The sequence below is a fragment of the Mycolicibacterium grossiae genome (assembly GCF_008329645.1).
GTDB lineage: Bacteria > Actinomycetota > Actinomycetes > Mycobacteriales > Mycobacteriaceae > Mycobacterium > Mycobacterium grossiae.
Map to the genome: position 1 here is coordinate 3366941 of NZ_CP043474.1, position 922746 is coordinate 4289686.

Annotated in this window: 885 protein-coding genes, 7 tRNA genes, 3 rRNA genes, 6 pseudogenes and 1 riboswitch (2 of these 902 only partly in view); of the genes and pseudogenes, 574 read left to right on the top strand and 327 right to left on the bottom strand. The window is 71.0% G+C overall.

The features are described from left to right. The 8 genes from FZ046_RS16165 to FZ046_RS16200 form a co-directional block, all read left to right on the top strand. On the top strand, positions 1–237 hold the 3' portion of the coding sequence (locus tag FZ046_RS16165) for a helix-turn-helix domain-containing protein (RefSeq protein ID WP_070351653.1). The gene continues 159 nt to the left of window position 1, outside the view; 237 of the gene's 396 nt are visible here — the last part of the coding sequence; its start codon lies beyond the left edge, outside the window; it ends in the stop codon at positions 235–237. Positions 238–247: 10 nt separating this feature from the next. Beyond that, the gene (locus FZ046_RS16170; RefSeq protein ID WP_070351654.1) at positions 248–898 is read left to right on the top strand and encodes a hypothetical protein; all 651 of its coding nucleotides are present in this window, start codon (positions 248–250) and stop codon (positions 896–898) included. A gap of 31 nt (positions 899–929) precedes the next feature. Then, entirely contained in the window at positions 930–1142 is a 213-nt protein-coding gene (locus tag FZ046_RS16175; RefSeq protein WP_070351655.1) for a hypothetical protein, read from the top strand. A gap of 279 nt (positions 1143–1421) precedes the next feature. Further along, positions 1422–2657: an IS256 family transposase gene (locus FZ046_RS16180; RefSeq protein WP_070356446.1), complete on the top strand. Its 1236-nt coding sequence runs from the start codon at positions 1422–1424 to the stop codon at positions 2655–2657. A 181-nt stretch (positions 2658–2838) separates the two neighbouring features. Further along, complete coding sequence (locus FZ046_RS16185; RefSeq protein ID WP_070351656.1) at positions 2839–3123, top strand: hypothetical protein; 285 nt, start codon at positions 2839–2841, stop codon at positions 3121–3123. Positions 3124–3364: 241 nt separating this feature from the next. Continuing rightward, a complete protein-coding gene (locus FZ046_RS16190; RefSeq protein WP_125939667.1) occupies positions 3365–7639 on the top strand; it encodes a phage tail tape measure protein in 4275 nt (1424 codons plus the stop codon). Positions 7640–7674: 35 nt separating this feature from the next. Further along, on the top strand, positions 7675–8052 hold the full coding sequence (locus FZ046_RS16195) for a hypothetical protein (RefSeq protein WP_125939668.1): 378 nt from the start codon (positions 7675–7677) through the stop codon (positions 8050–8052). 8 nt (positions 8053–8060) lie between these two features. Next, positions 8061–8444 (top strand): hypothetical protein, encoded by a 384-nt coding sequence (locus FZ046_RS16200; RefSeq protein WP_083298011.1) that lies wholly within the window; start codon positions 8061–8063, stop codon positions 8442–8444. On the opposite strand, the gene FZ046_RS16205 is transcribed toward FZ046_RS16200, so the two are convergent. The 7 genes from FZ046_RS16205 to FZ046_RS16235 form a co-directional block, all read right to left on the bottom strand. Further along, positions 8441–8707: a hypothetical protein gene (locus tag FZ046_RS16205; RefSeq protein WP_125939669.1), complete on the bottom strand. Its 267-nt coding sequence runs from the start codon at positions 8705–8707 to the stop codon at positions 8441–8443. The genes FZ046_RS16200 and FZ046_RS16205 overlap by 4 nt on opposite strands. Positions 8708–8914: 207 nt before the next feature. Then, positions 8915–9106 (bottom strand): hypothetical protein, encoded by a 192-nt coding sequence (locus FZ046_RS16210; RefSeq protein ID WP_070351659.1) that lies wholly within the window; start codon positions 9104–9106, stop codon positions 8915–8917. Positions 9107–9268: 162 nt separating this feature from the next. After that, complete coding sequence (locus FZ046_RS16215; RefSeq protein ID WP_149484273.1) at positions 9269–9685, bottom strand: hypothetical protein; 417 nt, start codon at positions 9683–9685, stop codon at positions 9269–9271. Between the two features lie 161 nt (positions 9686–9846). Then, entirely contained in the window at positions 9847–10218 is a 372-nt protein-coding gene (locus FZ046_RS16220) for a hypothetical protein (RefSeq protein ID WP_070351661.1), read from the bottom strand. Continuing rightward, positions 10215–10577, bottom strand: coding sequence for a hypothetical protein (locus FZ046_RS16225; RefSeq protein ID WP_170292444.1), 363 nt, complete (start codon positions 10575–10577; stop codon positions 10215–10217). The genes FZ046_RS16220 and FZ046_RS16225 overlap by 4 nt, the downstream gene beginning before the upstream one ends. Further along, positions 10574–10939, bottom strand: coding sequence for a hypothetical protein (locus tag FZ046_RS16230; protein ID WP_070351663.1), 366 nt, complete (start codon positions 10937–10939; stop codon positions 10574–10576). Before FZ046_RS16230 ends, FZ046_RS16225 begins: the two co-directional genes overlap by 4 nt. After that, positions 10936–11262 (bottom strand): hypothetical protein, encoded by a 327-nt coding sequence (locus FZ046_RS16235; RefSeq protein ID WP_070351664.1) that lies wholly within the window; start codon positions 11260–11262, stop codon positions 10936–10938. Before FZ046_RS16235 ends, FZ046_RS16230 begins: the two co-directional genes overlap by 4 nt. Positions 11263–11394: 132 nt before the next feature. On the opposite strand from FZ046_RS16235, the gene dprA reads away from it, so the two are divergent. The 4 genes from dprA (at position 11395) to FZ046_RS16255 (ending at position 15714) form a co-directional block, all read left to right on the top strand. Beyond that, complete coding sequence (gene dprA / locus FZ046_RS16240; RefSeq protein WP_070351665.1) at positions 11395–12522, top strand: DNA-processing protein DprA; 1128 nt, start codon at positions 11395–11397, stop codon at positions 12520–12522. Positions 12523–12615: 93 nt separating this feature from the next. Then, positions 12616–13467 (top strand): siderophore-interacting protein, encoded by an 852-nt coding sequence (locus FZ046_RS16245; protein ID WP_070351666.1) that lies wholly within the window; start codon positions 12616–12618, stop codon positions 13465–13467. Between the two features lie 98 nt (positions 13468–13565). Further along, the gene (locus FZ046_RS16250) at positions 13566–14726 is read left to right on the top strand and encodes a lactate 2-monooxygenase (RefSeq protein ID WP_070351667.1); all 1161 of its coding nucleotides are present in this window, start codon (positions 13566–13568) and stop codon (positions 14724–14726) included. Between the two features lie 85 nt (positions 14727–14811). Then, on the top strand, positions 14812–15714 hold the full coding sequence (locus FZ046_RS16255; RefSeq protein ID WP_070351730.1) for a tyrosine recombinase XerC: 903 nt from the start codon (positions 14812–14814) through the stop codon (positions 15712–15714). Between the two features lie 18 nt (positions 15715–15732). On the opposite strand, the gene FZ046_RS16260 is transcribed toward FZ046_RS16255, so the two are convergent. Beyond that, positions 15733–16704: a TIGR03621 family F420-dependent LLM class oxidoreductase gene (locus FZ046_RS16260; protein ID WP_099045814.1), complete on the bottom strand. Its 972-nt coding sequence runs from the start codon at positions 16702–16704 to the stop codon at positions 15733–15735. Between the two features lie 33 nt (positions 16705–16737). Then, positions 16738–17244 (bottom strand): M23 family metallopeptidase, encoded by a 507-nt coding sequence (locus tag FZ046_RS16265; protein WP_070351668.1) that lies wholly within the window; start codon positions 17242–17244, stop codon positions 16738–16740. A 324-nt stretch (positions 17245–17568) separates the two neighbouring features. On the opposite strand from FZ046_RS16265, the gene rpsB reads away from it, so the two are divergent. From rpsB to FZ046_RS16305, 8 genes are all read left to right on the top strand, one after another. Further along, the gene (gene rpsB / locus FZ046_RS16270; RefSeq protein ID WP_070351669.1) at positions 17569–18414 is read left to right on the top strand and encodes a 30S ribosomal protein S2; all 846 of its coding nucleotides are present in this window, start codon (positions 17569–17571) and stop codon (positions 18412–18414) included. Between the two features lie 11 nt (positions 18415–18425). Continuing rightward, positions 18426–19241 (top strand): translation elongation factor Ts, encoded by an 816-nt coding sequence (gene tsf / locus FZ046_RS16275; RefSeq protein ID WP_070351670.1) that lies wholly within the window; start codon positions 18426–18428, stop codon positions 19239–19241. A 129-nt stretch (positions 19242–19370) separates the two neighbouring features. Beyond that, positions 19371–20801: an amidase gene (locus tag FZ046_RS16280; RefSeq protein WP_070351671.1), complete on the top strand. Its 1431-nt coding sequence runs from the start codon at positions 19371–19373 to the stop codon at positions 20799–20801. 158 nt (positions 20802–20959) lie between these two features. Beyond that, positions 20960–22138: an FtsX-like permease family protein gene (locus FZ046_RS16285; RefSeq protein ID WP_070351672.1), complete on the top strand. Its 1179-nt coding sequence runs from the start codon at positions 20960–20962 to the stop codon at positions 22136–22138. A gap of 28 nt (positions 22139–22166) precedes the next feature. Continuing rightward, positions 22167–22733 (top strand): ABC transporter permease, encoded by a 567-nt coding sequence (locus FZ046_RS16290; protein WP_070351673.1) that lies wholly within the window; start codon positions 22167–22169, stop codon positions 22731–22733. A 3-nt stretch (positions 22734–22736) separates the two neighbouring features. Continuing rightward, positions 22737–23471 carry an ABC transporter ATP-binding protein gene (locus FZ046_RS16295; RefSeq protein ID WP_070351674.1) on the top strand — a complete coding sequence of 245 codons (735 nt, stop codon included), beginning with the start codon at positions 22737–22739 and terminating at the stop codon, positions 23469–23471. Continuing rightward, positions 23468–25012 (top strand): APC family permease, encoded by a 1545-nt coding sequence (locus FZ046_RS16300; protein ID WP_070351675.1) that lies wholly within the window; start codon positions 23468–23470, stop codon positions 25010–25012. Before FZ046_RS16295 ends, FZ046_RS16300 begins: the two co-directional genes overlap by 4 nt. Next, the gene (locus tag FZ046_RS16305) at positions 25009–27021 is read left to right on the top strand and encodes a primary-amine oxidase (protein ID WP_070351676.1); all 2013 of its coding nucleotides are present in this window, start codon (positions 25009–25011) and stop codon (positions 27019–27021) included. The genes FZ046_RS16300 and FZ046_RS16305 overlap by 4 nt, the downstream gene beginning before the upstream one ends. A gap of 61 nt (positions 27022–27082) precedes the next feature. Here FZ046_RS16305 and FZ046_RS16310 read toward each other — a convergent pair whose 3' ends face one another. Next, positions 27083–27505, bottom strand: coding sequence for a MarR family winged helix-turn-helix transcriptional regulator (locus FZ046_RS16310; RefSeq protein WP_407664402.1), 423 nt, complete (start codon positions 27503–27505; stop codon positions 27083–27085). 36 nt (positions 27506–27541) lie between these two features. Between FZ046_RS16310 and FZ046_RS16315 the strand changes: the two genes are divergently transcribed. The 4 genes from FZ046_RS16315 to FZ046_RS16330 all read left to right on the top strand — a co-directional run bounded on the left by FZ046_RS16315 (position 27542) and on the right by FZ046_RS16330 (position 30589). Beyond that, positions 27542–28228, top strand: coding sequence for a class I SAM-dependent methyltransferase (locus tag FZ046_RS16315; RefSeq protein ID WP_070351677.1), 687 nt, complete (start codon positions 27542–27544; stop codon positions 28226–28228). Positions 28229–28338: 110 nt separating this feature from the next. Then, the gene (pyrH, locus tag FZ046_RS16320) at positions 28339–29067 is read left to right on the top strand and encodes a UMP kinase (protein WP_070351678.1); all 729 of its coding nucleotides are present in this window, start codon (positions 28339–28341) and stop codon (positions 29065–29067) included. 45 nt (positions 29068–29112) lie between these two features. Next, positions 29113–29670, top strand: coding sequence for a ribosome recycling factor (gene frr, locus FZ046_RS16325; RefSeq protein ID WP_070351679.1), 558 nt, complete (start codon positions 29113–29115; stop codon positions 29668–29670). A 28-nt stretch (positions 29671–29698) separates the two neighbouring features. Continuing rightward, entirely contained in the window at positions 29699–30589 is an 891-nt protein-coding gene (locus FZ046_RS16330; RefSeq protein ID WP_070351680.1) for a phosphatidate cytidylyltransferase, read from the top strand. Here the strand turns inward: FZ046_RS16330 and FZ046_RS16335 are convergent. After that, complete coding sequence (locus FZ046_RS16335; RefSeq protein WP_083298014.1) at positions 30500–31474, bottom strand: DMT family transporter; 975 nt, start codon at positions 31472–31474, stop codon at positions 30500–30502. The genes FZ046_RS16330 and FZ046_RS16335 overlap by 90 nt on opposite strands. A 160-nt stretch (positions 31475–31634) precedes the next feature. Here FZ046_RS16335 and FZ046_RS16340 point away from each other — a divergent pair, with 160 nt between their 5' ends. Both FZ046_RS16340 and rlmN read left to right on the top strand, forming a co-directional pair. After that, positions 31635–32486, top strand: coding sequence for a LysR family transcriptional regulator (locus tag FZ046_RS16340; RefSeq protein ID WP_070351681.1), 852 nt, complete (start codon positions 31635–31637; stop codon positions 32484–32486). Positions 32487–32538: 52 nt separating this feature from the next. Further along, positions 32539–33591, top strand: a complete 1053-nt coding sequence (rlmN, locus tag FZ046_RS16345) for a dual-specificity RNA methyltransferase RlmN (protein WP_070351733.1) — start codon at positions 32539–32541, stop codon at positions 33589–33591. 21 nt (positions 33592–33612) lie between these two features. On the opposite strand, the gene FZ046_RS16350 is transcribed toward rlmN, so the two are convergent. After that, a complete protein-coding gene (locus FZ046_RS16350) occupies positions 33613–34155 on the bottom strand; it encodes a TetR/AcrR family transcriptional regulator (RefSeq protein WP_070351682.1) in 543 nt (180 codons plus the stop codon). 113 nt (positions 34156–34268) lie between these two features. Here FZ046_RS16350 and FZ046_RS16355 point away from each other — a divergent pair, with 113 nt between their 5' ends. The 4 genes from FZ046_RS16355 (at position 34269) to FZ046_RS16370 (ending at position 39134) form a co-directional block, all read left to right on the top strand. After that, positions 34269–35438, top strand: coding sequence for a CaiB/BaiF CoA transferase family protein (locus tag FZ046_RS16355; protein ID WP_070351683.1), 1170 nt, complete (start codon positions 34269–34271; stop codon positions 35436–35438). A gap of 48 nt (positions 35439–35486) precedes the next feature. After that, complete coding sequence (locus FZ046_RS16360) at positions 35487–36665, top strand: acyl-CoA dehydrogenase family protein (protein ID WP_070351684.1); 1179 nt, start codon at positions 35487–35489, stop codon at positions 36663–36665. Beyond that, positions 36665–37588 (top strand): LLM class F420-dependent oxidoreductase, encoded by a 924-nt coding sequence (locus tag FZ046_RS16365; RefSeq protein ID WP_070351685.1) that lies wholly within the window; start codon positions 36665–36667, stop codon positions 37586–37588. The genes FZ046_RS16360 and FZ046_RS16365 overlap by 1 nt, the downstream gene beginning before the upstream one ends. Positions 37589–37700: 112 nt before the next feature. Beyond that, positions 37701–39134 carry a WS/DGAT/MGAT family O-acyltransferase gene (locus FZ046_RS16370; protein ID WP_083298013.1) on the top strand — a complete coding sequence of 478 codons (1434 nt, stop codon included), beginning with the start codon at positions 37701–37703 and terminating at the stop codon, positions 39132–39134. Between the two features lie 3 nt (positions 39135–39137). Here FZ046_RS16370 and FZ046_RS16375 read toward each other — a convergent pair whose 3' ends face one another. Next, complete coding sequence (locus FZ046_RS16375; protein WP_070351686.1) at positions 39138–39392, bottom strand: DUF2631 domain-containing protein; 255 nt, start codon at positions 39390–39392, stop codon at positions 39138–39140. Between the two features lie 66 nt (positions 39393–39458). Beyond that, positions 39459–40778 (bottom strand): cryptochrome/photolyase family protein, encoded by a 1320-nt coding sequence (locus FZ046_RS16380; protein WP_070351687.1) that lies wholly within the window; start codon positions 40776–40778, stop codon positions 39459–39461. Positions 40779–40881: 103 nt separating this feature from the next. Between FZ046_RS16380 and puuE the strand changes: the two genes are divergently transcribed. Next, positions 40882–41805 (top strand): allantoinase PuuE, encoded by a 924-nt coding sequence (gene puuE / locus FZ046_RS16385; RefSeq protein WP_246182800.1) that lies wholly within the window; start codon positions 40882–40884, stop codon positions 41803–41805. A gap of 1 nt (position 41806) precedes the next feature. Here the strand turns inward: puuE and FZ046_RS16390 are convergent, their stop codons facing one another. The 3 genes from FZ046_RS16390 to FZ046_RS16400 form a co-directional block, all read right to left on the bottom strand. Beyond that, positions 41807–43537 (bottom strand): cytochrome c biogenesis protein DipZ, encoded by a 1731-nt coding sequence (locus FZ046_RS16390; protein WP_070351688.1) that lies wholly within the window; start codon positions 43535–43537, stop codon positions 41807–41809. Positions 43538–43686: 149 nt separating this feature from the next. Further along, on the bottom strand, positions 43687–44289 hold the full coding sequence (locus FZ046_RS16395; protein WP_070351689.1) for a fasciclin domain-containing protein: 603 nt from the start codon (positions 44287–44289) through the stop codon (positions 43687–43689). A gap of 129 nt (positions 44290–44418) precedes the next feature. Next, complete coding sequence (locus FZ046_RS16400) at positions 44419–45105, bottom strand: fasciclin domain-containing protein (protein ID WP_070351690.1); 687 nt, start codon at positions 45103–45105, stop codon at positions 44419–44421. 161 nt (positions 45106–45266) lie between these two features. On the opposite strand from FZ046_RS16400, the gene dxr reads away from it, so the two are divergent. The 6 genes from dxr to FZ046_RS16430 all read left to right on the top strand — a co-directional run bounded on the left by dxr (position 45267) and on the right by FZ046_RS16430 (position 52467). Then, entirely contained in the window at positions 45267–46448 is a 1182-nt protein-coding gene (gene dxr / locus FZ046_RS16405; RefSeq protein WP_070351691.1) for a 1-deoxy-D-xylulose-5-phosphate reductoisomerase, read from the top strand. Then, a complete protein-coding gene (locus FZ046_RS16410) occupies positions 46445–47674 on the top strand; it encodes a M50 family metallopeptidase (RefSeq protein ID WP_070351692.1) in 1230 nt (409 codons plus the stop codon). Before dxr ends, FZ046_RS16410 begins: the two co-directional genes overlap by 4 nt. A 25-nt stretch (positions 47675–47699) precedes the next feature. Beyond that, positions 47700–48860, top strand: coding sequence for a flavodoxin-dependent (E)-4-hydroxy-3-methylbut-2-enyl-diphosphate synthase (gene ispG / locus FZ046_RS16415; protein ID WP_070351693.1), 1161 nt, complete (start codon positions 47700–47702; stop codon positions 48858–48860). 53 nt (positions 48861–48913) lie between these two features. Next, positions 48914–49768 carry a GNAT family N-acetyltransferase gene (locus tag FZ046_RS16420; RefSeq protein WP_070351694.1) on the top strand — a complete coding sequence of 285 codons (855 nt, stop codon included), beginning with the start codon at positions 48914–48916 and terminating at the stop codon, positions 49766–49768. Between the two features lie 203 nt (positions 49769–49971). Then, complete coding sequence (locus FZ046_RS16425; protein WP_070351695.1) at positions 49972–51789, top strand: penicillin-binding transpeptidase domain-containing protein; 1818 nt, start codon at positions 49972–49974, stop codon at positions 51787–51789. A gap of 60 nt (positions 51790–51849) precedes the next feature. Continuing rightward, positions 51850–52467, top strand: coding sequence for a DUF1707 SHOCT-like domain-containing protein (locus FZ046_RS16430; RefSeq protein ID WP_070351696.1), 618 nt, complete (start codon positions 51850–51852; stop codon positions 52465–52467). Here FZ046_RS16430 and FZ046_RS16435 read toward each other — a convergent pair whose 3' ends face one another. Continuing rightward, positions 52468–52821 carry a PaaI family thioesterase gene (locus tag FZ046_RS16435; RefSeq protein WP_246183053.1) on the bottom strand — a complete coding sequence of 118 codons (354 nt, stop codon included), beginning with the start codon at positions 52819–52821 and terminating at the stop codon, positions 52468–52470. Between the two features lie 128 nt (positions 52822–52949). Between FZ046_RS16435 and map the strand changes: the two genes are divergently transcribed. The 3 genes from map to FZ046_RS16450 all read left to right on the top strand — a co-directional run bounded on the left by map (position 52950) and on the right by FZ046_RS16450 (position 55106). Then, positions 52950–53810 (top strand): type I methionyl aminopeptidase, encoded by an 861-nt coding sequence (gene map / locus FZ046_RS16440; protein ID WP_070351698.1) that lies wholly within the window; start codon positions 52950–52952, stop codon positions 53808–53810. A gap of 2 nt (positions 53811–53812) precedes the next feature. Continuing rightward, a complete protein-coding gene (locus tag FZ046_RS16445) occupies positions 53813–54478 on the top strand; it encodes a hypothetical protein (protein ID WP_083298015.1) in 666 nt (221 codons plus the stop codon). A 64-nt stretch (positions 54479–54542) separates the two neighbouring features. Next, positions 54543–55106 (top strand): alpha/beta fold hydrolase, encoded by a 564-nt coding sequence (locus FZ046_RS16450; RefSeq protein ID WP_070351699.1) that lies wholly within the window; start codon positions 54543–54545, stop codon positions 55104–55106. Positions 55107–55139: 33 nt separating this feature from the next. Here the strand turns inward: FZ046_RS16450 and FZ046_RS16455 are convergent, their stop codons facing one another. Continuing rightward, positions 55140–56720, bottom strand: a complete 1581-nt coding sequence (locus tag FZ046_RS16455; RefSeq protein ID WP_070351700.1) for an amino acid permease — start codon at positions 56718–56720, stop codon at positions 55140–55142. A gap of 207 nt (positions 56721–56927) precedes the next feature. Between FZ046_RS16455 and FZ046_RS16460 the strand changes: the two genes are divergently transcribed. The 11 genes from FZ046_RS16460 (at position 56928) to FZ046_RS16510 (ending at position 65845) form a co-directional block, all read left to right on the top strand. Further along, positions 56928–58277 (top strand): glutamine synthetase family protein, encoded by a 1350-nt coding sequence (locus FZ046_RS16460; protein ID WP_170292515.1) that lies wholly within the window; start codon positions 56928–56930, stop codon positions 58275–58277. Continuing rightward, positions 58264–59013: a gamma-glutamyl-gamma-aminobutyrate hydrolase family protein gene (locus tag FZ046_RS16465; protein WP_070351702.1), complete on the top strand. Its 750-nt coding sequence runs from the start codon at positions 58264–58266 to the stop codon at positions 59011–59013. Before FZ046_RS16460 ends, FZ046_RS16465 begins: the two co-directional genes overlap by 14 nt. Further along, positions 59013–60377 (top strand): aldehyde dehydrogenase family protein, encoded by a 1365-nt coding sequence (locus FZ046_RS16470; RefSeq protein ID WP_070351703.1) that lies wholly within the window; start codon positions 59013–59015, stop codon positions 60375–60377. The genes FZ046_RS16465 and FZ046_RS16470 overlap by 1 nt, the downstream gene beginning before the upstream one ends. 2 nt (positions 60378–60379) lie before the next feature. Further along, entirely contained in the window at positions 60380–61153 is a 774-nt protein-coding gene (locus FZ046_RS16475) for a 3-oxoacyl-ACP reductase (RefSeq protein ID WP_070351704.1), read from the top strand. Between the two features lie 6 nt (positions 61154–61159). Continuing rightward, entirely contained in the window at positions 61160–61897 is a 738-nt protein-coding gene (locus tag FZ046_RS16480; RefSeq protein WP_070351705.1) for a FadR/GntR family transcriptional regulator, read from the top strand. A gap of 11 nt (positions 61898–61908) precedes the next feature. After that, a complete protein-coding gene (locus tag FZ046_RS16485) occupies positions 61909–62229 on the top strand; it encodes an ArsR/SmtB family transcription factor (RefSeq protein WP_070351706.1) in 321 nt (106 codons plus the stop codon). 92 nt (positions 62230–62321) lie between these two features. Then, positions 62322–63191, top strand: a complete 870-nt coding sequence (locus FZ046_RS16490; RefSeq protein WP_070351707.1) for a class I SAM-dependent methyltransferase — start codon at positions 62322–62324, stop codon at positions 63189–63191. 75 nt (positions 63192–63266) lie between these two features. Then, positions 63267–63980, top strand: coding sequence for an energy-coupling factor ABC transporter permease (locus FZ046_RS16495; protein ID WP_070351708.1), 714 nt, complete (start codon positions 63267–63269; stop codon positions 63978–63980). Beyond that, positions 63977–64324 (top strand): PDGLE domain-containing protein, encoded by a 348-nt coding sequence (locus tag FZ046_RS16500; RefSeq protein ID WP_070351709.1) that lies wholly within the window; start codon positions 63977–63979, stop codon positions 64322–64324. Before FZ046_RS16495 ends, FZ046_RS16500 begins: the two co-directional genes overlap by 4 nt. 10 nt (positions 64325–64334) lie before the next feature. Further along, complete coding sequence (cbiQ, locus tag FZ046_RS16505) at positions 64335–65111, top strand: cobalt ECF transporter T component CbiQ (protein WP_070351710.1); 777 nt, start codon at positions 64335–64337, stop codon at positions 65109–65111. Then, entirely contained in the window at positions 65108–65845 is a 738-nt protein-coding gene (locus tag FZ046_RS16510) for an energy-coupling factor ABC transporter ATP-binding protein (RefSeq protein ID WP_070351737.1), read from the top strand. The genes cbiQ and FZ046_RS16510 overlap by 4 nt, the downstream gene beginning before the upstream one ends. 33 nt (positions 65846–65878) lie before the next feature. Here the strand turns inward: FZ046_RS16510 and mtr are convergent, their stop codons facing one another. Next, positions 65879–67273, bottom strand: coding sequence for a mycothione reductase (gene mtr, locus FZ046_RS16515; protein ID WP_149484274.1), 1395 nt, complete (start codon positions 67271–67273; stop codon positions 65879–65881). Positions 67274–67278: 5 nt separating this feature from the next. Next, complete coding sequence (locus FZ046_RS16520) at positions 67279–68340, bottom strand: alpha/beta fold hydrolase (RefSeq protein WP_070351711.1); 1062 nt, start codon at positions 68338–68340, stop codon at positions 67279–67281. A 208-nt stretch (positions 68341–68548) separates the two neighbouring features. Between FZ046_RS16520 and mqo the strand changes: the two genes are divergently transcribed. The 4 genes from mqo to FZ046_RS16540 all read left to right on the top strand — a co-directional run bounded on the left by mqo (position 68549) and on the right by FZ046_RS16540 (position 73357). Continuing rightward, a complete protein-coding gene (gene mqo, locus FZ046_RS16525) occupies positions 68549–70018 on the top strand; it encodes a malate dehydrogenase (quinone) (protein ID WP_246183054.1) in 1470 nt (489 codons plus the stop codon). Next, positions 70015–70470, top strand: a complete 456-nt coding sequence (locus tag FZ046_RS16530) for a GNAT family N-acetyltransferase (RefSeq protein WP_070351713.1) — start codon at positions 70015–70017, stop codon at positions 70468–70470. Before mqo ends, FZ046_RS16530 begins: the two co-directional genes overlap by 4 nt. Positions 70471–70505: 35 nt before the next feature. Continuing rightward, positions 70506–71744 (top strand): uroporphyrinogen-III C-methyltransferase, encoded by a 1239-nt coding sequence (cobA, locus tag FZ046_RS16535; protein ID WP_328514349.1) that lies wholly within the window; start codon positions 70506–70508, stop codon positions 71742–71744. 107 nt (positions 71745–71851) lie between these two features. Beyond that, positions 71852–73357: an MFS transporter gene (locus tag FZ046_RS16540; protein ID WP_246183055.1), complete on the top strand. Its 1506-nt coding sequence runs from the start codon at positions 71852–71854 to the stop codon at positions 73355–73357. Here FZ046_RS16540 and FZ046_RS16545 read toward each other — a convergent pair. After that, positions 73354–74259, bottom strand: a complete 906-nt coding sequence (locus FZ046_RS16545) for a LysR family transcriptional regulator (RefSeq protein WP_070351715.1) — start codon at positions 74257–74259, stop codon at positions 73354–73356. The genes FZ046_RS16540 and FZ046_RS16545 overlap by 4 nt on opposite strands. A gap of 152 nt (positions 74260–74411) precedes the next feature. On the opposite strand from FZ046_RS16545, the gene FZ046_RS16550 reads away from it, so the two are divergent. The 3 genes from FZ046_RS16550 to FZ046_RS16560 are packed head-to-tail and all read left to right on the top strand — an operon-like array spanning position 74412 to position 77719. Further along, positions 74412–75248, top strand: coding sequence for an SDR family oxidoreductase (locus FZ046_RS16550; protein WP_070351716.1), 837 nt, complete (start codon positions 74412–74414; stop codon positions 75246–75248). A gap of 21 nt (positions 75249–75269) precedes the next feature. Further along, a complete protein-coding gene (locus tag FZ046_RS16555; protein WP_099045815.1) occupies positions 75270–75938 on the top strand; it encodes a VOC family protein in 669 nt (222 codons plus the stop codon). A gap of 11 nt (positions 75939–75949) precedes the next feature. Further along, positions 75950–77719 carry a proline--tRNA ligase gene (locus FZ046_RS16560; RefSeq protein ID WP_070351718.1) on the top strand — a complete coding sequence of 590 codons (1770 nt, stop codon included), beginning with the start codon at positions 75950–75952 and terminating at the stop codon, positions 77717–77719. A gap of 7 nt (positions 77720–77726) precedes the next feature. Here FZ046_RS16560 and FZ046_RS27945 read toward each other — a convergent pair whose 3' ends face one another. Together FZ046_RS27945 and FZ046_RS27950 are read right to left on the bottom strand one after the other, a co-directional pair. Continuing rightward, a complete protein-coding gene (locus FZ046_RS27945) occupies positions 77727–78203 on the bottom strand; it encodes a ferritin-like domain-containing protein (RefSeq protein WP_070351739.1) in 477 nt (158 codons plus the stop codon). A gap of 113 nt (positions 78204–78316) precedes the next feature. Further along, on the bottom strand, positions 78317–78832 hold the full coding sequence (locus FZ046_RS27950) for a hypothetical protein (protein ID WP_070351719.1): 516 nt from the start codon (positions 78830–78832) through the stop codon (positions 78317–78319). A gap of 153 nt (positions 78833–78985) precedes the next feature. Here FZ046_RS27950 and rimP point away from each other — a divergent pair, with 153 nt between their 5' ends. The 7 genes from rimP to FZ046_RS16605 all read left to right on the top strand — a co-directional run bounded on the left by rimP (position 78986) and on the right by FZ046_RS16605 (position 86733). Beyond that, a complete protein-coding gene (gene rimP / locus FZ046_RS16575) occupies positions 78986–79558 on the top strand; it encodes a ribosome maturation factor RimP (RefSeq protein ID WP_070351720.1) in 573 nt (190 codons plus the stop codon). Then, positions 79555–80595: a transcription termination factor NusA gene (nusA, locus tag FZ046_RS16580; protein ID WP_070351721.1), complete on the top strand. Its 1041-nt coding sequence runs from the start codon at positions 79555–79557 to the stop codon at positions 80593–80595. Before rimP ends, nusA begins: the two co-directional genes overlap by 4 nt. Positions 80596–80735: 140 nt before the next feature. Further along, positions 80736–80993, top strand: a complete 258-nt coding sequence (locus FZ046_RS16585) for a YlxR family protein (protein ID WP_246182801.1) — start codon at positions 80736–80738, stop codon at positions 80991–80993. Positions 80994–81091: 98 nt separating this feature from the next. After that, positions 81092–83887, top strand: coding sequence for a translation initiation factor IF-2 (infB, locus tag FZ046_RS16590; protein WP_149484275.1), 2796 nt, complete (start codon positions 81092–81094; stop codon positions 83885–83887). A gap of 36 nt (positions 83888–83923) precedes the next feature. Further along, positions 83924–84451, top strand: coding sequence for a 30S ribosome-binding factor RbfA (gene rbfA / locus FZ046_RS16595; RefSeq protein ID WP_070353302.1), 528 nt, complete (start codon positions 83924–83926; stop codon positions 84449–84451). Continuing rightward, the gene (locus FZ046_RS16600; protein WP_070353301.1) at positions 84426–85421 is read left to right on the top strand and encodes a DHH family phosphoesterase; all 996 of its coding nucleotides are present in this window, start codon (positions 84426–84428) and stop codon (positions 85419–85421) included. Before rbfA ends, FZ046_RS16600 begins: the two co-directional genes overlap by 26 nt. Further along, entirely contained in the window at positions 85414–86733 is a 1320-nt protein-coding gene (locus FZ046_RS16605) for an MATE family efflux transporter (RefSeq protein WP_070353300.1), read from the top strand. The genes FZ046_RS16600 and FZ046_RS16605 overlap by 8 nt, the downstream gene beginning before the upstream one ends. 15 nt (positions 86734–86748) lie before the next feature. Here FZ046_RS16605 and FZ046_RS16610 read toward each other — a convergent pair whose 3' ends face one another. Next, complete coding sequence (locus FZ046_RS16610; protein WP_070353299.1) at positions 86749–87507, bottom strand: enoyl-CoA hydratase; 759 nt, start codon at positions 87505–87507, stop codon at positions 86749–86751. A 69-nt stretch (positions 87508–87576) separates the two neighbouring features. On the opposite strand from FZ046_RS16610, the gene FZ046_RS16615 reads away from it, so the two are divergent. Together FZ046_RS16615 and FZ046_RS16620 are read left to right on the top strand one after the other, a co-directional pair. After that, positions 87577–87855 carry a DUF2277 domain-containing protein gene (locus FZ046_RS16615; RefSeq protein ID WP_070353298.1) on the top strand — a complete coding sequence of 93 codons (279 nt, stop codon included), beginning with the start codon at positions 87577–87579 and terminating at the stop codon, positions 87853–87855. Next, entirely contained in the window at positions 87856–88404 is a 549-nt protein-coding gene (locus tag FZ046_RS16620; protein ID WP_070353297.1) for a DUF1802 family protein, read from the top strand. Here FZ046_RS16620 and FZ046_RS16625 read toward each other — a convergent pair. Beyond that, positions 88393–90039: a CocE/NonD family hydrolase gene (locus FZ046_RS16625; protein WP_070353318.1), complete on the bottom strand. Its 1647-nt coding sequence runs from the start codon at positions 90037–90039 to the stop codon at positions 88393–88395. The genes FZ046_RS16620 and FZ046_RS16625 overlap by 12 nt on opposite strands. 52 nt (positions 90040–90091) lie before the next feature. Further along, on the bottom strand, positions 90092–90676 hold the full coding sequence (locus FZ046_RS16630; RefSeq protein WP_070353317.1) for a DUF3558 domain-containing protein: 585 nt from the start codon (positions 90674–90676) through the stop codon (positions 90092–90094). Between the two features lie 141 nt (positions 90677–90817). Here FZ046_RS16630 and FZ046_RS16635 point away from each other — a divergent pair, with 141 nt between their 5' ends. Genes FZ046_RS16635 through FZ046_RS16650 form a run of 4 tightly spaced genes read left to right on the top strand, consistent with a single transcriptional unit; the run spans position 90818 to position 93573 of the window. Beyond that, positions 90818–91789 (top strand): ACP phosphodiesterase PptH, encoded by a 972-nt coding sequence (locus FZ046_RS16635; RefSeq protein ID WP_070353296.1) that lies wholly within the window; start codon positions 90818–90820, stop codon positions 91787–91789. After that, positions 91789–92466, top strand: a complete 678-nt coding sequence (gene pptT / locus FZ046_RS16640) for a 4'-phosphopantetheinyl transferase PptT (RefSeq protein ID WP_070353295.1) — start codon at positions 91789–91791, stop codon at positions 92464–92466. The genes FZ046_RS16635 and pptT overlap by 1 nt, the downstream gene beginning before the upstream one ends. 47 nt (positions 92467–92513) lie before the next feature. Beyond that, positions 92514–93371: a tRNA pseudouridine(55) synthase TruB gene (truB, locus tag FZ046_RS16645; RefSeq protein WP_246183056.1), complete on the top strand. Its 858-nt coding sequence runs from the start codon at positions 92514–92516 to the stop codon at positions 93369–93371. A gap of 10 nt (positions 93372–93381) precedes the next feature. After that, positions 93382–93573 (top strand): hypothetical protein, encoded by a 192-nt coding sequence (locus FZ046_RS16650; protein ID WP_070353293.1) that lies wholly within the window; start codon positions 93382–93384, stop codon positions 93571–93573. A gap of 33 nt (positions 93574–93606) precedes the next feature. On the opposite strand, the gene FZ046_RS16655 is transcribed toward FZ046_RS16650, so the two are convergent. Both FZ046_RS16655 and mntR read right to left on the bottom strand, forming a co-directional pair. Then, complete coding sequence (locus tag FZ046_RS16655) at positions 93607–94038, bottom strand: type II toxin-antitoxin system Rv0910 family toxin (protein ID WP_070353292.1); 432 nt, start codon at positions 94036–94038, stop codon at positions 93607–93609. A 50-nt stretch (positions 94039–94088) separates the two neighbouring features. Then, the gene (mntR, locus tag FZ046_RS16660; protein ID WP_070353291.1) at positions 94089–94793 is read right to left on the bottom strand and encodes a manganese-binding transcriptional regulator MntR; all 705 of its coding nucleotides are present in this window, start codon (positions 94791–94793) and stop codon (positions 94089–94091) included. Between the two features lie 80 nt (positions 94794–94873). Between mntR and FZ046_RS16665 the strand changes: the two genes are divergently transcribed. The 9 genes from FZ046_RS16665 (at position 94874) to FZ046_RS16705 (ending at position 105361) form a co-directional block, all read left to right on the top strand. Continuing rightward, on the top strand, positions 94874–95857 hold the full coding sequence (locus tag FZ046_RS16665) for a bifunctional riboflavin kinase/FAD synthetase (protein WP_070353290.1): 984 nt from the start codon (positions 94874–94876) through the stop codon (positions 95855–95857). 101 nt (positions 95858–95958) lie between these two features. Next, on the top strand, positions 95959–96228 hold the full coding sequence (gene rpsO, locus FZ046_RS16670; protein ID WP_011894874.1) for a 30S ribosomal protein S15: 270 nt from the start codon (positions 95959–95961) through the stop codon (positions 96226–96228). Positions 96229–96603: 375 nt separating this feature from the next. Next, entirely contained in the window at positions 96604–98904 is a 2301-nt protein-coding gene (locus FZ046_RS16675; RefSeq protein WP_070353289.1) for a polyribonucleotide nucleotidyltransferase, read from the top strand. Then, positions 98861–100183, top strand: coding sequence for a M16 family metallopeptidase (locus FZ046_RS16680; protein WP_083298225.1), 1323 nt, complete (start codon positions 98861–98863; stop codon positions 100181–100183). Before FZ046_RS16675 ends, FZ046_RS16680 begins: the two co-directional genes overlap by 44 nt. Further along, on the top strand, positions 100183–101076 hold the full coding sequence (bla, locus tag FZ046_RS16685) for a class A beta-lactamase (protein WP_070353288.1): 894 nt from the start codon (positions 100183–100185) through the stop codon (positions 101074–101076). The genes FZ046_RS16680 and bla overlap by 1 nt, the downstream gene beginning before the upstream one ends. A gap of 243 nt (positions 101077–101319) precedes the next feature. Further along, positions 101320–102174, top strand: coding sequence for an SDR family NAD(P)-dependent oxidoreductase (locus tag FZ046_RS16690; protein WP_070353287.1), 855 nt, complete (start codon positions 101320–101322; stop codon positions 102172–102174). Positions 102175–102203: 29 nt separating this feature from the next. After that, entirely contained in the window at positions 102204–103124 is a 921-nt protein-coding gene (locus FZ046_RS16695; RefSeq protein ID WP_070353286.1) for a reductase, read from the top strand. Then, positions 103121–104602: a flavin-containing monooxygenase gene (locus FZ046_RS16700; protein WP_070353285.1), complete on the top strand. Its 1482-nt coding sequence runs from the start codon at positions 103121–103123 to the stop codon at positions 104600–104602. Before FZ046_RS16695 ends, FZ046_RS16700 begins: the two co-directional genes overlap by 4 nt. A gap of 9 nt (positions 104603–104611) precedes the next feature. After that, entirely contained in the window at positions 104612–105361 is a 750-nt protein-coding gene (locus FZ046_RS16705) for a MerR family transcriptional regulator (protein WP_070353315.1), read from the top strand. Positions 105362–105402: 41 nt separating this feature from the next. Here FZ046_RS16705 and FZ046_RS16710 read toward each other — a convergent pair whose 3' ends face one another. Both FZ046_RS16710 and ald read right to left on the bottom strand, forming a co-directional pair. After that, a complete protein-coding gene (locus FZ046_RS16710) occupies positions 105403–105969 on the bottom strand; it encodes a DUF4334 domain-containing protein (RefSeq protein WP_070353314.1) in 567 nt (188 codons plus the stop codon). 102 nt (positions 105970–106071) lie between these two features. Beyond that, positions 106072–107187, bottom strand: a complete 1116-nt coding sequence (ald, locus tag FZ046_RS16715) for an alanine dehydrogenase (protein WP_070353313.1) — start codon at positions 107185–107187, stop codon at positions 106072–106074. A 92-nt stretch (positions 107188–107279) separates the two neighbouring features. On the opposite strand from ald, the gene FZ046_RS16720 reads away from it, so the two are divergent. Next, the gene (locus FZ046_RS16720) at positions 107280–107795 is read left to right on the top strand and encodes an HTH-type transcriptional regulator AldR (RefSeq protein ID WP_070353284.1); all 516 of its coding nucleotides are present in this window, start codon (positions 107280–107282) and stop codon (positions 107793–107795) included. Between the two features lie 7 nt (positions 107796–107802). Further along, positions 107803–108696, top strand: coding sequence for a hypothetical protein (locus tag FZ046_RS16725; RefSeq protein ID WP_070353283.1), 894 nt, complete (start codon positions 107803–107805; stop codon positions 108694–108696). A gap of 84 nt (positions 108697–108780) precedes the next feature. On the opposite strand, the gene FZ046_RS16730 is transcribed toward FZ046_RS16725, so the two are convergent. Beyond that, positions 108781–109383 (bottom strand): hypothetical protein, encoded by a 603-nt coding sequence (locus FZ046_RS16730; RefSeq protein ID WP_070353282.1) that lies wholly within the window; start codon positions 109381–109383, stop codon positions 108781–108783. Positions 109384–109486: 103 nt separating this feature from the next. Here FZ046_RS16730 and dapB point away from each other — a divergent pair, with 103 nt between their 5' ends. The 4 genes from dapB to FZ046_RS16750 all read left to right on the top strand — a co-directional run bounded on the left by dapB (position 109487) and on the right by FZ046_RS16750 (position 111680). Then, positions 109487–110221 carry a 4-hydroxy-tetrahydrodipicolinate reductase gene (gene dapB / locus FZ046_RS16735; protein ID WP_070353281.1) on the top strand — a complete coding sequence of 245 codons (735 nt, stop codon included), beginning with the start codon at positions 109487–109489 and terminating at the stop codon, positions 110219–110221. Between the two features lie 12 nt (positions 110222–110233). Then, on the top strand, positions 110234–110707 hold the full coding sequence (locus tag FZ046_RS16740) for a tetratricopeptide repeat protein (RefSeq protein WP_070353280.1): 474 nt from the start codon (positions 110234–110236) through the stop codon (positions 110705–110707). Further along, positions 110704–111159 (top strand): flavodoxin family protein, encoded by a 456-nt coding sequence (locus FZ046_RS16745; protein WP_070353279.1) that lies wholly within the window; start codon positions 110704–110706, stop codon positions 111157–111159. Before FZ046_RS16740 ends, FZ046_RS16745 begins: the two co-directional genes overlap by 4 nt. Positions 111160–111224: 65 nt before the next feature. Then, the gene (locus FZ046_RS16750) at positions 111225–111680 is read left to right on the top strand and encodes a hypothetical protein (RefSeq protein ID WP_070353278.1); all 456 of its coding nucleotides are present in this window, start codon (positions 111225–111227) and stop codon (positions 111678–111680) included. Positions 111681–111690: 10 nt separating this feature from the next. Here FZ046_RS16750 and FZ046_RS16755 read toward each other — a convergent pair whose 3' ends face one another. Together FZ046_RS16755 and FZ046_RS16760 are read right to left on the bottom strand one after the other, a co-directional pair. Next, positions 111691–112605 (bottom strand): HpcH/HpaI aldolase/citrate lyase family protein, encoded by a 915-nt coding sequence (locus FZ046_RS16755; RefSeq protein WP_070353277.1) that lies wholly within the window; start codon positions 112603–112605, stop codon positions 111691–111693. A 55-nt stretch (positions 112606–112660) separates the two neighbouring features. Next, a pseudogene (locus tag FZ046_RS16760) lies at positions 112661–113400 on the bottom strand (dienelactone hydrolase family protein). Positions 113401–113470: 70 nt separating this feature from the next. Here FZ046_RS16760 and FZ046_RS16765 point away from each other — a divergent pair. The 4 genes from FZ046_RS16765 to FZ046_RS16780 are packed head-to-tail and all read left to right on the top strand — an operon-like array spanning position 113471 to position 116924. Continuing rightward, positions 113471–114283: a thymidylate synthase gene (locus FZ046_RS16765; protein ID WP_070353276.1), complete on the top strand. Its 813-nt coding sequence runs from the start codon at positions 113471–113473 to the stop codon at positions 114281–114283. Beyond that, complete coding sequence (locus FZ046_RS16770; RefSeq protein ID WP_070353275.1) at positions 114280–114762, top strand: dihydrofolate reductase; 483 nt, start codon at positions 114280–114282, stop codon at positions 114760–114762. The genes FZ046_RS16765 and FZ046_RS16770 overlap by 4 nt, the downstream gene beginning before the upstream one ends. A gap of 16 nt (positions 114763–114778) precedes the next feature. Continuing rightward, complete coding sequence (locus FZ046_RS16775) at positions 114779–115984, top strand: winged helix-turn-helix domain-containing protein (protein ID WP_070353274.1); 1206 nt, start codon at positions 114779–114781, stop codon at positions 115982–115984. A 28-nt stretch (positions 115985–116012) separates the two neighbouring features. Continuing rightward, a complete protein-coding gene (locus tag FZ046_RS16780) occupies positions 116013–116924 on the top strand; it encodes a haloalkane dehalogenase (protein WP_070353273.1) in 912 nt (303 codons plus the stop codon). A 2-nt stretch (positions 116925–116926) separates the two neighbouring features. On the opposite strand, the gene FZ046_RS16785 is transcribed toward FZ046_RS16780, so the two are convergent. Genes FZ046_RS16785 through FZ046_RS16795 form a run of 3 tightly spaced genes read right to left on the bottom strand, consistent with a single transcriptional unit; the run spans position 116927 to position 119848 of the window. Then, positions 116927–117517, bottom strand: a complete 591-nt coding sequence (locus FZ046_RS16785; RefSeq protein ID WP_070353272.1) for a nucleoside deaminase — start codon at positions 117515–117517, stop codon at positions 116927–116929. Continuing rightward, complete coding sequence (locus FZ046_RS16790; RefSeq protein WP_070353271.1) at positions 117514–118917, bottom strand: APC family permease; 1404 nt, start codon at positions 118915–118917, stop codon at positions 117514–117516. The genes FZ046_RS16785 and FZ046_RS16790 overlap by 4 nt, the downstream gene beginning before the upstream one ends. Before the next feature lie 16 nt (positions 118918–118933). Beyond that, positions 118934–119848 (bottom strand): proline iminopeptidase-family hydrolase, encoded by a 915-nt coding sequence (locus FZ046_RS16795; protein ID WP_246182803.1) that lies wholly within the window; start codon positions 119846–119848, stop codon positions 118934–118936. Between the two features lie 86 nt (positions 119849–119934). Here FZ046_RS16795 and FZ046_RS16800 point away from each other — a divergent pair, with 86 nt between their 5' ends. From FZ046_RS16800 to FZ046_RS16810, 3 genes are read left to right on the top strand one after another with little or no spacing between them, the layout of a single operon-like run. Continuing rightward, entirely contained in the window at positions 119935–120732 is a 798-nt protein-coding gene (locus FZ046_RS16800; protein ID WP_281288473.1) for a FadR/GntR family transcriptional regulator, read from the top strand. Positions 120733–120788: 56 nt separating this feature from the next. Continuing rightward, entirely contained in the window at positions 120789–121691 is a 903-nt protein-coding gene (gene dapA / locus FZ046_RS16805; RefSeq protein WP_070353269.1) for a 4-hydroxy-tetrahydrodipicolinate synthase, read from the top strand. Then, positions 121688–123376 (top strand): ribonuclease J, encoded by a 1689-nt coding sequence (locus FZ046_RS16810; protein ID WP_070353268.1) that lies wholly within the window; start codon positions 121688–121690, stop codon positions 123374–123376. The genes dapA and FZ046_RS16810 overlap by 4 nt, the downstream gene beginning before the upstream one ends. On the opposite strand, the gene FZ046_RS16815 is transcribed toward FZ046_RS16810, so the two are convergent. Beyond that, entirely contained in the window at positions 123337–125004 is a 1668-nt protein-coding gene (locus FZ046_RS16815; protein ID WP_070353267.1) for a hypothetical protein, read from the bottom strand. The genes FZ046_RS16810 and FZ046_RS16815 overlap by 40 nt on opposite strands. A gap of 233 nt (positions 125005–125237) precedes the next feature. Here FZ046_RS16815 and FZ046_RS16820 point away from each other — a divergent pair, with 233 nt between their 5' ends. Both FZ046_RS16820 and FZ046_RS16825 read left to right on the top strand, forming a co-directional pair. Next, on the top strand, positions 125238–125978 hold the full coding sequence (locus FZ046_RS16820) for a GntR family transcriptional regulator (RefSeq protein ID WP_070353266.1): 741 nt from the start codon (positions 125238–125240) through the stop codon (positions 125976–125978). After that, positions 125975–126445 (top strand): RidA family protein, encoded by a 471-nt coding sequence (locus FZ046_RS16825; RefSeq protein WP_070353265.1) that lies wholly within the window; start codon positions 125975–125977, stop codon positions 126443–126445. The genes FZ046_RS16820 and FZ046_RS16825 overlap by 4 nt, the downstream gene beginning before the upstream one ends. Here the strand turns inward: FZ046_RS16825 and FZ046_RS16830 are convergent. Beyond that, positions 126420–127031 (bottom strand): SRPBCC family protein, encoded by a 612-nt coding sequence (locus FZ046_RS16830; RefSeq protein WP_070353264.1) that lies wholly within the window; start codon positions 127029–127031, stop codon positions 126420–126422. The two genes, FZ046_RS16825 and FZ046_RS16830, sit on opposite strands and share 26 nt — an antisense overlap. A gap of 106 nt (positions 127032–127137) precedes the next feature. On the opposite strand from FZ046_RS16830, the gene FZ046_RS16835 reads away from it, so the two are divergent. The 12 genes from FZ046_RS16835 to FZ046_RS16895 all read left to right on the top strand — a co-directional run bounded on the left by FZ046_RS16835 (position 127138) and on the right by FZ046_RS16895 (position 141379). Then, on the top strand, positions 127138–128157 hold the full coding sequence (locus FZ046_RS16835; RefSeq protein ID WP_070353263.1) for an LLM class flavin-dependent oxidoreductase: 1020 nt from the start codon (positions 127138–127140) through the stop codon (positions 128155–128157). Positions 128158–128498: 341 nt separating this feature from the next. Next, the gene (locus FZ046_RS16845; protein WP_070353262.1) at positions 128499–129497 is read left to right on the top strand and encodes an ABC transporter substrate-binding protein; all 999 of its coding nucleotides are present in this window, start codon (positions 128499–128501) and stop codon (positions 129495–129497) included. Positions 129498–129546: 49 nt separating this feature from the next. Further along, a complete protein-coding gene (locus FZ046_RS16850; RefSeq protein WP_211372245.1) occupies positions 129547–130338 on the top strand; it encodes an ABC transporter ATP-binding protein in 792 nt (263 codons plus the stop codon). Then, the gene (locus FZ046_RS16855; RefSeq protein WP_070353260.1) at positions 130335–131195 is read left to right on the top strand and encodes an ABC transporter permease; all 861 of its coding nucleotides are present in this window, start codon (positions 130335–130337) and stop codon (positions 131193–131195) included. Before FZ046_RS16850 ends, FZ046_RS16855 begins: the two co-directional genes overlap by 4 nt. Beyond that, positions 131192–131986, top strand: coding sequence for an ABC transporter permease (locus tag FZ046_RS16860; protein ID WP_070353259.1), 795 nt, complete (start codon positions 131192–131194; stop codon positions 131984–131986). The genes FZ046_RS16855 and FZ046_RS16860 overlap by 4 nt, the downstream gene beginning before the upstream one ends. After that, a complete protein-coding gene (locus tag FZ046_RS16865; RefSeq protein WP_246182804.1) occupies positions 131983–134292 on the top strand; it encodes a xanthine dehydrogenase family protein molybdopterin-binding subunit in 2310 nt (769 codons plus the stop codon). The genes FZ046_RS16860 and FZ046_RS16865 overlap by 4 nt, the downstream gene beginning before the upstream one ends. Beyond that, complete coding sequence (locus FZ046_RS16870) at positions 134289–135164, top strand: FAD binding domain-containing protein (protein ID WP_070353258.1); 876 nt, start codon at positions 134289–134291, stop codon at positions 135162–135164. The genes FZ046_RS16865 and FZ046_RS16870 overlap by 4 nt, the downstream gene beginning before the upstream one ends. After that, a complete protein-coding gene (locus FZ046_RS16875) occupies positions 135154–135663 on the top strand; it encodes a (2Fe-2S)-binding protein (RefSeq protein WP_070353257.1) in 510 nt (169 codons plus the stop codon). The genes FZ046_RS16870 and FZ046_RS16875 overlap by 11 nt, the downstream gene beginning before the upstream one ends. After that, positions 135650–136735: an FUSC family protein gene (locus FZ046_RS16880; RefSeq protein WP_070353256.1), complete on the top strand. Its 1086-nt coding sequence runs from the start codon at positions 135650–135652 to the stop codon at positions 136733–136735. The genes FZ046_RS16875 and FZ046_RS16880 overlap by 14 nt, the downstream gene beginning before the upstream one ends. Further along, positions 136735–137967, top strand: a complete 1233-nt coding sequence (locus FZ046_RS16885) for an amidohydrolase family protein (protein ID WP_070353255.1) — start codon at positions 136735–136737, stop codon at positions 137965–137967. Before FZ046_RS16880 ends, FZ046_RS16885 begins: the two co-directional genes overlap by 1 nt. Before the next feature lie 95 nt (positions 137968–138062). Next, positions 138063–139208, top strand: a complete 1146-nt coding sequence (locus tag FZ046_RS16890; protein ID WP_407664481.1) for an acyl-CoA dehydrogenase family protein — start codon at positions 138063–138065, stop codon at positions 139206–139208. Between the two features lie 14 nt (positions 139209–139222). Continuing rightward, entirely contained in the window at positions 139223–141379 is a 2157-nt protein-coding gene (locus FZ046_RS16895; protein ID WP_099045913.1) for a thiamine pyrophosphate-dependent enzyme, read from the top strand. An 18-nt stretch (positions 141380–141397) separates the two neighbouring features. On the opposite strand, the gene FZ046_RS16900 is transcribed toward FZ046_RS16895, so the two are convergent. Genes FZ046_RS16900 through FZ046_RS16910 form a run of 3 tightly spaced genes read right to left on the bottom strand, consistent with a single transcriptional unit; the run spans position 141398 to position 144825 of the window. Continuing rightward, positions 141398–142243: a mycofactocin-coupled SDR family oxidoreductase gene (locus FZ046_RS16900; protein WP_070353254.1), complete on the bottom strand. Its 846-nt coding sequence runs from the start codon at positions 142241–142243 to the stop codon at positions 141398–141400. 3 nt (positions 142244–142246) lie between these two features. Next, positions 142247–142561: a putative quinol monooxygenase gene (locus FZ046_RS16905; RefSeq protein WP_070353253.1), complete on the bottom strand. Its 315-nt coding sequence runs from the start codon at positions 142559–142561 to the stop codon at positions 142247–142249. 56 nt (positions 142562–142617) lie between these two features. Beyond that, positions 142618–144825, bottom strand: coding sequence for a SulP family inorganic anion transporter (locus FZ046_RS16910; protein ID WP_246182805.1), 2208 nt, complete (start codon positions 144823–144825; stop codon positions 142618–142620). A 185-nt stretch (positions 144826–145010) separates the two neighbouring features. Between FZ046_RS16910 and FZ046_RS16915 the strand changes: the two genes are divergently transcribed. Next, on the top strand, positions 145011–147626 hold the full coding sequence (locus tag FZ046_RS16915) for an FtsK/SpoIIIE family DNA translocase (RefSeq protein WP_176749564.1): 2616 nt from the start codon (positions 145011–145013) through the stop codon (positions 147624–147626). Between the two features lie 2 nt (positions 147627–147628). Here FZ046_RS16915 and FZ046_RS16920 read toward each other — a convergent pair whose 3' ends face one another. Next, positions 147629–148111, bottom strand: coding sequence for an amino-acid N-acetyltransferase (locus FZ046_RS16920; RefSeq protein WP_070353308.1), 483 nt, complete (start codon positions 148109–148111; stop codon positions 147629–147631). A gap of 84 nt (positions 148112–148195) precedes the next feature. On the opposite strand from FZ046_RS16920, the gene pgsA (FZ046_RS16925) reads away from it, so the two are divergent. From pgsA (FZ046_RS16925) to pspM, 4 genes are all read left to right on the top strand, one after another. Beyond that, on the top strand, positions 148196–148780 hold the full coding sequence (pgsA, locus tag FZ046_RS16925; protein WP_070353250.1) for a CDP-diacylglycerol--glycerol-3-phosphate 3-phosphatidyltransferase: 585 nt from the start codon (positions 148196–148198) through the stop codon (positions 148778–148780). 126 nt (positions 148781–148906) lie between these two features. Next, positions 148907–149248, top strand: a complete 342-nt coding sequence (gene clgR, locus FZ046_RS16930) for a transcriptional regulator ClgR (RefSeq protein ID WP_070353249.1) — start codon at positions 148907–148909, stop codon at positions 149246–149248. 138 nt (positions 149249–149386) lie between these two features. After that, positions 149387–150196 carry a phage shock protein PspA gene (pspA, locus tag FZ046_RS16935; protein WP_070353248.1) on the top strand — a complete coding sequence of 270 codons (810 nt, stop codon included), beginning with the start codon at positions 149387–149389 and terminating at the stop codon, positions 150194–150196. 31 nt (positions 150197–150227) lie between these two features. After that, positions 150228–151055 (top strand): phage shock envelope stress response protein PspM, encoded by an 828-nt coding sequence (pspM, locus tag FZ046_RS16940; protein ID WP_070353247.1) that lies wholly within the window; start codon positions 150228–150230, stop codon positions 151053–151055. Between the two features lie 19 nt (positions 151056–151074). Here pspM and FZ046_RS16945 read toward each other — a convergent pair whose 3' ends face one another. Further along, on the bottom strand, positions 151075–151524 hold the full coding sequence (locus FZ046_RS16945) for a limonene-1,2-epoxide hydrolase family protein (protein WP_070353246.1): 450 nt from the start codon (positions 151522–151524) through the stop codon (positions 151075–151077). A gap of 41 nt (positions 151525–151565) precedes the next feature. Between FZ046_RS16945 and FZ046_RS16950 the strand changes: the two genes are divergently transcribed. From FZ046_RS16950 to recX, 4 genes are all read left to right on the top strand, one after another. Continuing rightward, on the top strand, positions 151566–152738 hold the full coding sequence (locus tag FZ046_RS16950; RefSeq protein WP_070353245.1) for a glycosyltransferase: 1173 nt from the start codon (positions 151566–151568) through the stop codon (positions 152736–152738). Positions 152739–152747: 9 nt separating this feature from the next. After that, positions 152748–152942, top strand: a complete 195-nt coding sequence (locus FZ046_RS16955) for a DUF3046 domain-containing protein (RefSeq protein ID WP_070353244.1) — start codon at positions 152748–152750, stop codon at positions 152940–152942. 188 nt (positions 152943–153130) lie between these two features. Then, positions 153131–154180, top strand: a complete 1050-nt coding sequence (gene recA, locus FZ046_RS16960) for a recombinase RecA (protein ID WP_070353243.1) — start codon at positions 153131–153133, stop codon at positions 154178–154180. Beyond that, positions 154152–154685: a recombination regulator RecX gene (recX, locus tag FZ046_RS16965; RefSeq protein WP_070353307.1), complete on the top strand. Its 534-nt coding sequence runs from the start codon at positions 154152–154154 to the stop codon at positions 154683–154685. The genes recA and recX overlap by 29 nt, the downstream gene beginning before the upstream one ends. Here recX and FZ046_RS16970 read toward each other — a convergent pair. The 4 genes from FZ046_RS16970 to FZ046_RS16985 all read right to left on the bottom strand — a co-directional run bounded on the left by FZ046_RS16970 (position 154682) and on the right by FZ046_RS16985 (position 157977). Beyond that, positions 154682–155566: an amino acid ABC transporter permease gene (locus FZ046_RS16970; protein ID WP_070353306.1), complete on the bottom strand. Its 885-nt coding sequence runs from the start codon at positions 155564–155566 to the stop codon at positions 154682–154684. The genes recX and FZ046_RS16970 overlap by 4 nt on opposite strands. Positions 155567–155629: 63 nt before the next feature. Beyond that, complete coding sequence (locus FZ046_RS16975; RefSeq protein ID WP_070353242.1) at positions 155630–156310, bottom strand: amino acid ABC transporter permease; 681 nt, start codon at positions 156308–156310, stop codon at positions 155630–155632. 41 nt (positions 156311–156351) lie between these two features. Beyond that, complete coding sequence (locus tag FZ046_RS16980; protein ID WP_070353305.1) at positions 156352–157152, bottom strand: glutamate ABC transporter substrate-binding protein; 801 nt, start codon at positions 157150–157152, stop codon at positions 156352–156354. Between the two features lie 96 nt (positions 157153–157248). After that, entirely contained in the window at positions 157249–157977 is a 729-nt protein-coding gene (locus FZ046_RS16985) for an amino acid ABC transporter ATP-binding protein (protein ID WP_070353304.1), read from the bottom strand. A gap of 173 nt (positions 157978–158150) precedes the next feature. Here FZ046_RS16985 and miaB point away from each other — a divergent pair, with 173 nt between their 5' ends. Both miaB and FZ046_RS16995 read left to right on the top strand, forming a co-directional pair. Next, entirely contained in the window at positions 158151–159668 is a 1518-nt protein-coding gene (gene miaB / locus FZ046_RS16990; RefSeq protein ID WP_070353241.1) for a tRNA (N6-isopentenyl adenosine(37)-C2)-methylthiotransferase MiaB, read from the top strand. Beyond that, positions 159665–160246 (top strand): Rv2732c family membrane protein, encoded by a 582-nt coding sequence (locus tag FZ046_RS16995; protein ID WP_070353240.1) that lies wholly within the window; start codon positions 159665–159667, stop codon positions 160244–160246. The genes miaB and FZ046_RS16995 overlap by 4 nt, the downstream gene beginning before the upstream one ends. Here the strand turns inward: FZ046_RS16995 and FZ046_RS17000 are convergent. Then, positions 160243–161574, bottom strand: coding sequence for a DUF349 domain-containing protein (locus tag FZ046_RS17000; protein ID WP_070353239.1), 1332 nt, complete (start codon positions 161572–161574; stop codon positions 160243–160245). The genes FZ046_RS16995 and FZ046_RS17000 overlap by 4 nt on opposite strands. Positions 161575–161723: 149 nt before the next feature. On the opposite strand from FZ046_RS17000, the gene FZ046_RS17005 reads away from it, so the two are divergent. Genes FZ046_RS17005 through hflX form a run of 5 tightly spaced genes read left to right on the top strand, consistent with a single transcriptional unit; the run spans position 161724 to position 166616 of the window. Beyond that, entirely contained in the window at positions 161724–162617 is an 894-nt protein-coding gene (locus FZ046_RS17005; protein ID WP_070353238.1) for a DMT family transporter, read from the top strand. 20 nt (positions 162618–162637) lie between these two features. Next, the gene (locus tag FZ046_RS17010) at positions 162638–163333 is read left to right on the top strand and encodes a class III extradiol ring-cleavage dioxygenase family protein (protein ID WP_149484276.1); all 696 of its coding nucleotides are present in this window, start codon (positions 162638–162640) and stop codon (positions 163331–163333) included. Next, positions 163330–164259, top strand: coding sequence for a tRNA (adenosine(37)-N6)-dimethylallyltransferase MiaA (gene miaA, locus FZ046_RS17015; protein WP_070351592.1), 930 nt, complete (start codon positions 163330–163332; stop codon positions 164257–164259). Before FZ046_RS17010 ends, miaA begins: the two co-directional genes overlap by 4 nt. Positions 164260–164282: 23 nt before the next feature. Continuing rightward, the gene (gene dapF, locus FZ046_RS17020) at positions 164283–165155 is read left to right on the top strand and encodes a diaminopimelate epimerase (protein WP_070351620.1); all 873 of its coding nucleotides are present in this window, start codon (positions 164283–164285) and stop codon (positions 165153–165155) included. A gap of 45 nt (positions 165156–165200) precedes the next feature. Further along, positions 165201–166616, top strand: a complete 1416-nt coding sequence (gene hflX / locus FZ046_RS17025; RefSeq protein WP_083298006.1) for a GTPase HflX — start codon at positions 165201–165203, stop codon at positions 166614–166616. 12 nt (positions 166617–166628) lie between these two features. On the opposite strand, the gene FZ046_RS17030 is transcribed toward hflX, so the two are convergent. Then, positions 166629–168914 (bottom strand): molybdopterin guanine dinucleotide-containing S/N-oxide reductase, encoded by a 2286-nt coding sequence (locus tag FZ046_RS17030; RefSeq protein ID WP_149484277.1) that lies wholly within the window; start codon positions 168912–168914, stop codon positions 166629–166631. Between the two features lie 102 nt (positions 168915–169016). On the opposite strand from FZ046_RS17030, the gene FZ046_RS17035 reads away from it, so the two are divergent. Both FZ046_RS17035 and FZ046_RS17040 read left to right on the top strand, forming a co-directional pair. Next, positions 169017–170180, top strand: a complete 1164-nt coding sequence (locus tag FZ046_RS17035) for an acyl-CoA dehydrogenase family protein (protein WP_149484278.1) — start codon at positions 169017–169019, stop codon at positions 170178–170180. 158 nt (positions 170181–170338) lie between these two features. After that, positions 170339–172612, top strand: a complete 2274-nt coding sequence (locus tag FZ046_RS17040; RefSeq protein WP_070351588.1) for an LGFP repeat-containing protein — start codon at positions 170339–170341, stop codon at positions 172610–172612. A 5-nt stretch (positions 172613–172617) separates the two neighbouring features. Here FZ046_RS17040 and lexA read toward each other — a convergent pair whose 3' ends face one another. Continuing rightward, positions 172618–173319: a transcriptional repressor LexA gene (gene lexA, locus FZ046_RS17045; protein WP_070351587.1), complete on the bottom strand. Its 702-nt coding sequence runs from the start codon at positions 173317–173319 to the stop codon at positions 172618–172620. 211 nt (positions 173320–173530) lie between these two features. Between lexA and FZ046_RS17050 the strand changes: the two genes are divergently transcribed. Together FZ046_RS17050 and nrdR are read left to right on the top strand one after the other, a co-directional pair. After that, the gene (locus FZ046_RS17050; RefSeq protein WP_070351586.1) at positions 173531–173977 is read left to right on the top strand and encodes a LysM peptidoglycan-binding domain-containing protein; all 447 of its coding nucleotides are present in this window, start codon (positions 173531–173533) and stop codon (positions 173975–173977) included. A gap of 99 nt (positions 173978–174076) precedes the next feature. Beyond that, a complete protein-coding gene (gene nrdR, locus FZ046_RS17055) occupies positions 174077–174547 on the top strand; it encodes a transcriptional regulator NrdR (RefSeq protein ID WP_070351619.1) in 471 nt (156 codons plus the stop codon). Between the two features lie 8 nt (positions 174548–174555). On the opposite strand, the gene FZ046_RS17060 is transcribed toward nrdR, so the two are convergent. From FZ046_RS17060 to FZ046_RS17070, 3 genes are read right to left on the bottom strand one after another with little or no spacing between them, the layout of a single operon-like run. After that, the gene (locus tag FZ046_RS17060) at positions 174556–175257 is read right to left on the bottom strand and encodes a PhzF family protein (RefSeq protein WP_070351585.1); all 702 of its coding nucleotides are present in this window, start codon (positions 175255–175257) and stop codon (positions 174556–174558) included. Between the two features lie 46 nt (positions 175258–175303). Next, positions 175304–176326: an alpha/beta fold hydrolase gene (locus FZ046_RS17065; protein ID WP_070351584.1), complete on the bottom strand. Its 1023-nt coding sequence runs from the start codon at positions 176324–176326 to the stop codon at positions 175304–175306. 43 nt (positions 176327–176369) lie between these two features. After that, complete coding sequence (locus FZ046_RS17070) at positions 176370–177356, bottom strand: proteasome assembly chaperone family protein (RefSeq protein WP_070351583.1); 987 nt, start codon at positions 177354–177356, stop codon at positions 176370–176372. 163 nt (positions 177357–177519) lie between these two features. Between FZ046_RS17070 and FZ046_RS17075 the strand changes: the two genes are divergently transcribed. Then, positions 177520–178284, top strand: coding sequence for a trypsin-like serine peptidase (locus FZ046_RS17075; RefSeq protein ID WP_070351582.1), 765 nt, complete (start codon positions 177520–177522; stop codon positions 178282–178284). Positions 178285–178288: 4 nt separating this feature from the next. Here FZ046_RS17075 and sthA read toward each other — a convergent pair whose 3' ends face one another. Next, a complete protein-coding gene (gene sthA / locus FZ046_RS17080; RefSeq protein WP_070351581.1) occupies positions 178289–179704 on the bottom strand; it encodes a Si-specific NAD(P)(+) transhydrogenase in 1416 nt (471 codons plus the stop codon). 159 nt (positions 179705–179863) lie between these two features. Here sthA and FZ046_RS17085 point away from each other — a divergent pair, with 159 nt between their 5' ends. Then, positions 179864–180913 (top strand): DUF4192 domain-containing protein, encoded by a 1050-nt coding sequence (locus FZ046_RS17085; RefSeq protein WP_070351618.1) that lies wholly within the window; start codon positions 179864–179866, stop codon positions 180911–180913. Here FZ046_RS17085 and FZ046_RS17090 read toward each other — a convergent pair. The 3 genes from FZ046_RS17090 to FZ046_RS17100 all read right to left on the bottom strand — a co-directional run bounded on the left by FZ046_RS17090 (position 180894) and on the right by FZ046_RS17100 (position 183223). Beyond that, positions 180894–181583, bottom strand: coding sequence for an iron-dependent transcriptional repressor DtxR (locus FZ046_RS17090; protein ID WP_070351580.1), 690 nt, complete (start codon positions 181581–181583; stop codon positions 180894–180896). The two genes, FZ046_RS17085 and FZ046_RS17090, sit on opposite strands and share 20 nt — an antisense overlap. Before the next feature lie 132 nt (positions 181584–181715). Next, entirely contained in the window at positions 181716–182675 is a 960-nt protein-coding gene (locus tag FZ046_RS17095; protein WP_070351579.1) for a sigma-70 family RNA polymerase sigma factor, read from the bottom strand. Positions 182676–182821: 146 nt separating this feature from the next. Further along, entirely contained in the window at positions 182822–183223 is a 402-nt protein-coding gene (locus FZ046_RS17100; protein WP_083297999.1) for a DUF3099 domain-containing protein, read from the bottom strand. 78 nt (positions 183224–183301) lie between these two features. Between FZ046_RS17100 and FZ046_RS17105 the strand changes: the two genes are divergently transcribed. Then, complete coding sequence (locus tag FZ046_RS17105) at positions 183302–183538, top strand: DUF3039 domain-containing protein (protein ID WP_070351617.1); 237 nt, start codon at positions 183302–183304, stop codon at positions 183536–183538. On the opposite strand, the gene FZ046_RS17110 is transcribed toward FZ046_RS17105, so the two are convergent. Both FZ046_RS17110 and FZ046_RS17115 read right to left on the bottom strand, forming a co-directional pair. Further along, positions 183528–184514, bottom strand: coding sequence for a YihY/virulence factor BrkB family protein (locus tag FZ046_RS17110; protein ID WP_070351577.1), 987 nt, complete (start codon positions 184512–184514; stop codon positions 183528–183530). The genes FZ046_RS17105 and FZ046_RS17110 overlap by 11 nt on opposite strands. A gap of 65 nt (positions 184515–184579) precedes the next feature. Further along, positions 184580–184771: a DUF7455 domain-containing protein gene (locus tag FZ046_RS17115; RefSeq protein WP_070351576.1), complete on the bottom strand. Its 192-nt coding sequence runs from the start codon at positions 184769–184771 to the stop codon at positions 184580–184582. Between the two features lie 129 nt (positions 184772–184900). On the opposite strand from FZ046_RS17115, the gene FZ046_RS17120 reads away from it, so the two are divergent. Beyond that, positions 184901–185266, top strand: coding sequence for a DUF952 domain-containing protein (locus FZ046_RS17120; protein ID WP_070351575.1), 366 nt, complete (start codon positions 184901–184903; stop codon positions 185264–185266). Here the strand turns inward: FZ046_RS17120 and FZ046_RS17125 are convergent. Next, positions 185254–185619 carry a Rid family hydrolase gene (locus FZ046_RS17125; RefSeq protein WP_070351574.1) on the bottom strand — a complete coding sequence of 122 codons (366 nt, stop codon included), beginning with the start codon at positions 185617–185619 and terminating at the stop codon, positions 185254–185256. The genes FZ046_RS17120 and FZ046_RS17125 overlap by 13 nt on opposite strands. A 134-nt stretch (positions 185620–185753) precedes the next feature. Between FZ046_RS17125 and FZ046_RS17130 the strand changes: the two genes are divergently transcribed. Then, positions 185754–186539: a hypothetical protein gene (locus FZ046_RS17130; RefSeq protein ID WP_070351573.1), complete on the top strand. Its 786-nt coding sequence runs from the start codon at positions 185754–185756 to the stop codon at positions 186537–186539. A gap of 23 nt (positions 186540–186562) precedes the next feature. On the opposite strand, the gene FZ046_RS17135 is transcribed toward FZ046_RS17130, so the two are convergent. Continuing rightward, positions 186563–188044: an RNA polymerase sigma factor gene (locus tag FZ046_RS17135; protein WP_070351616.1), complete on the bottom strand. Its 1482-nt coding sequence runs from the start codon at positions 188042–188044 to the stop codon at positions 186563–186565. A 373-nt stretch (positions 188045–188417) separates the two neighbouring features. Here FZ046_RS17135 and FZ046_RS17140 point away from each other — a divergent pair, with 373 nt between their 5' ends. Further along, entirely contained in the window at positions 188418–188888 is a 471-nt protein-coding gene (locus FZ046_RS17140) for an ATP-binding protein (protein WP_083297996.1), read from the top strand. A 12-nt stretch (positions 188889–188900) separates the two neighbouring features. Continuing rightward, on the top strand, positions 188901–191177 hold the full coding sequence (locus FZ046_RS17145) for a helix-turn-helix transcriptional regulator (RefSeq protein WP_083297995.1): 2277 nt from the start codon (positions 188901–188903) through the stop codon (positions 191175–191177). Here the strand turns inward: FZ046_RS17145 and ppgK are convergent. Further along, on the bottom strand, positions 191157–191948 hold the full coding sequence (ppgK, locus tag FZ046_RS17150; protein ID WP_070351615.1) for a polyphosphate--glucose phosphotransferase: 792 nt from the start codon (positions 191946–191948) through the stop codon (positions 191157–191159). The genes FZ046_RS17145 and ppgK overlap by 21 nt on opposite strands. Positions 191949–192074: 126 nt before the next feature. On the opposite strand from ppgK, the gene FZ046_RS17155 reads away from it, so the two are divergent. Beyond that, the gene (locus FZ046_RS17155) at positions 192075–192947 is read left to right on the top strand and encodes an inositol monophosphatase family protein (protein ID WP_083297994.1); all 873 of its coding nucleotides are present in this window, start codon (positions 192075–192077) and stop codon (positions 192945–192947) included. Between the two features lie 7 nt (positions 192948–192954). On the opposite strand, the gene cei is transcribed toward FZ046_RS17155, so the two are convergent. Next, a complete protein-coding gene (gene cei, locus FZ046_RS17160) occupies positions 192955–193605 on the bottom strand; it encodes an envelope integrity protein Cei (RefSeq protein WP_070351572.1) in 651 nt (216 codons plus the stop codon). Positions 193606–193782: 177 nt separating this feature from the next. Between cei and FZ046_RS17165 the strand changes: the two genes are divergently transcribed. Then, positions 193783–194085: a DUF4193 domain-containing protein gene (locus FZ046_RS17165; protein ID WP_070351571.1), complete on the top strand. Its 303-nt coding sequence runs from the start codon at positions 193783–193785 to the stop codon at positions 194083–194085. A 10-nt stretch (positions 194086–194095) separates the two neighbouring features. Here FZ046_RS17165 and FZ046_RS17170 read toward each other — a convergent pair whose 3' ends face one another. Beyond that, on the bottom strand, positions 194096–194575 hold the full coding sequence (locus tag FZ046_RS17170; RefSeq protein ID WP_070351570.1) for a DUF3093 domain-containing protein: 480 nt from the start codon (positions 194573–194575) through the stop codon (positions 194096–194098). Positions 194576–194600: 25 nt separating this feature from the next. Here FZ046_RS17170 and dut point away from each other — a divergent pair, with 25 nt between their 5' ends. Together dut and FZ046_RS17180 are read left to right on the top strand one after the other, a co-directional pair. Further along, positions 194601–195065, top strand: coding sequence for a dUTP diphosphatase (gene dut, locus FZ046_RS17175; RefSeq protein WP_070351569.1), 465 nt, complete (start codon positions 194601–194603; stop codon positions 195063–195065). After that, positions 195065–195847 carry a DUF3710 domain-containing protein gene (locus FZ046_RS17180; protein WP_070351568.1) on the top strand — a complete coding sequence of 261 codons (783 nt, stop codon included), beginning with the start codon at positions 195065–195067 and terminating at the stop codon, positions 195845–195847. The genes dut and FZ046_RS17180 overlap by 1 nt, the downstream gene beginning before the upstream one ends. 28 nt (positions 195848–195875) lie before the next feature. On the opposite strand, the gene FZ046_RS17185 is transcribed toward FZ046_RS17180, so the two are convergent. Beyond that, a complete protein-coding gene (locus FZ046_RS17185) occupies positions 195876–196574 on the bottom strand; it encodes an alpha/beta fold hydrolase (protein ID WP_070351567.1) in 699 nt (232 codons plus the stop codon). A 141-nt stretch (positions 196575–196715) separates the two neighbouring features. Between FZ046_RS17185 and FZ046_RS17190 the strand changes: the two genes are divergently transcribed. The 3 genes from FZ046_RS17190 (at position 196716) to FZ046_RS17200 (ending at position 199278) form a co-directional block, all read left to right on the top strand. Next, positions 196716–197087 (top strand): OB-fold nucleic acid binding domain-containing protein, encoded by a 372-nt coding sequence (locus FZ046_RS17190; protein ID WP_070351566.1) that lies wholly within the window; start codon positions 196716–196718, stop codon positions 197085–197087. Positions 197088–197188: 101 nt separating this feature from the next. Next, the gene (locus tag FZ046_RS17195; RefSeq protein ID WP_070351612.1) at positions 197189–197854 is read left to right on the top strand and encodes a DUF3159 domain-containing protein; all 666 of its coding nucleotides are present in this window, start codon (positions 197189–197191) and stop codon (positions 197852–197854) included. A gap of 77 nt (positions 197855–197931) precedes the next feature. Beyond that, positions 197932–199278: an MFS transporter gene (locus FZ046_RS17200; RefSeq protein ID WP_170292371.1), complete on the top strand. Its 1347-nt coding sequence runs from the start codon at positions 197932–197934 to the stop codon at positions 199276–199278. A gap of 4 nt (positions 199279–199282) precedes the next feature. Here FZ046_RS17200 and FZ046_RS17205 read toward each other — a convergent pair whose 3' ends face one another. Both FZ046_RS17205 and FZ046_RS17210 read right to left on the bottom strand, forming a co-directional pair. Beyond that, the gene (locus tag FZ046_RS17205; protein ID WP_070351565.1) at positions 199283–199942 is read right to left on the bottom strand and encodes a potassium channel family protein; all 660 of its coding nucleotides are present in this window, start codon (positions 199940–199942) and stop codon (positions 199283–199285) included. 7 nt (positions 199943–199949) lie between these two features. Beyond that, positions 199950–200624: a potassium channel family protein gene (locus FZ046_RS17210; RefSeq protein WP_099045811.1), complete on the bottom strand. Its 675-nt coding sequence runs from the start codon at positions 200622–200624 to the stop codon at positions 199950–199952. 107 nt (positions 200625–200731) lie between these two features. Between FZ046_RS17210 and FZ046_RS17215 the strand changes: the two genes are divergently transcribed. Together FZ046_RS17215 and FZ046_RS17220 are read left to right on the top strand one after the other, a co-directional pair. Next, complete coding sequence (locus FZ046_RS17215; RefSeq protein WP_211372246.1) at positions 200732–202738, top strand: APC family permease; 2007 nt, start codon at positions 200732–200734, stop codon at positions 202736–202738. Further along, positions 202735–203931 carry a class I SAM-dependent RNA methyltransferase gene (locus FZ046_RS17220; protein WP_070351563.1) on the top strand — a complete coding sequence of 399 codons (1197 nt, stop codon included), beginning with the start codon at positions 202735–202737 and terminating at the stop codon, positions 203929–203931. The genes FZ046_RS17215 and FZ046_RS17220 overlap by 4 nt, the downstream gene beginning before the upstream one ends. Positions 203932–203937: 6 nt before the next feature. Here FZ046_RS17220 and nhaA read toward each other — a convergent pair whose 3' ends face one another. Then, positions 203938–205257, bottom strand: coding sequence for a Na+/H+ antiporter NhaA (gene nhaA / locus FZ046_RS17225; protein ID WP_070351610.1), 1320 nt, complete (start codon positions 205255–205257; stop codon positions 203938–203940). 212 nt (positions 205258–205469) lie between these two features. Between nhaA and dxs the strand changes: the two genes are divergently transcribed. Next, positions 205470–207383 carry a 1-deoxy-D-xylulose-5-phosphate synthase gene (dxs, locus tag FZ046_RS17230; RefSeq protein ID WP_070351562.1) on the top strand — a complete coding sequence of 638 codons (1914 nt, stop codon included), beginning with the start codon at positions 205470–205472 and terminating at the stop codon, positions 207381–207383. Here the strand turns inward: dxs and FZ046_RS28220 are convergent. Further along, positions 207316–207528, bottom strand: a complete 213-nt coding sequence (locus FZ046_RS28220) for a winged helix-turn-helix transcriptional regulator (RefSeq protein WP_328514927.1) — start codon at positions 207526–207528, stop codon at positions 207316–207318. The two genes, dxs and FZ046_RS28220, sit on opposite strands and share 68 nt — an antisense overlap. 49 nt (positions 207529–207577) lie before the next feature. On the opposite strand from FZ046_RS28220, the gene FZ046_RS17240 reads away from it, so the two are divergent. Beyond that, a complete protein-coding gene (locus tag FZ046_RS17240) occupies positions 207578–208486 on the top strand; it encodes an alpha/beta fold hydrolase (protein ID WP_070351609.1) in 909 nt (302 codons plus the stop codon). A 12-nt stretch (positions 208487–208498) separates the two neighbouring features. On the opposite strand, the gene FZ046_RS17245 is transcribed toward FZ046_RS17240, so the two are convergent. Together FZ046_RS17245 and FZ046_RS17250 are read right to left on the bottom strand one after the other, a co-directional pair. Beyond that, a complete protein-coding gene (locus FZ046_RS17245; RefSeq protein WP_070351561.1) occupies positions 208499–209827 on the bottom strand; it encodes an HRDC domain-containing protein in 1329 nt (442 codons plus the stop codon). A 1-nt stretch (position 209828) separates the two neighbouring features. Further along, on the bottom strand, positions 209829–210365 hold the full coding sequence (locus FZ046_RS17250) for a DUF3000 domain-containing protein (protein ID WP_246183058.1): 537 nt from the start codon (positions 210363–210365) through the stop codon (positions 209829–209831). A gap of 118 nt (positions 210366–210483) precedes the next feature. On the opposite strand from FZ046_RS17250, the gene hemE reads away from it, so the two are divergent. From hemE to hemQ, 3 genes are read left to right on the top strand one after another with little or no spacing between them, the layout of a single operon-like run. Next, positions 210484–211533, top strand: coding sequence for a uroporphyrinogen decarboxylase (hemE, locus tag FZ046_RS17255; protein ID WP_070351559.1), 1050 nt, complete (start codon positions 210484–210486; stop codon positions 211531–211533). Continuing rightward, complete coding sequence (locus tag FZ046_RS17260) at positions 211530–212891, top strand: protoporphyrinogen oxidase (RefSeq protein WP_070351558.1); 1362 nt, start codon at positions 211530–211532, stop codon at positions 212889–212891. The genes hemE and FZ046_RS17260 overlap by 4 nt, the downstream gene beginning before the upstream one ends. A gap of 24 nt (positions 212892–212915) precedes the next feature. Continuing rightward, positions 212916–213608, top strand: a complete 693-nt coding sequence (hemQ, locus tag FZ046_RS17265) for a hydrogen peroxide-dependent heme synthase (RefSeq protein ID WP_070351557.1) — start codon at positions 212916–212918, stop codon at positions 213606–213608. A gap of 41 nt (positions 213609–213649) precedes the next feature. On the opposite strand, the gene FZ046_RS17270 is transcribed toward hemQ, so the two are convergent. The 5 genes from FZ046_RS17270 to FZ046_RS17290 all read right to left on the bottom strand — a co-directional run bounded on the left by FZ046_RS17270 (position 213650) and on the right by FZ046_RS17290 (position 218292). Next, positions 213650–213994 (bottom strand): ester cyclase, encoded by a 345-nt coding sequence (locus FZ046_RS17270; RefSeq protein ID WP_070351556.1) that lies wholly within the window; start codon positions 213992–213994, stop codon positions 213650–213652. Between the two features lie 155 nt (positions 213995–214149). Beyond that, positions 214150–214575, bottom strand: coding sequence for a peptide-methionine (R)-S-oxide reductase MsrB (msrB, locus tag FZ046_RS17275; RefSeq protein WP_070351555.1), 426 nt, complete (start codon positions 214573–214575; stop codon positions 214150–214152). Further along, entirely contained in the window at positions 214572–215843 is a 1272-nt protein-coding gene (aftC, locus tag FZ046_RS17280) for an arabinofuranan 3-O-arabinosyltransferase (RefSeq protein WP_070351554.1), read from the bottom strand. The genes msrB and aftC overlap by 4 nt, the downstream gene beginning before the upstream one ends. 35 nt (positions 215844–215878) lie before the next feature. After that, a complete protein-coding gene (locus tag FZ046_RS17285) occupies positions 215879–217447 on the bottom strand; it encodes an alpha/beta fold hydrolase (protein WP_070351608.1) in 1569 nt (522 codons plus the stop codon). Positions 217448–217497: 50 nt separating this feature from the next. Beyond that, a complete protein-coding gene (locus FZ046_RS17290; protein ID WP_070351553.1) occupies positions 217498–218292 on the bottom strand; it encodes a pyrimidine reductase family protein in 795 nt (264 codons plus the stop codon). 25 nt (positions 218293–218317) lie between these two features. Between FZ046_RS17290 and zapE the strand changes: the two genes are divergently transcribed. Then, positions 218318–219379 carry a cell division protein ZapE gene (gene zapE, locus FZ046_RS17295; RefSeq protein ID WP_070351552.1) on the top strand — a complete coding sequence of 354 codons (1062 nt, stop codon included), beginning with the start codon at positions 218318–218320 and terminating at the stop codon, positions 219377–219379. Positions 219380–219386: 7 nt separating this feature from the next. On the opposite strand, the gene FZ046_RS17300 is transcribed toward zapE, so the two are convergent. The 7 genes from FZ046_RS17300 to FZ046_RS17330 form a co-directional block, all read right to left on the bottom strand. Then, the gene (locus FZ046_RS17300; protein ID WP_149484279.1) at positions 219387–219917 is read right to left on the bottom strand and encodes a GNAT family N-acetyltransferase; all 531 of its coding nucleotides are present in this window, start codon (positions 219915–219917) and stop codon (positions 219387–219389) included. Positions 219918–219919: 2 nt separating this feature from the next. Next, a complete protein-coding gene (locus FZ046_RS17305; protein ID WP_407664410.1) occupies positions 219920–220462 on the bottom strand; it encodes a hypothetical protein in 543 nt (180 codons plus the stop codon). 75 nt (positions 220463–220537) lie between these two features. After that, the gene (locus FZ046_RS17310) at positions 220538–220960 is read right to left on the bottom strand and encodes a PPOX class F420-dependent oxidoreductase (protein WP_070351551.1); all 423 of its coding nucleotides are present in this window, start codon (positions 220958–220960) and stop codon (positions 220538–220540) included. A gap of 28 nt (positions 220961–220988) precedes the next feature. Then, positions 220989–221705, bottom strand: coding sequence for a Clp protease N-terminal domain-containing protein (locus FZ046_RS17315; RefSeq protein ID WP_070351550.1), 717 nt, complete (start codon positions 221703–221705; stop codon positions 220989–220991). A gap of 79 nt (positions 221706–221784) precedes the next feature. Continuing rightward, positions 221785–222264 (bottom strand): SRPBCC family protein, encoded by a 480-nt coding sequence (locus FZ046_RS17320; RefSeq protein ID WP_070351549.1) that lies wholly within the window; start codon positions 222262–222264, stop codon positions 221785–221787. Positions 222265–222347: 83 nt separating this feature from the next. Continuing rightward, positions 222348–223049, bottom strand: coding sequence for a GAF and ANTAR domain-containing protein (locus FZ046_RS17325; RefSeq protein ID WP_246182806.1), 702 nt, complete (start codon positions 223047–223049; stop codon positions 222348–222350). A gap of 33 nt (positions 223050–223082) precedes the next feature. Further along, positions 223083–223418, bottom strand: a complete 336-nt coding sequence (locus FZ046_RS17330; RefSeq protein ID WP_070351548.1) for an STAS domain-containing protein — start codon at positions 223416–223418, stop codon at positions 223083–223085. A gap of 402 nt (positions 223419–223820) precedes the next feature. Here FZ046_RS17330 and FZ046_RS17335 point away from each other — a divergent pair, with 402 nt between their 5' ends. From FZ046_RS17335 to FZ046_RS17385, 11 genes are all read left to right on the top strand, one after another. Next, positions 223821–224957: a tyrosine-type recombinase/integrase gene (locus FZ046_RS17335; RefSeq protein ID WP_070351547.1), complete on the top strand. Its 1137-nt coding sequence runs from the start codon at positions 223821–223823 to the stop codon at positions 224955–224957. Beyond that, positions 224957–225388 carry a hypothetical protein gene (locus FZ046_RS17340; protein ID WP_070351546.1) on the top strand — a complete coding sequence of 144 codons (432 nt, stop codon included), beginning with the start codon at positions 224957–224959 and terminating at the stop codon, positions 225386–225388. The genes FZ046_RS17335 and FZ046_RS17340 overlap by 1 nt, the downstream gene beginning before the upstream one ends. 126 nt (positions 225389–225514) lie before the next feature. Beyond that, entirely contained in the window at positions 225515–225778 is a 264-nt protein-coding gene (locus FZ046_RS17345) for a helix-turn-helix domain-containing protein (RefSeq protein ID WP_083297992.1), read from the top strand. Between the two features lie 241 nt (positions 225779–226019). After that, on the top strand, positions 226020–226328 hold the full coding sequence (locus FZ046_RS17350) for a DUF2742 domain-containing protein (protein WP_070351545.1): 309 nt from the start codon (positions 226020–226022) through the stop codon (positions 226326–226328). Between the two features lie 137 nt (positions 226329–226465). Beyond that, positions 226466–227821: a hypothetical protein gene (locus tag FZ046_RS17355; RefSeq protein WP_211372247.1), complete on the top strand. Its 1356-nt coding sequence runs from the start codon at positions 226466–226468 to the stop codon at positions 227819–227821. Beyond that, positions 227818–228087 (top strand): hypothetical protein, encoded by a 270-nt coding sequence (locus FZ046_RS17360; RefSeq protein WP_083297991.1) that lies wholly within the window; start codon positions 227818–227820, stop codon positions 228085–228087. The genes FZ046_RS17355 and FZ046_RS17360 overlap by 4 nt, the downstream gene beginning before the upstream one ends. Further along, on the top strand, positions 228074–228391 hold the full coding sequence (locus tag FZ046_RS17365) for a hypothetical protein (protein ID WP_149484280.1): 318 nt from the start codon (positions 228074–228076) through the stop codon (positions 228389–228391). The genes FZ046_RS17360 and FZ046_RS17365 overlap by 14 nt, the downstream gene beginning before the upstream one ends. Positions 228392–228717: 326 nt before the next feature. Continuing rightward, positions 228718–228921 carry a hypothetical protein gene (locus FZ046_RS17370; protein ID WP_070351542.1) on the top strand — a complete coding sequence of 68 codons (204 nt, stop codon included), beginning with the start codon at positions 228718–228720 and terminating at the stop codon, positions 228919–228921. Positions 228922–228964: 43 nt separating this feature from the next. Then, a complete protein-coding gene (locus FZ046_RS17375; RefSeq protein WP_070351541.1) occupies positions 228965–230095 on the top strand; it encodes a hypothetical protein in 1131 nt (376 codons plus the stop codon). Then, positions 230095–235011: a VldE C-terminal domain-containing protein gene (locus FZ046_RS17380; protein ID WP_149484281.1), complete on the top strand. Its 4917-nt coding sequence runs from the start codon at positions 230095–230097 to the stop codon at positions 235009–235011. Before FZ046_RS17375 ends, FZ046_RS17380 begins: the two co-directional genes overlap by 1 nt. Positions 235012–235022: 11 nt before the next feature. Beyond that, the gene (locus tag FZ046_RS17385) at positions 235023–235220 is read left to right on the top strand and encodes a hypothetical protein (protein WP_125939663.1); all 198 of its coding nucleotides are present in this window, start codon (positions 235023–235025) and stop codon (positions 235218–235220) included. A 116-nt stretch (positions 235221–235336) separates the two neighbouring features. Here the strand turns inward: FZ046_RS17385 and FZ046_RS17390 are convergent, their stop codons facing one another. Next, on the bottom strand, positions 235337–235540 hold the full coding sequence (locus FZ046_RS17390; protein WP_070351539.1) for a hypothetical protein: 204 nt from the start codon (positions 235538–235540) through the stop codon (positions 235337–235339). 103 nt (positions 235541–235643) lie between these two features. Between FZ046_RS17390 and FZ046_RS27460 the strand changes: the two genes are divergently transcribed. From FZ046_RS27460 to FZ046_RS17405, 4 genes are all read left to right on the top strand, one after another. Beyond that, a complete protein-coding gene (locus FZ046_RS27460; protein WP_170292447.1) occupies positions 235644–235781 on the top strand; it encodes a hypothetical protein in 138 nt (45 codons plus the stop codon). A 75-nt stretch (positions 235782–235856) separates the two neighbouring features. Further along, positions 235857–236081 (top strand): hypothetical protein, encoded by a 225-nt coding sequence (locus tag FZ046_RS17395; protein ID WP_070351538.1) that lies wholly within the window; start codon positions 235857–235859, stop codon positions 236079–236081. Between the two features lie 220 nt (positions 236082–236301). Beyond that, a complete protein-coding gene (locus FZ046_RS17400) occupies positions 236302–236829 on the top strand; it encodes a hypothetical protein (protein WP_125939662.1) in 528 nt (175 codons plus the stop codon). Between the two features lie 193 nt (positions 236830–237022). After that, on the top strand, positions 237023–237232 hold the full coding sequence (locus tag FZ046_RS17405) for a hypothetical protein (protein ID WP_070351536.1): 210 nt from the start codon (positions 237023–237025) through the stop codon (positions 237230–237232). 6 nt (positions 237233–237238) lie between these two features. Here FZ046_RS17405 and FZ046_RS17410 read toward each other — a convergent pair whose 3' ends face one another. The 4 genes from FZ046_RS17410 to FZ046_RS17425 all read right to left on the bottom strand — a co-directional run bounded on the left by FZ046_RS17410 (position 237239) and on the right by FZ046_RS17425 (position 238967). Further along, on the bottom strand, positions 237239–238150 hold the full coding sequence (locus tag FZ046_RS17410) for a hypothetical protein (protein ID WP_070351535.1): 912 nt from the start codon (positions 238148–238150) through the stop codon (positions 237239–237241). A 551-nt stretch (positions 238151–238701) separates the two neighbouring features. After that, positions 238702–238776, bottom strand: a tRNA-Val gene (locus FZ046_RS17415). A gap of 16 nt (positions 238777–238792) precedes the next feature. Beyond that, positions 238793–238866: transfer RNA gene (locus tag FZ046_RS17420), tRNA-Cys, on the bottom strand. Between the two features lie 28 nt (positions 238867–238894). Continuing rightward, a tRNA-Gly gene (locus FZ046_RS17425) sits at positions 238895–238967 on the bottom strand. Positions 238968–239215: 248 nt separating this feature from the next. Between FZ046_RS17425 and FZ046_RS17430 the strand changes: the two genes are divergently transcribed. Next, positions 239216–239287 (top strand) — tRNA-Val (locus FZ046_RS17430). A gap of 141 nt (positions 239288–239428) precedes the next feature. Then, a complete protein-coding gene (locus FZ046_RS17435) occupies positions 239429–241360 on the top strand; it encodes a SpoIIE family protein phosphatase (RefSeq protein ID WP_070351534.1) in 1932 nt (643 codons plus the stop codon). Between the two features lie 8 nt (positions 241361–241368). Here FZ046_RS17435 and FZ046_RS17440 read toward each other — a convergent pair whose 3' ends face one another. Continuing rightward, positions 241369–241722 carry a hypothetical protein gene (locus FZ046_RS17440; protein ID WP_070351533.1) on the bottom strand — a complete coding sequence of 118 codons (354 nt, stop codon included), beginning with the start codon at positions 241720–241722 and terminating at the stop codon, positions 241369–241371. 305 nt (positions 241723–242027) lie between these two features. On the opposite strand from FZ046_RS17440, the gene FZ046_RS17445 reads away from it, so the two are divergent. After that, the gene (locus FZ046_RS17445; protein WP_070351604.1) at positions 242028–243113 is read left to right on the top strand and encodes a GGDEF domain-containing protein; all 1086 of its coding nucleotides are present in this window, start codon (positions 242028–242030) and stop codon (positions 243111–243113) included. Here the strand turns inward: FZ046_RS17445 and FZ046_RS17450 are convergent. The 7 genes from FZ046_RS17450 to FZ046_RS17480 form a co-directional block, all read right to left on the bottom strand. After that, positions 243104–243979 (bottom strand): SDR family NAD(P)-dependent oxidoreductase, encoded by an 876-nt coding sequence (locus FZ046_RS17450; RefSeq protein WP_070351532.1) that lies wholly within the window; start codon positions 243977–243979, stop codon positions 243104–243106. The genes FZ046_RS17445 and FZ046_RS17450 overlap by 10 nt on opposite strands. Beyond that, complete coding sequence (locus FZ046_RS17455) at positions 243976–245343, bottom strand: NAD-dependent epimerase/dehydratase family protein (protein WP_246182807.1); 1368 nt, start codon at positions 245341–245343, stop codon at positions 243976–243978. The genes FZ046_RS17450 and FZ046_RS17455 overlap by 4 nt, the downstream gene beginning before the upstream one ends. 43 nt (positions 245344–245386) lie before the next feature. Then, on the bottom strand, positions 245387–246325 hold the full coding sequence (locus tag FZ046_RS17460; RefSeq protein WP_070351531.1) for an NAD(P)-dependent oxidoreductase: 939 nt from the start codon (positions 246323–246325) through the stop codon (positions 245387–245389). Further along, positions 246326–247150 carry an alpha/beta fold hydrolase gene (locus FZ046_RS17465; protein WP_070351530.1) on the bottom strand — a complete coding sequence of 275 codons (825 nt, stop codon included), beginning with the start codon at positions 247148–247150 and terminating at the stop codon, positions 246326–246328. It abuts the gene before it with no gap. A gap of 102 nt (positions 247151–247252) precedes the next feature. Further along, the gene (locus FZ046_RS17470) at positions 247253–249262 is read right to left on the bottom strand and encodes an MFS transporter (protein WP_070351529.1); all 2010 of its coding nucleotides are present in this window, start codon (positions 249260–249262) and stop codon (positions 247253–247255) included. Between the two features lie 125 nt (positions 249263–249387). Next, positions 249388–249618: a deoxyribodipyrimidine photolyase gene (locus FZ046_RS17475; protein WP_070351528.1), complete on the bottom strand. Its 231-nt coding sequence runs from the start codon at positions 249616–249618 to the stop codon at positions 249388–249390. 83 nt (positions 249619–249701) lie between these two features. After that, positions 249702–250271 (bottom strand): TetR/AcrR family transcriptional regulator, encoded by a 570-nt coding sequence (locus tag FZ046_RS17480; RefSeq protein ID WP_070351527.1) that lies wholly within the window; start codon positions 250269–250271, stop codon positions 249702–249704. 109 nt (positions 250272–250380) lie between these two features. On the opposite strand from FZ046_RS17480, the gene FZ046_RS17485 reads away from it, so the two are divergent. Both FZ046_RS17485 and FZ046_RS17490 read left to right on the top strand, forming a co-directional pair. Continuing rightward, positions 250381–251559 (top strand): FAD-dependent monooxygenase, encoded by a 1179-nt coding sequence (locus tag FZ046_RS17485; RefSeq protein WP_070351602.1) that lies wholly within the window; start codon positions 250381–250383, stop codon positions 251557–251559. Between the two features lie 59 nt (positions 251560–251618). Then, positions 251619–252821, top strand: coding sequence for an NAD(P)/FAD-dependent oxidoreductase (locus FZ046_RS17490; RefSeq protein WP_070351526.1), 1203 nt, complete (start codon positions 251619–251621; stop codon positions 252819–252821). A 1-nt stretch (position 252822) separates the two neighbouring features. Here the strand turns inward: FZ046_RS17490 and FZ046_RS17495 are convergent, their stop codons facing one another. Together FZ046_RS17495 and FZ046_RS17500 are read right to left on the bottom strand one after the other, a co-directional pair. Beyond that, on the bottom strand, positions 252823–253239 hold the full coding sequence (locus FZ046_RS17495; protein WP_070351601.1) for an ATP-binding protein: 417 nt from the start codon (positions 253237–253239) through the stop codon (positions 252823–252825). A gap of 201 nt (positions 253240–253440) precedes the next feature. Then, complete coding sequence (locus FZ046_RS17500) at positions 253441–256335, bottom strand: MMPL/RND family transporter (protein ID WP_070351525.1); 2895 nt, start codon at positions 256333–256335, stop codon at positions 253441–253443. A gap of 300 nt (positions 256336–256635) precedes the next feature. Here FZ046_RS17500 and FZ046_RS17505 point away from each other — a divergent pair, with 300 nt between their 5' ends. Further along, positions 256636–257352 carry a hemerythrin domain-containing protein gene (locus FZ046_RS17505; protein ID WP_070351524.1) on the top strand — a complete coding sequence of 239 codons (717 nt, stop codon included), beginning with the start codon at positions 256636–256638 and terminating at the stop codon, positions 257350–257352. A gap of 12 nt (positions 257353–257364) precedes the next feature. Here the strand turns inward: FZ046_RS17505 and FZ046_RS17510 are convergent, their stop codons facing one another. Together FZ046_RS17510 and FZ046_RS17515 are read right to left on the bottom strand one after the other, a co-directional pair. Continuing rightward, positions 257365–257928, bottom strand: a complete 564-nt coding sequence (locus FZ046_RS17510; protein ID WP_070351523.1) for a GAF domain-containing protein — start codon at positions 257926–257928, stop codon at positions 257365–257367. Continuing rightward, positions 257925–259313, bottom strand: coding sequence for a cytochrome P450 (locus FZ046_RS17515; protein ID WP_070351522.1), 1389 nt, complete (start codon positions 259311–259313; stop codon positions 257925–257927). The genes FZ046_RS17510 and FZ046_RS17515 overlap by 4 nt, the downstream gene beginning before the upstream one ends. A gap of 472 nt (positions 259314–259785) precedes the next feature. On the opposite strand from FZ046_RS17515, the gene FZ046_RS17520 reads away from it, so the two are divergent. The 3 genes from FZ046_RS17520 (at position 259786) to FZ046_RS17530 (ending at position 262502) form a co-directional block, all read left to right on the top strand. Further along, entirely contained in the window at positions 259786–260694 is a 909-nt protein-coding gene (locus FZ046_RS17520; protein ID WP_070351521.1) for a manganese catalase, read from the top strand. A 97-nt stretch (positions 260695–260791) separates the two neighbouring features. Further along, positions 260792–261322, top strand: coding sequence for an SRPBCC family protein (locus FZ046_RS17525; protein WP_070351520.1), 531 nt, complete (start codon positions 260792–260794; stop codon positions 261320–261322). A 13-nt stretch (positions 261323–261335) separates the two neighbouring features. Beyond that, on the top strand, positions 261336–262502 hold the full coding sequence (locus FZ046_RS17530) for a zinc-dependent alcohol dehydrogenase (RefSeq protein ID WP_070351519.1): 1167 nt from the start codon (positions 261336–261338) through the stop codon (positions 262500–262502). Positions 262503–262504: 2 nt separating this feature from the next. Here the strand turns inward: FZ046_RS17530 and FZ046_RS17535 are convergent, their stop codons facing one another. Beyond that, positions 262505–263113 (bottom strand): Rv1733c family protein, encoded by a 609-nt coding sequence (locus FZ046_RS17535; RefSeq protein ID WP_125939661.1) that lies wholly within the window; start codon positions 263111–263113, stop codon positions 262505–262507. A 495-nt stretch (positions 263114–263608) separates the two neighbouring features. Between FZ046_RS17535 and FZ046_RS17540 the strand changes: the two genes are divergently transcribed. Further along, on the top strand, positions 263609–263866 hold the full coding sequence (locus FZ046_RS17540; RefSeq protein ID WP_070351517.1) for a CDGP domain-containing protein: 258 nt from the start codon (positions 263609–263611) through the stop codon (positions 263864–263866). A 63-nt stretch (positions 263867–263929) separates the two neighbouring features. After that, positions 263930–264886, top strand: a complete 957-nt coding sequence (locus FZ046_RS17545) for a TIGR03557 family F420-dependent LLM class oxidoreductase (RefSeq protein WP_070351516.1) — start codon at positions 263930–263932, stop codon at positions 264884–264886. On the opposite strand, the gene FZ046_RS17550 is transcribed toward FZ046_RS17545, so the two are convergent. Beyond that, positions 264876–266228 (bottom strand): NtaA/DmoA family FMN-dependent monooxygenase, encoded by a 1353-nt coding sequence (locus tag FZ046_RS17550; protein ID WP_070351515.1) that lies wholly within the window; start codon positions 266226–266228, stop codon positions 264876–264878. The two genes, FZ046_RS17545 and FZ046_RS17550, sit on opposite strands and share 11 nt — an antisense overlap. Beyond that, complete coding sequence (locus tag FZ046_RS17555; RefSeq protein ID WP_070351600.1) at positions 266225–267397, bottom strand: LLM class flavin-dependent oxidoreductase; 1173 nt, start codon at positions 267395–267397, stop codon at positions 266225–266227. The genes FZ046_RS17550 and FZ046_RS17555 overlap by 4 nt, the downstream gene beginning before the upstream one ends. Positions 267398–267635: 238 nt before the next feature. Between FZ046_RS17555 and FZ046_RS17560 the strand changes: the two genes are divergently transcribed. Both FZ046_RS17560 and FZ046_RS17565 read left to right on the top strand, forming a co-directional pair. Further along, the gene (locus FZ046_RS17560; RefSeq protein ID WP_070351514.1) at positions 267636–267935 is read left to right on the top strand and encodes a WhiB family transcriptional regulator; all 300 of its coding nucleotides are present in this window, start codon (positions 267636–267638) and stop codon (positions 267933–267935) included. Between the two features lie 17 nt (positions 267936–267952). Beyond that, positions 267953–268516, top strand: a complete 564-nt coding sequence (locus FZ046_RS17565) for a rhodanese-like domain-containing protein (protein ID WP_070351513.1) — start codon at positions 267953–267955, stop codon at positions 268514–268516. Positions 268517–268532: 16 nt separating this feature from the next. Here the strand turns inward: FZ046_RS17565 and FZ046_RS17570 are convergent, their stop codons facing one another. Beyond that, entirely contained in the window at positions 268533–269108 is a 576-nt protein-coding gene (locus FZ046_RS17570; RefSeq protein ID WP_070351512.1) for a dihydrofolate reductase family protein, read from the bottom strand. A gap of 162 nt (positions 269109–269270) precedes the next feature. Between FZ046_RS17570 and FZ046_RS17575 the strand changes: the two genes are divergently transcribed. Next, a complete protein-coding gene (locus FZ046_RS17575; protein ID WP_070351511.1) occupies positions 269271–270350 on the top strand; it encodes a zinc-binding metallopeptidase family protein in 1080 nt (359 codons plus the stop codon). A 2-nt stretch (positions 270351–270352) separates the two neighbouring features. Continuing rightward, complete coding sequence (locus FZ046_RS17580; RefSeq protein WP_083297987.1) at positions 270353–270676, top strand: DUF3349 domain-containing protein; 324 nt, start codon at positions 270353–270355, stop codon at positions 270674–270676. On the opposite strand, the gene FZ046_RS17585 is transcribed toward FZ046_RS17580, so the two are convergent. Next, positions 270673–272055: an aspartate aminotransferase family protein gene (locus tag FZ046_RS17585; RefSeq protein ID WP_070351510.1), complete on the bottom strand. Its 1383-nt coding sequence runs from the start codon at positions 272053–272055 to the stop codon at positions 270673–270675. The two genes, FZ046_RS17580 and FZ046_RS17585, sit on opposite strands and share 4 nt — an antisense overlap. 81 nt (positions 272056–272136) lie before the next feature. Next, a complete protein-coding gene (locus tag FZ046_RS17590) occupies positions 272137–273627 on the bottom strand; it encodes a CoA-acylating methylmalonate-semialdehyde dehydrogenase (RefSeq protein WP_070351509.1) in 1491 nt (496 codons plus the stop codon). Between the two features lie 162 nt (positions 273628–273789). Between FZ046_RS17590 and FZ046_RS17595 the strand changes: the two genes are divergently transcribed. Genes FZ046_RS17595 through FZ046_RS17610 form a run of 4 tightly spaced genes read left to right on the top strand, consistent with a single transcriptional unit; the run spans position 273790 to position 277251 of the window. Beyond that, entirely contained in the window at positions 273790–275397 is a 1608-nt protein-coding gene (locus tag FZ046_RS17595) for a PucR family transcriptional regulator (protein WP_070351508.1), read from the top strand. 4 nt (positions 275398–275401) lie between these two features. Further along, entirely contained in the window at positions 275402–275818 is a 417-nt protein-coding gene (locus FZ046_RS17600; RefSeq protein WP_070351507.1) for a nitroreductase family deazaflavin-dependent oxidoreductase, read from the top strand. Further along, positions 275815–276300 carry a GAF domain-containing protein gene (locus FZ046_RS17605; protein ID WP_070351506.1) on the top strand — a complete coding sequence of 162 codons (486 nt, stop codon included), beginning with the start codon at positions 275815–275817 and terminating at the stop codon, positions 276298–276300. Before FZ046_RS17600 ends, FZ046_RS17605 begins: the two co-directional genes overlap by 4 nt. Positions 276301–276360: 60 nt before the next feature. Then, positions 276361–277251, top strand: coding sequence for an SDR family NAD(P)-dependent oxidoreductase (locus tag FZ046_RS17610; RefSeq protein WP_070351505.1), 891 nt, complete (start codon positions 276361–276363; stop codon positions 277249–277251). 13 nt (positions 277252–277264) lie between these two features. Here the strand turns inward: FZ046_RS17610 and FZ046_RS17615 are convergent, their stop codons facing one another. Next, positions 277265–277762: a nuclear transport factor 2 family protein gene (locus FZ046_RS17615; RefSeq protein ID WP_070351504.1), complete on the bottom strand. Its 498-nt coding sequence runs from the start codon at positions 277760–277762 to the stop codon at positions 277265–277267. A gap of 143 nt (positions 277763–277905) precedes the next feature. On the opposite strand from FZ046_RS17615, the gene FZ046_RS17620 reads away from it, so the two are divergent. Genes FZ046_RS17620 through FZ046_RS17630 form a run of 3 tightly spaced genes read left to right on the top strand, consistent with a single transcriptional unit; the run spans position 277906 to position 280605 of the window. Further along, positions 277906–279192 (top strand): molybdopterin-dependent oxidoreductase, encoded by a 1287-nt coding sequence (locus FZ046_RS17620; RefSeq protein ID WP_246182808.1) that lies wholly within the window; start codon positions 277906–277908, stop codon positions 279190–279192. A gap of 53 nt (positions 279193–279245) precedes the next feature. After that, the gene (locus tag FZ046_RS17625; protein ID WP_070351598.1) at positions 279246–279698 is read left to right on the top strand and encodes a hypothetical protein; all 453 of its coding nucleotides are present in this window, start codon (positions 279246–279248) and stop codon (positions 279696–279698) included. Further along, positions 279682–280605 carry an alpha/beta fold hydrolase gene (locus tag FZ046_RS17630; RefSeq protein WP_083297985.1) on the top strand — a complete coding sequence of 308 codons (924 nt, stop codon included), beginning with the start codon at positions 279682–279684 and terminating at the stop codon, positions 280603–280605. Before FZ046_RS17625 ends, FZ046_RS17630 begins: the two co-directional genes overlap by 17 nt. 4 nt (positions 280606–280609) lie before the next feature. On the opposite strand, the gene FZ046_RS17635 is transcribed toward FZ046_RS17630, so the two are convergent. Together FZ046_RS17635 and FZ046_RS17640 are read right to left on the bottom strand one after the other, a co-directional pair. Then, complete coding sequence (locus FZ046_RS17635) at positions 280610–281401, bottom strand: MBL fold metallo-hydrolase (RefSeq protein WP_070351503.1); 792 nt, start codon at positions 281399–281401, stop codon at positions 280610–280612. Between the two features lie 145 nt (positions 281402–281546). Further along, entirely contained in the window at positions 281547–282044 is a 498-nt protein-coding gene (locus FZ046_RS17640; protein WP_070351595.1) for a DUF1990 domain-containing protein, read from the bottom strand. A gap of 75 nt (positions 282045–282119) precedes the next feature. Between FZ046_RS17640 and FZ046_RS17645 the strand changes: the two genes are divergently transcribed. The 11 genes from FZ046_RS17645 to pdxT all read left to right on the top strand — a co-directional run bounded on the left by FZ046_RS17645 (position 282120) and on the right by pdxT (position 292152). Next, the gene (locus FZ046_RS17645) at positions 282120–282728 is read left to right on the top strand and encodes a PaaI family thioesterase (protein ID WP_149484365.1); all 609 of its coding nucleotides are present in this window, start codon (positions 282120–282122) and stop codon (positions 282726–282728) included. Further along, the gene (locus FZ046_RS17650; RefSeq protein WP_070351502.1) at positions 282725–283174 is read left to right on the top strand and encodes a TIGR02611 family protein; all 450 of its coding nucleotides are present in this window, start codon (positions 282725–282727) and stop codon (positions 283172–283174) included. Before FZ046_RS17645 ends, FZ046_RS17650 begins: the two co-directional genes overlap by 4 nt. A gap of 61 nt (positions 283175–283235) precedes the next feature. Next, positions 283236–285296: a threonine--tRNA ligase gene (gene thrS, locus FZ046_RS17655; protein ID WP_070351501.1), complete on the top strand. Its 2061-nt coding sequence runs from the start codon at positions 283236–283238 to the stop codon at positions 285294–285296. Then, positions 285293–285856: an ATP adenylyltransferase gene (locus tag FZ046_RS17660; RefSeq protein WP_070351500.1), complete on the top strand. Its 564-nt coding sequence runs from the start codon at positions 285293–285295 to the stop codon at positions 285854–285856. The genes thrS and FZ046_RS17660 overlap by 4 nt, the downstream gene beginning before the upstream one ends. Continuing rightward, entirely contained in the window at positions 285853–286524 is a 672-nt protein-coding gene (pgsA, locus tag FZ046_RS17665) for a phosphatidylinositol phosphate synthase (RefSeq protein ID WP_070351499.1), read from the top strand. Before FZ046_RS17660 ends, pgsA (FZ046_RS17665) begins: the two co-directional genes overlap by 4 nt. 50 nt (positions 286525–286574) lie before the next feature. Continuing rightward, the gene (locus tag FZ046_RS17670) at positions 286575–287504 is read left to right on the top strand and encodes a phosphatidylinositol mannoside acyltransferase (RefSeq protein ID WP_246183061.1); all 930 of its coding nucleotides are present in this window, start codon (positions 286575–286577) and stop codon (positions 287502–287504) included. Continuing rightward, positions 287504–288667 (top strand): glycosyltransferase family 4 protein, encoded by a 1164-nt coding sequence (locus tag FZ046_RS17675; protein ID WP_070351497.1) that lies wholly within the window; start codon positions 287504–287506, stop codon positions 288665–288667. The genes FZ046_RS17670 and FZ046_RS17675 overlap by 1 nt, the downstream gene beginning before the upstream one ends. Continuing rightward, positions 288664–289698: an NUDIX hydrolase gene (locus tag FZ046_RS17680; RefSeq protein ID WP_149484282.1), complete on the top strand. Its 1035-nt coding sequence runs from the start codon at positions 288664–288666 to the stop codon at positions 289696–289698. The genes FZ046_RS17675 and FZ046_RS17680 overlap by 4 nt, the downstream gene beginning before the upstream one ends. Positions 289699–289787: 89 nt before the next feature. Next, a complete protein-coding gene (gene pdxS, locus FZ046_RS17685) occupies positions 289788–290690 on the top strand; it encodes a pyridoxal 5'-phosphate synthase lyase subunit PdxS (RefSeq protein ID WP_070356027.1) in 903 nt (300 codons plus the stop codon). A gap of 23 nt (positions 290691–290713) precedes the next feature. Further along, on the top strand, positions 290714–291562 hold the full coding sequence (tesB, locus tag FZ046_RS17690) for an acyl-CoA thioesterase II (protein ID WP_070356028.1): 849 nt from the start codon (positions 290714–290716) through the stop codon (positions 291560–291562). Then, on the top strand, positions 291559–292152 hold the full coding sequence (pdxT, locus tag FZ046_RS17695; protein WP_070356029.1) for a pyridoxal 5'-phosphate synthase glutaminase subunit PdxT: 594 nt from the start codon (positions 291559–291561) through the stop codon (positions 292150–292152). The genes tesB and pdxT overlap by 4 nt, the downstream gene beginning before the upstream one ends. Here the strand turns inward: pdxT and FZ046_RS17700 are convergent. After that, positions 292097–293851: a CocE/NonD family hydrolase gene (locus tag FZ046_RS17700; protein WP_070356041.1), complete on the bottom strand. Its 1755-nt coding sequence runs from the start codon at positions 293849–293851 to the stop codon at positions 292097–292099. The two genes, pdxT and FZ046_RS17700, sit on opposite strands and share 56 nt — an antisense overlap. 61 nt (positions 293852–293912) lie before the next feature. Between FZ046_RS17700 and FZ046_RS17705 the strand changes: the two genes are divergently transcribed. Both FZ046_RS17705 and FZ046_RS17710 read left to right on the top strand, forming a co-directional pair. Further along, the gene (locus FZ046_RS17705) at positions 293913–294521 is read left to right on the top strand and encodes a TetR/AcrR family transcriptional regulator (RefSeq protein ID WP_083298571.1); all 609 of its coding nucleotides are present in this window, start codon (positions 293913–293915) and stop codon (positions 294519–294521) included. 86 nt (positions 294522–294607) lie between these two features. Then, the gene (locus FZ046_RS17710) at positions 294608–295363 is read left to right on the top strand and encodes a YebC/PmpR family DNA-binding transcriptional regulator (RefSeq protein WP_070356031.1); all 756 of its coding nucleotides are present in this window, start codon (positions 294608–294610) and stop codon (positions 295361–295363) included. Positions 295364–295372: 9 nt separating this feature from the next. Here the strand turns inward: FZ046_RS17710 and FZ046_RS17715 are convergent, their stop codons facing one another. After that, positions 295373–296221 carry an alpha/beta fold hydrolase gene (locus tag FZ046_RS17715; protein WP_070356032.1) on the bottom strand — a complete coding sequence of 283 codons (849 nt, stop codon included), beginning with the start codon at positions 296219–296221 and terminating at the stop codon, positions 295373–295375. A 63-nt stretch (positions 296222–296284) separates the two neighbouring features. Here FZ046_RS17715 and FZ046_RS17720 point away from each other — a divergent pair, with 63 nt between their 5' ends. Further along, complete coding sequence (locus tag FZ046_RS17720) at positions 296285–296884, top strand: TetR/AcrR family transcriptional regulator (RefSeq protein WP_083298572.1); 600 nt, start codon at positions 296285–296287, stop codon at positions 296882–296884. 3 nt (positions 296885–296887) lie between these two features. On the opposite strand, the gene FZ046_RS17725 is transcribed toward FZ046_RS17720, so the two are convergent. After that, complete coding sequence (locus tag FZ046_RS17725; RefSeq protein ID WP_070356034.1) at positions 296888–298123, bottom strand: mechanosensitive ion channel family protein; 1236 nt, start codon at positions 298121–298123, stop codon at positions 296888–296890. Positions 298124–298268: 145 nt separating this feature from the next. On the opposite strand from FZ046_RS17725, the gene FZ046_RS17730 reads away from it, so the two are divergent. The 5 genes from FZ046_RS17730 (at position 298269) to FZ046_RS17750 (ending at position 301326) form a co-directional block, all read left to right on the top strand. Then, positions 298269–298583 carry a hypothetical protein gene (locus tag FZ046_RS17730; protein WP_070356035.1) on the top strand — a complete coding sequence of 105 codons (315 nt, stop codon included), beginning with the start codon at positions 298269–298271 and terminating at the stop codon, positions 298581–298583. A 103-nt stretch (positions 298584–298686) separates the two neighbouring features. Next, positions 298687–299259, top strand: coding sequence for a crossover junction endodeoxyribonuclease RuvC (gene ruvC / locus FZ046_RS17735; RefSeq protein WP_070356042.1), 573 nt, complete (start codon positions 298687–298689; stop codon positions 299257–299259). After that, on the top strand, positions 299256–299843 hold the full coding sequence (gene ruvA / locus FZ046_RS17740; protein WP_070356036.1) for a Holliday junction branch migration protein RuvA: 588 nt from the start codon (positions 299256–299258) through the stop codon (positions 299841–299843). Before ruvC ends, ruvA begins: the two co-directional genes overlap by 4 nt. A 6-nt stretch (positions 299844–299849) precedes the next feature. Next, positions 299850–300911: a Holliday junction branch migration DNA helicase RuvB gene (ruvB, locus tag FZ046_RS17745; RefSeq protein WP_070356037.1), complete on the top strand. Its 1062-nt coding sequence runs from the start codon at positions 299850–299852 to the stop codon at positions 300909–300911. A gap of 16 nt (positions 300912–300927) precedes the next feature. After that, the gene (locus tag FZ046_RS17750; protein ID WP_083298574.1) at positions 300928–301326 is read left to right on the top strand and encodes a DUF1304 domain-containing protein; all 399 of its coding nucleotides are present in this window, start codon (positions 300928–300930) and stop codon (positions 301324–301326) included. A gap of 104 nt (positions 301327–301430) precedes the next feature. Here the strand turns inward: FZ046_RS17750 and FZ046_RS28225 are convergent. Further along, positions 301431–302333 (bottom strand): annotated as a pseudogene (locus FZ046_RS28225) (GGDEF domain-containing protein); the annotation flags it as partial. Positions 302334–302787: 454 nt separating this feature from the next. Here FZ046_RS28225 and FZ046_RS17760 point away from each other — a divergent pair. Beyond that, entirely contained in the window at positions 302788–303423 is a 636-nt protein-coding gene (locus tag FZ046_RS17760; protein WP_070356043.1) for a hypothetical protein, read from the top strand. A gap of 171 nt (positions 303424–303594) precedes the next feature. Beyond that, positions 303595–303993: a cytochrome P450 family protein gene (locus tag FZ046_RS17765; RefSeq protein WP_083298576.1), complete on the top strand. Its 399-nt coding sequence runs from the start codon at positions 303595–303597 to the stop codon at positions 303991–303993. Positions 303994–304015: 22 nt separating this feature from the next. Here FZ046_RS17765 and gabT read toward each other — a convergent pair whose 3' ends face one another. Beyond that, the gene (gene gabT / locus FZ046_RS17770) at positions 304016–305356 is read right to left on the bottom strand and encodes a 4-aminobutyrate--2-oxoglutarate transaminase (protein WP_070356039.1); all 1341 of its coding nucleotides are present in this window, start codon (positions 305354–305356) and stop codon (positions 304016–304018) included. A 296-nt stretch (positions 305357–305652) separates the two neighbouring features. Between gabT and yajC the strand changes: the two genes are divergently transcribed. From yajC to FZ046_RS17800, 6 genes are all read left to right on the top strand, one after another. After that, a complete protein-coding gene (gene yajC, locus FZ046_RS17775; protein ID WP_070356040.1) occupies positions 305653–306051 on the top strand; it encodes a preprotein translocase subunit YajC in 399 nt (132 codons plus the stop codon). Positions 306052–306124: 73 nt separating this feature from the next. After that, on the top strand, positions 306125–307954 hold the full coding sequence (gene secD / locus FZ046_RS17780) for a protein translocase subunit SecD (RefSeq protein WP_149484283.1): 1830 nt from the start codon (positions 306125–306127) through the stop codon (positions 307952–307954). 4 nt (positions 307955–307958) lie between these two features. Then, on the top strand, positions 307959–309227 hold the full coding sequence (secF, locus tag FZ046_RS17785) for a protein translocase subunit SecF (protein ID WP_070354011.1): 1269 nt from the start codon (positions 307959–307961) through the stop codon (positions 309225–309227). Positions 309228–309235: 8 nt separating this feature from the next. Further along, positions 309236–310888, top strand: coding sequence for an ABC transporter substrate-binding protein (locus FZ046_RS17790; RefSeq protein WP_070354010.1), 1653 nt, complete (start codon positions 309236–309238; stop codon positions 310886–310888). Continuing rightward, the gene (locus FZ046_RS17795) at positions 310843–311421 is read left to right on the top strand and encodes an adenine phosphoribosyltransferase (RefSeq protein WP_070354009.1); all 579 of its coding nucleotides are present in this window, start codon (positions 310843–310845) and stop codon (positions 311419–311421) included. Before FZ046_RS17790 ends, FZ046_RS17795 begins: the two co-directional genes overlap by 46 nt. 103 nt (positions 311422–311524) lie before the next feature. Further along, complete coding sequence (locus tag FZ046_RS17800; protein ID WP_246183064.1) at positions 311525–313828, top strand: RelA/SpoT family protein; 2304 nt, start codon at positions 311525–311527, stop codon at positions 313826–313828. On the opposite strand, the gene FZ046_RS17805 is transcribed toward FZ046_RS17800, so the two are convergent. After that, the gene (locus FZ046_RS17805) at positions 313817–315025 is read right to left on the bottom strand and encodes an MFS transporter (RefSeq protein WP_070354022.1); all 1209 of its coding nucleotides are present in this window, start codon (positions 315023–315025) and stop codon (positions 313817–313819) included. The two genes, FZ046_RS17800 and FZ046_RS17805, sit on opposite strands and share 12 nt — an antisense overlap. Before the next feature lie 165 nt (positions 315026–315190). Between FZ046_RS17805 and FZ046_RS17810 the strand changes: the two genes are divergently transcribed. After that, entirely contained in the window at positions 315191–315430 is a 240-nt protein-coding gene (locus tag FZ046_RS17810; RefSeq protein WP_246183065.1) for a helix-turn-helix domain-containing protein, read from the top strand. 9 nt (positions 315431–315439) lie between these two features. Here FZ046_RS17810 and FZ046_RS17815 read toward each other — a convergent pair whose 3' ends face one another. Next, positions 315440–316426, bottom strand: coding sequence for a peptidylprolyl isomerase (locus FZ046_RS17815; protein WP_070354006.1), 987 nt, complete (start codon positions 316424–316426; stop codon positions 315440–315442). A gap of 22 nt (positions 316427–316448) precedes the next feature. Continuing rightward, positions 316449–317324 (bottom strand): peptidylprolyl isomerase, encoded by an 876-nt coding sequence (locus FZ046_RS17820; RefSeq protein WP_070354005.1) that lies wholly within the window; start codon positions 317322–317324, stop codon positions 316449–316451. Positions 317325–317453: 129 nt separating this feature from the next. Between FZ046_RS17820 and FZ046_RS17825 the strand changes: the two genes are divergently transcribed. From FZ046_RS17825 to FZ046_RS17855, 8 genes are all read left to right on the top strand, one after another. Next, a complete protein-coding gene (locus FZ046_RS17825; RefSeq protein WP_070354021.1) occupies positions 317454–318116 on the top strand; it encodes an MBL fold metallo-hydrolase in 663 nt (220 codons plus the stop codon). Beyond that, complete coding sequence (gene hisS, locus FZ046_RS17830; protein WP_070354004.1) at positions 318113–319372, top strand: histidine--tRNA ligase; 1260 nt, start codon at positions 318113–318115, stop codon at positions 319370–319372. The genes FZ046_RS17825 and hisS overlap by 4 nt, the downstream gene beginning before the upstream one ends. 10 nt (positions 319373–319382) lie before the next feature. Next, the gene (gene dtd, locus FZ046_RS17835; protein ID WP_070354003.1) at positions 319383–319814 is read left to right on the top strand and encodes a D-aminoacyl-tRNA deacylase; all 432 of its coding nucleotides are present in this window, start codon (positions 319383–319385) and stop codon (positions 319812–319814) included. Positions 319815–319907: 93 nt separating this feature from the next. Next, a complete protein-coding gene (locus FZ046_RS17840) occupies positions 319908–320324 on the top strand; it encodes an Rv2576c family protein (RefSeq protein WP_246182809.1) in 417 nt (138 codons plus the stop codon). A gap of 63 nt (positions 320325–320387) precedes the next feature. After that, positions 320388–321398, top strand: a complete 1011-nt coding sequence (locus FZ046_RS17845; RefSeq protein WP_070354001.1) for an Rv2578c family radical SAM protein — start codon at positions 320388–320390, stop codon at positions 321396–321398. Positions 321399–321473: 75 nt separating this feature from the next. Then, on the top strand, positions 321474–321839 hold the full coding sequence (locus FZ046_RS28230; RefSeq protein ID WP_328514401.1) for a cytochrome P450 family protein: 366 nt from the start codon (positions 321474–321476) through the stop codon (positions 321837–321839). Between the two features lie 3 nt (positions 321840–321842). After that, positions 321843–322844 carry a cytochrome P450 gene (locus FZ046_RS17850; RefSeq protein WP_328514400.1) on the top strand — a complete coding sequence of 334 codons (1002 nt, stop codon included), beginning with the start codon at positions 321843–321845 and terminating at the stop codon, positions 322842–322844. A 13-nt stretch (positions 322845–322857) separates the two neighbouring features. Next, positions 322858–323724, top strand: coding sequence for an SDR family NAD(P)-dependent oxidoreductase (locus FZ046_RS17855; protein WP_070354000.1), 867 nt, complete (start codon positions 322858–322860; stop codon positions 323722–323724). Here FZ046_RS17855 and FZ046_RS17860 read toward each other — a convergent pair. The 3 genes from FZ046_RS17860 to FZ046_RS17870 form a co-directional block, all read right to left on the bottom strand. Further along, on the bottom strand, positions 323721–324974 hold the full coding sequence (locus tag FZ046_RS17860) for an acyl-CoA dehydrogenase family protein (RefSeq protein ID WP_070353999.1): 1254 nt from the start codon (positions 324972–324974) through the stop codon (positions 323721–323723). The two genes, FZ046_RS17855 and FZ046_RS17860, sit on opposite strands and share 4 nt — an antisense overlap. Next, positions 324971–326113, bottom strand: coding sequence for an acyl-CoA dehydrogenase family protein (locus tag FZ046_RS17865; RefSeq protein ID WP_070353998.1), 1143 nt, complete (start codon positions 326111–326113; stop codon positions 324971–324973). The genes FZ046_RS17860 and FZ046_RS17865 overlap by 4 nt, the downstream gene beginning before the upstream one ends. Positions 326114–326219: 106 nt before the next feature. Further along, positions 326220–326858, bottom strand: a complete 639-nt coding sequence (locus tag FZ046_RS17870) for a TetR/AcrR family transcriptional regulator (RefSeq protein ID WP_070353997.1) — start codon at positions 326856–326858, stop codon at positions 326220–326222. Between the two features lie 87 nt (positions 326859–326945). On the opposite strand from FZ046_RS17870, the gene FZ046_RS17875 reads away from it, so the two are divergent. Further along, positions 326946–327851, top strand: a complete 906-nt coding sequence (locus FZ046_RS17875) for an acyl-CoA thioesterase (protein WP_070354020.1) — start codon at positions 326946–326948, stop codon at positions 327849–327851. Between the two features lie 5 nt (positions 327852–327856). Continuing rightward, a complete protein-coding gene (locus FZ046_RS17880) occupies positions 327857–328549 on the top strand; it encodes a DUF427 domain-containing protein (RefSeq protein ID WP_070353996.1) in 693 nt (230 codons plus the stop codon). Between the two features lie 7 nt (positions 328550–328556). On the opposite strand, the gene ypfJ is transcribed toward FZ046_RS17880, so the two are convergent. Continuing rightward, a complete protein-coding gene (ypfJ, locus tag FZ046_RS17885; RefSeq protein ID WP_070353995.1) occupies positions 328557–329456 on the bottom strand; it encodes a KPN_02809 family neutral zinc metallopeptidase in 900 nt (299 codons plus the stop codon). A gap of 77 nt (positions 329457–329533) precedes the next feature. On the opposite strand from ypfJ, the gene FZ046_RS17890 reads away from it, so the two are divergent. Beyond that, positions 329534–331033: a carboxylesterase/lipase family protein gene (locus FZ046_RS17890; RefSeq protein ID WP_070353994.1), complete on the top strand. Its 1500-nt coding sequence runs from the start codon at positions 329534–329536 to the stop codon at positions 331031–331033. Positions 331034–331089: 56 nt separating this feature from the next. On the opposite strand, the pseudogene FZ046_RS17895 reads toward FZ046_RS17890, so the two are convergent. Beyond that, positions 331090–331383: pseudogene (locus FZ046_RS17895) on the bottom strand (SRPBCC family protein); the annotation flags it as partial. A gap of 126 nt (positions 331384–331509) precedes the next feature. On the opposite strand from FZ046_RS17895, the gene aspS reads away from it, so the two are divergent. After that, on the top strand, positions 331510–333300 hold the full coding sequence (gene aspS, locus FZ046_RS17900) for an aspartate--tRNA ligase (RefSeq protein ID WP_070353993.1): 1791 nt from the start codon (positions 331510–331512) through the stop codon (positions 333298–333300). Here the strand turns inward: aspS and FZ046_RS17905 are convergent. Then, the gene (locus FZ046_RS17905; RefSeq protein ID WP_070353992.1) at positions 333297–334544 is read right to left on the bottom strand and encodes an HNH endonuclease; all 1248 of its coding nucleotides are present in this window, start codon (positions 334542–334544) and stop codon (positions 333297–333299) included. The two genes, aspS and FZ046_RS17905, sit on opposite strands and share 4 nt — an antisense overlap. Before the next feature lie 211 nt (positions 334545–334755). Between FZ046_RS17905 and FZ046_RS17910 the strand changes: the two genes are divergently transcribed. Next, the gene (locus FZ046_RS17910; protein ID WP_070353991.1) at positions 334756–335205 is read left to right on the top strand and encodes a nitroreductase family deazaflavin-dependent oxidoreductase; all 450 of its coding nucleotides are present in this window, start codon (positions 334756–334758) and stop codon (positions 335203–335205) included. Here the strand turns inward: FZ046_RS17910 and FZ046_RS17915 are convergent, their stop codons facing one another. Both FZ046_RS17915 and FZ046_RS17920 read right to left on the bottom strand, forming a co-directional pair. Beyond that, the gene (locus tag FZ046_RS17915) at positions 335206–335586 is read right to left on the bottom strand and encodes a hypothetical protein (protein ID WP_070353990.1); all 381 of its coding nucleotides are present in this window, start codon (positions 335584–335586) and stop codon (positions 335206–335208) included. It lies immediately after the preceding gene. A 77-nt stretch (positions 335587–335663) separates the two neighbouring features. Further along, on the bottom strand, positions 335664–336851 hold the full coding sequence (locus tag FZ046_RS17920; protein WP_070353989.1) for a thiolase family protein: 1188 nt from the start codon (positions 336849–336851) through the stop codon (positions 335664–335666). Positions 336852–336947: 96 nt separating this feature from the next. On the opposite strand from FZ046_RS17920, the gene FZ046_RS17925 reads away from it, so the two are divergent. Further along, positions 336948–337430, top strand: a complete 483-nt coding sequence (locus tag FZ046_RS17925; RefSeq protein ID WP_070353988.1) for a winged helix-turn-helix transcriptional regulator — start codon at positions 336948–336950, stop codon at positions 337428–337430. 1 nt (position 337431) lies between these two features. Here FZ046_RS17925 and FZ046_RS17930 read toward each other — a convergent pair whose 3' ends face one another. The 8 genes from FZ046_RS17930 to FZ046_RS17965 form a co-directional block, all read right to left on the bottom strand. Beyond that, on the bottom strand, positions 337432–338253 hold the full coding sequence (locus FZ046_RS17930; protein WP_083298312.1) for a BtpA/SgcQ family protein: 822 nt from the start codon (positions 338251–338253) through the stop codon (positions 337432–337434). A 51-nt stretch (positions 338254–338304) separates the two neighbouring features. Beyond that, positions 338305–339078, bottom strand: a complete 774-nt coding sequence (locus FZ046_RS17935; protein ID WP_070353987.1) for an SDR family NAD(P)-dependent oxidoreductase — start codon at positions 339076–339078, stop codon at positions 338305–338307. After that, positions 339075–340160, bottom strand: a complete 1086-nt coding sequence (locus FZ046_RS17940; protein ID WP_070353986.1) for an ABC transporter ATP-binding protein — start codon at positions 340158–340160, stop codon at positions 339075–339077. Before FZ046_RS17940 ends, FZ046_RS17935 begins: the two co-directional genes overlap by 4 nt. Positions 340161–340179: 19 nt before the next feature. Beyond that, positions 340180–340995, bottom strand: a complete 816-nt coding sequence (locus FZ046_RS17945; RefSeq protein ID WP_070354018.1) for a carbohydrate ABC transporter permease — start codon at positions 340993–340995, stop codon at positions 340180–340182. 20 nt (positions 340996–341015) lie between these two features. Continuing rightward, entirely contained in the window at positions 341016–341876 is an 861-nt protein-coding gene (locus tag FZ046_RS17950) for a carbohydrate ABC transporter permease (RefSeq protein ID WP_070354017.1), read from the bottom strand. Between the two features lie 73 nt (positions 341877–341949). Beyond that, positions 341950–343278 carry an ABC transporter substrate-binding protein gene (locus FZ046_RS17955; RefSeq protein WP_070353985.1) on the bottom strand — a complete coding sequence of 443 codons (1329 nt, stop codon included), beginning with the start codon at positions 343276–343278 and terminating at the stop codon, positions 341950–341952. Continuing rightward, positions 343275–344774 (bottom strand): FGGY-family carbohydrate kinase, encoded by a 1500-nt coding sequence (locus tag FZ046_RS17960; RefSeq protein WP_149484284.1) that lies wholly within the window; start codon positions 344772–344774, stop codon positions 343275–343277. Before FZ046_RS17960 ends, FZ046_RS17955 begins: the two co-directional genes overlap by 4 nt. After that, positions 344771–345532, bottom strand: a complete 762-nt coding sequence (locus tag FZ046_RS17965; RefSeq protein WP_246182810.1) for a DeoR/GlpR family DNA-binding transcription regulator — start codon at positions 345530–345532, stop codon at positions 344771–344773. Before FZ046_RS17965 ends, FZ046_RS17960 begins: the two co-directional genes overlap by 4 nt. Positions 345533–345800: 268 nt before the next feature. Between FZ046_RS17965 and FZ046_RS17970 the strand changes: the two genes are divergently transcribed. The 6 genes from FZ046_RS17970 to FZ046_RS17995 all read left to right on the top strand — a co-directional run bounded on the left by FZ046_RS17970 (position 345801) and on the right by FZ046_RS17995 (position 352372). Next, positions 345801–348428: a circularly permuted type 2 ATP-grasp protein gene (locus FZ046_RS17970; RefSeq protein WP_070353983.1), complete on the top strand. Its 2628-nt coding sequence runs from the start codon at positions 345801–345803 to the stop codon at positions 348426–348428. Further along, the gene (locus FZ046_RS17975) at positions 348425–349336 is read left to right on the top strand and encodes a transglutaminase family protein (RefSeq protein ID WP_070353982.1); all 912 of its coding nucleotides are present in this window, start codon (positions 348425–348427) and stop codon (positions 349334–349336) included. The genes FZ046_RS17970 and FZ046_RS17975 overlap by 4 nt, the downstream gene beginning before the upstream one ends. 62 nt (positions 349337–349398) lie before the next feature. Further along, positions 349399–349704, top strand: coding sequence for a DUF4333 domain-containing protein (locus FZ046_RS17980; protein WP_070353981.1), 306 nt, complete (start codon positions 349399–349401; stop codon positions 349702–349704). Between the two features lie 64 nt (positions 349705–349768). Continuing rightward, positions 349769–350614: a DUF3097 domain-containing protein gene (locus tag FZ046_RS17985; RefSeq protein ID WP_070353980.1), complete on the top strand. Its 846-nt coding sequence runs from the start codon at positions 349769–349771 to the stop codon at positions 350612–350614. Positions 350615–350684: 70 nt separating this feature from the next. Beyond that, positions 350685–352028: a replication-associated recombination protein A gene (locus FZ046_RS17990; protein ID WP_070354015.1), complete on the top strand. Its 1344-nt coding sequence runs from the start codon at positions 350685–350687 to the stop codon at positions 352026–352028. Then, positions 352025–352372, top strand: a complete 348-nt coding sequence (locus FZ046_RS17995; RefSeq protein ID WP_070353979.1) for a YciI family protein — start codon at positions 352025–352027, stop codon at positions 352370–352372. The genes FZ046_RS17990 and FZ046_RS17995 overlap by 4 nt, the downstream gene beginning before the upstream one ends. A 117-nt stretch (positions 352373–352489) precedes the next feature. Here FZ046_RS17995 and FZ046_RS18000 read toward each other — a convergent pair whose 3' ends face one another. Continuing rightward, the gene (locus FZ046_RS18000; RefSeq protein ID WP_070354014.1) at positions 352490–352801 is read right to left on the bottom strand and encodes a GlsB/YeaQ/YmgE family stress response membrane protein; all 312 of its coding nucleotides are present in this window, start codon (positions 352799–352801) and stop codon (positions 352490–352492) included. Between the two features lie 97 nt (positions 352802–352898). Here FZ046_RS18000 and FZ046_RS18005 point away from each other — a divergent pair, with 97 nt between their 5' ends. The 10 genes from FZ046_RS18005 (at position 352899) to aroQ (ending at position 362536) form a co-directional block, all read left to right on the top strand. Continuing rightward, entirely contained in the window at positions 352899–353300 is a 402-nt protein-coding gene (locus tag FZ046_RS18005) for a secondary thiamine-phosphate synthase enzyme YjbQ (RefSeq protein WP_070353978.1), read from the top strand. A 109-nt stretch (positions 353301–353409) separates the two neighbouring features. Continuing rightward, entirely contained in the window at positions 353410–356112 is a 2703-nt protein-coding gene (alaS, locus tag FZ046_RS18010; protein WP_070353977.1) for an alanine--tRNA ligase, read from the top strand. A gap of 5 nt (positions 356113–356117) precedes the next feature. Continuing rightward, positions 356118–356624: a Holliday junction resolvase RuvX gene (ruvX, locus tag FZ046_RS18015; protein ID WP_070353976.1), complete on the top strand. Its 507-nt coding sequence runs from the start codon at positions 356118–356120 to the stop codon at positions 356622–356624. Next, positions 356617–357888 (top strand): endolytic transglycosylase MltG, encoded by a 1272-nt coding sequence (locus FZ046_RS18020; protein WP_070353975.1) that lies wholly within the window; start codon positions 356617–356619, stop codon positions 357886–357888. Before ruvX ends, FZ046_RS18020 begins: the two co-directional genes overlap by 8 nt. Next, a complete protein-coding gene (locus FZ046_RS18025) occupies positions 357888–358673 on the top strand; it encodes a shikimate dehydrogenase (RefSeq protein WP_070353974.1) in 786 nt (261 codons plus the stop codon). Before FZ046_RS18020 ends, FZ046_RS18025 begins: the two co-directional genes overlap by 1 nt. A 9-nt stretch (positions 358674–358682) precedes the next feature. After that, the gene (locus FZ046_RS18030) at positions 358683–359108 is read left to right on the top strand and encodes a prepilin peptidase (protein ID WP_176749580.1); all 426 of its coding nucleotides are present in this window, start codon (positions 358683–358685) and stop codon (positions 359106–359108) included. 72 nt (positions 359109–359180) lie between these two features. Then, positions 359181–360389, top strand: a complete 1209-nt coding sequence (aroC, locus tag FZ046_RS18035; RefSeq protein ID WP_070353973.1) for a chorismate synthase — start codon at positions 359181–359183, stop codon at positions 360387–360389. Further along, positions 360389–361027, top strand: a complete 639-nt coding sequence (locus FZ046_RS18040; protein ID WP_070353972.1) for a shikimate kinase — start codon at positions 360389–360391, stop codon at positions 361025–361027. Before aroC ends, FZ046_RS18040 begins: the two co-directional genes overlap by 1 nt. Further along, on the top strand, positions 361020–362102 hold the full coding sequence (gene aroB / locus FZ046_RS18045) for a 3-dehydroquinate synthase (RefSeq protein ID WP_070353971.1): 1083 nt from the start codon (positions 361020–361022) through the stop codon (positions 362100–362102). Before FZ046_RS18040 ends, aroB begins: the two co-directional genes overlap by 8 nt. Beyond that, complete coding sequence (gene aroQ, locus FZ046_RS18050; protein WP_070353970.1) at positions 362099–362536, top strand: type II 3-dehydroquinate dehydratase; 438 nt, start codon at positions 362099–362101, stop codon at positions 362534–362536. The genes aroB and aroQ overlap by 4 nt, the downstream gene beginning before the upstream one ends. Before the next feature lie 110 nt (positions 362537–362646). Here the strand turns inward: aroQ and FZ046_RS18055 are convergent, their stop codons facing one another. Continuing rightward, positions 362647–363279, bottom strand: coding sequence for a B-4DMT family transporter (locus FZ046_RS18055; protein WP_083298311.1), 633 nt, complete (start codon positions 363277–363279; stop codon positions 362647–362649). A 33-nt stretch (positions 363280–363312) separates the two neighbouring features. Here FZ046_RS18055 and FZ046_RS18060 point away from each other — a divergent pair, with 33 nt between their 5' ends. From FZ046_RS18060 to FZ046_RS18075, 4 genes are all read left to right on the top strand, one after another. Then, on the top strand, positions 363313–364404 hold the full coding sequence (locus tag FZ046_RS18060) for an aminopeptidase P family protein (RefSeq protein WP_070353969.1): 1092 nt from the start codon (positions 363313–363315) through the stop codon (positions 364402–364404). Positions 364405–364428: 24 nt separating this feature from the next. After that, positions 364429–364992 carry an elongation factor P gene (gene efp / locus FZ046_RS18065; protein ID WP_070353968.1) on the top strand — a complete coding sequence of 188 codons (564 nt, stop codon included), beginning with the start codon at positions 364429–364431 and terminating at the stop codon, positions 364990–364992. Further along, positions 364985–365482: a transcription antitermination factor NusB gene (nusB, locus tag FZ046_RS18070; protein ID WP_070353967.1), complete on the top strand. Its 498-nt coding sequence runs from the start codon at positions 364985–364987 to the stop codon at positions 365480–365482. The genes efp and nusB overlap by 8 nt, the downstream gene beginning before the upstream one ends. Positions 365483–365588: 106 nt before the next feature. Further along, on the top strand, positions 365589–366995 hold the full coding sequence (locus tag FZ046_RS18075; protein WP_070353966.1) for an amino acid permease: 1407 nt from the start codon (positions 365589–365591) through the stop codon (positions 366993–366995). Here the strand turns inward: FZ046_RS18075 and FZ046_RS18080 are convergent. Further along, the gene (locus FZ046_RS18080) at positions 366977–368197 is read right to left on the bottom strand and encodes a serine hydrolase domain-containing protein (RefSeq protein ID WP_070354012.1); all 1221 of its coding nucleotides are present in this window, start codon (positions 368195–368197) and stop codon (positions 366977–366979) included. The two genes, FZ046_RS18075 and FZ046_RS18080, sit on opposite strands and share 19 nt — an antisense overlap. Before the next feature lie 127 nt (positions 368198–368324). On the opposite strand from FZ046_RS18080, the gene pyrR reads away from it, so the two are divergent. The 7 genes from pyrR to pyrF are packed head-to-tail and all read left to right on the top strand — an operon-like array spanning position 368325 to position 377064. After that, a complete protein-coding gene (gene pyrR / locus FZ046_RS18085) occupies positions 368325–368918 on the top strand; it encodes a bifunctional pyr operon transcriptional regulator/uracil phosphoribosyltransferase PyrR (protein ID WP_070353965.1) in 594 nt (197 codons plus the stop codon). Beyond that, on the top strand, positions 368915–369877 hold the full coding sequence (locus tag FZ046_RS18090) for an aspartate carbamoyltransferase catalytic subunit (RefSeq protein ID WP_070353964.1): 963 nt from the start codon (positions 368915–368917) through the stop codon (positions 369875–369877). Before pyrR ends, FZ046_RS18090 begins: the two co-directional genes overlap by 4 nt. Next, entirely contained in the window at positions 369874–371211 is a 1338-nt protein-coding gene (locus FZ046_RS18095; RefSeq protein WP_070353963.1) for a dihydroorotase, read from the top strand. The genes FZ046_RS18090 and FZ046_RS18095 overlap by 4 nt, the downstream gene beginning before the upstream one ends. Then, a complete protein-coding gene (locus FZ046_RS18100) occupies positions 371208–371744 on the top strand; it encodes a PH-like domain-containing protein (protein ID WP_070353962.1) in 537 nt (178 codons plus the stop codon). The genes FZ046_RS18095 and FZ046_RS18100 overlap by 4 nt, the downstream gene beginning before the upstream one ends. A 44-nt stretch (positions 371745–371788) precedes the next feature. Then, the gene (gene carA, locus FZ046_RS18105; RefSeq protein ID WP_099045956.1) at positions 371789–372910 is read left to right on the top strand and encodes a glutamine-hydrolyzing carbamoyl-phosphate synthase small subunit; all 1122 of its coding nucleotides are present in this window, start codon (positions 371789–371791) and stop codon (positions 372908–372910) included. Continuing rightward, the gene (gene carB, locus FZ046_RS18110; RefSeq protein WP_070353960.1) at positions 372911–376255 is read left to right on the top strand and encodes a carbamoyl-phosphate synthase large subunit; all 3345 of its coding nucleotides are present in this window, start codon (positions 372911–372913) and stop codon (positions 376253–376255) included. Further along, positions 376252–377064: an orotidine-5'-phosphate decarboxylase gene (pyrF, locus tag FZ046_RS18115; protein ID WP_070353959.1), complete on the top strand. Its 813-nt coding sequence runs from the start codon at positions 376252–376254 to the stop codon at positions 377062–377064. The genes carB and pyrF overlap by 4 nt, the downstream gene beginning before the upstream one ends. Positions 377065–377134: 70 nt before the next feature. Here the strand turns inward: pyrF and FZ046_RS18120 are convergent, their stop codons facing one another. Beyond that, complete coding sequence (locus tag FZ046_RS18120) at positions 377135–377443, bottom strand: hypothetical protein (RefSeq protein WP_070353958.1); 309 nt, start codon at positions 377441–377443, stop codon at positions 377135–377137. A gap of 242 nt (positions 377444–377685) precedes the next feature. Beyond that, positions 377686–378198, bottom strand: a complete 513-nt coding sequence (locus FZ046_RS27465; protein ID WP_170292448.1) for a hypothetical protein — start codon at positions 378196–378198, stop codon at positions 377686–377688. A gap of 531 nt (positions 378199–378729) precedes the next feature. Between FZ046_RS27465 and mihF the strand changes: the two genes are divergently transcribed. The 7 genes from mihF to FZ046_RS18160 all read left to right on the top strand — a co-directional run bounded on the left by mihF (position 378730) and on the right by FZ046_RS18160 (position 384488). Continuing rightward, on the top strand, positions 378730–379047 hold the full coding sequence (gene mihF, locus FZ046_RS18130) for an integration host factor, actinobacterial type (protein WP_003894434.1): 318 nt from the start codon (positions 378730–378732) through the stop codon (positions 379045–379047). 39 nt (positions 379048–379086) lie between these two features. Further along, a complete protein-coding gene (gene gmk / locus FZ046_RS18135) occupies positions 379087–379641 on the top strand; it encodes a guanylate kinase (RefSeq protein WP_070356249.1) in 555 nt (184 codons plus the stop codon). Between the two features lie 67 nt (positions 379642–379708). Next, positions 379709–380002 (top strand): DNA-directed RNA polymerase subunit omega, encoded by a 294-nt coding sequence (gene rpoZ / locus FZ046_RS18140; RefSeq protein ID WP_070356248.1) that lies wholly within the window; start codon positions 379709–379711, stop codon positions 380000–380002. A 49-nt stretch (positions 380003–380051) separates the two neighbouring features. Continuing rightward, on the top strand, positions 380052–381311 hold the full coding sequence (gene coaBC / locus FZ046_RS18145; protein ID WP_070356247.1) for a bifunctional phosphopantothenoylcysteine decarboxylase/phosphopantothenate--cysteine ligase CoaBC: 1260 nt from the start codon (positions 380052–380054) through the stop codon (positions 381309–381311). A gap of 117 nt (positions 381312–381428) precedes the next feature. Beyond that, positions 381429–382637, top strand: a complete 1209-nt coding sequence (metK, locus tag FZ046_RS18150; RefSeq protein ID WP_070356246.1) for a methionine adenosyltransferase — start codon at positions 381429–381431, stop codon at positions 382635–382637. A 67-nt stretch (positions 382638–382704) separates the two neighbouring features. Then, the gene (locus FZ046_RS18155) at positions 382705–383718 is read left to right on the top strand and encodes an acetamidase/formamidase family protein (protein ID WP_070356251.1); all 1014 of its coding nucleotides are present in this window, start codon (positions 382705–382707) and stop codon (positions 383716–383718) included. 11 nt (positions 383719–383729) lie between these two features. Further along, positions 383730–384488 (top strand): SDR family NAD(P)-dependent oxidoreductase, encoded by a 759-nt coding sequence (locus FZ046_RS18160; protein ID WP_070356245.1) that lies wholly within the window; start codon positions 383730–383732, stop codon positions 384486–384488. Here the strand turns inward: FZ046_RS18160 and FZ046_RS18165 are convergent. From FZ046_RS18165 to FZ046_RS18175, 3 genes are read right to left on the bottom strand one after another with little or no spacing between them, the layout of a single operon-like run. After that, positions 384485–385969, bottom strand: a complete 1485-nt coding sequence (locus tag FZ046_RS18165) for a flavin-containing monooxygenase (protein ID WP_070356244.1) — start codon at positions 385967–385969, stop codon at positions 384485–384487. The two genes, FZ046_RS18160 and FZ046_RS18165, sit on opposite strands and share 4 nt — an antisense overlap. Further along, positions 385966–386943 carry an alpha/beta hydrolase gene (locus tag FZ046_RS18170; protein ID WP_070356243.1) on the bottom strand — a complete coding sequence of 326 codons (978 nt, stop codon included), beginning with the start codon at positions 386941–386943 and terminating at the stop codon, positions 385966–385968. The genes FZ046_RS18165 and FZ046_RS18170 overlap by 4 nt, the downstream gene beginning before the upstream one ends. A 5-nt stretch (positions 386944–386948) precedes the next feature. Continuing rightward, on the bottom strand, positions 386949–387899 hold the full coding sequence (locus tag FZ046_RS18175) for an alpha/beta hydrolase (protein WP_070356250.1): 951 nt from the start codon (positions 387897–387899) through the stop codon (positions 386949–386951). Between the two features lie 63 nt (positions 387900–387962). Here FZ046_RS18175 and FZ046_RS18180 point away from each other — a divergent pair, with 63 nt between their 5' ends. The 9 genes from FZ046_RS18180 (at position 387963) to FZ046_RS27470 (ending at position 397555) form a co-directional block, all read left to right on the top strand. After that, positions 387963–388706: a lysoplasmalogenase gene (locus tag FZ046_RS18180; protein ID WP_070356242.1), complete on the top strand. Its 744-nt coding sequence runs from the start codon at positions 387963–387965 to the stop codon at positions 388704–388706. Positions 388707–388756: 50 nt separating this feature from the next. Continuing rightward, complete coding sequence (locus FZ046_RS18185) at positions 388757–390703, top strand: primosomal protein N' (RefSeq protein ID WP_149484366.1); 1947 nt, start codon at positions 388757–388759, stop codon at positions 390701–390703. Positions 390704–390742: 39 nt separating this feature from the next. After that, the gene (locus FZ046_RS18190) at positions 390743–392566 is read left to right on the top strand and encodes a DUF2207 domain-containing protein (RefSeq protein WP_070356427.1); all 1824 of its coding nucleotides are present in this window, start codon (positions 390743–390745) and stop codon (positions 392564–392566) included. After that, a complete protein-coding gene (locus FZ046_RS18195) occupies positions 392560–393096 on the top strand; it encodes a LemA family protein (protein ID WP_070356428.1) in 537 nt (178 codons plus the stop codon). Before FZ046_RS18190 ends, FZ046_RS18195 begins: the two co-directional genes overlap by 7 nt. Positions 393097–393133: 37 nt before the next feature. After that, positions 393134–394060 carry a methionyl-tRNA formyltransferase gene (gene fmt / locus FZ046_RS18200; protein ID WP_149484285.1) on the top strand — a complete coding sequence of 309 codons (927 nt, stop codon included), beginning with the start codon at positions 393134–393136 and terminating at the stop codon, positions 394058–394060. Continuing rightward, positions 394057–395442 carry an RsmB/NOP family class I SAM-dependent RNA methyltransferase gene (locus FZ046_RS18205; protein ID WP_149484286.1) on the top strand — a complete coding sequence of 462 codons (1386 nt, stop codon included), beginning with the start codon at positions 394057–394059 and terminating at the stop codon, positions 395440–395442. The genes fmt and FZ046_RS18205 overlap by 4 nt, the downstream gene beginning before the upstream one ends. A 5-nt stretch (positions 395443–395447) precedes the next feature. Then, positions 395448–396134, top strand: coding sequence for a ribulose-phosphate 3-epimerase (gene rpe / locus FZ046_RS18210; protein WP_070356294.1), 687 nt, complete (start codon positions 395448–395450; stop codon positions 396132–396134). 8 nt (positions 396135–396142) lie between these two features. After that, positions 396143–397165, top strand: coding sequence for a bifunctional diaminohydroxyphosphoribosylaminopyrimidine deaminase/5-amino-6-(5-phosphoribosylamino)uracil reductase RibD (gene ribD / locus FZ046_RS18215; RefSeq protein ID WP_170292518.1), 1023 nt, complete (start codon positions 396143–396145; stop codon positions 397163–397165). Positions 397166–397399: 234 nt separating this feature from the next. Continuing rightward, entirely contained in the window at positions 397400–397555 is a 156-nt protein-coding gene (locus tag FZ046_RS27470) for a hypothetical protein (RefSeq protein WP_170292449.1), read from the top strand. A gap of 67 nt (positions 397556–397622) precedes the next feature. On the opposite strand, the gene FZ046_RS18220 is transcribed toward FZ046_RS27470, so the two are convergent. Beyond that, positions 397623–399197, bottom strand: coding sequence for an MFS transporter (locus FZ046_RS18220; RefSeq protein WP_070356293.1), 1575 nt, complete (start codon positions 399195–399197; stop codon positions 397623–397625). Beyond that, complete coding sequence (locus tag FZ046_RS18225) at positions 399197–399901, bottom strand: LppX_LprAFG lipoprotein (RefSeq protein WP_070356292.1); 705 nt, start codon at positions 399899–399901, stop codon at positions 399197–399199. The genes FZ046_RS18220 and FZ046_RS18225 overlap by 1 nt, the downstream gene beginning before the upstream one ends. Positions 399902–399990: 89 nt before the next feature. On the opposite strand from FZ046_RS18225, the gene FZ046_RS18230 reads away from it, so the two are divergent. From FZ046_RS18230 to FZ046_RS18245, 4 genes are all read left to right on the top strand, one after another. Continuing rightward, positions 399991–400590 carry a riboflavin synthase gene (locus tag FZ046_RS18230; protein ID WP_070356291.1) on the top strand — a complete coding sequence of 200 codons (600 nt, stop codon included), beginning with the start codon at positions 399991–399993 and terminating at the stop codon, positions 400588–400590. A gap of 118 nt (positions 400591–400708) precedes the next feature. Next, on the top strand, positions 400709–402037 hold the full coding sequence (locus FZ046_RS18235) for a bifunctional 3,4-dihydroxy-2-butanone-4-phosphate synthase/GTP cyclohydrolase II (protein WP_070356290.1): 1329 nt from the start codon (positions 400709–400711) through the stop codon (positions 402035–402037). Next, positions 402034–402510 carry a 6,7-dimethyl-8-ribityllumazine synthase gene (gene ribH / locus FZ046_RS18240; protein WP_070356289.1) on the top strand — a complete coding sequence of 159 codons (477 nt, stop codon included), beginning with the start codon at positions 402034–402036 and terminating at the stop codon, positions 402508–402510. Before FZ046_RS18235 ends, ribH begins: the two co-directional genes overlap by 4 nt. Continuing rightward, on the top strand, positions 402507–402956 hold the full coding sequence (locus tag FZ046_RS18245) for a PH domain-containing protein (RefSeq protein WP_070356288.1): 450 nt from the start codon (positions 402507–402509) through the stop codon (positions 402954–402956). Before ribH ends, FZ046_RS18245 begins: the two co-directional genes overlap by 4 nt. On the opposite strand, the gene FZ046_RS18250 is transcribed toward FZ046_RS18245, so the two are convergent. Beyond that, positions 402949–403419, bottom strand: a complete 471-nt coding sequence (locus FZ046_RS18250) for a GNAT family N-acetyltransferase (protein WP_070356287.1) — start codon at positions 403417–403419, stop codon at positions 402949–402951. The two genes, FZ046_RS18245 and FZ046_RS18250, sit on opposite strands and share 8 nt — an antisense overlap. 48 nt (positions 403420–403467) lie before the next feature. On the opposite strand from FZ046_RS18250, the gene FZ046_RS18255 reads away from it, so the two are divergent. The 13 genes from FZ046_RS18255 (at position 403468) to ppc (ending at position 418866) form a co-directional block, all read left to right on the top strand. Beyond that, positions 403468–404241 carry a hypothetical protein gene (locus FZ046_RS18255; protein WP_149484287.1) on the top strand — a complete coding sequence of 258 codons (774 nt, stop codon included), beginning with the start codon at positions 403468–403470 and terminating at the stop codon, positions 404239–404241. Beyond that, on the top strand, positions 404238–405578 hold the full coding sequence (locus FZ046_RS18260) for a MurL-like N-terminal domain-containing (protein WP_070356331.1): 1341 nt from the start codon (positions 404238–404240) through the stop codon (positions 405576–405578). Before FZ046_RS18255 ends, FZ046_RS18260 begins: the two co-directional genes overlap by 4 nt. Positions 405579–405585: 7 nt before the next feature. Then, on the top strand, positions 405586–406917 hold the full coding sequence (locus FZ046_RS18265; RefSeq protein WP_070356332.1) for a Mur ligase family protein: 1332 nt from the start codon (positions 405586–405588) through the stop codon (positions 406915–406917). Positions 406918–406927: 10 nt separating this feature from the next. Next, complete coding sequence (gene uvrC / locus FZ046_RS18270) at positions 406928–408973, top strand: excinuclease ABC subunit UvrC (RefSeq protein ID WP_070356333.1); 2046 nt, start codon at positions 406928–406930, stop codon at positions 408971–408973. After that, positions 408970–409893, top strand: a complete 924-nt coding sequence (rapZ, locus tag FZ046_RS18275) for an RNase adapter RapZ (protein ID WP_070356334.1) — start codon at positions 408970–408972, stop codon at positions 409891–409893. Before uvrC ends, rapZ begins: the two co-directional genes overlap by 4 nt. Further along, entirely contained in the window at positions 409890–410930 is a 1041-nt protein-coding gene (yvcK, locus tag FZ046_RS18280) for a uridine diphosphate-N-acetylglucosamine-binding protein YvcK (RefSeq protein ID WP_070356335.1), read from the top strand. Before rapZ ends, yvcK begins: the two co-directional genes overlap by 4 nt. A gap of 13 nt (positions 410931–410943) precedes the next feature. Beyond that, positions 410944–411921, top strand: a complete 978-nt coding sequence (gene whiA / locus FZ046_RS18285; protein ID WP_083298627.1) for a DNA-binding protein WhiA — start codon at positions 410944–410946, stop codon at positions 411919–411921. After that, on the top strand, positions 411918–412592 hold the full coding sequence (locus tag FZ046_RS18290) for a transporter substrate-binding domain-containing protein (protein ID WP_149484288.1): 675 nt from the start codon (positions 411918–411920) through the stop codon (positions 412590–412592). Before whiA ends, FZ046_RS18290 begins: the two co-directional genes overlap by 4 nt. A gap of 107 nt (positions 412593–412699) precedes the next feature. Continuing rightward, the gene (gap, locus tag FZ046_RS18295) at positions 412700–413722 is read left to right on the top strand and encodes a type I glyceraldehyde-3-phosphate dehydrogenase (RefSeq protein WP_070354946.1); all 1023 of its coding nucleotides are present in this window, start codon (positions 412700–412702) and stop codon (positions 413720–413722) included. 26 nt (positions 413723–413748) lie between these two features. Continuing rightward, positions 413749–414963, top strand: a complete 1215-nt coding sequence (locus FZ046_RS18300) for a phosphoglycerate kinase (protein WP_070354947.1) — start codon at positions 413749–413751, stop codon at positions 414961–414963. Between the two features lie 4 nt (positions 414964–414967). Continuing rightward, positions 414968–415753, top strand: a complete 786-nt coding sequence (gene tpiA, locus FZ046_RS18305; RefSeq protein WP_070354948.1) for a triose-phosphate isomerase — start codon at positions 414968–414970, stop codon at positions 415751–415753. A gap of 30 nt (positions 415754–415783) precedes the next feature. Then, entirely contained in the window at positions 415784–416020 is a 237-nt protein-coding gene (secG, locus tag FZ046_RS18310) for a preprotein translocase subunit SecG (RefSeq protein ID WP_070354949.1), read from the top strand. A gap of 44 nt (positions 416021–416064) precedes the next feature. Beyond that, on the top strand, positions 416065–418866 hold the full coding sequence (gene ppc, locus FZ046_RS18315; protein WP_070354950.1) for a phosphoenolpyruvate carboxylase: 2802 nt from the start codon (positions 416065–416067) through the stop codon (positions 418864–418866). Positions 418867–418881: 15 nt separating this feature from the next. On the opposite strand, the gene FZ046_RS18320 is transcribed toward ppc, so the two are convergent. From FZ046_RS18320 to tkt, 6 genes are read right to left on the bottom strand one after another with little or no spacing between them, the layout of a single operon-like run. Next, positions 418882–419259, bottom strand: coding sequence for an ATPase (locus FZ046_RS18320; protein WP_070354951.1), 378 nt, complete (start codon positions 419257–419259; stop codon positions 418882–418884). Between the two features lie 20 nt (positions 419260–419279). Next, positions 419280–420020 (bottom strand): 6-phosphogluconolactonase, encoded by a 741-nt coding sequence (pgl, locus tag FZ046_RS18325; protein ID WP_070354952.1) that lies wholly within the window; start codon positions 420018–420020, stop codon positions 419280–419282. Further along, entirely contained in the window at positions 420013–420924 is a 912-nt protein-coding gene (gene opcA, locus FZ046_RS18330; protein WP_070354978.1) for a glucose-6-phosphate dehydrogenase assembly protein OpcA, read from the bottom strand. Before opcA ends, pgl begins: the two co-directional genes overlap by 8 nt. Next, positions 420924–422471, bottom strand: a complete 1548-nt coding sequence (gene zwf / locus FZ046_RS18335; RefSeq protein ID WP_070354953.1) for a glucose-6-phosphate dehydrogenase — start codon at positions 422469–422471, stop codon at positions 420924–420926. Before zwf ends, opcA begins: the two co-directional genes overlap by 1 nt. Before the next feature lie 7 nt (positions 422472–422478). Further along, positions 422479–423597, bottom strand: a complete 1119-nt coding sequence (tal, locus tag FZ046_RS18340) for a transaldolase (RefSeq protein ID WP_070354954.1) — start codon at positions 423595–423597, stop codon at positions 422479–422481. Between the two features lie 30 nt (positions 423598–423627). After that, positions 423628–425721 carry a transketolase gene (gene tkt / locus FZ046_RS18345; RefSeq protein ID WP_070354955.1) on the bottom strand — a complete coding sequence of 698 codons (2094 nt, stop codon included), beginning with the start codon at positions 425719–425721 and terminating at the stop codon, positions 423628–423630. Between the two features lie 203 nt (positions 425722–425924). On the opposite strand from tkt, the gene FZ046_RS18350 reads away from it, so the two are divergent. After that, entirely contained in the window at positions 425925–426854 is a 930-nt protein-coding gene (locus FZ046_RS18350; protein WP_070354956.1) for a heme o synthase, read from the top strand. On the opposite strand, the gene arfB is transcribed toward FZ046_RS18350, so the two are convergent. Both arfB and FZ046_RS18360 read right to left on the bottom strand, forming a co-directional pair. Next, positions 426851–427279 carry an alternative ribosome rescue aminoacyl-tRNA hydrolase ArfB gene (gene arfB / locus FZ046_RS18355; protein ID WP_070354957.1) on the bottom strand — a complete coding sequence of 143 codons (429 nt, stop codon included), beginning with the start codon at positions 427277–427279 and terminating at the stop codon, positions 426851–426853. The two genes, FZ046_RS18350 and arfB, sit on opposite strands and share 4 nt — an antisense overlap. A 3-nt stretch (positions 427280–427282) precedes the next feature. Continuing rightward, positions 427283–428263, bottom strand: a complete 981-nt coding sequence (locus FZ046_RS18360; RefSeq protein ID WP_070354958.1) for a quinone oxidoreductase family protein — start codon at positions 428261–428263, stop codon at positions 427283–427285. A gap of 18 nt (positions 428264–428281) precedes the next feature. Here FZ046_RS18360 and FZ046_RS18365 point away from each other — a divergent pair, with 18 nt between their 5' ends. Continuing rightward, on the top strand, positions 428282–429277 hold the full coding sequence (locus FZ046_RS18365) for an ATP-grasp domain-containing protein (RefSeq protein WP_246182812.1): 996 nt from the start codon (positions 428282–428284) through the stop codon (positions 429275–429277). On the opposite strand, the gene FZ046_RS18370 is transcribed toward FZ046_RS18365, so the two are convergent. The 3 genes from FZ046_RS18370 to FZ046_RS18380 form a co-directional block, all read right to left on the bottom strand. Further along, positions 429170–430159, bottom strand: coding sequence for a COX15/CtaA family protein (locus tag FZ046_RS18370; protein WP_176749623.1), 990 nt, complete (start codon positions 430157–430159; stop codon positions 429170–429172). The genes FZ046_RS18365 and FZ046_RS18370 overlap by 108 nt on opposite strands. Before the next feature lie 65 nt (positions 430160–430224). Beyond that, positions 430225–430905, bottom strand: a complete 681-nt coding sequence (locus FZ046_RS18375; protein ID WP_070354960.1) for a DUF429 domain-containing protein — start codon at positions 430903–430905, stop codon at positions 430225–430227. Then, entirely contained in the window at positions 430902–431477 is a 576-nt protein-coding gene (locus FZ046_RS18380) for a TetR/AcrR family transcriptional regulator (protein WP_070354961.1), read from the bottom strand. Before FZ046_RS18380 ends, FZ046_RS18375 begins: the two co-directional genes overlap by 4 nt. Before the next feature lie 87 nt (positions 431478–431564). Here FZ046_RS18380 and FZ046_RS18385 point away from each other — a divergent pair, with 87 nt between their 5' ends. Continuing rightward, the gene (locus FZ046_RS18385; protein ID WP_070354962.1) at positions 431565–432176 is read left to right on the top strand and encodes a hypothetical protein; all 612 of its coding nucleotides are present in this window, start codon (positions 431565–431567) and stop codon (positions 432174–432176) included. A gap of 6 nt (positions 432177–432182) precedes the next feature. Here the strand turns inward: FZ046_RS18385 and FZ046_RS18390 are convergent, their stop codons facing one another. Genes FZ046_RS18390 through mptB form a run of 3 tightly spaced genes read right to left on the bottom strand, consistent with a single transcriptional unit; the run spans position 432183 to position 435635 of the window. Continuing rightward, positions 432183–432959: an ABC transporter permease gene (locus FZ046_RS18390; RefSeq protein ID WP_070354963.1), complete on the bottom strand. Its 777-nt coding sequence runs from the start codon at positions 432957–432959 to the stop codon at positions 432183–432185. A gap of 19 nt (positions 432960–432978) precedes the next feature. Then, a complete protein-coding gene (locus FZ046_RS18395; protein ID WP_070354964.1) occupies positions 432979–433941 on the bottom strand; it encodes an ABC transporter ATP-binding protein in 963 nt (320 codons plus the stop codon). Then, positions 433938–435635 (bottom strand): polyprenol phosphomannose-dependent alpha 1,6 mannosyltransferase MptB, encoded by a 1698-nt coding sequence (gene mptB, locus FZ046_RS18400; RefSeq protein ID WP_070354965.1) that lies wholly within the window; start codon positions 435633–435635, stop codon positions 433938–433940. Before mptB ends, FZ046_RS18395 begins: the two co-directional genes overlap by 4 nt. 110 nt (positions 435636–435745) lie before the next feature. Between mptB and FZ046_RS18405 the strand changes: the two genes are divergently transcribed. The 7 genes from FZ046_RS18405 to FZ046_RS18435 are packed head-to-tail and all read left to right on the top strand — an operon-like array spanning position 435746 to position 442097. Then, positions 435746–436576, top strand: coding sequence for a helix-turn-helix transcriptional regulator (locus FZ046_RS18405; protein ID WP_281288474.1), 831 nt, complete (start codon positions 435746–435748; stop codon positions 436574–436576). Next, positions 436573–438006 (top strand): Fe-S cluster assembly protein SufB, encoded by a 1434-nt coding sequence (gene sufB, locus FZ046_RS18410; protein WP_070354966.1) that lies wholly within the window; start codon positions 436573–436575, stop codon positions 438004–438006. Before FZ046_RS18405 ends, sufB begins: the two co-directional genes overlap by 4 nt. 31 nt (positions 438007–438037) lie before the next feature. Continuing rightward, positions 438038–439240 (top strand): Fe-S cluster assembly protein SufD, encoded by a 1203-nt coding sequence (sufD, locus tag FZ046_RS18415; protein WP_070354967.1) that lies wholly within the window; start codon positions 438038–438040, stop codon positions 439238–439240. After that, on the top strand, positions 439237–440013 hold the full coding sequence (gene sufC / locus FZ046_RS18420) for a Fe-S cluster assembly ATPase SufC (RefSeq protein ID WP_070354968.1): 777 nt from the start codon (positions 439237–439239) through the stop codon (positions 440011–440013). The genes sufD and sufC overlap by 4 nt, the downstream gene beginning before the upstream one ends. Before the next feature lies 1 nt (position 440014). Then, positions 440015–441271, top strand: a complete 1257-nt coding sequence (locus FZ046_RS18425) for a cysteine desulfurase (RefSeq protein ID WP_070354969.1) — start codon at positions 440015–440017, stop codon at positions 441269–441271. Beyond that, the gene (sufU, locus tag FZ046_RS18430; protein ID WP_070354970.1) at positions 441268–441753 is read left to right on the top strand and encodes a Fe-S cluster assembly sulfur transfer protein SufU; all 486 of its coding nucleotides are present in this window, start codon (positions 441268–441270) and stop codon (positions 441751–441753) included. Before FZ046_RS18425 ends, sufU begins: the two co-directional genes overlap by 4 nt. Then, positions 441750–442097, top strand: a complete 348-nt coding sequence (locus FZ046_RS18435; protein ID WP_070354971.1) for a metal-sulfur cluster assembly factor — start codon at positions 441750–441752, stop codon at positions 442095–442097. The genes sufU and FZ046_RS18435 overlap by 4 nt, the downstream gene beginning before the upstream one ends. A gap of 3 nt (positions 442098–442100) precedes the next feature. Here FZ046_RS18435 and FZ046_RS18440 read toward each other — a convergent pair whose 3' ends face one another. Beyond that, positions 442101–443417: a glycoside hydrolase family 27 protein gene (locus FZ046_RS18440; protein ID WP_070354972.1), complete on the bottom strand. Its 1317-nt coding sequence runs from the start codon at positions 443415–443417 to the stop codon at positions 442101–442103. Between the two features lie 104 nt (positions 443418–443521). On the opposite strand from FZ046_RS18440, the gene FZ046_RS18445 reads away from it, so the two are divergent. The 5 genes from FZ046_RS18445 to FZ046_RS18465 all read left to right on the top strand — a co-directional run bounded on the left by FZ046_RS18445 (position 443522) and on the right by FZ046_RS18465 (position 447936). Continuing rightward, entirely contained in the window at positions 443522–444616 is a 1095-nt protein-coding gene (locus FZ046_RS18445; RefSeq protein ID WP_070354980.1) for an NADH:flavin oxidoreductase, read from the top strand. 76 nt (positions 444617–444692) lie between these two features. Further along, on the top strand, positions 444693–445067 hold the full coding sequence (trxA, locus tag FZ046_RS18450) for a thioredoxin (RefSeq protein ID WP_070354973.1): 375 nt from the start codon (positions 444693–444695) through the stop codon (positions 445065–445067). A 34-nt stretch (positions 445068–445101) separates the two neighbouring features. Beyond that, on the top strand, positions 445102–445932 hold the full coding sequence (locus FZ046_RS18455) for an enoyl-CoA hydratase (protein WP_070354974.1): 831 nt from the start codon (positions 445102–445104) through the stop codon (positions 445930–445932). A gap of 65 nt (positions 445933–445997) precedes the next feature. Beyond that, positions 445998–447626 carry an ABC-F family ATP-binding cassette domain-containing protein gene (locus FZ046_RS18460; RefSeq protein WP_070354975.1) on the top strand — a complete coding sequence of 543 codons (1629 nt, stop codon included), beginning with the start codon at positions 445998–446000 and terminating at the stop codon, positions 447624–447626. Between the two features lie 121 nt (positions 447627–447747). Beyond that, positions 447748–447936: a helix-turn-helix domain-containing protein gene (locus tag FZ046_RS18465; protein WP_070354981.1), complete on the top strand. Its 189-nt coding sequence runs from the start codon at positions 447748–447750 to the stop codon at positions 447934–447936. A gap of 45 nt (positions 447937–447981) precedes the next feature. Here the strand turns inward: FZ046_RS18465 and FZ046_RS18470 are convergent, their stop codons facing one another. Together FZ046_RS18470 and FZ046_RS18475 are read right to left on the bottom strand one after the other, a co-directional pair. Beyond that, on the bottom strand, positions 447982–448545 hold the full coding sequence (locus FZ046_RS18470; RefSeq protein WP_070354976.1) for a TetR/AcrR family transcriptional regulator: 564 nt from the start codon (positions 448543–448545) through the stop codon (positions 447982–447984). Between the two features lie 31 nt (positions 448546–448576). Further along, entirely contained in the window at positions 448577–451411 is a 2835-nt protein-coding gene (locus tag FZ046_RS18475) for an aconitate hydratase (RefSeq protein ID WP_070354977.1), read from the bottom strand. Positions 451412–451573: 162 nt separating this feature from the next. Between FZ046_RS18475 and FZ046_RS18480 the strand changes: the two genes are divergently transcribed. The 9 genes from FZ046_RS18480 to FZ046_RS18520 all read left to right on the top strand — a co-directional run bounded on the left by FZ046_RS18480 (position 451574) and on the right by FZ046_RS18520 (position 460510). Continuing rightward, a complete protein-coding gene (locus FZ046_RS18480) occupies positions 451574–452140 on the top strand; it encodes an Rv1476 family membrane protein (protein ID WP_246182813.1) in 567 nt (188 codons plus the stop codon). Between the two features lie 218 nt (positions 452141–452358). Then, entirely contained in the window at positions 452359–453792 is a 1434-nt protein-coding gene (gene ripA, locus FZ046_RS18485) for an NlpC/P60 family peptidoglycan endopeptidase RipA (RefSeq protein WP_149484289.1), read from the top strand. Between the two features lie 48 nt (positions 453793–453840). Further along, positions 453841–454518: an NlpC/P60 family peptidoglycan endopeptidase RipB gene (gene ripB / locus FZ046_RS18490; protein WP_070354680.1), complete on the top strand. Its 678-nt coding sequence runs from the start codon at positions 453841–453843 to the stop codon at positions 454516–454518. A gap of 173 nt (positions 454519–454691) precedes the next feature. After that, entirely contained in the window at positions 454692–455825 is a 1134-nt protein-coding gene (gene moxR1 / locus FZ046_RS18495; protein WP_070354675.1) for a chaperone MoxR1, read from the top strand. After that, the gene (locus tag FZ046_RS18500; RefSeq protein ID WP_070354674.1) at positions 455822–456760 is read left to right on the top strand and encodes a DUF58 domain-containing protein; all 939 of its coding nucleotides are present in this window, start codon (positions 455822–455824) and stop codon (positions 456758–456760) included. The genes moxR1 and FZ046_RS18500 overlap by 4 nt, the downstream gene beginning before the upstream one ends. A 22-nt stretch (positions 456761–456782) precedes the next feature. Next, positions 456783–457790: a VWA domain-containing protein gene (locus tag FZ046_RS18505; RefSeq protein WP_070354673.1), complete on the top strand. Its 1008-nt coding sequence runs from the start codon at positions 456783–456785 to the stop codon at positions 457788–457790. 69 nt (positions 457791–457859) lie between these two features. Further along, a complete protein-coding gene (gene fabG1 / locus FZ046_RS18510) occupies positions 457860–458576 on the top strand; it encodes a 3-oxoacyl-ACP reductase FabG1 (protein WP_070354679.1) in 717 nt (238 codons plus the stop codon). Positions 458577–458615: 39 nt separating this feature from the next. After that, complete coding sequence (gene inhA, locus FZ046_RS18515; RefSeq protein ID WP_070354672.1) at positions 458616–459425, top strand: NADH-dependent enoyl-ACP reductase InhA; 810 nt, start codon at positions 458616–458618, stop codon at positions 459423–459425. Positions 459426–459511: 86 nt separating this feature from the next. Beyond that, positions 459512–460510, top strand: a complete 999-nt coding sequence (locus FZ046_RS18520) for a ferrochelatase (RefSeq protein WP_070354678.1) — start codon at positions 459512–459514, stop codon at positions 460508–460510. A 2-nt stretch (positions 460511–460512) separates the two neighbouring features. Here FZ046_RS18520 and FZ046_RS18525 read toward each other — a convergent pair whose 3' ends face one another. Further along, the gene (locus tag FZ046_RS18525; protein ID WP_070354671.1) at positions 460513–461406 is read right to left on the bottom strand and encodes an Rv1486c family protein; all 894 of its coding nucleotides are present in this window, start codon (positions 461404–461406) and stop codon (positions 460513–460515) included. Positions 461407–461466: 60 nt separating this feature from the next. Here FZ046_RS18525 and FZ046_RS18530 point away from each other — a divergent pair, with 60 nt between their 5' ends. Genes FZ046_RS18530 through FZ046_RS18540 form a run of 3 tightly spaced genes read left to right on the top strand, consistent with a single transcriptional unit; the run spans position 461467 to position 463532 of the window. After that, positions 461467–461898 (top strand): NfeD family protein, encoded by a 432-nt coding sequence (locus FZ046_RS18530; protein WP_070354670.1) that lies wholly within the window; start codon positions 461467–461469, stop codon positions 461896–461898. A 54-nt stretch (positions 461899–461952) separates the two neighbouring features. Beyond that, a complete protein-coding gene (locus FZ046_RS18535) occupies positions 461953–463161 on the top strand; it encodes an SPFH domain-containing protein (protein ID WP_070354669.1) in 1209 nt (402 codons plus the stop codon). Then, positions 463158–463532 (top strand): DoxX family protein, encoded by a 375-nt coding sequence (locus FZ046_RS18540; RefSeq protein ID WP_070354668.1) that lies wholly within the window; start codon positions 463158–463160, stop codon positions 463530–463532. The genes FZ046_RS18535 and FZ046_RS18540 overlap by 4 nt, the downstream gene beginning before the upstream one ends. On the opposite strand, the gene FZ046_RS18545 is transcribed toward FZ046_RS18540, so the two are convergent. Further along, positions 463522–464274: a TVP38/TMEM64 family protein gene (locus FZ046_RS18545; RefSeq protein WP_070354667.1), complete on the bottom strand. Its 753-nt coding sequence runs from the start codon at positions 464272–464274 to the stop codon at positions 463522–463524. The genes FZ046_RS18540 and FZ046_RS18545 overlap by 11 nt on opposite strands. 111 nt (positions 464275–464385) lie before the next feature. Between FZ046_RS18545 and mutA the strand changes: the two genes are divergently transcribed. From mutA to FZ046_RS18585, 8 genes are all read left to right on the top strand, one after another. After that, on the top strand, positions 464386–466305 hold the full coding sequence (gene mutA / locus FZ046_RS18550; protein ID WP_070354666.1) for a methylmalonyl-CoA mutase small subunit: 1920 nt from the start codon (positions 464386–464388) through the stop codon (positions 466303–466305). Between the two features lies 1 nt (position 466306). Then, complete coding sequence (scpA, locus tag FZ046_RS18555) at positions 466307–468598, top strand: methylmalonyl-CoA mutase (RefSeq protein WP_070354665.1); 2292 nt, start codon at positions 466307–466309, stop codon at positions 468596–468598. Further along, positions 468599–469612, top strand: a complete 1014-nt coding sequence (gene meaB, locus FZ046_RS18560; RefSeq protein ID WP_070354664.1) for a methylmalonyl Co-A mutase-associated GTPase MeaB — start codon at positions 468599–468601, stop codon at positions 469610–469612. A 52-nt stretch (positions 469613–469664) separates the two neighbouring features. After that, positions 469665–470933, top strand: a complete 1269-nt coding sequence (lipL, locus tag FZ046_RS18565; protein WP_070354663.1) for an esterase/beta-lactamase LipL — start codon at positions 469665–469667, stop codon at positions 470931–470933. Between the two features lie 798 nt (positions 470934–471731). Further along, complete coding sequence (gene pks2 / locus FZ046_RS18570; RefSeq protein WP_246183068.1) at positions 471732–478007, top strand: sulfolipid-1 biosynthesis phthioceranic/hydroxyphthioceranic acid synthase; 6276 nt, start codon at positions 471732–471734, stop codon at positions 478005–478007. 62 nt (positions 478008–478069) lie between these two features. Beyond that, positions 478070–479545, top strand: coding sequence for a condensation domain-containing protein (locus FZ046_RS18575; protein ID WP_070354661.1), 1476 nt, complete (start codon positions 478070–478072; stop codon positions 479543–479545). Beyond that, positions 479545–480906, top strand: coding sequence for a hypothetical protein (locus FZ046_RS18580; RefSeq protein WP_070354660.1), 1362 nt, complete (start codon positions 479545–479547; stop codon positions 480904–480906). Before FZ046_RS18575 ends, FZ046_RS18580 begins: the two co-directional genes overlap by 1 nt. Then, positions 480903–482231 carry an enolase-like domain-containing protein gene (locus tag FZ046_RS18585; protein ID WP_070354659.1) on the top strand — a complete coding sequence of 443 codons (1329 nt, stop codon included), beginning with the start codon at positions 480903–480905 and terminating at the stop codon, positions 482229–482231. Before FZ046_RS18580 ends, FZ046_RS18585 begins: the two co-directional genes overlap by 4 nt. Before the next feature lie 46 nt (positions 482232–482277). Here the strand turns inward: FZ046_RS18585 and FZ046_RS18590 are convergent, their stop codons facing one another. Beyond that, a complete protein-coding gene (locus FZ046_RS18590) occupies positions 482278–483549 on the bottom strand; it encodes a glycosyltransferase (protein WP_070354658.1) in 1272 nt (423 codons plus the stop codon). Between the two features lie 208 nt (positions 483550–483757). Here FZ046_RS18590 and FZ046_RS18595 point away from each other — a divergent pair, with 208 nt between their 5' ends. Both FZ046_RS18595 and FZ046_RS18600 read left to right on the top strand, forming a co-directional pair. Then, positions 483758–486994 (top strand): MMPL/RND family transporter, encoded by a 3237-nt coding sequence (locus tag FZ046_RS18595; RefSeq protein ID WP_246182814.1) that lies wholly within the window; start codon positions 483758–483760, stop codon positions 486992–486994. 64 nt (positions 486995–487058) lie between these two features. After that, positions 487059–488054, top strand: coding sequence for a glycosyltransferase (locus tag FZ046_RS18600; RefSeq protein ID WP_070354656.1), 996 nt, complete (start codon positions 487059–487061; stop codon positions 488052–488054). Between the two features lie 3 nt (positions 488055–488057). Here FZ046_RS18600 and FZ046_RS18605 read toward each other — a convergent pair whose 3' ends face one another. Genes FZ046_RS18605 through FZ046_RS18615 form a run of 3 tightly spaced genes read right to left on the bottom strand, consistent with a single transcriptional unit; the run spans position 488058 to position 490547 of the window. Beyond that, positions 488058–488846 carry an ABC transporter permease gene (locus tag FZ046_RS18605; RefSeq protein ID WP_070354655.1) on the bottom strand — a complete coding sequence of 263 codons (789 nt, stop codon included), beginning with the start codon at positions 488844–488846 and terminating at the stop codon, positions 488058–488060. Beyond that, positions 488843–489586 (bottom strand): ABC transporter permease, encoded by a 744-nt coding sequence (locus tag FZ046_RS18610; protein WP_070354654.1) that lies wholly within the window; start codon positions 489584–489586, stop codon positions 488843–488845. The genes FZ046_RS18605 and FZ046_RS18610 overlap by 4 nt, the downstream gene beginning before the upstream one ends. Positions 489587–489617: 31 nt before the next feature. Next, positions 489618–490547 (bottom strand): efflux ABC transporter ATPase subunit, DrrA-related, encoded by a 930-nt coding sequence (locus FZ046_RS18615; RefSeq protein ID WP_070354653.1) that lies wholly within the window; start codon positions 490545–490547, stop codon positions 489618–489620. 131 nt (positions 490548–490678) lie between these two features. On the opposite strand from FZ046_RS18615, the gene FZ046_RS18620 reads away from it, so the two are divergent. Next, entirely contained in the window at positions 490679–491398 is a 720-nt protein-coding gene (locus FZ046_RS18620; protein ID WP_070354652.1) for a glycosyltransferase family 2 protein, read from the top strand. A gap of 21 nt (positions 491399–491419) precedes the next feature. On the opposite strand, the gene FZ046_RS18625 is transcribed toward FZ046_RS18620, so the two are convergent. From FZ046_RS18625 to FZ046_RS18635, 3 genes are all read right to left on the bottom strand, one after another. Next, the gene (locus FZ046_RS18625; protein ID WP_070354651.1) at positions 491420–493144 is read right to left on the bottom strand and encodes an AMP-binding protein; all 1725 of its coding nucleotides are present in this window, start codon (positions 493142–493144) and stop codon (positions 491420–491422) included. Positions 493145–493525: 381 nt separating this feature from the next. After that, entirely contained in the window at positions 493526–494260 is a 735-nt protein-coding gene (locus FZ046_RS18630; RefSeq protein WP_070354650.1) for a hypothetical protein, read from the bottom strand. 45 nt (positions 494261–494305) lie between these two features. Further along, the gene (locus FZ046_RS18635) at positions 494306–494671 is read right to left on the bottom strand and encodes a transcriptional regulator (protein ID WP_070354649.1); all 366 of its coding nucleotides are present in this window, start codon (positions 494669–494671) and stop codon (positions 494306–494308) included. 151 nt (positions 494672–494822) lie between these two features. On the opposite strand from FZ046_RS18635, the gene FZ046_RS18640 reads away from it, so the two are divergent. Further along, complete coding sequence (locus FZ046_RS18640; protein WP_070354677.1) at positions 494823–495416, top strand: hypothetical protein; 594 nt, start codon at positions 494823–494825, stop codon at positions 495414–495416. A 229-nt stretch (positions 495417–495645) separates the two neighbouring features. After that, positions 495646–498789, top strand: coding sequence for an isoleucine--tRNA ligase (ileS, locus tag FZ046_RS18645; RefSeq protein ID WP_070354648.1), 3144 nt, complete (start codon positions 495646–495648; stop codon positions 498787–498789). A gap of 1 nt (position 498790) precedes the next feature. Here ileS and FZ046_RS18650 read toward each other — a convergent pair whose 3' ends face one another. Next, positions 498791–500119, bottom strand: coding sequence for a hypothetical protein (locus FZ046_RS18650; protein ID WP_149484290.1), 1329 nt, complete (start codon positions 500117–500119; stop codon positions 498791–498793). A 39-nt stretch (positions 500120–500158) separates the two neighbouring features. Next, a complete protein-coding gene (locus FZ046_RS18655) occupies positions 500159–500374 on the bottom strand; it encodes an RNA-binding S4 domain-containing protein (protein WP_070355313.1) in 216 nt (71 codons plus the stop codon). Between the two features lie 41 nt (positions 500375–500415). Here FZ046_RS18655 and FZ046_RS18660 point away from each other — a divergent pair, with 41 nt between their 5' ends. Then, entirely contained in the window at positions 500416–501789 is a 1374-nt protein-coding gene (locus FZ046_RS18660) for a DNA polymerase IV (protein WP_070355312.1), read from the top strand. Between the two features lie 37 nt (positions 501790–501826). Here the strand turns inward: FZ046_RS18660 and FZ046_RS18665 are convergent, their stop codons facing one another. Then, positions 501827–502771, bottom strand: coding sequence for an asparaginase (locus FZ046_RS18665; RefSeq protein WP_070355311.1), 945 nt, complete (start codon positions 502769–502771; stop codon positions 501827–501829). 65 nt (positions 502772–502836) lie between these two features. On the opposite strand from FZ046_RS18665, the gene lspA reads away from it, so the two are divergent. The 7 genes from lspA (at position 502837) to FZ046_RS18700 (ending at position 511915) form a co-directional block, all read left to right on the top strand. Continuing rightward, entirely contained in the window at positions 502837–503520 is a 684-nt protein-coding gene (lspA, locus tag FZ046_RS18670) for a signal peptidase II (RefSeq protein ID WP_070355320.1), read from the top strand. Beyond that, positions 503520–504449, top strand: a complete 930-nt coding sequence (locus tag FZ046_RS18675) for an RluA family pseudouridine synthase (protein ID WP_070355310.1) — start codon at positions 503520–503522, stop codon at positions 504447–504449. Before lspA ends, FZ046_RS18675 begins: the two co-directional genes overlap by 1 nt. A gap of 26 nt (positions 504450–504475) precedes the next feature. Further along, a complete protein-coding gene (gene rarD / locus FZ046_RS18680) occupies positions 504476–505369 on the top strand; it encodes an EamA family transporter RarD (protein WP_099046037.1) in 894 nt (297 codons plus the stop codon). A gap of 179 nt (positions 505370–505548) precedes the next feature. Next, the gene (locus FZ046_RS18685; protein ID WP_170292450.1) at positions 505549–506196 is read left to right on the top strand and encodes a TetR/AcrR family transcriptional regulator; all 648 of its coding nucleotides are present in this window, start codon (positions 505549–505551) and stop codon (positions 506194–506196) included. Between the two features lie 12 nt (positions 506197–506208). Then, positions 506209–509763, top strand: coding sequence for a DNA polymerase III subunit alpha (gene dnaE, locus FZ046_RS18690; protein WP_070355307.1), 3555 nt, complete (start codon positions 506209–506211; stop codon positions 509761–509763). A gap of 143 nt (positions 509764–509906) precedes the next feature. Beyond that, a complete protein-coding gene (locus tag FZ046_RS18695; protein WP_211372248.1) occupies positions 509907–511553 on the top strand; it encodes a glycosyltransferase family 39 protein in 1647 nt (548 codons plus the stop codon). Next, complete coding sequence (locus FZ046_RS18700) at positions 511550–511915, top strand: polyketide cyclase (RefSeq protein ID WP_070355306.1); 366 nt, start codon at positions 511550–511552, stop codon at positions 511913–511915. The genes FZ046_RS18695 and FZ046_RS18700 overlap by 4 nt, the downstream gene beginning before the upstream one ends. An 18-nt stretch (positions 511916–511933) precedes the next feature. Here FZ046_RS18700 and FZ046_RS18705 read toward each other — a convergent pair whose 3' ends face one another. After that, positions 511934–512143, bottom strand: coding sequence for a hypothetical protein (locus FZ046_RS18705; RefSeq protein WP_070355305.1), 210 nt, complete (start codon positions 512141–512143; stop codon positions 511934–511936). Between the two features lie 161 nt (positions 512144–512304). On the opposite strand from FZ046_RS18705, the gene ilvA reads away from it, so the two are divergent. Beyond that, positions 512305–513585 carry a threonine ammonia-lyase IlvA gene (gene ilvA, locus FZ046_RS18710; RefSeq protein ID WP_070355304.1) on the top strand — a complete coding sequence of 427 codons (1281 nt, stop codon included), beginning with the start codon at positions 512305–512307 and terminating at the stop codon, positions 513583–513585. Here ilvA and FZ046_RS18715 read toward each other — a convergent pair. Genes FZ046_RS18715 through FZ046_RS18735 form a run of 5 tightly spaced genes read right to left on the bottom strand, consistent with a single transcriptional unit; the run spans position 513582 to position 522393 of the window. Then, complete coding sequence (locus tag FZ046_RS18715; protein WP_246182815.1) at positions 513582–514052, bottom strand: hypothetical protein; 471 nt, start codon at positions 514050–514052, stop codon at positions 513582–513584. The genes ilvA and FZ046_RS18715 overlap by 4 nt on opposite strands. A 43-nt stretch (positions 514053–514095) precedes the next feature. After that, complete coding sequence (treZ, locus tag FZ046_RS18720; RefSeq protein WP_070355303.1) at positions 514096–515826, bottom strand: malto-oligosyltrehalose trehalohydrolase; 1731 nt, start codon at positions 515824–515826, stop codon at positions 514096–514098. Further along, positions 515819–518092 (bottom strand): malto-oligosyltrehalose synthase, encoded by a 2274-nt coding sequence (treY, locus tag FZ046_RS18725; RefSeq protein WP_070355302.1) that lies wholly within the window; start codon positions 518090–518092, stop codon positions 515819–515821. The genes treZ and treY overlap by 8 nt, the downstream gene beginning before the upstream one ends. 1 nt (position 518093) lies before the next feature. After that, positions 518094–520220 (bottom strand): glycogen debranching protein GlgX, encoded by a 2127-nt coding sequence (gene glgX, locus FZ046_RS18730; protein ID WP_070355301.1) that lies wholly within the window; start codon positions 520218–520220, stop codon positions 518094–518096. 1 nt (position 520221) lies between these two features. Next, positions 520222–522393: an acetyltransferase SucT gene (locus FZ046_RS18735; RefSeq protein WP_070355300.1), complete on the bottom strand. Its 2172-nt coding sequence runs from the start codon at positions 522391–522393 to the stop codon at positions 520222–520224. 90 nt (positions 522394–522483) lie between these two features. On the opposite strand from FZ046_RS18735, the gene FZ046_RS18740 reads away from it, so the two are divergent. Genes FZ046_RS18740 through FZ046_RS18755 form a run of 4 tightly spaced genes read left to right on the top strand, consistent with a single transcriptional unit; the run spans position 522484 to position 526175 of the window. Continuing rightward, positions 522484–523776 (top strand): adenosylmethionine--8-amino-7-oxononanoate transaminase, encoded by a 1293-nt coding sequence (locus tag FZ046_RS18740; protein ID WP_070355299.1) that lies wholly within the window; start codon positions 522484–522486, stop codon positions 523774–523776. A 39-nt stretch (positions 523777–523815) separates the two neighbouring features. Further along, positions 523816–524967 carry an 8-amino-7-oxononanoate synthase gene (locus tag FZ046_RS18745; protein ID WP_070355317.1) on the top strand — a complete coding sequence of 384 codons (1152 nt, stop codon included), beginning with the start codon at positions 523816–523818 and terminating at the stop codon, positions 524965–524967. Next, positions 524964–525653 (top strand): dethiobiotin synthase, encoded by a 690-nt coding sequence (bioD, locus tag FZ046_RS18750; RefSeq protein WP_070355298.1) that lies wholly within the window; start codon positions 524964–524966, stop codon positions 525651–525653. Before FZ046_RS18745 ends, bioD begins: the two co-directional genes overlap by 4 nt. Continuing rightward, a complete protein-coding gene (locus tag FZ046_RS18755) occupies positions 525654–526175 on the top strand; it encodes a 2'-5' RNA ligase family protein (protein ID WP_070355297.1) in 522 nt (173 codons plus the stop codon). On the opposite strand, the gene FZ046_RS18760 is transcribed toward FZ046_RS18755, so the two are convergent. Beyond that, entirely contained in the window at positions 526125–526757 is a 633-nt protein-coding gene (locus FZ046_RS18760; protein WP_149484291.1) for a TetR family transcriptional regulator, read from the bottom strand. The two genes, FZ046_RS18755 and FZ046_RS18760, sit on opposite strands and share 51 nt — an antisense overlap. A 48-nt stretch (positions 526758–526805) precedes the next feature. On the opposite strand from FZ046_RS18760, the gene bioB reads away from it, so the two are divergent. From bioB to FZ046_RS18775, 3 genes are read left to right on the top strand one after another with little or no spacing between them, the layout of a single operon-like run. After that, positions 526806–527840 carry a biotin synthase BioB gene (gene bioB, locus FZ046_RS18765; RefSeq protein ID WP_070355295.1) on the top strand — a complete coding sequence of 345 codons (1035 nt, stop codon included), beginning with the start codon at positions 526806–526808 and terminating at the stop codon, positions 527838–527840. A gap of 7 nt (positions 527841–527847) precedes the next feature. Next, entirely contained in the window at positions 527848–528045 is a 198-nt protein-coding gene (gene bsaP, locus FZ046_RS18770; RefSeq protein ID WP_070355294.1) for a biotin synthase auxiliary protein BsaP, read from the top strand. A gap of 31 nt (positions 528046–528076) precedes the next feature. Beyond that, positions 528077–528748, top strand: a complete 672-nt coding sequence (locus tag FZ046_RS18775; RefSeq protein WP_070355316.1) for a DUF2567 domain-containing protein — start codon at positions 528077–528079, stop codon at positions 528746–528748. Here FZ046_RS18775 and FZ046_RS18780 read toward each other — a convergent pair. After that, on the bottom strand, positions 528684–530036 hold the full coding sequence (locus tag FZ046_RS18780) for a lipase family protein (RefSeq protein ID WP_070355293.1): 1353 nt from the start codon (positions 530034–530036) through the stop codon (positions 528684–528686). The two genes, FZ046_RS18775 and FZ046_RS18780, sit on opposite strands and share 65 nt — an antisense overlap. A 49-nt stretch (positions 530037–530085) precedes the next feature. Beyond that, on the bottom strand, positions 530086–530790 hold the full coding sequence (locus tag FZ046_RS18785) for an NUDIX hydrolase (RefSeq protein WP_070355315.1): 705 nt from the start codon (positions 530788–530790) through the stop codon (positions 530086–530088). 46 nt (positions 530791–530836) lie between these two features. Between FZ046_RS18785 and nadA the strand changes: the two genes are divergently transcribed. Genes nadA through nadC form a run of 3 tightly spaced genes read left to right on the top strand, consistent with a single transcriptional unit; the run spans position 530837 to position 534338 of the window. Then, complete coding sequence (gene nadA, locus FZ046_RS18790; RefSeq protein WP_070355292.1) at positions 530837–531883, top strand: quinolinate synthase NadA; 1047 nt, start codon at positions 530837–530839, stop codon at positions 531881–531883. Further along, positions 531880–533481 (top strand): L-aspartate oxidase, encoded by a 1602-nt coding sequence (locus tag FZ046_RS18795; RefSeq protein ID WP_070355291.1) that lies wholly within the window; start codon positions 531880–531882, stop codon positions 533479–533481. Before nadA ends, FZ046_RS18795 begins: the two co-directional genes overlap by 4 nt. Continuing rightward, a complete protein-coding gene (nadC, locus tag FZ046_RS18800) occupies positions 533481–534338 on the top strand; it encodes a carboxylating nicotinate-nucleotide diphosphorylase (RefSeq protein ID WP_070355314.1) in 858 nt (285 codons plus the stop codon). The genes FZ046_RS18795 and nadC overlap by 1 nt, the downstream gene beginning before the upstream one ends. Before the next feature lie 6 nt (positions 534339–534344). Here the strand turns inward: nadC and FZ046_RS18805 are convergent, their stop codons facing one another. The 3 genes from FZ046_RS18805 to FZ046_RS18815 form a co-directional block, all read right to left on the bottom strand. Next, positions 534345–535685: a hypothetical protein gene (locus FZ046_RS18805; protein ID WP_149484292.1), complete on the bottom strand. Its 1341-nt coding sequence runs from the start codon at positions 535683–535685 to the stop codon at positions 534345–534347. A gap of 189 nt (positions 535686–535874) precedes the next feature. Further along, a complete protein-coding gene (locus tag FZ046_RS18810; protein WP_070356319.1) occupies positions 535875–536510 on the bottom strand; it encodes a LysE family transporter in 636 nt (211 codons plus the stop codon). A 55-nt stretch (positions 536511–536565) separates the two neighbouring features. Beyond that, positions 536566–536988, bottom strand: coding sequence for a nitroreductase family deazaflavin-dependent oxidoreductase (locus FZ046_RS18815; protein ID WP_070356318.1), 423 nt, complete (start codon positions 536986–536988; stop codon positions 536566–536568). A gap of 94 nt (positions 536989–537082) precedes the next feature. Here FZ046_RS18815 and hisD point away from each other — a divergent pair, with 94 nt between their 5' ends. From hisD to FZ046_RS18860, 9 genes are read left to right on the top strand one after another with little or no spacing between them, the layout of a single operon-like run. Beyond that, the gene (hisD, locus tag FZ046_RS18820) at positions 537083–538423 is read left to right on the top strand and encodes a histidinol dehydrogenase (RefSeq protein WP_070356320.1); all 1341 of its coding nucleotides are present in this window, start codon (positions 537083–537085) and stop codon (positions 538421–538423) included. Next, a complete protein-coding gene (locus tag FZ046_RS18825) occupies positions 538420–539556 on the top strand; it encodes a histidinol-phosphate transaminase (protein ID WP_070356317.1) in 1137 nt (378 codons plus the stop codon). The genes hisD and FZ046_RS18825 overlap by 4 nt, the downstream gene beginning before the upstream one ends. Then, positions 539553–540173, top strand: coding sequence for an imidazoleglycerol-phosphate dehydratase HisB (gene hisB, locus FZ046_RS18830; protein ID WP_070356316.1), 621 nt, complete (start codon positions 539553–539555; stop codon positions 540171–540173). The genes FZ046_RS18825 and hisB overlap by 4 nt, the downstream gene beginning before the upstream one ends. Further along, positions 540170–540793, top strand: a complete 624-nt coding sequence (gene hisH, locus FZ046_RS18835) for an imidazole glycerol phosphate synthase subunit HisH (RefSeq protein WP_070356315.1) — start codon at positions 540170–540172, stop codon at positions 540791–540793. Before hisB ends, hisH begins: the two co-directional genes overlap by 4 nt. Before the next feature lie 6 nt (positions 540794–540799). Next, the gene (gene priA, locus FZ046_RS18840; RefSeq protein ID WP_070356314.1) at positions 540800–541549 is read left to right on the top strand and encodes a bifunctional 1-(5-phosphoribosyl)-5-((5-phosphoribosylamino)methylideneamino)imidazole-4-carboxamide isomerase/phosphoribosylanthranilate isomerase PriA; all 750 of its coding nucleotides are present in this window, start codon (positions 540800–540802) and stop codon (positions 541547–541549) included. An 11-nt stretch (positions 541550–541560) separates the two neighbouring features. Further along, positions 541561–542379, top strand: a complete 819-nt coding sequence (locus tag FZ046_RS18845) for an inositol monophosphatase family protein (RefSeq protein WP_070356313.1) — start codon at positions 541561–541563, stop codon at positions 542377–542379. Next, on the top strand, positions 542376–543173 hold the full coding sequence (gene hisF, locus FZ046_RS18850; RefSeq protein ID WP_070356312.1) for an imidazole glycerol phosphate synthase subunit HisF: 798 nt from the start codon (positions 542376–542378) through the stop codon (positions 543171–543173). The genes FZ046_RS18845 and hisF overlap by 4 nt, the downstream gene beginning before the upstream one ends. Then, positions 543170–543517 carry a phosphoribosyl-AMP cyclohydrolase gene (gene hisI, locus FZ046_RS18855; RefSeq protein WP_070356311.1) on the top strand — a complete coding sequence of 116 codons (348 nt, stop codon included), beginning with the start codon at positions 543170–543172 and terminating at the stop codon, positions 543515–543517. The genes hisF and hisI overlap by 4 nt, the downstream gene beginning before the upstream one ends. 59 nt (positions 543518–543576) lie before the next feature. Then, positions 543577–544824: an HNH endonuclease signature motif containing protein gene (locus FZ046_RS18860; protein WP_149484293.1), complete on the top strand. Its 1248-nt coding sequence runs from the start codon at positions 543577–543579 to the stop codon at positions 544822–544824. Positions 544825–544831: 7 nt separating this feature from the next. Here FZ046_RS18860 and FZ046_RS18865 read toward each other — a convergent pair whose 3' ends face one another. Next, on the bottom strand, positions 544832–545635 hold the full coding sequence (locus tag FZ046_RS18865; protein WP_070355936.1) for an ABC transporter ATP-binding protein: 804 nt from the start codon (positions 545633–545635) through the stop codon (positions 544832–544834). Further along, positions 545632–546105, bottom strand: a complete 474-nt coding sequence (locus FZ046_RS18870) for a peroxiredoxin (RefSeq protein ID WP_070355935.1) — start codon at positions 546103–546105, stop codon at positions 545632–545634. Before FZ046_RS18870 ends, FZ046_RS18865 begins: the two co-directional genes overlap by 4 nt. A gap of 33 nt (positions 546106–546138) precedes the next feature. Between FZ046_RS18870 and FZ046_RS18875 the strand changes: the two genes are divergently transcribed. The 12 genes and pseudogenes from FZ046_RS18875 to FZ046_RS18930 all read left to right on the top strand — a co-directional run bounded on the left by FZ046_RS18875 (position 546139) and on the right by FZ046_RS18930 (position 563492). Further along, on the top strand, positions 546139–547701 hold the full coding sequence (locus FZ046_RS18875) for an anthranilate synthase component I (protein WP_407664482.1): 1563 nt from the start codon (positions 546139–546141) through the stop codon (positions 547699–547701). Further along, complete coding sequence (locus FZ046_RS18880; RefSeq protein ID WP_070355934.1) at positions 547698–548303, top strand: TIGR02234 family membrane protein; 606 nt, start codon at positions 547698–547700, stop codon at positions 548301–548303. The genes FZ046_RS18875 and FZ046_RS18880 overlap by 4 nt, the downstream gene beginning before the upstream one ends. A gap of 92 nt (positions 548304–548395) precedes the next feature. Further along, positions 548396–549214, top strand: a complete 819-nt coding sequence (gene trpC, locus FZ046_RS18885) for an indole-3-glycerol phosphate synthase TrpC (protein WP_070355933.1) — start codon at positions 548396–548398, stop codon at positions 549212–549214. 38 nt (positions 549215–549252) lie between these two features. Next, a complete protein-coding gene (gene trpB, locus FZ046_RS18890) occupies positions 549253–550518 on the top strand; it encodes a tryptophan synthase subunit beta (protein WP_070355932.1) in 1266 nt (421 codons plus the stop codon). After that, positions 550515–551306 carry a tryptophan synthase subunit alpha gene (gene trpA, locus FZ046_RS18895; RefSeq protein ID WP_070355931.1) on the top strand — a complete coding sequence of 264 codons (792 nt, stop codon included), beginning with the start codon at positions 550515–550517 and terminating at the stop codon, positions 551304–551306. The genes trpB and trpA overlap by 4 nt, the downstream gene beginning before the upstream one ends. Further along, positions 551303–552868, top strand: a pseudogene (gene lgt, locus FZ046_RS28355) (prolipoprotein diacylglyceryl transferase); the annotation flags it as partial. The gene trpA and the pseudogene lgt, both read left to right, overlap by 4 nt. 1253 nt (positions 552869–554121) lie before the next feature. After that, positions 554122–554541 carry an NINE protein gene (locus tag FZ046_RS18905; RefSeq protein ID WP_070355938.1) on the top strand — a complete coding sequence of 140 codons (420 nt, stop codon included), beginning with the start codon at positions 554122–554124 and terminating at the stop codon, positions 554539–554541. Next, positions 554531–554941, top strand: coding sequence for a DUF2752 domain-containing protein (locus FZ046_RS18910; RefSeq protein WP_070355929.1), 411 nt, complete (start codon positions 554531–554533; stop codon positions 554939–554941). Before FZ046_RS18905 ends, FZ046_RS18910 begins: the two co-directional genes overlap by 11 nt. An 82-nt stretch (positions 554942–555023) precedes the next feature. After that, entirely contained in the window at positions 555024–559604 is a 4581-nt protein-coding gene (gene gltB, locus FZ046_RS18915; RefSeq protein WP_070355928.1) for a glutamate synthase large subunit, read from the top strand. After that, positions 559597–561105 carry a glutamate synthase subunit beta gene (locus FZ046_RS18920; RefSeq protein WP_070355927.1) on the top strand — a complete coding sequence of 503 codons (1509 nt, stop codon included), beginning with the start codon at positions 559597–559599 and terminating at the stop codon, positions 561103–561105. Before gltB ends, FZ046_RS18920 begins: the two co-directional genes overlap by 8 nt. Positions 561106–561178: 73 nt before the next feature. Then, positions 561179–562600, top strand: coding sequence for a pyruvate kinase (gene pyk, locus FZ046_RS18925; protein ID WP_070355926.1), 1422 nt, complete (start codon positions 561179–561181; stop codon positions 562598–562600). Between the two features lie 19 nt (positions 562601–562619). Further along, positions 562620–563492, top strand: coding sequence for an acyl-CoA thioesterase II (locus FZ046_RS18930; RefSeq protein ID WP_070355925.1), 873 nt, complete (start codon positions 562620–562622; stop codon positions 563490–563492). Positions 563493–563506: 14 nt separating this feature from the next. Here FZ046_RS18930 and FZ046_RS18935 read toward each other — a convergent pair whose 3' ends face one another. The 6 genes from FZ046_RS18935 to FZ046_RS18960 all read right to left on the bottom strand — a co-directional run bounded on the left by FZ046_RS18935 (position 563507) and on the right by FZ046_RS18960 (position 570407). Then, the gene (locus tag FZ046_RS18935) at positions 563507–563971 is read right to left on the bottom strand and encodes a DUF4190 domain-containing protein (RefSeq protein WP_070355924.1); all 465 of its coding nucleotides are present in this window, start codon (positions 563969–563971) and stop codon (positions 563507–563509) included. Continuing rightward, a complete protein-coding gene (locus FZ046_RS18940; RefSeq protein WP_211372249.1) occupies positions 563968–565494 on the bottom strand; it encodes an ATP-binding cassette domain-containing protein in 1527 nt (508 codons plus the stop codon). The genes FZ046_RS18935 and FZ046_RS18940 overlap by 4 nt, the downstream gene beginning before the upstream one ends. Next, the gene (cydD, locus tag FZ046_RS18945; protein WP_070356025.1) at positions 565472–567076 is read right to left on the bottom strand and encodes a thiol reductant ABC exporter subunit CydD; all 1605 of its coding nucleotides are present in this window, start codon (positions 567074–567076) and stop codon (positions 565472–565474) included. Before cydD ends, FZ046_RS18940 begins: the two co-directional genes overlap by 23 nt. 23 nt (positions 567077–567099) lie before the next feature. Next, positions 567100–568155 carry a cytochrome d ubiquinol oxidase subunit II gene (gene cydB / locus FZ046_RS18950; RefSeq protein WP_070356018.1) on the bottom strand — a complete coding sequence of 352 codons (1056 nt, stop codon included), beginning with the start codon at positions 568153–568155 and terminating at the stop codon, positions 567100–567102. Positions 568156–568169: 14 nt separating this feature from the next. Continuing rightward, on the bottom strand, positions 568170–569618 hold the full coding sequence (locus FZ046_RS18955) for a cytochrome ubiquinol oxidase subunit I (protein WP_070356024.1): 1449 nt from the start codon (positions 569616–569618) through the stop codon (positions 568170–568172). Between the two features lie 120 nt (positions 569619–569738). Next, a complete protein-coding gene (locus FZ046_RS18960) occupies positions 569739–570407 on the bottom strand; it encodes an HdeD family acid-resistance protein (RefSeq protein ID WP_083298568.1) in 669 nt (222 codons plus the stop codon). 167 nt (positions 570408–570574) lie between these two features. Here FZ046_RS18960 and FZ046_RS18965 point away from each other — a divergent pair, with 167 nt between their 5' ends. The 8 genes from FZ046_RS18965 to FZ046_RS19000 all read left to right on the top strand — a co-directional run bounded on the left by FZ046_RS18965 (position 570575) and on the right by FZ046_RS19000 (position 578405). Then, positions 570575–571297 carry an FkbM family methyltransferase gene (locus FZ046_RS18965; RefSeq protein WP_070356017.1) on the top strand — a complete coding sequence of 241 codons (723 nt, stop codon included), beginning with the start codon at positions 570575–570577 and terminating at the stop codon, positions 571295–571297. A gap of 230 nt (positions 571298–571527) precedes the next feature. Then, complete coding sequence (locus FZ046_RS18970; protein WP_070356016.1) at positions 571528–572412, top strand: ABC transporter substrate-binding protein; 885 nt, start codon at positions 571528–571530, stop codon at positions 572410–572412. 8 nt (positions 572413–572420) lie between these two features. Next, positions 572421–573347, top strand: coding sequence for an amino acid ABC transporter permease (locus FZ046_RS18975; protein WP_070356015.1), 927 nt, complete (start codon positions 572421–572423; stop codon positions 573345–573347). Positions 573348–573352: 5 nt separating this feature from the next. Beyond that, entirely contained in the window at positions 573353–574105 is a 753-nt protein-coding gene (locus FZ046_RS18980; protein WP_070356023.1) for an amino acid ABC transporter ATP-binding protein, read from the top strand. A gap of 10 nt (positions 574106–574115) precedes the next feature. Further along, the gene (macS, locus tag FZ046_RS18985; RefSeq protein ID WP_246182816.1) at positions 574116–575282 is read left to right on the top strand and encodes a MacS family sensor histidine kinase; all 1167 of its coding nucleotides are present in this window, start codon (positions 574116–574118) and stop codon (positions 575280–575282) included. Continuing rightward, positions 575269–575928 carry a response regulator gene (locus FZ046_RS18990; protein WP_070356014.1) on the top strand — a complete coding sequence of 220 codons (660 nt, stop codon included), beginning with the start codon at positions 575269–575271 and terminating at the stop codon, positions 575926–575928. Before macS ends, FZ046_RS18990 begins: the two co-directional genes overlap by 14 nt. Before the next feature lie 71 nt (positions 575929–575999). Continuing rightward, positions 576000–577826 (top strand): DUF2339 domain-containing protein, encoded by a 1827-nt coding sequence (locus FZ046_RS18995; protein ID WP_070356021.1) that lies wholly within the window; start codon positions 576000–576002, stop codon positions 577824–577826. A gap of 90 nt (positions 577827–577916) precedes the next feature. Next, positions 577917–578405 (top strand): Dps family protein, encoded by a 489-nt coding sequence (locus FZ046_RS19000; protein WP_070356019.1) that lies wholly within the window; start codon positions 577917–577919, stop codon positions 578403–578405. Here the strand turns inward: FZ046_RS19000 and FZ046_RS19005 are convergent. Continuing rightward, positions 578402–579580 carry an adenylate/guanylate cyclase domain-containing protein gene (locus FZ046_RS19005; protein WP_070356020.1) on the bottom strand — a complete coding sequence of 393 codons (1179 nt, stop codon included), beginning with the start codon at positions 579578–579580 and terminating at the stop codon, positions 578402–578404. The two genes, FZ046_RS19000 and FZ046_RS19005, sit on opposite strands and share 4 nt — an antisense overlap. Positions 579581–580125: 545 nt before the next feature. On the opposite strand from FZ046_RS19005, the gene FZ046_RS19010 reads away from it, so the two are divergent. The 3 genes from FZ046_RS19010 (at position 580126) to FZ046_RS19020 (ending at position 584750) form a co-directional block, all read left to right on the top strand. Beyond that, positions 580126–582234: a glycoside hydrolase family 5 protein gene (locus FZ046_RS19010; protein ID WP_070356013.1), complete on the top strand. Its 2109-nt coding sequence runs from the start codon at positions 580126–580128 to the stop codon at positions 582232–582234. A 108-nt stretch (positions 582235–582342) separates the two neighbouring features. Next, positions 582343–582609 (top strand): hypothetical protein, encoded by a 267-nt coding sequence (locus FZ046_RS19015; protein WP_125939846.1) that lies wholly within the window; start codon positions 582343–582345, stop codon positions 582607–582609. A 74-nt stretch (positions 582610–582683) separates the two neighbouring features. Then, positions 582684–584750 (top strand): cellulase family glycosylhydrolase, encoded by a 2067-nt coding sequence (locus FZ046_RS19020; RefSeq protein ID WP_149484294.1) that lies wholly within the window; start codon positions 582684–582686, stop codon positions 584748–584750. Positions 584751–584854: 104 nt separating this feature from the next. Here the strand turns inward: FZ046_RS19020 and FZ046_RS19025 are convergent. Further along, positions 584855–584931: transfer RNA gene (locus tag FZ046_RS19025), tRNA-Leu, on the bottom strand. Positions 584932–585025: 94 nt separating this feature from the next. On the opposite strand from FZ046_RS19025, the gene FZ046_RS19030 reads away from it, so the two are divergent. From FZ046_RS19030 to FZ046_RS19055, 6 genes are all read left to right on the top strand, one after another. Beyond that, complete coding sequence (locus tag FZ046_RS19030) at positions 585026–585637, top strand: two-component system response regulator PdtaR (protein ID WP_070355996.1); 612 nt, start codon at positions 585026–585028, stop codon at positions 585635–585637. Between the two features lie 178 nt (positions 585638–585815). Further along, positions 585816–587027 carry a branched-chain amino acid ABC transporter substrate-binding protein gene (locus FZ046_RS19035; protein ID WP_070355997.1) on the top strand — a complete coding sequence of 404 codons (1212 nt, stop codon included), beginning with the start codon at positions 585816–585818 and terminating at the stop codon, positions 587025–587027. 98 nt (positions 587028–587125) lie between these two features. Then, positions 587126–588163 carry a branched-chain amino acid ABC transporter permease gene (locus tag FZ046_RS19040; RefSeq protein WP_070355998.1) on the top strand — a complete coding sequence of 346 codons (1038 nt, stop codon included), beginning with the start codon at positions 587126–587128 and terminating at the stop codon, positions 588161–588163. Next, the gene (locus FZ046_RS19045) at positions 588160–589365 is read left to right on the top strand and encodes a branched-chain amino acid ABC transporter permease (RefSeq protein WP_070355999.1); all 1206 of its coding nucleotides are present in this window, start codon (positions 588160–588162) and stop codon (positions 589363–589365) included. Before FZ046_RS19040 ends, FZ046_RS19045 begins: the two co-directional genes overlap by 4 nt. Beyond that, positions 589362–590216, top strand: coding sequence for an ABC transporter ATP-binding protein (locus tag FZ046_RS19050; protein ID WP_070356000.1), 855 nt, complete (start codon positions 589362–589364; stop codon positions 590214–590216). The genes FZ046_RS19045 and FZ046_RS19050 overlap by 4 nt, the downstream gene beginning before the upstream one ends. Next, positions 590200–590982 (top strand): ABC transporter ATP-binding protein, encoded by a 783-nt coding sequence (locus tag FZ046_RS19055; RefSeq protein ID WP_176749667.1) that lies wholly within the window; start codon positions 590200–590202, stop codon positions 590980–590982. The genes FZ046_RS19050 and FZ046_RS19055 overlap by 17 nt, the downstream gene beginning before the upstream one ends. Before the next feature lie 27 nt (positions 590983–591009). Here the strand turns inward: FZ046_RS19055 and FZ046_RS19060 are convergent, their stop codons facing one another. Genes FZ046_RS19060 through FZ046_RS19070 form a run of 3 tightly spaced genes read right to left on the bottom strand, consistent with a single transcriptional unit; the run spans position 591010 to position 593416 of the window. After that, positions 591010–592173, bottom strand: coding sequence for a lipid-transfer protein (locus tag FZ046_RS19060; protein ID WP_246183069.1), 1164 nt, complete (start codon positions 592171–592173; stop codon positions 591010–591012). 32 nt (positions 592174–592205) lie between these two features. Continuing rightward, entirely contained in the window at positions 592206–592685 is a 480-nt protein-coding gene (locus FZ046_RS19065) for a Zn-ribbon domain-containing OB-fold protein (protein WP_070356002.1), read from the bottom strand. Between the two features lie 53 nt (positions 592686–592738). Next, positions 592739–593416, bottom strand: a complete 678-nt coding sequence (locus tag FZ046_RS19070) for an alpha/beta fold hydrolase (RefSeq protein ID WP_070356003.1) — start codon at positions 593414–593416, stop codon at positions 592739–592741. A 111-nt stretch (positions 593417–593527) separates the two neighbouring features. Between FZ046_RS19070 and FZ046_RS19075 the strand changes: the two genes are divergently transcribed. After that, positions 593528–594415: a LysR family transcriptional regulator gene (locus FZ046_RS19075; protein ID WP_070356004.1), complete on the top strand. Its 888-nt coding sequence runs from the start codon at positions 593528–593530 to the stop codon at positions 594413–594415. A gap of 10 nt (positions 594416–594425) precedes the next feature. Beyond that, entirely contained in the window at positions 594426–597152 is a 2727-nt protein-coding gene (gene polA / locus FZ046_RS19080) for a DNA polymerase I (RefSeq protein ID WP_070356005.1), read from the top strand. Here the strand turns inward: polA and FZ046_RS19085 are convergent. After that, positions 597149–597865 carry a trimeric intracellular cation channel family protein gene (locus FZ046_RS19085; RefSeq protein ID WP_070356006.1) on the bottom strand — a complete coding sequence of 239 codons (717 nt, stop codon included), beginning with the start codon at positions 597863–597865 and terminating at the stop codon, positions 597149–597151. The genes polA and FZ046_RS19085 overlap by 4 nt on opposite strands. 58 nt (positions 597866–597923) lie before the next feature. After that, positions 597924–599081: a PrsW family intramembrane metalloprotease gene (locus tag FZ046_RS19090; protein WP_070356011.1), complete on the bottom strand. Its 1158-nt coding sequence runs from the start codon at positions 599079–599081 to the stop codon at positions 597924–597926. A 185-nt stretch (positions 599082–599266) separates the two neighbouring features. Between FZ046_RS19090 and rpsA the strand changes: the two genes are divergently transcribed. The 3 genes from rpsA to coaE all read left to right on the top strand — a co-directional run bounded on the left by rpsA (position 599267) and on the right by coaE (position 603314). Further along, positions 599267–600709, top strand: coding sequence for a 30S ribosomal protein S1 (rpsA, locus tag FZ046_RS19095; RefSeq protein WP_070356007.1), 1443 nt, complete (start codon positions 599267–599269; stop codon positions 600707–600709). Positions 600710–600842: 133 nt separating this feature from the next. Beyond that, a complete protein-coding gene (locus tag FZ046_RS19100) occupies positions 600843–602105 on the top strand; it encodes a hypothetical protein (protein WP_070356008.1) in 1263 nt (420 codons plus the stop codon). 30 nt (positions 602106–602135) lie between these two features. Beyond that, on the top strand, positions 602136–603314 hold the full coding sequence (coaE, locus tag FZ046_RS19105) for a dephospho-CoA kinase (protein WP_070356009.1): 1179 nt from the start codon (positions 602136–602138) through the stop codon (positions 603312–603314). A 4-nt stretch (positions 603315–603318) separates the two neighbouring features. Here the strand turns inward: coaE and FZ046_RS19110 are convergent, their stop codons facing one another. The 3 genes from FZ046_RS19110 to FZ046_RS19120 are packed head-to-tail and all read right to left on the bottom strand — an operon-like array spanning position 603319 to position 604750. Further along, a complete protein-coding gene (locus tag FZ046_RS19110; protein ID WP_149484295.1) occupies positions 603319–603927 on the bottom strand; it encodes a hypothetical protein in 609 nt (202 codons plus the stop codon). An 11-nt stretch (positions 603928–603938) separates the two neighbouring features. Further along, positions 603939–604445 (bottom strand): ribonuclease FAU-1 family protein, encoded by a 507-nt coding sequence (locus tag FZ046_RS19115; RefSeq protein ID WP_070356280.1) that lies wholly within the window; start codon positions 604443–604445, stop codon positions 603939–603941. 8 nt (positions 604446–604453) lie between these two features. Continuing rightward, the gene (locus tag FZ046_RS19120; RefSeq protein WP_070356274.1) at positions 604454–604750 is read right to left on the bottom strand and encodes a hypothetical protein; all 297 of its coding nucleotides are present in this window, start codon (positions 604748–604750) and stop codon (positions 604454–604456) included. A gap of 71 nt (positions 604751–604821) precedes the next feature. On the opposite strand from FZ046_RS19120, the gene uvrB reads away from it, so the two are divergent. Both uvrB and FZ046_RS19130 read left to right on the top strand, forming a co-directional pair. Then, positions 604822–606981 (top strand): excinuclease ABC subunit UvrB, encoded by a 2160-nt coding sequence (gene uvrB / locus FZ046_RS19125; protein ID WP_070356281.1) that lies wholly within the window; start codon positions 604822–604824, stop codon positions 606979–606981. 38 nt (positions 606982–607019) lie between these two features. Continuing rightward, on the top strand, positions 607020–608411 hold the full coding sequence (locus FZ046_RS19130; RefSeq protein ID WP_149484296.1) for an MFS transporter: 1392 nt from the start codon (positions 607020–607022) through the stop codon (positions 608409–608411). Here the strand turns inward: FZ046_RS19130 and FZ046_RS19135 are convergent. Beyond that, complete coding sequence (locus FZ046_RS19135) at positions 608408–609139, bottom strand: MgtC/SapB family protein (RefSeq protein WP_070356282.1); 732 nt, start codon at positions 609137–609139, stop codon at positions 608408–608410. The two genes, FZ046_RS19130 and FZ046_RS19135, sit on opposite strands and share 4 nt — an antisense overlap. Before the next feature lie 90 nt (positions 609140–609229). Between FZ046_RS19135 and FZ046_RS19140 the strand changes: the two genes are divergently transcribed. The 3 genes from FZ046_RS19140 (at position 609230) to FZ046_RS19150 (ending at position 611629) form a co-directional block, all read left to right on the top strand. After that, positions 609230–609300 (top strand) — tRNA-Cys (locus FZ046_RS19140). 149 nt (positions 609301–609449) lie between these two features. Further along, positions 609450–610676 (top strand): hypothetical protein, encoded by a 1227-nt coding sequence (locus tag FZ046_RS19145; protein WP_125939866.1) that lies wholly within the window; start codon positions 609450–609452, stop codon positions 610674–610676. A 590-nt stretch (positions 610677–611266) separates the two neighbouring features. Beyond that, the gene (locus tag FZ046_RS19150; protein WP_070356277.1) at positions 611267–611629 is read left to right on the top strand and encodes a hypothetical protein; all 363 of its coding nucleotides are present in this window, start codon (positions 611267–611269) and stop codon (positions 611627–611629) included. A 14-nt stretch (positions 611630–611643) separates the two neighbouring features. Here FZ046_RS19150 and FZ046_RS19155 read toward each other — a convergent pair whose 3' ends face one another. The 3 genes from FZ046_RS19155 to FZ046_RS19165 all read right to left on the bottom strand — a co-directional run bounded on the left by FZ046_RS19155 (position 611644) and on the right by FZ046_RS19165 (position 613491). Continuing rightward, the gene (locus FZ046_RS19155) at positions 611644–611997 is read right to left on the bottom strand and encodes a hypothetical protein (protein ID WP_125939867.1); all 354 of its coding nucleotides are present in this window, start codon (positions 611995–611997) and stop codon (positions 611644–611646) included. 21 nt (positions 611998–612018) lie between these two features. Further along, entirely contained in the window at positions 612019–612660 is a 642-nt protein-coding gene (locus FZ046_RS19160; RefSeq protein WP_125939868.1) for a hypothetical protein, read from the bottom strand. Between the two features lie 342 nt (positions 612661–613002). Then, the gene (locus FZ046_RS19165) at positions 613003–613491 is read right to left on the bottom strand and encodes an Rv1352/Rv1906c domain-containing protein (protein WP_070356279.1); all 489 of its coding nucleotides are present in this window, start codon (positions 613489–613491) and stop codon (positions 613003–613005) included. A 274-nt stretch (positions 613492–613765) separates the two neighbouring features. On the opposite strand from FZ046_RS19165, the gene FZ046_RS19170 reads away from it, so the two are divergent. From FZ046_RS19170 to FZ046_RS19180, 3 genes are all read left to right on the top strand, one after another. Next, positions 613766–614983, top strand: coding sequence for a hypothetical protein (locus FZ046_RS19170; RefSeq protein WP_246182817.1), 1218 nt, complete (start codon positions 613766–613768; stop codon positions 614981–614983). Between the two features lie 27 nt (positions 614984–615010). Further along, complete coding sequence (locus tag FZ046_RS19175) at positions 615011–615862, top strand: acyl-CoA thioesterase (RefSeq protein WP_070356166.1); 852 nt, start codon at positions 615011–615013, stop codon at positions 615860–615862. 266 nt (positions 615863–616128) lie between these two features. Continuing rightward, positions 616129–616572 carry a universal stress protein gene (locus FZ046_RS19180; protein WP_070356165.1) on the top strand — a complete coding sequence of 148 codons (444 nt, stop codon included), beginning with the start codon at positions 616129–616131 and terminating at the stop codon, positions 616570–616572. A 22-nt stretch (positions 616573–616594) separates the two neighbouring features. Here FZ046_RS19180 and FZ046_RS19185 read toward each other — a convergent pair whose 3' ends face one another. Next, positions 616595–617095, bottom strand: a complete 501-nt coding sequence (locus tag FZ046_RS19185) for a DUF427 domain-containing protein (RefSeq protein WP_070356164.1) — start codon at positions 617093–617095, stop codon at positions 616595–616597. Between the two features lies 1 nt (position 617096). Then, a complete protein-coding gene (locus tag FZ046_RS19190) occupies positions 617097–617774 on the bottom strand; it encodes an MBL fold metallo-hydrolase (RefSeq protein ID WP_070356163.1) in 678 nt (225 codons plus the stop codon). Positions 617775–617909: 135 nt separating this feature from the next. Between FZ046_RS19190 and uvrA the strand changes: the two genes are divergently transcribed. Then, the gene (gene uvrA / locus FZ046_RS19195; RefSeq protein WP_070356162.1) at positions 617910–620819 is read left to right on the top strand and encodes an excinuclease ABC subunit UvrA; all 2910 of its coding nucleotides are present in this window, start codon (positions 617910–617912) and stop codon (positions 620817–620819) included. A 6-nt stretch (positions 620820–620825) separates the two neighbouring features. Here the strand turns inward: uvrA and FZ046_RS19200 are convergent, their stop codons facing one another. Then, positions 620826–621995, bottom strand: coding sequence for a winged helix DNA-binding domain-containing protein (locus FZ046_RS19200; RefSeq protein ID WP_070356161.1), 1170 nt, complete (start codon positions 621993–621995; stop codon positions 620826–620828). Between the two features lie 2 nt (positions 621996–621997). After that, entirely contained in the window at positions 621998–622243 is a 246-nt protein-coding gene (locus tag FZ046_RS19205) for a PspA/IM30 family protein (RefSeq protein ID WP_070356169.1), read from the bottom strand. A 226-nt stretch (positions 622244–622469) separates the two neighbouring features. Between FZ046_RS19205 and FZ046_RS19210 the strand changes: the two genes are divergently transcribed. The 3 genes from FZ046_RS19210 (at position 622470) to FZ046_RS19220 (ending at position 626088) form a co-directional block, all read left to right on the top strand. Continuing rightward, complete coding sequence (locus FZ046_RS19210) at positions 622470–622952, top strand: lipoprotein LpqH (protein ID WP_070356168.1); 483 nt, start codon at positions 622470–622472, stop codon at positions 622950–622952. 68 nt (positions 622953–623020) lie between these two features. After that, complete coding sequence (locus FZ046_RS19215) at positions 623021–624790, top strand: hypothetical protein (protein ID WP_070356160.1); 1770 nt, start codon at positions 623021–623023, stop codon at positions 624788–624790. After that, positions 624787–626088, top strand: a complete 1302-nt coding sequence (locus FZ046_RS19220) for a CHAT domain-containing protein (RefSeq protein WP_246182818.1) — start codon at positions 624787–624789, stop codon at positions 626086–626088. The genes FZ046_RS19215 and FZ046_RS19220 overlap by 4 nt, the downstream gene beginning before the upstream one ends. A gap of 2 nt (positions 626089–626090) precedes the next feature. Here FZ046_RS19220 and FZ046_RS27685 read toward each other — a convergent pair whose 3' ends face one another. After that, a complete protein-coding gene (locus FZ046_RS27685; protein ID WP_083298590.1) occupies positions 626091–626714 on the bottom strand; it encodes a hypothetical protein in 624 nt (207 codons plus the stop codon). Between the two features lie 63 nt (positions 626715–626777). Between FZ046_RS27685 and FZ046_RS19230 the strand changes: the two genes are divergently transcribed. Both FZ046_RS19230 and FZ046_RS19235 read left to right on the top strand, forming a co-directional pair. Continuing rightward, positions 626778–628106 (top strand): hypothetical protein, encoded by a 1329-nt coding sequence (locus tag FZ046_RS19230; protein WP_070356158.1) that lies wholly within the window; start codon positions 626778–626780, stop codon positions 628104–628106. After that, positions 628103–629239, top strand: a complete 1137-nt coding sequence (locus tag FZ046_RS19235; protein ID WP_149484297.1) for a hypothetical protein — start codon at positions 628103–628105, stop codon at positions 629237–629239. Before FZ046_RS19230 ends, FZ046_RS19235 begins: the two co-directional genes overlap by 4 nt. A gap of 58 nt (positions 629240–629297) precedes the next feature. Here FZ046_RS19235 and FZ046_RS19240 read toward each other — a convergent pair whose 3' ends face one another. The 3 genes from FZ046_RS19240 to FZ046_RS19250 form a co-directional block, all read right to left on the bottom strand. Beyond that, positions 629298–630680 carry an alpha/beta hydrolase gene (locus FZ046_RS19240; protein ID WP_070355223.1) on the bottom strand — a complete coding sequence of 461 codons (1383 nt, stop codon included), beginning with the start codon at positions 630678–630680 and terminating at the stop codon, positions 629298–629300. Between the two features lie 139 nt (positions 630681–630819). Then, positions 630820–634119 carry a bifunctional lysylphosphatidylglycerol synthetase/lysine--tRNA ligase LysX gene (gene lysX / locus FZ046_RS19245; protein ID WP_407664483.1) on the bottom strand — a complete coding sequence of 1100 codons (3300 nt, stop codon included), beginning with the start codon at positions 634117–634119 and terminating at the stop codon, positions 630820–630822. Positions 634120–634207: 88 nt separating this feature from the next. Then, entirely contained in the window at positions 634208–634582 is a 375-nt protein-coding gene (locus tag FZ046_RS19250; RefSeq protein WP_070355197.1) for a DUF1844 domain-containing protein, read from the bottom strand. 228 nt (positions 634583–634810) lie between these two features. Between FZ046_RS19250 and infC the strand changes: the two genes are divergently transcribed. From infC to FZ046_RS19270, 4 genes are all read left to right on the top strand, one after another. Continuing rightward, positions 634811–635449: a translation initiation factor IF-3 gene (gene infC / locus FZ046_RS19255; RefSeq protein ID WP_083298470.1), complete on the top strand. Its 639-nt coding sequence runs from the start codon at positions 634811–634813 to the stop codon at positions 635447–635449. Between the two features lie 23 nt (positions 635450–635472). Further along, on the top strand, positions 635473–635667 hold the full coding sequence (gene rpmI / locus FZ046_RS19260) for a 50S ribosomal protein L35 (protein WP_070355199.1): 195 nt from the start codon (positions 635473–635475) through the stop codon (positions 635665–635667). Positions 635668–635732: 65 nt separating this feature from the next. Beyond that, positions 635733–636122, top strand: a complete 390-nt coding sequence (rplT, locus tag FZ046_RS19265; protein ID WP_070355200.1) for a 50S ribosomal protein L20 — start codon at positions 635733–635735, stop codon at positions 636120–636122. 32 nt (positions 636123–636154) lie between these two features. After that, complete coding sequence (locus FZ046_RS19270; RefSeq protein ID WP_070355201.1) at positions 636155–636892, top strand: TrmH family RNA methyltransferase; 738 nt, start codon at positions 636155–636157, stop codon at positions 636890–636892. Here the strand turns inward: FZ046_RS19270 and FZ046_RS19275 are convergent. Continuing rightward, positions 636882–638141, bottom strand: coding sequence for an acyl-CoA dehydrogenase family protein (locus FZ046_RS19275; protein WP_070355202.1), 1260 nt, complete (start codon positions 638139–638141; stop codon positions 636882–636884). The genes FZ046_RS19270 and FZ046_RS19275 overlap by 11 nt on opposite strands. 193 nt (positions 638142–638334) lie before the next feature. On the opposite strand from FZ046_RS19275, the gene FZ046_RS19280 reads away from it, so the two are divergent. The 14 genes from FZ046_RS19280 (at position 638335) to argH (ending at position 654620) form a co-directional block, all read left to right on the top strand. Further along, a complete protein-coding gene (locus FZ046_RS19280; protein ID WP_070355203.1) occupies positions 638335–639222 on the top strand; it encodes an adenylate/guanylate cyclase domain-containing protein in 888 nt (295 codons plus the stop codon). Positions 639223–639229: 7 nt separating this feature from the next. Next, positions 639230–640063: a rhomboid-like protein gene (locus FZ046_RS19285; RefSeq protein WP_070355204.1), complete on the top strand. Its 834-nt coding sequence runs from the start codon at positions 639230–639232 to the stop codon at positions 640061–640063. 173 nt (positions 640064–640236) lie between these two features. Further along, positions 640237–641010, top strand: a complete 774-nt coding sequence (locus tag FZ046_RS19290; RefSeq protein WP_070355205.1) for a response regulator transcription factor — start codon at positions 640237–640239, stop codon at positions 641008–641010. Further along, on the top strand, positions 641007–642476 hold the full coding sequence (locus FZ046_RS19295) for a sensor histidine kinase (RefSeq protein WP_070355206.1): 1470 nt from the start codon (positions 641007–641009) through the stop codon (positions 642474–642476). The genes FZ046_RS19290 and FZ046_RS19295 overlap by 4 nt, the downstream gene beginning before the upstream one ends. A gap of 36 nt (positions 642477–642512) precedes the next feature. Continuing rightward, positions 642513–643574 (top strand): phenylalanine--tRNA ligase subunit alpha, encoded by a 1062-nt coding sequence (gene pheS / locus FZ046_RS19300; RefSeq protein WP_070355207.1) that lies wholly within the window; start codon positions 642513–642515, stop codon positions 643572–643574. Further along, positions 643574–646069 carry a phenylalanine--tRNA ligase subunit beta gene (gene pheT / locus FZ046_RS19305; protein WP_070355208.1) on the top strand — a complete coding sequence of 832 codons (2496 nt, stop codon included), beginning with the start codon at positions 643574–643576 and terminating at the stop codon, positions 646067–646069. Before pheS ends, pheT begins: the two co-directional genes overlap by 1 nt. 42 nt (positions 646070–646111) lie before the next feature. Further along, positions 646112–647152, top strand: a complete 1041-nt coding sequence (gene argC / locus FZ046_RS19310) for an N-acetyl-gamma-glutamyl-phosphate reductase (protein ID WP_070355209.1) — start codon at positions 646112–646114, stop codon at positions 647150–647152. A gap of 23 nt (positions 647153–647175) precedes the next feature. Further along, positions 647176–648372 carry a bifunctional glutamate N-acetyltransferase/amino-acid acetyltransferase ArgJ gene (argJ, locus tag FZ046_RS19315; RefSeq protein ID WP_070355224.1) on the top strand — a complete coding sequence of 399 codons (1197 nt, stop codon included), beginning with the start codon at positions 647176–647178 and terminating at the stop codon, positions 648370–648372. Continuing rightward, a complete protein-coding gene (gene argB / locus FZ046_RS19320; RefSeq protein WP_070355210.1) occupies positions 648369–649247 on the top strand; it encodes an acetylglutamate kinase in 879 nt (292 codons plus the stop codon). The genes argJ and argB overlap by 4 nt, the downstream gene beginning before the upstream one ends. Beyond that, positions 649244–650488 (top strand): acetylornithine transaminase, encoded by a 1245-nt coding sequence (locus tag FZ046_RS19325; RefSeq protein ID WP_083298471.1) that lies wholly within the window; start codon positions 649244–649246, stop codon positions 650486–650488. The genes argB and FZ046_RS19325 overlap by 4 nt, the downstream gene beginning before the upstream one ends. Before the next feature lie 46 nt (positions 650489–650534). Next, a complete protein-coding gene (gene argF / locus FZ046_RS19330) occupies positions 650535–651473 on the top strand; it encodes an ornithine carbamoyltransferase (protein WP_070355211.1) in 939 nt (312 codons plus the stop codon). Continuing rightward, the gene (locus FZ046_RS19335; RefSeq protein WP_070355212.1) at positions 651470–651949 is read left to right on the top strand and encodes an arginine repressor; all 480 of its coding nucleotides are present in this window, start codon (positions 651470–651472) and stop codon (positions 651947–651949) included. Before argF ends, FZ046_RS19335 begins: the two co-directional genes overlap by 4 nt. 44 nt (positions 651950–651993) lie before the next feature. Next, positions 651994–653196 (top strand): argininosuccinate synthase, encoded by a 1203-nt coding sequence (locus FZ046_RS19340; protein WP_070355213.1) that lies wholly within the window; start codon positions 651994–651996, stop codon positions 653194–653196. After that, positions 653193–654620, top strand: a complete 1428-nt coding sequence (gene argH, locus FZ046_RS19345) for an argininosuccinate lyase (RefSeq protein ID WP_070355214.1) — start codon at positions 653193–653195, stop codon at positions 654618–654620. The genes FZ046_RS19340 and argH overlap by 4 nt, the downstream gene beginning before the upstream one ends. Before the next feature lie 4 nt (positions 654621–654624). Here the strand turns inward: argH and FZ046_RS19350 are convergent, their stop codons facing one another. Beyond that, entirely contained in the window at positions 654625–656379 is a 1755-nt protein-coding gene (locus FZ046_RS19350; RefSeq protein ID WP_070355215.1) for an ABC-F family ATP-binding cassette domain-containing protein, read from the bottom strand. Between the two features lie 124 nt (positions 656380–656503). On the opposite strand from FZ046_RS19350, the gene FZ046_RS19355 reads away from it, so the two are divergent. From FZ046_RS19355 to FZ046_RS19365, 3 genes are all read left to right on the top strand, one after another. Next, a complete protein-coding gene (locus FZ046_RS19355) occupies positions 656504–659479 on the top strand; it encodes an acyl-CoA synthetase (RefSeq protein ID WP_070355216.1) in 2976 nt (991 codons plus the stop codon). A 101-nt stretch (positions 659480–659580) separates the two neighbouring features. Next, on the top strand, positions 659581–660123 hold the full coding sequence (locus FZ046_RS19360; RefSeq protein WP_070355217.1) for a hypothetical protein: 543 nt from the start codon (positions 659581–659583) through the stop codon (positions 660121–660123). Positions 660124–660126: 3 nt separating this feature from the next. Continuing rightward, positions 660127–660348: a Trm112 family protein gene (locus tag FZ046_RS19365; RefSeq protein WP_070355218.1), complete on the top strand. Its 222-nt coding sequence runs from the start codon at positions 660127–660129 to the stop codon at positions 660346–660348. A gap of 22 nt (positions 660349–660370) precedes the next feature. Here the strand turns inward: FZ046_RS19365 and FZ046_RS19370 are convergent, their stop codons facing one another. From FZ046_RS19370 to FZ046_RS19380, 3 genes are read right to left on the bottom strand one after another with little or no spacing between them, the layout of a single operon-like run. After that, positions 660371–660976, bottom strand: coding sequence for a TetR/AcrR family transcriptional regulator (locus FZ046_RS19370; RefSeq protein WP_070355219.1), 606 nt, complete (start codon positions 660974–660976; stop codon positions 660371–660373). A gap of 41 nt (positions 660977–661017) precedes the next feature. Then, positions 661018–661842: an ABC transporter permease gene (locus FZ046_RS19375; protein WP_083298472.1), complete on the bottom strand. Its 825-nt coding sequence runs from the start codon at positions 661840–661842 to the stop codon at positions 661018–661020. Next, positions 661770–662522 carry an ABC transporter ATP-binding protein gene (locus FZ046_RS19380; protein ID WP_070355221.1) on the bottom strand — a complete coding sequence of 251 codons (753 nt, stop codon included), beginning with the start codon at positions 662520–662522 and terminating at the stop codon, positions 661770–661772. Before FZ046_RS19380 ends, FZ046_RS19375 begins: the two co-directional genes overlap by 73 nt. A gap of 59 nt (positions 662523–662581) precedes the next feature. On the opposite strand from FZ046_RS19380, the gene FZ046_RS19385 reads away from it, so the two are divergent. The 23 genes from FZ046_RS19385 to FZ046_RS19495 all read left to right on the top strand — a co-directional run bounded on the left by FZ046_RS19385 (position 662582) and on the right by FZ046_RS19495 (position 687937). Beyond that, the gene (locus tag FZ046_RS19385) at positions 662582–663190 is read left to right on the top strand and encodes a DNA-3-methyladenine glycosylase (protein WP_070355226.1); all 609 of its coding nucleotides are present in this window, start codon (positions 662582–662584) and stop codon (positions 663188–663190) included. Between the two features lie 42 nt (positions 663191–663232). Next, positions 663233–664507 (top strand): tyrosine--tRNA ligase, encoded by a 1275-nt coding sequence (tyrS, locus tag FZ046_RS19390; RefSeq protein WP_070355222.1) that lies wholly within the window; start codon positions 663233–663235, stop codon positions 664505–664507. Positions 664508–664880: 373 nt separating this feature from the next. Further along, a 16S ribosomal RNA gene (locus FZ046_RS19395) occupies positions 664881–666398 on the top strand. A gap of 440 nt (positions 666399–666838) precedes the next feature. Beyond that, a 23S ribosomal RNA gene (locus FZ046_RS19400) occupies positions 666839–669961 on the top strand. A gap of 101 nt (positions 669962–670062) precedes the next feature. After that, positions 670063–670175, top strand: a 5S ribosomal RNA gene (rrf, locus tag FZ046_RS19405). Together the 16S, 23S and 5S rRNA genes form the textbook arrangement of a ribosomal RNA operon. A 189-nt stretch (positions 670176–670364) precedes the next feature. After that, positions 670365–671291 (top strand): tetratricopeptide repeat protein, encoded by a 927-nt coding sequence (locus tag FZ046_RS19410; protein WP_083298389.1) that lies wholly within the window; start codon positions 670365–670367, stop codon positions 671289–671291. A gap of 1 nt (position 671292) precedes the next feature. Then, complete coding sequence (locus tag FZ046_RS19415) at positions 671293–672309, top strand: HAD-IIA family hydrolase (RefSeq protein WP_070354588.1); 1017 nt, start codon at positions 671293–671295, stop codon at positions 672307–672309. 13 nt (positions 672310–672322) lie between these two features. Continuing rightward, positions 672323–672514 carry a hypothetical protein gene (locus tag FZ046_RS19420; protein ID WP_070354594.1) on the top strand — a complete coding sequence of 64 codons (192 nt, stop codon included), beginning with the start codon at positions 672323–672325 and terminating at the stop codon, positions 672512–672514. 7 nt (positions 672515–672521) lie between these two features. Then, a complete protein-coding gene (locus FZ046_RS19425; protein WP_070354587.1) occupies positions 672522–673328 on the top strand; it encodes a TlyA family RNA methyltransferase in 807 nt (268 codons plus the stop codon). Next, positions 673325–674248 (top strand): NAD kinase, encoded by a 924-nt coding sequence (locus FZ046_RS19430; RefSeq protein ID WP_070354586.1) that lies wholly within the window; start codon positions 673325–673327, stop codon positions 674246–674248. The genes FZ046_RS19425 and FZ046_RS19430 overlap by 4 nt, the downstream gene beginning before the upstream one ends. Continuing rightward, positions 674248–676017, top strand: coding sequence for a DNA repair protein RecN (recN, locus tag FZ046_RS19435; RefSeq protein ID WP_070354585.1), 1770 nt, complete (start codon positions 674248–674250; stop codon positions 676015–676017). Before FZ046_RS19430 ends, recN begins: the two co-directional genes overlap by 1 nt. Before the next feature lie 93 nt (positions 676018–676110). Then, on the top strand, positions 676111–677295 hold the full coding sequence (steA, locus tag FZ046_RS19440) for a putative cytokinetic ring protein SteA (RefSeq protein WP_070354584.1): 1185 nt from the start codon (positions 676111–676113) through the stop codon (positions 677293–677295). A gap of 11 nt (positions 677296–677306) precedes the next feature. Further along, positions 677307–678248, top strand: coding sequence for a copper transporter (locus tag FZ046_RS19445; protein ID WP_070354583.1), 942 nt, complete (start codon positions 677307–677309; stop codon positions 678246–678248). Positions 678249–678377: 129 nt separating this feature from the next. Next, positions 678378–680111: a CTP synthase gene (locus FZ046_RS19450; protein WP_070354582.1), complete on the top strand. Its 1734-nt coding sequence runs from the start codon at positions 678378–678380 to the stop codon at positions 680109–680111. Beyond that, on the top strand, positions 680104–680730 hold the full coding sequence (locus FZ046_RS19455; protein WP_070354581.1) for an NUDIX domain-containing protein: 627 nt from the start codon (positions 680104–680106) through the stop codon (positions 680728–680730). Before FZ046_RS19450 ends, FZ046_RS19455 begins: the two co-directional genes overlap by 8 nt. Next, complete coding sequence (gene xerD, locus FZ046_RS19460; protein ID WP_070354593.1) at positions 680727–681686, top strand: site-specific tyrosine recombinase XerD; 960 nt, start codon at positions 680727–680729, stop codon at positions 681684–681686. Before FZ046_RS19455 ends, xerD begins: the two co-directional genes overlap by 4 nt. A gap of 147 nt (positions 681687–681833) precedes the next feature. Beyond that, complete coding sequence (locus FZ046_RS19465) at positions 681834–682706, top strand: ParA family protein (RefSeq protein WP_070354580.1); 873 nt, start codon at positions 681834–681836, stop codon at positions 682704–682706. Next, on the top strand, positions 682703–683521 hold the full coding sequence (locus FZ046_RS19470) for a segregation/condensation protein A (protein ID WP_070354579.1): 819 nt from the start codon (positions 682703–682705) through the stop codon (positions 683519–683521). Before FZ046_RS19465 ends, FZ046_RS19470 begins: the two co-directional genes overlap by 4 nt. Then, positions 683518–684261 (top strand): SMC-Scp complex subunit ScpB, encoded by a 744-nt coding sequence (gene scpB, locus FZ046_RS19475; protein ID WP_070354578.1) that lies wholly within the window; start codon positions 683518–683520, stop codon positions 684259–684261. The genes FZ046_RS19470 and scpB overlap by 4 nt, the downstream gene beginning before the upstream one ends. A 2-nt stretch (positions 684262–684263) precedes the next feature. Further along, positions 684264–685010 (top strand): pseudouridine synthase, encoded by a 747-nt coding sequence (locus tag FZ046_RS19480; protein ID WP_099045994.1) that lies wholly within the window; start codon positions 684264–684266, stop codon positions 685008–685010. Beyond that, a complete protein-coding gene (cmk, locus tag FZ046_RS19485) occupies positions 685007–685690 on the top strand; it encodes a (d)CMP kinase (RefSeq protein WP_070354577.1) in 684 nt (227 codons plus the stop codon). The genes FZ046_RS19480 and cmk overlap by 4 nt, the downstream gene beginning before the upstream one ends. Then, entirely contained in the window at positions 685687–687111 is a 1425-nt protein-coding gene (gene der, locus FZ046_RS19490; RefSeq protein ID WP_070354576.1) for a ribosome biogenesis GTPase Der, read from the top strand. Before cmk ends, der begins: the two co-directional genes overlap by 4 nt. A 58-nt stretch (positions 687112–687169) precedes the next feature. Next, positions 687170–687937, top strand: coding sequence for a sulfite exporter TauE/SafE family protein (locus FZ046_RS19495; RefSeq protein ID WP_176749607.1), 768 nt, complete (start codon positions 687170–687172; stop codon positions 687935–687937). Here FZ046_RS19495 and FZ046_RS19500 read toward each other — a convergent pair. Next, positions 687934–689424, bottom strand: a complete 1491-nt coding sequence (locus tag FZ046_RS19500; RefSeq protein WP_070354574.1) for a cryptochrome/photolyase family protein — start codon at positions 689422–689424, stop codon at positions 687934–687936. The two genes, FZ046_RS19495 and FZ046_RS19500, sit on opposite strands and share 4 nt — an antisense overlap. 114 nt (positions 689425–689538) lie before the next feature. Between FZ046_RS19500 and FZ046_RS19505 the strand changes: the two genes are divergently transcribed. Then, positions 689539–689615 (top strand) — tRNA-Pro (locus FZ046_RS19505). Between the two features lie 140 nt (positions 689616–689755). Here the strand turns inward: FZ046_RS19505 and FZ046_RS19510 are convergent. The 3 genes from FZ046_RS19510 to FZ046_RS19520 form a co-directional block, all read right to left on the bottom strand. After that, positions 689756–690712, bottom strand: coding sequence for a toll/interleukin-1 receptor domain-containing protein (locus FZ046_RS19510; RefSeq protein ID WP_125939786.1), 957 nt, complete (start codon positions 690710–690712; stop codon positions 689756–689758). A gap of 65 nt (positions 690713–690777) precedes the next feature. Next, positions 690778–692196, bottom strand: coding sequence for a site-specific integrase (locus FZ046_RS19515; RefSeq protein ID WP_083298387.1), 1419 nt, complete (start codon positions 692194–692196; stop codon positions 690778–690780). Between the two features lie 2 nt (positions 692197–692198). Beyond that, complete coding sequence (locus FZ046_RS19520) at positions 692199–692996, bottom strand: hypothetical protein (protein WP_125939785.1); 798 nt, start codon at positions 692994–692996, stop codon at positions 692199–692201. Positions 692997–693043: 47 nt separating this feature from the next. On the opposite strand from FZ046_RS19520, the gene FZ046_RS19525 reads away from it, so the two are divergent. Both FZ046_RS19525 and FZ046_RS19530 read left to right on the top strand, forming a co-directional pair. Continuing rightward, complete coding sequence (locus FZ046_RS19525) at positions 693044–693268, top strand: helix-turn-helix transcriptional regulator (RefSeq protein ID WP_070354572.1); 225 nt, start codon at positions 693044–693046, stop codon at positions 693266–693268. Positions 693269–693438: 170 nt separating this feature from the next. Beyond that, positions 693439–696081 carry a DNA primase family protein gene (locus tag FZ046_RS19530; protein WP_070354571.1) on the top strand — a complete coding sequence of 881 codons (2643 nt, stop codon included), beginning with the start codon at positions 693439–693441 and terminating at the stop codon, positions 696079–696081. 474 nt (positions 696082–696555) lie between these two features. Here FZ046_RS19530 and FZ046_RS19535 read toward each other — a convergent pair whose 3' ends face one another. Then, on the bottom strand, positions 696556–697686 hold the full coding sequence (locus FZ046_RS19535; protein WP_125939784.1) for a hypothetical protein: 1131 nt from the start codon (positions 697684–697686) through the stop codon (positions 696556–696558). Between the two features lie 90 nt (positions 697687–697776). Here FZ046_RS19535 and FZ046_RS19540 point away from each other — a divergent pair, with 90 nt between their 5' ends. The 11 genes from FZ046_RS19540 (at position 697777) to FZ046_RS19590 (ending at position 709141) form a co-directional block, all read left to right on the top strand. Further along, the gene (locus tag FZ046_RS19540) at positions 697777–698313 is read left to right on the top strand and encodes a hypothetical protein (protein WP_070354569.1); all 537 of its coding nucleotides are present in this window, start codon (positions 697777–697779) and stop codon (positions 698311–698313) included. Next, entirely contained in the window at positions 698310–698780 is a 471-nt protein-coding gene (locus FZ046_RS19545; RefSeq protein WP_070354568.1) for a hypothetical protein, read from the top strand. The genes FZ046_RS19540 and FZ046_RS19545 overlap by 4 nt, the downstream gene beginning before the upstream one ends. A 336-nt stretch (positions 698781–699116) precedes the next feature. Further along, positions 699117–699569, top strand: coding sequence for a hypothetical protein (locus FZ046_RS19550; protein WP_070354567.1), 453 nt, complete (start codon positions 699117–699119; stop codon positions 699567–699569). 378 nt (positions 699570–699947) lie between these two features. Next, positions 699948–701324 carry a terminase large subunit domain-containing protein gene (locus FZ046_RS19555; protein WP_246183072.1) on the top strand — a complete coding sequence of 459 codons (1377 nt, stop codon included), beginning with the start codon at positions 699948–699950 and terminating at the stop codon, positions 701322–701324. 328 nt (positions 701325–701652) lie between these two features. Further along, positions 701653–703995 carry a preprotein translocase subunit SecA gene (locus tag FZ046_RS19560; protein ID WP_125939782.1) on the top strand — a complete coding sequence of 781 codons (2343 nt, stop codon included), beginning with the start codon at positions 701653–701655 and terminating at the stop codon, positions 703993–703995. A 374-nt stretch (positions 703996–704369) separates the two neighbouring features. After that, positions 704370–705173 (top strand): bestrophin-like domain, encoded by an 804-nt coding sequence (locus FZ046_RS19565; protein ID WP_070354565.1) that lies wholly within the window; start codon positions 704370–704372, stop codon positions 705171–705173. 126 nt (positions 705174–705299) lie between these two features. After that, positions 705300–706214: an SDR family oxidoreductase gene (locus FZ046_RS19570; protein WP_083298385.1), complete on the top strand. Its 915-nt coding sequence runs from the start codon at positions 705300–705302 to the stop codon at positions 706212–706214. Then, positions 706211–707176: a tripartite tricarboxylate transporter substrate binding protein gene (locus FZ046_RS19575; RefSeq protein ID WP_256277851.1), complete on the top strand. Its 966-nt coding sequence runs from the start codon at positions 706211–706213 to the stop codon at positions 707174–707176. Before FZ046_RS19570 ends, FZ046_RS19575 begins: the two co-directional genes overlap by 4 nt. Then, positions 707173–708093, top strand: coding sequence for a DMT family transporter (locus FZ046_RS19580; protein WP_070354562.1), 921 nt, complete (start codon positions 707173–707175; stop codon positions 708091–708093). Before FZ046_RS19575 ends, FZ046_RS19580 begins: the two co-directional genes overlap by 4 nt. Further along, the gene (locus tag FZ046_RS19585; RefSeq protein WP_070354561.1) at positions 708090–708869 is read left to right on the top strand and encodes a bestrophin-like domain; all 780 of its coding nucleotides are present in this window, start codon (positions 708090–708092) and stop codon (positions 708867–708869) included. Before FZ046_RS19580 ends, FZ046_RS19585 begins: the two co-directional genes overlap by 4 nt. A gap of 68 nt (positions 708870–708937) precedes the next feature. Then, positions 708938–709141: a three-helix bundle dimerization domain-containing protein gene (locus FZ046_RS19590; RefSeq protein WP_070354560.1), complete on the top strand. Its 204-nt coding sequence runs from the start codon at positions 708938–708940 to the stop codon at positions 709139–709141. 1 nt (position 709142) lies between these two features. Here FZ046_RS19590 and FZ046_RS19595 read toward each other — a convergent pair whose 3' ends face one another. The 6 genes from FZ046_RS19595 to FZ046_RS19620 form a co-directional block, all read right to left on the bottom strand. Then, complete coding sequence (locus tag FZ046_RS19595; protein ID WP_070354559.1) at positions 709143–709856, bottom strand: GAF and ANTAR domain-containing protein; 714 nt, start codon at positions 709854–709856, stop codon at positions 709143–709145. Between the two features lie 149 nt (positions 709857–710005). Beyond that, the gene (locus FZ046_RS19600) at positions 710006–710665 is read right to left on the bottom strand and encodes an enoyl-CoA hydratase-related protein (protein WP_070354558.1); all 660 of its coding nucleotides are present in this window, start codon (positions 710663–710665) and stop codon (positions 710006–710008) included. Between the two features lie 27 nt (positions 710666–710692). After that, positions 710693–711295 carry a TetR/AcrR family transcriptional regulator gene (locus FZ046_RS19605; RefSeq protein ID WP_070354557.1) on the bottom strand — a complete coding sequence of 201 codons (603 nt, stop codon included), beginning with the start codon at positions 711293–711295 and terminating at the stop codon, positions 710693–710695. A gap of 206 nt (positions 711296–711501) precedes the next feature. After that, entirely contained in the window at positions 711502–712401 is a 900-nt protein-coding gene (locus FZ046_RS19610; RefSeq protein ID WP_070354556.1) for a hypothetical protein, read from the bottom strand. A 52-nt stretch (positions 712402–712453) separates the two neighbouring features. After that, positions 712454–713386 carry a helix-turn-helix transcriptional regulator gene (locus tag FZ046_RS19615; protein ID WP_070354590.1) on the bottom strand — a complete coding sequence of 311 codons (933 nt, stop codon included), beginning with the start codon at positions 713384–713386 and terminating at the stop codon, positions 712454–712456. A 113-nt stretch (positions 713387–713499) separates the two neighbouring features. After that, complete coding sequence (locus FZ046_RS19620; RefSeq protein ID WP_070354589.1) at positions 713500–714183, bottom strand: VldE C-terminal domain-containing protein; 684 nt, start codon at positions 714181–714183, stop codon at positions 713500–713502. Between the two features lie 133 nt (positions 714184–714316). Between FZ046_RS19620 and FZ046_RS19625 the strand changes: the two genes are divergently transcribed. Continuing rightward, positions 714317–715648: an acyltransferase family protein gene (locus FZ046_RS19625; RefSeq protein ID WP_070354555.1), complete on the top strand. Its 1332-nt coding sequence runs from the start codon at positions 714317–714319 to the stop codon at positions 715646–715648. Positions 715649–715657: 9 nt separating this feature from the next. Continuing rightward, complete coding sequence (locus tag FZ046_RS19630; protein ID WP_149484298.1) at positions 715658–718045, top strand: Tex family protein; 2388 nt, start codon at positions 715658–715660, stop codon at positions 718043–718045. A gap of 16 nt (positions 718046–718061) precedes the next feature. Here FZ046_RS19630 and FZ046_RS19635 read toward each other — a convergent pair whose 3' ends face one another. Beyond that, entirely contained in the window at positions 718062–720917 is a 2856-nt protein-coding gene (locus FZ046_RS19635) for an MMPL/RND family transporter (protein ID WP_070355413.1), read from the bottom strand. 177 nt (positions 720918–721094) lie between these two features. Between FZ046_RS19635 and FZ046_RS19640 the strand changes: the two genes are divergently transcribed. Then, positions 721095–721283 (top strand): hypothetical protein, encoded by a 189-nt coding sequence (locus FZ046_RS19640; protein ID WP_070355414.1) that lies wholly within the window; start codon positions 721095–721097, stop codon positions 721281–721283. Between the two features lie 7 nt (positions 721284–721290). Here the strand turns inward: FZ046_RS19640 and FZ046_RS19645 are convergent, their stop codons facing one another. Beyond that, entirely contained in the window at positions 721291–721932 is a 642-nt protein-coding gene (locus FZ046_RS19645) for a TetR/AcrR family transcriptional regulator (protein ID WP_070355415.1), read from the bottom strand. Positions 721933–722083: 151 nt separating this feature from the next. Between FZ046_RS19645 and FZ046_RS19650 the strand changes: the two genes are divergently transcribed. Together FZ046_RS19650 and FZ046_RS19655 are read left to right on the top strand one after the other, a co-directional pair. Further along, positions 722084–723301: a cytochrome P450 gene (locus FZ046_RS19650; protein WP_070355416.1), complete on the top strand. Its 1218-nt coding sequence runs from the start codon at positions 722084–722086 to the stop codon at positions 723299–723301. Further along, entirely contained in the window at positions 723286–723900 is a 615-nt protein-coding gene (locus tag FZ046_RS19655) for a TetR/AcrR family transcriptional regulator (RefSeq protein ID WP_246182820.1), read from the top strand. The genes FZ046_RS19650 and FZ046_RS19655 overlap by 16 nt, the downstream gene beginning before the upstream one ends. Before the next feature lie 4 nt (positions 723901–723904). Here the strand turns inward: FZ046_RS19655 and FZ046_RS19660 are convergent, their stop codons facing one another. Further along, a complete protein-coding gene (locus FZ046_RS19660) occupies positions 723905–724486 on the bottom strand; it encodes a C40 family peptidase (RefSeq protein WP_070355417.1) in 582 nt (193 codons plus the stop codon). A gap of 406 nt (positions 724487–724892) precedes the next feature. Here FZ046_RS19660 and FZ046_RS19665 point away from each other — a divergent pair, with 406 nt between their 5' ends. Both FZ046_RS19665 and FZ046_RS19670 read left to right on the top strand, forming a co-directional pair. After that, the gene (locus FZ046_RS19665; protein ID WP_070355442.1) at positions 724893–725351 is read left to right on the top strand and encodes an SRPBCC family protein; all 459 of its coding nucleotides are present in this window, start codon (positions 724893–724895) and stop codon (positions 725349–725351) included. Between the two features lie 96 nt (positions 725352–725447). Beyond that, positions 725448–726014, top strand: coding sequence for a hypothetical protein (locus FZ046_RS19670; RefSeq protein ID WP_070355418.1), 567 nt, complete (start codon positions 725448–725450; stop codon positions 726012–726014). On the opposite strand, the gene FZ046_RS19675 is transcribed toward FZ046_RS19670, so the two are convergent. From FZ046_RS19675 to FZ046_RS19685, 3 genes are all read right to left on the bottom strand, one after another. Further along, a complete protein-coding gene (locus FZ046_RS19675) occupies positions 725966–727633 on the bottom strand; it encodes an acyl-CoA synthetase (protein ID WP_070355419.1) in 1668 nt (555 codons plus the stop codon). The genes FZ046_RS19670 and FZ046_RS19675 overlap by 49 nt on opposite strands. Positions 727634–727685: 52 nt before the next feature. Continuing rightward, positions 727686–728108 carry a hypothetical protein gene (locus FZ046_RS27965; protein WP_070355420.1) on the bottom strand — a complete coding sequence of 141 codons (423 nt, stop codon included), beginning with the start codon at positions 728106–728108 and terminating at the stop codon, positions 727686–727688. Between the two features lie 72 nt (positions 728109–728180). After that, positions 728181–728540, bottom strand: coding sequence for an Rv0313 family protein (locus FZ046_RS19685; protein WP_070355421.1), 360 nt, complete (start codon positions 728538–728540; stop codon positions 728181–728183). A gap of 126 nt (positions 728541–728666) precedes the next feature. Here FZ046_RS19685 and FZ046_RS19690 point away from each other — a divergent pair. The 3 genes and pseudogenes from FZ046_RS19690 (at position 728667) to FZ046_RS19700 (ending at position 730497) form a co-directional block, all read left to right on the top strand. Then, positions 728667–729457 (top strand): annotated as a pseudogene (locus FZ046_RS19690) (nuclear transport factor 2 family protein). A 58-nt stretch (positions 729458–729515) separates the two neighbouring features. After that, positions 729516–730079 carry a hypothetical protein gene (locus tag FZ046_RS19695; RefSeq protein WP_070355422.1) on the top strand — a complete coding sequence of 188 codons (564 nt, stop codon included), beginning with the start codon at positions 729516–729518 and terminating at the stop codon, positions 730077–730079. 37 nt (positions 730080–730116) lie between these two features. Next, positions 730117–730497, top strand: coding sequence for a DUF732 domain-containing protein (locus tag FZ046_RS19700; RefSeq protein ID WP_070355423.1), 381 nt, complete (start codon positions 730117–730119; stop codon positions 730495–730497). A gap of 3 nt (positions 730498–730500) precedes the next feature. On the opposite strand, the gene FZ046_RS19705 is transcribed toward FZ046_RS19700, so the two are convergent. Further along, complete coding sequence (locus tag FZ046_RS19705) at positions 730501–731298, bottom strand: SGNH/GDSL hydrolase family protein (protein ID WP_070355424.1); 798 nt, start codon at positions 731296–731298, stop codon at positions 730501–730503. A gap of 43 nt (positions 731299–731341) precedes the next feature. Next, complete coding sequence (locus tag FZ046_RS19710; protein ID WP_083298497.1) at positions 731342–732112, bottom strand: hypothetical protein; 771 nt, start codon at positions 732110–732112, stop codon at positions 731342–731344. A 90-nt stretch (positions 732113–732202) separates the two neighbouring features. On the opposite strand from FZ046_RS19710, the gene FZ046_RS19715 reads away from it, so the two are divergent. Further along, positions 732203–732670: an NUDIX hydrolase gene (locus FZ046_RS19715; RefSeq protein ID WP_070355426.1), complete on the top strand. Its 468-nt coding sequence runs from the start codon at positions 732203–732205 to the stop codon at positions 732668–732670. 94 nt (positions 732671–732764) lie between these two features. Here the strand turns inward: FZ046_RS19715 and FZ046_RS19720 are convergent. The 4 genes and pseudogenes from FZ046_RS19720 to FZ046_RS19735 all read right to left on the bottom strand — a co-directional run. Further along, positions 732765–733157: pseudogene (locus tag FZ046_RS19720) on the bottom strand (nuclear transport factor 2 family protein); the annotation flags it as partial. A gap of 9 nt (positions 733158–733166) precedes the next feature. Beyond that, positions 733167–734270, bottom strand: coding sequence for a PDR/VanB family oxidoreductase (locus FZ046_RS19725; RefSeq protein ID WP_070355427.1), 1104 nt, complete (start codon positions 734268–734270; stop codon positions 733167–733169). Further along, positions 734270–735169 carry a metal-dependent hydrolase gene (locus FZ046_RS19730; protein WP_070355428.1) on the bottom strand — a complete coding sequence of 300 codons (900 nt, stop codon included), beginning with the start codon at positions 735167–735169 and terminating at the stop codon, positions 734270–734272. The genes FZ046_RS19725 and FZ046_RS19730 overlap by 1 nt, the downstream gene beginning before the upstream one ends. Before the next feature lie 70 nt (positions 735170–735239). Next, positions 735240–735656, bottom strand: coding sequence for a hypothetical protein (locus FZ046_RS19735; RefSeq protein ID WP_070355429.1), 417 nt, complete (start codon positions 735654–735656; stop codon positions 735240–735242). Between the two features lie 209 nt (positions 735657–735865). On the opposite strand from FZ046_RS19735, the gene FZ046_RS19740 reads away from it, so the two are divergent. Then, complete coding sequence (locus FZ046_RS19740) at positions 735866–737071, top strand: MFS transporter (RefSeq protein ID WP_070355430.1); 1206 nt, start codon at positions 735866–735868, stop codon at positions 737069–737071. Here the strand turns inward: FZ046_RS19740 and FZ046_RS19745 are convergent. Continuing rightward, complete coding sequence (locus FZ046_RS19745; RefSeq protein WP_070355431.1) at positions 737040–737366, bottom strand: DMT family transporter; 327 nt, start codon at positions 737364–737366, stop codon at positions 737040–737042. The two genes, FZ046_RS19740 and FZ046_RS19745, sit on opposite strands and share 32 nt — an antisense overlap. After that, entirely contained in the window at positions 737363–737698 is a 336-nt protein-coding gene (locus FZ046_RS19750; RefSeq protein WP_070355432.1) for a DMT family transporter, read from the bottom strand. Before FZ046_RS19750 ends, FZ046_RS19745 begins: the two co-directional genes overlap by 4 nt. Positions 737699–737857: 159 nt before the next feature. Between FZ046_RS19750 and FZ046_RS19755 the strand changes: the two genes are divergently transcribed. The 6 genes from FZ046_RS19755 to FZ046_RS19780 all read left to right on the top strand — a co-directional run bounded on the left by FZ046_RS19755 (position 737858) and on the right by FZ046_RS19780 (position 744042). Next, a complete protein-coding gene (locus FZ046_RS19755; protein ID WP_176749639.1) occupies positions 737858–738505 on the top strand; it encodes a vWA domain-containing protein in 648 nt (215 codons plus the stop codon). Then, entirely contained in the window at positions 738502–740067 is a 1566-nt protein-coding gene (locus FZ046_RS19760) for a carboxylesterase/lipase family protein (protein WP_149484299.1), read from the top strand. Before FZ046_RS19755 ends, FZ046_RS19760 begins: the two co-directional genes overlap by 4 nt. A gap of 39 nt (positions 740068–740106) precedes the next feature. Further along, positions 740107–741054: a sterol desaturase family protein gene (locus FZ046_RS19765; protein ID WP_070355433.1), complete on the top strand. Its 948-nt coding sequence runs from the start codon at positions 740107–740109 to the stop codon at positions 741052–741054. Between the two features lie 45 nt (positions 741055–741099). After that, a complete protein-coding gene (locus FZ046_RS19770; RefSeq protein ID WP_070355434.1) occupies positions 741100–742518 on the top strand; it encodes an NAD(P)/FAD-dependent oxidoreductase in 1419 nt (472 codons plus the stop codon). Positions 742519–742664: 146 nt separating this feature from the next. Continuing rightward, entirely contained in the window at positions 742665–743366 is a 702-nt protein-coding gene (locus FZ046_RS19775) for an Rv1815 family serine proteinase (protein WP_070355435.1), read from the top strand. A 67-nt stretch (positions 743367–743433) separates the two neighbouring features. Beyond that, entirely contained in the window at positions 743434–744042 is a 609-nt protein-coding gene (locus tag FZ046_RS19780) for a SecDF P1 head subdomain-containing protein (protein ID WP_070355436.1), read from the top strand. Positions 744043–744046: 4 nt separating this feature from the next. Here the strand turns inward: FZ046_RS19780 and FZ046_RS19785 are convergent, their stop codons facing one another. After that, complete coding sequence (locus tag FZ046_RS19785; protein ID WP_070355437.1) at positions 744047–744487, bottom strand: PNPOx family protein; 441 nt, start codon at positions 744485–744487, stop codon at positions 744047–744049. A gap of 108 nt (positions 744488–744595) precedes the next feature. On the opposite strand from FZ046_RS19785, the gene FZ046_RS19790 reads away from it, so the two are divergent. Genes FZ046_RS19790 through FZ046_RS19800 form a run of 3 tightly spaced genes read left to right on the top strand, consistent with a single transcriptional unit; the run spans position 744596 to position 747327 of the window. After that, positions 744596–745282 carry a TetR/AcrR family transcriptional regulator gene (locus FZ046_RS19790; RefSeq protein ID WP_099046046.1) on the top strand — a complete coding sequence of 229 codons (687 nt, stop codon included), beginning with the start codon at positions 744596–744598 and terminating at the stop codon, positions 745280–745282. Between the two features lie 45 nt (positions 745283–745327). Further along, the gene (locus FZ046_RS19795) at positions 745328–745822 is read left to right on the top strand and encodes a VOC family protein (RefSeq protein WP_070355438.1); all 495 of its coding nucleotides are present in this window, start codon (positions 745328–745330) and stop codon (positions 745820–745822) included. Beyond that, entirely contained in the window at positions 745819–747327 is a 1509-nt protein-coding gene (locus FZ046_RS19800) for an FAD-binding protein (RefSeq protein ID WP_070355439.1), read from the top strand. The genes FZ046_RS19795 and FZ046_RS19800 overlap by 4 nt, the downstream gene beginning before the upstream one ends. 13 nt (positions 747328–747340) lie before the next feature. On the opposite strand, the gene FZ046_RS19805 is transcribed toward FZ046_RS19800, so the two are convergent. Beyond that, complete coding sequence (locus FZ046_RS19805; protein WP_070355440.1) at positions 747341–749260, bottom strand: ABC transporter ATP-binding protein/permease; 1920 nt, start codon at positions 749258–749260, stop codon at positions 747341–747343. A 162-nt stretch (positions 749261–749422) separates the two neighbouring features. Here FZ046_RS19805 and FZ046_RS19810 point away from each other — a divergent pair, with 162 nt between their 5' ends. From FZ046_RS19810 to gcvP, 12 genes are all read left to right on the top strand, one after another. Continuing rightward, positions 749423–750244 (top strand): GNAT family N-acetyltransferase, encoded by an 822-nt coding sequence (locus FZ046_RS19810; RefSeq protein ID WP_149484300.1) that lies wholly within the window; start codon positions 749423–749425, stop codon positions 750242–750244. A 121-nt stretch (positions 750245–750365) separates the two neighbouring features. Further along, on the top strand, positions 750366–752660 hold the full coding sequence (gene secA2 / locus FZ046_RS19815; protein WP_070355195.1) for an accessory Sec system translocase SecA2: 2295 nt from the start codon (positions 750366–750368) through the stop codon (positions 752658–752660). A gap of 9 nt (positions 752661–752669) precedes the next feature. Next, entirely contained in the window at positions 752670–753302 is a 633-nt protein-coding gene (locus tag FZ046_RS19820) for a CDP-alcohol phosphatidyltransferase family protein (RefSeq protein ID WP_070355190.1), read from the top strand. Then, positions 753303–754205, top strand: a complete 903-nt coding sequence (locus FZ046_RS19825; protein ID WP_070355189.1) for a DUF881 domain-containing protein — start codon at positions 753303–753305, stop codon at positions 754203–754205. It begins immediately after the preceding gene. A gap of 34 nt (positions 754206–754239) precedes the next feature. Beyond that, entirely contained in the window at positions 754240–754572 is a 333-nt protein-coding gene (locus tag FZ046_RS19830) for a small basic family protein (protein ID WP_070355188.1), read from the top strand. 3 nt (positions 754573–754575) lie between these two features. Continuing rightward, positions 754576–755403: a DUF881 domain-containing protein gene (locus FZ046_RS19835; protein ID WP_070355187.1), complete on the top strand. Its 828-nt coding sequence runs from the start codon at positions 754576–754578 to the stop codon at positions 755401–755403. 34 nt (positions 755404–755437) lie between these two features. Continuing rightward, a complete protein-coding gene (gcvH, locus tag FZ046_RS19840; RefSeq protein WP_070355186.1) occupies positions 755438–755833 on the top strand; it encodes a glycine cleavage system protein GcvH in 396 nt (131 codons plus the stop codon). Positions 755834–755959: 126 nt separating this feature from the next. Next, positions 755960–756448, top strand: a complete 489-nt coding sequence (gene garA / locus FZ046_RS19845; RefSeq protein ID WP_070355185.1) for a glycogen accumulation regulator GarA — start codon at positions 755960–755962, stop codon at positions 756446–756448. Further along, positions 756448–757182, top strand: coding sequence for a transcriptional regulator FtsR (ftsR, locus tag FZ046_RS19850; RefSeq protein WP_070355184.1), 735 nt, complete (start codon positions 756448–756450; stop codon positions 757180–757182). Before garA ends, ftsR begins: the two co-directional genes overlap by 1 nt. Before the next feature lie 48 nt (positions 757183–757230). Continuing rightward, entirely contained in the window at positions 757231–757728 is a 498-nt protein-coding gene (locus FZ046_RS19855) for a bifunctional nuclease family protein (RefSeq protein ID WP_070355183.1), read from the top strand. A 232-nt stretch (positions 757729–757960) separates the two neighbouring features. Next, positions 757961–758602 carry a MerR family transcriptional regulator gene (locus tag FZ046_RS19860; protein ID WP_099046025.1) on the top strand — a complete coding sequence of 214 codons (642 nt, stop codon included), beginning with the start codon at positions 757961–757963 and terminating at the stop codon, positions 758600–758602. An 83-nt stretch (positions 758603–758685) separates the two neighbouring features. Next, a riboswitch (glycine riboswitch) is annotated at positions 758686–758783 on the top strand. Positions 758784–758940: 157 nt separating this feature from the next. Then, positions 758941–761811, top strand: coding sequence for an aminomethyl-transferring glycine dehydrogenase (gcvP, locus tag FZ046_RS19865; RefSeq protein WP_070355182.1), 2871 nt, complete (start codon positions 758941–758943; stop codon positions 761809–761811). Between the two features lie 54 nt (positions 761812–761865). Here the strand turns inward: gcvP and FZ046_RS19870 are convergent, their stop codons facing one another. The 9 genes from FZ046_RS19870 to FZ046_RS19910 all read right to left on the bottom strand — a co-directional run bounded on the left by FZ046_RS19870 (position 761866) and on the right by FZ046_RS19910 (position 774431). Next, positions 761866–764094, bottom strand: coding sequence for a vWA domain-containing protein (locus FZ046_RS19870; RefSeq protein WP_070355181.1), 2229 nt, complete (start codon positions 764092–764094; stop codon positions 761866–761868). Positions 764095–764175: 81 nt separating this feature from the next. Next, positions 764176–766392, bottom strand: coding sequence for a malate synthase G (locus FZ046_RS19875; RefSeq protein WP_070355180.1), 2217 nt, complete (start codon positions 766390–766392; stop codon positions 764176–764178). A gap of 29 nt (positions 766393–766421) precedes the next feature. After that, positions 766422–767354 carry a 3-methyladenine DNA glycosylase gene (locus FZ046_RS19880; RefSeq protein WP_070355179.1) on the bottom strand — a complete coding sequence of 311 codons (933 nt, stop codon included), beginning with the start codon at positions 767352–767354 and terminating at the stop codon, positions 766422–766424. Next, positions 767347–768399, bottom strand: coding sequence for a hemolysin family protein (locus tag FZ046_RS19885; protein WP_070355178.1), 1053 nt, complete (start codon positions 768397–768399; stop codon positions 767347–767349). Before FZ046_RS19885 ends, FZ046_RS19880 begins: the two co-directional genes overlap by 8 nt. Beyond that, a complete protein-coding gene (locus tag FZ046_RS19890) occupies positions 768399–769826 on the bottom strand; it encodes a hemolysin family protein (protein ID WP_083298466.1) in 1428 nt (475 codons plus the stop codon). Before FZ046_RS19890 ends, FZ046_RS19885 begins: the two co-directional genes overlap by 1 nt. A gap of 257 nt (positions 769827–770083) precedes the next feature. Next, positions 770084–771520, bottom strand: coding sequence for a GuaB1 family IMP dehydrogenase-related protein (locus tag FZ046_RS19895; RefSeq protein ID WP_149484301.1), 1437 nt, complete (start codon positions 771518–771520; stop codon positions 770084–770086). Positions 771521–771538: 18 nt separating this feature from the next. Continuing rightward, positions 771539–772936, bottom strand: a complete 1398-nt coding sequence (gene gndA / locus FZ046_RS19900) for an NADP-dependent phosphogluconate dehydrogenase (protein WP_246183075.1) — start codon at positions 772934–772936, stop codon at positions 771539–771541. 113 nt (positions 772937–773049) lie between these two features. Beyond that, positions 773050–774003 (bottom strand): M56 family metallopeptidase, encoded by a 954-nt coding sequence (locus FZ046_RS19905; protein ID WP_070355176.1) that lies wholly within the window; start codon positions 774001–774003, stop codon positions 773050–773052. A gap of 14 nt (positions 774004–774017) precedes the next feature. After that, positions 774018–774431, bottom strand: a complete 414-nt coding sequence (locus FZ046_RS19910; protein ID WP_070355175.1) for a BlaI/MecI/CopY family transcriptional regulator — start codon at positions 774429–774431, stop codon at positions 774018–774020. Positions 774432–774642: 211 nt separating this feature from the next. Here FZ046_RS19910 and FZ046_RS19915 point away from each other — a divergent pair, with 211 nt between their 5' ends. The 8 genes from FZ046_RS19915 (at position 774643) to FZ046_RS19950 (ending at position 780411) form a co-directional block, all read left to right on the top strand. Further along, on the top strand, positions 774643–775422 hold the full coding sequence (locus FZ046_RS19915; RefSeq protein WP_070355174.1) for an iron reductase: 780 nt from the start codon (positions 774643–774645) through the stop codon (positions 775420–775422). Positions 775423–775603: 181 nt separating this feature from the next. Then, entirely contained in the window at positions 775604–776008 is a 405-nt protein-coding gene (locus tag FZ046_RS19920) for a PaaI family thioesterase (RefSeq protein ID WP_070355173.1), read from the top strand. Positions 776009–776066: 58 nt separating this feature from the next. Further along, on the top strand, positions 776067–776369 hold the full coding sequence (locus FZ046_RS19925; protein WP_070355172.1) for an urease subunit gamma: 303 nt from the start codon (positions 776067–776069) through the stop codon (positions 776367–776369). Between the two features lie 11 nt (positions 776370–776380). Continuing rightward, positions 776381–776713, top strand: coding sequence for an urease subunit beta (locus tag FZ046_RS19930; protein ID WP_070355171.1), 333 nt, complete (start codon positions 776381–776383; stop codon positions 776711–776713). Continuing rightward, positions 776710–778431, top strand: a complete 1722-nt coding sequence (locus FZ046_RS19935) for an urease subunit alpha (protein WP_070355170.1) — start codon at positions 776710–776712, stop codon at positions 778429–778431. Before FZ046_RS19930 ends, FZ046_RS19935 begins: the two co-directional genes overlap by 4 nt. Positions 778432–778447: 16 nt before the next feature. Then, complete coding sequence (locus tag FZ046_RS19940; protein ID WP_070355169.1) at positions 778448–779092, top strand: urease accessory protein UreF; 645 nt, start codon at positions 778448–778450, stop codon at positions 779090–779092. Between the two features lie 10 nt (positions 779093–779102). Continuing rightward, a complete protein-coding gene (gene ureG, locus FZ046_RS19945; protein ID WP_070355168.1) occupies positions 779103–779777 on the top strand; it encodes an urease accessory protein UreG in 675 nt (224 codons plus the stop codon). A 7-nt stretch (positions 779778–779784) separates the two neighbouring features. Further along, positions 779785–780411, top strand: a complete 627-nt coding sequence (locus FZ046_RS19950; RefSeq protein WP_070355167.1) for an urease accessory protein UreD — start codon at positions 779785–779787, stop codon at positions 780409–780411. 30 nt (positions 780412–780441) lie between these two features. Here the strand turns inward: FZ046_RS19950 and FZ046_RS19955 are convergent, their stop codons facing one another. The 3 genes from FZ046_RS19955 to FZ046_RS19965 form a co-directional block, all read right to left on the bottom strand. After that, positions 780442–781824 (bottom strand): type II NADH:quinone oxidoreductase Ndh, encoded by a 1383-nt coding sequence (locus FZ046_RS19955; protein WP_070355166.1) that lies wholly within the window; start codon positions 781822–781824, stop codon positions 780442–780444. Between the two features lie 105 nt (positions 781825–781929). Next, positions 781930–782859 (bottom strand): LLM class F420-dependent oxidoreductase, encoded by a 930-nt coding sequence (locus FZ046_RS19960; RefSeq protein ID WP_070355165.1) that lies wholly within the window; start codon positions 782857–782859, stop codon positions 781930–781932. 96 nt (positions 782860–782955) lie between these two features. Continuing rightward, on the bottom strand, positions 782956–783642 hold the full coding sequence (locus tag FZ046_RS19965; protein ID WP_070355192.1) for an SDR family oxidoreductase: 687 nt from the start codon (positions 783640–783642) through the stop codon (positions 782956–782958). A 121-nt stretch (positions 783643–783763) separates the two neighbouring features. Here FZ046_RS19965 and FZ046_RS19970 point away from each other — a divergent pair, with 121 nt between their 5' ends. From FZ046_RS19970 to FZ046_RS19985, 4 genes are all read left to right on the top strand, one after another. Continuing rightward, a complete protein-coding gene (locus FZ046_RS19970; protein ID WP_070355164.1) occupies positions 783764–784585 on the top strand; it encodes an ABC transporter permease in 822 nt (273 codons plus the stop codon). Further along, a complete protein-coding gene (locus FZ046_RS28330) occupies positions 784575–785711 on the top strand; it encodes a sulfate/molybdate ABC transporter ATP-binding protein (protein WP_070355163.1) in 1137 nt (378 codons plus the stop codon). The genes FZ046_RS19970 and FZ046_RS28330 overlap by 11 nt, the downstream gene beginning before the upstream one ends. Before the next feature lie 197 nt (positions 785712–785908). Then, a complete protein-coding gene (locus FZ046_RS19980; protein WP_149484302.1) occupies positions 785909–786871 on the top strand; it encodes an APA family fibronectin-binding glycoprotein in 963 nt (320 codons plus the stop codon). A gap of 197 nt (positions 786872–787068) precedes the next feature. Then, positions 787069–787368 carry a GlsB/YeaQ/YmgE family stress response membrane protein gene (locus FZ046_RS19985; protein WP_070353162.1) on the top strand — a complete coding sequence of 100 codons (300 nt, stop codon included), beginning with the start codon at positions 787069–787071 and terminating at the stop codon, positions 787366–787368. A gap of 18 nt (positions 787369–787386) precedes the next feature. Here FZ046_RS19985 and FZ046_RS19990 read toward each other — a convergent pair whose 3' ends face one another. Then, positions 787387–788178, bottom strand: a complete 792-nt coding sequence (locus FZ046_RS19990; RefSeq protein WP_070353163.1) for a CPBP family intramembrane glutamic endopeptidase — start codon at positions 788176–788178, stop codon at positions 787387–787389. A gap of 95 nt (positions 788179–788273) precedes the next feature. Between FZ046_RS19990 and FZ046_RS19995 the strand changes: the two genes are divergently transcribed. From FZ046_RS19995 to FZ046_RS20030, 8 genes are all read left to right on the top strand, one after another. Next, positions 788274–790667, top strand: a complete 2394-nt coding sequence (locus tag FZ046_RS19995) for a CaiB/BaiF CoA-transferase family protein (protein WP_070353164.1) — start codon at positions 788274–788276, stop codon at positions 790665–790667. Then, positions 790664–792142, top strand: a complete 1479-nt coding sequence (locus FZ046_RS20000) for an acetyl-CoA acetyltransferase (protein ID WP_070353229.1) — start codon at positions 790664–790666, stop codon at positions 792140–792142. Before FZ046_RS19995 ends, FZ046_RS20000 begins: the two co-directional genes overlap by 4 nt. 177 nt (positions 792143–792319) lie before the next feature. Beyond that, positions 792320–793639, top strand: coding sequence for an MFS transporter (locus FZ046_RS20005; protein WP_070353165.1), 1320 nt, complete (start codon positions 792320–792322; stop codon positions 793637–793639). Beyond that, positions 793639–794787, top strand: a complete 1149-nt coding sequence (gene rhaI / locus FZ046_RS20010; protein ID WP_070353166.1) for an L-rhamnose isomerase — start codon at positions 793639–793641, stop codon at positions 794785–794787. Before FZ046_RS20005 ends, rhaI begins: the two co-directional genes overlap by 1 nt. Before the next feature lies 1 nt (position 794788). Beyond that, positions 794789–796825, top strand: a complete 2037-nt coding sequence (locus tag FZ046_RS20015) for a bifunctional rhamnulose-1-phosphate aldolase/short-chain dehydrogenase (protein WP_070353167.1) — start codon at positions 794789–794791, stop codon at positions 796823–796825. 7 nt (positions 796826–796832) lie between these two features. Beyond that, a complete protein-coding gene (locus FZ046_RS20020; RefSeq protein WP_070353168.1) occupies positions 796833–798275 on the top strand; it encodes a rhamnulokinase in 1443 nt (480 codons plus the stop codon). A gap of 2 nt (positions 798276–798277) precedes the next feature. After that, complete coding sequence (locus tag FZ046_RS20025) at positions 798278–799519, top strand: alpha-hydroxy acid oxidase (protein WP_070353230.1); 1242 nt, start codon at positions 798278–798280, stop codon at positions 799517–799519. Positions 799520–799523: 4 nt separating this feature from the next. Beyond that, on the top strand, positions 799524–800534 hold the full coding sequence (locus tag FZ046_RS20030) for a LacI family DNA-binding transcriptional regulator (protein ID WP_070353169.1): 1011 nt from the start codon (positions 799524–799526) through the stop codon (positions 800532–800534). 3 nt (positions 800535–800537) lie between these two features. On the opposite strand, the gene FZ046_RS20035 is transcribed toward FZ046_RS20030, so the two are convergent. Then, the gene (locus FZ046_RS20035) at positions 800538–801308 is read right to left on the bottom strand and encodes a GolD/DthD family dehydrogenase (RefSeq protein ID WP_070353170.1); all 771 of its coding nucleotides are present in this window, start codon (positions 801306–801308) and stop codon (positions 800538–800540) included. Positions 801309–801334: 26 nt separating this feature from the next. Continuing rightward, the gene (locus FZ046_RS20040) at positions 801335–802255 is read right to left on the bottom strand and encodes a sugar-binding transcriptional regulator (RefSeq protein ID WP_070353171.1); all 921 of its coding nucleotides are present in this window, start codon (positions 802253–802255) and stop codon (positions 801335–801337) included. Positions 802256–802444: 189 nt separating this feature from the next. Here FZ046_RS20040 and FZ046_RS20045 point away from each other — a divergent pair, with 189 nt between their 5' ends. The 11 genes from FZ046_RS20045 to FZ046_RS20095 all read left to right on the top strand — a co-directional run bounded on the left by FZ046_RS20045 (position 802445) and on the right by FZ046_RS20095 (position 813384). Next, on the top strand, positions 802445–803080 hold the full coding sequence (locus FZ046_RS20045) for an SIS domain-containing protein (RefSeq protein WP_083298218.1): 636 nt from the start codon (positions 802445–802447) through the stop codon (positions 803078–803080). Next, positions 803077–804567 (top strand): xylulokinase, encoded by a 1491-nt coding sequence (locus FZ046_RS20050; protein ID WP_070353173.1) that lies wholly within the window; start codon positions 803077–803079, stop codon positions 804565–804567. The genes FZ046_RS20045 and FZ046_RS20050 overlap by 4 nt, the downstream gene beginning before the upstream one ends. Next, positions 804564–805214: a beta/alpha barrel domain-containing protein gene (locus tag FZ046_RS20055; RefSeq protein WP_070353174.1), complete on the top strand. Its 651-nt coding sequence runs from the start codon at positions 804564–804566 to the stop codon at positions 805212–805214. The genes FZ046_RS20050 and FZ046_RS20055 overlap by 4 nt, the downstream gene beginning before the upstream one ends. A gap of 38 nt (positions 805215–805252) precedes the next feature. Continuing rightward, a complete protein-coding gene (locus FZ046_RS20060; protein WP_176749561.1) occupies positions 805253–806242 on the top strand; it encodes an NAD(P)-dependent alcohol dehydrogenase in 990 nt (329 codons plus the stop codon). A 17-nt stretch (positions 806243–806259) separates the two neighbouring features. Continuing rightward, the gene (locus FZ046_RS20065; protein WP_070353176.1) at positions 806260–807027 is read left to right on the top strand and encodes an SDR family NAD(P)-dependent oxidoreductase; all 768 of its coding nucleotides are present in this window, start codon (positions 806260–806262) and stop codon (positions 807025–807027) included. Beyond that, entirely contained in the window at positions 807021–808079 is a 1059-nt protein-coding gene (locus tag FZ046_RS20070; protein ID WP_070353177.1) for a zinc-dependent alcohol dehydrogenase, read from the top strand. The genes FZ046_RS20065 and FZ046_RS20070 overlap by 7 nt, the downstream gene beginning before the upstream one ends. Next, a complete protein-coding gene (locus tag FZ046_RS20075; protein WP_070353178.1) occupies positions 808076–809629 on the top strand; it encodes a sugar ABC transporter ATP-binding protein in 1554 nt (517 codons plus the stop codon). Before FZ046_RS20070 ends, FZ046_RS20075 begins: the two co-directional genes overlap by 4 nt. Continuing rightward, positions 809626–810657: an ABC transporter permease gene (locus tag FZ046_RS20080; protein ID WP_070353179.1), complete on the top strand. Its 1032-nt coding sequence runs from the start codon at positions 809626–809628 to the stop codon at positions 810655–810657. Before FZ046_RS20075 ends, FZ046_RS20080 begins: the two co-directional genes overlap by 4 nt. 92 nt (positions 810658–810749) lie before the next feature. Then, complete coding sequence (locus FZ046_RS20085) at positions 810750–811799, top strand: substrate-binding domain-containing protein (RefSeq protein WP_070353180.1); 1050 nt, start codon at positions 810750–810752, stop codon at positions 811797–811799. Positions 811800–811835: 36 nt separating this feature from the next. Next, the gene (gene xypA / locus FZ046_RS20090) at positions 811836–812885 is read left to right on the top strand and encodes a sugar ABC transporter xylitol/L-sorbitol-binding protein XypA (protein ID WP_070353181.1); all 1050 of its coding nucleotides are present in this window, start codon (positions 811836–811838) and stop codon (positions 812883–812885) included. 145 nt (positions 812886–813030) lie between these two features. Further along, on the top strand, positions 813031–813384 hold the full coding sequence (locus FZ046_RS20095; RefSeq protein WP_070353182.1) for a VOC family protein: 354 nt from the start codon (positions 813031–813033) through the stop codon (positions 813382–813384). 7 nt (positions 813385–813391) lie between these two features. Here the strand turns inward: FZ046_RS20095 and FZ046_RS20100 are convergent, their stop codons facing one another. The 10 genes from FZ046_RS20100 to lon form a co-directional block, all read right to left on the bottom strand. After that, positions 813392–816526 carry a helicase HerA domain-containing protein gene (locus tag FZ046_RS20100; RefSeq protein ID WP_070353183.1) on the bottom strand — a complete coding sequence of 1045 codons (3135 nt, stop codon included), beginning with the start codon at positions 816524–816526 and terminating at the stop codon, positions 813392–813394. Next, on the bottom strand, positions 816523–817194 hold the full coding sequence (locus FZ046_RS20105) for a hypothetical protein (RefSeq protein WP_176749560.1): 672 nt from the start codon (positions 817192–817194) through the stop codon (positions 816523–816525). The genes FZ046_RS20100 and FZ046_RS20105 overlap by 4 nt, the downstream gene beginning before the upstream one ends. Further along, positions 817191–818297 (bottom strand): endonuclease domain-containing protein, encoded by a 1107-nt coding sequence (locus tag FZ046_RS20110; RefSeq protein WP_246182822.1) that lies wholly within the window; start codon positions 818295–818297, stop codon positions 817191–817193. Before FZ046_RS20110 ends, FZ046_RS20105 begins: the two co-directional genes overlap by 4 nt. A 76-nt stretch (positions 818298–818373) precedes the next feature. Next, the gene (locus tag FZ046_RS20115) at positions 818374–819591 is read right to left on the bottom strand and encodes an NAD(P)/FAD-dependent oxidoreductase (RefSeq protein WP_070353184.1); all 1218 of its coding nucleotides are present in this window, start codon (positions 819589–819591) and stop codon (positions 818374–818376) included. Positions 819592–819606: 15 nt separating this feature from the next. After that, on the bottom strand, positions 819607–820251 hold the full coding sequence (locus tag FZ046_RS20120) for an endonuclease (RefSeq protein WP_070353233.1): 645 nt from the start codon (positions 820249–820251) through the stop codon (positions 819607–819609). 39 nt (positions 820252–820290) lie between these two features. Further along, on the bottom strand, positions 820291–820629 hold the full coding sequence (locus FZ046_RS20125) for a TfoX/Sxy family protein (RefSeq protein ID WP_070353185.1): 339 nt from the start codon (positions 820627–820629) through the stop codon (positions 820291–820293). Between the two features lie 13 nt (positions 820630–820642). Next, entirely contained in the window at positions 820643–821386 is a 744-nt protein-coding gene (locus FZ046_RS20130) for a DUF72 domain-containing protein (protein ID WP_070353186.1), read from the bottom strand. An 11-nt stretch (positions 821387–821397) separates the two neighbouring features. Then, positions 821398–821586 (bottom strand): hypothetical protein, encoded by a 189-nt coding sequence (locus FZ046_RS20135; protein ID WP_070353187.1) that lies wholly within the window; start codon positions 821584–821586, stop codon positions 821398–821400. Positions 821587–821616: 30 nt separating this feature from the next. Further along, entirely contained in the window at positions 821617–822633 is a 1017-nt protein-coding gene (locus FZ046_RS20140) for an LLM class flavin-dependent oxidoreductase (protein ID WP_070353188.1), read from the bottom strand. A gap of 66 nt (positions 822634–822699) precedes the next feature. Then, entirely contained in the window at positions 822700–825030 is a 2331-nt protein-coding gene (lon, locus tag FZ046_RS20145) for an endopeptidase La (protein WP_070353189.1), read from the bottom strand. Between the two features lie 128 nt (positions 825031–825158). Between lon and FZ046_RS20150 the strand changes: the two genes are divergently transcribed. Next, a complete protein-coding gene (locus FZ046_RS20150) occupies positions 825159–825920 on the top strand; it encodes an SDR family oxidoreductase (protein ID WP_070353190.1) in 762 nt (253 codons plus the stop codon). A gap of 60 nt (positions 825921–825980) precedes the next feature. Here FZ046_RS20150 and FZ046_RS20155 read toward each other — a convergent pair whose 3' ends face one another. From FZ046_RS20155 to FZ046_RS20165, 3 genes are all read right to left on the bottom strand, one after another. Then, a complete protein-coding gene (locus tag FZ046_RS20155; RefSeq protein ID WP_070353191.1) occupies positions 825981–826976 on the bottom strand; it encodes an esterase family protein in 996 nt (331 codons plus the stop codon). A 242-nt stretch (positions 826977–827218) separates the two neighbouring features. Beyond that, on the bottom strand, positions 827219–828679 hold the full coding sequence (locus tag FZ046_RS20160) for a mechanosensitive ion channel domain-containing protein (protein WP_070353192.1): 1461 nt from the start codon (positions 828677–828679) through the stop codon (positions 827219–827221). Continuing rightward, positions 828676–830838 carry an adenylate/guanylate cyclase domain-containing protein gene (locus FZ046_RS20165; RefSeq protein ID WP_070353193.1) on the bottom strand — a complete coding sequence of 721 codons (2163 nt, stop codon included), beginning with the start codon at positions 830836–830838 and terminating at the stop codon, positions 828676–828678. The genes FZ046_RS20160 and FZ046_RS20165 overlap by 4 nt, the downstream gene beginning before the upstream one ends. Positions 830839–830930: 92 nt before the next feature. Here FZ046_RS20165 and FZ046_RS20170 point away from each other — a divergent pair, with 92 nt between their 5' ends. Beyond that, complete coding sequence (locus FZ046_RS20170) at positions 830931–831368, top strand: DUF1810 domain-containing protein (protein WP_070353194.1); 438 nt, start codon at positions 830931–830933, stop codon at positions 831366–831368. On the opposite strand, the gene FZ046_RS20175 is transcribed toward FZ046_RS20170, so the two are convergent. The 6 genes from FZ046_RS20175 to FZ046_RS20200 all read right to left on the bottom strand — a co-directional run bounded on the left by FZ046_RS20175 (position 831365) and on the right by FZ046_RS20200 (position 837816). Then, a complete protein-coding gene (locus FZ046_RS20175) occupies positions 831365–832684 on the bottom strand; it encodes an alpha-amylase family glycosyl hydrolase (RefSeq protein ID WP_070353195.1) in 1320 nt (439 codons plus the stop codon). The two genes, FZ046_RS20170 and FZ046_RS20175, sit on opposite strands and share 4 nt — an antisense overlap. After that, positions 832681–833160, bottom strand: coding sequence for a nucleoside deaminase (locus FZ046_RS20180; protein ID WP_070353234.1), 480 nt, complete (start codon positions 833158–833160; stop codon positions 832681–832683). Before FZ046_RS20180 ends, FZ046_RS20175 begins: the two co-directional genes overlap by 4 nt. A gap of 50 nt (positions 833161–833210) precedes the next feature. Then, complete coding sequence (locus FZ046_RS27475) at positions 833211–833903, bottom strand: hypothetical protein (RefSeq protein WP_070353196.1); 693 nt, start codon at positions 833901–833903, stop codon at positions 833211–833213. 600 nt (positions 833904–834503) lie between these two features. Further along, on the bottom strand, positions 834504–836177 hold the full coding sequence (locus FZ046_RS20190) for a tetratricopeptide repeat protein (protein WP_070353197.1): 1674 nt from the start codon (positions 836175–836177) through the stop codon (positions 834504–834506). Next, a complete protein-coding gene (locus FZ046_RS20195) occupies positions 836107–837213 on the bottom strand; it encodes an ABC-2 transporter permease (protein WP_070353198.1) in 1107 nt (368 codons plus the stop codon). The genes FZ046_RS20190 and FZ046_RS20195 overlap by 71 nt, the downstream gene beginning before the upstream one ends. Positions 837214–837237: 24 nt before the next feature. Next, a complete protein-coding gene (locus FZ046_RS20200; protein WP_070353199.1) occupies positions 837238–837816 on the bottom strand; it encodes a TetR/AcrR family transcriptional regulator in 579 nt (192 codons plus the stop codon). A 112-nt stretch (positions 837817–837928) separates the two neighbouring features. Between FZ046_RS20200 and FZ046_RS20205 the strand changes: the two genes are divergently transcribed. Next, positions 837929–838312, top strand: a complete 384-nt coding sequence (locus FZ046_RS20205; protein ID WP_070353200.1) for a cupin domain-containing protein — start codon at positions 837929–837931, stop codon at positions 838310–838312. 305 nt (positions 838313–838617) lie between these two features. On the opposite strand, the gene FZ046_RS20210 is transcribed toward FZ046_RS20205, so the two are convergent. Continuing rightward, complete coding sequence (locus FZ046_RS20210; RefSeq protein WP_070353201.1) at positions 838618–840174, bottom strand: FAD-dependent oxidoreductase; 1557 nt, start codon at positions 840172–840174, stop codon at positions 838618–838620. A gap of 92 nt (positions 840175–840266) precedes the next feature. Between FZ046_RS20210 and FZ046_RS20215 the strand changes: the two genes are divergently transcribed. Both FZ046_RS20215 and FZ046_RS20220 read left to right on the top strand, forming a co-directional pair. Beyond that, positions 840267–840827 (top strand): TetR/AcrR family transcriptional regulator, encoded by a 561-nt coding sequence (locus tag FZ046_RS20215; protein WP_070353202.1) that lies wholly within the window; start codon positions 840267–840269, stop codon positions 840825–840827. Between the two features lie 36 nt (positions 840828–840863). Continuing rightward, positions 840864–841481, top strand: a complete 618-nt coding sequence (locus FZ046_RS20220; RefSeq protein ID WP_070353203.1) for a PaaI family thioesterase — start codon at positions 840864–840866, stop codon at positions 841479–841481. An 18-nt stretch (positions 841482–841499) separates the two neighbouring features. Here FZ046_RS20220 and FZ046_RS27690 read toward each other — a convergent pair whose 3' ends face one another. After that, entirely contained in the window at positions 841500–843494 is a 1995-nt protein-coding gene (locus tag FZ046_RS27690) for an FUSC family protein (protein ID WP_070353204.1), read from the bottom strand. Positions 843495–843553: 59 nt separating this feature from the next. Between FZ046_RS27690 and FZ046_RS20230 the strand changes: the two genes are divergently transcribed. From FZ046_RS20230 to FZ046_RS20240, 3 genes are read left to right on the top strand one after another with little or no spacing between them, the layout of a single operon-like run. Beyond that, entirely contained in the window at positions 843554–844264 is a 711-nt protein-coding gene (locus FZ046_RS20230; protein ID WP_070353205.1) for a hypothetical protein, read from the top strand. After that, positions 844261–844701, top strand: coding sequence for a TIGR03618 family F420-dependent PPOX class oxidoreductase (locus tag FZ046_RS20235; protein WP_070353206.1), 441 nt, complete (start codon positions 844261–844263; stop codon positions 844699–844701). Before FZ046_RS20230 ends, FZ046_RS20235 begins: the two co-directional genes overlap by 4 nt. Positions 844702–844717: 16 nt before the next feature. Beyond that, positions 844718–845476, top strand: coding sequence for an enoyl-CoA hydratase/isomerase family protein (locus FZ046_RS20240; protein WP_070353207.1), 759 nt, complete (start codon positions 844718–844720; stop codon positions 845474–845476). A 12-nt stretch (positions 845477–845488) separates the two neighbouring features. Here the strand turns inward: FZ046_RS20240 and FZ046_RS20245 are convergent, their stop codons facing one another. Beyond that, a complete protein-coding gene (locus FZ046_RS20245; RefSeq protein WP_070353208.1) occupies positions 845489–845680 on the bottom strand; it encodes a (2Fe-2S)-binding protein in 192 nt (63 codons plus the stop codon). A gap of 371 nt (positions 845681–846051) precedes the next feature. On the opposite strand from FZ046_RS20245, the gene bfr reads away from it, so the two are divergent. Genes bfr through FZ046_RS20265 form a run of 4 tightly spaced genes read left to right on the top strand, consistent with a single transcriptional unit; the run spans position 846052 to position 849556 of the window. Further along, the gene (gene bfr, locus FZ046_RS20250; RefSeq protein WP_070353209.1) at positions 846052–846555 is read left to right on the top strand and encodes a bacterioferritin; all 504 of its coding nucleotides are present in this window, start codon (positions 846052–846054) and stop codon (positions 846553–846555) included. A 41-nt stretch (positions 846556–846596) separates the two neighbouring features. Beyond that, positions 846597–847079: a carboxymuconolactone decarboxylase family protein gene (locus tag FZ046_RS20255; RefSeq protein ID WP_070353210.1), complete on the top strand. Its 483-nt coding sequence runs from the start codon at positions 846597–846599 to the stop codon at positions 847077–847079. Between the two features lie 21 nt (positions 847080–847100). After that, the gene (locus FZ046_RS20260; RefSeq protein WP_070353211.1) at positions 847101–848447 is read left to right on the top strand and encodes a type I glutamate--ammonia ligase; all 1347 of its coding nucleotides are present in this window, start codon (positions 847101–847103) and stop codon (positions 848445–848447) included. Next, a complete protein-coding gene (locus tag FZ046_RS20265; protein ID WP_070353212.1) occupies positions 848447–849556 on the top strand; it encodes an amidohydrolase family protein in 1110 nt (369 codons plus the stop codon). Before FZ046_RS20260 ends, FZ046_RS20265 begins: the two co-directional genes overlap by 1 nt. Positions 849557–849563: 7 nt before the next feature. Here the strand turns inward: FZ046_RS20265 and FZ046_RS20270 are convergent, their stop codons facing one another. The 3 genes from FZ046_RS20270 to FZ046_RS20280 all read right to left on the bottom strand — a co-directional run bounded on the left by FZ046_RS20270 (position 849564) and on the right by FZ046_RS20280 (position 852826). Further along, positions 849564–850046 (bottom strand): nuclear transport factor 2 family protein, encoded by a 483-nt coding sequence (locus FZ046_RS20270; protein WP_070353213.1) that lies wholly within the window; start codon positions 850044–850046, stop codon positions 849564–849566. Next, complete coding sequence (locus tag FZ046_RS20275; RefSeq protein ID WP_083298220.1) at positions 850036–851823, bottom strand: N-acyl-D-amino-acid deacylase family protein; 1788 nt, start codon at positions 851821–851823, stop codon at positions 850036–850038. The genes FZ046_RS20270 and FZ046_RS20275 overlap by 11 nt, the downstream gene beginning before the upstream one ends. 76 nt (positions 851824–851899) lie before the next feature. Further along, positions 851900–852826 (bottom strand): SDR family oxidoreductase, encoded by a 927-nt coding sequence (locus tag FZ046_RS20280; RefSeq protein WP_070353235.1) that lies wholly within the window; start codon positions 852824–852826, stop codon positions 851900–851902. Between the two features lie 67 nt (positions 852827–852893). On the opposite strand from FZ046_RS20280, the gene FZ046_RS20285 reads away from it, so the two are divergent. From FZ046_RS20285 to FZ046_RS20295, 3 genes are all read left to right on the top strand, one after another. After that, complete coding sequence (locus tag FZ046_RS20285) at positions 852894–853853, top strand: dienelactone hydrolase family protein (RefSeq protein ID WP_070353215.1); 960 nt, start codon at positions 852894–852896, stop codon at positions 853851–853853. An 86-nt stretch (positions 853854–853939) separates the two neighbouring features. Further along, complete coding sequence (locus tag FZ046_RS20290) at positions 853940–855052, top strand: glycosyltransferase (RefSeq protein WP_070353216.1); 1113 nt, start codon at positions 853940–853942, stop codon at positions 855050–855052. Between the two features lie 107 nt (positions 855053–855159). After that, a complete protein-coding gene (locus tag FZ046_RS20295; RefSeq protein ID WP_070353217.1) occupies positions 855160–855642 on the top strand; it encodes a hypothetical protein in 483 nt (160 codons plus the stop codon). Here FZ046_RS20295 and FZ046_RS20300 read toward each other — a convergent pair. Then, positions 855639–856925 (bottom strand): cytochrome P450, encoded by a 1287-nt coding sequence (locus tag FZ046_RS20300; protein WP_070353218.1) that lies wholly within the window; start codon positions 856923–856925, stop codon positions 855639–855641. The two genes, FZ046_RS20295 and FZ046_RS20300, sit on opposite strands and share 4 nt — an antisense overlap. Before the next feature lie 40 nt (positions 856926–856965). Beyond that, entirely contained in the window at positions 856966–857364 is a 399-nt protein-coding gene (locus FZ046_RS20305; protein WP_176749562.1) for a hypothetical protein, read from the bottom strand. Positions 857365–857474: 110 nt separating this feature from the next. On the opposite strand from FZ046_RS20305, the gene FZ046_RS20310 reads away from it, so the two are divergent. The 5 genes from FZ046_RS20310 to FZ046_RS20330 all read left to right on the top strand — a co-directional run bounded on the left by FZ046_RS20310 (position 857475) and on the right by FZ046_RS20330 (position 862425). Beyond that, complete coding sequence (locus FZ046_RS20310) at positions 857475–859418, top strand: flavin-containing monooxygenase (RefSeq protein WP_070353220.1); 1944 nt, start codon at positions 857475–857477, stop codon at positions 859416–859418. A 233-nt stretch (positions 859419–859651) separates the two neighbouring features. Then, the gene (locus tag FZ046_RS20315) at positions 859652–860089 is read left to right on the top strand and encodes a hypothetical protein (protein ID WP_070353221.1); all 438 of its coding nucleotides are present in this window, start codon (positions 859652–859654) and stop codon (positions 860087–860089) included. Between the two features lie 90 nt (positions 860090–860179). Then, the gene (locus tag FZ046_RS20320; RefSeq protein ID WP_246182823.1) at positions 860180–861091 is read left to right on the top strand and encodes a TIGR03854 family LLM class F420-dependent oxidoreductase; all 912 of its coding nucleotides are present in this window, start codon (positions 860180–860182) and stop codon (positions 861089–861091) included. Between the two features lie 17 nt (positions 861092–861108). Continuing rightward, positions 861109–861402 (top strand): putative quinol monooxygenase, encoded by a 294-nt coding sequence (locus FZ046_RS20325; protein ID WP_070353223.1) that lies wholly within the window; start codon positions 861109–861111, stop codon positions 861400–861402. A gap of 165 nt (positions 861403–861567) precedes the next feature. After that, entirely contained in the window at positions 861568–862425 is an 858-nt protein-coding gene (locus FZ046_RS20330; protein WP_176749563.1) for a cyclopropane mycolic acid synthase family methyltransferase, read from the top strand. Positions 862426–862435: 10 nt separating this feature from the next. Here the strand turns inward: FZ046_RS20330 and speB are convergent, their stop codons facing one another. Continuing rightward, complete coding sequence (gene speB / locus FZ046_RS20335; protein ID WP_070353225.1) at positions 862436–863485, bottom strand: agmatinase; 1050 nt, start codon at positions 863483–863485, stop codon at positions 862436–862438. Continuing rightward, positions 863482–863955, bottom strand: coding sequence for an acyl-CoA thioesterase (locus tag FZ046_RS20340; protein WP_070353236.1), 474 nt, complete (start codon positions 863953–863955; stop codon positions 863482–863484). Before FZ046_RS20340 ends, speB begins: the two co-directional genes overlap by 4 nt. Positions 863956–864057: 102 nt before the next feature. On the opposite strand from FZ046_RS20340, the gene FZ046_RS20345 reads away from it, so the two are divergent. After that, positions 864058–865005 carry a threonine ammonia-lyase gene (locus tag FZ046_RS20345; protein ID WP_070353226.1) on the top strand — a complete coding sequence of 316 codons (948 nt, stop codon included), beginning with the start codon at positions 864058–864060 and terminating at the stop codon, positions 865003–865005. A 21-nt stretch (positions 865006–865026) separates the two neighbouring features. On the opposite strand, the gene FZ046_RS20350 is transcribed toward FZ046_RS20345, so the two are convergent. Together FZ046_RS20350 and FZ046_RS20355 are read right to left on the bottom strand one after the other, a co-directional pair. Further along, entirely contained in the window at positions 865027–865269 is a 243-nt protein-coding gene (locus tag FZ046_RS20350; protein ID WP_125939714.1) for a hypothetical protein, read from the bottom strand. Between the two features lie 105 nt (positions 865270–865374). After that, complete coding sequence (locus tag FZ046_RS20355; protein ID WP_070353237.1) at positions 865375–866838, bottom strand: peptide MFS transporter; 1464 nt, start codon at positions 866836–866838, stop codon at positions 865375–865377. Between the two features lie 218 nt (positions 866839–867056). Here FZ046_RS20355 and FZ046_RS28180 point away from each other — a divergent pair, with 218 nt between their 5' ends. Genes FZ046_RS28180 through FZ046_RS20370 form a run of 3 tightly spaced genes read left to right on the top strand, consistent with a single transcriptional unit; the run spans position 867057 to position 869728 of the window. Further along, positions 867057–868319, top strand: a complete 1263-nt coding sequence (locus FZ046_RS28180; RefSeq protein ID WP_149484303.1) for a DUF7159 family protein — start codon at positions 867057–867059, stop codon at positions 868317–868319. Positions 868320–868330: 11 nt separating this feature from the next. Then, complete coding sequence (locus FZ046_RS20365) at positions 868331–868921, top strand: Pr6Pr family membrane protein (RefSeq protein WP_070356411.1); 591 nt, start codon at positions 868331–868333, stop codon at positions 868919–868921. A 45-nt stretch (positions 868922–868966) separates the two neighbouring features. Next, a complete protein-coding gene (locus FZ046_RS20370) occupies positions 868967–869728 on the top strand; it encodes a L,D-transpeptidase (RefSeq protein ID WP_070356410.1) in 762 nt (253 codons plus the stop codon). Here the strand turns inward: FZ046_RS20370 and FZ046_RS20375 are convergent. From FZ046_RS20375 to FZ046_RS20385, 3 genes are all read right to left on the bottom strand, one after another. After that, complete coding sequence (locus tag FZ046_RS20375; RefSeq protein WP_070356409.1) at positions 869712–870389, bottom strand: sterol desaturase family protein; 678 nt, start codon at positions 870387–870389, stop codon at positions 869712–869714. The two genes, FZ046_RS20370 and FZ046_RS20375, sit on opposite strands and share 17 nt — an antisense overlap. Then, positions 870386–871108, bottom strand: coding sequence for a FadR/GntR family transcriptional regulator (locus FZ046_RS20380; protein WP_070356408.1), 723 nt, complete (start codon positions 871106–871108; stop codon positions 870386–870388). Before FZ046_RS20380 ends, FZ046_RS20375 begins: the two co-directional genes overlap by 4 nt. Before the next feature lie 90 nt (positions 871109–871198). Continuing rightward, entirely contained in the window at positions 871199–872452 is a 1254-nt protein-coding gene (locus FZ046_RS20385) for a cytochrome P450 (protein WP_070356407.1), read from the bottom strand. 249 nt (positions 872453–872701) lie between these two features. On the opposite strand from FZ046_RS20385, the gene FZ046_RS20390 reads away from it, so the two are divergent. Further along, positions 872702–873301, top strand: coding sequence for a hypothetical protein (locus tag FZ046_RS20390; protein WP_149484304.1), 600 nt, complete (start codon positions 872702–872704; stop codon positions 873299–873301). On the opposite strand, the gene FZ046_RS20395 is transcribed toward FZ046_RS20390, so the two are convergent. The 3 genes from FZ046_RS20395 to FZ046_RS20405 all read right to left on the bottom strand — a co-directional run bounded on the left by FZ046_RS20395 (position 873241) and on the right by FZ046_RS20405 (position 877423). Next, positions 873241–875505: a molybdopterin-dependent oxidoreductase gene (locus tag FZ046_RS20395; RefSeq protein WP_070355573.1), complete on the bottom strand. Its 2265-nt coding sequence runs from the start codon at positions 875503–875505 to the stop codon at positions 873241–873243. The genes FZ046_RS20390 and FZ046_RS20395 overlap by 61 nt on opposite strands. Positions 875506–875600: 95 nt before the next feature. Continuing rightward, positions 875601–876167: a TetR/AcrR family transcriptional regulator gene (locus tag FZ046_RS20400; protein ID WP_070355549.1), complete on the bottom strand. Its 567-nt coding sequence runs from the start codon at positions 876165–876167 to the stop codon at positions 875601–875603. Positions 876168–876289: 122 nt separating this feature from the next. Beyond that, positions 876290–877423 carry a nitronate monooxygenase gene (locus FZ046_RS20405; protein WP_070355550.1) on the bottom strand — a complete coding sequence of 378 codons (1134 nt, stop codon included), beginning with the start codon at positions 877421–877423 and terminating at the stop codon, positions 876290–876292. 188 nt (positions 877424–877611) lie between these two features. On the opposite strand from FZ046_RS20405, the gene FZ046_RS20410 reads away from it, so the two are divergent. Together FZ046_RS20410 and FZ046_RS20415 are read left to right on the top strand one after the other, a co-directional pair. Next, positions 877612–878274, top strand: coding sequence for a fatty-acid--CoA ligase (locus FZ046_RS20410; protein WP_070355551.1), 663 nt, complete (start codon positions 877612–877614; stop codon positions 878272–878274). Continuing rightward, positions 878274–878486, top strand: coding sequence for a (2Fe-2S)-binding protein (locus tag FZ046_RS20415; RefSeq protein ID WP_083298508.1), 213 nt, complete (start codon positions 878274–878276; stop codon positions 878484–878486). The genes FZ046_RS20410 and FZ046_RS20415 overlap by 1 nt, the downstream gene beginning before the upstream one ends. On the opposite strand, the gene FZ046_RS20420 is transcribed toward FZ046_RS20415, so the two are convergent. Beyond that, entirely contained in the window at positions 878416–879192 is a 777-nt protein-coding gene (locus tag FZ046_RS20420; RefSeq protein WP_070355574.1) for an HAD family hydrolase, read from the bottom strand. The genes FZ046_RS20415 and FZ046_RS20420 overlap by 71 nt on opposite strands. A gap of 220 nt (positions 879193–879412) precedes the next feature. Here FZ046_RS20420 and FZ046_RS20425 point away from each other — a divergent pair, with 220 nt between their 5' ends. Together FZ046_RS20425 and FZ046_RS20430 are read left to right on the top strand one after the other, a co-directional pair. Then, entirely contained in the window at positions 879413–879802 is a 390-nt protein-coding gene (locus tag FZ046_RS20425) for an STAS domain-containing protein (protein WP_070355552.1), read from the top strand. A gap of 80 nt (positions 879803–879882) precedes the next feature. Further along, a complete protein-coding gene (locus FZ046_RS20430) occupies positions 879883–880323 on the top strand; it encodes an ATP-binding protein (RefSeq protein ID WP_407664423.1) in 441 nt (146 codons plus the stop codon). On the opposite strand, the gene FZ046_RS20435 is transcribed toward FZ046_RS20430, so the two are convergent. Continuing rightward, complete coding sequence (locus FZ046_RS20435; protein WP_070355554.1) at positions 880316–881398, bottom strand: NAD(P)H-dependent amine dehydrogenase family protein; 1083 nt, start codon at positions 881396–881398, stop codon at positions 880316–880318. The genes FZ046_RS20430 and FZ046_RS20435 overlap by 8 nt on opposite strands. Positions 881399–881502: 104 nt before the next feature. Here FZ046_RS20435 and FZ046_RS20440 point away from each other — a divergent pair, with 104 nt between their 5' ends. From FZ046_RS20440 to FZ046_RS20450, 3 genes are all read left to right on the top strand, one after another. Continuing rightward, positions 881503–882246 (top strand): glucose 1-dehydrogenase, encoded by a 744-nt coding sequence (locus FZ046_RS20440; RefSeq protein WP_070355555.1) that lies wholly within the window; start codon positions 881503–881505, stop codon positions 882244–882246. A gap of 188 nt (positions 882247–882434) precedes the next feature. Beyond that, positions 882435–885152, top strand: coding sequence for a glycoside hydrolase family 2 protein (locus FZ046_RS20445; RefSeq protein ID WP_070355556.1), 2718 nt, complete (start codon positions 882435–882437; stop codon positions 885150–885152). A 64-nt stretch (positions 885153–885216) separates the two neighbouring features. Beyond that, complete coding sequence (locus FZ046_RS20450; protein WP_070355557.1) at positions 885217–885411, top strand: hypothetical protein; 195 nt, start codon at positions 885217–885219, stop codon at positions 885409–885411. 13 nt (positions 885412–885424) lie between these two features. On the opposite strand, the gene FZ046_RS20455 is transcribed toward FZ046_RS20450, so the two are convergent. Continuing rightward, on the bottom strand, positions 885425–886084 hold the full coding sequence (locus tag FZ046_RS20455) for a DedA family protein (RefSeq protein ID WP_070355558.1): 660 nt from the start codon (positions 886082–886084) through the stop codon (positions 885425–885427). Positions 886085–886184: 100 nt separating this feature from the next. On the opposite strand from FZ046_RS20455, the gene FZ046_RS20460 reads away from it, so the two are divergent. Further along, positions 886185–887468, top strand: coding sequence for a competence/damage-inducible protein A (locus FZ046_RS20460; protein WP_070355559.1), 1284 nt, complete (start codon positions 886185–886187; stop codon positions 887466–887468). A gap of 44 nt (positions 887469–887512) precedes the next feature. Further along, entirely contained in the window at positions 887513–888718 is a 1206-nt protein-coding gene (locus FZ046_RS20465; RefSeq protein ID WP_125939827.1) for an alpha/beta hydrolase family protein, read from the top strand. 4 nt (positions 888719–888722) lie between these two features. Here the strand turns inward: FZ046_RS20465 and FZ046_RS20470 are convergent, their stop codons facing one another. The 7 genes from FZ046_RS20470 to FZ046_RS20500 are packed head-to-tail and all read right to left on the bottom strand — an operon-like array spanning position 888723 to position 895194. Continuing rightward, positions 888723–889073 carry a hypothetical protein gene (locus tag FZ046_RS20470; protein WP_070355560.1) on the bottom strand — a complete coding sequence of 117 codons (351 nt, stop codon included), beginning with the start codon at positions 889071–889073 and terminating at the stop codon, positions 888723–888725. 3 nt (positions 889074–889076) lie between these two features. Further along, complete coding sequence (locus FZ046_RS20475) at positions 889077–889994, bottom strand: alpha/beta fold hydrolase (RefSeq protein ID WP_070355561.1); 918 nt, start codon at positions 889992–889994, stop codon at positions 889077–889079. 56 nt (positions 889995–890050) lie between these two features. Beyond that, entirely contained in the window at positions 890051–891031 is a 981-nt protein-coding gene (locus tag FZ046_RS20480) for an FAD binding domain-containing protein (RefSeq protein WP_070355562.1), read from the bottom strand. Beyond that, entirely contained in the window at positions 891028–891564 is a 537-nt protein-coding gene (locus FZ046_RS20485) for a (2Fe-2S)-binding protein (protein ID WP_211372250.1), read from the bottom strand. The genes FZ046_RS20480 and FZ046_RS20485 overlap by 4 nt, the downstream gene beginning before the upstream one ends. Next, on the bottom strand, positions 891561–893732 hold the full coding sequence (locus tag FZ046_RS20490; RefSeq protein ID WP_246182824.1) for a xanthine dehydrogenase family protein molybdopterin-binding subunit: 2172 nt from the start codon (positions 893730–893732) through the stop codon (positions 891561–891563). Before FZ046_RS20490 ends, FZ046_RS20485 begins: the two co-directional genes overlap by 4 nt. 47 nt (positions 893733–893779) lie before the next feature. Beyond that, the gene (locus FZ046_RS20495) at positions 893780–894094 is read right to left on the bottom strand and encodes an SRPBCC family protein (RefSeq protein WP_070355564.1); all 315 of its coding nucleotides are present in this window, start codon (positions 894092–894094) and stop codon (positions 893780–893782) included. A gap of 53 nt (positions 894095–894147) precedes the next feature. Further along, on the bottom strand, positions 894148–895194 hold the full coding sequence (locus FZ046_RS20500) for a cupin domain-containing protein (RefSeq protein ID WP_070355565.1): 1047 nt from the start codon (positions 895192–895194) through the stop codon (positions 894148–894150). A 151-nt stretch (positions 895195–895345) separates the two neighbouring features. Here FZ046_RS20500 and FZ046_RS20505 point away from each other — a divergent pair, with 151 nt between their 5' ends. Beyond that, positions 895346–895999, top strand: coding sequence for a response regulator (locus FZ046_RS20505; protein WP_070355566.1), 654 nt, complete (start codon positions 895346–895348; stop codon positions 895997–895999). Positions 896000–896004: 5 nt separating this feature from the next. On the opposite strand, the gene FZ046_RS20510 is transcribed toward FZ046_RS20505, so the two are convergent. Beyond that, entirely contained in the window at positions 896005–896364 is a 360-nt protein-coding gene (locus FZ046_RS20510; RefSeq protein ID WP_070355567.1) for a response regulator, read from the bottom strand. A gap of 114 nt (positions 896365–896478) precedes the next feature. On the opposite strand from FZ046_RS20510, the gene FZ046_RS20515 reads away from it, so the two are divergent. After that, entirely contained in the window at positions 896479–898032 is a 1554-nt protein-coding gene (locus FZ046_RS20515) for an ATP-binding protein (RefSeq protein WP_070355568.1), read from the top strand. On the opposite strand, the gene FZ046_RS20520 is transcribed toward FZ046_RS20515, so the two are convergent. From FZ046_RS20520 to FZ046_RS20530, 3 genes are all read right to left on the bottom strand, one after another. Beyond that, positions 898029–899492, bottom strand: a complete 1464-nt coding sequence (locus FZ046_RS20520; RefSeq protein WP_070355577.1) for an amidase — start codon at positions 899490–899492, stop codon at positions 898029–898031. The two genes, FZ046_RS20515 and FZ046_RS20520, sit on opposite strands and share 4 nt — an antisense overlap. A gap of 58 nt (positions 899493–899550) precedes the next feature. After that, the gene (locus FZ046_RS20525) at positions 899551–900546 is read right to left on the bottom strand and encodes a TerC family protein (protein WP_070355569.1); all 996 of its coding nucleotides are present in this window, start codon (positions 900544–900546) and stop codon (positions 899551–899553) included. A 189-nt stretch (positions 900547–900735) separates the two neighbouring features. Further along, a complete protein-coding gene (locus FZ046_RS20530; RefSeq protein WP_070355570.1) occupies positions 900736–900957 on the bottom strand; it encodes a hypothetical protein in 222 nt (73 codons plus the stop codon). Between the two features lie 130 nt (positions 900958–901087). Here FZ046_RS20530 and FZ046_RS20535 point away from each other — a divergent pair, with 130 nt between their 5' ends. The 3 genes from FZ046_RS20535 to FZ046_RS20545 all read left to right on the top strand — a co-directional run bounded on the left by FZ046_RS20535 (position 901088) and on the right by FZ046_RS20545 (position 903974). Continuing rightward, entirely contained in the window at positions 901088–901501 is a 414-nt protein-coding gene (locus FZ046_RS20535; protein ID WP_070355571.1) for a VOC family protein, read from the top strand. A gap of 2 nt (positions 901502–901503) precedes the next feature. Next, complete coding sequence (locus FZ046_RS20540; protein WP_070355572.1) at positions 901504–902166, top strand: nitroreductase family protein; 663 nt, start codon at positions 901504–901506, stop codon at positions 902164–902166. Between the two features lie 131 nt (positions 902167–902297). Next, positions 902298–903974, top strand: a complete 1677-nt coding sequence (locus FZ046_RS20545) for an HNH endonuclease signature motif containing protein (protein ID WP_246182825.1) — start codon at positions 902298–902300, stop codon at positions 903972–903974. Positions 903975–903980: 6 nt separating this feature from the next. Here the strand turns inward: FZ046_RS20545 and yaaA are convergent, their stop codons facing one another. Genes yaaA through FZ046_RS20575 form a run of 6 tightly spaced genes read right to left on the bottom strand, consistent with a single transcriptional unit; the run spans position 903981 to position 908029 of the window. After that, positions 903981–904727, bottom strand: a complete 747-nt coding sequence (yaaA, locus tag FZ046_RS20550; protein ID WP_070356328.1) for a peroxide stress protein YaaA — start codon at positions 904725–904727, stop codon at positions 903981–903983. An 11-nt stretch (positions 904728–904738) separates the two neighbouring features. Next, positions 904739–905884 (bottom strand): alkaline phosphatase family protein, encoded by a 1146-nt coding sequence (locus tag FZ046_RS20555; RefSeq protein ID WP_070356327.1) that lies wholly within the window; start codon positions 905882–905884, stop codon positions 904739–904741. Continuing rightward, on the bottom strand, positions 905881–906516 hold the full coding sequence (locus FZ046_RS20560; protein ID WP_070356326.1) for a class I SAM-dependent methyltransferase: 636 nt from the start codon (positions 906514–906516) through the stop codon (positions 905881–905883). Before FZ046_RS20560 ends, FZ046_RS20555 begins: the two co-directional genes overlap by 4 nt. 19 nt (positions 906517–906535) lie before the next feature. Then, on the bottom strand, positions 906536–906925 hold the full coding sequence (locus FZ046_RS20565; protein ID WP_070356325.1) for a Rieske (2Fe-2S) protein: 390 nt from the start codon (positions 906923–906925) through the stop codon (positions 906536–906538). 34 nt (positions 906926–906959) lie between these two features. Then, positions 906960–907538, bottom strand: a complete 579-nt coding sequence (locus FZ046_RS20570; RefSeq protein WP_070356324.1) for a DUF6529 family protein — start codon at positions 907536–907538, stop codon at positions 906960–906962. Next, entirely contained in the window at positions 907535–908029 is a 495-nt protein-coding gene (locus tag FZ046_RS20575) for a hypothetical protein (protein WP_125939884.1), read from the bottom strand. Before FZ046_RS20575 ends, FZ046_RS20570 begins: the two co-directional genes overlap by 4 nt. 229 nt (positions 908030–908258) lie before the next feature. On the opposite strand from FZ046_RS20575, the gene FZ046_RS20580 reads away from it, so the two are divergent. Both FZ046_RS20580 and FZ046_RS20585 read left to right on the top strand, forming a co-directional pair. Then, a complete protein-coding gene (locus FZ046_RS20580; protein ID WP_070356322.1) occupies positions 908259–909497 on the top strand; it encodes an acyltransferase family protein in 1239 nt (412 codons plus the stop codon). Between the two features lie 46 nt (positions 909498–909543). Then, a complete protein-coding gene (locus tag FZ046_RS20585) occupies positions 909544–910236 on the top strand; it encodes an Rv0518 family GDSL lipase (protein ID WP_070356330.1) in 693 nt (230 codons plus the stop codon). Positions 910237–910253: 17 nt separating this feature from the next. On the opposite strand, the gene FZ046_RS20590 is transcribed toward FZ046_RS20585, so the two are convergent. Continuing rightward, entirely contained in the window at positions 910254–911084 is an 831-nt protein-coding gene (locus tag FZ046_RS20590; protein ID WP_407664424.1) for an aminoglycoside phosphotransferase family protein, read from the bottom strand. 128 nt (positions 911085–911212) lie between these two features. Here FZ046_RS20590 and FZ046_RS20595 point away from each other — a divergent pair, with 128 nt between their 5' ends. The 4 genes from FZ046_RS20595 (at position 911213) to FZ046_RS20610 (ending at position 915049) form a co-directional block, all read left to right on the top strand. Next, positions 911213–912565 (top strand): aldehyde dehydrogenase family protein, encoded by a 1353-nt coding sequence (locus tag FZ046_RS20595; RefSeq protein WP_149484369.1) that lies wholly within the window; start codon positions 911213–911215, stop codon positions 912563–912565. A gap of 22 nt (positions 912566–912587) precedes the next feature. Beyond that, positions 912588–913568 carry an enolase C-terminal domain-like protein gene (locus FZ046_RS20600; RefSeq protein WP_070353804.1) on the top strand — a complete coding sequence of 327 codons (981 nt, stop codon included), beginning with the start codon at positions 912588–912590 and terminating at the stop codon, positions 913566–913568. A 21-nt stretch (positions 913569–913589) separates the two neighbouring features. After that, a complete protein-coding gene (locus FZ046_RS20605) occupies positions 913590–914678 on the top strand; it encodes a M42 family metallopeptidase (protein ID WP_070353803.1) in 1089 nt (362 codons plus the stop codon). 107 nt (positions 914679–914785) lie between these two features. Continuing rightward, entirely contained in the window at positions 914786–915049 is a 264-nt protein-coding gene (locus tag FZ046_RS20610) for a DivIVA domain-containing protein (RefSeq protein WP_070353817.1), read from the top strand. Here the strand turns inward: FZ046_RS20610 and FZ046_RS20615 are convergent. After that, positions 915046–915345, bottom strand: a complete 300-nt coding sequence (locus tag FZ046_RS20615; protein ID WP_070353802.1) for a DUF4193 domain-containing protein — start codon at positions 915343–915345, stop codon at positions 915046–915048. The two genes, FZ046_RS20610 and FZ046_RS20615, sit on opposite strands and share 4 nt — an antisense overlap. 101 nt (positions 915346–915446) lie before the next feature. Next, entirely contained in the window at positions 915447–916127 is a 681-nt protein-coding gene (gene tenA, locus FZ046_RS20620; RefSeq protein WP_412770113.1) for a thiaminase II, read from the bottom strand. A 249-nt stretch (positions 916128–916376) separates the two neighbouring features. On the opposite strand from tenA, the gene ripD reads away from it, so the two are divergent. Together ripD and tpx are read left to right on the top strand one after the other, a co-directional pair. Next, complete coding sequence (gene ripD, locus FZ046_RS20625; RefSeq protein ID WP_070353800.1) at positions 916377–916976, top strand: NlpC/P60 family peptidoglycan-binding protein RipD; 600 nt, start codon at positions 916377–916379, stop codon at positions 916974–916976. 64 nt (positions 916977–917040) lie between these two features. After that, positions 917041–917535: a thiol peroxidase gene (gene tpx, locus FZ046_RS20630; protein WP_070353799.1), complete on the top strand. Its 495-nt coding sequence runs from the start codon at positions 917041–917043 to the stop codon at positions 917533–917535. A gap of 13 nt (positions 917536–917548) precedes the next feature. Here the strand turns inward: tpx and FZ046_RS20635 are convergent, their stop codons facing one another. Continuing rightward, complete coding sequence (locus tag FZ046_RS20635; protein ID WP_125939731.1) at positions 917549–917992, bottom strand: hypothetical protein; 444 nt, start codon at positions 917990–917992, stop codon at positions 917549–917551. A 73-nt stretch (positions 917993–918065) separates the two neighbouring features. Between FZ046_RS20635 and FZ046_RS20640 the strand changes: the two genes are divergently transcribed. Beyond that, positions 918066–919877: a fatty acyl-AMP ligase gene (locus FZ046_RS20640; RefSeq protein WP_070353797.1), complete on the top strand. Its 1812-nt coding sequence runs from the start codon at positions 918066–918068 to the stop codon at positions 919875–919877. On the opposite strand, the gene FZ046_RS20645 is transcribed toward FZ046_RS20640, so the two are convergent. The 3 genes in view from FZ046_RS20645 to FZ046_RS20655 are tightly spaced (at most 9 nt apart) and all read right to left on the bottom strand, a layout consistent with a single transcriptional unit that may run on beyond the window. Continuing rightward, entirely contained in the window at positions 919868–921085 is a 1218-nt protein-coding gene (locus tag FZ046_RS20645) for an SfnB family sulfur acquisition oxidoreductase (RefSeq protein ID WP_070353796.1), read from the bottom strand. The two genes, FZ046_RS20640 and FZ046_RS20645, sit on opposite strands and share 10 nt — an antisense overlap. Continuing rightward, the gene (locus FZ046_RS20650) at positions 921082–922251 is read right to left on the bottom strand and encodes an LLM class flavin-dependent oxidoreductase (protein ID WP_070353795.1); all 1170 of its coding nucleotides are present in this window, start codon (positions 922249–922251) and stop codon (positions 921082–921084) included. Before FZ046_RS20650 ends, FZ046_RS20645 begins: the two co-directional genes overlap by 4 nt. 9 nt (positions 922252–922260) lie before the next feature. Continuing rightward, positions 922261–922746, bottom strand: partial view of an LLM class flavin-dependent oxidoreductase gene (locus FZ046_RS20655; protein WP_070353794.1) — the end only. It continues 960 nt past the right edge of the window; the window shows 486 of its 1446 coding nt (coding positions 961–1446); its start codon lies off the right edge, out of view; it ends in the stop codon at positions 922261–922263.

The following is a 922746-nucleotide window of genomic DNA, read 5'->3' on the forward strand; positions in this document are numbered from 1 at the left end:
GTGTTCGTCGCCCTGCACCTCGCAGCACTCGGGGCCGAATGCGGAACGAATACTGCTGCTGCACAGACAAATACCGCAGACTTGACCATGTGGATGAGCACCAGCGAGGCAGCCGAGAGGCACGGCGTCGGGGAACGCTGCATCCGCAAGTGGTGCCGCACCGGCCGCATCCACGCCGTCATGACCGGCGGACGCTGGCTGGTCCGCAACACCATCGTCCTGAAGGACACCGCCTAGAGGAGAAGCCGTGAGCATCGAAGCACTGCAAGCCGAGGTCCAAAGCTACCGGACCGAAGCCGGTCAGCTCAGCGAGGACTTCGCCCGCACGCACGCCGAGGTGGAGAACGACCGAAACCTCTCCGCTGCCGGCCGACGCCAGAAGCTCGAGCCGCTTCACCGCGACGTCACCGAGAAGATCAGCGCCCTGCACGCCCGCGAGAAGGCCGCGGTGCAGGGCATGAAGGAGAAGCTAGAACGCCGACTGTTCGGCCTCACCACCGCCGCGGCCAGCGACCCCGCCCGAGTCGTGAGCTTCCGCGACGCGCAGTCCCGCGCCCGCCAGATCGAAGACAGCGACGACGCCCAAGAGATCTACCAGTCGGCGCTCCGCAGCGGCGACGACATCATGGCCACCGCAGTCCTCGAGCGGGCACTCGTCCGCGGCTGGTCGAACATCAAGCAGGACTATCTGTCGCGCAACGCCTCAGCACGCAGCGACCTCGACGACCTCGCGGCCCTCGCCAAGTACACCGAGAACGGGTTCGCCAACCTCATCAACTACGTGCCGCCGCAGTTGAACCTGCCCCATCCGTCCGGCTTTCCCGACGTCCCGCCGGAACCCAACCGCATGGCCCCTCCCGGAACCACGCGCACCGGCATCGGCGCCGTCGCCATCTGATCCGCTCCACACAACACAACGGAGAAACCAAATGACCGCATTGAAGACCAGCGACCTCATGGCAGAAACCCAGCACGGCGGACCGCGGCGCTACACCGGACCAATGGTCCGACTCCACAACCCGCAGCTTCGCGTCCAGGTCTACGTCGCCGAAGCCAAGGCCGCCAACCTGCTCGCCAGCGGTTACGTCCACGGACCCATGCCCGACGACGACAAGCCCGCCAACAAGACCGGACGGCACTAACCCGTGACCCGCGGCGGCAGGCGTCAACCCGCACACACTCCTTTCGGGCGGGAAGGCGGGCCACGACGGATGCGCGCGCATACGGTCAACCCGAGCCCGACCTGCGCCGGCCGCCGCACCACCAACGGCAGCGAGCCCATGGCGAGGTTGCGTCCACCAAGGTGGTGTACGAGTCGGACCTGATCAGCGGTACCGGCGTGTCGTAGCCGAATGATTGAAGGTCATCGCGTGATTCTTCGAGAGACCGACCAAAGTTTCTCGAGCAAAGGAACCGACGCGATGACCACTGCCCACAATATCGACCTGCCCACCGTGCTGGCCGAACGACTCACCACCGCCCATCCCGACGTGCTGCGCGAGCTGCTCGCCACATTCATCCACACCCTGATGGGCGCTGAGGCCGACGCCCTGTGCGGCGCCGGATACGGCGAACGCAGCACCGAGCGCACCAACTCCCGCAACGGCTACCGGCACCGCCAATTCGACACCCGCGCAGGCTCATTGGATCTCGCGATCCCGAAGCTGCGCCACGGCTCCTACTTCCCGGACTGGCTGCTGGAACGCCGCAAACGCGCCGAACGGGCTCTGACCACGGTAGTCGCGACCTGCTACCTGCTGGGGGTCTCGACGCGGCGGATGGACAAGCTGGTGGAGACCCTGGGGATCACGTCGCTGTCGAAGTCCCAGGTCAGCGTGATGGCTAAGGAACTCGACGCCGCCGTCGAAGCCTTCCGCACCCGGCCCTTGGACGCCGGCCCGTACACGTTCGTGGCCGCCGACGCCCTGGTGCTCAAGGTCCGCGAGGGCGGGCGGGTGGTCAACGTGCACGCCCTGATCGCGGTCGGGGTCAACGCCGAGGGCCATCGCGAAATCCTGGGTATTGACGTCAGTACCGCCGAGGACGGAGCGGGCTGGTTGACGTTCTGGCGGTCGCTGACCGCCCGCGGCCTGTCCGGGGTCAAATTGGTCACCAGCGACGCCCATGCCGGGCTGGTAGCGGCCATTGGGGCGACGCTGCCCGGGGCGGCCTGGCAGCGGTGCAGAACGCATTACACGACCAACCTGATGGCCGTCACTCCCAAGTCGTCGTGGCCGTGGGTCCGGACATTGTTGCATTCGGTGTTCGATCAACCAGACGCTGAATCGGTTGCTGCGCAATATGATCGGATCATCGAGGCCCTCGCGGACAAGCTCCCCAAGGTCGCCGACCACCTGGAAGAAGCCCGGGCGGACCTGCTGGCGTTCACTGCGTTTCCCAAGCAGATCTGGCGCCAGATCTGGAGCAACAACCCCCAGGAACGCCTCAACAAGGAGATCCGCCGACGCACCGACGTCGTCGGCATCTTCCCCGACCGAAACGCTCTGATCCGCCTCGTCGGCGCCGTCCTGGCCGAACAACACGACGAATGGGCAGAATCGCGGCGCTACCTCGGCCTCGACGTCCTCAGCAAATCACGCACCGTCAACGACACACCGACAGAACAGGAGGCCACCCCAGCGGCACTGACCGCCTGACCCAACTACCTCGAAGAATCACACGACGACGTCGTACACCACGTCCCTGGACTTGACCCATGGCGAACGCACGCAACCCCCTGGCCGAGGTGACCCCTGGCTTCGACACCGCTGCTTCTCAGGGGTATTGGCACCTGTGTGTGACACCTGCCCCCCTCCCCCCGGGCGAGGCGGTGGTCTGATGGCGGCCAAGTACGGCACTTTGAACGCTGCGATGGCGGCTCGGGATGAGTTGGCAGAGGTGCAGTTGCGGTACAAGCTGCTTGCTGAGGCGTTCGAGGAGTTCCCGCAGCTGCGGTCGAACCTGAACCCTCAGTTGGAGCGGGCGAAGGCGGAGATCGTCCGGCTGTCGGCCCTCAAGGCCCGCGGTAGTGGGGCGACGAGCGACAAGGTGGTCGCGTTTGATGCCGCGCGGTTCCGCAAGTCGAATGCTTCGCCGCAGAACGAGGATGCGGGCGCGTCCTGATGTGCTTACTGGATGAACGTGGGCTGGGCGATGTACCCCGAATGGTCGATCAGCCAGCCACGGTGGGCATAGGGCCTGCCTGTCTGTATGAAACTCGAATCTTTTTCGCGGTGGGAGTTTCGTACACGCCCGCATCCGGGCGTCACCACAATCGTCCCTCCCCGTCGTTTTTCCTTGGCTGGGCGGCGGGGAGGGGCTTCACCCTAGGAGGTCCTCGGTGCCGGAGCTAGCAGTTGCATGGGTGACCCTTGCGGCGTCGACGAGGGGCATGGAGGGGGATATTCGTCGCGCCTTCGACCGTGCTGACAAGTCGGCGAAAATCAATCCGAAAGTCGATACTTCTCGGCTGAGTGCGCAGGCGTCGAAGGCCGGCAAGGACTTCGGCGACCGCTTCTCCGGGGCCGCCAAGACCGCTATGGCCACCCTAGCTGCGGCCACGGTAGGCGCCGGCATCGTCGACCAGTTCAAGCAAGTCATGTCGGTGGGCATGGACTGGACGAACGCCATGAACACCCTCGGTGCAGTTACTGGGGCGACCACGCAGCAGCTCAGCGCCGCGGGCGCCGCTGCTCGTCAGTTGGGCAACGACGTGTCCCTGCCTGCGACGTCGGCGAACGACGCCATCACGGCGATGACGGAGCTGGCCAAGGGTGGCCTGAATCTTCAGGATTCGATGGACGGCGCGAAGGGTTCGCTCCAGCTCGCCGCGGCTGCACAGATCGACGCCGGCAAGGCCGCCGAGATCCAAGCCAATGCCCTTGCGACGTTCGGCCTGAAGGGCACTCAGGCGGGACATGTTGCTGACCTGCTCGCAAACGGCACGAACAACGCCACTGGCTCGGCGCAGGACATGGCTTACGCCCTGCAGGCCGGCTCGGCGGTTGCGTCGGGCATGGCGATCTCGGTGGACGACACGATCACCGCACTTTCATTGCTGGCGAAGAACGCCATCACGGGGTCGGACTCGGGCACGCTACTCAAGTCGGCGCTGCTGGCCTTGCAGTCGCCGTCGGATCAGGCAGCCGGCGCCTTGGACACGCTTGGGGTGAAGGCCTACGACGCGCAGGGCAATTTCGTGGGCCTGCCGACGATCTTCGGTCAGCTCGCGGATGCGCAGAAGCGCCTCACTCCGGAGATGTACCAGTACGCGACTTCGACGGCTTTCGGTTCGGACGCGGCTCGCCTCGCCGCGATTGCCGGCCGCGAGGGGAGCGCGGGGTTCGAGGCGATGTTCCGCAGCGTGACGAAGGTCGGCGGCGCCTCCGAGGTTGCGGCGGCGAAGACCAAGGGTCTGCCCGGCGCGTGGGAGCGCGTGAAGAACGCGGTTGAGTCGCTGCAACTGTCGACGTACGACCAACTCGAGGGTCCGACGACACGGCTGCTCGACGGCATGTCTGGTGCGCTGAGTGGCATACCGGACAAGGCGTCGGCGGCGTGGCGCGCATTGACGCTCAATCCGACGATCCGCAACACCTGGGCCGACACGGTCGATGTGTTCAAGGTTCTCGGCGGTGTCGCGGCCGATGCGGGTCCGTCGGTCCTCGAGATCGTCAAGTCGTTGGGTACGGCGTCGGCGACGCTGGGCGTGGGAACGTGGCAGTTGTTCGTCGCGGCTCTCGAGGCGGCGGCAGGCATTCTCGACGCGCTGTCGCCGGTGCTTGGCGGCGTGGCCAGTCTCATGCGGGACAACCAAGCTGCCGTCACCGCGGCTGCGGCGGCGTGGCTGGCATTCAAGACCGTTCCCGACCTACTGGGCAGGGTCCGTGGAGCGGCGGAGCCGACCTCGGCGGCGTTCTCCTCGTTCACTGAGCGGCTTCAGGCGGTTCGGACGGGTATCTCGGACTTCGGCAGCGCGTACCGCGACTCCGTGAAGTGGATGCAACAGTCGAACCCAACGACGTCGACGGCGGCTCGCGCGCTATTCGGGATGGGCTCGACGGCGCAGACGGCCAGTGCCCACCTGCGCGTGTTGGCAGTCAATGCGGGTGCCGTTGCGACTGGCGGGCTGAACCTCATCAAGAGCGCGGCTGGCGGCCTCATGGGTGCCCTCGGAGGGCCTTGGGGCGTGGCCATCATGGGCGCCACGACCGCAATTGGCCTGCTTGGTCAAGCGCATGCCGAGGCGGAGCGCAAGGCCCGCGATCAGCGTGTCGCGGAGCAGGAGTTGCAGACCACTCTCGATAGCGCGACGGGCATTGTCACGAAGGCGACTCGCGAGGCCGTCGCGAAGCGGTTCACGACCGACGACGGCAACGGCCCGACCGTCATCCAGCGGGCGCAGTCTCTCGGCATCGATACCGGGGCCGTCATCGACGCTTCGACGGGCACGGGTGACCCCCGGGCACTGGACTACATCCGCCAGCAGGCGTCCGAGCGTGGTGTCGACGCCGGCCTGCGCGGGATCAACGCGGTTGGTTCCGGCGGTCAGCAGATCAATTATCGGTCGATCCAGAAGTACATGGCCGACGCGGGGGTCACCAGCGAGCAGTTGAACGCCGCTCTCCTGCGGCAAGGCACGGCCTGGGACGACGTGTCGGCGAAGCTGGCCAAGATGCCGCAGGCTGCCAACGGCACCGGGATCAGCTTGCAGAAGATCGTCGATCTAATGCCCGACGCGAACGAATCGTTCATCACGCTGGCTCAGGCAGTCGAGCAGCAGCGGTCACAGCTCGGCAATGCCACCTCGGCGCAACAGGATTACCTGACGTCGCTCAACGGGACGTGGCAGGCCACTCAGGAGGGCGTCAACCGGTTCAAGGATCTCGGCGCCAGCATCGTCGCCGTCCCGGACAACAAGACCGTCGTCGTGGACTCACTGACGACGGAGGCGGAGCAGAAGGTCACCGCCCTCGGGTACACGGTGGAGCGGCTGCCCAACGGTCAGGTGAAGGTGACAGCGGAGACCGACGACGCCAAGGCGCGCATTGCCGCCCTGGTCGAGCAGGTCAACAAGCCGGTGGACATGCCCGTGCAGTTGCGCATCCTCAACCGCGAGGCGCTGAACCTCCCAACGCGAACAGTTGATGCGCCGGTCGTCGTGCCGGATGGTGCGGGTCCCAGAAGCTCCTATGCGCACGGCGCCATCGCAATGGCCGGCGGCGGCCTGCGGCAGATCACCAAGCCTCGCGACGCCGACATCTACGCCGGCCGAGGCGCCGGCACGATCTTCGCCGAGGAGGAAACCGGAGGGGAGGCGTACATTCCGCTCGCGCTGTCGAAGCGCAACCGGTCTCGCCGCATCCTTGCCGAGGTGGCGCGGCTGTTCGGCATGAACGTCATGGCCGACGGCGGCATCAGCCTCGACACCCTGAAGCAGTACGCGTCGCAGCTCTCCGGAGGCACCTACGTCCGCGGCGGCCCGGCCGGCCCGACGGGCACGGATTGCTCGGGTGCTCAGGCGTGGATGGCCAACCTGTTGACGGGTGGCTCGGGCCGGTTCTCCACAGCAGATGAGGCGCAGGCGTTGTCGTCCCGCGGTTTCATCCAAGGTGATCCGCCCCCTGGTGTGGCGGCTTATTGGATCGGCTGGAAGAACGGCGGGCCGGGCGGAGGGCATACCGCGGGCACGATCGTGGATCCCAACGGCGGCAGCGTGAACGTGGAGATGGGTGGAGCGAACGGCGGCGGTGCGTACGGCGGGTCTGCAGCGGGCGCATCGAGTTTCCCCAACCGGGCGTGGATCCAGGTTGCCGGCGGAGAAGACCCTGACGCGGTGTCGAACTTCTCCGGTGGATCCTCGGCAGCGGTTCAGTCCGCGTCAGCTCGGGTGACTTCTGCCAAGGCCTCCGTCACGTCAGCGCAGGCAAGCCTCGATCAAGCCAATGCGGCCGTGAACGAAGCGAAGGCGACTGGGAAGTCGGCTGACAAGATCGCCGCCGCAGAGAAGCGCCGTGATGCTGCACAGCAGCGCCTCGACGCCGCGACCGAACGTCAGACGGCCGCCGAGACCAAGCTCGCCGAAGTGAAGGACAAAGCCGCCAGTGGCACCGATAAGGGCAGCGGCACCAATGACTTCTCGACTCTCGGTTCGTCTTTGGCGTCCGGATTCTTTGAAACGATTGGCCTGCCGGGCTTCAACAACCTTCTCGAGAACCCCACCGTCAAGTCGTTGTTTGGCGGACTGAACTACGGGCTCGGACTGCTCGCCGGGCCGCAGGACGACACCTCCACCGGGGGTTCGGCGGGAGGCGGCGGCGACCTCATCGGCTCACTGCTTTCTGGCATCGCCCCGGGCCTGTCCAACATTGGCCCCAGCTTGACGAACGCCGAGGCCGGCGTGCAAGCCAGTCGCACGCCGGTTGCCGATCCCAACGTGACCTCGGCGTCGCCGAAGGTGCTCCCGCAGACGGTCAACCTGCCCGACGGCGTCCACGTCGGCAGCGGCGCACCGGCCGGGCCGATCGTCGAGGTCAACGGCAACCTCGGTGTGGACCCCCGAGACTTCACGAACCGTGTGCATGCCGCCTACAACGCCGCCTGGCGGGGAAGCGGCATGGACGCCTTCCGCCCAGCCTAAGAATCAAGATCACTCAACCAAGGAGGAACACTGAAATGGCAGAAACGAAGACCTCGAAGCCGGAAGTAAAGCGCGATCCCAAGCCCGGCGATGTGGATTACGACTGGTCGCCGCACTACGACACCGACGACCTGTACCGGCACACCCTGCCCAACGGTCAGGTGATCGCCTTGCGAACCTTTGGCTCGATCTACAGCAAGTCGTGGCTGTACAAGCTGCGCAACGCTCAGACCGACACCGACGTTCAGTTCGCGGCGATCGACCGCGCGGCGTGCCCTCTGGCGCAGACGATCCTCGAATCGGTCGACGCACCCATCGGCGGGTCGGATCCCCTGGACGCGCTCTGGGAGGCGTGGTCGAAGGCCGGCACCAGCCACGGCGAGGGTGGCGACGGGCTGTCACTCCCAAACTGATCTGGCTGGTGCACCAGGCCACCGGCGACCTAGCGGATGCCATCGACCGTGACCTGTTCAACGCCGGCCGACACTTCGATGATCTTGGTTGGCGCGGGTTGTGGGCCTACGTGACCCGTGCCCAGCCCGGAACGGCCATTAACCATCAGTTGACCGAAGGGTGGAACCAAGCGGAGCACTCGATGGCCAACGTCGTCGACATCGTGAATCAACTGCTTTGGCGGTACAACGCCGTGCACTTCGAGCGGGGGTCTGAGGTGCCCTACCCGGAACCCGTGTGGCGGCCAGGGGACGACCCGGTCGAGGTTGAGGTGAAGACCGCACTCACGTGGGAGGAAGTGTTCACGCCGGAGCTGAAAGCTCTGCTGCGCAACGAGGAGCGGCCCGCCTAGTGCGGGCTGGGGACCACCGCGTACAGCTTCGCAAGCCCAGCGGTCGTGCGCTCACCCAAGACGTTGCCGCTGACGTAATCAGTCAACCGGGTGGTGCAGGTTCCGCGCGTTGGGGCTGTCGTCACCGCGAGGTTGGAGTCGGGGAACCCGACGTCGGTAGAGAAGTTCTCCGAGACGGTGGCAACGCCGCCCGCGGCACGGGTAGTCGGATTCTTCCCAACGAGACGATGAATTTCCGGTCCCGTTCCGTAGGCAATCGTCACGTTGGCGACGCCATCCTCTTCGCAGTCGACGCCGACGACGATGCTGGCATCCTTTCCGCCCGTCGCCGTGGGGGTTGCTGGCGCCGAGGACGAATCCGCAACGGGGTTCGACCCCCCACCGCAAGCGGTCAACAACAACGTTGCAGCGACCAACGCTGCCCCCACCCCACGCGTCACAAAGGCAAGGGTAAACCGGACCATCGACCGCTAGAGGCGGTTCGCCTGTGATCGCCGCTCGACAGACCCGCTGAACTTCCAGAATGCCTTCTCGCGCGCCAAACGGTGCGCCTCGCGATAGTTCGCGGCAGTCAGCCACCGATCGCGATCGCCGTCGACGAACAGGTCGTACGCGGCGAGCCAGCCGTCCCCGTCCTCGATGAGCATGTCGGCTGCGGTCATCTGCCTGGCTGTGAGGACCGCGGCATGTTCCCGAAGAAGAGCACCTGCCCACCGCGCTGCCTCCACGACATTCACTCTAGATCCACTGACAAGACCTTTTTGCTGGCACCAACGAAAAGGTCCGGTAAACGAGACTTCTCGCTTACCGGACCCCTTCGATACCTAGGACGCCGCGGGCTCCACCACTAGCAGCGCCACCAGCGCGGCCGCCTGCTCGGCGCTCAGGCAGACGAACGACTTCTCCCGCCCATCGACGTGGATGGCCAGGAATCGCTGGCCGTCGTAGTCGGGCATATCCGGCTCGAACGGCCGGCACTCGACCTCGATGCGGCCCTCGGATTCGTCGGCGACGAGCACGCGCTTTCGTAGAGTGAGTGCCACTCTCTCTACTTCAGCCATGGTGTCGACGTCGCCGGCCGCGCGCAGCAGCGCCACCGCCAACTCACGGGCCTCGTGGCGAGTCAGGTCGAAGCACTGCACCTGCTGCCCGTGCTGGTCGATTCGGTCGACGTACACCTCGCTCGTCGGCTCGACGTGAACTCTGGTGGCACCGGAGTTCCTGTCGACGATCTCCTGCATTGCCCATCCGCCGACGACAACCGCACCGACCTGGTGACGCTGCCCATACAGCAGCCGGTGCGGACCCTCCTCGTCGTCCCAGCCGGACCACCCATCGGTCGACACCGCGCCAAGCGGCAACGGGTCCGCTAGTCCCGAACTCGGGATCACCTTCGAATCGGTCACTGGGCCGCCCCCATTCGCGTAGCGACAGCGAGCACCTTGTCACGGTCCAAGCCGGTACCGACGAGCCCCTGATCGATCAGCCGGCCGAGCAGATCATGCAGGACGATCGCCTCGTCTAATCGCATGTCCATCGACGCCTCGACGTTCGTCGTCGACGCCAAGAGGTAGACGTGCGGCGCGACCTCCAACCCCTCCTCCAACCACAGCCCAACCCCTACGAACGGCAGGCGGTCGTCGTCGAACCGGTACTGCATGTCGTGGGTGGCGCTGACCTTGACCGTCTCGGAGAAGTGCTCGGTCAACGCCTCGGGGTGCCCGTCCAGGGTGCTGTTGCACCACTCGAAACGGCATTTGTGCTTCTCGGTCATCGGGCACCGCCTAGCTCCGCCAGGACGGCTTTCAACTTTGCGCGCAACTGGTGCACTTCAGCGACGGTCAGATGCAACTCGTCGTCCAGGTACCGGTAATCGTTGTCGCTCGGCCGGTACAGGTGCAGCTTCACCCGTTCGACCCGGCCAACCTCGGGCCGGTAGGCATAGACGCCGATCTTCGGGCAGTCGCCACGGAAAGCCTCCACCATCGAGGACGCGTCGTGCGGATACCCATCCTCGAGCGTCAACGCGACCTGATGGTGTCCCGGCCCCCAGCACGCCGGGTCGCTGCCGTGGTCGGGTCCTTCGACCGTGCACCATTCCGTGCAAGCGTGGCGGCTCATGTCGATTGTCATCGCGTCCACACCTCCACCTCGTTGGCGGCGAGCTGCAGGGCAAGCGCCAACGCGGTCAGCTCCGCCGCTGCGGCCTGCACCTTCGCGGCCAGCAACCGCGCCTCGTCAGGTAGCAGTTGGTGGTCCTCATGGTGGTCGAAGTCGATGTGCACGTCGAGGTGCGTGATCACCCGCTGCCACTCAACGCTGCCGTCCTCATTTTGGATGCAGGTGGCCTCGGCGAAGCTCTCCTCGTACCCGTAGTGCCGAGTCTTGCCGCGGCGCTCACCGCGGATCGTGCGCCACGCGCCGTCCTCGGTACCGACGTCGCACCACTCGCTGAACGTCACCGCGTTGCGTAGTGCTGGCAGAGTGCCGGTCATCGCTGCCACCCCTCGATCATCTCGACCGTCGTGAGGATTTGGCGGGCGAAGGTGCGCGCCTCCTCGAGGCTCATACCGACGCTGTCGGGCGCCTCGTCCGACAAGTAGACCCGTGGCGGGTCCTCCTGGCCCGCGATCGAGCCGTCGGGCCGCTGCACGGCTGACCCGTAGACGCGAGATGCCGCCGTCTCGAGGTCGGGGGTGTAGATGACGCGGTACTCGTAGTCGTAGTCCCACCAGGCCGCCGGGCTGGCTTCGGCGCCGGGCGGTAGCGGCACGTTGGGTGCGTCGAGATCGACTGCGCAGTGTGGTTCGACGGTCATAGCTGATCCCCTCTAGGTAGGCGACTTCGGCGTTCTTGTAGTCGCGTGGACGCTCGCCGACCTCGCCGGGCTCACCGCACCGGGTCTCGACCAGGTGTGCACCGCGCTGAACTTCCGGGACGGGGGTGCGTCGTGAACGCCGACGACCGTGCCCGGGCCTGGGCGTACCTGTCCCGGGTGGCCGAACCTCCCTGCGCCGAACTGGCCGACCTGGTGGCGGAGGTCGGACCGGTCGAGGCCGCGGACCGGGTCCGCGCCGGAGCGGTGAACGCCGCACTGCTGCGGGCGACCGAGGCCCGGCGCCACCTCGACCACGTCGAGCGTGATCTCGACCTGCTCGCCACGCTCGGCGGGCGGCTCGTCACCACCGATGACGACGAGTGGCCGCACCTCGCGATGACGGCGTTCGACGGGGCGCGACACCGGCCGCGCGCCATCCCGGTGGCGCCGCTCGTGCTGTGGGCGTGGGGACCGATGCGGCTCGCCGACGTCACCGAGCGGTCCTGCGCCATCGTCGGCACCCGCGCAGCGAGTGCCTACGGCGAGCACATGGCGGCCGACCTGGCGTCGGGGCTCGTCGAGCGGGACGTGGCGGTCGTGTCCGGCGGCGCCTACGGCATCGACGGCGTCGCGCACCGGGCGACGCTGGCCGGCGACGGGGTCACGGTCGCGGTGCTGGCCGGCGGCCTCGACGCGCTCTATCCCCGCGGCCACGACGCGATGCTGCGCCGCGTCGCCAAGGAGGGTCTGCTGCTCACCGAGTATCCGCCTGGTGTGGGCCCGGCGCGGTACCGGTTCCTCACCCGCAACCGGCTGGTGGCGGCGTTCGGCGGCGCGACGGTGGTCGTCGAAGCCGGGCTGCGCAGCGGCGCAGCCAGCACGGCGGCATGGGCGGACGCGCTGGGCCGCCCGGTCGGGGCCGTACCCGGCCCGGTGACGTCCTCGGCGTCCGCCGGGTGCCACGTGCTGCTGCGCAACGGCGCTCACGTGATCACCCGGGCGGCCGACGTGGTGGAGTTGGTGGGGCGCATGGGCGAACTCGCCGACGAGCCGGCGCATCCCACCGATCCGCTCGACGGGCTCGACGACGTGGCGCGTCGCGTCTACGACGCGCTGCCCGGCCGTGGCACGAAGACCGCCGACCAGATCGCCGTGACCGCGGGAATCCCCACCGAGCACGTGCTCGGACCGCTGGCGGTGCTCGAGCTCACGGGCCTGGTCACCCGTGCGCAGGGCGAGTGGCGACTGGCGCGCCGATGAACCGGCCGGCAACCGTAGCCGACCGGCGCTCCCCGGGCGCTCGTATAGTCGGCTGCGTCGGTCAACGACGGTGCGAGAGGCTGGGAGGCAAGCGTGGCAGGGCGTCCGATCCACACGTTCGAGGTGGTGCGCAAGGAGCAGCTGACCCCGCACATGATCCGGTTGGTGCTCGGCGGCAGCGGCTTCGACACCTTCACGCCCAGCGACTACACCGACTCCTACGTCAAGATCGTCATCGTCCGCAACGACGTCGACGTCAGCGCGCTGCCGCAGCCGCTCACCCTGGACGGCTTCGACGGGTTGCCCGACGAGCACCGCCCGGTGGTCCGCACCTACACCGTCCGCAAGGCCGATCCCGAGCGTCGCGAGATCACCATCGACTTCGTCGTGCACGGCGATCTCGGCGTCGCCGGCCCGTGGGCGGCGGCCGCCGAACCGGGGCAGCGGGCCTTTTTGATGGGACCGAGCGGTGCCTACTCGCCCGACCCGGCCGCCGATTGGCATCTGTTGGCGGGTGACGAGGCGGGGCTGCCGGCGATCAGCGCCGCGCTGGAAGCATTGCCGCCCAATGCCGTTGGCCGCGCCTTCATCGAGGTGAGCGGACCGGACGACGAGGTCGAGCTGACCGTTCCCGAGGGCGTCGAGGTGCGGTGGATCTACCGCGGTGGTCGTGCGGACCTCGTTCCCGAGGACCAGGCCGGCGACCACGCGCCGCTGATCGCGGCGGTCAAGGAGGCGCTGTGGCTGCCCGGCCAGCCGCACGTGTTCATCCACGGCGAGGCGCAGGCCGTCATGCACAACCTGCGCACCTACGTCCGCAAGGAGCGCGGCGTCGACGCGAAGTGGGCGTCGATCTCCGGCTATTGGCGGCGGGGCCGCACCGAGGAGACCTTCCGCCAGTGGAAGGCCGAGCTGGCGAAGGCCGAGGCCGGCTCGGGCGACTGAGACACCGGCTCAAGTGACCGAGCCTCGGCTCGAGCGACCGGGCCTCTGCGTCGAGCGACTGGGCCCCGGCGTCAGATGCACCTGGCAGGCTGTCGCCCATGGCATTCGCTGACTACCAGCTCGAGATCTACCTGCAGGGCCTGTCCGGGGTCGTGCCGTCGCTGCCGATGGCGTTCGCCGATCTCGAGGAACGGGCCCGGTCGGCGATGTCGCCATCGCTGTGGTCCTACGTCGCCGGCGGCGCGGGTGACGAACGCACGCAACGCGTCAACGTCTCCGCCTTCGACCGCTGGGGGCTGATGCCGCGGATGTTCGGCGGCGCCACCGAACGCGACCTGTCGGTCGAGCTGTTCGGCACGACGCTGCCGTCACCGCTGTTCATGGCGCCGGTGGGCGTCATCGGGCTGTGCGCGCAGGACGGCCACGGCGACGTGGCGGCGGCCCGGGCGGCGGCGCGCACCGGCGTGCCGATGGTCGTGTCCACGCTGACCACCGATCCGCTCGAGGACGTCGCCGCCGCGTTCGGGGACACCCCCGGCTACTTCCAGCTCTACACGCCGAAGGACCGCGACCTGGCCGCCAGCCTCGTCGGGCGCGCCGAGGCCGCCGGCTACCGCGGCATCATCGTCACGCTCGACACCTGGATCCCGGGCTGGCGTCCGCGTGACCTGTCGACGTCGAACTTCCCGCAACTGCGCGGGCACTGCCTGGCCAACTACACCAGCGACCCGGTGTTCCGCGGCTCGCTGGCCCAGTCGCCGGAGGAGAACCCGCAGGCCGCCGTCCTGCAGTGGGTGTCGACCTTCGGCAACGCCCTGTCGTGGGACGACCTGCCGTGGCTGCGATCGCTCACCACGCTGCCGCTGCTGGTGAAGGGGATCTGCCACCCCGACGACGCCCGGCGCGCCATCGACGGCGGCGTCGACGGCATCTACTGCTCCAACCACGGCGGTCGGCAGGCCAACGGCGGGCTGCCCGCGATCGACTGCCTGTCAGCCGTCGTCGAGGCCGCCGGCGACGTGCCCGTCCTGTTCGATTCCGGCATCCGCAGCGGCGCCGACGTCGTCAAGGCCCTCGCGCTGGGGGCGACCGCGGTGGGGGTCGGCCGTCCCTACGCCTACGGCATGGCGCTGGGCGGCACCGACGGCGTGGTGCACGTGCTGCGGTCGCTGCTGGCCGAGGCCGACCTCACCATGGCCGTCGACGGCTACACGGCGCTCGCCGACCTCACACCGGACACGTTGCGCGCCGTCCTCTGACGAGGTCTCGATACTGTCACACACGCCGGGGCGCGCTCGCCAGACGTCGTCCCGTTCTGCCACCGTGAACGGCGTGACGGCTCACTTGGACGCGGTGCTGGAGGACTTCGACTCCTACCTCGACCTGCAGCGCGGCCGGTCCGAGCACACCCGCCGCGCCTACCTCGGGGACCTGCGCGCACTGTTCGGTTTCCTGGCCGAGCGCCGCCCCGACGCCCGGCCGGCCGACCTCACCCTGCCGCTGCTGCGGTCCTGGCTGTCGTCGCAGGCCGCTGCCGGCGCGGCGCGGACCACCCTGGCCCGCCGCACGTCGGCGGTCAAGACCTTCACCGCCTGGGCGCTGCGCCGCGGTCTGCTGGAGACCGACCCCGCGACCCGCCTGCAGGTGCCGCGCGCCCACCGCACGCTGCCCGCGGTCCTGCGCCAGGACCAGGCGCGCGACGCCATGGACGCCGCGACGTCTGGTGCGCAGCAGGGCGATCCACTCGCGCTGCGCGACCGGCTGATCGTCGAGATGCTCTACGCCACGGGCATTCGCGTCAGTGAGCTGTGCGGCCTCGACGTCGACGACGTGGACGCCTCCCGGCGGCTGGTCCGCGTGCTCGGCAAGGGCGACAAGCAGCGCACCGTGCCGTTCGGCGAGCCCGCGCACCGCGCGCTGACCGCCTGGCTGACCGACGGCCGACCCGCGCTCGCGACGGCCGCGTCCGGTCCCGCATTGCTGCTCGGTGCGCGCGGTGGACGTCTCGACCCGCGCCAGGCCCGCACCGTCGTGCATCAGACGATGTCCGCCGTCGACGGCGCCCCGGACATCGGCCCGCACGGCCTCCGGCACAGCGCCGCAACGCATCTGCTCGAGGGTGGCGCCGACCTGCGCGTCGTGCAGGAGCTGCTCGGCCACTCCACGCTCGCCACCACGCAGCTCTACACCCACGTCACCGTCGCGCGGCTGCGGGCCGTGCACGACCAGGCCCACCCGCGCGCCTAGCGACCGCGGTCAGCACACCTAGCCGCGCAGCAGCGCTATCACCTTCGCGATGTCGGGCAGCGCCGACGGCCGCCCCGCGAGTTCGTCGAACACCGTCCAGTAGCTGATGCCGTAGCGGCGCTGGCGGTCGACGAGCGTCTCGGCCATCTCCTCGTGCGTGCCGAGCAGCACGAAGGGCGAGTCGAGGATGGTCGCCGGCGAGACCCCGCCCACCGCGCCGGCGATCTCGGCCGCCGCGGCCGCCCGGTCGGTGGTCGGCACCACGAACTGGATCAGGCCGTTCAGCTCGATCTCCTCGAACCGGTCGCCCGCCGCGGCGCGCACCACCTCGATGCGGTCGATCACCCCCCGGTCGTCGAAGTGGGTGAGCCGCACCTCGGTGGCGTCGGCGTTGTGCGTCACGCCCGCCAGCCCCACGATGTCGGCCACCCGGCCGGCCAGCGACAGGACGCGAGACCCGTTGCCGCCCAACAGCAGAGGCACCCGGTAGGGCGGCGCGGCGACGAGTTCGCCGGCCCCGGCATGCACCCGGTAGTGCGTCCCGTCGACGGCGACGGCCCGACCGGTCAGCAGCGGGCAGATCACCTCGACGGCCTCGACCAGCCGGTCGACGCGCGTCGCGGCGTCGTCGAACCGCAGTCCCGCGGCGTCGTACTCGGACTTCATGTGTCCGGCGCCCAGGCCCAGTTCGAACCGCCCGCCCGATATGGCCGCCAACGTCACCGCCTCCCGCGCCACGTCGACGGGATGGCGCAGGTCGTTGTTGAGCACCAGCGTCCCGACGTGCAACCGCGTGGTCGCTGCCGCAGCGGCCGCGGCGCCCGAGAACGGGGCCAGCGTGGGCAGCAGGTGGTCGGCGAACGTCATGACGTCGAAGCCGACGTCCTCGACGGCTGCGGTGAAGTCCGCGAACTCACGGCCCCGCGGCAGCGCCGTCGTCAACCCGAACCGCAAGGGGCGGGCGCGCTGCGACTGCGTCGACACCATCATCACCGCAGTGTTCCCAGTCGCCGCTCGGACCAGTCACGCCGGCCGCAGTGGCTTGAGTCGCACCTCGGTGTCCACCAGCAGGCCCAGCGGATCGACGTAGTCCGCGGCCGACGCCGCACCCCACATCGCGCCCCAGTGCAGACACGCCGGCGCCGGGCAGCCGGCATGGCCGGCGACCAGTTCGCCGAGCACGCTGCCCGCACCGACCAACGACCCCGCCCGCACCCGGGTCCGCACCGGTTCGTAGCTCGTCCGCAGCCCGCCGGGGTGGGCCACCGAGATCACCGGACGGCCCGCCAACTCCCCGGCGAACACCACGGTGCCCGGGGCCGCGGCCAGCACCGCCTGCCCCTCCTCACCGGCGAGGTCGACGCCGCGGTGCCCGGGCTTCCAGTTGGGTCGCGGCGCGTCGAACGTTCGCAGTACCGCCGGAACCGGTCGCAAGGGCCAGTCGAGACGCCCGTCCGGCGGCCCGGGACCCGCCCGCGCCGGCGCCGCACCGAGCAACACCAGGACCGCCAGCAGGACGATGGGCCGCATACGACCAGCTCAGCGGCCGAAAGCGGCCCGGGCAAGGGGCGTGCCGGCGGCTGGGGATGAAGGTGGCACTGTGGATGACGGCCCGTCTCGCGGCAGCGGGCGCGCGCGTGGCGAAAGCACGCATGTCAACGGTGTAAACTCAGTCCCGCAGTTCGCTTCGGCGGACTGACTTCGCGCGCCTGCGCCGCAGCCCCGTATCTCAAGGCTGCATCCGCATGCCGGGCGGTCCCGTACCTCGTACGGGTCCGGCACGCAGCAGACGCCAGGGTCCGGCATCGCCTTGATTCCGGACGACAACCGACGAGAAGAGGACGTGGCCGAACCATGGCTGTCGTAACCATGAAGCAGCTGCTCGACAGCGGCGCTCACTTCGGGCATCAGACCCGACGCTGGAACCCCAAGATGAAGCGGTTCATCTTCACCGACCGCAACGGCATCTACATCATCGACCTGCAGCAGACGCTGACCTACATCGACCAGGCGTACGAGTTCGTCAAGGAAACCGTCGCCCACGGCGGCAGCATCATGTTCGTCGGCACCAAGAAGCAGGCGCAGGAATCGATCGCCGAAGAGGCGACCCGCGTCGGCATGCCGTACGTGAACCAGCGCTGGCTCGGCGGCATGCTCACCAACTTCTCCACCGTCCACAAGCGTCTGCAGCGGCTCAAGGAACTCGAGTCGATGGAGCAGACCGGTGGCTTCGAGGGTCGCACCAAGAAGGAGATCTTGATGCTGACCCGCGAGAAGAACAAGCTGGAGCGCAGCCTCGGCGGTATCCGCGACATGGCCAAGGTGCCGTCGGCCCTCTGGGTCGTCGACACCAACAAGGAGCACCTCGCGGTGTCGGAGGCCATCAAGCTCGGCATCCCGGTCATCGCGATCCTGGACACCAACTGCGACCCCGATCAGGTGAACTACCCGATCCCGGGCAACGACGACGCCATCCGGTCGGCCGCACTGCTGACCCGGGTGATCGCGTCCGCGGTGGCCGAGGGCCTGCAGGCCCGCTCCGGTGCCGGCAAGTCCGACGCCGAGGCCACCGAGCCGCTCGCCGAATGGGAGCAGGAACTGCTGGCCGGCGCCACCGCGTCGCCCACGGCCGCCGGTGCCGCCCCGGGAACCCCGGAGGCCGACATCCAGACCGAACCCACCCCCGCCCAGAACCCCTAGGGAAGGCTGAAATGGCGAATTACACCGCTGCCGACGTCAAGCGACTTCGCGAGCTGACCGGCGCCGGGATGCTCGACTGCAAGAACGCGCTGGCCGATTCGGACGGCGACTTCGACAAGGCCGTCGAGCTGCTGCGGATCAAGGGCGCCAAGGACGTCGGCAAGCGTGCCGAGCGTGCCACCGCCGAGGGTCTCGTGGCCGCCAAGGACGGCGCGCTCATCGAGCTGAACTCCGAGACGGACTTCGTTGCGAAGAACGCGGAGTTCCAGGCCCTGGCCGACCAGATCGTCACCGCGGCGGCCGCTGCCAAGGCAGCCGACGTCGACGCCCTGAAGTCCGCCACGGCCGGCGACACCACGGTCGAGCAGCTGATCGCGGACCTGTCCGCCAAGATCGGCGAGAAGCTCGAGCTGCGTCGTGCCGTCTACTTCGACGGCACGGTGGAGACCTACCTGCACAAGCGCTCGGCGGACCTGCCGCCCGCCGTGGGCGTGCTGGTCGAGTACACCGGCTCCGACGAGAGCGCCGCGCACGCCGTGGCGCTGCAGATCGCCGCGCTGAAGGCCAAGTACCTGACGCGTGACGACGTGCCCGAGGACCTGGTCGCCAACGAGCGTCGCATCGCCGAGGAGACCGCCCGCAACGAGGGCAAGCCCGAGCAGGCACTGCCCAAGATCATCGAGGGTCGCCTCACCGGCTTCTACAAGGACGTCGTGCTGCTCGACCAGCCGTCGGTGTCCGACAGCAAGAAGACCGTCAAGGCCCTCCTCGACGACGCCGGCGTGACCGTGACGCGGTTCGCCCGCTTCGAGGTCGGTCAGGCCTAGCAACACGACCTGCGCGGCGCATCAGCCGCGCACCGAAGACCCCGCGACCCGCCGGTGATCCCGGCGGCGCGGGGTCTTCTCGCGTCGGTGCCCCGCAACCGCCGTGGTACGTATTGGTACCGTCGCGGGATGGAAACCGATCCGCATCCGGTCAGCGCCTTCCGCGACGACGCGCTGGGCGACCTCGACGCCGTCGGCGTAGCGGCCGCCCTCGCCGCCGGTGAGGTCTCCCGCGCCGAGGTGGTCGAGGCGGCGATCGCACGCACCGAGGCCGTGAACCCCGCCCTCAACGGGCTGGCCTTCGAGGCCTTCGACCTGGCGCGACGACGGGCCGCCGCGCGGCACCCGTTCGGCGGCGCCTTCGACGGGGTGCCGACCTTCGTCAAGGACAACGTCGCGGTCGCCGGGATGCCGACCATGGACGGCACCGACGCGTGGACGCCGCGCCCGGAGGTCTCCGACGGCGACTTCGCCCGGGTGTACCTCGCGACCGGTCTGGTGCCGCTGGGCAAGACGCGGCTCTCGGAGTTCGGGTTCAGCGCCTCGGCCGAGCACCCCCGGCTCGGGCCGGTGCGCAATCCCTGGCACACCGACTACACCGCGGGCGCCTCGTCGTCGGGCTCGGGTGCGTTCGTCGCGGCCGGCGCGGTCCCCATCGCGCACGCCAATGACGGCGGCGGCTCGATTCGCATCCCGGCGGCCTGCAACGGCCTGGTGGGGCTCAAGCCGACCCGCGGGCGCCTGCCGCTCGACCGGAACATGCGGGAGATGCCCATCCGCATCGTCGCCAACGGCGTCCTCACCCGGTCGGTGCGCGACACCGCCGCCTTCTACGCCGAGGCCGAGCGGGCCTGGCGCCCACCGCGCCTGCAACCGATCGGCGACGTGTCCGGCCCCGGCCGCACGCGGCTGCGGGTCGGCGTCTGCACCCGATCGGTGCAGCGCGAGGCGAGCCCCGAGGTGCGCGACGCGACGCTGCGCACCGCGGACCTGCTGGAGCGCATGGGCCACCGGGTCGATCACCTGGAGCAGCCGCCGGTGCCGGCGTCGTTCATCGACGACTTCCTGCTCTACTGGTCGCTGCTGGCGTTCGCGCTGGTGCACGGCGGGCGTTCGCGATTCGGCCCGTCCTTCGACCGGTCCCGCCTGGACAACCTGACCCTCGGGCTGGAGCGCCATGCGGCCCGCCGCCTGCACCGGCTGCCGCTGACCGTCGCACGGCTCGCCTCGCTGCGCCGGCGGATGCTTTCGGCGGTCTCGCCGTACGACGTGTTGCTCACCCCCACGCTGGCGGACGTCACGCCGCGGATCGGCCACCTCGACCCGACCGCCGACTACGACCAGATCATCGAGCGCCTGGTGGCGTGGGTGGCGTTCACACCTTTGCAGAACGTCACCGGCGATCCGGCGATCTCGCTGCCGCTCGCCACCTCGGCAGCCGGCCTGCCCATCGGCATGATGTTTAGCGCGCGCGCCGGCGAGGAGGCCGTGCTGCTGCGACTGGCCTTCGAACTCGAGGAAGCCCAGGACTGGCGGACGCTGCGAAATCCGTCGTCCTGAATGCCCACGCCGACAATGTCTTTCGACGAATCCTCGACGCCGGACGACGAAATCCGTTGTCCAGTCCTTACGATCCGGTAACCGACTGACGCTGCCGTTAACCCGTTGGACACCCGCGGGCGCGCTCGGCGAAACACGGCGATCCCACCATCTCCGGTGTGGAGACCTCCGAGGTCGGGATCGAACCCGCCGCCGTGACAGCGCCGGCCATCGCCACGTCGGCGTCGGGGAACACGTTCGCGTGTCTGGTTCGCTTCGCACTGGCCAACATCAGGCGGCGGCCCGAGCGGTTCATCCTGTCCGTCCTCGGCATCGCGCTCGCCATCGCCTGCGTCACGATCGTCCGCACCATCTCGTCGAGTTTCGCGATCACCGGCGCCGACGCCGTCACCGACGTGCTCGGCGACGCGCAGGTCTGGGCGATCCCCGCAGCCGGCGTGCAGTACGACGCCGACGTCCAGGCGCTCGTCGCCGAGGGCGCCGCCCCGGCCGTGGTCGTTCCCGACGGCTGGCGCGCCGAGCGCACCCTCTCCGGTGTCACGGACATCGCGGGCGACGCGGTCTCGCTGCGCGGTGTCGACGAGATCCCGTCCGGACAAGCGCGTTTCGGCTCCGCGGTCGCCGAGCGGCTCGGCGTCTCCAGCGGTGACACGGTGACCGTGGGCGGCCAGAACCTGACGGCCGCCGTCGACGGCTCCGGGCAGAGTGTCTGGGTGTCGAGCGCGCTGGCATCGACGATCGTCGGGGATCGCGGGTGGTACACGGTCTGGGCCCCGGCCGGGCAGGAGAAGCGACGCGACCTCGGGGCCACCTTCGGTGCGGCCTCGGACCTCCCCGCCACCTACGACCCGTCGGTCGTCCCCGACCCGGCAGGGCGCGGGCTGGTCTACGACCTCGTCGGCGGCTCCGGTCCGCTCACCTTCGAGCAGAACTACTCGGCGCTCTTCTCGGGCAAGGTCACCAGCAGCACCCTCGGTCTCATCTCGATCATCGGCCTGGTGCTCGGCTTCGTGATCGCCCTGTCGTCCTTCCTGGCCGCGGTGGCCGAACGCAAGCGCGAATTCGGCATCATGTCGAGCATCGGGCTGGCCGACGAGGTCCTCTACTTCTTCCTCGTCGAATCCGGCATCGTCTTCGTCGTCGCCTACCTCGTCGGCGTCCTCGGCGCGGGCGCCGCGGTCGCACTGACGATTCCGAGTATCGCCACGCCCACGGCGTGGCTGCAGGCCGCGGCGATGGTGGCCGCGTTCCTGCCCGCCATGGCGATCGTCGGTGCACTGGTACCCGTACACCGGCTGCTGCAACAACGCCCGGTCGACCTCCTGGGGGACCGATGAGCGCTTGCGCGAAGAGGAGGCAAATCAGATGATCTCGAAGGGCCTGGCCTACGGCTGGCTGGCGGCGCGTCGCAGAGTCGGCGAGATGGTGCTGCCCATCGTGACGACCGCGACCGGCGCCTTCCTGGTGGTCATCGTGTTCGGCATGTCCGCCGGCATCGCCGCACAGTCGGCGACGCTCGGGCACGCCGACGAGATCGGCCGCGCCGTCGTCCTCATCGCCGTCACCGTGCTGCTGGTCGGCGTCGTCGAGGTCGCGGTGGCGACCACCCGGACCGTCGCCCACCGCACCCGTGAACTCGGAGTGTTGGGTGCCAACGGGATCCCGCGCGCTCCCGTGGTCGTCGCCCTGCTGGTCGAACCGGTGGTGGCCGCCGTGCTCGGGGCGATCGTCGGCGTGGCGCTGGCCGCGTTGTGCGGGTGGATCGTCGGCGTGACGGGTCTGGCGCCCGCCGGCGTCGAGGTCTCCGGCGTGCTGCTCGGTTCCGGGATCGCCGTCGTCATCAGCATCGTGGCGGCGTTGGCCACCAGCATCATCCCGACGTGGAACGCGGCGTCGCGTCCACCGATTCGTTCCCTTTCAGCAGGAGGCTAGATCATGACCGCACTCGACGACACCAGGGACGTCACGGCGTCCGAGCAGGTTCCGACCGCGGCCGCGTCGGCCCCGGTCATCGAGATCTCCGACGTGTGGAAGCTGCACAAGCTTGGCGATGAGGTGGTCAAGGCCCTCGTCGCCGTCGAACTACAGGTCATGCCCGGCGAATTCGTCTGTCTGATGGGCCCCAGCGGCAGCGGGAAGTCGACGCTGCTGAACATCATGGGCGGGCTGGACCGGCCCACCAAGGGCACCGTGAAGGTCGCCGGCCAGGACACCGGCAAGATCACCGAGAGCCAGTTCGCGGCGCTGCGCCACGACACCATCGGCTTCATCTTCCAGAGCTACAACCTGATTCCATTCCTGTCCGCGGTGGAGAACGTCGAACTCCCGTTGATGTTCGAGCCGTACGACCGGAAGGCGCTGCGCACGCGCGCCACCGAGCTGCTGGAACTCGTCGGACTCGGTCATCGCATCAACCATCAGCCCACCAAGATGTCGGGCGGCGAGCAGCAGCGCACGGCGATCGCGCGTTCGCTGATCAGCAACCCGACGCTGGTGCTCGCCGACGAACCCACGGCGAACCTCGACCACCGCACGGGGGAGACGGTGGTGCGCATGCTGCGCGACCTGTGCTCGACGCTCGGCGTCACCGTCGTCGCGAGCACCCATGACCCCACGGTGGCCGACGAAGCGAGCCGTGTCGTACGGATGAAGGACGGACAGATCGTATGACCGCAGAACTAGAGGCGCCGGGACCCGCCAAGCCCGGCCCGGTCGGCAGCACCGCCGACCGCGACGCCCTGATGACCACCGAGCTGGTCCCCGAGCAGATCCTGCCCAAGGTGATGAGCACGTTCGGCCTGACCGCCGCCTACGTGTTCATCATCTGCTGGATCACCGGCTCGTCGGTCATGGCGACCGGCGGCTGGACCGCCATCCCCATGTGGATCCTCGGCATCCTCACGTTCCTGATTCCCGCCGGCATGGCCGTCGTGGAACTGGGCAACCTGTGGCCGGGCCAGGGCGGTGTGTACATCTGGGCGACCCGGACCATGGGGGAGACGTGGGGCTTCATCGGCGGCTACCTGTCGTGGGTGCCGGTGATCCTCAACGCGGCGTCGTCGCCGGCGGTGGTGCTCTCGTTCCTGCTGCTGGCGTTCCACGCCGAGCTGGGCGTCATGACGAGCGTGATCCTGCAGCTGGTCATCATGTGGGTGGTCATCGGCCTGGCGCTCGCCAAACTCGCCGCCAGCCAACGCATCATGAACGTCGTCTTCGTGGTGTTCGGCGTGCTCGCGCTGACGATCTTCGTCTGCGGTGTGCTGTTCGCGGCAAAGAACGGCTCGGCGACCCCGTTCAACTGGCATGACGCCGTGATCCCCAACTTCGCGGTGGCGGGCTTCCTCTACGGCACCGTGCTGCTCTACCTGCTCGGCGTCGAGACCCCGTACAACATGGGTGCGGAGTTCCTGTCGGTCCGCCGGAGCGGCCCGCGGATGATCCTCTGGGGCTCGACGGCGCTGGTGGCGATCTACCTGCTCACCACGCTGGGCACGATGATGGCGCTGCCCACCGACGAGATCGACGCGGTGACGGGCGTCATCGGGATGCTGGACGTCGCGGGCTTCCCCGGCCTGATGGAGATCTGCGCGATCGTGCTCGCGCTGATCATCGTGGTGGCATTGATGACCTACCAGGTCGCCTACTCGCGTCTCATCTTCGTGTCGGGACTGGAGCGGCACCTGCCGCGCATCTTCACCCACCTGAACCCGCGGACCCGTAACCCGGTGAGCGCCATCCTCATTCAGGGTGTGCTCTCCTCGCTGCTGATCATCGGGCTGTACTCGCAGAGCAGCCTGGTGAACACGACGATCTTCCTGCAGGGCGGCCTGTCGACGGTATGGCTGCTGTCCGGGTTCTTCTTCCTGATCCCGGTGGTCGTTGCACGCAAGAAGTACGCCGATCGCTACGCGAACGAGACGTTCTGGCGCATCCCCGGCGGGATGGTCGGCGTCTGGATCACCGTGATCGTCGGCACTCTCGGCACCATCGGCGGCATCTACTACTCGTTCGCGAAGTCGTGGCTCGCGAGCAGTGGCGTCGGCGACGGCGAGTGGATGACGTGGGTCGGCAGCATCAGCCTCGGCATGTTCGCCCTCGGCCTGGTCGTCTACGTCTTCGGCCGTCGCTCGGCACACAAGACCACCCAAGAGGACGCGCTGGCACACCTGGCCGTCTTCGACCTCACGGAAACGAAGGAACCCACCACATGACGCTCGAGGACACCGTTGCATCGACCACCGGCGAGGACGTCACCCGCTACCCGCTGGACCCGCTCTCGGGGGCGGAGATCCAAGCGGCTGCCGCCATCATCATGGCGAGCGAATATGCCACGCCGACACTGAAGTTCGTGATGATCCAGCTCGCCGAGCCGGGCAAGACCCCGACCCTGACGTTCGAAGGTCTCGACGACGTGCCGCGCTGCGCGTTCGCCAGCATGTACGACGCGGCGGCGAAGATGATCTACGAGGCCGTCGTGGATCTCGGGGCGCGGATGATCGACTCCTGGACCGCGGTGCCGGGCCGCTTCCCGTCCTACCTCGTCGAACACATGACGGGAGTCGAGGAGAAGGTCCGCGAGGACCCCCGCTGGCAGGAGGCGATGCGCCAGCGTGGTGTCACCGACTTCGGCCTGGCGATGATCGATCCCTGGCCCGCGGGGTACTACGGCGCGGCGGACCACTACGAGAACTCGCCGCTCATCTGTCGCCCGCTGACGTTCATGCGTGCCGCGCCGTCCGAGCACGGTTACGCGCGTCCCGTCGAGGGACTCATCGTGACGTTCGACCTCGATGCGATGGAGGTCATCGACATCGAGGACCACGGCGTCGTCCCGCTGCCGCCGACGGCGGGCAACTACAGCGAGCAGTTCATGTTCGACCCGAACAACCGACCTGCGTTCACCGAGTTCCGCGACGACGTCAAGCCGATCGAGATCACCCAGCCCGAGGGGCCGAGCTTCACCGTCGACGGGTGGAAGGTGCAGTGGCAGAAGTGGTCGCTGCGCATCGGCTTCAACCCGCGCGAGGGCATCACGCTGCACGAGGTGACCTACACCGACCGCGGTGAGACCCGTCCGGTGATGTACCGCGGGTCGCTGTCGGAGATGGTGGTTCCCTACGGTGACACGTCGCCGACGCACTGGAACAAGAACGTGTTCGACATGGGCGAGGTGGGCATGGGCTTCTCGGCCAACCCGCTGACCCTGGGCTGCGACTGCCTCGGTGAGATCCACTACTTCGACGGCACGGTCAACGACTCCAGCGGCAACGCGGTCACCATCCCGAACGCCATCTGCATGCACGAGGAGGACTTCGGGATCTCCTGGAAGCACACCGACTTCCGCACCGAGGAGGTGGAGGTGCGGCGCTCACGTCGCCTCGTCATCTCGATGATCTGCACCGTCGGCAACTACGAGTACGGCTTCTTCTGGTACCTGTACAACGACGCGTCGATCGAGGTCGAGGTGAAGTTGTCGGGCGTGCTCACCACCGGCGCCATCGCCGAGGGGGAGGAACCGCGCTGGGGCAAGATGGTGGCGCCGGGCATCTACGGACCCAACCATCAGCACTTCTTCAACTTCCGTCTCGACATGAACGTCGACGGCGCGGGAAACAGTGTCTACGAAGTGGATTCGATACCCGAGCCCGATCCCGACCTCAATCCGCACCGCAACGCTTGGATCACGCGGGACACGCTGGTGGCGTCCGAATCCGAGGGTGCCCGGGACTGGGAGTGGAAGACTGGCCGGTACTGGAAGGTCGTCAACCCGTCCAAGCGCAACGAGCTGGGCAGCCCGGTGGCCTACAAGCTGACGCCGAAGGACATCGTCCCGGTGATGGTGCAGGAGGGGTCCTACATCTACGACCGGGCGCGTTTCGTGCAGCACAACCTCTGGGTGACGAAGTACGACCCGAAGGAGCTGTACGCGGCCGGCGACTACATGTACCAGTCCGCCGACGCGCAGGGTCTGCCCGAGTTCATCGCCGACGACGCTCCGCTCGAGGACGCCGACGTCGTGCTCTGGTACACCGTCGGCGCGCACCACGTGGTGCGGCCGGAGGACTGGCCGGTGATGCCGTGCGCCTACACGGGTTTCCACCTCAAGCCGGTCGGCTTCTTCGACGGCAACCCGGCGCTCGACCTGCCGCCGTCACCGCCGAAGGCGTGCCACGCACACGGCGGTGGCCACCCGGTCGCCCACGTCGCGCGGGAGTCCTAGGGTCGTCGCCGCCCGGCCGGGGCGGCGGCGTGTCGCCGCCGCCCCCGAGCCAACGTCGGCGCTAGCCGAGGTCGGCGAGCAATCGGCGCAGTGTGCGCTGGTCGGCGTCCGACAGTGGCGCGAGGGTCTTGCGCTCGGCCTCGCGGACTCCGGTGTCGGTGCGGGCGAGCAGCGCGGTGCCGGCCCGGGTCAACTCGATGGGCAGTGACCGTCCGGACGGCACGCTGGCCGGCCGGGTGATGAGGTTGCGGTCCTGCAGTCCGCGAACCACCGTGTTCATCGCCTGCGGCGACACGTTGACGTCGCGCGCCAGTTCGGCGTTGGAGCGGCCCGGCGCGTGCGACAGCATCCGCATGCAGATGTACTCCGGGAAGGTCAGACCGAGCGGCGCGAGCACGGCGTCGGTGACCTCGGTGCGCAACCGGGTGGTGACGCGCTGCAGCAGGTAGCCCAGGGGCTTGTCTCCGTCCGGCATGTCAATCATATTGACATATATCAACCCGGTTGATACACCGGAGCCATGACGAGACCGACCGACGTGATGTTCGACAACGCCTACCGCGGCGAAGACGGCGAGATGGGGATGGGCCACCGGCCACCGTGGAGCATCGGCGAGCCGCAGCCCGAGATCGCCGCGCTGATCGATGCGGGCGCCGTCCACGGTGAGGTGCTCGACGCCGGTTGCGGCGAGGCCGCGACGTCGATGTACCTCGCCGAGCGCGGCTTCACGGTCGTCGGGCTCGACCAGTCGGCCACCGCGATCGACCTCGCCCGCGCCGAGGCCGCGCGGCGCGGCCTGACGTCGGCGACCTTCGGAGTCGCCGACATCAGCTCCTTCGGCGGCTACGACGGCCGGTTCGGGACGATCATCGACAGCACGCTGTTCCACTCCATGCCGGTCGAGCTGCGCGACGGCTACCAGCAGTCGATCGTGCGGGCGGCCGCCCCGGGTGCCTCCTACGTCGTGCTGGTGTTCGACCGCACGACCATGGCCGCGGGACCGGCGAACCCGGTGACCGAGGAGGAGCTGCGTGAGGTGGTCGGCCGGTACTGGGTCATCGACGAGGTGCGTCCGGCCCGCATCCACGCCGCCGTGCCCGCCGACGCCGCCGAGCGGTTCTCCGGGTTCGCCGGCGCCGACGTCCGGGACGAGCCGAACGGACGGAGGTCGGTTCGCGCCTGGTTGCTCGTGGCGCACCTCGGCTGAGGACCGCCCCCTGCGTCGTCGGACTCCTAAGATGAGGCAGGATTGGACACGCCCGTCGCCGGCTGCGCCGACGACGACAGTGAACGTCCTGCCGAGACCGGAGGAGCCCGATGACCCAGGCGGCCCCACTGCGGCCGAAGTACTCCCGCGTCCTGCTCAAGCTCGGCGGGGAGATGTTCGGCGGAGGCCAGGTCGGCCTCGATCCCGACGTGGTCGCCCTGGTGGCCCGGCAGATCGCCGACGTGGTGCGCAGCGGCGTGCAGGTCGCCGTCGTGATCGGCGGCGGCAACTTCTTCCGCGGGGCGCAGCTGCAGCAGCGCGGCATGGAGCGCACCCGCTCGGACTACATGGGCATGCTCGGCACCGTCATGAACAGCCTTGCCCTGCAGGACTTCCTGCAGAAGGAGGGCATCGACACCCGGGTACAGACCGCCATCACGATGGGTCAGGTCGCCGAGCCCTACATCCCACTGCGCGCCCGCCGGCACCTGGAGAAGGGTCGGGTGGTGATCTTCGGCGCCGGCATGGGGCTGCCGTACTTCTCCACCGACACCACCGCAGCACAGCGCGCGCTCGAGATCGGCGCCGACGTAGTGCTGATGGCCAAGGCCGTCGACGGCATCTTCACCGACGACCCGCGGCTCAACCCCGACGCCGAGATGATCATCGCGATCACCCACCGCGAGGTGCTCGACCGCGGCCTGAAGGTCGCCGACGCCACCGCGTTCAGCCTGTGCATGGACAACGGCATGCCGATCCTGGTGTTCAACCTGCTGACCGATGGCAATATCGCGCGTGCGGTCGCAGGTGAGAAGATCGGAACGCTGGTCGCGAGCTGAGCGACCACGAGACGCGCACGTGAGGATTGAGATGGGAATGGCCCAGTGATCGACGAGACCCTCTTCGACGCCGAGGAGAAGATGGAGAAGGCGGTGGCCGTCGCCCGCGACGACCTCGCCTCCATCCGGACCGGCCGCGCGAACCCCGGCATGTTCTCCCGCATTAACATCGACTACTACGGTTCGATGACTCCGATCACCCAGCTGTCGAGCATCAACGTGCCCGAGGCGCGTCTGGTCGTCATCAAGCCGTACGAGGCCAACCAGCTCAAGCACATCGAGGACGCCATCCGGAACTCCGACCTCGGCGTCAACCCGAGCAACGACGGCAGCGTCATCCGCATCGCGATCCCGCAGCTGACCGAGGAACGCCGTCGGGACCTCGTCAAGCAGGCCAAGTCCAAGGGCGAGGACGCCAAGGTGTCGGTGCGCAACATCCGCCGCAAGGCGATGGACGAGCTGGCGCGCATCAAGAAGGACGGCGAGGCCGGCGAGGACGAGGTGAGCCGCGCCGAGAAGGACCTCGACAAGTCCACCGGCACCTATACCACCCAGATCGACGAGCTGGTCAAGCACAAAGAAGGCGAGCTGCTGGAGGTCTAGGGGCCCACCCCCTCCAGTGAACGACGCCGTGGCCACCGACACCACCCCCGCCGACGGCGCGTCGCCCGACGACGCGCAGCCCCGGCCGCCGGAGAAGAAGACAGGCCGCGCCGGGCGGGACCTCCCCGCCGCCATCGCGGTCGGCGCGTGCCTGGGCGGCGGCGTCATCGCGACGTTGCTGTTCGCGCCGCGCGGCTGGGTGGCCGTCGTGGCGGCGGCCATGATCGTCGCCACCCTCGAGGTGGCGCGCCGGCTGCGGGAGGGCGGCTACGCCATCCCGCTGGTGCCGCTGCTGCTCGGCGGCCAGGCCATCGTGTGGCTGACGTGGCCGTTCGGCGCCGCCGGCGCGCTGGGCGGGTTCGGCGGCACCGTGGTGCTGTGCCTCATCTGGCGGCTGCTGAGCGGCGGCCTGACCGCCCCGCCGGTCAACTACCTGCGCGACGTCGCGGTCACGGTGTTCCTGGCCGCGTGGATTCCCCTGTTCGGGGCCTTCGGCGTGCTGCTCGTCTATCCCGACGACGGAGCGCAGCGGGTGTTCTGCCTCATGCTCGGCGTGGTCGCCTCCGACATCGGCGGCTACACGGCCGGCGTGCTGTTCGGCAAGCACCCGATGGCACCGGCGATCAGCCCCAAGAAGTCCTGGGAGGGACTGTCGGGCTCGTTGGTGCTCGGCATCGCGGTGTCGGTCCTGTCGGTCGAGTTCATCCTCGACAAGCCGTGGTGGGTGGGCGTGCCGCTGGGCATCATGCTCGTCATCACGGGCACGCTCGGTGACCTGGTCGAGTCGCAGGTGAAGCGCGATCTCGGCATCAAGGACATGGGCACGCTGCTACCGGGGCACGGCGGGTTGATGGACCGCATCGACTCCGTGCTGCCGTCCGCGGTGGCGACCTGGATCGTCCTCACGCTGCTGGCCTGACGCACCGTCCGCGTCGCGAGGCGCCGCGGCCGCGCGCCGTCCCGACCGTGCGTTCAGCCAGCACGCCGCGGCGCCGAGGACGAGGCCGACGGCGATGCCGGCGTCGGGCCGCTCGCCGAGCATGAACCAGGACAGCACCCCGGCCACCGCGGGGATCACGCAGAAGAGCATCGACACCGCGGACGCGCCGTGCAGGTTGATGGCCCGCACGTACAGCGAGACGCCGATCGTCGCGTTCAGCAGCACCACCCCGGCGACCGCGACGGCGGCCCTGGCCGGGTCGTGCACCTCGAACGGCGTCGTGGACGCCAGGACGACGGCCGGGACGAACGCGACGGCGTTCTGCACGGCGGTCGAGGTGCGGAAGTCGACGTCGGCGCAGAACCGCTGCTGGTACACCCCGCCCGCGGCGAGCCCCAGCAGCGCCACCAGCAGGAGCAGCACGGCCGGATCGAGCCCACCCTCGGCGATCAGCCGGCTGGCGCATGCCGCGAGCACCGCCGCGACGCCCAGCACCAGCGCGACGACCCGCCCGACCGTCAGGCGGTCGCGCAGGAACGCCGCGGCCAGCAGCGCGGTCGCCACGGGGTTCATGGCGATGAGCACCGCGCACAGCACTGCGGGCGCCCCGTGCTGAATCGCGAAGTAGAGCGCGCAGAACTGGACGGCCTGCATCAACAGACCGGTGACGGTCAGGTGGCCCAGCGTGCGCGCGGACGGGAACGGTGCCCGCGCGAATGCGGCCCACGCCCCGAGGATGAGCCCGGCCAGGCCGAAGCGGAACACCAGGACGGCCATCGGCGACATGGCGTGCACGGCGAGGTTTCCCACGGGGTAACCCAGGGCGTAGAAGACGGTCACGACCGTCGCGGTGCGCAGCGGCATGCGGGTGGGCGTCATGGGCTCATGGTCGACTGCGCCCGGCGGTGCGGTCCAACGATTATCGGCGATCACGATCGATCGCGTTCGGCGATCGATGTGCTGCCGCTGCGGGTCATCCCGGCCGTTCTTTGATCGTCCTCGCTGATCGGAGTACGGTGACCGCATGGGTCAGGTGCTGGACATCGCACCGCTGCGCAGCGTCGTGGCGGTCGCCGACTGTGGCGGATTTCACCGCGCGGCCGCCGTCCTGCACGTCACCCAGTCGGCGGTGAGCCAGCACGTCCGTCGGGTGGAGGCCGTCGTCGGCGGTCCGGTCGTCGAACGGGCCGGCCGCGGCGTCGCGTTCACCGAACTCGGCCACCGCGTCCTCACCCACGCCCGCACGATCCTCGCCGCGCACGACGCGGCGCTCGCCGACCTCGGCGCCGTCGAGCAGCAGGTGCTGGTGATCGGTGCGACCGAGCACGGCGCCGACATCCTGCTGCCCGGGCTGACCGCGGCCCTGGGCGAGCGGCTGCCGCAGTGGCGCCTGCGGTTCCGTCTCGACCGCAACGTCATGCTGGCCGACGCCCTGGAGCACGGCGCCGTCGACCTGGCTGTCATGCTCGACGGTTCGGGGTTGGACCCCGCCAACGCCTCGGGCATGGTGGCGCTGAAGTGGATCGCGGGCCGGTCCTTTTCCGCACCCGCCGGCGAGCCGTTGCCCGTGGTGATGTTCTCCGAACCGTGCACGCTGCGCGAACCCACCTTCGCCGCGCTCGACCGTTTGGGCGTCGGTTTCCGCATCGCCGCCGAGAGTTCGGATCTGTCCGGCCTGTTTGCGGCGACGCGCTCGGGACTCGGCGTGGCGCTGCTGCCCATGATCGGTCGGCTGCCCGACGGCCTGTGCCTCGCCGAGGGGTTGCCGCCTCCCAGCCGGGCGGCGATCTTCGTCCGCGGGCGTGCCGGCGTGGACCCCGACGTCCTGACCGCAGTCGAGCACGCGGTCCGCGACGTGCTCGTCGACCAAGGCTGATACTGGAAGCACCGTGAAGACCGATCTCGTATTCGACGCCCCCCGTCGCGGCATGCCGCCGCGGCACTTCGCCGACCTCGACGAGGATGCGCGCGCCACCGCTGTGGCCGACCTCGGGCTGCCGGCCTTCCGCGGCAAGCAGCTCGCCAACCAGTACTTCGGCCGGCTGATCGCCGACCCGGACCGCATGACCGACCTGCCGGCGGCCGTGCGCAGCCAGGTGGCCCGGGCGCTGTTCCCCGACCTGTTGACGGTGGTGCGCAGCGTCTCCTGCGACGCCGGGGAGACGCGCAAGACCCTGTGGCGCGGCCACGACGGCACCACGTTCGAGTCGGTGCTCATGCGCTACCCGCAGCGCACCACGGTGTGCATCTCCTCCCAGGCGGGCTGCGGCATGGCGTGCCCGTTCTGCGCGACCGGACAGGCCGGCCTGACCCGCAACCTGTCGACCGCGGAGATCCTCGAGCAGGTCCGTTCGGCTGCGGCCACCATGCGCGACGAGCACGACGGGCGGCTCTCCAACATCGTGTTCATGGGCATGGGGGAGCCGCTGGCCAACTACAACCGGGTGCTGGCCGCGGTGCGCCGCATCATCGCGCCCGCGCCGCACGGCTTCGGCATCTCCGCACGCGCGGTCACGGTGTCGACGGTGGGCCTCGCGCCGGCGATCCGCAAGCTCGCCGACGAACGACTCGGCGTCACGCTCGCACTGTCGCTCCACACGCCCGACGACGAGCTGCGCGACACGCTCGTACCGGTGAACAACCGCTGGAAGGTCAGCGAAGTCCTGGATGCGGCACGGTATTACGCCGAGGCCACCGGCCGGCGGGTGTCGGTGGAGTACGCGTTGATCCGCGACGTCAACGACCAGCCGTGGCGGGCGGACATGCTCGGCAAGAAGCTGCACGCCGCGCTGGGCCCGCTGGCGCACGTCAACCTGATCCCGCTGAACCCGACGCCCGGCAGCGAGTGGGACGCGAGCCCCAAGCCCGTCGAGCGCGAGTTCGTCCGCCGGGTGCGTGAACGTGGTGTCTCGTGCACCGTCCGTGACACCCGCGGCCGCGAGATCGCCGCAGCCTGCGGACAATTGGCCGCGCAGGGCTGAGGCGGCCGGCCGGCGGCGCGGTCAGTCCCCGGACGGCGCCTTGATGCCGACCGCGTGCCGCAGCTGCGCCAGGAACTGGTCGCCGTCGTCGCTGCGAACGATGTAGTGGCACACCGCGACTCGAATCGCGGTGGCCGCCTTGACCGAGCGGTTGGGGCCCTGCAGCAACCGCTCCAGGCGCGTCCGCATCACCGGGATGACGCGGTCGAGCTGGGCGATCACCACCTCGGGTTCGATGTCGACGACCCGGACCCCGGAGTAGGACTGCTGGTAGGACACGATGAACTGCAACGCCGCGTCGAGCTTCTCGGTGCCGCGCAGGCCCGCCGTCGCCTGGCTGATGCCGGAGTCGAACATCTCCCGCTCGTAGATGCCGAAGGCGTTGAGCAGCTCCTCCTTGGAGGCGAACCAGCGGTACAGCGTCGGCCGCGAGACTCCGGCCTGCGTCGCGACCTCGGACAGGCTCAGCTTGGACTGACCGTTGCGCGCCAGCACCTCGGTCGTGGCGGCCAGGATCCGCCGGCGCGTGGAGGTGCCGTCACCCACGTCGTGCTCGACGGTCATCCGGTCATTCGCTTCCCACCTTCGAAGACGCTTACAAAGGCACCGCTGATCGTAAGGTATCGCGTGGTCACCATCGTGACCAACGACGTGATGCCGACACGACGGGAGGACGCGTGACCGGACCGCTGCAGGGCATCAGGGTCATCGAACTGGGGTTGTGGGTGGCCGCGCCCGCCACGGGCGGGATCCTCGCCGACTGGGGTGCCGACGTCATCAAGGTGGAACCGCCGCAGGGGGATCCGGCCCGCATGTTCGGCCGCATGATCGGTGTCGACACCGGCGCCAACCCGCCCTTCGAGATGGACAACAGGTCCAAGCGCAGCATCGTCGCCGATCTCGGCACCGCATCGGGCAGGGCGCTGGTCGGCGACCTGCTGGCCGACGCGGACGCATTCGTCACCAACGTGCGCCCGGGTGCGCTCGCCCGGGCGGGCCTGGACTTCGCCTCGCTGGCCGAACGCAACCCGCGGCTGGTCTACGGCCTGATCACCGGCTACGGCCTCGAGGGACCGGACGCCGACCGCGCGGCCTATGACGTCGCCGCGTTCTGGGCGCGTGCCGGCATCGCCGACCTCCTCACCCGGCCGGGTGACGTGCCGCCATTCCAGCGCGGCGGCATGGGGGACCACTCGGCGGGCATGACGCTGGCCGCGGCGGTGTGCGCGGCGCTGGTGGCCCGGCAGTCCACCGGCGCCGGCCAGCTCGTCACCACGTCGCTGTACCGCCAGGGCGCCTACACCGTGAGCTTCGACCTGAACACCCTGGTGCTGACGGGCCAGCACGTCGCCATCGGCCAGCGCGAGGCGATGGGCAACCCCTGCATGAACAACTACGCCACCGCCGACGGCCGCCGGTTCTGGATCGTCGGGTTGCAGGGCGACCGGCACTGGCCGGCGCTGTGCCGGGCCGTGGGCCGCACCGAGTGGCTCGACGACGAGCGGTACGCGACGCCCCGCGCCCGAGCGGTCAACGCCCGCGATCTCGTCGCCGCGCTCGACGCCGTCTTCGCGACGAGGACGCTCGACGAGTGGACGGCGGTGTTCGAGACCGAGCCGGACTTCTTCTGGTCGCCGGTGAACTCACTGGACGACGTGCTCGCCGACGAGCAGTTCCACGCCGCCGGTGGCATCGTCGACGTCCCCGACCCGGACGGCGGCAGCGTGCCCATGGTCGCCACGCCCGCGGACTTCCACGGCACCCCGTGGGCGCCGCGTGGACCGGCGCCGCGGCTCGGCCAGCACACCGAGGAGATCCTCGCCGAGCTGCGGTCCCGTCACCGGTGACGTCGGGACGACCTTTACAAGAACGGCGCCGACTGTTACCCACGATCCATGGACTTCGCACGGGTCGACCTGTCCGAGGAGGACCGGGCGTTCCGCGACCGGTTGCGCGCCTTCCTGGCCGACGTCGTCACCGACGAGGTGATCGAACGCGACCGCCGCACCGGCGAGAACTTCGACGAGGCAGTGCATCTCGCGCTCGGTCGCGAGCGGTACCTGGAACGGGACTACCAGGACGAGGCGGCCGGGGGCTTCGACGCGGTCCGGCGACGGATCTGGCAACTCGAGGTCGGCCGGGCCCATACGCCGTGGTTCCACTGGGGCACCACCGCGATGGTGGCCAAGGCGGTCCAGCGCTTCGGCTCACCAGATCTCGTCGACGAGGTGCTCGACGGCGTGCTCGCCGGCCGGGTGCGACTGTGCCTCGGTTTCACCGAGCCCGACGGCGGGTCGGACGTCGCGACTTGCCAGACCCGGGCGGTCCGCGACGGCGAGGGGTGGATCGTCAACGGCTCGAAGATGTACACCTCCAACGCGCACAACGCCCAATACGTCTTCCTGCTGACCAACACCGACCCGACCGCGTCGAAGCACCGCAGCCTCACCATGTTCCTGGTCCCGCTGGATAGCCCCGGCGTCGAGATCCAGCCCATCCGCACCGTCGACGGCGACCGCACCAACATCACCTACTACACCGACGTCCGCGTCGACGACCGCTACCGGCTGGGTGAGGTGCACGGCGGCTGGGCGGTGCTGCGGGAGGCGCTCGACGCCGAACACGGCACGGTCGCCCGCGACACCGGCGGCCTGGAGGCCATCGCAGTGATGGCCGAACACCTGCTGTTGCTGGCCGAGGGCATCGACCGGGTGGCCGCGGTGCTCGGCACCCCGGCCGCCGACGGTCGTCGCCGGATCGACGACGACGCGGTGGCTTATCGGCTGGGTCTCGACGTCGCCCGCGTCGAGGCCGCGGCCAGCACACCGGGGATGTTCGGTCGGGTCGCGATCGCGCAGACGATGCGCGACACCAGCAGTGACCTGATGAACCTGCTCGGCGTCGCGGCGGCACTGCCCTCGGGAACGCCCGGCGCCGTCGACGACGGCGGCGAGTACCTCTTCCGGCTGGCCTCGCCCATGGGCATCTACGGCGGCACCCTCGAGGTGTTCCGCAACATGATCGCCCAGCATGCGCTGGGACTCGGCCGGCCCGCGTACGGCGGCGCCCGCTGATGCGGTTCGCCGTCACCCATCCCATGCACAGCCACCCCTATCACCCGGAGTTGGTGACCGGGGCGAGCGTCACGGCGATCGCCGTCGCGGCCGAGCGAGCCGGGTTCGCCGGCCTCGGCTTCACCGACCACCCGGCGCCGACCGAGAAGTGGCTGACCTCCGGCGGGCACGACGCCCTGGACCCGTTCGTCGCCATGGGCTTCGCGGCCGCGGGGACGACGACGCTGCGGCTCATCCCCAACGTCGTCGTGCTGCCCTACCGCAACCCGTTCGTGGTGGCCAAGGCCGGCGCGACGCTCGACGTGCTGTCCGGCGGCCGCTTCACGCTCGCCGTCGGGGTCGGGTACCTCAAGCGCGAATTCGATGCGCTCGGCGTGGACTTCGACGAGCGCAGCGATCTGGTCGAGGAGGCGCTCGCCGTGATCGAGGCGGTGTGGACCGGCGACGACGTCAGCTTCACCGGACGGCACTTCACCGCCCGCGGCGTCACCGCCCACCCGCGCCCGGTCACCCAACCGCATCCGCCCATCTGGATCGGCGGCAACACCGGCGCCGCGCGGCGCCGGGCCGCACGCTACGGCGCCGGGTGGTGCCCGTTCACCGCGTCGGCGGTGCTGGCCCGCACCGCCCGCACCGCGACGATGGAGACCCTCGCCGACCTGCGCGCCGGCATCGACGACCTGCGCCGGCGGTGCGAGGAACGCGGCCGTGACCCGAACGCCATGGACGTCGCCTTCGCCACCGCCGTCGGCGGTTCGCCCGGCGAGCCCGGGTTCGACGCGGACGCCTACCTCGAGGGGATCGACGCCCTCGCCGCGCTCGGGGTCACGTGGGTGCAGGTCCGCATCCCCGGCGACGGCCTCGCCCACGCCCTGGACGCCATCGAGGAGTTCGGCCACGGCGTCATCGCCGCCCACCCATAGTCTCCGCGGCGCATCGGTCCTCGGCCCCGATTGGCGCACCGACGTCACCGGGAGGGGCAGAATTTCGGCGAAGGGGGTATGCAGGGCGCGACGACGACGGCGGGAGGTCGCGGTGCGGCGACTCAATGGCGTGGACGCCCTCATGCTGTACACCGAGGCGCCCGAAACCCACATGCACACCCTGAAGGTGGGCATCGTCGACGTCGCCGGCATGCGCGAGCCGTTCGACGTCGAGGTGTTCCGGCGCATCGCCCGCGAACGGCTGCACGCGCTGGCACCGCTGCGCTATCAGCTCGTCGACATCCCGCTGCGCCTGCACCACCCGATGTGGCGGGAGAACGAGGAGATCGACTACGACTACCACCTGCGCCAGGTCGTCGTGCCCTCGCCGGGAGGTCGCCGCGAACTCGACGAGGTGATCGGCCACCTCGCCAGCACCCCGCTCGACCGCAGCCGGCCGCTGTGGGAGATGTACGTCGCCGAAGGGCTCGCCGGCGACCGGATCGTCATCATCCACAAGGTGCACCACGTGCTGGCCGACGGCGTCGCCTCGTCGAACCAGATGGCCTGGGCCATCCAGCCGCATCCGCCCGAGCTGTCCACTGCGCCGCTGGTGAGCCGCGACGCCGACCGCACCGCCGCCGGCCTGCTGCTGGCGGCCGCGCGCGACCACGCCCGGATGGCGTGGCGGCTGCCCGGGCTGCTGCTTCGGACGTCCACGGGGGTGGCCCGGGTTCAGCGCCGCGCCTGGGAGCGCGGCCGCCATCCCGAGCTGGCCGCGGCGTTCGCGCCGCCGCCCTCGTTCCTCAACCACGTCGTGTCCCCGGTCCGCCGGTTCGCCACCGCGCCGCTGGCGCTGGCCGACGTCAAGCAGACGGCCAAGGCGCTCGGCGTCACGCTCAACGACATGGTGCTGGCCACCGCGGCGGGCGCGCTGCGCGAGCTGCTCATCCGCTACGACGGCGCCGCCGACCGCCCGCTGGTGGCCGGCGTCCCGGTGAGCTACGGCAACCCGGACCGCCTCTCGGGCAACGAGTTCAGCTATCTGACGCCGTCACTGGCCGTGCACGTCGCCGATCCCCTCAAGCGCGTCGAGTTGACGTCCGTCGCGACGCGCATCGCGAAGGAGAACCACCAGCTGCTGGGCCCCAGTCTGCTGCCGGCGTGGATGAACTACCTGCCCCCGGCGGTGGCACCGGCGGCGTTCACGTGGCAGGCCGGCCGGATGGAGTCCAGCGCCGTGATGAACCTGACCATCTCCAACGTCCCGGGACCGCGCGAGCGGGGCTCCATCGAGGGCGCGACGATCGCCGAGATCTACTCGGTGGGACCGCTCGTCATCGGCAGCGGCATGAACATCACGGTGTGGAGTTACGTCGACCAGCTCAACGTCTCGGTGCTGACCGACGACCTGACGACCGGCGACCCGCACGAGGTCACCGACGCCATGGTGCGGTCGTTCGCCGAGATCCGCCGAGCAGCGGGCCTGACCGGACCGCTCACCACGGTCGCCGACGCACTACCGCCGGTGACCGTCGCCAGGTGAGGGTCAGCGCGTCCAGCCGCGGCGGCGCAGCCACCAGTCGCGGATGACGAAGACGATCAGCAGCGCCGCGAAGCCGATGAGGAACAGGTCCTCGACGTGCCCGACGTGGTTGCCGCGCAGCATGCACAGGATGAAGATCGTGCCCAGGATCATGCTGATGTGGATGACCCGGGGGTTCTCCTTCGACCAGCCCCAGTTCGCCGACGGGACGTCCTCGACGTCGACACCGGTGTGCCGTTCCACCTCGGTGTTGGCCACGGTTGCTCCTCACGGTCGGATTCGAGTGTCATTCTGGCATACGACGCGCCGTCGTAGCCGTCGGGCTCAGCGGATCTGCTCGTACCGGCGCAGCGCCTCGGCGCGCTCGGTCTTGTGGTCGACCATCGGCTCGGGATAGTCGTCGGTGCCGTACTCCGGCACCCACTGCCGCACGTAGGCGCCGTCGGGGTCGAACTTGTCGCCCTGGGTGATCGGGTTGAACACCCGGAAGAACGGCGAGGCGTCGGTGCCGGTGCCTGCCGCCCACTGCCAGCCGTGCTGGTTGTTGGCCATGTCGCCGTCGACGAGCTGGTCCAGGAACCAGCGCGCCCCCCACTGCCACGGCAGGTGGAGGTCCTTGACCAGGAACGAGGCGGTGATCATGCGCACCCGGTTGTGCATCCAGCCGCTCTGGCTCAGCTGTCGCATCCCCGCATCGACGATCGGGTAGCCCGTCTTGCCGGCCTTCCACGTCTCGAACCGCTTCTTGGCGGCCGCGTCGTCGTCGACCTCCATGGCGTCGAAGGCCGAGTTGAAGTTCCACCACGTGCTGCGCGGCCACTCGCGAACGACGTTGGCGTAGAAGTCGCGGAAGCACAGCTCCCGCAGGTAGGCCTGGGCGCCCTTGCCGCGCCCAAGGTCGGCCGCCATCGTCCGCGGGTGGATCGCACCGAACTTCAGGTGCGCCGACATGCGGCTGATGCCGTCGACGTCGGGGCGGTTGCGGTCGTCGGCGTAATCGTCGAGCCGGTCGGCGACGAATGCCTTCCAGGCCTTGCGGGCGCCGGTCTCGCCGGCCGTGACGTCGATGTCCACGTCGACGTCCTCGATGTCCTCGTTGCGCACGCCGTCGACGGAGGCCGGGTCGATCCACGACGCGGTCTTCGGCCCGGTCTTGGCCGGCGCGCGCCAGCCGTGCTCCTTCCAGGCGCGGAAGAAGGGGGTGAAGACCTTGTAGGCCGATCCGTCGTCCTTGGTGACCCGTCCGGGCGAGACCAGGTAGGGCGACCCGGACGCCTCCAGCGGTACCCCGTCACCGACCTTCGCCAGTGCCTCGCGCACGGCCTCGTCGCGGCGCATGCCGAACGGCGTGAAGTCCTCCGAGACGTGCACCGACGTCGCCTCGATGCGCTTGGCGATGTCGGGGATCCGCTGCTCGGGCCGTCCGGTGGTGACGAGCAGCCGGCCGTCGAGCCCGCCGCGCAGGTCCTGCAGCGCATCGTGCAGGTACCGCAGCCGGCGCGCACCGGAGGTCGTGTGCAGCCGCGGGTCCAGGACGTAGCACGCGAGCACCTCGCCGCCACCGCCGTCGGCCTTCGCGGCGTCCAGCGCCGCGGGCAGGTCGTGCAGGCGCAGGTCGCGACGGAACCACAGCAACGTGGGCATGGCAGACACCGTGCCCCCATTCGGCCCGCCGGAAACCACCGGGCGCCGACGTCAGGGAACCGTCATCGGGCGGCCCCGTACCGACGCTGCGACAATCGCCTCCATGACGACGCCGGACTATCCGCGCGACATGATCGGCTACGGTCCGCACCCGCCGGACCCGGCGTGGCCCGGCGGCGCCCGCATCGCGGTGCAGTTCGTCCTCAATTACGAGGAGGGCGGCGAGAACAGCGTGCTGCACGGCGACGCCGCCTCGGAGACGTTCCTGTCCGACGTCATTGGCGCACAGGCGTTTCCGGACCGGCACCTGAGCGTCGAGTCGCTCTACGAGTACGGTTCGCGGGCAGGGCTGTGGCGACTGCTGCGGCTGTTCGACCGGCACGAGGTGCCGCTGACCGTCTTCGGCGTCGCGATGGCGCTGGCCCGCAACCCGGCGGCCGTCGCCGCGTTCCGGTCGCGCGGCGACGAGATCGCCTGCCACGGTCTGCGGTGGATCAGCTACCAGCTCATCGCCGAGGACGTGGAACGCGCGCACCTCGCCGAGGCGGTCGAGGTGCTGACCCGCCTCACCGGCGAGGCGCCGCTGGGCTGGTACACCGGCCGGGACTCGCCGCGGACACGGCAGCTGGTGGTCGAGCACGGCGGGTTCCTCTACGACGCCGACTCCTATGCCGACGACCTGCCGTACTGGACCCGGGTGGCCGGCCGCGACCACCTCGTGGTGCCGTACGCGTTGGACACCAACGACATGAAGTACGTCTCCACCAGCGGCTTCGCCAGCAGCACCGAGTTCGGTGACTACCTGCGCGACGCGTTCGACGTGCTGTACGCCGAGGGCGTCGCCGGTGCGCCGAAGATGTTGTCGGTCGGGCTGCACTGCCGGTTGGCGGGCCGGCCCGCACGCATCGCGGCCCTGGACCGCTTCCTGGCCCACGTGCGTGCCCACGACGGGGTGTGGCTGGCCCGGCGCGTCGACGTCGCCCGGCACTGGATCGAGCACTTCCCGCCCGGCGGACCGACGCCGTGACTCAGCCGTAGGTGAACGAGTACGCCTGCAGGCCCTTCGAGAGCGTGACGTCCAGGCGGCCCGCGCCGTCGGTGTCGTCGTCGACGAGTCGGACGGTGTTGGGCGGGCCGCTGACGGATTGGGTCTCGGTGCGGCCGTCGCGGGTCACCGTCACCGTCCCGGTGCCGCCGACGACCAGATAGACCTGGCGTGCGTGGTAGTTCAGCGCGATGCCCGCGCCGTCGGCGCCGGCGGTGATGCCCTGGTAGTCCAGCGCCCACGGCCCCTGCAGCGCGAAGGTGTCGGCCGGCAGGCGGGCGGGGACCTCGTAGCGGTGGGTGCCCTCGTCGTAGACGCCCTGCCCGCCGTAGTTCACCACCTTGCCGACGCTGAAGTACGTCTCGGGGGTGGTCGGCTCGGTCGGCGTGGTGTCCGCGCCGTCGATGGCCGGGGGCAGATCGGTGCCGTCGCCGAGCAGTTCGCGGATTAGTCGTTCGGTCACGGCGTAGTCGCCCTCACCGAACTTCACGTGCCGCACGACGCCCTCGCGGTCGATGAGGTAGTGCGCGGGCCAGTACCGGTTGCGGTAGTTCGTCCACGTCGCGAAGCCGTTGTCCATCGCCACCGGATAGGTGATGCCGAGTTTCGCGGCGCCGCTCTCGACGTTGGCCCGGTCCTTCTCGAACGCGTACTCGGGGGTGTGCACGCCGATCACCTCGAGGCCGGCGTCACGGTAGGCGCGGTACCAGTCGACGAGGTGGGGGATGGAGCGCTGACAGTTGATGCAGGAGTACGCCCAGAAGTCGATCAGCACCACCTTGCCGCGCAGCGACGCCAGGTCGACCGGTGCGCCGTCGGGGGTGTTGAGCCACGCCGTAATGCCCTTGATGTCCGGTGCGGTGCCGCAACTCTCGAGTTCGGGTGCCCCGTTGGAGCAGTTGGACAGCTCGGCGTTCTGCTCGTTGACCAGACCGCCGAGGTTGAGCTGTTCACGCAGCTGGTCCTCGCCGCCGACCTTGCTCTGCAACGCACTGGTGTAGTCGGGGATGGCGCGCTGCAGCGCCGCAGGCAGGTCGAACACCAGCGCCACCGCGAGGAGGATCGTGACGATGCCCGCCACGACGCGGATCCCGCGCTGCCGGCGGCGGAACGCCGCGACCCGCTCGGCGACGCGTCGTCCCGCGAGGGCGAAGACCAGCAGCGGCAACGCCGCGCCGACGGCGAAGGCCAGTGTCAGCGCGACGATGCGGACGCCGATCTCGCCCGTCGCGCCGGCCACGACGATCGCCGCGAGGACCGGCCCCGCGCACGGCACGTAGAGCACTCCGAGGGCTAGGCCCATCCCGAAACCGCTGCGACCGGAACCGAATTGGCGCTGCGGGAGCCGCGCGAACGGCTTCTCCAGCAGCGCCTCGACGCGCGGGAAGATCAGCCCCAGGCCGATCGCGACCAGGGCCACCAGCGCGACCCAGCGGATGGCGTCCTGCGGTAGGTGCAGCAGCGACAGCAGCGCCGACCCGACGAGCGTGACGACGCTGAAACTCGTGACCAGACCGGCGATGACGAGGTAGGGGCGCAGCCGCTGGGCACGACCGACGCGGGTCGCGGTGGCGGTCGCGCCCGTGCCGCCCGGCCCGTCGGTGCCGCCCGCGGGTGTGCTCGAGAAGAACACGACCGGGAGCACCGGGAGGATGCAGGGCGAGATGCCGGTGATGAGGCCACCGAGGAAGCCGATCAGGACGAGTGTGGCCATGTCAGTGCTTCGTTGCCGGACTGCCCGCGGATGGGTGCATGACAGGGGAAACGCCTTCGAGCGCTGCGGCATTCACCCCGGCAGGCGAGGTGTCCCCACAACGACGTCAGCCCGGCCTCGCGGCCGGGCTGACGTGTGAAGCGGGGTGATCACATCGGGGGCATGAGCACCGTGTCGATGAGGTAGACCGTGGCGTTGGCGGTCTTGACGCCGCCGCACACCACCGAGGCGTCATTCACCTTCAGGTCCTCGCCCATGCCCATGGCCGCGTTGGTGACGGTGACGTCGGCGCCCTGCAGGGTCTTGTGCGTACCGACCACCTGCGCCGGGCTGGCCTGGCCCTCCACCACGTGGTAGGTCAGGATCTTGGTCAGCAGGTCCGAATCGGTCTTCAGCTTCTCGATCGTGGCCGGGTCGATCTTCGCGAACGCGTCGTCGGTCGGCGCGAACACCGTCAGACCGGGGTTGGAGTTCAGCGTGTCGACCAGGTTGACGTTCGGGTTGAGCTTGCCCGAGAGCGCCGCGGTGAGGGTCTTGAGCATCGGGTTGTTCGACGCGGCGACCGCGACCGGGTCCATCGCCATGCCGGTGACCGAGGCGGGGCCGACGGGATTCTGCGCGGCGTAGGCGGCGCAGCCGGGGCCCACCAGGCCGGTGGCGGGCTCGGCGGCCGCGGTGCCCGCGGCGGAGAACAGCAGGCCGGCCGCGGCGGCGGCGCTGACCGTGGAACACAGCAGGGTCTTGACGTTCATGGGGATCGTCCTTCCGGGTGAGGGGTTGAGGGGTGAGGGATCTGGTGGAGAGCACGGGCGGTGTGCCGGCGCGAGCACGGGGATGGAGCGCCGGCACACCGCTCGTGGGTCAGGGGGTGATCAGCGGGCTCAGGCCGGCGGCATCAGCACGGTGTCGATGAGGTACACCGTGGCGTTGGCGGTCTTCACGCCACCGCAGACCAGGCCGGCGTCGTTGACCTTGAGGTCGGCGCCGGAGCCGGTGACGTTGACGTTGGCGCCCTGCAGGGTCTTGTGCTCACCGGCGACCTGCGCGGGGCTGGCCTGGCCCTCGACCACGTGGTAGGTCAGGATGCTGGTCAGCAGGTCCGAATCGGTCTTCAGCTTCTCGATCGTGGCCGGATCGATCTTCGCGAACGCGTCGTCGGTCGGCGCGAACACCGTCAGACCGGGGTTGGAGTTCAGCGTCTCGACGAGGTTGACGTTCGGGTTGAGCTTGCCCGAGAGCGCTTGGGTGAGCGTCTTGAGCATCGGGTTGTTCGACGCGGCGACGGCCACCGGGTCCTGGGCCATGCCGGTGACCGAGGCGGGGCCGCTCGGGTTCTGCTCGGCGTAGGCGGAGCAGCCGTTGCCCACGAGGTTGGCGGCGGGGTCGGCCGCGGCGCTGGAACTCGGCGCCGACGAGGAACTCATCACGCTGGAGGAGATGCTGCTGGCGCTGCTGGAGACGCTGCTGGCGGTGCTGCTCGCCTCCTCGCTCGAACAGGCCGAGAGGCCGAGGATCGCGATCGCGCTCAGTCCTGCTGCCGTCACGGCCCTGCGGTGCGTCGAACTCATCAGTGATCACTCCCATGTGTCTGGGACGACGACGTCGTCGCCCCGAGGTCGGTTGACGCGGGGGATTCGGGCCGCCGTCGACAGCGGATCGGTTCGGGGAGGTCTGCGTCACATACGCGTCACTTTTCGGTCGCAGCGCCCACGGGCGGCACAATGGTGCGGTGACCTCCGACCGGCTCCGCGTCCTGATCCTGGGCAGCACCGGTTCCATCGGCACCCAGGCACTCGAGGTGATCGCCGCCAACCCGGACCGCTTCGAGGTCGTCGGCCTCGCCGCCGGCGGTGGCAACGCCGACCTGCTGGCCCGGCAGCGGGCCGAGACCGGTGTCTCCGCCGTCGCCGTCGCCGACCCGGAGGCGGCCGCGCGCATCGGCGACGTCCCCTTCGCCGGCCCCGACGCGGCGACCCGGCTCGTCGAGGAGACCGGTGCCGACGTCGTGCTGAACGCCCTCGTCGGTGCGCTGGGCCTGCGGCCCACGCTGGCGGCGCTGGCCACGGGCGCCCGGCTGGCGCTGGCGAACAAGGAGTCGCTCGTCGCGGGCGGCCCGCTGGTGCTCGACGCCGCGGCGCCCGGCCAGATCGTCCCCGTCGACTCCGAGCACTCGGCGCTGGCGCAGTGCCTGCGCGGCGGCAGCGCCGACGAAGTGGCGAAGCTCGTCCTGACCGCGTCGGGCGGACCGTTCCGCGGATGGACGGCCGACGCGCTGGAGTCCGTCACCCCCGAGCAGGCCGGTGCCCACCCGACGTGGTCGATGGGCCCGATGAACACGCTGAACTCGGCGTCGCTGGTCAACAAGGGGCTCGAGCTGATCGAGACGCACCTGCTGTTCGGCGTTCCGTACGACCGCATCGACGTCGTCGTGCACCCGCAGTCGATCGTGCACTCGATGGTGACGTTCACCGACGGGTCGACGCTGGCGCAGGCCAGCCCGCCCGACATGAGACTGCCGATCGCCCTGGCGCTCGGCTGGCCGGCCCGGGTACCGGGTGCCGCGCCCGCCTGCGACTTCACCACCGCGTCCACCTGGACCTTCGAGCCGCTCGACGACGAGGTGTTCCCCGCCGTCGCCCTGGCCCGGCACGCCGGCGTGACCGGCGGCTGCATGACCGCGGTCTACAACGCCGCGAACGAGGAGGCCGCCGAGGCGTTCCTCGCCGGCCGGATCGGCTTCCCGGCCATCGTGCGCATCGTCGGTGACGTGCTGCACGCCGCAGGCCAGTGGGCGGCCCGACCAGCTACCGTGGAAGACGTACTCGACGCGCAGGACTGGGCACGGGCGACGGCCCGGACGTTCTTCGGGGCCCACCGGCGCGCGCAGGAGGAGGTCGTAGGAACCCGATGATGTTCGCAACGGGCATCGTGCTGTTCGCCCTGGCCATCCTCGTCTCGGTGGCCCTGCACGAATGCGGCCACATGTGGGTCGCGCGCGCCACCGGCATGAAAGTGCGACGCTACTTCGTCGGTTTCGGCCCGACCGTGTGGTCGACCATGCGGCCCAACCGGCTCGGGCAGACCGAGTACGGCGTCAAGGCCATCCCGCTCGGCGGCTTCTGCGACATCGCCGGCATGACCGCCGTCGAGGAACTCACCCCGGACGAGCGGCCCTACGCGATGTTCCGGCAGAAGGTGTGGAAGCGCGTCGCGGTGCTGTTCGCCGGCCCCGGCATGAACTTCGTCATCGGCCTCGCGCTGATCTACGGCATCGCCATCGCCTGGGGACTGCCGAACCTGCACCAGCCCACCAACGCCATGGTCGGTGAAACCGCCTGCGTCGCTTCGCAGGTCAGCAAGGACCAGATGGGGGAGTGCACCGGACCCGGCCCCGCGTCGCTGGCGGGCATCCGCACCGGCGACGTCGTGACCAAGGTCGGCGACACGTCGGTCGGCACCTTCGACGAACTGGTCGCCGCGGTGCGCAAGCTCGACGGCCCCACGGCGTTCACCGTGCAGCGCGCGGAGAACGGCCAGACCCGCGAGTTCACCACCACCGTGGACGTCACGCCCACCCAGCGCTTCACGTCGACGGATGCGTCGGCTCCCACCAGGGTCGGGGCCGTCGGCATCGCACCGGCGACGTTCGGGCCGACGCAGTACAACCCGCTCTCGGCGGTGCCCGCGACGTTCGCATTCACCGGCGACCTGGCGGTGGAGCTGGGCAAGTCGCTGGCGAAGATCCCCAGCAAGGTGGGTGCGCTGGTCGACGCCATCGGCGGCGGCGAGCGCGACAAGGAGACGCCGATCAGCGTCGTCGGCGCCAGCATCATCGGCGGCGACACCGTCGAGGCCGGCCTGTGGGTGATGTTCTGGTTCTTCCTCGCCCAGCTGAACTTCGTGCTGGGTGCGGTGAACCTGCTGCCGCTGCTGCCGTTCGACGGCGGGCACATCGCGATCGCGACCTACGAGAAGATCCGCGACATGATCCGCCGGGCCCGCGGCATGGTGGCCGCCGGGCCGGTGAACTACCTGAAGTTGATGCCCGCCACCTACGTCGTGCTCGTCGTCGTGGGCGGCTACATGCTGTTGACGGTCACCGCCGACCTCGTCAACCCCATCCGGCTCTTCCAGTAGTCGGCCGTACCGAGAGAAGGAACGCATGACCTCCATCGGCCTGGGCATGCCGGCGCCTCCGCCGCCCGTCCTGGCGCCGCGCCGCGCGACCCGCCAGTTGATGGTCGGCGACGTCGGCGTCGGCAGCGAGCACCCCATCGCGGTGCAGTCGATGTGCACCACCAAGACCCACGACATCAACGCGACGCTGCAGCAGATCGCCGAACTCACCGCGTCGGGCTGCGACATCGTGCGCGTGGCCTGCCCACGGCAGGAGGACGCCGACGCGCTGCCGGCGATCGCCGCCAAGTCGCAGATCCCGGTGATCGCCGACATCCACTTCCAGCCCAAGTACATCTTCGCCGCGATCGACGCGGGTTGCGCCGCGGTGCGCGTCAACCCCGGCAACATCAAGGAGTTCGACGGCCGGGTCAAGGAGGTCGCCAAGGCGGCCGGAGCCGCGGGGATCCCGATCCGCATCGGCGTCAACGCCGGCTCGCTGGACAAGCGGTTCATGGACAAGTACGGCAAGGCGACGCCCGAGGCGCTCGTCGAGTCGGCGCTGTGGGAGGCGTCGCTGTTCGAGGAGCACGGCTTCGGCGACATCAAGATCAGCGTCAAGCACAACGACCCCGTCATCATGGTCGCGGCCTACGAGCTGCTCGCGTCCAAGTGCGACTACCCGCTGCACCTCGGCGTGACCGAGGCGGGGCCGGCGTTCCAGGGCACCATCAAGTCGGCCGTCGCGTTCGGCGCCCTGCTGAGCAAGGGCATCGGCGACACCATCCGCGTTTCGCTGTCCGCGCCGCCGGCCGAGGAGGTCAAGGTGGGCAACCAGATCCTCGAGTCGCTGAACCTGCGGCCGCGCGGTCTGGAGATCGTGTCGTGCCCGTCCTGCGGGCGCGCCCAGGTCGACGTCTACCGGCTCGCCAACGAGGTGACCGCCGGGCTCGAGGGCATGGAGGTGCCGCTGCGCGTGGCCGTCATGGGCTGCGTCGTCAACGGACCCGGCGAGGCCCGCGAGGCCGACCTCGGGGTGGCCTCCGGCAACGGCAAGGGCCAGATCTTCGTCAAGGGCGAGGTCATCAAGACCGTGCCCGAGGCGCTGATCGTCGAGACGCTGATCGAGGAGGCCATGCGGATCGCCGCCGAGAGCGAGGACGACGGGGCGTCTGCCAGCGGTCCTCCCGTGGTGACCGTAAGCTGAATCCAGCCCCTGTGAGCGGGGTCACCGCCGAAGCCCGCCGAGAAAGAGTCCCGATGTCGGCTCCTCCGCTGTTTCGTCTCGCCGACGATCGACGCGTGACGGTGGTCCGCGACGCCGCGGCCGTGCACCGGGTGCTCGACGCGGACCCGGTCGGTACGTGCATGGTGGCGTCCCGGGTGGTCGATCACGGCGTGGACCCGACGGCGATCGGCGGCGAGCTGTGGACCCGCCGCGAACCCGGTGAGTCGCTGTGCTTCGCCGGGGCGAATCTCATTCCGCTACGCGGCCGGGTGTCCGACGTGCACGCGTTCGCCGACAAGGCGATGAGTGCGCCGCGCCGCTGCTCGTCGCTCGTCGGGCACGCCGAGTTGGTGCTGCCGATGTGGTCGCGGCTGGAACGGGCCTGGGGCCCCGCGCGCGACGTTCGCGAGGACCAGCCGCTGATGGCGCTCGACCGCGAACCGCAGTGCGCCGTCGACCGGGCGGTGCGGCCGGTGCGGATGGACGAACTCGACGCCTACCTGGTGGCCGCCATCGACATGTTCATCGGCGAGGTCGGCATCGATCCGCGGCTCGGCGACGGCGGCCGCGGTTACCGCCGCCGGGTGGCCGGACTGATCGCGGCCGGACGGGCGTGGGCGCGCTTCGAGCGCGGCGAGGTGGTGTTCAAGGCCGAGGTGGGCTCGCAATCGCCGGCCGTGGGACAGATCCAGGGCGTGTGGGTGCATCCGGACCGGCGCGGCCAGGGCCTCGGCGCCGGCGGAACTGCGGCGCTCGCCGGCGCGGTGGTCGGCAGCGGGCGCATCGCCAGCCTCTACGTCAACGCGTTCAACAGCGTTGCGCGGGCGACCTACGACCGGATCGGCTTCACCCAGGTCGGCACCTTCGCGACCGTCTTGCTGGACTGACCGCCGCCCCCGTCGCCCGCCGCCCCCGTCGCCCGCCGCCCGGTTGGCGGACGCCCCCGTCGCCGAAATGACGTTTTCTGCGCTCGAGCCGTGCGCGTGAGCGCAGGGAATGTCATTTCGGCGCAGATGCGGTTACGATCGGGTCACCGCGACGCGGTGCGCCTCCACCGAATCGTGTCGTCTCCCTTTTAACATCAGCCCCAATGGCATCGCTAACCTCATCCGCATCACGGGCTGCGGCGTTGCTGACGGTCACCGTCGTCGCCGCGGGCGCGTTGAGCGCGTGCACCCCGAAACCCAACGGTCCCGAACCGGCCGCCGAGGCGTTCTTCGCTGCGCTCGCCACCGGCGACACCGGCACCGCCGCCGAACTGGCGGACAAGCCCGCCGAGGCCCGCGAGGCGCTCAACGAGGCGTGGAAGGGCCTGCAGGCCACCCACCTCGATGCGCAGATCACGGGCTCGCGCTACGCCGAGGACACCGGCAGCATCAAATACCGCTACACCTGGCACCTGCCGAAGAACCGCACCTGGTCCTACGACGGTCAGCTCAACATGGTCCGCGACGAGGGCCGCTGGGAAGTGCGGTGGAGCCAGACCGCGGTGCACCCCAACCTCGGTGAGCACCAGACCTTCGCGCTGCGGTCGGATGCGCCCCGGCGCGCGTCGGTCAACGAACACGGCGGCAGCGACGTCCTGGTGCCGGGCTACCGGTACGGCTACGCCCTGGACGCCAAGGCCGCCGGCGGCGCGCTGATGCCGACGGCCACCGCCGTCGCCGATGCGCTGCGCCCCTTCGACCCCACCCTGGACCCGCAGCGTCTCGCCGAGCTGGCGAGTTCCTCGCCGTCGCCGATGACGCTCGTGACGTTGAACCAGGCGGACCACGACCGGGTGCAGCCCGCGCTCGCCGACCGGCCCGGCGTGGTCGTCACCCCGCAGCCCGATCTGCTGCCCACCGACCCGACCTTTGCGCCGGCGATCATCAACCAGGTCAAGACCGCGGTCACCGACCAGCTCGACGGCGAGGCCGGCTGGCAGGTGGTGAGCGTCAACCAGAACGGCGCCGAGGTCGACGTGCTCAACGAGGTGCCGGGCAACCCGGCTCCCTCGGTGACGATCAGCCTGGACCGCGCGGTGCAGAACGCCGCGCAGGACGCGGTGAACATGGTCGGCAGGAAGGCCATGCTCGTCGCCATCAAGCCGTCGACCGGCGAGATCCTCGCCGTCGCGCAGAACGCCGCGGCCGACCAGGACGGTCCGACGGCGACGATGGGTCTCTACCCGCCGGGCTCGACCTTCAAGATCATCACGGCGGGCGCCGCGATCGACCGCGGCATGGCCACCCCCAACACGCTGCTCGGCTGCCCGGGCCACCTCGACATCGGCCACCGCACGGTGCCCAACTACGGCGGCTTCGACCTCGGCACGGTGCCGCTGTCGCGGGCGTTCGCCAGCTCCTGCAACACGACGTTCGCCGAACTCGCCAGCAAGATGCCACCGCGCGGATTGACCAGCGCCGCAGCGCAATACGGCATCGGTCCGGACTACGCGGTGGACGGCATCACCACCGTCACCGGATCGGTGCCGCCGACGGTCAACCTCGCCGAGCGCACCGAGGACGGCTTCGGCCAGGGCAAGGTGCTCGTCAGCCCGTTCGGCATGGCGCTGGTCGCGGCGACGGTCGCCGCCGGCCACACGCCGGTGCCGCAGTTGATCGCCGGGCGGCCCACGCAGATCACCGACGCGGGTCCGCCGATCTCGCCGACCATGATCGACGGGTTGCGGCCGATGATGCGCCTCGTCGTCACCAACGGCACCGCCAAGGACCTCAACGGTGCCGGCGACGTGCGCGGCAAGACCGGCGAGGCCGAGTTCGCCGGCGGGTCGCACGCCTGGTTCGCCGGCTATCGGGGCGACCTGGCCTTCGCGGCGCTGATCGTTGGGGGCGGCAGTTCGGAGTACGCGGTGCGGATGTGCCGCGACATGTTCGCCGGCCTGCCGCCCGACTACCTGGCGTGAGCACGGCCACCCCGGTACCGGGCCACGCGGGGTGCGACCGGCGGTACCGTTGAGGACGTCATGACCGGGATCGAGGACGACGCCTCGCGCGCGCTGGTGCCCGCCAGCGGCGCCGATGCGCTGCGCATCTCCGACGCCGACCGCAACGGCACACTGCGCCGGCTGCACAATGCCGTCGCGTTGGGACTGATCGACATCGACGAGTTCGAGGAACGCTCGGCTGCCGTCGCTCGCGCCCGGATGCAGTCCGAGCTGGCCGCCCTCGTCGGCGACCTTCCCGGGCCGGGCGCCATCGTCACCTCCGCAACCGACCGCGTCGAGCTGCGCGGCGTGCTCGGCTCGCTGAAGCGGCAGGGCGAATGGGTGGTGCCGACGCGTCTGGCACTGCACCGGCGGATGGGGTCGATCGACCTCGATCTGACCAAGGCGCGCTTCGCCGGCCCGATCGTGGTCATCGAACTCGACACGCGGTTCGGGTCGGTCGAGATCCGCCTGCCCGACGGTGCCAGCGCGTCGATCGACGACGTGGAGGTCATCGTCGGCAGCGCCCGCGACCATCGTCGCGACGCTCCCGCCGAGGGGCGTCCGCACGTCGTCCTGACCGGCCGCTGCGTCTTCGGGTCAGTGGACATCCGCGGCCCGCGGCGGGCCGTGATGGGCCGCTTCCGGCGCGGCTGACTAGCGCCGCTCGAGCACCGCGAACGTCAGCGTCGCGCGCGCGGCCAACCGGTCGCGCGCCACGTCGCGGACGTCGACCGCGGTGACGATCAGGCGCCGCCCGGCCCGCACGACGGTCGCCTCCGCCCGCGCGGGCCCGTCCAGGATCGGCGCGAGGAAGTGCACGTTCATGTCGGCGGTGGTGACGTCGGAACCCGCGACGTCGCCGGCCAACCGGCCCGCGGCGACGTCGATCAGCGTCGCGACCAGCCCGCCCTGCAGGGCACCGCGGATGTTCGTCAGGTCGGGCCGGTTGTCCATCTCGATGACGAGCCGCTCGTCACCCGGGGCCAACGAGGCCTCGACGTCGCGCATGCCCAACTTCGCCAGCAGGTGGCCTTCGACGCCCATCACCGCACGGTAACATCATTACCGCTGGTCGCGACGCCGTCCCCGGCCGCGTGTGACGGCGGACCGGGGGCGCCGGCCATTACCCTGGAGGCATGGCCGTCCGTACCGCCCTCCGTCCCGGCACCCTCGCCCCCCGACTGCCGGTGCCCAACTCCATCCCGCGGCCCGAGTACGCGTGGCAGCCCACGGTTCGGGAGGGCTCCGAGCCGTGGGTGCAGACCCCCGAGGTCATCGAGAAGATGCGCGTCGCCGGACGCATCGCGGCCGACGCCCTGGCCGAGGCGGGCAAGGCCGTCGCGCCGGGTGTCACCACCGACGCGCTCGACCGGATCGCCCACGAGTACATGGTCGACCACGGCGCCTACCCGTCGACCCTGGGCTACAAGGGCTTCCCGAAGTCGTGCTGCACGTCGCTCAACGAGGTCATTTGCCACGGCATCCCGGACTCGACGGTGATCGAGGACGGTGACATCGTCAACATCGACGTCACCGCCTACATCGACGGCGTGCACGGCGACACCAACGCGACGTTCCTCGCGGGCGACGTGTCCGAAGAGCACCGCCTGCTCGTCGAGCGCACGCACGAGGCCACGATGCGGGCCATCAAGGCCGTCAAGCCCGGCCGGGCGCTGTCGGTGGTGGGCCGGGTGATCGAGTCGTACGCGAACCGATTCGGCTACAACGTCGTTCGCGACTTCACCGGGCACGGCATCGGCACCACGTTCCACAACGGGCTCGTCGTCCTGCACTACGACCAGCCCGCGGTCGAGACCATCCTCGAACCCGGGATGACGTTCACCATCGAGCCGATGATCAATCTCGGCGCGCTCGACTACGAGATCTGGGACGACGGCTGGACCGTCGCGACCATCGACAAGAAGTGGACCGCGCAGTTCGAACACACCCTGGTGGTCACCGAACAGGGCGCCGACGTCCTCACATTGCCGCGGTGACCGTGCTCCGGGTGCGCGTCCTGCCGGTGCTGGCGGTCCTGGCCGCCGTCGCCGCCGGCTGCGCGAACCCGGTGCAGGGCAGCGCAACCTGGCCCGGTGACCGGTTGCAGCGCGCGATCCTCACCGCCGCCGACTTCCCGCCCGGGGTCACCTACGACCTCCTCGAGGACCAGTCCGACACCCCCGACGGCGCCGGCGGGCCGCCCCCGATGCTGTCGGAGCCGACGGGGTGCACCGACGGGCTCACCAAGGTCATCACCGCGTCGGCCGAACGCGGCCCCGGCAGCGCGCTGCGCTACCTCGTCGCCTACGACGGCGCGCGCATCCTCGTCACCGTGCTGTCCTGGCCGCTGGACCTCGACGGCCTGGCCGCCGAGGCCGCCCGGTGCGCAAGCTTCGAGGCCTTCTTCGACCCGTCGTCGGACGGCATCCCGATGACGACGACGCCGCTGGACCAGGGCCGGCCGGACGTCCTGGCGTACCGGCAGACGTTGCGGCTCGGCGGCGAGGAGAGCAGCGTCTACTACTGGTTCGCCAATGCCGGGCGCTCGGCGGTGTTCGCCGTCGCCTTCCCGACGCCGAACCCGGCCATCAGCGTCAAAGCCGCGTTGCCGCAAACCTTTCTGGAGTTGGCGGGACGACAGACCGACCGGCTCGGAACACGCTGAGCGTCGCCTGTGAGAGCGTTCGAAACCCGCTCCGCACACCCGGGAATCCCTGTAGCGTGGCCGAATGCCATCGACCGTTCTCACCGTTGACGGGTTCGCCGCGACCGTCGACGTCTCCGGACCCGAACAGGGGTCGGTCGTCGTGCTCCTCGGCGCGGCGCAGCTCGGTCCGGCGGCCTACGAGGGGGTGTGCCAGCGGCTGCACACCGCGTCGCTCAAGACGGTCGTCATCGCCCCCGACCCCGAGCTGTCCGCGAAGAACGTCATCGGCATCCTCGACGCCCTCGGGGTGCGCTGGGCGCTGCTCGTTGGCGACCGGGTCGGCGGGGAACTCGCCTGGGAGCTGGCCGCCACGCGGCTCGACCGGTTCATCGGGCTGGTCGTCATCGACCGCGGACATCCGTGCGTGGGCGATCAGGCCGGCATCGTGCGCGACGCCGACTGCCCGCCGGTGGAGGTGAACACGACGGCGTTGGTCAGCTCACCCGCCGCCCGCGCGGTGGCGCGCGCCAGCCAGCGCTACGTCTACGGCGACTACCGCGTGGTCGAGCTGCTGGGCCGCCGCAACGCCGCCGAGTCGACCGCGCAGCTGGCCGCCGAGATCGTGATGCGCACCAGCACCTGGTGACGCCGGGTCGCACGCGGCGACCCGGCGCGTCCATCAGGGCGTGTCCAGCACCACCTGATCGCCGGTGGCCGTGACCTCGACCTGCTTGATCGGCCCGGTGAACCACTTCTTCACCGACAGGTGCCAGTACAGGTACAACAGGATCAGCACGGCGCCGACGAGCAGCGGGGTGTAGTTCACGTACTTCCACTCGAAGCCGGGGTCCCACGGCGCCCCGAGGTTCGACGTCGGCCACAGCGCGATGAACGACGTCACCAGGATCTCGATCAGTGCCACGGGGGCCATCCACCGGTGGTGACCGCGCAGGTTCCACTTGCCCACGGGGAAGGCGTCACCGGCCTTCCACCGGTAGTAGATCGGCACGGCGAAGCACAGGTACAGCCCGACGACGCCGATCGACACCACCGCGAAGAACGCCACCGGGACCGGTGCGCCGTTGATGTCGACCTCGACCAGGGCGGGCAGCGTGATGAGCGCGGCGAGCACCGCGGTGACCACGACGCCGTTGGCGGGGATCTTGTGCTTGCTGACCTTCGACCACAGCTGGTGGCCGGGGACCGCGCGGTCGCGGCTGAAGGCGAACAGCATGCGCGAGGCACTGGTCTGGCAGGCGGTGGCGCAGAAGAACTGACCGGCCGTCGAGATCAGCAGCACGATGCCCATCCACTGGGTGTCCAGCGCCTGGCCGAAGATGACGGCGACGGCGCCGCCGCCCGCGGTGACCTCGTCGACGTCCTGCACGGCGAACAGGAACGACAGCAGCAGGATCCAGCCACCGATCGCGGAGTAGAAGATCGACCGCCAGATGCCCTTGGCCGCACCGTCGGCCGCGCTCTTGGTCTCCTCGGACAGATGCGCCGAGGCGTCGTAGCCGGTGATTGTGTACTGGGTGAGGATCGCCGAGATCGGCAGCACGAAGAACAGGAAGCCGATGCCGGAGGTGGAGCCCCCGAAGAACCCGGTGTTGTTCACGGTCGTCGCGAAGACCTCGTGCAGGCTCGCGTGCTGCTCGGGCAGCAGCCAGAGGATGGCGATCACGGCGACCGCGCCCGCGACGTGCCACCACACCGAGACGTTGTTGATGACGGCGAGCAGGTGCGACGAGAAGATGTTGATGACCGCGGAGATCGCCAGGATGACGACGAACAGCAGGAACGTCCGCTTCAGGCTGTACCCCGCGAGCCAGGTCTCGCTGAACGTGCCCAGCGTCAGGTCGAGGAACGTCGCGCAGCCGTAGGAGACCGAGGCGAGGATGGCGATCAGACCGATGAGGTTGAGCCAGCCGGTGTAGAACCCGGCCTTGACGCCGCCGAGTTTCGCTGCCCACCAGTAGATTCCGCCGGACGTCGGGTAGGCCGAGACCAACTCGGACATGCACAGGCCGATGACCAGGATGAACACCGAGATGATCGGCCATCCCCAGGCGATCGCCGCGGGGCCGCCGTTGTTCCAGCCGAGGCCGAACGACGTGAAGCAGCCCGCCAGGATGGAGATGATCGAGAACGAGATGGCGAAGTTGGAGAAACTCGACCACGTCCGGTTGAGTTCCTGGGTGTACCCCAGCGAGGCCAGGTGCTTCTCGTCCTCGTCCAGGATCTCGTGACCCTCTGGCACGGTGGTTCTCCTCTACGGCAGCTGGGCCCGCCGCGGCGCGGCGTACCTTCGGGAGGATATGACCGCATTGGTCGGCTGTCCTACCTTTGGCGGTGACAGTTGTGTAAAACTGCTCCCGGTCGGCCGGGAGCGTTCTCGCCCAATGGTTGACTTTCCGACATGTCCGACAGGGGAGAGCCCGTGACGACCGACAGCAACCGACCCGGCATGCTGACCCTCCAGGAGCTGGAGCGGCTCGTCGCCGCCGGCGACGTGGACACCGTGGTGGTGGCCTTCGCCGACATGCAGGGCCGGCTGACCGGCAAGCGCATCTCGGCCCGGCTCTTCGTCGACGACGTCGCCGCGCACGGCGCCGAGTGCTGCAACTACCTGCTGGCCGTCGACGTCGACAACAACACCGTCGACGGGTACGCCATCTCCAGCTGGGAGACCGGCTACGGCGACATGGTGATGACGCCGGACTTCGACACCCTGCGGTTGCTGCCCTGGCTGCCCGGCACCGCGCTGGTGATGGCCGACCTGTCCTGGACCGACGGGCGCGTCGTCGCCCAGGCGCCGCGGAGCATCCTCGGGCGCCAGCTCGACCGGCTGACGGAGATGGGCCTGGTGCCGCACGCCGCCACCGAACTCGAGTTCATGGTGTTCGACGACACCTACCGCGCGGCGTGGGCCGCCGGCTACCGCGGGCTGACGCCGGCGACGGACTACAACATCGACTACGCGATGCTGGCCTCCACCCGCATGGAGCCGCTGCTGCGCGACATCCGGCTCGGCATGGAGGGCGCCGGGATGTACTGCGAGGGCGTCAAGGGCGAGTGCAACCTGGGCCAGCAGGAAATCGGCTTCCGCTACGACCACGCGCTGGTCACGTGCGACAACCACACCATCTACAAGAACGGCGCCAAGGAGATCGCCGACCAGCACGGCAAGAGCCTCACGTTCATGGCGAAGTTCGACGAGCGCGAGGGCAACAGCTGCCACATCCACATCTCGCTGCGCGGGGCGGACGGTGCCGCGGTGTTCGCCGACGACGCCGACGAATTCGGCATGTCGTCGATGTTCCGCAGCTTCGTCGCGGGCCAACTGGCGACGCTGCGCGAGCTGACGTTGTTCTACGCCCCGAACATCAACTCCTACAAGCGCTTCGTCGACGGCAGCTTCGCGCCCACCGCGGTGGCGTGGGGCCTGGACAACCGCACCTGCGCACTGCGGGTGGTCGGTCACGGGCAGGGGATGCGGATGGAGTGCCGCGCGCCGGGTGGCGACGTCAACCAGTACCTGGCGACCGCGGCGCTCATCGCCGGCGGCCTGCACGGCATCGAGCAGGGTCTCGAACTGCCGGAGCCGTGCCGCGGCAACGCGTATTCCGCCGGCGCGGAACGCCTTCCGACGACGCTGACCGAGGCGGCGCGGCTGTTCGACGAGTCCGCGGTGGCACGGGCGGCGTTCGGCGACGACGTCGTCGACCACTACCTCAACAACGCCCACGTCGAACTCACCGCCTTCAACGCGGCGGTCACCGACTGGGAGCGGGTGCGCGGCTTTGAGCGGCTCTGAGTCGATCCGGCCGGTCATCGGCCTCACCACCTATCTGCAGCGCGCGCAGACCGGCGTGTGGGACGTCACCGCGAGCTTCCTGCCCGGCATCTACGTCGAGGGCGTCACGCTGGCCGGCGGAATCGCCACCCTGCTCCCGCCGCAGCCGGTCGACCAGGTGATCGTCGACCGCGTGCTGGACACACTCGACGGCTTGGTGATCACGGGTGGCAAGGACGTCGATCCGGCCGCCTACGGGCACCGGCCGCACCCCAGCACCGACGAACCGGCCCGCGACCGCGACGCGTGGGAGTTCGCGCTGCTGCGGGGGGCGCTCGCGCGACGGCTGCCCGTGCTCGGGATCTGCCGCGGCGCGCAGGTGCTCAACGTCGCGCTGGGTGGCACGCTGCACCAGCATCTGCCCGACGTCGTCGGGCACACCCGTCACCAGGCCGGCAACGCCGTGTTCACGACCTCGTCGGTGCGCACCGTCCCGGGGACCCGCCTCGCCGCGCTGATCGGCGAGTCGTCCGAGGCGCAGTGCTACCACCACCAGGCCATCGACCGGCTCGGTGACGGGCTGCTCGTCTCGGCCCGCGATGCCGTCGACGGCGTCGTCGAGGCCGTCGAACTCGATTCCGCCCGACACCCCTGGGTGCTCGGCGTGCAGTGGCACCCCGAGGAGCGTCTCGACGACCTGCGGCTGTTCGCCGGCGTGGTCGAGGCCGCCCGCGCCCACGCAGGAGAAAGGATCTGATGAGTTCCGCCACGCTGATCAACCCGGCGACCGAGGAGGTGCTGCGCACCGTCGACCTGCTCGACGTCGACGCCGTCGACGACGCCGTCGCACGGGCGAAGGCGGCCCAGAAGCGGTGGGCCGCACTGGCGCCCGCGGAGCGCGCGGCCGGGCTGCGGGCGTTCGCCGCCATCGTCGACAGTCACGTCGGCGAACTCGCCGCGCTCGAGGTCGCCAACTCCGGCCATCCGATCGGCAACGCCGAGTGGGAGGCCGGCCACGTCCGCGACGTGCTGCAGTACTACGCGGCGAGCCCGGAACGGCTGATCGGCAAGCAGATTCCCGTCGCCGGCGGGCTCGACGTGACGTTCCACGAGCCGCTCGGCGTCGTCGGCGTCATCACGCCGTGGAACTTCCCGATGACGATCGCGGCATGGGGCTTCGCGCCGGCCCTGGCCGCGGGCAACGCCGTCGTCCTCAAGCCCGCGGAGTGGACGCCGCTCACCAGCGTCCGGCTCGCGGCACTCGCCGCCGAGGCGGGCCTCGACCCGGACCTGTTCCAGGTACTCCCCGGCCGCGGCTCGGTGGTCGGCGAGCGCTTCGTCACCCACCCGGACGTCCGCAAGGTCGTGTTCACCGGGTCGACGGCCGTCGGCACGCGGGTCATGGCGGGCGCCGCCGCACGGGTCAAGCGCGTCACGCTGGAACTCGGCGGCAAGAGCGCCAACATCGTGTTCGACGACTGCGACCTCGAACGCGCGGCCGCGACCGCACCCTACGGCGTCTTCGACAACGCCGGTCAGGACTGCTGCGCGCGCAGCCGGATCCTGGTGCAGCGCACCGTCTACGACCGCTTCATGGAACTGCTGGAACCCGCGGTTCGGGGCGTCGTGGTCGGCGACCCGAACGATCGTGGCACCGAGATGGGCCCGCTGGTGGCCAAGCCGCACTGGGAGTCGGTCCGCTCCTTCGTGCCCGACGACGCGCCGGTCGCGTTCCGCGGCACGGCCCCGGGCGGGCCCGGGTTCTGGTTCCCGCCCACGGTGCTCACCCCGCAGCGCAGCGACCGCACCGTCACCGAGGAGATCTTCGGCCCCGTCGTCACGGTGCTGCCGTTCGACGACGAAGCCGACGCCATCGCGCTGGCCAACGACACCCCGTACGGCCTGTCCGGGTCCATCTGGACGGAGAACCTGTCCCGCGCGGTGCGGGTGTCGCGGGCCGTCGAGGCCGGAAACTTGAGCGTCAACTCGCACTCCTCGGTGCGCTACACGACCCCGTTCGGTGGCTTCAAACAGTCCGGCCTCGGCCGCGAACTCGGCCCCGACGCCCCCGAACACTTCACCGAGACCAAGAACGTCTTCTTCCAGATCGGAGAGAGCTAGGCATGGATCTGACCCAGCGGCTGGCGGGCAAGGTCGCCGTCATCACCGGCGGCGCGAGCGGCATCGGGCTGGCCACGGCCAAGCGGATGAAGGCCGAGGGCGCCACGATCGTCATCGGCGACATCGACCCGAAGACCGGCAAGACCGTCGCCGACGATCTCGGCGGCACCTTCGTCGCCGTGGACGTCTCGGACCAGGTGGCCGTCGATCACCTCTTCGACACCGCGGCCGAGGAGTACGGCTCGGTCGACATCGCCTTCAACAACGCCGGCATCAGCCCGCCCGAGGACGACCTCATCGAGAACACCGGCGTCGACGCCTGGGACCGGGTGCAGGACATCAATCTCAAGTCGGTGTTCTTCTGCTGCAAGGCCGCACTGCGCCACATGGTCCCGGCGCAGAAGGGATCGATCGTCAACACCGCGTCGTTCGTCGCGGTGATGGGTTCGGCGACCTCGCAGATCTCCTACACCGCCTCCAAGGGCGGCGTGCTGGCGATGTCGCGCGAACTCGGCGTCCAGTACGCCCGGCAGGGCATCCGGGTCAACGCGCTGTGCCCCGGCCCGGTCAACACCCCGTTGCTGCAGGAGCTGTTCGCCAAGGATCCCGAACGCGCCGCGCGTCGGCTGGTGCACGTGCCGGTCGGCCGGTTCGCCGAGCCCGAGGAACTCGCGGCGGCGGTGGCGTTCCTGGCGTCGGACGACGCGTCGTTCATCACCGCGTCGAGCTTCCTGGTCGACGGCGGCATCAGCGGCCACTACGTGACGCCGCTGTAGCAGCCCGTGACCGTCGAACCGGATCCGCAGCCCGACGGGCGCCCAGGGGCGCCCGCGACGTGGCTGCGCCCGGTGCGGCTGGGCAACGCGTTCGAGGACACCGTCGGCCGGCTGCTGGAGACCATACGGCTCGGCGTGCTGGCGCCCGGCGAATGCCTGCCGCCGGAACGCGAACTCGCCACCCGGCTCGGCGTGAGCCGCGACACCGTCCGCGACGCCATCAAGTCGCTGGCCGAGGCCGGCTACCTGGTGTCCCGGCGCGGCCGGTACGGCGGCACGTTCCTCGCCGAGGAGCTGCCCGGGCCGCGGATCGACGACATCCGGTTCGGCCGCGCCGACATCGACGACGCCCTGCGGCTGCGCGAGATCCTCGAGGTGGGTGCCGCGCGGATGGCGGCCGGGCGGACTCTGACGGCCAGCGAGCGCGAGACGCTGTGGGGCCGGTTGACCGACGTGCGGGACGCGACGCCGCAGGACTACCGGCGGCTGGACTCGCGGCTGCACCTGGCGATCGCCGAGGCGGCGGGCGTGCCGTCGCTGCCGCCGCTGGTCGCCGACAACCGCATGCGCATCAACGAGATGCTGGACCAGATTCCGCTGTTGGGCCGCAACATCGCGCACTCCGACCAGCAGCACGACGCGATCGTGCTGGCGATCCTCGCCGGCGACGCGGACGGCGCCGCCGAGGTGATGGCCGACCACGTGTGGGGATCGGCGGCGCTGCTGCACGGCTTCCTGGATTAGATTCTTCTGCCATGGAGGACGAGGCGGTGGTCGAGCGGGCGTCGTCGGCGCTGGCCGACGTCGACACGTCGCAGTGGACCCGGCGATTCGATCTGCTCTCCGATCCGCACCGGCTGGAGATCCTGCTGAGCCTGCACCGCGCGCCCGGCATCTGCGTCGGCGACCTCGCCGCGGCGCTGGGCCGCTCGGAGAACGCCGTCTCCCAGGCGTTACGGGTGCTACGCGGCCAGGGCTGGGTGAGCAGCACCCGCGCCGGCCGCTCGGTCAGCTACCGCCTCGACGACGAGATCGTGCACGACCTGTTGCACTGGATCGGCGCCCGGCACGGCTGAGGCCCGACTGCGGGGTGTGCCGATTGTCCGAAACCGTCCCGGCGTGCCCGCCGAGCAGTACATTCGCCCCGATTCCGACGAGGGGAGCGGGCATGAGCACCACCGACGACCAGGCCGGGCCGGCGCACGCGACCGGGGACGCACCCGCCGGCGACCGGCAACTGAAGGCCCGTCACCGTGCGCTGTGGGCGTCCGGTGACTACGTCGCCGTGGCCACCGAACTGATCCCGGAGCTGGGCCCGGAACTGGTGCGGGCGTGTGGGATCGCTGCGGGGGACCGGGTGCTCGACGTCGCGGCGGGCGCCGGCAACGCGGCCATCCCAGCCGCGCAGCGGGGCGCGGCGGTGACGGCGGCGGACCTCACGCCGGAGCTGTTCGCCGCCGGGCGTCGGCACGCGGCCGCCCGCGGCGTCGAGCTGGAGTGGGTGGAGGCCGACGCCGAGGCGATGCCGTTCCCCGACGACGCCTTCGACGTCGTGATGTCGTGCGTCGGGGCGATGTTCGCGCCGCACCACCAGCGCACGGCCGACGAGCTGGTCCGCGTGTGCCGACCCGGCGGGACGCTGGGCCTGATCAGCTGGACGCCGGAGGGGTTCATCGGACGGCTGTTCGCGACCATCAAGCCGTACGCGCCACCGCCGCCGCCCGGCGCGAGCCCGCCGCCGCTGTGGGGATCCGAGTCGCACGTCACGGAGCTGCTCGGTGACCGGGTGACCGACCTGCGGATGCGCAGGCAGACGGTGCGACTGCGGCACTGCCCCACACCGCTCGCCTTCCGCGAGTACTGGAAGCGCACCTACGGGCCGACCATCGCGGCCTACCGGTTCGTCGCCGACGACGCCGACCGCGTCGCGGCGCTCGACCGCGACTTCCTCGCGCTGCTCGAAGAGTGGAACACCGGCGGCGGGGAGGACGCGATCTGGGATGCGGAGTACCTGCTCGTCACCGCCACCGTGCGCTGACCGGCACGACGCCTCCGCTCGGCGTGCCCATCTGAACAGTTAGACAGGCATCGCCCCACGTCCTAGGGTCGAGGGATGAGCGTCACCTACAGCGCCATGCACATGAGCGACGGGATCGTCGACGCGCCCACCTCCCTGGTCTTCGGCGCCCTCGCGATCGCCGCGCTGGCGGTGTGCGTGTGGCGGGCGCGCACCGAACTCGACGAGCGGACCGTGCCGCTGGCCGGCCTCGTGGCGGCATTCGTGTTCGCCGTGCAGATGGTGAACTTCCCCATCCTCCCCGGCGTCAGCGGGCACCTGCTCGGCGGCGCGCTGGCCGCCATCCTGGTCGGGCCGTTCACGGGCGCACTGTGCATCGCGATCGTGCTCGTCGTGCAGGCGCTGCTGTTCGCCGACGGCGGCGTGTCGGCGCTCGGCACCAACGTCACCAACATGGCGCTGATCGGCGTCGCGGTCGGCTACGGCGTCGCGGCGTTGGGCCACCGGATCATCCGACGGCGCCGCACGCCCGTCCCGGTGCCTGCCCTCGGTGGCCTGGCCTTCGTCGCGGCGCTCGTCGGAACCGTGTGCGCGGCCATGGGTTTCGTGGTCGAGTACGCCGTCGGAGGCGCGGCGACGGCGTCGCTCGGCACGGTGGCGTCCTACATGTTCGGCACGCACGTGCTCATCGGCATCGGCGAGGGCGTCATCACCGCGCTGACCGTCATGGCGGTGGCGCGCTCCCGCCCGGACCTGGTCTACCTGCTGCGGACGTCGCGCACGCCGGCGACCGCGGCGGTGCCCGCGTGAGCGCACCCGCCCGCGGACGGGCGTTCTGGGTCGGCTGCGTCGCCGCGATCCTGCTCATCGCCGGGGGCGTGTCCTACCTCGCCAGCTCCAGCCCGGACGGCCTCGACGCCACCACGCTCCGGGGATGCGAGGTCGTCGAGGTCGACGGCGTCGAGCAGTTGCGCGGCAGCTGCATCGCCCAGCAGGCGGCGCCGCACGCGCTGGAGTCCGCGCCGCTCGCCGACTACGCGATCGGCGGACGCGAGGGCACCGGCGGCGTCGCGGGCGTCATCGGCGCGGTCGTCACGCTGGCCCTCGCCGGCGGGGCGTTCTGGCTGATCGCCCGCCGCAAGCGCGGATCGTAGGGCGGCCACCATGGGCGCAGGGCATGCCCACCCGCTCTACCGCGACGGCACGTCCCGCGTCCACCGGCTGCCCGCCGAGACCAAGGTGATCGCCCTGGTCACGTTCGTGCTGGCGGTGGTCGCGACGCCGCGCGAGACCTTCTGGCCGTACGCGGCGTTCGCCGCGGTCCTCGTCGCCGTGTGGCTGGTCGCCGGCATCCCGCTGCGGTGGATCCTGCCGCGCATGCTCATCGAGGTGCCGTTCGTCGTCCTCGCCGTGCTGCTGCCGTTCGCCGAGGGCGGCGAGCGGGTCGCCGTCGCCGGCCTGCACCTGTCCGTGCCGGGACTGTGGGCGGCGTGGGGCATCGTCGTGAAGGGCACACTCGGCGTGGCGGCCTCGCTGACGTTCGCGGCGACGACGTCGTCGCGTGCCCTGCCGCTGGCGCTGAGCCGGCTCGGCGTGCCGGGGCTGGTCACGTCGATCGTCGTGCTCATGATCCGCTACGTCGACGTGCTGACCGCAGAGGTCCGCCGCATGCGGATGGCCCGGTTGTCGCGCGGTGACTCGCCCCGCGCGCTGCACCAGATCGGTGCGATCGCCACGGGCGTCGGCGGCTTGTTCCTGCGGTCCTACGAGCGCGGCGAACGGGTCTACCTGGCCATGGCGTCGCGCGGATTCGACGGCCGCGTCCCGGAACTCGCGTTGGCGGGCGGACCGGCCCGCGCCGTGGCCGCCGACTGGCGGGCCGCCCTGCTGCCCGCGGCCGCCGCCGTGGTCATCGTCGCCGCGGCGTGGACGTGGCGATGACGGCGGCCATCCGCGTCGCCGGGCTGCGGCACGTGTACCCCGACGGACACGTCGGCCTCGATCACGTGGACCTCGAGGTCGCCGCGGGTGAGCGCGTCGCGGTGCTCGGGCCCAACGGCGCGGGCAAGACGACGCTGATGCTCTCCCTCAACGGCGTTCTTCGACCGACGGCGGGCACCGTCGAGATCGGCGGGACGCCGGTGACGCGCAGCACGCTTCGCGACATCCGCCGCCGTGTGGGACTGGTCTTCCAGGATCCCGACGACCAGCTCTTCATGCCGACCGTCGCCCAGGACGTGGCATTCGGTCCGGCGAACTTCGGGCTCGCCGGCGAGGACCTGGCGGCGCGCGTCGCCGAGGCGCTGGACGCCGTCGACATGGCCGAGCACGCCGACCGCAGCCCGGCGCACCTGTCCGGGGGGCAGCGGCGTCGGGCCGCGCTGGCCACCGTGCTGGCGTGCCGCCCCGAGATCCTGGTGCTCGACGAACCGTCGGCCAACCTGGACCCGGTGGCGCGCCGCGAACTGGCCGAGACGCTCCTGGGCATCGACGCGACCATGCTCGTGGTCACCCACGACCTGCCCTACGCCGCGCAGCTGTGTTCGCGCGCGGTGCTCGTCGACGGCGGGCGCATCGTCGCCGACGGGCCCACCGCCGACATCCTCGCCGACGCCGACCTGCTGGCCGCACACCGGCTCGAATTGCCCTGGGGCTTCGTCATTCCTGCGGGCTGACGCCCGCGTCGAGACACGGTCACACGATGCCGGTCACACGATGCCCAGCAGGGCGTTCTCGATCACCTCGGACAGCGCCGGGTGAATCCAGTACTGGCCGGTGGCGACCTCGGCGGCCGTCTGACCCAGGCTCATCGCCTGCACGAGCGGCTGGATCAGCGTCGAGGCCTGGTAACCCATGACGTGCGCGCCGAGGATGGTGCCGGTGGCGCGGTCGCCGATCACCTTCGCCACGCCGGTCTGGTCCTCCATCGCCCAGCCATAGGCGGTGTCGCCGTACTTCTGCGCCTTCACCACGACGTCGAAGCCCTGCTCGCGCGCCTCGGTCTCGGTGAGGCCGACCATCGCGATCTGCGGGTCGGTGAACACCGCGGAGGGGACGAACCGGTGGTCGCTGCGCACCATGTCCGCGGTGTCATCCCAGTCGCGCAGCAGGTTGTGCCGTACCACGCGCATCTCGTGGTTGGCGACGTGCTTGAGCTGCCACGGCGAGGACACGTCACCCAGCGCGTAGATGCCGCGCGCCGTGGTGCGCTGGTAGTCGTCGACCTGCACCAGGCCGCCCGGGGAGACCTCGACGCCCGCGAGGTGCGCATCGAGGGTGTCGCCGTTGGGGATCCGGCCGGTGGCGACGAGCAGCAGGTCGGCTTCCAGTTCCTTGCCGTCGTCGAGTTCCAGCACGATCTTCGCGCCGTCCTGGTGCGAGCCGACGACGTTCTCGTGGGTACGGACGTCCCACTTGCTGGTCGCGATGTCGGTGAAGGTGTGGCAGATCGTCGGATCGCAGTGCGTGAGCAGACCGTCGCCGCGCACGACGATGGTCACCCGCACGCCGAGCGCCGAGAAGACGTGGGCGAACTCGGCGGCGACGAAGCCGCCTCCGACGATGACCATGTGCTCGGGCAGTTCCGGGATGCGCATGACGGTGTCGCTGGTCTCGTAGTGCACGCCGCAGTCGATGATGGCCGGCGGCACGTTGATCCGCGATCCCGCCGCCAGGACCACCTGGTCGGAGGTGAACTCCTCGCCGTGTTCGGTGCGCAGCAGGTACCGCCCGTCGGGCTGGGTGGGCCCGAAGCGGGTGTGGCTGCCGTAGACGTCGATGTTCGGCAGGCTGCGCTTGTAGTCCTCGCCGCCCTGGGCAATGGGATCGATGCGGCCGAAGACCCGGTCGACGATGTCGCGCCAGCGCACGCCGTCGACGTGCGCGTCGATGCCGTAGCGGCCGCTGCGCCGGACCATGTCGGCCACCTCGGCGGCGTAGACGAACATCTTCGTGGGGATGCAGCCGACGTTGAGGCAGGTGCCGCCGAAGACACCCTTCTCGCACAGCGCGATTCGCATCTCGCCGTAGCGCGGGTCGAAGGCCGTGTCGGGAATGCTGTTCCCCGAACCGGATCCGATGATGGTCAGGTCGTAGTGCTCCACGCGTATCAGCCTCGTCTGGTTGGGATGTCGGAATGGGGGTCGGCGCCCGCGCGCCCGCCGTCGGCGCCCTGGGTGCTCACGCCGTCTCCGGCGGCGAAGCGGTCGAGCCAGCGGTCGAGTTCGGCGTAGGCGGCCGCGCGCGGCCCGGCGAGGGAGAGAAAGACGTCGTGCTTGGCGTCGGCGATCGGCGCCACGGTGGTGTGGTCGCCGACGCAGCCCGCCCACCGGGCGATCTGCGCGACGTCGAGCACCGCGTCGCCGCGCGCGATGGCCTCCGGGTCGGGAGCCTCGGTGACGCTGTGGTCCGAGCGCAGGATCAGGCTGGGGACGCCGACGTCCAGGCCGCGGTGCAGTCGCGCCTGCCCGCGCCGGATCGCGTTGATCCAGCCGAGCGTGACGGGGAAGCCGCCCAACGGCTTCCAGTCCAGGTCGTAGTCGAATTCGCCGGAGTAGTCGCGGTGCAGGCTGGTGCCGTAGCCGCCCGGCGTCGGGCGGCGGATCACGTGGCGCTTGCGCCACCGCGCCAGGGCGATCAGCGCGAGCGAGGTCGGCGCCGAGCGCAGGACCGCCGGACCGTGCAGGTCGAAGAACGGACTGTTGAGCACCAGGCCGGTCACCGCGCCCGCGCGGCCTGCGCGTCGCGCCTCGTCCAGCCACAGCGTCACGATGAGGCCGCCCGCGGAGTGCCCGTAGGCGATGACGCCGGCGCCGCCGGTGTCGTCGCTCACCAGGCGCAACGCCTCGTCGAGTTCGGTGTCGTAGTCCCGCAGGGACGTGGTGAAGTGCGGCGTCTGCCCGTCGCGCCGGGACCGTCCGCACTTGTGCAGGTCGAGGGCGTAGAAGGCGATTCCGCGTGCCGCGAAGCGGTCGGCCAGCTCGGTGTTGAAGAAGTAGTCGGTGTACCCGTGCAGGGCCAGAACCGCGCGTGCGGCCGGCCCGGCGTCACCACGGCGGACGAGTGTGGCCACCAGGTCGCCCTCGCCGTGCGGGTCGGCACCCAGCGGAATGGTCCGCTGCCAGTAGCCGGGCAGGACGTCGGGCTCCCACGCGGACGCGGTCGCAGTCACGGGTCAACTGTATGCCGCGCCGGGTGAGCCGCCGCCGCGCGCCGCCGCCGAGGCCCGAGGTCACGGAGGCCACCTGCGCCGACCGGCGGTTCGACCACCGGATAACCTGGGTATCAAGCCGAGAACCGGATGTTCGACACGAAGGATCGATCAGGTGGCCGAGTCCAAGATTGTGAAGACCGACGTCGTCCTCGTCGGCGCGGGCATCATGAGCGCCACGCTCGGCGCGCTGCTGCGGCTGCTCGAGCCGAACTGGAACATCACCCTGATCGAGCGTCTCGACGGCGCGGCCGCGGAGAGCAGCGACCCGTGGAACAACGCGGGTACCGGCCACTCGGCGCTGTGTGAGCTGAACTACACCCCGCAGCGCGGTGACGGCACCATCGACATCAGCAAGGCCGTGCACGTCAACGAGCAGTTCCAGGTGTCCCGCCAGTTCTGGACCTACGCGGTCGAGAACGGAGTGCTGCCCGACGTCCGCAGCTTTCTCAACCCCATCCCGCACGTCAGCTTCGTGCACGGCGCCAAGGACACCGCCTACCTGCGGGCCCGCTACGACGCGCTCGTCACCAACCCGCTGTTCGCCACCATGGAGTACATCGGCGACGCCGACGAGTTCGCCCGCCGCCTGCCCTTCATGGCCGCCAAGCGCGACTTCCGCGAGCCGGTGGCGCTGAACTGGACGCAGGACGGCACCGACGTCGACTTCGGTTCGCTGTCACGGCAACTCATCGGCTACACCGCTCAACGCGGCATGGCGACGCTGTTCGGCCACGAGGTGCGCGATCTGCGCAAGGAGTCCGACGGCAGCTGGACGCTGAAGGTCACCAACCGGCGCACCGGCGGCAAGCAGAAGATCAACGCCAGGTTCGTCTTCGTCGGGGCCGGCGGCGGTGCGCTGCCGCTACTGCAGAAGTCCGGCATCAAGGAGGCCAAGGGATTCGGCGGCTTCCCGGTCGGCGGCCAGTGGCTGCGCAGCGCCAACCCCGACCTCGCAGCCGCCCACCAGGCCAAGGTGTACGGCGCCCCGCCGCTGGGCGCCCCGCCGATGTCGGTGCCGCACTTGGACACGCGCGTCATCAACGGCCGGTCCTACCTGCTGTTCGGCCCCTTCGCGGGGTGGTCGCCGAAGTTCCTCAAGCAGGGCAAGGTGACCGACCTGCCGTTCTCGGTGAAGCCGAACAACCTCGCCTCGATGCTGGGCGTGGGCCTCACGGAGATGAGTCTGCTCAAGTACCTGATCGGCCAGCTCGCGCTCAGCGAGGCCGACCGCGTCGACGCCCTGCGCGAATTCGCCCCCAGCGCACGGGATTCCGACTGGGAACTCGACATCGCCGGGCAGCGCGTGCAGGTCATCCGCCGCAAGGGCGCCGGCGGCGTGCTGGAGTTCGGCACCACGGTGCTGTCCGCCGAGGACGGCTCGATCGCCGGCCTGCTGGGTGCCTCGCCCGGCGCGTCGACCGCGGTGCCGGCGATGCTCGACGTCATGGAGCGCTGCTTCGCCGACCGCTGGGCCGGCTGGCAGCCGCGTCTGCGGGAGATGGTCCCGTCGCTGGGCGTGGCACTGTCCAAGGAGCCGAAGCTGTTCGAGGAAGTCTGGAGCCGGGGCACCCACGTGCTCAAGCTCGACGAGCCGAAGGCGCAGGCCGCGGCGGCCGCCGCGGCTCTGACGTCGTGACGGTCGCGCTGCGGCGCAGCTGGGCCAAGGACCTCGACGCGGCAACGTTGTACGAGTTGCTCAAGCTGCGCGTCGAGGTGTTCGTCGTCGAGCAGGCCACGCCCTATCCGGAACTCGACGGCCGCGACTTGTTGTCCGAGACGCGTCACTTCTGGCTCGAGGACGCCGACGGCGTCGTGGCGTCGACGCTGCGGCTGATGGAGGAACACCCCGGTGGGGAGAAGGCCTTCCGCATCGGGCGGGTCTGCACGAAGCGCAGCGAACGTGGGCACGGTCACACCAATCGGCTCATGCAGGCCGCGCTCGCCGAGGTCGGCGACTACCCGTGCCGCATCAATGCGCAGACCTATCTCGAGGACATGTACGCCAAGCACGGCTTCGTCCGTGTCGGTGAGGAATTCCTCGACGACGGCATCCCGCACGTCTCAATGCTCCGTAGCGGCAACCTCTAAGCTCTTCGGGTGATGCGCACCCGAGGAGACCGTCCGTGACCGACGACCCGTTCGTGCCCGACGGACGGACCGACGACGCCTACCTCGTGGGCCTGCGTCTGTCCGGCCGCCGGGTCGTCGTGGTCGGTGGCGGGACCGTCGCGCAGCGTCGACTGCCGCTGCTGCTCGCCAACGGTGCGGAGGTGCACGTCGTCGCCCGCGCCGCGACGCCCGCCGTGGAGGCGCTGCGCGACCAGCGCCCCGGCATCACGCTCGAACTGCGCGACTACCGCGACGGCGACCTCGACGGCGCCTGGTACGCGATCGCCGCCACCGACGACCCGGACGTCAACGCCGCCATCGTCGCCGAGGCCGAACGGAACCGGATCTTCTGCGTGCGGGCGGACGTGGCCCGCGACGGCACGGCGGTCACGCCGGCGTCGTTCGAGTACGACGGCCTGTCGGTCGGCGTGCTCGCCGGCGGCGACCACCGGCGCTCGGCCGCGATCCGGTCGGCCATCAACGAGGGTCTGCAGAGCGGCGTGCTGGCCGACTCGCGCTCCGACGCGCTGCGCGGGCAGGTGGCGTTGGTCGGCGGGGGACCGGGCGACCCCGAACTCATCACCGTGCGCGGTCGCCGGCTGCTCGCGCAGGCCGACGTCGTCGTCGCCGACCGCCTGGCGCCCCCGGAGCTGCTCGCCGAACTCTCCCCGCACGTCGAGGTGATCGACGCCGCGAAGATCCCCTACGGCCGGGCGATGGCGCAGGAGGCGATCAACGCGGTGCTCGTCGAGCGGGCCCGCGCCGGCAAGTTCGTGGTGCGCCTCAAGGGCGGCGACCCGTTCGTCTACGCGCGTGGCTACGAGGAGGTGGTGGCGTGCGCCGAGGCGGGCGTCCCCGTCACCGTCGTTCCGGGCGTCACCAGCGCGATCGCGGTGCCTGCGCTGGCGGGCGTGCCGGTGACCCACCGCGCGGTGAACCACGAGTTCGTGGTGGTCAGCGGACACCTCGCACCCGAGCATCCCGAATCGTTAGTGAATTGGGATGCGCTGGCCGCGCTGTCCGGCACGCTGGTCCTGCTGATGGCCGTCGAGCGCATCGAGCTGTTCGCCGCGGTCCTGCTCGCGGGCGGCCGACCTGCGGATACGCCGGTGATCGTGGTGCAGCACGGCACGACGGCCGCGCAGCGGACGCTGCGGTCGACCCTGGCCACGGCCGCCGAGGACATCCGCGCGGAGGGCATCAGGCCCCCCGCGATCATCGTGATCGGGCCCGTCGCGGCCTTCGGCGGTTAAAGGATTTCTAAGATTACTGTAAGGTAACCTGCATGACGGCTCTCAACGATGCCGAGCGCGCCGCTGCCCGTCGTCCGTCCGAGAACGAAGGCGAAGGGGCGCTCCCCATGCCGATCACGCCCACGCAGATCGTGCGTAGTAGCTGGTACCCGACCTGGATGCCGTCGCGGCGGTTCCTCGCCGCGGTGATCGCGATCGGCGGCATGCAGCTGCTGGCCACCATGGACAGCACCGTCGCGATCGTCGCGCTGCCGAAGATTCAGGACGAGCTGAACCTCTCCGACGCCGGGCGCAGCTGGGTGATCACCGCCTACGTGCTGACCTTCGGCGGCCTGATGCTCCTCGGCGGCCGGCTGGGCGACACCATCGGCCGCAAGCGCACGTTCATCGTCGGCGTCTCGCTGTTCACCATCGCCTCCATCCTGTGCGGCATCGCGTGGGACGAGAGCACGCTGGTGGTGGCACGGTTGCTGCAGGGCGTCGGTTCGGCCATCGCCTCGCCGACCGGCCTCGCGCTCATCGCGACCACCTTCCCGAAGGGGCCGGCCCGCAACGCCGCCACCGCCGTCTTCGCCGCCATGACCGGCGTCGGCTCGGTCATGGGCCTCGTGGTGGGCGGCGCCCTGACCGAGGTGTCGTGGCGGTGGGCGTTCCTGGTGAACGTGCCGATCGGCATCGTCATGATCTACCTGGCCCGCAAGACGCTGCGGGAGACCAACCGCGAGCGCATGAAGCTCGACGCGGCGGGCGCCATCCTCGCCACCCTCGCGTGCACGGCCGCGGTGTTCGGCTTCTCGATGGGTCCGGAGCGTGGCTGGCTGTCGCCGCTGACGCTCGGCTCCTGCCTGGCGGCGTTCGCGTTCTTCGCCGCCTTCGTCTACGTCGAACGCACCGCGGTCAACCCCGTGGTCCCGTTCAGCCTGTTCCGCGAGCGCAACCGGCTCGCGACCTTCGCCGCGGTGTTCCTCGCCGGTGGCGTGATGTTCACGCTGACGGTGCTCATCGGCCTGTACGTGCAGGACATCATGGGCTACAGCGCCCTGCGGGCCGGCATCGGCTTCATCCCGTTCGTCATCGCCCTGGGCATCGGTCTCGGGCTGTCCTCGTTCCTGGCGTCGCGGTTCCCGCCGCGGCTGCTGGTGATCGGCGGCGGTGTCCTGGTGCTGGCCGCGATGCTCTATGGCTCGACGCTGCACGGCGACATCCCGTACTTCCCGAACCTGGTGCTCCCCATCACCGTCGGCGGCTTCGGCATCGGCATGATCGTGGTGCCGCTGATGATCTCGGCCATCGCCGGCGTCGGATTCGACGAGATCGGACCGGTCTCGGCCATCGCGTTGATGCTGCAGAACCTGGGTGGTCCCGTGGTCCTCGCGATCATCCAGGCCGTGATCACCTCCCGCACGCTGTACCTCGGCGGCACGACCGGGCCGGTGAAGAACATGGACGCCGCGCAGCTGCGCGCCCTGGATCAGGGCTACACCTACGGGCTGCTCTGGGTTGCCGCCGTCGCCGTCGTCGTGGGTGCCGTCGCCCTGTTCATCGGCTACACCGCCGAGCAGGTGGCGCACGCCCAGGAGGTCAAGGACGCGATCGACGCCGGCGAACTCTAGCCGGGGCGCACGTCGCGTGCGGCCGCGCCGAGCGCGTCGACGACCGCCGCCACGGGGGCGGACGGGCCGGGATGGGTCAGCGCCAGCGTGACGCGGCCCAGCCAGTTCGGGTCGTCGACGCGTCGCGTCACCACCCCCGCGGGGACCGACGGCGCCGCCAGCTCCGGCAGCACGCACACGCCCAGGCCGGCCGCGACCAGCCCCAGTCGGGCGGGCCAGTCGCGCACGCGGTAGCGCACCACCGGGTCGGTCAGCGTCGGCCAGGCACCGAACTGCGGGTCGCCGGGCGCACCCGTCCCGACGATCCACGGTTGGACCGCGAGATCGCCCACCGCCACCGGATCCGCTGCGGCGAGGCGGTGCTCGGCGGGCAGCGCCACGCACAGGTCGCCGGCGTCGAGGCGCCGTCGCGACAGCCCGTCGAGGTCGTACTCCGACAGCCCCGCGCCCGCGCCGATCACCGCGACGTCCACCCGGCCCGCGCGCAGGTCGCGGAGCAGCGCCGGGGTGGCGGCCTCGGTCAGGGACACCGCGAGGCCGGGATGCTCGCGGGCGAGTCGCGCGAGGGCGGCCGGGACCAGCGCGGCCGCGGCGGTCGGGAATGCGCCGAGGCCGACGCGCCCGCCCAGACGGTCACCGAGACCGCTCAGGTCCCGGGTCAGTGCGTCGATGCCGCCGAGGATGCGCGCCGCGTGCTCGGCGACGACGGCCCCCGCCGCGGTCACGTGCACCCCGCCCGCGTGTCGCGCGAACAGCGCGTGCCCCGCGGCGGCCTCCATCGCCGCGACCTGCCGGGAGATCGCCGGCTGCGAGTACCCCAGCGCGCGGGCGGCGGCGCTGAACGACCCGAGGTGGGCGATTTCCTGGCAGACCCGCAGCCCCGTCAGCGTCAGTTCGGTCATGTGGTCGCCTCAGTCATGCGGTCAGCTCAATCATCCGGTCAGCCTAGTCATGCGGATCGTGCATGGCCTCGCGGCGAAACGCTCATCTCCGGTATGGACTGCCGCCGCACGCCGCGCGGTTGAGTGAAGAGACACCGACAGGAGGAACCACGATGCCGAAATTCACGACGCCGAACACCTGGCTCATCACCGGCACCTCACGCGGCATGGGACGCGAGATGGTCGAGCAACTGCTGCGCCGCGGCGACACCGTGATCGCGACGCTGCGCAACCCCGACGACCTGGCCGACCTCGCCGACCACTACGGCGACGCGTTGACCACCGAGCGGCTCGACGTCACCGACACGGCCGCACTGCGCGAGGCGGTCGACCGCGCCTTCGCGACGCACGACCGCATCGACGTCGTGGCGTCCAACGCCGGCTACGGCGTGTTCGGCACCGCCGAGGACCTCACCGACGAGCAGGTCGACGCGATGATCGCCACGAATCTGACCGCCTCGATCCAACTGGCCCGCACCGCCGTCGGACACCTGCGCCGCCAAGGCGGCGGCACGCTGGTGCAGATGTCGAGCATGGGCGGGCACCTGTCCTTTCCCGGCTTCTCGCTCTACCACGTGACCAAGTGGGGGATCGAGGGCTTCTACGACGCACTGGCCCAGGAGGTCGAACCGTTCGGCATTCGCACCGTCCTGGTCGCCCCGGGCGTGGTCCGCACCGGATTCTTCGACGCCGCACCCCGCGTGCCGGTCAGCGCGCCCTACGTCGGCGGGCCCGCCGACCGGCCGGCACCGACCCTCGAGGAGATGGTCGACAGCCAGGAGAAGACCGTCGCGGCGATCCTGCGCGCCGCCGACGCCGAGGACCCGCCGCGCCGCCTCGTCCTCGGGTCGGACGCCTGGCAGCTCGTCACCGACGCGCTGACCGACCGGCTCGCCGAGGTCACCGCCCAGCGGGAGAACGCCGCGACGGCGGACCTCACGACGCCGTGATGCCCTGAGATCATCGAGGGCATGACGCGGCAATCGACGTCCGACGCCGTCGACCCCCTGGGATGGCGGCTCGTCCTCGGGGTGCTCGTCACCCACGTCCCGGTCGGCTCGCTGACCGACGCCGCGCGCGTCGCCACCGCAGCCGTGGACGCCGCGGGTGCCGAGGGCCCCGGTCACCTGACCGCCGAGCTGTTCGCCGACCGCGTGGTGCTGCGGCTGCAGGACGTCGCCGTCGGTGACGTCACCGCGACCGACGTCGCGCTGGCCCGGCGCATCACCGACGCCCTGGGCGGCATCGGGTCGGCGACCGTCGCCGGGGACGCGGTGGCGCCGCAGACCCTCGAGATCGCGATCGACGCGTCCGACATCGCGCGGGTGCGGCCGTTCTGGCAGGCCGTCACCGGATACGTCGACGAACCCCACCCGGCCGACCTGCCGCCGAACGCACTGAGTGACCCGCTGCGGCGCAGTCCGACGATCTGGTTCCAGCAGATGGACCCGCCGCGCGGCGGACGCAACCGGATCCACCTCGACGTCGACGTGCCGCCCGAGCGCGTCGCCGCGCGCATGGCGGCCGCGCTCGCCGCCGGCGGCAGGCTGGTGTCCGACGCTGCGGCGCCGTCGTTCTGGGTGCTCGCGGACCCGGAGGGCAACGAGGCGTGCCTCTGCACGTGGCAGGGGCGTGACTAAGGTAATCGCCTGTGATCACCCGCATGTCCGAGCTGTTCCTGCGCACGCTGCGCGACGATCCCGCCGACGCGGAGGTGCCCAGCCACAAGCTGCTCATCCGCGCGGGCTACGTGCGGCCGATCGGCCCGGGCCTGTACAGCTGGCTGCCGCTGGGTCTGCGGGTGTTCCGCAAGATCGAGAACGTCATCCGGGAGGAGATGAACGCGATCGGCGGGCAGGAGATCCTGTTCCCGGCGCTGCTGCCGCGCGCGCCGTACGAGGCGACGAACCGGTGGACCGAATACGGCGACGGCCTGTTCCGGCTCAAGGACCGCCGCGGCAACGACTATCTGCTCGGGCCCACCCACGAGGAGCTGTTCGCGCTGACGGTCAAGGGGGAGTACTCGTCCTACAAGGACTTCCCGCTGCGGCTCTACCAGATCCAGACCAAGTACCGCGACGAGGCGCGACCCCGCGCGGGCATCCTGCGCGGCCGCGAGTTCGTGATGAAGGACTCCTACTCCTTCGACGTCGACGAGGGCGGCCTCAAGGACGCCTATCACGCGCACCGCGAGGCGTATCAACGCATCTTCGCCCGGCTCGGCATCGACTACGTCATCGTCTCGGCGGTGTCGGGCGCGATGGGCGGCAGCGCGAGCGAGGAGTTCCTGGCCGAGAGCGAGATCGGTGAGGACACCTTCGTGCGCTGTCTGCAGTCGGGGTACGCCGCGAACGTGGAGGCGGTGCTGACCCGGGTCCCGGAGTCGCAGCCGATCGACGGCCTCCCCGACGCGGTGGTCCACGAGACCCCGGACGCGCCGACCATCGCCACCCTGGTCGACTGGGCCAACTCCGCGGACCTGCCGAGCTTCGCGGGCCGCACCGTCACCGCCGCCGACACGTTGAAGAACGTGTTGCTCAAGGTGCGTCAGCCGGGCGGGGAGTGGGAACTGCTGGCCGTCGGCGTGCCCGGTGACCGCGAGGTCGACGAGAAGCGGCTCGGCGCCGCCCTGGAGCCCGCCGAGTACGCCCTGCTCGACGACGCCGACTTCGCCGCCAACCCGTTCCTGGTCAAGGGGTACGTCGGGCCGAAGGCGCTGCGCGACAACGGCATTCGCTATCTGCTGGACCCGCGGATCGTCGACGGCACGGCCTGGATCACCGGCGCGGACGCGCCGAACCAGCACGTCGTCGACCTCGTCGCCGGACGCGACTTCCACGGCGACGGGACGATCGAGGCGGCCGAGGTCCGCGACGGCGATCCGTCGCCGGACGGTGCCGGTCCATTGGTCAGCGCCCGCGGCATCGAGATCGGTCACATCTTCCAGTTGGGCCGCAAGTACACCGACGCATTCACCGTCGACGTCCTCGGCGAGGACGGCAAGCCGGTGCGCCTGACGATGGGGTCCTACGGCATCGGGGTGTCCCGGCTGGTCGCGGTGATCGCCGAGCAGCAGCACGACGACCTCGGGCTGCGCTGGCCCGCCGCGGTGTCGCCGTTCGACGCGCACGTCGTGATCGCCAACAAGGACGACGACGCCCGCAGCGGCGCAACGGAACTCGCCCGTGCGCTCGACGGCCTGGGCCTCGAGGTGCTGCTCGACGACCGCAAGTCCTCGCCCGGCGTGAAGTTCAAGGACGCCGAGCTGCTCGGCGTTCCGTGGATCGTCGTGGTCGGCCGCGGGTGGGGCAGTGGCGTGGTGGAGCTGCGCAACCGGTTCACCGGTGAGAACCGGGAGATCGCCGTCTCCGACGACATCGCCACCACCGCCGCCGAGATCGCCGCCAACCTGCGCGGCTGACGCCGAGCTACTCGCTGCCGCCCGGGAACGCGACCGTGACCGGGGTGACGCCGAGCACCGCGCGCCACTTCGCCGCGGTCACGGCGGCCTGCGTCAGCGCGGCGACGGCGACGGCACGGTCCTCCGACGTCGTCGCCTGCTCCAGGACTGCCCGCCAGGCGACCGCGCCGTCCTCCTCCATCCGCACCGCCAGCGTCGCCGCGGCGGTGGGATCGTCGACGTCGATCGGGATCTGGTAGCCGACCGCGGGCAGCGGTGGCGTCGCGTTGCGTGCCTCGAGGAGGGCGATGCCCTCCTCGCGCTGCGCGCGGTGGGTCCGCAGGGCCGCCGACACCAGGTCGTTGACGTCCGGCGTGGAGTGCGCGGACACCAGGCCGTAGCCGTAGATGACGCCGTGCTCGGTGGCCACGGCGTCGAACAGCGCCGCGTCCGGCCCGTCGGCGGGCCGGTTCGGGTCGGGGGTCGTGGTGGCCGTGCTGGTGATCGACGGCGTGGTGATCGACGGCGTCGGATCGTTCGCCGTGGTCGTCGGCGCCGTCGACGAGCCCGGTGCGGGGGACGGCCCGGGGCGGGTCGTGCCGGTGGGGTCGGGCGACGTCACGAGCCCACCAGGGCGACGGTGGCGGCGGCGGTGCAGGCCGCGGCGATCGAACCGAGCAGGCCGGCGGCGTACCCGGTCTGCCCGGCCGCCGCGGTGGCGGCGGCATCGGCGGACTGCTGCAGCGCCAAACGCGCCGCATCCTCGGTGGGTGCGGGCGGGGCGGAGGCGGCCGAGGTCGAGGACCCGGTCGAAGTGGTCGTCGAGGTCGTCGGCGCGGTGCTGGGGGACTGACCGGTCACGCGGGTGATCTCGTCGGCCAACGCGTCGGCGTGGGCGGTGCGCTGGCCGGCGATCGCGGTCAGGGCGCCGGCCACGGGCGGGCGGGCCGTCGCGGCCGCGCCGGTGGCGAGCAGGCTGTCGGCACGGGCCCGTTCGAGCTGGTCGGTCAGGGCGCTGACGTCCGGCGGGGGCGTCTTCGCGGCGCAGGCGGTCGAGGCGCTGCCCAGCAGGGCGAGGGCCGCGGCGCCGAACAGGACGTGCCGCCTGCTGACGTGGAGGGAGGCGCTCGGCACATCGACATCCTGCCATCCCGGGTCGGCGTTCCCGGCCGACGAGGGGCTCTGGCGTTCCGGATTGGGGCGTCGAGCACTGGCGTATCGTTGACACTCGATCCCGGCGCCCCCACCAGGGGCGTCGACCGTACAACTCAAGACGAGGAGCTCGCCGTGGCATCGGACGTCCCGCTGCGGTCCGCACGCCTGCCGTCGCCGCCCGAGGTGACGGAACTGCTCGAGGGCGAGTTCGCGCGTGGGGGCTACGTGATCGAGGACGTCACCGTGCAGGCCACGTCGCGGCCGCCGCGCGTCGTCGTCATCGCCGATCCCGACGACGACCACGACGGCGACCTCGACCTCGATGCGCTCGCGGAACTGTCCCGCGTCGCCTCCGAGGTGCTCGACCGCCAGGACGACGCGGTGGGCGGCTATGCGCCCTACGTCCTCGAGGTCACCTCGCGCGGCGTCGACCGGCCGCTCACCGTGCCGCGCCACTTCCGCCGTGCCCAGGGCCGCCGGGCCGACGTGGTCCTGGCCGACGGTGCGCGGCTGCAGGGCCGGCTCGGAGCGCTGTCCGACGGTGCGGTCGATCTCGTCGTCAGCGAGGGCGGTCGGGGGAAGTACACGGTCCGGCAGCTGGCGCTGGCGGAGATCACCTCGGCCGTCGTCCAGGTCGAGTTCTCACCGGCCAACCGGCGGGAGCTGGAACTGGCGGGCGTCAAGGGAGAGGAGTCAAGCGGATGAACATCGACATGGCTGCACTGCATGCGATCGAGGTCGACCGCGGCATCGCGGTGGACGAGTTGCTCGAGACCATCAAGACGGCGCTGCTCACCGCCTACAAGCACACCGAGGGGCACGAGGCCGACGCCCGCATCGACATCGACCGCAAGACCGGCGCGGTCAAGGTGATGGCCCGCGAGACCGACGCCGAGGGCACGCTCATCCAGGAGTGGGACGACACCCCGGAGGGCTTCGGCCGCGTCGCGGCCACGACGGCGCGCCAGGTGATGCTGCAACGCTTCCGCGACGCCGAGAACGAACGCATCTACGGCGAGTTCTCTGCACGCGAGGGCGACATCGTCGCGGGCGTGGTGCAGCGCGACGCCCGGGAGAACGCCCGCGGCAACATCGTGGTGCGGCTGGGCACCGAGGCCAAGGGGTCCGAGGGCATGATCCGGCCCGCCGAGCAGGTGCCCGGCGAGCAGTACGGGCACGGCGACCGGCTGCGCTGCTACGTCATCGGCGTGACGCGCGGCGTCCGCGAGCCGCGCATCGAACTGTCCCGTACACATCCGAACCTGGTCCGCAAGCTGTTCTCCCTGGAGGTCCCCGAGATCGCCGACGGGTCGGTCGACATCGTCGCGGTTGCCCGCGAGGCCGGGCACCGCTCGAAGATCGCCGTGGCGTCGCGCATGCCGGGGCTCAACGCCAAGGGCGCCTGCATCGGCCCCATGGGGCAGCGGGTGCGCAACGTCATGAGCGAGCTGTCCGGCGAGAAGATCGACATCATCGACTACGACGACGACCCGGCGCGCTTCGTGGCCAACGCGCTGTCCCCGGCCAAGGTGGTCTCGGTGACGGTGATCGACGAGGCGGCCCGCGCCGCCCGCGTGATCGTGCCGGACTTCCAGCTGTCGCTCGCGATCGGCAAGGAGGGGCAGAACGCGCGGCTTGCGGCCCGCCTCACCGGGTGGCGCATCGACATCCGCAGCGACGCCGACTCCGCGGACGCCCCGTCGGCGCCCAGAGCCGCAGGCGGTGCCCGTCGCGACGGGTGAGACGACACGCGTTTTCGCCAGCGGTAACGGTGTGGCTAGACTGAACCGTGATCCAGCGCGAGCCTCCAGCCGCGACGCCCGCACGTACCGATCGGCCCTCGGGCCCGGTGCGCACGTGTGTCGGGTGCCGGAGGCGAGAGTTGGCCGTCGACCTGCTTCGCGTGGTCGCCGAGGAGGACGGGAACGGTGCGTGCGCCGTAACCGTTGACTCGGCGGGTAATCTGCCGGGGCGGGGTGCGTGGCTGCACCTCGACCAGCAGTGCCTGGACGCGGCGCTCAAGCGGCGAGCCTTCACTCGGGCGCTGCGCATCACCGGTCCGCCGGACACCTCCGCGGTGGTCCAGTACTTCGTCGCCAGACGCGAGGACTGCGATCAACCACGGCAACAGAACAGGTAGCGAAGAACATGAGCACACCGTGAAGTCCCGATGACCATGCGTCATAGCTAAACCCGAGGCGCGGCCCACCACCGCTGTGCCTCCAGACAGGAGATGTAGTGGCAGGTAAGGCCCGCGTACACGAGTTGGCCAAGGAACTCGGTGTCACCAGCAAGCAAGTCCTCGCTCGACTGAGCGAGCAGGGCGAATTCGTCAAGTCGGCGTCGTCCACCGTCGAAGCCCCCGTCGCGCGCCGTCTGCGCGAGTCCTTCGGGGCCGGCAAGTCCGCCAAGCCCGCGCCGTCGTCCGGCAACGGATCGTCGGCGCCGTCGGCGGCCCCCAAGCCCGGCGGCCCGCGTCCCGGTCCCGCACCGTCGCCCGCGCCTGCCGCCCCCGCGGCGAGCGCTCAGGTCACCGGCGGCCCCAAGCCCGGCGCCCCGCGCCCGGCGGCGCCGGCACCGCAGGCGCCCCCGGCTCCCGCTGCTCCGGTCAGTCCGGCAGCCGCGGCGCCATCGGCCCCGTCCGCACCGCCCGCCGGTGACGCACCGCGCCCGGCCGGACCGACGCCCGGTCCGCGACCCGGTCCCGTGCCGAGCGCGCCCAAGCCCGCCGCGCGAACCCCCCGCGTCGGCAACAACCCGTTCTCCTCGCAGCAGCCGGTCGAGCGGCCGGCGCCGCGTCCCGCGCCCGGCCCGGGCGGTCCGCGTCCCGGGGCACCGCGCCCCGGCGGCGGACCCCGTCCCGGCGTCACGCCCGGCAACATGCCGCCGCGTCCGCCCGGCGCCCGTCCCGGTGCGATGGGCCGGCCCGGTGGGCCGCGCCCCGGTCCCGGCGGTCGTCCCGGTGGCGGCGGCGGTCGTCCCGGTGGTCCCGGTGGCGGCGGCGGTGGTGGCAACTACCGCGGTGGCGGTGCCGGTGGTGGCGCGGGTGCGCCCGCGGGCGGTGGCTTCCGCGGTCGTCCCGGCGGCGGCGGTGGCCGTCCCGGCCAGCGCGGCGGTGCCGCCGGTGCGTTCGGTCGTCCCGGCGGCGCGCCTCGGCGCGGTCGCAAGTCGAAGCGCGCGAAGAGGGCCGAATACGAGAGCATGCAGGCGCCGGTCGTCGGTGGCGTGCGGTTGCCGCACGGCAACGGCGAGACCATCCGGCTGGCCCGCGGCGCGTCGCTGAGCGACTTCGCCGACAAGATCAACGCCAACCCGGCCTCGCTGGTGCAGGCGCTGTTTAACCTGGGCGAAATGGTCACCGCGACGCAGTCGGTGGACGATTCGACGCTGGAACTGCTCGGCAACGAGATGAACTACGTCGTGCAGGTCGTGTCCCCGGAGGACGAGGACCGCGAGCTGCTCGAGTCCTTCGACCTCACCTACGGCGAGGACGAGGGCGACGAATCGGACCTGCAGGTCCGCCCGCCGGTCGTCACCGTCATGGGTCACGTCGACCACGGCAAGACGCGACTGCTGGACACGATCCGCCAGGCCAACGTCCGCGAGGGCGAGGCCGGCGGCATCACCCAGCACATCGGCGCCTACCAGGTCGAGGTCGGCCTCGACGGCGACGAGCGCCTGATCACCTTCATCGACACCCCGGGTCACGAGGCGTTCACCGCCATGCGTGCCCGCGGTGCGAAGGCCACCGACATCGCGATCCTGGTGGTCGCCGCCGACGACGGCGTCATGCCGCAGACGGTGGAGGCGATCAACCACGCACAGGCGGCGGACGTGCCGATCGTGGTGGCGGTCAACAAGATCGACAAGGAGGGCGCCGACCCGGCCAAGATCCGCGGTCAGCTCACCGAGTACGGCCTGGTGGCGGAGGACTTCGGTGGCGACACCATGTTCGTCGACATCTCGGCCAAGCAGGGCACCAACATCGAGGCGCTGCTCGAGGCGGTCGTGCTGACCGCCGACGCGGCACTGGACCTGCGGGCGAACCCCGACATGGAGGCCCAGGGCGTCGCGATCGAGGCGCACCTCGACCGTGGCCGCGGTCCCGTGGCGACCGTGCTCATCCAGCGCGGCACCCTGCGGGTCGGCGACTCAATCGTCGCCGGCGACGCCTACGGCCGCGTCCGTCGCATGGTCGACGAGCACGGCGAGGACGTCGAGGAGGCGACCCCGTCGCGGCCGGTGCAGGTGGTCGGCTTCACGTCGGTACCGGGCGCGGGTGACAACCTGCTGGTCGTCGACGAGGACCGCATCGCCCGCCAGATCGCCGACCGGCGCAGCGCGCGCAAGCGCAACGCGCTGGCCGCGCGCAGCCGCAAGCGGATCAGCCTGGAGGACCTGGATTCGGCGCTGAAGGAAACCAGCCAGCTGAACCTGATCCTCAAGGGCGACAACGCCGGTACGGTCGAGGCCCTCGAGGAGGCCCTGCTCGGCATCGAGATCGACGACGAGGTGGAACTGCGCGTCATCGACCGCGGTGTCGGCGGCGTCACCGAGACCAACGTCAACCTGGCGTCGGCCTCGGACGCGATCATCATCGGCTTCAACGTCCGCGCGGAGGGCAAGGCCACCGAACTGGCCAACCGCGAGGGCGTCGAGATCCGCTACTACTCGGTGATCTACCAGGCAATCGACGAGATCGAGAGCGCGCTGAAGGGCATGCTCAAGCCGGTCTACGAGGAGCGCGAACTCGGCCGTGCCGAGATCCGTGCGATGTTCCGGTCGTCGAAGGTCGGCAACATCGCGGGTTGCCTCGTCACGTCGGGCATCATGCGGCGCAACGCGAAGGCCCGCCTGCTGCGCGACAACATCGTCGTCGCGGAGACCGTCACCATCCAGTCGTTGCGACGGGAGAAGGACGACGTCACCGAGGTGCGCGACGGATACGAGTGCGGTCTCACGTTGAGCTACAACGACATCAAGGAAGGCGACGTGATCGAGGCGTACGAGCTGGTCGAGAAGGCCCGCACGTAGCGATGGTCGCCTCCGCGAAGGACAGGAGCGAAGGCGATGGCTGATCCCGCACGGGCCAAACGGCTCGCCAAGCGGATCTCGACGGTGGTCGCCTCGGCGATCGAGTACGAGATCAAGGACCCGCGCTTGGCCGGGGTCACCATCACCGACGCGAAGGTGACCAACGACCTGCACGACGCCACGCTGTACTACACGGTGCTGGGTCGGACGCTGGACGACGAACCCGACTACGTCGGGGCGGCTGCGGCGCTGGAGAAGGCCAAGGGCGTGCTGCGCACCAAGGTCGGCGCCGCGACCGGCGTCCGGTTCACGCCGACGCTGGCGTTCCAGCGCGATACCGTGCCGGATGCGGCGCACCGGATGGAGGAGCTGCTGGCGCGGGCGCGGGCGGCGGACGCCGACGTGGCACGCATTCGTCAGGGAGCGACGCCCGCCGGCGAGGCGGACCCGTACCGTGTGACCGGGGGAGAGGAATCCGACGAACGGCCACGTGCGGGCTCGGACGGCGGATTCGACGACTTCGACTCCGAGGACACCGGTGACCGCGATCGATCCGACGACTGAGGCGCTCGACGGCCGCGTCGACGCCCACGGGGCGGCCGCGCTGCTCGCGCGGGCGTCCCGCGTCGCCGTCGTCTGTCACGTCTTTCCCGACGCCGACACGATCGGCGCCGGACTGGCGGTGGCGCTGGTGCTGGAACGGTCGGGCAAGTCGGTGCAGGTGAGCTTCGCCGAACCGGCCGAGCTGCCCGAGTCGCTACAGTCGCTGCCGGGCGGTCACCTGCTGGTGACGCCCGACGAGGTGCACCGCGACCCCGACCTGGTGGTCACGGTGGACATCCCCAGCGTCAACCGGCTGGGCACGCTGGCCGGGTTGGTGCAGCCGGGCCGCGAGGTGCTGGTGATCGACCATCACGCGTCCAACCAATTGTTCGGCACCGCCAATTACGTGGATCCGTCGGCCGATTCGACCACGATGCTGGTGGCCGATCTGCTGGACGCCTGGTCCCAGGACATCGACGTGCCGGTGGCGCACTGCCTCTACGCCGGGCTCACCACCGACACCGGATCGTTCCGCTGGGCGACGGCGCGTGCGCATCGGCTGGCGGCCCGACTGGTCGAGCTGGGCGTCGACAACGCCTCCATCAGCCGGACGCTGCTCGACACGCATCCCTTCGCGTGGCTGCCGATGCTGTCGCGGGTGCTGGCGACGGCATGCCTGGTGCCGGCCGCGGTCGGCGGACTCGGCTTCGTCTACGCCGTGGTGCCGCATCAGGAGTGGGCCAACGCCCGCCCGGAGGAGGTGGAGAGCATCGTCGACATCGTGCGCACCACCTCCCAAGCGGAGGTGGCTGCGGTGCTCAAGGAGATCGAGCCGCAGCAGTGGTCGGTGTCGATGCGCTCCAAGTCGGCCGTCGACCTCGCCGCGGTCGCGAGCGGATTCGGTGGCGGCGGCCACCGGCTGGCCGCGGGCTTCTCCGCGACCGGCCCCGCCGACGACGTGGTGAAGGCGCTGGAAGCGGCGCTTGGCTGACGCGTCGCCCCCTGCCACCGGCCGGCGGATCGCGGGTCTCGCGTTCCCCGCGCTGGGCGTGCTCGCGGCCGAGCCGCTGTATCTGCTGTTCGACCTCGCCGTGGTGGGCCGGCTCGGTGCGTTGGCCCTCGCCGGTCTGGCGATCGGCGGGTTGATTTTATCGCTGGTGGCGTCGCAGCTGACGTTCCTGTCCTACGGGACGACGGCGCGATCGGCGCGGTTCTTCGGCGCCGGTGACCGCGGCGCGGCCGTCACCGAGGGCGTGCAGGCGACGTGGCTCGCCGTCATGCTCGGGCTGCTGATCGTCGCGGTCGTGCAAGCCGCGGCGGTGCCGGTGCTGGCGGTGATCGCCGATGGTGGCGACATCGCGGCCGAGGCGCTGCCGTGGCTGCGGATCGCCGTCGTCGGCGCGCCGGCCATCCTCATCTCGCTGGCCGGCAACGGCTGGATGCGCGGCGTGCAGGACACCGTCCGGCCGCTGCGCTACGTCGTGCTGGGCTTCGCGGTGTCGGCGGTGCTGTGCCCGGTGCTGGTGTACGGCTGGCTGGGGCTGCCGCGGCTCGAGCTGGCGGGCTCGGCGGTCGCCAACCTCGCCGGTCAGTGGCTGGCCGCGCTGCTGTTCTGCCGGGCACTGCTCGCCGAGCGCGTGCCGCTGCGCCTCGACGTGCGCATCCTGCGCGCGCAGGTGGTCATGGGCCGTGACCTGCTGGTGCGGACGCTGGCGTTCCAGGCGTGCTTCGTATCGGCCGCCGCGGTCGCCGCCCGATTCGGCGCCGCCGCCGTCGCGGCCCACCAGGTGGTGCTGCAGCTGTGGAGTTTCCTTGCGCTGGTGCTGGATTCGTTGGCCATCGCCGCGCAGTCGCTGGTCGGCGCGGCGCTCGGCGCGAGCCAACTCGACCACGCCAAGTCCGTGGCCCGGCGCGTCACCGTGTTCTCGACCGCGGCGGCCGCGGCGCTCGCCGGCGCGATCGCCGCGGGCGCCGCAGTCCTGCCGACGCTGTTCACCAGTGACCGCTCGGTGCTCGACGCGATCGGCGTGCCGTGGTGGTTCCTGGTGGCGCAGCTCCCCGTCGCGGGCATCGTCTTCGCGCTCGACGGGGTGCTGCTGGGTGCCGGGGACGCCCGGTTCATGCGCAACGCCACCCTCGCCAGCGCGTTGGTCGGCTTCCTGCCGTTGATCTGGCTCTCCTTGGCGTTCGGCTGGGGCCTGGCCGGCATCTGGTCGGGCCTCACCACCTTCATGGTGCTCCGGCTGATCTTCGTCGGCTGGCGTGCGCTGTCCGGCCGGTGGCTGGTGGCCGGGACGTCCTGACCGCCTGACCGACCCTCAGCGCACCTGCGCGCGGCCGCGTTCCAGTACGGCCGAACGGCTCTCGGCGACGTCGTCACCGCTGGTCTCCCGCATCCACTGCGTGGCGGACTGCGCCTCGATCCACAGCGCAGCGCCGGTCTGCTGCTCGTCGATGCGGTGATAGGACTCCAGCAGGGCCCGCACGGCGCGCTGGTTGTTGCCGACGATCGACGCGGCGACCGCGCGGGCGGCGGCAGGCAGCTCGTCGTGCGGTACCACCTCGGTGACTAGACCGGCGCGTAGTGCATCCTGCGCCGAGAGGTAGTCACCGGTGAGGCTCATCCGCCGGGCGAGGCCGACGCCCACCTTCTGCGGCAGGCGCACCGAGAGCCCCCACGTCGGGAGCAGGCCGACGCGGGCGTGAGTGTCGGCGAACCGGGCGCGATCGGAGGCGATCAGGATGTCGCAGTACAGCGCCAGCTCCAGGCCGCCGGTGACCGCGGCGCCGTTGATGGCGCCGATGACGGGCGTGCGCATCGACGGCCACTTGGGCGAGATGTCGGGAAGCTCGGTGGTGTCACCCAGCTCCTTGAGGTCGAGGCCCGCACAGAAGACCGGGTCGGCACCGGTGAGGATGACGACGTCGACCTCGTCGTCGGCCTCGGCCTCGCGCAGCGCGGCGTAGAAGCGGCTACGCAGCTCGGAGGACAGGGCGTTGCGCGCCTGCGGTCGGTTCAGCGTCAGGGTGCGGACGCGGTCGGTGGTCTCGATCAGCAGGACGGAGGAGTCGGCCATCGCATCACCGTAGTCACCGGCTGTCGCGAGCCCGCCGCGGCGCCGCCCGTCGGCACCTATGGTTGACCCATGTGCCGGAACATCACCGAGCTGCGCGGGCTGGAGCCCGCGGCGTCCGACGAGGAGATCGAGGCCGCCGCGCGTCAGTACGTCCGCAAGGTCAGCGGCGTCACGCGGCCCACCGCGGCGAACGCCGAGGCGTTCGAGGCGGCGGTCGCCGAGGTCACCGCAAGCACGATGCGGCTGCTGTCCGCACTGCCGCCGCGCAGACAGCCACCCAAGACGGTGCCGCCGTTGCGCCGTCCCGAGGTGCGCGCGCGCATCGCGGCGAAGGCCGCCGGCGCCTGAATGGGGACGCCCGCGCTCAAGGAGTGGAGTGCGGCCGTGCACGCGATGCTCGACGGCCGCCAGACGGTCCTGCTCCGCAAGGGCGGCATCGGCGAGAAGCGCTTCGAGGTCGACGCCACGGAGTTCGTCTTCTTCCCGACCGTCGCCCACGGCCACGCCGAACGCGTGCGTCCCGAGCACCGCGACCTGCTGGCGGCGTCCGCGCCCGACAGCACACAGACCGCCGTGACGATCCGGGCCGGCGCGCGGGTGGTCGCGGCGGTACCCGTCGACCGGCCCGACGGCCTCGACGCGATCGCCGACACGCACATCTGGACGTCGGCGTCGGTGCGCGCCGACCGGCTCGACTTCCGGCCCCGCCACCGCCTGACGGTGCTGGTGGTGGCGGTGCGTCCAGTGCTCGCCGTCGAGACGCTGGTGCGGACCGACGCGTACGCCGGCTGCACCAGCTGGGTCGAGTTGCCGCTGCGTCCCCGGTGGGGCGACCCCGTCCACGACGATGCGGCGCTGGCCGACGTCGCGGCCCGGGTGCGGGCGTCAGTCGCCTGACGAATCGACCACTGGCAGAACGAGTTTCGAGCCGTCTCCGTGGTGGATGGTGTGCGTGGCCGGTGCCATCCGGGTCCCCGTCGCGGTGGGTTCACCGGTGCCGAGGTTGCGTGCGAAGCGCGGATGCGAGCCGCCCGCGACCAGCAGCCGAATCCGCGATCCGGCGCGGAAGCGGTGCGCGACGGCGTCGAGGTCCAGCCGGACGGCCCCGGACGTCGCGACGTCGGTGGGAAGCCTGCGGAACCCGTCGCTGACGTTGCGCGAGCGCCCCGTGGCGTCCACCTCGCTGACCCGGACGAACAGGTCGTTGTGCGGGTTGTCGCAGGAGTGCGTCAGCTCGACCGCGGGCGTGCCGAGCACGTAGAGGTCCTCGCTCAGGGGTGCGCCGGTGAACTCGGCGACGTCGCCGCGCAGGGCGAGCCGGCCGTCGTCGCGGTAACCGCCCTGCGGGGACAGCAGTCGACCCCCGACGGTCGGGGTGGGGTCCGAGGGGTCGAAGGTGAACGACGACGTGCCGTCGCCCGGCGATTCGGACGAGAGTCCATGTGCCGGAGCGGGATACAGCACGTGGTCGGTGGCGGCCGGGGGCCAGTCGGGGAGGTCCACCCAGCCGCTCTGGTGCACGTGCGCGCGGACCCGGGCGCGTGGCGGTGCCGGCCGGTTGCGCAGATGCTCGTCGAGCCAGTGCAGCGACTCGCGCAGCACCGTCGGAGCACCCTTGGTCATCACCTGCGCGTGCGTCCAGGAGCCGACGGTCAACGCCGTGGGGACGCCCCGGTCGCGGAGGTGGGCGTACTGGGCGAGGGTCTGCTCGAGGAACAGGTCCTGCCACCCGCCGAACAGCAGCACCGGCACGTCGACGCGGTCCAGTGCGGCGCCCAGGCTCACGGTCTTCCAGAATTCGGGGTTGGTGGCGGGCTCGGTGATCCACGACTCCCACCACGGCGCGCCCGTCGCGAGCAGGGCGCGCCCCGCGGCGCCCAGCGGCGCTTCGCCGGCGGCGCGGGCCACCACCCGGTTGGCGCTCAGCTGCCGGCGCACCATCGCCAGGCGGCCCGGCTCTTCCTGGTGGGACACCATGTTGCTCCAGCCGAGGAAGTCGTTGACGGTGAACGCGCCGGTGCCCCAGGTGGCCGCGCTGAAGTCGTGCGGCCCGACGGTGATGATCGCGGCCTTCAGTTCCGGTGGCGGGTCCATCAGCAGCGCCCACTGCGTGTAGCCGAGGTAGGACAGTCCCATGGTGGCGAACGAGCCGGTGAACCACGGCTGCTCGCGCAGCCAGGCGACGGTGTCGGCGCCGTCGTTCACCTCGTCGACCATGGGGGCGAACTCGCCGCCGGAGCCGAACGTGCCCCGGACGCTCTGGAACAGCACGTGGTAGCCGCGGGCGGCGTACACGCTGCCGAACAGCGCGGAGAACGGGAAGCGGCGTCCGTACGGGGCGCGGACCAGCACGGTGCCCGCCGACCGGGACGCCACCGCGGATCCGGCGGCCGGGGCGTAGAGGTCGGCGACGAGATCGACGCCGTCGCGCATCGGGACGCGCAGTCCGCGCCGAACGGTGACCTCGGCGGTCGGGGCGGGGATGTTCAGCAGCCGGGCGAGGCCGCGCGTCACGCGGGCGGAGGGAGGCACGGACACCGAGCGTACGCAGGCCGGGCGCCGGCGCGTGCGTCGAACGCGATGCTCAGAACGTGTAGTAGGGCACCAGTTCGTTGGCGCGCTGCAGGTTGGTCTGCAGGCAGTCCACGTCGTTCGCCGAGTAGGTCGGCGCGTAGAACAGCGACTGCTGCAGGACGCCGTAGCTGGTCTTGAAGGCGATCATGCAGGTGACCCACCAGCGGTCGTTCCAGTCGGTGGGCTTCATGATCCAGAACTGGGCGGCGCGGTGGCCCTGGATGTCGAGTTCGACGGCGTCGGCGGGCAGCGTCTGCTCGTAGGTGCGCCACACGAACGCCTCGACGGCCATCTGGTAGTTGCCGGCGTCGTAGTGGCAGCGCAGCCCGTCCTCGGGGATGGGCGGGGTGAAGCCGAGCCCGATGCGGTCGATGACGTCGAGCGGGATTTCCTTGCACGGGTCGAAGGGGCTCGGATCGACGGTCTCGACCACCGGCCACTTGATGCTCGAGGAGGCGCCCGTCAGCGGCAGCGAGGTGGACCGCAGCTCGACGGGGCCCTGTTGGCGGCCGGAGAGCGGGTCGGTCTGCACCACCAGGACCACCGCGGTGACCAAGGCGCACGCCGCGGCGAGCAGGCGCAGGGTGGCGGTGATGCGCATGTCAGTGACGTCCCTCGCGGTCGGTGGCCATTGCGGGGAGTGTACAAGTCCGCGTCGGCGCGCCGGACGGTAAACGAGAACCTGTTCTAGTTGCCAGGTGAGGCGGTCGCCGGTGCGCAAGTACGCTGGTCGGTTGTGTCCGCTTCGTTCGAACCACCCCGGGAGCACCGGCACCCCACCCTGTGGGCCGTCAGCGATCTGCACATCGGTCACACGGGCAACAAACCGGTCACCGAGTCGCTGTATCCGGCCACGCCCGACGACTGGCTGATCGTCGCCGGCGACGTGGCCGAACGCACCGACGACATCCGCTGGTCGCTCGACCTGCTGCGCAAGCGCTTCGCCAAGGTGATCTGGGTGCCCGGCAACCACGAGCTGTGGACCACCGCCAAGGACCCGATGCAGGTGTTCGGCCGGTCCCGGTACGACTACCTGGTCACGATGTGCGACGAGATGGGCATCGTCACCCCGGAGCACCCCTATCCGGTGTGGAACGAGGGCGGTGGCCCGGCGACGATCGTGCCGATGTTCACGCTGTACGACTACAGCTTCCTGCCGGAGGGGACCGCGACCAAGGCCGAGGGCCTGGCGGTGGCGCGGGAGCGCAACGTGGTCGCGACCGACGAGTTCCTGCTGTCGTCGGAGCCGTATGCCACCCGCGACGCGTGGAGCCGCGACCGGGTGGCGGCCACCCGCAAGCGCCTCGAGGACCTCGACTGGATGACGCCGACGATCCTCGTCAACCACTGGCCGCTGGTGCGCGACCCCTGCGATGCCATGTTCTACCCCGAGTTCGCGCTGTGGTGCGGCACGACCGCGACGGCCGACTGGCACACCCGCTACAACGCACTGTGTTCGGTCTACGGTCACCTGCACATCCCGCGCACCACGTGGTACGACGACGTGCGGTTCGAGGAGGTGTCGGTGGGTTACCCGCGAGAGTGGCGGCGGCGCAAGCCCTATCGGTGGTTGCGCCAGATCCTGCCCGACCCGCTGTATCCGCCGGGATACCTCAACGAGTTCGGCGGGCACTTCCAGATCACGCCCGAGATGCGGGAGAACGCCCAACGCATCGAGCAGCGCATCAAGGATCGGAGGTTCCGGTGATGGCGGCTCGACTGTTGTCCGGCGTGCTGCCCGACGTCGTGGTGGCCGCCGAGGTCTACGCCGATCCGGAGGGGCTGTCGCCGCTGCCCGAGGAGGAGCCGCTGATCGCACGGGCGGTGGCCAAGCGCCGCAACGAGTTCGTCACCGCCCGGTACTGCGCACGGCAGGCGCTCGGCGAACTGGGCCTGCCCCCGGTGCCGATCCTCAAGGGCGAGAAGGGCGAGCCGCGCTGGCCCGACGGCATCGTGGGCAGCCTCACGCACTGCGAGGGCTTTCGCGGCGCGGTGGTCGGCCGGGCCGGTGACGTGCGGTCGGTCGGCATCGATGCCGAGCCGCACGACGTGCTGCCCAAGGGCGTCCTCGACGCCATCAGCCTGCCCGCCGAGCGCGCCGAACTCGGCACGCTGCCCGGCGGCCTGCACTGGGACCGGGTCCTGTTCTGCGCCAAGGAGGCGACGTACAAGGCGTGGTTCCCGCTGACGCACCGCTGGCTGGGTTTCGAGGACGCACACATCGCGTTCACGGTGGACGACGGTGCCGAGTCCGGCTCCGGTGCCGGGTCGTTCGTCTCGCGGATCCTGATCGACCCGGCCGCCGAGTTCGGACCACCGCTGGAGACGCTGCGCGGGCGGTGGTCGGTCCGCGACGGTCTCACCCTGACCGCCATCGTGCTGTGAGTTCTCCACCGCAGCCGGGGATCGTCGTCGTCGACAAGTCCGGCGGCATGACGAGCCACGACGTCGTGGGGCGGTGTCGGCGGCTGTTCGGCACCCGCAAGGTAGGCCACGCCGGCACACTCGATCCGATGGCGACCGGCGTGCTGGTCGTCGGGATCGAACGCGCCACCAAGATCCTGGGGCTGCTCACCGCGACCGACAAGTCCTATGCCGCCACCATCCGGCTCGGTCAGACGACCTCGACCGAGGACGCCGAGGGCGACCTGCTGCAGGCGGTTCCCGCCGGCGACGTCACCGAGACGGCGATCGAGGCGGCGGTGGCAGCGCTGCGCGGTGACCTCGACCAGGTGCCGTCGGCGGTCAGCGCCATCAAGGTCGATGGCCAACGCGCCTACGCGCTGGCCCGCGAAGGGCGTCCGGTCGACCTGCCTGCGCGGCGCGTGCGGATCGACCGGTTCGACGTCGTCGCGGTGCGGCGAGCGACGGACGTCACCGGCGTCACGGACGTCACCGACGTCGACGTCGAGGTGGATTGCTCATCGGGCACCTACGTGCGCGCCCTGGCGCGCGACGTCGGCGCAGCGCTCGGCGTCGGCGGCCACCTGACCGCCCTGCGCCGCACCCGCGTCGGCGGCTTCACCCTCGACCATGCGCGCACGCTCGAGCAGCTGGCCGACGCGCCCCGCCTCGCCCTCACCCTGGACGAGGCGTGCCTCGCGTCGTTCCCGCGGCGCCCGTTGTCCGATGCCGACGCCGAGTCCGCCCGGCACGGACGCGCGCTCGCCGCGGCCGGACTGGCGGGGACCTACGCGGCGACCGCGCCGTCGGGCGAGGTGATCGCCCTGCTGCGCGACGACGGCGCCCGGACGAAGTCGGTGGTCGTCATCCGGCCGGCGACGCTGTAGAACCGCAGGAGTGAAGGGCGACATCCTCTACTCGCCCGAGACGAGTGCGCTGCTCTTGGCGATGACCGCGGTGCAGTGCGCACGCGGGGTCCCGCCGCGCGAGGCGCTCGACCGGGCGCATGACCTGTGGCGTGCGCACGACGGCACGTCGTGGGAGTTCGCGGAGCTGGCTGCGCTCGTCGACGAACTCGGCACTGCCTGAGGAGCCCCGTGCCACGGCGACGTTCGCCCGTGGTCAGGCGTACAGCTCCTCGAAGGTCTTGATGGAGCGTTCGATGTCGCCCTTGACCGCGCGGGCCGCCGCCATCCCGATGGGCCCGAAGAGCGGGGCGCCACCGAGGTCGATCTTCACGCTGAACGAGCAGCCCTGCTTGGCCGGGGTCACCTTCATCGTCAGCTTGTACTTCGTCCCGCCGACGCCGTCGCCGGTGATCTCGAGGAGCTGCGGCGGGTCGAGCTTCCGGATCGTCCACGTGACCCGGTTGCGCATGCCCTTCGCGCCGGCGACACCGACCACGGTGGTGCCCACCGTCAGTTCGTCGGGCAGTTCCGAGCGCCAACCGTCGTGCATCGACAGCCAGTCACCCATCGAGGACAGATCCGACGCGTGCGCCCACGCCTCGTCGGGGGACAGGGCCAGGGTGCGGGACAGCTCGACTTTCGCCATGGCGGGATCGTAGGCCCGCGACCGCGTACCCGGAGGGGATCCTCGGAGGCTCAGCCCACCACCCAGATCGCCTCGGCGGCCGGGCTGCCGAGGTCGATGGTCGTGGCGTCCACCTCGCCGGCGGACCCGGGACGCTCGACGGCCACCGAGATCATCCCGGCGAAGTCGCGCCGCGCCAGGACGCGCACCCGCGAGTCCAGGCTGATGCCGACGCTGTCGAAGTAGCGCAGCATCTCCGGGTCGGCGTCCGAGATGCGCGCGACGGTGCCCGCATCGCCGTCGTTGCACACCGACAGCTGCCGCGCGGGCGGCGTGGGCACCTTGCCGTCGGCCGCCGGGATGGGGTCGCCGTGCGGATCGCGGGTCGGGTAGCCGAGCTTGGCGTCGATGCGGTCGAGCATCCGGTCGCTGACGGCGTGCTCGAGGATCTCCGCCTCGTCGTGCACCTCGTCCCAGCCGTAACCCAGCTCGTTGACCAGGAACGTCTCCATGAGGCGGTGCCGGCGCACCATGGCCAGCGCGGCGCGCCGGCCGGCGTCGGTGAGCGTGACGGCGCCGTACTTCTCGTGGTCGACCAGGCCCTGATCGGCGAGCTTGCGGATGGACTCGCTCGCGGTGCTCGCCGAGACCCCAATGCGCTCGGCGAGCATCTTGGTGCTGACCTTCTCGTGGGACCACTCCTGCGCGGTCCAGATCGTCTTGAGGTAGTCCTGAGCCACCGACGACAGCTCGCGGGGGTTCGCGTCAGGGCTCACGGAAGAGAAGTTTAGGCATTCGTCACCTCGACGGGGGATCCAGCGACACCCGGCGTCCCCGCGCGCCGTAGGCTTGGCCCGTGCAGCGCTGGCGGGGTCAGGACGAGATCCCCACGGACTGGGGCAGGTGCGTCCTCACCATCGGGGTGTTCGACGGGGTGCATCGTGGACATGCCGAGTTGATCAACCATGCCGTCAAGGCGGGGCGTTCGCGCGGGGTGCCGACCGTGTTGATGACGTTCGACCCGCATCCCATGGAGGTCGTCTTCCCGGGCAGCCACCCGGCGCAACTGACGACGCTGACCCGACGCGCGGAACTGGTCGAGGAACTCGGCGTCGACGTCTTCCTCGTCATGCCGTTCACCACGGACTTCATGAAGCTGACGCCCGAGCGCTACATCCACGAGCTGCTGGTGGAGCGGCTGCACGTCGTCGAGGTGGTGGTGGGGGAGAACTTCACGTTCGGCAAGAAGGCCGCCGGCAACGTCGAGATGCTGCGCAAGGCGGGCGAGCGGCTCGGCTTCGCCGTCGAGGCCCTGCGGCTCGTCGCCGAGGTGACCGAGCACCAGCGCGATGAGTCGGTGACGTTCTCGTCCACCTACATCCGGTCGTGCGTCGACGCCGGGGACATGGTGGCGGCCACCGAGGCGCTCGGGCGCCCGCACCGCGTCGAGGGCGTCGTCGTGCGCGGTGACGGCCGCGGCCGCGGGTTGGGCTATCCCACCGCCAACGTCGCCCCGCCGATGCACTCGGCGATCCCCGCCGACGGCGTCTACGCCGCGTGGTTCACGGTGCTCGGGCACGGTCCGGTGATGGGCACCGTCACCCCCGGCGAGCGGTACCAGGCGGCGGTCTCGGTGGGCACCAACCCGACGTTCTCCGGCCGGACCCGCACCGTGGAGGCCTTCGTCCTCGACACCGATGCCGACCTGTACGGCCAGCACGTCGCCGTCGACTTCGTGGCGCGGGTGCGCGGGCAGGAGAAGTTCGACTCCGTCGACGACCTGGTCACCGCGATGGCGGGCGACACCGAGCGCGCGCGCACGATTCTCTCCGCGTCCTGATCGGCTGTTAGACTCTCCGGCGGTCTGGCGTGCGCTGCAGTCTGCGGCGGCCGCGCCGAGAACCGTCTCATCCCGCGGACTGAAACAGATGGAGTTGATTCATGGCGCTCACCACTGAGCAGAAGAAGGAAATCCTCGGCCAGTACGGCCTGCACGACACCGACACGGGTTCGCCGGAGGCCCAGGTGGCGTTGCTGACCAAGCGCATCTCCGACCTCACCGAGCACCTCAAGCAGCACAAGCACGACCACCACTCGCGTCGCGGTCTGCTGCTGCTCGTCGGCCGTCGTCGCCGGCTGCTCAAGTACGTCGCGCAGGTCGACGTCGCGCGCTACCGCTCGCTGATCGAGCGGCTCGGCCTGCGTCGCTGACCGACGGCACCCGTCCAGACGGCCGCCGACACCACGTGTCGGCGGCCGTCGGCGTGTCGGGGGCGTGTCGTGCGCCGGACCCGGTGGCCCGGCGAGACGGCCATTCGCCGGACGGGGTGGGGGCGGCATGTAACATGGACCCGTTCGATTGCCCGTTGCGGCTCGGACGAGGTGCGGTCCGCGCACATTCGCGCGACCGTTCCTGTGCGCCACGGAAAGCCCGATCTCGCATGGGCGGTCTTCGGTAGTGGCTGCCGGATCACGATCCGGCCGCTTCGATCGACGGCCGTCAGGAACATCCCGGGCTTCTCGTCAGGCGTGCGAAACGGGTGCCCCGTGCACGCATACGAGAATCAGAGAGGCCTGACCCACGTCATGTCCGCAGTAGAGATCGAAGACGGCGTCTTCGAAGCCACCGCCGTCCTGGACAACGGAAGCTTCGGCTCCCGCACCATCCGCTTCGAGACCGGCCGCCTCGCCAAGCAGGCCGCCGGCTCGGTCGTCGCCTACCTCGACGACGAGACCATGCTGCTGTCCGCCACCACGGCCAGCAAGAGCCCGAAGGATCACTTCGACTTCTTCCCGCTCACCATCGACGTCGAGGAGCGGATGTACGCCGCCGGGCGCATCCCCGGCTCGTTCTTCCGCCGCGAGGGCCGTCCCTCCACCGACGCGATCCTCACCTGCCGCCTGATCGACCGGCCGCTGCGCCCGACGTTCGTCTCGGGGCTGCGCAACGAGATCCAGGTCGTCGTCACCGTCCTGAGCCTGGACCCCAAGGACCTGTACGACGTGCTGGCTATCAATGCCGCGTCGGCGTCCACCCAGATCTCCGGCCTGCCCTTCTCCGGCCCGGTCGGCGGCGTCCGCGTCGCCCTGATCGACGGCCAGTGGGTCGCGTTCCCGACCGTGGAGCAGCTCGAGCGTGCGGTGTTCGACATGGTGGTCGCCGGCCGCAAGGTGGGCGAGGGCGACACCGCCGACGTCGCGATCATGATGGTCGAGGCCGAGGCCACCGAGAACGTCATCGAGCTGGTGGCCGGTGGCGCCGGCGCACCAACCGAGTCCGTCGTCGCCGAGGGCCTCGAGGCCGCCAAGCCGTTCATCGCCGCGCTGTGCACCGCGCAGGAGGAGCTGTTCGAGTCCGCCGGCAAGGAGACCGCCGAGTACCCGCTGTTCCCCGACTACCAGGACGACGTCTTCTACGCCGTGTCCTCGGTCGCCACCGACGAGCTGGCCAAGGCCCTCACCATCGCGGGCAAGGAAGAGCGCAACGACCGCACCGACGAGATCAAGTTCGAGGTGCTCGAGCGCCTCGCCGAGACCTACGCCGGCCGGGAAAAGGAGATCGGCGCCGCCTACCGGGCGCTGACCAAGAAGCTGGTGCGGCAGCGCATCCTCACCGACCACTTCCGCATCGACGGCCGCGGCATCACCGACATCCGCGCGCTGTCCGCCGAGGTCGCCGTGATCCCGCGGGCGCACGGCAGCGCGCTGTTCGAGCGTGGCGAGACCCAGATCATGGGCGTCACGACGCTCGACATGGTCAAGATGGCCCAGCAGATCGACTCGCTCGGCCCGGAGACCAGCAAGCGCTACATGCACCACTACAACTTCCCGCCGTTCTCCACCGGTGAGACCGGGCGCGTCGGTTCGCCGAAGCGTCGCGAGATCGGCCACGGCGCGCTCGCCGAGCGGGCGCTGGTGCCGGTGCTGCCGAGCGTCGAGGAGTTCCCGTACGCCATCCGTCAGGTGTCCGAGGCGCTGGGCTCCAATGGCTCGACGTCGATGGGTTCGGTCTGCGCCTCGACGCTGGCGCTGCTCAACGCCGGCGTGCCGCTCAAGGCGCCGGTGGCCGGCATCGCGATGGGCCTGGTGTCCGACGACGTCGAGGTGGACGGCAAGACCGAGCGCCGCTTCGTCACGCTGACCGACATCCTCGGCGCCGAGGACGCGTTCGGCGACATGGACTTCAAGTGCGCGGGCACCAAGGACTTCGTCACCGCCCTGCAGTTGGACACCAAGCTGGACGGCATCCCGTCGCAGGTGCTGGCCGGTGCGCTGGCGCAGGCGAAGGACGCGCGCATCACGATCCTCGAGGTCATGGCCGACGCCATCGACGAGCCCGATGAGATGAGCCCCTACGCGCCGCGCATCACCACCATCAAGGTGCCGGTGGACAAGATCGGCGAGGTCATCGGGCCCAAGGGCAAGATGATCAACTCGATCACCGAGGAGACCGGCGCGTCGATCTCCATCGAGGACGACGGCACGGTGTTCGTCGGTGCGAGCAACGGCGAGGCGGCGCAGGCGGCGATCGACAAGATCAACGCCATCGCCAATCCCCAGCTGCCCAAGGTGGGCGAGCGCTTCCTCGGCACGGTCGTCAAGACCACCGACTTCGGCGCGTTCGTCTCGCTGCTGCCCGGCCGTGACGGCCTGGTGCACATCAGCAAGCTGGGCCGCGGCAAGCGCATCGCGAAGGTCGAGGACGTGGTGAAGGTCGGTGACAAGCTCCGCGTGGAGATCGCCGACATCGACAACCGCGGCAAGATCTCGCTGGTGCTCGTGGCCGAGGAGACCGAGGCCGGGGCCGCTCCCGAGGCTGCCGGTGGCAACGGATCGTCCCCGGATGCGGCCGCCGCGCCTGCAGATGCCGCGACGGCAGACAACTGACTCGGTACGGCGCGCAACCCTCCCCGGAGGGTTGCGCGTCGTCACGGAGCACATCCCCTCGGTGCGCTCGGCGTCGGTCGGCCTGTGGGTCGGCGTCGGCTCGCGTGACGAGGGCCCCAGCGTCGCCGGTGCGGCGCACTTCCTTGAGCACCTGCTGTTCAAGTCGACGCCGACCCGCTCGGCCGTCGACATCGCCCAGGCGGTCGACGCCGTCGGCGGCGAGCTGAACGCCTTCACCGCACGCGAGCACACCTGCTACTACGCCCACGTGCTCGATTCCGACCTGGAACTCGCGATCGACCTGGTGTCCGACGTCGTGCTGCGCGGCCGGTGCGCGGCCGACGACGTCGAGGTGGAGCGCGACGTGGTGCTCGAGGAGATCGCGATGCGCGACGACGACCCCGAGGACACCCTCGGCGACGTCTTCCTCGCCGCGATGTTCGCCGATCATCCCGTCGGTCGCCCGGTCATCGGCAGCGTCGAGTCGATCACGGACATGACACGCGCACAGCTGCATTCGTTCCACGTGCGGCGCTACACGCCCGAGCGGATGATCCTCGCGGTCGCGGGCAACGTCGACCACGACCAGGTGGTGCGGCTCGCCCGGAAACACTTCGGTCCGCGGCTGCAGCCCGAGCGCCAACCCGTCGCGCCGCGCAAGGGCTCCGGACGGGTCGGCGGCGAGCCGACGCTGCACCTGGTGAACCGCGACACCGAGCAGACCCACATGTTCCTCGGCGTGCGTACGGCGGGCCGGCACTGGGACCACCGGTGGGCGCTGTCGGTGCTGAACTGCGCGCTCGGCGGGGGGCTGAGTTCCCGTCTTTTCCAGGAGATTCGGGAGCAACGCGGGTTGGCCTACTCGGTGTACTCGACGGTCGACACGTTCTCCGACGCCGGTGCCCTCTCGGTGTACGCCGGCTGCCTACCGGACCGGTTCGACGAAGTCGTCCGCGTGACCACCGACGTCCTGGCCGAGGTGGCCCGCGACGGTCTCAGCGAGAACGAGTGCCGGATCGCCAAGGGCTCGTTGCGCGGCGGACTGGTGCTGGGCCTGGAGGACTCCGCGTCCCGGATGCACCGGCTCGGTCGCAACGAGCTGAACTACGGCTTTCACCGCAGCATCGACGAGAGCCTGTCATCCATCGAGGCCGTCACCATCGACGAAGTGAACAGTGTTGCGCGACAACTGTTCTCGAAGCCGTTCGGTGCGGCCGTGCTGGGACCGCATCGGTCCAAGCGGTCGCTCCCGAAGCCGCTGCGGGCATTGGCCGGCTGATGCGCCGACGCTCGCTGCTGCTCGGCGGTGGTGCGCTGGCCGTGCTCGCGGCGTGCGCGAACGAGCCGGTGGCGCCGGCGGATCCGGGTGAGCCCGTCCCGCCGATCGAGGAGCGGATCGCCGAGCTGGAACGGCGCTACGGCGCCTTCGCCGGAGTGTTCGCGCAAAATCTCGTCACCGGCGCGACGGTCGCGCACCGCGCCGACGACCCGTCGGCGATGTGCTCGACGTTCAAGGCCTATGCCGCCGCGCGGGTGTTGCAGAAGTCCGCGGCGCGCGAGCTGAATCTCACCGACGCCGTGACGATCGAGGCGTCCGACATCGTGCCGAACTCGCCGGTCACCGAGACCCGCGTCGGGGCGAACATGACCATCGCCGAGCTGTGTGCGGCTGCGCTGCAGCGCAGCGACAACGCCGCGGGCAACTGGCTGCTGCGCATCATCGGCGGACCGTCGCGCATCACCGACTTCGCGCGCAGCATCGGCGACGACCGGACCCGGCTGGATCGATGGGAGATCGAGCTGAACGCGGCCGTACCCGGCGATCCCCGTGACACCAGCACGCCCCGGGCGCTCGGCTCGGGTTTTCGCGACTTGCTCACCGGGACCGTGCTCGGCGCGTCGGAGCGCGGCCGGCTCGAGGAGTGGATGCGTGCCAACCAGACGTCGAGCATGCGGGCGGGCCTACCGCCGGGATGGGCCAGCGCGGACAAGACCGGCAGCGGTGACTACGGCGTGACCAACGACGTCGGCGTGGTCTACGGTCCCGATGGCCAGCGCCTGCTGCTGGCCTTTCTCACTCGCGCGCAGGCTCCCGACCCGGAGGCGGAGAGCGTGCGTCCGATGATCGGTGATCTCGCCGCTCTGCTCGTCAGGCACCTCACCGCGCGCTGACGCGGACCGTCAACCCCGTCGGACCCGGTGCCGGATCCGATGCTGCTGTGTGGTCGGGCTGACCATGCAGCGAATGTTCACAATCCGAAGTGTGCCATTGACAAATGGCACCATTGGTGATGGTCTGTTCGGGAGCGCGCCGGCCAGGCGCAGCCCGAGGCGGCCGTCATCGCGGCGATCAGCCGCCGTCCGCACCGCGCATCTCGCCGGTGCGGGACACCCGACCCACCAGGAGATGGCCTGATGCTCGGAATCGACTCCGTGCTCCGATCGTGGCGCGGTCCGCGACGCACCGCCGCCGCCAAGGCGGTGATCACCGGGGCGGGCAGCGGTATCGGACGCGCCTTCGCCCTCGAACTCGCCCGCCGCGGCGGTGACGTCGTCTGCGCCGACATCGACCCGGACCGCGCCGCGGAGACGGTGGCCCTGATCGAGGCGCTTCCCCACGGCACCGGTCACGCCGTGACCTGCGACGTGTCCGACCGCACGGCCGTCGAACTCCTGGCCAAGCAGGCGCAGCAGATCTTCGACGGCCCGCCGACGCTGGTGATCAACAACGCCGGAGTGGGAATCGGTGGAAAACCCGTGGGCGACATCGGTTTCGAGGACTGGGACTGGGCGCTGGGCATCAACCTGTGGGGCGTGGTGCACGGGTGTGAGGTCTTCACCCCGATGCTGCGCTCGGCCGGACGCGGCGGCATCATCAACGTGGCGTCGGCGGCGGGCTTCGCCGCGGCACCGTCGATGGCCGCCTACAACGTGTCCAAGGCCGCGGTGATGTCGCTGTCGGAGACCCTGGCCGCCGAACTGGCCGGCACCGGGGTGGCGGTGACGGTGCTGTGCCCGACCTTCGTCAAGACCAACGTGTTCACCGACGGGCGCATCACCCCGGCGTCGCAGAGCCTCAGCCTGCGACTGGCCCGCCTCACCGGGCTGTCGCCCGACGACGTCGCCGCGCGCACCCTCGACGCCCACGACGGTGGCCGGCTGTACGTGGTGCCGCAATGGGACGCCACCGTCATCTGGCACCTCAAACGACACTTTCCGGCGCTCTACGTCCGCGGCGCCGGACTGCTCGGCCGACTCCTCCCTGCCTGACCGAAACCCAACGTCGAAAGGAATTGCTCGTGGCGATGGATCTGGACAACATGCTGCAGAAGATCAAGGACAAGCAGTGGGCCTTGGTCGACATCGACTGGGACGCACCCGGCGCCGAACTCATCGACGACGAGCTGTGGGCGAAGCTCAAGCCGTTCATGACCGATCTGATGTGGATCGAGAACGTCGGTGCACGCGGCTTCGCCGCCCTGGCGAAGAAGGCCCCGACGCCCACGCTCAAGAGCATCTACGAGCACTTCCACGCCGAAGAGCAGAAGCACGCCAACGCCGAACTGGCACTGATGCGCCGCTGGGGCATGCTGGAGAACGACGAAATCCCCGCCCCGAGTGTGAACGTGCAGCTGGTCATCACGTGGCTCGACAAGTTCTCCGACGGCATGTCGCTGTCGATCCTCGGGACCGTCATCCCGATGCTCGAGGTCGCCCTGGACGGGGCACTGATCAAGTTCATCACCGACGAGGTGAAGGACCCGGTGGCCCAAGAGGTCTTCAAGCGCATCAACTCCGACGAATCCCGGCACCTGGCCGTGGATTTCGAGGTCATGGACATCCTGGGTCACGCAACGGCGCGCAAGCTGGCCGTCGAGTTCGTCGGCAGCTGGATGAATCCGGCGCTGCTCATCGGCACGCTGAGCTACTTCCCGCTGCTGAACAAGATGCGCGACAATATCGTCGACATGGGCGTCGACGAGGAGAAGCTGTACCAGGCCATGCGCCGGTTCCGCAGCGTCGGCGAGCGGAGCGAGTTCGTCTACCGGGTTCCGATGTACCGCTTCATCTCCTGGCACAGCAAGAAGGTCATCGACCGCACGTCGAAGTACCACTGGCTGGCAGACTCGCTGGTGAAGGTCACCGGTGTCATCCCGATGCCGCTGGTGCGCTACACCCCCACGTGGACCGAAGAGCTGACCTACGAGGCGACCGCATGATCGGCGTCGCGATCATCGGGGCCGGCTTCGCCGGGATCGGCGCGGCCATCCGGCTGCAGCAGCAGGGAATCACCGACTTCGTCGTCTTCGAGCGCGACACCCGGGTCGGCGGTACCTGGCGGGACAACACCTATCCCGGTGCTGCATGCGACATCCCGTCGCGGCTGTATTCCTACAGCTTCGCACCCAACCCGGACTGGTCGCACACCTACTCGGGCAGCGCGGAGATCCTGGACTACGTCGACCAGATGGTGGCGTCGGCGGGACTCGGCCCCCGCATCCGCTTCGGGCACACCGTCACCGGGCTCGCCTACGACCAGGCGGCCGGACACTGGTCGGTGGCCTTCGAGGGCCGCGAACCGGTGCGCGCCCGCTCGGTGATCGTGGCCTCCGGCCCGCTGGCCAACCCGAGCCTGCCCGACATCGAGGGCATCGACACCTACGAGGGCACGACGATTCACAGCGCCCGCTGGGATCACGACTACGACTTCACCGGCAAGAAGGTCGCCGTCATCGGGACCGGGGCCAGCGCGGTGCAGATCATCCCGAGGTTGGTCGAGACCGCCGGATCGGTGAAGGTCTTCCAGCGCACGCCGGGTTGGGTGTTGCCGCGGTTCAACGGCCGCACCCCCGATTGGCTGCGACGCGTGTACGCCGCGGCGCCCGTGACGGAGAAGGCCGTCAGGTCGGCGTGGTTCTGGGGTCACGAGTCGGTGGCCCTGGGCGTCGTGTGGGACAGCCCCTTCACCCGCGTGGTGGAGGCGATCAGCCGCGCGAATCTGCGCCGCCAGGTGAAGGATTCGTGGCTGCGTCGGCAGCTGACACCAGACTTCGCGGCAGGATGCAAGCGGCTGCTGATGACCAGTGACTACTACCCCGCGCTGCAGGCGGAGAACTGCAAGCTGGTCACCTGGCCCATCGCGCGGCTGTCGCCGCAAGGGATTCGCACCGTGGAGGGCATCGAGCACCAGTTCGACGCCATCGTGTTCGCCACCGGCTTCGAGGTGTGCAAGGCGGGAACGCCGTTTGCGATCACCGGTGTCGACGGTCGGGACCTGGCGTCGGAATGGAGCAGGGGCGCTTATGCCTACCGCAGCGTGGCGGTGTCCGGCTACCCCAACCTGTTCTTCACCTTCGGCCCCAACTCGGGGCCCGGGCACAGCTCGGCGCTGGTGTACATGGAGGCGCAGATCGACTACATCGTCGAGGCGATCGGCGCACTGCTGCGCTTCGGGTGGAAGGCGCTCGACGTCCGCCCCGACGCGCAGGCCCGCTTCAACGACGACATCCAGCGCAGGCTGCGCGCCACGACGTGGAACTCCGGCTGCCAGAGCTGGTACCTCACCGAGGACGGATTCAACGCCACCATGTTCCCCGGCTTCGCCACCCAGTACGTCGGCCAGCTCAAGTCGGTGGACCTTCGGGACTACAAGATCACCGCACCCGAGCACGATGGTGCGCCGGTGCTGACCGCCTAGCATGCGATGGTGACCGAATACCGGATCGACGACCTCGCGCGGGAGGCGGGGACGACGACCCGCAATGTTCGCGTCTATCTGGATCACGGATTGCTGCCACGACCTCAGCGTCGCGGTCGCGCCGCGATCTACACCGACACGCACCTCACCCGTCTTCAGGCCATCATGCGGTTGCTGGGGCAGGGATTCACCGTCAAGCACATCCTGACGTTCATCACCGGGATGCAGCGCGGTCAAGGCCTCGTGGAGGTGCTCGACCTCGCCGATCTCGGTGAGCTGGTGACCGAGCCCTTCTCGCGTGCCAAGCCGCTGACCATGACGCGCGCCCACCTGGAGTCCCGCCTGGGTCCGCTCGAGGACGCGACCGTTCGGCAGTTGATCGCCGACGACATCATCGAACCCGCCGACGACGATTCCTACCTCGTCCACGACGGGCAACTCGTCGACGACTTCGCCCAGCTGGTCTCCCGCGGCATGCCCCTGTCGGCCGTGTTGGCCACCACCTCGGTGGTCGACCAGAAACTCGACGAGGCCGCCCGCGTGCTGTCGGCCGCCGCGCATGCCGAAGTGGTTCGTCAGCGCGGGGCCGGCTGGTATCCCGCCGACGACGCCGAACTGGCGTGGGCCGCCGACCTCGTCGACGTCATGCGTCAGGTCGCCCGACGGCGGGCCCACGCCAGCATGGACCGCGCCCTGGACCGCGCCACGCGAGCCCAGTTGCGGCAGTACCGGAGTCAGCACGACGCGACGACGCGTTGATGCGCGGTGTCAATCCTTCGCGCGTGCCGGCGTGAGGTGGTTCAGCGCAGCCGGAGCGAATCGTCGCGCCGGAGCACGAAGAAGTAGGGGTGCCGCAGGCCGCGCAGGTCCATCGCGCCCAGGACGGTCTCGGCTCCGGGTGTGTCGTCGAGCAGCCGGAACACGTCGTTGATCGGCAGCTGGTCGTAGATCATCGTGGCGGTGTCGACGCCGCGGTAGCGGGTGGTGCGCAGGCGCGCCTTGGCCGAACGGGTCCGCAGGACCGGGTCGAGTGCGGTGACCAGTCCGCGCAGGTTGCGGTTCTTCAGCGCGGGGAGCTTCGTCGCCACACCGAGCCCGCCGAACGCGAGCATCGGATTCAGCGCCCACAGGGCGGCGCCGTCGCGGGTCGGAAACAGCAGTGGGTGCACCGTCTCACCGTCGACGAACTGCTTGCCCCACCAGCCACTGGCCTCGAGCATGCCGTCCAGCGGGTGGCCGGTGGGTAGTTCGTCGCCGTGCCACGTGCCGATCATGAACTCCGGATCGACGGCGGGGGAGGCGTCGAAGAGCGCGAGCGCGTCCGCGGTGGTCGTCGGCGCGCCGGGCAACACGTCTGCGAGGGTCATGGCCACACCGTACTTGACGGGTGTCAAGAAGTGTAGGTCGCCACATGACGTCGCCCGGCCGGTGCCTCGGGGGCGCCGACCGGGCGAGTGGGAGGAAAGTCGCTAGACCAGCAGGCTCGCCGGGTCGGCGTAGGGCAGGTCGAGATCGGCGGCCACCTGCTCGGACAGCAGGGCGCCCTGGTGCGTCGAGAGGCCCTTGGCCAGCGCCGGATCGCCCGCGCACGCCGCCTGCCAGCCCTTGTCGGCCAGCTTCAACACGTACGGCATGGTGGCGTTGGTCAAGGCGAACGTCGAGGTCCGCGGCACCGCGCCGGGCATGTTGGCGACGCAGTAGAAGACGGTGTCGTGCACGGCGAAGGTGGGGTCGTCGTGCGTGGTGGGACGCGAGTCCTCGAAGCAGCCGCCCTGGTCGATGGCGATGTCGACGAGCACCGCGCCGGCCTTCATCCCGGCGACCGTCGCGTTGGTGACCAGCTTCGGCGCCTTGGCGCCGGGCACCAGCACCGCGCCGATGACGAGGTCGGCGCGCTTCACGGCCTCCTCGAGTTCGAGCATCGACGAGTAGCGGGTCTCGATGACGCCGTTGTTCTCGTTGTCGATCTTGCGCAGCGTGTTGACGTTCAGGTCGAAGACGGTGACGTGCGCGCCCATGCCCTTGGCGATGCGGGCGGCGTTGTAGCCGGCGACGCCGCCGCCGATCACGACCACCTCGGCCGGTGCGACGCCGGGGACGCCGCCCATCAGCACGCCGCGGCCACCGTGGCTGCGCATGAGGTGGTAGGCACCGACCTGGGCGGACAACCGGCCGGCAACCTCGCTCATGGGGGCGAGCAGCGGCAGCGCGCCGTCCGCCGTCTGCACGGTCTCGTAGGCGATCGACGTCGTCTTCGAGGCGAGCAGCGCATCGGTGCACGGCTTGGACGCAGCCAGGTGCAGATAGGTGAACAGCGTCTGGCCCTCGCGCAGGCGGCCGTACTCTGCCTCGATGGGTTCCTTCACCTTGAGCAGGAGGTCGGCCGAGGCCCACACCTCGTCGGCGGTGTCGATGAGCTGAGCGCCGGCGGCCTTGAAGTCACGGTCCGAGATCGCCGAACCCTCACCGGCGCCGGCCTGGATCAGTACCTCGTGGCCGCGGTGCGTCAGCTCGGCCACCCCGGCCGGCGTGATGGCGACCCGGTACTCGTTGTTCTTGATCTCGGTGGGGATCCCGACCCGCATGTCCTGCACTCCTCGCATTGGCGTTAGGAAGAGTGTGAAGAAACTTCGGAATACATGCAACGGATATGAGAATCATTCGATAGGTTGACACGATGACAGTCAGATCATCGAAATCGATGCCTGGCGAACGGTCGACGTCGAAGGATGTTCGGCCCGTCGACCTCGACGAGGTGGACCGCCACATCCTCGTGGCGCTGCACGCCGATGCCCGGATGTCGAACACCGCGCTGGCCGAGCACGTCGGCATCGCACCGTCGACCTGTCACGGGCGCGTCCGTCGGCTCCAGGAGATCGGCGTCATCCGCGGTTTCCACGCCGACATCGATCCCGCCGCACTGGGGTTGTCCCTGCAGGCGATGATCTCGGTGAGCCTGCAATCGAACGCCCGCGGCAAGATCGACAGCTTCATCCGGCACATCCGCCGGCGTCCGCAGGTGATGGACGTCTACTTCCTGGCAGGAGCCGACGACTTCATCCTGCACGTCGCGGCGCGTGACACCGACGACCTGCGCTCCTTCGTGGTGCAGAACCTCAATGCCGACAGCGACGTCGCCGGCACGCAGACGTCGCTCATCTTCGAGCACCTGCGCGGAGCGTCGCCGCTGTGAGGCCGCGGTGAGCGTCGACGACGACCTCGACCGGCTCTACGGGGTACCGCCGGAGGAGTTCACGGCGCTGCGCAAGGAACTCGCCGCGTCGGCGAAGAAGCGCGGGGACGCCGACGAGGCGAAGGCCATTGCGGCCGCCCGCCGGCCGACGACCGCTGCGTGGGTGGTCAACGCGCTGGTGCGCGCGGACCCGACCGCCGTGCCACGTCTCACCGACATGAGTGCCTCGCTGCGCGCGGCGCACGCGGAGATGGACGGTTCCCGCATCCGCGAGCTGACCGCCGCCCAGCGCGCGTTGGTGCACGAGCTGGTGCGCACCGCCTTCGACGCCGCCGACGTCGGCGGCCCCTCGGCGGCGTTGCGCGACGACGTCACCAACACCGTGCAGGCAGCCATCGCCGACCCCGACGTCGCGGCGCGGTTGGGGCGGCTGGAGAAGGCCGAGCAGTTCTCCGGCTTCGGCGACTTCGGCGCGTCGTCGGCCGTCACGTCCCCCAGGGCGAAGAAGGGAGCAGGGCCGAAATCGGCAACACCGCAACGCTCCTCGCGTCCCGCCAAGAGATCGTCGGCTGCGCCCACGCGCCCTGCGGGACCGTCGGCGACCGAGGTGCGTGCGGCCCGCAAGCGGCGCGACACCGCGGTGAAGGCCGCCGAGAAAGCAGCGGCGGGGAAGTCCGACGCCGACGAGGCCGTCGAGGACCAGCGGGCTGCGCTCACCTCGGCGCGCCGCCGCTACGAGAAGCTGCTCGAACAGCTCAGCGCCGCCGAACACGACGTGAACACCGCCGAGGCCGACCTCGAGGCGGCGCAACAGGACGCCGAGGCCGCCGCCGAGCGGGCTCGAGCGGCCGATACCGAACGCGCCGAGGCGGAATCGGCGCTCACGGCGCTGGAGGGCTAACGGGACGTCGGGCCCTCCGACGGCCCGCCGCGAGATCCGAGTTTCGGCGGGAAAGTGCGAGTGCGGCCCGCCAAAAACCGGATCTCACGGACGAGCGGCGCGCGCGACGGCCGCTTCGGTACCCAATTCACTGCGCGCAGCGGGATTCTCGACGTAGTGACGCAGGTAGTGGAGGAGCGCGTCGCGGTGCGCGGTGAACTTCCGGCAGTCGACGTCGATCATGGGCACAGGCGGTAGGCGATCGATTCGCCAGCGGACCCGTCCCAGTGCGGCGGAGACCACGAACGTGGCACAGAACGCGCCGATGATTCCGGCCACGACCGACATGACGGGGAAGCCCTCGGTGCCGCGCGCGTGAACGGCGATGCCGATGGACGCGAGCACGCAGAACGCGCTGCACGCCGTCAGCAGGGCGATGAGGAGGGCGAACTGCGTGGACGAGTGGGCGATCCGCGTGGACGCGGCACCATCGCGCACGACCGTGGTGACGCTGGCGGCGAGGTCCAAGCGGCCGCCGGTCCGCAACAATCTGCCCAGTGCGGCGGTGATGACGAGGATCGAGGCGAAGAGCACGCAGTAGGGCAGGGCGACGGGCGTTCCGGCGGCCGCGAAGACGACTCCCGAGAGCAATGACACCACGGCGAGCGCAAGCAGGAACGCCGTGGCGAGGAAGTGTCGGGAACCCATCGGACGGCAGGCTAACAGCGCTGCGCGACCCTCGGCGACGCCAAAATGGCCTCGACGATCGGGGCCGAACAGTGCGGCGCAGGCGGCGACTAGGCTGCCCACCATGCGTGTGGGAGTGCTGGGCGCCAAGGGCAAGGTGGGGGCGACGATCGTCGAGGGCGTCGAGGCCGCCGACGATCTCACGTTCACCGCCGGGGTCGACGCCGGCGATCCGCTGAGCCGCTTCGTCGAGACCGACACCGAGGTGGTCGTCGACTTCACCCACCCCGACGTCGTGATGGACAACCTGAAGTTCCTCGTCGAGCACGGCATCCACGCCGTCGTCGGCACCACCGGCTTCACCGATGAACGCATCGCCCAGGTCGAACGGTGGCTGGCCGACGCTCCGTCCTCGGCGGTGCTCATCGCGCCGAACTTCGCGATCGGCGCCGTGTTGTCGATGCACTTCGCCGCGCAGGCCGCGCGCTTCTTCACCTCCGTCGAGGTGATCGAACTGCACCACCCGCACAAGGCCGACGCCCCGTCCGGCACCGCCACCCGCACGGCGAAGCTCATCGCCGAGGCGCGCCGGGGACTGCCGCCGAACCCCGACGCCACCAGCACCGGGCTCGACGGCGCCCGCGGTGCCGACGTCGACGGCGTGCCGGTGCACTCGGTGCGGCTCGCCGGACTCGTCGCGCACCAGGAGGTGCTGTTCGGCACCGAGGGCGAGACGCTGACCATCCGCCACGACAGCATCGACCGGACCTCCTTCGTGCCCGGTGTGCTGCTCGCGGTGCGCCACGTCGCCCGACGCCCGGGCCTGACGGTGGGCATCGAACCGCTGCTGGACCTCTAGGACGGCGCCGCCATGGCCGACCGCGACGGAGCCCGCGCCCTGCGGACCCAGGTGCTCATCGGCGCCATGTGCCTAGCGCTGGTCTTCTACTTCGTGCTGCTCGGCCGCCAGGCCGTGCTGCTGTTCGGCAGCGGCGACGCCGTCGGCATCGGGCTCGGCGCGGCCATCCTGCTGCTACCGGTCATCGGGCTGTGGGCGATGGTCGCCACGTTGCGCGCGGGCTTCGCCCACCAACGCCTCGCCCGTCGGGTGCGCGAGGACGGCATGGAACTCGACGTCACCGAGCTGCCCCGGATGCCGTCCGGACGGATCCGCCGCGAGGCCGCCGACGCGCTGTTCGCCGACGTCAAGGCCGACCTCGAAAACGATCCCGACGACTGGCGGCAGTGGTACCGGCTGGCGCGCGCCTACGACTACGCCGGTGACCGCGCCCGGGCCCGCGAGACGATGAAGAAGGCCGTCGAGATGGAGCGCGGCAGCCAATGAGCAAGCGACTGCTCATCATTCACCACACGCCGTCACCGCACTGCCAGGAAATGCTGGAGGCGGTGGTGTCCGGGGCGACCGACCCCGAGATCGAGGACGTCGAGGTCATCCGGCGGCCCGCGTTGACCGTCGCGCCCGCGGAGGTCCTGGACGCCGACGGCTACGTGCTCGGCACCCCGGCCAACCTCGGGTACATGAGCGGGGCGCTCAAGCACGCCTTCGACGTCTGCTACTACCCGTGCCTCGACGCCACCCAGAACCGCCCGTTCGGCCTGTACCTGCACGGCAACGAGGGCACCGAGGGTGCCGAGCGGGGCGTCGACGCGATCACCACGGGCCTCGGCTGGCGACGGGCCGCGGCGACGGTGGTGGTCTCGGGCAAGCCGGACAAGCCGGCGCTCGAGGACTGCTGGAATCTCGGCGCCACGGTCGCCGCCCAGTTGATGGAGTGACGACGGTGACGGCGCGGCTCGGTTACCGTCGGTTCCGCTGACGGATCGACCCGAAAGGACGCCTCGTGCCCGGATTCGCCGAACTGGCCCTCGCCGGAGCGCCGATCGCGGGCGGCGCCCTGCTCGGCGTGGTCGCCGGCAACCTGCGGGCTCCCGACCTGCGCGCGGTGATCAAGCAGGACATGGACCTGCTCGAGCGGATCCCCGCCGAGCAGGTCGAGCGACGCGCGGAGCTGCAACGGGTGATCGACCTGCGCGTCGACGACGTGATCGCCGCGGTCGACAAGAATCGCGCGATTCGCGAGGCCGCGATGTCGTATCAGGGCAACTGGCGCGACATCGTCGTATTCGTCTGCGGCATCCTGTTCACCATCGTGTGGTGGAACGTGCCGCACAGCCGCGCCAACTGGCTGCTCATGTTCATCGTGATGATCATCGCGTCGGTCGCGGCCGGCGTCTACGCCGCCCGCGGCATCCTGCGCTCGATCGGGGCGTTCACCCGCCGCCGCGGACGGGTCTAGCCCCGCACCCTCAGTAGTGGTAGGTGTCCGACGGCGCGGGCACGTGGTCTGGGTCGTCGCCGAACTCGGATTCGTGGATGCCGTAGGCCGTCGCCAGCTCCAGGATCTTGTTGGCCCGCGCGATGCGGGGGAGGTCCGAGCCGTTGCGGATCTCGCCGCCGTCGCGCTGGAATTCGGCGAAGAACTCCTTGGCCCAGGTGATCTCCTCCTGCGACGGGGAGAGTCCCTCGTTGACCGTCGCGCACTGGTCGGGCGTCAGGCAGATCTTGCCGGTCATCCCGAACTCGGCCGACACGGCGGTCGCCTCGCTGAGCCGCAGCGCGCTGGAGCCGACCGTCGGGCCGTCGATCGCGCTGGGCAGGTGCGCGGCCTTCGCGGCGATGGTGAACCGCGAGCGGGCGTAGGCGAGTGTCGCGGGGTTCTCCCCGAACCCGGTGTCGCGCCGGAAGTCGCCGATGCCGAACGCCAATCGGAAGGTGCCCTTCGTCGCGGCGATCTCGGTGATCCGCTCCAGGCCGCGGGCGGTCTCGACGAGCGCGACGATGGGGACGTTGGGCAGCCGCTTGGCCGTCTCGGTGACGTGGTCGACGGACTCGACCATCGCCAGCATGATCCCGCCGACAGACGTCCCGGACAGCGCCGCGAGGTCATCGGCCCACCACGGCGTCCCGAACCCGTTGACGCGCACCCAGTCGGAGTGGTCGTCGCCGAGCCAGCGGGTCACGTTGTCGCGGGCCGCCACCTTGTCCTTCGGTGCCACCGCGTCCTCGATGTCGAGCACCACGATGTCGGCACGCGACCGCGTGGCCGGGGCGAAGCGGTCGTACTGGGTGCCGTTGACGAGCAGCCAGCTGCGCGCGAGCACCGGGTCGATGCGGAAGCCCGATTCGCCGGACTCGGGCTCGGTGAAGGTCTGGTCGTACACGGACCAATCGTCGCCTACGCCGTGCGCGGACGTCCCGGGAGGTCGGCGACCGGCCTCAGCGCAGGTGCGCGCCGAAGGTGTCCGCCATCGCGCGCCAGTGCCGCTCGGCGGCGTCCTCGTCGAACGGCGCATTGTCCGGAACGGCGAAACCGTGTGCGGCGGAGTACGTCTCGATCACGTGGTCGACGCCGGCCGCGGTGAGCGCCTGGTCCAACGTCTCGGCGTGTTCGGCGGTGAAGGAGCCGTCGCCCTCGGCCCCGCCGACGTAGACGAACGCCGTGATCGCCTCGGCGCGCAGGTGCGGGCTGTCCGCGTCGTCGGTCACCAGACCGCCACCGTGGAACGACATCGCCGCCGCCACCCGCTCGGGGACGCGACCGGCCACCACCAGCGACGTCCGGCCGCCCATGCAGTAGCCGGTGGTACCGAACGTCGTCCCGGACACCTCGGGCCGGCCCTGCAGATAGTCGAAGAACGCGCCGGCGCGGACACCATGACGTCCGGCGTGACCTCCGAGATCATCCCGAACAGGCGCTTGCGTTCCTCGGGGTCGCTGAACACCGTGGCCATGTCGAACGGCTCCCAGGCGCCCGCGCGGTAGTACACGTCGGGAACCAGCACCGCGTAACCGAGCCCGGCCAGCCGTTCGGCCATGTCGACGAAGGTCTGGCGCACCCCGCCGGCGTCGGGGTACATCACCACACCGGGCCACGGTCCGTCCCCGTCGTCCGGCGTGCTCAAGGTGACACGGCAGGCCCCGTCGGAGGTGGTGATGACGTCGCTGATGGTCGGCATGGTCGGCATTCTCCCGTCGCTTCGCTCGCCCCTCCCTTCTACTCCACCGGTCTGGACGTAAACTGACCGAGTGCCGAACGCCGCGCCGATCCCGACCCCGTACGAGGATCTGCTGCGGCGGGTGCTCGAGACCGGCACGCCGAAGGCCGACCGCACCGGCACCGGCACTCGCAGCCTGTTCGGCCATCAGATGCGCTACGACCTGAACGCCGGCTTCCCGCTCATCACCACGAAGAAGGTGCACCTGAAGTCGGTGGTCTACGAGCTGCTGTGGTTCCTGCGGGGTGACTCCAACGTGGCGTGGCTGCACGAACACGGCGTCACCATCTGGGACGAGTGGGCCAGCGAGACCGGCGAGCTGGGACCGGTGTACGGCGTGCAGTGGCGGGCTTGGCCGACGCCGTCGGGCGAGCACGTCGACCAGATCAGCGCCGCACTGGACCTGCTGAGGCGCGATCCCGATTCCCGGCGCAACATCGTCTCGGCTTGGAACGTCGGGGAGATTCCGCAGATGGCGCTGCCGCCGTGTCATGCGTTCTTCCAGTTCTACGTCGCCGACGGCAAGTTGTCCTGCCAGCTCTACCAGCGCAGCGCCGACCTGTTCCTCGGCGTGCCGTTCAACATCGCCAGCTACGCGCTGCTGACGCACATGATGGCCGCCCAGGCCGGCCTCGGGGTGGGGGAGTTCGTCTGGACCGGCGGGGACTGCCACATCTACGACAACCACGTCGAGCAGGTGACGCTGCAGCTCGGTCGCGAGGCGCGCCCGTACCCGGAACTCGTTCTGGCGCTGCGTGATTCGATCTTCGACTACGCCTTCGAGGACATCGCCGTGCTCGATTACGACCCGCACCCCGCCATCAAGGCGCCCGTCGCCGTATGACGCTGGGGCTGATCTGGGCACAGTCCACCTCCGGGATCATCGGCCGCGACGGCGGCATCCCCTGGCGGCTGCCCGAGGACCAGGCACGCTTCAAGGACCTGACCATGGGCCACACCGTGGTGATGGGCCGGCTGACGTGGGAGTCGCTGCCGGCGAAGGTGCGGCCGCTCCCGGGGCGCCGCAATGTCGTACTCACCCGGCATGCTGAGTACGTGGCCGACGGAGCGACGGTGGTGGACGGACTCGAGCAGGCGCTGACCGGAGACGACGCCTGGGTCATCGGCGGGGCGCAGATCTATGCGCTCGCACTGCCGTCCGCGACGCGCTGCGAGGTCACCGAGATCGACGTCGACCTGCCCCGCGAAGACGACGACGCGGTGGCACCCGTGCTCGACGAGCAGTGGGAGGCCACCGACGGCGAGTGGCTGACCAGCGCGTCGGGCCTGCGCTACCGGTTCTCCACCTACGTGCGGTCGTGAGCGGCGGGTTCGCCCGATGCGACTGACCGCCGACGCCGCGCGGCGCACCGCGGTGGCTGCGCAGGGGTTCGGCGAGGCCAAGCCCGCCGGGGCGGTGACACGGGCGCACCTGCGGCGGCTGGTCCAGCGCATCCAGGTGTTGCAGCTGGACTCGGTGTCGGTCGCGGTGCGCGCGCACTATGCGCCGGTCTTCAGCCGTCTCGGGCCCTACGACCGCGAGGTGCTCGACCGTGCGGCGTGGAGCCACAGCGCGCGGTCCCCGCGGCTGCTCGTCGAGTACTGGGCGCACGAGGCCGCCCTGATGGCGGTGGAGGACTGGCCGCTGCTGCGCTGGCGGATGCGCGAGTACGCGCTGGGCCGGTGGGGGCGTGACATCGTCGCCCGCAACGCCGCGCTCGCCGACGACGTCGTGGCGGCGGTTGCCGAGCTGGGCCCGGCCACCGCGGGCCAGATCGAGGCGCATCTGCAGACGGAGCCGCGGGGTCGCAAGGGGCCGTGGTGGGATCGCAGCGAGACCAAGTGGGTGGCCGAGGCGCTGTGGTCGGCGGGTGTGCTGACCACCGCGACGCGGGTGGGTTTCGCCCGGCACTACGACCTCACCGAGCGCGTCCTGCCGCCCGAGGTGGTGGCCCGCGAGGTCGACGACGAGGAGGCCGTGCGCGAGCTGGTGCTGCGGGCCGCGGGCGCGCTCGGGGTGGCCACCGAGACCGATCTGCGCGACTACTTCCGGCTCACCCCGAAGCAGAGCAAGCCCGCCGTCGACGCGCTGGTGGCGGCGGGCGAGCTGGAAGCGGTCGACGTCGACGGCTGGTCCGCGCCGGCCTACCTGCGGGCCGGGCAGGTGGTGGCGCGCCGCGATCGGGGCACGGCCCTGCTGTGCCCGTTCGACCCGTTGATCTTCTTCCGGCCCCGCGTCGAGCGCCTGTTCGGGTTCCACTACCGCATCGAGATCTACGTGCCGCAGCCCAAGCGCCGGTACGGCTACTACGTGTGGCCGTTCCTGCTGGACGGTCGCCTGGTGGGTCGCGTCGACTTGAAGGCGGACCGCGTCCGCGGTGCCCTGCACGTGGTCGGCGCGTTCGCCGAACCGGGGTCCGACCACGCGCACGTCGCGCGCGCCCTGGCCGGGGAGCTGCGGACGATGGCCGCCTGGCTCGACCTCGCCGACGTGACGGTCGGGGACCGCGGAGATCTGGTGGACGCACTGCGTCGCGTGCTGTGATGACCGAACCCCTATCGAGGAGCTGCTCGTGGACGCCTTGCGAACGCCGGATGACCGCTTCACTGGCCTGCCGGACTTTCCCTTCGAGCCTCATTACGTCGAGGTGCCGTCCGGCGACGGCGGCGTTCTGCGGATGCACTACCTCGACGAGGGGCCGCGCGACGGGGAGGTCGTGCTCCTGCTTCACGGCGAGCCGTCGTGGAGTTACCTGTATCGCACGATGATCCCGGTGCTCACCGCGGCGGGACTGCGCGCCGTGGCCATCGACCTCGTCGGGTTCGGTCGCAGCGACAAACCCGTGCGGCGCAAGGACTACTCCTATGCCGCGCATACGGACTGGACGTGGGTGGCGATCGAGGCGATCGGCCTCGACGCGGTGACCCTGGTGTGCCAGGACTGGGGCGGACTGATCGGGTTGCGCCTGGTCGCCGAGAACCCCGACCGGTTCGCCAGGGTGGTGGCGGCCAACACCATGCTGCCCACCGGCGACCATCACCCCGGCAAGGCCTTCCTCGCGTGGCAGAAGTTCAGTCAGGAGGTGCCGGTGTTCCCCGCCGGGCAGATCGTCAACGGCGCGACGGTCACCGATCTGTCGCCGGAGGTGATCGCCGCGTACGACGCCCCGTTCCCCGACGACGCGTATCAGGCCGGGGCGCGCCAGTTCCCGTTGCTCGTGCCCACCAGCCCGGACGACCCGGCCGCGGCGCGCAACCGCGCCGCCTGGGCGGCGCTCGGCGAGTACGACCGCCCGTTTCTGTGTGCGTTCTCCGATTCCGACCCGATCACCGGTGCCGCCGAACCGGTGCTGCGCGGACACGTGCGCGGTGCCCAGGGGAAGGACCACGTCACGATCACCGGAGGCGGACACTTCCTGCAGGAAGACCAGGGCCCCCGGCTGGCCGAGGTCGTCGTCGACTTCATCGCCGCGCACCCGCGCTGAGATTACGACAGCGGAATGTCGTTGCCGCCCTTCGTGTTTTGATACTGCTGGGACAGCGCCGCATACCGTGCCGCGATGCGCTCGGTCCGAGCTCGCAGCTCCGACCGTAGCGGCTCGTCCTCGACGTCGATCAGGTCGCGGATCGCGTACGCGGTCCAGAACGCGTTGGTGCGCCGGTAACCGCCGGGCTCGAGGCCGAACAGCTCCTTGAGGATCCTCAGGTCGTGCGGGATCGCGAACGCGTCGCGCGAGTCTTCGTGGCTGAACAGGTAGTAGTAGTTGTCGAATCCGGCCCACGTGATCGCCGACATGCACAGCGTGCAGGGCTCGTGGGTGGAGAGGAAGATCAGCTCGGTGGTCGGCGGGCGATCGGGGAGCGCGTAGAACCGGTTCAGCGTGGCGATCTCGCCGTGCCAGAGCGGATTGTCGGTCTCGTCGTTGGTGCCGACGGTGACGAGCAACAGATCGGCCTTCCGCAGGAGCGCTGCACCGAAGACCTTGTTGCCGTGCGCCACCCCGCGTTCGGTGAGCGGAAGGACGTCGTCGTCGATGACCTCGAGGAGACGGTGCGCCGGGGCGACGGGCGACGTCACCGGGCGTCCGACGGCGCCGCGTGCTCCTGCGACACCTGCGGGACGCCCCTTCCGCGCGCGACGTTGATGCCGAACGCGACCGCACCGATGACCAGCCAGACGAGTCCGCCGATCTTGGCGAGCGCGTCGGCGTTGATCAGCACGTAGGCGACGATGACGAAGCCGAGTGCCGGAGCCACCAGGTGCAGGAGGTAGTTGCGGGACTTGCGCTTGACGACGTAGTACCAGATCACCGAGACGTGCAGCAGGCAGAAGCCGAACAGTGCGCCGAAGTTGACCAGCGACGAGATCAGTCCGATCTGGCCGACGAAGAACAGCACGAGCACCAGGCTGATGGCGCTGACGAACAGCAGCGCGGCGATCGGCACCTGGCGCTTGCTGATCCGCGACAGGAAGGCCGGCAACTGCCCGTCGCGACTCATCGAGAACAGCAGGCGGCTGGTGGCGGCCTGGGCCGCCATCGCGTTGGCGAAACCGACGGCGAGCACGTTGACGACGAAGAACGCGTTCATCCAGCCGGTGCTGGACGCGGCCTGCACCAGGGTGAAGAAGGCGTTGCCGGCCGCGTCGTCGCCGAAGGACTCGCGGCCGCCGGCGAGCAGGCTGGCCAGCCAGGTCTGGGTGATGAAGAGCGCGGCCACCACGAACAGGGCGATGAGCATCGCGCGTCCCGCGGGGTTCTTGCGGCCCGTGGACTCCTCGGCCAGCGTGGAGATGCCGTCGAAGCCGAGGAAGCTGAGCACCGCGATGGACAGCGCGGCGGCGAGCAGTGGGGCGCTGACGGTGTCGGGGTTCCAGATCGGGGTGGTGCTCCAGCCCACGTCGGGCAGCGACTGACCGTTGATCGCCCGCACGGCGATGACGACGAAGATCGCCACGAACACCAGCTCGATGGCGAGGAACACCCGGTTGGCCACCTTGAGCGAGCCGACGCCCGCGAGGTTGATGACGGTGTTCACCAGGACGAACACGATCGCCCACAGCCACCGCGGGGTGTCCGGAAACAGGCCGATCATGGACTCGGCCGCGAAGACGTACAGCAGCGTCGGCACCAGCAGGTAGTCCAGCAGGATCGCCCAGCCGGCGAAGAAGCCCGCGGCCGGGTGGATGCCGCGTCCCACGTAGGAGAACACCGAGCCGGCGAGCGGGAACGACTTCGCCATCTGCGCGTAGGCGAGTGCGGTGAAGACCATGGCGATCAAGCCGATGAGGTAGACCAGCGGCACCATGCCCGAGGCACTGTCGTAGACGGTGCCGAAGATGGCCCACGGCGCGATCGGCACCATGAAGACGAGGCCGTAGACCAGGAGGTCGAAGGTCGAGACCGACCGCTTCAGCTCCTGTTGATAGCCGAACGACGCGAGTTCGCGTTCCTTGGCTGCGATGTCGGTTTCACTCATGACGGTCCCGTCGTGGCTAGGGCTGGGTGGGGGAGTGGTCGTGGGCGGCGAGGAAGTCGGCGATGACCGCGCGGAAGGCCTCGGGCTGTTCGAGGTGGGTGCAGTGGCTGGCGCCGGGGAAGACGTGGCTGCGGGCGTCGGGGATGCGCTCGACGTAGGGCGCCCAGGTGGCGGGCGTGGCCTCGTCGTGCTCACCGGCGACCACGAGGGTGGGGGCGGTCACCTCGCCGAGGCGGTCGATGATCGACCACGACCGCAGGGTGCCGAGGACGTGGAACTCGTTGGGGCCGTTCATCGTGTGGTACACCGTCGGTTCGGCCTCCATCTGCGCCTCGCTGTCGGCGAAGTCCTGGGGCACGGGCGTCACCCGGCAGACGTGCCGCGCGTAGAACTCGCCCGTGGCGGCGAGGTAGGCGGGATCGGTGACGGTGCCCGCCGCCTCGTGCTCGGCGAGTGTCCGCTGCGTCTCGGCCGGAAGCTGGGCCCGCAGCTCGGCGGCTGCGGCCATCCACAGCGCCATCGAGGCCGGTGAGTTGCAGATCGCCAGCGACGCGAGCCCCGGCGGTCGGCGCACGGCGATCTCCGCGCCGAGCATGCCGCCCCACGACTGGCCGAGCACGTGGTAGTCGGTGATGCCGAGCTGCGCGCGCAGGTTGTGGAACTCGTCGACGAACAGCTGCGGCGTCCAGAAGTCGGCGGGTGCGTCGGACCGGTGCGTGCTGCGACCGCAGCCCACCTGGTCGTAGTGGACGACGGTGCGGCCGGTCTCGTCGGCGAGCGCGGCCAGGTTGCGCACGTAGTCATGCGCCATGCCGGGACCGCCGTGCAGGACGATCAGCGGCAGCGCGCCGTCGACCGCGGTGGCGGGGGTGGTGATCTGGACCCAGGTGGCGAGGTCTCCGAACGGGACCTCGCGGGTCGTGACGAGCATGGCGAACAGCATGGACCGGCAAAGGTCTCCCTGCAAGACCAAAAACGACGATTTAACATTCGGGGGCGAGAAGGGGGGTGACGCGCGTGACCAACACGGACGCCGCTGCCGACGGCGCCGCCGCGGCCTACCCCGTGCCGAAGTCCGGGCTGCTCAGCCGCCAGCTCGCCATGCCGTCACGGGTCGACGAGATCACCGACCGCCTCATCACCGCCATCGCGATCGGCGAGTACCTGCCCGGCGTGCGGCTGCCCGTCGAGCGCGAACTGGCCGCGGCGCTCGGGGTCGGCCGGATGACGGTGCGCGCCGCGCTGGCCCGGCTCGTCGACCGCGGCCTGCTGGAGACCCGCCGCGGCCGTGGGGGCGGCTCCTACGTGGTCGACCAGTGGCCGGATTCGTCGACTGCCGCCGTGGGTCGCACCCTGACCATGCGGCTGGCCGAACTGCGCGACCGCTGCGACGCCATCTGCCGATTGCACGGCGCGGTGTGCCGGGCAGCCGCGGAGTCACGCACCGATGCGGACGTCGCACGCCTGCACGACCTGCTCGAGGCGTATCGCGGTGCACCGACCGGGCTGGCCTCGCAACAGGCGGACAGCCGGCTGCACCTGGCGATCATGGACGCCGCGCACAACGCGGTGCTGACCCAGGTACTGCTCGACCTGGAGGCATCGGTGAGCATCGGCGCTCCGGCTCACGTCTGGGGCGAGCCGTCCACGATGCGCCAGATGGAGCTGCGCTCGCTGCACGAGCACGTCGACCTGGTGGCCGCGATCGCCGCCGGCCGCGGCGACGACGCCGACGGGCTGGCCCGGGCGCACGTCGCGATCGACTTCGAGAACATCTCCACGGCCATGCGCCGGGCCGGGGTGCTCGCCGACTGAGCCCGCAGGTGACAGGGACGGCGAAACCGTGGCGACGGCCGGGTAATCTTGGCCCGGTGACCACCAGCGGAATCGACGTCAGCGCACGCCTGGGCACCGTGCTGACTGCCATGGTGACGCCGTTCGGCCCGGACGGCTCGCTCGATCTGGCCGCTGCCAAGAAGGTCGCTGCGCACCTGGTCGATTCCGGCTGCGACGGCCTGGTGGTGTCCGGCACCACCGGTGAGTCGCCCACTACGACCGACGACGAGAAGATCGCCCTGCTCGAGGCCGTCCTCGACGCCGTCGGCGACCGTGCATGCATCATCGCCGGCGCCGGTAGCTACGACACCGCCCACAGCGTGCGACTGGCCACGGCCTGCGAGCAGGCCGGCGCGCACGGTCTGCTGGTGGTGACGCCCTACTACTCGCGTCCGCCGCAGGCCGGGATCCTCGCGCACTTCCGTGCGGTCGCCGATGCGACGGCGCTGCCCAACGTCCTCTACGACATTCCGCCGCGGTCGGTCGTGCCGATCGCGTGGGAGACCATTTACGCGCTGGCCGAGCACCCCAACATCGTCGCCATCAAGGACGCCAAGGGCGATCTGCACGGGGCGGCGGTCGCCATGGCCGAGACGGGCCTGGCCTACTACTCCGGCGACGATGCGCTCAACCTGCCGTGGCTCGCGGTGGGAGCCACCGGCTTCATCAGCGTCTGGGGCCACGTGGCCGCCGGTCAGCTGCGCGGCCTGCTGTCGGCGTTCACCTCCGGTGACCTGGCCACCGCGCGCAAGTACGCGATCGGCCTGGCACCACTCAACGACGCGCAGACCCGGCTCGGCGGGGTCACGATGGCCAAGGCCGGTCTGCGGCTGCTCGGCATCGACGCCGGCGAGCCGCGACTGCCGCAGGTGCCGGCGACCGCCGGGCAGATCGAGGACCTGGCCGCCGACCTGCGCGCGGCCGCGGTGCTGCGGTGACCGTCCCCGCCGCCCCGACCACCCCGCCCCGGCCGCTCGCCCCCGGCGGGCTCCGCGTCACGGCGCTGGGGGGCATCGGTGAGATCGGCCGCAACATGACGGTGTTCGAGCACCTGGGCCGGCTGCTCGTCATCGACTGTGGCGTGCTCTTCCCGAACCACGACGAACCCGGCGTCGACCTCATCCTGCCCGACCTGCGCCTCGTCGAGCAGCGCCTCGACGACGTCGAGGCGCTGGTGCTGACCCACGCGCACGAAGACCACATCGGCGCCATCCCGTTCCTGCTCAAGCTGCGACCCGACATCCCGGTGGTCGGCTCGCGCTTCACCCTCGCCCTGGTGGCGGAGAAGTGCCGCGAGCACCGGATCAAGCCCAAGTTCGTGACCGTCGCGGAAGGCCAGCGCAGCACCCACGGCGTCTTCGAGTGCCAGTACTTCGCCGTCAACCACTCGATCCCCGACGCCCTCGCCATCGCCGTGCACACCGGCGCGGGCACGGTGCTGCACACCGGCGACATCAAGCTCGACCAGCTGCCGCTGGACGGCAGGCCCACCGACCTGCCCGGCATGTCGCGCCTCGGCGATGCCGGCGTCGACCTCTTCCTGTGCGACTCGACCAATTCCGAGGTGCCCGGCGTCGGGCCGTCGGAGAGCGAGGTCGGCCCCAACCTGCACCGGTTGATCCGTAGCGCCGAGGGCCGGGTCATCGTGGCCTGTTTCGCCTCCAACATCGACCGCGTGCAGCAGATCATCGACGCCGCCGTCGCGCTCGGCCGGCAGGTGTCCTTCGTCGGCCGGTCGATGGTGCGCAACATGGGCATCGCCCGGGAACTCGGCTTCCTGCGGGTCGCGGATTCCGACGTCGTCGACATCGCGGCCGCCGAGATGCTGCCGCCCGAGCGCGTCGTCCTGGTGACCACGGGCACCCAGGGCGAGCCGATGGCCGCGCTGTCGCGGATGTCGCGCGGCGAGCACCGCAGCATCACACTCACGGCGGGTGACCTCGTCATCCTGTCCTCGTCGCTGATCCCGGGCAACGAGGAAGCCGTGTTCGGCGTCATCGACGCGCTCGCCAAGATCGGCGCCCGCGTGGTCACCAACAACCAGGTGCGCGTCCACGTCTCGGGTCACGCCTACGCCGGGGAGCTGCTCTTCCTCTACAACGGCGTACGGCCGCGCAACGTCATGCCGGTGCATGGCACGTGGCGGCACCTGCGGGCCAACGCGAAGCTGGCGGTCCGCACGGGAGTGCCGGAAGAGAACGTGCTGCTCGCCGAGAACGGCGTCAGCGTCGACCTCGTCAACGGCGTCGCGTCGATCGCGGGCGCCGTCCCAGCAGGCAAGATGTTCGTCGACGGCCTCATCACCGGCGACGTCGGCGAGGCCACGCTCGGTGAGAGGCTCACGCTCTCTTCGGGTTTCGTCGCCGTGACCGTCGCCGTACGGCGTGGCACCGGCCGGCCCGCGGGCCCGCCGCACCTGCACTCGAGGGGCTTCTCCGAGGACCCGAAGGCGCTCGACCCAGTGCTGCCGAAGGTCACCGAGGCGCTCGAGATGCTCGTCGCCGATCAGGTCACCGATCCGGCGCGCATCGCGCAGGCCGTGCGCCGCGTGGTCGGCAAGTGGGTCGGCGAGACCTACCGGCGTCAGCCGATGATCGTCCCGACGGTGCTCGAGGTCGACTGACGATCCGGCGGGTCCGCACCGTCGACCTCGATCGGCTCGCCGACGGGGTCGCCGGTGACGGTGTCGACGACCGTGCGGCGGACGGCGCCGGTCGCCGGCGAATGCGTCTGCACGACGAATTGGGCTGCGCCCACGGGGAAGTGGATGGCATCGACCCGCTGGCCCACCAGGATCAACGGTGTGCCGAGCACGGTGCCGTCGGACACGTCCACCACCGCGATCCGCCCGTCGACCGCGTCGGCGTCGCGCACCGTCGTCGCCTGCACGGCCAGCGATCCGTCGGCGTTCAGCGCCATCGCGCCCGGCTCGCCGGGCAGGGTCACCTCGGCGAGCCGCCGGCCCTCGATCAAGTCGACCACGGCCAGGGTGGTGCCGTCAGGCGTGTGCGTGTCGATCGCGCCGACGCGTTCGTCACGCGAGCGCAGCAGCGCTGACGCGACCGCGCCGGCGACGGCGACCGGCGTGCCGACGGCGTCGCCGGTACCGGCATCGAGGACCCGGACGTGCGTGGTGAGCAGGCCGGTGCCCGGGTCGAAGGACTCGGTGACCACGGTGGCGCGGCGGCCGCCCGCCGCGACCGTGACCTCCGCCGGGCGGTGTCCGGCGAGCGACGTGACGACGGCAGCGGACCCGACCGACAGCCGCGTCAGGTGCACGGGCGTTCCGATCAGCGTCTCGACGCGCACGTCGGCACCGTCTCCGCCGTGGGCCCCGGCGAGGACTCCCTCGTCGGTGCCGGTCGGCGTCGTCCCGACGGTGCCGGCGGCTCGCCGTGGGCCGAACACCGTCGCGATCGCCTCGTCGAATTCACGTCGCGTCCACGCCAGTACGGTCCACACGACGGGCGGCGCGGTCGGTGTGCCGTCGCCGCCCGGGACGAGGAACGGCGCGAGCAGTGCGGCCCCGGCCGTGGCGACGACCTCCACCACGGAGGGCGCCTGCGCGGGAGGTGACGGCGGGACGACGCGCGGCGTCCGGACCGGACCGTTGGCGACCTGGGTGCCGGTGGCCAGCGGTGCGGCAGCGGCCGTGCGGGCGTCGTGCGGCGGAATCGGTTCGAGCCGCAGCGGGCGAACACTCGGCGGTGGCAAGGCGCGTCCGACGCTGTCCGCCGGTGCTGGGCGCGGGCCGCCGCCGGTGCGCGGCGCCTGGCGATCGGTGCTCGCCGGGCTCGACGGAGGTGGCGGTGCGGGCGTCGACGGCGCGTCGGAGGGATCGTCGAGGGGTGCGGTCGGCTCGTCGGCGGCGGGACCGGCAGTGGGCCCGTCCTCCGACGCGGTCGGCCCCGGATCACCGTTGATGGACGTGTTCGCGCCACCGGTGCTACTGACGGTGACCGGCGGCGCGTCCCGAGCGCCCACCTGCGTGCTCGCCTGCGAGGACGTCGAGGCGCCGCCGGTGACCGAGGACGTGTCGTCGGGCGAGGTCGTCGACGGCGGATCCGACGATGCGCCGTCCCCGGAATCCGGGGGCGGTGCGTCGCTCGCAGCGTCGACCTGGTGCGACGCGTCCGAATCCGGTTGCGCGCGAGCCACTCCGGTGGACTCGGCGGCAGCCAGACCGATGCCAACGGCGAGGGCGAGCAGCCAGAGACTCCCAACCCTCGTACGGTCGGTGGCGCGCGCCACCCGTGAATCTCGCCGGACCGCGACGACCGCCCACGTCGGTGCCGAGACCGTCTTCCCCCGTCGACGCATGTTCCCCCCGACGACGGACACTACGACGTGACCCGCGCAAGGGAATCGGGGGAAACCCTAGGAGCGTCTTTCGTGCCGGGTCGCGCGAATCACCTGCGCCGGGGGTTGCCCCGCACGGGCGGTGATCGAATAGAGTATCCAATATCTGCTGAAAGCGAGAGCCCATGCCACCGCGCACTGCCGCCAAGCGCACCGCCCCCACGCGTGGCGGCGCCGCGCGCGCCGACGGCACGGCCGCCGCGCGACCCGACTTCGTCCGGCCCAAGACCGCTCAGCAGGCCGTCGCCGAAGCGCTCCGACAGGAGATCACCACGGGCAAGCTCGCGCCGGGCAGCTGGATCGTGCAGGAAACGCTCGCCGAACGGTTCGGCATGTCGCGCATCCCCGTGCGCGAGGCGCTCAAGACCCTCGAGGCTGAGGAGTACATCACCTACGTGCCGCACAGCGGTTACCGCGTGGCGAAGCTGAGCCTCGACGACTTGGTAGAGGTCTTCACCCTGCGGGCCATCCTCGAGGAGGCGCTGATCCGCGATGCGATGCCGGGTGTCACCGACGAGATCGTCGACGAGATGCGCAGCGTCAACGCCGAGATGGACGCGGCACTGACGGCGGGGGACACCATCGCCGTGGGCGTGCACAACCGGCAGTTCCACTTCCTGACCTTTCAGCAGAGCCGGATGGCCCGCACCAAGCGCATCGTGACCCAGTTGTGGAACACCGCCGACGCCTACCGGCCGCTCTACTCGCCGCTGCTCGACATGCCGCGGGTGTGCGACGAGCACGAACTCATGATCGAGGCGATGGCCGAGCGCGACGTCGAGAGAATGGTCACGCTGAACCACGAGCACCGTGCGCACGCCATCGACCCCATCCACCGGATCTTCGAGCCGGAATCCGGCCGGTGACGGTTGCCAACCGGCTGACCTCCATGGGCCTCGCGGTCCCGGTGCCACCGGCTCCGAAGGGCGCCTACTTCCCGTCTCGTCGCTGCGGTGATCAGCTCTGGGTGTCCGGGGCCACCGCGCGCACACCGGATGCACCGGCGCTGCGCGGCGTCGTCGGCGCCGACGTGGCGCCCGAGGTGGCCCGCGACCAGGCCGCGCGTGCTGCGCTCAACCTGCTCGGCGTGGTCGACGCCGCGGTCGGCCTGGACGCCGTGACCGCTCTGCTGCACCTGCGCGGTTACGTACGTGCGACAACGGATTTCGATGCGCATCCGGCGGTCCTGGACGGTGCGTCCCGCCTGCTACTCGACGCGTTCGGCGACCGCGTGGGCGCGCATGCCCGCACCGCGATCGGCGTCGCGTCGCTGCCCGGCGGCGCGTGCGTGGAGCTGGAGCTGGTCCTCAGCGTCGGTGGGGCGACGGACTGAGCCGGTCCGCCCACCGCCCGAGCGCGAGGCCCAGTGCCACTCCGGCGAGGCCGACCAGCGCGATGGCCCGTACGTCGGTGCGTCCGTCGCCGCGGTGGCCGACCGCCGTGCCGGGTGCATCCGGGTCCGCCGCGGTGGGACCGTCGCCGCCGATGACGGCGTCGAGCCGTCTGACGAACTGACCGATGATCCGGTTGCCGACCTGGGTGACGACGCCGGTGCCGAACTGCGCCATCCGGCCGCTCAGTTCGAGGTCGGTGGTCACGGTGACCACCGAGCGGCCGGTCTCCTCGCGTGCCGTCAGCTGAACGCTCGCCTCCGTGGCACCGTTGCCTCTACGGTCACGGGCCGTGCCGCGCACCAGCATTCGATGGGCGTCGTCGTCCTGCTCCACCACGGTCGCCACGCCGGCCAGCGTCATGCCCACCGGGCCTACCTTCACTGCCACGTGGGCGTGCACGTCGGCGCCCTCCTGGCGGTCCAGGCCGGCGCCCGGCACGCAGCCGACGACGGTGGGGATGTCGGTGAGCACCGACCACACCGCGTCGAGCGGCGCCGCGACGGAGAATTCGTTGACCAGACGCATCCGATGTCTTCCATTTCGCCCGTTCCGGTTGTCGACCCGGAGACCCCGACTTACGATTGGATACGATATACACACCGCACGGATGAGTCCCAGGAGGAATGCGGGAATGCTGAGCAAGGGCGTCGGGCTGTTTCCCACCGAACCGACGGGGGCGATGTGTTCCTACGTCCGGTTGTGCGAAGACCTGGGCTACGACAACGTGTGGTTCGGCGATTCGCAGAACATCTGGCGGGAGTCCTCGACCGTGATGGGCGCGGCCGCGGTCGGTACCGAGCGGATCGTGTTCGGCACCGGAGTGACCAACGCCGTGACCCGGCACCCGTCGCTACTGGCTTCCACGTGGGCGACGCTCGCCGAGTTCACCAATGGCCGTGTCGCACTGGGCATCGGCACGGGCGATTCGTCACTGCGGACGATGGGCCTGACACCGCTGAAGCTGGCCGAACTCGAGCGGTCGATCGCCGATCTGCGCGCACTGTTTCGCGGCGAGAAGGTCGCCGAGCCGACCAGCGGTGCCGAATACCACCTGAACTACCTGACCGGCCCGGTGGACATCCCGATCTACATCGCGGCCTCGGCGCCGAGGATCCTCGAGATGTCCGGGCGCATCGCCGACGGCGTCATCGTCCTCGTCGGCACCGCTCCGCACTTCATCTCCGCAGCCCTGGAGACGATCGAACGCGGAGCGGCCCAGAGTGGCCGGACGCTCGACGACCTGCACATCGTGCTCTGGACGCCCACGGCGATCGGTGACGACAGCACCGAGGCGCGAGACCTGGTGCGCGCGCACGTGTCTCGCGTGGCGATCCGACCGCTGCCCGCCAAGGTGGACCCGGCGCTCGAGAAGGCGATCGACCGCATCCGCGAGACCTACGACTACTACGAGCACATGAACACCGAGGCAGCGCACGCCGACCTGGTGCCCGACGAACTCGTCGATCTGTTCGCCCTGGCGGGCACGCCCGACGAGTGCGCGGCACGGTTGAAGGACATCGAATCCCTGGGCGTCGACCAGGTGTCGATCGTTCCCTTCGTCCGTCCCGGGCAGAGCCGTGAGGCCACCATCCGCACCTTCGCCGACATCGTCGCCGGAATGACGCCCGCGACCGTGGGGCAGCCGGCGTGACGTCGGCGGCGGTTCCCGGCTCGCGCGTGCATCCCGCACCGGGTAGCGCGGTACCGGGCGCGCCGCCGCCGCTGCGACGGGCACTGACGCCCGCGGACGGGGTGCTGGTGTCGGCCGATCCGGCGCCGCCCGTCGAAAAATCTGCAACACAAGGTGTTTCGCCGGTCGCGACGCACTCGGCGGGCGTCGCGTATCTCGTGGCGGCCGCGCTCGGTGGGACGGCGATCGGGCTCGAATTGGCCGCCGTCCTGGCGCGACGACGACGTCGCTAACTGTTGACGCTGCTCATGACCGTTCGTATAGTGTATCCAATATTCAACGACCCTCGGAGGTCCGTTCTGATGTCTCGATTCCCCAAGGTCCTCGGCGCTCTCGCCGCCGTATCCGCCCTCCTCGTCGGTGCCACCGCATGCGCCGACGAATCCTCCGCACCGGGAGGCGAAAACGGTTCGGGCACCGACACGTTGAGCATTTCGGCCACCGGCGTCGACAGCCTCCCGTTCATGGCCATCCTGCAGGCCGGCATCGACAAGAAGTGGTTCGAGGAGGAGGGGTTGAAGGTCGACCTGTTCTCCGGCGGTGGCGGCGGCAACACGCTGCGGGTCGTCACCAGCGGCGACGCCGACATGGCCATCGCCGGTAACAGCTCCGTGCTCCTCGCTGCGCAGCAACCGAATTCGAACCTCACGGTAATCGCACCCTGGTTTCAGATGAACGACTTCTCCTGGATCAGCCCGCCCGGGCGCGCCATCTCCGGAGCCACTCTCGGCTTCAGTTCCGCGGGCTCGTCGACCGAACTGCTGGTGAAGGGTCTGGAACGCGAACTCGGCGACGGCATCAAGTCGCAGGCCGTCGGGCAGATGGGCGACAACTGGACGGCGGCCAAGGCCAATCAGATCACCGCGGGCTGGGCCATGCAGCCGTTCATCGCCGACAAGCAGGCCAGTGAGAACGCCCAGGTGTTGGTGAACTCCCGCGAGGTGCTCGGCGACCTGCCCGCCGACCTGGTCGCGGTGAACACCGAGTACGCCCAGGCCAACCCCGAGAACCTGACCAAGTTCTTCAAGGTGGCCGACCGCCTCAATGCGTGGGTGGTCGAGAACCCCGACGAGGCCGCGACCACCATCGCGCCCTTGGTGAAGGTCTCGCCGGAAGTGATGAAGGCGGCGTTCCGCAGCAGCCCCGACCTGGCCAAGGGATACTCGCTGAAGGTGGACGCCGACGGCCTGAAGAACCTCTCGGAACTCATGGTGGGTGCCGGTCAGATCGACGCTCCCGTCGACTGGGCCACGGTGCTCGATCAGCAGTACCTGCCCGAGGATGCCCGAGCGTCCTTCTGACCCACCACCGATCGGAGAGGAACGGCCAGTGGACTCGCTAGGCATCGAGATGAGCGGCGTTTCGGTCGTGTTCGACACGCCCGCCCGCACGGTCACCGCCGTCACCGGCATCGACCAGACCATCCCGCACTCGAGCTTCGTCTCGATCGTCGGGCCCAGCGGCTGCGGCAAGTCGACGCTCCTGGCAGTGGTGTCGGGACTGCAGAAGGCGACCACCGGCACGGTCAGCGTCGGCGGGCGGCCCGTCACCGGACCGGATCCCAAGATCGGCGTCGTGTTCCAGGAGGACTCCACACTGCCGTGGCGCACGGTCGAGGAGAACGTCGCGTTCGCGATGGAGATGATCGGTACGCCGAAGGCGACCCGTCGCCAACGGGCCGGCGACGCCATCGAACTCGTCGGCCTCGCCGGCTTCGAGAAGTCCTACCCGTCGCAGTTGTCCGGCGGCATGCGTCAGCGCGTCGCGCTGGCACGCACCCTCGCGGTGCAACCGGAAGTGGTGTTGATGGACGAGCCGTTCGCCGCCCTCGACCAGCAGACCCGGCTGTTCCTCGGTGCGGAGGTCCGCCAGATCTGGGCCCGCACCAAGCAGACCATCATGTTCGTCACGCACGACATCTCGGAGGCGATCCTGCTGTCCCAGCAGGTGTGGGTGATGTCCTACCGGCCGGGCACGATCATCGACGTCGTCGACATCGACCTGCCCGGCGAGCGTGACGCCTCGGTGGTGTCCACACCGCGCTTCAACGAATTGCACAACCGGATCTGGGGTTCGCTGCAGGCCGAGTCGATGCGCGGCTTCCAGCAGCAGGAGGCCGGCACGGAGGCGGCGACCACGTGACCGCCTCCTCGACGTCCTTCGTGGCCACCGACGACCTGCCCGCCGAACCCGTGCCCGCCGCCGACGGCCCGTCCTCGGGCACCGGCCGCCGGCGCGGCGTCCCCACACTGGTGTGGAGCGTCCTGGCCACGGTCGGTCTCATCGCGGCCTTCACGGTCCTCGCCGAGATCGGATCGCGCGCCGGCTGGTGGAACGACCACGTCCTACCCGCCCCGTCGGTGGTGTTCGGCGCACTCGGACGCCTGCTCGGCGAGCCGCAGTTCTGGCTCGACGCGCAACGCACCGGTGTCGAGGTGGCCGTCTCGATCGTCTTCGGCTGCCTCCTGGGATTCGTTGCCGGACTGCTGTTCTGGAAGGTGCCCCTGCTCGGCCGGGTGTTCGAGCCCTATCTGGTGTCGTTCTATGCCGTCCCGCTCGTGCTCTTCTACCCCGTGATGATCGTGCTCGTCGGCATCAACGCAATGTCGGTGATCATCCTCGCCACGATCATGGCCGCGATTCCGATGGCACTGAACACCGCCGTCGGGCTCAATCAGATGCCGCCGGTCTACCTGAAACTCGCACGGTCGCTGCGCGCGTCGCCGCGCCAGACGCTGTTCGCGATCGCCATCCCGGCCGCCGGGCCCTACATCGTGGCGGGCCTGCGGCTGGCCGTCGTGTACGCCCTCATCGGCACCATCGCGATGGAGTTCACCACGGCACAGGCCGGATTGGGGTACCGCATCCGCTACCTCTACGAGATCTTCGACAACACGCAGATGTTCGCCTACATCGTGGTGGTGCTACTGCTGTCGTGCGTCCTCACCATCGCCCTCGCCGCCGTCGAGCGGGTACTGCTGAAGGGTAGGAACGCGTGACCGCCACCGTGCCGCCACCCACCGCCGAGACCGCCGCCGCGCCGCCGCACCGCTTCTCGGTCCGGGCGCTGCTGGCCAACCAGTTCGTCGGGGCCGCGCTGCTCGCCGTGCTGGTCGTCATCGCGTGGGAGGTGATGTCCGGCCTGACGTTCGTGATCCCGTCGCCGGTTCAGACGATCACCGTGCTGTTCGCCAACCTGTCGGATCCGACGTACCTGTTCGACCTGCGGGTGACCGCGCAGTCGGTGTTGCTGGCGTTCGTGATCGGCACCGCGGTGGGCGGGGGCACGGGTCTGCTGCTGGGCCTGTCGGCCCGGTTGCGGATGCTCTTCGAGCCGCTGCTCATCATCGTCAACGGCATCCCGAAGATCGTGCTCTACCCGGTGCTGCTACCCATCTTCAGCCTGTCCGGATCGAAGGTGGTCATGGGCGTGCTGTTCGCGCTGTTCCCGGTGCTCGTCAACGTGTCGACCGGCGTGCAGGAGATTCCGCGCGTCTACTGGAAGCTGGCCCGCTCGGTGCGTGCGAATGCCTGGCAGACGCTGGTCCACGTCATCTTCCCCGCCATCCGCCGTCCACTGCTCACCGGCATTCGGCTCGCGGTCAGCCTCGCCGTGGTCGGCGTCGTGCTCTCGGAGTTCTTCGCGACCCGGCGCGGACTGGGCCGGGTGGTGCTGCAGGCCTACAGCCACGGCGACTACCCGTCGATGGTCGCGACCATCATGCTGCTCATCACCATCTCCTTCGGCATCTCGATCGCACTGTGGCAGTGGGAGAAGCGAATCCATTGAGCGACACCACCGGAGGCTTCATCGGCTCCTCGGTGGGGCGCCGCGAGGACGAGCGTCTGCTCGGCGGCCGCGCCGGCTTCCTCGCCGACCACGCCGCAGGCGCACGGCACGTCGTGTTCGTCCGGTCCACGGAGGCCGCGGCGCACATCACCGGCATCGACACGACGGCGGCCGCCGCCATGCCGGGCGTGTACGGCGTGTACACCGCGGCCGACCTCGGGTTGACGGGCGTGGCGTTCCCGGCCCTCACGACGCCGGATCCGGACTTCAGCGCCGCCACCTCGCTGCGACTGGTCGAGCAGCGGTTGCCGATCCTCGCGACCGAGCGCGTCCACTACGTCGGGCAGCCCATCCTCGCCGTCGTCGCCGACGACCGCTACCTCGCCGAGGATGCCGCCGAAGCCGTCGAGATCGGCTACGACCCCATCCCGCCGGTCGTCGACGCGCAATCCGCGCTCGACCCGGCGAGCCCCGTGGTCTTTCCTCACCTGCACGGCAACGAAGCCGCGTCCCTCGAGTACTCGTTCGGTGACCCCGACGCCGCGGTGGCGGCCGCCGCCGTCGTGGTGGCGGACACCTACCGGATGGAGCGCCACGGCGCCGTACCGCTGGAATGCCGCGGCGTGCTCGCGACGTTCGACACCGGTCGCCGCCGCGTCGAGGTGCTCACCTCGACCCAGGTCCCGCACATGGTGCGCAACGCCATCTGCGCGGTGACGGGGTGGACCCGCGAGGACGTCAAGGTCGCCGTGCCCGACGTCGGCGGCGGCTTCGGCACCAAGGCCAACGTGTACGGCGAGGAGGTCGTCCTCGCGGTGCTCGCCCGCCGCACCGGGCTGCGGGTGATCTGGGTCGAGGACCGCCAGGAGCACCTGGTGGCCAGCGCGCAGGGCAGGGACCAGGTGCACCACGCGCGGCTCGCGGTCGATGCGCGGGGCAGGATCACCGCATGGGCGGACGACTTCGTCGTCGACATCGGCGCCGGCAGCCTGTGGGTGGCCGGCATCGTCGCCAACACCGCGGTCCACCTCATGGGCCCCTACCGCATCCCCGCCATGCACGTGCGGGGACGGGCGGCGCTGACCAACAAGACCCTGGTGGCGCAGTACCGCGGCGCCGGGCGCCCGGAGGCGACGTTCGCGTTGGAACGCAGCCTCGATGCCGCGGCATCCGCACTCGGCCTGTCCGGCACCGAGATCCGGCGCCGCAACCTGCTGACGGCCGACGACCTGCCCTACCCTCGGCCCATCCCGTACCGCGACGGCGTGCCCATCTCCTACGACGGCGGCGACTACGCCGCGTGCCTCGACTCGGTGAGCCAGGCGTTGCCGCCCGCCGACGTCACCGCCTGTGCGAGCAGCCATCCCGACTACCGGATCGGCTACGGGGTGGCGGCGTACCTGGAAGCCACCGGACGGGGACCGCACGAGACGGCCCGGGTTCGGTTGCTGCCCACCGGCACCGTCGAGGTCACCGCCGGCGCCGCCTCCGCGGGACAGGGCCACGAAACGGTCTTCGCCCAGGTCGCCGCCGACGCGCTGGCCGTGCCCCTCGAGAGGGTGCGCTACCTGCCCGCCGACACCGACCGGCTGGCAGACGGCGTCGGCACGTTCGCCAGCCGCTCGGCGATCCTCGCCGGCTCCGCGGTGCACCAGGCGTGCGGCGAACTGGTCGACCTGGCACGCCGGCGTGCCGCCGAAGTGCTGGGCCTCGATCCGGACGCCGACGTCGTGGAGTACGGGGCCGGGCGCTTCACCGCGGGAGCCCGATCCACCGGGTGGGACGAGATCGCCGCGACCACCCGACACGGAGCCGCGGTGGACGTCTCGACGGTGTTCTGCGTGGACACCGTGACGTGGACGATGGGGGTGCACGCGGTGATCCTGGGCGTGCACCGGCGCACCGGCATCGTGAAGGTCCTGCGCTACGCGGTGTCCCACGAGGGCGGCCGCGAGATCAATCCGCGGATCGTCGAGGGGCAGATCATCGGCGGCGTCGCCCAGGGCATCGGTGGCGCGCTGTTCGAGGCGTGGCGCTACTCGCCGTCCGGCGAACCGACGTCGACCACGTTCGCCGCCTATCACCTGCCGCTGACCACCGACGTGCCCGACGTGGTCGTCGATCACCACCACGTGGACACCCCGGTGAACCCCATCGGGGTGCGCGGGGCGGGGGAGAGCGGCACCATCGCGGTGTATGCGGCCGTTGCCGCCGCGGTCGACGACGCGCTCGGCGCCGGCTGCCACGTCCGCACCACCCCCATCGATACCGGCGACCTCTGTCGTCGGCTGCGGGCCGCATCGTGAAGCCTGCACCGTTCGCCTACCACCGCCCCGACTCGGTCACCGAGGCGTTGACCGTCCTCGCCGAGGACCCGGACGCGAAGCTCCTCGCGGGCGGGCAGTCGCTGCTGACGCTGATGAACCTGCGGCTGGCGCGACCGTCGGCCGTCGTCGATCTGGGCCGGCTCGCCGAACTCGGCCGGATCTTCGACGACACCGACGACCTGGTACTCGGGGCGATGGTCACGCACCGCACCGTGGAGACCGACCCGCTGATCGCCGCGCGGGCACCGCTGCTCGCCGACGCCGCGCGCTACATCGGTCACGTCGGCATCCGCAATCGCGGCACGATCGGCGGTTCGGTGGCCCACGCCGATCCCGCGGCGGAGATGCCGCTCGCCACACTGGTTCTCGGCGCCACCTTCCACGTCGAGTCGGCGCGCACCGGCCGGCGCCGAATCGCCGCCGAGGACATGTTCGTCTCGTTCTACACGAGTGCGCTCGAGGCCGACGAGATGGTCACGTGGATCTCGGTGCCCGCAATCCGCGCCGATCAGGGCTGGGGTTTCGTCGAATATGCGCGCCAGCACGGCGATTACGGGCTGGCCGGCGCCGGCTGCCTGGTGACCCTGGGCGCCGACGGACGGATCCGCGCGGTGCGGGCGGCGGCCATGAGCGTGGCCGACCGGCCGCTGGCGTTCACCGGAGAGCAGGTGGTGGGCGAACTCCCGTCGGAGCGACTGTGGCGCGACCTCGCCCGGGGATGGGCCGAGGGCACCGAACCCGCCGCCGACGACGCCGAGTACGCGCGCGCACTGTGCGCCGACGCACTCGCCGAGGCGCTGGCCGACGCCACCCGCAGGGCCACTGGGAGGGAGGACGCCGATGACCGCTGAGACGAACGTGCCGATCTCGGTGACCGTCAACGGCCGTCTGGTGCGGCGGTCGGTGCCGCCGCGGCGGACACTGGCCGATTTCCTGCGTGACGACCTGGGGCTCACCGGAACGCACCTCGGGTGCGAACACGGTGTCTCCGGCGCCTGCACGGTGTTCGTCGACGGCCGGTCGTCACGGGCCTGCCTGATGCTCGCGGTCCAAATCGACGGCACGATCGTCGACACGGTCGAGGGTCTCGACCAGTTCGAGGAAACCGCCCGGCTGCGCCGCGCGTTCTCCGCGCGCGGCGGGCTGCAGTGCGGCTTCTGCACGCCCGGCTTCCTGGTGACCGCGGTCGAACTGCTGCGCGATCCCGATGCCGAGAAGCCGCTGACCGCCGATTCGGTGCGAGAGACGTTGTCCGGCAACATTTGTCGCTGCACCGGATACCAGGGCATCGTAGCGGCGGTGCTCGACGCCGCGAAGCCCCCGGACAGCGCGGACAGTGCCGACAGCTGAGGCGCGCATCCGCCCGGTGTGGCGGCGTGTCGCCGACCTGCTCCGCCCGGTCGGCAGCAGCAGGTGGTCGATGGCGGCGTGGTTGGCCGCCGGGCTCGGTGCCGTGCTGGTCGCGTCCGCGGCCGCCGGCCGTGGCGCGCTCGGTTCGGCGGTCGCGCTGGGTCTGGTACTCGCCGCCGTTCCCGCCCTGCCCACGGCGTGGCGACCGGGCGTCGCGATCCTGGCGATCCGGGGATCCGCCGTGCTGACCGGTGCGTTGGTGGCCATCGCCGCGGCGGCGCAGCCGGTGGCGCTGGCGGCGGTCACCGTACTCGCGGCCGTGACGGGCGCGCTGTTGCGCCGCGTCGGTCCCACGCTGGGGCTGGCCGTGGTCCTCGTCGCCGTCGACGCCCCCGCGGGGGGAGCCCCTCTGGCCGCGGTCCTGCCCTACGTCGGCGGCGTCGCGGTGGCCGCCGTCTGCTGGGCGGCGTGGTACGCGTGCGACCGCCTGCGGGGCGCCTCGTCGCACGAGGGCACCGCGACGGCAAGCGCACCGGGACGCACGGGTCGGCACGCCGTCACCGTCGGCAGCACCGTCGCGTGCGCCGTCCTGGCCGCGCACCTGCTGCCGGATGGTCTGGTGGGCGGGCACTGGCTGATCACCAGCGTGCTGCTCACCGTGCAACCGGTCGCCGCCGACACCGGAGTGCGCCTGGCGCAACGCCTCTTGGGCAATACCCTGGGCGCGGTGATCGCCGCCGCGGTCCTGGGCGCACGCCCGGCCCTGGTCGTCGTCGCCGCACTGGCCGTGGCGCTGTTCACCCTCGCCATGGCGCTGCGGCCGGTCAACTACACGTGGTGGGCCGTCACCGGCCCGCCGGTGCTCCTGGTGGTCAGCGAGTACCCGCACCTCTTCCCGTGGTACGAGGGCGGCATCCGGCTCGCCATGAACCTCGGCGGCGCAATCGTGGTGCTGCTCGTCGTGTTCGGGGTTCCGGCTCTGTGGCGGAGCATCTTTCGCCGCTCGGCGGTCGACTACCGGGAATCCTTTGCGTCGGATACTGTATACGAAATGCAACGGAGGAGGGTGTAGTGGCGACGCTGCTCGTGAAGGACATCGGCCTCCTGGTGCACGGCGACCGGACCATCACGCCGGTCCGCGACACCACGCTGCTGATCGAGGACGGGGTGATCGCCGGCATCGGCGGGCACGCCCCGGCCGACCGCGTCCTCTCGGCCGGCGGTCTCACCGTCATGCCGGGCCTGGTCGACGGGCACGTGCACCCCACGTTCGGCGAGTGGACGCCCGCGCAGGACGCCGTCGGGTGGATCCACAACTACCTGCACGGCGGAACGACGTCGATGGTCTCGGCGGGGGAGCTGCACATCCCCGGGCTCGCCTTCGACGCGCTGACGCCGGAACTCGTCCTCAGCATCGCGATCACCAGCAAGCACACCACCGGCCGCATGCGGCCCTCCGGGGTGAAGGTCGACGCCGGCACCGTGCTGCTGGTGCCGGGGATGACCGAGGAGCACTTCGACCGCGCCCACCGCGAGGGCATCGACCAGCTCAAGTTCATCTTCTACGACTGGAATCGCCTGGGCGACGGGGAGGCTCAGCGCTACGTGCGGTGGGCCCACGAACGCGGCATGACCGTCAAGCTGCATTCCGGAGGCGTGTCGCGGTCGGGGTCGAGTCGGGTCGCCGGCGCCGACGTCGTCAAGGCCGTGGTGCCCGACGTCGTCGGCCACATCTCCGGTGGACCCATCCCGCCACCCGACGCCGACATCGTCGCGATCATCGCCGATCTGCCCGACACCTACGTCGAGGTGTGCAGCTCCAACAACTACCGCGCCACCACGGTCGTGGTCGACGAACTCACCCGCCGCGGTCGGCTCGACCGGCTGACACTCGGAACCGACACCCCGGGCGGCACGGGGGTGATCCCGCGCGGCATGCTGCGCAACGTCTGCTTCCTCGCGTCGGTCTGCGGGGTCGACCCGGTGTCGGCCGTGGCGGCGGCGACCGGACAGACGGCCAAGGCGCACGGATTGCGCACCGGCGTCATCGCCGAGGGCATGCCCGCCGACCTCCTGGTCCTCGGGCCGATCACGGGGTCGACGGCCACCGACGCCCTGGAGTCCTTCGCCCTCGGCGACCTTCCCGGCATCGCCACGGTGCTCGTCGACGGCGAGCCCCTGGTCGCCACGCGCAGCGAGCAGACCCCGCCACCGAGCCGCGCGGTCACCTGGCGCGGCGCCACCCCGCGGCCGGAACCCCCGCGGCCGGCGCCGGTCCCGGTGCACGCCAGCGGCTGCTGCTGACCCACGTCCCCACCACCCGAGGAGCCATCGTGTCCACCGCCATCAGCGCCCCGAAGACGCCAAGCCCCAAGGTCGGCCCCACGACGCCCGACGTCCTGCTACGGGTCGACGGCCTCCTCGACGAGGAGGAGCGCCAGATCCGCGACACCGTACGGGCTCTGGTGAGGAGCCGCATCGCCCCCGAGATCGCCGGCTGGTACGAGGCCGGCGAGCTGCCCGCCCGTGACCTGGCCGTCGAACTCGGCAGCCTCGGTCTGCTGGGCATGCACCTTCGGGGGTACGGCTGCGCGGGTACCTCCGCGGTGGCCTACGGGCTGGCCTGCCTGGAACTGGAGGCGGGCGACTCGGGCATCCGGTCGCTGGTCAGCGTGCAGGGATCGCTGGCGATGTTCGCGCTGCACGCCTTCGGCAGCGAGGAGCAGAAGGAGCAGTGGCTGCCGCAGATGTCGGCAGGCCGTGCGATCGGCTGCTTCGGTCTCACCGAACCCGACTTCGGTTCGGATCCGGCGGGCATGCGCACGCGAGCCACGCGATCCGGGGACGACTGGATCCTCAACGGGGCCAAGATGTGGATCACCAACGGCTCGGTCGCCGACGTGGCGATCGTGTGGGCGCGGACCGACGAGGGGATCCGCGGCTTCGCGGTACCCACCGACACCCCCGGCTTCGCCGCGCATGCCATCACGTCGAAGATGTCGCTGCGCGCCTCGGTCACCAGCGAACTCGTCCTCGACGACGTGCGTCTGCCCGACAGTGCCCGGCTTCCGGGCGCCACCAGTCTGCGGGCGCCGCTGTCCTGCCTCAACGAGGCGCGGTTCGGCATCGTGTTCGGCGCGGTCGGCGCCGCCCGGGACTGCCTCGAGACCGCGCTCGCCTACGCTCGGTCACGCACCCAGTTCGACCGTCCCATCGGCGGTTTCCAGCTGACGCAGCAGAAGCTGGCCGACATGACGCTCGAGTACGGCAAGGCGCTGCTGCTGGCGTTGCACCTCGGCCGCGCCAAGGACGCCGACGGGCTGCGGCCCGAGCAGGTCAGTCTCGGCAAGCTCAACAACGTGCGCGAGGCCATCGGCATCGCCCGCACCGCCCGCACCATCCTGGGCGCCAGTGGGATCACCGGCGAGTACCCGGTCATGCGGCACGCCAACAACCTCGAGTCGGTGCTCACCTACGAGGGCACCAGCGAGATGCATACTCTGGTGATCGGGCAGGCGCTCACCGGAACCGCCGCATTCCGCTGAGGAGGCTCGCGACAGTGGCCGAACAGATCGACGAGTACTTCACCGCGACCGTCGCCGGAATGGATGCCCCGGCTGCCACCAATCCTGCCGTCTTGCAGGGTATTTCGGCGCAGCGCGTCCTCGAGGTGTTCGAGGCCCAGCTGGGCAGCAGGCACCTCGACCTGGCGGCGCGCTGGCTGCGGTCACGCGGCGCGGGCTTCTACACCATCGGATCGGCTGGCCACGAGAGCAATGCCGCGGTGGCGGCGGCGCTGCGGCCCACCGATCCCGCGCTGCTGCACTACCGTTCGGGCGGCTTCTACCTGGCGCGGGCGCGTCAGGTCGACGGTGGCGATCCGCTGCGCGACGTGCTGCTGGGCCTCGTCGCGGCCACCGCGGAGCCGATCTCGGGCGGCAGGCACAAGGTCTTCGGCCGCCATGACCTCACCGTGATCCCGCAGACGTCGACGATCGCCTCGCACCTGCCCCGCGCGCTCGGCGTGGCCTTCAGCATCGCGCGGGCCCGCAAGCTCGGCGCCCGCAGTCCGTGGCCCGACGACGCGCTGGCGGTGTGCAGCTTCGGCGACGCCTCGGCCAACCACTCCACGGCGGTCGGCGCGCTCAACGCCGCGATGCACACCGCCTACCAGGGCGTCCCCATGCCGTTGCTGTTCGTCTGCGAGGACAACGGCATTGGCATCAGCGTCCCCACTCCACGGGGATGGATCGCGCGCACCTACGGCGACCGGCCCGACCTCGCCTACTTCGCCGCCGACGGCGCAGACCCGACCGACGTCCTCGCCACCGCCGAGCGGGCGGCCGCCTACGTGCGCACCCGGCGGCGCCCGGCGTTCCTGCACCTGCGCACCGTGCGGCTGATGGGTCACGCCGGTTCGGACTTCGAGCCCGCCTACCGCACGCCGGACGAGATCACCACCGACTACGCCCGCGACCCGTTGCTGGGCACCGCACGACTCCTGATCGCCGCCGGGGTGCGGACGCCACGCGACGTCCTCGACGCCTACGAGGCCACCCGCGACGAGGTCCTCGCGATGGCGGCCGAGGTGGCCGAGTTGCCGCAGCTGGACAGCGCCCGCGCCGTCCTGGCTCCGCTGCGGGACGCACTCGACGACGCGGTGGCGGCCAGCACGGCGGCGCCGGCGGTCGAGCGCGGCACCGGATCGCCGATCACGTTGGCGCAGGCGGTGAATGGTGCGCTACGCGACGTGCTGACCGACGTGCCCGGCACCGTCGTCTTCGGTGAGGACGTCGGTCGCAAGGGCGGCGTGTACGGCGTCACGCGGGGGCTGCAGGCCACCTTCGGCCGGGCCCGTGTGTTCGACACGCTGCTCGACGAGCAGTCGATCCTCGGGCTGGCGCTCGGTGGTGCGGTGTCGGGTCTGCTGCCGATCCCCGAGATCCAGTACCTCGCCTACCTGCACAACGCTGCCGACCAGATCCGCGGCGAGGGCGCGACCCTGCAGTTCTTCTCCAACCGGCAGTACCGCAACCCCATGGTGGTGCGCATCGCGGGCTACGGCTACCAGAAGGGGTTCGGCGGGCACTTCCACAACGACAACTCGATCACCGCCATCCGGGACATCCCCGGCCTGGTGATCGCCTCGCCCTCGCGCGCCGACGACGCCGCGGCGATGCTGCGGGCCTGCGTCATCGCCGCCCGGTCGGCCGGTGTGGTGTGCGTGTTCCTCGAACCGATCGCGCTGTACCACACCAAGGATCTGTACGCCGACGGCGACGACGGGTGGCTGGCCGTCGATACCGGCGCCGTGACGCCGCTCGGGCGGGCGCGCACCTACGGCGACGGGCGCGACCTGACGATCCTGACGTTCGGCAACGGCGTCCCGATGAGCCTGCGGGTCACCCGCCGGCTCGCCGACCTCGGCATCGGCACCCGGGTCGTCGACCTCCGCTGGCTCGCACCGCTTCCGGTCGACGACGTGCTGGCCGAGGCTGCGGCGACCGGACGGGTCCTGGTGGTCGACGAGACGCGGCGCAGTGGCGGCGTCAGCGAGGGCGTGCTCAGTGCGCTGATCGACCACGGGTACACCGGCGCGATGACGCGGGCGGCGAGCCACGACGGCTTCATTCCACTCGGCGATGCGGCCCTGCACGTGCTGCTCTCCGAGGACGCCGTGTACGACGCCGCACTCGAGCTGGTCCGCGGGTCCTAGCCGTCATCGGCTGAGAGATCAGCGCTTGTTCACGTAGCCGGCGTCGAGGGGCAGCGTCACGCCGGTGACGTAGCGGGCGGCGTCGGAGACCAGCCACAGCACCGCGTTCGCCACGTCCTCGGCGTCGAGCGTCTGCACCGGAAGGGCGTTCGTCATGCTCGGGCCGCCGACCTGCTGCTGGGCCATGCCCTCGAGCCAGCTGCGGGTGAAGTCGTTGTCGATCATCGGAGTGTCCACCCCCGCCGGATGGATCGAGTTGACCCGGATGCTGAACGACGCCAGGTGATTCGCGTACACGCGCATCAGGCCGACGATGCCGTGCTTGGCCGCCGCGTAGGCCACCGAGCCCGCCACCGGGGACGCCAGCCCCACCAGGCCGGCCACCGAACTGGTCAGCACGATCGATCCGCCGTTGCCCGCCTTGATCATCGGCCGCATCGCGACGTCGACGGTGTGGTACACCCCGGTCAGGTTGACGTCGAGAACGTCACCCCAGGCGTCCTGACCGTCCATCGGGGCGATCCCGGCGTTGGCCACCACGATGTCCAGCCGCCCGCCGAGCCGCTCCACGCCGTCACGCAACGCGGTCTTGAGTGCCGCACGGTCGCGAACGTCGGCTTGGGTGGCCACGATTCGCGCCCCGGTGTCCTCGACCAGCTTCACCGTGGCGCCGAGGTCGTCGCGGGTCGCCAACGGATAGGGGACCGACGCGATCTGCTCGCACAGATCGACGGCGATCACGTCGGCGCCCTCCGAGGCCAGCTTCACCGCGTGCGCGCGGCCCTGGCCGCGGGCCGCCCCGGTGATGAACGCGACCTTGCCCGCCAGACAGCCCCGCCGAGGAGCGTCCCGCCCGTCGGTCACGGGTTAGCCCCGCAGCCGACCCTTGGCCGGGTCACCGGCGACGACGGGGGAGAGCATCTTGATGTCCGGCGCGCCGTCGAGGTGTTCGCCGACCGCGCCGAACAGCGCCCCGATGGCCGGGGCGGTGCTGTGCGTCTTCAGCGCCTCCTCGTCGGCCCACTGCTCGACGAACACGAACGTGCCGTTGGCCTCGTGCAGGGCGTACAGCTCGCACCCGGGCTCGTCGTGCACCGCTTCGATGGCCTTCGTGCACGCATCCCGCACCGTGTCGACGGATTCCGGTTTGGCGGTCATGGTGGCGACGACGACGATGGGCATGCGGTCTCCTCTACGTTGAGTGATTCGGCGCACACCTTACCGAGTCGGCGTGCAGGTCAGCTGGATACCTCACGAACCACGTCCACGGCGGCAGCGTGCTGGTCGACCTCGGTGATCTCCTCGTCGCCGACGAGGTAGAGGCGCGCGGTGCGCAGGTCGAGGAACATGCCGACCACGGTCACCGACCCCGCGGCCACGCGCTCAGCCACCAGCGGATGCCGCTGCACCGCGGCGACCTGGGTGGCGACGTTGACGACGCTGAGCTGGTCGGCGCCGGTGAAGCCCGCCGCGGCGGCCGCGCGGGCCACGGGGTGGTCGTCGCGGAACGCGCGCAGGCTCTCGGCGCCGTGCTCCAGCCAGCGCCCCATCGAGCCATCCGCCGAGCCGTGCGCGAGATCGTGCATCGCGTCGCACTCGGAGTGTCCGCAGATCGCGATGGTCCGCACCGACAGTCGGTCGACGGCGTAGCTCAACGCGGACTCGACCGAGAGGTCCGCACCGACTAGGTTGCCCACGTTGCGCACGTTGAGGAGTTCGCCCGGCGCGCTGTCGGTGATCAGATTGGGCAGGATCCGGGCATCGGCACACGTCACCAGCATCGTGTGCGGGTCGTGATGTGCGCCCTCGGTTTTCAGACGCTCGCGAAGCAGTGGCGCGAGACCGTTGGTGAACCGGTCGACCCCGCCGGCGAACTGCGGCGGCAGGACGAGTCGCAGGGCGGAGACCACCCGCCGTCCCTCGGTGTCGCGCACGGGCGGCCGGGCGTGGGCGAATTCCATGCGCGCCGTTCCGGTTTCGGTGACCGTGACGTGGTCGCCGTGGGCGCGGCGCTGCTTGATCCACTCCTCGAGCGTGTCCAGGGCGGCATGGTCGAGGTAGTCCACGTTGAGGTCGATGAACACCTCGGCGCCGGCCGGGATCGCCGACAGCGCCGCGGTCAGCCGCGGCAGCGCGAGGAAGCTGCAGGAGCCGGTGATCGCCACGTGCCAGCGCGGCGGCCCCGCCGCGCCGATCCGGCTGGTCAGGTCCTCGGCCACGATCGACACGCGCACGATGCGCCAGGCGGCGATCGCGATGGCGAGCACCAGGCCGATGAGGACGCCCTCGAGGAGGTTGAGGAACACCACGGCCGCGAGCGTCACGCCGTAGATGAGCAGTTCGCCCGTGCGGCGCGCGAGGTCGATGTGCGCGAGCTTCACCAACTGGACGCCGATGACGATGAGCAGACCGGCGAGCGCGGCGTTGGGGATCATCTCCACCACGCCGACCCCGAAGACCGAGAACAGCAGGAGCCAGACGCCGTGCAGTGCCGCTGAGGCGCGGGTCCGGGCGCCCGCAGTGACGTTGGCGGTGCTGCGGACGATGACGCCGGTGACCGGCAGCCCGCCGAGCAGCCCCGACGACACGTTCGCGGTGCCCTGGCCGACGAGTTCGCGGTTGAAGTCGGTGCGCGGACCGCTGTGCATCTTGTCCACGGCGGTCGCCGAGAGCAGGCTCTCGACGCTCGCAATCAGCGCGACGGTCAGCACGGCGATCGCGATGGACGACCAACTGCCCTGCGGCATGTCCGGCAGCCCGATGGCGTCGATCACCGACTCGTCGAGCGCGATGCGGTCGGTGCTCAGGCCGGGCAGGTAGCTGACCGACGTCGCGACGACGACGGCGATGAGAGCCGCGGGCACCGCTCGCAGGCGTGCCGGGGCGAATCGCCACGTCAGCATCACGGCGATCACCAGCCCGCCGATCAGCACCTCCGACCACGACGGGGAGGCGAGCTGGCCCGGCAGCGCGGTCAGGTTCTCCCAGGCATTACTGCGTGGTCCGCCGCCGAGCAGGACGTGGACCTGCTGCAGTGCGATGGTGATGCCGATGCCGGCCAGCATGGCGTGCACGACGATGGGCGCGATGGCGAGCGCAGCGCGGGCGATGCGGCTGAGTCCGAGCAGGATCTGCAGGACACCCGCGGCGGCGGTGATGGCGCACGTCGCCTTCCAGCCGAACTGGGCCACCAGCTCGGCCACCACGACGGTCAGGCCCGCGGCGGGACCGCTGACCTGGAGCGGGGATCCACCGACCAGGGCGCAGACGATGCCGCCGACGATGGCGGCGATCAACCCGGCGACGACGGGCGCACCCGATGCGACGGCGATGCCGATCGACAGCGGCAGCGCCACCAGGAACACGACCAGCGAGGCGGGAACGTCGTAGCGAAAGATGCTGTGTAACAACGGGTTAACATTTCGGGATTCCGTCGTGGCGGTCACCGCACCGAGAGTAACCGCGGCCACGGATTTCGTCGTGTTACCGAACCGTGACGCTGGCCACGTTCGGCTCGTCGCAGGTCGCAATGGTCTTCGGTGGCGACGCATTCCGTTGACCGGATGGTTGCCATTCTGTGACCCGTGTGGCTGATGGTGTTTCTGGGATGCCTGGGACTAGGCTGGACGGCATGGCAAGTAAGACCGTCAGCCGATCTGGCGCACGAAACACCAGGTCAGGCACGGCCGCACGCAGTGGCGCCCGGCCGAAGCGGCCGGCGCCCCCGCGCCGCAAGCCGGCCAAGCGCAGCGCGGCGAGTGCGGGCGTGGGCTCGGCGGGCGCCGCCGTGGGCCGCGGTGCCCGCGCCGGCTGGCTGATGGTCGCCCGCGGGGCGGGTAGCACGGCGCGCTCGATCGGGCGCGCACGCGATCTCGAACCCGGGCACCGCCGCGACGGCATCGCCCTCGCTCTGCTCGCCCTCGCGGTGATCGTCGCCGCCAGTTCGTGGTTCGACGCCGCCCGTCCCGTCGGCGGCTGGATCGACACGGCCGTGCGCACCCTCGTCGGTGCGGCCGTCGTGCTGGTGCCCCTGGTTCTCGCCACGATCGCCGTCGTCCTCATGCGCACCGAACCGCGTCCGGAGACCCGGCCGCGTCTGGTGCTCGGCGCCGTCATGATCGCCCTGCCCGTGCTCGGACTGTGGCACCTGTGGGCGGGAGCTCCCGCTGATTCCGTGGCGCGCCGCGACGCGGCCGGTTTCCTCGGCTTCGCCATCGGCGGCCCGCTTGCCGACGGGCTCACCGCCTGGATCGCCGCGCCCCTGCTCGTGATGGCGGTGCTGTTCGGCGTCCTGCTGATGACCGGCACCACGATCCGGGAGGTGCCCGCCACCCTGCGCGAGCTGTTCGCGACGGGTTACCGCGGTCAGGACTACGGCGACGAGGACTACGGCGACGACGATCTCCACGACGACGGCTACGGCGACACGCACGGTGACGACGTCACCGCCCCGGCCGCCCCCCGGTCGCGGTCGAGGTCCCGCCGCGCCGCCGCGCCGCCGCCCGAGGACTTCTCCGACGGGTACTACGACGCCGTCGCGCCCGAGACGGCCGAGAACGAGCCGGCCGCCTGGACCGCCGCGCCGTCGGGCACCCCGTACGACAACTACCCGCCCGACGAACCGGCGCCCGCGCCGGAACCGGCACGCCCCGCCCGCCGCGCGAAGGCGCCGGTCGACGAGGACGCTCCGAAGCGCGCCGCCAAGGAGACGATGGTGCTCGACCGGGTCGTGGAGGGGCCGTATTCCCTGCCGCCGCTCGACCTGCTGATCGCCGGCGAGCCGCCGAAGCGCCTCACCGCAGCCAATCAGCACATGACGGATGCCATCACGTCCGTGCTGGAGCAGTTCAAGGTCGACGCCGCCGTCACCGGCTGCACCCGCGGCCCGACCGTGACTCGCTACGAGGTGGAACTCGGCCCCGGCGTGAAGGTCGAGAAGATCACCGCGCTGCACCGCAACATCGCCTACGCGGTGGCCACCGAGAGCGTGCGCATGCTGGCCCCGATCCCCGGCAAGTCGGCCGTCGGCATCGAGGTGCCCAATACCGACCGCGAGATGGTGCGCCTTGCCGACGTGCTCACCGACCCCGTGGTGCGCAGCGATCACCACCCGCTCGTCATCGGCCTCGGCAAGGACATCGAGGGCGAGATGATCTCGGCCAACCTCGCCAAGATGCCGCACCTGCTGGTGGCGGGCTCGACCGGTTCGGGCAAGTCGAGCTTCGTCAACTCGATGCTGGTGTCGCTGCTCACCCGCGCCACCCCCGACGAGGTCCGGATGGTGCTGATCGACCCGAAGATGGTCGAACTGACGCCCTACGAGGGCATCCCGCACCTCATCACCCCGATCATCACGCAGCCGAAGAAGGCCGCGGCCGCGCTGGCCTGGTTGGTCGAGGAGATGGAGCAGCGCTACCAGGACATGCAGGCCTCGCGGGTGCGCCACATCGACGTGTTCAACGAGAAGGTGCGCTCCGGCGAGATCACCACGCCATTGGGTAGCGAACGGGTCTACAAGCCGTATCCCTACATCCTCGCCATCGTCGACGAGCTGGCCGACCTGATGATGACCGCGCCCCGCGACGTCGAGGACGCCATCGTGCGGATCACGCAGAAGGCCCGCGCGGCCGGCATCCACCTGGTGCTGGCGACGCAGCGCCCGTCGGTCGACGTCGTCACCGGCCTGATCAAGACCAACGTGCCGTCGCGGCTGGCGTTCGCCACGTCGTCACTGACCGACAGCCGCGTCATCCTGGACCAGCCGGGCGCGGAGAAGCTGATCGGCATGGGCGACGGACTGTTCCTGCCCATGGGCGCCAACAAGCCCATCCGGCTGCAGGGCGCCTTCATCAGCGACGAGGAGATCCAGGCCGTCGTCGAGGCCACCAAGGCCCAGGCGCAGCCCGAGTTCGTCGACGGCGTGACGGCGGCCAAGCCGTCCGGCGAGCGCACCGACGTCGACCCCGACATCGGCGACGACATGGACGTGTTCCTGCAGGCCGTCGAACTGGTCGTCTCGTCGCAGTTCGGTTCGACGTCGATGCTGCAGCGCAAGCTGCGCGTCGGCTTCGCCAAGGCGGGGCGCCTGATGGACCTCATGGAGACCCGCAACATCGTGGGACCGTCGGAGGGGTCCAAGGCCCGCGAGGTGCTGGTCAAGCCCGACGAGCTGGCGGGCACGCTGGCGCTGATCCGCGGCGGGGCCGACGCCACCGGTGCGGATGCCGGCGACGAACCCGACTTCTAGACCTAGAGATGCAGCAGCATCCGGGTGTTGCCGAGGGTGTTGGGCTTGACGTAGGAGAGGTCGAGGAACTCCGCGACGCCGATGTCGTAGGACCGGCACATCTCCTCGAACACCTCGGCGGTCACCGGGGTGCCGTCGATCTCGGCGAAACCGTGCCCAGCGAAGAAGTCGGTCTCGAAGGTGAGGACGAAGATCCGCTTCAGGTGCAGCTCGCGTGCGACGTCGAGCAGCCGGTCCACGACCGCGTGGCCGACGCCGCGGCCGCGCACCCGCGGGTGGGCGGCGACGGTGCGCACCTCGCCGAGATCGGACCACAGCACGTGCAGGGCCCCGCAGCCCACGACCTCGCCGTCGAGTTCGGCGACCCAGAACTCCTGGACCGCCTCGTAGAGGGTGACGAGATTCTTCTCGAGCAGGATCTTGCCGGCGTAGATGTCGACGAGGGCCTTGATCGCGGGGACGTCCGACGTGCGGGCGCGACGCACCACCACGGCGTCGGCGGCAGCGGTCCCTGGGCCCTCGGTCACAGGTGGCAGAGTATCCGCAGACGCAACCGATATTCTGTTGCGGTGCCGGGCCCGTCTGAGAGCAGTCCAGTGGCGCCGCGCGTGAGTGTGGTGAACGTCGCCAACCTCCTGACCGGGCTGCGCATCGTCCTGGTCCCGGTCTTCCTCGTCGCGCTGTTCACCGGTGACGGACACGAAACCCTCTGGCGAGTGGTCGCTTTCGTCGTGTTCGCGGCCGCGGTCATCACCGACCGGCTGGACGGCGAGATCGCCAGGGCCTACGGCATGGTGACCGAGTTCGGGAAGCTCGCCGATCCGATCGCCGACAAGGCGCTGATCGGCGCAGCGCTGATCGGCCTGTCCCTGCTCGGCGACCTGCCCTGGTGGGTGACCGTGGTGATCCTCGTCCGCGAGGTCGCCGTCACCCTGCTGCGCCTGGCAGTCCTGCGTCGCGGGGTGATCCCGGCCAGCCGCGGCGGCAAGCTCAAGACCACCGTGCAGGCGATGGCCATCGGCCTGTTCGTGCTGCCGCTGTCGGGCGCTTGGCTGACCGGGGCGTGGGTGCTCGTGTGGGCCGCGGTGGTGCTGACGGTGCTCACCGGCCTCGACTACCTGCTGTCGGCCGTCCGCAACGTCCGCACGGCCTGAACCGGTTCGCACGGCCAGCGATCCGCGCGGTCCGAGCCCGGGATCGGTGCGCGCCGCCGGGAACCAAACCGGGTCGGGTCGGCGTTCTACCGGTCAGAAGCTGCCGACCCACTCGAAGGAGCCCCGATGACGGCATTGCTGCGTGAAGTGATCGGCGACGTGCTGCGTCAGACCAGGACCGCCCAGGGGCGCACCCTGCGCGAGGTGTCCGACGACGCACGCGTCAGCCTCGGCTACCTCTCGGAGGTGGAACGCGGCCGCAAGGAGGCCTCGAGCGAGCTGCTCGGCGCGATCTGCACGGCGCTCGAGGTGCCGCTGTCGCGGGTGCTGTCCGACGCCGGTGACGTGCTCCAGACCCAGGAGCGCGAGGCACTGACGCATGGCGCCGCGCCGGGCCGGCCCACGACCAACATCGACGTCACCACCAAGGTCGTCATCCCGCACCAGGTGTCGATGGCCGTCGCCTGACCGGTCCGCGCCGCCCTCTCCGCGGGATCGTCCGCGGGGGTGTGGCCGCCTGTGCGCAACCATTAGGTTGGCAGGTAGCGCAGCCACCGGCCTGCGGACACGATCGACACGACAACACTGCAGAAGGCGGAACCCGAGATGGCAAATCCCTTCGTCAAGGCGTGGAAGTACATGATGGCGCTGTTCAGCTCCAAGGTGGACGAGTACGCCGATCCGAAGGTGCAGATCCAGCAGGCGATCGAGGATGCCCAGCGACAGCACCAGGCGCTCACCCAGCAGGCCGCACAGGTGATCGGCAACCAGCGGCAGCTCGAGATGCGGCTGAACCGTCAGCTCGCCGACATCGAGAAGCTGCAGGTGAACGTCCGCCAGGCGCTGACGCTCGCCGATCAGGCGACCTCCGCCGGTGACGCCGCCAAGGCCACCGAGTACACCAACGCCGCCGAGGCGTTCGCCGCGCAGCTGGTCACCGCCGAGCAGTCGGTGGAGGACCTCAAGACGCTGCACGACCAGGCGCTGCAGGCCGCCGGCCAGGCCAAGAAGGCCGTCGAGCAGAACGCCATGGTGCTGCAGCAGAAGATCGCCGAGCGCAGCAAGCTGCTCAGCCAGCTCGAGCAGGCCAAGATGCAGGAGCAGGTGAGCGCCTCGCTGCAGTCGATGAGCGAGATCTCCGCACCGGGCACCACCCCGAGCCTCGACGAGGTGCGGGAGAAGATCGAGCGCCGCTACGCCAACGCCATGGGAGCCGCCGAACTCGCCCAGAACTCGGTGCAGGGCCGGATGATGGAGGTGCAGCAGGCCAGCGTGCAGATGGCCGGCCACTCGCGCCTCGAGCAGATCCGCGCGTCCATGCGGGGCGACTCGCTGACGTCCGGGCCGGCCGCCAACCCGGCCACTCCCGCCGCGAACCCGCCGGCGTCGACGCCGGAGAACCCGCTGTCGCAGTGAGCGCACGGTGACGACGAGGAGGCCGCCGACAGTGCCGAACTTCCCGACGCCTGATCCGCGGGCGCGGCATCCGCGGTGGACGACGCTGCTACAGCGCGGCGTCGACACCGCCGCCGAGTGGTCCGACGCACTCGCCCAGCGGCTCGGCGCCGCCGCCGACCCGCGCGCGAAGGCGCTGCGCAAGCGGCGGTGGGCGCTGCGGGCCACGCTGTTCCTCGGCTTCGCCACCGCGTTCTGGATCGCGGTGACGGCGGTGCTCGCGTCCTGGGACGTGCCGGCCTGGGCGTTGCTGATCCCCAGCCCGATCGCCGTCGGGGCGGCGTTCCTTGCCACGCTGGCGTTCCTGCGCTACCGCTGGCTGCGCGCAGCGCCTCTGCCGCCGGAGCGGTCCGTGCACCGGCTGCCGCCGTGGGGGTCGGCCGCGCGTCAGCCGATGGCGGCGCTGGCCTCGTCCGAGCGCGGCCTGGTCTCCCTGCTCGGCGTCATGGAGCGGGGCCGGATGCTGCCCGCCGACGAGCTACGCGAGGTCACCGCCGCCGCCCACCAGACCGCGGCCGCGATGGCCGCCACCGCCCGCGAGGTGGTGTCCATGGAGCGGGCGATCAGCTCGGCGCCGCAGTCCCGCGCCCACCTCACCCCGACCATCCGCGCGTTCGCCGGCCAACTGCAGACCGGGGTGCGCCAGTACGACGAGATGGTGGACGCCGCAGCGCGACTCGTCTCGGCGGCCAACAGCGGCTCGATGTCCACCTCGGCGCTCTCGGCCGACCGCTACCGCCGCGAACTCGGCAACGCGACCGACCGGCTCGCCGGCTGGGCGCACGCCTTCGACGAACTGGGCCACCTGCGCGGCGCGTGAGCCGCGGCCGCCCGCGGGCTCACATCCGCGGGCGCAGCGCGGGCACCACGGCGCCCAGCAGGCCGCGGGCCGTGGCCTTCAGCATGTCGAAGAAGTCGAAGTAGTCGCGCCACAACGTGATTCGGCCGTCGGTGACCTCGAAGACGCCGCACACCCAGAACTGCAGCCGCAGCGGTCCGAACACCATGGCGTCGGTGCGCTCGTTGAGCACCGTCGATCCCTCGGCGACGTTGCGGTGCACCGCCACCTCGAAGCCCATCCGGCCCTCCATCCCGCGCATCAGCTTCACCACCCGCCGGCGCCCGCGAATGGTCGGCAGCCCCACGTTCTGGTAGACGACGTCGTCGGCCAGCAGCGCGTCGATGGCGGTGAAGTCCTGATCGGCCAGGGCGTAGAGGAACGTCTCCACGATCTGGGCGTTGGCGCCTCGCGGCGCGGTCTCGGTCGGTGCGCCGGTGTGCTCGGTCATGCCCTCGAGGGTAGGGGCATCGGCTGTGACAGGGTAGGCCGATGCGCGTCGCGGTGGTGGCCGGCCCGGACCCGGGGCACGCGTTCCCGGCGATCGCGCTGTGCCTGCGCCTGGGGGCCGCGGGCGACGATCCCGTCCTGCTGACCGGCGTGCAGTGGCTGGACACCGCTCGGCGCGCGGGTGTCGACGCCCTCGAACTCGCGGGCCTGGATCCCACGGACGCCGATGACGACGCCGACGCCGGCGCCAAGATCCACGCCCGCGCGGCGCGCATGGCCCGGCTCAACCTCGACGCGATCAGCGACCTGCGGGTGGACCTGGTGGTCTCCGACGTCATCACCTCGTGCGGCGGGATGGTCGCCGAGCTGCTCGAGCTGCCGTGGGTGGAGCTGTGCCCCCATCCGCTGTACCGCCCGTCGCGGGGCCTGCCGCCGATCGGCAGCGGCCTCGCGCCCGGCACCGGGATCCGCGGGCGTGCTCGCGACACCGTGCTGCGGGCCCTGACCGCTCGCTCGGTCCGGAAGGGCGAGGCACAGCGCGCGGCGGCGCGCGTCGGCATCGGACTGCCCGCCGCCGACCCGGGCCCGGCGCGGCGCCTGATCGCGACGCTGCCCGCGCTGGAGGTGCCCCGTCCGGACTGGCCGGCCGAGGCCGTCGTCGTCGGACCGCTGCACTTCGAGCCGACCGATGCGGTGCTCGACGTCCCCGACGGCGAGGGGCCGCTCGTCGTCGTCGCGCCGTCCACCGCGACCACCGGCACGGCGGGCTTGGCCGAACTCGCGCTGACCGCGCTGCGGCCGGGTGAGGTGCTGCCGCCCGGCGCCCGGGTGGCGGTGTCCCGGCTCGACGGCGACGGCCTCGACGTGCCGCCGTGGGCGGCGGTGGGGCTGGGTCGGCAGGACGACCTGCTCGCGCGCGCCGACGCGGTGGTGTGCGGTGGCGGTCACGGCATGGTGTCCAAGACGCTGCTCGCGGGCGTGCCGATGGTGGTGGTCCCCGGCGGGGGAGACCAGTGGGAGATCGCGAATCGCCTGGCGCGACAGGGGAGTGCGGCGATCGTCCGGCCGCTGACCGCCGACGCGCTCACCGCGGCGGTGCGCGAGGTCCTGGCCACGCCGCGTTACCGCGACGCCGCCCGGTTCGCCCGCGCCGGCGCCGGTGCGGTGGCCGATCCGGTCCGGGTGTGCCGCGACGCCGTGCGCACCGCTCGGTAGGTTGGAGGCGTGCGGTTGACGGAGTTCCACGAACTCGTCCATGGACAGTTCGGTGAGGTGCGGGGTGCCTCCCTGCTCGTCGACCACGTGCTCAGCGGCTTCGGTGGCCGCACCGCCGCCCAGCTCATCGAGGCCGGCGTGGAACCGCGCGACGTGTGGCGCGCGCTGTGCTCGGACTTCGACGTCCCGCGCGATCAGTGGTGAGCGCCTGCGTCCACGACGCCTGACGCGACACGACGCGGCGTGTTGACTTGAATCGAACACGTGTTCGTCTACTGTGGTGAACGGTTCGCACGCGAACCCTGCAGGGATTTGTCGGTGGCCTCCTCTAGCGTCACGGCCAACCGATCGGAACCCCGGTCAACGAACCCCACGAGGATGGAGACCACCCCATGGCACCACAGGCACCCGACCGCGAGAAGGCCCTCGAACTGGCGCTCGCGCAGATCGACAAGAACTTCGGCAAGGGCTCGGTCATGCGCCTCGGCGAGGACGTGCGCCCGCCGATCTCGGTCATCCCCACCGGTTCGATCTCGCTGGACGTCGCGCTCGGCATCGGCGGCCTGCCCCGCGGTCGCGTCATCGAGATCTACGGTCCGGAGTCCTCCGGCAAGACCACCGTCGCGCTGCACGCGGTGGCCAACGCTCAGGCCGCCGGCGGCATCGCCGCCTTCATCGACGCCGAGCACGCGCTGGATCCGGAGTACGCCAAGAAGCTCGGCGTCGACACCGACTCGCTGCTGGTCAGCCAGCCCGACACCGGTGAGCAGGCCCTCGAGATCGCCGACATGCTGGTGCGTTCCGGCGCGCTGGACATCCTGGTCATCGACTCGGTGGCCGCGCTGGTTCCGCGCGCCGAGATCGAGGGCGAGATGGGTGACAGCCACGTCGGTCTGCAGGCCCGCCTGATGAGCCAGGCGCTGCGCAAGATGACCGGTGCGCTGAACAACTCGGGCACCACCGCGATCTTCATCAACCAGCTGCGCGAGAAGATCGGCGTGATGTTCGGGTCTCCCGAGACCACCACGGGCGGCAAGGCGCTGAAGTTCTACGCCTCGGTGCGCCTGGACGTGCGCCGCATCGAGACGCTGAAGGACGGCACCGACGCGGTCGGCAACCGCACCCGCGTCAAGGTCGTGAAGAACAAGGTCTCGCCGCCGTTCAAGCAGGCCGAGTTCGACATCCTCTACGGCCGCGGCATCTCCCGCGAGGGTTCGCTCATCGACATGGGCGTCGAGCACGGCTTCATCCGCAAGTCCGGTTCCTGGTTCACCTACGACGGGGAGCAGCTGGGACAGGGCAAGGAGAACGCACGGAACTTCCTGCTGGAGAACGTCGACGTGGCCAACGAGATCGAGAAGAAGATCAAGGAGAAGCTCGGCATCGGTGCCCAGCTGACCGACGATGCCGCCGATGTCCTCCCCGCGCCGGTCGACTTCTGATCCGACGGACTCCCCGTCGCGCGACGAGCAGGCGCGGGCGCTCTGCCTGCGCCTGCTCACCGTCCGGGCCCGCACCCGCGCCGAACTGGCCGGGCACCTGGAGAAGCGTGGCTACCCCGACGACGTGAGCCGGCGGGTGCTCGACCGGCTGGCTCACGTCGGCCTGGTCGACGACGAGGACTTCGCCGAACAGTGGGTGCGATCGCGACGCACCCACGCGGGCAAGGGAAAGCGCGCGCTGGCCGCCGAACTACGCACCAAGGGCATCGACGACGACGTCATCGCCGGGGCACTGGCCGGTATCGACGCCGAGGCCGAACGCGCCCGGGCCGAGCAACTGGTCGCCGACAAGCTCCGGCGCGAGCGGCTCGACGAGGACACCGACGAGACCAAGGTGGCCCGGCGGCTGGTGGGCATGCTCGCCCGTCGCGGCTATCACCAGTCCATGGCGTTCGACGTCGTCAAGGTCGCCCTGGCCAGCGAGCGGGAACGCCGGCGGGTCTAGACGACCCGGGCGCCCGGCGCGCCGTCGGTCTCGACGGCCTCGGCCTCCAGCGGCGCCGGGCCGCGGCGCGACCGCCGCAACCGGCCCTCCAGCCACGTCGCGAACGCCGACAGCGCGAAGTTCACCGCGATCATCAGCACCGCGATCACGATGAGCGCCGGGATGTAGTTGCCGTACGAGGAGCCCACCACCGTGCCCTGGCGGACCATCTCGACGAAGGTGATCTGGTAGCCGATCGCGGTGTCCTTCAGGACCACCACCATCTGCGAGACCAGCACCGGGAGCATCGACGTGATCGCCTGCGGCAGCAGGATCGACCGCATCGTCTGGCCCCACCGCAGCCCCAGCGCCGACGCCGCCTCCGTCTGCCCGCGCGGCAGCGCATGCACGCCCGCCCGCACGATCTCCGCGATCACCGCACCGTTGTAGAGCGTCAGCCCCGTGATCACGCCCGCGAGTGCGAGGTACTCACCGGGGAAGACGTCGTACAGCGCGTAGAGGAAGTACGCGAAGATCATCATGATCAGCACCGGAACGGCGCGGAAGAACTCCACGACGATCGCGCAGAACCACCGCACCGGCCCGTGCGTGGACATGCGTCCCACGCCGAGTGCGAAACCCAGCAGCAACGCCAGCACGATCGACACCGCCGCCGCCGTCAGCGTGCCCTCGACGCCCGGTAACACGTAGGTCGTCCACAGCTCCGGGGTGGTGAACGGTTCCCACTTCGCCGCGTCCAACTGGCCCTTGGCCTGCAAGCGGGACAGCACCACCCACGCCACTAGGGCGATCACGACCACCGTCACCGCCGTGACGACGTGGTTGCGCAGTCGCGCCCGCGGGCCGGGTGCGTCGAAGAGGACCGAGGATCCGCCGCTCATCATCGTGACCCGTTCTTCGCGCAAGCGCTCATCATCGTGACCCGTTCTTCGCGCAAGCGCTCATCAGCGCGCCACCGCCCATCGCCTACCCAACCACCCGAACAGCAGTCCCAACGGCAGCGTCAACACGATGAACCCGAGGGCGAAGATCGTGCCGATCGTCAGCAGCGCCGCGGTGTTCTCGATCATCTCCTTCATCAGCAGGGCCGCCTCCGCGACGCCGATCGCCGACGCGATCGTCGTGTTCTTCGTCAACGCGATCAGCACCGAGCCCAACGGGATCAGCACCGCGCGAAAGGCCTGCGGCAGCAATACCATTCGCAGGTTCTGTCCGAACGTCAGCCCCAGCGACCGGGCCGCCTCGGCCTGGCCGAGCGGCACCGTGTTCACCCCGGAGCGGATGGTCTCGCAGACGAACGACGCCGTGTAGACGGTCAACCCGAGCGTGGCCAGCCGGAAATTGCTGTCCTCGATCGACGTCACCGACTGGGCGTCGACCAGCGTGATGCCGAGCGTCTGGGACAGACCGAACGAGCAGAACAGGATGATCAGCGTCAGCGGGGTGTTGCGTACGACGTTGACGTACGCGGTGCCCAGCCAGTTCAGCACCGGCACCGGCGACAACCGCATCGCCGCCAGCACCGTGCCGAGCACCAACGCACCCACGGCCGAGAACACCGTCAACTGGATCGTGGTCCAGAACGCCTCGAAGATCTGGCCGCGATACTCGGAGAAGACCTCCACCTGAACTCCGTCGGCTCCCCGTCAGCCTCGCAGGGACTCGGTCAGTTCTGGTCGAGCGCCGGCGGGCTGGGCACCTGGATGCCCGCGGGACCGAGGTTCTTCTCGAACGCCGCCTTCCATGCGCCGTCGGACTCCATCTTCGCGATGGCGTCGTTGATCTTCTTCTGCAGCTCGTTGTCATCCTTCTTCAGGCCGATGCCGTAGCGCTCCTCGGAGAACGGCTCGCCGACGATCTTGAAGGTGCCGGGGCTCTGCGCGGCGTACCCGGCGAGGATCACCTCGTCGGTCGTCACAGCGTCGATCGCGCCGTTCTTCAGCGCCTCGATGCACGCCGAGTAGGTGTCGTACTGCTGCAGCTGCACGCCCGGGTACTCGTCCTTGATGCGCTGCGCCGGCGTCGAGCCGCTGACCGAGCACAGCTTCTTGTTGTTCTGCAGCGACGGTGCGCCGGTGATGTCGGTGTTGTCGGCCTTCACCAGCAGGCTCTGGCCGGTCACCAGGTAGGGGCCGGCGAAGCTGACCTTCTCCTTGCGGGCGTCGGTGATCGAGTACGTGGCGGCGATGAACTTCACCTGGTCGTTCTGGATCAGCGTCTCGCGCTGGCTCGAGGGGGATTCCTTCCACTCGATCTGCTCGGGGGTGTAGCCCAGCTCCTTCGCCACGTACGTGGCGACGTCGACGTCGAAGCCGGTCATCTTGCCGTCCGGGTTCTTCAGGCCCAGGCCGGGCTGGTCGAACTTGGTGCCGATGACGATCTTGTTCTCGTCGGACCCACCGCCGCTACCCCCGCATGCGGTCAGCGACAGCGGCAGCGCGACGGCGATCGCCGCGACCGCGGCCAACCGGACGCGCCGCGACCGCTTCGAGGTGGTCGCGCCATCGTGCGCCGGACGACTGGTGGACGCCTGCGGATCGTTGAGCACTGTGGTTCCCTTCGCCTAGTGGTTGAGGATCTTGCCGAGGAAGTCCTTGGCACGGTCGGATTTCGGGTCGTTGAAGAACTGCTCGGGGGCGGCGTCCTCGACGATCGCGCCGTCGGCCATGAACACCACCCGGTTGGAGGCGCGCCGCGCGAACCCCATCTCGTGGGTCACCACGAGCATCGTCATCCCGTCGGCCGCCAGCGACGACATCACCGCCAGCACCTCGTTGATCATCTCCGGATCCAGCGCGCTGGTCGGCTCGTCGAAGAGCATGACCTTCGGGTTCATCGCCAGCGACCGTGCGATCGCCACGCGCTGCTGCTGGCCGCCGGAGAGCTGCGCCGGGTACTTGTCGGCCTGGTTGGCCACGCCCACCCGCTCGAGCAGGGCCATCGCGTTGCGGCGCGCCTCGTCCCTGCCCGTCCTGCGCACCTTCACCGGCGCGAGCATGACGTTCTCGACGATCGTCTTGTGGGCGAACAGGTTGAAGGACTGGAACACCATGCCGACCTCGGAGCGCAGCTCGGCGAGCTTGCGGCCCTCGGCGGGCAGCGGCTGCCCGTCGACCGCGATGCTGCCCGAGTCGATCGGCTCCAACCGATTGATGGTGCGGCACAACGTCGACTTGCCCGAACCGGACGGGCCCAGCACGACGACCACCTGGCCGCGGGGCACGTCGAGGTTGATGTCCTTCAAAACGTGCAGGCTGCCGAAGTGCTTGTTGACGGCCTGCATCGAGATCATCGACTGACCGCCGGCGGCCGGTTCGCTCATGCCTTGCCTCGGAGCGGACACCGACCGACTGATTCCATGCGCTCAGACCTTACCCAGCCAGCGCTCAGCCCGCCGGGGTCTCAAGGTGATCTTGGAAAATTGGGCTCCGATCACCGCGCCGATACCATTGTCGGGTGACTTCCATGGTGACGCGCGACGCCGACGTGACCCCGGTGGGCAGCGACGTGCGCACCTATCAGGTCCGCACCTACGGCTGTCAGATGAACGTGCACGACTCCGAGCGCCTGGCCGGGCTGCTGGAGACCGCCGGCTACGTCCGCGCGGCCGACGGCACGGACGCCGACGTGGTGGTGTTCAACACCTGCGCCGTCCGCGAGAACGCCGACAACAAGCTGTACGGCAACCTCAGTCACCTCGCGCCGCGCCGCGCGGCGAACCCCGACATGCAGATCGCCGTCGGCGGCTGCCTCGCGCAGAAGGACCGCGAGGCGGTGTTGCGCAAGGCGCCGTGGGTCGACGTCGTGTTCGGCACGCACAACATCGGATCGCTGCCCGTGCTGCTCGAACGCGCTCGGCACAACCGCGTGGCCCAGGTCGAGATCGCCGACGCGCTGCGCGAATTCCCCTCCACGCTGCCCGCGACCCGCGAATCCGCTTACGCCGCCTGGGTTTCGGTGTCGGTGGGCTGCAACAACACCTGCACGTTCTGCATCGTGCCCTCGTTGCGCGGCAAGGAGGTCGACCGCAGGCCGGGCGACGTGCTGGCCGAGGTCACCGCGCTCGCCGAGCAGGGCGTGCTGGAGGTCACCCTGCTCGGACAGAACGTGAACGCCTACGGCGTCTCCTTCGCCGATACGGACCTCCCACGCGACCGCGGCGCCTTCGCGCAGCTGCTGCGGGCGTGCGGCACCGTCGAGGGGCTCGAGCGCGTGCGGTTCACCTCGCCGCATCCCGCCGAGTTCACCGACGACGTCATCGAGGCGATGGCCGAGACGTCGAACGTCTGCCCGACGCTGCACATGCCGCTGCAGTCCGGGTCCGACCGGATCCTGCGGGCCATGCGCCGGTCCTACCGCGCCGAGCGCTACCTCGGCATCATCGACCGGGTCCGCGCCGCGATCCCGCACGCGGCGATCACCACCGACATCATCGTCGGCTTCCCCGGCGAGACCGAGGACGACTTCGCCGCGACGCTCGAGGTGGTCGAACGCGCCCGCTTTGCCAGCGCCTTCACCTTCCAGTACTCCAAGCGCCCCGGGACGCCGGCCGCCGAGCTGCCCGATCAGCTTCCCAAACACGTTGTCGCCGAACGGTATCAGCGGCTCATCGAGCTGCAGGAGCGCATCTCGCTTGAGGAGAACCAGGCGCAGGTGGGCCGCCGGGTCGAGCTGCTGGTCGCTGCGGGGGAGGGGCGCAAGGACACCAGCACCGCGCGGATGTCCGGCCGCGCGCGCGACGGCCGGCTGGTGCACTTCGCCCCCGGCGGACGGCGGGTGCGCCCCGGCGACGTCGTCGTGACCACCGTGACGGCAGCCGCGCCGCACCACCTGATGGCCGACGCCGCGCTGATCGAGCACCGCCGCACCCGGGCGGGCGACGCACACGAGGCCGGCCGGAAGGTCACCACCAACGTGGGGCTCGGCATGCCGTCGGTCGGCGTGCCGCCCGCCCAGCCGGTGACCGTAGGGTGCGGGCTATGATCAGCGAGCGCGGCTTCGACGACTTCCGCGAGGACCTCGAGGACGCCGAACGGCGGGTGTCACGCGAGATCGACCCAGGCGCACGGGCGCTGGTCGTCGCCATCCTGGTCTTCGTCCTGCTGGCGAGCTTCCTGCTGCCGCACACCGGCAGCGCCCGCGGGCTCGACGTGCTCATCGGCGGGGACGCCGCCGTGCGCGAGAACGTCGCCCTGCCGTCTCGGGTCTTCGTCTGGCTGGTGCTGGTGTTCGGCATCGGGTTCTCGATGCTGGCCCTGCTGACACGCCGCTGGGCGCTGGCCTGGGTCGCGGCCGCGGGATCGGCCGTCGCCTGCCCGATCGGCATGCTGGCGGTGTGGTCGCGCCAGACGGTCACCGAGCCGTACCCCGGACCGTCCTACGGTCTCGTCGTGGCGTGGCTGGCCATCATCCTGCTGACGTTCCACTGGATCCGCGTCGTGTGGGCACGCACCGCGGTGCAGCTCGCCGCCGAGGAGCAGCGCCGCCGCCGCGTCGCCGAGCAGCAGCGCAAGGGCCTGCTCGACGAGCCCGACGACACGCCGCCGAGCGCCGGCTCCTAGCGCTTCTTGCCGAGCGCCTCGACTGCGGCCTCGGCCCACTCCCGCCACTGCGCGGCGCTGGCCCGGGCGGCCTCGGCGTCCTTGCTGCGGCCCGCGGCCTCGGCCTTCTCGGCCTGCCGCTCGAACTGCTCGGCCCGCACCCGGAATTGGTCGGCGCGCGCCTGAGCCTCCGGATCGGTCCATCCCGTCGACGCGGCGTCGCGGATCTTCTTCTCCACGACGCGCAGCCGGCGCTCCAGCTCGGCGCCGCGCTCGCGCGGCGTCTTGCCGATCGCGTCCCACTTGTCGCCGATCGCCCGCAGTGCGGCCCGCGCCGCATCCACGTCGGAGACGTCGATGCGCTCGGCCTCGGCGAGCAGCGCCTCCTTGGCCGTCGCGTTCTGCTCGAACTCGGCGTCGCGTTCGGCGTGCGCGGCGTTGCGGGCGGCGAAGAAGGTGTCCTGCGCGGCCTTGAACCGCTTCCACAGGGCGTCGTCGACGTCCTTCGCGGTGCGCCCGGCCGCCTTCCACTGCACCAGCAGGTCCCGGAACGCCGCGCTGGTGGCACCCCAGTCGGTCGAGCCGACCAGGGCCTCGGCGCGCTCGCACAGCGCCTCCTTGGCCTGCTTGACGCCGGCGCGTTCCCGGTCGAGTTCGGCGAAGTGCGAGCCGCGGCGGCGGTTGAACCCCTCCCGCGCGGCCGAGTAGCGCTTCCACAGGGCGTCGTCGGTCTTGCGGTCCAACCCGGTGATGGTGCGCCACTCGTCGAGGATCTCGCGCAGCCGGTCGCCCGCCGCCTTCCATTGCGTGGACGACGCCGCGATCTCCTCGGCCTCCGCGGCGAGCGCCTCCTTACGGGCGGTCTGAGTGGCGCGGTGCTCGTCGCGGCGCTGCCGCTCCTCGGTCGCGCTGGCGTCGGCGGAGTCGATGATCGCGGTCAGCCGCGCGGCCAGCGCGTCGACGTCGCCGAGCACCGCGGCGGTCGGCAGCCCCTCGGCCAGCGTGGCGGCCGCCGACTTGATCTTGCGGGCGTCGCCGTTGCCGGAGGCCAGCCGGCGCTCCATCAGCGCCACCTCGGTCTGCAGATCGTCGTAGCGGCGCCCGAAGTGCGCGTAGGCGGCTTCGGTGTCGCCGGCCTGCCACGACCCGATCTGCCGCTCGCCGGCACCGCTGATCAACCACACCGTGCCGTCCGGATCGACGCGGCCGAACCGGTGCGGATCGGCCGTCGAGACGGGTGCGGGCACCGCGGCGGCGACGGGGCCGGGGCGCGGCGCGGGTCGCGGCGTTGGTCGCGGTCCGGGCCGGGGGGTGGGCTTGGGTGCTCCGCCTGACTCGCTCGTCGTCATGTCCGTCAACTTTCGTGCGCTCGTGCGTGGTGACCCACGCTGCTGCCGCGCGACGCGGCGCCGTCGTTCGTCTCTCGCCCGCTATTCAAACAGGTCGCCGAGCGGCGTGCGTACGCCTTGGCGCGCCGGCGTTGCCTAGGCTCGCCGTCATGACGTTCGACCACGCCGACGTCGCGGTGGTGCTGGCCCTCGGTGCGGCGTTCTTCATCGCCGTCGGCGACGTCATCCACCAGCGGTCGGCGCACGAGGTCACCGACGAGCCGGTCGGCCACCTCGAACTGTTCACCCGGCTGCTGCGCGACGGGCAGTGGTGGCTGGGCAGCGGCGTGTCGGCCGCCGGCTTCGCCTGCCAGGCCGCCGCGCTCGGCTTCGGGTCGGTGCTGCTGGTCCAGGCCCTGCTGGTGACCTCGCTGCTGTTTGCGCTGCCGATCAATGCGCGCCTCGGCGGTCACCGCGTCCCCCGCGTGCAATGGCTCTGGGCGGCGTTGCTCGCGACGGCGGTCGCGGTGATCGTCACGGTCGGCAATCCCACCGAGGGACGCTCGCGCGCCGACCTGGACACCTGGTCGCTCGTCGCCGTCGTCGGCATCCCCGCGCTGGTGGCCTGCGTCCTGGCTGCGCGGTTCGCCTCCGGCGCCGCGAGCGCCGTCCTGCTCGCGCTTGTGTCCGGCGCGCTGTGGGGGTTGTTCGCCGTCCTCACCAAGGGTGTGGTCGACCGCCTCGACGACGGCGTCTGGGCGCTGCTGCGGACACCGGAGCTCTACGCGTGGGCGGCGGTCGCGGTGCTGGGCACCGCGTGGCAGCAGTCGTCGTTCCGCGCGGGTGCGCTCACGGCGTCGCTGCCGACGATGACGGTCACCGAACCGGTCGTCGGGTCGGTCCTGGGCATCGTGGTGCTCGGGGAGACCCTGCGGCCGGGCGACGCGGGCTGGGTGACGCTCGGCGTGGCGTTCGCCGCGATGGTCGTCGCCACCGCGGCGCTGGCGCGCGGCGAGGCGGCCGACACCCAAGCCGCCGACGGCACGGACGCGGGCGCGCGCTGAGCGCTCGCTAGCGTGGAACCGTGCTCAGCGCCATCGCCGTCATCCCCTCGGCTCCGGTCGTGGTGCCCGACCTCGCCGGCGGTGCGGCCGCCGAACTGGCCGAGCTGCGGACCGCCGTGCTGCGGGCGGCCGCCGGACTGCCCGCGCGCTGGGTGGCCGTCGGCGTCGCCGCGGAGACGGCCACCGTCGCACCCGACGCCGTCGGCACGTTCGCCGGGTACGGCGTCGACGTGCGCGTGAGCCTGGCGCCCGACGCCGCCGGGGATCCGGTGTGGCTGCCGCTGGCCGCGCTCGTCACCGGCTGGGTGCGCGGCGCCGCGCGGCCCGAGGCCCGCGCGCAGGTCCGGGTGTTCGCCCGCGAGACCGACGGCGACGCGGCGGTGGCGGCGGGCCGCACGCTGCGCGCCGAGCTGGCCACCGACCCGGATGAGATCGGCGTCCTCGTCGTCGCCGACGGCGCGCACACGCTGACGCCGACCGCGCCCGGCGGATACGACCCGGCCTCGGCCGCCGTGCAGGACGACCTCGACCGCGCCCTCGCGCGCGGCGACGCCGCGGCCCTGGCCCGGACCGGCGGCGCCGTCGTCGGACGGGTCGCCCACCAGGTACTCGCGGGGCTGCTCCACGATCACCCGACACCGTTGCGCGAGCTGTACCGCGATGCGCCCTACGGCGTCGGCTACTTCGTGGGTCTGTCGTCGGACGTGGGCGGGTGACGCGGCCCGTCGCGGTGGTCGGGCCCACCGGCACCGGCAAGTCGGCGCTCGGACTGGCGCTGGCCGAGCGGTTCGGCGGCGAGATCGTCAACGCCGACGCCATGCAGCTCTACCGCGGCATGGACATCGGCACCGCCAAGCTGACCGTCGCCGAGCGGCGCGGCGTCCCGCACCACCAGCTCGACGTCCTCGACGTCACCGAGACGGCGTCGGTGGCGCGCTACCAGGAGGCCGCCGCCGCCGACGTCGAGGCGATCGCCGCGCGGGGCCGGGTCCCGGTGATCGTCGGCGGCTCCATGCTCTACGTGCAGTCGCTGCTGGACGCCTGGGCGTTCCCGGCGACCGACCCCGAGGTCCGTGCGCGCTGGGAGGCGCGGCTCGCCGAGGTCGGCGTCGCGGCGCTGCACGCCGAGCTCGCCCGCGTCGACCCCCATGCCGCCGCGACGATCCTGCCCACCGACGGCCGACGCGTGGTGCGGGCGCTCGAGGTGGTCGAGCTGACCGGTCGACCGTTCGCGGCCAGTGCGCCGCGCATCGGCACCCCGCGGTGGGACGCGGTGATCGTCGGAATCGACTGGGAGACGGCGCATCTCGACGAGCGCCTCTCGCAGCGCACCGACCTCATGTTCGCCACCGGACTCGTCGAGGAGGTCCGCGCGCTGCTCGAGCGCGGCCTGCCGCGGGGTGGCACCGCGTCGCGCGCGCTGGGCTACGCGCAGGTGCTCGACGCCCTCGACGCGGGCGGCGGAGCGCAGCTGATCGCCGAGGCGCGCGAGCGGACCTTCGTCGGGACCCGCCGCTACGTGCGGCGGCAGCGGTCGTGGTTCCGCCGCGACCACCGCATCCTCTGGCTCGACGGCGCCGCCGACGACCACCTCGAGGCGGTCACGGGGGCGTGGCGGCGCCGCACGCCGGAGTCACCCTGACCGGTCGCGGATATCCTGGTCCGGTGAGGTTCGCCAAGGGGCACGGCACGCAGAACGACTTCGTCGTGCTGCCCGACGTCGACGCCCGCCTGGCGCTGCCGGCCGAGGCGGTCGCCGCGCTGTGCGACCGCCGCCGCGGCCTCGGCGCCGACGGCGTCCTGCGGGTCACCACGGCGGGCGCCGCGCGCGACGCCGGTGTGTTCGACCGCCTGCCGGAGGGCCTGGCGCCCGACGACTGGTACATGGACTACCGCAACGCCGACGGCTCGCTCGCGCAGATGTGCGGCAACGGCGTGCGGGTGTTCACCCACTACCTGCGGGCCAGTGGCCTCGAGACGCGCGACGAGTTCGTCGTCGGCTCGCTGGCCGGACCCCGACCGGTCACCGTCCACGCCTGCGACGCCGCCTCGGCCGACGTCACCGTCGACATGGGCAAGGCCAACGTCACCGGGACCGGCACGGCGGTGGTCGGCGGGCGCCGCTTCGCGGGCCTCGCCGTGGACGTCGGCAACCCGCACCTCGCCTGCGTCGAGGCCGGCCTGACCCGCGCCGACCTGGCCGCCCTCGACGTCGCCGCGCCGGTCTCCTTCGACGCCGCGGCGTTCCCCGACGGCGTCAACGTGGAGGTGCTGACCGCGCCGCGCGACGGCGCGGTCTGGATGCGGGTGCACGAACGCGGCGTGGGGGAGACCCGGTCGTGCGGCACCGGCACCGTCGCCGCGGCGGTCGCGGCGCTCGCCGGCAGCGGCGTGGACACCGGAACGCTGGCGGTGCGCGTCCCCGGCGGGGAGGTCACCGTGACCATCACCGACGCCACCAGCTACCTGCGCGGCCCGTCGGTCCTGGTGGCCGAGGGCAATCTCGCCGAGGAATGGTGGCGCGACCATCAGCGTTAATCGAGGTGCATGAACAGTGATCTCCGTGCGAACCTCGGTTCGACCATGACTCATCCCCACTTCCCCTTCGACGACTCCCCGAGCGTCGGCGAACTCGCCCTCTCCGACCGCAGTGCGCTGCGCCGCGTCGCCGGTCTGTCGACCGAACTCGCCGACGTGTCCGAGGTCGAGTACCGGCAGCTACGCCTCGAGCGCGTCGTGCTGGTCGGCGTGTGGACCGAGGGCAGCGCCGCCGATGCGGACGCCAGCCTCGCCGAACTCGCCGCGCTCGCCGAGACGGCCGGTTCCCAGGTCCTCGAGGGCCTCGTCCAGCGCCGCGACAAGCCGGACCCCTCCACCTACATCGGCTCGGGCAAGGCCGCCGAACTGCGCGAGGTCGTGCTCGCCACCGGCGCCGACACCGTCATCTGCGACGGTGAACTAAGCCCCGCCCAGCTGAACGCGCTGGAGAAGATCGTCAAGGTCAAGGTGATCGACCGCACCGCGCTGATCCTCGACATCTTCGCCCAGCACGCCACCAGTCGCGAGGGCAAGGCACAGGTGTCGCTGGCCCAGATGGAGTACATGCTGCCGCGGTTGCGCGGCTGGGGTGAGTCCATGTCCCGCCAAGCCGGCGGGCGCGCGGGCGGCGCCGGCGGCGGCGTCGGTACCCGCGGTCCCGGTGAGACCAAGATCGAGACCGACCGCCGTCGCATCCGCGAGCGGATGGCGAAGCTGCGACGCGACATCCGCGACATGAAGAAGGTCCGCGACACCCAGCGCAGCGGGCGCCGGCGCAGCGACGTGCCGTCGGTCGCCATCGTCGGCTACACCAACGCCGGTAAGTCCAGCCTGCTGAACGCGCTGACCGGCGCGGGCGTGCTGGTCGAGAACGCGCTGTTCGCGACGCTCGAACCCACCACGCGTCGTGGGCACTTCGACGACGGCCGGCCGTTCGTGCTCACCGACACCGTCGGCTTCGTGCGGCACCTGCCGACGCAGCTCGTCGAGGCGTTCCGGTCCACGCTCGAGGAGGTCGTCGACGCCGACCTGCTGATCCACGTGGTCGACGGGTCCGACGCCAATCCGCTCGCGCAGATCAACGCCGTGCGTCAGGTGGTCAACGACGTGGTGGCCGAATACGACGTCACCGCACCGCCGGAACTGGTGGTGGTCAACAAGACCGACGCCGCGTCCGGGTTGATGCTGGCCCAGTTGCGCCGAGCGCTGCCCGACGCGCTGTTCGTGTCCGCGCGGACCGGCGACGGCCTGTCCCGGTTGCGTCAACGGATGGGCGAGCTGGTCGAGGCCACCGACACCGGCGTGGACGTGACGATCCCGTACGACCGCGGCGACCTGGTGGCCCGCGTGCACGCCGACGGGCGCATCGACGCGTGCGAGCACCAGCCGGAGGGCACGCGGATCAAGGCCCGCGTCCCGGCGCCGCTGGCCGCGAGCCTGCGCGAGTTCGACACCTTCTAGTCGGCCGTCCCGTCAGCGGCGGGCGACCACCGGTGGCTCGAGCGCCCGCACGGGCGGCAGCGCGCCGCCCCAGCGTTCGACCTCCACCAGCACGTGCGCGCCCGTGCACCCCTGCGCCAGCGACGACGTGCCGACGTCGGCCGTGAGGACGTTGGGGTTGCCGTGCACGCACATCGCGTCCGGGTCGGCCGGGTCCTCGGGGTCGTACCAGGCGCCGGTCGACAGCTGCACCACGCGCGGCCGCACCCCGTCGTCGAGCACCACGCCGGCCAGACACGCGCCGCGGTCGTTGAACACCCGGACCACGTCGCCCGCGGCGATGCCGCGCGCGGTGGCGTCGTCGGGGTGCATCCGGATCGGCTCGCGCCCCTGGATCTTCGAGGCCTGGCTGACGGCGCCGCCGTCGAGCTGACCGTGCAGCCGGCTCGCGGGCTGATTGGCCAGCAGGTGTAGCGGAAATCGTTGCGCCCGTGGGCCGCCAAGCCACTCCTGCGGTGCGAACCAGGCCGGGTGGCCGACGCAGTCGTGGTAGCCGAACGTGTCGATGTCGGCGGAGAAGATCTCGATGCGCCCGCTCGGCGTGCCGAGCCGGTGAGCCACCGGGTCGGCGCGGAAGTCGGCCAGCAGTGTCAGCCCGTCCTCGGTGGGGAGCCGCAGCGAGCCGGCGGCCCAGAACTCGTCGAACGACGGCACCGCGAAGTCCAGTTCGCGCGACCAGGTGTCGTAGAGGTGCCGCAGCCACTGCGCGGCGGTGCGGCCCTCGGTGAACTGCTCCCCGAAGCCCAGGCGGTGCGCCAGCGCGGCGAAGGTCGCGTAGTCGTCGCGGGCGTCGGCGTGCGGAGCGGCGAGCGCGGGCATCGCGACCAGCAGCGGATCGTTGCGCGACCCCGAGTAGTCGTCGCGTTCGAACGACGTCGTCGACGGCACCACGACGTCGGCGTGCCGTGCCATGGCCGTCCAGTACGGCTCGTGCACGACGACGGTGTCCGGCCGCCCGAGTGCGCGCCGCAGGCGCGGGATGTCCTGGTGATGGTGGAACGGGTTGCCGCCCGCCCAGTAGACCAGCCGGATGTCGGGATAGGTGAGGCGCCGCCCGTCGTAGTGGTGCGTGCCGCCGGGGTGCAGCAACATGTCGCTCACGGCGGCGACGGGGATGAACGTCGACACCGGGTTCACGCCCTGCGGCAAGTACGGCAGCCGGCAGCGCAACGGCGGCAGGCCGGGCTCGTTCATCGAGCCGTACCCGTGCCCGAAACCGCCTCCCGGCAGCCCGATCTGGCCGAGCATCGCAGCCAGCGTCAGCCCCATCCACGGGGCCTGCTCGCCGTGCCGCACCCGCTGCAGCGACCAGCTCACCGTCACGATCGTGCGTCCGGCGGCCATCCGGCGGGCCAGGGCCACGAGCTGCTCGGCGGGCAGTCCGCAGATGTCCTCGGCCCACCGCGGCGTCTTGGGCGTCGCGTCGGTGACGCCGAGCAGGTAGGCCTCGAAGCGTTCCCACCCGGTGCAGTAGCGCCCCAGGAAGTCGCGGTCGGCCAGGCCCTCGGTCGCCAGGACGTACGCCAACGCCAGCATGATCGCGACGTCGGTGCCGGGAACCGGCGCCAGCCAATCGCTCTCGCCGTGGGCGTCGTCGCGCAGCGGGGAGATCGAGACGAGCCGTCCGCCGCGGCGGCGGAATCGCCGCAGGGCGTCGCGGGCGGGGTGCGCCGTTGTCCCGCCGTGGTTGATGCCGGTGTTCTTCAGTCCCAGACCGCCGAAGCAGACCAGCAGGTCGGTGTGCTCGGCGATGACGTTCCAGTCCGTCGAGCGCTTGAACAGGTCGTCGTGCGTGCCGACCACGCGGGGCATGATGACGCCGGTCGCGCCGAGGCTGTAGGAGTGCCGCGAGGACGTGTAGCCGCCGAGCAGCTTGAGGAAGCGGTGCACCTGGCTCTGCGCGTGGTGGAAACGGCCGGCGCTGGCCCAGCCGTACGAGCCGCCGTAGATGGCCTCGTTGCCGTGCTCGTCGACCACACGCTGCAGCTCGTCGGCGAGCAGCTCGGTCAGCTCGTCCCACGACACCGCGACGAACTCGTCGGCGCCCCGCCGGGTGCTGGGCCCGGGTCCGGACTCCAGCCAGCCGCGGCGCACCGCGGGTCCGGTGACACGCGACCGGTGCCGCAGCGAGCCGGGCAGGTTGCCGAGCAGCGGGGACGGGTCGGCGTCGCCGGCCATGGGGCTGACCGCGGCGATGTCGCCATCGCGGACGTCGGCGGTGAACGCACCCCAGTGGGTGAGGCTGGCGGATCGGGGCACGCGTCGATCCTAGGTGCCCACCACGCGGTACCGCGGGTACCAACCATCCGGTTGGCTGGTATAGGGTCGGGCCATCCCGTCCGACGACCCGGAGGTCCTTCCATGAGCGACGTCGTCAAGTACGACCGCACCCTGTTCGAGCCCGAGCACGACATGTTCCGCGAGTCCTACCGCTCCTTCCTGGAGCGCCACGTCGCGCCGTTCCACGAGCAGTGGGAGAAGGACAAGATCGTCGACCGCGGCGTCTGGCTGGAGGCCGGCAAGCAGGGCTTCCTCGGCATGGCCGTGCCCGAGGAGTACGGCGGCGGCGGCAACCCCGACTTCCGCTACAACGTGGTGATCACCGAGGAGACCTCGGCGAGCCGGCACAGCGGGCTGGGATTCTCGCTGCAGAACGACGTCATCGCGCCGTACCTGCTGCGGCTGGGCACCGAGGAGCAGAAGCAGCGCTGGCTGCCCGGGTTCTGCTCCGGCGAACTCATCACGGCCATCGCGATGACCGAGCCGGGCACCGGCAGCGACCTGCAGGGCATCAAGACGCGCGCGGTGAAGCAGGACGACGGCAGCTGGATCCTCAACGGTTCGAAGACGTTCATCACCAACGGCGTGCACGCCGACCTGGTCATCGTCGTGGCGCAGACCGACCCCGAGAAGGGCGCCCTGGGCTTCTCGCTGCTCGTCATCGAGCGCGGCATGGAGGGCTTCGAGCGGGGCAGGCACCTCGACAAGATCGGTCTGGACGCCCAGGACACCGCGGAGCTGTCCTTCACCGACGTGCGCGTGCCTGCCGAGAACCTGCTCGGCGACGAGGGCTCCGGCTTCGTCTACCTCATGCAGAACCTGCCCCAGGAGCGCATCAGCATCGCCGTCATGGCGGCCGCCGGCATGGAGGCCGTGCTGGAGCAGACGCTGCAGTACACCAAGGAGCGCAAGGCGTTCGGCAAGCCGATCGGCAGCTTCCAGAACACCCGGTTCACCCTCGCCGAGCTGGCCACCGAGGCCACCGCCGTGCGCGTGCTGGTCGACGAGTTCATCCGGCTGCACCTCGACGAGAAGCTCACGGCGGAGCAGGCCGCGATGGCGAAGTGGTGGGCCACCGAGGCGCAGGTGCGGCTCAACGACCGCTGCCTGCAGCTGCACGGCGGTTACGGCTACATGCGTGAATACCCGGTGGCCAGGGCGTTCCTCGACGCCCGCATCCAGACGATCTACGGCGGAACCACCGAGATCATGAAGGAGATCATCGGCCGCAGCATGGGCGTCTGACGCCGCTGCGGGCGTCCGGCGGCCGTGACGGAAGTGGTACCGGTCGCGCGACACTTGCCCGATACCGCTTGGATATCCCTCAAGATGGACGTCGACTGACGCAGAGTTGACGCACGTGCTACTTCGAGGGAACCGTGAGCGCATCGCGGGGAGGACTGATGACTGGGCTTCGATCCCTGCTGGGCAGGGCCATGGGACGGGCGAGCGTAGCGGTGGTGACGGTGGCCGCCTGCGCGCTGCTCGCGCCGGTGATGCCCACGGCGCTGGCCGACCCGGCAGGTGACGCCGACGCCGCCATCAACGCGGCCTACGACGCCGCGGGCGGTCCCGGGGGCACCCTCGGTCCCAAGGACGGCGGCGTCTACCCGGTGGGCGCGGGCTTCGGGCAGAACTTCGCGAGCGGCCGGATCTTCTTCAGCCCCGGCACCGGTGCGCACGTCATGCAGGGCGCGATCCTGGACAAGTACCTGTCCCTGGGCGGTCCCGGCGACGGCGATCTGGGCTTCCCCGACATCGACGAGGGGGCGGGGCGCGCGCCGAACAGCCGGAACGTGACGTTCAGCGCCGCCGACGACCCCGTCATCTTCTGGACCCCGGACACCGGCGCCCACGTCGTGCGCGGCGCGATCAACGCGGCGTGGGATCAGGTCGGCGGTTCGGCGGGCTCGCTCGGCGTGCCCACCGAGGACGAGGTGTACCGCGGGAACGTGGTGTCGCAGACGTTCACCGGCGGCCAGCTGTCGTGGGACCGCAGCACCAAGGCGTTCACGACGACGCCGCCGGAACTCGCCGATCAGCTCGGCGGAGTGCGGATCCCGGGCGACGCCACCTCGGAAATCGACGCCGCCCGGCGCGCGGCGGGCGGCCCGCTGGGCCCGCTCGGTGCAGCGCAGGGTCCGGCCGAACCGGTCGCCGGGGACGGCCTGGTGCAGACCTTCGACGGCGGGAAGATCTTCTACAGCCCGGCCACGGGCGCCAACGTGCTCACCGGCCAGGTGCTCGCGAAGTACGAGAGCGTCGGCGGACCCGGCGGTGACCTCGGCTTCCCGAAGGCCAACGAGGCCGACGGGGGACTGGCGCCGGCGAGCCGGTTCGCGGCCTTCACCGCCGCCGACGAGCCGGTCATCTTCTGGACACCCGACTTCGGCGCCGTGATCGTCCGTGGGGCGATGAACGCCGCCTGGTCGACGCTCGGCGGCGCCACCGGCACGCTCGGTGCGCCGACCGCCGATCAGACCGAGAGCGACGACGTCGTCACGCAGAAGTTCGCGAACGGCGCCATCTCCTGGAACCGCTCGACCAAGGCCTTCAGCACCGAGCCACCGAACCTCGCCGCCGACCTCGCGGGAGTTCGGGTTCCGGGCCAGGACGCGCCGCAGGCGACCCAGGGCGACGACCCGCAGGCGGCCGCGGACGGCCGACCGTGGTACCGCCAGTGGTGGTGGCTGCTGGTGATCGTGCCGGTGGTGCTGCTCGTCGCGGCGGTGGGGGCCGCCGTGGTGCTGCACCGGCGCCGCGCGGACGACCGCCCGCCGCTCGACCGGTTCGACGACTACGACGACTACGACGACGACCAGGACTTCGAGTCCGGACCGGTGCCGGCCGCCGAGTCCCCGGCCGGGACCGACCAGCCACCGTTCGTGCCGTTGAGCGCATGGGCCATGCCCGGTGAGGGCTCCGACGGCCCGGCCGGCGTACCCGCAGCCGGGCCGGCGCCGGCGCCGGGTGCTTCCGCGGTACCGGACATCGGTCCCGAGGCGAACCTCGACGAGGACCAGGACGCGATCGACACCGCACCGACGCGGGTGGTCTCCGAGGACGCCATACCCGGGAACGAGGTGTCCGGAGATGCGGCGTCCCCCGGCGAAGGGTCCGATCGCGGGCCGGCCGATCGCGGGGCGGCCGACGAGCCGGCGACCGCGGCGTTCGACGAGCTGTTCGGCGGCCGTTCGGAGACCGGTCGGCACGCGGGTAGCGACCCGACCGACGGACCCCTGACGCCCGCCGTAGACCGCGAGGACGAGGCTGCCGACGCGTACGGCCTCGGCGATGACTTCGACGATGGCTTCGGTGACGACGTCCATGACGGCGATCCCGCGCGCGACGAGTTCGACGACCCGGTGTTCGAGGACGCGTTCGCCGCGCCGGTGGCAGGAGCGGCGGCCTCGGCAGCGGCCGATCCGGAGCCGTCGAGCGGCCCGCCCAGCGGTCGGCATGCGGCCATCCAGCTCGACGACACCGCACCGAGTCAGACGTCGCTGCGCCTGGCGCAGGGGGACCCGTACACCGCACCGGCGGGCTACCCGATCAAGGCCGACACCAAGACGGGGCTCTACTGGCTGCCCACCAGCGTGCAGTACGACCGCGTGCGTGCCGAGATCTGGTTCGCCAGTGAGGAGTTCGCGCTGACGAACGGCTTCGTCAGGGGCTAGCGCCGTCAGACCTTGCGGATGACGGTGACGACCTTGCCGAGGATCGCGGCGTCGTTGCCCGGGATCGGATCGAACGCCGGGTTGTGCGGCATCAGCCACACCTGGCCGCGCGTGCGCTTGAACGTCTTGACCGTGGCCTCGCCGTCGATCATGGCGGCCACGATGTCGCCGTTGTCCGCGACGTTCTGCTGCCGGACGACCACCCAGTCGCCGTCGCAGATCGCCGCGTCCACCATCGATTCGCCGACGACCTTGAGCAGGAATAGCGAGCCCTCGCCGACCAGTTCGCGGGGCAGCGGAAAGACGTCCTCGACGGCCTCCTCGGCCAGGATGGGACCACCCGCGGCGATTCGACCCAGCACGGGGACGAAGGTGGGCTCGGGAAGGGCGTCGGAGCCGGCGACGTCGGTCGCGACGATCGGCGTGACGGCATCGTCGGCGCCGCGGACGTCCACGGCGCGTGGGCGGTTGGGGTCGCGCCGCAGATAGCCCTTGCGTTCGAGGGTGCGCAGCTGATGGGCCACCGAGGACGTGGACGTGAGTCCCACGGCGTCGCCGATCTCGCGGATGCTCGGCGGATAGCCGCGGGTGGTCACCGAGGTGCGGATGACCTCGAGGATGGTGCGCTGTCGTTCGGTCAGTCCGGCGTCGTTGCCGGCGGGACGACGTGCGTCCGCGCCGTTCGGCGTGTCGCTGCTGTCACTCATGGCGCCGAATGTAGTCCGAGACCGTTCGAGAATCAAACATGTGTTCGACGCGTGTCGCGGTCGCCGGGGCGTGTCGGTGGCCCCGGATATCGTCGGCAACGATTCGATCACGTGTTCTATTCATCGAACACGTGATCGAGTACATTTCGAACACACAGGCGAACGACCGTTTCCGGAAAGACCGGAAACGCCCGAACCGAAAGGCCTCGCGATGACGATCATCACCCGGGACTACCCCACCGAACTGGTCGCCCGTCCGGTGCGTCCGCGTCCCGCGGCCCGCCGGTCGCCGCAGCGCCGTCGGCCGGCCGCCGCACCGCTGCGCTACTCCGGCACCGGTGTCCTGATGTCGCGGGCTTCGCACCGGCGCAAGCCGATCACGCCGGTCACCACGGTGCTGCTGGCGTTGGTCGCGGCGGGAATCACGGTGTGGCTCGGCCTGGTCGCGCAGTTCGGCGCCGCACCGGAGACGCCGGCGCCGGTGCCCGGGGAGCTGGCCGTGGTCCAGGTCCAGACGGGGGAGTCGCTGCAGCAGCTCGCCGCTCGCATCGCGCCCGACGCCCCGGTCGGCCCGACGGTCGAGCGGATCCGCGAACTGAACGAGCTGGACACCGCGGGTGTCGCGGCCGGGCAGACGCTCATCGCCCCGGTCGGCTGACCCGCCGCCATGCGCCGTGAGACACCCTGCCGTCCCTCGGTACGCTCGTATGGGGCCGGAACATTCCGGTCTCATCCCAGCGGCGGCGAAGGAGCGGTGGTGCACTGTCCGTTCTGTCGTCATCCCGATAGCCGGGTCGTCGACTCCCGCGAGGCCGACGAGGGCCAGGCGATCCGCCGGCGTCGGTCGTGCCCGGAATGCGGCAAGCGGTTCACCACGGTGGAGACCGCCGTGCTCGCCGTCGTGAAGCGCAGCGGGGTCACCGAGCCCTTCAGCCGCGAGAAGGTCGTCAAGGGCGTCCGGCGTGCCTGCCAGGGCCGCGACGTCGCCGACGACGCGCTGCACTTGCTGGCGCAGCAGGTGGAGGACGCCGTGCGCGGGCTCGGTTCGCCCGAGGTACCCAGCAACGAAGTCGGTCTGGCGATCCTGGGTCCGCTGCGCGACCTGGACGAGGTCGCCTACCTGCGGTTCGCGTCGGTGTATCGGTCGTTCTCCTCGGCCGAGGACTTCGAGCGCGAGATCGAGGCGCTGCGCACCCACCGCACCACCAAGGCGGCGCCCGCGCGCTGAGGCGCGCGTCAGCCGACCCGCCGGATGCCGTCGTCGACGACGCGTCCGGCGACGCGAACCCAGCCCTGCGGATCCCACCACGTGCGGATCTGAGATCCCCGCCCCTGCGTGATCACCAGATCGCAGGAGAGATGGTCGGTGATCCGCACCGCCGCCGCGCCGGTGGCCTCGTCCTCGACGATGCCGAGGCCGGGGGCGAACATCCGCGACCGTATGGCACCTGCGGCGCGGTCGGTCCACGCCCACACGTAGTGCTCGACGTCGTCGTCGGTGTAGTCGTCGGGGTCGGCTGCCAGCACCGCCTCGGCCGTGCCGAGGTCGTAGAGCGACATCTCGGGCGCCCAGTCCGCACGCGCCCGGATCACCGTGACGTCCCCGTCGGGCAGCTGTTCGCGATCCACGGCGACGACGCCCGCCGGCACCCGGAGCGTCTTGACCGGCGTCCCGCGTCGCGCGAGCCACCAGCCTGCGCCCACGGTGGGGTGTCCGGCGAACGGCAGTTCCGCGGCGGGAGTGAAGATGTGCGCCGTCGCGCTCGAGGCGCCGGGCGCCGGCAGGTCGACGTAGATCGTCTCGCTGTAGCCCAGTTCGGTGGCCAACGTCTGCCGCTCGCGCGGCGCGACGGCGGCCGCATCGACGACGCCGAGGGGATTGCCGTACCGACCCTCGGCGTCGGTGAAGACCCGCAGCACGCTCACGTCGATCGCCATGACGGCATGCTAGTTCGCCGGCGCCGGTGCGGAGGCCGGCTCCGCCCTAGGTGGCGCTGCGTTCGTCGGCGCCCATCGCGTCGAGCACCGCCACCCGGGTGTCGTGCGGCCCGGTGAGGGTCTGTTCGCTCGCTCCGGTGCGCAGCAGTGTCCGCAGCAGCTCCTGGTCGTACACCGCCGGAGTGGTGCCGTCGATGAACTTCTCGACGATCTCGACGAAGCGGTCGGGATCGTCGTGGAACGGGAAGTGCCCGGAACCGTCGAACACGTCGAGTCGCGACCCCGGCATCGCGGCATGCGCCATGCGGGCGTGGCTGACCGGGATGACCGAGTCGTGCGACCCCCAGATCAGCTGCACGGGAACGGATTCGGTGAGGTAGCAGCGGTCGAGCATCGTCACCACCTGACCGCGCCAGTCGACGACTGCGCGCAGCGTTCGGGCGAAGGCCGACGACGCGGTGGGTTCGGGCAGGTCGGCCAGGATGCGCAACATGTTCTCGACGTCACGTCCCGCGCGGGTCCGGCCGAGCAGCGGTCCGCCGACCCGGCCCAGGAGCTGCAGCGCGGGCAGCATCAGCGGCAGGCGGAGCAGCGCGAGTGCCTCGGTGCCCATCGGCAGCGAGGCGACGCGCAGGGCCACGTTGACGTCCTTGGTGACGCCGCCGGCGCCCACCAGGATCAGCCGGTCCACCAGTTGCGGGAACTGGTAGGCGAACTGCATGGCCACGCCGCCGCCGAGTGAGTGGCCCACGACGGTGACGCGTTCGACGTCCAGCACGCTGAGCAGGTCCCGCATGCCGTTGGCGTACGCGGCGACGGAGTAGTCGGCGCGGGGCTTGTCGGACTTGCCGTGCCCCAACAGGTCGGGCGCGATGACCGTGAAGCGTTGGGCGAGCATCGTCTGCACGGTGCTCCACGTCGTGGAGTTGTCCCCGATGCCGTGGATCAGCAGGATCGCCGGACCGGAGCCCGCGATGCGATAGGCCCGGCGGTAGCCGTGGATGGTGCGGTAGTGCAGCGACGGCGAGACGTCGCGGACGGTGCGGAGGTTCGGCGTGCGGTCCGTCATGGCCAACTCCTCACCGGCCGGGTTCCGGCCGGTCCTCGGCCCGTCAGGGCGCTGTGGTGCCGTCGTCCCCCTCGTCGGGGTCGTCGCCGGCCTGCTGGGCGAGGAATCGCTCGAACTCCGCGCCCAGTTCTTCGCCGCTGGGCAGGTCCTCGTCCCGTGCCAGCAAAGACCGGTTCTCCTGAGCGGCGACGAACGCATCGTACTGTCGCTCCAACGCCGTCACCACTTGAGCGACCTCGGCGCTCGTCTCCACCTGCTCGTCGATCTTCTGATGCACCTCGGCCGCGGCCTCGCCGAGTGCCGCCAGCGGCAGCTGCAGCGACGCCGATCGCGCGACCTCGGCGAGCAACGCCTCTGCAGCCGGCGGGTAATCGGTCTGGGCCAGATAGTGCGGCACGTGCACGGTGAAGCCCATGGCCTCGTGGCCGTGCTGGGCCATCCGGTACTCCAGCAGGTTGGACACGCTCGCCGGCACCTGCACCTCGCCGACCCACGGCGTGTGGCCGGCGATCAGCTCCTTGTCGTTGGCGTGGGCGGTCATCGACACCGGGCGGGTGTGCGGCACGGCCATCGGGATCGTACCCAGCCCGATCACCCGGCGCACGCCGAGGCGTTCGGCGAGCAGCCGCACCGCGGTGATGAACCGCTCCCACTGCAGGTCCGGTTCCAGGCCCGCCAGCAGCAGGAACGGCGTGCCGACGCTGTCGTGCAGCGCGTAGAGGTTGAGTTCCGGGTCGTCGTAGCCGGTGAAGTGATCGGTGTGAAAGGTCATGAGCGGTCTGCGGGACCGGTAGTCGAGCAGGTCGTCGATGGCGAACGACGCGACCAGTTCGGTGTCGAGGGTGTTCTTCAGGTGCGTCGCGGCGAGCTTGATCGCGTGTCCGGCGTCGGAGAAGCCTTCGAGCGCATGGACGAGGACCGGCCCGCGGCCGTCGTCGCTCGACAGCTGGGGCGCGGGGAACTCGAGTTCGTACATCCCGTCGCGATCGGGTTGGTACTGCTGTTCGGGGTTGTTCACGTTCTCCGTCATCCGCTCCGCCTCGTCTGCACGGTCCTAGCCGGCGCGGCCGACCATGATCAGTCTCGCGTACCGCGCCGTCGGTGACGCCGCAGCCCCACCTCGATGATGCGAACGCGAGTACCCGGTCCGCGCATTCCGACGCCTCCGGCGACCTTCGGGCACTATCGGTGGGATGCGGATCCGGCTGGTCGTCCTCGCGCTGACGGCGCTGGCGGCGTCGTGCGCCCATCCGGTGGCCGCGCCGCTCGTCGAGGGTGCGGCGGCCGTGGCCAGCGCAGAGCCCGTGTCGCCCGATTCGCGCGTCGGCGCGGTCTTCCTCGGCGGTCAAACGGTGCACACGTGCTCGGGCGCGGTGCTCGACTCCCCGGCGGGCGATCTGGTGATCACGGCCGCGCACTGCGTCGCCGGCGGCCTCGACGCGTACTTCGTCCCGGGTTACGACCAGGAGGACGACGACCAGGGCTTCTGGCACGTCGACGCGGTCTACCTGGACCCGCGCTGGTTGAAGGACCAGGACCAGCAGGCGGACGTCGTGGTCGCCCGCGTCAGCCGCGAGGGCGGCCCGACCGTCGAGGCCGCGTCCGGTGGCGGGTTCACCCCGGGGCCGGCGCCCGGTGCGGGTACCGCGGTGACGATCACCGGCTACGAACTGGGCTTCGGGGGCGGACCGGTCGGCTGTCAGGCGACGACGACCACGCCCGAACGGGGTTTCCCGGCGCTGCCGTGTGCGGGGATGTCCGACGGCACCAGCGGCAGCCCCTGGGTCGTGGGGTCGACGCTGGTCGGGCTCACCGGCGGCCTCGACGGCGGCGGATGCGAGGACAGCGTGTCCTACTCACCGCCGTTCGACGGGGCACTCGACGCACTGGTGCGCCGCGCCGAGCAAGGCGGACCCGGCGACGATGCGCCGACGTCGCTGTTCGACGACGGCTGCTGACGCCTCAGCTGCGGAACTGGCTGAGCGCGCGCAGCTTGTTCATCACGTCCAGCGCGGCCACCTTGTACGCCTCGGAGAACGTCGGGTAGTTGAACACCGCGTCGACCAGGTACTCGACCGTGCCGCCGCAGCCCATCACGGCCTGGCCGATGTGCACCATCTCGGTGGCGTTGGAGCCGAAGATGTGCACGCCGAGCAACCGCAGGTCCTCGGTGGACACCAGCAGCTTCAGCATGCCGTAGGAGTCGCCGGCGATCTGGCCGCGCGCCAACTCGCGGTACCGCGACACGCCGACCTCGTAGGGGATGGCGTCCTTGGTCAGCTCCACCTCGGTGGCGCCGACGTAGGAGACCTCGGGGATCGAGTAGATGCCGATCGGCTGCAGGTCCGTCATGGCGCGGCACGGCTCGCCGAACGCGTGGTAGGCCGCGAGCCGGCCCTGGTCCATCGACGTCGCGGCCAGGGCGGGGAAGCCGATCACGTCGCCGACGGCGTAGATGTGGTCGACCTTGGTGCGGTAGTCGTCGTCGACGAAGATGCGTCCCCGGGCGTCGGCCTCCAACCCGGCCGCCTCGAGGTCGAGGTGGTCGGTCTGGCCCTGGCGGCCCGCCGAGTACATGACGGTCTCGGCGGGGATCTGCTTGCCGCTGGCGAGCGTGGTGACGGTGCCCGCGGACCCGACGTCGACCGCGGTGACCTCCTCGCCGAAGCGGAACGTCACCGCCAGGTCGCGCAGGTGGAAGCGCAGCGACTCGATGATCTCGGGGTCGCAGAAGTCGAGCATCGAGTCGCGCTTCTCGACGACGGTCACCTTGGTGCCCAGCGCGGCGAACATCGAGGCGTACTCGATGCCGATCACCCCGGCGCCCACGACGACCATCGACGTCGGGATGGTCTTCAGGTCGAGGATGCCGTCGGAGTCCAGGACGCGGTCCTCGTCGAACTCGACGCCGGCCGGTCGGGCGGGTTTCGTTCCGGTGGCGATGACGATGTTGCGTCCCGACACGGTGATGCGCTCGGCGCGCGAGGGGTCCTCCACTTCCAGTGTGTGTTCGTCGAGGAACCGGCCGTGGCCGACGTAGAGTTCGACGCGGTTGCGCATGAGCTGGTTGCGCACCACGTCGATCTCCTTGCCGATGACGTGCTGCGTGCGGGCCAGCAGGTCGGCGGGGGTGATCTTCTCCTTGACGCGGTAGCTGGCGCCGTAGAGTTCGCGCTGGCTCATGCCGGTGAGGTAGACGACGGCCTCGCGCAGCGTCTTGCTGGGGATCGTCCCGGTGTTGACGCAGACGCCGCCGAGCATGCGGCCGCGCTCGATGACCGCGACCGACTTGCCCAGCTTCGCGGCGGCGATGGCGGCCTTCTGCCCGCCCGGCCCGGAGCCGATGACGACGAGGTCGTATTCGCGAGTGACGCTCATGGCTGTAGTCCTACGCCCGTCGAGGTGTCGGCGTATGCCGGGCGGGTCAACACCACGTGAACATCGGTCCATCCCCAGACGCGACTTCGTCCACAGGCAAGCCCCGTCCGGGCCGCCGGGAGGTCCGTCGGGTCGGCGTCCGCGCGCACGCTCGTGGCCATGACGACTCCACCTGATGCCGGCTTCCGCTTCGACCGTCCCGCAGCGCTGATCGCGGCGCTTCCCGCCCTGCTCGGGTTCGTGCCCGAGGACTCCCTCGTCCTCGCCGTCCTCGAGGACGACGAGCTGAGCTGCGTCATGCGCCTCGACCTGTCCGAGGACATCCTCGGCATGTGCGAGCGGGTCGCCACGGCCGTCGTCGACGGCCCCGGGGACAGCGCGGTCGCCGTCATCGTCGACGAGGACGGCGCGGCGTGCCGGATGTGCTGCGACGGACACCAGGTGCTCGCCGACGCGCTCGGGGATGCACTGGCTCGCACCGGTGTTCGGCTGCGCGACGTGCACGTCGTCGACCGCGTCGACGCCGGCGGCCGGTGGCACTGCGCCGACGGCTGCGGGCTGGGCGGCGAGATCGACGACCCGCACGCCTCGCCGGTCGCCGCGGCGGCCGTGCTCGACGGCCGGCGGCTCTACACCCGCCGGTCGGAGCTGCAGGACGTCGTCGCTCCCACCGACCCGGTGCAGGCGGCCGGGTTGCGCGCCGCGCTCCTCGCCCACGCGGCGTCCCACGACGAGGAGGATCCCGCCGATCAGGTGCGGCACGCCGTCGCCATGGCCGTGGCGACCGCGCGGGGGGAGTGCCCGGACGTCGACGACGTCGTCCGGCTGGCCTGCGCTCTGGCCGTCCCGTGCGTGCGGGACACGCTGTACGCGCTCGCGGTGAGCAGCATCGCCGACGAGGCGGAGGCCCTGTGGCTCGGGCTCGCGCGGACCGTGCCGTTCCCGTGGCGCGCGGACGCGCTCGTGTTGCTGGGGTTCTCCACCTATGTCCGAGGGGACGGTCCGCTGACGGGCATCGCGGTCGGCGCGGCGCTCGACGGCGCTCCCGAACACCGGATGGCGAGCATGCTCGACGAGGCGTTGCAACGGGGCGTGCGCCCCGAGCAGATTCGGGAGCTGGGGCTCAGTGGGTACCGGGTGGCGCAGCGGCTGGGCGTCGACCTGCCGCCGCGTCCGACGTTCGGCGGCGCTAGACCTTCTCGACCTTGACGGCGTGGGCCATGTCGTGGGGCAGCTCGACCTGTTCGTGCCCGGGGATGACGATCATGACGCTGCCGTGGTCGCTGACCTGGACGGTGACGCGGGCGTTGGGCACCACGCCGGCGTCCTTCAGACGGGCGATCAGCTCGATGTCGCCCTGCACGTGCTCGGTGAGCTGGCGGACCCGCACCGCGATGGGGAAGCCGGTCGGCAGCTCGGTGAGGCGGACCAGGGTGACGTCGTCGGCATCGGTGTACGCCACGCCCAGTTCGGACAGGCCGGGGATCGGGTTGCCGAACGGCGACGTCGTGGGGTTGTCGAGCACGGCCACCAGGCGCCGCTCGACGTCCTCGCTCATGACGTGCTCCCAGCGGCAGGCCTCGGCGTGCACCTCCTCCCACGGCAGGCCGATGACGTCGACCAGCAGGCGCTCGGCGAGCCGGTGCTTGCGCATGACGGACACCGCCAGGGCGCGGCCCTTGGGCGTGAGTTCGAGGTGACGGTCACCGGCGACGTGCAACAACCCGTCGCGCTCCATGCGGGACACGGTCTGGCTGACGGTGGGGCCGCTCTGCTCGAGGCGTTCGGCGATGCGGGCGCGCAGGGGCACCACGCCCTCTTCCTCGAGGTCGTAGATGGTCCGCAGGTACATCTCGGTGGTGTCGATGAGATCGTTCATGGTGCCGCCCTCCGTCGGCAGCGAGTCTACCGGGCAAGGCCGCCGAACTGGGTTCCATCGTCCTCGCGTCACAGTGTGCTGCCCGCCGCGACGAACGCGACGGGCAGCACGGGATGTCACGACGTTGCGTCGTCAGCTGGCGTAGGAGCGCAGCCGCTCGGCGCGGTCACCGTGGCGCAGCTTCGCCATGACCTCGCGCTCGATCTGGCGGACCCGCTCCCGCGACAACCCGAACAGCTTGCCGATCTGGTCGAGCGTGCGGGGCTGACCGTCGTCGAGGCCGAACCGCAGCCGGATGACCTGCTGCTCGCGCTCGTCGAGCGTGGCCAGCACGTGCCGGATGTCGGTGTGCAGCAGCTCGGAGATCACGGCGTTCTCCGCCGACATCGCCTCGGCGTCCTCGATGAAGTCGCCGAGCGGCGCCTCCTCGTCGGTGCCCACCGGCATGTCCAGGCTCACCGGATCCCGGCTGTGCTCGAGCAGATCGGTGATCTTCTCCACCGGAATGCCCGACTCCTCGGCCAGCTCGTCGTCGGTGGCCTCGCGTCCCAGGTTCTGATGCATCTCGCGCTTGATGCGCGCCAGCTTGTTGACCTGCTCGACGAGGTGGACGGGCAGCCGGATGGTGCGGCTCTGGTCGGCCATGCCGCGGGTGATGGCCTGCCGGATCCACCAGGTGGCGTAGGTCGAGAACTTGAATCCCTTGGTGTAGTCGAACTTCTCCATCGCGCGGATGAGACCCAGGTTGCCCTCCTGGATCAGGTCCAGCAGCGGCATGCCACGCCCGGTGTAGCGCTTGGCGAGCGACACCACCAGGCGGAGGTTCGCCTCGAGCAGGTGACGGCGGGCGGCCTCGCCGTCGCGCACCACCGCGGCCAACTCGCGCTTGCGGGTGTCGCCGAGGCGCTTCTTGGTGGCGAGCACGTGCCGGGCGTAGAGCCCCGCCTCGATGCGCTTGGCGAGCTCGACCTCGTCGGCGGCCGTCAGGAGGGCGGTCTTGCCGATGCCGTTCAGATACACGCGCACCAGGTCGGCGGCTGGGCTCTGAGCGTCCAGATCGGAATCGAATCGGCTTGCGGTGGCATGTGCCATTTAGGCCTCCTGCTCGGTGGAACTGTCATGAGCTACAACGTCGGGACAGTCCGATGAGTTCCCGCTGTCAGCCGCTTACACACGTTCTGAGCTGCAGTTTTTCGCCGAAGACCTGAGAAGTTCCTTAGAAGTGAGCGCACCGGGGCTCAGCGGGGAACGTCGCCCGGAGGTTCGGCCGGATCCGGCCCCGGCGTCGCGCGGGGACGGGCCTGTAGCGCCGGCCGCTCGGCGGTGGGGAACAACGGGATCCTGCGCGCCGACTCGTAGCGGCGGGGCTCCTCGGCGCGACGCGGCGGGCGGTCGTTGGCGATGAGGACCGCGATCCACGGGAGCGGGATCGAGGCCACCAGGATCGCCAACGACACCAACCCGTTGTGCCAGATGCCGTAGGCCCCTGCCGCCAGGATGAGCGCGGGGATGCGAAAGGACATGATGCGCAAGTACTTGCGCACGCGAGCGCGGTGCTGCTCTTCGTACGGCACCGCTGCGCGAGTGATGAGAACTGGCCGACCATCGTCGTCGAAACCCAGCTCCTGGCCGTGTTTCATGTCTCCTACCATTCCACAATCCGACCGCCTGAAACGGTCGCGTTCATTACCGATGTCTTGCGGGGCACAATGGACCTCATGCAGACCGACACGATCGAACGCACCGACACCGACGAACGCGTCGACGACGGCACGGACGACGACCGGCCCAAGGTCTTCCACTACGTCAAGAAGGACAAGATCGCCGAGAGCGCGGTCATGGGCACCCACGTCGTCGCGCTGTGCGGCGAGGTCTTCCCCGTGACGCGCTCGGCGAAGCCGGGCTCGCCGGTGTGTCCGGACTGCAAGCGGATCTACGACCAGCTCAAGAAGTAGCCGCGGTGTCGCCCGCCGACTCCTGATCGGCGGCCGCCGCGCGGCGAGAGTCGCTGCCGCCGTCGCTCCTCTCGCCGATCCAGTCCCGCAGCCGGCGCGCATGGGTCTCGGGAGCCGGGAACTCCTCCTCGATCGCCGCGTTCAGTTCGGCGCCCATCATGATCGCGAAGCCGAGGAAGAAGGCGAACAGCAGGAAGGCGATCGGCGTCGCCAACGCGCCGTAGGTGTAGCCGGTGCCGGTGATCCACGTCAGGTAGATGCGCAGCCCCAGCGTCGCGACGAGGAACACGATGGCGGCGAGCACCGCACCGTAGATCAGGCGGTGCGAGGGGAGCGGGCGCGGCAGCGCGACGCGGTACAGCACGCCCACCGCGATCACCAGCCCGAGGAACAGCACCGGGAAGTACCCCCAGCGCAGCACGTTGTCCCAACTGGCCGGGATGTACTCGGCGACCTTCAGCGGTCCGAGCGCCACGAACGGAGCCGTGACGATGATGCCGACCAGCATCACGATGTACAGCCCGAGAGCGTAGAACCGTTGCCGCACAGGGTGTCTCAGCTCCGTCTGATCGTGCGCCTCGACCACCGAGTCGACGAACGCAGAGATCGCCGACGACCCCGCCCACAGCGAGATGACGAACCCGAGTGAGACCACTTCGCCACGCGCTCCGGCCACGATGTCCGAGATCGTCGGCTCGATGATCTCGGTGACCACGTTGCTCGAGAAGAGGTTGCCGGCGGTGCCGATCAACTGATTCTCGATGGTCAGCAACGTGTTCGGACCGAACAGCGGTGCAACGTAGGCCAGACTCCCCAGCATGCCGAGCAGCAGGGGTGGTAGCGACAGCGCACACCAGAAAGCGGCTTGCGCGGACTCCGAGAAGATGGAGTCGTCCCAACTCTTCGAGAGGGTGCGCTTGACGATGCGCCAGACGTGGTGCTTCGACGGCTTCACCGGTGCGGGCTGGTCACTCATGACCAGACCAGCATTCCCGAAGAATCGTGGTGCTGCTCGGACCGGTGCTTACCCGGGCGCGTCCGTCAGGACTCGATCGGGCTGACCTCGATGACGGCCGCCAGCTCGACCAGCTTTGCCTCGTGCTCGTTGGCGTGGTGCTGGCAGAACAACAGCTCGGCACCCGAGGGCAGCTTGGCCCGGACGCGAGCGGCGGCGCCGCAGCGGTCGCAGCGATCAGCCCGGGTCAGTTCGGGACTGGTCAGAGTTGCGTTCATGGCTCCTCCTCCAAACTCGCGTTTCTCTACTGTGTCAGACGTTTCGGCTTCGGGCGTTGTTCCCAGACCGTTCACCGGTGTGTCGTGTCTCACCTAGTACCCAGGTTGCGGGCCCCGCACACTGAGCGCATGATCACAAACCCGCCGACGCTGGTGCACCTGTGCAGCACCGCCGAATGGGACGCGGCACGCGCCGCGGGGGAGCGCCGCCCGCCGTCGCTCGACGAGGTGGGCTTCGTGCACCTCTCGGCGCCCGAACAGGTGCACCTGCCTGCCAACCGCCTCTACTCCGGACGCACCGACATGGTGCTGCTGTGGTGCGACCCGTCCTCGTTGGAGGCGCCGATCCGGTGGGAGCCGGGCGTCGCCACCGATCCCGCGTCGATGCGCTTCCCGCACCTGTACGGCCCGCTGCCCGTCGCAGCCGTCGTCGACGTCACGCCCTACCTCCCGGGCGGCGACGGTGCCTACGCTCCGCTGACTCAGCCGACGTAGGCGTCGGCTTCGATCTCGACGAGGAGGTCGGGCGCGATGAGCGCGGAGACCTCGACCATCGTGGCGACGGGTCGCACGTCGCCGAACACCCCGGCATGCACGCGGGCGACCTCCGGCCACGCGGCGATGTCGGTGACGAAGATCCGGGTGCGCACGACGTCGCCGAGCGAGGCGCCGCACTCGCGCAGGGCCGCCTCGATCCGGGCCAGCGCCGCAGCCGTCTGCGCGGCGACGCCGTCCCCGGGTGCGGTGGTACCGGCCACCAGCACCAGCGGGCCGACCCGCACGGCGCGCGAGTAACCGACCTGGTCCTCGAACGGCGATCCCGACGAGACGCGCAACCGGTCGGTCACCGTCGCCTCGCGCGGCCGGGTGCGAGAGCGGGTCCGATGGGCACGCGCACACGATAGCGGGGGAGTCGGCGGTCGATCCGGCGGCATGACAGGTTCACGCCCGTCTGTAACGCGGCGTTCCCTAGACTCGTCGCATGGCCATCCTGTCGGGCTTCGCGCCGTGGTTCGTGTACTGGATCCTGGTCGGCAACGTGCCGTTCCGCGCTGCCGTACTGGTCGCGCTCGCCGCGGCGGTCGGTGCGCTGGTGGTCAATCGGCTGCGCCGTACACCCGGTCGGTCCCTCGAAATTGGCGCCATCGCAACGTTTCTCGTCCTCGCGGTGCTGACGTTCACGACGTCGCAGGCGTTCCTCGAGCGATGGATCCAGCCGTTGAGCAACGCCGGCATCCTGCTCGTGGCGCTCGTCGGGCTGCTCATCGGCAGGCCGTTCGTCCGCGAGATCGCCGAGGTCGACCAGCCCAAGGAGGTGGTGCGCAGCGAGTTGTTCGGTCGCATCACCACCGCGATCACGTGGATCTGGGTCGGCGCCTTCGCGGGGATGACGATCTCCTCGGCCATCCCGCCGATCGTGCAGGGCGACGCCACGATCCTCGACACGCGCACGCCGCTGTCGTTCGTCTGCTACTGGATCGTGCCGTTCGCGTTCATGGGCGCGGCCATCCTCGGCGGCCGGCTGCTCACCGACCGCATGGTGGCCGAGGCCACCAGCCCCCACGTGGTGCGGCGCAGCTCCTTCGTCGCCTTCAAGGAGCTGGGCATCGACGAGTTAATGTACCTGGCCAAGGAGAAGGCCGACCGCGAGGTCGGCGCCGGCATGGAGGCCTATGCCGTCCAGGTGGGCGGTAAGGGCACCCCGCTCACCGGCGACGAGTCCCGCGAGTCGTGGCCGGTGTCCTACAAGGTCCGCGAGCGCCGCTGAGCGGCACGGCTCTCGGCGCCGTCCTAGTCCAGGTAGTCGCGCAGGACCTGCGAGCGGCTCGGGTGGCGCAGCTTGCTCATCGTCTTGGATTCGATCTGACGGATGCGCTCGCGCGTCACGCCGTAGACCTGGCCGATCTCGTCGAGCGTGCGGGGCTGGCCGTCGGTGAGGCCGAACCGCAGCCGCACGACGCCGGCCTCGCGCTCCGACAGCGTCTCCAGCACCGACTGCAGCTGATCCTGCAGCAGCGTGAAGCTGACCGCGTCGACGGCCACCACGGCCTCGGAGTCCTCGATGAAGTCACCGAGCTGGCTGTCGCCCTCGTCGCCGATGGTCTGGTCCAGCGAGATGGGCTCACGCGCGTACTGCTGGATCTCCAGCACCTTCTCCGGCGTGATGTCCATTTCCTTGGCCAGCTCCTCGGGCGTGGGCTCGCGGCCCAGGTCCTGCAGCAGCTCGCGCTGGATGCGGCCCAGCTTGTTGATGACCTCGACCATGTGCACCGGGATGCGGATGGTGCGGGCCTGGTCGGCCATGGCGCGGGTGATGGCCTGTCGGATCCACCAGGTGGCGTAGGTGGAGAACTTGTAGCCCTTGGTGTAGTCGAACTTCTCGACCGCGCGGATCAGACCCAGGTTGCCCTCCTGGATCAGGTCCAGGAACGCCATGCCGCGGCCGGTGTAGCGCTTGGCCAGTGACACCACCAGCCGCAGGTTGGCCTCGAGCAGGTGGTTCTTCGCGCGGTCGCCGTCGCGGCAGATCCACGTCATGTCGCGACGCTCGGTGGGCGTGAACTTCTCGCCCTTGGCGGCCTTCTCGGCCATCAGTTGCGTGGCGTAGAGGCCGGCCTCGATGCGCTTGGCGAGTTCGACCTCCTCCTCGGCGTTCAGCAGGGCGACCTTGCCGATCTGCTTGAGATAAGCGCGGACCGAGTCGGCCGACGCCGTCAGCTCGGCGTCCTTGCGGGCCTGACGCAGCGCCTCGGATTCCTCCTCGTCCCAGACGAAGTCGCCGGACGCCTTGTCCTTCTCGGACGGCTCGGCGATCTCGTCGTCGCCGTCGGCGGCCTTCGCGGCACCGTCGGCGCCTGCGGCGGCGGGCTTGACCGCACCACCGGTCGTCTCGTCGGCGGCGTCGTCCTCGGCGTCGTCATCCGCCTCGTCGGCGTCCTCGGCGTCGTCGTCGGACAGGTCCTCGAGGTCGATGTCCGCCTCGAGGTCGTCGCCGGGTTCGCCGTCGAGTTCGGCGCCGGTGTCGAGATCGTCGGTCGCCTCGACGTCGTCGCCGTCCTTCTTGGCGCGGGTCGCGGGGGACGCCGCCTTCTTCGCGGCCTTCTTGGCCGGAGCCTTGGTCGCGCCGTCGGCCTTCGCGCGCGGTGCCGCCTTGGTGGCCCGCTTGGCGGGCGCCTTCTTCGCCGGCGCCTTGGGGGCGGCGGACGCGGCGGCGCTCGTGATCGGCTCGTCGGTTCCCGGCTCCGCCTTGGTCGCTGCCTTCGTCGCTGCCACGGGCACCCCTTCGGTCTTGCTGGTTCGGTGGCGTGGGCGTGCACCACCGAAAAGTCGTCGGCTGTCGAATGTTGGCGGTGACATCTCTTCGGATACTCGCCGCCATTCGTGTGCGGCCGCCGTTGACCATTGTAACGACAGAGTGAGCCGGTGCCCGATTCGTCGGCCAATTCGGCGTCTCGGCGAGCCGGAACCGTCCCAGCAATCATTCGCCGAATCCGCCACCGCATAGCCAGAACCGCAACACCTGGACGCGTTCCGGAACGGCGGTGGGGTTCCCGTGTGCTGCGACGTGCGCGTCGCGGCGTCGAAGAACTGCGCCCGGATTCCGATCGGGGATGCCGATTCCTTTGCCGGCTGACATGATGGACGCGTGTCGGTGGGGGCCGTGACTCGGGCGGAGGAGACGCGGGCGGTCGACGCGCTGCTGCAGCGGGCGCGGTCGCGCCCGGCCGCGCTGGTGATCGCCGGCGACGCCGGAATCGGCAAGACGACGTTGTGGAGCGCCGCCGTCGAGCAGGCCCGCGCGACGGGTTTCCGGATACTCCAGGCGCGCGCCGGCGAGGCCGAATCGGTGCTCGCCTACACCGCGATCGGAGACCTGCTCGCCGACGTCGACGGCGAGGTCCTGGCCTCGCTGTCGGACCTGCACCGGCTGGCGCTGGACCGGGTGCTGTTGCGCGCCACGGCCGACGGCCCGCCGACCGACCAGCGCGTGACGAGCGCGGCGCTGGTGTCGGCGGTGACGGCCATGACCGAGCACGGCCCCGTCCTGCTCGCCGTGGACGACGCCCAGTGGCTGGACTCCTCCAGCCAGCTGGTGCTGCGGCGCGCCGCGCGCTGACTGACCGGTCGGGTGGCGGTGCTGCTCACCGAACGCACCTCCGGACCGGACGCCGTCGCCGCGGCCTGGCTGCAGCTCGCGACGCCCGACGCCGTCGCCCGGCTGCGGGTGCGTCCGATGGGACTGACGGCGCTGCAGGCGCTGGTGACCGGGCGCCTCGGTCGGGCGGTTCCGCGGCCGACGCTGCTGCGCATCGCGGACGTGTCCGGCGGGAATCCGTTCTTCGCCCTCGAGCTGGCGCGCGCGGTCGACGGTGCGACGCCGGGCCGCGACGGCCGACTGCCCGCCACCCTGGCCGAGGTGGTGCGCGCGCGCACCGCGCACTACGGCGAGGCCGTCGCCGACGTGCTGCTGGCCGCGTCGTGCGTCACCGATGCCAGCGTGACGCTGCTGGCCCGGGCGACCGGGGCATCCACTGCCCGGGTGCTGGAACTCCTCGGCGCGCCCGAGCGCGAGGGCGTCGTCGTCTGCGACGGCACGCACGTGCGCTTCACCCATCCGCTGCTGGCCCGCGGCGTTCACCAGCAGGCAGGCCCGGCCCGGCGACGGCGCATGCACCGGGCACTGGCCGCGGTCGAGACGCAGCCGGAACTCCGTGCCCGACACCTGGCGCTGGGCGCCACGACGGCCGACGCGGCCACGCTGGACGCCCTCGACGCCGCTGCGCGCAGCGCGGAGGAACGCGGGGCCGCTGCGGCCGCCGCGGAACTCTACGAGCTGGCGATCGGCCTTGGCGGCGACACCCCCGAACGCCGAATCCTGGCGGCGCGCCAGGCGTTCCGTTCCGGGCAGACCGTGCATGCCCGCGCTCTGGTCGCGCCGCTGCTGGGGCCCGCCGTCGACGACGGCACCCGCCAGGTCGCCGCCCTCGCCACCGCCGGCAGCCTGATCTACGACCAACGCTTCGTCGAGGCCATCACCTGCTTCGAGGAGCGCGTGCTCCCGTTCGCCACGGACGCACTCCTGCTCTCTAGGGCCCACGGCGGCATGGCGTACGCACTCGTCATGTCAGGCCGCCACGACGAGGCCGTGCGGCACGCCGCGGCGGCCGTGGCGTGCGCGCGGCGTGGTGCGTCGCCTGCCGAACGAAGCCAGGCGCTCGCCATCCACGTCGTCATCGCGTGCGCCCTCGGTGCCGGCCGCGACGAGGTCGCGCTGGCCGAAGCGCTCGACGGCGAGGACGTCGACGCAGAGGTCCCCGCGGCGTATCGGGCACGGGTGGCGGACGCCATCACCCTCGCCTGGACGGGACGCCTCGAGGAGGGGCGTGCCGGTCTGCTCGCCGAACGCCGCCGGTGCATCGAACGCGGCTCGGACGCCGACCTCGTCTTCGTGGCGGGGCTGCTGGTGATGGTCAACGTCTGGCTCGGGCGCTACGGCGCCGCCGAGGTCATCGCCGAGGACATGCTGGCGCGGGCCCAGCAGGCCGGAGCGCCACACTCGATCGCGCTCGCGGACGTCCTGCGGGGCATGGTGTTCGCCCGTCAGGGGCGGGACGCGGCGGCGCGTGGGGCGATCGACGCCGCCATCGACGGCGCGCGACGCTGCGGGGCGCCGCACCTGACGTGGGAGCCCACCGCGACGCTGGCGTTCCTCGAGGTGTCCCGCGGCCGCCACGCCGAGGCGCTGGCCGTGCTGGCGCCGCTACTGGCGGCCTTCGACCCGGCGGCGGGCACCGAGATCACGAGCGCGGCGCACCTCCCCGACGCCATCGAGGCGCTGGTCGCCGTGGGCCGGGTCGACGAGGCCGAACCGCTGATCGCAGCGCTGGAACGCAACGGCTCGGCCCACGACCGGCCGTGGATGCTGGCGGTGGCGGCACGCGGCCGGGCGATGGCCTGTTCCGCGCGCGGTGACCACGAGGCGGCCGAACGCGCCGTGCACCGCGCGATGGCCGAGCACGATCGCGTGGCGATGCCGTTCGAGCGGGCCCGCACCGCGCTGTTCGGCGGGCAGGTCGCGCGCCGGATGCGGCGCAAGCAGCTCGCGGCCCGCCGGCTCGGCGAGGCGCTGACGGCCTTCGAGTCGCTCGGCGCAGCACCGTGGGCAGACCGGGCGCGAGCCGAACTCGCCAGGGTGACCGTGGCGCGCGACCGCGCGTCGAGCCTGACGCCGTCGGAGTCGAGCGTCGCGCGGCTGGCCGCAGCGGGGATGACGAATCGCGACATCGCCTCGGCGCTCTTCATCACGCCGAAGACGGTGGAGCACAACCTCAGCCGGACCTACCGCAAGCTCGGCATCCGGACGCGCGCCGAACTGGCGCGGCACTCAGTCGAATTCGACGACTGACCCGGCGACCGAACCGGACGTGGCCTCGGCGGCCATCGCGGCGCCGACGATTCCCGCGGTGTTCAGCAGCGTGGCGGCCACCACCGGGGTGCGGTTCTTCAGCAGGGGGATCCACTTGTCGGCCTTGCGGCTGATGCCGCCGCCGGCGATGAACAGATCGGGCCAGATGGCGTTCTCGACGGCGACGAGGACCTTGGTGACCTCTTCGCTCCACCGCTCGTAGCTCCAGTCCTTGCGCTCCTTGACCGACGACGCGGCGCGGTGCTCGGCTTCCTTGCCGCCCACCTCGAGATGCCCGAACTCGGTGTTGGGCAGCAGCTTCCCGTCGTGGATGACCGCCGAGCCGATGCCGGTGCCGAAGGTGAGCAGCACGATGACCCCGGAGTTGTCCCGCCCGGCGCCGAACTTCTCCTCCGCCAGCCCGGCGGCATCGGCGTCGTTGAGCACGGTGACGGCCTGGCCGTCGAGTTCGGCGGAGATCACCTCTCGGGCGTTGGTCCCGATCCAGCCCTTGTCGACGTTGGCGGCGGTCCGCACGATGCCGTTGGTGACGACACCGGGATAGGTCACGCCGAGCTTGCCGGTCCAGCCGAACTCCCGCACGACCGCAGCGACCGTCTTGGCGACGGCGTCGGGGGTGGCAGGCTGGGGAGTGGCGAGCTTGAAGCGCTCGCCGACCAGCTCGCCGGTGGTGAGGTCGACGATGCCGCCCTTGACGCCGCTGCCGCCGACGTCGACGCCGAATCCGCGGTTCTGTCCGTCGTCGGTCATGAGCACTCCTGTTCGGGACGGGCGCGGTGCGCCCACTCGGAAGCGTGGCCAGGCGAAGCCCAACAGTAGTGCGTCGGTCCGCGGGACGTCGGGCTGCCGCGCGACCCGTCGACGATTCGTGATGCGATGGTCTGCGTGACCAACCACGTGACCGACATCGACACCGGCCCGACCACCCTGCGGACGGTTGCGGAGGGACTCGCCGCCGAGGCCGCCGACTACGTCCGCCGCCGACGCGTCGAGGTGTTCGCCGCCGGTGCCGTGCGGGACGGTTCAGCGGTGCGGTCGAAGACCACCCCCACCGACCCGGTCACGATCGTCGACACCGAGACCGAGCGGCTGCTGCGCGAGCGCCTCGCCGCGACGCGACCGGGAGAGTCGGTGCTCGGCGAGGAGGAGGGCGGTGCGCTGCTGGGGGAGCCGGGGCGGCCGCAGTGGGTGCTCGACCCGATCGACGGCACGGTGAACTTCGTCTATGGCGTCGAGGCGGCGTACGCGGTGTCGGTGGGCGTGCAGGTCGACGGCGTGACGGTGGCCGGGGCGGTGGCCAACGTGACCAACGGCGAGGTGTTCTCGGCGGCTCGTGGGCATGGCGCGACGGTGCGGCGCGGCGAGGAGGTGACCCCGTTGCGCTGCACGCCGCTCGACGAGCTGGCGATGGCGTTGGTGGGCACCGGCTTCTCCTACGACCCGCAGCGCCGCGTGGCGCAGGCGGAGGTACTGGCCCGGGTGCTCGCCGACATCCGCGACGTCCGCCGCATCGGATCGTGCGCGCTGGACCTGTGCATGGTGGCCGCCGGCCGCCTGGACGCCTACTACGAGGACGGCGTGCACGTGTGGGACTGGGCGGCGGGTGCCCTGGTCGCCGAGGAGGCGGGCGCGGTGCTGACGCTGCCGCCGGTGGACGGCAGCGGCGGCGAGTTCATCGCCGCCGCGGCCCCGGGCATCGCCGCGGACCTGGCGGCGGTGCTGCGGGCGGCGGGTGCGCCGCTGCCCTGAGCGCCGGTCAGCAGGTGGCGCTGTGGATCCTGGTCAGCAGCGACGTGTCCGGCGGCTGGGTGGCGTCGGGGCGCAGGCTGGCGAGCATCGCGTCGATGTCGTCGTTGTGGCTCAGCTGGTCGTACTCGGTGCCGACGGCGAGGTCCACGGTGTCGTCCGGGCGCTGGTCCTGGTACAGCTCGGTGCACGGTGCCACCAGCCACACCGCGGCCGCCGCCGCACGGCCCGACGGGCCGAAGCGAATCTGACCCTGGCACTGCAGCCGCTGCTCGGCGTAGACGCCGTCGTTGGCCGCCGTCGGCTGCGCGAAGCCCATGTCGCGCAGAGCGCCCGCGACCTCGGCGGCCTGGCCGCCCTGACCGCTGGCATTGAGTACGCGAATCTTGGTGTCGGCCAACTTGGCGGGCATCACCTCGGCCATGTCCGAGGCCGCCACCCGCTCGCCGAGCGGTGACGCCGCGAGGTCGGGTGCGGCGGGCGGCGGGTTGCACGCGACGACCTCCTGCACGTCGGCGGGGCGGTTGAACGCCACCACCCACACGCCCAGCGTCACGACCGCCAGCACGGCGAGCAGGGCCAGACCGGGCACGTAGTTGCGTCGGCGGAACGGTCGACCGTGCTTGTCGAACGCCGTACCCGAGGTGATCTGCGAAACCACCCCTGCACCTTAGACGGCGGCCGCTCGCCTCGGCGCCGAGCGCACGAAGGTAGCGGACCACCGCTGTGATGCGAATCACAGCACCATCCACCGCGGGTCGGGGCACGAATCATTTGGCGGATGCGTTCTGCGCTGGTACAAAGCTCTGTCGCTATGTTATGGAGGGGAAAGAGGTAAATGGCTACCGACTACGACGCCCCACGGCGCACCGAGACCGACGACGTCTCCGAGGACTCCCTCGAGGAACTCAAGGCCCGGCGCAACGAAGCCCAGTCGTCGGCGGTGGACGTCGACGAATCGGAGACCGCGGAGTCCTTCGAACTTCCCGGCGCCGACCTGTCGGGCGAAGAATTGTCGGTGCGGGTGATCCCGAAGCAGGCCGACGAGTTCACCTGCTCGAGTTGCTTCCTGGTCCAGCACCGCAGCCGTCTCGCCACCGAGAAGAACGGCAACCCGATCTGCACCGACTGCGCGGCCTGACCCCGGCGCGTCAGCTCTGCAGTGCCGCCAGCAGCAGATCCGGCCGCCGGCAGCTGAATAGCCAGTACGGCGTGGGGTCGTCGGGGTCGTCGAGCACGACCAGCACCATGGGGCCCACCCACGCGCGGTGCACCACGTAGGCGGCCGGGTCGAGCTGCCGTCCGAGCGCCGCCGACTTCGCCGACTTCGGCACCCGAGCGGTGCGCGCGATGACGCCCACCGGCAGGTGTGCCGCCCCCACCCAGAGTTCCGGTTCGGCGCCCGGCGCCGCGACCACGCGCACGTCGAGGCGGCCCAGCCAGGTCAGCGCCGCCGCGGCCACCAGCGCGAGCACCACGAACGGCACCCAGAACGGGATCGCCTCGATGCCGAGGTTCACCTCGAAGGCGATCAGCGCGGCCAGCCCGAGGCCGGGCAGCCACCACCACCACGGCACCCGGAGCCGCTCGCGGTAGCGCACGGTTCCGGCGGCTGCACGCGTGTCTGACACGCGGCCAAGAGTAATCTCGTGCATCGTGTCCACCTCTCTGGCGGTCGTCCGGCTGGATCCGGAACTGCCGCTGCCGGCCCGCGCCCACGACGGCGACGCGGGCGTCGACCTCTACAGCGCGGTCGACGTCGACCTGGCTCCCGGTCATCGCGCGCTCGTCGGCACCGGCATCGCGGTCGCCATCCCGCACGGGATGGTCGGGCTGGTGCATCCGCGCTCGGGACTGGCCGCGCGCGTGGGCCTTTCGATCGTGAACAGCCCCGGCACGATCGACGCCGGCTACCGCGGCGAGATCAAGGTGGCACTGATCAACCTCGACCCGAGCGCACCCATCGCGATCCGGCGCGGTGACCGCATCGCGCAGCTCCTGGTGCAGCGGGTCGAACTTCCCGATCTCGTCGAGGTCACGTCCTTCGATGAGGCAGGGTTGGCTGACACCACCCGTGGCTGCGGCGGTCACGGTTCCTCCGGCGGACACGAGAGTTTGTGATGGCACTGCGTAGGCGCAAGAGCGACGGCGGCGACGGCCGCACACCCGAATCCGCCGAACCGGAGGTCCCCGCTGCAGCCGCCGCGCCGGCGGCCACCGCCGGGGGCGACGACGAGGACGGCCCCTTCGACATCGGCGACTTCGACGATGCCGCGGTCGCGTCCATCGGCAGGCACGACCTGGGTGCGGTGCTCATCCCCGAGCACGACGGCGCGGAGATGGTGTTCGAGGTCAACCAGCAGGGCGTTCCGAGTGCGGTGTGGATGGTGACGCCCAGCGGGCGCTACAACATCACCGCCTGGGCCGCCCCGCGCAGCGGCGGGCTGTGGCGCGAGGTGGTCACCGAGATCGCCGACTCGCTGCGCAACGACAACGCCCAGGTGAGCATCGAGGACGGGCCCTGGGGCCGCGAGGTGGTCGGTGTGGTGACCTCCGGACCGGAGCCCGTCGTCATGCGGTTCATCGGCGTCGACGGCCCCCGGTGGATGGTTCGCGGCGCGGCCATCGGTCCGCCGCAGAACGCCGACCAGATCGCTCGCGAGGTGCGTAAAGCACTGGCCGACACCGTGATCCGTCGCGGCGACACGCCGCAGCCGGTGCGCGCCATGCTGCCGCTGCAACTGTCGGAGTCGCTCGTCGAGCGGCTGCGCGCCCGCGCCGCCCAGATGGTCGCCGAGCACGCCGCCACCCAGCCGGCCCCCGCGCCCGAACCGGCGCCCGAGGCCCGGCGCAGCGAGCAGGGCTCGGCGATGCAGCAGTTGCGGACCATCACCGGCGGCTGAGCCGGCGCCTCAGGCCTCCAGCAGCGCCTCACGCCTCCAGCAGCGCCTCGACGCACGCCCGGCCCAGGACGCCCGGGTCGGCGCCCATCGCATCCAGGGTCACCGTGCGCAGCGCCGCCCGCGGTGCCGCCGCCACCCATTCGAAGGCGACCTCCACGGGGTGCACCGCGTCGTCGGTCGCCGCGGCCACGCCCAGCGGCACCACCAGCGCCCCCAGTTGCGCGCTGGTCGGCGCGCTGAACGCGGCCGCCTCGGCCATGGCGTCGGGCAGCGACGGCCACTGCCCGGCCCACGACCGGGCGAGTTCGTCGCCCAGCCACTGCGGGCTCGAGGCACGCATGTCCGCGATCGTCGCGCCGAGTCCGTCGCGGCGGAGCAGGTGTGCGGTGTGCGTGGCCGCGCGGGCGGCGGCCGCGCCCTCGCTCGGCCCCGTCCACGCCGGCAGGGCGGCGAGCACGCCGACGACGCGCCGCGGGTGTCGCAGCGCCCACGCGAGCGCGACCGCGGCGCCGATCGAGATGCCGCCGACGAGGATCGGCGCGTCGTGCGCCGCCTCGTCGAGCGCCGCGACGTAACCGTCGATCAACCGCGCGGGGTCGGGCGCCGGGGTCACCACCCCGGCGCCGTGCTCGTGCAGTGTGGGGGAGAACACACGGTAGGCGTAGTCGTCGTCAGAACCCGTGCCGGGCAGCACGACCGCCGTCGTGCCCTGGAGTTTGAGCGCCATCGTCCGATCGTGCCGTGCGGGTGCGGTGAGCGCGTCGCCGACACCGCCGAAGGCGACGTGGCATATCGGAACCAAGAGGTCTACCGTGGCGTTGATTGAGGAGGATCCACGGTGGATCCGCCACAGCGGTCAGGAGAGACCATGGCCACGGCCGAAGGTTATCTGCGTCGTCTCACCCGTCGTCTGACGGAGGACCCAGAACAACTCGACGTCGAAGAACTCACCGACGAGGCGACCCAGACCGGAGCCCAGAAGGCGATCGACTGTCGTCGCGGGCAAGAGGTCACGATGGTCGGCACCCTGCGGTGCGTCGAGACCGCCGCCAAGGGGTGCGCGGGCGGCGTCCGCGCCGAACTGTTCGACGGCACCGACTCGGTGATGCTGGTGTGGCTGGGCCAGCGGCGCATCCCGGGCATCGAGAGCGGACGGACGCTGCGCGTGCACGGCCGCCTCGGTCACCTCGAGAACGGCAGCAAGGCGATCTACAACCCGCACTACGAGATCCAGAAGTGACGGCCCCCGACCAGGGGACCCACGACTCCGGCGACACCACCGGGCCCGCCGACGCGGCGGCCGCCGAAGCGAACGCCGAACCCACGCTCAACGCCCAGGCCGTGCTCGCCCAGATGGGCGGCATCAGCGGCCTGATCTACTCGTCGCTGCCGGTCCTCGTCTTCGTCCCCATCTCGTCGCTGTTCGGGCTCGTGCCCGCCATCTACGCCGCGCTCGGGGTGGCCACGCTCATCCTCGTCTGGCGGCTGATCCGCCGCGACACCCTGCAGCCCGCGTTCTCCGGCTTCTTCGCCGTCGGCATCAGCGTGCTGATCGCCTACATCGTGGGTGAGTCGAAGGGCTACTTCCTGCTCGGCATCTGGTCGTCGCTCGTCTACGCCGGCGTGTTCGCGCTGTCGGTGGTGATCCGCCGCCCGCTCGTCGGCTACGTCTGGGGCTGGGCGAACGGCCGCGACCGGGGCTGGCGGCGGGTCCGCCGCGCCGTGCTCGCCTTCGACGTCGCCACCATGGTGTGGGCAGTGGTGTTCGCCGCCCGCTTCATCGTGCAGAACCACCTCTACGACGACGACCAGACCGGCCTGCTCGGCGTCGCGCGCATCGCGATGGGATGGCCGCTGACCGCCGTCGCGGCGCTCGTCACCTACCTGGCCATTCGCAGCGCGCAGCGCACCCTGCACGCGCACGAGTCGCAGGACGCCGAACCCGCGGACGCCGAACCCGAGAGTGCGCCGTCGGAGGCGTCCCGCCCTGCGGGGGCCGGCGACTGACGAGCCCGCGCGCCGACCGGACGCTGATCGCGGTTGCGGTCCTCGCGTCCTTCGTCGCGTTCCTCGACGGGTCCGTGGTGAACCTCGCGCTACCGGCGATCTCCGGGGACCTCGGTGGCGGGGTCGTCACCCAGCAGTGGGTCGTCGATGGCTACCTGCTGACGCTCGGCGCGCTGATCCTCGTCGCCGGTGCGGTGTCCGACTCCTACGGCCGGCTGCGCGTGCTGCGCTGGGGTCTGCTGGTGTTCGCGGTGGCATCGCTGCTGTGTGCCGTCGCGCCGAGCGGGTGGTCGCTGATCGCCGCGCGCTGTCTGCAGGGCGTCGGCGCGGCGTTCCTGGTGCCCAGTTCGCTGGCGATGCTCAACGCCCACTTCAGCGGTCCCGCGCAGGCGCGGGCCATCGGTACCTGGACGGCGTGGACGGGCACCGCCTTCGTCGTCGGACCGCCGCTGGGCGGCGTGCTGGTGGACACGCTGAACTGGCGGTGGGTGTTCGGCCTCAACCTGGTTCCGCTCGCGGTCACGCTGCTGCTCGCGCTGCGCCTGCCCGCCGACGCCCCGGTGGCGGGCAGGCAGCGCATCGACGTCGTCGGCGCGGTGCTGGCCGCGGTCGGTCTGGCGGCGACGGTGTTCGCGCTCATTGAGCAGCAGCGGCTCGGCTTGACGCATCCCGCGGTGGCCGGGTCCCTCGCCATCGGCATCGCCGCGGTGGTGGCGTTCCCCTTCTGGGAGCGCCGTGCGGCGCGGCCGATGATGCCGCTCACGCTGTTCGCCCGGCGCAACTTCGCCGCGGGGAACCTCGCGACGGTGTTCCTCTACGCGGCGGTGTCGCTCGGCACGCTGATCGTCGCCCTGTTCCTGCAGGAGGCCGTCGGCATGTCGGCCGCGCTCGCCGGGCTGGCCACGCTGCCGGTGCCCGTGCTGTCGTTCTTCCTCGCCCCGCGCTTCGGCGCGCTCGCCGGCGCACACGGTCCGCGGGTGTTCATGGCGGTCGGCCCGCTGGTGGCCGCGGTCGGCTTCGCGCTGATGTGCACGGCCGGTGAGCCGTTCGACTTCTGGACGCAGGTGCTGCCGGGGTTGACGGTGTTCGGGCTGGGACTGTCCATCACGGTGTCGCCGTTGACGGCAGCGGTGCTCGCGGCGGTCGACCCGTCGCAGAGCGGCATCGGGTCGGCGGTCAACAACGCCATCTCGCGCATCGCCGGGCTGATCGCGGTGGCCTTCATGGGCGTGCTGGTGGGGCCGGCGCTCGACGTCGAGGGCTTCCGCCGCGTCGCCGCGCTGGTGGCCGTGCTGTTCGCCGCCGCCGGGGTGGTCTCGGCCATCGGCATCCGCAACCCCGCTGGGGGCCTGGGCGCAGTTACCCTCGATGCGCTGGCGCGCTGCCACGACCGCGCGACACCGCCCCCGGCCGTGCGGCGCTGACGCCTCAGCGCGGGTGCAGGATCAGGCTGCGCAGCTGCTCCTCGACCTCGGCGACCGCCACGAACAGCAGCTCGTCGCCGCCCTCGAGGGGCTCGTCGTCCTCGGGCACGATCACCCGCGCACCGCGCAGGATCGTCACCAGCGATGCGTCGCGGGGGAGTTCGAGGCGTTTGACGGCCTTGCCGCCCCACGGGGTGTCGTCGGGCAGCGTGATCTCGACGAGGTTGGCCTGCCCCTTGCGGAAGCTCATCAGCCGCACCAGGTCGCCGACCGACACGGCCTCCTCGACGAGGGACGCGAGCATCCGCGGCGTCGACACGGCGACGTCGATGCCCCAGTTCTCGTCGAACAGCCACTCGTTGCGGGGGTCGTTCACCCGGGCCACCACGCGCGGCACCGCGAACTCCGTCTTCGCCAGCAGGCTCAGGACCACGTTGGCCTTGTCGTCGCCGGTCGCGGCGATGACGACGTCGAACTCCTCGAGCTTCACCGACTCCAGCAGGCTCAGTTCGCACGCGTCGCCCAGGCGCCACTGCGCGGCCGGGATGGCGTCGACGTCGAGGTGCTCGGGATTGCGCTCGAGCAGTGTGACGTCGTGCCCGTCGACGAGTTCGCGGGCGATGGACCGGCCGACGGCGCCGGCCCCGGCAATGGCGACCTTCACGGCATCCTCACTCGTCGTCGACGTCTTCGGCGGGCGGCAGGGCGGAGATCGCCATCGCCTCGGCGACGTGACCGGACACGGCGGCCAGGTACACCTGGTCGCCGGCCTGGATGACGGTCTTCGCATCCGGCAGCAGACCGCTGCCGAACCGGATGAGGAAGGCGACCCGGCCGCCGGTGGCGCGCTCCAGCGCCGTGACGCGGTGGCCCGCCCAGTTCTCGTGCAGCGGCAGTTCGGTGACGCCGACGTTGCCCGACGGGTCGCGCCACTTGGTGGTCTCGGTCTCGCGGGTCAGCACGTTGAGCAGCCGGTCGGTGGTCCACGGCACCGTGGCGACGGTCGGGATGCCGAGCCGCTCGTAGACCGCGGCGCGCTTGGCGTCGTAGATGCGGGCGACGACGCGTTCGACGCCGAACGTCTCGCGAGCCACGCGCGCGGAGATGATGTTCGAGTTGTCGCCGGAGGACACCGCGGCGAAGGCGCCGGCCTCCTCGATGCCGGCGCGCAGCAGCACGTCGCGGTCGAAGCCCATGCCCAGCACCCGCTCGCCGGGGAACTCGGGGGACAACCGGTGGAACGCGGTGCCGTCGCGGTCGATGACGGCGACCTCGTGCCCGATGCGCGCCAGCCCGTCGGCCAGGGAGGCTCCCACACGGCCGCAGCCCATCACCACAACACGCACGCGTCGGTTCCTTCCCGGGTCACGAGTTCAGAGAACTTGGTGTGTCCACCTCGTGCTGCGCTGAAACGCTACAGCCACGAGACGATCGTCGTTGCCAGGGCATACCCTTGGCACTCGTGTCCAAGCTCTCGACCGTCGCACGCCGACTGGTGTTGGGAACCCCCTTCCGCAGTGACAAGCTGGCCCACACGTTGCTGCCCAAGCGCATCGCGTTGCCGGTGTTCGCCTCCGATGCGTTGTCGTCGGTCGCCTACGCGCCGGAGGAGATCTTCCTCGTGCTGTCGGTGGCCGGGCTGTCGGCCTACGCCCTCGCCCTGTGGATCGGCCTCGCGGTGGCGGCGGTGATGATCGTCGTGATCGCGAGCTATCGGCAGAACGTGCACGCCTACCCGTCCGGTGGTGGCGACTACGAGGTCGTCACCACCAACCTGGGTCCGACCGCGGGGTTGACGGTGGCCAGCGCGCTGATGGTCGACTACGTGCTGACCGTCGCGGTGTCGATGTCCTCGGCGATGTCCAACATCGGTTCGGCGGTGCCGTTCATCGGTCAGCACAAGGTGTGGTTCGCCGTCGTGGTGATCCTGCTGCTGGCGTCGCTGAACCTGCGCGGCATCCGCGAGTCCGGCACCGCGTTCGCCGTGCCGACCTACGCCTTCATGGTCGGCATGTTCATCATGCTGGGCTGGGGCTTCTTCCAGATCGAGATCCTCGGTGAGCCGCTGCGGGCCGAGTCGGCCGGCTTCGAGATGCACACCGAGCACGGCGACGTGCTGGGCTTCGCGCTCGTCTTCCTGGTGGCCCGGGCGTTCTCGTCCGGATCGGCGGCGTTGACGGGGGTCGAGGCGATCAGCAACGGCGTGCCGGCGTTCCGCAAGCCGAAGTCCCGCAACGCCGCCTCCACGCTGCTGCTGCTGGGCGGCATCTCGGTCACCCTGCTGCTGGGCATCATCATGCTGGCCAAGGAGACCGGCGTGCAGATCGCCGAGCGGCCACGCGAGCAGCTGATCGGCGCGCCCGCGGACTACGAGCAGAAGACGCTGATCGCCCAGCTCGCCGACGCGGTGTTCCACGACTTCCCGCTGGGCCTGTTCCTCATCGCGCTCGTCACCGCGCTCATCCTGATGCTGGCGGCCAACACCGCCTTCAACGGCTTCCCGGTGCTCGGGTCGATCCTCGCCCAAGACAGCTTCCTGCCCCACCAGCTGCGCACCCGCGGGGACCGGCTGGCGTTCTCCAACGGCATCCTGTTCCTGGCCTTCGCGGCGATCGCGTTCGTGGTGGCGTTCCAGGCCGAGGTGACCGCGCTCATCCAGCTGTACATCGTCGGGGTGTTCGTGTCGTTCACGTTCAGCCAGGTCGGCATGGTGCGGCACTGGACGCGGCTGCTGCGGGTGGAGACCGACGCCGTGGAGCGTGGCCGCATGAAGCGGTCCCGTGTCATCAACTCGGTGGGCTGCGTGTGCACCGGCACCGTGCTCGTCGTCGTCATCGTCACCAAGTTCGCCGCGGGAGCGTGGATCGCGATCCTCGCGATGGGCGCCCTGTTCGTGCTGATGAAGATGATCCACAAGCACTACGCCACCGTCCGGCGCGAGCTGGCCGACGCCGACGCCGAGGCGGGTGACGACGTGGTGCTGCCCAGCCGCAACCACGCGATCGTGCTGGTGTCCAGCGTCGCGCTGCCCACCAAGCGGGCGCTGGCCTACGCCCGCGCCACCCGGCCCGACGAGCTGGAGGCCATCCACGTCAGCATCGACGACGGCGAGGCCCGCGAGCTGAAGACGCGGTGGGAGGAGTCCGACTTCCCGCTGCCGCTCAAGATCGTCGCATCGCCCTACCGCGACATCACCCGGCCGGTGCTCGACTACGTCAAGCGCATCACGCGCGACGCGCCGCGCACCGTCGTCACCATCTTCATCCCGGAGTACGTGGTGGGGCACTGGTGGGAACAGGTGCTGCACAACCAGAGTGCGCTGCGGCTCAAGGGCAGGCTGCTGTTCGAACCGCAGGTGATGGTCACGTCGGTGCCGTATCAGCTGAACTCCTCGGAGCGGCTGAAGGACATGGCACCCAAGTCGGCGCCCGGCGACGCGCGCCGGGGCTTCCTCGAGTGAGCGGCACCGTCCTCGAGCTGACCGTCGGCTCGCCGGCGAACGGCGGCAGCTGCGTCGCCCGCGAGGAGGGCGGCCGCGTGGTGTTCGTCCGCGGCGCCCTGCCCGGCGAGCGGGTGCGCGCCCGCATCACCGACGAGCGCGCCAAGCACTGGCACGCCGTGACCGTCGAGGTCCTCGACGCGTCACCCGACCGCGTCCCGTCGCTCTGCCCGATCGCCGGGGAGCACGGTTCCGGGTGCTGCGATTTGGCCTTCGCCGCACCGGCGGCGGCGCGCCGGCTCAAGGCCGACGTGGTGGCCAACCAGCTCGGCCGGCTCGGCGGCGTCACTTGGTCCGGTGCCGGCGAGCCGGTCGACGACGCCGGTCCCACCGGGTGGCGCACCCGGGTGCGGCTCGCGACGACGCCCGACGGCCGGGCAGGCTTCCACCGCTACCACAGCGACGAGCTGGTCACCGACCTGCGGTGTGCGCAGGTGCCGGCCGGCCTGCTCGACGGCATCGCCGAGCAGCGCTGGCCGGGCGGCGCGGAGATCCACGTCGTCGCCGACGACGACGGCGTCCGGCACGTCGTGCGAACCGGTCCGCGCACCGGCCGGTCGACGGCGCCCACGCAGGTCGTCGAGGGGGCCTACGAGGCGGTGCAGCGCGTGCGCGACCGCGTATGGCGCGTCCCGGTGACGGCGTTCTGGCAGGCGCACCGCGGGGCGGCCGCGCTGTACAGCGACCTGGTCGAGCGCTACGCCGCGGTGGCCCCGGGCATGACGGCGTGGGACCTCTACGGCGGGGCCGGCGTGTTCGCGGCCGTGCTGGCCGCCGGCGCCGGCCCGACAGGCCACGTGCTCACCGTCGACACCTCGCGCGGCTCGGCCCGGGCCGCGCGCAGCGCTCTCGCCGACCTGGACGGGGTGGAGGTCGTCACCGATTCGGTGCGCCGCGCGCTCTCCGGCCGCACCGAGCGGCCCGACGTCGCGGTGCTGGACCCGCCGCGCACCGGCGCCGGCCGCGAGGTGATCGATGCGCTCGCCGCCACCGGCGTGCCGCGCATCGTCCACATCGGTTGCGAGGCAGCGTCCTTCGCGCGCGACGTCGGGCTGTACCTCGGCCACGGCTACGAGGTGGCGGACCTGCGGGTGTTCGACTCGTTCCCGCTGACCCACCACGTGGAGTGTCTGGCGGTGCTCACCCGGTCCTGACGGTGGTCAGGACGGCCGCTGGTAGACGTCGGGGACGCCGTCGCGGTCGACGTCGAGGGACTCCTGCTCGCAGACGATCCGGTAGTGCCGGTTGCGCAGCCGCAGCAGGATCGACGCGAGCACCGCCGCGAGCAGCGATCCGGTCAGCACGCCGATCTTGACGTGGTCGTCGCGCACCGAGTGCGAACCGTAGGCCAGTTCGCCGATCAGCAGCGAGACCGTGAAGCCGATGCCGGCCAGCATCGCCATGCCCACGACGTCGATCCACCGCAGCGCGTCGTCGAGGGCGGCGCGGGTGCACTTCGAGAGCACCCACGTCGTCGCGGTGATCCCGACGGTCTTGCCGACGACCAGGCCGGCGACGATGCCGAGGGCGATGGGGTCGGTCAGCGCACTGATGAGCCCGTCGAGCCCGCCGACGGTCACCCCGGCGGCGAAGAACGCGAACACCGGCACGGCGACGCCGGCGGAGATCGGTCGGATGCGGTGTTCGAAGTGTTCGGCGAGTCCCGGTCCGGCCTCCGGACCACCGGCGGCCTGGCTGCGCAGCACCGGCACGGTGAAGCCCAGCAGCACTCCGGCCACGGTGGCGTGCACCCCGGATTCGTGCACCAGCGCCCACGTGGCCGCGGCGAGCGGCAGCAGCAGCCACCACGACCGGATGCGTCGTTGCACGCACAGCGCGAACAGCGCCAGCGGGATGACGGCCAGCCCGAGGGCCACCGCGTCGATGTCCTCGGTGTAGAAGACCGCGATCACGGTGATGGCCAGCAGGTCGTCGACCACGGCCAGCGTGAGCAGGAAGGTGCGCAGCGCCGCGGGCAGGTGGGTGGAGATGACGGCCAGGATGGCGACGGCGAACGCGATGTCGGTCGCGGTCGGGATGGCCCACCCGCGCAGGGCGCCGTCGCCCGCGGTCACGGTGAACGCCACGAAGATCAGCGCGGGCACCACCATGCCGCCGACGGCCGCCGCGATCGGCAGCGCGGCGCGGGCGGGATCGCGCAGGTCCCCGGCGACGAACTCGCGTTTGAGTTCCAGGCCCACCACGAAGAAGAAGATGGCGAGCAACCCGTCGGCCGCCCACGTCGCCAGCGTGAGGTCCAGGTGCAGACCGAACACGTCGGCGCCGACGTGGGTGTCGGCGAGCGCCTGGTAGGCGGGCGCCCACGGCGAGTTGGCCCACACCAGCGCGGCCACGGCACCGGCGATGAGCAGCATGCCCCCGACGGTCTCCTTGCGGAGGATGTCGGAGATCCGCGACGTCTCCGTCCAGGAGCCCCTGCTGAAGAGCAGGCGGGGGTGTGGTCGACGGTCATCGGGCATGGTGGCCACCTCAACGGGATCTACGGCATGGGTCATCACTCGCCGACCAGACTTCCCGGCACACCGTGGGTCAGTCTAATGTCACACCGCGATCCGCGGCTCGCGGGGGGAACGTCTTGACGTGCGGCGATGAGCGTGCATGACGCGGGTTTCGCGGCCGCGGGCAACGTCCGAAGAGGCTGGCCCGGGCGGTCCGTGCGTAAACTGGCGGGATGCTCGAACAGGTCCGCGGCCCCGCCGATCTGCAACACCTGACGCAGGCGCAGATGGGCGAACTCGCCACCGAGATCCGCGAGTTCCTCATCCACAAGGTCGCCGCGACGGGTGGGCACCTCGGCCCCAACCTCGGCGTCGTCGAGTTGACCCTGGCACTGCACCGGGTGTTCGACTCGCCGCACGACCCCATCATCTTCGACACCGGTCACCAGTCCTACGTGCACAAGATGCTCACCGGGCGGTGCGCCGACTTCGACAACCTCCGCAAGAAGGACGGGCTGTCCGGCTACCCGTCGCGGGCGGAGAGCGAGCACGACTGGGTCGAGTCCAGTCACGCCAGCACCGCGCTGTCCTACGCCGACGGGCTGGCGAAGGCCTTCGAACTCAGCGGGCACCGCAACCGACACGTCGTGGCCGTGGTCGGTGACGGCGCGCTCACCGGCGGCATGTGCTGGGAGGCGCTGAACAACATCGCCGCGTCCAAGCGGCCCGTCGTCATCGTCGTCAACGACAACGGCCGCAGCTACGCCCCGACGATCGGCGGGCTGGCCGATCACCTGGCCGGGCTGCGGCTGCAGCCGGGCTACGAGAAGCTGCTCGAGCGGGGCCGCGACACCGTGCGCGGCGTCCCGCTGATCGGCGAACTCTGCTACCAGTGCATGCACAGCGTGAAGGCCGGCATCAAGGACGCGCTCGCCCCGCAGGTGATGTTCACCGACCTGGGGCTGAAGTACGTCGGCCCGATCGACGGGCACGACGAGCACGCCGTCGAGGTGGCGCTGCGCAACGCGCGCGGCTTCAACGCCCCGGTGGTCGTGCACGTCGTCACCCGCAAGGGCAAGGGTTTCGGGCCCGCGGAGGCCGACGTCGAGGAGATGATGCACTCGACCGGCATCATCGATCCGCTGACCGGCCTGTCGACGTCGGTGGCCGCCCCGGGATGGACGTCGGTGTTCTCCGACGAACTCATCAAGCGGGCCGCCAAGCGCCGCGACGTCGTCGCGATCACCGCCGCCATGCCCGGGCCGACCGGTCTGAGCGCGTTCCGGGAGCGCTTCCCGGACCGGTTCTTCGACGTGGGCATCGCCGAGCAGCATGCGCTGACGTCGGCGGCCGGGCTCGCCATGGGTGGCATGCATCCCGTGGTGGCCATCTACTCCACTTTCATCAACCGCGCCTTCGACCAGGTGATGATGGACGTTGCGCTGCACCGGCTTCCGGTGACGATGGTGCTCGACCGCGCCGGGGTGACCGGCCCGGACGGCGCCAGCCACAACGGCATCTGGGACATGTCGCTGCTCGGGATCGTGCCCGGCATCCGGATCGCCGCGCCGCGCGACGCCGCCCGGCTGCGCGAGGAACTCGGCGAGGCGCTGGCGGTCAAGGACGGCCCCACCGTCCTGCGGTTCCCGAAGGGCGCCGTCGGCGAGGACGTGCCGGCGATCGAGCGGCGCGGGGGCATCGACGTCCTCGCCGAACCCGCCGACGGGACGACTGGCGACGTGCTGCTGGTGGCCGTGGGCCCCTTCGCGTCGATGGCGCTGTCGGTCGCCGAGCGGCTGCGCGTGCAGGGCATCGGCGTCACCGTGGTCGATCCGCGGTGGGTGCTCCCCGTGCCGGACGCGATCGTCGAGACGGCCCGTACGCACAAGCTCGTGGTCACCGTCGAGGACAACGGCGTGCACGGCGGCATCGGATCGTCGGTCTCGGCGGCGCTGCGCCGGGCCGAGGTGGACGTGCCGTGCCGCGACGTCGGCATGCCGCAGGAGTTCCAGGACCATGCCTCGCGCACCGAGGTGCTCACCGCGGTCGGGCTGACCGATCAGAACGTCGCCCGGCAGATCACCGGCTGGGTGGCGGCGCTGGCGAGCACCGTCGGCGAGCCGGCGGTGTCGGACACCCTCGACTGACGGGTCGCAGCGCCATCAGGACGGGGTAGAGGTCGTGGCCCTTCTGCGTCAGTCGGTACTCGTGTCGGGTCCGCTGGGCGTCGCGGTACGGCCGGCGTTCCAGGACGCCGAGGTCGACGAGGCGGCGCAACCGGTCGGTGAGCACCGCGCGGCCGAGGTCGAGAATGGTGTGGAAGCCCAGCTACGCTCGCGCCATGGATGCCGCCCTCGCGCGCTGGAAGGCCTCGGGCCAGTACCTCGACTACCTCGGCTTCGACGTGTTCTACCGAGTCGACGGGCCGCCGCTGGGCCGGGCGCCGGTGCTGCTGGCGATCCACGGCTACCCGTTCAACTCCTTCGACTGGTCGCTCGTCTGGCCGGCGCTGACCGAGCGCTTCACCGTGATCGCCGCGGACCTGCTGGGGCTGGGCTTCTCGGACAAGCCGTCGGCCTACCGGTACTCGGTCACCGACCACGCCGACGCGCAGGAGGCGCTGCTGCGCCACCTCGGGGTTTCCGAATGTCACGTCCTCGCCCACGATCTCGGTGACTCGGTGGCCCAGGAGCTGCTGGCCCGCCACGAGTTCGGCGACTGGTCGCTGCGCCCGGTCGGCTTCACGTCGATCACGTGGCTGAACGGCGGGCTGTTCAACGAGGCGTACACCCCGCGGCTGCTGCAGAAGGCCATGTCGGGAACGCCGCTGGGCGACGTCCTGAGTCGCGCGCAGGGCACCCGGTTGTCGCGGCGTCTGCTGGAGCGCACGCTCGACGAACTGTTCGGCGTCGACGCCAAGCCGACGCCCGAGGACCTCGAGCGGTTCCACCAGATCCTCGACGTCAACGATGGCAAGCGCGTCCTGCACCAGGTGGGTCGCTTCCTCGACGATCGCTACCGGCACCGCAACCGGTGGGTGCGGGCGATGCGCGAGACGAGCGTGCCGATGCGTCTGATCGACGGACCCGCCGACCCGAATTCCGGTGCGCACATGGCGACGCGGTACGCCGAGGTGATTCCGGACGCCGACGTCGTGCTGCTCGCCGACGGCGTGTCGCACTGGCCGCAGCTCGAGGCGCCCGAGGACGTGGTGCGCCACTTCTTCGACCACGTCGACCGGGCCGGCTGAACCCGGGCGCGGCTACTCCGGTGCGGCGGCGTCCGCGGTCGCGATGAGGGCGTCGGTGAGCACCGGCACGGTCAGTTCACGTTGCCACGGCCGGGCGCCGGCCGCGCTCAGGAACCCCTCGACCGCGGGCCGCACCTCCGCGTCGTCGGCCGGGGGTTCCCAGTCCCAGCACAGTCGACGGACGGTGTCGGGGGTCAGCAGGTTCTCCGCGGGCACCGAAAGACGTTGCGAGAGTTCGCTGATGCCCTTGCGTGCCGCCTCGAGGCGGACTGCGGCCTCGGGCTTGCGCCGCGACCACCGCGCGGCCGGCGGGGGACCGGTCGACGGCTCGGACGACGACGGCAGGTCATCGGTGCGCCGCGCCCGGGCGAGCGCGTCGAGCCACACCTGGGCGCTGCGCCGCTGCCGCCCGCCGCCGAAGATAGGCAGCGCGGTCAGGCCCTCCACGGTATCGGGATTCGTGGTGGCCGCGTTGATGATCGCCGCATCGGGCAGGATGCGGCCGGGCGCGATGTCACGGCGCTGCGCGATGCCGTCGCGGGTGGTCCAGAGTTCGCGCACCGCGGCCAGCGTCCGCGGGTCGCGCACCTTGTGGATGCCCGACGTGCGCCGCCAGCGGTCCCGTCGCGTCGGCTGCGGCACGAATGTGCGCAAGTGCTCGAATTCCTGTGCGGCCCATTCGGTCTTGCCCTGCTCGGCCAGCGCGGCGGCGACGGCGTCGCGCAGTTCCAGCAGCATCTCGACGTCCAGGGCGGCGTAGTTCAGCCACTCCGGCGGCAGCGGGCGCTTCGACCAGTCGGCGGCGCCGTGCCCCTTGGTCAGCTGCAGGCCCAGCAGGCGCTCCACCATCGCGGCCAGGTTCACCCGCTCGAAGCCCGCGAGCCGGCCGCCGAGTTCGGTGTCGTACAGCCGCGGCGGCGTCATGCCCAGCTCGGCGAGGCAGGGGAGGTCCTGGTCGGCGGCGTGCAGCACCCACTCGTCGGTGGCGAGCACCCGGGCGACCGGCGCCATGACGGTCAGCGAGTCGCCGCCGTGGTTGACCGGGTCGATCAGCACCGTGCCCGCCCCGGCCCGGCGGATCTGGACCAGGTAGGCGCGGTTGGAGTAGCGGAACCCCGAGGCGCGCTCGGCGTCGATCGCGAACGGGCCGTGGCCGCCGGCAAGGAACTCCGCCGCCCTGGCGATGTCGCTGGGGTAGCTCGCGACGGGCGGCACGCCCTCGGCGGGCGCGAGTAGGGGAACGGCCTCGACGTCGGACCCGGCGTCGGACTCGACCTCGGCGGCCGGGTCGTCGGTGCGTGCCGGGTCGTCGGTGACCGGCTCTGGCGAGGCGTCGGTCATGTCACGCGCGCGTACGGGAACCCAGGTCGGTGATCCCCGCGGGAGGAAGGCCTGCGGCGTGCTCGAGCACCTCGCAGAACGCGTGGACGTGGGGTCCCAGCACCAGGTCGGTCGCCGTCCAGGACGCCCGCAGCTCTAACTGGTGGGCTCGCGGCGGTCCGGAGATGTCGCCGTAGCGCACGGACGTGGTGGCGGTGACGGTGCCGCCGAGCGCGGTGACGCCGTCGGCGTTGACGTTCAGCGCGTCGACCAGCCAGCTCCACGCCACCTCGGGCAGCAGCGGGTCGACGGCCTCCTGGGAGTCCAGGTCGGCCTGGATGTAGGCCACCAGCCGCATGGTGCCGTCCCAGGCCTCGGCACCCTCGGGGTCGTGCAGCAGGATGAGCCGGCCGAATGCGTCGCCCTCGGAGCGTTCCGGCACGATCGCGGTCTCGGGGTGGCGCACCTCGGCGCCCAGCGCGTAGCTGAAGGGCGCCAGCCGCTGCGGCGGCCGGATGGGCCCGAGTTCGATCTCCGGCCGCACCGTCGCGGCGTTCATTGCCGCGACGGCTTCGCGGAATGGAGCCGGTTCGGCAGACGTCACGTCGTCTGACGCTAGCCGAATCCCCCTGGTGGCGGCGCAGGCGCGCCGAAGGGACGTGGCAGCATGGTTGGCGATGAACACTCGCCGTGACCTGCCCGACTCCCCGTATCTCGCCGCGGCGAGCGGTCGCCGGCCCCACCGCGTGCCCGTCTGGTTCATGCGCCAGGCCGGGCGTTCGCTGCCCGAATACCGCGCGCTGCGGGCCAAGAACACCATGATGCAGGCGTGTTTCGACGCCGAGCTGATCTGCGAGATCACGCTTCAGCCGGTGCGCAGGCACGGCGTCGACGCGGCGATCCTGTTCTCCGACATCGTCGTTCCGCTGCGGGCGGCCGGGATCGGGCTCGACATCGTGCCCGACGTCGGCCCGGTGATCGAACACCCGATCCGCACGCCGGCGGACGTGGCCGGCATCGGCGCCCTCGACCTGGGCGAGGTCGCCCCGGTGTCCGACGCGATCGGCATGCTCGTCGGCGCGCTGGGGGAGGTGCCGCTGATCGGCTTCGCCGGGGCACCGTTCACGCTGGCGTCCTACCTGGTGGAGGGCGGTCCGAGCCGCAACCACGAGCACACCAAGGCCATGATGCTCGGCGAGCCCGATACCTGGCACGCGCTGATGGGCCGGCTCACCGACGTCACGATCGGGTTCCTGCGCGCGCAGCTCGAGGCCGGCGTCGACGCCATTCAGCTCTTCGACTCCTGGGCGGGCACCCTGTCGCTGGCCGACTACCGCCGCTTCGTCCTGCCGCACAGCGCGCGCGTGTTCGGTGAGTTGGCGTCCTACGGGGTGCCGATGACGCACTTCGGCGTCGGCACCGCCGAACTGCTCGGCGCGATGGGCGAGGCGGGCGCCTCGGTGGTGGGCGTGGACTGGCGGACGTCGCTGACCGACGCGGTGCCGCGGGTCGGTCCCGGCAAGGCGCTGCAGGGCAACCTCGACCCGGTGGTCCTGCTCGCCGGCTGGCCGGCGGTCGAGCGGGCGGTGCGCGACGTCGTCGCCGACGGCCGCCGCGCGGTCGAGGCCGGCGCCACCGGCCACGTCTTCAACCTCGGGCACGGCGTGCTGCCCGCCACCGACCCGGACATCGTCACCGACGCCGTGGCCCTGGTGCACTCGTTGTGACGTCGCGGTTCTGCGTCGTCGGCGGCGGGATCTCCGGTCTCGCGGCCGCCTACCGGCTGCGCGCGACGCTGGGTCCGGACGCGTCGATCACGCTCTTCGATCCCGCCGACCGCCTCGGCGGGGTGCTACGCACCGAGACGGTCGGCGGGCAGTGGGTCGACGTCGGCGCCGAGGCCTTCGTGGCGCGCAGGCCCGAGGTGCCGGCGCTGCTCGCCGAGCTGGGGCTCGGTGCCCGGCAGGTCGGCACTACGGGGGTGCGTCCGCTGATCTTCGCCGGCGGCCGGCTGCACCCGATGCCGACGGGCACCCTGCAGGGCATTCCGGCCCAGGCGGCCTCGATGGCCGGACTCGTCGACGACGCCACGGTGGCGTGGATCGCCGACGAACCCCGGCGGCGCCTGCCGTGGCGGCCCGGCGCCGACCCCTCGGTCGCCGAGCTGGTCGCCGACCGGTTCGGGTCCCAGGTCGTGGCCCGGTCGGTGGACCCGCTGCTGTCCGGCGTGTACGCCGGGTCGGCGGCGACGATCGGCGTGCGCTCGGCGGTGCCGCCGCTGGCCGCTGCGCTCGACCGCGGCGCCCCGAGCCTGACCGAGGCCGTGCGCCGAACCGTTCCCGCGCCGACGGGCGCCTCGGTGTTCGGCGCGCTGGACGGCGGCTACCGGGTGCTCGTCGACGAACTCGCGCGCCGCGCCGCGTTCCGGTGGGCGCACGTCGGCGTGCAGCGCATCGACCGTGCCGGCGACGGCTGGAACCTCGTCGACGACGACGGCGGGCAGTGGGCCGCCGACGCCGTCGTCCTGGCGGTGCCCGCGCCGCGGCTGGCCCGGCTGGTGGAGGGCGTCGCGCCGCGTACTGCGGCCGCGGCACGCCGGATCCCCGTCGCCTCCAGCGCGCTGGTGGTGCTGGCGCTGCCCGGCGGTACGCCGCTGCCGCAGCAGTCCGGCGTGCTGATGGCCACCGGTGAGCGCCGCAACGCCAAGGCGATCACGCTGACGTCGCGCAAGTGGGGCCGCGGCGGCAACGTCGAACTGGTCCGGCTGTCGTTCGGCCGCTACGGAGACACGTTGGCGCGCAACGTGGGTGACGAGGACCTGCTGGCCTGGGCGGCCGAGGACCTCGACGCGCTGTTCGGCGTGCGGACAGACCCCGTGGACTGCCGGGTGCAGCGCTGGATCGACGCGCTGCCGCAGTACGGGCCGGGCCACGCCGCGCTGGTGGCCGAGCTGCGGGCCGGGCTGCCGCCGACGCTGGCGGTGGCGGGCGGCTACCTCGACGGCATCGGCGTCCCGGCGTGCGTCGGGTCGGGGACCCGGGCGGCGCTCGCCGTGGCGGGGGACACGGCACCACCGCGGCGCTGACCGCCCGCGTGGCACCATGGGGGCATGGCCAAGCTGGACTACGACGCCCTCAACTCGATGACCCGCTACATGATGATCTCGGTGTTCGCGGTGACCCCCGAGGCGCTCGGTGAGGAGCGCTCGGCGCTGGTCGACGAGACGGCGACCTTCCTCAAGCAGCAGGAGGACGGCGGCGTGGTGGTCCGCGGCCTGTACGACGTCGCCGGCTTCCGCGCCGACGCCGACTTCATGCTGTGGACGCACGCCGAGCGCGTCGAGGACCTGCAGCGCACCTACCGCGACTTCCGCCGCACCACACTCGGATTGGCGAGCGAACCGGTGTGGAGCGTGGTCGCACTGCACCGGCCCGCGGAGTTCAACAAGAGCCACGTCCCGGCGTTCATCGCGGGCGAGGCGCCCGGGGACTACGTCTGCGTCTACCCGTTCGTCCGGTCGCTGGAGTGGTATCTGCTGCCCGACGACGAGCGCCGCAAGATGCTCGTCGAGCACGGCATGGCGGGCCGCGAGTATCCCGACGTGCGGGCCAACACCGTGCCGGCGTTCGCGCTCGGCGACTACGAGTGGATCCTCGCCTTCGAGGGCCCCGACCTCGGCCGCATCGTCGAGCTGATGTGGAAGCTGCGCTACGCCGACGCCCGCCGCCACGTCCGCGAGGAGACCCCGTTCTTCACCGGTCCGCGCGTCTCGGTCGAGGACCTGCTGGCCCGCCTGCCCTGACCTTCGCCGAACTCTGAGCCTCGGCGGAGGAGACGCGGCGGTCAGGCCGTCGAGGTGCCGGTCCAATACTCGACGAACCGCTCGCCGTCGATCCGCAGAATGTCGTTGCCGTAGAACACCGTTGGGCCTTGATCGGTGTTTCCGCGGCCGACCCAACGCGCGGCGAGCAGGTCATCGTCGACCAAGGGTTCTATCTCGATCGCAAACGTCAGATCAGACACCATCTCGTGAGTCGCGGTGATCATGCCCTGCAGTCCGTCGGGGCCGTGGACGTCATGGCCGGGCCAATGCCCAACGAACTGGGCGCTGACGAACTCCGCGGCGGGGGCCCGGCCCGCCCATAGCTCGTCGATCCATCGCCGATAGAGCACACGCGGATCGGTCAACGGTCTTCCCCCGTTCGAACGTTGGTCAGCTCAGCTGAACTGCAGCACGGCGATGCTGGGTCCGTGACGGCGCCACCACCGACGCTCCCTGGGTGGGCCCGCACGTAGGCAGCGGTGGCCGCATCGAAAGCCAGTGCTCGCAGTGCCGGGCCAGGTCAGGTGCCCGCAGGCACCAGCGTCAGCGAGATCGAGTTGATGCAGTACCGCTGGTCGGTCGGCGTCGGGTAACCCTCGCCCTCGAAGACGTGCCCGAGGTGGCTGTGGCAGTTGGCGCAGACGACCTCGACGCGGCGCATGCCGAGCGAGTCGTCGGCGCGCAGGATTACCGCGTCGGAGTTGGCCGGGTCGAAGAACGACGGCCAGCCGCAATGGGATTCGAACTTCTCGGTGCTGCGGAACAGCTCGGCGCCACACGCGCGGCACTGGTACACGCCCTCGGTCGTGGTGTCGGTGTACTCGCCGGTGAACGGCCGCTCGGTGCCGGCCTGACGCAGCACCGCGAACTCCGCGGGGCTGAGCTTCTCGCGCCACTGGTCGTCGGTCAGCGCGACGTTGGGCGTCGCTTCGCCTGCTGAGGTCATGTCTTCACGCTAGCGCGGGGTGCGGCGTCCGTCATCCACGGCGGGTCGATGCCGCGATCGAGGCGGCCGTCGGCCTTGGCGTCGAGGTAGCGGAAGTACAGCACGCAGAAGACGACGATCATCATGAGCGACCACCCGTAGGTGATCTTGGCGTATTCGAGGAACCGGCCGGTGGTCGGCCAGTGCACCAGCAGCCACCGGTCCATCGTCATGAATCCGTAGATCGCCAGCCACGCCGGCCAGTTGCGGATCGTCGAGTTGGGCAGCACGACGGTCATCAGGAACGGGAACAGCATCATCGAGTAGTAGCCCTGGCCCAGCGAGAGCACCAGGAACGACGTGATGAGCAGGACGCCCGAGGACGTCAGCATCCAGAACAGCGGGTCGCGTACTCGGTAGTACCGGTACAGCAGGTACAGGCTCGCCACCGCCAGCAGCGCGAAGGCAACGCGCAGCACCACGATCAGCCACGGCGGCAGCCCGTAGTAGACACCGTTGCCCTCGATCGAGCTGTTGAAGTAGTCGCGGGTGCTCAGGATGTACGGAATGGTGCGGCGCACGAAGTTCATCGGGTCCGACACCAGCGGCCACGCCGCCGCGTTGAACAGCAGCGGGACGCCGAACGCCGTCACCAGTGGGCGCCACTGCCGGTTGAGCACCGGCAGCAGCAGCAGGGGCGCCAGCGACGGTTTGACCACCAGGGTCAGGCCGATCGCGACGCCCGCCAGCCACTCGTGGTTGCGCTTGCCGTCGAGCAGCCACCGGAAGAACAGCACTTCCATGAACAGGATGCAGCCGTTGATGTTGGTGAACACCAGCGTGTTGGTCACCGATTCGGTGCAGAACATCGCCAGCACGAGGGCCGGGGCGGCCACCGAGGCGATCGACAGCTTGAACAGCCGCAGCAGGAAGTAGGCGGCCAGCAGGATCGCGAGGGTGTTGAAGGTGATGAACCAGTAGCGCGACGCGTCGACCGGCAGGTAGCCGAACGGGGCCAGGAGCAGCGTGCCGCCGGGCGGGTAGAGGTAGTGCGGGTCGACGTAGTCGAAGTGCTCGTTGTAGATGTCCCAGCCGAGCTTGAAGTTGACGACGGCGCGGTAGACGGGCCCGAAGTCGTCGGTGATGTAGCCGTTGGTCGCCAGGACGTAGGTGCGGTGGACCACCGACACCAGCGCCAGCGGCCACAGCACGGAACGCAGCACGGTGCTGACGCTCGGCGGGTGGGTGCGGGGGGAGAACGCGCGCAGAAGGGAGTCGGTCACCGCCACGAGCGAACCCTACAACGACGCCGGAGACGTCCCGGCTAGGCGGGGCAGTACGTGTCGGTGCCTGGGAGCGCACCGCTGGCCAGGTACGACAGCGCCGGAGCCAGCGAGCACGACGAGAAGATCGCGGCGCCATGGCCGATGCCCTGCCAGATGACGCGGCGGTTCGCCGCTCCGGCGTTGATGATGCTCGCGGCGACCGCGGCCACGCCCTCGTTGCCGGTGATCGGGTCGTTCTGCACGCCGAGCAGCAGCACCGGCACCTGCAGTCCCTTCGGTTCCTGTGGCGGCGTGCTGCTGGGCCAGTTGAGGCAGTCGACGAGGTTCAGCGCGCCGACCCGGCCGAACTGCGGGTACAGCCGGTCCCACGCGACGACGAGTTCCCGCACCCGGTCCGGGGTGGGCCGGTTGAGCGCGTCGCTGCAGGAGTTGACGAACTGGCCGTCGGTGCGACGCAGCGTCTCGGCCTGCGAGATGAGGTCGGTGAGTGCGGCGGTGTCGCCGCTGCGGGCCGACGCGAGCGCCCCGGCCACGGCGTTGGTGGACGCGGTCCGGTCGCCGCGGGGGAAGGCCAGCGCCGTGGAGATGGCATCGGCGAGCACCGCTTCCGACGCTCCGGCCGGACCCCGCCCCTCGCGGGCGGCGGTCAAAAGTGCGCCGACGGCGCCCTTGGGGTCGGGCCCCAGCGGGCAGGCGGTGGCGACGCACTGCGCGGCGAAGGCGTCGAGCGCGGCCTGCTGGCCCTTGATCCGCTGTTCGGCGGCGGTCTCGGCGCCGATGGCCAGGGGCAGCGGCGAATCGAGGATGAGCCGGGACACCTTGTTGGGGTGCGACGCGGCGTAGGCGAGGGCCACCTGCGCACCGTTGCCGACGCCGAGCAGCGCCAGCGTCGGCACGTCCCAGGTGCTGCGCAGCTTCTCCAGGTCCTCGGCGGCGTGCGCGTTGTCGTAGGCGGAGTCGCCGGGGGCGATGGTGTCGGTGCAACTGGTGGTCGCGGTCTGCACGATGGCGCCGAGGTTGGCCACCGGGTCGTCGCCGGACTCGAACTGCGCCTGGTCGAGCATCTCCTGGCGGTCGAACAGGTCGCGACAGTCCAGGGCGCCGGACCCGCCGGTGCCGCGGCGGTCGACGGCGACGATCGGGTTGGTCTTGAGCACGTCGGTTCCGTTGCGCGCCAACCAGACCGGAAGCTGAGCGGACGACGGCAGGTCGGTGCCGGTGGTCATCACGAGCGGTCCGGCGTCCGACGGGGTGCCGACCGTGCGGGCCTGCACGACGCCGATGCTCAGGTTGCCGGTGGCCCCGTTGATGGAGTCGAGAGCGGCGTCGTACTCGGCGCACTGCAGGCTGACGCCCTGCGGGGCCGGTACCCCGGCGGCGCCGAACAACCTGCTGGTGCAGTCACGCCAGGCCAGGTCGTTCTTCGGGACCTCGACCGGCGGCGGCCCCTTGGGCGCCTCGGTCTGCTGCGGTTGGCCCTGCGGGTGCGCGCCCGAGTCGGTCGCGAAGCGGGGATTGGCGGCGAGGATCGGCGCGCAGCCGGCCAGGGCGGCCGAGGTGACCATGGCGAGGCACGCGGCCTTGAGCAGCTGACGACGCCGACGCATGGTGACCACAGTAGCGATCACCCGGGTCCTGCCGGCGGCGCGGCGGGGAGTCAGTCGGCCCTGACGTAGCGGCTGTAGAGGAAGCCCTGCGGGTCGGTCAGCAGGTGGGTGCGGCGCATCCGGGTGTGCGCCTCGCCGGTTCCGCCGGCGATGCGCCGCGCGTTGCCCGCGACGAGGATCGGCGCGATCGTCACGCACAGTTCGTCGAGCAGGTCGGATTCGATGAACAGGCCGAGCAGGCTGGGGCCGCCCTCGGTGAGCACGCGCCGCAGTCCGCGGTCGGCGAGGATCTGCAGCGTACGGGCGAGGTCGACGCGGTCGGGCTGGGCGCCGGAGGCATCGATCACCTCGGCGGCGTCGCCGAACCGGTGGGTGGCGTCGTCGACGGTCTCGCGGCAGGTGATGATCAGCGGCGGCACCTCGGAGCGGGTGAAGAGCTTCGCGTCGTGCTCCAGGTCGGCGTGGTGGGTGACCACGGCGATCGGCGGCACCTCGGCTTGGCCGCGGGCCTGCCGTGCCTGCCGCGCGGTCGCCGACATCTGCGCCCCGGAGTAGTTCTCGATCCGGACCGTCGAGGCGCCGACGACGATCACGTCGGCCTCCTGACGCATCCGGTGGAACACCGCCCGGTCACCGGGACCGGCGAGGCCGCCGGAGGTGCCGTCGTCGGTGGCGGCGCCGTCCAGGCTGGCGAGCATGTTGGCCCGCACGTAGCACCGCGTCAGGTCCGCCGGGTAGGAGTAGTAGGCGGCGAGACGGTCGGCGTCGTCGGTGTCGAACGCCGAGCCGACGGCACCCAGCTCCGTGAGTTCTGTCGCAGCGTCGGCCTCGGGCACGGGGACCATTGCAACACGTCGATAGGGTGCCTGCATGCATGGGGCTTCGCCTACAGATCCCGCCGGGCCGTCGGGGACGGTCACGCATCTGACCGACCGGCATCCGACCGTCACCCCGGAGCGGCTCGTCGCCGGGCTGGTGCCGCCCCCGACGTTCGCCGACGTGTCGTTCGACAACTACCGTCCCGACCCGGCGGAGCCGTCGCAAGCGGCGGCGGTCGAGTCCTGCCGGACGTTCTGCGACGACGCGGTCCGGCGCCGTGCGGGCAAGAAGAAGCTCTTCGGCAAGCGCGAGGTGCTGCCCGGGGTGGGGGTCTATCTGGACGGCGGGTTCGGCGTCGGCAAGACCCACCTGCTGGCGTCGACGTACTACCGGCTGGCGGGCGCGCAGGCCGGGCCCGCGGCGTTCGCGACGTTCGGCGAATTGACTCAACTGGCAGGCGTTTTCGGCTTCGTCGAGTGCATCGAGCTGCTGTCGGAGTACGTCGTGGTGTGCATCGACGAATTCGAACTCGACGACCCGGGCAACACGACGCTGATCTCGCGGCTGCTGTCCGCGCTCGTCGAGCGGGGTGTGTCGATCGCGGCGACGTCCAACACGCTGCCCGAGCAGCTCGGCGAGGGCCGCTTCGCCGCCCAGGACTTCCTGCGCGAGATCAACACGCTGGCGCAGATGTTCACCACGGTGCGCATCGAGGGCCCGGACTACCGGCACCGCGACCTGCCGCCGGCCCCCGAACCGCCAGGCGACGACGAGGTCCGTGCCCGGGCCGCGGACACCCCGGGTGCGACGCTCGACGACTTCGACGCGCTGTGCGCACACCTGGCGACCATGCATCCGTCGCGCTACCTGGCGCTCATCGAGGGCGTCACGGAGGTGTTCGTCACCGGCGTACACCCCATCGAGGATCAGAGCGTGGCGCTGCGCCTGGTGTCGCTGACCGACCGGCTGTACGACGCCGGCATCCCGGTGGTCGCCTCCGGCGCCAAGCTCGACACCGTCTTCAGCGACGAGATGCTCGCCGGCGGGTTCCGGAAGAAGTACCTGCGCGCGACGTCGCGCCTGTTGGCGCTGACGCACGCCGGCCAGGCCTGAGGCACCGCTACAGCGGCCGCACCATCACGTAGTCGCTCTCCACGCCGTCGCCGAGGCGGAACGTCTTGGTGCCGCTGACGGTGAAGCCGTGCTTGCCGTAGAAGCGTTGCGCACGGGCGTTCTCCTGGTTGACGCCGAGCCAGACCGCTGTGGCTCCGCGCTCGCGGGCCGCGTCCAGGGCGGCGGTCATGAGCGCGGACGCGGCGCCCGCGCCGTGCGCGTCGGGGTCGACGTACATCTTGGACAGTTCGGCGGCGGGCCGGGTGAGCACGGCGCGCTGGACGTCGGGGTCGTCGACGACGCCGTCGATCAGCATCGCGTACCCCACCACGCGGCCGGCGTCGCGGGCCACGAGCACGTCGCGGGTGGGATCGGCGACGTAGGCGGCGAAACGCGCCGGGGAGAGGTGTTCGGCGATGAACGCGGCGACGTTGTCAGCTGTCGCCGACGGCGGGCAGGCCAGCGGGAACGTGCGGGCGGCGACGTCGGCCAGGCCCGGAAGGTCGGCGTCGGTGGCCGCGGTGACGACCGGGGTCATGCTCAGGGCAGCGGCGCGCCGGGCTGCCAGATGTTCCACTGCGCCAGGTGTTCTCCGGTCTTCGGGTCCAGCAGCACCACGTTGGTCACCAGCGCGCGGTACACCTGCCAGTACACCGCGCCGTTCACGGTCGAGCCGGACGGCGCGTTCTGCAGCGAGTACTGCAGTGCGTCGGGCGCGTCGGTGTTCTTCGGCTGATAGGCGTCGCCGTAGGGGGTGACGCCGTTGAACGAGAAGCCGAGGGACTGGGCGAACGGCGCGGGCGTCTTGATCGTGTGGACGGTGACGTTGGCGCGCCACGGGCCGCCCTCGTTGCGCCACCGCGGCGAGCCGGTCGGTGCATAGCCGGGCGGCGGGTCGGTGGGCAGCACGTCGTGCACGGTCACGTCGGCGACGATGCCCTTGTAGTCGACCCGCAGCGTGTCGCCGAGGTTGCCGATCGGGTTGATGTCCGCGGTGGCGGGCGGCGCGCCGGTGAGTCCCGCGAGGGCGGCCACCGCCGTGACGGCGCCGAGCCAGCGTCCAACGCGTCGTCGCATCGTCATCGCCCCATCACTCCCATCGTGTGCTGCCTCGCATGATGGCACACCGCGGAAGTGGGGAGGTCGGGTTCTCCGGTGTCAGTCGGCCCAGGGGCCGTGGCCGCCCACCTTGTCGACGTGGATGCGGGTGAGCAGGCCGGCGGGAGCGTTCGGCGGCGGGAAGTGTTCGCTGGAACCGAGCATCGTCTCGGCCAGCGACGTCAGCAGCTCGGGTGCACCACCCTCCTCGATGCGCGCGGTGCCGTGGATCGACAGGTACTTGCGTTGCTGGCCGGGTTCCGGGTCGGCGAGGATCGTCAGCACCACGCGTGGGTCGCGGCGGACGTTGCGCGTCTTCTGGTACTCGGAGAGGTGGGCGCTCACGATCTCGTCGCCGCTGGGCGTCGATTCCAGGGCGACCCAGACGACGGACACCTGGGGGCTGCCGTCGGGGTTGAGGGTGACGAGGGTGGCGTCGGCGCCGTCGCCGATCAGCGCGCGGGCGGAATCCACGAGTTTCATGATCGTTCCCAACGTGCGCGGCCCGCGTTCATTCCCGGGTCGTCGCGACGAGCGCGTCGAGCGCCGTGCGCAGAGCGGCTTCGATGCGGGTCTTGTCCACGCCGAGGGTGTGCAGCGGACCGGTGTCCGGCTCGGCCTCGAGCAGGGCGAGCAGAACGTGCTCGGTGCCGATGTAGTCGTGTCCCAGCCGAAGTGCCTCGCGGAAGGTCAGTTCGAGGACCTTCTTGGCGGGGCCGTTGAACGGGATCAGTTCGTGGCGGGCACCGGTCGCCGGCGGGAGGCTGACCGCGCCGCGGACCCGTTCGGGAGTGGCGCCGGCGTCGGCCAGCAGCCGGAACGCCAGCGAGTCGGCGTCGCCGAGGAGGCCGAGCAGCAGGTGATCCGGCGTGATCTCGAGGTTCTCGGCGGCACGCGCGATGTCCTGCGCGTCGACGATCATCTGCCGGGCCCGCGGGGTGAAGCGCGCGAACCCCTCGTTCGGATTGATCGGCGTGGTGTCGGCCTTGGGGACGAAGCGCTTCTGTGCGGCCTGCTTGGTGACGCCCATGCAGGCGCCGATATCGGTCCAGGAGGCACCCGATCGGCGTGCCTGGTCGACGAAGTGGCCGATCAGGTGGTCGGCGACCTCGCCGAGCGCCTCCGCGGCGAGGACGGCGTCGGTCAGCTGCTCGAGGGGCTCCTCGTGGGCACGCTTGATGATGTCGATGAGGTCGTCGAGGCGGACCGGATGCGTGATGTCGGGCATGCGTCAACCATAAGTTGACGGCAGCGCGACGTCAACCGTCGGTTGACGGCCCGGAGCCTCGGCGCGGCCCGCGCCGCCGTCAGCCTCGCGGATAGCCCCGCCGGACCGTGCGGTCGAGGATGCCGAGCGTCCCGCGTAACGCGGTTTCGGAGATGACCGGGAAGATGCCGGCGTCACGCCAGTGCTGGTCGATGTCGCTCCAGTCGTAGTACGACGTGACCAGGGTGCCGCCGGTGCCGTCCGGTTCGAGCCGGTAGCCGTAGACGTGGCCGATCTGGGGCTTGATCTGCCCGACGATCGTCCACGCGATGAGCCGGTCCTTCTCGTAGTCGGTGATGGTGACGGTCACGTCGTACTTGCCGAGCGGGAAGTCGTTGAGCGCCTCGCGGTCCATGTGCACCACGAAGCTGTCCCCGGCGGCCGTCACGGGCTCGCCGTCGGCGTCCTGCAGCATGCCGGTGGCGTCGATGGCGACGTGGCCCTGGGGGTCGCACAGTAGGGCGAAGACGTCCGCGGGCGGGGCGGCGATGGGGCGCTGGACTTCGATCCGGTCGGTCATGTCTCGATCGTTGCAGCACCGCCGGGCGGCGGTGCCGCGAATGCCGATGACGGACCAATGAATTCGACGCGGTCGCCGCGCCGCTACGACGATTGGGGCAACGTCGCCTCGAAGTCGCTCACCAGGACCCGGGCCACCTCGGGAAGCTTGACGTTGGTGTCCTGCGACGCCTTGACGAGGACGGCGAAGGCCTGCAGCCCGGTCAGCTTGTCGCGGTGCATGAGGATGCCCTTGGCCTGCCCGATGAGGTCGCGGCTGGCGACGGCGCGCTGCAACTGCTCCTCGGCGGCGGCACCGGCGATGGCGACTGCGGCGTGCTGGGCGAAGATCTCCCCGACGGCGACGGACTCCTCGGTGAAGAGGTCCGGACTGGGGCCGTAGAGGGTGAGCGCGCCGAAGGTCTCCCCTTCGACGAAGAGCCGGAACGACACCAGCGACCGCACGCCCAGCTCCCGGGCCCGCTCGGTGAAGCGGGGGAAGCGGTCCTCGACCTCGAGGTCGCGCACGACGACCGATTCGTGGTCGCGCAGCGCGGTGACGGCGGGCCCCTCGCCGGTCTCGGACTGGAAGGCGTCGAGTTCCTTGGCGATGGCGTCGCTGGGAGCCTCGCTCGTCACGGTGCGACGGTGCACCAGGGCGATGCCGCCCCAGCTGATCCCGGGCAGGATGTCGATCGCGGCGGCGACGATGGTGCGCAACAACGACGCCGAGTCGACGTCGGCCTGCATCTGGATGGCGAGGTCACCGAGAACGGTGGCCAGCTCCGTACGAGACTGCGATTCCACGACGAACAGGATATGGAGTGAATCCGACAGCGCTCACGCCGAGGGCGGGCCGCCGATGAGGGCGGCCATCGCCTCGTTCGCGGTGGCGTACAGCGGCACGTAGTCGTCCACCCCGGTGATCTGGATCGGTCTGCTGGTGGCCGGGCCGTCCGCCACCACGGCGAGCCGGGTCCCCGACCCGGCCAGCCGGTGGGCGTTGACGAGCACTTCGAGTCCGGCCGACGCCAGGAACTCGACGCCGGTCAGGTCGATGAGGACGGCGGCCGGCTCACCGGCGAGGACGTCGCGGACCGCGACGTGCACGTCGGGCGCCGTGAGCATGTCGATCACGCCGGTGATGGCGACGACCATGACGCCATCGGTGGTCATGACGGAGATCCGGGCCTGCGGGGCCCGGGGGCGATCCTGGGGGAACAACGCGGAGGTACCTGCGCTTCGAGACGGAGATCGGGCACGGTCGTCGTGGGCGGCCGAATTCACCCTGACCGGTCGAGATCGTCGCATGCCGGAGGTGGGTGGCGACACTCAGGCCGGACAATCTGCGTTGTCGTCAGCGCCGGGCGGGCGTACCAACCGCCAACGCGTGCGAAAGGTGGTGCGCGATACTGGGATTGAACCAGTCTCAGTCGAGTTGCTCTACACTGTTGCTGACCTGGACAGAAAAGCCTTCTACCAGGCGACATGCCGAACAGTAACAGTGCGCAGACATACGCACAAGTATGCAGACCTACGCTTTAATGTGGTGCATATGTGGTGCAAAGGGGATCGACAGTGACGAGAACGCGACGCAGCTTCGGGCGACTCCGGCAGTTTCGCTCAGGGCGGTGGAAGGCGTCCTACACCGGGCCTGACGGCCTCCTGTACGAAGCGCCGATCACGTTCGCGCTGAAGCAAGACGGCGAAGCGTGGCTGACCGACCGGCGCCGCGAAATCGACCGCGAATTGTGGTCGCCGGCCAGCGGACAGGAGGACCGGCCCAACGCATTCTTCGCCGACTACGCCACAGAGTGGATCAACCGCCGAACGGTGCGGGGAAGGCCCCTGAAGGATCGCACCGCCGAGCACTATCGAAAGCTCCTCCACCAGCACATCCTGGGCACCTTCGGTCACGTGACGGTACGCGCCATCACTCCCGAGGCGGTCCGAAAGTGGTACAGCACTTGCGCAGTCGGCGCACCAGTCATGCGGGCGCACGCCTATTCGCTGCTGTCGACGATCATGTCGACCGCAGCGTCCGAGGGCATCGCCGACCAGAACCCCTGCACCATCTCCGGTGCCGGGAACACCGAGCGGCGGGTGAAGATCAAGCCGGCCACGCTCGGCGAACTCGAGACGATCGTCAACGCGATGCCCGACCGCCTCAAGCTGATGGTCCTGCTCGCCGCCTGGGGCGCCATGCGGTTCGGCGAACTGGCCGAACTGCGCCGCCGTGACATCGACGGCGCCACCATCCGCGTGCGCCGCGGCGTCGTGCGAGCTGGCGGCGAGATGCGCGTCACGACACCCAAGAGCGCGGCAGGGGCACGCGACATCGCGGTGCCGCCGCACCTCCTCCCCGTGATCGAACAACACCTCCGAGACCACACCGGGCCGGGCAAGGACGCACTGCTGTTCCCCGCCGCCGGCGGCGGACACATGCAGCCGTCCTCGTTGTACGGCTACTACTACGCCGCCCGCGACGCGGCGAAGCGCCCAGACCTCCGCTTCCACGACCTCAGACACACGGGCGCGGTCCTGGCCGCGCAGACCGGCGCCACCCTAGCCGAACTGATGGGCAGGCTCGGTCACTCGACAGTCAGCGCGGCTATGCGTTACCAGCACGTGGCCGCCGGCCGCGACCAGCAGATCGCGGCTGCGCTGTCCGACTTCGCGCAGCGACACGCCGCCACGCCCGAGGCAACACTCTGATGGCGGACAACAGGCAATTCATCACGATCTACTGCGACGACCCCAGCCACACACCCGAACCCGTCGGGAAGCTCCTGCTCGCCCCAGTCGGTGCCCCGCCGCAAGCAGCGCTGAACCGGCAGATCGAACTCAAGCGACGGCCCGGAGTCTTCCTCGTCACCATGATGTGGCGGTTCAGAAACTCCGAAAACTGGCTCGAGGACGTGAGATTGGTGTCCGGTCTCGCGCGCGGGAACGGCGGACTGCAATGGGTCAACGACGGCGGCGGCCAGCCCAGCCGGCGGCGCTACAGGCTCAAATGTGGCTCATGCCCACTCAGACCGACGTACAACGAGCCGGGATTCTCGAACAAGCTGAGCGATATGGCCGCAGCTGGCGTCGTGGCAGTCTCATTGAGGGGATTGATCGACGCCGACACGCGGACACGCTGACTCATGACTACCTAAGAGCGCGTCTGCACATCAACGTGTAACGTTCGGGCTGCTGACATCGGCGACCGTTCCGACCAGCGCCACCTCCCAGCTGAGGGCTAAGTTCCTCATGCCTCGGGAGTTCCAATGGCACCAACGCGAAAGAAGTCGCCGTCCGCGGCGCAACCATCCGCCACCAACAGGCGGACTCGGCGACCTTCGGAAGAGATTCGGCCGGCATACCTCGGAATACCTGAAGCCGCAGCCTATCTCGACGTTCACAAGAGCACGATCAGACGAGCCATCACGGCCAATCGACTGCCCGCCTACCGCATCGGCAACCGCATCATCAAGGTGAAAATCGCCGACCTCGACGCGATGCTTACTCCACTGCGGGGTGACGTGGCGTGATCACCGAAAAGAGAATCCGCCCGGCGGGGAACCGGACGGATTCGAAGTCCACGGCGGCGGACCACCCGAGTCTAGCTCAGCGGCATGCGTCTCCGTTCGCTGTGCCTTGCCGGTACTGCCAAGCAGAGCCATACCGGAAGTGCCACAACCGGATTACCGCAAGGGCGATCCGGAAGCAGGCGTACCACCCCTGCCGCGGAGTCGACGCCCAACGTCCACGCCGTCACCTCGAGGTCGTCCGATGACCGCCCCAGGAAGCCAGCAAGTCGCCTGGCTGGAGGTCCACGATTTCGTGCTGGCGAAGGTCGCGGACGTGCCCTGTTGGCCCGCCGCCGGGACCGTCGAGTGGTGCCAACTCCGGGCGGATGATCCCCGCAAGATCGCTGCCGTGCTCGAGGCCGGCGTGCACTGGTCCCTCCGAGTCGACACCGAGCAAGAAGCCCGTGCCCATGCGTCACGGGACATCAGCACGGCAGCTGACTGGAGCGCCATCGCCCGCCGCACGCTGCAGGGCCGCGGCACCGCCTACATCCCCAGGAAGACAGCATGACGACCCCACGACTACTCGACGGCCCCGACTTCTGGACCGCCCGCCCCATCCTCACCCACATCCGCGACGTGGCTCGCGCCCGCCGAGCAGGGCCATGGGCCGTCCTCGGCGTCACCCTCGTCCGCGCACTGGCCACGGTGCCGCCCAAGGTCCGGCTCGCCCCCATGGTCGGCGGCCAGGGATCGCTCAACGTCTTCATCGCGCTCGTCGGACCGTCCGGCGCCGGGAAGGGCACGGCCGAAGCCGCCGCCGCCCAGGCGGTCGCGTTCCTGGACCGAAACGTCAACGACGCCGTCCCCACACCCGTCCCGCTCGGATCTGGTGAAGGCGTCGCACGCACGTTCCGGCCCGCAGGCGACGGTGAGCCAGTCCCGGCGGCGATCTTCTCCGCCCCAGAAGTCGACACGCTCACCACACTCGCCGGCCGGCAGGGCGCGACGCTCGGCGCCGAGCTGCGCAAGATGTTCAGTGGGGAGTCCCTCGGCTTCGCCAACTCCGCGGTCCACACCCGCTGCATCGTGCCCGCACACGAATACCGCGCATGCGTGATCGCTGGCGTTCAGCCGCTGCGGTCACGTCCGCTGCTCGACGCGGCCGACGGCGGCCTGCCGCAGAGGTTCGTGTGGCTTCCGGTGTCAGACGCCGACGCTCCCGACGAACGCCCGGCATGCCCCCTCGCCCGCGAGTTCCCCGTCCTCGACTGGGGGGCGTCGAGCGCACCGACCGAGATCGAACTGCCGGACGTGGTCGTCGCCGAGATCGACGAGTTCCGCCTCCTGGTGCTCCGGGGAGACGCGTCGGTCAATCCGCTCGACGGGCACGCGCTTCTCGTCCGCGCCAAGATCGCCGTCGCCTTGGCGGTCCTAGACCAACGCCGAGGTGTCACCATCGACGACTGGTCGCTCGCCGGCACCGTCATGGCGGTCAGCTCCGCCGAACGCGAGCACTGCCGGCAGACCCTCCGCGAACACAGCCGCCGCCGCAACGTCGCCCGAGCGATCGAGGACGACGAGCGGGACCAGGCGGCGACCGACAGGAAGGTCCGGCGAGCCCGAGAGTCCATCATGCGCGGCCTGAAGAAGCACGCCGAGCAAACCCACGCCGACCTCCGTCGCAGCCTGAAGATGGACATCCGCGATCACTTCGACAGCGCCGTAGCCGAACTGATCGACGAAGGAATGGTGTACAAGTTCCCCGCCGAGAAGGGAGGCGCGAAGTACACCAGTACACCGGTACACCCGGACCTTGAAACGGTCCCACCTGCAGAGATAGAAGGTGTACCTCCGTACACCGACCCGCCGGATAGGAACACCTCACCGGATGAGGTGTACCGGGGTGAACCAACGGGTGTACCGCCGAAAACGTACCCACCAGCGGAGAAGCCACCGTGTACCGGTGTACCGCCCAAAGCGGCGCAACCGAAGGGACACGGGACCACCCGTCGGGACGCGTCGTCAGCAAAAGAGCTCGGTCCAGCAAAGGATCCGGCATGACCGACTTCGCCACACTGCTCTCGTCTCTCGCGGGCGCGCCGTCACTGCCGGGCGCCCGCTGCCGCGGCAGGGGACACCTGTTCGACGAGCAGGCCGCCGGCGAGCACCACACGACCGCCGCAGCGCGGCACCGGCAAGCCCGCGGACTCTGCGACCGATGCCCGGCGCTCCACGCGTGCGCAGCTTGGGTCGACTCACTGCCCGCACGCCAGCGGCCCGCTGGTGTCGTCGCCGGCCGCGGAGGAGTGCCCGATGCATCGCTGTGATCCCGTGCTGACGGCGACGGGCAGCTCGGGGCCGCTGACTCATGCGCGAGCGATGCGGCTCCTGCTGACCTACTTCCACGAGCAGGCACTCGACGGCGACGCCCGACCAGTGCTCGAGGACATCGGTAACTGCGACCTCTGCATGTTCGCGGTGACGACGCAGCTCCTGCATTTCTCGGCATCCCTGATCTGGGACACCCCGGATCGACAACGCCGTCAGCTCGTAGCCCTGCTCGAGCAACAGCTCGTCGCTGCGCTCGACCAGCTGGCTGCGGAGGGGGGCGGCGATGCAGCTGTCGGGTGACGATCTCGAGGACGCGCTGATGGCGGTCAACGTGCTGATCAGCACGCTGCGACGGAACCGGATCGTGGTCCCGCCGTGGGTTTCGGAGGTCGGCGATAGGTTGGACATGCAGTCAGTCATGTCCTCCGGAGGACATGAAAGCTCAAGTGGGGGAGCACAATCGGAGGCGGATCGGTTCCTCCCGTCCGGCGAGGCGGCTGAGATCCTGGGCCTGTCAACCAGGCATCTCAGCCGCCGAGCTTCCGACTACGGAGGCCAAAAGCACGGTCGCTATTGGTATTTCAGCCGAGACGTAGTGCTTGAGCGCGCGAAGGAGAGGCGACGACATGGCTCAGCTGTCCGACAAGTTCGAGGAGTACCTCGCCGGCCTGTCCGATGACGAATGGTCGGCCCTCGAAGGACGCGTCCGCAAGCCCGCGGCAGGAGCACCCGGCCACGGCGTCGACGGCACCGACGGGCAGCGACCGGTCTCACACTCGAACGCGGGCTACCAGGAAGCGGTTCGCCGCGGTTACGTGAAGGGCAAGTAGTGACATGGTGTTCTCTTTCCGAGACCGATTCCTGACTCAGACGATGACCGACGCGGCGTTGGCCGATCTAATGGCCGAGGCGTGGCCCGACGTACCCGAGAAGATCAAGATCGCGGAGGCCGCCGAAGAGGCCGCGACGCAACGCCGGCAGACCGCCGACACGCTGTCGGCGGCCATGCCCGACACCGCGGACGGCGTCGCCGACTGGCTCGCCGGTGCGGCGAAGCGCCGCACGGCCGACGTGAAGCGCGAAGCCGAGATCGCGGCACTGACCGACCTGCAAACCCGGCTCGAGGATGACATCCGCGACCGGCTGACCGGAGACGGCGTCGATGACCTCCTCCAGCTGCTGAGCAGCCGCTTCGAGCAGGTCTGGGGCCAGGCCGTGGCGGTCGTTCAGGCGATGGACGAGACCGCCGGTTTCGAGGTCAACAGCATCGAGGCCGCCGTCCGCGGCGGCTGCTCCGATGACTGGAAGGCATTGTGGGAACTGGCCCCGGAGATCGACGAGGTCCGCCGGCTGCAGACCGCGGTGTACCGGCTGACGAACTTCTTCGACGACAACATGCTTCACCGTGCGGCGCTCGGCGACGGCCGCAGGCGGCCTGACGAACGGATCTACTTCTTCCGGGCGCTCGATGCCGTCACCCCCGGCTGGGGCGAAGACGAGAAGGTGCCGTGGCCCGACGATGCCGCCGCCCGGATCGTCTGGTGCATCCGCAGCGGTGCCGGCGCCTGGGTACCGACCGCCGAGCAGCTGCGCGAACGCCTGGCCACGCCCGACCCAGAGACCGTGCCTGACCTCTTCCGCTACAACGCCATCCGAGGCGAAGCGCCGTCGTTCATGAACGCCGACCCCCTCAACGGCCGGTTCGATCCCACTCCGTCGTCCGACGAACCGGAGGACATGCTGCGCCACGTCCGAGAGAGCCCGAACGCCACGGTGCAGCCGGCCAAACAACGCTATAGGGCCGGCGTGGGCCTGCATAACCGCCAGCGCGACGGATTCGCGTCGGGCCTCGCTGTGGACTACAGCGCACCACGAACGAGTGTGGCAGAAACCGATAGCGTGCTGTCGTCGCGTTATGACTCACTAACCCGCGAGCGCCGCCGGCCCAGCGCGTTTTCGGCGAAGGTGCAGTCCGCACCGGCGGCGGCGGCCGAGGACGACTGATGCCCGACTTCTCGGCCGGCACGGCCTCAGTCAGGATCACACCTGACGCGACGAGCTTCCTCCGCGACCTCGAGCGCAAGCTCCGGGCGATCAGCGACCCCGGCTTTGACGTCCACGTCTCGCCGGACCTGACGCGGTTCCGGCAGGAACTCGAGCAGAAGCTGCGCGACACCCCGGCGCCGCGGGTCGGCATCGGCGTCACCGCCGACACCACCGACGCCGCCCGCCAGCTGTCGGTGTTCCGGGAGGAACAGGCCCGCCTGCCGATTCGGCTGAGTGTCGACGTGGACACCGGCGCCGCGACGGCGTCGGTGCAGGCGTGGCGTGCTGCTCAGGAGCTGCAGCGCGTCACCGTCGAAGTCCATGCCGACACCTCCCACGCGAGCAGTGCGATCAGCGGACTCGGCGGTGGCGGGGGCGGGGGACGCCGTGGCGGCCGAGGCGGTTTCGGCGGGTTGACCGGCCCGGTGGGCATCAACCTCGGCGCGGCGGCACTCGGCAGCCTGCCCGCGGCGGCGACCGCACTGACCACCGTCGCCGGGTCGTTGCAACAGGTGGCGCAGGCCGGCCTCTTGGTGCCGGGCGCCATCGCCGGCGCCGCAACGTCGATCGCCACGATGAAGCTGGCCACATCTGGCCTGCCCGAGGTATTCGATGCGATGGCTGCCGCGCAGGACGGCACCGCGGAGTCCGCGGCGAAGCTCGACGCCGCACTCAAGAATGTGTCGCCGCAGGCCGCGACGTTCACTCGCGCTATCAGCGACGTGACGCCGGCATTCAAGGAATTGCAGCAGAGCGTCCAGGGCACCGTCTTCGAGGGGCTCGACGCGAGCGTCCGCGACCTCGCCGCGACGCAGCTGCCGCTGCTGCGGAAGGGCCTCGGGCCAGTCGCCGCCGGACTGAACGAGAACTTCAAGCAGGTCGCGACGACACTGAACTCGCTGCCCGTGCAGGGCATCATCGAGCGGATCCTCGGCAACACCGGCGAGGCCCAGTCCCGGGTCACCGCCGCGATCGACCCGCTGGTCAAGGGCGTCGGGACGCTGGCCGCCGCCGGCACGGACTCCCTGCCTCGGCTCGCCGACGCGTTCGCCGCGGTGTCGACGCGTTTCCAGAACTTCATCAACGCAGCCGACCAGGACGGCCGCCTGCAGAGGTGGATCGACGAATCCCTCGACGGCATAACGAATCTCGGCCGCACGGTGCTGAACATCGGGAAGTCCTTCACCGCGCTGACTTCGGCCGCCGGGGGCGGCGGGCAGTTCCTCGAGTGGCTGGCAAAGTCGACCGACCGCCTGCAGGCGTTCCTCAACTCGGCCCAGGGACAGGACACGCTGCGGCGGTTCTTCGCCGAGGGCCGAGAGCAGCTCGCGCAGCTGCTGCCGCTGCTGGAAAACCTCGCCGAGATGTTCGGCGGCGTCTACGACGCCGCGAAGGGATGGACGGCGTTCCTCATACCCGCGCTCACCCAGGTGACCAACCTGCTCACCGGCATCCCCGGCGGTGTGGAGGCGGTCGCATTCGCGTTCATCGCATGGAAGTCAATGAACGGCGTGTCCGCGCTGCTGTCGTCGCTCAGCAAGGTCGATGGCGCGCTGACCGGCATCGCGGGGAAGGCCGGCAGGCTCGGACCCGCCGTCGGGCTGCTCGCCGGGGGCAGCATGGTCGCCTCATCGAGTGACAGCGGCGTAGGTCAGACCCTCGGCGTCCTCGGTGCGGCCGGCGGTGGTGCGCTCGCCGGGTCGATGTTCGGGCCGTGGGGCACCGCGATCGGCGCCGTGCTGGGCACCGGGGCTGGCGTGTTCGGCGTCATCCAGTCGAACATCCGCCAAACCGAGGAGGCGACCAAGGCGGCCACCGACGCCGCCCGCGCCTACGACGCGCAGCTCGCCGCGATGGGCGACACCATGGACGCGGTCCGCGGCACCCAGAAGAACCTCAACGACGCGCTGCTGTCGTCCGGCGGGCAGCTCGACGACAGCACCATGTCGGCGCTGCAGGAGCGGCTCGCCACCCTGCCCGACCAGTTCGCCGCCGACCCGCTGCTGATGAACGACCCCGGCAAGGCCAAGGCCGCCGCCGAGGCGGTCGAGAACCTCAACCTCGACCCGTCCCAGCTCGCCGCGACGGTCGCCGGCGGTCAGCCGCTGTTCGACGCCATGCTCGCGAACCTCGAGAAGTTCGGACCCGCCGGCGATGTCGCGATCAACGCGCTGTCGAAGGTCCGCGAGGAGGTGCTGTCCGGGCAGGAGGGTGCCGCCGCCGCTGCGGGCACGCTGCAAACCGTCGCCGACAAGATGGGCGTCGACGTTCCGCAGGCCGCGGCGAACATCAGGTCGGCGTTCGAGTCGGTGCCCCGCGACGTGCCGATCAACGTCGAGATCCCGCAGGGTGAGGCGATCCTCGAGCTGCTCAAGGCGATGAACGTCGAAGTGACCGTCGACAACGACAAGACGATCCGCACGACCGCGCCGCTGGCCCCGGAGGTCATCGACACCCTCAAGCAGATCACCGGCCTGGTGGTCAACGACAACGACAAGACCATCAAGGTCGGCATCGACCCCGCCGGCTACACCGACGCGATCGGCAAGCTCGGCACCCTCGGCGACATGCTCCGCGCGCTGCCGACGCGGCAGAACGCCGCGCTGCCGCCGATGCCGGCCAACCCGAACACCACCGCCAGCGACCCGTTCGCGCTGCCGCCGCCCAAACGAGAAGGCGGACCCACGCCGTCCGGTGGCCGACGCGGACCCGGACCGACCGGCGGCTGGTTCGCCGAGGTGCACTCCGACGAGTGGATCCTGCCCGCGCACGCCCGCGCCGCCGTCGGCGACCAGGCGCTGTGGGCGCTCACCCAAGGCCGCAGCTTCGCCCCCGGCGGCTTCATCGACGAGCACGGCAACCCGGTCACCCCCGGTCCGCTGCCCGGACCCGCCGTCGTTGCCGACCCGGTCGGCGGCGGCATCGGGTCGATCGCCGACTCGTTCCTGTCCGGCATCGGCGGACCCGCGGCCCGCATCGGCGGCCTACTCGGCGCACCCGCCGGCGCCGACACCACCGCAACCGACACCTACGACGGCCCGAAGATCATCCCCGGATTCCTCGGTCTCGCTCAGGCCGGCAACGACCCAGAGATGTTGTCGCAGTGGGGAAAGCAGACCGGCGACTGGCTCGGCAAGTTCGCCGGCAAGACCCTCCTCGGGTTCGGCACCACCCTCTACAAGGGACTGCTCGGCGCCGTCGGCCTCGAGAACTCCATCCTCTCGCCCGACAACGAGCTCTTCCGCGCCGCCGCGGCGTCGGCCGGCTTCTACCTCGGCGAGAACGGCCCGTTCGCCCCCGACGACGACACCACCGACACCGGTAGCGGCAAGACCAAGGCCGCCACCGACAAGCAGCTCCGCGAGGGGTCGCAGAAGGTCGACCGCGCCGACCAGAAGATCGCCGAAATCACCCAGCGGATCGCCGAGCTGCCCGCCGACGCCGCCGGATCCCGACGCACCGCGCTGGACAACGACCTCGCCAACGCGAAACAGGACGCCGCCGACGCCCGCGCCGACCTCGCCGAGCTGCACGCGAAGGGCACGACTACCTCGGCCGCCGGCGGCGGGACCGCACGCGTCGCACCCAACGGCATGCAGCAGGCCACCGTCGACGTCGCGGACGCCATCGGAGCAGCCTTCCCACAGGTCAAGCAGATCGGCGGATGGCGCCCGCCCGACGGCTACAACGAGCACAGCTCGGGCCAGGCCGCCGACGTCATGATCCCCGGGAGTAGCAAGACCCTTGGCGACCAGGTCGCAGCGTTCGCGCTGCGCGACCCACGCGTCGACTACGTCATTTGGCAGCAGGCGATGCACTACTCCGACGGCCGCGTGGTGCCTATAGAGGACCGCGGCAGCCCCACCCAGAATCACATGGACCACGTCCACGTGCACACCGCCGGCGGCGGGAAAGCACAGCAGCAGACACCGGATACCGGAACGCCGCACGGGCCGCGGTGGGTGCAGGCCGTCGGCGGTGAGGCCCCGCCAATCGCTGCCTTCATCAAGCCACTGCCCCCCCACTCCTTCGCGCCCGGACTTCACCCCGACACCTGCGCAGAAGATGGAGCCGCGCATCGCAGCGGCGACCCCGCCGCCAGCCGTCGCGTCCCGCCCGCCGGCCACTCGCACGCCGCCCCCCGCAGTGCAGCCACCGCCACCGCCACCGACGCAGGCCACTGTGCCGCCGGTAGCGCAGCAGCCCATCCAGCCGCCGCCCCTCGAACAACAGGCCCCGGCATTCACGCCAGCAGCAGGAGGAGGAGCGTCCGGCGGTCCAGCCGCGACCGACTACACCCTCGACTGGGTCAAGCAAGGCATCACGTCCACCGCAGCCACCCTCGGCAACATCGCCGGCACCGCGGCGGGCGTCGCCGCCATGGGCATGGGTGGCGGCGGGGGAGGCGGCATCGGCGCGCTCGTCGCCGGCGGCATCCAGCAGGGCGGCAAGATCGCAGAGGGCGTCGCGAACATCATCAGCGGCGCACTCGTCGGTTCAGTGCCGGGGTCGTTCATGACGACGCCCGAGGCGTACGGGCGCACGCAGGTGTCCGAACCCCGCACTCCGCAGACCGCGATGCCCGCCTTCACCGGCCGGCAGGCGACGTACCACATCCAGGGCGTCGACACCCGAAACATGCTCGCGGAGTTGCAGTTGCGCGAAAACATCGAGCAGCAGGCCGCGCTCGCCAACCACCCGATGGGACCGTGATGCCGCGCCGCAACAACGCCAACTCCGACCTGCTCACCGCCCGCGTCCGCAACTGCGGACACCGCAATACCGGCCGCACAGAACCGCCGCCACAACTCGACATCAAGCGCATCCGCGCTGAGATCCGGTCCATCGACACGACGACCAACCGCCGACTGTGAAGGAGCTATCCATGGCACGTACCTACGACGAAGAATCGACCAGCTTGCCGCCGCTTACACGCGCAATCGTCGATACCTACGGACGCCGCACGCCGGGTAGTAACTGGGGCGCGCCACTCGACCCAGTGTTCACCGTCGAGGCGTTCAGCGCGATGCTCGACGCCGTCCGCGCACTGGAGGATCGCGTCATCGCACTCGAGACCCCATGAGCTGGCGGCGGCGCGGCGTCAAACCCAACGAGATCCGGGCAAGGACACGCCACGACGGGCAATCACTGTGCCCCAGCGGGTACCTGCGCCAGCCGCCGCCGACAACCCAATCAAGATCAGCGACGACCGTCGCGGATCTGGTAAACGCGCGGCTTCGACACGCCGGCCGCGGTGGCGATTTGCGGTCCCGTGGCGCCGTCCTCGAACGCCCGTGCCACCAGGCCCTCGGGGCCTTCGAGTGCCGCGTCCAGGTCGGCGATCTGCTGCGTCAGCTCACGGCGCTTGGCACGGTTGGCAGTGATGTCATCGAGCGTTCCCATGCAAAAGAATATAGCAGATTTACCCCGCTAGAACTTGCGGTTATGTGGGTAAACGCGCTATACTTGAGGTGTAAGGCAAACAGCCACACCGAAAGGAACCGACATGAACACCACCCGAATCCAAAACCGCCAGACCGGAGCCAAGGGCGACCTCCTCAACGACCGGACCGCAGACATCGCGATCGTCCAGTACGACGACCTGCCCTACCCGACCTGGACCGAATGGACCGACCTCGCCTGACACCACCACAGAGTCAGCCCCGACCACCACGGTCGGGGCTCACTCGCGTCACACCCATTCCCTACGATGGCAGCCATGGACGGGAACAGGTTCACCGACGACCTGCACCTCGTCCCGGCCGATCAGTACCAACCCGTGACCGTGACCGAACTGCTTCGCCGACAGGGCCTGGTCGATGCGCCACGCGACCAGCAAGCTCGAGCCCTTCGCGACTGGCTCAACTCGCGCCCGATGACCCCACTGGTGGAGTATTCCGTCCGCAGGAACGGCTTCGGCGAGCTGCTCGACGACGCCGGCTGACACCGACAACCGTCGTCGGATCCGCCGCGGCTGACGTTCGCGCCGTCACGACGGCGCTGGGCGTGCGCATCGCTCACCCAGGGGGTCACCCCCCTCCCCGGGGGGTGTCTTCCCTGCCGCAACGTCCTGTGAAATACGCTTCCCGCACGCAGAATCGCAGGGTTTGCGCAACGGCTAGGCCGACGGCACGCATTCCGCAGCCGCTAGGACGGGCGGAGTGATGGCCAGCAAGAAGAAGTGCGTCACCTGCGGCAAAGGCTTCATCGCCAAGCGTGCGGACGCGAAGACATGCTCGACGGCGTGCCGATCGAAGGCTCATCGGCGTGCGGTCCGATCCGTCACGGATGCCACGGATAAGGCGGCGCCCTCTACAGCTGCCTCTTCGCCGGCCAGTCCGCCGGCGGAGCGCACCGCCGAGGCGCTGGCGGTGCTCGCCGGCCTGGACGCCGAGCTGGCCGAGAACGCTGTCGTCCTGGGCGAGCCGTTGACCTGGTCGCAGGCCGAGGCGACCGTGCGGGGGCTGATCGCCGATTCCATCGACCGCCGGGTGTCGCTGCAGCAGCGGTACGCATCGTGCGACGACACGCGTCTGTCGTTGAGCATCGCGGTCGAGCTGCGGCTGCTCGAGGCGTCGATCGCTCGTCTGCTGAAGCAGATCAAGACGGAGATGCCGGTTCCGCCGTCGGCGAAGAGCCGCAAGGCGGCTGCCGCGGCCAACACGCGCCATCACGGCCCGGGGTCCGCCTGAGATGCCTCGGTATGCCCGTCACGCCGCTGGCCCCGGCGGCGCGCCGCCGTCGGAGGCGCGGCCCGGGATCTACGAGTGGATGGCCCCGTACGTCGAGTGGGAGTACGAGCGCAGCGGCGATCCGCGGCAGCGGATGTCCCCTCACGACGATAGTGAGGGCGGTATGTGTCGCGGTACTGGTTGCGATCACCCGATGCCGCCGAGCAGCGATCCGGATCACCCGGCGGTCCGCCGACTGGTGGACTACGAGGCCGGCCTGCCGATCGTGGTGCCGCACCACATCGCGTGCGGCCAGCAGTGGACCGGCAACGGCTGGACCGAGCCTGTGTTCGACCTTCCATGGAAGGCGAAGACCGTCAGGCGCGTGCGAGTGACCGCGGACGACCGCATATCGGCGGCCTAGGTCGAATCAGGCTGGCCAATCGTGTCTATCGGCATCGGGGAGGGGTCTGAAGGGGTATTCGGGCCGGACTCCCTGGCACACCTTGCGAGCTTCTTCCATGCGCCACACGAAGCCGAGGTCCGACTCATCGGATATGCGACCGGTGTAGACGCCAATCAGTCTTGAGTGAATGCCTTGCGCGAACCCCACTAAACGGCTGCCTTCACCGGCTCCAGAAAGGATGGGCGTGCCGGGTAGACGGGTGAGCATCACGGGCGAACCCGATTGGCCCTTCCGTGTGCGGGCATCGACCAGCAGGGCTGGCAGCGGTTTCCCCTTGTGGCTGTAAAAGAGCGTCGGCTCCGACGCGATCGAACCGCGAATCCATAACGGGAGGCCGGGGCCGCTGACGAGACCGAACGGATACCCAGCGATCGAGAGGTCCTGGGTGATCCATAGTCGCGACTGGTCATCCTCTCCGATGTCCGAGAGTTCCCACGGAACTATCTGCATCTCCCCGGGGTCAGGAAACGGCAGCGCGGCAACGTCCATCTCCGCCCGCATCTCGGGGTGCTCGAGCCAGAGGGGTCGCCACGCCTCGTCTATGAGACAGACGCCGAACTGTGCAAGCGCGATATGCATCTCAGTGGATCCGGCTGTTGTCGACCAACCCCCGTCGGCAGGCGGAGCTTTGCGGAGGGTCACTCGTAGGTGGGTGGGCTCGACCAGACGGACGGTGGAGAGGAAGTCGTTCGTTTCCCAGTGACGACCGGTGAGGTTGTGGCGAGCCGTCACGATGAAGGTCTCGTCCCCATCCTGGTAGAAGAATCCCGTGGCCTTCGCGATGACGGTCGCCTGTTCGTCTTCGGCGCGGCCGTCAGGTCCGGCGGGATTGAAGATCATCTCGAGGAAGACGGTGCGGAAGGCGTCCCGCGGCATCAAGATGCGGTGTTGCTTCCGCTTCGGTGGCCCACCCGCGGCAGCCGGCCCGGACGCCTCTCCGGCGCTCTCAGTCGGCTCCTGCGGTGCGTTGACGCTTGGTGTGGAGGACATAAGCCCGACTCCACCACACGGCGCTTGTGAAGCGCACGCTACGAGGTCAGCGGTCGAGTGGTAGACCGCTGCCAGGTGCCAAGTGCTGGCGGGTCTCAGCGACGTCGCGGGACTGGTCGTCGCGGCGCCCGTCCCAGGTGAAGTCGCGCAGTGTGGCGTGTCGTGTGCGACGACGGCATGACGAGCACCTCAACGTCAGGGTGCAGCGCCAGCCGAGTGGGTGCTCGTTGTCATCGAAGCTTCGATTGGGGTCATCGAGCCTTCGATAGTTGACGCTCACCGTCCGCAGGGTGCCGCAGTTGCAGCAGAGTGCACGGTTGCTGAGCTTGGCCACGGGACGCTCCCTCGACACTGTGCGAGCCGCTGACCTGCAACAACCTTGTGGTGCATATGTGGTGCAACGTCGGTTCCGGAAAGCCGTTGCAGCACGTGAGGCATGGTGCGCGATACTGGGATTGAACCAGTGACCTCTTCCGTGTCAGGGAAGCGCTCTCCCGCTGAGCTAATCGCGCCGGGGGTCCTTCATGTTGGAGGTGGAGACGGGAATCGAACCCGTGTGCACGGCTTTGCAGGCCGTTGCCTCACCACTCGGCCACTCCACCGCTGGGGTTGATGCCACTGCACCCTCCGAGCGGATGACGGGATTCGAACCCGCGACCCTCACCTTGGCAAGGTGATGCGCTACCAACTGCGCTACATCCGCACGCCACGGTCGAGGTCGTCGCCCGTCGCGAAGGAAGACGATAGTGCACGCGAGCGACGAGGCACAAATCCCCAAGACGCGGACGCGAATCCGCAGCTCGGCCCCGCTCGCGTCGTCGCGCTGCGCTCCCGTCGAGTCCGGCGGTAAGCCGCCCTGGCGACGACGCCGCCGCGGTACGCCGATTGCCGACCGGGGCCGTGCGCGTGTTAATCTTCGGCGTCCGTCGGGCTATGGTCGACGGAGTCCCCGGTCTCGTAGCTCAGGGGGAGAGCGTCCGCCTCACACGCGGAAGGTCACTGGTTCGATCCCAGTCGGGACCACTCACGACGACCGCGTTCGCGGGTCGACCGTCACCGCCACGCCGCCGCCGGACGTGCACCGTCCCCGGTTCCAGCCTCAGCTGCTAGACAGGCCCAGCTGCTAAACAGGATGTAGGGCAGCACCGACGGGATGGGGGCGCCGTGGTCGAGCAGGATCCTCTCGACGCGTTGATCGGTGATGCCCAGACCGTCCGCAGCGTGTTCGACCAGGTCCCGGTCATGCTGCTCGGCCTCGACGGTCCGCAGATGACGTTCTCGGCGGTCAACGCCGCCTACCGCGCCTTCTATCCGCGTTTCGCGATGGGGCAGTCGCTGTGGGAGTCCGCGCCCGTGCTGATCGACCAGCGCGTCGACGCCGCCCTGCGCGAGGTGTACGACACCGGCGAGCCGCTGCAGACCCGTGAGTGGCGCGTGCAGCTGGACGTCGACGGCTCCGGGCTGCGGGAGGCGTTCATCGACATGACGATCAGCCCGCGGCGCGCTCCCGACGGCGCGGTACTCGGCGTCCAGATCCTGGCCTACGACGTGACCGAGCGGGTGCTCGCCCGCCAGGCCGACCAGGCGCGCGCCCGGCTGCTGCAGGACCGCTACGAATCGGTGCGCGACTCGGCCACCCTGATGCAGCAGGCGCTGCTCGCACCCGCCGTCCCGGTGCTTCCCGGGCTCGACGTCGCCGCGGCCTACCTGGTGGCGACCCGGGACACCGCGGCCGGCGGCGACTGGTTCGACGTCGTCACGCACCCGGGCGGTGAGGTCGACCTCGTGGTGGGTGACGTCGTCGGCCACGGCGTGCGCGCCGCGGCGGTCATGGCGCAGTTGCGTACCGCCGTGCGCATGCAGCTGCATGCCGGTGCGGGGATCGCCGAGGCGCTGCAGGCCGTCGACGACTTCGCCACCGAGATCCCGGGAGCCGCGTCGGCCACCCTGTGCGTCCTCCGGCTCGATCCGGGCGGCGACGTCGAGTACTGCACCGCGGGGCATCCCCCGCCGCTGACCCTCACCGTCGACGGGGATGCCTGCTATCTCGAACCCACCGGGGCCCGTCCGCTGGGATACGGTCACCCCTTCACGACGCGCACGACGCATCTCGACCATGGCGACGTCGTGCTGCTCTACAGCGACGGGTTGATCGAGCGTCCGGGGCGCCACGTGCCGTCGAGCACCACCGAGGTCGCCGACGTGACCGCCCGCGTGCTGCGCGGAGAGGTCGGCTTCGCCCTCGACCCGCGGCAGGTGCCGGTGGAGCGGCTGTGCTCGCACGCCGTGGAACTCCTGTTGCGCGCCACCGGGTATGGCGACGACATCACCGTGCTCGCTGCGCAACGGCGCCCGCCGCCGCCGGACCTGCACGTCGACGTCCCCGCCGACGGGCAGGCCGAGCGCGCGGTGCGGACGCGTCTCCGCCAGTGGCTCGGCGCCCTCGGAGGCGACGCGGTCAGCGGGCAGGTGCTCGAGCACGCGGTCACCGAATTCGTCGCGAACGCCGCCCAACACGCCCATGTCGCCGCCAGTTCGGGCACGGTGCGGGTCGACGGAATCCTCGACCAGAGGGGCCAGGCGCGCGTGACGGTGGCCGACCGCGGTCGCTGGCGCGAACAGCCGCACGCGTCGGCCGATCGCGGACGCGGTCTGCCCCTCGCGTTCGCCCTCGTACCCGACACGACGATCGAGCGGACCGCGGGCGGCACCACCGTCACCGCGGTCCATCGCGTCACCCGTGCTGCCCACATCGTCACCGATGCCGCTTCCACCCACGCCGTTCCGGCACCACCGGTGACCGACTTCGACGTGGTCGTGGAGACGGATGGCGTGATCCTGCTGGCGGGTGACGTCGACACCGCCGCCGCGCCGGTGCTGGCCGAGGTCCTGGCCGCTCGGGGGCTTACCGGCGCCGCCGGGCTGACCATCGACGTCAGCGCGGCCACCCATCTCGGCTCGGCGGCGATCAGCGTCCTTGCCAGGGCGTGCCGCATCGCGGCCGAGCGGGGCACGACGTGCACCCTCGTCGCCCCGCCGGGCGGCACGCCGCATCACGTGCTCTCCCTCGTCGGTCTGCCGACGTCGTCGCGGTAGCCGTCGAGCTACTGACGGTCGGCCTCGGCGCCCTCGTCGTCACGCTGGGCGGCCTGCTCCGCCTCGACGGCGGCGGCGCGGTGGCGTTCGGCGGCCGCCTGGTGTTCGGCCCGGTCGCCGATCCCGTCGGCGACCGCCGCCTCGTGGGTCTCCGCCGCGCGGCGGTGGGCGGCAGCGGACGCCTCGTGCCGACGGGCGGACTGCTGATGCGCGCGTTCGGACCGCTCCCGCGACGCGGCGGCGTGGCGACGCGCGCCCTCGACGTCCTCGGCGGTGACGGGCTCGCCGTGCTCGAGCGCCTCGCCACGGCGTCGCAACTCGGCGGCGCGCTCCGCGGCGAGGTCTCCAGGATCTTCGCTCACCGGTCGATCATCCCACCGGGCAGCGGACCGCGAGCCGAATCCGGGAATCGCTGCAGCGGTGTTTGCTCGATCGCGCGACACCGACCGAAGTGCGGGGTGGGCGCTCCGCTGGACGGCGATGCATCGGTGGCTCGGTACGCCCGTCGCCGCATCGTAGGAGCGCCCGGACGTCACAGGTGCCGGGCGATCATCCGAAATTCACGCCATGGTCAACGTTCGTTCGGTAGCATCGCGGGGGATTTGCTGCAGTCCTTCGGCATGGCCGACGAACCGACCTACTGGTCTGCACACCGAAAGTGACGACGATGGCGGCCCCGACGATCACCGAGCGGTTGCTGAGCGATCATCACTACGAGTGGATCACCGACTATCTCGCGGCGCGCCGGCTGACCGGGCGCGTTCGCTGGATGATGGCGTCGATCGCCGCGTCGCTCGCCCTGTGCGTGCTTGCGCTGCTGCTCAGCGTCGATGGTCCGCGCACCGGGTTCGCGGTGGCGATGATGTGGACGGCGTTCGGCGGCGGGGTGGCCGGGGCCATCCTGTGGGTCCGCGGGTGGCCCGGTCACGCGCAGTCGTTGCTGTTCGCGTTGGTGGCGAATGCGTCGATCGCGCTGGCGTGCCTCGCCTATCCCAACCCGCAGGGCGCGCTGACGGGGTGCATCGCCTTCGCGACGACGGCCGCGTACGTCGCCTTCTTCCACTCGACGTCGCTCGTCGCCTACAACGTCGCCGTCGCCGCGGCGGTCGCGGTGATCGCCGCCGTCCGGGTCGCGTCGTCGGGCCATCTGGCGCTCGCGGCCGTGGATCTGTTCCTCGTCGTGCAGATCAACATCGCGATGCCGCTGGGCATCTACGTGCTCATCCGGGCGTTGGGCGTCGATCTCGAACGCGCCGACCGCGATCCGCTGACCGGTCTGCTCAACCGCCGGTCCTTCGAGCATCACGTCGAGAAGATGCTCGCCGCCGGCACGGCGGACGCGCACCTCGTCGTGGCGGTGGTGGACCTCGACGACTTCAAGCGCATCAACGACACCCGGGGTCACCGGGCGGGCGACGATGCCCTCGTCGCGGTGGGCCGGGCGCTGACGCAGGCGGTCTCGGACACCGCAGCCGTGGTGGTGCGCAGTGGCGGCGAGGAGTTCATCGTCGCGGTCACGTCGGCCACCGGCGCGGCGCCGCCGGTGGCCCGCAGGATCTGCGACGGGATCTCCGCGCTCCCGCAATCGATCACCGCGAGCGTCGGCACCGCCGCGGCTCCCGTCCCGTCACTGCGCGGCGACGACGTCCGCGCCGGCCTCGCGGCGCTCGTGGTGGCGGCCGACGAGGCGATGTACTCGGCGAAGCGGGCGGGCGGCAATCGACACCGGCACGCCGGCTGCCGTCACCTCTGACCGGCGGCCGCCGACTCGTGCACGTTGCCCGCCGACTCCTCGGTGGGCTCGGAGCTGAACGACGTCACCTGCAGCAGCGGGATGATCAACGCGTCGAACACCGACGGCAGCAGGCGATAGGCGGCGATCGCGGGACGATTGAACCAGCCGATCTGACGCTCGCTCGAGTGTCGCCGGTTGGTGGCCGCAACGATCGCCTTGGCGATCGTCGACGGTGCGTCGGCGGTCGGTGCGACGCGCGGCGTGCGGCCGAGGTAGTTGCCCGCCGTGCCGTACACCTCGGTGTCCACCGGGCCGGGGTAGACGCCGTGGATCCGGATGCCACGCTGCCGCCGGTTCTCCTGCCGGAGTGCGCGCACCAGGCCGCTGATCGCGAACTTGCTCATGACGTAGGCGGATTGAAACGGCACGGCGGTCACTCCGAGCAGCGATCCGACGAGGACGAGGTGTCCCGCGTCGCGCTCCTGGAAGTGCAGCAGCGCTGCGCGCGCCACGTTCACCGCGCCGAGCAGATTGGTGCGGATGACCGCGTCGAACACGTCGACCGGGAGGTCCTCGAAGCGGCCGAAGGCGGTGATCGCCGCGCACTGCACGGCGACGTCGACGTGTCCGTAGGTCGCGACGGCGGTGGCGAACAGGTCGCGCACCTGGTCGGCGTCGGTGATGTCGGTGGGTGCCACCAGCACGTCGGTGGCCCCGGCGGCCGCGCACTCCTCGGCGACCTCGTTCAGGGCGTCCTCCGAGCGCGACGCCAGCACCACGTTGGCCCGCCGACGGGCATAGGCCAGCGCGGTCTCCCTGCCGATGCCGCTCGACGCGCCGACCACGACCACGACCTGCCGACCATTTCCGTTCTCGGTGTTCATCGCGTGCTCCTCCGGCGTTCGGCGAGGGCGAGGACGCCCAGCAGGGACGTGGCGATCACGGGCGCCCAGCCGCCGCGGCGGCTGGCCAGCACGGCGGCGCCGACGGTCGGTGGTGCGAGCAGCGCCACGGGATCGCGACGGCGCCGTGCGAGCCGATCGAGCGCGGCGGGCGTGCCCGCGGCGAGATTGGTGCCGATCGCGGCGGCTTCGGGCCAGCCCACGCGACGCACTCCGAGTGCCCGTGCCACGGCCAGCGCCAGCCACAGCGCCAGCGAGGCGTCGTGCACCGTGTCGACCGCCGTGCGCGTCGTCGCGACCGCTGCGTCGTCGTATCCCAGTGCGGCGCTCGATCCGACGGCGCCGTCGGCCAGTCCGTCGATCAGTTCACGCGCACTGTCGGTGGAGGAGTGCGTTGGCGCCCAACCGGTCTCGGTGCGCAGCTTGGTGGTGTCCATCAGCGGCGTGTTGGTCGCGACGTCGTACCAGCCGGGCGTGACGGCGATCGCGTGCAGGCTGCTCAGCGCGACGACGACGCGCCGCACGAATCCGGCGTCGATCGGAATCGGCCGCCCGCCCACCAGGGCTGCCAGGCCGGCGTCGTCCAGCGGATCGGCCGCGACGTTGTACGAGCCCACCGAACGGCACCGCATCAGGCGAACGGCCGCCTCACCGACGTCGTCGGTGTGCACGAACTGCAACGCGAGGCCCCGGGGCAACGGAAGTACGGGAAGTGCCTTGCGCCGCATGATCTCCAGCGCGATGCGCGGAATCAACGGCCCCAGATAGAGCGACCGCACCATCGACGCGGTCTCGCGCTGGGCCACCACCGTGGGCCGGAAGCGGCTGACGACGGTGTCGGGATGGGCGCGTTCGTAGTCGTCGAGGATGGCCTCGACCATCACCTTGTGCCTGCTGTAGGTCGACGTGGGCTGGCCGGTGGTCGGGTAGGTCTCCGGAACCGGGACCCGCGGTCCCGGTGCATACACGCCGAGGCTCGAGGCGTAGACGAGATGCCTGATGCCGGCCTCGGTCATGGCAGTCAAGACCGCTTGCGTGCCAAGCACGTTCGCGCGGTAGAGGTAGTCGGTGTCGTGCACCGGGTAGAGCGCGAGCGCGAGGTGGATGACGACGTCGGCGCCCGCCATCGCCGGAGCGAGCCGTTCGGCGGCGTCGGGAGCGGAAAGGTCGACCGCGTGCCAGTGCACGCGCGCATACAGGTCGCCGACGGTCGGAGGGCGCCGGCACACGCCGACCACCTCCGCCTCGGGGACGTGGCGCGCCAAGGCGCGCAGCACGCCGCTACCGACATTGCCGGACGCGCCGGTGACGACGATGCGCCGCGGTGCCGTCACCGGATCAGCCATGGTCCGGTGATACCCGGGTGGTGCAGCGGCAAACGACCGCCGGTCAGGCCGTCACACCCGCGACCGCGTTCGGTGGGACGTCGCCCCGCAGGTATGCCTCGATCTGTCGCCGCGCGACGACCCACGCCCGGTCCCACGCGCCGGCGGTGCTCCCGGCGACGTGCGGGGTCAGCAGCAGACCGGGAGCCGTCCACAGCGGGTGATCCGGTGGCAGCGGTTCGGGTTCGGTGACGTCGAGTGCGGCGCGCAGCCGTCCCGCGCGCAGCTCGGTGAGCAGCGCCTCGGGGTCGACGGCGGTGCCGCGTCCGGCGTTGACGACGATGGCCCGGTCCGGCAGCGCAGCGAGGAAGGCGGCGTCCACCACGTGGTGGGTCGACGCATCGTTCGGCAGCATGGACACCAGGACGTCGGCGCGGGGGAGCAGCGCGTGGACGTCGGCCATGGCCCGGACGCCCGGTCGGGCGGAACGGCCGACCAGGGTGACGTCGACCTCGAACGGCACGAGCCGGGCCGCCAGGTTGGTGGCGAGGTCGCCCGCGCCGAGCACGACGACGCGCTTGCCCAGCAGCGTGTCGGTGACGGCCGGTCGCCACTGTCCGGCCGCGTGGTGGGCGGCGAACGCAGCGAGGTCGCGGTAGATCGCGAGCAGCACGGCGACCACCCACTCGGCCGTCGAACCGCCGTGTGCGCCACGGCCGTTGGACAAGATGACGCCGTCCGGCAGGTACGGCAGCCACTGCTCGTAGCCGGCGTTGAGCGTCTGCACGAGCCGCAGTGCGGGCAATTCGTGGAATCGCGCGCCGACGGCGTCGGCCGCCTCGTAGCCGACCACCACCACCTCGGCGTCGTGGTGGTCGGCGGGCCAGGCCGAGCCCGGCTCGTAGCGGACCGCGGCGACGCCGGCCGCATCGGCCAGGGCGGTCAGCCCGCGGTCGTCGGGCACCAGGACCGTGAGCGCCGTGGCGGCGTCGCGGGTCGGCATTCAGCCGCGCAGGAAGTCGAGGATGGCCGCGTTGACGACGTCGGCGTGCGTGGTCGGCATGCCGTGCGGGAAGTCCTCGTAGGTGATCAACGTCCCGTTCGGCAGCAGGTCGGCCGACTTCGGGCCCGAGGCGACGTAGGGCACGATCTGGTCGTCGCGGCTGTGCAGCACCAGCACCGGCAGCGTGATCGACCGGAGGTCGGCGGTGAAGTCGGTCTGGGAGAAGGCGACGATGCCGTCGTAGTGTGCCTTCGCGCCGCCCATCATGCCCTGCCGCCACCAGTTGGCGATGACGGCCTCCGACGCCTGCGCGCCCGGCCGGTTGAAGCCGTAGAACGGACCCGACGGCAGGGCGCGGTAGAACTCGGACCGGTTGGCGGCCAATTGGGCCTGCAGATCGTCGAACGCGGACTTCGGCAGCCCGTCGGGGTTGTCGTCGGTCTGGACCATCAGCGGCGGGACGGCGGCGATCAGCACGGCCTTCGCGGCACGGTCCTGGCCGTGGCGGGCGAGGTAGCGCACCACCTCACCGCCGCCGGTCGAGTGACCGACGTGGATGGCGTCGTGCAGGTCGAGGTGCGTGACCAGTGCGGCGAGATCGTCGGCGTAGTGGTCCATGTCGTGGCCGTCGGCGGTCTGCGTCGAGCGGCCGTGCCCGCGGCGGTCGTGGGCGATGACGCGGTAGCCCTCGGCGAGGAAGTACAGCAGCTGGGTGTCCCAGTCGTCGGCGCTCAGCGGCCAGCCGTGGCTGAAGACGATCGGTTGACCCGATCCCCAGTCCTTGTAGTAGATCTCGACGGAGTCGGACGTCGTGATGGTCGGCATGATGGTCGGCCCTCTCGGTACGGTGACGGCGCGCGCGCCGTGACGATGGTAGGGGAACGCCGGGCGCCGTGCCGGTCGACGCGAAGGGCGCCCAAGGGAAAGTCAGCGGGCGGCGACGGCCTCCGCGTCCGTCCTCTCCGGCGTGTCGGCGTCCTCGCGCGGCTCGGGCACCAGCAGCACCGGTGTGGCGGTGTGCGCCACCACGGCGGCCGCGACGCTGCCCTCGAATCTGCCGAACAGTCCGCTGCGTCGGTGCGGGCCCAACACCAGCAGGCTCGCGCCATGCGCATCGGCGGCGTCGACGATGCCGCGCCATGTCGGCGTGGCCTCGATCGTCAGCGCGCGGGCCGTCATTCCGGCCCGGCGGGCGATCTCGGCGCCGCGCTCCGCGGTGCGTTCGGCGGCGCGTCGCACGTCGCTGGCGCGGTCGGCGTCGACGTGGTCCGCGGTGACGGGGGTGAAGCCGACCTCCACGGGTTGCCAGACGCAGACCACGACGGCGTCGCGCTGCGCACCGAGCCGTGAGGCGGCCTCGGTGATGGCGTGATCGGCGAGATCGGTTCCGTCGTAAGCGAACAGGACGGGTCCGGTGCCGGGGACGGCGTCCGCCGCACGCGTCGTCGCGGGTGCCGCGGGCACGTGGGCGACGGGTGCGCCCTGCGGTGTCGAGCGCAGCCGGGCCAGCAGTGGCGGCGAGTCCCAGGCGGGTTCGTCGCCGTCGAGGAACCGGTCGAGGTCCGGGGTCTGTGGACGGGCACCGCTCAGCGCGTACACCGCGACGCCGAAGACGGCGCCACCCACGGCGAGGCCGAAGCCGACCCACAGTGCGATGCCGGTGCCCTCGACGAGGTCGTCGGAGATCCGGGTCGCGAAGTACGCGAAGACCGGCGCCACCATGAATGCCGCGACGGCGCGCAGCAGTTCGATGATCGCGAACACGCGCTGCAGGCTGTTCGACTGCAGCGAGAAGCCGGCGACGAACAGTGCCGGGGCGACCGTGGCGCCGAGCGCGAGGCCGGTGAGCGCGGCCGCGAGCAGGGCCAGTGGTTGGTTGGCGGGCAGGGCGAACCGGAACACGGCGATGCCCGCGGCGAGCAGTGCCATCCCGACCAGGGGCAGGTAGTGCATGGCGCGGCGGGAGATGACGAACCCGAACACGACGGCCATGACGATCGCGCCGCCCAGTTCCGGTAGGTACAGCAGGCCGACGTGCACCGGGCCGTAGCTCTGCAGGAACACCGCGGCCGTCAGCGCCGTCGCGGCGACCGACGCCGCCGCGGCGAACAACGCGACGCCCACCCCGGCGACGGGGATGGCGCTCGTCAGCATGGTCCGGATGGTGAGCAGCGGCCGGCGCGCACGGAACTGGTAGACGATGAGCACCACGATCAGCGCGAGTCCACCGAACATCGGGCCGGTGACGGCGACGTCGGTGATTTCGTGGCTCGTGAGCTGTGCGGCGCCGACGAACGCCGCCGTGCAGCCGACGGTGGCCAGCGCGATCGCCGGCAGGTCGCGCGGGGCGTCGCAGTCGGCCGGCGGTGCGTCATCGAACGTCAGCGCGGCCAGCAGCAGGGCGAGCCCGGCGATACCGGCGACGATCCAGAACAGCGGGCGCCACGCGCCGGCCTCGGCCTGCGCGCCGCCGATGAACGGTCCGAGCGCGACGGCGCCGAACACGCACATGTTCATGATCACCGCGGTGTTGCGCAGCTTCTCACGCGGGAAGCCGATCGTCAGCGGCGGCGCGGCGGCGATCAGCAGCATGCTGGTGGCCAGACCCTGCAGCACGTGGCCGCACACGAAGACCGTGCCATTGGGCGCCGACGCGGCGACCACCGAGCCGACGACGAGCACGACCGCATACGCGAGGAGCATGCGACGCTGCGGAAGATGCTGGGCGAATTGCACGGCCAGCACGGTGCCGACCGCGTAGGCGGCGTTGCCGAGTCCCGAGCTGAGCGTCATCGTCTGCGCGCTGGTGTGGAGTTGCTCGGTGATGATCGGCACCAGCGGGTCGATCGCGGCGGAGAGCGCCAGATACGGGATGAGCGCGAGCGTGACCATGGCGGCCACGGCGGGATAGCGCCCTGCCAACGGGCCCTGGCGCATCAGGCGGCCTCGGTGGGTCGTCGGCTGCGGCGTCGGATCGTAGGCGAGTCTGGTCTGAACACGATGGTCCGAAACGTTACATCGAGTACCTATATTCCGGCGCTCGACGTGGTGCGTCTCACCGGTCAGGCCGACCGCTTGGACGGGATCACGATGACGACGATCAGCGTGAGGATCGAGAAGAAGAGGCCCAGGACGCCCCAGCCCAGGGCGCTGCGACCCTTGGTGGCGGCGATGACGGCGCAGACGATCGCGGCGATGATGCTGCCGATCGCCACGAAGATTCCCTTGATGCCGCGCAGGATGAATCCCGCGGCCTCGGGTTGCGCGGCGGCCAGGACGACGTCGTGGAGCATGGCTCCTCCTCGTGGGTATCGGGGCCGGTGCGGCCAACGACACGGATACCCGGGGCGGGGCTCCCGACGCTGGGAATGCGCTGTCAATCGGGCGCGGCGACCGCGGCGTCGATCAGGAGCCGTGCCGCCGCGTCGACGCGTGTGCGCTCCCGGGTGACAAGCAGGTCCTGGCACAGGCCGCGCAGCCCGGAGACGACGAGCGTCGCGCGGCGGGTCGCCTGTTCGGCCGTGAAGCCGGCGTCACGGAAGGCCGCGGCGACGGGATCGAGGAGCAGTCGCACCGACGTGAGCGCATGTGCGCCATAGGTTTCCGGGTCGGTCACCGAGAGGCTGAGCACCTGCAGCAGCAGGCGCACGCTGTGCCGCTGGGAGCCGCGGGTCAGGGCATGCCACAGTCGGGTGACGGCGTCGGTCAATTCCTTCGGGTCGCCGACGTCCTGGAACAGCGCGCCGACGTCGGGCCGGCTGTACTCGAGTGCCTGCGCGACGAGTCCGCGGCGGTCGCCGAAGTAGTAGAGCAGCATGCGCTTGCTGGTGCCGACGGCTTCGGCCAGCGGCGCGAGGGAGAGATCGCCGATGCCGGTCCGCTCGAGGTGGTCGACGATCGCGCGCAACAGCTCGTCGCGCCGCGCGGGGTCCGGGGGGCGCGCCACGGCCTTGACCGTACCGATCGGTACACGTAACGTCAATGATGTACCGATCGGTACGTCAATAGACGAAGGAGGTGGCGCCATGAGCGAGGCGACCACGGAAGGCGCGGCCCTGCGCGTGGCGGTGATCGGTGCGGGCATCGGCGGTCTGACCGCGGCGATCGCGCTGCGCGCGGCAGGAGCCGACGTCGCGGTGTACGAGCGGGCGTCCGAACTCAAGGCGCTCGGAGCCGGCGTCGCGATCGCTCCCAATGGATCCCGCGTCCTCGAGTCCCTCGGGCTCGGCACGGCGATCGACGCCATCGCCGGACGCGTCACCGGCTACGCCTACCGAACGTGGACGGGCACGCCGCTGGTCGACGACCCACGGACGCTCTCCCTCGGAGATCCGGGGAGGACGTGGTTCCTGCACCGGGCGGAGTTCCAGCAGGCGCTCGTCGCGGCCCTGCCGCGCGGCGTGGTGCGGCTCGGCCGGCGGTGCGTCGGCGTCGCCGACTCCGCCGACGGTGTGCGCGTCGACTTCGCCGGCGGGGACGCCGCCGTGGCGGACCTCGTGGTGGCTGCCGACGGCATCCACTCCCGGCTGCAGACGGTGGTGGCGGAGCCGGCCGCGCCGGTCAGCGAGGGCATCATGGCATACCGCGGCCTCGTCCCGACCGAGCGGCTGCGCGGCGTCGTCGACGCCGCGGCCAGCTCGATGTGGCTCGGGCCGGACCGCAGCTTCCTGGTGTACCCCGTGTCGGCGGGCCGCCTGCTCAACGTGGTGGCGTTCGTGCCGACCACTCTGGACGTCGAGGAATCCTGGACCGCACCGGGCGACGTCGCCGAACTGGCCGCGGCATACGCCGGGTGGGACGACCGGGTGCGTGCGGTCATCGCCGCGATGGACGAGACGTTCCGGTGGGGCATCTACGACCGCGAACCCCTCGATCGGTGGTCGACCGGGCGCGTCACGCTGCTCGGCGACGCAGCGCATGCCGTTACCCCGCATCTGGGGCAGGGTGCGAACCAGGCCGTCGAGGACGCCGCGACGCTCGCCGAACTGCTCGACGGCGCCACCGCCGCGGACGTGCCCGCGGCGCTCACGGCCTACGAGGCGCTGCGCCGGGACCGGACGCGGCTGGTTCGCAGTCAGGCGCGGGCCGCAGGCCGGATCTACCGGTCGGCCGACGTGACGCCCGGCGAGCAGGCGCGGCTGCTGCGGGAGATCTACGGCAGCATCGAGATCGACACCCACGACGCCCGGGCGCTGGCGCGGCGCGCGCGGTCGGAGGTGGCGCTGCCGCACTAGCCGGGGGCGCTTCACCGAACGGTTCGATTCCGCCCTCGCGGAGCGGGTAGTCAGCCGCCGTGTCCGACTCCGCGCGCCCCGACCGTGCCGTCGACGTCCTCGTCGTGGGAGGAGGCAACGGCGGCATCGCCGCGGCCGCCCGCTTCCTGCGTCGGGGCGTCACCGACGTCGCCGTGCTCGAACCGCAACTGGTGCACACCTACCGTCCGCTGCTGTCCTACGTGGGCGGTGGCGAGGCCACGATGGACGACGCCGAGCGCACGCAGCGCTCCGTGACGCCGCGCGGATGCACATGGCTCACCTCACCGGCGGTCGCCGTGGATCCCGCCGCGCGTACCGTGCGGTGTGCGGACGGCACGGTGCTCGCGTACCGCGACCTCGTCCTGGCCGCCGGGCTGGTCCCCGACGCCGGGGCACTCGCCGGCATCGACGCCGCCCTCGCGACGCCGGCGGTGGGCAGCAATTACGTCGACCGCGCCGAGGCGACGTGGGATGCCGTGCGGGCCACCCCGGCGGGCGGGCATGCGGTGTTCACCGTGCCGCGGCCGCCGGTCAGCTGCACCGGCACCACCCTCAAGCCGTTGTTCCTGGCCGCGGCGCACTGGCGGCGCGTCGGACGGAACGTCGACGTCACGCTGGCGGTCGACCGCGACGGCTTCCTCGACGTGCCCGCGATCGACGACCGGTTGCGCCGGCACCTCGACGCCCTCGACGTCCGGGTGCTGCACCGCACGGCGGTGACGGCGCTGCATCCCGATGACCGCGCGATCACAGTGCGCGACGCCGACGGCGCCGAGAGTCGGCTCGACTACGACATGCTGCACCTCGTCCCGCCGTTCCGCGGGCCCGAGTGGCTCGAGGCGTCGGACCTCGTCGCGCCGGACTCGCACGGGCTGGTGGACGTCGACCCGCGGACGTTCCGCCACCGCAGGCACGACGGCATCTGGGCGGTCGGCGACTGCGCGACGCTCGACACCGACCCGTCCGGAGGCGCGTTGCGCAAGCAAACGGCGATCCTGGTGGACAACGTCCTGGCCGAGCGCAGCGGGGCGGGCCTCACCGAGTACGGCGGATACACGGTGGCACCGATCACCACGGACGCCCACCGTCTGATCTTCGGCGAGTTCGAGCGCGGCGGCCGGTTGTCCTCGTCGTTGCCGTCCTTCGTCGACCCGCTGAAGAGCCGGCGCAGCACCTGGGCGTTCGACCGCTACGGCCTGCCCTCGACGTACTGGCACCTGATCCTGAAGGGCCGGGCCTGACTCAGCGCTTGGCGAGCGCCAGCTCGTAGCCCAGCAGACCGGGCAGGCCGTCGACACTCGGCCTGCCTAGCGGTGCGATCGACTCGGTGAGCGCGGTGAGCACGTGCCAGGCGAAGTCGCCGGCGGCGAGCACCTCCGCCGAGGTGTCACCGGTCGTGGTCACGGTGACGTCGAGGTGGTCGGGCGCATCGGTCACCGTCAGCGTGATGGTCGCGTCGGGCGCGTGCGCGGCGTTGATCAGGGCCGTGCACACCTCGCTGACGACCAGCTGCAGGTCCGCCGTCGCCTCGTCGGTCAGCGGGACGAGCGACGCGAGCGCCGCCACGATCGACCGGACGCAGTGCAGGTTGGCGAGGTCCGCGGCGAACCGCACCTCGACGGGGTCGAGGGTGGGGGATTCGAACTCGGTGTCGACCAACGAAGGGCTCCGATGCGCGGTCATGGCCGTGTGCGCGACACGACGACGTGGGGCGCCCGGGGCTCCAGCGCAGGAACGCCGACGCCTGCCAGGCGGCGTGTTCGACCACGATTATGCACGAGTGGCGCCGCGGATCCGGTGAGGCTCGCACGCGCGCCGGACGGGTCGGAGGCCCCGCTGTCGAGTCGGCGGTGCGACCAGTCAGGCGCCGGTGGCCGGCTCCGGTGTCCGCGGCGTGGGCCACGGTGACTTCACCGGCCGGGTACGCACCAGCCTGGGCCACCAGAACCACCGGCCGAGCAGCGCCGCGATCGACGGCATCATCAGCGAGCGCACCACCAGGGTGTCGAACAGCAGGCCCAGGCCGATCGTCGTGCCGACCTGACCGATCACCGTCAGCGAACTGACGGCCATCGAGATCATCGTGAACGCGAACACCAGGCCCGCCGACGTCACGACCGACCCGGTGCCGCCCATGGAACGGATGATGCCGGTCTTCAGACCCGCGTGGATCTCCTCCTTGAACCGTGCCACCAACAGCAGGTTGTAGTCCGCGCCGACGGCCAGCAGGATGATCAGCGACATTGGGAGAACCATCCAGTGCAGCTCGATGCCGATGAGGTGCTGCCAGATCAGCACGGACAGGCCCAGCGACGCGCCGAGCGAGACCGCCACCGTCGACACGATGGTCACCGCCGCGACGACGGCGCGCGTGATGATCAACATGATGATGAAGATCAAGGCGAGCGCGGCGATCCCGGCGATGAGGAGGTCCCAGTTCGCGCCGTCGGACATGTCCTTGAACGTCGCGGCGCTGCCGGCGAGGTAGATCTTCGACCCCTCGAGCGGTGTGCCCTTGATGGCCTCCTTCGCCGCGGTCTTGATGGCGTCGATGCGGGCGAGACCCTCCGGGGTGAGCGGATCACCCTCGTGAGAGACGATGAAGCGCACTGACTTTCCGTCGGGGGAGATGAAATTCTTCAGTCCGCGCTTGAAGTCCTCGTTGTCGAAGATCTCCGGTGGCAGGTAGAACGAATCGTCGTTGCGCGCGGTGTCGAAGGCCTCGCCCATCGCGCTCGAGTTCTCCGACGCCTCGGCCTGCTGATCCTGCATGCCCTTCTGGGTGGCGTACTGGGTCAGCATCATCGTCTTCATCGACTTCATGGTCTCGATCTGCTGCGGCATCAGCGCCACCAGCTGAGGCATGAGCGCGTCGAGCTTCTCGAGTTCCGGGACGAGCTGCTGGATGTCGTCGGTCATGGTGTCGATGCCGTCGAGGGTGTCGAACACCGACCGGATCGACCAGCAGACCGGGATGTCGTAGCAGTCCGGTTCCCAGTAGAAGTAGTTGCGCAGCGGCCGGAAGAAGTCGTCGAAGTTCGCGATGTTGTCCCGCAATTCGGCGACGTCGACGGTCATGTCCTTGGTCTTGGCGACCATCTCGTGGGTGATCGCCGCCATCTGGCCGGTCAGCGCCGACATCTTCTCCAGGGTGCCGATCGTCGTGTCCATGTCGGCGGCCTGCTTGAGCATGTCCGCGGCGCGGTCGGCGTTGTACTTCTCGTTCAGCTTCTGCGTCGTGCCCTGCATGCTGATCTGGAACGGAATCGTCGAGTGTTCGAGCGGCTTGCCCTCCGGGCGGGTGATGGCCTGCACCTGGCCGATGCCCAGCACCTTGACGACGGCCTTCGCGATCTTGTCGATCACGAGGAAGTCCGCCGAGTTGCGCAGGTCGTGGTCGGTCTCGACGAGCAGCAGTTCGGGGTTCATCCGGGCGGGGGAGAAGTGCCGTTCGGCCGCGGCGTAGCCCGCGTTGGCGGGCATGCTGGCCGGTAGGTAGTTGCGGTCGTTGTAGTTGGTGCGGTACCCGGGCAGCACCAGCAGGCCGATCAGGGCGAGCGCGATCGTCGCCACGAGGATCGGGCCCGGCCAGCGGACGACGGCCGCACCGATCTTGCGCCAGCCCCGGACCTTCATGGCGCGCTTGGGTTCCAGGGTCCTGCCGAAGCGGCTCATCACGGTCACCACGGCCGGGCCGAGGGTCAGGGCGGACAGGACGCAGACGACCATGCCGATGGCGAGGGGGATGCCCATCGTGTTGAAGTACGGCAGGTTCGTGAAGTGCAGGCAGAACGTGGCGCCCGCGATGGTGAGACCGGAGCCCAGCACGACGTGGGCGGTGCCGCCGAACATCGTGTAGTAGGCCTGTTCGCGGTCCTCGCCCATGCTGCGCGCTTCCTGGTAGCGGCCGATCAGGAAGATCGCGTAGTCCGTGGCGGCGGCGATGGCCAGGGTGACGAGCAGGTTGGTGGCGAACGTCGAGAGCCCGATGACGTCGTGGTAGCCGAGGAACGCCACCACGCCGCGCGTCGCCGCCAGTTCGAGGACCACCATCACCAGCACGATGAGCACGGTGACGATCGACCGGTAGACCAGCAGGAGCATGACGATGATGACCGTGAAGGTGACGGCCTCGATGAGGCGCATGCTCTCGTCGCCCGCGGTGGTCTGGTCGGCGGCCAGCGCTCCCGCGCCCGTCACGTAGGCGGTGATTCCGGGCGGCGCGGGCACGCTCTCGACGATCTGGTGGACGGCCTCGACCGATTCGTTGGCCAGCGACTCGCCCTGGTTGCCGCGCAGATACACCTGCACGTAGGCGGCCTTGCCGTCGGAGGACTGCGAACCCGACGCGGTCAGCGGGTCGCTCCACATGTCCTGCACGTGTTCGACGTGCCGGTCGTCGGCCTGCAGCTTGGCGATGATCTGGTCGTAGAACTGGTGCGCTGCATCGCCGAGGGCGTCCTGGCCCTCGAGCACCACCATGGCGGAGCTGTTCGAGTCGAACTCGCCGAAGACCTGCCCGACGCGTTTCATCGCGATCATCGACGGCGCCTCGTCCGGCGTCATCGACACCGACCGCATCTTGCCGACGTCCTCGAGTTGCGGGACGACGACGTTCAGCACGGCGATGATCGCGATCCAGCCGATGATGACCGGGACGGCGAGCATGCGGATGAGTCGTGGGATCGCCGGCCGGTTGCGGTTCTCCGGGCTCCGGAAGGGGTCGGTCGGCGCGTCGTGCGTGGGCGCTGTCATGCGGCGGTGTTCGCGCGGGTCATCGTGTCACCGTTCGTTCGCATCGATTCGGCCATGCCGAAGGGCGCCGACGTGGCGGCCGGCGGGACGGACCAGGGACGGGGGCGCTGCACGGCAGCGACTCGTTACATAGTACGACTAAACACTTGCCGTGCAAGTTCCTCGGGCATGAGGCCTCCCACACCTCGCCATCCGATGTGATGCGGGACACCGCAGCGGCGGCAACGACTCTCGGTGCACGCATCCGGGTTTGACCCCGACGCCACCGGGCAGCCCCGGGCGACGGAAAGGGGACGTGACATGACCACGTCGTTGGCGAACCAGAGCGAGGCGGAACTCGGCGGACCGGCCAGTGTCCTCGTCCGACAGAAGCGCGACCACGTCGAGCTGGACCGGCTGCTGCACGCGATCGACGCCGCGTCGGGTGCGCACCGGCAGGATCTCGTCACCGCGCTGTGCCGGCTGGTCTTCCCGCACGCCTTCGCCGAGGAGTCCGTGCTGTGGCCCGCGCTGCGCCGGATGCTGCCCGACGGGCCGGCGCTGACGCTGCGCATCGAGCAGGAGCACCAGCAGATCAACGAGATGTTCACCGAGCTGGAGTGTCTCGACCCCGATGGCGAGCCGTACCGCGCGCTGTGGTCCCGGATCACCGAGGTGCTGCGGGACGACGTCCGCGACGAGGAGGACGAGCTGCTGCCCCGGTTGCAAGCCGTCGCGTCGCAGCGGACGCTCGTGGGTTTGGGGCTGGCGTGGGAGGCGGTCCGGCGGACGGCGCCGACCCGGCCACACCCCGTGGTGGCCCGGCGCCCACCCGGCAACGTCGTCGCGGCGCTGCCACTCACCGTGCTCGACCGCAGTCGCGACCGGCTCGATCACCTGGCCCGGCACGCGTCGCCTCCGGTGAGCGGCACCGGCCGCGTCCTCAGCGGCGCGCTGGCCCGCGCGGCGGGGGCACTCGAACACATGCCGCCGCTGACCCGAGGTGAGGATCCCAGCACGGCCACCCGCAACCGCTGAGCGCTGCGACCGTCAGAGCCCCAGGACGGGGAAGTGCGCGGCCGACGTCGTCTGGACGACGTCGATCAGTGCGGCCGCCGAGCAGGCGAAGCGCTCGAACGCCGCCGCGTCGCGCTCTTCGTAGGCGCCGGCGACCGGTGCCCACGCGGCGAGCACTCCGAGCAGCCGGTCCGCCGTGGCCAGCGGCGCCGCCAGGACGCTACGCAGCCCGAGGTCACGGGCCCGAGCGGTCCAGGCGCCGGCGGCGTCCGCGGTGATGTCCGGTACCCGCACGACGCGGCGTCGTGTCCAGGCGTCGGCGAACGGACCGTCCTGGCAGGCATCGTGCAGCGCGTTGACGCGCTCGGCCACCCGGTCGCTGCCCACCGACGTGATCCGGCGGCCCGTGGTGGTCAGCAGCGTCACCCCGGCGCCCGTCGATGCGCGCCTCGAGGTCATCGCCTGATGGGCGATGGCGCGCAACGCCGACGTCAACGGCGGGACGGGCAGCGTGTGCGGCGTGGACGGTGGTGCCACCTTGGCGTCCCCAACATGGCGGCGCCGCACCGCGGCGAGGTTCACGGGCATGGCGGTCATGGCGACTCCGTTCGGGCGGTCGTCACCGTGTCAGGGACGAGGGCGGGCAGCCGCCGGCGGGCGGAGAATTCAAGCGTCAGTTGATTGAGGGTCATCGGTAGTGGCCGGCCGGGCGTCGGCCGCGGTGCCGAGGTGAGGTCGAGGTCCAGCGCGTCGAGGAGGTTCGCCAGCATGGTGCTGGTCGCGAACAGCACCAGATTGCGGCCGGGGCACTCGGCGGGGCCGGCAGAGAACGGCACCAGCTGCGGCTGTCGTTGAGCGCGTCCGTCGAGCCAGATGTCGGGGACGAATTCATGTGCGTACGGCAGTGTTTCGGGGTCGCGGTGGAAGGCGGGGACGGCGATCAGCAGGCCGGCGCCCGCCGCCACGGTGAAGCGCTCGGCGCCCTCGCCCCACTCGGTGTCGGCGGTGGTGTCCCGCAGGATGGCCGGCGTGGTGGGCCACAGCCGTACCGACTCCAGCACCGACGCGCGCAGGAATGGGCGCACGGTGGCCTGCCGGGGATCCGAGGACTCCTCGAGCGCGTGGGACATCTCCGCGGGATGGGTGGCCAACAGCGCCAGGGCGCGCAGCGACGCCATCCCGGCGGCGTCGAAGGCGAACAGCCACTGCGGCAGCTGACCCACGGGATCCAGTGCGCCGGCCGCGGGTACGGCGGCGAGCGCGCTCATCAGCGTGCCCGGCTCGGGGTCCTCCGCGTAGTCGTAGAGCGCGCGGAAGAACGCCGCGCGCTTGCGGTAGTGCGGCAGTGACAGGAAGGACCAGTTGCCGGCCTTGCGCAGCCGCAGCAGATCGTCGGTGATGGCCTCGTCGTCGCGGGCCCGGTCGCCGAGCGTCAGCCGGCGCACCGCGCGCCACCAGGCCCTCGTGAACGCCGACGAGTCGAGTCGGTGTCCGCCGGTGGCGCATTCGTCGACGAGTCGGCCGGCCTCGTCGGCAATCACGGCGGTGAACGACCCGGCGAGGTGGTGCAGCTCGGATCCAAAATCCAATACGGTTTCGTTGAATACGCGCCGCGGGCGGCGCAGCGCGCCCCGGGTAATCAGGACGCCGTGCGGCTGGAACCACTGCAGCGCCTTGCGCTTCTCCAGGTTGGCCGGGTGAAACGGGTCGGGGGCTCCGTCGAGGACGCGGCCGACGTCGGCGGGGTCGAGGATCACGACGATCCGGCGCCCGGGCAGCGCGAGTTCCACGGGGCCGCGGCCGTACCGTCGGCGCAACTGGTGGATGCGCCGGACCGCACGGGCGTCGGCCTGGGTCCGTTCGAGCAGGCGCACCACGGGCCGGCGCCGCGCGAGCACGCCGGCGGCGATTGAGGAGAAGCCCAGGTCGGCGAGGACGGCGAGTGCGGACGGGCCGGCGATCCGATGCGATCCGTGACTCATGGCGGCGCTGGTACCCGCGGCGTGCGGCCGCAAACGGCGGTCAGTCACCGCGTCCCGCGGTGGAGTCCGTGACCGTCGCGCTTCCTACGAAACCGGCTGCTTCCGAGGGGGTTTGGCCACCGGGCGTCCCCATGGCGGTCGGTGACACCGGCGGCCACCGCGAACAGGCCCCGATGCGGTCGGACGTCCGCACCACGGATGGAGGTGACCGGTGAGCCGCGCGCCAAACGTCGCTGCCGGTGACGCTTCGGAAAGTGGCTCGTCGCCCAGCAGCGGCAACTCCCCACCCCACGGGAGGCTCCGCGTCAGCCGTCCGCCGCGGTCGCGTCGGCGAACCGGTGCCCCGGCGCCGCCGATCCACATTGCGAACACCGTTCAGCTCTCGAACATTTCGCGCCACCGCGTCCGTTTCGCCCCGAAACGCCCGGGTAGCTGCCACGAACCGCTCACCACCGACCGAGGGGAGTCCTCAGTGTTCCGCCATACCGATTACCTGCAATTCGACGTCAAGCCGGAGAAGCCCGATCCGGTGTACGCCCGCAAGCTCCAGGAACTGCTCGGCGGTGCCTACGGCGAAATGACCGTCACCATGCAGTACCTCATGCAGGGCTGGAACTGTCGCATGAAGGGGAAGTACAAGGACCTCATCATGGACATCGCGACCGAGGAGATCGGTCACGTCGAGATGATCGCCACGATGATCGCCCGCCTGCTCGAGAGCGCGCCCGCCACCGACTCCACCATGAACGCTCTCGGCGATCCCGTCGTGGCCGCGGTGATGGGCGGCATGGACCCGCAGCACGCAATCGTGTCCGGTGGCGCGCCGACACTCTCGGACAGCCAGGGCGCGCCGTGGAGCGGCAAGTACGTCGTCGCGTCGGGCAACCTGCTCGCCGACTTCCGCGCCAACGTCGCCGCCGAGTCGCAGGGCCGCGTGCAGACCGCGCGGCTGTGGCACATGACCGACGACCCTGGCGTCAAGGCGATGCTGAAGTTCAACCTCGCCCGCGACACCTACCACCAAAACATGTGGCTGGCGGCGATCGAGGAACTGCAGGCCGACGGTGTGGAGGGCGTCGTGGCGCCCAACGACCTCCTCGACGAGGAATTCGAGGAGCACGCCAGCACGCTGTGGCATCTCTCCGACGGCACCGAATCCGACAAGGGCCGCTGGATCGGTCCGCTGCCCGACGGCCGGCACACCGGCCAGTTCCTCGCCGATCCGCAGCCCCTGGGCGACCTGCAGTCGGGTCCGCCGCCGGACCCGAAGCTGTACTGCACCTACGACGGTGGGATGGGCGAACCCCGCACCCCGTCGTTCGGCACCGAGAAGGGCGTCATGGGCAAGCTCAAGGACGCCATCGACCCGGACAAGACCTAGCCGGTCCGCGAGCGGTGTCCGACCCGGGGCCTGCGGTGCGTCCGCAGCTCCGGGGCGGAACCCGGCGCGAATCGTCGTCAGCACAGGGAGGTTTGGTGTGAACGTGTTCGACAACGCCAAGAGCCACGTTCGGCAGGCGGTCGAGAAGGTGACGCACACCGTCACCGAAAAGGTGTCCGACGCGGCGACGTCCGCGCCGCGGTCGCAGAGCATCACCATCGCCCGGTCGCGTGCCGAGGTGCTCGGTCTCTTCACCGACGCCGCGCGGCTGTCGGTGGTGTTCGGCGACGTCGCGGAGGTCGCCGACGTCGGGCCCGGCCGGTTGCGCTGGACGTTCGTCGTCGACGGCAGCGAGCGCGCGGCGTGGGACCGCGTGGTGTCGGCCGAGGGAGACCGGCTGCGCTACGTCGACGTCGACCCCGCCAAGGAGGTCGGCATGGACCTCCGGTTGCGCGACGCACCGGGCGATCGAGGCACCGAGGTGACCGCGCACGTCAGCGCGCCCGGGCCGGGGCCGCTCACGGGCGCCCTGACCTACAAGGCGCTGTACCGGGCCCGGGCGCTCCTGCAGACCGGCGAGGTCCCCACCATCAGGCACAACCCGAGCGCGCGCACGTCGCCGCGCTGAACCGGAGGACGACATGAGGGCATTGGTCTGGAACGGCGTGAACGACCTCGCGGTCGAGACCGTGGACGACCCGAAGATCCTGAACCCGCACGACGTGATCGTCAAGGTCACGCTCACCACGACGTGCGGGTCGGATCTGCACTTCATCGACGGCTACATCCCCGGCATGCGGGAGGGCGACGTCTTCGGCCACGAGTTCATGGGCGAGGTGGTCGAGGTGGGCGCCGAGGTCGCGTCGACCACGGTGGGCACGCGCGTGGTGGTGCCGTCGTTCATCGCCTGCAACCGGTGCTGGTACTGCGATCACGACATGTACTCGCTGTGCGACACCACTAACCCGAACGCCGAGCTGCAGGTACCCATCCTGGGGTCGGCGACCGGCGGAATCTACGGCTACACCCATGAGTTCGGCGGCTACGCGGGCTCGCACGCCGAGTACGTGCGCGTGCCGTTCGGTGACGTGAATTGCTTCGCCGTACCGGACTTCGTCACCGACGAACAGGCGCTGTTCATGTCGGACGCGGTCCCGACCGGGTACATGGGCGCCGACTTCTGCGACATCTCCAGTGGTGACGTCATCGCGGTGTGGGGTGCCGGCGCCGTCGGTCTCATGGCGGCACGCTCCGCGCTGCTCAACGGCGCCGCCCGCGTCATCTCGATCGACCGCATCCCCGAGCGGCTCGCGCTGGCCGAGCGGCTCGGTGCCGAGACCGTCGACTACTCCGAGGTCGACAGCGTGCAGGAGGTGCTCCGCGAGGCCAGCGGCGGCCGCGGGCCCGACGCCGTGATCGAGGCGGTGGGGATGGAGGCGCACAGCACCGGGGCGCAGGAGGCGTACGACCGCGCCAAGCAGCTGCTGCGCCTGGAAACCGACCGCGCGGCGAGCCTGCGCGAGGCGATCATCGCCTGCCGCAAGGGCGGGATCGTGTCGGTGCTCGGCGTGTTCGGTGTGATGGACAAGTTCCCGATGGGCGCGATCATGAACAAGGGCCTGACCTTGCGGTCGGCGCAGCAGCACGGCCAGCGCTACGTCGCTCAGTTCTTCGACTACATCGAGCAGGGTGATCTGGACCCGTCGGTGCTGATCACCCACGACCTCCCGCTCGCCGACGGCGTCCGCGCCTACGACATGTTCAAGAACAAGACCGACGGGTGCATCCGGGTCGCGTTGCGTCCCTGACCTCAGCGGGTCGCGCGGCCGCCGCCGTCGCCGACCAGCAGCAGTAGATCGGCGTCCCAGGCACGGTGGCGCCGCCGGTCCAAGGCGCGACGCACCGCGGTGAGTGCTCCGAGGACGACGGCGAGAGCCACCGACCATGCCGCCACCGCGGCGCCGAAGGCATCCGCGCCGGCGTCGACGTGGGTGCGGGGCGCCCGGGTGACGTCGTTGCGATCATCGACCCACAGGTGCACGGCCTGGCCGTCGGCGACGGCGTGGTCGAGTTGGAGCGTGCGCTCCTGCGGGTGTCCCCGATCGGGTCCGGCGGCTGCGGTCCAGCGCACCCGCACCGAGTACAGCGGGGTCGCGTCGCCGAGGACCCGCTGCGCGTGGACGGCCACCGCGTCGACCGGATGACGGGTGGCGGCCTCCGCCGCGAAGGTCTCGAGTCGCTCGGCGTAGACGTCGTCGGCGAAGCGGCCGGCGACGAGGGCGGCGCCGATCAGGACGGCGACCGCGATCAGCACCGCCCAGCCGTGCACGCGATCGACGGGACGGATGAGGGGGTGGCGGCCGAAGGCGCGGAGGAGCCACCAGCGGTGTGCCAGACGGGCTGCCGGTCCTCGACTCATGCATCGATGGTCGCGCAGGACGGCTCGCGCGACCAAACTCGGCGACCGCGAGATCGGTCACACGTGTTCTGCTTCACCTTCATTCGCGCCGCACGCCCGGTCTGGAGCCATCGATGGGAGACGAAAGGTGCTGTGGCACAGCGTGTGTTGTGCGGCGAACACCTCCGCCTGGCGGCGTTCGTTGCTCCAGGGGGCGGACCAGCCGTCGTCGCCGACCCGCCACGCGGCCATCGCCCCGCTTCGACGCGACGACGCGTAGGAGTCCTTGCGAAGCAAACTAGTTAGCCCATTGTCGGCATCGGCTCGCGGCGCTATCCTCGACGGTGACTGTCGAGTCGCTGTGAGTCGACGCCCGGTCATCCGATGGGTGTGTTGACGTGCGAACGAGCCGGCTGAGGGGTTGGCCCTGTCTGCGCGCCACGGTGGATCGCCACACGCGTGAACTTCCGTCACTCCCGTCACGAACTTCATCCGCAGCAAACGAAGGAGTCGACGATGAAGACGATGGGTGCGTTCATGGCCGGCGCGCTCGCCGCCGGGGGCATCGCCCTCGCGACGGCCGCACCGGCGGATGCCGGATGTCAGGGTGGGTGGACCCCGTGGGGCGGGGGCACCACGTGCGACGGGCCGATCGCCGGCGACGGGTCGTTCCAGCGCTGCGTCACGGCCGGCGCAATGGGCTTCGGCGGGACGAACTGCTCGGTGATGAACGTCAACGACCTCGTCGGCCAGGTTCCCTACGTCGGACCCTGACGTCCGCCGGACGTTCTCCGGGTGCGTCGGTTACCGGTTTCGAATGGGGGTAACCGGGCGGTCATGTCGAAGATCGGTTACTTCCTGTCCTGTGAGCAGTTCGGCCCCAAGGAACTCATCGACCAGGCCAAGCGGGCCGAGGCCGCGGGATTCGACTCCCTGTGGATCTCGGACCACTTCCACCCCTGGAACGACGACCAGGGCCAGAGTCCCTTCGTGTGGGGCGTGCTCGGCGCGCTGTCGGAGGTGACGTCGCTGCCCGTCTCGACGGCGGTCACGTGTCCCACCATCCGCATTCATCCGGCGATCATCGCGCAGGCCGCGGCGACCGCCGCCGTTCAACTCGACGGACGCTTCGTCCTCGGCGTCGGCAGCGGGGAGGCGCTCAACGAGCACATCCTCGGCGATCCCTGGCCCTCGGTCGGCGTGCGCCTCGACATGCTCGAAGAAGCCGTTCACCTGATCCGCAAGCTGCACGAGGGCCGCGAGATCAGCTTCCACGGCGAGCACTACGAGGTGCAGGAGGCGCGGATCTACACGCTGCCCGACAAGCCCGTGCCGATCTACGTCTCCGGCTTCGGCCCGCAGGCCGCCGAGCTGGCCGGCCGCATCGGCGACGGCTTCTGCACCAACATGGCCGACGCGGACCTCATCAAGACGTTCCGCGACGCCGGAGGGCAGGGCAAGCCGGTGCAGGCGGGCACCAAGGTGAGCTGGGACCGCGACGCCGACAAGGGCCTCGAGATCGCCCACCGGCTGTGGGCCAACGAAAGCCTGCCGGGCCAGCTCGCTCAGACCCTGCCGCGCCCCGGCGACTTCGCCGACGCGATGAGCCTGGTGCCGCCGGAGAAGGTCGCCGAATCGGTGACGTGCGGACCGGACGTCGACGCCCACGTTGCGCAGATGCGGCAGTACCTCGACGCCGGCGTCGACGAGGTCTACGTCCAGCAGATCGGTCCGGACCTCGAGGGTTTCTTCGCCAGCTGGGAGAAGGACGTCCTGCCGCAGCTCAAGGGCTGACCGGCGCGGCGAGCCCGAGGTGCTCGCGCAGCGTGGTGCCCTCGTAGTCGGCGCGGAAGGCACGACGCTCCTGCAGCAGCGGCACCACCCGGTCCACGAACGGGTCGAGTCCGTCCGGCGTCACGTGGGGCACCAGGATGAAGCCGTCGCTGGCGTCGTGCTGCACCAGGTGGTCGATCTCGTCGGCGACCGTCTGCGGTGAGCCGACGAAGTTCTGCCGGCCGGTGACCTCGATGATCAATTCGCGGGTCGTCAGGTTCTCCGCCTCGGCCCGGGCCCGCCACGCGTTGGCCGTCGCGATCGGATCGCGGTGCATGCGGACGCTGGCGCGCCCGCGGGCGATGGTGTTCTCGCCGACGACCGGATCGACCGTGGGCAACGGCCCGTCGGGGTCGTGGTCGGACAGGTCGCGGTTCCACAGTTGTTCGAGGAACTTGATGGCCGTGGCGGGGGAGACCTGCGCCAGCCGCACGTCGTGGGCGATGTCGGCGGCTTCGGCGTCGGTGTCCCCGAGCACGAACGTCGCGGCCGGAAGGATGAGCAGCTCGTCGTGTCGGCGACCGTGCGCTGCCAGCCGGCCCTTGACGTCGGCGTAGAACGCTTGGCCCTCGGCGAGGGTGCCGTGCCGGGAGAAGATCGCGTCGGCGGCCGACGCGGCGAATTCGCGGCCCCGGTCGGAGTCGCCGGCCTGGAAGATCACCGGCCGGCCCTGGGGGCTGCGCGGCACCGTGAAGCGCCCACGGATGTCGAAGTGGGCATCGGCGTAGGCGAATTCGCCCGCACGGGGATCGGAGAGGAACGTCCCGCCGTCCTGGTCCGCCACGACCTCGTCACCGCGCCAGGAGTCGAACAGCGCGTGTGCCGCCGCGAGGAAGCTCTCGGCGCGTTCGTAACGCTGGTCTTCGGCGAGGAAGCCGCCACGGCGGAAGTTCTCGCCGGTGAAGGCGTCCCACGACGTCACGACGTTCCACGCGGCGCGACCGTCCGACAGGTGGTCGAGCGAGGCGAATTGCCGCGCCACCTCGTAGGGTTCGTTGAAGGTCGAGTTGATGGTGCCGGTGAGTCCCAGGCGCTCGGTGACCGCCGCGAGTGCCGCCAGCACCGTGAACGTGTCGGGCCGCCCCACGACGTCGAGGTCGTAGATCAGGCCGTTCTGCTCGCGCAGGCGCAGACCTTCGGCGAGGAACATGAAGTCGAACTTGCCGCGCTCCGCGGTGCGGGCGAAGCGGACGAACGAGTCGAAGTCGATGTGACTGCCCGACGCGGGATCGCTCCACACCGTCGTGTTGTTGACGCCCGGGAAGTGCGCTGCCAGGTGAATCTGCTTGCGCGGTCTGGTCATCGGTGATCCTGACTCGAGGCGTAGCGGTTGGCGGGACGGGACAGTCCCAGGACTGCCCGCAACGTGGATCCGGGATAGGAGGTGCGGTAGACCCCGCGGCGCTGCAGCTCGGGCACCAGGCCGTCGGCGATCGCGATCAGGTCGTCGGGCAGCGTGGCCGGCCGCAACCGGAACCCGGTGGCCCCGGCGGCGTGCCACTCCTCGAGGAGGTCGGCCAGCCCGGCGGGGGTGCCGACGAAGGCGTGGGCGTCGCCGGCGGGGCGGCTGCCGGCACGCTCGTCGAGCCGGGCGCGGCGGTCGGCGGCCTCGGCGTCGGTCTCGCCCAGATACACCTCCAGATCGGCGAAGACCCGGACCGGGGGGTCACCGGCGGCCCGCCGTGCGGCGACGGCCTCGACGATCGCCGTGACCCCGGCGGCGTCGCGCGGGGTCACGAAGCCGACGTCGGCGCTGCGCGCAACGAGGTCGTAGGCGAGGTCGCCGTGTGCCAGTGCCGCGACGACGGGTTGCCCCTGCGGCGGCCGCGGCGTGATCGACGGCCCGCGCACGGAGAAGAAGCGCCCCTCGAAGTCGATGTAGTGCACCTTCTCGCGGTCGATGAAGCGACCGGTGGCGACGTCGCGGATCTCGGCGTCGTCCTCCCAGCTGTCCCACAATCGTCGGACCACCTCGACGTAGTCGGCGGCCTCGTCGAGCAGGTCTGCGCCGGTGAGCCGGGTGACGTCGCGGCGACCGAAGTGCCGGGCGGCGTCCTCGGCGGCGGTCACCTGCACCCGCAGGCCGGCGCGACCGCCGCTGACGTAATCGAGCGTGGCGATGGCCTTCGACACGTGGAAGGGCTCGGTGTGCGTCACGACCGCGGTCGGTAGGAAGCCGATGTGTTGGGTACCCGGCGCCACCCGCGCCGCGATGAGCACCGCGTCGAGGCGTCCACGCACCCGGTCGGTTCGGTCGTCGGCGTGCCGCCCGTCGTCGGACTGTAGGGCCAACGCGTCTTCGATGGTGACGAAGTCGGCCAGGGCGCGCTCGGCGTGCGCGACGAGGTCGGCCCAGTAGCGGGCGGTCAACAGCTCGCGGGGCCGGGCGGACGGCTCCCGCCACGATGCCGGGTGCCACCCGGTGCCGTCCAGGGCGACGGCGAGGTGCAGGGACTGCTCATCTGAAGACACGGTGCTCGCTTTCGTCGTGCGCGATCCTTTCGAGACAACCGTGGTCGGCGCCCGGGTGATTCCGCGGTCGTCGACCCGGATGTCAGTCCGGGCACGGGCGTGCCGTCGTGACCAGCGCGGGGTGCGTCGGTCGGCCATGCGGGGCGATTCGACTCGTGCCGACGCGAAGTGCGGCGGGCTCGATTCACGGCGAGTCGATCTCTTCTCGGCCGTCGCGTCGGTCGCGAGACTCGATCGGGTGAGGGCGATCGATGACGGTGCATGGCAGACGCCTCGACCTCTGCTCGAGGAGTGGGATTGGCAGTACCGGGGGAGCTGCCGCCGACTGCCGCCGGAGGTGTTCTTCCCGGAGGACTCGGGGCGGACGGGGTTGCGGGCCCGCGAGGAGCGGGCGAAGGAGATCTGCCGGTCCTGCCCGGTGCTCACCGCGTGCCGCAGCCATGCGCTCGCGGTGCGGGAGACCCACGGCGTGTGGGGTGCGATGTCGGCGCGCGACCGCGCGAAGTTCCTCCTGACGCACGCCGAAAACGCTTCCTGAGCGACACGACGAAGGGAATGATCGTGACCACCATCAGCGCGCCGAAGCTGAGCGAACGGCTGGCCTCGGGGTCGGTCCGCATCGTCGACGTCCGCACGCCGGCCGAGTACGAGACCGCACACATCGCCGGCTCGCTCAACGTGCCCCTCGACGTGATGCAGGAGCGCACGCGGGACGTGGCCGAACGCGTCGGCGGTGACGCGGTGCTGGTCTGCCGGACGGGTCAGCGCGCCGAACGGGCCCGCCGCCTGCTGGCCGGTGCCGGCAACGACGGCGGCGTGGTCCTCGACGGCGGCCTCAGCGGCTGGGAGACCGGCGGATTCGACGTCGAGCGCGGCCATCGGCGATGGGAACTGGAACGCCAGGTGCGGCTGGTCGCGGGCTCGGTGGTCCTCGGCTCGGTGCTCGGTAGCGTCGCCGTGCCGAGACTCAAGTGGCTGGCGGCGGCCATCGGGGGCGGACTGACCTTCGCCGCGCTGTCGGACACCTGCGCGATGGCGTCGGCGCTGTCGAGGCTGCCCTACAACCGCGGCGCCGACTACGATCCGGAAGCGCTCGTCGCCGCGCTGTCCGCGTCGTGAGGCAGCCGTCGCGTCGTCATTGCCGCAGAAACGGCCGGTGAACGAGTTCGGTGATCCGGCCGTCGAGCGTACGGCTCTCGATCAGGTCGAGGTCGGCGTCGGCCGCGCCGCGGAAGATCGGCAGGTCCCCGGTGCGGCCGGTGAGGACGGGAAACAGGGTGACCTGGATGCGGTCGACGAGTCCGGCGGCCAGCAGTGCCCGGTTCATCGACGGACTGCCGTGCGAGCGCAACGGCACGTCGGACTCCTCCTTGAGCCGGGTGACCACCTCGACGGCGTCACCGGCGGCGAGCGTGGCGTCCGGCCAGTCCAGCGGGCCGCGCAGCGTACGCGACACCACGGTGGCCGGCAGCTGCCGCATCCGGGCGACCCACGGGTCGGCCGTCTCGACGGCGTCCGGCCCGAGCATGGCGGCGAAGTCCCGGTAGGCATTGCCGCCGAACACCATTCGCTGATCGTGCTCGTACTGCGCGAGGCGGTGGTCGAGGAATTCGGGGCCGTGCTTGCCCCAGTACCCGCCCCAGTCGCCCGCGCGGTAGCCGCCGAAGCCGTCGAGGCTACTGAAGACGTCGAAGGTGTAGATGGCGGTCATGGACCCTCCCGGGGATGCGTGGTCGTCGCGTTCGATGTGGGGACCGCGGGGATGGGCGGAATTCATCGGTGCGGAATGCCGCCGACCACGTTTGTGTTTCTTCGTCAGCGGCAATAGGTGTGCGGCGCGTGCCCTCGCGTCAGCATCCATCGAAGGACTCCCATGCGCGACTTCACGTGCCCGAACTGCGGGCAGCGGCTGACGTTCGAGAATTCGCTGTGTCTGTCGTGTCGGAGCCGGTTGGGGTTCTCGCTGCAGGACATGGCGCTGCTGGTGATCGCGCCGCCGGAGGACAGCGAGCCCACCGGCATGGTGCCCGAGAGCGAATACGAGTTGTGCGCGAATCGCCATCTCGCCGAGTGCAACTGGCTGGTCCGCAAGGACGCGTCCACGCCGCTGTGCGCGTCATGCGTGCTGACCCGGACGCGCCCGCAGGACGACGATGAGGCCGGTCTGGTCGCGTTCGCGGCGGCCGAGCACGCCAAGCGGCGGTTCGTCGCCGAGGCCTACGCGCTGAAGCTGCCGATCGCCGGTCGCGACGAGGACCCGGAGACCGGGCTGGCATTCGACCTGCTGTCGAGCACGCACCAGCCGGTGACCACCGGCCACGCGAGCGGGCTGATCACGTTGGATCTCGCCGAGGGCGACGACGTGCACCGCGAGCAGGTGCGGGCCTCGATGGACGAGCCGTATCGGACGCTGCTCGGCCACTTCCGGCACGAGAGCGGCCACTACTACTTCTACCGGCTGGTGAGTGGATCGCCGGCGCACCTGGAACGCTTCACCGAGCTGTTCGGCGACCCGGACACCGACTACCAGGCTGCGCTGAAGCGACACTACGACGAGGGGCCGCCCGCACAGTGGCAGCGTGACTACGTGTCCTCGTACGCCACGATGCACCCGGCCGAGGACTGGGCGGAGACGTTCGCGCACTACCTGCACATCCGGGCGACGCTGGATACCGCAGCGGCCTTCAGCTTCGCGCCGGCGAGCGCCACGTTCGAGCAGAAACTCCTGGGTCCGAGCGCGTTCGACACGCTGATCGACACCTGGCTGCCGCTGGCCTGGGCACTCAACATGGTCAACCGGTCGATGGGCAAGGACGACCTGTACCCCTTCGTCCTGCCGCGGGCGGTGCTGGAGAAGATGCGCTTCGTGCACACCGTGGTCGACGACTTCGCCAACCACCCCGACGCCAAGGCGGTCGCCCACCGCCGCGCCGCCACCGAAGTGCCGGCCTAGACATGGCGCTCGGCGACGGCTCGTCGGCCATGAGCCCGGTGGAGGCGCTCGCGTCGGTGTGCGCGGCCTACCCCGGCGGGGTGGTGCCCGGCGTCGACTATCTCGCGCTGCTCACCGTCCTGCGCCGGCACCTGTCGGTGGACGACGTCGAGCGCGTCGCCACCGAGCTGGTGGTCCGGGGGCTGAACGCCCTGACCGGTGTCGACCTGCGGGCGGCGCTCACCGGTCTGCCCGACCGCGGCGCGGCCACGGGAGACCTCGACCGCGTGACGGACCGGCTGACCGCCGCCGGCTGGACCGGCGCCGGCGATCAGCCGGCCGGCTAGAGAGCGGCGTCGCCCGCGTCGAGCGCGGCGTCCAGGATGTCCAGCCCGGCGTGGGCCTGCTCGTCGGTGACGATGCACGGCGGCACGACGTGGATCCGGTTGAAGTTCGCGAACGGCAGCAGACCGTTCTGCTTGCACGCGGCGATCACCGCGTTGACCGCGGGGCTGCTCGACCCGTACGGCGACAACGGTTCCCGGGTCTGCTTGTCCTTGACCAGTTCGACGGCCCAGAACACGCCGGCACCGCGGACCTCGCCGACGCACGCGTGCTTGGCCTCGATCTCGCGCAGTCGCGGGCCGATCACCTCGGCCCCGACGCGGGCTGCGTTCTCGACGATGCCCTCCTCGGCCATCGCCGTGATCGTGGCGACCGCGGCCGCGGTCGCCAGCGGGTGACCCGAATAGGTCAGGCCGCCCGGGTAGGCGCGGTGGGCGAACGTCTCGGCGATCGCGTCGTTGATCGCGACGCCGCCGAGCGGCACGTAACCGGAGTTGACGCCCTTGGCGAACGTGAGCAGGTCGGGCACGACGTCGAAGTGGTCGATGGAGAACCACCTGCCGCTGCGGCCGAACCCGGCCATCACCTCGTCGGCGATGAACACGATGCCGTACTCGTCGCACAGCGCGCGGACGCCCGCGATGTACCCGGGCGGCGGGATCATGATGCCCGCGGTGCCCGGGATCGACTCGAGGATGATCGCGGCGATCGTCGACGGACCCTCCATCCGGACCGTCTCGCGCAGGTGGTCGAGCGCGCGTTCGGTCTCCTCGGCCTCCGTGGTGGCGTAGAAGCGCGACCGGTACAGGAACGGACCGAAGAAGTGCACGATGCCGGCGTTGCCGTGGTCGTTGGGCCAGCGCCGCGGGTCGCCGGTCAGGTTGACCGCCGTCTCGGTGCCGCCGTGGTAGGAGCGGTAGCGGCTGAGCACCTTGTAGCGCCCGGTGTGCAGGCGGGCCATGCGCACCGCGTGCTCGACGGCGTCGGCGCCGCCGTTGGTGAAGAAGACCTTGTTCAGATCACCGGGCGTGCGCTCGGCGATGAGGCGCGCGGCTTCGGAGCGGGCATCGTTGGCATGCTGCGGCGCCACCGTGCACAGCTTGGCGGCCTGCGCCTGGATCGCCGCGACGACCTTCGGGTGCTGGTGACCGATGTTGGTGTTCACCAACATCGAGGAGAAGTCGAGCAGTCGGTTGCCGTCGCCGTCCCAGACGTAGCACCCCTCCGACGCCGTGATGGTCATCGGCGAGATCTCGGCCTGCGCCGACCAGGAATGGAAGACGTGGGCACGGTCGAGTTCGTAGGTGCGGGCGGCCTCGGCGCGCGCGGCGTCGGCCGACAGGCCGTTCGGCAGGGTGGCGGCCTCGTTGGTGAGAGTCATGGCTGAAGTCCTTCGATTCGAACGCCGACGCACGGTGGTCACGCCTTCGGGGAACGCGACCACCGTACTCCCGGCGGCTGGTCACTGGTTCTGCGGGAACCCGAGGTTGATGCCGCCGTGGCTGGGGTCGAGCCAGCGCGCGGTGATGGCCTTCTGGCGGGTGAAGAACTGCACGCCGTCCATGCCGTGGGCGTGGCTGTCGCCGAACAGCGAGGCCTTCCAGCCGCCGAAGCTGTAGTAGGCCATGGGCACCGGGATCGGCACGTTGATGCCGACCATGCCGACCTGCACCTCGTTCTGGAAGCGCCGCGCGGCGCCGCCGTCGTTGGTGAAGATCGCCGTGCCGTTGCCGTAGGGGTTGGCGTTGACCAGTTCGAGAGCCTCGTCGTAGGTATCGACGCGCAGCACCGAGAGCACCGGGCCGAAGATCTCGTCGGTGTAGACGCTCATCTCGGTCGTGACGTTGTCGAGCAGGGTGGGACCGAGCCAGAAGCCGTCGGCGGCGCCCTCCACCGACACCTGGCGGCCGTCGAGGACCACCTTGGCGCCGTCGGCCTCGCCGGCGTCGACGTAGGAGGCCACCTTGTCGCGGTGCGCCTGGGTGACCAGCGGACCCATGTCGGAGTCCTTCGTACCGTCACCGGTCTTGATGCCGGCGGCCCGCTCGGCGATCTTGGCAACCAGATCGTCGGCGATCGGGCCGACCGCCACGGCGGCGGAGATGGCCATGCAGCGCTCGCCGGCCGAGCCGAAGCCCGCGTTCACCATGGCGTCGGCGGCCAGATCGAGGTCGGCGTCGGGGAGGATCACGGCGTGGTTCTTGGCGCCGCCGAGGGCCTGTACGCGCTTGTCGTGGGCGGTACCGGTGGCGTAGACGTACTTGGCGATCGGGGTCGAGCCCACGAAGCTGACCGACTTCACGGCGGGATTGGTCAGCAGCTCGTCGACCGCGGTCTTGTCGCCCTGCAGGACGTTGAACACGCCGGCAGGCAGCCCGGCCTCGGCCCACAGCCGCGCCAGCCACAGCGACGCCGACGGGTCCTTCTCCGAGGGCTTGAGCACCACGGTGTTGCCGGTGGCGATGGCGATGGGGAAGAACCACATCGGCACCATCGCCGGGAAGTTGAACGGCGAGATGATGCCCACGACGCCCAGGGACTGGCGCACCGAGTACGCGTCGACGTTGGTGGAGGCGTTCTCGGTGAAACCGCCCTTGAGCAAATGCGGGATGCCGCAGGCGAACTCGACGACCTCCTGGCCGCGGGACACCTCGCCGAGGGCGTCGGAGAGCACCTTGCCGTGCTCGCTGGTGATGATCGCTGCCAGCTCGTCCTTGCGGGCGTTGAGCAGCTCGCGGAACGCGAACAGGATCTGGGTGCGCTTGGCGAGCGACGTGTCGCGCCACGCCGGGTACGCCGCGGCCGCGGCGTCGATCACCGCGCGGGCGTCCTCGACCGACGCGAGCGCCACCGCGCCGGTGACCTCGCCGGTCGCCGGGTTGGTGACCGGCGCCGTGGAGCCGGACGTGCCGGCGAAGACGTCGTTGTTGATCCAGTGTTCGATCGTGCTCATGGCAGGCCCTCGGTTGGTCGTGTCGGAATGGGGGAGCCTCGGATGGGGGACACCCGAACCAGCCGCGGTGCTGGCAGTGCTGCCAGCGATCCTGACACCGTCCGGTGCCGGTGCGCCCCGACGATCCGTAACGCGTTCGCCATTGCGGCTTACACTTCGTCAGTGCCGCCCACCATCGCCGACGTCGTGGCGCTGCCCGTCGTGGCACGCGGTGACCCGGAGGTGCTCAGCGACGCACGGGCGGACGAGGAGATCCGCTGGGTGCACGTCGGCGACGTCGCCGACCTCTCGACGTTGCTGCAGGGCGGCGAACTGCTCCTCACCACGGGTGCGCCGCTGCGCACGGCCCCGGAGGCCTACCTGCGCGGGCTGGCCGACGCGGGTGCACTGGGCGTCATGGTGGAACTCGGCGCGGCGCTGCCCGCGGTGCCGCCGGAGGTGGCAGCCCTGGCCCGGAACCTGCGGCTGGCTCTGATCGTCCTGCACCGCGAGATCAAATTCGTCGAGGTCACCGAGGCGGTGCACCGGCGCATCGTCGCCGAGCAGTACGAAGAGGTGGCGTTCGACCGGCGCGTGCACGAGGTGTTCACCGAACTGAGCATGAAACGGGCGTCGGTGGCCGGCATCGTCGACGCCGCCGCGCGGATGCTCGACGAACCGGTGGTGCTGGAGGACCTCGCCCACCGGGTGTTGGCCACCTCCGCGACGGGGCCGTCGGCGGCCGCGGTGCTCGAGGACTGGGAGGCGCGGTCGCGGCGGGTGCGCGGCAGCGGCGACGACGGCTGGGTGCTGACGCCGGTCGGTCCCCGCACCGAGGAGTGGGGACGGCTGCTGGTGCCGCGCGTGCCCGTCGACGAGGGTCGGACCACGCGCGTCCTGGAGCGCGCCGCGGCGGCGCTGGCGCTGCACCGGATGATCGAGCGGGACCGCTCCGGACTGCAGCAGCAGGCGCAGAGCGGGCTCATCGACGACGTCACGCGGGGCCGCATCACCGACGGACGCGAAGCCGCCGCGCGGGCGCACGCCCTCGGATTGCGCAGCGCCGCAAGCTATCTCCCGTTGGTCGTCAAGACCGACGACCTGCCCGACGCCGACGACCCGGTGGCCCGGCAGCGGCGCAACGTGGGCCTGCTCGACACCGTCGCGCACACCGTGAACGCGGCCGGGCACACCGGCCTGTTCGCCATCCGCCGCGACGGGGAGGTGGCCGTCGTGCTCGCCCCCGCCCAGCACCGCGGCGGCGAGGATCGGCTGCTGTCGGTGCTCGGTGCGGACGTGCGCCGCGAGGTCCGCCGCGTGCACGACCTGCCCGCCGTCCTCGCGGTCGGACCGGCGGCCACCGACGTCGTGGACGCCGTGCACGCCTTGGCCGCCGCTGCGCACGTTGCGGAGGTCGCGGTGGGAATGACGTTGCCGCGCGACTACTTCCGCGCCTCCGACATCCGATTGCGGGGCCTGCTGTCGCTGCTGCGCGACGACCCGCGGGTGCAGGGTTTCGCCGAGACCGAGCTGCACGCGCTGCTGGCAGCGCCGGACACCGCCCACCCCCCGCACCTCGAGGTGCTGCGCGAATACCTGCGCTCCGGCGGCAACAAGGCGGCGCTCGCGGCGCGCCTGCACGTCAGCAGGCCCGCGCTCTACGCGCGGCTGGCGGCCATCGAACGCATCCTCGGCGTCGACCTCTCCGATGCCGAGTCCGTCACCTCGCTACACGTGGCGATGCTGGTGCTCGACGCACGGCGCAGCGCCGGTCCCCGCGAACTACAGTGAGCCGATGGCGGACGACGAGAAGGACTTCAACGCGCGCAACATCGCCGAGTTCCGGGCGAACCACGGTCGGGTGGGCGGTCAGTTCGAGGGCGCGCCGCTGCTGATCCTGCACAGCACCGGCGCCAAGAGCGGCGCACCGCGGGAGAACATCATGATGTACCTGCCCGACGGGGATCGCTACCTGATCTTCGCCTCCAACGCGGGCCGCGATCAGCATCCCGGCTGGTACTTCAACGTCACCGCGCAGCCGCGTGTGCGCGTCGAGGTGGGCGACGAGACGATCGATGCCGTGGCCACGGTGCTCGACCGCGCCGAGCGCGACGAGAAGTACGCCGAGCAGGCCCGCCGCTACCCGGGCTTCGCCGACTACGAGCGCAACACCTCGCGCGTCATCCCGGTGGTCGCGCTCACCCGGGCGTGAGCCCGGCCGTCTACCGTGCACCGCTGCGATCCCGACGCGACGACATCGCACCGGGTGATACTTTGCGGCGCGCACTGCGGTTGGGCCTTTGCGGGTTCGGCGGCCGACTCGACCCGCCACCGCTGGACCTCGAGGCGGCCGTGTGGTCGGCCGCAGCGCAGCACGACGAGCGCCTGGCCCGCCGCATCGCGCGGTTCGCCGACGCGCCGCATGGCTCCTTCGCGTGGACCCGTGACGCCGACGGCGGGTTCCGGCTGGGCCGGTTGACCGGACCGTGGCGCTACGACGCGGCCCGCGAGGCCGAGGCGGTCGATCTCGTCCACGTCCGGCCGTGTCACTGGCGTGATGCGACCGTCGGGGCCGCCGAGGTCCCCGCGGCGGTGCTGGCCACCTTCGCCCGTGGCGGCCGCAACCTCCAGCGCATCCACGGCGGCGCGGTCCTCGAGGCGGCCACCGAGCAGCTGTGGGACCGACTGTCCTGACCCCACGTGTCCACACCGGTGTCACCGGAACCGACGTCGACCGTCGGTAGGGTCACCTCCGTGACGACGAAGTGGACGCCCGACCGGCTCGGCGACCTGTCCGGACAGCGCATCATCGTGACCGGCGCGACCAACGGCGTGGGGCTCGGCACCGCTCGCGCCCTGGCCGCGGCAGGCGCGCACGTCATCCTGGCGGTGCGCAACACCGAGTTGGGCGCTCAGCGCGCGGCCGAGATCGGCGGATCGACGTCGGTCATCCGCCTCGACCTCGCCGACCTGTCCTCGGTGCGGGCGTTCCCCGACGCCCTCGACGGCGACGTCGACGTCCTGGTCAACAACGCCGGCGCGGTCAGTCAGCATCACCGCGACACCGTCGACGGGTTCGAGATGACGATCGGCACCAACCTCCTGGGCCCGTTCGCGCTGACCAACCTCCTGCTGCCGAGGGTCCGCGCGACGATCGTCAACGTGGGTTCCGACGCCCACAAGTCGGCGACGCTGCGGCTCGACGACATGCACCTGCGCCACACCCGGTGGAACGCGATGGGCGCCTACTCGCGGTCCAAGCTCGCCGTCATGCTGTGGGGACTGGAACTCGACCGCCGGCTGCGGGCCGCGGGGTCGCCGGTGGTGGCACAGCTGACCCATCCGGGCTGGGTCGCCTCCAACCTGTCCAACGTGTCCGACGCCCCGCTGATGTCCCTGTTCCACCGCGGCGTGCAGGCCGTCGGGGGACTGCTGGCCAACGACCTCGACGCCGGCGCGGCGCCGACGCTGTACTGCCTGTCCGAACCCATCCCGCCCGGTAGCTACGTCGGCATCGACGGCGCGTTCGGGCTGCGCGGCGGCCCCGTGCTGGTGGGGCGGTCCGCGGTGGCCTGCGACTACGAGCTGGCGGCCCGGATCGTCGCCTTCGCCGAGCGCGAGACGGGCACCACGATCCCGGTGTGACGGGCCGGCTGCGCTACCCGGCCATGCGCCGCGCCAGGACGCTGCCCGCACGGCGCATCCGGTCGGTGATCCGTACCGACAGCACGGCGTTGAACAGGTCCTCGCGCAGCCGGGTGAGTGCCGACGTCTTGATCCGCCACTCACCGTCGATCTTGACGTAGGTCTCGTGGTAGTGCCCGTAGCCGGCGAGGTTCAGGCCCGGGCCCAGCCGCACGACGTCCTGCAGCGCCCACACGCCACGCGCCGTAGTCGGCGACGTCACCTCGATCTCGGGGGCGTGGACCTGGTGCACCGTCGGCTTGCTCGGCGAGCCCAGCGTCGAGCGCAGGAACGCGACGAACTCGTCGGCGCCGGTGATCACGACGCCGCCCGCCCGGCTGGTGTCGCTGATGAAGTCGTCGGTGAACAGGGCCCGCCAGGCCGTCCAGTCCTTGGCGTCGAGGAACCGGCAGTAGCGCGCCTTGAGCTGTTTGATCGCCTCGATCTCGACGAGCGTGGCGGCGGGATCCATGCGGCTCCTTCGTGGGTCTCGACCCGAATGCGACGATGCGGTGCCCGTCAGTCTTTCGTCATGGGCCGCTTCCCGGGCCACGATCGGCGAAACCGGCGCCCGCGGCTCTACAGTCGGTGGGGGCCGAGGATCGAGGGGACGACGTGGACGACCGTGGCGAGGCGCCGAAGGCCGACGTGCGGCGTCGGGCACCGCGCATCCGGTGGCGCAGTCCGCTGCGAGGTCCGTGGTTCACCTCCGTGCTCGGTCTGGTGCTGCTCGTGACGCTGCCGATCGTCATCCTGACCGGCCTGCTGTCCTGGATCGCCTACGGGCCCCGGTTCGGTCAAGCCATCCCCGCCGACGTCGGGTGGTTCCGGCTGCCGATCTTCGAGTGGCCGGCCAGCCCGTCGTGGCTGTACCGGTTGACCCAGGGACTGCACGTCGGTCTGGGCCTCGTCTTGGTCCCGGTGGTGCTGGCCAAGCTGTGGTCGGTCATCCCGCGGCTGTTCGCGTGGCCGCCGGCCCGGTCGATCGCTCAACTGCTGGAACGTGTTTCGCTGCTGATGCTCGTCGGCGGCATCCTCTTCGAGATCGTGACCGGCGTCCTCAACATCCAGTACGACTACGTCTTCGGGTTCAGCTTCTACACCGCGCACTACTGGGGCGCGTGGATCTTCATCATCGGGTTCGTCGTGCACGTCACGCTCAAGATCCCGCGGATGGTGGCCTCGCTGCGGACCATGTCGTGGCGGGAGGTGCTGCGCACCCGGACCGCGGATACCGCGCCCGAGCCGACGGACATCGACGGACTCGTCGCCGCCGATCCGGATCCGCCCACGATGAGCCGCCGCGGAGCCCTGGCGGTGGTCGGCGGGGGAGCGGTGCTGGTCGCGGTCCTCACCGCCGGGCAGACGCTCGGCGGTGTCACCCGGCACCTCGCCCTGCTGCTCCCGCGCGGACGCGACCACGGGCCGGGCCCCAACGACTTCCAGATCAACCGGACCGCCCTGGCGGCGGGCGTCGCGGGCGACGCCACCGACCCGCGCTGGCGGTTGACGGTGCGCGGCGGGCCGGCGCCGGTCGTGCTGGACCGGGCGGCGCTGCTGGCGATGCCGCAGCACACCGCGCGGTTGCCCATCGCGTGCGTCGAGGGGTGGTCGACGACCGAGACCTGGACGGGCGTGCGACTGGCCGATCTCGCGCGTCTCGCCGGCGTGCCCGAACCCGAGGCGACGCTGGTCACGTCCCTCGAGCGGCGCGGCGCCTTCAACCGGGCGACGTTGCAGCGCAACCAGGTCACCCATCCCGACGCGCTGCTCGCGTTGCGCGTCAACGGCGTCGACCTGTCAATCGACCACGGCTACCCGGCGCGCATCATCGTCCCCGCCCTGCCGGGCGTGCACAACACCAAGTGGGTGTCGGGCATCGACTTCGGAGCGCCGACGTGACGACCTCGCGCCTGACCCGGTTCTACGGCGCGCACGCCGGGCACCTCGTCCTGATGCTCGCGGCGTTCGCGGCGGCGGTCGCCGTCCTGGTGACCGTGGGCCCGGCTGCGCTGTGGAACCCAGCGTCGTGGTGGCAGTCGATCGCCGTGTGGTTCGTCGTCGCCGTCATCGCGCACGACCTGATCGCCTTCCCGGTGTACGCCCTGGCGGACCGCCTCGCGGTGGCGGTCGACCGGCGTCCGCGGCGGCGGCCGGCGGCGGTGAACCACGTCCGGCTGCCGGCCATGGCCGCCGCACTGACCTTCGTGCTGTTCCTGCCCGGCATCATCTCGCAGGGCAGACCGGCCTATCAGGCGGCGACGGGGCAGACCCAGGAGCCGTTCGCCGCACGTTGGCTGTGGCTGACCCTCGCCTTCTTCGCGGTCAGCGGGATCGCTTACCTCATGCGCTTTTTCGCCGCCCGCCGGCGCACCGCGGGCCGGGCGGACGATGCGTCGCCGCGCTGAACGATGCGCGGCGCTCGTCGCCACCGCAGTGCTGCTGAACGGGTGCGGCACGGCGACCGACGCGGCGCCGTCGGAGTGCGGAGCACCGCCCGCCGGCTTCACCGGCCGCCAGGTGGCGGTCGACGGCGCCACGATGTACGCCGTGACCGGTGGGCACGGGCCGGCAGTGGTGCTCCTGCACGGGTTTCCGGAGACGTGGCAGACGTGGCGCGGTGTCATGGCGTCCCTCGCGCCCGAGCACCGGGTCATCGTCCCCGACCTTCTGGGCGTCGGCTGCTCGTCGTTCGCGCCGCGCTACGACGCCGACGCCATGGCCGACGCCGTCCACGCCGTCGTCCGAGCCGAGGGTGTCTCGCCGGTGGCCGTCGTCGGACACGACACCGGAGGGTGGGCGGCGTACGCCTACGCGCGCTCGCACCGCGGCGAGGTCAGCCACCTCGTCCTGTCGGGCGCGGTGCTCCCCGGTTTCGGACTCGACCGATTGCTCGACTCCCCGGGAGGTCTGCCGCATCTCGCCTTCTTCGGCCGGCCGGAGGCGCCGGAATCGTTGATCAGCGGTCGCGAGCGGGAGTACTTCGGCCGCTTCATCGGCAGCGAGACCATGGCGCGCAGCGGCATCGTCGACGTCTACGCCGCGTCGTACGCACGTCCCGGCCGCCTCACGGCCGCCCTGGGGCAGTACCGCGCGCTGCACGACGACTCCGCGGCCAACGCTGCCGGCGCCGGCGCGCCGCTCGCCATGCCGACGCTGGCTCTGTCGGGCGGCGGCCGTGATCCGCTGGTCGCCGACTCGTTGCGCCGCGTGGCCGACCGGGTCGCCGAGACGGCGATCCCCGGCGCCGGACACTACGTGCAGGAGGAACGGCCGGACGAGGTGGCCGCCGCCCTGGCGGCCTTCCTGCGCTGAGGCGTCAGCCGCCGGCGTGCAGCGCGCGGGCCTCCTCGAGCAGCGTCGGGTCGTGCGCGGAGACGAGGAGCAGATCGTCGTCGCCGCGGTGGTACAGCTCGGCGAGCCGCGCGTGGTTGTCGCGCACTCGGCGGCGGTCGAACGCGCTGACCTGCTCGGCCAGCCGGATGCTCAGCGGAACCGGCGTGCGCCCGTCGACGGTGCCGCGGTAGTAGAAGGCGTCGCCGCAGTGCAGGACCCAGCGCTCGCCGGCGTCGACCGCGACGCAGGCGTGCCCGCGGGTGTGACCGGGCAGCGGCACCAGGGCGATGCCCGGCGCGATCGCGGTGAGTTCCTTCGCGGCCGCGAACCCGCGCCACGGCTCGCCCGCGGCATCGTGGGTGACCAGACGCGGCCCGTGCGACCACTGGGCGCTGCGGAACCGGAAGCGCTCGCGGCGCGTCGGTGCCGTGACCGCTCCGGTCACCTCGTCGGCGGTGACGTGGACGAGCGCGTCGGGGAAGTCGGCGAGGCCACCGATGTGGTCGATGTCGAAGTGGGTGACGACGACGTGCCGCACGTCGGCGACGTCGTAGCCGAGGCGCTGCACCTGCCGGGCCGCCGTCTCGTCCGGGTCGAGCCGCGGACGCAGCAGCGGCCGCAGCGGCCCGATCCGCGTCGGCGTCGCGCAGTCGCGCAGCCCGAACCCGGTGTCGACGAGCACCAGACCGGCGTCGGTCTCGATGAGCAGAACATGGCAGACGATCGCCGCACCCGGGGAGTCCATGGAGCCGCAGTTGAGGTGGTGGACGCGCACCCGTCGAGCATCGACCCCGCGGTGCTGCGGGACAAGCCCGGGATCTCGCGGTGTGGTCGCGACGAGATTGCGGTCAGGGTCGTGATTTGCCTGATTCAGCAGCCGTGGGCGCAATCTCGATGCCGCCGTCCGCGAGGAGTCCCGCTCAGACCGCCCGGACGTAGCGCCGGCTCATCACCTTCTGGATCACCGACGTGACCGGCCCGGCGAGCCGACTCCACCAGGTGCCGTGCCGGGAGAAGGCGACCACCTCGGCGTACACGGCGTCGTCGGCGGGGTCATAGCGCACGCAGAACAGCTCCTCCCCGGTCTCGGCGTGGCCGGGCAGCGTCCCGTAGGCGTAACCGCGCCGGTTCGGCTCGTCCAGCACGTAGACCACGCGGCACGGCGCCTGCACCGGACCGAGGCCGACGATGACCTCTGCGCCGACCTCGGCGACGTCCGTGGTGGCCCGCACGCGCGCGCCGGCGCCGCGCAGCATGCCCCAGCGCAGCACCGCGGCGCCCGCCTCCTCGAATCGCGCCCGGCCGTGTCCGATCCGTGCGGATTCGCGGACGTGGTGGTATCCCTCGGGCAGCGCACCCCTGGTGGCGCCCACCTCGGCGTAGCTGAACGGCAGGTCGGCGAGGTCGGAAAGGCGCACCGCACCCACCTTGCCATCGTCACCGCGCGGGGGAGCGCATACGGTAGCCGGGTGGGAGCCGAAGTGGACGCCAGAATCGACGGGCACGTCGGGGGTGGGTTCAATCCGCCTGTGCCGACCGAGCGGGGTGGACCGGACTACGGGCGGTTCGTCGACGCCGTGCGGACGCTGCAGGACCTGACCCGCGGCGCCGACGCGCCCGACGACGTCGTCACCGCGGCCGCCGACCTCGTCGAGCGCGCGAATGACCTGCTGGCGCCTCACCTCGCCGACGAGTGGCACTCCCCGTCGGGACGGCGGATGGACCTGCCCAACCGCGGCAGCATCCTGTCCATCCCGCAGGACCTGCGCGTCGTGGATGGCCGCATCGCGGGAACCGTCGAATTTCGCCGGTTTCACCTCGGCCGCAACGGCGCCGTGCACGGCGGATGCGTGGCCCACCTGTTCGACTCGCTGCTCGGCTTCACCGCCTTCAAGCTCAGCGAGAGCACCCGCCAGCGCACGGCGTACCTGCACGTGAACTACCGTCGCATCGCACCGATCGACGAGCCGCTCGACGCCGACGCCGGCATCGACCGCATCGAGGGACGCAAGATCTTCGTCGCCGGGCGACTGACCGCGGGAGGCGACGTGCTCGCCGAAGCCGAGGCACTGTTCGTCATGCTGAAGCCGGGACAGTCGTGAGCGGCGACGAGGCGACCGAGCAGCCGTCGAGGTGGTCGCTGCTCAAGCGGCGCTGGGGACGCTGGCGCGACCGGCTGCGCGAACGGCCGCGCCTGGAGTTCTTCTACCGGATCGCGGTGGGTGTCGTCGGGCTGCTCGTCTTCGGCCTCGGCATCCTGGCGATCCCGTACCCGGGACCCGGATGGGCCATCGTGTTCATCGGCCTCGGCATCCTCGCCACCGAGTTCGACTGGGCCCGCAAACTCCTGGCGTATGCCAAGGAGCGCTACGACAAGGTGATGGACTGGTTTCACCGCCAGCCCGGCTACGTCCAGATCCTGGGTGGCGTGCTGACGGCGCTCTTCGTCGCGGCGACGCTGTGGCTGCTCGGCGCACTGGACTGGGGCGCCGAACTGGTCGGCCTCAACCCGAACTGGTTCAACAGCCCGATCGGACTCGGGGACTAGCAGGGCGCACCGATAGCATGGTCGCGGTCACCAGCACCTGCTACGGAGAAGAGAACCGTCGATGAGCGCCGCCGCCAGCCCCGCCCTTGCAGCCCCGATCCGGGTGGCTGCCGGGACGACCGCGGCCGCGGCGGTGCGCGAGGCGGGCCTGCCGAGCCGCGGCGCCGCCGATGCCGTCGTCGTCGTCCGCGATGCCGAGGGCCGGCTGCGCGACCTGTCCTGGACCCCCGACGCCGACGTCGAGGTGACGCCGGTCGCCGCGGACACCGAGGACGGCCGCAGCGTCATCCGGCACTCCACCGCGCACGTCCTCGCCCAGGCCGTGCAGGACCTGTTCCCGGAGGCCAAGCTCGGCATCGGGCCCCCGATCACCGACGGCTTCTACTACGACTTCGACGTGCCGCAGGCGTTCACGCCCGAGGATCTGGCGAAGCTCGAGAAGCGGATGCGGCAGATCATCAAGGACGGTCAGCTGTTCGACCGGCGCGTCTACGCCTCTAAGGACGAGGCCCGCGAGGAACTCGCCGATGAGCCGTACAAGCTCGAACTCGTCGACGACAAGTCCGGCGCGGACGACCCCGAGCTCATGGAGGTCGGCGGGGACGAGCTGACCGCCTACGACAACCTCAATCCCCGCACGCGCGAACGCATCTGGGGCGACCTGTGCCGCGGGCCGCACATTCCCACGACGAAGTTCATTCCGGCGTTCAAGCTCACCCGCAGCTCGGCGGCGTACTGGCGCGGCGACCAGGACAACGCCAGCCTGCAGCGCGTCTACGGGACGGCCTGGGAGTCCCAGGAGGCGCTCGACCGTCACCTCGAGCTGCTCGAGGAGGCGCAGCGCCGCGACCACCGCAAGCTCGGCACCGAGCTGGACCTGTTCAGCTTTCCCGACGAGATCGGTTCGGGCCTGCCGGTCTTCCACCCCAAGGGCGGGATCGTGCGCCGCGAACTCGAGGACTACTCGCGGCGCAAGCACATCGAGGCGGGCTACGAGTTCGTCAACACCCCGCACATCACCAAGGCGCAGCTGTTCCACACCTCCGGCCACCTCGACTGGTACGCCGACGGCATGTTCCCCCCGATGCACATCGACGCGGAGTTCAACGCCGACGGCTCGGTCCGCAAGCCCGGCCAGGACTACTACCTGAAGCCGATGAACTGCCCCATGCACTGCCTGATCTACCGGGCGCGGGGGCGGTCCTACCGCGAACTTCCGTTGCGCGCCTTCGAATTCGGTGCGGTGTACCGCTACGAGAAGTCGGGCGTGGTGCACGGACTGACCCGCGTGCGCGGCCTCACGATGGACGACGCGCACATCTTCTGTACCCGGGACCAGATGCGCGACGAACTGACCTCGCTGCTGCGGTTCATCCTCGAACTGCTCGGCGACTACGGGCTCGAGGACTTCTATCTCGAGTTGTCGACGAAGGACCCGAAGAAGTTCGTCGGCTCCGACGAGATCTGGGAGGAGGCGACGGCCACGCTCGCCGAGGTGGCCGCGGCGTCCGGCCTGGAGCTGGTGCCCGACCCGGGTGGCGCGGCGTTCTACGGCCCGAAGATCTCGGTGCAGGCGCGCGACGCGCTGGGCCGCAGCTGGCAGATGTCGACCATCCAGTTGGACTTCAACTTCCCGGAGCGCTTCGACCTGGAGTACACCGCGGCCGACGGCAGCCGCCAGCGTCCCGTGATGATCCACCGCGCGCTGTTCGGGTCCATCGAGCGCTTCTTCGGCATCCTCACCGAGCACTACGCCGGGGCGTTCCCCGCATGGCTGGCACCGGTTCAGGTGGTCGGCATCCCGGTCGCCGAGGGACACGTCGAGTACCTGCAGGAGGTGGTGGCCCTGTTGCGTGCCCGCGGCATCCGCGCCGAGGTCGACGCCAGTGACGACCGGATGGCGAAGAAGATCGTCAACCAGACCAACCAGAAGGTGCCGTTCATGCTGCTGGCCGGTGACCGGGACGTGGAGAACGGCGCGGTCAGCTTCCGGTTCGGCGACCGCACCCAGATCAACGGTGTCGCCCGTGACGACGCCGTCGAGGCGATCGCCGCCTGGATCGCCCGGCGCGAGAACGCCGCGCCCACCGCCGATCTCGTCGAGGTGTCCACGTCAGCGTGAGCACGGACAGCGGCGGCGCCGACGATGCCGTGGTGGACTCCGGCGTGGGGGACGCCGACCACCTGCAACGGCTGTGGTCGCCGCACCGGATGTCCTACATCGCCGACACCATCAAGACGGGATCGGCGAAGTCGACCCAGCCGTTCACCGACATCCCCAAGATGTCCGACGAGGACGGTCTGGTGATCGCGCGCGGCGAGCACGTCTACGCGGTGCTCAACCTGTACCCGTACAACCCGGGCCATCTGATGGTCGTGCCCTACCGGCGCGTCGCCGAGCTGGAGAACCTCACCGAAGCGGAGAGCTACGAGCTGATGGCGTTCACGCAGAAGGCGATCCGGGTCATGAAGGGCGTGTCGCGGCCGCACGGTTTCAACGTCGGCCTGAACCTCGGCACGTCGGCGGGCGGTTCGCTGGCCGAGCACCTGCACATGCACGTCGTGCCACGCTGGGGCGGCGACGCCAACTTCATCACCGTCATCGGTGGGGCCAAGGTCATCCCGCAGCTGCTGCGCGACACCCGCCAGCTGCTCGCCAACGCCTGGGCGGCCCAACCGTGAGCGACTTCTACCTGATGACCCGCGCCGCGTACGCCAAGCTGAGCGCGCCCGTCGCCCGGGGAGCGCTGAAACTCGGCTTCACCCCGGACGGCATCACGATCCTCGGTACCGCAGGCAGTGTTCTCGCGGCGCTCACCCTGTTCCCCATCGGGCAGCTGTGGTGGGGCGCCTTCACCGTCTTCGTCTTCGTGCTCGCCGACATGCTCGACGGGGCGATGGCGCGCGAACGCGGCTACGGCACGCGCTTCGGCGGGGTCCTCGACGCGACGTGCGACCGCATCGCCGACGGCGCGATCTTCAGCGGGCTGCTGTGGTGGGCGGCGTTCGTCGACCATGACGCGCCGCTGGTGGTCGCGACGCTGATCTGCCTGGTCACCTCCCAGGTGATCTCCTACATCAAGGCCCGGGCCGAGGCCAACGGGCTGCGCGGCGACGGCGGCATCATCGAGCGCCCGGAGCGGCTCATCATCGTGCTGACCGGCGCCGGCCTGTCCGGGGTCGGCTTCCTGCACGCGCCGTGGCTGATCGACGTGGCGATGTGGCTGTTGGCGGCCGCGAGCCTGGTGACGGTGGGGCAGCGGCTGCACTCGGTGCGCACGTCGCCGGGGGCGGCGGAGCCGCTGCGGTCCACCGCGCCGCCGTCGGCCGGGGAGACGGGCGAGTCGTGACCGCCGGAGCTGGCGAGTCGGTCCCCGCCGGGCCGGCGTCCGGACGGGGGCTGCGGCTGCCGTTCGCCGGCACGCTGACCGACCTTGGCTACGCCGCCGGGTGGCGGGTGGTGCGCGCGCTGCCGGAGGTGGCCGCGCGCAACGCCTTCGACGCCGGGGCGCGCTACGCCGCCCGCGGTGGCGGCCCCGACCAGTTGCGGCGCAACCTCGCCCGCGTCGTCGGCGTGGCGCCCGACGACGTGCCGGACGCGCTGCTGCGTGCGTCGCTGGCCTCCTACGCCCGGTACTGGCGCGAGGCGTTTCGGTTGCCGTCGATGGATCACGCGGCGCTCGCACGGCGCCTCGACGACGGCGTCGTCGGCGCCGAGCACGTCGCGGCGGCGCTCGACCGCGGTCGCGGAATGGTGCTCTCCCTGCCGCACAGCGGCAACTGGGACATGGCCGGTGTGTGGCTGACCAACACGTTCGGCTCCTTCGCCACCGTCGCCGAGCGGCTGAAGCCGGAGTCGCTCTACCACCGGTTCGTCGCCTACCGCGAGAGCCTCGGCTTCGAGGTGCTGCCGCTCACCGGCGGACCGCCGCCGTTCGAGGTCCTCGCGGAACGGTTGCGGGGCAACGGCCTGGTGTGCCTGATGTCCGATCGCGACCTCACCCGGTCCGGGGTCGAGGTCGACTTCTTCGGCGAGGCGACGCGGCTGCCGGCCGGCCCGGCGAAGCTGGCACTGGCGACCGGCGCCGCCCTGCACCCGGTGCACTGCTGGTTCGACGGCGACGGCTGGGGCACGCTGATCGAGCCGGAGCTGGACACGTCGTCCGGTGACGTCACCGCGATCACCGCCGCGCTGGCGGACCGCTTTGCGCACAACATCGCCGCCCATCCGGCGGACTGGCACATGATGCAGCCGCAGTGGGTCGCCGACCTGTCCGCCGAACGCCGCCGCCGGCTGGAGCGCGGGGTGGGGCCCGAAGGCGGGCGCTGATGCGGATCGGGATGGTCTGCCCCTACTCGTTCGACGTCCCGGGCGGCGTGCAGGCGCACGTGCTGCAGCTCGCCGAGGTGATGCGCGGCTACGGGCACGAGGTGAGCGTGCTCGCCCCGTCCTCGCCGACCGTGACGCTGCCCGACTACGTCGTGTCCGGCGGCAAGGCCGTCCCCATCCCGTACAACGGGTCGGTCGCGCGGTTGCGATTCGGCCCGGTCACCCACCGGTTGGTGAAGAGGTGGATCGCCGACGGCGACTTCGACGTGCTGCACCTGCACGAGCCCAATGCGCCCAGCCTGTCGATGCTGGCCCTGCAGGCCGCCGAGGGGCCCATCGTCGCGACGTTCCACACGTCGACCACGAAGTCGTTGACGCTCAGCGTCTTTCAGGGCATCCTGCGGCCCTTCCACGAGAAGATCGTCGGCCGCATCGCGGTGTCGGATCTGGCGCGGCGGTGGCAGATGGAGGCGCTGGGCTCGGACGCGGTGGAGATCCCCAACGGCGTCGACGTGGCGTCGTTCGCCGACGCCCCGCTGCTGCCGGGCTACCCCCGCCCGGGCCGCTCGGTGCTGTTCCTCGGCCGCTACGACGAACCCCGCAAGGGGATGGCCGTGCTGCTGGGCGCGCTGCCGGGGCTGGTCGACGCCTTCGGTGACGTCGAGGTGCTCGTCGTCGGGCGCGGCAGCGAGGCCGAACTGCGCGAACGCGCCGGCGCGCTGGCCGGGCACCTGCGCTTCCTCGGTCTGGTCGACGACGCGGAGAAGGCCTCGGCGCTGCGCAGCGCCGACGTGTACTGCGCGCCGAACACCGGCGGCGAGAGCTTCGGCATCGTGCTGGTCGAGGCGATGGCCGCGGGCACCCCGGTGGTGGCCAGCGACCTGGACGCGTTCCGCCGCGTACTCGTCGACGGCACCGCGGGCCGGCTGGTCCCGGTCGACGACGCCGGCGCGCTGTGCGCGGCGCTGGTCGAGGTGCTCGGCGACGACGCCCTGCGTGACCGCTACGTCACGGCGGCCACCGCGGCGGTGCGGCGGTACGACTGGTCGGTGGTCGCGCGGCAGATCATGCAGGTCTACGAGACGGTCGCCGGTGCCGGGGTGAAGGTGCGCGTGGCCGGGGTCCCGGCCGGCCGCGACGGCGCGCGGCGGACGGGCCGATGAGCGTCGGGTGGCTGCTGCTGGCGCTCGGTGTGCTGCTGGTGGCGGTGCTCCTCGTCGGCGGCGTGTGGGCGGTGCAGACCGCGCACCGGCTGGACCGCCTGCACGTCCGCTACGACCTGAGCTGGCAGGCTCTGGACGGCGCACTCGCCCGGCGCGCCGTGGTGGCGCGCGCGGTGGCGACCGACGCCTACGGCACCACCCCGGCCGGGCAGCGGCTCGCCGCGTGCGCCGACGCCGCCGAGCGGGCGCCGCGCGCGGCGCGCGAGACCGCCGAGAACGAACTGTCCGCCGCACTCGCCCGCGTCGACCCGGCGTCGCTGCCGCTGGCGCTCGTCGCGGAACTCGCCGACGCCGAGGCCCGCGTCCTGCTCGCGCGCCGCTTCCACAACGACGCGGTGCGCGACACGCTGGCCCTGCGCGAGCGGCCGCTGGTGCGGCTGCTGCACCTCGGCGGCACCGCGGCGATGCCGACGTACTTCGAGATCGCCGAGCGGGCCACCCGCACCGTCGTCGCCCAGGTCGGCAAGCGCACCTCCGCACGCGTCGTCCTGCTCGACGAGCAGGGCTGCGTGCTGCTGTTCCGCGGCTCGGACCCGGCGATCGAGACCGGCACCGCGCCGCGGTGGTGGTTCACGGTGGGCGGCGCGGTGCAGCCGGGGGAGGACCTGGCCGACGCCGCGGCCCGCGAAGTCGCCGAGGAGACCGGGCTGCGCGTCGACCCCGCCGACCTCATCGGGCCGGTGTGGCGGCGCGACGCCGTCATCGACTTCAACGGTTCGGTGGTGCGCAGCGAGGAGTTGTTCTTCGTGCACCGCACGGCCCGCTTCGAGCCGGTCACCACCGGCCACACCGCGCTGGAACGCCGCTACATCCTCGGACACCGGTGGTGTGACGAAGACGTCATCCGCTCGCTGGTGGCCGGCGGGGAGCGGGTGTATCCCACCCAGCTGGCCGACCGGCTCGCCGAGGCGAACGAGCTGGCAGGAGGTACCGCCGCACTACCGGCGGGTGAGTGGGAGTCCATTCACTGATTCGGGCGTCGATCCGCGGACCAGCTGCGGAACGATTCGATTTGGACCGGCCCTTAAACTGGATCGGTACGTCTTTGGAGGAGATAACGGTGGAAAGCGCGGAGAACAACGGTCGGACCGGGACCGCGCGCGTCAAGCGCGGCATGGCCGAGATGCTCAAGGGCGGCGTCATCATGGACGTCGTCACGCCCGAGCAGGCGCGCATCGCCGAGGGCGCCGGCGCGGTGGCGGTGATGGCGCTCGAGCGCGTCCCCGCCGACATCCGCGCCCAGGGCGGCGTGTCGCGGATGAGCGACCCCGACATGATCGAGGGCATCATCGACGCCGTCACCATCCCGGTGATGGCCAAGGCGCGCATCGGGCACTTCGTCGAGGCGCAGATCCTGCAGAGCCTCGGCGTGGACTACGTCGACGAGTCCGAGGTGCTGACCCCCGCCGACTACTCCAACCACATCGACAAGTGGCGCTTCACCGTGCCGTTCGTCTGCGGCGCAACGAATCTCGGCGAGGCGCTGCGCCGCCTCACCGAGGGCGCGGCGATGATCCGCTCCAAGGGCGAGGCCGGCACCGGCGACGTCTCGAACGCCACCACGCACATGCGCAAGATCGGCGGCGAGATCCGCCGGCTGACGACGCTGAGCGACGACGAGCTGTTCGTCGCGGCCAAGGAGCTGCAGGCGCCCTACGACCTCGTCGTCGAGGTCGCGCGCGCCGGCAAGCTGCCCGTCACGCTGTTCACCGCGGGCGGCATCGCCACCCCCGCCGACGCGGCGATGATGATGCAGCTCGGCGCCGAGGGCGTGTTCGTCGGCTCCGGGATCTTCAAGTCGGGCAATCCCGCCGAGCGCGCGGCGGCAATCGTCAAGGCCACGACGTTCTACGACGATCCCGACGTGCTGGCCAAGGTGTCGCGCGGTCTGGGCGAGGCGATGGTCGGCATCAACGTCGACGACATCCCCGTGCCGCACCGCCTCGCCGAACGCGGCTGGTAGGTAGCTGGTAGACATCTAGACCCATGGCGATCGAAGAGATCCTCGACCTGGAGCAGATCGAGGTCAACATCTATCGCGGCGGTGTGTTCAGCCCGGAATCGGGGTTCCTCCAGCGCACGTTCGGCGGCCACGTCGCCGGGCAGGCGCTGGTGTCCGCGGTGCGCACCGTCGATCCCCGGTTCCAGGTGCACTCGCTGCACGGGTACTTCCTCAAGGGCGGTGACGCGCGGTCGCCGTCGGTGTACACCGTCGAGCGCATCCGCGACGGCGGCTCGTTCTGCACGCGTCGGGTGAGCGCGATCCAGCACGGCGAGACGATCTTCTCGATGTCGGCGTCCTTCCAGACCGACCAGAGCGGCATCGAGCACCAAGACGCGATGCCCGCGGCGCCGCCGCCCGACGACATCCCCGACTTCAAGTCGGCGAGCAAGGTCTTCGACGATGCGAGCTTCCGCCAGTTCGACGAGTGGGACGTGCGCATCGTGCCGCGCGACCAGCTGCAGCGGCTGCCCGGCAAGGCCAGCCAGCAGCAGGTCTGGTTCCGGCACCGCGACCCGCTGCCCGACGACCCGGTGCTGCACATCTGCGCGCTGGCGTACCTCAGCGACCTGACGCTGCTGGGCTCGGCGCAGGTCAATCACATCGAGGAACGCAAGCACCTGATGGTGGCGTCGCTGGACCACGCCATGTGGTTCATGCGCCCGTTCCGCGCCGACGAATGGATGCTGTACGACCAGTCCTCGCCGTCGGCGTGCGGCGGCCGCGCGCTGACCCAGGGCAAGCTGTTCAACCAGTACGGCGAGATGGTGGCGGCGGTCATGCAGGAGGGGCTGACCCGCTACCAGCGCGACTTCACCCCGTCGCGGTCGTGAAGCCGCCCCGGGTCGGCGTCCTCGCGCTGCAGGGCGACACCCGCGAACACCTCGCCGCCCTGCGCGAGGCCGGCGCCGACGCGTGCACGGTCCGCCGCCGAGAGGAACTCGACGCCGTCGACGCGCTGGTGATCCCGGGCGGGGAGTCCACCACGATGAGCCACCTGCTGCGCGAGCTGGACCTGTTGGAGCCGCTGCGCGCCCGCCTGGCCGACGGCATGCCGGCCTACGGGTCGTGCGCCGGGATGATCCTGCTGGCCGGCGAGATCGTGGACGCGGGCGTGCCGGGCCGCGAGGCGCTGCCGCTCGGCGGGCTCGACATCACGGTGCGACGCAACGCGTTCGGTCGCCAGGTCGACTCGTTCGAGGACGACATCGACTTCACCGGGCTCGACGGCACCGTGCACGCGGTCTTCATCCGCGCGCCGTGGGTCGAGCGGGTCGGCGACGGCGTCGAGGTGCTGGCGCGGGCCGCGGGTCACCCGGTCGCGGTGCGCCAGGGCCGCGTCGTCGCGACGGCATTCCACCCCGAGGTCACCGGTGACCGCCGGGTGCACCAGCTGTTCGTCGACTCCCTGACCTCTCGGTGAGGATCGGCACCAACAGGCGCGAAGACGACCGGACCGTATTGCGACTGCTGGTCCCGACCGTGGCGTGCCGAAAGTTCATGATCGCCGGCACCGACGGGTCCTGGTCGTCGCCGGCCAGGACGAGCCGTAGGCGGTCGCCGGCGGCGACGTGACGGGCGTTCGGCACGAGGGGGATGCGGTACTCGACGTCCTCACCGATCGGTACCGCCGTCGCGACGCGGCAGCGCAGGACCGGTGCGCCGGGGGTGCTGACGCTCTCGTCCACCTCGCGCAAGCTTGCGCGCAACCACCCCGACGTCACGTCGGACTCCGTGCCATCGGCAGCGACGTGGCGAAGCGTGGCGATCCAAGCGGTGTCGGCGGCGGTGGCGGCTGCGACGAGGCGCAGTTCGATCTCTCCGACGAGGTCGAAGGGTTCGACGAACGCCTCGGTGGTCCAGCTGAGGTGCGACGGCGGGTCGATGGCGCTCGGCCGGGCGCGACCCAGCCCCGCCCCCAGCGTCAGGAACGTCCGGGCGCCCGGCTCTCCCTCGGTGTCGGCGAGTAGGCCATCGGCGCGCAGGGCCAATTCCCGATGAGCCGTGGTCGGCGGCCAGGTGGCGCTCGAACGCCATCCGTCGGTACCCGGCAGGGCGTAGCGAACCGGGTCGCCGTCGAGGATGCCGGTGTCGCGACCCTTGAGCCAGTGGTCGTACCAGGCCAGCGCCTCGACGTGCAAACTCTCCCACGGCCACGTCAGCCCGTACTCGCCGAGCATCCCGAGACGCACGTTCGGGTTGTGCGCCAACGCCTTCCACGCAACGAAGGTCGAAGGGAGGTGTAGCGGCACGTTCTGCCAGTCGCACCCGAGATAGACCGGGACGTCGACGTCGCGCAGCAGCGGCACCAGATCGCGCTCGTCCCACCATGCGTCGCGCACCGGATGCTCGACGGTGACGGCGTGCCACAGGTCGTCCCAGGGATGTGGGTCGTGCGGCAGCTTGAGCAGCTGGTGCATGGTCGTCACCGCCGCCTCGCCATTCATGGTGCCGAAGCGGCGGTGCAGCGGTGGAAGGTGCAGCACCCGGCGAGCGAGGCGCAGCGCGGTGCTGCGCCAGAAACGATTCCCGCGCCCGGCCACGAGGCCCATCATCGACAGGAACGGCGTCACGAACGAGGCGCTGACCAGGCCGTGGTGCGACGAGGCCTCGAAGAGGTCCGCGGTCACCGCGAGCGGGAAGATCGCCCGCAGGTGCGGAGGCCGCTCGACGGCCGCCTCCAGCTGCGTCATCGCGAAGTAACTGATCCCGATCATGCCGACGTTGCCGTCGCACCACGGTTGGGCAGCTGCCCACTCGACCAGATCGTGCATGTCTCGGCGCTCGACGGCGTCGAAGAAGCCGAACTCGCCGCCCGAGCCGCCGGTGCCGCGGAGGTTCGCGATGACGTGGACGTAGCCGCGGGACACCCAGAACCGGGTGTCGCCCGCCTCGATGAAGCCCATCGGCGCACCGAGGTCCTGTATCTGGCGGGGGTAGGGCGACGCGGCGACGAGCACCGGGAAGCGGCCGTCCTCGGTGGGGCGGTGAACGTCGGCGCGCAACGTGATGCCGTCCCGCATCGGCACGGCGACGTCGAGGACGTGGTCGATGCCGTGGCGCGGCTCGCTGAGGTTTCGGTACGTACGGCCGGTCGTCTGCGGTCCGTTGAGCGTGGTCATGAGTTTCACGCTACGTTGACACTAGTCTCAACGCAACGAGAAACTCGGCTATGCTGCCGAGGTGCCGAAGAAGACGCCCCCCGGGCCTCGGGATGAGCGTGGCGTGCTGTCGGCGCGCATCCTTCGCGCCGCGCGCGACCAGTTCGCCGTGCACGGCTGGGCGGGCACGACGCTGCGTGCCGTCGCGCGAGCTGCCGACGTCGATCCCGCGCTCGTCTACCACTACTTCGGCTCGAAGGCCGGGCTGCTCGACGCAGCCACCGACCCGCCGTCCCGGTGGCTCGACGCCGTTGCGGCGAGTTGGACGGCGCCCATCGACGACCTCGGTGCGGTCCTGCTCCGCACGATGCTCGACGCCTGGGCCGACGACGAGATCGCCCCCGTGCTGCGGGCGGTGCTGCTTACGGCGGCGCACGACGACACGACGCGGGAAAAGCTGCGGCGCATCGTGGAGAGCAGCCTCATCGGGGTGTCCCGGCTCGGAGCGGACGACGAGGACCGGCTGCGGCGCAGTGCGTTGATCTCGTCGCAGGTCATCGGCTTGGCCCTGATGCGCTTCGTCTGGCGGGTGGAGCCGGTCGCGTCAATGAGTGACGACGAGCTGATCGCCGCCGCGGCCCCCACGCTGCAGCGCTACGCCGTCGACCCCTTGATCGACATCCGTCGGTGACGAGCCGACGGCGTTTCGGTGCACGCCCGGCGTCCACGTAGACTCGACGATCGGACTTCGAAGCACGATCGAGAGGTAGCGGCGCGATGAGCGGCCATTCCAAGTGGGCGACCACCAAGCATCAGAAGGCCGTCAAGGACGCGCGGCGTGGCAAGGAATTCGCCAAGCTGATCAAGAACATCGAGGTCGCCGCCCGCACCGGCGGCGGTGACCCGGCCGGCAACCCGACGCTCTACGACGCCATCCAGAAGGCCAAGAAGACCTCGGTGCCCAACGACAACATCGAACGTGCCCGCAAGCGCGGCGCGGGCGAGGAGGCCGGCGGCGCCGACTGGCAGACCATCATGTACGAGGGCTACGGCCCCAACGGCGTGGCCGTGCTGGTCGAGTGCCTGACCGACAACCGCAATCGGGCGGCCGGCGAGGTCCGCGTCGCGATGACCCGCAATGGCGGCAACATGGCGGACCCGGGCTCGGTGGCCTACCTGTTCTCCCGCAAGGGCGTCGTGACGCTGGAGAAGAACGGCCTCACCGAGGACGACGTGCTGGCGGCGGTGCTCGAGGCCGGCGCCGAGGAGATCAACGACCTCGGCGACGCGTTCGAGATCATCAGCGAGCCGACCGACCTGGTCGCCGTGCGCACCGCGCTGCAGGAGGCGGGCATCGACTACGACTCGGCCGACGCGAGCTTCCAGCCCTCGGTCACCGTGCCGGTGGACGTCGACGGGGCCCGCAAGGTGCTCAAGCTCATCGACGCCCTCGAGGACAGTGACGACGTGCAGGACGTGTTCTCCAACGTCGACATCCCCGACGACGTCGCGGCGCAACTCGACGAGGGCTGATCGCGCGCCTCACCGGGGTGACGGCCGCGCCGCGGTGAGGAAGGCCCCGATCTCGCGGGCCGTCCGCTCGGGCTGGTCCAGCATGACCAGCACCTTCGCGTCGTCGACGTAGCGCAGCGTCCCGCCGGTGAGGTCGGCGAGCGCCTCGGCGTGCGCCACGGGCATCACCCGGTTGCGGCTCCACAGCACCAGCACGTCACCACGGAAGTCGGCCAGCCGGCGCGTCGCGCGCACCAGGTCGCCGGCGTCGAAGCGGGTGCGCGCGTACTTCAGCAGGTCGCGGCGGATCCGCACGTCGGCCAGGCCGGGCGCGGTCCACGCGGTGACGACGTCCTGCGGAATCGAGCGGGCGGCCATCATCCCGAACATGAAGAATCGGTCGCGCAGCCACCGGATGCGCAACTGCCGCATCGCGAGCCCGGCCGTGCCGGTCGTGCGGGTGGCCAGCCAGGTGACCTTGCCCGGGAACCCGGGTGGGAAGTTGTCGAACGCCTCCGACGGGCAGATCACCAGCCGTGCGACGCGCTGGTCGCGCCCGAGGTCGGTGAGGAACAGCGGACCGCCCCAATCGGTGACCACGAGCGTCACGCCGTCGAGGTCGAGGGCGTCGAAGAAGTCCGCGACGATGCCGACCATGCCGCGCAGCGCGAGGTCCGCGTCGGCGTCCATCGGGATCCGGTGCCCGCCCAGCGGAAGCACCGGCAACAGGTAGCGGAAGCCGCTCGGCAGCAGGGGGAGTGCGAGGTCCCATTGCGTGTCGTTCATCAGCAGTCCGTGCAGCAGGACCACGGGCGGTCCCGCGGGGTCGCCCTCCTCGCGATACTCCAGCGTGCCCGCACCGACCCGAACCGCCTCCATGGCGCCTCCATTAGAACGTTGATTCTAGAACGTATGCTCTAGTGTGTTCGACGGGAGGCGATCTTGGCAAGGACCACACGGGAATCGATCCTGACCGCCGCGGCGGAACTGATGCGGCGCCGCGGGTACGCCGCGGTGGGGATGAAGGACGTCGTCGCGGCGTCCGGCGCGCCGATCGGCTCGCTGTACCACCACTTTCCAGGCGGCAAGGTGCAGCTCGCCCGCGAGGCGCTGGTCAACGCTGGCGCCGCCTACGGCCTGCTCATCCCGACGCTCATCGACCCGCACGACGACCTCGGCGTCGCCATCGAGGCGGCGTTCGCGCAGGCCGCCGAGGACATGGCGGGCACCGGCTACGCCAACATGTGCCCGGTCGCGAGCGTGGCGGCCGAGGTGGCCGACACCGTCGACGAACTGCGCGCGGCATCAGCGGACGTGTTCGGGTCGTGGCTCGACGGCGGGACGGCGTACTTCACCGCCCGGGGGCTGTCACCGTCGGACGCCCGCGAGGTCACCGTCGCGCTGGTCGGCGCACTCGAGGGCGCCTTCGTGCTCGCGCGCACGCTGCGGAGCACCGAACCGCTGCTCGTCGCGGGCCGCGTCCTCGCGCGGGGCTACCGCGGCGTCGCATTGAGCGACGCCGCGGCGCACCTGCCCGGCTGACCGTCAGCCGCGGCCGTTGAACCGGGCCAGGTCGTCGCCGAACTGATCGACGCACCGCTCGTCGAAGGCCCGCGCACGCTCCTCGGCCTCCGGGCTGCCGGAGAACAGGCTCGACGCCACCCGTGACGTCTCGCCGTCGCCGTGCGGCCGGTGGGTGATGGGCTCGTTGTCGGGCTCGTACTGCACCAGCCGCTGCATCGGCAGTGCGCCGCCCGCGCGCTGCAGCCAGTGCACCAAGCCCTCGCGCACCGCGCAGCGCAGGTCGAACAGTGCGCCGGCGTTGGGCGCGCTGACCACGATGCGCACGCGGACGACGCCGCCCACGGCGTCGGTCACCTGCAGCACGCCGCGGCGGCCGTCCCACTGGTCGCTGCGGGCCAGCAGCCGGTCCAGTTCGGCGCGCATCTCGTGGAACGGCACCCGGAAGTCCACGTCGAACTCGACGGCACCCATGATCTCGGTCGCGTTGCGGGTCCAATTCTCGAACGGGGTCGTGGTGAAGTAGGTCGACGGCAGCACCAGCCGACGTTCGTCCCACAGCCGCACCACCACGTAGGTGAGGGTGATCTCCTCGATGCGGCCCCACCAGCGGCCCTCGTCGAGTTCCACGACGTCGCCGACGCGGATGGCCCCGGAGAACGCGATCTGCATGCCGGCGAACAGCGCACCGAGCGACGTCTGCGCCGCCAGACCGGCGACCACCGACAGGACACCGGCCGAGGCGAACAGCGTGGTGCCGATGTCGGAGAACGCCGGGAACGTCATGAGGATCGCCGCGACGCCGAGCACCACGACGACCGCGATGGCGAGCCGGCGCAGCACCTCGACCTGCGTGCGCACCCGCCGCCACCGGCGGTCGGCGTCGGTGATCTCGTCGTCACCGCCGGCGAACCGCGAGATCGCACGGCGCTCGGCCACGAACACGAAACTGACCACCAGCCAGGTGAAGGTCGCGATGTTGACGATCAGCAGCGTGTGGTCCACCCACCCGCGCCAGGAATCCGAATCGTCGCTCGTCCGCTGCACGGCGATCTGTGCGGCCAGCACCGTCAGGGTGGCCCGTACCGGGAGACGGCTGTACGTCGCGACGTCGTCGACCACCGCGCTGCGCCGGCCGATGCGTCTCAGCACCCAGGTGAGGACCACCCCCACGAGATAGGCGATGACCACCGCACCTGCCACCCAGGCCAGGGTGACCGCGAGGTTGGTTGCAGACTCCAGTTCGTTCTCGTCGGGCATTGCGTGAAATCAGCTCCCACGGATCGGGTTCGGCTTCGGTCGAGGCGGTGGAATGACACCGCCGTCACTCCCCATATCCGCCATGGCGGGAGTTCAATCTGCCCGTCGGGCCACGACGTCGTCACATCGTGCGCACAATGACCCCGTGGCAGCGGTGACCGACCCCAACGGCGTGCAGTGGAACGTGCATCGGCGCTGGTGGCCGTTTCCCGACGTGACCGACGTCATCGACCTCGACTGGTTCCTCCTCAGCCTCGTCGTCGCCGTGCCGTTCGTCGTGCTGTGGCCCGTCTGGTACGCCGCCAAGTTCTGCGGCGTCCGGTGGCGCATCGTCATCGAGCGGGACGGCACCCAGGTCGGCCACGAGCTGGTGCGCGGCTCGCGCCATGCGCGGGCCCGTGTCGCCGACCTGGCCCTGACCATCGCTGCGGGTCGCCGCTCCGGTCACTTCGTGCTGTGACGCTCTGACCCGGTGGGCGTGTCCCTGACCGCCACCGCGACGCCGGCGGGCTAGGATCGAACAGCTGTTCGGGCCGTGAGCGTTTCGAGTGAAGGGGAGTGGCGTGCGCGTGATGGGCGTCGACCCCGGGCTCACCCGGTGTGGCCTGTCGGTGATCCAGAGCGGGCGGGGACGGCAGGTCACCGCTCTCGACGTCGACGTCGTCCGGACCCCGTCCGACGACCCGCTGGCGCTGCGTCTGCTCACCATCAGCGACACCGTCGAACATTGGATGGACACGCACCTGCCCGACGTCGTCGCCATCGAGCGGGTGTTCGCCAACAACAACGCCAACACCGCGATGGGGACCGCGCAGGCCGGCGGCGTCATCGCGCTGGCGGCCGCCAAACGGGGCATCGACGTGCACTTCCACACCCCCAGCGAGGTCAAGGCCGCGGTGACCGGAAATGGTCGCGCGGACAAGGCCCAGGTCACCACGATGATCACGAAGATCCTGGCGCTGCAGGCCAAGCCGACACCGGCCGACGCGGCCGACGCCCTGGCGCTGGCCATCTGTCACTGCTGGCGCGCGCCGATGATCGCCCGGATGGCCGCGGCCGAGGCGCTGGCCGCCGAGCAGAAGCGCACGTACCAGGCCCGGCTGAAGGCCAAGCAGGTGTCGCGGAGCGCGCCGTGATCGCGTCGGTGCGCGGCGAGGTGCTCGACATCGCCCTCGACCACGCCGTCATCGAGGCCGCCGGCGTCGGCTACAAGGTGATGACCACCCCGGCGACCCTCGGCACGTTGCGCCGCGGTGCGGACGCCCGCCTGATCACCGCGATGATCGTGCGCGAGGACTCGATGACGCTCTACGGGTTCGCCGACGCCGAGTCCCGCGACCTGTTCACCACGCTGCTCGGCGTCTCCGGTGTCGGGCCGAAGATCGCGTTGGCGACGCTCGCGGTGTACGACGCGGCGGCCCTGCGGGCGGCGCTCGGCGACGGCGACGTCACGGCCCTGACCCGGGTGCCCGGCATCGGCAAGCGGGGCGCCGAGCGCATGGTCCTCGAACTGCGCGACAAGATCGGTCAGGTGTCGGCTGGGTCGGCGCTGACCGGCATGGGGTACGGCATCCGCGGTCCGGTCGTGGAGGCGCTCGTCGGTCTCGGGTTCGCCGCCAAGCAGGCCGAGGACGCCACCGACAAGGTGCTCGCCGACGACCCGGACGCCACGACGCAGAGCGCGCTGCGGGCGGCGCTGTCCATGCTGGGGAAGAAGTAGTCGTCGATGGGCAGGTTCGAGGACACCGAGGACCCCGACACCCGCGAGGTGTCGCCGGCGCTGACGGTCGGCGAGGGCGACATCGACGCCAGCCTGCGGCCGCGCTCGCTGGGCGAGTTCATCGGCCAGCCCCGCGTCCGCGAACAATTGCAGCTCGTCATCGAGGGGGCGAAGAACCGCGGCGGCACGCCCGACCACATCCTGCTGTCCGGGCCGCCCGGCCTCGGCAAGACGTCGCTGGCGATGATCATCGCGGCCGAACTCAACTCGTCGCTGCGCGTCACCTCCGGCCCGGCGCTGGAGCGGGCCGGCGACCTCGCCGCGATGCTGTCCAATCTGGTCGAGGGCGACGTGCTGTTCATCGACGAGATCCACCGGATCGCCCGGCCGGCCGAGGAGATGCTCTACCTCGCGATGGAGGACTTCCGCGTCGACGTCGTCGTCGGCAAGGGGCCGGGAGCCACGTCGATTCCGCTGGAGGTCGCGCCGTTCACCCTGGTGGGCGCCACCACGCGGTCCGGCGCCCTCACCGGCCCGCTGCGGGACCGCTTCGGGTTCACCGCCCACATGGACTTCTACGAGCCGGCCGAACTGGAGCGGGTGCTGCTGCGGTCGGCAGGCATCCTCGGCATCGAACTGGGGCAGGAGGCGGGCGCGGAGATCGCCCGCCGGTCCCGCGGGACGCCGCGCATCGCGAACCGGTTGCTGCGCCGTGTCCGCGACTACGCGGAGGTACGCGCCGACGGCGTCATCACCCGCGACGTCGCCAAGCTGGCGCTCGAGGTCTACGACGTCGACGAACTGGGTCTCGACCGCCTCGACCGCGCCGTGCTGTCCGCTCTGACCCGCAGCTTCGGCGGGGGACCGGTCGGCGTGTCGACCCTGGCGGTCGCCGTCGGCGAGGAGCCGACCACCGTCGAGGAGGTCTGCGAGCCGTTCCTGGTGCGGGCCGGGATGATCGCCCGCACGCCGCGTGGGCGGGTCGCGACCAGCCAGGCGTGGCGGCACCTGGGCATGACGCCGCCCAGCGGAGTCACCGGGCTGGGGCAACCCGGCCTGTTCGAATGAGGACAGAGGAGACCCGATGATCGTCAGCGCGCTGGTGTTCGCGTCGCTCGCCGCCCTGCTCCACGTGTACGTCTTCGTGCTCGAGTCGTTCCTGTGGACCGCACCCCGGACGCGCGCGACCTTCGGCACGACCGCCGAGGAGGCGGAGGCCACCAAGCTGCTGGCCTACAACCAGGGCTTCTACAACCTCTTCCTGGCCGTGGTCACCGCGGTCGGCGTCGGCGTGACGATCTCCGGCGGCACCGCGGTGGGTGCCGCGCTGGTCTTCGCCGGCGCGGGATCCATGGCGGCCGCCGCGATGGTGCTGTTCGCTTCGGCGCCGTCGAAGGCGCGGTCGGCAATCGTCCAGGGCACCTTGCCGCTGCTGGCGGTCGTCCTGCTGGGCGTCGGCCTCTCGACGAACCCGTCCGGGTAGACCGACGGGCGGCGCGCGCCCGTGCGTTCGGCCGCGGGCGACGTGGCGCGAACGCGGTCGCCGCCGTCCCGCTTCGCCGCGTACATCGCACGGTCGGCGGACTCGAGCAGTCCCTGCACGAACGACCGGATGCCCTCGTCGGGCACGCGCGTCACCGACGCGCTGGCCACGCCCACGCTCGCCGTGACCCGCCACGGCGTCGCGGCGATCTCGTGCCGCATCCGTTCGGCCAGTCCGACCGCGTCCCGTCGTGCGCCGACCACTCCGACGACGAACTCCTCGCCACCGATGCGGCCGATCACGGAGTCGCCGCGGCGGGTGCGGCGCAAGATCTCGGCAACCTCGACGAGGATCTGGTCGCCGGTCGCGTGCCCCGAGGTGTCGTTGACCCGCTTGAAGGCGTCGAGGTCGATCATCACGGCGCTCACGACGGCAGCACGGTCGGCGACCGACTCGGCCACCAGCGCCCGCATCGACCGGTGGAAGCCGCGCCGGTTGAGCAGGTCGGTCAGCGGATCGACGTCGGACCGCAGCGCGTCGATGCCGAGGAAGTGCACCAGCACGTGCGCCGCGAATGGCGCTGCCACGACGCCGGCGGACACGATCAGCAATTTGCTGACGGCTTCGTAGACACCCCCCTGAATGACCAAGTGAACTGCGGAGACGGCCGCCGTCGTCAACGCCGTCGTCACGACGAGCAACAACGTACGGCTGGTGTGGAAGAACGCGACGTAGCCGCCGAGGACCGCGAAGGCCGTGCACGCCTGCAGCCCTCCGCCCGGCGCGGGTTGCACGAGACACGCCGCGGCGATGCCCGCATCGGCCACCATCACGAAGGCCAGCGACTGGCCGCGAGTCGGCCACCGCGCCGCCCATGCCACCGCCATGACGAGGCAGGCGCCGCCGGCGGCGAGCGAAAGTCCGCGAGCCACATGCCCTTGCGGGCCGTGCGGACTCAGCAGCAGCACCAGCGGCGCCGCGCCGAGGGCCGCCATGACGGCCACCATGAACGCTCGCGTCACCCGCTGCAGGCCACGGGTCGTCAGGTATGCGGACAGCCAGTCGTAGTGGTCGGGTTGCCGCCACCAGCGGCCGAGCCACTCCACGTCGATGTGCCCACTGTCCGTGTCCGAGTGCCCGGCCGCGGCGCGACGCGGGCACGAGTTCCGGGGCCCCGCTCGTCGACGTGCCCCCGACGCGAAATGCTACAAAACTTCGATGCAGTTTGCTGGCCGACGCGGTGATCTAGATCGATTCGCGTGTCGAGGTCGCCGAGGAGTCGCCTTCAACCTCGTTAGGGCGAGGAAGTCCCGGTTATCCCGGCGATCCGGCGGGTACCTCGTTCGCACACCCGAGGAGGCTGCCATGTTCACCAGAAAAGACCCGTCCACCAGGAACGACCTCACCACCGACACCGCCGTGACCGACGCGAAGCCCCGCGTGCGCGGCGGTCGACTGACGATGCCCCGCAGCAGGGGCGCGGCCAGCGGACTGCTGCTCATCATCCTGGGCGTGTACGGAGCGGTCATCCCGTTCCTCGGCCCGGCGTTCGACTTCGCCTACAGCCCGGGCAGCGACTGGACCGCGGGCCGCGGCTGGCTGCAGGTGCTGCCGGGCGTCGTCGCCGCCCTCGGCGGTGCGCTGCTGCTGGTGTCGCGCAACCGCGCCACCGCCATGCTCGGCGGCTGGCTCGCCGTCGCCGCCGGCGCCTGGTTCGTCATCGGCCGACTGCTGGCCGGGCCGCTGGGCCTGGGCGACGTGGGCAGCCCGTCTGCCACGACCGAGGGTCGCCGCGTCGCCCTCGAACTGGCCTACTTCGACGGCCTCGGGGTCCTGATCGTCCTGCTCGGCGCCCTCGCGCTCGGCCGCATCACGGTCCGGTCGGTCCGCGACGTCGAGATCCTGCAGCGTCCGGTCGCGGCTCCGGCCACGGCTGCGCCGATGGCCACCACCGGTCCGGTCGCGACCGGCGCCGCCACGACGGGTCCCGTGACGACCGGACCGGTGAATGCCGCACCCGTCGACGCCGAACCGCGCCGCCGCGGAGGCTGGCGCAACTGGGGTCCGAACCGCAACCGGCCCCTCGTCCACCGCTGACCCACCGCCGGCGTGAGCCGGCCCGATCACACCGCCGGCGTGAGCCGGCCCGAACACCCTGCGCGCCTGTCGATTCGGTCACACGGGACCCCTCGTGGCTGGCCGGCGGCAGGCGCGCGGCGGTAGACACGACACGAGGCCGCTCCGACGCGGCCCGAGAGGGACGGCGACATGAGCACCGCGGCACTGATTCGGTCCGAGCCGATGTCGGATCCGTTCAGCGCCCGCAGCATCGCCGCGCTGCGCGCGGAGGTCGCCGCCGTCCTCGACCGGCCGCAGGACGTCCGGCTCGACGCGATCCGCGCGATCGGTGGGCGTTCGGCCATGCGCCTCGTCTGTGCGGCGCTGGGCGTCCCGCGGCGCGACTGGGCGATGTTCTCCCGCTGGGCGTGGCTCGGTGACGACGACGCGCGGGCGTCGCTCGGCGCGTACGTCGACGTCATGGTCGCTGACCGGTGCTACCGCCAGGCCGACGATCTGTTGACCGACCTGGTCGTCGCCGACGTCGACGTGGACGGTCTGACCTGCGACGACCTGCGCGCACTCGTCGTGGCGCTGGTCGCCGCCTGACCCCTGGTCGGCACGCCGCGGGTCAGAACTTGGCCAGCGCTCCGGCGATCACGTCGAGGCCCTCGTTCAGGAGGTCGTCGCTGATGGCCAGCGGCGGGAGGAACCGCAGCACGTTGCCGAACGTGCCGCAGGACAGTGCGATGACGCCGTTCTGGTGCGCATCGCCGAGCACCTTCTTCGTCAGCTCCGCGTCGGGCTCGAGGGTGCCGGACTTCACCAGCTCCACGGCGATCATGGCACCGCGGCCGCGGACGTCGCCGATGCGGTCGTCGTCGGCTTGCATGCGGCCCAGCCGCTCCTTCATCAGCGCCTCGATCTGACGGGCGCGCTCGACCATGCCGTCGGCCTCGATGGTCTCGATGGTCGCCAGCGCCGCGGCACACGCCAGCGGGTTGCCGCCATAGGTGCCGCCGAGGCCGCCCACGTGCGGGGCGTCCATGATCTCGGCGCGACCGGTCACCGCGGACAGCGGCAGTCCGTCGGCGATGCCCTTGGCGGTGACGATGAGGTCGGGGTCGATGCCTTCGTGTTCGCAGGCGAACATGGCGCCGGTGCGGGCGAAGCCGGTCTGCACCTCATCGGCGATGAAGACGACGCCGTTGTCGCGGCACCACCGCAGCAGTGTCGGCAGGAAGCCCTCGGCCGGCACGATGAAGCCGCCCTCGCCCTGGATCGGCTCGATGATGACGGCGGCGAGGTTGTCGGCGCCCACCTGCTTCTCGATCACGGTCAGCGCGCGGCGGGCGGCCAGTTCACCGTCGGTGGCCAGCTCCTTGCCGAACTCGGCGTCGCGGAACGGGTACGACAGCGGCGCCCGGTAGACCTCCGGTGCGAACGGGCCGAAGCCGTGCTTGTAGGGCATCGACTTGGCGGTCAGCGCCATGGTGAGGTTCGTGCGGCCGTGGTAGGCGTGGTCGAACGACACCACCGCCTGCTTGCGGGTGTAGGCGCGGGCGATCTTGACCGCGTTCTCGACGGCCTCGGATCCGGAGTTGAACAGTGCCGAACGCTTCTCGCCGGCGACGGGCGTCAGACGGTTGAGGTGCTCGCACACCGCGACGTACCCCTCGTACGGGGTCACCATGAAGCAGGTGTGGGTGAAGTCCGCGGCCTGCGCCGAGACGGCCTCCACGACGCGCGGCGACGCGTTCCCGACCGTGGTCACGGCGATGCCCGAGCCGAGGTCGATGAGGCGGTTGCCGTCGACGTCCTCCACGATGCCGCCGCCGGCGCGGGAGGCGTAGACGGGCATGGTGTTGCCGACGCCGTGGGCGACGGCGGCGTCCTTGCGGCCGATCAGGGCGGACGACTTCGGGCCGGGGATCTCGGTGGCGAGATGGCGGCTCTGCTCGAGGGTGCTCACGGGTGACTCCAGTTCACGGCGCGGTGGCAGGGGAGGCCGGGCGGGCCGGCCCCACCGAGCCTAGTGCCCCGCCAACGGCGCGCGAACCATTCCGTCGGTCGCGGAACGTGCCGAATGTCGAATGCGCGACCGATGCGCGCGGACACGACGGATTCCGTTGCCGACGGGCGCGCCGCGGGGCGGGGCGCGACGGGCGGGCGGCCGGGAAGGGCCTGGATGGCACACTGGATGCCGACCAGGCGGCCCGAGCTGACCGGCGCCGCCGACACCGACCGACACGAAAGACGAGAGCTGCGATGGACCTGGTCGTCTTCCTTCCCCTCCTCATCATCCTCGGCGCGTTCATGTTCTTCGCGTCGCGCCGCCAGAAGAAGGCCATGCAGGCCACCATCGACCTGCACGAGTCCCTGACCATCGGCGACCGCGTGCACACCACCTCCGGCTTGGAGGGCACCATCACCGCCGTCGGCGACGACAGCGTCGATCTGGAGATCGCCCCGGGCGTCGTCACGACGTGGATGAAGCTCGCCGTGCGCGACCGCATCACCGAGGTCGACGAGGACGTCGAGGACTACGACGCCCAAAACCACGACGCCCAGGACTACGACGCCCGGGACTACGACGAGGTCACCAGCACCGCCACCGAGGTCGAGCCGACGTCGCCGACCGACCCCAACCAGGTCAAGAAGGACTGACGGTCGGGCACTCAGCCCGACCACGTACCCTTTGCGGTTGCTGACGAACCGACCCCGAGGAGATCCGAGCAACGTGGCATCGTCTTCCACGCCGGTGCACCCGTACCGCTACCTGACACTCTTCCTGGTCCTCCTGATCGGTGCCTACCTGCTGGTCTTCCTCACCGGGGACAAGCGGGCCGAGCCCAAGCTCGGCATCGACCTGCAGGGCGGAACCCGTGTCACGCTGACGGCACGCACCCCGGACGGCTCGCCGCCCACGCGCGAGGCCCTCGCCCAGGCGCAGCAGATCATCGGTGACCGCGTGAACGGACTTGGCGTCTCCGGGTCCGAGGTGGTCATCGACGGCGACAACCTGGTCATCACGGTGCCGGGCAACGACAGCAGCGAGGCCCGCAACCTCGGGCAGACGGCACGCCTCTACATCCGGCCGGTCATCCATGCGATCCCGGCCGAGGGCCAGCAGCCCGCCGCCCCCGCGGCGCCGGGGGGCATCCCGGGCCTGCCCGGTGGCGCGCCCGGCCTGCCCGGCGCCCCCGGCATGCCGCCGCTGATCGCGCCCGCCGAGCCGGAGGCGCCCATCGTCCCGCCCACGCCCGGAGCGGCACCGCGTCCCGCCCCGGCGGCCCCGGCACCGGGTGTTCCGGCGCCGCAGCCGCGGCCGTACCCGGAGGAGCCGGCGCCGAGCCCGTCTCCGAACCCCTCACCCAGCTCGTCCCCGGCGCCGGGTGCGCCGGGTGCGAGCAACGCCCCGGCTCCGCCACCGGCGAACCCCAACGCCGACCCGCGCGCAGCGCTCGCGCAGCGCATCTCCGATGAGAAGGCCCTGCGGCAGAGCGCCGACCAGCAGATCCAGCTGCTCGCCCTGCAGTTCCAGGCCACTCGGTGCGACGAAGAGGACGTGCTGGCCGGCAACGACGACCCGAACCTGCCGCTGGTGACCTGCTCGCAGGACCACAAGCAGGTGTACCTGCTCGACAAGTCGATCATCAGCGGCGAGCAGATCGAGAACGCGTCGTCCGGTCTCGATCAGCAGCGCGGCGAGTACGTGGTGGACCTGCAGTTCAAGGGTGACGCCGCCACGACGTGGGCCGACTTCACGGCCGCCAACGTCGGCACGCAGACCGCGTTCACGCTGGACTCGCAGGTGGTCAGCGCCCCGCAGATCAACGAGCCGATTCCCGGCGGCCGCACCCAGATCACCGGTCAGTTCAACCAGGACTCGGCGCGCGAACTCGCCAACGTGCTGAAGTACGGGTCGCTGCCGCTGTCCTTCGAGTCGTCGGAGGCCGAAACCGTCTCCGCCACACTGGGTTTGACGTCACTGCGCGCCGGCCTGATCGCCGGTGCCGTGGGTCTGGCGCTGGTGCTGGCGTACTCGCTGATCTACTACCGCGTGCTGGGCCTGCTGACGGCGCTGTCGCTGGTGGCCTCGGGAGCGATGGTCTTCGCGATCCTGGTGCTGCTCGGCAGGTACATCAACTACACCCTCGACCTGGCGGGCATCGCAGGTCTGATCATCGGCGTCGGCACCACCGCCGACTCGTTCGTGGTGTTCTTCGAACGCATCAAGGACGAGATCCGCGAGGGCCGGTCCTTCCGGTCGGCGGTGCCACGCGGTTGGGCACGCGCCCGCAAGACCATCCTCAGTGGCAACGCGGTGACGTTCCTGGCCGCCGCGGAGCTCTACGTGCTCGCCGTGGGCCAGGTGAAGGGCTTCGCATTCACCCTCGGCCTGACCACCATCCTCGACGTCGTCGTGGTGTTCCTGGTGACCTGGCCGCTGGTGTACCTGTCGTCGAAGTCGACCCTGCTCGCCAAGCCCGGCCTCAACGGCCTCGGCGCAGTGCAGCAGATCGCCAGGGAACGACGGGCCGCCGCGGCGTCGGCAGGAGCGAGGTAGCGACATGAGCAAGCACGACAAGACCGACGAGCCGACCGACCTCACCGACGCCTCCGACGTGGAGGTGACGTCGTCGGCCGCCGAACTCGGCACCACCACCGCGGCGCCGCAGCACGGCTTCTTCATCCGGCTCTACACCGGCACCGGCGCGTTCGACGTCGTCGGCAAGCGCAAGCTCTGGTACGCCGTCAGCGGCGTCATCGTCGGCATCTGCGTCATCAGCATGCTGATCCGCGGCTTCACCTTCGGCATCGACTTCGAGGGCGGCACGAAGGTCTCGATGCCCGCCCAGGGTGTGCAGGGCCCGATCGCCACCGAGCAGGTGGAGAAGGTGTTCGGCGACGCACTCGGCCGACAGCCGGAGTCCGTCGTCATCGTCGGCACCGGCAACACGGCGACGGTGCAGATCCGCAGCGAGGCGCTCGACAACGCCGAGACCGAGCAACTGCGTACCGCGCTGTTCGACGCGTTCCAGCCCAAGGGCGGTGACGGTCAGCCCAGCCGCCAGGTCATCAGCGACTCGGCGGTGTCGGAGACCTGGGGCGGCCAGATCACCCAGAAGGCGCTGATCGCGCTGGCGGTGTTCCTGGTGCTCGCCGCCATCTACATCACGCTGCGCTACGAGCGGTACATGGCGATCTCGGCGCTGGCGACGCTGGTCTTCGACCTCCTCGTCACGGCGGGCGTGTACTCCCTGGTCGGGTTCGAGGTGACGCCCGCCACCGTGATCGGCCTGCTCACCATCCTGGGCTTCTCGCTGTACGACACGGTCATCGTGTTCGACAAGGTCGAGGAGAACACCCGCGGGTTCGAACACACCACCCGGCGCACGTTCGCCGAGCAGGCGAACCTCGCCATCAACCAGACCTTCATGCGATCGATCAACACCAGCCTCATCTCGGTGCTGCCGATCCTGTCGCTGATCGTGGTCGCGGTGTGGATGCTCGGCGTCGGCACGCTGCAGGACCTCGCGCTGGTGCAGCTCGTCGGCGTCATCGTCGGCACCTACTCGTCGATCTACTTCGCGACCCCGCTGCTGGTGTCGCTACGGGAGCGGACCGAGCTGGTGCGAAACCACACCCGGCGGGTGCTGAACCGGCGGAAGAACGCCGCGGCCAAGGCCGCGGGCGCCACCGCCATCGAGGAGAGCGGTGCCGAGCCGGCGACCGCCGCCGTGTCGGTGTCCTCGGGAGCCCCGGACAAGCCAGCGCCGGGGGCCAAGCCGACCCGTCCGACGGGGCGTCCCTCCGGCAAGCGGAGCACCAGGCGGTAGGTCGCGAGATGAGAGCCCGGTTGCGGCGATCCGCGGTCCTCGTCGCCGCGTGCGCGCTGTTGGCGGCGCTGGTCGCGGCGTGCGGCGGCGGCACCGCCGACTCGATCGACTACGCCGTCGACGGCACGCTGGTCAGCTACAACACCAACACGGTGGCGGGCGCGGCGTCCGGTGGCCCGCAGGCCTTCGCGCGGGTCCTCACCGGGTTCAACTATCACGGCCCCGACGGCCAGGTCGTCGGCGACCGCGACTTCGGCAGCATCGCCGTGGTGGGCCGCAATCCGCTGGTCCTCGACTACCAGATCGACGACGCCGCGGTGTACTCCGACGGCAAGCCGATCACGTGCGACGACATGGTGCTGGCGTGGGCCGCGCAGTCGGGCCGGTTCCCGGCGTTCGACGCGGCGAACCGGGCCGGCTACATCGACGTCGCGGCCGTCGACTGCGCGCCGGGGCAGAAGAAGGCCCGCGTGACGTTCGCCCAGGACCGCGCGTTCGTCGACTACGGGCAGCTGTTCGCGGCCACGTCGATGATGCCGTCGCACGTCCTGGCCGACGAGTTGGGGCTGGGCGACGGCGGCGTGACCACCGCACTCCAGGCGGGCGATGGGCCGACCGTCGACCGCATCGCGCAGGCGTGGAACCAGACGTGGACCCTGACGCCCGGCGTCGACGTCCGCAAGTTCCCGTCCTCGGGCCCGTACCGGCTCGACGAGGTCACCGACCAGGGTGCGGTGGTGCTCGTCGCCAACGACAAGTGGTGGGGCGCCAAACCGGTCACGCCGCGGATCACGGTGTGGCCGCGCGGCGCCGACATCCAGGACCGCGTCAACGAGGGCTTCTACGACGTCGTCGACGTCGCGGCCGGGTCGTCGGGAACCCTGACCATCCCGGACGATTACGCCCGTACCGACGCCGCGTCGGCAGGCATCGAGCAGGTCATCTTCGGCGCCCAGGGACCGCTGGCCGATCCGGCGGCGCGGCGCGCCCTCGCGCTGTGCACACCGCGCGACGTCATCGCCCGCAACGCCGAGGTGCCGATCGCCAACAGCAGGCTCAACGCCGCGGCCGAGGACTCGATCACCGCCGCCGAGAACGGTGGCGGTGCCGAGCAGTTCGTCGCCGCCAACCCCGACGCGGCCCGCGGTGCGCTGGGGGGCCGCCCGCTCGCGGTCCGCATCGGCTACCAGAGCCCGAACGCCCGGCTGGCCGCCGTCGTCGGGACGATCGCGAAGTCGTGCGCACCGGCAGGCATCACCGTCACCGACGCCGCGGGGGACGCCGTTGGCCCGGACGCGTTGCGCGACAACCAGATCGACGCGCTGGTGGCCAGCACGGGAGGTGCGACCGGTTCGGGGTCCACCGGATCGTCGGCGATGGACGCCTACGATCTGCACAGCGGCAACGGCAACAACCTGTCCGGTTACGTCAACGAACAGGTGGACGGCATCATCGGCGCGCTGGCGGTGACCGCCGACCCCAAGGAGTCCGCACGGCTGCTCGCCGAGGGCTCCCGGGTGCTCTGGGATCAGATCCCGACGCTCCCGCTGTACCGCCAGCAGCGGATGCTGCTGGTATCGACGAAGATGGACGCCGTGAACGGCAATCCGACCCGATGGGGCGCAGGCTGGAACATGGACCGTTGGGCGCTGCACACGTGAGCGACCCCCGCAGCGAGGCCGCCCGGGTGCTGCGCGAGATGACCCGCGAGGTGGCCGACTTCCCCGAGCCGGGCATCCAGTTCAAGGACCTGACGCCGGTGCTCGCCGACGCGACCGGTCTGTCGATCGTCACCGAGGCGCTCGCCGCGGTCGCGGACGGCGCCGATCTGGTGGCCGGCATCGACGCGCGCGGCTTCCTGCTCGGGGCTGCGGTCGCCACCCGGCTCGGCACGGGCGTGCTGGCGGTGCGCAAGGGCGGCAAGCTGCCGCCGCCGGTGCTGAGCGAGACCTACGACCTCGAGTACGGGTCGGCGACGCTGGAGATCCCGGCTGACGGGATCGTCCTGACCGGCCGGCGCGTTCTCATCATCGACGACGTGCTCGCGACCGGCGGGACGGTCCGGGCGGCCACCGAGCTGCTGCGGCGCGCCGGCGCCGAGGTGATCGGGGCGGCGGTCGTGCTGGAACTGTCGGCGCTCGACGGGCGCGGACTGGTCGGTGCGCTGCCTGTCACCAGCCTGTCGGTGGTCTGACGGTCCGGGGGATATCCTCGGGTGAGGCATCCGTGGTGGTCAGGAGGTGGTGGCGGTGACCAGTGAGGACACGCGGGCCGACGCGCTGACCCAGACCCAGCCGATGCCGGTGATCCCCGCCGACGCCGTCGACGAGGCGCCCAAGCCGACCAGCGCGTCGCGCCGGGTGCGGGCGCGGCTGGCCCGACGGATGACCGCGCAGCGCAGCGCCGTCAACCCCGTGCTGGAGCCGCTCGTCGCGGTGCACCGGGAGTTCTACCCGAAGGCCAACCTGGCGCTGCTGCAGCGGGCCTACGACGTGGCCGAGGAACGCCACGCCGACCAGATGCGGCGGTCGGGCGACCCCTACATCACCCACCCGCTGGCGGTCGCGAACATCCTCGCCGAACTCGGCATGGACACCACCACGCTCATCGCGGCGCTGCTGCACGACACGGTCGAGGACACCGGCTACACGCTGGAGGCGTTGACCGCCGAGTTCGGTGCGGAGGTCGGACACCTGGTCGACGGGGTGACCAAGCTCGACAAGGTCGCCCTCGGTACGGCCGCCGAGGGCGAGACCATCCGCAAGATGATCATCGCGATGGCGCGCGACCCGCGCGTGCTGGTGATCAAGGTCGCCGACCGGCTGCACAACATGCGCACGATGCGCTTCCTGCCGCCGGAGAAGCAGGCCCGCAAGGCCCGCGAGACGCTGGAAGTCATTGCGCCGCTGGCCCACCGCCTCGGCATGGCGACGGTGAAGTGGGAACTCGAGGACCTCTCGTTCGCCATTCTGCACCCGAAGAAGTACGAGGAGATCGTGCGGCTGGTCGCCGACCGGGCGCCGTCGCGCGACACCTACCTCGCCAAGGTGCGCGCCGAGATCGTCGCCGCGCTGGGCGCGTCGAAGATCAACGCCATCGTGGAGGGCCGGCCCAAGCACTACTGGTCGATCTACCAGAAGATGATCGTCAAGGGCCGGGACTTCGACGACATCCACGACCTCGTCGGCGTCCGCATCCTGTGTCAGGAGATCCGCGACTGCTACGCCGCGGTCGGCGTGGTGCACTCGCTGTGGCAGCCGATGGCGGGTCGCTTCAAGGACTACATCGCCCAGCCGCGCTACGGGGTGTACCAGTCACTGCACACCACGGTGATCGGCCCGGAGGGCAAGCCGCTGGAGGTGCAGATCCGCACCCAGGACATGCACAAGACCGCGGAGTTCGGCATCGCCGCGCACTGGCGGTACAAGGAGTCCAAGGGCCGCAACGGGCAGCCGGCGGGCAACGCCGCGGCCGAGATCGACGACATGGCGTGGATGCGCCAGCTGCTGGATTGGCAGCGGGAGGCCGCCGACCCGGGTGAGTTCCTCGAGTCGCTGCGCTACGACCTCGCGGTGCAGGAGATCTTCGTCTTCACCCCGAAGGGCGACGTGATCACGTTGCCGACCGGCTCGACGCCGGTCGACTTCGCCTACGCCGTGCACACCGAGGTGGGGCACCGCTGCATCGGCGCCCGGGTGAACGGCCGACTGGTGGCGCTCGAGCGCAAGCTGGAGAACGGCGAGGCCGTCGAGGTGTTCACCTCCAAGGCGCCCAATGCCGGACCGTCACGGGACTGGCAGACGTTCGTGGTGTCGCCGCGTGCGAAGGCGAAGATCCGGCAGTGGTTCGCCAAGGAGCGTCGCGAGGAGGCCCTCGAGTCGGGCAAGGACTCGATCGCGCGCGAGGTGCGCCGCGGCGGACTTCCGCTGCAGCGCTTGATGAACGCCGAGTCGATGGCGGCGCTGGCACGGGAGCTGCGCTACGTCGACGTGTCGGCGCTCTATACCGCCGTCGGCGAGGGGCACGTCTCGGCGCGGCACGTGGTGCAGCGCCTGGTGGCGCAGTTCGGTGGGGAGGCCGAGGCCGAGGACGAGATCGCGGAGCGGTCCACGCCGGCGACCATGCCGGTGCGGCAGCGCACCAGCGACGACGTGGGCGTGGCGGTGCCCGGGGCGCCCGGCGTGCTGACGAAGTTGGCCAAGTGCTGCACCCCGGTGCCGGGCGACAACATCATGGGCTTCGTCACCCGCGGCGGCGGCGTGAGCGTGCACCGCACCGACTGCACCAACGCGGCGTCGCTGCAGCAGCAGTCCGAGCGCATCATCGACGTCAAGTGGGCGCCGTCGCCGTCGTCGGTGTTCCTGGTGGCCATCCAGGTGGAGGCCCTCGACCGGCACCGCCTGCTGTCCGACGTGACGCGGGTGCTGGCCGACGAGAAGGTGAACATCCTCTCCGCATCGGTGACGACGTCGAACGACCGGGTGGCGATCAGCCGGTTCACCTTCGAGATGGGTGACCCCAAGCACCTCGGTCACGTGCTGAACGTGGTGCGCAACGTCGAGGGCGTGTACGACGTGTACCGGGTGACCTCAGCGGCCTAGCCGAGAAGCCCGCCGGGTGGTGAGCGTGCCGATGGCGGCGGCCAGCAGGCAGGCCGCGGCGACCGCGCCGGCGAACCAGGGGAACACCGTCCCCAGCTCCCAGCGGGTGGCGGCCCAGCCCGCGACCAGGGTGGGGACCGCCATCGCCGTGTAGGCGAGCAGGTAGAACGCGGACATGGTCTCGCCGCGGCGGTCCGCGGGCACGACGTGGGACAGATGCCGCAGCGATCCGCCGAACCCGAGTCCGAACGTCGCGCCCAGCAGCGCGGCGGCGACGAGCACCAGGTGCCACCGACCGGTGGCGAGCGCCGGGACCGTGAGGGCGAGGGCTGCCGCCATGCCGACGTCGCCGATGAGCGCGGCGCGGCGGGCGGGCACGCGGGTGGCGAGGAGTTGGGCGACGGCCGCGGCGAAGGCGGTGACGGCGACGACGCTGCCGCCGAAGACGAGGTTGTGCACGCCGGTCTGCTGGGCGGCCAGCGACGGGTAGAGCGACAGCAGCACGCCGAGCACCGACCAGGACGCCATGGCCCCGAGCGCGGCGAACCAGAAGTCGCCGCGGATGTGTTGCGGCACCGCGGGTTTGACGATCCGGATGGGTCCGGAGGTGCGGTTGACGTGCGGCTCGCGCAGCGCGACGACGCCCACTCCGATCACGGCGCAGACGACGGCGACCACGGCGTACGGCGTCCGCATCGGGTGCGGGGCGTACTGCGCGAGCAACGCCGAGCCGAGGATGGCGACGGTCATGCCGACGTTGAATGCGACACCGCTGAGCTGACCGGAACGCACGCCGTGTTCGGGACGCAGGTCGAGCAGCGCGGCGGCCCCGGCGACGACGATCGAGCCGACGGCGGCACCGTGGATGGCCCGGGCGACGATGAGCAGCGCCATGTCGTCGGCGACGAGGAAGACGCCGAGGCCGACGAGCATGGCGACGAGCGCGCCGAGCAGGACCGGCTTGCGGCCGACGACGTCGGAGATCTTGCCGGACACCAGCACCGCGCCGAGCGCCGCGACGGCGTAGACGGCGAACACGATGGTGGTGGCGAGCGGCGAGAGGTGCCAGACCTCTTCGTACATGTGGTACAGCGGGGCTGGCAGACCGGAGACGCCGAGCGCGACGCCGGAGAGCACCAGCAGAAGCGAGTACGCCCACCGCTGGGTGTCGCCGGCGATGCGTTCGGTCGCAATCACGGTCACGGTTCCTCCTAACGGTTTGACGGACGTCGAACTCCCACGAGCGTACGCTGGGTTCGATCGTCATCAAACTCGAGGAGGACCGTGACGGCATCGGTGGAGCACACGGTGGCCGGCGTGCAGCAGATCCTCGCGGCATTGGCCGACCCGGTGCGGCTGGAGATGGTCCGCCGGCTGCGCAACACCGGCGTCGCCACGCCGTGCGCGCTGCTCTACGACGGCATCAACAAGTCGACCGCCACGCACCACTTCAAGATCCTGCGGGAGGCCGGCCTCACCGAACGGCTGGTCCTCGACGGGCAGATCCATCAGCGGCTGCGCACCGCCGAGGTCGAGGCCGCGGCGCCGGGGCTGCTGGCCGCCGTGGTCGGCAAGGCCAACCGCGAGGCCGGCGAGGGCTGACCGCTCGGGTCACTCCAGCCGGATCGAGTCGATCACCAGCGCGCGCCGCGGCGTGCCGTCGTCGCCGCCGTCCGCCACGCCCTCGGCGGCCACGTCGTCGACCACGGCGAGGCCCGTCTCGTCGATGCGCCCGAAGGCCGTGTACGTCGGCGGCAGCGCGGAATCGCGGTAGACGAGGAAGAACTGGCTGCCGTTCGTGCCCGGCCCGGCATTGGCCATCGCGAGCGTGCCACGCGGGTAGCGGATCGGCCGCTGCAGCGCGGGATCGCTCATCCGGTACTGGTTGGTCGGGTACTCGTTCGGGAAGCGGTAGCCCGGCCCGCCGCGGCCGGTGGCCGTCGGGTCACCGCACTGCAGCACCCCGAGGGCGCGCGACGTGGTGAGGCGGTGGCAGCGGGTGCCGTCGAAGTAGCCCTGCTGGGCGAGGCTGACGAAGCTGTTGACGGTGCAGGGCGCCTTCTGATTGTCCAGGTCGAGACCGATGGCGCCGTCGTCGGTCGCCATCGTGGCCTGCACGGTGGCGGGTGCGGTGGGCACGCGGCCCGCGCGCGGCGTGCGGGCCGGCGTGCTGCCCGGCTCGGTGGTGGCGGGGTACTGGCAGTTGCCGCCGAGCGAGGCCGGTGGGGCGAAGTCCGGCAGCGTCTCGGTGGGCAGCGCCCCTGCCGTGCCCAGCGGGGAGCGTGGATCGACGCCGCCGGATTCGTCGATCGCCCGCACCGCCACCACGGCCAGGACCACCGCGACGACGACCGCCAGTATGCCCAGGACCGTCAGGGCATAGCCGACGACGAGGCCGGCCAGCGCCAGCGGCCGCCCCTCCTCGCGGGTGCGCCTGATCTGCGCCAGCGAGACGTGCCCGAAGACGATGCCCAGCGGCGGCACGATGAACGCGCCGACCAGTGCGGCAATCGCCATGCCGTTGGTCCGCGGCGGCGGCTGGCCGTAGCCGTAGCCGTAGCCGTAGTAGGGCGGATGCGGCGGGGGAGGGACGGACATGTCGCGCTGACGCCGTGCGGCGTCAGTCCAGCGCGATGGACTTGATCTGCACCGGCGTGGCGGGCTTTCCGTCGCCGCCACCGCCCTCGACGCCGCCGGCGGCGATCTTGTCGAGCGTCGCGAGACCGGTCTGGTCGATCTTGCCGAACACGGTGTAGCCCGGGGGCAGCTGGGAGTCCTGGTAGACGAGGAAGAACTGGCTGCCGTTGGTACCCGGACCGGCGTTGGCCATGGCGAGCGTGCCGCGCGGGTAGGTGACGGGCTGCTGCAGTGCCGGGTCGTCCGGGCGGTACTGGTTGGTGGGGTATTCGTTGGCGAACTCGTAGCCCGGCCCGCCGGTGCCCTGACCGGTCGGGTCGCCGCACTGCAGGACCGCGAGGCCGCCGGTGGTGAGCCGGTGGCACGGCGTGTCGTTGAAGTAGTTCTGCTGGGCCAGGCTGGCGAAGCTGTTCACCGTGCACGGGGCCTTGGCGTTGTCCAGCTGCAGGCCGATGTTGCCCTGCGTGGTCTCCATGCTGGCGCTGACCTCGGCGGGGTCGGTGGGGACCTTGCCGGTGCGCGGCGGCTTGTTCGGCTTGCTCGCGGCCTTCGCGGCCGGGTACTGGCAGTTGGCGCCCAGGTCGGCGGGCGCGGCGAAGGCCGGTAGGGCCGCTTGGCCGGGCGCCGCGGAGGGAGACGCCGGGCTGCTGGTGGTGGTGGCCGCGGACGCCGTCGTGCTCCCGGAGTCCTGGTTCACCAGCACCACGGTGGTGACGATGGCGGCGATCACGACGACGGCGCCGACCACGGAGCCGACGATGGTGGCGGTCCGCCGCCGCTTGGCCTGGGCTGCCCGCCGCTCGAGCTGGCGTTCCAGCTTGCGCTTGGCCGTCGCACGTCGCTGTTCGTTGGTGGGCACCGCCGCACTCCTCGTTTCCTCGGGGTCGTCGGACGCGACGACACGCTCGTGGTCGGCACCGAGTGTGCCAAACGCAGCTGAACACGGGCCCCGCGACCCGCTCGGTCCGGTGATGGAAAACTGATGGGCGTGTTGATCACGGGGTTTCCGGCGGGCTGGTTGCAGTGCAACTGCTACGTCGTCGCGCCGCGGCAGGGTGCCGACGCGATCATCGTCGACCCCGGTCAGAAGGCGATGCCGCGCCTGCGCGCCATCCTCGACCAGAACCGACTGACGCCGGCGGCGGTACTGCTCACCCACGGCCACATCGACCACATGTGGTCGGCGCAGAAGGTGTCCGACACCTACGGCTGCCCGACGTTCATCCATCCCGAGGACCGCGCCATGCTCACCGACCCGATCAAGGGCATCGGGCCGCGGATGGCGCAGTTCGCCGTCGGCGTGATGTTCCGCGAGCCGCGCCAGGTGGTCGAGTTCGGCCGCGACGGCGAGCAACTGGCTCTGGGCGAGTTGACCATCGACGTCGACCACACGCCGGGGCACACCGGCGGCTCGGTCGTGTTCCGGCTGGCGGACGGCCCCACCGAGGTCGCCTTCACCGGGGATACGCTGTTCAAGCAGTCGATCGGCCGCACCGATCTGCTCGGCGGCAGCGGGCGGGCGCTGCTGACGTCGATCGTGGAGAAGCTGTTGGTGCTCGACGACTCCTGCGTGGTACTACCGGGGCACGGCCCGAAGACGACCATCGGCGCCGAACGCCGATCCAACCCATTCCTCGAAGGTCTTTCGTGAGCGAATTTCAGGCGCCCAAGGGCGTCCCGGACTATCTGCCGCCGGATTCGGCCCAGTTCGTCGCGGTGCGCGACGGCCTGCTCGAGTCGGCGCGGCGCGCCGGGTACGGCTACGTCGAGCTGCCGATCTTCGAGGACACCGCGCTGTTCGCGCGCGGCGTCGGCGAATCGACCGACGTCGTCTCCAAGGAGATGTACACCTTCGCCGACCGCGGCGACCGCTCGGTGACGTTGCGCCCGGAGGGCACCGCCGGGGTGATGCGCGCGGTCATCGAGCACGGCATCGACCGCGGCGCGCTGCCCGCGAAGCTGTGCTACTCCGGCCCGTTCTTCCGCTACGAGCGGCCCCAGGCGGGCCGCTACCGGCAGCTGCAGCAGGTCGGCGTGGAGGCGGTCGGCGTCGACGATCCGGCGCTCGACGCCGAGGTGATCGCCGTGGCGGACAGCGGGTTTCGCTCGCTGGGCCTTGACGGGTTCCGACTGGAGATCACGTCGCTCGGCGACGACACCTGCCGGCCTCAGTACCGGGAACTGCTGCAGGAGTTCCTCTTCGGCCTCGACCTCGACGAGGACACCCGGCGCCGCGCGGAGATCAACCCGTTGCGGGTGCTCGACGACAAGCGACCGCACGTGCGCGAGATGACGGCCGATGCCCCGCTGATGCTCGACCACCTCTCGGAGTCCGCGCGGGAGCACTTCGACGCGGTGCTGGGGTATCTGGATGCGCTGCGGGTGCCCTACGTGGTGAATCCGCGCATGGTCCGGGGGCTGGACTACTACACCAAGACGACGTTCGAGTTCGTGCACGACGGGCTCGGCGCGCAATCGGGCATCGGCGGTGGCGGCCGCTACGACGGGCTCATGCGCCAGCTCGGTGGTCGCGACCTGTCCGGCATCGGCTTCGGGCTCGGCGTCGACCGCACCCTGCTCGCGTTGCGCGCCGAGGGCAGGACGGTCGGACCCCGCGCCGCGGTGGACGTCTACGGCGTCCCGCTGGGCGACGCGGCCAAGCGCGTGCTGGTGCCGCTCGCCGCTGCGCTGCGGGCCGCGGGGGTGCGCGTCGACCTCGCCTACGGCGACCGCGGCATGAAGGGCGCGATGCGGGCCGCCGACCGATCCGGTGCGACGCTGGCGCTGGTCGCCGGTGACCGCGACGTCGATGCGGGAACCGTGGGCGTCAAGGACCTCTCGACCGGCGAGCAGGTCGACGTGGCGCTCGACGCCGTCGTCGACGCGGTGCTGTCGCGGCTGGCCTGAGGCCGGGGCCGTGCGGGTGCTGGTGCAGCGGGTCAGTGCGGCCCGGGTGCGGGTCGACGGCGGCGTGGTGGGGGAGATCCGCCCCCAAGGGCAGGGGCTGCTGGCGTTGGTGGGCGTGACCCACGCCGACGACGCCGCGACCGCGCGGCGGATGGCCGACAAGCTGTGGCGGCTGCGCATCCTCGACGGCGAGCGCAGCGCCGCGGACGTCTTTGCGCCGGTGCTGGTGGTCAGCCAGTTCACCCTCTACGGCGACACCGCCAAGGGGCGCCGGCCATCCTGGAACGCCGCCGCGCCCCGCGCCGTCGCCGAACCGCTGGTCGACGCATTCGCCGCGGCGCTGCGCGACCTCGGCGCCGAGGTGGCGACGGGGATCTTTGGAGCGGACATGGCGGTCGAACTCGTCAACGACGGTCCGGTAACGGTGCTCCTCGAACTGTGACGCCGCGCCGCCGCGGTGATCTCGACCTGCTGCGGTGGTGGGCTCGGTAACGATCCGCTACCGTCCGGCGATGTGACGGTCATGCGAAAGAGGATGAGCAGGGTCGGGGCGGCGTGCGCGTCGCTGGTCGCGGTGGCGGGTCTCGGATTCGGTTCGGGCGCAGCTCATGCCGAGCCGGCGGCCGGACAGCAGGTGCGCTACTCGGTCACCGTTGCCGGCGCGTACCCGGTCGAACTCTTCTACCTGGTCTCGCAGCCGCCGAGCATGGAGGCCTACAACGCGGACCCGTACGCGTTCATGAAGCGCGAGACGCTCAACCTGGACCCGGGGACGCCGTGGGTGTTCGAGACGACGCTCGCCGATCCCCAGTGGGCCATCCTGTCGGTGAGCAGCACGACGCGCGGGATGCAGGCGGCCCCGAACCCGCACTGTGACATCGCGATCGACGGCCAGGTGGCCGTGCAGCAGGACGCGCCGTACAACCCGCGCTGCCAGCTCACCAAGTGGTGACGGCGGCGGGAGGGGATTCCCGCCGGGCTTGACACCGTGGTCGAACGTGCGTTCGAATGAGGCATGCGATGGGACGGTCAGGGCGTACGCGTCGACGACGGTGCGCTGCCGGGCCTGCAGCGGATCGGGTTCGTCCGCTCGGTGCGGACGCCGGAGTTCGCGGGTCTGACGTTCCACGAGATCCTGTGCAAGTCGGCGCTCAACAAGGTGCCCGACGCGGTGAACCTGCCGTTCCAGTACACCGTCAACGGCTACCGCGGATGCAGTCACGCGTGCCGGTACTGCTTCGCACGGCCGACGCACGAGTACCTCGACTTCGATCCCGGTCGTGACTTCGACACCCAGGTGGTGGTCAAGACCAATGTCGTCGACGTGCTGCGGCGCGAGGTGCGTCGGCGGTCCTGGACGCGGCAGACCGTGGCGCTCGGCACCAACACCGACCCCTACCAGCGCGCCGAGGGGCGGTATGCGCTGATGCCGGGCATCGTCGACGCCCTCGCTTCGAGCGGCACCCCGTTCTCCATCCTCACCAAGGGCACGCTGCTGCAGCGCGACCTGCCGCTGGTCGCCGCGGCCGGGAAGCACGTCGACGTCAGCGTGGCGGTGTCCCTGGCGATCGGCGATCCCGAACTGCACCAGCTGGTCGAGCCGGGGACGCCCACGCCGCGCGCCCGGCTCGGGTTGATCCGCGCGGTGCGCGAGGCGGGGCTGGACTGTCACGTCATGGTGGCGCCGGTGCTGCCGCACCTCACCGACTCCGCCGAGCACCTCGACGCGCTGCTCGGATCGATCGCCGCCGCGGGCGCCACCAGTGTGACGGTGTTCGGGCTGCACCTGCGGGGCACCACCCGCGGGTGGTTCACCAGCTGGCTGGCCGCCACGCGCCCCGACCTCGTCGCCCGCTACCGCGAGCTGTATCGCGGCAGCGCCTACCTCCCGCAGAACTACCGGGACGCGTTGCGCGACAGAGCCCTTCCGCTGATCCGCAAGCACGGGCTCACCGGCGACCACCGCCCGTTCCGGACGACGCGGGCGCCCGCGGTGGCGGCCGACCTGCAGCCGACCCTGTTCTGACGTCCGAATCTTGTGCATCGCGGTACCACCGCGTACCGTCGTCGGTACCGTTGAGTACCGACGAGTGGAGGCGACGTGGAGGCGACGAACGACCCGGTGCGGCTGCCGCCCGCGCCGAGAATCCCCGCGCTGGTCCAAGGTGCGGCCTTCGTGGCGGCCCGGGGCGCGGCGATCCGCGCCGTCGGCCGCCGCCACGGCTCGGAGTTCACCCTCGACCTGCCGGTGTTCGGGCGGACCGTCGTCGTCAGCGACCCGGCGCTCGTCAAGGAGGTCTTCACTGCGCACACCGACCTCGTCGGCCGCGCGGGAACGCTGGGCGAGGTCTTCGGCCCCGGCTCGACGTTCAGCCTCGACGGCGCCGAGCACCGTGCGCGGCGCAAGCTGCTGGTGCCGCCGTTCCACGGCAGGCGGATGCACGGGTACGAGGACATCATCGTCTAGGAAGTGCACCGCGAGATCGACGCCTGGCCCGAGGGCACCGAGTTCGCGACGCTGCCGTCGATGATGCGCATCACCCTCAACGCCATCCTGCGGGCGGTGTTCGGTGCTGAGGGCGACGCCCTCGCCGAGCTACGGGAGCTGTTGCCGCCGATGGTGATTCGAGCCTCCCGGTTGGCGGTCCTCCCGCCGGTGTTCCGCACCGACTTCGGTCCGTGGAGCCCGTGGGGGCGCGTCGAGCGGATGCGCCGGCGTTACGACGCCGTCGTCGCGCGGCTGATCGCCGAGGCGCGGTCGGATCCCGCGCTGGCCGAGCGCGGCGACGTGCTCGCCCTGATGCTGCAGGCCCGCTACGAGGACGGGTCGGCGATCACCGACGAGCACGTCGCCGACGAGCTGCTCACGCTGCTGGCGGCCGGGCACGAGACCACCGCCACCACGCTGGCCTGGGCGGTGGAGAGGTTGCGCCGCCATCCGGAACTGCTGCGGCGACTCACCGCAGAGGTCGACGACGGCCGATCGGATCTGTTGCAGGCCACCGTCTTCGAGGTGCAGCGCGTCCGGCCGGTGATCAACGGCTTCGCCCGGGTGACCAAGCAGCGAATCCGGCTGGGGGAGTGGGTGCTGCCCGAACGGCAGGTGGTCATGGTGAGCATTTCGCTCGCCCACGCCGCCGAACGCGCCTTCCCCGACGCCGCGGCGTTCGATCCCGACCGCTTCGTCGGGCACGCCCCGGACACCTACACCTGGATCCCGTTCGGCGGAGGCGTGCGGCGCTGCATTGGCGCCGCGTTCGCGAACATGGAGATGACGGTGACGCTGCGCGAACTGCTGCGCGCCTTCACCGTCGTCCCCACCGCGGCACCCGGCGAACGCTCGCACTCCCGCGGCGTCGCCACCGCCCCCGGCCGCGGTGGTCGGATCACGGTGCGCCGCAGATCGATTCCGAGCGACACGATCGGTCGCGCCACCACCCACGGCGGCGTCGCTGCGGCGACGTCGCGATGACGAAGGAGAATCCATGACCACCGTCCTGCGGGGGCGCACCGCCGTGATCACCGGCGCCGGCTCGGGCATCGGACGCGCGCTGGCGCAACGGCTCTCGGGCGACGGCAGTTCGGTCGCACTCGCCGACGTGGACGCCCACGCGCTCGAGGAGACGGCCGCCACGCTGGACGGTCCGGTGCTCACCCGCGTACTCGACGTCCGGGACGCGGCCGCGCAACGCGCGTTCGCCGCCGAGGTCGCCGACTGGACGCCGACGCCGCTCGGCGCGGTGTTCAACAACGCGGGCGTGGCGGTGTCCTCGCCCGTCCTCGACGCGGTCGCCGAGGACGACGACTGGCTGTGGGACATCAACTTCCACGGCGTCGTCAACGGCACCCGGGCCTTCCTGCCGCTCCTCGTCGCGCAGGACTCCGGCGCCATCGTCAACACCTCGAGCGTCTTCGGGCTGGTGGGCATGCCGAACCAGAGTGCCTACTGCGCCGCCAAGTTCGCCGTCCGCGGGTTCACCGACTCGCTGCGTCAGGAACTGCGCGGCACCGGGGTGCGTGCGGTCGCCGTCCATCCGGGCGGGATCAACACCAACATCGTCCGCAACGCCCGCTTCCGGCGCGACCCGGAGGGACGCGGCCGCAGCCACGACGAGATGGCCGCCGAGTTCGCGGCCATCACGATGACCGAGCCGGCCACGGCCGCGGCGATCATCGTGCGCGGCGTCGAACGCGGCAAGGCGCGCATCCTCGTCGGCCCCGACGCCTACGTCTTCGACGCGCTCGGCCGCATCGCGCCGACGCACTACTACGACGTCATCAGCTGGGCCGAGTCCCGGTTGCGCCGCCGGGCACGGGCACGGACCTCGGTGCCCCGCGAGTCGGTGCGCTAGTTCTTGTTGCGCTTCACCTTATTGAACGGCACGCCGCGATCGGCGGCCGGTTCGCGCGGGAACCCGAGGATCCGTTCGCCGATGATGTTGCGGGCGATCTCGGTGGTGCCACCGCCGAGCGACGCCGCCTGGCGCGACGGGTACCGGGCGCCGTACTCGAACAACCCGCTGCCATCGTCGACGACCGCTGCGGCACCCGCGATCTCGAGGGCGGTGTCGATCTCGAACTGCACGGTCTCCGCGTGCGTGATGCGGATGATCGACCCGGCCGCCGGCGGCAGCCTGCCATCGAGCACGCCGTGGTACACGTGGTCGACGAGCTGGTCCTGCACCATGCGGCGGACCAGCGCACGGCCGGCCTTGGCGCGGGCGCGCGGATCGTCGGACAGGCCCGTCGCGGCCAGCAGACCGACGTAGTCGACCTGCTTGTCCGACGCGCCCTCGGCGCCGATGCCGCTGGAGAACTCGGAGCCGCCGCCCACCGCGCGGCGTTCGTGGTAAAGCTGGCGGGAGGCGACCTCCCAGCCCCCGTTCACCTCGCCCACCACCGCGTCGCCGTCGAGGACGAGGTCGTCGAAGAACTCCTCGCAGAACTCCTCGCCGCCGTCGACCTGCTTGATTCGGCGCATCGTGATGCCGGGCGCGTCGAGGGAGACGAGGAACATAGTGAGGCCCTGGTGCTTGGGCACGTCCCAGTCGGTGCGGGCCAGTAGCAGTCCGTAGTCGGCGGCGAAGGCGCTCGTACTCCAGGTCTTCGCGCCGTTGATCACCCAGGAGTCTCCGCGTCGCTCGGCGCGCGTGATGACACCGGCGAGGTCGGATCCGCCGCTGGGTTCGCTCAGCAGCTGCACCAGCACCTCGTCCCCCCGGATCGCGCCGGCGATGTGCATGCGCTTCTGGTCCTCGCTGCCCGTGTCGAGGATCGTCGCCGCACAGATCGTGAACGTCGGGGTGTTGAGGATGATCGGCATCTCGTAGTCCCGCGACGCCTCGTCGAACGCCCGCTGATAGGCGATGGGCAGGCCGAGACCGCCGTACTCGCGCGGGAAGCAGATGCCGGCGAAGCCGCCGGAGTACAGGGTCTTCTGCAGTTTGCGCGCCCGCAGCCAGGGGGCCTCCTCGCCGCGGTCGGCCTCCGGCGGATGTGCCGGGTCGATGCGCGGCATGGAGTCGGCGAGCCACTGTCGCGCCCGCTCGGCGAACTCGGCCACCGTCTCGGTGGTCGATGGTGCGCTGGTGGTGTCGGTCACGACGCGGCCTCCACGGTCTCGGTGAGCGCATACACGCGCAGGTCGTGTTCCTCCGGGGTGCCGTACATGGCGCGGTTGAGCGTCGCGCGGCGCAGGAACAGGTGCAGGTCGTGTTCCCAGGTGACGCCGATGCCGCCGTGCAGCTGCACGCAGTGCTGCAGCATGGGCGCGGCGTGCTCGCCGACGTAGGACTTGGCGACGCTGACCAGGAGTTCTGCGTCGGCGGCGCGCGCGCTGACGGCGGCCACGGCGGCCGCGGTGGTGGCGCGGCAGGCCTCCAGCCAGATCTTCATGTCCGCGTAGCGGTGCTTGAGCGCCTGGTAGGACGCGAGCGGACGGCCGAAGGAGTGCCGGTCCATCGCCCACTGGTTGGTGAAGGCCAGCACGGTGTCGAGGATGCCGACGACCTCGGCGCACTGCAGCAGCTGCGCGATCTGCGCCTGCCGGGCCAGCAGGGCCGGGGTTTGCTCAGCGGTGCCGACCATCGCGTGGCCGTCGACCTCGACGCCGTCGAAGGTCACCTTCGCAAACCGCTTCACCAGGTCGAGCGACTGCTGCGGGCTCACCGCGACACCCGGCGCGTCGGCGGGTACCAGGAACTGGCGCACGTGGCCGTCGAGGGTGGCGGTGACCAGGAACGCGCCGCTCTCGGCGCCCGCTTCGACGCGATCCTTGACGCCGTCGATGCGGTAGCCGCCGTCGGTGGCCGTGGCGGTGACGGCCGCCTGACCCGGTGCCCACGGCCGGCCGGGTTCGTACACGGCCCAGGAGGCGACGAGGTCTCCGCCGACGAGGCGTTCGATCACCGCCGCGTGGCGGGCGGCGTCATCGGCGTCGACCAGTCCGGCGAGCACGGTGCTCACCGGGTGCAGTGGGCCGGGTGCCACGGTGCGGCCGACCTGTTCGGCGATCAGGGCGAGGTCGGCGACGCCGTCGCCGGATACGCTGCCGCCGCCGAGGTCTTCGGGGACCAGCAGGCTCGCCCACCCCAGTTCGGCGGCGCGCTGCCACCAGGTGGCCTCGAAGGAGATCCCGGCGGCGTGCCATTCGCGCACCCGCGTCAGCGAGCCCTCCTTGTCGAGGAACGCCTGCGCCGTCGAGGCGAAGAGCACCTGCTCCGGGTTGGCGACGCCGGTCATCGGCGGTGTCCGGTCCGTCGCATGCCGCCTCCTGGAAATCGCGTTGTACGAAAGCGGTAATGACGTTACCACCGACGGGGTGGGGGCGACAGCGGCGACGGCGCCGTCAGGACGGGCGGGCGGCGAGGGCGCGGATGCAGAAGTCGTAGATGTGGCCGCCGTCGAGTGGCTCGCCGTTCAGTTCGGCGCCGAGCAGGCGCAGCCGCATGGCGCCCATCGTCGACTGCATGATGAGCGTGGCGGTGGGATCGACGTCCAGGTCGGCGTCGAATGCGCCGTCGGCGATGCCGCGTTCGATGATGTCGGCGATCAGCACCTTCACCGGCGACAGCACGCGCGCGTACTCGCCCGGCACGGTCTCGGCCAGGTGGTCGTTGGAGAACGTCAGCCCACGGTTGATGCTGTCCTGGGTGGTCGTCGACGCCGGCGCGCTGATCCTGGCGATGAGCACCCGCAGCGCCTCGGCCGGTGACAGGTCGTCGGTCTCCGCCCGCCAGCGCAGGGTGGACTCCGCCATGATCTTCTCGATCAGCGCCAGCAGCAGTGCGTCCTTGCTGGCGAAGTGTTGGTAGAACGAGCGCAAGCTGGTCTTGGAGCGCTCCACGACCTCGAGCACCGTGAAGTCGGCCCGCCCCGTCTCGCCCAGGATGGCCAGCGCCGAGCGCATGAACCGGGTGGCCCGCGACTCCTCGGCGTCCACGCCGCCGTCGGGTGCGGACGGAGCCCGCCCGGTCGACCTCGCCACGAGAACGACGTTACCGTTTTCGCAGAGTCTGTGGTGTGCTTGCCGACGTCACGTCCGAGCCGCCCGGCAACGCCTGAGAGGATGCTCATGACCACCCACCCCGCGCCCGAGACCACCGAGACGCCGTGGACCCTCGCGACCCTGCTCGATCTCTTCGACGTCGCGCCCGACGTCGCGCCCGACGGCCCCGACCGCTTCGTCGGCCAGACGGGCGTCGTGGGTGCCGACGAACGGCAGGTCGTCGAGGGGACGCAGGTGCTCGCCCAGGCGATCGTGGCCGCCGCCCGGCGATTCGAGGGCAAGTCGGTGCGGTCGGCGTCGGCGGTGTTCGCCCGGGCGGTCGTCGTCGGACCGCCCGTGGAACTGACCGTCGACGTCGTCTCCGAGGGCCGGACCACGGCGACCGCCGTCGTCTCGGCGACGCAGAACGGCAAGCGTTGCATCACCGTCACGGTCTTCGCCGACGTACCGTCCGGCGACGTCATCCGGCACCACCTGCCCATCCCGCGGGTGGCCGGGCCGGCGGATGCGCACCCCGCCGACATGCCGATGACGGGCCGGCAGATCCGGCTCGTCGACGTCGTCGACGTGAACTCACCCGACGAGGTCGGGCCGCCCGAGCTGCACGCGTGGCTGCACTACGATCCCGTCCCGACGCGCGACGATCTCGCCAAGGCGCTCATCGCCTACTTCACCGGGCATCTCGGGATCTCGACCACGATGCGCGCCCATGCCGGAATCGGGACCAGCCAAGCGCATCTCACGGTGTCGACGGCCCCGATGACCAGCGGCGTCAGCTTCCACGAACCGTTCGCGTGGTCGGACTGGCTGCTCTACACCCACGAGAGCACGCAGGTGGGCGCCGGCATGTCCTACGTGCGGGGCACGGTGCACACCGAGTCCGGCGAGCTGGTCGCGTCGTTCACCCAGGACGGCATGATCCGCCCGTTGCGCACCACCGACACGTCGATCGACGCCGCCGCCCGGCTGTAGGGCTCGTGAGCCTGGTGGCGGGCAGCGGCCCGCTGAGTTCGTCTCGCGCAGGAACGCTTTCGCTCCGCGGCGAGGCGGTCGACGGGCCGCTGGTGTACGTCGAACCCCATGCCCGCCGCGTGCAGGCGCTGCTCGGCACCACCGTGGTGCTCGACACCGAACGCGCGCTGCTGGTGCACCGGCAGGGCGCGCCGCTGAGCTACGCGTTCCCGGCGGACGTCGTCGGGGACCTGCCGAGCGCGCCGGTCGCCGAGGCGCCCGGTCACGTCGGCGTGCCCTGGGACGCCGTCGACGCCTGGGTGGAGGAGGGCAGGCGGCTGGTGCACTATCCGCCCAACCCCTACCACCGGATCGACTGCCGGCCGACGCGCCGCCGCCTCGAGGTGCTCGTCGGCGACGTCGTCCTGGTCGACACCGACGACACCGTCATCGTGTTCGAAACCGCCCTGGCGCCACGGCTGTACGTGCATCCCCGCTACGTCCGCACCGACCTGCTGCGGCGCACCGACACGACCAGTTACTGCAACTACAAGGGCCACGCCACGTACTGGTCGGCGGCCGCCGGTGACGCGGTGGCGACCGACGTGGGATGGAGTTACGCCGATCCGCCGCCCGAGGCCGAACCCCTCCGTGATCACCTGAGCTTCGAGGGCCCGGGCGTGAGCGTGCGCGCCGAACTCCCGGCACCGGGAGGGTGAACGCGAGCTACTGGTGCAGGTCTCGGGCGCTGAAGGTGTCGCAGGCCTGAGGATCGCCCGTCTGATAGCCGACGGTGAACCAGTGCTGCCGACCCGCTGCCGACCCGTGGGTCCACGACTCGGGGGACACCCGACCGGTGGCGGCCTCCTGGATGCGGTCGTCGCCGACGGAGGCGGCGGCCGACAGCGCATCGCTGATGTCCCGATCGCTCAACGGCTGCAGGAACGGTTGGCCGGTGCTCTCCTGCCGCGTGGTCGACGCATAGTGCGCCCAGATTCCGGCGTAGCAGTCGGCCTGCAGCTCGGTGCGCACGCCGCCACCCTCGGGGCCCGTCGGGTCCTGCTGCGCGCGGCCGAGGTCGCCCTTGAGGTCCTGCACGTGGTGGCCGAACTCGTGGGCGACCACGTACTCCTTCGCCAGAGGGCCGCCGCTCGCGCCGAACCGGTCGGTCAGTTCCTGGAAGAAGCTGGTGTCGAAGTACGCGGTCTGGTCGGCGGGGCAGTAGAACGGTCCCACCTCGGTGGTCGCCGGACCGCACCCGGTGTCGACACCACCTTGGAAGAGTCGGATGCTCGGCCGGGTGTAGTCCGGCATCAGCTGCGCCCACACCGCGTCCACGGAGTTGCCGGTGGCGATGACCTTGCACTGGTCGATGGTGTTGGCGTCCCGGCCCGTGCGGCACTGGCTGACGTCGAAGCCGCCGGCGTCGACGCCGGGTGCGCCGTACTGTCCGGGGTTCTGCTGCGGGGTCACGCTGCCGGGGTCGATGCCGAGGACCAGCGCGATCACCATGACGACCAGTCCGCCGACGCCGCCGCCGATGGCGATGCCGCGCCCACCGCCGCCCCCGCGTCCACTGCTCGACGTGGTGCTCGTGTCGATCTGCATGCCCTCGTTGAACGTCACTGCATGCTCCGTCCGTCCGCACCTGCCGGGATGACTGCGCGCCAGCCGTCGTCAGCTTCGCACACTAGGATTTTCCCGTGGCAACGCAGCGCGAAACCGCGGAGTCGTCGACCATCGCGCACACCGCTGCGGGCGCGTTGCGTGGCACGGGCGAAGCCGGTGTGCACGTGTGGCGCGGCGTGCCGTACGCCGAGCAGCCGGTGGGGCCCCGACGCTTTCTGGCGCCGGCGCCCCTGACGCCGTGGAGCGGGGTGCGCGACGCCGTCGACCACGGACCGCTTCCGCCGCAGGGAAGGTCGTTCGTGGGCGGCGGGCGCGACGACCCGAAAGTCCGCGACGAAGCGTGTCTCACGGTGACGGTGTGGTCGCCGGATCCGCACGGCTCGCTGCCGGTCATGGTGTGGATTCCCGGCGGCGCCTTCGTGTACGGCGCAGGACAGCTGCAGCTCTACAACGGTTCCCGGCTCGCGGCGAACGGTGACGTCGTCGTCGTGAACGTCACCTACCGGTTGGGTGTGTTCGGTGGCCTGGACCTGGGCGACCTCGGCGACGGCTTCGACGACAACCTGTGCCTGCGTGACCAGCTGGCGGCGTTGGAGTGGGTACGCGAAGACATCGCGGCCTTCGGCGGCGACCCGGACCGCGTCACCGTCTTCGGCGAGTCGGCCGGGGCGACGTCGGTGCTCGCGTTGCTGGCCAGCCCGGCGGCGCGGGGGTTGTTCACCCGCGCCATCGCGCAGAGCCCCGCCCTGCCGCTGATCGCCGACCGTGAGACCCGCGCCCGGCGTGCCCACCAGCTCCTGGACCTGCTCGGGGTGGGGGTCGACGACGTCAAGTCTCTCCCGCAGCGCCAATTGCGGCGCGCCGCAGGGACGTTGCAAGCCGAGAGCGCCGCCGTCAGCCCGACGCTGGCCTATGGGCTGACCCACGGTGTCGACCTGTTGCCCCGGCACCCGATCGAGGCGGCGCGGGCCGGCGCGGTGCTGAAGGTGCCGCTCATCGTCGGCACGAACAGCCACGAAGCCTCGATGTTCGCCTGGGGCAAGCCGCCGATGCTGCCCACCACGTCGTCCGGCGTCGACTCCTACTTCGCCCGCCGCGCCCCAGACGCGAAGCCGCGCGTGCTGGCGGCGTACCCCGCCTATCCGCGGCGCAGCGCGCTGGTGGCCATCGGCGCGGACACCATGTTCGGCGCGCCCACGTGGGCCTTCGCCGACGCCTACAGTGCACACGCCCAGACCTACGTCTACCGGTTCGACCACACCACGTGGACGCTGCGGGCGCTCGGTCTCGGCGCGACGCACGGCAGCGAGATCGTGCACGTGCAGCACAGCTACTCCTCCTACCTCGGCCGGAAGATCCATCCGCTGGGGCGGCGGGTGCAGCCGGCGGTGGGCCGGCGCATGCAGCGCACGTGGCTCGACTTCGCCAACGGCCGGCTCGGCATCCCCGAGGGAGGAGAGTGGCCGGTGTACGACGCCGCCGAGCGCCGTACCCGCGTGATCCGCTCGACGCGCGACGACACCGTCGCCGATCCCGACCGGGTGCGCCGCCAGGCGTGGGACGGGCTTTACTGACCGGAGGCCGGAGCCTCAGTACCGCTCGGTGCCGGCCGGTCTCATCGCCATCACCGGTTGAAGCGGAAGGCCATGTGCGAGAACGGTTCCCAAGCTAGGAACTCCTCGTCGCCGACGATGCCGCCGCGCATCGTCACCGTCCGGGTGGTGCCGATGCCGCGTGGCAGCGGGCTCGTCCACTCGACGCGCGTGATCACCGTGGCCCAGCGCGGCCACGAGTCGGCGTCGCCGAGCACCTCGAAGAGTCGTTCCGGGGTGATCGGAAGGTCGACCGTGCTGACGAAGCGAAAAGGTGCCGTCGCGGTGAACGAGACGTCGACGCGTTCGCAGGGGTAGGTCCGCGGTGCCATGGGTAGACACTTTAGGCGTCAGTGTCTACCCGTGGTCGGTGTACGTGCTTCCTCGGGACGGGAGCAGTGGCCGCCCCTCTAGACTCAGCAGTCGATTCATCCCCCGACCTCGTGCGAGGAGCTTTCGTGTTGCGCAGTCATGCCGCCGGATCATTGCGGTCCACCGACGCCGGCCAGACGGTCACGCTGGCCGGATGGGTGGCGCGTCGGCGCGACCACGGCGGCGTCATCTTCATCGACCTGCGGGACGCGTCGGGCGTGTCGCAGGTGGTGTTCCGCGATGCCGGCGTGCTGGAGCAGGCCCACCGGCTGCGGGCGGAGTTCTGCGTCGCCGTCACCGGCGTCGTCGAGGCGCGGCCGGAGGGCAACGCGAACGCGGAGATCGCGACGGGCGACATCGAGGTCAACGCGACGACGCTGACGGTGCTCGGTGAGAGCGCGCCGCTGCCGTTCCAGCTCGACGAGACCGCCGGTGAGGAAGCGCGGCTGCGGTATCGCTACCTCGACCTGCGGCGCGAGGGGCCCGGCGCCGCGCTGCGGCTGCGGTCGAAGGTCAACGCGGCCGCCCGCGGCGTGCTGGCCGAGCACGACTTCGTCGAGATCGAGACGCCCACGCTGACGCGTTCCACTCCCGAGGGCGCCCGCGACTTCCTGGTGCCCGCCCGGCTGCAGCCCGGCTCGTTCTACGCGCTGCCGCAGAGCCCGCAGTTGTTCAAGCAGCTGCTGATGGTGGCGGGCATGGAGCGCTACTACCAGATCGCCCGCTGCTACCGCGACGAGGACTTCCGCGCCGACCGGCAACCCGAGTTCACCCAGCTCGACATGGAGATGAGCTTCGTCGACGCCGACGACGTCATCGCCGTCTCCGAGCAGGTGCTGCAGGCGCTGTGGGCGCTCATCGGCTACAAACTGCCGCTGCCGCTGCCGCGCATCGGCTACGCCGAGGCCATGCGGCGCTTCGGGTCCGACAAGCCCGACCTGCGCTTCGGCGTCGAACTGGTCGAGTGCACGGAGTACTTCGCCGACACCACCTTCCGCGTCTTCCAGGCGCCCTACGTCGGTGCCGTGGTGATGCCGGGCGGGGCGTCGCAGCCGCGCCGGACGCTCGACGGGTGGCAGGAGTTCGCCAAGCAGCGGGGGCACAAGGGACTGGCCTACGTGCTCGTCGCCGAGGACGGCACGCTCGGCGGCCCGGTGGCCAAGAACCTTAGCGACACCGAACGCGACGGCCTCGTCGCGCACGTGGGCGCCGCGCCCGGGGACTGCATCTTCTTCGCCGCCGGTGCGGCCAAGGCGGCCCGGGCGCTGCTCGGTGCCACCCGCATCGAGATCGCCAAGCGCCTCGACCTGATCGACCCCGATGCGTGGGCATTCACCTGGGTGGTCGACTGGCCGCTGTTCGAACCGGCCGATGAGGCGACCGCATCCGGCGACGTCGCCGTCGGCTCCGGAGCGTGGACGGCGGTGCACCACGCCTTCACCTCGCCACAGCCGGATTCGGAGGCGACCTTCGACACCGACCCCGGCACGGCGCTGGCCAACGCGTACGACATCGTCTGCAACGGCAACGAGATCGGCGGCGGCTCGATCCGCATCCATCGCCGCGACGTCCAGGAACGCGTGTTCGCGATGATGGGCATCGACCACGACGAGGCGCAGGACAAGTTCGGCTTCCTGTTGGACGCCTTCACCTTCGGGGCACCGCCGCACGGCGGCATCGCCTTCGGGTGGGACCGCATCGTCGCACTGCTGGCCGGCGTGGACTCGATCCGCGAGGTCATCGCCTTCCCGAAGTCCGGCGGTGGTGTGGACCCCCTGACCGATGCGCCCGCGCCGATCACCGCGCAGCAGCGCAAGGAGTCGGGCATCGACGTCGCGCCCAAGAAGGTCGAGGGCGCTCCGGCGAAGAACGGCTAGGCTGCCCGTCCGCGCACGGCGGGCTCGTCGTCGGTCCGTCCCGGCAATGGTGGCGCAGCGGACGCGTAGGTCGCCCCGGTCGGCGTCTCGATCTCGCTCGCGTGCCCACGTTCGGTTGCGCTCGTCCGGACTCGCCAGCCCGGCGCCTCTTTGGCGTAGTTGCACGCTTCGCACACGCCGCTGCCGTTGACGGCATTGGTCGGTCCGCCGCGCGCGTGCGGCGTGGCGTGGTCGACGTGCCGGATCGGCGCATCGCAGTACGGCGTGCGGCAGGTGTCGTCGCGGAGCCGGATGAACTTCGACAGTGCCCTGGGGAAGAGCCGTGCGCGCGACTCCATGGCGACCAGGGCGCCCGAGGCGGGGTGCTGGTACAGCCGCCGCAGCGTGGCGGGCGCGCCGCCGGCGACCGCGCCGGCGACGAGGTGGCGGGCCACGGCGGCGGGGATGGGTCCGTAGCCGGTGGCCCGGGCCGGTTCGGTGGCGCCGCCGAACAACGTCTCGTCGGTGACGACGAGTTCGACGGCGATCGGTGTTGCGGCTTCGGCCGGCCGACCGGTGATGCGTTCGACGAGCGTGTCGGCCATGATCTGCCCGCGACTGCGGCCGTCGGCGGTGGTGTCGGCGGTCCGACGGAGCGCCGCGTACACCGACACGCCCGCCGCCATGGGCAGTAGTGCGGTCACGTAGGTCATGCAGTCGGGTGCCGGCCGGATCGACACCGTGCGCTCGGTCTCGGCGCGGCGGGCGCGGTCGACCACCGCGCGTGGGTCCAAGCGGTACGCGATGGCCTTGGCGTCGGCGGCGATGCGACCGTCGCCCTTGCCGGCGAGGGTCGCGGGGTCGCCGCACAGCTCGGCGTCCAGGGTGCGGCGGTCCTCGACGTCGAGGCATGCCGATTCGCGCACGATCAGCGTCGCCCGCCACTCCGAGAGGGCGCCAGCCTCGAGAGCGGCCAGCGTGTGCGGCATCTCGTGGACGAGCGCCCGTGCGAATCCGAGGTGCCGGCCGCCACGACTGGGGGAGTCGTGCCGCGCCAGCGCCACCTCGGCGGCGAGTCCGCGACCCCGCTTGGCGGCGGGGACCCCGGCGGCCGCCTCGGCGCGGCGGCGATGCTGGTCCCATTGCGCCGTCATGCGCGCCTGTTCGGCGGCCGCGGCTGACTTCAACCTCTCCAAGGCGGTTATTCGTTCGGCCAGGGCGGCCTCGTCAGCATCGGCAGGTAGCGCCGTCATTAAATCGAACATACATTCGATGTTAGGTGGCGGGTATGACAGACGGCGCTCGAGTGCTGCCTCGAACCGCGGACAGCCAAAAGCGTCGTCGAGCGCCTTCGGCACACCCCGGCGACCCGGCCAGGTGCCCAACGAAGAGGTGAGTCGGACTGGAGCGCGCGCGAGCCATCAGGACATCCGTCCGCGGGGAATAGCGGCAGCGCCCGGGAGCTTGTGCTGTGACATGAGTGACATCGATAAGGACAGGCTCGTCGCCGACACCGCCGCGCTGGACGACTTCAACCGCGGCGTCGTCGAGGAGTTCCGGGCCAACGGCGGCGTGGTGGGCGGCCCGTTCGCCGGCGGCAAGCTCCTGCTGCTGCACACCACGGGGGCGAAGTCCGGTCAGCCCCGGCTCTCGCCGCTGGCGTACCTGGAGGTCGACGGCAAGCTACTGATCGTGGGGTCCTACGCCGGCGCGCCGAAGGATCCGGCGTGGGTGCACAACCTGCGCGCGCATCCGACGGCCCGCGTCGAGGTGGGCACCGAGGAGTACGAGGTCACGGTGCGTGAGCTGCCGGCCGACGAACGCGACGCCACCTACCCGAAGGTGGTCGAGGTGGCGCCGGTCTTCGCGGAGTATCAGGCCAAGACCGACCGCGCGATCCCCCTGTTCGAGTTGTCGCGCGTCTGATCAGTTGTCGTCGCCGGGCGTGCCGGGCCGGCCCGCGGGTCCGCCGTTCTCGCCGGGGAGGTTGTCGCCGGTGGGCGGCGTCGATGATCCCTGCACGGGCGGTGGCGCCGCCGACGGTCCGCCGCTGACCGTCTGGCTCGGGCCGCCGGTCGGCGACGGTGCGGTGCCCGCCCGTTCCTTCTCGGTGATGCCGGCCGAGGACGAGGTGCTGGTGGGCGCCAGGGTCGACGACGTCGCCGGTCCGGTGCTCACCTCGGCGCTGGTCGTCGGGGTGCTCGACTCGCTGGGCGCGGTGTCGGACTCCGAGGAGCAGGCGGTGAACAGGGAGGCGGTGGCCGCGGCGGCCGCGAGGGCGATCGTCGCCCGGTGCAGTGTCGTCATGCCGCGCCGGGTAACCCGTCCGTCCGACGACAAACGGGGCCCGGCGCGGCGTCATCGACGCGTCATCCGAGGTGGGGTCAGCCGATCCGCTCGATGATCGTGGCGTTGGCCATGCCGCCGCCCTCGCACATCGTCTGCAGCGCGTAGCGGCCGCCACGCTGGTGCAGCGCGTTGACCATCGTCGTCATGATGCGTGCGCCGGAGGCGCCGAGCGGATGACCGATCGCGATGGCGCCGCCGTTGACGTTGGTCTTCGCGAGATCGGCTCCCGTGTCCTTGGCCCAGGCCAGGACGACGGGGGCGAAGGCCTCGTTGACCTCGAACAGGTCGATGTCGGACAACGCGAGGCCCGAGCGGGCCAGCACCTTCTCGGTGGCGGGGATGACGCCGGTCAGCATGTAGAGCGGGTCGGAGCCAACCACCGTGGTGGTGTGGATGCGGGCCAGCGGCGTCAGGCCGAGCGTGCGGGCCGTCGCACCGCTGGTGATCATCACCGCGGCGCTGCCGTCGGACAGCGGCGACGAGTTGCCGGGGGTGATGTGCCAGCCGATCTGCGGAAAGCGTTGCGCGACGGCCTCGTTGAAGAAGGCCGGGCGCAGGCCGGCGAGTGTCTCGACGGTGGTACCGGGACGGATGATCTCGTCGGTGGACAGCCCGGCGATCGGCGCCAGCTCGGCGTCGAACGACCCGTCCTTGGTGGCGCGGGCCGCCTTCTCGTGGCTGGCGGCGGAGAACTCGTCGAGTTCGGTGCGCGACAGGTTCCACTTCGCGGCGATCAGTTCGGCGCTGATGCCCTGGGGAACGAGCCCGTCGGGGTAGCGCGCCGCCATGCCGGCGCCGAAGGGGTCGCTGCCGGGCAGCACGCTGGTGCCCATCGGCACCCGCGACATGGACTCGACACCGGCCGCGATCACGACGTCGTAGGCGCCGGCGAGGACGCCCTGGGCGGCGAAGCTGATCGCCTGCTGGCTGCTGCCGCACTGCCGGTCGACGGTGGTGCCGGGTACGGACTCCGGGAAACCGGCGCCCAGCAGGGCGTTGCGGGCGATGTTGACGGACTGGTCGCCGACCTGGGTGACGGCGCCGGCGATGACGTCGTCGACGAGGCCGGGGTCGACTCCCGTGCGCTCGACCACCTCGCGCAGGCTGTGCGCCAGCAGGTCGGCGGGCAGCACGTCGTGCAGGGCGCCGTTCGCCTTGCCCTTGCCGATCGGGGTGCGCACCGCGCCGACGATGACGGCGTCGCGATCCGAGAATGCGGTCATGAGATCCTCCTGAGGACTCGTCGCTGAGTACTGCTCTCTATACTTAGATGTAACACCTAGGTTCAGTCGCAACAACCCAGCCAGGGAGTGACGTACATGACAGTCCTGCAGGGACCGCTCGCCGACCGCGACGCGTGGTCGGCCGTCGGGCACTGCCCGATCGAGAAGACGATGGCCATCGCCGGCACCAAGTCGGCCATGCTCATCATGCGCGAGGCGTTCTACGGCACCACGCGGTTCGACGACTTCGCCCGCCGGGTCGGCATCACCAAGGCCGCTACCTCGGCGCGACTGTCCGAACTGGTCGACGCCGGTCTGCTGAGCAAGCAGCCGTACCGCGAGCCCGGGCAGCGCAGCCGGGACGAGTACGTGCTGACCGACGCGGGCACGGCGTTCATGCCGGTGGTGTGGGCGATGTTCGAGTGGGGGCGCACGCACGTCGCCGACAGCCGGCTACGGCTCACCCACCTCGGGTGCGGCGCCGAGGCGACCGTCGAGATCCGGTGCGGTGACGGCCACGACGTGCCGCCGGACGAACTCGGGGTGCGGCTGACGCGCCGCACCCCGAGCAACGCCTGAATCAGGCGAGCTGCGAACGGAATTCGCGCGCCGCGCCCATCAGCTCCTCGACCCGTGAGCGCTGCGCACGGTTGGCGAAGACGCCGTCCTGCTTGAAGTAGGTACCGACGATGGCGCCGTCGGCGATGTCCAGCTGCGTCCCGACGTTCTCCGCGCGGACACCGGTGTTGACGAAGACCGGAACCGACCCCGCGGCCGACTTCACCACCCGCAGCGCCTCGGTGTCGGTCGGCGAGCCCGCGGTGGCCCCCGAGACGCAGATCGCGTCGGGCAGCGTGGCGAACACCGTGGTGCGGGTGATCGACGCCAGATCGCGGTGCGCGAGGTAGGTGGCGGACTCGGGCACGATGTTGAAGAACAGCTTGACCCGCTCGCCGCCGACGCGGGCGCGGTGCCGCGCCACCTCGCCGACGTTGGTGTCCCACAGCCCGAAGTCGCTGGCGTAGACGCCGGTGAAGATCTCGCGGACGAAGCGAGCGCCGGTCGCCACCGCGAGGTCGATGGACGCGCGGCCGTCCCACAGCACGTTGACGCCGAACGGGACGGCGATGTCGCCCAGAAGTTCTCCGATGATGCGGGCCATCGTGATCGCGGTGATCGGCTCGGTCTTGGTGAGGTACGGCAGGCTGAACTCGTTGGAGATCATCACCCCGTCCACGCCGCCGCTCTGCAGGGCGTCCAGTTCCTCGCGGGCCCGGTCGACGACCGCGGCGATGCCCGCCGCGCTGTCGTATCCCGGGTCGCCTGGCAGGGCGGCGAGGTGCAGCATGGCGATGACGGGCTTGCGGACGATGAAGACCTCGTCGAGCCAGGTGGTGGTCACGGTGATGCCTTTCTTTCTCTCTGACGTGAATCGATGGCGAAGGGGGAGGGGCTAGTCCATGTAGGCGCCGCCGTTGACGGCGAGTGCCTCCCCGGTGATGAAGCGGGCGTCCTCGGACAGCAGGAACGCGACCGAGCGGGCCACGTCCTCGGGCCGCTCGAGGCGGCGCAGCGGGGTGTCGTCGAGCATCATCTGCCGCACGCCTTCCACGGTGGTGCCGCGCAGCTGCGCCTCCCACTCGAGTTCCCGTGACTGCATGGGGGTTTCGACATAGCCGGGACACACGCAGTTGACGGTGATGCCGTGCTCGCCGAGTTCGTACGCCATCGCCTGGGTGAGGCCGACGACGCCGAACTTCGAGGCGACGTAGTCGGAGAGGAACGGCACGCGGCCCTGCTTGCCCGCCATGGAGGCGGTGTTGACGATCGCCCCGGCCGTGCCGCTGCGCACCATCGCCTTCGCGGCGGCCTGCCCGCAGACGAACACGCCCTTGAGGTTGACGTCCATGGTCTGGTCGAAGCGCTCGACGGGCGCGTCGAGGAACCGGTGCATGAAGGAGATGCCGGCGTTGCTCACCCACGCGTCCAGGCCGATCCGGTCGGCGACGCCGAAGGCCAGCGCGGTGGCATCCGACGGGGACCGGACGTCGAGCGCCGCGGACTCGTGCCGCACCTCATCGGAACCGGGCAGCACGGCCGCCACCTCGGCGGCCGCGGCGGCGTCGACGTCGGTGACCACCACCTGCCAGCCGCGTTGCGCGAGCGTCTGCGCGATCGCCCGTCCGATGCCGGATCCGGCGCCGGTCACCACCACTGTCTTCGTCATGCCTTCGTCGCTTCCCATTCCTGGTCGTGGCCGCCCGTGCGTCGGCCGGTCTGCGGGTCGAATACGTGTGCGGCGCCGGGCCGTACCGCCAGTGCCACGGCGGCGCCCTCGGTGATTCCCGAGAGGCGTTGCGCCTCCACCACACTCGTCAGCGTGGCGCCGCGAGCGTCGATGGTGACGATGGCCCGTGGGCCGAGCAGTTCCACCAGCGTCACCCGCGCCGTGCCGTCGTCGGCCGGGGTCGGCAGCAGGTCGTCGGGGCGTACGCCGAGCGTCACCGGACCGGCGGGCACGGCGTCGACGGGCAGGCGTAGACCCGCCGGCGTCGTCAGCGCGCCGTCGGCCACCACGCCGTCGATGAGATTCATCTTGGGGCTGCCGACGAACGACGCGACGAACGTGTCGGCGGGTGCGTCGTACACCTGCAGCGGCGTACCGATCTGCGCGGCGCGGCCGTCGCGCATGACGACCATGCGGTCCGACAGCGTCATCGCCTCCTCCTGGTCGTGCGTCACGTAGAGCGACGTGATGCCCAGCCGGCGCTGGATCTGCAGCAGTTCGGTACGGGTCTCCACCCGCAGCTTCGCGTCGAGGTTGCTCAGCGGCTCGTCGAACAGGAACACCGACGGCTGCCGGATGATCGCGCGGCCGATGGCGACGCGCTGCTGCTGGCCGCCGCTGAGGTCCTTGGGCTTGCGGGCGGCCAGCGCCCCCAGGCCGAGGGACTCGGCGACCTCGTCGGCGCGCCGGAGCGCCTCGGGGCGCGGGGTCTTGGAGGCACGCAGCGGGAACGCGATGTTCTCCCGGACCGTCAGATGCGGGTAGAGCGCATAGTTCTGGAACACCATCGCGACATCGCGGTCGCGCGGCGCCAGGTGGGTGACGTCGCGGTCGCCGATGGTGATGGTGCCGGAGCTGACGGTCTCCAGTCCGGCGAGCATCCGCAGGGAAGTGGACTTGCCGCAGCCCGAGGGGCCGACGAGCACCGTCAGCGAACCGTCGGGCAGCTCCAGGTCGAGGTCGCTCACCACCGAGGTGTCGCCGTAGGACTTGGTGACGCCCGAGAACCGAACCGTTGCCATCGAAGTCTTCGTCTCCCAATCAGAACTTGACCGCGCCGCCGCTGATGCCCTGCACCAACTTGCGCTGGATGAAGAAACTCGCCACCACGACGGGCACGACGGCGATCAGGATCGCCGCGCTCATCGCACCGAGCTGGACACCGCGGAACGTGTTGAAACCCGCGATCGCCACCGGCAGGATCGCGGCCTTGCCGGGCGCCAGGATGAGCCCGTAGAACAGGTCGTTCCAGGACAGCGTGAACCCGAAGATCGCCGCGGCGCCGATGCCGGGCAGCACCTGCGGCAGGACCACCAGCCGGAAGGCCTGCCAGCGGGTGAACCCGTCGACCTGCGCCTGCTCCTCCAGCGAGCGCGGCACCGCCTCGAAGAAGCCGATGAGGAACCAGGTGACCACGGGCAGCACGAAACTCAGGTGCGCGAAGATCACCGGCACCAGCGTGTCGTTGAGCCGCAACGCGTACGCCATGGTGAGGAACGGGAAGACCAGCACCGCCGGCGGCAGGACCTGCGCGGCGAGCATGCCGAAGCGGGTCGCGGTGCCGCCCGCGCGGTAGCGGGCGATGGCGTAGGCGCCCATGCTGCCGACCACGACGCTGATGGCGACGGTGGTCAACGCCACGGTCGCGCTGCGTCCGGCCGCGGCGAGGATGTCCGACGAGAGCACCGTGCGCCAGGCGTCGAGCGTCGGCGAGAAGCGCAGCAGGAAGGGCTCGTTCAGCTGCGCGGGCGTCTTCAGGCTGGCCAGCGCGATCCACAGGATCGGGAACAGGACGGTGATCACCGCGGCCCACAGCAGTGCGATGCGGCATACCGCGAGCAGCCGGGAACCCCCGATCGACGAACTCTCCGACGACGTCACGACCGTCCCTCCGTGCGGGCACGCTCCATCCGGCGGAACGCGACGACGATGACCGTCAGCACCACGAGCAGCACCACGAACGCCATCGACGACGCGGAGCCGAGTCGGAAGAACTGGATGCCGGTCTGGTACACGAAGTACTGCAGCGTCTCGGTCTCGGTGCCCGGTCCGCCGCGGGTGGTCGCGAAGACGTACTCGAACACCTTCATGGCGTCCAGGCTGCGCAACAGGATCGCGACCACCAGGACCGGCGCCAGCAGCGGGAGCGTCACGCGCCGCAGCACGTACCAGGCGCTCGCGCCGTCGACGCGCGCCGCCTCGAGCGGTTCGGCCGGAATCGACTGCAGACCCGCCAACAACAGCAGGACCATGAACGGCGTCCACTGCCATACGTCGATGAAGGCGATCGTGAACAGCGCCCGCCCCGGACCGAAGAAGTCGTAGTCGATCCCCACCGCCCGCAGGAGGTGCGGGACCGCGCCGAGTTGGTCGTTGAGCAGGAAGCGGAACACCAGGCCGACGGCGATCGGCGTGATGAACATGGGCGCCAGCAGCATCGAGCGCGTGAGATCGCGTGCCCAGCGCTGCTTTTGGAGTGCCAGCGCCAGCGCCAGGCCGATGATGAGCTCGGCGCCGACCGCCACGGCGACGAACAGGGCCGTGGTGCCGAACGCGTGCCAGAACGACGCATCACCGAGCGTCGCGACGTAGTTCTCCGCCCCGACGATCGCGGGTGCGCCGCGGTCGGTCAGCTTGTAGCTGGTGATGCTCAGGTAGAAGGCATACGCCAGCGGAAAGCCGACCACCCCGACGAAGAGAGCGACGAGGGGGGCGACCATGCCGTGCTGGAACTTCAGGTGAGGAAACACGGTGGGTCTTCGCTCCTTTCGCGGGGTGGTCGGGTTCCCGGGTCGACCCCGGGGGGTCGGGTCAACCCTGGATCTTCTCGGCGGCCGCCTGGGCGGCCGCGAGTGCGTCGTCGACGCTCTTGGTGCCGGCCACCGCCTCGTTGAGTTCGGTGCCGACGGCCTGGATCATCTCCTCGCCGCTGGGGCCCTGGGACAGCGGTGCGGCGTTGCCGAGGATCTGCTCGACGGTGCGGTAGTAGTCCGCGCCGAATCCTCCGTCGAGCACGGCCGGATCCTTCAGCGTGCTCTGCCGGATCGCCGCGCCACCCTTCTGCGTGCGGGTGACGTCGTGCGGCTTGCTGGTGATCCACGACGCGAATGCCCATGCGGCGTCGGAGGCAGCGGAGTTGGCGGGGATCGCCCAGCTCCACGATCCGAGCACCTGCTTGCCACCCGGCATCGGCGCCAGCTTGAACTTGCCGGCCGCGGGACCGGAGCCGGGCTCGTTGAGTGCCGGCAGGTTCCAGTTGTAGTTGATCATCGCCGCGGCCTGGCCGGACTGCACCGAGCGCAGCGCCTCGTCCATGCTCCAGTTGAGGCTGTTGGGCGGGGCGGCGGTGCGGTAGGTGTCGATGTAGGCGGCGAGTGCGCGCTTGGCCTCCGGGGTGTTCAGCGTCGGCTTGCCGTCGGCGTCGTAGATGGAGCCGCCGGCCGCGAACAGCCAGTTGCCCCACTCCTCGAAGATCTTGTACCCGCGCTGCGGCTGCATGGCCAGGCCGGCGCGGTCGCCGACCTTCAACGCCTTGCTGGTGGCGACGAGGTCGTCCAGCGTCGTCGGCACCGGACGGTTCGCCTGCGCGAGATCGTCGGTGTCGTAGAGGTAGCCGAGCGCGTAGTTGTAGAACGGCACCGCGTACTTCACGCCGTCGACGGTGGTGATGTCGGTCAACGGGGAGAAGAAGTCCGCCGCGTCGTAGTCGGTGGTGCTGTCGATGCGCGCGTCCAGCGGTTGCAGGAACTTCGCGTTGGCGAAGTCGACCATCCACGGGTTGTCGACCACGATGAGGTCGTACGTGGGGGACGACGACTGGAAGGACGACACCAGCTTGTCGCGCATCTGGTCGTAGGTGAGGGTCTCGATGTCGACCTTCACGTTCGGGTAGTCCTGGTTGAACGCGCCGACCATCGACTTCACGACGTCGGTGTCGGGCACGTTCTCCATCAGGATGCGCACGGTGCCCGAGACGTCCTTGCCGACGTCACCGGTACCCGTGGCCTCGGCCTGCTCGGGACCGCCGCTGCCGGCGCAGGCGGACAGGACCAGCGCCAGGACGGCGAGCAGCGCGAGGACGACCGTGCGGGCGGCGCTCCGGGGAGGCCGCCCTCGACGGTGTGTCGTGGATTGGTTCACTGCGGCACTTCCTTTCCTTCGGGGGTTCGTCGAGCGAGGGTGTGCGAGATGGGGGCCACCGCGTCGCCGAGCTGCCGCCACGTCGCGTAGGCGTCGTCGTAGACGGCGCGGCGGTCCGGGTCGGGTGTCACGGGAGGGTCGAGGGCGACGAAGCGGGCGGCGTCCGACCAGTCGTCGAGGGCGCCGACGCCGATCGCGGCGATCACCGCGGCGCCCAGCGACGCGCCGGGATGGCCACGGACGGGCCGCATCTCGAGACCCAGCACGTCGGCGTGGATCTGCTTCCACAGGGTCGACTTCGACCCGCCGTTGGTGATCATCACCCGGCTCGGCGGAATGCCGATCTCGGCGAACACGTCGACGTGGTGGCGGAAGCCGAAGGCGATGGCCTCGAGCACCGACCGGTACACGTCGGCGCGCGTGTGGCCGAGGTGCAGGCCTGCGAACGTGCCTCGCAGGTCGGGATCGTGCAGCGGGCTCTTCTCGCCGAGGAAGTACGGCAGGCACAACACCTCCGCCGGCGCGGCCACGGCGGCCTCGGCGTCGAGCGCCAGCAGATCGGTGCCGCCAACGAGCGACTGGAACCACCGGATCAGGCTGCCGCTGGTGGCCATGCAGCCGTTGGGCAGCCAGTGACCCGGCACCGGGTGGGCGTCGAGGTAGAGCCGCTCGTCGACCACCTGGGTGTCGCTCGCGACCAGGATGTCGCCTGCGCCACCGAGTTTCACCAGCGCGTCGCCCGGGGAGTTGACGCCCGCCGCGTAGGCCGACAGCACGTGGTCGGCGCCACCCACGACGAGCGCGGTGCCGGCCCGCAGGCCGGTGGCATCGGCCGCCGCGGCGCTCAGCGTGCCGACGACGCTGCCCGGCCGGTGCACCGCGGGCAGCGTCGCGGCGTCCAGGCCGGCGGCCGCCAGCACGGGATCCGCGAGCGCGCCGTCGATGGTGAACAGGCCCGACTCCAGCGCCCAGTTCTGCTCGACGTGCACCTCGGCGCCCAGCGCGGTCAGCACCCAGTCGTAGGAACCCACCCAGTGCGCCGTGCGCTCGTAGACGTGCGGTTCGTGCTCGCGCAACCACGCCGTGGTCGGCGCCACCGACTGCTGGGTGAGCGCCGAGCCGGTCAGCGCCACCAGGTCCACGCCGGCCAGTTCGGCGGCCAGACGGCGGACCTCGGCGGTGGCGCGGGCGTCGTTCTGCAGCAGGGCGCGCCGAAGCGGCCGTCCCGAGGCGTCGAGGGGCAGGACCGCGGGCACCATGCCGGACACCGCGATGGCGACGACGTCGTCGGCGTCGATTCCGCTGGCGCGCAGCACCTCCCGGATCGAGTCGACCACGTTGGCGTGCCACTGCGCCGGGTCGGCTTCGGCCGCACCCGGCAGCGGGGAGTGCAGCGTCGCCTCCCGACCCGCCTGCGCGACGATGCCCGCCGACGTGTCCAGCAGGATCGTCTTGGTTCCGGTGGTGCCGATGTCGACGCCGATGGTGTGGGTCATCGCGCCTCGCCCAGGTGGGCGTCCCGGGCGCCGGCCACGGTCACCACGTCGACGCCGTGGGTCCTCGCGGCGGCGAGCGCCGGGTGGTCGGCCGGCGCGTCGGTGACGATCACGTCGACGTCGGCCAGCGCGGCGATGTTCACGAAGGTGACGCGGCCGAGCTTGCTCTCGTCGGCCGCCACGATGACGCGGTCGGCGCGCCGGCTCGCCGCGCGCTTCACCCCGCTCTCGGCCTGGTGATAGTCGGACACGCCACGCTCGGCGTCGACGCCCGCGACGCCCATGACGAAGGTGTCGCAGTTGTAGCCGGCCAGGGCGTCCTCGGCGGAGGGGCCGATCAGGCTGAGTTCCCCGGGACGCAGCTGGCCGCCGGTCAACACCACCGTGGTGTCGGGTTCGTCGACGAGTTCGAGCGCGGCGAGCAGGCTCGGCGTCACCACCGTGAGTGCCAGTTCGCGGCCCTTGAGCGAGCGCGCCACCGCCAGTGCCGTGCTGCCCGAGTCGAGGATCAGGGTCTCCGACGGTCCGATCAGGTCCGCCACCGCGTCGGCGATGTGCCGCTTCTCCTCGGCCGCGTCGGCGACGCGGGTGGCGAAGGAGGGTTCGGCGTCCTTGCCCTGCAGGGCGATGGCGCCGCCGACGATACGACGGACCACGCCACGGGTCTCCAGCGCCTCGACGTCGCGTCGGATCGTCATCTCCGAGACGTCGAACTCGGCGGCGAGTTCGGCGAAGCCGACCTCCCGTGCCGCCCGCACGCGGTGTGCGATGCGGTCCCGGCGGGCCTTGGCGTCCAGCGGTCCGTCCCCTTCGCTTGCTGTGGAAAATTCACAGGATGGCTGTCGAAACACGGACGAAACATGCGATCCGTGCCGTCTCGGCAGCTGAGTGGTGTGAATCTATAACAGGTTTGTGTGGAATGCCCACACTTCCGACGAAATTCGTCTCGATCGGGTCCGGCGTCGACGCCGCGCCGGGCGCGGATGCGCTCTGCGTCGGCGGAACCCGTGTGGTGGGATCAGCGCCATGGCGACGGCGGTGGCGGGTGCGGCCCGTCCCCCTGGTGAGGACGTGCTCGCCGCCTACCGCGCGGCGCGCGCCCAGCGCGGACTGTTCGACGTCCGCGACGCCGAGGCGGGTGGGTACGACGAGTTCGTCGACGAGGCTGGTGACGTCCGCCCGGCTTGGCGGGAGGTCGCCGACGGCGTCGCCGACCGCGGCCGTGCCGGACTGGACCGCCTGCGGTCGACCGTGCGCAACCTCGTCGACCAGGACGGCATCACCGGTGTGGGTCCGCACGGGTCGGTGGTCGGCGCCGAGGAACCGGCCGCCGCCCCCGGGCCGTGGCACCTCGACGCCCTCCCACTAGTGCTGTCGGCGGCCGACTGGGACGCGCTCGAGGCCGGGCTGGTGCAGCGTTCGCGCATCCTCGACGCCGTCCTCACCGACGTCTACGGTGCGCGCCGCTGCCTCACCAGCGGTGTGCTGCCACCGCAACTACTGTTCGCCCACCCCGGCTACGTGCGCGCCGCGCAGCACATCGCCATCCCCGGACGGCGCCAGCTGTTCCTGCATGCCTGCGACGTGAGTCGCCGAGCCGACGGCGAATTCGTCGTCAACGCGGACTGGACGCAGGCGCCCTCCGGCGCGGGCTACGCGCTCGCCGACCGCCGGGTCGTCGCACACGCCGTGCCGGATCTCTACGAGCGCATCGCGCCGCGCCCGGCGTCGCCGTGGGCGCAGACCTTGCGGCTGGCGCTCATCGACGCCGCGCCGGAATCGGCGGTCGAACCCGTCGTCGTGGTGCTGAGCCCCGGCATCCACTCCGAGACGGCGTTCGATCAGGCCTATCTCGCCGGCCTGCTCGGCTTCCCATTGGTCGAGAGCGCCGATCTGGTGGTGCGCGACGGGACGCTGTGGATGCGCTCGCTCGGCACCCTGAAGCGCGTCGACGTCGTCCTGCGCCGCGTCGACGCCGATTACGTCGACCCGCTGGACCTGCGAGCCGACTCGCGCCTGGGCGTGGTGGGACTGGTCGAGGTGCTGCGCCGCGGCAAGGTGACCGTCGTCAACACCCTCGGCAGCGGAATCCTGGAAAGCCCGGGACTGCAACGGTTCCTACCGGAACTGGGGCAGCTGCTCCTCGGCGAGACGCCGGCGTTGCCGACCGCGCCGTCCTACTGGGGCGGCATCGACGTCGAGCGCTCTCACCTGCTCGCCCACCTCGCCACGCTCGTCGTCCGACCCGTCGACGGCGGCCAGGCGGTGGTCGGTCCGCTGGCCACGGCGGCTCGACTCGAGACGCTGGCCGCCCGGATCGCCGCGGCGCCGTGGCGGTGGGTGGGCCACGAGCTGCCGGAATTCTCCTCGGCGCCCACGGACGTCCATGGCGGCGTCTCGGCGGGCCGGGTCGGCATGCGCCTGTTCTCGGTCGCGCAGCGCGGGGGATACGCGCCGATGATCGGCGGCTTGGGCTACCTGCTGGCACCCGGCCGCGCGGCCTACCGGTTGAACACCGTGGCGGCCAAGGACGTCTGGGTGCGCACGCCCGAGCGCGTGACCACCGAGCGTCCGACGGTGGCCGCCGACCTGCCCGTGATGACGCCGGCGCCCACCCGGGCGGTCAGCTCGCCGCGCGTGCTGTCGGACATGTTCTGGCTCGGCCGCTACGCCGAGCGCGCAGAGGCCATGGCCCGGCTGCTGACCGTGACGCGCGAGCGCTACCACGAGTTCCGCTATCGGCGCGAAATGCCGGGCAGCGCCTGCGTTCCCGTCCTGCTGGCCACCCTCGGGGAGATCACCGGGACCGACACCGACGGTGACGACGCCGAACGGGTCGCCACCGCGCCGACCACGCTCTGGTCGCTCACCGCCGACCGCCACCGCCCCGGTGCGCTCGCCCAGTCGGTCGAACGGCTCGGCCGCGTGTCCCGAGCCGTCCGCGACCAGATGTCGAACGACACGTGGATGGTGCTCGCGGCGGTCGAGCGAGCCGTCCTGCCCCCGAGCGCCGAGCCGCCCGATTCGCAGGCCGAAGGTGAGTCGTACCTCGCTGCGGCACACAGCCAGACGCTGGCCGGCATGCTGGCGCTGTCCGGCGTGGCGGCCGAGTCGATGGTGCAGGACGTCGGCTGGACGGTGATGGACGCCGGAAAGCGCATTGAGCGCAGCATCTGGCTCACCGCCCTGCTCAGCCGGACGCTGGGCGCCGTCCGCCCGCCGGCCGCCGAACTGACCATCACCGAATCCACGCTCGTGGCTTGCGAATCCGCGATCAGCTACCGCCGCCGGAACCCGGGCTCGGTGAGCGTGGCCGCCGTCGCGGACCTGCTGCTGTTCGACGCAGAGAACCCGCGATCGCTGACCTACCAGTTCGACCGCATCCGCGCCGATTTGCGGGCGCTGCCGTCCTCGACCGGGTCGACCCGACCGGAGCGGCTCGTCGACGACCTCGCGGTCCGGTTGCGGCGCACCGACCCTCGCGACCTGGAGGACGTCGGACCCGACGGCGCGCGCACCGAACTCGTCGGCCTGCTCGACGGTCTCCAGGCCGACCTGCGGGCACTGTCGAAGGTCATCACTGATACCCACCTGTCACTGCCGGGCGACATGCAACCGCTGTGGGGGCCCGAGGAGCGGAGGTTGCTGCCATGAGCGCACCACCGGAGTCGCGGTGCTACGAGATCACCCACCGCACCACCTACCGGTACTCCGGCGAGGTCACCAGTTCCTACGGCCGCGGCTTCCTGACGCCCCGGGACTCCGCGCGGCAGCGGTGCCGGTCGGCTCGGCTCACCGTCGACCCGACGCCGTCGGACAGCTCCACCAGCCGGGACGGCTACGGCAACCTCGGTTCCTACTTCCACGTCACCGAACCGCACACCCGGCTGACGGTGACCAGCCACTCGGTGGTCGAGGTCGATCCGCCGCCCGCGGAGCTGTACGCCGCCGGCTCGGCGCAGGCGCCGTGGGAGCTGGCGCGCCCGGTCGGACCGGACGGTGCACTGGCCACCGAGTTCACCCTCGACCTGCGGACGCCGGAGATCACCGACGCCTTGCGTGCCTACGCCGCACCCACATTCGTGCCGGGCCGGCCGCTGATCGACGTGCTGCACGACCTCAACGCGCGGATCCACGCGGACTTCGCCTACCGCTCGGGATCCACCACGGTGTCCACCCGGGTGGCCGAGGTCCTGGTGGCCCGCGAAGGCGTGTGCCAGGACTTCGCCCGGTTGGCGATCGCCTGCCTGCGGGCCCACGGGCTGGCGGCGAGCTACGTGTCGGGCTACCTGGCCACCGACCCGCCACCCGGGCGCGAGCGCATGGTGGGCGTCGACGCCACGCATGCCTGGGCGGCGGTGTGGACCCCGCAGGACCAGTGGCTGGGCCTCGATCCGACCAACGACCAGATGGTCGACGAGCGGTACGTCGTCGTCGGATACGGCCGCGACTACGCCGACGTCCCGCCGTTGCGCGGCATCATCTACACCGACTCCGAACGCAGCGTCATCGAGGTCTCCGTCGACGTCGCGCCGTGCGACGCGCCACTCGGCACGCGCTGACCGGTGCTGGTGACCAGCCGGTTTGACCACCGGTGCGGCGGTCGAGCAGCATTTCGAGAATCATGACGCGAACAGCGATCGTCGGTGCGGCACTGGTCCCGTTGCTCGGAGCGCTGCTGGCCGGGTGCGGGTCGAGCACGATCAAACCGGATGCCACCGCGCAATTCCTGGTGGACACCATCTCGGAGCAGACCAGCTTCACGCCCAAGGACGTCCGCTGCCCCGACGGCATCGAGGCCAAGACCGGGGTGACGTTCGACTGCACCTTCACCGGTCCGGAGAACGCACCGTACGTCGCGCACATGAAGATCGTGGGCGTCCAGGGCGAGATCGCGTCCTACGAATGGGACATGGAACCCGTCACGTAACGCTTCCGACGGTGCGGTGTGGCGCTGCCGGGAAACGCGCGCAAGCCTTCCTAGGATCTCCCGGGTGAACGATCGATACGGCTCCGACGTGCTCGCCCGCGACCCGCACTCCGGGCGGCGGCCGAAGTCCAAGGAGCGCGCCGCGGAGATCGGGCTGGTGGTCGAGGACGCCCAGAGCGGTTTCGTCGGCGCCATCGTGAAGGTCGAGTACGGCGCGGCGATCCTGGAGGACCGCCACGGCAAGCGGAAGTCGTTCCCGCTCGGTCCCGGATACCTCGTCGACGGCAAGCCCGTCATCCTCAACCCGCCGCTGCGCCGCCCCGCGCCGTCCGGCCCGACCCGTACGGCGTCGGGGTCGGTCGCCGTGACGGGGATGCGTGCCCGCACCGCACTTGCCAGCCGGATCTACGTCGAGGGCCGCCACGACGCCGAACTCGTCGAACAGGTATGGGGCGACGACCTGCGCGTCGAAGGCGTCGTCGTCGAATACCTCGGCGGCGTCGACGATCTCGTCGGCGTGGTCGCGGAGTTCCGGCCCGGCCCCGGCCGTCGGCTCGGCGTGCTGGTCGACCACCTGGTGCCGGGCTCCAAGGAGGCGCGCATCGCCGACGCCGTCGCCCGCGGTCCCGGCGGTGCCCACACCCTGGTGGTCGGGCATCCCTACATCGACATCTGGCAGGCGGTGAAGCCCGCGCGCATCGGCGCCCCGGCGTGGCCGGTGGTGCCGCGCGGCACGGACTGGAAGCACGGCGTGTGCGCGGCATTCGGCTGGCCGCACCGCGATCAGGCGGACATCGCGCGGGCCTGGCAGCGCATCCGCGGGGCCGTGCGCACCTGGACCGACCTGGAACCCGAACTCATCGGGCGCGTCGAGGAACTCATCGACTTCGTCACGGCGCCGCCGGACTGACGCCGGGGTCTGGGCTCACGGGCTGCGCGGACCATCGCGCCCGTCGTCACCGGCGTGGTAAGCAGTGACCGTGTCCGACGGCCTGTTCGACGTCTCCGGCCCCGCCTCCGATCCCGTCGGCGGGACGGCTGCGGCGGGCGCGCTGACGCCGCTCGCCGTGCGAATGCGCCCGGCGAGCCTCGACGAGGTCGTCGGCCAGGACCACCTGCTGGCGCCCGGATCGCCGCTGCGGCGGCTCGCGGAGGGCTCGGGTGCGGCGTCGGTCATCCTCTACGGCCCGCCGGGCACCGGCAAGACGACGCTGGCGTCGCTGATCTCCGGTGCCACCGGGCGTCGCTTCGAGGCGCTCTCGGCGCTGACCGCCGGCGTGAAGGAGGTTCGTGCGGTCGTCGAGCAGGCGCGCGTGGCGCTGCTGCGCGGCCAGCAGACCGTGCTCTTCATCGACGAGGTGCACCGCTTCTCGAAGACCCAGCAGGATGCGCTGCTCGCCGCCGTGGAGAACCGGGTGGTGCTGCTGGTGGCCGCCACGACCGAGAATCCGTCCTTCTCCGTCGTCGCGCCGCTGCTGTCGCGGTCGCTGATCCTGCAACTGCAGCCGCTGAACGCCGACGCGGTGCGCACCGTCGTCGACCGCGCCGTCGCCGACCCCCGCGGTCTCGGCGGGGCGGTGACGGTCGACGCCGACGCGGTGGACCTCCTGGTGTCGTTGGCCGCGGGCGACGCGCGGCGCGCGTTGACCGCGCTGGAGGTGGCAGCCGAGGCGGGCGACCACGTCACGGTCGAGGTCATCGAGCAGTCCCTGGACAAGGCGGCCGTGCGCTATGACCGCGACGGCGACCAACACTACGACGTTATCAGCGCCTTCATCAAGTCGGTGCGCGGCAGCGACGTCGACGCCGCGCTGCACTACCTCGCCCGGATGTTGACCGCGGGGGAGGACCCGCGCTTCATCGCCCGGCGGCTGATGATCCTCGCCAGCGAGGACGTCGGGATGGCGGACCCGACGGCGCTGCCGACGGCCGTCGCCGCCGCCCAGACCGTCGCGCTGATCGGCATGCCGGAGGCGCAGCTGACGCTGGCTCACGCGACCGTGCACCTCGCCACCGCGCCGAAGTCGAACGCCGTCACCACGGCGCTGGCCGCCGCCATGGCCGACATCCGCGCGGGCAAGGCCGGCCTGGTGCCGCCGCACCTGCGCGACGGGCACTACTCCGGAGCGGCCGCGCTGGGCAACGCCCAGGGCTACGTGTACCCACACGATGATCCGGGCGGCGTGGTGCCCCAGCAGTACGCGCCCGACGAGGTGGTGGGCACCGACTACTACCAGCCGACCACGCACGGCGCCGAGCGCGAGATCGGCGGGCGGCTCGACAAGCTCAGGGCGATCACGAGACGGAGGCGCAGCGGGAGATGACCGACACCGACGGCACGTTCGACGACGACCGGATGCGGGCGACACTGGCCACGGCCAGGCCCTACAGCGTCATGATCCTGCGCGACGGGCCCAACGCCGACAGCCCGGACGCGTCGGCGGTGGTGTGGGAGCACGGCCGTCGCAACTTCACGCTCCGCGAGGCCGGGACGCTGGCCGTCGTGCTCCCGGTGACCGACGACTCGGGACTGTGCGGTGTCGGGATCTTCGCCGCGACGGTGGCGGAGACGACGGCGATCATGGCCGATGATCCGGGCGTGCGCGCCGGCGTGTTCACCTACGAGGTGCATCCGTGCGTCGGCTTCCCGGGCGACGCGCTGCCCTGACTTCGCACACGGCATTGCCGCCGGGTGGTCGGCGTCCTCGACTGGGGGCGGTGTCGATTCTGCCGAACCCGACGGCAACGCATCGCGGTACGCACACCATGGGGTGCGCACCAATTCTCAGCGGCGCAGCAGCCCGCTGCGACGGCGGCCGAAGCCGGTGCTGCGGCGTCCGCCCATGATGCTGGCGACGAGCGCGACGCCGAGCGCGGCCACGACGACCTGAACGAGCAGCTCCATCCAGTCGATGCCGTTGGTGGCAGTCGGGATGCCGAGCGCGCGTGCCAGGGCGGTGCCGACCAGCGCGGAGACGATGCCGACGAGGATCGTCACGAGGGCGCCGATGTTCTGTCGGCCCGGCACGACGAGCCGGCCCAGAACGCCGACGACGATGCCGATGAGGATTGCGGTTATGATGCCGGTGATGGTCATGTCTTCCTCCAGCGAGACGGTGTGAAGGAGCAGTACCCGGCCCGCCGACGGAATAAGCACGAACGTCAATCCGGATGGGGGTCGTACGCTCGGACACGTGCACACCGACGTCCTCGACGTGACCACCGCCGACCGCCGCACCGTCGACCTCACCGACGAGGTGCGCGCGTTCTGCTCCGGCCGCGGGGACGGTCTGCTCAACGTCTTCGTCCCGCACGCCACCGCCGGCGTCGCGATCTTCGAGACCGGTGCGGGCAGCGACGCCGACGTGGTGGACGCCCTGGAGCGGCTGCTGCCCCGCGACGACCGGTACGTGCACGCGCACGGCTCGCCGGGCCACGGTGCCGACCACGTCCTGCCGGCACTGGTCGCACCGTCGATCACGGTGCCGGTGGCCGACGGCCGGCCGCTGCTCGGCACCTGGCAGAGCATCGTGCTCGTCGACCTCAACCGCGACAACGCGCGGCGCGAGGTACGTCTCAGTTTCGTCGGCGGCTGACCTGTCGGCCGGTGGCCGCCCGACCGGTACTGTTATGCGGTCGCGTCGCCCCCGGCGGCGCCGGTAGGGCGGCGGGCCGTCGCGAACCAACACTTAAGGACAGCAGCACGTGCAGACACACGAGATCAGGAAGCGCTTCCTCGATCACTTCGTGAAGGCAGGCCACACCGAGGTGCCCAGCGCCTCGGTGATCCTCGACGACCCGAACCTGCTGTTCGTCAACGCCGGCATGGTGCAGTTCGTGCCGTTCTTCCTCGGCGCGCGCACCGCGCCGTGGGACCGGGCGACCAGCGTGCAGAAGTGCATCCGCACGCCGGACATCGACGAGGTCGGCATCACCACCCGGCACAACACCTTCTTCCAGATGGCCGGCAACTTCAGCTTCGGCGACTACTTCAAGAAGGGCGCCATCGAGTTCGCCTGGACGCTGCTGACGAACCCGACCGACCAGGGCGGCTACGGCTTCGACCCGGAGCGGCTGTGGGCCACGGTCTACCTCGACGACGACGAGGCCATCGAGCTGTGGCAGGAGGTCGCCGGGCTGCCCGCCGAGCGGATCCAGCGCCGCGGCATGGCCGACAACTACTGGTCGATGGGCATCCCCGGCCCGTGCGGTCCCTCCTCGGAGATCTACTACGACCGCGGCCCGGACTACGGCGTCGACGGCGGCCCGGAGGCCAACGAGGACCGCTACATCGAGATCTGGAACCTCGTGTTCATGCAGAACGAGCGCGGCGAGGGCACCTCGAAGGAGGACTTCGAGATCCTCGGGCCGCTGCCGCGCAAGAACATCGACACCGGCATGGGCATCGAGCGCGTCGCCTGCCTGCTCCAGGACGTCGACAACGTCTACGAGACCGACCTGCTGCGGCCGGTGATCGACCTGATGGCCGCCCGGGCGCCGCGCGGCTACGGCCAGGGCAACCACGACGACGACGTCCGCTACCGCATCATCGCCGACCACAGCCGCACCGCGGCGATCATCATCGGCGACGGCGTCAGCCCCGGCAACGAGGGCCGCGGGTACGTGCTGCGCCGCCTGCTGCGCCGCATCATCCGCGCGGCCAAGCTGCTCGGCATCGACGGCGCCGTGATGGCCGACCTGATGAGCACCGTGCGCGACGCGATGGGCCCGTCCTACCCCGAGCTGGTGAGCGACTTCGAGCGCATCCAGCGCATCGCCGTCGCCGAGGAGACGGCGTTCACCCGGACGCTCGCCTCGGGTTCGCGGCTCTTCGCCGACGCCGCCGACGCGACGCGTGCCTCCGGCGCCACGGTGCTGTCCGGCGCCGACGCCTTCACCCTGCACGACACCTACGGCTTCCCGATCGAGTTGACGCTCGAGATGGCGTCCGAGGCGGGGCTCTCGGTGGACGAGGAGGGCTTCCGCGGCCTGATGGCCGAGCAGCGGCAGCGCGCCAAGGCCGACGCCGCGGCCCGCAAGCACGCCCACGCCGACCTGTCGGCCTACCGCGAACTCGTCGATGCCGGACCCACCGAGTTCACCGGCTTCGACGAACTGTCCTCCGACGCCCGCATCCTCGGCATCTTCGTCGACGGCCGGCGCGTCCCGGTGGTGTCGCACTCGGCCGGCGGGGACGCCCCGCCCGCGGACCGCATCGAGCTGGTACTGGACCGCACGCCGCTCTACGCCGAGTCCGGCGGCCAGATCTCCGACGTCGGCAGCATCGTCGGCACCGGCGCGAGCGCGACGGCCAAGGCGGCCGTCACCGACGTCCAGAAGATCGCCAAGACGCTGTTCGTGCACCGGGTCACCGTCGAGTCCGGCGAGTTCGTCGAGGGTGACACCGTCACCGCGGCCGTCGACCCGAAGTGGCGCCACGGTGCCACCCAGGGCCACTCCGGCACGCACATGGTGCACGCAGCGCTGCGCCAGGTGCTGGGGCCGAACGCCGTTCAGGCGGGCTCGCTGAACCGGCCCGGATACCTGCGCTTCGACTTCAACTGGCAGGGCGCCCTGACCGACGCGCAGAAGGCCGACATCGAAGAGGTCACCAACGAGGCGGTCGAGGCCGACTTCGCGGTGCACACGTTCCACACCGAACTCGACAAGGCCAAGGCCATGGGCGCCATGGCGCTGTTCGGGGAGAACTATCCCGACGAGGTGCGCGTCGTCGAGATCGGCGGACCGTTCTCGCTCGAACTGTGCGGCGGCACGCACGTCCGCAACTCGGCCCAGATCGGCCCGGTGACCATCCTCGGCGAGTCGTCGGTCGGCTCCGGCGTGCGGCGCGTCGAGGCCTACGTCGGCCTCGACTCGTTCCGGCACCTGGCCAAGGAGCGCGCCCTGATGGCGGGCCTCGCCTCGTCGCTCAAGGTGCCGTCGGAGGAGGTGCCGGCGCGCGTCGCGAACCTGGTGGAGCGGCTGCGCGCCGCCGAGAAGGAACTCGACCGCGTGCGCCTCGCCAACGCCCGCGCGGCCGCGGCCAACGCCGCCGCCGGTGCGGAGCTGGTGGGTAAGGTCCGTCTCGTGGCACAGCGCATGGCCGGCGGGATCTCCGGTGCCGACCTTCGCAGCCTCGTCGGCGACGTTCGCGGCAAGCTGGGCTCCGATCCCGGCGTGGTGGCCCTGATCGCCGAGGGCGACGGCGGCTCGGTGCCCTACGTCGTCGCGGTCAACGCGGGCGCGCAGGACCTCGGACTGAATGCGAACGACCTGGTGAAGGCGCTGGGCGCCGCGGTCGGCGGTCGCGGCGGGGGCAAGGCGGACCTGGCGCAGGGCTCCGGCAGCGACGCCTCGGGCATCGACGCGGCACTGGCCGCGGTGCGCGCCGAGGTCGGCCGGAGCTAGCGTCCGTGACCGATACCGACGACCGCCAGCCCGATCGTCCCGGGCGTTCGGATCCCGGACGGGGACGACGGCTCGGCATCGACGTCGGCACGGTCCGCATCGGCGTCGCCACCTGTGACCCCGACGGCATCCTGGCCACACCGGTCGAGACCGTGCGGCGCGATCGGACGGACAAGCACGTGAAGCGGATCGCCCGGCTCGTCGACGAACTCGAGGTCGTCGAGGTCGTCGTCGGTCTGCCGCGCACGCTGGCCGACCGCGCCGGCTCCTCGGCCCGCGACGCCGTGGCCGTCGCCGACGCGCTGTCCACCCGCATCGCGCCCGTGCCGGTGCGGATGACCGACGAACGACTCACCACCGTGACGGCTCAGCGTTCCCTGCGTGAAGCGGGCGTGCGCGCGAAGGGACAGAGGGCGATGATCGACCAGGCTGCGGCCGTGGGTATTCTGCAGAACTGGCTGGATCAGCGGCGGCATGCGCTGGCGGCGGGGGACGACTCCGACGATGTCTGACGGCCCCGAGGAGCAGACCGAATACTGGCCCCGCGACCGGCAGCAGCCGACGGCGGTGGGCCGCCCACGGCGCACCATGAGCCGCACCGAGCGGGCCCGCGCCGCGCGCGCACGACGCCGGCGCCGCACCATGACCGGCGTGGCGATCGGTGCGCTGATCGTCGTCGTCATCGGCGCGGTGTTCCTGGGGTCGCGACTGTGGCACGGGCTGTTCGGCACCGGGGACGACTACGCCGGCGGCGGCGTGCAGGACATCGTCATCCAGGTCCGCAGCGGCGACTCCACGACCGCCATCGGCCAGACGCTCAAGGACGCCAACGTGGTGGCCACGCCGAAGGCCTTCGTGTCCGCGGCCACCGGCAACTCGGCGATCACCTCGATCCAGCCGGGTTACTACAAGGTGCGCACCGAGATCCCAGCCGCCGACGCCGTCACCCGGCTGGCCGACCCGCAGAACCGGGTGGGCCGTCTGGTGATCCCCGAGGGGCGCCAGCTCGACGACACCGCCGACGTGCGCACCAAGGCGGTGACCGACGGCATCTTCAGCCTCATCTCGAAGGCCACCTGCGTGGACCTCGACGGCACGCAGCGCTGCGTCCCCGCCGAGCAGTTGAAGGAGGCGGCCGGGAGGTCCGACCCCGCAGCGCTGTCGATCCCGGCGTGGGCGGCGCAGCCGGTGGCCGCGCTCGGTGACGATCACCGCCGCATCGAGGGCCTCATCGCGCCGGGCACCTGGGACGTCGACCCGTCGGCTGCGCCGCAGGACATCCTCGCCAGGCTCATCGCCTCGAGCGTCGCGCAGTACGAGGCGGGGGGCCTGCTCGACGCGGGTGCGGCGGGGAACCTGTCGCCGTACGAGATCCTCACCGTCGCGTCGCTGGTGCAGAAGGAGTCGCTGCCCGCCGATTTCGCGAAGGTCGCGCGCGTCATCTACAACCGGCTCAACGACCCGACGCACCGCCGCCTCGAGTTCGACTCGACGGTGAACTATGCGCTCGACCGGCAGGAGGTCGCCACCACTGACGCCGACCGCGGACGCCAGACCCCGTGGAACACCTACGCCATGGAGGGCCTGCCGGCGACGCCGATCTGCTCGCCCGGCCAACCGGCACTGGCCGCCGCCGAACGGCCCGAGCCCGGCGACTGGCTGTTCTTCGTGACGATCGACAAGCAGGGCACGACGCTCTTCACGCGCGACTACACCCAGCATCTCGCCAACATCGAGGTGGCGCTGCGCAACGGCGTGCTGGACAGCGCGCGGTAGTGGAGGCACGCCGGGCCGCGGTCCTGGGATCGCCCATCGCGCACTCCAGGTCCCCGCAGCTGCACCTCGCCGCCTACCGCGCGCTCGGGCTGACCGACTGGACCTACGAGCGCATCGAATGCACGGCCGAGCGGCTGCCGGCGTTGATCGCGGGCTTCGGGCCGGAGTGGGTCGGCCTCTCGGTGACCATGCCGGGTAAGTTCGCCGCGCTCGCGGCGGCCGACGAACGCACGGCGCGGGCCGAACTCGTCGGATCGGCCAACACGCTGGTGCGCACCGCGACGGGCTGGCGCGCCGACAACACCGACGTCGACGGCGTCACCGGGGCGCTGGGTCCGGTGGCCGGAGCGGCTGCCGTACTCGGTTCCGGCGGCACCGCCCCCGCGGCCGTCGTGGCGCTCGCCGATCTCGGCGTGTCCGAGATCGTGGTGGTCGCCCGCGATCCTGCGAAGGCCGCGGCCCTCGTCGCGCTGGGCGAGCGGCTCGGCACGTCCACCCGCTGGCTCGCCCTGGGGGAGCCGGTCGGCGACGTCGCCGCCGTGGTCAGCACCATCCCGGCCGACGTCGCGGCGATCCACGCCGACACCGTGGCCGGGGTCCCGCTGCTGCTCGACGCGATCTACGACCCGTGGCCGACGCCGCTGGCGACGGCCGTGGCGGCCGCCGGCGGCCGAGTGATCAGCGGGCTGCAGATGCTGCTGCACCAGGCCTACGCCCAGGTGGAGCAGTTCACCGGGCTGCCCGCGCCGAAAGACGTGATGGGAGAGGCGTTGCGGCGGGCCTAGGCTCGGTCCGTGGGGGTGGCGATCGCTGTCGCGGTGCTGGCGTGGCTGGCCGCGCTGTGCGCATACGACCTGGCGCACACCCGGTTGCCCAACCGGCTGACGCTGCCCGGGGCGCTCGTCATCCTCGTCGGCGCGGCATTCCTCGGCCGTGGCGGCCCCGCGCTCCTGGGCGCCTGCGCACTGGCCGGGATGTACCTCGTCGTGCACGCCGTCGCGCCGGCCGGCATGGGCGCCGGCGACGTCAAGCTGGCGCTGGGCACCGGCGGACTGACCGGAGCGTGGGGCGTGGACGCCTGGCTGCTGGCGGCGCTCGCCGCGCCGGTGGTCACCGTGGCGGTGGCGATTCCGTTGCGGCGCCGGTCGGTGCCGCACGGTCCCGGGATGTGCCTGGCGACGGCCGTCGCGCTCGGGCTGGCGTGGGCCGGGAGCGGCTGACGCCTCCGCGGCGTGGGCCGACGCCTTCGGCGGTTTTCACTGCACCGACCACCGCGTGGGAGAATCGGACCCGTGTTGCGATGGACTACTGCCGGTGAATCCCACGGGCGCGCGTTGGTGGCCGTGATCGAGGGCATGGTCGCCGGGGTGCGCGTCACGTCGGACGACATCGCTGCCGAACTCAAGCGGCGCCGGCTCGGTTACGGGCGCGGCGCGCGGATGAAGTTCGAGGCCGACGAGGTGACCATCCTCGCCGGCGTGCGTCACGGGGTCACCCTCGGCGGTCCGATCGCCATCCAGATCGGCAACACCGAGTGGCCCAAGTGGGAGACGGTGATGGCCGCCGACCCCGTCGACGAGGCCGACCTGGACGTCGCGCGCAACGCGCCGCTCACCCGGCCCCGCCCGGGCCACGCCGACTACGCGGGCATGCTGAAGTACGGCTTCGACGACGCACGCCCGGTGCTCGAGCGGGCCAGCGCCCGCGAGACCGCGGCCCGCGTCGCCGCCGGCACCGTCGCCCGGGCGTTCCTGCGTCAGGCGCTCGGCGTCGAGGTGCTCTCGCACGTCGTGTCCATCGGTGCGTCGGAGCCCTACGACGGTCCGACCCCGGGGCCCGCGGACCTCGCCGCCATCGACGACAGCCCCGTGCGGGCATACGACGCCGAGACCGAGAAGCGGATGATCGCCGAGATCGAGGCGGCCAAGAAGGACGGCGACACCCTCGGCGGTGTCGTCGAGGTGGTCGCCGCCGGCCTGCCGATCGGCCTCGGCTCCTTCACCAGCGGCGACGACCGGCTCGACAGCCAGCTCGCGGGCGCCGTCATGGGCATTCAGGCCATCAAGGGCGTCGAGATCGGCGACGGGTTCCAGACCGCGCGCCGCCGCGGCAGCGTCGCCCACGACGAGATCCATCCCGGGCCCGACGGCGTGCTGCGCTCCACCAACCGCGCCGGTGGGCTCGAGGGCGGCATGACCAACGGCCAGGCCGTGCGGGTGCGCGCCGCGATGAAGCCGATCTCCACCGTGCCGCGCGCGCTCGCCACCATCGACATGGCCACCGGTGACGAGGCCGTCGCCATCCACCAGCGCTCCGACGTGTGCGCGGTGCCCGCGGCCGGCGTCGTCGTCGAGACCATGGTGGCGCTGGTGCTGGCCCGCGCCGCGCTGGCCAAGTTCGGCGGCGACTCGCTGACCGAGACCCGCACCAACGTCGAGGGCTACCTGCAGTCCGTGCGCAGCCGTCAGCCGGGCGCCGAGCCCGCCGAGGCCGTCGGCTGATGGCCCCCAAGGCGGTCCTCGTGGGCATGCCCGGTTCGGGCAAGTCCACCATCGGTCGCCGCCTCGCCAAGGCCCTCGGCGTGCCACTGCTCGACACCGACGTCAAGATCGTCGAGACCACCGGCCGCAGCATCGCCGACATCTTCGTCGACGGGGAGGCCGAGTTCCGGCGCATCGAGGCCGACGTCGTGCGGGCCGCGCTCGCCGAGCACGACGGCGTCGTGTCGCTCGGCGGCGGTGCGGTGACATCGCCCGCCGTCCGCGAGGCGCTCGCCGGACACACCGTGGTGTACCTCGAGATCAGTGCCGCCGAGGGTGTGCGCCGCACGTCCGGCGGCGGCCGGCCGCTGCTCGCCGGCGGCGACCCCGACGCGAAGTACCGCGCGCTGATGGCCGAGCGGACCCCGCTGTTCCGCGAGGTCGCCACGCTGCGGGTGAACACCAACCGGCGCAACCCGGGTGCGGTGGTGCGCCACATCGTGCACCGGCTCGAGTGCGCCGGCCGCGACCAGCCGATGCGGCGGCGCCGCCGACCCGCCTGGCGGCGGCTGCCCACCGTCCTCAATCCCGGTCCCACCAACGGGACGCCGCCGAGCCCCCCGGCGCTGGCCCGCCGAGCGGAAGCGCGCAATGACTGAACCCGTGACCGTCGACGTCCTGGTCGACCGGCCGTACCCCGTCATCATCGGGACCGGTCTGCTCGACGACCTCACCCGCGTGCTGGCCGGACGCCACAAGGTGGCCATCCTGCACCAGCCGACGCTGACGGTGACCGCCGAGGCGATCCGGAACGCGCTCGCGCAGAACGGCATCGACGCGCACCGCATCGAGATCCCGGACGCCGAGAGCGGCAAGGAACTGCCGGTCCTCGGCTTCATCTGGGAAGTGTTGGGCCGCATCGGCATCGGCCGCAAGGACGCCGTCGTGAGCCTCGGCGGGGGAGCAGCCACCGACGTCGCGGGCTTCGCCGCCGCCACCTGGCTGCGCGGCATTGACGTGGTGCACGTGCCCACCACGCTGCTCGGCATGGTGGACGCGGCGGTCGGTGGCAAGACCGGCATCAACACCGACGCGGGCAAGAACCTGGTCGGCGCGTTCCACCAGCCGCTCGCCGTCCTGGTCGACCTCGCCACGCTGGAGACGTTGCCGCGCAACGAGATCGTGGCCGGCATGGCGGAGGTCGTCAAGGCGGGCTTCATCGCCGACCCGGTGATCCTCGACATGATCGAGGCCGACCCGGAGGCCGCGCTGGACCCCACCGGCACCGTGCTGCCGGAGCTGATCCGGCGTGCCGTCGCCGTCAAGGCCGAGGTGGTCGCCGCCGACGAGAGGGAGTCGGCGCTGCGCGAGATCCTCAACTACGGCCACACCCTCGCCCACGCCATCGAGCGGCGCGAGCGCTACCAGTGGCGCCACGGTGCCGCCGTGTCCGTAGGGTTGGTGTTCGCCGCCGAACTCGGCCGTCTCGCAGGGCGTCTCGACGACGAGACCGCCGACCGGCACCGCACCGTGCTGACATCGCTGGGCCTGCCCATCGACTACGACGCCGACGCGCTGCCGCAGCTGCTGGAATACATGGCGGGGGACAAGAAGTCGCGGTCCGGCGTGCTCCGCTTCGTCGTCCTCGACGGGCTCGCGAAGCCCGGCCGGCTGGAGGGACCCGACCCGGCGCTGCTGGCCGCCGCCTACTCCGAGATCGGAACCCGGGCGTGAGCGCCGCGACGGTCAACGTCATCAACGGGCCCAACCTCGGCCGGCTCGGCAAGCGCGAACCCGCGGTGTACGGCAGCACCACCCACGACGACCTCGTCACGCTGATCGAGGGCGAGGCCGCCGAGCTGGGTCTCGCCGTGCGGGTGCGCCAGTCCGACAGCGAGGCCGAGCTGCTCGGCTGGATCCACGACGCCGCCGACGCGGGCGAGGCCGTCATCCTCAACGCCGGGGCGTTCACGCACACTTCGATCGCGCTGCGCGACGCGTGCTCCGAGCTGACGGCCCCGCTCATCGAGGTGCACATCTCGAACGTGCACGCCCGCGAGGAGTTCCGCCACCACTCCTACCTCAGCGCCATCGCCACCGGCGTGATCGTTGGCCTCGGCGTGCAGGGCTACCTGCTCGCGCTGCGGTACCTCGCCGCGCAGACCTGACGGGAGCGCGTGCGGTCGGTCTGCGCGCCGAGACTTCACTTGGTGACGGATTCGGCGCGAATTCCGTCATCTTCTGAAGTCTCGCGACGGTGCGCGGCCCTCAGCGAGGCCTACGGCTGCTGACGGCCCCGGTCGGTGTCGGCTTCCGAGCCGGCTTCCTCGGACTCGCGCGGGCTGGTCACCGTCGAGGTGAGGTGGTCGGTGCGGGCGGCCTCGGCGCCCTCACGCGACGAATCCTCGTCCGGGTAGTCCCGGGCACCGACGGCGGCGAACACATCGGTGTCGGCGCGGTCGTCGTCGGCACCGCGGCGCTGCACCGGCGGGGCCTTGCGGTCCACCAGGAAGCGGCCCAGCGAGACGCCGGCGACGGCGAACACGAACGTCACCAGCGCCGTGAACGCCGCGAACGTCGTCACTTCGTTGAGTAGGCCCTCGGCGTACACGTTGTCGTAGAACAGCGAGATGAACCATGCGACGGCCCCGCTGACGATGCCGGCGAACAGGCCGGCCAGCAGCCACGTCATCGCGAGGTCGCCGCGACGGTCGGGGTCGGGGTTGCGGCGGGCGTCCGCGCGGCCGTCGGCCAACCCCCAGATGAAGGCCGCGATGGCGAAGAGCACGACCAGCGTGATGCTGATGATCAGCGCCTGCGTCTCGAACGCGTTGATGAGGGCGCCCTGCAGGAGCCGGACGACGACCATCAGCGCAGCGAACACCAGTCCGCGCAGCAACCACTTGCTCATGGGGGCACAGCGTAGCGAGTAGCGTCGAGGGTCGTGACGATTTCCCACCGCAGGGACCGCCTGCGTCGCCGGCTGCGGTCCGCCGAGCTGGACGCACTGCTGGTCACGGACCTGGTGAACGTGCGTTATCTGTCCGGATTCACCGGCTCGAACGCCGCGTTGCTCATCCGCGCCGACGACGAGGTGCCGGTGCTGGCGACCGACGGCCGGTACGTCACCCAGGCCGCCGCGCAGGCGCCCGACGCCGAACTGGTCATCGAACGGGCCTGCGGACCTCAGCTCGCCGCCAAGGCCGCCGCGTCCGGCGTCCGCAGGCTCGGCTTCGAGAGCCACGTACTGACCGTGGACGGCTTCGCGCAGCTGCAGAAGGCGGCGGGCGACCTCGACTTCGTCCGGGCGGCCGGAACGGTGGAGGCGCTGCGCGAGGTGAAGGACGCCGGCGAGATCGCCCTGCTGCGACTGGCCTGCGAGGCGGCCGACGCGGCGCTGGCCGACCTCGTCGCCGCCGGCGGGCTGCGACCGGGCCGCACCGAGAAGGAGGTGGCGCGCGAACTCGAGTCCCGCATGCTCGACCACGGCGCCGACGGCCCGTCCTTCGAGACCATCGTCGCCGCGGGCGCCAACTCGGCGATCCCGCACCACCGCCCGACCGAGGCGGTCCTCGCCGCCGGCGACTTCGTGAAGATCGACTTCGGCGCCCTGGTCGCGGGCTACCACTCCGACATGACGCGCACGTTCGTCCTGGCGCCCATCGCGCAGTGGCAGCGCGACGTCTACGACCTGGTGGCCACCGCCCAGCGCGCCGGGCGCGAGGCGCTCGCGGCGGGCGTGGTGCTGCGCGACGTCGACGGCGCATCACGGCAGGTCATCGCCGACGCGGGGTTCGCCGAGAACTTCGGCCACGGGCTCGGCCACGGCGTCGGACTGCAGATCCACGAAGCGCCGGGGATCAGCGCGTCGTCCGCCGGTACACTGCTTGCTGGCTCCGCGGTCACCGTGGAACCCGGCGTCTACTTCCCCGGCCGCGGGGGCGTCCGCATCGAGGACACCCTGGTCGTCGGTGGGGAGGAAGCGCCCACGCCAGAATTGCTCACCCGGTTCCCCAAGGAACTCGCGATTCTCTAAACAAGATCAGGAGTAGTACCCAACGTGGCATCGACCGCAGACTTCAAGAACGGACTCGTCCTGCAGATCGACGGTCAGCTGTGGCAGATCATCGAGTTCCAGCACGTCAAGCCCGGCAAGGGCCCGGCGTTCGTGCGGACCAAGCTGAAGAACGTGCTGTCCGGCAAGGTGGTCGACAAGACCTACAACGCGGGCGTGAAGGTGGAGACCGCCACGGTGGACCGCCGCGACGCGACCTACCTCTACCGCGACGGCAGCTACTTCGTCTTCATGGACTCCGAGGATTACGAGCAGCACCCGCTGCCGGAGTCGCTCGTCGGCAACGCCGCCAACTTCCTGCTCGAGAGCATGCCGGTGCAGATCGCCTTCCACGACGGCGCGCCGCTGTACCTGGAGCTGCCGGTGACCGTCGAACTCCTCGTCGCCAGCACCGAGCCGGGCCTGCAGGGCGACCGGTCCAACGCCGGCACCAAGCCCGCCACGATGGAGACCGGCGCCGAGATCCAGGTGCCGCTGTTCATCAACACCGGTGACAAGCTGAAGGTCGATTCGCGCGACGGCAGCTACCTGGGAAGGGTCAATGCCTGACCTTGGCCGCGACGGGAAGCACCGGGGCAGGCACCAGGCCCGCAAGCGCGCCGTGGACCTGTTGTTCGAAGCCGAGGCCCGGGGCCTGACGCCTGCCGAGGTGGCCGAGGCGCGCGACGCACTCGCCGACACCGAACCCGACGTGACACCGCTGGCCCCCTACACGGTGACCGTCGCGCACGGCGTCACCGAGCAGTCCGCCCACGTCGACGACCTCATCTCCACCCACCTGCAGGGCTGGACGCTGGAACGGCTGCCCGCTGTCGACCGCGCGATCCTGCGCGTCGCGGTGTGGGAGCTGCTGCACGCCGAGGACGTCCCGGAGCCCGTCGCGGTCGACGAGGCGGTCGAGCTAGCCAAGAAGCTCTCGACCGACGAGTCGCCCGGGTTCGTCAACGGCGTCCTGGGACAGATCATGCTCGTCACCCCGCAGATCCGCGCGGCCGCCGCCGCGGTGCGCGGCGCCGCCGGCCCCGCCGAAGAGTCCTGACACCCGCCGCTCGCTCGGTGGTTTCACCGATCGGGCGGCTGGGAAGACTGCGCTGATCTTGGCTGCGCGCGCCCTGCCGGGCCGCGCCGGGAGAGGGGATGCGGTCATGAGCGGACAGGTGGACGCGGATCCGGCGGCGACGCCCGGCAACGGACTGGGCACCAGCCTCAAGTCGAGGCACATCACGATGATCTCGATCGCGGGCGTGATCGGTGCCGGCCTGTTCGTCGGCTCGGCCAACGCCATCGCCGAGGCCGGTCCGGCCGTGCTCATCTCGTACTTCCTCGCTGGGCTGCTCGTCGTCCTCGTCATGCGGATGCTGGGCGAGATGGCGACCGCCAACCCGGACACCGGCTCGTTCTCGGTGTACTCCGACCGCGCCCTGGGCCGGTGGGCGGGCTTCACCGTCGGCTGGTTGTACTGGTGGTTCTGGGTGCTCGTCATCCCGGTCGAGGCCACGGCCGCCGCGGCGATCCTCACCGACCTCGTCGGCGGCGCGCAGTGGATCTGGGCGCTGGCGGTGACGCTGCTGCTGACGATCACGAACCTCGTCAGCGTCGGCAACTACGGCGAGTTCGAGTTCTGGTTCGCGCTCATCAAGGTCGTGGCGATCGTCGCCTTCATCGGCGTCGGCGTCGCCGCCATCCTCGGCGTCATCCCCGACTCGCAGGTCAGCGGCATCCACCATCTTTGGGAGCCTGACGGGTTCATGCCCAACGGCTTCGGTGCGGTGATCGCCGGTCTGCTGATCACCATGTTCTCCTTCATGGGCACCGAGATCGTCACGATCGCCGCGGCCGAATCGAAGAACCCGGCCAAGGGCATCGGCCGGGCCGTCAACTCCGTCATCTGGCGGATCTCGCTGTTCTACCTCGGCTCGATCTTCGTCGTCGTGGCGCTGATGCCCTACGACCAGCTCACCGACGGCTCGTATCAGTCCGTGCTGCAGGCGATCGGCATCCCCGGCTCGAAGCTCATCATGGACCTCGTCATCCTCACCGCGGTGGCGTCGTGCCTGAACTCCGCGCTGTACACCGCGTCGCGCATGCTGTTCTCCCTCGGTGAGCGCCGGGACGCGCCGCAGGCCGTGCGCCGGGTGGCCGGCAACGGTGCGCCGTGGGTCGCCGTGCTGGCCTCCATGGTGGTCGGCTTCCTGGCCGTCGCGGGCAACTACCTGTTGCCGGAGAAGATCTTCGGCTACCTGTTGGCGACCAGCGGCGCGGTGGCGCTGTTCGTCTACCTCGCGATCGCCAGCAGTCAATTCGTGCTGGGCCGCCGGATGCGCGCCGACGGCGAGCGCGCGCCGGTCGCCATGTGGCTGTTCCCGTACCTCACCGTGGTCACGATCGTCGGGATCGTGGCGATCCTGGTGCTGATGGCCTTCGACCCCGATCAGCAGCAGGCGATCGGGCTCTCGGCGCTGTCCGCCGTCGTCATCATCGTCGCGGGACTGGTCGTGCAGCGCAGGCACGCCGGGCACGCCGCGGGAGACCGCTACGCGTCGAGGAGCTGATAGGTGCGCCGCACGAAGCGGGGCTGAGCCGCCTGCAGCTTCAGCAGTGAGGTGTTGCCCGCCACCGCAGCGCCGGCCGAATCCGACGTGAGGTCCGGCAGGTTCTGGATCAGGTACAGCATGATCCGGTTCGCCGACGGGTCGGCCTGCCACCACGTGCCGTAGGCGCCGGGCCAGCTGAAGGTCCCGAGACCGCCGGGCCCGTAGAGCTGACGTGACTGCGCCGCGTCGGTCACCACCGACAGGTTGAGCCCGAAACCGCGGCCGCGCCAGAACGGCATGCCGAGGAACGGCACCTTCTTCTGCTCGTCGGTGAGCCGGTTGGTGCGCATGGCGGTGACCGATTCCGGTGACAACACCCGCACGCCGTCGACGGTGCCGCCCGCCAGCAGCATGCGGGCGAAGGTCAGGTAGTCGTCGGCGGTCGACCACAGGCCGGCCCCGCCGGTGCAGAACGTCGGCGGCGTGACCGGCGCCGGACCCATCACGTCGTCGCGCAGCGTCGGCGTACCGGCCCCGTCGTCCTCGACCTTGTACATCGTGGCCGCCCGGGTCCGGCCCTCCCGCGTGACCGCGAACCCGGTGTCGCGCATGCCCAATGGGGCGAAGATCCGTTCGTCGAGCACCTGGGTGAGCGGCTTGCCCTCGATCCGTGACAGTGCGATGCCGAGCACGTCGGTGGAGTGGCTGTAGGTCATCCGCTCGCCGGGCTGGTGTGCCAGCGGCAGCTGGGCCAGTTCGGCCAACCAGTGGTCCTGGTCCTGCCGGAACATCAGGCGGCCGTAGGCCCGGTTCAGCGGCGCACCGACCGAGAAGGCGTAGGCGAGGCCGCTGCGGTGGGTCATCAGGTCGTCGAACGTGATCGGGCGGCGCGCGGGCACGGTGCGCTCGAGCGGACCGTCCGGCGTCGCGAGCACCCGCACGTCGGCCAGTTCGGGCAACCACGGCGTGACGGGGTCGTCGAGGCGGAACCGGCCCTCTTCGACCAGGGCCATCGCGGCGGCCACCGTGACCGGCTTGCTCATCGAGGCGATGCGGAAGATCGTGTCCCGCTGCATCGGCAGCCGGGCGGCGACGTCGCGGTGGCCGATCTCGTTGACCTGCAGCACCCGGTCGTCCTGCCAGACCATCGTGACCGCTCCGGACAGCAGCCCGGCGTCGACGACCTCCTGGATGGACGCGCGATTGGAATCGAGATTCATCGTCGACCAGCGTAGCCAGCGGTCGGCCGCCGCCGGCGGCGCGCCGACCCGGTGGTAGAGTTCCACCCCAGTTCGACGTCCTTTAACGATCCGTCCCGTGAGGCGGAGAAGGAGGTCCGGGTCACCCGTGTCCACTGCCCCCGCCGGCGCTTCCGCTGCCGGCTCCGACCGGGAATTGCTGTCGGCCGCGGACGTCACCCGCACCATTTCGCGCATGGCGCACCAGATCATCGAGAAGACCGCCCTCGGCGGCGCCGATGCCCCGCGCGTGCTGCTGCTCGGCATCCCCACCCGCGGCGTGACGCTCGCGGCCCGGCTCGCACGCCAGATCACCGAGTTCTCCGGCGTCGAGGTCGCCTCGGGTGCCCTCGACGTCACCCTCTACCGCGACGACCTGATGAGCAAGCCGCCCCGGCCGCTCGCCGAGACCAGCATCCCCGCCGGCGGGGTGGACGACGCGGTGGTCGTGCTCGTCGACGACGTGCTGTACTCCGGCCGCACCGTGCGCGCCGCGCTCGACGCGCTACGCGACGTTGGCCGGCCGCGCATCGTGCAACTCGCGGTGTTCGTCGACCGCGGCCACCGCGAACTGCCCATCCGCGCCGACTACGTCGGCAAGAACGTCCCCACGTCGCGCACCGACAACGTCAAGGTGCGCCTGGCCGAACACGACGGCCACGACGGCGTGCGGATCGCGAACACCGGAGGTCCCCGACGATGAGCGCCCGGCACCTGCTCTCCGCGGCGGACCTGACCCGCGACGAGGCGACCGCCATCCTCGACGACGCCGACCGGTTCGCCGAGGCGCTGCTCGGCCGCGAGGTCAAGAAGCTCCCGACGCTGCGGGGCCGCACCATCATCACGATGTTCTACGAGAACTCCACCCGCACGCGGGTGTCGTTCGAGGTCGCCGGCAAGTGGATGAGCGCCGACGTCATCAACGTCAGCGCCTCCGGTTCGTCGGTGGCCAAGGGAGAGTCGTTGCGCGACACCGCCTTGACGCTGCGGGCCGCCGGCGCCGACGCCCTGATCATCCGACACCCCGCGTCCGGTGCGGCGCAGCAACTGGCCGCCTGGACGGCCGAACCCGACCACGGCGGGCCGTGCGTCGTCAACGCCGGCGACGGCATGCACGAGCACCCCACTCAGGCCCTGCTCGACGCGCTGACCATCCGGCAGCGGCTCGGCGCCATCGAGGGCCGCCGCGTGGTGATCGTCGGCGACGTGCTGCACAGCCGCGTCGCGCGCTCCAACGTGCAGCTGCTGGCCACGCTCGGCGCCGAGGTCGTGCTGGTGGCGCCGCCGACGCTGCTGCCCGTCGGGGTGCACGGCTGGCCGGTGACCGTCTCGCACGACCTGGACGCCGAGCTGCCCGGCGCCGACGTGGTGCTGATGCTGCGGGTGCAGGCCGAGCGGATGAACGGCGGCTTCTTCCCGTCGGCGCGCGAGTACTCGGTGCGCTACGGACTGGGGGAGAAGCGCCTCGCCGGCCTCGCCGAGGATGCCGTGGTGATGCACCCGGGGCCCATGCTGCGCGGGATGGAGATCGCGTCCTCGGTGGCGGACTCGTCGAGATCGGCTGTGCTGCAACAGGTCACGAACGGGGTGCACGTGAGGATGGCGGTGCTGTTTCATCTGCTGGTGGGGGCCGACACCGATGCGGTGGGAGTGAATTCGTGAGTCTGCTGCTACGCGGCGTCCGCTGCTACGGCGAGGGCGACCCGGTCGACGTACTCGTCGCCGACGGCCAGATCGCCGACATCGGCCCGGAGCTGACCGCGCCCGAGGGCGCCGACGTCGTCGACGCACGGGGTCAGGTGTTGCTGCCCGGCTTCGTCGACCTGCACACCCACCTGCGCGAGCCCGGCCGCGAGTATGCCGAGGACATCGAGACCGGTTCGGCGGCAGCCGCTCTCGGCGGCTACACCGCCGTGTTCGCGATGGCCAACACCGACCCGGTGGCCGACAGCGTGGTGGTCACCGACCACGTCTGGCACCGCGGTCAGCAGGTCGGCCTCGTCGACGTGCACCCGGTGGGTGCCGTGACGGTGGGCCTGGGCGGCACGCAGCTGACCGAGATGGGCTTGATGGCCGCCGGCGCCGGGCGGGTGCGAATGTTCTCCGACGACGGTGTGTGCGTAGCCGATCCGCTGGTGATGCGCCGCGCGCTGGAGTACGCCACCGGGCTCGGCGTGCTGATCGCCCAGCACGCCGAGGAGCCGCGGCTGACCGCCGGCGCGGTCGCCCACGAGGGGCCCAACGCCGCGCGGCTGGGGCTCGCCGGGTGGCCACGCGCGGCCGAGGAGTCGATCGTCGCCCGCGACGCGCTGCTCGCCCGCGACGCCGGTGCGCGCGTGCACGTCTGCCACGCCTCGACCGCGGGCACCGTCGAGCTGGTGCGCTGGGCCAAGGAGCAGGGCATCGCGATCACCGCGGAGGTGACCCCGCACCACCTGCTGCTCGACGACGGCCGGCTCGCCGAGTACGACGGCCGCAACCGGGTGAACCCGCCGCTGCGCGAGGCCAGCGACGCGGTCGCGCTGCGCCAGGCGCTGGCCGACGGTGTGATCGACTGCGTCGCCACCGATCACGCGCCGCACGCCGAGCACGAGAAGATGTGCGAGTTCGCCTCCGCGCGCCCCGGCATGCTGGGCCTGCAGACCGCGCTGTCGGTGGTCGCCGAGACCATGGTCCGTCCCGGTCTGCTGTCGTGGCGCGACGTCGCGCGGGTGATGAGCGAGGCGCCCGCGGCGATCGTCGGCCTGCCCGACCAGGGCCGTCCGCTCGAGGTGGGGGAGCCGGCCAACCTCACCGTCGTCGACCCGGAGGCGACCTGGACGGTGACCGGCGCCGACCTCGCCAGCCGTTCGGCGAACACGCCCTACGAGGCGATGACGCTGCCCGCCACGGTCACGCTGACGCTGCTGCGCGGCACGGTGACCGCCCGGGACGGCATCGCGGCCAACGGTTTCGGCGCGGCCGGCCCGGCGACACGGAAGGACCTGACGTCGTGAACACCCCCACCCTCGTCGCCTCGCTGATCATGGCCGCGGTCCTGGCGGTACTCATCGCCTTCTTCATCGGGCGGATGATGCGCGGCTGGCAGCGCCGCGCGCAGCGGCAGGTCGAGATGATCGGCATGCTGCCCGGGCTGCCCGACACCGTCGGCCCGGCGCTGATCGGGGCCACCCGGGGCCTGTACCTCGGCAGCACGGTCGCCCGGCCGGATTCGCCCGCCGCCACCGCCGGATCGCCCAGCTGGCTCGACCGGATCGTCGCAGGCGACCTGGGTTTCCGCAGCAAGGCCGTCATGACCCGCTATCCGGAGGGCATCATGCTGCAGCGCAGCGGCGCCAGCCCCCTCTGGATCCCGGACGACTGCATCACCGCGATCCGTACCGAGCGGGCACTCGCGGGCAGGGCACTGACCTTCGACGGCATCCTGGCGATCCGCTGGAAGTTGCCGTCGGGCACCGAGATCGACACCGGGTTCCGCGGCGACGACCGCCGCGAGCTCGCCAAGTGGGTACAGGAGGACGCCGCGTGACGCGTGCAGCGGGAAGCGGGGGATCGCAGCGGGACCGTGCGGTCCTGGTGCTCGACGACGGCCGGGTGTTCACCGGCACGCCGTTCGGCGCCGTGGGGCAGACGCTCGGCGAGGCGGTGTTCTCCACCGGGATGTCCGGTTACCAGGAGACGCTGACCGATCCGAGCTACTACGGTCAGATCGTCGTCGCGACGGCACCGCAGATCGGCAACACCGGCTGGAACGGCGAGGACGCCGAGAGCCGCGGCGACCGTATCTGGGTGGCCGGCTACGCCGTCCGCGACCCCTCCCCGCGGCCGTCGAACTGGCGCGCGACGGGCACCCTCGACGACGAGCTGACCCGGCAGGGCATCGTCGGCATCGCCGGCATCGACACCCGCGCCGTGGTGCGGCACCTGCGCACCGCCGGGTCGATGAAGGCCGGCGTCTTCAGCGGCGACGCGGCCGAGGCACCTATCGAGGAGCTGCTCGACCGGGTCCGCAGCCAACCGTCGATGCTGGGCGCCGACCTCGCGGGCGCGGTGACCACCGACGCGAGCTACGTCGTCGACGCCGAGGGCGAGCGCCGGTTCACCGTCGCCGCACTGGATCTCGGCATCAAGACCAACACGCCGCGCAACTTCGCGCGCCGCGGCATCCTCAGCCACGTCCTGCCGTCGAGCGCCACGTTCGACCAGATCGCCGAGATCGCCCCCGATGGGGTGTTCCTGTCCAACGGGCCCGGCGATCCCGCCACCGCCGACCACGTCGTCGCGGTCACCCGGCAGGTCATCGAGGCGGGAATCCCGTTGTTCGGCATCTGCTTCGGCAACCAGATCCTCGGCCGCGCGTTGGGTCGCAGCACCTACAAGATGGTGTTCGGCCACCGCGGCATCAACGTCCCGGTGATGGACCACGCGACCGGGCGGGTGTCGGTGACGGCGCAGAACCACGGCTTCGCCCTCGAAGGCGAGGCCGGCGAGGAGTTCGACACCCCGTTCGGGCGGGCGATGGTGAGCCACACCTGCGCCAATGACGGTGTGGTGGAGGGCATCAAGCTCACCAACGGGCGCGCGTTCTCGGTGCAGTACCACCCGGAGGCAGCGGCCGGGCCGCACGACGCCAACTACCTGTTCGACCAATTCGTCGACCTGATGGCCGACGTCCAGGCCGGAAGGGGCCGCTAGATGCCACGCCGCACCGACCTCAACCACGTCCTCGTCATCGGCTCCGGACCCATCGTCATCGGCCAGGCGGCCGAGTTCGACTACTCCGGCACCCAGGCGTGCCGGGTGCTGCGCGCCGAGGGCCTGCAGGTCACGCTGATCAACTCCAACCCGGCCACGATCATGACCGACCCGGAGTACGCCGACAACACCTACATCGAGCCGATCACGCCGGCGTTCGTCGAGAAGGTCATCGCCCAGCACGCCGAGCGCGGCAACAAGATCGACGGCCTGCTCGCCACCCTGGGCGGGCAGACGGCACTGAACACCGCGGTCGCCCTGAGCGAGAACGGCGTGCTGGAGAAGTACGACCTGGAGCTGATCGGCGCCGACTTCGACGCCATCCAGCGCGGCGAGGACCGGCAGAAGTTCAAGGACATCGTCGCCAAGGTCGGCGGCGAGTCGGCGCGGTCGCGGGTGTGCTTCTCGATGGAGGAGGTCCGCGACACGGTGGCCGACCTCGGCCTGCCCGTCGTCGTGCGGCCCTCCTTCACGATGGGCGGCCTCGGCTCGGGCATGGCGTACTCCACCGAAGACATCGAACGCATCGCCGGCGACGGGCTCGCGGCCTCCCCGAGTGCGAACGTCCTCATCGAGGAGTCCATCTTCGGGTGGAAGGAGTTCGAACTCGAACTCATGCGCGACGGCAACGACAACGTCGTGGTCGTCTGCTCGATCGAGAACTTCGACCCGATGGGCGTGCACACCGGCGACTCGGTGACCGTGGCGCCCGCGATGACGCTCACCGACCGCGAATACCAGCGGATGCGCGACCTCGGCATCGCGATCCTGCGCGAGGTCGGCGTCGACACCGGCGGCTGCAACATCCAGTTCGCCATCAACCCGTCCGACGGCCGGCTGATCGTCATCGAGATGAACCCCCGCGTCTCGCGGTCCTCGGCGCTGGCGTCGAAGGCGACCGGCTTCCCGATCGCGAAGATCGCGGCGAAACTGGCGATCGGCTACACGCTCGACGAGATCGTCAACGACATCACCAAGGAGACGCCGGCCTGCTTCGAGCCGACGCTGGACTACGTGGTCGTGAAGGCGCCGCGGTTCGCGTTCGAGAAGTTCCCCGGCGCCGACGCCACGCTGACCACCACGATGAAGTCCGTCGGCGAGGCGATGTCGATGGGCCGCAACTTCATCGAGGCACTCGGCAAGGTGATGCGCTCGCTGGAGACCGGCCGGACCGGCTTCTGGACCGGACCGGACCCCGACCTCGACGTCGAGGAGATCCTCGACCGGCTCCGCACGCCGACCGACGGTCGGCTCTACGACATCGAGCTGGCGCTGCGCCTCGGCGCCAGCGTCGAACGCGTCGCCGAGGCGTCCGGCGTCGACCCGTGGTTCGTCGACCAGATCGGCGGGCTGGTGTCGCTGTGGGCCGAGCTGCGCGGGGCGCCGGTGCTCGACGAGGACCTGCTGCGCCGGGCGAAGCACAGCGGTCTGTCCGACCGCCAGATCGCCTCGCTGCGCTCCGAACTCGCCGGCGAGATGGGGGTCCGGGCGCTGCGGCAGCGGCTCGGCATCCACCCGGTGTACAAGACCGTCGACACCTGCGCCGCGGAGTTCGAGGCGCGGACGCCGTACCACTACAGCAGCTACGAACTCGATCCCGCCGCCGAGACGGAGGTGGCGCCGCAGACCGAGAAGCCCAAGGTGCTGATCCTCGGTTCGGGCCCCAACCGGATCGGGCAGGGCATCGAATTCGACTACAGCTGCGTGCACGCCGCCACCACGCTGAGCCAGGCCGGCTTCGAGACCGTGATGGTGAACTGCAACCCCGAGACGGTGTCCACCGACTACGACACCGCCGACCGGCTCTACTTCGAGCCGCTCACCTTCGAGGACGTGCTCGAGGTCTACCACGCCGAACAGCTCTCCGGCGCAGGCGGTCCAGGCGTCGTCGGGGTGATCGTCCAGCTCGGCGGCCAGACGCCGCTGGGGCTGGCGCAGCGTCTCGAGGACGCCGGCGTCCCCATCGTCGGCACCCCGCCCGCGGCCATCGACCTCGCCGAGGACCGCGGCGCCTTCGGCGACGTGCTGACGAACGCCGGGCTCCCCGCGCCGCGCTTCGGCACCGCCACCAGCTTCGAGGCGGCGCGCAAGATCGCCGCCGAGATCGGCTACCCGGTGCTGGTACGGCCGAGCTACGTGCTGGGCGGGCGCGGCATGGAGATCGTCTACGACGAGCAGACGCTCGAGGGCTACATCACCCGCGCCACCGAACTGTCGCCCGAGCACCCGGTGTTGGTCGACCGGTTCCTCGAGGACGCCATCGAGATCGACGTCGACGCGCTGTGCGACGGGTCCGAGGTCTACATCGGCGGCATCATGGAGCACATCGAGGAGGCGGGCATCCACTCCGGCGACTCGGCGTGCGCGCTGCCGCCGGTGACGCTGGGCCGCCAGGACATCGAGGCGGTGCGCCGGGCCACCGAGGCCATCGCCTTCGGCGTCGGCGTCATCGGCCTGCTCAACGTGCAGTACGCGCTCAAGGACGACGTGCTCTACGTGCTCGAGGCCAACCCGCGGGCCAGCCGCACCGTCCCGTTCGTGTCGAAGGCGACGGCCGTGCCACTGGCCAAGGCGTGCGCCCGGGTCATGCTCGGCGCGACGATCGCGCAGCTGCGCGAGGAGGGCATGCTGGCCGCCACCGGCGACGGGGCCGCGGTCTCCCCGGGCGCGCCGATCGCGGTCAAGGAGGCCGTGCTGCCGTTCAACCGGTTCCGCAGGACCGATGGCTCGCAGGTCGATTCGCTGCTGGGGCCGGAGATGAAGTCCACCGGCGAGGTGATGGGCATCGACCGGGACTTCGGCACGGCGTTCGCGAAGAGCCAGACCGCGGCGTACGGGTCGCTGCCCGCCAACGGCACGGTGTTCGTGTCGGTGGCCAACCGGGACAAGCGCTCGCTGGTGTTCCCGGTGAAGCGGCTGGCCGACCTCGGGTTCCGCGTGCTGGCCACCGAGGGCACCGCGGAGATGCTGCGCCGCAACGGCATTCCGTGCGAGGTGGTGCGCAAGAACTTCGAGGGACCCGGCGAAGGCCGCCCCGAGGTGTCCGCGGTGGACGCGATCCGCGCCGGCCAGGTGGACATGGTCATCAACACGCCGTACGGCAACTCGGGCCCGCGCGTCGACGGCTACGAGATCCGTTCCGCGGCGGTCGCGATGAACATCCCGTGCGTCACCACGGTGCAGGGTGCGTCGGCCGCGGTGCAGGGCATCGAAGCCGGGATCCGCGGCGACATCGGCGTGCGTTCGGTGCAGGAGCTGCACAGCCAGCTCGGCACCCACCCGTGACCGGCTTCGGCGCCCGGCTGGCGGCCGCGGTCGCCGCGCGTGGGCCGCTGTGCCTCGGCATCGACCCGCATCCGGAACTGCTGCGCGCCTGGGGCCTGACGGCGGATGCCGCCGGCCTGCGGGCGTTCGCCGACGCGTGCGTCGAGGCCTTCGCCGGCATCGCGGTGGTGAAGCCGCAGGTGGCATTCTTCGAGAGCCACGGCGCCGCGGGATACGCGGTGCTGGAGCAGACGATCGCCGGCCTGCGCGGTGAGGGCGTGCTGGTGCTGGCCGACGCCAAGCGCGGCGACATCGGGACGACGATGGCGGCGTATGCGGCAGCGTGGGCGGGGGACTCGCCGCTGGCGTGCGACGCCGTGACCGCGTCGCCGTATCTGGGCTTCGGCTCGCTGCGCCCGCTGCTCGACCTCGCGGCCGAGCGGGACCGCGGAGTGTTCGTGCTCGCCGCGACGAGCAACCCGGAGGGTGCCGAGGTGCAAGGTGCCACCCGCGAGGGCCGGACCATCGCCCAATCGATCGTCGACCGGGCGGCGGCCGAGAATGCCGCCGGCGGCCACGGCTCGGTCGGCGTCGTGGTCGGTGCGACGCTGAGCGAGGTGCCCGATCTCAGCGCGCTGAACGGCCCCGTGCTCATCCCCGGGGTGGGCGCCCAGGGCGGCCGACCGGAGACGCTGGCGGGACTCGGTGGCGCCGCGCCGGGCACGCTGCTGCCCGCGGTGTCGCGCGAGGTGCTGCGCGCCGGTCCGGACGTCACCGCCCTGCGGGCGGCGGGGGAGCGCATGCGCGACGCCGTCGCACACCTCGCCTGAGACCTCCCTGACACGCGAACGGCGGGCCACCCTTCGGTGACCCGCCGTACGGCCGCGCACCGCGTGCGGTTTACAGCGGGATCCACTGGCCGAGGAACCAGAAGCCCCAGCCCGCGCCGTTGCCCGCGGGCATGGGCGTCACCTGCTGACCGTTCCAGTTGAACGGCTGGTGGTCCTGCCGCCCCTGGTCGACGCCCCTGCCGTGCCAGTCCACCGGGGCCTGGTTGCGGTCGCCGTGGTCGTTGCGGTGCTGGTCCTGGCAGGCCGGCGGGTTGCACGGCCCGCCCGGATCGGCCGACGCCGTTCCGATGCCGAAGGCCGCGGCCAGGCCGATGCCGGCCGCGATCGTCGTGGTGCCGAGTGCTCGCGTGAACCTCATGTCGTGTCGACTCCCGTCCGTTCGCGAGGCGCGGATTCGCCTCGCGTGCCACGACGTTACGAAGCGGGGATGGGCCGGGGATGTGGCCGGAATAGGTGGGTGCTGTGCGTCCGGTAACGAAACGAAAACCGTTGTCGCACGGCGACGTAACGGCTCAGGTGGCTGACGCAGACGTGCGGCCGGCGATGTCGCATCACCGGCCGCACGTTCTTCTGGCGGGTCCATTCAGTGGGTGGTCATGGTCACAGCGGGATCCAGATCCCGAAGAACCAGAACCCCCAGTCGTTGAAGTCCGGGTTGAAGAGCGGCGTCACCCAGGAGCCGTTGTAGTTGAAGGGCTGGTGGTCGAACCGGCCCTGGTCGATGCCGCGCCACGCGAGGTCGGCCGGCGGCGGCGGAGGCGGTCCCGGGTCGCCCCACGCGGGCCGGTCCGGTCCGCGGCCGGGCTCCCATCCGCCCGGACCGCCCGGACCGCCGGGCCCGCCGGGTCCGCCGGGGCCCGGTCCGTCGTCGTGTCCGGGTCCACCCGGGCCCCATCCGCCGGGTCCGCCGGAGCCGGGTCCGCCGGGGCCCCGCCCGCCGGGACCACCCGGGCCACCGCCGGGGCCCGAAGGCCCGCCGGGGCCCTGGCACCCGCCCTGCGGTCCACACGGCGGGCCGGGGGCCGCAGCGGCGGTCCCGACACCCACCGTCGGCGCCAGCGCGCCGATGCCGATCGCGACGGCGCACGCCGCCACCATCCGTTTCGCGTTCATGGTCGATCCTCACTTCCGGTGTCGCGCGGTCGTGAACCGCGCCGGCCACCCCGACACCGCGAATGTAGGAACGCCAACTGTGCGTGCGCTTTGGCGAGCGTATGAGTGCCGCACGAGATGCAGTCGTGACGGATGCGACTCCTGTGACCTGCGTGACCCGACGACGCCACCCGGACGTGTTCCCGACACGCCCGACACGCCGTGACCTGCGAATATTTCTCGCCGAATCGGCCGCCGCGACGGGGCGTCGCCGTGGTCACGCCCAGCAGACACCGGCCGTGAGCTGCGCAAGCGCGTCGAAACCCCTGGTGAGCTGCGACATCGAGGGTCAATAACGGCCGCATCGCGACCGGCGGTGCCCAGCGGAGCGCGACCGCGCTGGTTCGCTGGCGTCCTACACGCTGGGAAAACGTCGAAACGCGCCGGGGGTGGGGTTAGCTTTCGTCAGCCAGCGTGGGTACGGTCGTCGACGCTGGCTGGTTGTCTACCAGTCAAGACACAACAGATGACGGCGAGAGACGGAGGAATCCCGTGGCCCTTCCCCAGTTGACCGACGAACAGCGCGCGGCAGCGTTGGAGAAGGCTGCTGCCGCACGTCGAGCCCGTGCCGAACTCAAGGATCGGCTCAAGCGCGGCGGCACCAACCTCAAGCAGGTCCTCACGGACGCCGAGACCGACGAGGTCCTCGGCAAGATGAAGGTCTCCGCACTGCTCGAAGCCCTGCCCAAGGTCGGCAAGGTCAAGGCGCAGGAGATCATGACCGAGCTGGAGATCGCCCCGACCCGCCGCCTGCGCGGCCTCGGTGATCGCCAGCGCAAGGCCCTGCTGGAGAAGTTCGACCAGTCCTAGGCGATCGGTGAACGCCGGCCGAGGGGCCGGGCGGGTGCGATGACACGCGTCGTGGTGCTGTCCGGTCCCTCAGCCGTCGGGAAGTCGACGGTCGTCCGCTGCCTGCGTGACCGCGTTCCCGACCTGCACTTCAGCGTCTCCGCCACCACGCGGGCACCACGTCCCGGCGAGGTGGACGGTGTCGACTACACCTTCACCACGGCCGAGGAGTTTCAACGGCTGATCGACCGCGGCGAGCTGCTCGAATGGGCGGAGATCCACGGCGGCCTGCACCGTTCCGGTACCCCGGCCGAACCCGTCCGCGACGCGGCTCGCGCCGGCCGCCCGGTGCTGATCGAGGTCGACCTCGCCGGCGCGCGGGCCGTCAAGGCAGCGATGCCCGAGGCGCTCAGCGTCTTCCTTGCCCCGCCGAGCTGGGAGGCCCTAGAGGCGCGCCTGACCGGACGCGGCACCGAGACCCCCGAGGTGATGGCCCGCCGGCTGCGGACGGCACGCGAGGAACTGGCCGCGCAGGACACGTTCGACGTGGTCGTCGTCAACGCGCAATTGGAGTCGGCCTGCGCCGAATTGGTATCCTTGCTGGTGGGCCCGTGACGGACCTGCCCTCAGGTCGTCGTAACGCACATCCAGCCCCACAGTCGAAACGCCAGGAGAATCTTTCGTGAGCACCCCTGTCGAGAGCACCGCCTCCGACGCCACCATCGCCTACGACACGCCGCTGGGCATCACCAACCCGCCCATCGACGAGCTGCTCGACCGGGCGTCGAGCAAGTACGCCCTGGTCATCTACGCCGCCAAGCGCGCGCGCCAGATCAACGACTACTACAACCAGCTCGGCGACGGCATCCTCGAGTACGTCGGCCCGCTGGTCGAGCCGGGTCTGCAGGAGAAGCCGCTGTCGATCGCGATGCGCGAGATCCACTCCGACCTCCTCGAGCACACCGAGGGCGAGTAGCGGTCCGCGGCGCGGTCTCGGACGAGCGAGCGACGGGGAGTCGGCGCGCATGAGCGAGCGCAAGCGGATCATCGTCGGCGTCGCCGGGGGCATCGCCGCGTACAAGGCGTGCACCGTCGTCCGCCGGCTCTCCGAGGCGGGGCACTCCGTGCGCGTCGTCCCGACCGAGTCCGCGCTCCGCTTCGTCGGTGCCGCCACGTTCGAGGCGCTGTCGCACCACCCGGTGCGCACCGACGTCTTCAGTGACGTCGACGAGGTGCTGCACGTCCGCATCGGCCAGGAAGCCGACCTCGTCGTCGTGGCACCCGCGACCGCCGACCTGCTGGCACGTGCGGCGTCCGGCCGCGCGGACGACCTGCTCACCGCCACGCTGCTGACCGCGCACTGCCCGGTGCTGTTCGCCCCGGCCATGCACACCGAGATGTGGCAGCACCCGGCGACGGTCGAGAACGTCGCCACGCTGCGGCGCCGCGGCGCGATCGTGTTGGAGCCCGCCCACGGGCGGCTCACGGGCACCGACACCGGTGCGGGCCGACTGCCCGAGCCGGAGGAGATCGCCACCTTCGCCCAGCTGCTCCTCGAGCGGTCCGACGCGCTGCCGCACGACCTGTCCGGCACCCGCGTCCTCGTCACCGCAGGCGGCACCCGGGAGCCGATCGACCCGGTCCGCTTCATCGGCAACCGCAGCTCCGGCAAGCAGGGCTACGCGGTCGCGCGCGTGGCCGCCCAGCGCGGTGCCGACGTCACGCTGATCGCAGGCAACACCGTGGGCCTCGCCGATCCGGCCGGCGTTCACGTCGTGCACATCGGCTCGGCCGGCCAGCTCAAGGACGCCGTCGCCAAGCACGCCCCGGAGGCGCACGTGCTGGTGATGGCGGCCGCGGTGGCCGACTTCCGACCCACCCACGTCGCCACCAGCAAGATCAAGAAGTCGCACGAACCGGGACACACGGCCGACGCGCCGGTCATCGAACTCACCCGCACCGACGACGTGCTGGCCAGTGCCGTGCGTGCCCGCGCCGACGGGCAGCTGCCGAACATGCGCGCCATCGTCGGATTCGCCGCCGAGACCGGCGACGCGAACGGCGACGTCCTGTTCCACGCGCGGTCCAAACTTCGACGCAAGGGCTGCGACCTGTTGGTGGTGAACGCCGTCGGCGAGGGGCGGGCATTCGAGGTCGACGTCAACGACGGGTGGCTGCTGGCGGCCGACGGCACGGAGACCGGCCTACGGCACGGTTCGAAGACGCTGATGGCCAGCCGTATCGTGGACGCGATCGGAACGTTCCTGCGCCACCGCGACGAGTGACGGGTCGCCGGCACCGCGCTGCGCACAAGGGTTGCGCGGAACGGGGCGACGCGCTTGCCTACTACGGGACGACGATATCATTCGCATGACTAACGAAGTTTGGAAAGGGATCACACCGTGAGCAAAGCCCGGCTATTTACCAGCGAGTCGGTCACCGAGGGCCACCCCGACAAGATCTGTGACGCCATCAGCGACTCGGTGCTCGACTCGCTGCTCGCCGTGGATCCCAAGTCCCGCGTCGCCGTCGAGACCGCGGTGACCACCGGCCAGGTGCACGTCATCGGCGAGGTGACGACGACCGCCAAGGAGGCGTTCGCCGACATCACCAACACCGTCCGCGAGCGCATCCTCGAGATCGGCTACGACTCCTCGGAGAAGGGCTTCGACGGCGAGACCGCCGGCGTCAACATCGGCATCGGCCGCCAGTCGCCGGACATCGCCCAGGGTGTCGACACCGCCCACGAGACCCGCGTCGAGGGTGGCGCGGACCCGCTGGATCTGCAGGGCGCTGGCGACCAGGGCCTGATGTTCGGCTACGCCATCAAGGACACGCCCGAGCTGATGCCGCTGCCGATCGCGCTGGCGCACCGGCTGGCCCGCCGCCTCACCGAGGTGCGCAAGAACGGCAAGCTGGACTACCTGCGCCCCGACGGCAAGACCCAGGTGACCGTGCAGTACGACGGCGTCACCCCGGTCCGCCTGGACACCGTGGTGCTCTCCACCCAGCACGCCGACGGCATCGACCTCGACGGCCAGCTCGCTCCCGACATCCGCGCGCAGGTCGTCGACACCGTGCTCGCCGACCTCGGCCACGACACGCTGGACATCTCGGACTTCCGCCTGCTGGTCAACCCCACCGGCAAGTTCGTGCTCGGCGGCCCGATGGGCGACGCCGGCCTGACCGGCCGCAAGATCATCGTCGACACCTACGGCGGCTGGGCCCGCCACGGCGGCGGCGCCTTCTCCGGCAAGGATCCGTCGAAGGTGGACCGCTCCGCGGCGTACGCGATGCGCTGGGTCGCCAAGAACGTGGTCGCCGCCGACCTCGCCGAGCGCGTCGAGGTGCAGGTCGCCTACGCCATCGGCAAGGCCGCCCCGGTCGGTCTGTTCGTCGAGACCTTCGGCACCGAGACCGTCGACCCCGCCCGCATCGAGAAGGCCATCACGTCGGTCTTCGACCTGCGGCCCGGCGCCATCGTCCGCGACCTCGACCTGCTGCGTCCGATCTACGCGCCGACCGCTGCCTACGGGCACTTCGGCCGCACCGACGTGGACCTGCCCTGGGAGCGCACGGACAAGGTGGAGGATCTCAAGGCCAGCGTCTGAGCCACTCGCCGAGCGCCGCCGACGGCTTCGTCGGCGGCGCTTCGTCGTTTGGGCGAGGATGGACGTCATGGACCACGTCACGTTCGTCCCGACCGTCGACCAACTCAACTACACGTTCGGCGGCGCCGAGCCGGTCATGCGCATCACGCCGGGCACCGCACTCACCCTGTGGACCGAGGATGCCTTCGGCGGACGCATCACCAGCCGCAACAACGTGGCCAGCACGGCGCTCGACACCGAGGACCTGAATCCGCAGACCGGGCCGTTCTGGATCGAGGGCGCCGAGCCGGGGGACACGCTCGCCGTGCACCTCGTCGACCTGACGCCCGCGCGGACGTGGGGCGCGTCGAGCCTGATCCCGTTCTTCGGCGGCCTCACCAGCGTTCCGGCGAGTCCGTCGCTGCAGGAGCCGATACCCGAGCGCACCTACGTCTACGACTACGACGCCGGCACGCACACCGTCGGATTCACCGCGCACGCCAGCGAATTCGCGGTGCGTCTGCCCGCCAACCCGATGCTGGGCACCGTCGGCGTCGCATCCGCGCGCCGCGAGGTTCGCACGTCGCTGGTTCCCGACTACTTCGGCGGCAACATGGACACCCCGGAGATGGCCGCCGGCACGACGTGCTTCCTTCGCGTCAACGTCGACGGTGCGCTGTTCTCACTCGGCGACGGACACTACCGGCAGGGGGAGGGCGAGTCCTGCGGGACCGCGATCGAGGGCGCCATGCACGTCACCGCGATCATCGACCTGATCAAGGGCGGTGGTCCGGCCTGGCCGCGGCTGGAGACCGACACCCACCTGATGACCATCGGATCGGGCAGGCCGTTGGAGGAGGCGTGGCGAGCGGGTCAGGCCGAGATGATCGGCTGGCTCGGCGAACTCCACGGGCTGGATCGGTTCGACGCCTACCAGCTGCTCACGCAGATCTCGCAGAGCCCGATCGCCAACGTCGTCGACACCAACTACAGCTCGGTCACGAAGATCGACAAGCGGTTGCTGCCCAGCGCCGCGGCCCATCACGGCATGCACGACGAGTTGCGCCGCGCCGCACGCTCGTTGGGTGCCATCCACTACTAGGGGACGGCACCGTGGATCTCGGTTTGACGGGCAAGCGCTTCCTCGTCACGGGAGGCACCCGCGGGATCGGCCGCGCGGTCGTCGAGGGATTGCTCGGTGAAGGCGCCGTGGTGGCCTTCTGCGCGCGGACCCCCGATGCCGTCGAGGCCGCGCAGGCCGACTTGGAAGCGACGGGCACGGCCATCGGCACACCGGTCGACGTGGCCGACACCGCGGCGGTCGCATCGTGGGTCGCCGACATCGCCGAGCGTTTCGGAGGCATCGACGGCGTCGTCGCCAACGTCAGCGCCCTCGCCATCCCGGACACCCCGGACAACTGGCGCAGCGGCTTCGAGGTGGACCTCATGGGCACCGTCCGACTCGTGGCGGCCGCCCTGCCGCATCTCGAAGCGACCGGAGCCGGCTCGATCGTCACGATCTCGAGCGTGTCGGGCCGCGAGATCGACTTCGCCGCAGGGCCGTACGGCACGTTCAAGGCCGCGATCATCCACTACACCCAGGGGCTGGCGCTCCAGGTCGCCGGACGGGGGGTACGGGCCAACACCGTCAGCCCCGGCAACACCTACTTCCCCGGCGGGGTGTGGCCGTCGATCGAGGAGAACGACCCCGAACTCTTCGCCACGGCGCTCGGGCTCAACCCGACCGGCCGGATGGCGACCCCGGAGGAGGTCGCGAACGCCGTGGTGTTCCTGAGCAGTTCGAGGGCCAGCTTCATCACCGGCACCAACCTGGTGGTCGACGGAGCGCTCACCCGGGGCGTGCAGTTCTAGGCGCCGAACTGGTAGTCCTCCAGGGGGAACCGCCGGCTGCGCAGGTAGGTCTCCACCGTGGTGCCGGGCCGCAGGGGCACGTCGCCGTTGCGGTCGAAGTAGTAGCTGTTGGCCAGCCGGCAGCTGTCCTGCCAGAACACCTGCCGGTGCCGCCGGCTCATCATCTCGGCGAAGAACCGGTCGTTGGCCTCCTGGGACACCTCGACGCGCGAGGCCGCGTCCTCCTCGGCGCGCAGCAGGCACCGCACGATGTGGTGCGTCTGCGCCTCGATCAGCGCGAAGTAGGACGAGCCGACGTACCCGTAGGGGCCCATCACGTTGAAGAAGTTCGGGAAGCCCGGCACGCTGACGCCCTCGTAGGCCTGCATGCGGTGGCGTTCCCAGAAGTCGGCCAGCCGCTGTCCGCCGGTGCCGGTGACCTCGAAGGTGAGCGCGTCGACGTCGAGCACCTTGAACCCGGTCGCGAGGATCAGCACGTCGACCTCGTGGGTGGTGCCGTCGGCGGTGGCCACACCGGATCCGGTCACCTTCGCGATCGGGTCGGTGACGAGGTCGACGTCGTTGCGGTTGTAGGTCGACAGGTAGGTGTTGTGGAAGCCGGGTCGTTTGCAGCCCACGGCGTAGCGCGGGGTCAGCGCGTCCCGCGTGACGGGGTCGCGGACCTCGCGGGCGAGATACGCCCGGCCGATGACGGCGGCGATGCGCGCCAGCGGGAACCAGGTGGCGTACTGCGCCGAGATCGGGAACGTGAACTCGACGTAGGTCTGGCTGAGCGCACGGTACAGCGACCGCACGCCGGGCAGCCGCATCGCCCGGCGCGCCACGGGAGGCAGCCGCACGTCGAACTTCGGTAGGCACCAGATCGGCGTGCGCTGGAAGACCTCGAGGTGACCGACGACCGGTGCGATCTCCGGGATGATCTGAATCGCCGAGGCGCCGGTGCCGATGATGGCCACCCGCTTGCCGGTCAGGTCGAGGTCGTGATCCCAGCGCGCGGTGTGCATGGTGATCCCGGCGAAGTCCTCGACCCCGTCGATGTCCGGCAGCTTCGGCACCGTCAGTACGCCGCTGGCGTTGATCAGGAACCGCGCGGTGACCGCCGTGCCGTCGTCGAGGTGGACCCGCCAGAGGTTCGCCGTCTCGTCGAACACCGCCTCGGTGACCCGGGTGCGGAAGCGGATGCGGTCGCGCAGGCCGTACTTGGCCACGCAGTGGTCGGCGTAGCGCTTCAGCTCGCGTCCCGGGGCGTAGGTGCGCGACCACTCGGTGCTCTGCTCGAAGGAGAACTGGTAGGAGAACGTCGGGATGTCCACGGCGATACCGGGATAGGAGTTCCAGTACCACGTCCCGCCGGGCTCGTCGCCGGCTTCCAGGATCAGCCAGTCCGACAGCCCCACCCGGTCCAGGCCGATGCCGACGCCGATGCCGGAGAACCCGGCCCCGACGACGAGAACCTGGTGGTCGGGAGTGCTCGCGCTCACGCCGCGGCCCCCGGGTGCAGCGCCGCCCGCAGCGCGGCCAGGCCGCGCGCGGTGGCCTCGGTCGCGACCGGTGACACCGGCGCCAGGCTCACGAACCCGTGCACCAGTGTCGGCTCGTTGCTCAGCCGTACCGAAACTCCTGCGGCAGCGAGCAATTCGACATATCTGGCGCCGTCGTCGCGTAGCGGGTCGTGTTCGGCGGTGCCGACGTACGCGGGCGGCAGACCAGCCAGCGACGACGCGTTCGCCGGGGCGAAGTCGGTGGGCAGCGCCGCCGGGTCGCTGAAGTCGAATCCCGGTGCGTACCAGGCGAGGAACGCCGCGATCACGTCGGGGTTGAGGATCGGCGCGTCGACGTTCTCGGCGAACGACGGCACCGCGGTGTCGCCGACGACGCACGGGTACCACAGCAGCTGGAACGCCAGCGGCGGTCCGCCGGCGTCGCGCGCCCGCAGTGTCAGCACGGCGGCCAGGTTGCCGCCCGCGGAATCGCCCGCCACGGCGAGACGCTCGGGGTCACCGCCGAGGTCGGCCGCGTTCTCGGCGACCCACTGCAGCGCCGCCCACGCGTCCTCGACCCCGGCCGGGAACGGGTGCTCGGGGGCCAGCCGGTAGTCCACCGAGACGACGATCGCCTCCGCGCCCAGGGCGTGCGCCCGCGCGACGTGGTCGTGGGTGTCCAGATCACCGATCGACCAGCCGCCGCCGTGGAAGTACACGACGACCGGCAGCGGAGCGGAGGCGTCGACCGGTGGCCAGTAGATGCGCACCCCGACGTCGCCGACGTCGCCGTATCCCACCCTGCGGTCCTCGGTTTGCATGTCGGGCAGCGTCTCCCGGGGCGGACGGGTGGCGCGGAACCGCTCGCGGGCCACCTCGACGCCGTCGTCGACGGTGAATTCCAGCGGCACCGCGTCCAGCAGCGCCTCGAGGGCGGGATCGATGCCCGGGCGGGTCTCCGAAGCGTCCACCATGGTGGCTACGTTAGCGCGGCGCGCAGCGCGAGCAGAGCCCGATCGCATGCCTCGGTGGCCGCGGGCACCACCCCGGCGTAGCCCAGATAGCCGTGCACCAGGCCGGTCGCGTTGTGCACCTCGACCGGCACCCCGGCGGCCGTCAGCAGCTCGCCGTAGCGGATGCCGTCGTCGCGCAGCGGGTCGTGACCGGCCACCGCGACGTACGCCGGTGCCACGCCGGCCAGCGACTCGGCCCGGGCCGGGATCAACGTCGCGGGGGCCGTGGCCAGGTCGACGTGACCGGCATACCAGCGCGAGAACTCCTTGACCGAGGGCGTGTCCAGCACCGGGGCGTGAGCGTTCTCGGTGAACGACGGCAGCGAGACGTCCCACGTGGTCGCCGGGTACCACAGCAGCTGACGGCGCAGCGCGGGTCCGCCGTGGTCGCGCGCCAGCAGCGCCACCACCGCGGCGAGGTTGCCGCCCGCGGAGTCGCCCGCGACGGCGAGGCGGTCGGGGTCACCGCCGAACTCGGCGGCGTGCGCGGCCACCCACAGCGTCGCCGCCCAGACGTCGTCGACCGCGGCGGGGTAGGGGTGCTCGGGCGCGAGGCGGTAGTCGACCGCGACGACCAGCGCGCCGACGACGGCGGCGTGCCTGCGGGCCGTGCCGTCGTAGGTGTCCAGGTCGCCGACCACCCAGCCGCCGCCGTGGAAGAACAGCACCACCGGCAGCGCGTCGCTGCCCGCGTCCGCGGGACGGTAGATCCGGATCGGCAGCGGGCCGCCCGGCCCGTCGAGCGTGCGGTCCTCGGCGCGGACCTCGGGGTGCAGTTCGGGCCGGGGCAGGTCGCGGAAGCGCCGGCGGGTCGCCTCGGGGCCGCCCTCGGCGGTGAGCTGGAACGGCACCGCCTCGAGGACCTTGCTGAGGACGGGGTCGAGGGCGGCGGTCTCGGGTGTCTGGCTGTCGGGCACCACCGCACCGTACGCGCGCCCGACCCCTCCTCGGCCGTCCGGCCGACCCGGTACGTTCTGCTGATGGCCCACACCCCGGCGACCGCCCCGGCACGCGCCGTGCCGTCGGGTGCGCTGTGGCTGACCGCCGCCGTCGTCGGCGCCTCCTACGGCGTCTTCCTGCTCGTCACGGCGCTCGGCCTGCCGGCGGGCGCCGATCTCACCGGTCGCTTCGCCCTGCAACCGGTGGCCAAGGCGCTCACCGCGCTGCTGCTCGCCGCCGCGGCGGTGGGACTGGCGATCCGCCGCGAGCGACGGTGGCTCGTCGCGGCGCTGCTGTTCTCCGCCGCGGGTGACGTGCTGCTGGCCCTGCCGTGGTGGGAGCCGTCGTTCGTGCTGGGGCTCGGTGCGTTCCTCGTCGCGCACGTCTGCTTCCTGGTCGCGCTGCTGCCGCTGGTGCGGCGCCCGCCCGCGCGGCTCGCGGCCTGCGCGGTGCTGGTGGCGGCGTGCGTGGCGCTGCTGGCCTGGTTCTGGCCGAACCTCCTCGACCAGGGGATGGCGGTGCCGGTGACGCTCTACATCGCCGTGCTCGGTGCCATGGTATGCGCGGCGCTGCTGGCCGACCTGCCGACGCCGTGGACGGCTCTCGGCGCGGTCTGCTTCGCGGTGTCGGACGCGATGATCGGGATCAGCCGCTTCGTGCTGGGCAACGAGGTGCTGGCGGTGCCGATCTGGTGGGCCTACGCCGCGTCGATCCTCGCGATCACCGCGGGCTTCCTGTTCGGTCGGCGCGCGGCGTCGGACGCCGCTGTTACACCGGCGGGGTGAGCACCACCCGGCAGGCGGCCGAGCACGAGCCGATCGCGCGGGTGCTGCCGATGCTGTCGGTGCCGCACCTCGACCGCGACTTCGACTACCTGGTGTCCGCCGAGCAGTCCGACGACGCGCAACCGGGGGTGCGGGCGCGGGTCCGGTTCCACGGCAGGCTGGTCGACGCGTTCATCCTCGAGCGGCGCTCCGACACCGACCATCCCGGCAAGCTCGGCTGGCTCGACCGCGTGGTGTCCGCCGAACCGGTCCTGGTTCCGGAGGTCCGCCGGCTCGCCGAGGCCGTGGCCGCCCGCTACGCCGGCACCCGGCCGGACGTGCTGCGGTTGGCGGTGCCCCCGCGGCACGCGAACGTCGAGAAGCAGGTGCTGCCCGACCTTCCCGCGTCGACGTGCGCCGAGGTCGACCCGACGGCGTGGGCGCGCTACGGCCGGGCGCCGGGCTTCCTCACCGCGCTCGCCGAGGGCCGGGCCGCCCGCGCGGTGTGGCAGGCGTTGCCGGGCGAGCAGTGGGCGGATCGGCTGGCCGAGGCGGCGGCCGTCGTGATCGGCGGGGGCCGCGGCGCGCTGGCGGTGCTGCCCGACCAGCGCGACGTCGACGCCCTGCACGCCGCCGCCACGCGGCTCGTCGACCCGGACCGCGTCGTCGCGCTCTCGGCCGGGCTCGGTCCCGCCGAGCGCTACCGCCGCTGGCTCGCCGTGCTGCGCGGCCGGGCCCGGTTCGTCATCGGCACGCGCAGCGCGGTGTTCGCACCCGTCGCCGACCTCGGCCTGGTGATCGTCTGGGACGACGGCGACGACAGCCTCGCCGAACCCCGCGCCCCCTACCCGCACGCGCGCGACGTCGGCATGCTGCGCGCCCACCAGGTGCGCTGCGCCGCCCTGGTCGGCGGGCTGTCCCGCACGGCGGAGGCCCAGGCGCTGGTCCGCTCGTCGTGGGCGCACGACCTGGTGGCCACCCGGCACGTGGTGCGCGCGCACGCCCCCCGCGTCGTCGCACTCGACGACAGCGCCTTCGCCCAGGAGCGCGATCCGGCGGCACGCACCGCGCGGCTGCCGACGATGGCGCTCGACGCCGCGCGCCGCGCGCTCGCCGCCGGCACGCCCGTGCTGGTGCAAGTGCCCCGGCGCGGGTACGTGCCGGCGCTGGCGTGCAACCGCTGCCGCACCATCGCCCGGTGCCGGCACTGCACCGGGCCGATGTCCCTGCCCGGCGCGGACAGCCCCGGCGCGGTGTGCCGCTGGTGCGGCCGGGCCGAAGCGGCGCTGCGCTGCCGGCGGTGCGGGTCGGACGCGGTCCGCGCCGTCGTCGTCGGGGCCCGCCGCACCGCCGAGGAACTCGGCCGCGCCTTTCCGGGCACCGCGGTCGTGACCTCCGGCGGCGAGGCGCTGGTGCCCGCCGTGTCCGGCGACCCGGCGCTGGTGGTCGCCACCCCGGGCGCCGAGCCGGTCGCCGCCGGCGGCTACGGCGCCGCGCTGCTGCTCGACGGCTGGGCGCTGTTGGGGCGACAGGACCTGCGCGCCGCCGAGGACGCGCTGCGCCGCTGGATGGCGGCGGCGGCGCTGGTCCGGTCCCGCGCCGACGGCGGTGTGGTCGCGGTGGTCGCCGAGTCGGCGATCCCAACCGTGCAGTCGCTCATCCGGTGGGATCCGGTCGGGCACGCGGAGGCCGAACTCGACGCCCGCCACGAGGTGGGTCTGCCGCCCGCGGCGCACATGGCCGCCATCGACGGCGAGGCCGCGGCGGTTGCCGCGCTGGTCGCCGCTGCCGAGCTGCCGGCCTCGGCGGAGGTGCTCGGACCGGTCGACCTGCCGCCGGGGGCGCGGCGCCCGGCGGGGGAGCCGACCGGGGGACCGGTGATCCGGATGCTGGTGCGGGTGCCGCGCGGGGAGGGTCTCGACCTCGCGGCCGCGGTGCGCCGCGCGACCGGGGTCGCCAGCGCCCGCCACGACCAGCAGCCGGTGCGTGTGCAGATCGACCCGTTGCACATAGGGTAGGCCCAGCCCGGCGGGTGATCCGGGCCCGCGGGAGGTCACGTGCGCCGACTCATCGGGTGGTCGATCCTGGTGGGGCTCATCGCCATCGGGCTGCTGTGGCCGGTGCCGTTCGCCGGCGGATCGTCGGGCGGCGGAGCGCAGGACGCCGCCGAGGATCCCGTCGTCATCACCGACTACCGCGCCGACCTCGTCGTCACCGCCGACGGCACGTTGCAGGCGGTCGAGACCATCACCGGCGACTTCCCGGCCGGGCGGCACGGCATCTTCCGCTACTGGGACGTGGCGAACCAGAACGACGCGTCGGTGCGGCAACGCCCGGAGATCGCGTCGATCTCCCTCGACGGTCAGCCGGTGAACCACCAACTGCTGTGGGAGGACGCCGACCGCTTCCGCGTCGCGAAGATCGGCGACCCGGACAGCACGCTCATCCCCGGTGAGCACGTCTACGAGATCCGCTACCGCATCCGCGGCGTGCTCGACCCGGCGGGCAGCGGCGCCGACCGCCGCTTCGCCGGCGCCGTGGGCCGACCCGACGCCGGGGCGTCGGCGTTCTACTGGAACGTCGTCGCGCCGTCGTGGAACAACCGCATCGACCGGGTCCGGGTCCGGGTCACCCTGCCCGCGGCCGTGCCCGGCGCCGCGTGCTCGGTGGGCTTCGGCGTCGGACGGGCCTGCACCGACCTCGCCGTGCGCGGCGACACCGTCGAGTTCGGCGCCGCGAACCTGCCGCCCCGCACCCCGGTCACCGTGCGCGCCGCGGTCGACGCGCCGCCGCCGCCGCGGGGGGAACTGCCCTGGCCGCAGCGCTGGGACCGCGTCCTCGGGCAGTCCGCGATCGCCGCCGTGTGGGTGCTGGGCATCGCCGTCGCGGCCGGCGCGCTGGGCTACCTCTGGTACCGCTCCACGGTCGAGCCGCCGCCGGGCTTCCCCGTGCAGTACGCGCCGCCACCCGGTCTGGGACCGGTGCAGACCGAGTTCATCCGCACCGAGAGCGTCCCCGGCAACGGGCTGACGGCCACGTTGTTCCACCTGGCCGACCGGGGCCTCGTCGAACTCCGGCAGGTCAACGCCTCGCACTGGGACGTCCGTGGAACCGCGCAGCGCAGTGCCTGGGCGGACGTCGACCCCGTCGGCGTCGCGGTCGGCTCCGCGCTGAAGGTGATGGGCCCCGGCACCGAGTTCGAGGCGAAGAAGACGGCGTCGTCCGGCAAGAAGCTGGAGAAGGCGAAGGCCGACATGGCCGTCGCGGTCCGAAAGTGGGCGGCCGACGAGGGATTGGTGGAGAAGCGCCGCGCGGAACTGTGGGTCCGGTCGGCCAACGCGCTGGCCGCGATCCTCGCGCTGTGCGGCTTCCTCCGCTGGGGTTTTCCCGCCACGATGTGGGGCCTGCCGTTCGCCGTCTTCTTCGCGGCCACCGTCCGCGCGTGGGCCGACGGCGTCGGCAGCAGGCGCACCGCCAAGGGCCGCGAACTGTGGTCGGCCGCCGGCGGTTTCCACCGGCTGCTGGCGACCGACTCGGCGGAGACGCGGTTCGACTTCGCCGCCCGCAGGGACCTCTACACCGCCTACGTGCCCTATGCGGTGGCCGCCGGCACAGCAGCGCTGTGGGCCAAGAAGTACTCCGACGCGACGGGAGACGTTGCGCCGCAACCTGGTTGGTACCAGTCCTCGTCCTCGTCGGGCGGCTGGACCGCGGCGAGTTCCGGCGGCGGCGACTTCGACGGTTTCACCTCGGCGCTCACGTCGTCAATCGGTGCGTACACCGCGTCGCAGTCCTCCTCGTCGTCGGGTGGCGGGAGCAGTGGCGGGTCCAGCGGCGGCGGTGGCGGTGGCGGCGGCGGCGGAGGAGGCGGCTCGTGGTGACGTTCGGCTTGACGGTGCTGCTGGTGGTGCTCGTCGCGGTGCTGGCCCTCGTCCTGGTGGGTTACAACAAGATCCGCACCGCCGACGTGCGGGTGGCCGAGGCGCTGGCGGGCATCGACGTCGAACTGACCCGTCGCGCCGCGCTGATTCCCGGTGTGATGCATGCGGTGCAGACCCTCGCCGACCACGAGCTGGCGGTGCTGGACCGCGTCACCGCCGCCAACGCCGCGCTCGCCGCGGCCACCGGCGGCCCGTCGGTGGCTCGGCGCAGCGCCGCCCAGCGGGATCTCGACGACGCCGTCGGCCGTGCCGTCGCCGCCGCCCGGACCAGCCCTTCGCTCGCGTCGTCGGCCGCGTTCGCGGACCTGCAGCAGCAGCTGGCGGCCACCGAGAACACGCTGGCCTTCGCCCGGCAGTACTACAACGACGCGGTCGCGACACTCAACCGGCTGGTCACCACGCTGCCGTGGATGGTGGTCGCGCCGCTGGCCGGCGTCCCCGAACGCGAGTACTACCAGCTGCCGCGCTAGCCTTCGACCCCTGCCGCCCCCGAACCCCGGAAGGACCATGCGAATCGTCTTCGCGGGCACACCCGAGCCCGCACTGCCGTCCCTGCGCCGCCTGATCGACTCGCCGCGCCACGACGTCGTCGCCGTGCTGACCCGGCCCGACGCGGCGTCCGGCCGCCGCGGCCGGCCCGCTCCGTCGCCCGTCGCGGCCCTCGCGCTCGAGGCGGGCATCCCGGTCCTGCGTCCGGAGCGCCCCAACTCCGCCGAGTTCGTCGCCGAACTGGGCGAGCTGGCGCCGGAGTGCTGCGCGGTGGTGGCCTACGGCGCGCTGCTGCGCGACGGGCTGCTGGCTGTCCCGCCGCACGGGTGGATCAACCTGCACTTCTCGCTGCTGCCGGCGTGGCGCGGCGCGGCGCCCGTGCAAGCCGCCATCGCCGCGGGGGACACCGTCACCGGGGCCACCACGTTCCGGATCGAACCGGACCTGGACTCCGGCCCCGTGTTCGGCGTGGTGACCGAGACCATCCGCCCCACCGACACCGCCGGCGACCTGCTGGGACGCCTCGCGACGACCGGCGCGGGCCTGCTGGAGACCACGCTCGACGGGATCGCCGACGGCGCCCTGCACGCGGTCGCACAGCCCGCCGACGGCATCACGGTCGCGCCGAAGATCACCGTCGAGGAGGCGCGCGTGCGGTGGGACCTGCCCGCCCACGTGGTGGACCGCCGGATCCGGGCGGTCACGCCCAACCCCGGCGCGTGGACCATGATCGGGGACCTGCGCGTCAAGGTCGGGCCGGTGCTGCCGACCGAACGGGATCCCCTGCCGCCCGGCGCCATCCGCGCCGACAAGGCCGGCGTGCACGTGGGCACCGCGTCGTCGCCGGTGACGCTGGGCTGGATCCAGCCGCCGGGCAAGAAGCCCATGGCGGCCGCGGACTGGGCGCGCGGCGCCCGCCTCGACGACACGGCGCGCGCCTCGTGACCCGGCCGCAGCGCGGGCGCGGCGGACCCCGCGGTCCGCGCCGCACGCCGCTCGACCCGGCCCGGCGGGTGGCCTTCGACGTCCTGCGGGCGGTGTCCGAGCGCGACGCCTACGCCAACCTGACGCTGCCCGCCATGCTGCGCGACCGCGACGTCACCGGGCGCGACGCCGCCTTCGCCACCGAGCTGGCCTACGGCACCTGCCGCAGCCTCGGCCTGCTCGACGCCGTGATCGTCGCCGCCGCGGGACGCCCGCTCGAGCGCATCGACCCGGTGCTGCTCGACCTGCTGCGCCTCGGCGCCTACCAGCTGCTGCGCACCCGCGTCGACGCGCACGCCGCCGTCAACACCACCGTCGAGCAGGCGGCCATCGAGTTCGATTCCGCGCGAGCGGGTTTCGTCAACGGCGTGCTGCGGACCATCTCGGCCAGGGACGAGGCGCAGTGGGTCGCCGAGCTGGCGCCCGCCGCGGCGGGCGACCCCATCGGCCACCTCGCCTTCACCCACGCCCACCCGCGGTGGATCGCCCAGTCGTTCGCCGACGCGCTCGGCGCCGACGCCGGCGAGCTACCGGCACTGCTCGACAGTGACGACGCGCGGCCGGTGGTGCACCTGGCCGCCCGCCCGGGCGGCACGACGGCCGCCGACCTCGCCGCCGCGGTCGACGGCGAGATCGGCCGGTACTCGCCGTACGCGGTCTACCTGCCGGGCGGTGACCCCGGCCGGCTGGCGGCGATCCGCGACGGCGCGGCCCAGGTGCAGGACGAGGGCAGCCAGCTCGTCGCCCGCGCGCTCACCCTGGCGCCGGTCGACGACGACGGCGGACGCTGGCTGGATCTGTGCGCGGGACCGGGCGGCAAGACGGCGCTGCTCGCCGGGCTGGCGGCGCAGACCGGCGCGCGGGTGACGGCCGTCGAACCCACCGAGCACCGCGCCGACCTCGTCGAGCAGAACACCCGCGGGCTCGGCGTGGAGGTCCTGCGCGTCGACGGCCGCGACACCGGCCTGCCCGCCGGCTCCTTCGACCGCGTCCTGGTCGATGCGCCGTGCACGGGTCTCGGTGCGCTGCGCCGCCGCCCGGAGGCGCGCTGGCGTCGCCGGCCCGGCGACGTGGGGCCGCTGGCCAAGCTGCAGCGCGAGTTGCTGGCGTCGGCGATCGCGCTGACCCGGCCGGGCGGCGTGGTGCTGTACGCCACGTGCTCACCGCACCTCGCCGAGACCGTGGGCGTGGTCGCCGACGCCCTGCGCCGCCAGCCGGTGCGGGCGCTGGACACCTGGCCGCTGTTCGACCCGGTGCCGGCGGGGACGGGTCCGCACGTGCAGCTGTGGCCGCATCGGCACGGGACGGACGCGATGTTCGCCGCTGCGCTGGAAGTAGGCTGACCGCCATGACCGGCCACTCCCGCGAACCGCTCATCGCGCCGTCGATCCTCTCCGCGGACTTCGCCCGCCTGGCCGAGGAGACCGCGGCGGTGCACGGCGCGGACTGGCTGCACGTCGACGTCATGGACAACCACTTCGTGCCCAACCTGACGCTGGGCCTGCCGGTGGTGGAGAGCCTGCTGAAGGTCACCGACATCCCGATGGACTGCCATCTGATGATCGAGGACCCGGCCCGGTGGGCGCCGCCGTACGCCGAGGCCGGCGCCTACAACGTCACCTTCCACGCCGAGGCGACCGACGATCCGCGGGCCGTGGCGCGCGACATCCGGGCCGCGGGCGCGAAGGCCGGTCTGAGCGTCAAGCCGGGCACCGCCATCGAGCCGTACCTGGAGATCCTGCGCGACTTCGACACCCTGCTCGTCATGTCGGTCGAACCCGGCTTCGGCGGCCAGAAGTTCATCCCCGAGGTGCTGAGCAAGGTGACGGCCGTCCGGCGCCTCGTCGACTCCGGCGACCTCACCGTCGTGGTGGAGATCGACGGCGGCATCAACGACGACACGATCAGCGCGGCCGCCGAGGCCGGGGTGGACTGCTTCGTGGCCGGGTCGGCGGTGTACAACGCAGCGGATCCCGCCGAGGCCGTGGCCGCTCTGCGACGCAAGGCGGCGGCCGCGTCGGCCCACCTGTCGTGACGGTGCCCGTGACGCCCGAGGCGGCGATGCGGCGCGCCATCGAGCTGGCCGAGGACGTCAAGGGCACCACCTACCCGAATCCGCCGGTGGGCGCGGTCGTGCTCGACCGCGACGGGGAGATCGTCGGCGTCGGCGCCACCGAGCCGCCCGGCGGCCCGCACGCCGAGGTGCTGGCACTGCGGCGCGCCGGGACCCGCGCCGCGGGCGGCACCGCGGTGGTCACCCTCGAACCGTGCAACCACCACGGCCGTACCCCGCCGTGCGTCGACGCGCTGCTCGCCGCCGGGGTCGGCACCGTCGTCTACGCGGTCGCCGACCCCAACCCGGTCGCGTCGGGCGGCTCGGCGCGGCTGACCGCCGCCGGGGTGGACGTCCGCTCCGGCGTACTCGCCGACGACGTCGCGGCGGGACCGCTGCGGCAGTGGCTGCACAAGCTCTCGACCGGCCGTCCGCACGTGACGTGGAAGTTCGCCGCGAGCGTGGACGGCCGCAGCGCGGCCGCCGACGGCAGCAGCCAGTGGATCACCGGCGAGGCGGCGCGCGCCGACGTGCACCGCATCCGCGCGGTCGTCGACGCCATCGTGGTCGGAACGGGCACGGTGTTCGCCGACGACCCGACGCTCACCGCGCGGCGGCCCGACGGCGGCCTCGCCGACCGCCAGCCGCTGCGGGTGGTGGTGGGGGAGCGGGAAATCCCGTCGGAGGCGAAGGTGCTCAACGACGACTCGCGCACCATGGTGATCCGCACGCGCGATCCCCGGGAGGTCATCGCCGCGCTGTCGGACCGGACCGACGTGCTGCTCGAGGGCGGTCCCACGCTCGCCGGGGCTTTCCTGCGCGCCGGCGCGGTCGACCGGATCCTCGCCTACGTCGCCCCGATCTTGCTGGGCGGGCCCGTCGTCGCCGTCGATGACGTCGGCGTGGGAGGCATCGGGCAGGCGCACCGCTGGCGGTTCGACGGCGTCGCGCAGATCGGGCCGGATCTGCGGCTCAGCCTGGTTCCCGGCCCGCCGGGTGGCGGCGGTCACTGAGGTCGCTGAGATCCGCACCGCTTCGGACCGACCCACGTGAGCCCGGTCACCAAGATCGCCGGGAATTCGGCGACTCGTTACCCGTTCGAGACCCGCGGTGGCGGTCGGGACACCCGTCGTGATGTTTCGGCTCCGTAGAATCGAAGGTGTGTTCGGGCCGATCGGTCCGGTCACGCATTCGCGCCTTACCGACGAAGTTCGGGCGAAGGTAAGCACGAGCAAAGGACGACGAGCATGACTGCCCTGCAGGACTGGCTCAGTTTTCGCCCAGTCGATCAGTACGCGATCGTCGAGATGGTCTGCCGCCCGCTGCGCGCAGTCCTCGGCGGCGCCGATCCGGCCGACCGGCCGAGCTTCCGGGTGCAACACCCCGGCATCGAGCGCTGCTGACGCGTGACGACGACCCCCGGGGCCACCGGCCTCGGGGGTCGTTTCGCGTCTGGGGGACGGCGCGCGTCTAGGGGGTGACGCGCACGTCCTGCGCATCGGGGGTGGCGTCGGGGGCGGCCTCGACGTCCTCGGCCACGTCGTGCTTGCCGCTGATGAGCAGGCCGAGCAGCGCGCCGACCACGCACACCACGGCGGTGTCTAGGAAGATCTGCGCGTACTGCATGGTGTAGGCGGTGCGCACGTTCGCGGCCAGCTGCGCCCCGATCTCGATCAGGTTGGTGCCCTTGGGTTTCGGCAGTTCGGCGAGGTACTGGTTGAACTTGTACAGGCCCCACGCGCTGAGCGACGCGAGGCCGATCAGCATGCCGATCATGCGCGCGACGACCACCGAGGCCGACGCGATGCCGTGCTGGGTGCCGGGCACCGAGCGCAGCGTCGCCGAGGTGAGGGGTCCGATCACCAGGCCGAGGCCGACGCCGGCGAGTACCAGGTCGGTGTCAAACGTCGGCAGCGTGAACAACCCCAGGTCGTGCCGCGCCTCGAGCACGTCGACGGTCCAGTGCGACACCAGCCAGTAGCCGAACGCTGCGATCAGCAGTCCGACGAAGGCGACGATCCGGTCGCCGATCCGGGTGGCGATCCACCCGCCGAGCACCGCACCGATCGGCAGGGCGCCCAGGAACCACAGCAGCAGCAGCACGGTCTCGTTCTGCTCCTTGCCGAGCACGCCCTGGCCGAACAGTTCGACGTTGACCAGCGTGACCATGAGCGCGGCGCCGGTGCACAGCGACGCGCCCAGCGCACACAGGAACGGCCGGAACTTCACTCCGGTGGGATCGATCAGCCGGGTGCGGGCGAACTTCTCCCAGACGAAGAACGCGATGGCCGCGACGAGCGCCGCGCCCAGCACCGGCAGGCCCCAGCTGGGGAAGACCTGCTTGCCGTCGGGCGACGGGTTGTACATGCCGAACACCATCAGACCCAGCGCCACGGCCAGCAGCAGGCCACCGACCACGTCGATCTTGGCCTTCGGCTGGTCCTCGTCGCGCGACGGGAGGCTGAAGTGGATCATCACCATCGCGATGATCGCGAGCGGCACGTTGATCCAGAACACGTCGCGCCACGACGTCAGCGCCCACACCACGGCGACGCCGTACAGCGGGCCGAGCACGGCGCCGAGTTCCTGGGCCGCGCCGATGCCGCCGAGCACCGAGGCGCGGTTGCGGGCGTGCCACAGGTCGGCGGCCAGGGCCAGGGTGACCGGCAGCAGGGCGCCACTGGCCGTGCCCTGGATGAGGCGGCCGATCACCATGGTGAACAGGTCGTCGGACAGCGCGGTCACCACCGACCCCGCGGCGAAACCGGCCAGGCTCAGCTGCAGGACGAGCTTGCGGCCGAAGCGGTCCGACGCGCGCCCCAGCAGCGGCATGGCCGCGATGTAGCCGAGCAGGTACATCGTGATGATCGGCGTGACGCGCTGGATCTGGTTCAGCGAGATGCCGATGTCCCGCATGATGTCGTTGATGATCGTGATGACGACGTAGGTGTCGAGCGCACCCAGCAGGACGGCGAGGCCGCCCGCGGTGATCGCGACCCGCCGGTTGGTGCCCTTCGGCGCGGCGGTCGCGTGGGCGCCGGCCATCAGGCGGCGGGCTTGGTGACGGTGACGGCCTTGCCCCAGTCGGTCAGCGTCATCTGCACGCTGTTGCCCTCGCTCGGGTCGAGCTTGGCCTGGACGAGGTCGTGGTCGCCGTCCTCCTTGATCCACGCGGTGGCGGGGACGTCGCCGGTGGCGCCGATGTTCACCAGTCCGTTCACCGCGTCCGCGCCGACCTTGCCGGTCACCTTCACGGCGTCGACCCCGCCGACCTTCTCGCGGCCCTCGGCCTTCGCGTCGCGGAAGTTGGCGAGCAGGTTGCCCAGACCGGCCTGCGGGCTGAGGATCTTCGACACGTCGTAGATGTCCGCGGCCGGACCGAAGTTCGTGAAGCTGCCGGGCGTCAGGGCGCCGTAGAGGTCGCCGTCGGCGACGACGAAGTCGACGTCCTTGAAGGTCTGCCCGAAGGCGATGATGCTGGCCTTGCCCTGGGCGGCGACTGCGGGGACGTTGGTCAGGTCGCCGCTGAGCGTCTCGATGGGCAGTTCGGCGATCTTGCCCGTCACCGCCAACTCGATGTGCACGCTCTGCTGGCTCTTGGTGAACTGCTCGGAGTCCTTGACCAGCGTGGCGCCGTCGGGCAGCGGGGCGCTGGACTGCGAGTCCGACGAGCAGCCCGCGACCAGCGCGACCGCGGCCATCAGAGCCGTGAACAGGGACAGGACAGCGAAGCGGGGACGCGTCTGCATGCTTGCATCGTAGAGGGTCGACGCCGGTGCGCCGGGGCCCCGCCCGGCCGCCGTGACCGGACCCGTACGCCCCTCACTAGCCTGGAGGGGTGTTCACGGGAATCGTCGAAGAGATCGGTGAGATCGTCGGCAAGGAGGACCTGACCGACGCCGCCCGGCTGGTGATCCGCGGCCCGGTGGTCACCAGTGACGCCGGTCATGGCGACTCGATCGCGGTCAACGGCGTGTGTCTGACGGTGGTCGAGGTGCTGCCCGGCGGCGAATTCAGCGTCGACGTCATCGGCGAGACGCTCGACCGATCCAGCCTGGCCGGCATCGGCGTCGGCAGCCAGGTCAACCTGGAACGCGCCGCCGCGGTCAACAGCAGGCTCGGCGGGCACATCGTGCAGGGGCACGTCGACGGCACCGGCGAGGTCGTCGCCCGCACCCCGCAGCCCGACTGGGAGGTGGTGCGCATCTCGCTGCCCTCCCCGCTGTCGCGCTACGTGGTCGAGAAGGGCTCCATCACCGTCGACGGCATCTCGCTCACGGTGTCCGGGCTGGGGCCGGACTGGTTCGAGGTGTCGCTGATCCCGACCACGCTGTCGCTCACCACCCTGGGTACCGCGACCGTCGGTACGCCGGTCAATCTGGAGGTCGACGTCATCGCCAAGTACGTCGAACGGCTGCTCGGGCAGCGCGCGCAATAACTCACCCGTCCCAGTGGTTCATACTTGTGTCGGTTCCATGGTCCCGGGCGACTCGGGGACACCCCGCCGCAGCCGGCGGAGCGTGCTCCCGCACCCGCCCCTTCGAAGTAGGTGACGTATGACGAGGCTTGATTCCGTCGAGCGGGCGATAGCCGACATCGCGGCCGGCAAGGCCGTGGTCGTCATCGACGACGAGGACCGCGAGAACGAGGGCGACCTCATCTTCGCCGCCGAGAAGGCCACCCCCGAACTCGTCGCGTTCATGGTGCGCTACACGTCGGGCTACCTGTGCGTCCCGCTCTCCGGGGAGGTCTGCGACCGCCTCGGCCTGCTGCCGATGTACGCGGTCAACCAGGACAAGCACCAGACCGCCTACACCGTCACCGTCGACGCCAAGAAGGGCGTCGGCACCGGCATCTCGGCGTCGGACCGCGCCACTACGATGCGCCTGCTGGCCGACCCGACCGTCGGGCCCGACGACTTCACCAAGCCCGGCCACGTCGTGCCGCTGCGCGCGAAGGACGGCGGCGTGCTGCGCCGCCCCGGGCACACCGAGGCCGCGGTGGACCTGGCCCGGCTGGCCGGTCTGCAGCCGGCGGGCGCCATCTGCGAGATCGTCAGCCAGAAGGACGAGGGCTCGATGGCGCAGACCGACGAGCTGCGCGTCTTCGCCGACGACCACGACCTCGCGCTGATCTCGATCGCCGACCTCATCGAGTGGCGCCGCAAGCACGAGCGGCACATCGAGCGGATCGCCGAAGCGCGCATCCCCACGCGTTACGGCGAGTTCCGTGCCGTCGGCTACACCAGCATCTACGACGACGTCGAGCACGTCGCCCTGGTCCGCGGCGACGTGTCCGGCCCGGAGACCGACGGCCACGACGTGCTGGTCCGGGTGCACTCGGAGTGCCTCACCGGTGACGTGTTCGGCTCCCGGCGCTGCGACTGCGGGCCGCAGCTGGACGCCGCGATGGCGATGGTGGCGCGCGAGGGGCGCGGGGTGGTGCTGTACATGCGCGGGCACGAGGGCCGCGGCATCGGCCTCATGCACAAGCTGCAGGCCTACCAGCTGCAGGACGCCGGCGACGACACCGTCGACGCCAACCTCAAGCTCGGCCTGCCCGCCGACGCCCGGGACTACGGCATCGGCGCGCAGATCCTCGTCGACCTCGGCATCAAGAGCATGCGGCTGCTGACCAACAATCCGGCCAAGCGCGTCGGGCTCGACGGCTACGGCCTGCACATCATCGAGCGCGTGCCGCTGCCGGTCCGCGCCAACAGCGAGAACATCCGCTACCTCATGACCAAGCGCGACCGGATGGGCCACGACCTGACCGGGCTCGACGACTACGACGAGGCCGTGAAGATGAGCGGTTACGACGAGGCCGTCTACCTGCTGGGCGACCGCCTGCCCCCGACCGCCGACGAGACCGGAGGCACCCCGTGAGCGGTACCGGCGTCCCGGAGATGCCCGTCGTCGACGCCTCCGGCGTCAGCCTCGCCATCGTGGCGAGCACGTGGCACGACCGCATCTGCACCGCGCTGCTCGACGGTGCCCTGCGCACCGCCAAGGAGTCCGGCGTCGACGAGCCGACCGTGGTGCGCGTGCTCGGCGCCATCGAGATCCCGGTCGTCGCACAGGCTCTCGCGAGCCGGCACGACGCGGTCGTTGCGCTCGGCGTCGTGATCCGCGGGCAGACGCCGCACTTCGACTACGTGTGCGACGCCGTCACCGCCGGCCTGACCCGGGTGTCACTCGACGAGTCGACCCCGGTGGCCAACGGGGTGCTGACCGTCAACGACGAGCAGCAGGCCGTCGACCGTGCGGGACTGCCCGGCTCGAGCGAGGACAAGGGCGCCCAGGCCGCCGCGGCGGCGCTGTCGACCGCGCTGGTGCTGCGCGACATCCGGACGTCGTGACCGCGACGGAGACCTGGGACCTCGAGGTGCGGCCGCACCTCACGCCGTACTTCGCCTACGGCGCCGCATTCCTCATCGCGGCCGCCCACATCGCGGTGGGGTTCCTGCTCAAGGTCGGGTCGAGCGGCGTCATCTTCCGGACCGCCGACCAGGTGGGCATTGCGGTGCTCGGCATCATCATCGCCGCCCTGGTCCTGCTGTTCGCCCGGCCCCGGCTGCGGGTCGGTCCCGCCGGCATCGGCGTGCGAAACCTGGTCGCCGAGCGCGTCATTCCGTGGTCCGAGGTGGTCGACGTGTCCTTCCCCGTCGGCGCCCGCTGGGCCCGGGTCGACCTGCCCGACGACGAGTACGTCCCGGCGATGGCGGTGCAGGCCGTCGACAAGGGCCGCGCCGTGGACGCCATGGACCGCATCCGCGACCTGGTGACGCGCTACCGGGTCAGTTGACGTCGAGGCGCATCGTGATCTCGTCCGCGCGGACCACCGCGGCGCCGTCGTCGACGGTGAACCCGAGCCCCTCGTAGACGTCGCGGGCGGGGCGGTTGTCCAGCTCGACGCGCAGCGTCACCGTGGCCGCGTGCTGCTCCCGCGCCCACGCCACCGCGGTGCTCACCAGGTCGCGGGCCAGGCCGCGGTGCCGCGCCGCCGGCTCGAGCCACAGCGAGTACAGGTACACCGAGGCGGTGCCGTCGCGCTGCGCACCGATCAGGCCCACCATCTCGTCGTCGACGAGGGCGGCGAACTGCGCGTGCGCCCGCAGCCGCCGACGCCACTGCGCGGCGGTGAACGCGGACTCGTCGTCGTACTGCCGGTCGCGGGTGCCGAGGGTGTCGCCGAGCGCCCGCAGCCGGAGCACGGCGAAGTCCCGCCAGTCGGCTTCGGTGAGTCTCCTCACGAGTGCGCGGGCCATGCGGCGTCTCACCGCTCCGTTCCTCGGGTGCGTTAGAATTCGCTGATAGTGACCGATTTTCGCATGCCGACCGACGTCGGGCGCCAGGGCGTGGCGACACTGGACGCACCGGTGGTCTCCGTGGCGCAGCTGATCGCCCAGCCGGGTACCCATCCCACTCTCCGCGTGCCGGTCCGGGTGGGCGCCGGTGTCGCCGGTGTCGAGGTGGCGGCGGCCTGGCGCCACCTCGCCGAGACCGCCGACTTCTTCGGCGTCGCGATGCCCGACGCCGAAGCGTTCGCCGCAAAGATCGCCTCGGCCCTCGCCGACCCGCCTGCCGACACCGTCGTGCTCACCGTGACGCTGTTCGGCGGCGACGGAGCCACCCTTGTCGCGGCGCGGACCGAGCCGGTGCCCGTCGGACCGCTGCCGCCCGTGCGGATCGTCGCGTGCGACGTGCCGGGGGTCGTGCCCGACGCCGACGCACCGCCGTGGCGGCGGCTGGCGGCGCGCACCACCAGCGCCGCCGAACGCGACCAGCTGCACCGCTGGCTGGCCGGTCGCGACGCCGCCGACGCGGTGCCCACCGATCCCGGCGGCGCGCCGTATTTGGGTGCCCTGGTGTTCGACACCGACGCCGGTCTTGTGGGCATGGACCGCCCCGAACCGCACCCGCTGCTCGAGCAGGCCGCCGCCTGCGGGCTGCTGCCCGCCGTGGCGCGCGCCGCGCGGCGCCCCGCCGCGCCCCGGCGGGCGTGGTGGGTGTCGCCCGGCTTCGGCGTCCACCCCGTCGCCCGGCTCGGCGACGCGGCGCTGGACACCACCGTGGCGGTGCCGGCATGACCGCGCCGTTCGACCCGGCCGCCTACCGGGCGCTGAGCATCGACGGCTACGAGCTGGCCGAGGGCCGGTTCACCGCCCAGTACACGCTGCGGGGTCGCGCTCCCGGCGTCGACGTCACCTTCGCCGAGGTCGTCGACTTCGGCCCGGACTTCCCGCGACCGGTCGACGACCGGCTGTTGCGCCTGCTGGCCCTCACCTGCTCGCCGAGCTACTACAAGGCCGCCGCGCCGGCGCACATCGAGATCGCCTTCCCGACCCACCCCTTCGAGCGGGACTACCTGCGCGAGCTGATCGCCGGGGGACTGGGCGAGTTCGCCTACCGCAACCAGCTGCCCGACGCGCTGACCCCGGAGGTCTCCGGTCCGGACGCCGCGGGCGGGCCGGTGCGCCCGCCGGACGCCTTCGACGCCGCTCGCCCGCCGCTGGTGCCCGTCGGCGGCGGCAAGGACTCGGTGGTCACCATCGAGCTGCTCAAGGGGCACGGTGTCGAGCCGATGCTGTTCAGCGTCAACGACTTCGAGCCCATCGACCGCTGCATCGAGATCAGCGGGTGCGACAGCACCCGGGTGCGCCGGACCGTCTCCCGGACGCTCATCGAGGTCAACGCGATGGGCGCACTCAACGGGCACGTGCCGGTCACGGCGATCAACAGCGTGATCGGTCTCATCGTCGCCGACGCACTGGGTCTCGGGCCCGTCGTGTTCTCCAACGAACGCTCCTCGAACGTCGGCAACGTCGTCTGGCACGGTCGCGACGTCAACCACCAGTGGTCCAAGAGCATCGTGTTCGAGACGCTGCTGCGCGACACGCTGCGCCGGCACGAGCTGAACCCGGACCGCTACTTCTCCCTGCTGCGGGCGCTGTCGGAGTCGGAGATCGCGAATCGCTTCCGCGCCTTCGAGCAGTACTTCGGCGCGTTCATCAGCTGCAACCGGCCCTTCGCGCTCGATCCGCAGCGCCGCGCCGCGTCCTGGTGCGGCCACTGCCCGAAGTGCCTCTTCGTCTTCCTGCTGATGGCACCGCGGCTGGGCCGGGTGCGGCTGGAGAAGATCTTCGGCCGCAACGTGTTCGCCGACGCGGACAACCTGCCCGGCATCGAGGACATCGTCGGCGTCGGCGCCCACAAGCCCTTCGAGTGCGTCGGCGAGTACTACGAGGCCGCCGAGGCGATGCTGGCGGTGCTCGACGACCCGGACTGGGGCGGACTGGCCCTGGTGGAGGCGCTGCGACCGCAGCGCGACCGCCTCGCCTCGGTCGCCGCGAGCGACGACCCGTCGGTGCCGCCCGTGCACTACGTGCCGCCGCGCTACGCCGCGGTGCTGGACCCCGGGCGGTGAGCCCCGCGTGAGACCGGACCTGCACGGCCGCACCGTCGGCATCTGGGGTCTGGGGCGCGAGGGCATGTCCATGGCCGACGTCGCCGCCGCGGCCGGGGCCGCGCGGATCGTCGCGGTCGACGACGCCGGGCGCGTGCCGTTCACGACGCCCCAGGGCATCGACGGGCTGGAGGTGTTCCGCGGGCCCGAGCACCTGGCGCTGCTGCGCACCTGCGACGTGGTGTTCGTCAGCCCCGGCGTGCCGTGGCGGCAGCCCGCGTTCGCCGACCTGCGCACGTCCGGGGTGCGGGTGTCGAGTGCCGCGGACTGGTTCGTCACGCGCTTCGCCGCGCAGACCATCGGCGTCACCGGCACCAAGGGCAAGTCGACCACCGCGTCGTTCCTCGGCCACCTGCTGCGCGCCGTCGGCGTCGACGCCGTCGTGGCCGGCAACATCGGCACGCCACTGTCCGACCTGGAACCGGCCCCCGGCCAGGTCGTCGTCGCCGAGGTGTCCAGTCAGCAGGCCGCCCTGCTGACCGCGTCGCCCGCGGTGGCGGTGATCACCAACCTGTTCTCCGACCACCTGGACTGGCACGGCGACCCGGCGGCCTACCACGCCGCGAAGGCCAACGTCTTCCGCCTGGGCGCGCGGGCGCTGGTGTGCCCGCCCGAGGTGCCCACCCGGCTCGCCGCCATCGGCATCGACGAGCTGCCGCCGACGCTGCGCCTGGTCGAACCGGCCGACGTCCGGCCACTGCCCGGCCAAGGCGTGATGTCGTACCCGCACAACGCGGTCAACGGCGCGCTCGCCGCCGCGGCGGCCGAGGTGTTCACCGGCGCGCCCGTGCCGGCGGAGGTGGTCGACGCTGCGGCGCGCGACTTCGCCGGGCTCCCGCACCGACTGCAGACGGTGCGGGTGACCGGCCCGGCCGAGCACCCGGTGCGCTGGATCGACGACACGCTCGCCACGACGGGGGAGAGCGTGGTCGCCGCCCTGCGCGCGATGCCGCCCGACGCCACCGTGGCGCTCATCGTCGGCGGCATGGACCGCCGGCTCGACTACCGCCAGGTCGACGAGCACCTCTGCAGCGGCGTGACGAACGTGACGCTCATCCAGTCGCCCAGCAACGGCGCCCGGATCGGCGAGCGCTTCGCCGCGGCGCACCCCGAACGCACCCACCTCGTGGACAGTCTGGAGGCCGCGGTCCGCACCGCCGCCGCGGTGCCCGGCGTCGACGTGGTCTTGCTCTCACCCGGCGCCGCCAGCTACGACCTGTTCGCGAACTACGAGGCCAAGGGCGCGGCGTTCGCCGGCTTCGTCGACGGGCTGTCGAGCGGCGTCGTCGGGTCGAACTAACCTGGAACCCGTGCCCGATCCCTCGACGTACCGGCCCCCCCTGGGGTCCATTCCGGTCGAACCGGGCGTCTACCGCTTCCGCGATCCGCGCGGCCGGGTGATCTACGTCGGCAAGGCCAAGAGCCTGCGCAGCCGGCTGAACTCGTACTTCTCCGACCTGTCGGCGCTCGCACCGCGCACCCGGCAGATGGTGACCACCGCGGGCAGCGTCGAGTGGACCGTGGTCACCACCGAGGTCGAAGCGCTTCAGCTGGAATACAACTGGATCAAGGAGTTCGACCCGCGGTTCAACATCCGCTACCGCGACGACAAGTCCTACCCGGTGCTGGCCGTCACGCTGAACGAGGAGTACCCGCGGCTGTTCGTCTACCGCGGGCCGCGGCGCAAGGGCGTCCGCTACTTCGGTCCCTACTCGCACGCGTGGGCCATCCGCGAGACGCTGGACTTGCTGACCCGGGTGTTTCCGTCGCGCACCTGCTCGGCAGGAGTGTTCAAGCGGCACAACCAGATCGGCCGGCCGTGTCTGCTGGGCTACATCGACAAGTGTTCGGCCCCGTGCGTGGGCAACGTCAGCGCCGAGCAGCACCGCAGGATCGTCGAGGACTTCTGCGACTTCCTGGCCGGCAAGACCGACCGGCTGGTGCGCGACCTCGAGAAGCAGATGAACGCCGCCGCCGAGGAACTCGACTTCGAGCGGGCCGCCCGGCTGCGCGACGACATCGGCGCGCTCAAGCGTGCGCTGGAGAAGCAGACGGTGGTGTTCGGCGACGGGACCGACGCCGACGTGGTGGCCTTCGCCGACGACGACCTCGAGGCCGCGGTGCAGGTGTTCCACGTCCGCGGCGGCCGGGTGCGCGGCCAGCGCGGCTGGGTGGTCGAGAAGTCCGGCGAACCGGGGGAGAACGGCCAGGAGCACCTGGTGGAGCAGTTCCTCACTCAGTTCTACGGCGAACAGGCCGAACTCGGCGGCGCCGCGGACGAGGCGACGGCGCCGGTGCCGCGCGAGGTGCTGGTGCCGTGCCTGCCGCAGAACGCCGACGAGCTGGCCACCTGGCTCACCGGGCTGCGCGGGTCGCGGGTCCGGCTGCGGGTGCCGCACCGCGGCGACAAGCGCGCGCTGGCCGAGACCGTGCACCGCAACGCCAAGGAGGCGCTCGCGCAGCACAAGCTCAAGCGGGCCGGCGACTTCAACGCCAGATCGGCTGCGCTGCAGAGCATCCAGGAGTTCCTCGGCCTGGCCGACGCGCCGCTGCGCATCGAGTGCGTCGACATCAGCCACGTGCAGGGCACCGACGTGGTGGCCTCGCTGGTGGTGTTCGAGGACGGCCTGCCGCGCAAGTCGGACTACCGGCACTACGCCATCCGCGAGGCCGCAGGCGACGGCCGCTCCGACGACGTCGCCTCCATCGCCGAGGTGACCCGCCGGCGCTTCCTGCGCCACGTCAGCGACGTGGAGCGGCCGGTGATCGAGGACGGCAAGGCGCGCCGCTTCGCCTACCCGCCCAACCTGTACGTCGTCGACGGTGGCGCACCGCAGGTCAACGCCGCCGCCGACGTGCTCGAGGAGCTGGGGGTCACCGACGTGGCGGTGATCGGCCTCGCCAAGCGTCTGGAGGAGGTGTGGGTGCCGGCCGAACCGGACCCGGTGATCATGCCGCGCAACAGCGAGGGGCTCTATCTGCTGCAGCGCATCCGCGACGAGGCGCACCGCTTCGCGATCTCGTATCACCGCAGCAAGCGGAGCAAGCGCATGACGGCCTCGGCGCTGGACTCGGTGCGCGGGCTGGGCGAGCACCGGCGCAAGGCGCTCGTCACGCACTTCGGATCGGTGGCGAAGCTCAAGCAGGCGACGGTCGAGGAGATCACCTCCGTGCCCGGCATCGGCACCACCACCGCGAAGGCGGTGCTCGAGGCCCTGGGCGTGAGCCCCGAGGGAGGCGACCCGGCGCCCGCCGGGGACGTCGCCACGGCGGGCGAGCCCGCGTTCGGCATCGGGCCGGAACCGGACGCGAACGCGACCGTCATCGACGATGATCGGACCAGGACACTTCGATGACCGAATACGACACGAACGACCAGATCCGCGACGGCATGCTGGCCGACGCCCCGGGGGACGGCATCGACGTCGTCCTCGTCACCGGCCTGTCCGGTGCCGGCCGCGGCACCGCGGCCAAGGTGCTGGAGGACCTCGGCTGGTACGTGGCCGACAACCTGCCGCCCGAGCTGATCGCCCGGATGGTGGAGTTGGGACTCGCCGCGGGATCGCGCATCACCCGGCTGGCGGTGGTGATGGACGTGCGCTCGCGCGGCTTCACCGGCGACCTGGAGTGGGTGCGCAGCGACCTCGCCACCCGCAACATCTCCCCGCGGGTGCTGTTCCTGGAGGCGTCCGACGACATCCTGGTGCGGCGCTACGAGCAGAACCGGCGCAGCCACCCGCTGCAGGGCAACCAGACACTCGCCGAGGGCATCAGCGCCGAGCGCGCGATGCTCGCGCCGGTGCGCGCCACCGCCGACCTGGTGATCGACACGTCGAAGCTGTCGGTGCACGACCTGCGCGACAGCGTCGAGCGGGCCTTCGGCACCGACGCCGTGCCGCACACCAGCGTCACCGTCGAGTCGTTCGGCTACAAGTACGGGCTGCCGATGGACGCCGACACCGTGATGGACATGCGCTTCCTGCCCAACCCGCACTGGGTCGACGAGCTGCGCCGGCACACCGGCCAGCATCCGGGGGTGCGCGATTACGTGCTCGGCCAACCCGGGGCGCTGGAGTTCCTGGAGACCTACCATCGGCTGCTGGAGGTCGTCATCGACGGCTATCGCCGGGAGGGAAAGCGTTACATGACCGTCGCCATCGGGTGCACCGGCGGCAAGCACCGCAGCGTGGCGGTGGCCGAGGCGTTGGCTGCCCGGCTGCAGGGCGGTGACCAGTTGACGGTGCGCGTCCTGCACCGGGACCTGGGGCGCGAATGACGGCGCACGTCCCCGAGGTGACGGGCCCGCCGCGCATCGTCGCGCTCGGCGGTGGCCACGGCCTCTACGCCACGCTGTCCGCGGCGCGGCGGCTGACCCCGCACGTCACCGCGGTGGTGACGGTCGCCGACGACGGCGGTTCGTCGGGCCGGCTGCGCAGCGAACTCGACGTGATCCCGCCCGGCGACCTGCGCATGGCGTTGGCGGCGTTGGCCTCCGACAGCCCGCACGGCCAGTTGTGGGCCACGATCATCCAGCACCGCTTCGGCGGCAGCGGCGCACTGGCCGGTCACCCCATCGGCAACCTCATCCTCGCCGGGCTGCAGGAGGTGCTGGCCGACCCCGTCGCCGCCCTCGACGAGTTGGGCCGGATGCTGGGGCTCAAGGGCCGGGTGCTGCCGATGTGCCCGATCGCCCTGCAGATCGAGGCCGACGTCGGCGGGCTGGAGTCCGACCCGCGGATGAGCCGTGTGATCCGCGGTCAGGTGGGCGTCGCGACGACCGTCGGCAAGGTGCGCCGCGTGCGGCTGCTGCCCGGCAACCCGCCCGCCACCCGGCAGGCGGTCGACGCGATCATGGCTGCCGACCTGGTGGTCCTGGGCCCGGGGTCGTGGTTCACCAGCGTCATCCCGCACGTGCTGGTGCCCGAACTCGCCGCGGCGCTGCAGGCCACCCGTGCCCGCCGCGCGCTGGTGCTCAACCTGGTGTCCGAGCCGGGGGAGACCGCGGGTTTCTCCGCCGAGCGCCACCTGCACGTGCTCGCCCAGCACGCCCTGGGCTTCACGGTGCACGACATCGTCGTCGACGCGGCCAGCGTGCCGAGCGAGCGCGAGCGCGAACAGCTGCGCCGCACGGCCGCCGGGCTGTCGGCCGCCGTGGAGTTCTCCGACGTGTCCCGACCTGGTACACCATTACATGACCCGGCGCGACTGGCCGCGGCGCTCGAGCGGGTGCGATTGCGGGGGGCCGCGCCTGCCCGTGTCCCTGCCGAACCGACGTTCCCCACGCCCGCGGTCCGGTCGGTCGACGAGAGGTGACGAATTCGTGGCGATGACTGCCGAGGTCAAGGACGAGCTGAGTCGACTGGTGGTCAACTCGGTGAGTGCGCGGCGCGCGGAGGTGGCCTCGCTGCTGCGCTTCGCGGGTGGTCTGCACATCGTCGCCGGCCGCGTGGTGGTGGAGGCCGAGGTCGACCTCGGCATCATCGCCCGGCGGCTGCGCAAGGACATCCACGACCTCTATGGCTACAACGCCGTCGTGCACGTGCTCACCGCGTCCGGCATCCGCAAGGGCACCCGCTACGTGGTGCGGGTGGCGCAGGACGGCGAGGCGCTGGCCCGCCAGACCGGACTGCTCGACCTGCGCGGCCGACCGGTGCGCGGGCTGCCCGCCCAGGTGGTCGGCGGCAGCGTCGGCGACGCCGAGGCCGCCTGGCGCGGCGCGTTCCTCGCCCACGGGTCGCTGACGGAGCCGGGCCGTTCCTCGGCGCTGGAGGTCAGCTGCCCCGGGCCGGAGGCGGCGCTCGCGCTCGTCGGGGCCGCCCGGCGGCTCGGGGTCAGCGCCAAGGCACGCGAGGTGCGCGGCGCCGACCGGGTGGTGGTCCGCGACGGCGACGCCATCGGCGCGCTGCTCACCCGGATGGGCGCCCAGGACACCCGCCTGACGTGGGAGGAACGGCGGATGCGGCGCGAGGTGCGCGCCACCGCCAACCGGTTGGCCAACTTCGACGACGCCAACCTCCGCCGCTCCGCGCGCGCGGCGGTCGCGGCGGCCGCACGGGTGGAGCGTGCCCTGCAGATCCTCGGCGACACCGTGCCCGACCACCTGTCCACCGCGGGACGGCTGCGGGTCGAGCACCGGCAGGCCTCCCTCGAGGAACTGGGCCGCCTCGCCGATCCGCCGATGACCAAGGACGCGGTGGCCGGTCGCATCCGGCGGCTGCTGTCGATGGCCGACCGCAAGGCCAAGCAGGACGGCATCCCGGACACCGAGTCGGCGGTCACCCCCGACCTGCTCGACGACGCGTGACGCCGCTGCGGGTCGGCCTCGGCCGCGCCCTGCCGCCGTTCACCGGCGGCCTCGACGTCGAACTGTGCGAGGCGATCGCCGCGCGGCTCGGCACGTCGGCCCGGTTCCACGAACTGGGTGACGAGGTCGTCGACGCGTTGGGCCGCGGCGACGTCGACTGCGCGGCGGGTGGCTTGGTCGCGACGCAAGACGCGGACGTCGACTTCGGCGCGCCGTACCTCCTGACGAGCTGCGCGCTGGCCGTCAACGCCGGCCGGCTGCCCGGCATCGCGTCCGTCGACGGCCTGACCGGCGCCATCGTCGGCGTCCGCCGCGACGGTCCCGGCCGGCCGATCGCCGAGCGGCTGGTGGCCGACGGGCGCGCCGGATCGATGCGGCCGTACCCCGATCTCGCCGCGGCCGCCGCCGACCTCGGCACCGGTGCCTGCGACGCCGTCGTCGACCTGCAGCCGGTGCTCATCGAGGCGGCCCGCACGCTGCCCGACGTCGACGTCGTCGCCGGCCGCCTGGCCCGGGCCGCGGTCGCGCTCGCCGTGCGGTCGGACGACCCGGCTCCCGCGCAGCGCCTCGCCGAGGCGCAGGCCGCGCTGGAGGAGGACGGCACGTTGGCGCGCCTGCGGCGCCGGTGGCTCGGCAATCCGTACCTCGACCACGGGCTGAGCCGGCACTGAACCCGACCGGCGCGCACCCGCGACCAGGCTGCACGGCCGCGACGTCGCGCTACTAGGCTGATCACGGGTACGAGACGAGCAGTTCACCACCAGCAAGGAGACATGGCGTGACCATCCGCGTAGGCGTTAACGGCTTCGGACGCATCGGCCGGAACTTCTTCCGGGCGCTCGACGCCCAGAAGCGCGAGGGCAAGAACACCGACATCGAGATCGTCGCGGTCAACGACCTGACCGACAACGCGTCGCTCGCGCACCTGCTGAAGTTCGACTCGATCCTGGGCCGCCTGCCCTACGACGTCAGCCTCGAGGGCGACGACACCATCGTGGTGGGCGAGCACAAGCTGAAGGCGCTGGCCATCAAGGAGGGCCCGTCGGCGCTGCCGTGGGGTGACCTCGGCGTCGACGTCGTCGTGGAGTCGACCGGCATCTTCACCAACGCCGCCAAGGCCAAGGGACACCTCGATGCGGGCGCCAAGAAGGTCATCATCTCCGCGCCGGCCACCGACGAGGACATCACCATCGTGCTCGGCGTCAACGACGACAAGTACGACGGCAGCCAGAACATCATCTCCAACGCGTCGTGCACCACGAACTGCCTCGGCCCGCTGGCCAAGGTCCTCAACGACGAGTTCGGCATCGTCAAGGGCCTGATGACGACGATCCACGCCTACACCCAGGACCAGAACCTGCAGGACGGCCCGCACAAGGACCTGCGCCGCGCCCGCGCCGCCGCCATCAACATCGTCCCCACCTCGACCGGCGCCGCGAAGGCCATCGGCCTGGTGCTGCCCGAGCTCAAGGGCAAGCTCGACGGCTACGCGCTGCGCGTGCCGATCCCCACCGGCTCGGTCACCGACCTGACCGCCGAGCTGAGCAAGTCAGCCAGCGCCGACGAGATCAACGCGGCGTTCAAGGCTGCTGCCGACGGACCCCTGGCGGGCATCCTCAAGTACTACGACGCACCGATCGTGTCGAGCGACATCGTCACCGATCCGCACAGCTCGCTGTTCGACTCCGGCCTGACCAAGGTCATCGACAACCAGGCGAAGGTCGTCTCCTGGTACGACAACGAGTGGGGCTACTCCAACCGCCTCGCCGATCTCGTGGCGCTCGTCGGCAAGTCGCTGTAGGCGACGGGCGACGGGAGACAGACACAGTGGCCGTCAAGACCCTCGACGATCTGCTGGCCGAGGGCGTCGAGGGTCGGGGCGTGCTGGTGCGCTCCGACCTCAACGTCCCGCTCGACGACTCGGGCAACGTCACCGACCCGGGGCGAATCATCGCGTCCGCCCCGACGCTGAAGGCGCTCGCCGAGGCCGGCGCCAAGGTGGTCGTCACCGCGCACCTCGGCAGGCCCAAGGGCGAACCGGACCCGGCGTACTCGCTCAAGCCGGTGGCCGCCCGCCTCGGTGAGGAGCTGGGCAGGCACGTGCAGTTGGCCGGCGACGTCGTCGGCACCGACGCGCTGGCCCGTGCCGAAGGTCTGACCGACGGCGACGTCCTGCTGCTGGAGAACGTCCGCTTCGACCCGCGCGAGACCAGCAAGGACGACGCCGAGCGTCGGAAGCTGGCCACGGCGCTCGTCGAGTTGGTCGGTGATGACGGGGCCTTCGTGTCCGACGGCTTCGGCGTGGTGCACCGCAAGCAGGCGTCGGTGTACGACGTCGCCGCACTGCTGCCGCACTACGCGGGCACGCTGGTGGCCACCGAGGTGAAGGTGCTCGAGCAGCTCACCAGCTCGACCGAGCGGCCCTACGCCGTCGTCCTCGGCGGCTCCAAGGTGTCCGACAAGCTCGCGGTGATCGAGAACCTCGCGACCAAGGCCGACAGCCTCGTCATCGGCGGCGGCATGTGCTTCACCTTCCTTGCCGCACAGGGCGTCTCGGTGGGCTCCTCGCTGCTGCAGGAGGAGATGATCGACACCTGCCGCAAGCTGCTCGAGGACTACGGCGACGTGATCCACCTTCCGGTCGACATCGTCGTGGCGGAGGAGTTCGCCGCCGACTCCCCGCCGGAGACCGTGCCCGCCGACCGGATCCCGGACGGCAAGATGGGCCTCGACATCGGGCCCGAGTCGGTCAAGCGCTTCACCGCGCTGCTGAGCAACGCCAGGACCGTGTTCTGGAACGGCCCGATGGGCGTGTTCGAGTTCGACGCGTTCGCCGCGGGCACCCGCGGCGTGGCCGAGGCGATCATCGGCGCCACCGCCAAGGGCGCCTTCAGCGTCGTCGGCGGCGGCGACTCCGCGGCGGCCGTGCGCCGGCTCGGCCTCGACGAGGACGGCTTCTCGCACATCTCCACCGGCGGTGGCGCATCACTGGAATACCTCGAGGGCAAGGACTTGCCCGGCATTCACGTACTGGAGGCCTGAGCACATGTCACGCAAGCCGCTCATCGCCGGCAACTGGAAGATGAACCTCAACCACTTCGAGGCCATCGCCCTGGTGCAGAAGATCGCCTTCTCGCTGCCGGACAAGTACTTCGACAAGGTGGACGTCACGGTCATCCCGCCGTTCACCGACCTGCGCAGCGTGCAGACTCTGGTGGACGGCGACAAGCTGCGGCTCACCTACGGCGCGCAGGACGTGTCCCAGCACGACGCGGGCGCCTACACCGGTGAGATCAGCGGCGCCTTCCTGGCCAAGCTCGGCTGCACGTTCGCCGTCGTCGGGCACTCCGAGCGGCGCACCTACCACGGTGAGGACGACGCGCTGGTGGCCGCCAAGGCCGGCGCAGCGCTCAAGCACGGGCTGATCCCGATCGTGTGCATCGGCGAACCGCTCGAGGTGCGGGAGGCGGGCAACCACGTCGAGTTCAACGTGAACTCCCTGCGCGGCTCGCTGGCGGGCCTGTCGAACGACCAGCTCGCCGGCGTCGTCATCGCCTACGAGCCGGTGTGGGCCATCGGCACCGGCCGCGTCGCGAGCGCGGCCGACGCCCAGGAGGTGTGCTCGGCGATCCGCAAGGAACTCGCCGAGATCGCGTCGGTGGACGTGGCGGCCGCGGTCCGGGTGCTGTATGGCGGATCGGTGAACGAGAAGAACGTCGGCGAACTGGTCGGCCAGGAGGACGTCGACGGCGCCCTCGTGGGCGGGGCGTCGCTCGACGGGGAGAAGTTCGCCATGCTGTCGGCGATCGCCGCGGGCGGGCCGCTGCCCTGACCGCGCCCGCGCACCGGTAAACTCGCCGCCATGTACCTGGCACTGCAGATCACCCTCATCGTCACCAGCCTGTTGGTGGTGTTGCTGGTGTTGCTGCACCGCGCCAAGGGTGGCGGCCTCTCGACCCTGTTCGGCGGCGGCGTGCAGTCCAGCCTGTCGGGCTCGACGGTCGTGGAGAAGAACCTCGACCGCCTGACCTACTTCGTCACCGGCATCTGGTTGGTCAGCATCATCGGCGTGGCGCTGCAGATCAAGTACGGCGTCTAGGTCCTCGGTCTGCGCGGCCCGCGGTCGCGTCGGATAATCGAACGATGGCTGACGCACCCGACACCGCCCTGGAACCCATCGGATCGGTGCGGCGCACGCAGGTGGGCCGCGAGGCCACCGAACCGATGCGCGAGGACATCCGGCTCCTGGGCGCCATCCTCGGCGACACCGTCCGCGAGCAGAACGGCGACGAGGTGTTCGACCTCGTCGAGAAGGCGCGCGTCGAATCGTTCCGGGTGCGCCGCTCAGAGATCGACCGCGGTGAACTCACCCGGCTCTTCGACGGCATCGACGTCCATCGGGCCATCCCGGTCATCCGGGCGTTCACCCACTTCGCGCTGCTCGCCAACGTCGCCGAGGACGTGCACCGGGAGCGGCGTCGCGCCGTGCACGTCGCCGCGGGGGAACCGCCGCAGCCGAGCAGCCTGGCCGCCACCTACCTGAAACTCGAGACGGCCGAACTGGATTCGGCGACCGTGGCCGACGCGCTCGCCGGGGCGCTGGTGTCGCCGGTGATCACCGCGCACCCCACCGAGACCCGGCGGCGCACCGTCTTCGACACCCAGCGCCGCATCACCGACCTCGTCCGGCGACGGATGCACGCCACCGACGCGCGCGACGAGAGCGCGATCGAGCGCGAGCTGCGCCGGCACGTCCTGGTGCTGTGGCAGACGGCACTGATTCGCCTGTCGCGGTTGAAGATCCAGGACGAGATCGAGACCGGGCTGCGGTACTACCCTGCGGCGTTCTTCGAGGTCATCCCGCAGGTGAACGCCGAGGTGCGGTCGGCGCTGCAGGCCCGCTGGCCGGACGCGCACGTGCTGACCGAACCCATCCTGCGGCCCGGCTCCTGGATCGGCGGCGACCGCGACGGCAACCCGAACGTCACCGCCGAGGTGGTGCGGCTGGCCACCGGCAACGCCGCCTACACCGCGTTCGCGCACTACTTCACCGAACTGACCGCGCTGGAACAGGAACTCTCCATGTCGGCCCGGCTGGTCGCGGTGAGCGACGACCTCGCCGCGCTGGCCGACACCCGCGACGAACCGGTCCGCGCCGACGAGCCCTACCGCCGCGCGCTGCGGGCGATCCACGGCCGGCTGACCGCCACCGCCCAGGCCATCCTCGACCGGCAACCCGAGCGAGAACTCGACCTCGGCGCCCCGCGCTACGAGACCCCCGGCGAGTTCCAGGCCGACCTCGACGTGGTGGACGCGTCGCTGCGCGCCCACGGCAGCGCCGTGCTGGCCGACGACCGGCTGGCCCGGCTCCGGGAAGCCGTGCACGTCTTCGGTTTTCACCTGTCCGGCCTCGACATGCGGCAGAACTCCGACGTGCACGAGGAGGTGGTGGCCGAGCTGCTCGCCTGGGCCGGCGTGCACCCCGACTACCGCTCGCTGTCCGAGTCCGACCGCGTGGAGCTGCTGGTCGCCGAGCTGGGCACCCGGCGCCCCCTGGTCGGCGAGTCCGCCGACCTGTCCGACCTCGCCCGCAAGGAACTCGACATCGTCCGCGCCGCCGCCCGTGCGGTGCACGTCTTCGGCCCGCAGGCGGTGCCGAACTACGTCATCTCGATGTGCGAGTCGGTCTCGGACATGCTCGAGGCGGCCATCCTGCTCAAGGAGGCCGGGCTGATCGACGCGGCCGGCGAGCGGCCCTACGCCCCGGTGGGCATCGTGCCGCTCTTCGAGACCATCGACGACCTGCAGCGCGGCTCGTCGATCCTGGAGGCGGTGCTCGACATCCCGCTGTACCGCGCGCTGGTCGCCGCCCGCGGCGAGCAGCAGGAGGTCATGCTCGGCTACTCCGACTCGAACAAGGACGGCGGCTACCTGGCCGCCAACTGGGCGCTGTACCGCGCCGAGCTGGACCTGGTCGAGTCCGCGCGCAAGACCGGCATCCGGTTGCGGCTGTTCCACGGCCGCGGTGGCACCGTCGGCCGCGGTGGCGGCCCGAGCTACGACGCAATCCTGGCGCAACCGCCCGGCGCGGTGAAGGGCTCGCTGCGCCTCACCGAGCAGGGCGAGATCATCGCCGCGAAGTACGCCGAACCGCGCCTGGCACAACGCAATCTGGAGACGCTGCTGGCCGCGACGCTGGAATCGACGCTGCTGGACGTCGAGGGACTCGGCGATGCGGCCGAGCCCGCCTACGAGGTGCTCGACGACCTGGCCGCGCGCGCGCAGCGCGCCTACGGCCACCTGGTGCACGACACCGAGGGGTTCGTCGACTACTTCAAGGCGTCGACCCCGGTCAGCGAGATCGGCGACCTGAACATCGGTAGCCGGCCCACCTCGCGCAAGCCCACGACCTCGATCTCCGACCTGCGCGCCATCCCGTGGGTGCTCGCGTGGAGCCAGTGCCGCGTCATGCTGCCCGGCTGGTACGGCACCGGCACCGCCGTCGAGGAGTGGATCGGCAGCGGCGACGACGCCGAAGAGCGTCTGGCGGTGCTGCGCGATCTCTACCGCAAGTGGCCGTTCTTCCGCACGGTGCTGTCGAACATGGCGCAGGTCATGGCGAAGGCCGACATGGGGCTGGCCGCACGGTATTCCGAGCTGGTCGACGACGAAGCCTTGCGCCACCGCGTGTTCGACCAAATCGTCGCCGAGTACGACCGCACCATCCGGATGTACCAGCAGATCACCGGCCACGACGACCTGCTGGCCGACAACCCGGCCCTGGCGCGGTCGGTGTTCAACCGCTTCCCTTACCTGGAGCCGCTCAACCACCTGCAGGTGGAACTGCTGCGCCGCTACCGTGCCGGGGACGCCGAGGAACTCGTCCAGCGCGGCATCCTGCTGACGATGAGTGGGTTGGCCACGGCGCTGCGCAACAGCGGCTAGCGCGAGCCCGGCCAGCTACAGGCCGGTGGACCGGCGCACGGCGTTGACCGCGCCGCGCACCGCGCTCTCGGTCACCGACCACGGCGCCAGCACCGACTCGCCGAGGCCCACGATGCGTTCCACCCTCTCGACGATGCCCTCGAGCCGCTCGACGACGCCGATCAGCCGCGGCGCCAATTCGTCGATGCGGGTGATGGTGTCGTTGAACCGCTCCAGCGTGGCGTCCAGCCCGCTGGTCGACTTGTCGAGATCGGCCAGCGTGTCCCCGAGTTCGGTGAGCAGGGTGTCGACCTGCTCGACGGTGACGTCGGCGTTGAGCGCGGCCTGGGTGAGGGTGCGCAGGCGCTGTCGCGGCGTGGTCGCGCGGCCGTGGCCGTCGCCTCTGTCTGCCATGCCGACGAGTATGCGCCCGGCTACAGCTTTCCGGCGGCGGCTTCGTCCAGCAGCCACACCGTGGCGTCTCGGCCCACCGCTCCGGCGGCAGGCACCTCCTCGGCCGTGGCGCCGCCGACGGCCGCGGCGACCGCGTCGGCCTTCTCGGCGCCGGAGACCACCAGCCACACCTCGCGCGACCGCGTCACCGCGGGCAACGTGAGGGTGATCCGCTGCGGCGGGGGCTTGGGCGAGTCGGTGACCGCGACCACCGTCCGCTCCGCCTCGCGGGTGGCTTCGGTGTGCGGGAACAGCGAATTGACGTGTCCCTCACCGCCCATGCCGAGCAGGTGGACGTCGAACGCCGGCGAGGCCAGTCCGTCGTCGGCGTGGGCCCGGAGCACCTGCGCGTAGGCGGTGGCGGCGGCGTCGATGTCGTCGCCGTACTCGCCGTCGCTGGCAGGCATCGCGTGCACGTTGGCGGCCGGGATGTCGATGCCGTCGAGCAGCGCCTCCCGGGTCTGCTTAGCGTTGCGCTCGTCGTCGTCGGCCGGGACGTACCGCTCGTCGCCCCAGAACAGGTGCACCGCCGACCAGTCGATGTCACCGCCCCGTTCGCCCACGCGCTTGAGCAGCTTGACGCCCGTCCCACCGCCGGTCAGCGCGATCTTGGCGACGCCGCGGGCGTCGACCGCGGCGAGGATCGCCCGCACCAGGCGGTCGCCCGCCGCGGCGACGAGCGCGTCGGTGTCGGCGTACTTCTCGATGACGGTCTCAGACATAGGTCACCCGTTCGATTCCCTCCAGCGCCGCCAGGTAGATCTCGTCCGCGTCGAGGCGGCGCATGTCCTCGGCCAGGCAGTCGCGAGTCTCGCGGCGCGCCAGCGGAACCAACGCGTCGGGCTTGCCGGTGCGGGTCAGGCTGGCGGTGATGCCCTCCTGCGGCCGGCGCAGCGTGATGGTCTCGTCGGCGCGGATCAGCTCGACCTTCAGCTCGCCGACGGCGCGCGTCACCGGGCCGTCGATGCGACTGGCCAGCCAGCCCGCCAGCACGTCGAGCGCCGGTTCGGTCGCCAGACCGGACACGACGGCCGACTCGATGGGCCCAAACGGTCCCTGGTCGAGTGCCGAGGTCAGCAGCGCCCGCCAGTAGGTGATCCGGCTCCAGGCCAGGTCGGTGTCGCCGGGCGTGTAGCCCGCCCGCCGGTTCTTGATGGCCGCGAGTGGATCCTCGGCGTTGGTCGCATCGGTGATGCGGCGAATCGCCAACTGGCCCAACGGGTCCTGTGCAGGCACCGCAGGGGCGACGTCGGGCCACCACGTCACCACCGGGGTGTCGGGCAGCAGGAACGGCATGACGACGCTGCTGGCGTGGTTGGACAGCGGGCCGGAGAGCCGCAGCACCACGACCTCGTTGGCGCCGGCATCGCTGCCGACGCGCACCTGCGCGTCCAGCCGCGCCTCGTCCGCGCGTCGGTCACCAGGGGCGACGACGATGACGCGGCAGGGATGCTCGCGGCTCGCCGCGTTGGCCGCGTCGATGGACTCCTCGAGCACGGCTTCGGTGTCCGGGGCGATGACGAGGGTCAGGACGCGGCCCAGGGTGATCGCGCCGCCCTCCTCGCGCAACGCCTGGATCTTCTTGTTGATGGCGCCGGTGTTGGTGTCCGGCAGGTCGACGATCACTACGGCCGCCTCCATTCGCGTCCGGTGCGCTTGAGCATCTCGAACGCCGAATCCGGGCCCCAGCCGCCGGACTCGTACGGATCGGGCTTGCCATGCGAGGCCCAGTAGTCGAGCGCCGGATCCAAGATCTTCCAGGCCAATTCGACCTCTTCGTTCACGGGGAACAGCGACGGCTCGCCGAGGAGCACGTCGAGGATCAACCGCTCGTAGGCCTCCGGCGACTCCTCGGCGAACGCCGACCCGTAGGAGAAGTCCATGCTGACGTCACGGACCTCCATGGCGTTGCCCGGCACCTTGGACCCGAACCGCAGCGTGATGCCCTCGTCCGGCTGCACCCGGATCACCAGGGCGTTCTCACCGAGTTCCTCGGTCATGGTCGCGTCGAACGGCAGGTGCGGCGCCCGCTTGAAGATCAGCGCGATCTCGGTCACCCTGCGTCCCAACCGCTTTCCGGTGCGCAGGTAGAACGGCACGCCCGCCCAGCGGCGGGTGTCGACGTCGACGGTGATCGCCGCGAACGTCTCGGTGGTCGACGTCGTCGAGAAGCCCTCCTCCTCGAGCAGACCGACCACGCGCTCGCCGCCCTGCCAGCCGGCGGTGTACTGGCCGCGCGAGGTGGTCTCGTCGAGCGGCAGCGCCAGCGTGCTGGCCGATAGAACCTTGATCTTCTCGGCCTGCAGCTCCGCGGGGGAGAAGCTGACGGGCTCCTCCATCGCGGTCAGGGCAAGGAGCTGCAGCAGGTGGTTCTGGATGACGTCGCGGGCCGCGCCCACGCCGTCGTAATAGCCGCCGCGGCCGCCCAGGCCGATGTCCTCGGCCATGGTGATCTGCACGCTGTCCACGTAGTGCGAGTTCCAGACCGGCTCGAACAGTTCGTTGGCGAACCGCAGCGCCAGGATGTTCTGCACCGTCTCCTTCCCCAGGTAGTGGTCGATGCGGAACACCGACGACTCCGGGAAGACGCCGTTGACGACGTGGTTGAGTTCCTCGGCGCTGGACAGGTCGTGCCCGAACGGCTTCTCGATGACCACCCGCGACCAGCAGCCATCCGGCTTGTTGGCCAGGCCCGACCGGGACAGCTGCTCGCACACCTGGGGGAAGGCCTTGGGCGGAATCGAGAGGTAGAAGGCGTGATTGCCGCCCGTGCCGCGCTTGTCGTCGAGGGCGGCCAGCGTGTCCTTCAGCCGCTCGAACGACGCCTCGTCGTCGAACGTGCCCTGCACGAAACGGAAGCCCTCGGCCAGCCGGTCCCAGACCTCCTGGCGGAACGGCGTCCGCGCGTGCTGCTTCACCGCGTCGTACACGACCTTCCCGAAGTCCTCGTCGGCCCAGTCCCGCCGGGCGAACCCGACGAGGGCGAACGACGGCGGAAGCAGGCCGCGGTTGGCGAGGTCGTAGATCGCCGGCATCAGCTTCTTGCGGGCCAGATCGCCGGTCACGCCGAAGATCACCACCGCGCACGGTCCCGCGATGCGCGGCATGCGCTTGTCGCGCTTGTCGCGCAGCGGGTTCACCCAGCCGTCCGGACGGCTCGAGCAGTCGCTCATGCCCGCGTCAGGACTTCTTCTCGTCGAGCTGCTGCTGGGTGGCTTCCATCAGCTCCGCCCACGACTTCTCGAACTTCTCGACGCCCTCGTTCTCCAGCACCAGGAAGACGTCGGTGAGGTCGATGCCGATGGCGTCGAGCTGGTCGAAGACCTGCTGCGCCTCCGCGGCGGTGCCGCTCACCGTGTCGCCGGTGATCTCGCCGTGGTCGGCGACGGCCTCGAGCGTCTTCTCCGGCATGGTGTTGACCGTGTCCGGGGCGACCAGCTCGGTGACGTAGAGCGTGTCGGAGTAGTCCGGGTTCTTCACGCCGGTGGACGCCCACAGCACGCGCTGCACGCGGGCGCCGTCGGCCTTGAGCCGGCCGAAGCGCTCCCCGGACTCGAACACCTCCTGGTAGGCGGCGTACGCCAGCCGGGAGTTGGCGATGCCGGCCTTGCCGCGCAGCGCCTTCGCGTCGTCGGAGCCGATGTCCTCGAGCCGCTTGTCGATCTCGCTGTCCACGCGGGACACGAAGAACGAGGCCACCGAGTGGATCTTCGACAGGTCGTGGCCCGCCTCCTTGGCCTTCTCGAGGCCGGCCAGGTAGGCGTCCATCACGGCGCGGTGCCGCTCGACGGAGAAGATCAGCGTCACGTTGACCGAGATGCCCTCGGCGATCACCGCGGTGATGGCCGGCAGGCCCTCCTCCATCGCGGGGATCTTGATCAGCAGGTTGGGCCGGTCGACGATCTTCCACAGCTCGATGGCCTGGGCGATCGTCTTGTCGGCGTCACGGGCCAGTCGGGGGTCCACCTCGATGGACACCCGGCCGTCGACGCCACCGGACGCCTCGTAGGTCGGGGCGAGGACGTCGCAGGCGTTGCGGACGTCGTCGGTGGTGACGGTGCGGATGGTGGCGTCGACGTCGGCGCCCCGCTCGGCCAACTCCTTGATCTGGGCGTCGTAGGCCTCGCCGTGCGAGAGCGCCGCCTGGAAGATCGACGGGTTGGTGGTGACGCCCACGACGCTGCGGGTGTCGACGAGTTCCTGCAAATTCCCGGTCCGGAGCCGCTCGCGGGACAGGTCGTCGAGCCACACCGAGACGCCAGCGGCGCTCAGCGCCGCGAGATTCGGGTTCTGAGCCATGATTTCGCCTTCTCTGCTAGTTGCGTCGGACTAGTTGTCCATCGATCGTTCCGCGGCGGCCACCACGGCCTCCGGGGTGAAACCGAACTCGCGGAACAGCGTCTTGTCGTCGGCCGACTCGCCGTAGTGCTCGATCGAGACGATCTCGCCGGTGTCACCGACCAGCTTGTGCCAACTCTGCGCCACCGCCGCCTCGACCGCCACGCGGGCGGACACCTCGGGCGGCAGCACGCTGTCGCGGTACTCCTTGGGCTGGCTCTCGAACCACTCGACGCACGGCATCGACACCACGTAGGCGACGACGTCCTTCTCCGCCAACTGCTTGCGTGCCTCGACGGCCAGCTGCAATTCCGAGCCCGTCGCGATGATGATGACGTCGGCGTCCTCGGCCGGCGTACCGCCGCCCAGCACGTAGCCGCCCTTGGCGACGCCGTCGGGGTCGGTGCCCTCCAGGACCGGGATGCCCTGGCGGGTCAGGATGAAACCGACCGGGCCGCTGCCGTTGCGGCGGGCGATGATGCTGCGCCACGCGTAGGCGGTCTCGTTCGGGTCACCGGGGCGGACCACCGACAGGTTCGGGATCGCCCGCAGCGCCGCCAGGTGCTCGATCGGCTGGTGGGTGGGGCCGTCCTCACCCAGGCCGATGGAGTCGTGCGTCCAGATGTAGATGGTGTCGATGTCCATCAGCGACGCCAGCCGCACCGCGGGACGCATGTAGTCGGAGAACTGCAGGAACGTGCCGCCGAAGGCGCGGGTCGGGCCGTGCAGCACGATGCCCGACAGGATCGAGCCCATCGCGTGCTCGCGGATGCCGAAGTGCAGCACCCGGCCATACCAGTCCGCCGAGAAGTCGTCGGTGGAGATCGACGGCGGACCGAAGGACTTGACGTCCTTGATGGTGGTGTTGTTGCTGCCCGCGAGGTCCGCCGAGCCGCCCCACAGTTCGGGAAGCTTCGGCGCGACGTCGTTGAGCACCTGGCCGAAGGCCGCACGCGTTGCGACGGCCTTGCTGCCCGGCTCCCAGTAAGTGATGTCGGCATCCCAGCCCTCGGGCAGTTCCTCGGCCGTCAGCCGGTCGAGCAGCTTCTTGCGCTCGGGCTCGCGCTCGGCCCAGGCGTCGAATTCCGGCTGCCACTTGTCGTGCGCCTCGCGGCCGCGGTCGACGAGCTTGCGGGTGTGGGAGATGACCTCGTCCCGGACCTCGAACTTCTTGTCCGGGTCGAAGCCGAGGACCTCCTTGACGGCGGCCACCTCGTCGTCGCCGAGTGCGGAGCCGTGCACGCCGCCGGTGTTCATCTTGTTCGGCGCGGGGTAGCCGATGATGGTCCGCAGCGCGATGAACGACGGCTTGTCGGTGACCTTCTTGGCCTCGGCGATGGCGTGTTCGATGCCGCTGACGTTCTCGCCGCCCTCGACCTCCTGCACGTGCCAGCCGTAGGCGCGGTAGCGGTCCGCGACGTTCTCGCTCAACGCGATGTTGGTGTCGTGCTCGATCGATATCTGGTTCTTGTCGTAGAAGACGATCAGGTTGCCCAGCTGCTGGGTGCCGGCCAGCGAGGACGCCTCGCTGGTGACGCCCTCCTCGATGTCGCCGTCGGAGGCGATGACGTAGATGAAGTGGTCGAAGGGGCTGGTGCCCGGCGCGGCGTCCGGATCGAACAGGCCGCGCTCGTAGCGCGCCGCCATCGCCATGCCGACCGCCGAGGCCAGGCCCTGGCCCAGGGGGCCGGTCGTGATCTCGACGCCCTTGGTATGCCGGAACTCCGGGTGGCCCGGGGTCTTCGACTTGAACGTGCGCAGCGACTCGATGTCGTCGAGTTCGAGGCCGAAGCCGCCCAAGTACAGCTGCAGGTACAGCGTCAGGCTGGAATGTCCGCAGGACAGGATGAAGCGGTCGCGGCCCAGCCAGTGCACGTCGCTCGGGTCGTGGCGCATCTGGCGCTGGAACAGCGTGTAGGCCAGCGGCGCCAGGCTCATCGCGGTGCCCGGATGGCCGTTGCCGACCTTCTGCACGGCATCGGCGGCGAGCACCCGGATGGTGTCGACGGCGGCGGAGTCGACGTCCGTCCAGTCGTCGGGGTGATGGGGCTGGGTGAGTGCGGAAATCTCTTCCACGGTGGTCACGTACGCACTCCTCGAGGTCGTCAAGCCGGTCACCATTCACCCTAGTGGTGCACGTGCCGCCGCCGCATGGCCCGTCCCGATCTGAACATCGGTTCACCAGCAGTGGGTCGGGAACCGACCCTGCGGTGTCGGGCACGGGTGCGCGCGGTCTACCATCGTCTGTAGTAGATGCCGAGCGCTGCGGAGAACGAGGAGTCAACTGCGTGAGCATTCGCGAGCGCCGTCTCGTCACCGGGGCGCCGGGTCGGATCCGCACGACGCTGCTGGCGTACGTCGGATTGACCAAACCGCGGGTCATCGAGCTGCTGCTCGTCACCGCCATCCCGGCCATGCTGCTGGCCGACCGGGGCACCGTCGACCCGCTACTCATCCTCAACACCCTGGTGGGCGGCATGCTGGCCGCCGCGGGCGCCAACACGCTGAACTGCGTCGCGGACGCCGACATCGACAAGGTGATGAAGCGCACGGCGCTGCGGCCGCTCGCGCGGGCCACCGTGCCCACCCGGCACGCGCTGATCTTCGGCCTGGTGCTGTCGGTCGGCTCGTTCGCCTGGCTGTGGTGGACGACCAACCTGCTCTCCGGCGTGCTGGCGATCGTGACGATCCTGTTCTACGTCTTCGTCTACACGCTGCTACTCAAGCGCCGGACGTCGCAGAACGTGGTGTGGGGCGGCGCGGCCGGCTGCATGCCCGTGATGATCGGCTGGTCGGCGGTCACCGGCACCATTCACTGGCCCGCGCTGGTGATGTTCGCGATCATCTTCTTCTGGACCCCGCCGCACACCTGGGCGCTGGCGATGCGCTACAAGGACGACTACAAGGCGGCCGGCGTGCCGATGCTGCCCGCCGTGGCGACCGAGCGGCAGGTCACCAAGCAGATCCTGATCTACACCTGGCTGACGGTGTTCGCGACGCTGGCGCTCGCGCTGGCCACCGGGTGGCTGTACGCGGCGGTGGCGCTGCTCGCCGGCGCCTGGTTCCTGGTCATGGCACACCAGCTCTACAGCGGCGTGAAGCGCGGCGAGCCGGTGCGGCCGTTGCGCCTGTTCCTGCAGTCGAACAACTACCTGGCCGTCGTGTTCTGCGCGCTCGCGGTGGACTCCGCGCTCGCGCTGCCGACGCTGCTGGGTTAGTCCCAGCCGCCGGCGCGCCGGCCCTGCTTGGTCTGCCCGCGCCGCTTCTTCTCGGCCAGCCGCCGTTCCCGTGACCCGCGCGTCGGGCGGGTGGCCCGGCGCGCCGGGGGTGGCGCCGCGGCGGCGTCGCGCAGCAGGCGTGCGAGCCGGTCCCGCGCGGCAGCGCGGTTGCGCAACTGCTCGCGGTACTCACTGGCGGCGACCACCAGGACGCCGTCGATCAGCCGGGACCGCAGCCCGCACAGCAGCCGGTGCCGCAGATGCGGCGGCACCGACCGCGCGCGGGCCACGTCGAACGACAGCTCGACCCGGCTGTCGGTGGTGTTGACGCCCTGCCCGCCCGGCCCCGACGCACGGGAGAACCGCTCGGCGAGTTCGGCGTCGGGGATCGCCCACGCCGATGTGACGCGCAGCTCCTCGGGCACGGGTCAGGGGACCAGGACCACCGAGCCGACGGTCTTGCGGCCCTGCAGATCCTCGTGGGCGCGGGCCGCCTCGGCCAGCGGGTAGCGCTCGCTGACCGTCACCGACAGCGTGCCGTTGGCGATCGCCTCGAGCAGCTCGCCGGCCCGCCAGGAGAACTCGTCGGACGTGTGCGTGTAGTGCGCCAGCGTGGGGCGGGTCAGGAACAGCGAGCCGGCCTGGTTCAGCCGCTGCGGATCGAACGGCGGCACCGGGCCGCTCGACGCGCCGAACAGCGCGAGCGTGCCCCGCAGGGCGAGGCTGGCGAGGCTGGCCTCGAACGTCGACGCGCCCACGCCGTCGTACACCGCGGCCACGCCGATGCCGCCGGTCAGCTCGCGCACCTTGGCGCCGAACGCCGCCGCGCCGTCGGCCTCCGGGTAGTCGAGCACCTCGACCGCACCGGCCTGGCGGGACAGCTCGGCCTTCTCCGGCGTCGAGACCGTCGTGATGACCTTGACCGCCATGCTGGTGGCCCACTGGGTGAGCAGCAGACCGACACCGCCCGCGCCGGCGTGCACGAGCACCGCGTCGCCCTGCTGCACCGGGTAGACCGACTTGATCAGGTAGTGCGCGGTCATGCCCTTCAGCAGTGCCGACGCGGCCACCTCGGCGGGCACGGCGTCGGGCACGTAGGCCACGAAGTCCGCTGCGGCGAGGCAGTATTCGGCGTAGGCGCCGTCCGCCTGCGCCGTCACCACGCGGTCGCCGACGCTCAGGGCCGCGACGTCCTCGCCGACCGCCGCGACGGTGCCGCACACCTCGGTGCCCACCGTGAACGGCGTCTCGCGCTGGTAGAGCCCGGAACGGAAGTAGGTGTCGATGAAGTTGACGCCGATCGCGTCGGCCTTGATGAGGACCTGACCCGGGCCGGGCTCGGGCCGGGTCTTCTCGACGCGGGTGAGGACTTCGGGCCCGCCGGTTTCGGCGACTTCGATGGCGTACATGACCCCTATCATGCAGGCGTGAAACTGGCGCGTCCCGACCTACGGCATCCCACCATCGTTCTCGCAGGTTGCCGGGCCCTGGTGGACGGCGACGGGGATGACGACGGCCTGGTGGCTGCGCTGCGGCGGCGCGGGCTGCACGCCCGCTGGCTGGCGTGGGACGACCCCGCCACGGAGCGCGCGGACGTGGTGATCCTGCGGGCGACGTGGGACTACACCGAGCGCTTCGAGGAGTTCCTGGCGTGGACCCGCCGGGTGCGTCACCTGCTGAACGGCCCCGAGGTCGTCGCCTGGAACGGCGACAAGCGCTACCTGCTCGACCTGGCCCGCGCCGGGGTGCCGACGGTGCCGAGCGTCTTCGCCGCGCCGGGGGAGGCGGTCGAGGTGCCGTCGGGCGAAGTGGTGGTCAAACCCGCGGTGGGCGCGGGGTCGGTGGGCGCCCGGCGGTTCACCGACGCCGCCGCGGCACGCGCGCACGCCGCCGAGCTGCACGACGCCGGGCGGGTGGTGCTCGTCCAGCCCTACGATCCGCGCATCGAGGCGGGGGAGACGGCGCTGGTGTTCCTCGCCGGGCGGCAGTCGCACGCCTTCACCAAGGGCCCGCTGTTGCCGCCGCCGGGCAGCGCCGCCGCGCTCGACGCGTCCGGGACCTTCGCCGAGGAGACGCTGCGGCCCGCCGACCCCGACTTCGAGCTGTGGGACCTCGGGCACGCGGCACTGCGAGCGGCGGCCGAGCGGCTGGGCGTGACGCCGGAGGACTTCCTGTACGCGCGCGTCGACGTCATCGGCGGCGCGGACGACCCGGTGCTGCTCGAACTGGAACTGGTCGAACCGTCGCTCGGCTGGCGGCAGCTCGACGAGACCGCACGCGACCTCGCGCAGCGCGAGTTCGCCCTCGGCGTCGAGTCAGCGCTGGACCGGCTCGGCCTCGGCCCGCTGCGCCGCAGAGGCGGCTACCGGCGCCTCGGCCGACGGCAGCGGGGGACGCTGCCGCATCGCGGCCCACAGCGCTGACGTCGCGGCCGTGCACGCCGCCGCCCCGGCGACGTGAATCGCCACCAGCGCCTCGGGCACGCCGGTGAAGAACTGCACGGTGCCGACCATGCCCTGGGCGAGAACGAGGATCGCGAGGACGCCGAGGCGCCGCACGACGTCGCGCGGGGCACGTACGGCCAGCAGGGCGAACCCCAGGGCGACGACCATCGACAGGTAGGCCACCAGCAGCGACGAGTGCATGTGCACGAGCGTGGTGATCTCCACCTCGAGCCGCGGGACCGGCCGGGTGACGCTCTTGTCGCCGGCGTGCGGTCCGGCGCCGGTCACCATCGTGCCGGTGACCAGGACGGCGGAGAGCACGACACCGATCAGGGCGGTGAGCAGGCGCAGTGGCCGCGGCACGACGAGGGTCGACGGGCCGGCCTCGTCGGGTTCGCCGATCTTCACGAAGAGCTGTACGGCCACCCACACCATCAGCATCGACGCGAGCAGGTGGATGGCGACGGTCCACCACAGCAGGCCGGTGAGCACCGTGATGCCGCCGATCACCGCCTGCAGGACCGTCGACGCCGGCATCAGCCACGCGTAGACCAGCACCTCGCGGCGCCGCCGGGCCCGCAGCACCGTCAGCACGGCCGCCGCGGCGGTGAACACGACGAGGAACGTCAGCAGCCGGTTGCCGAACTCGACGGCCTGGTGAATGCCGGGGACCTCGGCGTGCGGCACCGGGACGAAACTGCCGGGGAAGCACTGCGGCCAGGTCGGGCAGCCCAGTCCGGAGGCCGTGACGCGCACGATGGCGCCGGTGACCGCGATGCCGCCCTGGGTGAGCACGACGGCGGCGGCGATGATGCGCTGCACGCGGACGCTGGGCCGCGGCAGCACGTCGACGCACGTCATGAAGAGGCGTCGTACGGGCACGTTCCGATGGTAGAGCAGCTGCAACTACCGCCGGTAGTAGGGCCTCACCGCCAGATGGCGATGCGCTGCCCGCGCTCGTTGCGCTGCGGCGGATCCGGCACGCAGTGGGCGACGCCGCGCGCGATGCGGTCCGCACTCCACGCGACCGCCGCCGCGTCCAGGACGTCGTCGGCGGGCACGCGGGCCACGTCGGGCCCGAGGTCCTCCGGCACCTCGATGCCGGCAGTGGCCAGCACCCGCAGCCGCGCACGCTGACCCCGCCAGGTCTTCTTGCTGCCGTCCTCGGCGCGCAGCCCGATCCCGACGAACGACAGCTCGGGGTGCACCTCCCACAGCGGCAGCACGTCGGCGTCGTACACCGCGTTGGCTTCCAGCAGCTTGGCCCGCAGGCCCCAGGACTGAATGCTCATGCCCTTGCCCATCAGCGCGACGCTGCGCGCGGTGGCCTCGGCGTGCGTCGGCGCGTCCCAGCAGGCGCGCGGCGCGATCTCGAAGACCGTCGACCGGCGCCGCCCGAGCAGCCGCTTGGCCGCCGCGTCGGTGCCGCGGGTGCCGGCGTCCATTAGGCCCAGCGGCATGTCCACGCCGATCGCGGCCGCGTCCGGCGTGGACGCCACGAGGTCGACGAGTCGCTCGGCGACGTGGGCGCCGGCGTACCGGCCGTCGCGCAGCGCGATGCCGACCCAGCCGCCGCGGCAGGCGTCGATGCCGAGCACCGTGCTCACGATGGACGCGGTGCGACGAAGGGGACCAGGACGTCGTCGACGAGGGTCACCAACAGGTCGTCGGTGATCGGGTCGCCGGTGATGAGCAGCCGGTGCCACAGCACGCTCTGGCCGAGTTCGCGGGCGACGTCGAGGGGCACGTCGGCGCGCACGTCGCCGCGCGCGACCCCGCGGGTCAACAGCGCCGCCATCTCCTCCTTGCGCCATCCGATCACGTCGTCGCGCAGGGCGGCGGCCAGCTCCGGGTCGTGCGTGCCCGCCGCCACGGCGGCACGCAGCAGCGCCGCGTCGGGCCCGGTGAACAGCGCGGCCCACCCGCGCAGCACGGCGAGCATGTCGGCACGGTAGCTGCCGTGGTCGTGGTGGGGGATCGCCGTGGTGGCGACGCGCAGCAGGGTGTCGCGCAGCAGGCTGCGGCGGTCCGGCCAGCGCCGGTAGAGGACGGGCTTGCTGGTGCGGGCGGTGGCGGCGACCGCCTCCATGGTCACCCCCGCCGGGCCACGCTCGGCGAGCAGGGCGAGCACGGCACCGCGGATGGCCGCGTCGAGTTCGTTGCCGTGCCGCCGCGCCATGCCAACACCCTCCAAGAAACGCTTGCGTGTCTCGCCGACGCAGTCTAGCGTTCCATGAAGAAACGTCACCGTATCTTGGGGGTTCCGATGCTCGATTGCCCGCCGCGTCCCGTCCTCTATCCCCTGCGCACGATCGACACCGCGGTCGTCGCCATGGCCGACCTGCCCCACGGGCGTCGCCGGATCACCATCGATCACCGCCCGCTCGCGGGCGTGACCCCGGCGATGCTGCTCGACTGGTTCACCCACCTCGACGGCACGATGCCCTACGGCGGCGCGGTGATCGACCGCTACCTCGCCTGGCATCCGATCGACCACGTCCGGTGGGAGCTGGCCCGCCCCGCCCCGAACGGCGGCGCGGCCGAGGGCGCCCGGTTCCGCATGGTCGAGGCCTTCGGCGGCCGCCCGGAGTTCCTGATCGACGAGGTGGCCCGCGTCGAGAAGCTCGACGCGACGGGCATCCGGCTGGTCAAGCGGCTGGCGGGCGTCCCGGTCTTCGCGCTCGAGCACACCTGGTCGGCCGGCGCCGACGGCGCGCACTACGTCACGGTGATGGACCTCGGTGCGCGGTCACGCGTCCTCGCACCGGTCAACGCGGCGTTGCACCGGCGCTTTCCGCCCGCCAAGGCCCAGGCCTGGGTGGCGCACAACGTCGAGGAGGTCGGCCAGCTGGAGCACCTGCTGCCGCTACCCGGCTGAGCGGCGTCAGGTGAAGCGGAACCAGCGCAGCGCCCCGAGTGCCGCCACCACACCCCATGCCACCAGCACGGCGAGGCCGAACCAATCCACCGACAGCGACATCGCCTGCGTCAGCGACTCGGTCAACGCGCCGGACGGCGTCAGGCGCGCGACCCAGCGCAGCCAGTGCGACACCAGGCCGCCCTCCAGCGTCAGCGCTCCCAGTCCGGCGAACACGAACCACAGCAGGTTCGCCACCGCCAGGACGATCTCGGCGCGCAGCGTCCCACCCACCAGCAGGCCCAGCGCTGCGAACCCGGCCGTCCCCAGCGCGATGATCACCGCGCCCAGGGCCAGGCCCGCCACCTCGGGACGCCAGCCGAGGGCCACGCCGATGGCGCCGAGCAGGATCGACTGCAGGAACACGACCGTGACGACGGCCAGCGACTTGCCGGCGATGATGCCCCACACCGGCAGCGCCGTCGCCCCGAGCCGCTTCAGCGCGCCGTAGCGACGGTCGAAGGCCACCGCGATGGCCTGACCGGTGAACGCCGTCGAAATCACCGCGAGCGCCATGATCGCGGGCACGAACGTCCCCGCGCGGTCGTCGCCGAAGTCGCCCAGCGGCAGCAGCGTCAGCCCCACCAGCAGCGTGACCGGGATGAACATCGTCAGCAGCAGTTGTTCGCCGTTGCGCAGCAACAGCTTCAGCTCGAGCCCGAACTGCGCGGCCAGCATCCGCGGCACCGTCGCCGGCCGCGGATCCGGCGCGAACGTCCCGGGGGCGAACCTGTTGGTGGTCACGCGGCACCGCCGATCCTCGTCACGACCGCAGCTCCCGCCCGGTCAGGTCCAGGAACACGTCCTCCAGGCTGCGCTGCTCCACCCGCATCCCGGTGGCCAGCACGTCGAGCCGCGCGCACCACGCCGTCACGGTCGCCAGCACCTGCGGGTCGACGTGGCCCTCCACGAGGTACTCGCCCGGGGCGATCTCGGTGGCGCGGTAGCTCTCCGGCAGCGCCGACTCGAGCAGTGAGAGGTCGAGCTTCGGGGGAGCGGAGAAGCGCAGCTGGTTCTCGGCGCCGCGCTGCATCAGTTCGGCCGGCGTCCCGGTGGCGACCGCCGCGCCGCGGTCGATGATCACCAGCCGGTCGGCCAGCTGCTCGGCCTCGGTGAGCTGGTGGGTGGTGAGCACGATGGTCACGCCGTCGCGCCGCAGGCCGTCGATCAGGTCCCACACGACGATGCGCGCGTGCGCGTCCATCCCGGCGGTCGGCTCGTCGAGGAACACCAGTTCGGGCCGCCCCACCACGGCGCACGCCAGCGCCAGGCGCTGCTGCTGGCCGCCGGAGAGCCGCCGGTAGGTGGTGCGGGCCGAATCGGCCAGGCCCAGGACGTCCATCAGCCAGTCCGGATCGAGCGGGTCGGCGGAGTACGACGCCACCAGCCGCAGCATCTCGCCGGCGCGGGCGGCCGGGTAGGCGCCGCCGCCCTGCAGCATCACGCCGATCCGTTCGCGCAGCCGGGCGTTGTCGGCCACCGGGTCCAGGCCCAGGATCGAGATGGAACCCGCGTCGGGCGCGAGGAAGCCCTCGCACATCTCGACGGTGGTGGTCTTGCCGGCGCCGTTCGGCCCCAGCAGGGCGAACACCTCGGCGCGCCCGACCTCGAGGTCCAGTCCGTCCACGGCGACCGTCGCGCCGTACCGCTTGGTCACCCCGCGCAGCACCACCGACGCGTCGGACCCGCGCTCGCGAGGGGAGCCGACGGCGGAACGGGAGGTCACGGGGATTCAGCGTAGGCGTCGGGCCTGGGTGCCGGTGGCGGCGGTGGTCCCGAACGCGGTGACGATCCCGGGACGTCGGCCCCGGGCAGGGCCCGCCACGGCAACCGGCGGTAGGTCAGCGCGATCAGCAGCGCCACGATCAGCGCGCTCGCGGCGGTGGCGTCGACGATCTGGAACAGCGCGAAGCGGTCGCCGTTGGCCGTCGGGCCGAAGATGCCCACCACCAGCGACAGCGCGATCGCCGTGCCGCGGAAGCCGGGCCGGGTGGCCCAGGTGGCGAGCGGGATGATCGCCCATAACAGGTACCAGGGCTGCACGACCGGGAACAGCAGGACCGTGGCGCCCAGCGCGACGCCGAGGCCGCCGACGGGGTTCAGCCGGCCGCGCAGCACGGCGAGCAACAGGTAGGTGACGAGGATCGAGATGATGATCACACCGATGGCGCGGGTCAGGCCGAGGATGGCGGTGGTGTGGTCGCCGAGGCCCAGCAGGATGCCGACCTGGCCGGTGCCGAGCGCCAGCAGCGTCGGCGGACTCATCCAGGACCGCACGACGTTGGCGGTTCCCAGCGTGAACAGCCAGCCGAACCCGAGCCCGCTCGCCCAGCCGACCAGCGCCATCACCGCGACCGACACCGCCGCCAGCGATCCGCCGGCGAACAGGAAGGCCCGGATGCCGCCGCCCCACCGGCAGGCCAGCGCCATCGCCACGAAGCCGACGGCGAGCAGGGACGGCAACTTCACCTGCGACGACAGCGCGATCAGCACCGTGCCGAGCAGCAGCATCGCCAGCGGCGTCCAGCGTCGCCACTGCTCGCGCGTGCGGGGCCGGTGCAGCGGCCGGGGGAGCAGCGGCGTCACCGCGTCCACGCCGCGCAGCGCGAATTCGGTGCCGGCGAACATCAGGCCGAGCATCAGGGCCTCGTTGTGGATGCCGGCGACCAGGTGCATGAACAGCAGCGGGTTGCATGGGCCCAGCCACAGCGCGCTGACCTCGGCGACGCCGCAGCGCTGCGCCAGCCGCGGCGTCGCCCACACGATCATGCCGACGCCGAGCAGGACGACCAGCCGGTGCAGCAGCACGGCGCCGACGATGTCGTCGCCGGAGACCTCGGAGATGCCGCGGCCGATCCACAGGAACAGCGGTCCGTAGGGCGCCGGGGTCTCCCGCCAGAGGCTGGGGACCGACAGCGTGAACACGTGGTCGAGGCCGAGGCCCGGTGCCGGACCCACGACGTAGGGGTCGAGCCCGTTGCGCGCGATCTCGCTCTGCGCCAGATAGGAGTAGACGTCCTTGCTGTACATCGGCGGGGCGATGAGCAGGGGAAGCGCCCACAGCAGCAGCGTCCGGTCGAGCTGGCTGCGCGACATCCGGCGCGGGCCCAGGGCGAAGCGGCCCAGCATGAGCCACGCCAGGGCCATGATCACCGCGCCGGTGGTCGTCATCGTCAGCGACACCGTCTGGATGCGCGACGGCAGGTTGAGCAGCCGCACCCCGAAGGTCGGGTCCTGCACCACCGGCCGCGCGCCGGCGCCGAGCGCGCCGATCGCCATCAGGACGGTGCCGGTGGCGCCGAAGACCCGGGTGCGGCGCAGTGCGGCCACCTCGGAGGCGATGAGCGGCGACCCCACGGTCACCTCGTCGGCGTGCCAGCGGGCGACGGCCGAGGCGAGGGGCTGCTGGCGGGCTGCCATTCCAGCAGACTAACGGGCGCACTATTCCCGCCCGGACGTGTGAGTATTCTCCCCGCCGGCTAAGGGTCGCCTTCCTAGACCGCCCTCGGCAATTGCGTCACACTGGTGTTGTGAAAATCCGCTCCGAGGTTCCGCGCGTGCACGACGCCGTGCCGGCCACCCAGGACGGTCACACCCGCACGGCGATCGTCCGGCTCCTGGTCGAATCCGGTTCGATCACCGCCAGCGCCATCGGCGACCGGCTCGGCCTGTCGGCCGCCGGCGTCCGTCGCCACCTCGACGCCCTGGTCGACGCCGGGGACGCCGAGTCGGCACCGGCCGCCAGCTGGCAGCAGAGCGGGCGCGGCCGCCCCGCCCGGCGGTACCGCCTGACCCCTGCCGGCCGCGGCAAGCTGGGCCACGCCTACGACGACCTCGCCGCGGCCGCGATGCGGCAGCTGCGCGAGATCGGCGGCGACGACGCCATCCGCACCTTCGCGCGGCGGCGCATCGACACCATCCTGTCCGACGTCGCCGGCGTGGACGACGGCGCCGACGTGGCCGCGGCCGCCGACGGCGTCGCCGCGGCACTCACCGACGCCGGGTACGCCACCACGACCACCCCGGCCCCCGGCCCGGTCGGCGGCGTCCAGATCTGCCAGCATCACTGCCCGGTGTCCCACGTCGCCGAGGAGTTCCCGGAGCTGTGCGAGGCCGAACGGCAGGCGTTCGCCGAGATCCTGGGTACCCACGTGCAGCGGCTGGCGACGATCGTCAACGGCGACTGCGCCTGCACCACGCACGTCCCGGTCGGCGCAGACCGGCCCGAACACCCCCGGCGCGTGGCCTCGGGCCAGCCCCCGACCGCTTCGCCCCGCACCCCCGATCAGCCCCGCACCATCGTTCAGCCCGTGACCCCCGATCAGCCCGTCACCACCGATCAGCAAGGAGCGTCGACATGACGACCACCCCCGAGGTCCCCCAGCTGACCCAGGAAGAGGCCATCGCCTCGCTGGGCCGGTACGGCTACGGCTGGGCGGACTCCGACGTCGCCGGCGCCAGCGCCCAGCGCGGCCTCAACGAGGCCGTGGTGCGCGACATCTCGGCCAAGAAGAACGAGCCCGAGTGGATGCTCGACATCCGCCTCAAGGCGCTGCGCACCTTCGACAAGAAGCCGATGCCGAACTGGGGCTCCGACCTCGAGGGCATCTTCTTCGACAACATCAAGTACTTCGTGCGGTCCAGCGAGAAGCAGGCCGCCACGTGGGACGACCTGCCCGAGGACATCCGCAACACCTACGACAAGCTCGGCATCCCCGAGGCGGAGAAGCAGCGCCTGGTCTCCGGCGTCGCCGCGCAGTACGAGTCCGAGGTGGTCTACCACTCGATCCGCGAGGACCTCGAGGCCCAGGGCGTCATCTTCCTCGACACCGACTCCGGCCTGCGCGAGCATCCCGAGCTGTTCAAGGAGTACTTCGGCACGGTCATCCCGGCCGGCGACAACAAGTTCTCCGCGCTGAACACCGCGGTGTGGTCCGGCGGGTCGTTCATCTACGTCCCCAAGGGCGTGCACGTCGACATCCCGCTGCAGGCCTACTTCCGCATCAACACCGAGAACATGGGCCAGTTCGAGCGGACGCTGATCATCGTCGACGAGGACGCCTACGTGCACTACGTCGAGGGCTGCACCGCCCCGATCTACAAGAGCGACTCGCTGCACAGCGCGGTCGTCGAGATCATCGTCAAGCCGGGCGGCCGCTGCCGGTACACGACCATCCAGAACTGGTCGAACAACGTCTACAACCTGGTGACCAAGCGTGCCCGCGCCGAGGCCGGCGCCACCATGGAGTGGGTCGACGGCAACATCGGCTCCAAGGTCACCATGAAGTACCCGGCCGTGTGGATGACCGGTGAGCACGCCAAGGGCGAGGTGCTCTCGGTGGCGTTCGCCGGCGAGGGCCAGCACCAGGACACCGGCGCCAAGATGCTGCACCTGGCGCCCAACACCAGCAGCAACATCGTGAGCAAGTCGGTCGCCCGCGGCGGTGGCCGCGCGTCCTACCGCGGCCTGGTGCAGGTGAACAAGGGCGCTCACGGCTCGAAGTCCAGCGTGAAGTGCGATGCGCTGCTGGTGGACTCGGTGAGCCGGTCGGACACCTACCCCTACGTCGACATCCGCGAGGACGACGTGACCATGGGGCATGAGGCCACCGTGTCGAAGGTCAGCGACGACCAGCTCTTCTACCTCATGAGCCGCGGCCTCACCGAGGACGAGGCGATGGCCATGGTGGTCCGCGGGTTCGTCGAGCCGATCGCCAAGGAACTGCCGATGGAGTACGCCCTGGAGCTGAACCGGCTGATCGAGCTGCAGATGGAAGGCGCGGTCGGCTGACCGGGGCGAACGAAGCGACGGGAAGAATCTAGTGCCACAGGACATCACGACGGCAGTCGAGGGCGCGGCCAAGCCCGGCTCGGTCCTCAACCTCAACAAGGGCGAGCTGTTCGCCTCGTTCGACGTCGACGCCTTCGAGGTGCCCGGCGGACGCGACGAGCTGTGGCGGTTCACGCCGCTGAAGCGGCTGCACGGCCTGCACGACGGGTCCGCGGTGGCGAGCGGGTCGGCGACCATCACGGTCTCGCAGGCCCCCGGGGTCACCGTGGAGACCGTCGGGCGTGACGACCCGCGTCTCGGGCAGGCCGGCACGCCCACCGATCGCGTTGCCGCCCAGGCGTATTCGTCCTTCCAGACGGCCACCGTGGTGACCGTCGCCCGGGACACCGAGGTGGCCCAGCCCATCGACGTCGTCATCGACGGGCCCGGCGCCGACGCGGTGGCCTACGAGCACCTGCAGATCCGCGTCGAGGAACTGTCCCGCGCGATCATCGTCGTCGACCTGCGCGGCAGCGGCATCCTGGCCGACAACGTCGAGATCATCGTCGGGGACTCGGCCGGGGTGGGCGTCATCTGGATCGCCGACTGGGCCGACGACACCGTGCACGTCAGCGCCCACCACGCGCGGCTCGGCAAGGACGCCGTGCTCGGCCACGTGAACGTCACCCTCGGTGGCGACGTGGTGCGCACCTCGGCGACGGTGCGCTTCGACGCGCCCGGCGGGAACGCGCAGCTGCTCGGCACCTACTTCGCCGACGACGGCCAGCACTTCGAGTCGCGGCTGCTCGTCGACCACAGCCAGCCCAACTGCACGTCCGACGTGCTGTACAAGGGTGCGCTGCAGGGTGATCCGGACTCCCGCAAGCCCGACGCCCACACCGTGTGGATCGGCGACGTGCTGATCCGCGCCGCGGCCACCGGCACCGACACCTTCGAGGTCAACCGGAACCTGGTGCTCACCGACGGCGCCCGCGCCGACTCGGTGCCCAACCTGGAGATCGAGACCGGCGAGATCGTCGGCGCCGGACACGCCAGCGCCACCGGACGCTTCGACGACGAGCAACTGTTCTACCTGCGCGCCCGCGGCATCCCCGAGGAACAGGCCCGCCGCCTGGTCGTCCGCGGCTTCTTCAACGAGATCATCGCGAAGATCGCCGTCCGCGAAGTGCGGGAGCGCCTGACCGAAGCCATCGAACGCGAACTAGCCATCACCGAATCGAGAACTGCGCCATGACCACACTGGAAATCAAGGACCTGCACGCCTCCGTCGCCAACCCCGACGCCGTCGGTGAGGAGATCCCGATCCTCAAGGGCGTCAACCTCACCGTGCGCTCGGGTGAGACCCACGCCGTGATGGGTCCCAACGGCTCCGGCAAGTCGACGCTGTCCTACGCGATCGCCGGCCACCCCAAGTACACCGTCACCTCGGGCTCCATCACCCTCGACGGTGAGGACGTCCTGGAGATGAGCGTCGACGAGCGCGCCCGCGCCGGCCTGTTCCTCGCGATGCAGTACCCCGTCGAGGTGCCCGGCGTCTCGATGTCGAACTTCCTGCGCACCGCCGCGACCGCCGTGCGCGGTGAGGCGCCGAAGCTGCGGCACTGGGTCAAGGAGGTCAAGGGCGCGATGGGCGACCTCGGCATCGACCCGTCGTTCGGCGAGCGCAGCGTGAACGAGGGCTTCTCGGGCGGCGAGAAGAAGCGCCACGAGATCCTGCAGCTGGGCCTGCTGAAGCCGAAGATCGCCATCCTCGACGAGACCGACTCCGGCCTCGACGTCGACGCGCTGCGCGTCGTCAGCGAGGGCGTGAACCGCTACAAGGAGGCCGAGGACGGCGGCATCCTGCTGATCACCCACTACACCCGGATCCTGCGCTACATCCAGCCGCAATTCGTGCACGTGTTCGTGGGCGGCCGGATCATCGAGTCCGGCGGCCCGGAGCTGGCCGACGAACTCGAGGCCAACGGCTACGAGCGCTTCACGCAGGCTGCCGCCACCGGGGCCTGACATGACGACGGCGAAGGCAGCGGAACTCGGCCGGACCCTGGCCGACATCCGGGCGGACTTCCCGATCCTGCACCGGGTGATGCGCGGCGGCAACCAGCTGGCGTACCTGGATTCCGGTGCGACGTCGCAGAAGCCGCTCGCGGTCCTCGACGCCGAACGCGACTTCCTGCTGACGTCCAACGGCGCCGTGCACCGCGGTGCGCATCAGCTGATGGAGGAGTCGACCGACGCCTACGAGCAGGGCCGCGAGGACATCGCTCGGTTCGTGGGTGCGGACGGTGACGAGCTGGTGTTCACCAAGAACGCCACCGAGGCCATCAACCTGGTGTCCTACGCGCTGGGGGACCGGCGGTTCGGCCGCGCGGTCGGGCCGGGTGACGTCATCGTCACCACCGAACTCGAGCACCACGCGAACCTGGTGCCGTGGCAGGAACTGGCGCAGCGCACCGGTGCCACGCTGCGCTGGTACTCGGTCACCGACGACGGCCGCATCGACCTGGACTCGCTGACGCTCGACGAGCGGGTCAAGGTGGTGGCGTTCAGCCACCACTCGAACGTCACCGGTGCGATCGCGCCGGTCGCGGACCTCGTCGCACGGGCGCGCGAGGTCGGCGCGCTGACCGTGCTGGACGCGTGCCAGTCGGTGCCGCACCAGCCCGTGGACTTCCACGCCTTGGACGTCGACGTCGCAGCCTTCTCGGGGCACAAGATGCTGGGGCCCACGGGGATCGGCGTGCTGTTCGGGCGCCGCGAGCTGCTGGCGGACCTACCGCCGTTCCTGACCGGCGGATCGATGATCGAGACCGTCACCATGGAGGCCACCACCTACGCGCCGGCGCCGCAGCGCTTCGAAGCGGGCACGCCGATGACGTCGCAGGTGATCGGACTGGCCGCCGCCGCACGGTATCTGGAGGATCTCGGCATGCCGGCCGTGCAGGCCGACGAGCACGAGCTGGTGGCCGCCGCGCTGGACGGTCTCACCGGCATCGCGGGCGTCCGCATCATCGGGCCGCAGTCGCTGGAGGGCCGCGGGTCGCCGGTGTCGTTCGTCGTCGACGGCGTGCACGCCCACGACGTGGGGCAGGTCCTCGACGACGAGGGCGTCGCGGTGCGGGTGGGCCACCACTGCGCGTGGCCGCTGCACCGCCGGTTCGGCGTCGCCGCCACCGCGCGGGCGTCCTTCGCGGTGTACAACACCCTCGACGAGGTCGACCGGTTGGTCGCGGGGGTCCGGCGGGCCATCGAGTTCTTCTCGTGAGGCTCGAGCAGATGTACCAGGAAGTGATCCTGGACCACTACAAGCACCCGCACCACCGCGGCCTGCGCGAACCGTTCGGGGCCGAGGTCCAGCACGTCAACCCGACGTGCGGTGACGAGGTGACGCTGCGGGTCGCCCTGTCGGCCGACGGCGAGCAGGTGCTCGACGTCTCCTACGACGGGCAGGGCTGTTCGATCAGCCAGGCGTCGACCTCGGTGCTGACCGACCAGGTCATCGGCCAGACCGTCGGGGATGCGCTGAAGACGGTCGCGGCGTTCACCGAGATGGTGTCGTCGCGGGGCACCGTGGCCGGCGACGAGGACGTCATCGGCGACGGCGTCGCGTTCGCGGGCGTCGCCAAGTACCCGGCACGCGTGAAGTGCGCACTGCTGGGCTGGACGGCGTTCAAGGCGGCCGTGGCCGAGGCCACGCTGCTGGGCGACGCGTCGGCAGAGGACATTCGAGGAGTGGAGAAGTCATGAGCGATACCGCAGCGCCCAGCGAGGAGTTCCTCGCCGACGTGGAGGAGGCCATGCGCGACGTGGTCGACCCCGAACTCGGCATCAACGTCGTCGACCTCGGGCTGGTCTACGGCCTCGACGTCGAGCAGGGCGACGCCGGGAAGGTGGCGCTCATCGACATGACGCTGACCTCGGCGGCGTGCCCGCTGACCGACGTCATCGAGGACCAGTCGCGGTCCACGCTGGTCGGCGCCGGCCTGGTCGACGAGATCAAGATCAACTGGGTGTGGAACCCGCCGTGGGGGCCGGACAAGATCACCGAGGACGGCCGCGAGCAGCTGCGCGCGCTCGGCTTCACGGTCTGACGGTCACGGCGGGCAGGACGACACCCGCAGCATGACGACGCCGTGCGGCGGCACGTCGAACGGCCCGATCGCGCCACCGGCACCCTCGCCACCCGGATCGACCACGTCGCGATGCGCCCACAGGTCGCGCACCCGGTAGCACCCGGCCGCGGCCAGTCCGACGGCGGCGGTCGTGGTGGCGAGGCGCGCGGGGGCGTCGCCCGCGTCGACCAGTGCCACCGCCACGGCGCCGTCGGCCAGGGGCTTCACCCACACCGGCGCGTCGGTGGCCAGCGGGTGCCCCTGGATGCCGAGCGGGTCCTGGTCGACGGCGATCACCTCGCGATTGGTCAGCAGGTCGCGCGTCGCGGCGCTCATCGTGCGGATGTCGTTGCCCGCCAACAGGGGAGCGGCCAGCATCGCCCACAGTGACAGATGGGCCCGCTGCTCGCCGTCGGTCAGGTCCGGCTGCGGCGGTCCCAGCGCCATCGTGGGATGCGCGCGGACGAACCCCTCCCAGCTCAGGCCGACGACGAGCATGTCCGGATCGTGCACGTGCGCGGGCCCCGAGCCGTCGGCCAGCGGGATCGACGCGCCCGCGGCTTCGAGCACACCGGCCAGCCCGCGCCCCCAGAGTTCCTCGTCGCCCCACGTCGGGACGAGGTCGACGGTGTTGCGGCTCGCGTCGGCGATGCCCGACCAGTCGTCGTGCAGACCCGCACCCGGGTCGCCCGCACCGTTGGGGTTGATGGCGTAGAAGATGCGCCGGCCCGTCGCCCGCAGCGCGTCCCGCATTGCGGTGAAGCGCTCGACCTGCGCACCGTGGTCGGCCGATGCGCTGCACCAGTCGTACTTCAGGTAGTCCACCCCCCACCTCGCGAACGCGCGGGCGTCGGCCTCCTCGTGCCCGGCGCCCGCGATGCGCGGATCCTGCCCGCAGGTCTCGTCGTACGGGCTGTGATAGATGCCGAGCAGCAGACCTCGCCGGTGTGCGTAGTCCGCCACCGCGGCGATCCCGTGCGGGAAGCGGCGCGGGTCGGCGCGCAGGTCGCCCTCGGCATCCCGGGTGGGTGCGGCCCAGCCGGCGTCGAGGTCGACGTAGCGGTACCCGGCGTCGCGCATCCCCGACGACACCATCGCGTCGATCGTCTGCTCGACGGTGTCCTCGGTGAGCACGATGCCCGAGTTCCAGGAGTTCCAGCCCATCGGTGGCCGCAACGCTGCGGCCGGGAGCGTCGGCGGCGGCGCGCAGCCGGCAACGCCCGGGGCGCACGTCACGGCGACGGACGTCAGGATGGCCCACGTCTTGACGGCCCACGTCCTGGCGGCGAGGCGGCGCATCGCGCCATCGTGACAGCCGGTGCTGGGAGTTCCCCGGCAGGCGGGTTTCGGCTCGGGCCGATCGGAACGGAATCCCGCCGGGCGTGGCCGCGTTGGACCCCGACATGTCGATCGACGCGCTGTTCACCCCGCTGACCGTCGGGTCGCTGACCCTGCCGAACCGGTTCGCCATGGCGCCGATGACCCGCCAGGCCTCACCCGGCGGCGTGCCGGGCCCCGACGTCGCCGAGTACTACCGCCGGCGTGCGGCGGGCGGGGTGGGCCTCGTCATCACCGAGGGCGTGCGGCTGCCGGACCCGGCCGCCGGGTACCCGTCCTCGATCCCGACGTTGGCCGGCGACGAGGTGCTCGAGGGCTGGCGGCGGGTGGTCGACGCCGTACACGCCGAGGGCGGCACCATCGCGGCGCAGCTCTGGCACCAGGGGGCCCAGCGCGACGACGCCGACGGCGTGGCGCCGGTCAGCCCGTCGGGCATCGACGGCACCGGCGCCCCGCGCGGCCGTGCGCTGGCCACCGACGAACTCCCGGAGATCGCCGAGGCGTTCGCCGCGGCCGGGCGCACGGCACGCGACGTCGGCTTCGACGCGGTCGAACTGCACGGCGCGCACGGCTACCTGCTCGACGAGTTCCTCTGGCATCGCACCAACCGCCGCACCGACGGCTACGGCGGCGACCTGGCGGCCCGCACGCGCTTCCCGGCCGAGGTGGTGGCCGCGGTCCGTGCCGCCGTCGGACCCGACTACCCGATCGTGTTCCGCTTCTCGCAGTGGAAGGGCACCGACTACGGCGCCTCGATCGCCGACGACCCCACCGCGCTGCGGGAGCTGCTGACCCCGCTCGTCGCCGCCGGCGTCGACGTCCTGCACCCGTCGACGCGGCGGTACTACGTCGCGGGCTTTCCCGACGTCGACCCCACCACCAGCCTGGCGGGCTGGACCAGGAAGGTGACGGGCGTACCGGTGATCGCCGTCGGATCGGTGGGCCTGGCGACCCAGTTCCGCAGCGAGAAGGAGGGCGAGGTGATCCGGCCGGAGCCGCTGGACCGGCTGGTCGAACGCTTCGACGCCGGGGAGTTCGACGTCGCCGCGGTCGGACGCGCGCTGCTGGCCGACCCCGCCTGGGTCGAGCGGGTGCGGGAAGGTTCGCTGGACCGCTTCACCGGGTACGACCCACGGACGGCGTTGGCCCGGCTGAGCTGAGGGAACCCCGGCTGAGCTGAGGGAACCCCGGCTGAGCTGAGGGAACAACGCATTTGACCACGACGTTAGGACAATCGTGACCACGCAAGACATCACCGCTGCCCAGTTCAATCAGACCGTCACCGACAACGAGATCGTGCTGGTCGACTTCTGGGCGGACTGGTGCGGCCCGTGCAAGGCGTTCGCGCCCACCTACGCGGCCTCGTCGGACAAGCACCCCGACGTCGTCCACGCCAAGGTCGACACCGAGGCCGAGCAGGGTCTCGCCCAGGCGGCCGAGATCCAGGCCATCCCCACGCTGATGGCCTTCAAGAAGGGCCACATGGTGTTCCGGCACAGCGGGATGCTGCCGGCCAAGGAACTGGACGCCGTCATCGAGAAGATCCGCGAGTTCGACATCGACGCCGCGATCGCCGAGCAGGACGCCGCCGAGCAGCCCGACCAGTCCTGACGGTCGCGCGCGGGCTGCGCGCTACCGTGCAGGCGTGACCGAGCAGAGCCCCGATCGCCCCCTCGTCCTCGTCGACCGCCCGCGGCCCGGCGTCGCGGTGATCACGCTGAACCGCCCGGAGCGGATGAACTCCATGGCGTTCGACGTCATGCTGCCGCTCAAGGCAGCCCTCGACGAGGTGACGGCCGACAACGAGGTGCGCGCGGTGGTCCTCACCGGGGCGGGACGCGGCTTCTCCTCCGGGGCGGACCACAAGTCGGCGGGCTCGGTGCCGCACGTCGCCGGACTGACCCGGCCGACGTTCGCCCTGCGGTCGATGGAGGTGCTCGACGAGGTGATCCTCGCCATACGCAAGCTGCACCAGCCCGTGATCGCCGCAGTCAACGGCGCCGCGATCGGCGGCGGTCTGTGCCTGGCGCTGGCGTGCGACGTCCGGGTGGCCGCGGCGGGGGCGTACTTCCGGGCCGCGGGCATCAACAACGGGCTGACCGCCAGCGAACTCGGGCTGTCCTACCTGCTGCCACGGGCGATCGGCACGTCGCGGGCATTCGAGATCATGCTCACCGGCCGTGACGTGGACGCCGCGGAGGCCGAGCGGATCGGTCTGGTATCGCACACCGTCGCCGACGACGACCTGCTCGAGACCTGCTACGCCATGGCCGAGCGGATCGGGACGTTCTCCCGGCCGGGAATCGAGTTGACCAAGCGCACACTCTGGAGTGGACTGGACGCAGGTAGCCTGGAAGGTCACATGCAGGCAGAAGGCCTGGGGCAGCTGTTCGTGCGCCTGTTGACCGCCAACTTCGAGGAAGCGGTGGCGGCGCGCGCGGAGAAGCGGCCCGCGGTCTTCACCGACGAGAAGTAACGACGCAGCCCGCCGGACCACCGCCGGTCCCCGGCCGGAGCGCGACCGCTGAAGAGGAGAACCCGGTGATCACCGCAACGGACCTGGAGGTCCGCGCCGGCGCGCGCACGCTGCTGTCCATCGAGGGCGCGGCGCTGCGGGTGCAGCCCGGTGACCGCATCGGCCTGGTGGGGCGCAACGGCGCCGGCAAGACCACCACCATGCGCATCCTCGCCGGCGAGGGCGAGCCGTACGCCGGCAGCGTCACCAGCAGCGGGCCCGTCGGCTATCTGCCGCAGGACCCGAAGGAGGGCGACCTCGACGTGTTGGCCCGCGATCGGGTGCTCTCGGCGCGCGGCCTGGACACGCTGCTGTCCGACCTGGAGAAGCAGCAGGTCCTCATGGCCGAGGTCGTCGACGACGCGGCCCGCGACAAGGCCATCCGGCGTTACGGGCAGCTCGAGGAGCAGTTCGCCTCGCTCGGCGGGTACGCCGCCGAGAGCGAGGCCGGCCGCATCTGCGCGAGCCTGGGCCTGCCCGACCGCGTCCTGACCCAGCCGCTGCGCACGCTGTCCGGCGGTCAGCGACGCCGCGTCGAACTCGCTCGGATCCTGTTCGCGGCCTCGGACGCCGGGTCGGGATCGGCGACGACGCTGCTGCTCGACGAACCCACCAACCACCTCGACGCCGATTCGATCGGGTGGCTGCGCAGCTTCCTGCAGAACCACACCGGCGGCCTCGTCGTGATCAGCCACGACGTCGATCTGCTCGCCGAGGTGGTGAACCGCGTGTGGTTCCTCGACGCGGTGCGCGGCGAGGCCGACGTCTACAACATGGGCTGGAAGAAGTACCTCGACGCGCGCGCGACCGACGAGCAGCGTCGGCGCCGCGAGCGCGCGAACGCCGAGAAGAAGGCTTCGGCCCTGCGCGCCCAGGCCGCCAAGATGGGCGCCAAGGCCACCAAAGCCGTTGCCGCGCAGAACATGTTGCGCCGCGCCGAGCGGATGCTCGCCGAACTGGACGCCGAGCGCGTCGCCGACAAGGTGGCCCGGATCAAGTTCCCGACGCCGGCGCCGTGCGGCAAGACCCCGCTGGTGGTCAAGGGCCTGACGAAGACCTACGGGTCGCTGGAGATCTTCACCGGCGTCGACCTGGCCATCGACCGCGGCTCGCGCGTCGTCGTGCTGGGCCTCAACGGCGCCGGCAAGACGACGCTGCTGCGCCTGCTGGCCGGCGTGGAGACCCCCGACGCCGGGAACATGGACGCCGGGCACGGGCTGAAGATCGGGTACTTCGCCCAGGAGCACGACACGCTCGACGACATGGCGTCGGTGTGGGAGAACATCCGCCACGCCGCACCGGACACCGGTGAACAGGACCTGCGGGGACTGCTGGGTGCGTTCATGTTCACCGGTGCGCAGCTCGAGCAGCCCGCGGGCACGCTGTCGGGCGGTGAGAAGACCCGACTCGCGCTGGCCGGTCTGGTGGCGTCGACGGCCAACGTGCTGCTGCTCGACGAACCGACCAACAACCTCGACCCGGCGTCGCGCGAGCAGGTGCTGGAGGCGTTGCGGAGCTACGACGGCGCGGTGGTGCTGGTGACCCACGATCCCGGCGCCGCCGAGGCGCTCGAACCGCAGCGGGTGGTGCTGCTGCCGGACGGGACCGAGGACTTCTGGTCCGACGAGTACCGGGAACTCATCGAATTGGCTTGACGCCACCGGTCATTGGCACGACCTGCGGTGATGCCATTTCGGCGGCTTTGCGGTTGAACCCCTGGGCATCCGGGTATCTCAACCCGCGATGAGTGCCGGAGAGGACCGCCGGGAGGAACCGATGGGTAACGGAAGCCAGTCACGCGACCAGCTGCTCGACGAACTTCGTACTGCGTACGAGAAGGGCGCCAGCATCCGATCGCTGGTGGCGAGCACGGGCAGGTCGTACGGCTCGATCCACGCCATGCTGCGCGAATCCGGGACCACCATGCGCAGTCGTGGGGGACCCAACCACCGCAGCCGGCGCTAGCGCCAACCTCGGCCGGCGTCCGAACGGGCCGGGCGCCGGTACCGATCACTGCTGGCGTACCGACGCCTCGACCAGATCGAGGACGGCGCCGAGCCGTTCGGTGTCGTCGCCGGACGCCAACCGCGCGACGAGTCCGTCGAGCACCAGGTCGAGATAGGTCTGCAGCACGTCGCCGGGGACGTCGTCACGCAGCCGGCCGGCCTGTTTCTGCCGCCGCAGCCGGTCCGCGGTCGCCGCCGACAGCTCTGCGGAGCGCTCCGCCCAGCCGCGGTGGAACACCGGATCGTTGCGCAGCTTGCGGGCGATCTCCAGTCGCGTGGCCAGCCAGTCGAACTGCTCCGGCGCGGCGAGCATGTCGCGCATCACCTGCACCAGACCCTCGCGGGCGGCGACGTCCGCCATGCGCTCGGCGTCCTCGTGCGCCAACTCGAAGAACAAGGTGTCCTTGTCCTTGAAGTGGTGGAAGATGGCGCCGCGCGACAGCCCGATCGTCTGTTCGAGCCGCCGCACGGTCGCCCGGTCGTAGCCGTAGGTAGCGAAGCACTTCCTCGCCCCGTCGAGTATCTGGCGACGGCGCGCCGCGAGATGGTCCTCGGTCACCCGGGGCAAGGAAGTGCCTCGTCCTCGTCCGTCGTCCGGTCTACTTCGACTTCAGCATGTTGCGCAGCACGTACTGCAGGATGCCGCCGTTGCGGTAGTAGTCCGCCTCACCGGGGGTGTCGATGCGCACGACCGCGTCGAACTCCACCGTCGAGCCGTCGCCCTTCGTGGCCGTGACGTGCACGGTCTTCGGGGTCTTGCCCTCGTTGAGTTCGGTGATGCCGGCGATGTCGAACACCTCGGTGCCGTCCAGCTTCAGCGACGCGGCCGACTCACCGGCCGGGAACTGCAGCGGGATGACGCCCATGCCGATCAGGTTCGACCGGTGGATGCGCTCGAAGGACTCGGTGATCACCGCACGGACGCCGAGGAGGCTGGTGCCCTTGGCCGCCCAGTCGCGCGACGATCCCGAGCCGTACTCCTTGCCGCCCAGCACGACCAGCGGGGTGCCCTGCTCGGCGTAGTTCTGCGCCGCGTCGTAGATGAACGCCTGCGGCGCGTCGTCCTGGGTGAAGTCGCGGGTGTAGCCGCCGGACACGTCGTCGAGCAGCTGGTTGCGCAGCCGGATGTTGGCGAACGTGCCGCGGATCATCACCTCGTGGTTGCCACGACGCGACCCGTAGGAGTTGTAGTCCTTGCGGTCCACGCCGTTCTCGTCGAGGTACTGCGCGGCGGGCGTACCCGGCTTGATGTTGCCGGCCGGGCTGATGTGGTCGGTGGTGACCGAGTCGCCGAGCAGTGCGAGGACGCGGGCGCCGGAGATGTCGCTCACCGGCTCCGGCTCGGCCGGCATGCCGTCGAAGTACGGGGGCTTGCGCACGTAGGTGGAGTTCGCGTCCCACTCGAAGGTCTTGCCCTCGGGCGTCGGCAGGTTCTGCCAGCGGTCGTCGCCCTTGAACACGTCGGCGTAGCTCTTGGAGAACATCTCCTGGTTGATCGCCGAGGCGATCGTGTCGGAGATCTCCTTCGGCGACGGCCAGATGTCCTTCAGGAAGACGTCGTTGCCGTCGGTGTCCTTGCCCAGCGCGTCGGCCTCGAAGTCGAAGTCCATGGTGCCGGCCAGTGCGTAGGCGATGACCAGCAGCGGCGACGCCAGGTAGTTCATCTTCACGTCGGGGGAGATGCGGCCCTCGAAGTTGCGGTTGCCCGAGAGCACGGCCGTCACCGAGAGGTCCTCGTCGTTGATGGCCTTCGAGATCTCCTCCGGCAGCGGGCCGGTGTTGCCGATGCAGGTGGTGCAGCCGTAGCCGACCAGGTAGAAGCCGAGCTTCTCCAGGTAGGGCCAGAGGCCGGCCTTCTCGTAGTAGTCGTTGACGACCTGGGAGCCGGGCGCCATGGAGGTCTTGACCCACGGCTTGGACGACAGGCCCTTGTCGACGGCGTTCTTGGCGAGCAGGGCGGCGCCGAGCATCACCGAGGGGTTCGAGGTGTTGGTGCACGACGTGATCGCCGCGACCACCACGGCGCCGTGGTCGAGGACGAAGTCGCCGAGTTCCGGCGAGCTGACCTTGACGGGCTTCGTGGGACGTCCCTCGGCGCCGTTGGCCGCGGACGGTCGGGCGTCCACCGCGCCGTCGTCGGCGAAGGACAGCGACACCGGGTCGCTGCCGGGGAAGGTCTCCTCGACGGCCTCGTCGAGCTTGGTCTCCGGAGCCGGGTGGTTGTTCTCCACGTAGTTGTGGATGTCCTTGCGGAAGGCGTTCTTCGCGTCGGACAGCTCGATGCGGTCCTGCGGGCGCTTCGGCCCCGAGATGGAGGGGACGACGTCGCCGAGGTCCAGCTCGAGGTACTCGGAGTAGGCGGGTTCGCGGCTGGCGTCGTGCCACATGCCCTGGGCCTTGGCGTAGGCCTCGACGAGCGCCAGCTGCTGCTCGTCGCGACCGGTGAGACGCAGGTAGTCGACGGTGACGTCGTCGATCGGGAAGATCGCCGCGGTGGAGCCGAACTCGGGGCTCATGTTGCCCAGGGTGGCGCGGTTGGCGAGCGGCACCTCGGCGACGCCCTCGCCGTAGAACTCGACGAACTTGCCGACCACGCCGTGCTTGCGCAGCATGTCGGTGACCGTGAGCACGACGTCGGTGGCGGTGACGCCCGGCTTGATCTCGCCGGTCAGCTTGAAGCCCACGACGCGGGGGATGAGCATCGAGACCGGCTGGCCGAGCATGGCCGCCTCGGCTTCGATGCCGCCGACGCCCCAGCCCAGGACGCCGAGGCCGTTGACCATCGTGGTGTGGCTGTCGGTGCCGACGCAGGTGTCCGGGTAGGCGACCTGGATCTCCTGGCCGGAGTCGTCCTTGCGGCCGCGCACCATCACGGTGCGGGCGAGGTACTCGATGTTGACCTGGTGCACGATGCCGGTGCCGGGCGGGACGACCTTGAAGTCGTCGAAGGCGCCCTGCCCCCAGCGCAGGAACTGGTAGCGCTCGCCGTTGCGGGAGTATTCGATGTCCACGTTGCGCTCGAACGCGTCGGCCTTGCCGAAGACGTCGACGATCACGGAGTGGTCGATGACCAGCTCGGCCGGCGCCAGCGGGTTCACCTTCTCGGTGTCGCCACCGAGGTCGCCCACCGCCTCGCGCATGGTGGCGAGGTCGACGATGCACGGCACGCCGGTGAAGTCCTGCATGATGACGCGCGCGGGGGTGAACTGGATCTCGATGCTGGGATCGGCGGACGGATCCCAGTGGGCGATCGCCTCGATGTGGTCCTTGGTGATGTTCGCGCCGTCTTCGGTGCGCAGGAGGTTCTCGGCGAGCACCTTGAGGCTGTAGGGAAGTTTCTCGGTACCGGGTACCGCGTCGAGGCGGTAGATCTCGTAGCTCTGATCGCCGACCTGCAACGTGTCGCGCGCGGAGAATGAATTAACGCTGGTCACATCAACTCCCGTGTAGTCATCGCCGCGACGGGGCTGTGTCGGCGGCGCTTCCGATTTCCTACAGTACGCTTGTCCTGTATAGCGACCAAGACCGGGTCCCAGTCTGGTCGCGATCCGCGCGTGCTGCTAGTCCGCGTCGGCACCGTCGCGTACATTCCCGGTGTGACCGGACCGCACGTCCTTCCCCTGCCGGCGTACATCCCGACCGACGTGGACATGAACGCCGTGAACGACGCCGTCGCCGCCACCGGCGTCAGCGCCCCGGCGTCCGACGTGCCGGCGCTCGAGCAGGTCGTCGCCGACGCCCGGGCCGAGGGCATCGAGCTGAAGATCGTCGTGATCCCCACCAATCCGCCCATCGACACCCCGTTGCGGGACATCGCCACGGAGGTCGGCACGCAGCATCCCGAGGCGACGGTGCTGGCGCTGAGCCCCTCCTTCGCCGGCACCTACAGCACGCAGTTCGACCGGGTCACCCTCGAAGCCGGACAGGACCTGGCGAAGGTGCCGGCTGACCCGGTGCAGTCGTCGAAGAACTTCGTCGGCGAGCTGACCACGCCGCACTTCCCGTGGACGGGATTCACCATTGCGCTCGTCCTCGCGGTGGTCGCCGCGGTGGCCGCGACGCGTGTCCTCCAGGTGCGCGCGCGGCGCGCATTCGCCCATCCGCATCCCGCGCCCGACGTCGCCGGGACCAGGGCGGAAACGGCTGCGCCGCCGCCGAACTGAGCGTCGAATTCGCTTTTCGCGAATATTCGATAACCATTCGATAACGCTCGTTTCAATTACAACTTTGTAATTCTTCGCACACGTTTCTTTGACGCTTCTCGTGACGTACGGTGCAGAAGGTGCTTGGTGTTGCGGGTGTGCTTTTTGTGACTCCTGAGGCCAAGGACTTGACGGACGCAGTCGAGCGTTCGCACTGTTCCCGAGGAGACCGGAGTCCGATGAGACGCAGCCTGAGCGCCTCCGCCCTTCGCGTATGCGGTCGTGTCGGTGCGAGTTCCCTTGCCTGCGGCGTCATGATCGCCACGGTGTTCAGCCACGGCACGGGGATCGCCGTGGCTGAACCGGCGGGCCCGGAGTCCCTCTCCGGTATGGTGGCCGCCGTCGCCGATGCCGATCAGAAACTGCAGGACCTCGGGGCGGCCATCCAGGCCGAACAGGAGGGCGTGAACCAGGCGCTCGTCGGGGTGCAGACCGCCCGCGACCAGGCCGCCACCGCGCAGCGCCAGGTCGACGAGAGCCACACCGCGCTGCAGGACGCCGACCGGCGAATCACCGAGGCGCAGAAGCGTTTCGACCAGTTCGCCGCCTCCACCTACGTCAACGGGCCGTCCTCGTCCTACCTCACTGCCGGTGACCCGGCGGACGTGCTGGGCACCGTCGCGGCCGGCCAGACACTGGCCGTGAGTTCGCAGCAGGCCGTCGACGACCTGATGCGGGCGCGGACCGAACAGGTCAACCGCGAGTCGGCCGCCCGTCTCGCCAAGCAGAAGGCCGACCAGGCCGTCGCCGACGCCCAGGCCAGCCAGGACTCCGCGGTCGCCTCGCTCACCGCGGCCCAGCAGACGTTCAAGCAGCAGCAGGTCGACCTCGACCGTCTCACCGCCGAACGGTCGCGCGCCCAGGCCGAACTCGCCGCCGCGCGGCCGCAGCCGGCACCCGCCGCCGCAGCGCCCACCGCGGCGAGGTCGGACGCCGGCGCCGGCCCGTCGTCGGGGGACTGGGACCGCGCCCCGGGCGCTCGTCCGGCACCGGCCGGCCAGAACTGGGCCGGGCCATGGGATCCCACGTTGCCGGCCATTCCGAGCGCCTTCGTCAGCGGCGACCCGGTCGCGATCATCAACGCCATCCTCGGCATCGCTCAGACGTCGTTCCAGGTGACCCAGGACCTCGGCCGCAACTTCCTGCAGAAGCTCGGAATCTTGCCCACGCCAACGGGAATCACCAACGGCGCGATCCCGCGCGTGTACGGCAGGCAGGCCACCGAATACGTCATCAAGCGTGGCATGGCCGTGATGGGCACCCCGTACTCCTGGGGCGGGGGCAACGCCGCCGGCGCCAGCCGCGGCATCGACTCCGGCGCCGGCACCGTCGGCTTCGACTGCTCCGGCCTGATGCTCTACATGTTCGCCGGCGTCGGCATCAAGCTCGACCACTACTCCGGCTCCCAGTACAACGCGGGCCGCAAGGTACCGACCTCGGAGATGCGCCGCGGCGACATGCTGTTCTGGGGCCCGAACGCCAGCCAGCACGTCGCGATGTACCTCGGCGACGGCCAGATGCTCGAGGCCCCGTACACCGGGTCCACGGTGAAGATCTCGCCGGTCCGCACCAGCGGCATGACGCCGTACGCAACCCGACTCATCGAATGGTGACCCTCAGTGCCCTCCCGTCCTCGTAGTCCGCGCCACCTCGTCCGCGCGCTGGCCACCCTGCTCGGCACCGTCGCCCTGGCGGCGGGTGTCGGCGTCGCCGGTCCCGCCGCGGCCGCCCCCGACGACGGCCAGTGGGATCCGACGCTGCCCAAGGTGATCAGCTCCGGCGCGCCGGGCGACCCGGTCGCGGCGGCCAACGCGGCGTTCGCGGTGAGCCAGCTCGCCGTGCAGACCACGCAGAACCTCGGCCAACAGTTCCTCTCCAGCATCGGACTGGGCGGCTCGCCCGCGTCGGCCATCGCGCCGGGCGCACGGGTCCGCGGCCCGCAGGCCATCGAGTACGTGATCCGCCGCGGCGCCTCGCAGATGGGGGTGCCCTACTCCTGGGGTGGCGGCGCACTGAACGGACCCAGCGCGGGCGTGGACTACGACGCCGGCAAGATCGGCTACGACTGCTCGGGCTTTACCCGGTACGCGTTCGCCGGGGTGGGCGTGCAGATCCCGAAGTACTCCGGCGACCAGTACAACACCGGCCGCAAGGTGCCGCAGTCCCAGGCCAAGCGCGGCGACCTGCTGTTCTGGGGGCCCGGCGGCAGCCAGCACGTGGCGATCTACCTCGGCGGCGGGCAGATGCTCGAGGCCTCCGGCAGCGCGGAGAAGGTGACGGTCAGCCCGCTGCGCACCGCGGGCCTGCAGCCGTACCTCGCCCGGATCATCGAGAGCTGACGCCACCCCCGCGGCGGGACGCGCCGCGAGCGGTCGACGTCGACGGATTCCGGACTGCCTGGAATAGTTGAGTCGAAGCGCCCGCCGGCTGGCGAGGCGAGGTCAGACCAGCGGTCTGCGACCGCACCGGCACCGCCGGTGCGGCCGGAACGCGAACGAGTGGAGGGTGCTTGATGACGTCACCGAGTGGACCGCCGCAGGGCGCCGGAGGCTTCCCCGGCCCCGGCCAGCCGCAGGGCTACACCGGCGGTCCGCAGCAGACGCCGCCGGCGAGCCCCGGCCTGCAGGCCGAGGTGCACACCCTCGAGCGCGCGATCTTCGAGGTCAAGCGCATCATCGTCGGCCAGGACCAGCTCCTCGAGCGGATGCTGGTCGGTCTGCTCGCCAAGGGCCACGTGCTGCTCGAGGGCGTGCCCGGCGTCGCCAAGACCCTGGCAGTGGAGACGTTCGCGAAGGTCGTCGGCGGCTCGTTCGCCCGCATCCAGTTCACTCCCGACCTGGTGCCCACCGACATCGTCGGTACCCGCATCTACCGGGTCGGCAAGGAGGACTTCGAGACCGAACTCGGCCCGGTGATGGTCAACTTCCTGCTCGCCGACGAGATCAACCGCGCGCCCGCCAAGGTGCAGTCCGCGCTGCTCGAGGTCATGGCCGAGCGCAAGGTGTCGATCGGCGGCAAGACCTTCCCGCTGCCCAGCCCCTTCCTGGTCATGGCGACGCAGAACCCCATCGAGCAGGAGGGCGTCTACCAGCTCCCCGAGGCGCAGCGCGACCGCTTCCTGTTCAAGCTCAACGTCGACTACCCGTCGCCGGAGGAGGAGCGGGAGATCATCTACCGGATGGGCGTGACCCCGCCCCAGCCGAAGCAGGTGCTCAACACCGGTGACCTGCTGCGGCTGCAGGACGTGGCCTCGGGTGTCTTCGTCCACCACGCGCTCGTCGACTACGTCGTGCGGATCGTCACCGCGACCCGCGAGCCGGAGCGCTTCGGCATGCCCGACGCGAAGGCGTGGATCGCCTACGGTGCCTCGCCGCGTGCGTCGCTCGGCATCATCGCCGCCTCGCGCGCGCTGGCGCTGATCCGCGGCCGTGACTACGTCATCCCCACCGACGTCGTCGAGATCATCCCGGACGTGCTGCGGCACCGCCTGGTGCTGACCTACGACGCGCTCGCCGACGAGGTGTCCGCGGAGACGGTGGTCAACCGCATCCTGCAGACCGTGGCGCTGCCTCAGGTGAATGCCATTCCGCAGCAAGGCCATTCGGCACCGGCGGCGCCCACCGCCGCGGCGGCTGGCGGTCGGTGACCCGGTCGGAACGCCGGACGGCGGACCTGCCGTCCCTGAAGCGCGGTCAGATCCGGGACCCGGAACTGTCCGCGGCGCTGCGCAAGCTCGAGCTGACGGTGCGCCGCAAGCTCGACGGCGTGCTGCACGGCAACTACCAGGGACTGATCCCCGGCCCGGGCTCCGAGCCGGGGGAGTCGCGGGTCTACCAACCCGGCGACGACGTCCGGCGGATGGACTGGTCGGTCACGGCGCGCACCACCACGCCGCACGTGCGGCAGATGATCGCCGACCGCGAGCTGGAGACCTGGCTGGTGGTCGACGTCTCGGCGAGCCTGGACTTCGGCACCGCGGGCTGCGAGAAGCGTGACCTGGCGGTGGCGGCGGCCGCTGCGATCGCGTTCCTCAACAGTGGCGGCGGCAACCGGCTCGGCGCGGTGATCACCAACGGCGACACCACGCGGCGCGTGCCCGCGCTGTCGGGGCGCCTGCACGAGCAGGAGCTGCTGCGGGCGATCGCCACCATGCCGAAGGCACCGGTCGGCGTCCGCGGCGACCTCGCGGTGGCCATCGACGCCCTGCGCCGTCCGGAACGGCGCCGCGGCATGGCCGTGATCATCAGCGACTTCCTCGGGCCGATCAACTGGATGAAGCCGTTGCGCGCCATCGCCGGTCGGCACGAGGTGCTCGGGGTCGAGATCATCGACCCGCGCGACGTCGAGCTGCCCGACGTGGGCGAGGTGATCCTGCAGGACACCGAATCCGGTGCGACGCGCGAGTTCACGATCGACGCACAGCTGCGCGAGGACTTCGCCAAGGCCGCCGAAGCGCACCGCGCGGAGGTGGCCCGCACGCTGCGCCGCTGTGACGCACCGCTGCTCACGCTGCGCACCGACCGGGACTGGATCGCCGACGTGGTGAGGTTCGTGGCGAACCGTCGCCTGGCGCTGCGATGAGCGTTCGAACGGCACGCCCCGCATGACCCTGCCGCTGCTCGGCCCGATGAGCCCGTCGGGCTTCGAACACCCGTGGTTCCTGCTGTTCCTCGTCGTCGTGGCGGCCGTCGTCGGCCTGTACGTCGTCATGCAGCTGTCGCGGCGCAAGCGGATGCTGCGCTTCGCCAACATGGAGCTGCTGGAGAGCATCGCGCCCACGCGGTCGGCGCGCTGGCGGCACCTGCCGGCGATCCTGCTGGTGCTGTCGATGGTGCTGTTCAGCGTCGCCATGGCGGCGCCGACGCACGACGTGCGCATCCCGCGCAACCGCGCCGTCGTGATGCTGGTGATCGACGTCTCGCAGTCGATGCGGGCCACCGACGTGGCGCCCAGCCGACTCGTCGCCGCCCAGGAAGCGGCCAAGCAGTTCGCCGACCAGCTCACCCCCGGCATCAACCTGGGACTGATCGCCTACGCCGGCACGGCCACCGTGCTGGTGGCGCCCACCACCAACCGGGAGGGCACGAAGGCGGCGATCGACAAGCTGCAGCTGGCCGACCGCACCGCCACCGGTGAGGGCATCTTCACGGCGCTGCAAGCCATCGCCACCGTGGGCGCCGTGATCGGCGGCGGCGACGAGGCGCCGCCGGCGCGCATCGTGCTGATGTCCGACGGCAAGGAGACCGTGCCGTCCAACCCGGACACTCCCAAGGGCGCGTACACCGCGGCCCGTACCGCCAAGGACCAGGGCGTGCCGGTGTCGACGGTGTCGTTCGGCACGCCGTATGGCTACGTCGAGATCAACGATCAGCGCCAACCCGTGCCGGTCGACGACGAGATGCTCAAGAAGATCGCCGAACTGTCCGGCGGCAGCGCCTACACCGCGTCGAGCCTGCAGCAGCTCAAGGACGTCTTCACCACGCTGCAGGAGCAGATCGGCTACGAAACCATCAAGGGCGACGCCAGCATCGGCTGGCTGCGTTCGGGAGCGTTGATCCTCGCGGTCGCCGCGCTCGGCGCGCTGCTGCTGAACCGCCGCCTGCCCGGGTGAGCCGATTTCGGCCCGAGCCGGGCGAGGCGATAGGTTGACCGGCATGCCTGAGCACGCGAGGAGCAAGTGATGCCGGAATTCGTACCGCGTTCGGTCCTCGTCACCGGCGGCAACCGCGGCATCGGTCTGGCGATCGCCCAGCGCCTCGCCGCCGACGGGCACAAGGTGGCCGTCACCCACCGCGGCTCCGGAGCGCCCGAGGGGCTGTTCGGGGTCGAGTGCGACGTCACCGACACCGCCGCCGTCGACCGCGCCTTCACCGAGGTCGAGGAGCACCAGGGCCCGGTCGAGGTGCTGGTGAGCAACGCCGGCATCTCCAAGGACGCCTTCCTGATGCGGATGACCGAGGAGCGCTTCACCGACGTCATCGACGCGAACCTCACCGGCGCGTTCCGGGTGGTCCAGCGGGCCTCGCGCAGCATGCAGCGCAAGCGCTTCGGCCGGATCATCTTCATCGGCTCGGTCTCGGGCATGTGGGGCATCGGCAACCAGGCCAACTACGCCGCCGCGAAGGCCGGCCTGATCGGCATGGCGCGTTCGATCAGCCGCGAGTTGGCCAAGGCCGGCGTCACCGCGAACGTCGTCGCGCCCGGCTACATCGACACCGAGATGACCCGCGCGCTCGACGAGCGCATCCAGGCCGGTGCGCTCGACTTCATCCCCGCCAAGCGGGTCGGCACCGCCGAGGAGGTGGCCGGCGCGGTCAGCTTCCTGGCGTCCGAGGACGCGAGCTACATCGCCGGCGCGGTGATCCCCGTCGACGGCGGCATGGGCATGGGTCACTGACCCGACACGACACGTCAGCAGAACACTAGGAGTCAGCACATGGCAGGCATTCTCGAGGGCAAGCGCATCCTCGTCACCGGCATCATCACCGACTCGTCGATCGCGTTCCACATCGCCAAGGTCGCCCAGGAGTCGGGCGCGGAGCTGGTGCTCACCGGCTTCGACCGGATGAAGCTCATCCAGCGCATCGCCGACCGGCTGCCCAACCCGGCGCCGCTGCTGGAACTCGACGTGCAGAACTCCGAGCACCTCGACTCGCTGGCCGGCCGGATCACCGACGTCATCGGCGAGGGCAACAAGATCGACGGCGTCGTGCACTCGATCGGCTTCATGCCGCAGACCGGCATGGGCATCAACCCGTTCTTCGACGCGCCCTACGAGGACGTCGCCAAGGGCATTCACATCTCGGCGTACTCGTACGCCTCGCTGGCCAAGGCGACGCTGCCCATCATCAACCGCGGCGGCAGCATCGTCGGCATGGACTTCGACCCCACCCGCGCGATGCCGGCCTACAACTGGATGACGGTGGCCAAGAGCGCGCTCGAGTCGGTCAACCGGTTCGTGGCGCGCGAGGCAGGCCCGCACGGCGTCCGCTCCAATCTCGTTGCGGCGGGCCCGATCCGGACGCTCGCGATGAGCGCGATCGTGGGCGGGGCGCTGGGTGCCGAGGCCGGCGACCAGATGCGGCTGCTCGAGGAGGGCTGGGACCAGCGCGCTCCGGTCGGCTGGGACATGAAGGATCCGACGCCGGTCGCCAAGACCGTGTGCGCCCTGCTCTCGGACTGGCTGCCCGCCACCACCGGCACCGTCGTGTACGCCGACGGCGGCGCGCACACCCAGCTGCTCTAGCGGTGACCGGGCAGCCGGCCGGCGACCCGGCCTTCGACGCGGTCCTGGTGTTGTCGTTCGGCGGCCCCGAGGGCCCCGAACAGGTGATGCCGTTCCTGGAGAACGTGACTCGCGGCCGCGGCATCCCGCGCGAACGGCTCGAGGGCGTCGCCGAGCACTACCTGCACTTCGGTGGCGTGTCGCCGATCAACGGCATCAACCGCGCGCTCATCGAGCAGATCGAGCACGAGCTGGCCGACCGGGACATGGCGCTGCCGGTGTACTTCGGCAACCGCAACTGGGAGCCGTTCGTCGAGGACGCGGTCGCCCGCATGCGCGACGACGGCGTCCGCCGCGCCGCGGTGTTCACCACCTCGGCCTGGGGCGGTTACTCGGGCTGCACGCAGTACCAGGAGGACATCGCCCGTGCCCGGGCCGCGGTCGGTACCGACGCGCCCGAACTGGTGAAGCTGCGGCAGTACTTCGACCACCCGCTGCTGATCGAGATGTTCGCCGAGTCGGTCGCCGAGGCCGCGGCCACGCTGCCCGAGGAGCTGCGGGCCGAGGCCCGGCTCGTCTTCACCGCGCACTCCATCCCGCTGCGCGCGGCGTCGCAGTGCGGGCCGAACCTGTACGAGCGCCAGGTCGGCTACGCGTCGGCGCTGGTCGCCGCGGCGGCCGGCTACGCCGACTACGACCAGGTGTGGCAGTCGAGGTCCGGGCCGCCGCAGGTGCCGTGGCTGGAACCCGATGTAGGCGACCATCTCTCGACGCTCGCGGCGGCGGGTACCCGTGCGGTCGTCGCGTGCCCCATCGGCTTCGTCGCCGACCACATCGAGGTGGTGTGGGACCTCGACAACGAATTGCGCGAGCAGGCCGACGCCGCGGGGATCGCGCTCGCCCGGGCGACGACGCCCAACGCGCAGCGACGGTTCGCGCGGCTCGTCGTCGACCTGATCGACGAGCTGCGCACGGGCGCCGAGCCGGTGCGCGCGCGAATCCCCGCGCCGGTCCCGGGATTCGGGTGCACCGTGAACGGGGCCGTGTGCACGCCGGACTGCGTCGTGCGTCGGCCCGAGCGACCGACGGCCGACGCCGGCCGCTGAGGTCAGCTCCGCCAGGCGGAGTACAGGATCGCGTTCACCGCGGCGATACGGGCGGCCCGGACGACGCCGCCAAGGGGACGCAGCGCGTCGTTGGCGATCTGCATCTCCGAGGACGTCTGCAGGCCGATCGGCATCAGCCCAGAACTCACCGTGATGATGGCGTCGACGTGGGCGGCGTTCTCCAGCACCCGCAGCGCGCGGGTGGGCGCGTGGTCGGGGGCGCGGTGGTGGCGACCGGACTCCAGGATCTGCTCGACCATCCCGCGGGGGTCGTCGACGTCGGCGCCGGTCACCCCGGCGCGCAGGGCGCCGAGCGCCTCGGCGGCGCTGCGCACCGCCGAGCGCAGCTCGTGTTCGGCGTGGCCCAGGTCGAGGTGCTCCGGCAGCGGGGCGACGGGTACCGAGTACACCGTCCAGGACAGCGACGTCGGCTCGGCGTACTCGTCGTCGTAGTCGGCGCCGTAGTGGGTGCCGTAGTGGGCGTCGTAGCCGCCGCCGGCGGCGTCGTCGTAGACGAAGTCCGGCACCAGACCGACGGCCTCGCCGCTGACCGGGGCCACGACCAGCGCCTCACCCGCGGCGATGGCGTCCGCCTGGAACTGCGTGCCCGCGGCCAGCCCGCGGACGTCGCCCGGGACGGGGAGCGCCACCGACAGCACGGGCTCCCCACGCGCCGGCCCGGCGGCCGTCCGCAGCGTCTGCAGCATCGACACCGCGCCGGCGTCGGTCAGATCCGGCCACGGCAGCCCCGTCCGGCGCGCCGCCTCCGCATCGTAGGCGGTCACCGAATGCCGTGGCGCCCACAGGGATAGCGCATCGAGAACGTCGTCGGGCGCGGCGAGCCCGGCGAACCAGGCGTTGGCCCACACCGAGAGGGAGACACTTGGGCACCACATGATGTCCGCAGTGTAGTTGTTGCCGACCCGTGCGGCCGTGCGCGGCGCTACGCTCTCGGCATGCCCGTTTGGTTGATCTGGCTAATCGCCGCCGTGGGCCTGGCCGGAGCCGAGGCGCTCACCGGCGACCTGTTCCTGCTGATGCTGTCCGGCGGGGCGCTCGCCGCGGTGGTCTCCAGCCTGCTGGTGGAGAACTACGTCGTCGACGGCGTGGTGTTCCTCCTGGTGTCGGTCCTGCTGCTGGTGCTCGTCCGGCCCGCGCTGCGCCGCCGGTTCGCGGCGGGCAAGGGGCTGCCGGAACCCGCGAAGGCGCTCGAGGGCAAGCCCGCGCTGGTGCTCGACACCGTCGCCCGCCACGCCGGGCAGGTGAAGCTCGACGGCGAGGTCTGGACGGCCCGCCCGCTCAACGACGACGACGTCTACCAACCGGGCGACCACGTCACCGTCATGCGCATCGACGGCGCCACCGCGGTCGTGTTCAAGTCCGTCTGAGTGTCACCCGGTACGAGTAGGTTGGCCGCGAGGGTCTAGGGGAAGGAACTCGTCATGGAAGGTGCCGTCGCCGGCCTGGTCCTGGTCGCCGTGCTGGTGATCTTCGCGATCATCGTGGTGGCCAAGTCGGTCGCACTCATCCCGCAGGCGGAGGCCGCGGTCATCGAGCGGCTCGGTCGCTACAGCAAGACGGTCTCGGGCCAGTTGACGCTGCTGCTGCCGTTCGTCGACAAGATCCGCGCGCGGGTCGATCTGCGTGAACGCGTGGTCTCCTTCCCGCCGCAACCCGTCATCACCGAGGACAACCTGACGGTGAACATCGATACCGTCGTCTACTTCCAGGTCACCAACCCGCAGGCGGCGGTCTACCAGATCAGCAACTACATCGTCGGCGTCGAGCAGCTGACCACCACCACGCTGCGCAACGTGGTCGGCGGCATGACGCTGGAGCAGACCCTGACCTCGCGCGACTCCATCAACGGGCAGCTGCGCGGCGTGCTGGACGAGGCCACCGGCCGCTGGGGGCTGCGGGTGGCCCGCGTCGAGCTGCGCAGCATCGACCCGCCGCCGTCCATTCAGGACTCGATGGAGAAGCAGATGCGCGCGGACCGGGAGAAGCGCGCCATGATCCTCACCGCCGAGGGCAACCGGGAAGCGTCCATCAAGCAGGCCGAGGGGCAGAAGCAGGCGCAGATCCTCGCCGCCGAGGGCGCGAAGCAGGCCGCCATCCTCGCCGCGGAGGCCGACCGGCAGTCGCGCATGCTGCGCGCCCAGGGCGAGCGCGCGGCGCAGTACCTGCAGGCCCAGGGGCAGGCGAAGGCCATCGAGAAGACGTTCGCCGCCATCAAGGCGGGCCGCCCGACGCCGGAGATGCTGGCCTACCAGTACCTGCAGACGCTGCCGCTGATGGCGAAGGGCGAGGCCAACAAGGTGTGGGTGGTGCCGAGCGACTTCGGTTCCGCGCTGCAGGGTTTCACCAAGCTGCTGGGGGCGCCGGGGGAGGACGGGGTGTTCCGCTACACCCCGTCGCCGGTCGACCACGACCTGCCCAAGCCGGAGGACGACTCCGACGAGGTGGCCGAGTGGTTCTCCACCCAGACCGACCCGGCGATCGCGCAGGCCGTCGCCAAGGCCGAGGCCGAGGCGCGCACACCGGTGCCGGGGTCGCTCGGCACCGGGCCGCAGTACCCGCCGCTGTCTCAGCAGGCGCAGCCGCCCGCGACCGACTACGCGGCGCCGCGGCACGGGAGCCCGGAGGCATGAGCGCGCTGACCGACCGCCGGACCTACGCGGTGCTCGCCGCCGTGCAGGCGGGAGACGCGGTGGCCTGCGCCATCCCGGTCGCGCCCATCACCAAGGCCTTCGACGCCGTGGGCCTGGCGCCCGAGCTGCGGCCGTTGATTCCCTGGGTCAAGACGGCGTCGGCCCTCGGGCTGCTGTCGGTGTACCGGCTGCCGGGGCTCGCCCGGCTGACGACGTTCATGCTGACGGTGTACTTCGTGCTGGCGGTCGCGTTCCACGTGCGGGCCAGGGACTGGAGCCCCGGCCTGCTGGCGGCGTCGTCGTTCCTGGCGCTCTACGGCGCGATGACGGCGCGGGGCCCCGCCACCCCGGAGACCGCCGTCAGGGCGTGACGGCGGGCTCGGCCGGTGCGGGCCGAGCCTCGGCGGCCGCCGCGCGAGCCGCCCGGCGGCGGTGCGCACGCAGCTCGAGGACCAGGCCGGCGACGCCGAGCGCGGCGGTGCAGGACGACACCACGAACAGCAGTGGGCTGACGTTGCCGGTGAGCGCATCGCCCAGGATGACGATGGCCGCGGTGCCCGGCAGCAGGCCGCCCAGCGACGCGAGGGCGTACGGCAGCGTGCGCACGGCCGACGCCCCGGCGGCGTAGTTGAGTACCGAGAACGGCACGGCCGGGATGAGGCGCATCGACAGCACCGTCGGCCAGCCCCGTTCGGCGAGGCGCGCGTTCACCATCGCTACCCGCGGGTGGGGCACCAGGCGGTCGAGCCGCAGGCCCGCGGCGCGTACCAGCAGCAGCGCCACCAACGCACTGATGGTGCTGGCGGCCACGGCGATGGAGACGCCGAGCAGCGGGCCGAACAACAGGCCCGCCGCGAGCGTGAACGCCGTGCGCGGGAACGGCAGCGTGGTCACCACGACGTGGGCGAGGAAGAAGACGACCGGGAACCAGGGTCCCGCGGTGGTGGCCCAGTCCCGCATCTGGACGGCACTCGGCAGCGGCACGACGTAGGCCACTGCGACGAGAATCACAATGCCGAGCCCGGTGACGGCCAGCGTGCGCGCGGGCACCTGCGCCACGGTCGCCTCGAAAGCGCCCCGAACCGCGCGCAACGTGCGGAGGACGGGCTTCACGTGTTCCCACAGTACGGGGCACGCGGTGATTGCCCGCCGACGACGCGACGGAGCTACCCGTCAGTAGCCCTCGCCCGCCGGTTCGCGGCGTGACGGCGATCATTTAGCCTGATGGACACTTGTCAAGTCACACGCTGCATCAGGGTCGATAGCAGGGGAGTCCACGTGTCCGAACAGGCGTCCAGTTCGAAGCTCGGCGTCGCTGAGTCCGACCGGGAGCAGTGGCGCGCCGCCGTGGCGGGCGTGCTGGCCAAGAGCCGCCGCACCGATCCCGCCGACCTCGGCGCCCAGCCCGAGCAGCTGCTCGACTCGGCCACCTACGAGGGCTTCCCGATCCGCCCGCTGTACACGATCCTCGACAGCCAGCCCGAGCCGCCGCTGCCCGGCCGGTGGCCGTTCATCCGCGGCGGCGACGCCACCCGGGACGTCAAGGCCGGATGGAAGGTGGCCGAGACGTTCCCGCTGCCGGGGCAGGCCTCGGCCCGCGAGGGCAACGGCACGGTGCTCGGCGCGCTCACCGAGGGCACCAGTGCGCTGGTCCTGCGCGTCGGCGGCAACGACGGGGTTCCGGCCGCACACCTCGACCAGCTGCTGGAGGGGGTCTTCCTGGAGCTGGTGCCGATCGTGCTGGACGCCGGGGACGAATTCGCCGCCGCGTCGCGCGCCGTGCTGAGCCTGCTCGGCGGGCTCGACGCCGACCGTCGCGGCCGGCTGTCGGTGGACCTCGGTGCCGATCCGCTGACCGCTCCGCTGTCCGGTCGGTCCGCTCCGTCGGTCGACGAGGTGCTGTCCACCGCCGACGAGGCGCGTGGCCACGGCGTTGGGGTGCGGTCGGTGACGGTCGACGGGCCCGCCTTCCACGACCTCGGCGCGAGCGCCTCCTGGGAACTCGGCGCGGCCGTCGCCGCGGGTGTCGCCTACCTCCGCCTGCTCACCGACCACGGGCTGACCGCGGCGGATGCGCTGCGGCAGATCAGCTTCCGCTTCGCCGCCGACGACGACCAGTTCATGTCGATCGCCAAACTGCGTGCGGCACGCCAACTCTGGGCCCGCGTGGCCGAGGTGGTCGGCGCCCCCGAGGCCGGGGCGGCCACCCTGCACGCGGTGACCTCGCGACCGATGATGACCCAGCGCGACCCGTGGGTGAACATGCTGCGCACCACGCTGGCCGCCTTCGCCGCCGGCGTGGGTGGCGCCGACACGGTCGGCGTGCACACCTTCGACAGCGCCATCCCCGGCGGCCTGCCCGGCACCGCGACGACGTTCGCCCGGCGCATGGCCCGCAACACCCAGCTGCTGCTGCTCGAGGAGTCGCACGTCGGCCGGGTGCTCGACCCGGCGGGCGGCTCCTGGTTCGTCGAGGACCTCACCCGCGCGCTCGCCGACCGGGCATGGGCGCACGTCCGGGAGATCGAGGCCCGCGGCGGCTTCGAGGCCGCCCGCGACCACGTCCGGTCCCGCATCGAGGAGGTCCGCGAGGCACGGCGCACCGACGTCGCCCACCGGCGCACCGCGGTCACCGGCGTCAGCGAGTTCCCCAACCTCGCCGAGGCGCCGCTGCCCCGGACCGACGCCGACGCCGCGGTGCTGCGCTACGGGGCGGACTTCGAGGCGCTGCGCAACCGGTCCGACGCCCACCTCGCGGCCCACGGCGCGCGGCCGACCGTCCTGCTGCTGCCGCTGGGCCCGCTCGCCGAGCACAACGTCCGCACGACGTTCGCGGCGAACCTGCTGGCGGCCGGGGGCATCGAGGCCGTCAACCCCGGCCCGCTCGACGCGGCGGGTGTGAACCGCGCGGTCGCCGACGCCGGCGGTGCGCCGGCCGCGGTGATCTGCGGGACCAATGCGCGCTACGCCGAGGAGGCCGCCGACGTCGTCCGCTCCGCACGGGCCGCCGGGGTGGCGCACGTGTACCTCGCCGGACCGGAGAAGGCGATCGGCGACGCCGGCGAGCGGCCCGACGACTACCTCACCGCCACGATCGACGCCGTCGCCGCGCTGTCGACCCTGCTCACCCGATTGGGGGCCTGAGATGTCCGTTTCCGACGTGACCGGTCAGCCGACCGAGGCCGTTCGGTCGACCGGCAGCGCCGTCCCGAGCTTCGCCGACGTGCCGCTGCACGGCGAGAAGACCGCCGAGCCGGCCACCGCCGAGGCCGTCGCCGACTACGTCGCCGCGGCCGCCGCGGCACACGGCTACACCGCCGAGCAGCTGGACTGGGCGACGCCCGAGGGCATCGACGTCAAGCCGGTCTACATCGCCGCCGATCGCGACGCCGTGGTCGACGCGGGCTATCCGCTGGACACCTTCCCGGGCGCACCGCCGTTCGTGCGCGGGCCGTACCCGACGATGTACGTGAACCAGCCGTGGACCATTCGGCAGTACGCCGGCTTCTCGACCGCCGCCGAGTCCAACGCGTTCTACCGCCGCAATCTCGCCGCCGGGCAGAAGGGTCTGTCGGTGGCGTTTGACCTCGCCACCCACCGCGGTTACGACTCCGACCACCCGCGCGTGGCCGGCGACGTCGGCATGGCGGGCGTGGCCATCGACTCGATCCTCGACATGCGCCAGCTGTTCGACGGCATCGACCTGTCGACGGTGAGCGTGTCGATGACGATGAACGGCGCGGTGCTGCCGATCCTGGCGCTGTACGTGGTGGCGGCCGAGGAGCAGGGCGTGCCGCCGGAGAAGCTGGCGGGGACCATCCAGAACGACATCCTCAAGGAGTTCATGGTCCGCAACACCTACATCTATCCGCCGAAGCCGTCGATGCGGGTGATCTCCGACATCTTCGGCTACACCAGCGCGAGGATGCCGAAGTTCAACTCGATCTCCATCTCGGGCTACCACATCCAGGAGGCCGGTGCGACGGCCGACCTCGAACTCGGCTACACGCTGGCCGACGGCGTCGAGTACATCAAGGCCGGGCTCGACGCGGGCCTGGACATCGACTCCTTCGCGCCGCGGCTGTCCTTCTTCTGGGGCATCGGCATGAACTTCTTCATGGAGGTGGCCAAGCTGCGGGCGGGCCGGCTGCTGTGGAGCGAACTCGTCTCGCAGTTCGCGCCGCGCAACGAGAAGTCGCTCTCGCTGCGGACGCACTCGCAGACCTCGGGGTGGTCCCTGACGGCGCAGGACCCCTTCAACAACGTGGCTCGCACCTGCATCGAGGCCATGGCCGCGACGCAGGGGCACACGCAGTCGCTGCACACCAACGCCCTCGACGAGGCGCTGGCCCTGCCGACCGACTTCTCGGCGCGCATCGCCCGCAACACCCAGCTGCTGCTGCAGCAGGAGTCGGGAACCACGCGGCCGATCGACCCCTGGGGCGGCTCCTACTACGTCGAGGCGCTCACCCACCAGCTCGCCGAGAAGGCCCGGGCGCACATCCGCGAGGTCGCCGAGCACGGCGGCATGGCCCAGGCGATCGGCGACGGCATCCCCAAGCTGCGCATCGAGGAGGCCGCCGCGCGGACGCAGGCGCGCATCGACTCCGGCGCCCAGACCGTGATCGGCATCAACAAGTACCAGGTGGACGCCGACCAGGAGGTCGAGGTCCTCAAGGTCGAGAACAGCCGGGTCCGCGCCGAGCAGATCGCCAAGCTCGAGCGGCTGCGCGCCGACCGCGACGAGGCCGCCACGCAGGCCGCGCTGGCCGAGCTGACCCGCGCCGCGGCGGCGTCCGGCCCGGCGGGGGAGGATGGGCTGGGCAACAACTTGCTGGCGCTGGCCATCGACGCCGCCCGCGCCAAGGCCACCGTCGGCGAGATCTCCGACGCGCTGGAGAAGGTGTACGGCCGCCATCAGGCCGAGATCCGCACCATCGCGGGCGTCTACCGGGACGAGGTGGGGAAGGTCAGCAACGTCAGCACCGCAACCGAGCTGGTCGAGCGGTTCGCCGAGGCCGACGGCCGTCGGCCGCGCATCCTGGTGGCCAAGATGGGCCAGGACGGTCACGACCGCGGCCAGAAGGTCATCGCGACGGCGTTCGCCGACATCGGCTTCGACGTCGACGTCGGCTCGCTGTTCTCCACCCCGGACGAGGTCGCGCGCCAGGCCGCCGACAACGACGTGCACGTCGTCGGCGTCTCGAGCCTCGCCGCGGGTCACCTCACCTTGGTGCCGGCGCTGCGCGACGCGCTCGCCGAGGCGGGCCGGCCGGACATCATGGTCGTCGTCGGCGGCGTGATCCCACCCGGCGACTTCGAGGAGCTCTACGCCGCCGGGGCGGCCGCCATCTTCCCGCCGGGCACCGTGATCGCCGATGCGGCCATCGGTCTGCTGCGCACACTGGCCGAGCGCCTGGGTTACGACCTCGGCTAGATGAGCGACGCCCCGAGGGCGGACGGCGTCGAGCAGCTGGCGGGCGCCCTCCGAGACGGAGACCGTTCGGCGCTGGCGCGCGCGATCACGCTGGTGGAGTCCACCCGCGCCGACCATCGTGACCGGGCGCAGGAGCTGCTGCTGGAGTTGACGCCACACGCCGGGGGCGCCCACCACGTCGGCATCACCGGCGTGCCGGGTGTCGGCAAGTCGACGACGATCGAGGCGCTCGGCATGTACCTCATCGAGCGGGGTCACCGCGTCGCGGTCGTCGCCGTCGACCCGTCGTCGACCCGTACCGGCGGGTCGATCCTGGGGGACAAGACCAGGATGGCGCGGCTGGCGGTGCATCCGGACGCCTACATCCGGCCGTCGCCGACGTCGGGCACGCTCGGCGGCGTCGCCAAGGCGACGCGGGAGACCATCGTGCTGCTGGAGGCGGCCGGCTACGACGTCATCCTGGTGGAGACCGTCGGCGTCGGGCAGTCCGAGGTCGCGGTCGCCAACATGGTCGACACCTTCGTCTTCCTGACCCTCGCGCGCACCGGTGACCAGTTGCAGGGCATCAAGAAGGGCGTGCTCGAACTCGCCGACGTGGTCGTGGTCAACAAGGCCGACGGACCGCACGCCATCGAGGCCAAGGCGGCCGCCCGGGAACTGGCCGGCGCCATCCGGTTGATCTACCCCCGCGAGACCCTGTGGCGGCCACCGGTCCTCACGACGAGCGCCGTGACGGGCGACGGGCTGCCGGAGCTGTGGGAGACGGTGCTCGACCACCGCCGGGTGCTCACCGATGCGGGCGAGTTCGACGCCCGACGCCGGGCCCAGCAGGTCGACTGGACCTGGTCGATGGTCCGCGACGCGGTGCTCGACCGGGTGGCATCGCACCCCGACGTCAAGGCCATCCGTGCCGACGTCGAACGCCAGGTGCGCGACGGCGACCTCACGCCGACCCTGGCGGCGCAGCGGATCCTCGACGCCGCCGCCGGTGAAGGGCGAGGACCGACGCCCTAACGGATCGATAACGCACGGGTATGCGCTCACGGGCCGTCTGTATGGTCGACGGGTGACCCGAGCAACGGTCCGGGAGCGCGACGAGGCGCTTCCGCACGGCGTCCAGGGGGCTGCGGACGCCAATTTCGCCTGCGCGGTCCGTGCCTTTGCGCAGCTGTTCCCGCATCCGCGACTCGGCGGCGGGGCGCTCGCGGTGTACCTCGACGGCGAACCGGTCGTCGACGTGTGGACCGGCTGGTCGGACCGGCGCGGTCGACGGCACTGGACGGCCGACACGGCGCCGATGGTGTTCTCGGCGACCAAGGGGGCGGCGTCGACGGTGATCCACCGGCTCGCCGACCGGGGACTCATCGACTACGAGGCGCCGGTGGCCGAGTACTGGCCGGCGTTCGGGGCCAACGGGAAGTCGCGCGTCACGGTGCGCGAACTCATGCGGCACCGCGCCGGGCTCTCCCAACTCAATCGGATGACGGCGGCCGACCTGATGGATCACCTCCGGATGGAGGAGCGGTTGGCGGCCGCGCCGATGGGCCTGTTCCGCGGCCGGCCGGCCTATCACGCGATCACCTACGGCTGGCTGATGTCGGGACTCGCCCGGGCAGTGACCGGGCGGGGCATGCGCGACCTGTTCCGCACCGAACTCGCCGCACCGCTCGACACCGACGGCATCCACCTCGGGCGCCCGCCCGCCGGTGCGCCGACGACGCCGGCCCGCATCATCGGGCCGCAGAGCCGGCTGCAGAACCCGGTGTTCAACGCGGTCGCACCGCACGTTGCGGCGCTGCCGTTCTCGGGCGGCTTCGGCTCGCTCTACATTCCGGGGATCAAGGCGATGGTGCAGGGGGACACCCCGCTGCTCGACACCGAACTGCCCGCCGCGAACGGCGTGATCACCGCGCGGGCGCTGGCCCGCATGTACGGCGCCATCGCCAACGGCGGCGAGGTCGGCGGCACGCGCTTCCTCTCCCGAGAGCTCACCGGACGCCTCGTCGGGCCCCGCAGCCTGTATCCCGACGGCAGCCTCTTCATGCCCATGTCGTTCCATCTCGGCTATCACGGCCTGCCCTTCGGCAACCTCATGCCCGGTTTCGGACACGTGGGTCTCGGTGGTTCACTGGGATGGGCGGACCCTGCCACGGGACTCGCCTTCGGCTTCGTCCACAACCGGCTGCTGACGCCGATGGTGGTCGGCGATCAGGCCGGCTTCGTTGCGACCGCCGCGTTGATCCGGCGCGGTGTGACGCGGGCGCGCAAGCACGGTTACATCCCGATCGCCGGATTCGGCGCCCCGTTCGGCGATGTGACGCAGACCGCAGTCTGACCCACCAGCGACGCCGTCGCGGTAGCGCAAGACAGCGGCTCGCACACCCTATGTCGTTGCGGTGCAAGGCGTTACGGTGCAATACATTGGGCCGGTATGCTTTGCCGGGCGAAAACCTACCATCGGATCGTTGTGTTGCTGGTGCGTCATGTGGTGCACCTGGTCGTTACTCGGCCCCTGATAGCCAGATCCAGGATGGTAAGTCACTCTAAGCACCTCCTGTGGCGCCGGTAACACCTTCGATCGGCTAATAGATACCATCTGCCCAATTGACGCTAGCTGGCCTTTTCGTTGACGGCGACCGCGAAGTGGCAAACACAGTCCGCTATCAGGATGCGAACGGACGGTGACCAGCAGGCAACGTGGACACCTGTCTATTAGATAGCCAAACAATTTGCTAGAACGCATGAAGGCGAATTAAGAGTCTGCTGCGCCCAGAATCGCCAGATTTGAACGCAGGGGTTAATTTGTCGCATCGCCGCTGCTCAGAGGCCTGATTGGTGTAGAGAAGACGAATCGGCATCGCGGGGTGTAACCTTTCGGCCGAGCAAAGGTTGTAACGGATTCGCAGACGTTGATTTGCTGAGGTAGCTGGCAGACGGTCTCCGGGTTACGTAACGTCCCACCTGAAACAAGCGAATGTCGACGGGAAGCGAGGTAGCGCGGCACACATGCGGCGAGATCATCTTTGACGCTGACGCTAACGCGCTGCTCCCGGGTCGGGTTCTTGAGATTCGTTCGTAGAAGAGGTTGAAATTCGTGGTTGACACTCCGGTCACCCCGGTCGCAGTCATCGGTATGGGCTGCCGTCTGCCCGGGGGCATCGACTCCCCGGCGGAGCTGTGGGACGCGCTGCTGAGTGGGCTGGACACGGTGACCAAGGTTCCGCTGGACCGCTGGGACGCCGAGGAGTACTACGACCCCGAGCCCGGCGTTCCGGGCCGCTCGGTGTCCAAGTGGGGCGCGTTCCTCGCCGACATCGCCGGCTTCGACGCCGACTTCTTCGGCATCAGCGAGCGCGAGGCCACCTCGATCGACCCGCAGCACCGCCTGCTGCTGGAGACCGCGTGGGAGGCCATCGAGCACGCCGGCATCGACCCGGCCACGCTGGCGTCCACGCTGACCGGTGTCTTCGTCGGCATGACGCACGCCGACTACCAGCTGCTCGCCGCCGACGCCGGCGCCGTCGAGGGCCCGTACGGCTTCACCGGCAACAACTTCAGCCTCGCCTCCGGGCGCATCGCCTACCACCTCGGCGTGCACGGCCCGGCGTTCACCGTCGACTCCGCGTGCTCGTCGAGCCTGCTCGCCGTGCACCAGGCCTGCCGCAGCCTGCACGAGGGCGAGAGCGACCTCGCGCTGGCCGGTGGCGTGTCGATCATGCTCGAGCCGCGCAAGATGTCCTCCGGGTCCGCGCAGGGCATGCTCTCGCCGACGGGTCACTGCCATGCCTTCGACGTCAACGCCGACGGCTTCGTCAGTGGCGAGGGCTCGGCGATGGTGCTGCTCAAGCGCCTCGACGACGCGCTGGCGGCCGGCGACCGCGTGCTGGCGGTCATCCGCGGCACGGCGTCCAACCAGGACGGCCACACCGTCAACATCGCCGTCCCGTCGCGCACCGCGCAGGTCGACGTGTACCGCGCGGCGCTGGCGGCCGGTGGCGTCGACCCCACCACGGTCGGCTACGTCGAAGCCCACGGCACCGGTACCCCGGTCGGCGACCCCATCGAGTACGCCAGCCTCGCCGACGTCTACGGCACGGCCGGACCGTGCGTGCTCGGCTCGGTCAAGACCAACCTCGGGCACGGCCAGTCGGCGTCGGGTGCCATCGGCCTGATCAAGGCCGTGCTGGCGCTGCAGCACGGCGAGGTGCCCAAGAACCTGTACTTCACCGGTCTGCCGGAGGAAATGGCCGGCGTCGAGACCAACCTCTTCGTCCCGGTCGAGACCACCGCCTGGCCGGCCGCGGGCGAGGTGCGCCGCGCCGCCGTGTCGTCCTACGGTCTGTCCGGCACGAACGTGCACGCCGTGCTGGAGGCGGCGCCGGCGGGCCCGTCACCCCGCGTCGTCGAGCCCGCCACCAACGGCCACGTCGCCACGGCCTCCGGGCCCCTGCTGTTCCCGCTGTCGGCCACCACGGTCGAGGAGCTGCGCCGCACCGCCGGCCGGCTGGCCGACTGGGTCGCCGGCAGGCCCACCAACGGCAGCGCGGGCGCCGAACTCACCGAGCTGACCGACCTGGCGTACACGCTGGCGCGTCGCCGTGCCCACCGCCCGGTCCGCACCGTCGTGATCGCCGCCCATCGCGAAGAGCTGGTGGCTGCGCTGCGCGGCGTCGCCGAGGGCGAGGACCCGCGAGAGCCGGCGGTTGCCGCGGGTGACCGCGGTCCGGTGTGGGTGTTCTCCGGCCAGGGTTCGCAGTGGGCGGCCATGGGCGCCGAGCTGCTCACCTCCGAGCCGGAGTTCGCGCGCGCCGTCGCCGAGATCGAACCGCTGATCGCCGCCGAGTCCGGCTTCTCGGTGACCGAGGCGATGTCGTCGCCGTCGGTGGTCACCGGCATCGACAGGGTCCAGCCGACCGTGTTCGCCGTGCAGGTCGCCCTGGCGGCCACGCTGCGGTCCTACGGGGTCACGCCGGGCGCCGTCATCGGCCACTCGATGGGCGAGGCCGCCGCGGCCGTCGTGGCGGGCGCGCTGTCGCTGGCCGACGGCGTCAAGGTAATCAGCCGCCGCTCCCGCCTCATGGCCACGGTGTCCGGCTCGGGCGCCATGGCGTCGGTCGAGCTGCCCGCCCAGCAGGTGCTGTCCGAACTCGCGTCGCGCGGCGTCACCGACGTCGTGCTGTCGGTGGTCGCCTCGCCGCAGTCCGCGGTGGTGGGCGGCAACAAGGAGTCGATCCGCGCGCTCGTCGCCGAGTGGGACGCCCGCGGCATCATGGCCCGCGAGGTCGCCGTCGACGTGGCGTCGCACTCGCCGCAGGTCGATCCGATCCTCGACGAGCTGACCGAGGTGCTCGAGGACCTCGAGCCCATGGAGCCGAGCGTGCCGTACTACTCGGCCACGCTCTACGACCCGCGCGACTTCCCGGAGTTCGACGCCTACTACTGGGTGGACAACCTGCGCCACGCGGTGCGCTTCGCGGCCGCCGTGCAGGCCGCCCTCGAGGACGGCTACCGCGTCTTCGGCGAGCTGTCCCCGCACCCGCTGCTGACCCACGCCGTGGACCAGAACGCACGCAGCCTCGACGTTCGCCTCGCCGCGCTGGCGAGCGTGCGGCGCGAGCAGAAGCTGCCCTATGGTCTGCGCGAGTTCGTCGCCGACCTGCACGTGGCCGGTGCCGCGCTCGACTACTCGGTGATCTGGCCCGACGGCCGCCTGGTCGACGCGCCGCTGCCCACCTGGAACCACCCGCCGCTGATCCTGGCGCGTGAGGAGCAGGGCCACAACGCGGCCACGGTGGCGGTTCATCCGCTGCTGGGTGCCCACGTGCGCCTGCCCGAAACGCCGGAACGCCACGTGTGGCAGTCCGACGTCGGCACGGCCGCCCAGCCCTGGCTCGACGACCACCGCGTGCACGACGTCGCGGCGCTGCCCGGCGCGGCGTACTGCGAGATCGCGCTGGCCGCCGCCCGCCAGGTGCTCGGCGAGGCGTCGGTGGTGCGCGACGTGACCTTCGAGCAGATGCTGCTGCTCGAGGAGCAGTCCCCGCTGTCGGCGGTGGCGTCGGTCAACGCGGCCGGCGTGCTCGAGTTCGTCGTGACGACCCACGTCGAGGACGACGAGGTGCGGCGCGCGTCCGCGGTGCTCGACACGATCGCCGAGGGCGCCCAGCCCGGCGCCTACGACGTCGAGGCGCTGCTCGCGGCCCACCCGGTGCACGTCGAGGGCCACGAGCTGCGCGAGTTCTACGCCGCCCGCGGCATCGGCTACGGGGTCGCGTTCGGCGGCCTACACGCCGCCCACACCGGCGAGGGCTCCGACAGCACGGTGCTGGCCGAGGTGGCGCTGCCCGGCTCCATCCGGTCCCAGCAGGGCGCGTTCGTGACCCATCCCGCGCTGCTCGACGCCTGCTTCCAGGCCGTCGGCGCCCACCCCGACCTGTTCTCCGACGCCAGCGGTGCGCTCATGCTGCCGCTCGGGGTCGGCGAACTCCGCGCCTACGGGTCCACCCGCAACGCGCACTACTGCTACGTCCGGCTGACCAGCGCCCAGCCCACGGCGGTCGAGGCCGACATCGACGTGCTCGACGAGCACGGTGCGGTGCTGCTGTCGGTCATCGGACTGCGCCTGGGCACCGGCGTCTCGGAGGAGGGCCAGCGCGACCGGCGCCTCAACGAGCGCCTGCTCACCATCGACTGGCGTCGCCAGGACACCCCGGTGGCCGAGATCGGCAGCGGCAGCTGGCTGGTCATCGACACCGGTGCGGGGGCCGCTCCGTTCGCCGCCGAGCTGGGCGCGGTGCTGACGGCCCGCGAGACCGACGTGACCACGCTGTCGTGGGCCGCCGACGCGGACCACGACGCCACCGTCGCGACGCTGCACGAGACGCTGACCGCCCGCCACTTCGCCGGCGTCGTGGTGGTGCAGGAGCCCGCCACCGAGGGCGTCGACGTCGTCGCCGAGGGCGTCGACCACGTCCGGCACCTGGTCCGGATCGTCCGACAGCTGCCGGAGATCCCGGGTGAGCCGCCGCGGCTGTACGTCGTGACCCGCGGCGCGCAGGCCGTGCAGTCCGACGAGGCGCCGAACCTGGCCCAGGGCGGCATCCGCGGCCTGGTCCGGGTGCTGGGCATGGAGTACCCGGCGATGCGGCCCACGCAGATCGACGTGGACGCCGCGACCGACGTCGAGCTGGTGGCCGCCGAGCTGCTGGCCGGGTCCGACGAGGACGAGACCGCCTGGCGCGACGGCCAGTACTACACCGCGCGGCTCAACGTGACGCCGCTGCAGGCCGAGGAGCGGCACACCACGGTGGTGGCGCCCGAGCGCGACGGCATGCGGCTGCAGATCCGCACGCCCGGTGACCTGCAGTCCGCCGAGCTGGTCGCCTACGAGCGCACCGCCCCGGGCCCGGGACAGATCGAGGTCGCCGTCTCGGCGTCCAACCTCAACTTCGCCGACGTGCTGGTCGCCTACGGGCGCTACCCGTCCTTCGAGGGTCGGCTGCCGCAGCTGGGCGCCGACTTCGCGGGCGTGGTGACGGCCGTGGGCGCCGGGGTGACCGACCACCAGATCGGCGACCGCGTCGCGGGCATCTCCGCGACCGGAGCGTGGTGCACGTTCGTCACGTGCGACGCCAACCTCGCGGTCCGCATCCCCGACGACCTGCCGGACGCGACCGCCGCGGCCGTGCCCAGCGCCCATGCCACCGCGTGGTATTCGCTGCACGACCTCGCGCGCATCTCCGCGGGCGACAAGGTGCTCATTCACTCCGCCACCGGCGGCGTGGGTCAGGCCGCCGTGGCCATCGCCAAGGCGGCCGGCGCGGAGATCTTCGCGACCGCGGGCAGCGAGGAGCGTCGGCAGCTCCTGCGCGACTGGGGCATCAAGCACGTCTACGACTCGCGGTCGATCGCGTTCGCCGACGAGATCCGGCGCGACACCGACGGGTACGGCATCGACGTGGTGCTCAACTCGTTGCCGGGCGCCGCCCAGCGCGCCGGGCTCGAGTTGCTGACCTTCGGCGGCCGCTTCGTCGAGATCGGCAAGCGCGACATCTACGGCGACACCAAGATGGGCCTGTTCCCGTTCCGGCGGAACCTGTCGTTCTACGCCGTCGACCTCGCGCTGCTCACCCTGGTCAGCCCGGATACGCTGCGCCGCCTGCTCGAGGACATCTACGCCGCGATCGCCGACGGCGTGCTGCCCCCGCCGCAGACCACGCACTACCCGCTGGCCAACGGCGCCAACGCCATTCGTGCGATGGGCGCTGCCGAGCACACCGGCAAGCTCGTGCTCGAGGTGCCGCGCAGCGGTCAGTACGTGGCCGTGGTTCCCGCCGAGCGGGCGCCCGCGTTCCGCACCGACGGCTCCTACGTCGTCACCGGCGGTCTCGGTGGCCTCGGTCTGTTCCTCGCGGAGAAGATGGCCGACGCGGGCTGCGGCCGGCTGGTGCTCAACGGCCGGAGCAAGCCGTCCTCGGAGACGCAGCGCGTCATCGAGCGGCTGCGCCGCGCGGGCACCGAGGTCGAGGTCGTCCTCGGCGACGTCTCGGCCGCCGACACCGCAGGCCGCCTCGTCGCGGCGGCGACCGACACCGGCAAGCCGCTGCGCGGCGTGCTGCACGCGGCCGCGGTCATCGAGGATGCGACCCTGCCCAACATCACCGACGACCTGCTCGAGCGGGACTGGGCACCGAAGGCGCTCGGCGCCTGGCGGTTGCACGAGGCCACGGCGACGGCGCCGCTGGACTGGTTCTGCTCGTTCTCCTCGGCGGCGGCGATGGTCGGTTCGCCCGGCCAGGGCGCGTACGCGGCGGCCAACAGCTGGCTCGACGCCTTCGCCCGGTGGCGGCGCGCGCAGGGACTGCCCGCGCAGGTGGTCGCCTGGGGCGCCTGGGCGCAGATCGGTGCCGGCCAGGCCATGGCCGACAACGCCGGCATGGCCATCGACCCCGAGGACGGCGCGTTCGCCTTCGACACCCTGATGCGCCACACCCGGGTGTACAGCGGCTACGCGCCCGTCGCGGGAGCGCCGTGGCTGACGGCGTTCGCCCAGACGAGCCCGTTCGCCGAGGCGTTCGCCTCGATGGGACAGGACCGCTCGGGCACCAGCGCCTTCCTGGAGGAGCTGCGGCTGTTGCCGCGCGAGGAGTGGCCGGCGCGCGTGCGGCGGCTGATCTCCGAGGAGATGAGCCTCATCCTGCGGCGCTCGGTCGATGCCGACAAGCCGCTGTCGGAATACGGTCTCGACTCGCTCGGGACCCTGGAACTGCGTACCCGCCTCGAAGCCGAGACCGGCGTGCGCATCGGCTCGACGGACGTCACCACGGTCCGTGCGTTGGCCGAGCGTCTCAGCGAGACCATCGCCGAGACGATGCAGGTCGAGGGCACCGCACCGGCGGTGTCGTCGTGATGGAGATCCAGCCAGCGCCGAAGACGTCGCTCACCGAAGAGATGCGAGCGGGGGAGGAATAGATGGTTGCGATCACGGCCATTCACGATTGGACCGGAGCCCCGGGCGAGGTGGTGTCCTGGCACCCGTCGCCGGCGAGCCGCGCCAAGGTGGCGAAGGCGCCCGTCAGCGACGTGCCGGTGAGTTACCAGCAGGCGCAGCACATCCGGGGCTTCCTGTCGCACCAGGCCGGTGGCACCGACATGGCGCGCCTGAACATCCCGGCCTGGGACATGCAGGGGCAGTGCGACATCCGCGCGATGTCACACGTCATCAACGCCTACCTGCGGCGGCACGACACCTACCACAGCTGGTTCGAGATGACCGCCGACGACCAGATCGTGCGGCACACCGCGACGAATCCGCGCGACATCAACTTCGTCCCCACCAAGCACGGCGAGATGACCGCCGCGCAGTGGCGCGAGCACGTCCTCGCGACGCCGGATCCGCTGCAGTGGGATTGCTTCTCGTTCGGCATCATCCAGCGCGAGGACCACTTCACCTTCTACATCAGCATCGACCACGTGCACACCGACGCGATGTTCATGGGTCTGGTGCTGGTGGAGATCCACATGATGTACGCGGCGCTGGCGAGCGGTGCGGCACCGATCCCGCTGCCCGGCGCGGGCAGCTACGACGACTACTGCACGCGCCAGCACGAGTTCCTCTCCGGGCTCACGATGGACGCACCGGAGGTCCAGGAGTGGGTGCGCTTCGCGCAGCGCAACGACGGCAGCCTGCCGCACTTCCCGCTTCCGCTGGGCGATCCGCCGTGGTCGATCACCGGTGACCTGGTGACCGTTCGGCTGATGGACAAGGGCCAGGCCGAGCGCTTCGAGGCGGCGTGCACCGCCGCGGGTGCGCGCTTCATCGGCGGCGTGTTCGCCTGTGCCGCACTGGCGCAGCACGAACTGACCGGTTCGACCGACTACCACACCATCACGCCCACCACGACGCGGCAGACGCCCGCCGAGTTCCAGACCACCGGCTGGTTCACCGGCGTGGTGCCGATCTCGGTGCCGGTGGATCCGGAGTCGTTCGGCGACACCGCACGTGCGGCTCAGGAGTCCTTCGACGGCCGCATGCCGCTGGCGCCGGTGCCGTTCGACCGCGTGCTCGAGCTGGCCGACCCGTCGCTCGGACTGCATCCGCCGGCCCCGGGCGTGCCGATGGTGTCCTACCTCGACGCAGGGTTGCCGCCGCTGTCGGCGAGCATCATCGCCGAGTGGGAACGCATGAACGGCAGGGTGTTCAGCGATGCACGGTCGGCCTACCAGATCGGCATCTGGGTCAACCGTGGCGAGCGGGAGACCAACGTGACGGTCGCGTTCCCGAACAACCCGATCGCGCGCGAGTCGATCGAGCGCTACGTCGCGGCGATGAAGGCCGTGTTCGTCGGCGTCGCCGACGGCCGGCTGCCCGTCGCCTCCCGCGAGCGCGCCCCGCATCGCGAGGCCCAGCGCGAGCTGGCGCCGCTGATGCCGCTGTCCAAGGGTTGATGAGCGAGGGGCACCACACCGTGTCGTCCGACCACGTGCTCGACTACGTCGATCAGGCGCTGTTCCTCGGCCTCCGTGCCACGGGCCAGGCGGCCGCGATGCAGATCGTCTGGATCTACGAGCACCCGGTCGACTGGGAACGACTGCGGCAGTTCCACCAGGACTTCGGGTACGGCCTGGCCGGGCGGCTCATCGAACCGTCGGTGCTGCCGTTCGGCAGGCACCGCTGGGTGGCGGCGCTGGGGCCCGCGGCTCCGTTGGACGTGGCCGCCGAGCCGCGTCCGCGTGCCGAACTCAGCGAGTGGATCGACGAGTTCGCCCAGCGGCCACTCGATCCCGAGCACGGCCCGGGCTGGCGCCTCGGCGTCCTGCCGATGACCGACGGCTCCACGGCGGTCAGCATCGTCGGCTCGCACTGCATCGGCGACGGCGGTGCGGCCCTGCTGACGATCTTCGAAGCGGTGCAGGGCAGCCGGCGGGACCTCGGCTACCCGCCGCCCGGTTCTCGGACGCGTCGTGAAGCCCTGCGGGCCGACCTGCGCCAAACGGTGGCCGACGTGCCCGAACTCGGCCGCACCCTGGTGCGGGCCGGGAAGTTCCTGCACCGCAAGCGCAAGGACGCCAAGCAGGCGCCGCCGGCACCGCCGCGGCGCCGCGTCCGCGACGAGACGCCCGTCGTGGTGCCCGCGGTGTCGGTGACCGTACCCCTCGACGAATGGGACGCGCGCGCCGCCGAACTCGGCGGCAACAGTCACTCGCTGCTGGCCGGATTCGCCGCGCGACTGGCGGTGCACCAGGGCCGCGAACTCGCGCCGGACGGCACCGCCGGGCTCATCGTTCCCATCAACGACCGCACGCTGACCGACACCCGCGCCAACGCGGTCACGCTGGCCTACGTGCGCGTCGACCCGACCCACGTCGCCAAGGACCTCTCGGACACGCGTGCCGCGATCAAGGAAGCCCTGCGGGTGATGCGCGAGGAGGAGGACGAGGCGTTGGCGCTGCTGGCGTTGACGCCGTTCGTCCCGAAGGCGGCGGTGCGCCAGAGTGCCGATCTCGCCTTCGGTTTCACCGCGCAGCCGGTGTCGTGCTCCAACGTCGGCGACCTGCCGGTGGAGGTGGCCTGCCCGGACGGCACGCGCGCCGAGCGGGTGTTGCTGCGCGGCGTCGACCGGCACGTCACCCGGCGGGTCCTCGAGGAGCGCGAGGGTCTGCTGACGGTGGTGAGCGGCCGCATCGACGGTCAGGTCACGACGACGGTCGTCGGCTACCAGCCCGGCGCGGAGAACACCAAGGCCGCGCTGCGCGAGCGGATCGCACTGGTGCTGGACGAGTTCCGCCTCACCGGGGTGCTGGTGTGATCGACGACCGGCTGGCATACATCGACCAGGCGACGTTCCTGTCTTGGGAGGCCACCGGGCGAGCCCAACTCGCCCAGTACGCCTGGGTGTACGAGCGGCCGGTGGACATGGACGCCGTGCGCCGCTTCCACCGCGATTTCGGCTACGGCCTCGCCGGCCGGCTGATCGAGCCGTCCCGGCTGCCGTTCGGCAGACACCGCTGGGTGTCGGCGCTCGGCCCCGCCGGCCCACTCGACGTCGCCGAGCCCCGCCCGCCAGGTGACCTCGGCGCGTGGATCGAGGAGCGCTCGCAGACGCGCGTCGACCCCGTGCACGGTCCCGGCTGGCACCTCGGCGTGCTGCCGATGACCGACGGGACGACGGCGATCACACTCGTCGTGTCGCACTGCCTGCTCGACGGCAATGCCTCGCTGCGTGCGATGGCCGACGCGGTGCACGGTGAGCGGCGCGACCTCGGCTATCCCGCCCCCCGGTCGCGAGGACCGTTGGCGGCCATGACCTCCGACGCGCGGCAGGCGGCCCGCGACCTGCCGGAGTTCCTCCGCACCGTGGGGTGCGCGGCGCGCTTCGCGTATCGGCGGCGCGGTGAGATCTCCAGTTCGGGTGCCTCCCGCCCGGTGACGACGCCGGCCTCCGACGGCGAGGTCGTCATGCCCGCGGTGTCGGCGATCGTCGACGCGCGCGGCTGGGACGCGAAGGCCGCCGCGCTGGGCGGCACGACGTACTCGCTGCTCGCCGGGTTCGGCGCGCTGCTCGGCAAGCGGCTGGGCCGGGTGCGTCCGGATGGCACCGTGACCACGCTGATCGCCATCGGCGACCGGGACGGGGACGCCGACCGCCGGGCCAACGCGCTGAAGATCGCCACGGCCACCATCGATCCCACGGACGCGACGACCGATCTCGCGGCGACGCGGCAAGCGGTCCGCGAAGCCTTCGCCGTCGTCCGCAACACGACCGACGAGACCCACGCCCTGCTGCCGATCACGCCGTACGTGCCGAAGCGGGCGGTGCGCCGCACCGCGGACGTGCTGTTCGGCGACCTGCCGGTGTCCTGCTCGAATCTCGGTGAGGTACCGCCGGACATGGCGCGTCCCGACGGCGCGGACGCCACCTACGTCCTGTTCCGGCCCGCCGACCAGTGCGTGTCGCGGGCCGCGTTGGAGCGCAACGGGGGTCAGCTGGTGCTCGCGGCCGGCCGCGTGGTCGACACCGTCTCGATCGGCGTGATCGGCTACGAGGTCGGCGCGCCGAACACGCGGGAGTGGCTGGGGGAGTGCGTCAACCGCACGCTCGCCGAGTTCGACCTCAAGGCGACGCTGATCTAGCGCCTCGGGCGGTCGATCTAGCGCCTCGGGCGGTCGATCCAGCGCCTCAGGCGCCCACCGGTCGCGGCACCCGGCCGCGGTCCGCCGCGTCCTCGAGGAGGTCGGCGGTGCGGGCGGCCGCACGTGCCGGTGGTGTCGCCTCGGCGGCCACCTCGCGGGCGCGCTCGGCGTAGCGCGGCGTGAGCACGGTCCGCAGCGCCTCGGTGAGGGAGCGCTTCGTGGTGCTCGAGAACCGCCGGGCCACGCCGACTTTCAGACGGTTGACGGTGCCGGCCCACACCGGCTGGTCGGCCGACACCCAGAGCACCACGGTGGGAACGCCGGACCGCACGCTGGCGGCGACGGTGCCTGCGCCGCCGTGGTGCACCACCGCACGGCACGACGGGAACACCTTGGCGTGGTTGACGGCGCCGACGAGCAACACGTGCTCGCCCACCGCGACGTCGCCGACGTCCCAGACGCCGGTGCTGATGAGCGCGCGCTCGCCGAGTTCGGCACAGACCGAGGCGATCATGGCGATCGCCTCGGACGGCGAGGTGACCGGCATGCTGCCGAACCCGAAGTAGATCGGCGGGGTGCCCGCGGCGATCCACTCGAGCACGTCGCCGTCGTTGGGCGTGGGCAGTTCCAAAGACATCGACCCCACCAGCGGGCGGATGCCGCGCCACTCCTCGGCGAGCCCGGGGAAGAACAACCCGTCGTAGGCCTGGATCTCCAGCGCGCCGCCCTCGACGATCCGCCGGATGGCGCGGACCCTGGCCGGTTCCAGTCCCAGCGTGCGGCGCTGCTCGTCCTCGGCCTTGCTCAGCACCTTCCAGTGCGCCCACTCGGCCACCGACCACCCGGTGCGCAACACCGGACCGGGCAGCGGCACCGGCAGCGTGTGCGCGTTGACGCGGCAGGGGAAGTAGTGCAGCGCGGCCAGCGGGATGCCGGCGGCCTCGGCCACGTTGGCCGCCACCTCCTGATAGGTGGTGCCGGTCAGGATGAGGTCGGCGCCGTCGGCGAGTTCGGTGAGCGTGGCGTTCATCTCGGCCCAGCCCTGCGTGACGTACTCGCGGCCGCGCCGCACGATCGTCATCGGATTCTGTAGCTTCCACCAGTCCCGGAAGATGTCGGCTTCCAACTGCTTCTGCGAATCCACCCCGTACGCAACGGCGGGACCGAGGCCGGTCGCATCGACGAAGTCGACGAGGTTGGGCGGCACCGCCATGCGCACGCGGTGGCCGCGGCGTCGTAGCTCGAGCGCCACGGCGGCGCACGGTTCCACGTCGCCCCGGGTGCCGTGCACGGCGATCACGAACGTCTTCGGGCTCATCGGCGAGTGTCCTTGCCCGCCAGCGCTATTTCGGTCGAAAGGTACGGAATGCCGGGGTGCGGAATGAACTCGTCCCCGAGCACGTTGACCCCTCTGATCGACAGCACACCCGATTACAGCACGTCAGCTCCCACGAGGTTGCTGTGCGTGGGCGTCGGCGTGACCTCAACCGGACCTCGACGGTTGCTGGCGGGTGTAACCTCGCATGGTGTTCAGCCGCGCCGACATCCGTGGCGTCTCGGCTCATGAGGCGTTCGAATCGCTGGGGCGATTCGTCGTTCGGCGTCCCCTCGCGATCATCGCCTCCTGGATCGTCCTGCTGATCACCCTCTTCCTGCTGATCGACCCGCTGTTCGTCGTCTCGCAGAAGAATCCGCCCGATCTGCTGCCCAAGGACTCGCCGATCCTCGCGGCCGGCGACGTCATGAAGAACGCCTTCAAGGAGGCCGACGGCGGCAACGTCGCGGTCGTGGTGCTGTCCAACGAGAACGGGCTCGGCCCCGCCGACGAGGACACCTACCGCAAGGTGGTCGAGCGCCTCAAGGCCGACACCGAGAACGTCAAGTCCACCCAGGACTTCATCTCCATTCCCGAACTCCGGGAAGCGATGACGAGCAAGGACGGCAAGGCCTGGACCCTGCCGATCAGCCTCGACGGCACCATGGGCTCCGGCCCGGGCCAGGAGGCGTACCGCAACGTCATCGAGGAGGTCAAGGAGGCGGCGGCCGGTTCGCCGCTCAACGTCAACGTCGTCGGCGCGTCGGCGACGTTCGAGGACCTCAACAAGATCGGCGCCGAGGACCAGTTCATCATCGAGGTCTCGACGGTCGTCACGATCCTGACGATCCTCATCATCGTCTACCGCAACCTGGTGGCGATGCTGATGCCGCTCATCACCATCGGTCTGTCGATGGGCGTGGCGCAGCAGGTGGTGGCCGGTCTCGGCGAATTGGGCCTGCCGCTGGGACCGCAGACCATGGTGCTGATGACCGGCATGATGATGGGCGCCGGCGTCGACTACGCGGTCTTCCTGTTCAGCCGATATCAGGAGTGCATCCGCCGGGGCATGAACTCCGACGACTCGGTGATCTATGCGATCGCGAGCGTCGGCGAGGTCGTGGTGGGCTCCGCGGCGACCGTGGCGCTGACGTTCATGGGCCTGTCGTTCGCCACGCTCGGCGTCTTCCTCACCGTCGGTCCGTCGCTGGCAGCCACCATCCTCATCGCCGTCCTCGGCGCGCTGACCATCCTGCCGTCGCTCATGGTGCTGGCCGGCCGGCGCGGGTGGATCAAGCCCCGCAAGGACATCACCGGACGCTTCTGGCGCCGTTCGGCGGTGCACATCGTCCGCAGGCCCAAGCTGCACCTGGTGGCCAGCCTGGTGGTCCTGCTGGCGCTCGCCGGCTGCGCGTCGCTGATCAAGTACAACTACGACGATCGCCGCAACCTGCCCGACGACGCGGAGAGCAATCTCGGTTACGACGCGCTGACCAAGCACTTCCCGGTCAGCACGACCATGCAGCAGTTCATCATGGTGCACGATCCCAACGTCGACCTGCGTTCGCCGAAGGCGCTCGCCGACCTCGAGCAGATGGCGCAGCGGATCAGCCAGGTGCCCGGGATCGACCTGGTGCGCGGCATCACCCGGCCCACCGGCGAGATGCTCAACGAGGCGAAGTCGACGTATCAGGCCGGCGAGGTCGGCTCCAAGCTCGCCGATGCCTCCGGGCTGATCGCCACCAACGACAACAACCTCAACCTGCTGGCCAACGGCGCGCACCAGTTGGCCGACGTGCACCAGCAGTTCCGCACCCAGTTGCTCGGCTCGATGGGGTCGATCCGCGAGGTGTTCAGCGGCCTGATCGCCATCAAGAACGCCATGGGCGACGACGTCACGTTCGACGACCTCGAGCAGCAGGCCAAGGTGCTGTCGAACATGCGCTCGGTCGGCGACTCGCTCGGCGACAGCCTGTCGCAGGTCACCGAGGCCTACCGCTCGTCGCGGTCGATGCTCGTCGCCCTCAACGGCAGCGTGGCGTGCAACATCGACCCGAACTGCGTCGCGTCGCGGGCCGAGCTGCAGCGCCGCGTGGACGGGTACAACGAAGCGGACATCACCTATCTGGAGGCGCTGAGCCGCGGCCTGCGCGAGACCAAGGGCACCGACCGCGTCGACGACGTCATCCGCACCACCGGCACCAACCTCGAGCGCGCGTTCGCCGGGCTCAAGGCGCTCGGGATCGAGGACGAGAACGATCTCGACCAGAAGCTCGGTCAGCTGCGCGACAACGTCAACAAGCTCGCCGACTCCAGCAAGCAGCTCGCCGACGGCGTGCAGCTGCTGGTCGACCAGACCCGCAACATCGGCGGCGGCCTCGATCAGGCGTCCGGCTTCCTGCTGGCGATGAAGCGCGACGCCTCGGATCCCTCGATGTCCGGGTTCTACATCCCGCCGCAGATCCTCACCCAGGCCGAGTTCAAGAAGGCGGCGCAGCTCTTCGTCTCCGAGGACGGCCACACCGTCCGCTACCTGGTGCAGACGGCGCTCAACCCGTTCGGCGTCGAGGCCATGGACCAGGTGGACGACATCCTGGCCGCCGCGCAGAGTTCGAAGCCCAACACCACGCTCGCCAACGCCCAGATCGACATGGTGGGCTTCTCGTCGTTCAACAACGACATCCGCAACCACTACAACGCCGACCTGCGCTACATCATCATCATGACGCTGGTCGTCGTGTTCCTGATCCTGGCGCTGATCCTGCGGGCCATCGTCGCGCCGATCTACCTGGTGCTCTCGGTGGTGCTGTCCTTCGTGTCCGCGATGGGCATCGGCGTGCTGTTCTTCCAGTTCATCCTCGGCCAGGACATCTACTGGAGCGTCGCGGGCATGGCGTTCCTGGTGCTGGTGGCCGTCGGGGCGGACTACAACCTGCTGCTGATCTCCCGCATCCGCGACGAGGCGAAACTCGGCGTGCCGTCGGCGGTGATCAAGACCGTCGGCGCCACCGGCGGCGTCATCACCTCGGCGGGCCTCATCTTCGCCGCCTCGATGCTGGCGCTCACGGTGAGCAGCCTGGCCACCGTGGTGCAGCTCGGCTTCATCATCGGCGTGGGACTGCTGCTCGACACGTTCATCGTCCGCACCATCACCGTGCCCGCGATGGCGGTGCTCGTCGGCGATGGCAACTGGTGGCCCTCGAAGACCCCCCGCCAGATCCTGGAGGCGGCACGCTTCCACCAGCGGCTGGCGGAGAAGCGGTCCGCGGCGGCGCTGCGGCCGGAGGACCAGGCCTGGCTCGACGAACACGGTGACGCCGACACCGGGCCGATCTGGCCCGGCGCGGGTTCCGACGACGACTTCGACGACGATCTCGACGACGGCTACGTCGCCGCCGTACACACCGCCCGGTCGGTGGCCGACGCCTGGGACGACAGGCTCCGCTGACACGGCAGCGCAGCGCGCCGGCAGGCGGCCGGCGGCAGCGTGAGACGCGAAAGGACCGCAACGGGTGGGGGATTCGCCACGCGCTGTCTTCATCAACTGGTTTCCCTACCACGGCCGCAGTGACGGCATCGCCCGCTGCCTCGGCATCCCGGCGTGGTTCCACGACGGCGGCACGGGACCGACGGTCGTCCGCGAGCTGCGCCGGTGGCGGGACACCAATCGGTTGCTGCGGCGGGAACGACCCGAGGCCGTCCTCGTCATGCAGCCGCCGATCATCGTGCTGTGGGCCATCCGCCGGCATGCCCGGCGCACCTCGATGCGCATCGCCGGGGACCTGCACACCGGGGTGTTCGACGAACCCGGCAACCGGCTGGCACTGCGGCCCACCCTGCGCATGCTGCGGCGCTACGGCATGGCCGTGGTGACCAACGAGGCGCTACGGTCGGTCGCCGAGGCGCATGGTTGTCCCGCGCTGGTGCTGCACGACCCGATCGAGGCCGCCGAGTGCGACCCGTCCGACCCGGCCGACCCCGAACTCGCCGCGATCGTGCGGGACGCGTACGTCCTCGTGCCGCTGGCCTACGCCCACGACGAGCCCATCGACGCCCTCCTCGACGCCGCCCGGGCCACGCCGGACCTGACGTGGGTGCTCACCGGGCGCGCGCCCCGCCAGGTCGCCGCGCGGGCGCCGTCCAACGTGCGCTTCCCGGGCTACGTGTCCAACGACGACTTCCTGCGGATGGTCGGGCGCGCCGGCGTGGTGGTGGCCATGACGAAGAACGAGCACACCATGCAGCGCGCCGCCTACGAGGCGCTGAGCTTCGGCAGGCCGCTGGTCACCTCCGACACGGCGGTGCTGCGCGAGTACTACGGCGGCGCAGCGGAGATCGTCGCGCCGCGGGCCGACGACGTCGCCGCCGGGGTACGCCGTGCGCTCGCCGATCCGGCTGCCGTCGAGCGGATGCTGACGCTGCGCGAGCGCCGGATCGCCGAGCAGCACGCGGCGCTCGAGACGCTGCGCGAGTGGCTGCTGACGGGCCGGCTGCCCGACGGCCGGTAGCGGTCAGCCCGACTGCGCGGCGGCGCGATAGCTGCGGACGGCGAACGTCCCGGCGATCGCACCCACCCCGACCGTCCAGGCGAGCGTGCCGAGCAGGGGACCGGTGGCGTACTCGCCGTGCGCGAGGGCGCGCATCGCCTCGATCGTCGGCGACATCGGCTGCGCCCGGATGAACGGTCGCAGGAAGCCGGGAAACAGCTCAATGGGGGCGACCCCGGAGCTGCCGAACACCGCGCCGAGGCTGAACGTGCTCAGCCACGTCAGGATGGTGCGGTTCTGGAAGCGCAGCGCGACGATCAGCACGATCGTCGCGTACACCGTCACCCACACCACCGGGATTGCGACGAAGAGCAACGCCGCGGCCGGACCACCGGGGAAGCGCAGTCCCAGCGCCACGCCGACACCGGTGATGACCGTGGTGGCGACCAGGGTCCGCAACGCCTCGGCCAGCAGCGTGCCGGTCAGCGCGCTCGCCCGGTGCACCGGCATCAGCCAGAACCGGCTGAGCAGTCCGTTGTCGCGCTCGCTCGGGATGGACAGCGCGGCGGCCAGCGACCCCGACATGCCGCCGGCCAGCGCGCACATCGCGACGACGACCTCGAGGCTGTCGCTGCCGGTGAGTCGCGTCATCGACTTGCTGACCAACATGTAGTAGACGACCAGCAGCACGGTCGGGAACAGCAGGGACTGCAGCGGCACCAGCGGGCTGCGGCGCCAGCGGGTGATCAACCGCCCGGCGAAGATGGCGGTCTCGGAGAGGAACGCGAAGCGCGGCGGGGCGACGGTGCTCATCGCGGCCTCCGCTGCGAACGCAGGGCCACCCAGCCGAATACCACGGTCAGACCGATGCACCACGCCAGGCTGCCGAGCAGGTTGGGCAGCGTGACGTCACCGCCCGCGAAGCCACGCAGCGTGCCGGTGATGATCGAGATGGGTTGGTACTCCACGAAGGGCTGCACCCACTCCGGAAACGACGCGACCGGCGCCATCCCGGTCGAGAGCAGGACCAGCAGGAGCTGGGGGATGAGCAGCAGCTGGCTCGACGTGTCCGAGCGCTTGGCCAGCGATCCGGTGGCGTCGGCGCCGAGGGACAGTGCGAGCGTCAGCAGCAGGGACAGCAGCACGAACGCCGCGCCCAGACCAAAGCCGCCCTCCATCCGGAACCCGAAGGCGTAGGCGATGGAGATGGCCGCGATCAGCGCGAGCGTCCCGCGGATGACGCAGTACAGCATGCGGGCCACCAGCGGGGCGTACGCCGAGATGGGCAGGGTGCGCAACCGGACGCCGAACTCCGATTGACGTTCACCCGCTGCGTGATCGGTGGTGTTCAGCGCGCCGAACAGCATCGACTGCACGACGACGGCGGGCAGCACGTACTGCGCGTAGCTCATGCCCTCGGTGTCGATGACGCTGCGCAGCGCCAGCGTGAACCCGACGAACGTCAGGATCGGCGCCAGCACCGCGAACGCGAGGTCGAGGTTGCGGTAACTGGCCCGGAGCAGACGTTCCGTGAGCGCGACGACCCCCGTCATGCCGACGATCCCGTCATACCGACGACTTCCGTCATACCGTGAGCGTCGGACCGGTGAGGTGCAGGAACACCTCGTCGAGGGACGGTTTGCGCAGCGAGATGTCCATCAGTTCGACGCCGAGGTCGTCCAGCTTGCGGAACACCTCGCTGAGCGTCGAGACGCCATTGGATGCCGGCACCGAGACGGTGTTGGCGTCGGTGTCGATCTCGACGCCCTCGTAGGTGCCCAGGACGGCGGCGACCTTGGCCAGTTCCTCCGGGTGCAGTGGGGTCACCTGGCAGTAGCTGAAACCCATGCGGCGCTTGAGTTCCTCGGCGGTGCCGGTGGCGATCACCCGGCCGGCGTCGAGGATGACGATGTTGTCGCTGAGGACGTCGGCCTCCTCGAGGTACTGCGTGGTGAGGAGCACCGTCACGTCCTGCTCGGCGAGCGAGGCGACGAGCGTCCAGACGTCGCGGCGGCTGCGTGGGTCCAGACCGGTGGTCGGTTCGTCGAGGAACAGCACCTTGGGCGGCACCACCAGGGAGACCGCGATGTCGATGCGGCGACGCATGCCGCCGGAGTAGGTGCTGACGTTGCGGCCGGCGGCGCCCACCAGGTCGAAGCGCTCGATGAGTTCGTCGGCGCGTTGCTTGGCCTGCTTGCGCCGCATGCCGCGCAGGCGCGCGAACAGCACGAGGTTCTCGTGGCCGGTCAGTTCGGGGTCCAGCGCGGCGTCCTGGCCCGTCACGCCGATGCTCGCCCGCACCGCGCCGGGGTCGGCGACCACGTCGTGGCCGGCGACCGTGGCCCGCCCGGACGTCGGCGTCAGCAGTGTGGAGAGGATCTTGACGATCGTGGTCTTGCCGGCGCCGTTGTGCCCCAGCAGACCGAGGATCGAGCCGGTGGGGACGGTGAAGCTCACGTCCCGCAACGCGGGCAACGGCCCGAAGGTCTTGCCGACGCCGTCTACCTCGATCACGGGAACACGATACCGTGATCGCGACGGCCGGTTGACTTCCCGCTGTTTCGTTCACGATTGGGGCCGGACGCCGCGCGGTGGCGCGATCGTCGGCGACCGGCTTGGAGGCGAGTGACAGTGAGAGGCAACGGATGATCTCCTTCGTGATCCCGACGCTCAACGAGATCAAGACCATTGAACGGACGCTGCAGTGCGTGGCGGACTACCGCGGCGAGCACGAGGTGATCGTCTCCGACGGCAACAGCACCGACGGCACCATCGAGTTGTGCCGTCGCCTCGCCGACGAGGTCGTGGTGTACGACGCCCCGCAGCGGCAGACGATCGGGATGGCGCGCAACATGGGCGCGGCGAAGGCGAAGGGCGACTACGTCGTATTCCTCGACGCCGACGTGGTCATCTCCGACGTCGACGCCTTCTTCGCCGTCGCGCTCGAGGAGTTCCGCCGCAACCCCGCACTGGTGGCGATCACCGGCAAGTACCGGGTGTTCCGGGAGGTCAGCACGTTCTTCGACCGCTACGTGTTCTTCACCCTCGGGTTGCAATTCTGGTTGCAGAACAACGTGTTTCGCGTCGGGGCGTCGGGCGGTGAGTTCCAGATGATCGCCAGGGAGGCCTTCGAGGCGGTCGGCGGCTTCGACGAGCGGCTTGCCGCGGCCGAGGACATGGACCTCTTCCGGCGGCTGTCGAAGATCGGCCGCACCCGTTTCGTCGGCGGGCTCACCGTGTTCCACACCGGCCGACGCGCGCATGCGGTCGGCTGGCCACGGCTGCTGATGAGCTGGTTCTCGAACTCCGTGTCGGTGTTCGTGTTCAAGCGGTCGACGAGCAAGGAGTGGAAGGAAATCCGCTGATCCGCTGCCGGCCATCGCCGCTCAGGCGTCCAGTCGGACGAAGCGGCCCTGCCGGTACTGCTCGGCGCACGCCTGCCTGCGGATCTTGCCGCTGGTGGTGATGGGAATCGAACCGCGGGACACCAGCACCAGGTCGGACGCCGTGATGCCGTGGGCCTGCGAGATCGCGCTCGTGACCTCGCTCTTGACGGTCTTGAGCTTCTCCTGCGTCTCCTCCGGCGTGGCCCGCTCCTTCACCTCGACGATCGCCACCAGCTGCTCGGTGGTGTCGTCCTCGACGGAGATCGCGGCGACCCGGCCGCCCGAGACGGCGCTGACCGTCGCCTCGATGTCGTCGGGGTAGAGGTTGCGGCCGCGGATGATCAACAGGTCCTTGATCCGGCCGACGATGAACAGTTCGCCGTCGTCGAAGAAGCCGAGGTCGCCGGTGCGCAACCAGGGGGTGCCGCCCGGCTCCTCGCCCGCCAGCACGCCACCGAAGGTGTGTGCGGTCTCCTCGGGCTTGTTCCAGTAGCCGGCGCAGACGTTGTCGCCGCGCACCCAGATCTCGCCGATGGTGGCGGCGGGCGCCTCCTGGCGGCTGTCCGGGTCGACGATCCGGACCTCGGGGAAACTCGGCGTGCCGTAGCTGATGAGCGACGTGCCGGTGCTGCTGCGCCGGGCCATCCCCGCGGTGAGCTTCTCGGAGTCGAACGTGACGACGGTGGGCGGCTCGCCGGGCTCGTGGGTCGCCACGAACAGCGTCGCCTCGGCGAGGCCGAACGACGGGCGGATCGCCTCGCCGCCGAAGCCGGCCTTGGCGAAGCGCTGGGTGAAGCGGCGCGTCGAGACCGGCTGCACGCGCTCCGCGCCGCAGATGATGGCCAGCACGTCGCTGAGGTCCAGACCGGCCAGGTCGTCGTCGGTGGTGCGGGCCGCGGTGAGGTCGAGCGCGAAGTTGGGTGCCGCGGTGAGGGCGTGGGTGCGCAGCCCCATCTGCTGCACCCAGCGGGCGGGGCGCTGCAGGAAGGCGATGGGGCTCATGATCACCGACTGCCATCCGCCGAAGATGGGCGCGCAGATGCCCAGGATGAGGCCCATGTCGTGGTAGAAGGGCAGCCACGAGACGACGGTGGTGCCCTGCGGGGCCACCTTGCCGTAGTGGCTCAGCAGCGCCGAGACCTGCTGTTCGAAGTTCACGAACAGGTTGCGTTGGGAGACCATCACACCGGCGGGCGTCCGGGTGGAGCCGGAGGTGTACTGCAGGTAGGCCGCCTCGGGTGGGGTCTCGCGGCGCGAGGTGGAGCGGCGGCGCACGCTGAGGTCCAGCTCGTCGACCACCAGGACGGTGGGCGCCGGGGCGTCGTCGATGGGGCTCGCGTAGGGGGCGACGGCCTCGGTGACGTCGGAGGTCGTGAGGATCACCGTGGGGCGGGCGTCGCGCAGCACGGCCGCGACGCGCTCGTCGTGGTGGCCGACCGTGGGCGTGGACAGCGGCACGGCGACGACGTTGGCCTCGAAGCACGCCAGGAAGCCCAGGATGTAGGACATGTTCTGCGGCGCGAGGATGACGACGCGGTCGCCGATCCGGGCGTGTTCGCGGATCTCGGCGGCCAGGCTCACCACCTGCTGCTGCAGCTGTGCCCAGGACAGGTGGTGCTCCACGCCGTCCCAGGAGGCGTCGAAGTCGAGGTAGGTGAAGGCGATGTCGTTCGGCTGCAAGCTGGCTCGCTCGCGAAGGATCGCGGGGATCGACGAGTCGAGCATGAGCGTGCCTCTCTGCGGCGGGTGGGGGTGGAGCTGATTGAGAGCTTAGGAAATGAAACCACGCGATGCGCAGCATAGCGAAAACGGCTATCTACCAGCCGCTTACCTCGACGCGGCGGGCACGCGGCCGGCGGCGCGCGACGGTGCGCGCAGCGCAAAGGTGATGCCGTTCACCACGATTCGATACCCTTCCCCCGAAAAGGCGGGCCAACTCGGTGAAACTGCCGGTGACGGGCGGTCGGGCCGGCGGTGCGTGCCGCCCACCGGATCGGTCGCGGCGTCGCACCCGGTAGCCGGGGTGGCGATCCGTTACGTCGAGCGGTCCCGCCGGTGCGGACGGACCGACCGGCCGGTGGGCTGCGCTCAGCTACGCCGCCGAGGTCAGCGGTCGACCGTGGTGAACCACTTGGTCTTGATGCGCCAGGAGTGGGCGGACGTCAGCGCGAACGCGGCGCCGCACAGGCAGGCGAAGATCCACACCAGCGTGCCGTTCTCGACGGGCTGCAGCGAGGGGAAGAAGGACGTCGTGATCCGGATGCTGCAGGCGATGATGCCGCAGAAGGACGCGAACAGGTAGACGTTGGCGATCGCCCGCGACCGGGGGTCCTTGCGCAGCACGAGCAGCGCCCGTGCCCCGTAGCCGAGTAGGTAGATCAGCGTGGCGCACAGCAGCAGCCAGTACGTGGTCAGCCAGAAGTCGGTTGGCACCTTGAAGAAGTCGGTGTTGTAGATGGCGGCGCCGTTGCCCAGCGAGAACGTCACGAGCAGCAGCGGGATGCAGACGGTGGCCGGCCGTTCGACGTACTGCTTGAACGTCTGCTGCAGGGCGTGGTCGTCCTGCAGGCGGCCGAGCGCGTTGTAGACGACCGCCGACGCCGCGACGATGTAGAGGTCGTGACCGAGGTAGTCCTCGAGATTCCACTTACCGGTGAGCGCGTGCAGCCAGTGCCCGAGCGTCTCGGACGCCCACGGGGACATGAGCAGCACTGCGCCGCCCTGGAGCGCGATGTTGAGCGTGGCGGCCACTTCCCAGCGGCACGACCACGTCACCCGACGGATCCAGAGGCTCCACGCGATGCACGCCACGGTGATCACGATGAGTACGGCTAGGGCCATGAGACGTCGCCTTCGAGCAGGATTTCGTTCAGCAAATCCTACGTCTTAGAGCGGCGGCGCGTCAGGACGTGGCGACAATTCCGACAGTTTACGTCGCACGGTGGTGCGCTGCTCGGTAACTGGTTCGGTCTTGGTGGCGACCATGACCGGGGCCGACTCGAGGTAGCTCCACACTTCCTCGCGGCTCATCAGGCCGAAACGGACCTGCAAGTCGGGGTAACTCAGCTCGAAACGGTCCGCCACCAGCCGCAATTCCTCGGCGTTCGGGTAGTCGGCGTCCTTGATTCGGCGGTAGTAGGTGCTGCTGGACGTACCCAGGGCGTCGTAGATGGCCTTGGCCTCGATGTCGCCGTCGAGCAGGTAATCGAGCAGGGCCTTGAGTTGCCTGCCGTTCTCGTCAGTACGTGGCACCGATCCACCATAGCTGGCGATCCCGCATTTGGGCAGTGCCAACCAGATCTTGGAGTGATTGCTCGTTATTGACAGTGCCGTCACAGTTTTGGCAGACGTATCCCAAATTTGGGAAACACGCTGTACGGTGATCCACATGATGTGCGCAAACATGCAGCTGACCGATTACGACGCCGAGGGCCGGCCGGCGCGAGACGACCTCGCGCTGCACTCGGCGCCGCTGTCCGAGGTCCTGACGCAGGAACTCGACGGCGCAGCTGCCGCCTCCGGGCTGACGGCGGAGGAGGTGTTGCTCGCCGCGCTCGGTCGCACCATCGACCGCACCATCGGCGACGGCATCGTCACCGTCGACCTCGCCGGCGTCGACGCACAACCCGTGGTGCTCACCTGCACCTCGCCGGCCGTGCTGCCCGCGGTCGAGATGCTCGCCGGCGTGCATCACGCCGTCGCCGCGCTGCGCCTGCATCGCGCGGTGCACGGCCTGCCGGTCGACGCTGCCGCCGTCGGGGACGTGCTGTTCACCGTCGACGGCGCCGGGCTGGGCCCGGTCGCCGCGGGACACGCCCTCGAGGTGCACGCGCGCCGGTGCGGCGGCGTCCTGGTGCTCGACTGGTGGTACGACGCCCGCGCCTTCGAGCCCTACACCGTCGAGGAGCTGTCCGAGCAGTTCCCCCTGGCACTCGTCGAGCTGACCTCGGAGGCCTGCGCCCCGATCGTCGCGCGTGCCGAGCTGGCGATGGCCTGATCGGGCGTGTCCTAGAATCGGACGCACGGCAGTGATCCGGCCATCACCGGGGAGTCTTCGGAAGAACGGCGCGCCACCGCGCGCCCAGTAGAACCGAACGGGTGGGCCCGTCATCGCCCGCTGACGAGCGGCGCACCACGTGCGCAAGCGGGGTGGTACCGCGGCGCTCGCGCAACGCGCGAACGTCGTCCCCGTGCCTGGAACCTCTGGCACAGGAGACGACACGACCGTGAGCGCCTACCCGAAGCCGGCGAGCGGATCGCCGAACTTCCCCGACCTCGAACTCGACGTCCTCGACTACTGGAACGGTGACGGCACGTTCCGGGCGAGCATCGACCGCCGAGACGGCGCACCCGAGTACGTCTTCTACGACGGCCCGCCGTTCGCGAACGGACTGCCGCACTACGGCCACCTGCTGACCGGGTACGTCAAGGACATCGTCCCGCGCTACAAGACCATGCGCGGATTCAAGGTGGAACGCCGCTTCGGCTGGGACACCCACGGACTGCCCGCCGAACTCGAGGCGCAGCGGCAGCTCGGGATCAGCACCAAGGCCCAGATCGAGGACATGGGCATCGAGAAGTTCAACGAGGCCTGCCGCTCCTCGGTGCTGCGGTACACCGACGAGTGGCGTCGGTACGTCACCCGCCAGGCGCGGTGGGTGGACTTCGACCACGACTACAAGACGCTGGACCTCGACTTCATGGAGTCGGTGCTGTGGGCGTTCAAGCAGCTGTGGGACAAGGGCCTCGCCTATGAGGGCTACCGTGTCCTGCCCTACTGCTGGAACGACGAGACCCCACTGTCCAGCCACGAGCTGCGGATGGACGACGACGTCTACCAAAGCCGGCAGGACCCGGCCCTCACGGTGGGCCTGCGGGTGACGGACGGACCGCTCGACGGCGCCTACCTGCTGATCTGGACGACCACCCCGTGGACGCTGCCGTCCAACCAGGCCGTCGCGGTGAACCCCGACGTGACCTACGCGGTCGTGGACCACGAGGGACGCCGCTTCGTCCTCGCTCAGGCCCGGCTCGCGCATTACGCGCGCGAACTCGGCGAGGAACCCACCGTGGTCGGCACGTACACCGGCGCCGAGCTGGTCGGCACGCGGTACCTCCCGCCGTTCCCGTACTTCGCCGACACCGACGGCGCCCGCAACGCCTGGCAGGTGCTGCCCGCCGACTTCGTCAGCACCGACGACGGCACCGGCCTGGTGCACATGTCGCCGGCCTACGGCGAGGACGACAAGGCCACGGCCGATGCGGCCGACATCGTCGCCGTGACGCCGGTCGACGCTCGCGGACGGTTCGACGACACCGTGCCGGACTACGCCGGTCAGCAGGTGTTCGAGGCCAACCCCCACATCATCCGCGACCTGAAGAACGGCACCGGGGCGGCGGCGGCCAACGGCGCGGTACTGCTGCGCCACGAAACCTACGAACACTCCTATCCGCACTGCTGGCGCTGCCGCAATCCGCTCATCTACCGGGCGGTGTCGTCGTGGTTCGTCGAGGTGACCGCCTTCCGGGACCGCATGGTGGAGCTGAACCAGCAGATCACCTGGTATCCCGAGCACGTCAAGGACGGCCAGTTCGGCAAGTGGCTGCAGAACGCCCGGGACTGGAGCATCTCGCGAAACCGTTACTGGGGCAGTCCCATTCCGGTGTGGAAGTCCGACGATCCGCGCTACCCCCGGATCGACGTCTACGGCAGCCTCGACGAACTCGAGCGCGACTTCGGCGTGCGGCCGGACAACCTGCACCGCCCGTTCATCGACGAGTTGACCCGGCCCAACCCCGACGACCCGACCGGACAGTCGACGATGCGCCGCATCGAGGACGTCTTCGACGTGTGGTTCGACTCGGGCTCGATGCCGTACGCCCAGGTGCACTACCCGTTCGAGAACCGGGAGTGGTTCCTGGGTGGCAATGAGGCGGGACGCGAGGACGCGCACTTCCCGGGCGACTTCATCGTGGAGTACATCGGCCAGACCCGCGGCTGGTTCTACACCCTGCACGTACTGGCCACGGCGCTCTTCGATCGGCCGGCCTTCGAGACGTGCGTCTCGCACGGCATCGTGCTCGGCAACGACGGCGCCAAGATGAGCAAGTCGCTGCGCAACTATCCCGACGTCAACGAGGTGTTCGACCGGGACGGCTCCGACGCCATGCGGTGGTTCCTCATGGCGTCGCCGATCCTGCGCGGCGGCAACCTCGTCGTCACCGAGCAGGGCATCCGCGACGGCGTGCGCCAGGTGCTGCTGCCGTTCTGGAACGCCTACTCCTTCCTGTCGCTGTACGCCTCGGAGAAGGGCACCTGGCGGACCGATTCGCCGCACGTGCTCGACCGCTACGTGCTGGCCAAGCTCGCGGTGCTGCGCGACGAACTGACGGCCTCACTCGACGCGTGCGACGTCTCCGGCGCCTGTGACGAGCTGCGCCAGTTCACCGAGGCTCTCACCAATTGGTATGTGCGACGGTCGCGTTCGCGATTCTGGGAGGAGGACCGCGACGCCGTCGACACGCTGCACACCGTGCTGGAGGTGATGGGTCGGCTCGCGGCTCCGCTGCTGCCGCTCATCTCGGAGGTGATCTGGCGCGGCGTCACCGGGGGACGCTCCGTGCACCTCACCGATTGGCCCGAGGCCGGCGAGCTGCCCGCCGACCCCGAGTTGGTGGCGGCGATGGATCAGGTGCGGGAGGTGTGCTCGGCGGCCTCGTCGCTGCGCAAGGCGAAGAAGCTGCGGGTGCGGTTGCCGCTGCCGAAGCTGACGGTGGCCGTCGAGCAGCCGGAACGGCTGCGTCCCTTCGTCGATCTCATCGCCGACGAATTGAACGTCAAGGCCGTCGACCTCACCGACGACATCGCGGCCTACGGCCGCTTCGAGCTGACGGTGAACGCCCGAGCGGCCGGCCCGCGCATCGGCAAGGACGTCCAGGCGGCCATCAAGGCGGTGAAGGCCGGTGAAGGCGTCGTCAATGCCGACGGCACCCTCAGTGCCGGACCGGCGACGCTGCTGCCGACCGAGTTCAGCGCGAAACTCGTCAGTGCCGAACCGGATTCGACGGCCGCACTGCCCGACGGCGCGGGCCTGGTGGTGCTCGACGGGACGGTCACCGAGGAACTCGAGGCGGAGGGCTGGGCGAAGGACCGCATCCGCGAACTGCAGGATCTGCGCAAGTCGTCCGGGCTGGACGTGTCCGACCGCATCCGCGTGGTGATCTCGGTGCCTCCGGAACGCCGGGACTGGGCGAGCACGCACGCCGAGTTGATCGCGGGGGAGATCCTGGCGACCAGCTTCGAGTTCGGCGAACCCGACGGCGGTGCCGAGATCGGCGACGGCGTCACGGTCGCCATCGCGCGGGCATGAGCTACTCGACGGTGCCCTCGAGCCCGAGGTCGGCGAGCGCCTGACGGAGCGAATCCCGCAGCGCAGCACGGGTGTTCGTGCCACCGGACACCCAGCTCGCCACCGACACCGACACTCGGCCGTGCACGCGGACGCAGCCCAGGAACAGCAGGCCACCCATCCGGTCGAGGACGGTGGTGGTCACGCCGGGCTCCAGCAACCGCGCCGCGAGGTAGTCGGCCTCGGTGCCGTCGGGCCGGTTGGCCTCCGGCGGGAACTCGCCGAGGTTCGAACAACCGATCGGACTGCCGACCTGCGCCACCATGCCCTCGAGGCGGCGCACCAGCACACTCGGGGTGAGCGGCACCAGTGCCAGCGGGCCGAGCAGTTCGTTGGGAGCCTCCGCCAGCGCGGTCAGGGTCTGCCTGATGTCGCTCCGCAGCGCCGAGAGATCGGTGGTGACCGTCGCCGGGTCGACGACCACCGACGCCTCGGTCAGCGCGTTGGCGCGGGTGTCGTCGGGGCCGCGTTCGCTCACCGGCAGCGACAACCGGACCCGGCCGTCGGCGTCGGTGCGGCCGAGGTGGTGACCGAGTCGCGCGCCGATCGCCGCGAACAGCGCGTTGCTGGTGCCGTGCAGGCTCGCCGCCCGCTGGTCCCAGTGCCCGAGGTCGACGAAGGCGGTCGCGTTCGGCACCACCACGCGCTGGGCGGCCTGCCGTTTGCGCTGTCGCGCACCGGATTTCGCCGACGTCGCGAGGTCGTCGCGTTCGGCGCGGGCGACGCGTACCGCCGCGGCCACCGCACGGCCCATGTCCGGCACGTCGCGCAGCGTCTGGCGGGCGTCCGCCAGCAGCGCCCGCCCGATCCGACGCGCTCCCGGCGGGGGATAGCCGAGGTCGCGGCGGACCCCGTTCGCCGCGTCCGCGACGGCCAGGATGATGGCCTTGGCGTCACCGATGGAGTGCGACACCACCAGGGTCACCGCCGCGCCGCCGTCGTCGAGCGGTTGCACCCCGAGGTGCCACGACGGCCCCGCGGCCGGGTCCACCGGCACCCGGACGCGCTCGTCGGCCCACAGCCAGACGTCGGCGCGCGCGCGGTCGGCGGCGGCCACGTGCAGATCCGCCGGGCCGGGCGCGGCGACCCACCGGTCGCGCCCGAACGGCAGCGGGGAGCGTTCGATGCGGCGGCCGAGCAGGCCGTGGCCGAGGTCGGTGTGGAAGCGGCGCAACCGGTCCAGGTCGACCGGACGGTCGTAGATCCAGGTGAATTGGATCAGTGGACCCCGGCCGAGCGCCCGGAGTGCGAGGAACGAGCCCTGGTCGATGTAGGCAAGGGTGTTGTCCACGCGGACATGGTAAGCAGCGCACCGCGCCGGGCGGGTGCGTCAGCCGCGCGCCACGCGTGCCGACGCGTCGTCGACCGTGACCGTGTCACCCGGCCGCAGCTGCCGCCCGCGGCGCAGCTCCACCTCGCCGTTGACGCTCACCCGGCCGTCGGCGATCACGGCCTTGGCGTCCGAGCCGCTGTCGATGAGCGAGGACAGCTTGAGGAACTGGCCGAGTCGAATCGACTCGTCGCGGATCGGCACGTCGGGGGCCACGCAGTCGAGGCTAGTCCGAGCCGGGCCCTAGCATCGCCTGCATGGACGGCCGCTGGGTCCTGCACTTCGACATGGACGCGTTCTTCGCGTCGGTGGAGCAGCTGACCCGCCCCACGCTGCGGGGGCGTCCGGTCCTCGTCGGGGGACTCGGCGGCCGCGGCGTGGTGGCCGGCGCGAGCTACGAGGCGCGGACCTACGGCGCGCGCTCGGCCATGCCGATGCACCAGGCCCGCCGGCTGGTCGGCGCCGGTGCGGTCGTACTGCCGCCGCGCGGCGTCGTCTACGGCGTGGCCAGCAGCCGCGTCCTGGACGCCGTCCGGTCGATGGTGCCGGTGATCGAGCAGCTGTCGTTCGACGAGGCGTTCGGCGAGCCCGCGGAACTCGTCGGTGCCTCTGCCGCCGACGTCGGCCGGTTCTGCGAGGACCTGCGCGCGCGGATTAGTGCGGCGACCGGCCTCGTCGCCTCGGTGGGCGCGGGCTCGGGCAAGCAGATCGCGAAGATCGCCTCCGGTCTCGCCAAGCCCGACGGCATCCGCGTCGTCGACCGCACCGAGGAGCGGTCGCTGCTGGCGGGACTGCCGGTGCGCCGGCTGTGGGGCATCGGCCCGGTGGCCGAGGAGCGCCTACACCGGCTAGGCATCGACACGATCGGCGCGCTCGCCGCCCTGACCGACGCCGAGGCGGCCGACGTGCTGGGCGGCACGGTCGGTCCCGCGCTGCACCGGCTGGCCCGCGGCGTGGACGACCGGCCGGTCGCCGAACGCGCCTCGTCGAAGCAGATCAGCGCCGAGTCGACGTTCGCCGAGGACCTGGTGACCCTGGACCGGGTGCGCGAGGCGGTCGGTCCGATCGGCGAGCACGCGCACACCCGGCTGCTACGGGACGGTCGCGGGGCGCGCACCGTCACGGTGAAGATGAAGAAGTCCGACATGAGCACGCTGACCCGTTCGGCGACGCTGCCGTACGCCACCACGGACTCGGCGACGCTGATCGCCACCGCCCGCCGGCTGCTCCTCGACCCGCGCGACATCGGCCCCGTCCGGCTGCTGGGCGTCGGCTTCTCGGGGCTGTCCGACGTCCAGCAGGAGTCGCTCTTCCCCGACCTCGAGCAGCTCCTGGAGGCCGCCGACGGCGTCCCGCAGCCGTCGCCCGAGGTTGAGGCCGATCCGGTGGCCCAGGGGACCGGGACGGCGTGGCGGATCGGGGACGACGTGCGCCACCGCGAGCACGGACACGGGTGGGTGCAGGGCGCCGGGCACGGCGTGATGACCGTGCGCTTCGAGACGCGGCGCACCGGACCCGGCCAGGCGCGCACCCTGCGCGCCGATTCGCCCGACGTCAGCCGCGCCAACCCGGTGGACAGCCTCGACTGGGACGACTACGTTGCGGCCCTCGCCGGCGACGGCACGGACTGACCCAGGTCGCGACGACCCAACACCAGGTCGCGACGACCTAACCCCAGGTCGCGAAGACGTCGGCCACGGCGGCGCCCGCGGACAGCGCGGCCATCAGCAGCACCCGCGCCTGCGGGGGACGCAGCGTTCGCACCGGCACCGCGCCCAGGTCGACGAGCGCCCGGCCCGGCCCGTAGCGCGGCGCAACCACCGCGCCGGGCACCCGCGACGCGATGACCACGGCCACGCCGGCCGCCCGGGCCCGCTCGACGCCGGCGATCACCTCCCGGCCCGCGTTGCCCGAGCCGAGCGCCTCGAGCACCACGCCGCGCGCCCCCGCCGCGACGACGGCGTCGAGCGCCACCGCGTCACTGCCGGCGGAGACGGCGACGACGTCGACCCGCGGTGCCGACGCCGCCGTGCCGACGGCGAGCCGGGGCCGGGCCGGGCCGTCGCCCAGGGAGCCGAGGTCGAGGTCGACGCTGCCGTCGCGGACCGTCCCCACCCGGTGGCCGGTGAACCCGTCGGGAACCTTGCTCAGCCCGAGGGGGCGACGCACGTCGCCGGCCATGCAGACGGCCACGCCGAGACCCGCGGCCGCCGGGTGCCCCGCGACCGCGATGGCGTCGCGCAGGTTGGCCGGACCGTCGGCGTCCGGGGCGTCCGCGCTGCGCATCGCGCCGGTCAGCACCACCGGTGTCGGCCCGGGCAGCGCGACCTCGAGCCACAGCGCGGTCTCCTCCATGGTGTCGGTGCCGTGGGTCACCACCACGCCGCCGGCCCCGTCGTCGATCGCCGCACGCACCGCGGTGGCGATCACGTCCCACTCGGGCGGGCCCAGTTCGGAGCTGTCGCGCGCGAGGACATCGTGCACCCGGACGTCGTGGGGAGTTGCCAGGGCGTCCAGGAGGGCCTCGCCGCCGCGGGTCGGTCGCGCGACGCCGTCGGGGTCGGCGGTCGTGGCGATGGTGCCGCCGGTGGTCACGACGACGACGACGGTCACGTCCGAACCCGTTTCCGACTCATGCGGCGATCATCGCGCATCCCGGCTTTGGGATGATGGACGGCGTGACTGATGAATCCACGGGCTCGGCCGAGCCAGTGACCGCCGACGGCGAGGTCGTGGCGCGGTCGCCGCGCCGCCGTCTCCGCCTGCTGCTCGTGGTCGCGGCCGTCGTCCTCGTCCTGGACGTCGTTTCGAAGGTGCTGGCCGTGCACCTGTTGACGCCGGGCCAACCCGTGTCGATCATCGGCGACACCGTCACCTGGACCCTGGTGCGCAACTCGGGGGCCGCGTTCTCGATGGCGACGGGCTACACCTGGGTGCTGACGCTGGTGGCCTCCGGCGTGGTGGTCGGGATCATCTGGATGGGCCGGCGGCTGGTGTCGCCGTGGTGGGCCCTCGGGCTGGGCATGATCCTCGGCGGTGCGCTGGGCAACCTGGTGGACCGCTTCTTCCGCTCGCCGGGGCCGTTGCGCGGCCACGTCGTGGACTTCCTGTCGATCGGCTGGTGGCCGGTGTTCAACGTCGCCGACCCGGCCGTGGTGGGCGGTGCCATCTTCCTGGTGGGGCTGTCGCTGTTCGGCTTCGACTTCGACGCCGCCGGGCGCCGCACGGCCGATGACGCCGCCGGGCGCCGCACGGCCGATGACGCCGCCGGGCGCCGCACGGCCGATGACGCCGCCGGGCGCCGCACGGCCGATGGGGAACCGACCGAGCGCACCGCATCGGACGAAGCCAACCCCACCTGATGGCGACGCGGTCGATGCCGGTCCCGGAGGGGCTGGCGGGGATGCGGGTCGACGCCGGGGTGTCCCGGTTGCTCGGACTGTCCCGCACCGTGGTGGCGACGATCGCCGAGGACGGCGGCATCGCGGTGGACGGCGCGCCGGTCGGCAAGTCCGAACGGCTGGAGGCCGGCGCCTGGCTCGAGGTGACGCTGCCCGAAGCGCCTGCGCCGCTGGAGAATCCGGTGGTCGACGTCGAGGGCATGGACATCCTGTACTCCGACGCCGACATCGTGGCGGTCGACAAGCCCGCCGGGGTGGCCGCACATGCATCGGTGGGCTGGACCGGGCCCACGGTGCTGGGCGGGCTGGCAGCCGCCGGCTACCGCATCACCACGTCCGGCGTGCACGAGCGCCAGGGCATCGTGCACCGGCTGGACGTCGGTACCTCGGGCGTCATGGTGGTGGCCATCTCCGAACGCGCCTACACGCTGCTCAAGCGCGCGTTCAAGGAACGCACCGTCGACAAGCGCTACCACGCCCTGGTGCAGGGTCACCCCGATCCGTCCAGCGGCACCATCGACGCGCCCATCGGGCGTCACCGCGGCCATGACTGGAAGTTCGCCGTCACCGAGGGCGGACGCGACAGCGTCACTCACTACGACACCGTCGAGGCGTTCGTCGCGGCCAGCCTGCTCGACGTACACCTCGAAACCGGCCGCACGCACCAGATCCGCGTGCACTTCTCCGCGCTGCACCATCCGTGCTGTGGCGACCTCACCTACGGTGCCGACCCGAAGCTCGCCAAGCGGCTCGGCCTGGAGCGGCAGTGGCTGCACGCCCGGTCGCTGGCGTTCGCCCACCCGGCCGACGGCCGCCGCATCGAGATCACCAGCCCGTACCCGGCGGATCTCCGGCACGCGCTGGACGTACTGCGCCGCCACGACGCGTGACCGACGACGGAGGCCGCCGGTCGGGGGTGTTGTTCGGCGTCGGCGCCTTCGCGTGGTGGGGACTCTGTCCCGGGTACTTCCCGCTGCTGCTGCCCGCGGGGGCTCTCGAGGTGCTGGCGCACCGCATCCTGTGGAGTGCGGTCAGCCTCGTCCTGGTGCTGCTGATCGCCCGACGGCTCGGCGACCTGCGCCGCCTCGGCGGCCGCACCTGGCTGCAGCTCGCGGCCGCCTCGGCGCTGGTGTCGGCCAACTGGGGCGTCTACATCCACGCCGCCACCACCGGCCACGTCGTCGACGCGGCCCTCGGCTACTTCATCAACCCGCTGGTGACCGTCGCGCTCGGCGTGCTCGTGCTGCGCGAACGCATCGGCCGCTGGCAGCTCGCGGCGCTCGCCCTGGCCGTCGTGGCCGTCGGGGTGCTGACGGCCGGGGTCGGTTCACCGCCGTACATCGCCGCGGCGCTAGCCGTCACGTTCGCGCTCTACGGTCTGGTGAAGAAGCTGGTCACCGCCGATCCCCGGGTCAGCGTCGCGGTGGAGACCCTGCTGGCCCTGCCGATCGCGCTCGGCTACCTGGTGGCGCTGCAGGTCACCGGCGGAGGACACGTCACCGGTAGCGGGGGAGGCCACGCCGTCCTGCTGGTGCTGGCGGGCCCGGTGACCGCGATACCGCTGCTGCTGTTCGCCGCCGCCGCCCAGCGGCTGCCGTTGATCACCATGGGCCTGCTGTTCTATCTCAACCCCGCGCTGCAGATGGCGTGGGGCGTCGCAATCGGGCACGAACCGATGCCGGTCGCCCGCTGGATCGGTTTCGGCCTCATCTGGCTGGCGCTGGTCGTCATGAGCATCGGTGCGCTGCGGTCCCGTGCGGCGACCGCGCCCGCGGACGGCGGCGCACTCGCCGATCCGTCGTCGCGCTGACCCCCGAGCGCCGCCGGCGGCGCCGTGCTTCGTTTGCCGGACCCCAGCTGTTGACCGCGCCTTGGCTATGTCCTACGGTTTGCTGAACGAGGGCCCTCGCAATCCTCGCCGGTGAGGTCAGGACCATGTCGCAAACCGATGAACGGCCGCGGACGGCCGCCAGGAGGCGGGGTCGCCCGGTGGGGTCGGACTCCGTCGAGACGCGCAACCGGATCCTGCGCGCCGCGCGCCACGTGATCAACGAGCGCGGCTATCCCGCCGCGACCTTCCAGGCGATCGCGGTGCAGGCCGACCTCAGCAGGCCCACGCTGCACTACTACTTCTCGTCGCGCGACGAGATCTACGACGTGCTCATGGCCGAGTCCGCGCACCTGGTCGACGACTGCGTGGCCACGGCGCGGCAATGCGACACGCTGGGAGAATCGCTGGCGGCGCTGGCCGAGGCCATCCACGACCCCGGCCACCACGACCGCTCGGCCGTCGCATTCCTGGTCAGTTCGCGGCTAGAGGCCAGCCGCAACCCCGACCTCGGCGACGAGCGCACCGACGCGCTGCGGCGGCACCTCGCGACGCTGGTGTCCGACGCCGTGGGGCGCGGCGAACTGCCCGCCGACACCGCGGTCGGACCGCTGGCGGACATGCTGCACTCGGTGCTGTGGGGCGTCGGTCTGTGGTCCGGCCGCCCGCACGGGGAGGCGTCCGCGAGGTCGGTAACCAAGCAACTCGCCGAGCTGTTCCGGCATGGCTTGCTGGCCACGGAACGAAGCGCCACGCCGGCACGAGACACGTACCGCGACACGCCGAGCGCCGTCGGAGGTCGGCCATAGACTGACGCTCCTATGGCTTCCCCGTCCGCACCCCGCTCCAGTGCCTCGTTCGTGCATCTGCACAATCACACCGAGTACTCGATGCTCGACGGCGCCGCGAAGGTCAAGCACATGTTCGCGGAGGCCAAGCGGCTCGGGATGCCCGCGATCGGGATGACCGACCACGGCAACATGTTCGGTGCCAGCGAGTTCTACAACGCGTCGAAGGACACCGGCGTCACGCCGATCATCGGCATCGAGGCCTACATCGCGCCGGGGTCGCGGTTCGACACCAAGCGCGTGCAGTGGGGCGATCCCAGCCAGAAGGGCGATGACGTCTCGGGCAGCGGCGCCTACACGCACATGACGATGGTCGCCGAGAACGCGACGGGCCTGCGCAACCTGTTCAAGCTGTCCTCGCTGGCGTCGTTCGAGGGCCAGCTCGGCAAGTGGGCCCGGATGGACGCCGAACTGATCGCCGAGCACGCCGAGGGCATCATCGCCACCACCGGCTGCCCCTCGGGGGAGGTGCAGACCCGGCTGCGGCTGGGCCACGTCGACGAGGCCGTCGCGGCAGCCGCCAAGTGGCGGGACATCTTCGGGCCGGACAACTTCTTCCTCGAACTGATGGACCACGGCATCGAGATCGAGCGCCGGGTGCGCGACGGCCTGCTCGACGTCGGTCGCCGGCTCGGCATCCCGCCGCTGGCCACCAACGACTGCCATTACGTCACCAAGGAGGCGGCGCGCAACCACGAGGCGCTGCTGTGCGTGCAGACGGGCAAGACGCTGTCGGATCCGACGCGGTTCAAGTTCGACGGCGACGGCTACTTCCTCAAGCCCGCCGAGGAGATGCGGGCGATGTGGGACGCGCAGGTGCCCGGCGCGTGCGACTCGACGCTGCTGATCGCCGAGCGCGTGCAGTCCTACGCCGACGTGTGGGAGCCGAAGGACCGGATGCCGGTCTTCCCGGTGCCCGAGGGCCACGACCAGGGGTCTTGGCTGCGCCACGAGGTCGACGCCGGGCTGCGTCGCCGGTTCCCGTCCGGCGTGCCGACCGAGTACACCGATCGCGCCGCCTACGAGATCAAGGTCATCTGTGACAAGGGCTTTCCGGCCTACTTCCTCATCGTCGCCGACCTGATCACCTACGCGAAGTCCGTCGACATCCGCGTCGGCCCGGGCCGTGGGTCGGCCGCCGGGTCGCTGGTCGCGTACGCACTCGGCATCACCAACATCGATCCCATTCCGCACGGTCTGCTGTTCGAGCGCTTCCTCAACCCGGAACGGCCGTCGGCGCCCGACATCGACATCGACTTCGACGACCGTCGCCGCGGCGAGATGCTGCGGTACGCCGCCAACAAGTGGGGCAGCGACCGCGTCGCGCAGGTCATCACCTTCGGCACCATCAAGACGAAGGCGGCGCTGAAGGACTCGGCGCGGGTGAACTACGGCCAGCCCGGCTTCGCGATTGCCGACCGCATCACCAAGGCGCTGCCGCCGCCCATCATGGCCAAGGACATCCCGCTGTCGGGCATCACCGACCCGGCGCACGAGCGGTACAAGGAAGCCGCCGAGGTGCGCAGCCTCATCGACACCGACCCGGACGTGCGCACCATCTACGAGACCGCCCGCGGTCTGGAGGGCCTGGTCCGCAACGCCGGCGTGCACGCCTGCGCGGTGATCATGAGTTCCGAGCCGCTCGTCGACGCGATCCCGCTGTGGCGGCGGCCGCAGGACGGTGCCGTCATCACCGGCTGGGACTACCCGTCGTGCGAGGCCATCGGCCTGCTGAAGATGGACTTCCTGGGTCTGCGGAACCTGACGATCATCGGCGACTGCATCGAGAACATCAAGGCCAACCGGGGCGTCGACCTGGACCTGGAGACGCTGAGCCTCGACGACCCGAAGGCCTACGAGCTGCTGTCCCGCGGCGACACCCTCGGGGTGTTCCAGCTCGACGGCGGGCCGATGCGCGACCTGCTGCGCCGCATGCAGCCCACCGAGTTCAACGACATCGTCGCGGTGCTGGCGCTGTACCGGCCCGGCCCGATGGGCATGAACGCCCACAACGACTACGCCGACCGCAAGAACGGCCGGCAGGCCATCAAGCCGATCCACCCGGAGCTCGAGGAACCGCTCAAGGAGATCCTCGCCGAGACCTACGGCCTGATCGTCTACCAAGAGCAGATCATGTTCATCGCCCAGAAGGTCGCCGGTTACTCGATGGGCAAGGCCGACGCGCTGCGCAAGGCCATGGGCAAGAAGAAGCTCGAGGTGCTCGAGGCCGAGTACAAGGGCTTCAAGGAGGGCATGACCACCAACGGCTTCTCCGAGGCCGCGGTGAAGGCGCTGTGGGACACCATCCTCCCGTTCGCCGGCTATGCATTCAACAAGTCACACGCCGCCGGCTACGGCCTGGTCTCGTACTGGACGGCCTACCTCAAGGCCAACTACCCGGCCGAGTACATGGCGGGGCTGCTCACCTCGGTCGGCGACGACAAGGACAAGGCCGCGGTGTACCTCGCCGACTGCCGCCGGCTCGGCATCACGGTGCTGCCGCCCGACGTCAACGAGTCGGTGCAGAACTTCGCCTCGGTGGGCGCCGACATCCGGTTCGGCCTGGGCGCCGTGCGCAACGTCGGCGCGAACGTGGTGTCGTCGTTGATCGCGTCGCGCGCCGACAAGGGCAAGTACACCGACTTCTCGGACTACCTCAACAAGATCGACATCACGGCCTGCAACAAGAAGGTGACGGAGTCACTGATCAAGGCGGGGGCGTTCGACTCGCTCGGGCATTCGCGCAAGGGTCTGTTCCTCATCCACACCGACGCGGTCGACTCGGTGCTGGGCACCAAGAAGGCCGAGGCCATGGGGCAATTCGACCTCTTCGGTGGCGCCGACACGGCCACCGATGCGGTGTTCACGATCAAGGTGCCCGACGACGAGTGGGAGGACAAGCACAAGCTCGCCCTCGAGCGCGAGATGCTGGGTCTGTACGTGTCCGGCCATCCGCTGAACGGCGTCGCGCACCTGCTGGCCACCCAGGTCGACACGCACATCCCCGCGATCCTCGACGGCGACGTCGCGCCGGACACTCAGGTGCGCGTCGGCGGCATCCTCGCCTCGGTGAACCGTCGCGTCAACAAGAACGGATTGCCCTGGGCCTCAGCCCAATTGGAGGACCTCACCGGCGGCATCGAGGTGATGTTCTTCCCGCAGACGTACGCCACCTTCGGCGCGGACATCGCCGACGACGCGGTGGTGATCATCGGCGCCAAGGTCAACGCACGCGACGACCGGCTCTCGCTGATCGTGAACGACCTGGTGGTGCCGGACTTCTCGAACGCCGCGGCCGACCGGCCGCTCGCCGTCAGCCTGCCCACCCGGCAGTGCACGATGGAGAAGGTGAGTGCGCTCAAGCAGGTGCTCGCCAATCATCCCGGCACGTCGCAGGTGCACCTGCGCCTCATCAGCGGCGAGCGCATCACGACGCTCGAACTCGATCAGGCACTGCGGGTCACGCCGTCCTCGGCGCTGATGGGCGATTTGAAGGCCTTGCTCGGTCCGGGCTGCCTCGGCAGCTGAGCGGTCAAACCGGCGCTTAGTACCAGGCGCGCCAACGGATTCGGCCTTTCGTACGATTCACCCCCGCGCCGTTCGTTGGGCACGCGACCGCCGGATGCAGCTGTTACGGTCGTTCCACCAGCGAAGTGGTGGGGGAGCTGCTCATGAGCGCTGCGGTCCGACTCGACCGCGCAACCACCCGGGTTGCCGTGTCCGTCGGCGGCCGGGCGGACGCGCTGCTGATCGGGCTCTTCGCGTTCGTGGTGGGGGTCATCGGGGCGGGTCGGCCGTCGCTGTGGGCCGACGAGGCGGCGACCATCTCCAGTGCGACCCGGCCGCTCGGCGAGATGCGGGATCTGCTGGGCCACGTCGACGCCGTGCACGGTCTCTACTACCTGCTGATGCACGCGTGGTTCGCCGTCGTCCCGGCGACCGAGTTCTGGGCCCGGTTGCCGAGCGCGATGCTCGTCGGGGTCGCGGCCGCCGGTGTGGTGGTGCTCGGCCGCCAGCTGTCGACGAGGACCGTGGCGCTCGCCGCCGGCGTCGTCTTCGCAGTGCTGCCGCGGACCACCTGGGCTGCGATCGAGGCGCGGTCGTACGCGCTGTCGATGGCCGACGCGGTGTGGGTGACCGTGTTGTGCGTCGTCGCGGTCCGGCGCGACCGTCCGTGGATCTGGGCCGCCTACGCCGTGTGCCTCGCCGCGGCGACCGTGGGCAACGTCTTCGTGGTGCTCGTCGTCGCCGCGCACGCCGTGCTGGTGACGCACGTCGACTGGTCGCGCGGCGCGGGTACTCGCTGGGCAGTCGCCGTGACCGCGACCGGACTGCTCAGCGCGCCGTTCCTGGTCGTGATGAAGGCGCAGCAGGGGCAGGTGAACTGGATCTGGCCCGTCGGTCCCGGCACGCTCGGCCAGTTCCTCGGCGACCAGTACTTCCCGGCCGTCTACACCGACGACGCGAATGCCGCCGGCGTCACGGCAGGCCAGCAGGTGTCCTCCGACCAGGTGACCGCCGCCGCGTGGGCCTGGGCGCTGGTGGCGCCGTTCCTGATCGCGGCGCTGGTGCTGGCGGTGGCGGCGGTCCGCCGGCGCACCCGGGCGGCCGAGGCGCTCGGACCGGATCCGCGCACGCTGGCGCGGACGGCCGCGACGTGGGTGCTCGCCCCGACGCTCGTGCTGGTCGTCTACTCGATGCTGCGCGAGCCGCTCTACCAACCGCAGTACCTCGCCTTCACCGCTCCCGGTCTGGCGTTGCTGCTCGGCGCCGCCGTGGTGCTGGTGGGGCGCAGTCCGCGACGGATCTGCCTGTTGCTGGCCGTCCTGATCGTCGCCGCGATGCCCAACTACGTCGCGCAGCGGGGATCGTTCAGCAAGATGGGACGCGACCTGAGCCGGGTGGCCGACGTGGTGGCCGAGCACTCGACACCCGGCGACTGCCTCAACCTCGACGACACGGCGCCGGTCATCGTCGTCGAGGCGCTCACGAGCGGAAGGCCCGATGCCTTCGCCGGTCTGCGCGACTACGGCCAGACGCGCAGCGCCATCGACCGCGATGCGCTGTTCGAGGCCCGCGCGCCGATCACCGCGTGGGTCGATCGGCTCCCCGGTTGCGGCGCGCTGTGGACGGTGACCGCGCGCGACCCGGCGCTGCCCGAACATCAGGCCGGCGACGCGCTGCCACCCGGTGCGCGGCTCGACGACGCCGTCGCCCAGCGCGTGCCGGCGGCCATGGGCTTCCGCATCGTGGAGCGTTGGCAGTTCAATCTGACGCAGGTGGTCAAGTCCGTTCGGCCGGCGGCGGGGCCGTCGTGACGGACCCGGCCTCGAAGCACGTCAGCACGTTCATCGCCGTGTCCGCCGACGTGGTGTACGCGTTCGCGTCCGACCCGCGGGAGCTGAGCCGGTGGGCGGCCGGTCTGGCCGACCCGGCCTTGTCCGCGGTCGACGTGGTGTTCGCGCCGCCGAATGCGTTCGGCGTGCTCGACCACGTCGTCACGCTGCCGTCCGGAGAGTCGGTCTACAACCCGATGCGAGTCATCCCAGACGGCGACGCCCGGTGTGAGGTCGTGTTCACCCTGCGGCGGCGGGCGGGTGTGTCCGACGACGACTTCGACGCCGATGCCCGTGCGGTGGCGGCGGACTTGGAGACGTTGCGGGCGCTGCTCGAGGATTGAGGCCCGCGCCGGGGCCGACTACTCGTCGGCGGCGTGGAACAGCCCGAGGGCGAGCCACACGATGGCGGTGGCCCCCGCGCCGGCGATCACCGCCGGCCCGGCGCTGAGCGTGACCAGTCCCACCACCATCAGGACCACGGCGCCGACGGCCAGGGCGACGAGTTTGTACACCGGCCACGGCACGCCCGCGATCAGCACGTTCGCTCGAGTCTTCGCCGGTGCGGTCATGGCTTCGAGGATACCTCTCACTTCGAGTTTCGGACAACCGAAACTCCGTGTTGGGATGGCGCGTGTCCGGAACTCCGTCGGCCCGGCGACCTGGTGGATCCCCGCTGTCGGCCGGTTCAAACGATTTCCGCCCCGACCTGCGTTGGTGGCACCATTGACCGGTGTCCGCCGAGCTGAGCCAACCACCCCGGGTATCGCCGCTGACCGCGGCCGACGTCGACGCGGCGGCCCGGCGCATTTCCGGCGTGGTGGCCCGCACGCCGCTGCAGCTCAGCGACCGGCTGTCCGCGATCACCGGCGCCACGGTGTACCTGAAGCGCGAAGATCTGCAGGCGGTGCGCTCCTACAAGCTCCGCGGCGCCTACAACCTGCTGATGCAGCTGACGCCCGAGGAACTCGCGGCGGGCGTGGTGTGCTCTTCGGCCGGCAACCACGCGCAGGGCTTCGCGCTGGCCTGCCGCTCGATGGAGGTGCGCGGCCGGGTCTACGTGCCCGCCAAGACGCCCAAGCAGAAGCGCGACCGCATCCGCTATCACGGCGGGGACTTCATCGACCTCATCGTCGGTGGCAAGACCTACGACATGGCCGCGGCGGCCGCCCTCGAGGACGTGACGCGGACCGGCGCGACGCTGGTGCCGCCCTACGACGACCTGCGGACCATGGCGGGCCAGGGCACGATCGCCGTCGAGATCCTCGAGGACCTCGGCGCCGAGCCCGACCTCGTCGTGGTCCCCGTCGGGGGTGGCGGCTGCATCAGCGGCATCACCACCTACCTCGCCGAGCGCACGGCCAACACATCGGTCCTCGGCGCCGAACCCGCGGGCGCCGCCTCGATGCTCGCCGCCCTGGCGACCGGCGAGCCCGTCGCCATCGACGACGTCGACCAGTTCGTCGACGGCGCCGCGGTCGCCCGCGCGGGCACCCTGCCGTTCGCGGCGCTCACCGCGGCGGGGGACATGGTGTCGATGACGACGGTCGACGAAGGCGCCGTGTGTACCGCGATGCTCGACCTCTACCAGAACGAGGGGATCATCGCCGAGCCCGCGGGCGCGCTGTCGGTGGCCGCACTGCTCGAGGCCGACCTCGAACCCGGCGCGACGGTGGTGTGCCTGATCTCCGGCGGCAACAACGACGTGTCGCGCTACGGCGAGGTGCTCGAACGCTCGCTGGTGCACCTCGGCCTCAAGCACTACTTCCTGGTGGACTTCCCGCAGGAGCCGGGCGCGCTGCGCCGGTTCCTCGACGAGGTGCTCGGCCCCAACGACGACGTCACCCTCTTCGAGTACGTCAAGCGCAACAACCGCGAGACCGGTGAGGCGCTGGTCGGCATCGAGATGGGGTCCGCGGCCGACCTCGACGGTCTGCTCGCGCGGATGCACGAGTCGGAGTGCCACGTGCAGCTGCTCGAGCCGGGATCGCCGACCTACCGCTATCTGACCTAGGCCACCGCCGCACGGTCGGGTACCAGCAGCACCGCATCGTCGTTGGCGCGGAACACCGGCTCGATCGGCACGTCGAAGGCCCGGGCCGACTCGGCGAGCGCGCGCGCCCACCGTCGATCGGAGTCCGACACCCCGCCGCGTCCCGGCCCGCTCAGCAGGAAGGCGACGGTGTGACCCTCGCCGAGACCGCGCACGATGCCCGACAGGCTCCCCACCAATCCGTCGACCACGCGGCGGGTGGGGCGCCCGGCGACCGGGACGTCACTGAGGACCGTGATCATCCTCCGGTCCGGGCCGACGAACGCGAAGCGGACGAGATGTTCGCCGAAGGCCAGCTCGCCCATCAGGGCGCGCCACCGTTGGCGGAGGTCGTCGACCGATCCGATGGGGTCGGTCGCGGTGTCGATCGGCGGTATCGCCGCGGAATTCGTCATGGCATCCATGACGGCATCGTCGGCCGACGTCACCCGTCGGGCAATCCTTCATCCCCAGCCACCCGGCTGGGGATGGTTACTTGACGGTGCGCAGGATGGCGAACGAGTGGCCGGGCAGCGTGGTCGCGTCGGCGACCGCCGGCTCGCCCCACGCCAGCACCACCTCGCCGGTGACCGGGACGCGCGCCTCGCCCTCACCGAGGTTGCACGCGACGGCGAGCGCGCCACGGTGCATGACGAGCCACCGCGCCTCCTCGTCGAACTCGACCACCAGGTCGTCGAGCCACGGGTTCGCCATGTCGGGTTCGTCGTGGCGCAGCGCGATCAGCCCGCGGTAGACGTCCAGCAGACGAGCGTGCTTCTCGGCCGTGACCTCGTCCCAGTTCAGCTTCGAACGCAAGAACGTCTCGGGGTCCTGCGGATCGGGGACCTCGTCGGCGTCCCAGCCGTGCTCGGCGAACTCCGCCTTGCGGCCCTCGGCCGTGGCGCGGGCGAGGTCGGGTTCCGGGTGGCTGCTGAAGAACTGGAACGGGCTCGACGAGCCCCACTCCTCGCCCATGAACAGCATTGCGGTGTAGGGGGATCCGAGGGCCAGCGCGGCCTTGACCGCGAGCTGGCCACCGTCGAGGTTCTGCGACGGGCGGTCGCCGATGGCCCGGTTGCCCACCTGGTCGTGCGTCAGCGTGTAGGCCAGCAGCCGGGTCGCCGGGATGGTGGCCGTGTCGAGCGGCCTGCCGTGCCTGCGGTGCCGGAACGACGAGTAGGTGCCGGCGTGGAAGTACCCGTGCCGCAACGTCTCGGCGAGGGTCTCCAGCGTGCCGAAGTCGCCGTAGTAGCCCTGCCGCTCTCCGGACACCGCGCCGTGGATCGCGTGGTGGATGTCGTCGTCCCACTGCGCCGTCATGCCGAGCCCGCCCTGCGCGCGAGGCGTGATCATCCGCGGATCGTTGAGGTCGCTCTCCGCGATCAGCGACAGCGGACGGCCGAGTTCGGTTGCCAGGGCGTCGGTCTCGGCCGACAACTCCTCGAGGATGTGCACCGCGGTGGTGTCCACCAGCGCGTGCACCGCGTCCAGCCGCAGCCCGTCGGCGTGGAAGTCGCGCATCCAGCGCAGCGCACAGTCGATGATGTAGCGGCGCACCTCGTCGGAATCCGGTCCGGAGATGTTGATCGACTCGCCCCATGGGTTGCTGCCGGTCGACAGGTAGGGGCCGTACTTGGGCAGGTAGTTGCCCGACGGGCCCAGGTGGTTGAACACGGCGTCGATCAACACGCCGAGGCCGCGGGCATGACAGGCATCGACGAAGCGCGCCAACGCGTCCGGGCCGCCGTACGGCTCGTGCACGGCATACCACAGCACGCCGTCGTAACCCCACCCGTGCGTACCGCCGAAGGCGTTGACCGGCATCAGTTCGACGAACTGCACGCCGAGTTCGACGAGGTAGTCGAGCCGGTCGACCGCGGCGTCGAGCGTGCCGTCCGCGGTGAACGTGCCGACGTGCAGCTCGTAGATCACCGCCCCCTCGATGGAGAGGCCGCGCCAGGCACCGTCGTTCCACTGCACCGTGGCGGGGTCCCACAGCGCCGAGCGCTCGTGCACGCCGTCGGGCTGACGCGCCGACCGCGGATCGGGCAGCACCTTCGGGTCGTCGTCGAGCAGAAAGCCGTACCGCGCATCGGGGGCGACGTCGACGGTGGCGCGCCACCAGCCGTCGTCACCGCGCGTCATCGGGTGGGCGGTGCCGTCGACGTCCAGGCGGACGTCGTCGGGCAGGGGCGCCCAGACGGCGAAGTCGTGTTCAGTCACCGGTCTTCTCCAGGAGTGCGACCGCGAGGTCGGCGAAGAGGTCGTCGGCGGAGACGGACGTCCCGCCGGTCAGGGTGCGGCCCGTGAGGCGATCGGTCCACGTGCCGGGCGGCAGGGGCACGGTCGTCGGTCCCCAGCCGGTCTCGTCGAGGCGAACCGTCCATCGCCGCGCCGCCACGAGCACCGCGTCGCCGCGGGTGTAGGCCACGACGTGCGTCGCGGCGGGTCCGTCGGCGAACACCGGCACGTGGTCACCGGAGAGGAACGCCTCCGGGCGGTCGCGGCGCAGCCGCAGCGCCGCGGCGGTCACCCGCATCTTGGCGTCGGAGAGATCGGCCAGCGCCGCGCGTCGCGCGGCGTAGTCGACGGGTCGGCGGTTGTCGGGGTCGACGAGGCTGTCGTCCCACAGTTCGGTGCCCTGGTAGACGTCGGGCACGCCGGGCACGGTGAGCGCCAACAGCTTCTGCGCGGTGCTGTCGTTGCGGGCGTGCGGGTCGAGCTGACCGACCAGCGCCGTGAGCCCGGTGCCCACCTCGCCGTCGACGACCGCGTCGAGCCAGGCGTGCACGGCGGACTCGAAGGCCTCGTCGGGGTCGTTCCACGTGGTGTGCAGCGCGGCCTCGCGGATGGCCTTCTCGGCGTAGGCGTGCAGCCGCGACCGGAGGTCGTCGCTCACCACGCCGTCGGTCGGCCACACGCCGAACACGTTCTGCAGCAGGAACAGTCCGGTGTCGGCGTCCGGCGGCGGCGCCGCCGTGGTCCACTGCGACACCAGCTCCTGCCACAGCCCCGGCACCTGGGACAGCACGCCGATGCGCGCGCGCACGTCCTCACCGCGCTTCGTGTCGTGCGTCGACAGCGTCACCATCGCCTGCGGCCAGAATCGCGCCCGCAGCGACGCTGCGTGATGGAATTCGGCGGCGCTCACCCCGAAGCGCTCGGGCTCGCCGCCCACCTCGTTGAGCGACACCAGCCGGGCGTCGCGGTAGAAGAAGCAGTCCTCGACCGACTTGGCGGTCACCGCGCCGCACAGCTGCTGCAGCCGGGTCGCCGGCTCGACGTGCCGGATCGCCGAACTCAGCAACGCCAGCGCGTCGGCGAGATCGGGGGAACTGGCGGCGGTCTCGGCGATGGCGGTCGGCAGGATCGCCGTCAGCCCCCGGTAGTCGGTGCGGTAGACGCCGACGTGCGACAGCAGCGCGGCGATCGCCTCGGGCAGGCGCGGGTGGTCGGAGCCCGCGGTGGCGACGACGACGCGGCGCAGCCGGGCCAGCTCGCTGGCCAGCGTCACCGTGGCCGAGTGCACCTTCAGCGCCGGTACCGGGTCGTCGGGCTCGGTGTCCGGCCGCGCGGCCGGATCCACGAAGAGACCGCCGATCTCGCGCAGTGCGTCATAGCCGGTGGTCCCAGCGACCGGCAGCGTCGGCTCCAGCGCCTCGTCGACGGCGAGGATCTTCTCGATCACGATCCAGGCCTCGGGCCCGGTCAGGGCGCGCAGCGACTCGAGATAGCCGGCCGGGTCGGCCAACCCGTCGGGATGGTCGATGCGCAGGCCGTCGACGAGGTGCTCGTCGAACCAGCGCCGCACCTCGACGTGGGTGGCGTCGAAGACGGCCGGATCCTCCTGGCGCAGCCCGGCCAGTGAGGTGATGGAGAAGAAGCGCCGGTAGCCGCAGACGTTGTTGCGCCAGCCGACGAGCCGGTAGTTCTGCCGGTCGTGCACGTCGGCGCCCGACGCGGTGCCGTCACCGGCGGTGCCGGGTGCCAGCGGCCACGTCCGGTCGCCCAGGCGCAGGACGTCGCCGTCGACCTCGAGATCGTCGACGTCGTCGTCCGATCCGAGCACGGGCAGGACGACGCGGCCGCCGTCGAGGTCCCAGTCGATGTCGAAGTAGCTCGCGTAGCGGGATTCCCGGCCGTGGGTCAGTACGTCCCACCACCACGCGTTGCGGGTGGGGTCGTCGACGCCGACGTGGTTGGGCACGATGTCGACCACCAGCCCGAGGCCGCGCTCGCGGGCGGCCGCCGACAGCAGCGAAAAACCGTCCGGCCCACCGAGTTCGGCGGAGACGGTGGTGGGATCGGTGACGTCGTAGCCGTGCGTGCTGCCCGGTGCCGCGGTGAGGATCGGCGACAGGTAGACGTGGCTGACGCCGAGGTCGACGAGGTAGTCGAGCAACTCCTCGGCGTCGTCGAAGCGGAACGCGTCACCGCGCATCTGCAGGCGGTAGGTGGAGACGACGGGACGCGTCGTGGGAGATGTCATGTCACGCCGTCTTTCGCAGCACGAGGACCGACCGGCCGCGCAGTGAGGTCTTCTCGCCGGCCGCGAGGATCAGCTCGGCGGCGCCGGCCGGATGGGCGGTGTCGACGTCGCACGTCCACTGCGCGGCATAGCTCGCGTCGGGGGCGGTGAACTCGACCGGGTTGCTGTGCGCGTTGAAGCACAGCAGGAAGGTGTCGTCGACGACGCGTTCACCGCGCGCGTCGGGCGACGGTATCGCGTCGCCGTTGAGGAACATGGCCACGAACTTGAACCCCGAATCCCATTCTCGCGACGTCATTTCCGTGCCCGACGGCGTCAGCCAGGCGATGTCGCGCACCTGCTCGCCGGTGCGCAGCGGCTTGCCCTCGAAGAAGCGCCTGCGGCGGAACACCGGGTGATCGGTGCGCAGCTTGGTGACCCGCCGGACGAACCGGAGCAGGTCGGAGTTGGTCTCGCACAGCGTCCAGTCCATCCAGGAGATCTCCGAGTCCTGGCAGTAGACGTTGTTGTTGCCGTGCTGGGTGCGGCCGATCTCGTCGCCGTGGCTGATCATCGGCGTGCCCTGGCTGACCATCAGCGTGGCCATGATGTTGCGCATCTGCCGGGCCCGCAGCTCGAGGACGTCCGGGTCGTCGGTCGGACCCTCAACTCCGCAGTTCCACGACCGGTTGTGGCTCTCGCCGTCCCGGTTGTCCTCGCCGTTGGCCTCGTTGTGCTTCTCGTTGTAGGACACCAGGTCCGTCAACGTGAAGCCGTCGTGGGCCGTGACGAAGTTGATGCTCGCGCTCGGACGCCTGCCGGTGGCCTCGTAGAGATCCGAGGAGCCGGTCAGGCGGGAGGCGAATTCGCCCAGGGTCGCGGGCTCGCCCCGCCAGTAGTCACGCACAGTGTCGCGATACTTCCCATTCCATTCGGTCCACAAACCCGGGAAGTTGCCCACCTGGTAGCCGCCCTCGCCGACGTCCCAGGGTTCGGCGATGAGCTTCACCTGGCTCACCACCGGGTCCTGTTGAACCAGGTCGAAGAACGCGCTCAGGCGGTCGACGTCGTAGAACTCGCGGGCGAGCGTGGAGGCGAGGTCGAAGCGGAAGCCGTCGACGTGCATGTCGAGCACCCAGTAGCGCAGCGAATCCATGATCAGCTGCAGCGTGTGCGGGTGGCGGGCATTGAGGCTGTTGCCGGTGCCGGTGAAGTCCTTGTAGTAGCGCAGGTCGCCGTCGAGTAGCCGGTAGTAGGCGGCGTTGTCGATGCCGCGGAAGTTGATGGTGGGGCCCAGGTGGTTGCCCTCGGCGGTGTGGTTGTAGACCACGTCGAGGATCACCTCGATGTCGGCGTCGTGGAACGCGCGCACCATGGTCTTGAACTCGGCCACCGCGCCGCCGGCGCTCTGGTTGGCGGCGTACTGGTAGTGCGGCGCCAGGAAGCCGAAGGTGTTGTAGCCCCAGTAATTTCGCAGCCCGAGGTCGAGCAGGCGGTGGTCGTGCATGAACTGGTGTACCGGCATGAGTTCGATGGCGGTGACGTGGAGTGACTTGAGGTGGTCGATGATCGCCGGGTGCGCGAGCCCGGCGTAGGTGCCGCGTTGCTCGGCCGGGATCGCGGGGTGGGTTTGCGTCATGCCCTTGACGTGGGCCTCGTAGATCACCGTCTCGTGGTACGGCGTGTTGGGCGCGCGGTCGGATCCCCAGTTGAAGAAGGGGTTGATGACGACGCTCGTCATGGTGTGGCCCAGCGAGTCCAGCCGCGGCGGCGTCCCGCCGGTGGCGAGGTCGTCGGCCGCCAGGTCGTAGGAGAACAGTTCCTGGCCGAAGTCGAAGTCACCGTGGAACGACTTGCCGTAGGGGTCCAGCAGCAGCTTGCTCGGATCGCACCGGTGACCGGCGGCCGGCTCCCACGGACCGTGCACGCGGAAGCCGTACCGCTGTCCCGGGGTCACGGTGGGCAGGTAGCAGTGCCAGACGTAACCGTCGCATTCGTCCAGTGCGATGCGCTCCTCGGTGCCGTCCGTGCCGATCAGGCAGAGGTCGACGCGGTCGGCGACCTCGGAGAACAACGAGAAGTTGGTACCCGCGCCGTCGTACGTGGCGCCCAACGGATAGGCCGTACCCGGCCAGATCGCGGAGACCACGTCACCACCAGCCGGTGATCGCGGCGATCTGGCGGCCCAACTCGGGGGTCATGGTGCGCATGTAGGTGGTCGTGAAGTGATGGGAATCGTGATAGATCAACACATTTCCCTCCACGGCACGACAGTAGTCCTCCCGGCAGACCGCGTCGCTCATGTCGATCGGCTTCAGCAGCGGAAACTGGGCGACGAAGTCCAGGGTGGGGTTGCGGTCGGACAGTACCTTGGAGCGCTCGATGCCGCAGGAGATGGCGTCGCCGCCGCCGGCGAGGCAGTCGGTCGGGAAGAACGGTTCGCCGTCGCGCACCAGCCACGGGGTGTCGCGCATCGCGAGCACCGGGATGCCGGCGTCGGAGAATTCCTGCCAGACGCCGACGTAGGTGCCGGGCATGACGTCGCCGTCCTTGATGTTCCACGGCCGGGTGGAGGTGGTGAAGACGTAGTCCGGGTGGTCGCCGAGGATGCGCGGCATCACCTTCTGGTTCCAGTCGTGGCACTTGGGATAGGGCCGGTTGTCGCCCATCACCAACGGCTTCTCCTCGGTGGTGAGCGGGCAGCCCATCTTGAGGTAGGTCACCACCTTGAAACCGTGTGCGCGGCCGAGGAGGTCCAGTGCCGTCAGCCAGTGTTCGGCGTGCGAGCCGCCGGCCAGGGCGATCACCCGCCGCGCGGACTTGTCGCCGTAGGCACAGCTGACGATGCCGGTGTCGTCGAAGTCGCCGATGCACCCGTCCAACGTGCTCTGCGGCAGGTCGTCCTTGGCCTCGAGGACGGTCGGGCGCATCGGCAGCTGGGGGACGCGCGCCCCGTTGACGAGCGCGCGGGCGCCCGGATAGTCGCGCGGTGACAGCCCGGAGAGTTCCTTGCCGTTGGCGCGCTGAATCGTCACGTGCTCGCGCCAGGTGAAGCTCGTCGCGGTCAGCGCGACGCCGAGCAGCGTGACGATGGACCCGAGCACGATCGTCGGGCGGCGCAGTCGCCGCCGCAGCGGCGCCCGGACCGTGGGCTTGCGGGCGACCGGGGTGCGCAACCGCAGCGGCTCCTCGACGAAGCGCATCGTCAGCCACGCGAGCACGCCGGAGACCAGAAGGATGATCGAGCCCTCGAGCAGGTTCGCGGACTTGTGCCCGCTGTAGGCCAGCCAGAAGATGAGCAGCGGCCAGTGCCACAGGTACAGCGCGTACGCCATCGAGCCCAGCGAGACGAACGGCCGCGTGGCCAGGAGGCGGTTCGGCAGCGGCATGCGGTCGGTCCGCAGGTGCGGGTCGGCGGCCCGGTTGGCGGCGCTGAGGATGAACAGGATCGTGGCGCCCACCGGCACCAGCGCCCAGGGCCCGGGGAATTCCTTGACGCCGTCGAGGAAGGCGCCGCAGGACAGGATCGCGGCGAGCGCGACGACCGAGACCACGGTGCGTAGCCACATCGGCCACCGCACGTAGGGCACCACGGCTCCTGCCAGCGCTCCGAGGAGCAGCTCCCAGGCGCGGGCGAAGCTGTCGTAGTAGGCGGTGGCCTGGTCCTCGGAGTGCGCGTGGATGGCGTAGACGAACGACGCGACGATCAGCGCGGTGAGCAGGACGATCAGCGCGGCGCGGGTGAACCGGCCGAGCAGCCGGCGGAACAGCAGCGCGAAGCCGAACACCAGCAGCAGGAAGGAGAGGTAGAACTGGCCCTGCACCGACATCGACCAGATGTGCTGCAGCGGGCTGACGGCCTCGCCGGCGCGCAGGTAGTCCGCCGCGGTGTTCGCCAGCTCCCAGTTCTGGAAGTAGCCGAGGCTGGCCAGGCTCTGGTCGGCGAACGCCTCCCACCGTGTCTCGGGCTGGATGAGGATGGTCAGCACGGCCGCCACCGCCAGCACCACCACCAGTGCCGGCAGCAGGCGCCGGACGAGGCGGCGGATCTCGGGCAGCGGCGCCAGCGAGGCGGTCGGGCTGAGCGCGGCCCGCAGCAGACGGCCGCCGAAGAAGAAGCCCGACAGCGCGAGGAACACGTCCACGCCGCCGGAGACCCTGCCGAACCACACGTGGAAGACGGCCACCAGGGCGATCGCGATGCCGCGCAGCCCGTCGAGGTCGTGGCGGTAGAAACCGGACGACCGCGTACCCAGGGCGGCGGGCGGCGTCGGCCCGGCTGCGGTGCGCGATGCCGTCCGGGGTGGGGCGGGGGTCAGCATGATCGACGGACAATCTACCGTGCGCGGATGGTCGGCCTCCTGTGAAGGAACGCCGGTCCAGCTGCCGTCCCCCGCGCGAGAGGAGCCCCGGTGCCCGCGTTGACGCCCGCCGAGATCGCCGCGATCGACGCGGCTCACGTCTGGCATCCCTACAGCACGATCGGGGTGGACGCGATGCCGCCGGTGGTGGCGACGGCGGCGCGCGGCGTGCGGATCACGGTCGACCGCGACGGCGTGCCGACCGACGTCATCGACGCGATGAGTTCGTGGTGGACGGCCATCCACGGGCACGGCCACCCGGTGCTGGACGCCGCGATCATGGGGCAGCTGGCGACGCTCAACCACGTGATGTTCGGCGGCCTCACCCACGAACCCGCGGCGCGGTTGGCGCAGCTGCTGGTCGAGATCACGCCCGCCGGGCTGGACACCGTGTTCTTCAGTGACTCGGGTTCGGTGGCGGTCGAGGTGGCCGCCAAGATGGCGCTGCAGTACCAGCTGGCGCGCGGTCGGTCCGGGCGACGGCACCTGATGACGTGGCGCGGCGGCTACCACGGCGACACCTTCACCCCGATGAGCGTGTGCGACCCGGACGGCGGCATGCACTCGCTGTGGCGCGGCGTGCTGGTGCCGCAGGTGTTCGCACCCCAGGTCCCGACCGAGTACGACCCGGCCTACGCCGAGGCGTTCGCGCGCCAGCTGGCCGACCACGCCGACGAGGTCGCTGCGGTCATCGTCGAGCCGGTGGTGCAGGGCGCGGGCGGGATGCGGTTCCACGACCCGCGCTACCTGGCCGACCTCCGGGCGGCCTGCAGCGACCACGACGTGCTGCTGATCTTCGACGAGATCGCCACGGGCTTCGGCCGCACCGGCGCCTTGTTCGCCGCCGACCTCGCCGGGGTGTCGCCGGACGTGATGTGCGTCGGCAAGGCGCTGACGGGCGGCTACCTCACGCTCGCGGCGACGCTGTGCAGCGCGGACGTCGCCGAGACCATCAGCACCGGCGAGGCGGGGGCGCTGATGCACGGGCCGACGTTCATGGCGAACGCGCTGGCGTGCGCGGTGTCCGTCGCGTCGGTGGAACTGCTGCTCGCCAACGACTGGCGCACCCGGGTCGCGGGGATCGAGGCCGGCCTGCGGTCGAGCCTGGCCCCGGCACGCGACCTGGCCGGGGTGGCCGACGTGCGGGTGCTGGGGGCGATCGGCGTGCTCGAGATGGCCGCACCGGTCGACATGGCGGTCGCGACGCGGACCGCGCTCGACCACGGGCTGTGGCTGCGGCCGTTCCGCAACCTGGTGTACGCGATGCCGCCGTTCGTCTGCACGCCCGAGGAGGTCGAGGCGATCGGGTCCGGCATGGTGGCCGTCGCGCGTGCATTAACCTGAACGGTGTTCAAGTCGATCCTCGACGTGGGAGGTCCACCGGTGACGCGCACGGATCTCGCTGACCCCCTGGCCTGGCTCGCCGACGTCGCCGAACGGCGCCGCGCCGCCGGACTGCGCCGCTCGCTGCGGGCACGCCCGCCGGTGGGAACCGAACTCGACCTCGCGTCCAACGACTACCTCGGCCTGTCCACGCACCCGGCCGTCCTCGACGGCGCCGTGGACGCCGTCCGCACCTGGGGCGCGGGCTCGACCGGGTCGCGCCTCGTCACCGGCAACACCGAGCTGCACGAGGGCTTCGAGTCGGCACTCGCCGACTTCGTCGGCGCGGAGTCCGCGCTCGTCTTCTCCTCGGGGTACACGGCGAACCTGGGTGCGGTCGTCGCGCTGAGCGGCCCGGATGCGCTGGTGGTGTCCGACGCCTACACCCATGCCTCGCTGGTCGACGCCTGCCGGCTGTCCCGCGCGCGGGTCCGGGTGACGCCGCACCGGAACGTCGACGCGATCGACGCCGCGCTCGCCGGGCGCACCGAGGAGCGTGCGGTGGTCCTCACCGACTCGGTGTTCAGCGCCGACGGCGCGCTCGCGCCGCTGCGTGACATGCACGCCGTGTGCCGCAGGCACGGTGCGCTGCTCGTCGTCGACGAGGCGCACGGCCTCGGGGTGCGCGGTACCGGAGGACGGGGGCTGCTGCACGAGGTCGGTCTCGCCGGCGCACCCGACGTCGTGATGACCACGACGCTGTCCAAGGCGCTCGGCAGCCAGGGCGGCGTGGTGCTCGGTCCGGCTGCCGTGCGCGCCCACCTGATCGACGCGGCCCGCCCGTTCATCTTCGACACCGGACTGGCCCCCGCCGCGGTGGGGGCGGCGTGGGCCGCGCTGCGGGTGCTGGTCGCCGAACCCTGGCGCGCCGACGCCGTCCTCGCGCACGCCGCGACGTTGGCGGCTGCGTCCGGGGTACCGGGCGCGCCCGAGTCGGCCGTCGTGTCGGTGATCCTGGGGGAGCCCGAGGTCGCCCTTGCGGCCGCCGCCGCGTGCCTCGACCGCGGCCTGCGGGTGGGCTGCTTCCGTCCGCCGACGGTGCCCGTCGGGACCTCGCGGCTGCGCCTGACCGCACGCGCGTCGCTCGACCCGACCGAACTGGATCTCGCCGCGGCCGTGCTGTCCGACGTGCTGGCGACGGCGCGCGCGTGAGCGTCGTCGTCGTCACGGGCACCGACACCGGGGTCGGCAAGACCGTCGCGACCGCCGCGCTGGCGTGCCACGCCCGGCTCGCCGGGCTCGAGGTCGCCGTGTGCAAGCCGCTGCAGACCGGCTCGGGTCCGACGCTCACCGAGGGCGACGACGACCTCGCCGAGGTGGCGCGGCTCGCGGGCGTCGCGCACGTGGTCCGCGGCTGGCGCTACCCGGAACCGTTGGCGCCCAAGGCAGCCGCCGAACGGGCGGGGACGCCGTTGCCCACGCGGGCGGAACTGCGCGAGCTGGTGCGCTCGGCCGCCGCCCCCGGCAGGCTGCTCGTCGTCGAGGGCGCCGGCGGTCTGCTGGTCGAACTGAGCGCCGACGGCGCGACGCTGCGTGACCTCGCCGCGGACGTCGGGGCGCCGGTCCTGGTGGTGGCGGCGGCCGGGCTCGGCACGCTCAACCACGCCGCGCTCACCGTCGAGGCCCTCGCCACCCGCGGCGTGGCGTGCGCAGGCATCGTCGTCGGCAGCTATCCCGCCGAGCCCGGGCCGGCCGAACGGTCGAACCTCGGCGAACTCGCGCGCCTCGCCGCGGTGCGGGCGGTGCTGCCCGCCGGCGCGGGCGCCCTGTCGCCCGGGGCGTTCGCCGACCTCGCGGCGCCGGCCTTCGAGGCCGACTGGGTGCGGGGTCTGCTGTAGATGGCCCACTCCATCGAGCTGACGTTCGACGCGGCGACGGACGCAGCGGTGCGCCGGGAATGGGACGCGCTGGCCGACGCGGGACTACCCAGCCAGGCGCGGCACCGCTCGCCGACCAACCGGCCGCACGTCACCATGACGGTCGCCGACCACATCGCGCCGAACGTCGACGACGCGCTGCGCGCGGCGGCCTTGGCGCTTCCGTTGGATTGCCGCCTCGGCGCACCGCTGATCTTCGGCAGGCATGCATTGACCCTCGTCCGGCTCGTCGTGCCGTCCGAGGGGCTGCTCGCCCTGCACCGCCGCCTCGCCGACCTCGCGGGGCCGCATCAGCGCAGCGGACCGTTCCCGCACGCCCGGCCCGACGAGTGGACCCCGCACGTCACCCTGTGCCGGCGGCTCGCGCCCGTGGACCTGCCGGCAGCGCTGGCCGTGCTCGGCTCCGACGACGTCCCCGGACGTTTCGCGGGCCTACGGCGCTGGGACGGCGACGCCCGGATCGACACCGTCATCGCCGGCTGACGAGCGTTGCGCGGCCATGCCGTCGACCAGGAGCTTCAGGCCGAAGCCGAAGCGGCCGTTGGGATTCGACGTCAGCAGCGACTGATCGGCGGGCAGCGCGCCTGCGGCGTCCCACTGCAGGCGGGACTGCTCGTCGGCGGTGAAACCGAGGACGTAGTAGACCACCGTGCGCGCCGCCAGTTCCGCGGCCGTCGCGTCGAAGCCGGCGTCGGTCGCGGCGGCGACCAGCTCGGCGACGATCTCGCGCAGCGCCCGGGAGGTGTCCGACGCGAAGGTGGCGCTCACCAGCTCGGCCCCGTCGGTCGAGGACAGCAGCGCCTCGCGCAGGGCGGTCCCGGTCGCGAGGATGCGCTCGGACCACCGCGTCCCGGGGGTGGGGCGGACGGCGGTGCCCAGGATGCGGTCCGCGACCGCGCCGAGCAGCTCCTGCTTGTCGGAGAAGTGCCAGTACAGGGCGCCCGGGGTGACGCCCAGCTCGCGGGCGAGACGGCGCATGGTCAGGTCGCCGATCCCGTACTCGTCGAGCAGGTGCGCGGCGGTGTCGACGACTTCGGACCGGGCGTGGCGGCGGTGCTGCTGCACGCCTGTATCCTAAACACCGTTCAAGTCGGATGTCAGGAGGAGTGCCAGGTGACGCAAGCGGCGACCGCGGACGCGAAGAGCGACGACGCGCAGGACGTGTTGGCACTGGCCCGCGAGCAGGTGCTCGAGCAGGGCCGAGGACTGGACCAGCAGCAGGTCCTCGCGGTGCTCCAGCTGCCCGACGACCGCCTCCCCGAGCTGCTCGCCCTCGCCCACGACGTCCGCATGAAGTGGTGCGGCCCGGAGGTCGAGGTCGAGGGCATCATCAGCCTCAAGACCGGTGGCTGCCCCGAGGACTGCCACTTCTGCTCGCAGTCCGGGCTGTTCGCCTCGCCGGTGCGCAGCGCGTGGCTCGACATCCCCAGCCTCGTCGAGGCCGCCAAGCAGACCGCCAAGTCCGGCGCCACCGAGTTCTGCATCGTCGCCGCCGTGCGCGGCCCCGACGAGCGACTGCTCGCGCAGGTCGCCGCGGGCATCGAGGCGATCCGCAACGAGGTCGACATCCAGATCGCCTGCTCGCTGGGCATGCTGACCCAGGAGCAGGTCGACCGGCTCAAGGACATGGGCGTCCACCGTTACAACCACAACCTCGAGACGGCGCGCTCGTTCTTCACCAACGTCGTCACCACGCACTCCTGGGAGGAGCGCTGGGGAACGCTGGAGATGGTCCGCGAAGCCGGCATGGAGGTCTGCTGCGGCGGCATCCTCGGCATGGGCGAGACCCTGGAGCAGCGTGCCGAGTTCGCGGCGAACCTCGCCGAACTCGATCCGCACGAGGTGCCGCTGAACTTCCTGAACCCGCGGCCCGGCACGCCGTTCGGCGACCTCGAGGTGCTGCCGGCGTCGGAGGCGCTCAAGGCCGTCGCCGCCTTCCGGCTGGCGCTGCCGCGCACCATGCTCCGCTTCGCGGGCGGCCGGGAGATCACCCTCGGCGACCTCGGCGCCAAGCAGGGCATCCTCGGCGGCATCAACGCCGTCATCGTCGGCAACTACCTAACCACGCTGGGCCGCCCCGCCGAGGCGGACCTGGAGCTGCTCGACGATCTGCAGATGCCGATCAAGGCCCTCAACGCCAGCCTGTAGGACGACGATGTCGGAGCGGTTCAACGTCTACACCGGTGCCCCGGAGGGCGGTGCCACGCCGGCCGCCGCACTGCTCGGTCTGGAGCCGCCGCGGTTCTGCGCGGACTGCGGCCGGCGCATGATCGTGCAGGTCCGCCCGGACGGCTGGTCGGCACGGTGCTCGCGGCATGGCGACCTGGACTCGAAGGATCTCGAACGACGATGACGCTCGAACGACGATGACGCATGTCGAGCCCATGACGGGCGCACCGGCCGGGCCCCCGCGCGTCTCGCGGCGCCGGGCGGTGGTGACCGTGGTGCTGGGGCTGATCGCTGCCGGGGCGCTGGCGGGGGCGGCGTGGGCGTGGCTCGCGCCGCCCATCGCGGCGGTCATCGGTCTGACACGTGGCGGCGAGCGCGTGCACGGCTACGTCGGCGACGCGGCCGATCACCTGTTCCTCGGCGCGTTCCTGCTGCCCGGCCTGGTCAGCGTCGTCGCCGTCGTCGCCACGGCCGTGGTGTGGCGGTGGCGGGCGCACCGGGGTCCCGCGATGGTGGGTGCGCTGACCGTGGGCGCGCTGGCCGGGACGGCGGTGGCCGCCGGGGTCGGCGCGGCCCTGGCCCGCTGGCGGTGGGGAGCGGTGGACCTGGCGTCCGCGCCGGTCACGCCGGAGAGCCGGGTGTACTACTTCTTCGAGGCGCCGTCGGTGTTCTTCGGGCACGCGCCGCTGCAGATCGCGGTGTCGATCGTCTTTCCCGCGGGCATCGCGGCGCTGGCCTACGCGCTGTGCGCGCTGTCCACGCCGCGCGACGACCTCGGTGCCTGGCCGCCGGTGGACACGCCGGCCTGGCCGGCGCCGGAGTTCAGCGGTCCAGCAGCGACAGCGGGCGACGTTCCACCCGCCGACCCAGGATCACCTTCGCGCTGATCACACCGAGTCGCAGCATGCCCCGGTAGGTCGACGGGTTCAGCATGGTGGGCCAGGCGGTGCGCAGCCGGTTCTCCGAGATGGGGCGGCCGGCGAAGCGGTCCCGCAGCCACCGCAGCGTCATCGGCGCCGACAGTGGATGCAGCAGCATGTGCTCGCTGAACGCGTCGCGGTGGTAGGTGACGCTGGAACCGCCGCGGCTGTAGGTCTCGGTGAGTTCGTCGATGTCGTCGACCGAGACGATCTTGTCGTGCACGGCCTGGACGATCAGCACCGGCGGCGTCGGCGCGGTGCCGCCGAGCTTGATGCTGTCGAAGACGTGCTGGACCTCGGGGGTGTCGAGGATCCGCTGCAGCGGCCAGTCCACCAGGTCGTCCATGTCCTTGCGGATCAGCCACAGCACGGCCTGCGCCGTGGTCATCCGGTGCACGCGCTCGAGCATCTCCTTGCCGTCGGGGGTGGCGTGCTCGGAGATGATCCGGTCGAGGTCGGGATAGACGTGCGACAACGCGGCGACGACCATGGCCGGCAGCCCGGAGAACAGGCTGCCGTTGAGCCGGCGGTAGGCGCTACCGAGGTCGCCGACCGGCGAGCCCAGCACCGCGCCCACGACGTTGAGTTCCGGGGCGTAGTCGGCGTACACCTCGGCGGCCCAGGCGCTGGCCAGCCCGCCGCCGGAGTAGCCCCACAGGCCGACCGGGGCTTCCCGGGACAGGTTGAGGGGCTCGAAGTTCAGCGCCGCGCGGACGCCGTCGAGGACGTGGTAGCCGGGTTCGCGCGGCGCGCCCCAGATGCCGTCGGGGCCCTCGTGGTCGGGTACCGACACCGCCCAGCCCTCCGCGAGGGCCGCGGCGACGAGCAGGAACTCGACCTGCGCCAGTGCGCCGATGGCCTTCGCGCCACGCCGCAGTGCGTAGGAGGGGAAGCAGCGGCCCGAGATGCCGTCGATGGCGCACTGGTAGGAGACGATCGGGCACGGGCGGGTGGTGTCGCGCTGCACCGGCGCGACGACCGTGGTGACCACCGCGCGCGGGCGGCCGTCCATGTCGGCGGACCGGTACAGCAGCTGGGTGGCGGTGAATCGCTGCGGGACGAGGCCCAGGAAGGCGAGCGATACGTCACGCGATCGCAGGACGGTACCGGGGCGGGCGTGTTCGAACCCCGCGGGCGGGGTGTAGAACGCGTCGCGCTCGGGCAGCTGGGGCCGCTCCTCGGCCTCGAGCCCCTGGTGAGGGGCCACGCCGATCCACTCGGCACCGGTTGCTTCGGCCGCGCTGCCTAGATCCATCCGGCCATTCTCTCTTAACGAAACCTTAAAGACCAATGAGGGGGGTCGTTCACGTCGGCGGGCGCAGGGCCGCGAACTCGTCGGTGACGCGGTAGCGCGACTCGGCGAAGCGGTACAGCGCGGCCGGTCGACCGCCGCTGCGACCCGACTTGGCGGTGGTCCCGGTGGGGGCGATGACGCCGCGGCGGGCGAGCACGCGTTGCAGGTTGGTGGCGTCCACCGGGTAGCCGAGGGCCGCGCCGTAGACGTCGCGCAGCGTGGACAGCGCGAACTCGCGCGGTGCGAGCGCATACCCGATGTTGGTGTAGGAGAGCTTCGCATTCAGCCGGGCGTGTGCGTTGACGATCATCGTCTCGTGGTCGAACGCCAGGGGCGGCAGCGCGTCGACGGGGTGCCACCGGGTGTCCGGCGGCAGTGTCGGCGTGGCGGGGGAGGGCACCAGGCCCAGGAATGTCGACGCGATCGTCCGCCCGCCGTACACCGAGTCCGGTACGCGGTCCGGGGCGCTGAAGACCGCGAGCTGCTCGAGGTGGGCCACCTCGCGCAGGTCCACCTTCTCGGCCAGCTGCCGGCGGACCGAACTCGTCATGTCCTCGTCCAGGCGCAGCTGGCCGCCGGGCAGCGACCACGCACCGCGCTGCGGTTCCATCGCCCGCTCCCACAGCAGGACGTCGAGCTGCGGTTTCCGCGTCCCGAGGCGGCGCACCTGAAACACGACGGCGAGCACTTCGTGTGCGGTGCTACGATGTGGCATGTTTTCGATCATAAGTCGAAAACCTCGGGAGTCAAAGGAGACGGCCATGACGGTGCTGGACACCACGGCGGAGCCCCAGGGCTGGGCGGACAAGATCACGAACGGCCCGGGTGGTTACGGCGGCGTGGAGGCCGACGAGCAGTGGGCCGCCGAGGTCCGCCGCCTCGTCGAGCAGCGCAACGCGACACTGCTGGCGCACAACTACCAGGTGCCGGCCATCCAGGACATCGCCGATCACGTCGGGGACTCGCTGGCGCTGTCGCGCATCGCCGCCGAGGCGCCCGAGGACGTCATCGTGTTCTGCGGCGTGCACTTCATGGCGGAGACCGCGAAGATCCTCAGCCCCGACAAGACGGTGCTGATCCCGGACCAGCGGGCGGGCTGCTCGCTGGCCGACTCGATCACCGCCGAGGATCTGCGTGCGTGGAAGGACGAGTTCCCCGACGCCGTCGTGGTGTCCTACGTGAACACCACCGCCGCGGTGAAGGCCCTGACCGACGTGTGCTGCACCTCCTCGAACGCCGTCGAGGTGGTGGCCTCCATCCCCGCCGACCGCGACGTGCTGTTCTGCCCGGACCAGTTCCTCGGTGCGCACGTGCGGCGCGTCACCGGCCGGAAGAACCTGCACGTCTGGGCGGGCGAGTGCCACGTGCACGCCGGCATCAACGGCGACGAGCTGGCCGCCCAGGCGCGCAGCCATCCCGATGCCGAGTTGTTCGTGCACCCCGAGTGCGGCTGCGCCACGTCGGCGCTGTACCTCGCCGGCGAGGGAGCCGTCCCGGACGACCGCGTCAAGATCCTCTCCACCGGCGGCATGCTCGACGCCGCCCGCGAGACCCGCGCCCGCCAGGTCCTGGTGGCCACCGAGATCGGCATGCTGCACCAGTTGCGGCGCGCCGCACCGGACGTCGACTTCCGGGCCGTCAACGACCGGGCGTCGTGCACCTACATGAAGATGATCACCCCGGCCGCGCTGCTGCGGTGCCTGCGCGAGGGCGCCGACGAGGTGCACGTGGACCCGGAGACCGCCCGCCTCGCACGTGCCAGCGTCCAGCGCATGATCGCGATCGGGCAGCCCGGCGGCGGGGAATGACGCGCCGCCTCGCCCGCTGCGGCGGCAGCGGCGTCTGGGAGCAGCGCGCCGACGTCGTCGTGGTCGGCACCGGCGTGGCGGGGCTGGCCGCTGCGTTGGCTGCGCACCGCAGCGGCCGTCGCGTGGTCGTGCTGAGCAAGGCCCGTGAGACCGCCACGTTCTACGCCCAGGGCGGCATCGCGGTGGTGCTGCCGCGGACCGACGACTCGGTGGAGGCGCACGTCGCCGACACCCTGGCCGCGGGCGGCGGACTGTGTGACGCCGCGGCGGTCACGTCGATCGTCGCCGACGGTCACCGGGCGGTCCGCGACCTGGTGGCCGACGGGGCGCGCTTCGATTCTCCCGCCGGAGGTGCCTCGCCCGGAACCCCGGATGGCGCGTGGGCGCTCACCCGCGAGGGCGGCCACTCGCGGCGCCGCATCATCCACGCCGGTGGCGACGCGACCGGCGCCGAGGTGCAGCGCGCCCTCGACGCCGCGGCCGCGCGCCTCGACGTCCGGACCGGACACGTGGCGCTCGAGGTGCTGCACGACGACGCCGGCGTGACCGGCGTGCTGGTGCACGACGGCAGCGGACCGGGCATCCTGCACGCCCCGACGGTCGTGCTCGCCACGGGCGGCCTCGGGCACCTCTACGCCGCCACCACCAACCCGGAGGGCTCCACCGGGGACGGCATCGCGCTGGCGCTGTGGGCGGGCGTGCCGGTCGCGGACCTCGAGTTCGTGCAGTTCCACCCGACCATGCTGTGCGTCGACGGTGGCGGACGCCGCCCGCTGATCACCGAGGCGCTGCGCGGCGAGGGAGCGGTGCTCGTCGACGGCCACGGGCGCTCGGTCACCGCGGGTGTCCACCCGATGGGCGACCTCGCGCCGCGCGACGTCGTCGCGGCGGCGATCGACGCCCGGTTGCGCGAGAGCGGGGACGCCCGCGTCTTCCTCGACGCGCGCGCCGTCGCCGACGTCGCCGTGCGCTTCCCGACCGTCACCGCGGCCTGCCGCGCGGCGGGCATCGACCCGCAGCACCAGTTGATCCCGGTCGTGCCGGGTGCGCACTACAGCTGCGGCGGCGTCGTCACCGACGTCGAGGGCCGCACGTCCCTGCCCGGGCTGTACGCCGCGGGCGAGGTCGCCCGCACCGGCATGCACGGCGCCAACCGGCTGGCATCCAACAGCCTGCTGGAGGGGCTGGTCGTCGGTGGCCGCGCGGGCCGGGCCGCCGCCGCGCATGCGCTCGACGCCGGCGCCGGTCGCCGCGCCGTCCCCACCGAGGAGACCCGAGTCGCGCTGCCTCGCAACGCACTGCAGCAGCAGATGAGTCGGGCCGTGGGTGTGCGGCGCGACGCCGCCGGGCTGCGGGCCACCGCCGACCTGCTGGGCACCGCGACACCCGTCACCCGGGGTGGACGCGCCGCGGCCGAGGACGCCGTCCTCACCGTCACCGCGGGTGCCGTCGTCGCGGCTGCTCGCGAGCGCGCCGAGTCCCGCGGCTGCCACCACCGGTCCGATCACCCGGCGACCGACCCGGCCCGGGCCGTCAGTTCCACCGTCCGCCTCGACGACGGACGTCTCACCGTCTCTCAACCCCTGGGGGTGTGCTGATGCGACTCACCGACGACGAACGACGCGAGGCGCTCGCCGCGATCGAGCGGGCGCTGACCGAGGACCTCCGGTACGGCCCGGACGTCACCACCGAGGCCACGGTGTCCGCCGACGCCCGCACCGTCGCCGCAATGGTCACCCGCGAACCCGGCGTCGTCGCCGGCGTCGAGGTCGCCCTGCTGGTGTTCGACGAGGTGCTCGGCAGCGACGGTTACCGGGTCGTGGAGCGCGTGGAGGACGGCGCACGGCTCGAGGCGGGCCAGCCGTTGCTCGTCGTGGAGGCCACGATGCGCGGCTTGCTCACCGCCGAGCGCACGACGCTGAATTTGGTGAGCCACCTCAGCGGAATCGCCACCGCGACCGCCCGCTGGGTCGACGCCGTCGAGGGCACCGGCACGGCGATCCGCGACACCCGCAAGACCCTGCCGGGGCTGCGCGCGCTGCAGAAGTACGCCGTGCGCGTGGGCGGCGGCGTCAACCACCGCATGGGTCTCGGTGACGCGGCGTTGATCAAGGACAACCACGTGGCCGCGGCCGGGGGCGTCGTCGAGGCGCTGAAACTGGTCCGCGCGGCCGCGCCCGACCTGCCCTGCGAGGTGGAGGTCGACTCGCTCGAGCAGCTCGACGCCATCCTCGGAGAGGACGTCGAGCTGGTGCTGCTCGACAACTTCCCGGTGTGGCAGACCCAGATCGCGGTGCAGCGCCGCAACTCGCGCGCGCCCGGCACCAAGCTGGAGTCCTCGGGCGGGTTGTCGCTCGACACCGCCGCCGACTATGCCGGCACCGGCGTCGACTACCTCGCCGTCGGCGCGCTCACCCATTCGGTGCGGGTGCTCGACATCGGGTTGGACGTCTAGGGGCGGTCAGTCCGCGTCGGAGTCCGCCCCGGTGGTCGATCCCGCCCCGCTGGTCGATTCCGCCCCGCTGGTCGGTCCCGCCCCGCGGCCCGCAGCACCGGTCGCCGACGACGTGCCCGCGGATGCGCCCGCCGTCGTCGACGTGGTCGCCACCCGGGTCGTCCCGGTGGTCGCGGTGCCGGGCGTGGTCCCGCCGGGGACGGTGGTCGCGCCGTCCTGGCCGTCGCTACCGCGGGTACCGGATACCGTGCCGCCGCTCCCTCCGGTGCCGCCCGCGCCGCCGCGGGTGGCGCCGCTGCCCGTGGCGTCGCCGCCCGTGCCGCCGGCTCCGCCGTCGCCGACCTCGCTGGCCGCGCCGCCGTCACCGCCGCGGCCACCCGTGGCCGTCGACCGCGGACTCTCGGCGGTGCCGCCCGCGCCGCCCGCGCCACCGCTGCCCGTCATGCCGCCAGTGCCTCCCGCGCCGCCGGCCCCGCCGGTCGCGATGCCGTCGGCACTGTACGCCGCGCCGCCCTGGCCGCCCTGCCCGCCGTTGCCGGCGATCATGCCTCCGTTTCCGCCGCGCCCACCCTGCAGTCCGGTGGCGGTGCCGTAGCCGACGACGGCGATGCCTCCGGCGCCGCCGTTGCCGCCATTGCCGAACAGGCCGGCGTTGCCGCCGTTGCCGCCGAAGCCCCGCACGCCGACCCCGCCATTGCCGCCGTTGCCGATGAGCAGCCCGCCGTTGCCACCGTCCTGGCCGGCGAACCCGTCGCCGCCGTTGCCGATGAGCAGACCGGCATTCTGTCCGGGCCCGCCGTCGCTGATGAAGATCTTCACGAAGGCGGCGACGGCGTCGCCCAGCCCCGGTGCCGCCGGTGCGGCGGCCAGGGCTGCCGGTGTGGCGCCGGACGTCGGCGCGAGCGCCAACGGGAGGGCCGACCCGGAGGCGGTGCGCGCACCGTCATCGGTCACCGCCGCTTGCGGTGCGGCGGCGGTTCCGGGTCGCGCGACGAGCGCGGCCGGTGCGACCCGTGACGGGCCGGTCGTCGCACCGCCGGCGGCGCGCGCCGCGGCGGCCCCTGGGTCGGTCGGCGGAGCCGGCTGGGCGAGCGCGGACGCCAGCGCCGGGGCGAGCGTCGTGGCCCATGACGGCGCCGCGGGGGCGGTGCCCGTCAGCAGCGCGGTGGGTGTGGCGACCGCCGCCGGAGCGGGAAGGTGCGCGGCCGCGGACGTGGGACGGATCGGCGTCGCCGTGGGATCCGCGGGATCGGCGCCGGCGGCGGTGGTGCCTGCAGCGGTGACGACGCCGACGGCGAGGGCGGCGGTGAACATGGTCGATCGGCTGGTGCTCGGGCCGAGGGGCATGCGTGGGGTCTCCCGTGGTCGTGGTCGGACGGCGGGGCCCTGCGTCCCCGCGCGCGGCGTCACCACGTAAACACACGTTCACGGCTTGGTTCAAGCCGTAACCAGGATCTTCCGCTGCGTCAAAAACTGCTGGCTAATGCCGTCACAACCCGGCCCTGGGCGTTAACCAAGATCACCGATCGTGGCGCATCAGGCGGTCGCGGCGCGCCGCACCAGCGACAGCACCACGGCGGCGGTGGCGAAGAGTCCGGAGAACACCCGGTTGACGATGGTCTGCTGACGCGGCGTGTGCATCCACCGCAGCAACCGCGCCGCCAGGCCGGTGTAGAGGCCCATCACGACGCAGTCGACGACGATCATCGTCACGCCGATGGCGAGATACTGCGGCAGCAGCGGCGCGCCGGGCACGAGGAACTGCGGCGTCACCGCGAGGAAGAACACCAACCCCTTGGGGTTCGTGGCGTTGACCAGGAATCCGCGAGTGACCAACGCCATCCGCCCACGGTCGCCGCTACCGGTGAGCTGCTCGCCCAGGTCCCGCGTCGCCGAACGCCACTGCCGCACCGCCAGGTACAGCAGGTACGCCACACCGATCCACTTGATGACGTTGAACGCGACCACCGAACGCGTGACGACGGCGCCCAGCCCCAGCGCGACCAGGGTCAGCTGCAACATCAGCCCCACCTCGAGGCCGAGGATGCTCCAGTAGCCGCGCCGGACGCCGTGGGTCAGGCCGGTGGCCATCGACTGGATGGCACCGGCCCCCGGTGACACCGCGATGAGGATCGCCGCACCGAGGAACGCCAACCACAGACTCCAGCTCATGCCACGAAGTGTGGCAGCGGCCGAGACGTCCGCTCAAGCCGTTTCCGGGCGCAGCTCAGGCGATGTCGGCGACGAACGTGCCCTGCCGCTTGGCCAGCATGCGCGGGATTCGAGGCAGCGCCGGGTCGTGCGTACCGGCGGGAAGGACGCGGGGATTGGTCAGATGCAGGTCCTGGCGGCCGACGTGGATGTCGGCCTCGCCGGCGGCGAGCACGTTCTTCACCCAGTTCGTCTTGCCGTGGACGAGGCCAATCGCGAGCAGGCGGTCCTTGCGGTAGGCGGTGACGATCGTCTCGTAGGTCTTTCCCGACGTACGGCCGCGGTGGCGGATGACCGCGAAACCGGGCATCCGCTTCGACAGCGGGCGCAGCAGCGGGTTGACGTACTTGATCTGGAAGTTCTCCAACCAGACCGGGATGAGCATCGGGACGCCGGGCGCGTCGTTGGGGTGATCCTTGCGTGCGGACGAGCTGGACATGGCGGCTCCATTTCGATTTGGACTGCTCTGGGACAATAGTGGCGTGAAGACCTCCCCATCTGGTCCGGAGGCGGCGTCCGGGCCGCTGCTGACGATGCCGCGCATCGACCTGCGGGGTGACGAGCTGTCGGTGGCGCGGCTGCGTGCCGTGCTGCCCCGCGGCGGCGTCGACGTCGACTCCGTGCTGCCCACCGTCCGGCCGATCGTCGATGCCGTGGTCGAACGTGGTGCGGAGGCTGCGCTCGAGTACGGCGAGCGCTTCGACGGCCTGCGCCCGGCCGCCGTCCGCGTCCCCGTCGACGCGCTGCACGCCGCCCTGACCGCCCTCGACGGCGACATCCGCGCCGCTCTCGAGGTGTCCATCGAGCGGGCCCGCGCGGTGCACGCCGATCAGCGCCGCACCGACACCACCACCACGCTGGGGCCCGGAGCCACCGTCACCGAACGCTGGGTGCCGGTCGCCCGGGTGGGGCTTTACGTGCCCGGCGGCAACGCGGTCTACCCGTCGAGCGTCGTCATGAACGTGGTGCCCGCGCAGATCGCCGGTGTCGACTCGCTGGTCATCGCCAGCCCGCCCCAACACGATCCCGCCGGGGAGTTCCACGGGTTGCCGCACCCGACGATCCTCGCGGCGGCCGCGCTGCTCGGCGTCGACGAGGTCTGGGCAGTGGGTGGCGCACAAGCCGTCGCGCTGCTCGCCTACGGCGGCACCGACACCGACGGCGGTGCCCTCGCGCCCGTCGACATGATCACCGGGCCGGGCAACATCTACGTCACCGCCGCCAAGCGGATCTGCCGGTCGGCGGTCGGCATCGACGCCGAGGCGGGGCCCACCGAGATCGCGATCCTCGCCGACCACTCCGCGGATCCGGTGCACGTGGCCGCCGATCTGATCAGCCAGGCCGAGCACGACGAGATGGCGGCGTCGGTGCTGGTGACCACCAGCGAGGACCTCGCGGCCGCCGCCGACGCCGAGGTCGCCGCACAGGTCGCCACCACCCGGCACCGCGACCGCGTCACCACCGCCCTCACCGGCCGGCAGTCGGCCATCGTCCTGGTCGACGACGTCGACGCGGGACTGAAGGTGATCGACGCCTACGCCGCCGAACACCTGGAGATCCAAACCGTCGACGCGGCCGCGGTCGCGCGCCGGGTCCGCAACGCCGGCGCCATCTTCGTCGGCGCCTTCTCCCCGGTGAGCCTCGGTGACTACTGCGCGGGGTCCAACCACGTGCTGCCCACGGCCGGGTGCGCACGCCACTCCTCCGGGCTGTCGGTGCAGACGTTCCTGCGGGGCATTCACGTGGTGGACTACAGCGAGGCGGCTCTCAAGGACGTGGCGGGCTACGTGATCACGCTCGCCGAAGCCGAGAACCTCCCCGCGCACGGCGAGGCGGTGCGCCGGCGGTTCGGCGGTCCGGAGGCCGACCGGTGACCGCGTCCGGCATCACGCTCGCCGACCTGCCGCTGCGGGAGAACCTGCGCGGCAAGTCGCCCTACGGCGCGCCGCAGCTGGCAGTGCCGGTGCGGCTCAACACGAACGAGAACCCGCACCCGCCGACGCAGGCCCTCGTCGACGACGTCGCCGCGTCGGTGCGCGACGCGGCGGCCGACCTGCACCGCTACCCGGACCGCGACGCGGTGCTGCTGCGTGCCGACCTGGCCGCCTACGTCACCGCTCAGACCGGTGTTCGGGTCGACACCGAGAACCTCTGGGCTGCCAACGGTTCGAACGAGATCCTGCAGCAGCTGCTGCAGGCGTTCGGCGGGCCTGGGCGCAGCGCGATCGGTTTCGTCCCGTCGTACTCGATGCACCCGATCATCTCCGACGGCACCCAGACCGCGTGGTTGGAGGCCGCCCGTGCCGACGACTTCGGCCTCGACGTCGAGGCGGCCGTCGCCGCGATCGCCGAGCGGTCGCCCGACGTGGTCTTCGTGGCCAGCCCCAACAACCCGTCGGGACAGAGCATCTCGCTCGCCGACCTGCGGCGCGTCCTCGACGCGGCGCCCGGTGTCGTGATCGTCGACGAGGCGTACGGCGAGTTCTCGTCCGAGCCCAGCGCGGTGCACCTGCTCGCCGAATATCCCGCCACGCTCGTCGTGACCCGCACGATGAGCAAGGCGTTCGCGTTCGCCGGCGGGCGGCTGGGGTATCTGGTCGCCGACCCCGCGGTGATCGACGCGCTGCTGCTGGTGCGGCTGCCGTATCACCTGTCGGTGGTCACCCAGGCCGCGGCCCGGGCCGCGCTGCGCCACGCCGACGACACGCTCGGCAGCGTCGCGGTGTTGATCGCCGAGCGCGAGCGCGTCTCGAATGCGTTGCGTGACATGGGCTTCCGCGTCATCCCGAGCGACGCGAACTTCGTCCTGTTCGGTGAGTTCGCCGATGCCGCGGCGACGTGGCAGCGCTACCTCGACGCCGGGGTCCTCATCCGCGACGTCGGCATTCCCGGGTTCCTGCGGGCCACCACCGGCCTGGTCGACGAGAACGACGTCCTGCTCGACGTCAGCGCCACGCTGGCCGCCACGGAACTGACCGCCACCACCAGCCGCCTAGGAGCATCATGAACGTGCCGGCCCCCCGCCGCGCGAGAGTCGAACGTACGACCAAGGAATCGGACATCGTCGTCGAGATCGACCTCGACGGCACCGGAAAGGTCGACATCGCCACCGGCGTCCCGTTCTTCGACCACATGCTGACGTCGCTGGGCAGCCACGCCAGCTTCGACCTCACGGTGCACGCCACCGGGGACGTCGAGATCGAGGGCCACCACACCGTGGAGGACACCGCGATCGTGCTCGGCCAGGCGCTCGGGCAGGCGCTCGGGGACAAGAAGGGCATCCGCCGCTTCGGTGACGCGTTCATCCCGATGGACGAGACGCTCGCACACGCCGCGGTGGACGTGTCCGGCCGGCCGTACTTCGTGCACACCGGGGAGCCGGAGTTCATGGTGCACTTCACGATTGCCGGGTCCAGCGCGCCCTACCACACCGTGATCAACCGGCACGTGTTCGAGTCGCTGGCGTACAACGCGCGCATCGCGCTGCACGTGCGGACCCTCTACGGCCGGGACCCGCACCACATCACCGAAGCCGAGTACAAGGCCGTGGCCCGCGCGCTGCGCCAGGCCGTCGAGCCGGATCCGCGGGTGAGTGGCGTGCCGTCGACCAAGGGCACGCTGTGAGCAAGCGCTCGGTGGTGGTGCTCGACTACGGTTCGGGCAACCTGCGATCGGCGCAGCGTGCGCTGGAGCGGGTCGGCGCCGAGGTCGAGGTGACCGCCGACCCGGCGGCCGCCGCGGCCGCCGACGGATTGGTCGTGCCCGGGGTCGGCGCCTACGAGGCCTGCATGGCCGGGCTGCGGGCCATCGACGGCGAGAAGATCATCGCCGACCGCCTGGCGGCCGGCCGGCCGGTACTGGGCGTGTGCGTCGGCATGCAGATCCTGTTCGCCCGCGGCGTCGAGTTCGGCGTGGAGTCGGTCGGGTGCGCACAGTGGCCGGGTGCGGTCACCCAGCTCGACGCGCCGGTGATCCCGCACATGGGCTGGAACGTCGTGGAGGCCCCGGCGAAGTCGACGCTGTTCCGCGGCATCGACGACGCCACGCGGTTCTACTTCGTCCACTCCTATGCCGCGCAGGCGTGGGAGGGCGACCCCGCCGCGCAGCTGACGTGGGCCACGCACCACGTGCGCTTCCTGGCGGCGGTCGAGGACGGGGCGCTGTCGGCCACGCAGTTCCACCCGGAGAAGAGTGGCGACGCCGGTGCGGCCCTGCTGGGCAATTGGCTCGAGGAACTAGGGTGATGTGACGTGCCGAGAACACCATTGATTCTGCTGCCCGCCGTCGACGTGGTCGACGGGAAGGCCGTACGCCTGGTTCAGGGCGTCGCGGGCAGCGAGACCGACTACGGTTCGGCGCTCGACGCCGCGCTGGGCTGGCAGCAGGACGGCGCGGAGTGGATCCACCTCGTCGACCTCGACGCGGCGTTCGGCCGCGGCTCCAACCGCGAGCTGCTGGCCGAGGTGATCGGCAAGCTCGACGTCGCCGTCGAACTGTCGGGCGGCATCCGCGACGACGAGTCGCTGAGCGCCGCGCTCGCGACCGGGTGCGCGCGGGTCAATCTCGGTACCGCGGCGCTGGAGAATCCGCAGTGGTGCGCCCGCATGATCGCCGAGCACGGCGACAAGGTGGCCGTAGGCCTCGACGTGAAGATCGACTCCGACCACGGCGGGTACCGCCTCCGCGGGCGCGGCTGGGAGACCGACGGCGGTGACCTGTGGGAGGTCCTCGAGCGCCTGAACGGCGAGGGGTGTTCGCGCTACGTCGTCACCGACGTCGGCAAGGACGGCACGCTCAAGGGCCCCAACCTCGAACTGCTGGGCGGCGTCGCGGATCGGACCACGGCCCCGGTGATCGCGTCCGGCGGGGTGTCGAGCATCGCCGATCTCGAGGCGATCGCCACGCTCACCGACCGCGGGGTCGAGGGCTCGATCGTCGGAAAGGCGTTGTACGCCGGGCGGTTCACGTTGCCGGAAGCCCTCGACGCGGTCAGCCGGTAGGGCGGACGGGAATGGCGATGGATCAGGCCGATCTCGGCGCACTGGTGCGCGCGGCGTCGTCGATCCTCGACGAGGCCGCGGGCCCGTTCGTGGCCGGCCACCGTGCCGACTCCGCGGTGGCGAAGAAGGGCAACGACTTCGCGACCGAGGTCGACCTCGCGATCGAGCGGCAGGTCGTCGAGGCGCTGCAGGAGGCCACCGGGATCGGCGTGCACGGCGAGGAGTTCGGCGGCGCCGACCTCGACTCGCACCTGGTGTGGGTGCTCGACCCGATCGACGGCACCTTCAACTACGCCGCGGGGCTCCCCATGGCGGGGATCCTGCTGGGCCTGCTGCGCGACGGTGAGCCGGTGGCGGGGCTGACGTGGCTGCCGTTCACCGACCAGCGCTACACCGCCGTCGTGGGAGAACCGTTGTACGCCAACGGCGTCGCGCAGCCCACGTTGACCGAGTCGGACCTCGCCGACTGCATCGTCGCGACCGGGTCGTTCAACATCGCCTCGCGCGGCCGCTTCCCGGGTCCCTACCGGGTGGCGGTTCTCGAGCGGCTCAGCCGCAAGTGTTCGCGCATTCGCATGCACGGCGCCACTGGCGTCGACTTCGCCTACGTCGCGGCGGGTGTCCTGGGCGGCGCCATCAGCTTCGGCCACCACGTGTGGGACCACGCGGCGGGCGTCGCGCTGGTCCGCGCGGCGGGCGGCGTCGTGACCGATCTCGAGGGCGCGCCGTGGACGCCCTCGTCGCTGTCCGCGCTGGCGGGGGAGCCCGGCGTGCATGCCGAGATCCTCGAGATCGTCGCCTCGGCCGGCTCGCCGGAGGACTACCGGTGAATCACCACGGCGACGACGGCGACCGACTCGCCGTCCGTGTCATCCCCTGCCTGGACGTCGACGCGGGCCGCGTGGTCAAGGGCGTCAACTTCGAGAATCTGCGCGACGCAGGCGATCCCGTCGAGCTGGCTGCCGTGTACGACGCGGAGGGCGCCGACGAGCTGACGTTCCTGGACGTGACCGCCTCGTCGTCCGGTCGCGCCACCATGCTGGAGGTGGTGCGCCGCACCGCCGAACAGGTCTTCATCCCGCTGACCGTCGGCGGCGGGGTGCGCTCCGTCGAGGACGTCGACACCCTGCTGCGCGCCGGTGCGGACAAGGTGTCGGTGAACACCGCCGCGATCGCACGGCCGGATCTCCTCGCCGAGCTGTCCCGGCAGTTCGGATCGCAGTGCATCGTGCTGTCCGTCGACGCGCGGACGGTGCCGGCGGATGCGACGCCGACGCCGTCCGGGTGGGAGGTCACCACGCACGGCGGCCGTCGCGGCACCGGCATCGACGCCGTCGAATGGGCCCGTCGCGGCGCCGAACTGGGCGTGGGGGAGATCCTGCTCAACTCCATGGACGCCGACGGGACCAAGGCGGGCTTCGACATCGGGATGCTGCGCGCGGTCCGCGAGGCCGTGACGGTGCCGGTGATCGCCAGCGGCGGCGCCGGGGCGGCCGCGCACTTCGCGCCCGCGGTCGACGCCGGTGCCGATGCGGTGCTCGCCGCGAGCGTCTTCCACTTCAAGGAGCTGTCGATCGGCGAGGTGAAGGCGGCGATGGCGGCGGAAGGGATCGTGGTGCGATGAGCGCGCTCGACACGGACATCGCGAAGCGGTTGAAGCGCAACGCCGAGGGACTGTTCACCGCGGTGGTGCAGGAGCGCGGCAGCGGCGATGTGCTGATGGTCGCATGGATGGACGACGACGCACTGGCCCGCACGCTCGCCACGCGGGAGGCGACGTACTTCTCGCGTTCGCGGCAAGAGCAGTGGGTGAAGGGCGCGACGTCCGGGCACACCCAGCGGGTGCACTCGGTGCGGTTGGACTGCGACGGCGACACGGTGCTGCTCGAGGTCGACCAGGTGGGCGGCGCGTGCCATACCGGCGACCACAGCTGCTTCGACGCCGATCAACTGCTCGCTCCGGAGTGATGCCGCGTTCGGCCACCGATCGGCGCTGAATTGTCGGACCCCGTCGGCAGAATGGGGCCATGTCCACCGCCACCTCGACTTCGGTGTCTCCGGGTGAGCGGTTGGAGGCGTTGTTCGATCGGTTGGCGGAGCTGACGGGGCAACGCAATGTGATCGATGGCGCGATCGTGGACGTCGTCGCCGAGATCGACCGCGAGGGCCTGTGTGGCATGACCGGCGCGAGGTCGGTGCCGGCGTTGGTGGCGTGGAAGACCGGGGTGTCCCCGCGCAACGCCGAGACGGTGGTGGCCGTCGCCCGCCGTAGTGCCGAGTTCCCGCGCTGCACTGCGGGTTTGCGCGACGGGCGGGTGTCGCTGGATCAGGTGGGGGTGATCGCCGAGCAGGCCGCCGACGGGTCCGATGAGCACTACGCCCCGCTGGTCGAGGTCGCCACGGTGACCCAGCTGCGGACCGCGGTGAAACTCGAACCCCGCCCGCCGCGACCGACACCGGACCCGAAGCGGTCGATCGGCAAGACCAGCGACGAGACGTCGTGCACGTGGCGGATCACGCTGCCCCACGACGAGGCCGCGGTGGTCGACGCGGCGGTGGCGTCGCACCTGGATCGACTGGTCACCGAGTGGAAGCACGACCACGCCGACGGCGCAGACGACCGGTCCGACGGGGCTGGGGGTGCGCCGCCGATGCCGAACACGGTGGACGCGTTCCTGGCGGTGGTGGCCGCGGGCTGGGACAGTGAGGTGGCGGCGCGCCCGCATGGGCAGCGCACCACGGTGGTGGTGCACGTCGACGTCGACCGGCGGGTGGGGTCGCTGCACCTGGGTCCGGTGCTCTCCGACGCCGACCGCCGACACCTGACCTGTGATGCGACGTTCGAGGCGTGGTTCGAGCGCGATGGCCGTCCGATCGGGTGTGGGCGGGAGACGCGGCAGATCAGTCGCCGGCTGCGCCGGGCGTTGGAGCATCGGGACCGCTGCTGCGTGGTTCCCGGGTGTGGGGCGACCCGGGGGCTGCATGCCCATCACGTGGTGCACTGGGAGGACGGCGGGCCGACCGATCTGGACAACCTGGTGCTGGTGTGTCCGTATCATCACCGGGCGCATCACCGCGGGCTGATCGTCATCAGCGGGCCGGCCGAGCACCTCAGTGTCGCCGACGCCGACGGCACCGCCCTGCACGACCAAGCCCTGGCTCGAACACCCACCGAGCCGCCGCCGGACGTGCCGCCGTGTCCGGGACCGACCGGGGAACGCGCCCAATGGTGGTGGTATCAACCCTTCGAACCGCGACCGCCGAACCCGGAGTGAGTCCGCGTCAGACGAAGCGCGACGCCTTCGCGCGCGCCGTCCAGCGTCCTTCGGCGTATCCGACCGTGACGGGGTGCTCGAACGCCTCGGATACGTGACCGGTGGTGACGACCTCCCGCGCCGCGCCGCTCGCCACGGTGCGACCGTGCGCAATCAGCAGTGCGTGAGTCGTAGACGTTGGCAATTCCTCGAGGTGGTGCGTCACGAGGATGGACGCCATCTCGGGATGCGAATCATCCAGGGCGTCCAGCGTTTCCAGCAGTTGCTCACGGGCGGCCACGTCGAGGCCGGTGGTCGGCTCGTCGAGCAGGAGCAGGCGGGGGTCGGAGATCAGCGCCCGCGCAATCAACGTGCGGCCGCGTTCGCCCTGGGACAGCGTGGGCCACACGGCGTCCGCGCGCGCGACGAGACCCACGGTGGCGATGAGGTCGTCGGCCAGGGCCACCTCGGCCGCGCTCGGCGTCCAACGGGCGGCCGTATCGACCGTCGCGGTGATGCCCGTAAGCACGACCTCGCGCACCGTCAGCGGATATTGCAGTCGGTGCCGCGGGTTGACGTGGCCGATCGAGCGGCGCAGCACCGCGAGATCGGTACGCCCCAGCTGGCTCTCGAGCACGCGCACGGTGCCCGTCGTGGGGAACATTTGCGCCGCACAGAAACCGAGCAACGTGCTCTTGCCTGCACCGTTGGGGCCGAGCAGCGCCCAGTGCTCGCCGGCGTGCACCGTCAGCGAGATGCCGTCGATGATCTGCTTGCCGTCGCGGCGGAACGTGACGTCCGCCAGCTCCAGGACGGTCGGGTGTTCCGTCACGCCGACTGGCGTTGGCGGAGCACCTGCAGCGCCTTGTCGGCGTGCGCGTCCATGCTGAACTCGCTGGCGATCACCTCGAGCACCGTGCGGTCGGTGTCGATGACGAACGTCACGCGCTTGACCGGCATCAGCTTGCCGAGCAGTCCGCGCTTGACGCCGAAGCGGCTTGCGACATCACCGTCGGCGTCGCTGAGCAACGGGTAGTCGAAGCGCTGCGCGTCGGCGAACTGCGCCTGCTTGGCCACGGCGTCGGCGCTGATGCCCACCCGGGTGGCGCCCACGGCCGCGAACTCGCCGGCGAGGTCGCGGAAGTGGCAGGCCTCCCTGGTGCACCCGGGAGTCATGGCCGCCGGGTAGAAGAACAGCACCACCGGTCCGTCGGCGAGCAGACCGCTGAGCGTGCGCATCGCGCCGCTCTGATCGGGCAGCTCGAAGTCCTCGACGCGGTCACCCCGCTTGATCGTCGTCATGGCCGTTCACGCTACGCCTGGCTGACTGATCGGATCCTGCGCCCGGTCTGGGAGTATTGGGCCGTGCACCCCCTCATCGAGTCCTCGTTGGCCGTGACGACCTCGCGGGAGGATTTCCGGGCGCTGGCCGCCGAGCACCGCGTCGTCCCGGTGACGCGCAAGGTGCTGGCCGACAGCGAGACGCCGCTGTCGGCCTACCGAAAGCTGGCCGCCAACCGGCCCGGCACGTTCCTGCTCGAGTCGGCCGAGAACGGGAGGTCGTGGTCGCGCTGGTCCTTCATCGGCGCGGGTGCGCCGTCGGCGCTCACGGTCCGCGACGGCGAGGCGGTGTGGCTGGGCACCACGCCGCAGGACGCTCCCCGCGGTGGAGACCCGTTGACGGCGCTGCGGGCGACGCTCGATCTGCTGTCCACCGCGCAGGTGCCCGGGCTGCCACCGCTGAGCAGCGGCCTGGTGGGGTTCTTCGCCTACGACATGGTGCGCCGGCTGGAGCGGCTGCCCGAGCTGGCCCTCGACGACCTCGGTCTGCCCGACATGCTCCTGCTGCTGGCGACCGACGTCGCTGCCGTCGATCACCACGAGGGCACCATCACGCTGATCGCCAACGCGGTGAACTGGAACGGCACCGACGAGCGCGTCGACTGGGCCTACGACGACGCGGTCGCGCGGCTCGACGTGATGACCGCCGCGCTGGCCGAGCCGCTGGGATCCACGGTGGCGACCTTCAGCCGGCCGCGTCCGGAGCACCGCGCGCAGCGCACCGTCGAGGAGTACACGGCGATCGTCGAGAAGCTCGTCGGCGACATCGAGGCGGGCGAGGCCTTTCAGGTGGTGCCGTCGCAGCGCTTCGAGATGGACACCACGGCCGATCCGCTCGACGTGTACCGGATGCTGCGGGTGACCAACCCCAGCCCGTACATGTACCTGCTCAACGTGCCCGATGCCGAGGGCGGACTGGATTTCTCGATCGTGGGATCGAGTCCCGAGGCGCTGGTGACCGTCTCCGACGGCAAGGCCACGACGCATCCGATCGCCGGCACCCGGTGGCGCGGCGCCACCGAGGAGGAGGACGTGCTGCTCGAGAAGGAGCTGCTGTCCGACGAGAAGGAGCGCGCCGAGCACCTGATGCTGGTGGATCTGGGCCGCAACGACCTCGGTCGGGTGTGCGTGCCCGGCACGGTGCGGGTCGAGGACTACAGCCACATCGAGCGCTACAGCCACGTCATGCACCTGGTGTCGACCGTGACCGGCCGGCTCGCCGAGGACAAGACGGCGCTGGACGCGGTGACCGCGTGCTTTCCGGCGGGCACGCTGTCGGGGGCGCCGAAGGTGCGCGCCATGGAACTGATCGAGGAGGTCGAGAAGACTCGCCGCGGCCTGTACGGCGGCGTGCTCGGCTACCTCGACTTCGCCGGCAACGCCGACTTCGCCATCGCCATCCGCACCGCGTTGATGCGCGCCGGCACCGCCTACGTGCAAGCCGGCGGCGGCGTCGTCGCGGACTCGAACGGGCCCTATGAGTACAACGAGGCGGCCAACAAGGCCCGCGCGGTCCTGAATGCGATCGCGGCCGCCGAGACGCTGGCCGAGCCGTGACCCGGGTTGCGCAGCTGCTGCTGGTCGTCGCGGGCCTCGGGCTGTGGGTGGCGTCGCGCCTGCCGTGGGTCGACGTGTCGTCCTCCGACGGGCTCGGGCAGCCGAAGACGACGACGCTCACCGGCGCGAGCTGGTCGACGGCACTGATCCCGCTGGCTCTGCTGGTGCTCGCGGCGGCGGTGGCCGTGCTCGCGGTGCGGGGGTGGCCGTTGCGTCTGCTCGCCGTGCTGGTCGCCGCGTCGAGCGCCGGCATGGGGTATCTCGGGATCGCTCACTGGGTGGTGCCCGACGTCGCCCCGCGCGCGGCCGACCTGGCGCAGGTGCCGATCGTTGCGCTGGTGGGCTCGCAGCGCCACCACTGGGGTGCGGCGCTGACCCTGGCCGCGGCGGTGTGCACGCTGTTCGCCGCGGTCCTGCTGCTGCGTACAGCCCGCCGCGGCGCTGCGCCGACCTCGAAGTACGCCGCCCCGGCCGCGCGTCGTGAGGCCGCGGTCGAGCAGGTCGACGGCAGCGCGGACGGCGACGGGATGAGCGAACGGATGATCTGGGACGCCCTCGACGAAGGGCGCGACCCGACCACCGGTCCGAGCGAGGGTCGGTGACGACCGATGGCGGGCTGGCGGTTAGTCTTTCTCCTGAGGGAACCGGCGGCGCCGCGGCGCTGGCCACCACTGGGGAAGGACATCGACGGCTCATGAGTTCGGCCACCGTGCTCGACTCCATCATCGAGGGAGTCCGTGCCGACGTCGCCGTCCGCGAGGCCGCGCTCAGCCTGGCCGACGTCAAGGCGAAGGCCCGTGAGGTGGCGCCTCCGCGCGACGTCCTGGCCGCTCTGCAGGAGCCCGGCATCGGCGTGATCGCCGAGGTCAAGCGGGCGAGTCCGTCGCGCGGCGAACTCGCCGCGATCGCCGACCCCGCCGAACTCGCGCGGGCCTACCAGGACGGCGGAGCCCGGGTCATCAGCGTGCTGACCGAGCAGCGTCGGTTCAACGGGTCGCTCGACGACCTCGATGCCGTCCGCGCGACCGTGTCCATCCCGGTGCTGCGCAAGGACTTCATCATCGGGCCGTACCAGATCCACGAGGCGCGGGCGCACGGCGCGGACATGATCCTGCTGATCGTGGCCGCGCTGGAGCAGCAGGCCCTGGTGTCGATGATCGACCGCACCGAGTCGCTCGGGATGACGGCGCTCGTCGAGGTGCACACCGAGGAGGAGGCCGACCGCGCGTTGCAGGCCGGTGCCCGCGTCATCGGCGTCAACGCTCGCAACCTCAAGACCCTCGAAGTCGACCGGGACTGCTTCGCGCGCATTGCGCCGGGGCTGCCCTCCAACGTCATCCGGGTGGCCGAGTCGGGCGTGCGCGGCACCGCCGACCTGCTCGCCTACGCCGGGGCCGGCGCCGACGCCGTCCTGGTGGGCGAGGGGCTGGTCACCAGCGGCGATCCTCGAAGTGCCGTCGCGGATCTCGTCACTGCGGGTACGCACCCGTCCTGCCCCAAACCCTCTCGCTGACCGCGGCGAAGAGCCGGTTCGCGCGAAGAGAAGAGTCGATGGCTGACATCAACGGTCCGGAACTGCCGCGTTCGAGCGCGGCCGTCGCAGAGCCCACCGTGCACGACCCCGACGCCCGGGGACACTTCGGCGCCTACGGCGGGCGGCTGGTCCCCGAGGCGTTGATGGCGGTGATCGAAGAGGTCACCGCCGCGTACGAGAAGGCGCGCACCGACCAGACGTTCCTCGACGAGCTGGACCGCCTGCAGCGCCACTACACCGGACGGCCCTCGCCGCTGTACGAGGCGACGCGGCTGTCCGAGCATGCCGGCGGCGCGCGGCTCTTCCTGAAGCGAGAAGACCTCAACCACACGGGTTCTCACAAGATCAACAACGTGCTCGGCCAGGCGCTGCTGGCGCGCCAGATGGGCAAGACGCGCGTGATCGCCGAGACCGGCGCGGGGCAGCACGGCGTCGCCACCGCGACGGCGTGTGCGCTGCTGGGTCTCGAGTGCGTCGTCTACATGGGTGCGGTCGACACCGCGCGCCAGGCGCTGAACGTCGCGCGCATGCGCCTGCTCGGTGCGCGGGTGGTGTCGGTCGAGTCCGGCTCGAAGACGTTGAAGGACGCCATCAACGAGGCGTTCCGCGACTGGGTCACCAACGCCGACGCGACGTACTACTGCTTCGGCACGGCCGCCGGGCCGCACCCGTTCCCGACGATGGTGCGCGACTTCCAGCGGGTCATCGGCATGGAGGCCCGCGCGCAGATTCAGGACCAGGCCGGAAGGCTTCCCGACGCGGTGACCGCGTGCATCGGCGGCGGGTCCAACGCGATCGGCATCTTCCACGCGTTCATCGACGATCCGAGCGTCCGGCTGGTCGGCTACGAGGCCGCGGGTGACGGGGTCGAGACGGGCAGGCACGCCGCCACGTTCACCGGCGGCACTCCTGGCGCGTTCCAGGGGTCGTTCTCCTACCTGCTGCAGGACGAGGACGGTCAGACGATCGAATCGCATTCCATCTCTGCGGGTCTCGACTACCCGGGCGTCGGTCCGGAGCATGCGTACCTCAAGGACATGGGTCGGGCGCAGTACCTGCCGATCACCGACGCCGAGGCCATGGACGCGCTGTCGCTGCTGTCCCGCAAGGAGGGCATCATCCCCGCGATCGAGTCGGCGCACGCCATCGCCGGTGCGCTCAAGCTCGGTGCGGAACTCGGCCCCGGTTCGATCATCGTGGTGAACCTCTCCGGCCGCGGGGACAAGGACGTCGAGACGGCGGCCCGGTGGTTCGATCTGCTGCAGGAGGGGGCGTCGTCGTGAGTGCCGGCCTGTCCGAATTGTTCGGGACGTGCCGCGCGGAGGGACGCTCGGCGCTGATCGGTTACCTGCCGACCGGTTACCCGGACGTGTCGACGTCGATCGACGCCATGGTCGCCATGACCGAATCTGGTTGCGACATCATCGAAGTCGGCGTCGCCTACTCCGATCCGGGGATGGATGGACCGACGATCGCCGCGGCCACCGAGACCGCACTGCGCGGTGGCGTGCGGGTGCGCGACGCGCTGCGGGCGGTCGAGGCGATCACCGCCGCCGGCGGCCGCGCCGTCGTGATGACGTACTGGAACCCCGTCCTCAAGTGGGGCGTGGAGGCATTCGCCCGCGACCTCGCCTCGGCGGGTGGGCTCGGGCTCATCACGCCGGACCTGATCCCCGAGGAGGCCGACGAGTGGATGGCGGTGTCCGATGATCTGGGGCTCGACCGCATCTTCCTCGTCGCGCCGTCGTCGACGCCGGAGCGGCTGGCCGCCACGGTGACGGCGTCGCGCGGCTTCGTCTACGCGGCGTCGACGATGGGTGTGACCGGCGCGCGCGACGTGGTGTCGAACATGGCACCGGAACTCGTCTCGCGGGTCAAGGCGGTGTCCGACATCCCGGTGGGGGTGGGACTCGGTGTGCGTTCACGGGCGCAGGCCGCCGAGATCGGTGCCTATGCCGACGGCGTGATCGTCGGCTCGGCGTTGGTGTCGGCGCTCGCCGACGGCCTTCCGGCCGTCCGCGCGCTGACTGAGGAATTGGCCGACGGGGTACGACAGAGGATTTCGGCGTGACGACGACGGTACTGGCGTACCTTCCCAGCCCGGCGCAGGGCGTCTGGCATCTCGGTCCCATCCCGATCCGCGCGTATGCGTTGTGCATCCTCGTGGGGATCGTGGTGGCGTTGATCATCGGCGACCGCCGGTGGTCGGCGCGCGGCGGCGAGCCGGGCGTCATCTACGACATCGCGCTGTGGGCCGTGCCGTTCGGGCTGATCGGTGGCCGGCTCTATCACGTGATCACCGACTGGACGACCTACTTCGGCCCCGACGGCAAGGGTTTCGGCGCGGCACTGCGGATCTGGGACGGCGGTCTCGGCATCTGGGGCGCGGTGGCGCTCGGCGGCGTGGGGGCATGGATTGCCTGTCGACGACGGGGAATCCCGTTGCCCGCGTTCGGTGACGCGATCGCGCCGGGCATCGTGCTGGCGCAGGCCATCGGTCGCCTGGGCAATTACTTCAACCAAGAGCTTTACGGCCGGCCGACGACGCTGCCCTGGGGCCTGGAGATCTACGAGCGGCGCAACGCCGCGGGGATTCCGGACTCGCTGAACGGCGTCTCGACCGGCCAGCTGGTCGAGGTCGTGCACCCGACGTTCCTCTACGAACTGCTGTGGAACCTGCTGGTGTTCGCGGCGCTGCTGCTCCTGGACCGCCGCTTCAGGTTCGGGCACGGCCGGTTGTTCGCGCTGTACGTCGCGGGGTATTGCGTGGGCCGGTTCTGGATCGAGCTGATGCGCAGCGACTACGCGACGACGATTGCCGACACCGGCATTCGCGTGAACACCTTCACGTCGACGTTCGTGTTCATCGGTGCCGTGGTGTACGTGATGGTGGCCAAGAAGGGTCGGGAGGCTCCGGAGACGCTGCGTGGCCACGACGCCGGCGAAGGCGCCGTCGAGTCGGCGACCGAGCACGTCGGTGCCGAGGCGACGGCCGCAGCCGCGACCACTGGCCTGGTGGCCGCGGCGGTGGTTGCCGGCGACGAGGACCGCGCAGCCGGGGAGTCGCCGTCCGCCACGAGCGATTCAGAGGACGTCGAAACGGCTGAAGAGCCCGAGACGGCAGGGGAGTCGGAGGCGGCTGCCGAGGCCGACGAACTCGTCGAGCAGGTCCGGACCGCGCCGAGCGAGGACATCGCCGAGGCCGAGGACTTCGCCGAGACCATCGCCGACGTCGAGGCCGAGGAGCACGACGAGCCCGCCGCCGAGGCCGAGGAGTTGGCCGAGCAGGTGGCGACCGCGTCGAGCGAAGACATCGCCGTCGCCACGGAATTCGCCGACGAGATGGCCGCCGCCGAGGCGTCGACGCCCGATGCGGGCCTCGGCGCCGTCGAGGGCGAGGACGCCGAGGCCGCCGAGCAAGGTGCGCCGGAAGCGCACCTGGTCGCGGCCGAAGGTGCTGCCGAGGCCGAGGCCATCGCCGAGGCGGTGGCCGACGAGACCACCGAGGAGGCAGACGACACCGCCGAGGAGGCAGACGACACCGCCGAGGAGGCAGACGACACCGACACGTCCTCTCCGGAGGAGGGTCTGGGTTCGGTCGAGGGCGAGGAGGTCGTGGCGGCCCAAGCCGATGCAGCCGCGGTGCACGAGGCCGCGAGCGCCGGTGCGGTGAATGCCGAGCAGGCCGCCGAGCCGGCATCCGATGTCGACGAGACCGACACGTCGTCTCCCGAGGAGGGGTTGGGTTCGGTCGAGGGGGAAGAGGTCGTGGCGGCCCAGGCTGACGCGGCGGCGGTGCACGAGGCTGCGAACGCTGGTGCGGCCGATGCGGAGAACGCGGCCGACGACGTCTCCGACGGCACCGACACGGACACCGACACGTCGTCCCCGGAGGAGGGGTTGGGTTCGGTCGAGGGCGAAGAGGTCGTCGCGGCGGAGGCTGATGCGGCGGCGGTGCACGAGGCCGCGAGCGCCGGTGCGGTGAATGCCGAGCAGGCCGCCGAGCCGGCATCTGATGTCGGCGACACCGATACGTCGTCCCCGGAGGAGGGGTTGGGTTCGGTCGAGGGGGAAGAGGTCGTGGCGGCGGAGGCTGATGCGGCCGAGGTGCACAAGGCTGCGAGCGCCGGTGCTGCCGATGCGGAGCAGGCCGCCGAGCCGGCATCCGATGTCGACGACACCGACACGTCGTCTCCCGAAGAAGGCTTGGGTTCGGTCGAGGGGGAAGAGGTCGTGGCGGCGGAGGCTGATGCGGCCGAGGTGCACGAGGCTGCGAGCGCCGGTGCTGCCGATGCGGAGAAGGCCGCCGACGACGTCTCCGACGAACCCACCGACACGGACACCGACAGCGACACGTCGTCCCCCGAGGAGGGCCTCGGCTCGGTTGAGGGCGAGGAGGTCGTCGCGGCGGAGGCCGACGCGGCCGAGGTGCACGAGGCTGCGAACGCCGGTGCGGTGAATGCCGAGCAGGCCGCCGAGCCGACATCCGACGTCGATGCAACCGATACGTCGACGCCCGAGGAGGGCCTCGGCTCGGTCGAGGGCGAAGAGGTCGTCGCGGCGGAGGACGACGCGGCCGCGGTGCACGAGGCCGCGAGCGACGGTGCGGCCAACGCGGAACAGGTCGCCGACGACGTCTCCGACGAGCGCACGGACACCGACACGGACACCGATACGTCCTCCCCCGAGGAAGGGCTGGGCTCGGTCGAGGGCGACGAGGTGACCAAGGCCCGCGACGACGCCGCAACCGTGCACGACGCCGCCGTCACGGCGGAACGTCAGGCCGAGCAGCTGACGCCCGCGCGAGCGTTGCGGCGTCGCCTGCTGAACCGCCTGCGCCGCTGACACACACCGCGACGGGCCGCGCGTCTGGCATGCTGAACGCCATGAGTGAACCGCCGTTCAGTGGCCGTGAGGACTGGACCGCGCCTCCGCCTCCTCCGGAGCAGCCGGGTTACCCGCCCCCGCACGGCCAGCCCGGGTACCCGCCGCCGTCGTACCCGCCACCGCCGTCCGGTGGGTACTACGACCCGTCGGCTCCCTACGGCCGTCACCCGATGACGGGCGAGCCGTACTCCCCGAAGTCGAAGCTCGTCGCCGGGCTGCTGCAGCTGCTCGGACTGGTGGGCCTCGTCGGCGTCGGCCGCATCTACCTCGGCAACACCGGACTCGGCGTCCTGCAGTTGGTCCTCGGTCTGATCACGTGCGGCGTCGTGGCCGTCATCTGGGGCATCATCGACGCCGTCCTGATCCTGACCGACAAGGTCCGCGACCCCGAGGGCCGCCCGCTGCGCGATGGCACCTGACGCCCCACCTCGGCGCGGCCGCACCGCGGTGGCGGTCGGTACCGGCGCCGTCCTCGTCGGCGCCCTCGGCTACGTCGGGCTGGCCGACCCGCATCGCCCCGGTTTCGGGTTCCCGCCCTGCCCGTTCCACGCTCTGACCGGCTGGTATTGCCCCGGCTGCGGCGGCCTGCGAATGACCCACGACCTGTTGCACGGCGACCTCGCCGCCGCGGTGACCGACAACGTGTTCGCGCTCGTCGGTCTGCCGCTGCTGCTGACGTGGCTGGTCGTGCGGCGGCGACGCGGCCGCCCGCTATGGCCGGCACCCGCCGTCGTGGTGGTCCTGCTCGCGATCGCCGCGTGGACCGTCGTCCGCAATCTTCCCGGATTTCCGCTGGTACCAACGCTCGCCGGAGGGTAGTCCGGCTGCAGCGCTGATAGAATCGCCTTTCGGGCCGGTGCAGTCCCGGGAAGAGATTTCCGAACTGCGGAGGTACCTCACGATGCTCTTCTCTGCATTGCCGGATGCGCAGGGTCTCTACGATCCCGAGCGCGAGAAGGATTCCTGCGGCGTCGCGATGATCGCCGACATCCAGGGCCGCCGTTCGCACGGCATCGTCGCCGACGGACTGCTGGCCCTCGAACACCTCGACCACCGCGGCGCTGCCGGAGCCGAGACCAACAGCGGTGACGGCGCGGGCATCCTCATGCAGCTGCCCGTCGACCTGTTGCGGGCCGAGGTCGACTTCGACCTCCCCGCCCCGGCCGCGGACGGCAGCAACACCTTCGCCGCGGGCGTCTGCTTCCTGCCGATGGATCCGGTCGACCGCGCCGACGCCATGGCGCGGGTCGAGGCCATCGCCGCGGACGAGGGCCTCGAGGTGCTGGGCTGGCGCGCCATGCCGGTCGACCCGGACGGTGCCGACCTCGGTCAGACGGCGCTGGGCTGCATGCCCTTCATGGCGCAGTTCTTCGTCATCGCACCCGAGGTGAACGGCAGCCGCCCCGGCGGACTCGACCTCGACCGCAAGGTGTACCCGCTGCGCAAGCGCGCCGGTCACCTCCCGAGCGGTGACGAGGCGCGCACCGGCGTCTACTTCACCGGCCTGTCCAGCCGCACCATGGCCTACAAGGGCATGCTCACCACCAAGCAGCTGCCGCTGTACTTCCGCGATCTACGCGACGAGCGCTGTACGAGCGCGATCGCCATCGTGCACAGCCGCTTCTCCACCAACACGTTTCCGTCCTGGCCACTGGCGCACCCGTTCCGGATGATCGCCCACAACGGTGAGATCAACACCGTGCGCGGCAACCGCAACCGCATGCACGCCCGCGAGGCCATGCTCGCCAGCCCGCTGATCGGCGGCGACCTGGCCCGGCTGTCGCCGATCTGCACGCCCGATGCGTCGGACTCGGCGTCGTTCGACCAGGTCCTGGAGCTGCTGCACCTCGGTGGGCGCACGCTGCCCGAGGCCGTGATGATGATGATTCCGGAGGCGTGGGAGAACAACACCACGATGGATCCGGCCCGGCGGGCGTTCTGCCAGTTCCACGCCTCGATCATGGAACCGTGGGACGGTCCGGCGTGCGTCACGTTCACCGACGGCACCGTGGTGGGAGCGGTGTTGGACCGCAACGGATTGCGGCCCGGGCGGTGGTGGCGCACCATCGACGACCGCGTGATCCTCGCCAGTGAGAGCGGCGTCCTGCCGGTCCCGCCGGCGGAGGTCGTCGCCAAGGGCCGGCTGGAGCCGAACACCATGTTCCTCGTCGACACCGCGGCCGGACGCATCGTGCCCGACGACGAGATCAAGTCGGCCGTCGCCGCTGCCCACCCCTACGAGGAGTGGCTGCACGCCGGACTGCTCGACCTGCACACGCTGCCCGAGCGGGGCCGGATGCAGCCCGATCACGACTCGGTCGTGCGGCGCCAGATCGCCTTCGGCTACACCGAGGAGGACCTGCGCATCCTGCTGACCCCGATGGCCGCCTCGGGGGCGGAACCGCTGGGCTCCATGGGAACCGACACGCCCGCGGCGGTCCTGTCGCAGCGGTCGCGGCTGCTCTACGACTACTTCGTCGAGATGTTCGCTCAGGTGACCAACCCGCCGCTGGACGCCATCCGCGAGGAGATCGTCACGTCGATGTCGCGCGTCATGGGTCCCGAGCACAACCTGCTGGACCCGCAGCCCGCGTCGTGCCGCCAGATCCTGCTGGGCTGGCCGGTGCTCGACAACGACGAACTCAACAAGATCATCCACATCAACGACGACGGCGATCAGCCCGGCTTCCAGACCAAGGTGCTGCGGGCGCTGTACCATGTCGAGCGCGGCGGAGAGGGACTCGCCGAGGCGATCGAGGACCTCCGGCACCGTGCGTCCGAGGCGATCGCCAGCGGGGCGCGCACGCTGGTGCTCTCCGACCGCGACTCCGACCACACCAAGGCCCCGATCCCGTCGCTGCTGGCGGTGTCGGCGGTGCACCACCACCTGGTCCGCACCAAGGAACGCACCACCGTGGCACTCGTCGTGGAGACCGGCGACGCCCGCGAGGTGCACCACATCGCGTTGCTCATCGGCTTCGGTGCCGCGGCGGTGAACCCGTACCTCGCGTTCGAGTCCATCGAGGACCTGATCCGCGAGGGTGAACTGACCGGCGTCGAGACCCAGGCCGCCGTCCGCAACTACCTCAAGGCGCTCGGCAAGGGCGTCATGAAGGTCATGAGCAAGATGGGCATTTCGACCGTCGCCTCCTACACCGCGGCGCAGGCCTTCGAGGTGATCGGTCTGGACCGCGACGTCATCGACGAGTACTTCACCGGCACGCCCGGGCGGCTCGGCGGCGTGGGTCTGGACGTGGTGGCCGAGGAGGTCAAGCAGCGCCACCGTCGCGCCTACCCCGAAAACCCCACCGAACGGGTGCACCGGCGACTCGAGGTGGGTGGGGAGTACGCGTTCCGTCGCGAGGGCGAGCTGCACCTGTTCACTCCGGAAACGGTGTTCCTGCTGCAGCATTCGACGCGCACCGGTCGCCACGAGATCTTCGCGCAGTACACCGACGAGGTGGATCGGCTGTCCCGCGAGGGCGGCACGCTGCGCGGTCTGTTCGACTTCAAGACCGGGCTGCGCCCACCCGTGCCGCTCGAGGAGGTCGAGTCCGCCGAGTCGATCTGCACGCGGTTCAACACCGGCGCCATGAGCTACGGGTCGATCTCGGCCGAAGCGCACGAGACCATGGCGATCGCCATGAACAACCTCGGTGGTCGCTCCAACTCCGGGGAGGGCGGCGAGGACGTCGACCGGCTGTACGACCCTCGCCGCCGCAGTGCCGTCAAGCAGGTCGCGTCCGGGCGCTTCGGCGTCACCAGCGACTACCTCGTCAACGCCACGGACATCCAGATCAAGATGGCGCAGGGGGCCAAACCCGGTGAGGGTGGCCAGCTTCCGGGGTACAAGGTGTACCCGAGCATCGCCAAGACGAGGCACTCCACGCCGGGCGTGGGGCTCATCTCGCCACCGCCACACCACGACATCTACTCGATCGAGGACCTCGCCCAGCTGATCCACGACCTGAAGAACGCCAACGACCAGGCACGCGTCCACGTCAAGCTGGTGAGCTCCGTCGGCGTCGGCACGGTGGCCACCGGGGTGTCGAAGGCCCACGCGGACGTGGTGCTGATCTCCGGCTGGGACGGCGGCACCGGCGCCGCGCCGCTGACGTCGCTCAAGCACGCCGGGCTGCCGTGGGAAGTGGGACTCGCCGACGCACAGCAGACGCTGGTGCTCAACGGACTGCGCGACCGCATCACCGTGCAGGCCGACGGCGGCATGCGCACGGCACGCGACGTGATCGTGGCTGCGCTGCTGGGCGCCGAGGAATTCGGCTTCTCCACGGCGCCACTGGTGGTGTCCGGCTGCATCATGATGCGCGTCTGCCACCTCGACACCTGCCCGGTCGGCGTCGCGACGCAGAATCCGGAGTTGCGGGCCCGGTTCAACGGCAAGCCCGAGTTCCTGGAGAACTTCTTCCGGTTCATCGCCGAGGACGTCCGGCGCTACCTGGCCGAACTCGGCTTCCGCAGCATCGACGAGGCGGTGGGGCAGGCCGAGGTCCTCGACACCGCGGTCGGCGTCGCGCACTGGAAGAGCCAGGGACTCGACCTCACCCCGATCTTCGCCATGCCGACCAACGCGCACGGCGAGCGACTCACGCAGCGGCGCAAGGTCACCGATCAGTACCACGCACTGGATCAGGCTTTGGACAAGACGCTCATCGCCCTCGCCGAGGGTGCGCTCGAGGACGCCCACCCGGTGCGCCTAGACCTGCCGGTCCGCAACGTCAACCGGACGGTCGGCACCATGCTGGGCACCGAGGTCACCCGCCGCTACGGTGCGCAGGGCCTGCCCGCCGACACCATCCACGTGACGCTGCACGGCTCGGCCGGCCAGTCGATCGGCGCCTTCCTGCCTCCGGGCGTCACCCTCGACCTCGTCGGCGACGCCAACGACTACGTCGGCAAGGGACTCTCGGGCGGGCGGATCGTCGTCCGGCCACCGGAGGACGTGCTGTTCATCCCCGAGGACAACGTGATCGCGGGCAACACGCTGCTCTACGGCGCCACCTCCGGCGAGGTGTTCCTGCGCGGCCGGGTGGGGGAGCGGTTCTGCGCACGCAACTCCGGCGCCACCGCGGTCGCCGAGGGCGTCGGCGACCATGCCTGCGAGTACATGACCGGCGGGCGCGTGGTGGTGCTGGGGCCGACCGGCCGCAACATGGCGGCCGGCATGTCCGGCGGCATCGCCTACGTGCTCGGCCTGGACCCGGCGAAGGTCAACCCGGCGATGGTGGAACTGCAGCGACCCGAACCCGAGGACCTCGAGTGGCTGTGCGAGGTCGTCACCGCCCATGCGCGGTACACCGGCAGCGCCATCGCGACGTCGCTGCTGGCCGACTGGCCCAGACGCAGTGCGCTGTTCACCAAGATCATGCCCACCGACTACCAGCGCGTGCTGCGGGCGACCCGGATGGCCAAGGCCGAGGGGCGCGACGTGGACGCGGCGATCATGGAGGCGACCCGTGGCTGACCCCACCGGATTCCTGAAGGTGCCGAAGATCGAGGCGTCCAAGCGCCCCGTCGACGAACGCGTCGGCGACTGGCGCGAGGTCTACGAGACCCAGGACCCGCACGAACGCGCGGGCGAGGTCTCGCAGCAGGCGCGCCGCTGCATGGACTGCGGCATCCCGTTCTGCCATTCCGGCACGGCGGGTTGTCCGCTGGGCAACTTGATTCCGGAGTGGAACGACCTGGTGCGACGGGGTCGCTGGGACGCTGCGAGCGACCGGTTGCACGCCACCAACAACTTCCCGGAGTTCACCGGCCGGTTGTGTCCGGCACCGTGCGAGGCGGCGTGCGTGCTGTCGATCTCCGAGGAGCAGACCGGCGGGTCGGTGACCATCAAGCGGATCGAGCAGACCATCGCCGACCAGGCGTGGCTCGACGGCATCGTGGAACCGCAGCCCGCGGCGATCGCCACCGGCAAGAGCGTCGCCGTCGTCGGTTCCGGACCGGCGGGACTCGCGGCGGCGCAACAGCTCACGCGCGCCGGGCATCACGTGACGGTCTACGAGCGGGACAACCGGCCGGGCGGGCTGCTGCGCTACGGCATCCCGGAGTACAAGCTGGAGAAGCGGGTGCTCAATCAGCGGCTGGCGCAGATGCGCGCCGAGGGCACGCGGTTCGTCACCGACTGCGAGGTGGGCGTCGACCTGACCGTCGAGGCGCTGCGGGCGCAGCACGACGCCGTCGTGCTCGCCGTCGGCGCGCTGCGCGGTCGCGACAACCTGGTGGAGGGCCGCGACCTCGGCGGCGTGCACCTGGCCATGGAGTACCTGGTGCCGGCCAACCGCGAGTGCGAGGGCGACGGAACGTCGCCGATCTCGGCGCGCGACGGGCACGTCGTCATCATCGGCGGCGGCGACACCGGCGCGGACTGCCTCGGCACGGCACACCGGCAGGGCGCGACCTCGGTCACGCAGCTCGACTACAACCCCGAGCCGCCGGAGATCCGCGACGACTCGCGCACGCCGTGGCCGACCTGGCCGCTGGTGTTGCGGACGCGGCTGTCGCCGGCGCACGCCGAGGGCGGGGCGCGCCGCTACGAGGTGGCGGTGCAGCGCTTCCTGGGTGATGAGCAGGGGCACGTCCGGGCGCTGGAGGTCGCGGAGGTGAAGGTCGAGCGCGACGCCTCGGGGCGCCGCCAGATCACCCCGGTCGGGGAGAGCTTCGAGGTGCCGTGCGACCTGGCGCTGCTGGCGATCGGCTTCGAGGGCGTCGACCACATGGCGCTGCTCGACGGGCTCGGGCTGCAGCTCAACGGGCGCGGGGCGCTGCCGTGCGGCTCCGACTGGCAGACCGACGCCCCCGGGGTCTTCGTGTGCGGCGACGCCCACCGGGGCGCCTCGCTGGTCGTGTGGGCGATCGCGGAGGGCCGCAGCGCGGCGCACGCCGTCGACGCGTACCTGATGGGCGAGTCGGACCTACCGGCGCCGGTGGTGCCGGGCGCGTTGCCGCTGGCCGTGGTCTGAGAGTGCTGTGAAGCAGGTGTCCGATGCCCGCTGAATCGTCATCTGAATCGATCAACGACTATGCTCAGCAGACGTGACTAGACGCGGAAAGATCGTCTGTACCCTCGGCCCTGCGACCGGCACCGACGAGATGGTGAAGTCCCTCGTCGAGGCGGGCATGGACGTCGCCCGGCTCAACTTCAGCCACGGTGACTACTCCGACCACGAAGCCAATTACCGGCGGGTCCGCTCGGCGTCCGACGCCACCGGACGGGCCGTCGGCGTCCTCGCCGACCTGCAGGGGCCGAAGATCCGGCTCGGTCGCTTCGCCACCGGCGCCACGCTGTGGCAGGCCGGGGAGACGGTGCGCATCACCGTCGAGGACTTCATGGGAACGCACGACCGCGTCTCCACCACCTACAAGCAGCTGGCCAACGACGCGTCACCCGGGGACAAGCTGCTCATCGACGACGGCAACGTCGGCGTCGTGGTCGAGCACGTCGACGGCAACGACGTGGTCTGCACCGTCACCGAGGGCGGTCGGGTCAGCAACAACAAGGGCCTGTCACTGCCCGGCATGAACGTCTCGGTTCCGGCGCTGTCCGAGAAGGACATCGACGACCTCGAATTCGCGCTGCGCCTGGGCGTCGACCTCGTCGCGCTGTCGTTCGTCCGCTCGCCTGCCGACATCGAACTGGTGCACGAGGTGATGGACCGCGTCGGCCGCCGCGTCCCGGTCATCGCCAAGCTCGAGAAGCCCGAGGCGATCGCCAACCTCGAAGCCGTGGTCCTCGCGTTTGACGCGATCATGGTGGCGCGCGGCGACCTGGGCGTCGAACTGCCGCTCGAGGAGGTGCCGCTGGTGCAGAAGCGGGCCATCCAGATGGCGCGCGAGAACGCCAAGCCGGTGATCGTCGCGACGCAGATGCTCGAGTCGATGATCGAGCACTCCCGGCCGACCCGCGCCGAGGCGTCCGACGTCGCCAACGCCGTCCTCGACGGCGCCGACGCGGTGATGCTCTCCGGTGAGACCTCGGTCGGCAAGTATCCGCTGGAAGCGGTCCGCACCATGGCCCGCATCGTCAGCGCGGTCGAGGAGAACTCGACCGCCGCGCCGCCGCTGACGCACGTACCCCGCACCAAGCGCGGCGTCATCTCGTACGCCGCCCGCGACATCGGCGAGCGGCTCGACGCCAAGGCGCTCGTCGCGTTCACCCAGTCCGGCGACACCGTGAAGCGCCTCGCCCGGCTCCACACGCCGCTGCCGCTGCTGGCGTTCACGCCGCTGCCCGAGGTGCGCAGCCAGCTGGCACTGACCTGGGGCACCGAGACGTTCATCGTCCCGCACATGCAGACCACCGACGGCATGATCCGCCAGGTCGACGAGTCACTGCTGTCGCTCGGCCGGTACAAGCGCGGCGACCTGGTGGTCATCGTCGCGGGCGCGCCTCCGGGCACAGTAGGCTCGACCAACCTGATCCACGTGCACCGGATCGGGGAGGACGACCACGCCTGACGGCGGAACGGAGGCCCGGGTGTCGCCGGACGCGACTCGCGACTTCCACGAGCTACTGGCGGTCCTCGATCTCCGTCCCACGGGCCCGGACGCCTTCGTCGGCGCGCACCCCAGCAAGAACCCGGTGCGGACGTTCGGCGGCCAGATGATGGCGCAGGCCTTCGTCGCGGCCAGCCGGACGCTTCGGCACCCGTTGCCGCCGAACGCGCTCTCGGCGCACTTCATCGCGGGCGGCGATCCGGGACGCGACCTCGAGTTCACGGTCGTCCGGCTGCGCGACGAGCGCCGGATCGCCAATCGCCGGATCGACGTGACCCAGGACGGGCAGCTGCTGGTGTCGGCGTTCGCGTCGTTCCTCGCCGGCGGGCAGAGTCTCGAGCACGGTGTGCCCGCGCCCGAAGTGGCGGCGCCGCACGACCTTCCGACGATCGACGAGTTGCTCACCGGATTCGAGGAGACGGTGCCGCTGTTCGTGGCGGCGCTCAAGCCGATCGAATGGCGCTACACCAACGACCCGTCGTGGGTGATGCGCGGCAAGGGCGGCCGGCTCGAGCACAACCGGGTGTGGATGACGGCGCGCGGCACCATGCCCGACGATCCGGTGCTGCACGCCGCGGCGCTGGTGTACTCGTCGGACACCACCGTCCTCGACTCGATCATCACCACGCACGGACTGTCGTGGGGTTTCGACCGGATCTTCGCGGTGACGATCAACCATTCGGTGTGGTTCCACCGGCCGATCCACTTCGACGACTGGGTGCTGTATTCGACGACGTCCCCAGTGGCGGCGGACTCGCGGGGGCTCGGCACCGGACACTTCTTCGACGAGTCGGGCCGGATGCTCGCGACCGTCGTGCAGGAGGGCATCGTCAAGCACTTCCCGGCGCGCTGAGTCCCGCCTTGGCGCTACGGCGTCGGTGACGGGCGCAACGTCGCGTCGACGCGGTCGGTGAGCTGGTCGATGCACCCGTCGAGCGCCTGCTGGTCGGTGCCCGCGCGCGACACGCACTCCAGGTAGTCGTCGCCGCCCACCGCATCGAAGACGCCCGCCCACACGGCGATGAAGGCCAGGGACAGCACGATGGCCAGCGCGCCGAGCACCGCGCCCGCCACCGCGACGCCGCCGTTGGTCGCCTCACCTCGTCGCGCCCGGCCCCGCCCGATCAGACCCAGGACGACGGCGGCCACGCCGAGCAGCACGCCGCCGGCGATCGACCAGAAGGCGAGCAGACCGGCGATGCCAAGGATCAACGCCGTCAGGCCCAGACCGTTGCGCGGTCTCGGCGGCGGACCGTACGGGTACGGGCCCGCCGGGTAACCCGAGTAGGGGTCCTGCGGCGGTGGGGGATATCCGCCCGGATAGCCGGTCATCGGAGCCGAGCGTACTCGTCGGCGCCGACCGTCACGACGGGGCAGTCGACGCCCGGCGGGAGGTGATGGGTGGCCACCACGACTGCGCGGTCGGCGGCGAAGAGACCGCCCGGCCGCAGCAGTTCGCGGAGCACCCGGTCGGCGTCGTCGGCGGCGAGGTGCTCGGTCGGTTCGTCGAGTAGGACCACCGGGAACGTCGAAACCACGGCCCGGGCGAGCAGCAGCCGGCGGCGCTGACCACCCGATACGGCCTCGGCGCCACCGGTGAGCACGGTGTCGAGACCGTCGGGCAGGTCGGCCAGCCAATCAGCCAGACCGACCGCCGCGAGCGCGGCGACCGCCTCGGCGTCGGTGACGTCGCCGCGCGCCACCTTGAGGTTGTCCCGCACCGTTGTCGCGAACAGGTGCGCGTCCTCGCCGAAGAACCCCGCCGCCGCAGCGTGCTCCGCGGCGATCGCGAGCAGTGTCGTGGTCTTGCCCGCCCCGCTCGGACCGACGATCACCAGCCGCTCACCCGCCCGCACCGTCGGGACGGCCACCGCCGGCCGGTTGCGGCCGCCGGGATCGGCGGTCACCTCGTCGAGCTGGCGCAGCGCGATGCGGGCACGCATCAGGTGCACCCCGGCGGCGGGCAGGGCGGTGGTCGCCTCGAAGGACGACAGCGGCAGCAGCATCAGGATGGCGGCCGTCGTCGGCGCCACCGAGGCGCCGAGCGCGATGGCGGAGTACACCGCGGCGAGGACGCCCGCGCCGAGCGCCAGCGTCGGGACGGCGGAGGCCACCGCGGTCAGCCGGGCGGCACGGTCCGCCGCGGCGCCCCACGCGCGCTGCCGTCGGTCGGCGTCGACCACCACGGCATCGAGGCGCCCGGCGACCCGCAGTTCGGGCGCGTGCTCGAGCGCCAGCAGCGTTGCGGCGTCGCGCGCGGCGCGGTGGGCGACGGCGACGCGCTCCTCGGCGGCCGCGGCGCGGGCGGTGAGCCACGGCGCGAGGACACCGGCGACGAGCAGCCCGGCGGCCAGCACCGCGCCCGCGGCCGGTGCGATCACCGCGACGGCGACGACCGCGGCCACGCCGAGGACACTGGCGACGGCGATCGGCAGCACCGCGCGGACCAGGACGTCGGCCAGGTCGTCCACGGTGGCTCCGAGGCGCGCCGTCAGATCGCCGCTGCGCCAGCGCAGCACCGCGTCCGGATGCGCGCCCGCGAGCCGTCGGTACAACGTGACGCGGGCCTGCCCCGCGGCGCGCAGCGCGACGTCGTGGGTGGCGAGGCGCTCGCAGTAGCCGAGGACGCCGCGGGCGATGCCGAGTGCCCGCACCGCGACGACCGCCACGGTCAGGTCCAGGATCGGCGGCATCTGCCAGGCCCGGGCGATGAGCCAGGCGGCCACGCCCGCCAGGGCCAGCGCGCTGCCGAGCGACACCACGCCGAGGCCGATCGCCGCCAACAGTCGCGGTGCCCGCGGTCGGAGCAGTGCCACGGCGGCGGCGACGTCGTCAGTGAGCGACGAGGTGGGCACCTCGCACCTCCACGATCCGGTCGGCGACGGCGAGGACCTCCGGGCGGTGCCCGACCACGACGACGGTGTCACCCGCGCGGGCCCGCGCCACCAGGGCGCGCAGCACGCGCGCCTCGGACTCGGCGTCGAGGTGCGCGGTCGGCTCGTCGAGCAGCAGCACCGGCGCCGACGAGCCCAGCGTGCGGGCCAGGCCCAGGCGCTGACGCTGTCCGAGGGACATCCCGACGCCGCCGCTGCCGAGCTCGGTGTCCCACCCGCGGGGCAGTGATCGCACGACGTCGTCGAAACCCGCAGCCCGACAGGCCGTCTCGACGTCCTCGACGGCGCCGAGCAGGTGCAGGTTGTGGCGCACGGTGCCGGGCACCAGCATCGGACGCTGCGGCAACCACGCCACCTGGGCGAACCAGGCGTCGGCGGCGAGGTCCGCGACGTCGACGCCGGCCACCGACACGCGGCCGGCGGTCGGCGGTGTCAGCCCCAGGATGGCCTGCAGCACCGTGCTCTTGCCCGCGCCGTTGGGTCCGGTCAGCACCGTCACGGCCCCGGGCGCGAGCACCGCGGTCAGGTCGTGCGGTGCGTCGCCGTCGCGTCCGGACACGCCGAGCCCCGCCAGGCGGATCTCGGCGCCGCGCGCGGTGACGCGGCGGGACCCTCGCGGTGGCTTCGGGAGCGCGTCGAGCAGATCCGACGCGTCGGTGGCGGCGGTCTTGCCGTCCTGGGCGGCGTGGAACTCGGCGCCGACGCGTCGCAGCGGCCAGAACACCTCCGGGGCCAGCAGCAGAGCGGTGAGCGCGTCGGCCAGTGCGATGTCGCCGAACACCAGGCGCAGCCCGACGCTCACCGCGACGAGCGCGACGCCGAGCGTGGCGAGCAACTCCAGCACGAACGACGACAGGAACGCGATGCGTAGTGTCGCCATGGCCGAATGACGCTGTGCCGCAGCGACGTCCGCGATCCGCGGGGCGGCGCCGTCCGCGCGACCGAGGGCGCGCAGCGTCGGCAGGCCGGCGGCCAGGTCCAGCAACCGCGCCTGCAGTGTGCCCAGGGCGGTGAGCGCCGCGGCGGAGCGGTCGCGGGTGACCAGGCCGATGAGCACCATGAACAGCGGCACCAGGGGGAGGGCGATCACGACGATCACGGCGGCCTGCACGTCGTGCACCGCCATGGCGACCACCGCGCCGGGTGTCACGACGGCGGCCAGGACGACCGCGGGCAGGAACCGGACCAGGTAGGGCCGCAGGCCGTCCAGTCCTCGGGTGAGCAGCACGGCGGCGCGGTCCCGTGTGGCCTGCAGGTCGCGCGGTGGCAGCGCCGTCACCCCCTGCAGCAGGGTGCGGCCGGTCTCGGCGATCACCGCGGTGGCACCGTGCTGGCCGAGTCGGGTCTGCGCCCACTGCGCCGCGGCACGGACCGACCACAGGGCCGCCAGCACCGCCAGTGCCGGTGTCCAGTGGTCGACCGTGCGGGTGTCCGGGTCGGTGATGACGCCGGCGACGACGTGCGCGAGCACGATGGCCACCGCGATGGCCGTTGCGGCGATCACGACGCCCAGCACCACGGAGACGGCGACGTAACGGCGCATCGCCGCCGACCGGCGCAGCGCGTTCACGGTGCCGCCGGGTCCGGCGCCCGGCGGGGAAGCCCGATCGGGTCGGGGATGCGCTCGGCCGAGATGCGTTGCCGGAACACCCAATAGGTCCAACCCTGGTAGACGATCACCAGGGGCGTCACGATCGCCGCGGCCCACGACATGATCGTCAGCGTGTAGGGAGACGACGACGCGTTGGCCACGGTCAGACTCCAGGCCGAGTCCAGGCTGGACGGGATGACGTTCGGGTAGAGGGACCCGAAGAGCAGCACGACCACGGCCGTGACCACCGCCGTGGTGCACGCGAACGCCCAGCCGTCCCCACCACGGCTCCATGCCAGCAGCACCGCGGACAGTTGGGCGATCACGGCGACGCCGAGCACCAGCCACGTCCAGTCCTTGCCGTGGGCCAGCTGGGTCCACAGTCCGAAGCTTGCGACGGCGGCCGTCACCGGGATGCCGAGCAGCGCCGCGAAGCGCGTCGCCTCGCTGCGCACGGTGCCCTCGGTCTTGAGCCGGACGAACACCGCGCCGTGGAAGGCGAACAGCCCGGCGGTCGTCGCGCCGCCGAGAACGGTGTACGGGTTGATCAGGTCGCCGAGGCCGAGATGGATCTGGGCGTCTGCGTCGACGGGCAGCCCGCGCAGCAGCGCGGCGAAGGCGACGCCCCAGAGCACCGCAGGCAGCCACGACCCGGTGGCGATCGCGGCGTCGGCCCAGCGCCGCCACTGCGGGTCGTCGACCTTGCCGCGCCACTCGATGGCGCAGATGCGCACGATCATCCCGAACAGGATGGCGAGCAGCGGCAGATAGAGCCCGGAGAACAGCGTGGCGTACATGGCGGGGAACGCCGCGAACATCGCCCCACCCGCGGTGATCAGCCACACCTCGTTACCGTCCCAGACGGGGCCGATGGTGTTCAGCACGGCACGTTGGTGACGTTCGCGATCCGCGCCGGCCGTGCGGCCGAAGAAGCGCATGAGCATGCCGACGCCGAAGTCGAAGCCCTCCAGGACGAAGAAGCCACCGAACAGCACGGCGAGGACGAGGAACCAGAAGTCGGACAGTGCCATGACCCCTCCCGGGTTCAGTAGGCGAAGGACAGCGGCGCGACGGTGGCGTCGTCCGGCGGAGTGGGCGGCGCGGGTTCGGCGTCGTGCTCGAGCGGTCCCTGCGCCACGTATCGACGCATCAACCAGAACCAGATGACGGCGAGCACCGCGTAGATGGTGGTGAAGACGACCAACGACGTCAGCACCATGCCCACGGAGTGGTCGGAGACGCCCTGGGCGACCGTGAGCCGCAGGTCGGGATTGCCGTCCGGATTGGGCACCACGACCCACGGCTGCCGCCCCATCTCGGTGAACACCCAGCCGGCACTGTTGGCCAGGAACGGCGTGGGCAGGACGAGCAGTCCGGCGGTGGCGAACCAGCGCTGCTTCGGGATGCGTCCACCGCGGGTGAGCCACAGCGCGACGACGGCGAACAGCGCCGGCAGGGCCAGCAGGCCGATCATCGCGCGGAAGGCCCAGTAGGTGACGAAGAGGTTGGGCCGGTAGTCGCCCGGGCCGAGCTGCTGCTCGTAACGCTTCTGCAGGTCGACGACGCCCTCGAGCGTCACGCCCTCGAACTGCCCCTTCGCCAGGAAGGGCAGGATGTACGGCACCTCGATGACGTGGGTGACGCTGTCGCAGTTGTTGTGGGTGCCGACGGTGAGGAAGGAGAAGTCGGGATCGGTTGCGGTGTGGCACAACGACTCCGCGGACGCCATCTTCATGGGCTGCTGTTCGAACATCAGCTTGCCCTGCACGTCACCGGTGTAGGCGAGCGCGCCCGCGGACACCAGCGCCACCAGACAGCCCAGGATGGTCGCCGGCCGGTACATCGTGCGGGACTCGACGCCGTCGCGTGCCCGGATCAGCCACCAGGCGCAGACACCGGCGACGAAGGTGCCCGCGGTGAGGAACGCTCCGGCGACGGCGTGCGTGAAGGCGGCGACGGCGGTGTTGTTGGTGAACAGCGCGACGATGCTCGTCAGCTCGGCCCGACCGGTGGTGGGATTGACGACGGCGCCCACCGGATGTTGCATCCAGGAGTTGGCGGCGATGATGAAGAAGGCCGACGCGTTGACCGCGAGGGCGACCACCCAGATGCAGGCCAGGTGCACGAGGCGGGGCAGCCGGGTCCAGCCGAAGATCCACAGGCCGAGGAACGTCGACTCGAAGAAGAACGCGACGAGGCCCTCCATGGCCAGCGGCGCGCCGAAGACGTCACCGACGAAGCGGGAGTACTCGCTCCAGTTCATCCCGAACTGGAACTCCTGCACGACGCCGGTGGCGACGCCGAGGGCGAAGTTGATCAGGAAGAGCTTGCCGAAGAACTTGGTGAGGCGGTACCAGGCGGTGTTGCCGGTGCACACCCAGACGGTCTGCATGACCGCGATGAGCGGGGCCAGGCCGATGGTCAGCGGGACGAAGAGGAAGTGGTAGACGGTCGTGATGCCGAACTGCCACCGTGACACGTCGAGCGCGTCCATGTGCACCATCTCTCGGGCTGAGAGTCCCTGATCCCCATTGATCTACGACCCATCTACGACAAAGCGTAGTAGCGGGTTGGGGGAAGCCCAAGCAGATGTGAGCCAGTAGTCAGACCGGCGCTACGGCTCCGTCCGCGGTGTCTCCGTGGCCGCCTCCGCCGGAGGCGTCCCGGCCTCGGTCGTCACCGGGTGCGTCCCCGCGGGCGTTCCCGAAGGCGTTCCCGTAGGCCCCGCGGACAGCGCCTGCGACGTGCGCCGGATGCCGAAGCCCGCGACCACCTGCATCAGGCCGATGAAGATCAGTCCGATGCCGACGACGAGGGCCAGGGTCTCCAGTGACGTAAAGGGGGAGGCGAGGACGACGACGCCGGCGACGAGGCTGACGACGCCCACGAACACGTTCCAGCCGCGACCCGGCAGCGTCGGATCGCTGATGGCCGAGACCGTGGTGGCGACGCCACGGAAGATGAAGCCGATCGCCACCCAGATCGCCAGCAGCAGCACCGCGTCGTAGAGGTGCCGGAACGCCAGCACCGCGAGGATGAGGGACGCCGCTCCGCTGATGAACAGCAGCACCCGACCGCCCGCGGCGACGTGCAGGCTGAACGCGAAGATCACCTGTTCGATGCCGGTGATCAGCAGGTAGGCGCCGAAGAAGATGGCTGCCACCGCGATGGAGATGTTGGGCCACGCGACGACGGCGACGCCGAGGGCGACGGCCAGCACGCCGGACACGACCGCGGACTTCCACAGGTGGGGCAGCAGGCTCGGAACCTCGGGGTTGGTCATGCCCGCAGTGTGTCACAGCGGATGACGCACATCCCGGTACCCGGGCCGGTGCGAACCGACCGAAGGAAACGACGCGGGCGCGCCGAAATGCGATGCCAGCGGGATGAATGACTCGAATGCGCGCGAAGACACGCGCATTGACGCTCCCGCAGATAGCATTTCCCGCCATGGGGTGGATTCGTCGTCGTCCTGCCACGGTCAAGAAGAATTTGTACGAAGAGTGGGAAGTCGCTCATCTTCGCCAATTGTTCGACCACTATGCGGTCGACTGCGTGTTCGACGTGGGGGCGAACGTCGGACAGTACGCGCGCATGCTGCGGGAAAAGGTGAAATTCACCGGGCTGGTGATCTCCTTCGAGCCCAACCCGGACGCGGCCGCCGCGCTTCGCCGGAGCGCACGTGGCAAATCCGATTGGGTCGTCGAGGATTTGGCGATCGGGGCGTCCGACGGCACGGCGACCTTCAACGTCATGAAGGCGTCGCAGTTCAGCTCCTTGAGTACACCTCGCCACGACGAGGTCGACATCTTCGCCAAGAAGAACACGATCACCAAGAGCGTCACCGTGAAGACCGAGAATCTCGCGACGACCCTCGAGCGGCTGAGTTCGCATTACGCATTCCGGCGCCCGTTCCTCAAACTCGATACCCAGGGATTCGACGTCCAGATCGTGACGTCTGCGCGTGATGCGGTACGTCGATTCGTCGGATTGCAGAGCGAGTTGTCCGTCAAGAAGATCTACGGCGATTCCGTCGACTTCCGCGATGCGATCACCACCTACGAGGAATGCGGCTTTCAGTTGAGCGCCCTGGTGCCGAACAACGAGGGACACTTCCCCAGACTGGTCGAGACGGACTGCATCATGGTGCGGTCCGATCTCCTCAGCGCCTGACCCGCCTCCGGCGGTCGCGGCGGCGGTGCGGGCGCGGCCGTCCGAGAGGAGGGACGCCAGAACGGCGATGACGAGCCAAGGGTTTCGTTCGCCTGCCGCGGCGTCGATGCTTTATTAATGTTCCGTTACCGGCCATGCGTGCCCGGTCCACGGTCGTTAACCTGCTCCGGTTGGACGGGACGGGAACGACCCGACGAAGGAAGATGAGGCTTTTCGTGTCAGGTGGGAAGATGTGGCGTCTCGCAGCGGTGTTCGCCGCGGCCGGCGCCCTGGTCGTTTCCGGGTGTTCGTCGAGCAACGAGGGGTCCGGACCGTCGACGAGCACGACCGCGGCCAACGCCAGCAAGGTCGACGAGATCGCCAACACCGTCCCCGAGGACATCAAGTCCTCCGGCAAGCTGATCGTCGGCGTGAACATCCCTTACGCGCCCAACGAGTTCAAGGACGAGAGCGGCAAGATCGTCGGGTTCGACGTCGACCTGATGAACGCGATCGCCTCGACGCTGGGGCTCACCGCGGAGTACCGCGAGGCGGACTTCGCGAAGATCATCCCGTCCATCCAGGGCGGCCAGTTCAACGTCGGCATGTCGTCGTTCACCGACACCAAGGAACGCGAGCAGTCCGTCGACTTCGTGACCTACTTCTCCGCGGGCACCAGCTGGGCGGCCAAGCCGGGGGCGAACATCAACCCGACCGACGCGTGCGGCAAGAAGGTCGCGGTGCAGGCGACCACCACGCAGGAGACCGACGAGCTGCCCGCCAAGAGCAAGGCGTGCACCGACGCGGGCAAGCCCGCCATCACGATCCTGCCCTTCGACGGTCAGGACGCCGCGACCAACGCCGTCGTGCTCGGTCAGGCCGACGCCATGTCGGCGGACTCGCCGGTGACCTCGTACGCCATCAAGCAGAGCAACGGCAAGCTCGAGCAGGCCGGCGACATCTTCGACTCGGCGCCCTACGGCTGGCCGGTCAAGAAGGGCTCGCCGCTGGCGCAGTCCCTGCAGAAGGCGCTCGAGCACCTCATCGAGTCCGGTGACTACAAGACCATCGCGTCGAACTGGGGCGTCGAGAACGGCATGATCGACAAGCCGGTCATCAACGGCGCGATCAGCTGACCCACTCGATGACCGCTGACGCTCCGTCGCCATCCGATCGTCCCGCCACCATCGATGCCGTTCCGCTGCGGCACCCGTGGCGGTGGGTGGCGGCGGGCGTCATCATCGTCCTCGTCGGGCTGTTCCTCTACGGGGCGGCCACCAACCCGGCCTACGGGTGGAAGACCTACGGCGAGTACCTCTTCAACGAACGCATCCTGCTCGGGGTGTTCAACACCCTGCAGCTGACGGTGTACTCGATGGTGATCGCCATCGTTCTCGGCATCGTGTTGTCGGTGATGCGGCTGTCGCCGAACCCGGTGTTCCGTTCGGTGTCGTGGGTGTACCTGTGGATCTTCCGTGGCACACCGGTGTACGTGCAGCTGGCCTTCTGGGGCCTGATTCCCGTCATCTACTCGAAGATCCAGCTGGGCGTGCCGTTCGGGCCGACGTTCTTCACCCTCGACCTGCAGTCGCTGTCGATCCCGTTCCTGCTCGCCATGCTGGGGCTCGCCCTGAACGAGGCCGCATACATGGCGGAGATCATCCGCGCGGGCATCAGCTCGGTACCCGAGGGGCAGATGGAGGCGTCGACGGCGCTCGGCATGTCCTGGGGTCTGGCCATGCGCCGCACCGTGCTGCCCCAGGCGATGCGCGTGATCATCCCGCCCACCGGCAACGAGGTCATCAGCATGCTGAAGACCACCTCGCTGGTGACCGCCGTGCCGTACGCGTTCGACGTGTACAGCATCGCCACCCGCGAGGTCGCCGCCCGCATCTTCGACCCGGTGCCCCTGCTGCTGGTGGCCTCCACCTGGTACCTCGTCGTCACCAGCGTCTTGATGGTGGGGCAGTACTACCTGGAGCGGTACTACGCTCGCGGTTCGTCGCGCAAGCTGACACCCAAGCAGCTCGAGGCGCTCGCCAAGGCGCAGATGGGAGAGGTGCACCCGTGACACCGATGGTGCGCGCCGAACAGGTCTGCAAGAACTTCGGTGCTCTCGACGTGCTCAAGGGCGTGAGCCTGGAGGTCGGTCGCGGCAAGGTGCTGTGCATCGTGGGACCGTCGGGCTCGGGCAAGTCGACGTTCCTGCGCTGCATCAACCACCTCGAACAGGTCAACGCGGGACGCCTCTACGTCGACGGCGAGTTGGTCGGCTACCGGGAGCGCGGCGGCAAGCTGCACGAGATGCGTCCGAAGGACGCCGCTCGGCAGCGCCGCGACATCGGCATGGTGTTCCAGCACTTCAACCTGTTCCCGCACCGCACCGCCCTGGAGAACGTCGTCGAGGCCCCGATGCAGGTGAAGGGCATCAAGCGCGACGCCGCGGTGGCCAAGGCACGCGAGCTGCTCGACCGCGTCGGTCTGTCGGCCAAGGCCGACGCCTATCCCGCGCAGCTGTCCGGCGGCCAGCAACAGCGCGTCGCCATCGCGCGGGCGCTCGCCATGGAACCCAAGCTGATGCTGTTCGACGAGCCGACGTCCGCGCTCGACCCCGAACTCGTCGGCGAGGTGCTCGCGGTGATGAAGCAGCTGGCCGGTGAGGGCATGACGATGCTCGTCGTCACCCACGAGATGGGGTTCGCCCGCGAGGTCGCCGACGAGTTGGTGTTCATGGACGCCGGCGTGGTGGTCGAGCGCGGCAACCCCCGCGAGGTGATGAGCGATCCGAAGCACGACCGCACCAAGGCGTTCCTGTCCAAGGTGATGTAGGTCGGCTGCGGTGCGCGGCCCCGACGTGACCCCGACGACGGCCTCGCCCGACCCGGCAGCCCCGCTGTGGCGGGCCGCGCAGGGCTTCCGGTTGCTCAGTTGCGGCTACGCGCTCTACTTCCAGGTCGCCGTCAACGACGACCTGGCTCGGCGCGGACTCGCGTGGGCGCTGTTCGGCGTGCTGCTGGCCTGGAGCGCCGCATGCGGCTGGGCCTACCTGCAGGGCGTCGGTCGCCGCCCCGCCTGGGTGGCTGCGGAGCTGGCGGTGGCCGTGGCGCTGATCCTGTCCACCGACGTGGTGGCCTCCGACCGGTGGATCGCCGACAACCAGTCCTGGCCGACCACGCTGTGGGCCACCAATGCGACGATCTCGGCCGCCGTCCTGCGCGGCCCGGTCCTCGGCATGGCCGCGGGCCTGGTGGTCATGGCCGCCGTGGCCGCGCTCAAGGGCTCGGTGAGCCTGAACCTCGGCCGCAACGCCACGATCGTCATCGAGCTGGCAGTGGGCCTAGCAGTCGGCATGGCGGCGCTCACCGCCCGCCGCGCGCACGCCGAGCTGGAACGGGCCACCCGGCTGGCGGCCCTGGTCTCCGAGCGCGAACGCCTCTCCCGGGAGGTGCACGACGGCGCCATCCAGGTGCTCGCACTGGTGGCGCGGCGGGGCCGCGAGATCGGCGGTGTCGCAGCCGAACTCGCCGATCTCGCCGGCGAGCAGGAACGCGCGCTGCGACGTCTGGTCAGTGGCTGGCAGGACGGCCCGCCGGGAGCGCATGCCGATCTCGCCGCCCTGTTACGGGCCCGCGCGTCGGACACGGTCTCCGTCAGCCTGCCCGCGACCCCGGTGGTCCTCCCCGCGGGAATCGCCGCCGAGATCGACGCCGCGGTCGGCAACGCGCTCGACAACGTCGCCGCTCACGCCGGCGCCGGCGCGCGCGCCTTCGTGCTGCTCGAGGACGTCGACGACGCCGTGGTGATCAGCATTCGCGACGACGGTCACGGCATTCCCGTGGGCCGCCTCGAGCAGGCCCGGGCCGAGGGGCGGCTCGGCGTCGCGGCGGCCATCGTCGGGCGGTTGGAAGCACTCGGCGGCACCGCGGTGCTCACCACCGCACCCGGTGACGGCACCGAGTGGGAGTTCACCGTTCCACGCGAGGGGGTGGCCGATGGCCGAGGATGAGGACGGCTGCACCGTCATGGTGGTCGACGACCATCCGATCTGGCGGGACGCCGTCGCGCGCGACCTCGCCGAGCAGGGGTTCGAGGTCGTCGCGACGGCCGACGGGGTAGCGTCCGCCCGCCGCCGTGCCGGGGTCGTCGGACCGGACGTCGTGGTGATGGACATGCGCCTCGCCGACGGCACCGGCGTGGAGGCGACGACGGCCGTGCTGGAGGTGTCGCCGTCGACTCGGGTGCTGGTGCTCTCCGCCTCCGACGAGCGCGACGACGTCCTGGAGGCCGTCAAGGCCGGTGCCACCGGTTACCTGGTGAAGAGCGCCTCGAAAGTCGAACTCGCCGAGGCGGTTCGCGCGACGCGCGAGGGGAGGGCGGTCTTCACGCCCGGTTTGGCCGGGTTGGTCCTGGGGGAGTACCGCCGCATCGCGCGAGCGCCGGACGCCGGACCTGCGACGCCCAGCCTCACCGAGCGGGAGACGGAGGTCCTCCGTCACGTCGCCAAGGGACTGACGGCGCGGCAGATCGCGGAGAGGTTGTCGATCAGCCACCGCACCGTGGAGAACCACGTGCAGGCGACGTTCCGCAAGCTGCAGGTGGCCAACCGGGTCGAACTCGCGCGTTACGCCATCGAGCACGGCCTCGACGAATGAGCCGCACTACGCACCTAAAGCGGTAGTACTACTCATCCGCGGCAGTGCCGTCCACCGGCAGCATGGCGGGCATGACCGAACCCGACCACGTCGTCATTGGACGGCTCTCCCATGATTTCGCGGTGCTGGCCAGCCATCTGGCCCGCGCGTCGGCCGATCTCCAGGCGCTGTCGCGCATCGTCACCGAGCGTCCGACGACGGCGTGGCAGGCGGGGCCTCCGGTGTCGCCCTGGTCGCCACCGCCGTCGCCAGCGACAACGCCATTGCCGCCACAGCCGGTGATGACGCCCACGCCACCGGTGACGGCCGCGCCGCCGGTCACCGGTCCGGTGCCGCCGAGGACCGCGACCACCGGTCCGGGCACGCGAAACGACGGCTGGATCGGCAAGGTGCTGGCCGTGGCCGGGGTGGTGGTCACGCTCGTCGGCGTGGTGCTGCTGCTCGTTCTGGCGGCGCAGGCCGGCCTGCTGGCACCGGGCGTTCGGGTCGGGGCCGGTGCGGTGCTGGCCGCGGGCCTCACCATCGCGGGTTGGCGGCTGCATGGCCGGCCGGGCGGCCGGGTGGGAGCGATCGCACTAGCGGCCACCGGCATCGCGGCGGCCTACGTCGACGTGATCGCGGTGACGGCGGTGTACGGCTTCCTGCCGCCTGCAGCGGGACTCGTCGTCGCCGCGTCGGTGGCCGGTTCGGGTCTACTCCTTGCGCGGCAGTGGAACTCCGAGCACCTCGGCATGCTCGTCGTGGTGCCGCTGATTGGCCTCGCGCCCATGGTCGGCGACGGCGTGACGCTGCTCGTCGTCGGGTTCCTGCTGGCCCTCGCCGCGGCGTCGCTCCCGATACAGCTCGGCCGGTCGTGGACTGGTCTGCACGTCGCCCGGATCGCGACCGCCACCGTGCCGCTGCTCGTCGCTTTGATCGGCGTCGATCGCTCGTCGGCGGACGCGGGGTGGCTCGCCGGAGCGGCGGGCATCGGTGCCGTCCTGGCGATCCTCGGTGCCCTACTGTCCTTTCCGACCCACCGCCGACCCGTCGTCGTGGCGGCGTGGAGCGCCGCCGGGACGGTGCCCGTGCTGTCGCTCGGCGCGGTGACGGGCCGCGTCACCGCCGCGGCGCTCGCCGCCATGCTCGCCGGGAGCCTCCTCGGGATCGTGCTCGCCGGCGGCCGAATCCCGGGCCTGACAGAGCCCGTGCGACGCCTCTGGTCGGGCCTGGCCGCCGTGGCAGCGCTCGTCGCGGTGACTGCGGCGTTCGACGGTCCGGTCGCCGGGCCCGTCCTGCTGGCGATGGCGGTCGTCACCACGGTCGCCGGGCGCGCGCACCCGGCGGCGTGGTGGTCCGCGCTGGGCTTCGCCGTCGTGGGCGGGGCGATGTTCGTCGCGACCGCTCCCGTCGACGTCCTGTTCGACGGCCTGGAGATCGGCAGTGGTCGGACGGTGTCCACCCTGGTGAGTAGCGTCCTGGCGGTCGCCTGCGCGGTGGCGACGGCGTGGTCGTGGACCACCCGGACCGGCCGTCGCGACGACGTGGCGCGACTCGTCTGGCTGGCATCGGGCGTCGTTGCGCTGTATGCCGTCACGATGTTCACGGTCACCGCAGGGGTGTGGCTCGGCGGCGGGAACGGGTTCTACGCCGGGCACGTGGTGGCAACGACCGCGTGGATCGGTCTCGCGGCCGCCGCGTTGCGGGCGGCGGCGCACCTGCCCCGCGCCGACCGGTCATTGCCCATGGCGGCCGGCATGACGGTCGTGGCCGCAGCGGTCGCGAAACTGTTCGTGTTCGACCTCGGCACGTTGGACGGCATGTTCCGCGTCGCCGTCTTCATCGTCGTCGGTCTGGTCCTGCTCGGTACGGGCGCCGGCTACGCACGGCGGCTGTCGCAGCAGGACTCGGAGGTGTGAGGCGACTCACGACGCGGGGCGCCATGTTGGGTCCGGTCACCGGCGTTGTACCGCACACACGAAGGGAGCACAGACGTGACCGATTCCGAGATCCGTACGAACCGCCGTGACGACGCCGAGGGCTTCGGCTTCCAGGCGTCGCCCCGCTTGACCGCCAACCTACAGCGCGTGCTGGTCGACCTGATCGAGTTGCACCTGCAGGGCAAGCAAGCGCATTGGAACGTGGTGGGCACCAACTTCCGCGACCTGCACCTGCAGCTCGACGAGGTGGTCGACTTCGCCCGCGCCGCCAGCGACACCGTCGCCGAGCGGCTGCGCGCGCTCGACTCGGTGCCGGACGGCAGGTCGGACACCGTCGCCGAGACCACGTCACTGCCGCGCTTTCCCGCCTACGAGGTGAACACGACGGAGGCCGTCGACCTCGTCACCGCCCGTGTCTACGCGACGGTCGACACGCTGCGCGCCGTCCACGACGAGGTGGACGCCGAGGATCCGAGTACCGCCGACATCCTGCACCAGCTCATCGACGGCCTCGAGAAGCTGGCGTGGCTGTTGAAGTCGGAGAACCGGAAGGTCTAGGCGCACCCGGTCAGAAACCAGGTGTGCATCACGCCCTTGCCCTTCACGTCGACGTCGCCGCGCTCGTCGAACGTGAAATGGTCCCGCAGGCGGTCGTAGACCTCCTGCGGGACCTGGATGCGGCCCGCCTCGTCGGTCGATTCCATGCGCGAGGCGACGTTGACGGCGTCTCCCCAGACGTCGTAGAAGAACTTCCGAGCGCCGACCACACCCGCCACCACCGGCCCGCATGCGAGACCGATGCGTAGGTGCACGGCGCGGCCCGACGAGTCGGTCAGGCCGCGTACGGCGTCGGCCATGTCGAGCGCACACCGAGCCAACGCGGCGAGGTGATCGGGCCGGGGCTCGGGCACGCCACTGACGACCATGTACGAGTCGCCGCTCGTCTTGATCTTCTCCAACCCGTGCCGGTCGACGAGGCCGTCGAACTCGGTGTACAGGGCGTCGAGGAACCGGACGAGGTCCGCGGGCGTCGTGGCGCTCGCCTGCGCCGTGTAGTCCGCGATGTCGGCGAACAGGATGGACGCGTCGTCGTACTTGTCGGCAATGACGGAGTGCGCCGGATCCTTGAGCCGCTCGGCGATGGCGACGGGAAGGATGTTGGCGAGCAGCGCCTCGGACCGCTCGAACTCCACCTCCATGGCGTCTTCCGCCCGGGCGATCTCGCGAAGGGCGAACCACACCGTGGCGACCACCAGGACCCAAGCCGCCAGGGTGTTGACGACGAAGCCCAGTCGGAACGCCCATGTCGGTTGCAACCCGGTGTCGTGGTCGACGGTCATCTCCAGCGCGACCACCGTCGCCGCACCGAGGATCGCCCAGAACGCCGCCATCCCGACGTGGTCGATGCCCAGGATCAGCACGACGATGGTCGCGGCCACCAGGTAGTAGAACTGCAAGCCGATGCCGCTCCCGACGTACACCGCCGACAAGGTGATGGAGGTGTAGGCCACCATCAGGAACGCGACTGGCGGCACCAGGTCGCCGAAGCGGTGCAGGCGCGGTATGGCGAGGAACGCGACCGCCGTGACGAGGTTGACGATCGGCAGCCACGTGAACCCGTCGACGACGAAGAACTGCTGCACGCTAAAGAAGGCGCTGAGGGCGGCGCCGATCCGTGTCGTCACCACCAGCACCTCGCGCTGGCGCCGGTCACTCTCGGCCCGGTGGCGCATCCGGCCGCCATCGTGCGCGTCGAGGGCGGCGGGTCGGCGGCACACCATTCCGAGCGGTCCCGAAGCCGATTCGGATGCGCTCGAATGGTCGCCCGTGATCGTCACGAGATAAGCGTAACTCGCACCGGCCGTCGACCTTGCTCGTTTATTGGCCTGTAAGTTAATTTATGTTTGCTCATCAAGCGCGGCCGTTCGCTACCGACCGGTAGTCATAGCCAGTAGCCAGCGACATGGTCGCAAGCACCCTTCGGCTCCGATGCGGAGGGTAGTTGGGCTCCCCCGTCGAGCGCATGTGAAGTGCAACGATCCTCGACCATGTGGTCTCTCGGTACGCAACGCAGGTCAAGATCGATCCGACGGTATTTATTTGCTAAAACTGTTCGTTCGTGACGTGTTCTTGACGGCTGTCAAAGTGCGCTGACAACGCGTGTCAAGTGTCCAAGAGAAGTTCCAATCAATAGCTGTACATATTTGCTGTGCCATGAGTAGGTTGATGCCACCGCGTTGACGGTGCCGACGAATCTCATCCTCGAACAGGAGTCCACATGGCCCAGCAGAAGGCCGGCTTGCTCCGCCGCCTCGCCACGCGATCGGTGATCGCCACCCTCCCGGTTGCCATGGCGAGCGCCTATGCCAGCGGCATCTTCGTCTCGCCGCCGCGACTGGCGTCCTACGACATCCTTCCCGTCGCCGAGATCACCGTGTCGCCGAACACGGTCGGCATCGCGACGTCGCCGCTCTACGGCCAGACGCTCGAGCAGATCAATCAGCAGCTCGACGCCATGCAGGCGATCGGCGTGCAGAACATCCGCGTCTTCGTGCCATGGGGCCTCGTCGAGCAGGTCGACAACCAGTACGACTGGAGCCACATCGACGACATCATGAACGCCGCGGCCGCCCGCAACATGGGCGTCCTGGCGGAGGTGAACGCCACGCCGCTGTGGGCAGGCCCCAATCCGAACGCACCCGGTTTCCCCCTCGGTGCGGACACTCCGAACGTGGGAGCGTTCACCGACTTCATGCGCGACTTCACCAACCGCTACGCGAGCACGGTGTCGGCGTACGAGATCTGGAACGAGCCGAATTACGTGCAGTTCTCGAACCCGATCAACCCCGAGGCCTACGCGGCGCTGCTGCAGGCGGTGTACCCGGTGATCAAGAACCTCGATCCCACCGCAACCGTCGTCGCCGGCGCCGTCGGCACCACCCAGACGTCCTCATTCACCCTCGATCCCGTCGCCTTCGTGCAGCGCATGCTGGCCGCGGGTGCCGGAAACTACTTCGACGCCCTCTCGGTGCATCCGTACGGCGAAGAGGGTGCGTACTCGTCCAGTTGCCCGAGCTGCCAGCCGACCATGCTCACCCCGCGCGAGCAGGTCGAGGCGATCATGAACCTGGTCACCGGCAAAAAGGTGTGGATCAGCGAGTACGGCCTGCCGACCACTCCTGGCGGTCCGTTCACCCAGGCGGATCAGGCGGCATGGATCAAGGACCTGCTCGACTACTGGCAGACCTACGACCCGGACAAGGTCGGGCCCATCTTCCTCTACACCGGGCAGGACACGCCGAACGCGGCGAACCCCACGAATCCCCATGACTACTACGGATTGTGGACGGAGTCGGGCGCCCTGAAGGCCGCCGCCGAGATGCTCAAGGCCTGGCTCGCGGCGCACCCGCAGCAACCCGGCGGGCCGACGGATCCCGGCACGCCCGGCAACCCCGGGACGCCGACCAACCCGGCGGACGCCATCGCCCAGGCGCTGAACGCCATCGCTCAGGCCCTGGCGAAGGCCATCGCGCAGGCCATCGCGAACTTCTTCGCCCAGTTCGCCGCTCCCGCACCCGCGACCACCCTGGTCACGAACACCGAGGTGGCCACGACGGAGGCGCAGAGCCGCACGCTGGCCATCGCGGGTGCGGCGACCACCACGGCGGACGGCGCGGTGACCGCGGACGAGGGGTCCGCAGCCGCCACGCCGGCCACCGCGGACGGCAAGGCGACAGAAGGCACGGCGGCCGACGGCACCGCAGCCGAGGGCGCTGCGACGCCGGCGGCCGACTCCGCCGCCGCCCCACCCGTTGCCGCGGAACCCGTTGCCGCCGAACCGGTGACGGCCGAACCCGCCGTCACCGAACCCGTGACCCCGGTGGCCGCGACTCCTGCGCCCGCGACGTCCGCCCCTACAACCCCGGAGGCCACGGCCCCGCCGGCCGGCGTGCCTGCAACGACCGGCGCCACCGAATCGACGCCGGCGTCCACCGTGCCGTCTTCGGCGGCATCGGGTTCGGGCACGGTGAAGGATGGCAGTGGCGGGGGAGCGCCCGTCAAGGCTCCGTCCGGTGAAACGGGCCCATCGGCGACGAAGCCCGCCAAGGGCGGTTCTTCGGGTGCCACCGCGGACGCAGGCGGGTCGGCGCCCTCGGACTCCTCCAAGCCGGACTCCGCCAAGCCGGACTCCGCCAAGCCGGCGACGTCGACCAAGCCCGGCCGGACCCAGCCGTCGACGAAGGACGGTGCGGCCAGTGGTGGGCCCGCCGCAGCCGAATCATCGCCGCGGCGACACGACGCCGGCGGCCGGACCAAGGCCGGTCTGGTGTCGGCGGGTGCAGCCGCCACCGGCGCCGACGGCGGCTCGGGGGAATCGGCCGGCTAACCGTTCGAGCCCTGCACCTGCGGCGCCGCGGCCCTTCCGGGTCGCGGCGCCGTCGTGTTTGCCAGGCGTCATAACGGGTAGGTGTCAGTGGCTGCCACGATGCACTCGATGCCGAATCACGATTCGATCAATTGCACGCAACTGAAATGGCGGGCTTCGCTTTTCGCCGCCGCCGTGGATCGTCTGCGAATCGCTTCAAGCCGTGAAAAGAACATTGTGAGCTGCGGTGATAAGTCCACCTATGCGTTCTGGTGCATTCTCAGCAACCTTTCAACCATCGGTATGCATTTCGCCATTGCGTACTACCAGCGGGTAACAATGCGGCAATTCCGCGTCCTCAATTCAAACCTTTTCCCCGTTATTGCCGTCGGTTAGCAAATTTGCTGACGTCGCGGTAAATTCCGTCTGCCCCGATTGACGGGCCTGACAATTTCCAGGGAGAACGAACGATGGCAAGAGAGAAGGGGCGTCTGCTCCGCAAGATCGCGGCGCGTGGCGTGATCGCGGCACTACCAGTAGCGATGGCGAGTGCGTACGCCAGCGGCCTCTTCATCGAGCCGCCCCGTCTCACCACCGCCAAGTACGACATGGTCGCCGAGATCACCACCACGCCGACCACGGTGGGCGTCAACTTCTCCACGTGGGCCGGCCAGACCGCGCAGCAAATCGGGCAGCAGCTCGACCAGCTGCAGGCGATCGGCGTCACCAACATCCGCGTCCTCGTGCCGTGGGGCTTGATCGAGCCGCTCGCCGACGACTGGTACCGGTGGGATGTCATCGACACCGTGATGAGCGCCGCCGCGGCGCGCAACATGGGCGTGCTCGCGCAGATCAACAGCACGCCCGGCTGGGCGTCGGCGGGAGGCGCCACGCTGCCGCCCGGCCCGTACGAGCCAACCATCGCGGCATTCGCGGACTTCATGAAGGACTTCGCCGACCGTTACAAGAACACCGTCTCGGCCTACGAGATCTGGAACGAGCCGAACTACCGCGCGTTCTTCAACACCCTCGATCCCGTGGCCTACACGAACATGCTGAAGGCGGTCTACCCGATCCTCAAGCAGATCGACCCGACCGCGACCGTGGTGGCCGGCGCCGTCGGCGCCACGCAGACCATGCCGGGCCTCACCGTCAACCCGGTGGACTTCGTCCAGGCCATGCTCAACAACGGCGCCGCGAACTTCTTCGACGCCCTCTCGATTCACCCGTACGTCGTCGACACGCCCTACTCCGTCGGTTGCCCGACCTGCATGCCCGGCATGCTGTCGCCCAAGCAGCAGCTCGAGGCGATCATGAACATGCTGGTCGGCAAGAAGGTGTGGATCAGCGAGTTCGGCCTCTCGGCCGGTCCGACCGGCGCTGCCGCGCAGCAGCAGTCGGCGTGGATCAAGGACCTCCTCGACTACTGGCAGAAGTACGACCCCACCAAGGTCGGCCCCGTCTTCCTGTACGCCGACCGCGACGTCCTGTTCGATCCGGACAACCTGAGCAACCCGGAGAACTGGTACGGCCTGTGGACCTCACTCGGCGTTCCGAAGCCGGCGGCCGACATGCTCAAGGACTGGATCGCGGCCCACCCGTTCCCCGTGACACCCGTCCCGCCGACGAGCACGCCTGCGGCGTCGAACCCCATCGCGGCTCTGTTCGCGGCGTTCCAGCAGATGGCGCAGTCGTTCCAGCAGGCGATCTCGAGCTTCTTCAACCCCGGCTCGTTCATCCAGTCCTTCGTCAACGCGATCTCCAACCTGTTCGGCTTCCTGCGGCCCGCCGCCACGGCTGCACCGGTGGCCGCGCTGGCCGCGACGGAGACCGCCGGCGCGACCGCCGCCAAGATGGCCGTCACCGTTCAGCCGGACACCGCCGGGGACGCCGCGACGGAGGTCGCGGCCCCCGCCACGTCCGACGTCACCGCTCCAGCCGCCGAGCAGGCCACTCCGCCGGCCGAGCAGGCGGCCGCACCGGTCGACGCGCCGGCCGGCACCGCGCCGGCCGTCGCGATCCCGGTCGAGGCAGCGCCCGCGGCCCAGCCCGCCGCCGAAAGCGCCACTGCCGTCGAGGAAGTGACGTCCTCGACCGGATCGACGAAGGCCGGCACCGCGACTGCGGACGCCGGCTCGGCGTCCGACGCGGACACCACGACGGCCGCGAAGCCCGAATCGACCAGCACGGTCAAGAGCGGGACCTCGGTCACGAGCGGCACGGCGGACGCCGAGAACACCACGAAGTCGAGCACCGGTTCGACGTCGGGCTCGAGCACCACCGGCACGTGGTCGACCACCAAGACGAGCACCGGCTCGTCGACGGGCTCCTCGACCACCGGCTCCTCGACGGGCTCCTCGACCACCGGCTCGTCGACCACCGGCTCGTCGACCACGGGCTCGTCGACCACCAAGTCGACCAGCACGTCGACGGGGTCCTCCACCGGGTCCTCGACGGGATCCTCGGCGGGGTCGTCCTCGTCCGGCTCGTCGGACTCCGGCGGCTCGGATTCGTCCAAGGGCGGCAGCGACGCCTGACCGGTCGGGGCACGTACCGCCGCGAGCTCGTACGAGGGGGCGCGGCGGTACTGCCTTGTCCGGCGCGGCCATTCGGGAAAGGGTCGCCGCGCAGTGGGTCCCGATGGTGCCCCCGGTGAGATTCGAACTCACACTGTCACGATTTTGAGTCGTGTGCCTCTGCCGGTTGGGCTACGGGGGCGGCGCGCCGCGGACTCTCACGATAGAGGATGGCCCGATCGCCGCGTGACGGCCCCGAGGTCGCCCAACCGGCCCCGTCGCGCCACAATGTCGACATGACCGGTTCACCGTCGGACGCCGCCGCACCGCGCCGCGTCCTCATCGCCGAGGACGAAGCGCTCATCCGACTCGACCTCGCGGAGATGCTGCGCGAGGAGGGTTACGACGTGGTGGGGCAGGCCGGTGACGGGCAGGAAGCCGTGGAACTGGCCGAGAGCCTCACCCCCGACCTCGTCATCATGGACGTGAAGATGCCTCGTCGGGACGGCATCGACGCGGCCTCCGAGATCGCCGCCAAGCGGATCGCCCCCATCGTCGTGCTGACGGCCTTCTCGCAGCGCGAACTCGTGGAACGTGCACGCGATGCCGGCGCCATGGCCTATCTGGTCAAGCCGTTCTCCGTCACCGACCTCATTCCGGCCATCGAACTGGCGGTGAGCAGATTCGGCGAAATCGCCGCGCTGGAGCAGGAAGTGGCGACGCTGTCGGACCGGCTGGAGACGCGCAAGCTCGTCGAGCGCGCCAAGGGTTTGCTGCAACAGAAGCAGGGGATGAGCGAACCCGAGGCGTTCAAGTGGATCCAGCGCGCCGCCATGGACCGCAGGACGACCATGAAGCGGGTCGCCGAAGTGGTCCTCGAGACACTCGACGCGCCCGGCGACACGTAACGAGCAGGTTTCCGGAAACGTCGTTTCGGCCGCTCGTTCAGCCGACTCGACCCTGGCCTTTCCCAACATCACGCACTGCGGCCATGCGTTGGCTATGTTCTACCCGAAGCACCGCCGCCCGGGCCGTATCCCGGCATCGCGGCGGGGCCGATGACAACTCTCGACCCGGAGGTGAAACGTGCACGGTCGCGTGGCACGCAGTGCATTTGCTCTCGGAAGCGCGGGCATGCTCGTCCTGGCCTTGGCCGGCTGCAATCAGGCCGCGCCCGAGGAGAGCTCGTCGCAGTCCGACCTGAAGATCGTCGAGCAGGTGCAGATCGACGAGAACGGCGCCGAAGTGAAGGCCGCCGCGGGCGCGGCGCCCGCCGATCCGGCGGGCGACGGCAAGGCGACGTGCCCGCCGGTCTCCATCGCGATGGCCGGGGCGCTCAACGGCCCCGACGCCGCGCTCGGCATCAACATCGTCAACGGCGTCCAGCTCGCGATCGACAAGCACAACGCCGCCAACCCGGGCTGCCAGGTGCAGCTCAAGAAGTTCGACACCGAGGGCGACCCGCAAAAGGCGACCGCGATCGCCCCGCAGATCGTCGACGACCAGTACACGATCGGCCTCGTCGGACCGGCGTTCTCCGGCGAGACCAAGGCCACCGGCACGGTGTTCGATCAGGCCGGCCTCGTCGCCACCACCGCCTCGGCAACCAACCCCACGCTCAGCGAGAACGGGTGGAAGACGTTCTTCCGCGGTCTCGCCAACGATGCGGTGCAGGGCCCGTCGGTCGCCAACTACCTCAAGAACACGCTGAGCTTCAAGAAGGTGTGCGTCGTGGACGACAGCACCGACTACGGACTGGGTCTCGCCACCGCGGTGCGCGAGACGCTCGGCCCGGTGGCCGACGCGCAGTGCAACATCTCGGTCAAGAAGGGCGACAAGGACTTCTCCGCCGCGGTGACGCAGATCAAGGGCGCCAGCCCGGACGCCGTCTTCTACGGCGGCTACTACTCCGAGGCGGCGCCGCTGGTGCAGCAGCTCAAGGATGGCGGCGTCACGGCCACCTTCGTCAGCGCCGACGGCACCAAGGACCAGCAGTTCGTCGACCAGGCCGGTGAGGCCTCGAAGGACGCGCTGCTGTCCTGCCCGTGCGGCCCGGCAACGGGTTCGTTCGCCGACGAGTACACCAAGAAGTTCAACCAGGCGCCGGGCACTTACAGCACCGAGGGATACGACCTCGGCACCATCCTGCTCAAGGGCATCGACTCGGGGGCCATCACGCGCCCGGCGCTGCTCGACTTCGTGCGCAACTACAACGGTCAGGGCGTCGCACGCAACTACCAGTGGACGCCGAACGGTGAGCTGACCACCAACCTGATCTGGATGTTCAAGGTGCAGTAGGCGATTCGACGACGGGGACGCGTCCGGAACAGCCTGGTTCCGGACGCGTTCTCGTTGACGCCACGCCGTACACCCCGAGCGAGGAGCCGCCGAAGCCGATGCCGTCCGACTGTCTAGGTCAGTACGTCTGCACCGCCGCCAACATCAACTTCAACGTCGACAACCTGCTGAACGGCTTCTGGCAGTTCACGATCGACGGATTGGCGTGGGGAGCGATCTACGCCCTCGTCGCGGTCGGTTACACGCTGGTGTTCGGCGTGCTGCGGCTGATCAACTTCGCGCACTCCGAGATCTTCATGCTCGGCATGTTCGGCGCCTACTTCTGTCTCGACGTCATCCTCGGCTTCACCCCGAGCGGCAACGCCTACAACCGGGGCATCGCGCTGACGGTGCTCTACCTCGCGATCGCCATGGTGTTCGCGATGCTGGTATCCGGTTCGGCGGCGGTCGGTCTCGAGGCGGTGGCCTACCGCCCGCTGCGCAAGCGCAACGCCCGGCCGCTGACGTTCCTCATCACCGCCATCGGAATGTCCTTCGTGCTGCAGGAATTCGTGCACTTCATCCTCCCGCACATCATCGACGGGTACGGCGGATCCAATGCGCAGCAGCCCATCGTGCTGGTGCAGCCCAAGACGCAGTTCACGGTCTTCGGCGCCGCGGTGTCCAACGTGACGATCGTCATCGTGGTCGCCGCGCTGGTGTTCGCGATCCTCACCGACCTGGCGATCAACCGCACCAAGTTCGGTCGCGGAATCCGGGCAGTGGCCCAGGATCCCACGACGGCCACCCTCATGGGCGTCTCCCGTGAGCGCATCATCATGACGACGTTCCTCATCGGCGGACTGCTCGCCGGCGCCGCGGCGCTGCTCTACACGCTCAAGGTGCCGCAGGGCATCATCTACTCGGGCGGCTTCCTGCTCGGGATCAAGGCGTTCTCGGCGGCGGTCCTCGGCGGCATCGGCAACCTGCGCGGGGCGCTGCTCGGCGGTCTGCTGCTGGGCATCATGGAGAACTACGGCCAGGCCCTGTTCGGCACCCAGTGGCGCGACGTCGTCGCGTTCGTCCTCCTGGTGCTGGTCCTGCTCATCCGGCCGACCGGCATCCTCGGCGAGAGTCTCGGAAAGGCGAGGGCATGACGCAGCACGACGAGACGCCGGCGCAGCCGTCGCCCACCACCTCGCGGCTGATGGCGCCCGGAGACGGTCTGCGGCAGTGGTGGGCCGGGCTGAGCCGCGGGGCGAAGTGGGTGGTCGGCGCGGTCGGCTTCATCCTGCTGGCCCTCCTGCCGCTCTACACGCCGCCCTTCCTCAACACCCCCGGCATCAGCTTCGGCGGCACCATGGCGCAGTTCGCGATGATCGCCATCATCGCGATCGGCCTGAACGTCGTCGTCGGCCAGACCGGTCTGCTCGACCTCGGGTACGTCGGCTTCTACGCCGTGGGCGCCTACACCGTCGCGCTGCTCACCAGTCCGGACAGCCCGTGGAATCAGCTGGGGGCGAGCGGATTCTTCAGCTCCGACTGGGCCTGGCTGTCCTGCGTGCCGCTGGCGATGGCGGTGACGGCGCTGGCCGGCCTCATCCTCGGGACGCCGACGCTGCGGCTGCGGGGTGACTACCTCGCGATCGTGACGCTCGGTTTCGGCGAGATCATCCGCCTGATGGCCGACAACCTCGCCGACGTCACCAACGGTCCCCGTGGCCTCAATCAGATCGCCTACCCGCACGTGGGTGAGCGCGACGGCCTGCCCGACGGCGTGTTCTCGAACGGCAACTCCGCCGGTACGGCCAACTACGGCACGTGGTGGTTCTGGCTCGGGCTCGTCATGATCGTCGGCATCCTGCTGCTGGTCGGCAACCTGGAACGCAGCCGGGTGGGCCGCGCCTGGGTGGCGATCCGCGAAGACGAGGACGCCGCAGAAGTCATGGGCGTGAACACGTTCCGCTTCAAACTGTGGGCGTTCGTCATCGGCGCCGCGATCGGTGGACTGTCCGGTGCGCTGTATGCCGGTCAGGTGCAGTACGTGGCGCCGCCGACGTTCAACATCATCAACTCGATGCTGTTCCTGTGCGCCGTCGTGCTCGGTGGACAGGGCAACAAGCTCGGCGTCGTCTTCGGCGCGTTCATCATCGTGTACCTGCCCAACCGCCTGCTCGGCGTCGAGTTCCTCGGCGTCAACCTGGGCGACCTGAAGTACCTGTTCTTCGGCCTCGCGCTGGTGGTCCTGATGATCTTCCGGCCGCAGGGCCTGTTCCCAGTGCGTCAGCAGCTGCTCGCCTACGGCAAGTCCGCGAAGCGCCTGCTGCGCAGCGCCGACGAGACGAAGGCGGCGGCATGACCGAACCCGGCACCGGAGAACCGCTGATCGACGAGGACCTCGCCGCGCTGCACCGCGACGTGCGCGCCGCCGAGGGCGAGACGCTGCTGCAGACGAAGGACCTCACGGTGAAGTTCGGCGGTCTCACCGCGCTCGACGCCGTGACCTTCGACATCCGGCGAGGCGAGATCCTCGGGTTGATCGGCCCGAACGGGGCGGGCAAGACGACGTGCTTCAACGCCATCACCGGCGTGTACCGCCCGAGTTCGGGATCGGTCACGTTCGACGGTGCACCGCTCGGCAAGGTCAAGCGCCACCAGATCACCCGACGCGGCATCGCGCGGACCTTCCAGAACATCCGGCTGTGGGGGGAGATGACCGCGCTGGAGAACGTGGTCGTCGGCACCGACGCGCGGCACGAGACGTCCGTGCCGGGCGCGCTGCTGCGCTCGCCGCGGCACCGCCGCGAGGAACGCGACGCGATCGAGCGAGCCGCCGCCCTGCTGCAATTCGTCGGCATCGCACACCGCGGCGAGGAGAAGGCCAAGAACCTGCCCTACGGCGACCAGCGCCGCCTGGAGATCGCGCGGGCGCTGGCCACCGAGCCGAAGCTGCTGTGCCTCGACGAACCGGCCGCCGGCTTCAACCCGAGCGAGAAGTCGGCGCTCATCGACCTCATCCAGGCGATCCGCGACGACGGCTACACGGTGCTGCTCATCGAACACGACATGCGCCTGGTCATGGGGGTCACCGACCGCATCGTGGTGCTGGAGTTCGGCCGCAAGATCGCCGACGGACTGCCCGCCGACATCCGCGAGGACCCGGCCGTGATCGCCGCCTATCTGGGAGTGCCCGATGACGAACTCGGATGAAACGAACTCGCCCGAGACCCCGCAGCCCGTCGACCTCGACCCCCGGCCGATTCTGCTGGAGGTGCGCGACGCCGTGGTGCACTACGGCCGGATCCAGGCGCTGCACGGCGTCTCGGTGACGGTGCGCGAGGGCGAACTGGTGACGCTGCTCGGCAGCAACGGGGCCGGCAAGACGACGATGATGCGCGCGATCTCGGGGTTGCGACCGCTGACGAGTGGCTCGGTGTGGTTCGACGGCCAGGACGTGTCGCGGGTCAAGGCCCACAAGCGGGTCACGGACGGGCTGATTCAGGCGCCCGAGGGCCGGGGTGTCTTCCCCGGCATGACGGTGACGGACAACCTCGAGATGGGGTGCTACGGACGGAAGTTCGCCAACCGCTCGGAGCATCGCGAGCGGCTGGACTGGGTGTTCGAGACCTTCCCGCGGCTCGCCGAGCGGCGCAGCCAGGTCGGCGGCACGCTCTCCGGTGGGGAGCAGCAGATGCTCGCGATCGGCCGGGCGCTGATGGCGCGTCCACGCGTGCTGCTGCTCGACGAACCGTCCATGGGCCTTGCGCCGATGGTCATCTCGCAGATCTTCCGGATCATCTCGGAGATCAACGCCCAAGGCACCACCGTGCTGCTCGTCGAGCAGAACGCCCAGCAAGCGCTGAGCCGCAGCGACCGCGCCTACATCCTGGAGACCGGCCGCGTCACCCGCGAGGGCAACGCCCGGGACCTGCTCAAGGACGACAGCATCCGCGCGGCGTACCTCGGCGTCGCCTGAGTCGCCGGCGTAGCGTCCGTCGCCTTCCTAGCGCGCGACGATCACCGACGAGCCGTGGCCGAACAGGCCCTGATTCGCGGTGACGCCGAGGGTGGCGCCCTCGACCTGACGGCCGGTGGCCCGTCCGCGCAGTTGCCAGGTGAGTTCGCACACCTGGGCGATCGCCTGCGCCGGGATGGCCTCGCCGAAGCAGGCCAGGCCACCCGACGGGTTGACCGGCACCCGGCCACCGATGGTCGTCGCCCCGCTGCGCAGCAGCTGTTCGGCCTCGCCCTTGGCGCACAGACCGAGGTGCTCGTACCAGTCGAGTTCGAGTGCGGTGGACAGGTCGTACACCTCGGCGACGTCGACGTCCTCGGGGCCGACGCCCGCCTCGGCGTAGGCGGCGTCGAGGATCTGGTCCTTGAACACCCGGTCCGGGCCGGGCACCACGGCCGTCGAATCCGTGGCGATGTCCGGCAGCTCCGGCAGGTGCTGCGGATACCGGGGCGTCACGGTGCTGACCGCCCGCACCGACGGCACGCCGGCCACCGAGCCGAGGTGCTTCTCGGCGAAGGACTTGCTGGCGACGACGAGGGCGGCGGCGCCGTCGGACGTCGCGCAGATGTCGAGCAGCCGGAGCGGATCCGCGACCACCGGGCTGGCGAGCACGTCCTCGACCGAACTCTCCTTGCGGAAACGGGCATTCGGGTTCTGCAGGCCATGGCGGGCGTTCTTCACCTTCACCTGGGCGAAGTCCTCGAGCGTGGCGCCGTAGAGGTCCATTCGGCGCCGTGCCAGCATGGCGAAGTACACCGGGTTAGTGGCACCGATCAGGTGGAACCGCTGCCAGTCGGGATCGTTGCGGCGCTCCCCGCCGACGGGCGCGAAGAACCCCTTCGGCGTCGTGTCCGCGCCGATCACCAGCGCCACGTCGCAGAAGCCGGCCAGGATCTGGGCGCGTGCACTCTGCAGCGCCTGCGAGCCGCTGGCGCAGGCCGCGTAGCTCGAGCTGACGGGCACGCCGTTCCAGCCCAGCTTCTGGGCGAACGTCGCACCGGCGACGAAGCCGGGGTAGCCGTTGCGAATGGTGTCCGCACCGGCGACGAGCTGGATCTGCCGCCAGTCCAGGCCGGCCTCGGCCAGCGCGGCTCGCGCGGCGACGACGCCGTACTCGGTGAAGTCGTTGCCCCACTTTCCCCACGGGTGCATGCCCGCCCCGAGGACGTACACCGGCTCCGGGCTCACGCGGCACCGTCCTTCGCGCTCGTCGCGTCCGCGATCCGCCAGGCGTAGACGACGCGCTCGACGCCCTCGTCGTCGACGTACAGCGGCATGGTGGTCAGCTCCATCGGCATGCCCACCGTCAGATCGGCGGCCAGCGTTCCCTCGACGACCTTGCCCAGCACGATGATGCCCTCGTCGGCCAGTTCGACGGCAGCGACGGCGAACGGCTCGAACGGGTCGGGCGACGGGTACGGCGGTGGTGGCGCGTACTGGTTCTCGGTGTAGCTCCACAGGGTGCCGCGTCGCGAGAGCGGCACCTGCGCGAGGCTGTCACCGTCGCAACCGGGGTTGGGGCAGTTGTTGGCCCGCGGCGGGAAGACGTAGGTGCCGCACTGCTCGCACCGCCCGGCCAGCAGATGCGGGGCTCCGGAGCCGTCCTCGCTCCACCATCCGTCGATGGCCGGTAGTCGCGTGGGGGTGTCGATATCACCAGGCACCCGGTCAGCGTAGACGATCCCGACCCCCGAACTGAAACGTGTTGCAGTTCGGCTCAGCGCGCCGCGACGTCGCCGAGGATGCGGAGGAGGTCGGCGGGACGGTCCCGCATGAGGTTGTGCTTGGCGTCGAGTTCGTGGCACGTCCAGCGCGGGTCGTCCCGCACGCGATCGTAGGAGCGACGCAGCGGCGATTCGCCGGGCCAGTCCGTGGCGTACACGTAGTCCCGGCGACGGAACCGGTAGAGGTCGCCGGACAGGCGCAATGGCTGCATCACGCTGGCGAGGGGATGCGCCGTGGCGCGCTCGTCGAAGAAGGGCAACGGCGGCACGCCGAAGCCGGTGTCGTCGACGCCGACGTACCACTGCCGCTCGGCGTCGTTCACGACGTCCCAGCAGGACTCGCCGTCGATGGGCACGACCGCATCGAGGTAGACCAGCGCGTCGACGCGGTCGGGGATGCGGTCGGCGACCCCGGTGATCACCATGCCGCCGTAGCTGTGTCCGACGAGCACGAGGTCGTCGACGTCGCGTGCGTCGGCGTCGATCGCGGCGAGAGTGTCCGCGAGGTGCGTGTCGAGGTTGACCCCGCCGGGCAGGAGGTGCGCCCGTTCGGCCACACCGGTGAGGGTGAGCCCGAGGACGCGGTGACCGGCGGACCGCAACCCCGCCGCCAGGCCGTCGAAGCACCACGCGCCGTGGCACATTCCGGGAACGAGGACGAAGGTGGTCACGAGAGCGCTCCTTTGGAGGTCGATGGGTGGTGCGTCCGTCGGCCTCCAGCGTCGGCCGGATCCTTCGAGAAGTCCAAGACATCTTCGTTCGGCTTTCTATAATCATCGCTTATGGAATTGCGGCAGCTCGACTACTTCGTCGCCGTGGCGGAGGAGGCCAACTTCACGCGGGCCGCCGAACGCGAACACGTCGCGCAGCCCGCGGTCAGCGCCCAAATCCGGCGTCTGGAACGCGAACTCGGCCAGCCGCTGTTCGACCGCAACCGGCGCGCGGTGCGACTCACCGCGGCGGGGGAGGCGCTCCTGCCGCACGCCCGGGCTGCCCTGCGCGCCGTCGGTGACGCCCGCACGGCGGTGGCCGAGCTCGGCGATCTGGTGCGGGGCTCGATCACCGTCGGCAGCGTCACGGCGCACGACTTCGACATGGCCGGCCTGCTGGCCGACTTCCACCGCGAACATCCGCTCGTCGACATCACGCTCGGCACCGATGACTCCGACGCCCTGGTCGACGGCATCCGGTCCGGCCGTCTCGACGCCGCGATCCTGTCGGTGGGCACGGATCTCCCAGTGGGCCTGGCCGCCGAGGTGGTCACTGATCAGCGGATCGTGGCGGCCGTCGCCGGGACGCACGCCTGGCGGCGACGCCGTGGCATCGCCGTCGCCGACCTGGCCGACCAGCCGGTGATCGCGCTGCCCGTCGGCACCGGGATCCGTCGCCTGCTCGACGACGCCTGCGCCGCGGGGGGCGTGACGGTGCGCGTCGCCCTGGAGGCCTCGACGCCGCAGGCGCTGGCCGACCTGGCCGCGCGCGGGCTCGGCGTGGCGATCCTGCCGGAATCGGCGGCCACGGCCCGTCCGGAGCTGCATGCCGTCGTCCTCGCGCCGCCGTTGCGCGGCCGGCTGGTCTTCGCCTGGCGCGCCGCCGGCCCGATGAGTCCGGCGGCGCGGGTGCTGGTCGGGATGGCTCGCCGCCGTCTGCGCGTCGGTGGGCCCGCATAGAGTGAGGGCCGTGAGCCCCGCCAAGACCGCGACGACGAGCACCGCCGCCGAATCCGCCGCCGCCAAGCCCACGCTGATGCTGCTCGACGGCAACTCCCTGGCGTTCCGGGCGTTCTACGCGCTGCCCGCCGAGAACTTCAAGACCCAGGGCGGTCTGACCACCAACGCGGTGTACGGCTTCACCGCCATGCTGATCAATCTGCTGCGCGACGAGCAGCCGACGCACGTCGCCGCCGCCTTCGACGTGTCGCGCCAGACGTTCCGCATGGACAAGTACCCCGAGTACAAGGCCGGCCGGTCGGCGACGCCGGACGAGTTCCGCGGCCAGATCGACATCACCAAGGAGGTGCTCGGCGCCCTCGGCATCACCGTGCTCGCCGAGCCGGGCTTCGAGGCCGACGACATCATCGCCACGCTCGCCACGCAGGCCGAGGCGGAGGGCTTCCGGGTGCTCGTCGTGACGGGCGACCGCGACTCGCTGCAACTGGTCAGCGACGACGTCACGGTGCTCTACCCGCGCAAGGGCGTCAGCGAGCTGACGCGCTTCACCCCGGAGGCCGTCGTCGAGAAGTACGGGCTGACCCCGACGCAGTACCCCGACTTCGCGGCGCTGCGCGGCGACCCCAGCGACAACCTGCCGGGCATCCCCGGGGTGGGGGAGAAGACGGCATCCAAGTGGATCGTCGAGTACGGCTCGCTGCAGGACCTCGTCGACAACGTCGACAAGGTGAAGGGCAAGGTCGGAGACTCGTTGCGCGCCAACCTGTCCCACGTCATCCTCAATCGCGAGCTGACCGATCTGGTCAAGGACGTGCCGCTGGCGCAGACGCCGGACACGCTGCGCATGCAGCCCTGGAACCGCGACCAGATCCACCGCTTGTTCGACGACCTCGAGTTCCGCGTCCTGCGCGACCGGCTCTTCGAGACGCTCGCCTCCGCCGATCCCGAGGTGGAGGCCGGCTTCGACGTCCGCGGCGGCGTGCTGGAGCCGGGCACGCTGGCGACCTGGCTGGCCGCGCACGGCCACGGTGACCGGTTCGGCATGGCGGTCGTCGGCACCCACCTCGCCTTCGACGCCGACGCCACGGCGCTGGCGATCGTCGCCGCCGACGGTGAGGGCCTCTATCTGGACACTGCCACGCTGCAGCCCGACGACGAGGCCGCCCTGGCTTCCTGGCTCGCCGACCCGGGGCCGCCGAAGGCGCTGCACGAGGCCAAGCTCGCGATGCACGACCTGGAGGGTCGCGGCTGGACGCTGCGGGGCGTCACCTCGGACACGGCGCTGGCGGCCTACCTGGTCCGGCCCGGGCAGCGCAGCTTCGCCCTCGACGACCTGTCGGTGCGCTATCTGCGTCGTGAGTTGCGTGCGGAAAGCCCCGAGCAGCAACAACTCTCGCTGCTGGACGACTCCGAGGGCGTCGACGACCAGGCGGTGCAGACGCTGATCCTGCGCGCGTCGGCCGTCATGGACCTCGCGAACGCGCTCGACGAGGAACTGGCCCGCATCGATTCATCCTCACTGCTCGGGCAGATGGAACTCCCGGTGCAGCGCACGCTGGCCGAGATGGAGTCGGCGGGCATCGCCGTCGACCTCGAGTTGCTCGGCCAGCTGCAGAGCCAATTCGGCGACCAGATCCGCGACGCGGCCGAGGCGGCGTACGAGGTGATCGGCAAGCAGATCAACCTGGGCTCGCCCAAGCAGCTGCAGGTGGTGTTGTTCGACGAACTCGAGATGCCGAAGACCAAGAAGACGAAGACCGGTTACACCACCGACGCCGACGCCCTGCAGGGCCTCTTCGACAAGACCGGCCACCCGTTCCTCCAGCACCTGCTGACCCACCGGGACGCCACGCGGCTCAAGGTGACGGTCGACGGGCTGCTGAACTCGGTGGCCTCCGACGGTCGCATCCACACCACGTTCAACCAGACCATCGCCGCAACGGGACGGTTGTCCTCGACCGAGCCGAACCTGCAGAACATTCCCATCCGGACCGAGGCGGGCCGGCAGATCCGCGACGCGTTCGTGGTGGGGAACGGCTACGCCGAGCTGATGACCGCCGACTACAGCCAGATCGAGATGCGCATCATGGCGCACCTGTCCGGTGACCAGGGCCTGATCGAGGCCTTCAACACCGGCGAGGACCTGCACTCGTTCGTCGCGTCGCGGGCGTTCGACGTGCCGATCGACGAGGTGAACGCCGAACTGCGCCGCCGGGTGAAGGCGATGTCCTACGGACTGGCCTACGGGTTGAGCGCCTACGGCCTCGCCGCCCAGCTGAAGATCAGCACCGACGAGGCGAAGGTGCAGATGGATCAGTACTTCGCCCGGTTCGGCGGCATCCGCGACTACCTGCGTGACGTGGTGGACCAGGCCCGCAAGGACGGCTACACCTCCACGGTGTTCGGACGCCGGCGCTACCTGCCCGAACTCGACAGCAGCAACCGCAACGTGCGCGAGGCCGCCGAGCGTGCGGCGCTCAACGCGCCGATCCAGGGCAGCGCCGCCGACATCATCAAGGTGGCGATGATCAACGTCGACGCGGCGATCAAGAAGGCGGGTCTGTCGTCGCGGGTGCTCCTGCAGGTGCACGACGAACTGCTCCTCGAGGTCGCCGACGGGGAGCACGACGATCTCGAACGCCTCGTCCGGCACGAGATGGGCAGTGCGTACTCGTTGGACGTGCCGCTCGAGGTGTCGGTGGGCTACGGCCGCAGCTGGGACGCGGCAGCGCACTAGGGCGCGTCGGCGTCCACTCGGGCGCGGGCGGCGGCCCGGGTGTCCTCCGGCTGCGGGGTGTCCTCCGCCCGTGGCGCCCCGCGCGGCAGGTGGTGTTCGTGGGCGATGAGTTCGCGCGGCGCCGTGGGCAAACGCCAATGGAAGGTGATGGCCGCCAGCCGCAGCAGCGTGGCGACCAGGGACCCGACGACGACGCCGAGCCACTGCGAACCCGCGTGGTCGATCAGCACGTACAGCACCGATCCGAGGATGGCGGGAGCGGCGTACATGTCGTCCGGACCCATGACCATGGGCACGTCGCGGGCGACGACGTCGCGGATCACGCTCCCCGCCACGGCACTCACCACGCCGAGCACGGCCGCCGCGAACCAACTCGCCCCGTGATCGACCGAGATGGCGGCACCCGACGTCGCGAAGAACCCCATCCCGACCGCGTCGAGGACGACGACGAGCTGGGTCAGCTTGACGACGGTGCGGGCGAACACCGTCGCGATGACCGACACCAGTACGCACAGCGTGATGTCCGGCCAGCGCTGCAGCGAGGTCGGCGGGTCGACGTCGATGAGCACGTCACGCAGGACACCGCCCCCGACGCCGGTGAGCACGGCCATGGTCGCGATGCCGAACAGGTCGAAGCCCTTGCGAATGCCCACGACGGACCCGGACGCGGCGAGGACCGCGATCCCGGCGTAGTCGACGACGTGTTGGAGCACGTCCGCACGCTATGTCGGCGAGCTGGACGGCCGCTGTGACGCCACGGTGCGGCGCGGCTCAGCCGAGACCGGGATGGGGTGTTGGCCACCGCAGTGCCGGTGCCGCGGCGCGTGCGGCGTGCACGGCGTAAGCCTCCTCGATCAGCAGCTGCTGCACGCGGGCGTCCCCGAATCCCCGATCGAGGCGATCGCGGACGAAGGCGAGTTCGGTGACCTGGACGGCGAACGCCCGCACCGCCGCGGCCGCGTCAGCACCGTGGCGGCGACGCACCTCGGCGACGGCGGCGGTGCGGGTGCGCAGCGACCCGAGCCACGTCGCCTCGCCGGCGGTGACGAGTCCGGCGGCCACCATGCCGGGCAGTTTCTCGGCGACGACGCGCTGTTCGCGCCGGCGTCCGTAGACGGCGAGCCCGACGGCGAGGCCGAAGATCGGCACCATCCACAGGACGTACACCCCGAGGTAGGCCCCGAAGCCGACCAGCGAGGAACCGTTCCACAGTCCGTGCAGCAGGACCGCCGCCGCATATCCGGTCCCGAGCGCGCCGAGGCGCACGACGGCGCTGCGCTGCTGCAGGGCGACGTACACGCCGAAGGCGAACATCGTCGTGAACAACGGGTGGGCGAACGGCGCCATGACGAGCCGCAACGCCGCCGTGACCAGTGCGTCGCCGACGGACTCGCCGTTCGCGATGTAGAGGATGTCCTCGAGCCAGGCGAAGCCCGCCCTCACCAGACCGGCGTACACCAGGCAGTCGGTGAGCGAGTTCATCTCGTGGCGGCGCCGACCGGTCAGCATGAGGAGCAGGAAGGCGCACTTGGCCGCCTCCTCGATGAGCGGCGCGCCGATGACGACGGAGAACGCGCTCGTCGAGCCGTCGTCGGCGGCCGCCGGCGCGACCACGGCCTCGAGCCACAGTCCGAGGACCAGGGACAGCACCACCGCCACCGACGCACCCCACAGGAACGCGAAGACCAGGAGCCGCAGCGGCTCGGGTTCCCAGCGGTCCAGCCACAGGTAGGCCGCCACGACGACCGCGATCGCGAGGCTGGCGAGCACGAAGCCGATCGCGGTACCGATTGGATTCAGCGCCGTGAGGCCGATGACGATCAACCCGGTGACGAGACCCATCAGGATCAGCACGCCGATCGGCGCACCGACCTTTCGCAGGCGCCGGGGCAGCGGCATCGAGGCGTAGGGGCGAGGCACCGGAGGCATGTGCACGACGGTCACGGTAGCGGTGCCGACGGACCGGGTTTGTCCAGCGTGTACCCAGGCGAGTAGTCTCGACGGGTACCTGTGTGCGTCATCGCGATCATCGCTGGTACGACACCTCGGCGCAGCCGCGCCGAAGCCAATGATAGCCGTCCCTACGAGAAAACCTGTCCGGAGCCACCCACCACATGCCAAGTCCCTCCGTCACCTCGCCGCAAGTAGCCGTCAACGACATCGGCTCGGCTGAGGACTTCCTCGCCGCCATCGACAAGACCATCAAGTACTTCAACGATGGCGACATCGTCGAGGGGACCATCGTCAAGGTCGACCGCGACGAAGTCCTGCTCGACATCGGTTACAAGACCGAAGGCGTCATCCCTTCCCGCGAACTCTCGATCAAGCACGACGTCGACCCCTCCGAGGTCGTCTCCGTCGGCGACGAGGTCGAAGCCCTGGTCCTCACCAAGGAGGACAAGGAAGGTCGCCTGATCCTGTCCAAGAAGCGCGCTCAGTACGAGCGGGCCTGGGGCACCATCGAGGAACTCAAGGAAAAGGACGAGGCCGTCAAGGGCACCGTCATCGAGGTCGTCAAGGGTGGCCTCATCCTCGACATCGGCCTGCGCGGCTTCCTGCCCGCGTCGCTGGTCGAGATGCGGCGCGTCCGCGATCTGCAGCCGTACATCGGTCGCGAGATCGAGGCGAAGATCATCGAGCTGGACAAGAACCGCAACAACGTCGTGCTCTCCCGCCGCGCCTGGCTCGAGCAGACCCAGTCCGAGGTGCGCAGCGAGTTCCTCAACCAGCTGCAGAAGGGCGCCATCCGCAAGGGCGTCGTGTCCTCGATCGTCAACTTCGGCGCGTTCGTCGACCTCGGCGGCGTCGACGGCCTTGTGCACGTCTCCGAGCTGTCCTGGAAGCACATCGACCACCCGTCCGAGGTCGTGCAGGTGGGCGACGAGGTCACCGTCGAGGTGCTCGACGTCGACATGGACCGCGAGCGGGTGTCGCTGTCGCTCAAAGCGACTCAGGAAGACCCGTGGCGCCACTTCGCCCGTACCCACGCGATCGGCCAGATCGTGCCGGGCAAGGTCACCAAGCTGGTCCCGTTCGGTGCGTTCGTCCGCGTCGAGGAGGGCATCGAGGGCCTGGTCCACATCTCCGAGCTGTCCGAGCGCCACGTCGAGGTCCCGGACCAGGTGGTCCAGGTCGGCGACGACGCGATGGTCAAGGTCATCGACATCGACCTGGATCGTCGTCGCATCTCGCTGAGCCTCAAGCAGGCCAACGAGGACTACACCGAGGAGTTCGACCCCTCGAAGTACGGCATGGCCGACAGCTACGACGATGCGGGGAACTACATCTTCCCCGAGGGCTTCGACGCCGACAGCAACGAGTGGCTCGAGGGCTTCGAGAAGCAGCGTGACGAGTGGGAGGCCCGGTACGCCGAGGCCGAACGTCGGCACAAGATGCACACCGCGCAGATGGAGAAGTTCGCTGCGGCGGACGCCGAGGCGGCCAGCCGTCCGGCGTCCAACGGTTCGACGTCGCGTGGCGACGAGCCGACCGGTGGCACCCTGGCCAGCGACGCCCAGCTCGCGGCGCTGCGCGAGAAGCTGGCCGGCAGCGCCTGATTCGTCGCGCCGACCCGTAGCACACACGGCGAACGCCCCGGCTCCTCGGAGCCGGGGCGTTCGTCGTCTCCGCCTCGACGTGTGCATGAATCGCTAATTGACAATGATTTTCATTGGCTGTTTGACTCCAGCCATGTCGATCGCGCGCGTCCTGAGCATCCTGTCCCTGTCGGCGCTGGCGGCCGGATGCGCCGCCGAGTCCGGCACCGCCGGGCCGTCCACGGCAACGTCTTCCACGGCGGCATCTTCCACGGCGGCGTCCTCCACGGCAGCACCGTCCGCCGCGCCGGTCGAGCGGGCCACGGCGACGCCCCGGTTGGCGCTCAGCTACGACGGCGGCGTGCTGGTGCTCGACGCCCGCACCCTGAAGCCCATCGCCGACGTCCCCGTGGAGGGCTTCGTCCGACTGAACTCCGCCGGTAATGGGCGGCACGTGCTGGTCTCGCAATCCGACGGGTTCGCCGTGCTCGACATGGGCACCTGGACCGCGGCGCACGGCGACCACGGTCACCACTGCACGGCCGCGCCGCAACTCACCGACATGCGCTTCGGGGGCGCCGAGCCCGGACACGTCGTCGCACACGACGGCATGGTGACGCTGTTCAGCGACGGCACGGGTGAGGTCGACGTCGTCGACCCACGGGCGCTGCTCACCGGAGACGGACGGCCCACCACGGCTCTGGTGACCGAGCCGCACCACGGCGTTGCGGTTCGGCGCGCCGACGGAACCTTGGCGGTCAGCGTCGGCGATGCCGACAGCCGAAGTGGCGCACGGATCGTCGACGGAGACGGCCGTCAGCTCGCCGTCAACGACCAGTGCCCCGGCCTGCACGGTGAGGCCGCCGCAGCCGACGGCGTGCTCACCTTCGGCTGCGAGGACGGCATCCTCGTCGTGCGCGGCACCGAGTTCCGCAAGATCGCGAGCCCCGACCCGTACGGCCGCATCGGCAATCAGGCCGGCAGTGACGTGTCGCCGGTCGTCCTCGGTGACTACAAGACCGACCGCGACGCCGAGGTGGAACGTCCTCGCCGCTTCACCCTGACCGACACCGGGACCGGCACACTGCGGGTCGTGCCGATCGACGCGAGCTACAGCTTCCGTTCGCTGGACCGCGGTCCCGACGGCGAGGTCGTCATCCTCGGCACGGACGGCTTCCTGCACGTCTTCGATCCCGTCACCGCCCAGCGCATCGGACACCACCGTGCCGTCGCGGCCTGGACCGAGCCCGACGAGTGGCAGTCGCCGATGCCCAACCTGCACGTGCAGGACGGCGTCGCCTACGTCAGCGAGCCCGGCGCCCGTCGGCTGGTGGCCCTCGACCTGACCGATGGATCGGTCGTCGCGGAGACCACCCTCGCGCAGCCGACCGTCGAACTCACCGGCGTCGAGGGCTGAGCGCCGACGCGCGCCTGCCAGACTGACCCCGTGCTGCGAATCGGTCTCTCCGGCGGAATCGGCGCCGGCAAGTCAACGGTGTCGGCGACGTTCAGCGATCTCGGGGGGATCGTCGTCGACGGTGACGTGATCGCCCGCGAGGTCGTCGAACCGGGAACCGAGGGACTGGCACGCCTGGTCGAGGCCTTCGGCGACGGCATCCTGCGGCCGGACGGCGCCCTGGACCGGCCGGCGCTGGCGGCAATCGCCTTCAGCGACGACGAGAAGCGCGCGACGCTCAACGGCATCGTGCACCCGCTGGTCGGGGCCCGGCGCGCCGAAATCATCGACGCGGCACCAGCGGACGCCGTCATCGTCGAGGACATCCCGCTGCTGGTCGAGTCCCAGATGGCCCCGATGTTCCCGCTCGTGGTGATCGTGCACGCCGACGAGGACGTCCGCATCCGCCGGCTCGTCGAGCACCGCGGCTTCTCCGAGTCCGACGCGCGGGCCCGGATCAAGGCGCAGGCCAGCGAGCAGCAGCGCCGCGACGTCGCGGACGTGTGGCTCGACAACCACGGCGACGCCGAAGACCTCCGCGCCCGGGCGCGGGCGCTGTGGCAGGACCGGATCCTCCCGTTCGCGCACAACCTCGACGCCGGCACACCGGCGGTCGGCGCGCCCGTGCTGGTCGACGCGGACCCCACGTGGCCCGACCAGGCCCGCCGCATCGTCGCCCGGCTGCAGACGGCGTGCGGCCACCACGCCGTACGCATCGACCACGTCGGCTCCACCGCGGTGCCCGGCCTGCCGGCGAAGGACGTCATCGACGTGCAGGTGACGGTCCGCGACCTCGCCGTCGCCGACGAGCTGAGCGACGCCATCGTCACCGCCGGCTACCCACGCGTCGCGGACGTCACCGCCGACACTCCGCACACCGACGACGTCGACGGCTGGACCAAGCGGTTCCACGCTTCGGCGGACCCCGGACGGCTCACGAACGTCCACCTACGCGCCGATGGCAACCCGAATCAGCGCTTCGCCCTGCTGTTCCGGGACTGGCTGCGCGCCGATCCCGACGCCCGCGCCGACTACCTGGCGTGGAAGCGCACCGTCGCCGACGCCGGACACGCCGACACCGGTGCGTACGCCGAGGCGAAGGAACCGTGGTTCGCCGAGGCCCGTCCGCGCGCCGAGGCGTGGGCACGGGCGACGGGCTGGCAACCCTGACGGGTCAGGCGGCCGGTGGGGCGGGAGCGGGCGCGGCGGGGACCGCGGGCACCGGTGCGGGCGCGTCGACCGGCTGGGTGTTGCCGGTGGGGAAGTTCGTCACCGAGCCACAGCTCAGCACGCCGTAGCCGGGGTCGTTGCGCTGCGGCGTGAAGCGGGGCGCGACGAACTGGTCGGCCTGCGCCACGATCTGGTCGTCGACGAGGATCTCGCAGTGCAGGCTCGCGCTGTAGGGCCATTGGATCGACACCTGCATGCCGGCTTGCTGCGGATCGCTCACCACGCCGGTCGCCTCGAAGGTGCGGCCCGGCACCATCGTCGGGTCGGCGGTGTTGAAGTCGGTGTCCGACAGCTTGTAGGTGATCGACGCACCGCGGGCCACGCCGTCCACCCGCGCGCGGTACACGACGTTGTGCGGGCCCGGACCCACCGGCGGCGCCGCCCCTCCGGGGGCCGGCGGCGTCGCCTCTCCGGGCACCGGTGGCGTCGCCTCGGCAGGAGCCGGCGGCGGCGTCGCGGGGTCCGCCGGCGCAGGGGGCGCGGTCAACGCCGCTCCCGCCGCCAGGACGGCCACGGCGCCGGCCGCAAGCCAGCCACGTTTGCCAGAACTCATGTCCGGAGACTTTACGCCGAGCGCCAGGTGAGGACCATGTCGTGGCCCGCCAGCCAACGCGCCAGGTCGTAGTCGTGCCGCGCCAGCCCGTCGACCGCGGCGACGGCCGTCCCCACGGCGCGCTGAGCGGTTTCCTCGTCCAGCCGGCCGTCCACCACCGCCGCCAGGAGTTCGTCGACGTCGGTGATCGCGACGTCACGACCTGTGCGGACCACCAGGTCGAGGTAGTGATCCTCGGTATGCCAGACCTCACCGGCGCGGCTGACGCGAGCGACGTCGAGGTAGTAGTCCTGGTCCCGCTCGTGACCGGGGTTGAAGTGGAACACCGACGCGCGCAGCCCCAGCGTCGGGAGCAGCCAGGACTCGAGGAAGTGGAACTGCGCCCGGCCGGGGGTGGGCCGGGCCATGTACAGACCCCAGGGCCGCACGTCGTAGACCTCGACGGTGCGTTCGATGCCCTTGGGGTCGACGTTGATCCGCCGGCCGACGTCGAAGACCTCCCGCTTGGGCGGGTGGATCCGCTGCCTCACGACCGGCGGCGGCCGAGGTCGATGGTGAACGGCCGCGTGCCCTCCGGGCGGGTCCACATGCGCAGCACGAACCCGGCGATCAGAAGCAGGACGAAACCGGTCCACAGCAGGTCCGCCGCATCGAGCCAACTGCACGGGCGCGACGGCCCCAGTCCGTCGTCGCCGCAGGTGACGCCGAGGACCTCGGCGACCCGTCCCGGACCGGGCCAGACGAGCAGGACCAGGCACCCCACGCTGACGAGCAGCAGGACCAGCCCGAGGACGCGGAGGGCGATGCGAAGCGGTTCGCGCACGGCGTCACGCTAGCGCGCCCGTCGGACGTGCGGGAATGAACTTGTCGGACTCCGCGCTTAACCTGGTGACCATGGCTTTCGCGACCGAACACCCCGTGCTTGCGCACTCCGAGTACCGCCCCGTGGATGCCATGGTGCGCTCGGGTGGCCGCTTCGAGGTCGTCAGCGAGTACGAGCCCGCCGGTGACCAGCCCGCCGCGATCGACGAGCTGGAACGCCGGGTGCGCTCGGGCGAGCGCGACGTCGTGCTGCTCGGTGCCACCGGTACCGGCAAGTCCGCGACCACGGCCTGGCTCATCGAGCGGCTGCAGCGGCCGACGCTGGTGATGGCGCCGAACAAGACGCTGGCCGCGCAGCTCGCCAACGAACTGCGAGACATGTTGCCGCACAACAGCGTCGAGTACTTCGTGTCGTACTACGACTACTACCAGCCCGAGGCGTACATCGCCCAGACCGACACGTACATCGAGAAGGACAGCTCGATCAACGACGACGTCGAGCGGCTGCGCCACTCGGCCACGTCGAGTCTGCTGTCCCGGCGCGACGTCGTCGTGGTGGCGTCGGTGTCCTGCATCTACGGCCTCGGCACGCCGCAGTCCTACATGGACCGGTCGGTGGAACTGCAGGTCGGCCAGGAGGTGCCGCGCGACGGGCTGCTGCGACTGCTGGTCGACGTGCAGTACACCCGCAACGACATGTCCTTCACCCGCGGATCCTTCCGCGTCCGGGGCGACACCGTCGAGATCATTCCGTCCTACGAGGAACTCGCGGTACGCATCGAGTTCTTCGGCGACGAGGTCGAGGCGCTGTACTACCTGCACCCGCTTACCGGCGACGTCGTGCGCAAGGTCGACTCGCTGCGGATCTTCCCCGCGACGCACTACGTGGCCGGCCCGGAGCGCATGGCGCAGGCGATCTCGAGCATCGAGCGGGAACTCGAGGAGCGGCTCGCCGAACTCGAGGGCCAGGGCAAGTTGCTCGAGGCGCAGCGGCTGCGGATGCGGACCAACTACGACCTGGAGATGATGAAGCAGGTCGGCTTCTGCTCGGGCATCGAGAACTATTCGCGTCACATCGACGGACGTGGACCCGGGACGGCGCCCGCGACGCTCATCGACTACTTCCCCGAGGACTTCCTCCTCGTCATCGACGAGTCGCACGTGACGGTGCCGCAGATCGGCGGCATGTACGAGGGCGACATGTCGCGCAAGCGCAACCTGGTCGACTTCGGATTCCGCTTGCCGTCGGCGGTCGACAACCGCCCGCTGACGTGGGAGGAGTTCGCCGACCGGATCGGGCAGACGGTGTACCTGTCGGCCACGCCGGGCCCGTACGAGCTGAGCCAGTCCGGCGGCGAGTTCGTCGAGCAGGTCATCCGTCCCACTGGGCTGGTCGACCCGCACGTCATCGTCAAGCCGACCAAGGGCCAGATCGACGACCTCATCGGCGAGATCCGCAAGCGCACCGAGCGCGACGAGCGGGTGCTGGTGACGACGCTGACCAAGAAGATGGCCGAGGACCTCACCGACTACCTGCTCGAGACCGGGATCCGGGTGCGCTACCTGCACTCGGAGGTCGACACGCTGCGACGCGTGGAACTGCTGCGGCAGCTGCGGCTCGGCGAGTACGACGTGCTGGTCGGCATCAACCTGCTGCGCGAGGGCCTCGACCTGCCCGAGGTGTCGCTGGTGGCGATCCTCGACGCCGACAAGGAGGGGTTCCTGCGGTCGCCGCGAAGCCTCATCCAGACCATCGGCCGCGCGGCCCGCAACGTGTCCGGCGAGGTGCACATGTACGCCGACACGATGACCGACTCGATGAAGCAGGCCATCGACGAGACCGAGCGCCGTCGGGCCAAGCAGATCGCGTACAACGAGGCCCACGGCATCGACCCGAAGCCGTTGCGCAAGAAGATCGCCGACATCCTCGACCAGGTGTACCGCGAGGCCGACGACTCGGAGACCGTCGAGGTCGGCGGGTCCGGACGCAACTCCTCGCGGGGCCGCCGGGCCCAGGGAGAGCCGGGGCGCGCGGTCAGCGCGGGCGTCGTCGAGGGCCGCGACACCACGTCGATGCCGCGCGCCGAACTCGCCGACCTCATCAAGGATCTGACCGAGCAGATGATGACGGCGGCGCGCGACCTGCAGTTCGAGTTGGCGGCGCGCATCCGCGACGAGGTCGCCGATCTCAAGAAGGAACTGCGCGGCATGGATGCCGCGGGTCTCAAATAGCTTGACCTGAACCCCGGTTGAGTTCTTAGCGTGAGGTCATGACCCGCTCGGACACGACGCATGCCGGGAGCTGGCGCGACCTGGTGGGCTCGCGCCACGTCGGCGCCTCGACGGTGCTCGCGGGTGGCGTCGCGCTGTACGCGATCAACGAGTTCCTCACGATCAGTCTGCTGCCCAGCACCGTCGCCGAGATCGGCGGCGAACGGCTGTACGCCTGGGTGACCACCGTGTACCTCGTCGCGTCCGTCGTCGCGGCCACGACGGTGGGCGCGGTCCTGTCCCGGCTGGGACCGCGACGGGCCTATCTGACCGCGCTGAGCGTCTTCGCCGTGGGCAGCGTGGCGTGCGCCGTGGCGCCGTCGATGGAGCTGCTGCTGACCGCACGTGCCGTTCAGGGCGGTGCCGGTGGCCTGCTCGCAGGCCTCGGATACGCCGTGATCAAGACCGCGCTGCCGGCCGCGCTATGGACCAAGGCGTCGGCCCTGGTGTCGGCGATGTGGGGCGTGGGCACCATCGTCGGCCCGGCCGCCGGCGGGTTGTTCGCGCAGTACGGCTCGTGGCGGTGGGCGTTCGGTGCGCTCGCGCTGCTGACGGTGTCGATGCTGCTTCTGGTGCCGTTCGCGTTGACACGGGGTGCCGCGCTGCCGCGCGACGCCGTCGGCATCCCGGTGCCGTCGCTGCTGCTGCTCGGTGGAGCGGCCCTCGCGATCAGCGTCGCGGGCATCCCACGCGCAGTGGCGGCCACGTGCGCGCTGCTGGGCGTCGGCGTCCTGCTGGTCGCCGCCTTCCTGGTGGTCGACCGCCGGGCCGGCGCATCGGTGTTGCCGCGCCACGCGTTCGGTGCCGGGCCGCTGAAGTGGATCTATCTGCTGCTGGGCGTCCTGATGGCCGCGACCATGGTGGACATGTACGTGCCGCTGTTCGGTCAGCGTCTGGCCGGGTTGGTGCCCGTGGCCGCCGGTTTCCTCGGCGTCGCCCTGTCGGTGGGATGGACGGTCGGGGAGATCGCCAGTGCCTCGCTGAGACGGGAACGCGCGATCACCGCGGTGGTGGGTTGTGCCCCGCTGGTGATGGCGACGGGCCTGGCGGTGAGCGCGGTCATGATGACCCGGGACGCGTCGGGCGTCGTGCTCGCCGTCTGGGTCGTGGCGCTGGTGGTCACCGGTACCGGGGTGGGCATGGCGTGGCCACATCTGTCGGCCTGGGCGATGGGGTCCACCGACGACCCCGCCGACGGCGCGACGGCGGCCGCGGCGATCAACACCGTGCAGCTCATCTGCGGGGCGTTCGGCGCCGGCCTGGCCGGGGTGGTGGTGAATGCGAACGCGTCGGGCGACGTGCCCGCCGCGCGCTGGCTGTTCGGGGTGTTCGCGGGCATCGCGGCGCTCGGAGTGCTGGCCTCGTCGCGTGCGATCCGGCGGGCCGGCTAGTCGGGATCGTCCTCGAGCTGGCGGACACCGGAGACGCCGTCGATGTCGGCGAGCACCAACGGTGCGCGCAGGATCCCCGAGCCCGCCAGCGTCACCTGGACGCCGACGTGGTCGGCCGGCGCGCCGAGGGGTTCACCGGCGGGGTCGGCGGCCAGCTCGGTGAGCTGCCAGTTGCGGCGGCTGCAGGCCTCCAGCACCTGCCGCAGCACGCCGCGGCCGTCCTCGTAGGTGATGTGCAGCGTGATGGCGCCGCTGAGCCGTGCGGCGAGTCGTCGTGCCACCGGCATGAAGCCCAGCACGATGAGGAAGTGCATCGCGGTCACGGTGCAGGCCAGCAGCAGGAGTCCCGAGCCGGCGGCCATGCCGATCGCGGCGGACTCCCACACGGCCGCCGCCGTCGTCAGACCGTGCACCGAGCCGCGACGGAAGATGATGATGCCCGCGCCGAGGAAGCCGATGCCCGACACGATCTGCGCGGCGACGCGGGACGGGTCCACCACGACGAGGTCGGACGTCACGACGTCCTGGAAGCCGTACTTGCTGACGAGCAGGATCAGCGCCGAGGCCGTTCCGACGATCGTCTGGGTACGCAGTCCGGCGCTCTTCCCCTGCACCTCGCGTTCGAGGCCGATCAGCGCCGTGAGGCCGAAGGCGACGAACAGTTCGACGATCTGACGGGTGCCTTGGCCCGGTCCGCCGAAGAAGGGCGGATCGGCGAGGTGCTCGATCACGCCGCTCACGCTAGTGCCGGACGATAGCGATCACGCCGAACGAAACGCTGGTCCCCGTGGCGCTGCGCTGGCACCGTCGTGGTCAGTGCGGGTGTGGCTGAGTGGCTAGGCACCGGCCTGCAAAGCCGTCTACACGGGTTCGAATCCCGTCATCCGCTCGCATGTTGTAGCAGTTAGAGGCCATTTCGATGGCCTCAACTCTCTATCCGAAGTTGAGTGTTGGCGCTGAGTTGACGCTTACCCGGCGACACACCGACCCCTAAACCGTTTGCTGGCATTGTCGTACGCAGATGCGACCATCAGGACTATGAGCTTTTGGACGGACAAGGACTTCGACGAACACCCGGTATGGGAGCAAGTCGCACAGTTCGCCCGCCATATGGACGAACTGCCTAGAGATCTCGACCCGCCACAACGGCTCTCAGTCGTCCGGCTCAAAACCGCCCTAGAGCTCTTGAGCGAACATCAGCAAAGGGCCATCAAAGAGCACTACACCGCGTCGATGCTCGACGTCGTTCACAGCCATCTGACCGGTTCGGTCAATCCGTCCATGTCGACGTTCGTCAGCGATCCCGACAGCTACGGCAATCACGTCAACACGGCCGCCGATCAGGTCGACCAGATTTTCGATTACGTCGCTCAATGGCCAAGCTTGCCCGCGGGCGGACAGGCCCAAGCCGCCGGTAAGGCGTTCCGGGAGTACAAGGAGGAAGCGGAAACGGCGCTGGAAGTACTGAAAGAGAAGAACGACGAGTTGCAAGCGGAGCTAGTTCAGCTCAAGTCGCAGATGACGACGGTTGAGGGGCAGATGGGCTCCGTCGAAGATCGCTACAGCACCAGCCTGGAAGCCCGCGACGCCGAGTACTCCGACGCGGTGGCCCGCATCGAAGAATCGGGCAAAGAGGCTTACGACAAGGCGATACAGGCTGACGTCGAGTCGAGGTCTGCCCAGCTTCAAAAGTTGGTCGATGATGGCGATGAGCTGGTGAAGGCAACAGAAGCCCACCGCGCCGCAGCCGAGAAGTTGGCGCTCGCCGCTGAGGGGTCGGCGGAGTGGCTCGCCAAACGGGCTTTCGCCCGAGACTTCGGGATGCAAGCACGGCGCAAGTCGGCGGCAGCGTGGCTCTACGACTTCCTCGGAACGGCGGTCATTGCTGCGCCCGTCTATTTCGTCCTGAAGCATTTTCTCGATAACCAGGACTCTGACGGCACCGTGGCCGTCAGCCTCACGCGTTTGAGCATCATCGTCGGCGCGGTGATCCTCGGTGGGTACCTCTTCAGTCGCGGCGCTACAAATCACCGTCAGGCCCGCGCCAGCAAGAGTGCGGAGATCCGCCTAAATACCTTCGAAGCGTTTATTTCGGCGTTGGACGAAGACGAGCAAGCCGAGATCCGCAACGGAATGGCGAAGACCATCTATCTCCGTGGACGTCTCGCGGACGAAGAGCCGGACAGCCCGAATCCGTTCGGCAAGATCCTGGATGCCATCGCAGACCGCTCCAAGAGTTCCGAAGTGGCCGACGCTGAGAAGTAAAGAAGTACGCGGTTCGGATGATCTGCGATCCGATTTGCGAGCGATTTAAACCATTCAATCAATCTCTAGAGGCGGCAGTCGAAAACGAGCTGAAATCGGTCAGGTTATGACGATACATGCAGTTCAGAGGCATGTTGTGTGACGATCCTGCTGACACTGATCTTGGGCTAGCCCGACTCTATCAGAATTGCGCTGACACCCTTGGCAGGCGCATTGACGTGCATTAACGTTGCTGTAGCACTATTCAGGTAAGGCCCGATGCGTTACGACGCAATGGGATTCAACGAAAGCGATCCGCAATGTCACGTAGCAGGTGGATTCGGCGTGCCCGCGAACGGATCTGACGGCCGACGAGAAGGCCGAACGACTCAACGACGACGACGCACCCAAACACGTCGGCCTGCCCGCCATCGCCCAACGGGTCAACGAACTGTTCGGCGTTACCGTCACAACCCACTATCTACGGCGCGCTACCAACAGCGCCGTCTGTCGTTCAACGAGATCGGCCACAAGATCCACTGCTCGGATCGCCAGCTTTACAACTTCATCGTGGTCGGCACTCGCAAGGACGACCGTAAGCAGGTCGGCGCATGACGCCCGAAGAGAAGTTGGCAGATCTACGATTCCGCAAGGCTCAGGCCAGCATCGCTGACGTTCAGAACCGACTCAACGCGCCGCATCCCGGCCGCGATGGTCTCACCGTGGCGCAGCGCTACGACCAAGAGACCATCGCGCACGTCGAGGCCCGATTTCCCGCGCTGTGCGGTGTCGACACGGCAGACCCGTTGAACGACCAACTGGACGCCGCGTTCGATGCTGCCCATCGGATCGTGGACGGCTGGCTGGCGGCTTTGACGCTCACCTACCCCGTGTTGGGGGCGATGGTGGGCGCAGTGCTGGCAAGCCAGGATTACTACGTCGGAGCTTCTATCGGCCGCCGGGTTTCCTACTGACCGCTCCCGGAGCACTACATACTAGGAAGTGTGTCGGAGACGAACTTCAGAATTTGCGCGTAACTGCGCGGCCCAGGTGCATCAGGTAGTGGCCCTCTGCCCTCCGGCTGCATCTCTTGCATGGCTCTCAGCAACACGCGGGTGTAATCTTGATTCTTCTGCTCAGTCTGGACTAGGTGCTCAAGCAGCAACCCGCAGAGATTCACAGCGGCTGTAGCCGTTCGCGTTGCGCTCTCAAGATTGGTCAGGTAGTTGTCTAAACGTCCTTGAGCGTTCACCACCTCAGTGCCGTCTATCGCCGCGCTCCCAACGATCGCGATCACGTTCTTTAAATCAGCAACCTCTTCGGGTGTCCAGTCAGTGCCCATGTCAACGAGTATGCCGCCATGCTAGCTTTGGCTGGTCTCCGCTGGCGGGTCGGGATTCGCGCGGGTTATCGGGCCGATTGCGTCGAACGCGGTCATCGTCGGTTGCGCCGTGATGGTCGACCCATTGGGTGCGCGCAAAACAACTGTGGCCGTGTCGCCGTCCAAGTGGCATGACAACACTGTCATCGGTTCGCCGAGATCCGGCCACGCTGCGCGGGCCATCTGAACGGCGCGCCGCTGCGCGTCCTGGCCGTCCAGCGGTTGCGGATTCCAAGCGGGCGGATGCAGTTCGCGCAACCGCTTCGCCAGTGCTTTTAGGCCGTCGTAAGCGATGCTGCCGACGATCCCGCTGGCCGCCGCCGTCGATACCCATATGAGCAGTTCCAGCGACGCACCCGCGGCACCCCAGCTGTGTTTCTTGAACCGCTCCTCGCTCATGAAGTCGTCGTGACTAATCAGACCGGAATCGGTCGGGGTTCCGTGCGCCTGCTCGACCTCAGTACGCAGCCGTGCGCGGTCGATTGGCATTCCAGCGTCGATGATCAGCACAACGGTTGCGCGTGGGGTCGGCTCGCTCGGATGGTCGATGGAGCGATAGACGATCCGGACCTGATCGACGTAATCGCCGCCGGGTTCACCGGAGGCATCGACGTAATCGGTCATGCGGCCATCGTCGCAGTTCAGCACGACATTCAGCGTCGTTCAAACCGCGTTTGCTGAGTCTGGCGCTGACATGGCGCTTGCTGGGGGAGCGCATACGAGTGCGCGCGGGAGACCTACGAAACGCAATGAATGCCAATCAGGTTGTCTCACAGAGCTATGCGCGCTGTTAGCGAGAGGAGTTCGCGAGCGCTCGTATCGCGCTCAATTTAGCTGAACCGGCCTGCAAAGCCGTCTACACGGGTTCAAATCCCGTCATCCGCTCGCACGCGGCGCAGGTGGGCACCGTCACGGCGGTGCCCTCCTCTCGTCGAGTACACCGGTCCGGCGCCTGACGCTCGGTCGCTAGCCCGCGGGCGCGGGTCCCGGTGCGGGCGCGTCGGCCGACGGACCGGGCGCGGTCGCGCCCGGGTTGATCTGCCCGCCGAGGATGCTCAGTAGCGGGCCGAGGGCACCCGGTGGCATGCCGGACGGCTTGGGGCACGCACTCTGGGAGCAGTCGGTCAGCTGCCACTGCTGGCAGTCGTTGGTGGTAAAGGTCGTGTCGGTGGGGTCGATCGTGACGACCGGGGCCTTCTTGGTGAGGCCGTTGTCGACCATCTCGTTGCCGCTGAGACGCTTCCAGTAGCAGGCGCTGCCCTCGATCGGCCCAGCCGACTTGTACACGCCGGGCACGATGTCGGTGCCGACCTTGAAGGTGCCGTCGCCGTCGATGGTCGTCTTGGGTGCGGGCGGCGGCGCCGGGGCGGGTTCGGCACTGGCGACACCGGTGGGAGCCCAGACGCCGACGACCGCCAGGATCGCGGCAGCGGCGAACGTCGAGGTGGTTCTCATGCCGACCAGATTAGCTGGACTAAACACCGATTGGCACGTAGGGTGCGGTGCCGCAGCGCCCTCGGCAAACGGTCCGCATGAGACGTGAACTGCCACAATGCCTTCCGGCGCAACGTCGTGCGGCCGTGACGTTGGTCTCCGCGTCGGCACCGCCCGGCAACGGTTCGATAACCGCCTCAGATACCACTTGTGCAACATCGGTAACAGGTTAGGTTTCTCTCAGGCACGCATCGGCGTCCCGTTCCATCGCGTCGAGTCACCATGGGAAGGCACCTTGCGCACGACCAATCGGGTGGCCGTGGCGGCCATGGCGACCGCCGGCCTGCTCTGGCCCGTCTCCCTGGCCGCACCGTGGGCGAGTGCCGAGCCGGTGCCGAGTCCGGGCGTCCCGTGTTTGGACATCGTGGCGCAACTGGCGGCCTCGCCGCCGACGCAGGCAGAGGTGACCGATGCCGCCGCATCGGCGCTCGCGAACGCCGTCCCCGGGCCACCGCCGGCCGACGTCGTCACGCCCGCAGCGGCGCCCATCGTCGAGGCGGCCGCCGTCTCACCGCCCGCCGCCGTGCCACCGCCCACCGTGCCACCGCCCGCCGTGGCGCCGGTGGTCGAGGCTGCCGCGCCGGTCGTCGAGGCGCTGGCCGCACCGATCGCCGACGCGGCGGCACCCGTCACGGTGCCGTTGAGCGCGCCGGCGGCGCCGGTGCCGGTCGCGGTGCCGCCGCCGGTCCCCGCGGCGGTGCCGCCCGTGCCCGTGGTCCCGCCCCCGGCCGCCGTCGTCCCGCCCGCGGTCGCCGTGCCGCCCGCCGTGGCACCGCCGGTGGGCCCACCGCCCGTGGCGCCCGTGGCCGAGATGGCCGCCGCGGCACCACCGGCACCGCCGCCGCCGGTGGCCGCACCCATCGAGGAGGCGGCGGCCGTGGCGCCCGCGCCTGCTCCGCCGGCAGCGGTGCCTCCCGCGGAGGTTCCGCCGCCTGCCGCACCTCCGGCACCGCCTGCCGCGCCGCCGCCTGCTGCGCCGATCGACGCGCCGCCCCCGCCGGTCGACGTCGCGCCACCCCCACCTCCCGCGCCGGCCCCACCTCCCGCGCCGGCCCCGCCGGTGGCCCCGCTGGCCGAGTCGGCGGCGCCCCTCGCCGCACCCGCGGCAGCTCCCGCGCCCGTCCTCGCGCCAGAGGCCGCGTCGGCTGCCGCGGCGGCACCCGTCGTCGACGCCGCAGGCCTCGCGGCGCCGCCCGTCGCCGCGCCGCCCATCCCCGCCGTCCCGCTGAGCGGACTGAGCGGGATCCCGGCACCCGCGGTCGCACCGGCGGGCATTCCGGTCGGTAGTGCGATGCCCGACCTCGGGCTGCAGCTACCGGCGACGCTGCCGATCCCGAAGGACCTGGTCTGCGAGGGCACGGCCTGGTCCGCCGCACGCGGTGCCGGACGACACGACGCCGACGCGCCGCCGCCGTCGCACCCGGCACCGGAGGATCGACGCGAACGCTGGTAGCGCACACCGCTACGGCATGATGCCGCCGTGAGTTCCTTCGCGCCCTCGCTGGCCGACGTCGTCGACACGCTCCGCGTCGAACCCCGCGGTGACGACCGCTTCGTCGCCACGCAGCTGGACAATCCGGCCCACCACATCGTCGGCGGCCACATCGCCGGGCAGGCGCTGATGGCCGCGAGCCGGACCGTCGACGGCCGCCTGCCGCACAGCGTGCACGTCTACTACCTGCGTGCCGGCGACGCCCGCCACCCGGTCGACTTCGACGTGGTGCGAGCCCGTGACGGCGGCACGCTGTCCACGCGCAAGGTGACCGCGCGGCAGGGCGACGCCGTGCTGCTCGAAGCGCTCGCCTCGTTCAGTACGCCCGTCGGCGGACCGGCTCACCAGGTCACGATGCCCGACGTCCCGGCCCCCGAGTCGTTGCCGCCGGTGCAGCAGCGCCTCGCCGCGCACGCCGACGAACTCGACGGCTACTGGGTGCGTCCGCAACCCTTCGACCTCCGTTACGTCGACGATCCGCCGCGCCTGGCCATCGACGCGCCGGAGCCGTCGCCTCGGATCCGATTGTGGTGGCGCCCAGCGGGTTCGGTGTCCGACGATGCCGTCCTGCACAGCTGCCTGCTGACCTACCTGTCGGGCACGACCATGCTGGAGACCGCACTCGCCATGCGCCGAGCCACCGCGGTGAGCACCTTCAACGCCCTCATCGATCACGCGCTGTGGTTCCACCGCCCGATCGACCCGACCGACTGGGTGCTGTCAGATCAGTGTTCGCCCAGCGGTTTAGACGGTCGCGGCCTCGCAACCTCGACGATGTACAACCGGTCGGGGGAGTTGGTGTGCGTCGCGACCCAGGAGCTGTACTTCGGGCGCGGGTGACCAGCCGGGGTGAAAACCGTTGACGTGGACGACGATTACGACGGCCTGGCTTGCCCATGACCCACGTCACCATCGGGCGGGCGATGCGATCGCACGGCGGCGCCCGCGCTTGGGTACGGTACGTCACGAACGCCTGAGCCATGGGCGTCCTCCGGTTACCATCGGTGCCGGTAGAACGGCTGCCATCCGGGCGATTCAGCCCCCACCCCGGGGGTAACGGGTTAATGTTCGGCGATGGCGTTGCAAACGACTCTTGGAGGGCATGGATGAGCGGCTACAAGACCGTGGTTGTCGGGACGGACGGCTCGGATTCGTCGCTGCGTGCGGTTGATCGCGCCGGAACGATCGCCGGCAACGCCGGCGCCCGGCTGATCGTCACCACGGCCTACTTCCCGCAGAGCGAGGACTCCCGCGCCGCCGACGTCCTCAAGGACGAGGGCTACAAGATGTCCGGCAACGCCCCCATCTACGCCATCCTGCGCGAGGCCCGCGACCGGGCGCACGCCGCCGGCGCCACCGACATCGAGGAGAAGGCCGTCGTCGGCGCTCCGGTCGACGCCCTCGTCGAACTCGCCGAGCAGGAGAAGGCCGACCTCCTGGTCGTCGGCAACGTCGGCCTGAGCACCATCGCCGGCCGCCTGCTGGGCTCGGTGCCCGCGAACGTGGCACGCCGGTCGAAGACCGACGTGCTCATCGTCCACACGTCCTAGTCCCGGGCCTCGGCGGGGCGGGCTACCAGCCCATCGAGCCGGGGATGCCCTTGAACGGTCCCGTGACCCGGCTAGTGATCCAGCCGCCGTAGAAGCCGCCGGGTTGCGGCCGGACCTCCTCGCCGTCGACGGTGCACCTGTCGACGGCCGCGGCCATCACGGCCAGGGCGCCGCCCAGCGGCGCGAACCCGGCCGTCGGCGTCGAGTAGGTCCAGGCCGCGCGCTCGGCGGTCCGGGCCGGCGTGACGAGGTCGAAGTACGCCGCCCGTCCCTTCCACTCGCACCACGACGAGCCCGCCGCCGGGCGCAGCACGCCGGCGTCGAAGGACTCTCGCGGCAGGTAGTACGTCGGGGGATGGCTGGTCTCCAGCACCCGCCAGCCGCGGGCGGTGGAGGCGACGGTTTGGCCGCCGAGTTCGATGGTGATCCGGCCGTGGAACTCCTCGAGCCGCGGCGGCCTGGGGTAGTCCCAGACCGACTCCTGGCCGGGGCCCGGCACGTCGGGGGTCGGCCACGGCCTCACCTCACCACCCCCGCTCGCGCCACTCGGCGAGGTGCGGGCGTTCGGCGCCGAGCGTCGTGTCGTCGCCGTGCCCGGGGTAGACGACGGTGTCGTCGGGAAGGGCATCGAAGAGCTTGCGCGTCACGTCGTCGAGCAGCCGCTCGAAGTCGCCGTCGCGCCAGGTCTTGCCGACACCGCCGGGGAACAGACAGTCCCCGGTGAACAGGTGCACCACCCCGCCGGTGGCCGGACCCGACAGCGCCAGCGCGACCGATCCCTCGGTGTGCCCCTGCAGGTGGATGACGTCGAACCGCAGCTCGCCGACTCCGACGACGTCACCGTCGGCGAGGAGCCGGTCCGGGGCGACGGGCAGCGGCTCCGCGTCGAGTTGGTGTGCCGCGGTCGGGACACCGGTGCGCGAGGCCACCTCCGCGAGCGCGACCGTGTGGTCCGGGTGCTGGTGGCTGGTCACGATGAGCGTCAGCGTGGGGGCGTACCGTGCGATGAGGTCCAGCAGCACCGACGCGTCGTTCGCCGCGTCGATGAGTAGTGTCTCGCCGGTCTGGGAACACGTGACGAGGTAGGCGTTGTTGTTCATCGGGCCCACCGAGGCCTTGACGATCGTCGCGCCCGGCAGGACGCGTCGGGCGGCGGTGCCGGGGTCGACGTGGCCGGTGTAGTCATCGGTGACGGCGGTCATGCCGCCACCGTATCGGTCCCCGCCGACACTCGTCGCCAGACGTGTCGGTGGGGCGACATAGCATGAGAGCGGAGCACATCCGCGTAGCCGGAGGCCGTGTCTCCGGTGTCCGTTCGGGGTTCAGAGAGGGATCAGTTGGCCGACCGCCTGATCGTCAAGGGTGCACGCGAGCACAACCTGCGGGGGATCGACCTCGAACTGCCGCGGGACGCGATGATCGTGTTCACGGGCCTGTCCGGGTCGGGCAAGTCCTCGCTGGCGTTCGACACGATCTTCGCCGAAGGGCAGCGTCGCTACGTCGAGTCGCTGTCCGCCTACGCGCGGCAGTTCCTCGGACAGATGGACAAGCCGGACGTGGACTTCATCGAAGGCCTGTCGCCCGCGGTGTCGATCGACCAGAAGTCGACCAACCGCAACCCGCGCTCGACCGTCGGCACCATCACCGAGGTGTACGACTACTTGCGCCTGCTCTACGCCCGCGCCGGCACGCCGCACTGCCCGGTGTGCGGTGAGCGCATCGCCCGGCAGACCCCGCAGCAGATCGTCGACCAGGTGCTCGCCATGGAGGAGGGCACCCGCTTCCAGGTGCTCGCGCCGGTGGTGCGCACCCGCAAGGGCGAGTTCGTCGACCTGTTCGACAAGCTCAACACCCAGGGCTACAGCCGCGTCCGCGTCGACGGCGTCGTGCACCCGCTCACCGAGCCGCCGAAGTTGAAGAAGCAGGAGAAGCACGACATCGAGGTGGTCGTCGACCGTCTCACCGTCAAGGCCTCGGCCAAGCAGCGCCTCACCGACTCCGTCGAGACCGCACTCGGCCTCGCCGACGGCATCGTCGTGCTCGAGTTCGTCGACCAGGACGAGGACGCCCCGCACCGCGAGCAGCGATTCTCCGAGAAGCTGGCGTGCCCGAACGGGCACCCGCTGGCCGTCGACGACCTCGAGCCCCGCTCGTTCTCGTTCAACTCGCCCTACGGTGCGTGCCCGGAGTGCACCGGCCTCGGCATCCGCAAGGAGGTCGACCCCGAACTGGTGGTGCCGGACCCCGACCTCACCCTCGCCGAGGGCGCCATCGCGCCGTGGTCGATGGGACAGTCCGCCGAGTACTTCACCCGCATGCTGATCGGCCTCGGCGAGGCGCTCGGCTTCGACGTCAACACGCCGTGGAACCGGCTGCCCGCCAAGGCGCGCCGCGCGATCCTCGAGGGCTGCGACGAGCAGGTGCACGTCCGCTACAAGAACCGCTACGGCCGCACGCGGTCTTACTACGCCGACTTCGAGGGCGTCATGGCCTTCCTGCAGCGGCGCATGGAGCAGACCGAGTCCGAGCAGATGAAGGAGCGCTACGAGGGCTTCATGCGCGACGTGCCCTGTCCGGTCTGCGAGGGCACCCGGCTCAAGCCGGAGATCCTGGCCGTCAGCCTCACCGCCGGCGACCAGACCAAGTCCATCGCGCAGGTCTGCGAGCTGTCCATCGCGGACTGCTCGAGGTTCCTCAACGACCTGACGCTCGGCACGCGCGAGGCGGCCATCGCCGGTCAGGTGCTCAAGGAAGTGCAGTCGCGGCTGGGCTTCCTGCTCGACGTCGGCCTGGACTACCTGACGCTGTCCCGGGCGGCGGGCACGCTGTCCGGCGGCGAGGCGCAGCGCATCCGGCTCGCCACGCAGATCGGCTCGGGCCTGGTCGGCGTGCTCTACGTGCTCGACGAGCCGTCCATCGGACTGCACCAGCGCGACAACCGGCGGCTGATCGACACGCTGGTCCGGCTCCGCGACCTCGGCAACACGCTGATCGTCGTCGAGCACGACCTCGACACCATCGCCCACGCCGACTGGATCGTCGACATCGGTCCCGCCGCGGGGGAGCACGGCGGCCGCATCGTGCACAGCGGCACCTACCGCGACCTGCTCCGGAACCCGGAGTCGATCACCGGTGCGTACCTGTCGGGACGCGAGGGCATCGAGGTGCCGGCGATCCGCAGGCCCGTCGACCGCAAGCGCCAACTGACGGTCGTGGGTGCGCGCGAGCACAACCTGCGCGGCATCGACGTCTCGTTCCCGCTCGGCGTGCTCACCTCGGTGACCGGCGTCTCCGGCTCCGGCAAGTCGACGCTGGTCAACGACATCCTGGCGTCGGTGCTTGCGAACAAGCTCAACGGTGCCCGGCAGGTCCCGGGTCGGCACACCCGCATCAACGGGCTCGACCAGCTCGACAAGCTCGTCCGGGTGGACCAGTCGCCGATCGGCCGGACACCGCGGTCGAACCCGGCGACCTACACCGGCGTGTTCGACAAGATCCGGACCCTGTTCGCGGCGACCACTGAGGCGAAGGTGCGCGGTTACCAGCCCGGCCGCTTCTCGTTCAACGTCAAGGGCGGTCGCTGCGAGGCGTGCTCCGGCGACGGCACGATCAAGATCGAGATGAACTTCCTGCCCGACGTGTACGTGCCGTGCGAGGTCTGCCAGGGCGCCCGCTACAACCGCGAGACGCTCGAGGTGCACTACAAGGGCAAGACCATTTCCGAGGTCCTCGACATGCCGATCGAGGAGGCCACCGACTTCTTCGAACCCATCTCGTCGATCCACCGCTACCTGAAGACGCTGGTCGACGTCGGTCTGGGCTATGTGCGGCTGGGGCAACCCGCCCCGACGCTGTCGGGCGGCGAGGCGCAGCGCGTGAAGCTGGCGGCCGAACTGCAGAAGCGGTCGACCGGCCGGACGGTGTACATCCTCGACGAGCCGACGACGGGCCTGCACTTCGAGGACATCCGCAAGCTGTTGAAGGTGATCAACGGTCTGGTCGACAAGGGCAACACCGTGATCGTGATCGAGCACAACCTCGACGTCATCAAGACGTCGGACTGGATCGTCGACATGGGTCCCGAGGGTGGCGGTGGCGGCGGCACCGTGGTGGCCAGCGGGACACCCGAGGACGTCGCCGCCAGCCCGGACAGCTACACCGGGCGCTTCCTCGCCGAGCTGCTGCCCGCGGCCACGGCGCCGGCGGAGGCACCGAAGAAGCGTCGCAAGGTCAAGGTCAGCGCCTGAGTCCGGTCATGCCGGAGCCTTCGACAGCGGCGACGGGAACCGGGGTTTCACCCGGACGCCCGCCAGCCAGTCGGTGAGTTCGCCGGCCATGCGCTGCAACGCGCGCGAGGCCGTGGCACCGACGTCCTCGACCAGTTGCAGCTCGACTCGGCCGGCGTCGTCCTGACGCCAGCCGCCGACCACCCGGCCGTCGACCCAAGCCGTCGGACCGGCGTTGCCGTTGCGGTCGAAGACGTGGGCGCGGTGGTCGCCGAGGTACCAGTCGCGGTGCCGCCAACCCATCGTGGTGACGTCGAGACCGGGCAGCAGCGCGCACCACGGCTCGACGGCCGGTTCGGGCTCGAGGTCGTCGGGCAGCGCGACGCCGGGGGTGCCGTGCAGATCGACCTCGACGGCGCCGACGTCGCGCAGCGCGGCGCGCGTCCAGCCCAGCGTCTGGCCGAACCACCACGTGACGTCGGCTTCGGTCGCCGGGCCGAACGCCCACAGCCAGCGCCGCACCACGCGCTCGCGCGCCACCTCGGCGGCGTGCGCGCCAGCATGCCCGGGCAGCCAGTGCGCGGTGCTCGACCAGCGGTGCCGCGACGTCGTCCACGCGCCGTCGTTGGGGCCGCGCACGATGTGCCCCTGCACGCCGAGGACGGTGAGCACCCGCGGCGACAGCGGGGTCGTGCCGCCCCAGGTCCGACCCGGCGCCGGGTCGTAGTCGCCTGCCAGTTCGGGCAGCGCGGCCCGCAGTTCGCGGGCCCCCGTCGGCCCGTGCTCGGCCAGGTGGTCCAGCACTGCGGATGACGCCGCCGCGAGCCACTCCTCGCCGGCGGACGTGACACCGGCCTTGACGGCGTCGGCCAGCAGGCGCCGACGCTCGTCGGTCGCGACGCGGTCACTCGACGCCGCCTGCACCGCACCAAGATCCGACGCGGCGATCACCCACAGCGTGCGGCGCATCGCCAGGTGCTTGAGCACCGACCGCTGCTCGTAGAGCGCCGTTTCGAGGTCGGCCACGACGAAGCCGGGCGACCGCGCCCACAGCGACAGGAACGGCGTGGCGGGGTCGGTGGCATGCAGGGCGACCAGCCGGGCGGTGATCGTCGGCACGTCGAGCGGCACGTCGCGGGTCAGCAGGTGCCGTCGTGCCAGACGCGCCCGCCGCTCCTCGACGGTGAAGGAGCGCACGCTCAGTGGTCGTCGGGGCGCTTCATCGACGCCCGGATCTCGGCCAGCCGGTCGGCGGCCGCCTTCTGCCGCGCCTCGAATTGCTCCTCGACGCTGCGCCCCTCCGGCGTCTCCGAGGCCAGCTCGGCTGCCCCCAGCGCGGTCCCGAACCGCGTCTCGATCTTCTCCCGTACGGCGTCGAAGGTCGGCACTCCGCCTGCGGTGTAACCGGTCGGCTCCAGCGGCACCGGCGCGCCGGCGGCATCAATGACGTCCGCATCGGTGACCTGGGCGTCGGTGACCTCGGCGTCGATCGCCTCCGCGTCGATCGCCTCAGCGGCGGGGGGCGGCTCGTCGGCGGGCGGTGGATCCGGCTGCGCATCGGACACCGGCTCACCGTACCGCGGAACGAAGTTGGGATCGGTAGCAATCGGCGCCGACTGTACTTCTCGGCGTGACGACGCCACTGGGGCGACGCGGATGAAGGGAAAGCACATGAAGCGAGTAGTGGCCTCGGGCATCGGGATGGTCGCCGCGGCGCTGATGCTGGTCGGGTGCTCCGACGAGAAGAGCGACGCGCCGGCGTCGACGGCGGCCGCCACCGGCCAGGACTCGAGCAGCGCCACCTCGGTCAAGGTCGGCGGCCAGGACCTCGCCGGCCTCGACCTGTCCTCGGTGACCTGCGTGAAGCAGGCCGGCAAGATCAACGTCGCGAGCGCTCCCATCGGCGGCGGCGCGCAGGGGCTGGGCGTGGTGATGACCGACGAGGCGACCCCGAAGGTGGAGTCGCTCGGTCTGGTGGTCGACGGCAACGCCCTCGCCGTCTCCCAGATGGGCGGCATGAAGACCGGTGACGCCGAGGTCACCGTCGACGGCAGCACCTACACCATCACCGGCGAGGCCGCCGGAGCCGACATGAAGAACCCGATGGCCGGCATGATCACGAAGCCGTTCGAGATCACGGTGGCCTGCAACTGACGGGCTTCCCACGGGCGGCGGGCGTGCGATGCGCACGTCCGCCGCGTCGGGGCTTCTATGATGCACCCGTGTCGATCGCCGGCGACCTGGAGCGGGCCCGTCACCTGGCCCTCGCCGCCGACGAGACGGCGGCGAAGGAACTGCTGCTCGCGCTGATGCCTCGGATCGAGGACGCCGACCGCGACGACCTGATGCTGGAAGTCCTCGCGCAACTCGGCGAGCTGTACCTGGTTCGCACGGCCTACGACGGCGTCCGGGAGGCGGTGCACCGGATCGGGGAGTGCCTGACCGTGTACCAGACCATCCTCGACGGCACCGCCACCGCGGACGTTCAGATGCGCAACACGATGTCCGAGAGCGACATTCGCCGCATGACCCTGCGCTACCGCCGGCGGGCCCACTACCTTCGGATCGGCCTGGCCGCCGCCGTCGGTGACCACGAGGGGGCCGCCGACCGGCTCGCCGAATTGGACGCCACGACACCATCGAGGTCCGACGGCGACGCCGAACTCGACGCCGACCTCGACGGCGAGTTCGCCTACCTGCGCACCTACGGCCGCATCCTGTGTGCCATCGCGTTGGTCGACGACGACCTGCACGTCCGGTCGGAACCGCTGTGGCGCACGGTCATCGACGCCATCGAGGGCCCGGGTGCCGGCCCAGCCATCGACGCCGCCGCGACGGACAACCTCTTCGTCATCGGAGCGATCGGCTACGCGAGGTTCTGCATCGAGACGGGCCGCATCGAAGAGGCCGAGCCGTGGCTGCGCCGGGCCGGCGCTCGCGCCGAGGCTCGGGACTGGCGGCTCCCGGTGGCACGGACGAAGCTGGAACGGGCGACGGCCTGCTGGGCGCGCGGCGACCACGTGGCCACCGAGGGCCTGCTCGGCGAGGCGTACCCGGTGATCGCCGAATACGCTCGCGCGCACGATGTCTCGCGCTGCTGGCTGTACTTCGGTCTCACCAGGATGGGCGCCGGGATGCTGCAGGCGGCCGACGAGAGCTGGGGCCACGCCGAGCGGCACTGGCGCGAGTTGGGCAAGCCCCTGCACATCCACCGGATCCTGCTGCAGCGCAGCTGGATCAGCGTCGTCCGCGGCCGCTTCGGCGACGCGGTCGACCTCGTCGAGCAGGCGCGCGCCTGCCTCGATGAATCGCCGCGCAGCAGCTGGGTCGCCTACGCCCGGCTCGACGCGCACCTCGGGGCGGTGTGGCGGGCGGACGCGCTGGCCGACCTCGCATTCGACGGCACGGCCGCACCCGGCGACGACTGGGCCGCCGTCGAGGCCAGGTACCGCGCGGCGCGGGGGGTCGTCCGCGCCGCACCCGGTAGCGCAGACCACGCGTCGGCGATGCGCAAGCTCGCGACGGCGGTCGACCTCGTGGTGCCGGCGGCCCTCGCGGTCGACTCCGTGCGCTACGCCATCGCCGACGCCGCAGCGCGGGCGCGCTGGGCCGCGGGGATCGCGGCGCCACTGCTGGCACGGGCCTTCGCCGTCGCCGCCGAGTCCGAGGACACCCGGCTGGTGAGCGAGCTCATCGAATACCACTGTGCGCGCGGCACGTTCAGCACCGCCGCACCGGCCGACGACGCAGCCGGATCCTGGACCCGGACCGCGACGGCACCCGCACCGGCGAGTGACGTCGAGGTCCTCGCCCAGGTGGCGTCGGGCCCGCCGGTGGCCGCCGGTCCCTCGCTGACGCGTCTCGGGCCGCTGCCGCCGCTCGCGATGGACCCCACCGGGGACACGGTGCTCTCCCCGCACCGCTTCCAGGCGCTGCGCCGCTACGGCCAGCACGTCACGACCGACGAACCGGCCTGGGCGACGTGGCCGTGAGCGCCACGCTGGTCCTGCGCTTCGCCGACGTCGGCACCGCCACCTACGGCAGCCTGCGGGTGGTGGGGGAGCCGGCGAGCACCGTCACGTGGGTGGTGGAGGAGCCGCTGCTGCTGGCCGCCCTGACGGACGTGGACGACGCGCTGCCCGAACCGATCGCCGAGGAGACGGTCGCCGACGCGCTGCGCCGGGCGTTCGCCGAGGGCCCGCTCGCACGGCCCGATGCCGAACTCGGGCTGGCCTACCGGCTCGGCGTCCTGCTGCTGTCGCAGGCGGCGTGGGACCTCGTCGAGGCGTGCGCCGGTGAGCCCCGTGCCGCGCTCTTCGTCGCACCCAGCGCCCGTCTCGCCCGGGTCCCGTGGACCCTGCTGGCGTTTCCGCGCCGCCGTCCGGACGCCGACGCGCTCGCGGCCGCGTGCACTGCGGCGGTGACCTTCGCTGGGACCGTTCCCGCCCGCATCGCGTGGGACGACCCCGGCACGGCCACCGACGGCACCCGGCTGCTGGAGCTGGTCGACGTCCTGATGGCACCTCCGGCGAACATCGTCAATGCGTCCCGGCCGCACCGCTCGTGGGCCTCGCGGGCCGGCGCGCCGCGGCTCCTCGTCCTCGATCCCCGCGTGCCGCACCAGCGCGCGGACTCCGCGCTGGGGTCGGTGCTCGGGCGGCCCGACCCCGACACGGCGCTGGCCCGCCACGTCGCCGAGGACGTCGGCCGCGGCACCGTCCTGCCGGAGGTGCGCTCGGCCGTCGAGCTGTTCCGTCGGGTCGACGCCGACCGGCACTGGCTGGCGGCGATGCTGGAGCGCGGGCCCGCCCGGCTGCTGTACGTCGGGCACGCCACCGCGGCGGAGGCCGGCAGCGCCGACCGGGCGGCGGTGCACCTCGCCGAGGAGCGTCCGCTGACGGCGGCCGACCTGCTCGCCCTCGACCTGCCCATCCCGCCGCGCGTCGCGCTGCTCGCCTGCGCCTCCGGTGGGGACTACCGCTTCGACGAGGCCACCGGGCTGGTCGCCGCGGCGGTGCTCGGCGGTGCCCAGCTGGTCACCGCCACGCTGTGGTCGCTGCCCACCACGGCGGGCTACCGCCGCTTCGCGGCGGGCGCGGCGGATCCGGCAGCAGATCCGATGGGCGAGCTGATCATCGCCGTGGACGTCGCGCACGACGCCGACCATGCCGGCCGTGCGGTGAACCGCTGGCAGCGGGAGGCGTTGCGGCGCTGGCGTTCCGGGGACGAGGCGGCCAGCCCGCTGTACTGGGCGGCGCTCGCGACGTTCGCCGTGGACGGCGCCCGGTGACCTCAGCGCGGTGCCACGCACACCGCGACCACCGACTCGTCGCCGCGGCGGTAGTACGCGTCGACGACGCACCCCGGCGTCACGTCGGGCAGCGCGGACTCCGGGATCATCGTCGTCTCGTGGGCGGGGAACTGGCCGCCCTCGGGCCGGCGGACCATCAGGTCGATCTCGACCTCGCGGTGGTCCTCGCGGGCGGCGCCGGTGCACCGGACGCCGGTGACCACGCCACGCGCCCGCGTCCCGCGGCGGATCAGATCGAGTTCGTCGTCGGTGACGAGCCCCTTGCCGACGAGCATCCGGTCGAAGTCCGCCCGCACCGCGAGCACGTCGTCGGCCAGCCGCAGGTCCTCGCGGGCCGCCGGGTCGAACGAGACCAGCAGCACCACGCCCGGTCGGAGGGCGCCGCGGGCCACGACGTCGTCGCACGCGGCGAGCTTGCCGACGAACCGCTGCCCCGACACGCTCTGCACCTCCACCGTCACCGATCGGGCGATCGAGCGGACCGTGCCGAGGCCCACGGCGGGGCGGCCGGGCGGTCGGCCCGGGCGGCGTCGCCGGATCAGAACGGCGGCGGCGCCGGCGAACGCGCAGAACAGGACGAGCGTGGTGACCAACGAATCGGGCATGGGGGACAGCGTCGCGCCGGTGCTGCGCTACCGAACCCAAGTTCGGGCGCGGCCTCCTATTCTGTGGCGGTGAGCAGCTCGAGCGTGACGACGCCCGTCGCGGTCGCCGAGCCGCGGCGGGCGGTCATCGACCGCTCCTGGCGCGCGATCGGCCCGGGCGTCGAGGTGTTCAGCGGCGCGGACGGGGCACCGCTGCGGCGCACCGTCAAGCGCATCCTCGACCCGCTCGTACTGCGGCTGCGGGTCAACCCTCGGTACTCGGCGCCGCTGCTGGACCCCGACGTCGCGGCCGCGCTGACCGAGGTGATCATCGACCACGCGCCGCAGCTGCGCGCCGCCGCGGCGTGGTTCGCGGTGCTCAAGGCGCACCGGCGCCGGTCGCGGATCACCAGCGGCAACGCCCAGGAACTGTACTTCCCGATCTGCTTCGAATTGGCCGTCACCAACGGCGTTCCGTCCGAACGGGATTCGCTCGACGAGTTCGTGGCAACGGTCCTGCGGGAGGTACACGGCGAGCGCGACCGGACCGCGATCGAGGTGCTCAACCGCTACGTCGACGACGACCACGTGGTGCGGGCGCTGCGGCGTCAGCTGGAACGCAGCTGGGCCGACGTCCGGCCCGGTGGGGCCATCACCGCGCCGTTCTTCGCCGGGTTGACGACGGTGCTCGGCGACGCCGACGGCCACACTGCCGCAGCGGCGCGGCAGCGGGTGTGGGACGTGCTGGTGGCCGACGCGACGCCGTTCGACCTCGGCGCCCGGGCGCGGACCGAGCCGAGCGCCCTGCCGTGGTCGCTCACCGACCTCGGTCTCACGGCCCGCGAACCGCAGCAGCCGCCGGCGGTCGAGACACGTGCCGACCGGAGCCGGCCGCTGGACCGCAGCGTCGTCGACCGCGTGCGGGCCACCCTGCGGCGCGGTCTGGACCGCGACGAACTGCCCGACGTCCCCGCGCTGTGCGCCGAGGAGATCGACCGGGCCTGCGCGCCGTGGGGACTGCTCTCCGAGGACGGACAGGCGGTGCTGCTCGCCGGCATCGAGATCGCGGTGGACCTCGCACCGCTGAGCGACGCGACGCCGGGCCGCTACGACCTGGGCCGAACCATTCAGGCCCGGTTGCGCAAGGAGGCCTACGTCCTGCACGCGCGCCGCTATCTGGCCGACGGCGGGCCGCTGCACCCCCGGCAACGCCAGGTGGTCGACGACCTCGCCGGCTTCGCGCGCCCCTACCTGAGCCGGCTGTGGGCGCGGCTGCACGGCCGCGACGTGTGGCAGGAGCCGTGCACCGACGTCGACGACGTGCGCGCGGTCCTCGAGGGCGTCGCCCGGTCGGTCAGCCTCGACCACCGGCAGCGCATCAAGGCGATGCTCGACGAGGCGGTCACCTCGTGATCTTCGCCGCCGACGGCGCGTTCTGGACCGCCGGACCGGACGTGGCCGGCGTGCCCGCGGTCGCCGTCCTCGAGGCGGCGGGTGCGGTGTTCGCCTGGACGGTCGACGACCCGGACGGCGTCGCCGCCACCCGGATGACGCTGACCGACGTCGCGGCCGCCGACTGGCTGTGGCAGGTGATCGGCGTGCCGGGACACCGCGAGGTGGCCTCGGCGCTGACGGCCTCGGCGCCCACCGGTTCGGTCGACGTGCCGGCCGCCGCCTGGCGGACCGATGCGCTGGCGCCGCTGCGGCGGCTGGCCGTCGGGCACTGGGCCCGCCGGTGGTGGCCCGCCAGCCCGCGTGACGGGATCGTCGGCCTCGACCCGGCGCTGCTCGACGCCGAGTTGGCACTGCTCACGGCCCGCGCCGAGCAGGTCTGCGCCGAGGACGCCGTCGATGCCGAGATCGCCGCGCTGCTGGGTCCGCATCGCGCCGCTCTCGAGGCGATCCGGCGCGGCGGCGACCCCCGGGTGGTCGAGCTCGTCGACTCCTGCCGCGACCTGGCCGACGAGTACGGCGTGTGGGACGGGGACGGCTTCGCGGACGGTTCGGACCCGGCGGAGCGGACCGACCTCGCGGCGGCCCGGCGCACGGACTACGCGCTCGCCGCCGGCGGTCGCACGAGCGGCGGCCCGACGCCCGTGGCGGCCGGTTCGGCGTCGGTCGACTGGGCGGGCGTGCCGCCCGGGACCTTCGACGCCGCCGACGGCACCGTCGACTGGCGCGTGGAGGCGCGCAAGGCGGAGACGACTGCGACGGTCCGGGTGGCCGTCGCCGGCCCGGTCCCGCCGGACGGGGTCGCCGTCCGACTGGTGTCCGGGCTCGTCACCGGCGCCGGTGTCCTCGACGCCGACGGCACCGCCCGGCTGATCCTGCGCGATGCCGCCGGACCGGTCACCGACTCGACGGCATGGGGGCACGATTGGTCGGCGACCGACGTCGTCGTGGGCACCGGGGCGGCCGGAGGTCCGGCCGCCGGCGCTGCCGTCGCCTTGCGCGAGCGGGTCCGCCGGCTGGCGCGCTCCCGGCTCGCCGCGCCCGGCGCAGATGCGTTCCTCGCCGAGATCGTGGCGGCCGAGTCGGACTACTGAGCGTCGGACTACCGAGCGTCGGATCACCGGGCGTCGGACTACCGAGCACCCACCGGCGTCAGCGGGCGGCCGCCTGCAGAGCCGGTCCGGGCGCGGCGGCGGGCAGCGGCTGCGGCGTGACGCCCGGCGTGCCGATCCGTCCGGCCATCCAGGGCAGCGCCGCCGCGAACGCGTGGGCGGCGAACGGCCAGTCGTGCTTGCCCGGCTGTTGCACCACGGCGCAGTCGATGCCGTGGGTGCCGCCGAGCCGGCACAGCGAGTCGGCGGCCACCGTCTGGTCGCTGGTACGGCCCGCGGCGTCCCGGCCGCCGAGGCCGTTTCCCTTGACGTCGTTGACGTTCACCACCGTGGGTGCCGAGGGCATCGAGCCGTTGACGTCGAACCACCCGGAGACGCCGGTGTAGGGCCCGTGCTTGGTGATGACCGCGGTCGGGTCGAACGCCGTGTACTGCGCCTCGCTGCCGCCGAAGAGCCGCTCAACGGTCTGCGCGCGGGTGCCGGAATTCGGGGCCATGTCGCCGGCGATGTCCTCGAAGGCGCTGAACAGGTCGGGGTGCATCACGGCGAGGTCGACGGCGCACGTGCCGCCCATCGACCAGCCGACGATGCCCCAGTTCGCGCGGTCGCGGCTGACACCGTAGTTCTGCTCCATGAACGGCACCACGTCCTTGGTGAGGTGGTCGGCGGCGTTGCCGCGCGGGCCGTTCACGCACTCGGTGTCGTTGTTGAACGCGCCGCCGGAGTCCACGAACACCAGCACCGGCGCGTACCCGGCGTGCTGCGCGGCGAAATCGTCGATGGTGCGGATGGCATTGCCCGCGCGCAGCCAGTCGGCCGGGGTGTTGAACTCGCCGCCGATCATCATGATGGTGGGCAGCGGGCGGGGCGGATCGGAGGCGAACCAGGCCGGCGGCAGGTACACCAGTTCGCCGCGGTGCTTGAACCCGGACGCGGTGCCGTCGATGGTGACGGGCACCACCGTGCCGCGCTGCGGGATGGTGCGGGACCGCTGCATGGCCACGACGGTGGCCTGGTCGGTCTGATCCGGCAGTGGTCCGGCAGTGAGCTGGTTCCACGCGGTCTGCACGGTGGGGAAGTAGCCCACCCAGAGGTTGAGTGCCAGTGCCGCGCACAGGACCGTGAGCGGTACGGCGAGGACCGAGATGCCGCGACGCCACCAGCGGGCGCTGCGCCAGCCGGCGACCAGGACGACGACGGTGGCGCCGACGACGGTCGTCCACACCCACAGCAACCGGGGGGCGGGGTCCCCGGCGAGACCCTCCGAGGAGACGTACCAGTGCGCCGCGGCGGTGAGACCGAGACCGACGACGACTGCGAGCGGCAGCCACACCATCCGCCAGCGGCGGTGCCGCCATCCCACGGCGGCCACCAGGACGGCCGCGGCCAGCAGCTGGATGGTCAGCGGCAACCAGCCGTGCATCAGCGAAAGGTGTTGCTGGCGCAGCGGTCCCGCAGGATCGGCGAGCAGCGTTCCGGCGATCGTCGTCGTCGAAGTCGTCACCGGATCATCGTGGCCGCACTTCCTGGAGGCCAGCTGTGAATCTGGTGGACGCCACGCGTCAGCGTGGTTTCGCCGAGGGGAACGGCAGTGTTTCGCGGATGCTGCGGCCGGTGATGAGCATGACCACGCGGTCGACGCCGACGCCGAGGCCGCCGGTCGGGGGCATGGCGTACTCCATGGCCTGCAGGAAGTCCTCGTCGAGTTCCATGGCCTCGGGATCCCCGCCGGCGGCGAGCAGCGACTGCTCCTGCAGCCGTCTGCGTTGCTCGACCGGGTCGGTGAGTTCGCTGTACGCGGTGCCGAGTTCGACGCCCCACGCCACCAGGTCCCACCGTTCGGCCACCCCCGGGATGCTGCGGTGGGGTCGGGTGAGCGGTGACACCGACGTCGGGAAGTCCTTGTAGAACGTCGGATGCTCGGTCTGTCCCTCGACGAGCCGCTCGTAGAGTTCGAGCACCACCGCGCCGGCGTCCCAGTGCGTCAGGTAGGGCACTCCGGCGCGGTCGCACAGCGTGCGCAGCTCCGCCAGCGGGGTCTGCGGGTCGATCCGTTCGCCGAGCGCCTCGGAGACGGCGCCGTGCACCGTCTTCACCGGCCATTCTCCGGAGATGTCGACCGGCTCCAAGCCGCCGTCGGCGCCCGGGCGCAGCACCACCTGGCTGCCGTTGGCGGCCTCGGCGGCGTTCTGGATGAGTTCGCGGCAGCCGCGCACCCACACGTCGTAGTCGGCGTGCGCCTGGTAGGCCTCCAGCAGCGTGAACTCGGGGTTGTGGCTGAAGTCCACGCCCTCGTTGCGGAAGGCGCGGCCCAGCTCGAAGACCCGCTCGACGCCGCCCACGCACAGCCGCTTGAGGTAGAGCTCCGGCGCGATGCGCAGGTACAGGTCCAGGTCGTAGGCGTTGATGTGGGTCAGGAACGGCCGGGCGTTGGCCCCGCCGTGGATCTGCTGCAGGATCGGCGTCTCCACCTCCAGGAAGCCCTTGCCGACCAGCGTCTCGCGGATGGCGTGCAGGATCCGGCTGCGTGCCGTGATGAGGTCACGGGCGTCGGTGTTGATCGCCAGGTCGACGTAGCGCGTCCGCACGCGGGCCTCGGGGTCGGTGAGCCCCTTCCACTTGTCCGGCAGCGGGCGCAGGCACTTGCCGATCAGCCGCCAGCGGTCGACCAGCAGCGAGCGGACGCCCGACCGGCTCTCGCCGACGACGCCCGTCACCTCGATGAGGTCGCCGAGGTCGATCGCCGCGGTGACGTCGGCGGTGCGGCCCTCCTGGAGCCGGGTGTCGTCGAACAGCAGCTGCACCTCGCCCGACCAATCCCGTAGGTGCGCGAACAGCACGCCGCCGTAATCGCGCATCCGCAGCACCCGACCGGCGACGCTGACCGTCTCGCCGTCGGTGCTCAGCGCGCCGGCGACGGTGTGGCTCGGTGGCCGGCCGACGGGGTAAGCGTCGACGCCCTTGTCCTGCAACGCCTTCAGCTTCGCCATCCGGACGCGGACCTGTTCGGGAAGCCGCGGGGTGTCGGCGGACGCCACCGCGGACGGGTCCGGGGCGCTGCCGTCGTCGTGCAGCAGACCGCTGCGGGAGAGGTTCTCCGGCACCGCGGGGTGGTGTCCGGTGTGCTGCCGGGTGCGCCTGCTGAACGGCAGCACCAGGAAGCCCTCGGCGATCACCGACGCGACGCCCACCCGGGGGACGAGGCGCGCGTCCTCGTAGCAGGCGTAGCGCGGCACCCACTCCGGCTGGTACTTCATGTTCGAGCGATACAGCGTCTCCAGCTGCCACCAGCGGGAGAAGAACACCAGAAGCCCGCGCCACAACCGGGCGACCGGGCCCGCCCCGAGCTGAGCACCCTCCTCGAACGCGCTGCGGAACATCGCGAAGTTCAGCGAGATCCGTGTCACGCCGATCTCCTCGGCCTGCAGGCACAGCTCGGAGACCATCAGCTCGATCGTGCCGTTGGGCGACTGCGGCGAGCGGCGCATCAGGTCCAGCGACACCCCGTTGGTGCCCCACGGCACCAGCGACAGCATTGCCACGACACGGGGTTCGTCTGCGCCGTCCTGGACCGCCTCGACCAGCAGGCAGTCGCCGTCCGCGGCATCGCCGAGCCGGCCCAGGGCCATGGAGAAGCCGCGCTCGGTCTCGGTGTCGCGCCACGCGTCGGCGCGGGAGATCACGGCGGCCATCTCGTCGGGGGACAGGTCGCGGTGGCGGCGCATCCGGACCGTCAGCCCGGCGCGCCGCGCACGCGTGACCGCCTGGCGCACCGGCTTCATGTCGGGGCCGGAGAGCTTGAACGCGTCGGGGTGCAGGATCGCCTCGTCACCGAGTTCCAGCGCGTTTAGCCCGGCGTCGCGGAACGCCTGCGCCGCCGCCGAACTCGCGCCCATCACACCGGGCGCCCACCCGTAGGTCTGGCAGAGCCGCAGCCATGCCGCAATGGCCGCCGGCCAGGACTTCGGATCGCCGACCGGATCGCCGCTGGCGAGGCAGACGCCCACCTCGACGCGGTAGGTGACCGCGGCGCGTCCGTTGGGGGCGAAGACCACCGACTTGTCCCGCCGCGTCGCGAAGTAACCCAGCGAGTCGTTCTTGCCGTAGGCCTCCAGGAGCCCGCGGATCGCCGACTCGTCCTCTCCGGTCAGCGCGTTGTCGGCGCGCTGGGATTGGAACAGCACGATGGCCGCGGCCATGAGCGCGAGCGCGCCGAAGAGTCCCAGCAGCGCGTTGACCAGGACGTGCGGGTGCTGCCCGTCGAAGGCGCCGGAGTCCACGCCGGCGAAGGCGACGACGCGGTTGGCGGCGTACAGCAGCCGGTAGTCACGCTCCAAGCTCCCGGGGAACAGCTCGAGCAGCCCCCAGCCGACCAGGATGCCCAGCGCCATGCCGGCCAGCAGCGTGGCCGCGGCCTTGACCAGGGCACCGCGGCGCACCCGCGCCCAGAACTCCCGGCGCGCCAGGACCAGGAACGCGATCGCCGCGACGTGGAAGACCAGGCCGATGACCTCCCCGACGTCTTCCATGACCGATTCGGTACCGGTGACGAGGTCGGCGACGTTCACGACGACCGCGGCCACCATGTACAGCAGCAAAATCAGCCAAGCGACGTTCTTGCGCGCCGCCAGCGCGGCGGCGAGCAGGGCGAGGACGAACGCCCACGCGAAGCTGGTGTCGGGGAAGTTGAAGAGGTAGTCGTTGACGAACTCGCGGGGGATGCGGATGAGCCAGCGGATCAGCGGGGAGACGCTGGCCACCAACGACAGCGTGGCGATGACGCCGACCATCCAGCCGGCGGCCGCCGGTACCCACCAGGTCGATCGCCGCGTCGCGGTCACCGGCTTGCTCGTCGACGCCAGGCTCATAGGGCGCGAGGATAGGCGTTCCAGCCGGGAATTGGGTGTGACTCGGTCCGGTCGTCGCTGGCCGGTGTCGTGTGCCGTGACCTCAGCCGGGGGTGCGCCACACCGGCCCGGTGAACTTCTCGCCGGGCCCCTGGCCGGGTTCGTCGGGGTAGGCGCTGGCATCGCGGAAGGCGAGCTGCAACTCCCGCAGGGCGTCGCGCACCGGCCCGGCGTGCGGTCCGAGGTACTCCGCCGAGGCCTTGACCAGCCCGGCGAGCGCCGTGATCAGCCTGCGTGCCTCGTCGAGGTCCCGGTGCGGGCTTTCCTCGGGTTCGTCGTCGGCCAGGCCGAGCTTCTCGGCGGCCGCGCTCATGAGCATCAGGGCTGCCCGCGAGATGACCTCCACGGCCGGGATCTCGGCGAGTTCCCGCGTGGGCTGGTCCGCGGGGTCGTCGGCGTGTTCGGGAACATCGGTCATGGCTGCTAGACTGGCATGCGCGACCGTCCCGGCACCGTCCGGGACAGCAAGTGGAGTCCCGCTCCCACCGTAGGCCACGAGGTCACCCCCGAAGGTTCTACGGTCCGGTCACGAGCATCGACGATGCTCTTTCTGCGCGTCCGCGCAGGCGGTTCACGCCGCGACCGGTCGGCATCGGACCCTGCCTCGAGCAGGGTCTTCTGCGTTCCGTCCCCGGAACGCGCCGATGTGGTAGGGCTCCTGGAAGACGACATAGGAGGCCCCATCAGCACTGAGACACGCATCAACGAGCGCATCCGCGTACCTGAGGTCCGACTCATCGGACCGGGTGGTGAACAGGTAGGAATCGTGCGCATCGAAGATGCCCTCCGCGTCGCCGCGGACGCCGATCTCGACCTCGTCGAAGTTGCCCCCGACGCCAAGCCGCCGGTCTGCAAGATCATGGACTACGGCAAGTTCAAGTACGAGACGGCTCAGAAGGCTCGCGAGTCTCGCAAGAACCAGCAGCAGACCGTCGTCAAGGAACAGAAGCTGCGACCGAAGATCGACCCTCACGACTACGAGACGAAGAAGGGTCACGTCATCCGCTTCCTCGAGGCGGGGTCGAAGGTCAAGGTCACCATCATGTTCCGCGGACGTGAGCAGTCCCGGCCCGAACTGGGCTTCCGACTGCTGCAGCGCCTCGGCGCCGACGTGGCCGACTACGGCTTCGTCGAGACGTCCGCGAAGCAGGACGGCCGCAACATGACGATGGTGCTGGCGCCGCACCGCGGCGCGAAGACCCGCGCCAAGGCGGCGCACGACGCCGACGCACCGGCCGCCCAGCGGGCGGGCGCGGAGCCCGGCGCCCAGCCACCCACCACCTGACAACCCACCACACCGAGGACACCATGCCCAAGGCAAAGACCCACAGCGGCGCTTCGAAGCGGTTCCGCACCACCGGAACCGGCAAGATCGTTCGCGAGAAGGCCAACAAGCGCCACCTGCTCGAGCACAAGCCGAGCAAGCGCACCCGCCGGATCTCCGGCCGCACCGACGTGGCCGCGGCCGACACCCGCCGCATCGGCAAGATGCTGAACGGCTGACCTGGCACCCGCCTTCCCGGCCGCACGCCGGCCGTCCCTGACCGAACGAGAATAGGAACACCCTCATGGCACGCGTGAAGCGCGCACTCAACGCCCAGAAGAAGCGGCGTACCGTCCTCAAGGCCTCCAAGGGCTACCGCGGCCAGCGGTCCCGGCTGTACCGCAAGGCCAAGGAGCAGCAGCTGCACTCCTTGACCTACGCCTACCGCGACCGTCGCGCCCGCAAGGGCGAGTTCCGCAAGCTGTGGATCTCGCGCATCAACGCGGCCGCCCGCGCGAACGACATCACCTACAACCGTCTGATCCAGGGCCTCAAGGCCGCAGGTGTCGAGGTGGACCGCAAGAACCTCGCCGAGATCGCCGTGAGCGACCCGGCGGCGTTCACCGCTCTGGTCGAGGTGGCGCGCAAGGCGCTGCCCGAGGACGTCAACGCGCCGTCCGGCGAAGCCGCCTGACGCTGACGCCCCTCACCGAACGTTCGGCCCGCGTGGCCGCGGCAGTCAAACTGCTGCGGCCCGCGGGCCGAAAGCGTGCCGGGCGCTTCCTCGTCGAGGGACCGAACCTGATCGAGGCCGCGCTGCGCCGCGGCCTGGTCCTCGAGGCGTACGCGACGGCCACGGCGGCCGACCGCTTCGCCGACCTGTTGGCCGGCGTCGACGTCGTCGTGGTGACCGATAAGGCTGCCCGGACGCTGTCGGACACCGTGACCCCGGTGGGTCTGGTGGCGGTGTGCACGGTGCCCGAGCTGACGCTCGCCGACGCGCTGGCCGCCCCGTCACTGGTGGCCGTCGCCGTCGGGACGTCGGACCCCGGCAATGCGGGCACGCTCATCCGGCTCGCCGACGCGATGGGTGCCGACGCCTTCATCCTCGCCGGCGACAGCGTCGATCCGTACAACCCGAAGTGCCTGCGCGCGTCGGCGGGCAGCATCTTCTCCGTGCCGGTCCTCGCCGCGGCCGACCCGGTGGCGCTCATCGCCGAGCTGGTGCATGCCGAACTCGTCGTCATGGCGACGACGCTCGACGGCGAGACCTCCCTCGACGAGGTGAACCTCGACGTCCCCACCGCCTGGCTGTTCGGCTCCGAGGCGCACGGCATCCCGGCCGACGTCGCCGCGGCGGCCGACGTGCGGGTCCGGATCCCGATGGCCGGCGGTGCCGAGAGCCTCAATGTGGCTGCCGCAGCGGCGATCTGCCTCTACGCGAGTTCGCGGGCTAGCCGCTGAGCATGCCCCGCGCGACGTGGGTGATCTGCACCTCGTTGCTGCCGGCGTAGATCATCAGCGACTTCGCGTCGCGCGCCAGCTGCTCGACGCGGTACTCGGTCATGTAGCCGTTGCCGCCGAACAGCTGCACCGCCTCCATCGCCACGTCGGTCGCGGCCTGCGAGCAGTACCACTTGATGGCCGACGCCTCGGCCAGCGTGATCGGCGTGCCCGTCTGAGCGGCCTCGATGACGCGGAAGAGGATGTTGCGCACGTTCATCCGAGCCACCTCCATGGTGGCGAGTTTGAGCTGGATGAGCTGGAACCGACCGATCTCGCTGCCCCAGAGGGTGCGCTCGTTGGCGTAGCCGACGCACAGGCGCACGCACTCCTCGATGACGCCGAGCGCCATCGCCGCCACACCGATCCGCTCGGCGGAGAAGTTGGACCGCGCGCTGGCGCGGCCGTCGCCGGCGGCGTTCTCCTCGGTCTCGCCGAGCAGCCGGTCGCGGCCCAGCCGGACGTCGTCGAAGAACAACTCACCGGTGCGCGACGAGTGGATGCCCATCTTGCGGAACGGCGTGGACTGGACGAAGCCCTCCATCCCGCGATCGAGGACGAAGGTCAGTACCTTGCGGTCGCGTGGGTCGATGCTCGCATCGCCGGTGTCCAGCTTGGCGTAGACCACCACGACGTCGGCGTCGGGTCCGTTGGTGATGAACGTCTTCTGCCCGTTGAGGATGTAGTCGCCCGATCCGTCCCCGGCACGGACGACCGTGGTCTTCATCCCGCCGAAGGCGTCGGAGCCGGAGTCCGGTTCCGTGATCGCCCAGGCGCCGACCTTCTCGTAGGTGACCAGCTCGGGCAGCCAGCGTTCCTGTTGGGCCAGGGTGCCGCGGCTCGTGATGGTCGGGACGGTCAACCCCAGGCTGACGCCCATGCCGACGACCAACCCCATGCAGACGCCGCACAGCTCGCTGATGACCACGAAGCCCATGCCGCCGGCGTCGCCACCGAACATGCCGCCGCCCCCGGAAGAACCCGAGGAGCCGCCCGAGGAGGTCGAACCCTCCCGCATCCGGGCCAGCCGCTTCTCCAGCGATTCCTTGGCCATCGCGTCGATGCCGAACGTGGAGAACAGCTTCCGAACGATGGGGTAGGGCTCCATGGCGCCGCTCTCCAGGGCGTCGACGTGCGGCCGGATCTCCTTGTCGATGAACTGACGGACGGCATCACGGACGGCGAGGTCGACGTCGGACCATTCGAGCATGGGGTCACGCTAGGCGTGACAACGGTGGTTGTCCACGACCGCGCGCAGTGATGGCGTGGCGTCGACGGCCTGTGAGCTTCGTCCCGCGTCCACCCGTCGGGTCGGCGTGACCTGCGGGTAGGCGAGCGGCCGCCGCGCGCGCCGGGCGGGGCGCGCGTTGCCGGTCCCGCGAGGCGGCACCTAGGGTGGATTCGTGGCTGCCGAGTCGTTCGACGAACGGTCCGGCGGGTTGGAACGCGCCGTGACCGGTTACGGCGCGAGCGGCCCGCTGGGATGGATCAAGGCGACCAACCACAGCCCCGGCGTCATCGCCTTCCTGCGCCGCGCCCGCAAGGCCCTGCCCGGCGACCCCGACTTCGGCGACCCGCTGTCGGCCTCCGGCGTCGGTGGGCCCCGGGCTGCGGCGCGCGCCGCCGACCGCCTGCTCGACCGCGAGGCCGCGTCGCGCGAGGTGAGTCTGGGCGCCCTGCAGGTCTGGCAGGCGCTCGCCGAGCGGGTGTCGGGCCGGCCCGCCTACCGCGAGGTGACGCTGGTGTTCACCGATCTGGTCGGGTTCTCCGACTGGTCCCTCGGCGCCGGCGACGACGCCACCCTGCGGCTGTTGCGGCGAGTGGCCCAGGTCCTCGAGCCGCCGCTGCTGTCCGCGGGCGGCCAGATCGTCAAGCGGATGGGCGACGGCGCGATGGCGGTGTTCGCCGACCCGGCGACGGCCGTGACGGCGGTGCTCGCGGCCAAGCAGGCCGTCGAGACGATCGACGTCGACGGATACACGCCGTGCGTGCGCGCCGGCATGCACACCGGACGCCCGCAGCGCATCGGCTCGGACTGGTTGGGCGTCGACGTGAACATCGCGGCCCGCATGATGGAACGCGCCACCCGGGGCGGCCTGGTGATCTCGCAGACCACCCTGGACCGCATCCCCGAGGAGCGTCTCGAGGCGTGGAGCGTCAAACGCGTCCGCAAGCCGTTGTTCGCGCCGCGCATCGCGGGCGTCCCGGAGGACCTGGCGATGTACTGGGTGAAGACTCGCAGGGAGTCGACAGCGGACGAGGCCCACGACGGCCAGCAGGCCGGGGCATAGTGGCCGGGTGATCCGCGGCGCGCTGTCCCTGGCGGGACGGCTGCGCGTCACCCTCGGCTACGGCGTCCTCCTGGTCGCCGTGACGGCGATCCTGGTGGCGCTGGGGCCCGACGTCCGCGACGACGTCATCGCCCACGCCAGCACCAACCTGCACAACCTGCGACGGGGCCACGTCGGGACGCTGCTCGGCAGCGCCTTCGTGGTCGACGCCGGGTCCATCGCCATCTGGCTGCCGGGGCTGCTGTGCCTACTCGCCGTCGCCGAACTGGTGTGGGGTAGCGCCCGTCTGCTGATCGCCTTCGTCGCCGGGCACGTCGGCGCGACGCTGCTGGTCGCGGCGGGACTGGTCGCCGCGGTGCGCGGCGGATGGGCCTCGGCGGACATCGCGCGCGCCACCGACGTCGGCATGAGCTACCGCGCCACCGCGGTGCTCGGTGCGCTGACCGCCGCGATCCCCACTCGGCTGCGGCCGCCCTGGATGGCGTGGTGGCTGGGGGTGGCGGTGAGTTCGGTGGCCGTGGCCCAGGACTTCACCGGCGTGGGGCACGCCCTGGCGCTGCTCCTCGGGATGGCGGTGGCCGCCCGGTTCGGCGCCGGCGGCCGGTGGACCGGCTGGCGGGTCGGCCTGCTGTCGGTCGGCTGCTGGTTCGGCTTCCTGGTCCTCGCCAACACCGTGCCCGAGATGGCGGTCGCCGTCGCGACCGGCGCCCTGGCGGCCGCGGTCGCGGGGCTGACGGCCATGGCCCTGCGGCACCGGTCGTCGGCGACGCGCACGAACGAAAAGGTATCCAGGTCAATGGGTTTCGATGACACCCCGGCCAATCATCGCGTGCGACAGTAGGTGACGTTCCCCGTCGATGACGGTGACCGATGTCACCGCACGGCGCGAATGACGTTGCCGTACAGTATCTTCGGGTCGACGATTCGCCCGACGGCGCACCTCGTGGCACCGTGAGCCTGAGAATCGCCTATGAACTCCGTGACAGTCCCACGAGCGGTCCGGACAATCGAATCATGACGATGACGTCGGTGAATCCCCGCTCGCAACGCCCACGCCCCGCGATCCTCGGCCAGCTCCCACCCATCCGGCGCAGCGACGGGTCACCCATCCGCGTGCTGCTCGTGGACGACGAGCGGGCGTTGACCAACCTGGTCACGATGGCGTTGCGCTACGAGGGCTGGGTCGTGGAGGTGGCCCACGACGGACGCGACGCCCTGGCGAAGTTCGGCGCCGTCGGCCCCGACCTGGTGGTGCTCGACATCATGCTGCCCGACGTCGACGGCCTGCAGATCCTCGAGCGGGTGCGGTCGACGTCGGCCGCCACGCCGGTGCTGTTCCTCACCGCACGCGACTCCGTCGGCGACCGCGTCACCGGCCTCACCGCGGGCGCCGACGACTACATGACCAAGCCGTTCAGCCTCGAGGAGCTGGTGGCCCGGCTACGCGGGCTGCTGCGTCGCGCCAGCGAGACCACCCCTGCCGACGACGAGACCCTCGAGGTGGGTGGGCTGGTGCTGAACGGCGCCAGCCGGGAGGTGCACCGCGACGGCGACCGCGTCGAGCTGACCGCGACGGAGTTCGAATTGCTGCGCTACCTGATGCGCAATCCGCGTCGGGCGCTGCCGCGCGAGGAGATCCTCGAACGGGTGTGGAACTACTCGTTCGGGGGGCGGACGAGCATCGTCGACCTCTACGTCTCCTACCTGCGCAAGAAGCTCGACGCCGGCCGGGAACCGCTGATCCACACCGTGCGCGGCATCGGGTACCAACTGAGACCCCCGCAGTGACGTCGGCGCGCCGCACCCCGTGGTGGCGGCCCCGCACCCTCAGCAGGCAGCTCAGTCTCGGGGTGTCGGCGCTGGTGACGGTGCTGGTCCTGGCCGTCGGCGGCGTCTCGGTCTACACGATGGGCAGCTACGTCACCGCGATGAGTGACGACGAGGTGGCGCACTCGCTCGCCGCGTTCGCGCACGAGTACGCCCTCGGCGAGGGCAGGGGCGCGCTCGACGACGTCACCGGCCAGGCATCCGGCACCGTCATCGCCGTGCTGCGCGACGGGCGGGTGGTGCACTCCGCGTCGTTCGACGACGACGGACCGCGTCCGGCGTCCGCGGCGACGGTCGCCGCACTGCAGACCCGGGACTGGGCCGACGGTGACCCCCGGACCGTGGACGGCGGCGAGGCGGGCGCGTACCGCGCGGCGAGCACCACCGCCGGGGACGGGAGCACGCTGGTCGCCGCCGTGTCGCTGCGAGCCGCCCAGGAAGCCATCATGCGCAAGGTCATCGCCGTCGTCGCCATCACGGTCGCCGCCGCGCTCCTGGCCGCGGGCGGCACGGTGGCGCTGGTGCGCCGGACACTGCGGCCGTTGCGACGGGTCGCCGCCACCGCGGCCCGGGCGGCGCGCCTGCCGCTGGCCGAGGAGGACCAACGCATCACCGCGCGGGTGCGCCGCGCCGACACCGACCCGGACAACGAGGTCGGCATCGTCGGCGAGACGCTCAACCGCCTGCTGGCCAACGTCGACTCGGCGCTGGCCGTGCGGGCCGAGTCCGACCGCAGGATGCGGCGCTTCCTGACCGATGCGAGCCACGAGCTGCGCACGCCACTGGCCGCCATCCAGGGATACGCCGAACTCACCCGGCAGGACGGTGCGGCGCTGCCGGCCACCACCGAGTACGCCCTGGCCCGCATCGAGTCGGAGTCCCGGCGGATGACTGCGCTGGTGGGCGACATGCTGCTGCTGTCCCGGCTCGACGAGGGCCACGGCCTCGACGTCGGCCACCTGGACGTGTGCGCCCTGGTGGTCGACGCCGTCAACGACGTCGCCGTGACCGCCCCGGAGCACTCCTGGCGGGTCGGCCTCCCGGACGGGCCGGTATGGATCCGCGGCGACGCGGCGCGCCTGCACCAGGTGGTGACCAACCTGCTCGTCAACGCCCGCAACCACACCCCACCGGGGGTCACGGTGACGACCGCCGTGCGTGCAGCGCCGCGGGACGACGGCGAGGTGGAACTGGAGGTGGCCGACGACGGTCCCGGCATCGACGCCGCGCTGCTGCCGGACCTCTTCGGCCGCTTCGTGCGGGCCCGCGGGACGCGCGCGCGGGAGACGGGCAGCTCGGGACTGGGGCTGGCCATCGTCGAGTCGATCACCGCCGCGCACGGCGGCACGGTCACGGTACGGTCCGAGCCCGGCCGCACCGCGTTCACGGTGCGCCTGCCCGCTGCGACGGGGGCGGCGCCGGGGTAGCGCGGGTCACAGGCGGTGCGTGGCTATGATCGCCGGGTGGCTGAGCCGCCAGGCGACCCGACGCCCACCCAGGACCTCTCCGAGGATGCGCTGACCAGTGCGGTCGGCGCTGCTCGTCGCGCCTTCGACGCCGCGCCGGACCTCGACGGGCTGGCACGCGCCAAGACCGAGCACCTCGGTGACCGGTCGCCGATCGCGCTGGCGCGCCAGGCCCTCGGCACGCTGCCGAAGTCCGACCGGGCCGATGCCGGCAAGCGGGTCAACGTCGCGCGCACCGCCGCGCAAGCCGCCTACGACGAGCGCTTGGAGGTGCTGCGCGCCGAGCGCGACGCCGCGGTACTGGTCGCCGAGCGGATCGACGTGACGCTGCCCTCGACGCGGCAGCCCGTCGGCGCCCGCCACCCGATCACGATCCTCGCCGAGAACGTGGCCGACACCTTCGTCGCGATGGGGTGGGAGCTGGCCGAGGGGCCGGAGGTCGAGACCGAGCAGTTCAACTTCGACGCGCTCAACTTCCCGCCGGACCATCCCGCCCGCAGCGAGCAGGACACCTTCCACGTGGCGCCGGAGGGATCCCGGCAGGTGCTGCGGACGCACACCTCGCCCGTGCAGATCCGCGCCCTGCTGGAACGCGAGCTGCCGGTGTACATCGTGTCGATCGGGCGCACCTTCCGCACCGACGAACTCGACGCCACCCACACCCCGGTGTTCCATCAGGTGGAGGGCCTCGCCGTCGACCGTGGGCTCACCATGGCCCACCTCAAGGGCACGCTGGACGCGTTCGCGCGCGCCCAGTTCGGGCCCCAGGGGCGCACCCGGTTCCGGCCGCACTTCTTCCCGTTCACCGAACCGTCCGCGGAGGTGGACGTCTGGTTCGAGAACAAGAAGGGCGGCCCCGGCTGGGTGGAGTGGGGCGGCTGCGGCATGGTGAATCCGAACGTGTTGCGCGCGTGCGGAATCGATCCGGCGGAGTACTCCGGCTTCGCCTTCGGCATGGGATTGGAGCGCACCCTGCAGTTCCGCAACGGCATCCCGGACATGCGCGACATGGTCGAGGGCGACGTGCGCTTCTCGCTGCCGTTCGGGGTGGGCGCCTGATGCGCGTTTCCTACAGCTGGCTGCGCGAGGTGGTGCGGGCCGGCGCCCCCGGATGGGACGTGCCCAGCGACGAACTCGAGCGGGCCCTCATCGCCATCGGCCACGAGGTCGAGGAGATCGTGCCGGTCGGGCCGGTCACCGGACCGCTGACGGTGGGTCGCGTGGTCGACATCGAGGAACTCACGGGGTTCAAGAAGCCGATCCGCGCGTGCAAGGTCGACGTCGGGGTACACGGCATCGACGGTCAACCGCGTGACATCGTCTGTGGCGCAACGAACTTCGCGGTGGGCGATCTGGTCGTCGTCGCGCTGCCGGGTACCACGCTGCCGGGCGACTTCACGATCGCCAAGCGCAAGACCTACGGCCGGACGTCCGACGGCATGATCTGCTCGGCAGCCGAACTCAACCTCGGCGTCGACCACAGCGGCATCCTGGTGCTGCCGCCCGGCACGGCCGAGCCCGGCGCCTCGGCGATCGACGTCGTCGGGCTCGACGACGTCGTCTTCCACCTCGCGATCACCCCGGACCGCGGCTACTGCCTGTCGATCCGCGGGATGGCACGCGAGATCGCCTGCGCCTACGACCTGGACTACGTCGACCCCGCTGACGTGCCCGCACTTCCGGCAGATGGTGACGCGTGGCCGCTGACGGTCCGGCCCGAAACCGGAGTGCAGCGCTTCGGCCTGCGCCCGGTGACCGGCATCGACCCGGCCGCCGTGTCGCCCTGGTGGCTGCAGCGCCGGCTGCTGCTCAGCGGCATCCGCGCCATCTCGCCCGCCGTCGACGTCACCAACTACGTGATGCTCGAACTCGGCCAGCCGATGCACGCCCACGACCGGACCCTGATCAGCGGCGGCTTCGACGTCCGCCTCGCCGAACCCGGCGAGACCGTGGTGACGCTCGACGACGTCCGGCGCACCCTGAACGCGGGCGACGTCCTGATCGTCGACGACGTGGCGACCGCCGCGATCGGCGGCATCATGGGCGCCGGCACCACCGAGGTCCGGGACACCACCACCGACGTGCTGCTCGAGGCGGCGGTGTGGGACCCCGCCGCGGTCTCGCGGACGCAGCGCCGCCTGCGGCTGGTCAGCGAGGCGGGCAGGCGCTACGAGCGCACCGTCGACCCGGCCATCGCGGTCGCCGCCCTCGACCGCGGCGCCGCCCTGCTCGCCGAGATCGCCGGCGGCACCGCCGAACCGACGCTGACCGACTGGCGCGGCGACCCGCCGCGCACCGACTGGTCGCCGGCTCCGGTGACGATGCCCGCCGACCTGCCCGACCGCGTCGCCGGAATCGGCTACCCGGAGGGCGCCGCGGTCCGCCGTCTCACCCAGATCGGCGGACGGGTCGAGTCCTCCGATGGGTCGGTCACCGTGACGCCGCCGAGCTGGCGGCCGGACCTGCGCGAGCCCGCGGACCTCGTCGAGGAGGTGCTGCGGCTCGAGGGACTCGACCGCATCCCGTCGGTGCTGCCCGCCGCGCCGGCCGGCCGCGGTCTGACCCCCGGGCAGTCGCGTCGCCGCGCGATCGGCAAGGCGCTGGCGCTCTCCGGGTTCGTCGAGGTGCTGCCCACCCCGTTCCTGCCCGCCGGGATCTTCGACACCTGGGGCCTGGCACCCGACGACCCGCGCCGCGCGACGATGGCGGTGCTCAACCCGCTGGAGTCCGACCGCCCCGCGCTCGCCTCGACGCTGTTGCCCGGCCTGCTGGAGGCGTTGTCGCGCAACGTGTCCCGTGGCAACGGCGACGTGGCGCTGTTCGGCATCGAGCAGGTGGTGCTCGCCACGCCGCGGACCCGGCCGCTGGACCGGATCCCGACCGACCGCCGGCCCACCGACGACGAGCGCGCGACGATCGACGACTCGTTGCCCCACCAGCCGCTGCACGTCGCGATGGTGCTGGCCGGTCTGCGCGAGCCGGCGGGACCGTGGGGCCGCGGCCGCCCGGTCGAGGCCGCCGACGCCTTCGAGGCGGTGCGAGTGGTGGCCCGTGCGTGCGACGTCGACGTGACCCTGCGCGCAGCCCGGGAGCTGCCGTGGCACCCGGGGCGCTGCGCCGAGGTGCTCGTCGGCGACCGCGTCGTCGGGCATGCCGGCCAGTTGCACCCGGCGGTGATCGAACGGTCCGGGCTGCCGAAGGGGACGTGCGCGGTCGAACTGGACCTCGACGCCGTGCCGTTGAGCGGGCGCCTGCCGGTGCCGGCGGTGTCGCCGTTCCCGGCCGTGTTCCAGGACGTCAGCCTGGTCGTCGACGACGACGTGCCCGCCCAGGACGTCGTCGACACCGTTCGTCTCGGGGCGGGGGACCTGCTCGAGGACGTCCGGCTGTTCGACGTGTACACCGGCCCGCAGATCGGCGAGGGTCGCACGTCGCTGACCCTGGCCCTGCGCTTCCGCGCACCGGACCGCACGCTGACCGAGGACGAGGCCAGCGCGGCGCGCGACGCGGCAGTGGTGCTCGCGGGGCAGCGGCACGGCGCCGAACAACGGTAATGAATTTGCAGGAGTCTGCATAACCATGCAAGACTTCGTGCCATGACACCGATGTCGGTCGCCGTCGCGGGGGCCAGCGGCTACGCCGGCGGCGAGATCCTCCGCCTCCTGCTCGGCCATCCGGCGCTCGGTGACGGGCGCCTGAGAATCGGCGCCCTGACCGCCGCCGCCAGTGCCGGCACGGACGTCACCGAACACCACCCGCACCTGCTGCCGCTGACGGGCCGCACGCTCGAGCCGACCACCGCCGACGTCCTCGCCGGTCACGACGTGGTGTTCCTGGCGCTGCCGCACGGCCACTCCGGCGAGATCGCCGAACGGCTGGGCCCCGACACCCTCGTCGTCGACTGCGGGGCGGACTTCCGGCTCACCGACGCCGCGGCGTGGGAACGGTTCTACGGCTCCGCCCACGCCGGCAGCTGGCCCTACGGACTGCCCGAACTGCCCGGCGGCCGCGAGGCCCTGCGCGCGACCCGGCGGATCGCCGTCCCGGGCTGCTACCCGACCGCGGCGCTGCTCGCGATGCTGCCCGCCGTCGCGGCCGACCTCGTCGACCCCGCAGTGACGGTCGTGGCCGTCAGCGGCACGTCCGGCGCCGGCCGCGCCGCCAAGGTCGACCTGCTGGGCTCGGAGGTCATCGGGTCCGCACGGGCCTACGGCGTCGGCGGCGCACACCGGCACACCCCGGAGATCGCGCAGGGACTGCGCCGGGTCACCGAGCGCTCCGTGACGGTGTCCTTCACCCCGGTGCTCATCCCGACCTCGCGCGGCATCCTCGCCACGTGCACCGCGCCCACGACCGCGACGGCCGGCGAGATTCGGGCCGCCTACGAGAAGGCCTACGGCGACGAACCCTTCGTGCACCTGCTGCCCGACGGCAGGCTGCCGCGGACCGGCTCGGTGATCGGCAGCAACGCCGCCCAGGTGGCCGTCGCCGTCGATGCCGACGCCGGTGTGCTGGTCGCGCTGTGCGCCATCGACAACCTCGTCAAGGGCACCGGCGGAGCGGCGGTGCAGTCGATGAACCTGGCCCTGGGCTGGCCCGAGACGGAGGGACTGTCGACCGTGGGATTGGCACCGTGACCGGGCAGCAGGCGCCGGCGGGCATCGCGAGGATCGTCCGCACCCAGGGCGTCACGGCACCCGCCGGATTCCGGGCGACCGGCATCTCCGCGGGCATCAAGGCCTCCGGCAAGCCCGATCTGGCGCTCGTCCTCAACGAGGGCCCCGATCACGCGGCCGCGGCGGTCTTCACGCGCAACAAGGTGAAGGCCGCACCGGTGCTGTGGACCCAGCAGGTCATGACGACGCGCCGGTTGCGCGCGGTGATCCTCAACTCCGGTGGCGCCAACGCGTGCACCGGCCCGGGCGGCTTCCAGGACACCCACGCCACCGCCGAGGCCGTCGCCACCGCACTGTCGGACTGGGGCACCGAGACCGGCGCCATCGAGGTGGCGGTGTGCTCGACGGGGCTCATCGGCGACCGGCTGCCCATGGCGAAGGTGCTGGCCGGCGTCACCGAGATCGTGCACGAGATGGCGGGCGGTCTGACCGGCGGCACCGAGGCCGCGACCGCCATCATGACCACCGACACCGTCCCCAAGCAGGTGGCGCTGCACCACGACGGCAACTGGACGGTGGGCGGCATGGCGAAGGGCGCGGGCATGCTCGCACCGTCGCTGGCCACGATGCTCGTCGTCCTCACCACCGATGCGGTGGCCGACGCCGACGCGCTCGACCGCGCGCTGCGCCGCGCCACCGCGCGCACCTTCGACCGCCTCGACGTCGACGGCAGCTGCTCCACCAACGACACCGTGTTGCTGCTGAGCTCCGGCGCCAGCGAGATCGCGCCCAGCCAGGACGACCTCGACGCCGCGGTCCTGGCCGTCTGCGACGACCTGTGCGCTCAGCTGCAGGCCGACGCGGAGGGCGTCACCAAGCGCATCGCCGTCACCGTGACCGGTGCGGCCAGCGAGGACGACGCCGTCGTCGCCGCACGCGTCATCGCGCGCGACAGCCTGGTGAAGACGGCGCTGTTCGGCTCCGACCCCAACTGGGGTCGCGTCCTCGCCGCCGTCGGGATGGCGCCGGTCGACCTCGATCCGGACCGGATCACCGTGTCGTTCAACGGCTCTCCGGTGTGCGTCGACGGCGTCGGCGCGCCCGGCGCCCGCGAGGTCGACCTGACCGGGCCCGACGTCGAGGTGGTGGTGGACCTGGCCGTCGGCGGGGGTGCGGCGACCATCCGCACCACCGACCTGTCGCACGCCTACGTCGAAGAGAACTCGGCGTACTCGTCGTGAGCACCGACATCGCCACCGCCGTCAAGGCCGCGGTGTTCGCCGAGGCGCTGCCCTGGCTGACGGCGCTGCACGGCAAGGTCGTGGTGGTCAAGTACGGCGGCAACGCCATGACCGACGACGTGCTGAAGGCGGCGTTCGCCGCGGACTTGGCCTTCCTGCGCAACTGCGGCATCCACCCGGTCGTCGTGCACGGCGGCGGTCCGCAGATCAGCGCGATGCTGACGAAGCTCGGCATCCCCGGTGAGTTCAAGGGCGGCTTCCGCGTGACCACCCCGGAGGTGCTCGACGTCGCGCGCATGGTGCTGTTCGGGCAGGTCGGCCGCGAACTCGTCGGCCTGATCAACGCGCACGGGCCGTACGCGGTCGGAATCACCGGCGAGGACGCCCACCTGTTCACCGCGGTCCGGCGCACCGTGACCGTCGACGGCGTGGCCACCGACATCGGGCTGGTGGGCGACGTCGAGAAGGTGGACACGTCCGCGGTCCTCGACCTCATCGCGGCCGGCCGGATCCCGGTGGTCTCCACGATCGCACCGGACGCCGACGGCGTGGTGCACAACATCAACGCCGACACCGCCGCGGCGGCCCTCGCCGAAGCGCTCGGCGCCGCGAAGCTGCTGATGCTCACCGACGTCGAGGGCCTGTACACCGACTGGCCGGACCGCACCTCGCTCGTCAGCGAGATCGACGTCGCCGAACTGGTGGCACTGCTGCCGCGCCTCGAGTCGGGAATGGTCCCCAAGATCGAGGCGTGCCTGCGCGCCGTCGGCGGCGGGGTGCCCAGCGCCCACGTCATCGACGGGCGCGTCGAGCACTGCGTGCTGGTCGAACTGCTCACCGACGAGGGGTCCGGAACGAAGGTGGTGCCGAGATGAGCGAGCCGCAGACGACCGAGACGACGACTACCGAGGCGACGACTACCGAGGCGACGAATACCGCGACGCTGCAGGACCGTTGGCGTGCGGTGATGATGGACAACTACGGCACGCCGCCGGTCGCGCTGGCGAGCGGCGACGGCGCCGTGGTCACCGACGTCGACGGCAGGTCCTACGTCGACCTCCTCGGCGGCATCGCGGTGAACGTGCTGGGCCACCGGCACCCCGCGGTCATCGAGGCGGTCACGCGCCAGCTGAACACCCTGGGCCACACCTCGAACCTGTACGCCACCGAGCCGGGCATCGCACTCGCCGAGGCGCTCGTCGCGCACCTCGGTGGGGACGCGCCCGCCCGGGTCTTCTTCGCCAACTCCGGCACCGAGGCCAACGAGGTCGCGTTCAAGCTGACCCGGCTCACCGGGCGTACCCGGCTGATCGCGGCCGACGGTGCGTTCCACGGGCGCACCATGGGATCGCTGGCCCTCACCGGTCAGCCCTCCAAGCAGGCCCCGTTCGCGCCGCTGCCCGGCGACGTCACGCACGTGCCCTACGGCGACGTCGCGGCGCTCGAGGCCGCCGTCGACGACCGGACGGCCGCGGTGTTCCTCGAGCCGATCATGGGGGAGGGCGGCGTCGTCACCCCGCCGCCCGGCTACCTCGCCGCGGCCCGCGACGTCACCACCCGGCACGGCGCGCTGCTGGTGCTCGACGAGGTGCAGACCGGCGTCGGCCGCACCGGCGCGTTCTACGCCCACTCCCACGACGGCATCACCCCCGACGTCGTGACCCTGGCCAAGGGCCTGGGCGGCGGCCTGCCGATCGGCGCCTGCCTCGCCGTCGGACCCGCCGCGGACCTGCTGACCCCGGGACTGCACGGCAGCACGTTCGGCGGCAACCCGGTGTGCACGGCCGCGGCGCTCGCCGTGCTGCGGACCCTCGCCGAGGAGGACCTCATCACGCGCGCCGACGTGCTCGGCAAGGTCCTCGCGCACGGCATCGAGGGCACCGGACATCCGCTGGTCGACCACGTCCGCGGACGCGGGCTGCTGCGCGGCATCGTGCTCACCGCGCCGCAGGCCAAGGCGGTCGAGACCGCCGCCCGCGACGCCGGCTACCTGGTCAACGCCGCCGCGCCGGACGTGGTGCGGCTGGCGCCGCCGCTGGTGGTGACCGAGGCGCAGGTCGACGGCTTCGTCGCCGCGCTGCCCGGCATCCTCGACGTCGCGTCGGAGCCGGCATGACGTGCACGACCCGGACGCGAGACCAGAACCGGAAGCGAGACCGACGATGACCGTGCGCCACTTCCTGCGCGATGACGACCTCGACCCCGACGAGCAGGCCGAGGTGCTCGCCCTGGCCGCGCGTCTCAAGGACGCGCCGTTCAGCGCGCGCCCGCTGGAGGGGCCGCGCGGCGTCGCGGTGATCTTCGAGAAGAACTCGACCCGTACCCGCTTCTCCTTCGAGATGGGCATCGCCCAACTGGGCGGGCACGCGGTGGTCGTCGACGGGCGCAGCACCCAGCTGGGCCGCGAGGAGACGCTCGAGGACACCGGCGTCGTGCTGTCGCGGTACGTCGACGCCATCGTGTGGCGCACCTTCGCCCAGGAGCGGCTCACCGCGATGGCCAGCGGCGCGACGGTGCCCATCGTCAACGCGCTGTCCGACGAGTTCCACCCGTGCCAGGTGCTCGCCGACCTGCAGACGCTGACCGAGCGCAAGGGTGGCGCCGCGGGCCTCAAGGGGCTGCGCATGACCTACTTCGGGGACGGCGCCAACAACATGGCGCACTCGTTGATGCTCGGCGGCGTCACCGCGGGCGTCGACGTCACGATCGCCGCGCCCGCGGGCTTCGAGCCGCACCCGCAGTTCGTCGCCGCCGCCGAGCGCCGGGCCGCCGAGACCGGTGCGACCGTCACCGTCACCGCGGACGCGCAGGCGGGCGCCGACGGCGCCGACGTGCTGGTCACCGACACCTGGACGTCGATGGGGCAGGAGAACGACGGATTGGACCGGGTCCGGCCCTTCCGCCCCTTCCAGGTCAATGCGGCGCTGCTGGAACGCGCCGACCCCGCGGCGGTCGTCCTGCACTGCCTGCCCGCGCACCGCGGCCACGAGATCACCGACGACGTGCTCGACGGTCCCCGCAGCGCCGTGTGGGACGAGGCGGAGAACCGGCTGCACGCCCAGAAGGCGCTGCTGGTGTGGCTGCTGGAGCGGCGCGGATGACGTCCGCGGCGACCCGCGCCGGCCGGCAGGCGCGCATCATCACGCTGCTGTCGTCCCAATCGGTCCGCAGCCAGGGCGAACTCGCGGCGCTCCTCGCCGAAGAGGGCATCGAGGTCACCCAGGCCACGCTGTCGCGCGACCTCGAGGAGCTCGGCGCGGTGAAGCTGCGCGGCGCGGACGGCGGCACCGGCGTCTACGTCGTGCCCGAGGACGGCAGCCCGGTGCGGGGCGTCGCCGGCGGCACCGACCGCATGACGCGGTTGCTGCACGAGCTGCTGGTCGCCACCGACGCCAGCGGCAACCTCGCGGTCCTGCGGACGCCACCGGGCGCCGCGCACTACCTCGCGAGCGCCATCGACCGTGCCGCCTTGCCCGAGGTGGTCGGCACGATCGCCGGCGACGACACCATCTTCGTGATGGCCCGCGAACCCATGACGGGCGCGGACCTCGCCACCCTGTTCGAGAACGTCAAGTAGAGATCGGCCGAGGCGCACTCGGCCGACGTCGAGAAGGAGAACCCATGTCCGAACGCGTCATCCTGGCGTATTCCGGCGGTCTGGACACCTCGGTCGCAATCAGCTGGATCGGCAAGGAGACCGGCCGCGAGGTGGTGGCCGTGGCCATCGACCTCGGCCAAGGCGGCGAGGACATGGAGGTCGTGCGGCAACGGGCTTTGGACTGCGGCGCCGTCGAGGCCGTCGTCGTCGACGCGCGCGACGAGTTCGCCGAGCAGTACTGCCTGCCCACCATCAAGAGCAACGCGCTCTACATGGACCGCTACCCGCTGGTGTCCGCGATCAGCCGGCCGCTGATCGTCAAGCACCTCGTCACCGCGGCCCGCGAGCACGGCGGCGGCATCGTCGCGCACGGCTGCACCGGCAAGGGCAACGACCAGGTGCGCTTCGAGGTCGGCTTCGCCTCGCTCGCACCCGATCTCGAGGTGCTGGCTCCGGTCCGCGACTACGCCTGGACCCGGGAGAAGGCCATCGCCTTCGCCGAGGAGAACGCGATCCCGATCAACGTCACCAAGCGCTCGCCGTTCTCCATCGACCAGAACGTGTGGGGCCGCGCGGTGGAGACCGGCTTCCTCGAGCACCTGTGGAACGCCCCCACCAAGGACGTCTATGACTACACCGAGGACCCGACGGTCAACTGGAGCAGCCCCGACGAGGTGATCGTCGGCTTCGAGCGCGGCGTGCCGGTGTCCATCGACGGCAGGCCGGTCACGGTGCTGCAGGCCATCGAGGAACTCAACCGGCGGGCCGGGGCGCAGGGCGTCGGCCGGCTCGACGTGGTGGAGGACCGCCTCGTCGGCATCAAGAGCCGCGAGATCTACGAGGCGCCCGGCGCGATGGTGCTCATCACCGCGCACACCGAACTCGAACACGTGACCCTGGAGCGCGAACTCGGCCGCTTCAAGCGCGGCACCGACCAGAAGTGGGGCGAACTCGTCTACGACGGGCTCTGGTACTCGCCGCTCAAGCGTGCGCTCGAGGCGTTCGTCGAGCACACCCAGGAGCACGTCACCGGCGAGATCAGGCTGGTGCTGCACGGCGGCCACATCGCCGTCAACGGCCGGCGCAGCGCCGAGTCGCTGTACGACTTCAACCTCGCAACCTACGACGAGGGCGATACGTTCGACCAGTCGAGTGCGAAGGGCTTCGTGCACGTGCACGGCTTGTCGTCGAAGATCGCCGCGAAGCGGGACCTGGCCGGCCAGTGAGCGCGGACAGCCGGGGCACCAACGAAGGGTCGCTGTGGGGCGGGCGGTTCACCGACGGCCCCGCCGACGCGCTGGCGGCGCTCAGCAAGTCGACGCACTTCGACTGGGTGCTCGCCCCGTACGACGTGCGTGCCTCAAAGGCGCACGTGCGGGTGCTGTTCACCGCGGGTCTGCTGACCGCCGAGCAGCGCGACGGGCTGCTCGCGGGGCTCGACTCCCTGGAGTCCGACGTCGCGGACGGCAGTTTCGGTCCGCTGCCGTCGGACGAGGACGTGCACGGCGCGCTCGAGCGCGGCCTGATCGACCGGGTGGGGGAGGACCTCGGCGGTCGGCTGCGGGCGGGCCGCTCGCGCAACGACCAGGTCGCAACGCTGTTCCGGATGTGGTTGCGCGACGCCATGATTCGCATCGCCGACGGCGTGCTGGACGTCGTCGCGGCGCTCGCCACCCAGGCGGCCGCCCACCCGATGGCCATCATGCCCGGCAAGACCCACCTGCAGTCCGCGCAGCCGGTGCTGCTCGCGCACCACCTGCTGGCCCACGCCCATCCGCTGCTGCGCGACATCGGGCGGATCGTGGACTTCGACGGCCGGGCCGCGGTCTCGCCCTACGGTTCGGGGGCGCTCGCCGGGTCGTCCCTCGGCCTCGACCCCGACGCGATCGCCGCCGAACTCGGCTTCGACGCTGCGGCCGACAACTCCATCGACGCGACCGCGGCGCGCGACTTCGCCGCCGAGGGCGCGTTCGTGCTCGCGATGATCGGCGTCGACCTGTCTCGGCTCGCCGAGGACGTCATCCTGTGGAGCACCACCGAGTTCGGGTACGTCGAGCTGCACGACGCCTGGTCGACGGGCAGCTCGATCATGCCGCAGAAGAAGAACCCCGACATCGCCGAGTTGGCGCGCGGCAAGTCCGGCCGGCTGATCGGCAACCTGACCGGTCTGCTCGCCACGCTCAAGGCGCAGCCGCTGGCCTACAACCGGGACCTGCAGGAGGACAAGGAGCCGGTCTTCGACTCGGTGGCGCAGCTGGAACTGCTGCTGCCGGCCGTTGCGGGCCTGGTCGGCACGCTGCGCTTCGACACCGACCGCATGGCCGACCTCGCCCCGCTCGGCTACACGCTCGCCACCGACGTCGCGGAATGGCTGGTGCGCGAGGGCGTTCCGTTCCGCGTGGCGCACGAGGCGGCGGGCGCAGCGGTCCGGGCGGCCGAGGCTCGCGGTGTCGGGCTCGAGGAACTCGCCGACGACGAACTCGCCGGCATCCACCCCGGGCTCACCGCCCGGGTGCGCGACGTGCTGACCGTCGCGGGGTCGGTCGACTCGCGCGACGCGCGCGGCGGCACGGCACCGGTCCAGGTGGCACGCCAGCTCGGCGTCGTGCGCGACACCGCGGACCGGCTCCGGCTCGCCCTGCGGCGCTGACCTGTCAGTCGTCCGCCAGGGCCAGCCACTCCTCTTCGAGACCGTCCTTGCGGGCGGTGAGGTCGCGCAGTTCGGCGTTGAGTTCGCCGAGCCGGACATGGTCGCTGACCGCGTCGGCCATCGTCGCGTGCAGCGCGGTGATGCGGTCGTCGAGCTTGGCGAGCTGATTCTCGATGCGCGCCAGTTCCTTCCCGGTGCGCCGGGACCGGGCCGAGTCCGACTTGCCGCGCTCGGCGGTCTTCGGCGGCGCCGCCGTCGGCCGCTGTCCGGCGGACCGCTCGTCGAGGTACTGCTCGATGCCGCCGGGCAGCAGGTCGCAGCGTCCGCCGCCGCGCAGTGCGTAGGTCACGTCGGCCACGCGCTCGAGGAAGTAGCGGTCGTGGGTGACGACGAGCAGCGTCCCCGGCCAGCCGTCCAGGTAGTCCTCCAGAACCGTCAGCGTGTCGATGTCCAGGTCGTTGGTCGGCTCGTCGAGCAGCAGCACGTTGGGCTCGTCGAGGAGCAGCCGCAGGAACTGCAACCGGCGTCGTTCGCCACCGGAGAGGTCGCCCAGCCGGGTGGTGAGCTTGTCCCCGGTGAAGCCGAAGTCCTCGAGCAGCGTCGAGGTGCTGACCTCGCGGCCGCCCGCCAGTTCGGTGATCCGCCGCCGGTTCTCCACGGCATCGAGCACCCGGTCGTCGTCGCCGAGTTCGGCGAGCGCCTGGCTGAGGTAGCCGATGTGCAGCGTCTGGCCGCGCTTGACGGTGCCCGACGTGGGCTCCAGTTCGCCGATCAGCAGCTTGAGCACCGACGACTTGCCGGTGCCGTTGACGCCCACCAGGCCGATGCGGGCACCCGGACCGATCGACCAGTCGACCTTGTCGAGGATGGTCTTGCCGCCGAGCTCGAGCACCACGCGGTGCAGGTCGAAGACGTCCTTGCCGAGGCGGGCGGTCGCAAAGCGCTGCAGCGACAACGCATCCCGCGGCGGCGGCTCGTTGGCGATCAGGTCGTTGGCGGCCTGGATGCGGAACTTCGGCTTCGACGAGCGGGCCGGAGGTCCGCGCCGCAGCCACGCCAGTTCCTTGCGCATCAGGTTGCGCCGCCGCGTCTCGGTTCCCGCGGCGATGCGCGCACGCTCGGCGCGGGCCAGGACGTAGGCGGCGTAGCCGCCGTCGTAGCCGTCCACGGCGCCGTCGTGCACCTCCCAGGTGCTGGTGCACACCGCGTCCAGGAACCAGCGGTCGTGGCTCACCACCACCAGCGCCTGCGTGCGCTGCCCGGCGAGGTGGTCGGCGAGCCAGCCGATCACCTCGACGTCGAGGTGGTTCGTCGGCTCGTCGAGGACCAGGACGTCGTGCCCGGCCAGCAGCACCGCCGCCAGCGCGACCCGGCGGCGCTCGCCACCGCTGAGGTCGGCGACCGGCTGATCCAGCGCGACGCTGGCCAGCAGGTGCTCGACCACCGCCCGGGTCTCGGCCTCGGCGGCCCAAATGTGGTCGGGTCGCCCGCCGACGATCACGTCGCGGATGGTGGCCTCGGCGCGGAAGTCGTCGGCCTGATGCAGGTACCCCACCGACAGTCCGGACGTGTGGGTGACGCGGCCGGAGTCCGGCGCGCGGGTGGCGGTGAGGACCTGCAGCAGCGTGGTCTTGCCGTCGCCATTGCGTCCCACGACGCCGATCGCGGCGCCCTCGTCGACGCCCAGGCTCACGCCGTCCAGCAGGGTGCGCGTGCCGTAGCCGACGGTCACGCGTTCGAGGTTGATCAGGTTCGCCATCGACCGCCAATCCTAGGTCCCCGGGCCGGCCGGCCGTCGCGGCGATCACGGCGGTGAGGTTCCGGCGCTGTGCCATGATGGCGACGTCGAGCAGCAGGCACGGTGTTCGGGAAGGGGACGCGCAGTGGTCGATCTGTCCGCGCTCACCAGGCCGGTGGGCCGATTGGTGGCGACCGCCCAGAACGGCCTGGAGGTGCTTCGCTACGGCGGCCTGGAGACCGGTGCCGTACCGTCGCCGTTCCAGATCATCGAGTCGGTCCCGATGTACCGGCTGCGCCGCTACTTCCCGCCCGACGCCCGCCCCGGCGCCACCCCGCCCGGGCCGCCCGTGCTGATGGTGCACCCCATGATGATGAGCGCCGACATGTGGGACGTGACGCGCGACGAGGGAGCCGTCGGCATCCTGCACGCGGCGGGCCTCGACCCGTGGGTCATCGACTTCGGCTCGCCCGACAAGGTCGAGGGCGGCATGGACCGCACCCTGGCCGACCACGTCGTCGCGCTCAGCGAGGCCATCGACACGGTCAAGAAGGTCACCGACCGCGACGTCCACCTCGCCGGCTACTCCCAGGGCGGCATGTTCGCCTACCAGACCGCTGCCTACCGGCGCGCCAAGGATCTGGCGAGCATCGTGGCCTTCGGCTCACCGGTCGACACCCTGGCCGGACTGCCGATGAACCTGCCGCCCAATCTCGGCGCGGCGGCCGCCGACTTCATGGCCGACCACGTGTTCAGCCGCATCGACATCCCGGGCTGGTTGGCGCGCACCGGGTTTCAGATGCTCGACCCGCTCAAGACCGCGCAGGCGCGGATCGACTTCCTGCGTCAGCTGCACGACCGGGAGGCGCTGCTGCCGCGCGAGCAGCAGCGCCGGTTCCTGGCCAACGAGGGCTGGATCGCGTGGTCCGGCCCCGCCGTGGCCGAACTGCTCAAGCAGTTCATCGCCCACAACCGGATGATGAGCGGCGGCTTCTCGATCCGCGGGGACCTCGTCACGCTCAGCGACATCGACTGCCCCGTGCTGGCCGTCGTCGGCGAGGTCGACGACATCGGCCAGCCGGCGTCGGTGCGCGGCATCAAGCGCGCGGCCCCGCAGGCCGATGTCTACGAATACCTCATCCGGACCGGACATTTCGGCCTGGTCGTCGGCAGCAAGGCGGCCAGCCAGACCTGGCCCACCGTCGCCGCCTGGGTCGAGTGGCTCTCCGGCAGTGGCGAGCTGCCCGAGGACGTGGTGCCGATGGCACTGCAGCCCGCCGAGCCGAGCGAGAGCGGCGTCGCGCTGGCGTCGCGCGTCGCGCACGGCGCGGCGGCCGCCACCGAGATGACGTTCAGTTTGGCGCGTTCGGCCGCCGGTGCGGTGGTCTCGGCCAACAAGTCGGCCCGCGCGCTGGTCATCGAGACCGCCCGTACCCTGCCGCGGCTCGCGCGGCTGGGGCAGATCAACGACCACACCCGGATCTCGCTCGGCCGGATCATGGAGGAGCAGGCCCGCGCCACGCCCAACGGCGAGTTCCTGCTCTTCGACGGGCGCGTGCACACCTACGAGGCCGTCGACCGGCGCATCAACAACGTCGTGCGCGGCCTCATCGAGGTGGGCGTGCGCCAAGGCGCCCGGGTGGGCGTGCTGATGGAGACCCGGCCCAGCGCGCTGGTCGCCATCGCGGCGCTGTCCCGGCTCGGCGCGGTGGCGGTACTGATGCCGCCGGACGCCGACCTGGCCGAGGCCGCGGTGCTCGGCGCCGTGTCCGACGTCATCGCCGATCCCGGCCACCTCGACGCGGCGCGCGCGCTCCCGCTGCGCACGCTGGTGCTCGGCGGCGGCGAGGCGCGCGACCTGGACCTGCCCGCCGACGCCGACGTCATCGACATGGAGCAGATCGATCCCGACCGCGTCGAGCTGCCCGGCTGGTACCGGCCCAACCCCGGGTACGCGAAGGACCTGGCCTACGTGGCCTTCGCGACGGTGGGCGGCAAGCTCGTCGCCCGGCAGATCACCAACTTCCGCTGGGCGCTGTCGGCGTTCGGTACCGCCTCGGCGGCGAACCTGAGTCGCGGCGACACCGTGTACTGCCTGACGCCGCTGCACCATCAGTCGGGCCTGCTGGTGAGCCTCGGTGGCGCGGTCGTCGGCGGCACCCGGATCGCGCTGTCCCGCGGCCTGCGCCCCGACCGGTTCGTGCACGAGCTCCGCCAGTACGGCGTCACCGTCGTCTCCTACACCTGGGCAATGCTGCGCGAGGTCATCGACGACCCGTCCTTCGTCCTGCGCGGCAACCACCCCGTGCGGTTGTTCATCGGCTCGGGCATGCCGACCGGACTGTGGCAGCGCGTGGAGGAGGAGTTCGCACCCGCGCACGTCGTCGAGTTCTTCGCCACCACCGACGGACAGGCCGTGCTCGCCAACGTCTCCGGCGCCAAACGGGGCAGCGAGGGCCGCCCGCTGCCCGGCGGCGGACGCGTGGAACTCGCGGCCTACGACGTCGACGACGACCTCATCCTCGAGGACGACCGCGGCTTCGTCCGGGTCGCGGCGCCGGGCGAGGTCGGCGTCCTGATCGCGCACCCGCGCGGACCCATCGACCCGACCGCCTCGGTGAAGCGCGGCGTGTTCGCGCCCGCCGACACGTGGGTGTCGACCGAATACCTGTTCCGCCGCGACGACGACGGCGACTTCTGGCTGGTGGACAACCGGACCGGCGTCATCCGGACCGAGCGCGGTCCGGTGTTCAGTGCTGCGGTCAACGACACCGTCGGCCGGATCGGGGCGGTCGACCTCGCGGTGACCTACGGCGTGCAGGCCGGGGGACGCACCCTCGCGGTCACGGCGGTGGCGCTGGCGCCCGGCGGCAGCGTGCCGACGGCGGACCTCGACGAGGCGCTGGCCGCCCTGCCGGTCGGCGCGCACCCCGACGTCGTGCACGTCGTGCAGGACATGAAGCTCAGCGCGTCCTACCGGCCGCTGCTGGGACCGCTGCGCGCCGCGGGCCTGCCGAAGGCGGGCCGTAACGCCTGGTATCGCGACGACGACACAGGGGTGTACAGGCGGCTCACGGCCGCCGTGCGTGCCGAACTGTCGGGAGACGGCTCGGCCCACTGAGGCCGTGCGTCACATTGGTCACACTGTTAGGCTCCGCCCGACGGCAGATCGCCGCACGGGTCGGGCCCCGCTCCGCATGGAGGAATCGGATGACAACGCGGATGACGCACACCGCCGGGACGCCCGGCCGGCGACGCGCGACGACGGCAGCCGTCCTCGGCGGTGCCCTGGTCGTCGGGATGCTGGGCGCCGCCCCGTTCGCCCTCGCCGATCCGGAATCCCCGATCACCCCGGGCGGTAGCGTCACGCCGGTCGGTCCGCAGGCCGCCGGTGGCGCCGCGGCCGCCGACGGCGCGTCCGCCGCTCCGGCCAACGATGCGCGCGCCGGTGACCAGGCACTCGCGGAGATCGCCGCGCAGTACGACACCGGCGCCGGCGGCGGTCAGATCGCGAACCTCATCCACAGCGTGATGATCCTGCGCTCGCAGGGCTTCTACCCCTCGAAGGGCAACGTCATGGCCCTGCAGGATGGCCTCGACAAGCGACCCAACCAGGGTCCGCTGGTGCAGGCGCTCGAGGAGACGCTGGCCTTCCAGCGCCGCAACAAGATGCGCGGCCAGGCGCAGCCGCAGGCGCCCACCACGCTGGGCGTCACCCCGGGCGGCGCCCCCGCCGGGCCGGGCGTCAACATCCCGCTCGGCTGACCCGTGGCTCTCGATCAGCGGCTGCTCGACATCCTCGTCTGTCCGGAGGACCGCGGCCCGCTCCTGCTCGTCACCGGTGACGACGGCCCCGAGGCGCTGTACAACCCGCGGCTGCGGCGGGCCTACCGCATCGAGGGCGACATCCCGGTGCTGCTCGTCGACGAGGCGCGCACCGTCGACGACGACGCCGAACACGACCGGCTCGTCGCGGCCGCGCAGTCCTGACGCCGCTCAGTCTGGACGCCGCTCAGTCCGGACCCAGGGCCGGCAGGTCGCCGGTGAGGTAGTGCTGCAGGTTCGGCGCGATCGTCCGGGCGATCCGGTCCACGGGCAGCGACCGGAACGGTTCGAGTTCCAGGATGTAGCGCGCCATCACGACGCCGACGAGCTGCGAGGCGACGAACTGCACGCGCAACCGACCCGATCCGGGCGGATCGTCGACCCGGCTGCCGACTTCGGCGGCCACCACCTCCTGCAGGAACGAACGGACCAGGGCGACGTCGCTGCCGGCGAGCAGCGACCGCAGCGTGGCGAGGAAGCCGGACCCGAGTTCGGAGTCCCACAGCGGCAGCAGCAGCGAGGGGAGCAGCAGGCCGAGTTCGTCGACCGGCGCCACCCGCATGGGGCCGATCACCTGCATGGGGTCGATCGGGATGCGGATGGCCGCGGCGAACAGCTGCTGCTTGGTGCCGAAGTAGTGGTGCACCAGCGCCGCGTCGACGCTCGCCGCCGCGGCGATGGCGCGGATGGAGGTCTTGTCGAACCCGTTGCGGGCGAACAGCTCCCGTGCGTTGGCGAGGATTCGGTCGCGGGTGTCCGACGGACCGGCCGGACGTCCGGGGCGCTTCGTCACGGACTCCTTCGGCGCGGGGTCTGTCGTCGCGGGGTCTCTGGTCACGGGGTCCTTCGGCGCAGCGTGACCGCGGCGAGGCCCAACGCCGCCAGCGCGAAGCCGATCACGATGGCGATGTCCCGGATGGCCGTGGCGGTCGGGTCGGGATGGGCACCGACCTCCCGCAGCGCCTCGAGCGCATAGCTGGCCGGCAGCGCGTTGCTCACCCACTGCAACCAGGCCGGCAGCACGTCGCGCGGCACGATGATGCCGCACAGCAGCAGCTGCGGCGCGATGACCACCGGCATGAACTGCACCGCCTGGAACTCGGTGCGCGCGAACGCGCTGCACAGCAGCCCCAGGCCGACGCCCAGCACCGCGTTGACCACCGCGATGCCGGCGACGAGCGCCGGGCTGCCCGCGGTGTCGACCCCGAGGAACCAGAACGCCACCGCGCAGGCGAGCGCGGCCTGGGCGGCGGCAGCCAGGGAGAACGCCGTGCCGTAGGCCGCCAGCAGGGCGCCGCGGCGCAGGGGAGTGGTGAGAATGCGTTCCAGGGTGCCCGAGACGCGTTCGCGCTGCATGGTGATCGAGGTGATGAGGAACATCACGATGAGCGGGAAGACGCCGAGCATGATCAGGCAGGCGGCATCGAACGGCGGCGGCGTCCCCGGGCGGTGCGGCACGTCGACGAACATGACGTACATCAGCGTGATGATCGCGCTGGGCACCACCAGGATCATCGCGACGCTGCGGTGGTCGCCCGCCAGTTGGCGCAGGATCCGCCCGGTCGTCGCGAGGTAGCCGGCGGGGCTCAGCCGGCGGCGGGCGCGGGCCCGGTGCTGTGCCGGATGACGGACAGGAACGCTTCCTCCAGTGACTGACATCCGGTGTCCTCTCGCAGTCGTGTTCCGGTGGTGTGCGCGAGCAGCCGGCCCTCGCGCAGCAGCAGCAGGTCGGTGCAATGGTCGGCTTCGTCCATCACGTGGCTCGACACCAGCAGCGTGGTGCCTGAGCGGGTGAGGTCGGAGAATCGCTGCCACAGGTCGACCCGCAGCACCGGGTCCAGTCCCACGGTGGGCTCGTCGAGCACCAGCAGCTCGGGTTCCGCTACCAACGCGCACGCCAGCGAGACCCGGGTGCGCTGGCCTCCGGAGAGGTTCCCGCACCGCGCACTGCGATGGTCGGTGAGGCCGACGGCGGCGATGGCCTCGTCGGCGGCGGACGCACCGGCGCCGTAGAGCGCGGCGAAGTAGCGGACGTTGTCGGTCACCCGCAGGTCGTCGTAGATGGTGGCCTTCTGCGTCACGTACCCGACCCGCGCCCGCAGCTCCCGGGCTCCGGCCGGGCGGCCGAGCACCGTCACGGTGCCGGACGCGACGACCTGGGTGCCCACGATCGCGCGGATGAGGGTGGTCTTGCCGCAGCCGGACGGGCCGAGCAGTCCGGTGATGCCGCCCCGGCCGACGGTCAGGCAGACGTCGTCGAGTGCGGTGCGGCCGCCGCGGGTGACGGTGAGGTGGTCGACGTCGACGGCCGGTAATTCATCGATTGATGAACTCATCATGCGATGAATACTGCGCCCGTCCGCGGGAGGTGTCAACGGTGCACGGCAGAATCGCCACGGTGAGCGCCGAACTCCTGTCCGTCGATCCGGTGACCGCCGCGAAGAGCCTGCTCGGCGCGCGCCTCATCGGCCGCGGCGTCGTGGCCACGGTGCTCGAGGTGGAGGCGTACGGCGGACCGCCCGACGGGCCGTGGCCGGACCCGGCGGCGCACTCGTTCCGGGGACCGCGGCCGCGCAACGGCGTGATGTTCGGTCCGCCGGGCCGGCTCTACGCCTACCGCAGTCACGGCATCCACGTGTGCGCCAACGTGTCCTGCGCGTCCGACGGCGTCGCCGCCGCGGTGCTGCTGCGCGCGGCCGTCGTCGAGGAGGGGCATCGCGTGGCCACCGAGCGCCGCGGCGCGGTACCGCCCGTCGCCCTGGCCCGTGGACCGGGCAACCTGTGCGCCGCGCTCGGAATCCTCATGGCCGACAACGGCGTCGACCTCTTCGACGCCGGCAGCCCGGTGCGGTTGGAACTCGGTGATCCGGTGGCGTCGGTCGAGGGACCGCGGGTCGGAGTGAGCACGGCGGCCGACCGTCCGTGGCGCTTCTGGGTCGGTGGGCGGCCGGAGGTCTCGGCTTACCGGCGCAGCCCGCGCGCCCCGACGCCCGGGGCCAGCGACTGAGTGGATTGCGGATCCCGGCCGGCGATGCGCGAAGATCGACGCATGGGAAGCGACATCCTCGACGAATTGGACTGGCGTGGACTGATTGCGCAGTCGACGGATCGGGATGCCCTGGCGGCCGACCTCGCCGCGGGCACCGTGACCCTGTACTCCGGTTTCGATCCGACGGCGCCGAGCCTGCACGCCGGGCACCTCGTCCCGTTGCTGACCCTGCGGCGCTTCCAGCAGGCCGGGCACCGCCCGATCGTGCTGGCCGGGGGCGCCACCGGGATGATCGGCGACCCACGCGACACCGGCGAGCGCACGCTGAACACGGCGGAGACCGTCGCGGACTGGGCCACGCGGATCCGCGGCCAGCTCGAGCGGTTCGTCGAGTTCGACGGGTCGCCGACGGGCGCCATCGTCGAGAACAACCTGTCCTGGACCGGGGAACTGTCGGCGATCGAGTTCCTGCGCGACGTGGGCAAGTACTTCTCGGTCAACGTGATGCTCGACCGCGACACCGTGCGCCGTCGGCTCGAGGGCGACGGCATGTCCTACACCGAGTTCAGCTACATGCTCCTGCAGTCCAACGACTACGTGGAACTGCATCGACGGCACGGCTGCCGACTGCAGATCGGTGGCTCTGACCAGTGGGGCAACATCGTCGCCGGGGCGCGCCTGGTGCGGCAGAAGGCCGGCGCCACCGTGCACGCACTGACCACGCCGCTGGTGACCGACTCCGAGGGCAAGAAGTTCGGCAAGTCGACCGGCGGGGGCAACCTGTGGCTCGACCCGGACATGACCAGCCCGTATGCCTGGTACCAGTACTTCGTCAACACCGCCGACGCCGACGTCGTGCCGTACCTCAAGTGGTTCACGTTCCTGTCGCGCGAGGAACTCGAGAGCCTCGCCGAGGCCACCGAGACGCGTCCGCACGAGCGGGCCGGCCAGCGGGCCTTGGCGCGTGAACTCACCACGCTCGTCCACGGCCAGAAGGCGACCGACGACGTCGAACTCGCGAGCCAGGCGTTGTTCGGTCGCGCCGAACTGGGCGACCTCGACGAACGGACGCTCGACGCGGCGTTGCGCGAGGCCGGTGCCACCGAGCTGCGGCCCGGTGACGCCGAGGGCATCTGCGACCTGTTGGTGGCGACCGGCCTGGAGAAGAGCAAGGGCGCGGCCCGGCGCACGTGCTCGGAGGGTGGCGCGTACGTCAACAACGTGCGCATCGACGACGAGCACTGGACGCCGACGGCATCGGACTTCCTCTTCGGCAGCTGGCTGGTGCTCCGAAAGGGCAAGCGGAACATCGCCGGGGTGCGTCGCGTCGCGTGACGGTTGAGCGGTCGAAATCGCCGCTGAGCAGGCGATTTGACTCCCAGTTATCCCTCACGTAACTTATTCCAGGTCGCCGCGACACGGGCCCAGCCCGGAGAGCGCGGCCGACTCCCAGAGGGTCAACCACTTCGGTGGATGCCCTCGACTGCCCGCAACGGAGACAGCGGCTTTTGGCCGCGGGATTCTTGCGCGTCAGTGGGGTGTGTTGTTTGAGAACTCAATAGTGTGTTTGGTGGTTTTTGTTTGTTGTTTGGCCATGCCTCGTGTTTTCCCGTTTGTCGGGGTGTGGTTGTTGATGCCAGTTTTGGTGTCTTTTTGTTTGGATCGTTTTTCTGATTCGAATTCCACCTGGCTGTGGCTGGGTTGTTTTTGTTTGGAGAGTTTGATCCTGGCTCAGGACGAACGCTGGCGGCGTGCTTAACACATGCAAGTCGAACGGAAAGGCCCTTCGGGGTACTCGAGTGGCGAACGGGTGAGTAACACGTGGGTGATCTGCCCTGCACTTTGGGATAAGCCTGGGAAACTGGGTCTAATACCGGATAGGACTACGGCCTGCATGGGTTGTGGTGGAAAGCTTTTGCGGTGTGGGATGGGCCCGCGGCCTATCAGCTTGTTGGTGGGGTGATGGCCTACCAAGGCGACGACGGGTAGCCGGCCTGAGAGGGTGTCCGGCCACACTGGGACTGAGATACGGCCCAGACTCCTACGGGAGGCAGCAGTGGGGAATATTGCACAATGGGCGCAAGCCTGATGCAGCGACGCCGCGTGGGGGATGACGGCCTTCGGGTTGTAAACCCCTTTCAGCACAGACGAAGCGCAAGTGACGGTATGTGCAGAAGAAGCACCGGCCAACTACGTGCCAGCAGCCGCGGTAATACGTAGGGTGCGAGCGTTGTCCGGAATTACTGGGCGTAAAGAGCTCGTAGGTGGTTTGTCGCGTTGTTCGTGAAAACTCACAGCTTAACTGTGGGCGTGCGGGCGATACGGGCAGACTGGAGTACTGCAGGGGAGACTGGAATTCCTGGTGTAGCGGTGGAATGCGCAGATATCAGGAGGAACACCGGTGGCGAAGGCGGGTCTCTGGGCAGTAACTGACGCTGAGGAGCGAAAGCGTGGGGAGCGAACAGGATTAGATACCCTGGTAGTCCACGCCGTAAACGGTGGGTACTAGGTGTGGGTTTCCTTCCTTGGGATCCGTGCCGTAGCTAACGCATTAAGTACCCCGCCTGGGGAGTACGGCCGCAAGGCTAAAACTCAAAGGAATTGACGGGGGCCCGCACAAGCGGCGGAGCATGTGGATTAATTCGATGCAACGCGAAGAACCTTACCTGGGTTTGACATGCACAGGACGCGTCTAGAGATAGGCGTTCCCTTGTGGCCTGTGTGCAGGTGGTGCATGGCTGTCGTCAGCTCGTGTCGTGAGATGTTGGGTTAAGTCCCGCAACGAGCGCAACCCTTGTCTCATGTTGCCAGCACGTCATGGTGGGGACTCGTGAGAGACTGCCGGGGTCAACTCGGAGGAAGGTGGGGATGACGTCAAGTCATCATGCCCCTTATGTCCAGGGCTTCACACATGCTACAATGGCCGGTACAAAGGGCTGCGATGCCGTGAGGTGGAGCGAATCCTTTCAAAGCCGGTCTCAGTTCGGATCGGGGTCTGCAACTCGACCCCGTGAAGTCGGAGTCGCTAGTAATCGCAGATCAGCAACGCTGCGGTGAATACGTTCCCGGGCCTTGTACACACCGCCCGTCACGTCATGAAAGTCGGTAACACCCGAAGCCGGTGGCCTAACCCTTTGGGAGGGAGCCGTCGAAGGTGGGATCGGCGATTGGGACGAAGTCGTAACAAGGTAGCCGTACCGGAAGGTGCGGCTGGATCACCTCCTTTCTAAGGAGCACCACGTGAAGCGCCCCCATTGGGGGGGTGCGTGCCGTGAGGAACCCGTGTGCTGTAGTGGCGCCGGGTTGGGTGCAAGAAGTACTGCAAACATGACCGCGTTCGGCTTGGAAGATGGCCGGCGTGGGGCTGCCAGACACGCTATTGGGCTTTGAGACAACAGGCCCGCGGCACGTGCACCGGCCGCCTGTCCCAGTGGGGGGTGGGTGGTGGTGTGGGGGTGTCGGCTCGATTGGTTTCGGGTGGTCTCGTTGTTGCCCCGCTTGGTGGTGGGGTGTGGTGTTTGATTCGTGGATAGTGGTTGCGAGCATCAGTGCCGCAGGTCGTGATTGGCCGTTGGACGTGTGCCTCTTTCGGGGGTGCGTGTGTGGTGGTTGGTCATGGTGTGTGGTGCTGTTGTGGTGTGATTTCTCTGTTTAATGGTTTTGTGCTTGTAAGTGTTTAAGGGCGCATGGTGGATGCCTTGGCATCAGAGGCCGATGAAGGACGTGGGAGGCTGCGATATGCCTCGGGGAGCTGCCAACCGAGCGTGGATCCGAGGGTGTCCGAATGGGGAAACCCAGCACGAGTGATGTCGTGTTACCCGTATCTGAATACATAGGGTGCGGGAGGTAACGCGGGGAAGTGAAACATCTCAGTACCCGTAGGAAGAGAAAACAACAGTGATTCCGTGAGTAGTGGCGAGCGAAAGCGGAGGATGGCTAAACCGCATGCATGTGATACCGGGTAGGGGTTGTGTGTGCGGGGTTGTGGGACCCATCTTTCCAGGTCTACCTATCTGGAGGGCAGTGAGAAAGTGTCGTGGTTAGCGGAAGTGGTCTTGGGATGGCCTGCCGTAGACGGTGAGAGCCCGGTACGTGAAAATCCGATGCCTGCCTTGATGGTGTTCCCGAGTAGCAGCGGGCCCGTGGAATCTGCTGTGAATCTGCCGGGACCACCCGGTAAGCCTGAATACCTTCTGATGACCGATAGCGGATTAGTACCGTGAGGGAATGGTGAAAAGTACCCCGGGAGGGGAGTGAAATAGTACCTGAAACCGTGCGCTTACAATCCGTCAGAGCCCTCCTTCGTGGTGGGGTGATGGCGTGCCTTTTGAAGAATGAGCCTGCGAGTCAGGGACATGTCGCGAGGTTAACCCGGGTGGGGTAGCCGCAGCGAAAGCGAGTCTGAATAGGGCGTATCCAGTCAACAGTGGCTGGTGTAGTGGTGTGTTCTGGACCCGAAGCGGAGTGATCTACCCATGGCCAGGGTGAAGCGCGGGTAAGACCGCGTGGAGGCCCGAACCCACTTAGGTTGAAGACTGAGGGGATGAGTTGTGGGTAGGGGTGAAAGGCCAATCAAACTCCGTGATAGCTGGTTCTCCCCGAAATGCATTTGGGTGCAGCGTCGCATGTTTCTTGTTGGAGGTAGAGCTACTGGATGGCCGATGGGCCCTACTAGGTTACTGACGTCAGCCAAACTCCGAATGCCGACAAGTCCAAGAGTGCGGCAGTGAGACGGCGGGGGATAAGCTCCGTACGTCGAGAGGGAAACAGCCCAGATCGCCGGCTAAGGCCCCTAAGCGTGTGCTAAGTGGAAAAGGATGTGCAGTCGCGAAGACAACCAGGAGGTTGGCTTAGAAGCAGCCACCCTTGAAAGAGTGCGTAATAGCTCACTGGTCAAGTGATTGTGCGCCGATAATGTAGCGGGGCTCAAGCACACCGCCGAAGCCGCGGCAACGAGTAATCGTTGGGTAGGGGAGCGTCCTGCATCCGGTGAAGCAGCAGCGTGAGCTAGTTGTGGAGGGTGTGGGAGTGAGAATGCAGGCATGAGTAGCGATAAGGCAAGTGAGAACCTTGCCCGCCGAAAGACCAAGGGTTCCTGGGCCAGGCCAGTCCGCCCAGGGTGAGTCGGGACCTAAGGCGAGGCCGACAGGCGTAGTCGATGGACAACGGGTTGATATTCCCGTACCCGTGTGTGCGCGTCCCTGATGAATCAGAGGTACTAACCGCCCAAAGGGCGGGCCATCAATCCCTTCGGGGTGCGAGGTCCGCCGGCTGCGCGGGACCTTCTCTGGTAGTAGTCAAGCGATGGGGTGACGCAGGAAGGTAGCCGTACCAGTCAGTGGTAATACTGGGGCAAGCCCGTAGGACGAACGATAGGCAAATCCGTCGTTCACTCAGTCCGAGAGGTGATGCATAGCCGAGTGAGGCGAATTCGGTGATCCTATGCTGCCAAGAAAAGCCTCTAGCGAGTGCTAACACGGCCCGTACCCCAAACCGACACAGGTGGTCAGGTAGAGAATACCAAGGCGTACGAGTGAACTATGGTTAAGGAACTCGGCAAAATACCCCCGTAACTTCGGGAGAAGGGGGACCCCCATGCCGTCATGGCCCTTGCGGCCGGCAGCGGGAGGGGGTGGCACAAACCAGTGAGAAGCGACTGTTTACTAAAAACACAGGTCCGTGCGAAGTCGCAAGACGATGTATACGGACTGACGCCTGCCCGGTGCTGGAAGGTTAAGAGGACCGGTTAATCCCTTCGGGGGTGAAGCTGAGAATTTAAGCCCCAGTAAACGGCGGTGGTAACTATAACCATCCTAAGGTAGCGAAATTCCTTGTCGGGTAAGTTCCGACCTGCACGAATGGCGTAACGACTTCTCAACTGTCTCAACCATAGACTCGGCGAAATTGCACTACGAGTAAAGATGCTCGTTACGCGCGGCAGGACGAAAAGACCCCGGGACCTTCACTACAACTTGGTATTGGCGCTCGATACGGTTTGTGTAGGATAGGTGGGAGACTGTGAAACTCGCACGCCAGTGTGGGTGGAGTCATCGTTGAAATACCACTCTGATCGTATTGGGCTTCTAACTTCGAACCGTATATCCGGTTCAGGGACAGTGCCTGGTGGGTAGTTTAACTGGGGCGGTTGCCTCCAAAAGAGTAACGGAGGCGCCCAAAGGTTCCCTCAACCTGGACGGCAATCAGGTGTTGAGTGTAAGTGCACAAGGGAGCTTGACTGCGAGACGAACATGTCGAGCAGGGACGAAAGTCGGGACTAGTGATCCGGCACCCCCGAGTGGAAGGGGTGTCGCTCAACGGATAAAAGGTACCCCGGGGATAACAGGCTGATCTTCCCCAAGAGTCCATATCGACGGGATGGTTTGGCACCTCGATGTCGGCTCGTCGCATCCTGGGGCTGGAGCAGGTCCCAAGGGTTGGGCTGTTCGCCCATTAAAGCGGCACGCGAGCTGGGTTTAGAACGTCGTGAGACAGTTCGGTCTCTATCCGCCGCGCGCGTCAGAAGCTTGAGGAAATCTGTCCCTAGTACGAGAGGACCGGGACGGACGAACCTCTGGTCTACCAGTTGTCCCACCAGGGGCACGGCTGGATAGCCACGTTCGGACAGGATAACCGCTGAAAGCATCTAAGCGGGAAACCCCCTCCAAGACCAGGCTTCTCACCCATCAAGTGGGATAAGGCCCCCCGCAGACCACGGGATCGATAGACCAGACCTACACGCCCAGCAATGGGTTCAGGGAACTGGCACTAACCGGCCGAAAACTTACACACACCCATCGACAGAGTGTGCACACCACAAACGCGCAACCACACAATCCACGAACACGACCACACCCCACCACCAAAATAATCCGGGGCCAAGTGAATAGAGTTACGGCGGTAATAGCGGCAGGGAAACGCCCGGTCCCATCCCGAACCCGGAAGCTAAGCCTGCCAGCGCCGATGATACTACCCACACGGGTGGAAAAGTAGGACACCGCCGAACACCCTTTGGAATCGCCCCCCACCATGCGTGGGGGGCGATTCGCTTTGTCGCGCAGTGACTTTCATCGAGAAGACTGCGCACGACGGCGACGGCATGACGATGGGCCGCCGGCCGGAATTCCGGGTCGTCGCACCGCGGCGAACGGCCCCGTATCCTCATCGGGACGGCGCGTGACTGGAAAGGCGAAACGTGGCAGGAGACAGCCAAGGCGGTGACGCCCGAGGTCCGCGGCGGACGTCGAACTCCGGGGGAGCCCGCGCGCAGTACGGCGACCGCAACGCGTCCCGCCGCTCGCCGCAGGGCGATCGCAACGGAACCCAGGGCGATCGCAACGGACCGCAGGGCGACCGCGGCGGTCCGCGACGCCCGTCGCGTGGGGACCGTTCCACCCCTCGGACGTCCGGGCCGGATCGCGCCCGCCGCAGCCAGCCGCAGGACGACCAGACCGCCCCGCGATCCGGGCCGCCGCTGCCGAAGGAGATCGAAGCCAAGCAGTTGGCCCCCGAGATCCGTGGCGAGCTGCTGACCCTGGACAAGTCGACCGCCGACTACGTCGCCCGTCACCTGGTGGCCGCCGGCGAACTCCTCGACGAGGATCCCGCCACGGCGTTGGCGCACGCCCAGGCCGCCCGCGGTCGCGCCGGGCGGATCGCGGCGGTCCGCGAGGCCGTCGGCGTCGCGGCCTACCACACCGGCGACTGGGCCCAGGCCCTCGCCGAGTTCCGTGCCGCCCGGCGGATGGGCAGCAAGTCCCCGCTGCTCCCCGTCATCGCCGACTGCGAGCGCGGGGTCGGCCGGCCCGAACGAGCCATCGAGCTGGCGCGCAGCCCCGAGGCCGCCCAGTTGAGCGGTGACGACGCCGACGAACTGCGCATCGTCGCCGCCGGCGCGCGCAACGACCTCGGCCAGCACGAGCAGGCCCTCGCCACGCTCGCCAACCCGTCACTCGATCCGACCCGCACCGGGCAGACCGCCGCCCGGCTCTTCTACGCCTACGCCGACACGCTGCTCGCGCTCGGTCGGGACGCCGAGGCGTTGCAGTGGTTCATCCACACCGCCGCGGCCGACGTCGAGGGCGTCACCGACGCCGAAGACCGCATCACGGAGCTGTCCTGACGTGACGACGCTCGCTCGAGAGCACGACTGCCTGCTGCTCGATCTCGACGGCACCGTCTTCCGCGGCCAGCAGCCGACCGAGGGTGCGGTCGACACCCTCGCCGCGATCGAGGCGCGGACGCTGTACGTGACCAACAACGCCTCGCGCGGGCCCGGCGAGGTCGCGCAGCACCTGGTGGACATGGGCTTCCGCGCCGCCGCGGACGACGTCGTCACCAGTGCGCAGAGCGCGGCGCGGCTGCTGGCCAGCCAACTCGAGGCCGGCTCGCGGGTCCTCGTCATCGGTACCGAGGCGCTGGCCGACGAGGTGCGCGGCGTCGGGCTGGCGCCGGTGCGTCAGTTCGCCGACGACCCGGTCGCGGTGGTGCAGGGGCACTCGCCGGAGACCGGCTGGACGACGCTCGCCGAGGCCGCCCTGGCCATCCGGTCCGGTGCCCTCTGGGTCGCCGCCAACGTCGACCGCACGCTGCCGTCGGAACGGGGCCTGCTTCCGGGCAACGGGTCGATGGTCGCGGCGCTGTCCACCGCCACCGACCGTCGGCCGCAGGTGGCCGGCAAGCCGCAGCCCACCCTGCTCAACGACGCCCTTGCCCGCGGCGACTTCGCGTCGGCGCTGGTGGTCGGCGATCGCCTGGACACCGACATCGCGGGCGCCGGAGCGGCCGGACTGCCGAGCCTGCTGGTGCTCACCGGGGTCAGCACGGCCGCGGACATGGTGCACGCCGTGCCCGAGGAGCGCCCCACCTTCGTCGGACCCGATCTGCGAGCCCTGTTCGATGCGCCGGACGCCCTGCGCGTGGCGCCGCACCCGGCCTGGCGGGTCGAGGTCGGACCCGGCTCGGTGACCGTGCACTCCGACGGTACGCCGGCCGACGATCCGCTGTCGGTGGTGCGGGCCACGGCCAGCGCCGTCTGGCAGTCCGACCTCGGCGGGCGGGACTTCGCCGTCGTCGCCGGGGACGCGGACGCGCGCGAGGCGCTGGAGCGCTGGTCGCTGCTGCAACGCCCGATCGACTAGCGTGGCAGTCGACATGACCAACGACCCCGACCAGATCCGGTGGGAGATCGAGGCGCTGCTCGCCGAGCTGCCCGCCGCCGACGCCCCCGACGTCGACGCCGAGCACGTGGCGGCACGGCTGGAGGAAGCCCACGACCTCCTGCTCAACGCCCTCGAGTCGGTGGAACACGGTCAGGTCACCCACGCGTCGGCGCCCTGGAACTGAGCCGCCCGTGACGCGGCGCGCGAGGATCGATGCCGAGCTGGTCCGGCGCGGACTGGCCCGGTCCCGGCAGCAGGCCGCCGAACTGATCGGCGCCGGACGGGTGCGCATCGACGGCATGCCCGCCGCGAAGCCCGCGACCGCCGTCGGAATCGACGCTCGCATCACCGTCGCCGCCGACGAACGCACGTGGGTGTCGCGCGGGGCGCACAAGCTGATCGGCGCGCTCGACGCCTTCGCCCTCGACGTCTCCGGTCGCCGCTGCCTCGACGCCGGCGCGTCGACGGGTGGTTTCACCGAGGTCCTGCTGGACCGCGGCGCCGACCAGGTCGTCGCTGCCGACGTCGGCTACGGCCAGCTCGCGTGGTCGCTGCGTTCCGATCCGCGCGTCGTGGTGATCGAACGCACCAACGTCCGCTCGCTGACGCCGGAGACCATCGGCGGGCCCGTCGACGCGGTGGTCGCGGACCTGTCGTTCATCTCGCTGACCACCGTGCTGCCCGCACTGGCTTCGTGCGCCTCCCCGGACGCCGATATCGTTCCCATGGTGAAGCCACAGTTCGAAGTGGGCAAGGAGCGCGTCGGTCCGGGCGGCGTGGTGAGCGATCCCGAACTCCGGGTCGACGCCGTGCTGACCGTCGCCCGACGCGCGGCCGAGCTGGGCTGGCACGCCGTCGGCGTGACCTCCAGCCCGCTGCCGGGACCGTCGGGCAACGTCGAGTACTTCCTCCGGCTGCGGGCCCGTACGCCGGAACCCCTGGCCGGCACGGCGCTCGAGGACGCCGTCCGCCGCACCGTCGCGGAGGGGCCGCGGTGACGTCGGACCGCACCGTGCTGGTGGTCATGCACACCGGGCGCGACGACGCCACCGAGACGTTCCGGCGGGTCGAGAAGGGCCTCGGCGACAACGGGATCGCGCTGCGGTTGCTCGCCGCCGAGGCGGTCGACCGCGGCTCGATGCCGCGGGACGCCGATGGCGGGCGGGACTTCGGCGTCGACATCGAGGTCGTCGCCGCCGACGAGAACGCCGCCGAGGGATGCGAGCTGGTGCTGGCGCTCGGCGGCGACGGCACGTTCCTGCGCGCCGCCGAACTGGCGCGCAACGTCGAGATCCCGGTCGTCGGCGTCAATCTCGGCCACATCGGCTTCCTCGCCGAGGCCGAAGCCGACGCCATCGACGTCGTGCTCGACCACATCGTCTCCCAGGACTACCGGGTGGAGGAGCGCATGACGCTCGACGTGGTGGTCCGCGTCGACGGACGCATCGTGCACCGCGGCTGGGCGCTCAACGAGGCGAGCCTGGAGAAGGGCCCGCGGCTGGGCGTGCTGAACGTCGTCCTCGAGGTCGACGGACGGCCGGTGTCGTCGTTCGGCTGTGACGGCGTGCTGGTGTCGACGCCGACCGGGTCGACGGCGTACGCGTTCTCGGCGGGCGGGCCCATCCTGTGGCCCGACATCGAGTCGATCCTGGTGGTGCCGAACAACGCGCACGCCCTGTTCGCGCGGCCCATGGTGACCAGCCCGGACGCGTCGATCGCCATCGAGATCGAGGCCGGCGGCCACGAGGCGACGGTGTTCTGCGACGGCCGGCGCAACATGGTGATCCCCGCCGGTGGCCGTCTGGAGGTCACGCGCTGCGGCACGCCGCTGAAGTGGGTGCGGCTCGACAGTGCCCCGTTCACCGACCGCCTGGTGCGCAAGTTCCGCCTGCCGGTCACCGGATGGCGTGGGCCGTAGTGCTCTCCGAGATCCGGATCGAGGCGCTCGGCGCCATCGACTCCGCCACCGCGGAGTTCGACCGCGGCCTGACGGTGCTCACCGGCGAGACCGGCACCGGCAAGACCATGGTCGTCACCAGCCTGCACCTCCTCGGCGGCGCCCGCGCGGACGCGACGCGCGTGCGGTCGGGCGCCGAGCGCGCCGTCGTCGAAGGCCGCTTCAGCACCACCGACCTCGGGCCCCGGGTGGCTGCCCGCGTCGACGAGGTGCTCGACGCGTCGGGCGCGGAACGCGACGACGACGGCAGCGTGATCGCCGCGCGGTCGGTGAGCCGGGACGGCCCGTCGCGCGCCTACCTCGGCGGGCGCAGCGTGCCGGCGAAGTCACTGGGCACGTTTACCACCGAACTGCTGGCGCTGCATGGCCAGAACGACCAACTGCGGCTCATGCGGCCCGACGAACAGCTCGCAGCGCTGGACCGCTACGTCGACGTCGAGTCGGCCGTGCACCGGTACCGCGCGGCCCGGGAGGAGTGGTTGACGGCGCGGCGGGACCTCGACGACCGCCGCCGGCGCGCCCGCGAACTCGCTCTGGAGTCCGACCGACTGCAGTTCGGCATCGACGAGATCGACGGCGTCGCACCGCAACCCGGTGAGGACGAGACGCTGGTCTCGGAGATCCGTCGGCTGAGCGAACTCGACGCGGTCCGGGAGGCCGCGCTGACCGCCCGCACCGCGCTGTCCGGTCCGCCCGACGACCCGGCGCCCGACGGGGCGTCGGCCGCCGACGCGCTCGGGCAGGCGAAGGCGGCGCTGGGCGGAACCGACGACGCGGCGCTCCAAGCGCTGGGGGAGCGGCTCACCGAGGCGCTCGCCGTCGTCGGCGACGTGTCCGCCGAGCTCGGCGACTTCCTCGCCGAACTGCCCAGCGACGCGAGCACGCTGGAGACCAAGCTGGCCCGTCAGGCCGAATTGCGCACGCTGACGCGCAAGTACGCCGCGGACGTCGACGGCGTGCTGGCGTGGGCCGACGACGCCCGGCGCCGGCTGGCGGGGCTCGACGTGTCCGAGGACGCGTTGGCGGCGCTGCAGCGGCGCGTCGACGACCTCGAGTCCGTTGTCGTGACGGCGGCGACCGCGATCACCAAGGCGAGGACCAAGGCCGCCAAGGGGCTTGCGAAGGCGGTGACCGCCGAACTCGCCGGCTTGGCGATGGCTGGTGCGGGCTTCGCGATCACCGTCACGCCGCTGACCGCGCGCGCCGACGACACGGCTCCGCTCGTACTGCCCGACGGCACCCGGGTGCACGCCGGCTCCGACGGGGTGGACGCCGTCGAGTTCGGCTTCGCGCCGCACCGCGGATCCGACGTGCTCCCGCTGGCCAGGAGCGCATCGGGCGGTGAACTGTCCCGGGTGATGCTGGCGCTGGAGGTGGTGCTGTCGGCGTCCGCGGAGAACACGACGATGGTGTTCGACGAGGTGGACGCCGGCGTCGGTGGCCGCGCGGCGGTGCAGATCGGCCGCCGGCTGGCGCGGCTCGCCCGGACCCACCAGGTGATCGTGGTGACGCACCTGCCGCAGGTGGCGGCCTACGCCGACGCGCATCTGATGGTGGACAGCGCCGGTGGGCGCGGCGGCAAGGCGAGCGTGGTGCGCCGGCTCGATGACGACGCCCGGGTCGCCGAACTGGCGCGGATGCTGGCCGGCCTCGGCGAGTCCGACAGTGGACGCGCGCACGCGCGGGAGCTGCTCGAGGCGGCGCGCCAGGACGTGCACCAGGACGCCTGAGACGTGTTACGCGTGTGACTGGAGAGAACTTCTGAGGCGGATGTTACGGCGCGCCTCCACCTCTACTCGAGGGTTGGCCGACAGAATCGGCGCATGAAGATGTCAGCGCTGCTCTCCCGTAACGCCGGTCCGCGACCCGGCGTGTCAGGTATCGCCCGCGTCGACCGTGACATCGACCGTCTGCTGCGACGCATCGGACCCGGGGACGTCGTCGTGATCGACGCCCTGGACCTCGACCGGATCACCGCCGACGCGTTCGTCGACGCCCAGGTGGCCGCCGTCGTCAACGCGTCCCCGTCCATCTCCGGGCGCTACCCGAACCTCGGCCCGGAAGTGTTGGTGGCCAACGGGATCACGCTCATCGACGAGACCGGCCCGGAGGTCTTCAAGAAGGTCAAGGACGGCGCGAAGGTCCGCCTGCACAACGGTGGCGTGTACGCCGGTGACCGCCGCATCGCCCTCGGCCACGAGCGCACCGACCTCGAGATCCACGACCTCATGATCGAGGCGAAGACCGGTCTGGTGGCCCACCTGGAGGCCTTCGCGGGCAACACCATCGAGTTCATCCGCAGCGAGAGCCCGCTGCTGATCGATGGCATGGGCATCCCCGACGTCGACGTGGACCTGCGCCGCCGGCACGTCGTCGTGGTGGCCGAAGGAGACTCCGCCGCAGACGATCTCAAGGCGCTCAAGCCGTTCATCAAGGAGTACCAGCCGGTGCTCGTCGGCGTCGGGGTGGGTGCGGACGTCCTGCGCAAGGCCGGGCACCGTCCGGCGCTCATCGTGGGCGACCCCGACGTGATGAGCGTCGAGGTGCTCCGATCCGGTGCCCAGGTCGTGCTGCCGGCCGACGCGGACGGCCACGCCAAGGGACTCGAGCGCATCCAGGACCTCGGCGTCGGGGCCATGACGTTCCCGGCCGCCGGCTCGGCCGCGGACCTGGCGCTGCTGCTCGCCGACCACCACGGCGCCTCGCTGATCGTGACCGCCGGGCACAGCGCGTCGATCGAGGAGTTCTTCGACCGCACGCGGCAGCACAGCAACCCGTCGACGTTCCTCACCCGACTCAAGGTCGGCGAGAAGCTCGTCGACGCCAAGGCCGTGGCGACGCTGTACCGCAGCCGGATCTCCGGCGGCGCGATCGCGCTGCTGGTGCTGGCCATGCTGGTCGCGGTGATCGTGGCGCTGTGGGTGTCGCGCGCCGATGCCGCGGTGCTGCAGTGGCTCTCCGAGTACTGGAATCAGCTCACGCTCTGGGTTCAGGGCCTGGTCACCTAGGAGATGCGCCGGTGATTTCCCTTCGCTCGCACGCGATATCGCTCGCCGCGGTGTTCCTGGCGCTGGCGGTCGGGGTGATGCTCGGCTCGGGGCTGCTGTCGAACACGCTGCTGTCCGGGCTGCGCGACGACAAGCACGAACTGCAAAACCAGATCAACGGCCTCACCGACGAGCGCAACATGCTCAACGAGAAGCTGAACGCCGCAGGCGATTTCGACGCCCAGATGTCGCCGCGGATCCTGCGCGACGCGCTGAAGGGACGGTCGGTGGTGCTGTTCCGCACCCCGGACGCCGCCGACGACGACGTCGACGCCCTCACCCGCTACGTCGGCGCCGCGGGCGGCACGGTGAGCGGGACGGTGGAACTCACCCAGCAGTTCGTCGACGCGAACGCCTCGGAGAAGCTGCTGTCGGTGGTCAACTCCCCGATCGTGCCCGCGGGTCGCCAGCTCAGCACCACCCAGGTGGATCAGGGCTCGCAGGCGGGTGACCTGCTCGGCATCTCGCTGCTGCGCGACCGGGACCCGGCCGCGCCCGCCGTCGACGACGCCCAGCGTGACACCGTGCTGGCCACGCTGCGCGACACCGGCTTCCTCAGCTACGGCGACCAGCGGATCGGCGCCGCCGACGCGGCCCTGATCGTCACCGGTGCGGGACTGGCCGCCGACGCCGGCAACCAGGGCGCCACCGTGGCGCGGCTGGCCGCCGGGATGGCCGCGCACGGCGCCGGGACGCTGGTCGCCGGCCGCGACGGCTCGGCGTCGGGCACCGCGGCGGTGGCCGTCGTCCGCGCCGATCCTGCCCTGCGCGGCGCGGTGAGCACCGTCGACGACGTCGACACCCAGGCGGGCCGTCTCACGGCGGTGCTTGGGCTCGGCGACCTCGTCGGCGGCGGCAAGCCCGGGCAGTACGGCACCGGTCAGGGCGCCACCGCGGTCACCGTGCCGCAGTAGCGGGCCGGGACGGCGCGTCGGCGACGACATGTCGGCGTCGATGTTAAGGTGAGATTCCGTGGGTCGGCAGGCCCCGAGCTGGTCCTCAGCGCACAACCAAGACCTGCCCCATTGCCACGGAGGTAGCTGTTGCCCGGTCGATCGAACCCGTTGCGCAAGCACCCGCAGACGGCGACGAAGCATCTGTTCGTCAGCGGTGGCGTGGCGTCGTCACTGGGCAAGGGCCTCACGGCCAGCAGCCTCGGTCAGCTGCTCACCGCACGCGGTCTGCAGGTGACGATGCAGAAGCTCGATCCCTACCTCAACGTCGATCCCGGGACGATGAACCCGTTCCAGCACGGTGAGGTCTTCGTCACCGAGGACGGCGCCGAGACCGACCTCGACGTCGGCCACTACGAGCGGTTCCTGGACCGGAACCTGTCCGGCTCGGCGAACGTCACCACCGGCCAGGTGTACTCGTCGGTGATCGCCAAGGAGCGCCGTGGCGAGTACCTCGGCGACACCGTCCAGGTGATCCCGCACATCACCGACGAGATCAAGGCCCGCATCCTCGCGATGGCCCTGCCGGACGACGAGGGCAACCGGCCCGACGTGGTCATCACCGAGATCGGCGGCACCGTCGGCGACATCGAGTCGCTGCCGTTCCTCGAGGCGGCCCGGCAGGTGCGCCACGAGGTGGGCCGGGACAACTGCTTCTTCCTGCACGTGTCGCTGGTGCCCTACCTCGCACCGTCGGGGGAGCTCAAGACCAAGCCGACGCAGCACTCCGTTGCGGCGCTGCGCAGCATCGGCATCTCGCCGGACGCCCTGATCCTGCGGTGCGACCGCGACGTGCCCGAGCCGCTGAAGAACAAGATCGCGCTGATGTGCGACGTCGACGTCGACGGCGTCATCTCGACTCCGGACGCGCCGTCGATCTACGACATCCCCAAGGTGCTGCACCGCGAGGAACTCGACGCCTACGTGGTGCGGCGGCTCAACCTGCCGTTCCGCGACGTCGACTGGACCGAGTGGGACGACCTGCTCCGCCGCGTGCACGAGCCGCACGAGACGGTGCGAATCGCGCTGGTGGGCAAGTACATCGACCTGTCGGATGCGTACCTGTCGGTGGCCGAGGCGCTGCGTGCCGGCGGGTTCTCCCACCACGCCAAGGTCGACATCCGCTGGGTGGCGTCCGATGACTGCGAGACCGACGCGACCGCCGCGTCGGCGCTCGACGACGTGCACGGGGTGCTGATCCCCGGCGGCTTCGGCATCCGCGGCATCGAGGGCAAGATCGGCGCGATCACCTACGCCCGCAAGCAGGGCGTCCCCGTGCTCGGCCTGTGCCTGGGCCTGCAGTGCATCGTGATCGAGGCGGCCCGCTCCGTCGGCCTGGCGCAGGCGAGCTCCGCGGAATTCGACCCCGACACCCCCGACCCGGTGATCGCGACGATGGCCGATCAGGAACACATCGTCGCCGGGGAGGCCGATCTCGGCGGCACCATGCGGCTCGGCGCGTATCCCGCGGTGCTGCAGGAGGGTTCGATCGTCGCCAAGGCCTACCAGTCGACCGACGTGTCCGAGCGCCACCGGCACCGCTACGAGGTGAACAACGCCTACCGCGACCGGATCGCCGAGAGCGGGCTGGTGTTCTCCGGCACCTCACCCGACGGGCACCTCGTCGAATTCGTCGAGTATGCCGCCGACGTCCACCCGTTCCTGGTGGGCACCCAGGCGCACCCGGAACTCAAGAGCAGGCCGACGCGCCCGCATCCGCTGTTCGCCGCGTTCGTCGGCGCGGCCTTGGATTACAAGGCGGCCGAACGGCTTCCGATGGAGATCGGCGACGAGTACGCCTGGGAGTCGGCGACCCGTGGCTGAGCACGACTTCGAGACGGTGTCCAGCGAGACCCTCTACGTCGGCAAGATCTTCGCGCTGCGCGCCGACGAGGTCAGCATGCCGGGCGGGCGCACCGCGCGCCGCGAGGTGGTCGAGCACTACGGCGCCGTCGGCATCGTCGCGCTCGACGACGAACAGAACCTGACGATGGTGCACCAGTACCGCCACCCGGTCGGGCGCCGGCTGTGGGAGATCCCCGCCGGGCTGCTCGACATGGGCGGCGAGGAACCGCACCTGAGCGCCGCGCGCGAGCTGCGCGAGGAGGCCGGACTCGCCGCCGAGCAGTGGCGCGTGCTGGTCGACGTCATCTCCGCCGCCGGGTTCAGCGACGAGGGCGTCCGGATCTACCTGGCCACCGGGCTGTCCCGCATCGACCGGCCCGAGGCGCACGACGAGGAGGCCGACCTGACGGTCGAGAGCATCCCGCTCGCCACGGCCGTCGACATGGTGCTGCGCGGCGACATCGTCAACTCACTCGCGGTGGCGGGCGTGCTGGCCGCCGCGACGGTGCTGGGTCGCGACGGCGGCATCGACGCGCTGCGCGGGGTGGACGCGCCGTGGCAGGACCGCTCCACGGCGTTCGCGGCCCGCCAGGCGTGACCACCGTCGGCGTCGCGCTGGACGAACAGGTACGCGGCTACCTCGACCACCTGACGATCGAACGCGGCGTGGCCGCCAACACGCTGAGTTCCTACCGGCGGGACCTGCGGCGCTACGTCGAGCACCTGGCGGCACGCCACGTCGCCGACCTGCGCGACGTCACCGAGACCGACGTCAGCGACTTCCTGGTGGCGCTGCGCACCGGTGATCCCGACACCGAGGCGGCCCCACTCTCGGCGGTCTCGGCGGCGCGCGCCCTGATCGCCGTGCGCGGCCTGCACCGGTTCGCCGCCGCGGAGGGCCTCACCGACGTCGACGTCGCCCGAGCGGTCAAGCCACCCACGCCGAACCGCCGACTGCCCAAGAGCCTCGGCGTCGACGACGTGCTCGCACTGCTCGAGGCCGCCGGGGGCGGCGCGGGTGACGGCAGCCCCGCCGACGGACCGCTGTCGCTGCGCAACCGCGCGCTGCTGGAGGTGCTGTACTCGACCGGCGCCCGGATCTCCGAGGCCGTCGGCCTGGACGTCGACGACGTGGACGTCGCCTCCCGTTCGGTGCTGCTGCGCGGCAAGGGTGGCAAGCAGCGACTGGTGCCGATCGGTCGGCCGGCCGTCGCCGCGCTCGACGCCTACCTGGTGCGCGGCCGCCCCGACCTGGCGCGCCGTGGTACCGGCACCGCGGCGATCTTCCTCAACGCGCGCGGGGGACGGCTGTCCCGGCAGAGCGCCTGGCAGGTGCTGCAGGACGCGGCCGAGCGGGCCGGCATCTCGGCCGCGGTCTCGCCGCACACGCTGCGCCACTCGTTCGCCACCCACCTGCTCGAAGGCGGCGCCGACGTGCGCGTGGTGCAGGAACTGCTCGGCCACGCCTCGGTGACCACGACGCAGATCTACACGCTGGTCACCGTCAGCGCGCTGCGCGAGGTGTACGCCGGAGCACACCCGAGGGCCCGCTGAGCGCGCGGCCGGGCCGGCCCGCGGCGTCCGGGCAGCGGGTCTGCCGTTCCCGAGGTGGTCACGCCGTTAGACTTCTCCGGATGTTCGCCACGCCCCAGGGTTGTCTGACCAGCGGCGGCCCGTCGTGGCCCCGCGGGGGAGTCGCGCGTGTCCGATGATCTGAGTTCTCCGGACGCCCCGGACGCCGTCGGCCTGACCGGCCGGCCGCCGCGGACGGTGCCCGAACCGCAGCCACGCACGACCCACGGGCCGGCCAAGGTGATCGCGATGTGCAACCAGAAGGGCGGCGTCGGCAAGACCACGTCGACCATCAACCTGGGTGCCAGCCTCGCCGAGTACGGCAGGCGCGTGCTGCTGGTGGACCTCGACCCGCAGGGAGCGCTGTCGGCGGGTCTCGGGGTGCCGCACTACGAACTCGACAACACCGTGCACAACCTGCTGGTCGAACCGCGGGTGTCCATCGACGAGGTGCTGATCAAGACCCGGGTGAAGGGTCTGGATCTGGTGCCCAGCAACATCGATCTGTCGGCCGCGGAGATCCAACTGGTCAACGAGGTGGGCCGGGAGCAGTCCCTGGCCCGCGCCCTGCACCCGGTGCTCGACCGGTACGACTACGTGCTGATCGACTGCCAGCCGTCCCTGGGACTGCTCACCGTCAACGGCCTCGCCTGCGCCGACGGCGTCATCATCCCCACCGAATGCGAGTACTTCTCGCTGCGCGGGCTCGCGCTGCTCACCGACACCGTCGACAAGGTGCACGACCGGCTCAACTACCGGCTGTCCATCAGCGGCATCCTGGTTACCCGCTACGACCCGCGCACCGTCAACGCCCGCGAGGTGATGGCCCGCGTGGTCGAGCGCTTCGGCGACCTGGTGTTCGACACCGTCATCACCCGCACCGTGCGCTTCCCGGAGACCAGCGTCGCCGGTGAACCGATCACCACCTGGGCGCCGAAGTCCGGCGGTGCCCAGGCCTACCGGTCGTTGGCGCGCGAGGTCATCGACCGGTTCGGCGCGTGACCGCCGCGGCGCCGACGTCGGACGGAGCCGCGGGTTTTCAGGTCCGGCTGAACAACTTCGAGGGTCCGTTCGACCTGCTACTGCAGCTGATCTTCGCGCACCGGCTCGACGTCACCGAGGTAGCGCTGCACCAGGTCACCGACGACTTCATCGCCTACACCCGCTCGATCGGATCACAGCTGCCGCTCGACGAGACGACGGCGTTCCTGGTGATCGCGGCGACGCTGCTCGACCTCAAGGCGGCGCGCCTGCTGCCCGCCGGGGAAGTGGCCGACGACGAGGACCTGGCGCTGCTGGAGGTCCGCGACCTGCTGTTCGCCCGGCTGCTGCAGTACCGCGCGTTCAAGCACGTCGCGCAGATGTTCGCCGAACTCGAAGCCGCCGCGATGCGCAGCTACCCGCGATCGGTGGCGCTGGAGGAGCGCTACGCCGCGCTGCTTCCGGAGGTCATGCTCGGCGTCGACGCCGAGGCGTTCGCCACCATCGCCGCGGCGGCGTTCACCCCGCGGCCGGTGCCCACGGTGGGGCTCTCGCACATGCACGCCCCCAACGTGTCGGTGCCCGAGCAGGCCCGACGGCTGATGGCGCTGCTCGAGCTGCGCGGCGTCGGGGAGTGGGCGACGTTCACCGACCTGGTGACGGACTGCTCAGACGGGCTGGAGATCGTCGGACGCTTCCTGGCGCTGCTCGAGCTGTACCGCGCCCGGGCGGTAGCATTCTCCCAACCAGAACCGCTTGACGTGCTGCGGATTTCGTGGACCGGCGAACGGCCGACCAACGAACACCTCGCCGCCGCGGTGGAGGAAGATCCATGACCGACCACGACACCGCCTCAGACCCCACCGACCCGGACCCCACCGACCCGGACCCCACCGACCTCGGTCCCGTCCTCGACCTCGGCGTCGCCGAGGCACCCACGATGGACGACGCCGAACTGCGCGCCGTCCTGGAGGCGCTGCTGCTGGTGGTCGACACCCCCGTGCCGCTCGACGCGCTGGCATCGGCCACCGATCAGCCCGGCTATCGGGTGGCGGCGGCGCTGCAGGCGATGGCGGCCGACCTCGCCGCGCGCGACAGCGGCATCGACCTGCGCGAGGCCGGCGGCGGCTGGCGCATGTACACCCGGGCGCGCTACGCACCGTACGTCGAGCGCCTGCTGCTCGACGGCGCCCGCACCAAGCTCACCCGCGCGGCACTCGAGACGCTGGCCGTAGTGGCCTACCGGCAGCCGGTGACCCGCGCGCGGGTGAGCGCCGTGCGCGGCGTCAACGTCGACGCGGTGATCCGCACGCTGGTGGCGCGCGGCCTGATCACCGAGGCCGGCGTCGACCCGGACAGCGGCGCGGTGACATTCGCCACCACCGAGTTGTTCTTGGAACGCCTCGGGCTGTCGTCGCTGACCGACCTACCCGACATCGCGCCGCTGCTGCCCGACGTCGACGTGATCGACGACATCACCCAAACACTAGGCGACGAACCGCGTTTCGCCCGGCTCGGCGGAACGCCCGCCCCCGCGGGCAGCCAGGCGCCCGCCTTCGACGTGGACAAGGACTGACCGTGCCCGAAGACAACGACGGCGTGCGCCTGCAGAAGGTGCTGTCCCAGGCCGGGGTGGCCTCGCGGCGGGTCGCCGAACGGATGATCCGCGACGGCCGCGTCGAGGTGGACGACCGGATCGTCACCGAACTCGGCACCCGCGTGGACCCGGAGATGTCGGTGATCCGCGTCGACGGGGCGCGCATCATGATGAACGACGACCTCGTCCACTTCGCGCTCAACAAGCCGCGCGGCATGCAGTCGACGATGTCCGATGACCGCGGTCGGCCGTGCATCGGCGACATCGTCGAACACCGGGTTCGCGGCAACCACAAGCTCTTTCACGTCGGCCGCCTCGACGCCGACACCGAGGGCCTGTTGCTCCTCACCAACGACGGCGAACTCGCCCACCGGCTCATGCACCCCTCGTTCGAGGTGCCGAAGACCTACGTCGCGACCGTGCTGGGTACCGTTCCGCGGGGACTGGGCAAGAAGTTGCGCGGCGGCATCGAACTCGAGGACGGGCCGGTGGCCGTCGACGACTTCGCCGTCGTCGGCGCCGTACCGGGCAAGTCGATGGTCAAGGTGACGCTGCACGAGGGACGCAAGCACATCGTGCGGCGGCTGCTCGACGAGGTGGGCTACCCGGTGCAGGAACTGGTGCGCACCGACATCGGCACCGTGACGCTGGGCGATCAGCGACCGGGCAGCATCCGGGTGCTCACCAGCAAGGAAATCGGCGAACTGTACAAGGCGGTAGGACTGTGAGCGAGGCGACGATCGCCATCGACGGACCGGCGGGCACCGGAAAGTCCTCGGTGTCACGGGGATTGGCGCGGTCGATCGGCGCGCGCTACCTCGACACCGGGGCGATGTACCGGATCGTCACGCTGGCCGTGCTGCGCGCGGGCGTCGACCCGGCCGACGCCGACGCGGTCGCCGACCTCGCGGCCACGGTGGACCTGTCGGTGGGCTTCGATCCCGACGAGGACCGCTCCTACCTCGCCGGTGAGGACGTCTCGGCCGAGATCCGCGGCGACGCGGTGACCAGGGCGGTCTCGGCGGTCTCGGCGGTGCCCGCGGTCCGCGCCCGGTTGGTGCAGCGGCAGCGCGAGCTGGCCGACGGCCCCGGCAGCGTCGTGGTCGAGGGGCGGGACATCGGCACCGTGGTGCTGCCCGACGCGGACGTGAAGATCTTCCTGACCGCCTCGGCCGAGGAGCGGGCCCGGCGGCGCAACGACCAGAACGTCGCCGGCGGCGCACCGAGCGACTACGACGGCGTGTTGGCCGACGTCCGGCGCCGCGACCACCTGGACTCGACGCGGGCGGTGTCGCCGCTGCGCGCGGCCGACGACGCGATCGTCGTCGACTCCAGCGACATGACCGAACTCGGCGTCGTGGAGCATCTGCGGCAGCTGGTCGAACAGCGGGCGGGAGCGACGCGATGACCGACGACGCAACGACCGGCGGGGCCGACGGCACCTGGTACGACGAGAGCGACTGGGACATCGACGCGGAGTCCTTCGAGTCCGACCTCGCCGAGGAGTACGCGCCGCCGCCCGTGGTGGCGGTGGTGGGCCGGCCGAACGTCGGCAAGTCGACGCTGGTGAACCGCATCCTGGGTCGCCGTGAAGCCGTGGTCCAGGACATCCCGGGCGTCACGCGCGACCGGGTGTCCTACGACGCGAACTGGCTGGGACGTCGCTTCGTGGTGCAGGACACCGGCGGCTGGGAGCCCGACGCCAAGGGCCTGCAGCAGCTGGTCGCCGAGCAGGCCACCGTCGCGATGCGGACGGCGGATGCCATCATCCTCGTCGTCGACGCGGTGGTGGGCGCGACGTCGGCGGACGAGGCGGCCGCCCGGCGGCTGCAGCGGTCCGGCAAGCCGGTCTTCCTGGCGGCCAACAAGGTGGACAACGAGCGCGTCGAGGCCGAGGCCGCCGCGCTGTGGTCGCTCGGGCTGGGGCAGCCGCATTCGGTGAGCGCCATGCACGGCCGCGGCGTCGCCGACCTGCTCGACGAGGTCCTGCGTGTGCTGCCCGAGGCCTCGGAGGTCGGCGGCGGTGCCGGCGGCCCGCGCCGCGTCGCGCTGGTCGGCAAGCCGAACGTCGGCAAGAGTTCGCTGCTCAACCGGCTCGCCGGCGACGAGCGGTCGGTGGTGCACGACGTCGCGGGGACCACCGTGGACCCCGTCGACTCGATCATCGACCTCGACGGCACCCCGTGGCGTTTCGTCGACACCGCCGGGCTGCGGCGCAAGGTCGGCCAGGCCAGTGGCCACGAGTTCTACGCGTCGGTGCGCACCCGCGGTGCGATCGACGCCGCCGAGGTGGTGATCGTGCTGATCGACTCCTCGCAGACGCTCACCGAGCAGGATCAGCGCATCCTGTCGATGGTGGTCGAGGCCGGCCGCGCGCTGGTGATCGCGTTCAACAAGGCCGACCTGGTCGACGAGGACCGGCGCTACACCCTGGATCGCGAGATCGAACGCGAACTGGCGCAGCTGCCGTGGGCGCAGCGCATCAACATCTCGGCCAAGACGGGGCGCGCCGTGCAGAAGCTGGCGCCGGCGCTGGAGAACGCGCTCGCCTCCTGGGACACCCGCATCTCGACCGGGCGGCTCAACACGTTCCTCAAGGAGGTCGTCGCGGCGACGCCGCCGCCGGTGCGCGGCGGCAAGCAGCCCCGCATCCTGTTCGCCACCCAGGCCACCGCGCGGCCACCGACGTTCGTGCTGTTCACGTCCGGCTTCCTGGAGGCCGGCTACCGACGGTTCCTCGAACGGCGGCTGCGGGAGACGTTCGGCTTCGAGGGCACGCCGATCCGGGTCAACGTGCGGGTGCGGGAGAAGCGCGGCCCTAGGCGCTGAGCGCCGACGACTGAGGCCTCCGACGACCCGCTACCGTGGGTCGGTGCCCGTCGTCGACATGATCCTGATCGCCCTGGCGGGCGTCGGAGCCGGAGCCATCAACGCCGTCGTGGGGTCCGGCACCCTCATCACGTTCCCCACGCTCGTCGCGCTCGGCTATCCGCCGGTGACGTCGACGATGTCGAACGCCGTCGGCCTCGTGGCGGGCGGTATCTCCGGCACCTGGGGGTACCGCCGCGAGCTGCGCGGCCAGTGGGACCGGCTGAAGTGGCAGATGCCCGCCTCGCTGGTCGGCGCGGCCGGGGGAGCGTGGCTGCTGCTGCACCTGCCGGAGAAGGTGTTCATCACCGTCGTGCCGGTGCTGCTGATCGGCGCGCTGATCCTCGTCGTGGCGGGCCCGCGGATCCAGGCGTGGGCGCGACGGCGGTCCGAGGCCGCCGGCCGCTCGCTGGAGCACATCACCCGCGGCCGGCTGATCGCGCTGATCGCCGGCACCTTCGTCGTCGGCGTGTACGGCGGCTACTTCACCGCCGCCCAGGGCATCCTGCTGATCGCCGTCATGGGCGCGCTGCTGCCCGAGGACATGCAGCGGATGAACGCCGCCAAGAACCTGCTGTCGCTGATCGTCAACGTCGTCGCCGCGCTGGCCTACGTGCTGGTTGCCTTCGACCGGATCAGCTGGCCCGCGGCCGGCCTGATCGCCGTCGGGTCACTGCTCGGTGGGTTCCTCGGCGCGCACTACGGGCGGCGGCTCTCGCCGAACGCGCTGCGCGTCGTGATCGTCGTCGTCGGCCTGATCGGGCTGTACCGCCTCGTCACCGTCTAGAAGTGCTCGCGCTGCGCTTCCTGCTCGAGCACCGCGTCGACGTCGGACAGTCGGTCCAGCGACGAGACGGCGCGCCGGGTGCGCATGTTGTTCTCCAGCCGGTCGCGGTGCCGGTGTACGAACTGCCAGTAGCCGGCGGTGAAGGGGCACGCGTCGTCGCCGAGACGCTTCTTCGGGTCGTAGGCGCAGTCACCGCAGTGGTTGCTCATCCTGTTGATGTAGGCGCCGCCCGCGGCGTACGGCTTGGTGGCCAGCCGGCCGCCGTCAGCGTGCTGGCTCATCCCGACGACGTTGGTGGGCATCACCCAGCGGAACCCGTCGACGTAGGCGGTGGCGTACCACTCGGTGAGCTGGCGTGGCTGATAACCGCGCTGCAGAGCGTGGTTGCCCAACACCATCAGCCGCTGGATGTGGTGATTCCAGCCACGGTCGCGCAGACCCAGCAGCGCGTGACGCAGGCACTCGGCGGTGACGGCGTCGGCGTCCAGATCGGCCCACCAGTCCGGCAGCGGGGTCGTCGCGGCGAGTTCGTTCTCGTCGACGTAGCTTTCGCCGAAGTGCCAGTAGAGGTGCCACATGTACTCGCGCCAGCCGAGGATCTGCCGGATGAAGCCCTCGACGGCCGCCAGCGGCGCCTGGCCGTCGCGGTACGCCCGTTCTGCGGCGTGCACGGCGTCCAGCGGGTGCAGCACGCCGAGGTTGAGCGGAACCGACAGCAGCGAGTGCGACATCGCCCAGTCACCGCCCATCATGGCGTCCTCGTAGGTGCCGAACGATGGCAGCCGGTGCTCGATGAAGCGGGTGAGCGCGCGCTTGGCCTCGGCCGGGGTGACGGCGAACAACCGCGGGCCGTCCACGCCGACGGTGTTCAGCTCCATCGCGTCGAGGTCGCGGCGGACCTCGTCGTCGATGTCGTCCTCGCGCGGCTTGTAGGGCGCGGGGACGTCCAGGGTCTTCTGCTTCTTCGGTGGCGACTCGCGGTTCTCCTCGTCGTAGTTCCACCGGTTGCCGACGGGGTTCGCGCCCTCCATCAGCACGTCGAAGCGGCGGCGCTGGTCGCGGTAGAACTCCTCCATGCGGAACCGGGTGCGCTCGCCGGCCCACTCCTCGAAGTCCTTGCGCGGCAGCGCGAACGTCGGTGTGGGCAGCACCTCGGCCACCAGGCCCTGCTCCGACAGCCTGTTCACGAACCGCTCGGCGGCGAAGGACGTCGGCTGGTGTACCAGCACCGGCCGGTCGAAGCGCTCCAGCGCGTCGGTGTAGGTGTCGCTCCTGATCAGCGTGGAGCGGTCGCCGAGGTCGCGGTCGGCGTGCCGCAGCGCCGACAGCACCAGGTGCAGCTTCTGCCGGTGGTAGCGGCGTTTGCGCAGCGCGGAGGTCGCCTCGATGAGCAGCACCTCGCGGTGGGCGTGCTCGCCGCCATGGGTCGAGGGGCCCAGCTGGTCGGCGAACAGCCAGAGCGGGGTGTCGTCACGGACCTTGGTCACCGCTCGGTACTACCCCGCGCGGGCATCGCTGACGCGCCGCCGACCGCGGTTGGGTTTCTCCGGGTCCGCTGAGGTATCGTTTCGTCTCGCTGCCGGGCGATCCTCGGCAGCGCGCGGGCTGTGGCGCAGCTTGGTAGCGCACTTGACTGGGGGTCAAGTGGTCGCAGGTTCAAATCCTGTCAGCCCGACCAGGGAAAACCCGCTCTGACCAGTGTCGGAGCGGGTTTCGTGCGCCTCGGGGAGTGCCCACCGAGGCGGTCGGGGGTCCTAGTGGGCCAAGAGTGTCCCAACAAGCCGGTGCACGGTGGCGCGGGCTGCTGCCGAGGGGTGCTCAGGCGTCCGCCTCGGGGAAGGCGAACCCGGTGAAATCTGGGGTCCGGTTGGGCTGTATGGCGTACCGGAAATCAACTAGATCCTCGCGATGCAGGGTTCCCGCACGCGAGTAGAGCTTGTCGATATACAGCAGTGCCCAGAACCCCTTGCGGTTGTGGAGCACAAAGGCGTCGCCGACGGTGGCATAGACCACCCGGTTACTTGTGTCGAACTGAGACACGTCCGCCAGCAGTTCGGGCCGTTCGCGCGCTCTGCTGATGACGGCAACGTGGGCGATGTCGCCCGGATCGCGATATGCGCGGACCTGGTTGCGAAGCCAGTCGATATCTAACGTGAATTGCGAATCACCGGACCCGATCTTGTAATTGCCGCTGTTCTGGGAAGCCACGAACTCGACATCACCCTGAAACGCCGGACTGTGCCATCGTCCAGGCGAGTTCTTGATGGCCAACTTCGCCTCGGTCTCCGTTCGTCCCTCGAACGGGTTCGGTCCGATAGGCGGCGCGGCGTCAACCGCGACGCCGTGAATCTCGCGCAATAGCCTCTCGTATGCAGCTTCCTGCGTGGCGGCATCCCGAAAGTCCTGCCAGAGCCGCCCGCTGAGAAACGCAGGCAACTCCGCATCGGGGTTGTTCCTGATGATGGGAATGACGGCGTCGGAGTCCAATTTGGCGTATAGCCGGGCTGACAACATCTGCGCCTCGACCCCGGCTCCGCCACTGCGGTCGTTGCACTTCTTGCAGTACGTCTGAGATACGACGGCGATCACGCGATATGCGTCATCTGCGGTGCGCTCCATGAAGTGCGTCAGGTTGCCGCCCAGTGCGACGTCCCATCGGTCGAGGCAGACGTCAACGCCGTTGCCGCGCAACCTATATGCGAGTTGCAGGACCCAATCCTGGTGCTCGTCGTCATCGTGGGAATAGGACATAAACACACGCGGTGGACTGGACACACTCTCATTCTGCAACGGGGAACCGACGAGCCCGGCTATTCACGCGCCAGCGGTGGCCAACCGGGTCACCCGAACAGCGACGCGCCTGCCGCCCGCAGTTCGTCGGCCTTGGCGTCGGCGTAGATCGACAGCAGCACCGCCGGGTCGTGGCCGAGCCACGCCGCGACGATGTGCGGCGGCTGCCGCTGGTCGAGCAGCAACGAGCCCGCCGTGTTGCGTAGGCCGTGCAGCTTGATCCGGCGCAGCCCGACGCTCTCACGCAGGCGGTGGAACGTGTCCGAATACCACTCGGGCCGAACGGGTGTGCCGTCCTCATGCACGGCCACCAGGCGGTCGTCGGACCACCCGACGCCGACCGCCAGAGCCTCGGCGCGCTGGCGCTGGCGCAGCGTGCGCAGCGCCTCGGCGAGTTCGGCGGGCATCGGCAGGTCGCGGCGGCTGCGGCGCGACTTGGGTCCGCCCTCCACCGTCTCGGCACCGACCGCGACGCGACCCCGGCGCACCGACAGGGTGCCGGTGTCGAGATTGACTGCCGACCACCGCAACCCGAGCACCTCGGAGCGGCGCAGGCCGTAGCAGGACAACAACCAGCAGGCATACAGCCGGTCATCGCGCACCGACTCGCGGAACCGCTCGACCTCGGCCACGGTCCACGACTTGGCCGTGGTCTCGGTCTCGGTGTCGCCGTCCTTCGTGGCCGTGTGCGCGGCGTCGGCATCCTTGGGCCGCTCGACCAGGGCCACGACGTTGCGCGGCAACACGCCCTGATCAACGAAGGATTGCACCACCGCCGTGAACGCCGTCAGCGTGGACCGGACCGTCACCGGGAGCACACCGCGCCGTGTGCTGCCGGTCTGGTCGGCCGCCGTGGCGCTGTCGGCGTCGGCCAGCACGTAGACCGCCCGACGCGGCCGGACGACGCGCCCCGAGCGGATCAGCCCCGACAGGCAGGTGTGCACGTCGGCCTCGGGAAACGCCGTCTTGATCGCCGCCGCCGTGATGCCCTCGGGGTGCTCGCCGATCAGCGCGGCCACCCGGCCCGCCAGTGAGGTGGGTTGGTAGTGGCGCGGCGACTGCCGTCCGGCGGTCAGCATCCACACCACCAGCCCGTCGGCGTCGGCCTTGGTGAGCGCCTGCAATTTCTTGCCGCCGAGGTGGCGGCGCACCGGCTTGAGCGCATCGACGTAACCCTGATACGTCACCTGACGAATGCCGCGCCGACCGGCCAGCCATTGGTCGCACGCCTCGGTGACGGCGAGGGCAGTCCGCCGGGCGTAGGTGCCCGCGTGGACCTCGCTGGTGATCCGGCGGTACTCGCGCCGAGCCTCGGCCAGCGTCCGATAGGTGAACCGTCGGCGGTCGCGGCTGCCGTCGGCCTTGGTGCCGACGTCGGCGCGGAACTCATAGGTGGTCGCGCCGTTCTTCGCCGTGCGCTTAGTGATCGGCTCAGCACGCCGGGTGCGCTTGGGCTGGCTCTCGGTCATAGTCATCGGTCCCTGTGCTGATCGGTGGCCGCGCGAGACTTGCGAGGCTGGCGGAGTTCATTACGTCCGAGTAGCGGTGGGTCGGACTCCTTGCATTGCTTGACCCACCACTTGACTTGGTGAACCGAGACGTCATACCCCAATTGGTTGGACGCTCGGCTGCGAACGCGCTCATACACACTGCCGCCGTGCGGCGCGGCCTCGCGCGCCCACTGCGCTATCTGCATCAGAAACTCGGGTGTCCACTCAGTTGGTCGCCCGCCCTTGTTCTGTGTTGAACGACGTTTGGCGAGTGCGCGAACGACGCCCTCGGTGAAACGCCGCTTCTCGACGTTTTCAAGCGTGTCCGCCACGAGGCCGGCGGCATCCGTTACGGCGGCGCTTCGCAAATGGCGGGCGGCGTCGGCGGCGTCGGCGTCGCCGGTGGATTCCAACCATTCGCATGCCTCGGCTACCAACGTTTCGGGGTCGCTGTAGCTGTCAACCACCGTCTCGAACGCGGCTCGAAGATCGCGCCCTAATTTCGCCGACTCGGGTGTGTCGTGGAGCGCAGCAGTCTTGGCGAGCCGTTCGACTGGAATGCGCTTGACGCTATTCGACGTGATGGGCATGCCGTCGTCAGATGAGATTCGCAGATCAGTGACAACCGGCCCGCCGGCCGTCGATGTCCAAGCAACCTCGTACCGATGGCGATGGTCGAACAATCTGATTGTGACCGGCCTTTCCTGTGCCGGATCGACCTCGACGCCGACGACTTCACCCGATCGGCGCGGTGAGTACTCGTTGCGTGACCCGCTCATGGGTTATCACCTTAGACGCGCCTGAATTAAGGCGCAATCATGGACACATGACAACCACGACCACAGGCGTGGACTCCCGGTCCACGACCATCGAGGAGCTTCGCAGCGAGGCGACCGTGAGCATTCCGCGCGCGGCGCAGGTGCTCGGCGTGTCGCGCAGCTACGCCTATCAGCTCGCGGCATCCGGCGACCTGCCGGTCATCCGCCTCGGCGCGAAGCGGGTCCGTGTGCCCACGGTGGCGCTTCGCCGAATGCTGGGCATCGAGGACTGACGCGGGGTGTGTCCGGTGCTGACTACGGGCCGACCGGCGCACCGCGTCGATGTCTGAGACGTCTTGCGCGACAACTGAATTGAACTAGAAACAGAGAACGGTGCCACCCCTGGCGCAAGTCGGCCTCGGAGCAGGGGCGGCACCGATCACAACGAGAGGCAATTGAGCAAGTGCCTAGCAGTGAGAATACCGCTGATCGCACCGAGGCCACCAGCGCCGACGGTGGCAGCACCCGTACCGACATCGCCGAGTACCTGGCGGCGGTGTTTGGCGACGCCGACGAGGGCGTCGTGCACTTCGTCGGCGGACGGGCGGGCTACCTGACCGCGCGCGGCAGCTATCAGTTCAAGCCGACCACGGGCCACCGTGACGCCCGGTGGATTCCGCTGATGCGCGCCTGGCCCGCCGAGGCCGAGCAGCTCGCCGACGACCTGGCGGGGTTTGTCGATACCTACGACATTTACGTGTGCCCGTACCTGATGACCGGCGATGAGCGCACACCCGACGGTGCGGTGGCGCTGACCAAGATTCACGCTGACATCGACGGCGATTGCCCGCTGGATAAGGTGGCCGACCTCGGCGGCTGGGCGGTCTCGACCGGCTCGCCGGGCCACGCCCACGTCTACGTGGACCTGGCCGCGTCGGTCCCGCTGCATCAGCACACGGCTCTGTGCCGTGCGCTCGGTGCCCACCTGGGCGACGCCGACGCCAAGATCATGCCCAACGACGTCCTGCGACCGCCGGGCACGCTCAATCACAAAGGCCGCGCCCGAGGCGGTGAGTCTGCGCCCGTCGCGTGGCTGAGCCGACCCGCTGGCGTGCGCTGGGACGCCGCCGACCTGGCCGACCGGCTCGGCATCACCCTGCCGGACGCGCCGCTGACGGGCTCGACCAAGCCCAAGGCCACCGGCCCGACGACGGCCAAGGCCACGCGCGCGACTGCGCCCCGGCCTGACGACGCCGACGACGACCCGCTGCCCTTTGCCCTGAGCGCCTACCCCGACGTCGCGGCGGCGCTGGACTACGTGACCAGCCCGGCCGACCGCAGCACCGACACCATGCGCGTCGTCGCTGCGGTCTACGACGCCGGTCTGACCCTGCCTCACGCCCGGTGGGCGGTCGATCAGCGCGCCGACCTGGCCGAGCGGCTGGCAGACCGCCACGACGACGACGTGCTGACGTCCTGGCTCAAGACCGACGCCGACCGTCGCCCGTTCGTGGCCGACCTCGACCTCGACGCCGACGACGACAGCGACGATGACGACGACGATGGCGGCAACGTTCCCGGTCAGGCGCGGTTCACCGACGCCGGGCTGGCCGAGATCATCGCCGTCAGGGTGCTGCGCGGGAAGTTCGTCGCCGCGCGCGGTCTCGGCTGGCTGCAATGGACCGGCACCCGCTGGCGCGAGTGCGGTGACGGTCCGCCGACCGAGGCGGTGCGCCGCTTCGTCATGGGCCGGATGCGGTTCTTCGCCCGCAAGCTCGCCAGCGACCCGTCCAACGGTGACCTGCTCGACGCCATTGAGTCGTGGAAGAAGATCGGCAGCGCCGCACGCATCACCGCCGTGCTCAAGCTCGCCGAGAACCTGGTCGAGATCGAGGCCGACGCGCTCGACGCCGACGCCGACCTGCTGAACACGCCCAGCGGCGTGGTGGACCTGCGGACCGGCGAGCTGTACCCGCACGACCCCGACCTGCTGATGACTCGCATCACGCGCGGCAGATATCGGCCCGGCTACACCCACCCCGACGTGGACGCGGTGCTCACCGCGCTGCCCGAGGCCGAGTGCGCGTGGTTCCAGCGCCGGGCCGGGCAGGGCATCACCGGCCACATGTCCGCCGACATCGTGCTGTTGCAGGGCGGCGGCGAGAACGGCAAGAGCGCGCTGACGACCGGCGCGCTGTTCCCGGCGCTGGGCACCTACGCGCACACCGCATCGTCGCGGCTGTTCAGCGTCGAGAAGGGCAACGACCACTCGACCGAGCGCGCCGACCTGCGAGGCCGGCGGTTGGTCATCGGCGAGGAACTGACCGAGGGCCGCTCGCTCGACGTGACCGCCATCAAGCGCATGACCGACGTGGACTTCATCACCGCCCGCCGCCTCTACCAGGACAACATGACGTTTCGGGCCAGCCACACCCTGTTCGTCAACACCAACCACCGGCCGATCATCGACCAGACCGACCACGGCACGTGGCGGCGGCTGGCCCTGCTGGTGTTCCCGTACACGTTCGTCAAGCGCGCCGAGGACCGGGTGCGCGACACCGACCGGCTCGGTGACCCGACGCTCAAGCAGCGGGTCACCGAGGGCGCTGACGGCCAGCACGACGCCCTGGTCAACTGGGCGGTTCAGGGTGCCATCGCCTGGTACGCCGACCCCGCCGGGGCGCTGCTGCCCACCGAGCGGGTCGCGGCCGACACCCTGGCATGGCGCGCCGAGACCGACCGTGTGCTGGGCTATTGGACCGAGCGGCTGACACCCGACCCGGCGGGCAAGATTCTGGCCACCGAGATGCTGGCCGACTTCAACGCCTGGCTGGCCGAGACCGGGCACCGCGAGTGGTCGCGGGAGACGTTCGGGCCACGGTTCGCCGACCACCAGGAGACCAAGCGCCACGGCGTCGAGAAGTCCAAGCCGCGCAAGCTCGACGGGCTGTCGCGCCCGACGCGCTCGGCAAACGACGCGTTCGGCACACTCGCGCCGTTGGTCAAGGGCCGTCCGTGGGTGTGGACGGGCGTTCGGTTCCGGTCCTTGGAGGACGAAATGCGTCGCGGCCACGACGACGCCCGTCCGTCGGCACAGGGTGCGTGAGTCGTGACCTGCGGTTTCAGCGCACACACTCGAATTGGTCCAAGCGGTCCAACCCTTCGGGAACTTTGGTATGTAGCTCCACGCGTTAGGAAAGTTCCCGAAGGGTCGGACCACCTGGACCACCCCCGCGACCACCTCGCCAGCAGCAAACCCGACACCCGACCGAGGAGACTGACAATGATCACCGACGACCAGATCGACGCCGCAATTCTGGCGGCGCTCGCCGATGCGGGCGACGGTGACCTACGCCCCTGGGCCGAAGTCAGGCGGCGGCTACCAGGTTCCGAGAGCCAGAAGGGCGACCGGCTGATTGCGTTGTGGCACACCGGCCGTGTGTGGCTGGTCAAGATCGGCGGGCGCAACTACGTCGGTCTCGGCGACGCCGACGACGAGCGCCTGGCAGCGACCAATCGCAACCGTGCCGCTGGTCCTGTGACCACCGGCGATGTCCACTCTCGTCGGAGGCTCGCGGGTCTACGGCCTGTTCGGTCGGTAGGTCCTTCTAGGTTGGCTTGGGACGGGGGTCACGTTCAGCGACCCAGCCGCGATCCGACCGAAATTGGCGGCGGCTCGCGCGTTGCTCGGCACCGAGTAGTCCTCCTCGGGCGGCACATTCGATACGACGTTGATGATCGGGTGTCCGATCTCGGGCCACGCGAACGCGACCATCTTGTAACTGTTCACCGGAAACCCGACACGCGAGAAGGTGATGCCGCACGGACGGTAGATTCGCCGAACCGGTGGGGTCTCGAAACTGATCAGGAACTCGAAGCCCGCTATCTGGACATAGCCGCCAAGGATCTCGCTACCCATGCTGGCCGGGCGTATCCGTATCGCCCTCGGAATCGATGGCTGGTCCGAGTCGTGGTCGAGCAGCACGTACAGACCCCATGCCGCAGGCCATGGTGCCCCGCGCCAAAGGATTTCAGCCAACTGCTCGGTCGTCACGCCCAGTCGGAACCGGTACGCGGTGTGGCCGTCCACCTCCATCGCTCCGGCTTCGATTGCGCCCCAGATGACTTTGAGCATCCACAGTTCGATATGTGGCCCGCTGACCATGGTGAACCCGCGAGGGAAACTGCCACGGTCGTCATTTCCGAGGTACTTGAAAATGTCAACGTGATCCTCCAGCAACAGTCGGAAGAACTCAGCAGCCATCTTGTCCAGCGGCGACAAGGCGTTGTTATGGCGACGGCACAGCATCTTGCGGGACAGCGACCCTCGGCCGATCGTCTTGCGCTTCGCGGTCTTGTCCTGCCACGCGGCACCCTCGACGACGACAACCTTGCCGTCCCACGAGATCGAGCCGAGCAAGTCATCGGAAATAAAGTGCTCGCGTGTCAGTTCCTCATCGCAGTCCTTACTGGCTCGGGCGTAGCACCCCGGGTTCGCGTAGCCCGTGCGCGGCCCAGTCAGCAGGGGTGGCGGCGGCTCGGCGATCCAGGATCCGTCGCTCGCTCGATGACAGCGGGTGGCCTGACGACCGGACCCGCACGGACAGTCGTCCTCAGGCGGCGGACCGTACCAGCGGCTGGGACGCACGGCGGCATCGCGGACGACCCGTTCATCGAGTCGCCGAATCGGTCGCTCCAGTCCCTCGCTCAAGTTGCTGACGATAGCGTCGAGCCCCGACGGCCGCGCCCGCGCGCGTCGGCGTCGCCGTGGGTCTGCACGGTAGTTCGGTACAAAATCGGTATGCCCGGTCCCACGATGTCCCGACACGACAGCCGCACCCGCGCGGCCGAGGCGTTCGCCCTGCGCTCGGCGCACTGGTCGTGGCGCGAGATCATGCGCAAGCTCGACTATCGCAGCGTCGGCGCGGCACAGAGCGCGGTCAAGGCTCACGTTGCCCGCGAGCACCGCGAGCCCGCCGAGGTCACCCACCGCGAGCAGGTCGAAAGTGTGCGCCTGCGCAGCCGTGTGCTGGGCGAGCGGTTCGCCGCCGCGTTCCTCGACGCCGACGACGACAAGCTGGCGGCGCTCAACCGTGAGCTGGTCCGCAACGGTGACCAGCTCGCCAAGCTGACCGGCACCTATCAGCCCGAGCGCCAACAGGTCGATGTCACGGTGGGCCGGTCACCTGCCGAGATTCTGGCCGAGGGCAAGTCGCAACTGTTGGCGGTGCTGGCCCAGCGCGGCGACGCCAACGCCCTGCCCAGTGCCGGGAGGCACCCATATATGAACGGCGACAACGCACTTGACGCGATAGATGCGGAGGTGGTCGAGCGATGACGACCAGCGGACCCGAGGCCGGGCACGTCACAGACGCCGGCGTGGTGGAAGCGGCGTATGCGGTGCTCGGCGAGCTGACCGACGGCACACTGTCCGGCCCGGCCGTCGAGCGACGAGCCGCCGAGGTGTGCCGCGCGACGTTCGGCGTCGTCGGGCCGGGACCGGCAGACCCGTTGTGGTCGCTGCATACCGACGTCGCGCGTCAGTTCCTCGGCGCTGGTGGTCTGAGCGCCGCCGAGCTGACTGAATGGCTGGCCGTGCAGCGGCATCGGGAGACAGGCGAGACCGGCACCGCGCCCCCGCCAACCGAGGACGACGCCAGCGCCGATCGTGACGCCGACGCCGCCGACGGCGACCCCTTCGCCGACGTACCCGACGACGTGCTGGCCGAGGCCGAGACGGCGGCGCTGGCGGTGATCGACCGATACCGCCACCAGCAGCGAGAGGACCACACCAATGACCGCTAGCCGACAGCGACGCCAGTTGCTCGACCGTCTCCGCAGCCGGACCGACGCCACGACGACGCCCGAGCCGGTCGCCCTGCCCGCGCCGCCGGTCGCGCCGCCCGAGCCCGAGCCCCCGCGACGTGAGCGCCTATTCGGTTCGCAATACCGCGTTCGGATGAGCTTCGCGGAACTGATCCAAACGCGCGGCTACACCGGCGAGCGAGTGTTTCGCGGGCTGCGGATGACCGAGACCACCGACGACCAGCGGCAGCGAGACGCCCGCGACGCGCCGCACCGGACACGTGCCTGGCGAAGTGCATTGGCCGTCGGACTAGGCGCGACAGGAGAGGCGAGACGATGCTGATTGACCCCGAGACCGGCGAGCCGTTCCGGCCCTGCCGCCCGATGCCGATACGGGCGGTCTGCGACGTGCCGGGCTGCGGCTACGCCGACGACGCCGACGGTCAGCGTTCTACCGCTGGCCGAGAGGCGCTGCGCAAGCACCTGCTCCAAGGGCGTGAGCCGGACCCGACGCCGCCGGGCCACTGTGACTGTCGACGCTGTCGCGACCACGGCCGTGAGCCGTTCACCCCCGAGGAGACTGACGACGTTCTGAACCACCTCACCGACCGCACGGCAGTGCTGTTCCTGCTCGGCTACGCACACCTGAGCGGTTGTGTGCCCTGCGAGCACTGCGGCGGGCTGGCGGCGCTGTTCCAGGACGGCGGCACCTGGCCCGGTCTGATCGAGGCCGGGTGCTGCCCGTATCACCACCACCTCGCCGGGGTGCCGTTCGGCGGTGATCGCTGATGCGTGACCGCCGACCGCGCAACGTGTTACGAGAGTGACTGTTGAGGCGGTCGCCAGGCGTCGATACCGGCCCGGTGGGACAACCCTGGCCCGCTGGCGCGCGACCGCGCATAGACACCGTGTGCTGTCGGCACCGTTGCCGCTGCGGGTTGCCATCGATGGGCATTGCCGCCAATCCTGCGCCCGCTTGATCGACTATCAAGCCGGTGACCGTTTCCACATGCTGGGAGCACCGTGACCCCAACCCTCGACCCGGCCCGCGACCTGATCGACGTGACGGCGCTGTCGGCTGCCCGAGTACGGACCCGGCCGACGACCCCGACTGCCCTCGGTCGGCGGCTGATGGGCACCCGCTACCGCACCACCCCGACGGTGGCGATGATCGGCCAGGCGTTCGCCGAGGCGGTTAAGCAGCCCGACGGGCGGCTGATTATCTCGGTGCCGCCGCGCGAGGCCAAATCAACCACGGTCGCCGTCCTGGGCACCGTGTTCGCGCTGGCATCCGATCCCGAAACCGAGATGATCCTGGCGTCCTACGCCGACAACCTGGCGCAGGAACACGGCGCCAACGCCCGCGCCCTAATCGCCGCGCACGGCGACGCCCTCGGTATCCACCTGGCCGACGACCGGCACGCCGTCGGCCGTTGGCGGATCGCCGAGCATCGCGGCGGGCTGCTGGCGACCGGCGTCATGGCCGGTATCACCGGCAAGGGAGCCGACCTGCTCATCCTCGATGACGTCGTAAAGAACGCGCAGGAGGCCGACAGCGAGACGCACCGACGCCGTGTGCTGCATGAGTTCCGCTCGACCCTGATGACCCGTATTCACCCTGGTGCAAGCGTCATCATCATCGGTGTGCGCTGGCATCCCGGCGACCTGATCGGCACGCTGCTCGCCGAGGAGCCCGAGCGATGGACCCACATCAGCGTTCCCGCCGTCGCCGAGACCGGGATACCCGATACTCTGCACCGGCCGGTCGGCCAAACGATGACCAGTGCGGTCGGCCGCACACCTGTGCACTTCGCCGACCTACGCCGCTCGGTCGGCGAGCGCACCTGGTACGCGGAGTTCCAGGGCGTCCCGGCCTCGCCCGAGGGCAACGTGATCCGGCGCGAGTGGCTCGACCAGTGGCGGCTTCCGGCAACGCCGACCGCGCCCCTGCGCACGGTCGTCGGCGTCGATCCGTCCGACAGCGGCTACGGCGACGCCTGCGGCATCGTCGCGGCCAGCCTGACCCGCGATGGCATGGTGGTCGTGCACCGCGACATCTCGGAGCCGATGACGCCGGAACGCTGGGCGCGGGCAGCGGCCGAGCTGGCGCAGGACGTCGGCGCGTCTGAGATCGCCATCGAGACGTTCACCGCGCGCGAGGGATACCTGAGCGTGGTCAACAACACGCTGCGCCGCTACCGGCTGACTCACCCGATCAGGGTGACGTCGTGGCCACCCAAGGGCGACACCACCGGTCGCGGCCGGGGTGATGCTCTGGTCCGCAGCACGAAGCTGGTCGCCGGGTTGGAGAACGGCACCGTCAGGATCGCCGGGTATCTGCCGACCTTTGAGGAACAAGCGGTGCGCTGGCAGGGCACCCAACACCAGCCCGACTGCATTTACGCGCTGACCGTCGCTCACGACGTCCTGGTGCACTCCATCGGCCAGATGCACATCGTGTCGATGGCCGACATCGAGCGGCGTGCACGCGAGGGTCGGATGCCGCCTCCGCCCGCATGGATGCGCCGCAGGATCGGCGGCTGATGGCAGCCGCGTCATGTCCGCTGCTTATCTTCGACGCCCGCGCCGGGTCACGGCAGCCGCGCGGCCCTGAGCCTGACCGACGGTATGGATCTAGCAATATCGGCCGCGCGGTGATCCGCGCCGGAACCGCCCCAGGCTCCTCCACCGTTCTTGAGCGCAGTCAGTAACGACCGCAGCGCCATTGCCATTAAAATACTTCGAGTTCATCGGGGCAGCGTGCGAACATCAGCTAGTGCCTTCTAGAACCAAGCGCCGCGAAGTACGTCGAAAACGTCGCGGCAAGAGAGAGAAAGCTCCCGCACCGATTGACCGCCATACGGCGGTAATCATGCAAACAATCGGTGGGGCGGCGGCTCTGCTTGAACAAGCTCCGGACGGTGACGCGATGCTGCCGTGGTGCGAAGACGAATTGGCGAAGACGGTAACTTCTCTCTCATCCAGCTTGGGCCGCTACGGTAGATTTGCCGTCTGCGAGGTGGCTCGGATGAATTTTCTGCCTTGGAGCTTTATGCAAGGTGCGAACTTCATGGATACAGAGGGCGGTCCTGCACGCGTCGAGCTACTCAGCTTGCTAGCGGCAGCCGCCGATGCATCACGCGACCCGGACGCATCGGATATCTGGCAGCAGCTAGAAGTATGGAAGACGGAAGTCGATAGGATAATCCAGCTGTCGGCAATAATCCATCTGTTGCGAGCGACCGTAGGCGGGACCTTGGATTCGATGGTAAAGATTCAGGCAAGTGCGCGGGCGAGCGAAGTGCAAGTACGAAATCTGTCCTATCCGGATATGGTCAAGTCAACCCTAGACGAGCTGTTTGATCCGCCCGGTATTAAGAACGCACTAAATAATTTGATTGGTTTTGACCTTCACACTGCAATTAATGTTCTCGAAGCATGTGATGACATCCAGTCTGCCAAAATGTCGGACCGAATGAATGCCATGATGATGCGGATTCAAGAAGCGCGGGCCAATCAAGCAAATCTCAGCGCTGAAGAATTGCAAGAATTAGGTAGTCGAATCTACAAAGATACGTGGGATCCCGGCGATTCTGAAGTATCGGTTACTCCCGAAGAAGTCGCTGCGAAATTAGGCATTAGCGAAGAGACGGTTAACTTGGTCTTCAGGGAGTTTGCGCTCGATCCCAATCTCGGATCGCCGACATCTGTTGTTGAGAACTTTACGACAGGCGACAACGCGCTTCGGACTCATCCTTTGATGTCCGATGCCAGCGGCGTTCGCTTCATGTTGGTGCACCCGTCGCTCATACTTCCGTCGATTCGAGAGAACTTCGAGCAGAGGTTGAAGGCGTCGCCGTACTGGGACGAGTATCAGGCTCATCGCGGCAAGTACCTCGAAGCCGAGACCGAACGGTGCCTGTCACCCGTACTTCCCGGCGCTCGAACTCTGTCCGGCTTCGAATATTTCGTTCCAGTCGATGAAACAGAGGAGAGGGGCGACCCCGCCGGGTATACGAAATTAGTTGAAGGCGACCTTCTATTTCTCTTAGACGATGTCGCTGTCATTGTGGAAGCTAAAGCGGTCGCAGTTGCACCTGCCGCTCGCGCTGGTCATACTCGTCGACTGCGAAACGACATCACACGAATCATTACCAAGGCAGCGGAACAAGCAGACCGACTCAAAGACAGGATTGAGAAGGACGGCGGCTTCCGCCTCCGGGATGGCAATTGGGTAGACGCCAACGCCGTGCGAGAAATCCACACTATCGCGGTAAGCCTTGAGGACTTGTCCGGTGTAAGCACAGCCACTGCAGACCTCGTTGAGGCGGCCCTGATCAATAAAGACAGTATTCCCTGGACCGTCTCCCTCAACGACCTTAGGTTGGTGACAGAGTTGGTCGACGATTCTGCTGTTGCAATGTTCCTGCTATACCTCAGGCGTCGTCGTCACCCTGAGGTAACCACAATGTACGCTGCCGCTGACGAACTAGATTTCTTTCTTTACTTCTTTGAAAGCGGTTTATACGTACAGCCGGATCCAAATTTGATGATGAACGATCTAGAGCACATGAAGGAGGTGCGTGTAAGGGATCGCAGACGACGAGAAGAACAGTTGCGAGCCCGAAGGTTTATTTCTAGCCACACAGATGCCCTAGACGCATGGCACTGGTATCAGATCGGGCTTTCAGATACGCCGGCCGACAAGCCAGCCCTCAAGGGCTCCCCAACGCTCCCGCTAGTTCGACAATTACAGCAGCGGAGAGACTTCGGGTGGTGCAGCATCGGCGCTACCTTCTTGTCTGGGGCGACCGGAACGCAGGAGGCGTTCATGGCCACGCCAAGGCAGCTGATCAAACGGGCAAAAGCGGATGGTAGAGGACATCACGTCGCCCGCCCGGTCGGTACTAGCAGAAAAGATGCCTGGCTGTTGGTGTGGGCTGTTGAAGATACCTCAGCTGACCTCCCCGAAGCGACACAGCTCCTCCGAGATTACGCGAAGGCCAAGAAGTATCAGCTTCGTATGCCGCGTGCAGCAGTGCTGATCTTCGACGTTAAATCTGGGGACCTGAAAACCGTAATGCACGAGGGTAGTCCGCTGATCGCCGATGGGCGGCTGAAGGCGCTGGTAGAGAAGCTGCAGCCAGCCGACAAGTGGGAAAAGTCGATACCTTCGCTGCCTAAGCGGAAAGGCACCGGTATAAGGGGCGCCTAATGCAGACCGAGACTCCAGCCATTATCACCTAATCACCCTATAGAGCACTTGCTGACTTCGCGTTCCCACTGCCGGCTGTCGGACCGAATGCCCGTTCGCCGATGGCCCAGCAGTGTCCCAAGATGGGCACGGACGCGGTGGACGCGGTGTGATGCGGTGAACGAGAATGGGTCGCTGAACTGGACCTGTTGCACGCGGTAGAACACTTGTTCACATTGTCCGACTCACTGGGGGTCAAGTGGTCGCAGGTTCAAATCCTGTCAGCCCGACATCCGAGGCGGTTCCGGAGCGATCCGGGGCCGCCTCGTTCGCGTACCGGGTCGTTCCCCGAAACGCCGCGCGGCCGCGTCGGTTCCGACTTAGAGTCTCGCATCGTGCTCGTCTGGCTGACGCCCCTCATCGTCCTCGCCGTCGTCGCGACGGCGGTCACCGCGAAGCTCCTCGTCCGCCGGCGCGCACCCGAAGGCGGCTTCTTCACCGACTTGACGCGCAGTGCCGGATCGCTGTCGGTGATCGGCACGATGTTCGCGGTCATGCTCGCGTTCGTCATCCTCTTCGCGCTGCAGAGCTTCGCCCGCGCACGGGAGGGCGCCAGCATCGAGGCTGTCGCCCTCACCGAGCAGAACTCGGTCGCGAGGATCCTGCCGGCCGCCGCAGGTGGCCGCCTACGCGGTGACCTCGTGTGTTACGGGCGGGCAGTCGTCCACGACGAGTGGCCCGCGATGCGCGACGACCGAACCAGCGAGCTGACCGAAGCGTGGGTTGACCGACTGCACGCTGACTTCGCCGCCGCGGCACCGGGTGATGCCCGCCAGGAAGCGGCATTCGCGCAGTGGTTCGACCAGGAGGCGCAGCGTCGCGACGGCCGGCGTGCCCGGCTCGCCGAGGCGGCGCCCACCCTTCCCGCGCCGCTGTGGTTCGCGCTCGGCATCGGCGCCGTGCTGACCCTGACGTACATGGTCGTGCAGGCCGATCCGCGCGAGAGCCGCCGCATCCAGGCGCTGCCGATCGCGTGCGTCTCGGCGCTCGTCACCGCCGGCCTCCTGGTGGTCTTCTTCCTCGACCGGCCGTACGCGGGGGAGCACGGCAGCATCAGCCCGGCCGAGATGACGCGCACGCTCGCGCGAATCGACATCGGCGTGCAGGCACCGTGCGACGAGCGCGGCAACCCGCTGTGACGACGTCGCGGCGGGTCCCGCTGCCGTAGTCCGGTGGTTGACGCCGGCGAAAATGCAGTAGTCGATCCACCACGCCGCGGCGACGCGACCTCCACAATGAGCGGGCACGCGCGACCGAGGGGTGACATGGGTTCCACGCGACAAGGCGAACGCTCCCTCGCGTCCGCGCGCGACGACCTCCGCAGGGCGCTACGCATGGCGGGGATGCGGCCCATGCCGCGCTGGCCGTCCCGGTCGCGTGTCGACCTGCGAGGCAAGCGCATCCTGCTGACCGGTGCGTCCTCGGGCATCGGCGAGGCCGCCGCCCGGAAGTTGGCCGCCGAGGGCGCCACGATCATCGCCGTCGCACGCCGCAAGGACCGCCTGACCGCCGTCGTCGACGACATCGTCGCCGCCGGAGGTGCGGCCATCGCCCTGCCCGCCGACCTGGCCGACCTCGACCAGGTCGACGGCGTCGTCCGCGAGGCCGGGCCCGTCGACGTGCTGATCAACAATGCGGCCCGCTCGATCCGCCGGCCGCTGATCGACTCGCTGGAGCGTTGGCACGACGTCGAACGCGTGATGGCACTCAACTACTACGCGCCGCTCCGACTGATCCGCGGTGTGGCCTCCGGCATGATCGACCGCGGCGACGGGCACGTCATCAACGTCGCCACGTGGCGGGTACTGCCCGAATCATCGCCGATGTTCGCCGCCTACAACGCCTCCAAGGCCGCCCTCAGTGCGGTCAGCCGCGTCATTGACACCGAATGGGGACCGTTCGGCGTGCAGTCCACGACGGTGTACTACCCCTTGGTCGCGACTCCGATGATCGCACCGACCCGCGCCTACGACGGGGTCGCCGCGCTGTCGGCCGACGAGGCCGCCGACTGGCTGGTGACCGCCGCCACCACCCGGCCCGTCCGCATCGCCCCGCGCAAGGCGCTCGCCCTGCGCGCCCTCGACGTGGTCGCGCCACGCATGCTCAACGACGTCCTCCGGCGTGAGACCGACCGGATGAACGCGAGAACGCCGCTTCGACGAGAGAACTCATGCCCGTGAGCATTCGAACCAGCCTTGCCATCCTGCTCGCCGCGGCCTTGGTCGCTGCGGGGGCGGGCACCATCGGCGTCGCGGCTGCCGCGCCATACCCCACGGGCCCAGTGACCATGACGGCGGGCGCGAACCCCGGGAGCGGGTTCGACCTGACGATCCGCTCCGTGGTCGACGCGCTACGGGAGGACCGCATCGTCGACGTGCCTTTGCCGATTCAGAACCGGCCCGGGGGCAGCGGCGCGGACTTCCTCGCCACGATGGTCCGGGATCACGACGGCGCCGACGACCAGATCTCGGTGACCTCCCTGGCCATGATGATCAATCAGGTCAGTGGCACGTCCCCGTACGGCTATGCCGACGTCACCATGATCGCGCGGCTGCTGACCGAGTACTTCGTCGTGGTGACCCGTCCGGACTCCCGCTACCAGAATCTGGGTGACGTCCTGGCGGCCGTCGCGGCGGACCCGGCCGGTGTGCGGGTCGGCGCGGCCCACGACGACGAGGCGCCCTTCGACCTGCTGGTGGCGGCCGCGGGAGGAGATCCGGCGTCGACCCGCTACGTGACCCACGAGGGCGGCGGCGATCAGAGCGACGCACTGGCCGCCGACGCGGTCGACGTCGCCATCGGCGGGGTCAGCGAGTTCGTCGACCGGATCACCTCCGGGGACCTGCGGGCGCTCGGCGTGCTGGCCGAGAACCGCCTCCCCGGCCTCGACGTTCCCACGGCACGCGAGCAGGGCTTCGACGTGACGCTCTCGAACTGGCGTGGGCTCTACGGACCACCGCACATGCCGCGCTACGCCGTCGAGTACTGGCAGCGGGCGCTGGCCACGATGGTGGACTCGCCGGCATGGCAGCGGATCGCCGAGCGCCGTCGCGTCACCACCACGTTCATGGTCGGCGATGACCTCCAGGCCTTCCTCGCCAGGACGCAGACCGACGTCCAGGCTGCGCTGCAGTCGACGTGACCGCACCCGCCGCCGTGGGCCACCGTCCGGAGAACCTCGCCCTGGCCGCACTGCTGAGCACCGCCGCGTTCTTCGGCGTGGCGCTGGTCGGAGCGCTGGCCAAGGCGTCCGGCCAGTACGCCTCGACGGGCGTGATCCTGTTGGCGCAGAACGTGGTTGGACTGCTCTGCGTGCTGCCGGTGGCCGTGCGCGGCGGCCGGGCCTTCGTCCGCACTGACCGGATCTTGCTGCACCTGCTGCGGGCCGCCACCGGAACCGCCTGCTGGTACGCGCTGTTCTTCGCCATCACCCGCATCCCGCTGGCCACCGCCACCCTGCTGACGTACAGCGCGCCGCTGTGGATGCCGCTGATCGCCTGGGCGGTCTCACGGCAGCGCGTGGCCGGAGCGACCTGGCTGGGGGCGAGCCTCGGCTTTCTCGGCGTGGTGCTGGTGCTGCGCCCTACCGCCGGCGGTCTGGGCGTCGGCGAGCTGGCGGCGTTCGCCGGAGCGCTGCTGCTGGCGACGGCGATGATGACGGTGCGGTGGTTGGGCGCCACCGAGCCGATGGCCCGGGTGCTGTTCTACTACTTCGTCCTCTCGACGCTCCTCGCCGTGCCATTCGCCGTCGTTCAGTGGCGTCCGGTACCGGCCGCCGGCTGGGCGTGGTTGGTGGCCATCGGTGTGGCGCAGGTGTCGTCGCAGGCGCTGATCGTGCTGGCCTACCGCCATGCGCCGGCGGAGAAGGTGGGACCCGTCATCTATTCGGTCATCGTCTTCACCGCGCTCATCGATTGGGTGGTGTGGCGGCATCCGCCGACGCTGGTCACCTACGTCGGCATGGCGCTCGTGATCGGTGGCGGGCTGGTCGCCGTGCGCGCCCGGCCCCGATCGGACGAGCGCGGTGCCCTGCATCCCGACGAAGGGTCGCCGCGATGAGCCGATGGCTGGTGACGACGGTGCCCGCGGGCCTGCTGCTGCTCGGGCTGGGTCTCCTCATCGCGGGCGGCGCGGTCCTGGCCCAGCGTTACGTCCGACGCCGCTTCCCGGCGCTGCTGCAGGGCGAGCACAACGACGTCACCAAGTTCGCCTACGGATTCATCGGCTTCGTCTACGCCTTCTTCGTCGGCTTCGTGGTGTCCAGCATGTGGGGCCAGATCAACACCGCCGACGGCAACGCCCGCGCCGAGGGGGCGGCCGCGGTGCAGCTGGCGCGTGACGTCGCGGCGTTCGACGCGGCTGATCAGGTGCGCATCCGGCAGGCGTTGCTCCGCTACGAGCAGGCCGCCATCGCCGAGTGGGACACGGCCGACACGACGGAATCGCGGGACGCCGACACCGCCCTGGACGAGCTCTACGCCGCGTACCGGCAGGTGCGAGCGACGTCCGACGTGCAGAAGGCCGCCCTGGCGACGTCGACGTCCAACCTGAACGAGGCGAGTCAGGCGCGGACGGTCCGGCTGCTGACGGCGCGGGCGGACACCGGTCCGCCGTGGCCGCTGTGGGTGGTCCTCGGCGTCACCAGCGCCATGGTGCTCGGCACCGTCGTCGTCTACGGGGTGGAGCGCTCGGGGTACCACTATCCGATGGTGGCGGTCGTCGGCGTCATCGTCGCGGCCAACCTCTTCCTCATCCTGGAGTTGTCGCACCCGTACGTCGGCGCCATCTCCACGTCGTCGGATCCGTTGCAGCAGGTCGTCCGAACGCTGCGCTGACGGCAGTGTGATTGAAACGATTCAACAGTTCGTTGACCGGCGAGTGAACGCGGTGCGAACATCGACGCATGGCACAGCACAGCGCCGAGGACGTCTTGATCAAGCAGGTGGTCGACCGGTTGAGCGCCACCTTCCCGCAGGTTCCGTCGGACACCGTCACGTCCGTGGTGGCGCAGCAGCATTCGCGCTTCGAGGGTCGGCCCCTGCGGGATTTCGTCCCGCTGTTCGTGGAACGCGGATCGCGCAGCGAACTCGCGAAGCTCGCCCCCTAGTTCACCGTCGACGCGCCACCAGGCGTTCGGCGATCTCGGCAATCGACGTTCCGGCGTCGGAGGACATCCGCCGCAGCAACTCGAACGCCGCGACCGCGTCGACGTCGAAGCGCTCCATCAGCACGCCCTTGGCCTGTCCGATGACGTCGCGACTGGCCAGCGCGCTGCGGAAGCGCTGCTCCCGGTGCAGCAGGTTCCAGGCCATGCTGGCATGCGCGGCGAACATCAAGCCCAGCTCGACCGACTCGTCGTCGAATGCCCCAGCGTGCTCGGCGTAGAAGTTGAGCGCCGCCAGGCCGTCGCCCGCGGCGTGCAACCGGAACGACATCACCGCCCGCACCGGAGTGCGGGCCAGCGCGCGCTCGCGGTAGGCGGGCCAGCGGTCCTCGACCGACAGGTCGTCGACGACGATCGTGTGCTGCTGCCATGCCGCCGACAGGCACGGGCCCTCGAGCACCTCGGCCTGCACGTCGTCGAGGACGCGCGGTACCCGGTCGGTGGCGCCCAGCGACCGGACCCGGCGGACGTCGTCGACGACCGTCACCCCGGCGTACCGGGCGCCCGGGACCGACGCCATCGAGATCTCGTTGATGCGCGTCAAGGCGCCTTCGACGTCGGTTCTCCCGCGGCGCTGCAGCTCGTCCACCTCGTGGAGCAGCGTGTACACCGTGTGCCGCTGCTCGGACTTCCGGTTGCGGCGGATCCTCGCCGGCATGGTGACCTCCCGCGAGCCGAGGCCTGCATGTCCCCGACGGCTTCCAGGATCCCCGCAACGGCGCGGCGCATCCAGCGAAGCGGCGAAAGCCGCTCGATCCGTCCGAAACGCCCCGCGATCGGCCCGGGGATGCTGTGCTGCCGGCTCCGTCAGGTGCCGTCGGTGCGCAGCGCGTCGAGGACACCGGCGTACATCGTGGATTTGATCGCGCTCAGCGTGCCCTTGTCCTTGCCGATGATCGGCGTCAACCGCGCGATCGAGGCCTCGACGAGGCCGTCCTCGGCGGCGGTGTCGTCGACCAGCCCCGCCCCGTGCGCCTCGGCGCCGCCGTAGCGGTGCCCCGTCGTCATCGCCATCACGGCGGTCTGGGGCGTCGACTTCGCCTGGATGAGGGCGGCCATGCCGGGCGTGAACGGGATGCGGATGTCGATCTCGGGGAAGCAGAAGTAGCCACGGTCGGCACGCATCACACGGAAGTCGTGCGCGATGGCCAGCATCGAGCCGGCGCCGAAGGCGTGACCGTTGACCGCCGCGACCGTCGGCAGCGGGAACGTCAGAATCCGCGCGAACAGCGCCTGCACGCGTCCGACGTACCACTGCATGCGGTCGCCGTGGGCCATCAGCCAGTCGAGGTCGAGGCCGTTGGAGTAGAACTTGCCGAGCCCGGTCGTCACCAGGCCCAGCGCTCGGTCCTCCACCTCGGCCAGGTGGCCGTCGATCGCGTCGAGCCACTCCGGGGAGAAGCGGTTCTCGTCGTCACCGAGCGTGAGCACGGCGATCTGGTCGCGGTAGTCGAGGCTGATCGTCATGGCGGGGTTCCTCTCGTCGGGGTGCGGTCAGGCGGGCGGGATGGTCAGGACGGCGCGGACGGCGGCGGCCAGGCGGTCGCGCGCCGCCGGGTCCGTCGGGTCGGCACGCAGTAGCAGCGCGGTGGGCAGCTCGACGACGCACGTGCGGACGAGCGCCACCGCGCGGGCGTCCCCGCGGTCCCACAGGGCGCGCGCCAGTCGGATGAAGAGGTCGACGAGCGCGTCGTCGAGTCGCCGCAACGCGCCGGCGACGTCGTCGGGAAGGTCACCGGTGCGCAGTAGCTCGTCGCGCGACACGGTGAGCAGGAAGCGTGCCGACGTCGCGTCGTGGTCGAGGAATGTCGCCGGGCACAGCGCGGCCGCGACGACGGCATCCGTCGCGGGGGAACCGGCGGCGAGCACCTGGTCGACGGCATCGCGTTGCAGGGCGAGGAACTCCTCGGCGGCGCGCAGCCATGCCCGGCCGAGCAGCCCGCCGCGCGATCCGAACGCGTGGTACAGCGCGCCGTTGGACATGGTCGTCGAGTCGGACAGCGCACGGATCGTCACTGCGGCGATGCCCTCCTCGACGGCCAGCCGCTCGGCGACGTCGAGGACGTGGCCGAGGTCGTGGACGCGCGGGCGGGGCACCAGGGCAGAGTAACAGAGCGAGCGCTCTGTTATGCGGGACGGGGATTGCCTTCGCGAGATCGACGCCAGGGCTGCGATCTGGTGCCGCGGCACGACCCTCGTGTCGATCTCGCGAAGAATCATTGAGATTGCGTCCACGGCTGTGGATGGCGCCGGATCGCGACCCTCGGCGCGATCTCGACGGCACGGCCGCGCGATGCCAGGGCTCAGCCGAAGGTCTCGGTGCCCTCCGGGCTGACGACGAAGCCCTGCACGCGACCGTCGAGCGTGCCGTAGCAGGCGACGCCGCCGGTGATGGCCATGCACGTCGCGCCGGTGCCGTGCACCCGGTAACCGACCGGCAGCTGCCGGATCACGCCCGGGTAGGCGGGGGTGCTGAACTTGGGCTGGTCGGTGCGGCGGATGCCGGTGGCCCCGGGCAGGTCGGTGAACACCTCGTTCTCACCACCGGTGACGCGGGGCAGCGGGCCGTCGCAGCCGATCGAGCCGCCGCTGAACACGGCGATCGAACACGTCAGCCCACCCTCGACGGTGAACACCGGGAACAGGTTCTTCGCGCCCGAGCCGACGAGGTAGGTGTCGTCGCCGACCACGAAGTCGTTCGGATCGGGGAAGCCCTGCGGCAGGCCGTCGGTGGCGGGACCGACGCCGGTGCGGCTCGGCGAGACCACGAACCACTGCGTGGCGGGCGTGCCCTTGGTGCAGGCCGTGCGCGCGCCCGGGCCGACCGCGCACTCGATGTCGCCCAGCGAGAGCTTCTGCCCGTCGTGCAGCACGGGTGCGGCACCGCCGGTCGGCTTGACGAAACGCGGTGTGGACGTCGCGCGCAACCCGCGGACCTGGACGTCGTCGGACAGCACGATCTGGTTGGCGCCGATCAGCGCGGCAGGCAGCTTTCCGTCGCACCCGGCGACGCCGCGGCTGGGCTGGATGGCGCACAGCAGGCCGTCGGGCGTCTGGAAGTAGGCCTCGTCACCCGACGCGTACGGATAGGCCGACACCTCGGTGTAGCCGCTGAGATCCGGCATGGGTGTCTGGGCGTGCGCCGCGGGGGAGAGGCCGATCGCGGCGGTCACCGCCGCGAGGAGGATCAGTACGAAACGCATCGCATGCAAGGTAGCTCGTGGCGACCTGCGAACCCCATTCGAGAGAACCTGCTCACGCCCGCAGCGTCTCCTGCGGGTAGGCGCCGAACTGCTGGCGGTAGCGCGACGCGAAGCGCCCAGTGTGAGCGAACCCCCACTTGACCGCCACCTGCGTCACGGTGACGAGGTTGGGGTCGGCATCGAGCAGATCCCGGTGGGCGCGCTGCAGCCGGACCTGCCGGGTGTACTCCATCGGCGTGCAATCGAGGTAGCGCCGGAACATGTACTGCACGCCGCGCGGCGTCAGGTACACGTGCTGGGCGAGGTCGGAGATCGTGATGTCGTTGTGCGCGTTCTCCTCGACGTACGCGATGGCCCGCCGCAGCGTCGTCGGCGTCGCGTCGTGGCGGTCGGCGGCCGTGGCCTCGGCTTGGGCATTGGTGGGGAACGTGTCGAGCACGATGCTCGCCAGGTGCGACGTCGCCGTCGAGGCGACGAGCGTCGAGGCATGGGCGCGCGGCGTGCCGGCGACCGTGGTCCGCAGGTAGTCCAGGAAGGCGCTCAGTCGCTGCCCGGCTTCCGGCGTCACGGGCCGGTGGCCCAGTAGACGCACCGGCGTGGACCCGCCCTCGGCGCTGGCAACCCGATCCAATTCCCGGGTGTCGAGCATCGCGAGGTCGTAGGTCGCCGCGCACACCCTCCCCGAGTAGGGCAGACCAGGCGGCGCGACGAGCGTGACGTCGCCCGGACCGTAGACGTCGTCGACGCCGTTGAAGCTGGACGCGATGCTGCCCGAGCGCACGCGGCACAGCGTCACCTTCTCGAGCGGATTGGCGTCGTAGCCCATGTCATAGGTGAGGCTGAGCTGGTCGACGGCGATCGACCCCAGCCAGCGACGCTCGATGCGCGTGCGGGGGGACTCGCCCTCGCCGCCGATCTGCATCTTCGTGTAGGCCTTGACGAGGAAGTCCTCGGTGGCCCCGATGTCCGTGCTGTCGAACGACATGTCCTGCACGACGTACCTCCATGGCGCAGCAATCACTCCGGCCGAGGCCCGGACTGCTTCACCCCGTGGATACGACCTTACGTCAACACCCCGACCGCTACCGCGCCCGCGGGTCAGCCGAAGTAGACCTCGCCACCCGTCGGGTAGCCGCCACCCTCGGTGGCGATGTGCACGTGCGTGTAGTGGTCGGCATCGGCCGAGCCGTAGTGCCCCATCACGTGCGGCGAGCCGCTGCGCGACCAGATGACCTGCCGCCAGATGACGTGGTCGAGAGCGAAGCGGTCCTTGTTGGCCAGCGTGTAGGCCACCACCTCGTTGCCCAGCGCGCGGCCCGCGGCGGTGTTCCAGTTCGGGATCATCACGTCGATGGCGAGCCCGCTGGGATGCCACTTCAGGTGGTCCGCGCGGACGCCACCGATCGCCTGGACCTCCGGGAAGACCGCGCTGATGGCTCGGGCGGCCAGGATGGTCTTGATCTGCAGGCCGGTCTCGGGAGCGACGCCGGGCGGCAACGTGCGGCGCCCGCTGCGGCTGGCCGAGCCGGCGCTGAGCACCACCGACTCGCCGGGTGGCGGACTGTAGAGAAACCGCACCGACGCCCCGGCCCCACCGCCGTCGGCGGCGACCACCTCCGCGCAGCAGTCCTGGGCGACGCGTGCGGCGGTGGCCGTGGAGGGGACCGGAGCGGCGGCGGTCGCCCCGGAGGCGAGGAAGGCGACGGCGGGGACGACGACGGCAGCCACGGCGACCGACCAGCGGCGGCGGCGCCGGGGCTTGGCTAACGAGTGCCGTCCCACGCCCTGCACGATAACAGCTTGGTAACGGTGCCACGGCAACGATGGGAGCGGCTCGGGAAGGCATCTCCGACCGGCCGGCCGACGCGTAGTCCTACTCGTGGTTCGGCGCGCCCGCACGCGGCATGCTGAGGTCATGTCGCTCACCACGCCCGCCCCGGGGCCCGATCCCGCCGCCGCGAGCGCCCCGCCGGACCGCGATCGCGCCGTCGACGTCGCACGGATCGCGGCGCTGCTCGTCGTCATGTTCGGGCACTGCGCACTGCTGCTCGCGACCATCGACCGGACCGGCCTGCGGATCGGCAACATCCTCGGCGAACTCCCGGCACTGGCCCCGATCACCTGGGTGGTGCAGGTCATGCCGTTGTTCTTCCTCGCCGGCGGCGCGGCGGGCGCATACGGCTGGCACGCCGACCGGCGCTGGGGGACGTGGCTGTTCACCCGCGCGCAGCGGCTGTGCCGCCCCGCCTTCTGGTACCTCGCCGCATGGTCGGTGGGCGTCGCGGTGGTCGGTCTCGTCCTGGGCGCCGACTCGGCCGCCGACATAGGCCGGGAAGCGGTGGCGTTGCTGTGGTTCCTCGGCGTCTACCTCGTCGCGCTGGCGTTCGTGCCGCTGCTGACCCGGCTGCGCTCGCTCGGCGCGGTGGTCGCCGTGCTGGTCGGACTCCTCGCCGTCACCGCCGCCCTCGACGCGCTGCGCCTCGCGGTGGACGATCCGCAGCTCGCCGTGGCGACGTTCCTCACGGTGTGGCTGATCCCGATGACCGTGGGCGTGGCCTACGCGCGCCGGTTGATCGGGGTGCGTGTCGCGCTGGGCGCGGCGGCGGCGGCCCTCGCCGCGCAGGTACTGCTCGCCGTCGTCGGGCCGTACCAGGTGTCGCTGGTCGTCACCGGCACCGACCTGATGTCGAACGTGTCACCGCCCACCCTGCTGCTCGGCCTGCACTGCACGTGGATGTCGATGGCGTTCGTCGCGGCGGCCGGACCGATCCGCCGGTGGGCGGCACGGCCACGTGTCTGGCGTGCCGTCGTCGTCGGCAACGGCGGCGCAATGACGCTCTACCTGTGGCACATCCCCGCGATCGCCGTGGCGACGTTCGCCCTGCACGCCGTGGGACTCGACGCCTACGACGTGACCGCCGCGGACTTCTGGCCGATGCTGGCGCTGCGCGCGCTGGTCTTCGCCGTCGTCATGGCGGTCCTGTTCCGGGTGCTCTCGCCCCTGGAGCACCGCCGGCTGCCGTGGTGGGACAGCGCGCCGCGGGCGACGGGCGTCTGGGCCGCCACGGCCGGTGCGCTGGTGTGCGTGGCCGGCGTGGCGCTGGTCCTGCTGGCCAAGAACGGGCTGACCGGCGTCGACGGCTGGACGACGCTGGCGTGCTTCGTGGCCTCCGCGGCGGCGGCCCGGGTGAGTGCCGGGATCGACGCCCGCGCGTCGCTGGCGGAGCCCGTCGGAGGGAGCCGGTAGGGTCTCGGCGTGACATCGAGCCCCACCGTGAAGTCCGTAAACGCCCGTCTCGCTGAGGAACTCGCCGTCGGCGAGGCGCAGGTCGCCGCTGCCGTGCGCCTGCTCGACGAGGGCTCCACCGTGCCGTTCATCGCGCGGTACCGCAAGGAGGTCACCGGCAGCCTCGACGACGGGCAGCTGCGCACGCTGTCCGAACGGCTGGGGTACCTGCGGGAACTCGACGAGCGCCGCGATGCGGTGCTGGCCTCGATCGCCGAGCAGGGCAAGCTGACCGACGAGCTGCGGGCCGCACTGCTGGCCGCCGACACGAAGTCGCGCGTCGAGGACATCTATCTGCCGTACAAGCAGAAGCGCCGCACCAAGGCGCAGATCGCGCGGGAGGCCGTCCTCGAGCCGCTGGCCGACCGCCTGCTGGCCGATCCGACGCTGGTGCCCGACGCCGTGGCCGGTGAGTTCCTGGGCGAGTCGGTGGCCGACGCGGCCGCCGCCCTCGACGGCGCCCGGCACATCCTCATCGAACGCGCGGCCGAGGACGCCGAGCTGGTCGGCGCGGTCCGGGCCAAGTTCTGGGCCGACGGAGCGGTGCGCGCCGCGCCGTTCTCCGACGAGGCGGCCGGCAGCGCTGCGGCGCAGAAGTTCCGGGACTACTTCGACTTCTCCGAACCCCTGGAGGCGATGCCGTCGCACCGCGTGCTGGCCGTGCTGCGCGGTGAGAAGGAGCAGGCGCTGACGTTGACCTTCGACGGCGGCGAGGACGAGGTCTATCAGGCCATGGTCGCGCAGTCGCTGGGCATCGACCTGTCCGCGCCCGGCGCCGCGACGCCGTGGCTGGCCACCACCGTCCGGTTCGCCTGGCGGGTGAAGCTGATGGTGTCCGCGGCCGTCGACGCCCGCATGCGGCTGCGGCAGCGCGCCGAGGAGGACGCCGTCGCGGTGTTCGCGCGCAACCTCTCCGACCTGCTGCTCGCCGCGCCGGCGGGGACCCGCACGACGCTGGGCCTGGACCCCGGCTTCCGCACCGGCGTCAAGGTGGCCGTCGTCGACGGCACCGGCAAGGTGCTCGACACGTGTGCCATCTACCCCCACCAGCCGCAGCGGCAGTGGGATCAGGCCAAGGCGACGCTGGCGGCGCTGATCGCGCGGCACGGCGTCGAACTCGTCGCCATCGGCAACGGCACCGCGTCGCGCGAAACCGACGCGCTGGCAACCGAACTCATCGGCGACATCCGCACCGCAGGCGGTCCGGCGCCGGTCAAGGCGATGGTCAGCGAGGCCGGCGCCTCGGTCTACTCGGCCAGCGAGTACGCCGCCCGCGAACTGCCGGGGATGGACGTCACGCTGCGCGGCGCGGTGTCGATCGCGCGGCGGCTGCAGGACCCGCTGGCCGAGCTGGTGAAGATCGAACCGAAGTCCATCGGCGTCGGGCAGTACCAGCACGACGTGACGCCGGGGATCCTCGCGAAGAGCCTCGACGCGGTGGTCGAGGACGCGGTGAACGCGGTCGGCGTCGACCTCAACACCGCCTCGGTGCCGCTGCTGGCGCGGGTGTCCGGCGTGACCGAGTCCCTGGCCCAGGCGATCGTCGCGCACCGCGAGAAGAGCGGCCGCTTCGCCAGCCGCGCCGCGCTGCTCGAGGTTCCGCGGCTGGGGCCCAAGGCGTTCGAGCAGTGCGCGGGCTTCCTGCGCATCAACGACGGCGACGATCCACTCGACGCGTCCGGCGTGCATCCCGAGTCGTATCCGGTGGTGCGGCGCATCCTCGACCGCGCCGGCGTCTCCTTGGCCGAGCTGATCGGCGACGAGCGGACGCTGCGCACCCTGCGACCGGCCGACTTCGCCGACGACCGCTTCGGCGTGCCGACCGTCACCGACATCCTGAGCGAACTGGAGAAGCCCGGACGCGACCCGCGCCCGGCGTTCACCACGGCGACGTTCGCCGCGGGCGTGGAGAAGGTCGCCGACCTGAAGCCCGGCATGATCCTCGAGGGCGTCGTCACCAACGTCGCGGCGTTCGGCGCCTTCGTCGACGTCGGCGTGCACCAGGACGGTCTGGTGCACGTGTCGGCGATGGCCGACCGCTTCGTGTCCGATCCGCACGAGGTGGTGAAGTCCGGTCAGGTGGTGCGCGTCAAGGTGATCGACGTCGACGTTGACCGGCAGCGCATCGGACTCAGCCTGCGGTTGAAGGACGATGCCGCACGCCCGGCCAAGCGCCCGGCCTCCGGTGGCGGCCCAGCACGGCGGGACCGCCCGCAGGGGTCGGGGGAGCGGCGGGGCCGCAGCGGCACCCCCGCCCGCGGCGGTTCGGCCCGCGACGGGGACGCCCGCCGCGCCGCCGCACCCGCGGCATCGGGATCGATGGCGCAGGCACTGCGGGACGCCGGCTTCGGGCGCTGAGCGGACGCGGGAGCGGTCAGCGGTGCAGCAGCGACGCCGACCGCGGCCGTTCCCGCACCACCTGCGGCCACCAGAACCACCGGCCCATCAGGGCGGCGATCGCCGGGGTCATGAAGGCACGCACCACCAGCGTGTCGAACAGCAGGCCCAGCCCGATGGTCGTGCCGACCTGCGCCACCACCGTCATCTCGCTGACCATCATCGCCATCATGGTGAACGCGAACACCAGGCCCGCGGCCGTGACGACCGACCCGGTACCGCCCATCGCGCGGATGATGCCGGTCTTGATGCCGGCGTGCAGTTCCTCCTTGAGGCGCGCCACCAGCAGCAGGTTGTAGTCCGCGCCGACCGCCAGCAGGACGATCACCGCCATGGCCATGACCATGAAGTGCAACGGGATGCCGAGCACGTGCTGCCACACCAGCACCGACAGGCCGAACGACGCGCCCAGTGACAGCACGACGGTGCCGACGATCACCGAGGCGGCGACCAGGCTGCGCGTGATGATCAGCATGATGATGAAGATCAGCGAGAGCGCCGCGATGCCGGCGATGATCATGTCGTAGGTGTTGCCGTCGCGCATGTCCTTGAACGCCGACGCGGTGCCGCCGACGTAGACCTTCGCGCCCTCCAGCGGCGTGCCCTTGATCGCCTCGGTGGCCGCCGTCTTGATGGCCGGAATGCGGTCGATGCCGTCGGCGGACAGCGGGTCACCCTCGTGGGAGATGATGAACCGCACCGACTTTCCGTCGGGCGAGATGAAGCTCTCCATGCCGCGCTTGAAGTCCTCGTTGTCGAAGATCTCCGGCGGCAGGTAGAAGGTGTCGTCGTTCCAGGAGTCGTTGAACGCGTCGCTCATCGCGCTCTGGTTCTCCGACGCGGCGGCCATCTGATCCTGCAGACCGCCCTGGGTGGCCTGCATCGTCAGCATCATCTCGCGCTGCCGCTCCAGCGTCTCGATCTGCTGGGGCATGAGCGCCTGCAGCTGCGGCAGCAACTCGGCCAACTGCTCGATGTGCGGCACGATCTCGGCGAACGAGTCGGTGGTGGTGTTGACGCCGTCGAGGGTGTCGAACACCGACCGGATCGCCCAGCACCCCGGGATGTCGTAACAGTGCGGTTCCCAGTAGAAGTAGTTGCGGATCGGCCGGAAGAAGTCGTCGAAGTTCGAGATGTAGTCGCGCAGTTCGGAGACGTCGACGAGCATCTGCTTGGTCTTGACCACCATCTCCTGGGTGACGGCGTTCATCTGACCCATCAGCGACACCATCGTGCGCAGGGTGCCGATGGTGTTCTGGAGCTGGTCGGCCTGCACCAGCATGTCGGCCATGCGGTCCTGGTTGTACTTGCGGTTCAGGTCCTGGCTGACGCCGGACAGGCCCATCTGCGCCGGGATGGTGCTGAACTCGACCGGCTTGCCGTCGGGCCGCGTGATCGCCTGGACGCTGCCGACGCCCTGCACGCGGAACACCGCCTTGGCGATCTTGTCGATCACCAGGAAGTCCGCCGAATCGCGCAAATCGTGGTCGGTCTCGACGAGCAGGAGCTCGGGGTTCATGCGGGCCGGGTCGAAGTGCCGTTCGGCAGCGGCGAAACCCTGGTTGGCCGGTAGGTCCGTCGGCAGGTACTTGCGGTCGTTGTAGTTCGGCTCGTAGCCCGGCAGGGTGAGCAGGCCGATCAGGGAGAGCGCGATGGTCGCCAGCAGCACGGGGCCCGGCCACCGCACGATGACGGCGCCGATCTTGCGCCAGCCGCGGATGCGCATCGCCCGCTTGGGTTCCAGCCACCCCCAGCGCGTGACGACCGTGATGAGCGCCGGCCCGAGGGTCAGCGCCACCAGCACTGCGACCGTCATGCCGACGGCCAGCGGGATGCCGAGGGACTGGAAGTACGGCAACCGGGTGAAGGACAGGCAGAACGTGGCACCGGCGATGGTGAGGCCGGAGCCCAGCACCACGTGCGCCGTGCCGGCGAACATCGTGTAGTACGCCTGCTCCTTGCCCTCGCCCAGACTGCGAGCCTCCTGATAACGACCGACCAGGAAGATCGCGTAGTCCGTGGTGGCCGCGATCGCCAGCGTCACCAGCAGCTGGGTCGCGAACGTCGACAGACCGATCAGTTCGAAGTGGCCCAGGAACGCCACCACGCCGCGCGAGGCCGCCAGCCCCAGCACCACGACGACGAGCGTGAGCACCACCGTGCGCAACGACCGGTACACCAGCAGCAGCATGGTGATGATGACGCCGAACGTCGCGAGTTCGATGGCCCGCACGCTGCGGTCGCCGGCGATCTGCTGGTCGGCGGCCAGCGCGGAACCACCCGTCACGTACACCGCGACGCCCGGCGGCGGCTGCATCCCCTTGACGAGGTCCTGCACCGCCTGCACGGACTCGTTGGCCAGCGCCTCGCCCTGATTGCCGGCGAGGTACACCTGCACGTAGGCCGACTTCAGGTCGTCGCTCTGCGCGCCGGCCTCGGTGAGTGGGTCACCCCAGAAGTCCTGCACGTGCTCGACGTGCTGCGCGTCGGCCTCCAGTCGGTCGACCATGTCGTTGTAGAAGCGGTGCGCGTCGTCGCCGAGCGGGCGATCGCCCTCCAGCACGATCATCGCCGAGCTGTCGGAGGTGAACTCGTCGAACACCGTGCCGACGCGCTTCATCGCGATCACCGACGGCGCGTCCGCCGGACTCATCGACACCGAGCGCTCCTGGCCCACGACCTCCAGCTGCGGGACCGTCATGTTGAGGACGGCGATCAGCGCGATCCAGCCGAGGATGATGGGCACGGCGAGCCGCCGGATCCACCTCGCGATGCCGCTGTGGTGCGGGGCGCGATCGGGGCGGGCGGCCGGCTCGGTCGTCGGCGCACTCATCGGAACGGGGGAACTCCTCGGGCGGCGTTAGGTCAGGCTTACTCGGCGTCGTCAGTAAAGCAGACGAGACGACGTCCTCGGTCCGTCCGCTGAGCACTTTCACAGATTCGTCAACCCCCGGGCACCCGGCGATCGTCCGGCCGTCGCGCGGGCGCCGACTCCCGCTAGGGTCGCGACATGCGCTTCGCCCTGATCTGCCTTGGTGTCTTCGTCGCGCTGTGCGGCCTGCTGTTCACGCTGCAGGGAATCGGCGTGGTCGGCGGCAGTCCGATGAGCAACACCACGACGTGGTCGGTGCTCGGGCCGATCATCGCGCTCGTCGGCGTGGGCGTGGCCGTCGTCGCGGCGCGCAGCCGTCGCCGCTGACGGCCACTCAGCGGTCGACGTCGAGTTCGGCGGCGAAGCGGGCGACGCGGCTCAGCGCACCCTCGAGCCGGTCGAGGACCACATGGGGTGCCACGTCGTCCCCGGTGCCGGCCAGGTCCTGGCACGCCCGCACGATGGTGGTGGAGAACAGCGCGATGCCGAGGTCGAGTTCCTGGTCGTCGGGTGACACGCCCATCTTCCGGGCGAGTGCTTCGAGCGCGGCCGGACTGCGGTAATCGATCGCGGCCTGTCGCAGATGTTCCGAGGAGTTCACGATGCGCAGGATCAGCGCGATGCGGTTGGCGTTGAGTCCCGCCAGCGGGCCGTCCGACACGCGGGTGAGGACGGCGACGTGCGCGGCGCGCAGCGCTTCCATCGGACCCTCCTCGTCGGGCCGCGCTTCGAGTTCGGCGACGATCTCGCCGACGAGGTCGTCGAGGACGGCGAGGAACACCGCGTCCTTGGTGGCGAAGTACCGGCTGAACGTCCGGGTGGAGATCTCGGCGGCCGCGGCGATCTGCTCGACGGTGGTGTTCTCGTAGCCCTGCCGTAGGCACAGCTCCACCGCTGCGTCGACGAGCAGGCGCCGCGTGTTCTGCTTCTTCCGCTCGCGCAGGCCGGGTCGGGGCTCGGCCGAGGGGTCGGGCACGCCGCCGATGCTACGACGCGTCGCGCCCGCGCGGTCGGAGTTCCCCGACCCGGCGGTGCGCGTGTCGGGAGGCCGACCGTCGCGAGGCCCTTCCCATGCGCACCGTGCCGTGCTTTCATGAATCTGAATTCAGATTCATGAAGGGCGGGCGATGGCACACGACCGGGACGAGGTCTCACCGGCCGTCCTGCAGCCGTTCTGGTCGGCCGGCGTCGACGACCGTCTGCGCGCCTTCGCCGCGATGCGTGCGCGCAGCGGCGGGGTGGCACATCACCGCGACGAACGCGGGACCGGTTGCTGGTCGGTCACCTCGCACGCCGCCGTCGCCGAGGTCAGCCGCGACCCCGCCACCTACACCAGCACCGCCGGCTTCTCGCTCGACGACTTCCCCCGCGACGTCCTCGACGTCATGGCGTCGATCATCGCGATGGACGATCCCCGGCACGGCAGGCAACGCCGCCTGGTGCAGAGCGCCTTCTCGCCGCGCGCCATCAGGCGCCTGACGGCATCGGTCGAATCGCTCACCGACGCGATCGTGGACGAATTGCGCGACGCGCAGGACTTCGACTTCGTGTCGGCGGTCGGTGGACGTCTTCCGCTCCAGGTGATCTGTGACCTGCTCGACGTCCCCGCCGGCGACCGACCACGACTTCGCGCGTGGATCAACGGCATCCTCGGCGTCGACGACCCCGAATTCGGCGGCCCGGAGCAGAGTCTCGCGAGTCTTCTCGCCCTCTACGAGTACGCGATCGACCTCGGCAAGCAACGCCTCGCGGCGCCCGGCGACGACATCACCTCGGTGCTCGTGCACGCCGAGATCGACGGACATCGCCTGACCCCAGACGAATTCGCGTCCTTCGTCATCCTGCTGGTGTCCGCGGGCAACGACACCACCCGCACCGCGCTCACCTGGGGCATGAAACTGCTCAGCGATCATCCCGATCAGAAACGCCTGCTCGCCGAGGATTTCGACGCACGCGAGGCGAATGCCATCGACGAGATCCTGCGCTGGTGCTCACCGGCACTGCACATGCGGCGCACCGCCACCGTGGACACGGTGCTGGGCGGTCAACCGATCGCCAAGGGGGACAAGGTGGTCCTGTGGTACTTGGCGGCCAATCACGACGACGCGGTCTTCGCCGACCCCGACGCCTTCGACGTGTTGCGCCCGAATGCCCGCGACCACATCGCCTTCGGCGCCGGCGGTCCGCACTTCTGCCTGGGGTCCCATCTCGCGCGCATGGAGATGCGGGTGGTTCTGCGCAAACTCCTGTCCGCGTTCCCGGACATGCACACGACGGCCGAGCCGGACCTGCTCGTCTCCCCGTTCGTGCACACCATCAAGGCGCTGCCGTGCGCGACCGGGTGACGACGTCGCGTCGGCAGAGCACCGAGACGGCCCTGCAGGACGCCGCGCGGCAGGTCTTCGCCGAGAAGGGCTACCTGAACACCACCATCACCGACATCACCCGTCGCGCAGGCAGATCCGCAGGATCGTTCTACAACTACTACGACACCAAGCAGCAGTTGCTCACCGCGCTGCTGGCCGCGTTCCCGCGACGGATCGTCGACCGGGCGCTCGACGACCTCGGCACCGACTGGCGCGCCACCGTGGAAGCCGCCGTCCGGGCCTACGTCCGCACGTTCCGGGACTACCTACCGGAGATGATCGGCGCCTTTCAACTCGCCATGACCGACGCCGAGGCGGCGCTGTGGTGGCGATCGATGCGCAAGCAGGGCATCGACGCCGTGCTGGCACTCGTCGATTCCGTGGAGGCCGATGGCGTCACCGTGGACCTCGATCACGGCACCTTCGCGTCGGCGATCGTCTCGATGCTGGAGTCCTACTGCTGGACCTGGCTCGCGGCCGGGGGAGACGACGGTCCGACGGAGTACGACGAGGAGACCGCCGTGCGCACGATCGCCACCATGTGGCAGCGCGCCATGGTGGGCCCGTCAGGACCGTAGCCGGTCAGACGCCGGCCGGAGGCGGCGTTGGTTCCGGTGCGGGCACCAGCTCGGCGCCGGGCGCGGGGATCGCCTCCGGCGGCGCGGACGGCAGGGTGACGTCGCCCGGGGGCGGCGGCAACTCTTCACCCGGCGGTGGTGGCGGCGGCGCGAAGGGATCGGCGGGCGGAGGCGGGGCATCCGGCGGTGGCACGTCGGCACCGCTGACCGCCTCGACCGGCAGGTACATGTGATGGGTGAACTGCGGCTGGAAGGCGCCACCGCCACCGACCTTGACGCCGCCGCCCTCGCCGCTGGAGACCGGGGTTCCGTCGGGCAGCGTCACCGCGGTGTGTCGACCGTTCCACCCGATCACCAACGCGCCGGGCTCGGAGCCGGGCTTGAATCCGCGCGCCAGCAGGGCCGATTCCTGGTTGCCGGTGTTGAACCGGTCGCCGTAAATCGGACGCCCGGTGGCGGCGTTGGCCACCCAGGAGGCCAGGCCCGAGCAGTCCGTACCGGCGGGCGAGTCACCGCCCGTGACGTAGGGCGTGCCGGACACCTGATTGACGAGCGTCATCAGCGTTGCGGTCGCGATACCAATCATGCGGCCGGACACTAGCAACGTCGTTTGCCGGGCTCCAAGAAACGTGTCGCCCATCACCATTCGCCCGTCGCCGGTGCGTGCTTCACAAAAGCCGCTGTGCGCGAGGCACTTTCGACGACGCGGAAACGGCTCGTCCGGCAGTCGGCCGGCATCGCCGTGTACGGCGGCGTTCTTCGTGGAAACCCCTGGTGACAACGCGTTTCGACGGACGGGTCGATGACGAGGCGCGCGGCGGTCGGCGGACCTTCGTGGCTGCCGGTTCCGTTGCTCGATCCGCACCGCTGCGTCGAGTCCGCGGCGCGCGGTGAATCGGTTCAGTCGCGCTGCCGCTCGGCGGAACGTGCGTCGCCCGCGGACCGTCCGCACTACATTCGCGTCCGTGGCACACCGCACGGTCGCCGGCCCGATCGCCCGCCTCGTTCTGGCGAGGAGCGAGCACGTCCTGGTCGAGTGCGTGCCCGCCCCGCCGGCGCTGGTGCGCGCGTTCTACTCCGACCTCGACGCGCTGCGTGCCGTGCACCCGCTGATCGAGTCCGTCCACCTGCTCCGGCAGCGCCAGGGAGCGGCCGGAGTCGAGCGGACCCACCGCGTCCGGGACCGCATCCCGTTCGGTCCGGTGACCCTGCCGGTCGTCTACACCGCCCGGGTGACCGTGCCCGCGGCGGGTGACCTGGTGACCGCGGCACGCCAGTTCCCCGGGATCCGCCTCGACGGCGTCGTGTCGTTCGAGGCGGCCGACGGGGGCACCCGCCTCACCGAGCGGCTCGGCGTCACGGCCCCGCGTCCGCTCGCCGGGGTCACCGAGCGCCGGGCGATCGCGGCCCACGCCGCGATGCTCGCCGGCATCCGCGCACACTTCGGCTGAGGACCGGACGTTACAGTTTCGCCCGCAAGTGTCACGATCTTGCTATGGTCGGACGGGGCCGTCATGGCCCGCCCCACGACCATTCGAGGAGATGCGGTGACCACGACGCACGATGCGCGCACCGCCCGATCGGGCGGACACGCCAGCCGACTGGGCAAGTACGACCTTCGGGTCACGGCCCGCGACGCCGTCGACGTCGTCGCCTCCGCCGGGGGATGGCTCGTCGACCGCGCCATGGCCGGCTGGTCGGTGACGGTGGCGCTGCCCGCGCTCTGCGATCCGTCCCCGCTGCGCATCCTCGGCGTGACCGCACCCGTGGCCGAGGACGACGACGCCACGGCGCCCCTGCGGTCGGAGTCGCTGGCCGCCTCTGCCGACGCCCTGGCCGTCGACGAGGACCTACGCCGCAGCCTCCTGCACGCCGCCGCCCGGCACGCCGCCGAAGTGACGCTGTGGGGCGACGCGTCCGTCGCGCCCGACGGCTTCCTGCCGGTGCGCCACGTGTTGAGCGGGGCGGCACGGGCGTTCAAGGCGCGCGCCCTGCTCGCGGCCGGCCTCGACGTGCCCGTCGGACGCGCGGAGACCTTCTGGACCTCGACGGGCGCGCTCGGCGATCACTCCGACCTGACGCCGGAGGTCGCCACCTCCTTGGCCCAGCGGTAGTCGGCCTTCCCCGCCGGGGACCGGACGATCTTCTCCGCGCGGATGAAGGCCTTCGGGATCTTGTAGCGGGCGATGGCCCTGGTGCAGGCCTCGACGAGGTCCTCGTCGCTGGCGTCGGCGCCCTCGGCGAACTGCACGACGGCCACCACCTCACTGCCCCAGCGCTCCGACGGCCTGCCGACCACCACGACGTCGTACACCGCCGGGTGACCGGCCACCGCGCGTTCGACCTCCTCGACGAAGATCTTCTCGCCGCCGGAGTTGATGGTCACCGAGTCGCGGCCCAGCAGTTCGATCCGGCCGTCGTCGAGGACGTTGGCGCGGTCGCCGGGCACCGACCAGCGCACGCCGTCGATGGTGGGGAAGGTGCGCGCCGTCTTGGCGGCGTCGCCGAGGTAGCCGAGGGGGATGAGGTCGCGCCGCGCGAGCCAGCCGCGGCCCTCCCCGGCGCCCAGGACGCGGTCGAGGTCGGCGGAGATGACGGCGGTGTCCGACTGTGGGGTGAACACCGCAGGCGTCGACTCCGCGCCGGCGGTGTTGACGGTGCTCATCTGTGCGCCCGACTCGGAGGCGCCGACCGCGTCCATCACCATGACGTGCGGCAGTGCGGCGAGGATCCGGGCGCGGACCGTCGGTGACATCGGCGCGCCGCCGTTGGTGAACATCAGCAGCCCGGACAGGTCGTAGTCACCGGCCTCGATCTCGTCGATCAGTGGCCGCGCGATGGCGTCGCCGACCACCGGGATGGACAGCACGCGCTCGCGCTCGGCGAGCCGCAGGACGTCGGCGGGTCGGAGCCGCTCGACGTCGTCGGGCAGCACCACGCGGCCGCCCATCGTGACCATGTTGAAGGTCGCCCACTGCGCGGCACCGTGCATGAGCGGCGGGATCATGAGGATCGACATGGCGCCCGCGGACGCCTCCGCCTTGGCGCGCAGTTCGTCGTAGGACCGCAGCGGTTGGTCGCTGCCCCACGGGCGGCCGCCCATCGACGACAGGAAGATGTCGTGCTGGCGCCACAGCACGCCCTTCGGCATGCCGGTGGTGCCGCCGGTGTAGAGGACGTAGAGGTCGTCTCCCGACGAGGCCGGCAGTCCGGCCGCCGGTGCCGGGGTGTCCAGGATGGTCTCGAAGTCGACGGCGCCCGGCAGCAGGTCGTGGCCCGAGGCGTCGGCCACCTGGATGAGCACCTCGAGGTGCGGCAGCCGGTCGCGGATCGCCGCCACCCGCGGCGCGAACTCTGCGGGATAGACGAGCGCGCGGGCCTTCGAGTCGGTGAGCAGGTAGCGGAGTTCCTCCTCGACGTAGCGGTAGCTGACGTTGAACGGTGCGACGCGGGCCCGGAAGCTGCCGATCATCGCCTCGAGGTACTCGTTGCCGTTGCGCAGGTAGATGCCGAGGTGGTCCTGACCGGACTCGTGGCCCGCGAGCCCGTCACGCTCGGTGTGACAGCCCAGGCCGACCGAGGCGAGGTAGTTGGCGAAGCCGGTGACCCGGCGGTCGGCCTCGGCGTAGGTGAGCCGGCGTCCCCGCCACACCAGGAAGTCGTGCTCCGGAAGGGCCTGCGCCACCGTCCCGAAGACGTCGGAGAGGGCGAAGGTCACGGCATCAGCGGTCACGATGGAAGACCATACACAGCGAAGCTGAGCGTATGGTCGTTCTTCTCACCGGTCAGCCGGGGAAGAACCCCGCGCCGGTCAACGTGCCCGGCTGCCAGCCCTGCGCGCCGAGACACACCATCGGCCGGCCGTCGGGCGCCTGCGCGGCCGACTTCGGGCCGGGACAGGGTGCGCCGATGGGCTGCTCGCCGTACAGCGGGTAGGACGACACCCAGAAGCCGGTGTACACCGGCGGCCACTGGTTGGGGATGTAGTGGCAGACCAGCGGTTCGCCGCCCGGGCCGCGGCCGTAGGTGAACAGCTGGTAGTTGTCGCACGGGGCCGAGAGCGACGCGTCGTAGTTCATGCCCGGCACGTCACTGGGGTAGCGCCCGGACTGATCGGCGTAATCGTTGCTCGGGTCGGCGGCGGCGCTCGGCGCCAGCGCCACTGCGGCCGCCACCGCGGCCGCGGCGACGGTCAACTCGCGAAACATGTCCGATGCCCTCCTCGACGTCGTGTCGCAGCGTATCGGGTCGGCTCTGCCGTCGAGCGGTTTCCGGTCCGGTCAGTCGTTCGGGTCGAGCACGCTGACCGCGATGCCGTACGGCAGGAAGCGCACCCGCCGGGCCGGGTCGGTGTTGTTCTTGTTGGCGCGCAACGCATCCAGCTCGCTGGGATAGACCTCCTCGATGCGCGCACCGCCGTCTGGGCCCACGGTGTAGATCGCCCACACGCCGTCGCCCGCGGCGCCGGTGGTCTCGGGCTCGGCCGCGGGTCGCGATCGCCGGGTCACGTCGTCGAGCAGCGACGCCCAACCCGCACCCCGGCTGAACCGGTCGAGCGCGTCGCGCAGCCCCTCACCGGCTTCCCGGATCGCCCGGTCGAAGTCCTCCGGGTCGATGCCGAACGGTCCGTTCTGGCTCATCGCGGCCCTCCTACGCTCGTCCGGCGCCTCGACGCCGGCCGTCCAGCCACCGTGGACGTGATTCCCAGTGTGCGCGCGTCCGGCGCGTCCCGCCACGACCCGCCGCGCACGAGCCACGATGGGGGCGTGGCACTTCGTGCGGACCTGCTCGCCGCCGCCGAACGGTCGCCTGCCGCCGCGGCCGCGCACGACCGCGCCGCCTGGGTGGGCCTCTTCGCCGAGACCGGCGTCGTCGAGGATCCGGTCGGGTCCCGGCCGCACCGCGGCCACGACGAGATCGCCCGCTTCTACGACACCTTCATCGGCCCGCGCGACATCGTCTTCCATCGCGACCACGACGTCGTGGTCGGCGAGGCGGTGATCCGCGACCTCACCCTCGAGGTCCGGATGGCGGCGTCGTCGACGATGCTGATCCCCGCCTACCTGCGCTACGACGTCACGGCCGCGGGCGACCGGCTGGTCATCGCCCGGCTGCGCGCCTACTGGGAACTGCCCGCCATGGTGGGCCGGTTCGCCAGGACCGGTCTCGCGGCGGTGCCCGCCGGGCTCACCCTGGCGCGCAACCTGCTCGCCAACCAGGAGTCGGCGGCGCGGCCGGCTTCGCCGCGGGCGCGCTCGGTACCGGGGTCCGTGGCCGACGGGCCGTGACCGACCTCCTCGACGACCTGTGCGCCGGCGACGAGGTCGCGGTGCGGCGCCGGCTCGCCGCCGGAGCCACCGCGACCCTGGGCGACGATCACCGCATCCCCGTCTCCGACCTCGTCGCCCGGCTGCGCGGCGGTCACTGGCAGCAGCCGATCGCGGCGGGCCCCACGGTCGCGGCGAGGGTGACGACGCCCGACGGCCGCGGCGTGGTGTTCGCGGAGCCGGCACCGGACCGACGGGGCGTCGCGCGCCTACGGCTGTTCGCGGGCTAGGGCCGAATCCCGCGGGTCGGATTGACTGGCGGCCCGGACGTGAGAACGTAACAGGACCATGCCAGACCACCAGTACGTCACCTACGAGGAATTCGGCCGCAAGTTCTTCGAGGTGGCCGTCACCGAAGAGCGGGTCGGCGACGCGATCGCCGCCATCGCCGGCGACGAGTTCACCATCGGTCCGATCGCGCAGGGCCCCGGCAAGATCGCGAAGGTGTCGGCGCGGGTGAAGGTGCAGAGCCCGCACGTCACCCGTCAGGTGGGGGAGCTGATCACGTTCCGGATCCGCATCCCGCTGGAAATCGACATGGTGGTCGATCTGCGCATCGACAAGCCGCGCTTCATGGTCTTCGGCGAGATCGCGCTGCGCGCCGAGGCGGTGGCCGCCGAACCGCTGCTGCTGATCCTCGACGTGCACAAGCCGCGGGCGACCGACATCGCGATCCACGTGACGTCCAAGACGCTGCGCGCCGAGGTGGTGCGCATCGTCGGCGGCGTCGACGCCGAGATCAAGCGCTTCATCGCCGCGCACGTCGCCGGTGAGATCGACAGCCCCGAGTCCAACGAAGCCAAGGTCATCGACGTCGCCCGTCAGCTCGACGAGACCTGGACCGGCATCTGAGTTGGGCCGCAGGCGCGTCGGCCGTAGGCTGCTCGACGTGCACCTTCTCTCCCTGGCGACGCGCGGCGCCCTGCTGACCGCCGGCGTCGCGACCGCGGCGCTGCTCGCAGCCGGCCCCGCTGCCGCCGACCCCACCGGTGACGCGTTCCTCGACGCGGTGAACCAGGCGGGCGTCGGGCTGCCCGGCGCCGCGAACCCCGGCGACGCGGTCGCGCTCGGTCAGTCCGTGTGCCCGATGCTCGCCGAGCCCGGCCAGACCACGGCCGACGCCGCGGCGAAGGTCGCCGACGCCGCCGGCATGTCCCTCGGCCCGGCCACCATGTTCACCGGCATGGCCATCTCCGCGTTCTGCCCCGGCGTCGTCGCCAAGCTCGGCGCCGGCGAATCGCCGCTTCCGTTCGGGCTCTTCGGGTTCTGACCGCTAGCGGGCGTCCGCGAGCACGGCGAGGTCGCCGACCTCGATCAGGTCCGGCCGCTTCGCGCCCCGTCCGTTCCCGCTGGAGCGGCCGCGCACGTGCCGCCACACCCACGGCATCAGCAGGTTGCGCGCCCACAGCGCCTGGGAGTACATCCGTGACCGGAAGCCCGGCATGACGATTCCCGGCCGGGCCATCGCCCAGTCGTGGCTGCTACCCGGTAGGTCGAGGGCCTCCGCGGCGGCCTCCGCGAACAGCGCGTGACCAGCCGGCGAGCCGTGCACGCGGTCGTCGCTCCACACCTGCGGATCGCTCATCGACGGTGCCACGTACAGGTCGACCAGCCGGAACCCGTGCCGCGTCGCCGCCGACCGGATGACGTCGTTGATCTGGACGACGCGCCGGGCGATGAACCGCCCCACCGGCAGGATCCGGGCCAGGTCGGGAAACGTCGTCGTGACCACCGTGGCGCCGGTCTCGGCCAGCCGGTCGTGCAGGTGGTCCAGGTCGACGAGCGCGCGGTCGAAGGAGCGGCCCGGCCGGGTCACGTCGTTCATCCCGATGCACGTCGTGATGAGGTCGGGCGCCATGGCCAGTGCGACGGGAAGCTGCTCGTCGAGCACGTCGGCGATCCGGCGGCCCCGCACCGCGAGGTTCGCGTACCGCAGACCCGGGTGCAGTTCGTCGAGCCGCACCGCCAACCGGTCGGCGAAGCCGTACACACCGGTCGCATCGGTGCCGTCCCACAGCCCCTCGGTCTGACTGTCGCCGAGCGCGACGTACCGCCTGAACGCCTCAACCACGGCACGGATCCTAGCGGCGTCGGCTGAATTCGCCCGTCGCGCGTCAGCGGGCCGGCGCTGCGGGCGGCCAGACGACCGCCAGCGGGCGGGAGCCGACCGCGCCGAGCTGGGTGACCAGCCCCTCGAGCGCCGCCCGGGGCAGGTCGATGCGCCACTGCGGGAGGACGCCGGTCAGCCGCAGCACGCCGGGTGCGAACTCGACGTGGGTGAGTTCGGCCCCGCCGGGCAGTTCGGGCACCCGCAGCCGGTAGGCGGGCAGCAGCCCGGGAAGCCGCCAGCGGCGGCGCCGCACCACCGCCCTCGGGGTGATCCACACCGTCGACCCGTCCAGCCGCGCGTCGACCTCGAGGTGCCCGCTGCCGCTGCGGCCGTTGAGGCTCAGCCGGGCGACGGCGTCGTCGCCGACGACCCCGCTCAGCCGGGGCGCGGCGATGCCGAACAGGTGGTTCAGGGCCGGCGCAGCCAGGTCGACGGTCACCTCGACCGGCGCGGCGACCACCACGGGCGGGCGCAGGTGGACGTCGTGCAGCACCGCGGACGCACGGTGCACGTGGTGCCCGCGCCAGCGCACGTCACGGGCGACCAGCAGGATGCCGCCCAGACGCCCGCCGGTCACGCTGCGCCTGTCGAGCCGGGCCACCAGGTGCTCGACGGTGAGCACGACGTCGCCGTCGGCGGTGTGCAGGGTCAGCCGGCGACCGATCAGCAGCCGGCGCAGGCTGACGAACAGGCTGAGATAGGCCGCTGAGACGCCGGTGCCGGCCAGCAGATCGAGCGAGCGCAACGGATCCCACCGCAGCCCCGGACGCGTCACCCCTTCAGCATCCGGCATCGTGGGGAGCGCGCCAACCCGTGCAGGTCAGCCGCGGACACGGACGGCGGCGATCCCCGGGAGGACACCGGCATGCCGAAACAGAGCGCCGGGCTGCTGCTGTACCGCGTGACCGACGACGGCGTCGAGGTCCTCCTCGGCCATCCCGGCGGTCCCTTCTGGGCGCGCAAGGACGACGGCGCGTGGTCGATCCCCAAGGGCGAGTATCCGCCCGAGGAGGATCCGTGGACGGCGGCCCGCCGCGAGTTCCGCGAGGAGATCGGCTTCGACGCCCCCGACGGCCCCCGCCACGAGCTGCCGCCGGTGCGGCAGTCCGGCGGCAAGGTGGTCACCGCGTTCGCCGTGCGCGGCGACCTCGACGTCACCGCTCAGGTCAGCAACACCTTCGAGCTGGAGTGGCCGAAGGGGTCCGGCCGGATCAGGGAGTTCCCCGAAGTCGACCGGGTCGCGTGGCTCGCCGTCGAAGAGGCTCGGTCGAAGATGCTGAAGAGTCAACTGCCGCTGCTGGATGCGCTGCTGGCACAGCTCGCAGCCGGCTGACCGGGCGCCGTTCGATCGCGTTGATCGTCACGGCCCTGCCGTGGATCCGCCAGCCCTGCGGGGTCCGCAGGTACTCGTCGTCGTAGCGCAGGTGCCACACGACGTCGTCTATGGGGGCGCCGATGGGGACGTCGACGGGGGCGCCGACCGGGCCGTCGGCCGCCGCGTCGCGGCGCGTCCAGTGGTGCGCCACGCACGTCACCCGCCCGAGCGCGTAGCCGGGATCCGGTGCGGCGACGTACACCTCCCCGACGAGGGCGTGTTCGGTGCGGTGCACGCCCGCCAGGGCGTCCAGCGCCTCGCGCACCCCGGACCTGCCGTGGACGACCCGTACCGGCTCGAGCGCGCGCGGCGGGTGTGGCAGGTGCAGTTCGGCGCCGTCGGTGAACAACTGGGCGACGTCGTCGAACCGGCGGTCGTCGACCGCGGCGGCGTACAGGTGCACCAGGTCGGCGAGCGCCAGGCGGTCGGCGACCCCGAGCGTCATCGCGATCCCCTAGAGGTCCAGCACCAGGGCGTCGTCCCCGTCGGCGCGCGAGGTGCACACCAGCATCAGGCCGGCTGCGCGTTCGGGGTCGGTGAGCAGCGTGTCCCGGTGCTCGACGGCACCGGAGAGCACCCGCGTGCGGCACGTGCCGCAGAAGCCCTGCTGACAGGAGTAGGGGACGCGGACGCCGGCGCGCACCAGTGCCGTCAGCGCCGTCTCGTCGGCGCCGACGCCGACGGTGTGACCGCTCGAGGCGACCCTGACGTCGAACGCCCGGCCGTCCACGACCGGCGGCGCCGCGAACCGCTCGAAGTGCAGCTCGACGTCGTCGCGGCCGACGAGCGCGGTGCGCACCGCCGTGAGCATCGGGGCCGGTCCGCAGGCGTACACCGTGGTGCCGTCCGGGCAGTCGCCGAGCAGGTCCGCGGCCGTCGGCAGACCGTGCGCGTCGTCGGTGCGGATCTGGATCCGATCGCCGAACCGGGCGAGTTCGTCGAGGAACGGCAAGGCGTCCGCGCTGCGGCCGGCGTAGATCATCGACCAGTCCACCCCGAGCCGTTGCGCGGCCGCCAGCATGGGCAGGATCGGCGTGATGCCGATGCCGCCGGCGATGAAGCGGAACCGGTGGGCGGGCGAGCCGTAGCCGGGAATGGTCAGCGGGAAGGCGTTGCGGGGACCGCTGGTCAGCACGCGCGCGCCGACGGCCACGTCGTCGTGCACCTCGACCGATCCGCCACCGCCACCGGGGATCCGGCGCACGGCGATGCGGTAGGAGTGCGCATCGTCCGGGTCGCCGCACAGCGAGTACTGCCGCAGCCGGCCGCTCGGCAGGTGCACGTCGATGTGCGATCCCGGATGCCAGCGCGGCAGCGGGCCGCCGTCGGCGGCTTCGAGGCGTAGCGCGATCACGTCCTGGTCGTGGGCGACGACGGTGCGCTCGGCCACCGTCAGCGCAATCGTCCGGTCCACCTCGCGCGGCGGTGCCACCTTGCGGATGGCGCCGGACAGCGCGAACAATCCGGTCACCGCGGCGTCGGCCAGTCCCACCGACCACGCCCTGCCGCTGCCGCCGGGCGCGGCGGGCAGCTCGCGCAGCCGCGAGACGAGCCGCATCAGAGGTGCGCGGCCCGCGCCGCCGGACTGCTCGCGAGGTAGGCCACCGCCTGGGCCGTGGATCCCATCTCGTCCGGCGTGAAGCCGGGCTTGAAGTACGTGAAGGTGTTGCCGCCGAACAACTTTCGGAACTTCGGCAGCAGCCCGAGCTTCGAGTCGCGCATCCGCAGGCGCTGCATGCGCCACCAGCCGAGGTCCAGCGACGGATCGTTGGCGACCAGGTACCGCGTGCCGCGCTGGAAGAAGAAGAACATCATGCCGATCGCGAGCGTCATGGCGCGGATCCGGTCGACGTAGCTGTCGTGGAAGTACGTCGCGACGTCGTGGGCGACCATCCGGTGCTCGACCTCCTCGCTGCCGTGCCAGCGGAACAGGTCGACGAGCGTGGGGTCGGCACCGTGGTCGTCCCAGGTGCAGTTCAGCGAGAAGTCGCCCAGCACGGCGGTGTAGTGCTCGATGGCCGCGATCAGCCACAGCCGGTCGCACAGGTCGTTCATCCGGCGCGCGGGATCGGGCGAGTCGGTCGGGGCGAGCATCTTCTCGAAGACGTAGTCGACGAGGTCGAGCAGCGGTGCGACGTCGACCCCACCGGCGACCATGTAGTCGTGCAGCACCTTGTCGTGGGTGTCGGCGTGCGTCGCCTCCTGGCCGATGAAGCCACGGATGTCCTCGGCGAGCTTCGGGTCGCGGACGAAGGGCAACGCCTCGTCGTAGGTGCGGACGAACCAGCGCTCGGCGGCGGGCAGCACGACGTTGAGCAGGCTGACCATGTGCGAGGCGACCGGGTGGTCGGGAATCCAGGCCAAGGGCGTGTCGACGATGTCGAAGTGCACCTTGCGGGCCTGGATCTGCACCGGACCGGGATCGATCTCGGTGCGGAACCGCTGCGGACGCAACATGACGAACCCCCTCGGGTGACGTGACAGGGGCAGTCTAGGCGGTTAGGTGGGAACGCCGGTAGCGGATAGCTCAGCCGACGGGCACGGGCACGCCGACCTGATTGCCGTACGTTCCCTGGCCGGCGCCGGGAGCCGGGGCGCCCTTGACGGCGCCGCCGCCACCCGCACCACCCGCGGCCGGAGCGTTCGAGGTGGCGTTCAGCACGGCCTTCTCGGTGCAGTCCACGTTGAGGTACATGCGGCCGCCGCCGGTCACCTTCTGCTGGTTCACGATGCACTCGGCCTGCGGGTAGTCGCTGCCGACCGCGCCGCCGAAGTACGCCTTGACGCCCTGGCTCTTCAGGATCGCCATCGCCCGGGCGTAGGGCTCGCCGACGACGTTCAGCGACGAGGCACTCGCGGGTTCGGCGGCCGCGACGGCCGGGCTGAGCAGAGCGACCGTGGCGGCGGCGATGGCGCCGGCGCCGAGTACGGCGAGATTCTTCACGTGACCTCCGAGTGTCGCGGTGCGCTGCGAACATATCGCAGACGAGTCCCACGAGGAACTTCGGTCACTCGTCCGCAGTCGTTACCCGATGGTGCATCACCCCGGCTCGCCGCGCAGCGCGGCCGCACCGATCGCGGCCCCGCGGACACCCGCGTGCGCGGCGCGGACGGGCCCGCGGCGCGTCGGCCGCCGACCGATAGGGTCGCCGCATGACCGGCGTCGAGGTGGACCAGCTCGACGCCCGGACCACCCGACGCTCCCGGGTCGCCGCGGCCGCGCTGTTCCTCACCAACGGGGCGTTGTTCGCGAACCTCGCGCCACGGCTTCCGGAGATCAAGACCGACCTCGCGCTGTCGAACACGGCCTACGGCATCGTCGTCGCGGCGTTCCCCGCCGGCGCGCTGGCCGCGGGGCTGGCCGCCGGGGCGCTGATCCGCCGGTTCACCTCGGCACGCGCCGCGGTGCTGGGGACCCTCGGCATCGCGTCGATGATCGTGGTCGCCGCAGCGGCGCCGGCGCCGGTCCTGGTGGCCGTCGCACTGTTCCTCGGCGGCGCGTGCGATGCCGTCACCGACGTCGCGCAGAACACCCAGGGCTTGCGCGTGCAGCGCCGCTACGGCCGGTCGATCATCAACTCGCTGCACGCGATCTGGTCGGTCGGCGCTGTGATCGGCAGCGCGATGGCGGCCGGCGCGATCGCGACGGGCATCCCGCGTCAGGTGCACCTGGCGGTGACCGCCGTGGTGTTCACCACCGTCGCCGCCGTGGCGTTCCGGTTCCTGCTGCGCGGGCGCGACGTCACCGCCGACGAGGAAGCCGACGCGGCAGCCGTCGGCGGTGGACGCAGCCCACGGATCTACGTGGCCGTCGCGCTGCTGGTGCTCATCGCCGTGGCGGGCGCGCTGGTCGAGGATGCGGGCAGCTCGTGGGCCACCCTCTACCTCGGCGGCGACCTCGGCGCGGCGGGCGCGATCGCGGTGCTCGGCTACATCGCGCTGCTGGCGTTCCAGTTCCTCGGCCGACTCGTGGGCGATCGCCTGGTCGACCGGTTCGGCGAACGCGCCGTGGTGCGCACCGGAGGGTTCGTCACCGCGGCCGGGATGGGACTCGCGCTGGCGTTCCCCAGCGTGCCCGGCACCATCGCGGGCTTCGCCGCCGCGGGCATCGGCATCGCGACGGCCATCCCCGCCGCCATGCACGCCGCGGATCGTCTCCCGGGGTTGCGGCCGGGCGCCGGGCTCACCGCGGTCGCGTGGCTGATGCGGGTGGGTTTCGTGGCCGCCCCGCCGGTCGTCGGCGCGGTGGCCGACGCGACGAGCCTGCGCGTCGGGCTGCTGGTGGTGCCACTGGCCGGTCTCGTGGTGTTCGCGTCGGCCGGGGTGCTCAGTCGACGGCACCCGCCAGCTCGATCGTGAGCACGCCGGCCATGATGAACCCGATGCCGACGAGCATCTTCACCGTCAGCGGGTCGCCGAACAACCGGCGCGCCAGCACGGCGACCAGTGCGACGCCGCACGCGGTCCACACGCCGTAGGCGACGCCGACCGGGACGCCCAGCGACAGCGTCAGCCACAGCAGATAGAAGGACAGCACGTAACCGCCGACCACGGGGGCGATCCAGAGCTTCTTGCGGAACCCGTCCGAGGCGCGCAACGCGAGCGTGGCGAACACCTCGATCGCGATGGCGGCGAGCAGCACCAGCCACTTCACGCGCCCGGCTCCTCGGCGTGCGAGCCCAGCTCGACGAACAGGACACCGACGATGATCAGCCCGATGCCGACCACGATCGGCCAGGTCAGCGGGTCGGCGAACACCGCGGCCGCGAGCACCGCGGTCGCCGCCGTTCCGGCGGCGCCCCAGATGCCGTAGGCGACGCCGACCGGGATGCCGGCGCGCAGCACGAGGGTGAGGAACACGAACGACGCGAGGTAGCCGGCGACGACGAGCACCAGCCACGCGCCGTGGTCCTGCGAGGCCCGCAGCGCCAGCGTCGCGGTCACCTCACTGCTGATCGCCGCGGCGAGCAGCGCCCATCTGCGCACCGCACCAACGTAGTCGCCGCCGGCTCCGCGCCCACGCGTCCCGGCGCGCACCCGGCCGGCTCGGGCCGTCTGCGCAGCTCAGGTAGCCCGTCGGACCCCCCGGGTACCGTGGTCGCAGCGGACGGGTGGGGGTCCCGTCCACGGACACGAGGAGACTCGATGACGAATCCGAATCGCACGCTGATCGCGGTCCTGCTGGACCGGTCCGGGTCGATGCAGGCGGTGAAGGCCGACGCCGAGGGCGGGTTCGCGGCCTTCGTCGAGGGCCAGCGCGACGGTGCGGGCGAGGCGGTGGTGACGCTCGCTCGGTTCGACACCGAGTACGAGGTGGTCTACGCCAACCGGCCGCTGGCCGACGTGCCGCCGCTCGACCTGCAGCCACGCGGCGGGACGGCGCTCTACGACGCGGTGGGCCGGCTGGTCACCGACGTGGGCACCGAGCTGGCCGCCATGCCCGAGGACGAGCGTCCCGGGGTGGTCGTGGTGGTCATCCTCACCGACGGGCACGAGAACTCCAGCACGGAGTGGACGCACGACGCGATCCGGGCGCTGATCCAGCAGCAGGAGACGACCTACTCCTGGGAGTTCCTGTTCCTCGGCGCCAACATGGACGCCGTGCAGATCGGCACCGCGCTGGGCGTCCAGGCGGACCGGTCGCTCACGTGGGAGGCATCCGGCGACGGTGTGGCCGCCGCGATGGAGCTGACCAGCGACTACGTCGCCCGGCGGCGAGCCGCACCGATGGGTGCGCCGGTGGTGGGTTTCACCGAGCACGACCGCGCGGCGGCCCGGGGAGGGCGCCCGTGACGGCCGAATCCGGTACCGCCGTCCTGGTCGAACATCCCGTCGTCGACACCCGCTACGGCCCGGTCCGCGGCGTCGACGACGGCACGGTCAAGGTGTGGCGCGGCGTGCGCTACGCCGCGCCGCCGTCGGGGGAGTTGCGCTGGCGCGCCCCGCGACCGCCGCAGCCGTGGACCGAGCCCGCCGACGCCACCCGCGTCGGGCCGGTGTGTCCGCAACCGGTCGACCCGCGGATCCCGCTCGACCTCGGTGCGCCGCAGGGCGATGACTGCCTGACGCTCAACGTGTGGGCGTCGTCGGGCACCGCACCGGGGGCCGGCAAGCCCGTCCTGGTGTGGGTGCACGGCGGCGCCTACATCCTGGGCTCGGCGGCGCAGCCGCTGTACCGGGGCCGGGCGCTCGCCGGTGACGGGGACGCGGTGATCGTCACCGTCAACTACCGGCTCGGGGCCCTGGGCTTCCTCGACCTGTCGTCGTTCAGTACGGCGCGCACCACGTTCGAGTCGAACACGGGCCTGCGCGACGTCATCTTCGCGCTGGAGTGGGTGCGCGACAACATCGCCGCCTTCGGCGGAGACCCGGACCGGGTGACGCTATTCGGCGAGTCGGCGGGCGGCGGCATCGTCACGACACTGCTGGCCAGCCCCGCTGCCGCGGGGCTGTTCCACCGGGCCATCGCGCAGAGTTCACCGGTGACGTCGATCTACGACGCCGACCGCGCACGCGTGGTCGCCGAACGCTTCCTCGGGGCGCTCGGCACCGGCCCGGACTTCGACCGTCTGCCCGCCGCACCGACGCACGCACTGCTGGCCGCCGCGAAGCGCGTGTTCGACGAGGTGCCCGTCGCCGCGCCGGGGACGCTGGGCTTCGCACCGATCGTGGACGGCGACGTGGTGCCGGACTATCCGGTGCAGGCGGCGCGGGCGGGACGGACGCACGCCGTGCCGTTGATCATCGGCACCAACAAGCACGAGGCCGCCCTCTTCCGCTACATGAAGTCGCCGCTCCTACCGATCACGCCGGAGGCCCTCAAGGCGATGTTCACCCAGATCGCGGCCGAGCAACCGGATCTCCAGATACCGACCGACGAGCTGCTGGGGTCCACGTATCCCGGCCGCGGCAAGGTCCCGGGACTGGGCGTCGCCCGCGACATCGGGTTCCGCATGCCGTCACTGTGGTTCGCCGGCGGGCACGGCCAGGTGGCGCCGGTGTACGTGTACCGCTTCGATTGGGCCACCCCGCTGTTGCGCCTCATCCGGTTGGGCGCCGCGCACGCCACCGAACTGCCCTACGTCTGGGGCAATCTGGTGATGGGCCCGAAGGATCCGACGTTCAAGCTCGGCGGGTTGAAGGCCGGGACCGCGCTGTCGCGGCGGATGCGCACCCGCTGGCTGAACTTCGCCGCCGACGCCGAACCGACGGGTCCCGACGGCGAACCGGTGTGGCGGCCGTACACCGACGACGACCGCGCGACGCTGCTCTTCGACCGGCGCGACACCGTGGCCGACGATCCCGACCGGGAGATGCGGGCGGCCTGGGGTGACGAGGTTCTGAGCTTCCGGTGACGGGTGGTTGGCTAAGCTGACCTCCCGGAGGTGACCGGGATGGATGCGCTGACCTGGGTGCGGCAGCTGCTGGACGCACTGCCACCGCAGATGCGCGATCCGGTGCTGTTCGCGGTGCCGTTCTTCCTGCTGCTGCTGGTCCTGGAGTGGACGGCGGCCCGCAAACTCGAGGAACTGACCGACGAGCGCTCGCCTGCGGGGGCGTATCAGCGCCGGGACGCGTGGGCCAGCATCTCGATGGGCCTGGTGTCGGTGGCGACGACGGCGGGGTGGAAGTTCATCGCGCTGCTCGGGTATGCCGCGCTGTTCGCCTACGTCGCACCGTGGCAGCTGTCGGCGACGGCCTGGTACACGTGGGTGATCGCCCTGGTGGGCGTCGATCTGCTGTTCTACGCCTATCACCGGATCGCGCATCGCGTACGGCTGGTGTGGGCGACGCATCAGGCGCACCACTCCAGCGAGTACTTCAACTTCGCCACGGCGTTGCGGCAGAAGTGGAACAACAGCGGGGAGATCCTGGTGTGGGTGCCGCTGCCGCTGCTCGGGGTGCCGCCGTGGATGGTGTTCGCCAGCTTCTCGCTGAACCTCGTCTACCAGTTCTGGGTGCACACCGAGCGGATCGGCCGGATGTGGCGGCCGATCGAGTTCGTCTTCAACACCCCGTCGCACCACCGCGTCCATCACGGCATGGACGCCGAGTACCTCGACCGCAACTACGGCGGGATCCTCATCGTGTGGGACCGGTTGTTCGGGACCTACGCCGAGGAGGTGTTCCGTCCGCACTACGGGTTGACCAAGCCGGTGGGGACGTTCAACATCTGGCGGCTGCAGACCCACGAGTACGTCGCGATCGCCCGCGACGTCCGCCGGGCGTCGCGGTGGCGCGACCGCCTGGGCTACGTGCTCGGCCCGCCGGGATGGGCACCGGCCCCGTCCGACGCGGCCCCGCGGCCCGAGCCCGCTGCGGCAACGGAATCCGTCGTCTGAGCGACTTGACGTCGCGCATTCCGTAGGAACCCCTAGGCTCGGGGTGTGCATACGGTCTTCGACGCTGACGTCGACCCCGGTCTGGTCGAACGCTCCCTGGCCGGCAGCGTGCTGGGTTCGGTCTGGCTGGAGACGCTGTCGGGCGACCAGCGTCTCCAGTATCCGACGCTGACCGGCGCGGTCACGTGCGACCTGCTGGTGGTCGGCGGCGGCTATACCGGGCTGTGGACGGCGCTGCACGCCGCGCGTCGTCATCCCGACCGGCGCGTCGTCCTGATCGAGGCCGAACGGATCGGCTGGGCGGCGTCGGGCCGCAACGGCGGCTTCGTCGACGCCAGCCTCACCCACGGCACCGAGAACGGACGGTCCCGCTGGCCCGGTGAACTCGACACGCTGACCGCCATGGGGCTGGCCAACCTCGACGGCATGCAGGCCGAGATCGCCGAACTCGGCCTCGACGCCGAATGGGAGCGCACCGGCATGCTCGCCGTCGCCACCGAGCCGCACCAGGTGCCGTGGCTGTCCGCGGCGGCGGCCCACGGCGACGGCGCGTTCCTCGATCAGGCCGCCGTCCGCGCCGAGGTGGACTCGCCGACCTACCGGGCGGGGCTGTTCGCCGCCGACACCTGCGCGCTCGTGCATCCGGCGAAGCTGGCCCTCGAACTAGCTCGCGCGTGCCAGGAGGCGGGCGTGACGATCTACGAGCACACCGCCGCACGGTCGCTGGATTCCGGCGGCGCGACGCTGCGCGTCGACACCGGCGGCGCCGTCATCACCACCCGGCACGCGGTGCTGGCGACCAACGTCTTCCCGTCGCTGCTGCGGCGCAACCGGCTGCACACCGTGCCGGTGTACGACTACGTGCTGGCGACCGAGCCGCTGACCGACGCCCAGTTCGACCGCATCGGCTGGCGGCACCGGCAGGGGATCGGCGACACGGCCAACCAGTTCCACTACTACCGGCGCTCGCGCGACGGCCGCATCGTGTTCGGCGGATACGACGCCGTCTACCACTTCGGGCGCCGTGTCGATTCCGCCTACGAGGACCGGGCGGAGACCTACCGCCTACTGGCGCGGCACTTCTTCCTCACCTTCCCGCAGCTCGACGACGTCCGGTTCAGTCACCGCTGGGCCGGGCCGATCGACACCAACACCCGCTTCTGCGCGCACTGGGGCCTCGCCCGCGACGGCCGAGTCGCGTACGTCAACGGCTTCACCGGCCTCGGCGTCGGCGCGGCCCGCTTCGCCGCCGACGTGTGCCTGGACCTGCTGGCCGGTGAGCCAACGGAGCGGACCCGCCTGGAGATGGTGCGCCGCAAGCCGATGCCCTTCCCGCCGGAACCGTTGGCGAGCATCGGCATCCAGGCCACCCGGTGGTCGCTCGACCGCGCCGACCACTGCGCGGGACGGCGCAATCTGTTGCTGCGCACGCTCGACGCGGTGGGCCTGGGCTTCGATTCCTGACCGTCGTCCGACGCCGGTGCGCTGAATCACCCACGGCAGGCGTCGGCTTCACCTCCGCGCCGGCTTCGCTCGTGGGTAGGCTGTGACACCACCCCGAGGGACACCCATCCTTGGGAGCCCTGGCCGCAGGACCGATCGGAGGCGCGATGGCAATCCGGCGTGCGAGGAGGGGCGCTGCCGCGTTCGCGGCGGCGGTCGTCGCCGCCCTGGCGTGCGTCGCCCCGGCCGATGCGGTTCCCGGCGTGCTGGTGTTCCCGGGCATGGAGATCCGGCAGGACACCAACAAGTGCACGCTCGGCTTCGTCGACGTCGCGACGCGCACGGCGTTCACCGCCGGGCACTGCCGCGGCAACGGCGTGGTGAACGACCAGTTCGGCAACGTCATCGGCTACCAGACCGCGTTCCGCGACAACACCCCGGACGGCGCCACGATCGCCACCGACCACGTGATCTCGGACTGGCAGTCGATCGCCCTGGCCCCCGACGTCGCGCTCAACGACGTCCTGCCCGACGGCCGTGCGCTCGTCGTCGATCCCGCCGTGGTGCCCACGCAGGGCCAGCGGGTGTGCCACTTCGGCGTCGTGACCCAGGAGAGCTGCGGCACCGTCGAATCGGTCAACAACGGATGGTTCACGATGACCAATGGCGTGGTCAGCCAGAAGGGCGACTCCGGCGGCCCGGTGTACGTCCTCACCGGCGACGGCCGCGCGGCGATCATCGGCATGTTCAACAGCACGTGGGGTCAGTTCCCGGCAGCGGTGTCCTGGCAGGCCGCCAGACAGCAGATGACCGAACAGCCGGTGTCGGGCACCGTCGACGTCGCGCGGGGACCGGTGCCCCCGGCCTGACCCGTCGTCTCGGGAGAGCACGTGTCGGGGAACCATCCCGCGCCGTCGGGGTCCTACGATGCTTCCCGTGGCGGTTTCGACGCGTCGGTGGTCCCGCCGCAAGATCACCATCGCCGTGCTGGCGTCCATCGGCATCCTGGCCATGGTGGGCACGACGCTCGCCGCGATCGTGATGCCGTTCCTGCAGCGCGACCAGACCGCAGCCCCGCCGCGCCCGACGGCGGCGCCGACGCCGACCGAGCCGCCGGTGGTGATCCGGCCGCTGCCGATCCGCCCGGTGGTGGAGGCGTTCCAGGCGCAGCCCGGCCAGTGCGACCCACCGCCGCCCCCGCTGCCGCCCGCCGAGCCGCAGCCGGCGTGCGACGTCGAGCGCGTCGCCCACTACCAGCTCGAACCGGTGGCCCTCGAACTCGGTCTGACCGGCGCGAAGACGGTGAAACTGCCGACGTCGCCGTACTACAGCGTGCAGATCGTCATGGACAGCCGGTCCAGCGCGGCATTCGCGCAGTACACCGCCGCGAACGTCGGCCGCCAAGTCGCCTTCGTGCGCGACGGGTTGGTGCTGGCGGCGCCGCCGATCACCCAGGCCATCGACGGCCAGTCCCTGCAGCTGTCGGGCGAACTCACCCAGGCCACCGCCGACACCATCACCCGGATGATCCGCGACGGCGACTGAGGCGTCAGTCGCGCAGGACGAATACCGGGATCGACGGTGCGACGGCGCGGTACTCGGCGTCGGTCGAGTCCGGTGTCAGGCCGCCGACGTGCCCCTTGACCTCCCAGAACCACCGCCGCAGGTAGGCCCGCAGCACGGCGGGCTTCGCCTCGTCGGGTAGCTCGGCGAGGTGGTGGGTGCGGCGCCGCCGGCGCGGGCCCATCTCGACCTCGCCGGCGGCGCGCGCGTTGCGGGCCCATTGCGTGTTGCCGCGCGGCGAGACCAGGTAGTCCCGTCCGTCGAGGGTCAGCACGTTGACCACGACGCCGCGCATCTCGCCGCTCGTTCGGCCGCGCACCCGCAGCGCGCGGGTGCCGGCGATGCCGATGCCCCACTCGGCGAGTCGGCGGAACACCTCGTTCACGGCGCGGGCGCTGCGGGTCGGTTGGTCGTAGCGGATGTTCATGGCGGGTCCTTTCGCGTCGATTTCGAGAGCAGTGCTCTCTTCTTGAGCGTGCCACGCCGACGGGCCGTAAACAAGAGCAGTGCTCTCGATCTGTGGCAGAGTGGGGCCGTGAGCACGCGGCAGGACGCGCGGAGGCGCATCGAGCGCCGGATCATCGACCTCGGCCGGCGCCAGTTGGCCACCGATGGGGCCGCCGCGCTGTCGGTGCGCGCGATCGCCCGTGATCTCGGCATGGTGTCGTCGGCGGTGTACCGCTACGTCGCCAGCCGCGACGACCTGCTGACCATGCTGCTGCTCGACGCCTACACCGAACTCGCCGACCAGGTCGACGAGGCGGCCGCGGCGGCATCCGACGACTGGCGCGCCCGGGTGCGTGCCATCGCACGGGCCGCCCGCGGCTGGGCGGTCCGCGAACCGGCCCGCTGGGCGCTGCTGTACGGCAGCCCGGTTCCCGGTTACCACGCACCCGCCGACCGCACCGTCGGGCCTGGTACCCGCGTCATCGCCGCCCTGCTGGGCGCGGTCGACGCCGGCATCGCCGCCGGGGAGGTGGCGGCCCCGCCGGCTGAGGTCTCCGGGCCAACGGTTCGCGACTTCGACGGTCTGCGTGAGGAATTCGGCTTCACCGGCGACGACGCCGTGCTGCTGCGCTGCCTCGCGCTGTGGGCCGGACTGGTCGGTGCGATCAGCCTGGAGGTCTTCGGCCAGTACGGCGCCGACACGCTGCGCGACGTCCCGACGGTGTTCGACGGCCAGGTCGACGTGCTGCTCGGGACACTGACGGCACCGGACTAGAACACGTTCTAGCCTTGCCCCGCATCGGGGGATATCCTCGACTCGATGCATGACCAGACACCTGTCCAGATCGCCTGGGTGACGCGCGACCTGGACGCGACGGAGGCGGCGCTCACCGCGGCGCTCGCCGCCCGCACCTGGGTCCGCATGCCCGACGTGCACTTCGCCCCGGACGCCTGCACCTACCGCGGCGCCCCGGCCGACTTCACCGCCCACGTGTCCTTCTCCTACGCCGGGGACACCCAGCTCGAGGTGATCCAGCCGGTGGCCGGGCGCAGCCCCTACGCCGACCACCTCGACGCGTGCGGACCCGGCCTGCACCACGTCTGCGTCACCGCACCGGACCCCGCCGCGCTCGACGCGATGGTGGCCGGCGCCGAGGGCGACGGCATGGAGGTGGTCGGCCGCGGGACCATGCCCGGCGGCATGCGCTTCGCCTACCTCTCCGCCGCCGACGCCGGGGTGCCCTACCTCGAGATGGCGTACGTGCCGCCCGACATCCAGGACTTCTTCGACTACGTCAAGCAGGAGCAACAGTGAGCATCGACCACCCCGACACCATCGCCGCACGCGACGTCACCGACTGGGGCGCCGAGGACGCCGACGTCGTCGTGATCGGCTTCGGCATCGCCGGCGGCTGCGCGGCCGTCAGCGCCGCCGCCGCGGGCGCCCGGGTCCTGGTTCTCGAGAAGGCCGCCGCCGCGGGCGGCACGACGTCGATGGCCGGCGGCCACTTCTACCTCGGCGGCGGCACCGCCGTGCAGCGCGCCACCGGCCACGACGACACCCCCGACGCCATGTACGACTACCTCGTCGCGGTGGCCCAGGACCCCGACCACGAGAAGATCCGCGCCTACTGCGACGGCAGCGTCGAACACTTCGAGTGGCTGGAGGCGCTGGGTTTCCAGTTCGAGCGCAGCTACTGGAAGGGCAAGGTGGTCGTCCCGCCCGGCACCGAGGGCCTGTCCTACACCGGCAACGAGAAGGTCTGGCCGTTCTGCGAGCAGGCGACGCCCGCGCCGCGCGGGCACTCCGTCCCCGTACCCGGGGAGCTCGGCGGCGCCGACATGGTGATCCGGCTGCTCGTCGCGCGCGCCGAGGAACTCGGCGTGCGGACCCGCTACGAGACCGGCGTGACCAACCTGATCCTGGACGACGACTATGCCGTCGCGGGCGTGCGGTGGAAGCACTTCACCGAGAGCGGTGCGGTGCGCGCCCGGTCCGTCGTGATCGCCGCGGGCGGCTTCGCGATGAACCCGGAACTCGTCGCCACCCACACGCCCGCGCTGGCACAGCGCCGCAAGACGAAGCACCACGGCGAGGTGGAGCCCTACATCCTGGGGAACCCGAACGACGACGGCCTCGGCATCGCCCTCGGTGTCTCGGCGGGCGGCGAGGCGAAGAACCTCGACGGCCTGTTCATCACCGCCGCCGCCTACCCGCCGGAGATCCTGCTGACCGGCGTGATCGTCAACAACCAGGGTCAGCGGTTCGTCGCCGAGGACTCCTACCACTCGCGGACCTCGGCGTTCGTGCTCGAACAGCCCGATCAGCAGGCGTACCTCATCGTCGACGAGGCGCACCTGCAGATGCCCGAGATGCCGCTGATCAAGTTCATCGACGGCTGGGAGACCGTCGCGGAGATGGAAGCGGCACTCGGGATCCCCGAGGGCAACCTCGTCGCGACGCTGGAGCGCTACAACGCCCACGCCGCCGAGGGCGCCGACCCGGACTTCCACAAGCAGCCCGAGTACGTCGCCGCGCAGGACACCGGACCGTGGGGTGCGTTCGACCTGTCCCTCGGCGTCGCGATGTACTCCGGTTTCACGATGGGCGGGCTGACGGTGACGCTCGACGGCGAGGTGCGCCGCGCCGACGGCTCGGTGATCGACGGGCTCTACGCCGCCGGGGCGTGCGCGTCGAACATCGCCCAGGACGGCAAGGGCTACGCCAGCGGCACCCAGCTGGGGGAGGGCTCGTTCTTCGGCCGCCGGGCGGGCACGCACGCCGCGCGGCGGGCCCGCTCGGACGCGCTCGCTGGTTGAGCCGTCCAGCCGGTTAGGCCTGCCCGGCGGGTTGCCCGACGAGGCCCAGCCGCCACTCGCCGTCGCCGAGCAGGTGCAACTGCTTGTCGTGGTGCTGCTCGACGGTGCTGCGGTGGCTGACGCTGACCATGATCGTGTTCGGCAGCGCGCTGCGCACCAACCGGTAGAGCGTCAACTCCAGGCCCTCGTCGAGCGCGGAGGTCGACTCGTCGAGGAACACGGCCTTCGGCTTGGTCAGCAGGATGCGGGCGAACGCGATGCGCTGCTGCTCGCCCGGGGAGAGCACCTTGGCCCAGTCCTCCACCTCGTCGAGCCGGTCGATCAGGTGCGGCAGCGCCACCTTGGCCAGCACGTCGGCGATCTCGGCGTCGGTGACCTCACCCTCCTTGCACGGGTAGGACACCACCGCGCGCAGGTCGCCGAGCGGAACGTAGGGCAGCTGCGACAGGAACAGCGTCGAGTTGTCCTCGTCGGGACACTTCATCGACCCGGACGCGAACGGCCACAGCTGCCCGAGGCTGCGCAGCAGCGTGGTCTTGCCGCTGCCCGACGGACCGGTGATGACGAGCGTGTCGCCGGGGTCCAGGCGCAGGTCCAGCGGCTTGAGCAGCTGGCGACCGTCCGGGGTGCGGACCTCGACGTCGTCGAGTTGCACGGTGCCGTCACCGCACCCCTCGAGATGGACCTCGGGGAGTTCGCGGGCCTCCTCGTTGGCGACGACGAGGCCGTGCAGACGGATGATGGCCGCGCGATAGCCGGCGAACTGGTCGTAGGCGTTGCGGAAGAAGGACAGACCGTCCTGGATGCTGCCGAACGCCGACGCCGACTGGCTCATCGCGCCCAGGGTGATCTCGCCGCCGAGGAAGCGCGGGAACTGCAGCAGGTAGGGCAGCAGCACGATGGCCTGGTCCATCGACAGGTTCCAGCCGTAGAACCCGATCATTCGGTTAACGTAGCGCTTGTAATTGGTCACGATCGGCGCGAAGCGCGCCCGCAGCCCCACGCGCTCGGCGATCTCGCCGCGGTAGAAGGCCACCGCCTCCGAGGCGTCGCGCAGCCGGATCAACGCGTAGCGGAACGCGGCGTTGTACTTCTCGTTGTCGAACGACAGCCAGATGATCGGCTTGCCGATCCAGAACGCGATGACGCTGGCCACCAGCACGTAGAGGATGAGGATCGCGAACATCGCCTTCGGCACGTCGACGTGCACCAGCGGCAGCGTCAACGTGCCCGATAGGTTCCACAGAATCGCGGTGAACGAAATCATCGAGGCGATCGCGTTGATGGCGCCGAAGAGCAGCGTCGCGGCCGAGGTGTTGTTCGGCGTGTTGGGCAGGGGACCGACGCCCGCGGTGAAGATGTCGATGTCGGTCTGGATGCGCTGGTCCGGGTTGTCGATGGTGTCGTCGATGAACCGGCCGCGGTAGTAGGCCCGGCCGTCGAGCCAGTCGCCGGTGAGCCGGTCGGTGAGCCACGACCGCCACGCGAGCATGAAGCGCTGGGTGATGAAGAGGTCTGCCATGATGCGCGCGACGTGCAGGACGGCGAGCAGGGCGAAGACGCCCATCGACATCCAGAAGCCGTCCTTGCCGGAGTCCAGCACGCCCTGTTCGCCGTTGCCCAGGCCGGCCGCGACCGCCTGAAAACTGCTCATCATGTCGTTGCCCTGGAAGCTGAACAGCACCGACAGTCGCACGGCGGTGATGACCGACAGCAGCATGACGGCCAGCCACAACCACACCCGCACCGCGCCCGGGCCGGTGAAGTAGGCGCCGGTGATCCGCCAGAACTGCCGACCCCACTCGGTGAACTTGCCGATGAGGACCAACACCACCAGCGTGGCGATCGCCGCGATCACCCACCCCTTGGCAATCCACACCAGCGACGTCAGGAGCTCACTGGACCAGTCCAAGGTCGGGGTGAACGTTTCCATGCAGGGCAAGGTACCCGCACGTTCACGCATTGGGCTCGGCGAGGGCGCGAGCGGTCACGGCGGGTCGCACGGCCCGCCGCGCGCGGCCGCCGAGCAACGTGCCGCGGCGGTGCGTCGGCCGGTTCCCCGGCGCCCCGGGAGGTCACCGGCCAGGCTGGTCGGGTGCAGGTGACCTCCCACGACGCGGCGCGATTCCGGGCCCTCGCCGAACCGTTCTACCGGCGCGACCCGGTGGCGCACACCGTCGAACTCGCGGGGCTGGCCGCACCCGAGCTCCCGGCCGACGCGGTGCTGCTCACGGTGTGCGACGGCGGGCGGGTCATCGGCGCGGCGGTGCGCACGCCGCCCTACCCGCTGGTGTGCGCCCTGCCCGTCGACGCCGCCGGAGCCGTCGCGGCGGTCCTCGCCGACGTCGCGCCCGGGCTGCCGGCCGTGCGCGGCCCACGCCCGGGCACCGAGGCGCTCGCCCAGGCGTGGGTGCGGCGGACGGGCGCGACGGTCGCCGGACGCACCGAGGAGCGATTGCACGTGCTCGGCGACCTCGCCGCGCCGGCGGGGGTCGCGGGCCGGGCGCGCGCAGGCGACGCCGGTGACGGGGAGCTGCTCGCCGACTGGTCCGGCCGCTTCTTCGCCGAGACGTTCGGCGTTCCCGGCGTGCCGGCCCACGGTTTCGTCACGGCCCAGCGGACGGCCGGATCCCGCTTCGTGCTGTGGCTGCGCGACGGGATGCCGGTCAGCCTGGCGATGGTCCGCCGCCCCGCCGCCGGGGTGGCGCGGATCGGCCCGGTCTACACCCCCGGCGCGCACCGCGGCCACGGGTACGCCTCGGCGGTCACCGCGGCGGCGGCCCAGCAGGCGCGTGCCGCGGGAGCCGCCGACGTCGTCCTGTTCACCGACGTGGCCAACCCGGTGGCGGGCGCGCTCTACCGGCGGCTCGGCTTCGTGCCGCGGGCGGACTGGCTGGCGGTCGACTTCGCCCCGTGAGTGGCGTGCGTGCCGTACCGGCCGGGCCGCGTACCGTGAACGCGTGGCGAAGACAGCCTCGAAGATCGAAGGCAAGACGAAGACCCGCGGCACCGGCCGCCTGAGCACCCGCTTCTGGAAGATGCTCGGCGCGAGCACCGACAAGAACGCCGCTCAGTCGATGAGCCAGGTGACGGCGTCGGGTGACTACGACGAGAAGGCCAAGGCGCTCGACGACGAGCAGCTGCGCAAGGCCGCGACGCTGCTGGAACTCGGCGACCTGGCCGAGTCGTCGGACATCCCGCAGTTCCTGGCGATCGCGCGGGAGGCGTCCGAGCGCGCGACGGGCCTGCGGCCGTTCGACGTGCAGCTGCTCGGGGCGCTGCGCATGCTCGCCGGCGACGTCGTCGAGATGGCCACCGGCGAGGGCAAGACGCTCGCCGGCGCGATCGCCGCCGCCGGGTACGCGCTCGCCGGCCGCAGCGTGCACGTCATCTCGGTCAACGACTACCTCGCCCGCCGCGACGCCGAGTGGATGGGGCCGCTGCTGGAGGCGATGGGCCTGACGGTCGGCTGGATCACCGCCGAATCGACCCCCGAGGAGCGGCGCACCGCCTACGCGTGCGACGTGACCTACGCGTCGGTCAACGAGATCGGCTTCGACGTGCTGCGCGACCAGCTCGTCACCGACGTCGCCGACCTGGTCTCGCCGCAGCCCGACGTCGCGCTGATCGACGAGGCCGACTCGGTCCTCGTCGACGAGGCGCTGGTGCCGCTGGTGCTGGCCGGCACCACGCACCGCGAGACGCCGCGGCTGGAGATCATCCGCCTGGTCGGCGAACTCGTCGGCCGCAGCGATGCCGGGTCCTACTACGACACCGACGCCGACCGCCGCAACGTGCACCTCACCGACGAGGGCGCCCGCGCGCTGGAGAAGGCCCTCGGCGGCATCGACCTGTACTCCGAGGAGCACGTCAGCACGACGCTCACCGAGATCAACGTGGCGCTGCACGCCCACGTGCTGCTGCAGCGCGACGTGCACTACATCGTGCGCGACGACCGGGTGCAGCTGATCAACGCGTCCCGCGGCCGCATCGCGACGCTGCAGCGCTGGCCCGACGGCCTGCAGGCCGCCGTCGAGGCCAAGGAGGGCATCGAGACCACCGAGACCGGCGAGGTGCTCGACACCATCACCGTGCAGGCGCTGATCAACCGCTACCCCCGGGTGTGCGGCATGACCGGCACCGCGCTGGCGGCGGGCGAGCAGCTGCGCCAGTTCTACAAGCTGGGCGTCTCGCCGATCCCGCCGAACACGCCCAACGTGCGCGAGGACGGCGACGACCGGGTGTACATCACCGCGGCCGCGCGCAACGCTGCCGTGCTCGAGCACATCGCCGCCGTGCACGAGACCCGTCAGCCCATCCTCGTCGGCACCCGCGACGTCGCCGAATCCGAGGAACTGCACGAGCGCCTGGTGAAGGCCGGCATTCCGGCGGTGGTGCTCAACGCCAAGAACGACGCCGAGGAGGCCGCCGTGATCGCCGAGGCCGGCAGGCTCGGCGCGGTCACCGTGTCCACCCAGATGGCCGGTCGCGGCACCGACATCCGCCTCGGCGGCTCCGACGTGAAGGAGCACTCCGCAGAGAAGGATCAGGTGGCGGCACTGGGCGGGCTGCACGTCATCGGCACCGGCCGGCACCACACCGAGCGCCTGGACAACCAGCTGCGCGGCCGCGCGGGCCGTCAGGGCGACCCTGGTTCGTCGGTGTTCTTCGCCAGTTGGGAGGACGACGTCGTCGTCGCCAACCTCGAGCCGCAGAAGCTGCCGACGCAGACCGACGAGGACGGGCGCATCGTGCACGAGAAGGCCGCCCAGCTGCTCGGCCACGCGCAGCGCGTCGCCGAGGGCAAGCTGCTCGACGTGCACGCCCTGACGTGGCGGTACAACCAGCTCGTCGCCCAGCAGCGCGCCATCCTCTCCGACCGCCGGGAGACCCTGCTGCGCACCGACACCGCGCGCACCGAACTCGCCGAGCGCTCCCCGGAGCGCTACGCCGAGCTGGTCGAGGCGGTCGGCGAGGAGCGGCTCGAGACGATCTGCCGGCAGATCATGCTGTACCACCTGGACCGCGGCTGGGCCGACCACCAGGCCTACCTGTCCGACATCCGGGAGAGCATCCACCTGCGGGCGCTCGGCAGGCAGAATCCGCTCGACGAGTTCCACCGGATGGCCGTCGACGCGTTCGCCTCGCTGGCCGCCGACGCGATCGAGGCGGCCCAGCAGACCTTCGAGACCGCGAACGTGCTCGACGACGAGCCGGGCCTGGACCTGTCGAAGCTGGCGCGGCCCACGTCGACGTGGACGTACATGGTGCACGACAACCCGCTGTCGGACGACTCGATGTCCGCGCTCAGCCTGCCGGGAGTGTTCCGCTAGGTTTGGCGCATGGCAGCGCCGGAGGGCAGCGGAGCGCACACCGATCGCAGCGACCGGGTGCTCACCATCCCCAACGTGCTGAGCGTGCTGCGGCTGGTGCTGGTGCCGGTCTTCCTCTACCTGCTGCTGGTGGCGCACGCCTACGGGCCCGCGGTGGCGGTGCTGATGTTCAGCGGCGCCTCGGACTGGGCCGACGGCAAGATCGCGCGGCTGGTGCCCAACCAGTCCTCGCGACTCGGGGCGCTCCTCGACCCGGCGGTCGACCGGATCTACATGCTCGCCGTGCCGCTGTCGTTCGCGGCGGCCCACCTGGTCCCGTGGTGGCTGGTGGGCGTGCTCATCGGACGCGACGCCGTCCTCGCCGCCACCCTGCCGCTGCTGCGCAGCCGCGGTCTGGCCGCACTGCCGGTGACCTACCTCGGCAAGGCCGCCACGTTCGCGCTGATGTCGGGCTTCCCGCTGGTCCTTCTCGGCCAGTGGGACGCGCTGTGGAGCCGCGTCGTCCTGGCCTGCGGCTGGGGCTTCGTCATCTGGGGTGTCGCGCTGTACCTGTGGTCGGGCGTGCTGTACCTGCTGCAGGTCGGCATTGTGGCGCGCGTGCTGCCGCGCGCGGGGGCCGCGGCGGTCCGGGACGCCGGCTAGGTGCCGGGCCACGACCGCCAGCTCGGGGGATACAGCCCCGAGGCGGGCCGCAACGCGCACGAGGCCGACGCCCCGACGCTCATCCCGGTGCCGTCGCTGCTGCGGTCGCTGCTGTCCGAGCACCTCGATCCCGGCTACGCCGCCGCCACCGAGCGCCGGGCGCGCCGTGGCCGGCGGCGTTCCGACTGGGCGTGGCAGCTGGCCGGGGGCCTGGTGGTGGCGGCCGTGCTGGCGACCGCGGTCGCGCAGGCCCGTTCCGTCGCGCCGGCCACCCGCGAGACGCAGCACGTGCTGGCCGACGGCGTGCGCTCCGCGGAGTCCGCGACGACGTCGCTGGCGGGCCGCCGCGACGCGCTGGCCGCCGAGGTGGAGGGGGAGCGCCGCAGCCGGCTCGCCGGCGACGAGCAGGGCCGCATCCTGCTCGGCCAGCTCGACGACGACGAGTTCGCGGCGGCCGAGACGCCGGTGCACGGCCCGGGCCTCACCGTCACCGCCACCGAGCCCGGGCCGGCGCGCGACCTGTCCGACGTCTCGAAGCAGCGCGTCGCCGGCAGCCGGCAGGTGGTGCTCGACCGCGACCTGCAGCTGGTGGTCAACGGGCTGTGGGCGGGCGGCGCCGAGGCGATCGCGGTCGGCGGCGTGCGCATTGGGCCGAACGTGACCATCCGGCAGGCCGGCGGGGGCATCCTGGTCGACAATCAACCGATCGGCAGCCCGTACGTCGTGACCGCCATCGGCCCGCCGCATGCCATGCAGGACGTGTTCGACCGCAGCCCGGGGCTGCAGCGGCTACGGCTGCTCGAGGCGTCCTACGGGGTGGGGGTCAACGTCAGCACGAGTGACGACCTGTCCGTCGGCGCGGGGTCGGTGCGCGACCTCGCCTTCGCCCGGCCGCTGGGTTAGCAGCAGGAGGAATCGAGCAGATGAACGGACCCACGTGATCGGCATCGCGGCCCTGGTGGTGGGCATCGTCCTGGGGCTGGTGTTCCACCCGGACGTGCCCGAGGCCATCCAGCCGTACCTGCCGATCGCCGTCGTGGCGGCGCTGGACGCGGTGTTCGGCGGGCTGCGGGCCTACCTGGAGCGGATCTTCGACTCCAAGGTGTTCGTCGTCTCGTTCGTGTTCAACGTGCTCGTCGCGGCGATCATCGTCTACGTCGGCGACCAGCTCGGCGTCGGCACCCAGCTGTCCACGGCCATCATCGTCGTGCTCGGCATCCGCATCTTCGGCAACGCCGCCGCCCTGCGGCGCCGGCTGTTCGGGGCCTGACCCGTGAGCGACGCCGAGCGCCACCCCGCGCACGAACAGCCGGAGCACCACGGCAGGCACGAGCTGCCCGACGACGCGACCGCGGCCCCCATCGGCGGGCTGCAGCCCGCCGGGCTGGCCGGCGTGGTGCGCCGCGGCCGCTCGCAGGTGCTGTTCGGCGGGCTGGCCATCCTGCTGTGCCTGGTGCTGGGGATCGCGATCGCCACCCAGGTGCGCCAGACCGAGTCCGGCGACGCGCTGGAGACCGCCCGCCCGGCCGATCTGCTGGTGCTGCTCGATTCGCTGCAGCAGCGGGAGGCCGCGCTCAACACCGAGGTGGCCGATCTGCAGCGCACGCTGGCCGCCCTGCAGGCCTCCGGCAGCGACGACGCGGCCGCGATCGAGAACGCCCGCGCGCGGCTGGCCGCGCTGTCGATCCTCATCGGCACCGTCGCCGCGACCGGTCCGGGGGTGACGCTGACCATCGGCGACACGGCGCCGGGCGTGGCGCCGGAGACCATGCTCGACGTCGTCAACGAACTGCGCGCGGCGGGCGCGGAGGCCATGGAGATCCGGTCGGCCGGCGGCGCCGCGATACGGGTGGGCGTCGACACCTGGGTGGTGGGTCCGCCCGGTGCGCTGGTCGTCGACGGCACCACGGTCAATCCGCCGTATACCGTTGTCGCCATTGGCGATCCGGCCACGCTGGCGGCGGCGATGAACATCCCGGGTGGGGCGATGGACAGCGTCGAGCGGGTCGGCGGCACAATGTCGGTGCAGCAGGCGGAGACGGTCGAGGTGACCGCCTTGCGGCAACCGAAACCCCGCCAATACGCTCAGCCGGTCAAGTGACCGCGACAGCCCGACCACTTCCACTAGGAGCGCCGTGAGCGAGATCCCGTCCGACCTGTCCTTCACCCCCGACCACGAGTGGGTCCGGGTCACGGGTGACGACACCGTGCGGGTCGGCATCACCGACTACGCGCAGTCCGCGCTCGGTGACGTCGTGTTCGTCGACCTGCCCGCGGTGGGCGACGAGGTCACCGCGGGCGGTGAGTTCGGCAACGTCGAGTCCACCAAGTCGCAGTCCGAGCTGTACGCGCCGATCACCGCGAAAGTCGTTGCCGTCAACGAGGAATTGACCGAAGCGCCCGAGCAGGTCAACGCCGACCCGTACGGCGCGGGCTGGCTGATCGACCTGCAGGTCACCGGCGGCGGTCTCGAGGAGGCCCTGTCGGCACTGCTCGACGCCGACGGGTACCGTGCCACTCTCGACGAATGATTTTTCCGGCGGTGGTGGACCCACCGGCACACACCGCGCGGTACGGTCGAGGAGATCGCCGCAGGGCCGTGCGCAGCGCCGGACGGTCAGCCAGACATCGCCACAGCAGCCAGTGAGGAGCAGCGGGTGACGGATAACGACACCACATCGGGAGCCGACTCGTCGGAGGAGGTGACGGTCGAGACCACCTCGGTCTTCCGCGCCGACTTCCTCAACGAGCTGGACGCCCCGGCCGCCTCGGGAACCGATGGTTCGGTCTCCGGCGTCGAGGGGCTACCCACCGGTTCGGCGTTGCTCGTCGTCAAGCGCGGCCCCAATGCGGGCTCGCGGTTCCTGCTCGACCAGGCCACCACGTCGGCCGGTCGGCACCCCGACAGCGACATCTTCCTCGACGACGTCACCGTCAGCCGCCGGCACGCCGAGTTCCGGTTGGAGAGCGGCGAGTTCCAGGTCGTCGACGTCGGCAGCCTCAACGGCACCTACGTCAACCGCGAGCCGGTGGACTCGGCCGTGCTGGCCAACGGCGACGAAGTGCAGATCGGCAAGTTCCGGTTGGTGTTCCTGACCGGCCCGAAGAACGACCCGGACTCGGCCAACGGCACCACGGCCGGCTAATGACCGCCCCCGACGGCCACGCGCTCGCCGGGATGTCGATCGGGGCGGTCCTCGACCTGCTGCGACCCGACTTCCCGGACGTGACGATCTCCAAGATCCGCTTCTTGGAGGCCGAGGGGCTCGTCACGCCGGAACGGACGCGCGCGGGCTACCGGCGGTTCACCGCCTACGACTGCGCGCGGCTGCGGTTCGTGCTGACCGCGCAGCGGGATCACTACCTGCCGCTGAAGGTCATCAAGGCCCAACTCGACGCGCATCCCGACGGTGAGTTGCCGTCGATCGGCTCGGCGTACGCCGCGCCGCGGCTCACCACGGTGCCCGACGGTGCCGCCGACGCGGTCGCCGACACCGTGGCGCCGACGCCGGTGCGGCTGAGTCGCGAGGACCTGCTGACCCGCTCGGGCATCGACGAGGCGCTGCTCGCGTCGCTCGTCAAGGCCGGCGTCATCAAGCCGGGCCCCGCGGGCTTCTTCGACGAGTACGCCGTCGTCACCGCGCAGTGCGCCAAGGCCCTCGGCGAGTACGGCGTGGAGCCGCGTCATCTGCGCGCGTTCCGCTCGGCCGCCGACCGGCAGTCCGACCTCATCGCCCAGATCGCCGGTCCGGTCGAGCGCGCCCGGCGCGAGGGGGCGCGCGACCGCGCCGACGACCTGGCCCGCGAGGTGGCGGCGCTGGCGATCACGTTGCACACCTCGCTGATCAAATCCGCGGTGCGCGACGTTCTCGATCGCTGAGGTCTAGACTCGAAAACGACGATTTTCCACCCGCGGAGGGCAGACTCAATGGGCGAGGTTCGCGTAGTCGGCATTCGCATCGAACAGCCGCAGAACCAACCGGTCCTGTTGCTGCGCGAATCGAATGGCGACCGGTATCTACCGATTTGGATCGGGCAGACCGAGGCCACCGCGATCGCGCTGGAGCAGCAGGGCGTGGAGCCCGCGCGGCCGCTCACCCACGACCTCATCCGCGATCTGATCAACGCCCTCGGCCACTCGCTCAAGGAAGTGCGGATCGTCGATCTGCAGGAGGGCACCTTCTACGCCGACCTGGTGTTCGACCGCGACATCACGGTGTCCGCGCGGCCGTCGGACTCGGTGGCCATCGCGCTGCGGGTCGGGGTGCCCATCTACGTCGAGGAGGCGGTGCTGGCCGAGGCCGGCCTGCTGATCCCCGACGAGGGCGACGAGGAGAGCAGCACCGGCGCCGTCCGCGAGGACGAGGTGGAGAAGTTCAAGGAGTTCCTGGACTCCGTCTCGCCGGACGACTTCAAGGCGACCTGACCGGCCTCCGTGAGCGTTGGTCACGGATGCGTCTCACTTCGCTGCGGACGTTTCGACACGCGGGGAGAGTTTCGTCTTTCCGGGTGCCGGGCAGCCATACTCGAACCAGACTTCAGCCAGTCACGGAGATGGCGCGAGAGCGTATGCTCGACACACTCGGGCTCGACGCGAGACGCGCTACGTCAACGGCTACGGCGCACGAAGCGAGTTCGATTCGGCGAGAGGATGTGCAGTGGGCGACCGCGGACGCGATGAGGACCGGCACACGTCAGGGCAAGGGCAGTTGGACCTCTCCGACACCGACTCCCGGGTCGGTCCCGCACCGGTCGCCGAGCCCGTCCAGGGCGGCCTGTTCCCCGACGATTCGGTGCCCGACGAACTCGTCGGCTACCGCGGTCCGAGCGCCTGCCAGATCGCCGGCATCACCTACCGCCAGCTGGACTACTGGGCGCGCACCTCGCTGGTGGTCCCCTCCATCCGCAGCGCGGCCGGCTCCGGTAGCCAGCGGCTGTACTCCTTCAAGGACATCCTGGTCCTCAAGATCGTGAAGCGGCTGCTCGACACCGGCATCTCGCTGCACAACATCCGCGTCGCCGTGGACCACCTGCGGCAGCGGGGCGTGCAGGACCTGGCGAACATCACGCTGTTCTCCGACGGCACCACCGTCTACGAGTGCACGTCGGCCGAGGAGGTCGTCGACCTCCTGCAGGGCGGCCAGGGCGTGTTCGGCATCGCCGTCTCCGGCGCGATGCGCGAGCTGACCGGCGCGATCTCCGAGTTCCCCGGCGAACGCGCCGACGGCGGCGAGTCGATCGCGGCCCCGGAGGACGAGCTGGCCTCCCGTCGCAAGCACCGCGACCGCAAGATCGGATAGGGCCACAGCAGGTCGGGTCCGGCCGGGTCGGCAGCCGCCGGCGCGAACGGCGGGTGACCGGCGGGTAGACTGGCGGCGCATCGATTCCCCGCGCGGGAGAGTTCCGCCGCTGCCAGCGGCGGACGCCGAAGGAGCAACACCTCTCCGTCAACCTCTCAGGCCCAAGGACCGCGCGGGCCACGGTGCCTCTGGAAAGCGGTGCGTCGACGCACCCGCCCATGGGGAAAGGCGCGCGGGGCGACCCGGGCCGCCGAATCTCTCAGGCGCCCGGTCACGGGTGGACGACAGAGGGGGAGGACCGCGAGCGGTTCCACCAGCCCTGTCGAAATGAGGCCCACGTGTCCGGTAGCCAGCCCCACCCCGCCAACGAGCACTACCTGCCCCGCTTCGCCGACCGTCACATCGGCCCCGACGCCGACGCGGTGGCGACCATGCTGGGCGTCATCGGCGTCGATTCGCTGAGCAGGCTCGCCGAGAAGGCCCTGCCCGCCGGCATCCTCGACGCGCTGTCCGCCGACGGCGTCGCACCGGGCCTGGACCAGCTGCCGCCGCCGGCCACCGAGGAGCAGGCGCTCGCCGAGCTGCGGGCGCTGGCCGACTCCAACACCGTGGCCGTCTCGATGATCGGCCAGGGCTACTTCGACACGCTGACCCCGCCGGTGCTGCGTCGCAACATCCTCGAGAACCCGTCCTGGTACACCGCGTACACGCCGTACCAGCCGGAGATCAGCCAGGGCCGGCTCGAGGCGCTGCTCAACTTCCAGACCATGGTCGAGGACCTGACCGGCCTCGAGGTCGCCAATGCGTCGATGCTCGACGAGGGCACGGCCGCGGCCGAGGCGATGACGCTGATGCACCGCGCGGTCAAGGGGTCGAAGAACCGCATCGCCGTGGACGCCGACCTGTACCGGCAGACCGCCGCGGTCATCGAGACGCGCGCCAAGCCGCTCGGCATCGAGGTCGTCACCGCCGACCTCACCCAGGGCCTGCCCGAGGGCGAGTTCTTCGGCGTCGTCGTCCAGCTGCCGGGCGCCAGCGGCCGCGTCACCGACTGGAGCGCGCTGGTCGAACAGGCCCACGAGCGGGGCGCGCTGGTCGCCGTCGGCGCGGACCTGCTGGCCTGCACGCTGATCACTCCGCCCGGTGAGATCGGCGCCGACGTCGCGTTCGGCACCACTCAGCGCTTCGGCGTGCCCATGGGCTTCGGTGGCCCGCACGCCGGCTACCTGGCGGTGCACGCCAAGCACGCCCGTCAGCTGCCCGGCCGCCTCGTCGGGGTGTCGGTGGACGCCGACGGCTCGCCGGCCTACCGCCTGGCGCTGCAGACCCGCGAGCAGCACATCCGACGGGACAAGGCCACCAGCAACATCTGCACCGCGCAGGTGCTGCTGGCCGTCATCGCGGCCATGTACGCCAGCTACCACGGCGCCGACGGCCTGCGCGCCATCGCCCACCGGGTGCACGGCAACGCGTTGGGCGTCGCGACGGGGCTGCGCTCCGCGGGCGTCGAGGTGGTGCACGATGCGTTCTTCGACACCGTGACCGCGCGGGTGCCGGGCCGGGCCGAGGCCGTCCGGGCCGCCGCCAAGGAGCGCAACGTCAACGTGTGGGTCGTCGACGCCGACCACGTGTCGGTGGCGTGCGACGAGGCCACGACCGCCGAGCACGTCGAGCTGGTGCTCGCCGCGTTCGGTGCCGAGCGTGGCGGGCAGGCCTGGGACGGGCCGTCGATCCACACCCGCACCTCGGCGTTCCTCACCCATCCGGCGTTCACGCGGTACCGCACCGAGACCGAGATGATGCGCTACCTGCGGTCGCTCGCCGACAAGGACATCGCCCTGGACCGCAGCATGATCCCGCTGGGGTCCTGCACGATGAAGCTCAACGCGGCCGCCGAGATGGAACCGATCACCTGGCCCGAGTTCTCCCGCCAGCATCCCTTCGCGCCGGAGCAGGACACCCCCGGCCTGCGCCGGATGATCGCCGACCTGCAGGACTGGCTGACCGGACTGACCGGGTACGACGCGGTCTCGCTGCAGCCGAACGCCGGCTCGCAGGGCGAGTACGCCGGACTGCTGGCCATCCAGGCCTACCACCTGGCGCGTGGCGAGGAGCAGCGCAACATCTGCCTCATCCCGTCCAGCGCGCACGGCACCAACGCGGCGTCGGCGGCGCTGGCGGGCATGCGCGTGGTCGTGGTCGCGTGCCGGGACAACGGCGACGTCGACCTCGACGACCTGCGCGCCAAGGTGACCGAGCACGGCGACGCGATCGCCGCGCTGATGATCACCTACCCGTCCACCCACGGCGTGTACGAGCAGGACGTCGCCGAATTCTGCGCGGCCGTGCACGACGTCGGCGGCCAGGTGTACGTCGACGGGGCGAACCTCAACGCGCTCGTCGGTCTGGCGCGGCCGGGACGGTTCGGCGGCGACGTCAGCCACCTGAACCTGCACAAGACGTTCTGCATCCCGCACGGCGGCGGCGGTCCGGGCGTGGGTCCGGTGGCGGTGCGCAGCCACCTGGCGCCGTACCTGCCCGGGCACCCGCTCGCCGACGAACTCGGCGACGACTACACGGTGTCGGCGGCGCCCTACGGGTCGGCGTCCATCCTGCCGATCACGTGGATGTACGTCCGGATGATGGGCGCGCCCGGGTTGCGGGCGGCGACGCTGACCGCGATCGCCTCGGCCAACTACGTCGCCCGCCGCCTCGACGAGTACTACCCGGTGCTCTACACCGGGGAGAACGGCATGGTGGCGCACGAGTGCATCCTCGACCTGCGGCCCATCACCAAGAGCACCGGCGTCACGGTCGACGACGTGGCGAAGCGGTTGGCCGACTTCGGTTTCCACGCACCCACGATGAGCTTCCCGGTCGCCGGGACGCTGATGGTGGAGCCCACCGAGAGCGAGAGCCTGGCCGAGGTCGACGCCTTCTGCGAGGCGATGATCGCGATCCGCGCCGAGATCGACCGGGTCGGGTCCGGGGAGTGGCCGGTCGACGACAACCCGCTGCGCGGCGCCCCGCACACCGCGTCGGCGCTGCTGACCGACGAGTGGAACCACCCCTACACCCGGGAGCAGGCCGCCTACCCGCTCGGCAAGGCGTTCCGGCCCAAGGTGTGGCCGCCGGTGCGCCGCATCGACAGCGCGTACGGCGACCGCAATCTGGTGTGCTCCTGCCCGCCGGTGGAGGCGTTCGCCTGATTCGGCTCGCCTGATGTTGCTGCGCCGCCGCGCCGGACCGGCGCGGCGGCGGGATCAGCCCAGGGCTGCGGTCAGCGCGGTCTGCAGGTCGGGCGCGGTGGAGTCGGCGACGTTGGTGTACGTGCCACCGGTGATCTGGCTGACCGACTCCCACGACGACCGGTCCGGGTCGGCGCCGAAGTCGACGACGTTGATCGCGACGGGGCGCGCCTGCTGGAACGCCGAGCGGACGTAGTCTTGGAGGCCCGCGCCGTCCAGGGACTGGTCGGTGTGCGGTCCTGCGGTGAGCACCAGCACCGAGTTCGGTTGTCCCTCGCGGTAATTGGCGTTGGCCTCGGTGTACAGCAGACGCAGCGTGGTGAACGACACCGCGCCGCCACCCGAGGCGGTCTGCCCGCGCAGGTTGCCGGCCAGCGCCTCCGAGCGCGGAGTGCCGCCGACGGGATCGCCCAGCGGTCCCAGCGGCACCTCCGAGCGGCCGGCGACGCCGTCGAACGTCCACAGCCCCACGGCGGCGGTCGGCGGCAGCGCGGCGAGCCGGTCGGCGAGCGCGGCGGTCACGTTGGCGAGCCGGCTGCGGCCGCCCTCCTCGGTGTTCATCGACTGGTCGAGCATGATCGTCACGGCCGGGTTCGCGGCGGGGGAGGCGACGGCGTCGGCCAGCGTCGCCCGGGTGGCCGCATCGCCGACGGCGACCGGCGCGGGCAGTGCACCGTAGTCGGTGACGTCGCTGTCCGGCGGCGTGGTGCCGTCGGCGCGGAAGCCGGCCTCGGCGAGGTCGGCGAGCGCCTCGGGCTTGCGCAGGAAGCGGGCGAACTCGCTGGCGGCGCCGACCTGTTCTTGAGCCAGCCAGTCACCCGACAGCAGCACGGTGGGGTAGTCGGCGATCGCCGCGCCGCCCGCGGGCAGCCAGGCGGCGAGGCGGTCCTTCGCCTCCGGCGAGGACGCGGCCCGGGCCACGAGTTGCTGCTCGGTGGCGGCCACCGCATGCACCGGTGAGGTGGCCGGGTCGCCGTTGGAGAGCAGCGCGTCCATCGCCGTGCCGGCGTCGGCGTCGGCGAGCTGGGGTTGACGGCCGACGAGCGTGCTGATCGCCGAGGCGCCCGCGGTGGCGGGCGCACCGGCCGGCGCGGTGCCGATGGCGGCGGCCTCGGCGGCCAGCGCGGAGGCATCGGCGTCGCCGGTGCGGGGCAGCGCCAGGCGCAGGTTGCCCCAGCCGGGCAGGTTCAGCCCGTCCAGGCCCGTCGGGTTCGCTTGCAGTCCGGGCAGGTTCGCCCAGGTCTGCTGACCGAGGGCGGTCTTCAGTTCGGGGCGCACGGCGAGCATCACCGGTGAGGTGACCAGGGACCGGCTGTCGCTGACCGTCTGCGCGCCGGACGCCGCCTCCAGCCGGGACTCCGAGAGCGAACTCGCCGGGATCCACAGCGCGGGGCGGCCGCCGAGGTCGCCGGGCCACGTGCCCGCGAAGCCGTCGAGCACCCGGTCGGACCCGGCGGGCGTGACGCCCACCTTGACGCACTTGTCTCCGACCGGGGCGGCGTTCTGGTTGTACTGGTCGGCCAGCGTGCGGACCTGGTCGGCGATGGACGGGTCGGCGACCACCGCGACGGCCACCTCGCCCTCGACGCACCGGGCCGCCGACACCTGCGAGCGGTTGGACAGCGCATCGCCGAAGAAGCGCCACGCGATGATGCCGCCGACCACGACGACGACGGTGACGAGCGCGACGATCACGCCGACGCTGACGCCGCGGCGCGCCGGCTGCACGGCCCGGTGGCTGCCGGTCCACTCGCCGCCGTCCCAGGAGCCGGTGTGTTGCGGTCCGGCCGGCGGCCGCGGCGGCGTCGCGGCGAACGCCGTGGTCGGCGACTCGTCGGCGTCGGCCGGTATTCGGGCCTCGGGGCCCGCGGCGCGGCCGGGGTCGACCGGCCCGGCGTCGACGGCGTCGTCAGCAGCGTCGTCGTAGCGGGCGTCGCGTTCGGCCTGCCAGTAGGCATCGTCGCGGTAGTCCGGTTCGTCACGGTAGTCCGGTTCGTCGCCGTAGCCCGCCTGGTCCGGGTCGTCCGGTTCCAGTGTCGGCCGCTCGAACCACGGCACGTCCTGTTCCGGCTCGTCCGCCGCAGTGTCGGGCTCCACGCCGAAACCGGTTGTCGGCGCCTCGGATTCGCCATGACGCCCGGTGATCGACCCGGTGTCGCCGGACGCGTCGCCGCCGAACCCCGGTTCGGGATCCGGACGGCGATCGTCGGAGTCGTCGGGATCGGGAACGCTGTGCCTGCCCATCCCTAGACCCCGTCCTCCTCGCGCTCGTCGGTCACTCGGCCGTGCCGCAGTGGCTCGTCATCCGGTTCGTCGGCAGTCTAGTCACTGCCCGGCGTGACGCGCCTTGAACTCCCGGCGGCGGCGATGCAGGATCGGCTCGGTGTAGCCGTTGGGCTGCGCCGCGCCCGCGAGGATGAGTTCCTGGGCCGCCTCGAACGCGACGCTGGCCTCGGGGTCCGGTGCCATCGGCAGGTAGCTGGCGTCCTTGGCGTTCTGCTCGTCGACCACGGCCGCCATCCGGCGCAGGCTCGCCTTCACGTCGTCCTCGGTGATCACGCCGTGCCGCAACCAGTTCGCGAGCAACTGGCTCGAGATGCGCAGCGTCGCGCGGTCCTCCATCAGCGCCACGTCGTGGATGTCGGGCACCTTGGAGCAACCGACGCCGGCGTCCACCCAGCGCACCACGTAGCCGAGGATCGACTGGCAGTTGTTGTCGAGTTCCTCGCGGATCTCCTCGGGCGCCCAGGCGAGTTCCTTCGCCACCGGGATGGTCAGCAGGTCGTCGACGGTGCCGCGTCGCGTGCCCGCGAGTTCCTGCTGCACCGCGAACACGTCGACCTGGTGATAGTGCATGGCGTGCAGGGTCGCGGCGGTCGGCGAGGGCACCCACGCCGTGGTGGCGCCGGCCTTCGGCTGACCGATCTTCTGCTCGACCATGTCCGCCATCAACTCGGTCATGGCCCACATGCCCTTGCCGATCTGTGCGCGACCACTCAGCCCGGTCTCCAGGCCGATGTCGACGTTCGCATCCTCGTACGCCTTGATCCAGGCGGTCGACTTCATGGCGCCCTTGCGGATCATCGGGCCGGCCTCCATCGACGTGTGGATCTCGTCGCCGGTGCGGTCCAGGAAGCCGGTGTTGATGAAGACGACGCGGTCGGCCGCGGCCTTGATGCACGCCTTGAGGTTCAGCGTGGTGCGTCGCTCCTCGTCCATGATGCCGACCTTGAGGGTGGCCTCGGGGAGGCCGAGGACGTCCTCGACGCGGCTGAACAGCTCGCAGGTGAACGCGACTTCGTCGGGGCCGTGCATCTTGGGCTTCACGATGTAGACCGACCCGGTCCGGCTGTTGGCGTGCGGCCCGTTGTCGTCGCTCTCCTTGAGCCCGTGCATGGCGATGAGGCCGGTGAACAGCGCGTCCTGGATGCCCTCGGGCACCTCGGCGTCGTCGTCGCCCATGACGATGGCGTCGTTGGTCATCAGGTGGCCGACGTTGCGGACGAACAGCAGGCTGCGCCCCGGCAGCGTCACCTCTCCGCCGTCGGGGGCGGTGTAGGTGCGGTCGTCGTTCAGCACGCGGGTGAACGTCTCGCCGCCCTTGGCGACCTCCTCGGACAGGTCACCGCGGTTGAGGCCCAGCCAGTTCCGGTAGCCGAGCACCTTGTCCTCGGCGTCGACCGCCGCGACGGAGTCCTCGAAGTCCATGATCGTGGTGATCGCGGACTCCAGCACGACGTCCTTGATGCCGGCCCGGTCGGTCTTGCCGATGGGGGACTCCGGGTCGATGAGGATCTCGACGTGCAGGCCGTTGTGGGCCAGCAGCACCGACGTCGGCGCGTCCGGCTCGCCCAGGTAGCCGGTGAAGGCGGCCGTGTCGGCCAGCCCGGTGGTCTCGCCGTCACCGCGTGCGACGACGACCGTGGCGGGCGAGGAGGAGGCGTCGACGGTGACGGCGGTGATGTCGGACCAGGAGCCCGACGCGAGCGGCACGGCCTCGTCGAGGAAGGTGCGGGCGTAGGCGATCACCTTGTCGCCGCGCACCCGGTTGTAGCTGGTGCCCTTCTCGGCGCCGTCGCTCTCCGGGATGACGTCGGTGCCGTACAGCGCGTCGTACAGCGAACCCCACCGCGCATTCGCCGCGTTGAGCGCGAACCGGGCGTTGAGGATCGGCACCACCAGCTGGGGACCGGCGGTGCGGGTGATCTCGTCGTCCACGCCGGACGTCGTGATCGTGAAGTCCTCCGGCTCGGGCAGCAGGTAGCCGATGTCGGTCAGGAAGGTCTTGTAGTCCTCGCGGAACTTGGCGTCGTCGACCGAGTCGAGGACGCGCTGCCGGTGCCACTTGTCGATCTGCGCCTGCAGGTCGTCGCGGCGGGCCAGCAGGTCCTGGTTCTTCGGAGCCAGATCGGTGACCACCTTGTCGACGCCGGCCCAGAAGCTGTCCTCGTCCAGGCCGGTGCCGGGCAGCGCCTCGCGGGTGATGAAGTCGTACAGCACCTTGGCGACCCGCAGATTGCCGACGGTCACGCGATCAGTCATGGTTCTCCTTCGAAAACGGTCGATCAAGCTTACCCGTGGGTAACGGTGGCCAACCCCGGACGCGTCCCGACCACGTCACCGTCGATGGCGGTGAGCAGCAGGTCACACCGCGCGGCCAGCGCGGACCGCAGCGGGGCGGCGCGGTCGGCGAGGTCCTGCTGCGCCCGGACGTAGGTCGCTCTCCCCGCCGGCGTCTCGACGGCGATGGGCGCGAACCCGAACGCGGTGAGGTCGTATGGGCTCGCCCGCATGTCGATCTCCCGGGCGGCGCCGGCGAGGTCCAGGCAGTCGAGCAGGAGTTCGCCGTCGACGAGCGGACCGAGCTTGTAGGCCCACTTGTAGAGGTCCATCGCGGCGTGCACGCACCCGGGTTGCTCGCTGGCGATCTGCCCGGCGCGGGTGAGCGCCGTCGCGTTGCGTGGCGCGGCCGCCTCGGTGAAGAAGCGGTAGGCGTCGAAGTGGCTGCAGCGCAACGGCATCGACTCCACGACGGCGTCGGTGCCGGACGGGCCGAGCCGCAGCGGCACCTGACCGTGGCGCACCTCGGGCGTGCGGTAGACCATGGCCCACTCGTGCAGCCCGAAGCAGTTGAGCCGCGGGGCCCGCCCGGCCGTGGCGCGCAGCAGCTCCGCGACGAACGCGACGGTCTCGCGCCGACCCCGGAGGTAGGCGACGTCGACGCCGACGGTGCCGTCGTCGGCCGCCGCGTAGCCGGTGCGGGCGGCGAACCGCCCGGCCGCGGCGCCGGCGAGGCGCATCCCGTAGCCGGGATGCCAGCGGCGCAGCTGGCGCGGGCGCAGGCTGTAGTAGGTGAACAGGAAGTCCCACACCGGATGGGCCTCGTCGCGGGCCGCACGCTCCTGGTGGGGCAGCACGAAGCGGTCGGCCCGCGCGACGTGCCGCTGCTCGCGTGCGGTCCACTCCGGCTCGGACAGCACCCCGGACGCCACCAGGTCAGACACGGTGCGTCCCGTCGCGCACCGTCCCCACCAGATCCTCGACGAGGTCCTCGAGCGCCACCATCGCGGTGACCCGCCCGTCGGTGGTGACCAGCGCGAGATGGCTGTTGTCGCGCCGCAGCCGGGACAGCGCCACGGGCAGCGGCTGGGAGGACGGCACCGTCGGCAGCGCACGCACGAGGTCCGCGTCGACGACGGCCGCCGGGTCGTTGATCAGCGACAGCACGTCCTTGATGTGCACGTAGCCGGTGTAGGCGCCGGAGGCGTCGCTGACCGGGAACCGGGAGTAGCCGGTCTCGGCGAGCGCCTCCTCGATCGCCGCGACCGTGGGGCCGCGGCCGGGCGCTGCCATCGGCACCGCCCGGATCTGAGCGAGCGGGATGGCGACGTCGTCGACGACCCGGGTGCGGATCTGCAGCGCGCGAGTGAGGCGGCCGTGCTCCTCGGGGTCGAGCAGACCCTCCGACAGCGATTCGGCGATCATCTCGGACAGCTCGACCGTCGACACGGTGACGTCGAGTTCGTCCTTGGGTTCCACGCGCAGCGCACGCAGCGTCGTGTTGGCGCACCAGTTGTAGAAGGCGATGAACGGCCGCGCGAGCCGGATGTACACCAGGTACACCGGGATGAGCAGCATCGCCGCCGACTCCGGACCGGCGATGGCGATGTTCTTGGGCACCATCTCGCCGAGCAGCACGTGCAGCGTCACCACGACGCCGAGCGCGATGAGGAACGACACGGTGTGCAGCACCGAGTCCGGGATGCCCAGCGCGCCGAACGGCTTCTCCAGCAGGTGCGCCACGGCGGGCTCGCCGACGCGGCCGAGCAGGATCGAACACAGCGTGATGCCGAGCTGGGCGCCGGCGAGCATGAGCGACAGCCGCTCACCGGCCTTGATCACCGTGACGGCGCTCTTCTTGCCCTGCTCGGCGAGCGCCTCGAGGCGGTCGCGGCGCGCGGAGATCAGCGCGAACTCCGAGCCGACGAAGAACGCGTTGAGGGCCAGCAGCACCGCGGTCAGCAGCACGCCGAAGACGTCGCCGCCCATCAGGCGTCACCCGCCTCGTCGGCGCGGCCGCCGGCGTCGCTCGGCTCGGGAGTCCCGGACCCGCCCGGGTCGCTTGCATCGTCGTCGGCGCGGCGGCCGAGCTTCACCAGCTCCAGCAGGTCGATGCGCCGGCCGTCCATCTGCAGCACGGTGGCCTGCCAGCGCACCGGGTCGTCGAGCGGCCCGTCCGGGTCGAACTCGGTGAGTTCGACGGTCTCGCCCGGCTCGGGGATGTGCCCGAGTTCCTGCAGCACCAGCCCGCCGATGGTCTCGTAGTCGCCCTCGGCGGGGCGGAACGGCGTCTCGGTGTCCACCTCGTCGATGCGCAGCAGCCCGGACACCTGCCAGCCGTCACGCGACTCGACCACGTCGGGCGTCGCGTCGTCGTGCTCGTCGCGGACGTCGCCCACGATCTCCTCGATGAGGTCCTCGACGGTCACCATGCCCGCGGTGCCGCCGTATTCGTCGACCACCAGCGCGGTCTGCAGTCCGTTGGCGCGGATCTCGGTCATCACCGCGTCGCCGTCCAACGTCGACGGCACGGTCGCCACCGGCAGGGCGAGCCCGGCCAACCGGGTGCGCGGACGGTCGGCGACCGGCACCGTGAACACCTGCTTGACGTGCACGATGCCGATGGTCTCGTCGAGATCGCCCTCGACGATGGGGAACCGCGAGTACCCGGTGTCCATGGCCTTGAGGAGCAGGTCGGCGACGGTGTCGTCGGCGGCCAGCGCCTCGACCTTGGAGCGCGGCGTCATGAGTTCCTCGGCGGTGCGCTCGCCGAACTTCAGCGAGCGGTCGACCAGGTCGGCGGTGCCGGCGTCCAGCGAGCCGCTCTGCTTGGAGTTGCGGACCAGCGACACCAACTCCTGCGGTGAGCGCGCCGAGCGCAGCTCCTCGGCGGGTTCGATGCCGAGCCGGCGCAGGATCCAGTTCGCCGTGCCGTTGGTGACGTTGATGGCGTAGGTGAGCAGCTTGGAGAACCACCACTGGAACGGCGCCGCGAAACGCGCCGTCTCCGAGGGCTTGGCGACGGCGAGGTTCTTCGGCACCAGCTCGCCGAACACCATGGACAGCGACGTGGCGATGACCAGGGCGAGCACCAGGGCCACGCCGTCGACCATGGTGTCGGGCACCCCGACCGCGGTCAGCGGGGCGTGCAGCAGGCGCGCCACGACGGGCTCGGCGAGGTAGCCGGTGGCCAGCGTCGTGATGGAGATGCCGAGCTGGGCACCGGACAGCTGGAACGACAGCGTGCGGTGCGCCTTCTGCACCATGGCGTCGCGGCGGCCGCCGTTCTTGGCGTTGGTGTCCACGGTGCTGCGTTCGAGCGCGGTGAGCGAGAACTCCGCGGCGACGAACACGGCCGTGCCGAGCGTCAGCGCGATGATCGCGAGGACGCTCAGCAGGGTGACGGTGAGGGTCACGCGATCCCCGTCCGGTGGGCGCCGGGCACGGGGCCCGGCTTCCTACTGAGGGGTTCGGCGTCGGCCGGTGAGGCGGTGGGCGACTCGACGGGGGGCTGCTGACCACTACCGGCGCCCCATTCACCACCCGGGGTCACGGTGGGTGCCTGCGGCACGGGTTCCCTTTCGGTCGGAGACGGAAGTGTCCCTATGTTAGCCGAATCGCGGCACGTCAAACGCGCCCCCGCGGTCGGCACGGCACCGGCGGACGGTCCCGGTCACCACCCGGTGGGAAGCGGATGTCCCTCGGCGAACCCCGCCGCCGACTGCACGCCCAGAATGACTTCGTCGTGCAGTTCGCGCAGGTTCGCCGCGCCGACGTAGGTGCAGGTGCTGCGCACGCCGGACGTGATGTGGTCGAGCAGGTCCTCGACGCCGCCGCGGGCCGGATCGACGCTCATCCGCGACGAGGAGATGCCCTCCTCGAACAGGGCCTTGCGGGCACGGTCGAACTGCCCGTCCGACGCGGTGCGGGCGGCGACGGCGCGCTTGGACGCCATGCCGTAGCTCTCCTTGTACACCAGGCCGTCACGGTCGTAGAGCAGGTCGCCGGGGGACTCGTAGGTGCCCGCGAACCACGACCCGATCATGACGTTCGACGCGCCCGCCGCCAGCGCCAGCGCGACGTCGCGGGGGTGCCGGACGCCGCCGTCGGCCCACACGTGCGCGCCGAGTTGCCGTGCGGCGGCGCTGCATTCGACGACGGCGGAGAACTGCGGCCGGCCCACGCCGGTCATCATGCGGGTGGTGCACATGGCGCCGGGACCGACGCCGACCTTGACGATCGACGCGCCCGCGCTGATCAGGTCCCGCGTGCCCTCGGCCGACACCACGTTGCCCGCGGCGAGCGGCAGCCCGAGGTCGAGCGACGCGACGGCCTTGATGGCGTCGAGCATCTTCTCCTGGTGCCCGTGCGCGGTGTCGACGACGAGCACGTCGGCGCCCGCCTCGGCCAGCGCGCGGGCCTTCGTGGCCACGTCGCCGTTGATACCGACGGCGGCGGCGATCCGCAGCCGTCCGGAGGCGTCGACGGCCGGGGCGTAGATGCCGGCGCGCACCGCGCCGAGCCGGGTCAGGACGCCGGCGAGCGTGCCGTCGGGCTTGGTGAGCACGGCCACGTCGACCGGCGCGTGCTCGAGCCGGTCGAACACCTCGCGCGGATCGGTGCCGACGGGCGCGGTGACGAAGTCGGTGAGCGCGACGTCGCGGACCCGGGCGAAGCGGTCCACCCCGGTGCAGGACGCCTCGGTCACCAGGCCCACCGGCCGGTCGCCGTCCACGACCACCGCGGCGCCGTGCGCCCGCTTGTGGATGAGCGCGGTGGCGTCGGACACCGAGTCGTCCGGTGAGAGCACCACCGGGGTGTCGACGACGAGGTCGCGGCTCTTGACGAAGTCGACGGTCGCCGCGACCGCGCTGATCGGCAGGTCCTGTGGCAGCACGACGATCCCGCCGCGGCGCGCCACCGTCTCGGCCATCCGGCGCCCGGCGACCGCGGTCATGTTGGCGACCACCACCGGGATGGTGGTGCCGGTGCCGTCGACGGTGGACAGGTCGACGTCGAAGCGGGAGGTGACGTTCGACCGTCCGGGGACGACGAAGACGTCGTTGTAGGTCAGGTCGTAGGGCGGGTGGTGTCCCTCAAGGAATCTCACAGCAGCACACTCCTCGCCTCAGGCCTCCACCTCGGTGTGATCGCCGCTCCACAGCGTGTGGAAGCGCTTGTCGCGGTCGGTGTCGATGCGGCCGTAGGTGTGCGCGCCGAAGAAGTCGCGCAGACCCTGGGTGAGCGCCGCGGGCAGCCGCTCGGTGCGCAGGCCGTCGTAGTAGGACAGCGCCGAGGAGAAGCCCGGGATCGGGATGCCCAGCTCGGTCGCGGTCACCACGACGCGGCGCCAGCTGTCGATGGCCGCCTCGATGGCGTCGCGGAAGTACGGCGCCACGATCAGCGTCGGCAGGTCGGCGTTCTCGTCGAACGCCTCGGTGATCCGGTTGAGGAACTTGGCCCGGATGATGCAGCCGCCGCGCCAGATCCGCGCCATGTCGCCGGGCGCGATGTTCCAGTCGTATTCGGAGCTGCCGGCCTGGATCTGGTTGAAGCCCTGGGCGTAGGCGATGATCTTCGACGCGTACAGCGCCTGCCGGATGTCCTCGGTGAACCGCTCGGCGTCGTCGGGCTTGGCGCCGAGGTCGCCGGACGCCAACCCGGTGGTGGCCTGGCGCTGGGCCACCGACCCCGACAGCGCGCGGGCGAACACCGCCTCGGCGATGCCGGTCACGGGCACGCCCAGGTCGAGCGCGGACTTCACCGTCCAGCGGCCGGTGCCCTTCTGCTCGGCCTCGTCGAGGATGACGTCGACCAGCGGCTTGCCGGTCTTCTCGTCGTTCTGCCGCAGCACCTTGGCGGTGATCTCGACCAGGAAGCTGTCCAGGTCGCCCTTGTTCCACTCGTCGAAGACGTCGGCGATCTCGCCGGCACTCTTGCCGAGGCCGTCGCGCAGCAGCTGGTAGGCCTCGCCGATGAGCTGCATGTCGGAGTACTCGATGCCGTTGTGCACCATCTTCACGAAGTGCCCGGCACCGTCGGGGCCGATGTGGGTGCAGCAGGGCACGCCGTCGACGTGCGCGGAGATCTCCTCCAGCAGCGGGCCGAGCGACTCGTAGGACTCCTTGGGGCCGCCGGGCATGATCGACGGGCCGTTGAGCGCGCCCTCCTCGCCGCCGGAGATGCCGGCGCCGACGAAGTGCAGGCCGCGCTCGCGGATGGCCTTCTCACGGCGGATGGTGTCGGTGTAGAGCGCGTTGCCGCCGTCGATGATGATGTCGCCGGGCTCCATCGCGTCGGCGAGCTCGTTGATCACCGCGTCGGTGGGGTCGCCGGCCTTGACCATGATGATGACGCGCCGCGGCTTCTCCAGCGCGTCGAGGAACTCCTCGATGGTCTCGCTGCGGACGAACTTCCCCTCGGACCCGTGCTGCTCGAGCAGCGCGTCGGTCTTGGCGATCGACCGGTTGTGCAGGGCGACGGTGTAGCCGTGGTGGGCGAAGTTGCGGGCCAGGTTGGACCCCATCACCGCCAGTCCGGTGACGCCGATCTGTGCGGTTCCGGTGTTCTCAGACGGCACGGGCAGCCTTTCGTCGTGATGTCGTGGTGTCGAGGGATGTCGCGGGGACCGACGGCTGCTCAGGGCAACGCGGCGAGCAGCCGCTGTAGTTCGGTGAGCCAGGGCACCGCCACGGCGATGGTGGGCACCACCAGCACGGCCGCCGCGGCGGCGTACGCGCCGATCGCCAGCGCGATGCTGTTGGGCTTGCCGCCGAGTCGACGCACCCTGATGACGGTAGTGGGTCCGCCGGCGGCGAGCGCGCCGGACGGGGTGCGGCCCGAGGCGCAGGCGACCAACGCGCGGGCCAGGGGAGTGGGACCCGAGACGCGGACGGCGGCGTCGTCGGCGAGCAGTTCGATGAGCAGGCGCACCGCGTCCAGCGCGCTCGCGCTGCGGACGAAGCGCGGGAAGGCGGCATGGACCGCGGTGAACATCTCCAGGACCAGGTCGTGGCGGGCGCGCAGGTGGGCCTGCTCGTGGCCGAGGATGGCGGCGATCTCGGTGTCCTCGAGGGTCGTCAGCGTGCCCTGGCTGACCACGACGCGGCTGCGGACGCCGGGGAGGCAGTAGGCCAGCGGCTGTTCGACGTCGAGGATGCGCAGTCCGCTGGCCTTGGTACACACCGCGGGCGCGCGATCTCGCGAGCAGCTCACCAGGTCGACGAGCATGCGGTGGTGGGCGCGGCGGCGCCGGGTCGCGATGGCGACCTGCAGCACGGCGACGATCAGCCGCGCGCCGATGACCAGGGTGAGCGTGAAGACGGCGACGTAGAGCAGCCACAGCGGCCAGCCGAGCGCGTCGATCTCGCTGGTGATGGTGGCCGTGGGCCTGCCGTCCGGGCCGGGCACGAACAGCCGGGCCGCGATGGCGATGCCGGCACTGAAGGCCGACAGGACGGCGGCCAGGGCGACCGACTGCCACAGCACGATCGCCGCGCGCGGTGCCCGCATGGGCCACTTCGCCCGCGCCAGCAGCGCCGGCACCGGCCCGACGAGGGCCAGCGCGACGAGCGAGAAGGCCAGCGCGGACACGCTGCCAGTGTCCCTCAGTCGGTGCCCGAATTGCCAGCCGGTGCGGCAGTGTGTTTGGCCTCCAATTCGGCCAGGGCGCGGCGCAGCGCGGCCGCCTCGTCGGCGTTCACCCGCTCGACGAAGTGAACGAGTGCCGCCTCGCGGCTGCCGGAGTCGGCCGCCTGGTCCAGCGCGTCGACCATCAGGCCGGCGACCAGCTCGTCACGGCCGTGGGTGGGGGCGTAGCGGTGAGCGCGGTCGTCGCGGTGCTGGACGACGAGGTTCTTCTTCGCCAGCCGCTGCAGGACCGTCATGATCGTGGTGTAGGCGAGGTCGCGCCGCGCCGCCAGTGCCTCGTGCACCTGGCGCACGGTCTGAGGCTCGCGCGCGGACCACAGGTGGTCCATCACCTCGCGTTCGAGTTCCCCGAGTCGCGTCAACTTGGCCATATCCGTTCACTCTCCTGAGCAGTGCACTCAGGGTACTACGGGCTTACTACCGCGCGTCGTATCCGTTCGGTGCGCCCGTTCGGGACGCCCGTCCAGATGCCGACGACGCCGGTGGCGGCCCGGTTTCCCTCGTGTTGTGAGTCCAGTCACAGGGGGTTTCCCCTTCTGTCGACCCCACTATAGTAAGGCTTACCTAACTGAGGGAGATTCCATGACGGTGGTGGTCGACGACCCGCTGATCGCCCGCATGGCGATCCGGCGGATGCTTCCCCTGCACGAGTCCAGCCGGCGTCTGCGCGAGCTGTATCCCGAGTGCCCGCGCGTGTACGGCGTGGCGGTGATGGGCGACCTGTCGCGCCGCCGGTGGTGGCCGCTGGACGAGGCGCTCACCACCGATCGGCTGCAGACCATGTTCGACGCCGCGGTGGCCGAGACCGACAGCCGCGCCGCGGTCACCCAGCAGCTCGCGGCGACACTCGCCCACGTGGTCATCGGTCGCGTCATCCCGCTGCTCGCCCTCGAGGGCCGGGCCTGGGACACCGGCCTGGAGAACCTGTGGGTGCACGTCGACTCCGAGGGCGCCATCGACTGGGTGGGCGTCGTCGACCCCACCCTGCGCGTCCTGCCCGACGACCCGTACTTCGGCGGCCGGTCGGGCATGCGCTCGCCGCACGCCGCACGCGACCGCATCGTGGCACTGCCCAGCGAGGCCGCCCTGACGACGTGGGTGGCCCACCGCAGCCACCGCGCGCTGGAGCCGCTGTTCGACCGGCTGTACCGGGTGAGCGACGGCGCCGTGGCGCTGGCCACCATGTGGCACCTGGTCGGGGCGGCCGTCGTCGGCGCCTCCACCCAGATCCCGCTGCTGGCCCACTCCAGCGAGCTCACCAGCATGCGGCGCGGCCAGGCCGTGCTCGACGCCCTGGTCGGTTTCGGGGCGCCGGTGCGCGGCGCGGGCCGGACCCACCCGACGAAGGCCTTGCTTAATTAGGGCAGCCTTGCCTATCCTTTAGAAGAAGCACCGCTCCATCGAACCACCGGACCGCGCCGGAGTCCTGAGGGCTGCAGAGACCCCCGGTCCATTCGAAGGAAGGGCCCCGCATTCGTGCGGGGCCCTTCCGCTTTCCGCCGTCCCCGCGGGGTGTAGACACATGAGCGTGACGACTTCCGACATGCAGGCGTACGACGCCGGTTTCAGCGAGGTTCTCGGGCTCACCTACCTCGAGGCGACGCCCGACCGGGTCCGCGCGGAACTCACCATCAGCGACCGGCTGCTGCAGCCGCACGGCATCGTGCACGGTGGCGTCTACTGCTCGGTGATCGAGAGCGTCGCCAGCGTCTCGGCGGCCGTGTGGCTCGAATCCACCGGCGGCGGCCGCAACGTCGTCGGCGTCAACAACAACACCGACTTCCTGCGCGCCATCAAGGCCGGCGTCGTCACCGCGGTGTCCACCCCGATCCACCGGGGCCGGCGTCAGCAGCTGTGGATGGTCGAGATCGCCGGCGTCGACGGCCGTCTCGTCGCCCGCGGCCAGGTACGGCTGCAGAACCTGCCCGCCGACGCCCCCGGGGCCTGACCGGAGCGGTCCGCGCGTGCGCTGCTGACCGGCGCGGACCGTGGCAGGATCGCCGTCTATGCGATTGAGCCCGCACGAGCAGGAACGTCTGCTCATCTCCTACGCAGCGGAACTCGCGCGCCGCCGACGGGGCCGGGGCCTGCGGCTGAACCACCCGGAGACCGTCGCCGTCATCACCGACCACATCCTCGAGGGCGCCCGCGACGGCCGCACCGTCGCCGAACTGATGGCCAGCGGCCGCGAGGTGCTCACCCGCGACGACGTCATGACCGGCGTCCCCGAGATGCTGCCCGACGTCCAGGTCGAGGCGACGTTCCCGGACGGCACCAAGCTCGTCACCGTGCACCACCCGATTCCGTGAGGCCCACCCCGATGAGCGAGCAGACGTCCGTCATTCCCGGGGAGATCCTGTTCGGCGAGGGCGACATCGGCCTCAACGCCGGCGCACGGCGGCTCGACCTCGACGTCGTCAACACCGGCGACCGGCCCGTGCAGGTCGGCAGCCACGTGCACCTGCCGCAGGCCAACGCCGCCCTGGACTTCGACCGCACCGCCGCCCACGGCCACCGGCTCGACATCCCGGCCGGCACCGCGGTGCGGTTCGAACCGGGCGTCGCGCAACGCGTCTCGCTGGTTCCGCTGCGCGGCACCCGCGAGGTGCACGGCCTGTCACTGACCCCGCCGGGAAGGTTGGACGCCGAATGACCGAGTTGTCCCGCGAGCGGTACGCCGCGCTGTTCGGCCCGACGACCGGCGACCGCATCCGCCTCGCCGACACCGACCTGGTCATCGAGATCACCGAGGACCGCAGCGGCGGGCCGGGCCTGGCCGGCGACGAGGCGGTGTTCGGCGGCGGCAAGGTGCTGCGGGAATCGATGGGCCAGTCGCGCGCCACCCGCGCCGACGGCGCCCCCGACACCGTCATCACCGGTGCGGTGATCCTGGACTACTGGGGCATCGTCAAGGCCGACGTCGGCATCCGCGACGGGCGGATCGTCGCGATCGGCAAGGCCGGCAACCCCGACGTCATGTCGGGCGTGCACCCGGACCTGGTCGTCGGCCCGTCCACCGAGATCATCGCCGGCAACGGCCGCATCCTCACCGCCGGTGCGATCGACTGCCACGTCCACCTCATCTGCCCGCAGATCATGTCCGAGGCGCTCGGCGGCGGCATCACCACGATCGTCGCCGGCGGCACCGGACCGGCCGAGGGCAGCAAGGCCACCACCGTCACGCCCGGGTCGTGGCACCTGGCCCGCATGCTGGAGGCGCTCGACACCTGGCCGCTGAACGTGGCGCTGCTCGGCAAGGGCAACACGGTCTCGGCCGAGGCGATGTGGGAACAGTTGCGCGGCGGCGCAGCGGGTTTCAAGCTGCACGAGGACTGGGGCACCACCCCCGCCGCCATCGACGCGTGCCTGACGGTCGCCGACGCGGCGGGCGTGCAGGTCAACATCCACACCGACACGCTCAACGAGATGGCCTTCGTCGAGGACACGCTGGCCGCCATCAAGGGCCGCTCGATCCACGCCTACCACACCGAGGGCGCCGGGGGCGGGCACGCACCGGACATCATCACCGTCGCCTCGCACCCCAACGTGCTGCCGAGTTCCACGAATCCGACCCGCCCGCACACCGTCAACACCCTCGACGAGCACCTCGACATGCTCATGGTGTGCCACCACCTCAACCCGAGCGTCCCGGAGGACCTGGCCTTCGCCGAGAGCCGCATCCGGCCGTCGACGATCGCCGCGGAGGACCTGCTGCACGACCTCGGCGCGATCTCCATGATCGGCAGCGACGCCCAGGCGATGGGCCGCATCGGCGAGGTGGTGCTGCGCACCTGGCAGACCGCGCACGTGATGAAGCGGCGGCGCGGCGCGCTCGAGGGCGACGGTCGGGCCGACAACCACCGCGCGCGCCGCTACGTCGCCAAGTACACGATCTGCCCGGCCATCACGCACGGCATGGACGCCGAGATCGGCTCGGTCGAGGTGGGCAAGCTCGCCGACCTGGTGCTGTGGGAACCGGCGTTCTTCGGCGTCCGCCCGCACGCGGTGCTCAAGGGCGGGATGATCGCCTGGGCGGCGATGGGTGACGCCAACGCGTCCATCCCGACGCCGCAGCCGGTGCTCCCGCGGCCGATGTTCGGCGCCGCGCCCGCCGCCGCGGCGGCGACGTCGGTGCACTTCGTCGCCCCGCAGGCACTCGAGGACGGGCTCGCCGACCGGCTCGACGTGCGACGGCGCCTGGTCGCCGTCGGTGACGTGCGGCGGGTCGGCAAGGCCGACATGCCGCTCAACGACGCCCAGCCGGCCATCGAGGTCGACCCCGACACCTTCACCGTCCGCATCGACGGGCAGGTGTGGGCCGAGCAGCCCGCCGTCGAACTGCCGATGGCGCAGCGCTACTTCCTGTTCTGATGACGAGGCGCTGCTGATGTCCGGGCTCGCCGGCCTGGCCGAGCTGCTCGTGCTGTCCGACTCGCGGCTGCCGACCGGCGGGCACGTGCACTCCGGCGGCGTCGAGGAGGCGGTCACCAGCGGTCTGGTGACCGACCTGGACGGGCTGAGGGCGTTCCTCGTCCGGCGGATCCGTACCAGCGGCCTCGTCTCCGCCTCGGTCGCCGCCGCAGTGCACGCCGGCGTGCTGTCACTCGCCGACGCGGACGCCGAGACCGACGCGCGCACCCCCGCACCGGCGGCACGCGCCGCGTCCCGTGCGCAGGGCAGGGGGCTGGCCCGGCTGGCGCGACGGGTGTGGCCGGCGGCCGACTGGTCCGCTCTCGGCACCCGCCCGCACCTCGCGGTGGCGGCCGGCGCGGTGGGCGCGGCGGGCACGCTGACCCCGGAGCAGACGGCATTGTCGCTGGTCTACACGACGATGACCGGGTCGGCGACCGCCGCGCAGCGGCTGCTGGCGCTGGACCCCGGTGACGTCGCGGCGCTGACCTTCGCGCTGGTGCCGCTGTGCGAGCAGACCGCCGCCGCGGCGGCCAAGGAACTCGCCGACCTGTCCGACCCCCTGCTCGACGTGCTCGCCCAGCGGCACGCCGGGCGCGACCGACCGTTGTTCGTCTCCTGAAAGGCTGCCCGTGCCCCCACATCTGCTCGACGGCGAACCGCACACCCACGTCGACCGCCCGCGACGGGTCCGCCGGCCCGGCGAGCCGCTGCGCATCGGCATCGGCGGCCCGGTGGGATCCGGCAAGACCGCCCTGGTCGCGGCGCTGTGCCGGCAGCTGCGCGACGAACTCTCGCTCGCGGTGCTGACCAACGACATCTACACCACCGAGGACGCCGACTTCCTGCGCCGCCACGCCGTGCTGCCGGACGAGCGCATCGCCGCCGTGCAGACCGGCGGCTGCCCGCACACCGCGATCCGCGACGACATCACCGCGAACCTCGACGCGATCGACGACCTGATCGCCGGCAATCCGCACCTGGACCTCATCCTGGTGGAGTCCGGCGGTGACAACCTCACCGCGACGTTCTCCTCGGGCCTCATCGACGTGCAAATCTTCGTCATCGACGTCGCCGGCGGCGACAAGGTACCGCGCAAGGGGGGCCCCGGGGTCACGTTCTCCGACCTGCTGGTCATCAACAAGACCGACCTCGCCCCGATGGTCGGTGCGGATCTCGACGTCATGCGCCGCGATGCCGCGAAGGTGCGCGGCGACCGGCCGTTCGTGCTGATCTCGCTGACCGACGACCCGACGGCCGCCGCGGTGCTCGACTGGGTGCACCAGCAGCTGCGCGTACCGGTCTGAGCGGGCCGTGCTCACCGACGTCCTCGTCGTCGCGAGCCCGGGCCGCGAACCCCGCATCGTCTGCACCGGCGGGCTGACCGCACGGCGCACCGAACGCGACACCGTGCACCTGGTGTCGGCGGCGGCGACACCGCTGGGCGGCGACACCGTGTCGATTCGCGTCGTCGTCGAGGACGGCGCGCGGCTGCGGCTGCGCAGCGCCGCGGCGACCGTCGCGCTGCCGGGGGCGTCGACGCTGGAGTCGCACGCCGAGTGGGACCTGCGGGTGGACGGGGACCTCGACCTCGACCCGCAGCCCACCATCGTCGCGGGCGGGTCACGCCACGTCACGCGCACCCGGCTGGCCCTGGGCCCGGGAGCGCGGGTGCGGCTGCGCGAGCGCGCCCAGATCGGGCGGTCCTACGAGGCCGAGGGCTTCTTCTCCGCCGCGTTGCACGCCGACGCGGACGGTCGCCCGCTGCTGCGGCACCGCGTCGAGCTGGGCACCGCGGCCGTCGCCGACGACGTGCTCGGCGCCCCACGGGCCAGCGTCAGCGAACTGCGCTATCCGGAACCGGCATTCGACGGTGCGGGCACGCTGCTGCAACTGGCCGCGGGTGGATCCTTGGCCACCTGGCAGGGGGACCGGCTGTAGCCGCCGCCTCCACTAGAGGCGGCGGCAACGTCAGCTGGCGGCCTTCTCCTCCTGGACCGAGGCGGCGATCTCCTCGAGTTCCTCGATCCTCGTCCTCGCGTAGGCCTGCTGCTCGGTGATGGTCAGCTGGCCGCGCTGGCGCCCGAGGAACGTCACCGACCAGGACAGCAGCGTCGCGATCTTCGTCTTGAAGCCGACGAGGTAGATGAGGTGCAGGCCCAGCCACGCGAGCCAGGCGATGAAGCCGCCGAACTCGAGCTTGCCGACCTGCGCGACGGCGTTGTACTTCGACACCGTCGCCATCGAGCCCTTGTCGAAGTACTTGAACGGCTCGCGGGGCTTCGGCAGGTTGCCGTGCTCGCGCGCCTTCTGCTCGTTGTGCACGATCTTCGCGACGTACTTGGCGCCCTGGATCGCGCCCTGCGCCATGCCGGGCACACCGGGGACGAACGCCATGTCGCCGATGACGAACACGTTCGGGTGTCCCGGGATCGACAGGTCGGGGTCGACCTTGACGCGACCGGCGCGGTCGACCTCGACCTCGGACTGGCTGGCCAGGTCGCGACCGAGCGGGCTGGCCTGCACGCCGGCCGACCACACCTTGCACGCCGAGTCGATGCGCCGGATGGTGCCGTCGCCGTCCTTGACGGTGATGCCGTTGCGGTCGACGTCGGTCACCATGGCGTTGAGCTGGATCTCGACGCCCATCTTCTCCAGCCGGGCGGCGGCCTTCTTGCCGAGCTTCTCGCCCATGGGGGGCAGCACGGCGGGGGCGGCGTCGAGCAGGATCACCCGCGCGTCGGTCGGGTCGATGTGCCGGAAGCTGCCCTTGAGCGTCTGGTCGGCGAGCTCCTGGATCTGGCCGGCCATCTCGACGCCGGTCGGGCCGGCGCCGACGACGACGAAGGTGAGCAGCTTCCTGCGTCGCTCCGGGTCGCTGGACCGCTCGGCCTGCTCGAAGGCACCGAGGATGCGAGCACGCAGCTCGAGCGCGTCGTCGATGGTCTTCATGCCCGGCGCCCACTCGGCGAAGTGGTCGTTGCCGAAGTAGGACTGACCGGCGCCGGCGGCGAGGATCAGCGTGTCGTACGGCGTGCGGTAGGTGTGGCCGAGCAGCACCGAGTCCACCGTCTTCTTCTCCAGGTCGACGTGCGTGACGTCGCCCAGCAGGACCTGCGCGTTGTGCTGCTTGCGCAGGATCAGCCGGGTGGGCGGCGCGATCTCGCCCTCGGAGATGATGCCCGTGGCCACCTGGTACAGCAGCGGCTGGAACAGGTGGTGGGTGGTGCGCGCAATCAACTTGATGTCGACGTCGGTGTGCTTGAGCGCCTTGGCGGCGTTCAGCCCTCCGAATCCCGACCCGATGATGACGACCTTGTGCCTATCCGATGCCGTAGCTCCGGGGTGGCTCATTTCTGCTCCTCGACGGATGACCGCTGTCTGACAACCAGTACAACGTTCAGGTTAGTCGGCGGCCATCCGCCGAGCGCGGTGAGATGCCCCACCGGCACGGGGGGTCTACCCGTGGAGCAGCGGCTTCAAAAGCTCGGCGACGGCGGTGGCGCCACCGGGCTGGTAGCCGTTGAGGCTGGTGACGGGACTGATGATGATGCCGTCGATGCCGACGTCGAGCACCTTGGTCTTGATCTGATCGGCGATCTGCTCGGGGCTGCCGAACACCGCCTGCTGCTTGAAGTCGTCCGGGATGGCGTCGGCGGTGACGTTCTCGTCGATGATCGCGACGACCAGCATGCTGGTCTCCAGCGTCGCCGGGTCGCGGTCGATCTTCTCGCAGTTCTCCTTGACCACCCGAAGCTTGCGCGGCAGCTCGTCGAAGCCGGCGATGACGTTGAGGTGGTCGAAGTGCTTGGCGGCCAGGGGGATGGTCTTCTTCTCGCCGCTGCCGCCGATCATCAGCGGGATGTGGTCGCGGAAGCGTGGCTCGGCCATCGCCTCCTTGGTGCGGTAGTAGGTGCCCTCGACGGTGGGTCGCTCGCCGGCGAGCATCGGAAGGATGATCTGCAGCGCCTCGCCGAGCTTGTTGAACCGGTCGGTGAAGGTGCCGAACTCGTATCCCAGCGAATCGTGCTCGAGTTCGTACCAGCCGGTGCCGATGCCGAGGATGGCGCGGCCGGCGCTGATGACGTCGAGCGTCGTGATGGCCTTCGCGAGCAGGGTGGGCTGGCGGTAGGTGTTGCCGGTGACGAGGGTGCCGAGCTGCACCTTCTCGGTGACGGCGGCCAGCGCGCCGAGGGCGGTGTAGGCCTCCAGCATCGGCTGGTCGGGGGTGCCCAGGCCGGGGAGTTGATAGAAGTGGTCCATCAGGAACACCGAGTCGTACCCCGCCGCCTCGGCCTCCTGTGCCTGGGCGATGACGGTGGGGAACAGCTCCGGGATGCCGGTGCCGTAGCTGAAGTTCGGGATCTGGAGTCCGAGTCGAATGGTCACGGATCAGACCCTAGGCAGCTCCACCGGAACGCGCGCTCCGTTTCGCTTCGGGCGAATCCGGGAATGAATCCGGCCCCGCCAGGACGAGGCCGCCCGTCAGCCGAAGTTGGCCAGCGCGCCGTGGCTCACGTGCAGCGTCTCGCCGGTGATGTGGCGGGCGGCCGGGGTGGTGAGGAACAGCGCGAGGCGGGTGATCTCGGCCGCGACCGACGGGCTCGTCGATCCGACGCCGTCGTAGCCGGGCTCGGCGCCCTTGCCGGTCGCGACCGCGTTGACCGTGATGCCGCGGATGCCGAAGTGCGTGGCCTGACCGGCGGTCCAATTGGAGATGGCGGCCTTGATCGCGGCCTCCGGCCCACCTTCGACGGGGTTGTCCGGGACGACGTTGACGATCGAGCCGCCCGAGCGCAGCTGGTCGCCGAGGACGGCGACCGTCAGCACCGCCGACAGCAACGTCGCGTCGAGGGCCGACCGCCACGCCGTCGCCTGGTCGGCGAGGGTGAACGTGCGGGGGTCACCGCCGGACCACGTCGGCGCCGGCACGTTGACGATGGTGTCCAGGTGGTGCGGCAGCTGGCTGCGCACGGCCTCGACCGCGGCCGGGTCGGTGTTGTCCAGGACGAGCGAGTCGGCGTCGAGTTCCTTTGCGGCGACCTCGAGTTCGTCGCGGCGGGCACCGGCGATGACCACGCGGTGCCCGGCGTCGCGGAAGCCCTCGGCGATGGTCCGGCCGAGTTCGGTGTCACCGCCGGTGACCAATACCTCCGACACCACACCAGCCATCACGACCTCCTCGTGTTCGACGCTGAACCCAGCGAGTCGACCAGCCATGTTACTGGACGGTAGCTAGGTCTCCCATTCGCCACGCGGATGAGGCGGGCCGTCCGGTGGCTAGGGTGCGTCCATGGCCCGTCCCCGCCGCCGCGCGGCCCGCCCCGCGGGCGTGCCGAGGTGGGTGTACGTGCCCGCGACGCTGGGCGCGGCGTTCGTGGTGCTGCCCCTGGTCGCGATCGCCGCACGGGTCGACTGGCCGCGGTTCCTCGCGCTGGTGACGAGCCCCGCCGCGCGGACGGCCCTGGAGCTGAGCCTGCGGACCGCCGCCGCCAGTACGGCGCTGTGCCTCGTGCTGGGCGTGCCGATGGCACTGGTCCTCGCGCGCAGCGATGCCCGCATCGTGCGCTGGACGCGACCGCTGATCCTCCTTCCGCTGGTCCTGCCACCCGTGGTCGGGGGCATCGCCCTGCTGTACGCGTTCGGCCGGCTCGGACTCCTCGGCAGGCACCTCGAGGCGGCCGGCGTGCACCTCGCGTTCACCACCACGGCCGTGGTGCTGGCGCAGACCTTCGTGTCGTTGCCGTTCCTGGTGATCGCGCTCGAGGGGGCGGCGCGCACCGCGGGCACCGACTACGAGCTGGTCGCGGCGACGCTCGGCGCCCGGCCCGGCACCGTCTGGTGGCGCGTGACGCTGCCGCTGCTGCTGCCCGGTCTGGTGTCCGGTGCGGTGCTGGCCTTCGCTCGCGCGCTCGGCGAGTTCGGGGCGACGCTGACCTTCGCCGGCTCCCGCGAGGGCGTCACCCGCACCATGCCGCTGGAGATCTATCTGCAACGCGAGAGCGACGCCGACTCGGCGGTGGCGCTGTCCCTGCTGCTGGTGGCGGTGGCCGCGGTCGTCGTCGTGGGCCTGGGTAGCCGCCGACTGCGCGTGGGCGGGTCCGATGCCTTCTAACACCGCAGCGCCGTCGGGAACCCCGGACCCGGAACCTCCACCACCGGGCCTGGACGTCCGCGCCGTCCTGGCGTCCCGGGACGTCGACGTCGCCCTCGCGGTGCCGCCCGGCGAGGTGCTGGCCGTGCTGGGGCCCAACGGTGCCGGCAAGTCCACGGCGCTGCACGTCGTGGCCGGGACCGTCGCGCCCGACGAGGGGTGGGTGCGGATCGGCGGGCGCACCCTGACCGACACCGGCCGCGGCATCCACGTCCCCACCCACGACCGGCGCGTCGGACTGCTGCTGCAGAAGGCGCTGCTGTTCCCGCACCTGACGGTGGCGGCGAACGTCGCGTTCGGGCCGCGCAGCACGCACCGCCTCGGCCGCCGGTCGTCGCGGGCGGTCGCCGAACACTGGCTCACCGAGGTGGACGCCGCCGACCTCGTCGACCGCAGCGCCCGCGCCCTGTCCGGGGGGCAGGCGCAGCGCGTGGCCCTGGCGCGGGCCCTGGCCGCCGAACCCGACGTGCTGCTGCTCGACGAACCCATGGCGGGGCTCGACGTCGCGGTGGCGACGGCCATGCGGAAGGTGCTGCGCGGCGTGCTGACCCGCGGCCGTCGTTCGGCGGTCCTCGTCACCCACGACCTGCTCGACGTCGTCACGCTGGCCGACCGGGTCGTCGTCGTCGAGTCCGGGCGGGTGGTCGAGGCGGGCGCCGCGACCGACGTGCTGAGCGCACCGCGCAGCTTCTTCGGTGCGCGCTTCGCGGGCGTCAATCTGGTGGCTGGCAGCTACCGCGCCCCGGACACCGTGCAGACGGCGTGGGGGGCGGCGTGGCACGGCGAACCCGGCGGCGACGCGCCGGTCAGCGGCTCGGCGGCCGTCGCGGTGTTCCCGCCGTCGGCCGTGGCGGTCTACCCGCACCGGCCGCACGGCAGCCCGCGCAACACCGTCGAGGTGGTGATCGCCGAACTCGACAGCCGCGGGCCGGCGATCCGGGTGCGCGCCGAGGACCAACCCGACGGTGCGCCGGGCCTCGCCGCCGACGTCACCGCCGACGCCGTCGCCGACCTGCGGCTCGCGCCGGGGGAGCGGGTGTGGTTCGCGGTGAAGAGCCAGGCGGTCACGGTGCACGGGCGCCGGTAACGCGGCGCCGTCGAAGGACGATGAGCAGTCCGTAACCACGGCCCGCGGCACCCGGAACGGCCGGCGCCGCCGTCGGGTCGGCAACTACGTCGATCGGAGGCATTCTGATGCCATTGCGGCACAGCAACTTCGAAGGTCGACACTCGGAAGGTGACGCACGCTTGCGTCCCGGCGGCGACACGGTAGTTTCTTGTTCCATGTACGACCCGGATGCCCGCAGCCGACGACGCCCCGCACTGCCGCGGGCGTTGGCCATCGTGGCGGCCGCCAGCGCGACCGTCGCCTCGCTCGTCCTGCCCGGCGTCGCCCATGCCGAGCCGGCGCCCGCGCCGAGCCCCGCACCCGCCCCGGCCCCCGCGCCGCTGCCGGCACCCGGCCCGCTGATGCAGGCGCCGCCGCCGGCACCCCCGGCACGTCCCGCGCCCGCCGATCCCAACGCACCGGCGCCCGCGCCCGCCGATCCGAACGCACCGCCGCCGGCCGCACCGCCGCCACCGCCCGAGCCCGGCCGCGTCGAGAACGCCGCAGGTGGCTTCAGCTACGTCGTACCCGCGGGCTGGAAGGTCTCCGACCAGACGCAGCTGTCCTACGGTCAGGCATTGCTGACCAAGATCCCGCCGGCCGGCACCGAGCAGGCCCCCACGGACACCAGCGTGCTGCTGGGCCGCCTCGACCTGAAGCTGTTCGCCGGCGCCGAGACCGACAACGCCAAGGCCGCCACCCGGTTGGCGTCCGACATGGGCGAGTTCTTCATGCCGTTCGCCGGCACCCGGATCAACCAGCAGTCCGGGCCGCTCGACGCGGCGGGCGTGCCGGGCTCTTTCACGTCGTACGACGTGAAGTTCACCGACACCACCAAGCCCGACGGCCAAATCTGGGCCGGCGTCGTCGGTTCGACGCCGCCGCCGAACGCCCCGCGCGGGCAGCGGACCCCCGAGCGCTGGTTCGTGGTGTGGCTGGGCACGGCGAACAACCCCGTCGACAAGGGTGCCGCGGCGGCGCTGACGCAGTCCATCCGGCCGTACACGCCCCCGCCGCCGCCTCCGCCGCCGGACCCGAACGCACCGCCGGACCCGAACGCGCCGGCCCCGGCCCGTCCGCGGGTGGGCGTGCCCGTCCCGGTGACCGACGCGCCGCCGGAGATGCAGCCCGCCGGCTGACGCCTGCACCTCGAAGGCCCTGCACGTCGAGGCCCGACACGTCGACACGGAGCCCTTCCCGCACGGGAGGGGCTCCGTTCGCGTCTGCCGCACGTGCACGCGATCGTCGCCGTCCGTGTGCTGATTCGTGACCCCAAGTGGGTACAACGAGAGGACAGCCAGCGTCACGCTGGGCGTCGAGAGGCAGGAGCCTTGTCATGGAGATGATCGCCGCAACCGAGTTCCTGGCCCGGTCGACGACGCAGACCAGCGTCGGGTGGATCGGCTACATCATCATCGGCGCCATCGCCGGGTGGATCGCCGGCAAGATCGTCAAGGGCGGCGGCTCGGGCATCCTCATGAACATCGTCATCGGCGTGATCGGCGCCCTGATCGGCGGCTTCCTACTGAGCTTTTTCCTCGACACCGCGGGCGGCGGCTGGTGGTTCACCCTGTTCACCGCGATCCTCGGCTCGGTGATCCTGCTGTCGATCGTGGGGGCGGTCCAGAGGCGCTGACCCTGCGGCGCGCCCGGCTCAGGTCGAGGCGTGCCAGACCAGGGCGGCGGCCAGCGCGCCGAGCCCGTTGAGCGACCAGTGCAGCGCGATCGGGGCGAGCAGGCTGCCGCTGCGGCCGCGCAGCCAGGTGAAGACGAAGCCGGCCGCTGCGGTGGCGAGCACGGCCAGCACGACGCCGGCGACCATGCCGCCCACCCCGCCGCCGAACAGCCGGGTGAAGCCGGCGTTGCTGCTCGTCAGCCCCAGCGACGTCGCGACGTGCCACAGCCCGAACAGCAGCGAGCCGGCCGCCGCCACGCCGCGGAAACCCCACGCCCGCCCGAGCGTTCCGTGCAGGACGCCGCGGAAGGCGAGTTCCTCGGGGATCACGGTCTGCAGCGGGATGATGATCATCGACGCGAGGACGGCGCCGGACAGCGTCGCGTAGTGGTCGTTCATGAACAGCGGCCGCGTCCACGGCAGGGCGATGCCCACGCCGATGACGGCGGCGACGAGCGCCACCGCGGCGAGGGCGTACCCGGCACCGGAGCGCCAGTGCTCACGACCGAGGCCGAGTTCGGTCCAGCCGATGCCGCGTGATCGCACCAGCGCCACCAGTCCGAGGGCGGCGAGCGGGACGGTCACCACGTTCGCCCACGGCGTCGTGAAGTGTGCGACGAGATTGGTCAGCGCGAGGACCACCACCACGACGCCGATGTCGACGTAGACGCGGTAGTGGTGCAGCGCCGACAGCTGACCGAGCAGCGGGTGCGCGTCGGCGGACGCGGGCGGCGCGGCGGCGAGAGCGGTGGCGGCGAGGGACTCGGACATGACCGGCTCAGTGTAGGGGCGCGACCTGAGACGACCCGTCGTCCGAGGTGGCGGGGCCGGCGGGCTGCGCGGTGCCGTCACGCTAGGGTCTGATCATGCTTGACGCCCGTCAACTCCTGGCCCCGCTGCGGGTCCTGGACGTCGGCGGTCTCGCTTCCGACGGCGTCGGCCGACTGTTCGCCGAGCTGGGCGCCGACGTCCTCAAGGTCGAACCGCCCGGCGGCTCGGCGGACCGGGCGCGCGCGCCACGCGTCGGCGACGTCGGCATCTCGTTCGCCCTGCGCAACGCCGGCAAGCGGTGCACCACGCTCGACGCGTCGCTCGACGCCGACCGCGCGCGCTTCGCCGAGCTGATTGCCGGGTCGGACGTCGTCGTGGACGTGGGCCGGCCCGGGACGTGCGCCGCCTTCGGTGCGCCGCTGACCGAGTTCGCCCGGCGCCACGAGCACCTCGTCGCGGTGAGCCTGACGGACTTCGGCGCGGACGGACCCCGCGCCGGGTGGCAGGCGTCCGATGCGGTGCTGTACGCGATGTCGACCGCGCTGTCGCGGTCCGGTCCCTCGACGGGACGGCCGGTGCTGCCGCCGCCCGGCCTGGCGTCCGCGACCGCCGCCACGCAGGCGGCGTGGGCCGCCCTGGTCGCCTACTACCAGCGCCTGCGCACCGGCCGCGGTGACGTCGTCGACGTCTCGCGGTTCGAGGCGGTGCTCCAGTCACTCGACCCGCCCTTCGGCTCCGAGGGCCAGGCGGCGGTCGGGCTGCGGTCGGCCGCGCAGCTGTGGCGCGGCCGCCCACGCAATCAGCAGATCTTTCCGACGTTCGCCTGCCGTGACGGCTACGTCCGGATGTGTCTGCTCTCGGCGCGGCAGTGGCGGGGCATGCGAGCGTGGCTCGGCGAACCGGAGGAGTTCGCCGATCCCGCGCTGGACGCCATCGCCGCCCGCTACGCCGCCTCCGACCGGCTCAATGCGGCGATCGCCGACCTCTTCGCCGATCGCCGCGCCGACGATCTCGTCGCCGAGGGACACGCGCGCGGCGTGCCGATCGCCGCCGTGCTCACCCCGGCCCAGGCGCTGGCCACCGAGCACTTCCGCGCCGCGGGCGCGCTCACCGCCGTCGACCTCGCCGGAGTGCGCCTCGACGTCCCCGTCGGCGCCGTGGTCGTCGACGGCGTCCACGCCGGACCGCGACGCCTGGCACTGCCGGTCGCCGATGATCCACCCGAGTGGCTCCCGCGCGCCGGGACGTTCGAGGTCCCGCGCGCCGCGTCGTCGTCGCGGCCGTTCTCCGGACTGCGCATCCTCGACCTCGGAGTGATCGTCGCGGGCGGTGAACTCGGCCGGCTCTTCGCCGATCTCGGCGCCGACGTCGTCAAGGTGGAGAGCACGGCGTACCCGGACGGGCTGCGCCAGACCCGCCCCGGGCAGGCCATGAGCCGGTCCTGGGCGCTGACCCACCGCAACGAGCGCAGCCTCGGCCTCGACCTGCGCCATCCCGACGGCGCGGCGCTGTTCCGCCGCCTGCTGGCGACGGCCGACGCGCTGTTCGCCAACTTCCGGCCGGGGACGCTGAACGCGCTGGGCCTGTCGCCGGAGGAGCTGCGCGCCGTCAACCCCCGCCTGGTGCTGGCCGAGAGCAGCGCCTTCGGCGCCGACGGTCCGTGGAGTTCTCGGATGGGATACGGGCCGCTGGTGCGCGCCACCACCGGGGTGAGCCGGTCGTGGATCGACCGGCAGCCGTACGCCGACGACGTCGCCGAGGGCTTCTTCGACGCGACGACGATCTTCCCGGACCACCTCGCCGCCCGGGTCACGGCGATCGGCGCGCTCGCGGCGCTGCTCGCGCGCACCGACGCCGCCGCCCGCGTGCACGTGTCGCAGGCCGAGGTCGCCGTCGGCGCGCTGGCGACGTCGTTCGTCGCGGACGCCGCGGGCGTCGCCGCATCGGGGACCCGCACGATGGCCGACACGGACCTCGACGTGGTGTTGCCCTGCGCGGGGGACGACGAATGGTGCGTGGCGTCGGTCGCGACCGACGCGCACCGCAGCGCACTGGCACGCCTGCTCGGCCTCGACGTGCGGTGCGCCGAGTCAACGCCCGCCGAGTCAACGCTCGTCGAAGCGCTGCGCCGCTGGGCCGCCCGGCGGGATCCGGAGGCAGCGTGCACGGCGCTGCAGGAGGCGGGCGTGCCCGCCGGCCCGATGCTCCGTGCGGCCGACGTGCCGGCCGACCCGCAGGTGCTCGCCCGCCGGGTGTACGCCGAGATGGCACATCCGCTGTTCGCCGAGCCGCTGCCGGCCGAGACCCGTCCCGCCCGGTTCGGGCGCATCGCCGACGCGGAGCTGCGCCCCGCGCCGATGCCCGGCGAACACACCCGCGAGATCTGCGCCGAACTCGGCATGACCGGCGCCCAGATCGACCACCTCCTCGACACGGACGTCGCATTCGCGTGGTCCGCCGCCACGACACCCGAAAGGCTCGCCCCGTGAGCATCGACCCCCGCACGCCCGTCCTCGTCGGCTACGGCCAGGTGACCCAGCGGGAGTCCGACCCGTCGGTCGAGCCCGTCGACCTGATGGAGTCGGCCGCCCGCGCGGCCGCGGATGCGCGCGTGCTGGAGGCGGTGCGCTCGGTGCGCATCGTCAACCTGCTGTCCTGGCGCTACCGCAATCCCGGTCTGCTCCTCGCCGAGCGCCTCGGCGCGTCGGCGGCCGAGGGCCGGTACACGCCCATCGGCGGCAACGTGCCGCAGGCCCTGGTGAACGAGGCGTGCCTGGACATCCAGGCCGGCCGCGTCGACGCGGTCCTGATCGCCGGGGCGGAGACCTGGCGCACCCGCTCGCGGGTCCGCTCCTCGGGCGGGACGCTCGACTGGACCGTGCAGGACGACGGCGTGCCGGTGCCCGCCGGCGCGGACGACCAGTTCCTGCTCGCCGGCGAGGTGGAGATCCGGATCAAGCTCGACCGGCCGTCGTACGTCTACCCGATGTTCGAGCAGGCGATCCGCATCGACGCGGGGGAGACCGCCGACGAGCACCGCCGCCGCATCGGTGCGCTGTGGTCCCGGTTCAGCGAGGTCGCCGCAGGCAACCCGCACGCGTGGAGCACCGAAGCCGTTGCCGCCGAGGACATCTGGCAGCCCAGCGCGGCCAACCGCATGGTGTCCTGGCCCTACACCAAGCTCATGAACTCGAACAACATGGTGGACCAGGGCGCCGCGCTGGTGCTCACCTCGGCGCAGCGTGCCACCGAACTCGGGATCTCTCGGGACCGCTGGGTCTTTCCGTACGCGGGCACCGACGCGCACGACACCTATCTGATCGCCGAGCGGGACGCCTTCCACCGGTCGCCGGCGATCCGCATCGCCGGGGCGCGGGCGCTGCAGCTGGCGGGCGTCGCGGTCGACGACGTCGACCTCGTCGACGTGTACTCCTGCTTCCCGTCGGCGGTGCAGGTGGCGGCGCGTGAACTCGGCCTGCCGCTGGACGATCCGGCGCGGCCGCTCACCGTCACCGGCGGCCTCACGTTCGCCGGGGGACCGTGGAACGACTACGTCACGCACTCGATCGCCACGATGGCCGAACGCCTCGCCGCCGCACCGGACGCGGTGGGGCTGATCACCGCCAATGGTGGCTACCTCACCAAGCACAGCTTCGGCGTCTACAGCGCCACCCCGCCGGGCCGCGAGTTTCGTTGGCAGGACGTGCAATCCGAGGTCGACGCCGAGCCGACGCGGGTCGCCGAGGGCGACTGGGAGGGCACCGGCACGGTCGAGACCTGGACCACGCCGTTCACCCGCGAGGGCGACCCGGAGAAGGTCTTCGTCGCCGTCCGCACCCCCGCGGACACCCGCGCGCTGGCGGTGCTCACCGACCCCGCCGACGCCGCCGCCAGCGTCACCGAGGACATCGCCGGCGCGACGGTGACCGTCTCCGCCGGCGGCACCGCCCACCTCGTCTCCTAGCGATTTCGGCGCGCTCGCGTTCGCTCACCGAACGAAAGCGCGCCGAAATCGCCGGAGAAGGCGGGGTGTTGACGTCACGCCGACGGCGTGAGTATGGTCCAGGTCACGTATTGAAACGTTTCAACGCGTGATCGCAGCGTGGCGGCCCGGGCGGGTCGACCGACCCCGAGGACGACCATGAGACTGGGCGCACGCACCACCACCGGGTGGCGGGCGACGATCGCCGTCGCCATGAGCAACTACATCGAGGCGGGATCGATCATCGCGATCGCCACCAGCCTCGGCTTCTGGCAGGCCGAGTTCGGCCTCGGCGACTTCGCGGTCGGTCTGCTGGCGGCGTTGAGCGCCAACGCCTTCGGCGCGGCGATCGGTGCCATCCTCGGCGGCCCGCTGTGCGACCGGTACGGCCGCAAGGCGATCTACACCTACGACCTGCTGGTGTACATGGCCGGCGTGCTGCTGGCGGCGTTCGCGGTGAACTACGCGATGCTGCTGGCCGCGTTCGTGATCACCGGCATTGCCGTCGGCGCGGGCGTCCCGGCGTCGTGGACCTACATCGCCGAGCAGGCGCCGTCGTCGGGCCGGGCAAAGCACGTCGGCACCGCGCAGCTGGCGTGGTCGACGGGACCGCTCATCGGGTTCGCCCTCGCCGCGGCGCTCTCGCCGCTCGGCCTGCTGGGCTCGCGCATCGTCTTCGTGCACCTGTTCGTGGTCGCCGCCGTGGTGTGGTGGGTGCGCCAGGGCCTCGCCGAGTCCGAGATCTGGACCGAGGAGGGCCGCGGCGCGATTCCCCGGGCCGGCACGCCCACATCGGCGACGTTGGGCGCCCACGGGTTGCGGGGACTGTTCTCCCGCCAGGTCAACGTCACGGCGCTGCTGTTCCTGGGCGGCATCTATTTGTTCTGGAACACCGTCGCCGGTCAGGCCGGCATCTTCATGCCCCGGGTCTACGACACCGCCGGACTGCACAGCCCGGTGGCGCAGAACCTGCTGCAGGTGCTGGTGTGGGGATGCACGGTGGCCGCCACCTACTTCGGCTTCATGCGCTACGCCGACCGGATGAGTCAGCGCCTGCTGTACGTGATCGGAGCCGCGCTCGGCGTGGCCGGATGGATAGTGCTGGTGGCGTTCACCAGCGGCGGCGTGCCGACCATGCTGGCGTTCGCCGTGCTGTGGGGCGTCTCGGCGGGCATCGGCGCACAGGCCTTCTACGGCCTGTGGGCCAGTGAACTGTTCGCTACGCCCTACCGCGCCAGCGCCCAGGGCGTCATGTTCTGCGTCGTGCGCAGCGTCACCGGACTGCTGAGCTACTTCTTCCCGACGCTGCTGGCGGTGACCGGCCTGACCGGCGTCGGCCTGCTGCTCATCGGTCTGCTCACCGTCGCGCTGGTGATCGGCGCGGTGTGGGCACCGGCGACGCGCGGTAAGTCGTTGCGGCAGATCGAGATCGAACGCTACGGACGGGCGCACAGCCCCGCGACGGAGGTCCCTGCCTGATGCACGCGCTCCTGGACGAGTTGCGGATCGAGCTGCCGTCGTGGGCGTTCGGTAATTCCGGCACCCGGTTCAAGGTGTTCGGCACGCCGGGCACCCCGCGCACCGTGTGGGAGAAGATCGCCGACGCCGCCACCGTGCACCGCGTCACCGGCCTCGCGCCGACGGTGGCACTGCACATTCCGTGGGACCGCGTCGACGACTACGCGGCGCTGGCGGCCCACGCCCGGGAGCACGGCGTCGCGCTGGGCACCATCAACTCGAACACGTTCCAGGACGACGCCTACAAGTTCGGCAGCCTCACCCACGTCGATGCGACGGTGCGGCAGAAGGCCATCGATCACCATCTGGACTGCATCGAGGTGATGCACCAGACCGGCTCGCGGGACCTCAAGATCTGGCTGGCCGACGGCACCAACTATCCCGGCCAGGGCGACATCCGCGGCCGCCAGGACCGGCTCGCCGCATCGCTGGCGACCATCTACCGGCACCTCGGCGAGGACCAGCGCATGGTGCTCGAATACAAATTCTTCGAACCGGCGATGTACATGACCGACGTCCCGGACTGGGGCACCGCCTACGCCCAGGTGAGCGCCCTGGGCGAGCGGGCCGTGGTGTGCCTGGACACCGGACACCACGCGCCGGGCACCAACATCGAGTTCATCGTCGCGCAGCTGCTGCGGCTGGGGAAGCTCGGCTCCTTCGACTTCAACTCGCGCTTCTACGCCGACGACGATCTGATCGTCGGCGCCGCCGATCCGTTCCAGCTGTTCCGCATCATGTTCGAGGTCGTGCGCGGCGGCGGGCTCGATGCGAGATCGGGCGTCGCGCTCATGCTCGACCAGTGCCACAACGTCGAGGCGAAGATCCCCGGCCAGATCCGCTCGGTGCTCAACGTCCTCGAGATGACCGCGCGCGCCCTGCTCGTGGACGTCGACGGCCTCGTCGCGGCGCAGGAGGCCGGCGACGTCCTGGGCGCCAACGGCATCGTCATGGACGCCTTCTACACCGACGTCCGGCCGGCGCTGGCGCAGTGGCGTACCGAGCGCGGCCTGCCCGCCGACCCGATGCGGGCCTTCGCCGAATCCGGCTACCAGCAGGCCATCGACGCCGAACGCGTCGGCGGCACCCAATCCTCGTGGGGAGCATGACATGACCAACCCGACCGTCGCCCACCTGATCGCCCGGTCGCACCGCCTGGGCGCCGATCCGAAGAACACCAACTACGCCGGCGGCAACACCTCGGCGAAGGGCTCCGAGACCGACCCGGTGACCGGCGCACCCGTGGACCTGCTGTGGGTCAAGGGATCCGGCGGCGACCTCGGCACCCTCACCCCAGGCGGTCTCGCGGTGCTGCGGCTGGACCGCCTGCGCGCGCTGGCCGACGTCTACCCGGGCGTCGAGCGCGAGGACGAGATGGTCGCGGCGTTCGACTACTGCCTGCACGGGCGCGGCGGCGCCGCACCGTCGATCGACACGGCGATGCACGGACTGCTCGACGCCGCCCACGTCGACCACCTGCACCCCGACTCGGGCATCGCGCTCGCCACGGCCGCCGACGGCGAGGCCCTGACCAAGCAGATCTTCGGCGACCGCGTCGTGTGGGTTCCGTGGCGGCGGCCCGGTTTCCAGCTCGGCCTCGACATCGCCGAGATCGCGCGAGCCAATCCGCAGGCGATCGGCACCATCCTGGGCGGGCACGGCATCACCGCGTGGGGGGAGACGTCCGCGGAGGCCGAAGCCCGCTCGCTCGAGATCATCGACACCGTCGCGCGCTTCATCGAGGCCACCGGCCGCCCGCAGCCCTTCGGCGCGCCGCTGGACGGCTACGGCGCACTGCCCGACGCGCAGCGACGCACCAAGGCCGCCGAGCTGGCCCCCTTCCTCCGCGGCCTCGCCTCGACCGACAAGCCCCAGGTCGGCCACTTCACCGACGACCCGCGCGTGCTCGAATTCCTCTCCTGCGCCGAGCATCCGAGGCTCGCAGCGCTGGGGACCAGCTGCCCGGACCACTTCCTGCGCACCAAGGTCAAGCCCCTGGTGCTGGACCTGCCCGCCGACGCGTCCGTCGACGACTGCCGTACCCGGCTGGCCGAATTGCACGAGGCCTACCGCGCCGACTACCGGGCGTACTACGAGCGGCACGCGGAACCCGCCAGCCCGCCGATCCGGGGCGCCGACCCCGCCATCGTGCTGATCCCCGGCGTCGGCATGTTCAGCTACGGCAAGGACAAGCAGACCGCCCGGGTGGCGGGCGAGTTCTACCTCAATGCGATCAACGTGATGCGCGGCGCGGAGGCGATCTCCGCCTACACCCCGATCGACGAGGCGGAGAAGTTCCGCATCGAGTACTGGGCGCTGGAGGAGGCCAAGCTGGCGCGGATGCCGAAGCCGAAGCCGCTCGCCACCCGCATCGCCCTGGTCACCGGCGCGGCGAGCGGCATCGGCAAGGCCATCGCCACCCGGCTCGCCGCCGAGGGCGCGTGCGTGGTGATCGCCGACCTCGACGCGGCCAAGGCCCAGGCGGCGGCGTCGGAGATCGGCTCCGCGGACGTCGCGATCGGCATCGCCGCGGACGTCACCGACGAGGACGCCGTCCAGGCCGCCGTCGACGCATGCGTCCTCGCCTTCGGTGGCATCGACATCGTGGTCAACAACGCCGGCCTGTCCCTGTCGAAGTCGCTGCTGGAGACCACGGCCGCGGACTGGGACCTGCAGCACGACGTCATGGCGCGCGGGTCGTTCCTGGTGAGCAAGGCCGCCGCCCGGGCGCTGATCGACCAGAAGCTCGGCGGCGACGTCATCTACGTCTCGAGCAAGAACGCGGTCTTCGCCGGACCCAACAACATCGCGTACTCCGCGACGAAAGCCGATCAGGCACACCAGGTGCGGCTGCTGGCCGCCGAACTCGGCGAGCACGGCATCAAGGTCAACGGCATCAATCCCGACGGTGTGGTGCGCGGGTCGGGCATCTTCGCCGGCGGCTGGGGCGCCAAGCGTGCCGCCGTGTACGGGGTCGCCGAAGAGGACCTCGGGACGTTCTACGCGCAGCGGACGCTGCTCAAGCGCGAGGTGCTGCCCGAGCACGTCGCCAACGCCGCGTTCGCCCTGTGCACGTCGGACTTCTCGCACACCACGGGGCTGCACGTGCCGGTGGATGCGGGCGTCGCCGCCGCCTTCCTGCGATGAGACGGCGATGAGCGCTCGCGTGGGCCGATTCCTCGCCGTCGACCTCGGCGCGACGAGCGGACGGGTGATGTCCGCCGAGGTCGGCCCGGGCACGCTGCGGATGTCGGCGGTGCACCGCTTCCCCAACGAGCCGGTCTACCTGTGGAACGGCGGGCGCACGGCGATGCACTGGGACCTACCCGCACTGTTCGCACAGGTGTGCGCCGGGCTGGCGGCGGCGTCGCGCGACGGCGGTGCGGTGACGAGCGCAGGCGTGGACTCCTGGGCGGTGGACTACGGGCTGCTGCGCGGCGGGACGCTGCTGGGCCTGCCGTACCACTACCGCGACGACCGGTGCGCCCGCGGCGCGGACGTCGTCCACGCCGCGATGGACCAGTCGGAGGTGTTCGCGCGCAACGGCTTGCAGTTCCTGGCGTTCAACACGATGTTCCAGCTCGCGGCCGACGGGCTGCTCGACGTGGCCGACGCGGCCCTGCTGGTCCCAGACCTCGTCGGCTACTGGCTCACCGGCCGCCTGGGCACCGAGCGGACCAACGCCTCGACCACCGGGCTGCTCGGCGTCGACGGCCGGTGGGACACCGCGCTGGAATCGGCGATCGGCGTGCCGGCCGGGCTGTTTCCCGCCCTCGCCGAGCCGGGTGACGACCTCGGCGGGGTGCTGCCCGACCTCGCCGTACGCACCGGCATCGCGACGGACCTGCGCGTGACGACGGTGGCGTCGCACGACACCGCGTCGGCCGTCGTCGCCGTGCCGATGGCGGCGGAGTCGGCGGCCTACGTGTCGTGCGGCACGTGGGCACTGGTGGGCGTGGAACTCGAACGCCACGTGCTCACCGCGCAGGCCGAATCGGCGAACTTCACCAACGAGGTGGGTGCCGACGGGCGAATCCGATTCCTGCGCAACGTGATGGGCCTCTGGCTTCTCAGCGAGTCGGTCCGGCACTGGGAGCGCGACGGCCCGAGGGTCGACCTCGAGGACCTCCTCGAGCGGGCGGCGGCGTGCCCGCCACCGGCGGCGGTGTTCGACGCCGACGATCCGCGCTTCGTCGCACCCGGCGACGTCCCGGAGCGCATCCGGGGCTGGTACGCCGAGCGCGGGCTGCCGGCGCCGCGGGAGCGCGTCGAGACCACGCGCGCCATCGTCGAGAGCCTGGCGGCCGGGTTCGCCCGCGGCGTCACCCAGGCCGCCGAGCTGTCCGGGGTGCCGGTGGCCACCGTGCACCTGGTCGGGGGCGGGGCGCGCAACCGATTGCTGTGCCAGCTGGTCGCCGACCGCCTCGGCATGCCGGTGGTCGCCGGACCGGTCGAGGCCACCGCAGTCGGTAACGTACTGGTCCAGGCCCGCGCGCACGGCGTGCTCCACGGCGACGTGGACGCGTTGCGCGGCACGATGGCGTCGGCGCTACCCACCGAGAGATACGCACCACGCGTGACCGCCAGGAGGACGTGACCATGAAGCGACGGATACCGAGCAGGCACGATCTGGCGCCGCTGCTGCGGTTCCAGAAGCCGGAGTTCGACGCCACCCGCCGGCGGCTGGCCCGGGCGCTGACCATCGAGGACCTGCGCCGCATCGCCCAGCGCCGCACGCCCCGCGCGGCATTCGACTACACCGACGGGTCGGCGGAGGCCGAACTCTCGATCGCCCGCGCCCGCCAGGCGTTCGCCGACGTCGAGTTCCACCCGGCGATCCTGCGGGACGTGTCGAAGGTGCGTACCGGCTGGGACGTCCTCGGCGCTCCGGTCAGCCTGCCGTTCGGCATCGCCCCGACCGGCTTCACCCGGATGATGCACACCGAAGGCGAGATCGCCGGTGCGCGGGCGGCGGCGCGGGCCGGCATCCCGTTCTCGCTGTCCACGATGGGCACCACCACCATCGAGGACGTCAAGGCCGCGAACCCGCTCGGCCGCAACTGGTTTCAGCTGTACATGTGGAAGGACCGGGACCGTTCGATGGCGCTGGTCGAGCGTGCGGTCGCGGCCGGCTACGACACGCTGCTGGTCACCGTCGACGTACCGGTCGCCGGGGCGCGGTTGCGGGACAAGCGCAACGGCATGTCGATCCCGCCCGCACTGACGCTGCGCACCGTGGCCAACGCCGTCCCGCGGCCCCGGTGGTGGATCGACTTCCTCACCACCGAGCCGTTGTCGTTCGCATCGCTGGACCGCTGGTCGGGCACGGTCGCCGAACTGCTGGACAGCATGTTCGACCCGACGGTGACGTTCGCGGACCTGGCCTGGATCCGCGCGCAGTGGCCCGGCCGGTTCGTCGTCAAGGGCATCCAGACCGTCGCCGATGCGCGCGCCGTCACCGACCTCGGCGTCGACGGCGTCCTGCTGTCGAATCACGGTGGGCGACAACTTGACCGGGCGCCGGTGCCGTTTCACCTGTTGCCCGACGTGGTGGCCGAGGTGGGCCGCGACGTGGAGATCCTGCTCGACACCGGCATCCTGTCCGGCGCCGACGTCGTCGCGGCGATCGCCCTGGGGGCGCGTTTCACGCTGATCGGCCGGGCCTATCTGTACGGCCTGATGGCCGGCGGAGAGGCCGGCGTCGACCGGGCCATCGCCATCCTCACCGAGCAGGTCGAGCGGACGATGCGACTGCTGGGGGTGACGTGCCTCGAGGAGCTCACCCCCGCCCACGTCACGCAGCTGGTGCGGCTCGCGCCGCGGGTCCGGTCGGGGGAGTAGCCCGGTGGCGGCCGGGATCCGCGACGTCGCCGCGGCGGCCTCGGTGTCGGTGGGCACGGTGTCCAACGTGCTCAACGCCCCCGAGCGGGTGGCGCCGGACACCGTGGCGCGCGTGCACGCCGCGATCGAGCGACTCGGCTTCGTCCGCAACGACGCCGCCCGTCAGCTCCGCGCCGGCCGGTCGCGCTGCGTCGGTCTGCTGGTGCTCGACGTCGGCAACCCGTTCTTCACCGACGTCGCGCGCAGCGCCGAACGCCGGGCCGCACAGCAGGATCTGGTCGTGCTGCTCGGCACCTCCGACGACGACGCCGGCCGGGAGCGGGCGTATCTCGACACCTTCGACGAGCAGCGGGTGTTCGGCCTGCTGATCTCGCCGGTGGGCGACGACCTCGACCGCCTGCGGGTCCTGCACGGTCGCGGCGTCCCGGTGGTGCTGGTGGACCGCGACGGTGCGGGCACGCCGTTCCCGTCGGTCGCGGTCGACGACGTCGCGGGCGGGCACCTCGCCGTGACGCATCTGTGCGAGCAGGGTCGCCGCCGGATCGCCTACGTCGGCGGCCCGGCCGGCCTGCGTCAGGTGGCCGACCGCCTCGCCGGCGCCCGCGCGGCCGCCGCCGCCCACCCGGGCGCGGCCGTGGAGGTGCTCGCCACCGACGAACTGAGCGTGCTCGCGGGTCGTACTGCGGCCGAACGTCTGCTCGCCCTGCCGCCTGCTAACCGGCCCGACGCGGTGTTCTGCGCCAACGACCTGCTGGCCATCGGCGTCCTGCAGGGCCTCGCGGCGGCTGGCGCGTCGGTGCCCGGGGACGTGGCCGTGATCGGCTACGACGACATCGACTTCGCACGCTCGACGAGCGTGCCGCTGTCCTCGATCCGACAACCCGCGGCCGACATCGGCGCCACGGCGGTCGACCTGCTGCTGGTCGCCGCCGAGACCCCCGAGGCCGAGCCGCGGCACGTGGTGTTCACCCCCGAACTCGTCGTCCGGGACTCCACTGTCACCCCGGCGCCGTGACGGCTACTTGATCGTGTAGCCGCCGTCGACGACGAGGTCCGCTCCGTTGACCATCGCTGCGGCGTCCGAGGCGAGATACACGGCAGCGGCGGCGATCTCGGCCGGGTAGGCGAAGCGTCCCGCGGGGATCAGCGTCTTCAGCGCCTCGCCCTTGGGGTTGTCCCAGGCCTTGATGCCGAGGTCGGTGAGCACCACGGTGGGGGAGATGCTGTTGGCCCGCACGCCGCGCCCGGCCCACTCGGTGGCGAGCACCTTGGTGATGCCCAGCACGCCGAACTTCGACGCGCAGTAGGCGACGTGCTGGTCGATCGCGACGCTGGCGGCCTGCGAGGCGAGGTTGACGATGGCGCCGCGGCCGGCCGACAGCATGTGCCTGCCGACCTCCTGACACATCAGGAAGGTCCCCTTGAGGTTGATCGCGATGGTGGCGTCCCAGTCGGCCAGCGTCAGCTCCTCGGCCGGCGCCAGTCGGGCCACGCCGGCACTGTTCACCAGCACGTCGATGCGGCCGAATTCGGCGATCACCGCGTCGACGGCAGTGGTCACCGAGGCGGGATCGCTGACGTCGCAACCGAATCCGCGGCTCTTTGGCAGACTCTCGGCGTGCTCGGCGGCGCCCGAGCCGTTCAGGTCGACCACGGCGATGCGGGCGCCCTTGGCGGCGTACGCCGACGCGATGGCGGCGCCGATGCCGGAGGCGCCGCCGGTCACGAGGGCGACCTTGTCCTCCAGACGGAAGTCGAGGTCCACCACGGGCTCGGTCGAATCGGTCACGGTCGTTCCCTTCGGTCGGTGCTGCGTCAGGCGAGCACTGCTGCGGCGATGTCACTGTCGGTGACGAGCGAGGAGACCAACCCGGATCGCAGCACGGCGCGCGTCGCGATCGCCTTCTCCGGTCCCGTGGCCAGCGCGATGCGGGTCGGGATCGCGCGCAGCAGGGTCTCGTCGATGCCCATGCGGCGCTGGTCGAGTCCGGCCACCCGGTTCCCGTCGTCGTCGAGCAGCAGCGCGCAGGTCTCGGCCACCACGCCGGCGGCGTTGAAGTCGGCGCACTCCTCGTCGGGCAGCGAGCCGTGCACCTGCGACGCGCCGGGACGCCAGGCGCCGACCGACACGACGGCGCAGGTGACCTTCTCGTGGTGGGCGAAGGTCTCGCGGATCTGCGGGTTCACGCCCAGGCTCTCGGCGGTGCGGGCGTCCGGCACCACCAGCGGCGCGTACAGCGGCCAGGCGTCACCGCCGCTGACCTCGCTGATCCGACGGACCAGATCCACCCCACTGTGGGTGATGGCGCCCGCCATCCCGGTCAGCTGCACGACGTCGCACCGCGGCAGCGCGGTCAGGTGGCCGGCGATGGTGGTCAGCGTGCGCCCGCAGTCGACCCCGATCACGTCGCCGTCGCGCAGGATCGACTGCAGCAGTTCGGCCATGGCCTTGGCGACCGCGTCGACGCGGTCGGCGGCGTCGCTGGTCTCGGCCGCCACCGCGTAGGCGTGTTCGAGGCCGTACTTGCGTTGCAGCGCCGTGGACAGCTCGACGTCGATGGCGCCCGGATTGTGGATCTTGATCTCCACCATGCCGGACTCGATGGCCTCGTCGAGCATGCGCGCGACCTTGAAGCGCGAGAGCCCGAACTCCTCGGCGATCTGGATGCGGGTGCGGCCCTCGAGGTAGTAGCGCCGGGCGATCACCGCGCGCTGGAACAGCTCATCGGGTCCCACGATGCCCCTTCCGTGCTCCGCACGAAGCCCCTCTCGTGCTCTGCTGACCAGCGCCTGACGCGCGGTTGCACATATGTGCAGCCGCATTGACATATGAGCATAGGGGTTGCATGATCCACACCACAACGAACATCTGAGTGTTCGAGTCAACATATGAGCGCAGTCAGGGAAATCGGAGATTCGACACGCATGGCCACCGACGACGCTGCGCTCACCACGCTCGCCGGCGCGGTGCTCGCCCGTGAGGCCGCGGCCGTCGCGCGCCTGGCGGGCTCGGTGGAAGTTAGCGTCGTCGAGGTGGCCCGCCGCATGATCGCCACCACCGGCAAGGTCGTCACCACCGGTTCGGGCACCTCGGGGATCATGGCCGAGCGCCTGGCCCATCTGCTCTCGGTGTGCGGCACGCCTGCGGTCTACCTGCCGTCGATGGACGCCCTGCACGGCGGCATGGGCGCCATCACCGCCACCGACCTGGTGGTCGCCGTCTCCAAGACCGGCCAGAGTCAGGAACTCACGCGGCTCGTCGACCGCCTCGGCCGACGCGGCGTGCACGTCGTGGCCGTGACCGAGACGCCGGACTCGCCCTTCGCCCGTGCCGCCGGCAGCGTCGCCGCGCTGCCCGCCACCCCGTCCGGCGCCGACCCGGGCGACATGATCGCCATGGCGAGCACGCTCGTCGTCGGCGCGTGGGGCGACGCGGTGGCGGTGACCGCGATGGCCATCCGCGGCCACACCCTCGACGAGGTCGTCGACAGCCACCCCGCGGGCGGCGTCGGGTCCCGCGGGCGCCGTCCCGGCGACGACGCCCCGGTGGTGTCCGCATGAGCGCGCCCGTCGTCCTCGGCGTCGACTCCTCGACCCAGTCCTGCAAGGTCGAGGTCCGCGACCTCACCACCGGCAGGCTCGTCGCCACCGGCTCGGCACCGCACCCGCCCGCGTATCCGCCCTGCAGCGAACAACATCCACGCGACTGGGTGGATGCCTTCGTCATGGCCACCCGCCGGGCCCTCGCGGCGTGTCCGGACACCCCGGACGTCCGCGCGATCGCGGTGGCCGCACAGTGCCACGGGCTGGTGCTGCTGGACCGCGAGGGAACCCCGCTGCGCGCGGCCAAGCTGTGGAACGACACCACGGGCGCGCCGAACCTCGCCGCACTGACCGACCGGATCGGCGCCCAGCGCTGGATCCGCCGCATCGGGTCGCTGCCCACCGCGGCCTTCACCATCGCCAAGGTGGCCTGGCTCGCCGAGCACGAACCCGACGTGCTCGACCGGGCCGCCACCATGCTGCTGCCGCACGACTACCTCACCTTCTGGCTGACCGGCGCCCGGGTGACCGACCGGTCCGAGGCCTCCGGCACCGGCTACTTCGACTGTGCGGCAGGCCAATACGTCCCCGAGTACCTCGAGCTGGCCGCCGGCCCGCGTGACTGGACCGCACTGCTGCCGACGGTGCTGGCCCCGAGCGAACCGGCCGGTACCGTGCGCGCCGAGGCGGCCGAGGCGCTGGGGCTGCCCAACGGGCGCGTCGCGGTCGGGCCGGGTGGCGGTGACCAGCACGCCGCCTACCTGGGCCTCGGCCTCGAGGACGGCGACCAGTACATCGGCATCGGCACCAGCGGCGTCGTGGCGACGTCGACCCGCACGCCCGTCGCCGACCCGTCCGGCATGGTCGACGGCGTCGCCGACCTCACCGGCGGTTACCTGCCGCTGGTCAGCACGCTCAACGCCGCACGCGTCGGCGACGCCGCCGCCGCGATGCTGGGCACCGATCTCGCCGGCCTCGCCGACCTCGCACTGTCCGCGGGCGACGCGCGTGGCCCGGTCGTGGTGCCGTACCTCGACGGGGAGCGGAAACCCAACCGGCCGAACGCCCGCGGCACCGTCGCCGACGTCTCGTCGCACACCACCCGCGCCGAGTTGGCGCGCGCCTTCCTCGAGGGGCCGCTGCTGTCCCTGACCGCCGCCCGCACCCACCTGCGGGCGTGCGGCGTCCCGCTCGACGGCACGCCGGTCGCGGTCGGCGGCGGCACCCGCTCGCCGGCGACGCTGCAGCTGCTCGCGGACCTGCTCGGCGAGCCGGTCACCGTGCTCGACGCCGACGAGGCGACCGCCCGCGGCGCGTGCGTCCAGGCCGCCGCCGTCGCCGCCGGCGGTGACACCGGCACGCTGCGCGACCTCGCCAAGCGGTGGCAACCCACCGTCCGTCGCCACGTCTCGCCGCGCGCCACCGGCCGCGATCTCGACGGGCTGCGCGCCCGCTGGGCCGACCTCGCCGCGCTCACCGCCCTCGACGCGGAGGTGCCGGCATGACGGTCGTCCTCTCGTCCTGGCACCACCGCTACCCGGGCATGATCGCGGGGTCCGTCTACGCCGCCGCGCCCGGCACCCGCCCCGCGACCGCCGCGGCGCTGGCCGAGGCCGGCGTCGCCGTGCACGTCGACGTCATGGCCGCCTCGGAGGGGCTGCCGGCCGGGGTCGGCCTCGACGAACTGCGCGACATCGCCCGCGTCGTGCACCCGCGGCGCACCGACGTCCACCTGATCGGCTCGCCCCGCTTCGTCGACGACGTCCTCGCCGACGTGCTCGCGACGTCTCCGGCGCGGGTCATCCTGCCCTGGGCAGCCTTCGACGAGGACCGGGCCGGAACCGTTCGGCGCGCCGGAGCCCACGCGTGGATCGCGCTGTGGGACGAATGGGACGGCGTCACCGGCGATCCCGGCTGGCCCGCCCGGCCCGACGGCGTGCTGGCGATGCTCATCGAACCCGGAACCCAGGACCGCTGCCGCATCGGCAGATTGAACCTCGTCACCGCCTGCGCCACCCGCGAGCCCGAACTCCCGGTGATGGTCGACGGCGGTGTCACCGAAGAGATCGCACCCCTGTGCGTCACGGCCGGCGCCCAACAGCTGGTCGTCGGACGCGCCCTGTTGACCGCCGACCGAAAGGAAGCGATGTGACCGAGACACTGCCCCGGGGCACCATGCGCGCCAGCGTGATGACTGGCGTGGAGACGCTGCGCATCGAGGACCGTCCCGTGCCGACCCCCGGCCCGCGCGAGGTGCTCGTCGAGGTCGCCGCCGTCGGGGTGTGCGGCTCCGACGTGCACTACTACCGGCACGGCCGCATCGGCGACTTCGTCGTCGACGAGCCGATGATCCTCGGTCACGAGCTGTCCGGCCGGATCGCCGCGGTCGGCGAGGGCGTCGACCCCGCCCGGGTCGGTCAGCGCGTCGCGGTCGAGCCGCAGCACCCGTGCCGGCGGTGCCGGCAGTGCAAGGCCGGCCGCTACAACCTGTGCCCGGAGATGAAGTTCTACGCCACGCCGCCCGTCGACGGCGCCTTCTGCCGCTACGTCACCATCGACGACGACATGGCCCACCCGGTGCCGGACTCGATGTCCGACGAGGCCGCCGCCCTGCTCGAGCCGCTGTCGGTCGCCATCACCACCATGCGCAAGGCGCACGTCGTGCCCGGCTCGTCCATCCTGATCGCCGGCGCCGGTCCGATCGGCGTCATCTGCGCCCAGGCCGCGAGGGCCTTCGGCGCGTCGCGCATCGTGGTCACCGACCTCGTCGCGTCACGCCGGGAGAAGGCGCTGCAGTTCGGCGCCACCGAGGTCCTCGACCCCACCGAGGTCGACGTCACCGGCATCGAACCGGTCGACGCGTTCGTCGACGCCACCGGCGTGCCCGTCGCCGTGAGCAGCGGCATCAAGGCCGTCGGGCCCGCCGGTCACGTCGTGCTCGTCGGGATGGGCGCCGACGAGTACCCCCTTCCGGTCAGCCACATCGCCAACCTGGAGATCACGGTGACCGGGGTGTTCCGCTACACCGACACCTGGCCCGCCGCCATCCACCTGGTGGCCAGCGGCGCCGTCGACCTCGACGGTATGGTGACCGGCCGCTACGACCTCGACCACGTCGCCGACGCGCTGGAGAGCGACACCGATCCCGCCAGCCTCAAGTCCATCGTCCGTCCGGAATGAGTGAGAGCACGACCCACATGAGCCTGATGAACCCCTTCGACCTGACCGGCCGCACGGCCCTGGTCACCGGCGGCAACCAGGGCCTCGGCAAGGCCTTCGCGCTGGGCCTGGCCCAGGCCGGTGCGCGCGTCGCGTTCTCCGGGCGCAACGCCGAACGCAACGAGAAGGTGGCCGCCGAGTTCTCCGCCGCCGGCCACGAGATGCACCCGATCACCGCCGACATCACCCGCCAGGCGGACGTCGACCGCATGACCGCCGAGGCCATCGACGCGCTCGGCCACCTCGACATCCTGGTCAACAACGCCGGCACCTGCTACCACGCCGAATCCTGGGACGTCACCGAACAGCAGTGGGACGACGTGTTCGACCTGAACGTCAAGGCACTGTGGGCCTGTTCGCTGGCCGCGGGCAAGCACATGCGCGAGCGCAGGTCGGGTTCGATCGTCAACATCGGCTCGATGTCGGGCATGATCGTCAACCGCCCGCAGTGGCAACCGGCCTACAACGCCTCCAAGGCCGCGGTGCACCACCTCACCAAATCGCTGGCGGCCGAATGGGGTCCGCTCGGCATCCGGGTCAACGCGCTGGCGCCGGGCTACTGCAAGACCGACATGGCGCCGGTGGACCGGCCGGAGTTCAAGCAGCACTGGATCGACGACGCGCCGCTGCTGCGCTACGCCATGCCCGAGGAGATCGCCCCCAGCGTGGTGTTCCTCGCCAGTGACGCCGCCTCGTTCATCACCGGTTCCGTCCTCGTCGCCGACGGCGGTTACACCGTATGGTGACGCCCACCGCCACCGCGACCATCCGCCGCGTGGTCGTCAACGCGCTCGACGACGTCGTCTTCGAGACCGTCCCGCGGCCGGAGCCGGCCGCCGGCGAGGCCCGCGTGCGCACCACCGTCGTCGGCGTGTGCGGTTCGGACCTGCACGCCGCGTGCGGACGTCACCCGTTCATCGACCTGCCCTACCGGCCCGGGCACGAGGCCGTCGGCGTCGTCGAGGCCGTCGGTGCCGGCGTCGACGAGGCCTGGGTCGGCAGACGCGTTGCGCTGGAACCGAATCTGGCGTGCGGACAGTGCACGCAGTGCCGCGCCGGGCGCTACAACATCTGCCGTGACCTGCTGGTGTTCGGCTGCCAGACGCCCGGCGCCCTGGGCGACTCCTTCACGGTCGCGACCGACCGGCTGGTGCCGGTTCCCGACGACATGGACGACACCCACGCCATCCTCATCGAGCCGCTCGCCACGCCGGTGCACACCGTGCGCCGCGCCGTCGACCTCGTCGGCGACCTCACCGACCGCGCGGTCGTCGTCATCGGCGCGGGCCCCATCGGGCTGTTCGCGCTGCTCGCCGCCCGCCACGCCGGCGCGCGCGTGGTCGTCGCCGACCTGCTGGCGTCCAAGCGCGCCCGCGCCGAACGCCTCGGCGCCGTCGGCACGTTCGACCCGAGCGCCGACGGTGCCGTCGAGCACGCCCTGACCCTGCTCGGTGGTCCGGCCGCCGTCGTGATCGACTGCGTCTCCCGGGAGGGGTCGGTGGCCCAGGCCGTCGATCTCGTCGACAAGGGCGGTGCCGTGATGATCGTCGGCGTCGCCGAGGGCCCGACCACCGTGCCCCTCAATCTGATCCAGGACCGCGAACTCGCCCTCGTCGGCAACCTGATGTACGTACGCTCTGACTTCGATGCCGCCATCGCACTGCTGCGGTCGGGCACGGTGCCGGTCGAGGAGATCGTCAGCGCCCGCTACGACCTCGACCACGCCGCCGAGGCCTTCACCGCGTCGGCCGATCCGGAGAACGTCAAAGTGCTGATCACGGCAGGAGATCCGCGATGACCCGACCCGCGCCCAGCAAGGGCACCGACACCGTCCTCGAGTGCGCGGACATCACCAAGAGCTTCGGTGGCGTTCCGGTGCTCGCCGGCATCACCCTGGACCTCGCCCCCGGGACGGTCACCGCACTCGCGGGGGAGAACGGGGCGGGCAAGTCGACGCTGATGAAGATCATCAGCGGCCAGTACACCGCGGACTCCGGCACCGTGTCGGTGAAGGGCACCGAGCTGGCCCCCGGCAACACCCGCGACGCCGTCCGGCACGGTGTCGCCATCGTGCCGCAGGAACTCGCGTCGATCGAGGACATGACCGTCTACGAGAACCTGTTCGTGGGGCGCGAACTCACGGTCGGTCCGTTCCTGAACCGGCGGGCGATGATCAGCGAGGCCGAGGACACCCTGGCGGTGTTCGACGTGTCGATCCCGCCGACCGCCCGCATGGGCAGCCTGCCGGTGGGTCTGCGCCAGATCGTCGAGATCGTCAAGGCCGCCCGCACCGGCGCGCAGGTCGTCATGCTCGACGAGCCGACGTCGGCGATCTCCGAACGCGAGGTCGAGGGCCTGTACAAGATCGTCCGGCGGCTGCGCGAGCACGGCGTCGCCATGGTGTACACGACGCACAAGATGGCCGAGATCCGCGCGATCGCCGACCGCGTCGTCGTGCTGCGCGACGGCGGGCTCATCCTGGACCGCGGCATCGCCGACGTCACCGACGACGACATCGTGACCGCGATGATCGGCCGCGAACTCAACGCGCTGTTCCCCGACCGGCCCACCCCGGGCACCGACACGGTGCTGCGCGTGCGCGACCTCCAGGTCGAGGGTGCGTCCGGACCGGTGTCGTTCGACGTCCGCGCCGGTGAGATCGTCGGCCTGGCCGGCCTCGTCGGCGCCGGGCGAACCGAATTGCTGGAGGCCATCTTCGGTGCCCGCAAGACCACCGCGGGGACCGTGGAGGTGTCCGGCCGCGCCGTCAAGCGCAACCAACCGGCCGCCGCGATCTCCGCCGGCATGGCGATGGTGCCCGAGGACCGCAAGCTCTCCGGCGTCGTGCTGTCGATGAGCGTGCTCGACAACGGCTCGCTGCCGCGGTTGTCGTCGTTCTCCATCGCCGGCTGGCTGCGCGCGAAGGCGCGCAACAAGGCGGTCTCCGACGTGATGTCGTCGGTGCGCCTGCGCAGCCGTGGCCTCGGCCAGGAGGTCGGCACGCTGTCGGGCGGCAATCAGCAGAAGGTGGTGCTCGCGCGCTGGCTCACCGGCACCGTCAACGTGCTGCTGCTCGACGAGCCCACCCGCGGCGTCGACGTCGGCGCCCGCAGCGAGATCTACCGCATCATCACCGAATTCGCCGCCCAGGGCATGGCCGTGCTCATGGCGTCCTCGGACATGCCCGAGGTCGTCGGACTCTCGCACCGCGCGTTCGTCATGCGCGGCGGCGCGCTGGTCGGCGAACTCGACCGTGACGACCTCGACCACCCGGCCGTGCAGGAATCGGTGTTCCGCCTGGCCACCGCCCTCGAGCCGCAGACGAACGATCAGGAGGCAGCATCGTGACCACGCCGACCGCCGAGCAGAAGCCACCGGAAGGTGGGGTGACCGCGGTGTCCGCCACCACCGGTGAACCCGTGCGGCTGTTCTCCCGACAGTGGTTCTCCGGGCTCGCGCTGCGCTACGCGATGGTGATCGTGATGCTGCTCGTCATCGCGTACTTCTCCTACCGCAGCGCGCGTTTCAGCACGCCGGACAACCTCGTCACGATCCTGGTGGCCGCGGCGCCGTTCGCGCTCATCGCACTGGGGCAAACGCTGGTCATCCTGACCGGCGGCATCGACCTGTCGGTCGGCAGCGTCATCGCGGTGTCCGCGATGGCCGGCGCCGCCACCGCCAAGGCCAACCCGGGTCAGGTGTGGCTGACCGTGCTGGTCGCCATGCTGGTCGGTCTCGCCGTCGGCTGCCTCAACGGGCTGATGGTGTCGCGGCTCAACGTGCCACCGTTCATCGCGACGCTCGGCACGCTCACCGCCGGGTCGGGCATGGCCTACGTGATCGGCGGGGGCGCGCCGATCAACGGTCTGCCCGCCGAGTTCGGCTCGATCGCCAACACCAAGATCCTCGGGCTGCAGATTCCGGTGCTGCTCATGATCTTCGGCATCATCGCGCTGGCGATCGTGATGAAGCGCACCACCTACGGCATGCGGGTGTACGCCGTCGGCGGCAACCGCAACGCCGCCGAGATCGCCGGCATCAACGCCAAGAACGTCCTGTTCAGCGTCTACGCGTTCTCCGGTCTGCTGGCCGGCCTGTCCGGGGTGATGCTCGCCTCGCGCGTCATCTCCGGCCCGCCGAACCTGGGCCAGGGCTACGAACTCGATGCGATCGCAGCCGTGGTGATCGGCGGCGCGAGCCTGATGGGCGGGCGCGGCACGATCTGGGGAACCGCGCTGGGCCTGTTGATGATCCAGACACTCAACAACGGACTCGACATCCTCGTCGTGCCGGCCTACTGGCAGGACGTCATCAAGGGCGTGCTCATCGTCGCCGCCGTCGCGGTCGACGTGTGGTCCTCCCGCCGCCGAACGTGACCGCCCGGGGAACCGGGCACGCACGGCACCGACACATCGCAGCACCTCCAGCACCACCCCAGCACCACCCATCGAGAAACGAAGGAAGAGACATGAGACTGGGAACGAAGATGTTCGCGGTTGCCTCGGCCGCCGCGCTGAGCTTCGGCGTGACGGCCTGCGGCGCGGGTGACACCGAGGCCAACAGCGGCGCCACCCGCGTCGGCGTCTCGGTGTACGACATGAGTTCGTTCATCACCGCCGGCAAGGAGGGCATGGACGCCTACGCCAAGGCCAACGACATCGAGATCGTCTGGAACTCGGCCAACCTGGACGTGTCCACGCAGGCCAACCAGGTCGACTCGATGATCAATCAGGGCGTCGACGCGATCATCGTCGTTCCCGTGCAGGCGGATTCGCTCGCCCCGCAGGTCGCCTCGGCCAAGGAGAAGGGCATCCCGCTCGTTCCGGTGAACGCGGCGCTCAACAGCCCCGACGTCGCGGGCAACGTGCAGCCCGACGACGTGGCGGCCGGCGAGCAGGAGATGCAGATGATGGCCGACCGCCTCGGCGGCCGCGGCAACATCGTGGTGCTGCAGGGACCGCTGGGGCAGTCCGGCGAACTCGACCGCACGAAGGGCATCAACAACGTGCTGGCCAAGAACCCCGGCATCAAGGTGCTCGCGATGGACACCGCCAACTGGAAGCGCGACGAAGCCGTCAACAAGATGAAGAACTGGATCTCCGGCTTCGGCCCGCAGATCGACGGCGTGGTCGCTGAGAACGACGACATGGGTCTCGGTGCGCTGCAGGCCCTCAAGGAGTCCGGCCGCACGGGCGTGCCGATCGTCGGCATCGACGGCATCGAGGACGGCCTGAACGCCGTCAAGAGCGGCGAGTTCATCGGGACCTCGCTGCAGAACGGCACTGTCGAACTGTCCGCCGGTCTCGCCGTCGCGGCCGCGCTGGCCAAGGGCGAGAAGGTGAACACCGAGCCGGTGTACGTCATGCCGGCCATCACCAAGGACAACGTCGACGTGGCAATCCAGCACGTCGTCACCGACCGCCAGCAGTTCCTCGACGGGCTCAGCGACCTGACCAAGAAGAACCTCGAGACCGGCGACATCGCCTACGAGGGCATTCCCGGCCAGAAGCAGCCCTGACCCCAAACCCCCACCGACGATACGGAGATCACACCGATGAAGATGACCACCAAGCTCGGCGCGGTCGCCGCGGCCGGCGTGCTCGGACTGAGCATGACCGCGTGCGGCGCCGGTGACACCGAGGCCAACAGCGACACCACCCGCATCGGCGTCACGGTGTACGACATGAGTTCGTTCATCACCGAGGGCAAGGAGGGCATGGACGCCTACGCCAAGGCCAAGAACATCGAGCTGGTCTGGAACTCGGCGAACAACGACGTCTCCACCCAGGCCAGCCAGGTCGACTCGCTGATCAACCAGGGCGTCGATGCGATCATCGTCGTTCCCGCGCAGGCGGATTCGCTCGGCCCGCAGGTCGCCTCGGCCAAGGCGAAGAACATCCCGCTGCTGGCGGTCAACGCCGCGCTGGACACCCCGGACCTCGCGGGCAACGTACAGCCCGACGACGTGGCGGCCGGTGCCCAGGAGATGCAGATGATGGCCGACCGCCTCGGCGGCCGCGGCAACATCGTGATCCTGCAGGGACCGCTCGGCGGCTCCGGCGAGATCAACCGCGGCAAGGGCATCGACCAGGTGCTCGCCAAGTACCCGGACATCAAGGTGCTGGCCAAGGACACCGCCAACTGGAAGCGCGACGAGGCCGTCAACAAGACGAAGAACTGGATCTCCTCGTTCGGCACCCAGATCGACGGCGTCGTCTCGCAGAACGACGACATGGGCCTCGGCGCCCTGCAGGCCCTCAAGGAAGCCGGCCGCAACGGCGTCCCGATCGTCGGCATCGACGGCATCGAGGACGGCCTGAACGCCGTCAAGAGCGGCGAGTTCATCGGCACCTCACTGCAGAACGGCACCGTCGAGCTGTCCGCCGGCCTCGCCGTCGCCGACGCGCTGGTCAAGGGCGAGAAGGTCAAGACCGACCCCGTCTACGTGATGCCGGCCATCACCAAGGACAACGTCGACGTCGCCATCGCGCACGTCGTCACCGAGCGGCAGAAGTTCCTCGACGGTCTGGTCGACCTCACCGAGAAGAACCTCCAGTCCGGCGACATCGCCTACGAGGGGATTCCGGGACAGAAGCAGCCCTGAGGCGGACACCGGCAGGTCCCACCAGGGTGACCGTGGGCCCCGGGCACGCACACGCGTGCCCGGGGCCCACGTTCGTCTCCGCCCCGCGATGAGTCACGGCGCCGGTGCCGGTCGGTACCGGTGACGCACTGCGAAAGGAGCGCCCGTGACGATCCAACACGTGCTGGCCGTCATCCCGGTGTCCGACGTCGAGACCGCGGCCGCCTGGTACGCGAAGCTCTTCGGGCGGGAACCCGACAATCACCCGATGCCGGTGCTGGTCGAGTGGCAGGTGGTGCCGGGCGGCTGGGTGCAGGTGTTCGCCGACCCCGAGCGTGCGGGCGCCGCACTGGTCAACTTCGCCGTCGACGACCTGCCCGCGCACCGCGCCGAGGCGGCCGAACGCGGCCTCGCGCCCGGCGACGTCGAGGACGTGAACAAGGGCGTCCAGCTCTGCACCCTGCGCGACCCGGACGGCAACACCATCCGGCTGATCGGCGACTTCCGCGTCGAGTACTGATCCGGCGTCAGCCCTGGCGGCGGGCGATCTCGAGCACCTCGTCGGTGGTCGGCGGGCTCTGCGGGTGATGCGAGAGGCACCACGGCGTCCGGATCCGGTGGAACGCCAACCCCTCGAGTGCGACGTAGAAGTTGCCGGCCCGCAGCTTGCTGATGTCGGGGACGTCGCCGCCCTTGACGCGCGCCATCTCGCGGGCCGTCGCGATCTGGGCCGGCGCGTTGAGCAGGCCGTAGAACTGCGTCGCCGAGTTGCCGGGGATGTGCAGATGCAGTCCGCGGGGCGCCTGGGTGGCGAAGACCAGCCCGAGCCCGTACTTGCGGGCCTGCGACACCAGCGCCAGCGTGCTGCGCGTACAGGCGGTGTAGCGGTCCGACGGCGCGAAGTTCTGCGCTTCGTCCATCACCAGCAGGCCGCCCAGCGGCCGGTCGGCCGCCGGATGGCGCTTGATCCAGGAGAACAACGCCATCTGCAGCTGGTTGACGAAGCCCTCGCGCTGCTGATCGCTGGTCAGCCCGACCATGTTGATGACCGAGATGCGGGCCCGACGACCCGCCGAGGGCGTCAACAGCAGACCCGGATCCACCGGCGTGCCGTGCCCGCCGAACAGCGGGTCGTTGACCATCGCGGCGTGCAGGTTCGCCGACAGCTCGGCGGCCAGCTTCGGCGCCTTCGGCAGCGCGCTGACGCCGTCGGGCAGCTCCGCCAGCATCGCGATGAAACCGGGCAGCGTGGCGGGGGAGTGACGCCGTGCGTAATGGGCGAGCGCCACCTTGAGCACGGCGCGCGACTGCATCGCCTTGGCCGTGTTGCCGGTGATCAGTGCCCGCGGCTCCAGGGCGGCGACGGCCGAGTCGACCGCCTCGTCGAACTCCTCCTCGTCGTCGAGCACGCCGGCGAAGTCTGGAAGCGGCTGAAAGGCAAGCGGTCTGCCGGAGTTCCTGCGGGGCGTCCACACGACCACCTCGGTGCCCGCGAAGTACTCGTCGGCGCGCGCGTCGTCGCCCGCATTCCACCCACTCGGTCGGTGCGGCCAGCGGTCGCCGAGGCGCGCGAGGTCGTTGTTCGGGTCGAGCACGATCGAGGACACCCCGCGCAGCGCGCATTCCTCGACGAGCCGCCGGATCAGCACGGTCTTGCCGGACCCCGATCCGGCGAAGATCGCGGTGTGCTTGCGCAGGGCGGCAAGCTGCACCGACACCGTGTCGCCGGTGGCGTCGACGCCGAGCGGCAAGGCGTCGGGCGCGGCGGTGACGCTGGGGAAGGCGGTCGCGGGCTCGTCGACGGCCTCCGCGACGGCCGGCACGGGTACGGGCGGCGGTTCGTCGCCGGCGACGTCGGCCAGCACCTCGCGCAGCAGGCCGATGGTGTGGGCCGGCCGACGGCTGCGCAGCCACGCCTGCAGGCCGGAGTCGTTGTCGTCGAGCATGTCCCGCAGCGCGATCATGGTGCGCAGGTCGTCGTCGGACAGCGCCAGCGTGCGACCGCCGGCACGCTCGAACTCGGCGACGAGTTCGGCGGTCTTCCTCCCCGTCGGCCATGGCGTGTTGCGCAGCAGGACCAGACGTCGCTTCTCCGAGCCGGACGCGGAACCGGCCGCGCTGCCCGCGTTGCGGATGCGTGTCTGCGCCGCAACGGCATTGGTGGCCGCGATCGCGCGAAACGCCCAGTGCCGTTCGTCATCGGTGGCACCGTCGAGGATCTGGCGCAGCCGGGCGTGCAGCGGTGGCTTCGCCCCTGGCGGCGGATCCTGCCGGAACGCCTGCTCGTCCTCGCCGAGTTCGGCGATCCACGCGTCGAGCGACGCGCCGAGGATCGCCGGGACGGTGGCGTCCTCCCCGTCCGGGTCGAGCGCGGCGGCCGGTACGGCGCGGCGTCGGTAGTCGGCGTACACGGCGTCCAGACCGGAGGGCACGGTGGGTTCTTCGCGGGGTGCCCCGCCGGGCACGTCGCCCGGCACGTCCCCGGGCGTGGTCAGCGACGCCAGCTCGACGACGGTCTCGCGTTCCAGGCAGCGCCGCACGTGTGCGTCGGCCAACTTGAGCAGTTCGCGCGGCGTGAACTGCGGCGCCTCGTCGAACGCCGACGGCAGGATCGGCCAGCTGGGGTACGGCGGTGCGAAGTCCTTGGCCCGGTAGCTCGCGGTGAACCGGCGTTCCAGGATGGCGCGCCCGAGGTCGGCGGTGGGCAGCGGGCGTAGCGGCGCGGTGACGCGGAAGCGGTCGGCCACCGGTCCGGTGGCACGGGTGGCGATCGACTCCCAGACCACCGGCAGGCAGGCGACGACCGCAGGCGCGCGCCGCATGGTCTGCCGGATCGACATCAATCCGTGGGCGACGTGCTCGAGGTCGCGATTGTCGGTACGGCCGTGCGACACCGTCGAATCCGCGGACTGGGCCAGCAGGGTGTCGATCTGGTCGATGGCCAGCACGGCGGGACCGGCGAGCGCGAGGATGCGGGAGATCTGGCGCACCGACTCCTGCGGGGTCAGCGTCGGCTCGGGCAGCCGCCACGCCGCCCGGGCCGACTCGTCGGGCGCGTTGCCGGAGAGGAACGCCTGACCGACGTCCTGCAGGCCGAGGTCGTTCGAGCCGAGCAGCACCAGGGCGCGCAGCGTGTGGTGGCACTCCCGGATCGTCGCGCGGTGCTCGGCGTGCAGCGCCGTGACGAAGCGCTCGAGCACTTCCGGCGTCACGTCGACGTCGCCGATCAGGGCGCGCCGATCGGCACGCCCGACGTGCGCGAGTGTGGAGAGCTCCCAGAGCAGGTCCTTGAGCTGCGTCTCGCGCTGCCCGCCCGGGCGATTGAGGCTGTCGACGATGCCGCCGTGCGCGGATTGCCAGAAGCTGGTGGCGTCGAGCAGTTCGACCAGCAGGAAGAAGCCGCCGCGGGCCTGCACGCGTTCGCGCACCTGACCCAGCAGGTGCGTCTTGCCCGATCCGGCCTGCCCGCGGATGACCACCCCGAGCGGGTTGGAGTCGGGGTGCTCGGCGGCGTCGGTGAACGCGGCGTCGACCTCGTCCAGCGCGAACTCGTTCAGGCCGCCGACGTGCACGCCACCCTGGGCGCGCCACAGGTCGTCCGCGGTGGGCGCCCACGTCAGGCGCAGCGACGCCAGGGCATCGCGCTGAGCCGGTGCGATCATGGCTCGATCATCATCACGTGAACGTCCTTGTTGCCGATCCTGATCGCCGCGGCACGATCCTCGTCGGTCAGCGTCTTCTGGTTCTCCTCGGGAATGAGGCTGACCGCCGGGTCGCGGTGCAGGGCGAGCAGCGCGGCGTCGACGTCGGGACGCGGCACGTCGGCGACGGCGTCGCGGAGACGGGCGAGCCCCACCCAGGCACCCGGCCGGGCCGCGAGCCGTCGGTATGCCGTGCGCACCCTGTCGGTCACGTCCCCTCCGTCCGAGGGCGGGCCGCCGGGCGCGGCACCGCCGTCCGCAGGCGCCTCGACCGGATCGCCGGCGGGGGCGAACACGTCGGCCAGCGCGAGGTCGGCCTGATCGAGGTAGCGGCTCAACGCCTTCATCAACGTATACAGCGTCTTGTTCTGGCCACGCACGCCGACGGGGACGTCGGAGCCGATGATGCTCCGGCACAGCCGCCACCCGGCGTCGGTGAGGTCCAACGTCATGGGCGGGCCCGGTGCGACGTCGATCAGGCCCCGCTCCCGCAGCCGGTCGCGCTGGGCCTTCTTCAGCTCGGGGCCGAGGTCCTTCAACCGCGGATTCGGCACCGGCCGGGCCTGTGCCATGAGCACCAGCAGAACCGCCTGCTCGGTTCCGGTGAACTCGTCGGGGTGGGGGGTCACGGGTGCGCGCCTGCCTTCCTGCGGTCGGTGAGGAGTCGTTCGATGGTGGCCAGGACGCGGGCCGGGTCACCGGCGACCTCGTCGTTGGTGAAGCGCAGCACGGCGAAGCCATCGCAGACCAGCGCGTTGTCGCGGCGCCGGTCGTCGGCGTACTTCCAGGCGTTCCGGTGGTCGGCGCCGTCGATCTCGACGACGCAGCGCGCGTCGGGCCACATCAGGTCCACCCGCATCGGCACGTCGAGGACACGCGGCTGGTACACCTCGTTCCAGCGGCGTCCCGACGCCCATGCGCAGCGGGACAGCCCCTCCTCGAGGGCGCGTTCGGTCGCGCTGCGAGGGTGTGGACGCCCGCTGACGGCGGGATAGCGCGGGGGCGGTGTCGGCACCGGCCGGACCGGGACGAGGTCGTCGACGTGGGCGGGCAACCGGGGCGCGACGGCGGCGAAGCGATCGAGGGCGGCCGCACCGGCGCCGCTCAGCCAGACCCCGACCGGGGCGGTGTCGACCAGCCAGGACGCGGCGGCGCTCACCGCCGACGCGGCGCGCCCGTCGAGCGCGGGGCAGTCGAGCAGCAGCACGACGGCGTCGCGGTCGTAGGCCGATCCGAGGACGAGGGCGAAGCCGCGGGCCCGCACGTGCGGCGCGAAGCCCGGCTCGAGGGGCCGGCCGGTGAGTGCCGATTCGGCGAGCGCGGCGAGGAACGGGCCGTAGTGCACGCTGTGGGAGGCGAGGTCATGGGCCAGGCGGCGCACGGTCCGGCGATCGAATGTCGTGACTCCCGTGGCGGATTCGCCGTGCGGCAGCCATACCGGGAACAGTTCGCGCGCGGCGATGAGCAGTTGACCGAGGACGTGCTCGACGACGGCCGCCGGCGTGTCGGCGGGCTCACGGCCATCGTCAGGGCCGCCGTCGCGGCCATCGTCAGGGCCGCCGTCATGACCGACGTCACAGCCGATCACCGCGGGAGCGTCCGCGGGAAGGGGATCGAGGCAGAGGTCGAGTGCGTCGCTCTGGGCACCGCTCACCCGCACCGCGCCGACGACCGGCAGACCGCACCAGGACTGCACCGGGCGCGGCGCCTCGGGACCGCACCGACCGCTCACCCGAAGTTCCCCCGCCCTGGACACCGCTCGCCATTGTGGCCGAGAACCGGCGCGGCGTCAGGTCCGACCCGTCGGATCAGAGGTCGGCGAGGTCGACGCCGGTGTCGGCGAGCCGCGCCGGGTCGACGGGCCTGCGCGCCCGGATCACGTCCCTGACGTCGTCGAGGCCGTCCCACACGTTGACGTTCATGCCCGCCAGGACGCGGCGTTCGGCGTCGAGGTAGAACGCGGTGAACTCGCGGCCGTCGACGTCGCCGCGGAAGACCACGCGGTCGTAGGCCGGGGCGTACCCCACGTACTCCATGCCAAGGTCGTACTGGTCGGTGTAGAAGTAGGGCAGTTCGGCGTAGTCCGTCGGCCGGCCGAGCATGCCCGCGACGGCGGCGGCCGGTTGGGTGCGGGCGTTGGCCCAGTGCTCGGTGCGTATCCGGGTGCCGTACAGCGGGTGGTCGTGTGCGGCGATGTCGCCGACGGCGAATACGTCGGGCGCGCTGGTGCGCAGCGCGGCGTCGACGAGGACGCCGTTGCCCACGGCGAGACCCGCCCGGGTGGCGAGACCGACGTTCGGCTCGGCGCCGATGGCCACCAGCACCGCGTCGGCCTCGATGGCGGCGCCGTCGGCCAGCGTCAGACCGGCGGCCCTGCCGTCGCGCACGGTGATCGCCGCGACCCGGGCCCCGAGGCGGAGGTCGACGCCGTGGTCGCGGTGCAGGCGGGCGAACACCTCGGCGGCCTCGCGGCCCAATGCCGCGAGCAGCGGCAGCTCGGCCGATTCGACGACGGTGACGTCCACGCCGCGCTGCCGCGCACAGGCGGTGACCTCCAGCCCGATCCAGCCCGCGCCGACGACCGCCAGCCGGGCGCCCTGACCGAGCGCTCCGAGCAGGCAGGCCGCATCGTCCACGGTGCGCAGATAGTGCACTCCGTCGGCGTCGGCTCCCGGCAGCGACGGGCGCTTCGCGCACGACCCGGTCGCCAGCAGCAGCGCGTCCCAGGGCTGCTGCTCGCCCGCCGCGGACACCGTGCGGGCGGCGCAGTCGAGCGTGTCGACGGTGACGCCGAGGCGGAGGTCGACGTCGTTGTCGCGGTACCACTCGGCCGGTTTGACGTGGAAGTCGCTGATCCGCTTCTCGCCGGTCAGGAAGTCCTTCGACAGCGGCGGCCGCTCGTAGGGCAGCTGTTCCTCGGCGCCGAACAGGACGATGCGCCCGTCGACGTCGTCGTCGCGCAGCGCTTCCGCGGCCGTGGCGCCCGCGAGACCGGCGCCGACGATCACGAAGGTGGGGGTGGGCACGCGGATCTCCTGGAGTCAGTCGTCGGAAGAGACCACGTCGTCACGCAGTCGGTCGTCGAGGGAGACGCGCACCAGCGCCACGGCGAGCCGTTCGGGGTGTCGGGGTGCGAGGTCGCCGAGACGCTCGGCGCTGGTGGGGAGGTGTAGGTCCTTGGCGGCTGCGACGGCTCGGGCGTCGAAGTAGGGGCGCACCCACGGCCACACCGACTGCACCTCGCGCAGGAAGACGTCGGCGCCGGTGGGACCGATGCCGGTGAATTCCTGCAGCGCCTGCGACGCACGGGCGACGTCGTGCTCGCAGCGGTCCGCCAGCTTCCGCAGGTCGCCGGCGTACTCGTCGCGGACGGACGTGGCCAGCTCGCACAACCGGGTCGCCGAACTCTCGTCGTACCGGGTGTAGCCGGCACGGCCGAAGGCGTCGATGGCCGTGCTACGGGTGCCGTCGATGACGGCGTGGGGCGTGCGGAGTCCGGCGTCGAAGAGTTCACGGGCGGCGCGGGCGGCGATCTCGGCGTTGATCGGCTTGCTCGCGAGCATCGTCAGGACGAGGAGTTGGAACAGCGGCATCGGCTTGTCCTCGAGCCGAATGCCGCTCTCCTCGGCGTAGGTCGTGCCCGCCACCTTCAGCAGCCGGCGGACCAGGGTCGTGGTGTCGGCCATCACACGTGCTGTACCCGTGGCGGTCCGGGGCAAACGCCGTCACTTCGGAGGCAGGCTGCGGGCGCGCGCGACGCCGCGCGACACCCAGGCCCGCAACTGGCGGGTGTTGCGGATGCCGGCGTCGTCGATCCGCACCCATCCGCGGGTCTCGCGGCCCGCCATGATCATCGGCCGCACGTGCTCGCGCCGCAGCAGGTCCTCGGTCTCGTCGGGTGCCACCCGCACCATCAGCCCGCCGCGACCGCTCGCCGCGACGGCCATGTGCCCGCCGACGAGGAATGCCAGGCCGCCGAACATCCGCCGCTCGTCCACGGCGTCCTCCGCCGCGAGCAGTTCGCGGATGCGGTCGGCGAGATCCTGGGGCGCGTCGTGCGGCATGTCGCGGCCGAGTCTAGGTCGCGCCGGTGACCAGTTCACGCAAACGGCACGCGTTGCGCACCGCGTGCCCTTCGGGGTCGTTGTTGAAGTACACGACGACGTCGTGGCCGGCGTCCTGCCACTCGGTGATGCGGTCGGCCCACCAGCGCAGCGCGACCTCCGGATAGGAGCCGAGGTAGAGCTTCTCGTCGTCGGGGCCGTGCATCCGGACGTAGACCAGCCCGGCGGTCGCCCGGGGCACGCAGGGGAGCCGCGCACCGCTGGTGACTACGTAGGTGGTCGCGTGCCGGGTGAGCAGGTCGTAGGTGGCCTCCTCGTCCCAGGACGGATGCCGGAACTCGACCGCCCGGGGTATCCACGCCGGCAGCGCCGTCAGGAAGTCGTCGAGCAGCGCAACGGATTCCGGTGTGCGCGCGATGCCGGGGTGCAGCTGCACCAGAACCGCCTCACCGCGATCGCCGAGCGCCCGCCAGCACCGCTCGAAGCGTTCCACCCACGGTTTCGGGTCGCGCAATCGCCGGAAGTGGGTGAGCCCGCGGTGCGCCTTGACGGCCATGGTGAAGCCGTCGGGGAGCCGGCGGCGCCACCCCTCGAACGTCGCGTCGCGGGGCCAACGGTAGAAGCTCGCGTTCAGCTCGACGGTGTCGAACTCCTCGACGTAGCGCGCCAGCCGCTTGGCCACCGGCAGCCCCGGGCGGTACAGCACCGACTCCCAGTGGTCGTAGGACCACCCGGACGTCCCGATGCGCACGCTCACCCGCGGCAGCCCTACTCGGTCACCGCCTGCACCGACCAGGAGCCCACCCGGTTGTACTCGGCGTCGTAGACGTCCTGCTTGTCGCCGGGAACGAGTTCGCCGAGTTCGGTGATCTCGTCGCCCCACTGGCGCAGCATGCGGCCGAGTTCGACGTGGGCGTCCTCGGTTTCGGGCAGATCCACTTCCAACGTGTACTTCACGCGCCGTACATACCCCGCCCGCGGCGTTTCTCACGGCGCGGGCGACCAGCCCAGCCGCGGACCGAGGTGCTCGGCCAGGTCCCCGATGATCTGGGCGTAGTCCTCGGCCGCGAAGGTGAACGGCAGGGCGAACGCCACTTCCTCGGCGCGCTGGAAGCCGGCGTGCTCGTGGAGCTGGTCGGCGAGTTCGTCGGAGGTGCCGACGTAGTCGGGGGAGAACAGCATGCCGCGGGGACCCTGCGGCGTCTTCGTTCTCTCGAATCTGCCGGCGGCGTACTCGGTGTAGCGACGGATTTGATCGTCGCTCGCGGAGTCCGTGGGGATGACGACGAGCCCCTGCGAGACGCGCCCGCCGTCGCCCCGTGCGCTGCGATAGGCGTCGATCTGCTCACCCTGGATGGTCGCGAAGTCCCGCGATTCGCTGCCCTCGGTGGAGACCACCGAACTGGTGAGGTAGTTGATGCCCTGCTCGCCGGCCCATGTCGCGGAGTCCCGGCCGCCGCCGTACCAGACCCGATCGGCCAGGCCGGGCGAGTGCGGCTGGATCCGGTCGGTGAACTGCTCGATGCCGATGGTCCCGCTGAAGTCGCTGACCGGTTCGCCGCGCAGCGCGCGCAGCAGGCGCAGCACCCGCTCCTTCGAGAAGTCCTGCAGGTCGTGTGATTCGGGGTAGAGAGCGGTCTTGTAGTGGTCGTACTGCATCGGGATGCCGACCGATACGCCGGGGTTGATGCGCCCGCCGGACAGGATGTCGACGGTCGCGAGGTCCTCGGCGAGCCGGAACGGGTTCTCCAGACCGAGCGGGATCACGGCCGTGCCGATCTCGATGCGGCTGGTCCGCTGGCTGGCGGCGGCCATGATCGCGACGGGTGAGGAGATCCCTGGCTGCAGATGCCGGTCGCGCAGCCAGACGCTGTCGAAGCCCAGCTGCTCGGCCCGCACGATCACCTCGAGCGTCTCCTCCATGCCGGGCCGCGGGTCGTCGACGTCGAACCGGCCGATCGTCAGGAACCCGAGCTTGCGTAGCGGTTCACCACGTCGTGGCATGTGTCTCCCATCAACGACGAACGCGCGTGCTCATCAGAACACGCGCGTTCGCCGTCGACTTCCCCGTTACGCGGCCTGCGTCACCGACTCGGCCGTGGGCTCCAGTGCCAGCGCGACGATCTCGGCGACGTCGGTCATCGGCCGCACGTCGAGTGCCGTCAGCACCTCGGCGGGCACCTCGTCCAGGTCGGGCTCGTTGCGCTGCGGGATGAAGACGGTCGTCAGCCCGGCCCGTTGCGCCGCCAGCAGCTTCTGCTTGACGCCGCCGATCGGTAGCACCCGCCCGTTCAGCGTGACCTCACCGGTCATGCCGACGTCGCCGCGCACCTGCCTGCCGGTGGCCATGGAGACCAGCGCGGTGACCATCGTGACGCCGGCCGACGGGCCGTCCTTGGGCACCGCGCCCGCGGGCACGTGCACGTGGATCTGCCGGTCCAGCGTCTTCGGGTCGACGCCCAGCTGGTCGGCGTGGGCACGCACGTAGGAGAGCGCGATCTGCGCCGATTCCTTCATCACGTCGCCCAGCTGACCGGTCAGCTTGAGCCCCGGTTCGGCGTCGGTCGAGCCGGCCTCGATGTAGAGGACGTCGCCGCCGAGGCCGGTGACGGCCAGCCCGGTCGCCACGCCCGGCACCGCGGTGCGCTCGTTGGACTCCGGGGTGAACCGCGGCCGGCCCAGGTAGCCGACCAGGTCCGGCTCGTCGATGGTGATCGGCGTCGGATCCGCAGCCAGCTTCGTGGTGGCCTTCCGCAGCGCCTTGGCCAGCAGCCGTTCGAACTGCCGCACGCCCGGTTCGCGGGTGTAGTCCGCCGCGACCTTGCGCAGCGCCTCGTCGGTCACCCGCACCTCGTCGGGCGTGAGCGCTGCGCGCTCGGCCTGCCGGGGCAGCAGGTAGTCGCGGGCGATCGCCACCTTGTCGTCCTCGGTGTAGCCGTCGATCTGAATCAACTCCATGCGGTCCAGCAGGGCCGACGGGATGTTCTCGATGACGTTGGCCGTCGCCAGGAACACGACGTCGGACAGGTCGAGATCCAGCTCGAGGTAGTGGTCGCGGAACGTGTGGTTCTGCGCCGGGTCCAGCACCTCGAGCAGCGCCGACGACGGGTCGCCGCGGTAGTCCGAGCCCACCTTGTCGATCTCGTCGAGCAGCACGACGGGGTTCATCGACCCCGCCTCGCCGATGGCACGCACGATGCGGCCGGGCAGCGCGCCGACGTAGGTGCGCCGGTGCCCGCGGATCTCGGCCTCGTCGCGCACGCCGCCCAGGGCGACGCGGACGAACTTCCGGCCCAGCGCCCGTGCCACGGACTCACCCAGCGACGTCTTGCCGACACCGGGAGGGCCGGCGAGCACCATGACGGCGCCCGAACCGCGGCCGCCGACGACGGACATCTTGCGCTGCGCGCGCCGCGACCGCACGGCCAGGTACTCGACGATGCGGTCCTTGACGTCGTCGAGGCCGTGGTGGTCGGCGTCCAGGATGTTCCTGGCGGCCGCCAGATCCGTCGAGTCCTCGGTGGTGACGTTCCAGGGCAGGTCCAGGACGGTGTCCAGCCACGTGCGGATCCAGCCGCCCTCGGGGCTCTGGTCGCTGGAGCGCTCCAGCTTGCCGACCTCGCGCAGTGCGGCCTCGCGCACCTTCTCGGGCAGATCGGCCGCGTCGACGCGGGCCCGGTAGTCGTCGGAGCCCTCCTCGCCGTCGGGACCCAACTCGCCGAGCTCCTTGCGGATCGCGGCCAGCTGCTGGCGCAGCAGGAATTCCTTCTGCTGCTTGTCCATGCCGGCGCGGACGTCCTCGGCGATCTTGTCGGTCACCTCGACCTCGGCCAGGTGGTCGCCGGTCCACTCGACCAGCAGCCGCAGCCGGCGGGCCACGTCCTCGGTCTCGACCAGCTCGCGCTTCTGCACGTCGGTCAGATAGGACGCATAGCCCGCGGTGTCGGCGAGTGCCGACGGGTCACTGATCTTGTTGACCACGTCGACGATCTGCCACGCCTCGCGGCGCTGCAGCATCGCCAGCAGCAGCTTCTTGTAGTCGGCGGCGAGCGTCTTGACGTCCTCGGCGGCGGGGGTGTCGGCGACCTCGGTCACCTCCACCCACAGCGCGGCGCCGGGGCCGGTGGTGCCGGAGCCGATGTGGGCGCGGCGCTCACCGCGCACGACCGCGGCCGCACCGCCGCTGGGCATGCGGCCGACCTGGACGATCGAGGCGAGCACGCCGTGGGTGGGGTAGCGGTCGTCGAGCCGCGGGGCGATCAGCAGCTTGCCGGTGTCGGTGGCCTGCGCCGCGTCGACCGCGGCCCGGGCGGCGTCGTCGAGTTCGACCGGCACGACCATGCCGGGGAGCACGATGGGCTCGCTGACGAACAAGACGGGCACCGAGATGGTTTCGGGCATCGATCCTCCTGTATTCGGTCAACGGAAAGTTGAACCTGCTGCGCTCAACCTCGTGCCCGGGTGCTTTGTTCCCCCGTGGTTTCGCCGGTGGTGGAATAGCGGCCCCGCCCGCGGTGGTCGTAGCTCCGGTGAGCGAAGAAGCGAAGACGAATGACGGCATCGCCGGCAAGGTGGTCGCGATCACCGGCGCCAGCAGCGGGATCGGGGAGGCGACGGCGCGACTGCTCGGCGCCCGGGGGGCGCGGCTGGCGCTCGGCGCGCGCCGCACCGACCGGCTCGACCGCCTCGCCGAGGAGCTCGGTGGAGACGGCGTGGAGGTCCTGACCCAGGCCACCGACGTGACGCGGCGCGCCGATCTCGACGCCCTGGTGGCCGCGGCCGTCGAGCGGTTCGGCCGGCTCGACGTCCTCGTCGGCAACGCGGGCATCAGCAAGATCGGTCCGGTCGAGAACGGCGACGTCGCCGGCTGGGCGTCGATGCTGGAAGTGAACGTCATGGGCGTCCTGCACGGGATCGCCGCAGCTACACCGGTCTTCCGGCGCCAGGGCCGCGGCCACGTGGTGACGACGGTGTCGACGGCCGGGTTGAAGATCGTGCCCGAGATGGGCGTCTATGCCGGAACCAAGAACGCGGTGCGCACCATCATGGAGGCGCTGCGTCAGGAATCCACCGACGGCGTCATCCGCACGACGAGCATCTCGCCGGGCTACGTCCGCACCGAACTCGGGGATTCGATCGACGACCCCGGCCTGGCTGCCCAGATCCGCGAGACCATGGCCGCCTACGGCCTGGACCCCGCCGCGGTGGCGCGGGCGATCGCGTTCGCCGTCGAGCAGCCGCACGACGTCGAGATCGGTGACCTGACCATCCGACCGACCGTGCAGGGCTGACGAACGAGAAGGGAGCCTGCCGTTCGGGGGGTAACGGCAGGCTCCCTGGTTCGTACGGGGTCAGGCGACGGCCTGGGCCCCCAGCACCCGCTGCAGGTCGGGCTTCATCATCTGCAGCTGCTGTCCCCAGTAGCCCCAGCTGTGGGTACCGGCCTGCGGGAAGTTGAACACGCCGTTGGTGCCGCCCGCGGCGACGTAGTTGTCGCGGAAGGTGAGGTTGGTCCGCAGCGTGAACCCTTCGAGGAACTGGGCCGACATCAGGTTCCCGCCACCGCCGGAGGTGTCGAGGTCCGACGGCGTACCGGTGCCGCAGTAGATCCAGACCCGGGTGTTGTTGGCGACCAGCTGGCCGATGTTGACCATCGGGTCGTTGCGCTTCCAGGCCGGGTCATTGGACGGACCCCACATGCTCTCGGCGTTGTAGCCGCCGGCGTCGTTCATGGCCAGGCCGATCAGCATGGGCCACCAGCCTTCCGACGGGTTCAGGAAGCCGGACAGCGAGGCCGCATACACGAACTGCTGCGGGTGGTAGATCGCCAGCGTGAGCGCGCTGCCGCCGGCCATCGAAATGCCTACTGCGGCATTGCCGTTGGGCGACACGCCCTTGTTGGCCTGGAGGTAGGCGGGCAGTTCCTGGGTCAGGAACGTCTCCCACTTGTAGGTGTAGTCCTGACCGTTGCCCTGCGACGGCCGGTACCAGTCGGTGTAGAAGCTGGACTGGCCGCCCACCGGCATGACGGTCGACAACCCGGACTGGTAGTACCACTCGAAGGCCGGGGTGTTGATGTCCCAGCCGTTGTAGTCGTCCTGCGCGCGCAGGCCGTCGAGCAGGTAGACCGCGTGCGGACCGCCACCTTGGAACTGCACCCGGATGTTGCGGTTCATCGACGGGGAGAAGACGTCGAGGTACTCGACGGGAAGGCCGGGCCGGGAGAAGGCGCCTGCCGTCGCCGACCCTCCGGTGAAGCTGATCAACCCCGGCAGGGTGAGGGCTGCGAGCGCCCCCACGACCAGCCGGCGCAACCACGTGGCGCGAATACTCCTGACGAATTTCATGTCGACGACAACCCTTTCCTTGCTCTTCGAGCTTCCCTGACGTTTCCAAAAGCAATCGCCATTGCCTTGCGAGCGTCAGTGAATCACGCGGATGTGGTTCGTTCGCCGCGTCAACGCCGCGTCGCCACGTCGCGGTTGGCTAACGATCCGGACTCGCGGTCGATACCGGGTTGCGCTCGCCGACAACCGCATTCGCGTCCGTGACCCGGCCGTGACCCCGCCATGACGCGGCCGTGATCCGCTCAGCGGAGACGTTGGCGAAGCAGCCCGTTCGACGACGGCGGGGAGGACTCACTGCGGGACGCGTGCTCGGCCGCCGCCAGCGCCCGGCGCACGTCGTTCTTGCGCTCCTCGATCGTGCGGCCGATCTCCTGCAGCAGCAACGGCTTCCGCGCGACCAGCTCCTCCAGCGGCGCGCGATCGATCTGCACCACCGTCACCTCGTCGACGGCGTAGGCGCCGGTGGACACGGGCTCGCGGGTGAGCGTCGTCGAGCCGAGGAAGTCGCCCTCTTCCAGCGTCCGGACCGGGATGAGTGCCCCGTCCTCGCCGTGGGCGATCAGGCGCACGCGTCCGTTGACGATGAAGGACATCCGCTTGGGGGTCTGCCCGGGGAACTGCAGCGCCTCCTCGGCGCCGTAGCGGGTGAGACGCACGGCGGGGAGCAACTGCTGGTGGTCGGCGTCGGTGAGCCGCAGCGTGGGGGAGACGATGCGCAGCGACGTCTCGACGCGCTCGGGACTGCCGAAGTCGTCGGCGACGCCGTCGAGCTTCAGCCCGGCGCGCCGCGCGGCGTACCAGGTCCAGCGCAGGAACGTCGACCGCGCCGCGAAGCCGTCCGCGGGTGAGTGCAGCGGGATCGACGTCGCGAACGCGCCCGTGCCGGTCGTGACGGTCGACGGGGCGGCGCCGTCGCGCAGCTGAGGCAGTCCGGCGGCGACGCGATTCAGCATGGCGCAGACGTCGTCGGGCGGATCGGTCGAGTCGAACGTGGTCTCGACCGAGATGACGTGCGCCCCCTGCGGGCGGCTGAGGTTGGTGAAGGACGCGGCGGCCAGCACCGAGTTCGGGATGATCTGCAGTCCGCTGCCGGTGTCGATGTGGGTGGCGCGCCAGTTGACCTCCACCACCCGGCCGCGTGCCGACGGGGTGTCCACCCAATCGCCGAGCTGGAACGGCTGCTCGAAGAGCACCAGGAGTCCGGAGATGATCTGGCCCACCGAGTTCTGCAGCGCCAGGCCGAGAACGATCGAGGAGATGCCGAGCGCGGTGAACAGACCACCGACGTTGGCCCCCCAGACGTAGGAGAAGATGAGCGCCAGCCCGACGGCGATCACCGCGAACCGCGCCACGTCCAGGAAGATCGACGGAATGCGTTGCCGCCAAGAGCCTTCCGGGGCGCCCTGGAAGAGGGTCGCATTCAGACCGGAGAGGGCCAGCACCAGCACCACGAATCCCAGCACGGTCGCGACGATGCGGACCGGCGTCGCCTCGGCCGACACCTGGGTGGCCTTGACCAGGAGCAGTAGCAGCGCGCCGAGGGGCAGGATGTAGTTGCGGATCAGACCGATCGGCTTGGCGAGACCGCTGCCGCGGCGGACGAGTGCCGCCCGCACCTCGGTGAGGACCACCAGGCAGATCGGCAGCGCCACCGCCACACCGACCGCCCAGTGGAACCAGGAGGCGTCCACGATGCTCGTCACGGGTGTCGCTCCGCGAGACGCCAGACCGCCTCCTGGCCGTCGGCGAGTTCGACGGTGCCGGCGTCGGTGAACTGCCGGGTGTCGCGCATGGCGTCGTACACCCGCGAAGTCACGTAGATGCCGGGCTGGGGGGCGCCGCGCTGCACCTGGTGGGCCAGATCGACGGCGGTGCCCCACATGTCGTAGGCGAGGCTGGTCCGGCCGACCAGGCCGCTGCTGACGGTGCCGGTGTCGATGCCGGCCCGCAGCCGCAGCGCGCTGCCGGTCTCACCGTTGAAGCGGTCGACGATGCGCTGCATCTCGACGGCGAAGTCGACGGTGCGCCGGACGTTGTCCAGCCGCGGCACGGTGAGCCCGCAGCTCGCGAGGTAGCCGTTGCGCAGGGTGCGCACCCGTTCGACGCCGAGACCCTCGGCGACGGCGTCGAATTGGCGCACCAGCCGGTTGACCACCGACAGCGACTCGTCGGAGCTGAGATCGGCGGCGAAGTCCTCGAAGCCGACGAGGTCGGCGAAGATGACCGTCACGTCCTGATGGTCCTGGGCGATCGTCTCCTCGCCCTCGCGGTAGCGCGCGACCACCGGTTCGGGCATCAGCGACAGCAGCAGCCGATCGTTCTCGCGCCGCTGCTCGGTCAGCAGATCCTCCTTGATCGCCAGGTTGCGACTCATGTCGTTGAAGGCGACGGTCAGATCGCCGAACTCGTCGCGCGAGGTCACCGGCAGCGTGCTGCCGTAGGCACCGGAGCTGATCCGCTGCGCACCGTCCTCGAGACGCCGGATGGGCCGGACGAACAGCCGCGCCAACAGCATCGCGGCGATGCAGACGACGAAGATGATCCCCGTCGTCGACAGCACCAGCGTGCGGGTGAAGGCGGAGACCGGCGCGAACGCCTCGGAGGTGTCGATCTTCGCGACGATGGTCCAGCGCAGTCCCGGGATGTCGGCGGGCGCATACGCCTGCAGGGTCTCGTGACCCAGATAGTCGTCGGCGATCAGCGTGCCGCGTTGGCCGCGCTGCGCCGCGCGCGTCGCCTCGGTCGCCACCGGTTGCACCAGGGTGGTGCCGCGCTGGCGTATCGCCTGTTCCGCGACGTCGGGAGGAGTGCCCGCGTCGACGACGTCGCGCTGATAGGCCTTCGGGTCCTCGAGGAACAACCGCGAGTCCGATCGCATCAGGTCGTCCGGGCCGACGATGAACGTCTCGCCGGTCCGTCCCATGCCGGCGTCCTCCCACCGCCGGTCCATCGTCATCAGACGGTTGATCTTCGAGATCGGGAACTGCAGCGCGAGAACGCCTTCGGCGCGACCCGCGGGCCCCACCGGCGTCACGAACCACGCGGTCGGCTCGTCCGCGGGCTGATAGTCGCTGAAGTCGGTCACCCCGACGTAGTCGACGGCGTTCGATTCCAGCGCCTGCTGGTAGGCACTGGTGAGGTCACCGCCGCGATAGGGTCCGGTGAGGATGTTGCTGCCGAGGTCGACGCCCTTGTAGGCGGTGTAGACGATGTTGCCGCGGGTGTCCAGCAGCAACGCGTCCTCGAACTCGAAGCGCGTCACGATCTCCCGGAAGAACGCGTTGAATTGGGCATTGGCCGCCGACCATGCGCTCCCGTCGCGGGCGTCGTCCAGGCGAATCGCCCGTGCCCAGTCGTCGAAGGGCGTCGAGTAGTGCACCTGCAGATAACGCTGGGCGCTGGACGTGGGAAGTAGCGCGGCGACGTCGATGTCCTGACCCGTCTGCGCCTTCTCGTCGCGAGCGAACTGGTTCGTGTAGTAGTCGACGAGGGACTGCTGCTGCGCGGGGTCGATCGGTGCCTGCGCCAGTTGGTCGAAGCCGGCGGTGAAGCCCTCGATCGCCTGGGTGGTCGTGGTGCCGCGCGCGTAGACCACCAGTTCGTTCTTCAAATCCGCGATGCCGGCCCGCAACTGGCGGCTCTGCGACTGCCGGATCTCGGTCAGCCGGTCGAATGCCGATGCGCGCAATGAGTTCCGGCCGGACTGGTAGCCGATGGCGCCGACCACGGCGGCCGACAGGATCGACGTCAGCAGCAGCATGACGAGCAGCTTGCTCTGGATGCTAACCCGTGACAGCACCCCGCGGCTGCGAATCGTCGCGGTGCGCGCGGCAGCGGGCGCGGTGTCCCCGGGGAGCGTCATCGGTTGTACACGGTATCCGGCACGGGGGCGCTGACCACGGTGGACGCCGATATCGGCACCGAGTCGAGACCCACCGCGACTAGCGTGAGGACATGACCGATGCCCACGATCTTCAGCGCTTCGTCGACGCGCAGCAGCGGGTGTACGACGACGTGCTCGCCGAACTGCGGTCGGGCCGCAAGCGCAGCCACTGGATGTGGTTCGTCTTTCCGCAGCTTCGCGGCCTCGGCCACAGCAGCACCGCCCAGCACTACGGCATCGCCTCCCGCGCCGAGGCGAGGGGCTACCTCGCGCATCCGGTGCTCGGCGTGCGGTTGCGCGAATGCGCTCGGATCGTCGCCGGACTCGAGGCCACGACGGCGCGCGAGGTGTTCGGCCAGCCGGACGACCTGAAGCTGAAGTCGTCGATGACGTTGTTCGCGCTGGCCGCCGACGCGGCCGACGCCGGCGACTTCACCGCGGTGCTCGACGCCTTCTACGGCGGTGAACGCGACGAGACGACGGCGCGGATGTGGCGGGGGCTGCCCTAGCTTCGGTGATCGGACACGATCGCCCAGCCGTGCGCGGCGACGTGGACCTCGGTGACGACGTCCTCGGCGGGTGCGCCGGACCCCGCGACCACGCGCCCGCTCGTGACGCCGTGGTCGGCGAGCCGGACGTGCATGGGCGCGTCGTCGACGTTGAGCGCCACCAGGAGTGCGTCCGACCCGGCGCTCGCCCGGTAGAGGTACTGCTTGTTGTCGAGCGCGAGTGCGGTGGTCCGGGCGGCGTGCAGCCAGGGGTGCCGGCGGCGGAGGCCGATGAGGTGCTGGTGGGTGCGGCGCACGTCGTCGCCCGGGTCGCCGTCTGGCGGCGCCGCGCCGAACTCGGGACGGACGGCGTCGTCGCCACCGGCGCGATCCTCCTTCACGCCGCGGTAGCCCCACTCGTCACCGGCGTAGATGCTCGGCACACCGCCGAGGGTGAACAGCAGGGCCAGCGCGTGCTCGACGTGACGGACGTCGGTGAGCTGGCTCGCGATGCGCGTGACGTCGTGGTTGCCGACGAAGGTCATGGGGACGAACGTGTCGAGGAACTCGTCGTGGCGGCGCAGCGCCCAGTCGAGTTCGTGGAAGTTGCCGTCGTTGAGGCTGCTCCAGATCGCCTTCCACAGTTCGTACTGGGTCACCGAGTCGTAGGTCGCCGCCCGGACCATCGCCGCGTAGTCGCCGTGGATGACCTCGGCGACGAACCACGCGTCGGGATGATCGCGGCGCACGCGGGGCAGCACCTCGGCCCAGAAGCGGTCGGGTACGGCGTAGGCCGCGTCGAGCCGCCAGCCGTCCGCGCCGCGGCGCAGCCAGTGCGCCATGACGTCGGCGACGTAGTCGATCACCTCGGGGTGCCCGTGATTCAGCGCGATCAGCCCGTCGTGGCCCTCGAAGGTCTCGAACCGACGCTGCCTGCCGCGCGTCCGGAACCAGGCCGCCGAGGGATGGTCGGGTCCCCCGTCGCGCGCGTCGACGTAACGGGCGAAGTCGGGTCCCACGTGGTTGAACACGCCGTCGAGCAGGACGCGCAGACCGCGGCGGTGCGCTTCGGCGACGAGCCGGTCGAAGTCCGCATCGTCCCCAAGCCGCGGGTCGATTCGATAGTGGTCGGTGGTGTCGTAGCCGTGCGTGCGCGAGGCGAACACCGGCCCCAGCGCGATGCCGGATGCGCCGAGCGCCACGGGATGGTCGAGCCAGTCGACGATCCGGCCGAGGCGGTGCTCGCCGGCCGTCGGTGCGGGATCGGCCGGGTACGCGCCCACGAAGCCCAGCGGGTAGACCTGCCACCAGATGGCGTGCTCGACCCAGCCGGTCACGGGCGGAACGCCGCTTCGTAGAGGGACTTCATCTCGTCTTCGAGATCCGGGGCCGGGCCGTCGACCGGGATCCGCGGGGCGACCGCGTTGATCTGCAGGGGAACGACCGGCGGGGGCGTGGAACCCCACTCGGTCTGCCAGGTGATCAGCTGCTTGGACGAGGCGGCGTAGACGATGCGACCGAGGCCCACCCAGCCGTGGGCGGCGGCGCACATCGGGCAGTGCTCCCCGGAGGTGTACACCGTCGCGCGAACCCGTTGCACCGCAGGCAGATTGGCTGCCGCCCAGCGAGCGATCTCGAACTCCGGGTGGCGGGTGCCATCGCCGTCCTTGACGCGATTGCGGTCCTCGAAGCGCACGGCGCCGTCGGCGTCGACGAGCACCGAGCCGAACGGTTCGTCACCGTCGTCGAGCGCCTCGCGCGCCAGCTCGACGCATCGGCGGAGATGTCGGAGATCCTCGGCGCTGAGCGACATCCGTCGGAGTCTACGCAGGCCGTCGCGCCGGACGGTGGAGACCGAGGGGGTTACGGCGGCGGGGGTGGCACCCACGGCTGTGGCGGTGGCGCCCACGGCTGTGGCGGTGGTGCCCACGGCTGCGGTCGACGGTGGGCGAGCCACCGGCGGGTGGACGCGTTGAGCGCGACGATGACGAGCACGACCGGCAGCACGACGCTGCTGACGGTGCTCAGCGAGTTGGTCCCCGAGGCGGGCGAGACCCCGGAGCGCACCCCGTATTCGACGAACTGGCTGGCGATGATCGCGAAACCCGCCCCGGCGGCGACCCATCGACCGGGCATGCGCCGGCGCATCAACAACACCGCAGCGGTGACGAGGACCGCTGCGAGGACCAGACGCACGATCCCCTGGAACACCAGGAACCCCGGCACCCACTCGCGGATGGCGGTGCCGGTGTCGGAGAGTTCGGCGGCCACGGCGAGATACCCGAGGAACGTGAAGCCCTGGAACACCGCGAGCACCAGACACAGCACGATCGCGGTGACGGCGGTGCCAGAACTCGGGGGCGGCGGACCGAACGGGTGACTCCCCGACGGCAGCGGATACGGCTGCGCCTGCGGATACGGCTGCGGGTAGGGCTGCGGGTAGGGCGGGGCCGGGTACGGCGGGTACTGCTGCGGGTACTGGGGATAGTCCTGCGGCGCATCCTGCTGCGGCGGAGGACCCCACTGCGGGTCGGGCTGCTGCGGCCACGGGTTCACGGGGACGACGCTACTGAACGTCGGCCGGACCCGAGGCGCGATCTTCGAGACGCCCGGGCCGTCAGCCGAACCCACGACGGACCGTCCCGCGCGGGTCGCCGCTCAGCACCACGGCGGAGCGACCATCGTGCCGCACAGGGCGCGCGACATCGGGTCGAACTTCTCCAGGTGCGAGGTCTTCGCAACGGGTTCCGGCACCGCCCTCGTCGCCGCGGGCGGATGGACGGGTGCGGGGCGCCGCGTTGCGGCGTGCCAGAAGATACCGCCGCAGACGGCAAACGTAACCAAACTTGCGATAGCAAGCTTCCATACCATTCGACGGATTTTACACACAGGTCAATACCGTGGCGCGGTAACGCGCTCGATGCGTGTCGCTGTCGTCGGCGTGAACTGCACTGACACCGGCCCGGGCACGGTACCGGCGCGCTCGGCGGCTTAGCTCATCTCACGGGCAACGGCCCGTCGCCGTGTCGATCAAGCAGATGGCGCGTTGTTTGCCACATCGACACGAACGCGACCGGTCGACGGCGTCGTCGGCGGCGCGATCGAGGCCGCGCGGTGCGCATCGAGGCTGGCGGCGGGCTCGCCGGCGGGTTGGCGCTAGGCGTCGAGGCGGCACGCGCAGGAGGCGCGCACCGGGACGTCGGCGCGAGCGACGGCGAGATCGAGTTGCTGACCGATCAGCACCGCTTCCTCCGCGCGCCCCAGCCGCTGCAGGCATTCGTGGTAGCCGTGCAGACTCCACACGTTGTTCGGGTGCTGGCAACACCGGCTGAGCGTCGGGTCCAGACCGAGGTCGGCGGCGTACACGCGCGCCGCCTCCTCGACGTGCCCCTGCTCCAGGAGGAGCGCGCCGTACGCATGGCGCGTCGGTTGCATCCAGCCCCACGGCTCGTCATAGGGAAGGGCGTCGTCGAGGTCGATCGCCCGGCGCAGTGCTGCGAAGGCGTGGTCGTAACGGCCCTCGCGGTAGGCGATCTCGCCGTCCAGCATCGCCGCGGCGACGGCGAGGATGTCCCGACTGGTGTTGTTGAACAGGTACCGCGTATCCGGAATGCGCGCGTAGGCCTCGGCGAACGCCGCCTGCTCTGCGCGGGCACCGTCGACGTCACCCGTCGCGGCGCGCGCCACGCCGCGGCCGTAGTGAATGGTGGCCGTCGTGGTGCAGTACAGCTCGCGGTCCTCGGGGAGTGCTTCGGCCAGCAGCTCATCCCAGCGGCCGAAGCGCACCAGCACGTGCACGCGCAGCGGCGCGAAGGCCTCCAGCCAGTCGGCCATCGGGGGTGACGGTACCGCCAGCAGCTCCGGCGTCAACTGTGCCGCGAGTTCGTCGGCGGCGGCCAGAGCCGTGTCGTAGCGCCCCTCGAACATCGCGGAGTAGACGACGAAGTGCAGGTCGTGCGCGCGGTACAGCGAGTAGAAGTTCAGCGGTCCGCGATGGGAGACGAACTTCCGATCCGCCGCCACGGCAGCCTCGTTCGCGGCGATCGAGCTGCGGTAGTCCCCGCACAGCACGTCGATGTGGCTGGGCATGTGGCGCAGGTGCCCGGCATCGGGGACCAGGCCGCGCAGCAGGTCCGCCGCGGGCAACGCCCGTTCCGGGTTCGCGGACATCTCGAGCGCATGCAGGTAGAGGTGCAGCACCCCGGGGTGGGCGCGGCCGGCGTCGGTCGCCAGGGCGGCGTCGAGCAGGTCGGTGGCCTCGAGCACGCGCGAGCCCGCTGCCGGTTCGCCGGTCGCGGTGTCCCACAGCGCCCATGCCGACACGTTCAGCAGGGCGTCCGCGGCCAGGGCGACGACGTCGACGTCATCGGGTCGGGCCGAGGCCAGCGCGCTCATCGCGTCGGCGTAGGCGTCGTGTCCCCGTTCGAGCGCTTCGGCGTCGTCCGCATCCGCGGTCGGGAACCGGGCCGTCAGGGCGTCAATCAGACCCCGCTCGGTCGCCGTCGTCCGGCCCTCGGCGGCCAGCGTCAGTTCCATCCGGGCCCGCGCCAGCGACGCCGCGCGGTCCACCGGATCGAAGGCGTCCCAGGCCTTGTTGTAGTTCGGCCCGATGGCGTACGCAATGCCCCACCGGGCAATGGCCAGAGCGGGATCGAGCGCCAATGCCCGTTCGAAGCAGACGACGGCCTCTTCGTGATTGAACGCGTACGCCCACACCAGACCCCGGTCGAACCAGACCTGCGCCTGCGGTGACGGCGTGTCAATCGGTCGGTGAAAGGACCCGAGGTCGTAGTACGGCTCCGTCTCGTCGACCGGCTGCGTCCCCGTCATGGCTCGCACGATAATTGAGCACCGACCGCAACGCGCCGGATCGGATCACCGTGGCGACGATCGCGAGCAGGCATCCGGCGGCGGCCCACACCAGCAGCGTGACGAGCGGCGTCGCTGCGCCGTGACCGCCGAAGTACTCGACGCTGCGGAGCAGCGAGACGCCCGAGCCCTGCGGCACGATGCCGTTGAACGTGGTGTAGAAGCCGGTGAGCAGCGGCTTGCCGACCGGTCCGGCCGCCGCTGAGTTGCCGACGATGACGAGGAACATCGTGAGCAGCGCCGAGGCGACGGTCCCGAAGGCGGCGGCGACGCCGGTGACCGCACCCGCGACGGCGATGGCGTAGAGGAAGAGCGCGCCGAACACCTGCCAGGTGTGGCCGGTGAGGGCGCCGAGGACGCCGTCGACGTAGAGCGTCACGCCGCCGGCGAGCACGGCCGAGTAGGCGGCCAGGCTCAGCGTGCGCCAGCCCAGGGTGACGGCGTGGCGCACGCTGCCCATCATGCGGTTGAACACCGTGGCGCCGACCGACGCACCGATCGACAGGAAGATGACGGCGTAGAACACCACCGTGCCCTGCGGGTCCTCGGCGGTGGTGGGTGCGACGTCGGTGACGGTCGCCGCCAGCCCGGCCTTCGCGGCGACCGCCCGGCCGACGGTCTCCGCGGCGTTCGCCACGCTGCGGCCACCGCCGCCCGCGACGTACACGTCGAGGTGGCCCGGTGAGGTGACGGCGAAGGCCGCGTCGACCCGACGCTCGTAGACCTCGGCGCGCGCCGCGGCCGCGTCCGCGACCGGTGTCACCGTCAGCGCGTCCTGCGCCCGCATCCCGTCGACCAGCTGCTCGGGGGCGGCGACCGCCACCGACAGGTGGTGCAGCGTCGGCTTCGCGAAGGCGCCGGAGTAGCTGGCGATCATCGCGACGACGAAGACGGCCAACGCCGCCATGATGAGCGCCATGTTGCGCACGTCGGTGCGCGACGGGCGGTTGCGGACCGGTTCGTCGACGGCGGCGTCGGGGGTGTTGTGCTTGCCCATGGTGGGGCCTTTCTGGTGAGTGGTTCAGCGCGCGGGGCTCAGGCCGAGCAGCGCGTCGACGGTGTCGAGCGCGGCGGTCACCCGGCCGCGCAGATCGGTGGCGTCGGCGTCCTCCATCCAGGACCGCAGGACCTCCTGGAAGCCACCGACCAGGAAGCGGCTGACGGCGTCGGTCTTCAGTCCGGCGATCGCCCCGACGACGGGCATGCCGCGGCGGGCGAGCTCGTCGCAGGCGGGCAGGAGCGCCGCGCGGAACGCCGAGACCACCCGTTGGGTCACCGCGCTCGGCACGACGTTGTGGTACATCGCGCGGTGCTCGGCCGCGAGGTCGAAGACCCGCAGGATGCGGGTCCGCGGTTCGGCGTCGGGGTCGATGTCGGCGGTCGCGGCGTCGAAGGCCACCGAGAAGGCCGATGCGACGGCGTCGTCGCGATCGGTGAAGTGCTGATAGAAGACCTGCCGGCTCACGCCCGCGCGAGCGACGAGGTCCGCCACCGTGATCCGGTCGACCGCGCGTTCGTGCGCGAGGTCGAAGGCCGCCTCGCGCAGCATCGTCCGCACGCGTTCGGCGCGGGGATCGGAGCTGTGCGTTCGTGCGGCCATGCCGACGATGCTATGTCTTTCGTAGACACATGACCACGAAGTCGGCGATGATCTTCGCCACGGCGCTCGCTCGGCTGTGATGCGGGTCGCCCGCGGGGCGTAGCGTGGCTGCGTGATCCGGTGCGTGCGGTTGTGGAGCGGCGCGGACGGTGGTTCGCACGTCGAGATCGGGCATCTCGACATCCGGCCGGGTCGCAACGACGACCTGCTGTCCGGAGCCATGTCGGCCACCCACGTCACCGTGGAGGAGACCGCCGGCGGCGGATCGCTCGCCTGGCACACCGCGCCGGTGCGTCAGCTGGTGGTGACGCTCAGCGGGACGCTGCACTTCACCACGCGCGACGGCGAGCAGTTTTTTCTGCACCCCGGCGACATCCTGCTCGCCGAGGACACCGAGGGCACCGGCCACCAGTGGACGCTCGAAGGCACCGACCCGTGGCGGCGGATGTACGTCGTCCTCGCCCCGGCCGCCGACGTCCCGTTCGTCCGCGACTGACGGTTCTGCCGTCCCTCCCGCCGCCACTGTGAACCTGGCGACGCATATCCCGGGTGACGCGTCGTCAGATTCACACTCGGCGCCCGACAGCACCGAGTGTGGGCCTTGCGCACGGATTTCGGCCTCATCGCGTACGCAACACCCACACTCGCCGAGTGTGTGGGTCCGGGCGGGTCCACTCGCGCAATGCATGCACCATCCACACACTCGACGCCCAACCCCGCCGCGACTGTGAATCTGGCGACGCAGATCCCGGGTGACGCGTCGTCAGATTCACACTCGCCGGGCGGCGACGGGCACCGGAATCAGGCGGGTGACGCCAGCCGCACGGAAACCGAATGTCGTTGTGTCGCATCGTCGTAACGTCGGCACCAGCGTGCCAGCCACGCGCGGAGCCGGTCGAGGTCGCCGGCGGTGCCAGCGGCGGCGAGGTAGCCGTCGGGTCGCATCAGCAGCCAGGCCGGGGCCGGCGCCACCTCGTCGGGCAGCGACGCCTGCCGGACGTCGACCGCGCCGGCCCACGGCGCCACCGCGGCGGCGATGCCGTCGATGCCGGAGTGCACCACCGTCAGGGCGGCCGGGGCGAGCAGGTCGTAGAGGCGCCCCTCGGGCAACGTCGAGTCGGGGACGCGGTCCCCGGCCCGCAGTGACCCGAGCCGTCCGCCGCCTTCGGCGAGCCGCTGACCGCGGTAGGACGCGGACAGCTGACCCAGCCGCGGGGCTGCCTTGCGCTGCACGGCGTCGCGCGCCAGCACGCGCGGCGCGAGGGCCACCAGCGCAGCGTGCGCCAGCGGGTGGGTCGAGTTGAACACCGTGGTCGCGCGTTCGGTCATCGCCACCAGATCGCGGATCACCGGCAGCCGGTCGGATTCGTAGGTGTCCAACAGCTCGGGCCGGGCGAGCCCGCGGCGCACCATGGCGAGCTTCCAGCACAGGTTGAGCATGTCCTGGATGCCTGCGTTCATGCCCTGCCCGCCGGCGGGGCTGTGCACGTGCGCGGCGTCGCCGCCGAAGAACACCCGGCCCGCCCGCAACGTGTCCATGTGTCTGCTGTTGATCCGGAAACGCGAACTCCATTGCAGCGCAGTACATTTCGCCGTGACGTGCACCGTGCGGTCGTAGAGCGCCTGGATGTCGCCCAGCGAGGGTTCTGCGGCGTCGCCGGTGACGTGGTCGGGGTCGGTCGCCATGAAGCGGAAGCGGCGTCCGCCCATGGGGAAGACGGCGAGGAAGCCGCGGCGGGCGAGGAAGATCGAGAGCTGGTCGTTGGCGATGTCGGCGTCCAGGCATACGTCGCCGAGGACGTAGTCCTGGTCGATGGCGCGTCCGGAGAAACCGAGGCCGAGGTGCTTGCGCACCGGGCTGTGCGAGCCGTCGGCGGCGATGACGTAGGACGCAGCCACCGTCTCGGCGCGGCCGTCGACGTGGCGCAGGACGACGGTGACGCCGTCGCCGTCCTGCTCGAGCGATTCGAAGGCGACGCCACGTTCCACGTCGACGCCGAGCGCGGTCGCCCGTTCGGCGAGCAGCCGCTCGGTCTGCGACTGCGCCAGCATGAGGACGAAGTCGTATTCACTGTGCATGCGGTGCAGCTCGATGGCCGCGATGCGGCGCCCGCCGGCGTGCAGCGCGGTGGCGCGGACGCGGTTGCCCAAGGGCAGCATCGCGTCGCTGATGCCGCGCGGGCGGAGCAGTTCGAGGGTCCGCGCCTGGACGCCCAGCGCCCGCGACGTGGTCGACGGCGCCGTGGCGCGGTCGACGATGCGGACCGGCACGCCGAGACGGGCGAGTTCGAGCGCCGCGGTGAGGCCGGTGGGTCCGGCTCCGACGACGAGGACGGGGTGGTCGGCGTGGGCGGCCATGGCGGTGTCCTCCGAGCATGTCAACGATTGGTGACTTGAACGCTAGGCCGCCATCCGCGTCATGTCAACGAGTGATGACTTAAGCTCGGCCCATGGCTTCGATCCGACCCCGCAACGCCGCCGAGACGCGGGCCGACATCCTCGCCGCGGCGCGTCTGCGCTTCGGTGCGGACGGCTTCGAACGCACTACGCTGCGCGCGGTCGCGGCGGACGTCGGCGTCGATCCGGCGCTGGTGATCCGCTACTTCGGCAGCAAGCAGGACCTGTTCGCCGCCGCCGCGGAGTTCTCGGTGGACCTGCCCGACCTGCGCGACGTCGCACCCGACGACCTCGCCGACGCGCTGTTCGGCCGCTTCTTCGCGGTGTGGGAGCAGGACACCACGTTCGTGGCGCTGCTGCGGGCGGCGATGACGAGCCCCGCGGCGGCCGACACGATGCGCAAGGTGTTCGCCACGCAGGTGGCGCCCGCGCTGGCGGCCGTGACCCCCGACCACGCCGAGCAGCGTGCGGGACTGCTCGGCGCCTTCGTCATCGGACTGGCGACGACGCGCTACGTCCTAGCCAACCCGGCCGTCGCTGACCTCTCGCCGGACGACCTCATCCGGTGGGCGCGGCCCGTGGTGCGACGGTTGCTGGTGGACGACGCACCGTGATTCGACACCACCGCTGGAACGTGTTCTAGTGCTGGCATGGTCGAGTTCACCGTCGAGCAGCTCGACGCCGAGCAGGTGGCCCGGTTGCGGGCGGTGTTCGGGCCGCTCACCGAGTCCGTCCGTGACCTGATCGACGCCACGATCCGCACCGAGGTCGACGCCGACGCGGTGGCCGCCGCCAAGGCCGAGATCGACGCCGCCACCGCACGGTTGCGCAGCCGCCAGCTCGACGGCCCGTTCGGCGTCCGGTTGTCCGAGGGTGGCCAGATGCCGTGGGGCAACCCGGTGATCGGGCTGCGCAACCCGATCGCGCCGCCGCTGCTCATCCACCGCTCCGACGACGGCCGGGTGGTCACCGACTTCCACCTCGGCGCGGCCTTCGAAGGACCGCCGGGGCACGTGCACGGCGGTGTGTCGGCACTGGTCCTCGATCACCTGCTGGGCGAGGCCGCCAGCAGCGCCGAGCATCCCCGGCTCACGGGGACCATCTCGCTGCGCTACCTGCGGACCACGCCGCTGGGCGACCTGCACGCCGAGGCGCGCATCGAGCGCACCGAGGGCATCAAGACCTACGCCGTGGGACACCTCGCCGACGCCGACGGCGTGACCGTGGAGGCTCAGGGCGTGTTCATCACGCCGAAGTGGGCGCGCTGACACCTCGCGCGGCGGTGCTCAGCCCGGAATCGCGGACGCCACCTCGACCAGCCGCTCGGCCACGGTGTCGATCTCGACGAGCAGCACCCGGGTCGAGGCGTCGTCGAACCGCGCGAGTTCACCGCGCACCCGGGCCGACGCCCCGTTCAGGGCGTCGACATTGAGCGTCCACGCCGAACCCGGCGTCTGCGGGTCACCGCGCAGCGCCTCGACCAGCTCGTCGACCGCACTCACCAGCGCGGCCGTCGTGGGTGCGGAGCGCCGCGCCGGCAGGTTGGCCTCCAGCGCCGCGCACGACGCGGTGACGGCGTTCAGACCGGCCCGGTAGGAGCTGAGCCACCGGCGCAGCGCGGTGTCGTCCATCAGCCCCGTCGCCGCAGCCTCCTCGAACGCCGCCCGCGCGCGGAAGGCGCGGTCCCAGGACGCCGCGAGGAGTTCGTCGGGACGGTCGACGTCGTGCACCGAGGCACGGATGACAGCCGCGGCGTAGTCGATCTCGGCCTTGAGGAGTTCGCCGGCACGCAGCCGCAGCCGCACCGACGCGCGGTCCGGCAGCACGACGTGGGCGAGGACCGCCAGGACGCCGCCGATGAGCGTTGCCAGCACCCGATCACCCATCGCGACGATGCCCGTGCCGCCCGGGATGTCGAGCAGGAACACGATCGCCGCCGCCAGCGACGCGCTGGCGGCGACGTAGCCGCGGGTGGACACGACGTAGGCGAGGCCCAGCACCGCGACGCCCAGCGCCGCGCCGACCGGTCCGCTCGGGCCGAGCACCACGGTCACCGTGGTCGCCAACACCACCCCGAGCACCATGCCCGCCACCCTTCCGAGGCAGCGGGTGTAGGTGTGCGCGGTCTCCGGGCGCAGCGCCATCACCACCGCCAGCGGAATCCACAGCCCGTGGGCGACCTCCGCGACGCGGGCGATCGCCACGCCACAGCCGGTGGCCAGCGCCAGCCGCACGGCGTGCCGCAACACGGGCGACCCGTTGCGCAGTTGCTGGCGCACCTGCGACACCGTGCGGGCGACGAAGTCCGACCAGGAGTTCTGCCGGACCTCGGACGCCCCGCCCGGTCGCGGCACCGCCTCGCCGAAGCGCAGCGTCGCCGCGTCGTGCAGTTGGGCGGCCAGCCGCTGGGCCACCCCGCGCGCCGCGTCGTCGACGTCGTCGACCGCCGCGTCGACCCGTTCCAGCGCGGCACGGACCAGCCGGGCGTTGGCGCGGGTGGGCCAGGCCGTGGCCGCCAGGGCGTCACCCGCCGCGGTCAGCAGCCCCGTCAGGTCGTCGTCCGGCCCGCCGGCATCGCCTCTGCGGGTGTCGCTGACGGCACTCAGCGTCACCGCGATCCGCTCCGGCAGCCCGTACCAGGCGCGGTAGGCGAGGGGCCGGCGCAGGCTCCGGCCATCAGCCGGAAGGAAGGTGGCGCGCAGCGCCTGCAGCGGTTCGCGCGCCACCCGGCGTTCGGAATCGCGCGTCAACCCGTGTGCGTCGTGGGCCAGTGACTCGTAGGCCGCGGCCAGGGCCGCCCGCTGCGCGCGCCAGCGCCGCCGGGGCCACCATCCGATGAGCGCGGCCTGGGCGAGACCGCCGAGCACCGCGAGACCGGCGGCCGCAGCGGCGGGCAGCCACCCGCCGGCCTCCGGGCGCGCCACGACGATCAACACGGTCGCGGCGGCCGCGATGAGCCCGGAATTGCTTCCGGCCGCCCACGCCATGCCCGCCCAGAAGCACCAGATGGTCACGACCACGGTGAAGATCGCCCAGTGCCCGACGGTGGCCGCGCCCAGGAACACCGCCGCACCACCGACCAGCGACACGCCGATGACGAGGGGCACCCGGCCGTGCGGACTGTCCTGCAGCGCAGTGGCTCCGGCGATCGCGGCGGCCCCGGTGGCGGCCATGGCGCCCGTGGCGCCGAGGAGGTAGAGACCAGCCACCGCCACGACCAGGACGGCGATGAGGCTGCGCGCGACCGCGCCGGCATCCGGCACGCTCAGCCGCTCCCTCACCCCGCCTTTCTACCGGAGACCACCCGCCACACCGCGGCGCCGCCGGTAGGTTGCCCGGTGTGGAGAAGGTCATCGTGACGATGCAGCGGGCGGCATCCGAGGAGACGTGGTGCGCGCGCCTGCGGGGTGAGGTCGCCGACCGCCTGCTGGGCCTCGACGTCGCCGGGCTGGCGGTCAACGTGCGCGACGACGCCGTCCGCGACGCGGTGCTGACACTGACGACCATGGACCCGCCCGTGGTCGCCGTCGTCTCGCTGTGGGTTCGGCAGTACTACGGCGACGCCACCCGCGCCGCCCTCGACGTGCTCACCGGGGAGTGCGAGCGGCTGGCGGCCTACCTGGTGACCGAGTCCGTGCCGCTGCCACCCCCGGATCACGCGGGGGACCGCACGCCCGGGCTCGCCAACGTCGCGCTGCTGCGCCGACCGGCCGACCTCGACGAGGCGACGTGGCTGCGCCGGTGGCACGTCGACCACACCGCCGTCGCCATCGCCACCCAGTCGACGTTCGGCTACACCCAGAACACGGTCGTGCGTGCGCTGACCGACGGCGCCCCGGCCGTCGCGGCGATCGTCGAGGAGAACTTCCCGATCGAGGCCACCACGGACCTGCACGCCTTCTTCGGCGCGGCCGACGACGCCGACCTGAGCGACCGGATGAACCGGATGCTGGCCAGTACGTCGGCCTTCGGCGCCGACCGCGACGTGGACACGGTGCCCACCAGTCGCTACCCGCTGCGCATGCCGTTCGCCACGGCGGTGGCGCCGTGACGACACTGCACGAGGCCGCAGCACTCGCGGCCGCCGACCACGGCTTGGCGGTGGTCGCCACGCTGCGGGCCGACCAGACGATCCAGGCCAGCCTGGTCAACGCGGGCGTCCTGGCCCACCCCGACACCGGAATCGAGGTGCTCGCGTTCGTCACCTACGGCAGGGTGAAGCTCGCGAACCTCCGCGCGCGACCGCAGCTCGCGGTGACGTTCCGCCAGGGCTGGCGGTGGGCCACGGTGGAGGGCACCGCCGAACTCGTCGGACCCGACGACCCGCAGCCCTGGTCGGACGACGACGGCCTGCGCCGACTCCTACGCGACGTCTTCACCGCCGCGGGCGGCACTCACGACGACTGGGACGCCTACGACCGGACCATGATCGAACAGCGCCGCACTGCGGGCCTCGTCACACCCGGGCGCATCTACACCGGAGGCTGATGCCTACGCTCGCTTCGTGCTGGTGCGAATCGACGACGCGGACGGCGTACGAACCCTCACCCTCAACCGCCCCGAGGCGCTCAACGCCTTCAACGAAGCGCTGTACGACGCCACCACGGTGGCGCTGCGCGAGGCGGACGCCGACCCGGAGGTCGCGGTCGTCGTCCTCACCGGCACCGGTCGCGCCTTCTCGGCGGGCAACGACCTGCTCGAGATGCAGGCCCGCGTCACCGACCCGGACTTCCAGCAGGGGGAGTACGGCTTCCCCGGCTTGATCGAGACGCTCACCGCATTGCGCAAGCCGCTGCTCCTGGCGATCAACGGGGTCGGCGTCGGCATCGGTGCGACGATCCTCGGCTTCGCCGACCTGGTGTTCATGTCGGCGACCGCGCGACTCAAGACGCCCTTCACAAGCCTCGGCGTGGCTCCGGAGGCGGCGTCGTCCTACCTGTTGCCGCGGCTGATCGGCCGGCAGAACGCGGCCTGGATGCTGCTCTCGTCGGAGTGGATCGACGCGCCGCAGGCGCTGCGCATGGGTTTGGTCTGGCAGGTGTGCGAGCCCGACGACCTGCTCGGCGAGACGCAGCGGCACGCCGCCGTCCTCGCGTCGCGACCGGTGCCGTCGCTCATCGCGGTGAAGCAGACCATGGTGGATCCGACGCGCGAGGAGATCGCCGCGGCCGCCGCGCGCGAGTACGCGCAGTTCGAGGTGCTGCTGGGTGCCGCCGCCAACGCCGACGCGCTCGCGGCCTTCGCCGACCGCAAGTCGCCGTGACCGGCTGTCGAGTCAGCTCGCCGCGTGCACCGGGCACTGCTGGGTCTGCGCCGCGGCGATGATGGCGCGCACCGTGCGACGGCAGCGGCCGCAGTCCGAGCCCGCACCGCAGGCGTCGGCGATCTGCTTGGACGTAGAGGCGCCCGCGCTCACCAGATCGGTCACCACCTGACTGGTGACCCCGGTGCACAGACAGACGAACATCAGCCGACCGCCGCGTCGAATGCCGCACCATTCCGCGCGCCAATTCCGGCCGCCCGGAATGGCGGACGAATTCGACGATCGGTCATCGCTGCCGCCTCGGTCCACGGGCACCGGCGACGGTCGCCGACGGTGCGATCTGAGAGTTAGTGGAGTCTAACCTTAGTAAGGGTAGCCAGTCCACAACAGCGCCGGAAAGTCGATGCCTTCCGAGGGTTGCCTAACCGAAAGTCGCACTTGAAAGGCCGAAAACGCCCGGCGATCCCTTAGCTGTACGCCGCCGCGTCGACTATGTTCGAGGGACGTCAGACAGCCCCTGACGGTCACCACGAACCTGCGCCGGATGCGGTCCTCCCGGCGCGCGAGGAGCCAGCATGCAAGGCGACCCCGAGGTCCTGAAATTGCTCAACGAGCAGTTGACCAGTGAACTCACGGCCATCAATCAGTACTTCCTGCATTCGAAGATGCAGGACAATTGGGGCTTCACCGAACTCGCGGAATACACCCGCAAGGAATCGTTCGAGGAGATGCACCACGCCGAGTGGATCACCGACCGGATCCTCCTGCTCGACGGCCTGCCGAACTATCAGCGCCTCTTCTCCCTGCGCATCGGCCAGACGCTGCGCGAGCAGTTCGAGGCCGACCTCGCGATCGAGTACGAGGTCCTCAACCGACTGCGGCCGGGCATCATGATGTGCCGGGAGAAGGGCGACGCCACCAGCGCCCGTCTGCTCGAGGAGATCCTCAAGGACGAAGAGGGGCACATCGACTACCTCGAGACCCAACTCGACCTGATGTCCAAGCTCGGCGAGCAGCTGTACTCCGCGCAGTGCGTGTCCCGCCCGCCGGGTGGCGGGTCGGGCCACCCGGCGAACTAGAACACGTTCCACATCGTCGTCGTCGGGCGTAGGATCCCGCCATGAGCCGCATCGGATCCTTCGCCGACGACGACGCCGCAGCCTGGATCACGAAGTCGCCCGACATCGGCACCGCCATGGCGGGATTCACCCATGCGGTCTACACCAAGAACCGGTTGCCCATGCGCGTGCGCGAACTCGCCCGCATGGTCATCGCGCTGGACAACGAATGCGTGGTGTGCCAGAACACGCGCGACTCCGAGGGCGCCGCGGCCGGCGTCGACGAGGCGCTCTACGACCACGCCGCGCAGTGGCAGACCTGGCCCGGATTCGACGAGCAGGAGCGGGTGGCCGCCGAGTTCGCCGCCCGCTTCGCGCGCGACCACACCGCACTGCGCGACGACGAGGACTTCTGGGACCGCTGCCGCGCACAGTTCAGCGACGAACTGCTGACCGATCTCGCGCTGTCGTGCGCCATGTGGCTCGGCATGGGGCGGATGCTGCGGACGCTCGACATCGGGCAGGCCTGCAAGATCACCCTGTAGCCGGCCGCCCCGCCCGGCACAATGGCTGCCATGGCAGCCAACCGCGTCGCGGACCTGAAGACCCATGACGTCTCCACGATCCTCGGCACGGTGGTCAATCCCGCCGGGCTGACCCACGCCAAGACCATCCCGGTCCACCGGATCGGCGCGTTCGCCGATCCCGGGTTCGGCGCCAGCCCGGTGTGGCACGTGTTCGCCATCGACCAGACCGGCATCGTCGTCGGGCCCGGCACCGGGGTCGTGGGCGATCGGCGGATCCGCATCGACCTCGACGAACTCCACCTGCTCGGCGACGGATTCGCCTGGGCGCCCGGCTCGTTCTTCGACCAGGACGGCAGCCCGGATCCGCTGTGCAGCAGAGGCACACTGCGCCGCATCGAGGAACGCCTCGCCACGGCGGGCTACATCGCGCAGGTGGGCCACGAGATGGAGTTCGTCCTCGTGGCCCCGGACGGGTCGGCGCTCCCGTCCCACCTGTGGGCGCAGTACGGGTTGGCCGGCGTCCTCGAATTCGAGGGTTTCGTCCGGGACGTCATCGAAGCCGCCGCGTCCGCCGGGGTGATGATCGAACAGTTCCACCCCGAGTACGGCGCCAACCAGTTCGAGATCTCGCTCGCTCCACGCACCCCCGTCGCCGCCGCCGACGCCCTCGTCCTGGCCCGCATCGTCGTCGGCCGCGTCGCCCGCCGGCACGGCGTGCGGGTTAGCCTCTCACCCGTGCCGTTCACCGGTAGCGTCGGTTCCGGTGCGCATCAGCACTTCTCACTGCAGACGTCCGACGAACCGGTGTTCTCCGGGGGTGACGGGCCGGGCGGCATGACGCCCGCGGGCCAGGCGGCGATCGCCGGGCTGCTCGCCGGCCTCGCCGACGCCCACGGCGTGCTCAGCGGATCGATCCTGTCCGGCCTGCGGATGCAACCGGGGCACTGGTCGGGCGCCACGCTGTGCTGGGGCACCGAGAACCGCGAGGCCGCCGTCCGCTTCCTCACCGGAGGTCCCGGAAACCCGCACGGCGCCAACGTCGAGGTGAAGATCGTCGACCCCTCGGCCAACCCCTACTTCGCGTCGGCCGCCATCCTCGGGTTGGCGCTCGACGGCATCGAGCGCAGCCTGCCGCTACCCGAGGAGGTCACGGTCGACCCGGCGGAGCTGAGCGACGAGCGGCGCCGCGCCGCCGGCATCACGACGCTGCCCACCGACCAGGCCTCCGTCCTCGCCGCACTCGACCGCTCGGCGCTGCTGCGCGGCATCCTGGGTGACGCGGCGGTCGATGCGATCGTTGCGGTCCGCCGCTATGAGCACGACACTTACGGCAGCCGCACCGACGACGAACTCGCCGAGACGTTCCGGCTGGCCTGGAGCGTGTAGTGGTCCTCCCGCTCGCCGAGCACGTCGACGCGGTCGGGCTCGTCGACCACCACGTGCACGGATACTGGCTCGACGTCGGTGACCGCCGCCGCTTCGAGAACGGCTTGAACGAGGCCAACGTCGAACCGCTGGCCGACTTCGACTCGGCGTTCGACACCCAGATCGGGTTCGCGATCCGCGCGCACTGTGCGCCACTGCTGGACCTGCCCCCGCACGCCGACCCGGACGTCTACTGGGCGCGGCGGTCCGAACTCGGCGACGCCGAGGTGGCGCGCCGCTTCCTCGCCGCCGCCGGGGTGACGCACTGGCTGGTCGACACCGGATTCGCCGCGGGCGCCGCGGATCCCGCGACGCTCGCCGCCGCATCCGGGGGCCAGGTTGGCGAGATCGTGCGACTCGAGTCGATCGCCGAGGAGGCCGCACGCGACGAGGGCGACTACGCCGACGCGTTTTCGCGGCTCCTGGCCGAGCGCGGCGCGACGGCCGCCGGGACCAAGTCGATCCTCGCCTACCGCGGCGGCTTCGTCGGCGACCTGAGCGAACCGTCGCCGGCCGAGGTGCGCGACGCGGCCGCGCGCTGGCGCGACGCCGGCGGCACCCGGCTCACCGACCGCGTGCTGCTGCGCTTCGGTCTCCACGAGGCACTGCGCCTCGGGAAGCCGCTGCAGTTCCACACCGGCTTCGGTGATCGCGACTGCGATCTGCACGCCGCCAACCCCATTCACCTGCTGGAGTTCCTGCGACGCTCGGGGGACACGCCCATCACGCTGCTGCACTGCTATCCCTACGAGCGCGAGGCCGGCTACCTCGCGCAGGCCTTCAACAACGTGTACCTCGACGGCGGTCTGAGCATCAACCACCTCGGTGCCCGCTCGACGGCGTTCATCGGGCGGCTGTTCGAACTGGCGCCGTTCCGCAAGATCCTGTATTCGTCGGACGGATTCGGACCGGTGGAGCTGCACTATCTCGGGGCACGGTTGTGGCGCAACGGCATTCGCGAGGTCACGTCGTCGTTCGTGGCGGCGGGGGAGTGGAGCGCCGCCGACGCCGTCCGCGTCGTCGACCTCGTCGGCCACGCCACGGCGCGCCGCATCTACCGTCTGGACTGAGGCGACCCTAGACCTCGCCGGTGGCGTCGTAGATCCAGCTGGTGTCCGCGTTCGCGAAGTCGGCGAGCCAGGTCGGCGGCGCATGGTTGGCCAGCGCGCCCATGTCCCAGTAGTCCTTCCACAGCGTCACCACCAGGCGCCCGTCGCGTTCCTCCACCCGGTGCACCGAGACGAACCGCAGGACCGCCGATTCGCCCGTCTCCCAGTGCCACTCCTCGTGGTGTTCGTACATCACGTGGGGGCCGTCGGCGAGCAGCAGACCGTCGAAGTTCTCGTAGGAGGCCAGCGGGGCGAGCCCGATCTTCAATCGCTTCACGATGTCCTCGCCGCCCTTGGCCGCCGCCGTCGGACCCACTGGGACGTCGAGGTAGATGCAGTCGTCGGACACGTGCGCCCGCACGCCGTCCCAATCCCGGTCGGACAGCGCGCGCCACAGCCCGCGCACGGCGTCCTCGACCGACCTCGGCGACGCGACCTGCTCAACCGACACGGCTCAGCACCTCCTCGGCTGCGGTCGGGGCGGGGGACCGGTGCGCTGCCCGCAGGAACCGTCCGGTGCGGGCGCGGCCGACCAGATCGGTGGGCACGCCTTCGGTGAACACCCTCCGGCCGCCGACGAACACGGCGGTGACGGTGTCGTCGTTGCGGTTCACCATGCGGGACAGGCCGCCGTACTGCGGGACCGGTTCCTCGGCGTAGTCGTCGAGGCGCTCGTCGAGTCGCTCCGGGTCGATGATCGCGAGATCGGCGCGGTCGCCGACCCGCAGATGGCCGGCGTCCAGCCGGTACCAGTCGGCGAGTTCGCCGGTGAGGCGGTGCACCGCCTGCTCGACGGTCATGAACGGCGTGCCCGCCCGCTGCGCGTCGCGCACGTGGCGCAACAGTCGCAGGCCCATGTTGTAGAACGCCATGTTGCGCAGGTGCGCCCCGGCGTCGGAGAAGCCCATCTGCACACCGGGTTCGGCGGCGAGCTTCCGCAGCACCTCGGGGCGGTGGTTGGAGATCGTGGTGCGCCAGCGCAGCGCCTTGCCGTGGTCCAGCACCAGATCCAGGAACGCATCGACCGGGTGCAGTCCGCGCTCGTCGCCGACCGCGCCGAAGGACTTGCCGACGACGGTGGCATCCGGGCAGGCGACGATCTCGGCGTCGTAGAAGTCGCGCTGCCAGACCCGCACGCCCATCCTGTTCTCGTAGTCCTTGCGGAACCGGCGCCGGTAGGCCTCGTCGCGCATGAGGTCGTTGCGTTCCAACTCGTCGGACAGGTGCAGCGCAGCCGCACCGGCGCCGAACTCCTCGAACACCACCAGGTCGATGCCGTCGGCGTAGACCTCGAACGGTACGGGCAGGTGCTGCCAGCGGAAGTTGCCGCCGAGCCGGTTGATCACCCGGGCGAGTGGCCCGAGCGCCACGATGGCGTAGGGGTTGCTCTTGACGTCGGCGGCCGACAGCAGGCTGGTCTTGAGCGGGTTGCGCACGATGCCGAGGGACTGGAACAGCTGTGAGCCGAGGTCGAACGGGTTCGCGATGTCCGGGCCCGACTGCAGCACCCGGCCCGCGCGGCGCAGCAGCGACTTGAGCCGGCGCAGCTCGCGCGCCTTCGCGTAGGTGGACGGCAGGGTCCGCGAGCGGCAGGTCTCGCCGTCGAGCTTGTCGAAGAGCAGCTGTTGCGACGACAGACCGACGAAGCCCGCCCGCAGGGCCTCGGCAAGCATGCGCTCCATCTCCGCCTGCTCGCGGCGCGTAGGCCGGACGTCGGAGCGGGTCGCGCGGTCCAGACCCATCACGGCGGTCCGCATGTCGGAGTGCCCGATGAACGCCGCGACGTTCGGCCCGAGCGGGCGGGCCTCGAGCGCCTCGACGTACTGCTCGCACGTGCGCCAGGTCTTGTGCGCGTCGACCGCGCCGATCACGTGCTCGCGCGGAATGGCTTCGACGCGTCCGAACAGATCACCGGCGTCGGTGCCGTCGACGTGGATGGTCGACAGCGAGCAGGAACCGAGCATCACCGTCGTCACGCCGTGGCGCAGCGACTCGGTGAGCGCCGGACCGCCGAGCACCTCGACGTCGTAGTGCGTGTGGATGTCCAGCATGCCGGGCAGCACCCACTTGCCGGCCGCGTCGACGACCTGCGGGCAGCCGGTGGCGTCGAGGTCCTCGGCGGAGATCTCCACGACGTGGCCGTCGCGGATGCCGATCGTGCGGATCGCGGACGGTCCGCCGGTCCCGTCGAACCAGAGCCCGTTGCGGATGATCGTGTCGTACGTCACTGACGAGGTCACGTCGTCATTCGACCGCGCCCGGGGGGCCGTGTCAACGACTTCGTGAACACTTCTTCGAAATTGTCTACTCGGCCCAGGCGTCGGGTCGCCGCCCGTCGATGTCGGTGAACCCGTAGCGCCGCGCCAGCTCCGCCGAGCTCACCGAGCGTTGATTCCACCGCGCCCGGTGCGGATCGGCGGCCATCGCCGCGATCCCGCGGCCGAGGAAGCGCGGACTCTCCGACGCCTCGAAGCCCGGCGGCGCCGCCGGATGGCCGTCGTCGCGGTCGGGCCGCATGGCGGCGCGCCAATTCGCCTCCCCGACACCGTAGTTGGCGAGCATCATCTCCGAGCGCAGCCAGCCGGGTGTCACCGACACCGCGGTGGCGCCGTAGGGCAGCAGGTCGTGGCCGTGGCTGAAGGCCAGCCGGTTCGCCGCCACCTTGGCGAGGTCGTAGAACACCGACACCCGGTAGTGCTGCGCATTGAACTCCGCCGTCCCGTCGGTCACCTCGACCAGCAGACCGCCGGGACGCCGCACCAGCAGCGGCAGCAGGCAGTGGGCGGTGATGAGGTGCGTGTCGATGCCGAGTCGCAGGATGCGCAGCCCGTCGGCGAGGTCGTGCTCCCACACCGGGCGGTTCCAGGACGACGGCGGCCCCTTGAGGATCTCGGCCCCCCACAGGTCGTTGACCAGCACGTCCACGGCCCCGTAGGCGTCGCTCAACCGGTCGGCCAGCGCGCCGACCCCGGCGACGTCGAGGTGATCCACGACGGCCGGGACGCCGACGCCCCCCATCTCGGTCACCAGCCGAGCCGTCTCCTCCACGGTCTCGGGGCGGTCGTAATCCGAGGGCAGGCCACCGGTCTCACTGCTGCGGCCCGTGCAGATCACCGTCGCGCCGGCCTCCCCGAGCGCCGCGGCGATGCCCCGTCCAGCGCCGCGGGTCGCGCCGGCGACCACGGCCACCCGGCCGCGGAGATCCGGCGCCGGGCCCCAGGACGGTTCCATCGGCACAGTATTCGCCTCGCAGCGGCTTCCCAGCGGGGGTTCGGCGGATGCGGGCATACTCGGCAACGTGACCCCACTGCAGCGGTACATCGCCGAGGAGATCGCCACCGATCACGTCGACGGGCTGCTGAGCCGGCGCGAGGCGCTGCGCCGCATGGCGCTGCTCGGCGTGGGCGCCGCCGCCGCGAGCGCCCTGATCGCCGCGTGCGGCGAGAACGGCTCGACCACCCCGTCGTCGTCCGGGTCGTCGACCGGCGACTCCGGGTCGCCCTCGCCCACCGGCGGATCGCCGTCGTCCACCGCGGCGTCGACCGCCGCCGCGCCACCGCCCGGCGTCGAGAACGAGGTGGCCACCGCGGCGATCACCTGGCCGGGACCCGGTGGCGAACTGCAGGGCGCCTGGGCGGCCGCGGCCAGCCCGAAGGGCGCGATCCTGGTGGTGCACGAGAACAAGGGCCTCACCGACTGGGCGAAGTCCGTCGCAGGACGCTTCGCCGGCATCGGCTACTCGAGCCTGGCCATCGATCTGCTGTCCGGCCGGGGCGGCACCGCGGCCTTCACCGATCCGGCGCAGGCCACCGCCGCGCTGAGCACGATCCCGCCCGAGCAGTTCGTCGCGGACTTGCGTTCCGGACTCGACGAGGTGGCGCGGCGGACGCCCGGCGTGAAGCTCGCGGTGGTGGGCTTCTGCATGGGCGGCGGCCTGGTCTGGCAGCTGCTGGCCGCTGGGGAACCACGACTGGCCGCGGCCTTCCCGTTCTACGGACCGCTGCCCGAGGGCGCCTCGTTCGCCGGTTCTGCGGGCGCCGCCGTGCTCGGCTTCTACGGCGAGAAGGACGCGCGGGTCAACGCCACCCGTGAGGCGGCCGAACGCGCGCTCACCGACGCCGGCCTGGTCCACGAGCTGGTGGTCGAGCCGGGTGCCGACCATGCGTTCTTCAACGACACCGGACAGCGCTACGACCCGACCGCCGCGGCGGACGCCTGGCGACGGACGGGGGACTGGCTGACCGCGCACGTGGGCTGACCGAGGGGGCGTGTTCGCCGCCCGTTCACGCGACCGCCCACCGGCCGTTCGCGTCAGCACACGCGCACCGGATTCGATGGTGCGACATGCGGGTGGTGCAGGTCGCGAATTTCTACGGGCCACGCTCGGGCGGCTTGCGCACCGCCGTGGACCGGCTCGGCGCCGAGTACTGCGCCGCCGGCCACGAGGTGTACCTCATCGTCCCGGGCGGATCTCCGGACGCGCGACGCCTCCCGTCCGGCGTGCGCCGGATCTCGTTGCCCGCGCGCAGGATTCCCTGCACCGGCGGCTACCGAGCCGTGCATCCGCATCCCGTGACGACGTTGCTCGAGCGCCTCGAACCCGACGCCATCGAGGTCTCCGACCGGTTGACACTGCGCTCGCTGGGCAGGTGGGGCCGCACGCACGGGGTGGCGACGGTGATGATCTCCCACGAACGCCTCGACCGGCTGGTGGGGCAGGTGCTGCCGCCGCGGCTGGCCCGCTCGGTCGCCGACCTCGCCAATCGGCGCACGGCCGCCGACTACGACGCGGTGGTCTGCACCACCGCCTTCGCCCGGGAGGAGTTCGACCGGATCGGCGCCCGCAACGTGGCCACCGTGCCGCTCGGCGTCGACCTCGACCAGTTCCACCCGCGCCGGCACAGCGTGGACGTCCGGCGCCGGTGGGCGCGGCCGGAGCAGACGCTGCTGGTGCACTGCGGCAGGCTGTCGGTGGAGAAGCACGTGCACCGCAGCATCGACGCCATTGCCGAACTGCGGGATTCGGGCACCGACGCCCGGCTGGTGGTGGTCGGCGAGGGTCCGCTGCGCGCCCGTCTCGAGCGGCAGGCCGCCCGGCTGCCGGTGGACTTCACCGGGTACATCGGCTGCCGCGACACCGTGGCGACCATCCTCGCGAGCGCGGACGTCGCGCTCGCCCCCGGACCGCACGAGACGTTCGGGCTGGCCGCCCTCGAGGCCCTGGCGTGCGGCACCCCGGCGGTGGTGTCGAAGACCTCGGCGCTGGCGGAGATCCTCACCGCCGACAGCGGAGCCGCGGCGGACAACCATCCGCAGGCCATCGCCCGCGCCGTGCGCGGCGTCATCGGTACCCCGGAGCACGAACGCCGCCACCATGCGCGCCGACGCGCCGAGGAGTTCACCTGGCCGCGGTCGGCAGCCGGCATGCTGACCGCCCTCGGCGCCGCGCCCGCCTGACGGCCCGCGCCCGCGCGTTTGACGGTCCCCGACGAGGGGCACCCGCGTAATCGGCAGGCACGTCAATAGCGTCCGGGCGCCCGGACCCTCGACCGAAGGAGTTCGTCATGTCGACCACCGCCTGGATCATCGTTGCCGTCGTCGCCGTCCTCGTGGTGCTGGTCATCGCGTTCGCGATGCGCAGCGCCAACCATCGACGCCGCCACGCCAAGGCCGAGCAGATCCGCGCCGAGGTGCACCAGGAGACCCAGCGGGTGGACCGGCGCGCCGCGGTGATGCAGGAGACCGAGGCCAAGGCCCGTGCCGCGCAGGCCGAGGCGGAGGCGAAGGCCGCCGAGGCGGCGCGGCTGGCCGACCGTGCTGCCGCCCACCGTCAGGAAGTGGACTCGTCGCGCGAACGCCTCGACGCCGCGCGCGAGCACGCCGACCACATCGACCCGCGGGCCCGCACCTCGAACGACGCCACGCACGAGGCCACCCACGGTGCCACGGACGGCGAGCCGGACCGCGTGGTGGTTCGCGACGATCAGACCGTCGCCGACGACCGGGCCGGACGTCGGAGCGCAGCGGACGACCGGACCGTCCGCTAACCCGCGGCGGCCGGTCCCGGCGGAGTCCACGCCACGGGCAGCCGCTTGATGCCGTGGATGAACGCCGACTGCAGCCGGTCCGGCTCGGCGTCGGCGGCGAGATCCGGCACCTGACGGCGCAGTTCCTCGAACGCCACGGTGATCTCGCGACGCGCGAGGTTGGCCCCGAGGCAGAAGTGCGCGCCCCCGCCCCCGAACCCCACGTGCGGGTTCGGGTGACGGGCCAGGTCGAAGGTCCATGGGTCGGCGAAGCGGGTCTCGTCGCGGTTGGCCGAGCCGTACCACAGCGTCACCTTGTCGCCGGCCGAGAGCGCGACCTCGCTCAGTTCGACGTCACGGGTCACGGTGCGGCGCATGTAGCTCACCGGAGACGCCCACCGCACGATCTCCTCGACCGCCGTCGGGGCCAGCGCCTCGTAGTCCTCCCACCATGCTGCCCGCTGCTCGGGGTGACGGCTCAGGGCCAGCACGCCGTGGCTGATCGCGTTGCGGGTGGTCTCGTTGCCGGCGACGACGAGCAGGATGAAGAAGGACGCCACCTCGCTGGACGTCAACCGCTCCCCGTCGAGTTCGGCCCGGACGAGGCTGGTGGTCAGGTCGTCGCCGGGACGGCCGCGACGGTCGTCGGCGAGCGCCGAGGCGTAGGCGCCGATGTCCATCGCCACGCGGAAGAACTCGTCGAAGTCCGTGGTGATGTCGGGGTCGCCGAAGCCGAGGATCACGTTGGTCCAGCCGAAGATCCGGTCGTGATCGGCCTCCGGGATGCCCATCATGTCGCAGATGATCTGCAGGGGGAGCGGCCCCGCGAACTCCGTCACCAGGTCGGCACACCCGTCGGGGTGCTTGGCCACCATGTCGGTGACCAGGCGGCGCGCGCGGTCGCGCACCGCGTCCTCGATCACCGCGAGCACGCGCGGGGTGAAGGCGCTGCGCACGATGCCGCGCAGCCGGGTGTGCCGGGGATCGTCGAGCGCGATCATCGACCCGAAGTACTCGGCGAGTTCGGGCGTCTGGTCGCCGATCGTGATGCCTTGGGCGGAGCTGAAGATCTCCGGATGCCGGCTGGCGTGGAAGACGTCGTCGTAGCGGGTCACCGCCCAGTGGCCGCGGCCGCCCTCCATGAACTCCGCGTGCAGCGACACCGGGGCCGCGCGCCGCAGCGTGGCGAAGGCGCCGTCGCGGACGTCGTCGTCCTGGGCCCAGAAGTCCCACGACCCCAGGTCGATCCGGTCCAGCGGCACCTCTGGAGGCGGTGTGCCGTTCACCCGTTCGGCTATGGCCACGCTGCCTCCCGTTGCAGAACCGCTGCGGTGGAGCCTAGCGTCAGGGCCTGCCCTCGTGCCCCGACCTGCCGTGGGTGCGCCGGTCTTCCTTCATGCGCGCCTCGAAGACGTGCCGGTACCCCTGCTGCAGCTCGTCGCGCACGCGCCGCTCGTGGTCGCGCAGCACCGACCAGTAGTTGTCGTCGAAGTCCTCGACGATCTGAAAGGTCCACCGTCCGTAGAGCACGTTGCGACCGACCATCTCCGTCGCCAGCCGGTCGGCCACCTCGGCGTGTCCGGCGTCGCGCAACTTGTCGCACGCCTCGCCCAGGAGCAGGTCGGCACGACCCATCAGCTGGTGGAATTCGTAGAGATGACCGCGGGCGCGCTCCACCCACTCGAGGGCCTCGGAGACCGACCCGACCGCTTCGACGGTCTCGTCGGTGACGTCGTCGGGCAACTTCCGGTCGAAGTCCGCCGGCCGGTCGGACGCGTCGTGGTCAACGGATGTCTCGGTCACCGCAGCCAGATACCCCCGCGGGGCACCGAGAAACGTGGTAGCACCGAACGGTGCGCAACCCACATGCCGGACAACCCTTTACGACGTCGGACGACGAGATCGCCGACGCGCTGTGCGACGTCAGCATCCCGACGCTGATGCTGTCGCTGGTCCACATGTCCGGCAACCCCGACCTCATCCGCGGCAACCTGCGGCCGGCCGGGTTGTTCCTGAACGAGGTGCAGGGGTACATGTCCGAGCCGGACAAGGCGGCCGTGCGCCGCCTGGCCCTCGACGTGATCCGCGACTACCGCGACCGTGGCTGTCCGGAACCGGAACCCATCGGCCCGGAGCTGCTCAAGGAGATGATGGAGTGGCTGGTCTGCGAACCCGTGCCCAACGAGTACGTGCCGATGGTGCTCGAGGAGATGGAACTCGACGGCCGCGACGGCCGGGCTCCCGACGGCCCGCACGCCGCGGGCGTCGACCGGGAGGCGCGCGCGGCCTTCCCGGTGATCGTCATCGGCTGCGGCGAGTCCGGGCTGCTGGCCGGCATCCGGCTGCGCGAGGCCGGCATCCCGTTCACCATCGTCGAGCGCAGCGGCGGCCCCGGCGGAACGTGGCACCACAACACCTATCCCGGAGCGCGGGTCGACGTGGGGAACCACTTCTACTGCTACAGCTTCGAGCCGTCGGACGAATGGACGCACTTCTTCGCCGAGCAGCCGGAACTACGGGCCTACTTCGAGCGCGTCATGGACCGCCACGGCATCCGCGAGCACGTGCGGTGGCACACCGAGGTGACCTCCGCCCGGTGGGACGAGGCCACCGCGACGTGGACGGTGTCGACGCGCGACCGGCAGGGCCGGGTCGAGGAGCTGACGGCCCGGGCGGTGATTAGCGCCGTCGGGCAGTTGAACCGGCCCAAGCTGCCCGACATCCCCGGGATGGCGTCGTTCGGCGGTCCGTCGTTCCACTCCGCGGAGTGGGACCACGACGTGCCGCTCGACGGTAGGAGGGTCGCGATGATCGGCGCCGGCGCCAGCGGCTTCCAGATCGCCCCCGCCATCGCCGACGACGTCGCCCACCTGACCGTGTTCCAGCGGACCGCGCAGTGGATGTTCCCGAACCCCAACTACCACGCCGCCGTGGGACCGGGGAAGCGCTGGGCGTTGCGGCACCTGCCGTTCTACGGACGGTGGTACCGGTTCCTGCTGTTCTGGCCGGGCTGCGACAAGGGTCTCGACGCGGCACGCGTCGATCCCGACTTCCCCGACCAGCAGCGTGCGGTGAGCGAGATCAACGAGATCACCCGAGTGATGTTCACCGAGTGGATCACCAGCCAGCTCGACGGCGACGAGGCATTGGCCGCCAAGGTCGTTCCCGACTATCCGGCCACCGGCAAGCGGACGCTGCAGGACAACGGCAGCTGGTTGCGCACCCTGACGCGCGACGACGTGGACCTGGTGCGCACGCCGATCGCCCGCATCGACCCCGATGCCGTGGTCACCACCGACGGCGTCCGGCACCCCGTCGACGTGATCGTGTACGCCACGGGATTCCACGCCAACCGCATGCTGTGGCCGATGACGATCCTCGGCACGGACGGCGTCGACCTCGAAAGCCGTTGGGGTCAGCGACCGTTCGCACACCTCGGCATCACCGTGCCCGGCTTCCCGAACCTGTTCTGCATGTACGGTCCCGGAACCAACCTCGCCAGCGGGGGCAGCCTCATCTTCCATTCCGAGTGCCAGATGCGCTACATCACCCAGTGCCTGACGCACCTCGCCGACCACGGTGCCCGGTCGATGGAACCGCGCCAGGAGGTCTGCGACGAGTGGGTGCGCCGCAGCCAGGCCGAGATGCGCACGCTGGTGTGGGCCCACCCCTCGATCGAGCACTCCTTCTACAAGAACGACGACGGCGAGGTGTACGGCCTGAGCCCGTGGCGACTCGTGGACTACTGGACGTGGACGCGGACGCCCGACCCGTCGGACTTCGTCATCCGGGTGTGACGGACGCGACGCACGAGGTTCTTCCGTCGCTTCCACATCGCGACGGGTTCGACGCCGCACCCCTCTCCGGGAACCGTCTCTGACCAGCGCGTCGTAACGGCACGGCTGCGCGTGCCCGACGTCCTAGGTGGAACCCGCAGTCATCGCGACGGAATGAACGGCGCGCATCGGGCGTCGTTCACCGTGGACCGCGGGTCGGGGACACGGAAGGAAGTGACACCACCATGAATCGCATGACCAGGATGGTCGGCGGCGTCCTCATCGCCGGCGGCGTCGGCCTCGGATCGGTCCTGGGGACCGTTCCCATCGCGTCGGCGGCGCCCTCGGCACCGCTACCGCTGAAGCCGGGACACGGACACGACGGCCCGTTCTGCCCGCCCGGGTGTGGCAACGGTCCGGGCAACGGGAACGGCCACGGAAACGGCCGCGGCAACGACGACAAGGGCCCGTGGTGGGCCAACAACTCCCACGAGTGGTGGGACGACCGCAACGGCCCGCCGCCGTGGGGCTGGGGTCCGCCGCCGCCGCTGCAGTGGAACGGCGGTCCACTGCCGGGCCGGGTGAACTACTGGGGCTATGACGCCGCGCCGGTCTGGAACGACGGCAACGCGCAGTGGGGCATCTGGCTGTTCGGCCAGTGGATCCCGATCTTCGGCGCCGGCGTCCGCTAGGCGCTCACCCGACGCCGTCCGGCGCGGCGTCCACCTCACGAGTGGCGCTGCGCCGGAGCGGTGCCGGGGTCCATCGGGTTGACTGGCATGGTGAGCACACCTGATCTCAAGGTCCGCTTCGGCGTCGGCCTGGCGGGTGACGTCGCGCCGCACGAGCTGCCCGCCCTCGTCGACCGGCTCGAGGCGCTCGGCATCGATTCGCTCTGGTTCTCCGAACTGGTGTACTCACCGGCGGTCGACCCGTTCATCGGCATGGCGCACGCGCTGGCCCGCACCACCCGGCTGAAGGTCGGCACCTCGGTCGCGGTACTGCCAGGACGCCACCCGGTACTCGTCGCCAAGCAGCTCGCATCGCTGGCCGCGCTGGCGCCGAAACGGGTGCTGCCGGTGTTCGGGCTGCAGTCGGCTCTGCCCGCCGAGCGGCAGGCGTTCCCCGTCGCCGACGGACGACGGGGTGCGGTGTTCGACGAGTCGCTGCGCCTGTTGCGGCACGCGCTCACCAGCAGCGGATCGTTCGACGGCGAGTTCTTCTCGGTGTCCGACGTGGCGGTTGCGCCGCGGCCCGCGCGGCCCCTTGACATCTGGCTCGGCGGTTCCGCTCCGGCCGGGTTGCGTCGCATCGGCCGGCTGGGCGACGGCTGGCTGGGCAGCTTCCTCACCCCGGGCGAGGCGCGCATGGCCCGGGAGACGATCGAGCGCGCCGCCGCCGACGCGGGCCGCACCATCGACGCCGACCACTACGGGATCAACCTCGCGGTGAGCGACGGCGGGCTCGACGACGAGGTCGCGGCCGCGGTCCGGCGACGCCGACCAGACGTCGATCCGTCCGAGCTGATCGCCGACGGCTGGCCGACGCTGCACCGGCGCCTCGATGAGTTCATCGCCGCGGGCGTGTCCAAGTTCGTGATCAGGCCGGTCGGCGCTGGCCAATCTGGAGACGACGGCCGGCTCGAAGACTTCGTCACCCGGTTCGCCGCCGAACTGCTGCCCCGGGAGAACTGAGCGCACGAGGAGCGACCATGCCGACACACGTCATCGTCGGCGGCCATCTACGCGTCGACCCGGTGACCCGGGCCGACTACCTGGCGGGCTGCCTCGCCGTCGTCGAACGGGCGCGCTCGGCGGACGGCTGTCTGGACTTCGCCATCAGCGCCGACCCCATCGACCCCGGCCGGATCAACGTCTACGAGCGGTGGGAGTCGCAGCAGGCGGTCGACGCCTTCCGGGGCAGCGGCCCCGACGCCGACCAGACCCTCGCGATCCTCGACGCCGACGTCACCGAATGGGACGCGTCGCGCGGCCGTCGGCCCTGAACGAACCCCGATTGGCGGGTTTCGGCCGTTTCAGGACCAACCGGTACTGTGCTTACACTGCGCGAAGTACGCCGAAAGGCTCCCGAGCACGGTGGAGCCTCGAGAGACGTTCGAGACGAATCGAAGGGCCAGGTCTTGTCAGACAGCACGAGCAACACCAAGGACATGCAACCGCACTTCGAGGACGTGCAGGCGCACTACGACCTGTCCGACGACTTCTTCCGGCTCTTCCTCGATCCGACGCAGACCTACAGCTGCGCGTACTTCGAGCGCGACGACATGACGCTCGAGGAAGCACAGCGAGCGAAGATCGACCTCTCCCTGGGCAAGCTGGGCCTCGAGCCGGGGATGACGCTGCTCGACGTGGGCTGCGGCTGGGGTGCGACCATCCGGCGCGCCATCGAGAAGTACGACGTGAACGTCGTGGGCCTGACGCTGAGCCGCAACCAGCAGGCGCACGTACAGAAGGTGCTCGACGGCATCGACAGCCCGCGCGAGAAGCGGGTGCTGCTGCAGGGCTGGGAGCAGTTCCACGAGCCGGTGGACCGCATCGTGTCGATCGGCGCCTTCGAGCACTTCGGCCGCGACCGGTACGACGACTTCTTCAAGATGGCCTACGACGCGCTGCCCGCCGACGGCACGATGATGCTCCACACCATCGTCAAGCCCGACGACGAGGAATTCGCGGAGCGCGGGCTGCCGGTCACCATGACCAAGCTGCGCTTCTTCAAGTTCATCATGGACGAGATCTTCCCGGGCGGCGATCTCCCGCAGCCCGTCACGGTCAAGCGGCACGCCACCGCGGCCGGCTTCGAGGTGAAGCTGGTGCAGCCGCTGCGGCTGCACTACGCGCGGACGCTGGACCTGTGGTCGGCGGCGCTGGAGGCGCACCGCGAAGAGGCCATCGCGATCCAGTCGCAGGAGGTCTACGACCGGTACATGAAGTACCTGACCGGTTGCGCCGACCTGTTCCGCGAGGGCTACACCGACGTCTGCCAGTTCACGCTGACCAAGGGCTCGTAGCTCCCGCGGGTCACCTGCCGGGCGGCCCCGGCGTCGCACCGGCGGCGTCGCGGCGCCGCGCCGCCATGCCGGCGAGCGCCTCGAACACCACCCGGTGCGCGGCGTTGACGGTCAGTTCGGCGTGGTCGTAGGCCGGGGCGACCTCGACCACGTCGACCCCGGCGACGTCGTGCTCACGGCACAGCTGACGCACCATGCGCAGCAGGTCGGCGCTGGTGATGCCGCCCGGTTCCGGTGTGCCGGTGCCCGGTGCGTGCGCCGGGTCGAGCACGTCGATGTCGACGGAGAGGTACAGCTTGTCGGCCTTCGCCAACGCCTCGCCGACGGCATCAACCATGACGGCCTTGAAGCCGCGCTCCCAGATCTCCTGCATGGTGTGCCACACCATGCCCTGCTCCTGCATCCACTCGAACGTGTCCTGCGGCGGCCAGTAGCCGCGCAGCCCGACCTGCACGAAGTGCGTGCCGGGCACGGCACCCGATTCGATCAGCCGCCGCATCGGCGTGCCGTGGCTTGCGAGGTTCCCGTCGATGATGTCCGCGGTGTCGGCGTGCGCGTCGAAGTGCACGATGCCGACGTTGCCGTAGCCGTGGACGTCGGCGACCGCCGTGGCCGACGGCCAGGTGATCGAGTGGTCCCCGCCGAGCACGACGGGCACGATGCCGCGCGAGGCGACGGCTTGGACACGCTCGCGAATGTTGTTGTGCGACACCTCGGTCAGGCCGTGCGGACAGTAGGCGTCGCCGAAGTCGACGACCTCCAGCCAGTCGAAGATCTCCAGGCCGAGGTCCATGTGATAGGTGCCCGGCTCGTAGGCGGTGGCGCGGATCGCACGCGGGCCGAAGCGCGCCCCCGGCCGGTTGGTCGTCGCGACGTCGAACGGCGCGCCGACGATGGCGACGTCGGGGCGCCACGATTCCAGCTGCTCGGTCTCGGTGAGGAACGGCCGGTGCCCGAAGGAGGCCATGCCGGCGTAGGGCAGGTCGAGCTGCTCGGCCAGCCCCGGGGGCAGCTCCCGCCGTGGCGCGTCGGGATCCTCGTGGTGGTGGCCGTGGCTCATGGGGTGAGAGTACCGTCCGTTCGCACACCCTGCGGCGCAACGGATGTCGTGGACGCGGCGGCCGCCCGCAGGGCCGAGGCGAGCACCTCCGGAATGGCGCGCTTGGTCCAGTCCCGATTGGACACCACCACGTAGACGTTCGCCCCGCGCACCGCGAGGCGTTCGGTGTCGTCACCCGAACCGCGGCGCCACACCTCGAAGCCGAGCGTGAAGCTCGTCGTGCCGATGCGACTGCACTGCACCGGAATTCGGACCGCGTCACGCCACCGCACCGGCGCGAGGTAGTCGACGTCGGCATGCACCACCTGCATGTCGTAGCCGTCGGCCGCGAGATCGGGGAACGAGACGCCGAGGTGGTCGAACAGCGCCGTGGCCGCTTCGTCGAACCACGTCAGGTAGTGCCCGTTGAAGACCACCCCCTGCTGATCCACTTCCATGTAGCGCGGCACGACGGGCAGGGCGAACGGCATCGACACGACCGCCACCCTGCCGTGTGCAGGTCCGCCCGGCAACGATCGACGCCGCGGCATGCCGGATACGATCCCCACGCCAGGAATGCCGGGAGGAGCAGCATGGATCTCATCTCGCTCGACGACGTCCGTGCGGCCGCCGACCGCATCCGCGGATCGGTCGTGCGCACGCCGCTGGTTCCCGCGCCGTGGGCGGACCCCGAACGCCCGCTGTGGATCAAACCGGAGAACCTCCAGGCGATCGGCGCCTTCAAGGTGCGCGGCGCGTTCAACGCGATCGCGGCGCTGGACCACCCGACGCGCGCCGGGGGAGTGGTGGCCTACTCCAGCGGCAACCACGCCCAAGCCGTCGCCCACGCCGCCGCGCACTACGGGATTCGGGCCTGGATCGTCATGCCGGAGGAGACGCCGCCGGTGAAGGTGGCGGCCACCCGCACCTGGGGCGCCGAGGTGGTGCTGTGCGGCGCGGGTGAACGGGAGCGGGTGGCCGAGCAGCTGGTGGCCGACACCGGCGCGGTGCTGATCCCGCCGTTCGACCACCCCGACGTGATCGCCGGGCAGGGCACCATCGGCCTGGAGATCGCCGAGGACCTTCCCGGGCTCGACGTGCTGCTGGTGCCGGTGAGCGGCGGCGGCCTCGCCTCCGGCATCGGGACGGCCGTCAAGGCGCTGTGCCCCCGGGCGCGCGTGATCGGCGTGGAACCGGAGCTGGCCGCCGACACCGCCGCCGGGCTCGCCGCCGGACGGCGGGTCGACTGGTCGATCACCGACCGCAACCGCACGATCGCCGACGGCCTGCGGTCCCAGCCCTCGGAGCTGACCTTCGCGCACCTGCGACACGTGCTCGACGACCTGATCACGGTGTCCGAGGACGACATTCGCGCGGCGGTGCGGGAGCTGGCGGTGCGCGCCCACCTCGTCGCCGAGCCGAGCGGCGCCGTCGCGCTGGCCGCCTACCGTGCCGTCGGCACGCCCGCGGGCAGGACGGTCATGGTGCTCTCGGGCGGCAACGTCGAACCCGCTCTGCTGGCCGAGCTGCTCGCCGGCTGAGCGCGGCCGCGTCGGGTTCGCCTACCAGGTGAGCACGAGCGGCGAGGCCACCTGGCAGCGCTCGGCCATCGCATGCAGCCAGGCGTCCTGCTCGGCCGCGGCGCGCAGGATGCGGCGTCGTCCGGACCACCCGCAGGTGCACGCCGCCGTCGCGTGCGCCAGACCGAGGGAGTGCACGTAGACCACGTCCTGGGTCCCCGCGTCGAGGGTCCCCGCCTCGAGGGTCCCCGGGTCGAATGTCGTTGCGTCGAGGGTCTTGACCATCGCTGCCTCCTGCACCGTGACGGCCCCTGACGTGACCGTGATCACATCATCGCGCTGCGGACCCGTAGATCCGGTCAAGCCACGGTCACGCTTTGGTCACCGCCGTCAGTGCACGCCCTCCATGTGGCGGCTGATCCATCCCGAGAGTGCCCACACCACCACGCCCACCACGATGGTCACCGCGCCGAGGATGCCGAAGTACGCCGCCTCGCGGGCCGGGTCGTAGTAGCCGGCCAGCACGCCGGACATCGAGGTGCCGAGGCCGACCGAGAAGAAGTACAGCGCCATCATCTGGGCGCGGAATGCCTCCGGGGCGAGCTGCGTGGTCACCGCCAGGCCGATCGGCGAGATCATCAGCTCCGAGATGGCGAACACCGCGAGGATCGCCGCGACCGCCAGCGCGGGCACCGTGCGGCCCGTGCTCCCCGCCATCGGCAGGAACAGCAGGAACGCCGCACCCATGCCCATGACGCCGTAGGAGAACTTGCGGGGCGTGGTGGGGGCACGGTTGCCCAGCCGCGTCCACAGCGCGGCGAACAGCGGGGACAGCGCGATGATCCACACCGGTTCGATCGAGCCGATCCAGCTCGAGGGCGCCGTCCACCCGAAGATCGACCAGTCCATGCGCTCGTCGGAGTACACCGCCAGCACCGTGAAGATCTGCTGGAACAGCGACCAGAACACGGCGTTCGCGATGAACAGCGGGATGAAGGCGCGCACCCGCGTCTTCTCGACCGGCTCGACCTTGGCGCTGGTCAGCATCACCGCGAAGTACGCGACCGACGCGGCGATGATGACGGCGGTGGTCACCTGCGAGAGGTTCGCCAGCGTCACGATGCCGGTCGCCAGCGCGACGCCGACGATCACCAGCACCACGACCGCCATGGCGACGTAGCGGACGGCGTGCGCGTTGGGTAGCGGGTTGGGCACGTGGCGGCCATGGTCGCCGAGATTGCGGCGGAACGCGACGTACTGCACCAGACCGAGCGCCATGCCGATGGCCGCCGCACCGAACCCGTAGTGGAAGCCCACCCGGGTCTGCAGCAGGCCGGTGATCAGCGGCCCGACGAAGGCGCCGAGGTTGATGCCGAGGTAGAAGAGCGTGAAGCCGCCGTCGCGGCGGGCGTCGCCCTTGTCGTAGAGCGTCCCGAGCAGCGACGACGCGTTCGCCTTGAGTGCGCCCGAGCCGAGGGCCACCAGCACCAGGCCGACGCCGACTCCGGTGAGGCCGGGCAGCACCGCCAGCGCGATGTGCCCGAGCATCACGACCACGCCGCCGTAGAAGACGGTGCGCTCCATGCCCAGCAGCCGGTCGGCGATCCACCCGCCGAGGACCGTCGACAGGTACACCAGACCGCCGTAGGCGCCGACGATGCCCGTGCCGGTGCTCTGCGGCAGTCCCAGCCCGCCATCGGTCACCGAGTAGTACAGGTAGTAGCCGAGGATCGTCAGCATCCCGTAGAACGAGAACCGTTCCCACAGTTCGACGCCGAACAGGTTGACCAGCCCGATGGGGTGACCGAACACGGTCCGGCCCCCGACGAGCGTTTCTCGATGCCCCGAAGTCATGCGGTCACCCTGCCACGTCGGTCCGAACGCCACCCAGCGGTTGCGCCTCCGGCGCCTCGGTTGGGTAGGGTCACCACAGATGAGGTGGCCACGCCTCGTGCCGCGGAGGCTCGCGCGTCCGCGCCGATCGAACCGTCCCGCGTCAGGGCTGGAGGCCGTTCGAGGTGGCCGCCGCGTGGTCCGAAGGGATGCGTGTGGACGCAGTACTCGGGTTGTCGATGACGCCCCATTCCGTCGGCGTGGTGCTCGTCGGAGGGCAGGACGCCGACGGCGCCACGATGGACGGCAACGCCTTCGACGTGCGGACCGACGCCGTCGACACCCCGGAACGGGCCGCTGACGCGGTCCGCCGCACCGAGGCCCTCGCCGCCGAACGCGGCCTGCGGCTGCACTCCATCGGCGTCACGTGGAGCGAGGACGCCGACGCCGAGGCGTCCGTGCTCATCCGCTCGTTGGCCGACGCCGGCTTCGACAACGTCGTGCCGGTCCGGATGCCGGCGGCCACCGAGGCGCTCGCGCGGGGGATGGCCGAGGTGATCGGGCACGACACCACCGCGGTGTGCGTCGTCGAGCCCGACGCCGTGATCACGCTCATCGTCAACGCCCGCGACGGCGCGGTCCAGACCGCCTTCAACCATGCGATCGACTCCGACGAGAGCCTCGCCGGGTGGCTCAGCACCATCTTCACCCGGGCCGACTGGCAGCCCGAGGCGCTGGTGCTGGTGGGATCGGCCGGCGACTTCAGCACCGTGGCACCGTTCCTCGAGGACGTCCTGTCGGTGCCGGTGTACGCGCCCGAGGAGGCGCAGCTGGCACTCGCGCGTGGCGCGGCGCTGGCATCCGCGCAGACCGGCGACGCGCCCTTGGACGACGAGTTCGCCGCGTTCGCCACGCGCAGCCACGCCGCACCCCGCTCCCGGCGTGCGCGGCTGCCGATGGCTCCTGCCGCGCTGCTGGTCGCCGGTGTGGTCACGTTCGTCGCGTCGGTGTCGGTGGCGATCAGCCTCGAGGTGACGCCGACCCACGACGCGCCGTCGCCGCAGCCGGCGGCCGCGGCCGACGCCCCGGCCGCACCGGTCGCCGCGCGGGCCGTGCCGTCGGTGCTGTCGCCGCCCGTCGCCGTCCCGCCGTCGCCCGAGGCGCTGCCGCCTGCCCCGGAAGCGCCGGCACCGGCCCCCGAGGCACCGCCGGTCGAGATCGCCCAGGCGCCCGAGACCGCCTTCGTTCCGGAGGCCCCGGCCGCCGTCGAGGAGCCGCCGGTGGCCGCGCCCGAGTACCCACCCGCCGAGGTGCCGGCGACCGATCCCGCGCTGGTGGCCCCGCCGGTCGTCGCGTCGCCACCGCAGACCGCCCCGGGCCCGCTGGTTCCGAACTACGCCCCGGCGCCGACGAAGAAGCCGGGCATCCTGTCGCGCATCCGCGACAAGCTGCGGTTTGGTGACGACGAGCAGTACCAGTCGCCGTACGTCCCCGGTCAGTAGCACCGACCGCCTTGGCGACACCCGGCTGGCTGCGCATCGGTCTGCGCACGGCGATCGTGCTGGCCGTCGTGCTGGCCGTGGTGGTCGTCGAGCTGACGTCGCGCTCGGGGGTCACCTGGCGGCTGGTCACGTTCACCTATCAGGCGAACCTCCTCGCCGCGGCGTACTACCTGTGGACGCTGCTGTCGCCGACGGCGAACGCGCGCAACGGAATTCGTGGTGCGGTCGTGCTGTACGTGGTGGTTGCCGGTCTGGTGTGGAACCTGTTCCTGACCGAGCGCAGCATGGGCTACACCCCGGCCAACTTCCTGCTGCACGTCGTCGTGCCGGTCCTCGCCGTCGTCGACTGGCTGACGATTGGCCGCGGCGACGGCGTCCGCTGGTGGCAACCGTTGGCGTGGCTGGCGTATCCGGCGGTCTACGGGGTCGTCGCGCTCGCGGTGCTCAACGGCGCGGGGCGGCGCGCGCCCTACTACTTCCTCGACCCGACCAGCGTCGGCGTACCGACGGTGGCGGTGAACATGGGCTTGCTGCTGGGCGGCTTCCTGGGCCTGGGATATCTGTTGGCTGCGCTGGCGCGCGGACGTTCGGCTAACGCCTGACGTCCGGACGGCGATCTACCCTGTGAGTGACGTCTACTTCGGAGGATGACCTTGTTCGACACCATGCGACGCCTGCTGGCGGTCTCGGGCCTGGCCACCCTCGTGGTGGCGGCGTCGATCGGCGTGGGCAGCGCCCACGCGGCCGCGCCCACCGGGCAGCAGGCCGTGGCGTCCGTCTCGCCGGCAGCCGGTGACGTGGTCGGCGTGGCCGCGCCGGTGACGGTCACCTTCGCCGGATCGGTGCCCGACCGTGCGGCCGCGCAGCGCAGCCTGCGCTTCACCTCGGGCGGCGCGCCGTCGGGACGCTTCAGCTGGCCCGCCGACGACGTCATGCAGTGGACGCCGGACGGCTTCTTCCCGGCGCATTCGACGGTCGCGCTGTCGGTCGGCGGGGTGAAGACGAACTTCCGCACGGGTGCCGAGGTGCTCGGGGTGGCCGACATCGACGCCCACACCTTCACCGTCAGCATCGACGGCGTCGTCGCCCGCGAGATGCCGGCATCGATGGGCAAGCCGAAGTTCCCGACGCCCATCGGCACGTTCTCCGCGCTCGAGAAGCAGAACGTCGTCGTCATGGACTCCCGGACCATCGGCATCCCGCTCAGCGACGCCGAGGGCTACAAGCTCACCGTGTACGACGCGGTCCGGGTGACCTGGGGCGGCGTCTACGTCCACGGCGCGCCGTGGTCGACCGGATCCCAGGGCAACTCGAACGTCAGCCACGGCTGCATCAATCTGAGCGCCGACAACGCCGCCTGGTACTACGACCAGGTCAGCGTCGGCGATCCGATCATCGTCCGGGCGTAGCCCCGTGCAGGTTCCGCGCGGTCGGTGACACCGGGACGGCGTCGGGGTCGGGAGCCGTCCCGAGGACGCGGTCGGCCGTTCCCGAGGTCGTCACCGTGAACCAGAAGTGCTCATTGCGGAAGTGGTGGTGCCGGTGGTGGCGCCACACCGCGCGGTAGGCGGCCGACGTCGGCTTGTAGTCGCTGTGAATCAGGTAGTGACACCACTCGTAGGCCAGGCCGAACGCCGTCAGGCACACCAGGAACGTCAGCCCGAGCCCGAGGCGAGGGGCGAGCAGCGCGACGGCGAGCGCGGCCGGCAGGATCCACAGCAGGGCCTGCCAGGGGATGAAGATCAGCGGTACGTCGCGCGGGTCGACGTGGTGTGCGCGATGCTTGCGCGCCAGGAGGGGATCCACCACCAGCGGTCCGAACCGCCGCGGCCGCCAGTGCAGGATCACCACGTGCACGGTCCACTCGACGAACGGGAAGACCGCGAGCATGACGAGCGGCACCAGGGCGTCCGTCGGCTGCCAGTCTCCGATGGCGATCCGCGCGGCGAGCGCCGCGACAAGCGTGCCGCCGATCATCCACGGGGACGGATGCCTGCGGAATTCGCGCGCGGCGTCGCCGAGGGAGAAGCCGCGTCGCGACGGGCGGCCGGCGGCCGAGGTGGCGGTCATCGGTTCTCCTCCAGGGCGGTGAGCGCGCCGAGCAGTGCCACGGTCGCGGGCTCGAGCAGGGCGCGCGCGGCCTGTTCGGCGGCGGCGGGGTCGCTGCGGCGGATGGCCTCCGCGACGGCTCGGTGGGCATCGGGACGCCCCACCTCGTCGGCCATCATCGACGCCAACGCGTCGAGGGCCGGTTCGTAGGTCGCGCGCAACGTGTTGAACATGAGGCGGAAGGCGATCGAGTCGGCGCCGTCCACGACGTGATCCCAGAAGGCGAGTGCCACCCGCTGCCGCGCGACGGGGTCCGCGGCCGCGGCGAGGTCCGCGACGACGGCGTCGAGACGATCCGGCAGGTCCGCCGGGCGGCGGCGCGCGGCCAGTTCGGCCACCTTGGGTCCGTTGTGCAATCGCGTCTCGAGGATGCTGCGGACGACGGCGGTGTCGATCACGCCGTCGCGGACGAGGAGCCGGGGGAGCAGGTCGAGACCGGCGTGGTGACGGAAGTCGCGCACGGTGGTGACGCCGCCCTGCCGGACGTCCACCAGGCCCGCCGCGGTGAGCCGCTTGAGTGCCTCGCGGATCGCGGGTCGCGAGACGCCGAGCACCTCGGCGAGCCGGCGTTCGCTCGGCAGGGGCTCACCGGGTTGCATGCCGCCGCTGAGGACTTCACCGACGATCTGTTCGAAGACGTCCTCGGGGACCGAGCGGCGGTGGACGGGGTGCAGCGCCATGCGACGACCATGGCATGGCAGACGGCCAGAGGTCAAGTGGTCAGACCAGTGCACCCACGTCCACCGGACCATCTACGCGCCCCGGGTCACTCAGGCCACCGGCATGCCAGCCCGGCCGGTGTAGTCGACCTGCCAGTGCTTGATGCCGTTCAGCCAGCCCGACCGCAACCGTTCCGGCGCAGCCAGGGACCGCAGGTCCGGCATGGCGTCGGCGATCGCGTTGAACATCAGGTCGATCGTCATCCGGGCCAGGTTGGCCCCGATGCAGTAGTGCGCACCGGTGCCGCCGAAGCCGACGTGCGGGTTCGGGTCGCGCAGGACGTCGAAACGGTAGGGGTCGGTGAAGACCTCCTCGTCGAAGTTAGCCGACCGGTAGAACATCACCACCCGCTGGCCCTTGGCGATCCGTACGCCGCCGAGTTCGGTGTCCTCGAGCGCGGTGCGCTGGAACGACGTCACGGGCGTCGCCCACCGGACGATCTCGTCGGCAGCGGTCCCGGGACGTTCGCGCTTGAACAGCTCCCACTGGTCGGGGAACTCGGTGAACGCCATCATCCCCTGGGTGATCGAGTTGCGGGTCGTCTCGTTGCCGGCCACCGCCAGCAGGATCACGAAGAAGCCGAATTCGTCGTCGGAGAGTTTGTGCCCCTCGACGTCGGCCTGCACCAGCTTGGTGACCAGGTCGTCGCCCGGCGTGGCCGACCGCTCGGCGGCCATCTGCATGCCGTAGGTGATCAGTTCGACCGACGCGCTGATCGCGTCGTTGGTCGCAAACTCGGGGTCCATGTCGCCGACCATCTGGTTCGACCAGTGGAACAGCTTCATCCGGTCCTCCTGCGGCACGCCCATGAGCCCGGCGATGGCCTGAAGCGGCAGTTCGCAGGAGACCTGTTCGACGAAGTCACCGGACCCGGACGCCGCGGCGGCCGCGACGATCTCACGGGCGCGCTCGGCGAGGTCGGCCCGCAACTGCTCGACCGCGCGCGGCGTGAACGCTCGGGAGACGATCTTGCGCAGGTGTGTGTGATGCGGGGCGTCCATGTTGAGCAGCACGAACTTCCCGGTGTCGATCTGCGCCTGGACGGTGCCGTCCTTGTACCGCGGAAGTGCCGTCTTCGCCAGGCTGGAGAAGACGTCGCTGCGCCGGGACACCTCCTTGACGTCGCGGTGCTTGGTGACGACCCAGAACCCGCCGTCGTCGAACCCGCCCGCACCGTCGGGTTGGGCGTTCCACCAGATCGGCGCCACCTTGCGCATCTCGGCGAGTTCCTCCACCGGCAACCGCTCGGCGTAGATGTCCGGATCGGTGAAGTCGAAACCGGGGGGCAGATGCGGCTCGGGCATGAACGATGCTCCTCACACGAGGCGATCTAGTGGCGTAAGGCATTGCTACACCACTGGTCGGAGCGATGAGGGCACGTTGGCGAATCTCGTTGTGGAACGCGTTCTCGCCATCGGGAAGCGGTCGCGCCACGGGTCGGCGCGGCGCGCCGGGCGCCCACCTGTAACGATTGGTGCCCGTTTCGAGAAGCACTCCGTAGCAACCGGCGATAACATCAGTCCCTGCCGTAACAGTTCCCGAGAGGCCCCGTGATGAAGAACGACGCACGTAGGTTTCTGACGGCCGCCGTGGGCGGTGCGTCTGGTCTGATCGCTGCGGTGTGCATCGCCGCACCGGCTGCCGCCGTCCCGGTGGATCCGGCGCCGCCTGCGCCTGCGCCGGCGCCCGGCCCGCTGGTCCCCGCGCAGGCCGTTCCGGTCGCCGCACCCGCGGCGCCCATCGTCAATCAGGCCGCGACGCCGGCGGCCCCGGTCGCTGCTTCGATCGCGCCCGGCCCGGCGCCCGCAGCCCCGGTCGCCACGCCGGCCGACGGCGGCGTACCGGCCGCGCCCGCGGCGGGCACGCCGCACCTCGCGAGCCCAGACGCGCTGCCGCCGGGCTCGACGATGGACCCGACGGCGCAGGGCAACCAGAACCCGAACGTGAGCTACCTCAAGGATCTGTGGCACGCGGTGCAGAACCAGGAGATCAGCGGCAAGGAGGCGTTGATCCTCGGGCTCGCGCAGCGCGGCATGAACACGCCCTACCCGCAGCAGGCCGCGGGTCCGAACGTCCCGGTCTCGCCGGGGGATCAGCCGGCGCCGCCGGCCGCCCCCGCTCCGGTGCTGCCCGCGCCGGCGCCGGGCGCCTGAGCCGACGCCCTCACCGCCTCCACTCGCGCCGGCACGTGCTTGTGCCACGGCGTGCCCGCGTACGCATCGCGCCAGTCGGTCGAGGTGAGCGCGTTCGGGGCGACACCCGGGGTGTGCGAGCGCCCGTCGGCGTCGAGGTGATCGAGTCCGTACCCGTTGGGCAGCGACACGTGTCCGGGCTGCATGGCGTCGGAGACCTCCACGGTAGCCTCGGCCGACCCGGCCGCGGTGCTGATGCGGGCCCGACCGCCATCGACCAGCCCGATCCGTTCGGCGTCCGCCGCGCTGATCCGCAAGGCCCCGTCGACGTCGCGCGTGCGCCAGCTCGGGTCGCGCAGGATGTCGTTGGCCGTGAAGGCGCGCCGTTCGCCGGCCGAGAGCACCAGGGGATACTCCGCGCTGGTCAGCGTCACCGGAGCGGTCCGCAGCGCGGCCAGATCGGTCAGTAGCTCCGGTATCTCGAGCGCGATCCGCCGGTCGTCGTGCGTGATGAGGTCGAAGTCCTCGGCGTAGTCATGTTCGGAGAAGGTGATGCCGGAGCGGCCGGCGAGGATCGCCTCGAACAGGGCGTTGCCGTCGGCATGCCCCGCGCGGCGGACCGCGTCGGGGTAGGCCATCGCGGTCTTCTGCGCCAGGCCCCACAGGGCCGCCGCGCCCGCCATGCCCTCGCCGAGCGTGGGGCCGAGGGTCTCGTAGAGCACGTAGGGCAGCACCCGGCCGAGTGCGGGATCGCCCGCGACGGCGGCGAGGAACGCCTCGGCGTACGCGTCGAGCCCCTCCTCGGCGGCACGGCGCAGCGGCCGCAGCGCATCGTCGTCGACGACACCCAGGGCACGCACCAGTCGCGCCCAGATCTCCGGCTCGGGCAGCGTGCCGGGAAGCGGCGCGAAGATCGGATGGCGTAGCTGAAAGGTGTTGTGCGGGAACTCCAGATTGAAGAACGTCGCCTCGGGCTTCTCGAACTGGCTGGCCGCAGGCAGCACGTAGTGGGCGAGCCGCGCCGTCTCGGTCATCGCGACGTCGATGACCACCAGCAGTTCGAGTGACTCCAACGCCGCGCGCACCGCCGCAGAGTCCGCCACCGAGTGGGCGGGGTTGCTGCTCTCGACGATCATGCCGCGCAACCGGTCCGGATGGTCGGTGAGGATTTCCTGGGGCACCACGTTGCTGGGCACCAGGCCGGCGATGATGGGGGAGCCGGTGACCGGTGTCCGGCCGACACCGGACGCGGCGAACAGTGGCGCGAACGACGAATGCAGGTGTTGCGCACCAGGTTTGGCGAAGTTGCCGGTGAGGATCCAGAGGAGCTTGTCGAGGTAGCTGCACAGCGTGCTGTTCGGCGCCTGCTGCACGCCGAGGTCCTCGAAGACCGACACGCTGGCCGCGGTGCCGATGCGCCGCGCGGCGGCGCGCAGCAGCGCCTCGTCGACACCGCACCGGGCGGCGTACTCGGCGATCGGTACGTCGCGCAGTGCGGCGCGCACGGGCTCGACACCGGTGACGTGCGCTGCGAGGAACGCCTCGTCGCACAGGTTCTCGGTGACCAGCACGGCCGCGAGTGCCGCGAGGCACCAGGCGTCGGTCCCCGGCCGCACCCGCAGGTGGTAGTCGGCCAGCTTCGCCGTATCGGTGACCACGGGGTCGATCACCACCATGGAACGGCCCGGGTCCTTGGCGATCTCCTGCAGCACCACCCGGGCCCGCGGAAAGCTCTGCGACATCCACGGGTTCTTGCCGACGAACACGGCGACCTCGGCGTGCTCGAACTCGCCGCGGGTGTGTCCGCCGTAGAGCTGCCGGTCCACCCAGTGCTCGCCGGTCTTTTCCTGGGCCAGGGCATTCGAGCGGTACCGCGAACCGATGGCCCGCAGGAACGCTCCGCTGTACGCGCCGCCGAGGTGGTTCCCCTGACCACCGCCGCCGTAGTAGAAGACCTTGTCGCCGCCGTGGTCGTCGCGGATGCGCGCGAAACCCGCGGCGATCTCGTCGATGGCGGTGTCCCAGTCGATCTCCTCGTAACCGCCGTCGGCGCGACGGCGCAGCGGGCTGGTCAGCCGGTTGCGGTCGTTCTGATAGTGGTCGAGCCGCAGCGCCTTGTTGCAGGTGTAACCGCGCGACGCGGGATGCTGCTTGTCCCCGCGGATCTTGGCGATCCTGCGGCCGTCGGTCCGGACCACGATGCCGCAATTGCACTCGCAGAGGATGCAGGCGGTCGGGTGCCAGGTGTCGTCGGTGCTCGTGTCGTCGGTGCTCGTGTCGTCGGTGCTCGTGTCGTCGGTTGTCGTGTCGTCGGTGGTGGTCACGGGGTCTTCCCTTCGCCGAGTTCGGCGGCGACGAGGGCTCGCAGCTGCCGGTGCACGAGATGCAGCGGTGTCAGGTCGCGGGTGGCACGGGCGACGACGAGCGCGCCCTCCACGGACGTCAGGAGCAGCATCGCGAGTTCCTCGGCGCGTGCGGATGCGACGCCGTCGGAGACGAGCCTGCTCTCGATGAGCCGGACCCACCGCGCGAAGGCGGCGGCGGCGCGCTCGAGCACCGGAGCGTTGTCGGCCTCGACCGCCACGGCCACCACGGGGCAGCCCGCGCGGAAGTCGGTGGTCCGAAGCGCGTCGGTGAAGCCGTCGGCGATGACGTCGATGGCCGCCAATGCGTCCGGGGCGGCCGCGATGCGGCCCGCCGTGAACTCGGCGGCGTAGTCCACCGCTTCGCACAACAGTTGCGTGCGCCCGCCGGGGAAGTGGTGATAGGCGGAGCCGCGCGGCGCCCCGCTGTGGGCGAGCACGTCGGCGATGGCCGTCGCATGCGCGCCGCGCTCGCGGATCAGCAGCGCGGCGGAGACGATCATGCGGTCGCGGGGACTGGCCACCCAGGCTCCTCACTCCTCGATTATGTAGAGCAGCATACATAGAAGCGGCGCGTGCGTTGCCCCCTTTCACGACGAAGCCCCCTCCCGGCACGGGAGGGGGCTTCGCCGAGGACGGCGCCGGGTCAGACCGAGGCGGCCTCGTTGAGTTCGCTGAGCGTGTTGGTGGCCTCGAGGTACTCCTGAACCCAGCGTTCGATGACGGTCGAGGTCTTCTCGACCTTCTCGAATTGACCCACCACCTGGCCGACCGGGTTGAAGGCGACGTCGACGGTCTCGTTCGGGTACTTGTGCGTCGCCGCGACGGCGAGGCCGGACACCATGAACTGCAGCGGCATGCCGAGCGGCTTGGGGTTGTCCGGGTTCTCCCACGCCTCGGTCCAGTCGTTGCGCAGCATCCGCGCGGGCTTGCCGGTGAAGGACCGGCTGCGCACGGTGTCGCGGCTGCCGGCCTTGATGTAGGCCGCCTGCTGCACCGGCGTGTTCTCGGCCTCCTCGACCATGAGCCACTGCGACCCCGTCCAGGCGCCCTGCGCACCGAGCGCCAGCGCCGCGGCGATCTGCTGACCGCTGCCGATGCCGCCCGCGGCGAGCACCGGCACCGGCGCCACCTCCTTGACCACCTGTGGCCACAGCACGATCGACCCCACCTCACCGCTGTGCCCGCCGGCCTCGCCACCCTGGGCGATGATGATGTCGACGCCGGCGTCGGCGTGCTTGCGCGCCTGGCTCGGCGAGCCGCACAGCGCGGCGACCCTGCGGCCCTCGGCGTGGATGTGTTCGATCATGTCCGCGGGCGGCGTGCCGAGCGCGTTGGCGATCAGCGTCATCTTCGGGTGCCGCAGCGCGATCTCGACCTGCGGGGTGGCGGTCGCCTCGGTCCAGCCCAGCAGCCGCAGGGTGTTCTCGTTGTCCTCCGCGGTCAACGGCACGCCATGGTCGACCAGCACCTTGCGGGCGAAGTCGAGGTGTTCCTGGGGCACCATGTCCTGCAGCATCTTCGCCAGCTCGTCGGCGGACAGGTTGGAGTCCATGCCCTCGTACTTGTTCGGGATGACGATGTCGACGCCGTAGGTGTGATCGCCGATGTGCTCGTCGATCCAGTTCAGTTCGATCTCGAGCTGCTCGGGGGTGAAGCCGACGGCGCCCAGCACGCCGAAACCGCCGGCCTTGCTGACGGCGACCACGACGTCGCGACAGTGGGTGAAGGCGAAGATCGGGAACTCGATGCCGAGTTGATCGCAGAGTGGGGTGTGCATACCGGCTCCTAGGTGCGCCGCGGAAAAGAATTGGAACGTGTTCTAGTTTTTTACCCGTTGGCCCCCGTGTCGGTCAACGTCCCGCGCCCCGGCCCGCGCGCCGACCTCGACACCGCCGGGGAATCCGCTTAGCGTCGTTCGCGAATCGCGTTGGCACACGTGATCGGGCTGCCGAAGGACCGACGACCGTGACGCACTGGCTCCACCACTCGCTCGTCCTCGCCTCGGACTACCGCATCCCGAGGCCGGAGAAGGTGTGGCCGCTGTTGGAACGGCGGCAGCGGGGCCTCGCCCAGATGGGCGCGCACCACGTGCTGGTGTACACCTCGACCAGCGACCCGGGTCGCGTGCTGGTGCTGATCGCCATCCATGCCCGCGAGCCCATCCTCGACCTGCTGCGCTCGCGGATGATCTTCGACTGGTTCGACGCCGTCGGCGTCCGGGACATCCCGGCGGTGTTCGCCGGGGAACTCGTCGACCGCCTCGACTTCGCCGGCGAGGCCGGTCCCCGCGCACCCGAGGTGCTGGTCTCGGTGGTGACGCCCGTCGAGGACCTCACCGCTCTGCTCACCCACGTCCGCGCCACCGCGCCGGAACTGCGGGGTGCCGGCGTGCGCAGACTGTCGATCTTCAACGCCTTCGACGACGAGCGCGAGGTGATGATGCTCTTCCAGATCGACGACGAACGGCACGCCCGGCACTGGCTGCGCGATTCCGACCTGTCCTCCGAGTGGTTGGGCCGCGCCGGGATCGGCGCCTACCCGCCGGTCTTCATCGGCCGGTTGCGCAGCCTGCTGCGCATCGACGAGGCCGACGCCGTCGACCAGCCGGGTCCCACGGGCCGTCCCTGATGTACGTCTGCCTGTGCGCGGGCGTCACCAACCGTGCCGTCGCCGAGGCGGTGGCCGCGGGAGCGCGCACGTCGGCTCAGGTGGCCGCGGCGTGCGGCGCCGGAGCGGAGTGCGGTCGCTGCCGCCGCACGGTGCGGGCCCTCATCGACGCTGCCGCCACGCCGAGACCTGGCGGAGCAGGCGCGCGGGCACCGAGGGAGCGCCCGCGGTGAGGCGCAGCACCGGCCACCCCTGGCGGGCCGCCTCGGCGGCCAGGCCCGAGCGTGGGTTCACCGGTCGCGGCATGCCGACGTCGCGCATCAGGTGCACGTCCTCGTCCCCGTCGGCGTAGAAGTAACTGCGGTCCAGCGACACGCCCGCGCCGGCGCTGAACCGGCGCGCCGCGGCGGCCTTGCCCGCACCCCACACGATCGGCCGGACGATCTCCCCGGTGAGCGCCCCGGCGGCGTCGACCTCGAAGTGGTTGCAGATCACGTGGTCGATGCCGAGGTAGCGGGCCACCGGTTCGGCGTGGATCGTCAGCGCCGACGAACTCATCGCCACGGTGTGCCCGCGCTCCTGGTGGGCCGCGACCACGGCGCGCATCGTGGCGAACACCCGGGTCTCGATGTGCCGGCGGAACAGGTACTCCCCGAGGTCGTCGAGGTCGGCGAGCGACTCGCCGCGCAGATAGCCGGCGGCACGGACCACCAGCGGCTCGAACTCCATCCGGCCCAGCCGGTAGCGCAGCGACGCCTCGATCACTCCCAGCACCTCGCCGACGTTGGCCTGCCGCTGACGGATGCGGTGGCCGGCGTGCACGGTGGCGGTGAACCCCGACACCAGCGTGCCGTCGAGGTCGAAGAACGCGCCGATCGAGGGGTCCGCGGGACTCGCGGCGATGGCCGACAGCTGCTCCTCGGGCGTGGTCGTGGTCACGGGCGACGCCACGCCGATGGGATCACCACGCCACCATTTCAGCACCAACGGCCGACATGCGCGCCAACAGACGGCAGTCGATGGGCATGTCGTCACGATCATCGGCTAGGTTCGTGCACAGCAGTTTCGTTCTCGACGGGTTCAGTCCGCAGCCTCGACGAGCAATGAGAGTCGAGCCGTGTCGCAACCCAGCGAGCCGGCCAAAGAGGGAAGATGGGCCTTGGACGAACAACGCGAAGCACCAGCTACCGGCGCGGCCTCGTCGGGATCGACGTGCGAGGTGAGTGAACGGCAGATCGGCGACGTCGCGGTCGTCGCACCCACCGGGGTCGTCGACATGCTGACCGCGCCGCAGCTCGAAGAGGCGATCCGCTCCGCTCTGGGCAAGAAGCCGAACGCCCTGGTGGTCGACCTGACCGCCGTCGACTTCCTCGCCTCCGCGGGCATGGGCGTGATCGTCGCCGCGCACGAGGAGAAGGACGACGCCACCACGTTCAGCATCGTGGCGGAGGGGCCGGCCACCAGTCGCCCGCTCAAGCTCGTCGGCATCGCCGACATCGTTCCGCTGTACGCCACGCTCGACGAAGCGCTCGGCGCTCTCGAGTCCTGACCAGCAACGGCGGTAGCGGTGTCGGGACACGCTTATCGAGGGGATCGACGGGGTAAGCACCGGCTGCCATGATCGATTCCATGCCCACCGCGGACGTCGACGACGCCCAGCGATTCGCACGCGTCGGCGTCCCCGCGGACGCACTGACCGCCGCGCAGATCCGCGACGAGTTCGCGCAGTGGCTGCGCCAGTCCTTCGACATCGATCCCGTCCGGACCAGCGACCTCGTCCTGGCCGTGAACGAGGCGCTCGCCAACTGCGCGGAGTTCGCCTACGTCGGTGCCCCCGAGGTCGGCACCATGGATCTCCAGGCGTGGCACGACACCGCCCGGCAGACGATCGTCGTGGTCGTCGCCGACGAGGGCACGTGGCGCAACCCGGAGTCGCCCCGCGCGCTGAGCCGCGGTCGCGGCATCCCGCTCATGGAGGCGCTGTCCGACCATGCCGACATCGACACCTCGGAGTCCGGGACGCGCGTCCGGATGGAGTGGTCGAACGTCGCCGCAGCGCAGGTCAGCTGACCGCCGGTCGGACCAGGCCCGTCCCCGTGACGAGCGGTAGATCGAGCGTCGTCCGGATTCCCGGCGGTGCGGCGAGCACGTGCGGGATCGCGTTGACGATGCGTCCGGCGGCCGCGAGGATCGCCGCGTAGTTGTGGTCGCCGTGCCGGCTGGTAGGGCAGACGTCCATGACGTAGGACGGCTCGCCGACGATCTCCACCCGGTAGGAGCCGCCCTCCTGCGCCGGTTGCGCCCAGTCCGGGCGCAGGTCGGCGCGCAGCCGGGTGACGTGCTCGACCACGATCACCGGCTCGCCGTTCACCAGGCCCTCGATCTGGAAGCGCAGCGCCGCCACCGTGCCCTTGGCGATGGTCCCCACGGCGACGTCGAAGTCCTCGGGCGCCGGTTCCTGCTCGACGGAGTCGCGGATCTCGTCCACCTCGATGCCCAGTCCCGCGGCCAGCTGGCGGATGGCGGTGCCCCAGGCGATGCTCAACACCCCCGGCTGGAACAGGATCGGCAGGTCGCCCATCTGGTTGCCGAAGCCCATGACGTCGAACATCACGGTCGCGCCGTCATAGGTCGCGTAGTCCGCGATCTCCATCGTGCGGATTCGTTGGATGCTCCGGCAGGTCCCGGCGAGCGCGAACGGCAGCAGGTCGGTGGCGAAACCCGGGTCGACGCCCGTGATGAACACCGTCGAATCGCCCTGCCGCGCGGCGTCCTCGACACGCTCGATGTACTTGTCCGGCACCACCTGCCACGGGTACTGCAGCACGCCCGGTGCCGAGCCCACCACGTCGATTCCGGCGGCGAGGATGCGCCGGACGTCGGCCATCGCCTCCGGCAGCCGGGTGTCGCCCATCGCGCAGTACACGATGCAGTCCGGGGTCGAGGCGATCACGGCGTCGAGGTCGTCGGTCGCGGCAACGCCCGTCACGACGTCGAGTCCCGCGAGGTCGCCGGCATCCCGGCCGACCTTGGCCGGTGTGGACACCCAGACATCGGTCAGCTCGAAGCGCGGATCGCCGACGAGCTGACGGAGCGCGAGGCTGCCGCAGTTGCCGGTGCCGACGAGTGCGACGCGAATCGCCATGGCGTGGTCCTCCTGTGGGTCGGATGCCCACGCAGTATGCGGCGGTCGGCCCGGAATTGGAACAGGTTCTAGTCGAAAACGGCGGTGCGGTAGCCTGTCCCGTCATGGGACGCGTGGACGGAAAAGTCGTACTGATCAGCGGTGGAGCTCGGGGGATGGGCGCCGCACACGCAAGGGCGCTGGTCGCCGAGGGCGCCTCGGTGGTCATCGGGGACATCCTCGACGACGAGGGCAAGGCGCTGGCCGACGAACTCGGCGAGTCCGCCCGCTACGTGCACCTAGACGTCACCGAGGCCGAGCAGTGGGACGCCGCCGTGGCCGTGGCCGTCGATGCCTTCGGTCGGCTCACCGCGCTGGTCAACAACGCGGGCATCGTGGCGCTCGGTCAGATCGGCAAGTTCGACATGGTCAAGTGGCAGAAGGTCATCGACGTCAACCTGACCGGCACCTTCCTCGGCATGCAGGCGGTCGTGGAGCAGATGAAGGCCGCCGGCGAGGGATCGATCATCAACGTCTCGTCGATCGAGGGCCTGCGCGGCGCCCCCATGGTGCACCCGTACGTGGCGTCGAAGTGGGCCGTCCGCGGTCTGGCCAAGTCGGCGGCCATCGAACTGGGCCCGAAGAACATCCGCGTCAACTCCATCCATCCCGGCTTCATCCGCACGCCGATGACCAAGCACTTCCCCGACGACATGGTGACCGCACCACTGCGCCGGCCCGGAACCTCGGAGGAGGTGGCGAGCTTCGTGGTGTTCCTGGTGAGCGACGAATCCTCGTTCTCGACCGGCGCCGAGTTCGTCATGGACGGCGGGCTGGTCACCGACGTGCCGCACAAGGATCTGTTCTAGCCGACCCGTTCTCGCCGCTCTCGGGGACCTCGCGGCCGACCGGGGTGAGCGGTACGCGGCGGGCACGGGCATGATGGTGGCCCCACCGTCGCCGCACGCGCGACCCGAACTCGAGGGAGCGCGTCATCGCCACGGACCTGCGTCGCGCGGCCGTCCTTGGCACCGTCTTCGCCCTGCTGCTGTTCGTCGTGTGTGCCGGCGACGTCCCGCGTTTCGCCGGCCCGGAACCGCCTGCCGTCAGCGTCGAACTCGCCGACGGGTGGACGCTCGCCTCGGCGCGGCAGGTCGGTGACGACGGCGCGGCCCTCTCGCGCGACGACCGCCCGACGGCGGGCTGGCACGACGTGCGGAACATGCCGGCGACGGTCCTGCAGGCGCTGTCCGACGACGGCACCCACCCGAACCTCTACTACGGCCGCAATCTGCTGGAGACGGTGCCGCAGGACCTGTGGCGTCAGGACTGGTGGTACCGCACCACGTTCACCGCCCCCACCGGGTACGGCAGCCAGCGGCTGCGCTTTCCGGGGATCAACTACCGCGCGCAGATCTGGCTCAACGGCCATCTCGTCGCCGGTGACCGCGAGATCGTCGGCATGTACGTCGACCACGTCGTCGACGTCTCGCCGTGGATCCGACCCGGACGACCGAACACGCTGGCGGTTCGCGTGACGCCGGAGCGGGCGCTGCAGGACGAGGACGGCGTCGAACTGGCCGACAGCTGGTTCGACTGGATCAACTGGAACTACCTCGGCTATCAAGGACCGAACAAGAATCCCGCCAACGGCAACTCGTTCGTCGCCGACCGCAACGCCGGCATCTGGAAGCCGGTCTACCTGGAGGCCTCCGGGCCGGTGTCGCTCGGCCCCGCGACCGTGGACACCGATCTGCCGCTACCCGCGACCGACAGTGCGCGGCTCACCATCTACTCGACGGTCCGCAACGCGGCGCCGCAGCGCACCCGCGGCGTCCTGCGCGCCACCATCACGCGGCCGGGCCGGCCCGACGTCACCGTCGAGCAGGACGTGTCCCTCGGTCCGGGCGAGACCCGTGAGGTCCGCTTCGATCCCGACGCGTTCGACGCGCTGCGCGTCGCGCACCCCGATCTGTGGTGGCCGTACACGATGGGCGCCCCCAGCCTGTACGACCTGCGCCTGGAGTTCGTCCGATACGGCGCGGCGGTCGACAGCCGGTCGCAGCGGTTCGGCATCCGCGAGGTGTCGCAGTTCCGCGACGACGACGAGCGGTTCCCCGAGCTGGGTCGCGGCGGCAGCTTCTACCTGACGGTCAACGGCCGCGACTTCCTGGTGCGGGGCGCCACCTACACCCCGGACCTGTTGTACCGCAACGATCCCGACCGCGAGGACGCCATCCTCGCCTACACCCGCGACCTCGGGCTGAACATGCTGCGGCTGGAGTCCAAGATCCCCACCGAGCGCTTCGTGGAGCAGGCCGACGAACTCGGCATTCCGCTGATGGTCGGGTGGATGTGTTGCAACCAGTGGGAGCGCTGGCCGCAGTGGGACCCCGAGGACTTCGGCGTCGCGAAGGCCAGCCTGAGATCGCAGATCACCATGCTGCGCTCGCACGCGTCGGCCTTCGTGTGGGCCAACGCGAGCGACGGCCGACCGCCGCCGGACGTGGCCGACGCCTACCACGGCATCCTGCGCGAATTGCATTGGCAGAACGCCACCGTCGACAGCGTGTCCTCCTACACCGTCGGGGCCGACGGCGAGCGGCTCTGGGACGGCATCCAGATGGCCGGTCCCTACTCCTGGCGGCCGCCGACGTACTGGTTCAGCGGCGAGTACCGTGCGGCGCGCGGCGCGTCGGCCGAACAGGGAGACAACGAACACATTCCGCCGTTCGCGAGCCTGCGCCGGTTCATCCCGCCGGACCGGCTGTGGCCCATCAACGACGACTGGTCGTTCCACGCCGGCTCCAACCCGGACAACGCCGACCTGCGCAGCATTCAGCGTGCCGTCAACCGCCGGTACGGCACGTCGTCGGGCGCCGAGGAGTTCACCCGCAAGGCGCAACTGGCGCACTACGAGTCGACGCGCGCACAGTTCGAGTCGTTCGCGGCGCTGGGCTGGGCCGGACACAAGATGACGATCTACTGGATGCTGAACAACCACTGGCCGTCGTTCTTCGGCAACCTCTTCGACTACTACCTGCGGCCGGGCGGCGCGTACTTCGGCGCCAAGAAGGGGCTGCGGCCGCTGTCGGCGGTGTTCGACTCCTACGCCACGGGCACACACGACCGCGCCAACGTCACCGCGGTCAACCAGAGCCCGGCCGAGGTGCGCGACGTCCGCGTCCGGGTGCGGGTCTACGACCTGCAGGGCCGGGTGCGCGAGGACCGCACCAGCGCCCCGCTGACGGTGCCGTCCGGCGGAGCCGTCCCGGCACTGACGCTGCCGCGGGTGGCGCGCGACTCGCGGGTGTTCTTCGTCCGGTGCGAGCTGCTCGACGCCACCGGCACGCCGCTCGACGAGAACGTGTACTGGCAGTCGCAGCAGAACGACGACGTCGGCGATCCCAACCGGGACACCGCGTTCGTGCTCAGCCAGGCGAGCTTCGCCGACATGACGGCGCTCAACACGATGACCCGGGTGCCGCTCGAGGTGACCGCCCGCCGCACGACGAACGGGGCCGGTCAGCAGGAGGTCGCCATCCGGCTGACCAACCCGACGCCGCGGGTGGCGTTCTTCGCCCGCGCCGAGGTCACCGCGACGCGCGACGGCGACGAGATCCTGCCCATCACCTACGACGACAACTACGTGACGGTGTTCGGCGGCGAGTCCGTGGAACTGCGCGCCGTCGTCCCGCCCACCGCGTCCGGCGACTGGGTACGCGTCACGCCCTACAACGGGTCGCCCGTCGAGGTCCCCGTCGACGCCCGGTGAGCACGACGCCATCACACTCGCCTGGGCCGGGTGTCGGTACCGCGGGCGTGGGTAGCCTGACCGCATGGCACCACGCGAGGACGATCCACTGATCGAGGCGAACGCGGCGGACGTGGCCGAGCAGGCCCGCGACACCGCGGATCACGACGACGCGGTGACCCCGGGCGCCGACGGCATCGCGCTGGAGACCGACCCCGCGGACTACCAGGAGCAGCTGCAGTCGATCGTCGACGACGGCGTGGACGAATACCGCGACTGAGTCCGGCGGACCCTCAGTCGACGGTCACCGGCCGGCGGCGCAGCAGCACCGCGCGGGTCACCGACAGCAGCACCGGCAACGCGGAGAGCACGGCGATCACGAGCACGATCAGCTCGAGGTGCGCGTGCACCAGCGGCACGGTGCCGAGGTGGTAGCCGACGAGGGTGAGGCCCACGCCCCAACCCAGCGCACCGATGACGTCGAAGGCGAGGAACACCGGGTAGCGCATGCCGGAGGCGCCGGCGATCACCGGTGTGAACGTGCGCACGACGCCGACGAAGTGGCCGATGACGATCGTCTTGCGGCCGTGCCGCTCGAAGAATCCGTGCGACGACGCCAGGTACCGCTTCTTGAGGAACCGTGCGTCGTCCCGCCGGAACAGCGCCGGCCCGGCACGCCGCCCGATGAGGTAGCCGAGCTGGCCGCCGGCGATGGCCGACGCGGCGGCGCACCCGCCGAGGGTCCACACGCTCGCCGGTGCGCCCGGCTGCGCGGCGAGCAGGCCGGCGGTGAACAGCAGCGTGTCGCCGGGCAGGAACGGGAAGAACAGGCCGGTCTCGACGAACACGATGAGGATGACGCCGGGCAGCAGTGCCGAGGCGAACATGCCGCCCTCGCCGAGCCAGTACATCGGGTCGAGCACCTCGGGCATGGCCAGCACGGCGCTCGTCACGGACGCCGAACCTAACCGGGCGACGTTGCGAAACACTGAACGGAATGCGTCGACGACGGGGGTCCCGCGTGGCGTGCGCGGTCGTCGTAGGGTTGGGCGAGTGAGCGCACGCGCGGGCATCGTCGTCACCGGCACCGAGGTCCTGACCGGCCGGGTCCAGGACCGCAACGGCCCCTTCCTCGCCGATCAGCTGCTCGACCTCGGGGTGGAGCTCGCTCACGTCACCATCTGCGGTGACCGGCCGGCCGACATCGCGGCGCAGCTGCGCTTCCTTGCCGGCGAGGGCGTCAACCTGATCGTCACCAGCGGCGGGCTCGGGCCCACCGCCGACGACATGACGGTCGCGACGGTGGCCGAGTTCTGCGGTCGAGATCTCATCCTCGACACCGCACTCGAGGAGCGCATCGCCGACATCCTGCGGCGGCTGATGCGTGCCCGCGGCGTCGCCTCTGCCTCCCAGGACGTGGACTTCGACGCCGTCCTCGCGGCCAACCGCAAGCAGGCGATGGTCCCCGCGGGCGCCGAGATCCTCGATCCCGTCGGCACGGCCCCCGGCGTCGTGGTGCCGGGCTCGCCGACCGTGGTCGTGCTGCCGGGCCCGCCCCGCGAGCTGCAGCCGATGTGGTCGCGCGCCGTCGCGACCGCGGCCGTTCAGGAGGCCATCGCCGGGCGCACCCGGTACCGGCAGGAGACCGTCCGGATGTTCGGTCTGCCCGAGTCGGGCCTCGCCGAGACGTTGCGCGAGGGCGAACTGCGCATCGACGGCTTCGACCGCCTCGAGATCACGACCTGCCTGCGGCGGGGGGAACTCGAGATCGTCACGCGCTACGAGCCCGACGCCGCCGACGTCTACGCCGAACTGGTGGACCTGCTGCGTTCCCACCATCCGCGCGAGGTGTTCTCCACCGACGGGTCCCTGGTCGACGACCAGGTCGCGGCCCTGCTGGCGGGCCGCACCATCGCCACCGCCGAATCATGCACGGCCGGGATGGTGGCCGCACGGCTCACCGACCGGGCCGGCTCCTCGGCGTACGTGGCCGGCGGCGTCGTCTCCTACTCGAATCAGGCGAAGATCGATCTGCTGGGCGTCGACCCGGCACTGCTCGACGCGCACGGCGCCGTCTCCGAACCGGTCGCCGAGGCCATGGCGGCGGGCGCGCTCGCGCGTTTCGGCGCCGACACCGCCGTCGCCACGACCGGCATCGCCGGACCCGGCGGCGGCAGCCCCGAGAAGCCGGTGGGCACCGTGTGCTTCAGCGTGCGACTGGCCGACGGCACCTCGGTGACCCGCACGCTGCTGTTGCCGGGGGACCGGTCGGACGTCCGGGAGCGTTCGACGACCGTCGCCATGCACCTGCTGCGCGGCGCGCTGCGCCCCGAATGACCTTGCACGGCAATACCGTCGACGACGAGAGGATCGACCGAGGAGTGACGAAGCTGCTGGATGACGCCGACATGGACGCCCAACTGGGTCGCACCCTGATCGCCGTGGCCGCCGACGCGGCCGACCTGGGGGAGGCGCTGGCGACGGCGTCGCGCGCCCGCCCCGGCGACTACGACTCCTGGTTCGACGAGTGGTCGGCGACCGCCACGGCCGCCCAGGAACTCGGTGACGAGGCGCTCGGCAAGGGACGTCTGGTGACGGCGCGCAAGGCCTTCCTGCGCGCGTCGGAGTACTGGCGGCAGTCGTTCTTCTTCCTGCGGCACGACGTGACCGACGAGCGGCTGCTGCGGGCCTGGCGGGCGCACCGGGAGTCGTTCCGGGCGGCGCTGCCGCTGCTCGGCTGGAACGTGGTCACCGTCGAGATCCCGTTCGAGGACGCCACGATGACGGGCTATCTGTTCCGGCCGAGCGATGACGGCATGCCGCGCCCGACGGTGCTGGCGCCGTGCGGTTTCGACTCGACCGCCGAGGCGGGCTACGTCGCCACCGGCCACATGGCCCTGCCGCGCGGCTACAACTTCTTCGTCTTCGAGGGGCCCGGGCAGGGCGGCATGCTGTTCGAACACGGCGTGCCGTTCCGTCCCGACTTCGAGGTGCCCTTCGGGGCGGCATTCGACTGGCTGCTCGGACAGACCGGTGTGCACTCCGGAGCCGTTGCCGTGCTGGGCCGGTCGTTCGCGGGCTACCTCGGCCCCCGTGCGGCCGCGTGCGAGCCACGGGTCGCGGCCCTGATCGCGGACCCCGGTCAGTACGAATTCGCTTCGCGGCTCGGCTCATTGGGTGGTCTGACCCGTGAGCCGGACCGGTTCGTGGAGCGGGTGCGTGCCGCCGACCCCGAACTCGACGCCGAACTCGAGGCGCTGCAGGCGGACGCCCGCGGACGGGAGTGGTTCGGCTCGCGAATGGCCGCGATGGGCACGCGGTCGGTGGGTGACTTCGTGCGCAAGCAGCTCGAGTTCACCCTCGAGCACGTCGTCGCCGACATCCAGTGTCCGACGCTGGTCACCGACGGCGAGGGCGACGCCACCTCGCAGAGCGCGCTCTTCCACGACCGCCTCACCTGCCCGAAGCGGCTCAAGCGGTTCACCGCCGCCGAGGGCGCCGGGGGGCATTGCGAGGGGCTGGGGTCGACGGTGTTCGAGAGCTACGTCTTCGACTGGCTCGACGGCGTCATGGGCCGTTCCGGCTGACCGGTCAGCCACCCGTCGCGGCGGTGTAGCCGACACCGCCGAGCACGCACGCCAGGCCGCACAGCACGAACGTGCCCACCGCGAACGGCCAGGCCGGCGCCTTGCGGACGAGCTGCACCACGGTGACGACCACGCCGGTGACGCCCATCGCGACGGCGGCCAGTAGGGCGACGCCGACCGCGGTGACCGCCCCGTCGACACTGCACGTCGGCGGCGGGCAGTGGTCCAGGAAGGCCAGCAGGAAGAAGCCCATCAGGCCGGCCGCCACCCCGCACAGCGCCGTCAGCACCAGCGTGGCGATCGAGATCACCAGGTCGGCCACCGAGCGCTGCCGCGGTGCCTGCGGCACGACCACGGGTCAGCGCTTGCCGTCGATGTCGTCCCAGGCGCCGATGATCGTGCCGAGGATCTCCTCGGCGACGCCCAGCCCGCCGAGATGGCTCTCGCCCGGCAGCGCGTACAGCCGGGCGTCGGGGAGCCGCGCGACGACGTGCTCACCGTGGGCGAACGGCACGATGTGGTCGGCGTCGCCGTGCCACCAGTGCACCGGCACCTTGACCTCGTCGAGGCGGAAACCCCAGTCCTTCGCGAACACCGCGACGTCGGCGAACGGTGCGGACAGCTGCTTGCGGCTGCCGTTGAGCAGGTCGTCGAGGAACATCGCGCCGAACTCCGGCCGGGTGAGCAGCCGCCGGTCGGCCTCGGGGGACACCGCGGCATAGGCGTACAGCGCGACCGGCGCGATCGGCCGGATGGCGTGCACCAGGCCGACGGCCGCCCACCGCAGCGGGAGCCCGACGTAGGGCAGCGCCGGCGCGACCCGAGACCCGAAGCCCATGAGACCGCCGCCGATGCCTTCGGTACCCACGGTCGGCGCGACGCCGCCGAGGACGCCCACGACGACGATGCGGTCCGGCATCGCCGCGGCGCAGCCCAGCGTGTACGGGCCGCCACCGGACAGCCCGATGACCGCCATCTGGTCGATGCCCAGCACGTCGGCGATGGTGCGCAGGTCGTCGGCGAAGGCCGCCACGTTGCGGTACTGGTGCGGCGTCGACGATCCGATGCCCGGGCGGTCGACGCCGATCAGCCGGATGTGCTCGCGCTCGGCGTACGCGCGCGCCTCCACGGGGATCTGCCGGCGCGCCCCGGGGGTGCCGTGCAGCCAGAAGATTGCGCGCCCCTGCGGGTCGCCGAACTCGGCGAAGCCGATCTGACGATCGTCCCCGACGGCGACGTTGCCTTCCAGCTTGGGACGCTCGATTGACATGACCATGCGCAGCAGTCTCGCATGTGCGGTGCGTCACTCCGCCCGGCTTGGGTCACTTCCGCTCAGGCGGCTGCCTTCGTCAGCGCCCGCACGACGGCGTGCTTGGCCAGGTCGACCTTGAACCCGTTGTCCGGAAGCGGTTCGGCACCGGCCAGCGCGGCGTGCGCGGCCGCGACGAAGGCGGCGCGCTCCGGGCGCCGTCCGACCAACTCGTCCTCGGCGGCGCGGACCCGCCACGGCATCGCCGCCACGCCGCCCAGGGCGACTGCCGCCGATCGGATGGCGCCGTCGACGACGTCCAGGCCGGCCGCGACGGACACCAGCGCGAAGGCGTAGCTGTGCCGGTCGCGCACCTTCTCGTACCAGCCGTGCTCAGCGAATGGCGATGCGGGCAGCTCGATGCCGGTGATGAGTTCGGCCGCGTCGAGCGTGACGTCCCGTTCCGGGTGGTCGCCGGGCAGCCGGAAGAACTCGGCCCATCCCAGGCGGCGCGCCCCGGCGGGTCCGACGACGTGCACCGTGGCGTCCAGGGCGGCGAGCGCCACCGCCATGTCCGACGGGTGCACCGCCACGCAGCCGCCACCACTACCGAAGAGGGCGTGCTCGCGGTTCAGGCCGGCACGCGCCGCGCAGCCGCTGCCGGGTGATCGTTTGTCGCACGCGGCGAATGCCGGGTCCATGAAGTACGGGCAGCGGGTGCGCTGCAGCAGGTTGCCTCCGGCGGTGGCCATGTTCCGCAGCTGGGTGGTCGCTCCCGACAGGATCGCCTGGGACAGCACGGGGTAGCCGTCGCGCACCAGGGGATGGTTGGCGACGGCGCTGTTGGTCACCCCGGAGCCGATCAGCAGGCCGCCGGCCGGGGTCGCGATGATGGCGTCGAGTCCCAGCCGGCCGACGTCGATGAGGACGTCCGGCGTCTCCACGCCGTTCTTCATCAGGTCCAGCAGGTTGGTGCCGCCGGCGTAGAACCGTCCGCCGGTGCGCGCGGCGGTCTCGACGGCATCCTCGACGGATTCGGCGTGGCGGAACGCGAAGGTCTTCACGACGCCGTCCCCCGGCCGTGCACGTCGGCGATGGCAGCCACGATGTTGGCGTGCGCGCCGCACCGACAGATGTTGCCGGCCATGCGTTCCCGGATTTCGGCGCGGTCCAGCTCGACGCCACCGACCCGGCGGCCCGGGCAGCCGAACGACGCCGCGGACAGATCTCCGCGGGCGTGTTCGCGCAGCATCGCCTCCGCGGACGAGATCTGCCCCGACGTGCAGAAGCCGCACTGGAAGCCGTCGTGGCGCAGGAAGGCCGACTGCATCTCGGACAGCTCGTCCCCGTCGGCGAGGCCCTCGATGGTCACCACCTCGCGGCCGGTGATCGACGCGGCCAGCGTGAGGCACGCCAGGACGCGCTCGCCGTCGACCTGCACGGTGCAGGCGCCGCACAGTCCGTGGTCGCAGCCCTTCTTGGTGCCGGTGAGCCCGAGGCGCTCGCGCAGCAGGTCCAGCAGCGTCGACCGCACGTCGGCGTCGAGATGCAGCCGGTCGCCGTTGATCGTGAGGTCCACGGGATGGGTGTCGGTCACTCTGGGCGCTCCGCTCGGTCGGCGATGGCCTCGTCGAAGGGGACCATCAGCTGCTCGCAGGTGATGGGCAGGTCGCGCAGGCGGCGACCGGTGGCGTGGAAGACGGCGTTGGCGATCGCCGCGGGCACGCCGCACGCCCCGATCTCCCCGATGCCGCGGACGCCGACGGGATCGAGGGCGTAGTCCGGCGAATCGACGAACGTGACGTCGAACTCGGGGACGTCGGCGTGGGTCGGCACGTAGTACTCGCCGATGAGTTGCGCGGTGGTCGGGTCGGTGGGGACGCGTTCGAGCAGCGCCATGCCGAGACCGAACAGGATGCCGCCCATCACCTGGTTGCGCGCCAGCCTCGGGTTGACCACCCGACCGCAGTCCATCACCGCCACCCAGCGCGTGACCGTGACGCGGCCGGTCGACTCGTCGACCTCCACCTCGCAGAAGTGCGCACCGAAGGACTGCGACGCCGGTCCCGTCTCGTCGGGGCCGCCACTCGACGCGGTGAACGACAGGTCGGCCAGCGTGGCGGCGTCGGCGTTGCGCAGCGCGTCGACGAGCGCCGCCGGGTCGGTGCCGAGCCCCGGACGGTGGCGGTCGAGCCGGAGCCGCCACTCGGTCGCGGCGGCGTGCACGGCCGAGCCGACGGTCGCCGTGGTCTGCGAGGCGCCACTGTAGGGCGCCTCGGGAAACGACGAGTCGCCGGAGGAGAAGCCGACCGCGTCGAGCGGGAGCCCGGCGGCGTCGGCGGCGATCTGGGTCATCACGGTGCGGACCCCCGTGCCGACTTCGTGCGTGGCAGAGGCGAAGTGCACCCCGTCGGCCGTCGTGGTCACGCTGCACGACGCGGGCATGCGCCGGCCCGGATAGGTGGCGCTCGCCGTGCCCCAGCCGACCTGGACGCCGCGCCTGCGCCACGACCGCGGTGCCGGCGGCCGCGCCGACCAGCCGAACCGGTCGGCGCCCAGGGCGTGGCACTGCGTGGCGTGCTTGCCCGACCACGGCCGTCCGCTGGCCTGGTCGACACGCGGATCGTTGCGGATGCGCAGTGCCACGGGGTCGACGCCGGTGGCGTAGGCGAGTTCGTCCATCGCGACCTCGAGAGCGAAGAGGCCCGGCGCCTCACCAGGGCCGCGCATGAAACACGGTGTCGGCGCGTTGATTCGGCCGACGGTATGGGACACCACCAGGCGCGGGGACCGGTAGAGGAGCCGCGCCGACAGGCCCGCCGGCTCGCAGAAGTGCGCGACGGTGGACGTCTCGGTCAGCGTGTGGTGTTCGGTGCTGGCGATGGTGCCGTCGGCGGCGGCGACGAGGTCGACGTCCTGTTCGGTACGCGGCCGGTGACCGGTGGAGGTGAACATCTGGGCGCGCGTCAGGACGAGCTTGACGGGTCGGCCCACCTCCCGCGCCGCCACGGCGCAGAGGGCCACGTGCATCCACAGAAAGCTCTTGGAACCGAACGCGCCGCCGACGAGGGGAGACAGGATCCTGATGTCGTCCTCGGGCATGCCGAGATAGGCGGCGAGCGCGTGCCGTTCCCCGCCGATCCAGCGGGTGGCGTCGTGCACCAGCAGCCGGTCGCCGTCCCAGGAGGCGATGGTGGCGGACAACTCGATGGGGTAGTGCGCGTTGACGTCGGTGGTGAACCGTGAAGCGACCCGGACACCGTCGGCGGGAGCGGCGTCCGGTCCGCGGCGGTCCTGCAGCTTCTCCTCGACGAGCTTGACGAAGTGGTCGGGCCGGTAGGCGCCGTGGCGCACCGCCCCGTCGCCCCCGTCGTCGGCCACGTCCAGTGCTGCGCGCGCCGAGAGCACCGCGGGTCGCGTCGCGTACGACGGCCGCACCAGGGTCGCCGCGTCCGTGGCGTTCTCGAGCGTGTCGGCGACGAGGACCGCCAGGTGCTGGCCGACGTGCTGCACGTCCAGGTCGGCCAGCGGCGGGCGGCGCTCGAGCGGCAGGTCGTCGCTCAGGTCGCGTGGCGGCGGATGCAGCGCCGGACAGTTCAGCGGCGTGAGGACGGCGAGCACGCCCGGTGCGGCAGCGGCGGTCTCGGTGACCGCACGCAGCGAGTCCTCGAGCACCCGGCCGTGCGGCACGTCGGTCTGCACCAGCACGGCGTGCACCAGATCCGGCACCGCGACGTCGGCGGTGTAGACGGCGCGCCCGGTCACCTTGTCGCGGCCTTCGACACGCGTGACGGACCGGCCGACGGCAGCATTCACGACGCCAACTTCGCACCGGCGTACCGCCGGCGCAACTCGTCGACGGCATCGGCGAAGACCGCGTCCCGGTGAGCACGGATCACGTCGCAGGGCGCGTCGGGCACGCAGAACGTCGCCGTCCACACGACCAGCACCCGGCCGGTGCCCACGACGTCGGACACCTCGAGGGTCGCGGAGTACTCGATCTCCGTGTTCGGCACGGGCCCGCCGTGGGAGCGTTCGGCGTCGCCGAGTCGGGCGAGGTGCTCGGCGATGGTCGCGTCGTCGGCGGCGGGGACGTCGATCTCCCTGCGGCATCGGATGGTCGGCATCGGCTCTTCGGTATCCCCTCGGGTCGGTGGGTCGCGTCGGTGGGTCGCGTCGGTCAGCGGTCGACGGGGTTGGTGCGGCCGACGATGAGCGGGTCGGACGGTGTGAACGGAAACGCGGGCAGGTCGGCGAGGTGGGTGCCGAACGTCGCGGCGAGGACCTCGCGGGAGTACGCACTCGCCGACGCGCGGTAGCCGATGTCGGCCGGGAAGGGCTGGTCGAAGAAGATCAGGAAGTGCCACTCGTCGGTGCCGATGTTCTCGATGTGGTGCGGATAGGCCCGCGGGATGAAGTACACGTCGCCGGTCGTCATCGTCCAGGTGTCCAGCGTCCCGTCGGGGTTCATGACCGTCATGCGGGCGTCGCCGTGCTGGACGTATCCCATCTCCGCGGTGACCGGATGCCAGTGCGGTTCCCGCATCCCGTCCTCGGCGACGCGCAGCGAGTACATCGACATGTCCTGCAGCACCGGCCAGAACTGGTCGCGGGCGAAACGGGCGTTGCCGCTGACGTAATTGAGCCCCGGGCTCTGCGCCTCGACGTCGAACTTGTGCGGATCGTTGAGGTAGGCGGAGGCGGGGATCTCGGGGGCTCCGACCCGGGCCGCCAGCTTGTGGTCGGCGGTGTCGCGGCGGATGCGGGCGAGGTCGGCGGCGGGCAGGTCGTAGGTGTTGCCCAGCACCGCGTCGCTGAAGGCGCCGAAGGTCGCGCCGAGGCCGAAGTCCTCCGGCCGTTCGTGACGGAAGGCGATGACGAACTCGGCGACGTCGTCACCGATGTTCTCGATGTGGTGCAGCGCGCCCGAGGCCGCGTGGAACATCTGGCCGGCGGTGATGACGAAGGTGCTGAACCTGCTGTGGTCGTCGAGCATCGAGACCAGCGCGGTGCCGGACACGCAGTAGGTGAGTTCGTTGGCGTTGGCGTGCCAGTGCGGGGTGCGCATGGCGCCGGGGTTGAGCAGCACGCGCTTGATGGAGAGGTTCCGCAGGATGGGCAGCGTGTCGGCGGTGACCCGGCGCATCGAGCCGAGATCGGATTCCTCGACGATCTCGCCGTCGTGCAGGCTCGCGGTGTGGGCGCTGCGGGTGGGCGTGAGTGTCATCCTCGGCCTCCTTCGTGGGGTACGCGATGAGCCTCTCGCGCTTGCGTCGCGGTGTCTGCGCTGCTGTCCGGCATTCGCTGCGGTGGCCTTCCGCCACGGCGGCCTTCCTGCTAGCCGGTAGATCTGTGAGTTCGATGCGAGAATCCTCCGCGTGAGTGCCGTACGCGTGGTCGTCGCCGATGACGACGTCCTCCTCCGGGCGGGCCTGGCCAGCCTGTTGACCGACAACGGATTCGAGGTGGTCGGGCAGGCGGGTGATGCGACCGCGCTGCTGGACCTGGTGCGCGACACCCGGCCGGGTCTGGCGCTGGTGGACATCCGCATGCCGCCGACGCACGGCACCGAGGGGCTCGACGCGGCACGGACCATCCGCGAGCAGTGGCCGGACGTCGGCATCCTGGTGCTGTCGTCGCACGTCGACGTGGAGCACGCGATGGAACTGCTGGCCGGCGGCCGGTCGATCGGCTACCTGCTGAAGAGCCGCGTCACCGACGTCGGCGACTTCGTCGACACGCTCGGCCGGATCGCCAACGGTGCGTCGGTGGTGGACCCCGCCCTCGTCGCGGAACTGGTGTCGGCCCGGCGGCGCGACGACCCCTTGGGCGCGTTGAGCGCCCGCGAGCGTGAGGTGCTCGCCCTGATGGCGGAAGGCCTGTCGAATGCCGGGATCGGCCGGCGCATCTGGGTCACCGAGGGCACCGTGGAGAAGCACGTGCGCAGCATCCTGACGAAGCTGAACCTGCCCGACACCGGCGACGACCACCGGCGGGTGCGGGCCGTCATCATGTACCTCGACTCGCTGTAGCGCCCTCAGTCGACGCCGGGCAGCAAGTCGCGAATGGCGCGCGGCGAGAGCGCGAACTTCGGCACGAAGCCGAGCGCGGGGCTCGCGGCGATCATGTCGGCGAAGTCGTGTTCGGAGTGCGTGGAGATGAGGATCGTCGCCGGGGCGGGGTCGTCGCAGTCGTGGAGTTGCGCGACGACGTCGAAGCCGCTGTCGGCGCCGAGGTCGACGTCGACCAGTGTCACGTCGGGCCGCAGCTCGCGGTACCGCTCCAGCGCCTCGTCCCGGGTGCAGGCAACCCCGACGACCTCGATGCCCGCGCGCTCGAGCATGGTGCTCGCCGCATCGCGGAAGTTGGCGCTGTCGTCCACGATCAGGCAGCGCATCGCATCAATTCGGAGGAGTACCACACCAACCGAGTGTGTCAGCGGTCTCCGGCGCCAGCATTGCGGCTAGCAGGAATCCCCGGTTACCGGCTGACCCACTACCATCCCGTTTCGATGACATTGCCACCCGAGGCCACCGAGACGCGGCGGTCGCTCCGCGACCGACTGCTCGCGCTGATCCTCAGCCCGGACGGCCGGCCACTGGGCTGGGGCATCGTCGTCGCCGCCGCGCTGATCCTGGGCGAGGTCGTGCTGGTGCACCAGCTCAAGCGCGTCGCTCCCGACAACGCGTTCGGCGCGGTGTTCCTGCTGGGCGTACTCGTCGTATCGGCCGGGTGGAGCTTCGGTCTGGCGTTCGCGACGTCGGTGGCCAGTGCCGCGGTGTACGTCTGGATCCACCTCGAGGGCAGCGACAGCCTGGTGCCGGCACTGTTCGTCTTCCTCCCGTTGGCACTGCTGGTCAACGTGCTCGCCGGGCAGGCCCGGCTGCGCGCGGTGGAGGCCGAGGCACGGCGCCGCCAGGCCGACGCGCTGGCCCGGCAGCAGGCGGCGCTGCGGCGGGTGGCGACCCTCGTCGCGCGCGGCGCCGGGCCGGACGAGGTGTATCCGGTGGCGGTGGCGGAACTCGCGAACGGTCTGGGCGTGGAGCACGTGACGCTGGCGAAGTTCGAGCCGGACGACCGGTGCGTGGTGCTCGCGGCCGCGGATCCCACCGATCGCGCGAAGCTCGTGGTCGGCGAGCGGCTCGCGCTCGACGGCGACAGCGTCACCCGGCGGGTCCGCGACACCGGCGAACCGGCCCGCGTCGATGACTACAGCCGCGTGGAGGGCTCCGTCGCGCGGCGGCTCCGGGCGTTGGGCCTGGTGTCCGGTGTCGGGGCGCCCATCTCGGTGCACGGCGAGCCGCGCTGCGCGCTGATCGTCGGGTCGGCGCGCGACGAGCCGATGCCGCCGGACACCGAGGCGCACGTGTGCGACTTCGCCGACCTCATCGGCACCGCGATCCGCAACGCCGAGACGCACGCGGAACTCCAGGCGTCACGCGCCCGCATCGTCGCCGCGGCCGACGCAGCCCGGCGCGGCATCGAGCGCGACCTGCACGACGGCGCCCAGCAGCGCATCGTGTCGCTGGGGCTGGGATTGCGGACGCTGGAGGCCTCGATCCCCGAGTCGGACCTCGCGCTGCGCAAGCAGGTCGAGAACCTCATCAACGGAATGGCCGACCTGTACACCGAGCTGCAGGAACTCTCCCGCGGGATCCACCCCGCGATACTGTCGAAGGGCGGCCTGGCGCCGGCGTTGAAGACGCTGGCCCGCCGGTCGACGGTCCCGGTCGGCCTGGAACTCGACGTGGCGGGGCGGCTTCCCGAACCCATCGAGGTGGCCGCCTACTACGTGGTGGCCGAGTCGCTGGTGAACGTCGCCAAGCACGCCGAGGCCTCCGGGGTCACGGTGCGTGCGGCGCTCGGCGACGACGAGCTGCGACTCGAGGTGTCCGACGACGGTGTCGGCGGCGCCACCGCCGGTGGCGGCAGTGGGTTGATCGGCCTGAAGGACCGCGTCGCGGCGGTGTTCGGCGAACTCACCGTGGCGAGCGATCCGGGGACCGGCACGACCGTCACGGCGCGGATTCCCGTTGCGGCGGAACGCGTTTCGGTGCCGGCCTAACGGCCGACCCAGCCCGCCGGGCGGCGGTCACGCCAGGGCATGGCGTCCTCGAGCTGCCGGGCGAGTTGGAGCAGCACCATCTCGTCGGGCGCCATCAGCTGCACACCGATCGGCAGGCCGTCGGCCATCCAGCCCAGCGGCAGGCTGATCGCCGCCCACCCGGTGACGTTGGCGAGCGACGTCCACCCCGTGGTGGCGAACTCGACGTCGAAGAAGGCGCGGGTGGTGCCGCGGGGACGGTCGAGCAGCGCATACGGCGGCGGCCCGGTCAGCAGCGTCGGCACCAGCAGGACGTCGGCGTCGGCCATGCCGGCGGCGAACCGCCGGGTCTGCGCGTGGATCGCGCCGATCGCCGCCGCGTACTCGACACCGGTGGTGCGGAAGCCCTCGCGCACCATGACCCAGGTGCTCTCCTCGAATTCGTCCTCCCGCGGCTCGCGGCCCAGGACGGCGGTGGCCAGCGCGTGCAATTGGGCATTGCTGACGTCGTGCAGCACGGCGATCGCGTCGGCCACCGCGTCCGCGTCAACGGTGGGTGCGCCGGGCGAGACGCGGTGACCGAGCCCGTCCAGCGTGGTCGCGACGGCGGTTACGGCGGCGACGACCTCGGGGTCGGTGGCCGTGCCGGGGAACGGGGAGTCGGTGGTGGTCAGGATGCGCTGCGGCGCCGGCGGTACGCCGATCGCCCGCAGGAACGGCGTGTGGGGGAGCGGCGCGGTGTAGGGGTCGCCGGGCGCGGATCCGGTGACGGCGTCGAGCAGGGCGGCGCTGTCGCGAACCGTCCGCGTCAGCGCGTGCTCGTTCACCAGACCCTCCAGTCCGTGGCCGGCGCCCGGCGCGAACGACGTGCGACCACGCCTCGGCTTGAGCCCGACGAGCCCGCAGCACGACGCGGGCACCCGGATGCTGCCGGTGCCGTCGCCTCCGGACGCGGCAGGGACGACGCCGGCGGCGACCGCGGCCGCCGAGCCGCCACTCGAACCGCCGGGTGTGATGTCCGGCCCCCACGGGTTGACCGTCGGCCCGAACAGCGACGGCTCGGTGGTGCAGTGGTTGCCCCACTCGGGGGTGTTGGTCTTGCCGAAGGGCACCAGTGCGGCGTCGAGATAGCGCTCGACGATCCACGCCGACTCCTCGGCCACGTGCGACCGCAGCGCCCGCGACCCCATCGCCTCCGGGGCACCGGCCAGCGACGCGCCGAGGTCCTTCAGCAGGAACGGCACTCCGGCCAGCGGGCCGGCGTCGCCGCTGCGGAGGGCGCCCGAGCGGTCCAGCGCCGCAGCCTGCTCGCGAGCCCGCTCGAACAGATCGGTGATGACGGCGTTCAGCGTGCGGGTGGCCTCGGTGCGCAGGATCGCCGCGTCGAGCAGTTCGATGGCGGTGACCTCGCCGGTGGCCGCGAGTGCGGCCTGCCCGACGGCGTCCAGTTCGGCCAGTTCCACGGCGGCGTCGATGTCCATCGCGCAGATCATCCGGTCCCGGCCGCCGCGCGGCAACTCGGCGGCCGGGCGGGATTGACTACGTCGTCTCGGGCAGCTCGGTGTCGGCCTTCTTCTCGTCCTTGCGGGTCTTGTACAGGCTGGCCACCGTCGTGATCACCAGGGTGACGATGATGACGCCGAGGCTGAGCAGCGTGGGGATCTCCGGGACGGCGACGTGCTCACCGCCGTTGATGAACGGCAGCTCGTTCTCGTGCAGCGCGTGCAGGAACAGCTTCACGCCGATGAAGGCGAGGACGAACGCCAGCCCGTAGGACAGGTAGACCAGCCGCTTGAGCAGCCCGCCGAGCAGGAAGTACAGCTGCCGCAGACCCATCAGGGCGAACACGTTGGCGGTGAAGACGAGGTACGGCTCCTGGGTGAGGCCGTAGATCGCGGGGATCGAATCCAGGGCGAAGATGAGGTCGGTAGTGCCGAGGCTGACGATGACGAGGAACATCGGCGTCATCAGGCGCTTGCCGTCCTCCTTCACCCACAGCCGCAGGCCCTCCCAGCGGTCGGTGAGCGTGAGGTGGTTGCGCGCGAACTTCACCACGGCGTTGTCGCCGTCATCGTCGTGCTCGGAGTCGCGGGCCAGGTTGACCGCCGTGTAGACGAGGAACAGACCGAAGATGTAGAAGACCCAGGAGAACTGGTTGATCGCCACCGCGCCGAGCGCGATGAAGATGCCGCGGAAGATCAGCGCCAGGATGATGCCGACCATCAGCGCTTCCTGCTGGTACTTCTTCGGCACGTTGAAGCTGGCCATGATGATCAGGAAGATGAACAGGTTGTCGACGCTGAGGCTGTACTCGGTGAGCCAGCCGGCGTAGAACTCCAGTCCGAAGTCGCTGCCGTGGAAGATCCACACCCACAGACCGAAGACGATGGCCGCGCCGACGTAGACCGACAGCGCGATCGAGCATTCCTTGATGGTCGGCTCGTGCGGTCGGCGGGCGATCATCACCACGTCGAACAGCAGGACGGCGATCGTCACGCTGAGCGTGATGATCCACTCGATACTGGATACGTTCAAAGCTTCCTCCGGTCGCGACGAAACGGCCGAGGTCTCTGCCACCGCGTGGTGCGGCCCGCGGCACCGGCCGTCCGACGTTGGACGACGTGATGACGACACCGCGGCGAAGGAATACTCCCCTCGGGGGATGAGTCTGTCAGACGATTCTCAGCATCGGTAATCGGGCCGTCGTCACGGTGTCGCGCGGCGCTAGTCGTCCTCGCTGCGCGGCGGCGCGTTGCGGTCCATCGCCGCGGTCAGACCGAGGGCGATGAAGACGTCGATGGCGGTGACGAACAACCCCGCCCAGTACATCCACTTCAGCTCGGGATCGGGCTGGCCGGCGAAGAAGCCGATGAGGAAGATCGGCCCGACGATGCCGCAGACGAACACGAACGCCTGGATCCGCACGTACCGCCAGAACGTCTGCATCGGTGGTCTCCCCGTCGTCGCCGCGGGCTGAGGATACGACGCCCGCGATCCGGACGTGCCGTTGTGCGCGCCGCGCCGACCAGCCGAACGGCTAGGCTGCGCGGGACGCCCGCCCGCCGACGATGCCGAGGTGACCGTGAAGCTGGACCTGCTGAGCCCGACCGTGGAGATCGGGTTGGTCACCACCAACCTCGACGCGATGATCGCCTTCTACGAGGGCTTCCTCGGTCTGGAGTTCCAGGGCGAGATCGAGTTCGCCGAGGGCTCGCAGCGGCGCTACGTCTTCGGCGGCAGCATCCTCAAGCTGGTCACCTACCACACGCCGCCTGCCGCACCGGCCGTGCCCGGCGGCGGAAAGGCGCAGGCGGGGCTGCGTTACGTCACCCTCGGGATCACCGGGCTGCGCCGCGCCGCGGAACTCGTCGAGGAGGCCGGCTACCCGATCGTGGAACCGCCGACGGAGTTCGAACCGGTGCCGGGAATGGGCTGGATGTTCATCGCCGATCCGGACGGCAATGCGATCGAGTTGTTCGGGACGCTGTGACGATGGCGGCCGTCAGCAACGACCTGTGGGAGGTCATGTCGACGGCGCGCACCATCCGCCGCTTCACCGACGAGCCGGTGCCCGACGCCGCGCTGGCGCGGTGCATCGAGGCCGCGACGTGGGCGCCGTCGGGAGCCAACGCGCAGGCCTGGCGGTTCGTCGTGTTGCGTTCCCCCGAGCAGCGGGCCGTCGTCGGCCAGGCGGCCACGCAGGCACTGACGGTGATCGAGGAGGCGTACCGGATGACCCGTCCGGCACCCGACGACCACTCCCGGCGGGCCCGGGACAACCGGGCCACCTACGAATTGCACGACCGCGCAGCCGAGTTCACCTCGGTGCTGTTCGTACAGCAGCGGCTGCGGCTGGCGTCTGACGCGTTGCTCGGCGGTTCCATCTTCCCGGCGATGCAGAACTTCCTCCTGGCCGCTCGCGCTCAGGGCCTGGGCGCCTGCCTGACCAGCTGGGCCTCCTACGGCGGAGAGACGTTGCTGCGCAACGCCGTCGGAGTGCCGGAGGACTGGTTCCTGGCCGGGCACGTCGTCCTCGGGTGGCCGAAGGGTCGGCACGGGCCGGTGCGCCGCCGTCCGTGGCAGGACGCGGTGAACGCCGACCACTGGGACGCACCGGCGCCCGGCATCACCGAAGGCCCGGCGCACGGGACCTAGCACGGGGCACTGACGTTTTTGGGTGTTGGTGCAGGGGTTGTGCACAGTGGTGTGTTCATCCCCAGGCGGGTTCGTGGTTGCGGCGGTGCTCGGTGGTGGCGACTACCGTCGAATGTGTGTTCGATGCGTTGGTGGCTGAGGTGGCTGCCGCCCGGGGTGTGGGGGAGCGGTTGCGGGCGCAGGCGCGGTTGGAGAACGCGGTGTGTGCGGCGCGGTTGGCGTCGATGGCCGATCTGCTCGACCGGGCGTATGCGGTGTCGGGGTCGGCGGCACGCGAGCAGTGGCGGTGTGACAACTGGTCGTCGGTGTGCGCGCAGATCGGCGCGGCTCAGTGCCTGACTGCGGGGCGGGCGTCGGGATTGTTGACCACGGCGGTGACGTTGCGGGAGCGGTTGCCGAAGGTGGGGGCGCTGTTCGCCGAGGGCTTGCTCTCGTATCCGTTGGTGCGGGCGATCTGCACGCGCACGGCGTTGGTGACCGACGCGGCGGCGGTGCGGGCCATCGACGCGGAGTTGGCCGCCGAGTTGGCCGGGTGGGGCGCGAAGTCGGTGGAGCAGACCGAGCGCGACATCGATGCCCTGGTGTTGCGTCACGATCCGTATGCGGTGCGGCGGACCCAGGACGCCGCCCGCGGCACGCGGGTGAGCGTGTACACCGACACCGCCAACGGGGTGGCCTACGTGGACGCGACCGTCGACGCCGCTGACGGGGCGGCGTTCGATGCGCGGGTGGATCGGCTGGCGCGCACGGTGTGCCCGCGCGATCCCCGCACGCTGGATCAGCGCCGTGGCGCGGCGCTGGGGGCGTTGGGGTTCGGGTGGGACCGGTTGCCCTGCCTGTGCGAGCACCCCGACTGCGCGGCCGCCACCCGGCCCGCTGGGGGTGGGGTGGTCATCCACGTCATCGCCCACGCCGACGCCCTCGACGAGACACCCACGCCGGAGCCACTGCCTGCCCCCGCGTCTGCGTCTGCGTCTGCGCCTGCGCCTGCGGCCCAGTCGGTCACCGCGCCGCCGCCTCAGCCCAACACCCAGCCAGCGTCCACGCCGACGCCCCACACCGAAGCCGCACCGGTGCCCACGGGGAATCTGACCACCCAGCGCCGCGGCCTCAGCGGCCCGATCCCGCCGATGCTGTCCCAGCCATTGAGCAGCTACACCCTCGCTCGTGTCATCGCCGAGGTGAGCGCCGATCCCGGCCAGCACACTCCCGCCTCACCAGGGGTCATCCTGGGTGGGCCGGTGCTGCCCGGACCGGTCATCGCCCGCCTGGCCCAGCACGCCACCCGCACCCCCCTGACTCACCCCGCGCAGGCCCCGCCCGAACCGCGCTACCGGCCCTCACGTGCACTGGCCGCGTTCATCCGTGCCGGCGACCTGACCTGCCGGGCCCCCGGCTGCGCCCGCCCGGCCACCGCCTGCGAGATCGACCACGTCATCGCCTGGCCCCACGGACCGACCGCGGCGGCCAACCTGGCCTCTCTGTGCACCGAGCACCACCTACTCAAGACGTTCTGGCCGGGCTGGTCCTACCGCCTGGACCCCGACGGCACCGCCACCTGGACCGACCCCACCGGCCTGACCGCGATCACCCACCCCGGCAGCCGCCACCTCTTCGCCGACCTCACCACACCGGCCGCACCCCTCACCACGAAAGGCACCCCACCGGCCAAGCACACCGCCGGCCTCACCATGCCCCGCCGCACCCACACCCGCACCCAAACCCGACACCAGCGCATCGCCGACGAACGCCGACGCAACACCCCCTGGGCCGAGCAGTACCTCCGCGCCCAGATACCGCCGTTCTGACGCCTCCTACGCAGGCACCACGATGGTGATCGCGGTGCCGTCGCGCTCCACGCGCAGCCCGGCGCGTCGCGCGATGGCGGCCACCGCGGCGGCGTCGTCCGGCTCGGCCCGTGAGCCGGCGAGAATCCGGGCCAGCCTTCCCTTGTGCGCCTTGTTGAAGTGGCTGACCACGGCGCGGCTGCCGTCGGCGCGTTCGGACACCACGTCGACGTCGACGGCACCGGGCACGCGGCCCAGCGACGCATAAGCACCCGACCGGAGGTCGACGACGAGATCGCGTGTCGCGAGGTCGGCGAGGACGGGCTCGAGCACCGGCTTCCAGCGCGCGGCCAGCGTCTGACCGCCCGGCAGCTTCGACCCCGCCGACAGCCGGTAGGCGGGGATGGCATCGTCGGCGCGCACCAGCCCGAATAGCGCCGAGCCGACCGCGAGCCGCGCCCGCGCCCGGGAGGCCGCGGCTCCGCGCAGCGAGTCGACGTCCAGCGCGTCGTAGAGCACGCCGGTGTAGCGGCTGATGGCCGGCATGGTGGCCGACGTCAGGAGCGCGGCGTTGCGGTCGATTTCGGCGTCCTGTTTCGCCGAGATGCCGAGCGCGAGGCGGCTTGCAGGGCGGTCCTTGGCCAGCTCGACGAGGTCGTCGATCAGCTCCTTGCGGACGGCACCGAGGTCGGGGGCGCCGAGATCGGCCAGCCGCAGCGGCGGACCGTCCCCGCCGTCGCGCTTGGTCTCCGACGGCGGCAGCAGCACGATCACGGGCGTCGAGGTTAACCGAGACCGAGGTGTGCCAGCAGTAGGGGCACGTGCTGTTCGGCGGTGGTCAGCGAGCCGTGGTGGCCGAGGAACGACGACTCCATCGGCTCGGTCGTCCGGCGTGCCAGCGCCACCTCGTCGCGCGCCGCGGCGACCACGTCGCCGATGCGCGGACGGACGTCGTCGGTGACCGTCGGACCGAACCATCCCGCCGCGACGGCCTCGTCCCGGGTGAGCACCCAGGCCCGCTCGCCGAGCGTCGTGCGCCACGCCGCCAGCACGTCGGCCGCGGCGCCCTGCTCGACGTAGACGTGGCGGGCGCGGGCCTCGCCACCAAGGGCCACCACCCCGGCCAGCAACGCGGGCGAGGCGTCCAGGTCGACGACGTCGGTGGCGGTGACCATGCCGTGGTCGGCGACCACGGCGAGCAATCCACCGTCGGGCAGACCGTCGACGACGGATTCGACGAGCCGATCGACCTGGGCCAGCTGCAGCCGCCACGGCTCGGACCCGGGCCCATAGACGTGGCCGAGCATGTCGAGGTCGGCGTGATAGCCGTAGCAGAAACCGCCGTCCCTGATCACCGAGCGCACCCGCGCTGCGAGGTCGCCGACGGCGTGGACGCCGACGTACCGGCCGCCGCGCAGCACCGCGCGGGTGAGGCCGGAGTCGGCAAACCGCGCCGCCGAGACGACGCTCACGGCGACACCGGCGTTCGTCGCGTGCTCGAAGGTCGTCGAAAGGGGTTGCACGCGTTCGGGTCTCACCCGGTCGCGCAGGTCGTCACCGTTCGGATGGGGTCGCCAGGTCAGGGCATTCACCACACCGGCGTCGGGCAACCGGAACGTATAGCCGACCATGCCGTGCTCGCCGGAACGTCGGCCGGTCCCCACCGCCGCGAGCCCGGCCGCGGTGGTCGACGGGAAGCCGACGCCCAGCGTGCCGCTGCGCAGCCCTGCCAGCACGGGGGCATCAGCGGCGTGCGCGTCGAGCAGTTCGGCGCCGAGCCCGTCGATGAGCAGGACGCACGCGCCGGTGACCGGACCGGGCAGCGTCAGCCGGCCACTACCCCCGGGCACGCCCATCGCGCGCAGCACCGCCGGCACGACGTCGGCGAGGTGCGGCAGATCGGGGTCGGGTGACGGCCAGCGACCGGTCACCGCGACACGGCCCGCTCGGTAGCAGCAGACTTGGCATGCACCGATACCGCATGCACCGACACCGCGTAGTCGCCGCCCGCATACGCGGCACGGTCCCACGTCGACCATCGGTCGACCAGCCGCAGACCGGCGCGGGCGGCGTACTCGTCGTACGCCGCGAGCGGCAGCCGGTCGGGCCGCACACCGAACCCGGCGATCAGCAGTCCGCCCGGCGCGAGGCGGGCCGCCAGCGTCGCCAGCGCCGCGGGCTCGGTGCCCGGGTCGAGGAAGATCATCACGTTGCCGGCCAGCACGACGAGGTCGAAGGGCGCTGCGTCGCCGAGGATCGCCGCGACGTCGAGCAGGTCGGCTTCGAACCAGGCCAGGTCGGGCGCCTTGGCACGCGCGGAGGCGAGCATCGCGGCGTCGACGTCCACACCGACCACGTCGAAGCCACGCGTCGCGAGTTCGACGGCCACCCGCCCGGTGCCGCAACCGGCGTCCAGCACGCGTCGGCCGCCGGACGATCGCAGGAGGTGTTCGACGAGGTCGGCCTCGCCGTGGACGCTCTCACCCCGCTCGCTCAGGACGCGCCAGCGCGCGTCGTAGTCGTCGCCGCGCGGGGCGTCGGTGCGCTGCCATCGGGTGCTCACCGACCGATCCTCGCACCGCTCACTCGGTGACGATGGCGTCGCCGCGCACGGTAACGGGCCTGCTGCGCAGCGGCTCGCGGGCCGGCCCGCGCAGCACGGCGCCGTCGAGGTCGAACCGGCTGCCGTGGCAGGGGCACGTGATGGCACCGTCGGAGACGGTCGACACGCGGCAGCCGGCGTGCGGACACGTCGTCGACAGCGCCACGAACTCACCGGGCCGGGGTTGGGTGACGACGAGGTCGCCGACGATCACGCCCGAGCCGACGGCCACGTCCGCGGTCCTGGCCACCGTGGCGCCGGCCGCCTCGGAGGGGGCCTCCTCGCGGCCGTAGGCGGAGCACGCGGTGACGGTGGTCGCAGCGGCCAGGCCGCCGACGGCCAGGACGGTACGTCGTGAGGTGTCGGTCATGCGGGGTTCCTTCCGATCACGGGATGGCGCCGTTTCAGAGAATCACGCCGCTGGTCTGGAAGAACCAGAGCGCCGAGGTCAGCCAGACGAAGACGAGGCCGAAGAAGACGAGCCCCCCGACGACGGGCAGGACCCACGGCCGGTGCCTCCGTCCGGTGAGCAGCAGCATCTTGGTGACGAACGCGCCGTAGAAGAAGCAGCCGAACAACGAGTGAAACAGCACGCGGGCGTCGGTGTCGGCGAAACCGAGCGCATAGAGGCAGTGCACGGCGACGGGCACGCTGGCCAGGACCGCTACGCGCCCGGACCACACGTGCAGGACGCGCATCCACCCCGGAACGGCGCGACGGGACAGCAGCCCGTACATCGCGAACGCCGAGGCGAACTGCACGACGGCCAACGTGGTCGCGAGCGTCGCCGACCACGTCTTGACGGCGGTGCCGCTGGAGAACCCCGCGACGTCGATGGCGAAGAAGCGCGGGTCGTGCACCTTGGCGAACACGCCGAGTCCGACGGCGACGGCCGCGCCGGCGAGCACCGCCACCGCCATCGAGACGCCGGCCTTCGGGGCCCGGGTCCGGGGGATGGGCCGGGTGGCCGGTTCGGCGGTCACGGTCGCCAGTCCCCGGCCGCGGCGGCGGCGTCGACGGCGGGACGGCCGGGGGAGGGGGCGAGCGTGACCTGCCACCGGCGCGTGCCCATGGTGAGCGTGGCCGCGACGTCGGCACCCCGTAGCGTGCCGTCGAGTCGGCTGGAGCGGGCGGCGTCGGTGAGGGCCAGCACGCCGTCGCGCGCCGTGCCGCGCAGCCACACCTCGAGGGAGGCACCGTCGCACACGTAGGCCGCGGCCCGGGTCCCGTCGACCGAGACGTCCACCGTGAGCGTCCCCGAGCGGGTGGGGATCGCGCCGGCGAAGTCGCCGCGAGCAGGGAACTCCGGCGGCGCCTGAATGGCTGCCGGAGCGGGGCGCGGCGCGAGCGCCGCGGCGGTGTCGATCGTCGTCGGGGAGGGCTGCGCGGCGGTGTCGATCCACCATAGGCCGCCGCCGAGCACCGCCGCCGCGACCAGTGTCAGGACGGGACCGCGAATCACGTTGTCTCTCATGGCCTCGAGCATGCGGTGCGGCGAGGTGCGGCTGCTTGGAGACGACGTGGAGATCGCGTGGAGATCCGCGGCGTTCAGCAACGACACAGGCGCGTGCGCACGCGATCCGGCGTTCGGCGCTGTTACCCTGCCAGTGCCGCCGGTTGCCTGAGTGACTGCCCGGGCGGCGCGTGCAGTGACGCGAACCCATGACGCAGACGAACGCAAACGGACATACGGAAAGAGTGTTGTGCGCAGCGGTGAGATCAAGGCCCTGACCGGCCTTCGCATCGTCGCCGCAGTCTGGGTGGTGCTGTTCCACTTCCGGCCGCTGTTCTGGGAGTCGGCCCCGGCGTTCTCCGCGGCGCTTGCGCCGGTCCTCGACCGCGGCGCACAGGGCGTCGACCTGTTCTTCATCCTCAGCGGCTTCGTCCTGACGTGGAACTACCTCGACAAGATGGGCCGCAGTTTCTCGACGCGCGCCACGCTGCGCTTCCTGTGGCTGCGCCTGGCCCGGGTGTGGCCGGTGTACCTGGTGACGCTGCACCTGGCGGCGCTGTGGATCATCTTCACGCTGTACGTCGGCCACGTGCCCGCCGAGAACGTCGAGGCGTTGAACGCGACGAGCTACATCCGTCAGCTCTTCCTCGTCCAGCTCTGGTACCAACCGTTCTTCGACGGGTCGAGCTGGAACGGCCCGGCCTGGTCGATCAGCGCGGAGTGGCTGGCGTACCTGCTGTTCGGCGCACTGGTGCTGGTGGTCTTCCGCGTGGCGCGGGCGACGCGCGCCCGCAACCTGCTGCTGCTGGCCGTCATGGCGTCGCTCCCGCCGGTGGTGCTGCTGCTGGCGTCGGGACACTTCTATACGCCGTGGAGCTGGCTGCCGCGCATCGTCATGCAGTTCGCCGCGGGTGCGCTGGCCTGTGCCGCGGTGCGCAAGCTGCACCCCACCGACCGCACCCAGCGGGCCGCGGGATACGCGTCGATCCTGCTGATCGCCGCGATCGTCGGCACGCTCTACTTCTTCGACGCCCACCCGCCGGTCAAGCTGCCGGATGCGGGCGGTCTGGTCGACGTGCTGTTCGTGCCGCTGGTGGTGACCCTCGCGATCGGCGCGGGCACGCTGCCGCGACTGCTCTCGACGCGGGTGATGATCTACCTCGGTCAGGTCTCGTTCGCGCTGTACATGGTGCACGAGATCGTGCACACGGCGTGGATCTGGGCGGCCAAGCAGTTCGAGCTGACCCTGACGGGCACCGCGGGGGTGTTCGTCGTGCTCGGGCTGCTGGCCCTGGCGCTCGGCCTCTCCTGCCTGCTCTACCACCTCGTCGAGGAGCCGGCCCGGCACTGGATGCGCCGCATGGTCGACGTCCGGGGCGTCGCCGCGCCGGCGCGTGACGCCGCACCCGCCGATGGACCGGCCGGTAAGCTGCAGAACCTCCCCGATCGGGATACTCGATCCAAGTCCCTGCCGGCACGCGCCGGCTGAATTCGCGTCCGTCCGGCCCGCGCCGGTGACCAGTGGAGGTTTCGTGGTGGGCCGTTGGTTATCGATCGCCGCTGCGCTGATCATCGGCGGCATCACGGTGGTCGGGGCGCCGCACGGCGCCGCCGGCGTCCGCCTCACCGGGCGCGACGCCTCGCTCGAGCACGTCGCGGTGGTGGGCGACTCGTACACCACCGGCAGCGACCAGGGCGGCAACGGCCCCCGCAACTGGACCACGCTGGCGTGGCAGCGGCTGGCCCGCCAGGGTGTGCAGATCGACGCCGACGTCGCGGCGGAGGGCCGCGCCGGCTACGTCGTGCGCGGTTACCAGAACCACGTGTTCGGCGACCTCGCGCCGCGGGCGATCAGCGCCGACGACACGCTGGTGGTGTTCTACGGCTCGCGCAACGACCAGGGTGCGGATCCCCTCGCGATCCTGGGAGCCGCACAGGGCGCGTTCGACTTCGCGCACCGCACCGCGCCGTCCGCGCGGCTGCTGGTGATCGGCCCACCCTGGCCGACGGCCGACGTGCCACCGGTCGTGCTGCAGATCCGCGACATGCTGCGCACCGCGGCGGCCCTCGCCGGTGCGACGTTCGTCGACCCGATCGCCGAACGCTGGTTCGTCGGCCGGCCGGATCTCATCGGGGCCGACGGCGTGCATCCGACCGACGCCGGCCACGCGTACATGGCCGACCAGATCGCCCCGCTCATCGGCGCGGAGCTGCCGCGCCGGGTCTGACGCGCCGGGTCTGACACTCAGTCCTGCACGGCCTTGGCCACCGCCACGCAGGTGGTCAGCCACGCTGCGTCGGGCTCGGCGGAGCGCAGCGCCGTCATCGCGTGGCACGTCATCCGGAACACCGCCCAGTCGCGCGCCCGCTCATCGGAGAGTTCCGCCGCGTCGACCAACGCCCAGAACCGCCGGCGCAGCCCACCGCGGGTGTCGCCGGCCAGCTCGTCGAACCGGTGCACGAGCATCGGCACGATCTCGAGGTGCGGGTCGCCGTTGAACGGCCGCGGCCCGACCGCCAGCCACGGCTCGCGATCGGCAGCCAGCACCTTGCCGTAGTGCAGGTCGCCGTGCAGCACCACGGCGTCCGTCGCGGCATCGGCGAGCGCGGCGCGGCCGACGGCGAGCGACCGTTCGACGAGACGGCGGGGGATCGGCGCATTGCGGGGAAGGGCGGCGAGGTCGTCCACCCAGTCGCGCACGCGATCGGACAACCGTGGCAGCTGCGGCATCGCCGGCACGTGCAGCCGCGCGTACAGCCCGGCGACCACCTCGCACGCCTCGACGTCCCAGGCGTCGACGAGGCCGTGGTCACCGAGGCGCTCGATGAGGACGGCGTGCCGGTGCGGTTCGGCGCGCAGCAGCCGCGCCGCGCCGTCGCCGGCCCACCGTCGCAGCACCAGGTGTTCGTGCGGTGAGGCGGCGTCGGGGTCGGACACCTTGAGCACGGCGGGAGCGCCGTCGTCGGTCACGACCGGGACGATCACCGAGTGCTCGCGGTGCGCGGCCTCGCCGTCGGGCCGCAGGTTCCACGCGGCCAGCAGGTCGGCGACGGCCTTGGACCGGTCGTGGGGCACGCACACCATGCTCGCACCCGCGGATCTCCTTCAGCGACTGAAGATTGCTTCCCCCACGGCGGGGTACACGCCCAGCCGCCCGTTCGAGACCGCCGTCCAAGGAGGAACGCCCCGTGCCGCAGACGACCATGGAACTGACCGTCCTCGACCCGCGCACCGGGGAGGTGGTCAGCCGGGTCGACGTCGCCGGTCCGGAGGCCTGCGACGCCGCGGTCGACGCCGCTCGCGGTGCCGCCGAGGCGTGGGCGCGCACCGCTCCCGCCGAGCGGGCCGCCGCGCTGACCCGGGCCGCCGCGGCGGTGCGGGCCGCCACCGAGGAACTGGCCGACCTGAACGAGAGCGAGACCGGCAAGGTCCGCGCCGACTGCGTCGGCGGCGTCGAGGCCGGCGCCGGGACGCTGGTGCAGTACGCCGAACTCGGACCGCTGCACGGCGGCAGACAGCTGCAGGGTGGCTACGCGGCAACCGACCTGATGGTTCCCGGCCCGCGCGGCGTGGTGGCCGTGCTGACACCGTGGAACGACCCGGTGGCCGCAGCGGCCGGCCTGCTGGGCGCGGCGCTGGTCACCGGCAACACCGTGGTGCACAAGCCCAGCGAGCGGTGTCCCCGCACCGGCCGCCGGTTCGCCGAACTGCTGGCCGCCGAGTTGCCCGACGGGGTCCTCGAGATCGTCGACGGCGACGGCGCGGTGGGCCGCCGGCTGACCGAGCATCCCGCGGTGGCGGTGGTGGCGCACGTGGGCAGCAGCGCGACGGGTCGTGAGATCGCCGTCGCGTGCGCCCGCCGCGGCGCCAAGGCGCTGCTGGAGAACGGCGGCAACGACGCGCTGATCGTCGACGCCGGCGTGGACCCGCGCTGGGCGGCGGGACAGGCCGCCCTGGGATCGTTCGCGAACGCGGGGCAGATCTGCACGTCGGTCGAGCGCATCTACGTCGTCGAGTCGGTGGCCGAGGAGTTCGTCGCCGCGCTGGTGGAGGAGACGCTGGAGTGGGGCGCGCGGATCGGGCCGGTGGTGGACGAGAAGCAGCGCGACGTGGTGCACCAGCACGTGACCGACGCGGTCGGCCGGGGCGCGCGCGTACTGGCCGGCGGTGAACCGGCGTCGGGTCCGGGGAGCTTCTACCCGCCGACGGTCCTGGTCGACTGCACGCCGGACATGCTGGTCCTGTCGGAGGAGACCTTCGGTCCGGTTGCGCCGGTGCGCGTGGTCGCCGACTTCGCGTCGGCGCTGCGCGAGGCGGCCGACGACCGCTACGGCCTGGCCGCCACGGTCCTCACCCCGGACATGGCCCACGCCCAGGAAGCCTGGCGGGTGCTGCCGGTCGGCACCGTCAAGATCAACGCCGTGTTCGGCGGGGCCCCGGGCGGAGCGGCCGAGCCGCGCGGCGCCAGCGGCAACGGATTCGGCTACGGGCCGGAGCTGCTCGACGAGATGACCACCGTCAAGGTCGTGCACTGGACGGCGCCCGGCGCGTCGTGACGGATGGCTAGCGTATGCGGCGATGAGGACGTTGATCGACTTCGACCGTGCCGTGCCCTTCGCGGTGCCCTACGCCCCGGAATCGGGCGAAACCGGCGCGCGGGAGGGACTGCTGGTCGAGGGACCGCAGGGGTGGGGTGAGTTCAGCCCGTTCGACGCCGACCCGCCCGAGCGACTGGCGCGCTGGCTGACGGCCGCCGCGGAGCCGGGCACCGTGGGCTGGCCGGAAGCTGTGCGCGGCCGCGTCGCGGTCGCCGCGAGCATCGGGGCGCTGCCCCCGGCACGGGCCGCCGAGGTCGCCGAGGCGTCGGGGTGCCACACGGCGGAGGTCACGGTCGGGCGTGGGTTGATCGAGGACGACGCCGCCCGCGTCGCCGCGGTCCGGGAGGCGCTCGGTCCAGACGGCGTCGTCCGGGTGCGTGCCGACGGCGCCTGGGACGTCGAGGCGGCCGTCCGCGCAATCACCGAGTTCGCGGCGCAGGGCGCGGTGCAGTACGTGGAGGCGCCGTGCCGAACGCTCGCGGAGACGGCCGCGGTGCGGCGACGCGTCGACGTGCCGGTGGCGGTGCGCCTCGACGATGCTGCCGGAGTAGCCGGCCTGCGCGAGGCGGCCGACGTCGTCGTCCTGTTGACCGGCCCGCTCGGCGGGGTCCGGCGGGCCCTTCGGGTCGCCGAGTCCGTCGAGCTGCCGTGCACCGTGTCGTCGAGCGTGGAGACCAGCGTCGGCTTGGCCGCCGGGCTGGCCGTGGCCGGGGCGCTGCCGGACCTGCCATTCGCGTGCGCGCTCGGCACGCGCACCTGGTTGGCGGGCGACGTCGTCGGCGCGGCACGGGTGCTGCTGCCCACCGACGGCGTGCTGCCGGTGGCGCCGATGCCCGCGGCGCCGGACCCGGCGGCGAGCAGTCGCTTCGCGATCACCGACCCCGACCGCATCGCCTGGTGGCGGAGCCGTCTGCGCTCGGCCGCCGACGTCGCGGGCGGTATCGCACGCATCAGTGGATGACCGAGGACCGATACGAGGAGGATGCGCGTGGCCGAGGTCGACTACCGACCGCTGCTTCGGGAGTTGCTGGCCACCTATGGCCCCGTCGGTCAGGAGGACGCGGTCCGCGCGGTGTGCCGCCGTGAACTGGAGCCCCTCGCCGACGAGACGTGGGTCGACGACGCGGGCAACCTCGTCGGCCTGTTCCGTGGGTCGGCGCCGCGCGACGGACGCGCGACGCGGGTGCTCGCCCACATGGACGAGTTGTCGATGATGGTCAAGCGCGTGGAGTCCGACGGCTCGCTGCACGTCACGCCTCTCGGCACGATGTACCCGGCGAACTTCGGCCTCGGTCCGGTCCTGATCCTCGGTGATCGCGAGAACCTGTGCGGCATCCTGACTCTCGGCTCGGAGCACACCACGAAGGAGAGCCAGCGGATCTGGGAGACCAAGCCCGATCAGGGTGACAGGTCGCTGGACTGGCTGCACGTCTACGTCTTCACCGGGCGGACACCGGAGGAGTTGACGGCAGCCGGCATCCGGCCCGGCACCCGGGTGTGCATCGATGGCAGCAAGCGGCACCTGGTCGAGTTCGGCGATTACCTCGGGGCCTACTTCATCGACGACCGCGCTCCGACCACCGCGCTGCTGCTGACGGCGCGGGCGCTGGCCGAGCGCCGACCGCGCGACGACGCGTACCTGGTCTTCACGACCAGTGAGGAGATCGGCGGGGTCGGCGCGGCCTTCGCCTGCCGCAGCCTGCCGGGTGAACTCACCATCGCCCTCGAGGTCGGGCCCGCCGAGGCGGAGTACGCGACCACCGTCGGCGGCGGACCGGTCGTGGGGTACGCCGACGCCTTGAGCGTGTACGACAAGGACGTCGCCGACGCGTTGATGAGCGCCGCCACCGACCGCGGCTACGCCCCGCAGGCCGCGGTGCCCGGCGCATTTGAATCCGATGCGTCACACGCCAAGGCCAGCGGACACACCGCCCGCGCGGGACTGCTGTGCGTGCCGACGCTCAGCACGCACGGTTACGAAGTGATCCGCCGCCACGCGATCGACGAGATGGCCGACGTCCTCGTCGACGTCCTGTCGGGCGGCATCGCGAGATCGACGTCAGGGCCGTGACACGCGGTCCGACCACAGCCGTGATGTCGATCTCGCGGCCAAGCCGGCCATCAAGGGAACGTTATGCGCGCGACTGCTCCGCCGAGCGAGCGCATAGCATGCGATCCGTGGCGGATGGGGAACTGACGGCCGAGGCCGTGCGTGCGGCGACGTTCGACAAGCCGCGCTGGGGACGGCGCGGTTACGACGAGAAGGCGGTCCGCGACTTCCTGCAATTGGCGGCGCGGCGACTGGAGGGCCGCGGGCACCTCAGCGCCGACGACGTACGCGGCATGCGCTTCAACAAGCCGCGTCTGGGCAAGCGCGGTCTCGACGAGCAGCAGGTCGATGCAATGCTCGCCGAGATCGTGCGCCGGATCGACGAACTCTAGACGCAGTCCGAGCAGATCTGCTGCTTGTCCGTCTGCAGCGCCATGCGATTGCGGTGCTGCACCAGGAAGCAGCGCGAGCAGGTGAATTCGTCGGCCTGCTTGGGAATGACCCGGACCGTCAGCTCCTCGCCGGAGAGGTCGGCGCCGGGCAGGTCGAAGAGTTCGGCCTCCTCACCGTCGTCGACGTCGAGCACCGCGGTGGCGGCATCGTTGCGACGACCGGCCAGCGCCTCCAGCGACTCGTCTGCGACGTCGTCGGTCTCGGTCTTGCGGGGTGCGTCGTAATCGGTAGCCACGGTAGGTCCTTCCCTCATTCGGTTCCGGCGCCCACACAACGTCGGTAATGGTGCCGATTGTTCCCGTGCCGCGAAACCCGAAACATCGGTTGGGGCGACGGTCAGATCGGCCACTCCTCGCGCCGGTGGGCGGCGTCGAAGAACATCCACTCATAGCGCGACGTGGTGACGAAATGGGTGCGCGCGGCGGCCTCCTCGGCGGCGCCGAGCGTGGGGCCGACGCGGTCGGTGAGGGCGAGCACCTCGTCGACCGTCGCGGCGAATTCGTCACTGCCGTAACTGTCGATCCACAGCTGGTAGCGCGGTTCGCTCGATCCGCTGGCGGCCAGCGCGCTACCGACCCGCGCGTAGATCCAGTAGCAGGGCAGGATCGCGGCGAGCCCCTCGGCGAAGCTGCCGCCGTACGCGACGGCGAGCAGGTAGCTGGTGTATGCGCGGGTGGTGGGTGTCGCGGGGACGGCCGCCAGTGCGTCGGCGTCCAGACCGAGTTGGGGTAGCAGGGTGGCGTGCAACTCGAGTTCAACGTCGAAGACCTCGGCGGCGTGGCGGGCGAACATGGCGGTGTCGGCGAGCGAGGGCGCCTTCGCCGAGACGATCGCAAGCGCCTTGGCGTAGTCGCGCAGATAGTGCACGTCCTGCGCGACGTACTGGGCGAAGGCCCTATGGTCCAGTGATCCGTCGGTCAGCCCCGTGACGAAGGGGTGGGCGATTATGCCGGCGTAGATGGCGTCGACGTCGCTCCAGAGATCGTTCGACCAGGCGTTTCGGGGCGTTGTGGGCACGCCCGACATCCTCGCATGGCGTCGCCGTACCGGAGGCGGGCGAAACTGTAACGCCTCGAACGTGATTGCGGGCACAGGCGGCGGTCACCATCCGGTCACGGTTCGACCAAGTTTCCTTCGCGACAGCCGATATTGACGGCGGCAGTGGCACCATTTGGTGTGGAAGTGACGCATGTGACGCGCGTTGCTTCACCTGCCGGGCGTCGGTGTCGACGCTGCGGTCGGTACCGACAGAAGCGAGAAAGAACGATGAGACGCATGCCCGCCTTCGCCGCCCTGGTCCTCAGCCTCGTGCTGCTGGTGACACCGGGGGTGGCCCACGCCGACGACTACGCCACCCCGGCGCAGCGCCAGCAGGCGATCGACCTGGTGATCAAGCGCGCGCTGTCGCAGCAGGGCGTGCCGTTCACCTACGGCGGCGGCGACGTCAACGGCCCGACGGCGGGTGCGCCGCGCGAGGTCGCCCAGCAGCCCGAGCAGTCCGCCACCGGTCTCGTGGCCAACAATCCCGACCCGTACTTCGGCAGCCCGCTGCTGCCGGCAGCACCGGTGCCCGCCGCGCCGCGCGTCCCCGGCTTCGACGCCTCGGGGCTGATCGTCTACGCGTTCGGCGGCGTGGGCATCAAGATGCCGCGGTCGTCGGGGGAGCAGTACAAGGTGGGCCGAAAGGTCCTGCCGTCCCAGGCGTTGCCGGGCGACCTCCTGTTCTACGGCCCGGACGGCTCGCAGAGCGTCGCGCTGTTCCTCGGCAACGGCCAGATGATCGGGGTCACCGATACCGCGGTCGCGGTGTCGCCGGTGCGGACCACCGACATGGCGCCCTACCTCTCCCGCATCATCGAGTGGTGACCGACGCCGACGGGCCGAGCACCCTGACCGACCACGGGGACGCCGTCCTTGGCAGACTGTGCCCATGGCACAGATAACCTTGCGCGGAAACCCCATCAACACGGTCGGCGAGCTGCCGGCCGTCGGCTCCCCGGCTCCGGCGTTCACGCTGACCGGCACCGATCTCGGTGAGCTGAGCAGCGAGCAGTTCCGCGGCAAGTCGGTGGTCCTCAACATCTTCCCGTCGGTCGACACGCCGGTGTGCAGCGCCAGTGTGCGGGCCTTCAACGAGCGTGCCGCCTCCACGGGCGCCACGGTGGTGTGCATCTCGAAGGATCTGCCCTTCGCGCAGAAGCGATTCTGCGGCGCGGAGGGCATCGAGAACGTGACCACCGGGTCGGCCTTCCGGACCAGCTTCGGCGAGGACTTCGGCATCACCATCGCCGATGGCCCGATGGCCGGCCTGCTGGGGCGTGCGGTCGTCGTCGTGGGCGCCGACGGCAACGTGTCCTACACCGAGCTGGTCCCCGAGATCGGCCAGGAGCCGGACTACGACGCCGCGCTGAACGCGGCCGGGTAGACGCCTTCGGGGCTCACTCCCAGAGATCGGTGCGGTACTCGCGCCGGTGGATGACGAGGAATAGCACGGCGGTCAGGCCCGGGTCGATCCCGGGCCTGCCGTCGGTGCACACCACCCGCACCGGATGGTGTTCCCCGTCGTAGCGCAGTAGCAGCGGCCCGATCTCGCGAAGCACCCCGTCCTCGAACCGTGCACCGAACGGACCGATCGACGCCAGACGGTCGCCGTCGTACCGCACCGGCCACGCACCGAGCGCCACCGGACGACCCCCTCCTTCGGCGTATCTCACGTCGAAGGGTCCGATGCCGCACAGCCGCGTGCCGAGCCGGTCGAAGCGCAGCGGTAGGTCGCCCACCGACGTCGGGCGTCCCGTCCACCGGGCGGAGTGAACACGGGCACTTCCCAACGCGCGCAATCGCGTTCGCGTCACGTCGTAGCGGATGTCGACGGAACCCACGACCTCACCGTAGTGGCGTGACGCCTCTCACCGGAACCCATCAGCGTCATCTGCCGCGCCTAGACTCGACGGCATGGACGTGCGCGCGACCCCCGGTCTGCTGCGCATCGAGGACTGTCTCGACGCCGACGGTCGGATCGTCCTGCCGGCCGGGGTCACCCTCATCTCGCTCATCGAACGCAACGTCGCCCACGTCGGCGATCAGGTCGCCTACCGCTACGTCGACTACGCGGACACCGACGCGGGTCACGCCGTCGAGCTGACCTGGCGGCAGTTCGGCGCGCGCCTGCGGGCCGTCGCGGCCGAGGTGCAGCGCATCGCGGCGCGCGGCGACCGCGTCGCCGTCCTCGCGCCGCAGGGGCTCGACTACGTCGTCGGGTTCTACGCGGCGATCAAGGCCGGTGCCATCGCCGTGCCGCTGTTCGCCCCCGAGTTGCAGGGCCACGCCGAACGTTTGGCGACGGCCTTCGCCGACGCCCGTCCGGTGGCGGTACTGACCACGGCAGCGGCCCTCGACGCGGTGACGGCATTCCTCGACACATTGCCGTCGGACCGCCGGCCTGACGTCGTCCTCATCGACGGGGTGGACGCAGCGGCCGGGAATGACTTCGTGGCGGTCGATCTCGGCATCGACGACGTCTCGCACCTGCAGTTCACCTCCGGCTCGACGCGCCCGCCGGTCGGCGTGGAGGTCACCCACCGCGCCGTCGGCACCAACCTGCTGCAGATGATCCTGTCGATCGACCTGCTGGACCGAAACGTCCACGGCGTGAGCTGGCTTCCGCTGTACCACGACATGGGGTTGTCGATGATCGGCTTTCCGACCGTCTACGGCGGCCACTCCACGCTGCTGTCGCCGACCGCCTTCATCCGGCGTCCGGAACGGTGGCTCCGCGCGCTCAGCGACGGCTGCCGGGAAGGCCGCGTCATCACCGCCGCCCCCAACTTCGCCTACGAGTGGACCGCCGAGCGCGCCCGGCTCCGCGACGACGAGGACGTCGACCTCTCCCACGTAGTGATGATCATCGGTTCCGAACCGGTCAGCATGTCGGCCATCGACCGGTTCGCCGACCCCTTCGCGCGCCACCGCCTGCCGGCCACGGCGTTCAAACCGTCCTACGGCATCGCCGAGGCAACGCTGTTCGTCTCCACCATCGCGCCCGACGCCCGGCCCACCGCGCTGCACGTCGACCGCACCGCCCTGGCGGCGGGCCGCGCCGTGCCGGTGCCCTCCGACGACCCCTCGGCGATCACCCAGGTGGCGTGCGGGCAGATCGCCCGTAGCCAGTGGTGTGTGATCACCGACGCGGACCGGGAGCTGCCCGACGGACGGGTCGGCGAGATCTGGTTGCACGGCAACAACATCGGCCGCGGTTACTGGGGCCACCCGGAGGAGAGCCGGCACGCCTTCGGGGCGACGCTGACGAGCCGCGTGCCGCACCACAGCCACGCGACGGGCGTGGCCCCGGACGCCCGCTGGCTGCGCACCGGCGATCTCGGCTTCCGGCTCGACGGCGACCTGTACGTGACCGGGCGACTGGCCGACGTCCTCGACGTTCGCGGCCGCAGGCACTATCCGCAGGACGTCGAAGGAACCGTCGCGTCGGCATCACCCATGGTGCGCCGGGGGTACGCCGCCGCGTTCACGGTGCCGGGCGAGGGTGACGCACCGGACGTGGTCGTCGTCGCCGAACGCGCCGCCCGCACCAGCCGGACCGATCCGGCACCCGCCGTGGCCGCCATCCGCGCAGCGGTCGCCGCCACCCACGGCCTCGACGTCGTCGACGTGCGCTTCGTGCCCGCCGGCGCGATACCACGCACCACCAGCGGCAAGTTGGCGCGCCGGGCGTGCCGGGCCGAGTACCTCGCCGGCGGCTACACCTGACCGTGCCGCGGCGGCCGCGTGCCGGACAGGACGTGGCGGCCGATGTGCTGCAGCTTCCACCGCGTCGCGTCGTGCAGCGTGTGCGTGCGGGCGTCACGCCAGTACCGCGACAGGTTGGCCGTCGCCGACGCGCTGCGCGTGCCGCCGAGGTCGAACAGGCCGCTGGACGCGGCGAGTGCAGCGCGCACGGCGGCGACCTTGGCCACGGCCACCGTGATCGAGGCGGCCGCAGCGCTGTCGGCGGTGAGATCGGCTCGCGCGCGGTCGATCTCCCGTGCCGCCTCGGCCAGCAGGGCCCGTGCACCGCGGACGGTGACCTCGAGGTCGCCGGCCACGTGGATGAGCGTCGGATCCTCGGCGGCCGTGTCGACCCCGGCCTCGAAGTGCGGTCGTGCCGCGGCGGCCTGCCGCACGCCCTCGGCCAGCGCGCCGGTGGCGATCCCCACGTCGATGGCGGCGTGCAGCAGCTGGGCCTGGGCGCCGAAGACCGTCGGGCCGGCGAAGATGGGGGAGTAGCCGACGACGTGCTCGCCGGGAACGGACACGGCCTCGAGCGTCACCGTGCCCGACGCCGTGGTGCGTTGGCCCATCCCGTCCCAGTCGTCGACCACGTCGAGCCCGGGTGCGTCCCGCGGGATGAATGCCAACGCCTTGGGCGTCGACGCCGTCGGCGCGGCGTCGCCGTCGGGCAGGGACGCCCGCACGACGAGCCAGTCGGCGAAGAGTGCCCCGGTCGAGTAGAACTTGCGGCCACTCAGCAGGTAGCCGCCGGCGCCGTCGGGCACCAGCGTCGTGGTGTCGACGTTCACCGCGTGCGGGCCGCGTTCGGTCTGGGCGTTGGCGAACAGCGCACCGCCGCGCATCAGGCGGAAGAAGAACTCCCGTGCCACCGTGCTGCCCTGCAGCCGCAGGGCTTCGGCGAAGGTGAAGTGCGACTGCGGGATCTGCGCCAGCGAGGGGTCGGCGTGGGCGAGGATGCGGAACACCTCGGCCAGCACCGTCGCCGGCGCCTCCGGTCCACCGTGGGCCGTGGGCACCGTCAGCGCGAGCAGCCCGGAGCGCTTGAGGGCGGCCACCTCGTCGAACGGCAGTCGCCGCTCGGCGTCGCGCGCGGACGCACCCGCGGCGAATTCGGCGGCCAGACGCTCGGCCGCCGCAGGCGCGTCGGCGGCGGTCGGCGTCGGCGACTGTGCGACCGAGGCACTCACCGTGCCGAACCGACGAACGGGATCGATGCCGGGGTGGCGTCGGTCCGTCCGCCGTCGAACAGGCCACGCTCGCGCAGGATCGGGACGACGCCCTCACCGAACCAGAACAGTTCCTCCAAGTGCGGATAGCCGGAGAAGATGAACTCGTCGATGCCGACCTCGGCGTACTCGGCGATGCGATCCGCGACGTCGGTGTGGCTGCCCACCAGAGCCGTTCCGGCGCCGCCGCGGACGAGGCCGACGCCGGCCCACAGGTTCGGTGCGATCTCGAGGCTGCGCGCGTCGTTCCAGCTGCCGTCGGCGCGGTTGGCCTCATGCAGGGCCAGCATCCGCTTCTGCCCTTCGGACTGGCTGCGGCTCAGGCCGGCCTGCGCCGAGCGCACCGTCTCCTCGTCGAGCGCGTCGATGAACCTGCCGGCCTGCGCCCACGCCTCGTCGGCGGTGTCGCGCGAGATCGTGTGCAACCGGATGCCAAAGCGGACCGTCCGCCCCTGGTCGGCAGCCTCCTTGCGGATCCACTCGACCTTCTCGCGCACCGCCTCCGGCGGTTCACCCCACGTCAGGTACACGTCGGCATGCCGCCCGGCGACCGGGCCGGCGGCCTTCGAGCTGCCGCCGAAGTACAACGGCGGCACCGGATTCGGGGGCAGGGCGAGCGCGGCCTCCTCCACCTGGATGTGCCTGCCGTCCAGGGTGACGGTCTCCCCGGCCCACAGCCGGCGCACCACGTCGAGGAACTCGTCGCACCGCTCGTAGCGGGCGTCCTTGTCCAGGAAGTCGCCGAAGGACCGCTGCTCGTGCGCCTCGCCGCCGACGACGACGTTCAGCAGGATGCGCCCGGGCGCATGCCGCGCGAACGTGGCGGCCATCTGCGCCGAGAGCGTCGGGCTGATCAGCCCGGGTCGGAAGGCCACCAAAAAGGCCAGCGACGTGGTCTCACGGGCGAGCAGGGCGGCGGTGACGAAGGCGTCCTCGCACCAGGCGCCGGTCGGGATCAGCGCCCCGGTGAAGCCGAACGTCTCTGCGGCACGGACGATCGACGCGAGGTAGTCGATCGACGCGTCGCGGTCGCTGTGCGCGGACCCGGCGGGCAGGCCGTGACCGCCCCCGACGATGAGACGGCTGTCGCCGTAGGTGGGCAGGAACCAGTGCAGAGTCACGGACACGTCGAAATCCTATCGATTGGGCTGCGACGCCGACGATGCCGACGACGAAGGCACGGTGGCGGGGCGCTCGATGACCGTCGAGCGGGGGCCGCCGACCCGGTAGGACGCCCCGCGGTGTTCCTCGGGAAGCCGATCGCCGCGGCCGAACAGCTTGTCGCGCAACGTCCCTGGCGCGTACTCGGCCTGGTAGGCACCGCGCTCGGTGAGCACCGGCACCACGTGGTCGATGAAGTCCGCGAACGATCCGGGCGTCACCGCGTAGGCCAGGTTGAACCCATCCACGTCGGTCTCGTCGACCCACTCCTGCAGCACGTCGGCGACCTGTGCGCCCGAACCCACGATCAGCGGACCGAGGCCGCCGATCTTGCCCCAGGTGGCGATGTCGTCGACGGTCCACTCGCCGCCGTCCGGGTCCGCCGACTGGAAGGCCTTGACGGCGGACAGGATCGCGTTCGAGTCCACGTTGCCGATCGGCTCGTCGCGGCCGTAGCGCGC

Coding starts and splice junctions, on each gene's coding strand:
- inhA (WP_070354672.1), top strand. CDS start 458,616: ATGGCAGGCATTCTCGAGGGCAAGCGCATCCTCGTCACCGGCATCATC.
- FZ046_RS20140 (WP_070353188.1), bottom strand. CDS start 822,633: ATGCCACGACGTGGTGAACCGCTACGCAAGCTCGGGTTCCTGACGATC.
- FZ046_RS18520 (WP_070354678.1), top strand. CDS start 459,512: ATGCCGTTCCTGGAGAACGTGACTCGCGGCCGCGGCATCCCGCGCGAA.
- tpiA (WP_070354948.1), top strand. CDS start 414,968: ATGTCACGCAAGCCGCTCATCGCCGGCAACTGGAAGATGAACCTCAAC.
- FZ046_RS19545 (WP_070354568.1), top strand. CDS start 698,310: ATGACGACCAGCGGACCCGAGGCCGGGCACGTCACAGACGCCGGCGTG.
- FZ046_RS16495 (WP_070351708.1), top strand. CDS start 63,267: ATGAGCGTCACCTACAGCGCCATGCACATGAGCGACGGGATCGTCGAC.
- FZ046_RS16995 (WP_070353240.1), top strand. CDS start 159,665: ATGATCAGCGAGCGCGGCTTCGACGACTTCCGCGAGGACCTCGAGGAC.
- FZ046_RS19725 (WP_070355427.1), bottom strand. CDS start 734,270: ATGCGGCTCGTCTCGCGGCTGCGCGAGCTGCCCGCCGCGCCCGGCGGC.
- FZ046_RS18805 (WP_149484292.1), bottom strand. CDS start 535,685: ATGCCCCTCGGCCCGAGCACCAGCCGATCGACCATGTTCACCGCCGCC.
- FZ046_RS16185 (WP_070351656.1), top strand. CDS start 2,839: ATGGCGGCCAAGTACGGCACTTTGAACGCTGCGATGGCGGCTCGGGAT.
- rpsO (WP_011894874.1), top strand. CDS start 95,959: ATGGCGCTCACCACTGAGCAGAAGAAGGAAATCCTCGGCCAGTACGGC.
- FZ046_RS20380 (WP_070356408.1), bottom strand. CDS start 871,108: ATGGCGCTGCACCCCGTCCACCGCCGCTCGGTCCCCGAGGACGTCTTC.
- FZ046_RS16395 (WP_070351689.1), bottom strand. CDS start 44,289: ATGAACGTCAAGACCCTGCTGTGTTCCACGGTCAGCGCCGCCGCCGCG.
- FZ046_RS20245 (WP_070353208.1), bottom strand. CDS start 845,680: ATGTTCGTCTGTCTGTGCACCGGGGTCACCAGTCAGGTGGTGACCGAT.
- FZ046_RS17585 (WP_070351510.1), bottom strand. CDS start 272,055: ATGACTCTCACCAACGAGGCCGCCACCCTGCCGAACGGCCTGTCGGCC.
- rlmN (WP_070351733.1), top strand. CDS start 32,539: ATGCCGCCGCGGCACTTCGCCGACCTCGACGAGGATGCGCGCGCCACC.
- FZ046_RS19155 (WP_125939867.1), bottom strand. CDS start 611,997: ATGGGCACTGACTGGACACCCGAAGAGGTTGCTGATTTAAAGAACGTG.
- FZ046_RS17540 (WP_070351517.1), top strand. CDS start 263,609: ATGAAGACGATGGGTGCGTTCATGGCCGGCGCGCTCGCCGCCGGGGGC.
- FZ046_RS17715 (WP_070356032.1), bottom strand. CDS start 296,221: ATGGAGGCGGTTCGGGTCGGTGCGGGCACGCTGGAGTATCGCGAGGAG.
- FZ046_RS16790 (WP_070353271.1), bottom strand. CDS start 118,917: ATGAGTGAAACCGACATCGCAGCCAAGGAACGCGAACTCGCGTCGTTC.
- FZ046_RS20120 (WP_070353233.1), bottom strand. CDS start 820,251: ATGGCCGACACCACGACCCTGGTCCGCCGGCTGCTGAAGGTGGCGGGC.
- FZ046_RS17845 (WP_070354001.1), top strand. CDS start 320,388: ATGCGATGGGACGGTCAGGGCGTACGCGTCGACGACGGTGCGCTGCCG.
- ispG (WP_070351693.1), top strand. CDS start 47,700: ATGACCTCCATCGGCCTGGGCATGCCGGCGCCTCCGCCGCCCGTCCTG.
- ruvB (WP_070356037.1), top strand. CDS start 299,850: ATGGGCAGGTTCGAGGACACCGAGGACCCCGACACCCGCGAGGTGTCG.
- FZ046_RS19640 (WP_070355414.1), top strand. CDS start 721,095: ATGCGCTTCGCCCTGATCTGCCTTGGTGTCTTCGTCGCGCTGTGCGGC.
- FZ046_RS20025 (WP_070353230.1), top strand. CDS start 798,278: ATGAAGCGACGGATACCGAGCAGGCACGATCTGGCGCCGCTGCTGCGG.
- FZ046_RS16655 (WP_070353292.1), bottom strand. CDS start 94,038: ATGGCGAAAGTCGAGCTGTCCCGCACCCTGGCCCTGTCCCCCGACGAG.
- FZ046_RS18815 (WP_070356318.1), bottom strand. CDS start 536,988: ATGTCCAGCTCGTCCGCACGCAAGGATCACCCCAACGACGCGCCCGGC.
- FZ046_RS28330 (WP_070355163.1), top strand. CDS start 784,575: ATGCCTTCTAACACCGCAGCGCCGTCGGGAACCCCGGACCCGGAACCT.
- nadA (WP_070355292.1), top strand. CDS start 530,837: ATGACGGTGCTGGACACCACGGCGGAGCCCCAGGGCTGGGCGGACAAG.
- FZ046_RS19495 (WP_176749607.1), top strand. CDS start 687,170: ATGATCCTGATCGCCCTGGCGGGCGTCGGAGCCGGAGCCATCAACGCC.
- FZ046_RS17500 (WP_070351525.1), bottom strand. CDS start 256,335: ATGACAGCGCCCACGCACGACGCGCCGACCGACCCCTTCCGGAGCCCG.
- FZ046_RS17840 (WP_246182809.1), top strand. CDS start 319,908: ATGAGCAGGGTCGGGGCGGCGTGCGCGTCGCTGGTCGCGGTGGCGGGT.
- FZ046_RS20565 (WP_070356325.1), bottom strand. CDS start 906,925: ATGACCGACACCTCACGACGTACCGTCCTGGCCGTCGGCGGCCTGGCC.
- FZ046_RS20015 (WP_070353167.1), top strand. CDS start 794,789: ATGACCAACCCGACCGTCGCCCACCTGATCGCCCGGTCGCACCGCCTG.
- FZ046_RS17350 (WP_070351545.1), top strand. CDS start 226,020: ATGACCGCCCCAGGAAGCCAGCAAGTCGCCTGGCTGGAGGTCCACGAT.
- coaBC (WP_070356247.1), top strand. CDS start 380,052: ATGAGCGAGCGCAAGCGGATCATCGTCGGCGTCGCCGGGGGCATCGCC.
- FZ046_RS19610 (WP_070354556.1), bottom strand. CDS start 712,401: ATGCGTTTCGTACTGATCCTCCTCGCGGCGGTGACCGCCGCGATCGGC.
- FZ046_RS16945 (WP_070353246.1), bottom strand. CDS start 151,524: ATGACCGAGCACACCGGCGCACCGACCGAGACCGCGCCGCGAGGCGCC.
- cbiQ (WP_070351710.1), top strand. CDS start 64,335: ATGGGCGCAGGGCATGCCCACCCGCTCTACCGCGACGGCACGTCCCGC.
- recA (WP_070353243.1), top strand. CDS start 153,131: ATGGCACCACAGGCACCCGACCGCGAGAAGGCCCTCGAACTGGCGCTC.
- FZ046_RS16730 (WP_070353282.1), bottom strand. CDS start 109,383: ATGGGTTCCCGACACTTCCTCGCCACGGCGTTCCTGCTTGCGCTCGCC.
- FZ046_RS17760 (WP_070356043.1), top strand. CDS start 302,788: ATGCCCCGCAGCAGGGGCGCGGCCAGCGGACTGCTGCTCATCATCCTG.
- speB (WP_070353225.1), bottom strand. CDS start 863,485: ATGAGCCACGGCCACCACCACGAGGATCCCGACGCGCCACGGCGGGAG.
- FZ046_RS16380 (WP_070351687.1), bottom strand. CDS start 40,778: ATGCCCACGTTGCTGTGGTTCCGTCGCGACCTGCGCCTGCACGACCTG.
- nusA (WP_070351721.1), top strand. CDS start 79,555: ATGAACATCGACATGGCTGCACTGCATGCGATCGAGGTCGACCGCGGC.
- FZ046_RS16550 (WP_070351716.1), top strand. CDS start 74,412: ATGCCGAAATTCACGACGCCGAACACCTGGCTCATCACCGGCACCTCA.
- gmk (WP_070356249.1), top strand. CDS start 379,087: ATGACACGCGTCGTGGTGCTGTCCGGTCCCTCAGCCGTCGGGAAGTCG.
- FZ046_RS16180 (WP_070356446.1), top strand. CDS start 1,422: ATGACCACTGCCCACAATATCGACCTGCCCACCGTGCTGGCCGAACGA.
- hisI (WP_070356311.1), top strand. CDS start 543,170: ATGAGCGCGCTCGACACGGACATCGCGAAGCGGTTGAAGCGCAACGCC.
- FZ046_RS27685 (WP_083298590.1), bottom strand. CDS start 626,714: ATGCCCGATTCGTTGGTCACCACGCTCGTCCTGTTCTGCGCGTTCGCC.
- FZ046_RS18380 (WP_070354961.1), bottom strand. CDS start 431,477: ATGGCGCGGCGGCACGGCAACGAACTCGACGCGGCCATCCGCGGTGCC.
- scpA (WP_070354665.1), top strand. CDS start 466,307: ATGTCCGTTTCCGACGTGACCGGTCAGCCGACCGAGGCCGTTCGGTCG.
- trpC (WP_070355933.1), top strand. CDS start 548,396: ATGAGTTCGGCCACCGTGCTCGACTCCATCATCGAGGGAGTCCGTGCC.
- FZ046_RS16820 (WP_070353266.1), top strand. CDS start 125,238: ATGCCACCGCGCACTGCCGCCAAGCGCACCGCCCCCACGCGTGGCGGC.
- pptT (WP_070353295.1), top strand. CDS start 91,789: ATGGCGGCTCGACTGTTGTCCGGCGTGCTGCCCGACGTCGTGGTGGCC.
- FZ046_RS17450 (WP_070351532.1), bottom strand. CDS start 243,979: ATGAACACCGAGAACGGAAATGGTCGGCAGGTCGTGGTCGTGGTCGGC.
- FZ046_RS20390 (WP_149484304.1), top strand. CDS start 872,702: ATGAAGAACGACGCACGTAGGTTTCTGACGGCCGCCGTGGGCGGTGCG.
- pks2 (WP_246183068.1), top strand. CDS start 471,732: ATGGGCTGCCGTCTGCCCGGGGGCATCGACTCCCCGGCGGAGCTGTGG.
- FZ046_RS17625 (WP_070351598.1), top strand. CDS start 279,246: ATGCTCGCGGCGTTCGCGGCGGCGGTCGCCGTCCTGGTGACCGTGGGC.
- FZ046_RS20600 (WP_070353804.1), top strand. CDS start 912,588: ATGAGGACGTTGATCGACTTCGACCGTGCCGTGCCCTTCGCGGTGCCC.
- FZ046_RS20385 (WP_070356407.1), bottom strand. CDS start 872,452: ATGCCCGAGCCGCATCTGCCCCCCGGTTTCGACTTCACCGATCCGGAC.
- FZ046_RS17935 (WP_070353987.1), bottom strand. CDS start 339,078: ATGACGAAGACAGTGGTGGTGACCGGCGCCGGATCCGGCATCGGACGG.
- FZ046_RS19870 (WP_070355181.1), bottom strand. CDS start 764,094: ATGGGCAGGCACAGCGTTCCCGATCCCGACGACTCCGACGATCGCCGT.
- FZ046_RS18695 (WP_211372248.1), top strand. CDS start 509,907: ATGAGCGCTGCGGTCCGACTCGACCGCGCAACCACCCGGGTTGCCGTG.
- FZ046_RS17185 (WP_070351567.1), bottom strand. CDS start 196,574: ATGGCGCTCAAACTCCAGGGCACGACGGCGGTCGTGCTGCCCGGCACG.
- FZ046_RS17940 (WP_070353986.1), bottom strand. CDS start 340,160: ATGGCAACGGTTCGGTTCTCGGGCGTCACCAAGTCCTACGGCGACACC.
- FZ046_RS20415 (WP_083298508.1), top strand. CDS start 878,274: ATGTACGTCTGCCTGTGCGCGGGCGTCACCAACCGTGCCGTCGCCGAG.
- FZ046_RS16770 (WP_070353275.1), top strand. CDS start 114,280: ATGACGCTGGGGCTGATCTGGGCACAGTCCACCTCCGGGATCATCGGC.
- FZ046_RS16420 (WP_070351694.1), top strand. CDS start 48,914: ATGTCGGCTCCTCCGCTGTTTCGTCTCGCCGACGATCGACGCGTGACG.
- FZ046_RS16290 (WP_070351673.1), top strand. CDS start 22,167: ATGATCTCGAAGGGCCTGGCCTACGGCTGGCTGGCGGCGCGTCGCAGA.
- FZ046_RS19785 (WP_070355437.1), bottom strand. CDS start 744,487: ATGAACATCCGCTACGACCAACCGACCCGCAGCGCCCGCGCCGTGAAC.
- FZ046_RS18575 (WP_070354661.1), top strand. CDS start 478,070: ATGGTTGCGATCACGGCCATTCACGATTGGACCGGAGCCCCGGGCGAG.
- FZ046_RS19060 (WP_246183069.1), bottom strand. CDS start 592,173: ATGCACCCGTGGGGAAAGTGGGGCAACGACTTCACCGAGTACGGCGTC.
- FZ046_RS17385 (WP_125939663.1), top strand. CDS start 235,023: ATGGCACGTACCTACGACGAAGAATCGACCAGCTTGCCGCCGCTTACA.
- mutA (WP_070354666.1), top strand. CDS start 464,386: ATGGACACTTGTCAAGTCACACGCTGCATCAGGGTCGATAGCAGGGGA.
- FZ046_RS19695 (WP_070355422.1), top strand. CDS start 729,516: ATGCCAGACCACCAGTACGTCACCTACGAGGAATTCGGCCGCAAGTTC.
- FZ046_RS17190 (WP_070351566.1), top strand. CDS start 196,716: ATGGCCACGGCCGAAGGTTATCTGCGTCGTCTCACCCGTCGTCTGACG.
- FZ046_RS20315 (WP_070353221.1), top strand. CDS start 859,652: ATGACCAGGATGGTCGGCGGCGTCCTCATCGCCGGCGGCGTCGGCCTC.
- FZ046_RS16985 (WP_070353304.1), bottom strand. CDS start 157,977: ATGATCTCGATGCAGGCCGTCAACAAGCACTTCGGCAGCCTGCACGTT.
- FZ046_RS16460 (WP_170292515.1), top strand. CDS start 56,928: ATGCTGACCCTCCAGGAGCTGGAGCGGCTCGTCGCCGCCGGCGACGTG.
- FZ046_RS16400 (WP_070351690.1), bottom strand. CDS start 45,105: ATGAGTTCGACGCACCGCAGGGCCGTGACGGCAGCAGGACTGAGCGCG.
- FZ046_RS16430 (WP_070351696.1), top strand. CDS start 51,850: ATGACCGGGATCGAGGACGACGCCTCGCGCGCGCTGGTGCCCGCCAGC.
- FZ046_RS18795 (WP_070355291.1), top strand. CDS start 531,880: ATGACGCGCCGCCTCGCCCGCTGCGGCGGCAGCGGCGTCTGGGAGCAG.
- rapZ (WP_070356334.1), top strand. CDS start 408,970: ATGACCGAATACGACACGAACGACCAGATCCGCGACGGCATGCTGGCC.
- FZ046_RS18675 (WP_070355310.1), top strand. CDS start 503,520: ATGGCGACGCGGTCGATGCCGGTCCCGGAGGGGCTGGCGGGGATGCGG.
- FZ046_RS19985 (WP_070353162.1), top strand. CDS start 787,069: ATGGAGATGATCGCCGCAACCGAGTTCCTGGCCCGGTCGACGACGCAG.
- FZ046_RS18785 (WP_070355315.1), bottom strand. CDS start 530,790: ATGCCACATCGTAGCACCGCACACGAAGTGCTCGCCGTCGTGTTTCAG.
- FZ046_RS16675 (WP_070353289.1), top strand. CDS start 96,604: ATGTCCGCAGTAGAGATCGAAGACGGCGTCTTCGAAGCCACCGCCGTC.
- FZ046_RS16850 (WP_211372245.1), top strand. CDS start 129,547: ATGAGCGGCGTTTCGGTCGTGTTCGACACGCCCGCCCGCACGGTCACC.
- rpe (WP_070356294.1), top strand. CDS start 395,448: ATGACCGGCCACTCCCGCGAACCGCTCATCGCGCCGTCGATCCTCTCC.
- FZ046_RS20435 (WP_070355554.1), bottom strand. CDS start 881,398: ATGGCGATTCGCGTCGCACTCGTCGGCACCGGCAACTGCGGCAGCCTC.
- FZ046_RS18640 (WP_070354677.1), top strand. CDS start 494,823: ATGCAGCTGACCGATTACGACGCCGAGGGCCGGCCGGCGCGAGACGAC.
- FZ046_RS17095 (WP_070351579.1), bottom strand. CDS start 182,675: ATGGCACATGCCACCGCAAGCCGATTCGATTCCGATCTGGACGCTCAG.
- FZ046_RS17565 (WP_070351513.1), top strand. CDS start 267,953: ATGATCGTGACCACCATCAGCGCGCCGAAGCTGAGCGAACGGCTGGCC.
- FZ046_RS20045 (WP_083298218.1), top strand. CDS start 802,445: ATGGCCACCGACGACGCTGCGCTCACCACGCTCGCCGGCGCGGTGCTC.
- FZ046_RS16475 (WP_070351704.1), top strand. CDS start 60,380: ATGGATCTGACCCAGCGGCTGGCGGGCAAGGTCGCCGTCATCACCGGC.
- FZ046_RS20260 (WP_070353211.1), top strand. CDS start 847,101: ATGGCTGCCATGGCAGCCAACCGCGTCGCGGACCTGAAGACCCATGAC.
- FZ046_RS17035 (WP_149484278.1), top strand. CDS start 169,017: ATGAGCGACGTCGTCAAGTACGACCGCACCCTGTTCGAGCCCGAGCAC.
- FZ046_RS20020 (WP_070353168.1), top strand. CDS start 796,833: ATGAGCGCTCGCGTGGGCCGATTCCTCGCCGTCGACCTCGGCGCGACG.
- zwf (WP_070354953.1), bottom strand. CDS start 422,471: ATGAGCGACTGCTCGAGCCGTCCGGACGGCTGGGTGAACCCGCTGCGC.
- FZ046_RS18445 (WP_070354980.1), top strand. CDS start 443,522: ATGTCGATCGACGCGCTGTTCACCCCGCTGACCGTCGGGTCGCTGACC.
- FZ046_RS17925 (WP_070353988.1), top strand. CDS start 336,948: ATGACAGTCCTGCAGGGACCGCTCGCCGACCGCGACGCGTGGTCGGCC.
- FZ046_RS20595 (WP_149484369.1), top strand. CDS start 911,213: ATGGAACTGACCGTCCTCGACCCGCGCACCGGGGAGGTGGTCAGCCGG.
- FZ046_RS19335 (WP_070355212.1), top strand. CDS start 651,470: ATGACGTCCGCGGCGACCCGCGCCGGCCGGCAGGCGCGCATCATCACG.
- FZ046_RS19290 (WP_070355205.1), top strand. CDS start 640,237: ATGACGATGACGTCGGTGAATCCCCGCTCGCAACGCCCACGCCCCGCG.
- FZ046_RS19210 (WP_070356168.1), top strand. CDS start 622,470: ATGAAGCGAGTAGTGGCCTCGGGCATCGGGATGGTCGCCGCGGCGCTG.
- gndA (WP_246183075.1), bottom strand. CDS start 772,936: ATGGGGTCCAACCTGGCCCGCAACTTCGCCCACCACGGCTACACCGTC.
- FZ046_RS17070 (WP_070351583.1), bottom strand. CDS start 177,356: ATGACGGAGAACGTGAACAACCCCGAACAGCAGTACCAACCCGATCGC.
- FZ046_RS18055 (WP_083298311.1), bottom strand. CDS start 363,279: ATGAGCAAGTGGTTGCTGCGCGGACTGGTGTTCGCTGCGCTGATGGTC.
- FZ046_RS18965 (WP_070356017.1), top strand. CDS start 570,575: ATGGGGTGGATTCGTCGTCGTCCTGCCACGGTCAAGAAGAATTTGTAC.
- hisB (WP_070356316.1), top strand. CDS start 539,553: ATGAACGTGCCGGCCCCCCGCCGCGCGAGAGTCGAACGTACGACCAAG.
- FZ046_RS19925 (WP_070355172.1), top strand. CDS start 776,067: ATGCGATTGAGCCCGCACGAGCAGGAACGTCTGCTCATCTCCTACGCA.
- FZ046_RS17710 (WP_070356031.1), top strand. CDS start 294,608: ATGAGCGGCCATTCCAAGTGGGCGACCACCAAGCATCAGAAGGCCGTC.
- FZ046_RS16305 (WP_070351676.1), top strand. CDS start 25,009: ATGACGCTCGAGGACACCGTTGCATCGACCACCGGCGAGGACGTCACC.
- FZ046_RS18910 (WP_070355929.1), top strand. CDS start 554,531: ATGGCACCTGACGCCCCACCTCGGCGCGGCCGCACCGCGGTGGCGGTC.
- FZ046_RS17765 (WP_083298576.1), top strand. CDS start 303,595: ATGAGCACCGCGGCACTGATTCGGTCCGAGCCGATGTCGGATCCGTTC.
- pyrH (WP_070351678.1), top strand. CDS start 28,339: ATGACCCAGGCGGCCCCACTGCGGCCGAAGTACTCCCGCGTCCTGCTC.
- FZ046_RS17165 (WP_070351571.1), top strand. CDS start 193,783: ATGGCTACCGACTACGACGCCCCACGGCGCACCGAGACCGACGACGTC.
- FZ046_RS18000 (WP_070354014.1), bottom strand. CDS start 352,801: ATGACCATCACCGGCATCATAACCGCAATCCTCATCGGCATCGTCGTC.
- FZ046_RS20500 (WP_070355565.1), bottom strand. CDS start 895,194: ATGACACTCACGCCCACCCGCAGCGCCCACACCGCGAGCCTGCACGAC.
- FZ046_RS17050 (WP_070351586.1), top strand. CDS start 173,531: ATGACGATCATCACCCGGGACTACCCCACCGAACTGGTCGCCCGTCCG.
- FZ046_RS19995 (WP_070353164.1), top strand. CDS start 788,274: ATGCTTGACGCCCGTCAACTCCTGGCCCCGCTGCGGGTCCTGGACGTC.
- FZ046_RS16490 (WP_070351707.1), top strand. CDS start 62,322: ATGAGCACCACCGACGACCAGGCCGGGCCGGCGCACGCGACCGGGGAC.
- FZ046_RS18235 (WP_070356290.1), top strand. CDS start 400,709: ATGACGAGGCTTGATTCCGTCGAGCGGGCGATAGCCGACATCGCGGCC.
- FZ046_RS18370 (WP_176749623.1), bottom strand. CDS start 430,159: ATGACGTGCGTCGACGTGCTGCCGCGGCCCAGCGTCCGCGTGCAGCGC.
- FZ046_RS17115 (WP_070351576.1), bottom strand. CDS start 184,771: ATGAACGCAACTCTGACCAGTCCCGAACTGACCCGGGCTGATCGCTGC.
- FZ046_RS20195 (WP_070353198.1), bottom strand. CDS start 837,213: ATGGGCAAGCACAACACCCCCGACGCCGCCGTCGACGAACCGGTCCGC.
- FZ046_RS17810 (WP_246183065.1), top strand. CDS start 315,191: ATGGTCCGCCGGCTGCGCAACACCGGCGTCGCCACGCCGTGCGCGCTG.
- FZ046_RS18845 (WP_070356313.1), top strand. CDS start 541,561: ATGGCGATGGATCAGGCCGATCTCGGCGCACTGGTGCGCGCGGCGTCG.
- mqo (WP_246183054.1), top strand. CDS start 68,549: ATGAGCGCCACGCTCGGCGCGCTGCTGCGGCTGCTCGAGCCGAACTGG.
- FZ046_RS19650 (WP_070355416.1), top strand. CDS start 722,084: ATGGCACACGACCGGGACGAGGTCTCACCGGCCGTCCTGCAGCCGTTC.
- FZ046_RS18610 (WP_070354654.1), bottom strand. CDS start 489,586: ATGACGGGGGTCGTCGCGCTCACGGAACGTCTGCTCCGGGCCAGTTAC.
- FZ046_RS17240 (WP_070351609.1), top strand. CDS start 207,578: ATGGATGCCGCCCTCGCGCGCTGGAAGGCCTCGGGCCAGTACCTCGAC.
- FZ046_RS17915 (WP_070353990.1), bottom strand. CDS start 335,586: ATGACGACACTGCACCGGGCGACGATCGCCCTCGCGGCCGCCGCGGCC.
- FZ046_RS18660 (WP_070355312.1), top strand. CDS start 500,416: ATGGACGGCCGCTGGGTCCTGCACTTCGACATGGACGCGTTCTTCGCG.
- aroB (WP_070353971.1), top strand. CDS start 361,020: ATGACTGAACCCGTGACCGTCGACGTCCTGGTCGACCGGCCGTACCCC.
- FZ046_RS19100 (WP_070356008.1), top strand. CDS start 600,843: ATGTCGATCGCGCGCGTCCTGAGCATCCTGTCCCTGTCGGCGCTGGCG.
- FZ046_RS17465 (WP_070351530.1), bottom strand. CDS start 247,150: ATGCCGACCATCACGACGTCCGACTCCGTCGAGATCTACTACAAGGAC.
- FZ046_RS17065 (WP_070351584.1), bottom strand. CDS start 176,326: ATGACGGACCGCACGCCGAACCTCCGCACCGTCCGCGACGTCTCGCCG.
- FZ046_RS18180 (WP_070356242.1), top strand. CDS start 387,963: ATGGCCCACACCCCGGCGACCGCCCCGGCACGCGCCGTGCCGTCGGGT.
- FZ046_RS19160 (WP_125939868.1), bottom strand. CDS start 612,660: ATGACCGATTACGTCGATGCCTCCGGTGAACCCGGCGGCGATTACGTC.
- FZ046_RS19275 (WP_070355202.1), bottom strand. CDS start 638,141: ATGCTCGAATGGTCCGACGTCGACCTCGCCGTCCGTGATGCCGTCCGT.
- FZ046_RS19930 (WP_070355171.1), top strand. CDS start 776,381: ATGAGCGAGCAGACGTCCGTCATTCCCGGGGAGATCCTGTTCGGCGAG.
- FZ046_RS17405 (WP_070351536.1), top strand. CDS start 237,023: ATGCCGCCGAGCAGCGATCCGGATCACCCGGCGGTCCGCCGACTGGTG.
- FZ046_RS19560 (WP_125939782.1), top strand. CDS start 701,653: ATGCAAACAATCGGTGGGGCGGCGGCTCTGCTTGAACAAGCTCCGGAC.
- hisD (WP_070356320.1), top strand. CDS start 537,083: ATGCCGCGCATCGACCTGCGGGGTGACGAGCTGTCGGTGGCGCGGCTG.
- FZ046_RS16315 (WP_070351677.1), top strand. CDS start 27,542: ATGACGAGACCGACCGACGTGATGTTCGACAACGCCTACCGCGGCGAA.
- FZ046_RS20200 (WP_070353199.1), bottom strand. CDS start 837,816: ATGGCCGCACGAACGCACAGCTCCGATCCCCGCGCCGAACGCGTGCGG.
- FZ046_RS17110 (WP_070351577.1), bottom strand. CDS start 184,514: ATGAGTGACCAGCCCGCACCGGTGAAGCCGTCGAAGCACCACGTCTGG.
- FZ046_RS19240 (WP_070355223.1), bottom strand. CDS start 630,680: ATGCACGGCTGGTTGCCGCTGACCATCCAGCTGCTGGCCGCGGCCGTC.
- FZ046_RS17570 (WP_070351512.1), bottom strand. CDS start 269,108: ATGACCGCCATCTACACCTTCGACGTCTTCAGTAGCCTCGACGGCTTC.
- FZ046_RS16710 (WP_070353314.1), bottom strand. CDS start 105,969: ATGACCCTCGCAGACGTGTTGCCCGGCGCGCCGACGACCACCGCGGAC.
- FZ046_RS17100 (WP_083297999.1), bottom strand. CDS start 183,223: ATGAAACACGGCCAGGAGCTGGGTTTCGACGACGATGGTCGGCCAGTT.
- FZ046_RS16470 (WP_070351703.1), top strand. CDS start 59,013: ATGAGTTCCGCCACGCTGATCAACCCGGCGACCGAGGAGGTGCTGCGC.
- FZ046_RS19740 (WP_070355430.1), top strand. CDS start 735,866: ATGACCGGCGTCGAGGTGGACCAGCTCGACGCCCGGACCACCCGACGC.
- FZ046_RS19600 (WP_070354558.1), bottom strand. CDS start 710,665: ATGACGATCAGCCTCGACTACCGCGACCAGATCGCCGTGCTCACGCTC.
- puuE (WP_246182800.1), top strand. CDS start 40,882: ATGACGACGCCGGACTATCCGCGCGACATGATCGGCTACGGTCCGCAC.
- FZ046_RS17085 (WP_070351618.1), top strand. CDS start 179,864: ATGACGACTCCACCTGATGCCGGCTTCCGCTTCGACCGTCCCGCAGCG.
- FZ046_RS20530 (WP_070355570.1), bottom strand. CDS start 900,957: ATGCAGACGTTCTGGCGGTACGTGCGGATCCAGGCGTTCGTGTTCGTC.
- FZ046_RS16435 (WP_246183053.1), bottom strand. CDS start 52,821: ATGCGCGACGTCGAGGCCTCGTTGGCCCCGGGTGACGAGCGGCTCGTC.
- FZ046_RS16450 (WP_070351699.1), top strand. CDS start 54,543: ATGCCATCGACCGTTCTCACCGTTGACGGGTTCGCCGCGACCGTCGAC.
- tesB (WP_070356028.1), top strand. CDS start 290,714: ATGGCGATCGAAGAGATCCTCGACCTGGAGCAGATCGAGGTCAACATC.
- argC (WP_070355209.1), top strand. CDS start 646,112: ATGACACCGATGTCGGTCGCCGTCGCGGGGGCCAGCGGCTACGCCGGC.
- FZ046_RS20070 (WP_070353177.1), top strand. CDS start 807,021: ATGGTGACGCCCACCGCCACCGCGACCATCCGCCGCGTGGTCGTCAAC.
- FZ046_RS20075 (WP_070353178.1), top strand. CDS start 808,076: ATGACCCGACCCGCGCCCAGCAAGGGCACCGACACCGTCCTCGAGTGC.
- FZ046_RS17005 (WP_070353238.1), top strand. CDS start 161,724: ATGACGTTCGACCACGCCGACGTCGCGGTGGTGCTGGCCCTCGGTGCG.
- FZ046_RS18440 (WP_070354972.1), bottom strand. CDS start 443,417: ATGCGCCGCCTCGCCGCCAGGACGTGGGCCGTCAAGACGTGGGCCATC.
- FZ046_RS18385 (WP_070354962.1), top strand. CDS start 431,565: ATGCTCGATTGCCCGCCGCGTCCCGTCCTCTATCCCCTGCGCACGATC.
- FZ046_RS18465 (WP_070354981.1), top strand. CDS start 447,748: ATGGGTAACGGAAGCCAGTCACGCGACCAGCTGCTCGACGAACTTCGT.
- FZ046_RS17905 (WP_070353992.1), bottom strand. CDS start 334,544: ATGTTCGATTTAATGACGGCGCTACCTGCCGATGCTGACGAGGCCGCC.
- thrS (WP_070351501.1), top strand. CDS start 283,236: ATGAGCGCCGCCGCCAGCCCCGCCCTTGCAGCCCCGATCCGGGTGGCT.
- FZ046_RS16720 (WP_070353284.1), top strand. CDS start 107,280: ATGACAGTCAGATCATCGAAATCGATGCCTGGCGAACGGTCGACGTCG.
- FZ046_RS16425 (WP_070351695.1), top strand. CDS start 49,972: ATGGCATCGCTAACCTCATCCGCATCACGGGCTGCGGCGTTGCTGACG.
- FZ046_RS18185 (WP_149484366.1), top strand. CDS start 388,757: ATGCTGTCGGTGCCGCACCTCGACCGCGACTTCGACTACCTGGTGTCC.
- FZ046_RS16740 (WP_070353280.1), top strand. CDS start 110,234: ATGGCCGACCGCGACGGAGCCCGCGCCCTGCGGACCCAGGTGCTCATC.
- FZ046_RS18780 (WP_070355293.1), bottom strand. CDS start 530,036: ATGGATCTAGGCAGCGCGGCCGAAGCAACCGGTGCCGAGTGGATCGGC.
- FZ046_RS19550 (WP_070354567.1), top strand. CDS start 699,117: ATGCTGATTGACCCCGAGACCGGCGAGCCGTTCCGGCCCTGCCGCCCG.
- FZ046_RS17315 (WP_070351550.1), bottom strand. CDS start 221,705: ATGCCCGACATCACGCATCCGGTCCGCCTCGACGACCTCATCGACATC.
- ftsR (WP_070355184.1), top strand. CDS start 756,448: ATGACCGCCCCCGACGGCCACGCGCTCGCCGGGATGTCGATCGGGGCG.
- FZ046_RS16260 (WP_099045814.1), bottom strand. CDS start 16,704: ATGATGGTGTCGACGCAGTCGCAGCGCGCCCGCCCCTTGCGGTTCGGG.
- recX (WP_070353307.1), top strand. CDS start 154,152: ATGTCCTCCCCGCGCCGGTCGACTTCTGATCCGACGGACTCCCCGTCG.
- map (WP_070351698.1), top strand. CDS start 52,950: ATGGCCGTCCGTACCGCCCTCCGTCCCGGCACCCTCGCCCCCCGACTG.
- FZ046_RS27470 (WP_170292449.1), top strand. CDS start 397,400: ATGACTGCCCTGCAGGACTGGCTCAGTTTTCGCCCAGTCGATCAGTAC.
- FZ046_RS16510 (WP_070351737.1), top strand. CDS start 65,108: ATGACGGCGGCCATCCGCGTCGCCGGGCTGCGGCACGTGTACCCCGAC.
- FZ046_RS20375 (WP_070356409.1), bottom strand. CDS start 870,389: ATGACCGCCACCTCGGCCGCCGGCCGCCCGTCGCGACGCGGCTTCTCC.
- FZ046_RS18260 (WP_070356331.1), top strand. CDS start 404,238: ATGACCGCGCCGTTCGACCCGGCCGCCTACCGGGCGCTGAGCATCGAC.
- FZ046_RS18425 (WP_070354969.1), top strand. CDS start 440,015: ATGACGACGGCGAAGGCAGCGGAACTCGGCCGGACCCTGGCCGACATC.
- FZ046_RS17855 (WP_070354000.1), top strand. CDS start 322,858: ATGACCACCGTCCTGCGGGGGCGCACCGCCGTGATCACCGGCGCCGGC.
- FZ046_RS19970 (WP_070355164.1), top strand. CDS start 783,764: ATGGCCCGTCCCCGCCGCCGCGCGGCCCGCCCCGCGGGCGTGCCGAGG.
- FZ046_RS19325 (WP_083298471.1), top strand. CDS start 649,244: ATGAGCGAGCCGCAGACGACCGAGACGACGACTACCGAGGCGACGACT.
- FZ046_RS18955 (WP_070356024.1), bottom strand. CDS start 569,618: ATGGACGCGCTCGACGTGTCACGGTGGCAGTTCGGCATCACGACCGTC.
- FZ046_RS19165 (WP_070356279.1), bottom strand. CDS start 613,491: ATGAGAACCACCTCGACGTTCGCCGCTGCCGCGATCCTGGCGGTCGTC.
- FZ046_RS19940 (WP_070355169.1), top strand. CDS start 778,448: ATGTCCGGGCTCGCCGGCCTGGCCGAGCTGCTCGTGCTGTCCGACTCG.
- FZ046_RS18120 (WP_070353958.1), bottom strand. CDS start 377,443: ATGAGGTTCACGCGAGCACTCGGCACCACGACGATCGCGGCCGGCATC.
- FZ046_RS17120 (WP_070351575.1), top strand. CDS start 184,901: ATGATCACAAACCCGCCGACGCTGGTGCACCTGTGCAGCACCGCCGAA.
- FZ046_RS19685 (WP_070355421.1), bottom strand. CDS start 728,540: ATGAGCCAGAACGGACCGTTCGGCATCGACCCGGAGGACTTCGACCGG.
- rhaI (WP_070353166.1), top strand. CDS start 793,639: ATGCACGCGCTCCTGGACGAGTTGCGGATCGAGCTGCCGTCGTGGGCG.
- FZ046_RS17505 (WP_070351524.1), top strand. CDS start 256,636: ATGACCACGTCGTTGGCGAACCAGAGCGAGGCGGAACTCGGCGGACCG.
- tal (WP_070354954.1), bottom strand. CDS start 423,597: ATGGCTCAGAACCCGAATCTCGCGGCGCTGAGCGCCGCTGGCGTCTCG.
- FZ046_RS19805 (WP_070355440.1), bottom strand. CDS start 749,260: ATGGAAACGTTCACCCCGACCTTGGACTGGTCCAGTGAGCTCCTGACG.
- FZ046_RS18905 (WP_070355938.1), top strand. CDS start 554,122: ATGAGTGAACCGCCGTTCAGTGGCCGTGAGGACTGGACCGCGCCTCCG.
- ppc (WP_070354950.1), top strand. CDS start 416,065: ATGGCTGACGCACCCGACACCGCCCTGGAACCCATCGGATCGGTGCGG.
- FZ046_RS19030 (WP_070355996.1), top strand. CDS start 585,026: ATGACCGGTTCACCGTCGGACGCCGCCGCACCGCGCCGCGTCCTCATC.
- FZ046_RS16555 (WP_099045815.1), top strand. CDS start 75,270: ATGACGCGGCAATCGACGTCCGACGCCGTCGACCCCCTGGGATGGCGG.
- FZ046_RS18620 (WP_070354652.1), top strand. CDS start 490,679: ATGATCTCCTTCGTGATCCCGACGCTCAACGAGATCAAGACCATTGAA.
- FZ046_RS19045 (WP_070355999.1), top strand. CDS start 588,160: ATGACGCAGCACGACGAGACGCCGGCGCAGCCGTCGCCCACCACCTCG.
- mptB (WP_070354965.1), bottom strand. CDS start 435,635: ATGGCAGCCCGCCAGCAGCCCCTCGCCTCGGCCGTCGCCCGCTGGCAC.
- FZ046_RS16230 (WP_070351663.1), bottom strand. CDS start 10,939: ATGACCGGCACTCTGCCAGCACTACGCAACGCGGTGACGTTCAGCGAG.
- FZ046_RS19350 (WP_070355215.1), bottom strand. CDS start 656,379: ATGGCGAACCTGATCAACCTCGAACGCGTGACCGTCGGCTACGGCACG.
- FZ046_RS18735 (WP_070355300.1), bottom strand. CDS start 522,393: ATGCTGACCCCCGCCCCACCCCGGACGGCATCGCGCACCGCAGCCGGG.
- FZ046_RS20295 (WP_070353217.1), top strand. CDS start 855,160: ATGTCGACCACCGCCTGGATCATCGTTGCCGTCGTCGCCGTCCTCGTG.
- FZ046_RS16280 (WP_070351671.1), top strand. CDS start 19,371: ATGGAAACCGATCCGCATCCGGTCAGCGCCTTCCGCGACGACGCGCTG.
- uvrB (WP_070356281.1), top strand. CDS start 604,822: ATGGCTTTCGCGACCGAACACCCCGTGCTTGCGCACTCCGAGTACCGC.
- FZ046_RS17365 (WP_149484280.1), top strand. CDS start 228,074: ATGCATCGCTGTGATCCCGTGCTGACGGCGACGGGCAGCTCGGGGCCG.
- FZ046_RS17580 (WP_083297987.1), top strand. CDS start 270,353: ATGGCGCTCGGCGACGGCTCGTCGGCCATGAGCCCGGTGGAGGCGCTC.
- FZ046_RS16700 (WP_070353285.1), top strand. CDS start 103,121: ATGATCGGCGTCGCGATCATCGGGGCCGGCTTCGCCGGGATCGGCGCG.
- FZ046_RS18580 (WP_070354660.1), top strand. CDS start 479,545: ATGAGCGAGGGGCACCACACCGTGTCGTCCGACCACGTGCTCGACTAC.
- FZ046_RS18605 (WP_070354655.1), bottom strand. CDS start 488,846: ATGAGCACCGTCGCCCCGCCGCGCTTCGCGTTCCTCTCCGAGACCGCC.
- fmt (WP_149484285.1), top strand. CDS start 393,134: ATGCGAATCGTCTTCGCGGGCACACCCGAGCCCGCACTGCCGTCCCTG.
- FZ046_RS16845 (WP_070353262.1), top strand. CDS start 128,499: ATGTCTCGATTCCCCAAGGTCCTCGGCGCTCTCGCCGCCGTATCCGCC.
- FZ046_RS20520 (WP_070355577.1), bottom strand. CDS start 899,492: ATGGACATCGACGCCGCCGTGGAACTGGCCGAACTGGACGCCGTCGGG.
- rpmI (WP_070355199.1), top strand. CDS start 635,473: ATGCCCAAGGCAAAGACCCACAGCGGCGCTTCGAAGCGGTTCCGCACC.
- FZ046_RS17400 (WP_125939662.1), top strand. CDS start 236,302: ATGGCCAGCAAGAAGAAGTGCGTCACCTGCGGCAAAGGCTTCATCGCC.
- FZ046_RS16215 (WP_149484273.1), bottom strand. CDS start 9,685: ATGCAGGAGATCGTCGACAGGAACTCCGGTGCCACCAGAGTTCACGTC.
- secG (WP_070354949.1), top strand. CDS start 415,784: ATGTACCTGGCACTGCAGATCACCCTCATCGTCACCAGCCTGTTGGTG.
- FZ046_RS20340 (WP_070353236.1), bottom strand. CDS start 863,955: ATGCCGTTCGCCCTGCCCGTCGTGCCGCGCTACATGGAAGTGGATCAG.
- FZ046_RS20290 (WP_070353216.1), top strand. CDS start 853,940: ATGCGGGTGGTGCAGGTCGCGAATTTCTACGGGCCACGCTCGGGCGGC.
- FZ046_RS16970 (WP_070353306.1), bottom strand. CDS start 155,566: ATGAGCGGCGGATCCTCGGTCCTCTTCGACGCACCCGGCCCGCGGGCG.
- gltB (WP_070355928.1), top strand. CDS start 555,024: ATGCTCTTCTCTGCATTGCCGGATGCGCAGGGTCTCTACGATCCCGAG.
- FZ046_RS20405 (WP_070355550.1), bottom strand. CDS start 877,423: ATGCACACCCCACTCTGCGATCAACTCGGCATCGAGTTCCCGATCTTC.
- FZ046_RS19910 (WP_070355175.1), bottom strand. CDS start 774,431: ATGGCCAAGTTGACGCGACTCGGGGAACTCGAACGCGAGGTGATGGAC.
- FZ046_RS17250 (WP_246183058.1), bottom strand. CDS start 210,365: ATGAACGCCGCGACGGTGCGGCCGGAGATCGAACTCGGGCCCATCCGG.
- FZ046_RS20515 (WP_070355568.1), top strand. CDS start 896,479: ATGACATTGCCACCCGAGGCCACCGAGACGCGGCGGTCGCTCCGCGAC.
- FZ046_RS17995 (WP_070353979.1), top strand. CDS start 352,025: ATGACCGACACCGACGGCACGTTCGACGACGACCGGATGCGGGCGACA.
- FZ046_RS18590 (WP_070354658.1), bottom strand. CDS start 483,549: ATGAGCCCGAAGACGTTCGTGATCGCCGTGCACGGCACCCGGGGCGAC.
- FZ046_RS16905 (WP_070353253.1), bottom strand. CDS start 142,561: ATGCCCATCGTCGTCGTCGCCACCATGACCGCCAAACCGGAATCCGTC.
- FZ046_RS16610 (WP_070353299.1), bottom strand. CDS start 87,507: ATGGCCGACTCCTCCGTCCTGCTGATCGAGACCACCGACCGCGTCCGC.
- FZ046_RS16680 (WP_083298225.1), top strand. CDS start 98,861: ATGCGGCCGCCGCGCCTGCAGATGCCGCGACGGCAGACAACTGACTCG.
- FZ046_RS17285 (WP_070351608.1), bottom strand. CDS start 217,447: ATGCGTCGGCGTCGTCAGCTGCTCAAGGCCGCGTGCCTCGCCATGGTC.
- FZ046_RS16225 (WP_170292444.1), bottom strand. CDS start 10,577: ATGACAATCGACATGAGCCGCCACGCTTGCACGGAATGGTGCACGGTC.
- ald (WP_070353313.1), bottom strand. CDS start 107,187: ATGCGGGTCGGGATCCCCACCGAGATCAAGAACAACGAGTACCGGGTC.
- tsf (WP_070351670.1), top strand. CDS start 18,426: ATGGCGAATTACACCGCTGCCGACGTCAAGCGACTTCGCGAGCTGACC.
- FZ046_RS19635 (WP_070355413.1), bottom strand. CDS start 720,917: ATGAGTGCGCCGACGACCGAGCCGGCCGCCCGCCCCGATCGCGCCCCG.
- FZ046_RS18435 (WP_070354971.1), top strand. CDS start 441,750: ATGAGCGATACCGCAGCGCCCAGCGAGGAGTTCCTCGCCGACGTGGAG.
- FZ046_RS19050 (WP_070356000.1), top strand. CDS start 589,362: ATGACCGAACCCGGCACCGGAGAACCGCTGATCGACGAGGACCTCGCC.
- FZ046_RS17060 (WP_070351585.1), bottom strand. CDS start 175,257: ATGGCGATCGACGTGAGCGTGCTGCGGGTCTTCACCGACGCCGAGGGT.
- FZ046_RS17290 (WP_070351553.1), bottom strand. CDS start 218,292: ATGGTCCCCGTGCCCGAGGCCGACGCTGCGACAGAACTCACGGAGCTG.
- FZ046_RS16545 (WP_070351715.1), bottom strand. CDS start 74,259: ATGACCGAACTGACGCTGACGGGGCTGCGGGTCTGCCAGGAAATCGCC.
- FZ046_RS16485 (WP_070351706.1), top strand. CDS start 61,909: ATGGAGGACGAGGCGGTGGTCGAGCGGGCGTCGTCGGCGCTGGCCGAC.
- FZ046_RS16745 (WP_070353279.1), top strand. CDS start 110,704: ATGAGCAAGCGACTGCTCATCATTCACCACACGCCGTCACCGCACTGC.
- FZ046_RS18625 (WP_070354651.1), bottom strand. CDS start 493,144: ATGCTCGACTCGTCGATCCCCGCGATCCTTCGCGAGCGAGCCAGCTTG.
- FZ046_RS20165 (WP_070353193.1), bottom strand. CDS start 830,838: ATGACGCTCCCCGGGGACACCGCGCCCGCTGCCGCGCGCACCGCGACG.
- FZ046_RS20255 (WP_070353210.1), top strand. CDS start 846,597: ATGAGCCGCATCGGATCCTTCGCCGACGACGACGCCGCAGCCTGGATC.
- ripD (WP_070353800.1), top strand. CDS start 916,377: ATGAGACGCATGCCCGCCTTCGCCGCCCTGGTCCTCAGCCTCGTGCTG.
- FZ046_RS20640 (WP_070353797.1), top strand. CDS start 918,066: ATGGACGTGCGCGCGACCCCCGGTCTGCTGCGCATCGAGGACTGTCTC.
- nadC (WP_070355314.1), top strand. CDS start 533,481: ATGCGACTCACCGACGACGAACGACGCGAGGCGCTCGCCGCGATCGAG.
- FZ046_RS19555 (WP_246183072.1), top strand. CDS start 699,948: ATGATCGGCCAGGCGTTCGCCGAGGCGGTTAAGCAGCCCGACGGGCGG.
- FZ046_RS19520 (WP_125939785.1), bottom strand. CDS start 692,996: ATGAGCGGGTCACGCAACGAGTACTCACCGCGCCGATCGGGTGAAGTC.
- FZ046_RS19010 (WP_070356013.1), top strand. CDS start 580,126: ATGGCCCAGCAGAAGGCCGGCTTGCTCCGCCGCCTCGCCACGCGATCG.
- FZ046_RS20215 (WP_070353202.1), top strand. CDS start 840,267: ATGGCTTCGATCCGACCCCGCAACGCCGCCGAGACGCGGGCCGACATC.
- scpB (WP_070354578.1), top strand. CDS start 683,518: ATGACCGACCACGACACCGCCTCAGACCCCACCGACCCGGACCCCACC.
- FZ046_RS19540 (WP_070354569.1), top strand. CDS start 697,777: ATGCCCGGTCCCACGATGTCCCGACACGACAGCCGCACCCGCGCGGCC.
- FZ046_RS17375 (WP_070351541.1), top strand. CDS start 228,965: ATGACCGACGCGGCGTTGGCCGATCTAATGGCCGAGGCGTGGCCCGAC.
- FZ046_RS19775 (WP_070355435.1), top strand. CDS start 742,665: ATGGCAATCCGGCGTGCGAGGAGGGGCGCTGCCGCGTTCGCGGCGGCG.
- FZ046_RS17245 (WP_070351561.1), bottom strand. CDS start 209,827: ATGACCGACGCCTCGCCAGAGCCGGTCACCGACGACCCGGCACGCACC.
- lexA (WP_070351587.1), bottom strand. CDS start 173,319: ATGAGTGACAGCAGCGACACGCCGAACGGCGCGGACGCACGTCGTCCC.
- FZ046_RS17390 (WP_070351539.1), bottom strand. CDS start 235,540: ATGGGAACGCTCGATGACATCACTGCCAACCGTGCCAAGCGCCGTGAG.
- FZ046_RS17590 (WP_070351509.1), bottom strand. CDS start 273,627: ATGAGCACGATCGAACACTGGATCAACAACGACGTCTTCGCCGGCACG.
- hflX (WP_083298006.1), top strand. CDS start 165,201: ATGACTCATCCCCACTTCCCCTTCGACGACTCCCCGAGCGTCGGCGAA.
- rpsA (WP_070356007.1), top strand. CDS start 599,267: ATGCCAAGTCCCTCCGTCACCTCGCCGCAAGTAGCCGTCAACGACATC.
- FZ046_RS17130 (WP_070351573.1), top strand. CDS start 185,754: ATGGCCATCCTGTCGGGCTTCGCGCCGTGGTTCGTGTACTGGATCCTG.
- trpB (WP_070355932.1), top strand. CDS start 549,253: ATGGCTGACATCAACGGTCCGGAACTGCCGCGTTCGAGCGCGGCCGTC.
- FZ046_RS16915 (WP_176749564.1), top strand. CDS start 145,011: ATGGCAAGTAAGACCGTCAGCCGATCTGGCGCACGAAACACCAGGTCA.
- FZ046_RS19820 (WP_070355190.1), top strand. CDS start 752,670: ATGGCAGCGCCGGAGGGCAGCGGAGCGCACACCGATCGCAGCGACCGG.
- FZ046_RS20370 (WP_070356410.1), top strand. CDS start 868,967: ATGACCTTGTTCGACACCATGCGACGCCTGCTGGCGGTCTCGGGCCTG.
- FZ046_RS20125 (WP_070353185.1), bottom strand. CDS start 820,629: ATGCCGCACGACGCGCCCCAGGATCTCGCCGACCGCATCCGCGAACTG.
- FZ046_RS20330 (WP_176749563.1), top strand. CDS start 861,568: ATGCAACCGCACTTCGAGGACGTGCAGGCGCACTACGACCTGTCCGAC.
- rbfA (WP_070353302.1), top strand. CDS start 83,924: ATGGCTGATCCCGCACGGGCCAAACGGCTCGCCAAGCGGATCTCGACG.
- FZ046_RS19380 (WP_070355221.1), bottom strand. CDS start 662,522: ATGATGAGTTCATCAATCGATGAATTACCGGCCGTCGACGTCGACCAC.
- FZ046_RS17815 (WP_070354006.1), bottom strand. CDS start 316,426: ATGTCCGTCCCTCCCCCGCCGCATCCGCCCTACTACGGCTACGGCTAC.
- FZ046_RS16830 (WP_070353264.1), bottom strand. CDS start 127,031: ATGCGTCTGGTCAACGAATTCTCCGTCGCGGCGCCGCTCGACGCGGTG.
- FZ046_RS17535 (WP_125939661.1), bottom strand. CDS start 263,113: ATGAGTCGAGGACCGGCAGCCCGTCTGGCACACCGCTGGTGGCTCCTC.
- FZ046_RS18775 (WP_070355316.1), top strand. CDS start 528,077: ATGACGGGCGCACCGGCCGGGCCCCCGCGCGTCTCGCGGCGCCGGGCG.
- yajC (WP_070356040.1), top strand. CDS start 305,653: ATGGACCTGGTCGTCTTCCTTCCCCTCCTCATCATCCTCGGCGCGTTC.
- dapB (WP_070353281.1), top strand. CDS start 109,487: ATGCGTGTGGGAGTGCTGGGCGCCAAGGGCAAGGTGGGGGCGACGATC.
- carB (WP_070353960.1), top strand. CDS start 372,911: ATGCCACGCCGCACCGACCTCAACCACGTCCTCGTCATCGGCTCCGGA.
- treY (WP_070355302.1), bottom strand. CDS start 518,092: ATGACATCTCCCACGACGCGTCCCGTCGTCTCCACCTACCGCCTGCAG.
- FZ046_RS20355 (WP_070353237.1), bottom strand. CDS start 866,838: ATGACTTCGGGGCATCGAGAAACGCTCGTCGGGGGCCGGACCGTGTTC.
- FZ046_RS16335 (WP_083298014.1), bottom strand. CDS start 31,474: ATGCCGCTGCGCACCGCGACGGTCGTGACCGTCTTCTACGCCCTGGGT.
- FZ046_RS17345 (WP_083297992.1), top strand. CDS start 225,515: ATGGCACCAACGCGAAAGAAGTCGCCGTCCGCGGCGCAACCATCCGCC.
- FZ046_RS20510 (WP_070355567.1), bottom strand. CDS start 896,364: ATGCGCTGCCTGATCGTGGACGACAGCGCCAACTTCCGCGATGCGGCG.
- FZ046_RS19420 (WP_070354594.1), top strand. CDS start 672,323: ATGACCAACGACCCCGACCAGATCCGGTGGGAGATCGAGGCGCTGCTC.
- FZ046_RS17910 (WP_070353991.1), top strand. CDS start 334,756: ATGAGTGACATCGATAAGGACAGGCTCGTCGCCGACACCGCCGCGCTG.
- FZ046_RS19765 (WP_070355433.1), top strand. CDS start 740,107: ATGGATGCGCTGACCTGGGTGCGGCAGCTGCTGGACGCACTGCCACCG.
- FZ046_RS20065 (WP_070353176.1), top strand. CDS start 806,260: ATGAGCCTGATGAACCCCTTCGACCTGACCGGCCGCACGGCCCTGGTC.
- FZ046_RS19755 (WP_176749639.1), top strand. CDS start 737,858: ATGACGAATCCGAATCGCACGCTGATCGCGGTCCTGCTGGACCGGTCC.
- xypA (WP_070353181.1), top strand. CDS start 811,836: ATGAAGATGACCACCAAGCTCGGCGCGGTCGCCGCGGCCGGCGTGCTC.
- FZ046_RS19795 (WP_070355438.1), top strand. CDS start 745,328: ATGCATGACCAGACACCTGTCCAGATCGCCTGGGTGACGCGCGACCTG.
- FZ046_RS16410 (WP_070351692.1), top strand. CDS start 46,445: ATGATGTTCGCAACGGGCATCGTGCTGTTCGCCCTGGCCATCCTCGTC.
- nusB (WP_070353967.1), top strand. CDS start 364,985: ATGCCTGACCTTGGCCGCGACGGGAAGCACCGGGGCAGGCACCAGGCC.
- FZ046_RS20190 (WP_070353197.1), bottom strand. CDS start 836,177: ATGACGGGGACGCAGCCGGTCGACGAGACGGAGCCGTACTACGACCTC.
- FZ046_RS18975 (WP_070356015.1), top strand. CDS start 572,421: ATGACCGCTGACGCTCCGTCGCCATCCGATCGTCCCGCCACCATCGAT.
- FZ046_RS16295 (WP_070351674.1), top strand. CDS start 22,737: ATGACCGCACTCGACGACACCAGGGACGTCACGGCGTCCGAGCAGGTT.
- pgl (WP_070354952.1), bottom strand. CDS start 420,020: ATGTCTGAGACCGTCATCGAGAAGTACGCCGACACCGACGCGCTCGTC.
- FZ046_RS18090 (WP_070353964.1), top strand. CDS start 368,915: ATGAGCGCCCGGCACCTGCTCTCCGCGGCGGACCTGACCCGCGACGAG.
- FZ046_RS20170 (WP_070353194.1), top strand. CDS start 830,931: ATGACCGATGCCCACGATCTTCAGCGCTTCGTCGACGCGCAGCAGCGG.
- FZ046_RS20430 (WP_407664423.1), top strand. CDS start 879,883: ATGCCCACCGCGGACGTCGACGACGCCCAGCGATTCGCACGCGTCGGC.
- FZ046_RS20060 (WP_176749561.1), top strand. CDS start 805,253: ATGACTGGCGTGGAGACGCTGCGCATCGAGGACCGTCCCGTGCCGACC.
- FZ046_RS19625 (WP_070354555.1), top strand. CDS start 714,317: ATGTCGCTCACCACGCCCGCCCCGGGGCCCGATCCCGCCGCCGCGAGC.
- FZ046_RS19075 (WP_070356004.1), top strand. CDS start 593,528: ATGGAATTGCGGCAGCTCGACTACTTCGTCGCCGTGGCGGAGGAGGCC.
- bfr (WP_070353209.1), top strand. CDS start 846,052: ATGCAAGGCGACCCCGAGGTCCTGAAATTGCTCAACGAGCAGTTGACC.
- FZ046_RS17475 (WP_070351528.1), bottom strand. CDS start 249,618: ATGCTCCACGACGTCGTCCTGGCCGCCGCGCAACCCGAGGCCGCGGGA.
- hemQ (WP_070351557.1), top strand. CDS start 212,916: ATGGCCAAGCTGGACTACGACGCCCTCAACTCGATGACCCGCTACATG.
- FZ046_RS17340 (WP_070351546.1), top strand. CDS start 224,957: ATGGCGGACAACAGGCAATTCATCACGATCTACTGCGACGACCCCAGC.
- FZ046_RS17980 (WP_070353981.1), top strand. CDS start 349,399: ATGACGCGAACAGCGATCGTCGGTGCGGCACTGGTCCCGTTGCTCGGA.
- FZ046_RS19570 (WP_083298385.1), top strand. CDS start 705,300: ATGGGTTCCACGCGACAAGGCGAACGCTCCCTCGCGTCCGCGCGCGAC.
- FZ046_RS19990 (WP_070353163.1), bottom strand. CDS start 788,178: ATGTCCGAGTCCCTCGCCGCCACCGCTCTCGCCGCCGCGCCGCCCGCG.
- FZ046_RS19150 (WP_070356277.1), top strand. CDS start 611,267: ATGACGCCCGAAGAGAAGTTGGCAGATCTACGATTCCGCAAGGCTCAG.
- FZ046_RS20220 (WP_070353203.1), top strand. CDS start 840,864: ATGGTCGAGTTCACCGTCGAGCAGCTCGACGCCGAGCAGGTGGCCCGG.
- FZ046_RS17320 (WP_070351549.1), bottom strand. CDS start 222,264: ATGACCGACCGGATCGAAGTCCAGCGCCCCATCGCCGCCCCGCCCGCG.
- FZ046_RS16310 (WP_407664402.1), bottom strand. CDS start 27,505: ATGATTGACATGCCGGACGGAGACAAGCCCCTGGGCTACCTGCTGCAG.
- FZ046_RS17545 (WP_070351516.1), top strand. CDS start 263,930: ATGTCGAAGATCGGTTACTTCCTGTCCTGTGAGCAGTTCGGCCCCAAG.
- argF (WP_070355211.1), top strand. CDS start 650,535: ATGACCGTGCGCCACTTCCTGCGCGATGACGACCTCGACCCCGACGAG.
- FZ046_RS20325 (WP_070353223.1), top strand. CDS start 861,109: ATGCCGACACACGTCATCGTCGGCGGCCATCTACGCGTCGACCCGGTG.
- ripA (WP_149484289.1), top strand. CDS start 452,359: ATGAGACGCAGCCTGAGCGCCTCCGCCCTTCGCGTATGCGGTCGTGTC.
- FZ046_RS17370 (WP_070351542.1), top strand. CDS start 228,718: ATGGCTCAGCTGTCCGACAAGTTCGAGGAGTACCTCGCCGGCCTGTCC.
- FZ046_RS17300 (WP_149484279.1), bottom strand. CDS start 219,917: ATGACCCCGGTCGTCACCGCGGCCACCGACGCCGACCTTCCGGGCCTG.
- FZ046_RS20605 (WP_070353803.1), top strand. CDS start 913,590: ATGCGCGTGGCCGAGGTCGACTACCGACCGCTGCTTCGGGAGTTGCTG.
- FZ046_RS18980 (WP_070356023.1), top strand. CDS start 573,353: ATGGTGCGCGCCGAACAGGTCTGCAAGAACTTCGGTGCTCTCGACGTG.
- FZ046_RS19855 (WP_070355183.1), top strand. CDS start 757,231: ATGGGCGAGGTTCGCGTAGTCGGCATTCGCATCGAACAGCCGCAGAAC.
- FZ046_RS17000 (WP_070353239.1), bottom strand. CDS start 161,574: ATGACGACGAGCGAGTCAGGCGGAGCACCCAAGCCCACCCCCCGGCCC.
- FZ046_RS18225 (WP_070356292.1), bottom strand. CDS start 399,901: ATGCAGACGCGTCCCCGCTTCGCTGTCCTGTCCCTGTTCACGGCTCTG.
- FZ046_RS16360 (WP_070351684.1), top strand. CDS start 35,487: ATGGACTTCGCACGGGTCGACCTGTCCGAGGAGGACCGGGCGTTCCGC.
- FZ046_RS17470 (WP_070351529.1), bottom strand. CDS start 249,262: ATGCGCCAGGGCCCGTTGGCAGGGCGCTATCCCGCCGTGGCCGCCATG.
- FZ046_RS19935 (WP_070355170.1), top strand. CDS start 776,710: ATGACCGAGTTGTCCCGCGAGCGGTACGCCGCGCTGTTCGGCCCGACG.
- FZ046_RS20345 (WP_070353226.1), top strand. CDS start 864,058: ATGGATCTCATCTCGCTCGACGACGTCCGTGCGGCCGCCGACCGCATC.
- FZ046_RS19515 (WP_083298387.1), bottom strand. CDS start 692,196: ATGACCGAGAGCCAGCCCAAGCGCACCCGGCGTGCTGAGCCGATCACT.
- FZ046_RS17455 (WP_246182807.1), bottom strand. CDS start 245,343: ATGGCTGATCCGGTGACGGCACCGCGGCGCATCGTCGTCACCGGCGCG.
- FZ046_RS19005 (WP_070356020.1), bottom strand. CDS start 579,580: ATGCGCCACCGGGCCGAGAGTGACCGGCGCCAGCGCGAGGTGCTGGTG.
- FZ046_RS19055 (WP_176749667.1), top strand. CDS start 590,200: ATGACGAACTCGGATGAAACGAACTCGCCCGAGACCCCGCAGCCCGTC.
- FZ046_RS19585 (WP_070354561.1), top strand. CDS start 708,090: ATGAGCCGATGGCTGGTGACGACGGTGCCCGCGGGCCTGCTGCTGCTC.
- FZ046_RS18505 (WP_070354673.1), top strand. CDS start 456,783: ATGACCCTGCCGCTGCTCGGCCCGATGAGCCCGTCGGGCTTCGAACAC.
- FZ046_RS16210 (WP_070351659.1), bottom strand. CDS start 9,106: ATGACCGCAGCCGACATGCTCATCGAGGACGGGGACGGCTGGCTCGCC.
- FZ046_RS16775 (WP_070353274.1), top strand. CDS start 114,779: ATGCGACTGACCGCCGACGCCGCGCGGCGCACCGCGGTGGCTGCGCAG.
- tyrS (WP_070355222.1), top strand. CDS start 663,233: ATGGGAAGCGACATCCTCGACGAATTGGACTGGCGTGGACTGATTGCG.
- FZ046_RS16340 (WP_070351681.1), top strand. CDS start 31,635: ATGGGTCAGGTGCTGGACATCGCACCGCTGCGCAGCGTCGTGGCGGTC.
- FZ046_RS17075 (WP_070351582.1), top strand. CDS start 177,520: ATGCGGATCCGGCTGGTCGTCCTCGCGCTGACGGCGCTGGCGGCGTCG.
- FZ046_RS18040 (WP_070353972.1), top strand. CDS start 360,389: ATGGCCCCCAAGGCGGTCCTCGTGGGCATGCCCGGTTCGGGCAAGTCC.
- FZ046_RS20210 (WP_070353201.1), bottom strand. CDS start 840,174: ATGGCCGCCCACGCCGACCACCCCGTCCTCGTCGTCGGAGCCGGACCC.
- FZ046_RS16250 (WP_070351667.1), top strand. CDS start 13,566: ATGGCATTCGCTGACTACCAGCTCGAGATCTACCTGCAGGGCCTGTCC.
- moxR1 (WP_070354675.1), top strand. CDS start 454,692: ATGACGTCACCGAGTGGACCGCCGCAGGGCGCCGGAGGCTTCCCCGGC.
- FZ046_RS18530 (WP_070354670.1), top strand. CDS start 461,467: ATGCCCGTTTGGTTGATCTGGCTAATCGCCGCCGTGGGCCTGGCCGGA.
- sthA (WP_070351581.1), bottom strand. CDS start 179,704: ATGAGCGTCACTCGCGAATACGACCTCGTCGTCATCGGCTCCGGGCCG.
- FZ046_RS17615 (WP_070351504.1), bottom strand. CDS start 277,762: ATGGATCCCGCCGCCACGCTCGTCGAGATCGAGGCGATCAAACAGCTC.
- FZ046_RS18170 (WP_070356243.1), bottom strand. CDS start 386,943: ATGGTGGACGCTTCGGAGACCCGCCCGGGCATCGATCCCGCCCTCGAG.
- FZ046_RS16195 (WP_125939668.1), top strand. CDS start 7,675: ATGGCAGAAACGAAGACCTCGAAGCCGGAAGTAAAGCGCGATCCCAAG.
- FZ046_RS19965 (WP_070355192.1), bottom strand. CDS start 783,642: ATGGCTGGTGTGGTGTCGGAGGTATTGGTCACCGGCGGTGACACCGAA.
- FZ046_RS18535 (WP_070354669.1), top strand. CDS start 461,953: ATGGAAGGTGCCGTCGCCGGCCTGGTCCTGGTCGCCGTGCTGGTGATC.
- hemE (WP_070351559.1), top strand. CDS start 210,484: ATGAACACTCGCCGTGACCTGCCCGACTCCCCGTATCTCGCCGCGGCG.
- pspA (WP_070353248.1), top strand. CDS start 149,387: ATGGCAAATCCCTTCGTCAAGGCGTGGAAGTACATGATGGCGCTGTTC.
- FZ046_RS16835 (WP_070353263.1), top strand. CDS start 127,138: ATGCTGAGCAAGGGCGTCGGGCTGTTTCCCACCGAACCGACGGGGGCG.
- cydD (WP_070356025.1), bottom strand. CDS start 567,076: ATGCGCCGTTACGTCGCCGTCTCCGTGGTGCTGGGCGTCGTGATCGCC.
- FZ046_RS17865 (WP_070353998.1), bottom strand. CDS start 326,113: ATGACCGGCGTCGCCAACCCGGAGCAGGTGCTCTTCGCCTCGACGGCG.
- FZ046_RS19590 (WP_070354560.1), top strand. CDS start 708,938: ATGGCACAGCACAGCGCCGAGGACGTCTTGATCAAGCAGGTGGTCGAC.
- FZ046_RS19715 (WP_070355426.1), top strand. CDS start 732,203: ATGCCGAAACAGAGCGCCGGGCTGCTGCTGTACCGCGTGACCGACGAC.
- FZ046_RS19920 (WP_070355173.1), top strand. CDS start 775,604: ATGCAGGCGTACGACGCCGGTTTCAGCGAGGTTCTCGGGCTCACCTAC.
- dnaE (WP_070355307.1), top strand. CDS start 506,209: ATGGCTTCCCCGTCCGCACCCCGCTCCAGTGCCTCGTTCGTGCATCTG.
- FZ046_RS17330 (WP_070351548.1), bottom strand. CDS start 223,418: ATGACCACCGATGGCGTCATGGTCGTCGCCATCACCGGCGTGATCGAC.
- FZ046_RS17380 (WP_149484281.1), top strand. CDS start 230,095: ATGCCCGACTTCTCGGCCGGCACGGCCTCAGTCAGGATCACACCTGAC.
- FZ046_RS17700 (WP_070356041.1), bottom strand. CDS start 293,851: ATGACCACGCTCAACGGACCGCAGACGACCGGCCGTACGTACCGAAAC.
- msrB (WP_070351555.1), bottom strand. CDS start 214,575: ATGACCTCAGCAGGCGAAGCGACGCCCAACGTCGCGCTGACCGACGAC.
- FZ046_RS20085 (WP_070353180.1), top strand. CDS start 810,750: ATGAGACTGGGAACGAAGATGTTCGCGGTTGCCTCGGCCGCCGCGCTG.
- FZ046_RS18630 (WP_070354650.1), bottom strand. CDS start 494,260: ATGGCCCTAGCCGTACTCATCGTGATCACCGTGGCGTGCATCGCGTGG.
- bla (WP_070353288.1), top strand. CDS start 100,183: ATGCGCCGACGCTCGCTGCTGCTCGGCGGTGGTGCGCTGGCCGTGCTC.
- FZ046_RS27465 (WP_170292448.1), bottom strand. CDS start 378,198: ATGAACGCGAAACGGATGGTGGCGGCGTGCGCCGTCGCGATCGGCATC.
- FZ046_RS18810 (WP_070356319.1), bottom strand. CDS start 536,510: ATGAGCTGGAGTCTGTGGTTGGCGTTCCTCGGTGCGGCGATCCTCATC.
- FZ046_RS17750 (WP_083298574.1), top strand. CDS start 300,928: ATGATCGTCAGCGCGCTGGTGTTCGCGTCGCTCGCCGCCCTGCTCCAC.
- FZ046_RS18080 (WP_070354012.1), bottom strand. CDS start 368,197: ATGAATCTCGATTCCAATCGCGCGTCCATCCAGGAGGTCGTCGACGCC.
- FZ046_RS19190 (WP_070356163.1), bottom strand. CDS start 617,774: ATGACCGCCGTCACCGATGACTACACCGGCCACGTCGACCCCGGCACC.
- FZ046_RS19885 (WP_070355178.1), bottom strand. CDS start 768,399: ATGGGCGGCGACGTCTTCGGCGTGCTGCTGACCGCGGTGCTGCTGGCC.
- FZ046_RS17920 (WP_070353989.1), bottom strand. CDS start 336,851: ATGACCGCATTCTCGGATCGCGACGCCGTCATCGTCGGCGCGGTGCGC.
- FZ046_RS19015 (WP_125939846.1), top strand. CDS start 582,343: ATGCCGAATCACGATTCGATCAATTGCACGCAACTGAAATGGCGGGCT.
- FZ046_RS19615 (WP_070354590.1), bottom strand. CDS start 713,386: ATGTCGTTCGACAGCACGGACATCGGGGCCACCGAGGACTTCCTCGTC.
- FZ046_RS16390 (WP_070351688.1), bottom strand. CDS start 43,537: ATGGCCACACTCGTCCTGATCGGCTTCCTCGGTGGCCTCATCACCGGC.
- FZ046_RS17310 (WP_070351551.1), bottom strand. CDS start 220,960: ATGAAACTCGTGGATTCCGCCCGCGCGCTGATCGGCGACGGCGCCGAC.
- FZ046_RS17530 (WP_070351519.1), top strand. CDS start 261,336: ATGAGGGCATTGGTCTGGAACGGCGTGAACGACCTCGCGGTCGAGACC.
- FZ046_RS16615 (WP_070353298.1), top strand. CDS start 87,577: ATGTGCCGGAACATCACCGAGCTGCGCGGGCTGGAGCCCGCGGCGTCC.
- secF (WP_070354011.1), top strand. CDS start 307,959: ATGAGCAAGCACGACAAGACCGACGAGCCGACCGACCTCACCGACGCC.
- FZ046_RS17460 (WP_070351531.1), bottom strand. CDS start 246,325: ATGCCGACCCGCGACGCCGCCACGGCGCTCACGGTCCTGGTGCCCGAC.
- FZ046_RS18755 (WP_070355297.1), top strand. CDS start 525,654: ATGGCCCACTCCATCGAGCTGACGTTCGACGCGGCGACGGACGCAGCG.
- FZ046_RS17970 (WP_070353983.1), top strand. CDS start 345,801: ATGGCGACGGCGGTGGCGGGTGCGGCCCGTCCCCCTGGTGAGGACGTG.
- FZ046_RS17630 (WP_083297985.1), top strand. CDS start 279,682: ATGCGTCGCCGCGCTGAACGATGCGCGGCGCTCGTCGCCACCGCAGTG.
- meaB (WP_070354664.1), top strand. CDS start 468,599: ATGAGCGACGCCCCGAGGGCGGACGGCGTCGAGCAGCTGGCGGGCGCC.
- FZ046_RS18995 (WP_070356021.1), top strand. CDS start 576,000: ATGACCGAACCCGACCACGTCGTCATTGGACGGCTCTCCCATGATTTC.
- FZ046_RS17875 (WP_070354020.1), top strand. CDS start 326,946: ATGACCACCCACCCCGCGCCCGAGACCACCGAGACGCCGTGGACCCTC.
- FZ046_RS18705 (WP_070355305.1), bottom strand. CDS start 512,143: ATGACCGCACCGGCGAAGACTCGAGCGAACGTGCTGATCGCGGGCGTG.
- FZ046_RS17360 (WP_083297991.1), top strand. CDS start 227,818: ATGACCGACTTCGCCACACTGCTCTCGTCTCTCGCGGGCGCGCCGTCA.
- FZ046_RS17180 (WP_070351568.1), top strand. CDS start 195,065: ATGGCACTGCGTAGGCGCAAGAGCGACGGCGGCGACGGCCGCACACCC.
- FZ046_RS16690 (WP_070353287.1), top strand. CDS start 101,320: ATGCTCGGAATCGACTCCGTGCTCCGATCGTGGCGCGGTCCGCGACGC.
- miaB (WP_070353241.1), top strand. CDS start 158,151: ATGGTGACGCGCGACGCCGACGTGACCCCGGTGGGCAGCGACGTGCGC.
- FZ046_RS20100 (WP_070353183.1), bottom strand. CDS start 816,526: ATGATCGCACCGGCTCAGCGCGATGCCCTGGCGTCGCTGCGCCTGACG.
- FZ046_RS16540 (WP_246183055.1), top strand. CDS start 71,852: ATGCCGATCACGCCCACGCAGATCGTGCGTAGTAGCTGGTACCCGACC.
- FZ046_RS17575 (WP_070351511.1), top strand. CDS start 269,271: ATGCGCGACTTCACGTGCCCGAACTGCGGGCAGCGGCTGACGTTCGAG.
- FZ046_RS27460 (WP_170292447.1), top strand. CDS start 235,644: ATGAACACCACCCGAATCCAAAACCGCCAGACCGGAGCCAAGGGCGAC.
- dxs (WP_070351562.1), top strand. CDS start 205,470: ATGCTCGAACAGGTCCGCGGCCCCGCCGATCTGCAACACCTGACGCAG.
- FZ046_RS17725 (WP_070356034.1), bottom strand. CDS start 298,123: ATGCCCGACGAGAACGAACTGGAGTCTGCAACCAACCTCGCGGTCACC.
- sufC (WP_070354968.1), top strand. CDS start 439,237: ATGACCACACTGGAAATCAAGGACCTGCACGCCTCCGTCGCCAACCCC.
- FZ046_RS19375 (WP_083298472.1), bottom strand. CDS start 661,842: ATGTCAGTCACTGGAGGAAGCGTTCCTGTCCGTCATCCGGCACAGCAC.
- nhaA (WP_070351610.1), bottom strand. CDS start 205,257: ATGCCCGATGACCGTCGACCACACCCCCGCCTGCTCTTCAGCAGGGGC.
- yvcK (WP_070356335.1), top strand. CDS start 409,890: ATGACGGCGCACGTCCCCGAGGTGACGGGCCCGCCGCGCATCGTCGCG.
- fabG1 (WP_070354679.1), top strand. CDS start 457,860: ATGCCGGAATTCGTACCGCGTTCGGTCCTCGTCACCGGCGGCAACCGC.
- pheT (WP_070355208.1), top strand. CDS start 643,574: ATGCGCGTTTCCTACAGCTGGCTGCGCGAGGTGGTGCGGGCCGGCGCC.
- FZ046_RS19915 (WP_070355174.1), top strand. CDS start 774,643: ATGACGGTGGTGGTCGACGACCCGCTGATCGCCCGCATGGCGATCCGG.
- FZ046_RS18990 (WP_070356014.1), top strand. CDS start 575,269: ATGGCCGAGGATGAGGACGGCTGCACCGTCATGGTGGTCGACGACCAT.
- lon (WP_070353189.1), bottom strand. CDS start 825,030: ATGCCCGAAACCATCTCGGTGCCCGTCTTGTTCGTCAGCGAGCCCATC.
- FZ046_RS18075 (WP_070353966.1), top strand. CDS start 365,589: ATGAGCGGACAGGTGGACGCGGATCCGGCGGCGACGCCCGGCAACGGA.
- FZ046_RS16795 (WP_246182803.1), bottom strand. CDS start 119,848: ATGCTCGTCACGACCCGCGAGGTCCCGTTCGGAGACCTCGCCACCTGG.
- FZ046_RS19180 (WP_070356165.1), top strand. CDS start 616,129: ATGAGCGGCTACAAGACCGTGGTTGTCGGGACGGACGGCTCGGATTCG.
- FZ046_RS20155 (WP_070353191.1), bottom strand. CDS start 826,976: ATGAAATTCGTCAGGAGTATTCGCGCCACGTGGTTGCGCCGGCTGGTC.
- FZ046_RS17410 (WP_070351535.1), bottom strand. CDS start 238,150: ATGCCGCGGGACGCCTTCCGCACCGTCTTCCTCGAGATGATCTTCAAT.
- FZ046_RS19090 (WP_070356011.1), bottom strand. CDS start 599,081: ATGCCTCCGGTGCCTCGCCCCTACGCCTCGATGCCGCTGCCCCGGCGC.
- FZ046_RS19360 (WP_070355217.1), top strand. CDS start 659,581: ATGACGCACACCGCCGGGACGCCCGGCCGGCGACGCGCGACGACGGCA.
- FZ046_RS20005 (WP_070353165.1), top strand. CDS start 792,320: ATGAGACTGGGCGCACGCACCACCACCGGGTGGCGGGCGACGATCGCC.
- FZ046_RS20450 (WP_070355557.1), top strand. CDS start 885,217: ATGGCACCACGCGAGGACGATCCACTGATCGAGGCGAACGCGGCGGAC.
- ppgK (WP_070351615.1), bottom strand. CDS start 191,948: ATGACCGACGACGGACAGAACCGCGGATTCGGCGTCGACGTCGGCGGC.
- FZ046_RS17975 (WP_070353982.1), top strand. CDS start 348,425: ATGAGCGCACCACCGGAGTCGCGGTGCTACGAGATCACCCACCGCACC.
- FZ046_RS20350 (WP_125939714.1), bottom strand. CDS start 865,269: ATGGTCAAGACCCTCGACGCAACGACATTCGACCCGGGGACCCTCGAG.
- FZ046_RS16235 (WP_070351664.1), bottom strand. CDS start 11,262: ATGACCGTCGAACCACACTGCGCAGTCGATCTCGACGCACCCAACGTG.
- whiA (WP_083298627.1), top strand. CDS start 410,944: ATGACTGCCGAGGTCAAGGACGAGCTGAGTCGACTGGTGGTCAACTCG.
- steA (WP_070354584.1), top strand. CDS start 676,111: ATGAAGATGTCAGCGCTGCTCTCCCGTAACGCCGGTCCGCGACCCGGC.
- truB (WP_246183056.1), top strand. CDS start 92,514: ATGACGAGCCACGACGTCGTGGGGCGGTGTCGGCGGCTGTTCGGCACC.
- FZ046_RS18250 (WP_070356287.1), bottom strand. CDS start 403,419: ATGGCCCGCGCACTCGTGAGGAGACTCACCGAAGCCGACTGGCGGGAC.
- FZ046_RS19525 (WP_070354572.1), top strand. CDS start 693,044: ATGACAACCACGACCACAGGCGTGGACTCCCGGTCCACGACCATCGAG.
- FZ046_RS18860 (WP_149484293.1), top strand. CDS start 543,577: ATGTCCACCGCCACCTCGACTTCGGTGTCTCCGGGTGAGCGGTTGGAG.
- FZ046_RS19875 (WP_070355180.1), bottom strand. CDS start 766,392: ATGACTGATCGCGTGACCGTCGGCAATCTGCGGGTCGCCAAGGTGCTG.
- FZ046_RS20540 (WP_070355572.1), top strand. CDS start 901,504: ATGGCGGCCGTCAGCAACGACCTGTGGGAGGTCATGTCGACGGCGCGC.
- FZ046_RS19660 (WP_070355417.1), bottom strand. CDS start 724,486: ATGATTGGTATCGCGACCGCAACGCTGATGACGCTCGTCAATCAGGTG.
- FZ046_RS17445 (WP_070351604.1), top strand. CDS start 242,028: ATGGCGGCCCCGACGATCACCGAGCGGTTGCTGAGCGATCATCACTAC.
- clgR (WP_070353249.1), top strand. CDS start 148,907: ATGACGGCATTGCTGCGTGAAGTGATCGGCGACGTGCTGCGTCAGACC.
- sufB (WP_070354966.1), top strand. CDS start 436,573: ATGACGACCACCCCCGAGGTCCCCCAGCTGACCCAGGAAGAGGCCATC.
- FZ046_RS20440 (WP_070355555.1), top strand. CDS start 881,503: ATGGGACGCGTGGACGGAAAAGTCGTACTGATCAGCGGTGGAGCTCGG.
- der (WP_070354576.1), top strand. CDS start 685,687: ATGACCGACGACGCAACGACCGGCGGGGCCGACGGCACCTGGTACGAC.
- FZ046_RS20055 (WP_070353174.1), top strand. CDS start 804,564: ATGACGGTCGTCCTCTCGTCCTGGCACCACCGCTACCCGGGCATGATC.
- FZ046_RS18220 (WP_070356293.1), bottom strand. CDS start 399,197: ATGGCCGGCGCCCACGCGACCGCCGCGCCGAAGGGCACCAACCGGCGG.
- FZ046_RS27965 (WP_070355420.1), bottom strand. CDS start 728,108: ATGTTTCGCGAGTTGACCGTCGCCGCGGCCGCGGTGGCGGCCGCAGTG.
- FZ046_RS18020 (WP_070353975.1), top strand. CDS start 356,617: ATGTCTGACGGCCCCGAGGAGCAGACCGAATACTGGCCCCGCGACCGG.
- FZ046_RS17550 (WP_070351515.1), bottom strand. CDS start 266,228: ATGACCAGACCGCGCAAGCAGATTCACCTGGCAGCGCACTTCCCGGGC.
- FZ046_RS18935 (WP_070355924.1), bottom strand. CDS start 563,971: ATGACCGGCTATCCGGGCGGATATCCCCCACCGCCGCAGGACCCCTAC.
- FZ046_RS18360 (WP_070354958.1), bottom strand. CDS start 428,263: ATGTACGCCATCGAAGTCGCCGAAACCGGCGGGCCCGAAGTCCTCACC.
- FZ046_RS20280 (WP_070353235.1), bottom strand. CDS start 852,826: ATGGAACCGTCCTGGGGCCCGGCGCCGGATCTCCGCGGCCGGGTGGCC.
- FZ046_RS18970 (WP_070356016.1), top strand. CDS start 571,528: ATGTGGCGTCTCGCAGCGGTGTTCGCCGCGGCCGGCGCCCTGGTCGTT.
- FZ046_RS19145 (WP_125939866.1), top strand. CDS start 609,450: ATGAGCTTTTGGACGGACAAGGACTTCGACGAACACCCGGTATGGGAG.
- FZ046_RS18155 (WP_070356251.1), top strand. CDS start 382,705: ATGGACCACGTCACGTTCGTCCCGACCGTCGACCAACTCAACTACACG.
- FZ046_RS18870 (WP_070355935.1), bottom strand. CDS start 546,105: ATGACGACGATCAAGCGGGGTGACCGCGTCGAGGACTTCGAGCTGCCC.
- FZ046_RS17040 (WP_070351588.1), top strand. CDS start 170,339: ATGACTGGGCTTCGATCCCTGCTGGGCAGGGCCATGGGACGGGCGAGC.
- FZ046_RS20180 (WP_070353234.1), bottom strand. CDS start 833,160: ATGTCGCTCAGCGCCGAGGATCTCCGACATCTCCGCCGATGCGTCGAG.
- FZ046_RS17795 (WP_070354009.1), top strand. CDS start 310,843: ATGGGGCGCAGGCTGGAACATGGACCGTTGGGCGCTGCACACGTGAGC.
- FZ046_RS17800 (WP_246183064.1), top strand. CDS start 311,525: ATGCCGGTGATCCCCGCCGACGCCGTCGACGAGGCGCCCAAGCCGACC.
- FZ046_RS19955 (WP_070355166.1), bottom strand. CDS start 781,824: ATGAGCCACCCCGGAGCTACGGCATCGGATAGGCACAAGGTCGTCATC.
- FZ046_RS17960 (WP_149484284.1), bottom strand. CDS start 344,774: ATGACCCACACCATCGGCGTCGACATCGGCACCACCGGAACCAAGACG.
- FZ046_RS19730 (WP_070355428.1), bottom strand. CDS start 735,169: ATGTTGCGTCCGCAGCGGTTCCGCACCGAGATCGATCCCGGTCCGGTG.
- FZ046_RS17155 (WP_083297994.1), top strand. CDS start 192,075: ATGGTCTGCGTGACCAACCACGTGACCGACATCGACACCGGCCCGACC.
- FZ046_RS16950 (WP_070353245.1), top strand. CDS start 151,566: ATGCGCGTCGCGGTGGTGGCCGGCCCGGACCCGGGGCACGCGTTCCCG.
- FZ046_RS20575 (WP_125939884.1), bottom strand. CDS start 908,029: ATGAGAGACAACGTGATTCGCGGTCCCGTCCTGACACTGGTCGCGGCG.
- FZ046_RS16220 (WP_070351661.1), bottom strand. CDS start 10,218: ATGACCGAGAAGCACAAATGCCGTTTCGAGTGGTGCAACAGCACCCTG.
- FZ046_RS17790 (WP_070354010.1), top strand. CDS start 309,236: ATGAGAGCCCGGTTGCGGCGATCCGCGGTCCTCGTCGCCGCGTGCGCG.
- FZ046_RS17105 (WP_070351617.1), top strand. CDS start 183,302: ATGCAGACCGACACGATCGAACGCACCGACACCGACGAACGCGTCGAC.
- FZ046_RS16365 (WP_070351685.1), top strand. CDS start 36,665: ATGCGGTTCGCCGTCACCCATCCCATGCACAGCCACCCCTATCACCCG.
- FZ046_RS20475 (WP_070355561.1), bottom strand. CDS start 889,994: ATGGTCATGTCAATCGAGCGTCCCAAGCTGGAAGGCAACGTCGCCGTC.
- FZ046_RS16300 (WP_070351675.1), top strand. CDS start 23,468: ATGACCGCAGAACTAGAGGCGCCGGGACCCGCCAAGCCCGGCCCGGTC.
- rplT (WP_070355200.1), top strand. CDS start 635,733: ATGGCACGCGTGAAGCGCGCACTCAACGCCCAGAAGAAGCGGCGTACC.
- FZ046_RS16875 (WP_070353257.1), top strand. CDS start 135,154: ATGACCGCTGAGACGAACGTGCCGATCTCGGTGACCGTCAACGGCCGT.
- FZ046_RS18960 (WP_083298568.1), bottom strand. CDS start 570,407: ATGACCAACCCCGAGGTTCCGAGCCTGCTGCCCCACCTGTGGAAGTCC.
- FZ046_RS20050 (WP_070353173.1), top strand. CDS start 803,077: ATGAGCGCGCCCGTCGTCCTCGGCGTCGACTCCTCGACCCAGTCCTGC.
- bsaP (WP_070355294.1), top strand. CDS start 527,848: ATGTCGGAGCGGTTCAACGTCTACACCGGTGCCCCGGAGGGCGGTGCC.
- FZ046_RS17675 (WP_070351497.1), top strand. CDS start 287,504: ATGCGGATCGGGATGGTCTGCCCCTACTCGTTCGACGTCCCGGGCGGC.
- FZ046_RS19340 (WP_070355213.1), top strand. CDS start 651,994: ATGTCCGAACGCGTCATCCTGGCGTATTCCGGCGGTCTGGACACCTCG.
- FZ046_RS19980 (WP_149484302.1), top strand. CDS start 785,909: ATGTACGACCCGGATGCCCGCAGCCGACGACGCCCCGCACTGCCGCGG.
- FZ046_RS17510 (WP_070351523.1), bottom strand. CDS start 257,928: ATGACCGCCATGCCCGTGAACCTCGCCGCGGTGCGGCGCCGCCATGTT.
- FZ046_RS20495 (WP_070355564.1), bottom strand. CDS start 894,094: ATGCCGACCATCCGATGCCGCAGGGAGATCGACGTCCCCGCCGCCGAC.
- FZ046_RS17305 (WP_407664410.1), bottom strand. CDS start 220,462: ATGACGATGCGACGACGCGTTGGACGCTGGCTCGGCGCCGTCACGGCG.
- tpx (WP_070353799.1), top strand. CDS start 917,041: ATGGCACAGATAACCTTGCGCGGAAACCCCATCAACACGGTCGGCGAG.
- FZ046_RS16620 (WP_070353297.1), top strand. CDS start 87,856: ATGGGGACGCCCGCGCTCAAGGAGTGGAGTGCGGCCGTGCACGCGATG.
- secA2 (WP_070355195.1), top strand. CDS start 750,366: ATGCTCGGCGCGAGCACCGACAAGAACGCCGCTCAGTCGATGAGCCAG.
- FZ046_RS17515 (WP_070351522.1), bottom strand. CDS start 259,313: ATGAGTCACGGATCGCATCGGATCGCCGGCCCGTCCGCACTCGCCGTC.
- FZ046_RS19020 (WP_149484294.1), top strand. CDS start 582,684: ATGGCAAGAGAGAAGGGGCGTCTGCTCCGCAAGATCGCGGCGCGTGGC.
- FZ046_RS18540 (WP_070354668.1), top strand. CDS start 463,158: ATGAGCGCGCTGACCGACCGCCGGACCTACGCGGTGCTCGCCGCCGTG.
- FZ046_RS28180 (WP_149484303.1), top strand. CDS start 867,057: ATGACGCCCCATTCCGTCGGCGTGGTGCTCGTCGGAGGGCAGGACGCC.
- FZ046_RS18525 (WP_070354671.1), bottom strand. CDS start 461,406: ATGTGGTGCCCAAGTGTCTCCCTCTCGGTGTGGGCCAACGCCTGGTTC.
- FZ046_RS19040 (WP_070355998.1), top strand. CDS start 587,126: ATGCCGTCCGACTGTCTAGGTCAGTACGTCTGCACCGCCGCCAACATC.
- FZ046_RS17395 (WP_070351538.1), top strand. CDS start 235,857: ATGGACGGGAACAGGTTCACCGACGACCTGCACCTCGTCCCGGCCGAT.
- FZ046_RS17600 (WP_070351507.1), top strand. CDS start 275,402: ATGGCGGACGACGAGAAGGACTTCAACGCGCGCAACATCGCCGAGTTC.
- cydB (WP_070356018.1), bottom strand. CDS start 568,155: ATGGCACTGTCCGACTTCTGGTTCCTCGTCCTCGCCGTGCTGTTCGGT.
- FZ046_RS17090 (WP_070351580.1), bottom strand. CDS start 181,583: ATGAACGATCTCATCGACACCACCGAGATGTACCTGCGGACCATCTAC.
- FZ046_RS16265 (WP_070351668.1), bottom strand. CDS start 17,244: ATGCGGCCCATCGTCCTGCTGGCGGTCCTGGTGTTGCTCGGTGCGGCG.
- FZ046_RS17680 (WP_149484282.1), top strand. CDS start 288,664: ATGAGCGTCGGGTGGCTGCTGCTGGCGCTCGGTGTGCTGCTGGTGGCG.
- FZ046_RS19110 (WP_149484295.1), bottom strand. CDS start 603,927: ATGAGTTCTGGCAAACGTGGCTGGCTTGCGGCCGGCGCCGTGGCCGTC.
- FZ046_RS19250 (WP_070355197.1), bottom strand. CDS start 634,582: ATGACCGATGTTCCCGAACACGCCGACGACCCCGCGGACCAGCCCACG.
- FZ046_RS18320 (WP_070354951.1), bottom strand. CDS start 419,259: ATGGCAGACAGAGGCGACGGCCACGGCCGCGCGACCACGCCGCGACAG.
- zapE (WP_070351552.1), top strand. CDS start 218,318: ATGCATGGGGCTTCGCCTACAGATCCCGCCGGGCCGTCGGGGACGGTC.
- FZ046_RS16175 (WP_070351655.1), top strand. CDS start 930: ATGACCGCATTGAAGACCAGCGACCTCATGGCAGAAACCCAGCACGGC.
- FZ046_RS19595 (WP_070354559.1), bottom strand. CDS start 709,856: ATGCCGGCGAGGATCCGCCGCAACCGGAAGTCCGAGCAGCGGCACACG.
- FZ046_RS19130 (WP_149484296.1), top strand. CDS start 607,020: ATGACCCGCTCGGACACGACGCATGCCGGGAGCTGGCGCGACCTGGTG.
- rpsB (WP_070351669.1), top strand. CDS start 17,569: ATGGCTGTCGTAACCATGAAGCAGCTGCTCGACAGCGGCGCTCACTTC.
- FZ046_RS16350 (WP_070351682.1), bottom strand. CDS start 34,155: ATGACCGTCGAGCACGACGTGGGTGACGGCACCTCCACGCGCCGGCGG.